A 908,667-nucleotide genomic window follows, 5' to 3' on the forward strand; every position below is an offset into this window, starting at 1 on the left:
CGCCTCGGTGCTCCGCCAGCTCGTCGCGTACGTCGGCCAGGACGAGTTCCTCGCGGGCGTCGCCGCGTACTTCCAGCGCCACGCGTTCGGCAACTCCACGCTCCGCGACTTCACCCGGGAGCTCGAGGGCACGAGCGGCCGCGACCTCGAGCGCTGGACCGACCTGTGGCTGAAGACCTCGGGCGTCAACACGCTCCGGCCCGAGATCGAGACGGACGAGGACGGCGTCATCACGTCCTTCGCCGTGCTGCAGGAGGCGGCGGCGGACTACCCGACGCTCCGCCCGCACCGCCTCGCGATCGGCTTCTACGAGCTCCGCGACGCGCACCTCGTCCGCACGGAGCGCTTCGAGCTGGACGTCGACGGCGACCGCACGGAGGTCGCCGAGCTCGTCGGCCGCACGCGCCCCGCGCTCGTGCTCCTCAACGACTACGACCTCACGTACGCCAAGATCCGGCTCGATCCCGCGTCCCTCGAGGTCGCGATGCGCCACCTCGCTGCGTTCGAGGACTCCCTCGCCCGCTCGCTCGTGTTCGCCTCCGTATGGGACGCGACGCGCGACGGCGAGATCCGCGCCCGCGACTACGCGCGCCTGGTCCTCGACAACGTGGCGACCGAGGACGAGTCGACGGCGCTCCGCTACGCCCTCGCGCAGCTCACGGTCGCCGCGTCGTCGTACTCGGCGCCCGACCACCGCGACGAGCTGCTCGCGACGGTCGCGGCCGAGCTGTGGGCGCTCACGTCGCAGGCGGCACCCGGATCCGACAACCAGTTCCAGTTCCTCCGCACCTTCGCGCAGGTCGCCTCCGAGCCCGCGCAGCTCGACCACGTGCAGGCGCTGCTCGACGGCACGGAGACGCTCGATGGCGTCGAGATCGACGCCGACCTCCGCTGGGAGCTGCTGACCGCGCTCGTCGCGGGCGGTCGCGCCGGCACGCCGGAGATCGACGCGGCCCTCGAGGCGGACCGCACGGCGACGGGTGCGCAGTCCGCCGCGCAGGCGCGCGCCGCGCTCCCCACCGCGGAGGGCAAGCGCGCGGCGTGGGCGTCCGTGTGGGAGGCGGACACCGAGCCGAACACGATCGTCCGCACCACGGGGCTCGGCTTCCGCCGTGCGGCCGACACGGAGCTGCTCCGCCCGTTCGTCGGCGCCTACTTCGACGCACTGCAGGGCGTGTGGGAGTCGCGGAGCTACGCCATCGCGGCGGCGCTGATCGGCGGCTTCTACCCGTCGCCGCTGGCGGACGCCGAGCTGCGCGACGCGACCGTCGCCTGGCTCGACGCCAACCCCGAGCCGCCGGCGCTCCGTCGCCTCGTCAGCGAGCTGCTGTCGGGCGTGGAGCGGGCGCTCCGCGCGCAGGCGAAGGACGCCGAGTAGCGGGAACCGCAGCATCCCGACGGGGACGGTCGCGCATGCGGCCGTCCCCGTCGTCGTCCCCGACGCGGACCCAGGACCGGCCCGGGAGGCCGCCGCTACACTCGTCCGGATGACTCCCCCTCTCCTCCTCCCCGTCGGAAGCGCGTCGCGATGGACCTGAGCATGGTGTGCTGCGGCGACGGCTCGTTCTTCTCCACCTGGGGCACGCTCATCCAGGTCATCTCGATCCTGGTCGGCGCCCTCCTCGCCCGGTGGGTCCTCCTGGTCGTGATCCGCAACACGGTCGACCAGATCGTGTCGGGCGTCAAGAAGCGCCAGAACGTCGACGACACCCAGTCGATCCAGGCCTCGCCGCTCACGGCCGTCCGCGTCGTGCAACGGACGCGGACGCTCGGCAGCGTCCTCAGCAACATCACGACGGTCGTCATCGTCGTCATCGCCATCTCGCTCTTCATCAACGTGGTCGCACCGGGTGTCCTCACCTCCCTCGCCCTCCTCACGGCGGCGCTCGGCGCCGGCCTCGGCTTCGGCGCCCAGAACATCGTCAAGGACATCCTCAACGGCATGTTCATGGTCGTGGAGGACCAGCTCGGCGTCGGCGACGTCGTCGACGTCGGTCCCGCCACGGGCGTCGTCGAGACCGTCGGCATCCGGATCACCACCCTCCGCGACGTCAACGGCACGCTGTGGTTCGTGCGCAACGGCGAGATCCTCCGCGTGGGCAACATGTCGCAGGGATGGGCGCGCGTCGTCATCGACCTCGCCGTGCCGTACGACACCGACGTGCAGGCCGTGCAGGAGCGCATGCTCGCCACCGCCGCGGAGCTCGCGACCACGCCCAAATGGCGCTCGCGCATCGTCGAGAAGCCGGAGCTCTGGGGCATCGAGTCGATCTCCGAGTCGGCCGTGGTGATCCGCGTGGTCGTCAAGACCCGCAGCAACGCGCGGGACGACGTGTCGCGCGAGCTCCGCGCGCGCCTCAAGGCGGCGCTCGACGCGATGGGCGTCACGCTCCCGTCGCTCACCGCAGTGGTCCTCACGGGGTTCGACAGCGCCGCGAGCGTCGGCGGCGCCCACCCGCCCCGCACGGCGTCCACGCCCGTCCAGCAGCCCGACTCGCCCGCGCCCCGCAAGCGCACCGGTCGGAAGCTCGTGCACCGCGACCCGGCCGGCTCGTCGGTCGGGCCGGCCACCCCGGTCGTCCGCGGTGCCGCGGGTGCGCCGGTCGACCCGCGCGCGACCCGCATGGTGCCCACCCAGGACGCCGCCTCCGCCCGTCCCGAGGACGAGGACGAGGTCACCGCCACCTGGACCGTCCTCCCCGAGTCCCCCGCCCCGGCGGGCAGCGAGACCGGCACCGCGTCGGGCTCCGCCGCCGCCGCCCCGCCGAAGCCGCCCCGCGCTCCGCGCCCGCCGCGCACGCCCGCCACGCCGCCTGAGGAGTCCTGATGGCCGACCTGCTCGCCAAGTCCTTCTACGACGACGTCGGCGGTCGCCCGACGTTCGAGAAGCTGGTCCGCGCGTTCTACCGCGGTGTCGCCGAGGACCCGGTGCTCGTCGCCATGTACCCCGAGGAGGACCTCGAGGGCGCGATCCAGCGGCTCACCGGATTCCTCGAGCAGTACTGGGGCGGCCCGACGACGTACAGCGAGGAGCGCGGCCACCCGCGGCTGCGCATGCGCCACATGCCCTTCCACGTGAACCCGGACGCGCGCGACCGGTGGCTCGCGCACATGCGCGTGGCCGTCGACTCGCTCGAGTTGCCGCCGATGCACGAGGCCCAGCTCTGGGACTACCTCGAGCGCGCCGCGCACGCGATGGTCAACACCTTCGACGAGTCCTGAGGGAAGCGCCGGCGTGATCCCGGGGGACGCCCCTAGAGCCGGCGCACGAGCACGTGCCCGCGCGACGTCGTGAGGCGGGTCCACGGCCCCGTGCGGAACACGGCCACCGGCGCCTCGCCGTCGTCGGCCACGGCGTCGGGCGCCGGATCCGGCCCGAGGAACCCGAGGCTGTAGGCCGCGAAGGCGCCGCCGGCGAGCACGTCGGGCGCCCCCTCCACGGGACGTCCCCACACCTCGCCGCGCACGCGCGTCACGATCTGCTCGCCGATGCCGGTGGGGACGGCCGCCGCCACCTCGTCGATGCCAGCGCGCGCCGCAGCCCGCAGGACGGCCGCCTCCACGTCGGCGAGGCGCTCCCACCCTGCGCGCGGCGGCGAGATGCCCGCCCATGGCGCGGTGGCGGTGTCCGGCGGCACGAGCACGCCGACGGGCTCGCCCGGGGATCCGGTCGCCGGACCCTCGAGGCGCGCGAGGCGGTCGAGCAGCGCGCGGATGGGCACGACGCTGTCGACGGGCGCCTGCGTCTCCGCCGCGAAGGTGCGCAGCCCGAGCACGGTGGGCGCCCGGTCGAGCAGCCCGGCGGGCTGCAGCACCGAGGTGTAGACGGCGAGCACGCCCCCGGCCCCGATGAGGCGCACGGCCCCGTCGTCGACGCGGGCGGAGCGGCCGAGGAAGGTCTGCAGATCGCCGAGGGCGAGGGCGTCCTTGAGGGCGAAGGAGGGCGTCATGGCCTGTCTAAGCTACTGGATGCGCCCACGCGATCCGCCGGGCGCCCGACCGCCCGAGGTCGGCCCGCCAGGCGGAGGACCCATGACCGACCACGCATCCGACACCCCGGCGGACGGCCCGCTCGCCGGCCTCCTCACCGCCCTCGACCTCACGGACACCGGCGCCCGCACGAGCGAGGACATCTCCACGGGCCCCTCGCAGTGGATGCCCCTGGGCCGCGTCTTCGGCGGCCAGGTGCTCGCGCAGTCGCTCGTGGCCGCCATGCGCACCACCGACCCGGACCGCCGCCCGCACAGCATGCACGGCTACTTCCTGCGGCCCGGCGACGTCACGAAGCCGATCACGTTCTCGGTCGACCGCATCCACGACGGCCGCTCCTTCTCCACGCGCCGCACGCAGGCGTACCAGGACGGCCGCCCGATCCTCTCGATGATCGCGTCCTTCCAGGACGCCGACGAGGGCCTCGAGCACCAGGCGCCCATGCCCGAGGGGATCCCGGAGCCGGAGTCGCTGCCGAGCGCGCACGACGTCCTGTCCCGCATCGACCACCCCGTCGCGAAGCACTGGGCGAACGACCGCCCGTTCGACATGCGGCACGTCGAGCAGCCCGTCTACTTCGGCGCCGCCGAGGAGCGCGTCGCCCACCAGGCCGTCTGGATCCGCGCCATCGGCCGCCTCCCCGACGACCCCGCGGTGCACCTGGCGTCGATGGCCTACGCGAGCGACTACTCGATCCTCGAGTCCATCTACCGTCGGCACGGCCTCTCGTGGGCGACGCCCGGCATCAAGACCGCGAGCCTCGACCACGCGATGTGGTTCCACCGCCCCGGCCGCGCGGACGAGTGGATGCTCTACGTGCAGGAGTCGACGAGCGCGCAGGGCGGCCGTGGCCTGTCCCTGGGTCGCATCTACTCGCGCGACGGCGTCCTGCTGGCGAGCGTCGCCCAGGAGGGCATGGTCCGGGTCCCGCCCGAGGCGGCCGGCTGACGCGCGTGCCGCGTCGCGTGCTCAGCCGCGCCGGCTGAACGCCACCGGCTCCTCGACGTAGTCCGCCCACGCGGAGCGCTCGTCGTCCGTGATCCGACGGGGGCGGCCCGTCGCGGCGTCGACGAGCACGATGGTGGTCGACGCGCGCGCGTACAGCTCGGACGGCTCGACGCCCGCGGGTGAGCGGAGCTCGTAGCAGGCCTCGAGGCTGGATCCGCCGAGCCGGCCGAGCCAGACCTGGACGTCGAGCGGCCGACGCCCGTAGGAGATCGGCCGCAGGTACTCGACCTCCTGCCGCGCGATCATGGTCATGGTGGCCGCGCCGGCGGAGGCGTCGATGAGCGCCATGCCCGGGTCCACGCCGTCGCCGTCGGCGTCCCCGCGCCAGAACGCGCGGACGCGCGCCTCCTCCAGGAGACGCAGCACCTCCACGTTGTTCACGTGGTCGTAGGCGTCGAGGTCGGCCCACCGGAGGTGGACGGGGACGTGGACCCGGGTCACGGGATCAGTCGCGCGTGAGCTTGCGGTACGCGGAGCGGTGCGGCTTCGCCGCGTCCGGGCCGAGTCGCTCGACCTTGTTCTCCTCGTACGCCTGGAAGTTCCCCTCGAACCAGTACCAGTTCGCCGGGTCCTCCTCCGTGCCCTCGTACGAGAGGATGTGGGTCGCGATCCGGTCGAGGAACCACCGATCGTGGGTGATGACCACGGCGCAGCCGGGGAACTCGAGGAGCGCGTTCTCCAGGCTGCCGAGCGTCTCGACGTCCAGGTCGTTGGTGGGCTCGTCGAGGAGCAGGAGGTTGCCGCCCTGCTTGAGCGTCAGCGCGAGGTTGAGGCGGTTGCGCTCGCCACCGGAGAGGATGCCGGCCTTCTTCTGCTGGTCCGGTCCCTTGAACCCGAAGGTGGAGACGTAGGCGCGCGCGGGCACCTCCTGCTTCCCGACCTGGATGTAGTCCTGGCCGTCGGAGACGACCTCGAACAGGGACTTCTCGGGGTCGATGCCCCCGCGGCTCTGGTCGACGTACGAGATGTCGACGGTGTCGCCGATCCGCAGGTCCCCGCTGTCGAGCGGCTCGAAGCCCACGATGGTCTTGAACAGCGTGGTCTTGCCGACGCCGTTCGGGCCGATGACGCCGACGATGCCGTTGCGGGGCAGCGTGAACGAGAGGTCGTCGATGAGGACCCGCTCGCCGAACTGCTTGTGCAGCTTCGACGCGTCGATGACCTGCGATCCGAGGCGCGGGCCGACGGGGATCTGGATCTCCTCGAAGTCCAGCTTCCTCGTGCGCTCCGCTTCGGTCACCATCTCCTCGTAGCGGGCGAGGCGCGCCTTCGACTTCGCCTGACGGCCCTTGGCGTTGCTGCGGACCCAGTCGAGCTCCTCGGCGAGGCGCTTGGAGAGCTTCGCGTCCTTCTTGCCCTGGACGCTGAGGCGCTCCTGCTTCTTCTCGAGGTAGGTCGAGTAGTTGCCCTCGTACGGGTAGAGGCGCCCGCGGTCGACCTCGGCGATCCACTCGGCCACGTGGTCGAGGAAGTACCGGTCGTGGGTCACGGCGAGGACGGCGCCGGGGTACTTGGAGAGGTGCTGCTCGAGCCAGAGCACGCTCTCGGCGTCGAGGTGGTTGGTGGGCTCGTCGAGGAGCAGCAGGTCGGGCTTCTGGAGCAGCAGCTTGCAGAGCGCGACGCGGCGCTTCTCACCGCCGGACAGGTTCGCGACCGAGGCGTCGCCCGGCGGGGTGCGCAGCGCGTCCATGGCCTGCTCGAGCTGCGAGTCGAGGTCCCACGCGTCGGCGGCGTCGATGGCCTCCTGCAGCGTGCCCATCTCGGCGAGCAGCGTGTCGAAGTCGGCGTCGGGCTCGGCCATGGCCGCCGAGATCTCGTTGAACCGGTCGATCTGCGCCTTGATCGGGCCGACGCCCTCCTGCACGTTCTCGAGGACGGTCTTCGACTCGTCGAGCTCGGGCTCCTGCATGAGGATGCCGACCGTGTACCCGGGCGACAGCTTGGCCTCGCCGTTGCTGGGGGTGTCGAGACCCGCCATGATCTTGAGGATCGTGGACTTGCCCGCGCCGTTCGGTCCGACGACGCCGATCTTCGCGCCGGGGATGAACGACATGGTGACGTCGTCGAGGATCAGCTTGTCGCCGACCGCCTTCCGGGCGCGGACCATCGAGTAGATGTATTCAGCCATGGTCCGAGTCTATTGAGTGCCACCGGCCCCGGACGCCGCCGCACGTCCGTCCGGGTGCCGCGCTCACCAGTCGATGGCGCGCGTCTGCCCCACGAGGCAGCGGCCGGACGACAGCGCCGGCTCGACGTGCGCGCTGAAGCCGTCCTGCGCCCGCTGCCCGATGAGGCAGGCGTCCGCCAGGTGCACGGAGACGAGGATCGAGTCGACCGAGTTGCCGAGCGGCGTGCGGTCCGCCGTGACCTCCATGCGGTCCTTCGGGAAGCCGGCGCCCACCAGCGCGTCGACGAGGTCGCGGCCCTGCGCGTTGGGATCGCCGGCCACGACCGCGCGTGCGGTGGACTCGAAGACGAGGAGGTTCTCCTCCGCCGTCCCGGCCGCGTCGACCGGCGGGATGGTCGGCGCGGCGGAGGGTGCCTCGGCGCCGGGGCTCTCGGGGACCGCGGCGGTGGTCTGCTCGACGGGCGCGGGCGCGGGCGCCGGCGACGACGTGCAGCCGGCGAGGAGGAGGGCGGCGACGAGCACGGGCGCCGCGAGGGCGCGTCCGGCGCGGATCACGCGGCGGACTCGTCCGCGCAGGCCCGGTCGGCGTCGTGGTCGGTGGCCGGGGGGATGGCCAGGTCGTCGCCGTCGGCGCTCCCCCGGCCGTCGTCGAGGGAGGATGCGCGCATGCTGGCGAGGATATCCCCCGCGATGCGCTCGAGCTGCGCGGTCTGCTCCGCCGTGAGCGGATCGAACACCGTGCGGAGCACCTCGGCGGCATGTCCCGGGGCGGCCGCCACGAGGGTGGCGCGCCCCTCGTCGGTGAGCTCGGCCAGGAGGCTCCGGCCGTCGTGCGGCGACCGCGAGCGACGGACCCAGCCCAGCTGCTCGAGGCGCGTCACGGCGTGGGACGTGCGGCTGGCCGAGGCCTGCAGCGCCCGTGCGAGCACGCTCATGGGGAGCGCGCCGCCCTCGGCCTCGGAGAGCCGCACGAGGATCATGTAGTAGGCGTGCGGCATGCCGGCGTCCCGGAGGAGCTCCCGCTCGATGCGCTCGCTGACGTGGTTCAGGGCGACGATCACGGTCCGCCAGGCGCGCTGCTGGTCCGGCTCGAGCCACCGGGGGGATCCGCTCATGGTGCGATCCTAGGCTCCGCCGGCATCCTGGGGACGGAGACCGACCCGGACCGCGCGAGCACCGCGTGCGCGTCGAGCTCCACCGCGTCGTCCTCCGGACGCGCGGCCCGTCTCGCCCGGAGCGGGCCGACGACCACCACCTCGTCCCCGACCCCGAGGGCGTTCAGCGCGACGGCCGCGTCGCTTCCCGCGCATACGGCGAGCACGCCGGGTGCGCCAGTCGGATGCGGGTCCCCCGCGCCGTCGCGACCGCGCAGGAGGAGGCTGACCACCTCCCATCCCTCGGTCGTGCGCAGGGCCCGCGGTGGCCCGGCGACGGAGCCGTGCAGGGCGACCCACGCCTCCGGTGCTCGTCCCGCGTCCCCGATGCCCGTCATATCCGCCATGCCATGATCCCCCAGTCCCGCGGTCGGACGACCGCGGGGAGATCATGCGGGTCGGATAGCGGGTCGAGGCCACGGCGGCGGCATCCGCGACAGGTCGCGTGGACCGTCGCCTGGGGAGGAGGCGCGGGAGGCCGCCGCTCAGTGCTCGGAGAAGCGGAGGTCCTCGCCGCGACCCGCGCGCAGGGCCGACTTCGCGATCTCCAGGGTGGGGTAGCTCCCGGCGACGACGCCGCGGTGCAGCGACCGCACCTCGTAGCCGTCCGCATGGGAGTGGATGGACGCGAGCGCGCCCGTGGCCCCGAACGCCACCCAGGTCTTGCCCGCGGTGCGCGGAACTCCGCTCGTGTTCGTGCTCGTGCTCGTGCTGGTGGTCATCGACATCGTCGTCGCCTCTCCTCCCCGGGCTCCATCGCCCGGACGTGCCGATGGTACGCCGACGCCCCGCGGCCGTACAGGCCGCGGGGCGTCATGGGAGGTGGATCAGGCGGCGCGCACGTACTGCGCGAACGACTTCCGCACCTTGTTGACCTTGGGCACGGCGACGGCGTTGCAGTAGCCCTGGCCCGGGTTCTTGGCGAAGAAGTCCTGGTGGTAGTCCTCCGCGTCGTACCACGTGCCGACGGGCTCGATGGTCGTGACCGCCGTGCCGTCCCACAGCTCGCCGGCGCGCGCGATGGCGTCCCGGAAGAGCTGCTCCTGCTCGGCGTCCGCGGGGAACATGGCCGAGCGGTACTGGGTGCCGACGTCGGCGCCCTGTCGGTTGAGCTGACGCGGGTCGTGCAGCGTGAAGAACACGTCGAGGATCACGTCGGCGGGGATGACCTCCTCGTCGAAGACCACCTTCACCGCCTCGGCGTGCCCGGTCGCACCCGTGCACACGGCGTCGTAGGAGGGGTGGGCGGTGTGGCCGCCGATGTAGCCGGAGATGACGTCCTGGACGCCGTCGAGGGTGCGGTACACCGCATCGAGGCACCAGAAGCAGCCGCCGGCGAGGATGAATGTCTGCATGAGAGATGAACCTACTTCCCGTCGATGCGCGCGAGGTCCGCGGCGGTCGACATGGGAGGGAACCGTCATCGGCCGCCGCCCATTCCACCCGCCGGCGATGTCGGTGGTCCCCCGTAGCGTCGGGGACATCGACACACCGCCGGGCCGGCGGCGCGCGGACGGAGGACACCATGCCCAGCACCACCTACACCCCCCTCGCGCGCACCGCCGTGCAGGTGCGCGAGCTGCACGACGGCCTGCTGCGCGTCACCCGGCCGGACGGCGCCGTGCTCGGCTACGTCGAGCGCATGCACGAGCCGCAGGGCGAGCGGTTCCGGGCCAAGCGCCTCCGTCGGGACGCCCAGGGCTTCGTGCCGCTCGGCGACTTCTGGGCGCTGCAGGACGCCGTCGACTGCCTCCGCTTCTGACGCGCGCCGGTCGGTGAGCACCCGGCGCGACGCGCCCGCGCCGCCTCCCGGACGGTGCCCGGCACGCGGGGTACGGTCACCGCATGCAGTGGTGGAATGATCTCCTCGATGCCCTCGCGTCCGAGCGGGGCACGCAGCTCCTCTCGGGCGTCGTCGTCCCCTTCGTCGCCATCGTGGTCGCCGGCGTCCTCGCCGCGCTCATCGCGCGCGGTGCCACGCAGCGGATCCTCGCGCGGCACGACCGGGAGGTGAAGGCCGCGGCCATCGGCATGCTCGTCGACGCCGCGCGCCAGGCCTCGGTCTGGGACCGACTCACCGCGCAGGAGCGCATCCTCGCCGACCGCGCCGCGGGCGAGGCCGACATCCGCATCCGCCTCCTCCCCCTGAAGGGCGCCGCGACGGCCGCCACCTGGGCCGCGCATGAGATCACCGAGTTCAAGCGCGGGAGCGGCAGCTTCGGCTTCCAGTTCGACGCGCAGCTCGCCGAGTTCCGCGACCGCATCGTCGAGTGGCAGCACCACCCGGGGCGCGCGCGCAAGATCTTCCAGGGCGACATCGCACGCTGGCAGTTCGAGGACGAGCAGCCCGCCGCGGACGGCGGCCCCTCCCGCTCCGAGGCGCGGCAGCCCGAGCAGGCCTCGGTCTCCCCCGTCCCGGTGCCCTGGCGCAGCGGATCGGACGACGAGCCCGCCGCCGAGCGCCGCGTGGAGTCGCCCGACGAGCAGTACAGCCCGCCCGTGCCCTACTCGGCAGCCGCGAACAGCCGCGCCGCGGAGGGCGAGCGCCGCTGATCCCGGCCCCCGCATGACGACGCCCCGCCCCTCTCGGAGGGGCGGGGCGTCGTCGCGTCAGGCGGGGTCGGGCTCACTTCCACCAGTCGTCGAACATCGTGGCCGGCACGCGGCGCTTGTGCTCGGTGCTGAGGTAGCGCGCCTCGATGGCCTCCGCCACCTCGTCGTCGACGTCGCGACCCTCCAGGAAGTCGTCGATGTCCGCGTAGGTGAGCCCGAGGTTCGCCTCGTCGGTCTGACCGGGCGTCTCGTCGAGGAGGTCGGCGGTCGGCGCCTTCAGGTACAGGCGCTCCGGCGCGTCCAGGTGCTCGAGCAGCGCGCGGCCCTGGCGCTTCGTGAGGCCGGTGAGCGGGAGGACGTCCGCGCCGCCGTCGCCGTACTTCGTGAAGAAGCCCGTGACGGCCTCGGCCGCGTGGTCGGTGCCGATCACGAGGAGGCGGGCCTGCCCGGCCAGCGCGTACTGCGCGACCATGCGCGAGCGCGCCTTGACGTTGCCCTTGGTGAAGTCGAGCATCCGGTGCCCGGCCGCGTCGGCGTACTCCGCCTCGAAGCCGTCGACCGCGCGCTTGATGTCGAACACGACGCTCGACTTCGGCTGGATGAAGCGGAGCGCGAGCTGCGCGTCCTCCTCGTCGGCCTGCACGCCGTACGGCAGGCGCACGGCGACGAACTCGGCGAGGAGCCCCTCCGCCGCGAGCTCCTCGATCGCGAGCTGGGCCAGGCGTCCGGCGAGGGAGGAGTCCTGCCCGCCGCTGATGCCGAGGACGAAGCCCTCGGCGCCGGTCGACCGGAGGTAGGCCTTGAGGAAGTCGACGCGCTTGCGGACCTCGTCGGCGGGATCGATGGTCGAGCGCACCTCGAGGGCGGCGATGATCTGTGACTGGATGTCGCGCATGCGACGAATCTACGTGGATCCGGCGGGCCGCGACAGCGGTGGGTCCCCCCGGCGCGACTCGAACGCGCAACCGTCGGATTAGAAGGCCGATGCTCTATCCATTGAGCTACGGGGGGTCGTGAGAAGGGTACTACGCGGGGTCCGACGGCCCCGGAGCGGGAGGCGCCGCGGGCATGGCCGCCGCGTCCATCGCCCGCGCGACCGCCTGGAGGACCTGCGGCGCGGTCGGGACGCCCTCGGCGCGGAGGACCTCGCGGTCGTCCGCCAGCACGAGGATCGTGGGCGTGGAGCGGATGCCCTCCTCCTCGGCCCGGTCCGGATGCGCCGCCACGTCGAGCTCCTCGACGGGGAGCCGGGGCAGCAGCCGCTGGACCTCCGCGAGCACCTTGCGCGTCGCCTGGCAGGGGACGCAGAAGAGCGACGAGTACATGACGACGCGCACGCCGTCGGTCGCCGCGGGCCCCGTCGCCACGGACCCGGGATCGCCGGCGGTCAGGAGAGGAACGCCGCGCCGGCGGCGACGATCGAGACGAGCGCGAGGAGGAGCGACACCGACACCAGCACCAGGTGCACCGTGAAGAACGGGGTGCGGGAGCCGTCGGCGGCGCGGGCCCGGGGATCCCGGGCGACGCGCTTGAGGAACTGCGGCCAGACGACGACGTTCCAGACGCCGTTGACGACCAGGAGGACGGCCAGGAGGGTGATCACTCCCCCATGGTAGGCGGCCGGGATCCGTGCCGTCCGAGGCCGCCGATAGGATCGCGGGATGGGCAACAACGCTGACCGGCTGGTATGGATCGACTGCGAGATGACGGGGCTCGACCTCGCGATCGACGAGCTGGTGGAGGTCGCGGTGGTCGTCACCGACTTCGACCTCGTGCCCGTGGACGACGGCTTCAGCATCGTGATCAACCCGGACCCCGCGGCGCTCGCCAACATGGGCGAGTTCGTCACCGACATGCACCGCTCCTCCGGCCTCCTCGACGAGATCCCCGCGGGCGTCAGCCTCGCCGACGCCGAGTTCGCGGTGATCGAGTACCTGCTGCAGCACGTGCCCACCGGCGGCAAGGCCCCCATCGCCGGCAACACCATCGGCACCGACCGCGCGTTCCTCGCCAAGTACATGCCCCGGGTCGACGCGCACCTCCACTACCGGAGCGTCGACGTCTCCTCCATCAAGGTGCTGGCGAAGGAGTGGTTCCCCCGGATCTACTTCAACTCCCCCGCGAAGAACGGCGGCCACCGCGCCCTCGCCGACATCCTCGAGTCGATCCGGGAGCTCGAGTACTACCGTCGGGCCGCCTTCGTGCCGGCGCCCGGGCCCGCGACCGAGGACGTGCAGGCCATCTCCGCGGACGTCACGTCCGCGTGGGCCCCGCGGCTGTAGTATCCTCGTCATGGCCGTCCGCGAGAGCGGGATCGGCCGCATGGTGGGCGTAGCTCAGTTGGCAGAGCGCTGGCTTGTGGAGCCGGAAGTCGCGGGTTCGAGCCCCGTCGTCCACCCCACCGGGAAGGGCCGGGATCCGAGAGGGTCCCGGCCCTTCCGTCGTCTCCGCCCCGTCGTCCCCCGCGCGCCCGGCCCGAGCGGGTGCCCCGACGTCGTGTGCGAGGGTGGACCCGTGCTGCACTGCGATCCCGAGGACTTCGAGCGACTGGTGGTCGACGAGCTCGACGAGCTGCCGGACGAGATGGTCGAGGGCCTCGACAACGTCGTCTTCGTCGTCGAGGACCGGCCCGAGGACGGATCGCTCGACCTCCTGGGGCTCTACGACGGCGTGGCCATGACGGAGCGCGGCCAGTACGGGTTCGGCGAGATGCCCGACCGGATCGTCGTGTACCGCGAGCCGCACCTGCACGAGGCGGAGGACCTGGACGACCTGCGCGACCTCGTCCACGTCACGCTCGTGCACGAGATCGCGCACTTCCACGGCATCGACGACGACCGGCTGCACGAGCTCGGCTGGGCCTGAGCCCGGCTGGGGCTGAGGCGACGACCCCGCAGCCCCACCGAGGACGCAGGACGCACGACGACCCCGGGTGCCGCGTGGCGGGCCGGGGTCGTCGTCGAGGCGCTCGCGCGCCGGGAGCGGAGGGGCGTCAGAGTCCGAGGGACTCGTCGTCGCCCTCGCCGAGCACGTCGTCGCTGCCGTCGGCCACGAACGTGTAGGTGACGCGCTGCTCGCCCGCGACCTCGGAGACCGCGCCGGCGCGGTACTGGAACAGCGACTCCTTGCCCTCCACCGCGGACATCGTGCTGATGGTCTCGTCGTGCTGGCCGTCCACGAGGACGCGGGTCTCGGTGGTGCCTTCGAGGGGGCCGTCGGCGAAGACGGCGAGGTAGCGGACGTCGGTGGGTGCGGAATCGGTCATGGGCTCAGGCTACCCGGCCGTCGTGACGGCGTCCGTGCGCACGACGACGTCGGCCAGGGCGCGCGGGTCCTCCCGGGCGAGGTGGGCGCGCCACTGGGCGTCCCACCGCTCCCATTCGACGGCGAAGGACGCGCCGTCGCGGGCGATGGCGCGGGCTCGGCGCACGGCGTCGTCGGCCTCCACCCAGACCCGGTGGGTGGCGAGGCGGGCGGTGACGCGGGTGAGGGAGCCGCAGCCCTCGACGACGAGCGGGCGGGTCGGATCCAGGTCGTGCCACCCCGCGGGGGCGTCGGCCGCCCAGTCCCAGCGGCGCCAGCGCGGCCGCCCGCCCGGACGCATCTCCGGCAGCACGGCCTCGAGGTGACGCGAGGCGGCCTCGAGACCGTCCCAGCCCGGGTAGACGTCGTCGAGGCGGAGGAGCTGGGCCCCGGGCGCGAGGCGAGCGTCCGGGTCCCCGTCGCGGATGAGGGCGTCGGCGAGGGTGGACTTGCCGGATCCGGACGGGCCGTCGACGAGGACCAGCGCCGGACGCCGCTCCCCCGCGTCAGGCGGCAACGAAGTCCCACGTCCCGGTCGCCACCGACGCGGCCACCGCGACGGCGGCCACCAGGACCGCGACGACCAGCACGAGGGCCTCGCGCCGCCCGACGACGCTGGGCCGGGCCCAGGTCCGGGCCCCCGGACCGCCGAACCCGCGCGCCTCCATCGCGGTCGCGAGCTTGCTGCCGCGGCGGATCGAGAGCACGAGCAGTGCGAACGCCTGCCCGGCGAAGCGGCGGACGCGGCCCCGGTCGGCCACGCCGCGCGCACGGCGGGCGAGCTCCAGGGACCGCCAGTCGTCGAGCAGGAGGCCGACCAGCCGCACGCCCGCGAGGGCCCCGAGGACGAAGCGCGACGGCAGGCGCCACACCTGCGCGAGGCCGTCGGCGAGGTCCGTCGGGTCGACGGAGGAGAAGAGGATCAGCGACGCCACGCCGATCGCCAGGACCCGGAGCGTGGTCGCGACCGCGAGCAGCATGGAGCCCTCGCTGATCACCACGAGGAGGAACTGGGCGTAGACGTCGCCCGACGTGCGGCCGTAGAGCAGGATCGTGATCCCCGCGCCGGGCGCCGCGATCCAGACGGGGATGCCGCGCACGAGGAGGGCGCGCGGCCGGATCCCGGTGGCGGGCAGGAGCAGCAGCTCCAGCAGGAGGGCCGTGCCGGCGGACACGACGTCGAGGCTGAGCACCAGGACGAGCGTCAGCGCGAGGGCCGCCGCGAGCCGGGCGACCGGGTTCACCGACGCGAGGCCCGTGGCGCGGGAGGCGGGCAGGACCTCGGGCGGCGCGGCGCTCATCGCACGACCTCGAGGCGCGCCGGGCCGCCGGGGACGGGATCGAGGCGCAGCACGTCGTCCGCGAGCGCCCGCACGAGGTCCGCGTCGTGCGTGACGGCGAGGACCCCGACGCCCTCGCGGTCGACCAGGTCGGCGAGGAGCGCTACGAGCTCGGCCCACGTGCGGGCGTCCTGCCCGAAGGTCGGCTCGTCGAGGACGAGGAGGCGCGGGGCGGTCGCGAGGGCCGTCGCCACCGACAGGCGCCGCTTCTCCCCGCCGGAGAGCGTGAACGGGTTCGCCCGCGCGAGGCCGTCGAGCCGCAGGCGGGCGAGCAGCTCGTCGACGCGGCGCGCGGACTCCGCCGGGTCCATGCCCACGGCGCGCGGGCCGACCTCGAGCTCCGCGCGCACGGTGCCGGCGAGGAACTGGTGCTCGGGATCCTGGAACACGGTGCCGATGCGGGCGGCGAGCTCGCGGGAGCGCCAGGCGGCGGGATCCTCGGCCAGGCCGTCGGCCAGCCGCGGCTCGGCGAGGACGCGGCCCGCGAGCGGGGGCAGCAGACCGCCGAGCGTCAGGGCGAGCGTGCTCTTCCCGCCGCCGTTGGGACCGGTGAGCGCGGTGATCCGGCCGGCGGAGAGGCCGACGCCGATGTCCCCGGCCACCGTGGCGCCGCGACCCCGCCCGACGGCCAGGCCCTCCGCCCGCACGAGCGGCACGGGGGCGGCGGGCACGCGGACGGGCGCCGCGGGCTCGCGCCCCGGGACCCACACGCCGGCCGCGGCGAGCGACGCGCCCTGCTCGCGGAGGACGTCGTCCGGTGCGCCGTCGGCGAGGATCCCGCCGTCGGCGGCGAGGACGACCACGCGGTCGACCAAATCCCGCCACACGGCGACGCGGTGCTCGATGACGACGAGCGTCGCGCCCGTCGCCTCGACCACCGCCTCCACGGCCCGGCGGACCTCGCCGACGCCCTCGGGATCGAGGTTCGCGGTGGGCTCGTCGAGGAGGAGGAGCCCGGGCCGCATCGCCAGCACGCCGGCGAGGGCGAGCCGCTGCTTCTGCCCGCCCGACAGCGCGGACGTCGAGCGGTCGAGGGCGACGTCGAGGCCGACGGCGTCGAGGGCCGCGCGCACGCGCGGCCAGATCTCGTCGCGCGGGACGCCGAGGTTCTCGCAGCCGAACGCGACGTCGTCGCCCACGCGGGAGAGGATCACCTGCGCGTCCGGGTCCTGCAGCACGAGCCCGGCCCGGCCCCGACGTGACGCCGGGTCGCGGCCGTCCACGAGCAGGGATCCCCGGGTCTCGCCCTCGTCGTCGCCGCCGAGGACGCCGGCCAGCGCGTGCATGAGCGTCGTCTTGCCGGCCCCGGACGCGCCGAGCAGGAGCACGCGCTCCCCCGGCTCGATCGCCATGTCGACGTCGCGCACGGCCCAGGCGCTCCGGCCGGCGTGGCGCCAGCCCCAGCCGGCGGCGCGGACGGACGCCCCGCCGCGGACGTCGGCCGACGCCTCGACGCCGGGGAGCGGGACGCGGGCGGGCGTCGCCCCGCGGCCCGGACGCCGCACGGTCAGACGCGGGCCGCGGTGTCGCGGCCCGAGGCGAAGCGCGACAGGGCGCCCGTGCGGGCGAGCGCCCGCGCCACGATCCAGGACAGCAGGCCCGCGATCAGGGCGCCGGACACGAGCGCGGCGCCGGTGTAGACCGCGACGAACAGCGGGCCGGACCCCGGGTAGTAGGTGATGAGGTCGGTGATCGCCATGGCGAGCCCCGCCCCCATCCCGGCGAGGACGGCGACGTAGGCCCGCCAGTTCGCGTAGAGGAAGACGAGGAGGACGAGCTCCGCGCCGAGGCCCTGCGTCAGGCCCGAGAGCAGCGTCCCGACGCCCCAGACGTTGCCGACGAGCATCGAGACGAACGCCGCCAGCAGCTCCCCGTAGAGGGCGGCGCCGGGCTTGCGGATCACGATGCCGGTGAGGACGCCGGCGAAGAGCCAGCCGCCGCCAGCGAGGGCCTGGAGACCCGGGAGCAGGGGCTCGAAGAGGCCGCCCACGGGGACGGACGCCGTGTTCCACACGACGAAGACGAGCCCGGAGGCGACGCCGAGGACGCTGGCCACGACGATGTCGATGACGCGCCATCGGGCGCGGAGCCCGGAGCGCGGGACGCGGGGGTCCGCGTCGACGGAGGCGGATGCGGTGGACGAGGGTGATGCGGTCACTTGTCGTGCCCTTCTGGTTCGCGGAAGAGGGCACGGGTACGAGATGAAAGCCTCCCTGCGCTGGCATGATCCAGATCAGGTTCGACGGTCGAAGATTGGGGATCTTCCTCTCAGCCCGGCTCACCGGACTCCCGTGTTCACCGCGATCCTAGCGCGGGCGGCACGCCCCGGACGCACGGGAGCGCGGGCGCCCGAGGGCACCCGCGCTCCGCGGCGGACGGTGGGGACGCTCTACTTGAGCGTCTTGATGAGCTTGACGAGCACCTTGCCCGAGATCCAGATGACGGGCGTCGCGACCGCGAGCAGCGCGATCACGTTCGGCTGGAAGCGCACCTCGCCGTCGGTCGCGATGTACGCGCCGATGGGCCAGGTCGCGCCGCCGCCCCCGCCGCCGCCCGCGACGTTGCCGTCGGAGTCGGGGAGGTCGCTGCCCCCGCCGAAGCCGTACCAGGCGAATGCCACCGGGACGATGGTCGAGCCGTCGATGTCGAGGGGGTCGCCGTAGACCGTCCCCACTCCGGCGTTCTTCACGTTCTCTGCGAGCTGTGCGACGAGGTTGGTCATGGGTCCCACCGTACCCCGCGGGCCCGCTCGGATGCGGGTCGATCCGGGTCCTCACGGTACCCTCGCCCCTGGTGCGTCGCTGCGTCGCATCCGGCCTCCCGCCGTTGCGGCCCACGCGGATCCACCGCCTGCCCCGCCCCCGACGGACCCGCGCACGCGCGCCCCGCCGGTGGACGAGTCGACCCAACTGGAGGACCACTTGCACACCTGGCCCGGAAACCCCTACCCCCTCGGCGCGACCTTCGACGGGAGCGGCACGAACTTCGCCCTCTTCAGCGAGATCGCCGACGCGGTGCAGCTGTGCCTCATCGACGAGGACGGCACGGAGACCCGCGTGGACGTGACCGAGGTCGACGCGCACGTCTGGCACTGCTACCTCCCGCACGTGCAGCCGGGCCAGCGCTACGGCTACCGGGTGACCGCGCCCTACGCGCCGGCGGACGGCCACCGGTCGAACCCCGAGAAGCTCCTGCTGGACCCCTACGCCAAGGCCACCTGCGGCGAGTTCGACTGGCACCCGTCGCTCTTCGCCTACGAGTTCGGCGACCCGTCGAGCCGCAACGACGAGGACTCGGCTCCGCACATGATGCTCGGCGTCGTGGTCAACCCGTTCTTCGACTGGGACGGCGACCGCCTCCCCCGCACGCCCTACAGCGAGACCGTCGTCTACGAGGCGCACGTCAAGGGGCTCACCCAGCTGCACCCGCGGATCCCGGAGGAGCTGCGCGGCACGTACGCCGGCATCGCGCACCCCGCGGTCATCGACCACCTGCAGCACCTCGGCGTCACCGCCATCGAGCTCATGCCCGTGCACCAGTTCGTGCAGGACAACACGCTGCTGGAGAAGGGCCTCCGCAACTACTGGGGCTACAACACGATCGGCTTCTTCGCGCCGCACAACGCGTACTCGTCCACGGGCGAGCTCGGCCAGCAGGTGCAGGAGTTCAAGTCCATGGTGCGGGCGCTGCACGCGGCCGGCATCGAGGTCATCCTCGACGTGGTCTACAACCACACGGCCGAGGGCAACCACCTCGGGCCGACCCTGTCGTTCAAGGGCATCGACAACCAGGCCTACTACCGGCTCATGGAGGACGACCCCACCTACTACATGGACTACACGGGCACCGGGAACTCGCTCAACGTCCGCCACCCGCACTCGCTGCAGCTGATCATGGACTCGCTGCGCTACTGGGTGACGGAGATGCACGTCGACGGCTTCCGCTTCGACCTCGCGTCGGCGCTCGCGCGCGAGTTCTACGACGTCGACAAGCTCGCCACCTTCTTCGAGCTCGTGCAGCAGGACCCGGTGGTGTCGCAGGTCAAGCTCATCGCGGAGCCGTGGGACGTCGGCCCCGGCGGGTACCAGGTGGGAAACTTCCCGCCCCAGTGGACCGAGTGGAACGGCAAGTACCGCGACACCGTGCGCGACTTCTGGCGCGGCGAGGCCTCGTCCCTCGGGGAGTTCGCGGCGCGGATCACGGGCTCCGCCGACCTCTACGAGCACTCCGGCCGCCGGCCGGTCGCGTCGATCAACTTCATCACCGCGCACGACGGCTTCACCATCGCCGACCTGGTCTCGTACGACGAGAAGCACAACGAGGCCAACGGCGAGGACAACAACGACGGCGAGAGCCACAACCGCTCCTGGAACATGGGCGTGGAGGGGCCGACGGACGACCCGACGATCGCCACGCTGCGCGGCCGCCAGCAACGCAACATGCTCGCCACGATGCTGCTCTCGCAGGGCGTGCCGATGATCCTGCACGGCGACGAGCTCGGCCGCACCCAGCACGGCAACAACAACACCTACGCGCAGGACAACGAGATCAGCTGGGTGCACTGGGACCAGGCGGACCAGCCGCTCGCGGAGTTCACCGCCAGCGTCGTGCGCCTCCGGAAGGAGCACCCGACCTTCCGGCGCGGGCGCTTCTTCGACGGCCGGCCCGTGCGCCGCGGCGAGGGCGAGCCGCTCCCCGACATCGTGTGGCTCGACGCCGACGCCACGCCGATGGTCGACGACGACTGGGAGTCCGGCCTCCGCGCCATCGGCATGTTCCTCAACGGCAACGGCATCCGCGGACGCGACCGCCGCGGCGAGGACATCTACGACACCCACTTCCTCCTCTACTTCAACGCCCACGACGAGCCGGTGTCCTTCACGCTCCCGTCGGACGAGTACGCGGACGCGTGGGAGACCGTGATCGACACCGCGGGCGTCGGAGCCGACTCGACGGCCCTCCGCGCGAGTAGCGTCGTGGATGTGGCGGCCAAGGCGCTCGTGGTGCTGCGCGCCTACACCGAGCCCGAGGTGGAGCCCGACCACTCGGTCGCGGCGAGCCTCGCCGTCCTCACCCACTCGCAGGCCGACCGGCCCGCCGCAGATCCAAGGAGCGACATCAGTTGAGAACCCCCATCTCCACCTACCGGTTCCAGGTGCGGGAGTCGTTCGACCTCGCCGCCGTGGCCGAGCAGCTGCCCTACGTGAAGGACCTCGGCGCGGACTGGGTGTACCTCAGCCCGATCCTCACCGCCGAGCCCGGATCCGACCACGGCTACGACGTCGTCGACCACTCGCAGGTCGACCCGACGCGCGGCGGTGCCGCGGGCCTGAAGGCCGTCGCCGACCGGGCCCACGAGCTGGGGATGGGCGTGCTCGTCGACATCGTCCCGAACCACGTCGGCGTCGCCACGCCCGCGGAGAGCCTGTGGTGGTGGGACCTCCTCACGCACGGCACCGCGAGCCGCTACGCGGACGCCTTCGACATCGACTGGGACTTCGGCGGCGGCAAGGTGCGGATCCCCGTGCTCGGCGACGACGAGCTCGACCAGCTCACGCTGGTCCGCGGCGACGACGGCACGGTCGAGCTCCGCTACTACGACCAGCGGTTCCCGGTCGCGCCCGGCACGGCCGAGGACGCGGCGGACGCCCGCGCGGTGCACGAGCGCCAGTCCTACGAGCTGGTCAACTGGCGCCGTGCCGACGCCGAGCTCAACTACCGCCGCTTCTTCGCGGTGAACACGCTCGCGGGCATCCGCGTCGAGCTGCCGCGGGTCTTCGAGGAGTCGCACGAGGAGATCTCCCGCTGGTTCCGCGAGGGCCTCGCCGACGGCCTCCGCGTCGACCACCCGGACGGCCTGCTCGACCCGAAGGGCTACCTCGACGACCTGGCGCGGATCACGGGCGGCGCGTACGTGCTCGTGGAGAAGATCCTCGAGCCCGGCGAGACGCTGCCCACCGACTGGGCGACCGCCGGCACCACCGGCTACGACGCGCTCGCGGAGATCGACCGCGTGCTCGTCGACCCCGACGGCCAGGTCGAGCTCGACCACCTCGACGCCGCGCTCCGCGGCCTGCCCCAGGGGGAGCTCGCGAGCTGGGCCGACATGATCCGCGGCACGAAGCGCGGCATCGCCGACGGCATCCTCCGCAGCGAGGTGCTCCGCCTCGAGCGCCTCGTGGAGGACGCGCCCGCCGACGCCGCCGACGCGATCGCCGAGCTGCTCGCCACCTTCCCCGTCTACCGCAGCTACCTGCCCGGCGGGATCGAGCACCTGGAGCAGGCCGCCGACGCCGCGCGCCTCAGCCGACCCGACCTCGTCGCGACCATCGACGCGCTCATGCCGCAGCTGTCCGACCCGACGACGCTCGTGGCCCAGCGCTTCCAGCAGACGAGCGGCATGGTGATGGCGAAGGGCGTCGAGGACACGGCGTTCTACCGCTACTCGCGCCTCGTCTCGCTGAACGAGGTCGGCGCCGACCCGTCGATCTTCGCCATCGACGTCGACGACTTCCACGCGCGCCAGCAGGAGCGCCAGCGCATCGCGCCGCACGCGATGACCACGCTCTCCACGCACGACACCAAGCGCGGCGAGGACGTGCGCGCCCGCATCGACGTGCTCTCCGAGACGCCCGAGGCCTGGCGCGAGGCGCTCGGCCAGCTGCGCGAGGTCGCCCCCACCGGCGACGGCCCGTTCGAGAACCTGCTCTGGCAGACGCTCGTCGGCACGTGGCCCGCCTCACGTGAGCGCCTGCACGCCTACGCCGAGAAGGCCTCCCGCGAGGCCGGCGACTCGACGACGTGGACCGCGCCCGACGAGGCCTTCGAGGAGCGGATGCACGCCCTCGTCGACGCCGCCTTCGACGACCCGCGCGCCCGCACCATCGTCGCGGGCCTCTACGACCGGCTCTCCGGTCCCGGCTGGTCGAACGCGCTGGCGGCGAAGGCCATCCAGCTCACGGCCCCGGGCATGCCCGACGTGTACCAGGGCAGCGAGCTGTGGGAGACGAGCCTCGTGGATCCCGACAACCGCCGCGCGGTCGATTTCGGCATGCGCCGATCCGCCCTCGACGCCGTGCGGAAGGGCGCCGAGCCCGCCATCGACGAGACCGGCGCCGCGAAGCTCCTGGTCACCGCGCGGGCGCTCCGCCTCCGCCGCGACCACCCGGAGCTGTTCACCGGCTACGAGCCCGTGCACGCGACCGGCGACGCCGCGTCCCACGTGATCGCCTTCGACCGGGGCGGCGCGATCACGGTCGCGACCCGCCTCCCCGTGGGCCTCGAGACCGGCGGCGGATGGGGCACCACGACCCTGACGCTGCCCGAGGGCGAGCTCGTCGACCACGTCAGCGGACGCCGCATCGACGGCGGCCGCGTGTCCGTCGCCGCCCTCCTCGCCGACTACCCGGTCGCGATCCTCGCGCCCGCCTCCACCGCCGCCGACCTCACCCCCGGGAGCTGAGCATGACCGACGACCGCTTCGACATCTGGGCCCCCAAGGCCCGCACCCTCGCCCTGTCCGTGGGCGACGAGCGCCTGCCCCTCTCGCCCGTGGGCGACGGCTGGTGGACCCTCGACGCCGGCCGCGCCGAGGCCCTGCCCTCGGGCGACCTCGACTACGGCTACCTCGTGGACGACTCCGACACCGCGCTGCCGGATCCGCGCTCGCGCCGCCAGCCCGAGGGCGTCCACGGCCGCTCGCGCACCTACGACCCGTCGTCCTTCGCGTGGACCGACCAGGCGTGGACCGGCCGCCAGCTCGCGGGCGCCGTCATCTACGAGATGCACATCGGCACGTTCACGCCCGAGGGCACGCTCGACTCCGCCATCGACCGGCTCGACCACCTGGTCGCGCTCGGGATCGACCTGGTGGAGGTCCTGCCCGTCAACGGCTTCAACGGGACGCACAACTGGGGCTACGACGGCGTCCTCTGGTACGCCGTGCAGGAGACCTACGGCGGACCCGAGGCGTACCAGCGCTTCGTCGACGCCTGCCACGCACGCGGCCTCGGCGTCGTGCAGGACGTCGTCTACAACCACCTCGGGCCCTCCGGCAACTACCTGCCCGAGTTCGGGCCGTACCTCCACGAGGCGTCGGCGAACACGTGGGGCTCCAGCCTCAACCTCGACGGCGAGGACTCCGGCCCCGTCCGCGAGTACATCATCGACAACGCCCTCATGTGGCTCGGCGACTACCACGTCGACGCCCTCCGGCTGGACGCGGTGCACGCCCTCGTCGACCACACGGCCACGCACCTCCTCGAGGAGCTGGCGGTCCAGGTCGACGTGCTGTCCGCGCACGTGGGACGCCCGCTCACGCTCATCGCGGAGTCCGACCTCAACGACCCGAAGCTCATCACGTCGCGCGAGGCGCACGGCTACGGGCTCGACGCGCAGTGGAGCGACGACTTCCATCACGCGGTCCACGTCGCGCTCACGGGCGAGACGACGGGCTACTACGCGGACTTCGCCTCGCTCGGGGCGCTCGCAAAGGTGATCACGCGCGGATACTTCCACGACGGCACCTGGTCGTCGTTCCGCGGGCGCGTGCACGGGCGCCCGCTCGACACCGAGCGGATCCCGGCGCACCGCCTGGTCGTCGCCAACCAGAACCACGACCAGATCGGCAACCGCGCCACGGGCGACCGCCTCACCGCGACGCTCGACGAGGGCGGGCTCGCGCTGGCCGCGGTCCTCACGCTCACGTCGCCCTTCACCCCGATGCTCTTCATGGGCGAGGAGTGGGGCGCGACCACGCCGTGGCAGTTCTTCACGTCGCACCCGGAGCACGACCTCGGCGAGGCGACCGCGAAGGGCCGCATCGAGGAGTTCGCGAAGATGGGCTGGGACGAGTCGATCGTGCCGAACCCGCAGGACCTGTCGACGTTCCAGGACTCGAAGCTCGACTGGTCGGAGCTGTACGGCGACGACGACTCGTCGCATGCGCGCCTGTTCGCCCTCTACTCCGAGCTGATCCGCCTCCGCCGCGCGCACCCCGACCTCACCGACCCCCGGTTCGCCGAGGTCGAGGTCGAGGTGCACGAGGAGGCGCGCCTGCTCGTGATGGACCGCGGCGAGCTCTCGATCGTCATGAACCTGTCCGACGAGGAGCGCCGCGTGCCCGTCGTGGGCGAGCGTCCCGCCCTGCTGCTCCGGACCGCGACCGGCGTCGCGCTGGGAGACGACGAGGTCGTGCTGCCCGCGCGAACGGCTGCGATCCTCGGCCCGGTGACGGACGCCGCGGAGGCGCTGCTGGCCTGATCCACGGCACCCGGGGCGGGGTCCGACGCGGCGCACGAGCGCTCGTCGGGCCCCGCCCCTGGCGCGTCACATCCACGTGATACGGTGCCCACGCCCCGGCCCGGCGACCGCATCACCGGTCGTTCGGCGGCCGTCCGGCGGCCCTCCCCCACGACGCGAAGGACTCCCCGTGCGCATCTCCGTCATCGGCTGCGGCTACCTCGGCACCGTGCACGCCGCGTGCATGAGCCGCCTCGGGCACGACGTGGTGGCGATCGACGTGGACGCCGCGAAGATCGCCTCCCTGCAGGAGGGTGTCGCCCCCTTCTTCGAGCCCGGGCTCCCCGAGCTCCTCACCGAGCAGCTCGCCACGGGGCGGCTCCGCTTCACCACGGACCCGGCCGCAGCCCAGGGGGCGCGCGTGCACTTCATCGCCGTCGGCACGCCGCAGAAGCGCGGGGAGAACGCGGCCGACCTGACCTACGTCGACGCCGCGGTCGACGCCCTCCTCCCCCACCTCGCCCCCGGCGACGTCGTCGCGGGCAAGTCCACCGTGCCCGTGGGCACCGCCCGCCGGCTCGCGGAGCGCATCGAGGACCGGGCCCCCGGCGCGGCGCTCATGTGGAACCCCGAGTTCCTGCGCGAGGGCTTCGCCGTCGAGGACACCCTCGCGCCCGACCGCTTCGTCTACGGCCTACCCGCGGGCGACGCGGGCGAGGCCGCCCGCGCGGCGCTCGACGAGGTCTACGCCGCGGCCCTCGCCACGGGGACGGCGCGCGTCACGACCGACTACGAGACCGCGGAGCTCGTCAAGGTCTCGGCCAACGCGTTCCTCGCCACGAAGATCTCCTTCATCAACGCCATGGCCGAGGTGTGCGAGGCGACCGGTGCCGACGTCACGCAGCTCGCGGACGCCATCGGGTACGACGACCGCATCGGCCGCCGGTTCCTGAACGCCGGCATCGGCTTCGGCGGCGGCTGCCTGCCGAAGGACATCCGCGCGTTCATGGCGCGCGCGGGCGAGCTGGGGGCCGACCAGGCGCTCACCTTCCTCCGCGAGGTGGACTCCATTAACATGCGGCGCCGGGTGCGCGCCGTGGACGTGGCACGCGAGGTGTGCGGCGGGTCCCTGCTCGGCCGCAACATCGCGGTCCTCGGGCTCGCCTTCAAGCCGGAGTCGGACGACGTGCGCGACTCCCCCGCGCTCAGCATCTCCGCGCAGCTGCAGCTGCAGGGCGCGCGCGTGCTGGCCACGGATCCCTACGCGAACGAGAACTCGCGCCGCCGGTTCCCGGAGCTCACCTACGTCGACACCTGGCAGGAGGCGGCGCGCGACGCCGACGCGGTCATGCTGCTCACCGAGTGGAAGCAGTACCGCGCCATCGACCCCGCGGAGCTGAAGGCCATCGTCGCCACGCCCGTGATCGTCGACGGGCGCAACTGCCTCGACTCCGTCGCCTGGCGCGCCGCCGGGTGGCGCTACCGGGGCATGGGCCGGCCCTAGGGCGATCCGGGCGCCGCCCTCCGGTCAGCGGCCGCTCGTGGCGGCGACGGCCGTCACGGTCGTGCCCGCGGCCAGGAGGAACAGGATCACCGCCACCGGGATCAGCAGCAGGAGGCCGTTGAGCACGAGCCCCGTGATCGCGAAGCCGCGGCCCGCCGGCTCCCTGCGCACGCCCACGATGCCGAGGACGAGCCCGACGATCGGGCACACGAGAGTCCAGAAAAGGGCCAGCGAGACGAAGCCCAGCACCATCGACGCGATGCTGAGGCCCCGGGGCGACGCGGCCGCACGCGGCGATCCCGGTACCCGTGGTCCCTCCTCCCCGGACGGATGGGAAGGGGCGGGCGCAGCGGGATCGATCACGGTGGTCCTCGTCAGTCGGGCGGATGTCCCGGGACGGTACCGCGCGACGTCGGCTCCGAGCGCGGATCCGACACGGTGGCCCGCTTCGCGCCTGGACGGCGGAGGAGCGACGCCGGGCCGATGGCGCCGCGGCCGAAGCGCTCCGCCGCCTGGTCGACCGTCCGCTCGGCCTCGCGCCAGCCCTCGTCGGCGTCCCACAGGGCCACCGCGCGGTTGTCGGCGTCGTCGAGCTGCTCGGCGCGCACGCCCACCAGCCGGATGCGGTCGCCGGGCCGCGCGACGTGGTCGTACACGTCGCGGATCTCGTCGTAGATGCGGCGCGCCACGTCGGTGGGCTCGGACAGCGTGCGCGAGCGCGTGATGGTGCGGAAGTCGGAGTAGCGGAGCTTGAGCGAGACCGTGCGGGCGGTGAGCCCGGCGCGCCGCAGCCGCTCGGCCACGCGCGTGGCCTGGCCGAGGAGCTCGCGGCGGACGATGCCAGGATCCGTCACGTCGTCGTGGAACGTGTTCTCGTGGCCCATGCTCTTCTCCTCCCGGTGGGTGCTGACCCGGCGCGGGTCGCGCCCCCAGGAGAGGTCGTGCAGCCGCGCGCCCGCGGACTCGCCGAGCATGGACTGCAGCGTGGGCAGGGGCGTGTCCGCGATGTCCGCCACCGTGCGGAGACCGCGGCGGAGGAGCGACTCCTCCGTCGTCTTCCCGACGCCCCACAACGCGCCCACCGGCAGCGCGTGGAGGAAGGGCAGCGTCTCCGCCGCGGGGATGACGAGCAGGCCGTCCGGCTTGCACCGCGTGCTCGCGAGCTTGGCCACGAACTTCGTGGACGCCGCGCCGACCGAGCAGGTGAGGCCCGTCTCGGCATGCACGCGACGGCGGATCATGGCGCCGATCTCGGCCGGCGATCCGAAGAGCCCGCGCGCCCCGGCCACGTCGAGGAACGCCTCGTCGATGCTGAGCGGCTCGACGAGCGGCGTGACGTCGCGGAAGACGCCCATGACGACCTTCGACCAGTGCGCGTACTTCTCCATGTGCCCGCCGATGACCGTGGCCTGCGGGCAGAGCCGCAGCGCCTGCGCCATGGGCATGGCCGAGCGGACGCCGAAGCGCCGCGCCTCGTAGGTCGCGCTCGTGACGACACCGCGGCCCGACGAGCCGCCCACGATGACGGGCGTGCCGCGGAGCTCCGGGCGCTCGAGCAGCTCGACGGCCGCGAAGAACGCGTCCATGTCGACGTGCAGGATGGTGGCCTCGGAGTCGTCGGCGCTCGCGTCGGACGTGCGCCTCGTGGATCCGTCCTGCCTGCTCATGTCGTGTCCACGCTAGCCCGCGCCGCCGACATCGCCTGCCCGGGCGCGGGAGACGGCAGGACGCGCCAGGCCGCCGGCGCAGGCGCCCGGCTCAGCCCGCCGGCTCAGGCGCCCGGCTCAGCCCGCCGGCTCAGGCGGCCGGCTCAGGCGGCCGGTCGCGCGCGGTGCTCGGCGCCGCCGGGGTCGCGACGGGGGCGCGGGTCGACCGTCGCGTCCGTCACGGGCTCGCCCCGCAGCCGCGCGATGCGCTTGAGCGCCGCCTCGTGGCTCGTCGACTGCTCGCCCATCACGCGGCCGGCGACGCCGAGCATGACGCGCGTCGACGCGAGCGCCGGCAGCGGGAACGGGCCGAACGACGCCTTGTCGAGGCCGAGCATCTCGCGGTAGCGCGGCTCGAGCGAGGCGACGGCGCCCGCGAAGAGCACGCGGTACGCCGGCAGCATCGAGGCCCGCAGCGGCGGCTCGCGGAGGAAGGAGATCGTCTCGCGGGTTCGCTCGTCGGCCCGGAGGAGGCCTTGGTCGTGGAAGGCGTCGATCTGGGCGTGCAGCTCGGCGTGCGAGCGCGGCGGCGCCTCGACCCCCATCAGCTCGCCGGCCTTGGCCCACTCGGCGACGTAGCGGTCCGGCCCGCCGGGGATGGGCGACCCCCACTGCAGGTGGGTGCTGAGGAAGGCGTCCGTGAACACGATGTGCACCCAGCTCAGCAGGTCGGGGTCGTTGGCGCTGTAGGGGCGCTCGACGCCGCGGCCGTCGACGAACGTGCCCTGCACCTTGCGGTGGTAGCCGCGGACGCGTCGGCTCACGTCGACGGCGGTGTCGCGGTCGCCGAACGAGGTCGTGACGACCCAGCGCACCGTGCCGGCGAGGCGGCCGAGCGGGTCCTCGCGGTAGCGGGACCAGTCGTGGACGCCGGCCATGGCGCCCGGGTGCAGCGTCTGCATGAGGAGGGCGCGGATCCCGGCGACGAGCGACGGCATGCCGCCGTGCACGGCCCACACCGCGGAGCCGGGACCGAACCAGCCCTCGTCCTCGCCCTTCTCCAGGTCCTGGATCCACTGGGGCCGCCCCTCGGCATCCGCGGAGAACGTCTCCAGGATGTGGGACTTCCAGCGGTCCGCGAATCTGCTCACGTGCACGAACCTATCCCCCCGTCCGCGCCGTGAGGAGGCCCCCGCGCCCGGGATCGGGCACGGGGGCGTGACGGCTGGCTGAGGTCACCCCCGTGCGGGGGGCACGTCGCGACGGGCGATGCGCAGGCCGGACCGTCACACGTCGAGCAGGGCGACGAGGGCGGCCACCGTGCGGGCGTTCCGCGCCGTCACGGATGCGCCGAGCCCCCGCCAGAAGGCCGGCGGCACGCGCGAGGCGGAGACGCCGTCCGGGTGCCACGAGTACACGGCGCCGTCCCCCACCGCGACGAGGTCCGGGGCGATCTCCGCGGCGGGCGGCGGGGCGGGCACCGGATCCAGCGGGCGGTCGAGGAAGGACACGAGCAGGCGCGAGGGGTCGTCCGCGACCGGGCCGAACGGGATGCCGGCCGCGATCCGGCGGAAGTCGTCCGCCGCCACGAGCTGGACGTCGGCCGTGACGCCCGTGGCGAGCCGCACGGCGTCCTCGATCGCCACCGCGGCCCCGCGTCCGCTCGGGCGGTCGTGGTCGACGACGGCGTTGCCGCTCCGCAGGTGGGTGCGGACGCCGCGGTAGCCGAGCCCCTCGAGCGCCGCCGTGAGGGCGGCCATGGGGACCTGCTTCGCGCGACCGACGTTGATCCCCCGCAGCAGCACGACCGACCGCTCCACCTGCCACCCGCTCCCCGGCGGCGCCGTCGCCGTCCGCACCAGTGTGGCGCGGTCCGGACGCGAGCGGTACCGCCGGGGCGCGAGCGGATGACGAGGCCGCGCCTCAGTCCCCGGACGGGCCGAACTGCTCGATGCGGATCGCGTCGCGGTCGACCCCCGCGTCGAGGAGGAGGCGCGTGGCCCCGCCCGCGAAGGCGGTGGATCCGCAGACGAACGCGACGCCGGCGCCCGCGGCCAGTCCCGCCACCTCCTCGACCCGGAGCCGCCCGAAGCCGCGCGCGCCGTGCCGCTCGCGCGTCGTCGCCACGAGCGCCCCCGCGGTCTCGAGCTCCGCGCGGCACGGGACGTCGGCCGCCGTGCGCGCCGAGACGGCCGCCCGGACGAGGTGCGGGACGCCGAGGTGCCGGGCGTGCCGGACCATGGACACGAGCGGCACCGCGCCGGTCCCCCCGCCGAGCGCGACGGCGGGGGTCGCGCCGTCCCAGACGAAGAAGCCCCCGATGGGCAGCCGCATCTCGATCTCGTCGCCCACCTCCGCGATGTCCGCGAAGAACCCGCTGACCTCGCCGTCCTCGTAGCGCTCGATCAGCAGCTCGACGCCCGGCTCGTGCGGCGCGGAGAGGATCGAGTACGAGCGCTGGGCCGTGTAGCCGTCCTCCGCGCGCAGCCGGACGACGCAGTGCTGTCCGGGCAGGTGCGGGATCCGGTCGGGCACGTCGAAGCGCACCAGGACCGTCATGGGCGTCGGGTGCTCGAGCGCCGCGATGGTCGCCGTCCGCCACTCGCCCCCGACCGAGGCGGGGACCGCGGGCACGGGCACGGGCACGGGCGCGCTCAGCGGTCGCCCTGGTAGCGCTGCTCGCGCCAGGGGTCGCCGCGGTCGTGGTAGCCGTTGCGCTCCCAGAAGCCCTGCTGGTCGTGGTCGAGGAGCGTGAGGCGGGCGATCCACTTCGCGCTCTTCCAGAAGTAGAGGTGCGGCACGAGGAGGCGGGCGGGACCGCCGTGGTCCGCGGCGAGGGGCCGCCCGTCGGCCTCGAACGCGATCCAGGCGCGGCCGCCGCGGACGTCGTCGAGCGGGAGGTTCGTGGTGTAGCCCGAGTGCGAGGTCGCGAGCACGAAGCGCGCCTCGGGCAGCGGTCCGGCCGCGTCGAGGAGGGTGTCGACGCTGACGCCGGCGAAGCGCGTGTCGAGCCGGGTCCAGGTGGTGACGCAGTGGATGTCGCCCGCGTACTCGGACCGGGGCAGCGCGTGCGCCTCGTCCCAGTCCCACGCGGTGGGGCGCTCCACGAGGCCGTCGACCGCGATCGACCAGCGCGACGCGGGGAGGTTCGGCACGGCCTCGGCCGTGAGGACGGGCCAGCCGCCCTCGGTGTCGTACTGGCCGGGCGGCAGACGGTCGGCCGCGCCCTTGCCGGGGGCGGCCGACGAAGCCGCGGGTGATGCCGGTCATGGGCGCCTCCTGCTGGGGCGGATCGGGGACGGGGGTCGCGTCCATCATGCCGCGCGGGTCAGCCGACGGACGGGTCGGACACGGACGCGACCGCGGGGGCCGACATCATCGCGACCGCGTGCAGGCCGTCGTCGTCGACCAGCTCCCCGACCCGGGCGAAGCCGAGCCTCACGTGGAAGGCGAGCGACCCCGGGTTGGGCGGCAGCGTGTTGACCTCGCACGTGACGGCGGCGCGGCCGGTGCGGCGGGCCTCCGCGAACACGCGGGCGTAGAGCACCTGGCCGAGCCGGAGCCCGCGGTGCCCGTCCGCGACGACGATGCGGTCGACGTACAGGCCGTCGGCGCCGCGCTCCTCGAACCAGCGGTAGTTGGCGCTGTCGTACGCGCCGCCCGGCTGCATCGCGAGGAGCATGCCGAGGGGCGCGGCGTCCGGCGCGTCGGCGTCGACCACGGCGATCGCGAGGTCGGCGTGCGCGAGCACCGCGCCGAGCGACGCGGCGTCCATGGGCGGGACCGCGGGCACGGCGGCGTTGTTGAGCGGCACCATCCAGTCGAGGTCGGCGGGCACGAGGTCGCGGGTGGCGGGGGTCACGGATCGAGGGTACGGGAGCCGCGTACCGTGGGAGGCGTGACCGCATCGCTCGTGCTCCTCAGCGACACCCACCTCCCGAAGCGGGCCCGGGACCTGCCGCAGGCGCTCTGGCGCGCGATCGACGCGGCCGACGTCGTGGTGCACGCGGGCGACTGGGTCGACGAGCCCGCCCTCGATGCGCTCGAGGCCCGCTCCGCCCGGCTCCTCGCGTGCTGGGGCAACAACGATCCGGCGGGGCTGCGGGCGCGGCTGCCGGAGACGGCGCGCGCGACGATCGAGGGGATCCGGTTCGCCGTCACGCACGAGACGGGTGCGTCGACGGGCCGCGAGCGGCGGATGGACGGGGCGTTCCCCGCGACCGACGTGCTGGTCTTCGGGCACAGCCACATCCCCTGGGACACCGTGACGCCCGAGGGCCTGCGGCTCCTCAACCCCGGCTCCCCCACCGACCGGCGCCGCCAGCCCGACTTCACCTGGATGACCGCGACGGCCGACGCGGGGCGGCTCGACGTGGAGCTGCACCGCTCGGCCACGCGCGACTAGCCGCTACGCGGCGGGCGCTCCCGGCACCGGACCGTCGGCGCGGCCGCAGAAGTCGAGGATCGCGCCCTCGAGCACGTCGGCGAGCCGCCGGATGGAGGCGACCTCGGCCCACTCCTCGTCCGCGTGCGCCCCGCCGCCCGTGACGCCGAGGAGGATGCACGGGATCCCGGCCTCCTGCACGAGGCCGGCGTCGGTCCAGAAGGGCTCCCCGCGGTGCGCGACGGGTGCGCCCGTGATCCGCGCGCCGCTGTCGAGCACGGCGCGCGCCAGCGGACCCTCGACGTCGGCCTCGAAGGCCGCCCGGGCCACGAGGACCACGAGCTCGGCGTCCATGTCAGGGGTGCGGGCCGCGACGGCGTCGAGCGCGGCGCGGAGGCCCGCCTCCACGGCGGCGGGCGACTCGCCCGGCAGGAAGCGCCGCTCGACCGTGAGCACGCAGGAGTCGGCCACGGTCGCCGCGTCCGACCCGCCGTGGATCCGGGACACGCGCACCGCGCCCGACCCGAGGAGCGGGTGGAGGGGCCCCGCGGCGAGGCGCTCGGCGAGCGCGTCCAGCTCGCGGAGCACCAGGACCGCGTGCGCGACGGCGTCCACGCCCTGCTCCGGCATGGACCCGTGCGCCGCGCGCCCGCGCAGCCGGATCTCGTACCAGCCGAACCCGCGGTGGGCGACGATCGCCTCCGACTGGCTGGGCTCGGAGATCACGGCGCCGTCGACGCGCGTGCCGTCGGCGGCCAGGGCGCGCAGCGCCTCCTCGGTGCCGATGCTCCCGAACTCCTCGTCGGCGACGAGGGCGAGCACGACGTCGCCGCGCGTCCCCGTGCGCCCGGGCCCGGTCGGCGGCGACCATCATCGCGGCGAGGCCCGCCTTCATGTCGAATGAACCGCGGCCGAGGAGCCGGCCGTCCTCGACGCGGGGCCGCAGGCCGCCGCGCTCCGGGTCGCCGGGCGGGACGGTGTCGAGGTGGCCGTCGAGGAGGATCGTGCGGCCTCCGCCCGTGCCGCGCGCCGTCGCGAGCACGGTCGGGCGGCCGGGGGACGTCTCCAGCACGCGCACCTCGAAGCCGCGGGCACGGAGCCAGGCGGCGGCGTGCGCGGCGATCGCGGCCTCCCCCGCGGCGCCCGGCACCAGGTCGGGGTTGGTCGAGTCGATGCGGATCAGCTCCGCGGCGAGGTCGACGGGGTCCACGAGCCCGGCGGGGTCGGCGAGGACGTCCTCGGCGGCGGGCTCGAGGTCCAGGCCGCTCACGCGCGCGGCGGGAGGTCGTCGGCGGGCAGCACGGGGACGGGCCCGTCGGCGTCGTCGAGGAGGCGGAGCGCGCTCTGCGGCACCACGACCCGGCGGCCGGCCGTGCCGTCGTCGACGTCGTCGTCCGAGCCGAGCTCCACCACCCAGGCGCGGCCGCGCGCGGTCGGCGCCGGGCTCACGCTGCGCAGGCCGTCGGAGGCGGAGGCGACCACGAGGCCCACGGGCTCGCCGTCGAGCGCGGGGTCGCCCGTCGCAGCGGCGCCGTCGAGGATCACGACCACGGCCCCGACCCCGATCGCGTGCGACTCCGCGCCGCCCCGGTCGTCCTCGGATCCGTCCCGGCCGCGTCTCATCCACATGCCCCCATCGTCCCATCGGGCGCCCCCGCGGCGGCTCCGACGCGCGGCCCGCGACGCCGACCGCGGATGCGCCCCTGCCGCCCGGTGCCGCCCGCCGCACGGCCGACGCCCGGTCGACGTCGCTAGCGTGGGGATCCCACCGACAAGGAGTCCGCGTGCCCCGTCCCACCGACATCATCATCAGCCCGCTCGACGGGAAGCGCGCCGTCGTCACCGGCGGGCAACAGCGGCCTCGGCCTCGAGACCGCGCGGCGTCTGGCGGCGGCCGGCGCGTCCGTGGTCCTCACGTCGCGCGACCCGGAGCGCGGCGAGGACGCGGCCGGCGCCATCCGCGACCGCCACCCCGGGGTGCACGTGGAGGTCGGATCCCTCGACCTCGCCGACCTCGCCTCCGTGCGCGCCTTCGCCGACCGGGAGGTCGCGCGCGGGCCGATCGACATCCTGGTCGACAACGCGGGCGTCATGGCGCCGCCGGACCGACGCGAGACGCGCGACGGCTTCGAGATCCAGCTCGGCACGAACCACCTCGGCCACTTCGCGCTGACCGGCCTGCTCCTGCCGGCGCTGCGCGCGGCCGAGGCGCCCCGCGTCGTCGTCGTCTCGAGCCTCGCGCACTGGATGGGCCGCATCGCGTTCGGCGACCTGCAGTCCGAGCGTCGCTACAGCCCCTGGGCGGCCTACGGGCAGGCGAAGCTCGCGAACCTCCTCTTCATGCGCCGCCTGCAGTCGCTCTCCGACGAGCGGGGCTGGGGACTCACGGCCGCGGCCGCGCACCCCGGCGTCACCTCCACGAACCTCGCGAAGAACGGACCCGGATCGGGTCCCCGGGGCGTCGCCAGCGACCTGGCCGCCAGGTTCGGCCCGGCGGCCATGGGCCAGGACGTGCGCGTGGGCGCCCTCCCGCAGATCCAGGCCGCGACCGGCCTCGGCGTGCACCCGGGCGACTACTACGGCCCCGCGGGCCCCGGCGGCATGAGCGGCATGCCGCACCTCGCGGCGTCGAGCCCGTGGTCGAGGGACCCGGAGCTCGCCCGCCGCCTCTGGGACGCGTCCGAGCAGCTGACCGGGGTCGTCTACCCCGCCTAGCCCGCGACCGACGCGGGGCCGATGCGCCCGGGTCGCACCCGGGCGCATTCCCTATGGTGGGGGCATGAGCATCGACGCCGACCGCCCCTGGGTACGCAGCTACGCGGACGGGGTGTCGGCCGACATCCCTCCCGTCATCGGATCCCTCGTCGACATGGTCGAGCGCTCCATCCAGCGGCACTCCCGGGCCGTCGCCCTCGAGTTCTTCGGCCGCGAGACGACCTACCGCGAGATGGGCGACCAGATCGCCCGCGCCGCCGAGGGCCTGCGCGGGCTGGGCGTGCGGAAGGGCGACCGCGTCGCGCTCGTCCTGCCGAACTGCCCGCAGCACATCGTAGCGTTCTACGCGGTGCTCCGGCTCGGCGCGATCGTCGTGGAGCACAACCCGCTCTACACGCCGCGCGAGCTCCGCCACCAGTTCGAGGACCACGGCGCGCGCGTCGTGATCGCGTGGAACACGGTCGTCGGCACCATCCAGGACATGCCGCGCGACGTGCCCGTCGACACCGTCGTCTCCGTCGATCTGACCGCCGCGATGCCGCTCGCGACCCGCCTGAAGCTGCGCCTGCCGATCCCCGCCGCGCGCCGCGCCCGCGCGGCCATCACGGCGCCCGTCTCCGGCACGGTCACCTGGGAGGAGCTCGTCTCCCACCGCCGCATCGCCTCCTCGCGCCCTCGTCCCGAGCTCGACGACACGGCGATCCTCCAGTACACGAGCGGCACGACCGCCACTCCCAAGGGCGCGATCCTCACCCACCGCAACCTGCACGCCAACGCCATGCAGGGCCGCGCGTGGGTGCCGGGCCTCGCGGACGGCGGCGAGACCGTCTACGGCGTCCTCCCCATGTTCCACGCCTACGGCCTCACGCTCTGCCTCACCTTCGCCATGGCCATCGGCGCGCGCCTCGTGCTCTTCCCCAAGTTCGACGTGGACCTCGTCCTCGCCGCCGCCCGGAAGCACCCGCCGACGTTCCTGCCCGCCGTCCCGCCCATCTACGAGCGGCTCGCGCGCGGCGCGAAGGAGAAGGGGGTCGACCTCACGGGCGTCCGGTTCTCCATCTCCGGCGCCATGAACCTGCCCGTCTCCACCGTCCAGCTGTGGGAGGACCTCACGGGCGGCTACCTCGTGGAGGGCTACGGCCTCACCGAGACCTCGCCGGTCGCGCTCGGCAACCCCATCGGCCCGTCGCGCCGACCGGGCACGGTCGGCGTCCCGTTCCCGAGCACCGAGGTGCGCGTGGTGGACCCCGAGGACCCGACGGTCGACCGGGCCGCCGGCGAGGAGGGCGAGCTGCTCATCCGCGGGCCGCAGGTGTTCCAGGGCTACTGGCGCCGCCCCGACGAGACGCGCGCGGCGCTCCTCGACGGCGGCTGGTTCCGGACGGGCGACATCGTGCGCGTCGACGCCGACGGCTTCACCACCATCGTCGACCGGATGAAGGAGCTCATCATCACGGGCGGCTTCAACGTCTCCCCCAGCGAGGTGGAGGACGCGGTCCGTGACGCCCCCGGCGTCCAGTCCGTCGCGGTCGTCGGCCTGCCGTCCGCGAACGGCGGCGAGGACGTGACCGCCGCGGTCGTCCTGGAGCCCGGCGCGACGCTCGACGAGGCCGCCATCCGCGAGTACTGCCGCACCCATCTCGCCGCCTACAAGGTGCCGCGCCGCGTCGTGCAGGTGGACGCCCTGCCCACGTCGCTCATCGGCAAGGTCCTCCGCCGCCAGGTGCGCGAGGACCTCCAGCGCGAAGGCTGACCGCCGCCTGGCAGGTCGCGCCGTCGGGCGGCCCGGCGGGGCGCGGCGGCCCTACGGTGGAGGAGCACGTTTCGTGCACCAACCATCGAAGGAGCGCCATGACCCGAGGCATCGCCGTCGTCACCGGAGGAACCGCAGGACTCGGACGGGCCACCGTCCGGGAGCTCGCCGACCGGGGCTGGGACGTGGCCGTGCTGGCCCGCGGCGAGGACGGGCTCGCCGGTGCCGTCGCGGACATCGAGGCCCGCGGCCGCCGCGGACTCGGCATCCCCACCGACGTCGCCGACCGCCTCGCCGTCGAGGCCGCGGCCGACCGCGTCGAGGACGAGCTCGGCCCCATCGACCTCTGGGTCAACGACGCCATGGTCGGCGTCTTCGGCGAGTTCCTCACGACCGACCCGGCCGACTTCGAGCGCGCCACGGCCGTCAACTACTTCGGCTTCGTCAACGGCACGCGCGCCGCGCTGTCCCGCATGGTGCCGCGCGACCGCGGGCACGTGATCCAGGTGGGCTCCGCGCTCGCCCACCGCGGGATCCCGCTGCAGGCCGCCTACTGCGCCGCCAAGCACGCCGTGCAGGGCTTCACCGAGTCGGTGACGACCGAGCTGATCCACAACGGGAGCAAGGTCGTCATCTCCACCGTCGACATGCCCGCGCTCAACACCATCCAGTTCAACTGGGTCAAGTCGCAGCTGCCGCACCACCCGCAGCCCGTGCCCCCGATCTTCGAGCCCGAGGTGGGCGCGCAGGCCATCGCCGCGGTCGCCGACAAGCCGAAGCGCCGCAACTGGGTGGGTGAGCCGACGGTCAAGACCGTCCTCGGCAACCGGTTCGTCGCGAACTGGCTCGACGGCTACCTCGCGAAGGTCGGCTACTCGGGTCAGCAGGCGGCCGACAAGACCCAGCCCATGCTGCCGACGAACCTCTACACGCCCACCCCGGGCGACCACGGCGCGCGCGGGATCTTCAGCGACCGGGCCCGCACGATGAGCCCGCAGATCTGGATCGTCCGCAACCGGGCGAAGACCGTCGCCATCGGCGCGGGCGCGCTGCTCTCGGGCGTCGTCGCCGGTGCCGCCGCGCTCCGACGCCGATAGCCTCGACGCATGGGTGACATCGACGCGATCGTGGTCGGCTCCGGACCGAACGGGCTGGCCGCGGCCGTGACGATGGCGCGGGCCGGACTCCGCGTCGAGGTGCACGAGCGAGCGGACACGATCGGCGGCGGCAGCCGCACGGCCGAGGTCACGCTGCCCGGCTTCCACCACGACGTCTGCTCCGCCGTGCACCCGATGGCGCTCGCGTCCGGGTTCTTCCGGGCCTTCCAGCTCGACCGGCGGATCGACCTCGCCGTCCCCGAGATCTCCTACGCGCACCCGCTCGACGGGGGTCGCTCCGGCATCGCCTACCGGGACATCGAGCGCACGGCCGACGCGCTCGGCGTCGACGGCCGCGCCTGGCGGAGCCTCATGGGTCCGCTCGCGGCGTCCGCGGACCGCGTGGCCCAGTTCACGAACGGTCCCCTGCTCCAGGTGCCGCGCCACCCGCCGACGGCCGTCCGGCTGGGGCTCCGCGCGCTCGAGCAGGGATCGCCGCTGTGGAACGCGCGCTTCCGCGGCGACGTCGCGCCCGCCATGTTCACGGGCGTCGCGGCGCACGCGATCCAGACCATGCCGAGCGTCTCGACCGCCGCGGCCGCGCTGTCCCTCGGCGCCTACGCCCACGCGCGCGGCTGGCCGGTGCCGGTCGGCGGCAGCCAGGCCATCGTCGACGCGATGGTCGACGACCTCCGGGCGCACGGCGGCGAGGTCGTCACGGGTTCCGAGGTGCGGACGCTCCGCGAGCTGCCCCGCGCCCGCGCCGTCCTCCTCGACACGAGCGCCCGCGCCCTCGCCCGCATCGCCGAGGACCGCCTCCCCGCGCGCTACCTCCGCGCGATCCGCCGCTTCCGCTACGGGAACGCCGCCAGCAAGGTCGACTTCGCGCTGTCCGGCCCCGTGCCGTGGACGGATCCCGAGCTCCACCGCGCCGGCACGCTGCACGTCGGCGGCACGCGCGCCGAGATCCAGCGCGCCGAGCACGACGTGGCCGCGGGCCGCCACAGCGACGACCCGTACGTGCTGGTCGCGCAGCCGTCCCTCGCGGACCCCGGCCGCGCACCCGAGGGGAAGCACGTGCTGTGGGCCTACACGCACGTGCCCGCGGGATCCACGGTCGACCAGACCGAGGCGATCACCCGCCAGATCGAGCGATTCGCCCCCGGCTTCCGCGACCTGATCCTCGCCTCCTCGAGCATGGACGCCGTCGGCATGGAGGAGCACGACCCCAACTACATCGGCGGCGACATCGCGGCGGGCGCCGCGAGCGTGTGGCAGCTCCTCGCGCGGCCGGTGCTCTCGCCGGATCCGTGGCGGACGCCGGCCGCGGGCGTGTACCTCGCGTCGAGCTCGGCCACCCCCGGCCCCGGCGTGCACGGCATGGCCGGCTACCAGGCGGCCCGGAGCGCGCTGCGGCACGAGTTCGGGATCGAGCGCGGACCCGACCTGTCGCTGTAGCCGGGTCCGAGGAGCCGGACGCGCCCCCGCTGGATTACCGGAGCCTGGACGCGGACGGCAGACTGGGGGCATGTCCGTCACCCGCCGCCGCATGAAGTGCTCCCCCTCCGACGTCGCCGAGGTCATCTCGGACGGCTGGCTGTTCCCCGCGTGGGTCGTCGGCGCGTCCCGGATGCGCGCGGTCGACGACGCCTGGCCCGCGGTCGGCGCGAAGCTCCACCACTCCTTCGGCTCCTGGCCCGTCCTCCTCGATGACGCCACCACCATGCTCGAGTGGGACGCCCCGCGCCGCATGGTGATGCAGCCGAAGGGCTGGCCGATCGGCGAGGCGCGCGTCACGCTCGAGGTGCGGACCCTCCCGGACGGCTGCGAGGTGCGCATGACCGAGGAGGCCGTGCGCGGACCCGGCCGCCTCGTGCCGGCCCCGCTCATGGACCTGATGCTGCACGCCCGCAACGTCGAGACGCTGCGCCGCCTCGCGTTCCTCGCCGAGGGTCGGCACGCCGGCCGCGCCTGATCCCCGCGGGGCGCTCCCGCCGTCGCTCCCGCCGTCCCGATGGCGGGGCCCGGCTCGCGCCCCCGCGCGTCGCCCCGCGCCGTCGCCTCCCCGTCACCGGCCCGGCGACCCCCGCGCCCTAGGGTGGGAGGGGTGAGCACCCCCACCGACCAGCCCTGGCTGGCCAGCTACGCGCCCGACGTCCCGCACGAGATCGACCTGCCGCAGGGATCGCTCGTCGACATCGTCGACCAGTCGGTGCTCCGCTTCCCCGGCGGGACGGCCCTCGACTTCCTCGGCGAGGAGACCAGCTACCGCGAGCTCGGCGAGCTGATCGCCCGAGCCGCGCAGGGCCTCCACGACGCGGGCGTGCGTGCAGGGGATCCGGTCGCGATCGTGCTGCCGAACTGCCCGCAGCACGTCGTCGCCTTCTACGCGGTGCTGCGCCTCGGCGCGGTGGTCGTCGAGCACAACCCGCTCTACACGCCGCGCGAGCTGCAGCACCAGTTCGAGGACCACGGCGCCCGCGCCGTGATCGCGTGGGACAAGTCGGTCGCGACCATCCAGGCGCTGCCGGACGGCGTGCGGCCCGAGCGCATCGTCTCCGTCGACGTCACGCGCGCCATGCCGCTGCGCACGCGCCTCCTCCTCCGCCTGCCGATCCCGAAGGCGCGGGCGGCGCGGGCGGCCATCGCCGCGAAGGTGACCGGCACCACCACGTGGGAGCGGATCGCCGCCGCCGCGCCCCTCCCCGCCGAGCACCCCCGGCCCGAGGCCTCCGACCTCGCGGTGATCCAGTACACGAGCGGCACCACGGGCACGCCGAAGGGCGCCGAGCTCACGCACCTCAACCTCAGCGCGAACGCCGCCCAGTCCCGCGCGTGGGTGCCCACGGTCCCGCGCGGGACGAGCGTCGTCTACGCGGTGCTGCCCATGTTCCACGCCTACGGGCTGACGCTCTGCCTCACCTTCGCGATGAGCATGGGCTCGCGGCTCGTGCTCTTCCCGCGCTTCGAGCCCGACCTCGTGCTGCAGGCCATCCGCCGCCACCCGCCGACGTTCCTCCCCGCCGTGCCGCCCATCTACGCGCGGCTCCGCGAGGCCGCGGCGGCGGAGGGCGTCTCGCTCGCGGGCATCTCGATCTCCATCTCCGGCGCGATGGCGCTGCCCGAGTCGGTCGTGGTGCCCTGGGAGGAGCAGACCGGCGGCTGGCTCGTCGAGGGCTACGGCCTCTCCGAGTGCTCCCCCGTGCTCATGGCCAACCCCGTCGGCGACACGCGGCGCGCGGGGACCGTCGGCCTCCCCCTGCCCAACACCGAGGTGCGGGTCGTGGATCCCGAGGACCCGTCCGTCGACCGCCCGGCGGGCGAGCCGGGCGAGCTGCTGGTGCGCGGCCCGCAGGTGTTCCGCGGCTACCACGGCCGACCCGACGAGACCGCCGCCGTCCTCCTCGAGGGCGGCTGGTTCCGTACGGGCGACGTGGTGACGATCGACGCGGACGGCTTCGTGCGCATCGCCGACCGGATCAAGGAGCTCATCATTACGGGCGGCTTCAACGTCTCGCCATCCGAGGTGGAGGAGGCCGTGCGGGAGCTGGACGGGGTGCGCGACGCGGCCGTCGTGGGCATCCCCCGCGAGGGCGGCGACGAGGAGGTCGTCGCGGCCGTCGTGCTCGAGGAGGGCGCGACCCTCGACGAGCAGGCCGCACGCGCGACGCTGCGCGGCGAGCTCGCGGGCTACAAGGTGCCGCGGCGGATCGTGGTGCTCGACGAGCTGCCCACGTCGCTCCTCGGCAAGGTGCTGCGCCGGAAGGTGCGCGAGGGGATCGTCGAGGCGGGGTGACGGTGACGGCCGGCCGCCGAGGAGACCCCCTGCGGCCGATCCCGGGCTAGAAGAAGTCGCCGCCGCCGAAGTCGCCACCGCCGCCGCCGAAGTCGCCGCCGCCGCCGAAGTCGCCACCGCCGCCGAGGTCACCGCTGCCGAGGTCGCCGCTGCCGAAGTCGCCGGCACCCGCGTCGGCGCCCGCGTCGCCGCCCTCGGCTCCCGCGTCCGCCCCGGCGTCGCCGCCGTCCGCGCCCGCCTGGTCCTGGCCGACCGCGTCGGGGATGAGCGCCTGCGCGATGGCCGAGCCGACCACGACGCCCGCGATGGTGCCGAGCATGGATCCGGCGATCATGCCGCCCATGCCCATGCCGCCTGCACCGCCGCCCGCGAGCCCGCCGCGCGGGCCGAGCGTGCGCTCGAGCGTGCCGGGCGCGCGCACCTCCGATCGGGTGGCCGAGCGCGCGAGCGACTCCGGGCGGTCGTCGACGGGGGCGTCGCCGTCGGCCGGCGTCCGCGCTCAGCTGGCGGAAGAGGATCTCGCGCTGCTCGGGCGTGAGCTTCCGGAAGGCCTCGAGGTGCACCTCCTCGATCCTCTCCGGCGGCGCCGTGCGGAGGAGGTAGCGGTACCGCTCGACGGCGACCTCGTCCGCGCTGCGCTCCCGCGGGGCGTCGCCCGCGGCACGGCCGGGTCGGTCGGCGGGCTGCTCGTCGCGGCCCAGGAGCCTGTCCAGGAATCCCATGGTGGTGCCTCTCTGAGGGGCCGGATCGGCGGGAGTCGCCGATCGCATCAGCCGGGCGTCACGCTATCCGGCGCGCCAGGGAGACCCGTGGGAGACCCGCGGACGACGCCCGGGCGGCCGTCGGGCGGGCGGAGCGCTCAGCCGGCGTCGCGCCCCCTCTGAACGCGACGGCGGAGGGCGCGGCCGACGAGCAGCACGAGGAGGATCCCGACGACGGCGTACACCGCGTAGTCGAGGTACTGGGCGTACCGGTCGATGAGCTCGTACTGGCTGCCGAGGGCGGCGCCGAGGCCGATGAGGGCGCCGTTCCAGAGCCCGCTCCCGGCGATCGTGTAGAAGCTGAAGGTGCCGAGCGGCATGCCGCCGGCACCCGCGGGCAGCGAGATGAGGCTGCGGACGCCCGGCACGAGCCGGCCGAAGAAGACCGCGGACCGACCGTGCCGGTGGAACCAGGAAGCGGCCACCTCGAAGTCGTGGCGCTCGACGAGCGGCAGCCTCGAGAGCACCCGGATGGTCCGCTCCTCCCCCGCCTTCCGCCCGAGCCAGTACAGCAGGAGCGCGCCGAGGTACGCGCCCAGGGTGCTCGCGACGATCACGAGCACGAGGTCCATCCGCCCGGTCGCGGCCACGAAGCCCGCGAGGGGCAGGACCACCTCGCTGGGGATGGGCGGGAACACCGTCTCGACGAAGGTCATCGCGCCGACGCCCGCCTCGCCGAGCGCCTCGATCACGCGGGCCGCGACGCCCACGAGCCCGTCGAGGCCGGCGAGCGGATCCTCGGCCGAGGCGGCGGGACGGAGCCCCGCCGGCGTCGTGGTCGTCAGCAGGGTCGGCGTCAGGGCGGTCACCCGTCCACGGTACCCGGACGGTCGCGGTGGAGCCGGGCCCGGGGCGCCCAGCGGACGGGGAGGGGGACGGGCTCGTCCGCGCGGGGCGGCGGGACCGCCCGCGTCGGCCGGCGTCCCGTACCGTGGTCGGGTGCCGTCCCCGATCCGCCTCCCCCGGTCCCTCCGTGCCTCCCTCTCCGTGATCGCCGCCGCCGGCCTCGCCGTCGGCCTCGGCGCCTGCACCGCCGAGGATCGCGCCCCCGAGGTGGCGCGTCCCGTGACCGCCGCCCCCGACGCCCCGCTCACCGTGGTGGGCGAGGCCGACGACGCGGGCGCCTCCGTGGCGATGAGCGGCCGCCTCTTCCGGTCCGCGCCCGTCGCGGTGCTGGCCCCGGCCGGCGACCCGGCCGCGCAGGAGCTCGGCGCGGAGGCGGCCGTCGCCGCTCGGCGCCCCGCTGATCGTCGCGGGCTCCGGCGCGCTGCCCGAGATCGCGCGCCTCGGGTCCTCCGGCGTGCTGGCCGTCGGCGACCTCGCGGAGGACACCACCGCCGGCCTCCCCGACACGACCACGGTCGTGCGCGCCGACCGCGCGGCCGACGTGGCCCGCGCGACGGGCATCGACGTCGCGGATGCCGCGGATGCCGACCCCGCCGCGGCCGTGGCGCGCGTGGCCGGGCTGGCCGTGCCCGCCTCCGGGTCCTCCCCCCGCCCGTCGCCCTCGGGATCCGACGGCGGCGCCCTCCCGCCCACCGCGCCGGCCGACGCCCTCGCGGGCACGCACGCCCTCGCGACCGACGCCGCGTCCTCGATCGCCGCGGTCGCCACGGCGCGCGCGGCCGGCGTCGGCGTCACGGTCGTGCCCGACGCCGCCCCGGATCCCCGCGCCTCCGCCGACGCGGTCGCCGCGCTGCATGAGGCGGGCGCCACGCGCACCATCGCCGTCGGCGCCGCCTACGCGGACGACGCCTCCCTCGAGGGACGCATCCGCACCGCCTCCACCGGCGACCAGCTGCCCGGCGGCGGCCAGCTCGTCCTCCCCGGCAAGCGCTACGTGGCGCTCTACGGCGCCGCGGGCACGGGCGCCCTCGGGGTCCTGGGCGAGCAGGGCCCCGCGGACGCCGTGGCGCGCGCGCAGGCGCAGGCCGCCGCGTACCAGCCGTTCTCCGACGAGCCGGTGATCCCCATGTTCGAGCTGATCGCGACGGTCGCCGCGGGCTCGGCGGGCGCGGACGGCGACTACTCCTCGGAGATCCCCGTCGAGACCCTGCAGCCGTGGATCGACGCGGCGCGGGACGCGGGCGTCTACGTCGTCATCGACCTGCAGCCCGGCCGCACCGACTTCCTCACGCAGGCGAAGCGCTACGAGTCCGTGCTCGCGCAGCCGGGCGTGGGCCTCGCCCTCGACCCCGAGTGGCGGCTCGGCCCCGACCAGGTGCCGCTGAAGCAGATCGGCAGCGTGTCGGCCGCCGAGGTCGACGCGACCACCGACTGGCTCGCCGGGCTCGTGCGCGACCGCGGGCTCCCGCAGAAGATGCTCGTGCTGCACCAGTTCCGCCTGAGCATGATCCAGGATCGCGGCGCGCTCGACACCGCCCACCCCGAGCTCGCCATGCTCGTGCACGCGGACGGCCAGGGCGGCCAGCCCGACAAGCAGGCCACCTGGCGCGCGCTGCAGGCGGACGCGCCGGCGGGCCTCGCCTGGGGCTGGAAGAACTTCATCGACGAGGACACGCCCATGCTGACGCCCGAGCAGACGATGCGCGACGTGTCCCCCGTGCCCGACCTCGTCACCTACCAGTAGGGGCGCGGCCGGGCGGCCCGGTCACGACTCGGTGACGCGGCCCGCCTCGACGTGCCAGTGCCGGTCGAGGCGCACGGCGTCGAGCATCCGCCGGTCGTGCGTCACGAGCAGCAGCGTGCCGTCGTAGGAGTCGAGCGCCTGCTCGAGCTGCTCGATGGCGGGCAGGTCGAGGTGGTTGGTGGGCTCGTCGAGCACGAGCAGGTTGACGCCGCGCGCCTGCAGCAGCGCGAGTCCCGCGCGCGTCCGCTCGCCCGGCGACAGGCCGTCCACGGCGCGCGTCACGTGGTCGGCGCGCAGGCCGAACTTCGCGAGCAGCGTGCGGACCTCGGCGGGCGCCATGTCCGGCACCTGCGCGGCGAACGACTCGGCGAGGGGCAGGTCGCCCCGCAGCGACGCGCGCGCCTGGTCGATCTCGCCGACCTGGACGCTGCGCCCGGGGGACGCCTCGCCGCCGTCGGGCGCGAGGCGGCCGAGGATGAGGCCGAGGAGCGTGGACTTGCCCGCGCCGTTGGGCCCCGTGATCCCGATCCGGTCGCCGCCGTCGACCTGCAGCGACACGGGGCCGAGGGTGAAGCCGCCGCGGGTCACGGTCGCCTGGCGGAGCGTCGCGACGACGGCGCTCGACCGCGGCGCCTGCCCGATCGTGAAGGCGAGCTCCCACTCCTTGCGCGGCTCCTCGACCTCCTCGAGGCGGGCGATGCGGCTCTCCATCTGGCGGACCTTCTGGCCCTGCTTCTCGCTGGACTCGGCCGAGGCCTTCCGGCGGATCTTGTCGTTGTCGGGCGCTTTGCGCATCGCGTTCCGGACGCCCTGCGACGACCACTCGCGCTGCGTGCGGGCACGCGCGACGAGGTCGGCCTTCGTGTCCGCGAACTGCTCGTACGCCTCCCGCGCGTGGCGGCGGGCGACCTGGCGCTCCTCGAGGAACGCGTCGTAGCCGCCCTCGTACACGCGGACGCTGTCCTGCGCGAGGTCGAGCTCGACGACCGTGGTGACGCAGCGCGCCAGGAACTCCCGGTCGTGCGACACGAGCACGACGCCGCCGCGGAGGCCGCGCACGAAGGCCTCGAGGCGCGCGAGCCCGTCGAGGTCGAGGTCGTTGGTGGGCTCGTCGAGGAGCACGACGTCGAAGCGGCTGAGGAGGAGCGCGGCGAGGGCGACGCGGGCGGCCTGGCCGCCGGAGAGGCCCGCGGTCGGCAGCGCCGGATCGAGGTCGAGCCCCAGCTCCGCGAGCGTCGCCGGGAGGCGCTCGTCCAGGTCGGCCGCGCCGCTCGCCATCCAGCGGTCGAGGGCCGTGCCGTACGCGTCGTCGGCGCCGGGCAGGCCCTCGCCGAGGGCCGTGGCCGTGCGGTCGAGCTCGGCGGAGGCCTCGGCGCACCCCGTGCGGCGGGCGACGTAGCCCGCGACGGTCTCCCCCGGGATCCGCTCGTGCTCCTGCGGCAGCCAGCCGATGAACGCGTCGGCGGGCGAGAGCAGCACGCGGCCGTCCTGCGGCGCGTCGACGCCGGCGAGGAGGCGCAGCAGCGTGCTCTTGCCGGCGCCGTTCGCGCCGACGAGCCCGACGACGTCCCCGGGCGCGACCGTGAGGTCGAGCCCGGAGAACAGCGTGCGGTGCCCGTGGCCTCCGGCGAGGCCGCGGGCGACGAGGGTGGCGGTCACGAGGCCTGCGCGCGCTCCAGCACGAGCTCGCGGACGCGGGCCGCGTCCGCCTGGCCGCGCATGGCCTTCATCACGGCGCCGATGACGGCGCCGGCGGCCTGCACCTTGCCGTCGCGGATCTTCGCGAGCACGTCGGGCTGCGCCTGGAGCGCCGCATCGATCGCCTCGATCAGCGGGCCGTCGTCGGAGACGACCGCGAGGCCGCGGGCGTCCACGACCTCCTGGGCCGTGCCCTCGCCGTCGATGACGCCCTCGATCACGTCGCGCGCGAGGCGGTTGGTGAGCGTGCCGGCCTCGACCAGCTCGATGACGGACGCGACCTGCTCCGGCGTGATGAGCGTCGCCGCGTCCACGCCGCGGGCGTTCGCGATGCGGGCGATCTCGCCCGTCCACCACTTGCGCGCCGCCTGCGGGGCGGCGCCCGCCTCCACCGTGCCGACCAGCTCGGTGAGGAGCCCGGAGTTCACGACGTCCTGGAACTCCAGGTCGGTGAAGCCCCACTCGGCCTTCAGCCGGCGGCGGCGGATCGCGGGCGACTCGGGGAGCGCGGCCCGCAGCTCCTCGATCAGCTCGGCGCTCGGCTGCACGGGCAGCAGGTCGGGCTCCGGGAAGTAGCGGTAGTCGTCGGCGTCGCTCTTCGGGCGCCCGGCGGAGGTGCGGCCGGTGTCCTCGTGCCAGTGCCGCGTCTCCTGCGTTATGGTGCCGCCGGAGGCGAGGATGGCCGCCTGGCGCTGGATCTCGTAGCGGATGGCGCGCTCGACGGAGCGGAGCGAGTTGACGTTCTTCGTCTCCGTGCGGGTGCCGAGCTTCCCGGATCCGCGCGGGCTCAGCGAGATGTTCGCGTCGCAGCGGAGGTTGCCGCGCTCCATCTTCGCGTCCGAGATGCCGAGGGCCACGACGATGTCGCGGATGGTCGAGACGTACGCCTTCGCGAGCTCGGGGGCCTGGCCCTCCGCCCCGTAGATGATGTCCGTGACGATCTCGACGAGCGGCACGCCGGCGCGGTTGTAGTCGACCAGCGAGTGGTCGGCGCCCTGGATGCGGCCCGTCGCGCCGCCCACATGCGTGAGCTTCCCGGCGTCCTCCTCCATGTGCGCGCGCTCGATCGGCACCGTGACGATGCGCCCGTCGGGCATCTCCACCTCGACCGAGCCGCGGAAGGCGATGGGCTCGTCGAACTGGCTGATCTGGTAGTTCTTCGCGAGGTCCGGGTAGAAGTAGTTCTTCCGGGCGAAGCGGGAGCTCGGCGCGATCTCGCAGCCGAGCGCGAGGCCCAGGCTGATCGAGTACCGCACGGCCTGCTCGTTCACGACGGGCAGGGAGCCCGGCAGCCCGAGGTCCACGGGCGTGATGTTCGTGTTGGGCTCGCCGCCGAAGAAGTTCGGCGCGTCGGAGAACATCTTCGTGCGCGTGTTGAGCTCCACGTGCACCTCGAACCCGAGCACGGGCTCGAACATCTCGATGGCCTTCTCGTAGTCCATCAACTCGGCCTTGGCCATCAGTGCGTGTCTCCGTCCGTGGTGCGGCGCGCGGCGCGCGCGAGCTCGGGTGCCTGGGCGAGCAGGGGCCCGCCCCACTGCCGCTCGAGGATCTGCTCGAGGGCGGCGCCGACCGTGTAGAGGCGCGCGTCCTCGCGGGCGGGCGCCATGAACTGGATCCCGACGGGCAGCCCGTCCTCGGGCGCGAGCCCGATGGGGAGGCCGATGCCGGGGACGCCCGCGAGGTTCGCGGGGATCGTCGTGAGGTCGTTGAGGTACATGGCCAGCGGGTCGTCGAGCTTCTCGCCCAGCTTGAACGCCGTCGTGGGCGCGCTCGGGGTGACGAGCACGTCGACCTGCTGGAACGCGGCGTCGAAGTCGCGCTGGATGAGCGTGCGGACCTTCTGCGCGCTGCCGTAGTAGGCGTCGTAGTAGCCGGCGCTCAGGGCGTAGGTGCCGAGGATGATGCGGCGCTTGACCTCCGGACCGAAGCCGGCCTCGCGGGTCGCGGCCATGACGTCCTCGACCGTGCCGCCGCCGGGCGGGTTCACCCGGAGGCCGAAGCGCACCGAGTCGTACTTCGCGAGGTTGCTCGACGCCTCCGCCGGGAGGATCAGGTAGTAGGCGGCGATGGCGTGCTCGAAGTTCGGGGCGGACACCTCGACGATCTCGGCGCCGGCCTGCTCGAGGAGCGCGAGCGCCTCGCGGAAGCGCTGCGTGACGCCGGCCTGGAAGCCCTCGCCGTCGAGCTGCTTCACGACGCCGATGCGGAGGCCCTTCACGGATCCCTCGCGCTGGCCGGCGCGGGCGGCCTCCGCGAACGACGGCCAGGCGTCGGTGAGCGACGTGGAGTCGCGCGGGTCGTGCCCGCCGATGACGTCGTGCACGAGCGCCGAGTCGAGCACCGTGCGCGACACGGGGCCGACCTGGTCGAGGCTCGAGGCGAGCGCGATCGCGCCGTAGCGGCTCACGCCGCCGTAGGTGGGCTTGACGCCCACGGAGCCCGTGACGGCGGCCGGCTGGCGGATGGATCCGCCCGTGTCGGAGCCGAGCGCGACCGGCGCCTCGAACGCGGCGACCGCGGCCGCGGATCCGCCGCCCGAGCCGCCGGGGATGCGGTCGAGGTCCCACGGGTTGTGCGTGGCGCCGAACGCGGAGTGCTCGGTGGAGGAGCCCATCGCGAACTCGTCCATGTTGGTCTTGCCGAGGGGCACCAGGCCCGCGGCGCGGAGGCGCTGCACGACGGTGGCGTCGTAGGGCGGGGTCCAGCCCTCGAGCATGCGCGAGCCCGCGGTGGAGGGCATGTCGATCGTGCAGAGCACGTCCTTGATGGCGATGGGGACGCCGGCGAGCGGGCCGAGCGCGGCCCCCTCGGCGCGCTGCGCGTCGATCTCGGCGGCGCGCCCGAGGGCGGCCTCGCCGGAGACGTGCAGGAACGCGTGGACGTCGCCGTCGACGTGGTCGATGCGGTCGAGGTGCGCGCGCACGGCGTCGACGCTCGACACGTCGCCGGCGGCGAGGCGGTCGGCGAGGGCGGAGGCGCTGAGGCGCGTGAGGTCGTCGGTCATGGTGCTCCTACTGCTCTTCGCCGAGGATCGCCGACACCTTGAAGCGGCTGCCGTCGTGCTCGGGCGCGCCGGCGAGGGCCTGCGCGGTGGTCAGGGTCTCGCCGGGCACGTCGGGCCGGTAGACGTTGACCAGCGGGATCGGGTGGCTCGTGGCGGGGACGTCGGGCGTCGCGACCGCGGTGACCTTCGCGACCGACTCGACGATGAGGCCGAGCTCGGTCGTGAGGGTGTCGATCTCCTCGTCGCTCAGGCGGATCCGGGCGAGGCCGGCGAGGTGCTGCACCTGCTCCCGGCTGATCTGCTCCGTGGGGGTCGTCGCCTGGGGGGTCTCGTCCCCGCTGGTCGCGTCGGCGGGCTCGGGCCGGGTGTCGGGCATGCGTCTCCAAAGGACTGTGTGCGGGGGTACCGGGAGATTCTATTGGCGTCACCCCCGTGCCCACCGCAGCCCGGATCCCCGCCCGACGCCGATCCGGCCGCCCCCGCGTCCTGCCGCTCGTCGCCGGGACGGACGCGGCGGGCGACCTCGGGGTGGGCGACGCGCTGGTCACGATGCGCGTCGGCGGCGGCGCGATCAGCGGACGCGGCCCCTGCGACGACTACCGCGGCCCGATCGGCGACACCGGCGACGGGATGCTCGCCGGCGTGGCCCCGGGCACGCTCCCCTGCGGCGACCACGGGCGGGAGGCGCGCTGCCTCCGGGACCTCGTGCAGGTCTCCTCGCTCGAGGTCGAGGACGGCCACCTGGTCGCGAGCGGCGGCGACGGGGTCCGGCTGGAGTACGCGGAGCGCAGCCGCCGCTGACGCCGGGCGCGCCGTCGCGGGCGCTAGCGTCCGATCGCCGCCGTGGTCACGTCGTCGAGCACCTGACGGCCGATGCCGATGAGCGCGAGGTTCCGGAAGGACTCGGTGCCGTGGTCGAAGTAGCTGTTGTGCCCGACGACGCCCTGCAGGCCGCCCTCGGCCGAGACGCCCGCGGATCCGGGCGTGCCGCCCACGTCGAAGCCCTCCGCGCCGAAGCGCGGGCTGCCGGGGTCCGAGCCGAACCAGCTCGACCCGACCACCGGATCCCACGGCGCCTGGCCGACGAACACGCGGCCGGCGGGCACCGCCAGCTGGGACGCCGTGCGCACGCCGCCGCCCGGCGAGCCGACGACGGCCAGCGCGTCCACGGCGGCCCGGCCGCTCGACAGCGCGAGCAACGCCGCCGTCGAGCCGTAGGAGTGCGCGATGACGGCGAGGTGCGGCGGATCCTCGCGGCGGAGGCCCTGGATCCCCTGGATCGCGCCCTCCAGGTACGCCGCCCCCTCCTCGGCGAGGTCCAGCGTGCCGATGCCGAGGAGGTCGGGCGTGCGGTAGCCGATCCAGGCGACGGAGGCCGCACCCGTGCCGCTGCCGCTGCCGCTGCCGCTGCCGAGCAGCGTCGCCTGCTGCTGCTGGAGGCGCGCGGCGACATCCGTCCAGTCGACGAGGCGGTCGGACACCGAGTAGTACATGCCGGGCACGACGATGTCGACGTAGGACGCGGTCGCGAGGTCGCCCATCACGACGCCGGCGCGGCCCGGCCACGCCGCGTCCAACGCGAGGAGGGAGCGCGCGGGACCGCCGGGCTGGGGCTCGAGCGCCTCCCGCACCTGCGCGAGCAGCCGGAGGTCCCGCCCGAGCGCGCGCTGCGCCCCGCGCCCCGGCGTGGCCGCCGCCGTCGCGTGCAGCTCGCGCTCCCGCTGGTCGAGGTAGCGGCGGTTCGCCGCGTCGCGCTCGGCGAACGGGACCCCCTCGAGGTTCCCGACCAGCTCGGGCATGCCCTCGGCGAGGGCACGGCGCTCGGCGGGCGCGAGGGCCGACCACCAGGCGACGACGCCGGACACCGAGGGCGGGCGGCGGATGAGCTCGCGCACGGTGTCGGGGATCGCCCGGGCCAGGCGGCGCAGGTCGGGGACGTCGAGCGCCGGGAGCGCGCCGAGGAGGGCGACCGGCGAGGTGCCGCGGAGCGCCGCGTCGGACACGCCGGCGTCGCGGAGCTGCGCCACCACGCGGGCCGAGCTCGGCAGGTGCGCGCCCGTCGCGGGATCCGCCGCGTCCGGACCCGCGAGCACCGCGGGCGGACCGGGTGCCGCCGCCGCCGGAGCGGCGGGCACGACGACGGACCCGACCAGCCCGCAGGCGATGGCCGAGGCGATGAGCATCACGCGGACGCGAGACGACACGGTTCGAGAGCCCCCAGTGACCCGGCGCGGGCGGACCGGCGCCGGAGGGTGGCGGGCCCTGCGCCGACGCGCTCCCCCATGCTATCGGCGCGGGGAGCGCCTCGGGAGGCCGGATCAGGCGGGGTCGGCTCTGCCGCCCGCCGCCTCGTCCGGAGCGACCGTCGCGGACCGGTCGGCTTCCGCGTCGAGGTCGGGGTCGGTGCCGCCCGAGGCCGCATCGCCGTCCGCCGTCTCCGGTACGGCGTCCGCCGGAGCCTTCCGCTTCCGCGCGCGCTTCGGCTTCGGCTCGGCCGTCGCGTCGGCGTCGTCCGCCGCCGCCGTCGCGGGATCCGCCGGCTCGGCCTCGGGCAGCGCGATGGCATCCGGCCCCTGCTCCACGAGCAGGCGGAACTCGGCGGCGTCGATGATGCGGACGCCGAGCGCCTCGGCCTTGCCGAGCTTCGAGCCCGCGCCGGGGCCGGCGGCGACGTAGTGCGTCTTCTTGCTGACGCTGGACCCGGCCTTGCCGCCGGCCGCCATGATCGCCTCGAGCGCGCCCTCGCGGGTGTACCCCTCGAGCGATCCGGTGGCGACGACCGTGAGGCCCGCGAGCACGCCGCCCGCGGCCGCCGCGGCACCCGGCCCCGGGTGCCCGGGGACGGCGGTGACGACGCCGGCCCCCTCCCAGCGCTCCACGATCTCCCGGTGCCAGTCGACCTCGAACCAGTCGAGCAGGGCGTCGGCGATGATGCCGCCCACGCCGTCGACGGCCGCGAGCTCCTCGCGGCTGGCGGCGCGGATCGCGTCGAGCGAGCCGAACCAGCCGGCCAGCGCGCGCGCGGCGACCGGGCCGACGTGGCGGATGCTGAGCGCGACGAGGATGCGCCAGAGGTCCTGCGTCTTCGCCTTCTCGAGGTTCTCGAGCAGCACCTCGGCCGACTTCGACGGCACGCTGTCCGCGTCGCCCCACGGCGCGGCCGGGTCGAACGCGCCGTCGCGCTTCTGCCGGCGGCGCCGGAACGGGGTGACCCGCTTCGCCTCGCCCGTCCTCTCGTCGACCTTGACCATGCCGGTCTCGGCGTCGCGGACGACGACCGTGATGGGGACGAGGTCGGCCATGGTCAGCTCGAAGAGGCCCGCCTCGGTCTCCAGCGGCGGGTCCTCCGGCTCGAGCGGCTGCGTGAGGGCGGCCGCCGCGACCTCGCCGAGGCCCTCGATGTCGAGCGCGCCGCGGGAGGCCACGTGCTCGACCCGTCCGCGCACCTGCGCCGGGCAGCTGCGCGCGTTGGGGCAGCGCAGGTCGATGTCGCCCTCCTTGGCGGGGCGGAGCGGCGTGGAGCACTCGGGGCAGAGCGTCGGCATGACGAACTCGCGCTCGGTGCCGTCGCGGAGCTCCACGACCGGGCCGAGCACCTCGGGGATGACGTCGCCCGCCTTGCGGAGCACGACCGTGTCGCCGATGAGGACGCCCTTGGCCTTGACGACCTGCTGGTTGTGCAGCGTGGCCTGGCGCACCTCGGATCCGGCGACCTCGACCTTCTCCATGACGGCGAACGGCGTGGCCCGGCCGGTGCGGCCGACGCTCACGACGATGTCGAGGAGCGTGGTGTTGACCTCCTCGGGCGGGTACTTGTACGCGGTGGCCCAGCGCGGCGCGCGGCTGGTGGCGCCGAGCTCCTCGTGGAGCCCGAGGTCGTCGACCTTGATGACGATGCCGTCGATCTGGTGCTCAACCTCGGCGCGGTGCGCCCCGTGGCGGCGCACGAACGCCACGACGTCGGTCATGTCGTCAAAGACGCGGAAGTGCGTGGAGATGGGCAGGCCCCAGCCGGCCAACAGACCGTAGACCTCGGACTGCGCGGACACGTGCGCGTCGCGCTCGAGCTCCCGGACGGGCCACGCGCCGATGCCGTGCACGAGCATGCGGAGGCGGCGGATGCGCGCGTGCATGAGCTCGAGGCGCGCGGCGGTCTTGCCCTCCTCCTTCTGCCGGAGGGACCCGGCGGCGGCGTTGCGGGGGTTCGCGAAGACGCGCTCGCCCACCTCCAGCTGCCGGGCGTTGAGCTCGTCGAACTCGGCGACGGGGAAGAAGATCTCGCCGCGCACCTCGACGAGCGGCGGGTGGCCGGTGCCGGCGAGGCGCTCGGGGACGGTGCCCATGGTGAGGACGTTCTGCGTGACGTCCTCCCCGACGACGCCGTCGCCGCGCGTGGCCGCCGTGACGAGGACGCCGTGCTCGTAGCGCAGGTTGATGGCGAGCCCGTCGATCTTGAGCTCGCTGAGGTAGCGCACGCGGCCGCTCCCGGCGTCGCGCTCGACCTTCGCCGCCCACTCGGCGAGCTCCTCCTCGCTGAACACGTTGTCGAGGCTGAGCATGCGCTCGGCGTGCGTGACGGGCGCGAAGAGCGTGGTCTCCGCGCGGCCGCCGACCCGCTGGGTGGGGCTGTCCTGGCTGCGGAGCCCGGGGTGCGCTTCCTCGAGCGCCTCGAGCTCGTGCACGAGCGCGTCGTACTCGGCGTCGCTGACGGTGCTCGCGTTGCCCTCGTAGTACTCGTCGCGGTGGCGCTCGATCTCGGCGCGCAGCTCGTCGACGCGCGCGGACGCGGCCGCGACGTCGGGTGGCGTGGTGGCGGGGACGGCGTCGTCCGCGGCGGCGGCGGCGGATCCGGTCGTGGTGGCGTCGCTCATGGCCCCGTCACTCCCCCGCCGTCGCGCCGACGAGCTCGGATCGCGCGGGCGGCCGCGCGTCGGCGACGGCGCTCACGGTGCGGTCGATGGTGACCTGGCCGAGCACGCGCGTGCCGGCGTAGACCACGGCGGTCTGCCCGGGGGCGACGCCGAGCAGGTGCTCTCGCGGGGTGATCACGAGCTCCACGATGCCGTCGACCACCGACACCGCGGCGCGCGCGGGGACGGGGTCGGCGTGGGCGCGGATCTGCACGTCGCAGTCGAACGGCTGGTCCGGGCGCGTGGGCGGCGTCCCCGCCCAGGTGAACGCGGACCCGGCGATCTCGCGGATGGCGAGCGCCTCCTGCGGCCCCACGACCACCGTGTTGTCCTTCGGCCGGATCTCCAGCACGAACCGCGGGCGCCCGTCGGCGGCGGGCGTGCCGATCGCGAGTCCCTTGCGCTGCCCGACCGTGAAGGCAGCGGCGCCGGCGTGCGTGCCGATCACCGCCCCCGCGCTGTCGAGGATGTCCCCCTGCTCCGCCCCCACGCGGTCGGCGAGCCAGCCTCGGGTGTCGCCGTCGGGGATGAAGCAGATGTCGTGGCTGTCGGGCTTCTGCGCGACCTGGATCCCGCGCGCCGCCGCCTCCGCGCGCACCTCCGCCTTCGAGGGCGTCGACCCGAGCGGGAAGTACGAGTGCGCGATCTGCTCGGCCGTCAGGACGCCGAGGACGTACGACTGGTCCTTCGCCCAGGCGGCCGCGCGGTGCAGCTCGGGCTCGCCGTCGGGTCCCGGGAGGACGTCGGCGTAGTGGCCCGTGCAGACGGCGTCGAAGCCGAGGTCGAGCGCCTTCTCCAGGAGCGCGGCGAACTTGATCCGCTCGTTGCAGCGCATGCAGGGGTTGGGCGTGCGGCCCGCCTGGTACTCGGCGACGAAGTCGTCCACGACGTCGGCGGCGAAGCGCTCGGAGAAGTCCCACACGTAGAAGGGGATCCCGAGCAGGTCGGCGGTGCGGCGCGCGTCCATCGAGTCCTCGATCGTGCAGCAGCCGCGGGATCCGGTGCGGAGCGTGCCCGGCATCCGGCTGAGCGCGAGGTGCACGCCCGTCACGTCGTGCCCGGCGTCGACGGCGCGGGCGGCGGCCACGGCGGAGTCGACTCCGCCACTCATCGCTGCGAGGATCTTCACCCCGTGAGCCTACGCGCCGCCCGGCCCGCGAGGCCCGCCCGCGCGGCGCGCGCGACGGCGTCCGGCAGGGCCGCGAGGAGCGCGTCGACGTCGGCGTCGGTGGTCGTGCGGCCGAGCGTGAAGCGGAGCGCGCCGCGGGCCTCGTCCTCGGGGACGCCCATGCCGAGGAGCACGTGCGAGACCTCGGGCACGCCGGCCTGGCACGCGGATCCGGTGCTCACCGAGACGCCCGCCATGTCGAGGAGGAGGAGGAGCGAGTCGCCCTGGCAGCCGGCGAAGGTGAGGTGGGCGTTGCCGGGGAGGCGGCCGGCGGGATCCGGGTCGCCGCGGAGCACCGCGCCCGGGACGTCGCGCAGCGCGGTCTCCACGAGCCGGTCGCGGAGGGCCCGGAGCCGGACGCGCTCGGCGTCGAGCTCGGCGACGGCGAGCGTGACGGCCACGGCGAACGCGACGGCGGAGGCGGCGTCCTGCGTCCCCGAGCGGACCTGCCGCTGCTGGCCGCCGCCGTGGATCTGGGCGTCCACCCGGGCCTGCCGCGCGAGCACGAGCGCGCCCACGCCCACCGGGCCGCCGACCTTGTGCGCCGAGACGCTCACCGCGGAGACGCCCGCGTCGCGCCAGCGGCGGAAGGGGACGGGCATGTGCCCGAGGGCCGCGACCGCGTCGACGTGCACGGGGACGCCGTGCGCGCGGGCGAGCGCCGCCAGCTCCTCGACGGGCTGGATCGTGCCGACCTCGTTGCTCGCGGCCAGGAAGGTGAGCAGGGAGACCGACGCGGGGTCCGCGGCGAGCGCGGCGCGCACGGCGCCCACCTCGATGCGTCCGAGCGCGTCGATCGGCAGCCGCTCCACGACAGCGCCGCGGCGCTCGAGCCACGCGACCGTGTCGACCGTGGCGTGGTGCTCGCCGTCCGGCACGAGGATCCGGGTGCGCCGGGGGGGATTCTCCGCCGCGCGCGCGCCGTGCAGGCCCTTGATCCCGAGGTTCACCGCCTCCGTGCCGCCGGAGGTGAGCACGACCTCGACAGGATCCGCGTCCAGCGCCCGCGCGATCTGCTCCCGCGCCTCCTCGAGCACGCGCCGCGCCTCCTGGCCGTGCGAGTGGATGGAGGACGGGTTCCCCACCAGCGTGAGCGCCCCGGCGAGCGCGGCGATCGCCTCCGGCCGCATCGGGGTGGTCGCGGCGTGGTCGAGGTAGACCGTCATGCCCCTACCCTAGGTCGCATGCCGCGCCCCGGATCGCCCGAGCCCCTGGGGCTGACGCTCTCCGACCAGGGCGGCACGCTGCGCCTCGTCAGCCACGGCGCGTCCGCCGTGGAGCTCACCGTCTCGGCCGTCGACGACCCCCGGCGGGTGGTCGAGGCCGTCGCCATGGAGCGCGGGGACGGCGGCGTGTGGACGGGGTCCAGCGCGCGGCTCGTCCCGGGCACGGCGTACTCGGTGCGCGTCGACGGCGACCCCGCGCCCGGCGACTCCTTCGACCCGACGAGGCACCTCCTCGACCCGTACGCGCGCGGCCTCGTGCAGGTCGGCCCCGCCGCCTGGCGCTCGGTCGTCACGAGCGACGTGCCCGCTGCGGAGCGGGCCGCCCGCCGGGCCGCGCGACCCGACGTCCCGCGGGACCGGCAGGTGCTCTACGAGCTGCACGTCCGCGGGTTCAGCAAGCTCGACGAGCGGCTCCCGGAGGAGCTCCGCGGCACGTACGCGGGCCTCGGGCACGAGGCGTCCGTCGCGCGCCTGGTCGACCTCGGGATCACGACGGTCGAGCTCCTGCCCGTGCACGCCTCCACGAGCGAGGAGCGGCTGCGCGCGCAGGGCCGGATCAACCACTGGGGCTACAACACGCTCGCCTACCTGGCGCCGCACGCGCCCTACGCGACCCGGCGTGCGCGCGATGCGGGGGCGGATGCCGTCGCGGCCGAGTTCCGCGGCATGGTCGACGCGCTGCACGCGGCCGGGATCCAGGTCGTGCTCGACGTCGTCTACAACCACACGGCCGAGGAGGGCGCGGACGGGCCCGTCACGAGCCTCCGCGGCATCGACGGCTCCCGCTACTACCGGCACGCGCCCGACGGCACGCCCATCGACGTGACCGGCTGCGGCAACACGGTCGACCTGTCCCGGCCGGACGCGCAGCGCCTCGTGCTCGACTCGCTCGAGCACTGGTCCGACGTGATGGGCGTGGACGGCTTCCGGTTCGACCTCGCCGTGACCCTCGGCCGCGACGAGCACGTCGACTTCGACCCCGACCACCCGCTCCTCCGCGCCATCGTCGAGGACGAGGCGCTCCAGGGCCTCCTCATGATCGCCGAGCCGTGGGACGTCGGCATGGGCGGGTGGCGCACCGGCGGGTTCGGATCCGGGTGGAGCGAGTGGAACGACGGCTACCGCGACCGCGTCCGCGACTTCTGGCTCACCGACGTCGGGGAGGCCCGCCGCCAGGGGCGCGCGCCGAACGGCGTCGGGGCGCTCGCCTCGTGCCTGGCCGGATCCTCGGGCACGTTCACCGCCGACCGCGGGCCGCTGGCGTCGGTGTCCTTCGTCACGGCCCACGACGGGTTCACCCTCGCCGACCTCACCTCGTACGACCGCAAGCACAACAGCGGCAACGGCGAGTCGAACCGCGACGGGACGGACGCGAACCGCTCCTGGAACCACGGGGTGGAGGGCCCGACGCACGACGCCGCCGTCCTGGCCGCCCGCCGCCGGACCTCGCGCAACCTCATCGCGACGCTGCTGGTGTCGGCCGGGATCCCCATGCTCACGATGGGCGACGAGCGCGGCCGCACCCAGCGCGGGAACAACAACGGCTACTGCCTCGACAACGAGGCCACGTGGCTGCACTGGGACGAGGACGCGTGGCGGCTCGACCTGCACGCGACCACGCGGCACCTCCTCCGCATCCGCCGCGAGAACCCGGCGCTCCGGCCCGTGCGCTACGCCTCCCCCGACGCGCTCGTGCCGAGCGCGTCCGTGCTCGCCTGGCGGGACGCGGACGGCGCGCCCATGACGGACGCCGCGTGGGAGTGGACGGCCACGCGCACATTGCAGTGGATCTCCACCTCCACCCCCGAGACCGAGGAGCCGAGCACCGTGCTCGTCGTGGTGCACGGCCTCGAGACCCGCCAGGCCGTGACGCTGCCCGCGCACGACGGCGTGACCGCCTGGCGGCTGCTGTGGACGAGCGAGTGGGAGCGGCCCGAGGTCGCGACCGCGGACGACGCGCCCGGGGACCGGGTCGAGGTCGACGGGCCGGCGCTGCGGATCTACCGCGCCGGCTGAGGGCGCTCGCCCGGGATCCCGGGCCGGCCGCGGCCGTGGCGGGCGTCCGCCGGTCCCGGCGCCCCCGGCCGAGGCCGGCGCGGTTGGCGTCGTCCGCCTCCCGTGTGCTCTGCTAGTGGGACCGCACGATCCGTCGCGCCCCCCGCGCTCGAGAACGAGGACGCCGCCCGTGACCGAAGACTCCCCCGCCCCCCGCGCCGACCACGACCGCCGCCCCACGACGCCTGCCGGACCCGGGCGCCGGCGCACGCTGACCCGACGCGCGCTGGTCGCGGGCGGCGGCCTCGCCGCGCTGACCGCGGTGGCCGCCGTCGCGGGCTGCACGACGACCCCGCGCCCCGCGCCCCCCGCTCCGCGCCCCTCGGGAGGAGCCGCGGCCCCCGGCGTCGCGGCCTCCGCGGTGGCCATCACGGAGTCCGGCGGCCCCGCCATCGAGCCGATGACGTACGCCCCGGACGACGCGCTCGCGGGCTTCTACGCCCTGCGCGACCGCGTCGGCGAGCGCCGCCTCACGATCGGCGTGCTGGGCGACAGCATCGCCGAGGGCCAGGGCGCCTCCTCGATCCAGCACGCGTACTCGGCCCAGCTCCGCGAGCGCCTGCGGGTCGCGTACCCCCCCCCCTCCGGCGCGCGCGGAGGCCTCGACTACATCGCCTCCCGGCACCAGATCACGGTGCCCGCCGACCAGGGCTTCGCCTTCGCGGGCACGCCGACCGCCGGCGCCCGGCACGGCTGGGGCCGCCGCGTGATCCTGCTCTCGGAGGACACGGGCCCCGGGTCCTACACGGCGCGCTTCACCTCCGCCCGCGTCTGCTGGTGGGCGCCGTCGCTCGAGGCCGCGATCACCGTGTCCATCGACGGGGGCGCACCCGAGACCGTCCGCGCCCAGGCGCCCGGCTCGCTCACGTGGACGAGCCCGCAGCTGGAGTCCGCGGAGCACACCGTGACCGTGGAATGGGCGGGCGGGAGCCCCGAGCTCGAGGGCGCATGGCTCTTCGACGGCGACGAGGACCGCGGCGTGCACGTCATCGACGGCGGCAACTCGGGGTCGCAGCTGTGGCAGCTGTCCGAGAAGGCCCGGCCGGACGGCGTGAGCACGTGGATCTTCTCCGCGAAGCGGTTCGAGCTGGACCTGTGGATGCCGGAGCACCTGATCAACGACGTGGTCGTCCGCACGCCCGAGGAGGTGCGGTCGGACGCGGCCGTGCTGATCGAGCTGATCCGGTCGAAGAGCGAGGCGCCGATCCTGTTCACCCCTCCGTACGAGCGCACGACGATGCCCGTCGCGGGCACGACCTGGCAGGACTACATCGCCGCGCTGCGCGACGCCGCGTCGGAGGACCCGCTCGCCGACGTGTTCGAGATCGGCGCCCACATCCCGCGGCTCGTGGGCGAGGGCGCCTCGGACCCGTACGGCTGGTTGGGACCGGACAACCACCCGAACGACAAGGGCTACGCGCGCTTCGCCGAGGTCCTCGCCGCCAAGCTGTCCGCCACCCCGGCGTGAGCCGCGGCGGGCCGACCGGCGGCGCGCGGGATGTCCCGCGCGCCGCCGGTCGCCGTCGGCGTCACGCTCAGCTCGCGACCGCGACCAGCCCCGGCTCCGCGCTCGACGCCAGCAGCTCGTGCCGCGGGACCACGCGCACGGTGTAGCCGAAGGGACCGGCGCTCGCGAGCGGGACGGTGCCGACGTACTCCTGCTGTCCGCCGGATCCGCCGACGGGAGCGAGCGCGTGGCGCACGACGTCCGTGAGCACGTCGCCCTCGCCCGTCCGCCCGTGGACGACCTCGACCGTGACGTCGTCGACGTCGAGCCCGCCGAGCGCGATCCAGGCGCGGACCCGCAGCTCGTCGCCCACCTGCGCCTGCTGCGCGACGCCCTCCGACTCGACGTGCGCGACCTGCACGGACGGCCAGGCCGCCGCCACGCGTCCCCGCCACGCGGCGAGCTCCCGGGCCCGCGCGTGGTCGTCAGCCGCGACGATCCGCTGCGCCCGGCCCGCCGGCACGTACAGCCGCTCGACGTACTCGCGCACCATGCGGTCGGCGCTGAGCTCGGGCGAGAGCGTCCGGAGCGTGTGCCGGATGTCGTGCACCCAGCCCGTAGGCACCCCGTCGGCGTCGCGCTCGTAGAAGCGCGGCGCGATGCGGTTCTCGATGAGGTCGTAGAGCGCCGTCGCCTCCATCGCGTCGCGCTCGGCGCCGTCATGGGCCCGGTCGGCGGAGGGGATCGCCCAGCCGTTGACGCCGTCGTAGTACTCGTCCCACCAGCCGTCGAGGATCGACAGGTTGAGCGCGCCGTTGAGCGCCGCCTTCATGCCGGACGTGCCGCAGGCCTCGAGCGGCCGCAGCGGGTTGTTGAGCCACACGTCGGTGCCCGGGTAGAGCAGCTGCGCCATGCCGATGTCGTAGTCGGGCAGGAACACGAGCCGGCCGCGGATCTCCGGCTCGCCCGCGAACCGCACGAGCTCCTGGATGAGGCGCTTGCCCTCGTCGTCCGCCGGGTGCGACTTGCCCGCGACGACGATCTGCACGGGCCGGTCCGGGTCGGTGAGGATCCGGCGGAGGCGCTCCCGGTCGTGGAGCATGAGGGTCAGGCGCTTGTACGTGGGCACGCGGCGGGCGAAGCCGATGGTGAGCACCTCGGGGTCGAGCACGTCCTCCAGCCACGCCGGCTCGACCGCGCCCGGGTTCTGCTCGCGCCAGGCGCGCGTGACGCGCCGTCGGGCGTCGGCGACGAGCTGGCGGCGCATGCGCCCGCGCACGTCCCACAGGTCGCCGTCCGTCACCGTGGGATCCGACCAGTCGGCCTCGGTGGTGTCCCACGTGCCGAGCCGCTCGCGGGCGAGCGACATGAGCATCGGATCCGTCCACGTGGGCGCGTGGACGCCGTTGGTGACGCTCGTGATCGGCACCTCCTCGGTGTCGAAGCCCGGCCAGAGGCCCGAGAACATGCCCCGGCTGACCTCGCCGTGCAGCTGCGAGACGCCGTTGGCGCGCTGCGCCAGGCGGAGGCCCATGAGCGCCATGTTGAACACGCCCGGGTCGCCGCCGTCGTGCGCCTCCGCGCCGAGCTCCAGGACCCGGTCGGCGGGCACGCCCGGCAGGAGCGCGTCCGTCACGTGCGCGCGGACGAGCCCGACGTCGAACCTGTCGATGCCCGCGGGCACCGGCGTGTGCGTCGTGAAGACCGTGCCGGCGCGCACCACCTGCAGCGCCTCGTCGAAGTCCAGGCCGTCGGCCATGAGAGCCTGGACCCGCTCGAGCCCGAGGAAGCCCGCGTGGCCCTCGTTGGTGTGGAACACGCGCGGCACCGGGGATCCGGTGACGCGGGAGTGCGCCGCGATGGCGCGGACCCCGCCGATGCCGAGCAGCAGCTCCTGGTGCAGCCGGTGCTCGCCGCCGCCGCCGTAGAGGCGGTCGGTGACGCCGCGGAGGTCGTCGTCGTTCTCGGGCACGTCCGTGTCGAGGAGCAGCAGCGGGATCCGCCCGACCCGCGCGGTCCAGACGCGCGCGTGCAGCGTGCGGCCGGCGGGCAGGCCCAGTTCGACGTGCACGGGCGCGCCGTCGGCGTCGCGCAGCACCTGGAGCGGCAGGCCGTCGGGGTCGAAGACGGGGTACGTCTCCTGCTGCCAGCCGTCGGAGGAGATCCCCTGGCGGAAGTAGCCGGAGCGGTAGAAGAGGCCGACGCCCACGAGCGGGACGCCGAGGTCGGAGGCGCTCTTCAGGTGGTCGCCCGCGAGGATGCCGAGGCCCCCCGAGTACTGCGGCAGCGCGGCGGCGATCCCGAACTCGGGCGAGAAGTAGCCGATCGCCTCGGGCACGTCCCCCTCGAGGGACTGGTACCAGCGGGGCTCCCGCACGTAGGCGCGGAGGTCGGCGCGCTGCTCCTCCGCCCACGCGACGAAGCCCGCATCGGCGGCGAGCTCGCGGAGCCGGTCCTGGTCGACGGCGCCGAGCAGCGCGACGGGATCGTGTCCGGTCCCCTCCCAGAGCTCCGGGCTCACGTGCGCGAACACGCGGCGGGTGGGCTCGTACCAGGACCACCTCAGGTTGCCGGCGAGCTCGTCCAGGGCGGACAGCTCCTCCGGGAGGACGGCGCGGACGGTGAACCTGCGGATGGCCTTCACGGGACTCCCTCGGACCGGAATGCGGCGGGCGGACCCGCGCGGATGCGACCCGAGCCTAGGGGCGCGGGGTGCGCGGCACCAGGGCCCTGGAGCCGGACGGCATCCGGCCGGACAGGCGGCGTCGGACGGGCGGCGGTCGTCCGAACGGCGTCCGTCGCCGCCGCGTCGAGCGACAGCCGCCGGGCGCACGGGCTACGGTCGAACAGTGACCACACCCCAGGACGGACCCGATCCCCTCCCCCGCCCGGTGCGCGGCCGTGCAGCCCGCAAGCTCGCCAAGGCCCAGAAGCTCCAGGACGCCCAGAAGCCGCCCGAGCCGCGGCCCCCGCTGATCCCCGAGGCCCCCGCGCAGGAGGCGCCGGCACCCCAGGCGCCCGCCGCGCCTCAGCCGCCCGTGGCCCAGCCGCCCGTGGCGCAGCCCGCCGCGCCGGAGGCGGCTGCCAGCCCCGCGGCCCCGCCCGCCCCGCGCCATGCCGCGCCGGACGCCGAGGTCGACGCGAAGCCGGCCGTCGTCGAGCACGCCGCCCCTGCCGTGCACGCGGCCGCGCCCGACGGGGCCGCCCCGTCGTCCGCCGCGGACGACGACTACCTGCCCGTCATCGGCCGCATCCCGATCCTGTCGCTCACCCCGCAGATCGAGGACGACCTCTGGCCCGCCAAGAGCTTCGTCCACGACGTCGTGCCCTTCGGCGCCACCGTCTTCCGCGAGGGCCACGACCTCATCGGCGCCGACGTCGAGCTGACCGACCCGTCGGGCGCCGTCACGTCGCACCGCATGGCGCTCGACCTGACGAAGCCCGGCCTCGACCGCTGGACCACCGCGGTCCAGCTCGAGACGCAGGGCGTCTGGACCTGGCGCGTCAGCGCGTGGTCCGACGACTTCGGCACGTGGCTGCACAACGCCGAGATCAAGGTCCCCGCGGGCCTCGACGTCGACGTGATGCTGGCCCTCGGCGCCGAGGTGCTCGAGCGCGCCGCCGCCGACGACGCCCGCGGCGACGACGACCGGAGCGTGCTCCGCGCGGCCCTCGCGGGCCTCGCCGACACCGCCGGCACCGCCGAGGAGCGCCTCGCCGCCGCCACCTCCCCCGAGGTGCTCGCCGCGATCGAGCGCGTGCCCGTCCGCAGCCTGGTGACCCCCTCGCCCGAGCGCACCATCGTCGTCGAGCGCGAGCGCGCGGCCGTCGGCTCCTGGTACGAGTTCTTCCCCCGCTCCGAGGGCGCCGTCGAGCACGAGGACGGCTCCTGGACGAGCGGCACGTTCGCCACCGCCGCCCGCCGCCTCCCCGCCATCCGCGACATGGGCTTCGACGTCGTCTACATCCCGCCGGTGCACCCGATCGGCCGCACCAACCGCAAGGGCCCGAACAACACGCTCACCGCGGGACCCCACGACCCGGGTTCGCCGTACGGCATCGGCTCCGAGGACGGCGGGCACGACTCCGTCCACCCCGAGCTCGGCACCGTCGCCGACTTCCGCGAGTTCGTCCGCGCGGTCGCCGACCACGGCATGGAGCTCGCGATCGACATCGCGCTGCAGGCCTCGCCCGACCACCCGTGGGTCACCACGCACCCGGAGCTCTTCACGACGCTCCCCGACGGGTCCATCGCCTTCGCCGAGAACCCGCCGAAGAAGTACCAGGACATCTACCCGCTGAACTTCGACAACGACCCCGAAGGCAGCTACCGGGAGATGCTCCGCGTCATGCGGGTGTGGCTCGGCCTCGGCGTCAAGATCTTCCGCGTCGACAACCCGCACACCAAGCCGCTCGTGTTCTGGGAGCGCCTCATCCGCCAGGTGATGCGCGACGAGCCCGACGCGATCTTCCTCAGCGAGGCGTTCACCCGCCCCGCGATGATGCGCACGCTCGCCAAGATCGGCTTCCAGCAGTCGTACACGTACTTCACCTGGCGGAACACGAAGAAGGAGCTCGAGGAGTACCTCACCGAGGTCAGCCACGAGACGAGCGACTACCTGCGCCCGAACTTCTTCGCGAACACGCACGACATCCTCACGCCCTACCTGCAGTTCGGCGGGCGGGCCGCGTACCGGATCCGGGCCGCCATCGCCGCGACCGCGTCGCCGTCGTGGGGCATCTACTCGGGCTACGAGCTGATCGAGAACGTCGCGCGCCCCGGCGCCGAGGAGAACATCGACAACGAGAAGTACGAGTACAAGCCGCGCGACTGGGCCCGCCAGGAGGAGCTCGGCGGATCCATCGCGCCGGAGATCACGCGCCTCAACGAGATCCGCCGCCAGCACCCCGCGCTCCGCCAGCTGCGGAACCTCGACGTGCACTGGAGCGACGACGACTCGATCCTCGTGTACTCCAAGCACCTCGCGGCCGAGCACACCGGCACGGGCGAGGCCGACACGATCCTCGTGGTCGCGAACGTCGACCCGCACTCCGCGCGCGAGACGCAGGTGTACATCGATCCCACGCGCTTCGGCCTCGCCGAGGACGCCGTGTTCGAGGTCGAGGACCTCCTCACGGGCGACGTCTACACCTGGTCCACCTCCAACTTCGTCCGGCTCGACGCGTTCACGCACCCCGTGCACGTGTTCCGGGTGCACCCGACCGCATCGAAGGGATGACGGACATGACCGACACCACCCCCCAGCAGGACCCCCGCGACGACATCGCCGCGGACACCCGGGACGGCGCCGACGTGGTCGTGCCGCCCGCCGCCGAGGCCCGCCCCGAGGCCGGCGCCGACGTCGTCGTGACCCCGGCCGGGGATCCGTCCCCGGAGGCCGACGCGCCCGCCCGCTCCGACGACCCCGTCCGCCTCCCCGAGGTGGCCGACCACGACCTGCGCGCCGTCGCCGAGGGCGTCCACTCGGGCCCGCACGCGATCCTCGGCCAGCACCCCGTCGCGATCGACGGCGTGAGCGACGACCTCGTCGTCGTCCGGGCGCTGCGCCCGCTCGCCGACGGCGTCACCGTGATCCTCTCCACCGGCGCCCGCGTCGAGCTCGCCCACCTCGGTCACGGCGTCTGGCAGGGCGCGCACGTGCTCGGCCTGCAGGACTACCAGGTGGAGGCGCGCTACGGCGACGGCGGCACCTGGACCGCCGAGGACCCCTACCGATTCCTCCCCACCGTCGGCGACCTCGACCTCTACCTCTTCGGCGAGGGCCGCCACGAGCGCCTGTGGGACGTCCTCGGCGCCCAGCACCGCGAGCACTGGGGCGTCGCGCGCACCTACGTGGGCGTCTCCTTCGCCGTGTGGGCGCCGCATGCGCGGGCCGTCCGCGTCATCGGCGGCTTCAACGGCTGGTACGGCGTGCAGCACGCGATGCGCCGCCTCGACGCGAACGGCGTCTGGGAGCTGTTCGTCCCGGGCGTCGAGCCCGGCGTCTCGTACAAGTTCGAGATCCTCACGCAGGACGGCCGCTGGATCGAGAAGGCGGACCCCATGGCCCGCATGACCGAGGTCCCGCCCGCGACCGCGTCGCGCGTCGAGACGAGCGACCACACGTGGGACGACGGCGCGTGGCTCGAGCAGCGCGCGGCCCGCGACCCGCACGACTCCCCCATGAGCGTCTACGAGATGCACCTGGGATCCTGGCGGCCCGGCCTCGGCTACCGCGAGGTCGCCGGCGAGCTCGTCGCCTACCTGCAGGAGCTGGCGTACACCCACGTCGAGTTCCTGCCGCTCGCCGAGCACCCCTTCGGCGGCTCGTGGGGCTACCAGGTGTCCGGCTACTACGCGCCCACCTCGCGCTTCGGCAGCCCGGACGACCTCAAGCACCTCATCGACACGCTGCACCAGGCCGGCATCGGCGTCATCGTCGACTGGGTCCCCGCCCACTTCCCCAAGGACGTGTTCGCGCTCGCGCAGTTCGACGGCCAGCCGCTCTACGAGCACACCGACCCGCGCCGCGGCGAGCAGCAGGACTGGGGCACCCTGGTCTTCGACTTCGGCCACTCGCAGGTCCGCAACTTCCTCGTCGCGAACGCCCTGTACTGGTTCGAGGAGTTCCACATCGACGGCCTCCGGGTCGACGCCGTGGCCTCGATGCTCTACCTCGACTACTCGCGCGAGGAGGGCCAGTGGCTGCCGAACGTCCACGGCGGCCGCGAGAACCTCGAGGCGATCAGCTTCCTGCAGGAGGTCAACGCCACGGCGTACCGCACCCACCCCGGCATCGTGATGATCGCGGAGGAGTCCACGAGCTTCCCCGGCGTCACGCGCCCCACGAGCGAGGGCGGCCTCGGCTTCGGCCTGAAGTGGAACATGGGCTGGATGCACGACACGCTCGACTACTCGGCCGTCGACCCCATGTACCGCGCCTACCACCACGGCCAGATCACCTTCTCGATGGTCTACGCGTACACGGAGAACTTCCTCCTCCCCATCAGCCACGACGAGGTCGTGCACGGGAAGGGCTCGCTCGTCGGCAAGATGCCGGGCGACCACTGGCAGAAGCTCGCCAACGTCCGCGCCTACCTGTCGTTCATGTGGTCGCACCCGGGCAAGCAGCTGCTGTTCATGGGTCAGGAGTTCGGGCAGCCGTCCGAGTGGAGCGAGGAGCGCGGACTCGACTGGTGGATCCTCGACCAGCCCGTGCACCGCGCCCTCTTCGACCTCGTGGGCGCCCTCAACCGCACTTACGTCGACACGCCCGCCCTCTGGGCCCTCGACAACGATCCGGCGGGCTTCGAGTGGATCGACGCCGGGGACGCGGCGCAGAACGTCCTCGCGTTCCTCCGCCGCGACCGCGAGGGCAACCAGGTCGCCGTCGTGCACAACTTCTCCGGCGCGCCCATCTCGGGCTACCGGCTGGGGCTGCCGCAGGCGGGCGTGTGGGAGGAGATCCTCAACACCGACGCCGAGCAGTTCGGCGGATCGGGCGTGGGCAACCTCGGCGCCGTGCACGCGGGCGACGAGGGCTGGCACGGGCGTCCCGCCTCCGCGGAGCTCACGCTCCCGCCGCTCGCCGGCCTCTGGCTGCGTCTGCGCCAGGACCCGGCCGACCTCACGCCCGTCGAGGCTCCCGCGCACGCGGCACCGGATGCGGACGAGTCGCGCGTCGACGGAACGCCGTTCGGCGACGCCACCGACGCGGCCGACGTGCCCGTCCTGCCGCAGTCCGCGGAGGCGCAGCCGCCCGTCGAGGGCCTGTCGGCGACGGACGACGCCCTGGCCTCGGACGACGGCACCCCGCGGGTGCCGACGGTCTGACCGACCGCGACCGCGGACGACGACGGCGCCGCATCCCCTCGGGGGTGCGGCGCCGTCGTCGTCGGTCGTGCGGGGGGCGTCAGTAGAGCAGGCGCGTGAGGCGGCGTCGTGCCACGGCCACCCGCGGGTCCTCGAGCCCCACGACCTCGAAGTGCTCGAGGAGGCGCTGGCGCACGGCCTCGCGACCCTCGGCGTCGAGGCCCGGGAAGAGCGTCAGGAGCCGGTCGAACGCGTCCTCGACGTGCCCGCCGGAGAGGTCGAGGTCGGCGACGAGGAGCTGCGCGTCGACGTCGTCCGGCGCGGCCGCAGCAGCGCCGCGGATCTCGTCCGCAGCCGTCCCGTCGAGCCGGTGCAGGAGGCTGACCTGCGCGAGCCCCGCGACCGCGAGGGCGTCGCGCGGGTTCTGCGCGATCGCGGTGCGGTACTCCGCGGCGGCGGCGGCGTAGTCGCCCTGCTCGATTAACGCGTAGGCCTCGGCGTGGTGCGGCGGCAGCGGCTCCTCCACCGGGGCGGCGGGGGCGGCGGATCCCTCGGGCGCGACGGCCGTGCCGGTGACGCCGTTCTGCTGCGCGAGCTCCAGCACCTGCTGGATGACGTCGCGCACCTGGTCCTCGGGGATCACGCCGGCGAAGAGGCCGACGGGCCGTCCGCCGATGAGGGCCGCGACCGTGGGCACCGTCTGCGCCTGGAACGCCTGGCCGAGCTGCGGGCTCTGGTCGACGTCGATGCGCACGAGGAGCACGCGGCCGGCCTGCTCGGTGACGACGCGCTCGAGCACGGGTGACAGCTCGCGGCTCGAGGCGAGGCCGGTCGAGACCAGCTCCACGATGACCGGCACGATGCCGGAGATGTCCAGGAACTGCGTGAAGGTCGCGTCGTCCGCGGCCAGCACGAGACCGGGGACGTCGACGGTCTGCGGGGCGCCGGTCGCACCCGCCGGACCCGTCGGGGCGCCGGCCGCCGGGGCACCGGGAGCACCGGCCGCTGCAGCCGGGGCCTGCGCGCGGTTCACGAGCGAGGACAGGTCGACGGCGCCGCGGAGGCTCGCGGCGGAGGGGGGCACGTTCGTCATGGGAGCTCCTTGGCCGAGGTGATGTGGGTGCTGGACGCGTAGAGGCGGATCTTCTCGCCCGAGTTCACCGGGGGGACGTACATGAGCATCTGGGCCGTGCGCACGGTGTCGAAGCCCTTGGCCGAGTCGGTGAGTCCGGTGATCGCCTGGACCTCCGGGTTCGCGTTGACCTTCGCGCCCTCGGTGGTGGGCTTCGCCACGATGCCGAGCTGCACGGTCACGCTCACCAGCGCGCCGGACTCGACCGTGGACATCGCGACGGGCGTCGTCGTGTCCGCGGTGGCCGCGAACTCGACCGAGCCCGTCTCGCCGATGGACGCCGGGAAGTCGACCTTCCGCTTCGCGTCCTGCGCGCGCACGCCGTCGTCCGTCGGGTCGAACAGCCCGGCGTACTCGCTGGCGTCGCCCTTGTTCAGCACGTCCGCGTAGGCGGCCGAGAGCTGGTCGGGCTGCACGGTCAGGAGCTTCACGTCCGGTGCCAGGCGCGCGGCGCCGATGGCGGCCGGGGCCACGTCCGGGAGGGCGGCGGTGGTGGAGACGGGCATGGCGTAGAGCACGCGGTAGTTCTCCCGCGGGCTCTCCTGCACGAGCGTGAGCGACAGGGTCGGCGCGTCCTCGGTGTCGGGGTCCTTCACGACGGCGGCGATGGTGCGCGGCCAGGCGATCGTCGCCTGCGGCAGCGTCAGCTGGAGATCGCCCGCGGGGATGGCGGGGACCGCCGCGATGTCGGGCTTGGCCTTCCGCACCTGGTAGTCGGAGGTGCGCTCCTGCAGGGCGGGACCCGCGAACCGGGGCGCCAGCGTCGCGGCGTCGAGCGACTGGTCGGCCGCCGTGGCGACCTCGGAGACGCGGGAGACGATGCGCTCCGCCTGGTCCTCGGTGACGACGGGCGGATCCGCGTCCTCCGCCTCGCGGGCGGCGTCGAGGGACGAGGTGGGCGTCGGCGTGGCGGTGGTGCCCGCGCCGGCCGTGAGGTCCGCGGGGGCGCCCTGCGCGGTGCAGCCGCTCAGCGCGAGGCCGGTGACCACGAGGACGGGGAGGGCGACGAGGCTGCGGCGACCGCGTGCGCGCGGGGCGGGCGCGGATCCGGTGCCGGCGGTGAGCGCGGCACGTCGCGCGGCCGGGCCGATGCGCGGGATGCGCGGGCCGCCGCGCGGCGGGAGGTTGCGGCGCGGACCGCGGCTCCGGCGCAGGTGGCGGAGCGCGAGGAGGTAGAGGACGAGCCCCACGACCAGGAGCACGATGCCCCCGACCACCAGCGGGATCACCCAGGGCGACTCGCCCTCGGACGGCCACGAGACGGCGACGTCGGCGGGGGCCGGAGCCTGGCCGTCGGTCGCGAGGAGGACGCTGACGTCGTCCGGCAGCTTCGTGCTGAGGGACAGCTCGCCCTGGCCGGTCTGCTCGGAGAGCCAGAGGTCGGATCCACGGGGGTCGGTCACCGTGGACGTCGCCGCGGCGTCGGTGCCGGACCCCTCCGCGGGCGCGCTCGGGGTGGGCGTGGGGCTGGGCGCGGGCGTGGTCGCCTCGGGCTCGACGAGCTCGCTCGTCAGCGCGCCCTCGTCGTCCATCCCGATGCGCGTGTACGGGCTGCTGCCGACCCACGCGTCGACGTCGGTCGAGGGGGCGTAGGCGGCGAACAGCTCGCCTTCGCCGCGGACGACGGTGTCCTGCAGGCCCGGGTGCGCGTTGAGCGTCTTCCCGTCGAGGACCGTGTACGCGGCGCCGCCGGCGGAGGACGTGGCCGCGGTGATGCGGTCGGGTCCCGCCAGGAACGTGTGCTGGGCGATCCCCAGCCCGATCATGAGGGCCGCGACCACGAAGGTCGCGATCGCCAGGACGAATCGCACGGGTGTCTCCTCTCGTGTCGTCGCGCGCGGCCGCGTGGGTGGCGGTCGGGGTGCCGACCGCGCCGGCCGGCGAGCACGGGTGCTCGCGCGACGTTCCGCCGTGCTGCGGGCGGACCGGCGGCGGACGACGACATCGAAGGATACCGGACGACGCTGGGAGCGCCTCCCGGACGGCATCCCCGCGCCCGGGGCCGCGAGCGGCGACTCGGTAGGATCGGCACCTGCCGCGCCCCGCCCGGCGTCGGCGAGCCGCCCCGCGAAGGAGTCCCCGTGCCCCACGACGACACGCCGTTCAGCCCCGCCATGCGCGGCTACAACCGCGACGAGGTCGACCGGGCCGTCGGCGACCTGCGTCGCGAGCTCATCCGGTCGAACCAGCAGGGCGCCGAGCTGCGGGCCGAGGTCGAGCGCCTCCGCCGCAGCGAGCAGGAGCTGCGCGACGAGCTCGAGGAGGTCGGCAGCCCGACGTTCGCCGGACTCGGGAGCCGGCTCGAGGCGACCCTCCGCGTCGCCGAGGAGCAGTCCACGCGCCTCGTCGCCCAGGCCGACGCCGACGCCGCCCGGCTCCGCCGCTCCACCCAGGAGGAGACGGACGCGCAGCGGGCCGAGGCCGAGGCGACCGCGCGTCACCTCGTCGACTCCGCCCGCGCGCAGGCCGCGCAGATCCTCGACGCCGCGCGCCGCGAGGCCGACGACCTGCGCGAGCGCGCCGACGACCGGGCCGAGGGGCTCCGCAGCGACGCCGAGCGCGAGGCCGCGGCGCTCCTCCTGCGCACGCGCACCGAGGTCGCCGACCTCCGGGCCACCGCCGAGCGCGAGACCGACGCCCTGCGGGCCGAGGCCGCCCGCGAGGTCGCCGAGCTCCGCGCCCGCGTCGACCGCGAGACCGACGAGGCCCGACGCGACGCCGCCGACCTCGCCCGCGCGACCGCCCTCGGCCGCGGCGCCCTCGAGCGCGAGCTCGCCGACGCCCGGGCCCGGCACGACGAGGCCGTCGCCGAGGAGCGGGCCGACCTCGACCGCGACGTGCGGGAGACCGAGGAGCGGCTCCGCCTCGACGAGGAGACGCAGCGCTCCGCCCTGGCCCTGCTCGACGAGCAGACCCGCGCCGACCTCGACGGCGAGATCGAGCAGGCTCGCACCGACTGGGACCGCCAGCTGCAGGCGTCGCGCGACGACTTCGACCGCCGGATCCACGCCGAGCGCACCGCCTTCGACCGCGACGTGGAGGAGACACGTGCGGCCCTCGAGCGCGAGATCGCGGAGACGCGGGAGGCCCTCGAGCTGGAGGTGGCGACCATCCGCGGCGACCTCGCCCGCGATGTCGAGGAGGCGCGCACGGACCTCGCGCGCGACATCGCGCAGGGGACGGAGGCGCTCGACCGCGAGACGCGCGCGACGCGCGCCCAGCTGGAGCTCGAGGCGATCACCGCGCGCGCCGCCCTGGAGCGCGAGGTCGCCGACGCGGAGGCCCTCGAGGCCGACCGCCGCGAGGCCGAGCGTCTGCGCCTGGAGCGCGAGGCCGCCGCGGTGCGCCGCGAGCTCTCCGCGGAGGCCGAGGAGGCGCGCCTGCGCCTCAGCCGCGAGATCGAGCAGGGCCACCTCGACCTCGACGCCGAGATCACCGCGCGCCGCGACCACGACGCGCGCGACGCGGCCGAGCGCCAGCGCGACGCCGCCGAGCGCACGGCCGCCTACCTCGGGGAGGCGGAGGCACGGCTGCAGGAGGTCACGGCGCTCCTGGCGTCCACGCGCGAGGAGGCCGAGACGCTCGCGGTCGAGAGCCGCGAGGCCGCGCGGAAGGTCCGGGACGACGCCGACCACGACGCGCGCGCCGCCCTCGCCGACGCCGAGCGCCGCGCGCGCGAGTCGGTGGCGGACGCGGAGCGCCGTGCGCGCGAGACGGTCGCCGACGCGGAGGAGCGCCTGGACCGCATTAGGATCGAGCGCGAGGCGGTCGCCGCGTACCTCGAGAACGTCCGCGGCGTGCTGACCCAGGCCGACGACGCCTCCTCCTCCGACGATTCCCGCACCGTGCGCTGAGCGCGCTCCGACTCGGAGGCCCCGACGTGAAGATCCAGAACCCCTACCGCCTCGGCCTCCTCGCCGGCCTCGGCGTGCTCACCGCGCTGGTCATCGGCGGCGCGCTGGTCTCGCTCGGCACGGTGCTCACCTACGTCGGCACGGCGATCTTCCTGGCGCTCGGCATCGACCCCCTCGTCACGTTCCTCGAGCGCAAGGGCGTGCCCCGCCCGCTCGCGATCCTCGTCATCTTCCTGGTGCTCCTCGGGTCCCTCGCCGGGATCCTGCTCGCGGTGATCCCCGTCGTCGTCAACCAGGCGAGCGCGCTCGTCACCCAGATCGTGCAGTACGCGCAGAGCGTCAGCGGCGACCAGTTCATCGAGAACCTGCAGTCGTTCGTCCCGCGGGAGGTCTTCGACGTGCAGAGCGGCGCGGACCAGCTCATCGAGTACCTCTCGAACGCGTCCAACGTCGCGACCATCACCGGCAACGTCCTCACGGTGGCGTTCACCATCGGCAACGCCCTCTTCGGCATGGTCGTCATCGTGATCCTCACCATGTACTTCACGGCCTCGCTGAACTCCTTCAAGAGCGGCCTCTACAAGCTGGTCCCGGCCACCCGGCGCGCGCGCTTCGCCGACATCGCCGAGCAGATCACGCAGTCGGTCGGGCGCTACGTCACCGGGCAGGTCGGGCTCGCGCTCGTGAACGGCGTCCTCAGCTTCATCTACCTCAGCATCGTGGGCGCCTCGCTGCCCGCCGTGTGGGCGTTCATCGCGTTCCTGTTCTCGCTGCTGCCCCTCGTGGGCACGATCACGGGCTCCGCGCTCATCGTGCTGGGCCAGATCGTGCTGCTGCCCGAGTCGGTGAACACGTGGATCGCCGTGGCGGTCTACTACCTCGTGTACATGCAGATCGAGGCGTACGTGCTCAGCCCGAACATCATGAACCGCGCCGTCAAGGTGCCCGGCGTCGTCGTGGTCATCGCGGCGCTCACGGGCGGCACGCTGCTCGGCGTGCTGGGCGCGCTCATCGCCGTGCCGGTCGCCGCCGCGGTGCTGCTCATCATCCGGCAGGTCGCGATCCCGCTGCAGAACGAGCGCTGAGCGCGGCGGTCCGGGACGCGGCCTCCGGGCCGCGGGCCCCGCGGCGTCCGGCGGCTCGTTGGACGTCGAGCGGGAGCGTCAGCGGGCGAGCGGCCACTCGGTCGCGAGCGGGAGCGCCGCCGGGTTCACGGTGCGCACGATCTCGGTGAGGACGCGCGCCACCTGCGCCTCCCCCACCCACAGGTGCTTGGCGCCGTCCACGGCGAAGAGCTCCGCCTCGGGCACGGACGCGAATCGCTCACGCGCCTCCGCGGGCTGCAGGAAGTCGTCGTGCTCGGGGACGAGGATCACGAGGCGGCGCGGATCACCGTGCCAGGCGGCCACCTCGTCGGCCGTGGCGCGGTGCAGCGGCGGCGAGAGCAGGATCGCTCCCTCCACGGGGTGGGCGCGCCCGTGCTTCAGGGCGACCTCCGTGCCGAAGGACCAGCCGACGATCCACGGTGCCGGGAGCCCGCGCGCGGCCACGAGGTCCATGGCGGCCGCCAGGTCGTGCCGCTCGCCGTCGCCGCCGTCGAACGCGCCGTCGCTCGTGCCGCGGGCCGACGTGGTGCCGCGCGTGTTGAAGCGCAGCACGGCCAGGTCGGCCAGGGCGGGCAGCCGGAGTGCGGCCTTGCGCAGGACGTGGGAGTCCATGAAGCCGCCGGCCGTGGGCAGCGGGTGGAGCGTGACGAGCGTCGCGACCGGATCCCGGCCGGCGGGCAGCGCCAGCTCCCCCACGAGCCGCAGCCCGTCGGCGGTGACCAGCTCGACGTCCTCACGGCGGGCCGGCAGCTCGGTGGAGCTCGTGATGGGGCGGGGCGCGGTGTCCGTCATGAGACCTTCCAGCAGTGGGTGTGCCAGTGGCGGCGGGCGGCGAGGTCGCTCTCCTCGCCCATCATGCCGTCGGCGCGCCAGGCCACGACGTGCGCGTGGCCGGGCTCGATGTCGAGGGTGCAGCCGGGGCAGCGGTAGACCTTGAGCGCGCGCGCCGCCGAGACGGGCTGCACCTTCCACACGCGTCCCCGCCGGGTCTCCGTGCGCTGCGAGCCGCTGAGGAGCCGCGTGAGCACGTCCTCGTCCTCGTCCACCGGGCGGCGTCTCCCCCGGGGTCGGTTGCTGCGCGGCATGATCCGATCCTAGGCCGCACGCGGGACACCTCCCGCAGCCGGCCCCGGAGCAGGACGTCCGGACGCATGTGCGCCGGACGTCCGACCGTCAGCGCCAGTTCGCGATCAGTACCAGTTCTTGAGGACGCTGTGCGCCTTCGCGCCGCACGGGGAGCCGTAGCGCGCGTCGATGTACTGCAGGCCCCAGGTGATCTGCGTGGCCGGGTTCGTCTGCCAGTCGGCTCCGGCGGACGCCATCTTGCTGCCGGGCAGGGCCTGCGGGATGCCGTAGGCGCCGCTCGGGTTGTAGGCGTTGACGCGCCAGCCCGACTCCTTGGTCCACAGGTAGTCGAGGCAGGCGTACTGGTCGTCGCCCATGCCCTGCGACGCGAGGATGCTGCGGGCGATGCCCTTGGCGCTGCCGGGATCCGGGATCGCGACGGCGCCGCCGCCGCCACCGCCGGTGGACGGCTTCGCGCCGCCGGACGCCTTCGCGCCCGAGCCGGTGGCCGGCGCGGGCGTGGCCACGGGAGGCGGCGGGGGCGGGGGCGGCGGCGCGATCGACTTGAAGCCGGGCTCGATCTCGACGGCGGTGTCGACGCTGGCGACCTGCAGGGTCTGGGCGTCGGCGCGGGCGAGCTGCGCGACGGTGGTCTGGTACTCCTGGTACTGCGGGTTCGCGACGGCGCCGGACGTGGGATCCACCACGTTGACGAGCATGAACGCGGCCGCGGCCCCGAACGCGATCGTCGGGGCGACGACCCGCGAGAACGCGCTGCGTCGTCGCGGGACGGGCCTCGCGGCGGCGGTGAGCGGCGGACGAGGAGCGGGGACGTTCGTGTGGCTACCCATGACTCCGCCCGACTCTACCCAACCGCCACCCGATCGGCGAGTCCCTGTCCGGATCGGGGGCGTGCTGCCAGGGGCGGGTGACGGGGAGGGCGGGCCGCACGGCCTCAGCGGACCGCGTTCATGACGTCGACGACCGCGTCCAGCAGCAGGTCGACCTGGGCCTCGCGGTACCCGCCGCGGCGGGGATGGAACGCCACCGTGCGGACGTCGTCGACGCTCATCGGCTTGGTGCCGCGGAAGTACTTGGCGACCCGGTCGGCGAAGCGGTCGACCTCGCGCCGGTCGTACCCGGTGGTGAGGAGGCCCGCGCGGTCGAACCGCTCCCCCGACGGCCGGCTGACCCGGTCGAGGATCTCCTGCGCGGCACGACGGGCCTCCGCGTTCCAGGCCTCGGCACCCACGCGCGCGACCGTGCGGTCGCGCTCGCGCACGGCGAAGGCGTCCTCCAGGCGCTCGAGGACCCGGTCCACCGCGGCGGCCGAGTAGCCCCCGCGGCGCATGTCGAAGGACACCCGGCGGATGGCCTCCGAGGTCAGCGACCGGTCGGCCTCGTCGTCGTAGCAGCGGCGCGCGTCGCGCAGGAAGGAGTCGACCTGGTCCGGGTCGTAGCCGCGCTCGCGGCGGCCCGCGCTCGGGAAGGTGGTGGTCATCCGGGACATCCTACGAGGTACCGCCCGTGACGATGAGGAACAGCGCATAGGCCGCGGCAGCCGACGGCAGCACCGAGTCCAGCCGGTCCAGGAAGCCGCCGTGGCCGGGGAGCCAGGAGCTGATGTCCTTGACGCCGAGGTCGCGCTTCATCAACGACTCGGCGAGGTCGCCGAGCGTCGCGGTCACCACGATGACGAGCCCGAGCACGATCCCGAACCACCAGGCTTCGTGGATCATGAACACCGACAGGAGGATGCCCGCGATGACGGCGGCGGCGACCGCTCCGGCGAACCCCTCCCACGTCTTCTTCGGGCTGATGGTCGGCGCCATGGGGTGCTTGCCGAAGTTGAGGCCGGCGACGTAGGCCCCCGTGTCGCAGCAGACCACGAGGATGAGGAACGCCAGCGTCCACCACTCGCCGCCGTCACCCGCGGTGAGCAGCACCGCGAACGAGCCGAGGAGCCCCACGTAGGCGAGCAGGAAGACGCTCGAGCCGATGTCGCCCAGGAGCGCCCGGCGGGACGTGCGCCGGGCAGGCACCGCCTGCTCGACGACGCGCCAGATCGCGAGGAACGCCATGCCGCCGAGCAGCCCCAGCCACTGGCCGTCGGGCTGCCCGTAGTATGTGATCGGCACGAGCGCGACGACCGCGATGACGGACCCGACGCGCGGCACCCGGCGCCCCGCCTGGCGGAGCGCCGTGGCGAGCTCGTACGCGGTGAACGCCACGAGAGCGATCCCGATGAGCAGGAAGAGCTGCTTGACGACCACGAGGCTGACGAGCACGACGCCGCCGAGCAGGAGCCCGACCGACACCGCGAACAGCAGGTTGCGGCCGGTCCGCGCGTTGATGCGGTCGTTGGTCGCCTCGAGCGACGCACGGGTCGCCCGCACCTGGGCGGTGAGGTCGGCGCGCGTCGCCTGCACCTGCGCCTCGAACTCGGCGCGGGTCACGCGGCCGCGATGGCGGCGGATCCGCGAGCCTCCATCGGGACCCGCGGCGGGCGGCACGACGGGCGCCCGTCCGACGGGATCCTCGGGGCTGGCCACCTAGACCTCGAGGAGTTCGGTCTCTTTGCGCTTCAGCGCGTCGTCGACCTGGTCGGTGTGCGTCTTGGTGAGGGCCTCGAGCTCCTTCTCGCCGCGCGCGACCTCGTCGTCGCCGACCTCGCCCTTGAGCGCGTCCAGCTCGTCCTTCGAGCGACGGCGGACGTTGCGGACGCTGACGCGCCCCTCCTCGGCCTTGCCGCGGACGATCTTCACGAACTCCTTGCGGCGGTCCTCCGTGAGCTCGGGGAGCGTGAGGCGCACCATCTCGCCGTCGTTGCCGACGGTGGCGCTGAGGTTCGGGACGTTGACGAGGGCCTTCTCGATCTCCTTGAGGGCCGTCTTGTCGTAGGGCGTGACGATGAGCGTGCGCGCCTCGGGGTTGTTCATGCTCGCGAGCTGGCCGAGCGGCGTGGGGCTGCCGTAGTACTCGACCATGACCTTCTGGAAGAGGGCGGGGTTGGCACGGCCCGTGCGCACGGTGCCGAAGTCCTCCTTCACCGACTCGACGGCCTTGCCCATCCGGTCTCGGGCATCTGCGAGGACTTCGGCGACGGTCACGGGATCTCCTTCGGTAGCGCGGGCGCGATGGGCGCCCGATCGATCTTAACGCGGATGGGGAGGCGCTCCGCCCGCGGCGGCCCGTCCGGGCCCTCCGCGCGCCGAGCGCCGGACGTCAGTTGGAGACGATGGTCCCGATGCGCTCGCCCCGGATGGCGCGGGTGACGTTGCCCCCGGGCTCCATGCCGAAGACGACCATCTTCATGTCGTTGTCCATGCAGAGGCTGAAGGCGGTCGAGTCGACGACCTTGAGCCCGCGCTGCAGGGCGTCCTGGTAGGTGAGGGTGTCGAGCAGGGTGGCGGAGGAGTCCGTGCGGGGGTCCCCCGTGTAGACCCCGTCGACGCCGTTCTTCGCGACGAGGACCTCGGTGGCCGAGATCTCGAGGGCGCGCTGCGCGGCGACGGTGTCGGTCGAGAAGTACGGCAGGCCGGCGCCGGCGCCGAAGATGACGATGCGGCCCTTCTCCAGGTGGCGCACGGCGCGACGCGGGATGTAGGGTTCGGCGACCTGGGTCATCGAGATGGCGGACTGCACGCGCGTGGCGGCGCCCGCCTGCTCGAGGAAGTCCTGCAGGGCGAGGGCGTTCATCACGGTGCCGAGCATGCCCATGTAGTCGGCGCGGCCGCGGTCCATGCCGCGCTGCGAGAGCTGCGCGCCGCGGAAGAAGTTGCCGCCGCCGACGACGATGGCGACCTCGACGGTCTTCGCCGCCTCCGCGATCTCGCGGGCCAGCGCGCTGACGACGTCCGGGTCCACGCCCATCTGGCCGCCGCCGAAGGACTCCCCCGAGAGCTTCAGGAGGACGCGGCGGGTGGTGGTCTGATCGGTCATGGTGCTGTTCCCGTCCTTGCGTTCCGGTCGCCGGATCCGGCTCCGGTCCCAATGTACTGTGACGCCCCGCCGGCACCCGCGGCCGAACGCGCCGCCGGGTCGGCCCGGACATGGAGAAGGGAGCCCGGGTCGAAGACGACCCGGGCTCCCCGTGGTGGTGCTAGGCGCCGACCTTGAAGCGGGCGAAGCCCGTGACCGTGAGGCCCGCGGCCTCGACGACCTTCTTGACCGACTGCTTGTTGTCCTTCGCGTAGTCCTGCTCGAGGAGCGCGACCTGCTTGAAGTAGCCCGTGAGGCGACCCTCGATGATCTTCGGCAGGGCGGCCTCGGGCTTGCCCTCGTTGCGCGAGATCTCGGTGACGATCGCACGCTCGGCCTCGACCTTGTCGGTCGGGACGTCCTCGCGGGCGAGGTACTCCGGGTTCGCGAAGGCGATGTGCTGGGCGATGCTGCGCGCGGTCTCGGCGTCCGTGCCCGAGTAGTCGACGACGACGCCGACCTGGGGCGGGAGGTCCTTCGACGTGCGGTGGAGGTAGATCTCCTGGTGCTCGCCGGTGAGGCGCGCGACGCGGCGGAGGGCGATCCTCTCGCCGAGGATCGCAGCCTGGTCGCTGATCAGCTGGTCGACGGTCTGCTCGCCGGCGGGGGCCTGGAGCGCCTCCTCGACGGTGGACGCGCCGGCCGCGACGACGGCGGCGAGGACGGACTCGGACAGCGCGATGAACTTGTCGTTCTTGGCGACGAAGTCGGTCTCGCACGCGAGCTCGATGAGGGTGGCGGCGCCGTCCTTCTCGGACGCGGCGACGAGGCCCTCGGCGGTGGAGCGGTCGCCGCGCTTGGCGTTGCCCTTCTGGCCCTTGAGGCGAAGGATCTCGATGGCCTTCTCGATGTCGCCGTCGGCCTCGACCAGCGCGTTCTTGCTGTCCATCATGCCGGCGCCGAGGCGGTCGCGCAGCTCTTTGACGTCAGCGGCAGTGAAGTTCGCCATGCTCGTGGACTCCTTCTGTAGGTGATGATCCGGGATCGTCCCGGGGGTGAGTGCCCGACGGGCGGACGCGGTTCCCCGCGCCCGCCCGTCGGGATGGTGCGTGTGCTCGGACTACTCCGAGACAGGAGCCTTCTCGGCCTCGGTCGCCTCGGCCTCGATCTTCGCCTCGGCGGCCTCGTCGGACTCGGGGGCGTGCACGGGGGCGGGGACCTCGTCCTCGGACTTCGCCTCGTTCTTGGCGGAGACCTCGGCGTCGACATCGTTCTCCTCGACGGGGAGCGCGGCCTTCGCGGCGTCGCCCTGCTCGAGGAGCTCGCGCTCCCAGTCGGCCAGCGGCTCGGAGGGCGCGGAGCCCTCGGCGTCGGGCTTCTGGTGGCGCTGGATGAGGCCCTCGGCGGCGGCGTCGGCGATGATGCGCGTCAGCAGCGCGACGGAGCGGATCGCGTCGTCGTTGCCCGGGATCGGGTACTGGACCTCGTCCGGGTCGCAGTTGGTGTCGAGGATGCCGATGACGGGGATGCCGAGCTTGCGCGCCTCGTCGATGGCGAGGTGCTCCTTCTTGGTGTCCACGACCCACATCGCCGACGGCGTCTTGGTCAGGTTCCGGATGCCGCCGAGGCTCTTCTCCAGCTTGTCGCGCTCGCGACGCTGGATGAGGAGCTCCTTCTTCGTGAAGCCGCGCGTCGTGTCGTCGAAGTCGACGAGGTCGAGCTCCTTGAGGCGGTTGAGGCGCTTGTGCACGGTCTGGAAGTTGGTCAGCAGACCACCCAGCCAGCGCTGGTTCACGTAGGGCTGGCCGACGCGCTGCGCCTGCTCGGCGATGGACTCCTGCGCCTGCTTCTTGGTGCCGACGAAGAGGATGGTGCCGCCGTGGGCGACGGTCTCCTTGACGAAGTCGTAGGCCTTGTCGATGAGGGCCAGCGACTGCTGGAGGTCGATGATGTAGATGCCGGAGCGCTCGGTGAAGATGAAGCGCTTCATCTTCGGGTTCCAGCGCGTCTTCGGGTGACCGAAGTGGACGCCGCAGTCGAGCAGCTGGCGGATGGTGACGACGGCCATGGCCGTACTCCTGTTCCGGCGCGCGCTCGCGCGGCGCGCCTCGTCGGTTCGCTCGGCGGTCGGGACGACCGCTGATCCTGGTGCCCGGCACGCATCCGCTCCTCGGGCGACAGTGTTCATCGCCGTAGGGAGACCGAGTGGATGCGGAGGCCTGATGGGCACGCGTAGTCACCCGACCTGGATCGGGTGCTGGTCGATGGTACCACCCGACGGGCGGCCCGCCGGATCAGGCGCGCGCGGCGTCCTTGCGCTTCTTGGGCTTGTCGACGAACAGGGTCTCGGCCTCCTCGAGCGACATGCCGTTCGTCTCCGGGATCTTCATGAGGACGAACACGAACGACAGGGCGGCGAAGGCGGCGTACATGCCGTAGGTGAAGGGCAGCGAGAACGCGGAGAGCGCGGGGAACGAGACGGTGATGACGAAGTTCGCGATCCACTGGGCCATCGCGGCGACGCCGAGGGCCTTCGCGCGGATCCGGTTGGGGAATATCTCCCCGAGCAGCACCCAGACGAGCGGTCCCCAGGAGGCGCCGAAGCCGATGACGAAGACGTTGGCGGCGATGATCGCGATGACGCCGAACGGCTGCGGCAGCGAGACCTCGCCGCCCTCGGTGGAGGACTGGCTGAAGCAGATGGCCATGACGGCCAGGGACACGGCCATCGCGAGGGAGCCCGTCAGCAGGATCGGGCGGCGGCCGATGCGGTCGACCAGCGCGATGGCGATGAAGGTGACGGCGACGTTCGTGACGGCCGTGATGACGGAGGTGGTGAGCGACTGGGACTCGTCGAAGCCGACCGCCTGCCAGAGCGTCGTCGAGTAGTAGAAGATCACGTTGATGCCGACGAACTGCTGGAACACGGACAGGATGATGCCGATCCAGACGATGCCCTGGAGGCCGAGCTTGCTGCCGCGGAGGGTCCCGGTGCGCTTGGCGACGCGGTCCTCCTCGATCTGGCGCTCGAGGTCGCGGCTCGCGCGGTCGATGTCCTCCTGCTTCCACACGCTCGCGAGGATGGCCTGCGCCTCCTCCTTGCGGCCCTTCTCCACGAGGTAGCGCGGGGACTCCGGGAGGCGGAAGGCGAGGACGCCGTAGATCACCGCGGGGACGGCGCAGACGATGAGCATCCAGCGCCACGCCTCGAGGCCGAACCAGAAGTCCTCCGACGCGCCGCCCGCGGCGCCGGCGAAGACCGCGTCGGAGAGGAGAGCCGTGAAGATGCCGAGCGTGATCGCGAGCTGCTGCAGCGACGCGAGGCGGCCGCGGAGGAGCTTCGGCGAGATCTCCGCGATGTACGCGGGGGCGACGACCGACGCGATGCCGATGCCGAGGCCGCCGACGACGCGCCAGATGGTGAGGTCCCAGACGCTGAACGCGAAGCCGGAGCCGAACGCGCTGACGAAGAAGAGGACGGCGCCGACGATCATGGTCCACCGGCGTCCGAAGCGGTCCGCGATGCGACCGGCCAGGTAGGCGCCCAGCGCGCAGCCGAGCAGCGCGCTCGCCACCGCGAGGCCGATGAGCGTCTCGCTCAGCTCGAAGCGGCCCTGGATCGCGGAGACCGCGCCGTTGATGACCGAGGAGTCGAACCCGAAGAGGAAGCCCCCCACCGCGGCCGAGACGGCCAGCCCGATCGCGCGTCGCTGGAGCTTCTTCTCATCCCGGGGGGTCGTCGTCTCGTCCACAACGGACCACTCTGCCACTTCTGCGCGACCCGGGGGACCGCGGCGGAGGCCGCCGTCGAGGACGGCACCATGCCCGGCGGGCGACCGGGACGGATCGCCCCGGGACGGAGGCGCGGATGCACGGCGGGGATGCGGCACGGAGGGCGTGCGCGGTCGCGCTGGCGGCGGGGCTCGTGGTGGGAGGAGCGTCGCCCGGGTCGCTCCCCGGTGCGGGGACGGCGGCGGCGACCGTCGGTGCTGCGTCGTCGGGTGCTGCGGCGCCGGATCCTGCGGCGTCGGGTGCCGCAGCGCCGCCTGTCGTCGCTCCTCGGTGGAGGTGGCCCATCGATCCCCCGCACATAGTGACGCGCCCCTTCGAGGCTCCGACCACCGCGTACGGCCCGGGGCACCGCGGCATCGACATCGCCGTAGAACCGGGCGCCGAGGTGCGCGCTCCCGCGGACGGGACGGTGTCCTTCGCGGGCGTGGTCGTCGACCGGCCCGTCGTGAGCATCCGACACGCGGACGGACTCGTGTCGTCGGTCGAGCCGGTCGTCCCCGTGGTGTCCGCGGGCGACGCGGTGGTCGCCGGCCAGGTCGTCGGCACGGTCGCCGCGGAGCCGCGCCACGAACCCGACGGCGGGATCCACCTGGGGGCGCGGCTGCACGGCGAGTACGTGGATCCAGCCCTGCTGCTGGCCGCGCTGCGCCACGCGGTGCTGCTGCCGTTGGACCCCTGAGGGGCCCGGGGTCCGGGGTCCGGGGTCCGGGGTCCGGCACGGGTCAGGGCTCCGGGGTCCGGGGCCGAGCTGTCGGACGGCCCGGTCGACGGATCAGCCCGCGGCCGGAGGCCCGGACGGATGCGGCCGTCGTCGGCCGTCAGGCGCGCGGATGCGCACCCTCGTAGCTGCGGCGCAGCCGGTCGATGGAGACGTGCGTGTAGATCTGGGTCGTGCCGAGGCTCGCGTGGCCGAGCATCTCCTGCACGGTGCGAAGGTCCGCTCCCCCGTCCAGCAGGTGCGTGGCCGCCGTGTGGCGGAGCGCATGCGGACCCTGCGGCCCGGAGCCCGGGATGTCCGCGAGCAGGGACGCGACGAGCCCGTAGACCGCCCGCGAGCCGAGCCGCCCTCCGCGCGCGCCGAGGAACAGCGCCGTCCCCGTCCGGGCGGAGACCAGGCGCGGCCGACCGCGGGTCGCGTACGCGTCGAGGGCGTCGGCGGCGGGGACGCCGAACGGGACCACGCGCTCGCGGTCGCCCTTGCCGATCACGCGCACCGTGAGGCGCGAGGCGTCCACGTCGCCGAGCTGGAGTCCGGTGAGCTCCGACACCCGCAGCGCCGATGCGTACAGCAGTTCGATCACGGCGAGGTCGCGGAGGGCGGCGGGGTCGTCGTCCGCGACGCGCTCCGCCAGGCCGCCCAGCAGCGCGCTCATCTGCTCGCGGGCCAGCACGCGCGGCAGGTGCGATCCGGGGCGTGGGGCCTTGAGCCGCACGGCGGGATCGGCCTCGACCCGGCCCGAGCGCAGGAGCCATGCCCCGAAGCCGCGCGCGGCTGCGGAGCGCCGAGCCAACGTGGCGGGGGCGAGCCGCGCCTGGGATCCCCGCCACATCCAGTCGCGGAGCACCTCGAGATCGAGGCCCGCGGAGGTCGTGATGCCCGAGCGGGCGGCATGCGCGGCGAGGTCGCGCAGGTCGGACGAGTAGGCCCGCACCGTCTGCTCGGCGCTCCCCCGCTCCCGGCTCATGGAGGTCGCGAAGCCCGTGATGTCCGCCTCCAGCGGCGAGGCGTCCGGGGACCGGGGCGCCGACGAGGCGCGCTCGGCGTCGGCTGACGTCGTCGCACCCGCCGTCCGCATCGTGTCCATCCCGGAAGGCTACGGGTAGCGGATCGTCACGACGTCTCCCCCGCGGCGTGGCACGGGCGGGAGGACGGGACCGGAGGACGCCCCGCGCGATGGGGCGGCGCGGCACGCGGCGCTCACGCCTCGCCCGCAGCCGTCACCGGCCAGGTGCTCGTGCCGTGTCAGCGCGACGCGGGACGCCGCACCCAGCCGCCGTCCGGTCGCGCGACCGCGCCCTCGAGCTCGAGCAGTCCCAGCACGGACGAGGTCTCCGCGACGCCGAGCCCGGCGCGTGCCGCGACGTCCCCGGTGTCCCGCCCGCGCCGCACGGCCAGCGCGTCGAGCACGCGCGCGATGCGTGGATCTGCCTGGCCGGCCGTGCCTGCGCGGGCGGACGCGGTCGCGCTCCCGCCCGGCGCATCGCGCGCATCTTCGACAGGCTCCGGCCGGATGAGGCCGCCCCACGCGGGGACCAGGTCCATCACGTCGTCGGCGGAGGTGATGCACACCGCCCCCGACTCCCGCAGGAGCCGATGGCAGCCGGACGACGAGACGCTGGTCACGGGTCCGGGCACCGCGCCGAGGGGCCGCTCGAGGGCGAGCGCGTGGTTCGCGGTGTTCAGGGAGCCGCTGCGCGCTCCCGCCTCGACGACCACCGTGGCCGCGCTGACCGCTGCGATGAGGCGGTTCCGCAGCAGGAAAGATACGTTGCATACATGACGACCGTCGCGATCTACGCCCGCCAGTCCGAGGACGTGTCCGAGGGCATTGAGCGTCAGCTCGCGCGCTGCCGTGCGCTCATCCAAGCGCGGGGGTACGACCTCGTGCGCGAGTACCGCGACAACGACACCAGCGCAGCGAAGGAGCGGGGCGTCGGCACGGCGTGGGCCACGATGCTCGAGGAGCTCGCGAACGGGGTTGCCGAAGTGGTCGTCGCGGTTGACCTCGACCGGCTGCTCAGGGACACGCGTGATCTGTTCCGACTCATCGACGCCGGCGCGCGCGTGCTCACCGTGGACGGCGAGCTGGATCTCACGACGGCGGATGGCGAGTTCAGGGCAACGATGCTCGCCGGAATCGCTCGCTTCGAGATCCGTCGCAAGAGCGAGCGCCAGCTCCGGGCGAACCTCGATCGAGCAAGCCGCGGAGAACCGACGGCGGGCCGCCGTCGGTTCGGATACGAGACCGACGCGGTCACTCCCCGCGAGACCGAAGCCATCGTGGTACGGCGAATGTTCCAGCACGTCGCCGACGGCGGCTCCCTCCGCTCGCTTGCGCAGCAGCTCAATGACGAGGGCGTGGACCCGGCGCCCGGCCGCGCCGCGTGGCGCCCACTCCGCCTGCGGCACATCCTCACGAACCCGCACTACGCCGGCAGCGTCACCCACCTCGGCCGGGTCACCCCCTCCGATACGGTGACGCCGATCGTCACGCCGGAGCTCGCCGCCGAGGTGCAGGCGATCCTCGCCGATGCAGCGCGCCGGACCAGCCCGGGCCCCGGCCGGCGCTACCTCATGTCCGGGCTGGCGCGCTGCGGAGTCTGCGGCGCCGGCATGCACTTCATGCGCGACTACCGATGCAGCGCGTCGACGAGCCACCCGTCGATCACGCGCGACCGCCTCGAGGGGCGCGTCCGCGAGGAGATCGCCCGCGCGCTCCTCGGCGGCGGCTCGAGCCTCTTCCCCGCGCGCAGCGAGACGAGCACCTTCGCGGCCCTCATGGCCGAGCACCGCCGCAACTCGGACGCCGTCGCCGCGCTCCTCGCCGACCGCGACGAGGGCCTCGTACCGCCGGCTGCCGCGCGCTCGCGCCTGCTCGCACTGCGTGAGGAGCGTGAGGGCCTCGAGCGTCAGCTCGACGAGGCGCGAGTCTCGAAGAGCGCGGCGTCGGCGCTTGTGGACGCCGCGCAGACTCTCCTCGCCGAGCTTCCGGCCGAAGGCGCCCCGTACGACGACGTCGCAGCGGCGCTGCTCGCGCGTTTCGACGAGCTGGACCTCGACCGCCAGCGCGAGATCGTGTCGGCGCTCCTCTACGTGGAGGTGGCGCCGGGGCGCGACCCGCGCCGCGTGCGCGTCGAGCACCTGCTGGCGCCGGGCCTGAACCCGTGGGAGCACGTCGACGCCGACGACTGACGCCGGCGAGGGCGGTCCGCGGGGTGCGCGGGCACGGCCCGGAGGGCCTCTTCGGCGTGCTGAGCGTGCCGCAGCGTGGTAATTGGGGTGACGAAGTGACGAAACGAACGTCACTTCTACTTCCCCCCTCGAGAGAGAGAGCTCTCTACGAGGGAAGGGGAAGTGACGTTCGTTTCGTCATCTCGTCACTCTGAGGCCTTCCGAGGCCCTCCTCGTCACCTCCACGACACGCCCGAGCCGCACCCCTTCAAACCGTCTTCGCGCCAGTCCGCGCATTCATCCCGCGCACCGCGCGCACCGCGCACCGAATCCCGCCGTCTGGGCGGCCCGCCGCCTCGGCGAGCGCCGGCGATCCCGGATCCCTGGCGCTCTCTTCTAGTGAGGCCAGTAGTCCGCGCTCAGCGCGGCTCTGGATGGGCGTCAGGCGCCGCGCGCGATCCCAAGGATTCCGCGCGGCGTGCGCCTCTCCCCCTCGACCCGCGCCGGCCACGTGCCGGCGCCTCTCTCGTGCCCAATATCCGTCTCTGCTAGATCGGAGCCCCATGGCCCCCACCCACGCCCGCACGCGCGAGCACACCTGCGTCCAGTGCGGCCAGACCTTCGACGCCGTCCGCTTCGACGCGCGCATGTGCAGCGGCGCGTGCCGACAGGCCCGCTACCGCGAGCGCGACCGCGAGACCGTCCGCGATCTCACCGTCGCCGTCCGCGCACTCCAGCAGCACGCCTCCTGATCTCCCTTCTCCTCCGAGCCGTGACCGGCTCGGCCCGCCTCTACTGGAAGAACCCCTCATGACTGACACCAGCTACTCGAAGTACGCATACGCCTCGTCTGGCCCTGTGCCCGACTACCTCATCGACGCGACTCCCGGCGCTCCAGCGGCGCACGCAACTTTCGCGACCGCGCGCGACGCTCACCTCGCCGCCTCTGCCGTCAAGGGCGCCGCCGACAGCCGCTTCTCAAGGGCGAAGTACGAGGCCGAGCTCGGCATCGGCACGACGCAGACCCAGGACGACGCCCTCGTCGAGTCACGCACGGCGTCAACCGCTGCGGCGAGCGCCGAGCGCGACTTCAAGGCGGCGCAGGCGAAGCTCGAGGACCTCCTCAGCGGCAAGTCGCTGAGCGACAGCCAGCTCGCCGCGCGTCAGAGTGTCATCGCCGGCGTCGTCCTCGACACGCACGACGAGGCAGTCGACGCCCTCGCGGCCCTTCGCCAGGCGCTCACCGACCGACGACGAGCTCATCGCTACGACGGCGTCGGCGCCGGCAGCTACTCCCCCGAGGTCGAGCTCCTGCTCGAGTGCCGCCGCGCCGGCCTTGATGACGCGGCGACCGACGCGCGCTTCCGCGAGGCCGGCTACAACCCGCCCCGCGGCGGCCAGGTCACCGAGCGCATCGAGCATGGCGGCCGGAAGGACGTGACCCTCGACGAGGCCCTCGACGTCGTCGCTCGCAGCCTCGCCCAGATCCCGCTCCGCCAGCTGCGCGCCGTGCGCGACGGCGCCGCCCAGTGAAGCGCGAGGACCTCGAGGCCCTCGTCCGCGACGTCGTAGCGGCCTCACCCGAGGGGCCGCTCGAAGATCAGCACCCCGGCTTCCAGCGCATGGTCGCGAGGTGGGCTGCCGAGGAGTCCGAGCGGACCGGCCGAGAGGTCACACCCGAGGACTACTACGCCCGAGGACGTGCGGCACACGACGCCGAGGTCGGCACGCCCGAGGACGCCGAGGCGACTGATGCGATCGTCGCGGCAGCCCGACGTGGCTGACGCCGAGGCCACGCACGGCACCGTCGGCGACGGCGCGCAGCGCGTCCACTTCGTCGCAGCCGTCCTCGCCGACGGCACGCAGCGTGAGGGCGTCGGCGACCTCCTCCCCTGGGTTGACGCCGCCGACGTCCCCGCGCCGCGCGCTCCGGCGGCGCCGCAGCCACGTCGTCGAGCTCGCGGGTTCTGACCGACACCGAGCAGGGCGCCCCTCGCGGCGCTCTTCACAGGTGAGCGCGACCTCGACGAGGTCGCGCATGCACACGACTGGCGCCCGGGCGACACCCGCGCGCTGCCGCCCAGGAAGCGGCTCATCATGTTCCAGAGCATCCCCGAGGACCCTCGCACCCACAGCGACCCGCGAGCGTCGCTGACACCGACCGAGCTGGCTGCCGCCCGCGGCCGTGCAGCTGTGGCGGTCAACGGCCACCTCGTCGCCTTCACAGCGGACCCGCCCACCGGGCACCCGGGCAACGTGCCCCGGGGGCTCCTCTGGGGCGTGACGCTGAGCGAGTACAAGGCCCTCACTCCGCTCGGGCGCGCCGCCGCCCTGCGTGAGCGCGTCGAGATCCAGGAGGCCGAACGCATCCTCGAGCGGCGGCGCCCCGCAACCCTTGCTCCGGCGCCGAAGAGCCCTGCCGTCGATGAGCCTCCCGCGCGTGCGACCACGACACCCGCCGTTGTCCGCGGCGTGCGCTGGTTCGTGTCCTGCGCCCGTGGCTGCGGCACGATGGTGCCGACCAATGGCCCTAGGCCCGTGATCCGCAAGTGCGCCGGCGGCAGCTGCATCCCGAAGGCAGCGAAGAAGTGACCGCGCTCGACAGTCCCGCGGCTGCCGTCGCCGCAGCTGCGGCGGAGTACGACGACGGCGAGGGCCTGCTCACGGCCGCCGCGCTCGAGCGCCTCGCCGCGTGGCAGGCGACGGCCGGGAAGGCGTGTCTCCTCTGCGAGCGCACGCTCCCGGCCTCGGCGTACGGCGCCGACGGGCGCGCCGCTGACGGCCTCGAGACCCGATGCCGTGAGTGCCTGGCCCAGCGCCGCCGCGAGCAGCGCCGGGCGGTGGCCTCGTGAGCGGCCCGCTGGCGGGTACCCCCGTCCTCGAGCGCTTCGTGACAGCGGCCCTGTCGCTCGCTGCCGTGCGAGAGGGCGCCTCGGTCATCCAGTGGCAGGCCTCACCTCGCGTGCAGTCGGTGAACCTCGGCGTGCAGGTGTCGGGCATTCCGGACCCTGTCTTCGCGACGGTCGCGGACGAGCGCCGCCTCGCGCTTCGAGAGCAGATGGTCGAGAGCGACCGCCTGCTCGAGCAGGCAGTCGACCTCCTCGTCGCGTCGCGTCTCGTCCTGCGGGACGCGATGGGGCACGAGTACGAGGGCGAGTAGCCCGACGCCCTTCGAAGGGCTCCACGCTCGGATGCTTCGCCAACGCGGGCACCCCCACTCCGGCCGGTCGCCCCGCTGCGTCGCGGCCGGGGTGGGGCATACCCCTTAAAGGGGGCATCGCCCTCGCCCGAGACGGCATAGCGCCTCTCTGTGCGCGCAAGTCTGAGGGTTTGAACAAACAACGAGCATCTTTCCTCCTCTCGGCCCTCTCCGCACTCGCGGAGGCGGCCTTCGTCATTTAAGGACCCCTCCTCATGCCCCAGATCACCCACGCCGGCGTCTCCTACGCGCTCCGCCCGGACGCCGAGTGGCGCTCCGACGCCGACGGCTACGCCCGCCTGACCCTGGAGGCCTGACCAATGGCAGCTACCGACCTGTCCGCCGTTCGCCTCATCACCCCCGAGCAGGTTGCAGAGCGCCACCCGACGCGCACCGAGCTCGCTTCGGCGCTCGGTGCAAAGGCCGACGTGTCGGCGCTGACGGCTGCTTTAGGCCTCGTCCCGAAGCTCGATGCAGCCGGCAAGATCCAGCCGCAGTACCTCTCGAGCGAGCCGGGAAAGGCGACGGCCGGCGTCGCCTGCTTCGGCGACTCGATGACCCGCGGTCTCGGCGGGACCGCGTCGACGTACCCCGCCACCCTCGACAGCCTCATCCCCGTCGACGTCCTCAACTACGGGGTCGACAGCCAGTTCACGTCCGAGATCGCCCTCCGCAACGGCGGGCTCGACGTGTTCGTGACCGTCGAGGGGGCAGCATCCCCGCGTCCGGATCCGTGGCCGTCACCGTCCTCGCGGGAAGCCCGTGGCGCAACGGATCCGTCTGGACGTTCCCCGGCTCGCTCGCGGGCATCAAGGGGGTGCTCACGAAGAGCGCCGCCGACGCTTGGACGTTCGCGCGGACCACGGCCGGGACGGCGACCGTCGTGCCGGCGGAGACGAAGTTCGTGTCGGCGCAGCAGGCGGGCGCCGGCGTGGGTCGCATCATCTGGGCCGGCCGGAACAACCCGACACTGCCCCGCCCCGCGGCGGACGTCCGCGCCATGGCGGCCGAGGCGCAGCGCGTCGGCGCCCCGTACATGATCTTCCCGATCTTCAACACCCGAGCCGAGGTCGCAGGCAGCGCCGGGTACGCCAACGTCATGGCGACCAACGCGGAGTACGCGAAGGACCCGAACTTCTACGACATGCGCGGGTACATCATCCGGAACGGCCTGGCGGACGCGGGCCTGACAGCAACGGCCGCCGACACGGCCGCCATTGCGGAGGACTGCATCCCGCCGTCCCTCTCGTCCGACGGGACCCACATGAACGCGGCCGGCTACGCCGTGATCGGTAAGCGTGCGGCGGCAGTCAGCGCCGCCCGCGGCTGGTACGCCGCCGCGGTGGTCACGCCCGCACCCATCCCGGTCGTCGGGCCCGCCCGACCCGCGGATGCACTCCGGCGCTACATCGCAGCGTCCACAACGGGCGGAGATGGCGCCTCCGTCACGACCGTCGCCAACGAAGGGACCGCGACCGGCGCGGCCGTCTCCCAGAGCGGCGCGCCGACCAAGCGCGTAACCCCGACGCGGACGTACCTCGAGTTCGACGGCGTCGACGACTGGATGCGACCCGTCGAGAGCGACGCGGCCATTGGCACCGGCGCGTTCACGATCTACGGCGTGGCCCGGTTCCGAGGTGTCCCGACCACGGGGAATTGGCCCGTGGTCGCCGGCAACTTCGGTGGGCAGGCCGCGCTCTCCGTGTCGCCGACGCCCGCGCTCGTGGCGTTCCGCGACACGTTCCTCATCGCGGACGCCCTCGTCCCCGGCACCACGTGGCACGCGTTCGTCGCCGTGTTCGACGGGGCATCGACCGTGATTCGCATGGACAACCTTGCGGAGAAGACCGGGACCACCGGCACGGCGGCGCCCGCCCGCATGGAGGTCGGACGCAACACCAACTCATCGGGGTTCGCGCAGATCGACCTCGCGGAGTGGGGCTCCTACAGTCGGGCGCTCACTGCGGCGGAGCGTGCTGAGCTCGTGACGGCTCTCACGTTCGCGCACAAGCTCGGCGCCGCCTGAGCCGGCATGTGAACGGCCCCCTGAGCGTCCCCATTGCGGGGCACCCAGGGGGCCTAGTCGACTATCTCGGCGTCCTCAAGGGCAACCACCCGCAGCCTAGAAACCAGCGTCGGTGAGTGAGCTGATCATGACGTCAGCCCACACCCGGTATCCGTCCGCGTTCGGGTGGATCATGGTCGGCTCATCCATGAGCGGGTCGACGTTCCCCGTCGCCTGGATCGCATCGAAGACCGGAATCGACGCGAAGTTGTGGTTGCCCGCCCACGTCGCCATCGCCTTCACGTTCTCGACCTGAGTCGCCTTCAGCGGCGATCGTGAGTGGTCAGGGTTCTGCTTCAGGTACACGACGGCCGCGTTCGGGTACTGCGCGGCGGCGTCCTCCATGAACGAGCCGACGTTGGGCACGATCGCGCCCCGCTTCTCGGTGTGTCCGAAGTTCACGAACACGATGTCGACGGTCGCCGGGTCGATAGGTGCCATCGCTGCCTGGTGCTCGCGAGCGAACGCGACATCGCGGCCCGGAGACGAAGCGTTCCACACGGTGACGGGCGCGGAGTCCCCATCGCGCAACTCCCAAACGCCTGCGTACTGGGTAGCGTCGCGATCCCAGGGGTGCAGCACAACCGGGCGATCGTGCTGCTCACCAAGCCACTGCGGGACCAGAACCTGCCATCCAGCCGCGGACACCCCCGTGGAATCTCCGAAGACGAGCACCGTGAACTCACGGCCCGAGTCAGCAAGGCGCGGTGCAATTTCGGCGAGCTGGCGCTGCGGTGGCGCTGGCGGCGGAGGTGTGCGTGTCGGCCACGGCTTCGGCTCGTACGACGCCGCAGCCTGCGGGTCGGTCCGTGTCTGCTGGAGCGCCGTCACGCTGAGTACGATCGCGGCGATCGCCACCACGGCGACCACGGCTCCGACGATCCAGCCGCGCCGGCCAAGTTGTCCCCGCGACTTCGTCCTGCGTCTGCTCACGAGCGCTGAGCCTATAGCCGAGCGGCGACCATGCCCCCTGAGCCCCCCATGACGGGGGTGCCCGGGGGGCTATTCGTCGTGTTCGGCCCAGTCCTCGTCGATGCCGGGCGGCCACGACTCGCGCCGCCACGGCGTCCACGTCGACTCCGGCATCGTGTCGCGGTGCTCAGCCCACCACGCGTACGCAGCATCGGGGGGAGGGGAACGGGCCGTACGAGCTCCGCGGGGTGTTCACCGACGAGTTCCACCCCCTCGATATGCAGCGTCATCGTGGTGAGGTTCCGCTTCGAGCGGAGCGTTCGCGCATCGTCGCGGATGGCGGCGCTCCCGCGGGTCTAAAACGTCCGGTGGACAACCTGCTTATCACCAGCATCTAGGACACGGCCTCGACGGGCCGTGCCCCGCCTCCGCGACCCGCGCCACTGGCGCCGTCGTCATGCCGCACGACGTTATCGGCATCGTCCGCGCCGCGGAGTCGGCAACGCAGCGCGATGCTCGAGCCATCACTCGAACGCATCCTCCGCGCCGCTGAAGGGCCCGTGCGATCCATCGACGAGCCGCGGCTGCCGCCACGCGCGCCGCGTCGTCGACGGGCCAGCCGTAGATCCCGGCCGAGACCGCGGGGAAGGCCACGCTGCGGACACCGAGGCCGGCCGTAGCCCGCCGTACGCTTGGCTAGCATTCAGCCATGCTTTCCGACCTCATCTTCGGCCCGGCGACCACCACGGCGCCAGGGGACTATCGGCATTACGGAACGGCGATTCGTGGCCGTGTCATCGACATGGAAGCCGTCCATGAGGCGATTGCGGCGGTGGGTCAGCGGGGGGCAGCGAACGACGGCAATGTCGGGCCCGAGCTACACCCGCGCGTGACTGTTCAGGTCACCACGCGGAGGGACGACCACAACATTGCGCGCGAGGATCTCGATGGCCTAGACCGCGTCGATAGGCAAAACCTGACGATTCACGTCTCCCTACCGGAAGGATCCCCTCACCCCTACCAGGACGGAGTCGGTGTCTCGATTTACATGGTTCAGGGGCGGCGCACCATCGTGATGGTCTCGCCGCAGAGGGCGGGCGCGCAGACCGACACCTCCGCGGTTCGCGCTCGCGTAATCGCCGCCCTGACGAAGGACGGCACCAACATCGTCCCCTGGAAGCAGCTCAGCCGGCACTTCGTGTTCCTGCCTCTGGCCGTGATGCTCGGTTGCTGGCTCATGGTCCTCGGCTCCGGCGACCTTTCAGCGCCAGGAATCGTCATGGGCTGGACGCTCTTGGCGACAGTCGCCGCGGGCTCCGTCGGAGTCGACCGGTACCTCGCAGAGAAGTACGCCCTCCTATGGCCCGGTGTGGTCCCTCGCCAGGAATCGCGGGCCCAGACAGCGGCACGACGCGCCGACCACAAGCGCGACGCATGGGTAGCCGCACTCGGCGTCGTGGGTGGCCTGGTACTTGCCGTATTGGCGCGTGCACTGGGTATCGGCTCCTGATCTGCCTCCTAGTGCCGTAGCGCGCTCAGCCGTCCTCCGCACGCCCAGGCGGCCAGTCGTCGCCCAGCAGCCGCGCGCGCTGCGGCTCCGGCAGCGCCCGACGGTGCTCCGACCACCAGGCAGCTGCCGCCTCCGCGCTGCCGAAGGGCCCGTAGGAGCCGACGTTGCGGACCGTGAGGGTCCAGCCTCGGAAGTCGTGGACCAGCGACGCGAGCTGACGTTGCCCCGGCAGTGGCCGGGACTCGTCGCGAATGGCCGCCATGCCCGGCGAACGGAACACGAGCACCGGGCCGGTGGTACCCGGATCGCGCGGACGGTCAGACTCGGGACTGCGGACCTTGTTCGACATGCGCCGCACGCTACGGGCGGCCGGCGACACGGCCGCCTCTAGGGTTCGGGCATGACCGTCCTCCTGATCGCCCTGAACGTCCTCGCGCTCGTCCTGCCGGCGATCGGGTTCCTGCGGCTCCTCACGAGCGCCCACCGCGCGCTCCGCGCCCTCGAGGCCAAGCAGGAGGCCCGCGGCTTCCGGCAGATGACCCGCGGGGAGCTCAGCCATCAGGACCCAGCCGAGGGACTACGAGCGCAGGTGCTCTCGCTGCGGTGGGACGTCCTCTTCGTCCTGATGGGCCTGCTCTGTGGCGCCGCGGCGAACCTCATCCCGCTCGTCGAACAGCTACTGAGCCCAGCGGCGACCGGATGCCCCTGACAATCCACAGCAATCCCGCTCGCGCCCGAACACCCGAGGCCCGTCCTGCAACCGCAGGGCGGGCCTTCTCGTCGTTGTGCGGGGCTCAGGCGGCCGTGAGCTGCTGGACGCCGTCGACGATCATCGGGCGGCAGCGGAAGTACGACCCGTCGGCGAAGAGGGCCACGAAGAGGCCCGGCTCGCCTTCGATGGGCAAGAGCTCGGGAGCTGTGTCGTCCGCAGCGTCCTCGCGCCAAGGGGCATCCCAGCCATCGAGGTCGGGGACGGACAGGTCGGCGGGCTGGGCAGTCATGGTGCGCTCCTCATCGTGTGCGGGCTGCTCCCGCTCAAGGTGACGTTAACACACAAGCGGATCGAATGTGCCGCTGATCAGGACTCGCGTAAGGCGTCATACGCGGGCAGTAGTTCACATTCTAAATTGTTCGTTCCGAGATCGCGACTTCCAGTAGATGCGCCGTGCCGGCACTAGAACGCTCTTCGGCGCCCTGTCATCCCACGGATCGCCTAGCTCCCACGAACCCTGCTCCTTGGCGCGCTCCCTCAAAATCGTGCCAAACAGCCGGATCTCGTGGATCTCCTCCACGTCGGAGTCCCGCGGACCAATGTGCCGAACAGTCACCTTGGTGAACTCGCTCCACTTGCTGAGAGCTCCAGGCGTCTCGTCGGGTGCGTTCTTCGCGAGCGCAACCCAGGACGCCACGCTCCGTGCAATCCTCATCTTGAACTGCCGCGTCTCGCCCGGTCCGAGAACGCGAGACGCCCCTTCTTCAACCGGCGTGGCGAGCGGTTCGATCAAGAGGCTGACGGATCCGGGCCCGTCATTCCGAACTTCGAAGAAAAAGGGAATCGAGAGCGTGACCTCCTCGTCCCGAGGAAGCTTGAACTCGTCTTCACGCTGAACTGGCTGGAAGTCAACGAAACCCTCGGAGCGCATAACCGGATGCGCTACCACGTAGGCCTGCGCCGACACGAAGACTCGAGGCACCTGCGACTCGAGCCGCGCGAGCTGACTCTCACGCAACGAGGACTCTGCGACGGCCACGGTGTCGCGCGAGGCCTGCACAGCGCTGCGAGTCAATATGGCCTGCCATGCGATGACCACCGACGAGATGATTGCGACAGCGAGGGTGACGTAGTCAAGCCACGTCGGGACGTCGACGGCCTCAAGGGTAATCATGAGACGACCCTACTGACGAGAAGCAGGCGCGGGCGCCACGTATTCGACTCGACATTGCGGAGCAGGAAGCGCCAGCGGGTGGGCGATGCTCCGCACGGCAGCTCCGAGATCACCGCGCCGTCGCGCCGCATGCGCGCGAAGAGCTCGGTGTGCCCTGACGGGTAGAGGCGATCGACGCCGCCGGCCAGGAACGCCACGGTGCAGCCGCCGGATCCCACCGCCGCCCGGTGCGCGGCGCCGTCGACCCCGTACGCGCCGCCGGACACCACCGTGACACTGCGCTCGACGAGCCCCGCGGCGAGCTCCGCGGTCACGTGCTCGCCGTATCCGGTCGCGGCGCGCGCGCCCACGACGGCCACCGACCGGGAGAGCGCGGCGAGCGCGTCCGCGGATCCCGTGCACCAGAGCACGAGCGGGGCGTGGGGACCCAGGTCGTCGACGCCGGACGGCCAGAGCGGGTCGCCCGGGACGAGCACGTCCGCGCCGACGATGCGTGCGGCGTGCAGGCGCGCCAGGGCCTCGCTGCGCACCACGCGAGGCCGCCATCGTTCGAGCGCCGCGGCCACCTCCCCCACGAGAGCGCTGCGCCCGTCCTCCTCGAGGTCGAGGCCGGCACGGAGCATGGCCCCGACCACGGCGTCGGCCGGTGCGCCGTCGACCACGGCGGCGAGGGCGGCGCAGGAGCCGAGCACCCCGATCACCGCGCCCGCGACCCGGTCGCCGGGCTCCGCGATGCCGGACCACGTACAGCGCGCCGCTGCGTCCTCCGCGCTCGGCTCCCACTCGTCGCCCGCGCCGTCGGGGTCCCGGGACGCGGGGCGGAGCGCCGCCATCAGCTCGCGGAGCTCCCGCGGGGGCAGCCCGAGACGTGCGACGTCCCGCGCGCGCACCGAGTCGCGCTCCCTGACCGTCCTCCTCGGCTCATCGGCATGCCGCCCCCGACCGCTGGTGGACGGAACCGGCTCCTCATGCACCTGGACCCGTCGCTCCTCGGGGTCGATGCCCTGGCGGCGCGGACCCGCACCCTCTCCCGCGATCACGAGGCGCCTCGCAGCAGGAGCGCGCGCCCGAGGTGGTCCGCGTCGGGGCTCGTCGCGCCGTCCAGGTCCGCGAGCGTCCAGCCGAGGCGGAGCACCCGGTCGTAGCCGCGCATCGTGAGGAGGCCGCGATCGAGGGCCCGGTCGAGCGCGGCCGTCGCGCCCCGGGCGACCCGCGCCTCCCGGCGGAGCCAGGTGCCCGCCACATGGGCGTTGGTGCGCCAGGGCGTCGGCGCCCACCGCTCAGCCGCCGCCGCACGGGCCCCGGCGACGCGCATGCGAGCTGATGCCGTCGTCACCCGGGATGCGTCGTCGGCCGCGCGGTGCACCGCGGTGGTCACGCGCCGCACGCCGAGGCGGATGTCCATCCGGTCCATGAGCGGCCCGGACAGGCGCGCGAGGTACCGCCGACGCGCCTGGGGCGGACAGGAGCAGTCCGACCCGGCGACGCCGAACGCGCCGCACGGGCAGGGGTTGGCGGCCATGACCAGCTGGAAGCGGCCCGGGAAGTGGGCCACGCCGTTGGCGCGGTGGATGCTGATGACGCCCGACTCGAGCGGCTGCCGCAGGCAGTCGAGCACCGCTCCCGCGAACTCCGGCGCCTCGTCGAGGAAGAGGACCCCGCCGCTGGCCCGCACCGCGGCGCCGGGGCGGATGCGCCCGCTGCCGCCCCCGACGATGCCCGCCGCGCTCGCCGTGTGGTGCGGCGCCTCCAGGGGCGGGCGCACGGACAGCTCGGGACCGAGGCGCTCACCGCACAGCGACCGGATGCAGCCCACCTCCAGCGCCGCCTCCTCGTCGAGGTCGGGAAGGAGCCCGGGGAGCCGCTGCGCGAGCATGGTCTTGCCCGCACCCGGCGGGCCCAGGAGGAACATGTGGTGGCCGCCCGCGGCGGCGACGACGAGCGCCTCGACCGCCTCCTCGTTGCCGACCACGTCGCCCAGGCACGGATCCCCGGACCGCTCCCCCGGCAAGCCGTGCGGCGCCTCGCCGCCCGGGACGGCGATCACGGGCCCGAGCACCTCGTCGGGCTCCGGCTCGAGCTCGGCGCCGTGGTGGATCGCCGCGTCCCGGAGGCCCGCGACGGCGATGACGCGCATGTCCGGCACGAGGGAGGCCTCTTCCTCGTGGCATCGGGGCACCATGACCCGGCGGATCCCCGCTCGACGCGCCGCGAGCACGGCGGGCAGGATGCCGTGCGTCGGCCGCAGTCGACCGTCGAGCCCGAGCTCTCCCAGATGCACCGTGCCGGCGACCGACTCGGCCGACACCGTCCCGCCCGCCGCCAGCACCGCGAGCGCGATGGCGAGGTCGAAGCCCGACCCGTGCTTGGGGAGGACGGCGGGCGAGAGGTTCACGGTGACGCGGCGGACCGGGAACTCGCACCCGGCGTTGCCGGTCGCCGCGCGCACCCGCTCGCGGGCCTGGCTCAGCGCGGCGTCCGGCAGCCCTATGAGGACGAACCCGGGGAGCTGGCTCGTGATGTCGGCCTCCACGTCGACGAGGGCCCCGTCGAGGCCGGAGAGCGCGACGGCCAGGGTGCGGCCCACGGCCATCAGCAGGCGCTCCGGACGACGTCGACCGGGGGCGTCCCGCCTCGCGGCCACACGACGCCGACAACGTCGATGCGCACCGGTCCGCGCCGCTCCGGGTGCGCTTCACGCCAGAGCCCTGCCAGGACCCGCAGCCGCGCCGCCTTCGCGCGGGTGACCGCCTCGAGCGGATGCCCGTAGGCGAGGCCCGCACGCGTCTTGACCTCCACGAGCACGGTCGTGCCCGCGTGCGTCATCACGAGGTCGATCTCGCCCTCGCGGCATCGCCAGTTGCGCTCCACGAGCGCGTAGCCCCGCTCGGTCAGATGCCGTGCGGCGAGCTCCTCGCCGCGTCGTCCCAGATCCTGCTCGCGTGTCATGCGCACCTCCGCGAGGAGGATGCGTCACGACGGGCACGCCGGTGGATGCGCCGGACGGCGCCGTGGGCTCCAGGTCGACGGAGCGCCTGGGGAGGGGCCGAAGGGCGCCCTACTCGTCGATGGCGAGCTCCTTGGGGAGCTCGAACTCCTTCGCGGACAGCTCCTCGACGTTGACGTCCTTGAAGGTGAGCACGCGCACCGACTTCACGAACCGGTCGGAGCGGTAGACGTCCCAGACCCACACGTCGGTCATGCTGAGCTCGAAGTAGAAGTCGTGCTCCGTGTCCCGGCGCACCAGCTCGACCTCGTTCGCGAGGTAGAAGCGCCGCTCGGTCTCGACCACGTACTTGAACTGGGACACGATGTCCCGGTACTCCCGGTAGAGCGCCAGCTCCACCTCGCGGTCGTAGTCCTCGAACTCGTCGTCATCCATGGTCCGTCGATCCTAACCGCCACGGGAGCCGCTCTCCGCCGGGGCGCCGTCGCCGCGGCCGGCGGCACCCCGTCCCCCGGGATCCCGCCGGAGGCCCCGTCAGGTCGCGGGCGACGCGAGGACGCCGGAGAGCCAGGTGCGCCGGTGGATGCGGGACGCCCCGCTCGTGCGGATCGCGTCGAGGTGCGCCGGACTGCCGTAGCCCTTGTTGCCCGCCCAGCCGTACTCGGGCGCCTCCTCGTGCCACGCGGCCATGAGCCGGTCGCGGTGCACCTTGGCGAGGACGGACGCCGCGGCGACGGACGCGCAGTCCCGATCGGCCTTGATCCGCAGCCGCACCGGGACCGGGTGGGCGAGCGCGGGCGTGAGCCAGTCATGCGATCCGTCGAGGAGCACGACGCTGTCGAGGAGCGGGACCCCCAGGTGGTGGAGCTCCACGAGCGCGCGACGGCCGGCGAGGCCGAGGCACGCCGTGATGCCGAGCTCGTCGACCTCCTGCGCGGAGGCCATGCCGACGGCCGAGTGCCTGACCCACGCGGACACCTCGGGGTGGAGCGCCTCGCGGCGCTTCTCGCTGAGCATCTTGGAGTCGCGGAGGCCGGCGGGGAACGCCGGGGCGTCCGACCCGAGCGCGGCCATGCCGACAGCGACCGGGCCGGCCAGCGCACCGCGGCCGACCTCGTCGCAGCCGATGACGAGCGAGGCGCCCGCGGTGAGGAGCTCGCGTTCCAGCTCGAGGGTGGGATCCGCGACCGGCATCAGCCCGCGGGGGCGGGATCGGGCACGTCGCCGAACGTCCCGGGGCGGTCGCTGATGATCGACCAGCGGTCGATGGGCCACGTGATGACGAAAGCTCTACCGACCACGTGGTCGATGGGGACGAAGCCGTGCGTGGGGCCCGACTGGTTGTAGCGGGAGTCCGCGGAGTTCCCGCGGTTGTCGCCCATGACCCAGAGGGAGTCCGCGGGGACGGTGACGTCGAACGGGTCGTCGGATGCGCTCGTGTCGCCGGGGACGAGCTTGATGTACGGCTCGTCGAGGGGGACGTCGTTGACGCTCATCTGGCCGAGGGAGTTGCAGCAGACGACGTGGTCGCCCGGCAGGCCGATGAGGCGCTTGATGAGGTGGTCGTTGCTGTCCGACGCGGACAGGCCGACGGTGGTGAGCGCCCAGTCGACGGCGGCCGCGAGCGGCGGCTTGTCGACGGCGGGCGACGGGAGCAGCCAGCCGCCCGGGTCGCGGAACACGACGACGTCGCCGCGCTGCAGGGGCATGAGGTCGGGCGTGAGCTGGTTCACCACGATCCGGTCGTTGATCTGCAGCGTGTCCTCCATGGACGCGGAGGGGATGTAGAACGACCGGATCAGGAACGCCTTGATCAGGACCGAGACGAGGAGGGCCACCACGAAGATGACGAGGACGTCCCGGAGGAACGTCTTCCATCCCCGCGACGTGCTGCCGCTGTGCTTGCCCGAGGATCTCGTCTCCACGGGCGCCGTGCTGTCTGTCATTTAACCGCCTGAGCTCCCGGCAAGTGTAGATGCCGGGAGCTCGGTGGGATGACAGCTGTGGACGCGCTAGGAGCGCTTCTCCTTGATCTTCGCCTTCTTGCCGCGCAGGTCGCGCAGGAAGTACAGCTTGGCGCGGCGCACGTCGCCGCGCGTCACGACCTCGATGTGGTCGATGACCGGGGAGTGCACCGGGAAGGTGCGCTCGACGCCGACCTGGAAGCTGACCTTGCGGACGCAGAACGTCTCGCGGACGCCCTCGCCCTGGCGGCCGATGACGATGCCCTGGAACACCTGGATGCGCGAGCGGCTGCCCTCGACGATGTTGACGTGGACCTTGACCGTGTCGCCGGCGCGGAAGTCGGGGATGTCCGACCGCAGCGACGCCTTGTCGACGGAATCGAGGATGTGCATGGTGTACCGCTCTCTGCAACCGCCACGGGTCGACTGCGCATCAATGTCTGGATGGGGAACGGCCCGCATGGATGGCCGACTCCCCCGTGGCAGGGTCGGCGGCAGGCACGATCGCCCATTCTGTCACCTCGGGCGCGTCAAGCGCAAAGCGCCGGGGGTCGGGCTCGCCCGGGTCACTCCAGGCGGATGGTGCGCCCGGCGTCCGGGCCCTCCGCGGCCGCCCATCCGGGCGGCCTCGGCTGGGCGTCCCGCTCGATCACGGCGATGACCTCCTGCATGCGCTGCCGCGTCTCCGCGACGAGCTGCCGGACGGCCAGTGCGACGAGCGCGACGGCGGCGAGGACCGCGATCACCGCGCACCACGTGCTGACGACCGAGTAGGTGCCGGTGCCGAGGACCGCCAGGGTCAGCGCGCCCATCGCGACGGCGTCCGTCGGCGAGACCGCGCGGGACGTGCGCACCGAACGCCGTGCGAGCACCAGGCCGAGGGCCGCGAGGAGGGCGATCCCGAGCGCGGCCGCCGAGAGCATCACGAGGAGCAGCTCCCACCCGCCGGACCCGAACGCCGCCCAGCCCACGAGGAGCCAGGCGGGGAGCACGACGACCGCGGCGAACTGCCAGCGGTAGAGCGCGCGGCGGAGGCCGAGGACCGGATGCTGCTGCATGCGCCCATGCTACGAGCGGATCCTGGACGCACCGGGTGGGGCCCGCCGGACGCCGCTCGCGTAGGCTCGTCTCCCGTGATGGAACTGCGAACGCCCGCCGAGATGGACCAGATGCGACCCGCCGGGGAGTTCGTGGCCCACGTGCTCACGACCCTGGCCGCGCGGGCCGACGTCGGCGTCAACCTGCTCGACCTCGACCGCACCGCGCACCGCCTGATCCGCGAGCGCGGGGCGGAGTCCTGCTACATCGACTACCACCCGTCGTTCGGGGCGATGCCGTTCGGCAAGGTCCTCTGCACCTCGGTGAACGACGGCGTCCTGCACGGGCTCCCCCACGACTACCGGCTCCAGGACGGCGACCTCCTGAGCCTCGACTTCGCCGCGTCCGTCGACGGCTGGGTCAGCGACTCCGCCGTGAGCGTCATCGTCGGCACGCCCCGCGCGGAGGACGTGCGCCTCATCGAGGTCACGACCGCGGCGCTCGAGGCCGGCATCCGCGCCGCGCAGCCCGGCGGGCGCACGGGCGACATCTCGGCCGCCATCGGCGCCGTCGCCACGGAGGCCGGGTACTCCGTCAACACCGACTTCGGCGGCCACGGCGTCGGCCGCACCATGCACGGCGACCCGCACATCGCGAACCAGGGTCGCCCGAACCGCGGCGTGCCGCTGCGTCCCGGCCTCGTCATCGCGATCGAGCCGTGGTTCCTGCAGAGCACCGACGAGATCTACACGGACGAGGACGGCTGGACCCTCCGCAGCGCCGACGGCTCGCGCGGGGCGCACATGGAGCACACGGTCGCGATCACCGAGTCCGGCCCGCTCATCCTCACCGCGCGCGGATGACGTCGGAGCCGGGCAGGCCGCAGGCGGGCTAGTCCGGCAGGAGGTCGGGGCGGACGCGACGCGTGCGCTCGAGCTGCTGCTCGCGCCGCCACGCCGCGATGGCGCCGTGGTTGCCGCTCCGCAGCACGTCGGGCACCGCGAGCCCGCGCCACTCCTGCGGCTTGGTGTAGCTCGGGTGCTCGAGCAGGCCGTCCGAGTGGCTCTCCTCCACGAGGCTCGCGGGGTTCCCGACGACGCCGGGCACGAGCCGCCCGATCGCCTCGATCATGGCCATGACCGCGACCTCGCCGCCGTTCAGCACGTAGTCGCCGAGGCTGACGAGCCGGACCCGGGCGCGGGCTGCCGTGTGGTCGACCACGCGCTGGTCGATGCCCTCGTAGCGCCCGCAGCCGAACGCCAGGTGCGGCTCGTGGGACAGCTCCTGCGCCATGGCCTGCGTGAAGACGTCGCCGGCGGGCGACGGGAAGATGACGACCGGGTCCGCGTCGTCGGTGAGCACCTCGTCCAGGGCCTCGCCCCACGGCTCGGGCTTCATGACCATGCCGGCGCCGCCGCCGTAGGGCGTGTCGTCGACGGTGCGGTGCCGGTCGTGCGCGTAGGAGCGAAGGTCGTGCACGCGGAGGTCGATGAGGCCGGACTGGCGGGCCCGGCCGAGCAGGGAGATGTCGAGCACCCCGAAGAACTCCGGGAAGATCGAGACGATGTCGATCCGCATGTCAGCGGGCGTCGTCGCCTTGGGGGGCGGGATCGGCGTCATCGGCGTCCGGGGCCTCGGGGGCCTCGGGAGCCTCGTGGGTCTCGGGGCGGTCGTCCGGGATCTCCTCGAAGAGGCCGAAGGGCGGGGTCACGACGAGCGTGCCGGCCTCGACGTCCACCGAGGGGACGATCGCCTGGACGAACGGCACCAGCACGGTGCCGGACGGCGTGTCCACGTGCAGCAGGTCCTGGGCCGGGAAGTGGTCGACGAGGGAGACGGTGCCCACCTCGACGCCGTCGCGGAGGACCTTGAGGCCCACCAGCTGGTGGTCGTACCAGGCGTCGGGCTCGGCGGGCTCGTCCGCGGGCGGCGTCATCCAGAGGATGGCCTTGGCCAGCGACTCGGCGGCCGTGCGGTCGTCGACGCCCTCGAAGAAGCCGACGGGATGGCTGTTGTACCAGCGGAGCTCGGTGAGCGTGAGGGTGCGGCCGTGCCAAGGGGACGACTCCGGGACCTGCAGGGTGAACTCGGCACCGGGGACGAACCGCCTGTCGGGGTCGTCCGTGAACAGCTCGAGCTTCACGGCTCCCTTGAGCCCGTGCGCCTTGGTGAGCCGGCCCACGCGGAATGCGGACGGGTCGCGGCCCTCGTCCTCAGGAATCGGTGTCCACCACATCGACGCGGACGCGCTGGCCGTCGGCGAGAGCCGAGACGAGCGTCCGGAGGGCCTTGGCGGTGCGACCCGCGCGGCCGATGACGCGGCCGAGGTCCTCGGGGTGCACGCGCACCTCGAGGACCTCGCCGCGGGGGGATCCCTTGCTCGTCACGGAGACATCATCCGGGTGCTCGACGATGCCCTTGACCAGGTGCGCGAGCGCGGGAGCGAGCATGGGCTAGGCCTGCTCCTCGGTCGCCTCGGCCGGGGCCTCGGCGGCCTCGGGCGCGGGGGCGGCCTTCTCGGTCTTGGGCTTGAGGACCGGCTTCTTCTTCTCGTCCGCGACGTAGGCGGGCTTCGGCTCGCGGGTGCGGACGGTGGAGACGGCGTCCTTGTCGCCCTTGAAGCGACCCCAGTCGCCCGTGAGCTTGAGGAGGGCCTCGACCTGCTCGGTGGGCTGGGCGCCCACGGACAGCCAGTACTGCGCCCGGTCCGACTGGACCTCGATGAACGAGGGCTCCTCGGTGGGGTGGTACTTGCCGATCTCCTCGATGACGCGGCCGTCGCGCTTGGTGCGCGAGTCGGCGACGACGATGCGGTAGTACGGCGCGCGGATCTTGCCCAGGCGCTTCAGACGGATCTTGACAGCCACAATTCTCCTGAATTTCTTTGTGTGGGGTGAACTGACGGCCGTGAGCGTGGGGGCACACTCGGCATAGGTTCGATGGGGTCTCGCGGCGCCTGATTAGAGGGTCGGACGATCTCGGACTCGACAGATCATTATGGCAGACGCCGGGCCGCGCCGGGACCCCTCGCGTCGGCGCGCCGCACGGCGTCATCGCCCGGCCGTCCCTCGGGGTGCGTGGCATGATCGGACGACACCCGGCGCATGCGCCCCGAGACCCCGTGGACGGCAGGACCCGCATGCAGATCGACTTCGCCCGCCAGCCGCCCTCCCGCGTCGGGATCGAGTGGGAGCTCGCGTGCGTCGACCGCGGCACCGGGGAGCTCGCCGGGGCGGCCCCCGCGATCCTCCGCTCCTTCCCGCCCACCGACGCGCACCCGCACGTGACGGGCGAGTTCCTCACCAACACGGTCGAGGTCGTGAGCGCTCCGCACGCGCGCGTGGGCTCCGCGGTCGACGACCTGACGCGCCTCATCGAGCGCGTGGTCGACGTCGCCGACCCGCTCGGGATCGACCTCATGTGCGCCGGCACCCACCCGTTCAGCGTGTGGCCCGACCAGGAGGTCACGCCCGGCAACGAGCGGTACGCGACGCTGCTCGACCGCACCAGGTGGTGGGGGCGCCAGATGATGATCTGGGGCGTGCACGTGCACGTCGGGATCGACGACGCGTCGAAGGCGCTCCCCATCCTCAACGCGCTCCTCGTGCACCTCCCCCGCTTCCAGGCGCTCAGCGCGTCGAGCCCCTACTGGTCCGGGCAGGAGACGGGGTACGCGTCGAACCGCGCCCTCATGTTCCAGCAGCTGCCCACCGCCGGGCTGCCGCCGGACCTCGGCACGTGGGCGGACTACGAGCGCCTCGTCGGCGACATGACGCACGTCGGGGTCATCGACCACCACAGCGAGCTGCGCTGGGACATCCGGCCGGCGCCGAAGTGGGGCACGCTCGAGACGCGCGTGTTCGACGGGGTCTCCACGCTGCGGGAGATCGCCTCGCTCGCGGCCCTGGTGCAGTGCCTCGTGCACGACATGTCCGCCGCCCTCGACCGCGGCGAGGAGCTGCCCCGGATGCAGCCGTGGTTCGTGCGCGAGAACAAGTGGCGCGCGGCCCGCTACGGCATGGACGCGATCATCATCCAGGACGCGGCGGGCGACGAGGCCCTCGTGGGCGACGACACCCGCGCGCTCGTGGAGCGCCTCTCCCCCACCGCCGACGCCCTCGGGTGCGAGGCGGAGCTGCGCGGGATCCTCGACATCGTCGACGGCGGCGCCAGCTACCAGCGTCAGCTGCGGGTGGCCGAGGACAACCAGGGCGCGCTCGCCCCCGTCGTCACGCACCTCGTGGAGGAGCTCCGCTCAGGCTTGGGCCGGTGACGCGGGGCAGACTGGGCAGGTGAGCCCCGCCGTCGACATCGTGATCCTCGTCGTCGCCGTGCTCGCGGCGGTCGCCGGGTGGCGTCGCGGCGCCATCGTGACGATCGCCGGGCTCGCCGGCATCGTCCTCGGCGTGGGCCTGGCGCTCGCGATCACGCCCGCGTTCCTGGCGCTCCTCGACCAGTTCGGGGTGGCGGACGGGATCCAGCGCACCTTCGCCGCCGCGATGCTCATGCTCGTGACGACCTCGCTCGTCAGCGGCATCCTCGCGCAGGTCGCGAGCCTCCTCACGCGCCTGCTCCGCCCCCGCGGCGCCGCGCGCGGACTCGACCGCGGCGTCGGGGCGGTCGCCGGGCTCGCCGCGTGGGCCGTGTCGGTCTGGTTCATCGGCGGCTTCCTCGGCTCGAGCGGCGTGATCGCCGCGGTGCAGGTGTCCTCGTCGTCCCGCATCGTGCAGGCGCTCGACCGCGTGAGCCCGATCTCGAGCTCCACCGCCCTGTCCGCCCTCGACGACGCCCTGCACGACGTGGGCTACCCGCGCGTCTTCGCGAACGGCGAGGAGGCGATCGCCGACACGGCCGCGCCCGACGGGGACGTGCCGGAGGCCGTGCGCCGCCAGGCCGCGGGCGTCGTGAAGGTCCTCTCGTCGGCACCCGCGTGCGGGACGTCCTCCTCCGGCAGCGGGTGGGTCGTGCAGGACGGCCGCATCGTCACGAACGCGCACGTGGTGGCGGGATCCGACGAGCTCTACGTCCAGCAGGGCGGCACCGGCGAGCTCCTGCCGGCGGAGCTCGTGGTGTTCGATCCCGCCCGCGACGTCGCGGTCCTCGCCGTCCCCGACCTCACCGCCGCCCCGCTCCCGCTCGGGAGCGAGCTCGCCGCGTCGGACGAGGCGGTCGTCGCCGGCTACCCCGGCGGCGGGCCGTATCAGGCGACGGGCGCGCGCATCCGCGAGGTCGTCGCCGCCCTCGGCACCGACATCCAGCACGAGCAGCCCGTGACGCGCGAGGTCTACTCGGTGCGCGGCACGGTGCGCCCGGGCGACTCGGGCGGCGCGCTCTTCGACCCGCAGGGCCGCGTGGTCGGCCTGGTCTTCGCGACGTCGTCCGTCGACTCCCAGACGGGCTACGCGATGACGCTGGACGAGATCGCGCCCGTCCTCCAGGAGGCGGGGGCGAGCGCGCCCGTCGACTCGGGGCGCTGCGGGGTCTGAGCCGGGCGGATCACACCGCGACGACCGACAGGACGTTGCCGGCCGGGTCGCGGAACCACGCGATGTCGGGGCCGTTCCCGCGCATGATCCCCCGGGCGTCGACGGGCATCCCCGGGAAGACCGCCGTCAGGACGCCCCGCGCGTCCAGCTCGGCGACCGCCGCGTCCACGTCGTCGACGGCGAGGTTCAGGATCGTGAAGTCCGCGGGCACGTGGTCGGCCTTCGGGTAGACGAGCACGCGGGCGCCGGAGCCGGGGAGCACGAGACGCAGCATGCCCATCTCCGGGACCTCCTCGACCTCAAGGCCGAGCGTGTCGCGGTAGAACGCGAGGGCGGCGGGGACGTCGTCCACGCTGAATCCGCTGAACGCGGTGACGGGTTCGAACACGCGATGCTCCTGACGGCGGGGACCGCGGACGGCCGCCGCGATGCTGCCCCCACGCTGGCACGGCTCGGGCCGCGCGTCGAGGGCCTCGCCCCGACCACGCGGAGCAGGGGCCCTCCCGCGTACGCGGGAGGGCCCCTGCGGGGGATCCGGGGATCCGGTGTCAGCGGGTCAGCGCCCGAGGAACTTCTGGAGCGAGGCGAGCTCCTCCTCGCTCGGGGCGCCGTTCGCGCCGCCCTTCGCGGCGCCGGCCAGGCCGAAGCCGGATCCGGTGGGAGCCACGGAGCCGCTGATGCGCTGGCCGGACGCGAGCGCCGCGTTCTCCTGCGCGCGCTTGGCCGGGTTCCCCGACTTCGAGCCCTTCTTCTTCTGCTGCACGGGCTTCCGGCTCGAGTGCGCACCCGGCATCGGGCCCATGCCGGGGATCTGCGGCATGCCGCCGCGGGCGACCGTGCGCATCATCTTCGAGGCCTGCTCGAAGCGCTGCACGAGGCCGTTGACGTCGGTGACGGTCATGCCGGAGCCGCGGGCGATGCGGAGGCGGCGCGAGCCGTTGAGGAGCTTGGGATTCTGCCGCTCGGCCTTCGTCATCGACTGGATGATCGCCTCGGTGCGGACGATCTCCTTCTCGTCGAAGTTCTCCAGCTGCTCCTTCATGGCGCCCATGCCGGGGAGCATGCCCATCATCTTCTTGAGGGAGCCCTTGCCGCGGAGCTGCTGCATCTGCTTGAGGAAGTCGTCGAGCGTGAAGTCGTCGTTCGCGAGCTTCTGCGCGACCTCCATCGCCTCCTCCTCGTCGAAGGCCTGCTGGGCCTGCTCGATGAGGGTGAGGATGTCGCCGAGGTCGAGGATCCGGCTCGCCATGCGGTCGGGGTGGAAGGGCTCGAAGTCGTCGAGGCCCTCGCCCGTGGAGGCGAACATGATCGGGCGGCCGGTGACGGAGGCGACCGAGAGCGCCGCGCCGCCGCGTGCGTCGCCGTCGAGCTTCGAGAGCACGACGCCCGTGAAGTCGACGCCGTCCTGGAACGCCTTGGCGGTCGCGACCGCGTCCTGGCCGATCATCGCGTCGATGACGAAGAGGACCTCGTCGGGGTCGGTGGCCTTGCGGATGTCCGCGGCCTGGCGCATGAGCTCCTGGTCGACGCCGAGGCGGCCGGCCGTGTCGATGATGACGACGCTGTACTGCTTGTCGACCGCGTGCTTCATCGCGTCCTTGGCGACGCGCACGGGGTTGCCACGGCCGTTGCCGGGCTCGGGCGCGAACACGGGGACCCCCGCCTGCTCGCCCACGACCTGGAGCTGCTGCACGGCGTTGGGACGCTGGAGGTCCGCCGCGACGAGCATGGGCGTGTGCCCGTCCTTCGCGAGCCACTTGCCGAGCTTGCCCGCGAGCGTGGTCTTGCCCGCGCCCTGGAGGCCGGCGAGCATGATGACCGTCGGCGGCCTCTTGGCGAACTGGATGCGGCGCTGCTCGCCGCCGAGGATGGCGACGAGCTCCTCGTTGACGATCTGGACGACCTGCTGGGCGGGGTTCAGCGCCTGGCTGACCTCGCCGCCGAGGGCGCGCTCGCGGACGGACGCGGTGAAGGCCTTGACGACCTCGAGCGCGACGTCGGCCTCGAGGAGCGCCCGGCGGATCTCGCGGACGGTGCCGTCGACGTCCGCGGCGCTGAGCTTGCCCTTGCCGCGCAGGTTCTTGAAGGTCTCGGCGAGGCGGTCCGAGAGTGTTCCGAAGGTAGCCATGGTGGATCCAGCTTAACCGCCGCCGGAGCGGGGTCGGGCCAGCGCCCGGTTCGCGCCCGGGTCAGCCGACCAGGTTCTGCGCGAAGACGTGGGGCCGTATGGGGCCAGCGCCCGGACGAGCCCGGGTCAGCCGACCAGGTTCTGCGCGAAGACGTGGGGAGTGAAGCCCGTCAGGTCGCCGATGCCCTCGCCCTGGCCGATGAGCTTGATGGGGATCCCCGTGCGCTCCTGCACGTTGAGGATGAACCCGCCCTTGGCGGATCCGTCGAGCTTCGTGATGACGAGGCCCGTGACGCCGCCGTGCTCGATGAAGGCCTGCGCCTGCGCGAGGCCGTTCTGCCCGGTCGTCGCGTCGAGCACGAGGAGGACCTCCGCGATGGGCGACTGCTTCTCGACCACGCGCCGGATCTTCGACAGCTCGTCCATGAGCCCGCCCTTGGTGTGCAGGCGGCCGGCGGTGTCGATGATGACCATCTCCGTGCCCGTGCGCATCGCGTGCTCGACGGTCTGGAAGGCGACGCTCGCGGGGTCCTGGCCGGGCTGCTGCGGGCGGACGATGTCGGCGCCCGCGCGGTCGGCCCAGGTGGCGAGCTGGTCGACGGCCGCGGCGCGGAAGGTGTCGGCCGCGCCGACGACCACGGTGCGGCCGTAGTTGCGGAGGAACTTCGCGAACTTGCCGATGGTGGTGGTCTTGCCGACGCCGTTGACGCCGACCACGAGGATCACGGCGGGGCGGGCGCTGAGCTTCAGCGTGGGATCGTGCTTGGCGAGGCGCTCCTCGATGCTCTCCCGGAGCATGCGCTGGAGGTCGCGGGGGTCGGTCGTGCGGTAGCGGCCGACCTTCTCGCGGAGGTCCTCGATGGTGGCCTCCGTGATGTCGGGGCCGAAGTCCGCGGTGATGAGGGCGGTCTCGAGGTCGTCCCACGTGGTCTCGTCGATCGTGGGCTTCGCGAACATGCCGCGCAGCGCGCCGGAGAGGGACCAGGGGGTGCGTGCCATGTGCCCAGCGTAGCCGCGCGTCAGGAGGCGGCCCGCTCCTCGCGGTCGGGCTCGGCGGCCTCGCCGGGGATGGCGTCCGCCGCGGCATCGACCGCCCGGTCCCCCGCTCCCCCCGCGTCGGCGGGGATCCGCGCGGGACGTGCGTCCCGGTTGACCCGCTGGCCGACCACGGCGCTCACGCCGTCCTGCCGCATCGAGACGCCGTAGAGCGCGTCGGCGATCTCCATCGTGCGCTTCTGGTGCGTGATGACGATGAGCTGCGACGTGTCGCGGAGCTGCTCGAGGATCGTGAGCAGGCGGCCGAGGTTGGCGTCGTCGAGCGCGGCCTCCACCTCGTCCATGATGTAGAACGGGCTCGGCCGGGCGGTGAAGATCGCGATGAGCAGGGCCACGGCCGCGAGCGACCGCTCCCCGCCGGAGAGCAGGGACAGGCGCTCGATGCGCTTGCCGGCCGGGCGCACGCTCACCTCGATGCCCGTCGTCAGCAGCTGCTCGGGATCCGTGAGGTGGATGCTGCCCGTGCCGCCCGGGAACAGGATCGGGAACACCCGGTCGAAGGCCTTCCGGGTGTCCTCGAAGGCGTCGGCGAAGACGCCCTGCATGGTGCGGTCGATGTCGTCGATGATCGTGAGGAGGTCCGCGCGCGTCGCGGTGAGGTCGGCGAGCTGCTCCGTGAGGAAGAGGTGCCGCTGCTCGAGCGCCGCGAACTCCTCGAGCGCGAGCGGGTTGACCCGGCCCAGCTGCGCGAGCTTCCGCTCCGCCGCCTGGAGGCGGGCGCGCTGCTCCTCGCGGTCGAAGGGGCGCGTGGGGCCGGCCTCATCGGCCGGGTCCGCGTCGCCGTCCTCCGGCGCATCCGCGTCCGCGGGGTCGGGGTCCGCGCCGGACGACCGACCGTCGTCGTCTCCGTCGTCGGAGCCGGCCTCCCCCGCCGGATCCTCCTCCGAGACGCGCGCACGCTGCCGGGGCGGGAGCGGCGCCTCCTCGGGCACGGGCACGTCGGGGCCGTACTCCGCGACGAGCACGCCCTCGCCGAGCCCCAGCTCGCTCGCGGCGCGCTCGAGGAGCTGCGACACCTGCAGGCGCTTCTCGTAGATCTGCAGCTCGAGGCCGTGCACGTCCTCGGTGATCCCGTGGAGGCGGGCGCGGAGGTCGGCCTCCTCGCGGCGGAGGGCGGCGAGCTCGGCGTTGCGGCCGGCGCGGGACTCCTCCGCGCGCGCCAGCACCAGGCGCGCCTCGGCGGTGCTGCGGTCGGCGGCGCGGACGACCGCCGGCAGGGCGTCGGCGACGGAGGCGGCGCGCGCGATCTGCCGGCGGCGGATCACCTGACGGCGGGCGGCCTCCTCGGCGGCGGCGCGCTCCGCGGCGAGGCGGCGCTCGAGCGCGACCGTGCGCTCCTGCTCGGCCCGGACCCGCTCCCGCGCGGTCTCGACCTGGAGGCGCGCCTCGATCTCGGCCTCGCGCGCGGCCTCCCACTCGGCGACGAGGCCGTCGCGGCCGCTCGCGTCGAGGACGGGGCGCGGGCGGGAGCGGGCCTCGTCGAGCGTGCGGCGGGCGGAGTCCGAGGCGGCGACGGCGTCGTCGACGGAGGCGCTCGCGAGGTCGAGGCCGCGCTGGACGCGCTGGAGCTCGGCGGCGGCGGACTCGGCCTGCGCGCGCGAGCGGCTGAGGCGCTCGGCGTGGGCCGCGAGGCGGGCGTCGGCCTCCCGCAGGCCGCCGAGGGCGGCGGCCGCCCGCTCGCGGGCGACGCGGAGCCGCTCCCGGCCGGCGGCGAGGTCGACCCGGAGGTCGTCGATGCGGGCCCGGACGCCCGTGAGGGTCGCGGCCGCGGCGTCGCGCGCGGCCACGAGCTCGAGCTTGGAGCGCGTGGCACCGGATCCGCCCCGCAGCACGTGCGCGGAGACGACGTCGCCGCCGCGGGTGACGACCGTCGCGGGAGCGCCGGGGCCGCGCGCCAGGTCGACCGCCCGGGCGAGGTCGTCGACGACGACGACGTCCGCGAGGATCCGCCGGACGCCGTCGGGCGCGTCCACCACGGCGGAGACCCGTACCGGGCCCGTCCCCTCGGCCGCGGGCGGCCCGCCAGGGGCCCCCGAGGATCCCGCGACGACCACCTCGACGCGCCCCAGGTCGTCGTCCACCGCGCGGCGGAGCGCGGCCACGGCGTCGTCGTGCGTCTCCGCGAGCACCGCGTCGGCGAGGGTGCCGAGCGCGGCCGCGACGGCGGCCTCGTAGCCGGGGCGGACGTGCACGTGCTCCGCGAGGAGGCCGCGCACGCCGGGGAGGCCGGCAGCCACGAGGTCGCTCGATCCGTCACGCTGGTCGAGCGCGCTCGCGAGGGCCTCGTCGCGCGCGGCCAGGGCGTCCCGCTCCCGCTCGCGCGCGTGCAGCTCCTCGCGCACGGCCTCGATCGCGGACTCCTCGGCGGCGACGTCGGCCTGGGCGTCCTCGTAGGCGCGCGTGAGCTCGGATCCGCCCTGCTCGTCGGCCTCGCCCTCCGCCTCGCCGCGCTCCCGCTCCGCCTCGGCCGCCTGCAGCCGGGCGCGGGCGGCGTCGAGCGCGTTCTGCTGCCGGAGGACCTCGCCGCGCACCGCCGCGAGCCGGGAGCCCGCCGTCTCGGCGCGCCCCGTGAGGCCCGCGATCTCGAGGTCGTGCCGCGAGACGAGCGCGCTCTGCGCCTGGATCTCCTCGTCGAGCGCGTCGAGCGCCTGGCGCGCCCGGGCCGTGGCCTGGCGCGCGGCCGCCCAGCCCGCCTCGGCCTCGCCGATGAGCCCGGTGAGCCGCTCGGCCTCGTCGCGGGACGCCTGCACCTGCGCCGGCGTGATGCCGACGGCGGCCTCGGGGGCGTCGTCCGCGGATCCGAGGAGCGCGAGCCGCTGCTGCGCGAGCGAGAGCAGATTGCGGAGCCGCTCCTGCACCTGCTCGAGCGCGAACGCCGTGCGGCGCGCGCCGTCCACCTCGTCGCCCTCCTGCTCCTCGACGATGCGCTCGGAGCGGAGGACGGCGCGGTCGAGCTTCTCCTGCAGCACCATGCGCTCGGTGGTGCGCTCCTCCTCGGTGCGCGTGTGCTCGGCGAGGGCGCGCCGGAGGCCGACGACCTCGTCGGCGACGAGGCGCGCCCGCGCATCCCGCACCACGGCGGCGACCGTCTGCGCCTGGCGCGCGACCTCCGCCTGCCGGCCGAGCGGCTTCAGCTGGCGTCGGATCTCCCCCGCCAGGTCGCTCAGGCGCGTGAGGTTCGCCTGCATGCCCTCGAGCTTCCGGAGCGTGCGCTCCTTGCGGCGGCGGTGCTTGAGGATCCCCGCGGCCTCCTCGATGAAGCCGCGCCGCTCCTCGGGAGTCGCCCGGAGGACGTTGTCGAGCCGGCCCTGGCCGACGATGACGTGCATCTCCCGACCGAGCCCGGAGTCGCTGAGGAGCTCCTGCACGTCGAGGAGCCGGCAGGACGTGCCGTTGATGGCGTACTCGCTGCCGCCGTTGCGGAAGAGCGTGCGGCGGATCGCGACCTCGGTGTAGTCGATGGGGAGGGCGCCGTCGGCGTTGTCGATCGTGAGCGTGACCTCCGCGCGACCGAGCGGCCCGCGGGTGGAGGTGCCGGCGAAGATGACGTCCTCCATCTTGCCGCCGCGGAGGGTCTTCGCGCCCTGCTCGCCCATGACCCAGGCGAGGGCGTCGACGACGTTCGACTTGCCGGACCCGTTCGGCCCGACGACACACGTGACGCCCTGCTCGAACTGGAACGTGGTCGGCTGCGCGAACGACTTGAACCCCTTGAGGGTCAGGCTCTTCAGGTGCACGCCCGCCGCCCTCCTCGCCTCATGGTCTCGATCACGGTACCGGACGGGGTGCGCCCGCCCGGGAGCCGCGCGCGGGCGGCCCGCGCGTCCCGCCGCCGCTACCGTGGGGTGACGCCGGGCCGACGGGGGCCGCGCCGACGAGGGAGCCGACCATGCCGCACGCCGACGCCGACCGCGCCCTCGTCGTGGAGGAGGTCCCGCCGCCCACCGCCGTCGGCGGCGCGAGCTGGGACGACTTCGTCGCGGTGACCGACGTGGTCAACCGGGCGCAGTCGCACGACCTCGGCCATGACGCCTTCATCTGGCTGCCGCAGGAGCTGATCGCCGACTACGCCGACGTCGCCCACGTCCGGAAGCGCCTGCTCGCCGCGCGCGTCGACGGCCGGATCGTCGGCCGCGGGCTCCTCAGCACGTGGCTGTCCGACCCGACGACCTCCGACGTGGCGGTGGCCGTGGACCCCGGGCACCGGGGCCGCGGCATCGGTCGCGCCCTCCGGGAGCGCGTGGAGCGGATCGCGCTCGACGAGGGCTGCCGGATCCTCACGGCCGCCACGATGCACCGTCCGGATCCGTCGGGGACGCCCATCCCCTCGCCCACGGGGACCGGCGCGGTCGGGTCCGACGACCCCGCGTCGCGCTTCGCCGTGGCCTCCGGCTACCGCCTCGGGCAGACGGCGCGCACGAGCTCCCTCGACACGACCGAGGTCGCGCCCTCGCTCCCCGCCCGCCTCGCCCGCGCCCGGGAGGCCGCGGGCGACGCGTACCGGGTCGTCTCCTGGGTGGACGCGACGCCCGCGCACCTGCTCGACGACATGGCCGTGCTGCACACCCGCATGTCCACCGACGCGCCGCCCGGCGACCTGCCGCAGGTCGAGGACGTCTTCGACGCCGACCGGGTCCGCGCGGCCGAGGCGCGCCGGGCGTCGTCGGGCCACGTCGGGCTGACGACGGCGGTCGAGCACGTCGCCTCGGGGCGCCTGGCGGGCTTCACCGAGATCGCCGTCTCCCCCAGCGGCCGCCGCTCCGACGACCACGCGTACACGTACCAGCAGGACACGATCGTGCTGCGCAAGCACCGGGGCCACCGCCTCGGCATGCTCCTCAAGGTCGAGAACCTGCTGCTCCTGGCGCGCGAGGCCCCCGAGGCCGACCGGGTCGTCACCTGGAACGCCGACGAGAACCGGCCGATGCTCGCCGTGAACGAGGAGCTCGGCTTCCGCCACGTCGCCACGAGCGGGAGCTGGATGCGCGAGGTCGGCGCGGCGCGCTGAGCGGTCCGCCGCGCGTCGGCCGGGGACGTGCACGGCCGGCGGGCCCTCAGGATCAGGCGGCCGCGGAGTCCGGATCCGGCAGCGCCTGGCAGCGCGGGCAGTAGTGGCTCGAGCGGTTCATGAACGCCTCGCGCACGATCGGGGTGCCGCACCGCGGGCACGGCTTCCCCTGCTGACCGTAGGCGTTGAGCGAGTGCGAGAAGTAGCCGGACGCGCCGTTCACGTTGACGTACTGCGCGTCGAAGCTCGTGCCGCCCTCGGCCAGGGCCCGGGCGAGCACGTGCCGCACCTCCGCGAGGAGGCGGAGCGCGCGCCCGCGGCCGAGCGCGTCGGTGGGGTGCGCGTAGTGGATGCGGGCAGCCCACAGGGCCTCGTCGGCGTAGATGTTGCCGATGCCGCTCACGAGCGTCTGGTCGAGCAGGGCCCGCTTGATCCCGGTGCGCCGACGCGCGAGCCGGGCGAGGAGCTCCTCGTCGTCGAAGGCCGGGTCGAGCGCGTCGCGCGCGATGTGGGCGACCTGCGTGGGGACGAGGGCGGCGTCGGATCCGCGCCCGCCCGCATGCCCGTCGGGCGTGGCGACGAGGCGGTCGACGGCCATGGAGCCGAAGATCCGCTGGTCGACGAAGGCCACCACGAGCTCACCGTGCGCGGGGTGCTCGATGCCCATGCGGATCCGGAGGAGGCCGTCCGGGTCGGAGCCGGGCTCGCGGAGCAGCACCTGGCCGCTCATGCCGAGGTGGGTGACGAGGGCGCGCGGCCCGATCCCGTCACGTGCGGCGTCGGGTGCGAGCGGCAGCCACAGGAACTTGCCCCGGCGGACGGCCGAGGTGATCACGCGGCCGACGAGCAGGTCGACGAACGCGCCCTCGAGGGGGTCGTGCCGCTTGAGGGAACGGGCGTCGAGGATCTCGACGCCCGTGATGCGGGCGCCCGTCACGGCCGGCTCCAGGCCGGCACGGACGACCTCGACCTCGGGGAGCTCGGGCACCGCGGGTCAGGCCGTGGTGCGCGCCTCGAGGCGCGTCCACGCCTCGAGCGCGGCCGTCATCTCGGCCTGCTTCTTGCTGGATCCCTCGCCCGTGGTGCGGACGGCGCCGCCCACCGAGACGACGGCGTGGAAGCGCTTGCTGTGGTCGGGGCCGCTGTCGCTCACCTCGTAGACCGGCGCGGGCAGGCCCTGGCGCGCGGCGCTCTCCTGGAGCGCGGTCTTCGGGTCCATGGCGGCGCCGAAGCGCGCGGGGTCCTCGAGGAGCGGCGCGATGAGGCGGAGCACGAGGCCGGTCGCGGCCTCTCCCCCGGCGTCGAGGTAGCAGGCGCCGATGATGGCCTCGACCGTGTCGGCGAGGATCGACGACTTGGCGCGGCCGCCCGTGAGCTCCTCGCCGCGACCGAGCAGCAGGTGCTCGCCCAGGCCGATGCCGATGGCGACCTCCGCGAGGGCGACGCTCGAGACGAGGCTGGCGCGCCGCTTGGCGAGCTCGCCCTCGTCGAGGTCGGGGTTCTCCAGGTAGAGCATGACCGTGACGGCCTGCCCGAGGATGGAGTCGCCGAGGAACTCGAGGCGCTCGTTGTGCGGGATGCCGCCGTGCTCGTACGCGTACGAGCGGTGGGTGAGCGCGAGCTCGAGGAGCTCGGGGCTCACGTCCACGGCGAGGAGGCGCCGGAGCGCGTCGCGGTCGCCGTGGACGCGGGAACCCGGGGTGTCGGTCATGTCCGACGTACCGTGCGGGTCGCGACTAGACGTCGGCGACCTTGCGGCCCTTGTACTCCATGTACAGGGGCGTGCCGGCGGCGTCCTCGATCACGCGCGCGCGGTGCGGCATGGAGTAGACGACCTTGCCGTTCTCGATGGTCTTGACGAGCGTGGGAGCCTCGGCCTTCCACTGCGAGCGACGCGCACGCGTGTTGGATCGGGACATCTTTCTCTTGGGAACAGCCATGGCTAACTCTCATCTCTCTGCGTTTCGATGTCGGCGTCTTCACGCGCCGCATCGCTGTCTTCGGAAGCTCGGAAGCCGGACAGGGCCGCCCAGCGCTGATCGATCACGGGCTCCGGGTCGGAGTCCGCCAGGACCAGGCTGATGCCGGGACCCAGATCGACATCCAGGTCCTCGCCCGGCAGTTCGGGCTGGAACGGCAGTGAAAGGACCACCGCATCCCGGATGACCGGCTCCAGGTCCACGTGCTCGTCCTGGACCTGGTAGTCGAAAGCTTCATCAAGAGAGTACGCGAACATCTCCGCGAAATCGACCTGGACACGCTCCTGCATGTCGGCGAGGGTCCGCGCGGACTGCCCGTCGGCCACGGTGTCGACGTCCCCGGTGACCAGGATCCCGTCGTGGAGGGACTCCAGCCGGACGTTCACGAGCATCTCGCGGCCCTCGGGGACGCTGATGAGGCCCTCGCCCATGCGCTCCGGGAGGGTGATGGTCAGCTCGAGCTCGCGCATCTCGCCGGGGCGGTGCACGATGTCGTGGACGTTGACCGTGAATGGGGTCTTCTGGAACCGGGACACCCGTACATGGTACGGGTCGTCAGCGGTCCCGTCGGACGGCCAGGGCATCGGCGACGGCCGCCGGGACGTACGGGGCGACGTCGCCGCCGAGCGCCTCGACCTGGCGGACGAGCGAGCTGGAGACGTGGGCGTGCGCGGGATCGGGCAGGAGCAGCACGGTCTCGATGCCGGCGAGGTCGCGGTTCACGAGCGCCATGGGCGTCTCGTAGGCCACGTCGAGCTGCGACCGGACGCCCTTGACGAGCACGGTCGCGCCGACCTGCCGGCAGTAGTCCACGAGGAGGCCGGCGCCCCAGGAGTCGACGCGAACCGAGGCGGGGAGGCCGGCGTCGCGGATCACGCGCTCGAGGAGGGCGACGCGCTCCTCGAGCGGGAGCATGGGCGTCTTGCCGGGGTTGTGCACGACGAGCACGACGAGCTCGTCGTAGAGGCGGGCGGCCCGGCGGACGATGTCGAGGTGGCCGAGCGTGACGGGGTCGAAGGATCCGGGGACGACGGCGATCCGCTGCATCCGGCCAGCCTAGGCCCGGACCCGCGTCAGTTCTTGTCGAGGAACGCGCGCTCCTCGTCGTCCAGCCGGCGGGCGAGAGCGCGGGCGAGCGCCGGGTGACCGGCGAGGTCCGGCGACGCCTCCAGCACGTCGTGCGCGTGCTCGCGCGCGGACTCGATGAGGTCGCCGTCCTGGGCCACGCGCAGCAGCCGGAGGGACGAGCGGCCGCCGGACTGGTTCGTGCCGAGCACGTTCCCCTCGCGCCGGAGCTCCAGGTCGACGCGGGCGAGCTCGAACCCGTCGAGCGTCGCCGCGACCGCGTCCACGCGCTCGCGCGCGACGGTCTCGGGCTCGGCGTGCGTGACCATGAGGCAGAGGCCCGGCACGCCGCCGCGGCCGACGCGGCCGCGCAGCTGGTGCAGCTGGGAGACGCCGAAGCGGTCGGCGTCGAGGATCACCATGGTCGAGGCGTTGGGCACGTCGACGCCGACCTCGATGACCGTGGTGGCGACGATGAGGTCGATGTCGCCCGCGGAGAAGGCGCGCATGACGCGGTCCTTCTCCTCCCCCGACATGCGGCCGTGCAGCAGGGCGCGGCGCACGGATCCGAGGCGCGGGTGGGCGGCGAGGAGCGCGTCCACCTCGGTGACGGTCGCGAGCGCGGGGCGCGCGGGCGCGCCGTCCTCGCCGTCCGCCGCGGCGTCCTCGTCCTCCGCGTCGGGGTCCTGCGGGTCGATCGCGGGGCACACGACGAACGCCTGGCGCCCCTTCTGGACCTCCTCCGCCGTGCGCTCCCAGACCCGCTCGACCCATCCCGGGTGCTCGTGCAGCGGGACCACGAACGACGCGATGGGCTGGCGGCCGCTCGGCAGCTCGGCGATGGTCGACACGTCGAGGTCGCCGAACACCGTCATGGCGACCGTGCGCGGGATGGGCGTGGCGGTGAGCACGAGGACGTGCGGCGGCGTGCCGCCCTTCCGGCGGAGCGCCTCGCGCTGGTCGACGCCGAACCGGTGCTGCTCGTCGACCACGACGAGGCCGAGGTCGAGGAACTCGACGCGATCGCCGAGCAGCGCGTGCGTGCCGACGACGATGCGCGCCTGCCCGCTCACGATGCGGAGGAGCGCCCGCTTCCGGTCGGCGGTCGACAGCTGCCCGGTGAGGAGGGTCGGCATCAGCTCGGCCGCGAGGTCGGGGCCGAGGGATGCGGTGAGCGAGCGGAGGTGCTGGCTGGCGAGCACCTCGGTGGGCGCGAGGAGCGCGGACTGGCCGCCGGAGTCGGCGACCGCGAGCATCGCCCGGAGCGCGACGAGCGTCTTGCCGGAGCCGACCTCGCCCTGCACGAGCCGGTTCATGGGCCAGGTGCGGGACATGTCCGCCGCGATCTCCTCCCCCACGAGCCGCTGGTCGCCCGTGAGCTCGAAGGGCAGCTGCGCGTCGAGGCGGGAGAGGCGGCCGCCGGGCGACGGGACGCGCGGGGTGGCCGGCAGCGCGCGCGCCGCCTGCCTCCGCTGCAGCAGCGCCGTCTGGAGGACGAACGCCTCCTGGAAGCGGAGGGCGTCGCGGCCGCGCTTCCAGTCGACGTCCCTCTCCGGCCGGTGCACGCCCTCGAGCGCCGCGCGGAACGGCACGAGGCCGCGCTCGGTCCGGACGTCGGCCGGCACCGGGTCCTCGAGGTCGTCGACCGCGTCGAGCGCGAGCGCCACGGACTTCGCGACCTGCCAGCTCGCCATCGACGCGGTGGCCGGGTAGATGGGGATGGGCATCTCGGCCCAGCGCCGCGCCGCGGCGTCGGGCTCGCCGCCGGAGAGCTCCGGGCCCTCGTGCGCGTCGAACAGCTCGTAGTCGGGGTGGGCGAGCTGCAGGGCCCCGCGGTAGTCGCTGACCTTGCCCGCGAAGATCCCGCGGACGCCCGGCACGAGGTCCTTGGCGCGCCACGCCTGGTTGAAGAAGGTGAGGGTGAGGAAGCCGCGGCCGTCGGTGATCCGCACCTCGAGGATGCTGCCGCGCCGGGCGCGCATGGGGCGCTCGCGGACCTCCCGGACCTCGGCGACGATGGTGGCTTGCTGGTCGACCGGCAGCTCGGCGAGGGCGGTGAGCTCGCCCCGGCGCGCGTACCGGCGCGGCAGGTGCTCGAGGAGGTCGGCGACGGTGCGCAGCCCGAAGGCCTTCTGCAGCACGCCGGCGGTGCGGCCGCCCACGACGCCCGCGAGCGCGGCGTCGGATCCCGTCATCCTCCGAGTGTACGAGGGGCGTCCGACGCCGGGCGTCCCGCGGCCGTCGCCTGAGCCCCGTCTCCCGGCGCCTCGTCGTCGCCGCGGGGGCGTCGGCGGACGAGCGAGCGCGGGGCCGCGAGCGCGAGGACGCGGTCGAGGCGGCCCGCGCGGGCGCGGAGCGCGTCGCCCAGCGCGACGAGGGCACCCGCCTGCGCGGCGCCGGATGCGCGGTCGACCGGCACGCCGGTCCGGGCGAAGCGCTCACGCTCGCGGACGCCGACCAGCAGGGCGACGGGGTCGGCGAGCGACGCGTCGTCCGCGGCCAGGCGACGGCCCAGCTCGCGCGGCGACTCGGTGTCGGGGACGCGGATCCCGAGGTCGACCGCCCGGTCCTCCGCCTCGCGCCAGGCGGTGCCGGCCGGCGCGTCCCCGGCCTCGAGCGCGCGGAGGCGACCGCGGCGGCGCGCCCGACGGACGAGCGCCGGGGTCGCGAGCAGGGCCAGGACGAGGAGGACGAGGGCGGCGGTGCCGAGCGCGGCCCACGGGATCCGGACGGCGGTCGCGCCGCTCGCGCCGGGGGCTGCCGACGCGGTCGGGGCCGGCGTGGCCGTCGCGGTCGGCTCCGCCGCGGGGGTGGGCGAGGCCGACGGGGTGGGCGCGGCGGTCGGGGCGGCGGAGGGCTGCGCGTACGGCGCGGCCTGGCCGCGGCCGGGGGTGGGCTCGAACGCGATCCAGCCGACGCCGGCGAAGTACAGCTCCGGCCAGGAGTGGAGGTCGTGGGATCCGACGCGGTAGGTGATGAGGTCGCCGTCGCGCGCCACCTGGTCGCCCGGGAGGTAGCCCACGGCCACGCGCGAGGGGATGCCCGCCTCGCGCGCCATGATCGCCATGGCCGAGGCGAAGTGCACGCAGTAGCCGGACCTCACCCGCAGGAACTCCCCCACGACGTCCACGCCGCTGCCGTCGTAGCCCTGCTGGACGGGCGCCTCCTCCGAGTAGAGGAACTGACCTCCCCGGAAGAACTCCTGGAGGGCGATGGCCTGGTCGTACGGCGCGTCGAGCCCGGCGAGCACGTCGGCCGTCGTCGACGCGATGACCTCCGGGGTGCCGTCGGGGATCTGCAGGAACGGGCGCAGCTCGTCGTCCGTCGCCGGCGCCACGTCCTCGAGCTGCTCGCGCGTGGGGCGCGGCAGCTCGGAGCGGACCGTGTAGCTCTGCCGGCGGCTGTCGGAGTCGGACGAGCGGATCGCGAGGCCCTGCTCCGACCAGCGCCAGGATCCCTCGAGCCCGTCGACGCTCCGCGGCGCGTACGGCACCGGCAGCCAGGCGCTCGAGGAGCCCTCCACCTGCACGCGCGTCTCGACGTCCTCGACCGGGACGTCGGATCCCGCCCCGAGGTCGGGGCCGATCGCGTCGACCGTGTTGCCGTCCGGCGGGCGCAGCGGCGACGGCGCCCACTCCTCGCCCTCGAAGCGCGAGAGCGTCGTGACCTTGAAGTAGAGCTCCGTGGGCGACTCGGTGGTGTACCGGAGCGCCTCGACGTCGACAGGGCGGCGGAGGTCGTCGCCGAGGTCCAGGATCGGGTTGACGATGCGCGAGCCGCCCGAGCCCGACCCGGAGGCCGACGGGAACGTGGCGGACGTGAGACCCGGGACGATCGCGGGGACGACGAGCGAGAGCACGACGGCGCCGCCCGCGAGCGCGCCCGCCGAGGCGAGCGCCGTGCGCGCGGAGGCGGCGGGGCGCCCGGACGAGGACCGCGCGCGCGGCACGGGGTCGGGGCGCGGACCGCCGAGGAGGCTGGATCCCCGCCACCCGCCCTCGCGGTCGGCGTCGCGCGCGTCGGCCGCGAGCACCGCGAACCAGGCGAGGACCGTGGCCGCGAAGGACGCGAGGGAGAACTCGCCCACGAGGACGGCGCCGGGCACGGAGACGAGCACGAGCAGCGGCAGTCCGGTGACCGCGGGCAGGCGGAGCGCGTGCGCGAGCACGTCGAGCACGACCGCCAGGGCGCCCACCGACCCGACGACCACGAAGACGATGGACGCGATCGGCGGGACGGGCGCGGAGCGGCGGTAGATCTCCTCCCCCGCCTGCTGCCCCACCGCGACGAGCGTGCGCAGGGTCTCCGGGGTGGGGATCACGCCGAGCACGGCGGTGCCCCCGGCGAACACGAGCGTCACCAGGAGCACCAGGACCACGAGCCCGCCCGCCGAGGCGAGGAGGCGGGGCAGGCCTGCGGCGCGGAGGAGGGCGGAGGATGCGAGGACGGCCGCGACGAGCACGACGCAGATGACGAACCAGGGGCCCGGCTCGACGAGGAGGTGGAGGCTCGCGGCCGCGGACAGGAGGGCCACGCCGAGCGCGGCGGTGAGCGGCCAGCGGGCGGCGGCGCGACCGGTGCCCGGCGTCCGGCGGCCCGGACCCGCGCCGGATCCGCTCGCGTCGCGCCTCGGCGCGCCGGGCCCGCCCGCGCGCTCGCCCGGGAGGGGGCGCGGCTCGACGGACCAGCGCTCGCGTCCGCCCAGGCCCACGGCGTCCAGGTCGGTCATCGGGCCATCTCCTCGGTCCGCGCGGCGCGCCACGCGTCGGCGGGGGTCGTGTCCTCGTCGAGGACGACGGTGCGCCAGCCGGCCTCGCGGAGGATCCGGACGGCCTCCCGGTCGTCCCGCCCGTCGACGCGCCCGGCGTGCGCGAGGAACGCGACCGCGGGGCGGCAGGCGGCGCCGAAGCCCGCGAGGCGACGGGCCTCCCGCTCGTCGAGGTGGCCGAGGACGGCGTGCATCGGCACGGCCCGGCGGCTGCGGCGGATCTCCGACAGGGCGTCCTGCACGCCGTCGCGCGCCGGATCGGCGGCGGCCGGCCGCACCTCGGCCAGGTGCAGGAGCAGCTCGGCCTCGGCCGCGGCGCCGTCGCCGGGGCGGGTGGCCGCGGCGCCGGATCCGCCCGCGGTCTCGACGAGCTGCACCGCGTACCCGCCGCGCTGCAGGTGCACGCCGACGGACGCCGCGAAGGCGACCGCGCGCTCGAAGGCGCGGTCGGAGTCGCCGTCGTCGTCCGCGTGCAGGGGGAAGCCCGCGGCACGCGTGTCGAGCAGGACCAGGGAGCGGGGGCTCGAGCGCTGCTCCTCCTGGCGCACCATGAGCTCGCCGTGCCGCGCCGTCGCGCGCCAGTGCACGCGGCGCATGGGGTCGCCCGCGCGGTACTCGCGCGTGCCGAGGTCGTCCTCGCCGCCGTCGGAGCGGCGCTGCACGCGCTCGGACTCGCCCTCCGAGGCGACCTGCCCGCCGGGCTCGGCCGCGAGGTCCGCGAGCCGGGGCGTGACCACCAGACGCGACGTGGCGCCCGCGACGTGCCGGAGCCCCATCAGGCGGAACGGGTCGTGCTCCTCGACGGCGAGCGGACCCACCTCGTGGATCCCGCGGCGCTCGGGCGTGAGGTCGTAGCGGAGCACGGGCCGGGCTGACGACCGGCGGGTCCCGCGCGCGAGGCCCCGCAGGGACGGCAGCTCCGCAGGCGGCGTCGCCCCCTCCGCGCCCGGCACGAGGTCGAGCACCCAGGAGCGCGGCGTCGGCATGGGGCCGACGTTCGCGACGGACACCGTGACGGTCGTCGGCGTGCCGGCCTCCACCACGGTCGACGTGAAGGAGCGCGCGACGTGCAGCCGCACGCGCGCGACGACGAGCCACGCGGCGGCGAGCAGCGGCAGGGCGAGGACGGCCACGCCGATGAAGACGAACTCGCGCCGGCCCGCGATGAACGCGCCCGCGAACGCGGCCACGCCGGCGGCGAGCAGGGCGATGCCGCGGAGGGTCGGATGCGGGACGGCCTCGATGCCGATCCGGCGCATCAGGCGCGCGAGGGGCGGCACGGGCTCAGCGCGTCCGTCCCGCGGCGCTCAGCGGCACGGAGGTGGAGGCGACGATGCGCTCGAGGATCTCGACGACCGCGGCCTGCCCGCGACCGCCCTGCCCGAGGGCGCGGCCGGTCGCGACGAGCCGGTGCCCGAGCACGGGCGCCGCGAGCGCGTCGATGTCGTCGGGCAGCACGAAGTCGCGCCCGTCGAGCGCCGCGCGGGTCTTGGCGGCGCGGATGAGCTGGAGGGTGGCGCGGGGGCTCGCGCCGAGGCGGATCTCCTCGTGGCCGCGCGTGGCCTGCACGATCGCGACGGCGTAGCGCGACACGGGGTCGGACACGTAGACGCCGCGGGCCGCGTGCATCATCGCGTCGAGCTCGTCCGCGTCGACCACGGGCCGCAGCTCGTCGAGCGGGCTGACGGTGTCGCGGTCGCGGAGCATCGCGAGCTCGGCGGCGGCGTCCGGGTAGCCCATCGAGATGCGGGCCATGAAGCGGTCGCGCTGCGCCTCGGGCAGCGCGTACGTGCCCTCCATCTCCACCGGGTTCTGCGTGGCGACCACGGTGAAGGGCTGCTGGAGGCCGTGCGTGACGCCGTCGACCGTGACCTGGCCCTCCTCCATGCACTCGAGGAGCGCGGACTGCGTCTTGGGGCTCGCGCGGTTGATCTCGTCGCCGATGACGATGTTCGCGAACACGGCGCCCGGCTGGAACTCGAAGCGGTGGTCCGCCTGGCTGTAGACGGAGACGCCCGTGACGTCCGACGGGAGCAGGTCGGGCGTGAACTGGATCCGGTTGACCGTGCAGTCGACGCTCCGCGCGAGGGCCTTCGCGAGCATGGTCTTGCCGACGCCCGGCACGTCCTCGATGAGGAGGTGGCCGCCGGAGAGGAACACCGTGAGCGCCATGCGCGTGGCCTCGTGCTTGCCGGAGAGGACCGCGTCGACGTTCGCGAGGATGAGGTCGGCGAGCCGGCGCACCTCCGCGAGCGGCATGGCGTGGGCGGAGGATGCCGGGGCCCGGCGCGCGGCGGAGCGGATGCGGGCGGGGTGCGGGCCCGATCCGGCGTGCAGGGGAACGGACTCGGACTCGGGGCTCGTCACGCAGATCCTCCAGCGTCGTGGGCGTGCTTGGAGCATACGTCAGGGATCCGGGAGCGTCCGGGGCGGAGCTGGCCGCGGACAGGGCGGGTAGCGTGGGGGCCCGTGAGCTCCGCCCCGAACGCCGCCTCCCCACGCCCGCGCGCATGACCCGCATCGTCGCCGGCTACGCCGGGTCCCTCGTCCTGCGCGTGCCCAGAACCGGCACCCGACCCACGAGCGACCGCGTGCGCGAGGCCCTCTTCTCCGGGCTCGAGGCCCGGGACGCGCTCGACGGCGCGCGCGTGCTCGACCTGTACGCCGGCTCCGGCGCCCTGGGCCTCGAGGCCGCCAGCCGCGGCGCGAGCGAGGTCGTCCTCGTGGAGCGCGCCGTGCCCGCGGCGGCCGTGTGCCGGTCGAACGCGCTGCTGATCGAGCGGGCCGCGCCCCGCGACGCCGTCCCGCGGATCCGCGTGGCCGCCCAGAGCGTGCACGCCTTCCTCGCGGGCGACCGCGGCGCGTACGACGTCGCGTTCCTCGACCCGCCCTACGAGGTGGGCGACGCGGAGCTGGCGGACGAGCTGGCGGCGCTGGTCCCCCGCCTCGTCGGCGGCGCGGTCGTCATGGTGGAGCGCAGCGCGCGGTCGGCCGAGCCGGCGTGGCCCGCGGGGATCGCGCGCGACCGCCGGAAGGCGTACGGCGACACGGTCGTGTGGTGGGCGGTCGCGGCGGCGGCGGCGCCCGCGGACGGCGAGCCGGCCGAGCGCCCCGACGCGGACGACGGCACGGAGCCCGCGGGCGCCTAGCGCGCGCCGTCCCAGTCGGCGTACGGGTCCCAGCCGCCGAGCGGCGTGCGCGGACCGGCGTACGGCACGCCGTCGACCGTGACCGCCGGTCCCCCGGCGGCGGGCTCGGTGACGAGGCCGATCGCCCGGAACGGCGCGGGCAGCTCCGCGTCCGCGGGGAACGCCGCGACGAGCGCGTGGTCCTCTCCCCCGGTGAGCACGAGGTCGAGCGCGACGGGCGGCAGGGACGGGTGGGCGGCGGCGACGCGGCGCGCGTCCTCGGCGAGGGCGGCCGAACCGAGGTCGATCGCCGCGCCGCTCGCGCGTGCCATCCGGGCGAGGTCGAGGAGCAGGCCGTCGGACACGTCGAGCATGGCGGTCGCCCCGGCCCGCGCGGCGTCCGCGCCGGCCCCGAGGGGCGCGACGGGAGCGAGCTGCGCCTCCACCGCGGCCGGGTGCGCGGCGCGCAGGGCGCGGGCGAGGCCGGCGTCGGGCACGGGCTCCCCGCCCGCCCGGGTGCTCCGCGCGTGGTCGAAGAGGAGGCGGACGCCGGCCGCGGCCATCCCGAGGGTCCCGGCCACGGCGATCACGTCGCCGGGGCGGGCGCCGGAGCGGAGCACGGGGTCGCGCCCCTCGAGGTCGCCCGTGGCCGTCACCGTGATCGCCAGCGCGTCCGAGACGGACAGGTCGCCGCCCACGACGCCGCAGCCCGGCGCCTGCAGCCGGCAGCCCTCGCGGAGGCCGTCGGCGAGGGCCTCGAGGTCGGCGACGCGCGTGCCGGCGGGCGCCGCGATCGCCACGAGGAGCGCCGACGGCCGCGCGCCCATGGCGGCGACGTCGGCGAGGTTCGAGGTCGCGGCGCGCCGACCGAGGTCGTGGAAGGACGACCAGGCCAGGCGGAAGTCGGGTCCCTCGATCATCATGTCGGTCGTGATCACGAAGCGGCCGTCGGGCGCCCGCACGACCGCGCAGTCGTCGCCGGGTCCCACGTCCGCGGCGTCGGCGGCCGGCAGGTGCGGCAGGATCCGCGCCAGGGTCGCGAGCTCGCCCGCGCTCCCGAGCGTCGCGGCGTCCGCCGCGTCCGCGGGGCCCGCGGCGCCCCCGTCGGTCGGATGCGCGGCGGAGGGCGTCCCAGGAGTCGTCACGACTGCCACGGTAGCCTGACCGCGATGAGTCCCCGCCGCCCCGCCCGCGCCCTCCGCGCCGCCGCCGTCGCCGTCGCCGCGTGCGGCATCGCCCTCGCCGTCGCCGGGTGCGCCCCCACCGTCTCGCTCGAGGCCGCCCCGGGCGCGACGGATCCGCTCTGCGCCGACGTGGTCGTCCACCTCCCCGCCGTGCTCGGCACCGCCCCGCTCCGCGAGACCGACGCGCAGGGCACGGCCGCGTGGGGCGACCCGCAGAGCACGGTCATCCTCCGCTGCGGCGTCGCGACGCCCGGCCCCACGACCGACGCGTGCATCAGCTACGACGACGTCGACTGGGTCGAGGACGACTCGGGCGCGCCGAACATCCGCTACACGACCTTCGGCCGCACGCCCGCCGTGGAGGTCGTCATCGACTCCACGCAGGCGAGCTACACGGCGCTCACCGACCTCAGCGGGGTCGTCTCGGTCATCCCGCAGACCGCCGCCTGCGTCAGCGCGCAGGACCTGGGCGACGCGCCGCCTCCCGGGAGCTGACCGGCAGTGGTCCCGTCGCGGGCGGCACCGGATCCCCGGGGCCCGCCTCGTCGGATGCGTCCCGCCGCGCCGTCCCGCCCACCCGGCCGCGCCGCGCGTCCCGCCCGTCGAGCGCGAGGCGTCCCACCCGCCGCCAGCGCTGCCACGGCGCGTCGTCCGGCCAGTGCAGCGTGAGCGAGGTCACGCCCCTGCTCATCCGCAGCGGCAGGGTCGACGGCCGGGTGAGCGGCCGCATGCTGATCCCCATCCCGAGGCGCGGGTCGAGCACGATGCGCCGCTCCGGCCCGAGGTGGACGGACAGGTCGATGTCGTCGTGCAGGTGCGTGCCCGCGCGGTGCACGTCGGTGCGCACCTCGAGCCAGGCGTCGCGACGCAACGCGAAGTTGGACCCGAACAGCGGCGGGTGCCCGAGCGCGAGCGTGACCGAGGCGAAGTAGGCGCCGAGGTAGGCGACCGCCGCGACCCGGCGGAGGGCGCGCGGCCCGTCCAGGAAGCGCGCCGCGCCCGTGACGGCGACGACGTCGGGGCGCGCGGCGAGCACGTCGCCGAGCCGCTCGATCCAGTCGACGGGCGGCACGCAGTCCGCGTCGAGCCGCGCGATCACCTCGTGCCGCGCCGCGTCGTAGCCGGCGGACGCCGCCGCGGGGATCCCCACGACCGGCTCGTGCACCACGCGGGCGCCCGCCGCCCGCGCGACCGCGGCGCTGTCGTCGCGCGACGCGTTGTCGACCACCACGACCTCGTCGGGCGCGACGCTCTGGCCGGCGAGGGCCGCGAGGCACGCGCGGAGGTGCCCGGCGTCGTCGCGCACGGGGATGACCACGGACACCGTCGGGCGGGCCGCCGGCATGCCGGGACGACGGCCGCCTGCCCGGACGAGCGGCGCGGACCGGGCGTCGGGATGGAGGCGGGGCCGGGCGACGGATCGTCCTACGAGCATGCGCCCGAGCCTAGGCGCATCGTCGCGCGGCGACCGGGCCGCGGCGACGCGGACGGTCCACGGCCTCAGGCGCGGGCGCCATCCGCCTCCCACGCGAGCGCCACGTCGAGCAGCCGCGAGATGAGGTCCGGGTACGCGAGGCCCGACGCCTGCCAGCAGGCGGGGAACATCGAGATGGGCGTGAAGCCCGGCATCGTGTTGACCTCGTTGAGCACGAAGCCGTCGGCCGTGAGGAAGAAGTCCACGCGCGCGAGCCCGCGGCCGTCGACCGCCCGGAACGCCCGGACCGACAGCTCCTGCATCTCGGCGAGCTCCGCCTCGGTCACGTCCGCCGGGCACACCAGGTCGATGCCGTCGGCACCGAGGTACTTGGCCTCGAAGTCGTAGAAGTCGCGCCCGGAGACGACGATCTCGCCCGCGACGGACGCGCGCGGCGCGCGGCCGGGCCCGTCGTCGAGGATGGCGCACTCCACCTCGCGGCCGACGAGGCCCGCCTCGACGAGCACGCGGTCGTCCTCGCGGAACGCGATCTCGAGCGCGGCGTCGAGCGCGCCCGGCTCCGCGACCCGGCTGACGCCCACGCTGGATCCCGCGCGCGCGGGCTTCACGAAGGCCGGCAGCGCGAGCTCCGCGGCGCGCGCCCGGACGCCCGCGGGATCCGCCTGCCACTCGTGGCGCGACACCGTGATCCACGGGGCGACCCGGATGCCGGCCGCCTGCAGCACGGTCTTGGCGAAGTGCTTGTCCATGCCGAGCGCCGAGGCGAGCACGCCCGATCCGACGTAGGGCAGCCCGGCGAGCTCGAGCATGCCCTGGACCGTGCCGTCCTCGCCCTGCGTGCCGTGCAGGATCGGGAGCACGACGTCGACGCGGCCGAGCGACCGCTCCGCGCCGTCCGCGTCCCGGACCCGGAGCTCGCGCGAGGACGCGTCCTCGGGCCAGCGCACGCGCGTGCCGTTGTCGGCGACCTCGGGCAGCGCCCGGGCGTCGAGCGCGAACGCCGCCGCGTCGTCCTCCTGCAGCGTGAAGGCGCCGCGCGGCGTGATCCCGACGGGGACCACCTCGAAGCGCTCGCGGTCGATGGCGCCGAGCACCCCGCTCGCGGTGGCGCAGCTGATGGAGTGCTCGCTGGAGGTGCCGCCGAACAGCAGCACCACCCGGATGCGGTCGGTCATGGTCACTCTCCCTGGGGGGTGTCGTCGTCGGTGGTGAGGTGCGGGGCGATGTCGCGCGGCGACAGGGTGCCCGCGAGGACCTGCTCCACCTGCTCGACGATCGGCATGAGGACGCCCCGCTGGCGCGCGAGCTCGAGCACGGGCGCGACGGAGGACAGGCCCTCGGCCGTCTGCTGCATGCTCGTGACGACGTCGGTGAAGCTGTACCCCTGGCCGAGCAGGCGGCCCGCGGTGTTGTTCCGGGACAGCGACGACTCGCACGTGGCGATGAGGTCGCCGAGGCCCGCGAGCCCCGCGAGCGTCTCGGCCCGGGCGCCGTACGCCACGGAGAAGGCGGTCATCTCGGCGAGGCCGCGCGTGATGATCGACGCCTTCGTGTTCTCGCCGTACCCGACGCCGTCGACGATGCCGACCGCCACCGCGATGAGGTTCTTGAGGACCCCGCCGAACTCCGTGCCGATGACGTCGGTGTTGACGAACGAGCGGAAGTAGGGGCTGCGGGCGATCTTCGCGATCCGCTCGGCCGTCGCCTGGTCCGCGGAGGACACGACGACCGCGGTCGGCTGCTCGCGCGCGATCTCGAGCGCGAGGTTCGGGCCCGAGGCCACGGCGATCCGCTCGGGCCCGATGCCGAGCACCTCCTGGATCACCTCGCTCATCCGGAGGCCCGTGCCCTTCTCGACGCCCTTCATGAGGCTGACGACCACGGCGTCGGACGGGATGAGGTCGCGCGCGGCCTCGAGGTTGGCGCGCAGCGTCTGGCTCGGCACGGAGACGAACACGTCGGTGGCGCCCGCGAGCACGCGCTCGAGCGAGGCGTCGGCGGTGAGGCGCCGGGGCAGGTTGACGCCCGGCAGGTAGTCGCTGTTGCGCTTCGCCTCGGTGATCTCCCGGGCGAGCTCGGGCCGGCGGGCCCACATGACGACGTCGGCGCCGCCGTCCGCCATGACCTTCGCGAAGGTGGTGCCCCAGCTGCCGGCGCCGAGGACGACGATGCGGCGCCGCTCGCCGTGCACGGCGTCGGGGCCCGGGGCGGGGTCGGTGCGGGCGCTCGCGGTCGCGTCACTCAAAACGGCCGGTCTCCTTCTGGTTCTTGGAGCGGGGATCCCACCGCTCGGCGGGCGCGGTCTCGCCGCGCAGCTCCTCCACGAGCTGCGTGATGGCCGCCATGACGACGGCGGTCGCCTCGGTGAGGGTCGCGGAGTCGAGGCTCCGGTCGCGGAAGCGCGAGAGGTCGACGGGCTCGCCGATGACGACGTGGATCGTCTTTCGCCGGAACAGCCGCACGCGCTTCGAGTAGCGGCCCATGAGCTCCTGCGTGCCCCAGTGGGCCGCGGGGATCACGGGGATGCCGGCCTGCAGCGCGAGGCGGACGGCGCCGGTCTTCCCGCGCATGGGCCAGAGGTCGGGGTCGCGCGTGAGCGTCCCCTCGGGGTAGACGACGACGATGCGGCCGTCGCGCGCCAGCTCCGCGGCCGACTCGAGGGCCTGGCCGCCGCGGACGCCGCCGTCGCGCTGCACGGGGATCTGCCCGGAGCGGCGGAGGAACCAGCCCACCACGGGCACGTCGAAGAGCGAGGCCTTGGCGAGGAAGCGGGGCAGGCGGCCGAGCTTCCACGCGACCGCGCCCATGACGACGGGGTCGATCTCGCTGTAGTGGTTCGGGGCGAGCACGTAGGAACCGGTGCGCGGCAGGCGCTCGGGGTTCCGGATGTCGAACCGGACGGACGCGTTCAGCACCGGCAGCACGAGCGCCGCGAGCACCCAGAAGATGGACGGTCGGGCCTTCTCGTTCGCCATGGCGTCTCCAGTCCGGTCGCGGTCGTCGTCGGTCGCCCGTCGGGCGTCATCCGCCCGGCGGAGGACCGGGCGCGTCCGGAGGGACGCGCCCGGTCGGCGGAGGCGGCGCGGGCGCCGCCGGCGAGGCTATCCCTCGTAGGAGAAGTCCGCGCCGAGCTGGCGCAGCTTCCCGATGAAGTCCTCGTAGCCGCGGGAGATGATCCCGACGTTGCTGACGGTGGACCGGCCCTCGGCCGTGAGCGCGGCGATGAGGTGGCTGAACCCGCCGCGGAGGTCGGGCACCGTGATGTCCGCGCCGTGGAGGTGCGTCGGCCCCGTGATGACCGCGGCCTGCTCGAAGTCGCGACGCGCCACGCGGCGCTCGTGGCCCTCGAGGCCCTCCTTGTGCACGACGATGTCGGCGCCCATCTCGTTGAGCGCGTCCGTGAAGCCGAAGCGGTTCTCGTACACGGTCTCGTGGATGATCGAGACGCCGGGCGCCTGCGTGAGGGCCACGACGAGCGGCTGCTGCCAGTCGGTCATGAAGCCGGGGTGCACGTCGGTCTCGATGACCACGGGCTTGAGGTCGCCGCCCGGGTGGTAGAACCGGATGCCGTCCTCCTCGATGTCGAACGCGCCGCCGACCTTCCGGAACACGTTGAGGAACGTCATCATCTCGGCCTGGCGCACGCCGCCGACGAAGATGTCGCCCTGCGTGGCGAGCGCCGCCGAAGCCCAGCTCGCGGCCTCGTTGCGGTCGAAGAGCGCGCGGTGCGTGTAGCCCTCGAGGCGGTCGACGCCCTCGATGAGGATCACGCGGTTGGGCTCGACGGAGATGATCGCGCCCATCTTCTGCAGGATCGCGATGAGGTCCATGATCTCGGGCTCGATCGCCGCGTTCTTCAGCTCCGTGATGCCCTTCGCGCGGACGCCCGTGAGGAGCACCTGCTCCGTCGCGCCGACGCTCGGGTACGGCAGCTCGACGTTGGCGCCGGTCAGCCCGTTCGGCGCCGTGAGGCGGATGCCGCTCGGGAGCTTCTCGACGACGGCGCCGAAGGCGCGCAGGGCGTCCAGGTGGAAGTCGATGGGGCGGTCGCCGATGCGGCAGCCGCCGAGGTCGGGGATGAACGCCTCGCCCAGCCGGTGCAGCAGCGGGCCGCAGAAGAGGATCGGGATGCGCGAGCTGCCCGCGTGGGCGTCGATGTCCGCCATGTGGGCGCTCTCGACGTCCTTCGGGTCGAGGATGAGGTCGCCCTCCTGCTCGCCCTTGCGGAGCGTGACGCCGTGCACCTCGAGGAGGCCGGAGACGACGCGCACGTCGCTGATGTCGGGCACCGAGCGCAGGAGGCTGGGGCTCTCGCCCAGGAGGGACGCGACCATGGCCTTCGTGGCCAGGTTCTTGGCCCCGCGGACCTCGATGCGGCCGCGCAGCGGGATGCCGCCGTTGATGACGATGGAGTCGGACAGGAGACCCACCCGCTCTCCCGCCTTCTTGGCGTCGCTGACTAGTGAGTTCATTCAGTTCTCCAGAGCTGCCGGCCGGGCCGGCAAGGTGCGCGGGCGCCATGAGGCCCGGTTGTGTTCGAAGGTGGTGATGGCGTCCTCGTCCCGGAGGGTGAGGGCGATGTCGTCGAGCCCCTCGAGGAGCCGCCACCGAGTGTATTCGTCGATCTCGAAGGGGACCGTCAGGCCGGGTGCCGAGGCGACCCGCTCGACGAGATCGACGGTGAGGTCGAGCCCGGGCTCCGCGTCCATCGCGGCCCACAGCCTCTTCACGTCGTCCTCGCTCACGATCCCCGTGAGGAGGCCCTGCTTCCCCGAGTTGCCGCGGAAGATGTCGCCGAACCTCGGGCTGAGCACGGCCCGGAAGCCGTAGTCGCGCAGCGCCCACACGGCGTGCTCGCGGGACGAGCCCGTGCCGAAGTCCGGTCCGGTCACGAGCACCGTGGCGCCCTGGTAGACCGGCTGGTTGATGAAGAAGTCGGGGTCCTGGCGCCACTGGAAGAACAGGGCGTCCTCGAAGCCGGTCTTGGTGACCCGCTTGAGGAACTGCGCCGGGATGATCTGATCCGTGTCGACGTTCGAGCGCTTGAGGGGGACGGCGGTCCCGGAGACGCGGCTGACGGGCTCCATGCTCAGGCCCCCTGTCCGACGGCGGCGGCCTGGCGGATCGACGCGGCGTCCACCACGCCCTCCTCCTGCAGGTCCCACGGGCTCGAGAGCGTGCCGCGGATGGCGGTGGCCGCCGCGACGAGCGGCGAGACCAGGTGCGTGCGGCCGCCCTTGCCCTGCCGACCCTCGAAGTTGCGGTTGCTGGTGGAGGCGCAGCGCTCCCCCGGCGCGAGCTGGTCGGGGTTCATGCCGAGGCACATGGAGCAGCCGGCGAAGCGCCACTCGGCGCCGAAGTCGGTGAAGACCTTGTCGATGCCCTCCGCCTCCGCCTCGAGCCGCACGCGGGCGCTGCCCGGGACGACCATGACGCGGACGCCCTCGGCCTTGGTGCGACCGCGGACGATCTCGGCGGCGGCCCGCAGGTCCTCCACGCGGCTGTTCGTGCAGGAGCCGATGAACACGGTGTCGACCGCGATCTCCTTCATGGGCGTGCCCGGGGCGAGGTCCATGTAGGCGAGCGCGCGCTCGGCGGCGGCGCGCTCGTTCGGGTCGGCGACGTCGGCGGGATTCGGCACGGGCTCGCTGAGCGAGACCCCCTGGCCGGGGTTGGTGCCCCAGGTGACGAAGGGCTCGAGGGTGTCGGCGTCGAGGAAGACCTCGGCGTCGAAGACCGCGTCGTCGTCGGACGGCAGCGTGTCCCAGTACGCGACGGCCTCGTCCCAGTCGGCGCCCGTGGGCGCGTGCGCGCGGCCCTTCAGGTAGTCGTAGGTGGTCTGGTCGGGGGCGACCATGCCGGCGCGGGCGCCCGCCTCGATCGACATGTTGCAGATCGTCATGCGGCCCTCCATGGAGAGCGAGCGGATGGCGCTGCCGCGGTACTCGAGCACGTAGCCCTGCCCCCCGCCCGTGCCGATCTGCGCGATGACCGCGAGGATGATGTCCTTCGCCGTGACGCCGGGGCGCAGCGTGCCCTCGACCGTGACGGCCATGGTCTTGAAGGGCTGCAGCGGCAGGGTCTGCGTGGCCATGACGTGCTCGACCTCGCTCGTGCCGATGCCGAAGGCCATGGCGCCGAACGCGCCGTGCGTGGAGGTGTGCGAGTCGCCGCAGACGACGGTGATGCCCGGCATCGTGAGGCCGAGCTGGGGGCCCACGACGTGGACGATGCCCTGCTCGATGTCGCCCAGCGAGTGCAGCCGGATCCCGAACTCCTCGGCGTTCCTGCGGAGGGTGTGGATCTGCGTGCGGCTCGTGAGGTCGGCGATGGGCCGGTCGATCCCGATGGTCGGCGTGTTGTGGTCCTCGGTGGCGATCGTGAGGTCCGGGCGGCGCACGGGACGGCCGGCGAGCCGGAGGCCGTCGAACGCCTGGGGGCTCGTCACCTCGTGGACGAGGTGGAGGTCGATGTAGAGGAGGTCGGGGGTCCCGTCCTCGCCCTCGGCGACCAGGTGGTCGGCCCACACCTTCTCGGCCAGGGTCTTCGCAGGCTGCACGCGGCTCTCCTCATGGCAGGGGCGCGAGGGTGCCCTCGCGCATCATGGGAGTCTAACGCCGGGGGTTCCCGGCTATTCCTCACCCGACGGCGCGCCCGCGGACCCGTCTCCGGGCGATGCCTCCGCAGCCGCGTCCCGGGCGTGCGCCTCGATGACCACGACGGTCACGTTGTCGCGCCCGCCGGACGCCAGCGCCTGCGCCACCAGGGCGTCCGCGGCGCGGTCGACGCCGCCGCCGTCCGCGTGCGCGAGGTGCAGCACGGCGGCGATGGCCTCGTCGTCGAGCTCCTTCGTGAGCCCGTCGGAGCAGATGAGGAAGACCTGGTGGTCGGCGACGCGCAGCAGCCACTCGTCGGCGGCGACCTCGTCGTGGGATCCGACGGCGCGCGTGATGAGGTTCCGCACGGGGCTCCGCTCGGCCTCGGCGCGCGTCATGCGGCCCTGGTCCACGAGCTCCTGCACGGCCGAGTGGTCGACGGTGACCTGCTGCAGGCGCCCGTCGGTCCAGGCGTACACGCGGGAGTCGCCCACGTTGAAGACCATCCAGAGCGGCTCGCCCTCGTCGGAGCGCACCAGCGCGATGCCCGCGAGCGTCGTCCCGGCGACCGTGCCGGGCGGGTCGTCGCCCGTGATGAGGTCGCCGATGGCGTCGTTGGACGCGTCGACCGCCTCCACGATGAGGTCGCGCGTGACGGGGGCGTCGCCGGACAGGCTGCCGAAGGTCTCCACGAGCGTCGCGCTCGCGCGGTCGCCGAAGGCGTGGCCGCCCATGCCGTCGGCGACGAGCCAGACGGGAGGGTCGGCGAGGAGCCCGTCCTCGTTGACGGCGCGCACGCTGCCCACGTCGGTGCGGGCGGACCAGGACACGTCGATCCGGAGCCCGCCGAGGGCGATGGTGCGCACCTCGGTCACCGCCCGGGCCGCTCGTCGTCGCCGGTCTCGACGGAGGCGGGCGCCGCCTCGGCACCGGTGACGGGCGTCCCGTCGGCCCGCATCTTGATGAGGCTCGCGACCGTGGCCACCAGCATCGACGCGAGGATCACCACGAGGCTCACGACGGTGGGGATCTCCGGCGCCCACTCGATCCCCTCGCCGCCGTTGACGAACGGCAGCGTGTTCTCGTGCATGGCGTGCAGCACGAGCTTCACGCCGATGAAGAAGAGGATGAACGCGATCCCGTACTTGAGGTACACGAGCCGGTCGAGCAGCCCGCCGAGCAGGAAGTAGAGCTGGCGGAGGCCCCCATGAGGGCGAAGATGTTCGCGGTGAAGACGATGAACGGCGACTCGGTGATGCCGAAGATCGCGGGGATCGAGTCGAGCGCGAAGATCAGGTCGGTCGTGCCGATCGAGACGAACACGATCACCATCGGCGTCAGCACCTTGCGGCCGTCGATGACGGTGCGCACCTTCGAGCCGTCGAAGTCGGGCGCGATGTTGAGGCGCCGGCGGAGGAAGCGGATGAAGAGCGAGTCCTCGCTCTCCTCGTCCTCGTCGCCCACGGCCTGCTTGATCGCCGTGTAGAGCAGGAACGCGCCGAAGATGTAGAAGATCCAGCTGTAGCTCTCGATGAGCTCCGCGCCCAGCAGGATGAAGATCCCGCGCAGCACCAGCGCGATGATGATGCCCACCATGAGCACCTCCTGCTGGTACTTCCGGGGCACGCTGAACCGGCTCATGATGATGACGAACACGAACAGGTTGTCGATGCTGAGGCTGTACTCCGTCAGCCAGCCCGCCAGGAACTGGCCGGCGTGCTCGCCGCCCGCGACGAACAGCATGATCACCGCGAAGACCAGCGCGAGGCCGACGTAGAACGCGACCCAGAGGGCGGACTCCCTGGTCGACGGCACGTGCGGGCGGCGGTAGACGATCAGCAGGTCGGCGACGAGGACGAGGACGAGCACCGTCAGCGAGACGATCTCGAACGGGAGGGGGAGGACCAGGGGCACGCGGGAGCTTTCTGCAGCACGGGAGCGGCACGGACATGCCTCGTCGAAACTACATGGCGGCCGACGGGTTGTTCACAATTCCCCCGTCCGGGGCATCCGGCCGTCGGGCCCGCACTACGGTGGTCGCTCATGACACGAGAGGCACGCCCCATGGCCGCACTGGCGAACGAGCTCGATGCATCCGACCGCGGCGGGGACGACGCCTCCCCCCGCCGCCGCGGGCCCCGCACCTCGGGCGACGCGCGCGCCAGCATCATCGAGGCGGCGCGCATGCTCTTCATCGAGTCCGGCGCCGACCGCGTGAGCGCCCGCCGCATCGCCGCCGCGGCCGGCGTCGATCCGAGCCTCGTCCGCTACTACTTCGGCTCCCTCGAGGCCCTGCTCGAGGAGGCGCTCCGCCCCTCGGAGGACCTCGTCGCCCCCTACCTCCGGCTGCGCGAGCTGCCCGTCGAGGAGCGCGGCGCGGCCCTGGTGGACGCGGCGCTGCACACGTGGGAGCACCCGGTGGGCTCCACGATCATGCGCTGGGTCACCGTGAGCAGCGACCACGACAGCGGCGCGTACAAGCGCCTGGTCGAGGCGGCGCCGCAGCACTGGATGGGCGCGCTGCCCGAGTACACCCCGCCCGAGGAGGTGGACGTCCGCAACTCGCTCGTGGGGGCGGCGCTCGGCGGCATCGCCATCACCCGGTACATCTGGCGCAGCGAGCCCATCGCGAGCATGTCGCGGGAGACGGTCGTAGCGCTCCACGGGCCGGTCGTCCAGGGCTTCCTCACCGGTCCCCTCCCGGAGGTCCCGGCCGGGTCGTCCGCCGCCGCGTAGGCCGGATCCGGAGCGCGGCTCCCCGACGGCGGATCAGCCGCGGTCGGTGAGCTCCTCGCGCACGGCGAGCGGCTTCCGCGTCAGCTTGTGGGGCGCCGCCTGCGCGACGGGCTTCAGGGTCAGCAGGTCGACGTTCACGTGCGGCGGCAGCTCGACCGCGTGCACGATCGCCTCCGCGACGTCCTCGGCCGACAGCGGGCCCGGCACGCCCTCGTACACCGCGTCGGCCTTGGCCCGGTCCCCGCCGAAGCGCACGAGCGAGAACTCGTCCGTGCGCACCTGGCCCGGCGCGATCTCGATCACCCGGATCGGCTCCCCCGCGAGCTCGAGGCGCAGCACGCCGAGCATCGCGTGGGCGGCCGCCTTCGCGGCGTTGTAGCCGCCACCGCCCTCGTAGGGCACGTGCGCGGCGATCGAGGTCACGGTCACGACGTCGGCGCTGCCGCCCTCCGGCACGCCGGCGCGCAGCAGCGGGAGGAGCGCGCTCGTCACGCGCTGCACCGCGAGCACGTTGATCTCGTACATCCAGGCCCAGTCCTCCGCGGATCCGCCCTCGACCGTGTCCGTACCGACCGCTCCCCCGGCGTTGTTGACGAGCGCGTGCACGTCGCCCGTCTCCCGGAGGTGGTCGCGGAGCGCGTCGACGTCGGCCTGCACCGTGAGGTCGGCGACCGCGTACGTCGCGCCCGTCTCCTCGGCGAGCGCCCGGAGGCGGTCCTCGCGCCGGGCGACGCCCACGACGTCCCACCCCCGGCTCCGGAACAGGCGGACGGTGGCGGCGCCGATCCCCGAGCTCGCACCCGTGACGACGACCCTCTTGCTGCTGGACATGACCCCAGCGTAGGGAACCCGCGGCGCATCGGGTTACGTCCCGCGACGGGCCGCGTTGACCGCTCGACGACCGGGTTCCTACTGTCGAGGTGCGCCCGCACGGGCGGCACCGACGCACGAGGGAAGGCACGACGATGAGCGACCACGACGAGGACCGGGCTGCGGGCTGGCGCTTCGAGACGCAGCAGATCCACGCGGGAGCGGCGCCGGATCCCGTCACGAACGCGCGCGCCACGCCGATCTACCAGACCACCTCCTACGTCTTCAAGGACTCCGCGCACGCGCAGGACCTGTTCGCGCTGGCCGAGTTCGGCAACATCTACACGCGGATCCAGAACCCGACGCAGGCCGTCGTCGAGGAGCGGGTGGCGGCGCTCGAGGGCGGGACGGCGGCGCTCCTCGTGGCGTCGGGCCAATCGGCCTCCACGTTCGCCGTGCTCAACATCGCGCAGGCCGGCGACCACATCGTCTCGAGCTCGTCGATCTACGGCGGCACCTACAACCTCTTCAAGTACACGCTCGCGAAGCTCGGCATCGAGACGACGTTCGTGGAGGACCAGGACGACCCCGAGGCGTGGGCCCGGGCCGTCCGTCCCAACACCAAGCTCTTCTTCGCGGAGACCATCGGCAACCCGCGCATCAACATCCTCGACATCCGCGCCGTCGCGGACCGGGCGCACGCGGCGGGCGTCCCGCTCATCGTCGACAACACGATCGCGACGCCGTACCTCATCCGCCCCTTCGAGCACGGCGCGGACATCGTGGTGCACTCGGCCACCAAGTTCCTCGGCGGGCACGGCACGGTGATCGGCGGCCTGGTCGTCGACGGCGGGCGCTTCCCGTGGTCGGAGCACGCCGAGCGCTTCCCGGGCCTCACGACGCCCGACGCGTCCTACCACGGGGTGACCTACACCGAGGCGCTCGGCGACGGGATCGCCTACGTCATCAAGGCGCGGGTGCAGCTGCTCCGCGACCTCGGCGCGTCCATCGCCCCGGCGAGCGCGTGGCAGCTCATCCAGGGGATCGAGACGCTGAGCCTCCGCATCGAGCGCCACGTGCAGAACGCGCAGGCCGTCGCCGAGTGGCTGGACGCGCACGAGGACATCGCGAACGTCTACTACGCGGGCCTGCCGACGAGCCCCTGGTACGCGGCCGCGAACCGCTACGCGCCGCGCGGCGTCGGCGCCGTCCTGTCCTTCGAGCTCAAGGGAGGGGTGGATGCCGGGCGCGCGCTGGTCGACTCGCTGCAGCTCTTCAGCCACCTGGCGAACATCGGCGACGTGCGGAGCCTCGTCATCCACCCGGCGTCGACGACGCACGCGCAGCTGACGCCCGAGCAGCAGCTCACGGCGGGCGTCACGCCCGGGCTCGTGCGCCTCTCGGTCGGCCTCGAGAGCGTCGACGACATCATCGAGGACCTCGCGGCCGGCCTCCGCGCCGCGCGCGCCGTGAAGGACGCGGCCATCGACTCCTCGCTGCAGGGCGCGCTGACCGACGGAGCGTGACGGCGCGCGCGTCCGCGCCGGCACCCGGGACGTAACACTCGGGCGCCGGCGCGTCCCGGGTGCTTCACTGGGCGGGATGGACTGGCAGACACCCGAGGACACCGTCCCGTCGAGCCTCGTGACGGACGCGCAGATCCGCTCCCTGATCGGCCGCCCGCCCGCGTCGGGCGCGTGGCGCGAGGGCGACCCCGTCGCCGACCGCCTCTTCGCGTCGGTCGGCGGGATCGACCTCGAGGCGGGCGGGCGGATCCCGTCCGTGCGCGTCGCCTACGAGACCTTCGGCGAGCGCGACGCCGACGGGCGGAACGCCGTGCTCGTCCTGCACGCCCTCACCGGCGACAGCCACCTCCGCGGGCCGGCCGGCCCCGGGCAGCCCACGGGCGGCTGGTGGTCGGGGATCGTCGGGCCCGGCCTCGCGATCGACACCGACCGCTGGTTCGTGGTCGCGCCGAACATGCTGGGCGGCTGCCAGGGCACGACGGGCCCCGCGTCCCTCGCGCCCGACGGCGCGGAGTGGGCGGCGCGCTTCCCGTACGTCACCATCCGCGACCAGGTCGCCGTGCAGGTCGCCCTCGCGGACGCGCTCGGCATCGAGCGGTGGGCCGCCGTCGTGGGCGGATCCATGGGCGGCATGCAGGCGCTCGAGTGGGGCGTGGGCCACCCCGACCGCATGCGGCGGCTCGCGATCCTCGCGGCCCCCGCCATCTCCAGCGCCGACCAGATCGCGCTCAACTCCGTGCAGGCCGAGGCGATCCGGATGGACCCGGCGTACCGCGACGGCGGCTACCACGACGCCGCCGACGGGGACGGCCCGCACCGCGGCCTCGCCCTGGCGCGGCGGATGGCGCTCCTCAACTACCGCAGCCCCGACGAGCTCAACCAGCGCTTCGCCCGCTCGTGGCAGAGCGGCATCAGCCCGATGGGCGACGAGGGCCGGTACGCCGTGGAGTCGTACCTCGACTTCCACGGCAACAAGTTCACCCGGCGCTTCGACGCGACCAGCTACATCCGGCTCATCGACGCGATGAGCTCGCACGACGTCGGGCGCGACCGCGGCGGCGTGGAGGCGGCGCTCGGGCGGGTGCGGGCGGCGACGCTCGTGGTGGGCATCGACAGCGACCGCCTCTTCCCCGTCGCCGACCAGCGCCTCGTCGCCCGGCACGTCCCGGGGTCGATCGACGGCGGCGAGGTCGTCGTCATCTCCTCCGACTACGGCCACGACGGCTTCCTCATCGAGAGCGAGGCCGTGGGCCGCGAGCTCGCGCGCCTGCTCGCCGTCGACGCCTGACAGCGCCCCAGTCCGGGGGTGAGTTGGGCCCCTGCCGTCGCCCGGCGGATCATGCGTTCCTATGCTTCCCCTGGGAGCACGCCGACGCCCCCGGGCAGCGGCGTACGAGGGGAGCACCGATGAGCCGACGTCCGCTGCACGCGACGGGCCAGGGCCCGCGGGTCCGGGTGGCCCTCGTCGACGACCACGTCCTGCTGCTCGACGGGCTGAGCGCGCGCCTGTCCCGCCCGCGGACCGGCGTCGAGGTCGTGGCGACCTCCCCCACCTGGAGCGGGCTCGTCCACGACGAGCGCTTCCCCGACGCGTTCGACGTGGTGGTCCTCGACCTGGCGCTCCGCGACGACGTGCCCGTGGCGCAGAAGATCCGGACGCTCACGGGCGCCGGGCTCACCTCCGTCCTCCTGAGCACGCACGCCGACCCGTCGACCATCCACGGCGCGATGCGCGCGGGGGCCTCCGCCGTCGTCCCGAAGGCCGAGTCGTCGGAGGAGCTCATCGCGAGCATCCACGCCGCGGCCGACGGCACGCCCCGGCAGACCGCGCTCGTGCAGCAGGCGATGCAGGACTTCCACGCGGAGGAGGACCCGCGCCTCGGCCAGCAGGAGCAGCGCGCGCTCGTCCTGTACGCGGGGGGACGGTCGATCCGCGACGTGGCCGAGGCCATGAGCACCACCGAGGAGACCGTCAAGTCGTACATCAAGCGCGGGCGACGGAAGTACCTGCACGCGGGGACGGACCTCGGCACCAAGCTCCTGCTCCGGCGCCACGCCATCCGCCACGGCTGGATCGCCCCGGAGTAGCGGCGCCGCGACCCGGCGCCGGCGCCCGGCCGGCTGGCCGTCGTAGCACATGTGGATGATCCGAGCGGCGGATCCGCGGACGTGCGTGCTGCTCCGGGCACCCGCCTAGGATCGGAGGCACACCGAGCGCACACCACCGGCGTCGGCGCACTCCGAGCGGGGACCCTTTGGATCGCATGAAGCGCGAGCGCGAGCGCCTGCTGCAGCGCACGGCCCGGGTCTACGGGCTGAGCTTCACGGCCGTGGCGGTCGCGTGCATCGTGCTGCCGGGCGAGATCCCGCTCCCCGTCGCCGCCGCCAGCGTCGCGCTGCTGGCCGTGCTCGCCGTCGTCCAGTGGCGCCTCGGCACCGACCCGCGCCTGCCGTGGATGGTCGTCGCGGTCGCCACCGGGCTCGCCGCCATGGTCGTCGCGCAGCTCGGCGGGCGGAGCGCCTCCTCGCTCACGGCCCTCACGCACATCTCCGCGGGTGCCGTCGGCTCGCTCGCGCTGCTGGAGTCCATCCGGCCGGGACGCCTCCGGATCGTCGTGGCCGCCTTCGTGCTCACGAGCGTCGTGGCCGTCGGCGCGTCCTGGGCGACCCCGGCCTTCCCCTACGTCGTCCTGATCCACGTGTTCGGCTGGCTGCTCACCGCGATCCTCGGCTACTGGCTGAGCGTGGCCGTGCGCCGCGTCGGGCGCCGCATCACCGACATCGGCCGCGCCCACCGCGCCGAGCGCATGGCGAGCGAGCTCGAGGCGCAGCGCCGCCAGGGCGCCCGGCTCCTCCACGACACCGTCCTCGCCACGCTCACCCTCCTCGCCCACTCCGGCGTCGGCGTCACCCCGCAGGCCATGCGCCAGCAGGCGGCGGACGACGCGCGCCTCCTCCGCCAGCTGCGCCTCGGCGCGAACCCCACCCCGCAGGCGTCCGGCGGCTACACGCTGGAGCCCGTCGAGCAGTCGGTGCTCGGCAACACGCTGGAGTCGGTCAAGCAGCGCTTCGGCCGCATGGGGCTCGAGGTGAGCTGGCACGGCACCGGGCAGGTGCTCCTGCCGAGCGACATCCTCGACGCGTTCCTCCTCTCCCTCGCGGAGTGCCTGGAGAACGTCCGGCGGCACGCGGGCGTGACGGAGGCGCACGTGACCATCACCGACGACGACACGACCGTGCGGGCGATGGTCACCGACGCCGGCGTCGGCTTCGACCTCGCCCACGTCGACCAGGCGAAGCTCGGGTTCAAGGAGTCGGTCGTGGCACGGCTGGCCGACGTGGGCGGCAACGCGCGCCTGTTCTCCTCCCCCGGCTCCGGCACCACGGTCGTCCTCGAGGTGCCCAAGTGAGCCGCCCCGCGGAGGAGGCGCGCCCGCGGACGAGCCGGCGCATCCGCCTGCCCGCCGGCACTCCCGCGCAGCCCACCTCCATCGGCCTCGGCTACCTCGGCGCGGGATCCGCCGTCGTCTGCGGCATCGCCATGGTCTACGGCCTCATCCGCTTCGCGGTCGACTACCGGAGCCTGCCCGCGCCCGGGCTGACGACCACGGCGTGGATCCTCCTCGTCGCCCTCCTCGTCGTCGCGGTGGTCGCGGTGCGCGCCCTCCGCGACCGCATGCCCGGTGCGCTGATGGCGGTGTTCGTGGCGGGCCTCGGCGTCGTCGTCGCCCTCGACCTCGTCGCCGTGTGGCCCCTCGGCGACGTGATGCAGCACGCGACCGCCGGCGTCGCGGCGGGCGCCGCGCTCCTCACCACCGTCACCTACCGCCCCGCGCGGGAGGTGCTCGCCGTGGACGCGGCCCTCGGCGTCGTCCTGCTCCTGGTGTTCCTGCTCGGGGACCCCGTGCGGCCCGCCGACCTCGCGCCCGAGATCTCGGCCATCGCCCGCGCGGTCGTGCCCGCGGCCTTCGGCGTCGCGGTGGTCCGCGGCTTCCGGCGCGTGACGGAGATGGAGCTCGACCGCGTGCTCGTGCAGAGCACCGTGTCGGCCCCGCGCTACGCCGTCGGCATGCTGGCCTCCGAGGAGCTCGCCCGCCTCGACCTCGCGGCGGAGCAGCTGCTCGACGACGTCGCCAACGGCCGCGAGCCGCTCCCCCTGTCGCCGCTGGCCGCCTCCCGCGCGGCGTCGCTCGCGACCGAGCTGCGGCTGCACCTCATCGAGGGCCGGCGCGAGACCTGGCTGCACCACGCCATCACGGAGTCGGAGTTCCTCGGCCCGGACGTGACGCTCAGCGACCCCAGCGCCCTCGCGGGCCTGCTCGACCGCCGCCAGCGCGACGGCCTGCTCTCGGCGGTCTGGCTCCTCCTCACGTCGACGGAGCGGCGCAACGGCGTGCCCGGGGTCGCGGTGCAGCTCGCGCTCGGGCCCCTCCGCGGGCGCCCGCCCGGCGCGCAGCCCGTGCCCCTGCGTCGCGCCGTCGTGCCCATCGCGATCACGACGACGGGCCTGCCGCGGACGCGACTGGATCCCTCGACGTGGGATGCTGTCGACAAGGTCGGCACGCACACGGAGAGCACCCGGGGTGCCAGCCTCCTCATCACCATCGACTGCGTCGTGGACAACCCCGCCGACCGGTGAGGGCCCGCACTAGGACCGGAGAGCACGTGTCAGCTGAAGACCGACCGATCACCCTGGCCATCGTGGACGACCACCGGATGCTGCTCGGGGCCCTCACCGAGTGGATCCGCAACGCCGCGTCCGACATCGACATGGTCGCCGCCGTGTCCACCTGGCCGGAGCTCCTGACGCACCCGAACTTCCCGGTCGACGTCGTGCTCCTCGACCTCGACCTCAAGGACAACCTGCCGATCTCCCTCAAGCTCTCGACGCTGAAGACCACGGGCGTCAAGACCGTGCTCATGAGCACCTACTCCGAGCCGAACGTCGTGCGCGAGGCCCTCGCCTCCGGCGCCCTCGGCTACCTCGTGAAGAGCGAGGACGCCAGCATGATCGTCGACGCCATCCGCCTCGCGGCCGACGGCCAGTCGTACATCTCCTCGGAGCTCGACCTCGCGATCAACAGCACGGATGTCGGCGGCGTGCCCAAGCTCAGCGCGCAGGAGCGCCGGGTCATGGCGCTCTACGGCGGCGGCGAGCCCGTGAAGTCGGTGGCGTACAGCCTCGGCATCTCGGAGGAGACGGCGAAGTCGTACCTCAAGCGGATCCGCGAGAAGTACCGCGTCGCGGGCTTCGACGTGGGCACGAAGGTGGCGCTGCGGAAGCGCGCCATCCAGGACGGCATCCTGCTCCAGGGCGAGTAGCCCGGTCGGCCCGCCTCAGCCGCCGATGCCGATGGGCTGCGTGATGGGCCGCGGGCCGTCGACCGGCCGGCGCGCGCCGTGGCGGCGGCGGTCGAGCCCGAAGCTGGCCAGCGCGATGAGGAGCCCGGCGATGCTGAGCCCCACGCCGACGAGCGCGGGCGACGTGTAGCCGAGTCCCGCCGCCACCGTGACACCGCCGAGCGCCGCGCCGACGGCGTTCCCGGTGTTCAGCGCGGAGTGGTTGAGCGCGGCCGCGATCGACTGCGAGTCGTGGGCGACGTCCATCAGCCGGATCTGGATCCCGGGCGACAGCGCCGCCGCCGACCCGCCGATGAGGAACAGGAAGGCGAACAGGCCGACGGGGCTCGACGCCGTGAGGACCAGGCCGACCAGCGACGCGATGAGCAGGCCGAAGAGCGACAGCAGGGCGAGCTTCACATCCCGATCCGCCCACCAGCCGCCCGCGAGGTTGCCGACGGTCATGCCGAGGCCCACGACGACGAGCGCGAGCGGCACCGACCACTCGGGGAGGCCGGTCACCTCGGTGACCATGGGCGCGACGAACGTGTAGACGGCGAAGAAGCCGCCGAAGCCGATCGCGCCGATGAGGAGGGCCAGCCAGACCTGGAGCCGGGTGAACGCCCGGAGCTCGCGCCGGAGCGTCGCCTCCGGGTTCCCCGCCTGCGCCGGCACCGCGAGGAACACGGCGACGAAGGTGGCCGCGAAGATCGCGGCGACCACGAGGTAGGCGATGCGCCAGCCGGCGTTCTGGCCGATCCACGTGACGATGGGCACGCCGATCACGTTGGCGATGGTCAGCCCGGCGAGGACGAACGCGACGCCGCGGGCGCGCTTGCCCTCCCCCATCAGCTGCGCGGCGACGAGCGAGGCGATGCCGAAGTACGCGCCGTGCGGCAGGCCCGCGACGAAGCGGGCGAGGACGACGAGGCCGAAGCTCGGCAGCACGGCGCTCAGCACGGTGCCGAGCGTGAACGCCAGCAGCAGCCAGAGGAGGAGCTTCCGGCGCGGCGCCCGGGCGGACGCGGCGGCGATGGTCGGGGCGCCCACCACGACGCCCAGGGCGTACGCGCTGATCAGAGTGCCCGCCTGCGCGTTCGCGGCCTCCGTCGAGCGCGCGGCCACCTCGGGCAGCAGGTCGGCGGCGAGCTGCGGCAGCAGCCCCATCGCCACGAACTCGGTCGTGCCGATGGCGAACCCGCCCATCGCGAGGGCGAGCAGGGCGACGCGGACGCGGGCCGGCGACAGGGTCGCCCGCCCGGAGGAGGGGGGATTCACCCGACGAGCCTACCGGCGGGCCAGGAGCGCCCCGGCGGGCTCCCGGCGTCAGGCGTCGGTGCCGCGGGCCTCCAGCGCCTGCTCGAGGCGGTCGAGCTTGCCCGTCAGCTCGCCCTCGTAGCCCGGGCGGATGTCGGCCTTCAGCACGAGCGACACGCGGGTGCCGAAGGGCGCCACGGCGTCGGTCGCGCGGCGGACGACGTCGAGGCACTCGTCCCAGGTGCCCTCGATCGTGGTGAACATGGAGTCGGTGCGGTTCGGGAGGCCGGACGCGCGGACCACGGCGACCGCCGCGGCCACGGCGTCGTGCACGGAGGCGTCGGGCGCGTCGCCCCCGCTGGGGGCGACGGAGAAGGCGACGAGCATGGGGACCCCCGGAGGATCGACGGCGGCGGGGATCTGGGCGGCGCCCGGCCGCCGGCCGGCTGTGCGACCAGGCTACCGACGGCGGCGCCCCTGTGGACGGTCGCCCGCACGGGCCCGGCATACTCGCCAGACTCCTCGGGTACTTGAACTTTCAAAATACGGGTCCGCCGCCGCGCGGCGTCCCGCATCGCACTGGAGGAGCACGGCCATGGAGAAGAAGACGAAGATCATCATCGGGGTGGCGGGCGGCGTCGTCGTGCTCGCGGGCGCCTTCGCGGCGTTCGGCGGTCCCCTCTACAAGCAGCTCGCGGGCACGCCCGACGCGGCCCCGTCGCTCACGGCCACGGCGGGCACGGGGGGGGCGCTCACCGACCTGTCGGGCGACTGGACGGTCGGCGCGTCCTCCTACGCGGGCTACCGCGTGAACGAGGTGCTGAACGGCACGCCCGTCACCGTGAACGGCCGCACGAGCGACGTCACGGGCACCGTGACGGTCGAGGGGTCCCAGGTGACGGCGGGCAGCATCGACGTCGACGTCACCACCATCGCCACGGACCAGCCGCCCCGCGACGCGTACTTCCAGAACGAGGCGATGGACACGAAGGGCTTCCCGCGGGCCACCTTCACGCTCACGCAGCCGATCGCCGCGAACGGCGTCGAGGCGGGCGTGCCGCAGACCTACGAGGTGGCGGGCGACCTGACCCTGCACGGCGTGACCAAGCCGGTGACGGCGGAGGTCCAGGCGTCCTTCACCCAGGACGCGGGGCAGATCGTCGGATCCATCCCCATCACGTTCGAGGACTTCGGCGTCCAGGCCCCGAGCCTCGGCTTCGTCACGGTCGAGGACCAGGGCTCGGTCGAGTTCTCGCTCGACGTCACCCCGGCGGCCTAGCGCTCCGGCACCCCGGCGAGCACGTCCCGCACGGCCCTCGGCATCGCCTCGGCGACGTCGAGGGCCGTGATCGGGCCGCCGTCGGACGCGCGCTCCCCCGCCCGCCCGTGCAGCCACGCCGCCGCGGCGGCCACGCCCGCGAGCTCCGCGAGCGGATCCCGGGCGCCCGCCACACGCTCCGACGCCCCCGCGAGCAGCGCGCCCAGGACGCCGCCGAGCACGTCCCCCGACCCGGCCGTCGCGAGCCACGGCGTCCCCGCGCGGACCGCGATGCGCGCGGATCCCCCGACGACGAGCGTCGTCGCGCCCTTGAGCAGCACGCACACGCCGAGCTCCCGTGCCGCCCGCTCCGCCCAGCCCGCCGCGTCGGCGGCGATCTCCGCGGCCGACGCCGCGATGCCCGCGCCGTCCAGCAGCCGGGACAGCTCCCGGAAGTGCGGCGTGACGACCACCGGACCGGTCGCGCGGCCGACGAGGTCGAGCGCGCCCGCGTCGACGACCGACGGCAGGCCCTGCCCGAGGGCGGCGGCGATCGCGTCGGTCGCCGCGTCGTCCCGGTGCGCGGCGTCCATCCCGGAGCCCACGAGCCACGCCTGCACGCGACCGTCGGCCGTCACGACCTCGGGTCGCCGCCCGAGGACCGAGGCGGAGGCCCCGGCGGGCCCGAGGTAGCGGATCATGCCGACGCCGGTGCGCGCCGCGGCCTCGACGCCCAGCACCGCGGCCCCCGGGTAGCGGTCGGAGCCGGTGCGCACGCCGAGCACGCCGCGCGTGTACTTGTCGTCGTCGTCGCGCGGGAGGCGGATGGCCCGCCGGGTGCGCTCCCCGTCCTGCCGGATCCAGCCGTCGGGGACCTGGTCGTCCTGCGCGTCGCTCATCCCCTCACGATAGGCGCGCGGGAATACCGCGTCCGCGCGAGGCCTTCACGTCACGAGGCCGACGTCGCCCTCCGCCCGACCCCGCGCGCCGCGCCTCCGTCCCGACCGGGAGGTGCGCGGCCGCCCGCCTGGAAGGATCCCCATGACCACGTCCCCGCTCTTCGAGCCGATCACCGTCCGCGGCGTCATCGCGCGCAACCGCATCTGGGTGGCGCCGATGTGCCAGTACAGCATCGACGCGCGCGACGGCGTGCCGGGCGCCTGGCACCTCGCGCACCTGGGATCCTTCGCCCGCGGCGGCGCGGGCCTCGTGATGGCGGAGGCCACGGGCGTCAGCCCCGAGGCGCGCATCACGCCCGAGGACACCGGCATCTGGGACGACGCGCAGCGCGACGCATGGAAGCCCATCGTCGACTTCATCCACGAGATGGGCGCGGTCGCCGCGATCCAGCTCGCGCACGCCGGCCGCAAGGCCTCCACCTACTCGTTCTCGGGTCGGGGCACCATGCCCGCCGAGGAGGGCGGCTGGGAGACCGTCGCCCCGTCGGCGGACCCGTTCCCCGGGTACGGCACGCCCGTCGCGCTCGACGCCGACGGCATCCGGAAGGTCGTCGACGACTTCGCCGCGGCCGCACGCCGCTCGGTGGACGCCGGCTTCGACGTCCTGGAGATCCACGCGGCGCACGGCTACCTCATGCACCAGTTCCTCTCCCCGCTCAGCAACCACCGCGACGACGAGTTCGGCGGGAGCCTCGAGAACCGGGCGCGCCTGCTGCTCCAGGTGATCGACGCCGTGCGCGCCGAGGTCCCCGACGTGCCGCTCCTGGTGCGCTTCTCCGCCACCGACTGGGCGGGCGACGCGGGCTGGGACGAGGCGCAGACCGCGACCGTCGCCGGGTGGGCCGCCGAGCACGGCGCCGACTTCTTCGACATCTCCACGGGCGGCAACACGACGGGCGTCACGATCCCCGTCGGCCCCGGCTATCAGGTGCCCTTCGCCGAGTACGTGAAGGACCACGCGAAGGTCGCGCTCAACGCCGTCGGGCTCATCACCGAGCCCGCACAGGCCGAGGCGGTCGTCGCCGAGGGCCGCGCGGACGCCGTCATGCTGGGCCGCGAGATGCTCCGCGACCCGCACTTCGCGCTCCGCGCCGCGCACGAGCTGGGCGTCGAGATCGACTACTGGCCCAAGCAGTACGACCGCGCGCGCTGGGCCGCCTGACCGGGCGTCCCCTCCCCTACGCACGACGGCGCGGCACCCCTGGGGTGCCGCGCCGTCGTGGTCTCCGCAGGGTCAGGCGCGCCGGGTGGCGTCCTGCACCTCGCCGACGAGCTCCTCGATGATGTCCTCGAGGAACAGGACGCCCGTCGTCTCGCCCTCCTCGGTGAAGGCGCGGGCCAGGTGCGCGCCCGAGCGGCGCATCATCGCGAGCGCGTCCTCGAGCTCCGTGCCCTCGAAGACCGAGACGAGCTGGCGGACCCGCTTGGCCGGCACGGGCCGGACGAACTCGTCGGCCTCGTCGAGGTCGATCACGTCCTTGAGGTGCAGGTAGCCGGACGGCTCGCCCGCCTCGTCCACGAGCACGTAGCGCGAGAAGCCGTGACGGGCGACGGCCCGCTCGACGTCCGAGGGCGACGCGGTCTCGGGCAGGCTCACGAGCGCGCCGAGCGGGATCGCGATGTCCTGCACCTTCTTGCCCGTGAACTCGAAGGCCGCGGTGAGCGCGCCCGTCCGGTCCTCCAGGAGCCCCTCGCGCGTCGACTGGTCGACGATGCCCTGCACCTCGTCCAGCGTGAACGCGCTCGCGGCCTCGTCCTTCGGCTCCACCTTGAACAGCCGGAGCACGGCGTTGGAGATCGCGTTGAGCGCCACGATGAGCGGCTTCACCACGCGCGCGATCCCGACCAGCGGCGGCGCGAGCAGCAGCGCCGCCCGGTCCGGCACCGAGAACGAGATGTTCTTCGGCACCATCTCGCCGAGCACGACGTGCAGGAACGAGACGATCAGCAGCGCGATGACGAACGCGATCGTGGAGATCGCCTCCTCCGGCAGCCCCGTCGCGCCGAGCGGGATCTCCAGCAGGTGGTGGATCGCCGGCTCGGAGACGTTGAGGATCAGCAGCGAGCAGACGGTGATGCCGAGCTGCGTGGTCGCGAGCATGAGCGTCGCGTGCTCCATCGCGTAGAGCGTCACCCGGGCGGCGCGGCTGCCCTCCTCGGCGCGCGGCTCGATCTGCGACCGCTTCGCGGAGATGACCGCGAACTCGGCGCCGACGAAGAAGGCGTTGACGGCGAGCAGCACGACGAGCGCGATGATCCCCCCGGCGTACTCACCCACGGGACGGCCCCTTCCTGCTGGCGGCGCGTTCCGCGTCCGCCTGGCGGCCCGCCTCCCGATCGGCCTGACGCGCCTCCTGGCGGTCGGCCTGGCGCTCGGCGCGCGTGGTGCCCACCGCGGTGGCGATGGGCTCGGGGAACGGCGTGAAGCGGATCCGGTCGATCCGGCGGCCGTCGAGGCGCTCGACCCGCAGCGTCCCCGTCTCGAGGCCGAGCTCGTCGCCCACGACGGGCAGGCGGCCGAGCTCGCTCATGACGAAGCCGGCGGCGGTCTCGTAGGGACCCTCGTCGGGGATGCGGAGGCCGGTGCGCTCGACGAGCTCGTCCGGCCGGAGCATGCCCGGGAAGGTGAGCGAGTCGCGCGAGCGGACCACGCCCGCCCGCGTGCGGTCGTGCTCGTCGGCGAGCTCGCCGACCAGCTCCTCGACCAGGTCCTCGAGGGTCGCGACGCCGGCGGTGCCGCCGTACTCGTCCACCACGACCGCCATCTGGAAGCCGCGGCCGCGGAGCTCGCCGAGCAGGTCGTCGAGCTTCATGGTCTCGGGGACGCGGATCGCCTCGGACTGCAGCGCCGTGACGGGCACGAGCGACCGCTTCTCCCGCGGGACGGCCACGGCCTGCTTCACGTGCACGAGCCCGATGACGTCGTCGACGCCGTCGTCCGTGACGGGGAAGCGCGAGTACCCGGTGGTCATGGCCAGCTCGATCACCGTCTGCGCGCTGTCGGTGCGCTCGACCGACTTCACGCGGAGCCTGGGCGTCATGACGTCGGACGCGGTGAGGTCGGCGAAGCGCAGCGTGCGGCTGAGGAGCATCGCCGTGTCGTCCTCGAGGAGTCCCGCGAGCGCGGAGCGGCGGACGAGCGAGGAGAGCTCCTCGGCCGACCGGGCGCCCGACAGCTCCTCCTTGGGCTCGATGCCGACGAGCCGCAGGATCCCGTTGGCGCTGTTGTTGAGCAGCAGCACCGCGGGCTTGAACACGGTCGTGAACAGCGCCTGGAACGGGATCACGAGCTTGGCCGTCTCCCGCGGCAGCGCCAGCGCGAAGTTCTTGGGCACGAGCTCGCCGATGATCATCGACAGGAGCGTGGCCACGACGAGCGCGACGACGGTCGAGACCGGCGACACGAGCCCCTCGGCGAGGCCGGCCGCCGCCAGCGGGTCCGCGAGCAGGCGGCTGATCGCCGGCTCCATCGTGTAGCCGGTCAGCAGGGTCGTCAGGGTGATGCCGAGCTGGGCGCTCGAGAGGTGGGTGGAGGTGATGCGGAGCGCCCGGATGGGCGGGCCGAGCCGCTTCTCCCCGCGCTCCTGCCGCTTCTCGAGGTCGGAGCGGTCCAGGTTGACGAGCGCGAACTCGCTGGCCACGAAGAGGCCGGTGCCGAGGGTCAGCAGGAGACCGACGGCGAGGAGGAGCCATTCAGACACGGGAGCGGCCCCCGGGCGCCGGGCGCGCGGCCGGCCTCAGGTCGGGGGTCGCGCGGGAAGGGGGCGTATGAGCAGGAGGGGGGTCGTCCATCGTCCGTCGATCATATCGGGGCTCACCAGCCCACCGGCAGCGGCTTGCCCTCCTCGTAGCCCGCCGCCGACTGGATCCCGACGGCCGCCCGCTCCGCGAACTCGGCACGTGTGCGCGCCCCGGCGTAGGCGAAGGCGCTCCGCACGCCGGACGTGATCGTGTCGAGCAGGTCCTCGAGGCCCGGGCGCAGCGGGTCGATCCGGATCCGGCTCGTGGAGATCCCCTCGGCGAAGAGCGTCCGCCGGGCGAGCTCGAACGCCTCCCGCCGGCCGAAGCGCTCCTGCACCGCGCGCGTGGACGCCATGCCCCAGCTCTCCTTGGCGAGGCCGCCGTCGTCGTCCACGAGGATGCGCCCGGGCGACTCGATCGTGCCGGCGAACCAGGACCCGATCATCACGCTCGCGGCGCCCGCGGCCAGCGCGAGCGCGACGTCCCGCGGGTACCGCACTCCCCCGTCGGCCCAGACCAGCGCGCCGGCCGTGCGCGCCGCCTCCGCGGTGTCGAGCACGGCCGAGAACTGCGGGCGGCCGACGGCCGTCATCATGCGCGTGGTGCACATGGCACCCGGTCCCACGCCGACCTTGACGATGTCCGCGCCCGCCCGGACGAGGTCGCGCGCGCCCTCGGCCGTGACGACGTTGCCGGCCACGAGCGGAACGTGCGGGTCGAGGGCCCGCACGTCGCGGACGGCGCGCAGCATCGCCTCCTGGTGGCCGTGCGCCGTGTCCAGCACGAGCACGTCGACGCCGGCCGCGAGCAGCGCGCGGGCCCGGCCGACCGCATCCCCGTTGACCCCGACCGCCGCGCCCACCGCGAGCCGGCCGTGCGCGTCGACGGCGGGCGCGTAGACGGTGGAGCGGAGGGCGCTGCGCCGGCTCAGCGTCCCGACCAGCCGCCCGTGGGCGAGCACGGGCGCGAAGTCGATGCCCGCGGCGTGCATGAGCTCGAAGGCCGCACGGCCCGTGGGGACGTCGTCGGCGTCGAGGGAGGCCAGCGCGCCGTGGGGCAGGTCGCCGAGCCGCGTCCCGTCGGGCACGCCGGCGAGCTGGGTCCCCTCGAGGCACCCGAGCACGCCGCCCTCCGCGTCCCGCAGGACGATCCCGTGGCCAGGGAGGGGCGGCAGGAGCTCGCGCGCCTGGCCGACGGTCGCGTCGGCCGGCAGCTCGAGCGGCGAGTCGTAGGCGACGGGCTGGTCCTTGACCCGGTGGATGGCGGCGTCCAGCTCCTGCGGCCGGAGGTCCTGGGGCAGGATCCCGATGCCGCCGCGCCGGGCGAGCACGGCGGCGAGCCGGGGTCCCGTGACCGAGCCCATGTTGCTCGCGACGACCGGGATCGTGCACGGCGTCCCGTCCCCCGGGGCGAGGTCGACGTCCATGCGGCTGCCGACGTCGGACCGCCCCGGGCTCAGGAACACGTCCGAGTAGGTCAGGTCGTGCGCGGGAGCCTCTCCGGTGAACCTCATGCCCTGACGGTAGACCGCCGCCCGCGCGCGCACCAGGGCCGGGCGCGCCGGGCAGCATCCGGCGACGCGCCGCTCCGGTCGGGCCGACCGGGGGAAGGTTTAGGCTGGGTCATCGTGGACGCGCGGACGCGAACGGGCCGCGCGAGGCAGACGACCAACAGCAAGAGAGCGGGCGATCAACTGTGTCGAGCCAGGTGACTGGTACGGGGACCGATGACGGTTCCACGGGCGACTTCGGAGCCAACGAGTGGCTCGTCGACGAGATGTACGAGAGGTTCGTGGTCGACAAGGACTCGGTCGACCGCAGCTGGTGGCCGATCCTCGAGAACTACCACAGCACCGTGATCGAGGGCCGCGAGGAGACGCCGGCCACCGGCGACCAGACCGCGGAGCCGCAGATCCCGGAGTCGGACGAGACGTCGGCTCCCGCCGCGACCAACACGGGGACGCCGGCGCCGACGCCCGCCCCCGCGTCGGCCGGCCAGCCCGACGCGGCGGCGCAGCAGCCCGCGGCCGGCGGCCAGCCCGCCGCGCGCACCACGAGCATCGCCCCGAAGCAGCAGCCGATCCCCGCCCAGGCTCCGGCGAAGGCGCCGGCCAAGAAGGGCGCCGAGCCCACCCCGCCCGGCGAGGACGAGGTCACCCCGCTCCGCGGCATGGCCAAGAGCCTGGCGACGAACATGGACGCCTCGCTCACCATCCCGACCGCGACGAGCGTCCGCACGATCCCGGCGAAGCTGATGATCGACAACCGCATCGTCATCAACAACCACCTCACGCGGGCGCGCGGCGGCAAGGTCTCGTTCACGCACCTCATCGGCTGGGCGCTGATCCAGGCGCTCAAGGAGTTCCCGAGCCAGAACGTGCACTACGACGAGGTCGACGGGAAGCCGAGCGTCGTCTCCCCGGCGCACATCAACCTCGGCATCGCCATCGACATGCCGAAGCCGGACGGCACCCGCGCCCTCCTGGTGCCGAGCATCAAGGGCGCCGAGGCGATGACCTTCGGCGAGTTCCTCGTCGCGTACGAGGACCTGGTGAGGAAGGCGCGCGGCAACAAGCTCGCCGCGGGCGACTTCGCCGGCACCACCATCTCGCTCACGAACCCCGGGGGCATCGGCACGGTCCACTCCGTGCCGCGCCTCATGAAGGGCCAGGGCGCCATCATCGGCGCCGGCGCCCTCGAGTACCCGGCGGAGTTCCAGGGGTCCTCCCCCAAGACGCTCGTCGAGCTGGGCATCGGCAAGACGATCACGCTCACGAGCACGTACGACCACCGCGTCATCCAGGGCGCGGGCTCCGGCGAGTTCCTCAAGATCGTGCACGAGCGCCTCATCGGCCAGCACGGGTTCTACGAGGACATCTTCGCGGCGCTCCGCATCCCGTACGACCCCATCCAGTGGGCGACCGACATCAACGTCGACCTCTCCGAGCGGGTCTCCAAGACCAGCCGCGTGCAGGAGCTCATCAACTCCTACCGCGTGCGCGGCCACCTCATGGCCGACTGCGACCCGCTCGAGTACCAGCAGCGCACCCACCCGGACCTCGAGATCACCAACCACGGGCTCACCTTCTGGGACCTCGACCGCGAGTTCGTCACGGACGGGTTCGGCGGCCGCCGCCAGGCGCTCCTGCGCGAGATCCTCGGCATCCTGCGCGACTCGTACTGCCGCACGATCGGCATCGAGTACATGCACATCCAGCAGCCCGACGAGCGCCGCTGGATCCAGGGCAAGGTCGAGCAGCCCTACGCGAAGCCCACGCACGACGAGCAGATGCGCATCCTCTCGAAGCTCAACGAGTCCGAGGCCTTCGAGACCTTCCTGCAGACGAAGTACGTCGGGCAGAAGCGCTTCAGCCTCGAGGGCGGCGAGTCCACGATCTCGCTCCTCGACACGCTGCTCCAGGGCGCGGCCGACCACGGACTCGACGAGGTCGCGATCGGCATGGCCCACCGCGGCCGCCTCAACGTGCTCACCAACATCGCGGGCAAGAGCTACGGCCAGATCTTCCGCGAGTTCGAGGGCACGCAGGACCCGCGCACGGTCCAGGGCTCGGGCGACGTCAAGTACCACCTCGGCACCGAGGGCACCTTCCGGGGCGTCCACGGCGAGGAGATGCCCGTGTACCTCGCGGCGAACCCGTCGCACCTCGAGGCCGTCAACGGCGTGCTCGAGGGCATCGTCCGCGCGAAGCAGGACCGGAAGCCCATCGGGACCTACTCCGTCCTGCCGATCCTCGTGCACGGCGACGCGTCCATGGCCGGACAGGGCGTCGTGTTCGAGACGCTCCAGCTCTCGCAGCTGCGCGCCTACCGCACCGGCGGCACGGTCCACATCGTGATCAACAACCAGGTCGGCTTCACCACCCCGCCGTCGGAGTCCCGCTCGTCGGTGTACTCCACCGACGTGGCGAAGAGCATCCAGGCGCCGATCTTCCACGTCAACGGCGACGACCCCGAGGCCGTCGCGCGCGTCGCGCACCTGGCCTTCGAGTTCCGCCAGGAGTTCAAGAAGGACGTCGTCATCGACCTCGTCTGCTACCGCCGTCGCGGCCACAACGAGGGCGACGACCCGTCGATGACGCAGCCCCTCATGTACAACCTCATCGAGGCGAAGCGCTCCGTGCGGAAGCTGTACACGGAGGCGCTCGTCGGCCGCGGGGACATCACGCAGGAGGAGTACGACGGGGCGCAGAAGGACTTCCAGGACCGCCTGGAGCGCGCCTTCGCCGAGACGCACGCCGCGCAGACCTCGTCGATCCCCATCCAGACGGACGACGACGGGGCGGTGTCCGACCTCGAGCGCCCCGACTCCCAGCAGGACGACGGCCACGGCGAGCCCGAGACGACCGGCGTGTCCGAGTCCGTCATCCAGGCGATCGGCGACGCGCACGACAACCCGCCGCAGGGCTTCTCGGTCCACCCGAAGCTGCAGGCGCTCATGCGCAAGCGGCTGGAGATGAGCCGGAGCGGATCCATCGACTGGGCCTTCGGCGAGCTCCTCGCCATCGGCTCGCTGCTGCTGGAGAACACCCCCGTCCGCCTCGCCGGGCAGGACTCGCGCCGCGGCACGTTCGTGCAGCGCCACGCGGTCCTGCACGACCGGGACAACGGCCAGGAGTGGCTGCCACTCGCGAACCTCAGCGACCGCCAGGCGCGGTTCTGGATCTACGACACGCTGCTCAGCGAGTACGCGGCGATGGGCTTCGAGTACGGGTACTCCGTAGAGCGGCCCGACGCGCTGGTGCTCTGGGAGGCCCAGTTCGGCGACTTCGCGAACGGCGCGCAGATCGTCATCGACGAGTTCATCTCCTCGGCCGAGCAGAAGTGGGGCCAGCGCTCGAGCGTCGTGCTGCTGCTGCCGCACGGCTACGAGGGCCAGGGACCCGACCACTCGTCGGCGCGCATCGAGCGCTTCCTGCAGCTGTGCGCGGAGCAGAACATGACCGTCGCCCGGCCGTCGACGCCCGCGTCGTACTTCCACCTGCTGCGCCGCCAGGCGTACTCGCGCCCCCGCCGCCCGCTCGTGGTCTTCACGCCGAAGGCCATGCTGCGGCTGCGAGGCGCGACGAGCGACGTCGAGGCCTTCACCTCGGGCCGCTTCGAGCCGGTGATCGACGACGTCCGCATCCAGGACCGCGGCGCCGTCCGCCGCGTGCTCCTGCACTCGGGCAAGGTGCACTACGACCTGCTCGGCGAGCTGGAGAAGCGCCAGGACTCGTCCGTCGCGCTCGTGCGGCTCGAGCAGTTCTACCCGTTCCCCGAGGAGCAGGTGCGCCGCGTCGTCGCGTCCTACCCGGACGCCGAGGTGGTCTGGGTGCAGGACGAGCCCGAGAACCAGGGCGCCTGGCCGTTCGTGCACGTCGAGCTCAGCCGGGTCCTGCCCGACCGTCCCGTGCGCGTCGTGTCGCGCCCGGCCGCGGCCTCGCCCGCCGCGGGCTCGAGCAAGCGCCACGCGACCGAGCAGGCGGACCTGATCGCGCGGGCCACCGCCGAGTGACGCCCCCGGGCGCCCTGCCCGCATGACGAGAGGCCCGGTCCCCCAGGGGATCGGGCCTCTCCTCGTGCGCGCTCGGATCGCGGCGCTCGGGTCGCCGGCGTCAGCCGAGCTTCGAGTAGCGGATGCCGGACGCGTGGTACCCGCGGCGGGCGTAGAAGCGCGTGACGTTGTCGCGCGCGGCCGCCGACGTCGCGAGGAAGCGCGTGGCGCCGTGCTCGCGCGCCCACGCCTCGTAGTGGCGGATGAGGTCGGAGCCGATGCCGCCGGCCTGCCTGCCTGCGCGGACGACGAGGATGATCAGCTGCGCGATGGGCTCGTCGTCGGCGAGCCCCCACATGAGGTGGCCGCCCGCGAGCCCGGCGATCTCGCCCGCCTCGTCGCGCACCACCCACGTCTCGTGGCCGGCGGCGGCGGTCATCCGCGACAGCCGCGCCGCGACGCGCTCCTCGTCGACCTCGTAGTCGAGCAGCCGAAGCAGCTCGACGATGACGGTCAGGTCGGACGGGGAGGGCGTCCCGAGGGACTCGATGGCGTTGGTCACATGCCGAGATTACCGGCCGCGCCGACGCGCACCGGTCAGTGGGTGGCCTGGATGGCCCGGAGCTTCTGCATGACCTGCGTCCGGAGGTCCTCCGGCGCGGCCTCCGTGCACGCGCGGCGCACGGTGTCGCGGAGGACGACGCCGACGCGGTGCTCGCGCGCGCAGTCGGGGCAGTTCGCCATGTGCTCGCGGATGTCGGCGGCGTCCGCCTTGTCGAGCTCGTGGTGCAGGTACTCCTCGAGATCCTTCTTGGCCTTGTCGCAGCCGCAGTCGCTCATTTGGTCGCTCCAGTGAGGTGCGCGGTGGAGATGCCCCGCTCGCGCGCGTAGTCGGAAAGGAGGCCCCGCAGCATCCGGCGGCCGCGGTGCAGGCGGCTCATGACGGTTCCCACGGGGGTCTTCATGATGTCGGCGATCTCCTGGTAGGAGAAGCCCTCGACGTCCGCGAAGTACACGGCCATCCGGAAGTCCTCCGGGATGGACTGCAGCGCGTCCTTGACGGTGCTGTCCGGGAGGTGGTCGATCGCCTCGGCCTCGGCGGAGCGCGTGGTGGTCGCGGTGGCGGAGGTGGCGCCGCCGAGCTGCCAGTCCTCGAGCTCGTCGATGGTGCCGTTGTACGGATCCCGCTGCTTCTTGCGGTAGTTGTTGATGAAGGTGTTCGTGAGGATCCGGTACAGCCAGGCCTTGAGGTTCGTGCCCTGCTTGAACTGGTGGAAGGCCGTGTAGGCCTTCACGAAGGTCTCCTGCACGAGGTCCTGGGCGTCGGCGGGGTTGCGCGTCATGCGCAGGCCCGCGGCGTACAGCTGGTCGATGAACGGGAGCGCCTGCTCCTCGAAGAGCTCGCGGTTGTCGCCGGGCTGGGCCGCACGCGGCTCCTCGGCCTCGGCGCGCTCCGCCTCCTGCTGGTCCGCGGCCTCCTCGGTGGAGAGCACGACGGCCTCCACGAGCTCCGCGGGCGCGGCCGACGCGACGGGGGCGTCGGCCCCGGCGGTGGGGGCCTGCGCGTCGTGACTGGTGTTCCCTGAATTGGCCATCAAGGCAGATTCTACGGCGCGCACGAGCTCGGCGGACGGGGCCGCCGGTGCTGTCCTCGTGATCACGGGTGTCCTTCCCGGCCCGGGATCCGGGCCTGCCGGACGCGTGCCCGGTACTCTGGTGAACCCATGGAGATCTTCAGGTATTCCGGTCCCACCTTCAGCCCGTACGACGACGACCGGACGACCCAGCCGGTGCCGACCGACGACGGCCCGTGGGTCGCGCCGATCGCCGAGGGTCCGCTGGACGCGACCGTGCCGCTCCCCGGATCCAAGAGCCTCACGAACCGCGAGCTCGTGCTCTCCGCCCTCGCCGACTCCCCCTCCATCCTCCGGAGGCCGCTGCGCTCCCGGGACACGCGCCTCATGGTCGAGGCGCTGCGGTCCCTCGGCACCGTGATCGAGGAGGTCGAGGGCGACGGCGCCTTCGGGCCCGACCTCCGGATCACGCCGGCCGAGCTGGCGGGCGGCATCACGATCGAGTGCGGCCTCGCGGGCACCGTCATGCGCTTCCTGCCGCCCGTCGCCGCGCTCGCGCTCGGCCCGGTCTCGTTCGACGGCGACCCGAGCGCCCGCCGGCGGCCCATGTCGGGCACCATCGAGGCGCTCCGCGCGCTCGGCGTCGACGTCAACGACGACGGCCGCAGCGCCCTCCCCTTCAGCCTCTACGGCACGGGCGAGGTGCCGGGCGGCGAGATCGCCATCGACGCGTCCGCGTCCAGCCAGTTCGTCTCCGGCCTCCTGCTCGCCGCGCCGCGGTTCGCCCGGGGGCTGCGGCTCCGGCACACGGGCGCGAGCCTGCCGAGCATGCCGCACATCGAGATGACCATCCGCACGCTGGCGGATCGGGGCGTCGTCGTGGAGAGCCCGGAGCCCGGCCTCTGGATCGTGCCGGCGACGCCCATCGCCGGCCGCGAGGTGCGCATCGAGCCCGACCTCTCCAACGCCGCGCCGTTCCTCTGCGCCGCGATCGTCGCCGGCGGCCGCGTCGCCGTCCCGGGCTGGCCCGCGGAGACGACCCAGGTGGGCGCCGACCTCGCGCACCTGCTGCCGAGGTTCGGCGCGATCGTCACGCGCGAGGGCGACGCCCTCGTCGTCGACGGGGGCCCCGGGCTCCGGGCGGGCGGGCGGATCCCCGGGGTCGACCTCGACCTCAGCACGGGCGGGGAGCTCGCTCCCGCTCTCGTCGCGCTCGCCGCCCTCGCCGACGGGCCGAGCCGCATCACGGGGATCGGGCACCTCCGGGGCCACGAGACCGACCGCCTGGCCGCGCTGGCGGCGGAGATCACCGCGCTCGGCGGATCCGTCACCGAGCTGCCGGACGGGCTCGCGATCGAGCCGGCCCCCCTGCACGGCGGCCCGTGGCGCGCCTACGAGGACCACCGCATGGCGACCGCCGGGGCCATCATCGGGCTCGCCGTGCCGGGCGTCGAGATCGACGACATCGGGACCACGGCGAAGACGCTGCCCGAGTTCCCGGAGCTCTGGATCGGCGCCCTCCTCGGGCGCGCGCCCCGCGCCGCCGTCGACCCGCTCGCCCTCGGCGGCCTCACCGGCCCCGGCGCGCCCGGCGGCCTCGGCGGGCTCCTGTGAGCTGGCTCGCGGATCCCGAGGAGGACGACGGCGTCTGGGACGCCTACGACGAGTCCTCCGTGCGGGTGCGCCCGAACCCCAAGGGCAACAAGCCGCGCAGCAAGCAGCGGCCCGGGCACACGGACGCCGTCGAGGGACGCGTGCTCAATGTGGACCGGGGCCGCTTCGGCGTGCTCGTCGGCGAGGACACGCCCGAGGAGCACACGCTCACCGCGACGCGCGCCCGCGAGCTCGGCAAGAAGGCCGTCGTCACCAACGACCGGGTGGACATCGTGGGCGACACCTCGGGCGACGAGGGCAGCCTCTCCCGCATCGTCCGCATCGCGCCGCGCCGCACGCTGCTGCGTCGGAGCGCCGACGACTCCGACGCCGTGGAGCGCGTCATCGTCGCGAACGCCGACCAGATGCTCATCGTCGTGGCGGCCGCCGAGCCCGAACCCCGCGCGCGCCTCGTGGACCGGTACCTCGTCGCGGCGTTCGACGCGGGGATCCAGCCGATCCTCTGCATCACGAAGGCCGACGTCGCCGACCCCGCGCCCTTCGCCGCCCACTTCCGCGTGCTCGACGTGCCGATCGTGCTGAGCCGCTCCGACGACGTCCCGCTGGACGAGCTGCGCGCCCTCCTCGCCGACCGCACGACCGTCGCGGTCGGCCACTCGGGCGTCGGCAAGTCCACCCTCGTCAACGCGCTCGTGCCCGCCGCCAAGCGGGCCACCGGCGTCGTCAACCAGGTCACGGGCCGCGGCCGCCACACCTCCAGCTCCACGGTGTCGATGCGGGTGGAGACGGGCGAGGGCCGGCACGGCTGGATCATCGACACCCCGGGCGTGCGCTCCTTCGGCCTCGGCCACGTGGATCCTGCGAACATCCTCCGCTCGTTCGCCAGCTACGCGCACCTGCCGGAGGGCGAGCCGCCGGGCGGGATCCCGCTGACGGAGGCGCACGACTGGGAGATCGTCGACCGCGTGGAGGCGGGCGAGCTGGGCGACGCCGGGCGCGAGCGCCTGCACTCCCTGCAGCACCTGGTGAGCAACCGGTCGGACGCCGGCAAGGGCGAGTGACGGGCGGCCCGAGGGCCCATCGCTAGGCTCGACCCCGTGGCCTCCGAACCCCTGCACTCGCTCCCGTCCGACCTGCGGCTCGCGCGGGAGCTGGCCGACATGGCCGACGCGATCTCGCTCGACCGCTTCCGCTCCGCCGACCTCGCCGTCGAGACGAAGGCGGACTCCAGCTGGGTCACCGACGCGGACCGCTCCGTCGAGCGGGCGATCCGCGCGGGCATCGCCGAGAGCCGCCCGCACGACAGCGTGCTCGGCGAGGAGTACGGCACGTCGGGGTCGTCGTCGAGGCAGTGGATCGTCGACCCGATCGACGGCACCTCCAACTACGCGCGCGGCGTCCCCGTGTGGGGCACGCTCATCGCGCTCGCGATCGACGGCGTCCCCGTGGTGGGCGTCGTGAGCGCGCCCGCCCTCGGACGCCGGTGGTGGGGCGCCACGGGCCTCGGCGCGTACGTCGACGACACCCTCGGGCAGGCGACGACGTCCCAGGAGCGGCGGATCCGCGTGTCCGACGTCGCCCGGCTCGAGGACGCCTCGATGAGCGTCGCGGGCGTGCAGCGCTGGCGCGACGCCGACCGCCTCGACGAGCTGCTGGACCTGTCCGCGCGAGTGAAGCGCTCGCGGGACTTCGGCGACATGTGGGCCTACATGCTGCTCGCGGAGGGGCTCCTCGACATCGCGGGCGAGCACGACCTCAAGCCCTACGACATGGCCGCGCTGATCCCCGTGATCGAGGAGGCCGGCGGCCGCTTCACCTCGATCGACGGCGAGGCGGGGCCGTGGCACGGGTCGGCGCTGGCCACCAACAGCCACCTGCACGACGCCGTGCTGGCGGTCGTCGCGCGCTAGCCGCGCCGCGCGCTAGCCGCGCGGCGCCGCGCCGTCCGGGTGCCGCGGCTCAGGCGGTAGCGGTGCGCTGCCGGCGGCGCTGCCGGAGGTCGACGAGCCCGAGCGCGAGCGCCACGGCGACCAGGGCGATCGTCACGAGGAAGCCGTTCCGGAACCCGTCGTGGTAGACCGCGAGGCCCGCGTCGGTGTCGCCCGCGGCCTCCGCGTAGAGCGTGCTGAAGAACATCGCCGAGGCGGCCGCGACGCCCACCGCGGTGCCGACGCGCTGGCCGACCTGGGCCATGGAGCCGGCCACGCCGCCCTCGGTGACGGGGATCTCGGCGAGCGTCAGCGTCTGGTTCGGCGAGATGACGAATCCCGCGCCGACGCCCGCCACGAGCATCGCCGCGGCCATCGCCCAGGGGGTCGCCTCACGCGGCGTGAGGATCGCCGCGAGGAGCAGCAGCGTGATGCCGACCGCCACGATCGCCAGGCCGATCACCACGAGCTGGCGACCGAGCCGGGAGACGAGGCGTCCGCCGATCCACGCGGTCACGGCGGAGGACAGCGCGAACGGGATGCCGACCATGCCGGCGAAGACGGGAGCGAGGCCGAGGCCCTGCTGCAGGTAGAGCGTCGTGAGGAGGAACACCGCGGGGATCGCGGCGAAGTAGGCCGTGGCGATGAGGATCCCGTTGCGGTACGAGGACAGCCGGAAGAGGTCGAAGTGGACGACGGGCGAGCGTCCGCCAGCCGCGTAGCGCCGCTCCCATGCGACGAAGAGACCGGCCGCGACGGCCGCGACCGCGAGCGACAGCCAGCGTCGCGGGTCGTCGTCCGGGCCGCCCGTGGTGAGCACGAAGGGCAGCATGAGCGCGAAGGTGGCGACGCCGAGGAGCACGACGCCAACGGGATCGAGCCCCACCTTGCCCGCAGGCCGCGCTTGCCGGCGCGGCAGCAGCTTGAGCGCGAAGAGGATGGCCGCGATGCCGAGCGGGATGTTCATCCAGAACAGCAGGCGCCAGCCGTCCTCGGGCCCGCCGAGCTGGATGAGGAGCCCGCCGACCGTGGGGCCGAACGCGGTGGAGACGCCGACGACCGCGCCGAACAGGCCGAACGCGCGCGCCCGCTCCTCCCCCTGGAAGAGCTGCTGGATGAGGCCGAGCACCTGCGGCATCTGGATGCCGGCTGCCACACCCTGGAGGATCCGCGCCACCACGAGCGTCCTCACGTCGGGCGCGACGGCGCAGAGCGCGCTCGCGAGCGTGAAGGCGCTGAGGCCGATCACGAACATGAGCCGGCGGCTGCGGATGTCGCCGAGCCGGCCCGCGGGCACGAGCGCGAGGCCGAACGCGAGCGCGTAGCCCGCGACGATGAGCTGCAGGTCGGTGGATCCCGCGCCGAGCGACTCCTCGATCGACGGCAGGCCGACGTTGACCTTCGAGAGGTCGAGGATCGTGAGGGCGGCGACGCCGACGCAGACCCAGAAGGCCTGCCAGCGCGTGCGGTCCTCGTCGGCGGTCGGGGTCGGGCCCGTGGCGGTGCGTCCGGTCATGCGGTATCGAATCCCATACACGGGCTATGTATTCCCGCTCCCGCGAGCGGGGGCGACCTGCCCTCGACCAGCCTCCTCCTCATCCGGGGAAACGGCGTCGGTGTCCCTATGCTGAACAGCGAGCCAACAGCGACCGCCGGGTCCGGTGGCCGGGGTCCCCGCTCATAGGGTGGGGAATTCGTGCCGGAACGGTGCGAACGCCCGCGAGCACACCGACGTGCTCCCTCCGAGAGGACACCATGAAGAACCGCTCCCGCCGTCTCACCGCCTCCCTCGCCGCTGCCGTCGCGGCCGGGCTCGTCCTCGCCGGGTGCGGGTCGTCGGCCGACAGCGGCCCCGCGGAGCCCGCCGCGTCGCCCGCCTCCGGGGACACCCTCATCGTCTACACGAACTCCAACGGCGACGGCCGCGGCGACTGGGTCACGGCCGAGGCGGCCGAGGCGGGCTTCGACATCCAGATCGTCGGGCTCGGCGGCGCCGACCTCGCCAACCGCATCGTGGCGGAGAAGAACAACCCCGTGGGCGACGTGGTGTTCGGCCTCAACAACATGTACTTCGAGAACCTCAAGGCGGAGGACGCCATCACGGCCTACACGCCCGCATGGTCCGGCGAGGTCGACGAGGCCGCCGGCGACCCGGAGGACGGCGCGTACTGGCCGCTCGTGGAGCAGGCCATCGTCACCGTGCACGACGCGAAGCAGACCTCGGGCGGCGACGTGCCGAATGACGCCACCGACCTCTACTCCTCCGAGTACGAGGGGAAGTACGAGGTGAACACGCGCCTCGGCGAGGCGACCCCGCAGCTCATCCTCGCGGGACTCCTCGCGCCGTACGAGGACACGGACGGCGACCTCGGCATCAGCGACGAGGGATGGAAGGTCGTCGAGGAGTACTTCGCGAACGGCTCCCCCTCCGTCGAGGGCACCGACCTCTACGCGCGCCTGTCGCGCGGCGAGGTCGCCTTCGGCACCCTGCCCTCCAGCGGCATCGCCGCCCGCGACGAGCAGTACGGCACCACCACCGAGGTCGTCCCGTCGAAGGACGGCGTCCCGTTCGTGACCGAGCAGATCGCGGAGATCGCCGGCACGAAGAAGGAGGAGCGCGCCCGCGCCTTCATCGACTGGTTCGGCGGCGCCGACGTGCAGGGCGCCTTCGCCGAGCAGTTCTCGAGCTACCCCGTCAACACCACCGCCCGCGAGAAGGCGCTCCCCGCCGTGACCGAGCTCATCGAGTCGCTGGAGAAGCAGGACGTCGACTACGGGTTCGTGCGCGAGCACATCGCCGACTGGGTCGAGAAGACCGAGCTGGAGTACCTGCCCTGATGATCCGCTTCGATGACGTCGAGGTGCGCTTCGGCGACCAGGTGGCGATCCCGGGGCTCGACCTGGAGATCCACGAGGGCGAGTTCTTCACCCTCCTCGGACCCTCCGGATGCGGCAAGACGACGGCGCTGCGGACCCTCGCCGGCTTCGTCGAGCCGAGCCGCGGCGACATCGTGATCGACGGGCAGGTGGCCACCCGGCTGCCGAGCGAGAAGCGCCGCGTCGGGATGGTGTTCCAGAACTACGCGCTCTTCCCGAGCATGTCGGTGCGGCAGAACATCGCGTTCGGCCTCACCGTGCGGAAGGCCGGCAAGGCGGAGACCGACCGGCTGGTGCGCGCGATGGCCGACCAGGTCGAGCTGAGCGACGCGCAGCTGGACAAGAACGTGGCGGAGCTCTCGGGTGGCCAGCAGCAGCGCGTGGCCATCGCGCGCGCGCTCGTGCTCGAGCCGCGGATCCTCCTGCTCGACGAGCCGCTGTCGAACCTCGACGCGAAGCTCCGCGTGCAGCTGCGCGAGCAGCTGAAGGGGCTGCAGTCGCGGCTCGGGATCACGACGGTCTACGTCACGCACGACCAGGAGGAGGCGCTGACGATGAGCGACCGCATCGCCGTCTTCGACGCGGGGCGGATCGAGCAGGTCGGCACCCCGGAGGACATCTACGACCGGTCCGCGTCCGAGTTCGTCGCGACCTTCGTCGGCGCGATCAACGCCCTCGGCACCTCGACCGTGGCGCGCCTGCGCGCGGCCGGCGCATCCGGCCTCGACTCCTCCGACCGCGCCTACGTGCGGCTCGAGCGCGTCTCCGTGCAGCCGCGCGACGCCGTCCCCGTCGACGCGGGCCGCGTGCGGCTCGACGGCGTGGTCGCCGAGCGCTCGTATCACGGCTCGTACAGCACCTACCGGGTCGACCTCGGGGACGATGCCGTCGACGCGCTCGTCGCCGAGACGGGCGCGCCGCCGCTCGCCCCCGGGACCGAGGTCGCCGTGGGCATCGACCCGTCCGCGATCCTCCGGTACCGGTCGTAGCCGTGCGCACCCCCGTCCGCGCGCTGCTGCGCTCCCCCCTCGGCGTCGTGGTGCTCATCGCCGCGCTGTGGTTCATCGTCACGTTCCTCGTCTTCCCGAACGCGAACCTCCTCGTCACCACGTTCTTCCCCGACGGGTCGTTCAGCGGCCGGGCGCTGGAGAAGCTCGTGAGCTCCGACCGGGCCATGCGCAGCGTCGGCAACAGCCTGCTGCTGGCCGTCACGCTCGCCGTCACGGTGAACGTCGTCGGCATCTTCATCGTGCTGGTCACCGAGTACTTCGTGGTGCGCGGATCCCGCGTGCTCTGGCTCGGCTACGCCACCACGCTCATCTACGGCGGCATCGTGCTGGCCGCCGGCTACAACTTCATCTACGGGCGGTACGGGTTCGTCACGGCGATCGCGCAGCGGGCGTTCCCCGACCTCGACCCCGACTGGTTCAGCGGCTACTTCGCGGTCGTCATCGTGATGACCTTCGCGACCACCACGAACCACATGCTGTTCCTCCGCTCCTCCCTCGCGGCCATCGACCACCAGACCATCGAGGCGGCCCGCAGCATGGGCGCGGGCACCGGCCGCATCCTCTTCCGCATCGTGCTGCCGGCGCTGCGCCCCATGATCTTCGCGGTCACGGTGCTCACGTTCCTCACCGGCCTCGGGGCGCTCACCGCTCCCCTGGTCCTCGGGGGCACGGGATTCCAGACGGTCGCGCCCATGATCGTCACCTTCTCCAAGAGCTCGAGCTCCCGGGACCTCGCGGCGCTGCTCGCGATCGTGCTGGGCGTCGCGACCATCGTGCTGCTCGCGATCATGAACCGCGTCGAGAAGTCGGGCGTGTACTTCTCCGTGGCCAAGGTCGCGACGCCGCTGCAGAAGCAGCGCATCCGGAACCCCGTGGTCAACGCCGTCGTGCACGTGGTCGCGTACGCGCTGTTCGTGGTCTACGCGCTGCCCGTGCTCCTCATCGTGCTGTTCTCGTTCCTCGACTCGAAGAGCGTCCAGACGGGGACGATCACGCTCGACTCGTTCACTCTCGGGAACTACGCGACCGTGCTCGGCTCCCCGGACGTGCTCCGGCCGTTCATCGTGAGCCTCGTCTACAGCGCGCTGGCCGCCGTGATCGTCGTGGCGGGGCTCCTGTTCGTGGCGCGGCTCGTGCAGCGGAACCGCAACTGGGCCACCGCGACGATCGAGTACCTGCTGCACATCCCGTGGATCCTGCCGACGATCCTCATCGCGCTCGCGCTCCTGCAGACCTTCGACCGGCCGCAGCCGCTCATCGGCGGGCAGGTGCTCACGGGCACGACCTGGCTGCTGCTCGTGGCGTACATCATCGTCAAGGTGCCCTTCACGCTCCGGCTCCTGAAGGCCGCGTTCGCGAGCGTGCCGCAGTCGCTCGAGGACGCCGCGCGCATCCTCGGCGCCCGGTCGCTCACGACGTTCCGGCGCGTGCTGGTGCCGCTCGTGATCCCGACGGTGGCGGCGATCACGGCGCTCAACTTCAACAGCCTGCTCGACGACTACGACGCGGCGGTGTTCCTCTACCAGCCGCTGTACGAGCCGCTCGGCATCGCGATCAAGGCGAGCACGGAGGGCGAGGCGAACCTCGACTCGATGAGCATCACGTTCGTCTACACGGTGCTGCTCATGATCATCATGGGCCTCACGATGTACCTCGTGTACGGGCGGTCGGGTGGCCGCAAGCGGCGACGCCGGCCGACGGGATCACCCGCGCTGGAGACGACGGCGCCGGCCCTCGCGGCGTCGGACCCGGGCGCCCCCGCCCCGGCCGCGCCGCGCGCACCGGTCGGCTGACCCCGGACGGAGGAGAGGCCCCGTCCTGATGGACGGGGCCTCTCCTCGGCCGGACGGATCCGGCCTCTCGACGAGCGTGGGACATGCGACGCGATGGTGGAGATGCGGGGAATCGAACCCCGGTCCACTGCTGTAAGCCTGCGCCTTCTACGGGTGTATCCAGGAAAGACGTCCTGCTCGGCCCCGGAACTTGCTCCTGGCGTCTGATCCGACGGGCCCAGCCTCAGTTCGAGTCCCGCGCGGCCCTGAGGCACGACCGCGCAGCGAGCTCCCTAATCTGACGCCGACTTACCGGATAGAGAGCATCACCGGGTCGACGGTCCTGTTAGTGCGCTCGCTTAGGCAGCGAGAGCGAAGGACGACTGCTTGTTATTGGCAGTTGTATTTTGCAGAGAGCGTTTACGAGATAGCCCTGCATCCTCGACCCGCTTCTCGCAGTTTTGCAGGCAATGTCGAAACCGATCATCCCCATGCACGACCGTGCACCTGCTGGTGCCCGAGCCGGGTCGCATGTTCCACGCTGTCGAGTTGTCAATCGCGGCCGGAGCGAACCCCGACCAGCCCTCAATGATAGCCGATGGGAGCCGGCCGCACCACCGGCCAGGACCGGCAGGTGCCTACTCGCCGAGGCGGCGGTGCGACGACATGGCGCGGTCCGCCTCGCGCTTGTCCTGGCGCTCGCGGAGCGTCTGGCGCTTGTCGTACTCCTTCTTGCCCTTCGCGATGGCGAGCTCGACCTTGGCCCGGCCGTCCACGAAGTAGAGCTGGAGCGGGACGACCGTGTAGCCGCCCTCCTTCACCTTGGAGTGGATCTTGAGGATCTGCTCCTTGTGCAGGAGGAGCTTCCGCTTCCGCCGAACCGGGTGGTTGTTCCAGGTGCCCTGGTTGTACTCGGGGATGTGCACAGCGTCGAGCCAGGCCTCGCCCGCGTCGACGAAGGCGTAGCCGTCGACGAGCGACGCACGGCCCTGGCGGAGCGACTTGACCTCGGTGCCGGTGAGCACGAGGCCGGCCTCGTAGGTCGACTCGATGGTGTAGTCGTGGCGCGCCTTGCGGTTGGTCGCCACCACCTTCTCGCCACGTTCCCTGGGCACGGTGGACTCCTCGATGATCGGGGTGGAGCGCCCGGAACCGGGCAGCCCATCAGCCTACCGGAGGATCAGATCCGCAGGTAGCGGCTGATGGCGAAGTTCGCCGAGACCGCCGCCAGCACGACGCCGACCCCCAGCAGGATGGGCACGACGAGCAGCGCGTCGTCCATGTTCACGAGCGATATCGACGTGAGCCGGGAGCTCAGGAAGCCCTGCACGAAGAACCGCACCAGCGCAACAGTCGCCGCGCTCGCGAGCACCGACCCGATGAGGGCCGCGAACACGCCCTCGAGGATGAACGGGGTCTGGATGAAGCGGTTCGACGCCCCGACCAGCCTCATGATGCCCAGCTCCCGTCTCCGCGAGAACGCGGACAGCCGGATGGTGGTGGCGATGAGGAGCGCGGCGGCCACGAGCATGAGCCCCGCGATGCCGACGGCGGTGAGGCTGGCGGCGTTGAGGATCGAGAAGATCTGGTCGAGGTACTGGCGCTGGTCCGTCACGTTCTCGACGCCCGCGAGCCCCGAGAGGCTGTCGCTGAGGATGTCGGACTTCGACGGGTCCTTGAGGTTCACCCAGAACGCCTCGTTGAGGAACTCCGGCTGCACCAGCTCGGTGACCGGATCGCCCTGGAACTGCTCCTGGAAGTTCGCGTACGCGGTGTCCTGGTCCTCGAAGTAGTACTTGTCGATGAACGGGGCGAGCGTGTCGCTGTCGAGGCGCTCCTCGACCGCGTCGATCTGCTCCTGGGTGGCCTTGCCGTTGACGCACGTCTCGCTCGGCACCGAGGTGTCGGTGCAGAAGTCGATCGCGACCTGCGCGCGGTCGTACCAGTAGTTCTTCATCTGGCCGATCTGCATCTGCAACAGGACGGCGGCGCCCACGAACGTGAGCGAGATGAAGGTGACGAGCACGACCGAGACGACCATGCTGACGTTCCGACGGAGGCCGTGGCCGACCTCGGAGAGGACGAGTCCGAGTCTCATCGCGTGGGCCCCACATCCTGTGCACCGGTGTCGTCCGGTGACTCGCCGCGGCCGCGGAGGCCCAGCTTCTCGGCCAGTCCGAGCTCGGCGAGCTCGGCGTCGTCGCGTCCGTCCGCGGGCGCGTCGCCGCCCTGCCCGTCGGACAGGTCGGGGAGGCGGATCACGCCGGTGCCCTCGGGGAGCCGCCGGATGGATCCGGTGCTCGGGGCCGAGGGGGCCGCTCCTCCTCCGTTGCGCCGGCTCGGCGGCGTCGGCGGGGCCGGTGGGGCGTCGTCGACGACGGGCGCCTCGGCCTCGACGGGTGCCTCATCCCGGATCACGGGGATCATGCGGGACGGCGCCTGCTCGACCGACTCCCGGCGGACGGGTTCCGGACGACCGCGCTGCGGGCGGTCCTCGAGGGCCGGCACGGGGCGGTCGGCCCCGCGCTCGGGTGCGGGCGCGGGTGCCGGTGCGGGATCCACGCGCGCGGCCTCCGCGAAGGCCGACGGCGCATAGGCCGGAGCGTCCTCACGCGGTGCGCGCGTCGGCTCGTCGTCCCGGGGCGTCGGCGCATCGGATGCGGGTTCCGCCTGCCGGTCGGACGCGGTGGCGGGGACGAGCGGCGCGGACTCCGACTCCGACGCGGCGGGCGCGGACGGCGTCACGGGCGCGGCGACGGCGGGAGCCGCGGTGGCCTCCGCGGGCTTCCGCGGCGCCTTCCGGGCGGCCTTGGCGGCGGCGGCCTCGCGGGCCGCTGCCTCCTTCGCGCGCGCCTTCTCGTCGGCGCGACGCTGCTTGTCCCGTCGGGCCTGCTCGCGGCGCTCCGCTCCGGAGGCGGGCTCCGCGGGGGCGGTGGACCGCGCGGGTGCCGGCAGCGGGGCCGCGGGCACGAAGACCGGCGTCGGCGCGGCGACGGGCGGGTGCTCCGGGTTCACGCCGACCGGGTTCTCCGCCGTGCGGGGCAGGTCGATAGCGGACGTCTGGTACTGGCCGCCGAGCTCGTCGCGGACGACCTCGCCGCCGATCAGCTCGATGACGCGCTTCTGCATCTGGTCGACGATGCCGGAGTCGTGGGTGGCCATGATGACCGTGGTGCCGTTGGCGTTGATCCGCTCCAGCACCTGCATGATGCCCGCGCTCGTGAGCGGGTCCAGGTTGCCGGTCGGCTCGTCGGCGAGGAGCACGGCGGGCTTGTTGACCACGGCGCGCGCGATCGCGACGCGCTGCTGCTCGCCGCCGGAGAGCTCGTGCGGGAGGCGCTGCTCCTTGCCCTGCAGGCCCACCATGGCGAGGACGTCGGGGACGGCCTCCTGGATGAAGCCGCGCGACTTGCCGATCACCTGGAGGGTGAAGGCGACGTTGTCGAACACCGACTTGTTGGGGAGCAGCCGGAAGTCCTGGAACACCACCCCCAGGCTGCGCCGGTAGTACGGGACCTTGCGGCTCGACAGCTGGTTCAGCTGCTGGCCCAGGACGTGGATCGTGCCCTGGGTGGGCCGGTCCTCCTTGAGCACGAGACGCAGGAAGCTGGACTTGCCGGACCCGGAGGCGCCGACGAGGAAGACGAACTCCCCCCGCAGGATCTCGAGGTCGACGGAGCTCAGCGCCGGTCGGGGGTTGCCGGGATACACCTTGGATACGTGGTCGAACCTGATCATGTCGGTACGACCCTAGGCACGGGACCGGTCAATCGCCGCATCGACTCACCGCGGGGAGCGGTCCGCGCGGAGTCTCTCAGGCGCGCTCGGGCGACTTCCGCCAGCGGATCCCCGCGGAGATGAAGCCGTCGAGGTCGCCGTCGAAGACGTTCGACGGGTTGTTGACCTCGTGCTCCGTGCGGAGGTCCTTGACCATCTGGTACGGCGCCAGCACGTAGCTGCGCATCTGGTCGCCCCAGCTCGCCGTGATGTTGCCGGCGAGCTCCTTCTTGGTGGCAGCCTCCTGCTCGCGCTGCACGAGGAGCAGGCGCGACTGCAGCACGCGGAGGGCGGCGGCGCGGTTCTGGATCTGGCTCTTCTCGTTCTGGCAGGTGACGACGATGCCCGTGGGCAGGTGGGTGATGCGCACCGCGGAGTCGGTCGTGTTGACCGACTGTCCGCCGGGGCCGGAGGAGCGGAAGACGTCGACCCGCATGTCGTTCTCGGGGATCTCGATCGACTCGGTCTGCTCGATGAGCGGCACGACCTCGACGGCCGCGAACGACGTCTGGCGCTTGCCCGCCGAGTTGAAGGGGCTCATGCGCACGAGGCGGTGCGTGCCGGCCTCGACCGACAGCGTGCCGAAGGCGTAGGGCGCGTCGATCTCGAAGGTCGCCGACTTGATGCCCGCCTCCTCCGCGTAGGACGTGTCGAGCACGGTGGCGCGGTAGTCGTGCTGCTCGGCCCAGCGCAGGTACATGCGCATGAGCATCTCGGCGAAGTCGGCCGCGTCGACGCCGCCGGCACCCGCGCGGATGGTGACGACCGCAGGGCGCGGGTCGAACTCGCCGTTGAGGAGCGTCTGCACCTCGAGCTCGTCCATGATCTTCGTGATGCCGTCGAGCTCGACGACCGCCTCCTCGGCGGACTCCTCGTCGTCCTTGGCCATCTCCACGAGCACGTCGAGGTCGTCCAGGCGGCGCTGCAGCTCGTCGATGCGCTTCAGCTCGGTCTGGCGGTGGCTCAGGTCGCTCGTGACCTTCTGCGCCTTCTCGGTGTCGTCCCAGAGGTCCGGCTCCCCCGCCTGGGCGCTCAGCTCCTCGACCTCCTGCTGCAGGCGCTCGACGCCGACGACGGAGCGGATGTTGGAGTAAGTGTCGCGCAATTCTGTGATCCGCGAAGAGAAGTCCTGGTCGATCATGGTGCCGCCCAGCCTACCGTCCGGGTCGTCGGCGACGTCCGGGGACGAGCGCGCCCGCGCGTAGGCTCGGACACGATGTCGACCCCCGAGACCCCCTTCTCCCTGCGCGCGGTCGCGCTCCCGGCGCTGCTCCCCGCGCTCCTGTTCTCCATCGGGGAGGGGGCGATCATCCCCATCATCCCGATCGTGGCCGGCAGCCTCGGCGCCTCGCTCGCGATCGCCGCGTTCATCGGCGGCATGATCATGCTCGGCGAGCTGGTGGGCGACATCCCCAGCGGCTCCGTGGTGAGCCGGATCGGCGAGCGGACCGCGATGATCGGCGCGGCCTTCGTCTCCATCGGCGGCCTGCTGCTCTGCCTCCTCGCGCCGAACCCGCTCGTGCTCGGCGTGGGCGTCTTCCTGATCGGCGTCTCGACGGCCGTCTTCGCGCTCGCCCGGCACGCCTTCATGACGAGCTTCGTGCCCCAGGCGTACCGCGCCCGGGCCCTGTCGACGCTCGGCGGCACGTTCCGCGCCGGCTACTTCGTGGGTCCGTTCCTCGCCGCCGCGGTGATCCACCTGACGGGGGCGTCGCAGTCGGCGTTCGCGATCCACATCGTCGCGTGCCTCGCGGCCGCCGTGACGCTCCTGGTGCTGCCCGACCCGATGGAGGTCGTGCGCCGCAACCGCGCGGCCGACCTGCAGAGCGCGGCGCCCGCGACCTCCGGCGAGCCGCAGGACGACGAGTCCGTCGCCGCGGCCGCCGGTACCGCTCCCGCTGCGGCGGCCAAGCGCTCCGCGGGCCTCGGCCGGACGCTCTGGCGCTTCAAGGGCGTGCTCGTGAAGCTCGGCTCGGGCGCGGCCCTCATCGGCGCGATGCGCGCGGGCCGCGGCGTGCTCCTCCCCCTCTGGGCCGTGAGCATCGGCATCTCGGACGCGAACACGGCGCTCATCATCGGCATCGCGGGAGGCGTGGACTTCGCCCTCTTCTACGCCAGCGGCCAGATCATGGACCGCTTCGGCCGCCTCTGGAGCGCCGTGCCGTCGATGGTGGGGCTCGGCATCGGCTACCTCGCGCTCGCGCTCACGCCCGACCTGCCGACGAGCGTGCAGTGGTTCATCGGCGTCGCCATGTTCATGTCGGTCGCGAACGGCATCGGCTCCGGGATCCTCATGACCCTCGGCTCCGACCTCGCGCCGAAGGACGACCCGGCGCCCTTCCTCGGCGCGTGGCGGTTCACGGGCGACGCCGGGAGCGCCGCCTCCCCGCTCCTCATCGCGGCGATCACCGCGGCCGCGTCGCTCACGATCGCGAGCGGCGTGATGGGGGTGCTCGGGCTCATCGGCGCCGGGATCCTCCTGCGGTACGTGCCGCGGTACGTGCCGCGGAAGCCACGACCCGCTCTCTGACGTACCCGGTCACGCGAGCGCGGATCAACCGCCGCCGGCCGGACCCGCCGGCGCGCCTCCCGGCCCGACCAGCACGCTGCGGGCCGTGCTGGTGACGTCGATGCGCACGCCCTCCGGGGCGAGCAGCGACGCGACCGGCGGGATCCAGGTGGCGGACAGCGTGACGCGGGCGCTCCGGCCGTCGGGCGTGTCAGCGCGGTCCAGGTGGAGGTCGTGGAGGCCGTCGGTCGGCTCGTCGGCCAGGAAGCCCGCGACCGCGGCGGCGACGCCGTCGTCCGTCAGGGGTGGGAGCGCGATCCTGCCGCCATCCGCGTTACCCGCCGCCGGGCGGCCGTCGAGGTCCACGTCGAAGGACTCCGCGCCCGCCAGCGCGGCGGCGTCCGCGAGGGAGAAGAGCCGCACGCGCTCGAGGTAGAGCGACGACGCCGCCGACACCATCAGGATCACGGCCAGGCCGAGCGCGCAGGACGCGATGACCAGCGGCAGGATCGAGCCATCGTCCGCGGATCCCGCCCACCCGCATGCCGTGGGGACGGCCGGGTGTCGCCCGCGGTGCGCGGACGTCATCGCGCCGACCGCGCGAAGACGGAGATCCGCTCGTCGGCGGTGCCGCGGACCGTCACCGCGCCCGGCGCGTCCGGGCCCACGACGGACGGAGCCAGCGGCAGCGCGGCCGCGACCCGTACGGAGACGCGCACGAGCGAGCGGGGCGCGTGGCATCGCCGAGGATCCGGGGTGCAGGTGATGTCGAGCACGATGCCGTCGGGCGCCACGCCCTGGTCGGCGAGCGCGACGTCGACGGCCGCGCGGGCCTCCCGCCGCCCGGACGCGTCGTCGTCGGCCCGGACGTAGACGCGAGCCGCCTGGCGGGCCGCGCCCTCCGTCGCGAGCGCGGCACCCTGGATGGCCGAGAGGGCGACGACGAGGTAGACGAGCGGCACGAGCAGGAGCACGCCCGCGGTGATGAGCTCGAGCGACGCGGACCCCCGATCGTCAGCCCAGCCGCTCGACAGCCGCATGCCCCGTCACCTCCAGCCCGCGGTCGACGCCGAGGAGGCCCACGAGCGGAAGCGTCGTGCGGACCGTCACGCTCACGACCGCGTGCCCGAGCACGGCGCCCGTGCTCGCGGTCACGTCCTCCGCGTACCGCTCCCCCACAGCCGTCGTGATGAGATCCCGCGTGCGATCGACGCCGTCGGCACGCGTCGCCCCGGCGAGCGCCGCGGTGCGCGCGCCCTCGGCGGCCGCGTCCAGCACGGTCGTCCGCACGTGCAGGGCCAGGGCGAGCTGGACCACCGAGAGCGCGAGGACCACGAGCAGCGCCCCGACCATGACGAACTCGGCGGGGGCCGAGCCGCGGTCGTCGCGCATCAGAACGACGTGACCCGGTCGATGGCCTGCGTGAACACGTGCTGCAGCAGGGGTCCGGCGACGCCCCACAGGATGACGACGAGCCCGGCCGTCATGAGCGTGATGAGCACCCAGCCGGGCACGTCCCCCCCGGTCGTCGTCCCATGCGGCGCCGGGCGTCCGCGTCCACGTCGGGATCCCTCGTTCGTCGGTCATGTCGTGCCTCTCGGTCGATGGTCGGTGATGGTGGGCGTCCGCCTACAGCCCGAGCTGCAGGACGACGACGCCGGGGAACAGGGCGAAGACGATGGTGAGCGGGAGGATCAGGAACACCAGGGGCACGAGCATCCCCACCTCCTTGCGTCCCGCGCTCTCGAGCAGCTCGCGCTTGGCGACCTCGCGCGCGTCCTGCGCCTGGGCGCGGAGGACCTCCGCGAGCGGCGTGCCGCGTTCGAGGGATCCGGCCAGCTGGTCCACGAGGCGGGACACGGACGGCAGGGCCAGGCGCCGGGCGAGGTCGTCGAAGGCGCGTGTGACCGGGATGCCCGTGCCGACGTCGGCGACGACGCGGCCCAATTCCCCCGCGAGCTCCCCGGACCCCACGCGGGCGACGCGGCGGAGCGCGTCGAGCAGCCCCTCCCCCGCCGCGAGGCTGAGCGCGAGGAACTCCAGCACCGTGGGCAGCTCCGCGGAGATCCGCGCGATGCGGCGGGTGGCCCGTCGCTCGAGCTCCGAGTCGCACGCGACGAGCCCCGCGACGGCGGCCACGAGGGGGATCCCGACCAGCTGCGTCTGCGGGACGGACCCGGCGACGAGGACCGCGCCCCCGGTGAGCGCGGCGGCGACGGCTCCCGCGGCCGCCCCGAGCACGAGCCCCACGAGCTGGCGCGACCGGTGGCGCTCGACGTCCTCGGCGGCGCCGGCCTGACCCAGCAGCCGCTCGATCCGCTCCGTCCCGCCCAGCACGCGCGCGAGGCCGCGACGCAGCGGGACGACCACCGGAGCGCCGAGCGTGCCGAGCACGGGCAGGGGGTGCACGGTGGTGAGCGCGAGGTGCCGACGCGCGCCCTCGGACACGTCGAGCACGTGCGGGGCCACGCGGTCGAGCAGGCGCGCCCGGCGCAGGCGCGGGATCGCGCCCATCATCGACCAGAGGCCGAGGCCCGCCAGCAACCCGAGCACGGCGCCCCAGGACTCCGCTCCCGTCACGCGAACCACCTCCGGTCCTCCGGCAGGCGCCCGAGGGCGAGCATCAGGCGGTAGGCGACCGCCGAGACGGCGAGGCCGATCACGATGACCACGGTGCCGGCGGTCGTGTCGTAGGCGGCAGCGGCCTCGGGTCGGGTCGACAGCAGCGCCAGGATGATCCACGGCGCGGCGACCCCGAGCTTGGCCGCGTTCACCACCCACGACTGCCGCGCCTCGGCCTCGCTGCGGATGGCCGCCTCCTCGCGGAGGAAGCGGGCGAGGCCGCGGAGGACGTCGGGGAGCTGGGTGCCGCCCACCTCGCGCGCCATCCGCAGCGTCTCGAGGATGCGGTCGGCGGTGGGGTCCGCCAGCCGATCCTTCAGCTCGTCGAGCGCGACGGCGAAGCTGCCGGTCGTGCGGTGCACGGACGCGAAGTCCCGGAACGCCGGCCGGAGGACGGTCGGACCGGCGACGGCGAGCGAGGCCACGGCGTCCGGGAGACCCAGGCCCGCCCGCACCGCGCTCACGAGGTGGTCGACCACGTCCGGCCAGACGGCGCGCTGCGCCCGACGCCGGGCCGTGGAACGCGCGCCCACCACGACCCACGGGAGGAGGAGCCCCGCGATGCCGGCGGCCAGCGCCGCGGCGTCCACGCGGAGGAGGGCCTCCACCAGCAGGGCGGCCGCGAGCCCGACGAGGGCGGAGATCGCGAGGAACGAGCTGACGGACACCCGCTCCAGCCCGGCGTGCGTGAGGCGGTCGTGCACCGCGGCCGCCACACCGCGACCCCGACCTGCGGCACCCCCTGCCGCCGGCCAGATCCACGGCGCGAGGAGGAGGACGAGGCCCGCGCCGAGGGCGAGGCCGAGGGCGGCGCTCACGGCGCCCCCACCAGGATCCGGAGCGGGTCGAGCCCCGCCGACCGGTACTTGCCGAGGTGCGCCGGCTGTCCGCCCGTCGCGGTCAGCATCCCGTCCTCCAGCGCGAAGACCGAGCTCGCCTCGATGACCATGCCGGAGTGCCGGCCGCCGGGCGCGAGGATCTCGACCACGCGGCGGGCGCCCGACGGCAGCACCTCGAGGTGCACGACGAGGTCGACCGACGTCGCGACGGTGGGGACCACGAAGGCGGCGTCGATGTTGCGCCCCGCGAGCAGCGGCAGCGTGCACAGCTTGACGAGCGCCTCGCGCGCGCTGTTCGCGTGGATCGAGCACATGCCCGGCACGCCGGAGTTGAGCGCGATGAGGAGGTCGAGGCACTCCGCCTCGCGCACCTCGCCGACCACGAGCCGGTCGGGCCGCATCCGCAGCGCCTCCTTGATGAGGCGGCGCAGCGTGATCTCGCCGGAGCCCTCGAGGCTCGGTTGCCGGCACTGCATGGCCACGACGTCGCGGCCCGCGGGATCGAGCTCGAACGTCTCCTCCACCGTGACGATGCGGTCGGACGCGCGGGCCGAGGCGAGGAGCGCGTCGATCATGGTGGTCTTGCCGGTGTGGGTCGCACCGCTCACCACGATGGACAGGCCCGCGCGCACGCTCATCCGGAGGAACTCCGCGGCCTGCAGCGGCAGGCTGCTGAGCGCCACGAGGTGGTCGAGGTCGCGGATCCGCCGGGAGAACTTGCGGATGTTGACGGCCCAGTGGCGCCGTGTGACGTCCGGAATGACCACGTGCAGGCGCGACCCGTCGGGCAGCGACGCGTCCACGAACGGCGTCGACAGGTCGACCCGTCGCCCGGACGACTGCAGCATCCGCTCGACCAGGTCGCGCACCTCCGCGTCGGAGAGGACGAGCGAGGTCAGCTCGGGGACGCCGGCCCGCGCCACGAACACGCGCGTGGGGGCGTTGATCCAGATCTCCTCGATCGCGTCGTCGTCGAGGAGCGGCTGCAGCGCCCCGAAGCCCGTGATGCGCGCGAGCACCTGCCGCTCGGTGGCCGCCTCGTCGTCGACGAGCCGGGTGTCGGATCCGAGCGCCTGCTCCGCGAAGCGCCGGACCTCCTCGCGCACCACGGCCGCCGTGCCCGCCGGGTCGGGCGCCGATCCGTCGTCCCGCAGGCGCTCCCGCACGCGGCCGGCGATGGTGTCGAGGGGCGTCCGCGTCTGCACCCGCACAGGATGCTGATCAGGCGGCGATCCCGCCGGGGCCGTCCACAGGCCGGCGCGTCAGCGCCGGCCCGCGGACCTCAGTACCCCAGCTCCGCCTTCGCCGCCGCGTACGCCGCGCGCACCGCGGGCACGCCCGGCGCGTCGAAGACCTCGTCACCCGCGAGGGGCCACGCAGGCACGCTGCCCGTGAGGATCCACGCGGCCTGCTTCGCGGCGCCGTCGGCGACGAACTCGCCCGCGTCCGGCACGTGGATGGGGACGCCGAAGATCGTCGGCGCGATCTCGCACACGGCCCGGCTCTTCGCTCCGCCGCCGATGAGGAGCACGCGCTCCACGCGCACGCCCTGGCGCGTGATCGCGTCGAGGCCGTCGGCCAGGCCGCACAGCATGCCCTCGACGTGCGCGCGGGCCATGGTCGCCGGCGTGCTGTTGCGGAGGGTCATGCCGTGCAGCGACGCGGTCGCGTCGGGGAGGTTCGGCGTGCGCTCGCCCTCGAAGTACGGGAGGAGCACGAGGCCGTCGGATCCCGCGGGGGCCTCGAGCGCCAGCTCGGACAGCCGCGCGTGGTCGACGCCCAGGAGGCGCGCACCGCCGTCGAGCACGCGGGCGGCGTTGAGGGTCGCAATGAGCGGGAGGAAGTTGCCCGTGGCGTCGGCGAAGCCCGCGACCGTGCCGGAGGCGTCGGTGATCGGGTCGGCCGTGACCGCGAAGACCGTGCCGGAGGTGCCGATGGAGACGACCACGTCGCCCGGCACCGCGCCGAGGCCGAGCGCGGCGGCGGCGTTGTCGCCGGCGCCGGGCCCGACGGGGATGCCCGCGGGGACGCCGGGGATGCCGTCCGCCGTGACGCCCGCGGACTCGAAGGGGCCGAGCACGCGCGGCAGGCCGACGACGCGGCCGAGAGCGCGCTCCAGCAGGTCGAGGCGGTACTCCCCCAACACGCTCGACCAGTACGCCGTGCCGCTCGCGTCGGAGCGGTCGGTGGCGAGGGCGGCGAGGTCCGGGGACCCGACGCCGTGGCCGAGGAGGCGCCAGGTCAGCCAGTCGTGCGGGAGGGCGACGGCAGCGACACGGGCTGCGTTCTCGGGCTCGGCGTCGCGGAGCCAGCGGAGCTTGGTGGCGGTGAAGGACGCGACGGGGACGACGCCGGTGGCGCTCGCCCAGGTGTCGGCGCCCAGCTCGTCGCGGAGGTCGGCGGCGGCCTGCGCGGAACGGGTGTCGTTCCAGAGGAGCGCGTCGCGGACGACCGCGCCCGACTCGTCGAGGCAGACCATGCCGTGCTGCTGGCCGCCGACGGAGATGGCCGCGACGTCGTCGAGCCCGCCCGCGTCGGCGACGGCCGCGAGGAGGGCGTCCCACCATCGGGCCGGATCCACCTCCGTGCCGTCGGGGTGGGACGCGCGGCCGGAGCGCACCAGGGCGCCCGTGTCGAGGTCGCGGACGACCACCTTGCAGCTCTGCGTGGAGGAGTCGATGCCTGCTACGAGTGTCTTCGTTGTCACGTTCAACATATTAGGGGTCGTCCTAAGCTGGTCGGGCACCCGCGGGAGTGGTGGAATCGGTAGACACGCAGGATTTAGGTTCCTGTGCTTTCGAGCGTGAGGGTTCAAGTCCCTTCTCCCGCACGAGGGCGAGGGCCGCCGGAACGCGGGATCCGCCCTACGGCGGCGCTCCGACCCGAACGAGGAGCAGCCCGTGGACGACCGCATCCGCCTCTGGACCGAGCCGACGCCCGTGCACCCGGTCCCCCGGCTGGCCGAGGCGCTCGGCCTCCACCCCGAGCGGCTCCTGATGAAGCGCGACGACCTCATCGGCTGGGGCGGCGGCGGCAACAAGGCCCGGAAGCTCGAGCGCTCGCTCGGCCGGGCCCTCGCGCGCGGGGCGACGACAGTCGTCACCACGGGCGCCGCGCAGAGCAACCACGCGCGCATGACCGCGGCCGCGGGCGCGACGCTGGGGCTCGACGTGGTGCTCGTCCTCGAGGGGCACGAGGTCGCTCCGCGCGGCAACGTCCTGCTCGACGGGCTGTACGGCGCGCGCATCGAGTGGTCGGGCGACGAGGGCGCCGGGTCGCGCGCCGGGTCCGTCGTGGCGGAGCTGGAGGCGGCGGGCACGCGCGTGCACCGCGTGGCGTTCGGCGGATCCGACGCGCACTCCGTGCAGGGGTTCGTCGACGCGGGGCACGAGCTCCGCGATCAGGTCGGCGACGTCGACCACGTGGTGGTCGCGCTCGGCTCGGGCGGCACCATGGCGGGGCTCGTCGAGGCGCTGGGACCGGAGCGCGTGCTCGGCGTCCACTGCGGGGCGGTGGAGGCGCCGCGGACGGTGGTCGCCGGGTTCCTCGAGGAGCGCGGCACGGGCATCGGCGCCGACCGCCTCCGCATCGACGAGGACCGGGTGGGCGCCGGGTACGCCCACCTCACGGACGAGGCGCGTTCCGCGCTCGTGCTCGTCGCGCGGACGACCGGGATCCTCCTCGACCCGACGTACACCGCACGCGCGGCGGCGGGCCTCGCGGCCGCGGCACGCAGCGGATCCATCGGCGCTGACGACCGGATCGTGCTCTGGCACTCAGGCGGCGTCCCCGGGCTCTTCGGCCACGCCGAGCTCGGCGCCTGACGCCCCGTCGCACCCCTCGACCGGGGGCGTCCCGGTCACGGCGCGCTCGCGGCCGCTCCCGATAACCTGTGCTCTGCCGCCGGTCGCCACGACCGTCGAAGCACCACGACTGGAGCCCCACGTGCATCCCCTGCTCTTCGACTTCCTCGACTCGACGACGCTCATCGAGTCGTTCGGGGGATTCGCCCTCATCGGGATCTGCCTCATCATCTTCGCCGAGACGGGACTGCTCTTCGGCTTCCTCTTCCCCGGCGACACGCTCCTCGTCATCGCGGGGCTGACGCTCCCCGGCATCACCGGCATCGACATCTGGTGGGTGTGCCTCGCCATCGCCTTCTCGGCCTTCGCGGGCGGCGAGGTCGGCTACCTCATCGGCCACAAGGCGGGCCCGAAGGTGTTCGAGCGCAAGGACTCCGGCATCTTCAGCCGCCAGAACGTCGTCCGCACGAACGCGTTCTTCGCCCGCTTCGGCGGCCTCGCGGTCATCGCGGCGCGCTTCGTGCCGATCGTCCGCACCTTCGCGCCCATCGCGGCCGGCGTCGGCCACATGGACTACCGCAAGTACTCCTTCTACAACGCCGTCGGCGCCATCATCTGGGGCGCGGGGCTGACCTGGCTCGGGCACCTCCTCAACGGCTTCCCGCCCATCCGCGACTTCGTCACGCACTACATCGACTACGTCCTGCTCGGCGCGGTCGTCGTCACGCTCGTCCCCACCGCGATCCACTTCCTCCGCGCCCGCAAGCACGCGCGCGACGAGGAGCAGGCCGGCATCGCGCACGACGGCGAGGACCTCGCGCTCGCGCCCGAGTACTTCGACCAGGACCCCTCGAACGACCCGCGCCGCTGAGACGGCGGTGAGCACGAGCGCTCCGCGGGCTCCGAGCCGCGGATGCGCCTTCGCCCGCTGAGGACGGACCCGACCGCGGGTCAGACGTGGTGCCGGTGCTCGTGCCCGGCGTGCTCCTCGGGCTCCAGCTGGAACGTGCTGTGCTCGACGTCGAAGTGGTCGTCGAGGCAGCCGGCCAGCCGGTCGAGAAGCTCCCCCGTGCGTCCCTCGCGGAACACCTCCTGCTCCACCACGACGTGCGCGGTGAAGACGGGCGATCCCGAGGTGATGGCCCACACGTGGACGTCGTGCACGGCCGTGACGCCGGGGGTCTCGAGCAGATGGGCGCGGATCCGCTCGGGCTCGGTGCCCACGGGCGTGGACTCGGTGAGCACGCGCACCACGTCCCGCAGCAGCACCGCTGCGCGCGGCACGATGAGCGCCGCGATGACGAGCGACGCGATCGCGTCGGCGCGGCCGAAGCCCGTGAGCGCGATGACGACGCCCGCGACGATGGCGGCGACGGACCCGAACGCGTCGCCGAGCACCTCGAGGTAGGCGCCGCGCAGGCCGATCGAGCGGCCCGCTCCCCCGCGCAGCACGACGAGCGCCGCGATGTTGGCGACCAGGCCGATGCCGGCGGCGAGCAGCATGACGCCGCCGTCCACCTCCGGACTCTCCGGCGCCAGCAGCCGCTGGACGCCCTGCACCGCGACGTACACCCCGACGACCGCGAGGATCAGGCCGTTCACGAGCGCGCCGAGCACCTCGCCGCGCTGGAAGCCGAACGTGTGCCGGTCGGTCGCGGGACGCGCGGCGACGACCGTGGCCACCAGGGCGATGCCGAGGCCGAGCAGGTCGCTCGTCATGTGACCGGCGTCCGCGAGGAGCGCCAGGGAGCCGGAGACGAGGGCGCCGATCACCTCCACGACGAGCACCGACGCGGTGATGGCGATCGCGACGACGAGGCGGCGGCGGTCGGTGACGGCCGCGCCGTGGTCGTGCGATCCGGAACCCATGCCCCCACCGTACGGGCGCGCGAGCGGGCGGATCCGACCGGCACCGCAGTCGGGAACGACTCCCGCTCTCAGGAGGGCGGACGGGCGTCAGCCGCGACCGAGGAGCTCCTGCCGGACCACCGGCATGATCGCGTCGAAGGCCAGGGCGCGGTGGCTCACGCGGTTCTTCTCGTCAGCGCTCAGGGCCGCCGCGCTCGCGCCGCCGGTCGACGGTCGGAAGATCGGGTCATAGCCGAAGCCGCCCTCCCCCTCGACCGCGCGGAGCACGGATCCCTCCCAGACGCCGACCGCCGTGCGCTCGACGAGGCCGTCGTCGGTCGGCACGACGAGGGCGGCCGCGCAGGTGAAGCGCGCGCCGCGGTGGGCGTCCGGCACGTCGCCCAGCTGCCACAGCAGGAGCTCGAGGTTCTCCCGGCTGTCGCGGGCGGGGCCCGACCAGCGCGCCGAGAAGATGCCGGGCGATCCGCCGAGGACGTCGACGCCGATGCCGGAGTCGTCGGCCAGCGCCGCGCAGCCCGTGTGGAGGGCGGCCGCGCGGGCCTTGATGAGGGCGTTCTCCTCGAAGGTCGTGCCGTCCTCCACGGGCTCCGGTCCGTCGTAGGCGGCCAGATCGATGCCGTCGAGGCGCGCGCCGAGGATCCGGCGGAGCTCCTCGACCTTGTGGGCGTTGTGCGTGGCGAGGACGAGCGGGATCACGGGGTCGGCCTCAGCGTCCGAGCGCCTGCGCCTGCAGTGCGGTGAGCGTGACCCCGCCGCCGAGAGCGAGGTCGAGCAGCGCGTCGAGCTCGGCGCGGTCGAAGGGCGCACCCTCGGCCGTGCCCTGCACCTCGACGAACGAGCCGCTGCCCGTCATGACGACGTTCATGTCGGTCTCGGCACGCACGTCCTCGACGTACGCGAGGTCGAGGAGCGGCCTCTGGTCGACGATGCCCACCGAGACGGCGGCGACGCTGTCCTTCAGCGGCGTGGCCCGCTGGGCGATGAACTTCCGCTCGCGACCCCACTCGAGCGCGTCGGCGAGCGCGACGTACGCGCCCGTGATCGCGGCGGTGCGCGTGCCGCCGTCGGCCTGGAGCACGTCGCAGTCGATGACGATCGTGTTCTCGCCGAGCGCCTTCATGTCGACGACGGCGCGGAGGCTCCGGCCGATGAGGCGCGAGATCTCGTGCGTGCGGCCGCCGACCTTGCCCTTCACGGCCTCGCGGTCCATGCGCTCGTTCGTGGCGCGCGGCAGCATGGCGTACTCGGCGGTGACCCAGCCCTGCCCGCTCCCGGCCTTCCAGCGCGGCACGCGGTTGGTGAAGGACGCCGTGCAGAGGACGCGGGTGCGCCCGAAGGAGATGAGGGCGGATCCCTCGGCCTGCTCGCTCCAGTTCCGCTCGATGCTGATCTCGCGCAGCTGGTCGGCGGCGCGTCCGTCGTGGCGGGTGGTCTCGTCGGTCATGTGCGGCCTCGGCTCTGCTCGGGGATGGAGGGGGTGCCGGACGCGGACGACGCGACGGACGCGTCCTCGCGGATCCGGCGGGGAAGGGAGATGGCGCCCGTCTCGACCAGCTCGACGTGCGTGACGCCGGTGCCGAGCATGCGGTGCGCGAGGTCCTCGAAGTCGGAGGCCCGGCCGCCGGTCGCCTCGTACCGGATCACCGGCGGGGCGTCGGAGCGGCGCTCGATGCCCGCGGAGACGAGCTCGCGGTAGACGTCCTTGGCGGTCTCGGTGTCGCTCGAGACGAGCGTGACTAGCGGACCCATGATCAGCGAGATGGCGCCCTCGAGGAACGGGTAGTGGGTGCAGCCGAGCACGAGCGTGTCGACGCCGGCGTCCTGCAGCGGCGCGAGGTATCGCTCGGCCGCGGCCATGAGCTCGGGGCCCGAGGTGATGCCGCGCTCGACGAAGCCGACGAAGTCGGGTGCCTCCGCGGAGGTGAGCGCGAGGTGCGGCGCCGCGGCGAACGCGTCGTCGTAGGCCCGGCTCGTGACGGTGGCATGCGTGGCGATCACGCCGACGCGGTGGTTGCGGGTGACGCTCACGGCGGTGCGCACGGCGGGCTGGATCACCTCGACCACGGGGATGTCGTAGCGCTCGCGGGCGTCGCGCAGCATGGCGGCGGAGGCGGTGTTGCAGGCGATGACGAGCATCTTGACGCCCCGGTCGACCAGGTCGTCGAGGACCGCGAGGGCGTAGCGGCGGACGTCCGCGATGGGCTTGTCGCCGTAGGGCGTGTGAGCCGTGTCGCCGATGTAGACGATGGACTCACGCGGCAGGAGGGTCGCCACCGCCCGGGCCACCGTGAGGCCGCCGACGCCGGAGTCGAAGATCCCGATCGGCGCGTCGCTCATCCCGCCAGCCTACCGGCGGGTGCGACGGCCGCCGGAGCCCGGCCCCGCGGATGCGGACCTGCGCCGCGGCTCACAGCGACGTCCGCGCGTCCTCCTGCGCGACGAGCTCCGGCAGGTCCTTGAGTCGCGAGAGGCCCGCCAGCGGCTGGTTCATCCGCGCGTTGCCGCGCAGCCGCTCCTGGTGCCGCTCGAGGAACCGCCAGTAGCCGGCCGTGTACGGGCACGCGGTGGGCCCGACCCGGACCTTCGGGTCGAAGGGGCAGCCGCCGCAGTGATCGCTCATGCGGTCGATGTAGGCGCCTCCCGCCGCGTAGGGCTTGGTCGCCATCCGGCCGCCGTCGGCGTGCAGCGCCATCCCCACCACGTTCGCCGGCATGACCCAGGGCGTGCCGTCGACGAAGGAGTCGATGAACCAGTCGTTCATGGCGCGCGGGTCGTAGCCGCGCTGGAGCGCGAGGTTGCCGAGGATCATCAGCCGCTCGATGTGGTGCGCCCAGCCGTGTGTGCGGACCTTGTCGACGACGTGGGCGAGGCAGGCCGCCTCGATGCCCGACGGGTCGAGCGCCTGCAGCGCGGTGGGGACGCCGCGACGCGCCTCGAGCCGGTTCTGGGAGGTGTAGTCGTCCTCGAACGCCCAGTAGAGGTGCCAGACGTAGTCGCGCCAGCCCATGATCTGCCGCACGATGCCCTCGACGCTCTGGATGGGAGCGCGCCCGGCGGCGTGCTCCGCCGTGATGCGCTCGATGACGTCGGCGGGATCCAGCACGCCCATGTTCATGGTGGCGCTCAGCAGCGAGTGCGCCATGGTCCAGTCGCCGCGCAGGGAGGCGTCCTCGAAGGGCCCGAAGTCGTTGAGGCGGCTGGCCACGAAGTCGTCGAGCGATCGGCGGCCCTCCTCGGGCGTGACCGCGAAGCGGCGCGGCCCGTCCTCGCCGACGAAGCGCATGAGGCCCTTCCGCTCCCACTCGTCGAGGTCGGCGCGCACCTCGGCGTCGATCTCGTCCTCCTCCGGCCACCAGGGCTCCGGGAGCCCGAGGCTCGCGGCGCCGCGGGGCGGCCGCTCGCGGTTGTCGTGGTCGTAGTTCCAGCGGCCGCCGACCGGGCTGTCGCCGTCCATGAGGATGCCGGTGCGCGCGCGGGACCACCGGTAGAAGTCCTCCATCACCAGGCGGTTGGAGGTGCGGCCCGCCATCCACTCGGCGAACTCCTGCTCGCTCGTGACGAAGCCGCGGCTCGGCAGCACCTCCGCCCCGATCTCGGCCACGAGCCGACGGAGCCCCCGCGAGGTGGGGTCGATGACCTCGAGGTCGCGCCGACCCTCCACGACCTCGCGGTAGTGGTCCACCTGGTGGAACTCCACGCGGTCGCCCAGGGCGCGGGCCCGGTGCCGGATGCCGGACAGGATGAGGTGCGCCTTCGCGCGGTGGTACGGCCGACGCGCGAGCAGGCCGCGCGACTCGATGAGCAGCATGGGCCCGCCGTCGTCGAAGTGGTCGCCCAGCTGGTCGGCGAGGATCCATCGCGTGCGCTCCATGGCACGAACCTAGGCGGGACCCCCGTCATCGCGACCGCGCGTGCGCCAGGCGGATCGGCCCGACGCCGGGGCACCGTCCTAGGCTGGGCGCGTGCACCAGGCGACCTCCCTCCTCACCGACCGGTACGAGCTGACGATGCTCGACGCAGCGCTCAAGGCCGGCACCCACGACCGCGAGTGCGTGTTCGAGTGCTTCGCCCGGCGGCTGCCCACCGGCCGCCGCTTCGGCGTCGTCGCGGGCACGGGGCGTCTGCTCGAGCTGATCCGCGACTTCCGCTTCGGCGACGCCGAGCTCGAGTACCTCCGCTCCGAGCGGGTGGTGGGCGAGGAGGCGCTCGCGTGGCTCGCCGACTACCGCTTCCGCGGCCGCATCACGGGCTACCGCGAGGGCGAGGCGTACTTCCCCGGGTCACCGCTCCTCACCGTGGAGGCGCCCTTCGCCGACGGCGTGATCCTGGAGACGCTCGTCCTCAGTGTCCTCAACTACGACTCGGCCGTGGCCAGCGCCGCCGCCCGCATGGTGCAGGTCGCCGGCGGGCGGCCGCTCGCCGAGATGGGATCGCGCCGCACGGGCGAGCGCTCCGCCGTCGCCGCTGCCCGCGCCGCCTTCATCGCGGGCTTCAGCGCCACCTCGAACCTCGAGGCCGGACGCACCTGGGGCGTCCCGACCATGGGGACGGCCGCGCACTCCTTCACGCTCCTGCACGACACCGAGGAGCAGGCCTTCCGCGCGCAGGTCGATGCGCTGGGCGCCGGGACGACCCTCCTCGTCGACACCTACGACGTCCGGCAGGGCGTGGAGACCGCCGTCCGCGTCGCCGGCACGGGCCTCGGCGCCGTGCGGCTCGACTCCGGTGACCTCCCGGTCCTCGTCGGCGAGGTGCGCGCGCAGCTCGACGCGCTGGGGGCCACGGGCACCCGGATCACCGTCACCAACGACCTCGACGAGCACGGCATCGCGGGCCTCGCGGCTTCGCCCGTCGACTCCTACGGCGTCGGCACGTCGCTCGTCACGGGATCCGGCGCCCCCGCGGCCGGCATGGTCTTCAAGCTCGTCGCCCACCGTCCCGCCGGCGGGGGCGAGTGGGTCCCCGTCGCGAAGCGGTCGACGGGCAAGCAGAGCCGCGGCGGCCTCAAGGGCGCCCTGCGCCGGCACGACGCGGCTGGCGTCGCGACGTCCGAGCTCGTCACGGTCGGGCCGCATCCGGCGCCGCTCCCGGGCGACCGCGACCTCATCGTCACGCTCGTCGAGGACGGCGAGCCGGATCCGCGGTGGCTCGGCCCCGCGGGCACCGCGGCGGCACGCGAGCACCACGCCCGGGTCGTGCGCGACCTGCCGGTGCAGGCGTTCCGCCTGCGCGCGGGCGATCCGGCGATCCCCACCGAGGACGGCGCCACCGCCTGAGGCCGCCCCGGACGGCGGCGGACCACCCGGCCGGGCTACTCCGGCTTCATGCCCTCGTAGATGCGCTTGCAGTCGGGGCAGACGGGGAACTTCTCGGGGTCGCGGCCGGGCAGCCACTTCTTGCCGCAGAGCGCCTTGACGGGCTTGCCGCTGATGGCGGACTCCAGGATCTTGTCCTTCTTCACGTAGTGCGAGAAGCGCTCGTGATCTCCGGGTTCGATCGTCTCCTGCTCGAGGAGCTCCTCGAGCTCGCGGTCGAGGGTGTCGGTGCCGCCGCCCTGCGTGGGCCGGCCGGGGTCCTGTTCGATGCTGAGGATGACCATGGCCCCAGTCTACTTTTCCCGCGCGGGGGATCCGGCGGCGGCGCCGTCGGGGTCCGCGCTAGTGCCGCTGGGCGAACGCGAGGAGCTCCGGGCCGCGCCGCTCGAACACGCGGCCGCCGCCGACGAGTCCCGCGACCAGCGTCAGCACGCCGATCCCGATGCCCACGACCAGCGACCACGCCGGGTACGCGCCGCCGTGGACGAGGCCCATCCAGCCCAGCCACGCGGACGGGAGGGCCAGCACGACCGTGGCCAGGAAAGTGAGGGTCGGGACGGTGGATCCCCCCGCGCCAGCGGACTGCGGCGCGTGGAACGGGCTGTCCCCCGGCCGCGACGCCGGGTAGGGGAAGCGCGCGGAGAAGAGCGACGACAGCCCGACGCCGACGAGCAGGACCCCGCCGCTGACGCCGACGACCGACGGCAGGACCGACGCGTCGCCGAAGCCGAGCGCGCTGAGAGGCGCGCCAATCGCCACGAGCGGGACGCCGATGGCGAGGACCGGCACGATGCGGCCGACACGGTCGGCGACGCCCCGGATCCCCGAGACCACGTGCAGCCAGACGGCCGTGTGGTCGTGCGCGGTGTCGTTGTGCACGCTCCAGCCGAGGAACAGGGCCATGACGGGCAGCGGCACGAGCGCGAGCACGTGCGCGTCCACGTCGACGATGACGAGCGGGACGAGGAGGACGAGCGGGAGCACGGGGATGAGGACGAGCGTGGCGCGGTAGCGCGGATCGCGGATCCAGTACGTGACGCTGCGGGCGGCCACCGCCCCCGCCGGCGACGCCCCGAAGCGGCCGAACCAGCCGAGGCCGGTCTGCGCGCGGCCGCCGCCGGCGCGGTCGGGTGCGGTGAGCGCCCACGGCACGACGCGGATCCAGACGAGGACGAGGAGGGCCGCCGAGGCGATGGCCACGAGCAGCATGCCGACCGCGGCGCCCGCGTCGCCGGCGACGGCCGCGGCGGGGGCGGCCCAGGCGGCGCCGAGCGGCGTCCAGGCGAGGACGTCGAGCAGGCCGCGCGCGGGGCGGAGCCCGTCGTCGAGGAGGTCCGCCTGCGCGAGGGCGACGACGGCCGGCACGAGCAGCACGGCGACGAGGCCTGCCAGGAGGCCGGTCGCCTCGCGCGCCCGCCGCGTGCTGAGCAGGATCGAGGCGAGCACGGTGCTGATGCGGGCGACGAGCACGCTGGTGACGACGGCGGAGACGGCCCCCAGCACGGCGACGAGGGTCGTGAGCGGGTCGCGGGCCCAGGTGACGACGGTGGTCAGCGCGACGACGACGAGGATCACGCCGGGCACGCTGACGAGCGCGGCCACGCCGAGCGCGAGCGCCAGCCGTCGGGACGGGATGCCGTAGAGCGCGAAGCGCCGCGGATCCAGGGCGTCATCGGATCCGAGGACGAGCGGCACGACCAGGGCGCCGAGGACGACGAGCGCGCCCCCGGCCACGACGACGTCCCGCGCGGCCGGCACGTCCGCGTCGCGGAGACCCGCGAGCGCCCCCACGGCCAGCACCGTGACGAGGATCCCGTAGACGCCTGCCGCGACCAGGCCGAGCACCTGCCAGGGACTGCGGCGGAACGCGTTGGCGAGGAGGGCCAGCCTCAGTCGGAGAACGAGTGCAACCACGAGAACCCCTCCGCCGTGCGTCGGCCGCCGGCCAGGGCGACGAAGCGCTCCTCCAGCGAGCGGCCCGCACGGACGTCGTCCATGGTGCCCGAGGCGAGCACGCGGCCGTTGACGATGATCGCGACGTGGTCGCAGATGCGCTGGATGAAGTCCATGCCGTGGCTCGACAGCACGACGGTGCCCCCGTGCGCGACGTAGTCCTGGAGGATCTCGACGACGTTCGCCGCCGACACCGGGTCGACCGACTCGAACGGCTCGTCGAGCACGAGCATGCGCGGCGAGTGGATCATGGCGCAGGCCAGCGCGACCTTCTTGGTCATGCCCGCGGAGTAGTCGGTGACGAGGCGCCCGACGGCGTCCTCGAGCCCGAAGGCCTGGATCAGGTCGGCCGACCGGCTGCGGATCTGCGCGTCGTCGAGACCCCGGAGCGCACCCGAGTAGTGCAGGAGCTGCGCGCCCGTGAGGCGGTCGAACAGGCGGAGGCGGTCGGGGAGGACGCCGATGCTGCGCTTGGCGGTGAGCGGGTCGCGCCAGACGTCGATGCCGTTCACGGTGACGGTGCCGGCGTCGGGCCGGAGGAGCCCGGTGACCATGGACATGGTGGTGGTCTTGCCGGCGCCGTTCGGGCCGACGATCCCGTAGAAGGATCCCGCGCGCACCGTGAGCGCGACGTCGTCGACCGCGACCTTCTCATCGAACCGCTTGGTGAGCCCCTCGATCACGAGGACGTCGTCCCCGAGCTCGGGGGCGGCGGCGCGCTCCCCGCGCACCGACGGCGTGAGGGCGGTCTCCCCCACTCCGGGCAGGCCGGGGCGGGTCGAGCGCGGCGAGGTGAGGCTGTCGGTGCGCACGGTCACGGCGCGCGCAGGAGCTGCGGCGGTCGGTTCGGGCTCGGCTTCCGGCTCGGCCTGAGGTTCCGACTCCGGCTCGGGCTCGGGCTCGGGCTCGGGCTCGGGCTCGGGCTCGTCCGCCGAATCGGGCTGCGGCTGGGGCGCCTTCTCGGTCTCCGACGCAGTCGACGCGGCGACGTCGCCGCCCGCCGGCTCCCGGTCATCCGCGACCTCCGCCGCGGAGCCGTCTGCGTCAGAGGCGTCGTCGATCGCGGTCACGCCCTCGCCGGGTGCGACATCGTCCGTGCCGCTCGCGCCGTCCACGTGCGTCGAGTCCGCCCCGTGGTCCGCGTCCTCGTGCGGCGCGGCGTCATCCGGGGCCGCCGAGCCTCGCGGCTCCGCGGCGGCCGCGGCGTCGGGAGTGCCGGCGTCGGCGTCGGCACCGACGGCACTCCCGGCGCTCCCGGCCGGGCGCTGGACGCGCGTTCGGCGTCGCACGCGCGGCGGGCGCGGGGGCATCGCATCGCCCTCGGCACCGGTGTCCGCGACCGCACCCGTCCGTGCCGTCGACGCGACGACGGAGGCGGACTTCACGCGAGGCGGGGTGGGTGACACGACGACGGCGGGCGCGGTGCGCGGGGACGGCGCCGTGGCACGACGCGGCACCCGCTGCCCCGGACGCGGCGGACGCGGGACGGCCGCGGGGGCGCCGGTGCTCGAGGAGTCGGTCGCGACCTCGGGACCGACGGCGGTACCTGCGTCGGCGGCCGACGCGACGCTGTCCGACGCGCCCTCCCGCGGCTGCGCACCGGTGTCGGACGTGGCGTCGGGGGAGGTCGTCTCGTCGGGGGCGTCGGTCACGCGCCCACGTTAGCAAGGCACCCCTCCGCGCCCGCCGCACCGTCCTCGATGCCGCGCCGGTGCCCCTCGCGGGAAGTGGTGAGGCACGCGGCGCCACCGTCCCCGCGGCTGGCCACATCACGAAAGGGACACGACAGCACGCGGGATCCCGCCTATTTCCCCGCCTGCGGCCTACGATGGAGGAGGCATGACGGAGTGTCGAACAGGAAACCCGCGGGTGAAGTCGCGGCGAACCCTCGACGCCCGAGGGTCCCGGCCGCTCTCGGCACCCGCATCGAACGGAGAACACATGACCACGCAGGTAGTCATCCTGGCGGCAGGCATGGGCAGCCGTCTCGGACGCAGCCTCCCCAAGCCCCTCACCGAGCTGAGCGACGGCCGCACCATCATGGGCCAGCAGTTCGACAACATCCGCTTCGGCCTCGGCGACGACGCCAAGGTGAGCATCGTCGTCGGCTACAAGCTCGACCACATCATCGACGCCTTCCCGGACGCCGACTACATCTACAACGAGCAGTACGACCAGACGAACACGTCCAAGAGCCTGCTCCGCGCCCTCCGCGCCTCGGGCCCCGGCGGCGTCCTCTGGATGAACGGCGACGTGGTCTTCGACCCGATGATCCTCCGCCGCGCCGCCGCGATGATCGCGCGCGACCAGTCCTTCGTCACCGTGAACACCTCCCGCGTCTCGGACGAGGAGGTCAAGTACACGACCAGCCCCGAGGGCTACATCCGCGAGCTGTCGAAGACCGTGAAGGGCGGCCTCGGCGAGGCCGTCGGCATCAACTACGTCTCCAAGGCGGACAAGCCGGTGCTCATCCGCCAGCTCGCCCGCGTCGGCGACCAGGACTACTTCGAGCGTGGAATAGAGTTGGCGATCGAGCAGGACTCCCTGCTCGTCGAACCGGTAGACATCTCCGACCTGTACGCGGTCGAGGTCGACTTCGCGGAGGACCTCGAGAGGGCCAACCTCTTCGTCTAGACCGCCTCGGGGATGCTGACGCAGAGGATCCCCGCCGTGCCCGATGCCGCTCCCGGCCGTGCCTCCCGCACCCCCGCCGCCCGGTACCGTCGCTCGCTCTGGCTCCTCACGACGCGCGACCTCAAGGTCCGCTACTCGACGAGCGCCCTCGGCTGGTTCTGGTCGATCCTCGACCCGCTCGTCATGTCGGGGATCTACTGGTTCGTCTTCACGGTCGTGTTCTCCCGCGACGTCGGCCAGGAGCCGTACATCGTGTTCCTCCTGGCCGCGCTCCTGCCGTGGATGTGGTTCACGGGCGCGACCAGCGACTTAACTAAGGCCTTCAGCTCGCAGGCGAAGCTCGTCCGCTCGACGCGCATCCCCCGCACCATCTGGGTGCTCCGGCTGGTCTTCGCGAAGGGGTTCGAGTTCCTGGCGAGCCTCCCGGTGCTCGCCGTCTTCGCGGTGGTCGCGGGCGCCCGCCTCGACGTGCACGTGCTCCTGTTCCCGCTGGCCGCGATCCTGCAGGCGGCGCTGCTGCTGGGGATCGGGCTGATCATCGCCCCGCTCGTCGTGTTCTTCCGCGACCTCGAGCGCGCCGTCAAGCTCGTGCTGCGCTTCCTCTTCTACGCGTCCCCCATCGTCTACTCGGCGCGGGACCTCCCGCCGGAGCTGCAGCCGTGGGCGGCGCTCAACCCGCTCACCGGCATCTTCGGCCTCTACCGGTCCGCCTTCTTCCCCGCGGAGCTCGACTGGTACGCCGTGGGAGTGTCCGCCGCGATCTCCGCCGCGCTGCTCCTCGTCGGCGCGCTCGTGTTCCGTCGCTCGCTCCCGGCCGTGCTGAAGGAGATCTGATGGCCGCACCGCACGAGCACCCGTCCGGACGCCCGGTCATCACGGTCGAGGACGCGGGCATCCGCTTCCGCCGCAACCGCAAGGCCCGTCGGAGCTTCAAGGACCTCTTCGCGGGATCTGCGCGACGCTCGCGCCCGGGCGAGTTCTGGGCCCTGCGCCACGTCTCGTTCGAGGTCCGTGCGGGCGAGGCGATCGGCGTCGTGGGCCGCAACGGCCAGGGCAAGTCGACCCTCCTCAAGCTCGTCGCCGAGGTCCTCATCGCCGACGAGGGGACAATCGGCGTGCACGCGGGGGTCGCGCCGCTCATCGAGATCACGGGCGGGTTCGTCAACGACCTGACGGTGCGCGACAACATCTACCTCACGGCCGGGCTGCACGGGATGTCGAAGGCGGAGATCGACGCGCAGTTCGACGAGATCATCGCGTTCGCGGAGATCCCCGAGTTCGTGGACACGCCCTACAAGCACCTCTCGAGCGGCATGAAGGTGCGCATCGCCTTCGCCGTCATCTCGCGCCTCGACGAGCCGGTGCTCCTCGTGGACGAGGTCCTGGCCGTCGGCGACAAGGCGTTCCGCGAGAAGTGCTACCACCGCATCGAGGAGATGCTGGCGGAGGGACGCACGCTCTTCCTCGTCTCGCACAACGAGCGGGACCTCCGCCGCTTCTGCACGCGCGGCCTCTACCTCGACAAGGGCGCGCTCGTGCTGGACGGGCCCATCGACCGGGTCGTCGACGCCTACAACGCCGACCACCATCCGCCTGCCGCGGCGGGCCCGACGGCGGGCTGAACGCCCCTCCTCCCCAGCACGCCCCTTCCACAGGCCCACTCCCCCGCACGTCGCACGCCGCCCCTACCGTGCACGCATGCTGCGACCCGTCCCGCCCCTGCCCGTCCGTCCGGATCCCGAGCCCGCGTACCGCGTGCCCTGGCACTTCGACCGCACGCTGGAGCGCCCGCGCTTCGCCCTGGTCAACGTCGGGGACGAGGTGCTGCACGCCATCTCGCTGCACCTGCTCGGCTCCGGCACGATGCTGTCGCGCGCTCCCGTCACCGTCCGACCCGGGGAGCGCCTGTCGACCACCATCCGCGGCGACGACCTCGCGCTCGACACGATCCTCGTGGTGCGCTGGTTCCGACCGGACGGGGGCGAGTACCTGTGGCGCGTCAGCTTCTGACGGGCGTGGTGCCGCGCCGGTCGCGCTCGCGCTCGAGGCGGATGAGGTCGGCGGGTGAGTCCCCGTCGTCCTGCGGCAGCATGTCGGCGGTGAGCCCGGTCACGAGCAGCCCGGCGTCCACGTCGAGGCCGCTCGCGATCTTGATGATGTTGCGGAGGCTCGGGTTCCGCTGGCCGCGCTCGATCTTGCCGAGGGCGGTCCAGTGGATGCCGGAGAGCTCCGCGAGCGTCTCCTGGCTGATGCCGATGCGCTGGCGCTGCTCGCGCACGCGGGAACCGAACTCGGCAGCGGCGTCGGAGACGGTGGTGACCATCCCCCATGCCTATCCGCCACGTGGGGGAAAGACCAGAGCGCACACGGCCCAAGCGTCCATGCCCGATGCTCAGAGGATAGGCCGGGCAGGTGGCAGTCCGGTCGACGAGGCGCGCGCGATCCCGACGGCCCCCGCGCGTAGGCTCGGAGCATGAAGGACGCTCCCGACCTCGACCCGACCGTGGCCACCGGCATAGATCGTCTCCTGTCCGTGCAGCGGCCCGTCGTGCTCGCTCACATCCGGTCGATCCGCGCACGCCACCCCGAGGCCTCCCCCGACCGCATCATCGCCATCCTCGAGAGCCGCTTCCTCGCCGCCGTCACGGCGGGGGGCGCGGCGGTGGGCGCCAGCGCGGTCATCCCCGGTGTCGGCACGGGCATCTCGCTCGCCCTCACCGGCGTGGAGACGGCCGGCTTCCTCGAGGCCAGCGCCCTCTTCGCCCAGTCCATCACCGAGGTGCACGGCATCACCGTCGAGGATCCGGCGCGCGCCCGTGCGCTCGTCATGACCATGATGCTCGGCGCGCCCGGCGCGCAGGTCATCCAGCAGTTCACCGGCCAGTTCCAGGGCCAGCCCGTCGACCGCAACGCGAACTGGGGACGCGCCATCACGTCGGGCCTGCCCTCCTTCGCCATCGGCCCCATCGCCGACCGGATCAAGCACGCGTTCGTCAAGCGCTTCATCGTGAACCAGGGTGCGAGCGCCATCGGGCGCGCGGTCCCCTTCGGCATCGGCGCCGTCATCGGCGGCACCGGCAACCGGATGCTCGGCCGCAAGATCGTGGCCAGCTCGCGGCAGGCCTTCGGCCCCGCGCCCGCCGACTTCCCGGCGGAGCTCGCGGTGCCGGAGAGGAAGCCCCGCGTCATCCGCATCGCGGAGAAGAGAGCCGCGAAGCGCTAGCTCCGCGTCGGCGCTCTCGTCGGCGCGACCGGGTCCCGACGGTCAGGACTCCTCGTCCTCGTCGTCGATCTGCTCGTCGGCGGGTGCAGCCGCCCCATCCCGGGCATGGAGCGCGGCATGCCGGTCCCACTCCCCCATCAGGCGCTCGATCGCCGCGTGGAAGCGCGCGGTCGCCGCACCGGGGGCGGTGTCGCCGAAGTAGTGCTGCACCCATGCGGCGAGTCGACGGTCCGCCGCGTCGTCGTGCTGCAGCGCGTCCAGGCGCGCGACGATGTCCTGCGCATCCTCCGCGGTCAGCCACTCGCAGTCGGAGAGGTAGCCGTCGGTGTCGATCTGCGCCTCGTCGCGCACGGGCCGCGTCACCATGAGCGGCCGCCCGGCCGCGAGGCGGTCGTAGACCATCGCGGAGATGTCGACGATGGCGAGGTCCGCGGCGGACAGCTGCCACGCGAGCTCGCGCGAGCGGTCCACGACGTGCTGCGCCGACGGATCCTGCGCGTTCGCCCGATCCAGCATGGCCGCGATCTCGCGGTTGGCCCGCGCGTACTCGGGGTCGACGACCCCGGAGCGGGGATGCGGCCGGTAGACGACGCGGTGCCGCCCGGTGGCGATGAGGTCCCGCACCAGGGGCACGCCGTGCGAGGCGATGGACCCGTACGCGGCGGCCGCGCGGTCCCCCTCCCAGGTCGGCGCGTACAGCACGACGGTCCGGTCGTCCGGTGCGTACGGCAGCTCGCCCGAGTAGTGGTCGGCCTGCGGGCGGCCGATGGGGATCGCCCGGCGGTCGAGGTCGTAGTCCCAGAGCACCTTGCCCAGCCGGGCGCGGGCGGCGTCGCCGGCGATGAGGCTGTAGTCGTAGGCCTTGAACTGGTTGGTCGTCATGTACATCTTGTCGGACTCGCCGTGGTTGACGAAGACGTGCCACCGGCGCCCGTACCGCATCATCTGGAAGTTGCGCGTGTTCTGGTTGACGTAGAGCACGATGCGGATGTCCTGCTCCGCGATGACCCGCTCGAGGTCGGCGACGCGGCGCACGTACTCGACCGGCAGCGGGCTCTCGTCGAGGAGCGCGGCCGCTCCGCTCGGGTGCCGGCTGAGGATCACGACCGGGTGCGTGCGGGCGAGCTCGAGGAGCGGCCGGTACCACTGGCGGATCTGGTACATGTTCACCGCCGAGTCCGCGAAGTACACGGCGATCCGGTACTCGCCGTGCGGCGACGGGGCCCGGAGCGCGAGCTTGCGCTGCAGGGAGCCGCGTGCACGGCGCTGCTGCACCAGAGAGCGGACAGCGCGTGCGCCCAGGCGAGCGTCGTTCAGGAGACCCATGCATCCACCGTAGCCAGCGCTCGGAGCGCCTCCGGACGAGCCCCGCTCGGGGGCGCGGAACGGTGTGGGATCGTGACCGACCGATGCCGGGTCACGATCAGATGACGGGCGGTCTGCCCGCGCGCGCCATGCGGACGACGGTGCTCCAGGACATGGGTCGGCGCACGCCGGGCGACGTCGACCAGCCCTCGCGCCAGCCCCGGATCCAGGTGCCCAGCCCGTCGCGGTTCCGTGCGCTGCGGATCAGCTGCACGGCCGTCCACGACGCGACGTACACGGGCACGAGCGGCAGCGGGAGGTTGCGTCGGGCCAACCAGACGCGGTTCCGCGCGTTGAGGCGGTGGTACTCCGCGTGGCGGGTGGGCGCGACGGCGGGGTGGTGGGCGACGAGGTCGCCGGCGTACCAGGCGCGGAGGCCCTGGTCCCACACGCGCCACGCCAGCTCGATGCCCTCGTGCGCGTAGAAGAACTCGCCCGCCCAGCCGCCGGCCGCCTCGAAGGCGTGGCGACGCACGACGACCGCGCCCTCGAGCACGGAGAGGACCGCGCTCGACCGGGCGGGATCGCCCTTGCGGATGCGCGGGATCCAGCGGCGGGGCGTGGCCGCTCCCGTCGGGTCGACGATGCGCGGCTGGATGAGCGCCACGTCGCCGATGCGGCGCATGAGGGAGAGGCAGTCGTCGAGGAAGGTCGCGCTCGGCACGGTCTCGTCGTCGTCGAGGAAGAACAGCGTCTCCCCCGCCACGTGCGGGACGCCGGCGTTGCGTCCCGCCGGGATGCCGAGGTTCTCCGGCAGGTGCAGGCCGCGGACGCCCGCGGGGAGCCCCTCGGGATCCCAGCCGTTGCCGGCCACGACCACGTCGACGACCACCCCCTCCTGCCGGAGCACGGAGGCGAGCGACGCCGCCAGCCCCTCGGGTCGTCGCCCCTGGCTGAGGACGACCACGCCGACGCGGGGCAGGCCGTCCGTCACGCGGAGGTCAGTCGACGGGAGGTGACGATCATGACGAAGTGGCCGACGAGCGCGAGCACGGCCAGCGGCACGAGCGCGACGAGCAGGACCCGGTCCGTCGCGGGCTGCCCCGCCACGAGGCCGACGAGCGCGACGGCGAAGACGACGATGGTGAGCTCGACCGAGTGGAACATGCGGTGGAACGGGAGGAAGCGCACGGCCCGTCGCGCGACGGCGATGAGCGACTGCTGCGAGGCGACGGTGCTCGCGCCGACGGGCGCCTTGGGCAGGTCGGCGGATGCGCGGGCGACCCGCACCATGTCGTTCAGGGCCTTGTTCAGCACCATCACCAGCGCCAGCGCGAAGGCGAGCGTCGTCCACGGCAGGTCGCCGGGCGCCTCGAACGGGTAGGCGGCGGCGCGGATCCCGAGCGCGAGGGCGATCAGGGTCTCCGTCGAGTAGTGGCCCACGGCGTCGAGGAAGTGCCCGACCGGGGACGAGGTGCGGCGCCAGCGGGCGACCTCCCCGTCGCAGCAGTCCACGAGCATCTGCAGCTGGCCGAGCACGAGCGCGAGCGCCGCACCCCCGATGCCGGGGATGAGCAGCGCCGCGGCCGCCGCCCAGCCGGTGAGGATCATGACCACCGTGACGCCGTTCGCGCTGATCCGGGTGCGCAGCAGCAGCCACGTGAGGTACGGCGAGAGGTCGCGCAGGTAGAGGTGCGCCGTCCAGTGCTCGGCGTTGGCGCGGAGCCGCACCTCGGGGGGCTGCGTCACCCGCCGCAGCTCGGCGATGGAGGTGGGCAGGCCGCGGTCGCCGGTGCCGGAGGAGGTGCTCATCTGCCCGTGTGCCCGTCGAGGTCGTCGGTGAGCTCGAGGAAGCCGAGCACGAAGCCGGTGCCCCAGCTGAAGTGGATGGACGGGAGGACCGCCGCGAAGCGCAGCATCGTCGCGGCGCCGTCCCGCGACGCGACCGTGACGGTGCTCACCAGGACGAAGCCGGCGTAGACGCCGGGCACGACGAACGCGGCGACGAGCCGACGGAGGCCGGGCACGCCGACGGCCGGGCCGACCAGGCCCGCGATCCCAAGGACGAGGCCCGCGGCGACCCCGGCCACCGCGACGGGCGGCACGAAGTAGCGCACGGAGTTCTGCCGCGTGTAGCGCCGCGCGAGCTCCCCGCGCCAGAGGCCCGTGGCGAAGAACTGGCGGATCAGCGCGCGGAAGGTGGAGCGCGGGCGGTACGTGACCTTCATCCGCGGGGTGAACCAGACGAGGCCGCCGGTCTGCCGAAGGCGCCGGTTGAGCTCCCAGTCCTGGCCGCGGCGGACGCCCTCGTCGAACAGGCCGACCTCCAGCAGGCGGTCGCGGCGGAACGCGCCGAGGTACGCGGTCTCCGCGGGCCCCTCCTTGCCGCCCACGTGGTGCGCGGTGCCTCCGAGCCCGACGCGTGCGCCGTATGCCCGGGCCACGGCCTTCTCGAACGGGGTGCGCCCCTCGGCCGACATGAGCCCGCCGACGTTGTCGGCGCCCGTCGCTTGGAGCGTCTCGACGGCGATGCGCGTGTAGTCCCTCGGCAGCAGCGAGTGCGCGTCGACGCGGATCACGATGGGGTGCCGCGTCGCGCGGATGGCCGCGTTGAGGCCACCGGGCGTGGATCCCGTGGGGTTGTCGACGCTGGTGATGCGCGGATCCGCTCGGGCCATCTCTCGGACGACCTCCGTGGTGCCGTCGGTGCTCGGCCCCAGGGCCAGCACCACCTCGACGTCGCCCGCGTAGTCCTGCTGCATCATGCTCTCGACCGCGGCGCGGACATGGGCCGCCTCGTTGAGGATCGGCATGACGTACGAGACGGCGGGCAGTCCGCCGGTGCTGCCGGCGACGGGTTCGCGTCGCGGGAGGTGCGCCATCTGTGCCGATCTCGTGAGGGAGGTGCGGCCGGGGCCTGTCAGCGGCCGAGCCTCGCAGCACTTTACCAGCCTCCTCGTCCGCCCTCGCCCACGACGACGAGGGGCGGACCGGCACCTGCCGATCCGCCCCTCGTGATGCGCGCGCCTACTGCTGCAGCGTGCCGAGCTCCACGTCGACCTGCTGCTTCTGACCGCCGCGGATCACGGTCAGCTCCACGTCGCTGCCGCCCGCGAGAGCGCGGACCTGCGCCGTGAGGTCGCTCGCCTTGCTGATCGGGATGCTGCCGAACGCGGTGACGATGTCGCCCTGCCTCAGCCCCGCGGAGGCCGCGGCACCGCCGCTCTGGACCTCGGCGATGAAGGCCCCGCCGACCGGGGTCGTGGAGTCGCCCGTGGCGACGTCGCGGACGCTCGCCCCGAGGAGCCCGTGGGAGGCGCTGCCGCTCTGGATGATCTCCTCGCCGACCCGCTTGGCGAGGTTGGACGGGATGGCGAAGCCGACGCCGATGCTGCCCGCGGTGGAGCTGGTGCCGCCCGCGTTCGCGATGGCCACGTTGACGCCGATGAGCTTGCCCTCGCCGTCGAGGAGGGCCCCGCCGGAGTTGCCGGGGTTGATCGCCGCATCCGTCTGGATGACCGCGAGGTTGATCGTCGCCGCCGCCTGACCCTGGGCGCCGGAGCCGCCCTGGCCACCGGATCCGCCCTGGCCCTCGTTGCCGAAGGGCCAGAAGTTGAACGGCGTCTCGTCGCTCTGGCTGCCGTCGCCCGGCGTCTCGGGAGCGGCGGAGGACGCGACCTGGATGCTGCGGTCGAGCGCACTGACGATGCCGTCGGTCACGGTGCCGGAGAGCCCGAGCGGAGCTCCGATGGCGATGGCCGTGTCGCCGACGTTGAGCTTCGAGGAGTCGGCGAACTCGATGGGCGTGAGGCCGGTCGCCCCGTCCAGCTTGATGACGGCGAGGTCGACGACGGGGTCCGTGCCGATGAGCTTCGCCGTGTACAGGGCGCCATCCGCGGTCTTGACCTGGATGGTCGCGTCACCCGTCTGGCCGTCGAGCGTGACCACGTGCGTGTTCGTGAGGATGTAGCCGTCGCTGGAGAGGATGACCCCGGATCCGGTGCCTCCGCCCTGCGCACCCGCGACCTCGATGGTCACGACGGAGCCGGACACCTTCGCGGCGACGGCGGTGATCGGAGTCGCATCGTCCGGGTCGTTGACGGTGATGTTGGCGGGCGACTGGCTGACCGACTCCGTGGAGTCCTCGTCCTGGGCGACGGTCCAGGCCGTGAGCCCGCCCGCAGCACCGCCGATGAGCGCGCCCACGGCGAGCATGGCGACGAGGGGCAGCGCCTTCGCGGTCCTGTTCCGGCGCGGAGGAGCGGCGGTCGTGGCGCCGTCGGCACCGGTACCGGGGTCGGCGGTGGGGGTCGTCGCCGCGGTCACGTGGTCGGAGGAGGGCTGCGCGGCCGGGCCGGAGCCGTAGACAAGCGTGTCGCGCTGATCAGGGCCGGCAGGAGCGGGATGGGCTGCAGCTGCGGGGCCGGAGGGTGCGGGCCAGGCTGCTGCCTCGCCTGACGACGGAGCGGGACTCGATGCCGGGCCGTCCGAGGACCCGTCGGCGCTGCCGTCGATGTCTCGGCGGCCCTCGTGCTCGTCTGCCCCGTGGGTTCTGTCGGTCATCGGTGGTGCTCCTCTCAGGTCCTGCCAGCATTCCGGGCGAGTCTGGGCGTTCTCTATGGCTGCCCTGACAGCGGGCCCTCCTTACCCGGCGGAGGATCCGCCGGTTCCCAGGACGAGGCCCGCATGACCCGGTTGCTGGTGTTGAGCGTACGCGTCGCGTCGGACGAGAGGGCCGAGCGCAGGGGGCTTGACCTGCCCTCGCTCCTCCGTCAACACCCGGGGCCGGCATGGGCCGATCCGCACGCCCCGCCGACCAGGACCGTGGACCCCTGCAGCACATGGATCACCACCGGACCGACCAGCACCGGGAGCGTGCCCGGGATCCGCTGCCACCCGCCCCCGTCGAACCGGTAGGACGGCGCATACGCGATCGTGAGGGAGATCTGCCGGTCCCCGACGCTCGCATAGACATGGCTCGTGTCCGTGGGGGTGAAGTCCTGCTGACCGAGCTGCTTCCACGACGCCCCCGGACCCTCGACCGTCGTGGCGGTGCCGTCGCCGTGATCCCAGGTGAACGACACCGGCACGAACCGCACCTGCGCCGGCCTTCCCAGCAGCGTCCCGTCGACCACATGCGCGGACGCGTCCGTGAGCAGGTTCACCGGCGCCCCGACCAACGCCCACCCGTTCGGCTGCGACCGGATCGATGCCGACCGCGGGACGAACTGCGCCACGTCCTCCAACATCACCCCCGGATCCGCGGGCGCGGCCGGTCCCGGATCGGCGGGCTTCACGGGTGGCTTCGCGGGCGGGAGGAACGCGTGCTGCCCGTCGAGGCAGGCGCCTCTCCCCGGCCGGCACGCCGTGTCGACGTCCGCGGCCAGGCGGTCCTGCCGGGGCACCGGATGCGGCACCACCGGGGCGCTCCGAGCTGGTCCCTCACCAGAGCGCACAGGATCCTCGACCGAAGATCCTTGTGGGCCCACAGGCCCTGTGGACACTTCCGCGTGCACTTGTACTGTCCCGTCGCCCACGGCACCCGAAGAACACGAAGGTGCTCGGGCGTAGCCGAGACCGCAGTAGCCGTCGACAGCGTCACTGGGAGCGGCGACCCATAACGAGCAGAACACGAGTCCGCACGACATTGCCGCTGCAGTCCTCAGTCGCATGCGTGCGTCTCCTCGTTCCTCACGGAGTCGCTGATGCGCCACGTGCCGTCGGCGATCCTCACTGCCTTGAGCTGCAGAGCCACCGCGTCAGTCCGAGCCGGAGTCACATCCTGACCGTCGGCATCCAATGTCCTGGTGCCGCTGATGTCTAAGCATGCTTGTGCCGTCATGTACTGGGTGCCTTGGCTGTCGGTGCCGCGGTCCGTGACAAGGAAGCCGCGAGCCATCGCTTTCCCGATCACCGTCTGATGGTGGTCCGTGCTGTATTCGATCGAGTCCAACTCCCCTTGGAGAGCGGATCCTGTCAACAATGGGGTGAGCTGGTTGGCTGATTCAGTACCGAGGTCGATCGACACGTATGTCGTGAACAGGACCTCGAATGCCTGATCGTCTTGCTGGTCCTGAGTCATGGTGGCCGAGGGCGCAGGTGCCGGCGAGACTGACGCGCCCTCCGCACATCCCGACAGCGAGACGGTCGCCAGCAGCAGGGCGACCGCGCATGTCAATGATGTCCTGCCACGCCCTCGTGCCCCCGAGTCGTACTGCCGCTTGTGCAAACCATGTCCTATCTGCCTCGGACCCGCGGTGGATTGGGGATGGTGAGGTAGCCGCAAGTGCAGGAAAAATAGCTCAGGCGGGCGCCGCACAGCATGCATCGCTCCACATCCCTCGGGACCTCATGTGCAGGCAAGGGCTGTGGAGGCCTCGCCCGCGTCTGACTGAGACGACAGGACCGCTGCGACGGCGACCGCGCCATGATGGGCGCATGACGATTCCCGGCGCGTGGGTGCGCGCGGCCCGCGGGGCCATGCTGCTGGCGCCGGACGGAACGCCCGGCACGACCGTGTTCGCGGAGATGAGCGCGCTGGCCGCGGCGACCGGGGCGATCAACCTGGGGCAGGGCTTCCCGGACGAGGACGGGCCGAGCGAGGTGCTCGAGGCCGCGCGCGCCGCGATATCCGCCGGCATGAACCAGTACCCGCCCGGCCGGGGGACGCCGGAGCTGCGCGAGGCGATCGCCGCGCACCAGGCGCGCTTCTACGGCCTCGCCGTGGATCCCGCCACGGAGGTGCTCGTCACCGCGGGAGCGACAGAGGCGATCGCAGCCACGCTGCTGGCCCTCGTGGAGGAGGGCGACGAGGTCGTCACGCTCGAGCCGTTCTACGACGCGTACGGCGCCCTCATCTCGCTCGCTCGCGGGATCCACCGCACGGTGCCGCTGCACGCGCCCGACTTCCAGCCGCACCCCGACGACCTGCGCCGCGCTATCTCGGACCGCACCCGCGTGATCCTGCTCAACGACCCGCACAACCCGACCGGCACGGTGCTCAGCCCCGAGATGCGCGCGCTCGTCGTGGAGCTCGCCGTCGCGCACGACGCCGTCATCGTGACGGACGAGGTCTACGAGCACCTGGTCTTCGACGCGCCGCACGTGCCCGTCGCGACCCTGCCCGGGGCGCGGGAGCGGACCGTGACGATCTCCTCCGGCGGCAAGACGTTCCGGACCACCGGGTGGAAGATCGGCTGGCTGACCGCCCCGGCTCCCCTCGTGACGGCCATCCTCGCGGTGAAGCAGTTCCTCACGTTCGTCAACGGCGCGCCGTTCCAGCCGGCCATCGCGACGGGGCTGGCCCTGCCGGACGCCGTCTTCGAGGGGATCGCCGCCGACCTGCGCCGCAAGCGCGACATCCTCGCGGCGGGCCTGACGGCGGCGGGCTTCCGCGTCCACCTGCCGGCGGCGGGCTACTTCGTCGTCGCCGACGCCGCTCCCCTGGGCTTCCGCGACGCCCGCGAGCTGTGCCTGCGGCTGCCGGAGCTGGTCGGCGTCGTCGGGGTGCCGCTGTCGGCGTTCTGCCGACCGCCGCTCGCCGAGGAGCACGCCTCGCTCGTGCGGTTCGCGTTCTGCAAGCGGACCGACGTGCTGGAGGAGGCGGCGAAGCGCCTCGCCTCCCTCGGGGACAGGACCGGCTGAGCCCGGCACCCTGGTACCACCGCCGCGCCGCGCCGGGGGCCGGAGGGGGGACGCCGCCCCGGGGACCCCGCACCTAACGTTGCTCACGCGGGCGCTGGGTCCGCGCAACCACCCTGAGGAGGCAGCGCGCATGATCGTCGCTGAGAACCTGACCAAGCGCTACGGCGCGAAGACCGCCGTGGACGGCGTGAGCTTCACCGTCCAGCCGGGCATGGTGACCGGATTTCTCGGCCCGAACGGCGCCGGCAAGTCCACCACGATGCGCATGATCGTCGGCCTCGACAGCCCCACCTCCGGCTCCGTCACCGTCAACGGCCGCCGCTACCGCGACCTCCAGGCGCCGCTCCACGAGGTCGGCGCGCTCCTCGACGCCAAGGCCGTGCACACGGGCCGGAGCGCCTACAACCACCTGCTCGCGATGGCCGCCACGCACGGGATCCCCCGCACCCGGGTGGACGAGGTCATCGAGATGACGGGCCTCCAGCCCGTCGCGAGGAAGCGCGTCGGCGGGTTCTCCCTCGGCATGGGGCAGCGGCTCGGCATCGCCGTGGCGCTCCTCGGGGACCCGCGCACGCTGATCCTCGACGAGCCCGTCAACGGCCTCGACCCCGAGGGCGTGCTCTGGGTGCGCAACATCACGCGCTACCTCGCCGGCCAGGGCCGCACCGTCCTCCTCTCCTCGCACCTCATGAGCGAGATGGCGCAGACGGCCGACCACCTCATCGTCCTCGGCCGCGGCCGGGTGCTCGCGGACGCTCCGGTCGCCGCGGTGGTGGCCGGCGCCACGAGCGGCCTCGTCCGCGTCCGGTCCCCGCACGCGGACCGGCTCGGCCAGGCGGTGGCGCGGCCCGACGTCGTGGTCACGAGCGTCGAGCGCGACGTCATCGAGATCACCGGGCTCACGGCCGCGCAGGTCGGCGACGCGGCCCTGTCCGCGGGCGTCGTGCTGCACGAGCTGACGCCCGTCACCGCGTCCCTCGAGGACGCCTACCTGTCGCTCACGCAGGGCGACGTCGAGTACCACAGCGCCGCGATCGGCACGACGGAGCAGGAGACCGCACGATGAGCACCACGACCTACGCCCCCGCCCCGGTGACCTCGGGCCGTCCGACCCTCGCGCGCCTCATGCGCTCCGAGTGGATCAAGCTCCGCACCCTGCGCTCGACCATCTGGTGCTTCGCGCTCGTCTTCCTCCTCCTCGCCGGCTTCTCCGCGCTGTTCACGCCGTTCGTGGTGGACCAGCTGCGGGAGCAGCTGTCCCTGCCGGGCGTGCCGGCGTCGGACCTGCTGGTCCAGGTCGCCCTCAGCGGCATCACGCTCGCGATGCTCGTCGCGGGCGTGCTCGGCGTCCTCGTCATCAGCGGCGAGTACTCGACCGGCATGATCCGCTCGTCCTTCAGCGCGGCGCCCCGTCGGCTCGGCGTCATCGCGGCCAAGGCGATCGTCTACACGGTCGTCACGTTCGTCGTCACGGCCGTCGCGGTCGCCGCCGCGCTCGTCATCGCCCGCGGGTACTTCGGAGCCGCCGGCGCCGACGTCGACCTCCTGTCGGGGGACCTCCTGCTCGCCGCGCTCGGCGGCGTGCTCTTCGTCGTGCTGATCGGCCTCATGGGCTTCGGCTTCGGCCTGCTGCTGCGCAACGGCGCGGCGGGCATCGGCGCCCTGGTCGGCCTCGTGCTGGTCGTCCCGATCGTGGGTTCGCTGCTCGGCGGCGTGCTCGACTGGGTCGCGGATCTCGAGCCGTACTTCCCGCTCAGCGCGGGCAACCGGCTCTACGCCACCGGCACCGCCGCGCCCGGCTCGCTGGAGTTCTGGCAGGCGCTGCTCGTCATGGTCGGCTGGGTCGCGGTGATCCTCGTCCCCGCTCTCGTGCTCGCCCGCAAGCGGGACGCCTGATCGACGCGGGCAGGAGGGCGCCGTCGGGCGCGGCGGACGTCGCCGCGCTCGACGGCGTCCGCCTGCCCACCCCGCCCGGCGCGATCCGCGGCTGGATGGCGCGGCACCCCCGCGTCGTCGACGCGGCCATCGCGCTCCTGTCCACGTGGGGCTCCATCGCGACCGGCGTCGCCCTCGGCAGCCGGTCGACCGTGCCCTCCGCGGGGATCGTGCTCGTCCTGCTGGCCCTCCTCATGGGAGCCGCGCTCATGTTCCGCCGCAGCCGCCCGGTGACCGTCCTCTCGGTCAGCGCCGCCTGCGCCGTCGCCGCCGCGATCATCTCCGGCACCTGGGACGGCGGCGCGATCCCCTTCGCTCTGTACGCGGTCGCCGTGCACGGGTCCTCACGGCGCGCCTGGATCGGCCTGGGCGGCGCGGCCCTCCTCGCCACGGTGATCGTGCCCCTGACGGCGGGCACCGGGCCCCTCGACCTGTCGGCCGCGACCCTGCTGATCGCCAGCCTGATCCCCATGCTCATCGCCACGCTCATCGGCACCAACGTGGGCGGCCGGAAGCGCTACGTCCAGGCGCTCCGCGACCTCGCCGTCCAGCTCGCCCGGGAGCGCGACCAGCAGGCGCGGCTCGCGACGGCGGCCGAGCGCACGCGCATCGCGCGGGAGATCCACGACATCGTCGCCCACGGGATCACCGTCATGGTCACGCTCGCGGACGGCGCCAGCGCCAGCGCCGTGGCCCGGCCGGAGCTGGCGCGCGACGCCATGCGCGAGGTCGCCGACACCGGCCGCACCTCCCTCTCCGAGATGCGCAGGATGCTCGGCGTGCTCGCGGAGGAACCCGGCGACGTCCCCGCCGACGCCCCGTCGCTCCGCGCGCCGCAGCCCGGCCACGCCGACCTCGCCGCGCTCGTCGACTCGTTCCGGTCGACCGGCCTGCCGGTGCGCTTCACCAGCACGGGCACCCCGCCGGACGACCCGGGCCGTCAGCTCGCCGTCTTCCGCGTCGTGCAGGAGTCGCTGACCAACGTCCTCCGGTACGCGCCCAACGCCGACCGCGTCGAGGTCCGCGTCGACCACCGGCCCGACGAGATCGTGGTCGAGGTGACCGACGACGACGTGACCGGCCCGGTCGTGCCGCCCGTCCCCGGCAGCGGGCGCGGGCTGGTCGGCGTCTCCGAGCGCATGGCCGTGTACGGCGGCACGGCGTCCGCCGGCCGCCGCGAGAACGGCGGCTGGCGCGTGCACGCGCGGCTCCCCGGCGGGCTGCACGACGTGCGGCCGGGCGACGCGACCCGATCCCCCACCGCCCCCGCCGACGCCCGCCCCCGCATCCAGGAGGACCGATGACCGACAGCAGCACCCCCGTCCGCGTGCTCATCGTGGACGACCAGGCGCTCGTGCGCATGGGCTTCCGCATGGTGCTCGACGCGGAGCCCGGGATCGACGTGGTGGGCGAGGCCGCCGACGGACGCGCCGCGGTGTCGCGGACGGATGAGCTCCGGCCGGACGTCGTGCTGATGGACGTGCGCATGCCGGGCATGGACGGGATCGAGGCCACCACGGAGATCGTGGCGCGGCACCCCGCGACCCGCGTGATCGTCCTGACCACTTTCGACCTCGACGAGTACGCGTTCGCAGGGCTGCGCGCGGGCGCGAGCGGCTTCCTCGTCAAGGACACGCGTCCCGAGCACCTGATGCAGGCGATCCACGCGGTGGCCGACGGCGACGCCGCCATCTCCCCCCGGGTCACGCGCCGCATGATCGAGCTGCTCGGCACCGCGATGCCCGCTGCCGGCGCGGCGGCCGGGACCGGCGAGGGGGCGGGGGACCCGCGCCTGCGACCCCTCACCGCCCGCGAGCTGGAGGTGCTCACGGCGCTGGCCGAGGGGCTCACCAACCAGGAGATCGCGGGCCGGCTGTACCTGTCCGAGTCGACCGTGAAGACGCACGTGGGCCGGGTGCTCGCGAAGCTCGACGTGCGCGATCGCGTCCAGGCCGTGATCCTCGCGTACGACTGCGGGCTCGTGCGGCCCGGTGCGTGAGGGCGCGCGGGCCGGGTCGCCGGGGTCCCGCGCGGCGGGAGAGGATGGTCCCGCCGGCCGCACGCCGGGACGGACCCACAGGAGCGCGATGACCACGACCGCCCAGGACGCGCGCGTCCCCCTCCCCCGGGCGCGACGCGCCGCCGATCCGCCCGCGGGCGATCCGGGAGCGGGGACGAGCACCGGCGCCGACACCGGCCTCCTCGAGCGCGCGTCGACCCCGCCGGTCTGGAGCTGCGTCGTGTGGAACGACCCCGTGAACCTCATGACCTACGTCTCGTACGTGTTCCGCAGCTACTTCGGCTTCCCGCGCGAGCGCGCCGACGAGCTCATGCTCCGGGTGCACGAGGACGGCCGGGCGGTCGTGGCCACCGGCATCCGCGAGGAGATCGAGCGCCACGTGCTCGCCATGCACGGCTACGGCCTCTGGGCCACGCTCGAGCGGGTCGACGCGTGAGGGCCTTCCGCGCGCGGCCCGACGGCACCGTCGCCGCCCACGTCGAGCCGCACGAGGTCGCGATGCTGCGGGGACTGCTCGACGAGCTCCGCGGGATCCTCGACGAGGGGGCCGTGGGCGACGGCGCCCCCTCCCCCGTCGCCGGGCGGCTCCTGCCCGACGCGTACCCGGGCGACGCCGAGGCGTCCGCCGAGTTCCGCCGCTTCACCGCATCCGACCTCGCCGCGGGGAAGGCCGCGGACGCGACCGCGGTCGAGGCGACCCTCGCGGAGGCCGACGCCCGCGGGGCCGGACGCCGCGGGCTGCTGGTGGTGCTGGATCCGGCGGGCGCGCAGGCATGGCTCCGCACCCTCAACGACCTCCGGCTCGCGATCTCCGTGCCGCTGCGGATCGACGAGGCCGACGGATGGCGCGACCGCGCACCGCGGGAGAGCGCGAGCCTGTACGACTGGCTGACCTTCGCGCAGGGGTCGCTCATCGACGCCGTCGACCGCTGACCCGGCCCCTCCGCAGGCGCGGCGAGCATGATGGAGGGGACCCGCGGACCCGCCGGCCCGATGGGCCGTGTCCGCAGGAGAGGAGCAGCATGCGCGTCGTCGTCATCGGAGCGACCGGGAACCTCGGGACCGGGGTGCTCCGGCGCCTCCACGCCGCCGAGGCGGACATCGTGGGGGTCGCGCGGCGCATGCCCGACGCCTCCCTCGAGCCGTACTCCGGCGTCACCTGGCGGCTCGCCGACATCGGGGCCGCCGGCGCCGTCTCCGGGCTCGCAGCGACCATGCGCGGCGCGGACGCCGTGATCCACCTCGGCTGGGCCCTGCAGCCGAACCACCGCGAGCGCGTGATGCACCGCACCAACGTCGTCGGCACCGCGCACGTGCTCGAGGCCGTCGCGCAGGCGGGCGTGCCCCAGGTGGTCGTCGCGTCCTCCGTCGGCGCGTACAGCGCGGCGCCCAAGGACCGGCCGCGGGACGAGTCGTGGCCGACCGGCGGGATCCACACCTCCCACTACTCCCGCCACAAGGCCGAGAACGAGCGCGCGATGGACGCGTTCGAAGCCGCGCACCCCGAGGTCGTGGTGACGCGCATGCGGCCGGGCCTCGTGATGCACGACGAGGCCGCGGCCGAGATCGCCCGCCTGTTCCTCGGGCGCCGGATCCCCACCCGCTGGCTCGGCCTCGCCACCCGCACCCCGGTGCTGCCGCTCCCCCGCCAGCTCGTGTCCCAGGTCGTGCACAACGAGGACGTCGCGGACGCGTTCTGGCGCGCGGTCGAGCGGCGCGCGCCCGGCGCGTTCAACATCGCGGCCGACCCCGTCGTCGATCCGGCCCTCGTCGGGCGCCTCCTCGACGCCCGCGTCGTGACCGTCCCCCTCCCGGTGCTCCGGGCGCTTGTGTCGGCGAGCTGGCGGCTTCGCGTGCAGCGGACCGACCCGGGCTGGATCGACATCGCCGCGAACGCGCCCGTCATGTCGACCGAGCGCGCCCGCGAGGTGCTGGGCTGGGCGCCGACGCACCGCGCGGAGGACGTCCTCGCCGAGTTCGGCCGCGCCTTCGTCCACCGCACCGGCCGCGAGGGCTCGGCGCCGCTCGCCGGATGACCGGGGACGCCGACTTCGTCGCGACCGCGCTCGAGCGCGAGGGCGACGGGTACCGCGCGGAGGCGGAGCGGGAGCGGCTGCGGTCGGACCTGGAGTTCGTCGGCGCGTCCGTCGGCGCCGTCCGCGGCACCGTGCGGGACCTCGGACGACGCCATCCCGGCATGACCCGGGACGAGGCGGTCGCGCTCGCGTCCGAGCTCTGGCGCTCACGGGTCTACGAGCGCCGGCTCGCGGCGGTCGTGCTGCTGCAGGCCCACGTCCACGGGCTCGACAACGGCGACCTGACGCGGATCGAGGGGTTCGTGCGGGACGCGCGGCTGCGGGCGCTCGTGGATCCGCTCGCCCTGGACGTCATCGGCCCGCTGGTGGAGCGCCTGGCCGGGCCGTCGCGGGCGAAGGCCGACGCCGCGCTCGACCGCTGGGCGGGCGAGGAGGATGTGTGGCTCCGTCGGGCCGCCCTGCTCGCGCCGTCCCGGCCGCTCCGCGCGGGCGGCGGCGACTGGGACGGGTTCCTCCGCCGCGCCCGGGCGGCGCAGGGAGCGCCGCGCGGCGGGCACGACGTCGTGCGGGAGGCCGTGGACCGCGTGCGCGAGATCGTGCGCGACGCGCGCCCCGACCTCGCCGCGGATCCCGTCCCCGGCGGCTGAGCGTCGGCGGCCGCGGTGCGTGGCCGCCCGCGGTGGCTGGCCGCCCGCGGCGCCGGGCCGGACGTCCCGCCCGCCCGCCGGTACGGTCGGGACATGACCTTCGACGACGACGCCCGCATCGACAGCAGCAAGGTCACGCGTCGCCGTGGCCGGGGACGCACCACCGGCATCGCCGCGGGCGGCGGCGGGCTCCTCGTCGTGGTCGCCGTCGTGCTCGTGCAGCAGTTCACGGGCGTCGACATCTCCGGCCTCGTCGGGGGCGCGGGCGGCGGCGGGGGCGGATCCTCCCAGCAGCAGGACGAGGCGCTGACGGGCTGCGACACCGGAGCCGACGCCAACGCCGACATCCAGTGCCGGATGGCCGGCGCCGCCGACTCCCTCGACACGTACTGGGCCGCGACCGCGCCCGACGTGGGCATCGCCGACTACGGCACGCCCGGCTTCGTGCTCTTCGACGCCGCGACGACCACGGCGTGCGGCGACGCCACGAGCGCGACCGGGCCCTTCTACTGCCCGCCCGACCGCAGCCTCTACATGGACACCACGTTCTTCGACGAGCTGCGAACCCGCTTCGGCGCGTCCGGCGGCCCGCTCGCGCAGATGTACGTCGTGGGCCACGAGTGGGGCCACCACATCCAGCAGCTGTCGGGCGCCTTCGACCGCGCCGACCGCACGGGCACCGGCCCCGAGTCCGACTCCGTGCGGCTCGAGGTCCAGGCCGACTGCTACGCGGGCGCGTGGGTGGGCGCAGCCTCCGAGATCCGGGACGACGGCGGCACGGCGTTCCTCGAGCCGGTCACGCCGACCGAGATCGCCGACGCGCTGGACGCGGCGGCCGCGGTGGGCGACGACCGGATCCAGGAGGCGAGCGGCGCCGAGGTCGACCCGCACACCTGGACCCACGGATCCGCCGAGCAGCGCCAGCGCTGGTTCGAGGCGGGTCGCGCGGGCGGCCCCGCGGCGTGCGACACCTTCGCGGTGCCGGCCGGGCGCCTCTGACGCCCGGCCGGCACCGGATGCCGCGCCGGCGTCAGCCCTCGGCGGGCGCGGGCGGAACCGTGCGGAAGCCGACCAGCCGGTGCGTGCCGTCGCAGTAGGGCTTGATCGAGGACACGCCGCAGCGGCAGAGCGCGACCGTGCTGCGGGTGCGCGGCACGGGCCGGCCCTCGGGATCCACGATCTCGAACTCCCCGCGCACGAGCAGCGGGCCGTCCGGGTACGCGATGATGCGCGGCGGCTCCGCGGCGGGCGACCGCACGGGTGCGGGCGGCGCGGGACGGGCCGGCCGGTCGTCGTCCGCCGGCAGCGCGGTCACGCGGCGCTCGGCGCGACGTCGTCCCGGACGGCCGTCGAGCCCGCCCGCAGGGACGAGAGCCCGGACGTCCAGCTCGACAGGACGTGCGCGCCGACCCAGCCCTCGACCTCGAGGCAGGCGGCCGCGCCGAACAGCACGTCGTCGAGGAGGTGCGGCTCGGACTCGACGAGCCCGCCCGCGAGGTCGTGGGCCGCGATCTGCTCGTGGACGGCGTCGGCCTCCACGTGCTCGTCGTAGTACCAGGCGACGTCGTCGCCGAAGCCGAGGCGGCGGATCCCGCTCGCGTAGAGGCGGCTCGGCACGCTCGAGGTCATCTCGAACGCGGCGAGGTGGCCGACGATCGCGCCGCGGAGGCGGCGGTGCAGGCCGAACAGGGACATCGTGTTCGACGACGTGAGCGTGATCGCGGGGACGTCGTCGAGGTAGGCGCCGTAGCGGTCGTCGAGGCCGACGCCGCGGAGGGTCGCGCCGAAGATCGTCGCGTGGACGCGCTCGGGGCGCCCGCCGCCGTACTCGTCGGCCTGGATCTCCACGAGCGCCGCCTTCGCGCGTCCGCGGAGCCGCGGGATCGCCCAGGAGTGCGGGTCGGCCTCGCCGAGCGTGTAGATCGAGCGCTGCACCAGGAGCTCGCGGAGCTGCGCGACGCTGGCCTTCCGGGCGACGAACCTGGAGAGGGACGGGCCGGAGTCCGCCGAGGTGAGGGCGAAGAGCGCGGCGGCGACGCCGGCGGAGGTGGGCTCGGGGAGCTCGGGGACGGTGACGCGCTCGCGGAGGGCGGCCTCGACGGCGCGCTCGAGGATCCCGCGGACCGCGAGGAGGCGGGGGTCCCACTCGCGGTCATCGTCCACGCCCTCGAGGCCCGCGTGGTGGAGCTCGTACAGGCAGAACAGCGCCAGCTGGACGTCGTCGTCGCGCATCACGTCGTCCGTCGCGGCGAGCGCCTGCATCGCGAGCGCGGCGAGGTCGGGGCCGGCCGCGATGGCGAGCGCGTCGGCGGCGGTGCCGACCCCGGTGCCCGGCGCGGCGTCGGCGCCGACGAGGTCGGCGAGGAGCGCGGCGCTGAGCGGGCCGCGCGCGGCGGGGAGGGGGGACGGACGGGTGCGGACCGCCTCGTGGGCGGTCTCGAGCAGATCGGTCATGGGTCCACCCTGCCTCGACCCCCCATGGCGGGGTCGGGCGTGTCGGCGTCACCCCCGGTGAGCGGTAAGGAGGAGCCCGCGCGGAAGCGAGGCGGCGCGACCGGGCCCGCGCATCCGGGATACTGCCGGGAGGCCCGCGCGCGACGGGCGACGCCGGCGCGAGGAGGTGCCCCATGCGACGCGGCACGAACCTGCCCGCCATCGGCGGCTACAACCGCACGGTCGTCCTCGACGCCGTGCGCCGCGCGGCCGAGGGGGCCAGCCGTTCCGAGATCGCCGAGCGCACGGGCCTCAGCGCGCAGACCGTCACCAACGTGTCGCGCCGCCTCATCGACGAGGGCCTCGTGCGCGAGGGGGGCACCGTGATCCGCGGCCCCGGCAAGCCCCGCACCCTCCTGCACCTCGTGGCCGACGGGCGCTTCGCGGTGGGCGTGCACGTGGATCCCGCGGTCATCACCTCCGTGCTCCTCGACCTCGAGGGCACGGTCCTCCGACACGTCAGCAGCCCGACGCCGTCCGCGTCGCGGCCCGACGAGGTGGTCGCGCTCGTGGCCCGGCTCGTCGACGGGCTCATCGCCGACGCGGGGGTCGACCGGGCGGCCGTCCTGGGCGTCGGCCTCGCCGCGCCGGGGCCCATCGACGTGGGGGCGGGCCTGGTGGTGGACCCGCCGATGCTCCCCCGCTGGCGGCACGTCCCGCTGCGCTCCGCGCTCAGCACCGCGACGGGCCTGCCCGTGCTCCTGGAGAAGGACGTGACCGCGGCCGCCGTCGCCGAGCTGTGGTTCGGCACCGGGGACCGCCGGCACCTCGCGTTCGTCTACTACGGCACGGGCTTCGGCACCGGGCTCGTGCTCGGCGGCGAGCCCGTGCGCGGCGCGAGCTCCAACGCCGGGGACTCCGGCCACATCATGGTCGCGTCACGCGGGACGCGCTGCACGTGCGGGCGCGTCGGCTGCGTGGGCGAGCTCATCACGCCGCACGCGCTCGTGCGGCAGGCGGTCGAGGGCGGCGTGCTCACCTCGGGCGACGTGTCGGACGCCGCGCTGGCGGAGGCCGCGGCGAGCGGCGACGCCGTCGACATGCGGCTCATCGGCGAGGCCTTCCACGCGCTCGCGGCGCGCGCGGACGCGGAGGACGGCCCGGCCCGGCGCATCGTGGAGGCCGCGGCCCGGCACCTGGCCCGCGCCATCGTGATCCAGGTGAACCTGCTCGACCTCGACGAGGTCGTCTGCGGCGGCCCGTTCTGGCCGCCGATCGCGCGCCTCGTGCTGGCGACCCTGCAGGAGGAGGTGCGCCGGTCCCCCGCCCTCATCGCGAAGCACCCCGTGCGCGTGGTCGAGTCGGCGGTCGGCGCGGACGTCGCGGCCGTGGGCGCCGCGTGCCTCGTGCTCGACAACGCGTTCTCCCCGCGTCCGTCGGCGATGCTCATCCGGGGCTGACCCGCGGGGGCACGCGGCGGGCACGGCCGGGGCCGCGTCCGCTGTCCGGAGGGCACCACCGTCACCGGATCGTCACCGACGATGTCTTGACATGGATTAGTCCATACGTTTGGCTAACCCCGACGAGCCGCGACGATGCCGCTCGTCCGATCCAGTGGAGCAAGGGAGCACCATGACGAACCACCTGCCGCACCGCAGGACGCGAGCCCGCGTCCTCTCCATCACGGCGGCGTCCGTCGCCGCCCTCCTCCTCGCGACCGGCTGCTCGGGCGGCGCGGGCGGCGGGGACGGGAAGACCCTCAAGGTCGCGTACCAGAAGTTCGGCACGTTCACGCAGATGGACGCGCACATGAAGGAGACCGCGGAGTCCTTCGAGGCCGCGAACCCAGGGATGAAGGTGGAGCTCGTGCCCATCGCCGCGCAGAACGACGACTACTTCACGAAGCTCGCGCTGATGAACCGCTCGGCGTCGACCGCCCCCGACGTGATGTACGAGGACACCTTCAAGGTGAAGTCCGACGCCGCCGCCGGCTACCTCCTCCCCCTCGACGACCAGGTCGCCGGCTGGGAGGACTGGGACATGTTCTTCGACTCCGCCAAGGAGGCGGGCGTCGGCGAGGACGGCAAGGTCTATGGGATCCCGATGGGCACCGACACGCGCGCCCTCTGGTACAACAAGGACCTCTTCGCGCAGGCCGGCCTGCCCGTGCCGTGGGAGCCGAGGACGTGGGACGACGTGCTCGACGCGGCGAAGACGGTCAAGGAGAAGCTGCCGGACGTCGTGCCCATCAACGTCTACTCCGGGAAGCCGCAGGGCGAGGGCGCCACGATGCAGGGCTTCGAGATGCTGCACTACGGCACCCCCACCGGCACCCTGTTCGACGACGCGAGCGGCAAGTGGCTCACCGGCTCGCAGGGCTTCATCGACTCGCTCGGCTTCATCGAGGACGTCTACCAGGGCGGCATCGGCCCGAAGCCCGAGGAGGCGCTCGACACGAACATCTCCACCATCGTGGGCGGCGAGTGGCTGCCGGCCGGGAAGCTCGCCATCGACCTCGACGGATCCTGGCTGAGCGGCACGTGGCTCGAGACCGGCACGAACCCCTGGCCCGAGTGGAGCGACGTGATGGGCCAGGCGCCCATGCCCACGCAGGACGGCGCCGCCCCCGGCGCGGTCAGCATGTCCGGCGGCTGGACCCTCGCGGTCGGCGCGAAGACGAAGGCCCCCGACAAGGCGTTCGAGTTCATCGCGGACGCGCTGGACAAGGACGGCTCCAAGGCCTACGACATCGCCGCCAGCCAGATCGCGGTGCGGAGCGACGTGGCCGACGACCCCGAGTACGTCTCCTCGAACCCGACCTTCGAGTTCTTCTCCTCCATCGTCGACGTCACGCACTTCCGCCCGGCGACCACCGACTACAGCCGCATCTCCAACGCCATCACGGTGGCGATGGAGTCGGTGATGACCGGCCAGCAGTCGCCCGAGGAGGCGGCGGCCGCGTACGACGAGGCGCTCGTCGGGATCGTCGGCGAGGACGGGACCCAGAAGGCCGAGGACTGATCCGTGGCGACCATCGCCCCCGTCCCGGTCGGCCGCGAGGCCGGCCGGTGGGGCACCGCGGGCCCGGGTGACGGGCCCGGGTCGGGCGGGCCGTCGCCGGTCCGCCCGGGCCGGGCCCGCGCCCGCGCGCTCCGCACCGGCGCGCGCACCATCCCGCTGCTGCCCTCGATCGTCCTGCTCGCCCTGTTCCTCCTCGGTCCCGTGATCTCGAGCCTCTACGGCTCCTTCACCGACGCGTCCCTCACCGGGTACGCGGCCGGCGGGGCGCAGTTCATCGGCTTCGACAACTACACGGCGCTGTTCGCGGATCCGGACTTCCCGAAGTCGGTGCTCCTCACGCTGGCGTTCGTGTTCTTCTCCGCGGTCGTCGGCCAGAACGTCGTGGGGCTCGGCCTGGCGCTCCTCATGCGGCAGGGCAACCGGGTCGTCCGCGCGGTCGTCGGCACCTTCGTCATCGCGGCGTGGGTGCTGCCGGAGATCGTCGCCGCGTTCGCCGCGTACGCGTTCTTCAACGACTCGGGGACGCTCAACACGATGCTCGCCGCCGTCGGCATCGAGGGCGCGAACTGGCTCTACGGCCTGCCGCTGCTCTCGGTGATCCTCGCGAACGTGTGGCGCGGATCCGCCTTCTCGATGCTCGTCTACTCGGCGGCCGTCCAGGAGGTGCCGCCCGAGATCACCGAGTCGGCCGAGGTGGACGGGGCGACCGGCTGGCAGCGGCTCGTCTTCATCACGCTGCCGGTGATCCGCCGCAGCATCTCGACGAACCTCATGCTCACCACGCTGCAGACGCTCTCGGTCTTCACCCTCATCTTCGTGATGACGGGCGGCGGCCCCGGCACCAGCAGCTCGACCCTGCCGATCCTCGCCTACCAGGAGGCGTTCCAGTTCTCCCAGCTGGGCTTCGGCACCGCGATCGCCACGATCATGCTCCTCGTGGGAGCCGTGTTCTCGGTGATCTACATCAGGGCCCTGCGCCCGGAGGTGGACTGACCATGGCCGTGACCACGACGGCGCCGGCACCCGCCCGCGCCTCCCGCCCCCGCCGCGCGGACCGCCGCGCCGCCCGCCCGTCCGGGACCCGCATGACCTCCCCGAGCGGGCGCGTGATGCGCGTCGTCGCGAACGGCGTGCTCGTCGTCGTCGCCCTGTGCTTCGCCGTGCCGCTCGTCTGGCTCGTGCTCGCGTCGGTCGACCGGTCGGCGACGCTGTCCGCCCGGATCCCGGAGGAGTTCACGCTCGACAACTTCACGGCCGTGCTCACGCCGGAGATCTCGTTCATCCCGCTGATGAACAGCCTCGTGCTCTCGGGCGGCTGCGCGATCGTGACCGTGGTGGTCGCGATCCTCGCCGCCTACCCGCTGTCCCGGTACCGGATGCGGATCAACAAGCCGTTCCTCTACGGGATCCTGTTCGGCACGTGCCTCCCCATCACCGCGATGATGGTGCCCGTCTACAGCCTCTTCGTCACGCTCGACCTCATCGACTCGATCGGCGGCACGGTCTTCTTCCTCGCCGCCACGAGCCTGCCGATGGCCATCTGGATGGCGAAGAACTTCATGGACTCGGTCCCGATCTCCCTCGAGGAGGCCGCCTGGACCGACGGCGCGTCGATGATGCGCACGCTCACCCACATCGTCGTGCCGCTCATGCGGCCGGGGATCGCGGTGGTGTTCATCTTCGTGTTCATCCAGGCGTGGGGGAACTTCTTCGTGCCCTTCATCCTGCTGCTGAGCCCGGACAAGCAGCCGGCCGCCGTGAGCATCTTCAACTTCTTCGGGCAGTACGGCTCGGTCGCCTACGGGCAGCTCGCGGCGTTCTCGCTCGTCTACTCGGTGCCCGTCATCGCGCTGTACGTGCTCGTCTCGCGCACGCTCGGCGGGTCGAACGCCCTGGCCGGCGCCGTGAAGGGCTGATCCGCAGGCGGCCGCCGGTGCGCCGGCGGCCGCCATCCGCACGACCGCACCATCCGCACGACCGCACCATCCGCACGACCCGCACCGCCGATCCACCCGCCCGCGGCCCGCCCGCGCCATCGACTGGAGATGACCATGCCCCCCACCACCGCGCTCGCCGAGGCCCGCATCGCCCGCTTCGTGCAGGACCGCCTCCTCCCCCACGTCCACCGCCGTCGGCTGCCGCTCGCCATCGAGGCGTGGGACGCGCCGGGCGAGCCCGTGCCGTTCGCCGAGGCCGTGCGACAGGAGCTCCGGCCCTTCGCGGTGGGCACGCCGTGGAGCCGGGCGTGGGGCACCACGTGGTTCCACGTCATGGGCGAGGTGCCCGCGGACGGCGCGCTGGAGGGCACGGCGCTCGAGGTGCTCGTCGACCTCGGCTTCAGCGACCGCCAGCCCGGGTTCCAGGCCGAGGGCCTCGTGCACCGGCCCGACGGCAGCGTCGTGAAGGCCATCGAGCCGTACAACGGCTACGTGCCGCTCGCGGCGATCGGCGCGGGCACGGCACCCGGCACGCGCATCGACCTCTGGATCGAGGCGGCGTCGAACCCCGACATCGGCGGCGACACCTTCCACGGCGAGACGCCGCTCGGCGACCTGGCGACCGCCGGCGACGAGCCCATCTACCGGCTGCGCACCATGGACCTGGCCTGGCGCGACGAGACCGTGTGGGAGCTCGACCGCGACGTCTGGACGCTGCGCGGGCTGATGGGCCAGCTGGATCCGGCCTCGTCCCGGCGCGCGGAGATCCTCGCGGCGCTCGAGCGCATGTGCGACGCGGTAGACCCCGACGACGTCGCCGGCACCGCCGCCGCGGGCCGCCGGGAGCTCGAGGCCGTCCTGGCGGCACCCGCTCACGCGAGCGCGCACCGCGTGACCGCGGTCGGCCACGCGCACATCGACTCCGCGTGGCTGTGGCCCGTGCGGGAGACCCGCCGCAAGGTCGCGCGCACGTTCTCGAACGTGCTCGCGCTCATGGACGAGGATCCCGACTTCGTGTTCGCCGCCTCCAGCGCCCAGCAGTACGCGTGGCTCAAGGAGGACCACCCGGAGCTGTTCGAGAGGCTGCGGCAGCGCGTCGCCGAGGGCCGGTTCGTGCCGGTCGGCGGGATGTGGGTCGAGTCGGACACGAACATGCCGGGCGGCGAGGCGCTCGTCCGCCAGCTCGTGCAGGGCAAGCGGTTCTTCCTCGAGGAGTTCGGGATCGACGCCCGCGAGGTGTGGCTGCCCGACTCGTTCGGCTACTCGGGCGCGCTCCCGCAGATCGTGCGCGGCGCGGGCGCCGAGTACTTCTTCACGCAGAAGCAGTCGTGGAACGAGACGAACACGATGCCGCACCACACGTTCCTCTGGGAGGGCATCGACGGCAGCCGCGTCTTCACGCACTTCCCGCCCGTGGACTCCTACAACTCCGACCTCTCCGGCGAGGACCTCGCGCGCGCCGAGCGGCAGCACGCCGAGAAGGCCGTGGCCAACGCGTCGATCGTCCCGTTCGGCTGGGGCGACGGCGGCGGCGGCCCGACCCGGGAGATGACGGCCGCCGCGCACCGCACGCGTGACCTCGAGGGGTCGCCGCGCGTGACCCTCGGCAGCCCGCTCGACTTCTTCGACGCCGCGAAGGCGGAGCTCCGGGATCCGCACGTGTGGTCGGGCGAGATGTACCTCGAGTTCCACCGCGGCACCTACACGTCGCAGGCGCGCACGAAGCAGGGCAACCGGCGGAGCGAGCACCTGCTGCGCGAGGCCGAGCTGTGGCTGGCGACCGCCGCCGTGCGGGGCCACGTGGAGTACCCGCACGACGAGCTCGACGCGCTGTGGCGCACCGTGCTCCTGCTGCAGTTCCACGACATCCTGCCGGGCACCTCGATCGCGTGGGTGCACCAGGAGGCGGAGCGCGAGCACGCGCGGGTGCAGGGCCGGCTGCGCGAGCTCGTCGCCGAGGCGCAGAGCGCGCTCGCGGGCGCGGGCGACCGGCGGATCGCGTTCAACGCGGCGCCGGTGGACGCGGTGGGCGTCGCCGCGCTGTCGGCCGCCGCCGTGGATCCCGCGGACGGCTGCCCCGCGCCCGTCGCGGACGGCGACGGCTGGGTCCTCGACAACGGCCTCGTCCGCGCGCGGTTCTCGGCCGACGGCACCGTCTCCTCGCTCGTGGACGCCGCGTCCGGCCGCGACCTCGTCGCCCCGGGCCAGCGCCTCGGCCTCCTCCAGCTGTTCCGCGACACCCCGAACCAGTGGGACGCGTGGGACATCGACGACGCGTACCGCCGCAACCGCACCGACCTCACCGACGTGGCCGACATCCGGATCGACGGCGCGTCGCTCGTGGTCGAGCGCGCGTTCGGCGCCTCGCGCGTCACCCAGACGTGGACCCTGCCCGCCGGCGAGCCGGAGCTGCAGGTGGTCACCGACGTCGACTGGCACGAGCGGCAGAAGCTCCTCAAGCTCGCGTTCCCGCTCGACGTGCACGCCGACCGCGCCGCCTCCGAGGTGCAGTTCGGGCACGTGCAGCGGGTGACGCACGCCAACACGTCGTGGGAGACGGCGCGGTTCGAGACGGTCGCGCACCGCTGGGTGCACGTGGGCGAGCCGGGCTTCGGCGTGGCGGTCGCGAACGACGCGACGTACGGGCACGACATGACGCGGATCCCCCGCCCCGACGGCGGCAGCGCGACCCTCGTGCGCCAGTCGCTCCTGCGGGCGCCCGTGTTCCCCGACCCGCACGCCGACCAGGGCCGGCACGTGCTGCGCTCCGCGGTCCGGGTCGCGCCCGACGTGCTCGACGCGGCCGACGCCGGCTACCGGCTCAACCTGCCGGTGCGCGAGGTGGCGGGCGACCACGGCGTCGCGTCGCTCGTGACGTCGTCGTCGCCGGCCGTGGTGATCGAGGCCGTGAAGCTCGCCGAGGACCGCTCGGGCGACCTCGTCGTGCGGCTCTACGAGGCGCGGGGCGGCCGCGAGGCGACCGTGGTGCGCGTGGATCCGGACGCGGGCCTCGGCGCCGCCCGCCGCACGGACCTGCTGGAGCGGACCCTCGAGGGCCACGACGTCGTCCCCGCCGGGGAGGGCGTGCCGATCACGCTGCGGCCGTTCGAGATCGCGACCCTGCGGTTCGCGCGCGGCTGACCCGCGACGACGGGGCGGGGCGCTGCGGGACAGGGCGCCCGCCCCGCGGCGGTCAGGTGTCAGGCGGACGCGGCGCCCGGCCCCCGCGGCGCGATCGGCTCCCCGCCCCGCGTGAAGTACGAGCGGGCGTCCCGCGGCCGGATGTCCGCGACCGCGTCCTGGAAGAGCCGCATCGGGTGCGGCGTGAACGGGTGCTCCGCGATGGCGTCGAGGTCGAGCTCGATGCCGAGGCCCACGCCCTCGGGGATCATCACGTCCCCCTCCGCCGTGAGCTCGAGCCGCTCGTCCGAGATGTCGGACCGCCACGGCACGTCCACCGCCATGATCTCGAGGTACCGGAAGTTCGGCAGCGTCGCGCCGAGCTGCAGCGTCGCCGCCGTCGACAGCGGGCCGCTCGGGTTGTGCGGCGCGAACGGCACGTGGTGGTGCGCGGCGAGCGTGGAGATGAAGGACAGCTCCATCAGCCCGCCGGCGTGCGTCACGTCGGGCTGCACGAAGTCGACGGCCCCGCGCGCGAGCGGACCGACGAACCCCTGCCGGCCGTACCAGCGCTCCCCCGCGGCGATCGCGACGGGCGACTTCGACCGGATCTCGATCATCGCGTCCACGCCCTCCGGCGGGCACGGCTCCTCGAGGAACACCGGGTCGTAGCGCTCGAGGCGCCGGGCGATGCGGATCGCGGTGGGCACGTCGAAGCGCCCGTGCCCCTCGATGAAGAGCTCGACGTCGCCGCCGACGGCGTCGCGCACGGCGGCGACGGACTCGAGCATGCGGTCGATGTCGCGATCCGTCGCGTGCCGCTCGGCCGCCTCGAACGGGTCCCACTTGAGGCCGCGGAAGCCGGTCGCGACGGTCGCCACCGCGGCGGCCGCGAGGTCCTCGGGCGCGCTGATCCCGGAGAACCAGCCGTTCGCGTAGGCCCGGACCCGGTCGCGCACCTGGCCGCCGAGCATCCGGTGCACGGGCACGCCGAGCTCGCGGGCGGAGATGTCCCAGAGCGCCGTCTCGAGGGCGCTGAGCGCCGTGCCCGTCACGGGACCGCCGCGCCAGTACGCGTCGCGGGAGACCTCGTGCACGGTCTCGGCGATGCGCCGCGGATCACGGCCGAGCACCGCCCGCTCGAGCACCTGCACGGCGCCCTGCACCGCGTGCTCCTGTCCCTCGAGCGTCGCCTCGGCGACGCCCGTGAGGCCCTCGTCGGTCTCGACCCGCAGGAAGACGAGGTTGGTGCGGTAGAAGTCGACGACGACCGTGCTCACGCGCGTGACCCTCACGGGGTGCCCTGCTCTCCGGTAGCGGTGGCGACGGAGGTGTCGGGGTCCGTGTCGGTGCCGCCGGTCACGCGGATCCGCTCCCCGCCAGGTGCCGCAGGAGCGCGCGCACGCCGAAGGTCCAGGGCGCGCAGTCCTCGGCGGCGCGCACGCGGTTCTCCAACGTGCCGAGCCGCGGCGACGAGATGCGGACGACGTCGTCCACGTGGTGCGTGAAGCCGCGGCCCGGGGCGTCGCGGTCCTCCGTGGGCGCGAACATCGTGCCGAGCATCAGCAGCGCGCCGTCGGGGTACGCGTGGTGCGGGCCGATCAGCTGGCGCACGAGGTCGAGCGGGTCGCGCGAGATGAGCGACATGTCGGACACGGCCCGGAGCGCGAACCCGTCGGCGCCGTCCACCCGCAGCGACACCCGGAGCGCGCGCACGTCGTCCATGCCGAAGGAGTCGTCGAGCAGCCGGATGAAGGGGCCCACCGCGCCGGACGCGTTGGCGTCCTTCGCGCGGCCGAGCAGCAGGGCGCTCCGGCCCTCCACGTCGCGGAGGTTCACGTCATTCGCCAGCGTCGCGCCGACGACCCTCCCCGCCGACGAGACGACCAGCGCGACCTCGGGCTCGGGGTTGTTCCACGCGCTCGCCGCGAGCACGCCCACGTCCTCGCCCGTGCCCACGGTCGACAGCGGCTGCCCCTTCGTGAAGATCTCGGCGTCCGTGCCGAGGCCCACCTCGAGGTACGGGCTCCAGGTGCCCGCCGCGAGCATGGCGTCCCGGAGGCGGAGGGCCGCCAGGGATCCGGGCACGACGTCGCGGATCTCCGCGCCGAGCATCAGGGTGAGCTCCTCGCGCACGGCCGCGGCCGCCGTCGGGTCTCCCCCGGCGCGCTCCTCGATGACGCGCTCCAGGAGCGACGCCGCGAACGTCACACCCGCGGCCTTGACCGCCTGGAGGTCGACGGGCGAGAGGATCCACGGGCGCGCGGGGTCCCGGCCGTCCGGCCGCGCGTTCGCGATGACCTCGTCGACCGTGCCCAGCGGACGCGCGGGGGCCTCCTGGACGAGGGCGACCGGATCCGGCGCGTCGGCCAGCTCGCTGACGGTGGCGACGACCCTGCTGAGGTCGTGCACGACGCCGTCGCGGACGACCACGGGCGACGGCCCGCCCGTGCGCGGATCCCAGACCCGGCCGACGAGGACGGCCCGCTCGGCGTCCTCGGGCAGCGTGCTCGGCGCCGCGCCCGGCTGCATGTGCGCGTGCTCCTGCATGGCGACCGCTCCGTCCCGCGGCGTGCGGGCGGATCGCCGGCGCATCGTCGCTGGGACGACCTTGGCCCACCCCGCCGCCGCGGTCCACGAGTTTGCGCGAAAATGGGGCCATGCACGACGACGAGGACGAGGACCGTACGGAGCGGGGCGGCCCGACGACCCTCGCCGACGTCGCCCTCCGCGCCGGCGTCTCCGTCTCGAGCGCCTCGCGCGTGCTGGGCGGCCGCGGCGAGGTGCGGGCGGAGACGCGCGCCCGGATCCTGCGCGCCGCCGCCGACCTGGGCTACCGCCGGGCGGGCACCCGTCGCGGCCGGCCGGCGCTGCACGAGCCCCGCCTCATCGAGCTCGTCGTCGGGCGCTTCGGCAACCCGTGGACGCGGACGGTCGCCGAGGCCGCCCGCGATCGCGCCGCCGCCCTCGGCTACGACCTCGCCCTCACGGTGGAGCGCGCGGATCCCGCCGACGACTGGTGCGCGCGCGTCGTCGCCCGCCGCTCCTCCGGCGTGATCCTCGGCGTCACCACCCCCACGGCCGCCGAGCGCGACGCCCTCCGCGACCTCCGCATCCCGCTCGTGCTGCTCGATCCCCGCGCCGAGGTCCCCCGGGGCACGACGTCCGTCGGCACCACGGACCGCGCGGGCGGCCAGGACGCGGGCGCCCACCTCGCCGAGCGCGGCGCGACCGCCTTCCTCGTGGTCGCGGGCGCGCCGCGCTTCCGCTTCGGCCGGGCGCGCGAGGCCGGCTTCCGCGACGCCGTGCGGGCCGCCCGTCCCGACGCTCCCCTGCACCGGATCACGACGGGCTGGTCCGCGGACGAGGTGGTCGACCCCGCCGCGCTCGCCCGCGCCGCCGCCGACGCCGCGGACGCGGGCGGACCCCTCGGCGTCTTCGCGGTCACGGACGACATGGCCTTCGCCGTGTGCCGCGCCGCCGCCGTGGCGGGCCTCCGCATCCCGGGGGACCTCCTGGTGGTGGGCTTCGACGACGAGCCGCGCGCCGCCGTCGCCCGTCCCCCGCTGACGACCGTCCGTCAGCCGCTCGCCGCCATGGCCGCCCGGGCCGTCGACCTCGTGCACGCGGCCCGCACCGGATCCCCGGCCGACGCGCACGTGGAGCTCCCGACGCGCCTCGTGGTGCGCGCGTCCACGGGCGGCTGAGGAGTGGTGTCGCCCGGACAGGGGGCCCGGCGCGACGCTGGGCGAGGCGCGGCGGACGGCAGGATGGACGCGGGCGGGAGCCCCGAGGAGAGGGCCGCATGACCGCCGACGACACCACCGCCGACCGCGACGCGGCACCCGCCGACCCCGGCCGCGAGAACCGCGAGCTGCTGCGCATCGGATGGGACGCCCTCATGACGTGGATCGCCCACGTCCTCACGCCGCGACGCCGCCTCACGGCGCTCGTCGTGGGGATCGCCACCGGCGTCGTCGTGACCCTGCTGCTGCGCGCCCTGCTCCTGCACGCGGACGACTCCGACGGGGACGAGACCGTGCTCGCCGCCGCCCTCGGCCTCGTGATCGGTGCCGTCGCGGGCGCCGTCCCCCTGACGACGTGGCTCTCGCGTGCGTCCCGCCGCATCCGCTCCGCGACGGGTGCGCATCCGCACTGGCGAGATGCCGCGCTCCTCGATCGGTCGGTGGATGCACGTGGCCGCGTGGTCCTCGCCCCGGGGACCGCCGAGCGGATCGCGGTGGAGTCCCGCCGCGCGATCGCGTCGTCCGCGGTCGGGGTGCCCGGCGCGCTCATCCTCCTGGTCACCGTGCTGATCGCCACGCCCGTCGTGCTGCTGCAGGGGACGGTGAGCCTGCAGATGCTCATCGTGCCGCTCTACGTCGTGACGAGCGCCTCCACGCTGTACACGATGGCCCGCGCCGCCGGCCCACTGGCCCTCCTCCGCGACGCCGCCGACGCCGAGCTCGCCCTCCCCGAGTCCGAGCGCCCGGTGCCGCCGCCCGTCGATCCCCCGCGCGGCAGCCGCCTGCCCTGATCCGTGCGGCACCCAGCAGGTTCCCCCACTTGGGGAATACCGTGGGACGCATGAAGGCGCTCCAGTACACCCGCATCGGATCCCAGCCCGAGGTCGTCGAGATCGAGAGGCCGACCCCCGGCCCCGGTCAGGTCCTCCTCCGCGTCACCGCCGCCGGCGTGTGCCACTCGGACGAGTACGTCATGGGCCTGTCGGAGGAGGAGTACCGCGCCGCCGGCTATCCCCTCCCCCTCACGCTCGGCCACGAGGGCGCGGGCGTCGTCGAGGAGCTGGGCGCGGGCGTCGAGCACCTCGCCGTCGGGGACGCCGTCGCCGTGTACGGCCCGTGGGGCTGCGGCCGCTGCCACGCGTGCGCCGAGGGGCGGGAGAACTACTGCGAGAACGCCGCCGCCGAGGGGATCCAGCCTCCCGGGCTCGGGGCCCCCGGTGCGATGGCGGAGTACATGATCGTCGACGACCCGCGCCACCTGGTCCCGCTCGGCGACCTCGACCCGGTCGAGAACGTGTCGCTCACCGACGCGGGCCTGACGCCGTACCACGCCATCAAGACCTCCCTGCCGAAGCTCGGCGCGGGCACGTTCGCGGTCGTCATCGGCACGGGCGGACTCGGCCACGTGGGGATCCAGATCCTCCGCGCCCTGAGCGGGGCCACGGTCATCGCCCTCGACGTGAACGAGGAGAAGCTGGAGCTCGCCCGCCACGTCGGCGCGCACCACACGGTCATCAGCGACGCAGCTGCGGCCGACGGCATCCGGGCGATCACGGGCGGGCGCGGCGTGCAGGCCGTGTTCGACTTCGTCGGCGCCACGCCGACCATGGCGACGGCCGTCCAGGTCGTCGAGCCGGGCGGCGACGTCACCGTCGTCGGCATCGGCGGCGGCACGGTCGAGGTCGGGTTCGGGCGCATCGCGTTCGACGCCGCCCTCCGGATCCCCTACTGGGGCAGCCGGTCCGAGCTCATCGAGGTGCTGGACCTGGCGCGCTCCGGGCAGGTGACGGTCGAGACGCAGCGCTACTCCCTCGACCAGGCTCCCGACGCCTACGCGGCCCTCGCGACAGGTGCCGTCCGGGGTCGCGCGGTCATCGTGCCCTAGCCGCCCAGCAGCCCGTAATCCGCGGAGCGGCGCGGCGGTGTCGCCCATCGACAGCGACACGCCGCCCGCGCTGTGAGTCTCCCTGGTGCGACGCGCCCGTCCCTATGGGAGTGTTGGTCGTGGTTGCCCCAGAATCCCGGCCGCCTGCGTCATGTGCCCACGTGACGTCGACAGACAGCGGCTCGCCACGGCGGCCCGCTCCACCTGGCCGAGAGGCCACGGACGAACGAGCTGACCATGACTGACACCACCGCAGCACCTCGCATCGTGCTCACCCGACCCAAGCGCGGCGGCGGAGCCAACCCCACCACCGAGTACTCGGGCCTCCTCAACACGGTCCGCGACGCCGGCCTCCTGAACCGCCGCGTCGGGTTCTACGTGCTGATGTTCTCCGGCATCACCGCGGCCCTCGTCGGCCTCGGCGCCGGCTTCGTGCTCCTCGGGGACAGCTGGTTCCAGCTGCTCATCGCGGCGGGGCTCGGCATCATCTTCACCCAGTTCGCGTTCCTCGCCCATGAGGCCTCGCATCGCCAGGTGTTCGAGTCCGGCAAGGCCAACGACATCGCCGGCCGCACGCTCGCGAACCTGTTCGTCGGCATCAGCTACTCGTGGTGGATGACGAAGCATTCCCGTCACCACGCCAACCCGAACGTCCTCGGCAAGGATCCGGACATCGAGCGCGACGTCATCTCCTTCACCCCGGAGGACGCCGCCCGCGCCAAGGGCGTCTACGGCTGGTTCACGCGCCACCAGGGCTACGCGTTCTTCCCGATCCTCATGTTCGAGGGCCTCAACCTCCACGTGCACGGCTTCCGCACGGTGTTCGGTCGCGGCAAGGTCGACAAGCGCTGGCTGGAGATCTCGATGCTCTCCACCCGCATCATCGCCTACCTCGCCGTCGTCTTCTTCTTCCTCCCCCTCGGCATGGCGTTCGCGTTCGTCGGTGTCCAGCTCGCGGTGTTCGGCGTCTACATGGGCGCCTCGTTCGCCCCGAACCACAAGGGCATGCCCGTCCTCCCGAAGGACTCCAAGGTCGACTTCCTCCGCCGCCAGGTCCTCACCAGCCGCAACATCAAGAGCACCTGGTTGACCGACATCTACATGGGCGGCCTCAACTACCAGATCGAGCACCACCTCTTCCCCAACATGCCCCGCCCGGCCCTGAAGAAGGCCCAGGTCATCGCCAAGGAGTACTGCGCGACCCACTCGATCCCGTACACCGAGACCACCCTCCTGGCCTCGTACGGCATCGTCGTCGCCTACCTCAACCGGGTCGGCCTCTCCGCCGGCGGCGACCCGTTCGACTGCCCCGCGTCCGCGTCCTTCGGACGCTGATCCCCGGCGGCCAATCCGCCGCACCCGCATCACCCGACGCCTCCCGCTCGCCGCCCTCCGGGCCGCGACCGGGAGGCGTCGTCGTGCGTGCGACGCCCGGCGGTCCGGATGCCGCCGCCCCCGAGGCGGACTAGCGCCTGCCCCAGTCCCAGGACGGCGTGCTGAGCAGCCCCTGCCCGCGGAGGGTCGTCTCGCCGAGCGGCTTCTCGAGCACGAGCTCCCCCGCCTCGGCGTGCGTCGAGATCGCGGCCGCGAGGCCCGGCGCGTGCGTGACCACGAGGATCTGGATCCGCTGCGACGCCTCCGCGATCAGCTCGCCGAGCGCGGGCAGGAGGTCCTGGTGGAGGCTCGTCTCCGGCTCGTTGAGCACCATGAGCTCGGGCGTCTCCGTGGTGAGGAGCGCGGCCGTGAGCATGAGCATCCGGAGCGTGCCGTCCGAGAGCTCGGCCGCGTCGAGCACGCGCAGCACGCCGGGCTGCTCGAGGCCGAGCGTGAGGATGCCGTCCTGCGAGCGGATGACGACGCGCGATCCCGGGAAGGCCCGGTCGACCAGGGCGTCGAGGGCGTCACCGCGCCCCCACTCGCGGATGGTCTGCACGGCCGCCGCGAGGTCCGACCCGTCGCTCGCGAGGACTGGGGTGCGCGTGCCCACCCGCGGCCGTCGGGCCGGCGCATCGGCGTCCGTGCGCAGGTGGTCGTAGAAGCGCCAGCCGCCCATCCGCCGCCGGAGGATCATCGCCTCGGGGCTCGTGACCGCGTCGGCCACCTCGCTGAGCACGCTGAGGTGCGGCGGCACCAGGGCGGGCACGCGCATCCACCCGTCGGCCTCGTCGCGCACGCGCACGTCCTGCCAGCGGCGCTCCAGCACGAGGGACCGCGGCCGGGCCACGGGACCGCTGAAGACCAGCTCGCGCTTGATCTCCGGGTCCCGCCCGAACATGGTCGGCGGCCGGGCCGACGGGTCGCTCTGCGGAATGCCGAGGTCGACGAGGTAGCCCAGGTCGTCGCCCGCGAAGCCCAGCCGCAGCGCGACGGGGCCCTTCCGCATGGTGCCCTGCACCGCGTGCTCCCCGTCGCGCATCGCGCGGGACAGGCCCTCGGGTCCCGCCCACAGGACGGCCTCGAGGCCGCCCTCGCGGGCGAGCGCGCCGACCGCCCCACCCTGCGCCATGTCGGCGATGAGGCGGAGCGCCCGGTAGACGTTGGACTTGCCGCTGCCGTTGGCGCCGGTGACGACGTCGAGGCCGGTGAGCGGGAGCGCCAGGTCGCGGACGGAGCGGTAGCCGGAGACGGCGAGGGTGCGGATCATGCCGCGACCCTCCCACGGGCCGACGACACCCGTCGTCCCCCCGGGGTCGCGACGGCGGCGCGACCCCTGCGCCCCAGGTCGCTGACGGGAGCCGCGGGACGGGCAGCCGGGGGCCGCGGGTCAGGCGTCCTGCGGCACCCGCACCGTGAGGCCGCCGGGCAGCACCTGGATCTTGAAGCCGACGGCGCGGCCGAACGGGTCGCCGTCGAGCTCGATGTCCTCCTCCTTCTCGAGGCGGACGACGACCTCCTCGGCCGTCCGGTACTCGAGCGCGCGGACCTCCTTCTCGGGGCCCATGAGGCGGCGCCCCGCGGCGGTGCGGCGGACGACGCCGTTCTCCCACGCGACCTTGACCCAGATCTGGATCCAGCCGAAGATCCCCTCCGGTCGCATGAGCACCACGTCGAGGATGCCGTCGTCGACCGCGGCGTCCGGCAGCAGCAGGATGTTGGCCGGCAGCGAGCCGCAGTTGCCGACGATCAGGGTGTGCGCGCGGCGGCGGTGCGTGCTGCGGCCGTCGAGGCGGTAGCGCAGGCGCAGCTGGTCGCGGTCGCGGAGGGCCTTGAAGATCGCGTCGACGTAGGCGAGCCAGCCGACCTTCTTCTTCAGCTCCGAGTCGGTGTTGGCGAGCATCTTGGCGTCGATGCCGACGCCGGCCATGACGACGAACACGTGCTTGTCGCGCGTCTCGTCCTGGCGGAGGATCTCGATGGCCGCGAGGTCGACCTTCCGGTCGTGGCCGGAGAACGCGGCCTCGAGCGAGTGCTCCACGTCGTTGAGGGTGAGCTTGAGGTTGCGGGCCAGCAGGTTGCCGGTGCCGGAGGGCAGGAGGCCGAGCGCGACGCCGGATCCGGACATGCCCTCGGCGACGGCGCGGACGGTGCCGTCGCCGCCGGCCGCGATGACCATGTCGACGTCGTGGGACAACGCCTCCTGAGCGGCGCCCTTGCCCGGGTCGTCCTCGCTGGTCTCGAACCAGAGGGTCTCCTCCCAGCCCGCGGTGCCGGCGGCCTGCGCCACCTTCGCCTTCAGGGACTCGAGGTCGACCTTGATGGGGTTGTAGACGACGGCGGCACGGCGACCCGACCCGTCGGTGGGCGATGGTGCGGGAGCGGAGGCGGGGGTGGAGGTCGTCATCATGGTCACCCTACCGACGCGCGCGGCCGCCGAGGAGTGACGGGGCCGCCCGGATGCCGGGCGGCCGGCTGGCCCGTGGACGACGATGCCGACCCGCGCGCGGGGCGCGGGTCGGCATCGTCGGCGTCAGCGGCGCGTCAGGAGCGCCGGGCCTCGTCCTCGTCGCCGAGGGGCTCGCGGATCTCCGCGTCCTCCGGGTCGATGGGGTCGACCGAGAGCTGGAAGTGGTCGCCGTGCTGCTCGACGCCGTTGACGACGGCGTCGCGCATCATCTCGACCGCGACCTGGCGGCGCACGATGAGCGGATCCGTGCGCAGCTCCTTCCAGAGGGCGTAGCAGGCGACGAGCATCACGATCACGAACGGCAGCGAGGCCACGACCGTGAGGTTCTGCAGGCCCGTGAGGGCCTCGGTGCCTCCGCCGCCGATGGCCAGCATGATCGCCGCGACCGCGCCCATGACGACGCCCCAGAAGACGACCACCTTGCGGCTCGGGTGCAGGGCGCCGCGCTGCGAGAGCGTCCCCATCACGATCGACGCGGAGTCCGCGCCGGAGACGAAGAAGATGCCCACGAGCAGCATCACGAGGACGGTGCTGACGCTGGCCAGCGGGTAGTGGTTCAGCAGCTGGAACAGCGTGTTGTCGGACACCACGGCGCCGTCGACGGTCATGTCGCCGTCGACCTGCTGCGCGTGGATCGCGGAGCCGCCGAAGATCGAGAACCAGATGAGGGCCACCAGGCTCGGCGCGAGGAGCACGCCGACCACGAACTCGCGGATGGTGCGGCCGCGGCTGATGCGCGCGATGAACATGCCGACGAACGGCGTCCACGAGATCCACCAGGCCCAGTAGAAGACGGTCCAGCTGGAGAGCCAGGCGCTCATCTCGTCGCCGCCGGTCGCCGCCGTGCGCGACGCCATCTCGGTCATGTCGCCGAGGTAGGCGCCGAGGGTGGCGGGGATGAGGTTGAGGATCAGCAGCGTCGGGCCGACGACGAACACGAAGACGGCGAGCACGACGGCCAGCACCATGTTGATGTTCGACAGCCACTGGATGCCGCGGGCGATGCCCGAGACGGCCGAGAAGATGAACGCGATCGTGAGCACGACGATGATGCCGATGAGCAGCGGGGCCGTGGCCTCGTCCACCCAGCCGTTGAACTCGAGGCCGGCGCCGATCTGCGTGGCGCCGATGCCGAGCGAGGCCGCCGAGCCGAAGAGCGTGGCGAAGATCGCGAGCATGTCGATGACGCGGCCCGCCCAGCCCTCGGTGCGCTTCGTGCCGAGCAGCGGCTGGAAGATGGAGGAGAAGAGCTGCTTGCGGCCCTTCCGGAAGGTGCCGTAGCCGATCGCGATGCCGGCGACCGCGTAGATGGCCCAGGGGTGGAGGCCCCAGTGGAACATCGCGGTGGCCATGGCGGTGCGGATGGCCGCCTCCGACTCCGGCTGCGTGGTGCCGGGCGGCGGGGAGACGAAGAAGCTGAGCGGCTCGGCGGCGCCGAAGAACATCAGGCCGATGCCCATGCCCGCGCTGAACATCATCGCGATCCACGAGACGGTCTTGAACTGCGGCTTCTCGTCGTCGGCGCCCAGCTTGATGCGGCCGTAGCGGCTCGCGGCCAGCCAGATGACGAAGATCACGAAGAAGCTCGCGGCGAGCACGAACAGCCAGCCCGTCTTCTCGATGACCCAGCTCTGCGCGGCGCCCGACACCGAGGCGAGGCCGTCGGTGCTCACGATGCCCCACACCACGAAGCCGACCGCGAGGACCGCCGTGATGCCGAAGACGAGGCGGTCGATCTTGGGGTGCTCGGGCTCGTAGAGGTCGACCGAGCCGGTGAACCGGGCCTCGAGGAGGCGGTGGTCGGAGTGGTCGCGGCGGCTGGGCCGTGTCCCGTCGGGCCCGGATCTGCGCTTCGGGACGAGACGGTCGAGGAGGCGTTCTGCGGACGTGCGCGTGGAGGTCATGGAGGGGATGGGCTCCTGAGGGCTGGAGGGCATGGGCATCGCCCGCAGGGGTCCCACGAGCGACCGGCCGAGTCTAGGCGGACCGCGCGCGGAGGGCCGATTCGCGCTCCGGCCTTGCCATCCGCTATGAGGAGCGGTAGTGGGCGGGCTCGCGCGGGACCGCCGGGAGGGTGGCGACGACGCGCGTCCCGTGGCCGAGGCGGCTGGCGATCCGCAGCGTCCCGCCGTGCGCGACGACCGTGCGCTCGGCGATGGACAGGCCGAGGCCGAGGCCCGGGACGGCGCCGTCGCGCGCCGCCTGCGCCCGGAAGAAGCGGTCGAATACATGGCGCTGGTCCTCCTCGCTGAGGCCCACGCCCGTGTCGGCCACCGCGAGGACCGCGTCGTCCCCGTCGCGTCCGAGGTCGACGTCGATGCGGCCGGACGGGGTGAAGGCGATCGCGTTGGCGACCAGCGCCTCGACCACCTGCGCGAGCCGGTCGGCGTCGCCGTCGAGCAGCACCCCGGGCTCGAGGCGCGCCTGCAGCTCCAGCCCGCGCTCGGCGGCCCGGTCGGCGGCGGCGCGGACGACGGCGTCCACGCGGGCGGTCAGGTCGAGGGGTCCGCGCGTGAGGGCCGGGCCCTGGTCCGCGCCCGCGAGGAGCGAGCCGATGATGCCGGACAGCTGGTCGACGTTCCGCTGGATGACCGCGAGCTCGCCCGCGATGCCGAGCGCCTCGGGGTCGTGCAGCTCGCCGATGAGGTCGAGGTAGCCGACGATGCTGGTGAGCGGCGTCCGCAGCTCGTGCGACACGGTGGCGAGGAACTCGTCGCGCACCTGCACGGCCTGCGCGAGGTCGGTGACGTCGTAGGCCGCGAGCACCGTGCCCGTGCGCGGGCCGGGGCCGCGGCCGATGGCCCGCACGGAGAGCACCAGGGCGCGCTGGTTGCCCGGCTCGCCCACCCAGTAGACGGGGCCGTGGACCTTGTCGGCGTACAGGGCCTCGAGCAGGACCTTGCCGTCGCGGGCCACGGGCGTCACGCGGTCGGATCCGTAGACGGCCGTGGCCCGGCCGCTCACGGGGTCGTACCCCGCGATCTGGAGGAGCTCGCGGACCGCGGAGTTGCGGAGGACGGGCCGGTCCTCGGCGTCGAAGAAGACGATGCCCACGTCGACGGCGTCGGCGACGTCCCGGAACGTCGCGGTCAGCTCGCGCGACTCGTGGAGGAGGCGCGCCTGCGCCTCCGTCGCCTCGGCGAGCTCGCGCCGGTCCCGCCGCTGGGTCGCCGCCGCCTGCGCGGCCGCGGTGACCAGCAGGGTCATGAGGAGGAGCCCGCCGCCGAGGTCCGCCCAGGCCGTGGTCGTCGCGGGAAGGGCGCCGTCGCGGAGCAGGGGGAGGAGGGTGATGGCGAGCGCACCCGCGACGGCCACGGCGACGCCGCCCGCGGGGAACGCGAAGACGAGCCAGAGGAGCGGGATGACCACGAGGAGGGTGGCCGCCGGCAGGGTGGCGGAGGTGGCGTCGCGGAGCACCGCGACCGCGAGCAGGTCGACCGCCGGCACGGCGATGAGGAGGGCCGAGGGAGCGCGGCCGATCGCGAGGACGGCGGCGAGGACCGAGGCGAGCGCCACCACGGCGAGCGCGGACAGGTACCACGCGTCGGCCTGCACCTCGGGCTCGACCACGGCGACGAGGACCGCCACGACCACGCAGCTGAGGACGAACGGCACCTGAGCGCGGGCGGACCGCCGCCGCCGCTCGTCCGCGGGTGACCGCACGGGGAGCGCGGCTGCGGACATGCGGTGCCCCTCCTCGGTCGACCGGCGGTGCACGCCGTGGCCCGAGCCTAGACCGGACGGCGTGAGCGGGATCGGGGACGCGCGTGAGGTGGAGCTGGGACGCGCTTGAGGTGGAGCCGCAGACGGCTTGAGGCAAAGCTCGGCGGGACTTGCAGAAGCCCAGCGGGTCGCTTGAGGCCGCTCCGTCAGAGTGGTGTTCGTCGAAGGAACACCGGGACGACACCGCAGGAGCGCCGACCAGGCGCCGACGGAGCACCGGAGACGACCGGCAGGACCCCACCCGCCGCCTCCCCCACGAACATGCGCGGCACACCGCGCGAGAGAACAGGAAACCCCATGAACAAGATCGTCTCCGGTGCCGTCGCAGGTGCCGCTGGAATCGTCCTCCTCCTCGGCGGCGCCGGCAGCTTCGCGCTGTGGAACGCCAACGCCACGGTCGCGGCCTCGAGCGTCTCCGCCGGCAACCTGGCCCTCGCCGCCGACACCACGGGCGTCTGGACCGACATCACCAACGCCAGCACCCCCAAGGTCATCGACCCCGCGACCTACCGCATCGTCCCCGGCAACGTCCTCCAGTACAAGAGCGCCCTCACGGTCACCGCGACCGGCGACGCGCTGGCCGCCGACCTCACGTACAACCCCCTCTCCATCAGCGGCGACGCCGCCCTCAAGGCCGCCGTCACCACCAAGCTCGACGTCACCTCGACCGACGCGAGCATCACCGCCGGCACCGCCGCGAACACCTTCACGGTCAAGCCCTCGACCGCCGCCTCCAAGGTCAACGTCGTCCTCACGGTCACGTTCCCCTCCACCGCGACCACCGGCCAGAACGGCACGCTCTCCTTCGACAAGCTCGCCTTCACGCTCACCCAGCGCGCGATCTAGTCCCCCGCTCCCCTCCTCGCGGTGACGTCACCCGCGGGGAGGGGGCTCCACGTGCGAGGCCGACTCCCCCCGGTGATCCGGCGGCCTCGCACGGCAGCACCGCAGCACCGCACGACCCGCATCCCCACCCGAAGCACGGACAGGAAGTGACCACCATGAGCAGGAAGCCGGCATCCGCCCCGCGTCCCGCCCACGGTCGTCGCTCCACCCGACCGGTCGCGCGCCGCAGCCCGCTGCGCGCGGCCTGGCTGACCACCGGCCTCCTCGCCGCCGTGCTCGTCGCGTCCCTCGCCGCGACCGGCGGCAGCTACGCCCTGTGGAACGGCTCCGCCAGCGCGGTCGCCGCCCCCGTCACCAGCGGCACGAGCGGCCTCGTCGTCACCCAGCAGTCCGCGCTCGACGTGCAGGCGCTCCTCCCCGGCCAGGGCGTCCTCGGCACCTTCACGGCCAGGAACACCGGGACGGTAGCCTTGGACGTGGCCATCTCGGTGCAAGGCACCTCCTCCAACGCCGCCTTCCCGGGCGAGCTGTCGGTGCGCCTCGGATCCGTGTCCTCCACGGGCGCCTGCGTCGCCGGGGCCACCACCTGGTCCGGCCGGCCCGGCCAGCTCGCGACCACGAACGCGTTCGCCCGGGTGCAGCCCGGTGCCTCCTCCATCACGTGCGTGCAGGTCGTCCTCGACGCCGACGCCCCCCAGACCGTCCAGGGCGCCACCGCGCAGCTCACCTTCACCCTCGTCGGCACGCAGGTGCAGCCGTGAGCCGTGCCCGTCGGGCGCAGCCCCGCCATCGGGCCGCCCTCCTCGTCGGCTTCACGGTCCTCCTCCTGGGCGCGGGCGCGACCGCCGGGCATGCGCTCTGGGCGTCCACCGCCACCACCGCGACGAACGTCCGCTCCGCCAGCGTCGCCGTGACCGAGGCCGGGTTCGACAGGCTGGCCGGCGAGCTCACCGCCCAGGCCCCCGCGCGCACCACCGCGGTCGTCGTCGCCAACACCGGATCCACCGCCGGCGCGTGGAAGGGCACGATCACGACCGCCCCGACCAACGACGCGGACCGCGCCCTCGCCTCCGGCACGATGGTCACCGCCTGGGCGTCGACCACCGGCACCTGCGCCGCCAGCACCTCCCCCGCGGCCGGCGCCGTCACGGGATCCTGGGCCTCCCCGCCCGCCCTCTCCGGCTCGCTCGCGGCCGGCGCCAGCGCCACCTGGTGCGTGCGCGCGGTCGGCAACCTGTCGAAGCCCGCCACCGCCAAGGTCGACGCCACCCTCACGACCGTGCTCGGCACGGGCGCCTGGACCGGCCGCGACACCTCGCGCGCCGTGCAGACCACCACCGGGCCCGTCGTCACCGGCGGCTTCCGGTGCACGCCCACGGACGGCGACTGGTACGTCTTCGTGTCGTGGGACGCCTCCACGGCCGCGCAGTCCGAGTCCTACGGCGTCATGGTGAACGGCACCCGCATCGCCACGACGACGGGGTACTACCCCATGACCGGCATCACCCGGGATCAGGTCCCCGCGACCCTCGCCCCCGACGGCACCGTCAAGGTGACGGTCGACCTCCTGCGGAACGGCGTGAGCGTCCGCCAGGTCGCGAGCGGCACCATCGTGGCCTTCAACAACAACGGCACGCGCGGCTTCCGCTGCAACTGAGCCCTCACCCCCACGGAACGACATCACCATGGCCCGCCTCCTCTCCCGTCGCCGCGCTCGTCATGCCACCGCCGGCGAGCGCCCCGCGGACGACATGGCCCGCGTCGACCCCGACGAGGGCACGCCGGCCCGCGGTCCCGTCCGCCAGATCCTCAGCGCGGCGGGCGTCGGCCTGAGCGTCGGGATCCTCCTCGTCGTCATCGGGCTGGCGGCCGTGCTGCTCGTCGTGCCGAAGGTCTCCGGATCCGTGCCGCTCACGATCCTCACGCAGTCGATGGAGCCGACCCTCCCGCCCGGCACCCTGATCGTGGTGCGCCCGGTCGACACGGACGACCTGCAGGTGGGCGACGTCGCGACGTACCAGATCCGGTCGGGCGAGCCCGCGGTCATCACCCACCGCATCACGGCCATCGCGTCGGAGTCCGACGGCACGCGCTCCTTCATGTTCCAGGGCGACAACAACGCCGAGCCGGACTCGAAGGCCGTGACGCCCGCGCAGGTCCAGGGCGAGGTCTGGTACTCCGTGCCGCTCGTCGGCTGGGCGAACCAGGCGGTCAACGGGCAGGCGCGCGGCTGGATCATCCCCGCCGCGGCGGTGGCGCTCCTCGTCTACGCGGCCGTCACGATCCTGACGGGCGCCGTGCAGGCGCGCCGGAAGCGGGCGGCGGCCGCCGTGCCCGGGACGACCACGAGCGCAGACCCCGCCCCGGCCCCGACCCGCGGACGCCACCGCCGCTGAGCGCACGACGACGGCCCGGCCGCTCCCCGAGGGGGCGGCCGGGCCGTCGTCGATGAGGCGTGCCGGGGTCAGCGCCCCGAGCGCCGCTTGCTGTACACGTCGAAGGCGACCGCGAGCAGCAGCACGAGGCCCTTGATGACCTGCTGCCATGCCGCGTCGACCGACAGGATCGACAGGCCCTGGTTGAGCACGCCCATCACGAGGCCGCCGATGACCGCGCCGACGACCGTGCCGACGCCGCCCTGCACGGCCGCGCCGCCGATGAACACCGCGGCGATGGCGTCGAGCTCGAAGCTCCCGCCGGCCGAGGCCACCGCGCTGCCGGCGCGCGCCGTGCTGACGACGCCCGCGAGGCCGGCGAGGAGGCCCATGTTCACGAAGATGAAGAAGTTGACCCACTGGGTCTTGACGCCCGACATCATCGCCGCGAACAGGTTGCCTCCCATCGCGTACACGTGCCGTCCGAACACCGTGCGGGTGAGGAGGAACGAGTAGAGCAGCACCAGGGTCGCCAGGATGATCAGGATGATCGGCGTCCCGCGGTTGTACGCGAGCAGGTAGCAGAGGTACATGATCGCGAAGACGGCGATCGCCGTGCGGATCCAGAACGAGACGGCCCGCTCGCGCGGCAGCTCCAGCTTGCGGAGCGTCGCGCGGGTGCGCAGCTGCTGCGCCACGAGCGCGATCGACACGAGCGCGCCGATCCCGAGCGTGATGAGGTCGGGGGCGTGCCCGTGGTGGGCAGGTTGCCGCTGCCGATGGAGTTGAACTCCGCCGGGAGGCCCGAGATGGTGCCACCCGTGAGGAGCACGAGCGCCACGCCGCGGAACACGAGCATGCCGGCGAGCGTCACGATGAACGCCGGGATGCCGACGAACGCGACCCAGAAGCCCTGCCAGGCGCCGATGAGCGCGCCGACGACGAGCGACAGCGCCACGGCGGCACCCCACGGCAGGCCCCACTCGTTCATGCTGAGCGCGGCGACGGCGCCGACGGTCGCGACGACCGAGCCCACCGACAGGTCGATGTGGCCCGCGATGATCACGATGACCATGCCCATCGCGAGGATCAGCACGTACGCGTTCTGCTGGATGAGGTTCGCCACGTTGCCCGGGTAGAGCAGGCGCCCCTCGGTGAGGACCTGGAACAGCAGGATGATCACGGCGAGGGCCGCGAGGATCCCGTACTGCCGGAGGTCGATCCGGCGGCGGGGGCGCTTCTTGATCCCGTCCGGCGTGGGCACGTTCGGCGCGGTGGCCTGCTCGGGCATGACGGTCACTTCTGCGCTCCTGACTTCCGGCTGGCGGTCATGTGCCGCATCAGCTCCTCCTGTGTCGCGTCGGCCCGGGCGACCTCCGCGGTGAGCCGGCCCTCGGCGATCGTGTAGATCCGGTCCGAGAGGCCGATGAGCTCGGGCAGCTCGGAGGAGATGACGATGACCGCCTTCCCCTCGGCCGCGAGCTGGTTGATGATCCCGTAGATCTCGTACTTCGCCCCGACGTCGATGCCGCGGGTGGGCTCGTCGAGGATCAGGACGTCGGGACCGGAGTAGATCCACTTGCTGAGGACGACCTTCTGCTGGTTGCCGCCGGACAGCTTGCCGACCACCCCCGAGACGTCGGGCGTCTTGATGTTCATCCTCTTGCGGTAGTCGTCGGCGACCGCGTACTCGCGGTGCCGGTCGATGACGCCGAGCTTGACGAGCTTCGACAGCGCGGCGGCGGACACGTTGACCGTGATGCTGCCGATGAGGTTGAGGCCGTACCGCTTGCGGTCCTCCGTCGCGTAGGCGATGCCGTTCTTGATGGCCTCGCTCACGGTGCGGGTGCGGATCTCCTTGCCGTCCTTGTAGATCCGGCCGCTGATGCCGGAGCCGTAGGAGCGGCCGAAGATGCTCATGGCGAGCTCCGTGCGGCCGGCGCCCATGAGGCCGGCGAACCCGACGACCTCGCCCGCGCGGACGGTGAAGGACGCGTTGTCGACCACGACGCGGTCGACGTCCACCGGGTGGTGCACCGTCCAGTCCTCGACGCGGAGCTTCTCCGCGCCGATGTGCGGGTCGCGCGGCGGGAACTGCGCGTCGAGCGGGCGGCCGACCATCGCGCGGATGATGCGCGTCTCGATCTCGTCGGTGTCGGTGACCGGGAACGTCTCGATGGTGCGGCCGTCGCGGATGACGGTGACCTCGTCCGCGATGGCGCGGATCTCGTTGAGCTTGTGGCTGATGATGATGCTCGTGATGCCCTGGTCGCGCAGCTGGCCGATGAGGCCGAGCAGGTGCGCCGAGTCGTCGTCGTTGAGGGCGGCGGTCGGCTCGTCGAGGATCAGCAGCTTCACCTCCTTGGAGAGCGCCTTCGCGATCTCCACCAGCTGCTGCTTGCCCACGCCGAGCTCGAGCACGCGCGTGGCCGGGTTCTCGTCGAGGCCCACGCGCTTCAGCAGCTTGACGGCCTCGAGGTTGGTCCTGTTCCAGTCGATGACGCCGCCGCGCGACATCTCGTTGCCGAGGAAGATGTTCTCCGCGATGGAGAGGTAGGGGCTGAGCGCGAGCTCCTGGTGGATGATGACCACCCCGTCGCGCTCGCTGTCGTTGATGGATCCGTAGCGGACCTCGCGGCCGTCGATCGTGATGGTGCCCTCGTACGAGCCGTGCGGGTAGACGCCGCTGAGCACCTTCATCAGCGTCGACTTGCCCGCGCCGTTCTCGCCGCAGACGGCGTGGACCTGGCCGCGGCGGACGGTGACGTCCACGCCGTCCAGGGCGCGCACGCCGGTGAACTCCTTGACGATGCCGGTCATCTGCAGGATGACGTCGTTCATTCCTGTGGCTCCTGGTTCCCGTTCGGGTCGGTGGCGCGCGCCGGGTCGGCGCGCGCCGGGTGGAGACGGATGCGCGGCCGACGGGCGCCCGGCGTGGTGCCGGGCGCCCGTCGACCGCGGGGGGTCCTACAGTCCGACGTCGGAGGCCTTGAGGAAGTCGGAGTCGATGAGGACCGACTGCACGTCGTCCTTCACGACGACCTGCGGGTCGAGGAGGAACGACGGGACGACCTTCTCGCCGTTGTCGTACGTCTCGGTGTCGTTCACGGTGACGTCGTCACCGGCGACGATCTCGCCGATCATCTTCTGGACCTGGTCGCCGAGGGCGCGGGTGTCCTTCCAGACGGTCATGGACTGCTTGTCCTCGAGGATCGCCTGCACGTTGGCCTTGTCCGCGTCCTGGCCGGTGATGACGGGCCAGTCGGCGCCGGGCGCGTAGCCGGCGCTCGCGAGCGACGCCTCGATGCCGAGCGCGAGGCTGTCGTTGGGCGAGAGGACGACCTGGACCTTCTGGCCGCCCGTGTAGAACGACTGCAGGCGGTTGTCCATCTCGGCCTGCGCGTCGTCGGATCCCCAGCCGAGGATGCCGATGGCCTGCCAGTCCGCGCTCGTGGCGGGCGACTTGCCCGAGGGCACGGTCAGCTTGCCCTCCTCGACGTAGGGCTGGAGGACGTCCCACGCGCCGCCGAAGAAGAAGCCGGCGTTGTTGTCGTCGGGGCTGCCGGCGAAGGGCTCGAGGGCGAAGGGGCCGGCGGCGTTGTCGAGGTCGAGCTGCTCCTTGATGAACTCGCCCTGGAGCTGGCCCACCTTGTAGTTGTCGAACGTCGCGTAGTAGTCGACGGCCTCGGTGCCGTTGATGAGGCGGTCGTAGGCGATGACGGTGACGCCCTGGCTCTTCGCGTCCTCGAGGGCCGGGCCCAGCGTCTTGCCGTCGACGGCCGCGACCACGAGGATCTTGGCGCCGCCGGCGACCTGGTTCTGGATCTGGCTGATCTGCGCGTCGGTCTTGTTGTCGGCGTACTGGAGGTCGACGGTGCAGTCGTCGCCCTCGAGCTTGCTCTTCAGGCCCTCGCCGTCGTTGATCCAGCGCTCGAGGCTGCGGGTCGGCATGGAGATGCCGACGTTGCACTCGGTGCCGGAGTCGTCGCCGCCTCCGGCGGAGCCGGTGTTCGTCGCCCCCTGGGGCGCGCACGCGGTCATGCCGACGGCGACGCCGGCGAGGAGGAGGAGGGAGCTGATCTTTCGTGCGTTGCGTCCGGATGCCATGTGGGGCGGGTCCTCTCGGGTGACCCGATCGGCTCGTGCGGGCACCCGGGCGGTCGCGTCCTCGCGAGGGCCGTGCGGTGCGCCGACGCGACCTCGAGTCGGGTGCTGCTGTGGTGGTGTGCTGGGAGTGGAGTGCGGCGACGGGGGTCGGATCGGCGCGTGGGCGGGGATCCGTGCTTAAGTCGTCGGTCAGAACATATCCATTTCCGCAGTCGCCGATGAGGCTTCCGGGAGACGTTATCCAAGCGTTACCGGCGGGTCGCGGGCGGCAGCAGGCCGAGCTCCATCGCGAGCGTGACCGCGCGGGTCCGGTCGCCGACGCCGAGCTTCTCGAACACGTGCAGCAGGTGCGTCTTCACGGTCGCGGGCGTCACGTGCAGCTCGAGCGCGATGCGGGCGTTCGTGCGGCCGGCGGCGACGAGCGCGAGCACCTCGGTCTCGCGCGGGCTCAGCGTCGGCGCGGGCGGGAGCGGATCCGGTGCGGGGCGCGCGACCTGCCGCACGAGCAGCGCGGCGATGGCCGGCGCGAGGGCGACCTCGCCGCGGGCGACCGCGCGGACGCCCGCGAGGATCTCCTCCTCGGGCGCCGCCTTCAGCAGGTAGCCGCTCGCGCCGGCCTCGATGGCGGTGAGGATGCTCGCGTCGGTCTCGTACGTCGTGAGCACCAGGACGCGCACGTCCGGCACCTCGTCGCGGATGCGCGCGGTCGCGCCGACGCCGTCGAGGACGGGCATGCGGAGGTCCATGAGCACGACGTCCGGACGCTCCGCACGCGCCAAGGCCACCGCGGCCTCGCCGTCGGGCGCCTGGCCGACGACCTCGATGTCGGGCGCGGAGGCGAGGAGGGCGGCGAGGCCGGCGCGGACGACGGGGTGGTCGTCGACGACGACGACGCGGATCGGCGCGGCGGTCATGCTCGCGCCGTCGCGGTGATCGACGCGGCGGGCAGGGGTGCTGCCGCCGGCAGCGGCGCGCGGCCGGGGAGCCGCGCCGTGAGGGTCGTGCCGTCGGGCCCGCTCGCGATGTCGAGGCGGCCGCCCGCCTCGCCCAGGCGTCGGCGCATGCCCTCCAGGCCGTAGCCGGCGGAGGCGAATGACGGGTCGAAGCCGCGGCCGTCGTCGCGGATCCGCAGCACCGCGTCCGCGCCGTCCGGCGCGAGCGACAGCCCGACCGAGCTCGCGTCGGCGTGGCGGCGGACGTTCGCGAGGCCCTCCTGGGCGCAGCGCAGCAGGATCACCTCGGCGTCGCGGTCGAGCGGCGCGGTGCCGTCGGCGTCCACCTCGACCGGCAGGCCCGTCTCGCGGGAGAAGCGGGCGCCGAGCCGCGCGAGGGCGGGGCCCACCCCGTCGTCGAGCTGCACGGGGGCGGTCGCCGCGACGATCGCGCGCGTCTCGGTGAGGGCATCGCGCGCCCCGGCCTCGAGCGCGTCGAGCGTCCCCGCGGCGCGCTCCTCGTCGCCCGCGCGCAGCTCGCGGCGGCCGCGCTGGGCGAGCATCACGAGGGCCGTGAGGTCCTGCGCGACGGTGTCGTGCAGATCCGCCGAGAGCCGCGCCCGCTCGCGCGCCGCGCCGGCCTCGCGACCGAGGTCCTCGACCTGCGCCTGCGCGGCCCGCAGGCCCTCGAGGAGCTCGAGCCGCTCGCGGCTGAGCTGCTCGATGCGCGTGATCCAGAGGCCGAGCGCGATGCTCCCGGCGAGGCTGAGCCCCTGCGACACGACCACGGTCGTCAGCGACGTCGGCCCGGTGCCGAAGCCGAGGAGGAACCCCGCGGCGACGGATCCGGTGAGCACGAGGGTGCCGACCACCGCATCGCGGGTCCGCGGCATGAGCAGCCAGACGAGCGGGCAGAGCACGCACTGGACGATCGCGAGCGACGGCAGGAGCGCCACCGCCCAGGCCGCGGCGGGGATCGCGACCGCGAGGAAGACGAGGGCGAGCGGGACCGGACGGCCCGGCGCGTCCGCCACGGCTTCGGCGGCGTCCGTGTCCGCGAGTGCCCGGCGGCCGATCAGGACGTAGGCGGCCGCGAGGAGCGCGACGGACGCGAGAGCGGGTCCCGCGTCCGCGCCGCGCACGATGACGGACAGCACGGCCAGCAGCGCCATGGTCACCGCGTAGGCGACGTGCACCCACCGCGCGGAGATCATGACCCGAGCCTGCCAGGCGCCCGCCGGTCGCGCACGCTCAGGAGTCCCGGCGGATCCAGCGGAAGGTCGCCATCGCGGCGATCGTCCCGCCCACCAGCCAGATCGCGAGCACGGCCAGCACGCCGCCGAGGTCCCACGAGCCGCCGCGCTCCACGGCGGCGAGCGCGTCGGGCAGGAACACGGCGCGCATGCCCTGCGCCATCCACTTCAGCGGCAGGAAGGAGGCCACGTCCTGCAGCCAGGTCGGCAGCATCGTGAACGCCAGGTAGACGCCGCTGATGAACTGGAGCACCAGCACGATCGGCGTGATGACCGCGGTGGCCGAGGCGCCCGAGCGCGGGATCCGCGACAGGGCGATGCCGAGGACGGCCGAGGTCGTGATCCCGAGGCCGTACACCCAGGCGAACGTCGCCCAGCGGCCGGCGTCCGTGGGGAGCTCGACCCCGAAGGCGAAGCGGGCGACGAGGAGGAGCACGAGCACCTGCAGCACGGAGGTGGCGATCACCTGCCCGGCCTTGCCGATGAAGTAGGACAGCACGGGCAGCGGGGATCCGGCGAGGCGCTTGAGGGTCCCGTCGCTCCGCTCCATCGCGATGTCGACCGCGAGGTTCTGCACGCCGCTGAGGAGGATGCCCGCGGCGATCATGCCGGGCAGGTAGTACGCCGCGGCGCTCACGCCGCCCGAGCCGTCGGGCGCCGTGCCGAGGTTGCCGGCCGAGCCGAAGGCGACCGAGAAGATCGACAGCATGATGACCGGGAACAGGAACGTGAAGATGACCGTGTCCGACTGGCGGAAGTAGCGGCGCACCTCGTAGCGGATGCGGTGGATCCCGAGCGGGAGGACGCCGGGGAGCGCGGGCGCGACGGGAGCCGCGGCGGCGACGGAGCCGGTCGCCGTCGGGCGCACGGCGCTCACGCGGCGGCCCCCTCGACCACGGCGGCGGACGCGGACGTCGACGCACCGGCGCCCGGTCCGGGCGGATCCGCCACCGCCCCGGCCTCGGCGAGGAGGCCCAGGTACACGTCCTCGAGGCTCGGCCGGACGATGCGGAGGTCGCGCGGCTCGCCGCCGGGGGTGGCCGCGGAGAGGCGTGCCACGAAGTCCCCGGGCGTCCGGGTCCGCTCGTCGTGCGGTCCGTCGTCGTCGCGCCAGAGCACGCGCGGCACGCGGGCCTCCTCTCCCCCGATCTCGTCGAGCGCGCCGATCGCGACCAGGCGCCCGCCCGCGATGACGGCGGCCCGGTCGCCGAGCTGCGCGGCCTCGTCGAGGTAGTGCGTGGTGAGGAGGATCGTCGTGCCCTCGGCCTTGAGCTCGCGGACGAGGTCCCAGAACCGGTGCCGGGCCTCCGGGTCGAAGCCGGTGGTGGGCTCGTCCAGGAAGAGCAGCTCCGGGCGGCCGATGATCCCGAGGGCCACGTCCACCCGCCGCCGCTGGCCGCCCGAGAGCGCGCGCAGCAGGGTGCCCGCCTTCTCGGTGAGGCCGACGGCCGCGATCGTGGCGTCGACGTCCCGCGGCCGCGGGTACATCCGGGCGAAGTGCGCGACCTGCTCCCGCACGGTCATGGCGCCGCTCTCGGAGCTCGACTGCAGCACCATGCCGATGCGGGCGCGCCAGGCCCGGCCGCCCTTCGCGGGGTCGACGCCGAGCACGCTCGCGGACCCGCCGCTGCGCAGCCGGTACCCCTCGAGGATCTCAATGGTCGTGGACTTCCCGGCGCCGTTCGGGCCGAGGAGGGCGAACGTCTCGCCGCGGTGGATGTCGAAGGTGACGCCCGCGAGGGCGGTGGTCGTGCCGTAGGTCTTCGCGAGGTCGCGCACGCGGACGTGCTCCTCGACGGCTGCTGTGGTCATGGGTCCAGCGTGGCGGCCGGGCGCGCGGAGGGGAACGGCCGAGCGGTCGATCCCCGGCATCGGCCGATCGGTGGATGCGGCGCTCGCGGCGGGCGCTGGCACCGCGCCGATCCGGCGGGCAGGCTGGGCGCGTGACCCCGAGCCCCGACTCCCCCGCCCCCGTCGCCTACGTCCCGCCCGTCGCGGCCGCCGAGCGCATGCTCGCGCCGGACCTCCTCCGCGGGATCGCGCTGCTCGGGATCGCGCTCGCGAACTCCGTCTACTTCATCGCCGACCGGCCGCTCGGGCCGCTCGCCCGCCCGACGGACGGGACCGCCCTCGACCACGTCGCCGACGCCCTCGTGGGCACGCTCGTCGACAACCGCGCCTTCCCGCTGTTCACGATGCTGTTCGCGTACGGGTTCACCGTGATCCTCCGCCGCCAGGCCGCCGCGGGCGTCGACGGCCCCCGCGCCCGGCGCCTGCTCCTCCGCCGGAGCCTCGGGCTGATGCTGTTCGGCGCGCTGCACGTGATCCTGCTGTTCGAGGGCGACATCCTCCTCGGCTACGGGATCCTCGGCCTCGCGCTCGCCGCCCTGTACCGGGCACCCGACCGCGCGTACCGGACCCTCGCCTGGAGCACGGCGGTCGTCTTCCTCCTCGTCGCCGGGACCGACGGCCTCACGGCGGACGCGGGCACCGGCTCCGTCCTGCCGGGCGACGGCAGCACGTTCCTCGGCGACCTCGCCGGCCGGGCCGTGACGCTCGGCGTCGTCGTCGTCGGAACCCCGGTGCTCGTGGGCGCGCTGGTGCCGCTCGCCGCGATCGGCGTGCTCCTCGGGCGGCGGGGCGTGCTCGAGGACCCGGTCGGGAACCTGCCGCTCCTGCGTCGCCTCGCGCTCGCCGGGATGCCCGTCAGCGTGCTCGGCGCCCTGCCGCTCGTGGTCGTCACCGTGGGCGCGATCGACGCCGATCCCGTGACGCTGTACCTGCTCGCCGTGCTGCACGGCGCGACCGGGCTGGGTGGCGCGCTCGGGCTGCTCGGCCTCGTGGGGTGGGTCGTCGCCGCGCGCATCCGCCGCGGGGATCCGGCGCGCGGCCCCGTGCTCGGCGCGCTCGTGGCCGTGGGCCGGCGCTCGATGACCTGCTACCTGCTCCAGTCGCTGCTGTTCGCGATCCTGCTGGAGCCGTGGTCGCTCGGGCTCGGCGTCGGCGCGGGCACGGGCCGCATCGCGCTGATCGCCGTCGGGGTGTGGCTCGTCACGGTCGCGGTGGCCGTGGCGCTCGCGCGCCGGGATCTCCCGGGTCCCGCGGAATGGGCGATCCGCCGCCTCGCGTACGGCCGCCCGGCCTGCGGACCCGTCGCGCCGGTCAGCGCGGGATGAGCCCCTCGGCGCGGTAGCGCTCGAACAGCCCCAGGAAGCTGTCGAGCGTGCGGTGGTGCGTCGTGAACCCCGCGAGGCGGCTCTTGCTGATGTCGGTGACGACCTCGATGTCCCGGCCGAGGTCGGCGTCCGTGTGCCACCAGGAGGCGAGGCGGCTGAGGTCCGGCTCCACGAGGCCGGCGTCGCGCGCGATGCGCGCCCACTCGCCCTCGTAGCCCGCCATCTGCTGCTCGAGGGGCCGCGGCGCGTCCTCGAAGCCGACGGCCTCGACGCCGAAGTGCGCGGCGAGGCGCGGCCACATCCAGCGCCAGCGGAAGACGTCGCCGTTGACCACGTTGAACGCCTCGTCGCGGCCCGCCTCCGCGGTGGACGCCCAGACCATCTGGTCGGCGAGCACGGTGGCGTCGGTCACGTCGGTGAGCCCGTCCCACTGCGTGGCGCTCCCCGGGAAGACGAACGGCAGGCCCAGGTCGCGGCAGATGGAGGCGTAGACGGCGAGGGTCAGGCCCATGTTCATCTGGTTGCCGACCGCGTGCCCGATGACCGTGTGCGAGCGGTGCACCGACCAGGTGAACCCCTGACGCGCGGCGGCCGCGAACAGCTCGTCCTCCTGCGCGTAGTAGAAGTTCGGGGCGTCGAGGCGCGGCTCGTCCTCGTGGAACGGGGTGTCGGGCATGGATCCCTGGCCGTACGCCTCGAACGGGCCGAGGTAGTGCTTGAGACCGGTGACCAGGGCCGCGTGCTCGACGGGCGCGCCGTCGAGGGCCGCGAGGAGGTCGCGGACCATGCCGCCGTTGACGTCGATGTTCTCCTGCTCGGTGGCCTGACGCGACCAGGCCGTGAAGAACACGTGGGTGGGCCGCTCGGGCGCGAGGACGCGGCGGAGGTCGGCGGCGGAGCGGAGGTCGGCGCTGATCCCGCGGACGCCCGGGCGGTCGGCGCCGGCGCGGCGGCTGAGCGCCAGGACGTCCCAGCCCTCGGCGGTCAGCTGGTCGACCAGGGCGGATCCGCTGATGCCGGTGGCGCCGACGACGAGGGCCGTGCGGCCGGTCCCGTCGGATCGCGGTGCGGCGGCGGGCGCGGGGACGCGGGCGGTGGGCGTGCGGACGGGGGTCTCTCGCGTGTCGGTCATCCCCTGCCCCAACGACGAGGAGCCGCCCGGGCATTCCGGGCGGCTCCTCGCGGGCGTGTCGATCAGGGGCGGTTCGGGTGCGTGCCGTCGGTCGTGGCCTCGGCCTCGCCGTCGACGCCGTCGCGGCCGGTGGAGATGGTCTGGGTGGCCGACGGGTCGGCGTCCTCGTCGCCGAGGCCGGCGTCGGCGGTGCGGCGGTCGAGGTCCGCGGCCATGGCCTCGGATCCGCTCTCGCGGTGGTCGTACGCGACCTGCTCGGCGAGCCCGGCGCGCTTCTCCTCCTGGGAGGCCTCGACGGCGCCGTCCATGATGGGCTGGTCCTGCTCGTTGGTGCTCATGGTCCGACGGTACGCCGTCCGGCCGTGCGGCGGATCCGCGCCCCGGTTGTCCGCCCGCCGCGGGCGTGTCACGCTCCAGGTGCACCACGACGCGAGGAGCGGACATGACCGACGGCGGATTCTCGAAGGACGAGCGCGAGGCGATGAAGCAGCGCGCCCGCGAGCTGCGCGAGGAGGCCAAGCGGCAGAAGGCGACCGACAAGGCCGCCGCCGCGCTCCAGGGCGTGCTCGACGCGTTCGCGGCGATGCCGCCGGAGGAGCGCGCCATCGCCGAGTGGCTGCACGCGCTCGTGCTGCGGCACGCCCCCGACCTCGCGCCCAAGACCTGGTACGGCTTCCCCGCCTACGCCGACGCCGACGGCAAGCCCGTCGTGTTCTTCCAGCCGGGCTCGAAGTTCGGCACCCGGTACTCGACGCTCGGCTTCCAGGATCCGGCGCAGCTCGACGAGGGCACCCTGTGGCCGACGTCCTACGCGCTCACCGCCGTCGACCCGGCGAACGAGGAGCGCGTCGCGGAGCTGCTGCGGCGGTCCGTCGGCGCCTGATCCGCCGCGTGGAGCGCGCGGCGGCCGCGCGCTGACGCGACCGGCGCGCCTCAGCGCCCGTCGACGATCGACATGAAGCCGGCGAAGGCGAAGACCGCGGGCACGAAGACGAGCAGGAAGCGGAACGCGTTCCACGCGAGCCAGCCGAGGACGGCGAGCCCGCCCGTGCGGCGGTCGTGGACGTCGAGACGGCGGCCGTCGGCGGCGATGCGCGGGGCGCGCGGATCCGGCGGCTGCTCGTCGAGGTCGGCGCGGAGCGGCGCGGGCGGACCCCCGTCGCCGAGGAGCACGCGCTCGTCCCGGTACCGGAGCGCCCGCCGACGGATGCGCGCGGCCACCCCGTCGAGGATCCGCCCGACCGCGATCCACGGCTCCGGCTCGGCGTAGTCGGCGAGCTCCCGGCGGAAGAACACGAGCGTGTCGTCGACCATCTCCACGTCGAAGTCGCGGGCGTCGTCCACGAGCGCGGCCATGACGTCGGGCGTCAGCAGGTAGAGGGCGTCGCGCTCGTACTCGGCGGGCGCGTACAGGCGGAAGGACCGGTCGAAGTCGCCCTCGAGCGACAGGCGCTGGGCGCCGCGGATGCGGGCCGGCAGGTCGCGGCCGTGCCGGTCGTCCGCCGTCGCGTCGAGCACGAGGTGGGGCAGCGGCACCGGCAGCGTGACGGCGACGTAGGTCCATCCCCCGCGGCGCGCGCGCCGGCGGCGGACGATGCCGAACTCGACGCCGGAGGCACGGAAGCGCGGCTGGTGGACGACGCCCCCGACCTCCTCGGTGATGAGCGCCCGGAACGTGCGGCCTCCGCTCGGCTGCGGGTCGAAGCCGTTCGCGAGCGCCGTGAGGTGCTGCCGCCACTCCCGCCCGCGGGCGCGCGGCGACGGGGGCCGGGCGGCCCAGCGGTGGAGGAGGAGGGATCCGCCGAGCCACGCCGCGAGGACGGCAGCGGCGCCGGCGAGCCCCGCGACGATCGCGGGCGTGACGGTGCCGTCACCCCGGTCGTCCGTGACGATGCCCCAGTACATGAGGACGAGGCAGACGTACCAGAGGATGAGCGAGTCGTTCACCCGCGCCAGCACCTCCCGCCGCGACGGCACCCAGGACGGCCGGCCGCTGGTGCGCACGGCGCGCATCGCCTCCGCGACCTCGTCGTCGGGCGCGGTCAGCCAGCGCAGGTCCATCGGCGTCCCCCTCGTCGATCCAGGGTAGGGGCAGGCCGGCGCGCGGCCGCGCCGGGAGACGGCCCCCGCCGCGCAGCGCCCGCGAAAGGGGGGCGGTCGATGCGCGCGCATGATGTGAAGCTCGACCCATGAGCACCCCCGAGCAGCCCGGGTCCCCGCCCGAGGACAGGAACCCGACTCCCTCCGACGGTCCCTCCGGGCCACCCGTCGGTCCCTACGGCCCACCCGCCGGTGCCTTCAGCCCGCCCGCCGGTCCCTACGACCCGCCCGCCGGCCCCGACGACGCTCCCCCTCCCTACGGTCCACCCGCTCCCGGAGCGACCGCGACCATGCCGCCCCGGCCGGGAGCCGTTCAGCCGAAGGGCCTCGCCATCGCCGCGCTCGTGGTCGGCATCGTCGCGTTCCTGTCCGGGCTCGTCCCCGTGTTCGGCCTGATCGCCGGCGCCGCGGCGGTCGTCCTCGGCATCCTCGCCCTGCGACGCGCGCAGAGCAAGGGCATGGCGATCACCGGCCTGTCCCTGGGGGCCGTGGCCGCGCTCACGTCGCTCATCGTCACCATCGCGTTCGCCGCGGCGATCGGCACGGCGGGCACGTCCTCCGGTGCCGCCCCGGACATCGAGACGTCGTCCGAGGCCGAGGCCGCTCCCACGCCGACGCCCGAGGAGACGGATCCTGTCGTCGAGGAGACGACCGCCGCCGCCGAGCCCGCAGCCCCCGCCGAGCCCGCCGCCCCGGCGGTCCCGGCCGAGCACGCCACCGCGCTCATCAAGGCGGGGACGTACGCGAACTCCCTCGACATGAGCAAGGCCGGTCTCTACGACCAGCTCACGAGCGAGTACGGGGAGCAGTTCACGCCCGAGGCGGCGCAGTACGCGATCGACAATGTGCAGGCCGACTGGAACGCCAACGCCCTGGCCAAGGCCAAGACGTATCGCGAGATGGCCGCCATGTCGCCCGCGGCGATCCGCGACCAGCTGACCAGCGAGTACGGCGAGAAGTTCACCGCCGAGGAGGCGGACTTCGCCATCCAGCACCTGGACGACTGAGGCCGCACCCGGCGCCGCCCGTCAGCAGCGCCGCGCCACCCGGAGCAGGGCGGCGCCGGAGACCGCCGTCGTCACGAGCATGACCGCCGAGAACGCGGTCAGCACGACGACCGGGGCGACCCAGCCGAGGGCGACGCCCGCGATCACGGCCGGGATCGCCATGCCCGCGTAGGCGACGAGGAACACCGCGGCCAGCACCTCGCCGCGCTGCGCGGGCGCGACGAGCGACGCGGCCGTCGCGAGCGCGTTGCGGAAGGACAGCCCGACACCCGCCGCCGCGATCACGCCGCCCGCCACGAACAGGAGGAGCGACGCCAGGATCCCGCCCGCCGCGAGCATGACCAGCCCGGCGGGCAGGAGCGCCAGCGACAGCGCGACCTGCCGTTCCCGGCCGACGCGCGCGAACACGATCGGGGAGACGGCCGCCGCGGCGAACACGGCGAAGGACACGGATCCCGCGACGAGCCGGTCGGTCTGGCCGAGCGTGGCCGCGAGGAAGGTCGGGGTGAGCGAGGAGAAGAGGCCGAAGACGGCGAACGCCGCGAAGGCGGCGGCCGCCGCCGCTCCGAAGTCCCGGCGCGCCGACGCGGGGACGGACACGCGCTGCGGGCGGTACGGGCGCCGGAGGGCGGGCTCGCGGACGGTCTCGGGCACGAGCGCGACGGCGATCAGCGTGAGGACGAGCAGCACGAGGAAGACGGCGTGCGGGAGGACGAGCGGGGCCGGCAGGTACTCGGCGAAGAGGCCGCCCGCGAGCGGGCCGAGCGCCAGTCCGCCGATGTTGGCGACGCCCGAGACGGTGGCGGGGCGCTGCGGACCGGCGTCCGGCCGGGCCGCCGCGTGCAGCTCGCCGAGGTGCGCCGTGGCCGTCGCCGTCAGCATCCCGACCCCCACGCCGTTGACGAGGCGCGCGACGACGAGCCCCGGCACCTCCGGGAAGAAGAGGAACAGCACGGCGGAGAACACCTCGACGCCGACGGCGAGCAGCGTCAGGCGCCGACGGCCCACCTGGTCGCTGAGGTGGCCGACGAGGAACAGGCTCGCCACGACGCCGACGGCGTAGGCCGCGAAGACGATCGTGAGGACCCAGGTCGGGAAGCCGTCGCGCTGCTGGTACAGCGCGTAGAGCGGGGTCGGCACGGTGGCGTAGGCCATCACGACGGCGAAGGCGACGGCGGTGGTCCAGAAGCCGGCCGCGTGCGGGAGGCGGTGGCGCGCGGCGGACGGCGCGGGGGGCGAGGCGAGGAGCTCGGTGGTCATGGTCCGAGGCTCCACCCGCGCGCCCATCGTGTCCAACGGATAATATCGGTGTCACCCATCCCCATGGGCGATGATGGGCCCATGGAGACCCGCCAGCTCGAGTACCTCGTCGCCGTCGCGGAGGAGCGCGGCTTCACGCGCGCCGCGCACCGCCTGCACGCCACGCAGTCCACCGTGTCCGCCTCCGTCCAGGCGCTCGAGCGGTCGCTCGGCACGCTGCTGCTCGACCGCTCGACCTCGCCCGTCTCGCTCACGGCCGCGGGTGAGCGCCTCCTCCCGCTGGCCCGCGCGGCCGTGGCGGCGGCCGTCCGGCTCGAGTCGGAGGCGCGGGAGACGGGGCACGAGCTGCGCGGCCGCGTGCGCCTGGGCGTGTTCGCCAACATCGACCTGGTCGACCTCCCCCGCGTCCTCGGCGCATTCCACGCCGCGCATCCGGCCGTCGACCTGCAGCTCGTCACGAGCCCGCGGGGCACGCGCGGCCTCGCCGACGACCTCGCGGCAGGGCGCCTCGACATCGCCTTCGTGGGGCTGCCGCCCGGCGACCTCCCGCGGCTCCGGCTCGAGACCGTGCTGGAGGTGCCGACCGTGCTGCTCCTGCCGCCCGGGCACCGGCTCGCCGCCAGGTCCCGGATCCAGGCGCGCGACCTCACCGACGAGGTGTTCGTCGACACGCCCGCGGGCTTCGGCAACCGCGTGCACGCCGACCGCCTGCTGGCGGCGCGCGACGTCGGTCGGCGCGTCGGCATCGAGGTCGCCGACCTCACGGCGATCCCCCGCTACGTCGAGGCCGGCCTCGGCGTCGCCCTCGTGCCGCTCTTCGCCGACCCCGGCCGATGCGCCGTGCACCGCGTCGCGGGGCTCGACGCCCCGTGGCGGCTGTCGATGGCGGTGCGGCGCGACGCGGTCCTGGAGGCAGCGACGCGCGCGCTGCTCGACGACCTGCGCGAGGCCCACCGCGGCGTCCGCGCGGTGCGAGAATGATCCCGCGTCCCATGCGTTTGCATGGACATGGCCCGATCGGGCCGCGCGAAGGGAGCGCCTCATGACCGCCACCACCCAGGGACTGCACCACGTGACCGCCATCGGCGGCGACCCGCAGCGGAACGTCGACTTCTACGTCCGCGCGATGGGCCTCCGGCTCGTGAAGCGCACCGTCAACTTCGACAGCCCCGGCACGTACCACCTCTACTACGGCGACGCCGAGGGCCGCCCCGGCTCGCTCCTCACCTTCTTCCCCTGGCAGGGCGTGCCCGCGGGACGCGTCGGCGCCGGCCAGTCCACGACCACCGCGTTCTCCGTGCCCGCCGGGAGCCTCGGCTGGTGGACCGAGCACCTCGCCGGCCTCGGCGTCGCGTCCTCGACAAGCACGACCTCCTCGGAGGAGGAGCGCCTCTCGCTCCGCGACCCCGACGGCCTCGGGATCGACCTCGTCGCGTCCTCCGTGGCCGACCCCCGCGCACCCTGGGACTCCGCCGACGTCCCGGCCGAGCACGCGATCCGCGGCCAGCACTCCTCCGTGCTGACCGTCCGGGATCCCGCGGGCACCGCCGCCGTCCTCACCGACGACCTGGGGCTCCGGCTCGTCGACGAGCGGGACGGCCGCTTCCGCTTCGCCGCGGGCGACGGCGGCCCCGGCGCGATCGTCGACGTCGTCGCGGAGCCCGGTGCGCCGCAGGGCCTCACGGCGGGCGGCACCGTGCACCACGTCGCCTTCCGCGTGCCCGACCGCGCGACGCAGCAGGCGTGGCGCGACGAGCTGGCCGACCGCGGGCACCACGTGACCCAGATCCTCGACCGGCAGTACTTCACCTCCGTCTACTTCCGCGAGCCCGGCGGCGTGCTGTTCGAGATCGCGACGGACACCCCCGGGTTCGACATCGACGAGCCGCTGCTGGAGCTCGGCCGCAGCCTCCGCCTCCCGCCGTGGCTGGAGCCCAGCCGCACCGACATCGAGGCCGCCGTGCCGCCGCTGCGCCTGCCCGACGAGGAGCGCGCGCCCGTCGCGGGCGACGTCGAGGACGCCCCCGCGGGATCCGTGGCGTGAGCGGGATCCTCGACCGCACGCCGCACGTGCTGCAGCCGGGCGCGGAGGACGGCCCGGTGATCCTCGGCCTCCACGGCACGGGCGCCGACGAGCGGCAGGGCCTCGAGCTCGCGCGGCTCGTGGCGCCCGGACAGCCCGTGCTGGCGCCGCGCGGGAGCGTGCGCGAGGGGTCCGCGGCCCGATGGTTCCGGCGCCACGCGGAGGGCGTCTTCGACGTCGACGACGTGGTCGCGCGCGCGGCCGAGCTCGCCGACCTGGTCGCCGAGGCCCGGGCGGCCTACGATCTCCAGGGGCGCGCGATCGTCGCGGTCGGGTTCTCGAACGGGGCGAACATGGCGCTGGCCACCACCCTGCTGCATCCTGCGGCCGTGCCGGAGAGCGTCGCGTTCTCCGCACGGTGGCCGCTCGGCGACCGCGTGCCGGCGACGGACCTCGCGGGGACGCGGATCACCCTGCTCAACGGCGACGCGGACGCGATGGCGCCGCTCGTCGACGTGGAGCGGACCGTCCGCGAGGCCGCCGCCCGCGGCGCCGACGTCGTCGCGCACGTGCGCCCCGGCGGCCACGGGCTCGACGTGCGGGACCTCGACGCGGCCCGCGCGCGGATCCGCGCCGACTGACGACCGCACCGCCCCGCACGCCCTCCCCTCGCCCCTCCCGCCCCTGACGAACGGACACCGCATGCCCGAGATCATCGCCTGGGTCGTCTCCTTCGTCGTCGTCACCGTGGCGGTGTCCGGCATCGCCGGTCGCGCGGGCTGGTCGGCTCCCGTCACGCTGGTGGCGGTGGGGGCGGTCGCGTCGTTCGTGCCCGGGGTGCCGCAGATCGAGATCGAGCCGGACGCCGTGCTCTACGGGCTGCTGCCGCCGCTCCTGTTCGCCGCGGCCATCCGCACGCCGCTCGCGGACATCCGGGCCCGGCGCGACAGCATCGTGGTGCTCTCGGTGGGCGTCGTCGTGGTGACCCTCGTCGTGTTCGGGCTCGCGCTGTGGGCGCTCGTGCCCGCGGTCGGGCTGGCGGCGGCGCTCGCGCTGGGCGCGGTCGTGGCGCCCACGGACGCGGTCGCGGTGTCGGCCGTGGCGGGACGCGTGCGGCTCCCGCGGCGCGTGATGTCGATCCTCGAGACCGAGAGCCTCCTCAACGACGCGACCGCGCTCGTCGCCCTCAACACGGCCATCGCCGCGATCGTCGGCATCGTGCACCCGGTCGACGTCGCGGGCGGGTTCGCGGTCGCCGTGCTGCTGGGCGTCGCCGTGGGCCTCGCCGTCGCGTTCCTGTTCTCCGCGGTCCGCCGGTTCCTCCGCTCCGCCGTGCTCGACACGAGCCTCTCGCTCGCGATCCCGTACGTCGCGTTCATCCCCGCGCAGGAGCTCGGCGGATCCGGCGTGCTCGCGGTCGTCGCCGCGGGCCTCGTGCTCGGGTACCGCGCGCCGCTGATCCAGTCGGCCGAGGCGCGGATCGCCGAGTCGGTGAACTGGCGGACGATCCAGTTCCTGCTCGAGAACGCGGTCTTCCTGCTCATCGGGCTGAGCCTCGCCGGCATCGTGCGGGGGCTGCCCGAGTCGAGCCTCGACGGCTGGGCCATCGCCGGGGTGTCGATCCTGCTGCTCGCGGTGCTCACCGCCGCGCGCTTCGCCTCCGTGGCGCTCGCCAAGGTGCTCTTCGACCACGGTCCGGCCCGGATGCGGGCGCGCACCTGGACCTGGCGGACGGTCACGGCCGTCTCCTCCGCCGGGGTGCGCGGCGTGGTGACGCTCGCCGCCGCGTTCCTCCTGCCCGCGGAGACGCCCGAGCGGGAGCTCCTCCAGTTCCTCGCCTTCGTGATGGTGGCGGGCACGCTCCTGGGCGGGCTCGCGCTGCCGTCGATCATCCGCCGTCTCCGCCTCGGCCACTCCGCCGACGACCAGGAGCGCTCCGACCGCGACCGCCTCCTCGACGAGGCCCGCGGGGCGGGGCTCGCGGCGCGCGACGAGGCGCTGCGCGAGGGCGACGACGGCCCGGGCGACGACGCGCTGCCCGAGACGACCGCCGAGCGGCTCACCCACGACCGGGTGCGGCGCCGCATGATCGACGCCGAGCGGACCGCCGTGCTCGTCGCCCGGCGCGAGGGCCGCTACCCGGAGATCGCGGTGCGCGCCGTGCTCGGGATGATCGACGCGGAGGACGTGGCGCTCGGCCGGCGCGAGGCGGACGACGCGCGCTGACCGGATCCCGGCCTCACGCGGCGGAGCACGCCCTGAGAGGTCGCGGCAACGCGGCGACGCGCCCCGCGCAACGCGCCGGAAACGCCGAGGCGATAGCGTCAGCCGGGAACCGATGACCACCCGGACCCCGGGCGCACCAGGCCGGAGGACCCATGAGCGGAGCAGCGCTCGACCTGCGCGCCGAGCCCGAGCTCCCGGCCGCGCTCGCGGCAGCGCTCCCGGCCGCCCGCGCGCCGGGCGACCCGCTCCTCGCCGCCGACACGGCCGCCGTGGTGCTCGCCGGCGGCCGGGCGAGCCGGCTCGGCGGCATCGACAAGACCGCGCTCGCGCGCGACGGGGCCGCAGCCGGCGCCTCGCTGCTCGCGGAGGCCGTCCGCGCCGCGTCCGGGTGCGCGCGCACCGTCGTCGTCGGTCTGGGCAACCGACCGGGCGGCGCGACGGACGCGCAGCGCCGAGCCGCCGGATCCGCGCGGCTCGTGGACGAGCAGCCCGCGCACGGCGGGCCCGCCGCGGCCCTCGCCGCCGGGGTCCGGGACCTGTCGGGCGCCGCCCCGACCGCGTGGATCCTCGTCCTCGCCGCCGACCTCGCCCGCGCCCCCGAGGCGGCCGCCGCGCTCCTGCCGCTCCGGCGCGACGCGGTGCACGCCGCCGGGCGCGACGCGATCCTCGCCCGCGACCCCGACGGGCGCGCCCAGCCGCTCCTCGCCCTCTACCGCGCGACGTCGCTCCGGGCGGCACTCGCCGCGGTCGACGCGGACGCGGGCCTCGACGGCGCGTCCGTCCGCCGCGTGCTCGCCGCCCTCGACGCGGACCGCATCGCGTACGCCGACCTCCCCGCCCGGCTCTGCGCCGACGTGGACACGCCCGCCGACGCGCTCGCGCACGGGCTCCGCCTCCCCGACGACAGGATCCCCGATGACCGCTGACGCCTCCCCCGCCGCCGCGTCGACCGCCGCCGCCGGGTCGACCGCCGCCGCGCCCGTGACCCCCGCGCCCGCGGACCCGGCCGTCCTCGACGGCTGGGTCGACCCGCGTGGCCGCGCTCCTCGAGCTGCCCGCGCAGGAGGTCGACGTCGCCCTCGTGCTCGACCTGGCGCGCGACGCCGCGCACGGGATCGCCCGGCCGGCCGCGCCGCTCACCACCTTCCTGCTGGGGCTCGCGGTCGGCCGCGCGGGAGGCGGGGCGGCGGACGCGCGCCGGCTCGCGGCGGAGATCACGGCCGAGATCGACCACATGCGGGATCCGGTCGGCCCGGTCGCCGCCGACGGCGGGGCGGCGCTCGTCGACGACCTGCTGCGCGCCGACCAGGCGCCGCCCGTGCCCGAGTCCGACCTGGGCGGCCGCGCGTGACGCCGGGCCGCGCGACCGGCACGGCGAGCACCGGGACGGCGAGTACCGGCACGGACCCCGCCGGTACGGACCCCGCCGGCACGGCCCCCGCGCGCGCGACCGCTCCGCCGACCGCCCTCCGGGACGCGTCGTGGGACGACGCCCGCGCGGCGGCCCGCCGGCTCGGCGCGCGCATGGCCGGGTGCCTCCCCGCCGCCCCCGAGCTCGTGCCGCTGGACGCCGCGGGCGGGCGGATCCTCGCCCACGACCTCCGCGCCCGCGCGGACCTCCCCGCGACGGCGGTGTCCGCGATGGACGGCTGGGCCGTCGGATCCCCCGGGTCCGGCCCGTGGCGCGTCGGCGCGGCCGTGCTCGCGGGGCACGCCCCCTCCGCCGTCCCCCTCGGCCCACGCGACGCGCGGCCCATCGCGACCGGCGCGCCCGTCCCGCCCGCGACCGCGGGCGTCCTCCGCAGCGAGCACGGCGACGTCGCCGGAGGCGTCCTCCGCCCCAACGCGCTCGCGCCCGTCGGCGGCGCGCGGGCCGGCGCGGAGATCCGGCCGGCGGGCGAGGAGGCGCGGCGCGACGACGTCCTGCTCCCTGCGGGCACCCGGCTGACGGCGGTGCGCCTCGGCCTCGCGGCCGCCGCGGGCCACGACGTCCTGCCGGCGGTCGCGCCGTGCCCGGCCGACGTGGTCCACCTCGGCGACGAGGTCGTCGCGCGCGGCGTCCCCGCGCCGGGTCGCGTGCGCGACGCCATCGGCCCCGCGCTGCCCGCGCTCCTCGCCGCCTGCGGGCTCGCGGCCGGATCCGCGACCCGCGTCCCCGACGACGCCCGCGCGACGCGCGACGCGATCGCCCGCGGCACCGCGCCGCTCGTCGTGACGACGGGCGGCAGCTCCCGCGGCCCCGCCGACCACGTGCGCGCCGCCCTCGACTCCCTGCGCGCGCGCCTCGTCATCGACGCCGTGCGCATGCGGCCGGGCCACCCCGTGATGCTCGCCGAGCTCCCCGACGGGCGCGCCGTGCTCTGCCTCCCCGGCAACCCGCTCGCCGCCGTCGCGTGCCTGCTCTCGCTCGCCCCGCCGCTCGCGGACGGCCTCGCCGGGCGCGTCGCCCCCGCGCTGCCGCGGTGGACGGCGGGCGCCGACCTGCCGGGGGGCGGATCCACGACCCGGCTCGTCGCGTGCGCCCTCGACGCGGACGGCCGGCTCGTGCCCGTCGCCGCGCAGGGACCGGGGATGCTCCGGGGCCTCGCCGCCGCGGACGCGCTGGCGGTCGTGCCGTCGGCCGGGGCGCGCGCGGGCGACGCCGTGCGCGCGATCCCGCTGCCCGGCTGACCCGCGCCCGCCCTCACATCAGCGCCGCCGCCCGGCCGCCCGCCGACGCGAGGACCTCCTGGATCCGCCCCCGGCACGTGCCGCAGCCGGTGCCCGCGCGCGTGCACGCGCCGATCTCCTCGACCGTCCCGGCGCCGCCCGCGGCGGCCTCCGCGATGGTCCCCGCCGTGACGCCGTTGCACCAGCAGACGGTCGCGTCGGGCGCGAGCGGATCGCCGGCCGGCAGGGCCCCGGCGTCGGCGGCGTCGAGGCGGAGGAGCACGGACCGGTCAGCGGGGAGCTCGCCGCGGCGCTCGAAGAGGAGGGTGAGCTCGGCGCCCGCGCGGGGCATGCCGACGGAGACGAAGCCCACGAGGATCCCGTCGCGCGTCACGGTCTTGACGTAGGCGCCGCGTGCCGGGTCGGTCCACACGGCCACCTCGCGCGGGGACGGCGCGTCCGCGTCGGGCGCCTCCGCCCCGCAGGACGCGGCATGCGCGCGACCGGGACGCCGGCGCCGCGCGGGCGGGTCGTCCCACGGCTCGGCGGCGACGTCGCCGCCCGCGACCACGTCGACCCCCTCGGCCTTGAGCATCACGACGGGAGGGCGACCGGTGTCGCCCGGGAGGGCGGGGGTCGGGGCCGCCGCGCTCGTGCGCCCGCCCGCCGATCCCGCCGCCCGTCCGGACGCCGCCTCCGCCTCGGCGGCCAGCAGCCCGGCGAGCGCGTCGGCCTGCCGCCAGCCCGGCCCGATGAGGCCGGACGGCCCGCCCGCGACCTGCCCGTCGGCCCGCGCGGATCCCGGTGCCGCGACGTGCGCGCAGTCCCCGATCGCGTGCACGGCCGGGTCGGTCCAGCTCCGGAGCTCCGCGTCCACGAGCACGCCGCGCCCCACGGCGAGTCCCGCGGCGGTGGCGAGCTCGTCGCGCGCCGTGACGCCGCAGGACAGCACGAGGAGGTCGCCGTCGATCCGCCCGCCGTCGGCCAGCAGGAGCGCCTGGAAGCGCTCGTCGTCGGTCCCGCGGTCGTGCAGCAGCACGCCCTCGGCCCGCGCGTGCGCCGCCACCGCCACGCCCGCCGCGTCGGCCGCGTGGCTGAGCGTCCGGCCGCCGCCGCGGTCGAGGTTCCGCGCCATCGGGACGTCGCCGTGGTGCACGGCCACGACGTCGGCGCCCTGCTCGGCCGCGGCGAGCGCGAGCTCCATGCCCAGCACCCCCGCGCCGAGCACGACGATGCGCCGCCCGGCCCTGACGGCGGCGAGCACGGCGCGCGCGTCCTTCAAGTCGCGGAGCGCGACGACGCCCGCGGGGAGCGGGTGCCGCCCGTGGTCGAGCGCGTCCGGATCCCGCGGGGCGTCGCCGCGGACGTGCCGGGACGCGTCGAGCCCGTCCATCGGCGGCACGTGCGCGCGGGCGCCCGTGGCGAGGACGAGCCGGTCCCAGGGCAGGACCTCGCCGGTGTGCAGGGTCGCGGTCCGCTCTGCGCGGTCGACCCCGACCACCGCGCCGTGCCGGATCACTCGCACGCCCGCGGCCTCGGCGGCCGCCGTGTCGGCCACCTCGAGGCGCGCCCGGTCGGCGCGCCCCACGGCGTGCTCCGCGACGAGCACGCGGTTGTACGGGTCCTCGTCCTCGGCGCCTGCGACGACGACGCGGAGGATCCCCGCGCGCACCGCCGGCAGCAGCCCCTCGACCAGCCGCGCGGCGACGGGTCCGTGGCCGACGACCAGCACGCGCGTCGCGCCGCCGTCCCCGTCAGCCACGCGCCGCCTCCTCGGCCGTCGCGAGGGCGCGGACGGTCACGGGCGTGCGCTTGAACTCGGGCATGGCGGAGACGGGGTCGACGGCCGCGGCCGTGAGCAGGTTCGCGCACTCGGATCCCGCGTAGTGGAAGGGCAGGAACACCGTGTCGTGCCGGATCCCCGCCGTCACCTCCGCGACCGCCCGCACCTCCCCGCGCGCGTTGGCCACCGCGACCGGCGCGCCGTGCACGATCCCCAGCCGCACGGCCGCCGACGGGTGGATCTGCAGCCGCGCCACGGGCTGCGCGCCCTGCAGCTCCGGCACCCGCCGCGTCTGCGCGCCCGACTGGTAGTGCTCGAGCAGCCGTCCGGTGACGAGCGTGAGCGCGCCGCCGACGGGCGCGGGATCCCCCGCCGTCACGTCCCGCGGCGTCACCGCGACGAGCCGCGCGCGGCCGTCCGGGTGCGCGAACCGGTCGGCGAAGAGGCGGGGCGTGCCCGTGGATCCGACGGGGTACGGCCAGAAGGCCTCCACCGCGTCGTCGTCGAGGAGCGCATGGCTGAGGCCGGAGTAGTCGGCGATGCCGCCCGCGGAGGCGCGCGCGAGCTCGTCGAACACGACGGCGGGGTCGGTCGGCCAGGTTGAGGGGGCGTGGAGCCTGCGGGCCAGCTCGGCCAGCACCTCGAGCTCGCCGCGCACCTCCGGCGGCGGGGCGACGGCGCGACGCCGGCGGATCACGCGGCCCTCGAGCGAGGTCGTCGTGCCCTCCTCCTCGGCCCACTGCGTGACGGGCAGCACCACGTCGGCGAGCGCGGCGGTCTCCGAGAGCACGAGGTCGCACACGACGAGCAGGTCGAGGCGCGCGAGGCCGCGCCGCACGGCGGTCACGTCGGGCGCGGAGACGACCACGTTCGAGCCGTGGACGAGGAGGCAGCGGATCCCTCCCGGCTCCCCCAGCTCGCCGAGGAGCTCCACCGCGGGGACGCCCGGCCCGGGGATCGCCTCGGGCTCCACGCCCCACACCGCGGCGACGTGCGCGCGGGCGACCGGGTCGCCGATGCGCCGGTAGCCGGGCAGCTGGTCGCACTTCTGCCCGTGCTCGCGCCCGCCCTGCCCGTTGCCCTGGCCGGTGAGGGTGCCGTAGCCGGATCCGCGCCGGCCCGGCAGCCCGAGCAGGAGCGCGAGGTCGATCGCGGCGGTCGCGGTGTCGGTGCCGTCGACGTGCTGCTCGACGCCGCGGCCCGTGAGGATGAAGGTGCCGCGCCCGTCCGCGAGCCGCCGGGCGACCCGGCGCAGCTCCGCGACCGGCACGCCCGTCACGGACTGCACGCGCTCGGGCCACCAGGCGTTGGCGCTCCGGCGGACGGCGTCGACGCCCGTGGTCCTTGCCGCGACGTAGGCGTCGTCGGCGAGGCCCTCCGCGAGCACGACGTGGATGAGCCCGAGCAGCAGCACGAGGTCGGTCCCGGGCGCGGGCTGCAGGTGGATCCCCTGGCCGTCGTCCGCGAGGTGCGCGGTGGCCGAGCGGCGCGGATCCACCACCACGAGCCCGCCCGCGGCCCGCGCGCCGCCGAGGTGGCCGATGAAGGGCGGCATGGTGGCGGCGACGTTCGAGCCGAGCAGCAGGATCGTGGATGCGCCGTCGAGGTCCGCCACCGGGAACGGCAGGCCGCGGTCGACGCCGAAGGCGCGGTTGCCGGCGGCCGCCGCGGACGACATGCAGAACCGGCCGTTGTAGTCGATGCGCGAGGTGCCGAGCGCGATCCGGGCGAACTTGCCGAGCTGGTACGCCTTCTCGTTGGTGAGGCCGCCGCCGCCGAAGACGCCCACGGAGTCCGCGCCGAAGCGCGCGCGGCTGTCGCGGAGCCGGTCGGCGACGAGGTCGAGCGCGTCGTCCCAGGTCGCGCGGACGAGCTCGCCGGACGCGTCCCGCACGAGCGGGTGCGTGAGCCGCCCTGCCGCCGTGAGCACCTCGGCGCTGGTCCAGCCCTTGCGGCAGAGGCCGCCGCGGTTCGTGGGGAAGTCGCGGCCGGCGATCGCGATCGGCGGGTCGGCGGGCGCCGCGGCGGCCCCCGTGGGCGTCATGGTCATGGCGCACTGCAGCGCGCAGTACGGGCAATGCCCCCGGGTGCCCGCGCCCGCGCCCTGCTCGGCGACCGCCGGCATCAGACGCGCGCGCCGGCGTCGGTCCCGCGGCGGATCCCGCCCGCCCGCAGGTAGACGAACCCGGTCACCGCGAGCATCACCGCGTACGCGACGACGAAGCCGCCGAGGCCGGTCGTGTAGCCGCCGGTCTCGGTCTTCGAGAGGCTGAGTACCTGCGGGATGATGAAGCCGCCGTACGCGCCGAGCCCGGAGATGAGCCCGAGCGCCGCCGCGGTCTTCCGCTGCGTGCCCACGTCGCCCGAGCCGCGGCCGGCGCGCGCCGTGCCCGAGCGCAGGGCGAAGACCGCCGGGATCATGCGGTAGGTCGCGCCGTTGCCCATGCCGCTCGCCGTGAAGAGCACGAGGAACAGCGCGAGGAAGAGCGGGAAGCTGCCGAGCGGCAGGGTGGCGATCACCGCGACCACGGCGAGGCCCATCACGACGAACGCGCCCATGGTGACGGCAGCGCCGCCGTGCCGGTCCGCGAGGCGGCCGCCGAGGGGCCGGGCGATCGATCCCATCAGCGAGCCGAGGAACGCGAGCGACAGCGTGGCCGAGCCGACGGCGAACGTCGAGAGCTCCGGGAACTCGTCCGAGATGAGCTTCGGGAAGACGCCCGCGAAGCCGATGAACGAGCCGAACGTGCCGACGTAGAGGAACGCGAGGATCCACAGGTGCGGCTCCCGGAGGGCCGCGAGCGACGCCGTGAGGTCCGCCTTCGCGTGCGACAGGTTGTCCATCCGCCGCCACGCGCCGAACGCCGCGACGAGGATGAGCGGCACCCAGACCCAGCCGGCGAGCGGCAGGTCGAGCGTCGCCGCCGCGCCCACCGTGATCACGAGCGGCACGACGAGCTGCGCCACCGACGCCCCGAGGTTGCCGCCCGCGGCGTTGAGCCCGAGCGCCCAGCCCTTGCGGCTCTGCGGGTAGAAGTAGGTGATGTTCGACATGGAGCTCGCGAAGTTGCCGCCGCCGAGGCCCGCGAGCGCCGCGACGAGGAGCAGCACGCCGAACGGCGTCTCCGGGTTCCCGACGCACAGGGCGAGCGCGATCGTCGGGATGAGGAGCAGGAGCGCCGAGACCACCGTCCAGTTGCGGCCGCCGAAGCGCGGGACCATGAACGTGTAGGGGAAGCGGAGCGTCGCGCCCACGAGGCTCGGCATCGAGATGAGCCAGAACACCTCGCCCGTGGACAGATCGAAGCCGGCGGCGGGGAGCTGCACCACCACGATCGACCACAGCTGCCAGACGACGAAGCCGAGGAACTCGGCGAGGATCGACCAGCGGAGGTTCCGGCCCGCGATGCGCGCGCCGCCGCCCTCCCACTGGCGGGCGTCCTCCGGGTCCCAGCCGTCGATCACGGAGCCGTCACGGAAGGTGAGGCCGGGGGCGGACGCACCGTGCGCGTCGACGGTGCGGGCCCCGGGCGCGGGGGCGCTGGGCGCGTCGACGGCGGGCGGCGCGGTCGGGCGCTCGGGAGCGGGGGCGGTGCGCCCGGTCGCGGGCGGGAGGAGTTCGGTCATGGCGGGTCTCCTGGTGGGTGAGGTGCGGTGCAGTCGGGGGGCCGCGGGCGCGGCGGGAGGGCCGCGCCCGGGATGCGGGCGCGGAGGTGGCGGGCCGGGCGCGGGTCAGCGCACGGGCACGGCCGCCGAGGCGTGCAGCTCGACGACGATGTCGACGAGCTCGGAGGGCGGCGCCTCGCCGTCGACGAGGAGCGGGGCGCTCGTGGCGTCCCCTCCCGCGCGCTCGGCGAGGGTGGCGAAGTAGCCGGGGGCGAGGAGGTAGGTGGCGACGACGACGCGGGATCCGGGGTGGGCCTCCCGCTCGGCGCGGACGGCGGCGGGCACGCGCGGCCGGGCGGCGGAGATGAACGACGTGACGACCTCGCGGCCGAGCTCCGCCTGCAGCAGGGCGCCCACCGCGTGGCAGTCGGCGACGGCGCCGGCGTCGCTGGATCCGGCGGCCGCGAGCACGACGCGGTCGCCGTCCCGGAGGCCGGCCTCGCGGAGGCGGCGGGCGAGGACGACGGCGAGGCGCGGATCCGGCCCGAGCGCCCCCGTGACCCGCACCTCGCGGGGCGCGGCGTCCGCGGCGGCCTCGGCGAGGTCGACGTGCACGTGGTAGCCGGCGCTCAGGAGGAGCGGCACGACGACCACCGCGCGGTCCGGGTCGTCGAGGCCGTCCATGGCGGCGGGCACGTCGGGCTGCTGCACGTCCACGTGCGCGTCCGCGACGCGGAGGTCGGGCCGGGCCTCCCGCACGGCCTGCACGAGGGCGGCGACGGCCCGGCGGCCGGCGGGATCCGAGGTGCCGTGCGACGCCGCGACGAGCGCCGCCGGGCGGGCCACCTCCACCACGCCGTCGCGCACGCGGCTCCGCCACACCGGCAGGCGCAGCGACGGCGTCGTGAGGCACTCCCCCGTGTCGAGGTCGAAGACGTCCTTGTGCAGCGGCGAGGCGATGGTGGTGCGGCCGCCGCGCGATCCGACGATGCCGCGGGCCATGACGAAGGCGCCGGTGGCGGGATCCGCGTGGCCGACGGCCCGCACGCTGTCGTCGGGCAGGCGGAGGAGCGCGACCTGCTCCCCGCCGACGAGCGCGGCCTCGCCCCACAGCGGCTCCAGCTGGTCGAGCCGGCACACGGCGAGCCAGGGGCCCGTCGACGTCGTGCCGGGCGCGGACGCGGCGACCTCGGTCATGGTCATGCGGTCTCCTCGCGGTCGGATGCGGGGTGGAGCGGCGGATGGTGCGGCCGTCCCGGGATCCGGGCGGCTCGTGTCGGCCACGCTAGGGAGGCGGTGTTTCCGTCTCCGACCGCCGCCGTGACGGCGGCGTAACGAAGACCTCTCGGCTGTGCGGGATCGGCGTGAGGCGCGCGTCACACGGCGTGACACGGGGGCAACGACGCCGAAACGGGCCGTGCCTACCGTGGGAGGACACCCGAGGAGGAGGCCAGCCATGAGCGCATCCGGTGCCACGACGCCCGACCTGCACGCCGTCCCGACGGGCGCGTCCGCGGCGCCCACGACCGGCCCCGACGGGGTCCGCCGCGTCGTCGTCGTGGGCGGCGGTCCCGCGGCCCACCGCCTCGCCGATTCCCTCGCCTCCCGCGTGGACGCGTCGACGCCCGCCCTCCGGATCACGGTGGTCGGCGACGAGCCGCACCTCCCCTACGACCGCGTGCAGCTCTCGAAGCGCCTGCACGGCGACGTGGACCTGACCCTCGGCCAGGCCGCGTTCTGGGACCACGTGGCCCTCGACTGCCGGCCCGGCCGCCTCGCCACGCGCATCGACCCGGTCGCCCGCACGGTCGCCCTCGACGACGGCGACGTCCTCCCCTACGACGAGCTCGTGCTCGCGACGGGATCGCGCGCGACCGTGCCGCCCATCGCGGGCGCCGAGCACGGCCGCGTGTACCGGACGCTCGGGGACGTCGCCGACCTCGTGGCCGAGATCACGGAGCTCCGCGAGCGCCGGGGCCGGCCGGTGGACGTCGTCACGGTCGGCGGCGGGCTCCTCGGGCTCGAGGCCGCGGGCGGCGTGCACGCGCTCGGCGCCCGCTCCGCCGTCGTGCACTCGGGCCGCTGGCTCATGTCGTCCCAGCTCGACGAGGGCGCCGGGCAGGCGCTCGGCCGCATCGTCCACGGCCGCGGCGTGGAGCTGCACCTCGGCGTCCGGCCCACCGAGGTCCTCACGACGCCGACCGGCCGGGTCATCGGCGTCGCCCTCACGGACGGGCGGACCATCCCGGCGGACGTCGTCGTCTTCTCCATCGGGATCACGCCGCGCGACGAGCTCGCGCGCGACGCCGGGCTCGAGCTCGGCCCGCGCGGCGGCGTCGCGATCGACGCGGCCTGCCGCACGTCCGCCCCGCACGTCTGGGCGATCGGCGAGGTCGCCGCGGTCGACGGCGTGTGCGTCGGCCTGGTCGCGCCCGCGAACGCGATGGCGGAGACCGTCGCCGACCGGATCACGGGCGGCGAGGCCGTGTTCCCTGGGATCGACGACGCGACGAAGCTCAAGCTCGCGGGCGTCGAGGTGGCGTCCTTCGGCGACGCGATGGGCCGCTCGGAGGGCGCGCTCGAGGTCGTCTACGCGGATCCCGCCCGCGGGCTGTACCAGAAGATCGTGATGAGCGACGACGCGCGGACCCTCCTCGGCGGCGTCTTCGTCGGCGACGCGGGGCCGTACAGCGCGCTCCGCCCCCTGCTCGGCCGCGAGCTCGGATCCGAGCCCGGCGCCTACCTCTCCGCGGCCGGCGCCGAGCCGCCCGCCGCCACCGACCTGCCCGACGACGTGCAGGTCTGCTCCTGCAACGACGTGAGCGCGGGCGACGTCCGCCATGCGGTCCGCGGCGCCGACGGCGTCCCCGGCTGCACCGACCTCGCGGAGCTCAAGGCCTGCAGCCGCGCCGGCACCCAGTGCGGGTCGTGCGTGCCGCTCGTGAAGAAGATCCTCGACACCGAGCTCGAGGCGGCGGGCGTCGAGGTGTCGCGGGCGCTCTGCGAGCACTTCGCCGTGAGCCGCAGCGAGCTCTTCGAGACCGTGCGGATCCTCGGCCTCACCTCCGCCGCGCAGGTGTTCGACCGCCTCGGGTCGGGCCTCGGCTGCGACGTCTGCAAGCCCGTCGTCGCCTCCGTGCTCGCCACCCAGACCAAGGGCTACATCCTCGACGCCGGCCAGGGCCCGCTGCAGGACACCAACGACCGCGCCCTCGCCAACATGCAGAAGGACGGCACGTACTCGGTGGTCCCGCGCATCCCCGGCGGCGAGATCACGCCGGCGAAGCTCAAGGTCATCGCCGAGGTGGCGGAGCGGTACGACCTCTACACGAAGATCACGGGCGGCCAGCGCATCGACATGTTCGGCGCGCGGCTGGAGCAGCTGCCCGAGATCTGGCGGATCCTCGTCGACGCCGGGTTCGAGTCGGGCCAGGCGTACGGCAAGGCGCTCCGGAACGTGAAGTCGTGCGTCGGATCCACGTGGTGCCGCTACGGCGTGCAGGACGCCGTCGCCATGGCCGTGCACCTGGAGCTCCGCTACCGCGGCGTGCGCTCGCCGCACAAGTTCAAGATGGGCGTCTCCGGCTGCGCGCGCGAGTGCGCCGAGGCCCGCGCGAAGGACATCGGCGTGATCGCGACGGAGACCGGCTGGAACCTCTACGTCGGCGGCAACGGCGGCTTCACGCCCGCGCACGCGCAGCTGCTCGCGAAGGACCTCGACGACGAGACCCTCATCCGCTACATCGACCGCTACCTCATGTACTACGTGCGGACGGCCGAGCGTCTGCAGCGCACCGCGCGCTGGCAGGAGGAGCTGGAGGGCGGCCTCGAGCACGTGCACCGGGTCGTCGTGGAGGACTCGCTCGGCATCGCCGCGGAGCTCGAGGCGGCCATGGCGCTGCAGATCGACGGCTACGAGGACGAGTGGGCAGCCACCCTCGCCGACCCCGACCGGCTCCGCCGCTTCCGCTCGTTCGTCAACGCGCCCGCCACGCCCGACCCGTCGCTCGCCCGGGTCGAGGAGCGCGGCCAGCGGCGGCCCGCCTTCCCGGAGGAGCGCGACGGATCCGTCATGCTGTCGGGACCGTCCATCCCCGTCCGGAAGGTGTGAGCCGTGCCGATCCCCCTCGATGTCCAGGGCCGCCGCGTCGTGGTGGTCGGCGGACCGGCCGCCACCCGCCGGATCACGGCCTCGCTCGCCGCGGACGGCGCCGACGTGGAGCTCGTGCCCGACCACGCGGCCGGCGCCGCGCTCGACGCCGCGCTCGACCGCGAGCTTCCGGACCGCGCGCTCCCGGACCTCGTCCTGTGGGTGGAGGGCGACCCCGTCCGCCGCGCCGCGGTGGCCGAGGCCTGCCGGGCCGAGCGCGTCTGGTTCCAGGCGCTCGAGGGCACCGCGCCCACGCCGCTCGGGCACGTGACCCTCGTGGGCGGCGGCCCCGGGGATCCCGCCCTCATGACCGTCGGCGCGCGCACCGCCCTGGCCGAGGCCGACGTCGTGCTGCACGACCGCCTCGGCCCCACCGACGACCTGGCCGCCTTCGCCCCCGGCGCCGAGCTGATCGACGTCGGCAAGACCCCCGGCCACCACGCCGTGCCGCAGCGCCGGATCGAGGAGCTGCTCGTGGAGCACGCCTCCCGCGGCCTCCGCGTCGTGCGCCTCAAGGGCGGCGACCCGTTCGTCTTCGGGCGCGGCGGCGAGGAGGTCATCGCGTGCCGCGCCGCGGGCGTGCCCGTGACCGTCGTCCCCGGCGTCACGAGCGCGATCGCGGTGCCCGCCGCGGCCGGGATCCCCGTGACCCACCGCGAGGTCAGCCGCGCGTTCACCGTCGTCTCCGGCCACGTGCCGTTCAGCGAGGACGAGCTGTCGCACCTCGTCGGCCTCGGCGGCACGCTCGTCGTGCTGATGGGCGTCGGCACGCTGCCGCACCTCGTCGCCGGGCTCCAGCGGCACGGGATGCGCGCCGACATGCCGCTCGCGATCGTCGAGCGCGGCTACGCGATCGACCAGCGCACCACCGTCACCACGGTCTCCGGCGTGGCCGGGCTCCTCGGAACGGTCGCGCCCCGCTCGCCCGCGGTCATCGTCGTCGGCGAGGTCGTGCGCGTGCCGGGCTGGGCCGAGGAGGCCGCGGCCGCCGGGCACGCCCCGTGGGAGGATGGCCGCCGGGCACGGGCGACGCCGTGACCGCCGAGGGAGCGCCCGCCATGACCGGATCCGACGCCGAGCCCGGCTTCCGGCCCGACCAGCTCGAGGGCTTCCGCATCGCCGTGACCTCCGACCGGCGCTCCGAGGACCTCATCGCGGCGTTCGAGCGCCGCGGCGCCGACGTGGTGCACGCCCCCACCATCCGGATGACGGGCGTCAGCGACGACTCCGCGCTCGAGGCCGAGACCCGCGCGATCATCCGCGATCGGCCCGGGATCCTCCTCGCGACGACGTCCTACGGAATCCGCCGCTGGTTCGAGGCGGCCGACGCCGCCGGCATCGGCGACGAGCTCACCGAGGTCCTCGCCGGCGCGCGCATCCTCGTCCGCGGCCCGAAGGCCCGCGGCGCCATCCGCGCCGCCAGCCTCGACGACCACGGCATGAGCGAGCGCGAGACCACCACGTCCCTCGTCGACCTGGTGCTCCGCGGGGACGTCGCCGGCGTCACCGTGGCGGTGCAGCTGCACGGCTTCACGGATCCGGTGCAGCTCGCGCGCCTCGAGGCGGCCGGGGCCCGGGTGCTCACGGTCGCGCCCTACCGCTGGACCGTGCACGAGGACTCGGCGCGCGTGCTGCGGCTCGTCGAGGCGCTCTGCACGGGCGGGATCGACGCGGTCACGTTCACGAGCGCCCCCGCGGTCGAGGCGCTGTTCACCACGGCGGACGCGGCCGGCCGGCTCGAGGACCTGCAGGAGGCGCTGCGGACGATGGTGGTCGCGGCGGCTGTCGGCCCGGTGACCGCGGCGCCGCTCGTCGAGGCGGGCATCCTGCCGATCACGCCCGACCGCTTCCGCATGGGCGCGCTCATCCGGCTCGTGTGCGCCCACCTCGAGGAGTCGGGCGTGGCCCGCGTCGCGACCGGCCACGGCACGGTCGAGCTCCGCGGGCGGCTCGTGGTGATCGACGGCGAGCGCCTCACCCTGAGCCCCGTGCCGCTCGCGCTGTTCCGCGCGCTCGTCGCCGCCGAGGGCGCGACCGTGCCCCGCCGGGTGCTCGCCCGCGCGACCCCGGAGGTGCTCGACGACCACGCGGTCGACGTCGCGATCTCCCGGCTGCGGAGGTCGCTGCCCGACGCCGGGATCATCCAGACCGTCATCAAGCGCGGGTACCGGCTCACCACCGCCTGACCGCGGGTGGTCCTCCGGGCCCCGCGCATCTCCTGCCGCGGGAGGAGGGGCGGGGGCCATGAGGAGGACGCGCGCCGTGACGGGGTCCGGGAGCCTGGGGTCACCGCCCGCCCGGGTGGCCGATCAGGAGGATCCCGTGCCCGTGTCCGTCGCTCCCACCGCCCCGTCCGCCCCCGCCGTCCCCGTGTCCGCCGCGCAGGCGCCCGCGCCGCGCCCGGGCGATCCCGCCTGCGTCGCGTTCTCCTCCACCGGCGCGTTCCGCCACGCGGGCACGTCGACCCTCGAGGTCGACCTCGCCCCGGCGCGCGCCGCGGCCGCGCTGCTCGCCGCCTGACCCGCGTCGCGCCCGCGTCGGCTTCGCGGCACGATCCGCGGCGTCGAGCACCGGATCGTGCCGTCCGCCGCGGACGCGCCTAGCGTCGAGGCATGAGCGCGACGACGAGCGGCACGACCGCCTCCCCCTCCCGCGACGACGAGCGGATGCCCGGCCGGAACCTCGTCGCGGGCCTCCTGCTCGGCGTCGGCACGGCGACCTTCGTGGACGAGACCGTCTTCCACCAGCTGCTGCGCTGGCACCACTTCTACGACCGCTCCACCACCGACGTCGGGCTGATCTCGGACGGGATCCTCCACGCCGTCGGCTGGTTCGCCGCGATCGGCGCGATGTTCCTGTTCGCCGACCTCCGCCGACGCCGCGCGCTCAGCTGGCCGCGCTGGACGGGCGGCCTGCTCGCGGGCGCGGGCGGGTTCCAGCTGTACGACGGCACGATCCAGCACAAGGTCATGGGGCTGCACGAGATCCGCTACGGCGTCGACCTCCTCGCCTACGACCTCGTCTGGAACGGCGTCGGCGCGGTCCTGCTCCTGGCGGGCCTCGTGCTGATCTGGCGCACGCGCGCCTCGGCACGACGCGCCTCCGCGGGATCCGCCCCCGACGGGCGCGGCGGCGGGCGGACCCCCGATGCATGAGCACGGGGCCGGATCCGCCGGCATCCTCGCCCTGGCGCCCGCGGCGCTCGCGCTCCTGCTCGCGGTGTCCTACGCGTCCGCCGCCTGGCGCGACCGGCGACGACGCGCGTGGCCCGCGCACCGCACCGCCCTGTGGATCCTCGGCCTCGGCGCCGCGGTCGCCGCGGTCACCGGGCCCCTCGCCGACGCGGGCCACGACGACCTCGTCGCCCACATGGTCGGCCACCTGCTCCTCGGGATGCTCGCCCCGCTGCTCCTCGTGCGCGCCGCTCCCATGACCCTCGCGCTCCGGAGCCTCGACGTCGTGCCCGCCCGACGGCTCACGGCGCTCCTGCGTGCGCGGCCAGTGCGGATCCTGTCGCAGCCGATCCCCGCGGCCGTCCTGAACGTGGGCGGCATGTGGGCGGTCTACGGCACGCCGGTGCTCACGCGCATGCACGAGGATCCGCTGCTCGCCGCCGCCGTGCAGGTCCACGTCCTCGCCGCCGGGTGCCTCTTCACGCACGCGATCGTGGGCGTCGACCCCTCACCGCACCGGGCATCGCCCGCGCACCGCGCGCTGGTCCTGGTCGGGGCGATGGCCGCGCACGGGATCCTCGCGAAGTCGCTCTACGCGGTCCCGCCGGCCGGGGTGCCGCGCGCGGAGGCCGAGCTCGCCGCGCAGGTGATGTACCGCGGCGGCGACGCGGTGGACGCGGTCCTCGTCCTCCTCCTCTGCGCCGGCTGGTACCGCGCGACGCGTCCGCGGCCCGCCCGCGGTGCCGCGGCCGTCGTCGGATCCCGGGCCCCGGCGACGACCGCCTGACGGGCTCCGCCGACGCGCGCCGCGGGCCGACACCTCCGCGCATCGCCGGCGACCCGCGCCCCTGATGGGGGGTGCCCGACCCGTCCGCGCGCCGCGCGCGGGCTTCCCGCGCACCGCGGTCCCGCCTAGCCTGGGGGCACGGAGACTTTTCTCCACCTGAGGAGCCTGATGTCGTCGACCCCGCCGCCCGCCTCCCCGACGTCGGTCACCCCGTCGTCCGACGAGCCCGGCTGGTTCGGCGACGGCGAGGGCAACCAGCGCTTCTGGGACGGAAGCCGCTGGACCGCGCTCGTGTCCAGCCGCCGCGTCTTCCCGGGGCGGGCGTCGTCGACGCCCGAGCCCCGCCTCGTGAGCGAGTCGCCGCTGCCCGCCGACTACGCGCCCGGGGCCGCGGGTGCGGCAGGTGCGGGTGCCGCGTCCGCCGCCTCGCCCGCCGGGTCCACCGCCGCCGCCGCGGACGCACCGCCCGCCGACCTGCCGCTGGCGCCGCCCACCGGATCGCCCGTGGCCCCGCCCGCCGGCTACCCGCTCGCGCCGCCGACCGGAGCGCCCGTCGCGCCTCCCACCGGAGCACCCGTCGCGCCTCCCACCGGAGCACCCGTCGCGCCTCCCGCCGGCCCGCCCGCGGACGCGCCCGTCCCGGCTCCGCGCCCGACCTCGGTCGCCGGCACCTTCGCGCCGACGTCCGCCGTGCCGGCCCCGCCGCGCGCCGCGACCACCGCCGCCTCCGCGCCCACCGCGCGCAGCACCGGCACCGCGCCCGCGCTCCGCGGCCGCAGCACCTGGCCGTGGGCCGCGCTCGCGGTCGCCGCGGTGCTCGTCGTCGCGGCCGCCGTCATCGCCGGGATCCCGGGCCTCCTCATCGCCCTCGGCGTCGTGGCGCTCGTCGCCGGGCTCGTCCCGCTGATCCGCGCCGGATCCGCGTGGATCCCCGGCATCCGCAGCCGCACCACCGGCGGCATCGCGGCCGCCCTGGCGCTCGTGCTCATCGCGGGCGGCGCGTTCGCCTCCTCGGTCCCGGCGCCCCGCGAGGACGTCGCCGATCCGGAGGCCCTCGAGATCTCGGACCCCCGCCCCGTGCCCCAGGCCACGGATCCCGCGAACCCGCTCCCGGTGTCGGCCGACGGCCTGGTCGAGATGGTCGACGTGACCCGCATGAGCGGCGCCGACGCGGGCGACACCCTCGCCGCGGCCGGCTTCGGCATCGCCTTCGCGGACGCCGCGGGCGGCGCGCTCGTCCGCCAGGACGTGTGGATCGTCGCGCGCCAGGACCCCGCGGCCGGCACGCGCGTGGCCCCCGGCACCACCGTGACCCTCACGCTCTCCGCCCCCGCTCCCGAGCGCATCGCGCTGCCGGTCGTCCCCAAGGCCCCGGACGTCCCGTCCCGGCCGGGCACGCGTCCCGGTACCCAGCAGCCGGGCGCTCCGGCGGACCCCGGCACGGGGAACGGCGGGGGCGGCGGCTCGCCGGCCGGCCCCGGCCCGACGACGCCGGGTGACCCCGCGCCGCAGCCCACCACGGATCCGCCGACCGAGCCGATCCCCGACCCGGTGCCGACGACGGATCCGCCGGTCGAGCCCACGACGCCGCCGGTCGACCCGCCCGTCGAGCCCCCGGTGGATCCGCCCGTCGATCCCCCCGTGGAGCCGACGACGCCGCCGGAGGTCCCCGGCACGGGCGGCGACCCGGTGCCCGAGCTGCCGCCGGTCCTGGGCTAGTCCGCCCGGTCCTCCGGCGCCGCGTCGTCCGCAGCGGCGGCGGCCCCGCCGGTCGTGCGGAGGTGCGCGCGCTCCCCGTCCCGGTCGAGGATGGTCAGCACCTCCGTGACCCCGCGGTGCGCGCTGATCGCGTGCGGCACCATCGTCGAGAACTCGGCCGCGTCGCCCGCCTCGACGAGGATCGTCCGCTCCCCCAGCTGCAGGCGCGCGGTCCCCGAGAGCACCGTGAACCAGTCGCGGCCGGGGTGCACGCCCAGCTGGTCGACGGGGAACGGCCGCGTCGGCGTCATGCGCATCTTCGCGACGAAGACGCCCGATCCGCTCGCCCCGCCGCGCGAGAGGATCCACGTCGTCCGGCCCGCCTGCTCGTCCCGCTGCGGCCGGATGACCACGTCCGCGTCGTCGCCCGACTCGATGAGCGCGTCGAGCGAGGTCTCGAGGGCCTGCGCGATCGGCACCAGCTGGTCGAGGGCGATGCGGCGGTGCCCGGTCTCGATCCGGCTGAGGGTCGACGGGCTGAGGAAGCAACGGGCCGCGAGCACGTCGAGCGACCAGCCGCGCGCCTCGCGGAGGCTCCGGATGCGCTGGCGGACGAGGGCGTCGAGATCCGTGTCTTGCGTCATGGGCAAGAGCGTATGCGCGCACAGCAGGGACGCGCGACCATGGGTGCATGCCGCCACTGCCCGCCCGTCCCCTCGTCCACCCCGACGCCCGCCGCCCCGCGCCGCCCCGCGGCCACGGTCACGGCCACGCGCACGGGACCGGTGACGCCCAACCGCACGGCACGGCCGACGCCCCTCTCGCCGCCATGCTCGACCTCGACGCCCGCATCCTGCACCGCCACCAGCTCGAGCTGACCACCTGGATCCGCCGCCTCGCCCGCGACACGGCCAGCCGGGTCGTCGTCGACCTCGGCGCGGGGACGGGCACCGGCACGGTCGCGCTCGCGCGGCGGTTCGACGCCGCCCAGGTCATCGCGGTGGACGCGAGCGCACCCATGCTCGCCCGCGTCGCCGAGCGCGCGGTCGTCGACGGGCTCGCCGGCCGCATCCGCACGGTGCGCGCGGACCTCGACGCGGGCTGGCCCGCGCTGCCGCCCGCCGACCTCGTGTGGGCCTCGCTGATGCTGCACGAGGTCGCGGATCCCGCGCGCCTCCTCGGCCGCGCCCGCGACGGCCTCGCTCCGGGCGGCATCCTGGCCGTCGTCGAGATGGACGGGCCGCCCCGCTTCCTCCCCGACGAGCTCGATCCCGCACTCGGGCGCCCGGGCCTGGCGGACCGCCTCGACGACGCGGTCACGCACGGCGGGACCGGCGGCCCGTCGCACCCGGACTGGGCGCCGTGGCTCGAGGCGGCGGGGCTCGTGGACGTCGAGACGCACACCTGGCGCATCGATCCCGACCCGGCGGATCCGGTCGCCGCGGCCGCGACGCTCCCCTACGCCCGCGCCTGGCTGTCCCGCGTCCGCGACCGCTCCGCCGACCGCCTCGACGCGGACGACCGCGCGGCGCTCGACGCCCTCCTCGCCCCGGACGGCCCGCACGCCCTCGCCCGGATCCCGGACCTGCGCCTCCGCGGCACCCGCACCGCGTACGTGGGCCGGCGCCCGCGCTGACCGCGCCTCGCGTCATCCGCTGTTCACCGGGCGCGCGCGACGTTCGCCCGGCGCCGTCGCGCCCGCGCCGCGACCCGGTGATGCTGGGAGCGTGACGGACGCCGACCGCACTCCCCCGCCCCTCCGCGGCGGCCGCGTCCGCGCGGTCGGCGCGCGCCTGGTCGCCGCCCTCCTCCTCGCCGCGTCCGCCGCCCTGCAGGTCGACGCCTCGCTCCAGCGCTGGGTCACGGCGCGGAGCGCGCTGCCGGTCTCCCGGCGCGACGCGATCGAGTCGCACGAGTTCGACCACGGAACCCCGACCGCGGGCTGGGTGCCGATCGGCGACGCCGCGGAGCGACACGGGGTCGGCATGATCCTGCTGGCCCTCGCCGTGGTGGCGCTCGCGGTCGCCGTGGGCGCGGGCGGATGGACGGGCGCGCTCGTGACGCTGGCCGTGGCCGGGCCCTTCGCCCTCGCGGGGGCCCACGCACTGCGGTCGGGGCTCGCGGGCGCGCCCTCGCCCCTCGCCGGGGTGCTGCTCCTCCCCGCGCTCCTCGGCCTCGCGGGGCTGGTGGCGGTCGCCGTCATCCGGCCGGGCCGGGCGCACGCCTCCCTCCTCGACGCCGTCGCGCTCGTGCTCCTGACCGCGCCCGCGCTGCCCGGCTACCTATTCGCGGCCTTCCTCATCGCGCCCCTGATCCACGGGGACACCTCCTACGACACGACGCCGTGGACGGAGACGGTCATCGGCGCCGAGGTCGGCCTCGGGGCCCTCGTGCTGCTCGTCGCCGCCGCCGCGGCCGCCCTGTCCCGCGGCGCGGCGCGTCCGCGGATGCATCGCCGATCCGCCCGCGGTGGGGCCCGCGGCGCCGCCGACCCCCTACCGTTGGAGGATGAGCACTGACGACACCGCATCCACCCCCGACGCGGACGCCGCCCCCCGCACGACCTTCAGCGACCTCGGCCTCTCCGACCAGGTCCTCAAGGCCCTCAAGGACGTGGGCTACGAGACGCCCTCCGCGATCCAGGCGGCCACCATCCCCTCCCTCCTCTCCGGCCGCGACGTCCTCGGCGTCGCCCAGACCGGCACCGGCAAGACGGCCGCGTTCGCGCTGCCGATCCTCAGCAACCTCGACGTGTCGCAGAAGACGCCGCAGGCCCTCGTGCTCGCGCCCACCCGCGAGCTCGCGCTCCAGGTGTGCGAGGCGTTCGAGCGCTACGCGTCCGGCATGCGCGGCGTGCACGTGCTCCCCGTCTACGGCGGCCAGGGCTACGGCGTGCAGCTGTCGGCCCTCCGCCGCGGCGTGCACGTGGTCGTCGGCACCCCCGGCCGCATCATGGACCACCTCGACAAGGGCACCCTCGACCTGTCGCAGCTGAAGTTCCTCGTGCTCGACGAGGCCGACGAGATGCTCAAGATGGGCTTCGCGGAGGACGTGGAGACGATCCTCGCGGACACCCCGAAGTCGAAGCAGATCGCGCTGTTCTCGGCCACGATGCCGGCGCAGATCCGCCGCATCTCGGGCAAGTACCTGCAGGACCCCGAGGAGATCACGGTCAAGAACAAGACCACGACCTCCGCGAACACCTCGCAGCGCTACCTCATGGTGTCGTACCCGCAGAAGGTCGACGCCCTCACGCGCATCCTCGAGACCGAGAACTTCGAGGGGATGATCGTGTTCGTCCGCACGAAGAACGAGACCGAGACGCTCGCCGAGAAGCTGCGGGCCCGCGGGTACGCGGCGGCGGCCATCTCGGGCGACGTCGCGCAGGCGCAGCGCGAGCGCACGGTCGAGCAGCTGAAGTCCGGCAAGCTCGACATCCTCGTCGCCACCGACGTCGCGGCCCGCGGCCTCGACGTGGAGCGCATCAGCCACGTCGTCAACTACGACATCCCCATCGACACCGAGTCGTACGTGCACCGCATCGGCCGCACGGGTCGCGCGGGACGCAGCGGCGCGGCGATCAGCTTCGTCACGCCCCGCGAGCGCCGCCTCCTCACCGCCATCGAGAAGGCCACGCGCCAGCCGCTCACCGAGATGCGCATGCCGAGCGCGGAGGACGTCAACGTCACGCGCCTCACCCGCTTCGACGACGCCATCACCCAGGCGCTCCAGGACCGCGAGCGCCTCGATGCGTTCCGCGACATCGTGGGCCACTACGTCAACCACCACGACGTCGTCGAGTCCGACGTGGCCGCCGCGCTCGCCATCGTCGCGCAGGGCGACACCCCGCTCCTCCTCTCGGCGGACGACCTCCGCCCGCCGCGCGTCGAGCGCGAGCGCCGGGACGACCGTCCGGGACGCGACGGCGACGACCGCGGCGAGCGCCGGGCCCGTCCCGCGCGCGGCAGCGGCAACATGGCGACGTACCGCATCGACGTCGGCCGCCGTCACCGCGTGGAGCCCCGCCAGATCGTGGGCGCGCTCGCCAACGAGGGCGGCTTCAGCCGCGAGGACTTCGGCCACATCGACATCCGCCCGGACTTCTCGCTCGTCGAGCTGCCCGCCGGCCTCGACCAGGACAAGCTCGACCGCCTGTCGGGCACGCAGATCAACGGCCGGCCGATCGACATCCGCCCCGACCGCGGCGGTCCCCGTGCCGCCGAGCGCGGCGCCGCCCCCGAGCGCCGGGGACGCAAGCCCCGCGACTGATCCGCGTCCGCGCCCTCGACGGCCCGTCCCCATGCACGTGGGGACGGGCCGTCGTCGCGTCCGGGGCGGCCCTGCCCCGCCGATAGCGTGGCCCGATGGATCCCGTCACCCTTCGCACCGCGCGCCTGACGCTCCGCCCGCCCGTGCCCGGCGACGTCGACGCGATCGCGGCCGCCTGCCAGGACCCGGCGATCCAGCGCTACGTGCCCGTCCCCGTGCCGTACACCCGTGATGACGCCGACTCCTACGTGGCGGACTTCTGCGCGGACGGCTGGGCGTCCGGCGAGCGCCTCACCTGGGCCGCGGTCGAGGGAGGGCGGCCCGTCGGCACGGTCGGCCTGCACGCCATCGCGGACGGCGCCGCGGAGATCGGGTACTGGCTCGCTCCCGGTGCGCGCGGCCGCGGGATCATGCGCGAGGCGGCCGCGGCGGTCGTCGACCACGCATTCGACACCGGATCCGGCCTCGGCCTCGCCCGCATCGGCTGGCGCGCCTACGCCGGCAACACCGGATCCGCCGCCGTCGCCCGCGCCCTCGGCTTCCGCTTCGAGGGCGTCGCCCGGCTCGGGGCGCTCGGCCGCGACGGCCGCGAGGACGACTGGCTCGCTGCCCTCCTCGCGACGGACGACCGCGCCCCGCGGCCGTGGGCGGTGCTCCGGTGAGCGGCGACTCGGGTCAGCGTCCCGGCAGCATCGACAGCGCGGCCGTGCGCCGCTGCAGGAGCTCGGCGTACGTGCCGTCGCGCTCGGCGTGCCGGAGGTGGCGCGCGGCCTCCACCACGATCTCGCGCGGCGCGGGCTCGGTCGTGAGGAGGCTGACCACCTCGTCGAGGTAGGCGTCGAGCGGGAGCGCGGCCGGGTTCACCCGCTCCTGCCCGCTCGTCGCCACCGCCGGCGGGATCAGCTCGGTGACCCCGACGCCCGTCCCCGCGAGCTGCGCCCGGAGCGCCTCGGTGTACGCATGGACGCCGGCCTTCGACGCCCCGTAGGACGGCATGGGCGGGAACGGCAGGAAGGCGATGCCCGAGGACACGGTGATGACGTCCCCGTCGCCGCGACCGACCAGGTGCGGGGTGAACGCGTCGATCACGCGGATCGTGCCGAGGAGGTTCACCTGCATCGTCGTCTCCGTGGCGGCGAAGTGGGCGGGGTCGCGGAGGTCCTCCATGAGGAGCACGCCCGCCATCGTCACCACGAGGTCGAGGTCGGGATGCGCCGCGATGACCTCGTCCCGGGCGCGGAGGACGGAGTCCGGGTCCGTCACGTCGATGCGCACCGAGGCGAGTCCCTCCACCACCCCCGCCGTGCGTCCGCCGACGATCACGGTGCTGCCGGCGGCGGCGAGGCGGCGGGCGAGGCCGAGCCCGATGCCCGTGGTACCGCCGACGATGAGGGCGGTGCGGTGCGCGATGTCCATGGTGTCTCCCTGGTGTCCGGTGATGGGTGCGAGTCGAGGATCGCGTGCTGCCCGCGGCACGGGCAGGTCCCCCGTGATCCGGGGTGCGGCGGGGCCCCTCTCCCGTGCTCGGCTCGGGATAGCGTCGAGGCCATGGATCCGACGACGAGGGACGACGGCGCGGGGAACCGCCTCGGCGAGTACCTCCGAGCGCGCCGCGGCCTCGTGTCCCCGGACAGCGTCGGCATGCCCGCGGGCGCGCGGCGGCGCGTTCCCGGCCTCCGGAGGGAGGAGGTCGCGATGCTCGCCGGCATCAGCCCCGACTACTACCTCCGACTCGAGCGCGGGCGCGACCGGCACCCGTCGGCGCAGGTCCTCACCGCCCTCGCGCGCGTCCTCCAGCTCGACGAGGTCGAGGCCGCGTACCTCGCCGAGCTGGCGGTGCCCCCGGCGCGCAACCGCCGCGTCCGCCGCACGGAGCACGTGCCCGCGCGACTGCACCACCTCCTGGCCGCGCTCGACGTGCCGGCCTTCGTCGAGGGCCGTGCGTTCGACGTGCTGGCCGCGAACCCCCTCGCCGTCGCCTTCTCGCCCCGGCTGCGCATCGGCGAGAACCGGCTGCGGTCGCTCCTGCTGGATCCCGAGGAGCGCGCCTTCCACGACGACTGGGAGGGCGCCGTGGCGGGCTTCGTCGCGATGGCCCGCCGCTCCCTGGGTGATGACGTGACGGATCCGCGCGCGGTCGAGCTGGTGGGCGAGCTGTCACTCGCGAGCGCCCGCTTCCGCACCCTCTGGGCCCGGCAGGACGTGCGGGACGTGGTGGGCGGGACCACCACCGTCCATCATCCGGCCGTCGGCACGATGCGGCTGCATCGCGAGAAGCTGCCGGTCGAGGACGTGGTGCTCGTCGCCTACTACGCGGACGCCGGCAGCGAGGACGCCGACCGCCTGCGCCTGCTCGGCGCGCTGGCGCGGACCTCGGAGGACCAGGCGGACGCCGCACGGCACGCGGAGACGCCGCACCGGGCGTGAGCCAGCCGGTCGGCGAGGGCCGACCCCCGCGGTCCGCCTAGGCGAGCCCGGCCTGCAGCCGCAGGCCTGCCAGGAGCAGGTCGAGTCCGGAGCGGAAGACGTCGAGGTCGTCGTGCGTGGCCATCTCGTCGGCGGCGTGGTGCGCGAAGGGGAACTCCTCCGGGTCGAGGGCGCGCCAGCGGTCGGCGTACATGCCCAGGAACTCCGACCGGTCCAGCCCGCTCTCCAGGAACTCCCGCGGCGGCGGCTCCACCAGGTCGGCGGCGACCCCGACGACGTAGCTGATGATCGAGGACACGGCGTGGAACCGCTGTCGGGGGCTCAGGTCCAACCCCATGAGCTGCTGCCCGAGGCGCTCGTACATCGCCATGGAGTTGGGCTGCAGCCCGTTGTTGCGGAGCATGTACTGGCCGAACCACGGCCGACGGACGAACTCGTCGAAGAGCGCCAGGGCCACGGCGCGCACGTTGTCCACCGGGTCGGGCCCGTGGGTGAGGGGCTCGCTCTCGGCGAGGACCCGGCCCATGACCTCCTCGGTGGCGCGCTCGAGCAGCTCGTCGCGGCTCGCCACGTACCAGTAGATGCTCGCCACCCCGCCGCCGAGGCGCGCCGCGAGCGCGCGGAAGGTCAGCCCCCGCTCCCCCGACTCGTCGAGGATCGCGATGGCCTCCCCCAGCACCGTGTCGAGCGAGTGCGACGCCCGCTGGCGACCGCGGGCGCGGGCGGGCGGCGTCGAGGAGGCCACGGGCTTCGTCGGGTGATCGGCAGGCATGCCTTGCATCTTACCGAACGACGTTCCATACTGTCGAACGCCGTCCGATACTCGTACGGCGTTCGATAGAGAGGTCCACGATGACCACGGTGCTGACCACCCCCACCCCACTCCGCCCCTACACCTCGATCCGCGCGGCGGCCCTCCCGCTGGCCGCCCTCTGCCTGGCCTTCTTCGTCGAGATGGTGGACAACACGCTGCTCTCGATCGCCCTGCCCACGATCGGCCGCTCGCTCGACAGCGGCACGACGGGGCTCCAGTGGGTGACGGGCGCCTACTCCCTCACCTTCGGCGGACTGCTGCTGACCGCGGGGTCCGCCGCCGACCGCTTCGGGCGCCGTCGGGTGCTGCTGGCCGGCCTCGCGGCCTTCGGCCTCATCAGCCTCGCCGTCCTCCTGGTCACCGACATCGGCCAGCTCATCGCCCTGCGCGCGGCGCTCGGGTGCGCGGCCGCGGCCATGGCGCCCGTGACGATGTCGCTGGTCTTCCGCCTCTTCGACGACCAGCGGCTGCGCATGCGCGCGATCACGATCCTCATGGTCGTCGGCATGTCCGGCATGGTGCTCGGGCCGCTCCTCGGCGGATCGGTCCTCAGCGCGTTCAGCTGGCAGTGGCTGCTCGTCGTCAACGCGCCCATCGCGCTGCTCGTCTTCTTCGGCGTCCGCGCCGGGGTCCCCGCCGACCGTCGCGAGGACCTCACCTCGGAGCGCCTCGACCTGCCCGGCACGGTCCTCACCGTCGCCGCGATCGGGCTCGGCTGCTACACCCTCACCAGCGGCGTGGAGCACGGCTGGCTCTCGTCCGTCACGCTCGCCTGCGGCCTCGGCACCGTGGCGGCCGTCGCCGGCTTCGTCCTCCGCGAACGGAGCGCGGCCGCGCCCATGATCGACCTCGCGCTCTTCCGGAGCGGACCCGTGCGAGGTGCAGCGCTCACGCAGCTCGGGGCGTCGGTCGCCTTCGCCAGCGTCCTCTTCGGCCTGATCCTGCACTTCCAGTACGCCTACGGCTGGAGCCCGATGCGCGCCGGGCTCGCGAACCTGCCCGTCATCGCGACGATGATCGCGGCCACGCCCGCCGCCGAGCAGCTCGCCGCCCGCCTCGGCCACCGCCTGGCCTGCCTCGTCGGCACCGGGCTCCTGGTGGCCTCGCTGCTCGGCATGGCCTGGGCGGTGGAGCACGGCTACCTCGCGATCGCCGCGATGATGGTCCTGATGACGATCGGGCTGCGGATCATCATGACCATCTGCGCGGTCGCCCTCGTCGAGGCGATGCCGGCGAACCGGACCTCGATCGGCGCCGCCCTCAACGACACGTCCCAGGAGCTCGGCACCAGCCTCGGGACGGCCGTCGTCGGCACCCTCATCGCCGCCCTCGTCACGAGCGCCCTCCCCGCGGGCGCCTGGGGCCCGGATCTCGTCCAGGCGTTCTTCACGGGCGAGCGGATCAGCTACCTGGCCGTCGCCGTCCTGGTGGGCGTGATCGCGACGATCGGCTCGCTCTCCCTCACCGACTCCCGCGCCACGGAGGAGCCCGCGCGATCCGACGCCGAGCACGCCGCGGTGTGAGCGACGGGCCGCGACGGCGGCCACCGGGACCCCGGATCGCCGCGATCGATCCGGTCCCGCACGGGATACGTCCACGTGGTCGGGAACGCGGACGAGCTCCGGCACCTGCAGGCGCTCCCCCGCGACGCGCACCGCTGACGCGGGCTGCCGCTCAGCCCGCGACGCGCCGCAGCTCCAGCACCCCCGGCACGACCTGCCGCGTCGGGTTCCGCCCGCGCGCGAAGTCGCCCCACACCTGCCGCATCCGGCGGGCGTCGCGCTGGATCCCCTCCCACGGCGCGCCCGCGAGGAGCCCGGCACCGCGCCACGCCTCCTCGTCGCCGAAGAGCAGCGGCAGGTCGGCGGTGTGCGCGGCGCCAAACGGGCTGCCGGGCGCGGACCAGCGGATGACGTAGCGGTGGGCCGTGCCGCCGGCGCGCGCGTGCCGCCGGGCGAAGCGGCGGGCGGGACGTCCGTAGACGATGGCCGTCACGGCGGCCACGGCCGCGCGGCGGACGAGCGGCCCGAGGACGGGGACGCGCGTCACGCGCGCGAGCCACGGGATCCCCGGCAGGAACAGCCGCGCCTCCTCCGCGGTGGTGCCGATGAGCAGGTCGACGGCGGGCGCGGCGCGGTCCCATGCGGCGTCGAGACGCGACTCGGGCGGCAGCGGCGCGTGCCCGTACTGGGTGCCGAACGGCATCGCGCCGAGGAGGCCGTACGGCGCCGCGGCGCGCTCGACCTCGCGCTGACGCGCGAGCACGTCCTCGACGGGCATCCCGGCGGTGAGCCCGCGGGAGGCGCGCGCCATCGCCGCGTTCATCCGCCGCCGGCCGCGGGAGATCCCGAGGGGCGCGCTCTGGATGATCGCCCTCCCGAACAGGCCCGCGGCCTCCGGCACGGCCATCAGGTGCGCGACCGCGTCGCCGCCCGCGGACTGCCCGAACGCGGTCACGCGATCCGGGTCGCCGCCGAACGCGCGGATGTTGCGCGCGACCCAGCGCAGCGCCTCCAACTGGTCGAGGAGGCCGAGGTTCGCGGGTCGGCCGCCGCCGTCGCCGAGGTAGCCGAGCAGCCCGAGCCGGTAGGTGACCGTGACCACCACCACGCGCTGCTCCGCGACGAGGGGCGCCGGATCCATGATCGGCACGTCCCCGGCCCCCGAGACGTAGGAGCCGCCGTGGATCCACACCATCACCGGCAGCCCCTCGTCCGCCCGCGCGTCGCGCGGCATCGTCACGGACACGCGCAGGCAGTCCTCGTCGACGGCGAGGTGGGCGAAGCTCCCGAGCACGTCGTCGAGCTCGGGGAGGGGCCGCTGCGGGCACGCGGGCGCCCAGGCGAGCGCGTCCCGCGGCGTCGACCAGTCCGGGTGCGCGACGGGCGGGGCGAAGCGGGCGGCGGTCGCGTAGGGGATGCCGGTCGCGCGGACGACGTCGCCGTCGGCCCAGCCGACGACGGGTCCGCAGGGCGGCGAGCAGGCGCTCATCCGATCGACGCTACCGTTCGGGGAGCGTTCGCCGGCACGCCCGCGGACCGCCGGGACCGCGGTGCTACCGTGACGCCATGCCCCGCCTGATCGACCACGCCCGCCGCGAGGAGGAGCTCGCCGAGGCGGTGTGGCGGGTCATCCGGCGCGAGGGCGCGAGCGGCGTCTCCGTCCGCACGGTCGCCGCCGAGGCGGGCCTGAGCACCGGGTCCCTCCGGCACAGCTTCCCCAGCCGCATCGACCTCGTCGCGCACGCGACGGCGCTGGTGGCGGAGCGCATCGACGGGCGCATCCGGAGCCGCCGCACCGACCCGGATCCGCGGCGGCGGGCCGTCCGGATCCTCGCCGAGCGCCTGCCCCTGGACGACGCACGGCGCGCCGAGGCGGAGGTCACGACGGCGCTCCTCGCCGACGCGGCGTCGCACCCGCGCCTCCGCGAGGTGCGGACGCGGGCGCACGCGGCGGCCCGCGAGACCTGCCTCGCGCAGCTCGCGCAGCTGCGGGCCGCGGGACTGCTGCGCCCCGACGCCGATCCCGACCTCGAGGCCGACCACCTGCAGGCGCTCCTCGCGGGGCTCGCCCTGCAGCTGCTCGTGGCGGAGCCGGATCCGGCGCGGGCCGCCCGCGCGCTCGGCGTGCTCGAGCGGCACGTGGACGCGCTCGTGGCGCGACGGGCGGGACCGCCCTGACCGTCCCGACCGCCCTACGCGCGTCGACGCCTAGCCCGCGGCGGGCGCTCCCCCGCCGAGCCGCCCGCGCAGCTCCTCGACGCGTGCCCGGATGTCGTCCCGCACGAGCCGCATCCGCTCCATGCCGTCGATGCCGCGCTCCGACGGCTCGTCCGTGATCCAGGTCTCGACCGCGACGCCCCGGTCGCCGTCCACGTGGGCCTCGGCACCGAGGACCACCACGAGGTCGGCCGCGCGCACCATGTCGTCGGTGAGGGGCTTGGGGCGCTCGTCGCCCACCTCGATGCCGAGCTCGGCCAGCGACTCCACGGCGAGCGCGTTGAGCGAGGTCCCGGGATCCGTGCCGGCGGAGGCGACCGTGACAGCGTCGCCGGCGTCGTGGCGCATGAGCGCCGCCGCGAGCTGGGACTTGCCGCCGTTGCGGGCGCAGACGAAGACGACGTGCGGGGCGTGGTCGGGCATGGATCCTCCGGGGCTCGGGTGCGCGCCGCGGTTCGGCGCGACGGTCCGATCCTGCCATCCGCCGGGCGGGGAGCCGGTGATCCGGGAGCAGCTCGCGTTCCCCGCCCGCCCCGACCGAACGAAGGACGGGACCCGGTCGCGGCGACAGGGGATCCTTCCCATCCGCCTCCACCCGAAGAAGACGCCTCGCAGCGGACCCGCTCTCGGCGGCACACGCCCCGCCCTTCGCGGCTCATCATCCGCGCACCATCCCCCGAGCATCAGGGGCTTGACAGTGACCCCCTCCTCGGGGCCCGGACGACGAGCTGCCGAGGCGGCCGGCGGCCTGATGCGCCTCCCACGCGAGAGGGCACGACGGTACAGCGCATGCTGTACCGTCGTGGCATGACCCTGCTCGCCTCGCGTCTCGACGCCATGACCCGGCTCGGCCGGGCGCTCGCGGATCGCACGCGCTCCCGCATCCTCGTCGAGCTCCTCGACGGCCCCGCCTACCCGGCGCTCCTCGCGGAGTCGCTCGGCCTGACCCGGCAGAACGTGTCGAACCACCTGAGCTGCCTTCGCGGCTGCGGGATCGTCCGCACCGTGCCCGAGGGCCGCAGCACGCGCTACGAGATCGCCGACGCGCGCATCGCCCGCGGCCTCGGCGCGCTCGTGGAGGTCGTGCTCGCGGTCGACGAGGAGCGGATGTGCGCGGATCCCGCCCTCTGCGACCCGGGCTGCTGCGAGGTCCACGCGTGACCGCCGCGTCCGGCGCCGCGGGGTCGCCCGCGCCGGCGGCCCCCGCGCTCACCACCGCCCGCCGCGACCTGCTACGCCGCCGCATCCGGTGGATCGTCGCCGGCACCATCGCGTGGAACACCGTCGAGGCCGTCGTCGCCCTGTCCGCCGGCGCCATCGCGTCATCGACGGCCCTCGTGGCGTTCGGGCTCGACTCCATCGTGGAGGTGCTCGCCGCCTCCGCCGTCGCCTGGCAGTTCTCCGCGCCGGATCCCGAGCGCCGCGAGCGCACGGCCCTCCGGCTCATCGCGGTGTCGTTCCTCGGCCTCGCCGCCTACGTGAGCGTCGACGCCGTGCTCGCGCTCGTCGGCGGATCCGAGGCCCGGCCGAGCGCCACGGGCATCGTCCTCGCCGCCCTCAGCCTCGCCGTCATGCCCGTGCTCAGCCTGCTGGAGCGCCGGACGGGCACCGAGCTCGGCTCCGCCAGCGCGGTCGCCGACTCGCGGCAGACCCTCGTCTGCGCCTGGCTCTCGGCGGCGCTCCTCGTCGGGCTGCTGCTCGACGCGGGGCTCGGCTGGTGGTGGGCGGATCCCGTGGCGGGCCTCGCCATCGCCGCGTTCGCCGTCCGCGAGGGGCTCGAGGCGTGGCGCGGCGATGCGTGCGCCGTCCCCGTCGCGGCCCTCACGGGCGAGCGCGCGGCGGACGCGCACGACGACCGCTCCTGCTGCTGAGCGCGGCCGGGATCGCCCGGCCGCGCTCCCGCCGCCCTACCTCGTGAGCTGCACCGCGCCGGTGGCCCGCTGGTAGGCGGCGAAGTACCGGGCGCCCATCGCGCGCGCCCCGGCGGCCGTGTAGTGGATGGAGTCCTCGCTGCGGCTGTAGCCCGCGGCCCCGGGGATGTAGGACACGTTCGGTCGCAGCGCGGGCATGCCCTGGTGCGCGACGTCGATGGCCCGACCGAGCGGCGTCCCGCCGAGCCACTCGGGGACCATCCCGCCGATGAGGAACGGCACCGTGCCGTAGCGCGCGTCCAGCCGGTCGACGAGGTCGAGCAGCATCGTCCGGTACCCCGCCGTGGTCGTGCGCGTCGCGTCGGACTCGCCCTGGGCCCACACGACCGCGACGAGGCGGTTGTCGGGGTCCTGCGCGAGCGCCTGGTCGATCTGCCCGAGCGCGCGGGTGAACAGGTTGGTCCGGGAGCGCGTGTCCGACGGGTTCCAGGCGTAGGTCCCGTCGCCCGTCATCGAGGTGGACGCCATCGCCGCGGGGACGAGCAGCACCTTCCGGCCCGGGCGCGCGTCGGCGAGCATGCGCCGGCCGAGCTCCATCCCGGGGCCCACCGCCTGCACGCCGCCGGTGAAGACCCACGTGGTCACGTGGTGGAGCGAGTCCTGAGCGGGCACGATCCGCCCGGCCTGGGCGCCGCTGCCGGCGAGCTGGTCGAGGCCGGGGACGCTCACGTCGACGGACGGGTCCCAGCCGGTGCCGACGCCCTGCGCGTTCGACTGCCCGAGCACCACGACGACGTCGTAGCCCTCCCCGGTCGAGGCGATGGCGCGGGGCGCGGAGGTGCGGGAGGCGGGCGCGTACCCGTCGGCCCGTCCGGTGACGGTCACGGTGACCTGCGCCCCGGCGTCGCGCGGCGCCGGCACGTAGGTCGAGGCGGTGCGGCCCGGCACGACGATCCCGTCGCGCTTCCAGACGTAGGAGAGCCCGGTGGCCTCGGGCGTCCAGGCGGGCGTCTCGGCGGTGAGGGTCGATCCCACGGCGGGCGTCCCCGCGATGCTCGGGGTGGGAGCGGCTGCGAACGGCTCGTCGCCGGGAGCCGGGGCGGGCTGCGCGGGCGGCACGTCGAGCACGTCCACGACGGCTGCCGTCGGCGCGCTCGTGCGGCTGGCGTCCACGTAGCCGGTGCGCGAGCCGGTCACGGTCACCGTGATCCGCGATGCGGCGTCCGCCCGGCGCACCGCGTACGTCGCGTCGGTCGCGCCGAGCACGGTCACGCCGTCACGGGCCCACGCGTAGGAGTAGGTCGTCACCGCGGGCGTCCAGGCCGGCGTCGCGGCGCGCAGGGTGGTCCCGGCGACGGGCGGTCCCTGGATCGCGGGCGCCGCCGTCGCCTCGAAGGGCACGGGCGGCGCGGGCGGCGGCGGGGTGACGGGCGTCGCGACGATCTCGACGGCGGCGCTGGTCGCCGTCCGCGTGACGTAGCCCGTCCGGGTGCCGGTGACGGCGACCGCGATGCGCGTGCCCACGTCCCCCGCGACCACGCGGTAGCTCGCGCCGGTCTGGTCGGGGATCGGGACGCCGTCGCGCACCCACGCGTAGGAGAAGGACGGCGACGGGCTCCAGGTGCCGGACCGGGCGGTGAGCGTCTGGTCCACGCGGGCCGTGCCCGCGACGGACGGCGTGCCGGTGACCGCGAAGGCGACGTCGGGGATCGGGGTCGGCGCGGGTGCGGGCGCCGTCGGCACCGGGGTCGGCGCCGGGGTGCTCGCAGCGGGGACCCGGATCCCGGCGCTCGGCTGGGACCGCGTCGCGTAGCCGGTCTTCGTGCCGGTGACGACGACGGCCAGGCGCGATCCCGCGTCCCCCGCCTGCACGCGGTAGGACACGCCGGTCTGCCCGGCGATCGCGACGCCGTCGCGGAGCCACGCGTAGGAGAACGTCGGCCACGGGGTCCAGACGCCGGCGCGCGCGATGAGGGTGGTGCCGACGCGGCCCGTGCCCGCGAGGGTGGGCGTGGCCGCCGCGACGAACGGGATCGTCGCGGGCGTCGTCGGCGCGGGGGCCGGGGCGGTGGTGGGCGCCGGGGTCGGGGCGGTCGTGGGCGCGGGGGTCGGTGCCGGGACGGGCGGCGTGGGCGCCGCGGTCGGCACCGTCACCGCGTCGCTGGTGACGGTGGTCGTCGCGTACCCGGTCCTCGTCCCGGTCACCGTCACGGCGAGCGCCCCGCCGCGATCGGCCTCGGTGACGCGGTGGGCCGCCCCGGTCTGCCCGGCGATGACGACGCCGTCGCGGGTCCACGCGTAGGAGAAGGTCGGCTGCGGGGTCCAGGTGCCGGGTCGCGCGGTGAGCGTGGACCCGACCTGGGCGGAGCCCGTCATCGTCGGCTTCGGCGCCGCCGTGAAGGTCGGGACGACGGGCGTCGGCACGGCCGCGGTCGGCGCGCTGGTCTGCGTGGAGGGGTCGTACCCGGTGCGGCTGCCGGTGACGGCGACCGTGACGACCGATCCCGCGTCGGCGGCGCGCACGGTGTAGGCCATGGTGGTCTGCCCGCTCACCGGCACCCCGTCGACGAGCCAGGCGTACCTGCTGGTCGTCGCGGCGGGGGTCCAGCGCGCGGTGGTGGCCAGGAGGCGCCGGCCGACGACGGCCGTGCCCGTGATGACGGGTGCGGGCGTCGCGGTGAACGACGCGGCCGTCGCGGTGACCTGCAGCAGGCGCAGCATCGAGGCGGTCGACGGCCGCCCGTCGGTCGCGGCCGGCGGCACGACGCTCGTGCCGGCGGCGACGCGCGTCGCGGCGGCGGTAGTCGTCGCGGCGGTGGTCGTCGCCGCGGCGGTCATCGCGGCCTCGGCCGGCGCGGCGGTCGGCTCGACCGCGACGAGCAGCGAGACCCCGAGGCTGAGCCCCGTGACGGCGGCGACGAGACGTGCGCGTGCGGATGCGGTGCGCGTCCCCCGTGTCGAGGCACGGCGGACGGCAGAGTGGTGCTCCCCCAATTGATCCCCCCAGATCGTCGAGGTGATCGCTCACCTCATGTCCAGATGCTCTCATACGCGGAGGGTGATGCGTGACACGTGTCCGTCCAGGGCCCCCAACGGTGCGCCCAGCTCCCGTTCGACGCCGCCGCGTACCCTGGGCACGACCTGACCGCCCGTCGATCCCGCGAGGATCCCCCGCCCCGGAAGGCCCCATGACGAACGCCCCGCATCCCGACGCCGCCCGCCCCGCCGAGTCCGGAGCGCGTCGCGCGGGGTCGTCCCCCGCAGCGGCGCCGCCGTCCGGCTTCGCGGCGCTCGTGCGCGGCACGCGCGCCCGGTCCGACCAGCCCTCGCGCCTCGGCCGTCTCTTCGCCGTCGTCGCGATCGTCGAGGCGGTCACGTGGACCGGCCTCCTCGTCGGCATGTTCCTCAAGTACGTGACCGAGACGACCGAGCTCGGCGTCTTCGTCTTCGGCCGCCTGCACGGCGCCGCGTTCGTGCTCTACGTGATCGTCACGGCCGTCGCGGCGATCCGCCTGCGCTGGGGCTGGAAGCCGGCGCTCCTCGCGGGTGCCGCCGCCATCCCGCCGCTCGCGACGCTGCCGCTCGAGGTCGGGCTGCGGCGTCGCGGCTACCTGCGCCGGCCGGCCGCCGTGTCCGACGGCGCCGTGGATCACACGCCGGTGTAGCGCCCCGGCCGGTGGTTGAGCGCGAGCACGAGGTTGAGCAGCACCGCGCCGACCGCCGACCACACGACGGACACGACGGACACGACGGTGAGGCCGAGCAGGATCACGGTCACGTCGAGGATCATCTGCGCGTACCCGGCCCGGAACCCGAACCGCTCCTGCACGACGAGCGCCACGATGTTGAAGCCGCCGAGGCTCGACCCGTGGCGGAACACCACGAGCAGCCCGATCCCGACGAGCAGGTTCCCCGCGAGCACCCCGTACACGGGCTGCAGCTCGAGCCCCGTCACCATCGCGGGGTGCAGGGTCGAGAACAGCGACACGAGCGCGACCGAGATGGCCGTGCGGATCGTGAACCGCCACCCCTTCTTCCACACGGCGAGCGCGAAGAACGGCGCGTTCACGACGAAGAACAGCACCCCGAACGGCAGCGCGCCCGTGTAGCTCAGCAGCAGCGCGAGCCCGGCGGTGCCGCCCGTGACGGCGCCGCTGTCCCGCAGCAGGAACAGCCCGAACGACGCGACGAACGTGCCGGTGAGGATCCCCAGCACGTCCTCGATCACGGAGTGCGGGATCCCCGCGGTCGTCGCCTCACCGGGGGCGACGGAGGGCGGGACGGGCAGGGGCTCGGACGCGGACGCGGTCATGGCGGTCTCCGGGGTGGGGGGACGGGATCGCGCGGGCGGTCGTGCCGCGTGCCGCGCAGGGACCAGCATGGCGGATGCGCGGGGTGGCGGCGGACGCGACCGGGCCCCGCACCTACGCGAAGATCGCCCCCACCGGCTCGCGCTTCTCGGCCTGGAAGCGGTCCTCGGCGCGGCCGAGCGCCCAGTAGGCCGAGAGCGACAGCGCCCGCCGGTCGATGCCCCAGCCGTCCTGCAGGATCGCCCGCAGCTCCTTCATCGCGCCGCGCTCGCCGTGCGCGAAGACCTCGACCTCGGCGTCCGGCCGGTCGAGGGCGCGCACGGCGTCGACGAGGGGCGCGCCCGGGACGGCGTCGGGCGTCCGCGACCGGTGGATCCACCGCACCTCGACGCCCGCAGGGTGCGCGAGCGGCAGCTCGTCGCCCGCGCCGTCGACCTCGATCAGCGCGACGCCGCGCGCGTCCGCGGGCATCGCGGCGAGCGCGGCGGCGATGGCGGGGACGGCCGAGTCGTCGCCGACCACGAGGCGCGCGAGGCCGGGGTCCGCGCTCGGCTGGAACAGCCCGCCGGGGCCGCTGGCCGCGAGCAGGTCGCCCGGCCGCGCGGTCGCCGCCCAGGGGCCCGCGAGCCCCTCGTCGCCGTGCACGACGAAGTCGATCGCCGCCGTGCCCGTCGCCGGATCCGCGTGCCGCAGCGTGTAGGTCCGCACCGCGGGCAGCGCCTCGGGCGGCAGGGTCGCGCGCAGCGCGGGCAGGTCGAACGGCGGGACGATCCCGGATCCGGGCTGCGGCAGCATCAGCTTCACGTACGCATCGGTCGACGCGAGCCGCTCCGGGTCCGCCTCCGCGAGGAGCGCGCGGGTGCCCGCCCCGCCGAGGTGCACGCGCACGAGGTGCGGGGACAGCCGCTCGGTGCGGATCACCTCCAGGACGTGCTGCGCCCTGGGGGCGCGGGCGGGACGGTCGGGGACGGCGGGTGCGGCGGAGTCGGTCATCGAGGACGATCCTCCGCTCCCCGCCTCCCCCTCGCAACGTGACGGTCCGGCGCGGGCCCTCGCCCGGTCGGGCATGGCGCACCTACACTGACCCCGTGGTCGACATCGTCGTCACGGGGCTAAGCGCCAACTCCGTGCCGTACATCGAGGCCCTCGAGCGGCAGCGTGCCTTGCACGCCGCCGTCGTCGCGGGCCGGGCGCAGGACACCGTCATCCTCCTCGAGCACCCCTCGGTCTACACCGCGGGGAGGCGCACGGAGCCGGACGACAGGCCGCGCGACGGCACGCCGGTCGTCGACGTCGACCGCGGCGGCCGCATCACGTGGCACGGGCCGGGCCAGCTCGTCGGCTACCCCATCGTGCGGCTGCCGGAGCCCCTCGACGTCGTAGCCCACGTGCGCCGGCTCGAGGACGCGCTCCTCGGGCTGCTCGGCGACCTCGGCATCGCGTCGTGCCGGGTCGACGGCCGCTCAGGCGTCTGGATCCGCGGCACGGGCCCCGGCGCCCGCGTCGAGAAGATCGCCGCCATCGGCGTGCGCGTCGCCGAGCGCGTCACGATGCACGGCTTCGCCCTCAACTGCAGCAACGCGTTCGACGCCTACGACCGCATCGTCCCCTGCGGGATCCGCGACGCCGGCGTCACCTCGATCAGCCGTGTCCTCGGCCGCACCGTCACGCCCGCCGACGTGGTCCCCCTCCTCCGCCCGCACCTCCTCCGCGCCCTCGCACCGAACGGATCCGCCATGACCTCCACCGCTCCCCTCCTCCCCTCCGCCGGGGCCCGCGCATGAGCGCCGTCGCCGCATCCGTGCTCGCGCCCGCCGCCGGGGCCCGCGCATGAGCGCCGCGCCGGACGGCCGCCGCATGCTCCGCCTCGAGGTGCGGAACGCCGAGACGCCCATCGAGCGGAAGCCCCCGTGGATCAAGACGACGGCCCGCATGGGGCCGGAGTACCAGGCGCTGCAGCAGCTGGTGAAGACGGAGGACCTGCACACCGTCTGCCAGGAGGCCGCGTGCCCGAACATCTACGAGTGCTGGGAGGACCGCGAGGCCACGTTCCTCATCGGCGGATCCCAGTGCACGCGCCGCTGCGACTTCTGCCAGATCGACACCGGCAAGCCCGCCGACTACGACACCGACGAGCCGCGCCGCGTCGCCGACTCGGTGCGCCGCATGGGCCTCCGCTACGCGACCGTCACGGGCGTCGCGCGCGACGACCTGCCCGACGAGGGCGCGTGGCTGCACGCGGAGACCGTGCGGCGGATCCACGCCGACAACCCCGGCACGGGCGTCGAGATCCTCGCCACCGACTTCTCCGGGAACCCGGACCTCCTCGCGGAGGTCTTCTCGTCGCGCCCCGAGGTCTTCGCGCACAACGTGGAGACGGTGCCGCGCATCTTCAAGCGGATCCGCCCGGCCTTCCGGTACGAGCGCTCCCTCGACGTGATCACCCAGGCGCGCGACGCCGACCTCATCACGAAGTCGAACCTCATCCTCGGCATGGGCGAGACGCGGGAGGAGGTGTCGGAGGCGCTCCGCGACCTGCACGACGCGGGCTGCGACATCATCACCGTCACGCAGTACCTGCGCCCGTCGCCGCGGCACCTGCCCGTCGCGCGGTGGGTGCGGCCGGACGAGTTCGTGGAGATCAAGGCGGAGGCGGAGGCAGTCGGGTTCCTCGGCGTGCTCGCCGGGCCGCTCGTCCGCTCCTCGTACCGGGCCGGGCGCCTGTGGGCGCAGTCGATGAGCGCCAAGGGCCGGCCGCTCCCCGCCGGCCTCGACCACCTCGCGGATCCGTCGCGGGGCTTCGCGCAGGCGGTCGGCTGACCCGCCGGCCCCTCCCCGGGCCGCGGACCTGTCGGCTCGCTGACGAACCTGCCGCTCCCGGGTCCGCGGCCAGGTGCGCGCCCTATCGTCGGAGGCACCGCGCACGTCCCACAGCTAGGAGCTCGTCATGGCCGCATCGTCCCCGACCTCAGGATCCCCGTTCGGAGACGCCGCCGATGGCGTGTGGCAGGCGATGGAGAGCCTCCGGGCGCGCTGGGAGAAGCGCGACGGCGGCAGCGCGGGCAGCGACGCCGGCACCGGATCCGCTCCCGGCGAGGGCCACCACGACGTCCGCCGGGCCGTGCTCGCCCTCCTCGCCGAGGAGCCCATGCACGGCTACCGCATCATCCACGAGATCGAGGAGCGCACCCGCGGCGCGTGGACCCCGACCGCAGGCTCCGTCTACCCCACCCTCCAGCTCCTCGCCGACGAGGGCCTCATCGCCGCCGAGACCACGGACGGCCGCAGGGTCCACGCGCTGACGGAGGCCGGTCGGGCCGCAGTGGCGCGCGACGGCATCACCGCGCCGTGGGCGGACGCCTCCGACGGACACGGCCACGACGCTCACGACCGGCGCGACCGCTCCACCCTCCCGAAGGCCGGCCTCGCGCTGGCGCAGGCGGCCGCGCAGGTGCAGCGCACCGGCACGTCCGAGCAGGTGGCCGAGGCCGCGGCCGAGCTCGACGCGGTCCGACGCCGCCTCTACGCGATCCTCGCCCGGGAGTGACCGCGGCCACGGCCGTCGCCGCGCCCGGGGCGGGGCCCGAGGGCGACGCCCCGGGCACGCGCGCCCGCTACCGCCGCATCCTCCGCTTCGCCGCGTGGAACCTCGCGGTCACGTGGTGGTACGAGCTCTTCCTCCCCCGCGTCGGCCTCCGCCGCATCGCCGACCGCACGCGCACCCGGCGCATGCAGCGCTTCGCCCGGCGCTTCCGGGTGCTGGCCGTCGAGCTCGGCGGGCTCATGATCAAGGTGGGCCAGTTCATGTCGTCGCGCCTCGACGTGCTGCCGCCCGAGATCACGGCCGAGCTCGAGGACCTGCAGGACGAGGTGCCGGCGGTCCCCTTCCCCGAGATCCGCGCGCTCGCCGAGCGCGAGCTGGGCATGCCCCTCACGGAGGCCTTCGCCTGGGTCGACGAGACGCCCGTGGCCGCCGCGTCGCTCGGCCAGGCGCACCGGGCCGTGCTCGGGCCCCTCGACGCCGGTGACACGGGCCTCACGGGCGCCGTCATCAAGGTGCAGCGGCCGGGCATCGACGACATCGTGCGCGTCGACCTCGCTGCGCTCCGCCGCATCGGCGGCTGGCTCACGCACGTGCGGCTCGTGTCCGACCGCGTCGACGCGCCCGCCCTCGTCGAGGAGTTCGCCGAGACGAGCCTCGAGGAGATCGACTACCTGCACGAGGCGCGCAGCTCCGCCCGCTTCCAGGAGATGTTCGCCGACGACGCGCGCGTCGCCGTGCCCGAGATCGTCTGGGAGCGCAGCACCCGGCGGGTGCTCACGCTCGAGGACGTCACGGCCATCAAGATCACGGACCACGCCGGGCTACTGGCCGCCGGCATCGACCCGGTGGACGTCGCCCCCGTGTTCGCCGCGGTGATGTTCGACCAGCTCTTCGCCGACGGCTTCTTCCACGCGGACCCCCACCCCGGCAACGTCTTCGTCACGCCCGTCGCGGACGGCTCGGTCGAGCAGGGCTGGACGCTCACCTTCATCGACTTCGGGATGATGGGCGAGGTGCCGCCGAGCACCCGCCGGGGCCTCCGGAAGATGCTCATCGCCGCGGCCTCCCGCGACGGGAAGGGCCTCGTCGACGCGGCCCGCGACATCGGCGTGCTGCTGCCGTCCGCCGACACCACGCAGCTCGAGCTCGCCATGACGCGCCTCTTCGCCCGATTCGGCGGCCTCGGGTTCGCGGAGCTGCGCGAGGTGGATCCGCGGGAGTTCCGCGCCTTCGCCGAGGAGTTCCAGGAGGTCGTGCGCACGCTCCCGTTCCAGCTGCCGGACGACTTCCTGCTCATCATCCGCGCCATGTCGCTCACCTCGGGCGTGTGCAGCGCGCTGGATCCCCTGTTCAACCTCTGGGACTCCGTCGAGCCGTACGCGCAGCGCCTCATCCGCGAGGAGCGCGGCAACGTCGTGCGCGACCTCGGCACGCGGGTCGCCGACACCGCGGGCACGCTGGCGCGCCTGCCCGGACGGGTCGACGCGCTGCTCAGCCGCATCGACGAGGGCTCGCTGCCCATCAGCGACCCGACCCTCGAGCGCCGCGTCGGCTCCCTCGAGCGCACCATCCGGCGCGCCGTCTCGGCGCTCGTCTTCGGCGGCCTCCTCGCGGGCGGCGTGCTCCTCCGCCCGGACGACGAGGTGCTCGGCACGGTGCTGCTCGTGGTCGCCGTGGTGCCGCTCGCGCAGGCGCTGCTCCCCGGCCGTCGCCGCTGATCCCGCCCGGCGCCGGGGCGTCGGCCACGACCGCCTGTCCGCTGGGTGTCGGTCGTGACGCCGTGTGACGGCCGTCCCGCGTCCCTCCCGGATCGCCCGCCTACGGTGAGCGCACCGACCCGACGGACCGAGGAGACACCATGACCGACACCAGCATCCAGGCGCAGATCGCCGACTTCGACCGCGGCTTCGCCGAGCAGATCGGCCCGGAGCTCTCGGCCGTCTTCGCCGCGGAGCAGCAGGCCCTGCGCGCGGACGGCGTCCCGTCCGGCGCGGTCTCCCCCGGCGCCGCCCTGCCCGCGGCGACCCTGGTGGATCCCGACGGTGCGCAGGTCGACCTGCACGCGACCCTCGGCGACGGCCCCGCCGTCATCGTGCTGTACCGCGGCGCCTGGTGCCCGTACTGCAACCTCACGCTCCGCCAGTACCAGGCGGAGCTCCTGCCCGCGCTGCAGGAGCGCGGCGCGACGCTCGTGGCCGTGAGCCCGCAGACGCCCGAGGGCAGCGCGCAGGCGGTCGCGGGCGGCGGCCTGGACTTCGCCGTGCTGTCGGATCCCTCCAACGCGTTCGTGCGCGCGCTCGGCCTCGTCACCGAGCCGACCCCCGAGGCGCGGGCCGCGCACGCGCAGCTCGGCTTCGACGTGGCCGACGGCAACGCCGACGGCACGGGCGACATCCCGTTCCCGACCGTGATCGTCGTGGACGCCGACCGGCGGGTGACCTTCGCCGACGTGCACGTCGACTACACGACCCGTACCGAGGTGCCGGAGATCCTCGCCGCGGTCGACGCCCTCGACGCGCGGTAGCCGCTCCGCCGGGCCGCCGGGCCGCCGGGGAACGCAGCCCCGGGGAACGCAGAAGGCCCGGTCTCCAGGAGACCGGGCCTTCATCTTGTTGCGGGGGCAGGATTTGAACCTACGACCTCTGGGTTATGAGCCCAGCGAGCTACCGAACTGCTCCACCCCGCGCTACGAGGAATACATTACCAGACGTCTCGGGTGCTCATGACCACATCGGCGGCTCCCGCCCGAGACGCGTCCCCCGACGAGGACGGCCCCGGCGGCACCCGCATCGCGGGGCCGTCGGGGCCGTCCTGGTGACGAGCCGGACGCTACTGCTGCTGGCTCAGCTCGTACGCGCGCTGGACCGCCTCGGTGAACCGCTGATCCGCCTGCGCCGCGGCGACCAGGTCGCCGGACGCGTACGCGGCCTGCCGCTCCTGGAGCGCCGTGTTGGCCGCGTCGAGCGCCGCCTGCACATCCTGCGCGGGAGCCGCGGGCGCGGTGGTCGGCGCGGGCGTCGGGGTGGTCCCGTCCTCGCCGTCGGTCGCGCCCTCGTCCGTGCCGCCGTCCGCGGGCGTCGTGGGCACGACGTCCTCGTCACCGGCGGTGGCGCCCGAGTCGCCCCCGAAGATGCTGTCGAGGGCCGCGTCCAGCGTGTCCTCGAACGCGATCTTGTCGCCGAACGCCACGAGCACCTTGCGGAGCAGCGGGTAGCTCGTGTCGCCCGTCGAGCGGACGTACACGGGCTGCACGTAGAGCAGTCCGCCGCCGACCGGGAGGGTCAGCAGGTTGCCGCGCACCACCGAGGTGCGGCCGCCGCGCTCCAGCAGGTTGAGCTGGTTCGCCACGTTCGTGTCGGAGTTGAAGTTGTTCTGGATCTGCGTCGGCGCCGGGATGGTGTCGTCGTTCGGCAGCGTCAGCAGGCGCAGCTTCCCGTAGTCCGACGCCTTCTCGCCCGCCGTGCTGCCCGCGTCCGAGTCGACCCCGAGGTAGCCCGTGAGCACGCTCCGGGCGGTGTCCTGCGTGGCCGGCGGGATGAAGGTCGAGTACAGCGAGAACCGCGGGGCGTCCTGACCGGGCATCTGCATGGTCAGGTAGTACGGCGGCTGGAGGCTCGTCGGCGTGCCCGCGTCCGTGGACTGGGTCGGGTCGTTCGGCGTGGTCCAGAGGTCCTGGTTCGAGTAGATCGAGCCGGGGTCCGTGACGTGGTACTTGCCGAGGACGGCGCGCTGCACCTTGAACATGTCGGCCGGGAAGCGCAGGTGGCTCATGAGCTCGCCCGAGATGTCCGCGATCGGCTTGAGGGTCGAGGGGAACACCTTCTGCCAGGTCTTGAGGATCGGGTCCTCGGTGTCCCACGCGTAGAGCGTGACCTTGCCGTCGTACGCGTCGACCGTCGCCTTGACCGAGTTGCGGATGTAGTTGATCCGGTCCGTCGGCACGAGCGGCTGCGTCTGCTGCGAGTCCGCGATGAGGCGGCTCATGTCGTTGCGCTCCGAGTACGGGTACTGGTCGCTCGTCGTGTAGCCGTCGACGATCCACACCACGCGGCCGTCGACCACGCTGGGGTACGGGTCCTTGTCGACCGTGAGGTACGGCGCGACCTTGCCGACGCGCTCCGCCGGGTCGCGGTCGTAGAGGATCTGCGACTGGTCGTTGATCTGGTTGGCCAGGAAGATCTGCTCCGACTGGAACTTCAGCGCGTAGATGAGGCGCTTGAAGACGTTGTCGACCTTCGGCCCGCCGTTGCCCTGGAACGTCGTGTACGTCTCGTCCGCGCCGTCCTCGCCGGACGGGTAGTCGAGCTCGACCTTGTCGCCGGACTCGGGTCCGCCGACGATCGAGTAGTCGGGCGAGTTCTCGCCGAAGTACACGCGCGGCTCGAAGTCGCCGAGGTCGCCCGAGGCCGGGATGCCGGACTCGAGGAACACGGGCTGGCCGTCGGAGGTCCGCTGCGTGCCGTACGCCGCGACGAGGGAGTAGCCGTGCGTGTAGACGAGGTGCTGGTTGACCCACGACGTGCCCGTGTTGGTCGGGCTCAGCTCGCGGACCGCGACCACCGTGTCCTGCACGCGGCCGTCGATGTCGTACCGGTCGACGTCGAGGTTGTCGCCGAACTGGTAGTACTGCCGGAACTGCTGCAGCTGGCTGAACGCGTCGCCCACGACCGCGGGGTCGAGGATGCGGATGTTGGCCGTGGTGGCGGCGTCCTCGCGGAGCGCGCCGGGCGTGGTGTCCGTGGTCGCGTCGTAGGGGATCTCCTCGATGTCCGCCAGGCCGTAGGCCTCGCGCGTCGCCTCGATGTTGCGCTCGTAGAACTGCGCCTCGAGCGCGCGCTCGTTCGGCTCCACCTGGAAGCGCTGGACGATGGCCGGGTAGGCCGTGCCGATGAGGATGCTGGCCACGACGAGCCCCGCCGTGCCGATGATGGGCAGGCGCCAGCGGCCGATGGCCGCGGTGATGAGGAACAGCACCGCGACGACGGCCGCGATGCCCGCGAGGATCGTGCGGCCGGGGATGACCGCGTTCACGTCGGAGAACGCGGCACCGGTGAACAGGCCGCCGTTGGCCATGTTGACGACGGAGGAGTACTGGTCGAGCCAGATGCTGACGCCCTGGAGCAGGAAGTAGACGCCCGCCGTGATGGCGATCTGGATGCGCGAGCTCTTCGAGATCCGCACCTCGCGGCCGGTGAAGCGCACGGCGCCGTAGAGGTAGCTGGTGGCGAGCACGCCGAGCATCGAGATGATGACGACGGCCGAGGCGAAGCCGACGACCGCGTGGTAGAAGGGCAGCTCGAACATGTAGAACGAGGTGTCCAGCCCGAACTGCGGGTCCGTGTTCCCCGAGGGCGTGCGGTTCAGCCACAGCAGCGTGCGCTGCCAGCCGCTCGACGCGGAGACGCCGGCGAACAGGCCGAACACCGCCGGGATCGCGAACATCGCGAGGCGCCGGAGCGGCTCGATGACCTGCTGGTAGCGGTCGAGCTGCGAGTTGAGCTTCGCGTACACCGGCCGGGAGCGGTAGGCCACCTGGATGCTGAAGAACACCGGGATCGCCATGGCGAGGAACCCGATGAGGAACAGCGCGATGCCCGCGCCCCACTGCGTGAGCAGCACTCCCAGGTAGCCCAGCTGGTCGTACCAGAGGACGTCGGCGTAGAAGCCGGCGAAGATGAAGAACGCGATCACGAGCGCGGCGATGATGGCCGCCGTGATGGCGAGGGGGGCTCGGCTCCGTCTGGCGGGCCGGGCGGATGTGCTTGTCACGTGTGTGCCTCAGAGTCGGGGACAGCGGAGTCCTCATCCTAGGCGGGCACCTTGCCAGGGACCTGCGAGGGTCCGGGTGCCCCGACCGGGTGAGGGGACCCTCTCGTCCGGGGCCCGCCGATCCTCCGCGGGCGCGCGTCAGCAGGTCGGCAGCGCGTCCTGGTCGCCGCCGGAGGAGACCGCCCCGAGCGCCGCGAGCGCGTCGTCGAGGGTCGACACGGCGAACACCCGGAGGCCGTCGGGGACGTGGCCGCGTACCTCGCCGCAGTTGTCGGCCGGGGCGAGGAAGTACTCGGCCCCCGCGCGGTCGGCGCCCACGAGCTTCTGCCGGATCCCGCCGATGGGGCCGACCGTGCCGCCCGCGTCGATGGTGCCGGTGCCCGCGATGGCCTTCCCGCCGGTGAGCGAGCCCTCCTCGAGCTTGTCCATGATCCCGAGCGCGAACATCATGCCGGCGCTCGGTCCGCCGACGTCGTCGAGCTGGATGTCGACCTCGAACGGGAACTGGTAGGACGTGGAGGTGACGACGCCGATGACCGGGCGCCCCTCGCGCTCGGCGGGCGTGACCTCGGCCGTGGTCTCCTGGCCGTCGCGCGTGATCCCGAACGACAGCGGCGTCGTCGTGCCGGCCGCCGCGACCCGCGCCTGCAGGTCGGCGAGGTCGACCAGGGCGGTGCCGTCGACGGTGCGGATCGCGTCGCCCGTGCGCAGGGGTCCGTCGGCGGGCGACCCCGCGAGGACGCTCTGCACCTGCAGCGTGCGCGGCACGTCGATCCCGAGCTCCGTGAGGGCGGCGGCGACGGCGTCCTGCTGGGAGTCCGTCATCTGCACCTGGTTCTGGGCGTCGCGCTCCTCGGCGGTCTGGTCGGCCGGGAACACCGCCTCCATGGGGACGACGCTGCGGCTCGGGTCGAGCCACGCGGAGACGACCGAGTACCAGTCCGGGCGCTGGGCGGGGGTTCCCGACGACGCTGACGGTGAGCATGTCGAGCCGCCCGTCGGTCGGGTACGTCGGCTGGTCCGGGATGGAGATGAGGGGCCGGTCCGTGCCCTCGTGGTCGCTCGTGCCGAGCGTGTCGAAGACGGGGCCGGGCTGCTCGATGACGTACGGGGACGGCAGGAGGCCGAGCGCGAGGGCGAGCACGGCACCCGATCCGGCGAGCGCGCGGCCGACGCGACGGCGGCGCGACGGCCGGGGCGCGCGGGGGGCGTGCTGGGCGAACAGGCTCATCCGGGGTCCTCGCGGTCGGGTGGCGCGACGGGCCGGGATGCGGCCGCCGGGCGGGTGACGGGCGGCCCGCGGGCCGCTGTTCGCGGCGGGCGGAAGCCGCGACGGCCCAGCCTAGGCGAATGCGGATGGGTTTCCCGTGGGCGCGGGCTAGCGTGGTTCCACCGCCCGCGGCACCGCGGTCCGGCCCCTCCAGACCCACCGGGAGACCCTCCATGGCCGACGAGCCCACCCCGAATCCCGAGGACGAGTTCCGTCGCATGCTGGAGCGCTTCCTCGGCGCCGACGGGCAGATCGACCCGGACAAGCTCGCGGGCGCCGCGGGCCTCCCGCAGGACCCGGAGATGGTCCGCCAGCTCCTCGCGCAGCTGCAGGGAGCGCTCCGCAGCACGGGCGACGGCGTCGACTGGAAGGTCGCCCGCGAGGGTGCGAGGCAGCTGGCCGCGGCCGAGCAGACCCAGGTCACGCCCGCATCCTCCGCGCCCCTCGACCAGGCCTTCCAGGTCGCGGCGCTCTGGCTCGACGAGGTCACGTACGTCAGCCAGCTCACGGTCTCGCCGCGCCTCATCACCCGCGCGCAGTGGACCGAGCTCACCATGCCCGTCTGGACGCAGCTCGCCGAGCCCGTGGCCCTCAGCATCGCCGACTCGCTCACCGAGGTGCTCCAGCAGAACGCCCCCGAGGAGATGCAGGGCATGGTCGCCGGCGCCGGCCGCATGATGCGGAACCTCGGCGGCACGCTCTTCGCGATGCAGCTCGGCCAGGTGGTCGGGCAGCTGTCCACCGAGGTCGTCTCGGGCGGCGACGTCGGCATCCCGCTCCTCGACGACCAGCAGGCCGCGCTCCTGCCGCAGAACGTGGCGGCGTTCGGATCCGGCCTCGACGTCCCCGAGGACCAGGTGCAGATCTACCTCGCCGTCCGCGAGCTCGCCCACGCCCGGCTGTTCCGCCACGCCCGCTGGCTGCGGCTGCAGCTCATCACCTCCATCACGGAGTTCGCGAAGGGCGTGCACATCGACACCGAGCGGCTCGAGTCGCTCGCCGAGGGCTTCGACCCGTCGAATCCCGAGGAGCTCCGCCAGGCCATGGTCGACGGATCCCTCATCCCGCCGAAGACCGACGCGCAGCTCGCGGCGCTCGCCCGGCTCGAGACCATGCTCGCGCTCATCGAGGGCTGGGTGGACGTCGTCACGGCGGCCGCCACCGTGCGCCTCCCGCGCGCGTCGGCCATCGCCGAGACCGTCCGCCGCCGACGCGCCACGGGCGGACCCGCCGAGTCCGCCTTCGCCACGCTCGTGGGCCTCGAGCTCCGGCCCCGCCGCCTCCGCGAGGCCGCGGCCATGTGGCAGGCCGTGTCCGACGGCGTCGGCGCCGAGCAGCGCGACGCCCTGTGGTCGCACCCCGACGTGCTGCCCACCTCCGAGGACATCGACGCCCCGCACGCGCTCGTCGCGCGGCTCACGCAGGGCGAGCCCGAGCCCGACGAGGTCGACCAGGCCCTCGAGGACCTGCTGAGCGGATCCGACGCCGGTCGTCCCGTGGAGGACGGCCAGGGCCGGGCGACCGAGCCCGGTGAGCCGACCGACGAGGGGACCGGCGACGACCGGGGCGAGGACCCGCGTCCGGTCTGACCCGCGTCCCGCACCATCGCCGGGGGCCGGCGCCGCACCCGCGGCGCCGGCCTCCCGCATGCGGGCCCCGTGCGCCGGACCTCCCGGGACCGGCACCGCGGCGGACCTGTGGACGCGCGCCGCGCGGACGGCGCCGGTCGGGCACCCTCCGCGCCCATGGCCATCCGACTCGATCCCCGTCTCCCGCTCGTCTGGCGCACACCGGACTCCCTCCAGCTCGGCGTCGACCGCCCGCCCGTGGTGCTCACGGCCGTGTCGCGGCTCGACGAGCGCCTCCTCGACGCGCTGCGCCACGGCATCAGCCGCGGCGGGCTCGACATGATCGCGGCGACCGAGGGGGCGACGCCCGCCCAGGTCACGCAGCTGCTCGACCTGGTGCGGCCGGCGCTCCTCCCGCCCCGCGAGCCCGTGGCCTCGGTGACCCCGGCGACGGAGCAGCCGCCGCAGGACGAGCGCGCACCCCTCCCCCGGTCGCCGCGCCGCGGGCCCGTCGCCGTGCTGGGCGGCGGCCCGACGGCCGAGCGCATCGCGGACGCCCTGGCCCGCGCCGGGCACGACGTGCGGATGCGGCGCCTCGCCGACGACGCGGATCCGCACGCGGCCCTCGCCGTCCTCGTCGCGCACTTCGCCATCGCCCCGGCCGTCTACGGGCGCTGGGCCCGGGAGGACGTGCCGCACCTGCCGGTGGTGATCGGCGACCGGCACGCGGCGGTCGGGCCGCTCGTCGAGCCGGGCCGCACGGCGTGCTGCTACTGCCTGGATCTCCATCGCGTCGACGCGGATCCCGCGTGGCCCGCCATCGCGACGCAGCTGCTCGGCCGCGACAGCGGATCCGAGGCGGGACTCGCGCCCGCCGAGCTCGCGGGCCTCGCCGCCCGGCCCGCCCACGTCCTCGTCAGCACGGGCGGCAACGCGCTCGCCTCGCACCAGGCGGTGCTCGACGTGCGCACGGGGCGCGTCACGCGCCGCGCGTCGCGCCCCCACCCGCGATGCGGGTGTCGAGCTCTGCCAGGAACCGCGACGGCTCCCGCTGACCCGACCGCTGCGGTCCGCTCCGGCTCCAGGAGAGCCGCAGCCCGGATCGGGCGCGCGTGATCCCCACGTAGAGGAGGCGCCGCTCCTCGTCCACGGCCTCGAGCGTCTGCGCGTAGCTGATCGGCACCAGCCCCTCGCTGAGCCCCATCAGGTACACGTGCTCCCACTCGAGGCCCTTGGCGGAGTGCAGCGTCGCGAGCGTGACGGCGGAGACGGTCGGCTCGTGCTGCCCGGCCTGGCGCTCGAGCAGCTCGTCGGTGAAGGCGCGGAACGTGCTGCCCGCGGGCATGCGCTCCGCGAGGCCCATGATCGCGTCGAGGGATTCCCAGCGGTCGCGCACGGCGCCCGGCTGCTCGGGCGGCTGCTGGCTCCAGCCGAGGCCGCGGAGCACGTCGCTCACCGACTTGAAGAGGGGCTCGCCGGAGATCGAGACGGAGGCGCCGCGGAGCGCGAGGAGCGCCTGCTTGATCTCCGGCCGGTCGAAGAAGCGCTGGGATCCGCGCACCTGGTAGCTCACGCCCGCGTCACCGAGCGCCTGCTCGAGCACGGCCGACTGGCCGTTCATCCGGTACAGCACCGCGATGTCCTCGGGCGCGATGCCGGAGGCGATCTGCTGCGCGACGGCCCCCGCGATCGCCCGCGCCTCCGCGCCGTCGGACGGGAACGCGCTCACCTGGGGCGCGCGGAAGCCCTCGCCGCGACCGGGCACGGCGGCGGATCCGCGCCCCGAGCGGACGGCGCCCGTGCCGTCGCCGTCGGGGTCCGCGTCCGCCGAGACGAGCGTGAGGGCCCCCGGGCGGCCGCGCATCAGCCGGTTCGCGGCCTCCGTGATGCCGGACGTCGACCGGTAGTTCCGCTCCAGCCGCACCACGGTCGCCTCGGGGAAGCGCGACGCGAAGTCGAGGAGGTAGGCGCTCTTCGCGCCCGCGAACGAGTAGATGGTCTGGCTGGCGTCGCCGACCACGCAGAGGTCGCGGCGGTCGCCCATCCAGAGGTCGAGGATCGTCTGCTGCAGCGGCGAGACGTCCTGGTACTCGTCGACCACGAAGAAGCGGTACTGCTCGCGCACCTGCTGCGCGACCCACGGCTCCGCCTCGATCATGCCGGCCGTCGCGAGCAGCACGTCCTCGAAGTCGAGCTGGCGGCGCTGGTCCTTGATGTCCTCGTAGGCCTGGAGGAGCGCGACGGCCTGGTCGGGGTCGAGCTTCGGCGGCAGCGTGCGGGTGGTGCGCGCGGCGAGCCCGTACTGCTCGATCGAGATCATCGAGACCTTGCGCCACTCGACCTCGGCGGCCATGTCGCGGAGGGCCGCCGTGTCGAGGCGGAGGCGGAGGGACTCGGCGGCGTGGCCGAGCATCCGCCCCTTGCTCTCGATGAGTCGGGGCATGGTGCCGCCGACCACCTGCGGCCAGAAGAAGTTGAGCTGCTTGAGGGCGGCGGCGTGGAACGTGCGGGCGGCGACGGGTCCCGCGCCGAGCTCCCGCAGGCGTCCGCGCAGCTCCGCCGCGGCGCGCGAGGTGAAGGTCAGCGCCATCACCCGATTGGGCGGGTAGACGCCCGCCTGTATCCCGTACGCGATCCGGTGCGTGATGGCGCGCGTCTTGCCCGTGCCGGCGCCCGCGAGGACGACGACGGGCCCGAGGAGCGCCTGCGCGGCGAGCCGCTGCTGGTCGTCGAGCGCCTCGAGGAGGGTCTCGGCGGTAGGCCCCTCCTCCGTGGCCTCGACGGGGACGAGGGGCGCGAGGCCCGCGGTCCCCGGCACGGAGCCGGCGGCGGATCCGCCCGGTGCGCGCGATCCGTAGGGGTCGGGCCCGGGCGTCCCGGGGACGAGCTGGTCGGTCACGATCGCCGGGTCACCACTCCCGCTCGCCGTCCTCGAGGGGACCGCCGTACCACTCCTCGATGATGGCGCGCGCGATGGACGACGGGCCGGGCAGCGCGATCTCGCCGAGCGACGCCCGCAGCTCCTCGCGGCTGAACCAGCGCAGGTCGATGATCTCGGTGCCGTCCGGCGTGGCGGGTCCGCTCGAGGCGGCGACGCGCGCGAGGAAGCCGACCATCACGGAGGCCGGGAACGGCCACGGCTGGCTGCCGAGGTAGCGCGGGTCCTCGACGGTGACGCCGGACTCCTCGAGCACCTCGCGCTTCACGGCGGCCTCGAACGACTCCCCCGGCTCGACGAAGCCGGCGAGCAGCGAGTAGCGGTCGCCGCCCCACATGGCGTTGGCGCCGAGGAGCAGGCGGTCGTCCTGGTCGACGACGCCCATGATGACGGCGGCGTCGGTGCGCGGGAAGACCTGCGAGCCGTCGGACGGCGCGCGGCGCACCCAGCCGCCCTGCTCGACGACGGTCGGCTCGCCCGTCTTCGGGGAGAAGGGGTGCGACGCGTGCCAGTTCGCGGTGGCGAGCGCGCTCGTGAAGAGCGCCGCGTCGCGGTCGTCGAGCTGGACGGCGGTGACCCGCAGCTCCAGCCAGCGCTCCTCCGCGGGCTCGAGCGCGAGCGCGGCGGCGTCGCTGAGGACCGCGGCGACGACGGGCGTGCCGACGGGCTCGCCCTCGTGCGCGACCGTGGTGCGGCCGAGGTAGATGCGGATGGCCGCCGACGTCACGCGGTCCACCGGGAGGAGGTCGAGCGCGGCGCGGCCGTCCGCCGCGGATCCCAGCGCGCGGTGGCCGTGCAGGGCGAGGACGCGCGTGGCGGGATCCGCCCAGAGCTCGTCGAACAGGGCCGGCGAGTCGCGGCGCAGGCCGTCGCGGTCGACGCCCTCGCGGGACAGGGGCAGGCGGGAGAGGAAGCTGTCGAGCACGGGTGACCAATCGACTTCGGGGGCGACGGGCCGAGGGGCGCCGACGGCGGGAGCTGCGGTCCGCCCACGGTGTCCGTGTGCGGCCGGAAGCGCGTGGCGCGGTGAGACGGAGGGCTCCCGGCGACCTAACCTGTAGGGCATGGCCAGATCCCACCTCACTCTAGCCGCGTTGGCGACCTCGGCCGTCGCGGGGCTCGACGTGGTCCGCAGCTCCCCGTTCACGGCCGGCGGCGCGGGCGACTTCGACTCCGCGCTGGTCACCACGAAGGACCAGCGCGAGCTCCTCGTGCGCGTCCCGACCACGCAGGCGGCCGAGTCCGAGCAGTCCGCGGATCTCGTGGCGCTCCGGGCGCTGAGCACCGGGATCCGCTCGCGCCTGCCGTTCCGGGTGCCCGAGTTCCTGGGGCAGGCGCCCATCAAGCCCACGCGCGGCTTCGTCTACGGCCATGTGCCCGGCCGGGTCATCTCGCTCGACGAGATCCCCGCGGGCGACGGCCTCGCGCGCTCCATCGGCGCGGCCGTCTCGGCCGTGCACAGCCTGCCGACCGGGTTCGTCGCCGACGCCGGGCTCCCCGTGCTCTCGGCCGCCGAGATCCACAGCCAGACCGCCGCCCTCATCGACCGGGCCGCGGCCACCGCGCTCGTGCCGAGCCTCCTGCTCACCCGGTGGGAGGAGGCCCTCGACGACGCGTCGCTGTGGCAGTTCCAGCCGACGGTCGTCAACGGCGCCGTGCAGGCCTCCTCGTTCCTCGTCGAGGGCGACGACGTGACGGGGATGATCGGCTGGTCGGAGCTCCGCGTGGCCGACCCCGCCCACGACCTGCACTGGGTGCTGGGCGCGCGCGCCGAGCACGTCGCGGAGAGCGTGTTCCGGGCGTACAACGCCGCGCACCACGTGACGGTCGACCGCCAGCTCAAGCAGCGCGCGCTGCTCTACGCCGAGCTCGAGATCGCCCGCTGGCTGCTGCACGGCACCGAGAGCCGCAACCAGGGCATCATCGACGACGCCGTGAACATGCTCAGCGCGCTCGTCGACACGGTGCGCGCCGACGAGGGGCACCGCATCGCCCACGAGACGCTGCCCGTGATGGACGTCGACCAGGTCGAGGAGATGCTCGACTCCCGACCTCAGCCCACCATCGGCCCCGACGGCCCGCGCGACCCCTCCGGCGTCCGCGCGCCCGACCACAGCGCCACGAGGTCCTCCTCGGAGTAGAGCCGCTCCGGCTTCAGCGACCGGTCCTCGGCCACGAAGTAGAACTCCGCGTCGATGAGATCCGGGTCGATGCCCCGCCACTTCGCGAAGGCGAGGCGGTAGAGCGCGAGCTGCAGCTGCTTGAGCTCGAGGTCGGCCGCGTCCTTCGGGGTGCGCCCCGTCTTCCAGTCGACGACGCGGTAGCGGCCGTCGATGAGGAACACGGCGTCGATCTTGCAGATGACCACCTGGCCGGCGAGCTCCATGTGGATCTCGACCTCGACCTCCTCCGGCTTCCGGCTCGCCCACTCGCTCGCCTCGAAGACGGCGCGGAGCCGGTCGAGGTCCTCCTGCTCCACGGGCGGCTCGGTCGGGTCCTGGTCGAGCTCGATGCCGGACGCGTCGATGACGTCGCCCGTGCCCGCGGGGCCGTAGCGCGCCTCGACCCAGCCGTGGAAGAGCGTGCCGAGGCGGGTCTGCCGGTACGGGCGCTCCGGCATCGGGCGGCGGAGCCGGGCGGCGACGCCCGCGGGGTCGCTCACGAAGTCCTTGAAGCGGGATGCGGGGATGCGCGTGGGCAGGTCGACGAGCTCGGCGTCCCGTGCACGGGCGTCGCGCTCGGCGAGGAGGAGGTCGATGTCGCGCGTCCAGACGGTCTCGGCCCCCGGGTCGGCGACGGCCACGGCCTCGGCGGCCGCGCGCACCCGGGCCTCGCGGGGGCCGAGCGGCGGGAGCGGCCAGGCGACGCGGGCGCTCCCCGGCTCGAGCGGGTTCTCCTCGAGCTCGGGCGCCTCGGGCAGCGCGTCCGCGGCGATCAGCCCGACCTCCTGGATCTCGCGCAGGAACGTCCCGGGCCCCCGCGGCTTCTGCTGCGTGGACCAGAACGACCCGGTGAGGAGCAGGTCGGAGCGCGTGCGCGTGATGGCGACGTACGCGAGCCGCCGCTGCTCGGCGGCGTTGCGCTCCTCGAGCTCCTCGCCGAACGCCTCCATGGCCTCGGCGAACTCCTTCTGCGTCTCGGCCCCGCGCCAGGCGAGCGACGGCAGCTCCGCGGAGTCGCCGCGGAACTCGAACGGCAGGGCGCCAAAAGCGACCCAGCCCCGCTTCTCCCGCAGCGTGCCGGGCAGCTCGCCGTCGACCATGCGCGGGACCGCGACCACGTCCCACTCGAGCCCCTTGGAGCCGTGGATGGTGAGGATCTGCACCGTGCCGGGCTCCGGCTCCTCGGTGCGCGGCGCGAGGTTGTCGCGCCGCTCCGCCTCGGCGAGCCAGGCGAGGAAGGGGCCGAGCGTGCCGGCGGAGTCGCCCTGGAGGTAGCCGGCCACCTGCTCGGTGAAGGCCTCCAAGCTCGCGCGGCCGAGCGGATCCGTCTCGTTCGCGGCGACCTCGATGTCGAGCAGCAGCTCCTGCTGCACGACCGTGACGAGGTCGACCAGGTCGAGCCCGACGCGGGACCGGAGCACCTGCAGCTGGCGGCCGCAGGCGCGGAGCCGGGAGAGCCCCTCGACGCTGAACGCCTCGAGCGCGCGGTGGCCCTCGGGGGCGCCGGCGACGAAGTCGAGCGCGTCGACGACGGAGCCGACCTCGTCCGGGACGACGGACGCGCGGAGGCCCTTCCGCACGTCCTCGGCCAGCTCCTTCTGCGCGTGGTCCCGGGACATCAGCCACGAGGCGACGCGGGACAGCGCGTGCACGTCCCTGGTGCCGACGCGCCAGCGCGCGCCCGTGAGGAGGCGCACGAGCTCGCTGCCCGCGGTGGGGTCGTGCAGCACGCGGAGGACGCACACGAGGTCGACGACGGCCGGCTGGTCGAGGAGGCCGCCGAGGCCCAGCACGCGGAACGGCACGCCGCGGTCGGCGAGGGCCGTGGTGAACGGCTCGATGGTCTTGAGCGAGCGGCACAGCATCGCGGCCGAGCGGGGGCGGCCGTCGGATCCCGCCTGCCGGAGCCGGTCGGCGAACCACGCGGCCGTCGCCGCGGCCTCGTCGGCGATGGTCTCCTCGTAGGCCACGTCGAGGCGCCCGTCGCCCGCGTCAGGGCGGGGCTCCAGGCGCGCGAACCGGGATCCGGGACGCGGCCGTGAGCGGCTCGACGATGCGGTTCGCCGCGCCGAGCACGGAGCCGGGGTTCCGCCAGCTGGTGGAGAGCGCGTAGACGGGCACGTCCGCGCCGGACGCCCCCTCGGGTGCGAAGTCGGCGCCGAAGCGCGCGAGGTTGGCCGCGCTCGCGCCGCGCCAGCCGTAGATGGACTGGTGCGGATCCCCCACCGCCATGACGGGCGTGCCGCCGAAGAGCGTGGCGAGGAGCCGGGTCTGCACGACGGAGGTGTCCTGGTACTCGTCGAGCAGGACGACGCGGAAGCGCGCGCGGTGCTCGGCGACGACCTGCGGCACCCGCTCGCAGATCGCGAGCGCGAAGGCGACCTGGTCGCTGTACTCCACGAGCCCGCGCCGGGTCTTCTCCTCCTGGAACCGCACGGCGAGGTCGACGAGCGGCGGGAGCGCGCCCACCGCGGCGACGGCCTCGGCCGCGGGCGCCTTCCGGATGCGCGCGGATCCGAACGGCAGCTCCTCGAGGCGCGCGAACGCCCCGGCCAGGCGCACGACCTCGCCCGGGTCGGCGACGTTCTCGCTCATCGCCCGGCTGAGGGAGATGACGGCCTGCGTGATGGGATCGACGCCGCGTCCGAGCTCGAGGAGCCGGGGGTCGGTGCTCTCGACGACGAGTCGGCGCGCGAGCTGCCACGCGGACGCCTCCGTGAGCACGACGGACTCCGACTCGCGGCCGATGAGCGTCGCGCTGTCGCGGAAGATGCCGTTCGCGAAGGCGTTGTAGGTCTGGACGGTGGGCGTGGCGAACGCGTCGGCCGGCGCGGCCGCGAGCCCGGCCTGCTGCAGCTGCTCGATGCGCGCGCGGATCCGCACCCCCAGCTCCCCCGCGGCCTTGCGCGTGAAGGTGAGGCCGAGGATCTCCTCGACGCCCACGTGCCCGTTCGCGAGGAGCCACACCACGCGGCTCGCCATGGTCTCGGTCTTGCCGCTGCCGGCGCCCGCGACGACGAGGCCCGGCTCGAGCGGCGACTCGATGACGCGCCGCTGCTGCTCGGTGGGGCTCGGCAGGCCGAGCGTCTCCGCGATGCGTCGGGCGCTGATGGGGCCGGCGGCCGCCGCGCCCGCGTCCCGGACCGCGTCCACGCCGCTCACGCCGACACCGCCCGCACGAGGTGGATCCGGTACCGCCGGGCCGATCCCGGGTCCCGCTCCCCCAGGTCCGGCGTGCCGTCGAAGGTCGCTCCCGCCATGCCCTGGGCGGCGTCCGCGATGCGGGTGCGGAAGCCGTCGAGCTCCTCGCGCGTGAGCGGCTCCTGCGGCAGCTCGCGGTACGGCCGGCCGCCGGTGCCGCCCGAGACGTAGAGCAGCTTGGCACCGCCCGACGGCGCGTCGACGGGCACCTGCTCGAGCGAGCCCTCGACGAAGGCCAGCTGGTAGGAGCCGAGCTGCGCGTGCGCGGGGATCTCGCCCCGCGTCGGGTAGCGCCGCCCGGTCTTGAGGTCGACGATGACCACCTGGCCCTCCTTCGTCAGCTCGATGCGGTCGATCATGCCGCGGAGGCGCGCGACGCCCACCTCGAGCTCGAAGGAGCCCTCGGCCGCGAGCATGCGCCCGCCGTCCGCCTGGAAGTCGCGGAGGTATCCGCTGACGCCTGCGATGAGCTCGCCAGCCTGCCGCCGCTCGCGCTCCCCCACCCAGGGCGACTCGAAGGGCAGCTCGCCCCAGCGCTCGTCGAGGCGGGCCTCGAGGGCGGGCGGGCGGAGGTCGGCGTCGGGGTCGAGGCTCGCCTCCTCCATCACCGCGTGCACGATGGTGCCGATGCCCATGGCCGTGCTCGTGGATCCCCCGGACGCCTGGTCGATGAACCAGTTGAGCGGCGAGCGCTCGAAGGCCTCGAGCCGCGACGGCGACACGGGCACGCGCGCCTCGGGGTCGGAGAGGTCGACGACGGGTTCCGTGGTGGAGGGCTCGCGCAGGCCGTACCACTCCGCGGGATCGGCGCCCGTCACGCCCTCCGCGGCCAGCCGGGCCAGCGCGGACGCGGCGGCGAGGCCGCGCTCCCGGGTGGCGTCCGCCGGACGCCGGGCCGTGCGGTCGCCGGAGACGACCCGGCCGTCGTCGAGCAGCACGGCGTCGCGGTGCACGACCGCGAGCTCGCGACGGAGCGCGCCGACGAGGCCCCGGAGCGACAGCGGGTGGTCGGGCCGGATCCGCAGGGCGGCGGGCGCGTCCTGCGCCACGCGGCCGGCCTCGGCGCCCGCCTCCGCCTCGGCGAGCCCGGGTGCGGGCGGCACGAGCCGGAGGAACGGCGACGGCGCCTCCTCGTCGTTCGCGGTGGCGCTGAGGACGACGAGGCGCGACGCCCGCGACACGGCGAGCGCGAGCATCCTCAGCTCGTCGCCGAGGACCTCGGCCCGCTCGTCGACGTCGGCGCGGTCGAGCCCGCGCGCGACGGCCGAGAGGCGCTGGGGGTGCAGGAGGGATCCGCGGAGACGCAGGTTCGGCCAGGACGCCCTCCTGCAGCGCGGCGACCGCCACGACCTCGTACCCGGCGCCGACGACGGCGGAGGGCGTGGCGACCAGCACGGTGTCGGCGAGCGGCTGCGGCGACAGCGTGTCCTCGGGGACCTCGGCGCCGAGCAGCTCCTCGACGAAGTCGGACGCGGGCCGCCCCGGGTTCCGCTCCACGAAGCGCCGGGCGGCCGTGAAGAGCGCGACGACCCCGTCGAGGTCGCGGTTGGCCTGGTCGGCGACGATGCCGGTCTGCAGCGCCTGCTCGAACCACTGCGGCGCGAGGCGCGAGCCCTCCCACAGGTGCCAGAGCAGCTCCTCGATGGTGCCGTCGGCGGCCGCGAGCTCGCGCCCGGCCTGCAGCGAGCGGGCGAGGCGCGCGAGGCGACGGGCGGGAGCGAGGTCGAGCGTGTCGAAGAGCCCGGGCGCGGCGAGCGCCTCCACGAGCAGCTCGTCGCTCGACCGGTGGCCGTCGCCCGCGAGCTCCTCCTGGCGGAGCGCGAGGCGGAGGCGGCGGAGCGCGACCCCGTCGAGGCCGCCGAGCGGGCCCGTGGCGAGCTCGGCCGCGATGTCGGGCGTGAGCGGCACGCGCCCGAGCACAACGTCGACGGCGCGGATGAGCGCGAGCGCGGCGAGGTCGTCGCGGAGGGCGCGCCCGGCGACGGCCGTCCGCGTGGGCACCTCGGCGGTCGCGAGGCTGCGCGCGACCTGCGGCACGAGGGATCCGGAGCGCACGAGCACGACCATCCGCGCCCACGGCACGCCGCCGAGCAGGTGCTCCTCGCGCAGCCGGCGCGCGAGGCGGGCGAGCTCGATCGCGCGCGTGGGCGCCTCGATGACCTGGATCGGGTCGCGGTCGTCGACCAGCCCGGGAGCGGATCCCGCCTGCCGCTGCCGCCCCGCGCCCGCCGCGCCGATGCGCGCCGTCACCGCGGACGTGAGCGCCCGGAGCGCGGGCGGCTGCCGGTGCACGCGGTCGAGGACGAGCGTGCGGAGGTCCGGCAGCCCGAGCACGGTGGACAGGCGGCCGAGCGCCGGGGCCTCCGCCCCGCGGAAGGTGGCGGCCGCGACGTCGGGGTCGCCGAACGCGACCACGTCGGCGCCGCGCGCCGCGAGCGCCTGGAGGAGGGACAGCGTGGCGACGGTGGCCTCGTGCAGGTCGTCGGCGACGACCAGCCGGATCCCGGTGAGCGCCTCCCCGCGGGACACGAGCAGCACGGCCTCCGCGAGCAGCTCCGCGCTGTCGAGGTGGTCGCCGCGGAAGGAGTCGACCACGTCCTCGTACTCGCGCGCGAAGGCGGCCGCGGCGATCCACTCGGGGACGCCGTGCGCGCGCCCGAGCGCCGCGAGCGCATCCGGCCGCACGCGCTCCTCGGTGGCGCGCATGAGCAGCTCGCGGAGCTCCGTGCGGAAGGCGCGGAGCCGCCGGACCTCCACGCCGAGCGGGTCGGGCCACGCGGGTCCGATGCCGAGCTCCTCGTGCCCGGCGAGGAGGTCGGCGATGATCTGGTCCTGCTCGGCGCCCGTGAGCAGCCGCGGCGGCTCGGTGCCGGTCTCGGCGGCGCGGCGGGCGAGCACCTCGAACGCGACCGAGGTGGCGGTGCGCGCGAGCGGCCCCAGCGTGGGCACGCCGACCCGCAGCGCCAGCTCGTCGCGGAGGCGGGTGGCGGCGGCGCGGGACGGCGCGAGCACCAGGACCTCGGCGGGGTCGAGCCCCTGCGCGAGGATCCGCTCGGCCACGAGCTCCTTCAGCGTGGTGGTGCGGCCGGAGCCCGGCGCGCCGAGGACCGCCGCGCTCACCCCGACGGGCAGCTCGACGACCGCGCGCTGCGACGGGTCCAGCTCGACCGCGGGGCCCCCGTCGCCGGCGGAGGCGGGCGGCTGGCGGAATCCCCTGATGGTCACGCGCCCACGCTACCGGCGGCCCCCGACGTCGCCGGATCCGCGGACCGCCCCGCCCACGGCCACGGCGGACGCCCGCGGCGGGCGCCCGCGACGCACGGCGACGCCCGCCGCGTCCGCCCTCAGTGAACGCCGCGGGACCGCGCGGGAAGGTGCCCTAACCTCAGGGGAGCACCGTCGCATCCGACGCATCGAAAGGCACCTCCCGTGGAAATCCGTATCGGCCTCGTCAACACCGCCCGCGAGCTCTCCTTCACCAGCAAGCAGACGCCCGAGGAGGTCCAGGAGACCGTCACCGCGGCCGTCCGCGACGGCGCGCCCTTCATCTCCTTCACCGACGAGAAGGGCGCCACCCACCTCGCGGTCACCGCCCACCTCGCCTACGTGGAGCTCGGCAGCGCCGACGCCCCGCGCATCGGCTTCGTCCGCTAGCCCGACCCCGTGGAGCTCCTGTTCGTCGCGCTCCTCGGCGCCCTCATCGGGCTCGTCGCGCGCTACGCGCTCCCCCGCCGTGCCACGCACGGCGTGCTGCTGGCGCCCGCGGTCGGCTCGGCCGCCGCGATGGCCGCCTGGGTCGCGCTCACGTGGGCGGGGCTCCGCTGGGACCAGGGCGTCATCTGGTTCGCCGCGCTCGCGATCTCGGCGCTCGTCGCGGCCGGCGTCGACCTCGTGGTCGGACGCCGCCGCTCCGCCGCCGACGCGCGCGACCTGGCGGCCATCGGCGCCTGAACCGGCGCCTGGACCGCCTGCACGACACGACGCCCGGCCCCTCGTGGGGCCGGGCGTCCGTCGTCCGGGAGTCCGGGCGGCGAGAGCCGGGCCCGATCGCGCGGGACCGGTCAGGCCGTGAGCCCGAGCGCGTCCATCCGCCGGGTGTGCGCCGTGATGATGCCGGCGAACACGGGCTCGAGGTGCACGCGCGCGTCGTCCGGGTCGGCGAGCGACGCGCGCATGGCCGTGCCCGCGACGAGGAGCGTGTCGCCCACGAGGCGCCGGCCCCACATGGCGAGGCGGGAGGCGAGACGGGGATCGCGCCGGATGCCGGCGCGCACGGCGTCGACGATCCCCTGCTGGCCCACGCCCGAGGAGAGCAGCACGACCACGCGGTGCCGCTGGTCCGACGGCAGGCCCGAGGCGAGCCGCACGAAGAAGTCGTCGAGCAGCCCGGTGGTGATGTAGGAGGAGAGCAGGCTCTCGTACCAGTCGCCGCCGGCGACGGTGGCGGTGAAGCGGTCGAAGGCGCCCCGGTGGGGCTCCATGACGATGCTCGGGTCGCCGTCCAGCCGCTTGATCTCCGCGGCGAGCGCCTGGTGCTTCCCCAGCGCGATGCCGGCGGCGGTCGAGACCGCCTCCTTGCCCGCGAGGTCGGGCGCCTCGGTGACGGCGCGCGACAGGGCCTCGAAGACGGTCAGCTGCAGGTAGGCGACCGCGCCGAGGAAGCGGAGGGTGTCGGGCGAGAAGTCGTCGACGCTCACGGTCGGCGCGGAGGAGCGGCGCTTCGACTCGCCGCGGGACCTGACCCGGGGCGCGTCGATCGTCGTCGACCGGCGTCCGAACATCTTGAGCACGTGGCCAGCGTATAGGGAGCGGGAGGCGGCGTCCGGGCCCCCGCCCGCTAAACTCGCCCGTGGTCCCTCAACGGAAGGGCCCCATCGCGCCCGCAGAGAAGCAGTCCGGGCGTGGACCGCACCGCTAGACAGGGCACAACGTGACTTTCACCGAACTGAACATCGACGAGGACATGGTCCAGGCGCTCGCCGACCACGGGATCCTCGAACCCTTCCCCATCCAGGAGCAGACGATCCCCCTGGCCCTCTCCGGCCAGGACATCATCGGCCAGGCCAAGACGGGCACCGGCAAGACCTTCGGCTTCGGCCTCCCGCTCATCCAGCGGCTCGGCCTCACCCCGGAGCCCGGCGTGCAGGCCCTCGTGGTCGTGCCGACCCGCGAGCTGGCGGTCCAGGTGACCGAGGACCTCCAGGTCGCCACCGCGAACCGCGCCACCACCGTCGTCTCCATCTACGGCGGCAAGGCCTACGAGGGCCAGATCGAGCAGCTGAAGGCTGGCGCCCAGATCGTCGTCGGCACCCCGGGCCGCCTCCTCGACCTCGTGGGCCAGCGCCTCCTCTCGCTGAAGGACGTGCGCGAGATGGTGCTCGACGAGGCCGACAAGATGCTCGACCTCGGCTTCCTCTCCGACATCGAGAAGCTCTTCGCGCAGACCCCGGCGGTCCGCCACACCATGCTGTTCTCGGCCACCATGCCGGGCCCGATCGTGGCGCTCGCCCGCCGCTTCATGACGAAGCCGATCCACATCCGCGCGACGGATCCCGACGAGGGCCTCATGCAGGCCAACATCCGCCACCTCGTCTACCGTGCGCACAACATGGACAAGGACGAGGTCATCGGCCGCATCCTCCAGGCCGAGGGCCGCGGCAAGACCGTGATCTTCACGCGCACCAAGCGCGCCGCCGCCCGCCTCGTCGAGGAGCTCAACGACCGCGGCTTCAACGCCGCGGCCGTGCACGGCGACCTCAACCAGGAGCAGCGCGAGCGCGCGATGGCCGCCTTCAAGGCCGGCAAGAAGGACATCCTCATCGCCACGGACGTTGCGGCGCGCGGCATCGACGTGCTCGACGTCACCCACGTGATCAACCACACCATCCCCGAGGACGACAAGGCGTACCTGCACCGCGTCGGCCGCACGGGCCGCGCGGGCAAGACGGGCATCGCGGTCACGTTCGTCGACTGGGACGACCTGCACAAGTGGGCGCTCATCAACCGCGCTCTCGAGTTCGGCCAGCCGGAGCCGACCGAGACGTACTCGTCGTCGCCGCACCTGTTCACCGACCTCGACATCCCCGCCGGATCCAAGGGCCGCCTCCGCGCGACCCCCACCGTCAACCCCGACGGCACCCCGCGCGAGCGTCCCGGCAGCCGCGGCTCCGACGGCGGTCGTGACGGCGGCCGCTCGGGCGGACGCGACGGCGGACGCGGCGGCGACCGTGGCGGCGACCGTGGCGGCGACCGCTCCGGCGGACGGGGCGGCGAGCGCTCGCGCACCCGCAGCTCCGCTCCCGCCGCGACGTCGCCCGCCGAGGCGACCGCGGCCATCGGCAGCGAGCAGCCGGCGACCGCGGGCGGCCACGACGCGCCCCACGCCGACGGCCAGACGCGCCCCCGCTCGCGCAACCGCCGCCGTCGCTCCGGCGGCGAGCACCCGACCGCCACGGCCTAGCGCCGCGCGCACGGAACGCAGGAGAGGGGCCGCATCCATCGGATGCGGCCCCTCGGCATCAGGAGGGCTGGCTGCTACTTGGGGAGACGCAGCCTCACCCGGAACCGGCCCTCCAGCGCCTCCTGCAGGTCGTACATGAGCTGGACGCCTTCGACGTCGTACCAACGGCGCCGCTCCTCCGAGCCGAAGAGGCCGGTCTCCCAGTCGACGTGCGCGTTAAAGAACGCCGCCCATGCGACCAACCGGTCGCGCAGCTCCTGCGAGATGAGGGTGTCCCAGTCCAGCGGAGGGCCAGGCCACATGATGTCGTCGAGCGGCCAGTCCTGCAGATAGTCGACCGACAAGACGATGTCCCGAATCGGATGGGGATCAACCACAGCGGTCCACGCGAGTCGGGTACGACGTGATGATCCTCTTGTTGTTCTCGGAGACGAGGACGGTCGGGTTGTACGTGTCCACGACGTTCCCATCCGCGTCCTTGATGAGGATGGGCGCTGAGTAGCAGAGTTTGCCAGCACCGGCATCCTTCGGGAAACCGGGAGCAGGCGAAGCGACTATGGATCCGGTCGCGAAGACCATGAAGTCGTCCCACTCGGCTCCCCCACCCGCGCCGTCCACGACGGTCTGCCAGTCGACTTGATGGTCCGTCCGGATGTGGACGTACCCGGAACGGTCATCGCCGCAGAACAGATCCACATGACCGATGCCGGTGTCCCAGGAGGCGACGCTCACATCGCCGAAGCCCGCGTTGCACAGGCCTATGGTCCCCGGGTCCAAGAGCACGCTTCGACTCCGCTCGTCGGGGCCTGCTGGTGAGGGCTGTAGGTGATGGTCGCCGCTTCGGCGGGGCCCGCGGACAGGGAAGCTGCGAGTACGAGGCCGGATGCGGAGGCACAAGCCGCCAGGATCCGCCCGGCGCGGGATCGAACATGGGTCATGGAATGCTCTCCTCTTCGAGATGATGATCGGTCGTGCAATGCGACCGTTTGCTCACGCGAGCTGACGCAGACGCTATGCGGGAGCCGCGACCGGGAAGTAACGCATCCACAGGACGGACGGGTGCATGTCAGGCCGTGGGCCGATGCTGACCGACGACCTCCACGGCCTCGTCTGCCGGTGCGTCAGACGGCATCAGGGGGACCTGTGTCCTGCGATGACATCCGCCCATGTTGCGGGGACCGATGCGACCCGACTCCTTCGACCAGACCGCCCGGCCGGTGCACGGCTCGATCAGGCGGCGCGGACCGGCACGACCGGCGCCCAGCCCGTCGCGCGCTCGACGATGCGCGCGAGCACGGCGGGCTCCGTGGAGTTCTCCGCGAGCCGGTTGGGCTTGCCCGTGCCGTGGTAGTCGCTGGATCCCGTGACCTCGAGCCCGAAGCGCTCCGCGAGCTCCGTGAGGCGCAGGCGCGAGGCCGACGGGTTGTCGCGGTGCCGCACCTCGAGGCCGAAGAGCCCCGCCGCGACGAGCGCGGTCATGCGCGAGTCCGACAGCACGCGCTCGGGACCCCGGGCGCCCGGGTGGGCGAGGACGGCGAGGCCGCCGGCGGCCGTGATCAGCTCGACGCCGAGGATGGGGTCCGGCGCGTAGTGCGGCCGGTAGTAGCCACCCTGCCAGTGGAGGATGCTCTCGAACGCGGCCGTGCGGGTCGCGACGTGGCCGCGCGCCACGAGCGCGTCGGCGATGTGGGGCCGGCCGATGGTGCTGCCGGGCGTGGTCTGGGCGAGCACGTCGTCCCAGGTGAGCGCGTAGTCACGGCCGATGCGGCCGACCATGGCCTCCGCGCGGGTCATCCGCTCGCCGCGCACGCGCGCGGTCATCGCCGCGAGGTCGGCGTCCGCGGGGTCGAACAGGTAGGCGAGGACGTGCACGCTCGCGTACTCGAGCTGCGTGCTCATCTCCATGCCGGGGACGAGCGTGATCCCGTGCGCGAGCGCCGCGGCGGACGCGTCGGCCCAGCCCGCCGTGGAGTCGTGGTCGGTGAGCGCGACGGCCGAGAGACCCTGGCGGGCGGCCTGCGCGACGAGCTCGGCGGGCGTCTCGGTGCCGTCGGAGACGGAGCTGTGCGTGTGCAGGTCGATGGGACCCCGCTGCTGCTCCGGCATCCCCCCATCCTAGGCGGCGGGTCGCGGAGCCCCGGCCGCGCGCGAGGCGCGAGGGCGCTCTCCCAGAGAGCCGCCATAGTGTGGGGCGCGTCATGGGTCGGGTCGTCGGAGCAGCAGTCATCCTCATCACCGGGGTCGGTCTCCTCGTCATCACCTGGCCGCAGCTCCTCGGTCTCGAGCAGTCCTACCTCGTCGCGCACGCCGTGGCCATCCGCGGCGGTCTCGTCGCCGCGGCCGCCGCCGTCCTCCTGCTGACCCTCGTGCTGTGCGTCGCCATCCGGCCCGGCCGACGGCTCCTCGGCAGCCTCGCCGCGCTGCTGGCGGTCTTCATCGGCGCCAACTGCGCCGTCCTCGCCACGCGCGGGCTCGGCGACACCGCCTTCGCCGAGCCGCGGGACGCGGACGTCACCGTGCTCTCCTGGAACACGCTCGGTGGGGCCACCGGCGCGCGCGCCGTCGCCGACCTCGCCATCGAGTCCGGCGCGGACGTGGTCACCCTGCCCGAGACGCGCGAGGAGACGGGCGCCGAGATCGCCGTGCTCATGCGCGAGGCGGGCCGGCCGATGTGGGTCCGCACGGTGGCCTTCGACGACGTGGCGGCCGCGCGCTCCACCACCATCCTCATCAGCGCGGCCTACGGCGACTACCGGCTCGACGAGTCGCGCGGCACCACGGCCGTGCTGCCCACCGTGATCATGGAGCCGGTGGACGGCGTCGGGCCGACCATCATGGCCGTGCACCCCGTCTCCCCCCATCCCCGAGCAGATGGAGAACTGGCGGGCGGACCTCGCCTGGCTCGGGCAGCGCTGCGACGAGGGCAACGTCATCATCGCGGGCGACTTCAACGCCACGCTCGACCACATGAGCCGCTACGGCGGCACGCCCACCGAGCGCGACCAGGTCACGGACCTCGGCCAGTGCGTCGACGCGGCGCGCGCCTCCGGCAACGCCGCCGTCGGGACGTGGCCGACGGACATCCCCGCGCTCCTCGGCACGCCGATCGACCACATCATGGCGACGCCCGGCTGGGCCGTCACGGGCTTCCGCGTCGTCGAGGACCGCGACGGGGCCGGCAGCGACCACCGGCCGATCGTGGCCCAGCTCACGCCGCTGCGCTGACCCGCGTTCCCGCCCGCGGGGCGGCCGGGCCAGGTGGGATGATCGACGGATGGCCGAGAACACCGACACCGCGTCCGAGACCACCCCCGACGACATCGCCGCCGACCCGGCCGCGCCGCTCGCCACGACCGAGACCGCGTCCCCGGCGGTCGCCCCCGCGGGCGCCCCCGCTCCCGGATCCGGCGACGCCCCCGTCCCCCGCGCGACCTCGAACCGCAGCACGACCCCGGCGAGCACGGCGTTCAGCGACTTCGTGTCCGCGCACTGGGCCGACCGCGAGGAGGTCGACCCGCCCGCGCGCGAGCAGGCGCCCTTCGCCGCCGACCGCCGCCGCCGGCTGTCGGCGCAGCACGTCGGCACGCGCCTCGTGATCCCCGCGGGCCGCCTCAAGCAGCGCAGCAACGACACCGACCACCCGTTCCGCGCCCACTCCGCCTTCGCGCACCTCACCGGCTGGGGTGCCGACAGCGAGCCCGGCGCCGTGCTCGTCCTCGAGCCCGCGACCGGGGGATCCGCCGCCGACGGCTCCGCGCACGAGGCCACCCTCTACTTCCGCGAGCGCGCCGGTCGCGACAGCGACGAGTTCTACGCCAACGCCGAGATCGGCGAGTTCTGGATCGGGCCGCGCCCGTCGCTCCGCCAGGTCGCGGCCGACCTCGGGCTCGCGACCGCGCCCCTGGCCGACGTCGACGCCGCGATCGCCGCCCCCGGCGCCGCCCGCGTGATCCGCGAGGCCGACCCCCAGCTCGCCGCCCGCGTCGACGAGGCCCGCGCGGCCTCCGACGCCGACGCCGGCGCGGACCACGTCGACGGCGACGCCCTCCTCGCCCGCGACGCCTCCGAGCTGCGCCTCGTGAAGGACGCGTACGAGATCCGGCAGATGCGCGAGGCCGTCGACACGACGGGCCGCGGCTTCTCGGACGTCATCGCCGACATGCCCGCCGTCACGGCGCACGCACGCGGCGAGCGCGTCGTCGAGGGCGTCTTCAACGCGCGCGCACGGGCGGACGGCAACACGGTGGGCTACGACACCATCGCGGCATCCGGCCCGCACGCCTGCATCCTGCACTGGACGCGGAACGACGGACGCGTCGTGCCGGGCGACCTGATCCTCATCGACGCGGGCGTCGAGCTCGACAGCTACTACACGGCCGACATCACGCGCACGCTCCCCGTGTCCGGCACGTTCACCGACGTGCAGCGCGAGGTCTACGAGGCCGTGCGCGAGGCGGCCGACGCCGCCCTCGCGATCGTGCGGCCCGGCATCCGCTTCCGCGAGGTGCACGCCGCGGCGATGGAGGTCATCGCGCGCCGGGTCGCCGGCTGGGGCATGCTGCCCGTGACCGCCGAGGAGGCGCTCCAGGCCGACAACCAGCACCACCGCCGCTACATGGTGCACGGCACGAGCCACCACCTCGGCCTCGACGTGCACGACTGCGCGCAGGCCCGGCGGGACATGTACATCGACGGGATCGTGGAGGCCGGCATGGTCTTCACCATCGAGCCGGGCCTCTACTTCCAGCCGGACGACCTCACCGTCCCAGAGCGCTTCCGCGGCATCGGCGTGCGCATCGAGGACGACATCCTCGTGACGCGCGACGGCGCCGAGAACCTGTCGGCGGGCATCCCCCGCACGGCCGACGAGGTCGAGGCGTGGATGGCCGGTCGGGCCTAGCCGCGGAGGCGGGGCCGGCTGCGGGACCGGGCCGGTCGCGCGGGGATCAGGCCCCGGTCGCGCCCTGCTCGCCCACGGGCCGGTCGGTCGACGTGGGCGGCGCGGTCGGCTCGGGGGCGGCGGACCCGCCCTGCTCCGGCACGCGCTCCCCGTAGGGGCCCGCGGGACGTGCGGCGGGCTCCGCGACGGGCGGGGCCGCGACGACGGGCTCGCCGTACACGGACGTGCCCGCGCCGCCGATGCCGAGCACGTTCCGCGCGCGGTGCATGGAGTCGGGCTCGACGACCACCGAGTAGCTGGTGGCGGTCACCTGCATCACCGACGTGAAGTCCCGGCGGCGGCGCGTGATGCTGTAGCTGACGATGCCGTAGATGGCGCCGAACCCGACGCCGATGATCACCGCGCCGACCACCGACGACACGTTCGGCACGGGCGAGAACAGGAAGGTCACGAGGCCGAGGAAGAGGCCGAGCCAGGCGCCGCTCGCCGCTCCGGCCGCCGCGGCCCGGGCGGAGGTGAGCTTGCCGGTGACGCGTTCGACGCTCGTCAGCTCGTTGCCCACGATGCTCACCTGCGTGACGGGGAAGTCGGCCTCGGCGAGGGTGACGACGGCCTTCTGCGCCTCGTCGTAGGTCTCGTAGGTGGCCACCGGCTCGCCCTTCGGCAGCTTCGGCATGCGGGTGCGGGCGGTGCGTCCGAGGAGGGGGTTGGTCACCCGTCCAGTGTTCCACGCGGTGCCGGGCGGCGGCTGGGCGAGCGACTAGATTGACTCTGTGAGCGCCTCCCGAGTCTTCGTCGCCCGGCTCGCCGGGTGCAGCGTGTTCGACCCCGCGGGCGACCGGGTCGGGCGCGTGCGCGACGTGCTCGTCGTCTACCGCAAGGACGATCCGCCGCGCGTCGTGGGCCTCATCGTCGAGATCCCGGGCAAGCGCCGCGTGTTCCTCTCCATCGGCCGCGTCACGAGCATCGGCTCCGGGCAGATCATCACCACCGGCCTCATCAACCTCCGCCGCTTCGAGCAGCGCGGCGGCGAGGTGCGCGTCATCGCCGAGATCCTCGGCCGGCGCGTGAAGCTGCGCGACGGATCCGGCACCGCCGTCATCGAGGACGTCGCGATCGAGGAGTCCGGCCAGGCCGAGTGGGAGGTGTCGCAGCTCTTCTGCCGCCGACCCCGCACCAGCCCCTCCCCCTTCGCCAAGGGCGCCACGCTCTTCGCCACCTGGGACGAGGTCGCCGAGCTGCAGGACGAGGGCGTCGCGCAGTCGGCGTCGCAGTTCCTCGCCGCCTACTCCGACCTCCTCCCCGCCGACCTCGCCAACACCCTGCTCGACCTGCCGCAGGCCCGCCGCCTCGAGGTCGCCGAGGAGCTGCCGGACGCGCGCCTCGCCGACGTGCTCGAGGAGATGCCGGAGTCGGAGCAGGTGCAGATCATGGCCACCCTCGACGACGACCGCGCCGCCGACGTGCTCGACCAGATGCAGCCGGACGACGCCGCCGACCTCATCGCGCAGCTCTCCGAGGAGCGCGGCGAGGCCCTGCTCGAGCTCATGCAGCCGGAGGAGGCGGACGACGTCCGCATGCTCCTCAGCTACGCGCCGGACACCGCGGGCGGCCTCATGACGACCGATCCCGTCATCGTCTCCGGCGACGCGACCGTCGCGGAGGGCCTCGCCCTCATCCGCCGCCCCGAGCTCGCGCCCACGCTCGGCGCCGCGGTGTGCGTCACGCTGCCGCCGTACGAGCCGCCGACCGGCCGCTTCCTCGGCATGGTGCACTTCCAGCGGATGTTGCGCTACCCGCCGCACGAGCGCCTCGGGACCCTGCTCGACCAGGGCCTCGAGCCCGTGCGGGCCGACACGAGCGCCGCCGAGGTGTCCCGCATCATGGCGAGCTACAACCTCGTCTCGGTGCCCGTCGTGGACGAGAACCACCGCCTCGTCGGCGTGGTCACGATCGACGACGTGCTCGACCACCTGCTGCCGGACGACTGGCGCAGCGCCGACGCGGAACGCGAGACGCGCAAGCGCGCGACCGCCCGCTTCCACGGCACGGCCACGGCCGCCATCCCCACCGCAGGACCCAGACGAGGACGGAGGATCCCCCGTGGCACGGCAGAGTAACCGCGACGTCCGCCTGGACGCGCCCAAGGGCCTCCGCACGACGGTCCTCCCGCTGCGCAACCGCGCCAGCCGCGACCGCTTCGGCCGCTTCACGGAGTCCATCGCGCGCGGCATGGGCACCCCGTGGTTCCTCATGGGCCTCACGCTCTTCTGCGTGGCCTGGATCCTGTACAACACCTACGGCCCCGAGTCCGCGCGCTTCGACTCGGCGGCGCTCGGCTTCACGGCGCTCACGCTGATCCTGTCGCTGCAGGCCTCGTACGCGGCGCCGCTCATCCTGCTCGCGCAGAACCGGCAGGACGACCGCGACCGCGTGCAGATCGAGCAGGACCGCCAGCGCACCGAGCGCAACGTGGCGGACGTCGAGTACCTGGCCCGCGAGGTCGTCTCGCTCCGGCTGCAGATGAAGGACGTCGCCTCGAAGGACTTCATCCGCGCCGAGCTGCGCCAGCTCCTCGAGGAGCTCGACCGCCGCGACGACCCCGAGGGGGACGACGCCGAGGGCGCCGGCAGCGCCGGCAGCCGCAGGGCGCATGGCCGCTGAGGCACCCGGCGGGGCCCCGCTGACGGCGGAGGCGGTGGGGCGCGCGCTCGCGGGCGTCGTGGATCCCGAGATCCGCCGCCCCATCACCGAGCTCGACATGGTGTCCGACGTGCGCGTCGAGGACGGCGGCGTGGCCCACGTCGACATCGCGCTGACCATCGTCGGCTGCCCCGCCGCCACGTCCATCGAGCGCGACGTGCGCGCGGCGGTCCGGGCCGTCCCGGGCGTCGCGCAGCTCGAGCTCACGGTCGGCGTGATGAGCCGGGAGCGGCGGCGCGCGCTCACCGAGCGCCTGCGCGGTCCGGCGGCGAAGCGCGGCATCCCGTTCGGGCCGGAGAGCCTCACGCGCGTCTACGCCGTCACGAGCGGGAAGGGCGGCGTCGGCAAGTCCACGCTCACGGCCAACCTCGCGGTGGCGCTCGCGGCGAAGGGGCTGGCGGTCGGCCTCGTGGACGCCGACGTGCACGGCTTCTCCATCCCCGGGATCCTCGGCCTCGTCGACGCGGACGGGCGCACCGCGCAGCCCACCCGAGTCGGCGACATGATCCTGCCGCCCGTCGCGCATGGCGTGAAGGTCATCTCCATCGGCATGTTCCTCGATCCCGACGCCACGGGCGGCACAGCGGTCTCCTGGCGCGGGCCCATGCTGCACCGCACCATCCAGCAGTTCCTCACCGACGTCTTCTTCGGCGACCTGGACGTGCTGCTGCTCGACCTGCCCCCCGGCACGGGCGATGTGGCCATCACCGTGGGCCAGCTCCTGCCGGACGCGGAGGTCCTCGTCGTGACGACGCCGCAGCCGGCCGCGGCCGACGTGGCGGAGCGCAGCGGGCTCGTCGCGCGGCAGACGGGTCAGCGCGTGGCGGGCGTCGTCGAGAACATGGCCGGGTTCGTCCAGCCCGACGGATCCGTGCTGGAGCTCTTCGGGGCGGGCGGCGGCGCGGAGGTCGCGCGTCGGCTCTCGGCCGGGCAGGACGCGCCCGTGCCGCTCCTCGCGAGCGTGCCGCTCAGCGTGGCGCTGCGCGAGGGCGGCGACTCCGGGGCGCCGCTCGTGCTGGCCGCGCCCGAGGATCCGGCGGCGGTGCAGATCCTGCGCGTGGCGGACCACCTGGCGACACGCGGCCGCGGGCTCGCGGGCCGGAAGCTCGGGCTCTCGGTCTCCTAGATCGCCCTCACCGGACCGCGATCCGGTCCGGATGCACGAGAGGACGGCAGCCCGCGGGCTGCCGTCCTCTCCTCTTCACGCGCGCGGCGCGCGACGCCTAGACGTGGCTGCGGTGCGTGAGCGTCGGCACGGCGCGGTAGCCGTCACGCGCGGTGACGACGAGCGTGCCGGCGACGGCGGAGACGGAGAGGGCGGCGACGGCGATGAGGAAGACGGTCATGGTGGTGCTCCTGCGGGAAGGCGGATGGCGGCGCACTCCGCCGCATGACCATGAGACCACCCGGGACCGTTCAGGACAAGCTCATAGTCCTTGCCTCGTTGTGTAGCCTGGCTTCATGGACATCCGCCGCCTCGAGCTCCTCCGCGAGCTCGCCGACCGCGGCAGCGTGGGCGCCGTCGCGCGCGCTGCCGGCCGCACGCCGTCGGCGGTCTCGCAGCAGCTGAAGGTGCTGGAGCGGGAGGCCGGCGTGCCCCTCACCGAGCGCTCGGGCCGCGGGATCGTGCTGACGGACGCGGGCCGGGCGCTCGCCCGCACCGCGACCGACATCGCCGTCGCCGTGGCCCGCGCGGAGGCCCTGTGGGAGGACTTCCGGCACCAGCCCTCCGGCGAGGTCACGCTCGCGACGTTCCCCACCGCCGCGCAGATGCTGCTGCCGGGGCTCCTCGACCGCGTCGCCGCGATCCCCGACCTCACCGTCCGCGCCAGCGACCGGGACCCGGCGTCGCGGGCCTTCGCGGACCTCACCGCCGACTTCGACGTCGTCCTCGCGCACTCGCTCGCCGGGGCCGGCACCTGGCGCGGGCTCGGCCTCGTCATCGTGCCGCTCATGGTGGAGCCGCTCGACGTCGCGATGCCGGCCGACCACCGCCTCGCGGGCCGGGCGTCGGTCAGTCCGGCCGACCTCAGCGGCGAGCCGTGGATCGGCGTGCCGCAGGGCCTCCCGTTCGACCGGATCCTCCTCGACATCGAGCAGGCCGTCGGCGCGCCCGCGCGCGTGGTGCAGCGGTTCAGCGACACGCGCATCACGGAGTCGCTGGTGGCGTCGGGCCACGGGATCGCGCTGCTGCCGCGCTACACGGCGGGCGAGCACGACGGCGTGGTCGTCAAGCGCCTGTCCGGCGTCGCCTCGAAGCGGCACCTGCACGTGCTGCTGCGACCTGACCGGGCGGAGCGGCCGTCGGTGCGTGCCGTGGTGGACGCCCTCCGCGAGGAGGCGCGTGCGGTGGACGCGCGCTTCAGCGGCAGCGCGTGAGGCTGAAGCACGAGCGGGTCAGCGGCGGCACCTGAGCGCCGGCGGGGATCCGGGTCAGGTGGCCTCGGCGTCGAAGGGGGCGGGCTGCGCCGACGCGGCGGCGGCCTCGCGCTCCAGGCGCTGGCGTCGGGCGACGGTGGTCTCGACGGGGACGCGCGGCTTGGTGACCACGGGCTCGTCCTCGAACAGCGCCTCCTTGATGATGCGGCGCGGGTCGTACTGGCGCGGGTCGAGCTTCTTCCAGTCGACCTCGTCGAACTCCGGACCCAGCTCGTCGCGCATGCGCTCGCGCGCCCCGGTGGCCATGCGGCGGGCCGCCTTCACCAGATCCGCGAGCTTCTGGGTGTAGATCGGCAGCCGCTCGGGGCCGAGCAGGAACACGGCGATGATGCCGATGAGCATCAGCTTCTCGAACGTCAGGCCGAACATGATCACAGGCTAGCCGGTCGGTGCCCGATCTCCGCCCGATCTCCGTCGGCGCGCAGGCTACCGTCAGCCGCGACCCCCGTCCGGTGCCTGCGCGGACAGGGCGTCGGTCGGGTGCGCGGCCGCGGGCCGATACCCTGGGGACCCGGAAGAGGGAGGTGCCGCGTGTCCGACCAGGAGACCGGGTGGAAGTTCGCCGAGGACGTCGTCGTCGAGGACGAGCACATCGCCCTGGCCCGCCAGCACTCCCGCGAGCTCGGCATCGAGGCCGTCTCCCCCGCCGTCGGCGCCCAGCTCTCGCTCCTGGCCGTGGCGACGCGCGCCACCAGCGTCATCGAGATCGGGACGGGCGCCGGCGTGTCCGGCCTCTGCATCTTCCGCGGCGCACCGCGGGCCGTCCTCACGAGCATCGACGTGGAGTTCGACCACCAGCAGGCCGCGCGGGAGATCCTCGCCGACGCGGAGGTGCCCGCGAACCGCGTGCGCCTCATCACGGGCCGCGCGCTCGACGTGCTGCCGCGCATGAGCGACGCGAGCTACGACCTCGTCCTGGTGGACGCGGATCCCGCCCAGGTCATCGAGTACGTGGAGCACGGGCTGCGGCTCGCGCGCACGGGCGGACTCGTCCTCGTGCCGCACGGGCTCTGGCGGGGCCGCGTGCAGAACCCCGCGGCGCGCGACGCGCAGACCGCCGCGTTCCGCACGCTGGTGCAGGAGACGGCCGGGTCGGGCGCCGTCGTCGCCGCCCTGTCCCCCGCGGGCGACGGCCTGCTGCAGATCGCGAAGACCGGCCGCTGATCCCCGCAGCTCCCCGCCCGTACGCGACACCGCCCGCCCCGTCGTCGACGGAGCGGGCGGTGTCGCGTGATGCGCTCGACTAGCTCGCGCTGGTCACCGCGGCGAGGGCATCGTGAAGCTCCTTCGCTTCGGCGTCGTTGACGGAGACGACGAGTCGTCCGCCTCCCTCCAAGGGCACGCGCACGATGATGAGCCTGCCCTCCTTCACGGCCTCCATCGGTCCGTCGCCGGTCCTGGGCTTCATGGCTGCCATTCGGCTCCCCTTTCGTGGATGTGCGTCCATTATCCCGCATGGACGCGCTCTCCGATGAACGCGCGGCTCCGTGCTACGCCCGCCGCGCCCCCGTCGGGGTGAGGAGGGGGCGCGACGGGAGGCCGGGAGCCGGGTCACGGGGGCGTCCAGTCGCCCGCGGTGGCGCGCCAGACGAGGTCGATCCAGATCCACTGGCCGGCGATCATGGCCACCACCACGGCGGCGCGGTAGGCGCGGGACCGGGGCACCGCCAGCGCGCCGGCCAGCGGGATCATCGGCAGGAGCAGGCGGAAGAGGCTCGACTGCGGGAAGAACACGGCCAGGAGGTAGAGCCCGTAGGAGGCGACCCAGATGCGCAGCTCGGGGCCGAGCGCGCGGACGGACGGACGCGTGAGCACGACGACGAACGCCGCGACGACGGCGAGGACCGCGACCGTGCCGAGGGGACCGCCGATCCAGAAGCCGCCGGCGTCGAACCACGCCTCGAAGGGCACCAGGTGCCGGTAGCCGACGTAGGACGCCCGCCAGGAGAGCTCCGTGTCCGTGTAGGCCGTGAGCGAGCCGGTGCCGATCCACGCGATGACCGGCCACGCCGCGCCCGCTGCGGCGGCCGAGGTCGTCGCGAGGACCAGCCGGGCGCGCTCGGCCGGGGGGAACGGATCGCGCGCGGCCGTGGCGAGCCGGTGGACGCCGTGCAGCAGGAGCGCGAGCGCGAAGGCCAGGCCGAGCGGCCGGGTGAGGGCGAGGAGCACGACGACGGGGGCGAGCAGGGCGTAGCGCCGTTCGACGAGGAGGAGCAGCGCCGTGAGGAGCAGGAGCGTCTGGAGGCTCTCGGCGTACGCGATCTGGAACAGCGGCGACACGGGGGCCACGCACACGATCACGACGGCGAGGAGGGTCGACGAGGGCGACAGCGAGCGCGACAGCAGCCGGTGCAGCACCAGCACGGCGCCAGCTCCGGCCACCACGGACACCGCGACGCCGACGAGCTCGAAGGACGCGCCCATGGCGTCCTGGATTGCGCGCACGAGGGCCGGGTACAGCGGCATGAACGCCCAGGGGTTCGACTGCACGTGCCCCGCGGCGTCGACGGGCAGGACCGCGGGGTAGCCGTACGTCGCGATCTCGCGGTACCAGCCCGCGTCCCAGAACGCGGCGAACCGCAGGTAGGACGGCGACGCGTCCGCCCACGGCGTGCGGATCTGGCTGCGGGCGGAGAGCAGCATCATCCCGGTGGTGAGGACGCGGCTCGCCAGGTAGACGCCGAGGACCGCCGCCCACCAGGGCCAGCGGGAGGAGGGCCGGGCGAGGGGCAGGAGACCCGGCCCGGGGCGTCGGGCGGGCCGGGCGGCCGGCCGGGTCAGCGCGCCGTCAGCCACGCCCGCAGGCCGCGCTCGCACGAGGTGATCTGGGCGACGTCGACGCGCTCGTCGTCGTGGTGCGCGAGGAGCGGGTCCCCGGGGCCGTAGTTGACGGCCGGCACGCCCAGCGCGCTGAACCGGGCCACGTCGGTCCAGCCGTACTTGGGCTTGGCCTCCCCGCCGACGGCGGCGAGGAACGGCTGCGCGATCGCGGCGTCGAGGCCGGGGCGCGCGCCCTCCGCGAGGTCGACGACCGTGATCTCGAAGCCCGGGAACAGGCTCGTCACGTGCGCGACGGCCTCGGCCCCCGAGCGGCTCGGCGCGAAGCGGTAGTTGACGTGGACCATCGCCTCGTCCGGGATCACGTTGCCCGCGATGCCGCCGGACACCCCGACCGCGTTGAGGCCCTCGCGGTAGACGAGGCCGTCGACCTCGACCTCGCGCGCCTCGTACGCGGCGAGCGTGGCGAGCACGGGCGCGATGCGGTGGATCGCGTTCTCGCCGACCCAGGAGCGGGCCGAGTGCGAGCGCCTGCCGAACGCGCGCACCTCGACGCGCAGGTTGCCGTTGCAGCCGCCCTCGATCTCGGCGCGCGTCGGCTCGCCGAGGATGGCGAAGTCGCCCTCGAGGAGCTCGGGGCGGGTGCGGGCCAGGCGGCCGAGGCCGTTGAGGCTGTCGGACACCTCCTCGTGGTCGTACCAGATCCAGGTGATGTCGTACGCGGGATCCGCGAGCTCGGCTGCGAGGACCAGCTGCACGGCGACGCCCGCCTTCATGTCGACGGTGCCGCGGCCCCAGAGGTACTCGACGCCGTCCTCGTGCTCGGTGCGGGTGGGCAGGTTGCGGTTGAGCGGCACGGTGTCGATGTGGCCGGCGATGACGACCCGGCGGTCGCGCCCGAGGCGCGTGCGGGCGACGACCGCGTCGCCGTCGCGCTCCACCTCGAGGTGCGCGCAGCCCGCGAGGGCGCGCTCGATGGCGTCGGCGAGCGTCGCCTCGTCCCCCGAGACGGATTCGACGTCGCAGATCGCGCGGGTGAGCGCCACGCTCCCGGCGGTGAGGTCGAGCTCGGGCACGGCGGGCGTCTCGGTCGGCATGCGAGACATCCTAGGTCGGCGGCGGCACGCGGCCCTGGGCAGGACCCGGACGGCGGGGTGGCGGACGGCGATCGGTACGCTGGCCGCATGGCCTCCCCCGCTCCGACCCCGTCCGCCGCGCCCGCCACCGGATCCGCCTGGGGCTACGGCCTCGCGACCGTGGCCTCCGACGGCACCGTGCTCGACACCTGGTTCCCCGCCCCCGAGCTGGGCTCCCTGCCCGCGGGACGCGACCGCTGGATCGCGCCGGCCTGGGTCGAGGAGCTCGCCGTCGCCGACCCGCGCCGCGGCGTCACGGTCGACATCGTCACGGTGGAGATCGACCTGGAGGCGCCGCCCGCCTCCACGCCCGACGCCTACCTCCGCCTGCACCTGCTGAGCCACCTGCTCGTGCAGCCGAACGCGCTCTCGCTCGACGGGATCTTCGCGCACCTCCCCATCGTCGTGTGGACCAACGCCGGCCCCGTGCACCCCGACGACTTCGACCGGCTCCGCCCCTCCCTCCAGCGCGCCGGCATCGCCGCGCACGGCGTCGACAAGTTCCCGCGCCTCCTCGACTACGTCACCCCCGACCGCGTGCGCATCGCCGACGCGTCGCGCGTGCGCCTCGGCGCCCACCTCGCGCCCGGCACGACCGTCATGCACGAGGGCTTCGTGAACTTCAACGCCGGCACCCTCGGCGCCTCCATGGTCGAGGGACGCATCTCGCAGGGCGTGGTCGTCGGCGACGGCTCGGACGTGGGCGGCGGCGCCTCCATCATGGGCACGCTCTCGGGGGGCGGCACGGAGCGCGTCGTCATCGGCGAGCGGGCCCTCCTCGGCGCCAACTCCGGCGTGGGGATCTCGATCGGCGACGACAGCGTCGTGGAGGCCGGCCTCTACGTGACCGCGGGCACCAAGGTGCGCCTCGCGGGCCAGGCGCCGGGACCCGACGGCACCGTGCCCCAGGTGAAGGCCGTCGAGCTGTCGGGCCGCCCGGGGATCCTGTTCCGCCGCAACTCGCTCACGGGCGCCGTCGAGGCCGTGCCGCGTCGCGGCGGCGGGCAGATCCTGAACGAAGCGCTGCACGCGTAGCGGCGGCCCGGCGGATCAGCGGCGGAAGCCCCGGCGGCGGGGCGGGGCGGTCGCCTCGGCCGGCGGGTCGATCCTCAGCACGTCGACCACGACGGCCGTGACGTTGTCGCGCCCGCCGTTCTCCAGCGCGTGCGCGACGAGGGCGCGGACGGCCGTGCCGGCGTCGTCGGCGCGCAGCAGGTGCCCGCGGATCTCGGCGTCCGCCAGCTCCTTGGTCAGGCCGTCGGAGCAGACGAGCAGTCGCAGCCGCGCCGTGACGGGCAGGAGCCAGTAGTCGACCTCCGCCGCGTCGCCCACGCCCACCGCGCGCGTGATGATGTTGCCGTCCGGATGGCGGTCGGCCTGCGCCCGCGTGAGGCGGCCCGCGTCCACCATCTCCTGCACGACGGAGTGGTCGACGGTCACCTGCTCGAGCACGTCGCCGCGCAGCTGGTAGACGCGCGAGTCGCCCACGTTGAAGACCGCCCAGTACGGGCGGTCGGACACGAGCGTGAGGCAGGCGCCGGTGAGGGTGGTCCCCGCGTGCAGCTCCAGGTCGCCGGTCTCCTCGCGGATGTCGTCGACCGCGCGCTCGAGGGCGGGCTCCACGCCCTCGGGATCCGCGAAGCCGCCCTCGGCGCGGCCCTGCTCCTCCGCGAGGCGGCGGATGACGGCGTCGCTCGCCACGTCGCCGGCCGCGTGGCCGCCCATGCCGTCGGCGACCGCGAAGTACGGGACCGCCGCGAGGACGCTGTCCTCGTTGTGGTCGCGCCGGAGGCCGCGGTCGGTCGCGGAGGCCCAGCCGAGCACGAGCCGGCGCCCGTCGGGCAGGACGAGGGCGGTCTCGGTGACGTCGACTCCGATGGCGGTCATCGGGCGGACAGGATCTCGAGGACGACGCCGTCGCCGATGTCCACGCGGGTCCCCGGCACGACCACGAGCGACTCGCCGGGGCGGAGCGCGAGGCGCTCGACGCCGGGCGCGAGCACGACGGTGCCGTTCGTGGAGTCGAGGTCGGTCACCACGATCGCACCGGACTCCTGCCGGAGCGCCACGTGCGTGCCGGAGATCTCGCCGAGCGGGGAGGGCACCGTGACCAGTCGCGGCGCCGGGCCCCGCACGACGCGCGGCGGGCGGGGACGGCGGCCCACGATGACGGGGACGTCGAGCGGGATGCGCTCGGGATCCGGGTGCCCCGTCCCGGCGGCGAGCGGCACCCCGTCGCGCATGATGCGGACGGCGTGCACGATGCGGATCGCGTCGGCGTCGGCGTCGGCCTCGGGCGTCGTCGCGATGGCGACCGTGGGGACGCCTGCCGAGCGGGCCCGGGCGGCCGCCTCATCGTCCGCGGCGGGGTCGCCCAGGGCGGAGGCTGACCGATCCGCGACAGGGGCCGCCGGGACGGACGAGGAGGCGGAGGCGGCGGGCGGATCGGCCGGCGCGAAGGCCTCCCCCGAGGGCGCGTCGAGGACCGTCGAGACGAGGCCCGGGTCGACGGGCGCGGACGCCCGGTGCGCGCCGCCCCCGGCCCGGCGGCCGCTCCCGCCCGCGGATCCGGATGCGCGCTCGTCGGACGCCCGTGCGTCGACGCGCCACGCGATGGCGTCCGCGACGACCGCCCCGGCCACGACGGGCAGGCCGTCGGCCACGACGGCCGAGAGGGGCGCGGACGCGCTCCCCAGGCGGTAGGCCCGCACGCGGTCGAGCGTCGCGAGGTAGAAGGGGAGCGCCTGGCGCGCGTCGACGCGACGCGGGGCGAGGTCGGCGGGGGGCGCGGACTCGTCGTACCCGCCGTCGACGTCGACCACGGCGTCGCCCCGCAGCACGACCTGGAGGCGGGCGGCGTCGGGGGCCCCGGCCTCGTGCACGACCACGGCGAAGGACGCGACCTCGTCGGGGCCGCGCAGCGGGAGCACCGCGACGATCGACTCGGCGGCGACCTGCGGCTGCGCGAGGATCCGCCAGAGGTCGTCCACGAGGCGCGTGGACGCGCCGTCGGGCAGGAGCACGACCGCCTGCGGCGTGACCACCGCGACGCCGGCGGATCCCGCGGCGGCGGGAGAGGATCGGTGGGAGCCCTCGCTCACGTCATGGGCTCCATCGAGGGTCGGCGCCCGGTCGGGCGGTCGGCGACGGGCCTCGGGCGGCCGGACGCGCTGGGATGGATCCTACCGCGTGGGCGACCCCCGGCCGAGGGGTGCGCGGACGTCGGCCCTCGGGCCCCGAGGAGGGGCATCCGCACCGCCGGAGGGTCCGCGCACCGCGGATCCGGTTGCCCGGCCCCCGTCGGGCTGTCATGCTCGGACGATGAGCACGCCGCCGCGCCCCTCCGCCCGCGGGCTCCCCGTCGACGCGATCTCCCGCTCCATCGTCGACCAGCTGCGGGAGGACGGCCGCCGGTCGTACGCGGAGATCGGCAAGGCGGTCGGGTTGAGCGAGGCCGCCGTGCGCCAGCGGGTGCAGAAGCTCACCGACGCCGGCGTGATCCGCATCGTGGCGCTCACCGACCCGCAGCAGCTCGGGCTCACGCGCCAGGCCATGATCGGCGTGACGGTGAGCGGCGACGTGCGCGTCGTGGCCGACGCCCTCGCGGCCATCCCCGCGGTCGACTACGTCGTGATGACGGCGGGCACGTTCGACCTGCTCGCCGAGGTGGTGTGCGAGGACGACGAGGAGCTCGTCGAGCTCCTGAACGCCCGCATCCGCGGGCTCGAGGGCGTCGTGAGCACGGAGACGTTCGTGTACCTCAAGGTCCACACGCAGGACGGGCACGGGCGCTCCCGGTGACGCCGGCACGGCCGCCCCTCCCCCGACGCGGCTCCGCCGGTCCGTCCCCCGCCCGCGCCGTGACGGTCCGGCTTCGCGGCACCCGCCCTAGCCTCGCCGCATGACGCCCTCCCCCGCTCCCGTCCTCGCTCCCCCGCGCCCACCGAGTGCTCCCGGCACGAGCGCCGCCGCGCCGTCACGCGATCCCGGCGGTCGGCTCCCACCGGCACCCGGCGCGCTGCCCCCGGGGGCTTCTCTCCTGCGCGTGCCGTCGCCCGTGGGGCGGCTCGAGCTCGTGTCCGAGGGCGACCGGATCACCTCCCTCACCATCGCGACCGGCGGTCTCCTGCCGCTCGACCACCTCGACGACCGCCCGAGCCCCGTCCTCCGGGAGGCCGCCCGGCAGTTCAAGGAGTGGTCCGCGGGGCGCCGGCAGGCCTTCGACGTCCCGGTGCGCCTCGCCGGCACGCCGTTCCAGGTCGCGGTATGGGAGGCGCTCCTGCGGATCCCGCACGGCGGCGTCACGACGTACGGCGCCCTGGCGCAGGCCGCCGGCCGGCCGGGCGGGGCACGGGCGGTGGGCGGTGCCGTGGGCGCCAACCGGCTGTGCATCCTGGTGCCCTGCCACCGCGTCCTCGGCGCGGACGGGCGCGTCACGGGCTTCAGCGCGGGCGACGGCGTCGCCACGAAGGTGCGGCTGCTGGCGCTCGAGGGATCGGTGCTGGCGTCGTGACACGGGAGTCGGTCGTCGTCGGCGACGACGGCGTCGCACGCTGCGCCTGGTCCGCCGCCGACCCGGAGTACCGCAGGTACCACGACGAGGAGTGGGGGCGGCCGCTCCACGGTGACCGGCCGCTCTTCGAGAAGCTGTGCCTCGAGGGGTTCCAAGCGGGACTGTCCTGGATCACCATCCTCCGCAAGCGCCCCCGGTTCCGGGAGGTCTTCCACGGCTTCGACATCGACGCCGTGGCCGCCATGGACGAGGACGACGTCGAGCGGCTCATGGGTGACGCCGGGATCATCCGCAACCGCGCGAAGATCCTCGCCGCCTCCGGCAACGCACGGGCTGTGCGCGCGCTCCTGGGCGAGCGCGGGGACGGCGCGCTCGACCGCCTGGTCTGGGCGCACGCGTCCGACCCGTCGTCCCGGCCGCGGCCCGCCACCGCCGACGACATCCCCGCGATCACCCCCGAGTCCACCGCGCTCAGCCGGGAGCTCAAGGTGCACGGGCTCCGCTTCGTCGGGCCGACGACCGTGTACGCCCTCATGCAGTCCTCGGGACTGGTGGACGACCACGTCGTCGGGTGCCACCGGGCAGTCTGATCGGCGCGTCGTCCCCGTCCCGCCGGCCCGGCGTGGAGGCGCGTCCTGCGCGCGCGACGGCGGCGTGGCCGGATCCGCCCGATGAGCGCAGCCGGATCAGTGCGGCGCGGCCACCAGAACGAGGTCGCCGGATCCGCCGCGCGTGAGCTCGACGCCGGCCTCGGCGGCCCACTCGAGCAGCTCGTCGACGGAGGCGAGGTCGCGACCGGCGAGGACCAGGGCCCGCACCAGGTCGCCCTTGGCCTTCTTGTTGAAGTGGTTGAGCGCGCGCACCGTCCCGTCCTCGCCGCGGGCGACGACGCGCACGACGGTCGAGTCGGCGTGATCCGGCCGCGGCCCGAGCGCGGCGTAGCCGTCGGAGCGGAGGTCGAGGACGAGGCCCGGGATGGCCTCGAGAACGCGGCGGACGGAGGCCATCCAGTGCGCCTTCATCCGGAGGCCCGGCACCCGGCTGTCGTGGGAGAGCCGGTACGCGGGGATCGGGTCGGTGGCCATGACGGGCCCGAACAGGGCCGAGTGCACGGCGACGTGGCGGCCGGCGAACGCCAGCTGCGCGTCGTCCAGGGCGTCGGCGCCGATGGGGTCGTAGAGGACGCCGGTGTAGCGCCGGAGCGCCGGCATGGTGGGCGAGGACTCCACGAGCCGGTCGCGTTCCACCTCGCCCGCCTGGCGCGGACCCAGCTTGAGGGCCCGCGCCGCCGCCTCGGGGTCCCGCGCGAGGTCCGCGACGGCCCGGATGATCGTCCGCCGCTCCGCCGTCAGCTCGGGGAAGGAGAGCCGCCCGAGGTCCAGGCGGGATCCGTCGTCCCCGCCGTCGCGCTTCGTCTCGGACGGGGGCAGCAGGACGAGCACGGGACCTCCGGGTGGGGCGGCGGGACGGGACGGGGGTGCGAGCTGGGATGGAGGTGCGGCGACGGGAGGCCGGAGCGGCGCGACCCACCGCCCCTGGACGCACGAAGGCGGACGGCCCCCGAGGGGACCGCCCGCCGTCGGACGGAGGTGGCGCTACGCGACCAGGGAGGCCTGGCGCGCGACCACGGTCACGTTGTCGTTCTCCACCGAGAGGAAGCCCTCGTCGGCGTCGGCCGTGATCACGGATCCGCCGTCCTGCGTGATGCGGACGTTGCCGGTCGCGAGGATCGCCAGCAGCGGCTCGTGACCGGCGAGGATGCCGATCTCGCCCTCGCTGGTGCGCGCGACGACCATGGACGCCTGCCCCGACCAGACCTGCTGGTCGGCGGACACCACGGTCACCGTGAGATCAGCGCGCGCCATGTCAGCCGTTCTCCTTCTGGATCTCGGACCAGCGGCGCTCGACGTCGTCGAGGTCGCCGACGTTGAAGAACGCCTGCTCGGCGACGTGGTCGTAGTCGCCGTCGGCGATCTTCGAGAACGACTCGATGGTGTTCTTCAGCGGCACGGTGGACCCCTCGACGCCCGTGAACTTCTTCGCCATGTACGTGTTCTGCGAGAGGAACTGCTGGATGCGGCGGGCACGGGAGACCGTGACCTTGTCCTCCTCGGAGAGCTCGTCGACGCCGAGGATCGCGATGATCTCCTGGAGCTCCTTGTTCTTCTGCAGGATCGCCTTGACGCGGGTGGCCGTGTCGTAGTGCGCCTGGCCCAGGTACCGCGGGTCGAGGATGCGGCTGGTGGACGTCAGCGGGTCGACGGCCGGGTAGAGGCCGCGCGAGGCGATCTCGCGGCTGAGCTCCGTGGTCGCGTCGAGGTGCGCGAACGTGGTGGCCGGTGCCGGGTCGGTGTAGTCGTCCGCGGGGACGTAGATGGCCTGCAGCGACGTGATGCTGTGGCCGCGGGTCGACGTGATGCGCTCCTGGAGCACGCCCATCTCGTCCGCGAGGTTCGGCTGGTAGCCCACCGCGGACGGCATGCGGCCGAGCAGCGTGGAGACCTCGGATCCGGCCTGCGTGAAGCGGAAGATGTTGTCGATGAAGAGCAGCACGTCCTGGTTCTTCACGTCGCGGAAGTACTCCGCCATCGTGAGCGCGGACAGGGCCACGCGCAGGCGCGTTCCCGGCGGCTCGTCCATCTGGCCGAAGACCAACGCGGTCTTGTCGAAGACGCCGGCCTCCTCCATCTCCATGATGAGGTCGTTGCCCTCACGCGTGCGCTCGCCGACGCCGGCGAACACGGACACGCCGCCGTGGTCCTGCGCGACGCGCTGGATCATCTCCTGGATGAGGACGGTCTTGCCGACGCCCGCGCCGCCGAACAGGCCGATCTTGCCGCCCTGCACGTACGGGGTGAGGAGGTCGATGACCTTGATGCCGGTCTCGAACAGCTGCGTCTTGGACTCGAGCTGGTCGAACATCGGGGGCTTGCGGTGGATGGGCCAGCGCTCGGTGATCTCGATCGGCTCGCCGCCGACGTTGTTGAGGATGTCGCCGGTGACGTTGAAGACCTTGCCCTTGGTGATGTCGCCGACGGGCACCGAGATGGCGGCACCCGTGTCGCGCACCTCCTGGCCGCGGACGAGGCCGTCCGTGGGCTTCAGGGCGATCGCGCGCACGACGTCGTCGCCGAGGTGCAGGGCGATCTCGAGCGTGATCTCCGTCGACTCCTCGCCGAGGGTGATCGTGGTCTTCAGGGCGTTGTAGACCGGGGGGATCGAGTCGTGCGGGAACTCGATGTCCACGACCGGGCCGGTGACGCGGACGATGCGTCCGACGCCGGCCACGCTGTCGCTGGCGACCGGCGCAGTGGCGGTGTCAGTCATTGATGTCTCTCTTCTTCATTCGTGGAGCGTGGGAGTTACTTGCTGGAGGCGAGCGCGTCCGCGCCGCCGACGATCTCGGAGATCTGCTGCGTGATCTCAGTCTGACGCGCGTTGTTGCGCAGCCGCGTGTACGTGATCACGAGCTTGTCGGCGTTGTCGCTCGCCGACTTCATGGCCTTCTGGCGCGCGGCGTGCTCCGAGGCGGCCGACTGCAGCATGGCGTTGAAGATGCGGCTCTCGATGTAGACGGGCAGCAGCGCGTCGAGCACGTCGCCCACCTCGGGCTCGAACTCGTAGAGCGGCAGGACGGCGCCGTCACCGGGAGCCTCCACCCCCTCGACGACCTCGAGCGGCAGCAGCCGGACGACCTCGGGCTTCTGCGTGGCGATGGACACGAAGCGGTTGAAGACGATGTGGATCTCGTCCACGCCGCCCTCGGACGCCTCCGTCACGAACTTCTCGACGAGCGCATCGCCGATGGACTTCGCGGTCTCGAACTCCGGCTTCTCCGTGCTCCCCGTCCAGATGCGCTCCGAGGAGCGCTTGCGGAACTTGAAGTACCCGACGGCCTTCCGGCCCACCAGGTAGTACACGATCTCCTTGCCCTGCGAGCGGAGCAGCTCGGCGAGCTGCTCGGACTCCTTCAGGACGCTGGAGCTGAACGCCCCGGCGAGGCCGCGGTCGGAGGCGAAGACGACGATCGCCGCCCGCTCCACCTTCTCGGGCTCGGTCGTGAGGATGTGGTCGACGTTGGAGAACGTCGCCACCGCCGAGACCGCGCGCGTGACGGCACGGCTGTACGGCGCGGACGCCGCCATCCGCTGCTGCGCCTTCTGGATGCGCGACGCGGAGATCAGCTCCATCGCGCGGGTGATCTTCTTCGTCGTCTGCGCGGACTTGATCTTCTGCGTGTAGACCCGGAGTTGCGCTCCCATGAGTCTCCCTATCGGTCTCGGTCGGTGGCGGATCGGTGAGGCGAGCGCGTCAGCGCTTGCCCTTGACGATCTGCTCCTGGTTGACGTCCTCGGCCTTGGCGGGCTCGAACCTCTCGGATCCCACGGATGCGAGCGGCTTGCCCTCGCCCGTCTGGAACTCGAGCTTGAACCGGTCCACGGCCGCATCCAGCGCGTCGGTGATGTCGTCGGTGAGGACGTTCTTCTCCTTCAGCTGCGACAGGACCTCCGTGTTGCGGTGGAGGTGGTCGAGCAGCTCGCGCTCGAAGCGCAGGATGTCCTCGACCGGGACCTCGTCGAGCTTGCCCTTCGTGCCCGCCCAGATCGAGACGACCTGCTCCTCGATGGGGAACGGCGAGTACTGGGGCTGCTTGAGCAGCTCGGTGAGGCGCGCGCCGCGGGCGAGCTGGCGACGGCTGGCCGCGTCGAGGTCGGACGCGAAGATCGCGAACGCCTCGAGGGAGCGGTACTGCGCGAGCTCGAGCTTGAGCGTGCCGGAGACCTTCTTGATGCTCTTCACCTGGGCGTCGCCGCCGACGCGGGACACCGAGATGCCGACGTCCACCGCGGGACGCTGGTTCGCGTTGAACAGGTCCGACTGGAGGAAGATCTGGCCGTCGGTGATCGAGATCACGTTGGTCGGGATGTACGCCGAGACGTCGTTCGCCTTCGTCTCGATGATGGGCAGGCCCGTCATCGATCCGGCGCCCAGCTCGTCCGAGAGCTTGGCGCAGCGCTCGAGCAGGCGGGAGTGCAGGTAGAACACGTCGCCGGGGTACGCCTCGCGTCCCGGCGGGCGGCGCAGGAGGAGCGAGACGGCGCGGTAGGCCTCGGCCTGCTTCGACAGGTCGTCGAAGATGATGAGGACGTGCTTGCCGCCGTACATCCAGTGCTGGCCGATGGCCGAGCCGGTGTAGGGCGCCAGGTACTTGAAGCCGGCGGGGTCGGACGCGGGGGACGCGACGATGGTCGTGTACTCCATGGCGCCGGCCTCCTCGAGGGCGCCGCGCACGGAGGCGATGGTCGAGCCCTTCTGGCCGATGGCGACGTAGATGCAGCGCACCTGCTTGTTCGTGTCGCCGGACTCCCAGTTGGCCTTCTGGTTGATGATCGTGTCGATCGCGATGGCCGTCTTGCCGGTCTGGCGGTCGCCGATGATGAGCTGGCGCTGGCCGCGGCCGATCGGGATCATGGCGTCGATGGCCTTGATGCCGGTCTGCATGGGCTCGTGCACGCTCTTGCGCTGCATGACGCCGGGCGCCTGGAGCTCGAGGGCGCGACGGCCCTCGCTCGCGATCTCGCCCTGGCCGTCGATGGGGTTGCCCAGCGGGTCCACGACGCGGCCGAGGTAGCCGTCGCCGACGGGGACGGAGAGCACCTCGCCGGTGCGGCGCACCTCCATGCCCTCCTCGATGCCGGCGAACTCGCCGAGCACGATGACGCCGATCTCGCTCTCCTCCAGGTTCTGGGCGAGGCCCAGGGTCCCGTCGGCGAACGTGATGAGCTCGTTGGCCATGACGCCGGGCAGGCCCTGCACGTGGGCGATTCCGTCGCCCGCGTCGAGCACGTAGCCGACCTCGGTGGTCGAGGCCTTGCCGGGCTCGTAGGACTGCACGAAGTCCTTGAGCGCGTCCCGGATCTCGTCGGGGCTGATCGAAAGTTCTGCCATCTTCTTTCCCTTTGCATTCACGGGAGCCGACGGCTCCCGAGGTGACGCCCGCCGGTCAGGCGAACTGGAGTCTCAAATCGTTGATCCTGGTGGCGACGCTGCCGTCGATGACGTCGTCGCCGATCTGGACGCGGAGGCCGCCGACGAGGTCGCGGTCCACGACCTGGTTCAGCTCGACCCGCCGGGAGTACCGGCGGCTCAGTGCCTGCGCGAGGCGCTCCGACTGCTCGGGCGACAGGGGCGAGGCGACGCTGACCGTGGCGATGGTGAGGCCCGCCTGGTCGGCCACGAGGGTGGCGGCGTGGCGGACGAGCTCCCCGATGCGGCGGCCGCGGGGCTGCTGCACGAGCTGCTCGACGATGACGACCGTCTGCTCCGATGCCCGGCCGTCGAGGAGACGGTGGACGAGCGTCGACTTGGCTTCGGGATCGCCCAGCTTGTCGCCGAACGCGAGCTCGAGGCGGTCATCGGTGGACACGGCCCGCCCGAACGTGAACAGCTCGGACTCGACGGGCGTCCCCGCGGGCGCCGAGATCGCCACGGCACGGATGCCCAGCTCCTCGATGCCCGCCAGCAGCTCGTCGTGCGACGACCAGCGGCCGTCGACGACCGCGCGGATGACGCGCAGCGCCGGCTCCTGCACGGTGGAGCCGAAGACCCGGCCCACGATGCTGTGCTTGACCTCCGGCGCGATGCCGGTGTCCGCCAGGGCGGAGAGCAGGTGCGTGGATCCGCCGATGGCACGGCCGGCTCCGAGGAGCTGACCGGCCGTCGACAGGTCGACGCCCCCGAGCTCCGCGAGGACGCGGCGAGCCGCGTCCAGCGATGCGCGCGATGCACTGCCCATCAGTTGGCGGATCCCGTCCTGCCGGCGGTCTCGCTGGCCTCCAGGTCGGCGAGGAACCGGTCGACGAGCGCGGTGGAGCGCTGGTCGTCCGTGAGGCTCTGGCCGATGACGCCCGACGCGAGGTCGATCGCGAGCGAGCCGACCTCCGATCGGAGCGAGACGACCGCCTGCTGGCGCTCGGCCTCGATCTGCTGCTGCGCGCTGGCGGTGATCCGGGCGGCGTCGGCCGTGGCCTGCTCCTTGATCTCCGCGGCGATCGCCGTGGCGTCGACGCGGGCCTGCTCGCGGATGCGACCGGCCTCGGCGCGTGCCTCGGCCAGCTGCGCGGTGAGCTCGGCCTTCGCGGCGTCGGCCTCGGCCTGCGCGCGCTCGGCCTTCTCGATGCCGCCGGCGATGGCCTCGGTGCGACCGTCGAGCATGGCGTAGACGCGCGGGAGCGCGTACTTCCAGACGACGACCAGGAGGACGACGAACACGACCGCCGACCACACGATGTCGTAGACCGCGGGAAGGAGGATGCTCGGCGCTTCTTCACCTGCCGCCATCACGTTGTGGGGCGTGAGCATGTGCGTCTCCCCTAGTTGGTGAAGATGAAGTAGGTCGCGAGGCCGATGAGCGCGAGCGCCTCGGAGAACGCGATGCCGAGGAACATCGTGGTGCGGAGGCTGCCGGCCATCTCGGGCTGGCGGGCCATGGCCTCGACGGTCTTGCCCGCGACGATGCCGACACCGATGCCGGGGCCGATCGCTGCGAGGCCGTAGCCGACGGTCGCGATGTTGCCGTTGATCTCGGCGAGAATGATGGGGTCCACTGGGGTTTCCTTCCGGTTGGGTGATCTCGTGGGTGGACGAGATCGCTTAGTGCTCCTCCGCCACGGCCATCTGGATGTAGACGGCGGTGAGGAGGGCGAAGATGTAGGCCTGCAGGACGGCGACGAGCAGCTCGAAGAGCGTGAACGCGAACCCGAGGACGAGGGTGCCGGCGCCCAGGATCTTGAACGCGCCCTCCGCCTCGAAGAGGAAGAACCACGTCGCGGAGAAGCAGAGCACCAGCAGGAGGTGCCCCACGACCATGTTCATGAGGAGTCGCAGCGTGAGCGCGACGGGCCGGATGATGAAGGTCGAGAGGAACTCGATGGGCGTCAGCAGGATGTAGACCAGCTTGGGCGCCCCAGGCGGGAAGAGCGTGTTCTTGAAGAACCCGACCCCGCGGTCCTTGATGCCGGCGTAGATGAACGTGACGTACGCCACGGCCGCCAGCAAGAGCGGCAGGCCGATCACCGAGGTGCCGGCGATATTGAGGAAGGGGATGACGCCCGTGAGGTTCATGCCGAGGACCAGGAAGAAGATGGTCATCAGGATCGGCAGGAAGCGACGCGCGTCCTTCTTGCCGAGGATGTCCTCCGCGATGTTGACGCGGACGAAGTCGACGCCCATCTCCACGAGGTTCTGGCCGCGACCCGGGACGAGCGCGAGCTTGCGCGTGCCGACGACGAACAGGACGACGAGGACCGCGAGCACCAGGAGCCTGATGAGCATGATGCGGTTGAGGTCGAAGCCGGTGCCCTCGAAGAAGGCGATGGGCGGGAAGAACTCCGACAGCGTGGGAGCGTGGAACCCCTCACCCGAGTCTTCAGCGGCGAGGGTGATGATGCTGGGTGCAGCGGTGGCTAACAGCGCTATCTCCTGTTTCGGGGCGTGGAGCGCGAGCTCTCGCGGCGACGAACGGATGGGGTGAGAAGACGCCGGCGTGAGGTGGATCTGGGCACGGCCCGACGGGAATCGTCACGAGAGAGACTATCAACAATGAGGGTGCCCTGACTAATCGCGTCCCCCCTGCCGACGGCCGGGCGGCGCGCGCCTAGCGTCCGGGCAGCTGCGCGTCGCTGACGTAGCCGACGCGGGCCTTGGTGATCACGATCATGTCCATCACCAGCGCGCCCACGACCCCCACGATCACGGTCACGAACAGCACGACCAGGTTGATCCACGGCTGCTCCTTGAGCGCCAGGGCGATGGCGAGGAAGACCACGAACTTCAGCAGCCACGCCCCGAGCACGACGGAGAAGAAGATCGTCGGGTAGATGGGCGACGACTGGTACCGGTTGGCGAAGAGGATGCTGCCGGCCGTGAGCCCGAGGAACACGAGCGCCATCGCGCTGCCGATGACGGCGCTGAGGAGGCCGCGGCCCCCGTCGACCGCGAAGCCCACGATGCCGCCGACCACCGCGATGGCGAGGGCGAGCAGGGCGCCGCCGAGGAGGATGCGCGCGAACACGTCCTTCTTCGCGGGACGCTCGGCGGGGGCGGGGGCGCTCGGGCTGTCGGTCATGCTGTCTCCTTGCTGGTCCCGCCGTGCGGGAGGTCGGTCGGTCGGGTCGCGGCGGCTCCGGCGGCGAGGTCGGCGTGCTCGCGCTCGACGGCCTCCAGTTCGGCGTCCGTGAGGCGCGCGAGCGGTCGGTCGACGGCGGCCTCGTCGAGCGGGTCGTAGGCGGCGGCGTCCTCGGACTCCGCGTCGGCGGGCACGAGCTGCGCGGCGGCCTCGAGGCGCTTGCGGCGGCTGAGCGGCGCGAGCGTGAGGACGGCGCAGACCACACCATGCCGACGGCGATGAAGGCCACGCCCCACGCGTAGGGCTGCACCACGAACATGAGCAGGCAGCCGGCCGAGACGACGCCCGTCCACGCGTAGAAGATGAGCGTCGCATGCAGGCGCGAGTGCCCCATGTCCAGCAGGCGGTGGTGGAGGTGCTTCCGGTCCGCGCTGAACGGGGACTTGCCCGCCTTCAGGCGCCGGAAGACGGCGAGGGCGAAGTCGAGCAGCGGCACGATGAGGATCGCGAAGGGCAGGAGGATCGGCAGGAACGCGGGCAGCAGCTGCGAGCGGCCGAAGGTCTCCGGGTTCGGGTCGATCTCGCCCGTGACGGCGATGGCGCTCGTGGCCATGAGGAGCCCGACGAGGAGCGCGCCGGCGTCGCCCATGAAGAGCTTCGCGGGGTGCCAGTTGAAGGGGAGGAAGCCGAGGCACGCGCCGATCAGGATCGCGCTGATGAGCGAGGCGAGGTTGAACCGCTCCGTCTGGCCGGTGTCCGTGTCCGAGAGCAGGAAGCTGTAGAGGAAGAACGTGCCGTTGGCGATGATGGCGACGCCCGCCACGAGGCCGTCGAGCCCGTCGATGAAGTTGATGGCGTTCATGACGAGGACGATCGCGAAGATCGTCAGCATGATCGACATCTGCGAGGAGCCGACCGTGAGGCCCCCGATGGGGAGCGAGGAGATGGCGACGCCCTGCCAGGCGAGGAGGCCCGCGGCGAGGATCTGGCCGGCCAGCTTGATCATCCAGTCGAGGTCGTAGATGTCGTCGAGGACGCCGATGACCACGATCATGAGCGCGGCGCCGAGGATCGCGATGACGGGGCCGGGCCGCTCGAACACCAGCCCGAACCAGGAAACCTGCGAGGCGATGGCGAAGGCCACGAGGATCCCGGCGAACATCGCCACGCCGCCGAGGCGCGGCGTCGGGCGCGTGTGCACGTCACGTGCGCGGATCGCCGGGTAGAGCCGGTAGCGGTAGCCGAGCTTCATCACGATCATCGAGAGGACGAGCGTGATGACCCCCGAGACGACCGCCATGGCGGCGTAGTAGGTCACCGGGGGTGCGCGGGCGGATCCGCGGGGGGCTCGGTCGCGGACGGGGCGGCGGGCGCGGCCTCGGGCTCGACGAACTCGGGGTAGGTCGGGCCGGCCTCGGGCGACGGGTCCGCGGGCGGCGCGTCGGCGGGCGGCGCGTCGGCGGGCGGCGCGTCGGCGGGCACGGGCACGGCGGCCGGGTCCGCGTCGGGCTCCGCCGGATCGGACGGCGCGGGATCGGGCTCCCCCGGCTCGGCCGGCGCGGCCGGCGCGGCGACCACCGGCTCGAGCTGGTCGCCGATGAGCTGCTGGATCTGCGCGCGCGAGATGGCGCCCTCGCGGACGATGCGGACGCGGCCGCCCGCCGCGGTGACGCGCGACGCGTCGACGATGGTCGAGGCCGATCCGCCGGCGGAGCCGCCGTCGAGGAAGATGTCGACGGACCCGCCCAGCTGCTCGGCGGCGTCCTGCGCGGTCGCGGCGGCGGGCTGGCCCGTCCTGTTGGCGGACGAGACCGCGAGCGGGCCCGTCTCGGCGAGGAGCTCGAGCGCGAAGGAGTTCGCGGGCATGCGGAGCGCGACGGTGCCGCGAGTCTCGCCGAGGTCCCAGACGAGGGACGGCTGCGCCACGAGGATCACCGTGAGGCCGCCCGGCCAGAACTCGTCCACCAGGCGGCGGACGACGTCGGGCACGTAGTCGGCCAGCGCGTCGAGCGTGGACTCGCCGGGGATGAGGACGGGCGGCGGGGCGTCGCGCCCGCGGCCCTTCGCGTCGAGGAGCCGCTGCACCGCGTCGGGGTTGAACGCGTCGGCGGCGATCCCGTACACGGTGTCCGTGGGGATGACGACGACCTCGCCGCGGCCCACCGCCTGTCGGGCGAGTCTCATGCCGGTGAGGAGGTCGGTGTCGACTGAGCAGTCGTAGATGCGCGCCATGTCGTCGCTCATCGTAGCCGAGCGCGTCGCCCCGGCCCTGAGCGGCGGATCCGCGCCGCGCCGACGCCCGCATACTGGGTCGGGTGACGTCCCGGCCCTCCTCCCCCGCCCCCGACGGGCTCCTCTTCGTCTTCGACATGGACGACGTGCTGTACGACCACGACTGGCGGGGGCCCGCCGACCGGATCACCGCGGCCACGGGTCACGACCTCGCGGAGCTGCGCCGCCGCTGGTACAACGACGACGGCGAGTGGGCCGCGGAGGCGGGGCGCTTCGACGCCGACTCCTACCTCGACGCGTTCTGCGCGGCCGTGGGCGTCGACATCGACGAGGACGAGTGGGTGCGCCGGCGTCGCGCGTCGATGGTCGTGCGGCCGTCGGCGCTCGAGGCCGTGGCGCGCGCCCGGGAGGCCGGGCGGATCACGCTGCTGACCAACAACAACGCCCTCGCCGCCCGGCACCTCCCCGCGCTCGCGCCCGAGCTCGTGCCGCTCTTCGGCGTGGAGCACCTCCGGACGTCGAGCGGGTACGGGGCCAGGAAGCCGGACCCGGCGGTGTTCCGCGGCGTGCTCGCCGCGTACGGGCAGCCGGCCGAGCGCACGTTCTTCGCGGACGACCGTCTGGACAACGTCGCCGCGGCGCGCGGGCTCGGGATCACCGGGCACCACGTGCGGGGGCCCGGCGACCTGCTGCCCGCGGTCGAGGGGTTCATCCGGGCGCAGGCACGCCGGGGCTGATCCTGCGGGCGGCTCCGCGGCGCATCCGGCTCAGCGCAGCGCGGTGGTCGCGCGGTCGCGGCGCGTGAGGTCCTGGTGCGTCGCGGTGGCGCGCCAGCCGTCGGCGTCGAGGAGCGCGCGGATCGCGTCGCCCTGCAGCTCCCCGTGCTCGATCACGAGCGCGCCGCCCGGGTGCAGCAGGCGCCGGGCCGTCGTCGAGACGAGGCGGACGACGTCGAGGCCGTCCGTGCCGCCGTAGAGCGCGAGCGCGGGATCGTGCAGGCGCACCTCCGGGTCGCGCGGCACGGCGTCGACCGGGATGTAAGGCGGGTTGGACACGACGACGGACACGGTGCCGTCGAGCTCCGGGAACGCGTCGGAGAGGTCGCCGAGCACGAGGTCGACGTCGGGCGCGAGGCGCGCGACGTTCCGGGCCGTCCACGCGTGCGCCGCGGGCGAGACCTCGATCGCGTGCACGCGCGCGTGCGGCACCTCGGTGGCGAGCGCCAGCGCGAGGGCGCCGGATCCGGTGCCGAGGTCGACCGCCACGGGCGCCTCGCCGGGAGCGGCGCCCAGGGCGTCGATCGCCAGCTGCGCCACGTGCTCCGTCTCGGGCCGCGGCACGAAGACGCCGGGACCCACGAGGAGCTCGAGCGAGCGGAAGTGCGCCACGCCCGTGATGTGCTGGAGCGGCTCGCGGCGGGCGCGGCGCGCGGTGAGCGCGAGGACGCGCTCGGCGTCCGCGGCGACGACGGGCGCGCGCGTGATCGCGCGCGACTGCACCTGCCCGCGGGAGAGGCCGAGGACGTGCCCGATGAGGAGCTCCGCGTCGACCGCGGGATCCTCGACGCCCGCCGCGGCGAGCGTCGAGCCGACGCGCATGCGGAGGGCGTCCACGGTGACCGGGACGCCCTCGCCGTCAGCCACGCGCGAGCGGGCGTCGCGCGGTGACCCGTCGGATCACGCGTCGCCCCCGAGCGCGTCGAGCCGCGCCTCCTCGTCGGCCTGGATGCAGGACTCCACGACCGGGTCGAGGGCTCCGTCCATCACGGCGTCGAGGTTGTACGCCTTGTATCCCGTGCGGTGGTCCGCGATGCGGTTCTCCGGGAAGTTGTACGTGCGGATGCGCTCGGACCGGTCCATGGTGCGGATCTGGCTCCGGCGCACGGCCGAGGCCTCCGCGTCGATCTCCTCCTGCTGCTTCGCGAGGACGCGCGCCCGGAGGACGCGCATGCCGGCCTCGCGGTTCTGCAGCTGGCTCTTCTCGTTCTGCATGGCGACCACGATGCCCGTGGGCAGGTGGGTGATGCGGACGGCGGAGTCGGTCGTGTTCACCGACTGGCCGCCGGGGCCGGACGAGCGGTACACATCGATCTTGAGGTCGTTGGGGTCGATCGCGACCTCCTCGACCTCCTCGACCTCGGGGATCACGAGCACGCCCGCGGCCGAGGTGTGGATGCGGCCCTGCGACTCGGTCGCCGGCACGCGCTGCACGCGGTGCACGCCGCCCTCGTACTTGAGGTGCGCCCACACGCCGAGCGCCGGGTCGTCGGACGTTCCCTTGATGGCGACCTGGACGTCCTTGTAGCCGCCGAGATCGCTCTGCGTCTGGCTGAGGATCTCGGTCTTCCAGCGACGCGACTCCGCGTAGTGCAGGTACATCCGGAGGAGGTCGGCGGCGAACAGCGCGGACTCCGCGCCGCCCTCCCCCATCTTGATCTCCATGATGACGTCGCGCGCGTCGTCGGGGTCACGCGGGATCAGGAGCCGCCGGAGCTTCTCCTGGGCCTGGTCGACCTCCTGCTCGAGGCCCGGGATCTCGTCGGCGAACGCCGCGTCCTCCTGGGCGAGCTCCCGCGCCGCGGCGAGGTCGTCGGTCAGCTGCGTCCACTCGGCGTGGGCCGCGACGATCCGGCTGAGCTCCGCGTAGCGGCGGTTGACCTTGCGCGAGCGCGACGCGTCGGCGTGCAGCTCGGGGTCGCCCAGCTGCTGCTGGAGCTCCTCGTGCTCCTCCAGCAGCTGGACGACGGACTGGAACACGCGTCAGCCCTTCTCGTGCGCGCCGTGCCCGTGGCTCTGGTGGGACTGGCCGTTCGCGGTGTTGGGCATGGACGCCTGGACCTTCATGAGGAACTCGACGTTGGACGTCGTCTCCTTCAGGCGGCTGAGGACGATCTCGAGGGCCTGCTGCTGCTCGAGCCCGGCGAGGGCGCGGCGCAGCTTCCAGGTGACCTTGACCTCGTCGGCGCCCATGAGCATCTCCTCGCGGCGCGTGCCGGAGGCGTTGACGTCGACGGCCGGGAAGATCCGCTTGTCGGCGAGGGCGCGGGAGAGGCGGAGCTCCATGTTGCCGGTGCCCTTGAACTCCTCGAAGATCACCTCGTCCATCTTGGAGCCGGTCTCCACGAGCGCCGTGGCGAGGATCGTGAGCGATCCCCCGTGCTCGATGTTGCGCGCGGCGCCGAAGAAGCGCTTCGGCGGGTAGAGCGCCGACGAGTCGACGCCGCCCGAGAGGATCCGGCCGGACGCCGGGGCCGCGAGGTTGTACGCGCGACCGAGGCGGGTGATGGAGTCGAGCAGCACGACCACGTCGTGGCCGAGCTCCACGAGGCGCTTGGCGCGCTCGATGGCGAGCTCGGCGACCGTGGTGTGGTCCTCGGCGGGACGGTCGAAGGTGGAGGCGATGACCTCGCCCTTCACCGTGCGCTGCATGTCGGTGACCTCCTCGGGACGCTCGTCGACCAGCACGACCATGAGGTGGACCTCGGGGTTGTTGGTGGCGATGGCGTTCGCGATGGCCTGGAGCACGAGCGTCTTGCCGGCCTTGGGCGGCGAGACGATGAGTCCGCGCTGGCCCTTGCCGATCGGCGACACGAGGTCGATGATCCGCGTGGTCAGCTTGTTGGGCTCGGTCTCGAGGCTCAGGCGGTCCTGCGGGTAGAGCGGCGTGAGCTTGCCGAACTCGACGCGGTTCGCGGCCTCCTCGGGCGGCAGGCCGTTGACCGAGTCGATCTTCACGATCGCGTTGTACTTCTGGCGGCTCTGGCTGTCGTCGCCACGCGGCTGGCGGATGGCGCCGACGATCGCGTCGCCCTTGCGCAGCGAGTGCTTCTTGACCTGGCCGAGCGAGACGTAGACGTCGTTCGTGCCGGGCAGGTAGCCGCTCGTGCGGACGAAGGCGTAGTTGTCGAGGACGTCCAGGATGCCCGCGACGGGCAGGAGGACGTCGTCCTCGGTCACCTCGGGCTCGAACTCGTCGCCGCCCTGGCTGCGGCCGCGCTTGCGGTCGCGGTACCGGCTGCGGCCGCCGCGGTCCTCGTCGCGTCCGAGGTCGGCGCGGGCCTGGTCGGCGCGCACGTCCTGCGTGCGGTCGCCCTGGCCGCGGCCGTTCTGGCGTCCGCGGCCGGTGCGGGCCTCCTCCTGCGCCTCGTCGTCGGCGTCGGGCTCGCGCGGGGCCTGCTCGCGCGGGGCCTGCTCGCGGGGCGCCTGGTCGCGGCCGCCCTGCTGCTCGTCCTGGTCGCGTCCGCGGTCGCGGTTCCGGCGGTTGCGGCTGCGGTTGCGGCCGCCCTCGCGACCCTCGCGGCCGTCGCGGCCGCCCTGGTCGTCGGAGTCGCGGTCGCGGTCGTCGCCGGCGGCCTGCGCGTCGGAGGCGGCGGGCGCCTCCTCGGCGGCGGCCTCGACCGGCGCGTCCTGCGCGGGGGCCTCCTGGGCGTCGCGTCCGCCGCGGCGGCGGCCGCGTCCGGAGCGCTGCGCGGGGGCCTGCTCGTCGGTCGACGCCTCGGCGGCGGGCGCCTCGGCCTCGGCCGGGACGAGCTGGTCGGCCGTCTGGCCGCTGTTGACGTGCTGGGCGGCCTGGCGCGGGGCCTCGATCGCGGGGTCCACGACGCCGGCGCTGCTGGCGCGGCGCGATCCGCGGCGGCCGGCGGGGGCCTCGGTGCGGGGCGCGTCGGCGCGGGGCGCCGAGGTGTCGGCGGCGACACGGTCGCCGGTGGCCTGCGCGATGCGGGCCTCGAGGCCGGTGCTCGCGGGCTCGGCGACGGCGGGCGCCTCGACGGGCTCGGCGATGCGCTCCGGCACGATGCGGGCGGTGCTGGCGCGGCGGGATCCGCGGCCGGAGCGCGCGGGCTGCTCGGCGGCGGGCGCCTGCTCGGCTGCCGGGGCCTCGGCGACGGGCGCCTCGGCGGAGGCGGTCGTGTCGGCGGAGGCGGTCGCGTCGGCGACGGGCGCCTCGTCCGCGACCGGGGCCTCGTCCGCGACCGGGGCCTCGTCCGCGACCGGGGCCTCGTCCGCGACCGGGGCGGCGTCGACGACGACGGGCTCCGAGGCGGGCGCGTCCTCGACGACGGGGGCGGTCGCGGCGTCCACGGCCTCGGGGGTCGCGTCGCCGGCGTCGGCGAGCACGTCGGAGGCGGGGATCGCCTCGTCGGCGGGGACGACGAGTCCCCGGGCGGCCCGGATCTCGGAGATCGCCGTGACGAGCTCGCCCTTCCGGAGCTTGGAGCCGCCCGGGATCCCGAGCTCGGAGGCGATGGCCTGGAGCTGGGAGACGCGGAGCGTGCTCAGGTCCGCGTCAGTGGCGCGGGTGTCGACATCTGTCATGTGCGTGGGTCCTTTCCCCGGTCCGCCGGGACGAAGCCCGTGCGGGGGAGAGCCGATCGCGTGCGTCTCTGCCGAGCGGCGGGCGGTCTGATTCCGTCCGGAGCTGCTGTCGGGCACGAAGGCACGGGATCTTGCAGAGACGACAGCGGATGAGTGGTGAGAACGACCACCGGGACCGGATCTCCGACGCGCATGCGTGGATCCGTTGATCTCGAGGTCGTGAGGAGCCTAGCACCCGGCGCCCGATCCGCGGAGGAGCGGCGCGCCGGATGCGGACCGATGACGGTCGCGACTCAGGTGGAGGAGGCGGATCCCTCGTCGACGACCTGCACCTGGCAGCCCTTGACGTCGACGGCGAGCATGAGCGCCTGCCACGGGGTCGCGCTGTGCGCGGCCACGAGCTCGGCAGCCGTCAGCCGCTGGCCCGGGTCGCTGCCGAGGACGAGGAGCGACGGGCCGGCGCCGGACACGACGGCCGCGAAGCCGCGCTCGCGCAGCAGGTGGATGAGGGAGTTCGTCTCCGGCATCGCGGCGGCGCGGTAGTCCTGGTGCAGGCGGTCCTCCGTCGCCGCGAGCAGCAGCTCGGGGCTCTGGATCAGCGCCGCGATGAGGAGCGCCGAGCGCGACACGTTGAAGATCGCGTCCTCGTGCGGGACGGACTCCGGCTGCAGGCTCCGCGCGAGCGCGGTGGACATGGTCGCGACGGGCACGAGCACGAGCGGCGAGACGCCGCGGTGCACCGCGAGCTTCTTGTGCTGGGGACCCGTGCCGTCGACCCACGCGATGGTGAGGCCGCCGAAGAGGGCGGGCGCCACGTTGTCCGGGTGGCCCTCCATCTCGGTGGCGAGGCGGAGGAGCGCGTCGGCGTCGATCTCGACCGTGCCGGCGAGGAGGCCCTGGGCCGCCTTGATGCCGGACACGATGGCCGCGCCCGACGAGCCGAGGCCGCGGCCGTGCGGGATCCGGTTCTCCGCGACGAGGTCGAGGCCGGGCATCGGCTGGTCGAACGCGGCGAAGGAGTGGGCGATGGCCGTGACCACGAGGTTGGTCGCGTCGGTCGGGACCTCGCCCGCGCCGACGCCGCGGACGTCGACCGTGGCGCCGGGCTCGTCGCGGACCGTGACCGTGAGGTCGTCGTACAGCGCCAGGGCGAGGCCGAGCGTGTCGAAGCCGGGGCCGAGGTTGGCGCTCGTCGCGGGCACGCGCACCTGGACGCGCCGCCCGACGGGCAGCGCCGAGTGCATCGGGCCGTCGGTCACGACGCGACCAGGTCGAGCACGCCCGCGATCTCGGCGATGTCGACGCCCACGCTCGTGGGGGCGACGTCGGAGCCGTCCGCGGTGCGGAGGGCCCACTGCGGGTCCTTCAGGCCGTGGCCCGTGACCGTGAGGACGACGCGCGCGCCCTTCGGGATCTGCCCGGCCTCCGCGCGCTCGAGGAGACCGGCGACGCTGATGGCCGACGCGGGCTCGACGAAGATGCCGACCTCGGCCGAGAGGATGCGGTGCGCCTCGAGGATCTTGGCGTCCGAGATGGCGCCGAAGTAGCCGTCGGTGAGCAGCTGCGCCTCGAGGGCCAGCTTCCACGACGCGGGGTTGCCGATGCGGATCGCGCTGGCGATGGTGTCGGGGTCCTTGACGATCGCGCCGTCGACGATGGGCGCGCTGCCGGCGGCCTGGAAGCCGAACATGCGGGGCAGCCTCGTGGCGTTGCCGGCCTCGAGGTCCTCGCGGTAGCCGCGCGTGTAGGCGGTGTAGTTGCCGGCGTTGCCGACGGGGATGAAGTGGAAGTCCGGGGCGTCGCCGAGCACCTCGACGACCTCGAACGCGCCCGTCTTCTGGCCCTCGATGCGGTCGTTGTTGACCGAGTTGACGAGGTGCACCGGGTAGTTCGCGCTGAGCTCCCGCGCGATGTCGAGGCAGTCGTCGAAGTTGCCGCGCACCTGGAGGAGCTGCGCGTCGTGCGCGACGGCCTGGCTGAGCTTGCCCATCGCGATCTTGCCCTCGGGCACGAGCACGGCGGCCGTGATGCCCGCGTGCGCCGCGTAGGCGGCGGCCGACGCGGACGTGTTGCCGGTGCTCGCGCAGATGACCGCCTTGGCGCCGTGCTCGACGGCCTTCGAGATCGCCATGGTCATGCCGCGGTCCTTGAAGGACCCGGTGGGGTTCATGCCCTCGTACTTGACCCAGACGTCGGCGCCCGTGCGGGCGGACAGCGCGGGCGCGGGGATGAGGGGCGTGCCGCCCTCGCCGAGCGTGATGATCGGGGTGGCGTCCGTGACGTCGAGGCGGTCGGCGTATTCGCGGAGCAGTCCGCGCCATTGGTGGGCCATCAGGCTCCTTCTACTCGGAGGACGCTCGCGACTGCCGTCACCGCGTCGAGGTTCGACACCGCGTCGACGGTGGCCCGGAGGGCCGCGTCGGTGGCGCGGTGCGTGCCGATCACCAGGCTAGCGGTGGGCCGGTCGCCCGCCCCTCCCGCCACGGGCGCCTGGTGCGTGGTCTGCTCGAGCGTCTCCACGGAGACGCCGTGCTCGCTGAACAGGTGGGCGATGCGGGCGAGGACGCCCGGCTCGTCGGCCACCTGGAGCGTGATCTGGTACTGGGTCGTGATCGCGCCGACCGGCAGCGTCTCGAGGTCGGCGTGGGTCGACTCGGCGACGCCCGGCCCGCCGACGACGTGGCGGCGCGCGGCCGAGACGACGTCGCCGAGGACGGCGGACGCGGTCTGCACTCCCCCGGCGCCCGCGCCGTAGAACATGAGGTCGCCGGCGGCCTCGGCCTCGACGAACACCGCGTTGTTCGCGCCGTGGACGGCGGCGAGCGGGTGGTCCCGCGGCACGAGCGCGGGGTACACGCGCGCGGAGACGCCGTCGCGGCCGGTCGCGGGATCCGTGAGGCGCTCGCAGATCGCGAGGAGCTTGATCACGTAGCCGGCCTTGCGGGCCGACTCGAACTGGGCGGACGAGAGGCCCGTGATGCCCTCGCGGTGCACGGCCTCGACGGGGACGCGCGTGTGGAAGGCGAGGCTCGCGAGGATCGCGGCCTTCTGGGCGGCGTCGTAGCCCTCGATGTCGGCCGTCGGGTCCGCCTCCGCGTAGCCGAGCTCGGTGGCGGTCGCGAGGGCCTCGTCGAAGCCGAGCCCGTGCGCGTCCATCTGGTCGAGGATGTAGTTCGTCGTGCCGTTGACGATGCCGAGGATCCGCTGGACCCGGTCGCCCGCGAGGCTGTCGCGCAGCGGCCGGATGATGGGGATCGCGCCCGCGACGGCGGCCTCGTAGTAGAGCTGCGCGCCGACCTGCTCGGCCGCCTCGAAGAGCTCCGGGCCGTGCGTCGCGAGCAGCGCCTTGTTGGCCGTGACGACGTCGGCGCCGGAGGAGATGGCCGCGAGGATGTGCGTGCGCGCGGGCTCGATGCCGCCCATCAGCTCGATGACGATGTCGGCCCCGAGGATCAGGGACTCGGCGTCGGTGGTGAGGAGCTCGCGCGGCACCGACGGGTCGCGGGGCGCGTCGGCGTCCCGCACCGCGATGCCGACGAGCTCGAGCCGGGCGCCCACGCGCTGCGCCAGCTCGTCGCCGTGCTCCCGCATCAGGCGCGCCACCTGGGTGCCGACCGAGCCGCAGCCCAGCAGGGCCACGCGCAGGTTCCGGTACTCGATCATCGTGCTCCGTCCACGTCGGGGGATGCGGCGACGGGCGTGCCCGCGTCGCGCGCCAGGAGGTCGTCCACGGTCTCGCCGCGCACGATGACCCGCGCCCGGCCGTCCCGCACGGCCACGACCGGGGGCCGGCCGATCCAGTTGTAGTTGCTCGCCAGGGACCAGCAGTACGCGCCGGTGGCGGGCACCGCGACGAGGTCGTCGGGTCGCACGTCGCCGGGCAGGTAGTCGGCGAGGACGACGAGGTCGCCGCTCTCGCAGTGCCCGCCGGCGACGCGGACGAGCGCGGGCTCCGCGTCGGAGGCGCGGCCGGCGAGGCGCACGCCGTAGTCGGCGCCGTAGAGGGCGGGCCGCGCGTTGTCGCTCATCCCGCCGTCGACGCTGACGTAGCGGCGGACCGCCGTCTCCGCCTCCTCGGCGATCCGCGGGTCCTCGACGTCGCCCGTCGCGGACTCCGCCTCGGCGACCTCGCCGTCGACGCCGCCGACCGTGACGAGCACGTCCTTGACGGTGCCGACCGTGTAGAGGGTCGAGGTGGAGGGGCCGACGATGCTGCGGCCGGGCTCGACCGCGATGACGGGCACCGCGATCCCCCGCCGCGCGCACTCGTCGGCCACGATCCGCGTGAGCCGCCGGGCGATCTCCGCCACGGGCACCGGGCGGTCGACCGACGTGTACGCGATGCCGAAGCCGCCGCCGAGGTTCAGCTCCGCCACGGATCCCCCGCCGAGGAGCCGCTCGTGCAGGTCGAGCAGGCGGCGGGCGGACTCGACGAAGGCGTCGGTCTCGAAGATCTGGCTGCCGATGTGCGCATGCAGGCCCGTGAAGGAGAGGGAGGCGTGCGACCGGATGCGCGCGACGACGCCGGGCGCGTCCGCGATCGTGATGCCGAACTTCTGGTCCTCGCGCGCCGTGGCGAGGTACTCGTGCGTGTGGGCGTGCACGCCGCTGTTCACGCGCAGGCGCACCGCCTGCACGCGCCCGTGCGCCGCGGCCGCGGCGGCGACGCGCTCCACCTCGATCTCGCTGTCGATGACGATCTGCCCGATGCCGGCGCCCACGGCGCGGTCGATGTCGGCGACCGACTTGTTGTTGCCGTGGAAGCCGAGGCGGGCGGGATCCGCGCGGGCGGCGAGCGCGACGACCAGCTCGCCCCCGGAGCACACGTCGATGTGGAGGCCCTCCTCGACCATCCAGCGCGCCATCTCGATGCTGAGGAACGCCTTGCCCGCGTAGTAGACCCGCGCGGTCGTGCCGACGGCGGCGGCCTCGCGCTCGAACGCGGCGAGCGTCTCGGCGGCGCGGCCGCGGACGTCGTCCTCGTCCATCACGTAGACCGGGGTGCCGAAGCGCGCGGCCAGCTCGGTGGCGGGGACGCCGGCCACCCGGATCACGCCGTCCTCGTCCCGGGACGTGCCGCGCGACCAGACCGCGGGGTCCAGCGCGTTCGCGTCGTCGGGCGGGAGCAGCCAGGACGGGGCCAGCGGGTTCGCGGTCACGAGATCACCTGTTCGTACGCGGGGCGGACGTGCGGGATGGCGAGCGGACCCGGTGTGGTCCCTGAAGCCGGAGGGGGCGGTGACAGCATCCTACCGACGCCGTGCGGGGCCCCCGGTGCATGTGACGGCGCCCCGCGGGCGTCGGCGTCGGGCGGCTAGCCGCAGCTGCCGGTGACCCCGAGCGACTCGCGCGTGAGCCTCAGGTCGGACGTCTCCACCGTCATCGACGCGCGCGCGTCGGTCACCGTCACGTCCTGCACGACGACGCCGGCCGGGAGGTACTGCGCGATGCACACGGGGTACGTGACGTCGCGGATCCCCTGGATCGTCTGCGCGAGGTCGACCTGGAACGAGCCCGCCTGGAGCTCCACCTCCGCGGGCGTGATGACGACGGTCGAGCCGTCGCGCAGCACGGGCTCCGCCGCGACCGTGTAGCCGAACGTGATGCCGAGGACGCGGGTCGACCCCGCGTAGCCGAGGGTGCCGTCGCCGAAGCGCAGGTCCGGCGGCGTCCCGGCCGTCCTCGCGAGCAGCGCGCTCGCGGGCGCCTCGTCCATCGACACGGTCGCGACCACGTTCCCGACCGTGCGCTCCTGGTCGGTGGGCACGTCGGTGGCGACGATGCGCGCCTGGAACGGCGTGCCGTCCGCCTGCAGGTTCGGGCCGTCGAGCACCACGCGGTCGAGCGTGCCGCGGATCAGCTGCGGGATCACCCACTCGCCCTCGATCGACACGTTCACGCGCCCGGTGACCTGGCCCGGGAGCTGGTCCGCGATCCGCGTCTCCGCCTGGTCCTCGGCGACGCCGCGCACGGTCTGGTCGACGATCCGGAGGCCGAACGCGAGGCCCACGCCGATGACCGCGAGGACGATCAGCCAGATGACGACGGTGCCGCCGCGGGGCCCGCGGCGGCGTCGGCGGGCCTCCCGCGGATCGCGCCGCTCGGGCGCCTCGAAGACCTCGGTGCCCAGGAAGCGCCCCGCCATGATCCGCTCCCCTACATGCGCTCGGGGGCGGAGACGCCCACGAGGTCCAGGCCGTTCGCGACGACCTGCCGGACCGCGTCGTTCAGCCACAGGCGCGTGCGGTGCAGGTCGGTGACCTCCTCGTCGCCCCGCGGGACCACGCGGCAGCTGTCGTACCAGCGGTGGTAGGAGCCCGCGAGCTCCTCGACGTAGCGGGCGACCCGGTGGGGCTCGCGGAGCTCGGCGGCCTGCGCGACGATCCGCGGGAACTCCTGCAGGAGCCCGAGGAGCGCCGACTCGGTCGGGTGCGTGAGCAGCTCCGGCGCGAAGGCGCTGCGGTCGACGCCCGAGCCCGCGGCGTTCCGGTCCACGGCGCAGGTGCGCGCGTGGGCGTACTGCACGTAGAAGACCGGGTTGTCGTTGGTGCGCTTGCCGAGGACCGCGAGGTCGATGTCGAGGTTCTGGTCGGCCGAGGAGCGGACGAGCGAGTAGCGGCCCGCGTCCACGCCCACGGCGTCGACGAGGTCGTCGAGCGTGACGATGGTGCCCGCGCGCTTGCTCATCTTCACCGGCTCGCCGTCCTGCAGCAGGTTGACCATCTGGCCGATCAGGATCTGCAGGTTCACGCCGGGGGTGTCGCCGAACGCCTGCACCATCGCCATCATGCGGCCGACGTAGCCGTGGTGGTCGGCGCCCAGCATGATGATGTTCTGCTCGAAGCCGCGCTCGCGCTTGTCGAGGTAGTAGCCGAGGTCGCCCGAGATGTAGGCGGGCTCGCCGGACGAGCGGATGACGACGCGGTCGCGGTCGTCCCCGAACGTGGTGGTGCGGAGCCAGACGGCGCCGTCCTCCTCGAAGACGTGGCCGAGCTCCTTGAGGCGCGCGACGGCGCGGTCGACGGCGCCGGACTCGTGCAGCGAGTCCTCGTGGAAGAACACGTCGAAGTCGACGCCGAAGTCGTGCAGCTTCTGCTTGATCTCGCCGAACATCAGCTCGGTGCCGGCGCTCCGGAAGACCTCCTGCTGCGCCTCGCGCGGCAGGGCGTCGAGGTCGCCGTCGTAGCCCTCGACGACGCGCGCCGCGATCTCGCCGATGTAGGCGCCGCCGTAGCCGTCCTCGGGCGTGTCCTCGCCGAGGTGGCTGGCGAGCAGGCTGCGGGCGAACCGGTCGATCTGCGAGCCGTGGTCGTTGAAGTAGTACTCCCGCGTGACGTCGGCGCCCTCGGCCTGGAGGATCCGCGCGAGGCTGTCGCCGACGGCCGCCCAGCGGACGCCGCCGAGGTGGATGGGACCGGTCGGGTTCGCGGACACGAACTCGAGGTTGATCCGGATCCCCTCGAGGGTCGTGCCCCGCCCGTACGCCGGTCCGGCGTCGACGATGGTGCGCGCGAGGGCACCCGCGGCCGCCGCCTCGAGCGTGATGTTGATGAAGCCGGGTCCCGCCACGTCGACGCGCGCGACCTGCGGCAGGGCGTCGAGCGCCTCGGCGATCTCGGCGGCCAGCACGCGGGGGCTCTCCCCCAGCGGCTTGGCGATCCGCATGGCGATGTTGGTGGCCCAGTCGCCGTGGTCGCGGTTGCGCGGGCGCTCGAGCACGACCATGTCCGGGCTGATCGCGAGGGCGTCGCCGCCCGGTCGTCGCCCGACCGTCCCGGCCACGATGTCGAAGAGGGCACCGGTCAGGTCAGGGGTCGTCATGGGGATCGATCCTACCGGCGCGGTCGACGGCGTCCGGCTCCCGGGCAGCCCGCCCGGCCCTCCGCGCCGCCGCCCGGTCACGGCCGTGGAGCGTCCCAGCGCGGCGTCGCCCGGGGTCGGTACAGTGGCGGATCCCGCCCCCGCTCGCGGCTCGCCGCCGCGCGTCGAGCGTCGCACCCCGCGGCGCGCCCGGATCCGAAGGAGCACCACCATGCCCGTCCGCCTCCCCGCGCCCGCCCGCTCCCGCCGCGCGCGCACCGCTCCTGCGGCGGCGGCCGCCGGCCTCGCCGTGGCCCTGCTCCTCACGGGCTGCTCGAACCCCGCCCCGCTCCAGCCCTCGACCCCCGACCCCTCGGCGAGCGCCGGCGGCGGGCAGGCGGCGGGCGGCGGATCCGGCACCCGACCCACGGCCTCCCCCACGCCCGCACCGCCCCAGGGCACGCCGGTCACCACCACGTGCGACCAGCTGCTGCCGGACCTCGCCTCGTTCGCGCCCGGCTTCGCCACCGAGACGCTCCCCGCCGACACCGCCACCGACGGCGCGCGGGAGGACGTGCTCGCGATGCAGGGCATCGCGTGCGCCTTCCGGTCGGCGGACGGCACCGTCGTCGAGATCGACGTGGCCCAGCCCGTCGCGGCGGAGCTCCGGACCCGACGTGACGCCGCCATCCTGCAGACCGACCCCATCGCGGGCTACCCGGCGGGCGTCGAGGCCTACTTCGAGCTGCAGGACGAGATGGGCGTCGCGACCATCTACTCGTCGGAGCACATGGTGGTCATGCGCTCCGCGGCGTTCTACGAGCCCGGCGACCACGCCGAGCTCGGCAACGCGGTCCTGAGGAGGGTCGGCGGCTGATCCGGCGCGCGGCCCGTCAGCCGAGGCGGACGGGCGCGGCCACGTCGTCGAGCGGGAGCTCGTCGACCGTGGCGAGCACCTCCATCCGGGAGATGGTGACGAGGCTCCGCGTGTTGCTGAGGAACGCCGTGTCGGACGCGTCGCGGCCCGTCGAGATGCGCAGCAGGCTCTGCCGCGGCGCGAGCCCGGTGGCGTCGACCACGTGCCATGCGCCCTCGACCCACGCCTCGGCGACCGCGTGGAAGTCCATGGGGCTGAGGCCCGGCGCGTAGACGGCCGCGAGGCGCGCGGGCACGTCGAGCGCCCGCAGCATCGCGATGACGAGGTGCGCGTAGTCGCGGCACACGCCCCGGCGTGCGAGGAGGGTGCGGACGGCGCCGTCGGTGGGGAGGCTTGATCCGGGCGCGTAGCGCAGCGATCCGGCGACGAAGGCGCGCACGGCGTCGAGGAGCGGCAGGCCGTCGAGGCCGCGGAACTCGCCGCGGGCCGTGGGGAAGAGGGTGTCCGACTCGCAGTACCGGCTGGGGCGGCGGTAGATCCAGAGGTCGACGTCGTCGACGGGCACGGGGTCGCGGCGGCCCGTGACGGTGGCGCGGTACTCCATCGTGAGGACGCCGGCGCCGACGCCGAGGACGTGCAGGCGTGTGTCGTGCCGGTCGACCACCTCGGTCGCCGGGACGGGCACGCCGTCGAGGGCGAAGGCGAGGTGCTCGGAGGCGATGTCGGCGCCGCGGGCGACGGCGACCGCGAAGGCCATCTCGCTCTCGCCGGAGACCTGCAGCTCGAGGGAGGAGGAGACGTCGCGGCGCATGCGTACATCGTGGCACCGGAACCGCGTCGGCATCGCCGCCCGGGGCGGCGGACACGTGCGGGCTCGTGTGCCCCGCGCGGGTGCGGCCGCGGGTGCTGCCGGCTCAGGCGGCCGCGGGTGCTGCCGGCTCAGGCGGCCGCGGGTGCTGCCGGCTCAGGCGGCCGCGGTGCCCGCCGGGTCGGCGGTCTCGCGTCGCGCGCACGCGTCGGCGAGCGCGCCGAGGAGGGCGGGCAGCTGGTCCCGCGCGGCCCCCGCGTCCTCCGGGTGCCACTGCACGCCGATGACGGGCGCGGTCTCGTGCTCCACCGCCTCCGGCACGCCGTCGGGCGCGACCGCGACGACGCGGAGGCCCGCTCCCGGGCGGTCGACGGCCTGGTGGTGGGCGCTGCGCACCGACAGCGCGGTGGATCCGAGCACGCCGGCCAGGCGGCTGCCCGGCGCGACGCGCACGTCGTGGTCGCGCATGACGGCCGTGATCTCCACCGCGTCGTTGCGGTGCTCCCCCACGCCCTCGATGTGCTGCTGCAGGGTGCCGCCGAGCGCGACGTTGACGATCTGGGCGCCGCGGCAGATGCCGAGCAGCGGCGTGCCCTCGGCGACGGCGCGGCGCACGAGCGCGATCTGGCCCGCGTCGGCGACCTCGCGGTGCGTCGACCGGCCCTCGTACTCGGCCGGTCCGCCGTAGAAGCGCGGCGCGACGTCCTCGCCGCCCATGATGACGACCGCGTCCGCGTCGCGCGTGCGGGCGAGGAGCGCGTCCACGCCCACGTCCTCCGCCGCGAGGTTCTCGACCTGCCAGCCGGCGTCGCCCGCGACCTCGGCCACCCGCATGTTGAAGCCCTGCACCAGCGCCTGGTAGGCGGCGGCCTCGGGGCGGGAGCGGGTCACCTGCACGACGGCGAGGCGGCGGGGGGAAGCGGGCATGGGTCCAGTCTGCGTGCCGCACCTGGGCGCCGCACGCCGGTCGTCATGTTCCGCAACACGGGACGGGCACCGCGCCCCCGTGCCGTCCCGTCCCGCACCGCACGCCGCGTCCCGCGCGGACGTCCGCGTCAGGGCCAGACGAGCGTGTGCGACCAGGCGCCGTCGGGCCCGGACCGGTACATGATCCGCAGCTGCCCGTGGTCCTCCGTGGCCTGCCAGAACTCGACGACGGTCGGCTGCAGCACGTACGCCTGCCACGACTCCGCCACGAGGTCCGGATCCGCCTCGACGGCCTCGCGCGCCCGGGCGACGCGCGCGTCCCGCTCCTCGGCGTCCGGCATCGGCTCGCTCTGGTCGCCGGCGATGACCTCGGCGCGCGAGGACGGGTGCCGGGCGAGGAAGTCGCGCTCGCTCACCTCCCGGTCGCCGTGGAAGACGGGACCGGTCGCGCGGATCTGGCGGCCCCGCTCCCGCCAGTACGCGACGAGGGCCGCGCGCGGGTTCGCCTCGAGGTCGCGGCCCTTGGGGCTGTCGGCGAGGGAGGAGAACCAGAGGGCGCCGGGCTCGTCGTCGACCGTGGGCGTCACGTCCTTGAGCAGCAGGGTGCGCGCGCTCGGGCGGCCCTCCGCGTCCGCCGTCGCGAGGACGACCGCGTTCGGCTCGGCGGCGTCGTGCGCGACGGCGTCGCGGACCCACGCGATGACGAGGTCGATCGGGTCGTCCGGCAGGTGCGCGGGGTCGAGCTCGGGGAACTCGTGGGGCTTCGGCTTCGCGCCCTTCAGGAGGTCGCGGACCGGGGTGGAGTCGTCGTCGTCTGCCATGCGCCGAGCCTAGGCCGCGCGGCCGGGGAGTCCGCGGGCGGGGGCCGCCGGAGGACGGGACGCCCCGCGCGGGGGCGCTCTTCGAGGCCGCGTCGGGATCGGATTGGTCCGGATCCCACTGGGTTTTTCCAGTACCGGCGGACTTGGCTGCCCGCCGCGGGCGTCGCTACATTCATCACCAGGCCCGCTCCCCCAGTTGGGCCCAGCACCACGCGGTGGGCGCCCGAGACCCGTCTCGGGCCCCGCCGCGTGTGTTCTCCGCATCCTCCGCACCGCCTGAGCGCGTGCGTCGAGGCGATGATGCGGATCGCGACGGGACGGCGCAGTCGCCCGGCCGACGTCGTGGCCAGCGCGTCCGATCGGTCCGACGCGCGCATCCCGGGCCCGGACGCACGAGAGGCCGGCCCCGCGGACAGGACCGGCCTCTCACCGCACCAACACGGGATATGGGAAGGTGTGCCCCCAGGAGGATTCGAACCTCCGCCCCTGCCTCCGGAGGGCAGTGCTCTATCCCCTGAGCTATGGGGGCCAGGGTGCGCGTGAGCGCGGGTCCCAGGGTAGCACCGGCCCGGAGGATCCCCGCGCCGCCCCCGCGACCCGGGCCGCCGACGTGGTTCCCCCTCCCGAGGAGACTCCCCGCTCCAGCACAGCCGCGACCCGCCAGGATGGAGGGAGGACGACCGCCGCGCCGCCCGGGCGCGGCACCGAAGACCATCCCCACGAGGAGCGAATCCGTGAAGCTGTCCCGCATCGCCGCCGCCGCCACCGGCTTCCTGCGCACGTCCAAGGGCCAGGACGTCGGCCGCACCGCCATCGACAAGGTGTCGGGCATCGCCGACAAGGCCACCGGCAGCAAGCACGCCGACAAGATCCAGAAGGCGCGCGAGGCCGCCGACCGACAGCTGCGGAACCTCGGCCCCGACGGCGGCCGCGGCCAGGGCCCCACGCCGCCCTCGACACCGCCCCGCCCCTGAGCGCCGGCAGCCTCGAGCTCACGCTGGACGCGGCGTCCGACGCCGCCGTCCGCGCCTCCTGGCGCGCCCTCGCAGACGCCGGGCTGCCGAGCCTCGCCGACCACGCGAGCGACACCAACCGCCCGCACGTGACGCTGCTCGCGGCCGAGGGGCTCGGCGGATCCGCCGACGCGGACGTGCGGGCGACGGCCGCGTCGGGTCCCCTCCCCGTGCTCCGTCTCGGCGGCCTCGTCGTGTTCGGCGTGCCGCCCCGCGGCCTCGTGCTCGCGCGGCAGGTCGTGGTCGACGCGGCGCTGCTCGACCTGCACGCCCGGGTCCACGCCGCGGTCGACCGCGCGACCGACGAGGCCCGCGCCGTGGACCCGGATGCCGGCCCCGCCCCCGGGGTCATCCCCCACACGCGCCCCGGCTCCTGGACGCCGCACGTCTCCCTGGCGCTGCGGCTCACCGCCGAGCAGCTCGGGGCGGCCGTGGCGGCCCTCGGGCGGATCGAGCCGCTCGACGCGCCGCGGCGGCGGGGCTCCGCCGCTGGGATCCGCGCGACCGCACGACGACGGAGCTCGCGTGACCCGGATGCGGGCCGTCCGCACGGCTCCGGCACGCACCTGCGCCACTAGCCTGGAGGGAGCACGACCTTGAGACGACGGAGGAGTCGCATGCCGCGGTCCGCGAGATTGCTGGGGGCCGCGCTCGCGCTCGGCCTGTTCGGGGCCCTGGTGCCCACCGCCGCGCAGGCGACGGGGCCGGTCGACTTCGGCGGGGCGTCGATCCTCGACCAGGTCGACGCGGTCAGCCCGGCGCAGGAGCAGCAGATCCAGCAGGCGATCGACCAGCTGCAGGAGCAGGCCGGCGTGACCATGCACGTGGCGTACGTCGACACGTTCACGGGAGCCTCGGACCAGGCCGCCTGGGGTCAGGCGACGAAGGACGCGAACGGCTTCGGCGCGAACGACGCGATCCTCGCGGTCGCCATCGACGGGCGCCAGTACACCCTCGGCGTCCCCGACAGCGTCTCCGTCGCCCAGCGCACGCAGCTCACCGATCAGGTGGTCGAGCCGCGCCTCGGCCAGGAGGACTGGTCCGGCGCCGCCGTCGACGCCGCCCAGGGGATCCAGTCCATCGCGCAGTCCGGCACGGTCGCCGAGACCGGCACCGGATCCACCCCCTCTGCCGGGAACGAGTCGGGCGTGGACTTCGGCGCCGTCCTCCTCTACGTGCTCGGCGCGATCCTGCTCGCGGCCGTGGTGACCACGCTCGTCGGCCGCCGCAGGAAGCGGAAGGCCGTGGCCGCGAAGCGCCAGGCGGCGCTGAAGGAGATGCAGTCCGCCGAGCAGCGCGCGGGCAGCATGCTCGTGCAGCTCGACGACGCGCTCGAGACCAGCGAGCAGGAGGTCGGATTCGCGGAGGCGGAGTTCGGATCCGGCGCCGTGGGGCCGTACCGCGAGGTGCTCGCGTCCGCCGGCGGCAAGGTCCGCGAGGCGTTCGCCCTCAAGCAGAAGCTCGACGACGCCATCGAGGACACCGACGAGGAGCGCCGCACCTGGACGGCCCGCATCGTCGAGCTGTGCGAGGAGGCCCGCGCCGAGCTCGACGCGCAGGCGCAGTCGTTCGAGGAGCTGCGGGCGCTGGAGAAGAACGCGCCGCAGACGCTCGCCGCGATCGTCACCGACGCGGAGGCGCTGCAGACCCGCATCGAGCGCACGCAGGAGGCCGTCGGCCTCCTCGGCCGCCGCTACGCGGGCCCGTCGATGACGACCGTCACCGGCAACGTCGACCAGGCGCGCTCGCTCCTCTCCTTCGCGACCGACACCGCGCAGGACGCGGCGGGCGCGATCCGCGGGGCCGACCGCGCGGCGACCGGCGAGATCGCCGTCAAGGTGCGCGCGGCGCAGCAGGCCGTCGGCCAGGCCGGCAAGCTCCTCGACGTCGTCGACCGCGTCTCGTCCGACCTCGAGCACGCGTCCACGCGCGTGCAGGAGGAGATCGCCGACGTCCGCAGCGACATCCAGGACGCCCGCGCCGCCCAGCGCGGCGGGCGCATGCCGGAGCTCACGCGGCTCGTGCAGGCGGCCGAGCAGGCCATCGCCGACGCGAAGCCGCTGCAGGGCCGGCTCGCGGATCCGCTCACGAGCGTCACGCTCCTGCAGGAGGCGGAGGCGCGCCTCGACGAGGCGCTCGCGCCCGTGCGGGAGCAGCAGGAGCAGGTGGAGCGCGCGATCGGCTACCTGCCCCGCGCGCTGTCCACCGCCGAGAGCCAGGTCGCCACGGCCCGCGACTTCATCTCCACCCGCCGCGGTGCGGTGGGAGAGGAGGCGCGCACGCGCCTCGCCCACGCCCAGCGCGCCCTCGACGACGCGCATGAGGCCGCGCCCCGCGATCCCGTGCGCGCGGTCGCCGCAGCGCAGGCCGCCACCGCCTACTCGGCGCAGGCCATCGAGGCCGCGCAGCGCGACCTCGACCAGGGCGGCGGGTACGGCGGCTACGGCGGCGGCGGCATGATGGGCGGCCGCGGTGGGGGCGGCGACGCCTTCGGCGGCGCCATCATGGGCGGCATCATCGGCGGCCTCCTCAGCGGAGGCGGCGGGGGCGGCTGGGGTGGCGGCGGCGGCGGCTTCAGCGGAGGCGGCTTCGGCGGCGGAGGGGGCGGCGGCTTCGGCGGCGGCGACTTCGGCGGAGGCGGCGGCTTCGGCGGCGGCGACTTCTAGCGGCGGCCCGCCCGCGCACGACCAGCACGACGACGAGAACGAGAGCGACCCATGATCAACCCATTCCGACGATCCACACGACGAGTAGGAGCAGCACCCATGTCCAAGCAGTCCATCCTCGGCCGCATCGCCCAGCTCGCGAAGGCCAACATCAACAACCTCATCGACCAGGCCGAGGACCCGCAGCTCATGCTGGACCAGATGGTCCGCGACTACACGGAGAGCATCCGCGAGGCCGAGAGCGCCGTCGCGCAGACCATCGGCAACCTCCGCATGATCGAGGAGGACCACCGCGAGGACGTCCAGGCGGCCGGCGACTGGGGTCGCAAGGCCCTCGCCGCGAGCCAGAAGGCGGACGAGTACCGCAACTCGGGCAACACCGCGAACGCCGACAAGTTCGACGCGCTCGCCCGCGTCGCGCTGCAGCGCCAGATGCAGTCGGAGAGCGAGGCGAAGGGCGCCGAGCCGACCATCGCGTCGCAGACCGAGGTCGTCGAGAAGCTCAAGCAGGGCCTCGACACCATGCGGAACAAGCTCCAGGAGCTGTCCTCCAAGCGGAACGAGCTCAACGCCCGCCAGAAGACGGTCCAGGCGCAGGCGCAGGTCCAGGACGCCATGAAGAGCATCGACATCATGGACCCGACCAGCGAGGTCAGCCGCTTCGAGCAGAAGATCCGCCGCGAGGAGGCCCGCGTCCGCGGCGCCGAGGAGCTGCAGGCCTCGAGCCTCGACGCGCAGTTCGAGGAGCTCGAGGACCTCGGCGAGCTCACCGAGGTCGAGGCCCGCCTCGCCGCGCTGAAGTCCGGCGGATCCGCGCCGAAGCAGGTCACGTCGGGCGAGTAGAACTTCCGGTCCGATCCACGGGCGCCGTCCTCCGGGGCGGCGCCCGTCGTCGTCCGCGGGGGAATGCCGTCCCCGCGGATCCCGTTCCCCTCCCCATGACCACCATCGGAATCATCGGCGCCGGGCTCATCGGCAGCCAGCTCGCCCGCCTGTCCACCTCCACCGGCCACGACGTCGTCATCGCGAACTCCCGCGGCCCGGAGACCCTCACCGACCTGATCGACGAGCTGGGCGACCGCGCCCGGGCCGCCACCGTCGAGGAGGTCGCCGAGGCCGGCGAGATCGTCGTCGTGACGATCCCGCTGAAGGCCATCGACACCGTGCCGGTCGCGCCCCTCGCCGGCAAGATCGTGATCGACACCGACAACTACTACCCGGAGCGCGACGGCCACATCGCCGAGCTCGACGACGAGACCACGACCACCGCGGAGATGCTGCAGAGCCGCCTCCCCGAGTCGAAGGTCGTCAAGGCGTTCAACCACATCTACGCGGCCGACCTCGTCGAGCACGGCCAGGCCGCCGGCACGCCCGGCCGGCGCGCGCTCGTGATCGCGGGCGACGACGCCGACGCCAAGGCGACGGTCACCGCGCTCATCGACTCGTTCGGCTACGACGTCGTCGACGCCGGCCCGCTCGCGGAGGGCTGGCGCATCCAGCGCGACACCCCCGGCTACGGCCCGCGCCTCGACGCGGACGGCCTCCGCACCGCCCTCGCGGAGGCGAAGCGCTACCGCGACATGCCGTAGCGGGCCCCGCGTCCCCTCCTCCCCACGGCGATGCCCGCCCTCCCCGCTCCGGCGGCGACGGCGGGCATCGCCATGTCCGGCGGCGCACGGGATACTGGGGACGTGCCCGCCTCCTTCGTCGTCGTCCCCCAATGGCAGGGCTCGGGCTCGTCCCGCGCCATGAGGCTCGCGGACGGGGCGGAGGCGATCCGGGGAGACCTGCCCGCGTCCGCCACGCGCGTCGTCGAGGTGCCCGTCGAGGCGGGCGAGTCGCTCGGCACGGGGATCGACCGCTTCGCGTCGCTGCTGGCCGTGCGCACGCGTCAGGCGGCGGCGCTCGAGGCGGCCTCCGCGTCCGCGACCGGGACGATCGTGACCATCGGCGGCGACTGCGGCGTGGAGCTCGCCTCCATCGCCCACGCGGCGCGCGCGCATCCGGGCCTCGCGGTGGTCTGGCTCGACGCGCACGCCGACCTCAACACCCCCGCGAGCTCGCCGTCCGGCGCCTTCCACGGCATGGTGCTCCGCGCCGTCCTCGGCGAGGGCGTCGACGGGCTCGTGCTGCCGGTCGGCACGGTCACGGCCGACCGCGTCGTGCTCGCCGGGGTGCGCGCGCTCGACGACGCGGAGTCCGACCACGCCGACGCGCAGGGCATCGCCCGGCTGGGCGTCGACGCCGTGGGGCCGGACGCGCTCGTCGCCGCCGTCCGGGCGACCGGGGCGACCGACGTCTACGTGCACGTGGACCTCGACGTGCTCGACCCGGGAGGCATGTCCGGCGTCGGCTACCCGGAGCCGTTCGGGCTCGAGGTTCAGGCGGTGACGGAGTCGATCAAGGCGCTGCGCCGGTCCTTCGAGCTCGCGGGCGCGGGTGTCACCGAGTTCGCGCCCTCCTCCCCCGGTGCCGCGGTGGAGGACATGGGCACGATCCTGCGCATCATCGGGGCGCTGACCGGCCCGGTCTGATCCCCGCCGTGCACGGCTCCCGCGCCTCCCGCGCCTTCCGTTCAGGGTCGCGCCGGGCGCGCCGCCCTGGGAGGCTGGGACGGACCCACGAGGAGACCGCTGTGACCGACGACGCCCGCACCGCATCCGCCCCCGATCCCGCCGTCCCGGCCGCCGACGGCGACGCGCCGCGCGTGCGCGTCGAGCGCCGGGGCCACCTGCTGCTCATCGGCCTCGACCGGCCCGCCAAGCGCAACGCCGCCGACATGCGGATGCTCCGCGAGCTCGCGAGCGCCTACGGCCTGCTCGCGCGCGACCCGGAGCTGCGCGTCGGCGTCGTGCACGCGATCGGCGACCACTTCACGGGCGGGCTCGACCTCGCCGACGTCGCGCCGCACATCGGCCGGGGTCCCGGCGGCGGCCTCGACGCGGTGCCGGAGGACGGCGTCGACCCGTGGCAGATGAGCGGGCCCGCGGTCGGCAAGCCGGTCGTCCTCGCCGTGCAGGGCACGTGCCTCACGCTCGGCGTCGAGCTGGCGCTCGCGAGCGACGTCGTCGTGGCGGCCGCGGGCACGCGCTTCGGGCAGATCGAGGTCGCGCGCGGGATCCTGCCCTTCGGCGGCGCGACCCTCCGCTTCCCCGCGACAGCCGGCTGGGGCGACGCCATGCGGTGGATGCTCACGGGCGACCTCTTCGACGCCGAGGAGGCCAGGCGGATGCGCATCGTGCAGGTCGTCGTGCCCGACGGCGAGCAGCTCGAGGCCGCCGTCGGGATCGCCGAGCGCATCGCCGCGCAGGCGCCGCTCGCCGTCCAGGCGACCCTCCGGAACGCCCGCGCCGCCCTCCGCGAGGGGCACGACGCCGCGGCCGCCGCGCTCCCCGCGGAGCTCGTGCGGCTGGCCGGATCCGAGGACGCGGCCCGCGGCATGCGCGCGGCGGCGACGCGCGCGCCGGCGGAGTTCGTCGGCCGCTGACCCGCACGCCGCCGACCGGCCGGTGACGGCCGCCTCGGAGCGCCCCTCCGACGGGCCGGCGCGTCGGGGGCCGCCGGTAGGGTCAGGACCATGACCTCCTACGACCTCATCGTCATCGGTGCCGGCCCCGTCGGCGAGAACGTCGCCGACCGCGCGAAGCAGGGCGGGCTCTCGGTGCTCGTCGTCGAGTCCGAGCTCGTCGGGGGCGAGTGCTCCTACTGGGCCTGCATGCCCAGCAAGGCGCTGCTCCGCTCCGGCAGCGCCCTCCGCGCGGCGCGCGCCGTCGCCGGATCCCGGGAGGCGGTCACGGGCGAGCTCGACGTCGCCGCGGTGCTGAAGCGCCGCGACTCCTTCACGAGCTCCTGGTCCGACGAGGGGCAGGTGAGCTGGCTCGAGGGCATCGGCATCGACCTCGCGCGCGGGCACGGGCGCATCTCCGGGCCGCGCCGGGTCACCGTCACCGCGCCCGACGGATCCGTCACCGAGCACGAGGCGACCCACGCCGTCGCCGTGAGCACCGGCACCGCGGCGCTCCTCCCCGACATCCCCGGCCTCGCCGAGGCCGAGCCCTGGACCAGCCGCGAGGCGACCAGCGCCGAGATCGTGCCCGCCTCGCTCGTCGTCATCGGCGGCGGCGTCGTCGCCGCCGAGATGGCCACCGCCTACGCGTCGCTCGGCAGCGCCGTCACCCTCGTCGCCCGCAGCGGACTCCTCGGCGGGCAGGAGCCCTTCGCGGGCGAGCTCGTCGGCGACGGCCTCCGCGGGATGGGCGTCGACGTGCGCCTGGGCGCCTCGCCCTCCCGGGTCACACGCGACGGCGACGAGGTGACCGTGGAGCTGTCCGACGGATCCTCCGTCACGGCCGCCGAGGTGCTCGTCGCGACCGGCCGCACCCCGCGCACCGACGACCTGGGGCTCGAGACGGTGGGCCTCGAGCCCGGGGCCTACCTCGACGTGGACGACACCCTGCTCGTCACCGGCGCCGTGAACGCCGAGACGCCGTGGCTGTACAGCGTCGGCGACGTCAACCACCGCGCGCTCCTCACGCACCAGGGCAAGTACCAGGCCCGCGCGGCCGGCGAGGTCATCGCCGCGCGCGCGACCGGCGGCACCGTGGACGACGCGCCCTGGGGTGTCCACGTCGCCACCGCCGACCACCGGGCCGTCCCGCAGGTCACCTTCACGGATCCGGAGGTCGCGAGCGTCGGCCTCACCGCGAAGGCGGCCGAGGACGCCGGGCTCCGCACGCGCGTGGTCGACTACGACCTCGGCGCGGTCGCGGGCTCCAGCCTCCACGCGGACGGCTACGCGGGCCAGGCGCGCATGGTGGTGGACGAGGACCGCGGCGTCATCGTCGGCGCCACCTTCGTCGGCCCGGACGTGGCCGAGCTCCTGCACTCCGCGACCATCGCGGTCGTCGGCGAGGTGCCGCTGACGCGCCTCTGGCACGCGGTCCCCTCCTACCCCACCATCAGCGAGGTGTGGCTCCGCCTGCTCGAGACGTACGGGCGGCCGACCGCGTGATGCGCGCGGGTCTCGGCGCCGTCGCGGGCGCCGTCCGCGGCGTCCTCCTGGACTCCCCCGTCTCGCGCGCTGGCAGCGGCGTCGCGACCGCGGTGGGCCTCGCGATCGGCCTGCCGCTCAGCACGGGCGAGGTGCGCCGCCACGGCCATCTCATCGTGCTGACGGGCCTGCCGTCGTGGGTGTTCGGCCGCGGCGGCACGTGCGTCGGCCGCGTGTACCTCACCCGCGACAACGCGGGTCCCGACGTGCTCGAGCACGAGGCCGTCCACGTCGTCCAGTGGCGGCGGTACGGGCTCCTCATGCCGCTGCTGTACTGGTGGGCGGGGCGGGATCCGCTCCGCAACCGGTTCGAGATCGAGGCGGGGCTGGAGAAGGGCGGGTACCGGTGACGGGTCCGCTCGACGGCCGTACGGTCGTCATCACGGGCGCGAGCTCCGGGATCGGCCGCGTCGCCGCCCGGGAGCTGCACGAGCGCGGGGCCGACGTCGTCGTCGTGGGCCGCGACCCGGAGCGCACGCGCGGCATCGCCGCCGAGCTGGGGGCGCGGCACGTGCTCGCCGACATGGACCGGCTCGCCGACGTGCGCGCCCTCGCGGCGACCCTGCTCGCGACGTGCCCGCGGATCCACGTGCTGGCGCTCAACGCCGGCAGCCTGGTGCCGCGGCGCGCGACCACGGTCGACGGCCACGAGACCACGTTCCAGCGCAACGTCCTCGCGCCGTTCCTCCTCACGCACCTGCTCCTGCCCCGGCTGGAGGAGACGCAGGACGCGCTCAGCGCGGGCGAGAGCCCGGTGCGGGTCATCGGCACCGCGAGCCGGGCGAACCTCTGGGGCCGTGTGCGCCTCGACGACCTCGACTGGCGGAAGCGCCCGTGGCTCGGCGGCTGGCAGGCGTACGGCACCTCGAAGGCGATGATGATCCTCATGATGCGCACCCTCGCCGAGCGCGTCGGGCCGCGCGGCATCGAGGCGCTCTCGTTCCACCCGGGGCTCGTGCGCACGTCGTTCGGGTCCGACAGCACCGTGATGCGGGCGATGCTCGCGCTCTCGATGGGCGCCTACGGCATCTCCGCCGAGGCGGGCGCCGTGCCGCTCGTGCAACTCGCCTCCGTGCCGGACGTCGGGGCGCCGAACGGCACCTACTTCGACCAGCTCACGCCCGACGGGCGGACCACCGCGCAGGCGGCCGACCGTCGGCTCGGCCGGGACCTGTGGGCCGCGCTGGAGCTCGCCGCCGGCATGGACGGATCCGCCCGCCTCTGAGCCAGGACGTCGGGCGTCTCGGCCGCGACCACCCGCTGATCAGGGACGCGGCGACAGCGTCAACGACGGCGTCAGCGCGTCGCGAGCAGGTGCAGCAGGTCGTCGTGGCCGCCGACGTGTCCGTCGAGGAGCACGCTGACCTCGGTGACCGGGTGCTCGTCGGAGATCGGGGCCGTGAACACCATCATCTCGCTGGCCCATGCCCCGACCGCGCGGGCCACCGCGGCCATGGGCGCGGCCGGCTCGCCGTCGACCCCGCGGCCGTCGCGCGCGATCACGGTGACGACCATGCGCGGCGGGTGGATCAGCTCGACCGCGACGGACGCGTCGGGCACCTCCACGAAGACGCTGCCGCGCGTGCACAGGGGCAGCGCCGCGAGAGCGGCCTGCGTCGCGACGAGGCCCGTCTCGTCGGTGACGAGGAGGACCTGGCGCGTGGTGCGCCGACGGGTGCGGGTCGCTCCGGCCATGGTCAGGACCCCTCGGCCGCGCCGGCGCGCCAGTAGCCCATGAAGGCGACCTGGCGGCGGTCGATCCCGGTGTCGCGCACGAGGAAGCGGCGCATGGCCTTGATGCAGCCGGACTCCCCCGCGAGCCACGCGTAGAGCGTCGAGCCCTCGTGGACGACGGGCGCGTCCCAGACGATGGCCTCGGCGTCGTCCTCGGCGAGCGGCTGCGCCTCGTCGGCGAGCGCGACCTCGGGCTCCGCGGCGTCGGGCGCGGCGAGGGCGCCGACCTTCACGTGGCAGTCGACCCAGCGGCGCACGGCCTCCTCGAGGCGGGAGCCGTTCGGGCGGCCGTCGCGCGGCAGCCAGGTGAGGTTCACGCCCTTCGGCACGCGGACGTCGAGGCGGTCGCCCGTGACGGGCACCTCGATGAAGGCGCAGCCGACGGCGTCGTCCGGGAGCGAGGAGAGGATGTTGCAGATGGCGGGGGCGGCGGTCTCGTCGCCCGCGAGGAGCAGCGAGCGGGCGTGACCCGGGTGCCACTCGATGCCGAGGCCGCGCGCGGGGCTCAGGGCGTCGGGGCCGATGACGACGATGTCGTCGCCGACCTGCGCGGCGCCGGCCCAGCGGGAGGCGGGCCCCATGTCGCCGTGGAGCGCGAAGTCGATGTCCAGCTCGCCGAGCTCGCGGCGGACGGCGCGCGACGTGTAGGTGCGGAGCGGGTTGCGCTCGGCGTCGGGGAGGGCGCGCCACCAGGCGAACCAGTCGTCGCCGCCCACGCCGGTGAGGTCGGGCAGGCCGTGCTCGGCCACGGGCAGCAGCAGCTTGATCCGCTGGTCGAGGCACTCGTCGCCGAAGTCGCGGAGGTCGTCGCTCTGGAACGTGATGCGCAGGAACGTGGGGCTGAGGCGCTGGGTGCGCGCGACCCGGGCCGCGAACGGCCGGTACGCCGGGCGCTCCGCCTCGGGGGCCTGGACCGCGGGTTGCTCCTCGACCACGGCCTCGACGGCTGCCGTGCTGCTGGCGAGGGTCGCGGTAGAGGTAAGCACAACCTAAGTATGGCATGCCTTACCTCAGCGGTCGAGGGCGGGCGGGGCTTCCGGGCCGGGATCCACGGGAGGATGTCAGGGTGATCGCCCCCGTCCTCGTCGCCGTGTTCGTGGGCGCCGTGGCGCAGCGGGTCACGGGCCTCGGCTTCGCGCTCGTCGTGGCGCCCGTGCTCGTGATCCTGCTCGGGCCCTTCGACGGGGTGATGATCGTCAACCTCTGCAGCGTGCTCTCGGCGTCGCTGGTCCTCTCGGCCGTGTGGCGGGACGTGGAGTGGCGGCGCTACCGGCTGCTCGCGGGGCCCGCGGTCGTCGGCATCGTGCCGGGCGCGCTGCTCGCCTACCTGCTGCCGGAGCCGGCCCTCGAGATCGGGATCGGCGGCCTGCTGGTCGCCGCGCTCACGACCTCGCTGGCGCTCCGGCGGACGACCCGGGTGATCGACGGCCCCGGCGTGATGGCGGGCTTCGGCTTCTCGGCGGGCGTGATGAACGCGGCGGCCGGCATCGGCGGCCCGAGCGTGAGCGTCTACGCGGTCGTCAGCCGGTGGGAGCAGCGCGGCTTCGCGGCGACGCTGCAGCCGTTCTTCCTCACCACGGGTGCCGTGTCGCTCCTCACGAAGCTCGTGCTGGCGCCGGACCGCTGGCCCGACCTCGGCACGGCGGCCTGGGTCGGCATCGTCGTGACGCTGGTCGCCGGGGTCGGCGCGGGGACGTGGCTGTCGCCTCGGATCCCGACGCGCGGCGCCCGGGCCGCGGTCCTGGTCATCTCGTTCGCCGGCGCGGTCACCGCGATCGTCAAGGGCGTCGACGGGCTCCTCTAGCGGATCCGCCGCGCCTCACCACTGCGGCGGGTGCCGCCGCTGCCAGTGCAGCCGCCGCTCGAGCTGCCGCCCGATGGCGAGGAGCGTCGCCTCCCCGCCCGGCCGGCCGACGAGCTGCACGCCCATCGGCAGGCCGTCGTCGGTGAGGTGCACCGGGAGCGTGATGGCGGGGAGCCCCGTGACGTTGGCGAACGACGTGTAGGGCGTGTACTGCACCTGCTGCGCGAAGTTCCGCTCGCCGTCCTCGGCGTCGTACCAGCCGACCGGCCGTGGCTCGAGGGCCAGCGCGGGCGTGAGCACGGCGTCGACGTGCGCGAACTGCGCGATCACGCTCCGCTCGTAGGCGGCCAGCTGCGCGAGCGCGCGGGCGAGGTTGCGCGCGGAGAGGGCCCGGCCGCGCTCGACGAGCCAGCGCGTGAGCGGCTCGAGGAGCTCGAGGTCGGCGCCCTCGGCGGGGATGCCGGCGGCGCCCGCCTGCCAGATGGTGCGGAACGCGGGCGCGTAGGTGGGGTCGGGGCGGAGCGCGAGGTCCTCGAGGCCGTGGCCCACGGCGGCGAGCTCGCGCACGGCGATCGCGAGCGCCGCGTCCGCGGACGGGTCCCGGACGATCTCGTAGGCGTCGTCCCAGGGCGAGGTCGTCATCACGCCGATCTGGAAGCGCCCCTCCCCGCGGACGGCCGCGCCGAGCAGGTCGCCGTCGGCGTCCTCCGGGGCGCGCAGCGTGAAGCGGTGCGGGATGCGGCCGTTGACCCGGCCGATCATCGCGTCGAGCAGCATCGCCGCGTCCGCCACGCTGCGGGCGAGCGGACCCGGCACGACGAGGCCCGCGAGCGACTCCTGGCCGGATCCCGCGGGCACGAGCCCACGCGACGGCTTGAGGCCGACGAGGCCGGTGGCCGCGGCGGGGATGCGTACGGACCCGCCGCCGTCGGAACCGGGCGCGAACGGCAGGAGCCCCGCGGCGACCGCCACGGCCGCGCCCCCGCTCGATCCGCCGGCGCCGCGCGTGGTGTCCCACGGCGTCCGGGCGGGCGGGGCGACGAGGCTCTCGGTGTACGACGGCAGGCCGAACTCGGGAGCGCTCGTCTTGCCGAGGCTGATCCCGCCGGCGTCGTCGAGCGCCTGCGGCATCGGGTCGGTGCGGTCGGAGACGTGGTCGCGGAAGAGGCGCGAGCCGAACGTGGTGCGGACGCCCGCGCGCTCGGACAGGTCCTTGTCGCCGAACGGGAGGCCCCAGAGCGGCGCGGTGCGGGGCACCTCGCGCTCGACGTGCCGGGCGCGGTCGAGGGCGCGGTCGGCGGTGACGGTCGTGAAGGCGCCGAGGCCCGGATCCAGCCGCTCGATGCGCTCGAGGTAGTGGGTCACGAGCTCGGTCGGGGTGACCTCGCCGCGCTGCAGCTGGTCCCACTGCTCCTGGGCGCTGAGGTGGTGGAGTTCGAACACCGCCCCAGCGTAGGCCGGGCGGATGAGCACGAGGAGCCGTCCGCGGCGCCGGTGGTCGTCGGCGGAGGACGGCCGGGCGTCGTAGCCTGCAATGCCACCGTCCGCTCCGAAGAGAGAGCTCCCCCACCATGGTCCTCCGTGAGACCCAGCTCGTCGAGACGTTCGTCACCCTGACGGACACGCTCGTCGCCGACTACGACACCGCCGACGTCCTCCACACGCTCGTGCACCGGGCCGTCGAGCTGTTCGACGCCGCAGCCGGCGCGATCCACCTCTACGACGGGCAGGACGCGCTGCAGGTCGTCGCCTCGACGAGCCACCGGAGCGAGTTCATCGGCCTCTCGCAGCTCAACGCGGGAGAGGGCCCGTGCCTCGACGCCTGCACCACCGGCCGGCTCGTGACGGTGGAGGACAGCGCGCAGATGCGGCGCCGCTGGCCGCGCTTCACCGCGGCGTCCCGCGAGTCGGGGTACGCCGGGGTCCATGCCATCCCCCTGCGCCTCCGCGACGAGGTCGTGGGGTCGCTGAACCTGTTCCGGGAGACGGAGGGCCCGCTGAACGGCGCGGACGCGCGCGCCGCGCAGGCCCTGGCGGACGTCGCGACGATCAGCGTCCTGCAGCAGCGCACCCTCGACGAGGCGAACTCGGGGCGGCAGCAGCTGCAGCGGGCCCTCGACAGCCGCGTGGTGATCGAGCAGGCGAAGGGCTTCATCGCGCAGGCCCAGGGCATCGACGTGGGTGAGGCCTTCGAGAGGATCCGCGAGCACTCGCGGTCCCACGCGACGAAGATGACGGACGTCGCCCGCTCGATCGTAGACGGGGGCCTCGTGCTCGACGCCCCCGGGGCCCGCACCCTCAGCTGAGCGCGGCCCGCCGCTCCTCGATCCGGAGCACGTCGACGGACGGGGCGGGCACCGGTGGTCCCGGTGCCCGACCCGTCCGCGTCGCGCGGTGTGCTGCGTCCGCCCGGCGTCAGCGGCGCGCGGTCGCCGACGCGCGACGGCGCAGGGCGACGAGCGCGAGGCCGGCGAGCAGCGCCGCGAGCGACGTCCCGAGGACGGGGGCCGTCTCGGATCCGGTGGCCGCCAGGGTCGGCTCCGTGCTCGGCGCGGGCACCACGCCCGTGCCCGACGGGACGACGGAACCGGCGGCCGTGTCGAGCGCGTAGAGCACCGACGCGCCCGTGCTCGGCAGCAGGAACGCGAGCTGGTGCGATCCCGCGGCGAGGTCCGCCGGGACGGTGAAGCGGACGCTCGCGCGGCCCTGCTCGTCGGTGGTGTCGACCACGGCGGCGTCGATCGGCGTGCGCGCGACCTCCTGGCCGTCGATCATCGTCACGACCTCGGTGTCCTGCACGGGCGCGTTCGAGACGAGCAGCGAGGAGAGCTCGTAGGAGCGCTCCTGGCCGGCGCGCGGCGCGGCGCCCGTGGTGTCGACGATCCCGATGGAGCGCGTCGCGGAGTCCGGGTCGACGGGCGAGAACTCGGTGATGTAGTCCACGAAGGCCGTGAGGTCGATGCGGCCCGAGTCGCTCTGCTCGGTCGTGTTGGCGAGCTCCGTGAAGTTGTCGCCGCCCTCCGCGAGGAAGCTGTTCGCGACCATCGTGAAGACGCGCGCGGGATCCACCGGCTCGCCCTGGAAGAACACGCCCGTGATCCGCTCGCCGCGCGCGGCCGTCGGGTCGTACGTGTAGGTCAGGTCGCGCGACAGGCCGAGCTTCAGGAACGGCCGCGACGAGCCCTCGGGCTGCCACTGCTGCTCGAGCACCGCCTTGACGCCCGCGCCGGTGATCTTGGCGGTCGTGAGCGTGTTGGCGAACGGCTGCACGATGGCGGCCTCCTTGTAGGTCACCTCGCCCTCGGCGTCGCCCGCGCCGGAGGACGCGAGGGTGAGGTCCTGGCGGATGCCGCCCGGGTTCATGAAGGCGATCTCGGTGCCGAGGTCCGCCTGCGTGGCCCACAGCTGCGCGTCGGCGACGAGGTTGCCGATGGTGGACTCGCCGCCGCGGTTCTCGGAGCCGTCCGTCTGGCGGGCGCGCGTGATGTCGCCCGAGACCTCGCCGACCGTGCGGCTGCCGATGACCTCGGCCTTCGCGACCGCGTCGTCGACGATGCGCTGCACCGCGGGATCCGCCGGGAACGCCGGCTTCCCCTCCGCCGTGAGGAGCGGCACGAGCTCGGAGGAGATGGAGGTGAGCGCCTTGGTGGCGGGGTCGACCGTGAGCGACAGGTGCCCGAGGTTCGTGCCGTAGCTGCCGGTCTGGAGGACCGGGAGCGGCAGGTCCCTGCCCGCGACGGGCAGCTCGTAGTCGTAGCCGAGGTGCGTGTGGCCGGAGATCACGGCGTCGACGTCGGCCTGCACGCCCGTGACGATGCGGCCGAAGACCGAGTCGTCGGTGAGCGAGGACTCGTCGGAGGTGGACGCGCCCTCGTGCACGACGAGCACCACCACGTCGGCCTCGCCGTTGGCGTCGTCACCGTCGCGGAGCGCGCGGGCGGTCGCGGTGGACGCGTCGACGACGCTGCCCACGTCGATCGTGGCGAGGCCGGCCGGGCTCACGAGCTCGGGCAGGGACTCGGTGGTCGCGCCGACGAAGGCGACGCGCACGCCGCCGATGTCCTGCACGTCGTAGGCCGCGTAGGCGTGCTCCGTCGTGCCCTTCTCGTAGAGGTTCGCGGAGATGTAGGGGAAGTCGGAGGCGGGCACGACGCGGTCGTCGACGTCGTCGCGGCCCTGGTCGAACTCGTGGTTGCCGAGCGTGGACACCGAGACGCCCATGGCGTTCAGCGCATCGAGCGTGGGCTCATCGGCTTGCGACAGCGACGTGAAGGTGCTCGCGCCGATGTTGTCGCCCGCGGAGATCAGGGTGCTGTTCGGGTTCTCGGCCTTCGCCTGCTGGAACGCGCCCGAGATGACGGCGGCGCCCGCGGTCGACGACGTGGTCTCGAGGCGGCCGTGGAAGTCGTTGATCGAGTAGACGTCGATCGCGACGTCCCCCTCGGCGGCGGACGCGGGGGCGGCGCCGAGGCCGAGGACCGCGGTGGCGGAGAGCCCCGCCACGAGGGCGATGGCGCCGTAGCGCGCGGCTCCGGACGGGTGGCGGTGGGCGGCAGGGCGCATGCGGGGACATCCTCGTTCGGGCGGGCGGCGGTGCTCAACACCTTACGGACCTGAGGTTTCCATGGGGTTAACTCCCGCATCCCGCACGGGGCCCGTCGTCGCCGTCAGGCCGCGTCAGCCGCGCACGAGGCCCGCGAGCTCCGCGCGGGTGGAGGCGCCCATCTTCCGCAGCAGGTTCGCGACGTGGAACTTCACGGTGTTCTCGCTGATCCCGAGCGACCCGGCGATGGCGCGGTTGCGGGATCCGCCGGCCACGAGCGCGAGCACCTCCCGCTCGCGGGCGCTGAGGCCCGCCTCCCCCGCGGCGTCGAGGCCCGCGGCGGGCGCGTCGAGCGGCAGCCGCACGGCGATCTCGGACCCCCAGCCGGGCGTCGCCGACACGTCGAGGGTCCCGTCGAGCGCGGCCACGCGGTCGGTGAGGCGGCGGAGCGCGTCGAGGTCGGCGGTGGTGGATCCCGCGCCGTCGTCGCGGATCCCGACGAGGAGGTTGCTGCCGTCGCAGTCCCACTGGATGCGGACGCGCGTCACGTCCGGCTGCTCCACGAGCGCGAGCACGGCGCCGCGGACGATGGCCCGGCCCGCGTGCGCGACCTCGCCGGGCAGCGCGCGGCCGTCCACGGGCGGCTCGACGAACTGCACGTCGAGGTCGCGGAACCGCACGAGCGGGCGGAGGTCGTCGCGGAGCCGGGCGAAGGCGCGGGCGACGGGCTCCTCGCCGAGCGAGCGGTCGCGGTCGCTCGCGGCGCGGAGCTCGACCATGGCGTTGGCCGCGAGGTCGGCGGCGGTCTGGCGGGCGGCCGCGTCGCCCGTGCGGGAGGAGCGCAGCACCGCGAGGAGCGACTCGAGGGTCGCGGCGTGCGCGTCGCCGAGCTCCGCGACGACGCGAGCGCGCTCGGAGGAGACGGCGCGGGCCTCGGCGAGGTAGGCGGGCGGCGCCGCGGCGACCTGCTGTCGGATCCCGTGGGCGACGCTCCGCCACAGCGCCCGGACGAGCGCGCGGGCGGCGGGCACGTCGTCGTGCGCGGCGACGGGATCCACCAGCACGAGGAGCGCGCCCGTGTCGGCCCGCCAGGCGGCGACGGTCCGCGGACGCCCGCCGACGGGGTGCGCGACGGCCCACGCGGTGCCCGTGCCGGCACTCGGCCCGTCGGCGTCGTCGTCGGCGTCGAGGTCGGCGACGTCGAGGCTCGCGAGGATCCGGTCGAGCTCCGCGATGGTCACGTTCTCGACCACCTCGGCCTCGCCCGCCTTCTTGCGCGGGCGGCCGGTGCAGTCCTCGGTGAAGATCACGAGGGCGCGGTGCGCGACCACCGGCTGCAGCAGGCCGGACAGCGCTCCGGCCACCTCCTGCAGGGGCGCGGCGAGCACGTCGTGCAGGCCGTCGAGCAGCGCGACGGGGTCCGCGGCCGGGGAGGCGGCGAACGCGGTCGGACGGGCAGCAGGACGGGCGGAGGGATCGACGGGGTGGGTCCGTGAGGGCATCCTGCCACGGTACGCCCACCCGCTGGCACCCCCGGGAGGCGGGCCGCCCCCTCGGACGGGTAGGCGGATCCACCCGTCGGGTGGGCGACGCCGGGCGCCCGGGAGGAGCACGATCGTCAGGTGACGAACCCGACGCCCGACCCCCGCCCGACCGGCGACGCCCCCGTCGACGTGGCCGCCGCCCTCACGCTCATCTCCGACGAGAACGCCCGCGTCGCCCGCGCGCTCACCTCCCCTGACCTCGCGGCGCGCCTCGACGAGGCCGCCCGCGTGATCCGCGACGGCCGCCGGGTCTTCGCGCTCGGCGCCGGCCGCTCCGGCCTCGCCCTGCGCATGACCGCCATGCGGTTCATGCACCTCGGGCTCGACGCGCACGTCGTCGGCGAGGCCACCTCGCCCGCGATCGAGGAGGGCGACGTCCTCCTGGTCGCGAGCGGATCCGGCACCACGGCCGGCATCGTCGCCGCGGCGGAGACGGCCCACGGCGTCGGCGCCCGCATAGTCGCGCTCACCACGGCCGACGGCTCGCCGCTCGCCGACCTCGCGGACGTGACCGTCCTGATCCCCGCGGCCGCCAAGCAGGACCGCGGCGGCCAGGTCTCGCACCAGTACGCCGGCGGGCTCTTCGAGCTCTCGGTCGCGCTGGTCGGCGACGCCGTGTTCCACGCGCTCTGGCAGGCGTCCGGCCTCTCGGCGGACGAGCTGTGGCCGCGCCACGCGAACCTCGAGTGACCGACGGTCACCCGATCCCCCACCACCACGACACGCATCACGACAGGAAGAGGAACAGCATGAAGCTCCAGGTAGCCATGGACGTGCTCACCACCGCCGACGCTCTCGAGCTGGCCGGCAAGGCCGCGCCGCACGTCGACATCATCGAGCTGGGCACCCCGCTCATCAAGGCCGAGGGCCTCTCCGCGATCACCGCGATCAAGGAGGCGCACCCCGACAAGATCGTCTTCGCCGACCTCAAGACGATGGACGCCGGCGAGCTCGAGGCCGACATCGCGTTCTCCGCGGGCGCCGACCTCGTCACCGTCCTCGGCGTCGCGGGCGACAGCACCATCGCAGGCGCCGTCAAGGCCGCCAAGAAGCACGGCAAGGGCATCGTCGTCGACCTCATCGGCGTCCCCGACAAGGCGAAGCGCGCGAAGGAGGTCACCGAGCTCGGTGCCGAGTTCGTGGAGATGCACGCGGGCCTCGACGAGCAGGCGGAAGACGGCTACACGTTCGGCCACCTGCTCGAGGCCGGCAAGGCGTCCGGCGTGGCGTTCTCCGTCGCGGGCGGCGTGAAGCCCGGCACCATCGGCGACGTGCAGGACGCGGGCGCCGTGGTCGCCGTCGCGGGCGGCGCGATCTACTCCGCCGACGACCCGGCCGCCGCCGCGGCCGAGCTGCGGGCAGCGATCCGCTGACCCACCGCACCACCCGAGCGCCGCGCACCCATCCCCGGACGGTGCGCGGCGCTCGTGCGTGCGAGGACGTCCGCGACGGGCGAGGTCAGGCCCGGCCGCCGAGCGAGGCCAGGACCTCGAGCTCCTCGTCGCGCGTGAGGCCGGCGCGGCGCGGCCGGTCGAGGCCGCGGGCCCGCTCGTCCGCCAGCACGTCGCGCATGGTCGCGGCGAGGGGCCGCCGTCGGGCGCCCAGCGCACGGATCCCCGCGTCGCTCCGGGACGCGAACCCGGCCGCCTCGCGCGGCAGCCACAGCGGCAGCGAGCGCGGGCCCGCCCAGTGCCGCACGTCCGCGTCGGCCAGCTGCCCGTCGGACGCGGCGACGCGCTCGCCCGTGGATCCGGCCGCCTCCGCCGCGAGGTCCAGCACCTCCGCCAGCGGCACGCTCTCCCCCACCGCGTCGACCACCCCGTCGAGCCCGCGCACGCCGACGTCGACCACCAGGTCGGCGAGGTCGCGCGCGTCGACGACCTGCGCGCGGAGCCCCGTCGCATCGGGGACGAGCACGGGCCCGTCGCCCGCGAGCGCGAACCGCGCCGGCCAGTGGCCGAAGCGGTCGCTGTCGTCTCCCGGACCGACCACGAGCCCGGGGCGGACGATCATCCGCCGCCCGGCGAGCGCCGCGGTGACCGCCCGCTCGGCCGCGACCTTGGCCTGCCCGTACTGCGTGAGGTCCACCGGATCCACGAGCGCCGCGGTCTCGTCGTCGCCCGGCCGCTCGACGGACGCGTAGACGGAGACGGTGCTCACGAAGGTCCAGTGGCGGGCACGATCGGCGAGCGCCGCGACGGCGGAGCGCGCGTGCTCCGCGGAGGAGGTGAGGTCGACGACCTCGTCCCAGTCGGATCCCGCGACGGCGGCGTAGGCGTCTGACCGGTCGCGGTCGGCGGCCACGAAGCGCGTGCCGTCCGGCACGGATCCCCCGGTGCCGCGGGCGAGGCACGTCACCCGGTCGCCGCGGGCCGTCAGCCGCTCGGCGACGAGCCGGCCGATCCAGGCGGTGCCGCCGAGCACGAGAACGTCCCGGGGCGGCGTGCCGCCGTCCTCCGTCATCAGGAGTCGCGCGTCGGCGTGGGCTTCCCGGGCCGGACGGCGGCGCTGTCGGCCACGTCGATCCGGGTCACGCCGTGCTCCCGCTCGCTGACGTCGATGCGCGGGTCCGCGTCCGACTCCACCGCCTTCGGGGCCGTCGTCAGCTGCTCGTGCCGCTTCGCGTCGAAGTCGCGGGCCTGGTCGTCGTCCTGCTGCATGGGATGCGCCTCTCGTCCCCTCCACCGTACGCGGGCCGCGAGGCGCTCCCGGCCCGCACCGCGTCGTCCTCCGGCCGGCCTCCGCCCTCCGGTGGATCCTCAGGTCGGCCCGGCCCGCGTACCGTGGCGGCATGAGCGCACCGGAGCCGACCTCCCCCGACACTCCCCCGACGCCCCCGCCCGCCGCGGGGCCGCCCGCCGCCCCGCCGGTGGCTCCGCCCGTCGCGCCGCCGGTCGCCCCGCCCGTCGCGCCCGGCGGCCCCGCCCTCGGCGCGCCGCCCGCATCCGTCCCCGCGCTCCCGCCGCTCCCCGAGCGCCCGCCCGTCCCCTACCACCACGGCCTCCGCGACACGGGCGGCCCCTGGCGCGGCATCGTGGCGATCGTGCTCGGCGTCGTCGCGTTCCTCGTGCTGTCCCTCGTCTTCGGCGGCGCGGCCATCCTCATCGAGGTCCTCGCCGGCCGCATGGATCCGGCGGACGAGCAGTCGCTCACGACCATGACGCCGGTCCTCCTGCTGGCCACGAACCTGTCGCTGGCCGCGCTGATCCCCGTCTCGATGCTCCTGCAGCGGTGGTTGTTCGGCGTCCGGATGGGCACGCTGTCCTCCATCGCGGGCCGCTTCCGCTGGCGCTGGCTCGGCCGGGTGGCGATCGTGATGGTCCCCGTCTTCCTCCTCTACATCGGCGTGACCTTCGCGCTCGACCCCACGGGCGAGATCCGGTTCGACGGCGAGGTCGTGCTGTACCTGGCGATCGTGCTGCTCACCACGCCCCTGCAGTCGGCCGGCGAGGAGTACGGCTTCCGCGGTCTCGTGGCGCGCTCCGCCGGATCCTGGTTCCGCGACACGCGCGTCGCCCTCGTGGTCGGCACGGTCGTCTCCAGCGCGCTCTTCGCGCTCGCCCACCTCGCGGGCGACCCGTGGCTCATCGCCTACTACTTCGTCTTCGGGGTCTCGGCGACCATCTCCGCGCGGCTCACCGGCGGCCTCGAGGCGCCCGTCCTGATCCACGCGCTCAACAACACGCTGCTGTTCATCCCCACCGTGCTCCTCGGCCAAATGTCGGAGAGCTTCGACCGCAGCGCCGGCACGGGCGGGCCGTTCATGCTCCTGCCGATGGCCGTCGTGCTGGGCTCCGCGCTCCTCACCGGCTGGTGGGCCCGCCGTCACCGGGTGGCGACGACCGCGCCCCGTCCGCTCACCGCAAAGGAGGAGCGCCGGGAGCGGGAGCGGGCGTGGTGGGACGCGGAGCGTCGGCGCCAGGAGACGCTCGCCGCATGGCCCGCGCCCACCGGCCCGGGGATTCCGCCGGCTTGAGCGTGAGCTGCATCGTGACGGTGCCGAGCCAGCGCCCGAACTTCCAGCCCACGCGGCCCATGCGCCCGCTCTCGGTGAACCCGAGCGACGCGTGCAGCCGGATGCTGGCGTCGGCGCCCTGGTCGGCGATGACCGCGATCACCTCGCGCAGCCGCGCCTCGCGGCACGCGTCGAGGAGGGCCTCCAGGAGCGCCCGGCCGAGCCCCTTGCCCGTGGACGCGGCGCCGAGGTAGATCGAGTCCTCCACCGTGGTGCGCGACGACCGCCGGTTCCCCACGGGCTCCACGAGCGCGTAGCCGAGCACCTGACCGGACGGCGAGACGGCGACGAGGAAGGGCATCCCCATCCGCTCGAGCTGGCCGAAGCGGCCCCGCCAGCGGGCGAGGGTCATGCGCGTCTCGTCGAAGGTGACGGTGCTGTTCATGACGTAGTGGTTGTAGATCTCGCGGATGTCCGGGAGATCGGATGACGTGGCCCGGCGGATCTCGTAGGAGAAGACGGGCACGGGCGGTGCGGGCTTCCGGAGGTGCGCCGGCAGGCGTCGGCGGGTCTGGTATTCCTCCTCGAGCATGCCGCGATCCTACGGGGAGCGCGGGGCGCGGCGACGGATCGGGCGGGCTGCGTCAGAGGCGCCAGTCGACCGGATCCGCGCCCTGCTCCGCGAGCAGCGCGTCGGCCCGGCTGAAGGGCCGGGACCCGAAGAACCCGCGCGACGCGGACAGGGGGCTCGGGTGCACGGACGTGATGGACGGCACGGGCGCGAGCATCGGCGCGAGGGACCCCGCGTCCTTGCCCCAGAGGATCGCGACGAGCGGCCCGCCGCGCTCGGCGAGCACGCGGATGGCTCGCTCGGTCACGGCCTCCCAGCCCTTCCCGCGGTGCGAGGCGGGCGTGCCCGGTCGCACGGTGAGCACGCGGTTGAGCAGCAGGACGCCGCTCCGGGTCCAGGCGGTGAGGTCGCCGTGCTCGGGCGTCGGGATGCCGAGGTCGTCCCGGAGCTCCCGGTGGATGTTGACGAGGCTCCGCGGCACGGGCCGCACGTCCGGCTCCACCGAGAACGAGAGGCCGACCGGGTGGCCGGGCGTGGGGTACGGATCCTGCCCGACGATGAGCACGCGCACGTCGGCGAGCGGCTGCTGGAACGCGCGCAGCACGCGGTCCCCCGCGGGCAGGTAGGGGCGGCCGGCGGCGACCTCGGCGCGCAGCCACTCCCCCATCCGCGCGATGTCGTCGGCGACCGGCGCGAGGGCCTCGGCCCAGCCGGCGTCCATGAGCCCGCGCTCGACGAGCTCGGGTAGGGTCAGCGCCACGCGCGGCGGATCAGGAGGCGCCGGCGGAGCTGACGGTGACGCCGGTCTCCGAGCCGATGACCGACCAGACGCTGCCGCGCCCCTGCACGACGAGCTGGCCCTCGCCCACGATGAGCACGGTCCCCTCGTCGATGGCGACGCCGCCCTCGACGAGCCCCGCCTCGGTGGCGGCGATGAGCCGGGTGAGGGTGCCCCACTGGGCGGCGTGCACGTCGACCGCGACGTCGATGAGGCCGATGCCCTGCTCGACGGTGACCTCGTCGAGGTCCTCGCTCGCGGACTCCTGCACCACCTCGACGTCGCCGATGCGCCAGCCGCCGACGAGGGCGGTCTCGGCGGCCACGGGCCGCGCCGGCGGAGAAGCCGAGGTACGGGACGCCCGCGGTGACCTGGCGGCGGATCTCGCCGAAGACGGGCTCGAGCGCGAGGCGGTACGCGGGGGTGAGGCCGCCGCCGACGACGATGCCGTCGACGTCCTGCAGCTGCGCGACCTGGACGGATCCGCCCTCGGGCACGAGCACGGCGACGGGGTCGCAGGCGCCCGCGGCACGGAGCGCGGCGGCGTACCGGTCGAACTCCTCGGCGCCGAGGCCGTCGTGGACGAGGACCACGGCGATGCGCGCCGGCTCCAACCGGGCGGCATCGGTCGCCCTCGTCGTCGCCTCGGACAGGAACCGCGCGAGGAGGGGGGTGTCGTCATCCGACAGGCCGCCTCCGACCAGGTGCACACTCACCCCTCGACGGTACAGGGCCGGGCCGTCGACGCGGGCCGCGGACGGACGGGAAGGACGAGGTGCCGGAGATGGAAAGGGGCGGGGAAACAGGAAAGCCCGGCACCTCCGTGAGGAGCTGCCGGGCTGTCCGTTCACTGCGTCTGTGACCCCAACCGGATTCGAACCGGTGTTACCGCCGTGAGAGGGCGGTGTCCTAGGCCGCTAAACGATGGGGCCGTTTTTGCAACTCGTCGAGTATGCCACAGCGCGTGCAGCCGGACCAAATCGAGCCCCGACCGGGCCGGATCCGCCCCTCCGCGCCGCCGCCGGCGCCCCCGCAGGCCGCCGCACCGCGCCCCCGCGCGCCCGGTTTGCTCCGCCCGCCCGGACGGTGTTGGCTCCTCTCATGCGATTGACGAAGCTCGAGCACGCCGCCCTGGTCCTGGAACTCAACGGACGGAAGCTCTTCATCGACCCGGGCTCGTTCACCACCCCGATCACGGAGGCGATGAACGCGGACGCCATCGTCATCACGCACGAGCACCCCGACCACTGGACCCCCGAGCAGCTGAAGCGCATCCTCGACAAGAACGAGGGCGTGCCCATCTACGCACCCGAGGGCGTGGCCGCCGCCGCGACCGACTTCGACGTCACGGTCGTGCACGCCGGCGACGCGATCGAGGTCGGCCCCTTCGCGCTCCGCTTCTTCGGCGGCACGCACGCGGTGATCCACGAGTCGATCCCCGTGGTCGACAACCTCGGCGTGCTGGTCAACGGCACGCTCTACTACGCAGGGGACTCGTTCGCGGTCCCCGAGGGCATCGAGGTCGACCTGCTCGCGGCGCCCGCCGGCGCGCCCTGGATGAAGATCAGCGAGTCGATCGACTACGTGCTCGCGGTGAAGCCCCGCCGCGCGTTCCCGACGCACGAGATGGTGCTGTCCGCCGCCGGCAAGGCCATGTCGAACGGCCGCCTGCAGTGGGCGACGGAGCAGGGCGGCGGCGAGTTCCACGCCCTCGAGCCCGGCGATAGCATCGACCTCTAGGCCCTGTTCGGGCTCTCGACGAGCGGACGCGGGGTCAACGGCATGGACGGACTCGGCGCGGTGTCGCTCATCGTGGAGTTCCTCACGTGGATCGCGCTGGTGCCCGGCATCGCCCTGTACGTCGCCGGGCTCTCGGTGCGGGTCGTCGGCCGCCGCTGGACCCCGACGGAGGGCCTCGTCGCGGACGGGACCGCGCGCGGTGACGGCGACGCGCCTCCCTCGCGCGTCCTCCGCTGGTTCGACGGCGACGGCGACGTGCACGAGGCGACCGCCGACACCCCCGAGACCCGCGACCTCCCCGCCGGATCCGACGTGCGCGTGTGGTTCGCGCCGCGCGCCCCGTGGCGGGTCCGCACCCACGCGCCCGAGCTCGACGGCCGCGCGCTCCGCGTGACCGGGCTCGTGCTCATCGGCATCGGCGCCGTGGCGGCCGTCGCCGGGATCGTGCTGCTCTTCCTCGAGTAGCCGTCCCGCCCGGCGCCTGGGCATCCGCCCGCGTGGTCGGGACCGGTCCATGCAGCCGTATAGGGTGATGTCTCGAAGGGGAGTACTCCCGTCCGGCGGTCGTGTCGTCAGTACGGTCGGACCACTCCGACCCGTGCGACCGGTTCCGCGGACATCGTCCGCGGGGTGGAGGAGACCTTCAGTACCCCACCGGACCCCGCAGCGGGTCCGAGTACTGGAGAACCCCGAAAATGGATGTCCCCTTCTGGCTCTGGGCCGCGACCATCGGCGCCGTCCTCGGCCTGCTCGTCTTCGACTTCTTCGCGCACGTCCGCAAGGCGCATGAGCCGACCCTCAAGGAGTCCGCCACCTGGTCGGTCGTCTACATCGTCATCGCGCTCGTCTTCGGCGTCGGGATCGGCGTCTTCTCGAACTGGACCTTCGGCGGCGAGTACTTCGCCGGCTACGTGACGGAGAAGGCGCTGAGCGTCGACAACCTCTTCGTCTTCCTAATCATCATGTCGAGCTTCGCCGTGCCGCGGGCCTTCCAGCAGAAGGTGCTGCTCGTCGGCATCGCGATCGCACTGGTGATGCGCGGCCTCTTCATCGCGGCCGGCTCCGCCATCATCGACAACTTCTCCTGGGTCTTCTACATCTTCGGCGCGCTGCTGCTCGTCATGGCGTACAAGCAGATGAAGGAGACGCACGACGAGAGCGAGTCCGACTCGAAGCTCATCCGGGCCCTCCGCCGCGTCATCCCCACCTCCGAGCACTACGACGGCGACAAGCTCACGACCCGCATCGACGGCAAGCGCCTCTTCACGCCGATGTTCCTGGTGATGCTCGCCATCGGCCTCACGGACGTGCTGTTCGCGCTCGACTCCATCCCCGCGATCTTCGGCCTGACGCAGGAGGCGTACATCGTCTTCACCGCCAACGCCTTCGCGCTGCTCGGCCTCCGTCAGCTCTACTTCCTGATCTCCGGCCTCCTCGAGCGCCTCGTGTACCTCTCGCAGGGCCTCGCGGTGATCCTCGGCTTCATCGCCGTGAAGCTCGTGCTGCACGCGCTGCACGTCAACGAGGTGCCGTTCATCAACGGGGGCGAGCACGTGGAGTGGGCGCCCGAGATCCCGATCTGGTTCTCGCTCTCGTTCATCCTGCTCACCATCACCGTGGCGACCATCGCGAGCCTGGCGAAGACGAAGCGCGACGCGACCGCCGTGGAGGGCACCGACTCCGCGACGGCCGTCGCGGGCGAGAAGGCCCCCGCCGACGCGGACGACGACGCGGCGGACGGCTCCGGCCGCAGCGTCGACGCGGCCCGCGACGTGGACGCGCGCCGCTAGCTCTCCCCGGCACCACGACGACGCCCGCTCCCGGATCCGGGGGCGGGCGTCGTCGCGTGCGGGCCCGGAGCGGGGTCCGGGCGCGGGTCAGGACAGCGGGCCCTCGGGGATCATGCCCTCGGCGGTGAGCTCGGCCCACAGCTCCTCGGGCACCAGCCGCGTCGCCCGGGTGACGCCCTCGCGCACCTCGTCGGCGGAGGCCATGCCGAGCGCGACGGTCGTGACGGCCGGGTGGCGCAGCGGGAAGCGGATGGCGGCCTGCGGCAGCTCGACGTCGTAGCCCGCGCAGATCTCGGCGATGCGCCGGGCTCGCGCCAGGACCTCCTCGGACGCCGGCCCGTACTCGTAGGTGGCGTCGTCGGCGGGCGAGTCGGTCGCGGTGAGGCCGCTGTTGAAGACGCTGACCGCCACGACGCGCGTGCGCGTCTCCTCGGCGGCCGGCAGCACCTCGTGCAGGGCGGACTGGTCGAGCAGCGTGTAGCGGCCGGCGACCATGGCGACGTCGAGCGCGCCGGTGCCGATGAGCGCGGCGAGCGAGCGCGGGGTGCCGGATCCGACGCCGATGGCCCCCACGACGCCCTCGTCGCGCAGCCGCACGAGCGCGGGGACGGCCTCGCGGACCGCCTGGTCGAGGTGCTCGTCGGGGTCGTGGATCAGCAGCACGTCGACGCGGTCGAGCCCGAGCCGCGCGAGGGAGTCGTCGAGCGAGCGGCGCACCCCGTCGGCGCTGAAGTCCCAGCGGCGGACGTGGTCGCCCGGCACGTCGAAGATGTCGTCGTCGCGTCGGCCGTGCGCGTCGACCGGCTCGAGGACCCGCCCGATCTTCGTGGAGACGACGTACTCGTCCCGCGGGTGCTCCCGGAGCGCCCGCCCGAGCCGGCGCTCGGCGAGGCCGAGGCCGTAGTGCGGCGCGGTGTCGAAGTAGCGGAGTCCCGCGTCCCACGACGCCTGCACGACGCCGTGGGCCTGCTCGTCGTCCATGGAGCGGTAGAGGTTGCCGAGGGGCGCGGTGCCGAGGCCGAGCTCGGGCAGATCGATGCGGCTCATGGATCCAGCATGCTCCGACCGGGCCGCGTCGCCCGGGCCGCGACGCCCGCGCAGGGTCGGCGGCGGACGACGCGGTCGAGGTCCGCCGGTCAGCCGAGGCGGGTGCTGGTGATCCCGCCGTCGACGTCGAGCCGAGCGCCGTGCACGAACGCGGCCTCATCCGACACCAGGAAGCGCACCGCGTACGCGATGTCGACGGATCGCACCGGCACGCCCGCCACGGTGGTCGCGGTCATCGCCGCGAGCACGTCGGCGGAGTCCGCGTTGCCGGGGGTCGAGGTCGCGCCCGGCGCCACGGTGTTCACGCGCACGCCGCGCGGCCCGTACTCCGCGGCCCACGTGCGGGTCATCTGCTCGACGGCCGCCTTCGACGCGGTGTACGCCGCGCCGAAGGGCACGCCGACGCGCGACATCCAGGATCCGATGCCGACGATCGCCCCGGATCCGCGCCCGGCCATGGCGGGGGCGAGCTCCGCGACGAGCACGTGGGGCGCGCGGACGTTGATCGCGAGCACGGCGTCGAGGTCGTCATCGGGGAGCGCGGCCGTGGGCCCGACCGGGTAGACGCCGGCGTTGTTGACGAGGATGTCGACCCGGCCGCCGAGGGCGGCGGTCGCCTCGCGGGCGAAGCGGCGGACCTCCTCGGGGGCGGCGCCGAGGTCGACCGTGACGGCGTGCGCCCGGCCTCCGCTCGCGGTGATGGCGTCGACGACGGCGGCGGCGCGCTCGGCGCTGCGTCCGCTGACGACGACCTCGGCGCCGGATGCGGCGAGCACGCGGGCGATCGCCTCGCCGATGCCGCTGGTGGATCCGGTGACGACGGCCGTACGGCCGGCGAGCCGGGTGTCGGGGGTGAGGGACTGGAGGATCTCGGTGTTGGACTGCATGGTCCAATGAATAGCACGGATTGGACCGAATGGTCCAGGAAGGTAGGATCGGAGCATGGCGGAGTCGGGGATCACGGAGCGCGGCCGACGCACGCGCCAGCGGATCATCGAGGCGACGGGCGAGCAGATCCTCGCCTCGGGCATCGGCGGCACGACGCTCGACGACGTGCGCGCCGCCACCCTCACGAGCAAGAGCCAGCTCTTCCACTACTTCCCCGGCGGGAAGCTCGAGCTGGTGCGCGAGGTCGCCGCGTGGGAGGGGCAGCAGCTCCTCGAGGCGCAGGAGCCGCACATCCACGACCTGGGCTCCTGGGAGTCGTGGGAGGCCTGGCGCTCCGCGCTCGTCGACTACTACATCGGCCGCGGGCGGTGGGCGTGCCCCATCGGCTCGCTCGCCACGCAGGCCGCCGCCACCGACCCGGAGCTCGAGCGCAGCATCGCGGAGGGCATGCGGGCCTGGCGCGCCTTCCTCGCCCGCGGGGTCGAGCGGATGCGCGAGGCGGGGTTCGTGGCCGCGTCGGCGGATCCGCAGCGCACCGCCACGGTGATCCTCGCGGCCATCCAGGGCGGCCTCGTGCTCAGCCAGCCCGAGCGCTCCGCCTGGCCGCTCGAGGCCGCGCTCGACACGGCGCTCGCGCCGCTGCACGTGGCCGGCTCCCGCGCGGCCTGATCGGCCCGACGCCCGACGCCCGTCGCCCGTCGCCCGTCGCCCGTCGCACACTTTCGTGGGAGCCGGTCCACGAGCCCGGCGTACGGTCGGAGCATGGAATTCAGATACCTCGGCAACTCCGGCTTCAAGATCTCCGAGATCACCTACGGCAACTGGCTCACCCACGGATCGCAGGTCGAGAACGACACCGCGACCGCGTGCGTGAAGGCGGCGCTCGAGGCGGGGATCACCACCTTCGACACCGCGGACGTCTACGCCAACACCAAGGCGGAGACCGTGCTCGGCGAGGCGCTCAAGGACGAGCGGCGTGCCTCGATCGAGATCTTCACCAAGGTCTTCGGCCCCACCGGGCCCAAGGGGCACAACGATACGGGCCTCTCGCGGAAGCACATCATGGACTCGGTCGACGCGTCGCTCACGCGCCTGCAGACCGACTACATCGACCTCTACCAGGCGCACCGGTTCGACTACGAGACCCCGCTCGAGGAGACCATGCAGGCGTTCGCCGACGTCGTCCGCCAGGGCAAGGCCCTCTACATCGGCGTGAGCGAGTGGACGAGCGACCAGCTGCGCGCCGGTCACGCGCTCGCGACCGACCTCGGCTTCCAGCTGATCTCGAACCAGCCGCAGTACTCCGCCCTCTGGCGCGTCATCGAGGAGGAGGTCGTGCCGACCTCCCAGGAGCTCGGCATCTCGCAGATCGTCTGGTCGCCCATCGCCCAGGGCGTGCTCACGGGCAAGTACAAGCCCGGCCAGGAGCTGCCGTCCGGCTCGCGCGCGACCGACGACAAGGGCGGCGCGAACATGATCAAGCGCTTCATGAACGACGACACCCTCTCCCGCGTGCAGGAGCTGCAGCCCGTGGCCGACGAGCTGGACCTGTCGCTCGCGCAGCTGGCCGTCGCGTGGGTGCTGCAGAACGAGAACGTGGCGTCCGCCATCATCGGCGCCTCCCGTCCCGAGCAGGTCCACGAGAACGTGAAGGCGTCCGGCGTGACGATCCCCGCGGAGCTGCTGACCCGCATCGACGACGCCCTCGGCGACATCGTCGAGAAGGACCCGCGGAAGACCGACGAGAGCTCGCCGAAGACCCGCGAGGCCTGATCCGCGATCCCTCCCGCACGACCCGCGGCCCCGCTCGAGATCCTCGGGCGGGGCCGCTCGTGCACCTCCCGGTCACCGCGCGGACAGCGCGCGCCCGGGGTCGCCCCGCGCATGCGGCGTAGGGTCGGGACATGGAATTCCGCTACCTAGGCAACTCAGGCTTCAAGATCTCCGAGATCACGTACGGCAACTGGCTGACCCACGGGTCGCAGGTCGAGAACGACACGGCGACCGCGTGCGTGAAGGCGGCCCTCGAGGCCGGCATCACCACGTTCGACACCGCGGACGGCTATGCGAACACCGTCGCCGAGAAGGTCCTCGGCGACGCGCTGAAGAGCGAGGACCGCGACGGCCTCGAGATCTTCACGAAGGTCTACTTCCCCACCGGCGCCAAGGGCCACAACGACACCGGCCTCTCGCGCAAGCACATCATGGCGTCCATCGACGGCTCGCTCGGCCGCCTCCAGACCGACCACGTCGACCTGTACCAGGCGCACCGCTACGACTACGAGACCCCGCTCGAGGAGACGATGCAGGCCTTCGCCGACGTCGTCCGCCAGGGCAAGGCGCTGTACATCGGCGTCAGCGAGTGGACCCCCGCGCAGCTCCGCGAGGCGCACGCCCTCTCGCGCGAGCTCGGCTTCCAGCTGATCTCGAACCAGCCGCAGTACTCGGCCCTCTGGCGCGTCATCGAGGAGGAGATCGTCCCGACCTCCGCCGAGCTCGGCATCTCCCAGATCGTCTGGTCCCCCATCGCCCAGGGCGTCCTCACTGGCAAGTACAAGCCCGGCCAGGACCTCCCCCAGGGCTCGCGCGCCACGGATGACAAGGGCGGCGCCGACATGATCAAGCGCTACATGAACGACGACGTCCTGTCGCGCGTGCAGGAGCTGCAGCCTGTCGCCGACGAGCTGGACCTGTCGCTCGCCCAGCTCGCCGTCGCCTGGGTCCTCCAGAACGACAACGTCGCGTCCGCCATCATCGGTGCCTCGCGTCCCGAGCAGGTCCACGAGAACGTGAAGGCCTCGGGCGTCACGATCCCCGCGGAGCTCCTCACCCGCATCGACGACGCCCTCGGCGACGTCGTGGAGAAGGACCCGTCGAAGACCAGCGAGAGCTCGCCCACGACGCGCCTATCCTGATCCGCACGCGCTGAACGCGCCGACGGCCCCGCCCGAGCAGACGCTCGGGCGGGGCCGTCGTCATGTCCGCGGGAAGAGGGCGAGCAGGAAAAGGAAAAGGCCCGGAGAACCGGGCCTGTCATTTCCTGCGTATTCAGTGCTGGGGTACCTGGACTCGAACCAAGAACAAAAGAATCAGAATCTTCCGTGTTGCCAATTACACCATACCCCAAGGCCCCGATGCGCGATCGGGCCTCGTCGAGTGTAGCCCATCAGCCGGATCCGCGCCAAACCGGCGCCCGCCCGACGGACCCACGACGCGTCAGATCACGGGCAGCAGGTCCCAGTTGATCGCGCTGGCCGCGCGCGCGCCGAAGCCGGCCGCGATGATCAGCTGCTGCGGGCCCGGCTGCGAGCTGTCGCCCGCCGCGTAGACGCCCGCGTGCGACGTGCGGCCCTCCGCGTCGACGGCGATGTGGCCGTCGTCGTCGGTGTCGAGGTCGAGACCCGCGAGGAAGTCGAGCGCGGTCGAGTAGCGCGGGCGCACGAAGCCGCCCGTGCGCGGGACGACGGAGCCGTCCTGCATCCGGATGCCCGTGACGGCCGCGCGCTCGCCCTCGATGTCGGCGACGGGCCGCCGGTCGACGCGGATGCCGAGGGACGCGAGTCCGCGCTCCCCCGCCTCGTCGATGCGGGCGACGCCGTTGGTGAAGACGATGATGTCGCGCGACCACTGCGAGAGCAGCAGCGCGCGCTCCACGAGATCGTCGGTCTCGCCGATGAGGGCGAGCGGCTCGTCGCGCTTCTCGTAGCCGTCGCACTCCATGCAGCTGTGCACGGCGGTGCCGTAGTACGCGCGGATGCTCGGCAGGTCGGGCAGCGTCTCCACGAGGCCCGTGGCGATGAGGATCCGGCGCGCATGCACCTCGCGGTCGGGCGCGCGGCGCACGCCCTTCGCGCGGACCGTGAAGCCGCCCTCGGCGGGCTCCGCCGACTGCACGACGGCGAGCTGGAACTCGCCCTCGTCGTAGGACTCCACCTCGGCCTGACCGAGCTTGCGGAGCTCGAGCGGGGAGATCCCGTCGCGGGTGACGAAGCCGTGCGACATGAGCGTCGCGGCGTTCCGCGGGCGGCTGCTGTCGAGCACGAGGGTGCGGCGCCGGGCACGCACGAGGTTCAGGGCGGCGGAGAGGCCCGCGGGTCCCGCGCCGATGACGACGACGTCGTAGGAGTCGCCGGTCGCGGTGGAGCCGGCACCGGTCGCGGCGGCACCGGTCGCCCCGGCACCCGCGGCGTCAGGCACCGAGCATCCCCGCGAGGCGATCGAGGCGCGCGATGGTCTCGTCCTTGCCGAGCAGCACCATCGACTCGAACAGCGGCGGGGAGATCCGACGTCCGGAGACGGCGACCCGGAGCGGCCCGTACGCGAGGCGCGGCTTCATGCCCATGCCGGTGATCAGGGTGTTCTGCAGCACCTCCTGCACCAGGTCGATGTCCCACTGCGTGTGCGGCACGCCGTCGAGCGCGCCGCGCGACGCCGCGAGCACCTCGGGGGCATCCTCCTTGAGGGCCTGGACCGCGGCGTCGTCGTAGGGCAGCTCGTCGGCCGTGGTGAAGAGGAACGACAGGAGGTCCGGCGCCTCGCCGAGCAGCTGCATGCGCTCCTGCACGAGCGGGGCGGCGGCGGCGAGCATCCGTCGCTCCTCGTGCGTGGGCTCCGCGCCGATGACGCCGGCGGCCTGCAGGTACGGGACGAGCCGGCCCGCGAAGTCGTCGAGCGCGAGCAGGCGGATGTGGTCGCCGTTGAGCGACTCCGCCTTCTTGAGGTCGAAGCGGGCAGGCGCGGGCGTGACGTCGGCCACGTCGAACGCGGTGATCATCTCCATCCGCGAGAACACGTCGCGGTCGTGCGTGAGCGACCAGCCGAGGAGCGCCAGGTAGTTGATGAGGCCCTCGGGGATGAAGCCGCGGTCGCGGTGGTGGAACAGGTTCGACTCGGGGTCGCGCTTGGACAGCTTCTTGTTGCCCTCCCCCATCACGTAGGGCAGGTGGCCGAAGCGCGGGATGGCGTCGGCCACGCCGATGTCGATGAGCGCGTGGTACAGCGCGATCTGGCGGGGCGTGGACGAGAGCAGGTCCTCGCCGCGGAGCACGTGCGTGATCCCCATGAGCGCGTCGTCCACGGGGTTCACGAGCGTGTAGAGGGGCGCGCCGTTGGGCCGCACGAGCACGAAGTCGGGGAAGGACCCGGCCGGGAACGTGACCGTGCCGCGCACGAGGTCGTCGAAGGAGAGGTCGGTGTCCGGCACACGGAGGCGGAGGGCGGGCGAGCGGCCCTCGTCGCGGAACGCCTGGCGCTCCTCCTCGGTGAGGTCGCGCTCGAAGTTGTCGTAGCCCATCTTCGGGTCGCGGCCGGCGGCGCGGTTGCGCGCCTCGATCTCCTCCGCGGTCGCGTAGCTCTCGTAGAGGTGACCGGATGCCGTGAGCTTCTCGATCACGTCGAGGTAGAGGTCGGTGCGCTGGGACTGGCGGTACGGCGCGTGCGGTCCGCCGACGCCCTCGCCCTCGTCCCAGTCGATCTCGAGCCAGCGGAGCGCCTCGATCAGCTGCTCGTAGCTCTCCTCGCTGTCGCGAGCGGCGTCCGTGTCCTCGACGCGGAAGACGAGCTTCCCGCCCGTGTGGCGCGCATACGCCCAGTTGAACAGGGCCGTGCGGATGAGCCCCACGTGCGGCGTCCCGGTCGGGGACGGGCAGAACCGGACGCGGACGTCGGTCCCGATAGCGGTGGTCACGGGGTGCGCGGTTGTCTCAGTCATCCTGCATCCGATCCTAGGGCTCGGGCTGCCGCTCCCCCGCGGCGGGCGCCGCCTCGTCCGCGCAGTACGGCTCGAGGAGGTCCCACCGGTCGTACTGGTCGCCGGGCGGCACGCCGCACTCGAGGAGGACGGCGCCGGCCGCGCGCGTCGGATCCGTGCCGGCGAGCGTCCCGGCGGACCGGAAGGCGCCGTCGCAGCCCGTGACGGTGAAGCGCGCACCCTGCGACGTGCCCAGGTACCCGATGACGTACCGCGCCTCGCGGTCGAGGACCGGCTCGAACGACGTGATCTGCAGCGGACGCCCGAAGCGCGGACCGACGAGGTCGCGGTCCCGCAGGTCGTCCCGGAGCGCCTCGGACCAGGAGTCCGTCGGCGTCAGCGGATCCGGCGGGGTCCGGGTCCCCTCGCCGCTCGCGTCCACGACGAGGTCGAGCGCCGGGACGAGCACGGTGTCGGTGCGCGTCACCGCCTGGGGCGTGGATCCGAGTCCCACCTGCTCCCCCGCGCTCGGGACGCGCACCTGCATCACGCGCACGGCGAGCAGCTCGTCGGCGGGCCCGGCGACCGGCTCCGCCCAGTCGATCGCGAGGTCGGTCGGCACGCAGCCGTCGGGCAGGTCGAGCGGGGGCGGCGCGTCCACGGTCGGCGTGGCCGTGGGCGAGCCGTCGGCCGAATCGGGGGTCGACGTGGCGAGCCCGTAGTCGGACACGTCGTAGACGCAGCCGGAGAGGAGCGCGACCGCCGCGGCCGCCAGCGCGACGCGCGCCGGACGGCCGAGGCGGGCCACGGTCAGGCGCGGGCGCGCGCGGGGTTCGAGAGCGTGCCGATCCCCTCGATCGACACCTCGACGACCTGCCCGTCGGTGAAGGGACCGACGCCCGCGGGCGTGCCCGTGAGGATCACGTCGCCGGGCAGCAGGGTCCAGACGCGCGAGGCGAACGCGATGAGCTCGGGCACGCTGTGCACCATCTCGCTCGTGCGCCCGGACTGGCGGAGCTCGCCGTCGACGCGCGTCTCGATGAGCGCGTCCTCGAACGAGCCCTCGGTCTCGATCACGGGGCCGAGCGGGCAGAAGGTGTCGTAGCCCTTGGCGCGGGCCCACTGGCTCTCGGAGTGCTGGATGTCCCGGGCCGTCACGTCGTTGCCGATGGTGAAGCCGAAGATCGACCGGTGCGCGTCCTCGACCGACACGTCGCGCGTGATCCGCCCGATGACCACCGCGAGCTCGCCCTCGTGCTCGACCTGCCGGCTGTCGGCGGGGAGGCGGATCGCGTCGTCGGGCCCCACGACCGAGGTGTTGGGCTTCAGGAAGATGAGCGGCGTGGTGGGCGCCTCGCTGCCGTGCTCCGCAGCGTGCGCGCGGTAGTTGCGGCCGACGGCCACGACCTTGGAGCGCGGGATCACGGGCGCGAGCAGCCGCGCGTCGGCGAGCGGCACGCGCTCCCCCGTGGTCTGGTACCCGCTGAACATGGGATCCCCGGAGAGGACGACGAGGTGGTCCTCCTCCTCGTCGAGGATGCCGAAGCGGGGGTCGGAGCCGGTGCTGAATCGCGCGATCTTCACGCTCTCGACCCTAGCCGTGCGGCGGCGTCGGCAGCCCCGGTCCGGCCGTGGCGATCCGGAGGAGCGCATCCGCGACGACGTCGCCCGTCCCCCGGTCGACCCCGTACCCGGAGAGGTCGTTCGTCGCCGTCGCCGGCCCCCACGCCGCCCGCAGCAGCGCGAGGCCCGCGTCCGTGAGCGTCACGGGGTTCCGGCGACCCCGCCCGCGCTCGGCCGATCGGGACACCAGCCCCCGCGCCTCGAGCCCGGCCAGCAGCGGATCCATGCTCTGCGGGCGGACGGCCACCTCGCGGGCGAGCGCCGCCTGCGTGATCGACGGCCGCACCGCCAGGTGGACGAGCACGCCGAACTGCACGGGCGTGAGGTCGTGTTTCGCGAGGACCTCGGTGAGCCTCCGCTCGAGCTGCCGGGCCGCGCGCACGGCGCTCCAGGTGATGACGCTCCCGAGGTCGGCCTCGGTGAACTCGTGCGGCGACGTCATGCGGCCAGCCTAGATGGTAGCGTCGTCAGTATCAGGCATCTGATACTGACGACGGAGGCAGCATGGACGGGTCGAGGATCCTCGTGACCGGGGCGACGGGCGGGGTGGCGGGCCGCGTGGTCGCGCTGCTCGCCGAACGGGGCGAGCCGGTCCGGGCGCTCTGCCGCCGCCCTGACCAGGTGGAGGCGTTCCGGGCGCGCGGCATCGACGCGGTCCTCGGCGACCTGGGCCGGCCGGAGACGCTCGGCGACGCCCTGGAGGGCTGCGACCGCATGTTCCTCCTCACGCCCGTGACGCCCCGGCAGGCGGAGCTCGGCCGGAACGCGGTCGAGGCGGCCGAGGCAGCGGGCATCCGACAGGTGGTGCACCTCTCCGGCGGCGACGCGACCCTCGACTCGCGGCTGCCGTGGGCGCGGGCGTGCGCGGAGACGGACGCGCTCCTCCGCGCGTCGACGCTCGGGTGGACGCTGCTCCGGCCGTCCGCGTTCATGCAGAACGTCCTGCAGTCCGCGCCCGCCATCCGCCGGGGCCTCTACCCGCAGACGACCGGGACGAGCGCGATCGGCTGGATCGACGCGGCCGACATCGCGCGCGTCGCCGCGCAGGTGCTCGTGGAGGACGGGCACGTCGGCCGGGATCACGTGCTGACGGGGCCGGAGGCGCTCACCTCGCGGCAGATCGCGGAGCAGCTGTCCACGGCGCTCGGGCGGCGGATCCGCTACGTGCATCTCCCCGGGCCGGTGTTCGGCCTGGCCCTGCGTGCGGGAGGCGCGGACGCGTGGCTCGCGCGCGGGCTGGTGCGGCAGTACGCCGAGGTGGTGCGCGAGGGCCTCGACGACGTGCAGGCGATGTCCGACGCCGTGACGCGGATCACGGGCACGCCGCCGCGGTCGTTCCTCGACTTCGCGCGCGCGCATGCAGCCGCATTCGGCCGCGCCTGACCCGTCCGCGGCACGCGTCGGAGCGACGACGACGGCCGGCCCGGGAAGGGCCGGCCGTCGTCGTCGATGCGGGAGCGCGCTACGCGTCGAGCCGCGTGAGCCAGCCGTGGCGGTCCGGGATCCGGCCGTACTGGATGTCGGTGAGCTCCTGGCGCAGCGACATCGTGAGCTCGCCCGCGGGCGCGTCGGGGTCGCCGACCGCGAGGCCCTCGCCCAGCAGGCGGCCGATGGGCGTGATGACCGCCGCGGTGCCGCACGCGAACACCTCGGTGATCTCGCCTGACTCGACACCCTCGACCCACTCCGACAGCTCCACGCGCCGCTTCTCGACCGTGAGGCCGCGGTCGCGCGCGAGCTCGAGGATGGAGTCGCGGGTGATGCCCTCGAGGATGCTGTCGGAGTCCGGCGTGACGATGCGGCCGTCCTTGTAGACCAGCACGATGTTCATGCCGCCGAGCTCCTCGAGGTAGCGGCCCTCCTGCGAGTCGAGGAAGAGCACCTGCGCGCAGCCGTGCGACGCGGCCTCGGCCTGCGGGAGGAGCGACGCGGCGTAGTTGCCGCCGGTCTTCGCCGCTCCGGTCCCGCCCTTGCCCGCGCGCGAGTAGTCGCGGGACAGCCAGATGGAGACGGGGGCCACGCCGCCCGTGAAGTAGGCGCCCGCGGGACTCGCGATGACGTAGTAGCCCACGCGCTGGGCGGCGCGGACGCCGAGGAAGCTCTCGTTGGCGATCATGAACGGGCGGAGGTACAGGCTCTGCTCCGCGGCGCGCGGCACCCAGCCGATGTCCGCGCGGACGAGCTGGCGCACCGACTCGACGAAGTCCTCGGTCGAGAGCTCCGGCAGCGCGAGACGGCGGGCCGAGCGCTGGAGGCGCGCGGCGTTGCGGTCGGGGCGGAAGGTCCAGACGGACCCGTCGGCGTGGGCGTACGCCTTCATCCCCTCGAAGATCTCCTGCGCGTAGTGCAGGACGCTCGCCGCGGGATCGAGCTGGAGGGGGCCGTACGGGACGACGCGGGCGTCCTGCCACCCGGCGTCGAGGGTCCAGTCGATCTGGACCATGTGGTCCGTGAAGTGCTTGCCGAAGCCGGGGTCCGCGAGGATCGCCTCCCGCTCGGCGTCGGCGCGGGCGGACTCCGACGGGGTCAGCTCGAAGGAGAGGGGGAAGGCGGCGTCGGTGCTGGTGGTGCTCATGGGGTCCTTCAGCGGGTCGTGGAGAGGGCGCGGATGACGGCGTCGCCGACCTCCGACGTGGATCGGGGTGCCGCGTCGCCCGCCGCGCGGGCGGCGAGGTCGGCCGCGACGGCGCGGGTGACGTGCGCGGCCTGGTCGGAGAGGCCGAGGTGGTCGAGGAGGAGCGCGACCGAGAGGATCGCCGCGGTCGGGTCGGCCTTCTGCTGGCCGGCGATGTCGGGCGCGGATCCGTGCACCGGCTCGAACATGCTCGGGAACGCGCCCGTGGGGTTCACGTTGCCGGACGCCGCGAGGCCGATGCCGCCGCTTATGGCCGCTGCGAGGTCGGTGATGATGTCGCCGAACAGGTTGTCGGAGACGATGACGTCGAAGCGGGACGGGTCGGTGACCAGGAAGATCATCGTGGCGTCGACGTGCAGGTAGTCGACGGCGATGCCGGGGTGCTCGGCGGCGACGCGGTCGACGGTGCGCTGCCACAGGGATCCGGCGAAGGTGAGCACGTTCGTCTTGTGGACGAGGGTGACGCGCTTCCGCTCCCGCTTCTCGGCGAGCTCGAACGCGAACCGCACCACGCGCTCCACGCCGTGCGCCGTGTTGACGGACACCTCGGTGGCGATCTCGTGCTCGGTGCCGCGGCGGAGGACGCCGCCGTTGCCGGCGTACGGGCCCTCGGTGCCCTCGCGGACGACGACGAAGTCGACGTCGCCGGGGGCGGCGAGCGGGCTGGTCACGCCCGGCAGCAGCGTGGTCGGCCGCAGGTTGACGAAGTGGTCGAACGCGAAGCGCAGCTTCAGCAGCAGGCCGCGCTCGATGATGCCGCCGGCGAGGCGCGCGTCCCGGGGGTCGCCGCCGACGGCGCCCAGGAGGATCGCGTCGTGCTGGGCGAGCGCGGCGAGGTCGGCGTCGGTGAGGATCTCCCCCGTCTCGAGGTAGTGCCCGGCGCCGAACGGGTACTGGACGGTGTCGAGCGCGACGTCCGCGGGCACCGCCTCCCGGAGCACGCGCAGGGCCTCGTGGACGACCTCCGGGCCGATGCCGTCCCCGGGGACGACGGCGAGCGAGATGGTGCGGGGCATGGTTCCTCCCGGAGCTCGTGGGGTGTCGGGACAGGTTACCCGTCCGTCGCGCGCACCCGCGCGCTACGGTGGACCGGTCCGACACCCGGCGGGCACGACACAAGGAGCACTCCCATGAGCATCGGCCTCGGCATCTTCCTCGTGGTCGTCGGCGCGATCCTCGCGTTCGCCGTCGACCTCACCGTCCCCGGCGTCGACCTGCAGCTGGTCGGCTACATCCTGATGGGCGGCGGTGCCCTCGTGATCATCATCGGCATCGCGCTCCTCGCCCGCCGCCGCACGGCCGTCAGCGAGACGCGCACGCGCATCGACCCGGCCACCGGCCAGCGCATCACGCGCAGCGAGCGCTCGGACGACAACCTCGTCTGATCCGCTCTACGGCACGCATCGGGCCCGTCACCTCGCGAGGTGACGGGCCCGTTCCGCGTCCGGGGGGCCGCGCACCCGCGCGGCTCCCGGGATCAGTCGTGCGAGCTCGCGCGGCGGAGGCTCGTGAGCGAGATGACGATGGCGCCCACCATCAGCACGGCGCCGATGATCGAGGTCGTCACCACTCCCCCGTCGAACGCGGTGTGCGCCGACGCGAGCAGCGCCTGGCCCACGTCCGACGGCACGCGCTCGGACACCGCCACCGCGCCGCCCAGGGTCTCGCGGGCCGCGACGGCGTCGCCCTCCGACAGGCCCGCCGGCAGGACGAGGCCCGTGCGGTAGCTCGCGGTGAGGATGCTGCCGAGCACCGCCGTGCCGAGCACCGCGCCCACCTCGTACGCCGTCTCCGACACGGCCGACGCGGCGCCGGCCTTCGCGGGCGGCACGGCCGCGATGATCAGGTCGTTCGAGATCGTCTGCGACGCGCCGATGCCCGCGCCCAGGAGGCAGAACGCCACCACGAGCAGCGCGACGGAGGCGCCCTTCCCGGTGACCGCGAGGATCACGTACGCCACGGCGGAGAACGCCAGCGCGATCGCGACCACGCGCGACGGGCGGGCCCGCGCGACGATCGGCACGATCACGAGACCCGAGACGATGACCACCACCGACCCCGGGATCAGCGCGATGCCGGCCGCGAGCGGGTCGAGCCCCGCGACGAGCTGCAGGTGCTGCGTGACGAAGAAGAGGAAGCCGACCAGCGAGACGACGCTCAGCAGGTTCACGAGCACGGCGCCCGTGAACACGGGCTCGCGGAACAGCGCCACGTCGAGCATCGGGTTCCGGGTCCGCGACATGCGCCGCACGAAGAGGATCCCCGCCACGACGCCGACGACGGGCGCCGCGATGGCGAGCGGCGTCACGCCCTCCGTCGCGAAGGTCTTGATGGCGTAGACGATCGGCGCGACCGTGGCGAGCGACAGCAGGATCGCCACCACGTCGATGGGCCCGGGCGCCGGGTCCTTCGACTCGGGCACGAGCGCGGGCGTGAGGATCAGCAGGGGCAGCATCACGGGCACGGCGATGAGGAACACGGACCCCCACCAGAAGTGCTCGAGGAGCACTCCGCCGACGAGCGGGCCGAGGGCCGATCCCCCGGAGAAGCCGGACGCCCAGATCGCGATGGCGAGGCGGCGCTGCCGGCGGTCGGTGAAGACCGAGCGGAGGAGCGAGAGGGTGGAGGGCATGAGCATCGCGCCGAAGAAGCCGAGGGCGGCGCGGGCGGCGATGAGCTGCGACGCGTCGGTCGCGAACGCGGCGAGGGCCGAGACGAGGCCGAAGCCGGCGGCGCCGATCATGAGCATGCGGCGGCGGCCGTAGCGGTCCCCCATGTTGCCCATCGCCACGAGGAGGCCCGCGAGCACGAGCGGGTACGCGTCGATGATCCAGAGCTGGGCCGCGCCAGACGGCTCGAGGTCGCGCGCGATCGACGGCATCGCGAAGCTGAGCACGGTGTTGTCGATGGACACGAGCAGCACCGGGAGCATGAGCACCACGAGCGCCGCCCACTGGCGCCGGCCGGCCCGGGCGGGGGCGGCGGTCGCGGGGCCGGAGACGGTGCGGGGCGTGGACATGACGGGACTTCCTGACGTCGGGGGCGACGGCGCGGGGCGCGCGGACGGGGCCGCCTGCGCGGCCGAGATCACTGTACCGTCCGGTCGGTACAGTCGGCAAGCCGCGACTACGCTGGGACCATGCCCGACGGATCGCCCGACCTCCCCGCACCCGACGCCCCCGCGGCCGGTGCGACCGCCACCGCCCGCGACCGCATCCTCGACGCGTTCGAGGAGCTCCTCGTGCAGCAGGGCGAGCGCGGGACGACCCTCGAGGCGGTCGCCCAGGCGGCGGGCGTCTCCAAGGGCGGCCTGCTCTACCACTTCGGCGGCAAGGAGGCCCTCGTCGACGGGCTGCTCGCGCGCATGGCGGCCTTCGCCCGCGAGGACGTCGAGCGGCTGCGGCAGGCGGAGCGCGGGCCGGTCGACCGCTGGATCCGCGGCTCGCTCTCCACCGCCACGCCCTTCGACCGCGCCTACGTCGCGACCTCCCGCCTCGCGCAGGGGAACCACCCGCGCGCCCGGGACGCGCTGACCCACCTGCAGGACGAGTGGGCGGCGGTGATCCTCGAGGCGGTCGGCGACCCGGCCGTCGCCCGCGCGGTGCTGCTCATCGGCGACGGCCTCTACTACAACTCGGCGCTGCAGCCGTGGCTCGGCGGATCCGCCCCCGCCGACGACGCGCTCGACGCGCTGATCCGCGTGGTCGACGACCTCGTGCGGCTCCGCTCACCGCGCGGCTGACCCGCCCCGGACGACGCAGGAGGGCGGCCGCCGGAGCGACTGCCCTCCCGGGCGCTGCGTGCCGACGCGTCAGTCGGCGATGTCGATCTCGCGCAGCGACGTGGCCCGGATCGCCAGGCGCACGTTCTCCAGCACGCCGTCGGGGACGGGCGAGTCGACGCTCAGCACGCTGAGCGCGCGGCCGCCGGCCTCCTGGCGGGCGATCTGCATGCCGGCGATGTTGACCTGGGCGTCGCCGAACTCCTTGCCGTAGACCGCGACGATGCCGGGGCGGTCCTCGTACTTCATGACGATGAGGTGGCGGCTGAACGGCACCTCGACGTCGTACCCGTCGATCTCGACGAGCTTCTCGATCTGCTTCGTGCCGGTGAGCGTGCCCGAGACCGACACCTGCGTGCCGTCCGAGAGCGCGCCGCGGATGCTGAGGAGGTTGCGGTACTCCTCGGAGACCGCGTCCGTGATGAGGCGCACCTCGAGCCCGCGCTGCTCGGCGAGGAGCGGCGCGTTGACGTAGGAGACGTTCTCGCTCACCACGTTCGTGAAGACGCCCTTGAGCGCCGCGAGCTTGAGGACGCTGACGTCGTAGCCGGCGAGCTCGCCGCGGACGACCACGTCGATGCTGGTGAGCGCCTCGTGGGCGAGGCCGGCGAACACCTGGCCGAGCTTCTCCATCAGCGGGATGCCGGGGCGCACGTACGGGTCGATGACGCCGCCGGCGACGTTGACCGCGTCCGGCACGAGCTCGCCGCCGAGGGCGAGGCGCACGCTCCGCGCGACCGAGACGCCCGCCTTCTCCTGGGCCTCGTCCGTGGAGGCGCCGAGGTGCGGCGTGACGATGATGTTGTCGAGCCCGAGCAGCGGCGAGCCCGTGGGCGGCTCGCTGACGAACACGTCGAGCCCGGCGCCGGCGATCCGCTTCGACTTGAGCGCCGTGTAGAGCGCGTCCTCGTCGATGATGCCGCCGCGGCTGGCGTTCACGATGCGCAGGCTCGTCTTCGCGAGCGCGAACTGCTCCGTGGAGATGAGGCCCGTGGTGTCGGGCGTCTTCGGGATGTGGATGGTGATGAAGTCGGAGACGCGCATCAGCTCGTCGAGCGGGAGGAGCTGCACGCCGAGCTGCTGCGCGCGGGCCGGCGTGACGTAGGGGTCGTACGCGACGAGCGTTGCGCCGAAGCCGGCGAGGCGCTGGGCGACGAGCGTGCCGATGCGGCCGAGCCCGACGATGCCGATGGTCTTCTCGTAGAGCTCCACGCCCGTGAAGGACGACCGCTTCCACAGGCCCTGCTTGAGCGACGCGCTCGCGTCCGGGATGAAGCGGGCGAGCGAGAGGATGTGGCCGATGGCGAGCTCGGCGGCCGAGATGACGTTCGAGGTCGGCGCGTTGACGACCATGACGCCCGCGGTGGTCGCGGCCTTGATGTCGACGTTGTCGAGGCCCACGCCCGCGCGCGCCACGACCTGGAGGCGCGGGGCGGCCGCGATGGCCTCCGCGTCGATCCGGGTGGCGGAGCGGACGAGCACCGCGTCCGCATCCGCGAGGGCCGCGAGCAGCGCCGGACGGTCGGTGCCGTCGACGGATCGGACGTCGAAGTCGGGCCCCAGGGCGTCGACGGTGGCGGGCGAGAGTTCTTCGGCGATCACGACGACGGGCTTGGTCAAGAGCGGTCCTTCGGGCGGGGGCGGCTGGGACCCTCACATGCTAGTGGCCCCATGATGGGGCGATGAGCGATGTGACGTGGGGCGCGATCCAGCTCGCCGTGCGGATCCTGCTGGCCCTCGTGTTCATCGGGATGGGCGTGAACCACTTCGTCCCGCGGGCCGCGCGCACCATGGCGGCGATCATCCCGCCGTCGTTCCGGCGGCCTGGCGTGCCCTCTCCCCTGGCGCTCGTGCGGATCACGGGCGTGTGCGAGATCGCCGGCGGCATCGGCCTGCTGGTCGAGCCCGTGCGCCTCGCCGCGGGCATCGCGCTGGCCGTGTTCCTCGTCGCCGTGTTCCCCGCGAACGCCTTCGCGGCCCGGCATCCCGAGCGCTTCGGCCGCATCGCGATCCCGCTGGTGCCGCGCCTCGTGGCGCAGCTCGCGCTGATCGCGCTCGTGCTCTTCGCGGGCTGGCCGCTCTAGCCGCGCGCCGCTAGACCAGCGGCAGCAGGGCGGCGAGGCCGACCGTGAGCGCGCTCGCGGCCGCGAGCCCGGCGAGCATCACGAGGACGCGCGCGGCGACGGGACGGCCGCGCGTGGCGCGCGCCGCGAGGACGAACGCGACGACGGGCACGAGGATCGCCGCGACGAGCGCCGCCAGGGTGCCCGGGCGGAGCGCCCCGCCGAACGCGGTGGCGATGTCGCGGAACGCCGTGTACTGGTCGACCGCCTGCCACACGAGGATCCCGTGGGCGACGGCGCCGACGAGGCCCACGACCCAGCCCGCACGCGTCGGGCGGCCGCGCCCGGTGCGGCCGGTGCGACCGGGGACGGAGGCGGCGTCCATGCGCTCGGCGCTCACCGGGTCACCAGCCAGGGCCACGGGAAGAGGACGACGGCCCCGGCGGCCAGCACGGCCGTCCGGCGGCCGAGGCGCATGCCGCGTCCGGCGACGACCACGGCGGCGAGCCACAGCGGCGGCGCGAGCACCGTGAGCGCCTCGGTGGCCTGCGCGACGGCGACCGCGAACGCGGATCCCGCGCTCGACGGGTTGTCGCGCACGACGAAGAACCAGGCGATGGCCTCGAGGATCGCGACGGCGCCGAAGAAGGCGAGCACCACGACCTCGGGAGACGCCTCGGGCGCGGCCGTGTCGGGGACGTCGTCGACCAGGCGCTCGCGCGGGGCGCCGGCGCGACGCGCGGCGGTCGCGCCGAGGGCGGATCCGCGTCCCGTGCCGTCGGCCGGGGTCCGTGGTGCCGCGCGCTGGGGCTCGGGCGAGCGGGCGAGGGTGGGATCCGCCTCCTCGCCGGCCCAGCTGAGGGCGTCGTCGTCGGGGGTGCGGGGCATCCCCCGATGGTACGTGCTCGCGTCCGGACGACCGCCGCGCGCTCCGGGTCCGAGATACGGCGCCCGGGATCCGAAGACGGCCGCGTGCGGACGCGCGGACGCCCGGCCGCACGAGGCGACCGGGCGTCCGGTGATGCGGGGCGGCGGCTAGCGGGCGACCGAGCCGTCCGTGTAGTCGTCGTCGGCCTTGTTCCACGCGAAGAGCTTGCGCAGCTCGCGACCGGTCGACTCGATCGGGTGCTCCTCGCCCTTCTTGCGGAGCGCGAGGAACTCGGGCGCGCCGGCGTCCTGGTCCTCGATGAAGCGCTTGGCGAACGCGCCGGACTGGATGTCGGCGAGGACGGCCTTCATGTTCTCCTTGACGTCCGGCGAGATGACGCGCGGGCCGGAGACGTAGTCGCCGTACTCGGCGGTGTCGGAGATGCTCCAGCGCTGCTTCGCGATGCCGCCCTCCCACATCAGGTCGACGATGAGCTTCAGCTCGTGCAGGACCTCGAAGTAGGCGATCTGCGGCTGGTAGCCCGCCTCGATCAGCGTCTCGAAGCCGTACTGGACCAGCTGCGAGGTGCCGCCGCAGAGCACGGCCTGCTCGCCGAACAGGTCGGTCTCGGTCTCCTCGGTGAAGGTGGTGCGGATGCCGCCGGCGCGGAGGCCGCCGATGCCCTTGGCGTACGACCAGGCGAGGTCCCACGCCTTGCCGGTCGCGTCGACCTCGACGGCGACGATGACGGGGACGCCGCGGCCGGCCTCGAACTCGCGGCGGACCGTGTGGCCCGGGCCCTTGGGGGCGACGAGGACGACGTCGACGCCCTCGGGCGCCTCGATGTAGCCGAAGCGGATGTTGAAGCCGTGCGCGAAGACGAGCGTCTTGCCCTCGGTGAGGTTGTCGCGGACGCTGTCGGCGTAGAGGCCGCGCTGGTGCTGGTCGGGCGCGAGGATGACGATGACGTCGGCCCACGCGGACGCCTCGGCCGGCGTGTGCACGGTGAAGCCCTGCTCCTCGGCCTTGGCGCGGCTGGGCGAGCCCTCCTTGAGGCCGATGACGACCTCGACGCCGGAGTCGCGGAGGTTCAGCGCGTGCGCGTGGCCCTGCGAGCCGTAGCCGATGACGGCGACCTTGCGACCCTGGATGAGCGAGAGGTCGGCGTCCTTGTCGTAGACGATGTCAGTCACGTGATGGATCTCCTTGTTCTGTCGTCCCCGCGGGAAGGGCGAGGGGCGGTCGTGCCGAGGCGCCGCGCTCGCGCGGGGCGTGGGTCGTGGATCGTGCGGTGCGTGCGGCGCGCGGGGAGCCTGTCGACTGGCCCGCGCGCCCCGGGTGGTCCTAGGCGGTGCGGAAGACGCGGTCGGTGATGGACTTCGAGCCGCGCCCCATGGCGAGGAGCCCCGACTGCGCGAGCTCCTTGATGCCGAAGGGCTCGAGCACGCGGAGGAGGGCCTGGACCTTCCCCGAGTCGCCGGTGACCTCGATGATGAGGGCGTCGGTGGCCACGTCGACCACGCGCGCGCGGAAGAGGTTCACGGCCTCGAGCACCTGCGATCGGGTCGTGTTGTCGACGCGCACCTTCACGAGGAGGTGCTCGCGCTCGACCGCCTGGCCGGGATCGAGCTCCACGATCTTGATGACGTTGATGAGCTTGTTCAGCTGCTTCGTCACCTGCTCGAGCGGCAGCGCCTCCACGTCGACGACGACGGTGATGCGCGACAGCCCCTCGATCTCGCTCGCGCCGACGGCGAGCGACTCGATGTTGAACCCGCGGCGGGCGAACAGCCCCGCCACGCGCGTGAGGAGGCCCGGCTTGTCCTCCACCAGGAGGCTCAGGATGTGGCTCACTTCTCGGTCCGTCCGGTCTCGGCGAGGTCGTCGTCCCAGCTGGGGGCGTGGTCGCGGGCGTACTGGACCGCGCTGTTGCTGAGGCCCTGCGGCACCATCGGCCACACCATCGCGTCGCGGCTGACCACGAAGTCGATCACGACGGGGCGGTCGTTGGTCGCGAGCGCCAGGCGGATCGCGTCGTCCACCTCCTCGGGCTTCGTCACGCGGATCCCGAGGGCGCCGTAGGCGTCGGCCATCTTCACGAAGTCGGGCACCATGCGGGACCCGCCGCCCGTGTTCAGGTCGGTGTTGGAGTAGCGGCCCTCGTAGAAGAGGGTCTGCCACTGGCGCACCATGCCGAGCGACGAGTTGTTGATGATCGCGACCTTGATCGGGATGTCGTTGATCGTGCAGGTGGCGAGCTCCTGGTTGGTCATCTGGAAGCAGCCGTCGCCGTCGATCGCCCAGACGTGGCGGTCGGGCTGGGCGACCTTGGCGCCCATCGCGGCGGGCACCGAGTAGCCCATGGTGCCCGCGCCGCCGGAGTTGAGCCAGGAGTTCGGGCGCTCGTACTTGATGAACTGCGCGGCCCACATCTGGTGCTGGCCGACGCCGGATGCGAAGACGCCCTCCGGACCCGTGATCTCGCCGATGCGCTGGATGACGTACTGCGGCGCGAGCTGGCCGTCGGCCGGCGGGGTGTAGCCGAGCGGGAACTCCTCGCGGAGCCCGTCGAGGTACGTCCACCAGTCGGCGATGTCCTGCTCGACCGAGGAGGCCGCCTTCGCGTCGCGGAACGCGACCACGAGGTCGGCGATGACGTCCTTCGCGTCGCCCACGATCGGGACGTCCGCGATGCGGATCTTGGAGATCTCGGCCGGGTCGACGTCGACGTGGACCACCTTGGCGTGCGGCGCGAACAGCGACGCCTTGCCGGTCACGCGGTCGTCGAAGCGCGCGCCGAGGGACACGAGCAGGTCGGCCTCCTGGAGCGCGAGCACCGCGGGCACCGTGCCGTGCATGCCGGGCATGCCGAGCTGCTGGCGGTGCGAGTCGGGGAACGCGCCGCGTGCCATGAGCGTGGTGACGACGGGCGCGCCGACGGCCTCGGCCAGCGCGAGGAGCTCCTCGTGCGCCTTCGCGCGGATCACGCCGCCGCCGACGTAGAGGACGGGCTTCTTCGCCTCGACCAGCAGCTGCGCCGCGGCCTGGATCTGCTTGCCGTGCGCCTTGACGACGGGACGGTAGCCGGGCAGGTCGATCTTCGGCGGCCAGTGGAACGGCGCCTCGAGCTGCTGGGCGTCCTTGGTGATGTCGACGAGGACCGGACCCGGGCGCCCCGTGGAGGCGATGTGGTACGCCGCCGCGATCGTGGACGGGATGTCCTCGGGCTTCGTGACCAGGAAGCTGTGCTTCGTGATGGGCATCGTGATGCCCACGATGTCGGCCTCCTGGAACGCGTCCGTGCCCATGAGGGTCGAGAAGACCTGGCCGGTGATGGCGAGGAGCGGCACCGAGTCCATGTAGGCGTCGGCGATGGCGGTCACGAGGTTCGTGGCGCCGGGGCCGGACGTGGCGATGCAGACGCCGGTGCGTCCGCTCGAGGACGCGTAGCCCTCGGCGGCGTGGCCGGCGCCCTGCTCGTGGCGGACGAGGATGTGGCGCAGCTTCGTCGAGTCCATGAGCGGGTCGTAGGTCGGGAGGATGGCGCCGCCCGGCAGGCCGAAGATGTCGTCGACCCCGAGGAGCTCGAGCGTGCGGACGACGGCCTCGGCTCCCGTGAGGATCTCGTCGCCCTGGTGGGCGGTCGGGGCCTGCGGCATGGGGGGCGGGGTGGGCAGAGCTGGCATGGGTGCGCGATTCCTGGAAGAGGGTGCGGAAGGTGAGGAGGGGGTCATCCCGTGATCGCGCCCTCGGCGGCCGAGTGCACGAGCTTGGCGTACTTGGCGAGGACTCCGCGCGTGTAGCGCGGCGGGAGAGGTGCCCACCCCTCACGGCGGGCGGCGAGCTCGGCCTCGTCGACCAGTAGGTCGAGCGTGCGAGCGGCGATGTCGACGCGGATCCGGTCTCCATCGCGCACGAAGGCGACGGGACCTGCGTCCACCGCTTCGGGAGCCATGTGGCCGATGCACAGTCCGGTTGTGCCGCCTGAGAATCGACCGTCCGTCAAGAGTAGTACATCCTTGCCGAGGCCAGCGCCCTTGATGGCGCCGGTGATGGCGAGCATCTCGCGCATGCCGGGGCCGCCCTTCGGGCCCTCGTAGCGGATGACCACCACGTCGCCCGCGGAGATGCGGCCCTCGGTGAGCGCGTCCATCGCGGCGCGCTCGCGCTCGAAGACGCGGGCGGGGCCCTCGAACACGTCGAGGTCGAAGCCGGCGGTCTTGACGACCGCGCCCTCGGGGGCGAGCGAGCCGTGCAGCACGCTGATGCCGCCCGTCGCGTGGATCGGGTCGTCCATCTTCCGGATGACCGTGCCGTCGAGGTCCGCGAGGTCCATCGACTCGAGGTTCTCGCGCATGGTGCGGCCGGTGACCGTCATGACGTCGCCGTGCAGGAGGCCCGCGTCGAGCAGCGCCTTCATGACGACGGGGACGCCGCCGACGCGGTCGACGTCGTTCATGACGAAGCGGCCGAACGGCTTGAGGTCGCCGAGGTGCGGCACGCGGTCGGCGATGCGGTTGAAGTCGGAGAGCTGCAGGTCGACCTCGGCCTCGCGCGCGATGGCGAGGAGGTGGAGGACCGCGTTGGTGGATCCGCCGAACGCCATGACGACGGAGATGGCGTTCTCGAACGCCTCCTTGGTCATGATGTCGCGCGCGGTGATGCCCTTCGCGATGAGGTTGACGACGGCCTCACCGGAGCGGTGCGCGAAGTAGTCGCGGCGGCGGTCGGCGCTCGGCGGGGCCGCGGATCCGGGGAGGCTCATGCCGAGGGCCTCGGCGACGCTCGCCATGGTGTTCGCCGTGTACATGCCGCCGCAGGCGCCCTCGCCCGGGCAGATGGCCTTCTCGATGCGGGTGAGGTCCTCCTGGCTCATCGTGCCGGCCTTGCACGCGCCGACGGCCTCGAAGGCGTCGATGATCGTGACCTCCTTCTCGGTGCCGTCCGAGAGCTTGACCCAGCCGGGCGCGATGGATCCCGCGTAGAGGAAGACGGAGGAGAGGTCGAGCCGGGCGGCCGCCATGAGCATGCCGGGCAGCGACTTGTCGCAGCCGGCGAGGAGGACGGACCCGTCGAGGCGCTCAGCCATCATGACCGTCTCGACGCTGTCGGCGATGACCTCGCGGGAGACGAGCGAGAAGTGCATGCCCTCGTGGCCCATGGAGATGCCGTCGCTGACGGAGATGGTGCCGAACTGCAGCGGGTAGCCGCCGCCCGCGTGCACGCCCTCCTTCGACGCCTGCGCGAGGCGGTCGAGGCTCAGGTTGCAGGGGGTGACCTCGCTCCAGGAGCTGGCGACGCCGATCTGGGGCTTCACCCAGTCCTCGTCGCCCATGCCGACGGCGCGGAGCATGCCGCGCGCCGCGGTGGCCTCGATCCCGTCCGTGACGTCGCGGCTCCGGGGCTTCATGTCTATCTCAGGCATGGCACGAGTTTAGGTCCTCGGAGGGAGCAGTCCGGCGTCCGCCGCCGGGCGCACGGGCCGGATGAGCCGCCGCACGGGTCGGCGGCGGTGCGGATCAGCCGACGCCCGGGGGCAGCCGGCCCTCGCCGCGGTCGTCCGCGTGCGGGTCCTCGGCCACGGGCGCGGTGAGGTGCGTCTCGGCGTCGCGCGGCCCGGCGCCGCCGGCGACGTGGCCGGCCTCCTCCGCCGCGATGTTCTCCGCGGACCCGACGGGGAGCGAGGACGCGTCGACCTCGTCGGCCGCCCGCAGCTCGTCGTGGGCGCGGTCGATGGCCTCCTCGAGCTCGTCGACGAGGAGGTCCTCGCGCAGGAAGTGGCGGAGCCGGTAGCCGGCGCGGCCGACCATGTGGGCGGAGATCGGGGCCGTGAGCATCTGGAACAGGAGGACGGGCACGAGGATCGCCGCGGTGCTGAGGCTCTGCGACTGGAGGGCGAGCGCGAGGAGGACGAGGATCACGCCGAGGATCTGCGGCTTGGTCGCGGCGTGCATGCGCGCCAGCGGGTCCGGGAAGCGGAGGAGGCCGACGCCCGCGGCGACCGAGAGCACGCCGCCGAGGATCAGGAGCACGAGGCTCACGAGGTCGAGGGCGTCGGCCAGGGGGCCGGACGCGAGCACGCCGTTCACGAGGGGTCCTGCTTCGAGACGTAGCGGGCGACGGCCACGGTCGCGAGGAACGCCGTCATGGCGAGCACGAGCATCACCGGGACCGTGCGGGTGTGCCCGTTGTGGATCATCTCGGCGCCGAGCACGCAGATGAGGGTGGTGAGCAGCACGTCGGACGCGATGATCCGGTCGAGGATGCTCGGGCCGCGCACGATGCGCACGAGCGCCATCGCGGCGGCCGAGAAGAACAGCGCGCCGACGATGACGTAGCCGACCTGCATGACGATGCTCACGCGAGCTCCTCCCCCGTGGTCGAGATGAGACCGGCCTCGAGGTCGCGGTCGCGCATCAGCTCGTGCGCGCGCTGCTTCCGGCTCTGCAGGAGCGGCTCCCGGCCGGACTCGCGGCGCTCGCGGTTGACGCGCCAGATGTCGTCGGCGGTGCCGAGCGTGAAGACGATCCGGCTCTCCACCTGCAGCGTCGCCTGCCGGACGTGCTCCACCTGCTCCGGCGTGGACGTGCCGAGCGCGTGCAGGTACAGGATCGAGCGCTCGCGGTCGGCCTCGACCACGATCGAGCCGGGGACGAGCGAGACGAGCTCGGCCGTGAGGGTCATGACGAAGTCGCTGCGCGTGTGCAGGTGCACCGCGATGACCGAGTTGACCGGGACCCCGCGCCAGTCGAACGCCTGCACCGCCACCTGGTACGACGCGCGGACGAGGTCGACCGCGAAGTGCGCGAGGAGGATCGCCGCCCACCGGATGTCGAACCGGCCCGACAGCTCCACGGGCGGCAGGTAGAAGACGCGCGTCACGAGCAGCGCGAGCACGACGCCGGTGAGCACCGAGATGACCGTGACGTGGCCCCAGAGGAGGAGCCAGAGGATCACGAGCCAGACGAGGAGCGGCAGCTGCACCAGCAGGGACAGGCGCTCCGCCCGGGCGCGGGCGCGGCGCGGGCTCACCGGACGCCTCCCGGGAACACGGTCTCCACGTAGCCCTGCTCGCCGGAGCCGACGCCGGACCCGGGGCCCGTGAGGCTCTCGCCCGCGCGCTCCGAGAGGGCGTAGACGGGACCCGCGAACACCGTGAGCGCCACGCTGACCACCACCATGCCGGCCGTCGCGCCGGTCATGAGCACGGGCGTCTTCCGCACGGTCGTGGTGGCCTCGCCGCCCGGGCGCTCGGAGAGCTGGTCGAGCAGGGGCGACTCGTAGTCCTCGACCTCCTCGGCACCGCGCCAGAACGCCATGTTCCAGACGCGCGCGAGGGCGTAGAGCGTGAGGAGGCTCGTGGCCGCGCCCGCCGCGATGACGGCGTAGGTGAGCCAGCCGCCGACCTCGGCGCCCGCGCCGAACAGCGCGACCTTGCCGATGAAGCCGGAGAAGGGCGGGATGCCGCCGAGGTTGAGCGCGGGGATGAAGAAGAGGATCGCCATGACCGGCGCGGCCTTCAGCAGCCCGCCCAGCCGGTTGATCGAGGTGCTGCCGCCCGTGCGCTCGATGAGCCCGGAGGCGAGGAAGAGCGTCGTCTGCACCACGATGTGGTGGATCACGTAGTAGATGGTCGCCGTCATGCCGGCCACGGTGTTGAGCGCGATGCCGAAGACCATGTAGCCGATGTGGCTGACGAGCGTGAACGACAGCAGCCGCTTGATGTCGGCCTGCGCGACCGCGCCGAGGATGCCGATCACCATCGTGAGCGCCGCCACCACCATGAGCGCCGTGGACAGCTGGTCGGTCGGGAACATGACCGTCTCGGTGCGGAGGATCGCGTAGACGCCGACCTTGGTGAGGAGCCCCGCGAACACCGCGGTGACGGGCGCGGGCGCCGTCGGGTAGGAGTCCGGCAGCCAGAACGACAGCGGGAAGACGGCCGCCTTGATGCCGAACGCGACGAGCAGCATGATGTGCAGGATCAGCTGCACGTCCGGCGGGATCTCGTCGAGCCGCACCGAGATCTGCGCGATGTTCACGGTGCCGAGCGCGCCGTAGATCATGGCGATGGACGCGAGGAACAGCATCGACGAGACGAGGCTCACGACGATGTATGTGACCCCCGCGCGGATGCGCGCCTCGGTGCCGCCGAGGGTCAGCAGCACGTAGCTCGCCACGAGGAGGATCTCGAACCCGACGTAGAGGTTGAAGAGGTCGCCCGCGACGAAGGCGTTGAAGACGCCGGCCGCGAGGATCAGGTACGTCGGGTTGAAGATCGACACGGGCGTCTCGCCGTCGCCGTCCTCGAGGCCCTGGCCGATCGAGAACATGAGGACCGCGAGCAGCACGATCGACGAGATCAGCAGCATGAGGGCCGACAGCCGGTCGACGACGAGGACGATGCCGAACGGCGCCGCCCACCCGCCGACCTCGACGGACTGGCCGCCCTGCTGGTCCACCAGCACGAGCAGCACGGCGCTGATCGCGACCACGATGACGAGCGCCAGCACCGAGACGGCGACCTGCAGGCGACGCTGGCGCGCGGCCACGAGCGCGGCGGCCGCGCCGAGGAGCGGCACGAGCACGACGAGCGGGATGAGGGACTGGAAGATCGTCACCGGTCGTCCTCCTTCCCCTGCTCGGCGTTCCCCTGCTCGGCGCGCCTCGTGCGGAAGTCGCGGTCGTCGTCGTCGTCGGCCGAGTCGTCGATGGCCTCCTCCAGGTCGGAGCGGTTGTCGCGGAGCTTCCGGGCGGAGGCGATCGCGGCCTCGGCGTTGGTGCCGAACTCGGTGTCGTCGTCGTCGGGGACGGTCGGCTCCTCGCCGAGGCCCGTGCGGGGGCCGCGCATCGCGAGGTCGTCCTCGTCGTCCGTGACGACGTCGGCGTTCGCCAGGCGCCAGGAGCGGTAGATGAGGGCCATGAGGAAGGCGGAGACGCCGAAGGTGATCACGATGGCCGTGAGGATGAGCGCCTGCGGCAGCGGGTCGGCGTACTCCGACGGGTCGACGTCCGGGTCGTAGATGGGGGCGAGGCCCACGCGCCCGGACATGATGAGGATGAGGATGTTGGTGGCGTTGCCGACGAGCAGGAACCCGAGGAGCACGCGCGTCATGCTGCGTTCGAGCATGAGGTAGATGCCCGTCGCGTACAGCGAGGCCATGATCACGATGAGGGTGAGGGAGACGCTCATACGCGCACCCCCTGCTCGGTCTCCATGCCGTCCGCCTCCTGCTCGACCGTGCGGTCGCTCTCCTCCTGGCGGTCGACCTCGGCGCCGAGGCTCCGCAGGACATCGAGCGTCAGGCCGACGACTACGAGGTAGACGCCGACGTCGAAGAAGGTGCTGGTGACGAACTCGACGTGCCCCAGGAACGGGACCTCGGTGTCGATCCACGTGGAGGTCAGCGCGTCGGCGCCGATCACCAGCGGCAGCGCCGCCGTGCCGACCGCGAAGACGAGGCCCGTGCCGAGCACCCGTCCCGCGTCCACCGGGGCCGCGGCGCCGAGCTCGTAGCGCCCGCCGGCGAGGTAGCGCGCGACGAGGGCCATGCCCGCGAGGAGGCCGCCCGCGAAGCCGCCGCCCGGCAGGTTGTGGCCGGCGAACAGCAGGTAGACGGACACGACGATGAGGCTGTGGAAGAGGAGCCGGACCACGACCTCGAGGAGGATCGAGCGGTTCTGCGGCGCGAGCGTGCGGCCGGCGAGGAGCCAGGGGCTGCGCTCCTCGCGACGGGCGTCCTTGATGGCCTCGCGCGCGTCCATGCGCGGCCCGTCGAGGCCGTGCTCGACTTCGAGCGCAGCGCCGGCCGAGGCGTCCGACGGCGCGCGTCGCCCGGACAGCCGCGCGAGGAGGCTGCGTCGCGACGGCGCGGTGAGGCGCGGCAGGTTGTCCGTGCGGCGGTTGAGGAAGATGAGGCTCGCGACGCCCGTGGCCGCGACGATGAGCACCGAGATCTCGCCCATGGTGTCCCAGCCGCGGAGGTCCACGAGCGTGACGTTGACGACGTTGCTGCCATGGCCCTGCTCGTAGGCGAGGCGCGGGAACTCCAGGGAGATGGGATCCGCGACCCGGGCCCCGAGGGCGACGACCGCGACGGTGGACATGAGGGCCGCGACCGCGATCCCGATGGCCGCGCGCCACACCGGGTGCACCGAGCGGTTCCGCTCCCCCAGCCGCACGGGCAGGCGGCGGAGCACCAGGACGAAGGCGACCAGCGTGATCGTCTCGATGAGGACCTGGGTGAGCGCGAGGTCGGGCGCGCCGTGCAGGGCGAAGAGGGCGGCCATGCCGTAGCCGGTGACGCCCACGAGCACGACGGCCTGGAAGCGCTTGCCGGCGCGGGCGGCGGCCGCGGCGGCCACGATCATCACGACGCCGATCACGGGCTGCGCGGGGTGGTCGAAGGGCACGGCGGTGGTGGGCCACGAGCGGTTGAGCGCGAGCGCGGACCCCACCGAGCCGATGAGCACGAGCAGGATCACGCCGAGGTAGAACGGCAGCGAGCCGCGCTGCGTGGTGGCCGTGGTGCGCGCCGCGACCCGGTCGATGAGGCGCATGGACGCCCAGTAGATGCGGGCCGCGTCGATCCAGGCCGGGACCCGCGACTGCAGCGCGAAGACCCCCTCGCGGAGGCGGAACAGGGCGAGGCCGACGACGAGCGTGCCGGCGGAGATGAGCAGTGCGGGCTCCAGGCCGTGCCAGAGCGCGAGGTGGTACGTGTGGTCCGGCTCGCCCGAGGCCCCGGAGCTCACGGCCGGGAGGGTGTCGGCGTAGCCGGCGATCCAGCCGTCGACGCTCGACGCGAGGAACCCGAGCACGAGGCCGGCGGCGGCCAGCACGGCCGGCGGCACGAGGAAGTCGAGGTGCTCGTGCACGGGCTGGACCTCGTCCACGCCGCGCTTGCGGGCGAAGGCGCCCCACATGAAGCGGGCGCTGTAGGCGACGGTGAGGCACGAGCCGAGCGAGACGCCGACGAGCGCGACCCAGCCGAGTCCCCCGCCGAGCTCGGCGTCGAGGAGCAGAGCCGACAGCACGGCCTCCTTGGCCACGAAGCCGAGGAAGGGCGGCAGGCCCGCCATCGACGCGAGCGCCAGGGCCGTGATGACCGCGAGCACGGGCGCCTTCCGCCCGAGTCCGCTGATCTTGCGGAGGTCGCGCGTGCCCGCCCGGTGGTCCACGACGCCGACCACGAGGAAGAGCGTCGCCTTGAAGAGCGCGTGCGCGAGGAGGAGCGCGACGCCCGCGAGCGCGGCGTCGCGCGTGCCGTAGCCGACGACGACGGTCAGGAACCCGAGCTGGCTCACCGTCCCGTAGGCGAGGACGAGCTTCAGGTCCATCTGCTTGAGCGCGCGCCAGCCGCCCACGAGCATCGTCGCGACGCCGAGGGAGACGAGGAGCACGCGCCACCCGGGCACGTCCGCGTAGCCGGGCGCGAGGCGGGCGATGAGGTAGATGCCGGCCTTCACCATCGCTGCGGCGTGCAGGTACGCGCTCACCGGGGTCGGCGCGGCCATGGCGGCCGGCAGCCAGAAGTGGAAGGGGACGAGGGCGGACTTCGAGAGCGCGCCGAGGAGGACCAGGACGACCGCGACGGGGATGAGCGGGCCGCCGGGCGGGTCCGCCACGAGCGCGGCGAGGCTCGTCGTGCCGCCCGCCGCCGCGAGGATCACGAGGCCGACCAGCATCGCCAGCCCGCCCGCCGTCGTGACGAGGAGAGCCTGCAGCGCGGCGCCGCGGCTGGCCTTCCGACCCGTGTAGTGGCCGATCAGCAGGTACGAGAGGACGCTCGTGGCCTCCCAGAAGGTGAAGAGGACGAACACGTCGTCGGCGAGGACGAGGCCGTACATGACGCCCGCGAAGGCGAGCAGCAGGCCCGCGAACCGGCCGAGCCCCTCCTCGCTGGAGCGGAAGTAGCGCGCGCAGTAGAGGAGGACGAGGGCGCCGACGCCCGTGACGACGAGCGACAGGATCCAGGACAGGGCGTCCATGCGCATGTCGAGGGTGATGCCGAGCGACGGGATCCACTCGAGGCGCTCGACGACCTCGCCGTCGGGCAGCACGGCCGGCCCCTGCGCGACCGTGTACGCGAAGGCCGCGGCGGGCACGAGGGCGGCGACCACGAACGCGCGGACGCCCATGACCCGGGCGAGGAGCGGGAGGACGACGGAGGCGACCAGGAACACCGCGAGGAGGACGATCACGTGCGGTCTCCTCTCGCGAGTCGGCTATCCCCCCAGTCTACCTGGGCCCTCCCTGAGAGGTCCGGGCGGGGCGTCGGGTTCAGTCCGGGCGGACGACCGGCTCGGCGCGGAGGTCCGCGAGCACCTGCAGCACGCGGGCGACGTCGTGCGGTCCGTCGACGCGGAAGTCGGCCGCCGTCGCGCCCGACCCGCTCTTGAGGCCGAGGTCGCCGGCCTGGAGCGCGGCGAACGCGTCCTCGTCGGTGACGTCGTCGCCCGCGTAGAAGACCGCAGTCGCCTCGGCGTACCGGCGCAGGTGCTCGACCGCCTCGCCCTTGGTGGCCTGGCGGATGCTGAACTCGAGCACGTCCTTGCCCGAGCGCACCTTGAGGCCGTCGACCTCCGCGTGCGCCTCCTGCGTCGCGACGAGGTGCGCGATGCGGCTGTGCTTCTCGGTGGCGAGGCGCGTGTGCAGGGCGAAGCCCGCGGGCTTCTCCTCGATCCAGACCTCGTCGAGCGAGTCGGCGACCTGGCCGAGCACGTCGGAGAGGACCCCGCGCTGCGCGAGCTCGCCCTCGTCGAGCACGAGCTCGACGTCGTCGCTGTCGAGGCGGATCTCCACGCCGTGCGATCCGACGAGCAGCACCTCGTCCGGCAGGTCGGCCACGGCCTCGAGGCTCCGGAGCGCCCGGCCCGAGACCAGCGCGACGCGCGTCTCCGGCAGGGCCAGCAGCGCGAGCACGGCCGCGCGGGCCTCGGGGACCGCGCGCGCCTTCTCGGGGTCGTCGACCTCGGGCGCGAGCGTGCCGTCGAAGTCGAGCGCCACCAGCAGGCGCGGGGTGCGCGCGAGCTCGGTGAGCGCCTCGAACAGCCGCCCCGGGAAGCCGCGGCCGCCCTTCGCCTGGATGTCGGTGGTGAGCTCGGCCACGCGGTCTACCAGCCCTCGTCCATGAGCGGCTCGACGACCTCTTCGTCGGGCCCCTCGTGGATCGAGGCGGCGTGCGTGCGGCCGAGGTCGGCGAGGAACGCGCTCGACCAGGCCGCGACGTCGTTCTCGAAGACGCGCTTGCGGAGCGAGCGCATGCGCTTGCGCTGCTCGGCCCTCGGCATCTCGATGGCGCGGAGGATCGCCTCCTTGAGGCCCTCGATGTCGTGCGGGTTGACGAGGAGCGCGGCCTTCAGCTCGTCCGCGGCGCCCGCGAACTCGCTCAGCACGAGCACGCCCTCGTTCGAGTGCTTCGTGGCGACGTACTCCTTGGCGACCAGGTTCATGCCGTCGCGGAGGGCGGTGACGAGCATCACGTCGGCCGCGAGGCACAGCGCGACCATCTCCTCCTTCGGGTACCCGTGGTGCAGGTAGCTGATGGCGGTGTGGCTGATGGAGCCGTAGTCGCCGTTGATGCGGCCGACCGTGAGCTCGATCTCGTCCCGCAGCTGGCGGTACGTCTCGACGCGCTCCCGGCTGGGGCTCGCGACCTGCACGAGCGTCGCGTCCTCCACCTTCACGCGGCCCTCGGCGAGGAGCTCGCCGAACGCCTTCAGACGGTGGCCGATGCCCTTCGTGTAGTCGAGCCGGTCGACCCCCAGGAGGATCGTCTCCGGGTCGCCGAGGTCGGCGCGGATCTGGCGGGCGCGCTCCTGGACGGCCGGGTCCTTGGCCATCTCCTCGTAGCTGCGCGCGTCGATGGAGATCGGGTAGTGCTTGGCCACGACCGGGCGCGTGCGGAGCTCGCGCACGGGCTTCGACGGCTTGGTGCCGGGGACGGTGAGCGCGATGCCGCCGCGCACGGGCACGTCGACGGTGGTCCCGCGCGTCGTGTACCCGAAGAGCCGGCGGACGGCGCGCGTGAAGTTGCCGGCGTCGGCGACCCGCTGGAAGCCGATGACGTCGGCGCCGAGGAGGCCCTCGATGATCTGCGTGCGCCACGGCAGCTGCGAGTAGATGCCGTAGGGCGGGAACGGGATGTGGTTGAAGAAGCCGATGGTGAGGTCGGGCCGCTGCTCGCGGAGCATCTTCGGCACGAGCTGCAGCTGGTAGTCCTGTACCCAGACGGTGGCGCCGGGAGCCGCGGCCTTCGCGGCCGCGTCGGCGAACCGCTGGTTGACCTTGACGTAGGTGTCCCACCACTCCCGGTGGTAGCTCGGCTGCGCGATGACGTCGTGGTAGAGCGGCCACAGCGTGTCGTTCGAGAAGCCCTCGTAGTACTCGGCGAGGTCCTGCTCGCTGAGCGTGACGGGGATGATCGAGATGCCGTCGTCGACGAAGGGCTCGACGTCGTGGTCGGCGATGCCCGGCCAGCCGACCCACGCGCCCTCGTTGGCGCGCATGACGGGCTCGAGGGCCGTGACCAGGCCGCCCGGCGAGTGCCGCCAGGAGGTGGAGCCGTCGGCGGCGACCACGCGGTCGACGGGGAGGCGGTTGGAGACGACGACCAGGTCGTAGGCGCCGGGCTCGACGTCGGGGACGCCGCTCGCGTCGGCGGTCGTCGGCTCGGTCGCGGAGGGCGTGGATGAGGGTGGCGGAGTCACGGTTCCCGTCTCGGTTGCGCAGAGCTCTGTCGTACCTGCTCGGTGGGTCGAGGCTACCAGTCCGCCGGTGCCGCGACCGGGGGCGGCGGGACCCCCGGCGTCACATGCGGAGGACGGCCCGCGCCGCGTCGTGCAGCGCGTCGCCGTAGGACGGGCCGTGCGACGCGGCGTGCACGGCGAGCGGATGCAGCTGGTGAAGCGGCACGCGGACCTGCCAGCCGGGCGCGAGGGAGCCGGTCTCCGCGTAGGCGCCGAGGATCAGGTCGAGGCCCGGGCAGCCGAAGAGCGCGAGCATGGCGAGGTCGGTCTCCCGGTGGCCGCCGTGCGCGGCCGGGTCGATGAGGACCGCCCCGTCGGCCGTCCACTGCACGTTGCCGGACCACAGGTCGCCGTGGATCCGCGCGGGCGGCGCGTCGTCGTCGAACCGGCCGTCGGCGGCGGCCGCGCACGCGCGCTCCACGTCGGCGGCCTGCGCGGGCGTCGCGTGGCCGGCGTCGACCGCCCGGCGCAGGTACGGCAGCACGCGCTCGCGGGCGTACCAGGCACCCCACCCCTCTTCCGGGTCGCCGTCGCCCGCGCCCCGGACCGACAGCGGCTGCCGCCCGATGAACGCGGGTCCGTCGAGGCCGGCGGGCGGGGATCCGAACGCGGGAGCGCCGGCGGCGTGCGTCGCGGCGAGCGCCGTGCCGAACGCCCGGGCCGCCTCGCGCGTGGGCCGCGCGGGGACCAGGCGCTCGAGGTCGATGCGGCCGGGCGCGACCGCGCGCACGCGGACCACGCGCGCTCCCCCGGCCAGCTCCGCCTCGGCCAGCCAGGCGAGGCCCGCGGCCTCGGCCTCGAAGAACCCGCGCGGGGCGTCCGCGCGCTCCTTCCGGTACGCATCCCCGCCGTCGTGCCCGCCCGATGCCGCAGCCGTCATGCCCGTGCCCCTCCCGTCGCGGTCGGCGCGCCGCCGTCCCGTCGCCTCCACCCTGCCTCCCCGCGGCCGGGCCGCTGTCCGCGTCGCGCATCCGACACGCGCCGGACCGCCCGCGTACCCCGTGCGCTCAGCGGCGCCGGGTACGCTCGCCGACGTGATCCGTGTCGGAATGAGCACGACCTGCGTATACCCCCAGCCCGTCGCCGCCGCCTTCTCCATGGCGAGGCGCGCGGGCTTCGACGGCGTCGAGATCATGGTGACGAACGACGAGGTCACCCAGGACGCCGCGGCCCTCCGCGCGCTGTCGGAGGAGCACGGGCTGCCGATCCTCTCCATCCACGCGCCGGTCCTGCTGCTCACGCACTTCGTGTGGGGGCGGGATCCGCAGGTGAAGCTGGAGAGGTCCGCCGAGCTCGCGCACGCGGTCGGCGCGCCCGCCGTCGTCGTCCACCCGCCGTTCCGCTGGCAGGCCGGGTACGCCGAGTCGTTCCTCGACATCGTGCGCTCCATCCAGACGTCGACCGGCGTCGAGATCGCCGTCGAGAACATGTTCCCGTGGCAGGTCGCCGGACGCAGCATGAAGGCGTACGCGCCCGGCTGGGATCCCACCGCCATGGACTGCGACGCCACGACGCTCGACTTCTCCCACGCCTCGCTCTCCGGCCAGGACGCCCTCGAGATGGCCAAGGCCCTCGGCCCGCGCCTGCGCCACGTGCACCTGTGCGACGGATCCGGCTCGCAGGACGACGGCCGCGTCTTCGACGAGCACCTCCTCCCGGGCCGCGGCACGCAGCCCGTCGCGGAGACGCTCCGCTGGCTCGCCGAGCAGGGCTGGCAGGGGGGCGTCGTCGCCGAGGTCAACACCCGCAAGGCCAAGACCGAGGAGCAGCGGCTCGCCATGCTCATCGAGACCCGCGAGTTCGCGCAGCGGCAGCTCCGGCTCGACACCGCGCCGGAGAGGACGCCCGTGGCGCCGCCCGCGGTCTCCGGGTACCAGCGGCTCCGGACGGCTCTGCGTCGCGAGCGGTGACCCGCGCCCCAGGCGCACGCGGTTGGATGGGCGGAGGGGAACGCCCCCGCACATGATCGACGTCGCGCGAGGCCCCGCCCGCCCGGCGTCGGGACCGGAGACACCATGAGCACCACCGTGCACCTCGAGATCCAGGTCGACGGGAGCCGCCTCGGCGACGTCGCCGACGTCCTCGCCGAGACCCTGCAGGCCACCCGCGCCTTCGCGGGCAACGAGGGCCTCGAGGTCCTCGTCGACGACGCCGACCCCGCCCGCATGATCGTCGTCGAGCAGTGGGCGTCCACCGCCGACCACGACGCCTACGTCGCCTGGCGCGCCACCCCGGAGGGCGCGGCGCGCCTCGGCGAGGTGCTCGCGGCACCGCCCGTGACCCGCGTCTTCAGCGGCCGCATCGCGCTCGCGCTGTAGCGCGCCGCCGGACGCACGACGAGGGCCGCCCGGATCACCGGGCGGCCCTCGTCGTCGATGCGGTCGTCCCGCGGGTCACACGGCGACGGCCACCGACGACGGCGCCGCGCCGGGCACCAGCCCGAGGCTCCGCGCCCGGCGCGAGCGACGGGTCACGAGGTACGACACCGCGAGGCTCAGCAGCAGGAACACCGCGAGGACTCCCGCCGACCCCCAGGCGACGCCCGGGGCGCCGCCCGCGATGATCGCCTGCATGCCCGCGACCGCGTGGGTCAGCGGCAGGAACGGGCTGATGGCCTGGAACGGCCCGGCCACCAGCTGGAGCGGGATCACGCCGCCCATGGCCGCCGCCTGCAGGGCCAGCAGGATCAGCGACACCACGAGGCCCGTGCGCCCGAGCGCCTGCCGGAGCAGGTAGTGGATCGCCGTGAAGGCCGCCGCGGTCACCGCCGCGAAGCCGAGGGTGGCGGGCAGCAGCGCGAGCGACAGCCCGAGCGCCGCGTGCACCAGCGCGACGAGGAGCACGACCTGCGCGAGGGCGATCAGGCCGGCGCGCGCGAGCACGCGGCCCATCACGCGGCCCGTCGCGGCCGAGGACGCGAGCAGCCGGCGCGCGGCCGGACGCAGTACGAGGAACGTCGCGAAGGCGCCGAGCCACAGGCCGACGGGCACGAAGATCGCCGCGACGGCGTCGCCCGGACTGCCGATCTCGTTCTCGCGCTCGACCGTGAGGCCGACCGGGTCGGCGACGACGCCCGAGGCGGAGGAGGCCTGGTCGGCGTCGAGCGACGGGATCTGCTCCGCCCCCTGCGTGAGGCCGGTGCCGAGCTCGGTCGCGCCCGAGGAGAGCGCGTCGGCGCCCGTGGCGAGGTCGCCCGCGCCGGTGGCCGCGCCGGTCGCGCCGGCGCGGAGCTGGCCGAGGCCGTCGCCCAGCTGGCGCGCGCCGGAGACGAGGGCGCCGCCGTTCGCCGCGAGCTGCGACGCGCCGGACGCGCTCTGGCCGATGCCCTGCTGCACGCCCTGGATCCCGGCCGCGGCCTGCGTCGCGAGGGTCCTGCCCTGCGCGGCGTACTGGTCGAGGCCCTGCTCGAGCGGCTGGAGCTGCGCGGCGAGCGGCGCGGTCTGCGGGTCGGCGGCGAGCTGCTGCCGGATCCCCGCGACCTGCTGGGCGATCTGCCCGGCCCCGCCCGCGTACTGCCCGACCCCGTCGGACACCTGCGACAGCCCGGCGGCCCCCTCCTGCAGCCGGTCGAGCCCGGAGGAGAGCTGCCCGACGCCGCCCGTGTACGTGCCGAGGCCGTCGGCGAGCTGCGACGCGCCCTGCTCGGACTGGCCGAGGCCGTCGCCGAGCTGCGTGATCCCGTCGCCGAGCTGCGTCGCGCCTGAGGAGAGCTGGGTCGCGCCGTCGGCGAGCTGGTCGGCGCCCGCGCCGGCATCGGTGAGCGAGCCCTTGAGGCTGCCGAAGGTCGTGTAGATGCCGGAGACGAACTGGGACGTGATCGCGTTGCCGAAGACGCTCGTCATGCCGACGCCCACGGCCTGCGTCGCCGCGCCCGTCAGGTAGCCGTGCGCGTCGTCGGTCTCCACGGTGATCTGCGCCCGCTCGGGCGCGTCCGTCGACAGCGACACGATCGACGCGGAGAAGTCCTCCGGCACGGTCAGCACCGCGTAGACCTCGCCGTCGTCGAGCATGCGCCGCGCCTCGTCCGCGTTCGTGATGGTCCAGTCGAAGGCCTGGTTGTCGTCGGAGGTCAGCTGCGTGACGAGCAGGCGGCCGGCGAGGACGGGCGACTCGGTGCCGTCCGGCGCCGTCTGCTGGACCATCTCGTCCTGGTTGACGATGGCGGCCGGCACCCGCTCGACGCCCGTCGCGACGTCGGAGAGGGAGCCGATGAAGAGGCCGGCGACCGCGAGGGGCACGATCGCCACGAGGGCGACGGCGAGCCGGCGGCGTACGGAGCGGGTGGTCATCGGCGGGTCTCCTTGCCGGTCGTCATGGGCTGGTCGGTGTCGGTGTCGGGGGCGGCGTCGTCCGCGCCGAGGCGGAGGCGCACGGTGGGGCGGCCCGGGATCCCGTGGTCGTCCGGGAACCACGGCGCGCCCAGCAGGACGGTCGTGCTCTCGTGGACGAGCGCGGGCAGGGCCCGGAGGAACGCCCGCTCGGCGGCGGCGTCCGGGAACGGGTCCACCACGTCGAGCACGAGCACGGGGGCCCGGCCGGACGCGGCGACCGCGGTGAGGGCGATGGCGCGCTCCAGCGGCAGGAGCGATCCGACGGGGTCGTCGGCGTCGATGCGCCGCGCTCCCGCCGCGTCGGCCGCCGCGTCGATGCGCGCGAGCCACTCGGCCTGCCGCGCGCGGGCGCCGCGACGGCGGCCCATCGGCTCCGACAGGTCGATGCGCTCGGCGAGGAGGTCCCCCACCGTGACGCCGGAGTCGACGCGGTCGACGCGGCCGAGGTCGGCCATCGCGACGCTCGTGAGGACGCGGCCGGCCTCGGAGGCGAGCGGGTGGCCGGCGACGTGCGCGCGGCCGGACAGCGGCGCGAGCCGGGCCCCGAGCGTGGCGCCGAGGAGCCGGCGGTCGGCGACGTCGCCCTCCACGAGCACGAGGGATCCGGCCGGCGCGACGAGGTCGACCGGCGCGAGCCGGCGCCCGGGCACGCCGACGACGAGCCGCTCGGCCGCGACGGCGGTGCCCGACGCGCGCGCCCAGTCGACGTCGTCCTGGTGCTCGCGGAGGCCCTCGCCCTCGATGTCGACGTCGGGGAGGATCCGGTCGAGCCAGCGCGGGATCCACCACGCGCGCTTCCCGAGCAGCGCCATGGCGGCGGGCACGAGGGTCATGCGCACGAGGAACGCGTCGAAGAAGATGCCGACGGCGAGCCCGAGCGCGATGGTCTTGATCACGCCCGCGCCCTCGGGCACGAAGGCCGCGAAGACGAAGAACATGATGAGCGCGGCCGCCGTGACCACGCGGGCGGCGCCCGAGAAGCCCGTGACGATGGCGCGCCGCGCGTCGCCGTGGTGCACGAAGTCCTCGCGCATGCCCGAGACGAGGAAGACCTCGTAGTCCATGGCGAGCCCGAACAGGATCGCCATGAGCAGGATCGGCATGAAGCTGAGGATGGGGCCGGGCGTCACGCCGAGGACGTCCGCGAACAGGCCGTCCTGGAAGATCAGGACGACCGTCCCGAACGAGACGATGACGCTCAGCAGGAAGCCGACCGCGGCCTTCACCGGGACGAAGACCGACCGGAACACGATCATCAGCAGGATGATCGACAGCCCCACGACCACGACGCCGAACGGCACGAGGGCCTGGTCGAGCCGCTGCGAGATGTCGTTCTGCACGGCGGTCGTGCCCGTGACGGAGACGCGCGTGTCGTAGCGGTCGTCCAGGCCCGGCGCGAGGTCGCGGATCGACTGCATGAGGGCCGTGGTCGCCGCCGACTCGGGCGGGCTGTCCGGCACGACCTGGATGATCGCGGTGTCCACGGAGGGGTTCGGCGTGCCGGCGCCCACGAACGCGACGTCGTCGAGCCCGCGGATCTCGTCCCCGATGTCCCCCAGCACCCCGATCGGGTCAGTGGTCTGCGTGATGTCGACGAGGACGACGAGCGGGCCGTTGTGGGCCGGGGCCGAACGCGTCCGAGACGGTGTCGTACGCGACGCGGCTGGTGGATCCCTCGGGGTCGGTCGCGCCGCTCGGCAGCCCGAGCTGCAGCTGCGAGGCGGGCACGGCGAGCAGCCCGGCGATGCCGATGACGATCACGACGGGGATGATCGGCACCTTCGTGACGATCGCGACCCAGCGCGCCCCGAGGGTCCGCTGCGTCCCGGCGGCCTGCGCGGTCGCGCGGCGGGCGGCACGCGAGCCCTCCTTCGGCCGCAGGCGCTCGCCCGCGAAGCCGAGCATCGCGGGCAGCAGCGTCGTCGCGACGCCCATGGCGAGCAGCACGGCGAACGCGGCGCCGAGGCCCATGACGGTGAGGAACGGGATCTGCACCACGAGGAGACCGAGCAGCGCGATGATCACCGTGACGCCCGCGAAGATGACGGCGCTGCCGGCGGTCGCGACCGCGGTCGCCGCCGAGCGCTCCACCGGCATGCCGTTCGCGAGCTGGGTGCGGTTGCCGCATGAGGATGAAGAGGGCGTAGTCGATGCCGACCGCGAGGCCGATCATCACGGCGAGCAGCGGCGACGCGCTCGACACCGTGACGAAGCGGGCCGCCGCGAGCAGGGCCCCCGCCGACGCCGCGACGCCCACGAGCGCGCCGATGAGAGGCAGGCCCGCCGCGAGCAGCGACCCGAAGGTGAGCACGAGCACGAGGCCCGCGAAGAGCACGCCGAACGCCTCCGTGACCGTCACGCCGTAGTGGATGTCCTGGAACACCTGCCCGCCGAACGACACCGTCAGCCCGGCGTCGGTCGCCGCCTGCGCGGACTCCCTGAGCGCGTCGAGCGTGGCTTCCGTCACCTGGTCGCTCTGCCCCGAGAACTGCACGGTCGTGATCGCCACGGCGCCGTCCTCGGAGACCGCGTCGGTCGCGTACTCGGAGAAGGGCGACAGCGCCGTCTCCACGCCCGGGACCTCGCCGGCGGCCGTCGCGGTCGCCTCGATGGCGGCCCGCTCGGCCTCGTCGCCCACCTGGGAACCGGACGGCGCCTCGGTCACGATCTGCGCGCTCGCGCCCGCGGCCTGCGGGAACACGGCGGCGAGCCGGTCGATGGCCTCCTGCGACTCCGTGCCGGGGATGGCGAACGCCTCCTGCGTCTTCCCGCCGAGCGCGAGGCCGCCGCCGAGCAGGATGCCGAGGACGAGGATCCACGCGGCGACGACGCGCCACGGGTGCAGGAACGAGATCCGGCCGAGCCGGTACAGAAGCGTTGCCATGGGCGGGGGCTCTCCTTGCGAGGGGGATTGCGGGGTCAGGCGGTGCGGGTGCCGAGGGGAGCGAGCAGCTCCCCCACGACCACGACGAGAGCGGCCCTGATCTCGTCGTCGGGGAGGGGCTCGTTGGTGGACCAGTCGTCGCTGGCGGCGAGGATGTACGCCGCCCCGCCGAGCGCCACGCCGAAGCGCAGCTGGTCGAGGGTGCTGTCCAGCGCGCCGGCGGTCTCGCCGAGCCGGCGGACGAGGTCGTTGGCCCGCTCGATCACGGCGAGGTGCCCGAGCGAGCGGCCCTGCGTGATGAAGAGCGCGACCTCGTGCCGGTGCAGCAGCAGGAAGTCGATGAAGCGCTCGACGAACGCGCGTCGCGCCCCGGCGTCGCCGCGGATGGAGTCGGCCTGCTCGATGACCTCGGCGAGCGCGTCGATCGTCGGCTCGAGGAGGGCGTCGAGCAGCGCCTCCTTGGAGGCGAAGTGGTAGAGCACGCTCGACTTCGAGTAGCCGGCCTCGTCCGCGATCTGCTGCAGCGAGGTCGCCTGGAACCCGTCCCGGGCGAAGCGGGCCGCCGCGATGGGGCGCAGCTCGGCGCCGGCGGATGCGCGGGGGGTCCTGGTCACGGATGGAGCCTACGCTGACCGAGCGGTCAGTACCTGACTGATCGGTCAGATGCCCGGGGGCTTGACAGGGAGGGGCTCCGCGGTCACCGCGTGAGCACGAACGCGAGCATCGCGAGGCCGACCGTGAGCGGGGCCACCACGAGGCCGAGCAGCACGTAGCGCGACCACCTGATGTGCACCCCCATGCTCACGAGCCGCTCGTGCCAGAGCAGCGTCGCGAGCGACGCCCACGGCGTGATGAGCGGGCCGGCGTTGACGCCCACGAGGATCGCGACGAGCCGCTCCGGGGATCCCGCCACCGGTTCGAGCGCCAGGTACGCCGGGAGGTTGTCGACCGCGTTGGCGCTCAGCGTCGCGACGCCGGCGAGGCGGAACAGCGCCTGGGCGTCCTGTCCCTGGCCCGACACCGCGGCCATGACGGCGGTGAGCCCGAGCGACTGCGCGGCCTCCATGACGACGAACAGGCCCGACGCGAACACCACGAGCTGCCACGGCAGGAGCCCGAGCCGGAGCACGCGCGGGCGCCGGACGGCCGTCAGGACCGCGAGGACCACGGCCGCGGCGAGCGCCGGGATCCACACCTCGACGCCCGAGACGAGCGCCGGCACCAGGAGGCCCACCACCACGGCGCTGCCGACGAGCAGCACGCGGTCCGTGGGCGCGGTGGGCGCCCCGACCTCGTAGCGCGTGAAGAGGTCCTTCCGGTGGATCACGAGGATCGCGAGCATGGGCACCGCGATGGCGACGAGCGCCGGGGCGACCGTGAGCGCCGCGAACCCGGCCGGGCCCAGCCCGCCGAGCTCGTGCTCCGCGAGCAGGTTCGTGAGGTTCGAGACGGGGAGGAGGAGCGACGCCGTGTTCGCGAGCCACACCGTGGTCAGCGCGAACGGGAGCGGCGGCAGACCGCAGTGCCGCGCGAGCACGACGACCACGGGCGTGAGCAGCACCGCCGTGGTGTCGAGCGACAGGAACACGGTGCAGAGGCACGCGAGCAGGACGGTCGCGAGCCAGAGGGCCCAGGTGCGCCCGCGGCCGAGGCCGGCCGCCCGCTCGGCGATCCAGGTGAACAGGCCCGCCTCGCTGGCGAGCTCGGTGACCACCGTGATGGCGACCACGAAGAGGAGGATCGGCCAGACCCGCTCGCACAGCACCCCGAGGTCGTCGAGCGGGAGGGCTCCGGTGGCCACGGCGACGGCGCCGACGACGAGGAGCACCGCCCCGATGAGGGCTGTGCGCACGGGCGCCTCCTGTCTGATCCGCGATCACTGTACTCATCGCCCGCCGGGAGCCCGCGCCGACGACGGATGGCGACGCGGCGGGCCTCCCGGCGGCCGGGCGCGGCGGTCGCGGCCCGCGGATCCCGGTACCGTGGAGGCACACTGGGAGGTGTCATGCGCAAGTACATCCTGAACGGCAGCGTCCTCAGCGCCCTCATCGGCGGCTGGAGCACGCTCCAGACCACCCGACGCGGACCGCGCGACTGGAAGCTCGGCCTCATGTGGCTCAGCTGGGGCATCACGGTGGCCATCGCCGTCGGCACCGTCATCGAGGACTCGCGCGACGGGCGGATCGGCAACTAGCCGTCCCTCCCCTCGCGACGCGCGCATCCCACGGGTGCGCGCGTCCTCTGTGCGTGCCCGCGTCCTCTGCGCGTGCCCGTCAGTCGTGCGTGCGCCACCTCGAGCCGTCGACCTCCAGGTCGATGCGCTCCTCGGCGGGCACGGTCGAGATCGGCCCCGTGAACAGGCCCGCGCGCGTGTCGCCCTGGGCCGTCCCCGAGAACAGGCCCGTCGGCTCGGCCTCCGCGGCGCGTCGTCCCGGCCGGGGCGCGTCGTCGCGCGCATGCGGGTCCACCATCTGCACGCGCGTGCGCGGAAGCGACTGCGGGCTGTGCTCGTGCAGGAACGCCACGAGGCGCTCGCGCACCAGGCAGCGCAGGTCGAAGAGCGTCGGCGCGTCGACGGCCGAGACGAGCACCCGGATCCGGACGTAGCCGCCCACCGCGTCGGTCACCTGCAGCACCGCGACGCGGCCGTCCCAGAGGTCGGTGCCCGCGAGCACGCGGTCGAGCTCCTCGCGCATGCTGGCCGGGGTCGCCCGCCAGTCGAGGTCGAGCTCCACCGCGCCGAGCAGCTCCGACTTGGTGCGGGTCCAGTTCTGGAACGGCGTGGTCGTGAAGTACGTGGACGGCAGCACCATGCGCCGGTCGTCCCAGATGTGCACGACGACGTAGGTGAGGGTGATCTCCTCGACGCGCCCCCACTCCGTCTCGACGATCATGACGTCGTCCACGCGGATCGCGTCGCTGAAGGCGAGCTGCATCCCGGCGAACACGTTGGCGAGCGTCGACTGCGCGGCGAGGCCGGCCACGATCGACACGAGGCCGGCGGAGGCGAGGACGCTCGCGCCGGCGGCCTGCGCGCCCGGGAAGGTCAGGAGCACCGCTCCGATCGCGACCACGACGATCGCGACGACCGTGAGCCGCCGGATGATGAGCACCTGCGTGCGCACCCGGCGCGCGACCCGGTTGTCGGCGACGTCCACCCGGTAGCGGCTGAGCCCCAGGTCCTCGAAGAAGATGGCGAGCGCGCACACCAGCCAGGCGGAGGCGACGATCGTGACGACGTGCAGCAGGTGGTCGATGCCGTCGCGCACCTCCCCCGGCGCCATCGAGGACCGGAGGGCGATCCACACCGCCACCACCACGAGCAGCACGCGGAACGGGCGACGGGCGCGCCGGACGAGGCGCGCCGCCCACTCGCGGCGGCGCGCGACGAGGCGCACGACGAGGGCGACGACGGCGGTGACGACGAGGGCGGCCGCCACGGCGGCGAGCACCGTGACGATCACGGCCACGGCGGGCACGGCGAGCAGGGCGGGCAGGTCCACGGATCCTCCTGGGGGTCGGGCGGACCGCGCTGTCCCGGGCCCCCAGTGTCGCAGGCGCTCCTCCGCGTGCGCCGTCGACGGCCGTCGCGTCGCCGCCGGGAGGGCGCGGGCCGGCGCCCCACCCGCGGGATCCTCGGCGTGTCGCGGGTGAGCCCGGGCGTGTCGCGCACGATGATGGTCCCGATCGTCACCGTCGCGATCGGGGAGGCCGTGGACCATGTTCCGGTGGCGCAGAGGCAAGTCCGTCCCGACCGGGGTCGCGCCCGCCGCGTCCGATCCGGGCCGCCCCGAGGGACGTCCGGCCCCGACCGATGAAGGCCCCGCGCCCGCCCTCGCCGTCTCGCTCGCCACGGGCGAGCTCGCCGCCATCGCCGCGCGCCTGCACGGCGGGCCCGTGCGTCCGGCGCACGTCCCCGCGCACAAGGCCGAGCCGGCGGGCGCCGGCGCTCCCCCGGCCCACGACGCCGAGGCGGACGCGGCTCCCGCTCCGGCCGCGGCGGCCGCCGAGCCCGACCTGCGGCCGCTCGCCCTCGTCGTCCAGGCCGCGCTCGCCCACCACTTCGGACCCGACGGCGCCTGGGCGCTCGTGCGCCGCACGCCCGACACGACCGCGGGCTTCTTCGACGAGATGATGACGGCGCACATCGCGCGCGACGTCGCCCTCGCGCTCGGCGCCTCCCCCGCCACCGCCGCCCTGCCGCTCGAGGACGCCCGGGCGTCGGGGCGCACCGGGGACGACGTGACCGCCCGACGGGACGCCGTCGCGCGCGAGCTCGCGGTGTTCGACGAGGATCCGCTCGACGGCTCCCTCGCGGAGCTCGCCGGCGACCCGGGCCGGGTGCCCGCGGTGCTCCGCGCCGTCCGCAGCGCCTAGGGGCACCGGCCGCGCGGCGAGCGGGGCTCGCCGCCCCGGGCCCGCCCCGCGTCAGCGCTTCGGTGCCACCTGCGGGCCGTCCCAGGGTCCGGCGGATCCGGCCGGGTACTCCTCGAGCGGCACCTCGCCCGCGCGCCACGCGGCGATGACCGGCTCGACGATGCGCCAGCACTCCTCCGCCGTGTCACCGCGCACCGAGAGGCTCTCGTCCTGGGAGATGATGCCGTCGATCACCTGGCCGTACGGCGGCAGGTCGCCCGCGTCGAACGCGGTGACGAGCTCCGCGCGGTCGATGACGTCGGGGTCGGCCGGGCCGTTGACGTTGAGCTCCAGGTGCAGCTCGTCGGGCGCGAGGAGGATGCGGATCCGGTCCGGCTCCTGCGCTCCCGACAGGCCGGTGGGCACGTGCGGCGCCGGCTGGAAGGTCACGACGATCTCGCGCCGGTGGTCCTCCATCGCCTTGCCGGAGCGCAGCCGGAAGGGCACGCCCGCCCAGCGCCAGTTGGCGATCTCCACGGTCATCTCGGCGAGGGTCTCGGTGCCGCGCGCGGGATCCACGCCCTGCTCGTCGGCGTAGGCGGGGAGCTCGCGCCCCTCGACGGCGCCGGCCGTGTAGCGCGCGCGGCGGGAGGAGGCGACCGGGTCGCCGCCCCACGGCCGGGTCGCGCGGAGCACGAGGGCCTTCTGGTCGCGGATGTCCCGCGCGTCCGTCGTGGCGGGCGGCTCCATCGCGAACACCGCCATCACCTGCAGCAGGTGGCTCTGGATCATGTCGGCGAGCGCCCCCGCCTTGTCGTAGTAGCGGGCGCGTCCCTCGAGCGCGAGCTGCTCGTCGTAGACGATCTCGACGCTCGCGATGTGCTGCGCGTTCCAGACCGGCTCGAGCATCCGGTTCGCGAAGCGGAGGCCGAGGAGGTTCCGCACGGTCGAGCGGCCGAGGAAGTGGTCCACCCGGTGCGTGCGCTCCTCGGGCACGAGCGTGGCGAGCAGCCGGTTGAGCGCCTGCGCGCTGGCGAGGTCCGTGCCGAACGGCTTCTCGAGGCACAGCGACGTGCCCTCGGGCAGCGCGATCCGCGTCATCGCCTCGCACGCGCGCTCCGTCACCGCGGGCGGCAGCGCGAAGTACACGGCCGGCGCGGCCTCGCAGACGGCGAGCAGGCCCTCGAGGTCCGCCTCCGCGGTGACGTCGGCGGAGCGGTACGTGGTGCCCGCGACCACGCGGTCGACCGCGGGCCCCTCCGCGCCGAGCGACGCGAAGGACGTGCGGACGACCTCGCGCCACCGCTCGTCGTCCCACTCCTCCGTCCCCGCGCCCACCAGCTGCAGGTCGAGGTCGGGGCGGTGGGCGAGGAGCTCGCCGAGGCCGGGGAGGAGGAGGCGCGCGGAGAGGTCGCCGCTGGCGCCGAGGATCAGGAGCGTGGAGGAGGCGGGCATGCGGCCAGGCTACGCGCGGTGGCGGGGATCGGCAGGCGGGCCGTGGGACCATGGCGCATGGCCATGCGCATCGAGGACTACGCACTCATCGGGGACTGCCACACGGGAGCGCTGGTCGGACGGGACGGCTCCATCGACTGGCTGTGCCTGCCGCGCTTCGACTCGGCGTCCATGTTCGGCGCGCTCCTCGGCACGGAGGAGCACGGCGCCTGGAAGCTCGCGCCCGACTCCCCCGACGCGACCGTCGCCCAGCGCACCTACCTCGGCAACACGTTCGTCCTCTGGACCCGGTGGGAGACGCCCGAGGGCGCCGTCGAGGTCACCGACTTCATGTCCATGGGCGACCGGCGGGCCGATGTCGTGCGCCGCGTCCGCGGGATCAGCGGCACCGTCCGGATGCAGGGCGACCTCCGCCTGCGCTTCGGCTACGCGACCGCCCTGCCGTGGATCCGCAAGCTCGACGGCGACGACCCGCGCCTCGTCGCCGTCGCGGGCCCCGACGCGGTCGTCGTCCGCGGCCCCGAGCTCACGGCGACGAACCACCACCACGGCGTGTCCTTCGAGGTCTCGGCCGGCGAGGCCGTCGACCTCGCGCTCACCTGGTACCCCTCGCACCGCAGCGAGCCGCCGGCGTTCGACGTCGACGCCGCGCTCGAGCACACGACCGAGTGGTGGGAGACCTGGGCGAGCTCCATCGAGCACTCCGGCCCCTACCAGGCGGCCGTCCGCCGGTCCCTGCTCGTGCTCCGCGCGCTCACGCATGAGGACACGGGCGGCATCGTCGCGGCCGCCACCACGAGCCTCCCCGAGCAGTTCGGCGGATCCCGCAACTGGGACTACCGCTACGTCTGGCTCCGCGACGCGTCGCTCACCCTCGAGGTGCTCCTCGCGCACGGCTTCGACGACGAGGCGGACGAGTGGCGCACGTGGCTCCTCCGCGCGATCGCCGGGGATCCGGGCGACGTGCAGATCATGTACGGCCTGAGCGGCGAGCGGTACCTCCCCGAGCGCGACCTCGACAGCCTGCCCGGCTACGGGGGGTCCGGTCCCGTGCGCGTCGGCAACGGCGCGTTCGAGCAGTACCAGGCCGACGTGATCGGCGAGGTGATGCTGGCGCTGCAGGCGGCGCGCGACGCGGGCGTCGGCGAGACCGAGTTCTCCTGGCCGCTGCAGCGGGCCCTCATCGGCTTCGTCGAGGAGAACTGGGAGCGGCAGGACAGCGGCATCTGGGAGATCCGCGGGGCCGAGCAGCACTTCACGCACTCGCGGGCCATGATCTGGGCGGCGCTCGACGCCGCCGTGCAGGGCGTGGAGCGGCACGGGCTCGACGGGCCGGTGGAGCAGTGGAAGGCGCTGCGCGACCGGGTGCGCGACGAGATCCTCGACCGGGGCGTCGACCCCGCGACCGGCGCCTTCCGCCAGCACTACGGGACGACCGAGGTGGACGCGTCGCTGCTGATCCTCGCCCAGGCCGGCTTCTGCGCCTACGACGACCCGCACATGCTCGCCACGGTCGAGGTGATGGAGCGGACCCTCATGCACGAGGGCTTCCTGCTCCGCTACGACACGAGCGCCGGCGTCGACGGCCTGCCCGCGGGCGAGTACCCCTTCCTCGCCTGCTCGTTCTGGCTCGTCGAGCAGTACGCCCGATCCGGCCGCGAGGCGGACGGCCGCGAGCTGATGGACCGGCTGGTGGGGCTCTCCAACGACGTCGGGCTGCTCTCCGAGGAGTACGACCCGGTCGGTCGACGCCAGGCCGGCAACGTGCCGCAGGCCCTGTCGCACCTCGCGCTCGTGCGGGCAGCGGATGCGCTGCAGGCCGCGGCCGCGGCGCAGCCGGACGATCTCGTCCGCGCGCACCGGCAGGGCGGCGCGGCGGCCGCGCACGCGCACGCGGCCCGGGCGCGGACGACGACGGTCTCCGCGGGCTGACCCGCGCGGCCCGGACGCGCGGGCGCGGCCCGGACGCGCGACGCGACCCGCACGAGGTCAGCGGGTCGCGAGGAACCGCTCGACCGCCGACAGGGCGTCCGGGTGCCGCGGGGTGCCCGCGTGGGTCGCCCCGTCGAGCTCGACGAGCGTCGCGTCCGGTCGCAGCGAGCGCACGTGGTGCGCGGCCCGCAGACGCTCGGCGTCCCGCGTGCCCGCGACGAGGAGCAGCGGCACGGCGGAGCCGGCGAGGACCGCGTCGGGCACGCCCCGGTCCCACTCCGACTCGCGCATGTACGCGGCGAGCGCCCGGGCGTCGTCGGCGAGGAACGCGCCGCGCGTCGCGGGGTCGACGGGCTCGCCGCTGTGCCGCTCCCACGCGTCGAGGAAGCCGGGCATGCCGCCGTCCTCGAGCGCCTGGATGCAGCCGGGGAAGAACACGCGGTCGAAGACGCCGACGCCGCTCCGGGGGGATCCCCCGAGGCTCGACGTCGAGAGCAGCCGGTCGGGGTGCGCGGCGGCGAGCGAGAACCCGACGCGGGCGCCGAGGCTGTAGCCCACGTGGTGGACGACCCGGGCGCCGACCGCGTCGAGCACGGCCACGACGTCGGCGACCATCAGGTCCATGGCGTAGGCGGCCGGCTCGTGCGGCGTCCCGCTGCGCCCGTGCCCGCGGAGGTCGAGGGTGATCACCGGCCGCGCGGGCGAGAGGGCGCGCACCCAGCCGAAGCCCCGCCAGATCGCCTGGGACAGCGCCGTGCCGTGCACCAGGACGACGGGCGCGTGGGCGGGGTCGCGCGGATCCTCGTCGTCGGGCCGGGCTCCGAACGCCCGGTAGGCGATGCCCGTGCCGTCGAGGGGGTTGGTCGCGGTGTCCACGGGGGTCCAGGGTACGCGGGCCCCGTGCCCGACCGACCGTCCGGCCGGCCGGGGCACGCGCGGGTCGGGCGGGCTAGGCGGACGCGCCGTCGCCGTCCTCGTCGGTGCGGTGCGGCGTGTCCTCCTCGGGCTCGAAGTGGTCGGATCCGCCGTCGTGGCCCGCCGCGACACCGGTCGCACCCGCCGGGATCGTGCCCTCGCCGCCGATCTTCGCGTCGTCGTCGCCGTGCGCGTCGGTCGTGCCGTCGTGGTGGGTCATGTCCGTGCCTCCTCGTCGTCGCACGGCGCGCGCGCCGCGTCGTCGCGGCGCACCGCGACCGGCGGTGTCCCCCCATCCTGCCCGCTCGCCCGCGCGGCGCCACTCCGCCTGTCCGTCGTCCGCCCGCTCGCAGGATCCCGTCACGGTCGCATGATCGTTAGCCCGACTAATGAGCTACCCTAATGACATGCCCGACGCCCCCGACCTCAGCCAGAGCCTGCGCGCGGGCGTCATGCGCCTCTCGCGCCGCCTGCGCGCCGAGAAGGCCGACCACGAGCTGAGCGACAGCCAGTTCGTCGTGCTCGCCCTCCTCCTCCGCGACGGGCCGACGAGCCCCGGGCGCCTCGCCGAGATCGAGCGCGTCACCGCGCCGAGCATGAACCGCACCGTCAACCAGCTGGTCGACGCGGGCTACGCCGGGCGCGCCCCCGCGCCGGACGACGGCCGTCGCGTCACCGTGTCCGTCACCGCGTCCGGCCGTCGCGTCGTGCAGGAGACCCGTCGCCGACGGAGCGCCTGGCTCTCCCTCCGCCTCGCCGAGCTCACCGCCGAGGAGCGCGCCACGCTCGCCGACGCCGCCGTCCTCCTCGACCGGATGGCCTCCGCGTGAGCGCCGTCTTCCGGAGCCTCCGCGCCCCGAACTACCGCATCTGGTTCGCCGGCGCCCTCGTGTCCAACGTCGGCACGTGGATGCAGCGCACGGCCCAGGACTGGATCGTCCTCACCGAGCTCACCCGCTACGACGCGACCGCCGTCGGCATCGTCATGGCCCTGCAGTTCGGCCCCATGCTGCTGCTGTCCCCCTACGCGGGCCTCATCGCGGACCGGTACGACAAGCGCCGCGTGCTGATGGTCACGCAGGGCGCCATGGCGGTCCTCGGCCTGGGTCTCGGGCTCGTCGTGCTCTCCGGCCACGCGAAGCTCTGGCACGTGTACGCCTTCGCGCTCCTGCTCGGCGTCGCATCCGCCCTCGACGCGCCCGCCCGGCAGTCGTTCGTGTCCGAGCTCGTCTCCGACGACGACCTCTCGAACGCGGTGGCGCTCAACTCCGCCTCCTTCAGCGCCGCGCGCATGATCGGGCCGGCCGTCGCGGGCGTGCTCATCGCGGGCGTCGGCACGGGCTGGGTCTTCCTCATCAACGCGGTGAGCTTCATCGCGGTGCTCGTGGCGCTCACCCGCCTCCGCGTGGGCGAGCTCCGCCGCCCGGAGCGCGTCTCCCGCTCGCGCGGCCAGCTGCGCGAGGGCTTCCGCTACATCGGCGGTCGGCCGGACATCATGGTGATCCTCGTCATCGTCTTCCTCGTCGGCGCCTTCGGCTACAACTTCCCGATCTTCACCTCCACCATGGCGAGCGTGGAGTTCGGCAAGGGCGCGACCGAGTTCGGCCTGCTCTCGTCGAGCCTCGCCGTAGGATCCGTGGCCGGCGCGCTCCTGTCCGCGCGCCGAGAGCGCCCCCGCATCCGCCTCGTCTTCGTGGGTGCCGCGCTCTTCGGGCTGGCCACCGCGCTGGCCGCGATCGCCCCCACGTACCTGCTGTTCGCCGGCGCGCTCGTCATCGTCGGCGTCGTCTCCCAGACCCTCATGACGAGCGCCAACAGCACCGTGCAGCTCACCGTCGAACCCCGCATGCGCGGCCGGGTCATGGCCGTCTACATGGCGATCTTCGTGGGCGGCACGCCGCTCGGCGCGCCGATCGTCGGCTGGATCGCCAACGAGTGGGGCCCGCGGGCGGCGCTCATGGTCGGCGCGGCGAGCGGGATCGCCTCCGCCCTCATCGCGATCGCCTGGCTGGTGCTGCACCGGCACCTGCGCGTGACGTACCGCATCCACCGGACGCCGCACCTGCTGGTGACCCACGACGGCGACGGACGCGACCGACGCGAGGACGCGCGCGAGGACATCGAGGCCGACGAGGCGGTCGCCCGCCGCGCCTGATGCGGCCACCGCCCCGGGCGGGGCAGCGCCGGTCGGTCCGGTGCTCGGGCGGCCCCGCCGGCGCGGCCCCTCCGGCTCAGGGCGCGGGCGGCGTCGCGGCGCTCGGGGGCGCGTAGCCCACGTCGTCGAGGCAGTAGTCGAGGAAGCCGTCGACCGCGCGGAGGTACTGCCCGGTGTCGAGCGAGGCCCCGTCGGTGTCGGCACCGGACCGGAGCGCGTCCAGCTCGTCCGCGATCCGCGAGAACGACTCCACGAGCGGCTGCATGCCCTCGGGCGCCATCTCGGCGAGGGACGCGTTCCCCTGGCGGACCCGCTCGAGGAGCGTCGGGTCCACGGCCTCGCCGTCGCCGAGCGCCTGCACGAGCCGCGTCGAGTCGGGCAGCACCTGCGCGAGCGTCGAGCAGGTCGCGAGCTCGTCCTCCGTGGGCGGACCGGGCGCGCGCGTGACCTCCGGCTCGAGCGCCGCGGACCCGCCGCCGTCGGCGGGCGCGCTCGAGTCGTCAGGCGCGCCGGCGGTCGGCGGCGCCGTCGTGGGGGCCGGCTGCCCCGGATCCGCGGTACACCCCGCCAGGACGAGCGCCCCCGCGACGGAGACGACGAGGGCCCCGGACAGGGCTCGGCGTGACGTCCTGCGCGTGCGCGGCAAGCGGGCCTCCTCGGCGCATATCACGGATGTCGCCGCCCGCGGAAGGCCGGCGACGCGGGTTCCGGGGCGCGTGCCCCGTGCCACTACCGTATGCGGATGACCCGAAGCGAGAGCGACCGCAGCGCCGTCCAGCCCGACCCCGGCTTCGTGGCGCAGGACTTCAGCCACGAGCAGGAGGGCTACCAGCACGGCCTCAAGCCCCGGCAGCTGCAGATGATCGCCATCGGCGGCGCGATCGGCACGGGCCTCTTCCTCGGTGCCGGCGGGCGCCTCGCCGCCGCGGGCCCCGCGCTCGCCATCGTGTTCCTGATCTGCGGCGTCTTCGCCTTCTTCATCCTCCGCGCGCTCGGCGAGCTGGTGCTGCACCGCCCGAGTTCCGGCTCCTTCATCTCCTACGCGCGCGAGTTCTTCGGCGAGAAGTTCGCCTACGCCGCCGGCTGGATGTACTTCCTCAACTGGGCGACCACCGCCATCGTCGACGTCACCGCGGTCGCGCTCTACATGCACTACTGGTCGGCGTTCACGGCCGCGCCGCAGTGGCTCCTCGCCCTCATCGCGCTCGCCATCGTGCTCGCGCTCAACCTGGTGGCCGTCAAGGTCTTCGGCGAGATGGAGTTCTGGTTCGCGCTCGTGAAGGTCGCGGCCCTCGTGGTGTTCCTCATCGTCGGCATCGTCTGGCTCGCCTGGAGCTTCCCCGTCACGGTCGGCGGTGCCGAGGTGCAGACCGGCTGGACCGTGCTGCAGGAGAACGGCGGCGTCTTCCCCACCGGCCTCGTGCCCGTGGTCCTCGTCGTGCAGGGCGTGGTCTTCGCGTACGCGGCCATCGAGCTCGTCGGCACCGCGAGCGGCGAGACCCAGGACGTGGAGAGGGTCATCCCGCGCGCCATCAACTCGGTCGTCTTCCGCATCGCGATCTTCTACGTCGGCTCCATCGTGCTGCTCTCGCTGCTGCTCCCGTACACGGCGTACAGCGCCGACCAGAGCCCGTTCGTCACGTTCTTCTCCAGCCTCGGCTCCCCCGAGGTCGGCGCGATCGCCGGATCCGTCATGAACTTCGTGGTGCTCACCGCCGCCATGTCGAGCCTCAACGCCGGCCTCTACAGCACCGGCCGCGTCCTGCACTCGATGGGCATGAACGGCTCGGCACCGCGCTTCACGACCGTCATGTCGAAGGGCGGCGTCCCCTTCGGCGGGATCCTGCTCACCGGCTCCATCACGCTCCTGGGCGTCGGCCTCAACGCGGTCGTCCCCGACCAGGCCTTCGAGATCGTCCTCAACGTGGCCGCGCTCGGCATCGTCGCGGGCTGGGCCACCATCATCCTGTGCCAGATGCGCCTGCGGACGTGGGCCAAGCAGGGCAAGGCGACGGAGCCCACGTTCCGCCTGCCCGGCGCGCCCGTCACCTCGTGGCTGACGCTGGCGTTCCTCGTGAGCGTGCTCGTGCTGATGGCGATCGACTGGCCCATCGGGACGCTCACGGTGGCGTCGCTCGTCGTGATCATCCCGCTGCTCGTCGTGGGCTGGTACCTGCAGCGCGATCGGATCCTCGAGATCGCGCGCGTGCGCGAGGGCATCACGGGCCCGTTCCCGGTCACGGGACGCGACGCGTCCGACCAGCGGAGGCGCTGAGCCACACCCGTCACCGCGATCCGCCGCCGCCGTCCTCCACCTCGGCGTCCGCGTCCCCGCCCGCGCCGTCCTGCCGGTTCCGTCCCGCCTCGCCGGAGCCGGCGGGGCTCGTCGGCCCGGGCGCCGCGGGCTGCGCGGGGTCCGGTCGGAGCCCGCGTCCGAAGGCGAGCATCTCGTCGCCGTGCTGCACGACCCACGCGACCGCCGCGTTGAGCGAGTCGCGCCGCGCGACCCAGACGCGCAGCCCGTCCGGTCCGAGCCCGCACGCGTACACCTCGTAGGTGAAGGGGTCGGCGAGGTCCGCCCGGTGGCGGAGCACCCACCCGAGCGCCGGCCCGTCGCCGACCCGCACGATCCACGCGCCTCGCACCGGATGCGCGTGCGGATGCCGCGGCACCGGGCTGATCGCGCCGGCGGCGTCGCCGCTCTGCTTGCTCCACATGCGGATCCCCTCCGGTCGTCCGACGCGGACTCCGTGCCCGCGCCGACGCCCGGCCGCGTCGCTCTCGAGCGTACGCGCGCGCACCGACGCCGCTCGGGGTGCGCCCGGCGCGGAGGCCGCCGTCCCCGATGGCGCCCGGGGCGCGCGGACGGTCACGCGCACGCTCCCAGCACGCGGTGGACGGCGGCGCGGTCCGCATCGCCCACGGCGAGGTCGTACCGGCTCACGACGAACGCGAAGCGCGTGACGTAGAGGCACCGGTAGGCCGCGTCCGGCGGGAGCCACGTGGCGGGTCCCTGATCCGACTTGTCCTGGTTCGTGGGTCCGTCGACGGCCTGGAGCTCGTCGACATCCGTCGCGAGCCGCTCGCGCCGCTCGTCCGACCACGCCCACGCGCCGTGGCGCCAGGCCCACGACAGCGGCACGAGGTGGTCGATCTGCACGGCGGCGCTCGTGCGGGCGCCGCGCGTGAAGTCGATGCCGCGCCCCGTGTAGGCGTCGTGCAGGTGCCCGGCGACCACCGTGCACCCCTCGTCGGCGGAGGAGCGGGTCTCGCCCGTCATGTCCCGGACCAGGACGTCGTCGCGCTGGTCGCAGCCGTTGCGGTCGGTGTCCGCCCATGCGGGTCCGAAGGCGTCGCGGTCGTATCGGGGGTACCGCTCGCGTCCGTCGGCCCGGATCCGGTCGGTCATGGTCCGGACGGCCGCCGTGTCGATCCGCCCGTCACGGACGAGCCCCGCATGCGCGAGCGCGTCAACCACCGCCCCGTCGGCGACCTCCGCGGTGAGCCCGGCGGTGTCGGCATCCGGTCCGAGCACCGCCTCCCGGGCCCCGACGACCACGGACACCGCCACGACCAGGACGGCGAGGGCCGCCAGGAGGACGCGCACGGCGTCGCGCCGACCCCCGCGGATCCCCGCGAGCGCCCGCCTGAGCCGGCACCAGGTCCACCGTCGTTCCGCACTCTCCCCCATCTCGCCCCCTCCCGAGGACAGGGGTACCGGATCGCCCGGACGCGGACGCCTCCGTCCGCGTCACCCGTGGCTCCGGGCACGCGAGACGGGCGTGGGGAGGGGACGTCGTGCGCGTCGCCCATCGGGCGAGCAGAACCTGGGAGGCGCCGTGAGCCGGGAACGGACGGTCGCGCTAGAGCAGGGAACGCGCCGCCAGGATCACGTCCGCGACGGCCCCGAGCGACGAGGGCCCGGGCGTGTTCTGCCCGGCGGAGGCCAGGCGGACGAGCGCGAAGGCGATCACGGCGATCACGACGAGCGCGGCGATGACGTAGATCCACACCTTCAGGCCACGACGCGCGGGCTGCAGGGGGTTCTGCTCGATGGGGCCGTCGTGGTCGGGTCGTTCGGGATGATCGCGCATGATCGCACCCTACGCCGGTCGCTCCACCGGTCGACGGGCGGCGGTCCGCCCTGCGCATGCGCCGACGGGCGGTTCCCCGGATCCGGGGAACCGCCCGTCGGCGGGACGCGTCGCGGGAACGCGCGCGGTGGGTCAGGCGGAGATGCTCTGCGCGAGGACGCCGTCGAGGACGACGGACGCCTCCTCGTCGGTGGACTTCTGCGCGAGCGCGAGCTCCGAGACGAGGATCTGCCGGGCCTTGGCCAGCATCCGCTTCTCGCCGGCGGAGACGCCCGAGTCCTGGTCGCGACGCCAGAGGTCGCGGACGACCTCGCTGACGCGGCGCACGTCGCCGGAGCCCATCTTCTCGGTGTTGGCCTTGAAGCGACGCGACCAGTTGCCGGCCTCCTCCTCGACGTCGCCGCGGAGGACGTCGAACACCGCCTCGACGCCGGAGCTGTCGATCACGTCGCGCAGCCCCACCAGCTCGGCGTTGTCGACGGGCACGTCGATGACCAGCTCGCTCTGGTGGATCTGGAGGGTGATGTACTTCTTGTCGACCCCCTTGATGGTGCGGGTCTTGACCGCGGTGATCGTGGCTGCGCCGTGGTGGGGGTACACGACGGTCTCCCCTACTTCGAAAATCATGTAGTGCTGTCCTTCGATCCCTCGAGATGTGTGCCGGAGATGTCGCGCACGCGCATGCACAGCCGCGTGGGCGCCGGCGTCCCGCGCCACGACGCGCGCCGTGCGGCGTCGTCGTGGAGCGTGGCCGGTGCACCGAGATCACCGGCCGCCGCGGGGCTCCGCCAGGGGGCGTCCGCGGTGATGGTCCGACCGGTATTCTCTCACGGTTCGCCCCCGCCCACCGACGCGGTCGGCCGACGCGGACCGCGGGTGCTGAGGAGGGACCTCAGGTCGAGCTGCCCCGGATGCGGAGCGTGTGGTGCACCCCCTCGGACTTGAACCGAGAACCCACTGATTAAGAGTCAGTTGCTCTGCCAATTGAGCTAGAGGTGCAGGTGAGGACCCCGTCGAACGGGGTACCGGACCGAGAGATGACACTAGCACCACGTCGCGGGCCGGCGCCAATCGAGGCCCAGGAGCACGCGCTCGGCCCCTCCCGCCCGGCCTAGCATGGAGGTCGATCCCGCCGACCGAGAGGCTCCCCCATGACCGAGACCGCCCGCCTCGAGAAGGGGCAGCCCGCCCCCGACTTCACCCTCCCGGACCAGGACGGCGCCCCCGTCACCCTGTCCGACCTCCGCGGCCAGGACGTCATCGTGTACTTCTACCCGGCGGCCGGCACCCCGGGGTGCACCACGCAGGCGTGCGACTTCCGGGACAGCATGGACTCGCTCCAGCGCGCGGGCTACCGCGTGCTCGGCGTCTCGAAGGACCCGCAGGAGGACCTGGCGCGCTTCCGCGAGGAGCAGGGGCTCGGCTTCACGCTCCTGTCCGACCCCGACCTCGAGGTGCACCGCGCGTACGCCGCGTACGGCGAGAAGTCGCTCTACGGCAAGACGGTCACCGGCGTGATCCGCTCCACGATCGTGGTGGACGGCGAGGGCCGCGTCGCGCTCCCCCTCTACAACGTCAAGGCGACGGGGCACGTCGCGTCGCTGCGGAAGAAGCTCGGCGTCGACGCCTGACGCCCGAGGGCGGCGCGGCCGGAGGCCCGGGCGGTACCGCCCGAGGCCGGGAGGCTCCCGGTACCCCGGTCTCAGTCGCGACGGCCCGTGGCGAGCAGCACGGAGCGCGTGAAGAGCAGCACCAGCACGAGCACCGAGGGGACGATGATGCCCCAGCCGAGGTCCTGGCGCGCGTCGGTCCCCTGGAGGCTGCCGAAGCCGACCGCGATCTGCAGCACCTGCCAGGTGAAGGCGGCCGGCCGGATCCAGCTGCGGCCGCGCAGGATGCCCCGGACGACGGCACCGAGGAAGACGGCGGCGAGGGCGGCGAGGGCGATCAGCGCGACGGCGCCGGCCAGCGACGCGGGCGACGACGTCAGCAGGTCGACCACGAGGAGGGCCGCGACCCCGGCCATGAGCGCCGCCTCGAGCCCGACGAGGACCGCGAGGAGGACGACCGCGGGCGATCGGCGCGATCCCCGGGGGACGTCGCGCGGATCGAGGGCATCACCGGTTCCGGTCACAGCACGTTCCCATACAAAGCTATTGATTGATCGTTGGCTCTATGCGACGATATTCGAGGTCGAGTTCGTTCACAGGGTGGTGAGCAGATCCGGAACCGAGCTTACAAGGGACGCATTCCCGAAGCTGAGCATCTCACGAGGAGGGGCACGTGCCCCGTCCCGATGCGGTTCCCGGACGCCTCGCCCCATCCCCACCCGCGGCATTCCGCCGTGCAACGAGTAACGACCTGAGGAGCACCCCTATGGATTGGCGTGACAAGGCAGCCTGCCTGACTGTGGACCCCGAGCTGTTCTTCCCCGTGGGGAACACGGGCCCGGCCGTCGACCAGATCGACAAGGCGAAGGCCGTCTGCGGCCGCTGCTCCGTCACCGAGATGTGCCTGCAGTACGCCCTCGAGACCGGACAGGACTCGGGCGTCTGGGGCGGCCTCAGCGAGGACGAGCGCCGCGCGCTCAAGCGCCGCGCAGCCCGCGCCCGTCGCGCCAGCTGACGTCGCGCCGCACCACAGCACCACCGACGAGAGCCGGGCAGCCCCCAGGGCGGCCCGGCTCTCGTCGTCCCCGGCACCCGACGGCGCCGCCGTCCTGGCCGGATCACGTCGCCGTGCCTCAGGCGGTGACGGGCGCCAACCAGCGCAGGGGCACCTCGATGGTCACCTCGGTGCCGCTGCCCATGAGCGTGTGCCAGTCGATGGTCCCGCCGAGCTCCCCCTGGATGAGCGTGCGGACGATCTGCGTGCCCAGCCCGCTGCCGACCTTCCCCTCGGGCAGACCCACTCCGTCGTCGCGCACGCTGACGGTGAGCGTCTCCTCCGTGCGGGCCGCCTCGATGGCCACCTCGCCCGAGCGCCCTGCCAGGCCGTGCTCGACCGCATTGGTGACGAGCTCGGTCAGCGCGAGGGCGAGCGGGGTCGCGTAGGCGCTCGGCAGCACGCCGAAGCTGCCCAGGATCTTCGGGTGCACGCGGGTGTTGTGCGCCGACGCCACCTCGGCGATGAGAAGCAGGACTCGGTCGAACACCGCGTCGAAGTCCACGTTCTGGTTGAGGCCCTCGCTCAGCGTGTCGTGCACCACGGCGATGGCGCCGACGCGGCGCTGCGCGTGGCCGAGGGCCTCGCGGGCCTCCTCGGTGTGCGAACGCCGGGCCTGGATGCGCAGGAGGCTCGCGACGGTCTGCAGGTTGTTCTTCACCCGGTGGTGGATCTCGCGGATCGTCGCGTCCTTCGTGATGAGCTCGCGCTCCTGGTGCCGGAGCTCGGTCACGTCGCGGCAGAGCACGACGGCGCCGACGCGCTCCCCGTGGCTGCGGATCGGGATGGCCCGCAGCGAGACGGTGACGCCGCGGGACTCGATGTCGGTGCGCCACGGAGCGCGCCCGGCGACGATGAGCGGCAGCGACTCGTCGACCGTGAGCCGCTTGCCGGTGAGCAGGCTCGAGGTGGCCTCGGCGAGGGACTCCCCCTCGAGCTCCTCGGAGAAGCCCATGCGGTTGAAGGCGCTGAGGGCGTTGGGGCTGGCGAACGTGGTGATGCCGTCGACGTCGAGCCGCAGCAGCCCGTCGGAGGCCCGCGGGGCACCGCGGCGGGGTCCCGTCGGCGAACCGAGGTCGGGGAAGTCGCCATCCGCGATCATGGCGAACAGGTCGTTCGCGCATTCGTTGAACGTGAGCTCCTGGCGGCTCGGAGTGCGGGTCTCGCTGAGGTTCGTATGCCGGGTGATCACGGCGATCGGGGTGTCGGTCACCTCGGGGCTGCCCTGCGCGAGGCGCCGGAGGACGGGCACCGCGCGCACGCGCGTCGGGGTCTCCTCGTACCAGTCGGGCGCGGACGAGTCGATGATGCGCGCGGTCTCGTGCGCATCGGTGACCTGCTTCCGCCACTCGGCCTTGATGGGCTGGCCGACGAAGTCGCGGTAGAAGAGCGTGGCCGAGCTCGACGGACGGGCGTGGGCGACCGCGACGAAGCTGCCGCTCACCGTCGGCACCCACAGGACGATGTCGGCGAAGGCCAGGTCCGCGAGGAGCTGCCAGTCGCCGACGAGGAGGTGCAGCCATTCGACATCCGCGTCGGAGGACAGACCCTGGGCATGCACGAGATCGCTGAGCGTGGACACGCCTACAGCCTAGGCGCGCCGCGCACGCTCCTCCCCCGCCCCGGCGGCACCCGGGCGCCGGGGCGCTCCGGAGCGCTCGGCGCGCCGCATCCTCCGGGTCGCGTCCTCCGCGGGCAGGAGGGTCGCCCGCGTGAACCGCGACCACTCCAGGAGGGCCGGTGACCGCGGGGCGACGTCACGCAGGGTCGCTCCGGCGAGCACCGCGGCGTCGAGCGCCTCGTGATCCTCGGGCACGTAGGCAGCCGCCTCCACGCTGCCGAACCGGACGAGGGTGCGGCGGACCTGACCGGCCGCGTCCCATCCCCCGGCACTCGGCCGCACGCGGTTGACGAGCACGGAGACACGTGACGGATCCACGATCTCGAGCAGCTGCACGTAGGCGCGGAAGAAGCGCGACAGGCCGACGGTGTCCGCCGAGACGACGGCGACCACGTGGTCCGCTCCGCGCAGCACCGCGTGCGTGGCCGCGTTGCGACGGGGCGCGAACATGTCGCTCGAGATCTCCTCGTCGTCCTCCAGGTTGAAGGAGGCGTCGACCACGGTGCAGTCCCGCCACGCGCGGCACGCCTGCAGCACCGCCGAGACGCGTCCCTCGGCGAGCTCCGGCCATCTGTCCGCGCGCGAGATGCCCGTGAGCACCGAGAACCCGGGTGCCCGGGTCGACGGGTGGTCCTGCGCGATGCGATCGAGCTCCTCCACCGTGAGGCTGTCGGCCGCCGCGAGACGGCACGCCGCAGCGAACCCGGGTGCCTCGTCCAGGAGCCCCAGGGTGGCGGCGACCGTGCCGCCGTGGACGTCGGCGTCCACGAGGACGGCCGAATGCCCCGCCGCCGCCACCTCGCCGACGACGGCCAGCGCTGTCGCCGTGCGACCGGGCGCGCCCTGCGGGCCCCACACCGCGATGACCCGCCCCGACGGTCGGTCGTCGTCGCCGGCCTCGTCCCGGTCCCGGACCACAGGAGCGGGCACGCGCGGACGCCTCACGAGGCCGAGCCGCGCGCGCAGGGGCCACCCCGGCTCCCGCTTCCGCCGCGTCGGGGACACGCCGACCCGGTCGGCCCGCGGCTCCACCTCGACAGCGGCGCCGCGCGCGGATCGTCGTGTGCGCGGCGGCGCGTCGCCGAGCCGGGGCCGGTCGGGCCGATCTCCCTCTCCGAGGGGCGCAACGGCGCTCGACTCGAGGTGGCCGGCGACGGCGTCCGCACGGCGGACACCGGACGCGGATCCCCCGATCGACCCGAGCGGACGCACCGTGAGCAGCAGCTCCTCGATCTCGCGCCAGGTGGCGCCCTCGTCCACCACCTCGTGGTGCCCGAGCGCGTGGGCGTTGCGCCGGTCGGCTTCGCTCGAGGCGATCGCGACCGCTCGCGCTCCCCGCTCGTCGAGCACCGCGAGCACGTCGCGGTCGAGCGTCGTGGGAGACGCCGCGATGACCAGGTGCAGGGGATCCGCCTCCGCGGCGCGCACGGAGGCGACGACCTCGGCCGCCCCCGTCACCCGCGCGAGAACGACGTGCCCGGCACCGACGACGTCGCGGAGCAGGGCGTCCTCCACGCGGGGCGGGAGGGCGAGGATGAGGGACGCCACGCTCACGCCCCCGCGTCGCCGACGGGCACGAGCGTGATCTGGTCGCGCGCGTCGGTCGAGGCGAGGACCGCCGCGATGTCCTGCCGCGGGACCGTCAGCTCCACCTGCGTGCGTTCCTGGTCGGCGACGAAGCCCTGGGCCGGGATCACCTCCGCGACGGTCGCGCCCGACACGATCACCCGCGGAGGGTCGTACGCGTTGGTGCCGCTCCCCTTCGCCGCCGCCGCCCAGACGTCGACCACGGTGCCGGGCGCGACGAGGTGGTCGGCACCCGAGGTCGCGGGCACGACGACGGAGGCGGTCGTGCGCGTGTCGGCCGACGACAGGGAGGACCGCGGGACCAGCTCGCCCGCTCCCACGAACCGGGTGACGACGAGGCCGTCCACGGAGTCCGGAGATGCGTAGAGGCCGGCGTCCCCTTCGATGCGCACCCGCACCGGCACCAGGTCGGACGCGTGGACGGTGCTGCCGGCGTCGAGCGGGGAGGCGGCGGCCATGACGACGACGGACGAGTCAGCCGAGCGCAGGAGCGCGACGACCCCGCCCGTGGACGCGAGCACCAGGACGAGCCCGGCCACGAAGCGGGGATCCAACCAGACGGGACGGCGCGCCGGACGCGCGGGACGAGGGGTGGGGGGCATGCCGGTCAATGTCGGGGACGGCGTGCCGAGGCGTCGCGCGTTGTCCACATGCCGGCTCACACCCGCACGAGCACGATCGCCGCGAGCGGCACGAGCCGGTAGCCGGAGACCGAGGACTCCCGTCGCGGCGTGCCGGCCTCGTGCACGGCCACGTCGACGTGATCCCGTGCGACGCGATCCAGCGTGCCCCCGACGACCGTGTCGCGCAGCCGCAGCTCGACGCGCGCGCGACGTCGGCAGAGATCGCGCAGGACGAACGGCAGGCCGATGCGGTCGACGATGCCCCGCTCGGGTGGCAGCTCCGCCACCGGCGCGAGGCTCGACCTGACCTGCTCGCGATCGAGGGCGAGCGCGTGGACGGAGGCGAGCGGCAGGATGCAGGCCCGCTCCTCCCGACCCGAGCTCGCCTCACCCGGCACGACGAGGTCACCGGACAACCAGTCGCGACCGAGCACCTTCGCACGGAGGTCGATCCACGTCCCGTCGGACAGGGACAGCCGCAGCGGCCTCGCGCCGGCGGATGCGGTGAGTGCACGGAGCCGGTCGCGCAGGACGGTGCGGGCGACGCGCATCCGCTCCTCCTCGGCGCGCTGGTCGCGCTCCTCCGCGAGTCGCGCCGTCTCCCACTGGCCCTCCAGGTCGTCGAAGAGGTTCTCCCACCTCATCGGGTGCCGTCCGCGGCGACGGGGAGGGCACGGAGCGGCGGCGGTGACTGCTCGGACATCCGGGCCACCTTGGGTCGCTTCCTTGAGATCCGCTCTCAGTTCTCCACATGTTCCGGCCTGGGCGTGCGCGCAGCCTCCCGCGCTGTCAGAGTTGCACGGTCATCGTGGTCCCCCGACCGGGGGGAGCACCGGGATGGGAGTGACGCATGAGTGAAGCAGTGCCACGGGAGGAGCTCCCCGAGCGCGGGAGCACCGTCGCCGGCAGCGCCGACGGAGCATCCACGCGCCGAACCGGTGCGCGGAAGCCGCCTCCCCCCGCCGCCGCCGGTGCGGCCCCTTCGGCGTCCGGCCGCGCATCGAGCGCCACGGCGCCGGCCACCACGGCGGTCCGCGGCACCATCCGCAAGCGGTTCGACGTCGACGACTTCTTCGGGCGGCAGCCGTGCAGCAGCCAGGACCTCCCGCCGTCCGGGCCGCTCCTCGAGAACCTCACCCGGTGCGTCATCGAGATCCTCGCGGGAGCCCGTGAGCTCGACCAGATCGCGCGCTGGGTCAGCGACGACGTCTACCGCCATCTCCTCAAGCGCGTGGTGCTCAGCGCCCGGGCTCGCCGGACCAAGGGGCAGTCGGTGACCCGCCCGGTCTTCACGATCGGCACGGTCACGTCCTTCTCGCCCCGCGACGGCGTGATCGAGGCCGTCATCGTGGTCCACGGGCGCGCCCGTGCCCGGGCCGTCGCCATCCGACTCGAGGGGCTCGACCGCCGCTGGCGGGCCACGGCCATCAACGTCCTCTAGCCGCCGGACGCATGAGAAGGGCGCACCTCCCGCGGGAGGTGCGCCCTTCTCTTGTGCCGGCGCCTGACGCGCCGGGTCGCCGTGCGTCGGCAGCGGAGCCGCCGACGCACGTCGGGATCACTTGCGGCGATCGGCCTTGCGGCGCTCCTCGCGGTTCTGCGGAGCGGACGCCGCACCCGCGGTGCGCTGCCCGAAGGCACCGCGCGCCGGCGGGCCCTGGGGCTCCTCGGGCTCGTCCTCGCCGACCAGCACGGCGTCCTCCGCCTCCTGGTCCTTCTGCGCCTTCGCGGTGGCGGCCTTCTCGATCTGGCCGCGCTGGTTGCGGACCTCGACACCGCCGTCGTCCGTCGGCGCGGTGTAGCGGAGCTTGTCGGCCGTGGCCTGGTTGGCGGCGAGTCCCTTGGCCTGGATGCGCGGGCCCACGGACTCGGCATCGGCCGGAGCCTGCACCTCGACGTCCAGGTTGAAGAGGAAGCCGACCGTCTCCTCGCGGATGGCGCCCATCATCTGCTGGAAGAGCGCGAAGCCCTCGCGCTGGTACTCGACCAGCGGATCGCGCTGCGCCATCGCGCGCAGGCCGATGCCGTCCTTCAGGTAGTCCATCTCGTAGAGGTGCTCGCGCCAGCGGCGGTCGATGACCGACAGCACGACGCGGCGCTCGAGCTCCCGCATGGCGGCCTCGCCGAGCTGCTCCTCGCGCTTCGAGTACGCGAGCTTGGCGTCGGAGAGGATCTCGCGGCGGACGAAGTCGCGGTTGACGCGGCCCTTGCTGCCCGCCTCGGTGATGACCTCGTCGATGGTGATGGAGATGGGGTAGAGCGTCCGGAGCTCGGTCCAGAGGGCGTCGAAGTCCCAGTCGTCGCCGTTGCCCTCGCCGATGTGCGAGTCGAGCACGTCGTCGATGACGGCCTCGAGGAAGCGCTGCGAGCGCTCCTGCAGGTCGTCGCCCTCGAGGATGTGGCGGCGGTCGCCGTAGATGGCCTCGCGCTGGCGGTTGAGGACGTCGTCGTACTTGAGGACGTTCTTCCGGATCTCGGCGTTGCGCGCCTCGACCTGGCCCTGCGCGCTGCGGATGGCGCGGCTCACGACCTTCGACTCGATGGCCACGTCGTCCGGCACGCCGTCGCGGCCCATGAGGCTCGCAGCGGCGCCGTTGTTGAATAGGCGCATGAGGTCGTCCGTCAGCGACAGGTAGAAGCGGCTCTCGCCCGGGTCGCCCTGGCGGCCGGAGCGACCGCGCAGCTGGTTGTCGATGCGGCGCGACTCGTGGCGCTCGGTCCCGAGCACGTAGAGGCCGCCGGCCTCGATGACCTTCTCGGCCTCCTGGTCGACCTCGGCCTTGACGGCCGCGAACACGTCGTCCCACTCGGTCTCGTACTGCTCCGGGGTCTCGACCGGGCTGAGGCCGCGCGCGTTCATGGCGGCGACGGCCAGGAACTCGGCGTTGCCGCCGAGCATGATGTCGGTGCCGCGGCCGGCCATGTTCGTGGCGACCGTGACGGATCCGAGGCGGCCGGCCTGGGCGACGATGGCTGCCTCGCGCGCGTGGTTCTTCGCGTTGAGGACCTCGTGGCGGACGCCCTTCTTGGCGAGGAGCTTGGAGAGGTACTCGCTCTTCTCGACGCTCGTGGTGCCGACGAGGACGGGCTGTCCGGAGGCGTGGCGCTCGGCGATGTCCTCGACGACCTGCTCGAACTTCGCCTTCTCGTTCTTGTAGATGAGGTCGGACTGGTCCTTGCGCTGCATGGGCCGGTTCGTGGGGATCGGGACGACTCCGAGCTTGTAGGTGCTCATGAACTCGGCGGCCTCGGTCTCGGCCGTGCCGGTCATGCCGGAGAGCTTCTTGTACAGGCGGAAGTAGTTCTGCAGCGTGACGGTCGCGAGGGTCTGGTTCTCGGCCTTGACCGCGACGCCCTCCTTGGCCTCGATGGCCTGGTGGATGCCCTCGTTGTAGCGGCGCCCCATGAGGATGCGGCCGGTGTGCTCGTCGACGATGAGGACCTCGCCGTTCATGACGACGTAGTCCTTGTCCTTCTTGAACAGGGCCTTGGCCTTGATCGAGTTGTTCAGGAAGGAGATGAGCGGGGTGTTCGCGGACTCGTAGAGGTTGTCGATGCCGAGGTGGTCCTCGACCTTCTCGATGCCGGCCTCGAGCACGCCCACGGTGCGCTTCTTCTCGTCGACCTCGTAGTCGACGTCCGGGATGAGGCGCTTGGCGACGGTCGCGAACTCGGTGAACCAGCGGTTCGCGTCGCCGGCGGAGGGGCCCGAGATGATGAGCGGCGTGCGGGCCTCGTCGATGAGGATCGAGTCGACCTCGTCGACGACCGCGAAGAAGTGGCCGCGCTGGACCATGTCGGCCGCCTGCCACGCCATGTTGTCGCGGAGGTAGTCGAAGCCGAACTCGTTGTTCGTGCCGTACGTGATGTCGGCCGCGTACTGCTCGCGGCGCTGCTGCGGGGTCTGGCCCGCGAGGATCACGCCGGTGGTCATGCCGAGGGCGCGGAAGACGCGGCCCATGAGCTCGCTCTGGTAGCTGGCGAGGTAGTCGTTGACCGTGATGACGTGGACGCCGCGCGAGGCGATGGCGTTGAGGTACGCGGGGAGGGTGGCGACGAGCGTCTTGCCCTCGCCCGTCTTCATCTCGGCGATGTTGCCGAGGTGGAGGGCGGCACCGCCCATGATCTGGACGTCGAAGTGGCGGAGGCCGAGCGTGCGGCGGGACGCCTCGCGGACGGCGGCGAAGGCCTCGGGCAGCAGGTCGTCGAGGGACTCGCCGTTGGCGTGGCGCTCGCGCAGCTCGACGGTCTCGTTCTTGAGCTCCTCGTCGGTGAGGTGCGTGAAGTCCTCCTCGAGCTGGTTCACCGCCTTCGCGTAGTTCTGCAGCTTGCGGAGCGTACGCCCCTCGCCGACGCGAAGGACCTTCTCGAGTACTGAGGCCATCGGTGTCTCCCTGCGTAGATGGGCGGGCGTCGGATGACGACGACCACCGTGACGGCGCGCGGATGTCGCCGCCGACGAGCATCGCCATAGTACCGACTCGTCCGGGCCTCTTCCCGGGAGCGCCCTGACCCCGTGCAGACCACCGACGCACGAGGCCCCGTGCGCCGGAGCGCACGGGGCCTCGTGGACCGTGGGAGGGATCAGCGCCGGAGGGAGCGGGATCCGGCGCCGGCCCCCGCGAGCTCCTGCTCGCCGTCGGCCAGGCCGATGACGCCGTAGTCCCAGCCCTTGCGGCGGTAGACGACGCTCGGGCGGTCCGTCTCCGCGTCGATGAAGAGGAAGAAGTCGTGGCCGACGAGCTCCATGTGCTCCAGCGCCTGGTCGACCGTCATCGACTGCGACGGGAAGACCTTGGTGCGGATGACCACCGGGCAGTAGTCGTCCTCCTCCACCGGCTGGTCGGCAGGCGCGACGCTCCTCCCGTTGACGCGCTCGATGAGCTCGGCGTCGGCGGGGTCGAGGTCGATGCCGGCGAAGCCCTCGGTGGTCGCCTCCTGGAGGGACACGGGACGGTGGTTGCCGCGGTGGATCTTCTTCTTGTCCTTCGCGCGGCGCAGGCGCTCGAGCATCCGGCCGAGGGCCAGGTCGAAGGCCGCGAACTTGTCGGCGGCGCTGCTCTCCGCGCGGATCACGGGGCCGGGGCCCACGAGCGTGATCTCCACGCGGTCGTCGCCGGCGGAGCCGCCGGACTTCTCGCTGTGCCGCGAGACCCTGATGTCGAGCGAGATGGACTTCTCGGCGAGCTGGGCGATCTTGTCGACCTTCTCGGTGGCGTACACGCGGAACCGGTCCGTGATCTCGGCGTTGCGGCCGGTGATGTTGATGTCCATGACGTACCTCCAGATCATGACGCGCCGCCCGCTGGAAGAGGGCGATCACTTTCACGCCTTTCGGGCGAGCCTAGACCCGGTCCTCCTCCCGGTGCGAGGCATCCGGCGGGTGGACCGCGAGGGCATCGGAGATGCACAGGGAGCGACGCGCGGGTCCCATCGGTCGCGCCGCGCGGCGTCGCGGATGGTCGGGGACGGCGGTGAGCACCGCGCAGGCGACGACCTCGCCGCCCGCCGCGCGGACGGCACGGCACGTCTCGCGGAGGGTGGCGCCGGTGGTGAGCACGTCGTCGACCACGAGGATCCGGCGGCCCGCGAGGTCGACGCGGGCGCGGAGGCACCCGTCGACGTTGGCCGCCCGGGCGGCGACCCCGAGGCCCGCCTGGTCGGCCGGGCGACGCGCGAAGCCGAGCGGGTGGCGCCGGAGGCCGGGGACGCCCCCGAGGCGCAGGGAACGGAGGCCGGCGCGGGCGAGCACGACCTCGACCGGCGCGTAGCCGCGACGCCGGAGGGAGGCGCGGGGGGACGGGACGTCGAGCACGTGGATCGTGCCCGGCCCGATGGGCGGGCGCTCGGGCGCGGGCGGTCCCTCGGGGTCCGCGGAGCGCTCGGCGGCGGCGACGGCCGCGCCGACGGCCCGGGCGAGCGATGCCGCCATGGCGCGCGCGGCGTCCGTGCGGCCCTCCTCCTTGAGCGCGGACAGGAGCGCCGGCCACGGGGGCGCGTAGGAGCTGCCGCAGCCCACGGGGACGACGCGGGCCGGGATGCGCCCGCCCGCGCCGTCCACCGCGGGCAGCGCGAGCGGGCGCACGAGGGGCACGGAGCGGAGCGCGGCCGCGCAGGCGGCGCAGACGGCCCGGTCGGGCGCGCCGCATCCGGCGCAGGCGACGGGGAGCACCACGGCCAGCGCGTCGAGCAGGGCCGCGCGGACGGCGGGGTGGACGTGGGATGGCGGGGACGGGGAGACGGGTGGCGGCGAGGCGGGGATCACGCGCGCAGGGTCGCAGGCGACCGGAGCGGGTGGGGCGGCCGGGACGGATCCGTGGAGGGCGTCAGCGCTTCGTCGCGATGAAGGAGACGCCGGTGGCCGTCTGCTGCCACGTGCTGCCCCGCGGCGTGAGCAGGGCCCCCGCGCCCGTGAGGACGCGCAGGCCGCTCTCGTCGTTCGCCCCCGCGATGGCGACGCCGTCCGCGGCGGATCCGATGTCCTTCGACGGGCCGCCGACCTGGTGCAGCGTGATCGGGCGCTCGCCGTCGGGCGCGAGCGTGAGCGTGGCGACGTCGAGCTCGTCCACCCACGTCGCGTCGAGGGGCGTGCCGGGCGTCGCGAGGAGCTCGAGCGGCGTCGCGGTGAGGGACGTCGGGACGCCGTCGTCGCGCACGATCGACGAGACCAGCAGCTGCGGCCCGGCTCCGGTCTCGAGCTGCACGAGCACGCGGGCGCCGTCGCGCGCGACCTCGAGGGAGACGACGCGGCCGGTGCCGGTCCAGCTCACGGCGACGGGGTGGCCGACGCCGTCCGGGCCCCAGGCGACGAGCCCCCGCGGATCCGCGGCCGGGATCGACCAGACGTAGCCCTGCGCGTCGAGCGACGGCGCCACGAGGCCCGGGCGGGTGTCGAGGAGGACCGCGTCCGGATCGCCGTCGCCCACCGCCCACACGCCGGACGCGTTCCGCACCGCGGCCTGGCGGCCGTCGGCGCTGAGGGTCGCGGCGTCCGCGGCGAGGGCGGACACGCGCGTGCCGAGCGTCCCGAGCGGGGCCACCTCTCCCCCGCCCAGGTAGCCGAACGCGCCCTGCGCGAGCACGAGCGGACGCGACTCCGCCTGCGGGTCCTTCACGGGGGCGCGCCCGCCGAGGTCGGGGACGGTGAGGGGCGTGCCGTCGACGAGGACCCGGACGTCGAGCACGGAGGGGATGGCGGACAGGCTCTGCCGGAGCTGGAGCTCCATCCGCTGCTGCGTCACGCCGTCGGCCGCGCGCGCCTCCGTCGAGAGGTCCACCTGCGGCGTGCCGGACGCCGTCGTGACGGCCGAGGACGCCAGGCGGGTTCCCTCCGGGAAGGCCGTGACGACCGCCGGCTGCGACAGCCACGGCGACGGTCCCTGCAGGAGCGACTTCACGATGCGCGTGCTGACGCTCTGCGATGCCCGCGTCACGAAGAACCGCAGGTCGGGGACGAGGTAGGAGAACGTCGGGTCGAAGAAGTACAGGGCGTGGGCGCTGAAGATCTCGCGGAAGTAGGTCGATCGGAGCGCGATACCGTCCGGCGCCTTCGCGATGCGCCACTGCCCGCGCTCCTGCACGAGCTGGAAGGACAGGCGCGTCTCCTGGTCGCTGCCCACCTCGCGGTAATGGCCCTGGCCGTCGACCGTGGCGATGGTCGTGACCGAGTAGCTGAAGGTGCCGTCGACCTCCTCGGAGGTCCGCGCCTGGCCCTCCCACACGACGACGCTCGCGAACGGGTCCCAGCGGGAGGCGAAGTCGGAGGAGAGGAACTGACGGGCGACGCCGTACTGGTCCGCGGAGCTGGTGGCGGCGTCGACGAAGCCCGCGACGACGTCGTCCGGGCCGTCGCCGTCCTGCGGGCCGTCGGGCTGGTAGCTGACGCCGGACTCGTCCGCGACGACGGCCGGGCCGCCCGCGGCGACCGGACCGCCGGAGGGGATGGAGACGCAGCCCGTGAGGAGGATCGCGCAGGCGGCGACGAGGGCGACGGCGGCGGGGCGCGCGGGGCGGCGCACGCGGCGGGGACGCGGATCAGGGCTGGTGGGCACGGGTGCGCTCCTCGTCGGCGTGGTCGGCCGCGGGATCGTCCGCGGGGTCGTCGGGCGGCAGCGCGACGGGCGAGCTCTCCAGGGGGACGTCGGGGCGGCGGGGCAGGGTCAGCCGGAAGCAGGATCCCTCGCCCGGCCGCGACCACAGCTGCAGCCAGCCGTGGTGCAGGTTCGCGTCCTCCAGGGAGATCGCGAGGCCGAGGCCCGTGCCGCCCGTGCTGCGCTGGCGCGACGGGTCCGCGCGCCAGAACCGGTCGAAGACGTGGCCCATCTCCTCGTGCGTCATGCCGACGCCGTAGTCGCGCACCGCGAGGGCGACGGCGTCGCGGTCGCTGTCCACCGTGATCACGATGGGCCGGCCCTCGCCGTGGTCGACCGCGTTGCCGACGAGGTTCGTGACGATGCGGCGGACCCGGCGGGCGTCCATCTCGGCGTCGAAGTAGCCGCCGGGGGCGACCAGCCGGAGCTCCGACCCCTTCTGCGCCGCGAGGCCCTCGAACTCGTCGATGGAGTCCTCGACGAGCCGGACCAGGTTGGTGGGCTCGGTGACGAGGTCCACGGCGCCCGCGTCGAAGCGGCTGATCTCCAGCAGGTCGGCGAGCAGCGTCTCGAACCGCTCCACCTGCGTGTGCAGCAGCTCGGCGCTGCGCGCGGCCGGCGGGCTGAAGTCCTCGCGCAGGTCGTAGAGCACGCCGCCCGCGAGCCGGATGGTCGTGAGCGGGGTCCGCAGCTCGTGCGAGACGTCGGAGACGAAGCGCTGCTGCAGCTGCGAGAGGTCGGCGAGCTGCGTGATCTGCGACTGCAGCGAGTCCGCCATGCCGTTGAACGAGCGGGCCAGGGTCGCGATCACGTCCTCGCCCTTCACGGGCAGCCGCTCCTCGAGCTGCCCCGCCGCGAGCTTCTGGCTCGTGTCGGCGGCGACGCGGATGGGCGCGACGACCAGGCGCACCACCAGCCACGCGATCGCGCCGATGAGGACCACGAGGAGGAGGAACGCGAGGAGGATCGTGCCGGCCACGAAGTCGAGGGTCTGCTGGATGTCGCCCAGGTCGTAGACGAGGTAGAGCTCGTACCGGCCGGCCGACGGGATGTCGACGCTCGAGCCGACGACGATGCCGGGGTTCGTGCCGCCCTGCTCGTCGGGGATCGCGACCGACTGCCACTGCTGCGTCCCCGTGCCCTCGCCCACGGCGCGGCGGAGGTCGGCGCTCAGGAGGCTGTCGACGTAGTCGGCGGTCGACGCGTTCTGCAGGACGTTCCGCGCCTCCGTGCCGGGCGTGCGGCGGAACGCGAAGTCGGAGAGGTTGATGGCGCTGCCGCGGAGCTCGTCGAACACCTGCGTGCGCAGCTGCTCGAGCTCGGTCTGGTCGGAGGCGTCCGAGGACGTGAACTGCTCCTGCATCCGGCTCGTCGCGCTGTTCGACTGCTGCAGCACGGTGTCGAGGCGCTGGCGGAAGAGGTCGCTCGAGATGCTCTGCGTCATGAGCACGCCGATGAGGAGGACGGTGGCGCCCGAGAGCGCGACGGTGATGAGGACGGTGCGGAACTGGAGGGACACCGCCCAGATCCGGACGAGGCGGCGCGGCCACGACCTCCAGTCGACGAGCCACGCGGGCAGGGGGCGCATGGGCTAGGCCGCGGCCCCCGCGCGGTAGCCGACGCCGCGGACGGTCATGACGATCCGCGGGTTGTCCGGGTCGTCCTCCACCTTGGCCCGGAGGCGCTGCACGTGGACGTTGACGAGGCGCGTGTCGGCCTTGTACTGGTAGCCCCACACCTGCTCGAGCAGCATCTCGCGGGTGAAGACCTGCTGCGGGCGGCTGGCGAGCGCGTGCAGGAGGTCGAACTCGAGGGGCGTGAGGTTGATGCGCTCGTCGCCGCGGCGGACCTCGTGGCCCTCGACGTCGACCACGAGGTCGCCGACCTGCAGGAGGCCGGGCGACGCGGCGGCCGCGGGGCGCAGGCGCGTGCGGATGCGCGCGACGAGCTCCTTCGGGTTGAAGGGCTTGACGATGTAGTCGTCGGCGCCGGACTCGAGGCCCTTCACGACGTCGGCTGTGTCGGACTTCGCCGTGAGCATGATGATGGGCACGCCGGACTCGGCGCGGATGAGGTCGCACACCTGGATGCCGTCGAGGCCGGGGAGCATGAGGTCGAGCAGCACGAGGTCGGGCTTGCCCTCGTGGAAGGCGGCGAGCGCCTGGCCGCCGTCCCCGCAGAAGGAGGGCTCGAAGCCCTCGGTGCGGAGGACGATGCCGATCATCTCGGCGAGCGCGGTGTCGTCGTCGACCACCAGGATCCGTGCTGTCATCTGCCCTGTGTTCCCTGTCCTCGGAACCCCCAGGGTAGCCGGTGGATCCCGGGGATCGCGGGGGCGCGCGCGGGCCGGCGGACGCGGGACTTCGCGGGGCGCCTGTGGGAGGCTGGGCGACTGTGAGCGATGACCAGAGCTGGCAGGCCCCGGGCGGCGCGTCGTCCGGGCAGGGCGGATCCCCGGATCCCGACGGACGGGGCGCCGACGCCGGACCCGCGGTCCCGCCGGCTCCCGCTCCCGGCTACGCGCCGCCTCCCTCTCCCGGCTACGCGCCGGCTCCCGGACACGCCGCCGCACCCGGCTCCGCGCCCGCCCCCGGCTACGCGCCGCCTCCCGCGTGGGGCGCCGCCCCCGGTTGGACGCCGCCGCCGAAGCCCGGGCTCCTGCCGCTCCGGCCGCTCGGCCTCGGCGCGATCCTCGCCAGCTCGTTCCAGACGCTCCGCCGGAACCCCGGCCCGACGGTCGGCAGCGCACTGCTGATCCAGGGGCTCGTCGGGGTCGTGACGCTCCTGATCGTGGGCGGCGTGACGGGCGTCGTCGTCACGCGCGTCCTGTCCGCCCGCGAGGCGGACCAGGGGCCGCTCATCGCGGGCGGCGTCGCGGCCGTCGTGATCGCGGCGGTCGTCACCCTCGTGCTGTCGCTGGTCGCGTCGGCCTTCCTGCAGGGCGTGGTCGCGAGCGAGGTCGCGCGCGGCACGCTCGGCGAGCGCCTCCGGATGCGCGCGCTCTGGCGCCTCGCCCGACCGCGCCTCGGCGCGCTCGTGCTGTGGAGCCTCCTCCTCACCGGCGCGTGGACCCTGGCGTTCGCGGTGCTCGCGGGCGTCGTCGCGCTGCTGGTGCTCGCGGGCGGTGCGGGCATCGCGGTGGGGATCATCGTGGGCGTCCTCGGGATCATGGGCCTCGTGGTGGTCGCGGCGTGGGTGTCGACCCGCCTGTCCCTCGTGCCGAGCGCCATCGTGATCGAGCAGCTGCGGCCGTTCGCGGCGGCCCGACGGTCGTGGTCGCTCACGATCGGGTCGTTCTGGCGCGTGCTCGGGATCCTGCTGCTGACCGGAGTGATCGTGTCCGCCGCCGCGAACGTCGTCACCGTGCCGCTGACGCTCCTCACCTCGATCCTGCAGACGCTGCTCTTCCCGACCGGCGAGCTCGACTTCCAGTCCTTCGACGCCTCCGTCGTGTTCTACCTCGCGACGCAGCTGCTCACGATCGTCGTGAGCGTGGTGGTCGGCAGCATCGGCGCGGTCGTCACGTCGGCGAACGCGGCCATCCTCTACATCGACCTGCGCATGCGGCGCGAGGGGCTCGACCTCGAGCTCGCGCGCTTCGTCGAGGAGCGCGCGGCGGGCGCGGGGTCGGCCACCGGCCCCGACGCCCGGGACCCGTACGCCGCGCCCGCGCCCGCGCCGGGACCCGCGTGACCGGCTCCGCCCTCCCCGCGGCGGTCGCGCGCGCGGCCGCCGTGCCGCTCGATCCCGACGCCGACGACGCGCGCCGGCTCCTCCTCGACGAGCTCGGGAGGCCCGAGTACGAGGCCGCCCGGCCGAACGCGCTCGACCTCGCGGCGCAGGCGGTCGGCGACTGGCTCGCCGGGCTGCTCGACGGCGCGGGCGGCGGGCTCGCGGGGCTCGCGCCCGTCGTGATCGGCGTGCTCGTGCTCGCAGCGGTCGTCGTCGCGTTCCTCGCGTACGGGGCCCCGCGGCGCGACCGGCGGAGCGGCGCATCCGGCGGCGACGGGCTGTTCGGATCCGACGACCGGCGCTCCGCGGACGAGCTGCGCCGCGCGGCCGAGGCCGCGCGCCGGGCCGGGGACCTCACGTCGGCCGTCTCGGACCTCTTCCGCGCCATCGCGCGCGAGCAGGCGGAGCGCACGATCGTCGCGGTGGATCCGGGCACCACGGCCCGCGGGTTCGCCCGGCGTACGGGATCCGCCCACCCCGACCACGCCGCGCGCCTCGCGGCCGCCGCGGACGACTTCGACGCCGTCCGCTACCTGGGCCGCGTGGGCACCGAGGAGATGGTCGACCGGCTCGCCGCGCTCGATCGGGACCTGCGCACGGCCGCGCCCGTCCTCCGCGAGCCCGTGGGCGCGAGGCCGGTGTGAGCGCGCCCGCTCCCGCCTCCGTCCGCGCGGACGCCGACGCCGACATCGCCCCCGCCGAGACGCGCACGCCCGGGCAGGCGCTCCGGCGGGCCGGGACGTGGATCGCCCTGGCCGCGCTCGCCGTCCTCGTCGCGCTGGCCTCGCTCGCGATCGGCGGGGCAGCGCGGCAGGGCGAGCCGCTCGCGCCGGACAACCCGGCGCCCGGCGGCACGCAGGCGCTCGCGCGCGTGCTCGCGGCCCAGGGCGTGGACGTCACGCTCGCGACGACCCTCGCCGAGGCGCGGGCGGCCGTCGGGAACGGGGACGGCGTGACCCTCGTGCTCGGCCCGACCTCCGACCGCCTCGACGACGACCGGCTCGCGGAGGTCGGCCGCCTCGCCACGCGCACGGTCCTCCTCGCCCCCGACTTCCGCACCCTGCGGGCGATCGCGCCCGGCGTCGCGGCGGGCGGGACGGCCGAGTCGGCCGACCGAGCCCTCGACGCCGCGTGCGCGCTGCCCGCCGCCCGCGCCGCGGGATCCGTGCCGGACGACGCCCCCGTGTTCCGCGCGATCGGCGACGACGCGTCCGCCGCGGTGACCTGCTTCCCCGACGACACCGGCGACGCGTACGCCCTCCTCGAGGTGCCGGCGACCCTCGCGCCCGGCGGCACCGTGACCGTCCTCGGGGCGGACCCGATCCTCACCAACGACCGCATCGCGGAGCAGGGATCCGCCGCCCTCGCGCTCGGCGTGCTCGGCGAGCGGCCCCGGCTCGTCTGGTACACGCCGTCGCCCGACGACGCCGCCGGCGACGCCCCGCCCACGCTCGGCGAGCTCACGCCCGGGTGGGTGACCCCGGCGATCCTGCTGCTCGGCACGGCCGCCCTCGCGGCCGCCGTCTGGCGCGGCCGCCGTCTCGGCCCGCTCGTGGTGGAGCGGCTGCCCGTCGTGGTGCGCGCCGACGAGACCGCGGAGGGACGCGCGCGCCTGTACCAGCGGGCCGACGCGCGCGGCCACGCCCTCGACGCGCTGCGCGTCGGCACCGTCGACCGGCTGGCCGGGATGCTCGCGCTCGGCCGCCTCGCCTCCGTCGACGACGTGGCCGCCGCGACCGCCGCGGCCCTCGGCGAGGATCCCGCGGGCGTCCGCGCCCTGCTCCTCGACCAACGGCCCCGCACCGACCGCGACCTCGTCGACCTCGCCGGGCGCCTCGCCGCGCTCGAGCGCCGGGTCGCCCGGGCCGTCGACCCCGCCTAGGAGAATGGACCCATGACCGACGACCTCCGCACCAGCCTGCTCGCCGTCCGGACCGAGGTCGGGAAGGCCGTCGTCGGCCAGGACGGCGCCGTGACCGGCATGATCATCGCCCTCCTCGCCCGCGGCCACGTGCTCCTCGAGGGCGTCCCCGGCGTCGCGAAGACGCTGCTCGTCCGCTCGCTCAGCCAGGCCCTCCGCCTCGACACGGCGCGCGTGCAGTTCACGCCCGACCTGATGCCGGGCGACATCACCGGGTCGCTCGTGTACGACTCCCGCGAGGGCGCGTTCTCGTTCCGCCGCGGGCCGGTGTTCACGAGCATCCTGCTGGCCGACGAGATCAACCGCACGCCGCCGAAGACGCAGTCGGCCCTGCTCGAGGCCATGGAGGAGCGCCAGGTCACGGTCGACGGCGAGAGCCACCCGCTGCCCGACCCGTTCCTGGTCGCGGCCACGCAGAACCCCGTCGAGTACGAGGGCACCTACACGCTGCCCGAGGCCCAGCTCGACCGCTTCCTGCTGAAGCTCGTGCTCGACCTCCCCGAGCGCGACGCCGAGGTCGAGGTGCTCCGCCGCCACGCGGCCGGCTTCGACCCGCGCGACCTCCGCGCCGCGGGCGTGCAGCCCGTCCTCGACGCGGACGGGCTCCGCCTGGCCCAGGCGGCCGTCCGCGAGGTGGGCGTCGGCGCCGACGTGCTCGCGTACATGGTCGACCTCGCCCGCGCGACCCGCCGCTCGCCGTCCGTGCAGCTCGGGGTGTCGCCGCGCGGATCCACGAGCCTCCTCGCCGCGAGCCGCGCCTGGGCGTGGCTGAGCGGCTTCGACGCCGTGACGCCCGACCACGTGCAGGAGATGGTGCTGCCCGTGCTCCGCCACCGCATCGCGCTCCGGCCCGAGGCGGAGCTCGAGGGCGTGTCCGTCGACGCCGTGCTCCGCGGCGTCATGTCGCAGGTGCAGGTGCCGATCTAGATGGCGCGCCGCTAGATGGCCCTCTCCGGCCGCACCGTCGCGCTGCTCCTCGCGGGGCTCGTGCCGCTCGTCGCGCTCGGCGACGGGTCGGACGCGGCGTACGCGCTCCTCGCGGGGTGGATCCTCCTGGTCGCCCTCCTCGTGTCGCTCGACCTGGCGCTGGCCGCGAGCCCTCGCGCCGTGGTGCTCGAGCGGAGCCTGCCCGCGCGGATCCGCCTGGACGAGACGGGCGAGAGCGTGCTGCTGGTCACGAACCGCGGGTCCCGCACGCTGCGCGCGCTCGTCCGCGACGCCTGGCAGCCCTCCGCCGGAGCATCCTCCACGCGCGACCGGGTGCGGATCCCCGCGGGCGAGCGCCGCGCCGTCCGCCTCCGCCTCACGCCCACCCGCCGCGGCGAGCGCCGCACGGAGCGCGTCACGATCCGCTCGGCGGGCCCGCTCGGCCTCGCCGCCCGGCAGGCGACCCTGCTCTCCCCCGGCGCCGTCCGCGTCCTGCCGCCGTTCCGCTCGCGCCGCCACCTGCCGTCCCGCCTCGCCCGCATGCGCGAGCTCGACGGCCGGACCGCGCTCATGGTGCGCGGCCCGGGCACCGAGTTCGACAGCCTGCGCGACTACGTGCGCGGCGACGACGTGCGCTCCATCGACTGGCGCGCGACCGCCCGCCGGCAGGACGTGGTCGTCCGCACCTGGCGGCCGGAGCGCGACCGGCGCGTGGTGCTCGTGCTCGACACGGGACGCACGGCGGCCGGGCGGATCCAGGACGAGACGCGCCTCGACACCGCGTTCGAGGCCTCGCTGCTCCTCGCGGCGCTCGCCACCCGATCCGGCGACCGGGTGGACCTCGTGGCGCACGATCGCCGCGTCCGCGCCCGGGTGCGGGCGGGATCCGGCGGCGACGTCGTCGCGCGCATGGTCGACGCGCTCGCGCCCGTGGACCCGGAGCTCCTCGAGACGGACTGGACGGCCGTGCCCGCGCTCGTGCGCCGCATCGTGTCGCAGCGCTCGCTCGTGGTGCTCCTGACCGCCATCGACTCCCCCGGCAGCTCGCGCGCGCTCCTGCAGGTGCTGCCGCAGCTGACGCGCACGCACCACGTGCTGGTCGCCGCGGTCGTGGATCCGGGCCTCGTCGCGCGGGCCGCCGACCGCTCCGGACGCGCCGCCGTCTACCGCGCTGCCGCCGCCGAGCGCGCGCTCCTCGACGTGGCGCGCGTCGAGGCGGCCGTGCGCCGGCTCGGGGCCGACGTCGTCACGGGCGCGCCGGCCGACCTGCCTCCGGCGCTCGCCGACCGCTACATCCGGCTGAAGGCCACCGGGCGGCTCTGAGGCCGCCGCGCACGCAGCGGGGCCGCGGCCGGGTCAGGCCCGCGGCCGGGTCAGGCGCGCGCCGTCGCCGGATCGGCGGCCGGCACGGGGAGCGCCCCGCCGCTGAGCGCGCGGATCGACCGCTCGAGCGCGTCGCGCATGTCGATGTCCGGGCGGTAGCTCCACTGCAGCTGCAGGCCGTCGCTCACGGCGACCGCGATGCGGGCGAAGGAGTCCGGGTCGAGCCCCGCGGGCAGCTCGACGCCGAGCGCGCGGACCTGGTCGGCGACCGCGCCCACGACGCGCGCGTACCGGCCCGCGATGTACGCGTGCGCCGGGTGCTCGACGCCCGCCGCGTCCACCACGAGCCGCGAGTAGAGGGCGACGAGGCCGGGCGTCTCGGCGTTGCGGGCGCTGGCGCGCAGCAGCATGCCGACCATGTCCGCCGGATCCCCGTCGGGGACGGCCGCGCGGTAGTCGGCCTCCGAGTGCGCGTCGCGCTCCTCGAGGACGGCGGTGATCAGCGCCTCGCGCGACTCGAAGTAGTGCAGGACGCCGGCCTTGCTGATCCCCACGGCGTCGGCGATCTCCTGGAGCGACGACGCCGAGTACCCCCGCTCGGCGATGAGCGCGAGCGCCGCCTCGAGGATCTCGCGGCGCCGGGTCGTCCCCTTGGCGTACCGCCGCGGACCCTCTGCCCCTGCCATCCCTCGACCCTAGCGATCGGCGGGGCTCAGCCCGCGACGATCCGCCGGCCGCCCGCCTCGAACTCGTCCAGGTCGCCCGTCGCGCCCGCGCGCACGGCCCGGCCGCCGACCACCACCATGTAGAGGAGGAACGCCCCGAGCGCGACGGCGCCGATCGCGATCTTGAGCGGCACGGGCCACGGCTGCGGCGTGACGAAGCCCTCGATGATCCCCGACACCAGCAGCACGAGCACGAGACCCATCGCGACCGTGATGAGCGCCCGGCCGTCCTCCGCGAGCGCCTGGCCGCGCGTGCGGGGGCCGGGCGCGATCCACGACCACGAGATGCGCAGGCCCGCGGCGGCCGCGACGAAGATCGCCGTCAGCTCCAGCAGGCCGTGCGGGAGGATGTAGGAGAAGAAGGTGCCGCCCTCGCCGTAGGAGAACATGACCGCGGTCGTGGTCCCGAGGCCCTGCGCGTTCTGCAGGATCACGAACGGCACCCACAGCCCCGTGATCCCAAAGGCCACGCACTGCGCGGCGATCCACGCGTTGTTCGTCCAGACCTGGCCCGTGAACGAGGCGGCCGGGTTCGAGCTGTAGTAGTCGATGAAGTCGTCCTCGACGTACCTCCGGAGGTCGGCGTCGCTGCCGAGGCTCGCGATCATGGCCGGGTCGCGGAGGATCCACGTGGCGTAGAGCGCGACGACGCCGACGGTGACGAGCGCGACCGCGAGCGTCAGCCAGCGGATCCGGTAGAGCGCCGCGGGCAGGTCGACCGCGAAGAAGGCGGGGATCCGCGACGCGACGTTCGTGCTCTGCCCGGTGAAGCGCATCCGCGCCCGCGAGAGGGAGACGGAGAGCCGGTCGCCCTGCGCGGTGGATCCGGCCGCGGCCTGGATGGCGGACAGCTCGGCCGCGCCCGCCTGGTACCGGTCGACGAGCTCGTCGGCCTCGGGTCCGGTGAGCCGGCGCCGGCCCGCGAGGCGGGCGAGCCGGTCCCACGCGTCCCGGTGCGCGGCGGTGTAGGCGTCGAGGTCCATCTGCTTGACTATATGCATGGCGGCCGCCGACGCGCACGACCCGACCCTCTCGGACGGCCCCGACGCGCTCGTGGTGGGCGAGGCCGTCGCCCTGGACGTCCGCCCCGCGGGGTTCGTGCTCCGGGCCGCGGGCGCCGTGATCGACGTGGTCGCCTCCCTCGTCGTGGGCCTCCTGCTCCTGCTCCTCATCGGGCGCCTCGCCGCCGACGGCGTCCTCGACGGGGCGTCGGGCGCGGCGGCCGGCATCGCCGCCGTGGTGCTCGCGATCGTCGTGTTCCCCGTGGCCGTGGAGGTCCTGTCGCGCGGCCGGTCGCTCGGCCGCTGGGCCGTGGGCGCCCGCATCGTGCGCGCGGACGGCGGCGGCATCGGCCTCCGGCACGCGGTCGCCCGCGCGCTCGTCGGGATCCTCGAGCTGTACCTCACGCTCGGCGGGCTGGCCGCGCTGGTGGGCCTCCTGACGCCGCGGGCCCAGCGCCTCGGCGACCTCGTGGCCGGCACCCGGTCGCAGCACGAGCGCGTGCCCGCGTACCCCGCTCCCCTGCCGCCCGTGCCGCCGCACCTCGTCGCGTGGGCGTCCGAGGCCGACGTCGGCCGCCTGCCCGACGCGCTCGGCCGCCGGCTCGCGCGCTTTCCTCGCGCAGCGCGACCGCCTGACGCCGGCGTCCCGCGCGCGCCTGGCCGCCCAGCTCGCCGACGAGGCCGCGGTGCACGTGTCGCCGCTGCCCGCGACGGATCCCGAGTCGTTCGTCACGGCCGTGGGCGCCGTCCGCCGCGAGCGCGAGCACCGCGCGCTGATGCTCGAGCGCGACCGCATGGCCGCGCTCGAGCCGGTCCTCGCGGGACTGCCGCACGGGTTCCCCCGGCGCGACGGATCCGCCCCGGCCGCCTGAGGGCGCGCCCGCCCGGAGGACCGCACCGCCTCCCCCGCACGCGACGACGCCGCCCGCCCCGAGGGGACGGACGGCGTCGGACGGGACCCCGCGGATCAGTACCGGTAGTGGTCGACCTTGTACGGGCCCTCGACGGCGACGCCGATGTAGGCGGCCTGCTCGGGACGGAGCTCGGTGAGCTCCACGCCGAGCGCGTCGAGGTGCAGGCGCGCGACCTTCTCGTCGAGGTGCTTCGGCAGCACGTACACGCCGATCGGGTACTGGTCGTTCCGGGCGTAGAGCTCGATCTGCGCGAGCACCTGGTTCGTGAACGAGTTGCTCATCACGAACGACGGGTGGCCCGTGGCGTTGCCGAGGTTCATGAGGCGGCCCTCGGACAGGACGAGCACGCTGCGGCCGGACGGCAGGCGCCACTCGTGCACCTGCGGCTTGATCTCGACCTTCTCGACGCCCGGGAGGCGCTCGAGGCCGGCCATGTCGATCTCGTTGTCGAAGTGGCCGACGTTGGCGATGATCGCCTGGTGCTTCATCCGCTCGATGTGCTCCACGCGGACGACGTCGACGTTGCCCGTGCCGGTGACGAGGATGTCGACGTGCTCGATGACAGACTCGAGGCGCGCGACCTGGTACCCGTCCATCGCGGCCTGCAGCGCGCAGATCGGGTCGACCTCGGAGACGATGACGCGCGCGCCCTGGCCGCGCAGGGCCTCGGCCGCGCCCTTGCCCACATCGCCGTAGCCGACGACGAACGCGACCTTGCCGCCGATGAGCGTGTCGGTGGCGCGGTTGAGGCCGTCGGGCAGCGAGTGGCGGATGCCGTACTTGTTGTCGAACTTGCTCTTCGTGACCGAGTCGTTGACGTTGATGGCCGGGAACAGCAGCTCGCCGTCGCGCGCCAGCTCGTACAGGCGGTGGACGCCCGTGGTGGTCTCCTCGGTGACGCCCTGGATGTCGGCGGCGCGGCGGGTCCAGCGGTCGCCGGACGCGGCGAGGCTGCGGCGCAGCGTGTCGAGGATGACGCGGTACTCGTGGCTCGCGTCAGCGGGGGTCTCCGGCACGGCCTGCGCGAGCTCGTACTCGCGGCCCTTGTGCACCAGGAGCGAGGCGTCGCCGCCGTCGTCGAGGATCATGTTCGGGCCCGTCCAGTCGGCGTCGACGGCCTGCGCCTCGCCCGACCAGTCGAAGATCTGCTCGGTGCACCACCAGTACTCCTCGAGCGTCTCGCCCTTCCAGGCGAAGACCGGCACGCCCGCGGGCGCCTCCGGCGTTCCCGCGCCGACGGCGACCGCCGCGGCGGCCTCGTCCTGCGTGGAGAAGATGTTGCAGCTCGCCCAGCGCACCTGCGCGCCGAGGGCGGTGAGGGTCTCGATGAGCACGGCCGTCTGCACGGTCATGTGGATGGATCCGGCGATGCGCGCGCCCGCGAGCGGCTGCGACGCGCCGAACTCCTCACGGAGGGCCATGAGGCCGGGCATCTCGTTCTCGGCGAGGCGGATCTGGTGGCGGCCGGACTCCGCGAGGGAGAGGTCGGCGACGCGGAAGGGCAGAGCGGTGGAGGTGGCGTCCGGGAGCAGGGTCATGCCACCAGTCTCGCATCCGCCGCGTGACGCCCGCCCGTGCGTGACGGGCGGGCGTCGGGCGGCTAGCGGAAGGACCGCAGGCGCAGGCTGTTCGTGACGACGAACACCGAGGAGAGCGCCATGGCGAGCCCCGCGACGAGCGGGTTGAGGAGGCCCAGCATGGCGACGGGGATCGCGGCGGCGTTGTAGGCGAAGGCCCAGAACAGGTTGCCGCGGATCGTGCCGAGGGTGCGGCGCGCGAGGCGCACGGCGTCGGCGACCAGCACGAGGTCGCCGCGGACGATCGTGATGTCGCCCGCCTCGATGGCCGCGTCGGTGCCCGTGCCCATCGCGATGCCGAGGTCGGCCTGCGCGAGCGCGGCGGCGTCGTTCACGCCGTCGCCGACCATCGCGACGACGCGCCCCTCGGACTGGAGCCGGCGTACCGCGTCGAGCTTGCCCTCGGGCAGGACGCCCGCGATGACCTCGTCGATCCCGACCTCGTCGGCGACGCGGCGGGCGGCCCCCGCGGTGTCGCCCGTGAGGAGGACCGGGCGGAGACCGAGCGCCAGGATCCGGCGGACGGCCTCGGCGCTCGTGGGCTTCACGGTGTCCGCGACCTGGAGGATCCCGCGCACCGCGCCGTCCCACGCGACGGCGACCACGGTGGATCCCTCGGCCTCGGCCGCGCGCAGCGCCTCGGCGAGCGTCGCGTCGGGCTCCGCGGCCCACTGCTCCGCGAGCCAGGCCGGGCGGCCGATCGCAACGGCATGGCCGTCGACCACGCCGTGGACGCCGAGGCCCGCCGTGGCGACGAAGCCCTCGACGGCGGGCAGGGATCCGGCCCCCGCCGCCTCGACGACGGCGCGCGCCACCGGGTGCTCGCTCCGCGCCTCGAGGGCGGCGGCGATACGCACGAGCTCGTCGGCGTCGACGCCCGCCGCGGGCACGGCCCGGACGAGCGACATGACGCCCGTGGTCACGGTGCCCGTCTTGTCGAGCAGCACGGTGTCGATCCGCCGGGTCGACTCGAGCACCTGCGGGCCGGTGATGAGGATCCCGAGCTGCGCGCCGCGTCCCGTGCCCACGAGGAGCGCGGTCGGGGTCGCGAGCCCGAGGGCGCACGGGCAGGCGATGATGAGCGTCGCCACGGCCGCGGTGAACGCGGCCTCGGGCGGGAAGCCGAGCAGCAGCCAGCCGACGAGGGTGCCGAGCGCGAGCACGAGCACGACCGGCACGAAGACGGCCGAAACGCGGTCGGCGAGGCGCTGGATCCGGGCCTTGCCGGTCTGCGCCTCCTCCACGAGGGCGGCCATGCGCGCGAGGCGGGTCTCCTCCCCCACGCGGGTGGCGCGCACGAGCAGGCGGCCGCCGGCGTTGAGGGTCGCGCCCGTGACATCGTCCCCGGGACAGACCTCCTCGGGCAGCGACTCGCCCGTGAGGAGGGACCGGTCGACCGCGCTCGCGCCGTCGACGACCACGCCGTCGGTGGCGATGCGCTCGCCGGGCCGCACGACGAACTCCTCGCCGACGCGGAGCGCGCCGATGGGGATCCGCCGCTCGACGCCGTCGCGCACGACGGCCACGTCCTTCGCGGCGAGGTCGAGGAGCGCGGCGAGGGCGGCGCCGGACGCGCGCGCGGCCCGCGCCTCGAGGTAGCGCCCGCCCAGGAGGAAGACGGTGACGGCGGCGGCGACCTCGAGGTAGATGTCCCCGGATCCTCCGCCGGGCTCGCCGACGAGGCTCATGGTCATGCGCATGCCGGGCGCCCCGGCGTCGCCGAGGAAGAGGGCGTACAGCGACCACAGGAAGGCGGCCGCGACGCCGATGCTCACCAGCGTGTCCATGCCGACGCCGCCGTGCCGCGCGCTGACGGCCGCGGCGCGGTGGAACGGCCAGGCGCCCCAGACAGCGACGGGCGCCGCGAGCGCGAGGGACAGCCACTGCCAGTCGTCGAACTGGAGCGCGGGGACCATCGCCATGAGGAACACGGGCACCGTGAGCGCGGTCGAGACGACGAGCCGCTGCCGGAGCGCGAGCTCGTCGGCGTCGGGGCGGCGCGCGGCCACCGCGTCGCCTGCGGCGGGAGCCGGGGAGGCGGGTGCCGCGGCTGCGCGGTCGGCGGCGGGAGCGTCGGCCGGTGCCGCGGACTCCGCGGGAGCCGCCGGGGTCGGGTCGAGGACAGGCGCGTCGAGCGCCGCCTCCGCCCCGCTCCCCCACGCCGCCCGCTCGGACGCGCGGTAGCCGGTCCGCTCGATGGTGCGGATCGCGTCCTCGACGCTCGTGCCCGCGGGCAGCTGCACGCGCGCGCGGTGGGTGGCGTAGTTCACGGCGGCCTCGACCCCGGGCATCCGCCCGAGCTTCCGCTCGATGCGCATGGCGCACGATGCGCACGTCATGCCCTGCACGTCGAGGTCGACGCGCGTGAGCACGGCGCCCTCCTCGGCGGCAGGCCCGTCAGGCGCGGCGGCGGCCGACGCCGTCGACGCGGTCACGGGGTCGGCCATGTCAGATCCCCGCGACGTAGCCGGCCTCGTCCACCGCGGCGCGGACGGCCGCGGGGTCGAGGGGGCCGTCGCTCTCGACGGTGACGGTGGAGGCGCCGCCGACGACGAGGTCGACGGCGACGGACGCGACGCCCGGCAGCTCGCCGACCTCCTCGGTGACGCTCGCGACGCAGTGCGCGCAGGTCATGCCGGTGACGGGGAATGCGGTGGTGGTCATGGGGTCTCCTTGTCGGTGGATGCGGGTGCGGCGGCGGGTCGGATCAGGACCGGACGAGCCGCGCGATGGCCGCGGAGGCCTCGCGCACCTTGTCGTCCGCGACCTGGCCGCCCTCGCGCGCGGCCTCGGCGAGGCAGTGGGCGAGGTGGTCGTCGAGCAGCTTGAGGGCGACGGTCTCCATGGCGCGCGTGACGGCCGAGACCTGCGTGAGCACGTCGATGCAGTACGTGTCGGACTCGACCATGCGCTCGATGCCGCGCACCTGGCCCTCCGCCCGACGGAGCCTCCGCAGGATGTCGTCCTTGCCCTCGCTGTACCCGACCATGGCGGCCACCTCCCTCTCGCGTCCATGGTACCCCCTGGGGGTATACGTGTACACCCCCGGGGGGTATCCGAGTCGGACCGGCGGGCGCACGACGACGCCGCGCCCCTCGAGGAGGGACGCGGCGTCGGCGGTGGTGCGGGCCTGCGGTCGGCCGGGGCGGTCAGCCCTGGCGGATCAGCCCCAGCAGCTCGTCGCGGAGGGCGGCCATGCGCTCCTCGGTGGAGGCCTCGACGTTCAGGCGCAGGAGGGGCTCGGTGTTGGACGGGCGGACGCTGAACCACCAGAAGGCGCCGTCGGCGCCCACGGGACCGTCGACCGTGAGGCCGTCGAGCTCGTCGAACTCGCCGCGGCCGCGGAACGCCTCGACGATGCGCTCGTACGCGGCGGGCACGTCGTCGACCGTGCTGTTGATCTCGCCCGACAGCGCGTACGGCGTGTAGCGCGCGGACAGGTCCGACATGAGGCCCTCGCTCTGGCCGAACTCGGCGAGGAGGTGCATGGCGGCGAGCATGCCGTTGTCGGCGCCCCAGAAGTCGCGGAAGTAGTAGTGCGCGGAGTGCTCGCCGCCGAAGACGGCGCCCGTGGCGGCCATCTGGTCCTTGATGAGCGAGTGGCCGACGCGCGTGCGGACCGCCGTGGCGCCCGCCGCCTCGATCGTCTCGGGCACGATGCGCGAGGTGATGAGGTTGTGCAGCACGGTGACCTCGTCGTCGGGCGACTGGGCCTTCACGCGCGAGATCTCGCGGAGCGCGACGATGGCGGCGACGGCGCTGGGCGTGACCGCCTGGCCCTCCTCGTCCACCACGAAGCAGCGGTCGGCGTCGCCGTCGAAGGCGAGCCCGAGGTCGGCGCCGTGCTCGACGACGGCCTTCTGCAGGTCGACGAGGTTCGCGGGCTCCAGCGGGTTCGCCTCGTGGTTGGGGAAGGTGCCGTCGAGCTCGAAGTAGAGCGGGATGATCTCGATGGGCAGCTCGGGGAGGCCGGCCGCCGTGCCGAGCACGGCGGGGACGGTCATGCCGCCCATGCCGTTGCCCGCGTCGACGACGACGCGGAGCGGGCGGATGCCGGAGAGGTCGACGAGCTGGCGCAGGTAGCCCGCGTAGTCGGCGAGGACGTCGCGCTCGCGCACCTCGCCCGCGGGCTCGACGGCGGCGATGCCGTCCGCCAGGAAGCCGATGGCGCGATCGCGGATGGCGGCGAGGCCCGTGTCGAGGCTGATGCCCTGCGCGCCCGCGCGGGAGAACTTGAGGCCGTTGTACGTGGCCGGGTTGTGGCTGGCGGTGAACATGACGGCGGGGGCGTGCAGGGATCCGGAGGCGTAGTACGTCTCGTCCGTGGAGCAGAGCCCGATGAGCAGCACGTGCGCGCCGCGGGCCGTGGCGCCCCGGGCGAAGGCCTGCGCGAAGGACGGCGAGGAGTCGCGCATGTCGTGGCCGACGACGATCTCGCTGCCGGCGGCGCCCAGCTCGTCGACGAAGCCGGCGCCGAGGGCCGTGACGAGCTCCTCCGTCAGCTGGCTGCCGACGAGACCTCTCACGTCGTAGGTCTTCACTATGGCGGTCAGCGTCTCGGCGGCAGAGGTCGTCATGCTCAGGAACCTACCTCACCGAGTACGCCGTGCCGGACGATCTGCCAGCCCTGCGGCGCCGACAGCCGCGCCGCGTGGCGGTCGCACAGGTCGTAGCTGTGGGGCTCGGAGTCGTGGCTGAGGGGACCGAGCACGGCCATGGAATCCGCGTACACGTACGTGAGGGTGGTCGTGGCGCCGCCGGTGCAGCCGACGCGGGAGCAGGGCCTGTTCGTCATGTCGGGCCCACACTACCGCCGACGCCGGGGCCGTACGATGGGGCCATGCCACGATCGCGCCGCCGGGGAGGCCACGTCTCCATCCGCGCATCCTGGCGGGATCGGCACGGCCGCGGCCTCCGCTCCCCCGTCACCGGGCCGGAGCTGCCCGTCCTCCGCACGCGGGCCGACCTGTTCGACGACATCGTCGCCTCCACCGCCGAGTACCTGCGCGGCCTCTGGCCGGACGAGCTCGAGCGCGTGTCCTTCGAGGTCGCCGCGCTGCCCGCCGAGAACAGCGAGCGGGACGGCATCGACCGCTGGACGGTGCTGCCGGACGAGCGCCGGGTCGTCTTCTACCGGCTGCCCATCGAGCGCCTGTCGCACCTGCACGAGGACGACGAGCACCACCAGCGCGCGCTCGTCGAGGGCTGCGTGTTCCGCGCGGTCGCCGAGCTGCTCGGCAAGGACCCGTGGGACCTCGCGCCCGACCGGTACGACCCGCACTAGCCGCGCGTCGCCTGCGCCGACCGCGGATCCCGAACGGGCGTCGGGCTTCGGGGCCCCGCCGCAGGACGGTGCGCTCCCGCGCGCGACCGCTCAGGGGTGGACGCGCAGCGGATCCGCGGCCGGCAGCACCGGCACCACGGGCAGCGCCGCCGAGCGCCCCGGCTCGGCGAGGGTCACGGTCGCCGTGAGCCCCGTCGCGCCCTCGAGCAGGTAGGTGCGGCCCTCCGTCACGGCCACGGAGGCGGCGGATCCGGCGGGCACCTCGATCGCGACCGGCTCGGAGCCGTCGGTCGGCCGCGCCGTGACGGAGGCCGCGGCGTCCCCCGCGTTCCGCAGGTGCAGCAGGGGCGCGGGTCCCGCGGGCACCGACACGAGGGCGTCGCGCGTGAGCGGCTCCGCCGACGGCAGCCAGGCGAAGTCCGTCGTGCCGCCCTCGGCCGCGCCGGACACGCTGCGCACGGCGGCGGTGACGGGCACCGAGCTCTGCACCGTGACCGCGTAGCGGCCGTCCGGCAGGTCGGCGACGGGCAGGTCGGTGGTCCGGCCGGCGTCGACCTGCACCGTGAAGGTGGTGCCGGTGCCGTCGGTGCCGTCCTCCGGGGCGACGCTCACGCTCACGTCCGCGTCGTCGGTCCCGGGGACGAGGACGCGCACGGCGGTCTCGCGGTCGGGGTCGGTCCCGGGGTCCGATCCCGCACCGGGCGCGGATCCGCCGTCCTCCGCGGGAGCGGGCTCGCCCTCGACGGGCGCGACGGGCGCGGAATCCGAGTCGATGCGGAGGCCGGTCATCGTGAGGGCGGTGGCGGGGGCGGCGGCCGGTCCGATCCAGTCGACGCCGCCCGCGAGGAGGCCGCGGACCGTGCTCTGCTCGAGCCGCGCGACGATCTGGCCGCCGCGGCTCCGCACGTGCACGGCGGGCGAGGCGAGGTCGGGCGCGAGGCCGGCGAGGCTGAGCACGCGGCGCGTGCCGGCGGGCACCGTGATGCCGCTCGCCCCGGGGGCGCTCACGGCGCCCTCCTCGCCGGAGATGGCGAGGTCGACGGTGGAGGAGACGCCCGACGGGTTGTCGAGCACGACGAAGGTGGTGCGGCCCGTGGTGGTGGCGCCGCCCACCAGCCAGGACTCCGCGGTGGCCTCGGCGCAGGACGCCGCGGCGAGCCCCGCGAGGTCGACCTCCGCGGTGGTCTGGGACGTGGCGCCGGCGAGGTCCGTGGGCACGCCGTCGACCGCGCCGGCGGCGGCGAGGACGGACGGCTCGGTGGAGGTCCCGCCCTCGACGTCGGGGGCTTGGACGCGGGAGGCGCGGATGTCGGGGCCGCCGGTCGCGGCGTCGGCGGTGGCGGATCCGCTCGTGGTCGCGGCGCCGCCCACGGCGACGGCGACGGTGGTGGACGCGGCGTCGGCCTCCGGCGGGCGGAGGACCGCGCCCGCGCAGACGCGCTGCTGGTCGGTGGCGACGGGGGTCACGAGCACGGAGGGCGCGCTCCGGTCGGCCGGCGCGGGCGGGAGGAGGAGCGCGCCGGTCACGACCGCGCCGAGCACGGCGACGCCGGCGATCCCGGTGGTCACGCGCGTCGCGATGCGCACGGCGTCACGCCTGGCCATCTGTCCTCCTGCGGTCGTCGTGGCTGCTGCGGTCGTCCGCGCCGCGGCCGTCGGCGCGGCCGTCGTCCGCGGGCGCGGTCACGACCGCGTCGTCGTCGCCCGGGCGGCGCTCGCCCGCCTGCGGGATGTCGCCGAAGGCCGCCTCCTCCACGCTCGAGCCGGTGGCCTCGTCGAGGTAGGCGGGGGTGCCCCGGTCGTCGTGCTCGGGGCGCGGCTCGTCGGCGTCCGCCGGCCGGGCGTCGGACGCGACGGCGGGCTCGCGGTAGGCGGGCAGCGGGCGGCTCCGCGCGGCCAGGCCGCCGGTCGGGATCGCGAGCAGCAGCGTGAGGGCGAAGACGAGCGCCTGGGCCGCGAGCACGGCGGCGCGGGCCGGGTCGTCGAGGTTGCCGGGCGCGGGGACCTCAGCGGCCAGGTCGTCGCTGCCGACGAAGCGCCAGAGGAGCCCGGCCTCGGTCTGCCCGACCGCGGTGAACACGGGGTCGTCGTCGAGGGCGGAGCGCGCGCGGTCGTGGACGGCCGCGTCCCGCGTGCCGACGGGCGGCGCCAGGAGGACGTAGCTGATCCCGAGGCGCCGCAGGTCGTCGGTGGCGTCGAGGCCGGACCGCGAGGAGACGTTGCCGGCGAGCTCCGCGACGCGGGTCTGCGTGGCGGTGAGGGGCCCGGTGGCGGTGTCGACGGTCGAGACCTGCTCGAGCGTGCGGCCGGCGCCGCGCTCGACGTCGGCCGCGAGCGATCCGTCGTCCCCCGCGCGGAGCACGAGCGTCCCGACGGCGGGATCCGTCGCCGCCTCCGCCACGACGAGGCCGGGCAGCGAGCTGTCGCCGCCGGCGCGCACCGCCGTGACGCCGGCGACGGCGGCCGAGACGAGCGGGAGCGCGAGGACCACGAGGGTCGCCGTCGCCACGAGCCCGGGGACCACCGACCGGCGCCCGAGGGTGGCGAAGCAGAGGACGAGCGCGCCGGCGAGGCCGAGCCAGAGCAGGCTGAGGCCCGATCCCGGCCACACGGCCACCGCCACCGCCCCGGTGGACTGCACCACGGTGCGCGCGGCCAGGACCGCGGTCGCGAAGCCGAGCACCGTCACGCCGAGCGCGAGGGCGGCCCGGTGCGACCCGCGGAGGAAGAGCGCCGCGACGGCGCCGAGCACGAGCGGCGCGACCAGCACCGCGACGACGACCAGGGGCACCGACGCGGGCAGCCCGAGCCCGAGGCCCTCGACGAAGGAGGTCCAGCCGCCGAGCCCGGAGGTCGGGAAGCCGAGCGCGAGGCCCGGCACGTCGGCCGGGGTGAAGGCCGCCGGCACGGCCGGGTCGGCGAGGAGGGCGAGCGGCTGGCCCTGCATCACGCGGTGCACGACGAGCGGCGCGACGAGCGCGAGGAGCGGCACCGGGATCGTGACGAGGCGTCCCGCGCGGCGGCCGGCTCGGATCGTCGCGACGAGCCAGAGCACCAGCAGGGCGGGCACGAGCGACGGCGCGCACGCGCCGACCGCGGCCAGCAGGATCCCCGCCACGGCGGAGGCCGACCACGAGCGCGGCGCCCGCAGCACGGCGAGCGCCAGCCACGGCAGGAGGAGGTGCGCGAGCACGGCCGGCAGGCGCCCGTCGCCGAGCGCGACGAGGAGGGTGGGCGCGAGGGTCCAGACGAGGGCCGCGAGGGCGCGGAGCCAGGCGTTGCGCGTGAGCTGCGCGGCGCAGAGCCACGCGGCGAGGGCCGCGAGCGGGAGGGCCGCCACGAACAGGCCGAGCACGGCGAGGGACGGCTCCCACGCGGTGACGCTGCCGAGCACGGCGAGCACGTACGCGAAGGGGTCGGAGGGCGCGACGGGTCCGGCACCCGATCCGCGCACGCCGATGCCCACCTGCGCCCACAGCGCGCCCGCGCTCGGGCCGAGCGGCAGGAGCTGCCCGCCCGTCAGCGCGGTGCCGGCGAGGCGCGGGAGCCACATGGCGGCGGCCACCAGGAGCGCCGCGAGGACCGTCCAGCCGCCGCCCGTGGCGAGGAACTCGACGCCGTCGGAGACGCCCATGTGCTCGACGCGGTACTGCTCGCGGGCGAGCGAGCGCCGCCGCCGGCCGACCGCGAGGGGCTGGCGGAGGGACGCGATGCTCGACCACGGCGCCGTCCGGGCGGCCGCGAGGCGGCGACGGCTGGCCCGGATCCGGCCGGGCGCGACGGCGACCCGCACGGCGGCGCCGATCTCGCCGGGCGCGGCGGTCGGGCGCTTGCGGAGCAGCTGCAGCAGCGCGCGGAGGATCGCGAGCGGCACGAGCGAGAGCCAGTGGACGGGGACGGCGGCCGGCGGCGCGTAGGCGAGCCGGCGGTGCAGCTGGGCCTGCCGGCGGAGCCGACGACGGCGACGCCGCGGCGTGCGCCGGCCGAGGAACGCGGTGCCGGGGGCGGCGTCGCCCGCGGAGGCCACGCGCGCGGCCGGCACGACCACGACGCGGTGGCCGGCGAGGCGGGCGCGGACGCAGAGGTCGAGCGCGTCGTCGATCACCGGCAGCGCGTCGTCGAAGCCGCCGAGCTCGTCCCACAGGCGGTGCCTTACGAGCATGCCGCCCGCGGCCACGCCGAGGACGTCGCTCATCTCGTCGTACTGGGCCTGGTCGAGCTCGACGTCGACGACGGGCACGGCCGCGCCGAGCGTGGTGAGCGTGCGGCCGAGCTCGTGGATGTAGCCCGGGTGGTCCCACTCCATGAGCTTGGGGCCGGCCACCGCGACGCTCGGCGACGCCTCGACGGCGGCGAGCAGCCGTTCGAGCGCGTCGGGCGCGGGCGCGTTGTCGGCCGAGAGCAGCCAGAGGAGCTCGTGGTCGCCCCCGGGCGCGGGGATCACGCGGACGGCCTGGTCGACGGCCTGCCCGAAGGTCATCCGCGCAGGCGCCTGCACCATGCGGGTGGGCTCGGAGGCGGCGAGGAGGGCGGCGGACGCGTCGCGGGAGCCGAGGTCGACCGCGACCACCTGGTCCGGCCGCCGGGTCTGGGCGGCGAGCGCCTGGAGGGTCCGGTCGAGGAACTCCGCGCCCTCGTGGGCGACGAGGATCGCGGTTACTCGTGGCTGCATGACAGGGGAGACCCTACGTGGTGGGCGGTGGGGATCCGTCGCAGGCCGACGGCGCGGCGGAAGGCCGGGGCCGGGGCCGGGGGTCGGCCGCGCGGGCAGGCGGCCGGGTCAGACCGCGCGCTTGCGGAGCTTGCGGCGCTCGCGCTCGGAGAGGCCGCCCCAGATGCCGAAGCGCTCGTCGTTCTCCAGCGCGTACTCGAGGCACTCGCTGCGCACCTCGCACGAGCCGCAGATCTTCTTGGCGTCGCGGGTGGATCCGCCCTTCTCCGGGAAGAAGGCCTCGGGGTCGGTCTGCGCGCAGAGCGAGTCGGCCTGCCAGGCGAGCGGGTTGCCGTCGTCGACGGTGCGGACGCCCGGGACCCCGAGTCGGACGGGGTCGACGAACCAGTCGTCGGGGACTCCGGCGTGGTACTCAGGTAGTGCCATGTCACGATCTCCCCACGCGGCCGAGGCGCCCGGCCGGCCCCAGCTCATCGTCATAATTACACCGGTGTAACTCCACCGAGTCAAGCTGCGGAGGGTAAACCCTCAGCCCCTCCTCGAGGGTTGCGACGCGCCGCCGCTCGCCGTGGGCGCTAGTCCGCGACGCCGGCCTGGCGGGCCGTCCACGCGCTCGTCACCATGTCGTCCAGGGTGTGGCGCATGGCCCAGTCGATGTCGCGCGCGGCGAGCTCGCCGGAGGCGACGATGCGGGCCGGGTCGCCCGGTCGGCGGTCGTGCAGCTCCGGCTCGAACGCGATGCCGGTGGCCGACGCGATGGCCGTCATGATCTCGCGGACGCTGACCCCCGCGCCGCTGCCGAGGCAGTAGACGGGCTCGACGGGCTCCCCCGCCTCGAGCCGGCGGGCGGCCGCGACGTGCGAGGCGGCCAGGTCGACGACGTGGATGTAGTCCCGCACGCAGGTGCCGTCGGGCGTCGGGTAGTCGCCGCCGTTGATCCGGGGCGTGCGGCCGTCGCGCAGCGCCTCGAAGACGAGCGGGAAGAGGTTGTGGGGGCTGGTGTCGAAGTAGCCCTCCTCGCCGGATCCGACGACGTTGAAGTAGCGGAGCGACGCGTGGCGGAGGCCCGCGGCCACGCCCTGGTCGCGCAGCAGCCACTCGCCGATGAGCTTGGACTCGCCGTAGGGGGACTCGGGCGCCTTGGGCGTCCGCTCGTCCACGAGGTCGACGTCGGGCGTGCCGTAGACGGCGGCGGACGACGAGAACACGATGCTGTCGACGCCGGCCCGCTGCATCTCCTCGAGGAGCACGGCCGTCGCGGTGACGTTCTGCTCGTAGGTGTGGAGGGGCCGCTGCACGGAGACCCCGGCGTACTTGTAGCCCGCCACGTGCACGACGCCGCGGATGTCGCCCGAGCCGAGGATGCGCGCGAGGAGCTCCCGGTCGAGCACGGATCCGCGGTGGAACGGCACGTCCTCGGGCACGAACGACGCATGGCCGCTCGAGAGGTCGTCCAGCACGACGGTGTCGATCCCGGCCCGGGCGAACGCGGAGACGATGTGCGAACCGATGTAGCCGGCGCCGCCGGTGACCAACCATGTCATGCGGCAACCCTATCGACGGCTCCGGCGCCGCCCGTCACGCGCCGGCGCCGCCGTCCTCGTCGTCGACGTCGGCGGCGGACGGCGCGGGCGTCGTCGCGAGGAACGCCTCGCCCTCCCCCGTGACGACGAGCCGGCCCTCGTCCGGCGTGACGAACACGGCGTCGCCGCGCACGAGGTCGACCGAGGAGGACCGGCCGCGGATCGCGACGGCGCCCGCGGTGCAGAGCACGATGGCGGGGCCGTCGACCACGACGACGCTCGCGCCGGCGTCGTCCGGGGTCGCCTCGCGGGTCGCGGGGGCGATGCGCGCGAGCAGGAAGTCGGGGACGTCGGGCCGGTACAGCTCGACGCCCGGCGCCGCGTGCTCGGGCTCGAGGTACGGCACGGGCAGCGCCTGGAACTCGAGCACGTCGAGCAGCTCGGGGACGTCCACGTGCTTGGGCGTGAGACCGCCGCGCAGCACGTTGTCGGACGCGGCCATCAGCTCGATCCCGAGGCCGTCGAGGTAGGCGTGGATGTTGCCCGCGGGGAGGTAGAGCGCCTCGCCGCGGCGGAGGGTCACGCGGTTGAGGAGGAGCGACGTGACGATGCCGGCGTCGCCGGGGTAGGCCGCGGCGAGCTCGCGGACGGTGCGCATCTCGGTCGAGAACTCGCGGCACTGCCGGTCGGAGGCGAGGCTCGCGAGCAGCGTGACGCGGTCGACGAGGCGGCGCACCTCGGATCCGCCGCCCATCAGGAACGCGAAGACGTCGCGCAGCACGTCCGCCTCGGAGCCCGTGAGGCGGGAGAGGACGGCGCGGATGACGCCCGGGTCCGAGTCGGGGCCCGACGCGTCGAGCGTGAGCAGCAGCGTGAAGACCTGCCGGACCTCCGCGAGCGGCCGGAAGCCGCAGAGCGCGTGGAACTCGTCGCTGAGGGCGTAGATCAGCTCGGGCTTGTGCAGCGGGTCCTTGTAGTTGCGGTGCGGGGCGTCGATCGGGACCCCGCGCTCCTCCTCCTCGCGGAAGCCGCGGCGGGCCCGGTGCAGGTCGGGGTGCGCCTGGAGGGAGAGGGGCCCGCCCGCGGCGAGCACCTTGAGGAGGAACGGGAGGCCCGGGCCGTCGCCCGGCCGGAGGCCGTCGGCGAGCGGGCCGAGCGTGGTGGCCGGGTCCGCCTGGATCCAGTCGGCGAGCGTCGCCGCGCCGCCCGCGGTCGCCGGGTCGACGACGCGCGTCGGGGACCCGCCGTGCGCGCCCAGCCACAGCTCGGCCTCCGGTCCCCCGGACGGCTCGCGGCCGAGGAGCTCGGCGATGGCGGTGCGGGAACCCCAGGCGTAGTCGCGGGGGGTGTTGGCGAGGGACGTGAACACGGCTGATCCTGTCGGGCTTGGCGGCTACCTACAACGCCCGAGCGGGCGCGTCCTGTCCGGACGCGACCAAAGTACCAACCGATGCGGGCCCCTCCGGGACGCGGCCTACGCTCGGCGGCAGGCGCCCGGCCCCGCGGGTGCCGACGAGACGCAATGGAGCGAACGTGTCCCTCACCCCTCTCATCGGCGACTTCTACGGCTACGAGTCCCGGCTCGGCGACCGGGAGCGGGAGTCGCTCGCGGAGCTGCGCGCGTACCTCGAGGAGGAGGTGCGGCCCCGGGTCAACGGGCTCTGGGCGCGCGCCGAGTTCCCGCGGGACGTGGTCGGCGGCCTCGCCCGGCTCGGCGTGTTCGGCATGGCGTTCCCCGAGACGCGCCCCTTCGAGAACTCGGCCGTCTTCCGCGGCTGGGCGGCGCTCGAGCTCGGGCGCGTCGACGCGAGCATGGCCACCCTCGTCGGGATGCAGAGCGGCCTGGTGATGGGCAGCGTCGCGGTCACCGGGTCCCCCGAGCAGCGCGCCGAGTGGCTGCCCCGCCTCGCGTCGGGCGAGGTCCTCGGCTCCTTCGGCCTCACCGAGCCGCTGTCCGGATCCGACTCCGCGCGCGGGCTGCGCACCGTCGCGACCCGCCGCGGCGACGAGTGGAGCATCACGGGCGCCAAGCGCTGGATCGGCAACGGCACCATCAGCGACGTCACCGTGATCTGGGCCAAGGACGCCGACGACGGCCAGGTGAAGGGCTTCCTCGTCCCCAACGACTCCCCCGGCTTCCGGGCGACCCGCATCGAGGACAAGCAGGCGCTCCGCATCGTGCAGAACGCCGACATCGAGCTCGACGGCGTCATCGTGCCCGAGCGGAACCGCCTGCAGGGCGCGCGCTCCTTCGCCGACACCGCCAAGGTGCTGCGCCTCACGCGCGCGGAGGTGGCGTGGGCCGCCGTCGGGATCTCGGTCGGCGCCTACGAGGCCGCCGTCGCGTACACGGGCGAGCGGCACCAGTTCGGCAAGCCGCTCGGCGCGCACCAGCTGATCCAGGACCTCCTGGTCCGCAGCCTCGGCAACATCACGGCGTCCATCGGGCTGGTGACGCGCGCGTCGGAGATGGTGGACGAGGGCACGCAGTCCGACGAGCACTCCGCGCTCGCGAAGGCGTACGCGACGAGCCGCATGCGCGAGACGGTCGCGTGGTGCCGCGAGGCGTTCGGCGGCAACGGCATCGTGCTCGACTACGACGTGGCGCGCTTCTTCGCCGACGCGGAGGCCATCTACTCCTACGAGGGCACGCGCGAGATGAACACGCTGATCGTCGGCCGAGCCATCACCGGGCACGCCGCCTTCGTCTGAGGGACACCGGTCGGGCGCCGGAGCGGGCGGCGCGCCGGCCGTCCGGGGGGCGTCCGCGACCGGTCCCCCTCAGGCGGCGGGCGAGTCGGGCGAGGCCGGATACCCTGATGGGCATGCCCACCGACAGCCGCCGAGCCCTCCGAGGCTTCGCGACCTTCGTCCTCGTCACGACGTTCGCCGGTGACATGTGGCGCAACGGCCTGAGCTGGTGGGGCTTCGGCGCCGTCGCGCTCGCGATCCTCGTGACGTGCGTCACCCTGCTGGTCCGCTCCCGGCCCCTGCCGCGCCTGCGCGTCGTGCCGATCCCCCTGCTCGCGTTCACGGGGGTCGCGGTGCTGTCGATCGCGTGGTCGGAGTACCGGCCGGAGTCGGCCATCGGCGTGGCGATCCAGCTGTCCACCACCATCGCCGCGCTGACGATCGTCGTGCTGCTGTCGTGGGCGGAGATCGTGCAGGCGCTCGGGCGGGCGTTCCGCGTCGTCCTCGGGGTGTCGCTCGCCTTCGAGCTGGGGGTCGCCGTCCTCGTGCGGCAGCCGGTCATGCCGTTCTTCACCGACTACGGCCCCGATGCGCCCGCGGCCTTCGCGTGGTCCCGCGGCGAGCTGCTCAGCGGCGGCCGGATCCAGGGCGTCGTGGGCAACGCGAACCTGCTCGCGATGGTGGCGCTCCTCGGGCTCATCGTCTTCACGCTGCAGTACGCGGCGCGCACCGTCAGCCGCCGTCGCGCCGGCGCCTGGATCGCGGTGGCCCTCCTCGCGCTCGCCCTCACGGGCAGCTCCACGGTCCTCGTCGCGCTCGTCATGACGGGCGTGGTCGCGGCGCTCGCCCTGGTGGCGCGGCGGGTGGGCCTCCGCGGCCGGCTCGTGCTGGCGAGCGGCGTCGTCGTGGCCGCGGTGGTCGCCGCGGGCATCATGGTCACGCGCACGGCCGAGGTCTTCGAGCTCCTCGGCCGCTCCCCCGACCTCACCGGCCGGTTCGAGATCTGGGAGTCGGTGCTCCGTCTCGCCGGGCAGCATCCCGTCCTCGGGTGGGGCTGGATCGGCTACTGGGCACCGTGGGTGCACCCCTTCGAGGGCCTCGCGGTCCGCAGCGGCGTCACGTACCTGCAGGCGCACGACGCGTACCTCGACGTCCTGCTGCAGGTGGGCGCCGTGGGCCTCCTGGTCTTCGCCTGCTTCATCGTCACCACCTACGTCCGCTCCTGGTGGGCCGCCATCGACCGCCCGCAGCACCGCCGCGACCGCGTCGAGCCGTACTCCGTGCTCGCGCTGGCGCCGCTGCTGCTGATGACCGCCCTCGTCGTGCAGAGCCTCGCGGAGAGCCGGCTCCTCTACGAGGGCAACTGGCTGCTGCTGGTGGTCGTCGCCGTCGCCACCCGCACGCGCATGGTCGAGCGCGAGGACGTGCCCGGCCCGGTCGACTCGCGCCGCGCCGCGGTCCTGCCCGCGCGGGCGGGCACCCCCGTCGCGCATCTGCCCTCGCCCCTCGTGGGCGCGGCGCCCGCGGGGCCCACCCGCTCCGCGTCCCCGGCCGCAGCGCCGGATACCGCCCCCGCCCCGACGCGCACCGCGCCCGCCGATCCCGGCGTCGCCTGAGCCCGGCGGCCACCAGGTGCCCCGCCGACCGCGCGTGATCCCCGGCGCATGACGCTCCCCGCCCGCCTCCCGCTGCCGGAGCGCCTCCCCGACCTCCTCGGGTCGGCGCGCTTCTCCGCCGCGCTCACCCACTGCATCCTCGGCACGGCCGTCCTGTCGCACGCCATCCGGGCCACGGTCGGCTGGGCGGGGCTGATCGCGATCGTGACCGCGCTGGTCGCCATGGCCGCGGGATCGCTCGCGGCGAAGCGCGGCGACTGGGAGTGGCGCGGCCTGCTGCCCATCTCGCTGCTGCTGCTCGTCGGCTGGTGCGCCGCGACCCTGCTCTGGACGGCCTACCAGCCGGACGCCGTCGGCGGCGTGCTGCACCTCGCGGCCTCCGCCTTCCTCGCGGTGTACGTCGGCGTCGTGCGCGACCTCATCCAGATCGTGCGCGCCGCCGGCGACGTCCTCCGCCTGGTGCTCGTGTCCTCCCTCGCCCTCGAGGTGCTGGCCGGGCTGCTCATCGACGGCCCGATCCCCTTCCTCGGCATCCGCGGGGCGCTCGATCGCCTGGGCCCGGTCCAGGGGCTGCTCGGCGAGCGGAACGCCCTCGGGATCCTCGCGCTCGTCGCCGCCGTGACCTTCGCCGTCGAGCTGCTCACGCGGTCCGTGTCGCGCGGGCGCGGGGCCTTCTCGCTCGCGACGGCGCTCCTGGTGGCCTCGCTCACGCGCTCGTCGGTGATCCTCGGCACGTTCCTCGTCCTGGGCGTCGCCGCCCTCGCGATCCTCGGCCTCCGCCACCTCGCCCGCCAGGCCCGGCCGCTCGCCAACAGCGCGGTCCTCGTGCTCGCGGCGGTGGCGGCCGTGCTCGTCGTGGCGTTCCGCTCCCCCGTCCTGCAGATCCTGCAGGCGCGCCCGGACTACCTGCAGCGGGTCGCCCTGTGGCGCGAGATGCTCCGCCTCATCGACCTCAACACCATCGAGGGCTGGGGGTTCGTCGGCTTCTGGCGGCGCGACGCCTACCCGTACACGGCCCTCGACCTCGTGAGCCGGGGCGCGCAGGAATCGGGCCGCAACGCCTACCTCGACCTCTACCTGCAGGCCGGCCTCGTCGGCCTGGCGCTGTTCGCGGCGTTCTGCGCCCTCGCGCTCGGGCGCTCCTGGGTCCTCGCGACCACCAAGCGCGGGCTCGGCCACGTGTGGACGGCCCTCGTGCTCGTCGTGCTCCTCGTCGCGTCCCTCGCCGAGAGCGTCACGCTCGTGGAGTGGGGCTGGGTGCTGCTCGTCATCTGCGCGGTCAAGGCCGCCCAGGGCCGGAGCTGGCGGCACGGCCTGCCCGAGCACCGCCAGGTCGAGTGACGCGCGTCGGGCGATCGCCCGGCGGAGTGATCAGCGCACGGCCTCGTCGCGCGGTCGACGGAACGAGAAGAACTTGTGGCCCGTGTAGGTGGCCACGGTGATCACGATGGTCACGAGCACCTGCGCCACGATCGGCTCGAGCGGCGTGGTCTCGACCACGAGCGGCAGGAGCAGCATGTTGGCGAACAGCGGCATGAGGTTCACGAGCGTGTAGCGGGAGAAGTCGGGGATCAGGTTGCCGCTGACCTTGAACACCAGCTTCCGGTGCAGCGTGAACGCGATCGGCAGCTGCACCGCCCACGCGATGACCAGCACGAGCGGGTACGGGACCGCGTGGCCCCACAGCAGGTAGAACAGCGCGAACCAGGCGGTGCCGAGCACGGTGTTGAAGCCGCCGACGAGCAGGAACGCGACGCGCTCGTCCTTGATCAGCCGGAGGAGGAGGCCGGGAGCCGGCGCCTCCTCGCGGGGTGCCTCGACGCCGTCCGTGCCCTGCTCCATGTGCTCTCCTCGCCGCCCGGCGGACGCGACGGACGGCCGACGGGCCGCGCCGTGGTCGTCCGGTGCGGCCCCCACTGTATCCGTCGTCGGCTCGACGTCCGGCCCGGGGCGCCTCAGGCGGCCGCGCCGACCGGGATGCGCGCGAGAGCGCCGTCGCCGAGCGTGGTGATGGTCGGCGAGGCCGTCCCGGCCAGGGCGACCAGCCGCGCCCACGTGGTCACCGGACGCGCCTGCCCGCCCTGGAGGAGGAAGACCGAGGAGTCGGACGCGCTCTTGACGAACACGGATCCCTGGACCGTGCGGCCCACGGGGTCGAGCGCGCGGCACGTGGTGGGCACGAGGTCGCTGACGGGGAGGCCGGTGGATCCGGGGGCGGCCAGGGCGACGATCCCGCCCTGCGTCGCCAGGGACGTGACGCCGCCGCAGCGCACGAGCAGGGACAGGTTCTGCGCGGAGCGCGCGTACCCGTCCAGCGTCTGCTGCGGCACGACCGCGAACGACTCGCCGAGCCCGAGCTCCCGCGTGACGGCGAAGGACGGGACCCCCGCCTTCCGGTCGAGGCCGTCGATGAGGAACACGTCGGCTCCCGCCGGCGACTTCGCCAGCGTGCCCGGCTCGAGCGCCGTGTGCCCCACCGCGTACCTGCTCCCGACGTTCGCCCGCATGGTCGCGACGAACGGCGCGGCACCCGCGTTGAGGGCGACCAGCGCGGACCAGCTCGACACCGGGTGCTTGACGCCGCCGTCGAGGAGGTACGCGGTGCCGCTGCCGGGCAGGACGAAGAAGGCGGACATGTTCCCCGCCTGCGGGACGGCCGCCAGCTGCCTCGGATCCAGGTTCACGGCGTCGCCGCACCCGAATCCGTAGGACGCGACCAGCGCGCAGGACGTGAAGGCGTGCCGCCGATCGCCCTGCACGAGGCTGACGGTGCCGTCCGCGGGATCGCGCACGAGCTCGGACGCCGTGTTGCCCGTGGGCAGGGCGTCGAGGTACGACCGGGCGACGGTGCTGATCCCGCCCAGCGCCGACAGCGTCCGGTACACGCCGAAGTCGGTGACCGGGTGCTTCTGCCCGCCGCTGATGAGGTAGACGCTGTCGTCGGTGGCGGTCTTCGCGAACGCCGACACGGGTCCGTCCGACGTGCTCCCGAACCAGTCCGTGTACAGGCGCCAGAAGTTGCGGTTGCCGTACGCGGAGCAGGAGTCGCCCGTGCCGTAGAGGTTCGCGAGCGCGGCGCCGTTGGGGCGGTACGGCGTGTAGATGTAGAGGCCCGCCGTCGCCTGGTTGCGGATGGTCACCTGCGAGGACCCGCAGGACGCGTTGGGGTGCCAGAGGATGGTGTTGGCCCGACCCGCCTGGTAGTTCCAGCGCGTCGGCGTGGCCTGGTACACCTTGAACTGCCGTGCCGCGTTGTAGACCTGGTTGAAGAAGCCGTAGTAGGTCGAGTCGCAGTCCGCGGTGTCCGGGCAGCCGTAGCCGGTGGCGCTGCGGAACTGGCGGGCCGACGGGGTGCTGTCCGTGACGAGGCCCTGCTCCTTCTCGAGGAGCACGAGGAGGGCCGCCTGGCTGACCCCGCACGCGCGTCCCACCCAGTAGACGATGTCGGCGGCGCTGAGCCGGGAGGCCTGGAGGCTGGAGCACCGGGTGTCCCCGGAGCGGGAGGGGGTGTCCTCGACGTAGTTCGTGAGGCACACGTAGCCGGACGCGCATCGCGGCACCCGCGCCTGGAGGAACCCGGCGACGTCGGCACGCGACATGGCGCCGCCGTCGAAGAACTTCGCATCGCTGATGATCATGCCCGGATCGAAGTCGGCACCGGAGGCGGCTCGGGCGGGCTCCGCCGGCCCCCCGAGAGCGCCGGCCCCGACGAGCCCCGCGCCCAGGGCCAGCGCCCAGGCGGCCAGGCAGGCGATCAGCCGCGCTCGACGGCGCGCGCGCCGGTGGTCCACCCCGTTGTCGTCCACTGACATCCCCTCGCGTACTGCCGTGTGCTGCGATTCTCACACACGGGAGACGCCGGACGGACACCGGGAGGTGCCGGCCGCCGGCACGGGACCCCGGCGGGGCCCCGTGCCGATCCGGCGGTGGCTAGCGCTTCGTCCGCTTCCCCTCGGGCTGGTCGACGCCGAACGTCCGCGCCCAGGCCTCGGGGCTGGTGATCGTGGGCAGCGCCGCGCGGTACGCCGCCTTGAGCTGCGGCCACCTGCTCAGGATGCGCCAGCGGAGCACGACGCTCGTCCACAGCATGCGCCGGAACATCGCGGGATCCCGCCGGTGCAGGAGCGCGGCGGAGCCCTCCGCGTTGGACACGAGCACGCTGTCGAACTCGGGCACCACCCACCACCTGGCGTCCTCGAACGCGAGGTGGGCCTCGGGTGCGCGGCTGGCGGACGCGCTCAACGGGGAGAGCGCGTGACGCGCCACCGTCCGCGCGAGCCAGGCGAGCCGGACGATGCCCGCGGGCGCCGCGCTGCTGACCCGCCCGTGCGGCTTCTCGGGTGCCACGATCTCGGGGAGCGCGGCGCGGTCCCGGATGGGCACCCCGTCGCTGAAGCCCTGCGCGAGCTCGCGGGTGCGGGCGAGGCGCGTGACCATGTCCTGGTGCAGGCCGCGCGGCCCGCGGAGGATGTTCCGGTACGCCTCGTGCCGCGCGGCGAGCGCGAAGTACTGCATCGAGACGAGGTGCCGGACGTCCGTGGCGAGGTTGGCCGTGAGGAACCGGCCGCCGCGCTCGTACGGGGAGTGCAGCAGCGCCGCGATGAGGCGGTTGCGCGCGTGGAAGAAGGCCTGCCAGTCCTGCGAGTCGTCCTTGTCGACCCACGAGACGTGCCAGACGGCGGCGCCCGGGAGGGTGACGGTCGGCACGCCGACCTCCTTGGCGCGGAGCGCGTACTCCGCGTCGTCCCACTTGATGAAGACGGGCAGCGAGAGCCCGATCTCCTTGATGGTGGAGACGGGGATGAGGCACATCCACCAGCCGTTGTACTCGGCGTCGACGCGGCGGTGCATCCACCGGGTCTGGCGGAGGTTGGACGCGCTGAAGTCGTGGCGGGTCGGCGTGACGGGACCCCACATGAAGTTCCACATGTCGAAGCCCTCGGCGTACGCGTGGAGCTTGCTCTTGTCGTACATGTCGAACATGTGGCCGCCGACGATCGTGGGCGTGCGCGCGTAGTCCGCGAACTTCACCGCGCGGCGGATGCTCTCGGGCTCGAGCGTGATGTCGTCGTCCATGACGAGGACGTAGTCGCTCGCGCCCTCCTTGAGCGTCTCGTACATGCCGCGGGAGAAGCCGCCGGACCCGCCCAGGTTCGCCTGGTCGATGACCCGCAGCTTGTCGCCGAGCAGCTCCTGCGCACGGGGGAAGGCCGGCTGGTCCGCGACCTTCTGCGTTCCCTGGTCGGTGACGTAGACGTGGTCGAGGAGCGCCGCGACGTCGGGCTTCCCGCCGATGTCGGTGAGGAGCTTCACGCAGTACTCGGCGCGGTTGAGCGTCGTGATGGCGATGCTGACCGAGCCGGTGGCGCCCGATGTGGGCGCGGAGCCCGCGGGCGCGTACCAGCCGGCCTCGACGAGCGCGAAGTCGGCCTCCTCGCCCATGAGGTCGAACCAGTACCAGCCGCCGTCGGCGAAGTAGGTGAAGGGGAGCTCGAAACGCGAGGTGGCGGATCCGGAGACGGCGGCGCCGTCGACCTTCTGGATGACGCCGCGCGCGTTGGAGCGGTACACGATGACCTGGCCCTCGCCGCTGGTCTCGACCTCGAGCACGACGCCGTCGAGCGTGGTGCTCGCCCGCCAGTAGGAGGCGGGGAACGCGTTGAAGTACGTGCCGAACGAGACCTTGCGGCGGTGGGGCACCTGGAAGCCGCGGTCGCCCCGGATGGCGCTGATGATGCCCATGTCGCTGAGCCGCACGACCGCGTTGTGCGTGTCCGAGTCGACGACGCGCAGCGGCGAGCGGCGGCGCTTCTCGGGAGCGACGGGGATGCTCGTCCAGTAGTCGGCGTCCACGTAGAGCGGGACGATGTCCGGGTCGTGCTCGGACGGCAGGATGACGCGCTGGATGAGGTCGAGCTCGGCGGGAGCGCCCGCGAGGTCGGCGGCCATCAGGAGGCGTCCTTCGCGAGGACGGGCTTCAGCTTGTTCTCGTACATCGAGAGGGCCGCTCCGATCGCCATGTGCATGTCGAGGTACTGGTACGTGCCGAGGCGGCCGCCGAAGAAGACGCCCTCCTCCTGCTTCGCCAGCTCGCGGTACTTGAGCAGGCCCTCCCGGTCGGCCGCCGTGTTGACGGGGTAGTACGGCTCGTCGTCGCCCTCGGCGAAGCGCGAGTACTCGCGCATGATCACCGTCTTGTCGGCCGGGGCGTCGCGCTCCGGGTGGAAGTGGCGGAACTCGTGGATGCGCGTGTACGGCACGTCCGAGTCGGCGTAGTTCATGACGGGCGTGCCCTGGAAGTCGCCGACCGGGAGCACCTCGCGCTCGAAGTCGAGCGTGCGCCAGGAGAGGGCGCCCTCCGAGTAGCCGAAGTAGCGGTCGATGGCGCCCGTGTAGACGACGGGCACCGTGCCGACGACCGAGGCCCGGTTGACCTCCTGGGTCTCGTCGAAGAAGTCGGTCTCGAGGCGGACCTCGATGTTCGGGTGGTCGGCCATGCGCTCGAGCCACGCCGTGTAGCCCTGGACCGGCAGGCCCTCGTGGGTGTCGTTGAAGTAGCGGTTGTCGTACGTGTAGCGCACGGGGAGGCGGCTGATGACCTCGGCCGGCAGGTCCGTGGGATCCGTCTGCCACTGCTTCGCGGTGTAGTCGCGGATGAACGCCTCGTAGAGCGGGCGCCCGATGAGGGAGACGCCCTTCTCCTCGAGGTTCCGCGCCTCGCCGGCGTCGAGCTCGGAGGCCTGCTCGGCGATGAGGTCGCGCGCCGCCTGCGGGCCGTGCGCCGAGCGGAAGAACTGGTTGATCGTGCCGAGGTTGATCGGCAGCGGGAAGACCTCCCCGCGGTGCTCGGTGTAGACGCGGTGCACGTAGGGCGTGAAGTCCGTGAAGCGGTTGACGTACTCCCACACCGTCTCGTTGGAGGTGTGGAAGAGGTGGGCCCCGTAGCGGTGCACCTCGATGCCGGTCTCCGGGTCCTTCTCGCTGTACGCGTTGCCGCCGATGTGGTCGCGGCGATCGATGACGAGGACCTTGAGACCCAGCTCCTCGGCGACGCGCTCCGCGATCGTGAGTCCGAAGAAACCGGATCCGACCACTACGAGATCAGGGCTCATGGCACATTCCTTTGCTGGGGTGGCGCCCGACGGGCGCTCGAGGGGACTGGTCAAGGGTAACGGGGATCAGGCGCGGGCCCGCTGGACCGTCCGGTCGCGCGTGATGAGGCGGCGGTACAGCCCGCGGCGCACGGCCTCGGGGATGAGGCGGTAGCTGCCGCGCACCAGGACGTTGCGCAGCGCCTGCGAGAGGGACGTGAACCGGCGACGGCGGAACTCCCGCTGGAGGCGGAGCTCGGCGCGCAGCTGGGCGACGCCGCCGCGCCGGGCGTAGGCGCCCGCGCTGACGCGGTACATGACGAGCGGGTCCGGGAGGTTCTCCACGCGCGCGCCCGACTGGATCATGCGGGCGAAGAGGTAGTAGTCCTCCATCAGGCCGAGCGGGAGGTAGCCGCCCGCGCGCTTCACCGCCGCGCGCCGGTACACGACGGTGGGGTGGTTGAAGGGGTCGTGGAAGCGCGCGTAGCGCGAGATGGCGTCGGCGCCGACGGGCGGGGTGCGGCGGCCGGCGATGGTCCCCACGTCGTCCGCGAACTCGTACATGCCGGTGCCCACCAGGTCGAGGCCGCCGGAGATGAGCGCCAGCTGGCGGGCGAAGCGCTCGGGGAGGCTGATGTCGTCGGCGTCCATCCGCGCGACGACGTCGTGCGCGCAGGCCTCGAGGCCGCGCTCGAGGGCGTAGGCGAGGCCCATGTTGCGCTCCAGCTCGACCGTGACGACGGGGACGGGCGACGCCTCGGCGAGCTCCGCCATGGTGCGGGCGAGGTCCGCCGACACCGGTCCGTCGCGCACGACGACGACCTCGTCCGGCCGGAGGGTCTGGTCGTCCACGCTGCTGCGGAACGCCCGGCGGAGGAACTCGGGGCGGTCGCCGCGGTAGACGGGCAGGAGGAGGGAGAAGGGCTCGACGGGCATGCGCGTCCCTCCTGCTGCATGGGCAGCGTCGCGTGTGACGGTGGCCGGACGCGACCGAGCTGGGATCGGGCGTCGAGCGGCCCAGTGTACCCGCCGGTCGTGCGGCGGCCGCCGTGGCGCGCGGGCGCCGCCGCCCGGACCGGACGGCCGCCTGCCCCGGGGAGCCCGCTCGCCGCTGGTAGCATCGGCCCCCGTGCCCTCCCCCCGTACCCCTGCCCGGATCGCGCGGCGGGTTACGCCCTCGCGCCTGATCTCCGCGCTGTCCGTGGCGACCGCCGTCGTGCTCTTCCTCCTCACCCAGGTGGGGATGCTCGTGCACCGCGCGCCCAGCGTCGTCACGACGTTCCGGGACTACTTCGTCTACGACCAGCTCTCCTACCTCTCCATGGTGGTCAACTTCGCGCGCGGCGACTTCTCGTCCGTCGAGCCGTTCACGGAGACGGGCCGGAACACGTACCCGCACCTCTACTACGTGGTGCTCGGCGCCGTCGGCCACCTCACCGGCCTCGGGCCGGTCGCCGCGTGGAACGTCGTCGGCACGGTGATCCAGGCCGGGCTCGTCGCCGCCATCGCCGTCGCGTGCATCCGGGTCACGGGCCGCGCGTGGACCGGTGCGCTCGGCTTCACGCCGCTCCTGCTGGGGACGTTCGCGTGGACGCAGGGCCCGGGCACGTGGTTCTGGCAGATGAGCTCGCACGCCGTCCTCTGGGGTCCGTTCGGGGTGCTGTTCACGCTGAACGGCGAGGCCGCCGCGCTCTCCGTCGCCGGCATCGCGTTCCTCGCCGCCCTCGTGCCGGCCCTGCGCGGATCCTCCCGCCGGATGCGCTTCGCCGGGCTCGTCCTGGTGGGCGTGGTGGTCGGCGGCCTGCTCAACGTGCACGTCTACGCCTTCCTCTCGACCGTCTTCCTCTCCTTCTACGTGGTCGCCGCGTACGCCGTGCTCGAGCGACCCCGGCGCCGGCTCCTGGTGCTGTCCGCGGTGCTCGTGCCGGTCTCCCTCGCCCTCGCGGTCGTCGTCGCCGGGACGGTCGGGCCCCTGCCCGCCTTCGTCGTCGGCCTGGTGCCCACGGTCCCGGGGCTCCTCGCGACCATCGGACGCACCCGCGGTCTCGCGCTCGTGCCCATGGGCGCCGCGCTCCTCGCGACGATGCCGCAGATCGTGACGACCGTGCTCGCGTCGGCGGCGGGCGACCCGTTCCTCTCCTACCGGGTGGCGTCGAGCAAGGACCTGGGCGTGGACCTCCCGCTCGGTCCCCTCGCGGGCGCCGCGCTGATCCTGCCGCTCGTCGTGATCCTCGTGGCCGGCATCCGCGCCCGGCGCACCATCTGGATCGCGTACGCGTCCGGGGCGATGCTCGCCTGGGCCATGACGTCGACCAACGACCTGTGGCGCGCGAACCAGGAGCCGTACCGGCTCTGGATCGACTCCTTCCTCCTCATCGCCGTGACGATCGTGCCGGTGCTGCTCGACGTGGCGGTGCGGACGCTCCGCGCGCACCAGGAGGACGGCGCCGACCGGCCGGCTCCGCGCCGTACCCGCGTCGTCGTCGCGGCGGCCGCGGTCGCCGTCGTCGCGGTCGGCGCCGCGAGCGCCGTGGACTGGGCGCGCTTCTTCGTCGCCGGCCGGGGCATCGGGCAGATCACGTTCCAGCAGCCCGCGGACCGGGCCATCCGCGACGTGACCGCCGACGCCACCGAGGGCGCCATCGTCGCCGGATCATGCCTCGACCCCCAGATCGTCAAGATCGACTCCGGCCGATCCGTCGCGCACTACAACCTCGGCATGGCCTGGCCCGAGGACCGGGACGCGGTCGACGACGCGCGCGGGGCGCTGGCGTCGGGTCGCGTCGACGCGCGGGCGACCGAGGCCGCGGGGATCCGCTGGTACCTCGCCCTCTCGGACTGCGCCGACGGGGTCGACCCCGCCGATGTGCCGGGTCTCGTGGAGGTCGCGCGCAGCGTCTTCGACCCGTCGACCGGCGCGGCGGCCGTGCTCTACCGCATCGACATAGGCTGAGCCGCGCACCCGGTCGGCGTCCCGTCAGGCCGGGACGCCGACAACGACCCGCTTCCGACGAGGGACTCCCGCACGTGACAGCAGACCAGCACAAGACGCCCGCGCCGCTCGTGAGCTTCATCCTCCCCACCTTCAACGAGGAGGGGAGCATCGACCTGTTCTCGCGCACCCTCCACGAGGAGCTGGACGCGGCGCGACTCGGCATGCGCTTCGAGTTCATCTACGTGAACGACGGATCGGCCGACGCGTCCCTCGAGCGCCTGCACGCCCTGGCGGCCGCGGACGACCGCGTCCAGGTCATCGACTTCTCCCGCAACTTCGGGCACCAGATCGCGGTCACGGCCGGCCTCGACCACGCGACGGGCGACGCGGCGGTCATCATGGACACCGACCTGCAGGATCCGCCGCGCGTCGCCGTCGAGCTCATCCGCCGCTGGCAGGAGGGCTTCAACGTCGTCTACGCGCAGCGCCGCACGCGCAAGGACTCCCTGTTCAAGAGGACCACCGCCGGCGCGTTCTACCGCACGCTCGCGCTCGTCGCCGAGATCGACATCCCGCGCGACACCGGGGACTTCCGGCTCATCGACCGCAAGGTGATCGACGCCGTCAAGCGCTTCCCGGAGCGGAACCGCTTCCTCCGCGGGATGGTCTCCTACGTCGGCTTCCGCCAGACGAGCGTGCAGTTCGACCGCGATGAGCGCCACGCCGGGGTCACCGGCTACCCGCTGCGCAAGATGATCAAGTTCGCCGCGGACGGCATCCTCGGCTTCTCGACGTTCCCGCTCAAGCTGATCCAGCTCGTCGGCCTCGTGGTGTCGGCGCTCAGCGCGCTGGCGGTCGTCTACGTGCTGGTGAGCCGCGCCATCGACCCGTCGAGCGTCGTGCCCGGGTGGACGTTCACCGTGATCGCCATCCTCTTCGTGGGCGGCGTGCAGATCACCATGCTCAGCGTGCTGGGGAGCTACCTCGGGCGGGTGTACGCCGAGGTGCAGAACAGGCCGCTCTACCTGGTGGCCTCGCACGTCGGCCGCCCGACGGATCCGGCGGCCGGCACCGTGCTGACGGCGTCGTCCGAGGTGCCCTACCGCCGCGACTGAGCCGGGCGCGGCGTCATCGGCCGGCGGACCGCTCGATGCGCCGGACCCCCGCGGTGATGTCGCCGAGCCCGTCGAGGACCTCGTGCGCAGGTCGCGGGGGGCGGCTGAGCCCCTGGCGCGCGCCGTCGACCAGGCCGCGGACGAGGAGCCCCTTGTCGCCGGAGCGCCGGATGGTGCGGGTCCAGCTGACGATCGCGGCCCCGGCGTAGAGGACCCGCTCGGCGGGCGACAGCGCGCGGGAGCGCAGCAGCATCCAGATCTTGTTGCGCACCTCGAAGACGAACCGCGCGCCCGGGTCCACGTCCGTCGACCCGAAGGTGCGCGTGCGGTGCTCGACCGTGCTGCCGTGGACCAGGTACCCGCGGCCGTGCCGGAGCAGGCGGGCCGAGTACTCGAAGTCGTCGTTCCAGAGGAAGTAGTCGGCCATCGGCAGCCCGTGCGCGCGGACGGCGTCGGCCTCGATCATCATGGACACGAACGACGCGGTGCGGACGGGCGTGCAGCCGTGCTCGGCGGCGCGGGCGATGCTCCGGCGGCGCGCCGAGGGCCGTGTGCGCGGCGTGTTCATGGGGTGCGGGCGACCGTCGGTCCAGCGCACCGCGGACGCGAGCACGACGGTGCCGCGGGGGGCCACGGCGCGGGCGCGCAGCAGCTCGTCGAGCGCGGAGGGATCCGGCACCGTGTCGTCGTCCATGAGCCAGACGAGCTCGGCGTCGTGCGCGGTGAGCGCGCGCTCGATGCCCGCGGTGAAGCCGCCCGCCCCACCGGTGTTCGTCGGCAGCGTCGTGAGCGCGACCTCCGGAAAGCGCGCGCGGATGACGTCGGCGGAGCCGTCCGTCGACGCGTTGTCGATGACGACGACCGCGTGCAGCGGCACGGTCTGGGCGTCGAGCGCGGCGAGGGTCTCCACCACCAGGTCGCGCCGGTTCCAGGCCACGACGACCGCGACGACGCGCTGAGGCGCGCTCATTCGCTCCTCCTCCCCCGCCGGCGGAGGACCGCCCACTGGGCCACGAGGACGACCATGAGGAGCCCGGATCCCAGCTGCACCTGCCATCCGGGGCTCCAGAAGGAGACCGTGACGGTGCGGCCCTCGTCCGCGGCGGTCACGTCGACGCCGAGGAGCATGCCGTCGACGGGGTCCTCGGCCAGCGTGGCGCCGTCGACGCGATAGCCCGGCCACGGGATGAGGGAGAGCGCGACCCGCCCGCCGTCGGCGGGCACGGAGTCGATGCGGAACGTGGTGCCCATCGGGTCCTGGTGGACGACCGTCGCCGAGGTGCCCGCCGAGGTCCAGGCGATGCCGCCGGCCCCGTCGACCGGCTGGTCGCGCACGATGAGGCGCGTGTGCGGGGTGTCCTGGGCGACGTGCCACCCCTCCGGCACGACCTTCCAGTCGGCGGAGGGCACCGCGCGGGACGCATCGAGGCCGCGCTGGATCTTGACGACCTGCACGGTGCTGACGCCGAGCAGGTCGACGAGGTCGGTCCCCGTGTCCGAGCCCTTCACCGGCTGGAAGAGCTGCTCGTAGAGCTGGCCGCAGGTGAAGCCGTTGTACTGCATGCAGACGGCCTTCGAGTAGCCGGGGTAGTAGACCGACGAGTACGCGTTCTGGACGGGCTTGCCCGTGATGTACCAGGAGTTGCCGACGAGCGACTCGTCGAAGAAGTCGTCGTCCGTCCACCCGACCACGAGGACGTCGCCGCGGGATCCGGGGAGTTGGCTCGAGTACTCGACGACGTCGGAGGGCAGCCAGTAGCTGCTGAGCGGCGACGCCGGGGAGAAGGCGTGCTGCGGGACGAGCGCGACGAGCGTCCCGGCCACGGCCATCACGGCGAGGGCCCGCGTCGCCCCTCCCGCGTCCCGGGTGCGCACGACGCGGCGGACCAGGGGGAGGCCGGACGCCCGCCCCAGCCGCGCACCGGCGACGCCCATCGCCACCGCCACGAGCACGGCCGACACGACCATGCCGACGACGACGGCCTTCCACTCGAGGGGCGCCTGCAGGACCATCAGCCCGCCGGTGGCGACGACGATGAGCAGGGCCGCCGTGAGGTGCCGTCGCGTGACGACGGTGCGTCGTGCACGGGACAGGCCGAGCGCGAGGATCAGGAGGACGGAGCCCGCCACGTACGGCAGGACCCGCACGGGGAACCGCAGCGGCCCGATCTGGGACGGCGCGCTCACGGCGACGAGCGCGACGACCGCGATGACGACGAGGCTGGGACGGGAGCGCAGCAGGCGGGCCAGCTCGCGGGGGCGGATGAGCACGACCAGCGGGAGCAGCCACGAGATGTAGGTGAGCGGGGAGCCGGGGTACTGGCTCCCGTACGTCTCCATGAACGGCCCGCCGGTCGGCACCGCCGAGATGGCCAGGTCGGTGAGGTCGACGCCGAGGAAGCCCGTGTTGAGGACTCCCTCGTCCCGGCCGGACACCGATGCGGTCAGGAGACCGGGCAGGTGCACCACGATCGTGAAGAGGCCGGCGACGGTCGACGCGGCGAGGGCACGCCAGATGGCACCCCGGTCGCGGCGGAGCACGGCCTCGAGCAGGATGGCGGCGAGCGCCGCCGCGAGCATCAGGGTCGTGGAGACGTACCCGATCCCGACGAGGAGGAGCGACGCCGCGATGCCGCCATAGGGGGTGCGGTTGAGCAGCACGCTCCGGCGGGTCAGGCCCACGGCGAGGGGCCCACCAGCACCAGGCCATCAGCCCGTTCACCCAGGAGGGCGCGTCGTAGTAGAGGGTGAAGCCGGCGAGCGGCGCGGCCACGGCGACGACCGCGGACCAGGCGCGGGGGATGCCGTAGCTGCGGGCGAGGACGAAGAAGCCCGCGGATCCGATCGCGAGGCAGGCGAGCTTCACGATCGTGGAGTACAGGGCGGCGTCGAACAGGACGTGCGAGCCGAGCCCGATCAGCCAGATGAAGGGGCTGTAGATGCCCCACGCGCCCTCCGCCTGGTAGTTGCCCGACTGCCACACCGTCGTGTTGAGCAGCGACCAGTCGCCCCGGAGGATCCGGTCCCCGATCTCCCACCACTGGCCGAAGGCCCCCGCCTCCGTGTCGTTCACGAAGTAGTACCGGCGGAAGAAGAGCATCGGGATCATCGCGCCCACCACCGTGGCGGCGACGGCGGCCGTCGGCCACAGGAGCTTGCTGCGCATGTTGAGGAATGTCCGTTCGTCGTGTTCCGCCCGGACCGCCTCGGACGGTCGGGCGGGACTCACCCTAACGCCTGGCTCCCCGGCACCCCGTGAGGACCGGACCCGCTGCGGGCGGGCGCCTCCCCGGTCCGGCTGGGGCCCCGTGAGAGGATGGCCCCCGTCCGAACGCGCTCCGCGGTCGCCCGCCGCCTCCATCGCCCGTCGCACGCCGACGCGCGACGCAGGGTCGCCGGCCCGGTCGCGTCCCCTCCTGCCTCGCCGAAGGAGAGCCTCGTGGCCCCACGCGTCTCGATCGTCATCCCCGCCTACAACAACGCCGACTACCTCCAGGAGACGGTCGACTCCGTGCTGGCGCAGACGTTCACCGACTTCGAGGTCGTGATCGCGGACCACTCCTCCACCGACGGCACGTGGGACGTCATGCAGCGCTACGCCGACGAGCCGCGCGTCCGCCTGCTCCGCACCGAGGCGGGCGGCGGGGCCCTCCGCAACTGGAACCGCGTGAGCCAGGAGGCGCGCGGCGAGCTGATCAAGCTCGTCTGCGGCGACGACCTCCTCTACCCCACCATCCTGGAGCGCCAGGTGGCCGAGCTGGACGCGTCGCCCTCCGTCGTGCTCGTCGCCTCCCCGCGGGACATCGTCGACGCCGACAGCCGGCCGGTCGTGCGCGACCACGGCGTCTCCGGGGCGCGCCTCGCGATGTCCGGCGCCCAGGCCGTCCGCCGCACGATCCGCTCCGGCACCAACATCTTCGGCGAGCCGGGCTGCGTGCTCATGCGCCGGGCCGACCTGGAGGCGGTCGGCTGGTGGGACTCCCGCTGGCCGTACCTCATCGACGAGACCACGTACGCCAAGGTGCTGCTCCGCGGCGACTTCGCGTCCGTGGGGCCGAAGGCCCTCGCGGGCTTCCGGATCTCCGACTCCCAGTGGAGCGTGCGCCTCGCCGGCGAGCAGGCGAGCGCCGCCGCCGGCTTCCACCACTGGGTCCTCGAGGACCACCCGCACGTCGTGTCCCGGGCCGACGTCCGTCTCGGCGACCTGATGGCCCGCGCCAAGGCCCTCTCGCGTCGACTCGTGTACCTCTACCTCGGCCGGCGCATGTCGCGCGGGGCCGGGAGCGCCGCGTGAGCGCTCTCGAGGAGCAGGGCGCGACCGAGCCCGTGCTGCCGCCCGACCACTCCGTCTCCGTCGTCATCCCCGTCTACCAGGGCGAGCTGACGCTCGAGGCCCTGCTCGCGGAGATCGAGCCCTTCACGCAGCCGCAGATCTCGCGCGACGGCCACAGCTACGCCGTCACCGAGGTCCTCCTCGTCTTCGACAACGGGCGCGACGGCTCCCCCCGGGTCATCCGCGAGCTGAAGCGCCTCCACCCCTTCGTCCGGCCGATCTGGCTGAGCCGCAACTTCGGCCAGCACGCGGCCACGCTCGCGGGCATGGCGTCCTCCGGCGGCGACTGGATCGTCACGCTCGACGAGGACGGGCAGCACGATCCCGGCTTCATCCCCGACATGCTCGACGTCGCGATGCGCGACCTGGCCTCCGTGGTCTACGCGAAGCCCACGAACTCGCCGTCCCACGGTCTCCTGCGGAACGTCGCCTCCCGCGGCGCCAAGGTGGTGCTGAACGCCATGTCGTCCGACCAGGACGCCGAGCAGTTCCAGAGCTACCGGCTGATGCTCGGATCCGTCGGCCGCAGCGTCGCCGCGTACGCGGGCTCCGGCGTGTACCTCGACATCGCCCTCGGCTGGGTCGCGAACCGCGTGTCCAGCTGCCCCATCACGCTCCGCGACGAGGGCGAGCGCCAGTCCGGCTACTCGTCGCGCCGCCTGTTCTCGCACTTCTGGCGCATGGTGCTCTCCAGCGGCACCCGCGGCCTGCGCGCCGTGAGCGTCCTCGGGGTGCTCTTCCTCGCGGTCGCGCTGGTCTTCGTGATCGTGATCGTCGTCAGCCGCCTCACCGACAACTCGGTGCCCGCGGGCTGGGCGTCGACCATCGTCACGATCCTCGCGTCGAGCGGCATCATCCTGTTCTCGCTGGGGATCATCGCGGAGTACGTGGGCGTCGCGGTGGGCATGGCGCAGGGACGGCCGGCCTACCTCATCGTGCGCGACCCCCTCGACGGACCGCACGGCCGACCGCCGCGCGGGCACGTGTGACCGCGCCCGTCCCCGTCTGGGTCATCGGCGCCCGGGGGCTCCTCGGCGCCTCGCTCGTCGACGCGCTGACGGCGGATCCCCGCTGGGCGCCGGTCGCCGTGGACCCGCTCCCCTGGTCGACCCCGGACGAGCGCGTGATGCGCCGGGCCGCGCGCACCGGCGCGGAGCGGCTCCTCGAGGCCGGTCGCGTCGCCGGTGCGTGGGCCGTCATGTGGTGCGCGGGAGCGGCCGTCACGGGCAGCACCCGGGAGCAGCTGGAGCACGAGCTCCAGCAGCTGGAGGCGGTGCTCGACGAGATCGCCGGCGCCGCGACGGCCGTGCCCGCGCCGGGCGGCGCGCTGTTCTACTCGTCGTCCGCGGGCGGCGTGTACGCGGGCGCCGCGCGCCCGCCGTTCACGGAGGCGACCGAGCCCCGCCCCCTCGCGCCCTACGGCGAGGCGAAGCTCCGGGCCGAGGGCCTCGTGCGGGCGTTCGGCGAGCACGCCGGGGTCAGCACCCTCATCGGCCGCATCGCGAACCTCTACGGGCCGGGCCAGGCCGTCGGCAAGCCGCAGGGCCTCATCACCCAGCTCGCGCGCGCGAACCTCTCCCCCACGCCGGCGTCCATCTACGTGCCGCTCGAGACGGTCCGCGACTACCTCTACGCCGACGACTGCGCGGGGCTCGTGCGGGACGCGACCGCGCGGCTGCTGGCTCTGCCCCCGGGGTCGCACGTCACGAAGATCCTGGCCTCCGGGCAGCCGGTCACGATCAGCGCGCTCCTCGGGCACTTCACCGCGCTCGGCAAGGCGCGCCCCCACGTCATGCTCGGGCTGTCGCCGCTCGCGGGCTACCAGGCGGTGGACCTGCGCCTCGAGAGCGTCGTCTGGCCGGACCTCGACGCGCGGGACACGATGCCGCTGCCCGCGGGGATCCACATCACCGCGCAGGCGCTCATCGCCGGCATGCAATCCGGCGAGCTCACCCCGCGCTGACGCGGTGCGGCCCGCCGGCCTCGGGGACGCTACGCGTCGAGCAGCGTGACGAGGTAGCGGCCGTAGCCGCTCTTGATGAGGGGACGGGCGAGCGCCTCGAGGGCGTCGCGGTCGATCCAGCCGGCGCGGAACGCGATCTCCTCGATGCAGCCGATCTTGAATCCCTGGCGGTCCTCGATGACCTTCACGTACTCGGACGCCTGCATCATGCTCTCGAACGTGCCCGTGTCGAGCCAGGCGGTGCCGCGGTCGAGGACCTGCACGCGGAGGCGGCCGGCCTGCAGGTAGTGGTCGTTGACCGCCGTGATCTCGAGCTCCCCGCGCTCGCTCGGCTGGATGCCCTTGGCGATCTCCACCACGTCGTTGTCGAAGAAGTAGAGGCCGGGGACGGCGTACGCGCTCTTCGGCTCCGCGGGCTTCTCCTCGATGGAGACGGCCGTGAAGTCGTCGTCGAACTCGACGACGCCGTAGGCCGTGGGATCGGCCACGTGGTACGCGAAGATCAGCGCGCCGTCGATCTCGGTGTTCCTCCGCAGGCTGGTGCCGAGGCCGGCGCCGTGGAAGATGTTGTCGCCGAGGACGAGGGCCACCGAGTCGTCGCCGATGAACTCCTCGCCGATGACGAACGCCTGCGCGAGGCCGTCGGGCGAGGGCTGCACGGCGTACTCGATGCGCATGCCGAGGTGCGAGCCGTCGCCGAGCAGGGCCCGGAACTGGTCGTTGTACTCGGGCGTCGTGATGATGAGCACCTCGCGGATGTCCGCCATCATCAGCGTCGACAGGGGGTAGTAGATCATCGGCTTGTCGTAGATGGGCATCAGCTGCTTGCTGATGCCCTTCGTGATCGGCCAGAGGCGGGTGCCGGAGCCGCCGGCCAGGATGATGCCCTTCATGGCTCAGCTCACCTTCTGCGAGTCGTGGAAGGCGCGCATGTCCGACCAGGTGGGGAGGAGACCGGCGGCCGCCGCCTCCGCGAGCGTGGGGGCCTCGAGGTCCTTCGGGGAGAGCAGCGCCTCGCCCGCCTCCTCGGGGAAGCGGAGGTCGAGGTCGGGATCGAGCGGCGTGATGCCGTGCTCGGCGGAGGGGTTGTAGACGTCGCTCACGAGGTAGGTGACGGCGGCGTCGTCGGTCAGCGCGACGAAGCAGTGGCCGAGGCCCTCGGAGATGTAGACGGCCTTGTGGGTGTCGGTGTCGAGCCGCACGCTGTCCCACTGGCCGAAGGTCAGGGATCCCACGCGGATGTCGACGATGAAGTCGAGCACGGCGCCGGAGACGGCCTTCACGTGCTTGGCCTGGCCGCGCGGCACGTCGGCGAAGTGGACGCCGCGGACGACCCCGCGCTTGGAGACGCTCATGTTCGCCTGGCGGAGGTCGAGGGGGTGCCCGACCGCCTCCTGGATCTCGTCGAACCGGTACCACTCGAGGAACACGCCCCGGTCGTCGGTGCGCTGGACGGGGGTGAGCTCGTACGCGTCGGGTACGGCGAGTTCGCGGATCTGCACGGGTCGGAGTCTAGCAACGGGCCGATCAGCGGCCGGGGCCGCCGCCGCCCCGCGGACGCCGGAACGAGAACCAGCGGTGGCCGACGTAGCTGATGAGCGTGATCGCGACCACGATGAGCGCCTGCGCGACGAGGCGCGGGACGCCGACCGCGACGAGCAGCGGGAGCGCGACGGCGTTGAGCGAGATGGAGACGACGTAGACGGAGACGAAGCGCGCGAGGTCGCGCAGCACGTGGCCCCGCACGCGGAACACGAGGCGGCGGTACAGGACGAAGGCGACGAGCACGGCGACCGCGTAGCTCCCGGCGAGCGGCACGAGGGATCCGAGCACGGGCCGGCCCGCCGCGTCGAGCGCCGCGCCGGCCGTGGCCGCGAGCCCCGCGAAGAGGAGGAACGCGAAGGCGGTGTTGAAGCCGCCGACGAGGAGGAACGCCACGCGCTCGTCGCGGAGGAGCGCGCGGATGCGGGAGGCGGCCATGCACGCATCCTGCCGCGTCGCGCCCGGACGTCCGCCCGGCGACCTGCGCCTCCCCCGCACGGGGACGTGGCCCGGCGGGCCGTCGCCGGTACACTCGCAGGCGGTCCGCACCCCGATCAGCGCGGACACTCCCCCGACGTCGGCCCACCCGCCCGGCGTCTCGACGACAGGACAGACCCCATGAGGATCCTCGTGACCGGCGGCGCCGGCTTCATCGGCTCGAACTTCGTGCGCCACGCGCTCTCGGACGACTACGCCGGGCTCGAGGGCGCCGACGTCGTCGTGCTCGACGCGCTCACGTACTCCGGCAACCTCGAGAACCTGGCGGCCGTCAGCGACTCGCCGCGGTACACGTTCGTGGAGGGCGACATCCGCGACGACGCCGTCCTCGACGAGTGGATCCCCCGGGTCGACGCGGTCGTGCACTTCGCCGCCGAGAGCCACGTCGACCGCTCGGTCCGCGACGCGAGCATCTTCGTCGAGACCAACGTGCTCGGCACGCAGAAGCTCCTCGACGCCGCCCTCCGCCACGACCTGAAGCGCTTCGTGCACGTCTCCACCGACGAGGTCTACGGATCCATCGCCGAGGGCTCGTGGGACGAGTCGCGGCCGCTCGAGCCCAACTCCCCCTACTCCGCCTCCAAGGCCGGCAGCGACCTGCTCGCCCGCTCGTACCACCGCACGCACGGGCTGAACGTGTCGATCACGCGCTGCTCCAACAACTACGGGCCCTACCACTTCCCCGAGAAGGTCATCCCGCTGTTCGTCACGAACCTCATCGACGACAAGCACGTGCCGCTCTACGGCGAGGGCCTCAACATCCGCGACTGGCTGCACGTCGACGACCACTGCCGCGGCATCGCGCTCGTGCTCGTGCAGGGCGCGCCCGGCGAGATCTACAACATCGGCGGCGGCACCGAGCTCACCAACCGGGAGCTCACGCAGCTGCTGCTCGACGCGACCGGCCGCGACTGGTCGTACGTCGACCGGGTCGAGGACCGCAAGGGCCACGACCTCCGCTACTCCGTCGACATCTCGAAGATCCAGCGGGAGCTGGGCTACGCGCCGCAGGTGCCGTTCGAGCAGGGCCTCGCCGACGTCGTGCAGTGGTACCGGGACAACCGCTCCTGGTGGGAGCCGCTGAAGCAGCGCGCCGAGCTGCCCGCGTGAGCCGCGTCCTCGTCGCCGGCGGCCGCGGCATGCTCGGGCAGGACCTCCTGCCCGCGCTCGCCGCGCACGACGTGACCGCGCCCGCGCGCGCCGAGCTCGACATCACCGACGAGGCCGCGGTCCGCCGGGCCGTCGCCGGGCACGACGTCGTCGTCAACCTCGCCGCCTACACCGCGGTGGACGCGGCCGAGGAGCACGAGGACGAGGCGCGGGCGATCAACGCGACGGGCGCCGGCGTGCTCGCGCGCGCCGCGGCCGAGGCGGGCGCCCGCATCGTGCACGTCTCCACCGACTACGTCTTCGACGGATCCGCCTCCTCCCCCTACCCGGAGGACGCGCCCCACGCGCCCGTCTCCGCCTACGGCCGCACCAAGGCCGAGGGCGAGCGGCTCGTGCTCGACGGCCACCCGGAGGGCGCGAGCATCGTCCGCACCGCGTGGCTGTACGGCGCCGGCGGCCCCTCCTTCCCCGCGACGATGCTGCGGCTCCAGGCGACGCACGACACGGTCTCGGTGGTCGACGACCAGCGCGGCCAGCCGACCTGGACCGTCGACCTCGCAGCGCGCATCGTGGAGCTCGTCGACGCGGGCGCGCCCGCCGGCGTGTTCCACGGCACGGCCTCGGGCGAGACCACGTGGCACGGCCTCGCGCGCGCCGTCTTCCAGGAGGCGGGGCTGGATCCCGCGCGCGTGCTGCCGACCGACAGCGCGGCCTTCGTGCGTCCCGCGCCGCGCCCCGCGTACTCCGTCCTCGGCCACGACGGCTGGGCGCGAGTCGGGCTGGCGCCGCTGCGCGACTGGCGCGAGGCGCTGGCGGACGCCGGCCGGCACGGCGTCCTCCGGGCACGCTGACGGCTACACTCGTGTCCGGTCCGATCCCGGACGCCTCCGCCGCCTCCGCTCCGCGCCCCGCGCGAGCCCCACGCAGTCCGAAGGGCACCACCGACGTGTCGAGCATGACGAGTTCCGAGTCGCGGGAGTTCTCGAGGCCCGGCACGGGCGCGGGGCTGCTCGACGTCTACCGCCGCCGCTACCTCCTCTCCCTGCTCGTGCGCAAGGAGGTGCAGGTCCGGTACCGCGGATCGGTGCTCGGCTGGCTGTGGTCGTACGTCAAGCCCGCCGCGCAGTTCGCGGTCTTCTTCATCGCGATGGGCGTGTTCCTGCGTCTCAACCAGAACCAGGTCAACTACCCGATCTACCTGTTCTCGGGCATCATCCTCATCAACTTCTACACGGAGGCGTTCTCCAACTCCACGAAGTCCCTGGTGGACAACGGCGCGCTCATCAAGAAGATCTACCTGCCGCGGGAGCTCTTCCCCGTCTCCAGCACCTTCGTGGCGCTCGTGAACTTCCTGCCGCAGCTGGTGATCCTGCTCGTCGTCTGCCTCTTCGTGGGCTGGGCGCCGACCCCGGTGCAGGTGCTCGGGATCCTGCTCGGCGTCGCCATCATCGGCACGCTGGCCATCGGCCTCGGCATGCTGTTCGGCGCCGCGAACGTGTCGTTCCGCGACTCGCAGAACTTCGTCGAGCTGATCGTCATGGTCGTGGTGTGGGCGTCGCCCGTCCTCTACCCCTTCGCGCAGGTGCGCGACGTGCTGCCCGACTGGCTGCTCGTGGTCTACCAGCTCAACCCCGTGACGGCCGCCGTCGAGCTCTTCCACGCGGGCTTCTGGTACCCCACCACGGGCGGCACCGGCGACCTCCCCGAGAACCTCTGGATGTACGGGTTCATCGCCCTCGGCGTCTCGCTCCTGAGCCTCCTGCTCGGGCAGCTCGTCTTCAAGAAGCTGGAGGGGCGCTTTGCCCAGGACCTCTGAGTCGGACGCGCTCCCGCGCATCATCGTGGAGAACGTGCGCAAGTCGTTCCTCCTCCGCCACACGCACTCCATCAAGGAGACGGTCATCGCGGCCGTCCGCCGGAAGCCGCTCGCCAGCACCTTCGACGCGCTGGAGGACGTCAGCTTCTCCGTGCGCCCCGGCGAGTCGGTGGCGCTCCTCGGCTTCAACGGATCCGGCAAGTCGACGCTGCTGAAGCTCATCTCCGGCGTCTACCAGCCCGACAGCGGCGAGGTGCTCGCCCGCGGGCGCATCGCCGGCCTCATCGAGGTGGGCGCGGGCTTCCACCCCGACCTCTCGGGCCGCGAGAACATCTACCTCAACGCCGCGATCCTCGGCATGGAGCAGCACGAGATCGACGCCCGCTTCGACCAGATCGTGGCGTTCAGCGAGATCGAGAAGTTCATCGACACCGAGGTCAAGCACTACTCCTCGGGCATGTTCCTCCGGCTCGCCTTCTCGGTCGCCATCCACACCGAGGTCGACATCCTGCTGGTCGACGAGATCCTCTCCGTCGGCGACGAGCCGTTCCAGCGCAAGTGCCTGGCGAAGATCCGCGAGCTGCACGACCAGGGCAAGACGCTCGTCGTCGTCAGCCACGACCTCGACATGGTGTCGGACCTCTGCGAGCGCGGGATCCTCATCCAGTCGGGCCGGGTCGCGTTCGACGGGCCGTCCAAGGACGCCGTCGAGCGGATGCGCCAGGGCTGACGCCGCCGGGCGCTCCTCCCGCCTCCCGCGGCAGGTCGCCGGTACGATGGTCCTCCCGCGGGCCGACCCGACACCCGCGCGATGGAGGACCGTGACCACCACGCTGCGCGTGATCATCGACCAGCTGACCGGCCCGACGCCCGGCGGCATGGGCCGCTACGCCGAGGACCTGACGAGCGCCATCGTCGCCGCCACCCCGAGCGGGTGCGAGGTCGAGGGCGTGGTCTCCGCGATCACGCCCGAGCAGACGGCCGACCTGGAGGAGCGCCTCCCCGGGCTCGCCCGGATCACGCGCGTGCCGCTCCCCCGCCGCGAGCTGTCGCGCGCGTGGCAGCTGGGCCTGCCGACGCCCGGCACGACGGGCATGGTGCACGCACCGGGCCTCCTCGCGCCGCTGCGCCGCCACGACCGCGTCAACACGCACGACCAGATCGTCGCGACCGTCCACGACGTCAACGCGTGGACGCACCCGGAGAGCATGACCAGCGCGTCCGTCTCCTGGACGAAGGCCATGGCCAAGCGCGCCCGCAAGCACGCCGACGCCGTGGTCGTGCCGTCGCACGCGCTGGCCGAGGAGCTCGCCCGCTACGTCGACCTCGGCGACCGCGTGCGCGTGATCGGCGGAGCGGTCAGCCCGAGGATCGCGCTGCCCGCGGATCCCGCCGCCCGCGCCGCCGAGCTCGGGCTCCCGGCCGACTACCTGCTCACGGTGGGCAGCCTCGAGCCGCGCAAGGGCGTGCAGGCGCTCGTGCAGGCGCTCGCCCGGCCCGAGACCGGCGACCTGCCGCTCCTCATCGTGGGCCCCGCCACCTGGGGCGACGTCGAGCTGGCGCAGGTGGCGGACGAGGCGGGCGTCGACCCGTCGCGCGTCCGCAGCCTCGGCTCCCTGTCGGACGCCGACCTCGCGGTCGCCCTCGACCGCGCCACCGTCTTCGTGCATCCCAGCCTCTCGGAGGGCTTCGGTCTGCCGGTCGTCGAGGCGCTGTCGTTCGGCACGCCCGTCGTCCATTCGGACGCGCCCGCCCTCCTCGAGGTCGCGGCCGACGCGGGCGTCGTCGTGCCCCGCGAGGACCCGGACGGGTACCCCGAGCGCCTCGCGCACGCCATCGGCGGGCTGCTCTCCGACACCGCGGCGCGCGAGCGCCTGTCCGTCGTGGGCCAGGACCGCGCCCGCGCCTTCAGCTGGCGCGACTCCGCCGAGAAGGTCTGGCAGCTGCACGCCGACCTCTAGGGGCCGGTGCGCGGGCCGCGGATCAGCCCGCGGACCCCGCGGCGAACTGCTGCTGGATCGCCTCGCGGATCGCCGGGAAGTCCGGCTCCTGCGAGTCGAAGCGCGGCGGCACGATCTCCAGGTCGTCCATCGGCTGGCCCTTCGTCTTCAGCGCGAGCTGCGTGAAGTAGCCGAGCATGCCGCGCGGGATGTCGGTCTTGACCACCTGCTGGCCGGCCTCGGCGATCGCATCGAACTTGGTGAGGACGTTGGCCGGGTCGAACTGCTGCAGCACGGCCTGCTGGACCTCGCGCTGGCGCGCCATGCGGTCGTAGTCGGTGGTCTGGTAGCGGGATCGCGCGTACCAGAGCGCGTGGTACCCGTCGAGCTTCTGCTGGCCGGGCTCGATCCACTCGGGGATCGGGACCGGGTTGAACTTCTCGTCGTGCCCGGAGCCCATGCCGATGCGGCGCTTCACGTCGACGTCGATGCCGCCGAGCGCGTCGACCATGTCGGAGAAGCCCTGCATGTCGATGAGGGCGTAGTACTGGATCGTCAGGCCGGTGATGCCCTCCACGGCCTCGCGCATCGCCTCGATCCCCGGGAGGCTCCCCTCCTCCTTCGCGTCGGGGTAGAGGTCCTGCTTGTAGACCTCGACCTCGGTGTAGATGGAGTTGAGCATGCACGCGTCGACGTCGCAGCGCTGGTAGCCGTTCGGGTAGCGCTCCTGCAGCGGCGACCCGTCGGAGAACGGCACCTTCTCCATGTCGCGCGGGAGCCCGACCATGGTGGCCCGGCCCGTGGCGGCGTCGACGCTGACCACGGTGATGCTGTCGGGGCGGAGGCCCGCGCGGTCGGTGCCCGCGTCGCCGCCGAGCAGCATGATGTTGTACCGGCCGTCGACGGGCGCCTCGGTGGCGTAGTCGCCGAAGATGCCGCCGAGGGCGCCGCGGCCCACGCCGACGATGTAGGCCGCGTAGCCCGCCGATCCCGCCGTGCCCACCATCAGCAGCACCGACAGGGCCGCGATGACCGGGCGGGCCCGGGGCGCGACGCGGATGATGCGCGCGAGCCGGAGCGTGTCGAGCGCGAGCACGACCCAGAGCACGGCGTACGCGGCGAGCGCCGCCTGCAGGAGGACGAGCAGCCACTCCTGCGACACCAGCTGGATCAGGGCGCCGCGCGCGAAGAGCGCGAGGCCGCCGATCACGACGGCGAGTGCCCACACGACGAGCGTGGAGGCGAGGCCCACGCGGCCGAGGCGGCGGTTCCCCGCGAGGACCTGCGCGGATCCGGGGATGAGGACGTTGAGCACGACGAGCCACCAGGCGCGCGTGGTCATGATGCGCGGCGACCGGCTGTCCGGGTGCCGGATGGGCTGCGTGAGGCTCACGTGCGCGACGAGACCTTCTGCTGCAGCGCGACGTTCTTGCGCTCCACGAGCTCGGCCAGCTCGGCGCGGTGGCGTGCGAGGGCGTCGGCGATGCGGTCGTCGGAGGTGGAGAGGATCCGCGCGGCGAGGAGCCCCGCGTTCTCCGCGCCGCCGATGGACACCGTCGCGACGGGCACGCCCGCGGGCATCTGCACGATCGAGAGCAGGGAGTCGAGGCCGTCGAGCGTCCGCAGCGGCACGGGCACGCCGATGACGGGGAGGGTCGTGACGGAGGCGATCATGCCGGGCAGGTGCGCGGCGCCGCCGGCGCCAGCGACGATGACGCGGATGCCCCGCTCGCGCGCCGACTGCCCGTAGGCGATCATCCGCTCGGGCGTGCGGTGCGCGGAGAGCACCTCGACCTCGTGGGGGATGCCGAGGGCGTCGAGCGCGTCGGCGGCCTTCTCCATCACGTTCCAGTCGGAGTCGGAGCCCATGACGAGGCCGACGAGTGCAGGGGTGTCGGGATTCACGGGCTCCATGCTAGGTGCCGCGCTCCGCACGCCCGGCCCGCCGCGCCACGCAGGCCGCGCGGGGACCGGGCGGGACGCGACGGCGCGCGGGTCAGCCCCGGAAGAACGCGGCGGCCGCGCGCGCCCGGTACGCGGTCTCGTCGAGGTCGTCGCCGACCACGGTCACGTGCCCGACCTTGCGACCCGGGCGCGGGTCCTTGCCGTAGAGGTGGAAGCGGGCCTCGGGCTGGTCGGCGAACGCCGTCGGGTACCGGTCGGCGAGGGCGCCCTCCTCGGGGCCGCCGAGGACGTTGATCATGACCGACCACGGCGCGAGCGGGCGGGTGGATCCGAGGGGCAGGTCGAGCACGGCCCGCAGGTGCTGCTCGAACTGGCCCGTGACGGCGCCGTCCATCGACCAGTGGCCCGTGTTGTGCGGGCGCATGGCCAGCTCGTTGACGAGGAGGCGGCCGTCGACGGTCTCGAACAGCTCGACCGCGAGCACGCCCGTGACGCCGAGCCCCTCCGCGATCCCGCGGGCCATCTCCTCCGCCGCCTGGCGCAGGCGCGGGCTGGCGCCGTGCGCGGGCGCGATGACCTCGGCGCACACCCCGTCGCGCTGGATGGACTCCACGACGGGCCACGCCGCGATCTCCCCCGAGGGGCGCCGCGCGACGGACTGCGCGAGCTCCCGCGCGTAGTCGACCAGCTCCTCGGCGAGCAGCGCGTCGCCCGTGCCGAGCCCCTGGAACCAGTCGTCGGCCTCGTCCGCGGACCGGACGACCCGCACGCCCTTGCCGTCGTAGCCGCCGCGCGGCGTCTTCACGACCGCGACGCCGCCGTTGTCGGCGAGGAACGCGGCGAGCTCGTCCCGGTCGGCGACGCGCGCCCAGACGGGGACCGGCACGCCGAGCGCCTCGAGGCGCTCGCGCATGAGGAGCTTGTCCTGCGCGACCAGCAGGGCGTCGGGGCCCGGGTGCACGGCGACGCCCTCGGCGACGAGCGCGCGCAGGACGTGCTGCGGGACGTGCTCGTGGTCGAAGGTGATGACGTCGACCTCGCGCGCGAAGGCGCGGACGACGTCGAGGTCGCGGTAGTCCCCGACGGCGGTGGCGGCGAGCCCCGCGGACATGCCGTCCGCCTCCGCGAGCACGCGGATCCCGATGCCGAGCTCCACGGCGGGGGCGATCATCATCCGGGCGAGCTGGCCGCCTCCGACGACTCCGACGGTGGGCGTCATGGTGTCCTCTTCCTCCAGGTGGGTGGGCCCGCAGGCGCCTGCGGGCGGCGGCGCGTCGGCCGGCGGCCGGTGACGACCGGTGCCAGCCGGTATCGTGGTCCGTCGCGCCACCCGCCATCCTCCCCCATCCCGGACGGACCCCGCCCATGTCCCCACGCCGCTCCCTGGCGTCGCTCGGCATGCAGGTCGCCCGCTTCGGCCTCGTCGGCGGCCTCGGGTTCCTCGTGGACCTCGGCGTCTTCAACCTCCTGCGCGCGACCGTGCTGCACCCCGACGCCCTCGAGGCGGGGCCGCTGATCGCCAAGGTCGCGTCGACCGTCGCCGCCATCGCCGTCAACTGGGTGGGCAACCGCTACTGGACCTTCGGCGACCAGCGCACCACGCGCCGCGGCCGGGAGGCGCTCGAGTTCCTCGCCGTGAGCCTCCTCGGCATGGTCATCGGCCTGGCGTGCCTCTACGTGTCGCACTACGTGCTCGGCCTGACCTCGTCGCTCGCGGACAACGTCTCGGCCAACGTCATCGGCCTCGGGCTCGGATCCGCCGTGCGCTTCGTGCTCTACCGCCAGTGGGTCTACTCCCCGGCGCGGCGGCACGCGGCTCCGGCCGCGTCCGCGGAGCCGGGGCGCGTGCCGGATCGGGAGCGCGTCCCCGCCTTTTGACGTCCGCGGGGGCGGGCCGCGCCGGGCGTCGGCACCGAGCGCCGCCGGGTCAGGCGCGCTGCCAGGGCTGGGTGTCGTCCGGCCGCGCGTCCGGGTTCCCCCACGCGGGACCCCCGGGCCGTCCGCGCCGCGACTCCTCCTGGCGGCGGCGCTCGGCCACCATGTTGGCGTTCTCCTCCATGAGGTCCTGGAGCGCCTGCACGACGAGCACGGCCGACGGCACGTCGCGGAGGACCACGGGCGACTCGAGCCCCGCGTTGATGGTCACGTGGCCGCTCCGGTGCAGGTGCTGCAGGGGCCCGCGGCGCAGCGTGACGTCGTAGCCGCGCGAGTGCAGCAGCTCCTGGCGGGTGCGCACGAAGAAGCCGTGCGAGACGATGAGCCGGCGGGTGGTCACCGTGTAGCGGCGGTTCAGCCACACGAGCACGGGCAGCAGCGTGACGAAGACCGCGACGCCCGCGAGCGCCACCAGCAGCAGCGCGTTCTCCCAGGGCTCGGGGAACCAGGCGCCGAAGTAGCCGGCGGTCAGGCAGGTCGCGATGAGCAGCAGCATCGGGAGGGTGAGGGCGCGGCCGTGCGGGCGGAGGCGCACGAGGACGCGCTCGGGGTCGGTGGACGCGATCTGCTGCGCGGGCGCGGCCGGCGGGGCGACGGGGCGGCCGAGACGCGGATCCACGTCGTGCGACGACGTGAGGCGGCCGGCCTCGTCCTCGGCGACGCGGCGGCGCTCGTCCTTCTCGGCCCGGCGACGGGCCCGGCGTCCGCCTCGGACGGGGAGCGCCCGTCCGCCTTCGCCGGGTGCGTACCGCTGCGTGTCACCCGTGTGCGCCATGCCTCATTGATACCGCAGATGCGTCACGTCCCCCGCGGCGACAGACGTCACGGCCGGATCCCCGGCGGACTCCACGGTGAGCCGCCCGTCGTCGTCCACCCCCGTCGCGCGGCCGAGGAGCTCCCCGCCGCCCGGCAGCTCGACGCGCACGTCGCGCCCGATGGTCGCGCACGTCCGTCGCAGCTCGTCGACGAGGCCGGCCGCGCGCGCATCCCCGTCGGCGTCGACCCACGACCGGTAGCGCGCGCGGAACGCGGCCAGGTAGGCGGCGAGGATCGCGTCCACGTCCGGCTCGACCACGCCCGCCAGCCGCAGCGAGGTGGATGTGGCCGTGGGCAGCTCCGCCTCCGCGAGCGTGAGGTTGAGGCCCGTCCCGACGACGAGCCGGCCGGGCGCGACGAGCTCGCCGAGGATCCCCGACGCCTTGCGCCCGTCGACGTGCACGTCGTTCGGCCACTTGAGCGTGACCTCGGCGGGTGCGGGCACGACCTCGCGCAGGGTCGCGACGAGCGCGAGCCCCGCGATGAGCGGCAGCCAGCCGGGGTCGAGGTCCGCGCGGCCGGGCGCGCACAGCACGCTCACCGCGAGGGTCCGCCCGGGCGGTGCGATCCACGCGCGGCCCCGGCGCCCGCGCCCCGCGGTCTGGTCGAGGGTCAGCAGGACCGAGCCGTCGGGCCACGCGGCGGGATCCGCGGACGCCCGCCTCGCCAGCTCGTCGTTGGTCGAGCCGACGGTCTCCAGGGCGACGAGGCGCGGGGCGGCGAGGCGGCTGAGCGGGAGGTCCATGCCGTCACCGTACCGAGCGGATCAGGAGGACATGGCACCCGGGACGCCCCCTCTTCTGTGCGTGGTCCACAACGGCGGCGCCGATGGCCGCCGGTACAGTGAGGCGGGTGACTGCACACGAGCCAGACGAGGACGCCGGCGCCCCGGACATGTACACGACCGCCGGGAAGCTCGCCGACCTGAAGAGGCGCTACCACGAGGCGGTCACGGCGAGCGGCGAGGCCGCCATCGAGAAGCAGCACGCGCGCGGCAAGATGACCGCTCGCGAGCGCATCGACCAGCTACTCGACCACGGGTCCTTCGTGGAGCTCGACGAGTTCGTGCGCCACCGCACGCACGCCTTCGGCATGGACGCGAAGCGGCCCTACGGCGACTCCGTCGTCACCGGGACGGGCACGGTCAACGGCCGCCAGGTGGCCGTCTACTCGCAGGACTTCACGATCTTCGGCGGCTCGCTCGGCGAGGTCGCGGGCGAGAAGATCATCAAGGTCATGGAGCTCGCCATCAAGACGGGCGTCCCCATCATCGGCATCCTCGACTCGGGCGGCGCCCGCATCCAGGAGGGCGTGGTCGCGCTCGGCAAGTACGGCGAGATCTTCCGCCTCAACACACGCGCGTCGGGCGTCATCCCGCAGATCTCGCTCATCATGGGCCCGGCCGCGGGCGGTGCCGTGTACTCCCCCGCGCTCACCGACTTCGTGATCATGGTCGACAAGACCAGCCACATGTTCGTCACCGGGCCCGACGTCATCAAGACCGTGACGGGCGAGGAGGTCGGCTTCGAGGAGCTCGGCGGCGCGCTCACCCACAACCGGGTCTCGGGCGTCTCGCACTACCTCGCGAGCGACGAGGACGACGCGCTCGACTACGCGCGCACGCTCCTCGGCTTCCTGCCGGACAACAACCTCGCCGAGCTGCCGGAGTTCCCGCGCACGGCCGACCTCGAGATCACCGCGCAGGACCTGCGGCTCGACACGATCATCCCGGACAGCCCGAACCAGCCGTACGACATGCGGACGATCATCGAGCTCATCGTCGACGACGGCGAGTTCCTCGAGACGCAGCCGCTGTTCGCGCCGAACATCATCGTGGGCTTCGCGCGCGTCGAGGGCCGCTCGGTCGGCATCGTCGCGAACCAGCCGAACGCGATGGCCGGGACGCTCAACATCGAGGCGGGCGAGAAGGCCAGCCGGTTCGTGCGGTTCTGCGACGCGTTCTCCATCCCGATCCTCACGCTCGTGGACGTGCCGGGCTACCTGCCCGGCACCGACCAGGAGTGGACGGGCGTCATCCGCCGCGGCGCGAAGCTGCTGTACGCGTACGCCGAGGCCACCGTGCCGCTCGTCACGGTCATCACGCGCAAGGCCTACGGCGGCGCGTACATCGTCATGGGCTCCAAGCAGCTGGGCGCCGACATCAACCTCGCGTGGCCGACGGCCGAGATCGCGGTGATGGGCGGCCAGGGCGCCGTCAACATCCTCTACCGAGGCGAGATCAAGCGCGCCGAGGCCGCGGGCGAGGACGTCGCGGCCGTGCGCACGCGGCTCGCCAACGAGTACACGTACAACGTGGCGAGCCCGTTCCTCGCGGCGGAGCGGGGCGAGCTCGACAACGTGATCCAGCCGGCGGCCACGCGCGCGTCGGTCGTCAAGGCGCTGCGGGCGCTGCGCACGAAGCGCGCCAGCCTGCCGCCGAAGAAGCACGGGAACATCCCGCTGTGAGCGACGCGCAGCCGGTGCCCGGCATCCGCGTGCTCGGCGGCGCCCCCACCGAGGAGGAGCTCGCCGCGGCGACCGCGGTGATCGCCGCCCTGGCGGCCCAGCCCGTCGTCGAGCGGTCCGTGCGCCGCGCTCCGGACGCGTGGGAGCGCTCGCAGCGGGCCGTGCGCGGCACGCTCGTGCCGGGGCCCGGACGCTGGCGCGGCTTCTCGGCCTGATCCCCCGCGCGAGGCGTCGGGGCGGCGTCGGCCACAGCCTGTGTCCTCCCAAATGACGACTTGGCCGGCACGTCCGGCTCCGTGAGACTCGTCCTGCTGGGGGGCCCGCATCGCGGGTCAGTCAACACGGCGTCGTCCAACTGTGGTGAGCAGACGACGCCGGGGGGCGGATCATCCTGGTGCTCGGGTCACCGGGATGACCGGAGAGGCGCGGGGCGGACGGTGCAGGCACCGGCCCCGCGCCTCTCAGCACCGCACGCCACGTCCCGCCGCTCGCCCCGACGCTCGCCGGTCAGGTGCGGGGCCGCGGGATCTCCAGCCACAGGTCGACCTCGTCGTCCAGGTCGTCGCTGCCCAGCAGGCTGGCGCTGCCGTCGCCGGCCACGCTGAGGCCCACGACCGTGATCGCCGTGTCGGAGCCCTCGGGCACCGTGCGGGCGATGATCTTGTCCGCGTGCGTGTCGCGCACGGCCTCCGCCAGGCGGTCGAGGACGACGTCCCGCGTGGCGTCGTCGAGGTCGTCGATGCCGCCCTCGTCGAGGAGCGTCACGACCGTCCCGCGTCGGCGGGCGGCCATCACCTGCTCCCGCACGGCGTCGTTGAGGAGCGTCCGGCCGCGGATCTCGTCGCGGATCGCACCCTCGAGGTAGAGGCACTCCTGCCGCTCCTCCGGCGACAGGTCGCCGCCCGTCTCCACGATGCGGCGGAGCATGGGGACGGCCATGCGGCTCGTCTGCCGGAGCCTGAACTGGCGCTCGTAGAGGTGCGCCTCCTGCGCGGCCTGCCAGTCGGCCGCCTCGCGCTCGGCGCGGTGGAACTGCCGGGCGTCGCGCGCGGCCTTGGCGAGGGCGTGCGCGAGCACGTGCGAGACGGCGACCCAGAGCGCGCTGCCCGTCACGCCGTAGGCGACGAGACCCGTCGGGCCCGCCCACAGCACGGTCTGCACGGCGAGGATCACGATGCCCGACCAGGCGAAGCCCTGCCGCCGTCGGGCCGACGTGATGGTCATCAGCGTCCCGACGGCCGCGATGTGCCAGGTGGAGAAGGGCCGGGTCGCCCCGGCGGTGAGCTGGCTCGTGACCAGCACGGGCACGACGATCGCGACGGCCAGGTTGAAGGACGCGAGCCACACGGGCATCACCGTCGGGCTCGTCGGCCACAGGCTCATGACCGTGGCGACGAGGTAGAGGACCACCGCGACGAGCGTGACGGCGGGGTCCGCGGGCGCCGCGATCGAGACGAGGGCCAGCACCACGTGGTACGCGGAGAACAGCGCCGCGAGGCCGAGGATGATGGAGCGCGGGACGACGATCACCGGTCGCCCCCGCGGTCGTCGGACGTCGCGGTCAGGGCGTCCGCGTCGGCGTCGATGGGCCGGGCACCCGCGCCGCCGTCGCCGTCGGCGGGCGCCGGCCAGCGGATCCGCACGGCGGTCCCCTCGCCCGGCGCCGAGTCGATCGTCACGAGGCCGCCGGCCTGCGCCACCCGCTCCTTGATGGACACGCGGAGGCCGAGGCGCTCGGTGGGGATGCGGCGCTGGTCGAAGCCGGCGCCGTCGTCCACCACGTCGATGGCCACGCCCTCGTCGCCATGGCCCGCGATCACGAGCCGGCGGGTGATGGTCTCGGCCGAGGTGCCGGCGTGCTGGAGGCTGTTCATCATCGCCTGCACGGCCGCCGAGTAGACGGCCTCGGCCGTGGCGACGGGGACCGTGCGCGTCCCCAGGTCGCGGGTCTCGAGCACGAACGGGGCGGACAGGGCCGACGCGGCGTCGACGATGCGCTTCGCGACGGCACGGAGCGGGACCGACGCGTCGTCGTCCGTGCCCTGCTCGGCCGCGGCGAGATGGCCCATGGCGTTGGCGGCCATCGTGGCCGCCAGGGCGCGGCCGGGCGGATCCGCGGTGCGCGCCGCTGAGAGCAGCGTCGTGAGCACGCTGTCGTGCACGATCGCGTCGACCTGCACGCGCTCGACCTCGGTGGCGTGCTGGCGCACCGCGTGCGAGTAGCGGGTGAGCGCCGTGCCCTGCGCCCAGTCGACGCCGAGGGCCGCCTGGCGGAGCACGGTGACGATCATGAGCACGGACCCGCCGAGGATGATCGAGTAGAGCACCTGGAGGAAGGAGTCCAGCGGCGTGATGACGCCCTGGCGCACCAGCACCTCGAGGGCGCCGAGGAGGAGCGGCACGGCGACCGTGTAGATCACGGCGATCCAGAGCCGGAACGCCATGGCGGCGCACGTCGTCGCGACCGTGAGCTCCTGGTAGAGGAACGGCTGCGGCGTGGTCGCGCGGGCCGCGGGCTCGATGGCGAACGGCCACGTCGCGAGCGCGAGGACGAAGATCACCGCGACGGTCGCGTGCGCGGGCACCACGCCGCGGCGGAGGATGCCGGCGATGCAGGTCCAGACGAGGCCGCCGAAGAAGAGCACGAGGAACGCGAGGTTCCAGGCGGGACGCATGCCGCTCAGCTGCTCGCTGATGACCTGCACCGACTGCAGCGCGAAGAGCAGCCCGAAGGCACCGGCGCCGCGGCCGAGGATCGTCTCGATGCGGGCGAGGCTGATGGGGTTGCCGGGGGTGCGCGGCGGGGCCCCGGCGAGGGCGCGCGTGACGGGTGCCGCCGTCGGCGGCGGGCTGGCCGGTGGCCTACCGGGCATCGCCGCCGTCCTGGTCCAGCCCCGGGAGGATGCCGTCCTCCACCGCGCGGCGGAGGAGGTCGACCTTGGTGGGCGCCGGTCGGCCGACCTCCACGTACTTCACGCGGATCCGGTCGAGGTACTCGCGGGCCGTGCTGTTCGCGATGCCGAGCTGCTGCGCGACGAGCTTGAGCGGCAGGCCGGACGCGTACAGGTGGAGCACGTCGCGCTCCCGGCGGCCGAGCTGGGCCTTGGCGAAGTCGCGGTCGGCGTCGATGGCGGTGGCCCACTCGAGGTTGTTGAGGACGTCGCCGCGGGCGACGGTGGCCACGGCCGCCATGACGGTCTGCGTGGCGGACGACTTCGGGATGACGCCCGCGGCGCCTGCGGCGAGCGCCTCGCGGACGCTGGCGACGCGGTCGGCGATGCTGTGGACGAGCACCGCGGCGCCCGTGCCCTGCGCTGCCTTGACGTTGTCGGTGACGGACGAGCCGTCGCCGAGCGAGAGGTCGAGGACGACGACGTCGCACTCGCGGCCGACGAGGCCCTCGACGAGCTCGCGGGCGTTCGCGGCGGCGAGGATGAACTCGTACCCGGCGTCGATGCACGCGGCCTTGAGGCCGAGGCGCACCGACTCGTGGTCGTCGACCACGGCCACGCGGACGGGCGGTCGGGCCTCGGCTGCCGGATCGGATCCCTGCGTGGTCTCGGTCATCCGGATCCCCCTCGTCTCGTGCTGCCGTCGATCGCCGACGGTCCCCTCGCACACTGTATCTCCCGGCGGACCCGCGCCCGGGCGGCGGCGCCCCTCCCCCGGGGCGTCCGACCGCCTCCCGGTCAGGAGGCGGCGGGCACCAGCACGGCGACGCTCTCGACGTGGTGTGTGTGCGGGAACAGGTCGAACGAGCGGACGGACCGCAGCTCGTAGCCCCGCTCGGCGAAGAGCGCGACGTCGCGGGCGAGCGCCACCGGGTCGCACGCCACGTAGACGACCTGAGCGGGGTGCAGCTCGGCGAGCGCGTCGACGACGGGCTTCTTGGCGCCCGCGCGCGGCGGGTCGAGCACGACGGTGGCGCCCTGGAGGCGTCGGCGCTCGGCGGGGCTCGCGTCGCGGACCAGCTGCTGCAGGTAGCGGTCGACGCGCGCGGTGAGCGACGCGGCGCCCACCCACTCGGCGAGGTTGTCGCCCGCGAACTCGGTGGCGACCTCGTCGCTCTCGACGCTCGTGATGCGGACGGTGTCGCCGAAGCGGTCGCCCACCGCGGCGGCGAGCAGCCCGACGCCGCCGTAGAGGTCGAGGTTCGCGGCGCGCGGGTCGAACAGGGCCTCGTCGATGGAGGACTGGACGGCGTCGTAGAGCGTCTCGGCCGCGCGGCGGTGCACCTGCCAGAAGCCGCCCGCCTCGAGCCGGAACTCGCGGTCGCGGACGCGCTCCGTGATCGTGTCGCGGCGCTGCGGCTTGCCGTCGATGAGGAGCATGCGCACGTGGCCGTCGGCGGGCGCGACCAGGTCGATGCCCTCGACGCCCGGGAAGCGCTGGCCGAAAGGCGCGGCGCCGTTGACGCCGGCGGTGGCGAGGGGCAGCGACTCGACGGGGATCACGCGGTGCGAGCGGGAGGCGTACGGGCCGACGAGCCCGTCGTCGCCGACGTGGAGACTGACGCGGGTGCGCCAGCCGAGGCCGTCCGCCTCGTCGTCGCCGGGGAGCGCCTGGACCTCGACCTCGCGGTCGACGCGCGCCATGCGGGACAGCGAGTCGACGACGACCTGCCGCTTGAGCTCGCGCTGATGCGCCAGGTCGATGTGGCCGAGCTCGGCGCCGCCGACGCGGTCCTCCGGGGCGCGGTCGACGGAGGCCTCGGCCCACACGTGCGGCCGGCGGTGCGGCGACGCGTCGATGACCTCGACCGTGTCGGCGCGCCAGAACGACTTCTTCTGGTCGTCCGTGATGCGCGCGCGCACCCGCTCGCCGGGGATCGCGTCCGAGACGAAGATCACCCGGCCGTCGTGCCGCGCCACGGAGACTCCCCCGTGCGCGATGTTGGTCACGTCCACCTCGACCTCGCGGCCCACCTGCTCACCCATCCCGCAACCCTGACACACGCGGGGGCGGCCGGGGGACGCGCGCATCCGCCGACGCGCGTGCCACCATGGCCGCGTGACCACGCGCCTCCACCTCGCCTCCACGTCCCCCGCCCGCCTGGCCCTCCTGCGATCCGCGGGCATCGAGCCCGTCGTGCTCCCCTCCGACGTCGACGAGCCCGCCGCGGTCGCCGCCGCCGAGGCGCGCCAGGGGCCGCTCGGACCCGAGGACATGGTGCAGCTGCTCGCGCGCGCCAAGGCCGAGGCGGTCGTGGGGCAGCTCGTCGCGGGCGCGCCGCTCACGGGCCTCGTGCTCGGCGGCGACTCGGCCTTCGAGATCGACGGCGTCGTGCACGGCAAGCCGCACACCCCGGAGCGCGCGACGGAGCGCTGGCGGGCGCAGCGGGGCCGGGAGGGCCGGCTGCACTCGGGGCAACTGGCTGATCGAGGTGGCCGACGGCCGCATCGTGCGCGGCATCGGTCGCGCCGCCGTCGCCGACGTGCGCTTCCGCGCCGACATCACGGACGCCGAGATCGACGCCTACGTCGCCACGGGCGAGCCGCTCCTCGTCGCCGGGTCCTTCACCATCGACAGCCTCGGGGCGGCCTTCATCGAGCGGATCCAGGGCGACCCGAGCACGGTCGTCGGCCTGTCGCTCCCCACCCTGCGCGGTCTCGTCCGCGAGCTGGGCACGGAGTGGACCGACCTGTGGAACCGGCAGGGCGCGGTCGAGGCGCGCCTGCTCTGAGCGGCGCCGGGGCGAGCGGGCCTCAGCCCATCCCGAGGACCTCGATGCGGTCGGCGAGGTAGGCGGCGAGCGCCCGCGTCTCGTGCGCGGCCGGTCCCCACTGCACGCGCAGCTCGCGGCCGCGCAGGGACAGCGGGCCGGATCCGCGGGCGAGCGACTCCGCGTCGAGCGCGATGGGCTCCCAGTCGTAGTCGACCGCGTCGCCCTCCGCGAAGGCCCGCACCGCCTGGCGCCTGGCCTCCTTGCGGGCCTCCACGCCGGAGTCGAGGCCCTGCGACCGCGTGGGCTCGACGGCGCGCGTGATGCTCCCGGTGCGGCGCAGGGATCCGTCGGCCGACAGGAGCAGCACGCCGAGCCGCCACGCGCGCCCCACCGGCACCATCGCGGGCTGCCGCTTGATGGGCCCGAACGACCGCTTGGCGCGGACCTCGGCGAGCGCCTCGTCGGGCGCGCGGCGCGCCTGCAGCTCGGCGACCGTGCGGGCCAGGAGGTCGGCGAGCTCGGCCGCCGCCGCTTGCGCGTCGTCGTCGCCGCCGGAGCCGGGTGCCGTCATCCCCCGATCATGCCAGGGCCGCGCCGCGCGCGGCCCTTTGTGGACGCGCGTACCCGTCGGGCCCGCATGTCTGTGCCGACCCTCCGAAGGCGGGTGCGATCCAGACCCTAGGCTGGGGTCCCATGACGCGTGTGAACAAGGTCCTCATCGCCAACCGGGGCGAGATCGCCGTCCGCATCATCCGGGCGGCGAGGGATGCGGGGATCGGCTCGGTCGCCGTCTACGCCGACCAGGACCGCGACGCGCTGCACGTGACGCTCGCCGACGAGGCGTACGCGCTCGACGGGCGGACGAGCGCCGACACCTACCTCGTCATCGCGAAGATCCTCTCGATCGCCCGCCGCTCCGGCGCCGACGCGGTGCACCCGGGCTACGGCTTCCTCGCCGAGAACGCGGACTTCGCCCAGCAGGTCATCGACGCCGGGCTCGTCTGGATCGGGCCCTCGCCGAGCGCCATCGAGCAGCTCGGCGACAAGGTCACCGCGCGGCACGTGGCCGAGCGCGTGGGCGCGCCGCTCGCGCCCGGCACCCTCAACCCCGTCTCCGGCGCCGACGAGGTCCTCGACTTCGTCGACGTGCACGGCCTCCCCGTCGCCATCAAGGCGGCTTTCGGCGGCGGCGGCCGCGGCCTCAAGGTCGCCCGCACCCGCGAGGAGGTCCCGGAGCTCTTCGAGTCCGCCACCCGCGAGGCCGTCGCGGCGTTCGGCCGCGGCGAGTGCTTCGTCGAGAAGTACCTCGACCGCCCGCGCCACGTCGAGACCCAGTGCCTCGCCGACGCCGCCGGCAACGTCGTCGTGATCTCCACGCGCGACTGCTCCCTCCAGCGCCGCCACCAGAAGCTCGTCGAGGAGGCGCCCGCGCCCTTCCTCACCGAGGAGCAGAACGCGCAGCTCTACGCCGCGTCCAAGGCGATCCTCCGCGAGGTCGGCTACGTGGGAGCCGGCACGTGCGAGTTCCTCGTCGCGCAGGACGGCACCATCTCCTTCCTCGAGGTGAACACGCGCCTCCAGGTCGAGCACCCCGTCTCCGAGGAGGTGACGGGCATCGACCTCGTCCGCGAGCAGTTCCGCATCGCCGCGGGCGGCCTCATCGACTACGACGACCCGGCGCCGCGCGGCCACTCGTTCGAGTTCCGCATCAACGGCGAGGACCCGGGCCGCGGCTTCTTCCCCGCGCCCGGACCCGTGCACGTGTTCCAGGCGCCCGGCGGCCCCGGCGTGCGCGTCGACTCCGGCGTGCGCGCGGGCGACGAGGTCTCGGGCGCGTTCGACTCCCTGCTCGCGAAGCTCATCGTCACCGGATCCAGCCGGGAGGACGCGCTCGAGCGCTCGCGCCGGGCGCTCGACGAGTTCGAGGTGCAGGGTCTGCCGACCGTCCTGCCCTTCCACCGCGCGATCGTGCGCGATCCCGCCTTCGCGCCCGCCGACGGCGCGCCCTTCTCCGTCTACACGCGCTGGATCGAGACCGAGTTCGACAACACCATCGAGCCGTGGTCCGGCGTTCTCGGCGACGCGGCCGAGGCGCCCGCGCGGCGCACGGTCGTGGTCGAGGTCGGCGGCAAGCGCATCGAGGTGAGCCTCCCCGAGGACCTCGCGCCGGCAGGCGGCGGCGCCGCGACCCGCCGCGGCGCCGCCGCTCCCGCGCGCCGCACGCAGGGCGGCCCCGTCGACACCTCGGGCGGCGGATCCGTCACCTCGCCCATGCAGGCCACCGTCGTCAAGCTCGCCGTCGAGGAGGGCCAGCAGGTCGTCAAGGGCGACCTCCTCGTGGTCCTCGAGGCCATGAAGATGGAGCAGCCGCTCACGGCGCACCGCGACGGCGCCGTCACCGGGCTCGCGGCCGAGGTCGGCCAGACCGTCCCCTCGGGCCACCGCCTGCTCGACATCGTCTGATCCCTCCGCACCACGCGACGACGGCCGGTCCCCTCGGGGCCGGCCGTCGTCGCGTGCGCGCCGCGCGGGCGGCCGACAGCGTCAGAGCACGATGTGCATGGCGCGCGCCGCGTCGGAGATGCTCCCCGAGAGCGACGGGTAGACCGTGAACGCGCGTGCCACGTCGTCGACCGTGAGCCGGTGCTCGACCGCCAGGGCGAGCGGGAAGATCAGCTCGCTGGCCTTCGGCGCGACGATGACGCCGCCGATGACCGTGCCCGAGCCGGTGCGCGCGAACAGCTTCACGAAGCCGTCCTTGACGTTCTGCATCTTGGCGCGGGGGTTCTGCGCGAGCGGCAGCTTGTAGATGTCGCCCTGCGCGAGCCCCTCCTCGATCTGCTTCTGCGACCAGCCGACGGTCGCGATCTCGGGCTGCGTGAAGATGTTCGACGTCACGTTGCGCAGCTCGGTCGGGTTCACCGCGTCGCCCATCGCGTGGTAGACCGCCGTGCGGCCCTGCATCGACGCGACCGACGCGAGCGGGAGGAACGTCGTGCAGTCGCCGGCCGCGTAGACGCTCGGCACCGAGGTGCGGGCGACGCGGTTGACGCGGATGTGGCCGGAGTCGCTGAGCTGCACCCCCGCCTCCTCGAGGCCGATCCCCGCGGTGTTCGGCACGGAGCCGACCGCCATGAGGCAGTGGCTGCCCTCCACGACGCGGCCGTCGCTGAGGGTCGCGACCACGCCGTCGCCCTGACGGACGACCGACTCGGCGCGCGACTTCGAGAGCACGGTCATGCCGTTGCGCGTGAACACGTCCTCGATGACGCGGGCGGCGTCGGCGTCCTCGCCGGGCAGCACCTGGTCGCGGGAGGAGATGAGCGTGACCTTCGCGCCGAGCGCCGTGTAGGCCGACGCGAACTCGGCGCCCGTGACTCCGGATCCGACGACGATGAGGTGCTCGGGGACGGTGTCCATCGTGTAGAGCTGGGTCCACGTGAGGATCCGCTCGCCGTCGGGCTTCGCCGTCTCGAGGATGCGGGGGCTGGAGCCCGTGGAGATGACGGTGGTGTCGCAGTCGATCTCGTCGAAGTCGGTGCCGCGGCGGCCGCGGCCGGTGGAGACGACGATGCGGTTCGGCCCGTCGAGCCGGCCCTCGCCCTGGACGATGCGGACGCCCGCGCGGATGAGGCTGGACTTCATGTCCTCCGACTGCTGGCGCGCGAGCCGCATCAGCCGGTCGTTGACGGCCTGCAGGTTCACGACCACCTCGGGCCGGACGGGGCGACGGGATCCCTCGCCGCGGGAGTAGAACTGCACGCCGAGGTCCGCGGCCTCCCCGAGGGCGTTGGTGGCCTCGGCGGTGGCGATGAGGGTCTTCGACGGGACGACGTCGGTCATGACGGCGGAGCCGCCGATGCCGATGCGCTCCACGAGCGTCACCTCGGCGCCGAGCTGGGCTCCGGCGATGGCCGCCTCGTATCCGCCCGGGCCCCCTCCGAGAACGGCGATCCTCTGGTTGGCCTCGAACTCGTATCCCATGCGCACATCATCGCGCAGGCCCGGGCCCCGCGCGAACCCGCGGGCAGCCGCCGTGGTGGCCGGGGCGGCGCCGCTGCGCGCATTTAGGATCGGGGCATGACCTACAGCAACCCCCTCGAGTCGCCCGACGCCGATCCGCGGGAGATCGCACGGCAGGCGGCCCGGCAGATCGCCGAGCTGACGGGCGTCGAGCGCCACGACATCGCCCTCACGCTCGGCAGCGGATGGGGCCGCGCGGCGGACCTCATCGGCGAGACCACCGCGACCATCCCGGCCACCGAGGTCGTCGGCTTCTCGAAGCCCGCGCTCGAGGGCCACGTCGGCTCGCTGCGGAGCGTCCTGCTGCCCTCCGGCCGCCGCGCCCTCGTCATCGGCGCGCGCACCCACTACTACGAGGGCCACGGCGTCCGCCGGGTCGTGCACAGCGTGCGGACCGCGGCCGCGACCGGGGCGACGACGATGATCCTCACCAACGGCGCGGGCGGGATCACGGAGCACTGGACGCCGGGGACGCCCGTCCTCATCAGCGACCACATCAACCTCACCGCGGACTCGCCGCTCGAGGGCGCGACCTTCGTCGACCTCACCGACCTCTACTCCGCGCGGCTCCGCGCCATCGCCCACGACGTCGAGCCCGACCTCGACGAGGGCGTCTACTGCCAGTTCCGCGGGCCGCACTACGAGACCCCGGCGGAGGTGCGGATGGCGCGGGCCATCGGCGGCGACATCGTCGGCATGTCGACCGCGCTCGAGGCCATCGCGGCGCGCGAGGCCGGCATGGAGGTGCTCGGCATGTCGCTCATCACGAACCTGGCCGCCGGGATCCAGCAGACGCCCCTCAGCCACGAGGAGGTCATCGAGGCCGGTCGCGCCGCCGAGGGCCGCATCGGCGGCATGCTCGCCCGCATCGTGGGCGCCCTGTGAGCCGGGAGGAGACCGCGGCGCTCGCGGCCGCCGCGCGCGCCTGGCAGGCGCAGGACCCGGATCCCGTCACGCGCGCCGAGGTCGACGCCCTGCTCGCGCGCGTCGAGGGCACCGGTCCCGGCGCGGACCGCGAGGCCGCCGCGGACGACCTCCGCGACCGCTTCCAGACCCGCCTGCAGTTCGGCACCGCGGGCCTCCGGGGGGAGCTCGGCGCAGGCTCCAACCGCATGAACCGGGTGCTCGTGTCGCAGGCCGCGGCCGGGTTCGCCGACTACCTGCGCAGCCGCAGCCCCCGGCCGAGCATCGTCATCGGGTACGACGGGCGGCACAACTCCCGCGTCTTCGCGGTGGACACCGCGCGCATCATGGCGGGCGCCGGCGTCCGCACCGTGCTCCTCCCCCGCGCCCTGCCCACCCCCGTGCTCGCCTTCGCGGTGAAGCACCTCGCGGTGAGCGCCGGCGTCATGGTCACGGCCTCGCACAACCCCGCGCGCGACAACGGCTACAAGGTCTACCTCGGCGACGAGGACCACGGCTCGCAGATCGTCAGCCCCGCCGACCGCGACATCGCCGCCTTCATCCACAAGGCGGCCGGGGAGCGCACCGTGCAGCAGCTGCCCGTGGCGGACGACTACGAGACGGCGCCCGAGTCGGTGATCGACTCCTACGTGGAGCAGACGGCGGACCTCTTCGCGGCGCCGCTCTCCCCGCTCACCTGGGTCTACACGCCCCTGCACGGCGTGGGCTGGGAGACGGCGGCCCGCGTGTTCGACGCGGTCGGCGTCGACCGGCCGGTGCTCGTCGCCGAGCAGGTGGATCCCGACCCCGACTTCCCCACGGTCGCCTTCCCCAACCCGGAGGAGCCCGGCGCCCTGGACCTCGCGTTCCAGGCCGCCGTCGCCTCGGACGCGGAGCTGATCATCGCCAACGATCCCGACGCGGACCGCCTCGCGGTCGCCCTCGCGGACGAGCACGGCGCCTGGCGCCGCCTGTCGGGCAACGAGGTCGGCATCCTCCTCGGCCTCGGGATCGCCGAGCGCTACGCCGCCGAGGGCAAGACGGGGACGTTCGCCTCGAGCCTCGTCTCCTCCCCGGCGCTCGAGGTCGTGGCCCGCGAGCTCGGCTTCGGCTACCGCGAGACGCTCACGGGCTTCAAGTGGATCTCCCGCGCCCCCGACCTCATCTACGGCTACGAGGAGGCCCTGGGCTACCTCGTGGCGCCGTGGCTCACGAGCGACAAGGACGGCATCTCGGCGGCCGTGGCGGTGCTGCACGGCGTCATGCTGCTCAAGTCCCGCGGCCAGACCATCGACGACTACGACCGCGCGTTCGCCGAGCGGTTCGGCTCGTTCGCGAGCGACCAGATCTCGGTGCGCGTGACCGACCTCGCCGTCATCCCGCGCATCATGGCGAAGCTCCGCCAGGCGCCGCCCTCCTCGATCGGGTCGCGACGCGTGGAGCGCATGGACGACCTGGCCGAGGGCTTCGGCGACCTGCCGCCGAGCGACGTGCTGCGGTTCCACCTGGGCGACGGCGCGCGCCTCATCGTGCGGCCGAGCGGCACGGAGCCGAAGGTCAAGGTCTACCTCGACGCGCAGAGCACCGAGGGCACCGTCGCCGAGCGGCGGGACGCGGCGCGGGCCATCGTCGCCGACCTGGCGCAGGCGGTCCCGGCGCTGCTCGAGGTCTGACGGGAGGATCCGCGGGTCGCGCGACGGCCCGTGGACCCGTCGCGCTCATCACTGGTAGTGGCGTTATCAGTGTACTAGCCTCGCGGCATGCGCATCGCCGAGCTCGCCGACGCCACCGGCGTCGCCCCCGCCACCGTCAAGTACTACGTCCGCGAGGGCCTCCTGCCCGCGGGCGAGCGCATCAGCGACAACCGCACGGAGTACGACGACGAGCACGTCCGGCGGGTCCGGCTGATCCGGGCGCTCATCGACGTCGGCCGGCTGCCCGTCGCCCGGGCCCGCGAGGTGCTCGCGGTGCTCGACGACGACGCGCGGCAGGTGCAGGACGTGTTCGCCGTCGCGCAGGACGCGCTGACGCCCGGGCCCCCGCCGACGGATCCGCCCGCCGCGGACGCGCTCGCCCGCGTGGACGCGGCGACGGCGGAGGCGGGCTGGTGCGTGCTCGACGGGCACGCCGGGCGTGCCCAGGCGGCACGGGCGGTGGACGCGTTCGACCGCTCGGGGCACCGGATCGACGACGACTACCTCGCCAGGTACGCGGAGGCGGCGGGGATCCAGGCGGACGCCGACCTCGCCGCGGTGCGCGGTCGACCGGACCGCACCGCGATGGCCGAGCTGATGGTGGTGGGCACGGTCCTCGGCGACCAGCTGGCCGCGGGGCTACGGCGCATCGCGCAGGCCACCGTCTCGATGCCGGCCGGTCCCGCCGCCACGGGCGGTGCCCGGTGATCCGCCGCGCCTTCTCCTGGCACCGGCCGCTCATGACCGTGGCCGCGCTCATGGTCGTGGTCGCGCTCGTGTGCGTCGTCGGCCGCCTGGTCGACGACCGGATGGTGACGGGAGCGCCCGTGTGGGACAAGCCCGCGAAGTTCTCGCTGTCGATCCTCGTCTACGCCGTGTCCTGGGCGTGGCTCATCGCGCACCTCCCCCGCTTCCGACGCACCGCGCACCGGCTCGGCACCGTCGTCGCCGTCGCGCTCGTGGTCGAGCAGGCCGTGATCGTCGGCGCCGCGGCCGCCGGCACCGCGAGCCACTTCCAGGTGGCGACCCCGCTGGCCGCGGCCCTGTGGGGCGTGATGGCCGTGTCGATCACCGTCCTGTACGTCTGCACGTTCGTCACGAGCCTCGCCGTGCTGCGCCTGCGGCTGCCCGATCCGGCGCTCACGCTCGGGATCCGCGCGGGCGCGCTCCTCGCGCTCGTCGGCATGGGCCTCGCGTACCTCATGACATCGCCGACCGCGGCGCAGCTCGCGGACTTCCACGGCGTCTCGGGCGCGCGCGGTGGGCGCCCGAGACGGCGGGCCCGGGCTGCCCGTGCTCGGCTGGAGCACGACCGCGGGCGACCTGCGGATCCCCCACTTCGTCGGCATGCACGCGCTGCAGCTGCTGCCGATCGCGGCCCTGCTCCTCGGTGCGGCCGGGCGGCGGATCCCCGCACTGGCGCCCGACCGCGTGCGCGTGCGGCTCACGGCGATCGCCGCGGCCGCGTACCTCGCCGTCGTCGGGCTCGTGACGGTGCAGGCGCTCGGGGGCGAGCCCGTGAGCGCGCCCTCGGCGGGCGTGGTGACCGCCGGCGCGGCGATCGCGGCGGCCGCCCTCGTCGCCGGGGTCGCGGCCGTCCTCCTCGGCGACCGGCGACGGGATCCGGGAGCCCCCGCCGTGCCCGCGGGCGGACGGACGCCGGATCAGCCGAGCGCGGCGTCGAGCTTGGCCGAGATCTCCTCGAGGTCGAAGTAGTTCTCGACCACGACGACGTCGGCGTACGTGGCGCCGATGCGGTCGACGAGCTCGGGCGACGTGAGGATGACCTGCGCGTCCTCGCCGAGGGACGCGACGCTCGCGAGGTCGGCCGCCGTGACGTCGGCGTCGATCCCCAGACGCGCGAGCGCCCGCTCCGCGTTGACCTTGAGGATGCCGGACGTGCCGATCCCCACGCCGCAGATGGCGACGACCTTCATGCGCTCTCCTCGCCGGCCATGATGCGCCGGACCTCGTCGACGGTGGTGGCGGCGCGCAGCCGCGGGATCGCGGTGGCGTCGTTGAAGATGTTGGCCATGTCGGCGACCGACGAGACGTGCCGGTCGACCGTGGTGACCGCGAGGCCGACGATGACGTCGACCGGGTCGTTGTGCGCGTGCCCGAAGGCGACGGGCTCCCGCAGCGTGACCACCGCGAGGCCGTCCGCGAGCGTCTCCGGCCCCGGGCGGGCGTGCGCGAGCGCGAGCCCCGGGGCGATGACCACGTACGCGCCGAACTCCTCGACGACGCGGATCATGGCCTCCGCGTAGTCGGCCGTCGCGGCCCCCGACCGGACGAGCGCGTCGCCGGCGAGGCGCACCGCCGCGCGCCAGTCGGCGGCCTCGGCGCCGAGCGTGACGGCGTCGTCCGGGAGCGGTGGGAGCACGGGAGCGGCCTCTCTGGGGGTGCGGGCGGGGACGGGCGGTGCGGGCGGGACGGCCGGGACGCCGACGACGGCGCGGCGCCGACGACGGCGCGGCGCCGACTACAGGCGGGCGAACCCGTCGGAGATGATGTCGGCGAGCGCCTCGCGCTCCTCCAGCGGCAGGAAGGCCGCGGCGGCCGCGTTCAGCTGGAAGGCCTCGTGGTCGTCGAGGTCGTAGGCGAACGCGTCCGTGAGCAGCGACAGCTCCCGGCTGATGGTGGTGCCGCTCATGAGGCGGTTGTCGGGGTTCACCGTGACGGCGAAGCCGAGCTGGTAGAGCAGGTCGAAGGGGTGGTCGCGCATCGCGTCGCCCCATGCCGCGATGGCGCCGGTCTGCAGGTTCGACGACGGGCTGAGCTCGAGCGGCACGCCGCGGTCCTTCACCCACCGGGCGAGCGGGCCGACCGTGACGAAGACGTCCTCGCCCTCCTCGCTGTCGATCTCGATGTCCTCGGCGATGCGCACGCCGTGTCCGAGGCGGAGCGCCCGGCCGTCGAGCAGCGCGCCGCGGATGGACTCGAGGCCGTCGGCCTCGCCCGCGTGGATGGTGCGCGGCATCCACTCGCGCGCCAGGAGGTCGAACGCACCCTGCAGGCGGGAGGGCGGGAAGCCGGCCTCGGGCCCGGCGATGTCGAAGCCGACGACGCCGCGGTCGCGGTGGCGGACGGCCAGCTCGGCGATCTCGGTGCCGCGGTCGAGGTGGCGCATGGCGCTGACGAGCTGGCCGACGCGGATGGATCCGCCCGCCTCCTCGACGCCGCGCACGCCCTCCTCGATGCCGGCCTGCACGGCCTCGACGACCGCGTCGAGCGCGAGGCCCGTCGTGAGGTGCTGCTCGGGCGCCCAGCGGATCTCGCCGTAGACGACGCCGTCCTCCGCGAGGTCCTCGACGAACTCCCGGGCGACGCGCGCCAGGTGCTCCTCGGTCTGCATGACGGCGATGGTGACGTCGAAGGTCTTCAGGTAGTCGACGAGCGATCCCGAGTCGGCGCTGGTGCGGAACCACTCGCCGAGCGCGTCCGCACCCGAGGCGGGGAGCTCGAGGCCGATCTCGTCCGCGATCTCGACGATGGAGCCGGGGCGGAGCCCGCCGTCGAGGTGGTCGTGGAGGGAGACCTTGGGGAGGTCGCGGAACGACCCTCCGCCGGGCAGCGTGGAGTCCTCGGGAGCGCGTGTCATGGGACGAATCTACTAGCCTCGACGAGGCCCGCGCCGTGGTCGTATGCGCACTGACCATCGGTGCTCGAGGCGTCCGCGGGTCGCGACCCGACCCGGAGGACACGTGCCCACCAAGATCCTGATCGACTGCGACCCGGGGCACGACGACGCCCTCGCCCTGATGCTCGCGCACGGCAGCCCCGAGATCGAGCTCGTCGGCATCACGACGGTCGCCGGCAACCAGACGCTCGAGAAGGTGACCCGGAACGCGCTCGCGGTCGCGACCGTCGCGGGGATCCACGGGGTGCCCATCGCGGCCGGCTGCGCGCGGCCGCTCGTGCGGCCCGGCATGACGGCGCCCGAGGTGCACGGCGAGTCCGGCCTCGACGGGCCCGAGCTGCCGGAGCCGGCCGTGGCGCTCGACCCGCGGCACGCGGTGGACCTCATCATCGAGACGGTCATGTCCCACGCCCCCGGCGAGATCACGCTGGTGCCCATCGGGGCGCTCACCAACATCGCCCTGGCCGTCCGCCGCGAGCCGCGCATCGTCGAGCGCGTGAAGGAGGTCGTGCTCATGGGCGGCGGCTACCACGTCGGCAACAGCACCCCCGTCGCGGAGTTCAACATCGCGGTCGACCCCGAGGCCGCGCACATCGTGTTCGGCGAGGCGTGGCCCGTGACGATGGTGGGACTCGACCTCACCTACCAGGCCACCGCGACGCCCGAGGTCCTGGCGCGCATCGCCGCCCTCGGCACGCCGGCCGCGCGGTTCGTCGTCGACTCCATGGAGTCGTACGGCCGGGCGTACCTCGACCGGCAGGACTTCCCGAGCCCGCCCGCGCACGACCCGTGCGCGGTCGCGCGCGTGATCGACCCGCGGATCGTCTCGGTGCGCCGCGCGCCCGTGACCGTCGAGCTCACCGGGACGCACACGCTCGGCATGACGGTGGCCGACCTCCGGCGCCCGGCGCCCGCGGACTGCACGACGCAGGTCGCGGTCGACCTCGACCACGCCGCGTTCTGGGACGTCGTGGTGGACGCGCTCGAGCGCATCGGCTGACGCGGGGGCGTCGACGGGATGGGGTCCGCCCGTCGTCACGTGGACGACGGGCGGATCCCGGCCTCGGCGGCTCAGCCCTCGGCGGTGATGCGCTCCCGCACGAGCGGGCCGCGCGCGACGTGCTCCTCCGGGTCGCCGACGCGGTAGGCGCCCTCGAGCGACTCGAGCGCCCGGGCGAACCGCTCCGGCTCGTCCGTCGACAGGGTGAAGAGCGGGTCGCCGCGACGCACGCGGTCCCCCGGCTTGGCGTGCAGGTCGACGCCCGCGGCGTGCTGCACGGCGTCGCCCTGGCGCGCGCGGCCCGCGCCGAGGCGCCAGGCGGCGATGCCGAACGGGAGCGCGTCCTGCTGCACGAGGACGCCGTCGCGCTCGGCGGTGACGACGTGGGTCTCGCGCGCCACCGGCATGGCGGCGTCCGGATCCCCGCCCTGCGCGCGCACGGTGGCCCGCCACGAGTCCATGGCGCGTCCGTCGCGGAGCGCGTCCTCGACGTCGGCGTCCGGGATCCCGACCGCGGCGAGCATCTCCCGCGCGAGCGCGAGCGTGAGCTCGACGACGTCCGCGGGCCCGCCGCCCGCGAGCACCTCGACCGACTCGCGCACCTCGTTGGCGTTGCCGATGGCGAGGCCGAGCGGCACGTCCATGTCGGTGAGGAGCGCGGTCGTGCGCACTCCCGCGTCCGTGCCGAGCTCGACCATGGTCCGCGCGAGCTCGCGCGACCGGTCGACGTCGGTCATGAAGGCGCCGGACCCGAACTTGACGTCGAGGACGAGCGCGCCGGTGCCCTCGGCGATCTTCTTGCTCATGATGCTCGACGCGATCAGCGGGATCGCCTCGACCGTCCCCGTGGTGTCGCGGAGCGCGTAGAGCCGCTTGTCGGCGGGGGCGAGGCCGCTGCCGGCCGCGCAGATGACGCCGCCGTGGTCCCGCATCTGCTGCACCATCTCCGCCGTGGAGAGGTCGGCGCGCCAGCCGGGGATCGACTCGAGCTTGTCGAGCGTGCCGCCCGTGTGGCCGAGGCCGCGGCCCGAGAGCTGCGGCACCGCGACGCCGTAGGAGGCGACGAGCGGCATCAGCGGGAGCGTGATCTTGTCGCCCACGCCGCCCGTGGAGTGCTTGTCGACCGTGGGCTTGCCGAGGCCCGAGAAGTCGAGGGTCTCGCCGCTCGCGATCATGGCGAGGGTGAGGTCGCGGATCTCCGTGCGGTCCATGCCGCGGAGGAGGATCGCCATCGCGAGCGCGGCCATCTGCTCGTCCGCCACGTAGCGGTCGGTGTACGCCGCGACGAGCCAGTCGATCTCGGCCGTGGAGAGCCGGCCGCCGTCGCGCTTGGTGCGGATCAGGTCGACGACGTCGAACGCGGCGCTCATGCGCGGTCCCCGTACGCGTTCAACGTGCTCGGCCCGAAGGCGTCCGGCAGGACCTCGTCGATCGTGCGGATGCCCGACACGGTCTCCAGCAGCATGCCCGGCACCGCATGCTCGAACAGCAGCTGCCGGCAGCGCCCGCACGGCATGAGGATGTTGCCGTCGCCGTCCACGCACGTGAAGGCGACGAGCTGTCCGCCGCCCGTGAGGTGCAGCACCGAGACGAGCGCGCACTCGGCGCAGAGGGTGAGGCCGTAGCTGGCGTTCTCGACGTTGCAGCCGGTGATCACCCGCCCGTCGGTCGCGATGGCCGCCACGCCCACCGGGAAGCGGGAGTACGGGACGTACGCGCGCTGCATGGCCTCGTGCGCCGCCTCGCGGAGCGATCCCCAGTCGATGCCGCCCGACTGCACGGGCTCCACGGCGCTCACGACTTCACGTAGGGCTTGCCGGCGGCGGCAGGTCCCCGCACCTGCCCCACCAGTCCGGCGACCGCGGCGATGGTCACGACGTACGGCAGCATCAGCATGAACTCGCTCGGCACGGGCGACCCGATGACGCCGAGGACGTTCTGCAGGTTGCTCGCGAAGCCGAACAGGAGGGCCGCGAGCGTCGCGCGCAGCGGATCCCACCGGCCGAAGATGACCGCCGCCAGCGCGATGAACCCCGCGCCCGCGGTCATCTCCTTGTTGAAGGCGCCGACGGAGCCGAGCGTGAAGAACGCGCCGCCGAGGCCCGCGATGGCGCCCGCGAGGGAGACGTTCCAGAACCGCGTGGAGGCGACCTTGATGCCCACCGTGTCGGCGGCCTGCGGGTGCTCGCCGACGGCGCGCAGGCGGAGGCCCCAGCGCGTGTGGAAGAGGCAGTACCAGACGAGGAACACGGCCGCGTACATGACGTAGACGATGATCGTCTGCCGGAAGAGCACGGGCCCGATGATGGGGATCTGGCCGAGCACGGGGATGTCGATGCGGTCGAAGCGCGGCGGGGAGTTGAGGCGCTCCGGGTCCGCCGAGAGCACCTGCGAGAACAGGAAGCTCGTGAGGCCCGTGACGAGCACGTTGAGCACGACGCCGACGATCACCTGGTCGACCAGGTACTTGATGGCGAACGCCGCGAGCACGAACGAGACGAGCATGCCGGCGACCATCGCGGCGGCGAGGCCGATGAGCGGCTGCCCCGTGAGGGACGCGACGACGGCGGAGACGAACGCGCCCGCGAGCAGCTGGCCCTCGATCGCGACGTTGACGACGCCGACGCGCTCCGAGAGCACGCCGCCGAGCGCGCCGAAGATGAGCGGCACGGACAGGCTCACGGTGCCGACGAGCAGGCCCGGCACCGGGATCGTCTGCCCCGCGGACGCCCAGGTGAGGAACGCGACGAGGAAGAGGACCGCGAACACGGCCGTGAACCACAGCGGCACCTTCGCGGATCGGCGCACCAGCAGCGCCGACAGGACCGTCATCGCGGCGAGGATCACCGTGACCACGATCCCGGTGGCCGCGGTCGGCAGCACGAGCGGCGCGAGCTGGATGAGGTCGGATCCCGTCGAGAGGCCGAACGTGCTCGACCCCTCGCGGCCGAGGAGCACGAACAGGACGAGCGAGATCGCCGTGAAGACGCCGAAGGCGACGGGCGCCTTCCAGCTCGTCGCGACGGCGCGCTCGAGGGCGACGGCCGCGGGGCCGTGGGGCGCCGCGGCGGGCGCCGGGGTGGGGGTGGTCACGGTCACGAGCTGAGCGCCGCCTTCCGGGTCCGGGTGGTGCGACGCGCCTGGCCCGGCGCGGGGAGGCGGAAGACCGCCCGCACGAGCGGGGGCGCCGCGATGAACAGGACGATGAGCGACTGGACGACCACGACGATGTCGATGGGCACGCCCTCGGCCGCCTGCATGGAGAAGCCGCCGGCCTTGAAGGCGCCGAACAGGATCCCCGCGACGAAGACGCCCCCGGGCCGGCTGCGGCCGAGCAGCGCCACGGTGATGGCGTCGAAGCCGATGCCCGCGTCGATCCCCGAGCTGAAGCCCGTGGTGACGGTGCCGAGCACCTGGCTCGCCCCGGCGAGGCCCGCGAGCCCGCCGGAGATGAGCATGGCGTAGAGGTAGGAGCTCTTGACGTCGATGCCCGCGACGCGCGCGGCGCTGGGGTTCTCGCCGACCGCGCGGAAGCGGAAGCCGAGGCCGGAGCGGTTGAGGAGGTACCAGACGAGGACCGTCGCGACCACGACCACGAGGAAGCCCGCGTGCAGCGAGTACCGCTCGCCGAGGAGCGGCGGGAAGACGGCGGAGTCGAGCATCGCCGGGGTCTTCGGGTTGTTGGACCCGGGTGCCTGCAGCAGGCCCGGGGTGCGCAGCAGGTAGGAGAGGAGGTAGAAGGCGACGTAGTTGAGCATGATCGTGACGATCACCTCGTGCGCGCCGGTGCGGGCCTTGAGGAGGCCGACGATCCCGCCCCAGAGCGCCCCGCCCAGGATCCCCGCGCCGACCGCGAGCACCAGGTGGAGGACGGGCGGCATCGCGAAGCTGAAGCCCACCCAGCCGGCGCACGCGGCGGCGATGAGCATCTGGCCGCGGGCGCCGATGTTGAACAGGCCCACGCGGAACGCGAGCGCGACGCCGAGTCCCGCCGCGATGAGCGGCGTCGCGAAGGTCAGCGTCTCGGTGAGCGGCTTGATGCCGTTCTCGAAGCCGGGCCGGCGGAAGTTGTAGACCGAGCCCTGGAAGAGGGCGGAGTAGGCGCCGGCCGCGGCGTCCCATCCGGCGCGGAGGGTGTCGAGCGGGCGGCTGAAGAAGTAGCCGGCGGCCTTCTGCGTCTCCTCGTCGGTGACCGCGATGAGCAGCGCGCCGACGACGAGCGAGAGCACGACCGCGAGCACGGACAGCAGCGCGCTGCCGCTCGCGATCTCGCGGAGGATCCGCCCGGCGCGCGAGCCGTCGGCGTCGCCGGGACGGGCGCCGTCGCCGGGCGCCGCGGTCGCGACGGCGGGGACGCCCGCGGGCGCCTCGGAGCGCGTCGGGTCGCCCACGGATCCGGCCTCGCGACCGGAGGCGGGCAGCTGCCCCGCGGACGGGTCCTGGGGGCCGTGGCCCTCGGGACGTCGGGTGTCGTCGGTCATGCGGTGCGCCCTCCGGCGGTCGTGGTGGTGGTGACGGATGCCGGGACCTCGCCGGCCATCATCAGGCCGAGCACGTCGCGCGGGGTGTCGCCCGGGACGATGCCGACGATGCCGCCGCGGTACATGACGGCGATGCGGTCGGCCAGCGCCGCGACCTCGTCGAGCTCCGTGGAGACGACGATGACGGGCAGGCCCCGGTCGCGCGTCTCGACGACGCGGGTGTGCACGAACTCGATGGACCCGACGTCGAGGCCGCGCGTGGGCTGCGCGGCGACGAACAGGCGGAGGTCGCGGCTGAGCTCGCGCGCCAGCACGACCTTCTGCGCGTTGCCGCCGGAGAGCCGGCCGACGTGCGTGTCGATGCCCTGCGTGCGGATGTCGAACTCGCGCACGCGGTCGCGCGCGAACTCGTCGAGGTAGCCGAGCTTGAGGGATCCGGCCACCACGAAGGGCGGGCTGTCGGACCGGTCGAGCATGAGGTTCTCGGCGATGGTGAACTCGGCGACGAGCCCGTCCTCGTTGCGGTCCTCGGGGACGAAGCCCACGCCGGCGTCGAGCACGCGGCGGACCGACCGGCCCGTGAGGCGGGTGCCGTCGAGGTCGATGGTGCCGGAGACGCGGGGCTGCAGCCCGAGGATCGCCTCCGTGAGCTCGGTCTGGCCGTTGCCCTGCACGCCCGCGATGGCGAGGATCTCCCCCGCGCGGACCTCGAAGCTGACGCCGTCGACGACGACCTGCCCGGACGCGTCGACGACCGTGAGGTCGCGCACCACGAGGGCGGCGGCGCCGGGCGTCGCCGGCGCCTTCTGCACGGTGAGCGAGACGCTCCGGCCGACCATGAGCGAGGCGAGCTCGGCGTTGCTGGCGGTGGGCTCGGCCTCGCCGACCACCTTGCCCAGCCGGATGACGGTGATGCGGTCCGCGACCTCGCGGACCTCGCGCAGCTTGTGGGTGATGAAGACGATGCCCGTGCCGGAGTCCCGCAGCTGCTTCATGATGACCATGAGCTCGTCGGTCTCCTGCGGCGTCAGCACCGCCGTCGGCTCGTCGAACACGAGCACCTCGGCGTCGCGCGACAGGGCCTTGATGATCTCGACGCGCTGCTGCACGCCGACGGGGAGGTCCGCGACGAGCGCGTCGGGGTCCACGTCGAAGCCGAACCGGGCGGAGATCTCGCGCACCTTCGCGCGGGCGCTCGCCAGGTCGAGCCGGCCGCCGGCCTTCGTCTCCTCGTGGCCGAGCATGACGTTCTCCGCGACCGTGAAGACGGGGATGAGCATGAAGTGCTGGTGGACCATGCCGATGCCGGCCGCCATGGCGTCGCCGGGTCCGGCGAAGCGCGCCACCCGGTCGTCGAGGAGGATCTCGCCCTCCTCCGCCTGGTACAGGCCGTAGAGCACGTTCATCAGCGTGGACTTGCCGGCGCCGTTCTCGCCCAGGAGGCAGTGGATCTCGCCCGGGTGGACGACGAGGTCGATGTGGTCGTTGGCCACCAGCGCGCCGAAGCGCTTGGTGATTCCCCGCAGTTCGAGCTTCATGGGATCAATCCGTTCGGTGGGTGGGGTGAGCACGCGGCGGGGGGACCGGCGCCTGCCGATCCCCCCGCGGTGCGTTCGATGCTACTTCGTCAGCGACGAGGGCGACTCGACGGTGATCGAGCCGTCGACGATGCCCGCCTTGATGGTCTCGATCTCGTCGGCCAGCTCGGCCGGGACCTTCGACTCGAAGTCGTGGAACGGGGCGATGTCGACGCCGCCGTTCTCCAGCGTGCCCACGTACGGCGTGGCGTCGAACTCGCCCTCGGCCGCCGTCGTCACGACGTCCTCGACGCCCGCGTCGATGCCCTTCAGCACCGAGGTGAGGAAGAGGTCCTTGAGGTCGGGCGCGGTCTCGTACGCGTCGGAGTCGACGCCGACGAGGGCGATCTCCTTGTCGCTGGAGTCGCGGATCGCCTCGCCGGCGCTGAGGAAGATCGGGCCGCCGACGGGCATGATGACGTCCGCGCCCTGGTCGATGAGCGTCTGGGCGCTGGTCTTCGCGGCGGGGTTCGCCTCGAAGCCGCCGGTGAACGAGCCGGTCTGGCTCGCGACGTCCCAGCCGATGGCCTTGACGTCCGTGCCCTTCTGCTCGTTGAAGTACTCGACGCCGTCCACGAAGCCGTCCATGAAGATCGTGACGGTCGGGATCTGCAGGCCGCCGAAGGTGCCGACGGTGCCGGTCTTGGAGTAGGCCGCAGCGGAGTAGCCCGCGAGGAACGCGGCCTCGCTCGTGTTGAAGGTGATGGGCTTCACGTTCGGGGCGTCGATGGACGCGTCGTCGATGATCGCGTAGTCGGTGTCCGGGTTGGCGGTCGCCGCCTCCTTGGTGGCGTCCGCGAGGAGGAAGCCGACCGTCACGATGAGGCCGCAGCCCTGGTCCGCGAGGTTGGTGAGGTTCGGGCCGAAGTCGGTCTCGGCGGCCGACTCGACCGTCTTGGGGGTCTCGAGGCCCGCGGCGGTGGCGCCCGCGGTGAGGCCCTCGAAGCCGAGCTGGTTGAACGACTTGTCGTCGAACCCGCCGGAGTCGGAGACCATGCAGGAGAGGAGGTCGCTGTTCGCCTCGCCGCCCGCACCTCCCGTCGTGGACTCGGGGGCGGCACCGCAGCCCGCGAGGAGCGCGGTGATGCCGACGGCGGCGAGACCGCCGAAGGCGGCCTTTCGGGTGGTGATGGTCACTGTGGCCTCCAGTTGCAGCCCGGGTCCGCCGGGCGATGTGGGTTCATGTTACCCATGCGCGGGAATGCCTCCCGCGCCCCGATCGGGGCGCAGGAGGCAAGCGTTACCGATCCGGGACGACCCCGAAACACCGCGGTAACGCGGGGCCTGCTACGGGGTCGAGACCGACTCCACCTCGACCTCGCCGGAGACGATCCGCGCCTCCAGCGCGTCGAGCTCCGCCTGCAGCTCGGCCGGCACCGAGGCGGCCAGGTCGTGGTACCCGGCGAGGCCCACGCCGCCGTTCGCGAGCGTCCCCACGTACGGCTCGGAGGAGAAGGTCCCGTCCTGGTCGTCGCCGACGATGTCGACGACGGCCTGGCCCGTGTCCTTGAGCACGCTCGTGAGCAGGAGCGGCCGGTACTCGGCCGGCAGGGTGTCGTAGCCGTCGTTGTCGACCCAGATGAGCTTGCCGCTGCCGTGCGCGAGGATCGCCGACGCGGCGCCCTCCCCCACCTGGCCCGCGACGGGCATGATCACGTCGGCGCCCTGGTCGAGCAGGTTCTGCGTGGTGTTCCGGCCCTTGGAGACGTCCTCGAAGTCGCCGGTGAAGGTGCCGTCCTGCGCGGCCGGGTCCCACCCGAGCGCGACGACCTGCGTGCCGTGCGCCTGGTTGTAGGCCGCGACGCCGTCGACGAAGCCGTCCATGAAGAGGGTGACGGGCGGCTGGTTGCCGCCGCCGAAGGTGCCGACCTTGCCGGTCTCGCTGACGCCCGCCGCGAGGTACCCCGCGAGGTAGGAGGCCTGGGCCGTGTCGAAGACGAGCGGCTTGACGTTGGGGGCGTCGACGACCTCGTCGACGATGGAGAAGTGCACGTCGGGGTTGTCGGCCGCGGCGGCGGCGGTCGCCTCCGCGAGCTCGTAGCCGACCGTGAGGATGAAGCCGCAGCCCGTCCCGACCGCCTGCTCGACGTTGGGGGCGAGGTCGGTCTCCGAGGTCGAGACGAGGACGTCGGCCTGGATCCCGAGCTCCTCCTCGGCCCGCTGCAGGCCCTCCCAGCTGGACTGGTTGAAGGAGCGGTCCTGCAGGCCGCCGGAGTTCGTGACCATGCGGGCGCAGTAGTCGGTCGCGGAGGCCGATCCGGTCGCGCCGGGTTCGGGGGCCGCGCCGCATCCCGCCAGGGACGCGGCGGCGAGGAGGGCGAGGGGCAGGGTGGCGATGCGGAGGACGCGCGGGGTGCGGGGCATCCCCGGAATCTAACCGCGCGGCTCCGGGCGCTCTCCGCCCGTGGAAACCCCCGAGGGGATCGTTGCCCCTTCGTTACAGGACGTCCGTCCCGCCGCTGAGCTTGAGGGCGTCAACGACGCTCTTCACGCGCTGCGCGTTCTCCTTGGTCGTGACGAGCAGCGCGTCGGGGGTGTCGACCACGACGATGTCGCGCACGCCGATGAGGCTGATGACGCGCTTGCTGTTCGCGACGACGATGCCGCTCGACGCGTCGGACAGCACGCGGGCGTCCTCGCCCAGGATCACGAGGTCGGACTTGCGGCCGCTCGAGTGCATCTTGGCGACGGAGGCGAAGTCGCCCACGTCATCCCAGGTGAAGCCGCCGGGGATCACGGCGAGCGCTCCCCGGGCGGCGGCCGGCTCGGCCACGGCGTAGTCGATGGCGATCTTCTTGAGGTTCGGCCAGACGCGGTCGACGACGACGCCGCGTTCCGCGGTGTCCCACGCCGCGGCGAGCTCCAGGACGCCCTTCAGCAGCTCGGGCTCCGTGCGGCCGAGCTCCTCGAGGAGGCGGTCGGCGCGCGCGATGAACATGCCCGCGTTCCAGAGGTGCGTGCCGCCCTTCACGTAGCCGCGGGCGACGCCGATGCTCGGCTTCTCCACGAAGGACGCGACCTCGAGGGCGTGCGGCGCGCCGTCGATGCTCAGCGCCTTGCCGGTGTGGATGTAGCCGAAGCCCGTCGCGGGCTCCGTGGGGGTGATGCCGATGGTGGTGATGTAGCCGGCGTCGGCCGCGATGACGGCCTCGCGGACCGTGTCGCGGAACCGGTCGGGGTCGGCGATGACGTGGTCGGCGGCGAACGAGCCGATGATGACGCCGGGCTCACGGCTTTCGAGGATGGCGGCGGCGAGAGCGATGGCCGCGGTGCTGTCGCGCCCCTCGCTCTCGAGGACGACGTTCGGGTCGGCGAGCTCGGGGAGCTGGGCCTCGACGGCGGCGCGGTGGGCGCGGCCGGTGACCACCATGATCCGGTCCTCGCCGGAGAGGGGCGCGAGCCGCTCCCACGTGTCGCGGAGGAGCGTGCGGCCGGAGCCCGTGAGGTCGTGCAGGAACTTGGGCGCGTCGGCGCGCGAGAGGGGCCAGAGCCTCGAGCCCACGCCTCCGGCGGGGATCACGCTGTAGAAACGGGAGATCGCGCTCGTCTGCTCGGTCATGCGCTCACCCTATCGGCAGCCTGGGAGGCGCCCGGATGCGCTGGACGCGCCGAGTTCACGCGACCGCAACAGGGCGTTCACGGCGCCGCGGCGCCCCCGACGACGCCGGTGCCTAGCGTCGTGGCCATGCGCGTAGCCGTCGTCAGCGAGAGCTTCCTCCCCACCGTCAACGGCGTCACCACGAGCGTCTGCCGGGTGCTCGAGCACCTGAGGGACCGCGGGCACGAGGTGCTGGTGATCGCCCCCGACGCGGGCGCCCCGTCCGAGTTCGCCGGCTTCCGCGTGCACGGCGTCCCGGCCATCGCCTACCGGCAGTTCCCCGTCGGGATCCCGAGCCCCCACGTCCTGCGCCTCCTCACCGACTTCGCGCCCGACGTGCTGCACGCGGCCTCCCCCCTCTTCCTCGGCGCGCAGGCCATCGCGGCCGCCACGCGCATCGACGTGCCCTCCGTGGCGGTGTTCCAGACCGACGTCGCGGGCTACGCGCGCCGCAACCGCCTGGCCGCGACCGCGCCCTACGTGTGGCGGCTCGTGCGCTGGATCCACCAGGGCGCGGACCTCACCCTCGCGCCCTCGAGCGCCGCCGCCGCCGACCTCGCGGCCGCGGGCGTCGAGCGCGTCGCCCGCTGGGGCCGGGGCGTCGACCTCGACCGCTACCACCCGCGCAACCGCGCCATGGACGACGCGGTCGCCCTGCGCCACCGCGTCGCGCCGGCCGGCGAGACGGTCGTCGGCTACGTCGGCCGCATCGCGCCCGAGAAGCAGCTCGAGCGCCTCCAGGCGCTCCGCGGGATGCCCGGCGTCCGGTTCCTGATCGCGGGCGACGGGCCCAGCCAGGGCTCGGCCCGCCGCGCGCTCGCCGGCATGCCCGTCACCTGGCTCGGACGGGTCGGCGGCCGTGAGCTCGCCGCCGCGTACGCCGCCATGGACGTCTTCGTCCACACCGGGACGGAGGAGACCTTCGGGCAGACCGTGCAGGAGGCCCACGCGTCCGGGCTCCCCGTCGTCGCGCCGCACGCGGGCGGACCCATCGACCTGGTCGACCACGGCACCGATGGCTTCCTCTTCGACCCCGCCTCACCGCGGGACGCGCACCTGCGGCGCCTCGTGGACGAGCTCGCGGCCGACGAGCCCCTGCGCCTGCGGATGGGCGAGGCCGGTCGCCGCGCGGTCCTCGGCCGCTCCTGGGCGACCATCGGCGACGAGCTCATCGGCCACTACGGACGCGCGGTCTCGGCCCGCCGCTCCGCGCTGCAGACGGCGGATCCCGCCAGCGCCGGCGCCGTCCCCGTCATCGCCTGAGCCGCTCCGCGACGGCCGCGGGAGCAGCCCCGGGACGACCCCTGCCGCTTAGGGTCCCCTAACGGGCGACCGCCGGAGGGCGACCGTAGACTCGGGGGGTCGCGCAACGTCGGCGCGAAGGGTCCCCGCCCACGGCGGCACCAGCATCAGGGAGGGTCGTTCCGTGTCCATCAAGTCGGCAGGAACCCGCGAACCGCACATCTCACGCGCACCGAAGGTCCCCGCCGGGACCCTCTACCGGGGCCGCGAGGGCATGTGGTCATGGGTGCTGCACCGCATCACCGGCGTGGCCATCTTCTTCTTCCTCCTCGTGCACGTGCTCGACACGAGCCTCATCCGGGTGAGCCCCGAGGCCTACAACGCGGTCATCGGCACGTACAAGAACCCGCTCATGGGCATCGGCGAGGTCGGCCTCGTCGGCGCCATCGGGTTCCACGCGCTCAACGGCCTGCGCATCGTGCTCATCGACTTCTGGCGCTACGGCGCCAAGCACCAGCGCCTCATGTTCTACGTGGTCATCGGCCTCTGGGTCGTGCTCATGGCGGGCTTCGTGCCCCGCCACCTGATGAACGTGTTCAGCGAAGCGGGATGGATCTGATCATGAGCGACATCGCACAGAAGGTCAGCGTCGAGCGGCCCCGCCAGGCACGGCAGCCCCGTGCGCAGGGCGGCGTGAACTGGGAGAAGTGGGGCTGGATCTACCAGCGCGCCTCGGGCGTCGTGCTCGTCGTGCTGATCTTCGGCCACCTCTACGTGAACCTCATCATGGGCGAGGGCATCAAGGCCATCGACTTCGCGTTCGTCGGCGGCAAGCTGTCGGACCCGTTCTGGAAGGTCTGGGACATCGCGCTGCTGTGGCTCGCGGTCATCCACGGCGCCAACGGCATGCGCACCATCGTCAACGACTACGCGGCCTCGCCGCTCACGCGGAAGGTCCTCAAGGGCGCGCTCGTCGCCTCCACCGTGGTCCTCATCGTACTCGGCACGCTCGTGGTCTTCACGTTCGACCCGTGCCCGGCCGGCCAGCCCGCGGACCTGCTGCCCTCCTTCTGCGGCGACCTGTAGCCCGCACCCCTTTACGCCTCGAGAAAGAAGCACGTGACCACTGACACCGCGAACCCCGGTTCCGAGCCCACCGCGAGCACCATCGTGGACGGCGTCCACTACCACCAGTTCGACATCGTGATCGTGGGTGCGGGCGGCGCCGGCATGCGCGCGGCGATCGAGGCGGGACCCCAGGCGAACACGGCCGTCATCTCCAAGCTCTACCCCACGCGCTCCCACACGGGCGCGGCGCAGGGCGGCATGGCCGCCGCGCTCGCGAACGTCGAGGAGGACAGCTGGGAGTGGCACACCTTCGACACCGTCAAGGGCGGCGACTACCTCGTGGACCAGGACGCGGCGGAGATCCTCGCGAAGGAGGCCATCGACGCGGTCATCGACCTCGAGAACATGGGCCTCCCCTTCAACCGCACGCCCGACGGCAAGATCGACCAGCGCCGCTTCGGCGGCCACACGGCCGACCACGGCAAGAGCCCCGTCCGCCGCTCCTGCTACGCGGCCGACCGCACGGGCCACATGATCCTGCAGACGCTGTACCAGAACTGCGTCAAGTTCGGCATCAACTTCTACAACGAGTTCTACGTGCTCGACCTGGTCATGGCCGAGGTCGACGGCAAGCAGCAGCCCGCGGGCGTCGTCGCCCTCGAGCTCTCCACCGGCGAGATCCACGTCTTCCAGGCCAAGGCCGTCATCTTCGCCACGGGCGGCTTCGGCAAGATCTACAAGACGACCTCGAACGCGCACACCCTCACGGGCGACGGCGTCGGCATCATCTGGCGGAAGGGCCTGCCGCTGGAGGACATGGAGTTTTTCCAGTTCCACCCGACCGGCCTCGCCGGCCTCGGCATCCTCCTGTCGGAGGCGGCCCGCGGCGAGGGCGCGATCCTCCGCAACAGCGAGGGCGAGCGCTTCATGGAGCGCTACGCCCCCACCATCAAGGACCTCGCGCCCCGCGACATCGTCGCGCGGTGCATGGCCACCGAGATCCGCGAGGGACGGGGAGCGGGCCCGAACAAGGACTACGTCTACCTCGACATCACGCACCTCGAGCCCGCCGTCATCGACGCGAAGCTCCCCGACATCACGGAGTTCGCGCGCACGTACCTCGGCGTCGAGCCCTACACGGAGCCCGTGCCCGTGCTGCCGACCGCGCACTACGCGATGGGCGGCATCCCCACGAACATCAAGGCCGAGGTCCTCTCCGACAACACGACCGTGGTGCCGGGCCTCTACGCGGCCGGCGAGTGCGCGTGCGTGTCCGTGCACGGATCCAACCGCCTGGGCACCAACTCGCTCCTCGACATCAACGTGTTCGGCAAGCGCGCGGGCAACTACGCGGCCGAGTACGTGAAGGGCGTCGACTTCACGCCGCTGCCCGCCGACGCGGCCGACTTCGTGAAGGGCCTCGTCGAGGGCGCGCGCAACTCCAACGGCACCGAGCGGATCTCGACCCTGCGTCGCGAGCTGCAGGAGTCGATGGACCGCAACGCCCAGGTGTTCCGCACCGAGGACACGCTGATCGAGGTCACCAAGGTGATCGCCGACCTGCGCGAGCGGTACACGAACATCCAGGTGCAGGACAAGGGACAGCGCTTCAACACCGACCTGCTCGAGGCCATCGAGCTCGGCTTCCTGCTCGACCTCGCGGAGGTCGTCGTCTACTCGGCGATGTACCGCAAGGAGAGCCGCGGCGGCCACTTCCGCGAGGACTTCCCGAAGCGGGACGACGAGAACTACATGGTCCACACCATGGCGTACCTCACCGGCGACGCCCACAGCACGGACGCCGGCGACCACATCAAGCTCAGCACCAAGCCCGTGGTCATCACGAACTACCAGCCGATGGAGCGGAAGTACTGATCCCTCGAGGATCAGCGCCGCCCCCCGCACCCGCAGCACCGAACGGATAGGACCGCACACGTGAGCACCGCAACCCTGGACGCACCCCCCGCGGGAGAGGCCTCGGCCATCCCGACCTTCACGGTCACCCTCATCATCCGCCGCTTCCTGCCCGGCCAGGACGCCGAGCCGCGCTGGGAGGACTTCGACGTCGAGGTCTACCCGACCGACCGGATCCTCGACGCCCTGCACAAGATCAAGTGGGAGCAGGACGGGTCGCTGACCTTCCGCCGCTCCTGCGCACACGGCGTGTGCGGATCCGACGCGATGCGCATCAACGGCCGCAACCGACTGGCCTGCAAGACGCTCATCAAGGACCTCGACATCGACCAGCCCATCTACGTGGAGGCCATCAAGGGCCTGCCGCTGGAGAAGGATCTGGTCGTCGACATGGAGCCGTTCTTCGAGTCGTTCCGCGACGTGCAGCCCTTCCTCATCTCGAACACGAAGCCGGAGAAGGGCAAGGAGCGGATCCAGTCCGCCGCCGAGCGCGCCCGCTTCGACGACACCACCAAGTGCATCCTCTGCGCCGCGTGCACGTCGTCGTGCCCCGTCTTCTGGACGGACGGCCAGTACTTCGGGCCCGCCGCCATCGTCAACGCGCACCGCTTCATCTTCGACTCGCGCGACGAGTCGAACGTGCGCCTCGACATCCTGAACGACAAGGAGGGCGTGTGGCGCTGCCGCACGACCTTCAACTGCTCCGAGGCGTGCCCGCGCGGCATCCAGGTGACGCAGGCGATCGCCGAGGTCAAGCAGGCGATCATGCGCGGCAAGGCGTAGCGCCTCCCGCCCGACACCACGACGGCCCCGCGGCTCCGAGAGGAGCGGCGGGGCCGTCGTCGTGCGCAGGAGGGATCTCCGTGCGGCGGATCAGCGGTCGGCGAGCACCCGCTCCGCGGCGGCGCGCGCCTCGGCCGCCGTGCGGCCCGTGAGCGCGGCCTCGGCGGCGGCACGGGCGTCGTCGAGGGTGCGGCGGCCGAGCTCGAGTCGGACGTCGGCGAGGGCGGCGGGCGTCATCGACAGGCTCGTGGCGCCGAGGCCGACGAGCACGACGGCGAGGCGCGGATCCGCTGCCGCCTCGCCGCAGATGCCGACCGGGGTCCCGGAGGCGCGGCCCGCGTCGCCGAGGGTGCGCACGAGGCGGAGCACGGCGGGGTGCCACGGGTCCTGGTAGGACGCGACCGAGCCGAGCAGCCGGTCGGCCGCCATCGTGTACTGCGTGAGGTCGTTGGTGCCGATGCTCACGAAGTCCGCGACCTCCACGACCTGGTCGGCGAGGATCGCGAGCGACGGCACCTCGGCCATCACGCCGACGGTCGTGAGGCCGAGCTCGCGGCCGAGCTGCACGAAGTAGAGCGTCTCCTCGGCGTCGCCGACCATGGGCGCCATGACCCAGAGGTCCGCGTCGGTCGCCGCGTCCGCCGCGGCCAGGGCCGTCAGCTGGTCGCGGAGGACGTCCTCGTGCGCCCGCAGCGCGCGGAGGCCCCGGAGCCCGAGGGCCGGGTTCTCCTCGTCGGCGTCGGTGAGGAAGGCGAGGGGCTTGTCGGCTCCCGCGTCCAGCGCGCGGACCACGACCTTGCGTCCCGGGAACGCCTGGAGGAGGCGCGTGTACTGCGAGGTCTGCTCCGCGACGGTGGGCGCGGTGGCGGCGTCCAGGAACAGGAACTCGGTGCGGAAGAGGCCGACGCCCTCGGCGCCGAGCTCGACGGCGCGCGCGGCCTCCGCGGGCGAGCCGAGGTTCGCGAGGAGCGGCACGGGCGTGCCGTCGGCGAGCGCGCCGTCCGTGAGGGGCGCGGCGAGCGCCTCCTCGCGGGCGCGGATCCGGTCGAGGGCGTCCTGGCGCTCGGCGTCGTCGGGATGCGCGATCACGACCCCGGCGGCGGCGTCCACCACGACCTCGACGCCCTCCGCGAGGTCCGCGGCGCCGACCGCGCCCACGATGGCGGGGATGGAGCGGCTGCGGGCGAGGATCGCGGTGTGGCTGGTGGGCCCGCCGTCGGTGGTGACGAGGGCGAGCACGCGGTCGAGCTCGAGGAGCGCGGTGTCGGCCGGCGCGAGGTCGCGCGCGACGAGGACGAACGGCGCGTCCGCGGTGGGGATGCCCGGCGCGGGCACGCCGCGGAGCCGGGCGATGACGCGCTGGGCGACGTCGGCGAGGTCGGCCGCGCGCTCGGCCATGTAGCCGCCCATGCCCGTCAAGAGCTCCTGGAAGGTGGCGAAGGCCTCGAACACGGCGCGCTCGCCCGAGCGGCCCTGGCCGACGAGGCGGCCCACCGAGTCGAGGAGCGCGGGGTCGCGCGCCATGAGCGACTGCGCGTCGAGCACGTCCTTCGCGTCGCCGCCGGCACGGGCGCCCCGCTCGGCGAGGTCGTCGGCGGTGGCGGCGAGGGCCCCGGCGACGCGGGCGACCTCGGCCCCGGCGTCGCCCGTGAAGCGCTCCGTGCCGGGCTCCGGCAACGGGTCGGGCATCCGCATCACGGGCCCGGTGGCCACTCCGTGTCCGACTCCGATACCGGTGATGCGCACAGGGACTCCCTCGCTCGGTGCATGCCGCGCGGACGATCGCCGTCCGCGCGGGTGGCCGTCCGGCCGGGCTGCCGGAACGGCCCGTCCACGCTAGCAGGGGCCCGGCGGCCCGTATCCTCGGGAGATGACCGCCCCCGAGACGCGCGGACGGCCCGACCGGCCGGCCGACGCGCCCTCCTCCCCCGCCGCCGGTGCCGCCGACGGGCCCGCGCCCACGGGAATCCCGGCGCTCGTCGCCCGCGTGATGGAGCTCCGGCCCGTGCGGGTGTTCCTCGCCTACGGGGCCGCGGGCGGGCCGATCCTCGCGGCCGGCATGTCGTACCAGGCGGTCTTCGCGGTGTTCGCCGCGCTCGCGGTCGGGTTCTCGGTGGCCGGATCCGTGCTGGCGGGCAACCCCGCGCTGCTCGACTCGCTGCTCGCGCTCATCCAGGGCGCGGTGCCCGGGCTCTTCGGGCCGGGTGGGGCCATCAAGGACCCGGAGGCGCTGCTCGCGTCGGACGCCGTGCGCGCGACCGGGCTCATCGGCTCCGTCGGCCTCCTCGTGACCGCGCTCGGCTGGCTGGCGTCCACGCGCGACTCGGTGCGCCGCATCTTCGACCTGCCGCCGCCCGCCACGTTCTTCCTGCTCCTCAAGGTGAAGGACCTCGGGCTCGCGCTCTGCTTCGCCCTCGCGATGCTGCTCTCAGCCGGCCTCTCGGTCGTGAGCACGGGGCTCCTCGGCGTCGCGTTCCGGCTGCTGCAGGTGGGCGAGGACTCGCTCCTCGCCATCGTCGTCGGCCGCACCGTGGGCCTCGCGCTCGTGCTGGCGCTCGACACGGCCGTGCTGGCCGGGGCGTACCGGATCCTGTCGGGCGTCCGGATCCCGCGGCCGCAGCTCCTGCAGGGCGCGCTCCTCGGCGGCGTCGCCATGGGCGTCCTCAAGGTGCTCGGCACGGCGCTGCTCGGCGGCGCGAGCCGGAACCCGCTGCTCGCGTCCTTCGCGGTGATCATCGGCCTCCTGATCTGGTTCAACCTCATCTGCCAGGTCATCCTCGTGTGCGCCTCGTGGATCGCCGTCGGCATGGCCGACCGCGGCATCGACGCCCGCGACCTCACCCCCGAGCAGCTCGAGAAGGAGCGGCTCGCGAAGCTCGACGAGGCGCGCCGGATCCTCGAGGAGGAGGAGCGCGCCCGGGAGCGGGAGCGGTACGCGCAGTCGCGCGGGCTCACGCGGGTCCTGCTCCGGTTCCGCCGGAGGCGCCGCCGTTAGGATCGATGCCATGCCCTCGAACCTCCGCGTCGCGTCCATCAACACGAACGGCATCCGGGCCGCGTTCCGCAAGGGCATGGGCGACTGGCTCGACACGCGTGACGTCGACATCCTGGCGATCCAGGAGGTGCGCGCCGAGACGACGGACATCGAGGACCTCCTCGGACCCGAGTGGAACGTGCTGCACGACGCCGCGACCGCCAAGGGCCGCGCCGGCGTCGCCCTCGCGAGCCGCCGCCGCGCGGAGATCCACCGCGTGGCCATCGGCGAGGAGGACTTCGACAGCGCGGGCCGCTGGCTCGAGGCCGACTACGACGTGGACGGCACCATCGTCACCGTCGTGAGCGCCTACGTGCACTCCGGCGAGGTCGGCACCGCCAAGCAGGACGAGAAGTGGCGCTTCCTCGACGGCATGGAACGGCGCCTGCCCGAGATCCAGGCCCACTCCGAGCTGGCGGTCGTCGTGGGCGACCTGAACGTCGGCCACCGGGAGCTCGACATCCGCAACTGGAAGGGCAACGTGAAGCGCGCCGGGTTCCTCCCGCGCGAGCGCGCCTACCTCGACCGCATCCTCGGCGCCCGCGGCGAGGACGTCACGGGCGTCGACGGATCCACCGGACCCGGCCTCGGCTGGGTCGACGTCGGGCGCCAGCAGGCCGGCGAGGTCGACGGCCCGTACACGTGGTGGAGCTGGCGCGGCAAGGCGTTCGACAACGACACCGGCTGGCGCATCGACTACCAGCTCGCGACCCCCGCGCTCGCGGAGAAGGTCGTCGGCTACGCGGTCGACCGCGCCGACGCCTACGACCAGCGATGGTCGGACCACACGCCCGTGGTCGTCGACTACGCGCTCTGACCCGCCGCCTCTCCCCTCCCCCGTCTCGCGCCCGACCGGCGCACCCGAGCGCCCCGCGCTCCGCACACGAAGGCCCTGCCATGACCGCACGTCCCGTCCTCTTCTCCGGCATGCAGCCGTCCGCCGACTCGCTGCAGATCGGCAACTACATCGGCGCGCTCCTGCAGTGGAAGGAGATGCAGACCACGCACGACGCCGTCTTCTGCGTCGTCGACCTGCACGCGATCACCGTGCCGCAGGATCCCGCGGCCCTCCGCGACTCCACCCGCCGCACCGCCGCCCAGTACATCGCCGCGGGCATCGATCCGGCCGTCTCGACGCTGTTCGTGCAGTCGCACGTCTCCGCGCACACCGAGCTGGCCTGGATCCTCAACACCCTCACCGGCTTCGGCGAGGCCAGCCGCATGACGCAGTTCAAGGACAAGTCGCAGAAGCAGGGCGCGGACGCCACGACGCTCGGGCTCTTCGCGTACCCGACCCTCATGGCGGCGGACATCCTGCTCTACGGCACCGAGGTCGTGCCCGTCGGCGACGACCAGAAGCAGCACGTGGAGCTCACCCGCGACCTCGCCAAGCGCTTCAACTCCCGGTTCGGCGACACGTTCACGATCCCCGAGCCGATGATCCAGAAGGACACCGCCCGCATCTACGACCTCCAGGACCCGACGTCGAAGATGAGCAAGTCCGCCGCCAGCGACGCGGGCGTGGTGTGGCTGCTCGACGAGCCCGCGCGGACCGCGAAGAAGATCCGCTCGGCCGTCACCGACACGGAGCGCGAGATCCGCTTCGACCGCGGCGGGAAGCCGGGCGTCTCGAACCTGCTGACGATCCTGTCGGCCTTCGAGGGGACGGCTGTGCCGGCGCTCGAGGAGCGCTACGCGGGCCGCGGCTACGGCGACCTCAAGAAGGACGTGGCCGAGACCGTCACGGGCGTCTTCGAGCCGATCCGGGCGCGGACGCTCGAGCTGCTCGACGACCCGGCCGAGCTCGACCGGGTTCTCGCCGGGAACGCGGCGCGCGCCGAGGAGCGGGCCGACGCGATGCTCGCCCGCGTGTACGACGCGGTCGGCCTCGTGCGGCGCGTCGGCCGGTGACCCTCCGGCTGGTCCTCCTCGACCTCGACGACACGCTGGTGGACCACCGCGGTGCCGTGGCCGACGGGATCACGGCGCACCTCGCCGCGAGCGGGCTGCTGGACGCGGCCGACACGGCGGCGGTCGACCGGGCCGTCGCGCTGTGGCGGGCGCTCGAGGAGGAGCACTACCACCGCTACCTCGCGGGCGAGCTCGACTACCAGGGGCAGCGGCGCGCGCGGGCGCGCGGCTTCCTCGCCGCCTGGGGCTCCGCTGATGCGGGGGCCCTCGCCGACGACGACGACGCGACGGACGCGTGGTTCGCCGGCTACCTGCGCGGCTACGAGGCGTCGTGGCGCACGCTGCCGGGCGCGCACGGGGCGCTCGACGAGATCGAGCGCCGCCACCCGGGCGTGCGCTTCGGCGTGGTGACCAACGGCGAGCGCAGCCAGCAGGAGCCGAAGATCGCCGCCGCGGGGCTCACCGCGCGGCTCGACCCCGTCGTCTGCTCCGGCGACCTGGGCTTCGCGAAGCCCGACCCGCGGATCTTCCTGCTCGCCTGCGCCGAGGCGGGCGTGGATCCGGCCGACGCCGTCATGGTGGGCGACCGGCTCCGCACCGACGCGCTCGGCGCGGCCGATGCAGGCCTGGCGGGCGGCGTGTGGCTCGACGCCGACGCGGGCACCGCGGATCCGGCGCGCGAGCCCGCGGGCGACCCCGAGCGCGGCTGGCCGGACGTGCCCGCGGAGGACCGCGCGCGGGCGGAGCGCGCCGGCATCGCGCGCATCACCGCGCTCGACGCGCTGGCTGACGCCGTGGACGCGTTGATCGGCGGCTGAGACCGCCCGGCACGTGCGCTCCGCGTCGCATCGCGTCATCCGCGGGCGGCCCTCCCAGCCGCGTGGGCTAATCTCGGGGGATACACGTGCTCCGGGGTCGGTGGAAATCCGAGCCGGCGGTGACAGTCCGCGAACGGACGATGCGCGACCGGGTCCCCGGGAGCCTCGTCCGCCGATCCGGTGGGATTCCGGGACCGACGGTTAAAGTCCGGATGGGAGGCAGCACGCGGCGCCAGCGACCCTGCCGGCGTCGAGGTCCGTCGACCGCGCCCGGAGTCCGTCCACGGACGAGGACACCATGCACGACGACCCGACGGCAGCCCCCGCGAACGCGCTCGCGCCCGCGGACGGCGACGCGCTCGAGCGCGCCATGCGCCGCGGCCTCGAGCTCGCCGCCGAGGGACCCTCCTGGGGCCCGAACCCGCGGGTCGGCTGCGTGATCCTCGACGCCCGCGGCCGGGTCATCGCCGAGGGCCGTCACCGCGGGGCAGGATCCGCCCACGCCGAGGTGGACGCCCCTCCGGCAGCTGCCCGCGGGCGGCGCACGCGGAGCCACCGCGGTGGTCACGCTCGAGCCGTGCAATCACACCGGCCGCACCGGTCCGTGCGCGGCCGCGCTGGTCGAGGCCGGCGTCGCCCGCGTCGCCTACGCGGTCGCCGACCCGGGCGCCCAGTCCTCCGGCGGGGCCGACCGGCTCCGCGCGGCGGGCGTCGAGGTCGTCCCCGGCGTGCTCGCCGACGAGGCCGGCGCGTTCCTGCGGGTGTGGCTCGGATCCGCCCGGCTCGGCCGCCCCTTCGTCACCGCGAAGTGGGCCTCCAGCCTGGACGGGCGCATCGCGGCCGCCGACGGCACGAGCCGCTGGATCACCGGGCCTGCCGCGCGCCACGACGTGCACCGCCGCCGCGCCGAGGCCGACGCGATCCTCGTGGGCACCGGCACCGTGCTCGCGGACGACCCCGCGCTCACCGCGCGCCGACCCGACGGCATCCCCTACCCGCACCAGCCCGCTCCCGTCGTGCTCGGCGACCGCGCGATCCCGGAGGACGCGGCCGTGCACCGGCACCCGCGGCGCCTGATCCGCCTCCCGGGCCACGAGCCGGCCGCAGCCCTCGAGGAGCTCGGCCGCCGCGGGATCCGGCACGTCTTCGTGGAGGGCGGCCCGACGGTCGTCTCCGCGCTCCTCGCCGCCGGTCTCGTGGACGAGGTGGTCGCGTACCTCGCGCCCGTCCTCCTCGGCGGCCCCCGCACCGCGACCGGCGACCTCGGCGTGCCGAGCATGCCGGACGCCCACCGACTCACCCTCATCAGCACGACGCGGCTCGGGGACGACCTCCTCGTGACCGCACGACCCACCATGGAAGGCCAGTGATGTTCACAGGGATCATCGAGGAGCGCGGACGCGTCCTCGCGCTCGACGCCGAGGGCGACTCCGCCCGGATCACGGTGGAGGCGCCGCTCGCGGTGTCCGACGCCCGGCACGGCGACTCCATCAGCGTCGACGGCGTGTGCCTCACGGTCGTCGCGCAGACGCCCGAGGGCTTCACCGCCGACGTGATGCGGCAGACGCTCGTGATGAGCTCGCTCGGCCGGCTCGCCGTCGGCGACCCCGTCAACCTCGAGCGCGCGGCGCGCGTCGGCGACCGGCTGGGCGGCCACATCGTCCAGGGCCACGTCGACGGCACCGGGCGCCTGCTGGCGACCACGCCGGGCGAGGCGTGGCGGATCCTCCGCTTCTCGCTGCCCGCGGACCTCGCGCCGCTCGTCGTCGACCGCGGATCCATCACCGTGCAGGGCGTGAGCCTCACGGTGAGCGCGGTCAGCCCCACCGACACGGCCGACGCGGACGCCTGGTTCGAGGTGTCGCTCATCCCCGAGACGCTGAGCGCCACCACGCTCGGCGCGCTCGAGGTCGGCGACGAGGTCAACCTCGAGACCGACGTGCTCGCGCGCCACGTGCAGCGGATGCTCGCGCTCGACGCGCGAGACCGCGACGACCGGGCGGGAGACCGCTCATGAGCCTCGCCGACATCCCCGCCGCGCTCCAGGAGCTGCGCGCCGGACGACCCGTGATCGTCGTCGACGACGAGAGCCGCGAGAACGAGGGCGACGTGCTGCTCGCCGCCGAGTCCGCCTCGCCGGAGTGGGTGGCGTGGCTGGTGAGGCACTCCTCCGGCTTCATCTGCGCGCCCATGACGAACGAGATCGCCGACCGGCTGGAGCTGCCGCTCATGGTGGCCGACAACCGGGACCCGCGCGGCACCGCGTACACGGTGAGCGTGGACGCGGCCGACCGGCTCTCCACGGGGATCAGCGCGTCCGACCGCGCCCACACCCTGCGCGTGCTGGCGGATCTCGGCAGCGTCCCGGCGAGCCTGCACCGGCCCGGCCACATCCTGCCGCTCCGCGCGGTGGAGGGCGGCGTGCGCGAGCGCGACGGCCACACCGAGGCCGCGGTCGACCTCCTCACGCTCGCGGGCCTCACGCCCGTCGGGGCGATCTCCGAGATCGTGCAGGACGACGGCGAGATGATGCGCCTCCCCGGCCTCCTCGAGCTCGGCGCCCGGGAGGGCGTGCTCGTCGTCACGATCGAGGCGCTGAAGGCGCACCTGGAGGAGTTCCACTGCGACCGGCCGCTCGAGCCCGCCGTGGAGATCCCCGAGGCCTCGCGCGTGATCTTCGAGGTCGAGACCACCGTCCCCACCACGCACGGCGACTTCCGCCTGCGCGCCTACCGCGACCGCACGACGGGCGCCGACCACGTGGCCGTCGTCGCGGGCGAGCCGCGCCCGCACAGGACCCTCGTGCGCGTGCACTCCGAGTGCCTGACGGGCGAGGCCCTCGGATCCCTCAAGTGCGAGTGCGGGCCGCAGCTCGACGCGGCGCTCGACGAGATCCAGCGCGAGGGCGGCGTCGTCGTCTACCTCCGCGGGCACGAGGGGCGCGGGATCGGGCTCATCAACAAGCTCCGCGCGTACCGGCTCCAGGAGGACGGGCTCGACACGCTCGACGCCAACATCGCGCTCGGGCTGCCGGCGGACGCGCGCGACTACGGCGCGGCGTCGGCGATCCTGCAGGACATGGGGATCCAGGACGTGCGCCTGCTCACCAACAACCCGGAGAAGGTGCGGCAGCTCGAGGCGCACGGGGTCGAGGTGACGGAGCGCGTGCCGCTCGTCGTCGGCGTCACCGCCGCGAACGCCGGCTACCTCGCGACCAAGCGCGACCGCATGGGGCACCGCCTGGTGCTCGACACCGACATGCCCATCGGCCCGGACGCCTACCCCGACGCCGAGGCGCCGGACGGGCTGCGCACCACCACCGCATCGACCACCACCATCCCCGAGGAGGAGACCGCATGAGCGGACACGGAGCACCCGAGATCGACCCCACCGCGCTCGACGGATCGGGGCTGGCCGTCACGGTCGTCGCCGGCCGCTGGCACGACGAGATCAGCGCGGGCCTCCTCGCCGGCGCGCAGCGCGTGCTCGACGCGGCGGGCGTCACCACCACGGTGATCCGCGTGCCGGGCAGCTTCGAGCTGCCCGTCGTCGCCCGCGCCGCCCTCGACGCGGGGGCCGACGCGGTCGTGGCGCTCGGCGTCATCATCCGCGGCGGCACCCCGCACTTCGAGTACGTCTCGGACGCGGCCACGTCGGGCCTCACGCAGGCGTCGCTGATGACGGGCAAGCCGATCGGCTTCGGGCTGCTCACGCTCGACGACGAGCAGCAGGGGCTCGACCGCGCGGGGCTCCCCGGCTCCAAGGAGGACAAGGGCGCCGAGGCGGCCGAGGCCGCGGTGACGACGGCGCTGCTGCTGCGGGGGATCCGCGGGGCCTGACCCGCGCTGCGCGGCCTGACCGGCCGGCCGGGCGTGGCGCGGAGCTATCGCGGGGCGTCCGGGCGGGGGCCTTGGGAGAGCCCGCCGTCCGCGTCCCAGGTGGGAGCGGCGTCCTGCTCCTCCTCCGTCGGCTCCTCGGCGAGGCGGGCGCGCTCCTCGAGCTCGTGGTGCGTCCAGCGGCGCAGCTGCAGCACGCAGAGGACGACGACCGCGGCGAACGGGATCGCGAGGTACCAGTAGCCGGTCGCGGCGGCGGCGAGCGCGCCGATGCCGCAGAGCTTGGCGAGCCCCGGCAGGATGGCGCGTCCGGTCTCGTGCTCCATGTGTCTCCTCGTCGTCTCGGCGTCCGCGGTCCCGCCGGCGCGGGATCCTGCATTGCCTCCCCCGACCCTACGGATCGCGGCGGCGGTCGGCCTCCCCCGCCGCCTGCCGCATCCCCCGGCGTGACCGTCCCGCGCGGACGCACCCGCGACCCCCGCCCCCGTTTTCCCAGCGGACTCCCCGCGGGCGTAGGCTCGTACGGCCATCACGAGTGGCCCCCTCGACTCCGCCGCACCCGGCGCCCGCGCCCGACCGGCGCGCCCGCCTCTCCGCGCGCCCCTGCCGCTCACGCCGCATCAGCCGAAAGCCGTCTCCCGCACCATGTCCTCCACCCGCGCGGCCAGCGCCGCCGTCCCGTCCACCGCCACCCCGCCCGCCGGGAACTCGCGCTCGCGCGTCATCATCGCGAGCCTCATCGGCACGTCGATCGAGTTCTACGACTTCTACGTCTACGCGACCGCGGCGGTGCTCGTCTTCCCCGCCCTCTTCTTCGCGAACGACGACCCGACGGTCGCGCAGCTCGCGTCCTTCGCGGTGTTCGGCGTCGCGTTCATCGCCCGGCCCATCGGATCCATCGTCTTCGGCCACTTCGGCGACCGCATCGGCCGGAAGGGCACGCTCGTCGCGTCGCTGCTCACGATGGGCGTCGCGACCGTCCTGATCGGCTGCCTGCCCACCGCGCTCACGCCCGGCTGGGAGGTCGCGGCCCCCGCGCTCCTCGTGATCATGCGCTTCGGCCAGGGCCTCGGCCTCGGCGGCGAGTGGAGCGGCGCCGCCCTCCTCGCGACCGAGAACGCGCCCGCGGGCAAGCGCGCCATCTACGGCACGTTCCCGCAGCTCGGCGCGCCCATCGGCTTCATCGTCGCCAACGGCGTGTTCCTCGCGCTCAGCCTCGGCCTCAGCCCGGAGCAGTTCCAGTCGTGGGGCTGGCGCGTGCCGTTCCTCGCGAGCGCCGTGCTCGTGATCGTCGGCCTCTACGTCCGCCTCAAGCTCATCGAGACGCCGGCCTTCCAGAAGGTCGTGGACGCGGGCGAGGTCGCCAAGCTGCCCGTCGCGCGCGTGTTCGTCTCGAGCTGGCGCCCGCTGATCCTCGGCACGTTCATCATGCTGGCGACCTACACGCTCTTCTACCTCATGACGACGTTCACGCTCACCTACGGCACCACGGCGCGCGACGCCGCCGCCGCCGAGGCCGCCGCGACCGCCGCCGGCAAGCCCTTCAACCCGGACACCTTCGCCGCGGGCCTCGGCTACGCGCGGAACGACTTCCTGCTCATGCTGATCGTCGGCGTCGTCTTCTTCGGCATCTTCACGATGGTCTCGGGTCCGCTGGCCGAGAGGTACGGCCGCCGCAAGATGCTCATCGCGACCACCGTCGGGATCCTGCTCTTCGGCCTGCTCTTCGTGCCGCTGTTCTCGGCCGGGTTCGTCGGCACGATGGCGCTGCTCATCATCGGGTTCACCCTGATGGGCCTCACCTTCGGCCCGATGGGCGCCGTGCTGCCGGAGCTCTTCCCGACGAACGTGCGCTACACGGGGTCCGCGATCAGCTACAACGTCGCGAGCATCCTCGGCGCGGCCGTCGCGCCCTTCATCGCCGTGGCCCTGTGGCAGCTGCTCGACGGGAACGTGTTCCTCGTGGGCGTCTACCTGAGCGCGATGGCGGCGATCACCCTGGTCGCGCTGATCATCAGCCGCGAGACGCGCGACGCGGACTACGCGGGGAACGTCAGCTGATCCCCTGCCCCACCTGATCGGCCCCGGCCGATCCCCCGGCCGCTCGTCGCGCGATGCGACGGGCGGCCGTCCGCATGCGGGCGCGCAGCGGTCGGACCCGGCTCACCACGCCCGGCGGATCCTCTCCGCCCGCGCGCGCATCGCGGCGGACCGCCCGTGCACCAGGAGGCCGACGCCGAGCGCCGCCGACGCCGCGACGACCAGCCCGGGGAACACGAGGAGCGGGAGGATCAGCGACGACCCGCCGTCGCCCGCCGCGAGCATCCCGATCACCGGCACGAGGAGCAGGTACGCACCCCAGGACAGGCCGAGCACCAGGAGCGGCACCCGGGCCGGCGGCTCGAGCAGCCTCCGCCGGAAGACGAGCAGCGCCAGGACCACGACGGCGGTGCCCTGCACCGCATCGAGCGCCGTGCTGAGCGCGGCGACCCCGGGCGGCACGATCCCGTCCGCCGACGCCGACGGGGCGACGAGCGTCCGCCACCCCGCGACCGCCGCGGTCGCGACCGCGGCGACGAGCGCGGCGGCCCCGGCCGCGCGTGACGCCCGGAGGAGGCCCGGCTCGCCGCGCATCCCGCAGGCGAGCACGACGGCGGCCACCAGCACGAGGAGCACCTGCGCCAGGTCGACCAGCGGCCCCTGCAGCACGAGGGTCGACTCGATGTCCGGCGTCGGCTGGATGCGGATGCCGCGGAGCACGGCCGGGTCGAGGAGCACAGTGCCCACGACGGCGAGGCCCGCGACCAGCGTCGTCGTGCGTGATCCGCTCATGGCCGTCGCGCGCATCGCGCCTCCCCCGTCGCCGTCGATGGTCCGACCGTAGCCGCGCGGCGGTGCGGGCGACAGGGCGCGCCCCCGTTGCGTTCCGGGGGTCGCCCGCGGGACCGCCGCGTCGCTATCGTCGCTGACATGCAGCCGTCCTCCCCGCCACGGGTCCTCGCGGTCGCGCGCGACGACGCCCACCGCTTCTCGAAGCCCGTCCGCACGTCGATCACGCTCCTCGCCGGCCTCGGGGTCGAGGGCGACGCGCACCTCGGCACCACGGTCCAGCACCTGTCCCGGAAGCGCCGCGACCCGGACGCGCCGAACCTGCGCCAGGTGCACCTCGTGCACGCCGAGCTGCACGAGGAGCTGGCCGGCAAGGGCTACGCGGTGGCCCCCGGCGACCTCGGCGAGAACGTCACGACCGCGGGCGTCCCCCTCCTCGACCTGCCCACGGGCACCCGCCTCCACCTGGGCGACGACGCCGTGGTGGAGCTGACGGGCCTCCGCAACCCCTGCATCCAGATCGACGTGCTCGGCGCGGGCGCGATGAAGGCTGTCCTCGACCGCGACGCCGACGGGAACGTCGTGCGGAAGTCCGGCGTGATGGGCGTCGTGATCACCGGCGGCGAGGTCCGCCCCGACGACGCCGTGCGCGTGGAGCTGCCGCAGGGCGAGCACCTGGCGCTGCAGCCGGTCTGATCGGGGCGGCATGCGGATCCTCGCGGCGGCCCTCGCCGGCATCGGCGCGCTCACCCTCGCGGTCGCGCTCGGCGCCGTGATGGGCGGGATCGCGGGCGAGGAGCCGTCCGGGATCGCGGTCGCGTGGTGGTTCAGCGCGGCCGGGGCCGCTCTCGTGCTGGCGGGGCTCGGCGTGGAGCTCGTCCGCCGCCGCGGCCTCCGCCGCTAGGAGGCGACGAAGCGCCCGGCGCGCCCCGAGGGGTCACGCCGGGCGCCGGGTGGTGCGGGTGGATCAGCGGCGGACGGTGCCGTCCGTCGTGCCATCGCCGTCCACGTCGATCTCCTCGTGGCGGACGTCCTCGGACACGGTGCGCTCGTCGGTCACCGTCTCGGTGCCGAGCTTGACGCGCTCGACGGGGACGGTCTCCTTGTCGACGACGGGACGCTCCTCGGTGAGGGTCACCTCGTGCTCCTCCTCGGAGAGGTCGGGGCCGGAGGTCGCCGCGCCGACGTTGCCCTCGGTGATGGGCTCGCGCTCGAGCCGCACCTCCTCGTGGCTCACGGGGACGGTCACGGTCTGCTGCTCGGTGACGACGTGCTTGCGGAGGCGCGCACGGCCGGTCTCGACGCGCTCGGTGCCCACGTGGAGCTGCTCCTCGGAGCGGGTCATGGCGTCATCCGTCGTGGGGCCCGAGGTGTCGTGGCCGACGACGCCGTCGGCGTCGCGGTCACGGTCGAGGCCCGAGCGGTCGTCCTGGTCGACGAAGCCGGCGGTGCCGGAGCCGGTGCCGGTGCCCGACGTCGTCGTGGACGCGGATCCGCCGCCGAGGCCGTAGTAGGAGTAGAGGCTGTCCTCCTCCTCCTCGCTGAGGGCGCCGTCGGCGTCCACGCGCGGGGCGTCCTTGACCTTCGCCTTGTCGTAGCCGACCGTGAGGGACTCGCGGTCCCAGGTGGCCTCCTGGAGCGGGACGAAGGACTCGGACGTGCCGAAGAGACCCGTCTTGACGGTCGCCCAGAGGGGCTTCTCGGTGTCCGGGTCGACGTAGACCTGGCCGACGGTGCCGATCTTGTCGCCGTCCGTGTCGTGCACGGTGGCGCCGACGATGCTGCCGATGTCGCGGGAGTCGATCACGATGTTCTCTCTTCCTGTGGTGGTGTCCGCCGGGGGTGGCGGTCGTTCCTTCTATCGGGTGCGCCGGGTGGCGCGGTGCGGCGGGGTCGTGCCCCGCCGGGTCGGTGGGGCGGTCAGCGACCGAGTCCGGCGCGGTCAACGCGGCGGTGGAAGCGCATGCCGGCGAGTCCGCCGAGGATGGCGCCGACGAGCGCGACGACCGCGACGAGGATCGCGGTGATGATGCTCGCGATGCCGAGGTCGCCCTCGTCGACCGGGATGCGCGGGAAGCCGTTAAGGTTACCGAGCACGTTGAACTGCGAGCCGGCGACCGCGGTCAGCACGGCCACGACGATCGCGATGACGATCGCCCACAGCCACACGGCGAAGCCCTGCTTGGCGCCGTCGAAGCGGGCCATGCGGCCCGCGACGTATCCGCCGCAGTAGTAGGCGATGAGGATCACGACGAGCACGGCGATGGCGCCGGCCCAGCCGATGGTGTCCGCGCTCTGCTGCGCGTCGGCGGCTGCCTGGCCGGCGTCGCCGCCGTTCGCGCCGAGGCCGATCGCGGCGCCCGTCGCGGCGACGAGCGCCGTGAGGATCACGGCGGTGCCGGTCGCGGCGAGCCAGCCGAAGAACGCGGAGCCGAACTTGATGCCGCCGAAGCGCTCCTTCTCGCGGGCGACCACGTCGTGCCGCAGGGAGGTGCTCTCGCCGGCCGGTACGGCCGCGGTGTCGCGGTCGTCGCGCGGGGTGTCGCGCGGGGTGTCCGAGGTGCTCATGGTGGGGCCTTCCGTGACGTCTGCATCGGGTCGGAGGTGCCCGTCCCGGTGTCCTTCGGACGCTACGCGCACACGATCCCTTTGAGCGCTAACTATCCGTTTCCGCATGGGATGCGCGTCCCGGGTGTTGCAAATCGGCCCGTCGTGCGTGGATCGCCACGAGACGCAACGATCGGCCGCGCCTCAGCAGGCAGACTCGGACGCGTCGGCCGACGAGCCGCGCGGACAGGACGGGACGGGGACGGACATGGGCGACCTGGTGGGCGTGCTCGGGATCGGGCGGATGGGCCTCGGCGTCGCCGCGCGCCTGCGGGAGCGCGGGTTCGCCGTCGAGGTGCACGACGTCGACGGTGCCGCGCGGGACCGCGCCGCCGCCGTCGGGCTCCCGGTGGCCGCCGACGCGGCCGCCCTCGCCGCCGGGTGCGACGTGCTCGTGACCGTGCTCCCCGGGCCCCCCGAGTGCCGGGACGCGCTGTCGGGGCCGGGCGGCGCGCTGGCGGCGATGCGCCCGGGCACCGCCTGGGTCGACCTCACGAGCGACGACCCCGCCGTCGTCGACGGCCTCGTCCGCGAGGCCGTCGCGCTCGGCGTCGCGGCGGTGGCGGCGCCCATGCGCGGAGGGCCCGCGGACGCCGGCCGCGGCACGCTGGGGTTCCACGTGGCCGGATCCGTCGCCGCCGTCGCCCGGGTCGGCCCGGTCCTCGAGGCGCTCGGCCACGACCACGCCACCCCTCGGATCGGCGACGATCCCGCGTCCGCCCACGTCGTGAAGCTGCTCGGGAACGCGCTGTGGTTCGGGCAGGTGGTGGCGGTGACGGAGGCGCTGCTGCTCGGGCGCTCGCTCGGCCTGGATCCGACGGCGCTGCGGTCCGCGCTCCTCACGGGCCCGGGCACGAGCGCGTTCCTCGAGCGGCACGCGCCCGCCCTGCTGGCGGGCGACCCGATGGCGGACTTCGGCATCGACCGCGTCGTGGAGGAGCTGGACGCCGTGACCCGCCTGGCCGCCGAGCGCGGCGTCCCCCACGAGCTCACCGCCCTGGTCGCGCGCCTGCACCGGGAGGCGCTCGACGCCCACGGACCGGTGGACGGGGAGCTCCTCGCGGGCCGCCTCCTCGAGGAGCGCGCGGGGCGACGGCTGCGCGACGGGGTCTGAGCCGCGGGCGCCGGGACCGGAGGGGCGGCGGGCGCCGCCACCGGAGGTATCCGGCACCCAGGAGTCAGTCGTCCGCCGGCTGCGCGCCCTGCCGCTGCACGACCACCGCGGCGGCGTCCGCGGCGACCACCAGGGCGGCCTCGCGGTCGGCGCCCGCGGCGAGCGCCGACGCCAGCGCGCCGCAGAACGCATCGCCGGCGCCGGTCGTGTCGACCACGCGGGAGACCCTCGACGCGGGGACCTCGACGTCGCCCCACATCGCGCCCTCGGCGCCCAGGGTGACGAGCAGGGACGCCGGTGCGGGGGTGCCCGACGCGCGGAGCAGCCCCGCCTCGTGCTCGTTGACGACCACCGGGTCGGCGAGCGCGAGCACGTCGTCCGGCAGCTCGGCGAAGGGGGCGAGGTTGAGCACGACGCGGGCGCCGGCGGCGTGCGCGCGGCGGACCCCGTCGGCGATCGCGTCGAGGGGCAGCTCGAGCGAGGCGAGCAGGACGTCGCCGGGTGCGAGCGCATCGAGCGGATCCAGGTGGGCCGCCTCCACGCGCGCGTTCGCGCCCGGCGCGACGATGATCGTGTTCTCGCCGTCGGCGTCCACCGCGATGATCGCGAGGCCCGTGGTCGCGCCCGCCACGGTCCGGAGGCCGGAGACGTCGATGCCGCGCGCCTCGAGGCGGGCGCGGTAGCCGGATCCGTCGGCGTCGTCGCCCACGGCCCCGACCATCGCGACCTCGCCGCCCGCGTCCGCCGCGGCGACCGCCTGGTTCGCGCCCTTGCCGCCCCAGAGCCGCTCGGGGTCGGATCCGATCAGGGTCTCCCCCGGCTGCGGGTGCCGCGCGACGCGCACCACCTGGTCGACGTTGAGCGATCCGAGCACCACGACGCGGCCCATGGGCACCTGCCTCCCCCGGCGCACGGCCGGCCGCGCCCGGGTGGCGCTCCCCGCCAGGGTACCGAGCGGATCCGGCCTCCCGGGCCGCCCGCGCGGCCCGACGGGGAGCCCGGCCGCACGCTCGTCGTCCTGGTCGCGACCGCCGTCAGTCGAGGAAGAGGACCCGCAGCCGCCGGGTCGTGAAGACCAGCCCGATCGCCGTCATCACCGCGAAGTAGAGCACGTGCCCGAGCACCGCGATCGAGATAGCCCCCGTCGTGAACCCGCGCACGAGCTCGACCGCGTGCCAGAGCGGCAGGGCCTGGATGACCGCCTGCGTCCACGCCGGGTAGACCGACAGCGGGTAGAAGGTCGCGGAGAACAGGAACATGGGCAGCATCACGAAGTTGATCCAGTCCATCTGCTGGAACGTCCTCATGTAGCTCGTGACGGCCATGCCGAAGCTCGCGAACGCCAGCGCGACGAGCACCACGGACGGCAGCGCGAGGATCGCCCACCACGACAGGTTGAGGCCGAGCAGCTGCATCACGACGAGGAAGCCCGACGAGTACACGACGCCGCGGAGGAGCGCCAGCGAGATCTCGCCGAACGCCACGTCGAGCGGGCCGAGCGAGGTCGCGAGCATCCCCTGGTACAGCTTCGAGTGGTTCATCTTGAAGAAGACGTTCCAGGTGGAGTCGTAGACGGCGCCGTTCATGGCGGAGACCGCGAGGAGCGCCGGCGCGATGTAGGCGGCGTACGGCACGGGCTGGCCGGTGCTCGTCGTCACGTCGCCCACGAGCGAGCCGAGGCCGATGCCCATCGCGAGGAGGTAGAAGACGGGCTCGAAGAACCCGGAGAGGACGACCGTCCAGTTGGTGCTGCGCGTCGCGAGGAGCCCGCGCGCGAGCACCGAGCGGGCGTTGCCGGCGTAGAGGGAGCGCGCGCCGCCGCTGCGACGGCGGACCGGGGCCCCCGTGGTGGATGCGCTCACTTCCGCAGCCTCCGCGTCGCGACCCGGCGGGCGAGGGTCCAGCCGACCGCGAGCCACAGCAGCAGGTACGCGACGTGCGCGACCGTCAGCCAGAGCGGCTCCTCGAGCCCGTACGTCGCGACGCGGCCGAGCTCGGTGCCGTGCCAGAGCGGCGAGATCCAGCCGATCCACTGCAGCCAGATCGGCAGCTGCGTGAGCGGGAAGAACGTGCCGGAGAACAGCGAGAGCGGCGTGAGGACGAAGCGCATGAGCATCGCGATCTGGCCGGTGTCCTGCTCGAGGGTGGCGACGTAGGCCATGACCATGACGCCGATCGCCATGCCCGTGAGCAGCGCGGCGAAGACGGCCAGGAACCCGGTCCCGAGCGGCACCGCGCCGAACAGCAGCATGAAGAGGAAGTAGGCGATGCAGGTCGGCGCCATGCGGATCGCCACGCCGATGACCTGGCCGTCGATGATCTGGCCCGGCGTGAGCGGCGACGCGTTCATCGCCTGGAACACGGGGTTCCACTTGAAGCCGCCGAAGATCGGGTAGGTGAACTCCTCGCTCGCGACCGTCATGGCGCTGGTCGCGAGGAGCGCCGGCGCGACGAACACCAGGAAGCTGATCCCGAGGGCCGCGTTCGCGTCCGTGCCGCGGTCCACGACCGAGGCGAGGCCCACGCCGAGCGCGTAGAGGTAGATGTACGGGCTGCCGATGGCGGTCGCGAGGGCGGTGCCGAGGTAGGCGCGGATCCCGAGGAGGCGGTGCTCGGCGGCGTACCAGGCGCCGAAGCGGCGGGGTCGCGCGCCGCCCGCGACGGCGGACCGCCGGGTGTCGAGGGCGCTCACTCGACCAGGCTCCGGCCGGTGAGGCGGAGGAAGACGTCCTCGAGGCTGGAGCGGCGGACGAGCGTCGTGATGGGCGTCAGGCCCTGCTCGAGGATCCGGCTCAGCACGGCCTCGCCGTCGGACGCGTAGACGAGCACGCGGTCGGGCAGCACCTCGACCCGGTCGCCGAGCCCCGCGATCTCGCGCGACGCCTCCTCGTTGCGGTCGGAGCCGAAGCGCACCTCGAGCACCTCGCGGCTGGAGTGGTCGCGGATGAGGGATGCGGGCGAGCCCTCGGCCATGATGCGGCCCTCGTCGACCACGATGATCCGGTCGCAGAGCTGCTCGGCCTCGTCCATGTAGTGCGTGGTGAGCACGAGCGTCGTGCCCTGCTCCTTGAGGCGGAACAGGCGGTCCCAGAGGATGTGGCGGGCCTGCGGGTCGAGGCCCGTCGTCGGCTCGTCGAGCAGCAGGATCCGCGGCTCGCTGATGAGGGCGCGCGCGATCGTGAGCCGCCGCTTCATGCCGCCGGAGAGGTCGTCGACCTTCGCGTTCGCGCGGTCGCTCAGCTGCGCGAACTCGAGCAGCTCGTCGGCGCGCGCCGCCACCTGCTTGCGCGGGAGGCCGAAGTAGCGGCCGTACACGATGAGGTTGTCGCGGGCCTTGAGCTCGAGGTCGAGGTTGTCGGCCTGCGGCACCACTCCCAGCTGCGAGCGGATCTCGGGGCCGTGCGTGTCGGGGTCGAGCCCGAGGATGTCGAGGGTGCCGCCGGTGCGCGAGGAGACCGCGCCGATCATGCGCATGGTCGTGGACTTGCCGGCGCCGTTCGGGCCGAGCAGCCCGAAGGACTCGCCGGGCGCGACCTCGAAGGAGAGGCCGTCGACGGCGACGTGGTCGCCGTACTTCTTCACGAGTCGGTCGGCGGTGATGACGGGGGTGGGCACGAGAAGCCAGCCTAGGGAGCGGGGCGGGTTTCCACCATGGGCGGAAATACGGCGTCGTGCGCGGCGGCAGGCGCCGGCCCGGCCCCGCGCGGCCCCCGGGTGCGAGCCCGCGGGGGCTCCCCGCCTCCGAGCGGATGCCCGGCAGGCGACGCGTAGAGTCCTCGTGGCGATGCGACGCGCCGCACCACCCGCCCCACCACCCGGGAGAACCCGCATGAGCACCGCCCGCCCCGACTCCCCCGCAGATCGCTCCCCCGCAGGTCGCTCCGACGGCGCCGCTCCCGCCGTCCCCACCGCGGCCGCCACCGCCGTCCCCACCGCGGCCGCCGTCCCCGCGGTGCCGACCGAGGCCGCGACCGCCGCGTCGCGCCCCCGCTCCCGCAACCCGTTCGCGCGCCGCGACGACGCCGCCGACGACGGCCCCCGCGCCCGGTTCTCGGAGCTGCTGCCGTACATCCTCGAGCAGCGCGGGCTGATGGCCTTCGTGGTCGTGCTCAGCGTGCTCGGCGCGGCCGCGAGCCTCGCCCAGCCGCTCCTCGTGCAGCGCGTGGTCGGCGTGGTGCAGGACGGCGGCGCGCTCGGCGCGCTCGTGTGGGCGCTGGTGGGCCTCGTCGTCGTGTCCGGGCTCCTCTCCGGCTACCAGCACTACCTCCTGCAGCGCATGGGCGAGGGCATCGTCCTGTCGTCGCGTCGTACGCTCGTGCGCCGGATCCTCCGCCTCCCCATCTCCGAGTTCGACACGCGCCGCACGGGCGACCTCGTCTCCCGCGTCGGCTCCGACACCACGCTCCTCCGCGCGGTCCTCACGCAGGGTCTCGTGGAGGCGATCGGCGGCGCGGTCACGTTCCTCGGCGCCATCGTCGCCATGTTCATCATCGATCCGGTGCTCCTCGGCCTCACCGTGCTGGTCGTCGCGGTGTCCGTCGTCGCGGTCGTGGGCCTCTCCGGCCGGATCCGCGTGGCCAGCCAGCGCGCGCAGCGCAAGGTCGGCGACCTGGCCGCGAGCGTCGAGCGGGCCATCGGCGCGATCCGCACCGTCCGCGCCAGCAACGCCACCGACCGCGAGATCCGCGCCATCGAGGCCGACGCCGAGGGCGCCTGGGAGATGGGGATCAAGGTCGCGAAGGCCTCGGCCGTCGTCGTGCCGATCGCGGGCATCGCGCTGCAGGCGTCGTTCCTCGTCGTGGTCGGCGTGGGCGGCTTCCGCGTCGCCTCGGGCGCCATCGCGGTCGGCGACCTGGTGGCGTTCATCCTGTTCCTCTTCCTCATGATCATGCCGCTCGGCCAGGCGTTCGGCGCCGTCACCGCGGTCAACCAGGCGCTCGGCGCGCTCGGGCGGATCCAGGAGATCGTGAAGCTGCCGGGTGAGACCGACGGCGACGCCGACCTCGCGGGCGGCCTGCAGGACGCCGGGCCCGTGGCCGAGGACCGCTCGGCGGCCGCCGCCGTCGAGCTCGTGGACGTGCGCTTCGCGTACCCGGCCGCTGCGGTGGCGGAGGTGTCCGATGGGTCCGCGCCCGCGCCCGCGTCGGCCGACGCCGTGGAGCCCCCGGCGGCCGACGACGCCCCCGGCGCCGACCGCACGGGCGGCGGCGTCCTCCAGGGCGTCAGCTTCCGCGCCGAGCGGGGCACGCGGATCGCGCTCGTCGGCCCGTCGGGTGCCGGCAAGAGCACGATCCTCGCCCTCATCGAGCGCTTCTACGACCCGACCTCGGGCGTCGTCCGCGTCGGCGGGCGCGACATCCGCACGCTGGACCGCGAGGACCTCCGCCGCCAGATCGGCTACGTCGAGCAGGACGCGCCCGTGCTCGCGGGCACGCTGCGCGACAACCTCACGCTCACGGCGTTCGACGCCAGCGACGAGGACTGCATCCAGGTGCTGCACGCCGTGAACCTCACCGAGGTGCTCGCGCGCAACGAGCTCGGCCTCGACGCGCCCGTCGGCGAGGACGGCATCATGCTCTCCGGCGGCGAGCGCCAGCGCCTCGCGATCGCGCGCACCCTGCTCTCCGCGCCCGCCGATCCTCCTGCTCGACGAGTCCACCTCGAGCCTCGACGGCCTCAACGAGCAGCTGCTCCGGAAGGCCATCGACGCCGTCGCCGAGCACCGCACGCTCATCGTCATCGCCCACCGGCTCTCGACCGTCGTCGACAGCGACCTCATCGTCGTCGTCGAGAAGGGCCGCGTCGTGGGCACGGGCACGCACGCGGAGCTCGTGGTGTCGACGCCGCTGTACCGCGACCTCGCGAAGCACCAGCTGCTCGTGTAGCGCGGGCCGGATGGGGCGGCGGATCCGCGGAGCGGATGCGGGGGCGCCGGCAGGTCCGGCTCGTCCGGCTCGTCCGACCTCCCGCGCTCAGGTGCCCGGCGTCGTACCCGTCGGCTCCGTTCGCGTCGCGGTCGCCAGGTGCATCTCGCGCACGGCGAGGAACAGCGGCAGGGCGAAGGCGAACGCCACGAGCGGCACGAGCAGCACGTGGATCCACACGCGGCGCATCCCGAGGCGCCGCCCCTCGACGATGATGAACACGACGCTCGCCACGGCGGCGATCAGCAGGTCCCACGACAGCGAGGAGACCGTCGGCCCGCCCGCGGCCAGGTCGGCCAGGAAGTCGCGGCCCTCCGTCATGACGCGGATGTTCGCCGTCCACGTCAGCACGAGGCCGGCCGCCGCGAGGACGAGGTAGACGACGGCGAGGCGCGTGGGGCGTCGGCGGGCTGGTCGCGAGCTCATGGGGACCCTTCCGGTGGATGGGGACAGGCTAGGCGCGCCGGGTCCCGGAACGCGGGGCGGCTCGCCGGCCCGGCCGGCGGTCGAGGCCGCGGCGACGTCACGGCGCCGTCAGGGCGCGCCGTCAGGGCGCCGTCAGGGCGCCGTCAGGGCGTACAGCGCGACCGCGCTGGCGGCCGCCACGTTGAGCGAGTCGATCCCGTGCGCCATGGGGATCCGGACGACCGTGTCCGCGGACCGGATCGCCTCCTCCGACAGCCCGGGCCCCTCCGAGCCGAGCACGATGGCGAGCCGTTCGTGCTCCTCGGGCCGGACGTCGCGGAGCGACACGGCGTCGGGCGTCAAGGCCAGCGCGGCGATGTGGAAGCCGGCCTCCGCGAGGGCGGCGCGCGTCTCCGGCCACTCCCCCGTGCGCGTCCACGGCACCTGCAGGACGGTGCCCATGCTCACGCGGATGGCGCGACGGTAGAACGGATCCGTGCAGCGCGGGGTGACCAGCACCGCGTCCGCGCCGATGGCCCCGACGGACCGGAAGATCGCGCCGACGTTCGTGGGGTCCACGACGTCCTCCAGCACGACCACCCGGCGCGCGCCCGCCAGCAGCGACGCGACCGAGGGCAGCGCGGGCCGGTCGAGCGACGCGACGACCCCGCGGTGCAGCACGTACCCGGTCAGCTCGGCGAGCAGCTCTCCCGGGCCGGTGAACACGGGCACGTCGCGGTCGCACACGAGCGCGAGCGCCTCCTCGACCGTGCCGCCGAGCGCCAGGACCGACCGCGGCACGTGGGCCCGCCCGGAGCGCCCGCTCCAGCACGAGCGCGGACTCGGCCAGGTAGATCCCGTGCCCCGCGCCCTCGGCCTTGCGGAGCGCGACGTCGGTGCGGTGGCTGTAGTCGGCGAGCCGCGGATCGCGTAGGTCCTCGACGGGGACGACGTGCGCCATTAGCCGGCGAACGGGTCGGGCGTCAGCGTGTACTTCGTGTTCAGGTACTCGTGGATCCCCTCGAGCCCGCCCTCACGGCCCAGCCCCGACTGCTTGACGCCGCCGAACGGCGCCGCGGCGTTGGAGATGACCCCCATGTTGAGGCCCGTCATGCCCGTCTCGAGCCGCTCGATCATGCGCTGGCCGCGCGCGAGGTCGCGCGTGAACACGTAGGAGACGAGGCCGTACTCGGTGTCGTTGGCGAGGCGGACGGCGTCGTCCTCGTCGGCGAACGGCACGATCGCGACGACGGGGCCGAAGATCTCCTCCCGCAGGATGTCGCTGCCCTCGGCGACGCCCGTGAGGAGCGTCGGCGGGTAGAAGTGCCCGGCTCCCGCACGCGGCTCGCCGCCCGCGCGCACCTCGGCGCCGCGCTCCACGGCGTCGCGCACGAGGCGGTCGGCCTTGTCGACGGCCCGGCCGTCGATGAGCGGCCCGACGGTGACGCCCTCCTCCGTGCCGCGCCCGATGCGCATCGCGTCGATGCGCTCCTGCAGGCGGTCCGCGAACGCGTCGGCGACGGAGGCCTGGACGATGAAGCGGTTCGCCGCGGTGCAGGCCTGCCCGACGTTGCGGAACTTGGCCGCCATGGCGCCGTCGACCGCCCGGTCGAGGTCGGCGTCCTCAAACACGACGAACGGCGCATTGCCCCCGAGCTCCAGCGACACGCGGAGCACGTTCTGGGCGGCCTGCGCGCCGAGCTGGCGGCCGACGGGGGTGGATCCGGTGAAGCTGAGCTTGCGGATCCGCGGGTCGGCGATCAGCGGGCCCGTGACCTCGGCGGCCGACGTGGTGGGGATCACGTTGAGCACGCCCGCGGGCAGCCCGGCTTCGGCCAGCAGCTCGGCGAAGCGGAGGGTCGTGAGCGGCGTGAGGTCGGCCGGCTTGATGACCACGGTGCAGCCCGCGGCGAGCGCCGGCGCGATCTTGCGGGTCGCCATCGCGAGCGGGAAGTTCCACGGCGTGATGAGGAGCACGGGGCCCACCGGGTGCTGCGAGACGATCATGCGGCCCGTGCCCTCGGGGTTCACGCCGTAGCGGCCCGTGATGCGCACGGCCTCCTCCGAGAACCAGCGCAGGAACTCGCCGCCGTACGTCACCTCGCCGAGCGACTCGGCCAGCGGCTTGCCCATCTCGAGCGTCATGAGGAGCGCGAACTCGTCCCGGCGCTCCTGCAGGAGGTCGAAGGCGCGACGCAGGATCTCGGCCCGCACGCGCGGCGCGGTCGCGGCCCAGTCGCCAGCGGCGTCGACCGCGGCGTCGAGGGCGCGCATGCCGTCGGCCGGGCTCGCATCGGCCACGTGCGCGATCACGGCGTCGGTCGCCGGATCCCGCACCTCGAAGGTCGCCCCGCCCTCCGCGTCGACGCGCGCGCCCCCCACCAGCAGCGTCGTGGGCGTCCCCGACAGGAGGTCGGTCTCGGTGGGTGCGGTCATTCTGTCCTCTTCTCCCGTGCTCGTGGTGCTGTTCGTGCTGGCGGTGCTGTTCGTGACGCCGCCGACGGCCGTCAGTCGGCGGGTCCCTCGACGATCTCCGCCCCGGCGTCGCGCAGGCGGTCGAGCGCCGCGACGCTCGTGGCCGGGGCCACGCCCGCGACGAGGTCGGCGAGCACGCGCACGCGGTGCCCCTGGTGCACGGCGTCGAGCGCGGAGGCGAGGACGCAGTAGTCCGTCGCGATGCCGACCACGTCGATGTCCGTGATGCCGTGCAGCACGAGCAGGTCCGCGAGCGGCACGCCGTCCTCGGTGGTGCCCTCGAAGATCGAGTACGCGGGGGCGCCCTGCCCCTTGCGGAGGTGGAAGTCGACGGCCGTGACGTCGAGGTCGGGGTGGTACTCCGCGCCGTGCGTGCCCTGCACGCAGTGCGCGGGCCAGGTGGTCGAGAAGTCGGGCACGGCGCCCGCCGCGGCGAAGTGGCCGCCGTTGTCGCCGGTCGCCTCGTGCCAGTCGCGCGAGGCGAGGACGTGGTCGTAGCGGTACGGCTCCGCTGCCAGGAGCCGGGTGATCCCGCGCGCGACGTCACCGCCGCCCGAGACGCCGAGCGCGCCGCCCTCCGTGAAGTCGTTCTGCACGTCGATGATGAACAGGGCCCGCGTCATGCGGCGCTCCTTCCCCGGGCCGCGCCCGGTGCCGTGGATCCGCTGCCCGGGACCGGGCCGCGCGTCACTCGTCCCCCAGGTCCGCGCCGCAGCGGTAGGCGCCCGCGGCGAGGGCGTCGAGGGCGATCTTCGCGTCCCCCGTCACGTTCCCGATGGCGTAGAACGCGAACGTGAGCTTCGCGCCGTCCGCCGCGTCGACGATGCCGGCGAGCGTGTAGCCGGTGTCGATCCAGCCGGTCTTGGCCACCACGTGCCCGCGGGCCACGGCGCTGTCGCCGGCGAAGCGGCTGGTGAGCGTGCCGGTGCGCCCCGCGACGGGCAGTCCGTCGTGCAGGTAGCCGAGCGCCTGCTGCCGCTGGTCGACCTGGATCATGAGCTGCGCGAGGAGCGACGGCGGCACGCGGTTGTCGGGGCTGAGCCCCTGGCCGTCGACGATGGTGAGCGCGGAGGTGTCGAGGCCGTAGGCCCCGAGCGCCTTCGGGATCCCGGTGGCGAGCGACTGCTGGGTGCTCCCCGCGCCGACCTGGATGGCGACGAGCCGGGCCAGCGACTCGGCGAGCACGTTGTCGGAGTTGATGAGCGCGGTCTGGATGAGCGACGACACGGGCTGCGACTCCACCGTGCCGAGGACGGCCGCTCCCGCGGGCGCCGTGCCCTGCGTGACCTCGGCCGACCCGCCGAGCATGGAGCGGAAGGTGCTGCCGACGCGCGCGAGGGGATCCTCGCTGCGAGCGGAGACGACGGCCGCGGGATCCGCCCGGTCGGCGTCGAGCTGCAGCGACGTCATGAAGCTCGAGTACCCGGCCTTCCGCTCGGTCGGCGCCCAGGACGGGATCCACGTCTCCCCCGAGAAGAGCGAGGTGTCGAGCACGATGCGGGTGATGGGCGTGCCCGCGGTGACGGGATCCGCGGCCCAGGCCGTGCGCACCTGCTGCGCGAGGTCGCTGAGGCGCGGCGCCCCCGGGTAGACGGAGCTGCCGGAGGTGAGGCGGGACAGCGTCGGGTCCCCGCCGCCGACCAGCACGACGGTACCGGGCTCGGAGCCGCGGACGACGGTGGTGGCGATGCGGCGGTCCGGGCCGAGGGCGGCCAGGGCCGCGGCCGACGTGACCACCTTCATGACGCTCGCCGTGCGCTCGGGGGTGTCGCCGTTGCGATCGAAGAGGACGCGTCCGGTCGCGGCGTCGCGGACCTGGCCCTCGAAGGTGGCGAGTCGCGGATCCTGCGCGAGGGACGCGATGGAGCACATGCGGAGGTCGCGGACCGCGACCCGATCGGCGGGGGCGGGACGCGCCGGATCGACCGTCGGCGTCGGGCTCGGCGCGGGCGGCGCCTCGGCGGTGGCGGCGACGCTGGCGGAGGCGCCGCCCGCGCGCCCGGTGACAGCCCCGGCACCGACAGCCCCCGCGGCGAGGAGCACGACCGCGGCCACGCCGGCCACGACGGCGCGTGCGCGACGGCGGTCGGCGGGGCGGGAGCGCAAGGCGAGGACGTCCCGGTCGCTGCGGCCGGCGCGCGCGTCATCGGGGCCGTCGACGGGGGATCGCATGGGGCCATGCTAGACGGCGTCCCCGTACGGGCGCCGGGCGCCCGAGGAGCTGGGGAGGGCCGTCCGCGACGGGTACCGGGGAGGGACGCGAGAATCCGCGTGACGGCCACGCCCACGGATCGGACCGAGGCGTGCGACGCGGATGGCGTGATGGAGCCGCCTGTCAGAATCGAACTGACGACCTTCTCATTACGAGTGAGATGCTCTACCGACTGAGCTAAGGCGGCCCGGCCCGGACTCGATGAGTACCGGGCACGAGTAGAGAGCATACCGGATGCGGAGGCCGCTCCCGCACACGTGCAGCCGCGCCCTCGCCATCGAGCACGAGGCCCACCGCCGTCGGGCTCCGCCCCTTCGCCCGCCGCCGCTAGCCGCAGCTGGTGCCGGCCGCCGGCGGATCCCCGCCGAGGAGGTACCCGTCGACCGCGGTCACGATGCACGGATCCCGCTCGTCGTACGCGATGTGCCCCTCGCCCTCGTAGGTGAGCAGCACGCCCGACGCGAGCTGGTCGGCGAGCGCCTGGGCCCACGAGTACGGCGTGGCCGGATCCCCCGTCGTCCCGACGACGACGATGGGCGCCGCGCCCTCCGCGGAGACGGGCGCGGGGGCCTGGCGTGCCGCATACGGCCAGTTGCCGCAGAGCGGATCCGTCTCGCCGTCGCGCGAGGTGTCGTCGTCGGCCAGCTCGCCGCCCGCCTCCCGGACCTCCGCCGCCTCCCGCACGAGCACCGCCGGATCCCGCTCCACGGGGTAGTCGATGCACTGGATGGCGAGGAACGCCTCGTAGAAGTTGCCGGCGTAGGTGCCGTCGGGGCTGCGCCCGAAGTAGGAGTCGGCGAGCGCGAACGCCGTGGCGGACTCGCCGCGCAGGGCCTCCGAGAACGCGGTCGTGAGAGCCGGCCACTGCTGCTCGCTGTAGAGCGCGGAGTCGATGGCGCTGCGCATGACCTGCCCGTCGAGCTCCCGCCCGTCCGCCGCGCGCAGGGGGCTCCGGTCGAGCTGGTCGAGGAGGGCGGCCGCGGTGCGCACGCCGTCGTCGACGGATCCGCGGAACGGGCATCCCTTCGCGGCCAGGCAGGCCGCCATGTACGCCTCGAAGGAGGTGCGGAAGCCCGCGGTCTGCGCGAGCACCACGTCGAAGGAGCTGGCCGACGGGTCCGTCGCGCCGTCGAGCACCATCCGGCCCACGTGCGCGGGGAAGTCCTGCGCGTACTGCGCGCCGATGCTCGTGCCGTACGAGTACCCGAGGTAGGCCAGCTGCGGGTCGCCGACGAGGGCGCGGAGCATGTCGAGGTCGTGCACGGTGCTCCGGGTGTCGATGAACTCGAGCAGCGGGCCGGACCGCTCTGCGCAGGACTCGGCGAACGACCGTGCCGCCTGCTCGAGCTCCTCGTCGTGCTGCGGCGTGCCGGGGGGCGCCTCCGTCTCCCCGTAGAGGAAGGAGTCGAGCTGCGCGTCGTCGACGCAGTCGACGGCCGTCGAGGCCCCGACGCCGCGGGGGTCCCAGCCGACGATGTCGTAGGCGTCCTGGAGCTCACGGGAGACCGCGTAGTCGACGCTGGCCTTCACGAAGTCGACGCCGGACGCGCCGGGGCCGCCGGGGTTGACGAAGAGGGACCCGCGCGGGCCGTCCGCACCGCGGGCCGCGTGCCGCGTGAGGGCGAGCTGGATGTCCGTGGCCGGATCGGGTGCGGACCAGTCGAGCGGCGCGGTGGCCGTGGCGCACTGGGCGCCGTCCTCGCACGGGGTCCAGGCGAGGACCTGCTCGTAGTAGCGGGCGAGGTCGGGCGCGATGTCCTCCGTCGTGGGGCTCGAGGTCGAGCTCCGCGGCTCCGGGGCGGAGAGGAGGCCGCAGCCGCTCAGCGCGACGGCCGCGGCGACGAGCGCCGCCCCTAGCGCGCCGGCCCGACGGATCCCCCGCGCGCCGCTCCCCCGGTGCCTCACGCGACCCCCGCGGATCGGGTGCGGGTGATCGAGATGAGCATCGCCTCCAGGGCGAGCGCCGGGGACACGTTGCCGTCGATCCGGCGCCGCGCGACCCCGACCGCGTCGAGGACCGCGAGCGACGCGGCGGCGGATCCCGCCTCGGCCGCCTCCTGGATGCGCGGCGCGATGGCCTCGTTGACCTGCGGCAGGTCCGCCCCGAGCTGGTGCAGCAGCACGTCGCGGTGCAGGGACATGAGGTCGACGAGGATCCGGTCGATCCCGTCGCGGAGGCTCCGCGTGGCGCGCCGCTTCTGGTCCTCCTCGAGCTGCCGGATCTGCGAGCGCAGCTGTGGCGGGATCGACCCGCCCTCCTGCACGCCGAGCGACCGCAGCGCGCGCTCGCGCTCGTCGGCGTCCCGTTGCACTGTGAACGCCTTGGCGTCCTGGCCGGCGAGCTCGAGCATCGCGGCGGCGGCGCGCACGGCGTCGCCGACGGTGCGGATCCCGAGCGCGAGCTCGAGGGTGCGGCTGCGGCGCTCGCGGGCCTCGGCGTCGGTCGCGAGACGGTGCGCCATGCCGATGTGGCTCTGCGCCTCGCGGGCCGCGCGGGTGGCGGTGGCCGCGTCGACGCCGTCGCGTCGCTGGATGAGCGCGGCCACGTCCTCGACCGACGGGATGCGCAGGCGCACGCTGCGGACGCGGGAGCGGATGGTGGGGATCAGGTCGGCCTCGCTAGGCGCGCAGAGGATCCAGATGGTGCGCTCCGGCGGCTCCTCGAGCGCCTTGAGCAGCAGGTTCGAGGTGCGCTCGGTCATCCGGTCGGCGTCCTCGACGACCATGACCCGGTAGCGCCCGACGGAGGGCGAGTACTGCGACGACGTGACGAGCGCCCGCACCTCGTCGATCGCGATGATGACCCGCTCCGTGGCGAGCACGCCCAGGTCGGGGTGGCTGCGGGCGGCGACCTGGCGCGCGGTGGCCGCGTCACCCTCCGGCGTCCCGTCGCTGAGGAGCGCCGTGGCGAACGCGTACGCGAGGTTCGAGCGCCCGGAGCCGGGAGGACCGGTGATGAGCCAGGAGTGCGCGAGAGCCGTGCCGGCGGCGTCACGGGCGGTGGCGCGCGGGCTGCTGGCCGCGGCGAGCAGGGCGACGGCCTCGGCCTGGCCCGTGAGCTCGTCCCAGATGGCCCGGCCGTCGGGGCTGCCCGGCACGGCGGTGCCCGCGCCGTCGGCTGCGTCGCTCATGCGCGTGCGCCGTCCGCCAAGAGCGCAGCGGCCCGCGTGCGGATCACGTGGGCGATCTCCTCGCGCGGACGTGCGGCGTCGACGACGAGGAAGCGGTCCGGCTCGGCGTCGGCCAGCCCGAGGAAGGCGTGGCGGACGCGCTCGTGGAACTCGCCGCGCTCGGCCTCGAGCCGGTCGAAGCGCGTGCGGGCGGCGTCGAGCCGGACGCGCGCGGACGCCTGGTCGAGGTCGAGCAGCACGGTCAGGTCGGGCAGGAGCCCCTGCGCCGCCCAGAGCGAGAGGTCGCGGATCTCGCCGGCGTCGAGCACGCGACCCGCGCCCTGGTACGCGACGGAGGAGTCGAGGTAGCGGTCCTGCAGCACGACGGCGCCGCGGTCGAGGGCCGGCCGGACTACCGTCTCGACGTGGTGCGCGCGATCAGCCGCGTAGAGCAGCGCCTCCGCGCGCGGGGCGATGTGCCCCCGGCGGTGCAGCACGATCTCCCGGATCTCCGCCCCGAGCTCGCTGCCGCCCGGCTCGCGGGTGACGATGACCTCGCGGCCCTGCCCCTCCAGCCACTCCCGGAGGAGCGCCGACTGCGTGGACTTGCCCACGCCGTCGCCGCCCTCCAGGGTGATGAAGACCCCGGTCACGTCGCGTCGGACGCCGTCGCCGTGGAAGCGGCGGCCTTCTTCGCCGCCGTCGTCTTGGCGGCCGTCGTCGTGGCCGCGGTCGTCTTCGCGGCCGTCGTCTTCGCCGCCGCGGTCTTCGCGGACGTCGTCTTCGCGGACATCGTCTTCGCGGACGTCGTCTTCGCAGACGTCGTCTTCGCGGCCGTCGTCTTCGCCGCCGTGGTGCGCGGCTTCGCGGGCGCCTTCGCCTTGGCCGGGGCCTTCGCCTTCGGCTTCGCCGGCCCCTTGGCCCGCTTGTCGGCGAGCAGCTCGACCGCGCGGTCGAAGTCGATGTCCTCGACGGACTCGCTCTTCGGGATCGTGGCGTTGGTCTCGCCGTCGGTGACGTACGGCCCGAAGCGGCCGTCCTTGACCTTGATGCCCTTGCCGCTCACGGGGTCCGCATCGAACTCCTTGAGCGCGCTGGACGGGCGTCGCGCGCCGTACTTCGGCTGCGCGAAGACCTCGAGGGCCCCCGGCAGGTCGATCTCGAAGATCTGCTCCTCGCTGGTCAGCGACCGCGAGTCCGTGCCCTTCTTCAGGTACGGGCCGTACTTGCCGTTCTGGGCGGTGATGGGCGTCGACGTCTCGGGGTCCTCGCCCACGACGCGCGGCAGGTCGAGGAGCCGGAGGGCGGTGTCGAGGTCGACCGTCGCGAGGTCCATCGACTTGAAGATGGACGCGGTGCGCGGCTTGACCGCGGCCGCCTTCTTCGCCGCGGGCTTCTTCGCGGGTGCCTTCTTCGCAGGCGCCGCCGTGGTCGTCGCGGATGCGGTCTCGAGCACCTCGCCCGTCACCGGGTCGACGCCGTCCGCGGCCGCGGCAGGTGCCTCCTCCGGCTCGGGGTCGAGCTCGGTGACGTACGGGCCGTAGCGGCCGTCCTTCGCGACGATCTGCTTGCCGTTGTCGGGGTTGATGCCGATGACGCGGTCCGTGACGACCGGAGCGTCGATGAGCTCGCGGGCCTTGGCCGCCGTCAGCTCGTCGGGCGCCAGGTCCTCCGGGAGGTTGACGCGACGGGGCGTCGCGTCCTCCGCGGCCCCCTCCTCGTGCACCTCGAGGTAGGGCCCGTACTTGCCGATGCGCAGCGTGATGTCGTCCGCGATGCGCAGCGAGTTGATCTCGCGCGCGTCGATCTCGCCGAGGTTGTCGATCGTGGGGCGGAGGCCCTTGTGGGCCTGGTTGCCGTAGTAGAAGCCCTTCAGCCAGTCGACCCGCTCCGCCGACCCGTCCGCGATGCGGTCCAGGTCGTTCTCCATGCCGGCCGTGAAGTCGTACTGCACCAGCTCGGTGAAGAACTCCTCGAGCAGCCGCACCACCGAGAACGCGATCCAGTTCGGGACGAGCGCGGTGCCGCGGGGCGTGACGTAGCCCCGGTCGACGATGGTCGAGATGATGGCGGCGTAGGTCGACGGACGCCCGATGCCGAGCTCCTCGAGCGTCTTCACGAGGCTCGCCTCCGTGTAGCGGGGCGGCGGGCTGGTCTCGTGGCCCTTCGCGTCGACGTCGACGAGACGCAGGTCCTGGCCCTTCTTGAGGTCGGGCAGCTTGGCCTCGCGCGGCTCGGCGGCGCCGTGGCGCTCCTCGTCGCGGCTCTCCTCGTAGGCGGCCAGGAAGCCGCGGAAGGTGATGACCGTGCCGGAGGCGGCGAACTCCGCCACCTCACCCGCGGGCGTGGGGCCCGCGGCGATGACGACCGACGCGGTCGACCCCTTCGCGTCCGCCATCTGCGACGCGATGGTGCGCTTCCAGATCAGGTCGTAGAGCTTGTGGTCGTTGCCCCGCAGCGTGGAGGCGAGCTGCTGCGGCGTGCGGAAGGTCTCGCCGGCAGGCCGGACGGCCTCGTGCGCCTCCTGCGCGTTCTTGCTCTTGCCGGAGTAGAGGCGCGGCTTGTCGGGCACCGTCTCGGGTCCGTACAGCTCGGCCGCCTGCTTGCGCGCCGCGTTGATCGCCTGCTGCGAGAGCGAGGGCGAGTCGGTGCGCATGTAGGTGATGTAGCCGTTCTCGTACAGCGACTGCGCCACGCTCATCGTCTGCCGCGCGGAGAAGCGGAGCTTGCGCGCCGCCTCCTGCTGCAGGGTCGACGTGGTGAAGGGCGCGGCGGGACGACGCGTGTACGGCTTCGACTCCACGCTCTGCACCGCGAGGGGCACGGACGGGTCGCGCAGCGCCTCGGCGAGCGACTCCGCCGTGCTGGCGTCGAGCGGGCGGGAGTCGTTCTTCAGGGTGCCCTTGTCGTCGAAGTCGCGACCTGTGGCGATGCGGGCGCCGTCGATCCGCACGAGGCGGGCGTCGAAGGGGAGCTCCTGCTCGAGGGGGGACAGCGACGCGGTGAGGTCCCAGTAGGTGGCGGTGACGAACGCGAGCCGCTCGCGCTCGCGGTCGACGACCAGCCGGGTGGCGGCGGACTGCACGCGGCCGGCCGACAGGCCCGGACCCACCTTGCGCCAGAGGACCGGCGACACCTCGTAGCCGTACAGGCGGTCGAGGATGCGGCGCGTCTCCTGCGCGTCGACGAGGGCCGTGTCGATGTCGCGCGTGCTGTCGCGGGCGCGCTCGATGGCCTCCTTGGTGATCTCGTGGAACACCATCCGCTTGACCGGCACCTTCGGCTTCAACACCTGGAGGAGGTGCCACGCGATGGCCTCGCCCTCGCGGTCCTCATCCGTCGCGAGGAAGAGCTCGTCGGCGTCCTTGAGTGCGCGCTTGAGGTCGGCGACCGTCTTCTTCTTCTGGTCGCTGACGACGTAGTAGGGCTCGAAGCCGTTCTCGACGTCGACGGAGAATTTGCCGAGCGTGCCCTTCTTGAGCTCGGGCGGCAGGTTCTTCGGCTCGATGAGGTCGCGGATGTGGCCGACCGAGGCCTGCACCTCGTATCCGCTGCCCAGGTACTGGGCGATCGTCTTGGCCTTGGCCGGCGACTCGACGATGACCAACTTCTTCGTGCCGGGCACGTGACTCCTTATATATGCGTTCATGGGGGCCGATGGCCGGCCCGTGTCCGGGATGCGTGCCCGCTCGGATGCGCTCCGGGGCGATGTGCGGCGGGGTCCCCGACAAGGCACACCATACACACGCGCACCGACCGGCCACCTAATCGCGGTGCCGCCCGGATGCGGCTCGGTGCGGCGTCCCCGCCGAGACGTCGACGTCGGTCCGCCGGGTCGCTCGCCGCTCATCCGGACGACGGATCCGGGGGCTGGCCCGCCCGCGCACGCGCCGTCACGGGCAGGCCGAGCCGATCGTCCCGGCTGCTCGCCTGCACGACCGCCGTCGTGCCGACGACGTCGCACCCCGTGAGCGTCGCGCCCGCGGCTTCGACGACCTCCTCGGCCGCCGCGCAGGGAGACCCCGTCGCGAAGCCGGCGGCGATGTCCGCCGCCGCGAGGGCCGCCGAGTCCGCCGCCCCCGCCGCGACGGCGCGTTCGACGAGCACCGACGACACGACCACCGTCGCGAGAGCCAGGGACGCGACCGCGCCCACGAGGCCGACCGCGAGCACCGTCCCCGAGCCGGCATCCCGCTCACTCCGCATCCGGCTCCTCCTGCCGGGCGCAGCCCCGGGCGGCGACGCGCAGGCCGACGGCACCCGCTGGTCGAAAGCTGCTGGGCGCGCTCAGCTCGACGCACACCGTGCGGCCCGACCGGTCCACCGCCATGGCCGCGCCACCCGCGGCGCCCGCGATGCGCGCTGTGGCCGTGGCCGCGTCCTCACCACGGCCGAGGCTCCGGGCCGCCTCGGCGGCAGCGGACGTGAGCATGACCTGCTGCCCCACCGTCTGCACGGCGCCCAGGCACAGGCCGAGGACGAGGACCACCGCGGGCAGCACCACGGCGAGCTCCGCGGCGGACGCGCCGCGGTCCGCGGACGCCTCGGAGCCGGGCCACGCCTCCGCCCGCGGATGCGGCCGCGGCGGCAACCGCATCACCGGTCGTACGTGAGAGCGCGCCGCACGAGGTCCAGCAGCATCCCCCGCACCTCGTCGCTCTGCAGGATGACCACGAGCAGGCCGGCGAACGCCACCGCGGCCATGGTCGCGATGGCGTACTCGGCCGTGGCCGCGCCGGCGTCACCGGAGCCGGCACCGGAACCGGAACCGCGACGATCGAGGACCCGGTGCACGGCCCGCACCGCGTGCCCGGGCCGGGAGGGCGCGACGCGGACGCAGCTCGCCGAGGGGCCACCCGCACCCGTGGATGCGCGGTCCCCGCAGGATCCCGCCGACTTCGCGTTGCCCCGCGACGACGCCGCCAGCGGCCAGACGGCCCGGCCCTGCGGCGCCACCGGGGCCCCCGTGCGGTCAGCCGCCGCGCCCCGGGCCGGCCTGCCCTCCGTGCAGCGCCCGCCCGCCTCGTCGGTCCGCTCCTCGAATCGCTCCATGTCCTCGTCCTCTCCCCTGGCGGGTGCTCCCCGCCGTGCTCGTCCCTGCCGACCGTCGGCCGGGACGTCACCATCCCCGACGTGGCCGTCGCGGATCCGCGGCGGATGGCGTCCCGTGGACGCGGTCATCCGCGGCCGAGTGTTGAGGACAGGACGGCCAGCAGCATCGGGACGACGCCCACGGCCAGGAAGGCCGGCAGGATGCACACGCCGAGCGGCAGCATCAGGCGCGCCGCGAGCCGCGCGGCAGCCCGCTCAGCCTGGGTGCCCGCGTCCCGACGGGCGCGTCCGGCCTCGCTGCGGAGCAGGACGGCGACGGGGGCGCCCGTCCGGGCGGCCACCTCCACGACGTCCGCCGCGGCCTCGAGCGGGGCCTCGGCGGGGAGGCCCGCGCGCTGGCACGCCCGCCGGACGACGGCGACCGCGCGGGGGACGGAGGCGCCTCCCGTCATCGCCGTGGCCACGAGGTCGAGTACCAGGCCGGGCGCCGGATCTCGAGGCATGGCCTGGCGCACCAGTCCGCGGTTCCAGCGCCAGCCGACCGCGACGAGCGAGGACCCGACCACCAGGCAGGCAGCGCCGGGCACGGTGGTGACGAGCACGCGCACCGGGTCGAAGCCGAGTCCCGCGGCCAGCAGGATCCCCGCCGCGGGCATGAGGAGCACCGTGCGCGCGGTCGCCACCGGGCCCGCGAGCGCCGTGCCCGCATCGCGACGGACGCGCGCGACGTCCACGAGGGTCTCGGCGAGGCGGACGAGCGACCGGGCGAGCGGCGCCCCGGTCCGGTCCGCCACCTCGAGGCCGACGGCGAGGGCGCGCCACGCTCCGGCCGCATCGCCGCCGGACCGGCCACCCGACCGACCGGCGGAGGCGGCAGCGGCCGTAGCAGCTGCCGCAGCGACGCGCACGGCGAGCGGATCCGTCCCGTCGCCCGCGGCGACCCGGCGCACCACGGGCGGGCACGGCGCTCTCCCCGCGCCGGGCCCGCCCGCCCGGCGGGGCCAGCTGCCGCCAGGCCCGCTCGGGGTGCAGACCCGCCTCGAGCAGCACCGCCATCCGCCGCACGAACGCCGCGATCTCCTCCGCCTGCTCGACGGCGGCCCCGTCACCCGCACCCCGCGCCCGCATCCGCGCGCCGACCGCTCCCCCGATCACGCCCGCCTCCCGGTGCCGTCGGGCACCGACGACGCGACGGCGGGTCGGTCCGGGGGCGCCGCTCCCGCGCTCCAGCGCACGGGCAGCACGCGCAGTCGACCGTCCTCTCCCGTCGTCAGACGGCCGGCAGCCGCGACCCGACGCCCCTCTGGCGTCCGGGCGAGGTGGATCACGAGGCCGACCGCGCTCACGGTCTGCCGCGCGGTGGTCACGGCGTCCATCCCGGCGAGCGCACCGAGCGCCTCGAGCCGTGCGGGGACGTCGGCGACGCCGTTGGCGTGCAGCGTGCCCGCTCCGCCGTCGTGCCCGGTGTTCAGCGCTCCCAGCAGCTCTCGGATCTCCGCGCCCCGGCACTCCCCCACGACCAGCCTGTCGGGCCGCATCCGCAGCGCCTCGCGGACCAGCCGCGGGAGCGGCAGCTCGCCGGCCCCCTCGATGTTCGCCTGCCGCGCCTCGAGCGACACGACGTGCGGGTGCCGCACGCGCAGCTCGGCGACGTCCTCGACGAGCACGATGCGCTCCCGGGGATCCGCCCGGGCGAGGAGCGCGCCGAGCAGGGTGGTCTTGCCGCTGCCGGCGGCGCCCGTGATGAGGAGGTTCGTGCGTCGGCGCACCGCCTCCTCGAGCAGCGCCCGGCAGCCCGGCGGGAACGCGCCGGCCGCATCGAGCACGTCGAGCGTGGGTCGGGCGCGGGAGGGCAGCCGGATCGACAGGAGCGTGCCGCGGGTCGAGACGGGCGGCAGCACGGCGTGGACGCGCACCCCGTCGCCCAGCCGCACGTCGACGCACGGCGCCGCCTCGTCGAGGTGCCGTCCGCCCTCGGCGGCGAGGCGCACGGCGAGGGCGCGCACGTCGGGCTCGCCGCCGAGGTCGACGTCCGGCCTCGGCTCGGGACCCGCCCCGCGGTCCGCCCACACCTCGCCATCACCGTTGACGAAGACGTCGGTGGTCCGCGGATCCCGCACCAGCTCCGCGAGCGCCCCGAGGGCCGCCGGCGCATGCCGGGGAGGGACGGCGGGGACGGCGACGGCGACGGCACCGGCCTCCGGCGACGCGGGACGGCAGGCGACGATGCGCCGCCCCTCGCCCCCGTCCGGATGGTCGACGCCGGCCGGCGCTCCCGACACCCGCATGCCGCGCGACCGCGGACGCGGGACGAACGCCACCGGAGGCGTCGGCGGCGGCAGCGGCGCCGCCGGCGGACGCCCACCTGATCCCGACCCGGGTCCCGCACCGCCCGAGGACGCGGTCGGGTGCCCCTCCCCCCTGCGGATGCCACGGCCGTCGACGGATGCCTGCCACTCGATCATGCGCGGAGGCTACGGACGGTGCCCCGCGTCCCGATCCCGGCACTCGACCGTGCGGACACCCGCGGTCCGGATCGGCATGGGGAGGAGCGGCCGGGTGGAGAGAGAGGGGCGGCGCCCATCGGGGGAACGGGCGCCGCCACGTGACGAAGGATCGGGGGAATCCAGGACTCGCCACACGCCGGGCTCAGCCCGACGCGTCGAGCATACGCCTCACTCCTCTCGTGACGGGAGGGTTGTGCGAGTTCTGGCCGTTCCCCCATCGGACTCCCGGTCTCGCCCGTCCCAGCGGTGACGGACGGCTGCCCCTCGCACCGGACGGACCACCCGCTAACGTGGGTCGCGGAGAGGATGACGATGTCCACGAACCCCGAATCGCCCGAGCCCGGATCCCGGAGCGCCGCCGCACGCGACCACGACGAGGAGGGTGCGACGAGCGCGTCCCGCCCGTCCGCGGCGCCCGATCCCGGCCCCGTCCACCCGCCGTCGGACGCGTTCCGCGCGACGCGCGTCGCCGACGAGTCCCTGGCCGAGGCCGCCGCCGCCGACCGCCTCGCGTTCTGGGCCGACCGGGCCCGCGAGCTCGTGACCTGGGAGACCCCGTTCGAGACGGTGCTCGACTGGTCGGACGCCCCCGTCGCGCGCTGGTTCCCCGAGGGACGCCTCAACGTCGCGTACAACTGCCTCGACCGGCATGTGCTGGCCGGGCACGGCGACCGCGTGGCGCTGCACTGGGAGGGCGAGCCGGGCGACACCCGCGACCTCACCTACGCCGAGCTCACGGCCGAGGTCAAGCGCGCCGCCAACGCCCTCCGAGACCTGGGCGTGGGCGCCGGCGATCGCGTCGCGATCTACCTCCCGATGATCCCCGAGGCGGTCGTCGCGATGCTGGCCGTCGCGCGCATCGGAGCCGTGCACTCGGTCGTCTTCGGCGGCTTCAGCGCGGAGAGCCTCCGCGCCCGCATCGACGACGCCGAGGCGCGCGTGGTCATCACGGCGGACGGCGGCTGGCGCAAGGGCAAGGTCTTCCCGCTGAAGCCCGCCGTCGACGCGGCGCTCGTCGGCTCGGCGGGGTCCGTCGAGCACGTCCTCGTCGTCAAGCGCGGCGAGAACGAGGTGGACTGGGACGACGCGCGCGACCTCTGGTGGCACGAGCGCGTCGCCGCGGCGGACGCGGAGCACGAGGCGGAGGCGTTCGAGGCCGAGCACCCCCTCTTCATCCTCTACACGAGCGGCACGACCGGGAAGCCGAAGGGGATCCTGCACACCTCCGGCGGGTACCTCACCCAGGTCGCCTACACGCACCGCAACGTCTTCGACCTGCACCCGGAGACCGACGTCTACTGGTGCACGGCCGACGTCGGCTGGGTCACCGGCCACAGCTACGTCGTCTACGGGCCGCTCGCGAACGGCGCCACGCAGGTGATCTACGAGGGCACGCCCGACACCCCGGAGCCCGGGCGCTGGTGGGACATCGTGGAGAAGCACGGGGTGACGATCCTCTACGCGGCCCCGACGGCGATCCGCTCCTTCATGAAGACGGGACGCGAGATCCCGGACGCCCGCGACCTCTCCTCCATCCGGCTGCTCGGCTCCGTCGGCGAGCCCATCAACCCGGAGGCCTGGCGCTGGTACCGCGACGTGATCGGCGGCGGCGACGTCCCCGTGGTCGACACGTGGTGGCAGACGGAGACCGGCGGCATCATGATCTCCGCCCTGCCGGGCGTCACGGCGACCAAGCCCGGATCCGCGCAGGCGCCGATCCCCGGCATCTCGGTCGCGGTGGTCGACGACCAGGGCGAGCCGGTGGCGCGCGGCGAGAGCGGCCTCCTGGTCGTGACGGAGCCCTGGCCCGGCATGCTGCGCGGCATCTGGGGCGACCCGGAGCGCTACCGCGAGACCTACTGGGACCGCTTCGGCGACCGCTACTTCGCGGGCGACGGCGCCCGGCTCGACGAGGACGGCGACATCTGGCTCCTCGGCCGCGTGGACGACGTGATGAACGTCTCCGGCCACCGCCTGTCCACCGCGGAGATCGAGTCGTCGCTCGTCGCGCACCCGTACGTGGCCGAGGCCGCCGTCGTGGGCGCCTCCGACGAGGCGACGGGGCAGGCCGTGGTGGCCTTCGTGATCCTCCGCACCGCCGAGGCGAGCGCGCTCGGCGACGAGGACCCGAACGAGGTGCTGCGCAAGCACGTATCCGACCAGATCGGCGCGATCGCGAAGCCGCGGCGCGTGTTCGTGGTGCAGGAGCTGCCCAAGACGCGCTCCGGGAAGATCATGCGCCGGCTCCTGCGCGACGTGGCGGAGGGGCGGGCCGTCGGCGACACCACCACGCTCGCGGACACGCAGGTGATGCAGGTCATCACGGAGCGGATGAGCGCCGGCTGACGCGGGACCGGCGGGAACGGCAGGAGGGCCGGGTGCATGCACCCGGCCCTCCTGCGTGCCCGCCGCGGCGGTCCGGTGCTAGTCGACCAGCGCCACCACGAGCTCGACCTCGACGGGAGAGCCGAGCGGGAGCTCCGCGACGCCCACGGCGGAGCGCGCGTGGATGCCGGCGTCGCCGAGGATCTCCCCCAGCACCTCGCTCGCGCCGTTGATCACGCCGGGCTGGCCGGTGAAGCCCTCGGCCGAGGCGACGAAGCCCGTGACCTTCACGACGCGGGCGATGCGGTCGATGCCGCCGGCCGCGGCCGCCGCTGCGGCGAGGCCGTTCAGGGCGCAGGTGCGGGCGTGCCCCTTCGCGTCCTCGGCCGACACCTCGGCGCCGACCTTGCCGGTCGCGGCGAGCGCGCCGTCGACGAAGGGCAGCTGGCCGCTCGTGTAGACGAGGCCGCCGTGCGCGACGGCGGGGACGTAGGCCGCGACGGGCGCCGCGACCGCGGGCAGCTCGATGCCGAGCTCGGCGAGGCGGTCGGAGATCGCGCCCATCAGGCGCCGTGCTCCGCGCCGGCGACGGGCCGCTTCATGTACGCGACGAGGCCGCCCTCGGGGGCCGGTCACGACCTGCACGAGCTCCCAGCCCTGCGATCCCCACGTGTTGAGGATGGCGGCCGTGTTGTGGATCATCAGCGGCGTGGTGAGGTACTCCCACTGCCCGGGCGTTGCGGTCATCTCGGCTCCTTGCCGGTCGGGTCTGGACGCGGGACGGGATGGGCGCGGGCTGCCGGCTCACAGGTCTCACGGGTTCCCATACACCCTTCCCGTACTCTGGAGTCTATGTCTGCTTCGAAGAACACGCCCGGCCGTGTCGCCGCCGCCCTCACGGGCGTCCTCGGCATGAGCGCCGTGGCCGGTGTCCTCGTCGCGGCGATGGTCACCCCGGCCATCGCCGTCACGAGCCTCGCGGCCAACAACACCATCGGGCTCTTCGAGGACCTGCCGGACTACCTGCAGATCGACAACCTGGCCCAGAAGACGGAGCTGTACGCGACGCAGGGCGGCCAGCCCGTCAAGTTCGCCGAGTTCTACGCGCAGAACCGCCAGGAGGTGAGCTGGGACGAGGTGTCCGACAACGCCAAGGCCGCGGCCGTCGACACGGAGGACCCCCGCTTCTACGAGCACGGCGGCGTGGACGTGCAGTCCACGTTCCGCGCGCTGGCGCAGAACGTCATCGGCGGCGGCGTCCAGTCGGGCGCCAGCACCATCACCATGCAGTACGTGAAGAACGTGCTCGTGCAGAAGGCGGAGACCCTCGCCGAGACGGATCCCGAGGCGGGCAAGAAGGCGTACGCCGAGGCGACCCAGGAGTCGACCGCGCGCAAGCTCAAGGAGATGCGCCTCGCCATCGGCCTGGAGAAGAAGTTCTCGAAGAACGACATCCTGCTCGGCTACCTCAACATCGCGAACTACGGCGGCACCGTCTACGGCATCGAGTCGGCCGCGAGGTACTACTACGGCGTGTCCGCGAAGGATCTCAGCATCGCCCAGGCGGCCAGCCTCGTCGCCACCGTGAACTACCCGACCGCGCTCCGCGTCGACGACCCCGACAACCTCGAGGCGAACAAGGAGCGGCGCGACGTCCTCATCGGCAACATGCTGAAGCACAACAGCATCACGCAGGAGCAGCACGACGAGGCGGTCGCCACGCCCGTGACCCCGGTCATCACGCCGTCGGTCAGCGGCTGCACCGCCGCGCAGCCGGCGAGCGCCGCCTACTTCTGCGACGCCGTCAAGTACACGGTCGAGAAGTCGAAGGAGTTCGGCGCGAACCCCGACGAGGCCCGCCGCAACCTCAACCGCAACGGCTACAGGATCTACACGACCCTGAACCTCGACCTGCAGGCCAAGGCCACGGACGACATGCGCAAGCAGATCCCCACCACCATGAACAGCATCGACGTGGGCTCGGCCATGACGAGCGTGGAGGCGAAGACCGGCCGCGTGATCGCGATGGTGCAGAACACCGACTACGGCAACGAGGGCGCGGGCGTGACCAGCGTCAACTACAACACCGACCAGGACATGGGCGGTTCCCGCGGCTTCCAGGTGGGCTCGACCTACAAGATCGTCACGCTCCTCGACTGGTTGAAGGAGGGGCACTCGGTGAACGAGGTCGTCCGGTCGTCCAACGGGACCTGGACGGGACGGGACTTCCGGAACTCCTGCGGCGGTGGCAACTCGGCCGGCGACTCCCTGACGGTCACCAACGACGGCGCGGCCCCGGGGCCCAACCGCACGGTCATGTCGGGCACGGCGAACTCCACCAACACGGCCTTCATGGCGATGGCCAGCGAGCTGGACCTGTGCGGGCTGGCGCAGACGGCCACGGACATCGGCATCCACAACGCCACGGGCAAGCCGCTGTCGAACCTCATCTCGGACATCATCGGCTCGGGTGGCAACACCATCGCGCCGCTGACCATGGCCTCGGCCTACGCGACCGTGGCCAACGACGGCACCACCTGCACCCCGATCCTGATCGACAAGGTCGTCCTCCCGGACGACACCGAGATCACGCCGCCCTCCGCCAACTGCCGCGAGGCCGTGAGCCCGGATGTCGCGCACACCGCCGCGTACGCGCTGGCCGGGGTCATGAGCGCCACGGGCGCCCCCGCGAACACGAACGACGGCACGCCGCTCATCGGCAAGACGGGCACCACCGACAAGGCCAAGGACACCTGGTTCGTCGGATCCAGCAGCGAGGTCACCACGGCGATCTGGGTGGGCAGCTCGTCGGGTCAGCAGATCCGCCAGCGGAACACCAAGCTCCCCGGCGGCCAGCTCATGTCGACCGCGCGCTTCGCCGTGTGGAAGCCGTTCATGCAGTCCGTGAACGCCGTCTACAAGGGCCAGGCGTTCCCCGGACCCGCCGCCGAGCTCACGAAGACGCCCACCGTGCAGGTGCCGGACGTGGAGGGCATGTCGCCCGCCGCCGCCCAGTCGGCCATCGAGGCCGCGGGCCTGAGCTTCGCCCAGGGCGGCGAGCGCTCCTCCTCGAGCGTCCCCGCCGGGCAGGTCAGCGGATCCGATCCGGGTGCCGGCGCGAACGCGGCCCGCGGATCCACCGTGACGGTGTTCACGAGCAGCGGCCCCGACCAGAGCCAGCAGCAGACCGAGCAGCAGCCGACCGCCGCGGGCATCGTCCCCGACGTCCGGGGCCAGAACATGGTCACCGCCCGCCAGGCGCTCCGCGCGGCCGGCTTCGACGTGACCTACGCGCAGGAGCAGGTGCAGGACAACTCGCAGATCGGCAAGGCCACCCGCACGGAGCCGGCCGCGGGCGAGCCGAGCAGCGGTCCCGTCACCCTGTTCGTGGGACGCACCTGATGGGCGTGCTCGGAACGCTCGCCCGCACCGCGGGCGGCGTCGTCGCCGCAGGGGCGGCGGTCTTCGCGTACGCGTCGTTCTACGAGCGGCGCCGCTTCACGCTCCGCGAGGTCACCGTCCCGGTGCTCCCCGTCGGCGCCGACCCCATCCGCGTGCTGCACCTGTCCGACATGCACATGGCGCCGTGGCAGCACAAGAAGCAGCGATGGGTGCGCGAGCTCGCGGCACTCCAGCCGGACCTCGTCGTCGACACGGGCGACAACACGGGTCACGAACAGGGCATCGCGGCCGTCGAGGAGACGCTCGAGGCGTTCCGCGGGATCCCCGGCGTCTTCGTGCACGGCTCGAACGACTACTACGGGCCGACGCCCAAGAACCCGTTCAAGTACTTCACCGCGGACACGCACGCCACCCAGCGCCCGGCGGACCTCGACCTCGCGCGCCTCGAGCGGCTCTACGCATCGCTCGGCTGGGTCGACCTCAACAACGCCGCGGGGGCGATCGAGGTCAACGGCACGCTGCTCGAGTTCTTCGGCGTCGACGACCCGCACCGCGACTTCGACCACCTCGAGGCGCTCCCGGGTGCGCTCGAGGCGCTGCGCGAGGACGGCGACGCCTACCAGGGATCCTCCGCCGCGCCCGTGGTCTCCGTCGGCGTCGCGCACGCTCCCTACCGCCGCGTCCTCGACTCCTTCGTCACCAACGGCGCCCGCATGATCTTCGCCGGTCACACGCACGGCGGGCAGGTCTGCGTGCCGGGCTACGGGGCGCTCGTCACCAACTGCGACATCCCCCGCCGGCAGGTGAAGGGCCTCAGCGTCTGGCCGCACGCCGACCGCGCCGCCTACCTGCACGTGAGCGCCGGCCTCGGCACCTCGATCTACTCGCCCGTGCGCTTCGCGTGCTTCCCCGAGGCCACGCTCCTCACGCTCACGGCGGTCTGACCGCGCGAGGCGTACTCGGGAGCCCGGATCATCGGGTATCGTAGAGCCCGGCCCTCGGGCCATCGGGGTGTGGCGCAGTTTGGTAGCGCGCTTCGTTCGGGACGAAGAGGTCGCAGGTTCAAATCCTGTTACCCCGACACACCGCCTCCTCGAGGCACAGCACGAAAGGCACCACGACGAAGGGCCGCTCCTCCGGGAGCGGCCCTTCGTCGTGCCGGACGCGCAGCTCCCCAGCAGGGCGGACGTCGCCGTGCGGCCTAGCGCGAGCCGGGCTTCAGCCGGAGCGCCGGCCGTTCGATGGCGTAGTACGTCGCCGCCGCGAGCACCAGGGTCACCGCGCCCACCACCAGCGTGTTGAGGGCGAAGCCGCCGAGCGTGTCCGGCAGGACCAGGCCCGCGCGGCGCAGGAAGCGGATCACCGGCAGGTGCCAGAGGTACACGCTGAACGAGATCGTGCCGAGCCACGCGATCCAGCGGAGCTCGAGGACGCGCGTGACCGGGCCGAGCGATCCCCCGCGCCGCGGCAGGGCCACGAGGAGCAGGAGCAGGGCGCACGACGCCGCCACGACGCTCTCCTCGAAGGCGCCCACGGGGACCACCGAGGCCACGATGACGAGGGCGGCGGCGACGATCCCGGCGGGCACGCGCCAGGCCGCCACGCGGTCGCGGAGGCGCTCGTCCGCGGACAGGGTCAGCAGGATCACGGCCGCCGCCATCCCGTAGGAGAACAGGTCGGCGTGCACGAGGATGCTGCGGTTGGCGACCGCCTCCCACGTGGCGCCCCACTCGCTGGCGAGGCGGCCGCGGTGCCCGAGCGGCGCCTGCGCGATGGTCGACCAGACCTTGCCGGCCACGCCGACGAGCAGCAGGGCCGCGGCGGGGGCGAGGGCGCGGATCCACGTCGCCCGCCCGCGGAGGAGGCGCGCCGCGAGGAGCGCCACGACGGGCAGCACGACGTAGAAGGACACCTCGACCGCCAGGGTCCAGGCGACCTCGATGCCGCTGCGGAGCGTCCGCGGCGTGTAGCCCTGCAGCAGCAGGGCGTTGAGGAGGGTGTCGACGGGGCCGAGGGCGCCCACCGCGATGCCGGCGTCGCGGGCCTCCCGCGGCAGGACCGCCACGCGGAGAACGAGGCTCACGAGGAGCAGCACGACGACGTAGCCGGGGAACACGCGCAGGGCCCGGTTGGCGGCGTAGCGCGAGAGCCGCGGCATCGGCCCGCCCTGCACGAGCGCGCGCGCGAACGGCAGGAACAGCAGGAAGCCGCTGAGGACGAAGAACAGCGTGACGCCGTGGCTGAAGAAGGCCACCTCGCCGACGAGGGGGATGTCGGTCGTCGGCCGGGCCAGCTGGCGCTGCACGTGGTACAGCAGCACCGCGACGGCCGCGATGCCGCGGAGGCCCTCGATGCCGGGCAGGAGCGTGCGCACGCGCGCGGGTGCGGACGTCGGGGTCCCGGTCATGGTGGCCTTCCCGGGTCGGTGGAGCGGCGGTCGTCCAGTCTACGAGGCGCCCCCGGGGACGCCGGAGGGCGGACAGCACGACGGCCGCCGCCCGGAGGCGACGGCCGTCGGCGCGCGCTCCCCATCGAGCGCGGGCTCAGCCCTCCGTGCCGGGCGCGGGCGCGGCCGGCGGGGCGGGAGCCGCCGGGGCTGCCGGTGCCGCGGGGGCGCTGGGCGCCGTCGGCGCGGCGGACTGCGTCGGCTTCGGCGCCGGGGCCACGTACGGCCGCTTCGTCAACGTGCTGGCCGGCGCGGGGAAGCCCTCGGCCGGGTAGCGGTCGTCGATGAAGGTCTGCAGCGGCTTGAAGATGCGGTGGCGGGCGGTGTCCGCGGCCGCGCCGTTGAGCACGTTGCGACGCATCGGAGCGAAGCCCTCCACGTTGCCGACCCAGACGGCGGTGGTGACCTCGGTGGACGACCCGACGAACCAGGTGTCCTTCGCGCGGTCCGTGGTTCCCGTCTTGCCCATGATCTCGGTGCCGTCGCGCGGGTTCGACGCGGCGCCCGTGCCGCCCATGACGGCCTTCAGGGCGAAGGCGGCCGTGTTGGCGACCTCGGGGCTCATGGCCTGGGCGCACTGGCTCTTCGGCGTGACGAGCTCGGAGTCGTCCGGGAGCACGACCTTGTCGATCGCGATCGGCGGGCACATCGTGCCCTGATTGGCGACGGAGGCGAACGCAGTAGCCATCTGGAGCGGCGCGACGGTGTTTCCGCCCGATCCGACGACGTCGGACGGGAAGCTCGACAGCTCCCGCTTGTCCGCGTTGTACGCGCCCATGTCCGTCGCCGTCTGGCTGATCTCGCACAGGTCCAGCTGGCTCGCCATCGCGACGAACGCGGAGTTGACGGAGGCGACCGTCGCGGCCAGCACGTTCTGGTTCGAGGTGGCACCGGTGTTGGTGTCGTTCGTGACCTTGTAGTCCGGGGACCCCGCGAGGTTGTCGCCGCACCGGGTGAACTCGCTGGCCGACCAGGTCGTCTTCGACGCGTTCACCGTCTGGTAGATCGACTTGCCGCTCTTCAGCCAGTCGACCAGCGTGAAGATCTTGTACGTCGACCCCACCTGGAAGCCGGCGGAGCCGCCGTGCGCCTTGTCGGCCCCGTAGTTGATCTCGGTCACCCCGGGCTGGTCCTGCGCGACCCCGTAGTCGGTGTTCTGCGCCATCGCGATGACGCGGCCGGTCTTCACCTCACGGGAGACGACGGATCCGCCGATCTTCGTGAAGCGCGCCGTGGTGGGCACCTGCTTGCGCATCTGCTCGGCGGCGTTCGCCTGGATGTCGAGGTCGAGGGTCGTGTACACCTGCAGGCCGCCGCGCTTCAGCAGCGCGTCGCGGTCGGCGGCGGTCTCGCCGAACTCGGCGTTGGTGAGGATCTCGTTCTTCACGTAGTCGCAGAAGTAGGCGGCCGAGATCGGGTTCGCCTGGATGCAGCCGCTCGTGGAGGGCGTGATCGTGGGCGTGACCGGCGCGGCGGCGGCCACGTCGTGCTGCTCCTGCGTGATCTTCTGCTCCTTGAGCATGTTGGCCAGCAGGAGGTCGCGACGCTCCTTGTTGCGCTCGAGGTTGTCCGGGTTGTCGATCTTGAAGATCTCGGGGGCGTTGACGGTCGCGATGAGGCTCGCGGCCTGCTCGAGGGTGAGGTCCGCCGCGGAGACGTTGAAGTAGTAGCGCGCCGCCGACTCGATGCCGTAGACCCGGCTGCCGAAGTTCGCGATGTTGAGGTAGGCGAGGAGGATCTCGTTCTTGGAGTACTTCTTCTCCACCCCGATCGCCATCCGCATCTCCTTGAGCTTGCGGGGCATGTCGGGCTGGGTCGCCTCGGTGAACGCCTTGCGACCCTCGGCCTGCGTGGCCTCGTCGGAGGAGTCGACCATGTTCTGGGCCTTCTGCACCAGGACGTTGCGGACGTACTGCATCGTGATGGTGGAGGCGCCCGACTGGACCTCCTTGTTGAGCACGTTCTGCGCGAGCGCGCGCGCGGCGGACAGCACGTCGACGCCGCCGTGCTCGTAGTAGCGGGGGTCCTCGGTCGCGATCGCGGCATCCTTCGCGAACGGTGAGACGGCCTCCCACGGCACCTCCTCGCGGTCCTGCGAGAAGAACTCGGCGAACGGCACCTGCTGGTCGCCCTGCTTGGCGTACAGGACCGTCTTCTGCGCGAGGTTGTCGATCTGCAGGTTGTCCGGGATGTCCTCGAACACGCCGATGGTGCTGTTGGCCGCGATGCCCGAGACGGCGATGGCAGGGGTGACCATGGCGGCGACGAGGACGCCGGCGATCGTGCTCATGCCGACGAGTCCGAGGAACGCGCCCAACCGGGTCGAGATGGTCAGGTCAGTTTTCCTCATGATACGAATCTAACCCGAGCTCGGAGGCGCCGCGTCCGCCTCAGGGAGGGTCTCAGCTGCCCGTGGCCGAAATGTGATGAGTGCACGTACGGTCAGGCGGCGCGGGCTGCAGAGGCCGCCAGGTCGCGCACCGTCTCGAGGGTCCGGATGCGGTGCTCGAGCGTCGTCGACGACGGCGCGACGATGAGCTCGTCCGCCCCCGTGCTGGTCAGCAGCCGCTCCAGCCCGATCCGCACGGCCTCGGGCGAGCCGATGGCCTGGCGTCGGTTCCGGGCGCCGATGATCTCGCGCTCCAGGTCGCTGAAGCGGTAGGCGGCGGCCTCCTCGGGATCCACCGGCTGCGGCTTCCCGCCCTGGCGCATGCGGAGGAACGTGATGCTGCCGGCCCGGGACTCCCGGTCGACGACCTCGGGGTCCTCGTCGGCGATGACGCTCACCGCGATGGCGCTGTGCGGCGAAGCGAGGTCGTCGCTCGGGCGGAACCGCTCGCGGTACGTCGCGAGGGCCTGCTCCGTGCGGTCGCCCGCGAAGTGGTGCGCGAACGCGAAGCGGATCCCGAGGGCGGCGGCGACCTGCGCGGAGTACCCGCTGGATCCGAGGAGCCATATCTGCGGCGCGTCGCCGAGCCCGGGGACCGCCGTGATGCCGCGCAGCGGGTTGTCGGCCGCCATGGCGCCCGTGAAGAAGCCCACCAGGTCGAGCAGCTGCTGCGGGAAGTCGTCGACCCCGAGGCCGGCCTCGCTGCGGCGGAGCGCCATCGCGGTCGCGCCGTCCGTGCCCGGCGCCCGGCCGACGCCGAGGTCGATCCGGTCGCCGTAGAGCGCGCGGAGCGTGCCGAACTGCTCGGCGACGACGAGCGGGGTGTGGTTCGGGAGCATGACGCCGCCGCTGCCAACCCGGATCGTGGAGGTGCGCGCGGCGATGCCCGCGATCAGCACGGCGGGCGCGGAGCTCGCGATCCCCGGCATGCCGTGGTGCTCCGCCACCCAGAAGCGCGAGTACCCGGCGGACTCGGCGGCCTGCGCGAGGCGGATGCTGCCCGCGACGGCGTCGGCGTTGGTGCCGCCGAAGGGGCGTGGGGCGAGGTCGAGGACGTCGAGCGGGACACGGTCGAGGTGGGTCACCCCGATGCAACGGGGCGTGTCGGGAGCGCATTCCCGCTTCCACGGCGCGTTGCTAGGCTGCGCCCGCCATGGACCCCGCCTCTCCCGCTCCCCCGTCGCGGCGTCCGCGGCAGGCCGCGTCGGATCAGGGCGTCCGCGCACCGTCCCCCTGGAGCGCACGCCGCGACCGTGCGCGGCGGAGGCTCCGCCGCCGACAGGCCGCGGCGCTCCTCGTGGCGTACCTCGCCCTCGTCGGGCTCGTCACGCTCACGCCCGACAGCGTCGACCGCGGCGCATACCCGTACCTGATGCGCGGCGTGCTCCTGGTGCAGCACCACGGGTTCCCGGGGTTCCGCTACTCGATGATCGAGGAGGTCGCCAACGTCGCCCTGTTCGCGCCGCTCGGCATGCTCGGCGTCCTGGCGGTGGGACCGCGCAGGTGGTGGTTCGTCGCGCTCACGGCCACCGGGCTGTCCGCAGGAGTCGAGCTGACCCAGGGCGCGCTCCTCCCGGCCCGCGTGGCCTCGGTCACGGACGTGGCGGCGAACGGCCTCGGGGCCGTGCTGGGCGCCGCGTTCGCCGCGGTCGTCGCCCTCCGGACGCGACGACGCGGGCGGCTCCGGTCGTGATCGGATCCGCCCGCGTCGGGGCTCATGCGGTGCCGGGGGTCAGGACGCGCGGCGACGACGGGCCGTCGCGATGCCCGCGGCAGCGGCGCCGGCGAGGAGCAGGCCGCCGCCGGTGATGGCGAGGCCGGTCGGCAGGGTGCCGCCCGTGATGGGGAGCGAGCCGCTCTCCGCGGCGGTGCGCGCGCTGGCGGGCACCACGGAGACGAGGCCGCACCAGTGGTCGCCGGACGCGGCGGTCTCATTGGCGCGCCACACGCCGGTGGCCGTCGTGGGCACGACGAGCGTGCCGGAGACCGAGCCGTCGGCCGCGGCGGTGGCGGACGCGGCCGGGTCGCCCGCGACGGCGGGCGCGCCGGTCGAGGCGGCCAGGCGGAGGGCGACGGTCTCCCCCGCCTGGAACGAGCCGGCGGCGCCGGTGATCGTGACGGACTCGCCGGGTGCGACGGCCGCGGGCGTGACGGTCATCCCGCCGCAGGCGATGGAGGAGTCCTTGGGGACGTAGTTCTCCGCCTGTGCGGCGAGAGGGGCGGAAACGGTGATCGCGAGCGCGACGAACGCGCCCGCCAGGGTCTTGGCGAGCATCTCGGGTGTGCCTTCACTTTTACGCCCGAGACGGACGTGCGGGGGCACGACGGGTATCGCCTCGGGGCGGTGGTGTCCGCGGCGCGCGATTTCGGGTCGGCGCCTTCAGGCAGACAGCGGGTCGGGTAAACCCACGAGGGCGATGCTAGCGGCGTACGAGGCCCGCACGAAGGCGCACGGGCGGGATGGACCCCGGACTGGGGTCACGGGACCCCGGAGACGGCGGAAGGCCCCGAGGCGTGAGCCTCGGGGCCTTCCGTCGCACCGCTCCGGAGGGAGTCAGGCGACGCGGGTCATGATGCGGATCAGACCGTGGTGCGCTGGCGACGGACCGTCGCGAGGACCGCGACGAGCGCGGCGCCGAGCAGCAGCAGGCCGCCACCCGTCCAGATCAGGACGACGGGGAGCTGGCCGCCGGTGACGGGCAGGCCCGCCGAGGCGTCCGTGGTCGAGCCGGAGCCGCCGGTCGCGGTGCCGGAGCCGGCGGCCGCGACGACCGAGATCGTGGTGGAGACGGTGTTGCCCTCGGTGTCGGTGCCGGTGAGGGCGTAGGAGCCCGACGCGGAACCGGCGGGCAGCGTGACGGTGACGCGGAGGCCGCCGGCGCTGGTCGAGTTTTTCGTGATGGAGTTGCTCGTCACGGCCATGGGGGCCGTGCGGAACGAGGCGAGCGTCGCGTTGGCCGCGTTCTCACCGGTGATGGTGATGCTGACCGGGACGCTGGGCGCGAAGGAGCCGTCCGCGAAGGACAGCACCGTGCTCTGGCCGGGCGCGACGGTCGGGTCGCTGACCGTGACGCCGCCCTCGGGCGTGTAGGGCGCAGCCGTGGCAGCGGTGGAGACGGTGAACGTCGCGGCGAGAGCGATGGCCGCTCCGGCGAGGATCTTCTTGAGCATGTGGTTCCCCCTGTATGAGTGTTTCTGGTGCACAGGGGCACGGAACGGACTCGGGTCCGCCGTCGATCATTCCCCCACGGGGAAGACTACTGGGACGTGTCGCAGGACAGCGAGCGGAATTGTGTTGCGATCGTGTTAATGACCGGGGTGGTGACGATGGAGAGCGGGGTGTCGGTCCTTTTGTCCCCCAGCGTGTCCACGGAGATGCGGACCTCCTGGCCGGGCGCCAGCGTGACCTCGACCTGCGCGACCGCGCGGCCGCCCACCACCTCGGGCTGGAACGGAGCGTCCTGGCCGTCGATCTCCACCCTCAGCGGCACCGTGCCGGGCGGCCCGTAGACCGCCACGCGCGTCTTGATGTCGCCGGGCGCGACGCCGTAGACGCCTCCACCCGTGACCAGGAACGGCAGCGTGGCCGCGTCGGCCGGGGCCGTGGACCCGAGGACGACCTCCGTGCGGTAGTCCGGGCGACCGTCGTCGCGGCACATCGCCATGGCCTGCGTGGTCGCGAGGGTGAGGAAGTAGTCCATCTTCGCGCCGGTCGCGTCGTTGAGGAACACGCCGAAGACCGTCGACTCGTCGTTGTCACCGGGCAGCGAGCCCTCGAACGTCGTGCCCGCGAGGGTCGCCTGCTCGTCGGGCCGCGAGTTCCAGATGAGGATGCGACGCTCCTCGGCGGCGTGGCCGAGCGCGGTGACCAGGGCGGCCGGGTCGACGTCGCCGGTCGAGATCCGGGAGAACACGGAGTCGGCCACGCTCGCGAACACGGCGTCCTGCATGTCCGGATCCGGGTAGCGGAGGTAGACGTCGTGCAGGAGCAGGTCCACCGCGTCCTCGGAGCGGAGCACGTCCCCGGTGGCGAGGGTGATGGGCCCCGTGGCCTCCAGCAGGTAGGCGAGCGCGACCGGATCGATGCTGATGACGCCGTCCACCGCCTCGCCGTACTTGAGCCGCCACATCTCCGCTGCGAGGGGCGCTGCCTGCGGATACTCGGGAGTCAGCGTGACGTCCTGCATGTAGCGGCCCGTGATGTTGCCGTACAGGCCGGCGGTCTGCGGATCCAACGGCAGCACCGGCTCCGCCAGCTTCGGGAACCCGCGGGCCGAGTCCTGCTGGGCGAGCGAGAAGGCCCCGTCGCCCGTGCGGATCAGTGCCAGGGCGCCCGGGATGCCGCCCGTGGAGCGGACCTCGGCGTTGTTCTGGAACATCATGAGGTAGCTGCGGTCCCCGTCGGCGCCGAGCATGGCGGGCGCCAGGTCGGTGACGTGGCGGACGACGGCGAGGGTCTCCGCCGCCTTGCCGACCGTCTCCCGGAGGCGCGACACCGCCTCGGCGACCGGGCGGACCGTGCCGCCGGTGTCGATGGCGGTCACGTCGGCGAGGGCGGCGTCGAGCGCGTCGTCGGCCTGCCGGACGGGCTCCTGCGCGGCGACGATCGGGTCGAGGTCGAGCCGCCCGTCCTTCGGCGTGAGGGCGCTGACGTCGAGCGACCCGGCGATCCCGACGACCGGCTCGAGGGCGTCGCCGCCGATGCGGTCGACGATCCCCGAGATCTCGCGGAAGGCCCGGAGGTTCGGGCCGAGCAGGGGTACGTGCTCGGTGACGGCCCAGACGGGATCGCCCGTCAGCGACACCGCGCGCCCCGAGTGCTCGCGGAGCTGGGCGACGCTCGATGCGGCGCCGGAGGAGTCGCCGGCGAGGAGGTCCCGCTGCACGGAGGACGCGAGCGGCACGGCCTGCTCGAGCTCGCCGCGGGCGAGGAGGGCCCGGGCGGCGATCCACACGATCCAGAGCAGCAGGAGGACGGCGACGACCGCGCCGGCGACCGTGAGGACGCGGCGACGGGTCCACGGGCGCCGCGGCGACCGTGCGACGTCGGTCACGGGGGTCACCAGGTGGCCCCTCCGTCGGTGGAGATGCTCACGGCGTCGCCGGTGAGGAGCCAGACGTCGTCACCGGCGGCCGAGATGGCCACGGATCCGCTCGTGGGGACGGCCGCCGCGCAGCCGAGGACGCTCACGTCGCCCGAGGCGGGGACGATGCGGCCGATGCTGGTGCCCGCGCACGACTCCGCGGTGCCGGCCGTGAGGATCCCGTCCGCGCCGAGCGCGACGGCGAGGGTGCCGGGCGCGTCGATGCGGCGGAAGTCGCCGCTGCCGGATCGGACGTGCAGCGCGCCCGAGCCGCAGAGGACCGCGGCCGCCTGGCCGCTCTCGACGGCCTGCACGGCGTCGTCGCAGGGCGCGTCCTGCTCGCCCTCCACGAGACGGACCGTGCCGGGCTCCTCCGGGTCGACGTAGGCGGTGGCCGCGGTCTGCGCGGGGGCGTCCCGCCAGAACTCGCCGCCGGTGAAGCTCTGCAGGGTGGTGCGGGAGCACGTGGCGGTGACGTCCGCGACGATGCCGCCGACGTCCGGGCTCTCCACCTGGAGGGCGAGGACGCGTCGGGCGTCGAACGTGCCCGTCGTGCGCGTGTCCCAGGTGCGTCCCTCGTCGATCGTGGTCTGGATGCGGGCGGGCTCGCCCGTGCAGGAACCGGCGGTCGTGCGCCAGGCGACCTCGGAGTTCCCTGCGGCCAGGAAGACCGTGGGCGCCGCGACGGTCGTGGCCGCGGGGGCGGACGGCGCGGGGGTCGGGGCGGGGGTCGGGGCGGGGGTCGGATCCGCGGCGGCGTCGGTGCTCGCGGAGGCGGACGGCGCCGGGGCGGAGGTGCTCGGTGCCGGTGATCCCTCCGTCCGGGTGACGGCGGCGGACACGAGGATCACGTCGATGACGAGGAACGCGACGGCGGCCGTGACGCCGACACCGGGGAGGAGGCGACCGAGCGGGCGGCGGCGGCGCGAGGCCCTGCCGGTGACCGCCATCGGCTTCCGGCCGTCGGGCGCGGTCCTAGCCACGCGCGGCTCCCCGGGCTCGGGGGTCGCGGGGGCCGGAGGGGCGTCCTCCGGAGCGGCGCGATCGCGCCTCGGCATGAGCCGACATGGTGTCTCCCGGGGTGGCGGGCATCATGCGGCACGCGGTCGGCCCTCCCTCGCGGGCGGCCGGGTCCGGTCCGCGCCCCGCCGACGAGCCGTGACCCGCTCCTGGGACGGAGCACGGGCCCGCGGTGCGCACGCGGGGTGATGCGGGGTCGAGCGGTGGTGTCACCCGGATCGTACAGGCCCGCGCACGACGGCCCCGGACGACACGGGGATGCCGCGGGTCAGGACGCGGCGGGCGTGGGGCGCTCCGCGCCCTCCGGGCGCACGTACGAGTAGCCGTACTGGCCGTACCCGTAGGCGTCCGGGCCCTTGGTCGGCAGCATCGTGAGGACGACGCCCAGCACCTCCGCGCCGACGCTGTGCAGCGACTCGATGGCCGCATGGACCTGGCCGCGGTGCGCGCGGCCGGAGGAGACCACGAGGATCGCCCCGCCCGCGCTCTTGGAGAGGACGGCGCTGTCGGTGACGGGCAGCAGCGGCGGCGCGTCGATGAGCACGGTGTCGAACTCGGCCTCGAGCTCCTTGAGCAGGGCGACCATGGTGCGCGACCCGAGCAGCTCGCTCGGGTTCGGCGGGATCTGCCCGGCGGGAAGCACGAACATGTTCCGGTTGCCCCAGGGCTGGAGGACGTCCTTCAGCTGCGCGCGGCCGATGAGCACGTCGGTGAGGCCGACGGCGCCCTCGAGCCCGAGGTAGGACGCGAGCTTGGGCCGGCGGAGGTCGGCGTCGATGACCGCGACCCGGGCGCCCGCGTCGCTCAGCGCGATGGCGAGGTTGGCGCTCGTCGTGGACTTGCCCTCGGACTCCACGGCGCTCGTGATGACGAAGCTGCGCGCGCGGCCGCCGAAGTCGAGGAACTGGAGGTTGGTGCGGAGGCTCCGGAAGGACTCGGCGCGCGGGCTGCGCGGGTCCGACTGGACGATGAGCGGGCGCTCCTTGGCCTTCGGGTCGAAGGCGATGCCGCCGAGGATGGGCGCCTGCGTGACGAGCCGCAGGTCGTGCTCGCCGCGGATGCGCGTGTCGAGCGTCGAGCGCAGCACGGACGCGGCGACGCCGAGGGCCAGGCCGATGAGCGCGCCGAGCGCCAGGTTGAGCGGCACGCGCGGCGACACGGGGGTCGCCGGGATGCGCGCCTCCTGCAGCGTCGTGATCTTCACCTGCGGTTGGCCGTTGGTGTCGAGCGGCGTGAGCTCGGCGACGACGTCCGTGAAGCTGCGGGCGACGGCATTGGCGATGGTGGCGGCCGACTCCGCCTGCTCGTCCTGGACGGCGATCTCGATGATGACCGTGTCGAGCGCCGCGGTGGCGGTGATGCGAGGTGCGAGCGACTCCGCGGTCGTGTCGAGCCCCAGCCGCGCGATGACGGGCTCCAGCACGACGGGCGTGGCCACCACGTCGGCGTAGCTCTTCACGGCCTGCTGCGTGAACGAGCTCCCCTGGCTGAGGTCCTGCACGGTGCCCGCCGACTGCGTCGAGACGAAGACCTTGGACGACGCCCGGTACTCCGGTGTCTGCACCAGCGAGTAGCCGGCTGCGGCACCCACGCCCAGGAGGAGCACCAGCAGGATGAGGATCCACGATCGTCGCAGGATCCGGATGTATTCACGCAGTTCCACAGGCGATCCCCCTCGTCGACGGCACGCCCCCCGGTGGCGTCCGTGCCCATGTTCCCACAGCCGCGGACCCTCTCCGGTTCCCCGGCACCGGGAACGACCTCCGGCGGACGGCGCCCCAGCATCTGGGGCGGCGGCGGGGTCGGACGGACCGGCTAGCGTGGGGCCGGGGATCGGCCACCCACCGCCCCTCTCGTGGAACACCGCCCGAACGCTCACCCGAAGAGAAGATCCGGACCCCCATGCCCGACGTCTGCGCCGCCCTCATGCCGCTCGCCACCCTGCTCATCACCGGCGCGCTGACCGCCTACGGCGTCCGCTTCCTGCGCGACTGACGTGCCGCGCGCCGGGCGTGTCCGGGGCGCCGCTCACGCGCGTCCCGCCTCCCGGCCCGCCCGCGGATCGGGTCAGGCGAAGTCCGCGTCGGGCCCCGCGGGGTAGCCGAACGCCGTCGCGCTCGTCTCCACGGGCCGACCGCTCGTGAGCGCTCCCCCGCTCTCGGCGAGGTAGCACGCGCCGCAGAGCGACATGTAGGTGACGTCCGCGCCGTCGATCGCGACCTGGTCGCCGTCGAAGATGAAGCGGTCCCCCACCTGGCGCGCGTTGAAGACGGCCTTGCGCCCGCAGCGGCAGATGGTCTTCATCTCCTCGAGGCTGTGCGCGATCTCGAGCAGGCGTCGGCTCCCGGGGAAGGCGACCGTCTGGAAGTCGGTGCGGATGCCGTACGCGATGACGGGCACGTCCTGCAGGATCGCGATGCGCAGGAGGTCGTCCACCTGGGACTCGCGGAGGAACTGCGCCTCGTCCACGAGGAGGCACGCGGTCGGCCCGCCCTTGTCCTGCAGCACCCGCTCGCGGTGGATCCCGAACTCCTGCCAGACGTCCGCCTCCGGCTCGAGCAGGAAGTCGACCGGCCGGCTGACGCCCAACCGGGAGACGATGTCGCGGTCGCCCTTGGTGTCGATGACGGGCTTCGTGAGCAGCACGTGCTGCCCGCGCTCCTCGTAGTTGTAGGCGGCCTGGAGCATCGACGTGCTCTTGCCGCTGTTCATCGCACCGAAACGGAAGTAGAGCTTGGCCATCTACCGAAGGTAGCCGTCCTCGGCGGCGCGCTCGATCAGGTCGGCTCGCCGCCCGGCGACCCGGCCCACCTCGCGGTACTTCGCCCGGGCGCGGCGCAGGTAGGTCTTCGCGGTCTCGTACTGCACGTTCATCGCCTGCGCCACGTCCTGCGTGGACCGGCCCGTGACGTACAGCCGGAGCGCCTGCTCCTCGCCCTGGCTGAGGCGCGGGCTGACGAAGGCGCGGGCGGCCTCGCGGGCCGCGTCGTCCGCGGCGACGTCGACCTGCCGGCGGCCCGAGCGCGCGCCCGCGGCGACCCCGCGGACGGCGGTCACGATGTCGCCCGCCGCCATCGGGCCCATGACCAGCGCGGCGACGCCCGCGTCGAGCAGTCGCCGTCGGACGGCCTCCGCACCCGAGCGCGACAGCACGACGACGGCCGCCCCGGCCGCGCGGCAGGAGCGGATGCGGCCCTCGATGCTCACGGCGTCCGGGAGGTCGTGGTCGACCACGACGATGTCGGTCGGGAACCGGGGCGACCTGATGAGCTGGAGCCAGCCCGTGGTGCTGACGACCACGTCGATCTCGGGCGCCCGTGCACGGAGGATCGCGCACACCTCGTCGAGCGCCGACTCGCTGCCCATGAGCACGCCGACGCGCACGGGCCGCGGCGCCTGGCGCCGGGCGGCGCCGAGCGGGCTCGCCCCGGGGTCGCGCAGCGTGGTCATGTCAGCACTGTAGCCAGGGGCCGGACGCGCGGGACACGCGGGTGCGTCCCCGGACACCCGACAGGCGACGACCGGGCGACCGGCCGGAGCCCGCTCAGAACAGCGTGGCCTGCGTGGCGGGGCCGGCCGGCAGCGCCGCGGTGACGAGCGGGCCGGGCGCGCGGGCCCCGGTCCAGCTGCCGCGACCACGGCTCGTGACCGCGCGGCTGTCGGCGCCCTCCTGGCTCCAGCCGGGACGCGGCCGGTCGGCGGGGGCGCGGCCCTCGAGGCCGGGCAGGTCCGCCCGGGACAGGACCCCGCCGGTGCGGGGATCCACCCGACCGCCGCCGAGCCCGTGCCGCCGCACCAGCGGGTCCATGCGCGCCTTCAGCCACTGCCGGTACGCCGCCGGTGCGTAGGCGCCGCGCGCGTACAGGTCGAGGTAGCGGCCCACGAGCTCCGGCCGCTCCCGCTCCAGCCACTCGAGGTACCACTCCCTGACGCCCGGCTTCAGGTACAGCGCCGAGTAGAGGACCCGCGTGCCGCCGGCCGCCCGGATGCGGGCGAGCGCGTGGTCGAGGTGCTCGACGGAGTCGGTGAGCATGGGGAGGATCGGCATCATGAAGACGGTGCAGTCGAGGCCCGCCTCCCGGATCGCCGTGACCGTGGCGAGGCGCGCGGCGGTCGTGGGCGTGCCCGGCTCCACCGACTGCTGCAGGTCGTCGTCGAGCACGGCGATGCTCATGGCCAGGTCGACGGGGACGGTCGCGGAGGCCTCCCGGAGCAGGGGCAGGTCGCGGCGGAGGAGCGTGCCCTTGGTGAGGATCGACAGCGGGGTGCCTGACGACGCGAGCGCGGCGATGATGCCCGGCATGAGGGCGTACCGGCCCTCCGCGCGCTGGTACGGGTCGGTGTTGGTGCCGAGGGCGACCGCGTCGCGCGTCCAGGTGGGCTTCGCGAGCTCCCGGGCGAGGACCTCCGCGACGTTGACCTTGACCACGATCTGGTCGTCGAAGTCGCGCCCGCCGTCGAGGTCGAGGTACTCGTGCGTGGGCCGCGCGAAGCAGTAGACGCAGGCGTGGGTGCACCCGCGGTAGGGGTTGATGGTCCAGCCGTACGGCATGACCTTCGACTCCCCCGGCACCCGGTTGAGCGCCGACTTCGCCAGCACCTCGTGGAACGTCACGCCCTGGAACTCCGGGGTGCGGACGCTCTGCACGAGGTTGCTGAGGCGCGCGAGCCCGGGGAGGGCGTCGGCACTCGCGTCGGACAGCCTCTGCGCGCTCCATCTCATGCGCTCATTCGAACACACTTTCGAACGGAGCGCGAGCGGGCGGGCGGGATGCGCCCACCCGCCCGTCCCGTCAGTGCTGGAGCTCGAGGACCTCGGCGGTCTCCGCGACGATCCGCGGCGTCTTCCGCGGGTCGGAGGCGACGAGCGTCCCGTAGTTCGGGATCATGCGGACGAGGGGCCTCCGCCATCCGTCCATGCGGTCCGGGAAGCAGCGCTCGAGGACGTCGAGCATGATCGGCACGGCCGTGGAGGCGCCCGGCGAGGCACCGAGGAGGCCCGCGATGCTGCCGTCGGCCGCGGCGACGACCTCGGTGCCGAACTGCAGCACGCCGCCCTTCTTGGCGTCCTTCTTCATGACCTGCACGCGCTGGCCCGCGGTGATCGGGTACCAGTCCTTCGGGTCCGCCGTGGGCATGAACTCCCGGAGCGCGTCGAACTTCGTCTCCTTGGAGGCGAGCAGCTGGCCGACGAGGTACTTGATGAGGCTCAGGTTGTCCTTCGCGACCGCCAGCATCGGGATGATGTTGTGCGGGCGGATCGACGTGAAGAGGTCGAGCAGCGAGCCCTTCTTGAGGAAGCGCGGGCTGAAGCCGGCGTAGGGGCCGAACAGCAGCGACGCCTGGCCGTCGACCACGCGGGTGTCGAGGTGCGGGACCGACATGGGCGGGGATCCGACGGCGGCCTTGCCGTAGACCTTCGCCTGGTGCTGCGCCACGATCGTCGGGTCGTCGGTGCGGAGGAACTCGCCGCTGATGGGGAAGCCGCCGAAGCCCTTGATCTCGGGGATGCCGGCCTTCTGCAGCAGGTGCAGGGCGCCGCCCCCCGCGCCGATGAAGACGAACTTCGCGTCGACGCGCACGGTCGAGCGGCCGACCTCCTTGCGGACGTCGAGGTGCCAGGTGCCGTCCGCGTTCCGCGAGATGCGGCGGACGTCGTGGTTGAGGTGCAGGGCCGCACCGTGCTCGGTGAGGTAGTCGACGAGCTTGTGGGTGAGCGCGCCGAAGTCGACGTCGGTGCCGCCCTCGAAGCGCGTGGCCGCGATGACCTCGGACTTGTCGCGCTGCAGCACGAGGAGCGGGGCCCAGGAGTGGATGACCGCGGGGTCCTCCGAGTACTCCATGTCCGCGAAGAGCGGGTGCGCCCGGAGCGCGTCGAACCGGCGGCGCAGGTACTCCGCGTTCTCCTGGCCGCGCACGAAGGTCATGTGCGGGGTGGGGTTGATGAACTCCTTGGGCTCCGGCACGGCGCCGGCCGTGACGAGGTGGGCCCAGAACTGGCGGGACAGCTGGAACTGCTCGTTGATGCGGGTCGCGGACCCGATCTCGATCCTCCCGTCCTTCTCCGGCGTGTAGTTCAGCTCGCAGAGGGCGGCGTGGCCCGTTCCCGCGTTGTTCCACGGGTTGCTGGACTCCATCGCCACCTCGCCGAGGCGCTCGAAGATCTGGATGGTCCAGTCGGGCTCGAGCTGCTTGATGAGGGTCCCGAGCGTCGCGCTCATGATCCCGCCGCCGACGAGGACGACGTCTACCGGTTCCGCTGATTCACTCACCGGATCAGTGTACGCCCGCCCTCCGAGGCCCCTCCGGAGCGGCCAGGGATGGTACGGGCACCCTTCCGTGCGCGGGCAGGGGAGGGATCAGCGACGGGCCGCGACGACCTCGGCGATCTGCACGGCGTTGAGCGCGGCGCCCTTGCGGAGGTTGTCGTTGCTGATGAACAGCGCGAGACCGCGGCCCTCCGGCGCGCCCTCGTCGGCGCGGATGCGGCCGACGTAGCTCGGATCGGTGCCGGCCGCCTGCAGCGGCGTGGGGATGTCGGAGAGCTCGACGCCGGGCGCCGTGGACAGCAGCTCGGTGGCCCGCGCGACGCTGAGCGGCGCGGCGAACTCGGCGTTGATTGACAGCGAGTGGCCGGTGAACACGGGCACGCGGACGCAGGTGCCGCTGACGAGGAGCTCCGGGAGGCCGAGGATCTTGCGGCTCTCGTTGCGGAGCTTCTTCTCCTCGTCCGTCTCGAACAGGCCGTCGTCGACGATGCTGCCGGCCAGCGGGATCACGTCGAACGCGATGGGGCGCTGGTACACGGCGGGCTCGGGCATCTCGACGGCGCGGCCGTCGTGAACGAGTCGGCGGAGCGTATCCGGCCCCTGCGCGATCGCGGCCTCCGTCTGGCCCGCGAGCTCCTCGGCGCCGACGAGGCCGGATCCGGAGACGGCCTGGTACGTGCTGACCACGAGGCGCGTGAGCCCGGCCTCCTCGTGCAGGACCTTGAGGACGGGCATCGCGGCCATGGTCGTGCAGTTGGGGTTCGCGATGATGCCGCGGCGGGCGTCGGCGATGGCCTCGGGGTTGACCTCGGAGACGACGAGCGGGACGTCGGGGTCCATGCGCCAGGCGCTCGAGTTGTCGATGACGAGCACGCCCGCCTCGGCGAAGCGCGGCGCCTGGGCCCGGGACGTGGTGGCGCCCGCGGAGAAGAGCGCGATGTCGAGGCCCGTGGGGTCGGCGGTGGCCGCGTCCTCCACGACGACGTCGCGCCCGGCGAACGGCAGCGTGGAGCCGGCGGACCGCGCGGAGGCGAAGAACCGGATCTCCGCGAGGGGGAACGCGCGCTCCTCGAGCAGGCGGCGCATGACGGCGCCGACCTGCCCGGTGGCGCCGACGACGCCGACGCGGAGGCCGGCTCCCTCGGCGGCGGGGGTGGCGGATCCGGTGGGGGCGGTGTCGGTCACGGGTGTCTCCTCCTGGCGGGCGTGCGGGTCAGCGGCCGGTGCCGGCGTGGACGACGGCGACGTCGTCCGCGTCGAGGCCGAAGGCGTGGTGGACGACGCGGACGGCCTCGTCGATGGTGTCGGCACGGGTGACCACGGAGATGCGGATCTCGCTGGTGGAGATCATCTCGATGTTGATGCCGGCGTCGGACAGCGCGGTGAACAGCTGCGCCGAGACGCCCGCGTTGGTGCGCATGCCGGCGCCGACGAGGGCGAGCTTGCCGATCTGGTCGTCGTGCTGGAGGCCCGTGAACCCGACCTCGTCCTTCTCCGCGGCGAGGACCGTGAGCACGCGCTGCGCCTCGGACTTCGGCAGGGTGAAGGAGATGTCGGTGAGGCTCGTGGCGGCGGCCGACACGTTCTGGACGATCATGTCGATGTTCGCGCCGGTCTTGGCGACGATGGTGAAGATCTGCGCGGCCTTGCCCGGGACGTCGGGGACGCCGACGATCGTGACCTTGGCCTCGCTGAGGTCGGCGGCGACGCCGACGATGACGGGCTCTTCCACATTCTCTCCATCCGTGGGGTTGTAGACGATGGTGCCCTCGTTGTGCGTGAACGAGGAGCGGACGTGCAGCAGGACGCCGTGCCGGCGGGCGTACTCGACGGCGCGGATGTAGAGGACCTTCGCGCCGGATGCCGCGAGCTCGAGCATCTCCTCGCTCGTGATCCGGTCGATCTTGCGGGCGAGCGGGACGACGCGCGGGTCGGCGGTGAAGATGCCGTCGACGTCGGTGTAGATCTCGCAGACGTCGGCGCCGAGGGCCGCGGCGAGGGCGACGGCCGTGGTGTCGGAACCGCCGCGGCCGAGCGTGGTGATGTCGCCGGTGCCGCGGTTGAAGCCCTGGAAGCCGGCGACGATGGCGATGGCGCCCTCGCCGAGCGCGTCGCGGACGCGGCCGGGGGTGACGTCGACGATGCGGGCCGCGCCGTGCTGGGCGTCGGTGATCATGCCGGCCTGGCTGCCGGTGAAGGAGCGGGCGTCGTAGCCCATGCTCTTGATGGCCATGGCCAGCAGCGCCATGGAGATGCGCTCGCCGGCGGTGAGGAGCATGTCGAGCTCGCGCGGAGCGGGGATGGGCGTGACCTCGTGCGCCAGGTCGAGCAGCTCGTCGGTCGAGTCGCCCATGGCTGAGACCGCGACGACCACGTCGTTGCCGGCCTTCCGCGTGGCGACGATGCGCTTCGCGACGCGCTTGATGCTCTCGGCATCGGCCACCGACGATCCGCCGAACTTCTGCACGATGAGGCTCACGGGCGACTCCTGGGTCTCGGGTGGGCGCGGGCGGCCCGGATGTCGATTCTAGGGCGGGGGTCACGGCGGGCCCGCCGTGTGACGGTGCGCGCCGGGCAGTGCGCGGGGCGACGTGCCGCCGGGGTCACTCCCCCACGAGGCGCCGGCCCTCGAAGGCGCGGCCGAGGGTGACCTCGTCGGCGTACTCGAGGTCGCCGCCGACCGGCAGGCCGGAGGCGAGGCGCGTGACGCGGATGTCGAAGGTGGAGAGCAGCCGCGAGAGGTACGTGGCGGTCGCCTCGCCCTCCAGGTTCGGGTCCGTGGCGATGATGACCTCGGTGACCGTGGCGTCCGCGAGGCGCTGCATGAGCTGGCGGATGCGGAGGTCGTCCGGTCCGATGCCGTCGATGGGGCTGATGGCCCCGCCGAGCACATGGTAGAGCCCGCGGAACTCCCGCGTGCGCTCGATGGCGACGACGTCCTTGGCCTCCTCGACCACGCAGATGGTCGCGGGGCTGCGGCGGGGATCGCGGCAGATGCCGCAGGTCTCCTGCTCGCTGACGTTGCCGCAGATGGCGCAGAAGCGCACCTTGTCGCGGACGACCGTGAGCACCTCCGCCAGGCGCGAGACGTCGAACGTCTCCGTCTGCAGGATGTGGAACGCGATGCGCTGGGCGGACTTCGGGCCGATGCCCGGCAGGCGGCCGAGCTCGTCGATCAGCTCCTGGACGATTCCCTCGTACATGCGGCGCTAGTCCTGACCTGTGGGGCGGATGGTGGGGCGGGCCTTGCGCTCGACGGGCTTCTCCTCGATGAAGCTCGCCTGCAGGATCTCGCGGACGACGGACTCGCCGTACCGCTGGGGTGCGGCGGCGGGCGCGGGCGTGGCCCGGGCGGGCGGAGCGGCGGGTGCGCGATCCGGACGGGCGGCCGGATCGGCGGCGGGGGCCGACTGCCGCTGGGGGGCCGGCGCGGGGCGCGACACCGGCGGGGCCGCGTCCGGGCTCGCCGCGCCCGTGGCCCAGCCGGGCTCGGCGGGACCGAACTCGTCGGGCTCGGGCTCCTCGAAGTCGGGGACGTGCGCGTCGGGGACCACGGCGGATCCGCGCGCGGGAGCGGCGGACGCGCGCGCCGGGGCGGGCGAGGCCGCGGCGGGAGCGGCAGCGGCAGCGGCAGGAGCGGACGCCGCGGGGGCCGCCGGGCGATCCGGGCGGGAGGCGGGCGCGCGCCGATCGGCGGGGGCCTCCGACGCGCCGGGATCGGAGGTGGGGATGGCCACGGTGGCCCATCCGCCACCGGCCGGTGCGGTCTTCGCCGGGGCCTTCGTGGCGGGCGCCGCGGGAGGTGCGGAGCCCGCGGTCGCCCGAGCCACGGGCGGCGCGGAGGGCGGGGCGGCGGCGGCGCTGGTGCGGGAGCCGCCCGCAGCCGGCCGCGAGGCCGGGGCACGGGAGGCGTCCGGCGGGGACGAGGCGGGGGCCGCGGGCGCGGATCCGCCGGTGGAGGCGGGGGCCGCGCTGCCGCCGTGCGGCTCGACGCGCGCGATGAACTTCACGCGGAGGCCGAGCACGTCGAGGATCGCGGTGCGCAGGATGTCGCTGACGCCCTGCCCGGGGGCGCCGCGCTCCTTGAACTTCTCGGCGTCGTTGGCGCTGATGAAGCCGAGCGTGAGCACGTCGCCCGCGAGAGCGCGCGGCATGGCCGTGACGGCGACGAGCCACGCGCTCCGCTTGGCCTTCTCGACGGCCTCGACGACCGACGGCCAGGAGTCCCGGAGCTGCTCGAACGTGACCGGCCCGACGGGCGACGCGGGGGTCGCGGGAGCGGAGGCGGCCGAGCGGGAGGGCGCGGCAGGCGGGGCGGCGGCCGGAGCCTCCGCGCGCGCGTCGGGCGTCGGCGCGGCAGATGCCGGAGCGGTGACGGCAGGCGCGGCGGCGGCGGCGGGAGCGGGCGCTGCGGCAGGAGCCGCCGCGCGGGCGACCGGGGCGGCGGGCGTCGGATCCGCTCCCGCGTCGGCCACGCCCACCCGGCGCTCGAGGCGCTCGACGCGCGCGAGGGCGCCGCGGTGCGTGTCGTCGCTGGCGGGCACGAGCACGCGGGCGACCAGGAGCTCGAGGTGGAGGCGCGGCGAGGTGGCGCCGGTCATCTCGGTGAGCGCGGCGTTGACGACGTCGGCCGCACGGGACAGCTCGACGGCGCCGAAGGCCACGGCCTGCGCGCGCATGCGCTCGAGCTCGTCCTCCGGGGTGCCGCGCAGGACGGCGGCCGCGCCCTCGGCGGAGGTCGCGCCCACGATGATGAGGTCGCGCAGGCGCTCGAGGAGGTCCTCCACGAAGCGGCGCGGATCCTGGCCGGTCTGGATGACCCGGTCGACGCCGGCGAACGCGGCGGCCGCGTCGTGCCGGGCGACCGCGTCGATGACCTCGTCGAGCAGGGCGGCGTGCGTGTAGCCGAGGAGCGCGACGGCGCGCTCGTACTCGACGCTCTCGTGCTCGGAGCCCGCGATGAGCTGGTCGAGGAGCGACAGGGTGTCGCGCACCGATCCCCCGCCGGCGCGCACGACGAGCGGCAGGACGCCCGGCGCGACCTGCACGTGCTCCTCCGTGGAGAGGTGCTCCACGTAGTCGAGCATCTGCGCGGGCGGCACGAGACGGAACGGGTAGTGGTGCGTGCGGGAGCGGATGGTGCCGATGACCTTGTCGGGCTCGGTCGTCGCGAAGATGAACTTCACGTGCTCCGGCGGCTCCTCCACGATCTTGAGCAGCGCGTTGAAGCCCTGCGGCGTGACCATGTGCGCCTCGTCGAGGATGAAGATCTTGTAGCGGTCGCGCGCCGGCGCGAAGACCGCGCGCTCGCGGATGTCGCGCGCGTCGTCGACGCCGTTGTGGCTGGCCGCGTCGATCTCGACGACGTCGAGCGACCCGCTGCCGTCGCGGCTGAGCTCGACGCAGCTCGGGCAGACGCCGCACGGGGTGTCGGTGGGGCCCTCGGCGCAGTTCAGGCAGCGCGCGAGGATGCGCGCCGACGTGGTCTTGCCGCAGCCGCGCGGACCGCTGAAGAGGTAGGCGTGGTTGACGCGGTTGGTGCGGAGCGCCGTGCGCAGCGGATCCGTCACCTGCGTCTGGCCGATGAGCTCGGCGAAGTTCTCTGGCCGATAACGGCGATACAGGGCGGTGACCACGATCCCGAGGATACCGGGCACCCCCGACCGTGCCGCCGCCTCGGGTCAGCCCTCGGTCGGGGCCGCGATCGCCGCGGCTGGGGAGGAGCGGCGGGCGCGCGTGTCGCGCAGGCCGCGGATCCGGTCGGGGGCGCCCCTGCGCCAGCGGCCGAGCAGCGCGAGCCCCTCGCGCCAGGTGGCGTCGCGCACGAACAGGAAGTCGAGCGCGATCATCGCGAGCGAGAACGGCCAGAGCCCGAGCAGGACCCCGATCATCACGTGCATGCCCGTGATGACCACGAGCGCGACGATGCGGGTGGGCCGCCAGAGGATCAGCAGCGGGAAGAGGCCCTGGAACACCACGGCGGCGAAGCTCGCGAGGACGACGCCGAGGCTCGCCTGCGCGAGGAGGTCGTTGATCCACGGCCAGGGGCGGTACCCGTCGATGACGAGCGAGTAGTAGGTGGCGGAGCCGTCCCGCCACTCCTCCCCCTGCAGCTTGAGGATGGCGGAGTTCACGTAGATGAGCATGATCTGGTACGCGCAGAGCACGAGTGCGGTGTTGTGCAGCAGCACCTTCAGGAGCCTCGGGATCCGCGCGGCGACGCGTCGGGCGGCGACGACGGCGGCGGCCGGACCGCGTGCTCCCGGCTCCGCCTCGCGACGGCGGCGGACGGCGTCGAGCGAGAAGTGACGGGACAGGTCCGCGAAGAGGGCGAAGAACAGCGTCAGGCGCATGACGGTATCGCCGCCGTTGGTCAGCAGCGTGCTGTTCGTGGACAGGCCGATCCAGAGGAGCAGGAGGAACGGCGTCACGATGCGCGTGCGCCAGCCGAGCGTGAAGAGGACCGCGAGCACGGCCAGCGCGAGGTACGCGAGGTCGAACAGCGTCGCGTCCGTCTTCGAGAAGAGGCCCGTGAAGAAGGGCGGCCAGGCGCGGCGGGTGGCCTCGGGGTCGATGAAGCGGGATCCGACACCCCAGAGGTAGTGCCGGTCGGCGAAGCACGTGACGAGCACGAGCAGGATCACGGAGCCGAGGGTGATGCGCAGCGCGGCGAAGCTGTAGGTCGCGTGCTCGCGCTCGGTCATCCAGGTGGCGACGCCGCGGGGCCAGCCCGCCGGATGACGGAGCACCCGGATCAGCTCGCGGTCCTGCATCACCTGCCGGACGCGGGCTGCCGCCTGGGCGCGGGGCCCGGGTCGCGCGGAGGCCGGGACGGGGCTGTCCACGGGCCGGGTGTCGTTCGTGCGGGTGCTCATCGTGCGTACCTCTCCACCACTCCCTGGTAGGCGCTGAGCGCCTGCGGATCGATGACGTCGTCGACGTGCCGCCACCCGAAGGTGCGGGCCGACGGCGTGTACTGGCGCTCCTCGTCGAGGCGGTGCTCGAAGTCGTTGGGCCGCGTCGTGACCACGCGCCAGCGGACCCGCTCGATGTCCCGGCCGAAGAAGGCCGTGCCCCAGTACGTCGTGAACTCCTTCATCACGTAGTCGTAGCGGAGGAACGAGACGACCCGGCCGGTCGTGCCGTCGGCGAGGCCCGTGAGCTGCTCGACGAGGGCTGCGGGCGTCTTCGCCGCGAACCCGTCGTCGGTGCGGCGGATGAACGTGTCCTGCACCACGCGGCGCTGCTCCTCGCTGAGGGCCTGGAAGCGGGTGCTGTAGGTCTTCAGCAGGTTCGCGCTCTGCTTGTTGGTGCGCGACGCCTGGATGTCGCCGTCGCCGGACTCGTACTCGGCGTCGGTGATGTCCACCCACTCGCTCTTCACCAGGGCACCGGAGGAGTCGCGCCACTGCGCCTGCATCTGGAGGTAGCGGTTGGTCTTCTGGATCGAGGGGGCGAACACGTTCCACTGCTGACCGAAGTAGGGGCGGGCCGGGGCCGTGAGCGCACGTGTCGTGCTGCTCTGCGGGATGACCATGAGGATCGTGGTGGCGATGTAGACCGCGACGACGAGGGCGGCGACGGCCGACCCGATGCGGGCGCCGCGGGTCAGCGGCGGGCGCGCCGTCGGCTCGGTCGGAGCGGGAGGGACCGGCGGATCGCCCTGGGGATCCTGGAGGTCCGTCTCGGTGTCGTGCGGATGGATCGTGTCGGTCATGTTCGCCGTCCCCCTCGTGCGTCGGGTGGGTCCTGCTGGTGCGGGATGCGGGTGGTGCTCGGTGACGTCGTGACGAGCTGTCGTGCTGTGCGTGTCGTGCTGTGCGTGTCGTGCCGTCGTGCTGTCGTGCTGGTCCTGCGGGAGAGGACGGGGCGGGCGTCCCGGCAGCTGCCGGGGCGCCCGCCCGTCCTGTCATGCGCGGTGCGTCAAGCCCGACGGCTGCGGCCGCGGTGCAGGGCACCGGCGCCCGTCAGCATCATCAGGAGCGCGATGCCGCCGAGGAGGAGCGGACCGTCGGCCTCGCCGCCCGTCACCGGGAGGATCCCGCCGCCGTAGCCGCCGTTCCCGCCGCGGATCGGGGTGCCGGGCTGGCCGGCCGGGACCGTCTGCCCGATCACCGAGAACTGCGTGCTCGGGAGGTCGGCCGGTCCGGACTGGCTGCCCGTGACGTCCACCGAGTGCTGTCCGAGCTCGAAGTCCGCGCCGATCGGGAAGGTGAAGACCACCCGTCCGTCGGCCGGCGCGATCTGCGGCGTCAGCGGCATCGGCGTGGAGTTCACCGTGGCGGAGACCGTCTCGCCGGGCGTGAACCCGGTCGCGGTCACCTGCTGCACGACGCCCGTGCCGCGGACGATCTGCGTGAACAGGACCGTGGCCACGGTGAGCTGGTCGCCGCCGTCGGATCCGCCGTCGGCGTCTCCGTCGGTGCCGTCGGTGTCGACCGCGTCGGTGCCGTCAGCGTCGACCACGTCGGCACCGTCAGCGTCGACCACATCGGCACCGTCAGCGTCGACCACGTCGACCGCGTCCGTGCCGTCAGCATCGACCACGTCGACCACGTCGGCACCGTCAGCGTCGACCACGTCGGCACCGTCAGCGTCGACCACGTCGACCGCGTCCGTGCCATCAGCATCGACCACGTCGGTGCCGTCGGCGTCGACCACGTCGATCGCGTCCGTGCCATCGGCATCGACCACATCGGCGCCGTCAGCGTCGACCGCATCCGTGCCATCAGCATCGACCACGTCAGCACCATCAGCGTCGACCGCATCCGTGCCATCAGCATCGACCGCATCCGTGCCATCAGCATCGACCACGTCGGCACCGTCAGCGTCGACCACGTCGGCACCATCTACATCGACTGCGTCGCCCGCATCCGTGCCGTCAGCGTCGATCACATCGGCACCGTCAGCGTCCACCACGTCGACCGCATCCGTGCCGTCAGCATCGACCACGTCGGCACCATCAGCATCGACCACATCAGCATCGACCACATCGACCACATCAGCACCGTCAGCGTCGACCACGTCAGCACCATCGGCGTCCACGGTGTCGGTGTCGACCCCGTCGAGGTCGGTCGCGTCCACATCGAGGGCGTCCACCGCGTCGACCACGTCGGCGTCGAGCACATCCAGGTCCGCAGCGTCCGTGTCCAGCACGTCGACCGTGCCGTCCAGGTCCAGGACATCGGCGTCGGCGTCCACGAGGTCGGTGTCGACCCCGTCGAGGTCCGTCGCGTCCACGTCCAGCGCGTCCACGATGTCGACCACGTCCGCGTCCAGCACGTCCAGGTCGGCGGCGTCCACGTCGAGCACGTCCAGGCCGCCGTCGATGTCGAGGACATCACCGGCGTCGGCGACGTCCACGACCACGTCGGCACCGTCAGCGTCCACGAGGTCCGTGTCGATCCCGTCGAGGTCGGTCGCGTCCACGTCCAGCGCGTCCACGATGTCGACCACGTCCGCGTCCAGCACGTCCAGGTCGGCGGCGTCCACGTCGAGCACGTCCAGCGTGCCGTCCAGGTCCAGGACGTCAGCGTCGGCATCCACGAGATCGGTGTCGACCCCGTCGAGGTCCGTCGTGTCCACGTCCAGCGCGTCGACCACGTCGATGACGTCGGCGTCGAGGACGTCGAGGTCCGCGGCGTCCGTGTCGAGGATGTCGAGGCCGCCGTCGATGTCGAGGACATCACCGGCGTCCACCACGTCCGTCAGGTCCACGACGACGTCGGCGTCCGTGTCCACCGCGTCGGTGTCCAGTCCGTCGAGGTCGGTCGCGTCCACGTCCAGCGCGTCCACGGCGTCGACCACGTCGACATCCAGTGCGTCGAGGTCAGCAGCATCCACGTCGAGGACATCGAGCGTGCCGTCCAGGTCCAGGACGTCCGCGTCAGCATCCACGAGGTCGGTGTCGACCCCGTCGAGGTCCGTCGTGTCGACATCGAGCGCGTCGACTGCGTCGATCAGGTCGGTGTCGAGCGCGTCGAGGTCAGCAGCGTCCGCGTCGAGGATGTCCAGAGCACCGTCGATGTCGAGGACATCGCCGGCGTCGATCACATCAGCACCCGCGTCCACCACGACATCGGCCACGTCGACGACGTCCAGGACGTCGGCCCCGGTGTCGATCGTGTCCGCGTCCGTGCCGTCGAGGTCCGTCGTGTCGACATCCAGCGCGTCGACCGCGTCGATCACGTCGATGTCCAGGGCGTCCAGGTCAGCCGCGTCGGTATCGAGGATGTCGAGGCCGCCGTCGATGTCCAGGACATCACCGGCGTCCACGATCACGTCGACCGTGTCCGCGTCCGTGCCGTCCAGGTCCGTCGTGTCGACATCGAGCGCGTCGACCACGTCGACCACATCGATGTCGAGCGCGTCCAGGTCAGCAGCGTCCGTGTCCAGGATGTCGAGACCACCGTCGATGTCGAGGACATCGCCGGCGTCCACGATCACGTCGACCGTGTCCGCGTCCGTACCGTCGAGGTCCGTCGTGTCGACATCCAGCGCGTCGATCGCGTCGATCACGTCGATGTCGAGCGCGTCCAGGTCAGCGGCGTCGGTGTCGAGGATGTCAAGAGCACCGTCGATGTCCAGGACATCACCGGCGTCGATCACATCGGCACCGGCGTCGACCACGACATCGGCCACGTCGACGACGTCGAGGACGTCGGCCCCGGTGTCGATCGTGTCCGCGTCCGTGCCGTCCAGGTCCGTCGTGTCCACGTCCAGCGCGTCCACGGCATCGATCACGTCGATGTCCAGGGCGTCCAGGTCGGCCGCGTCGGTGTCGAGGATGTCAAGGCCACCGTCGATGTCGAGGACATCACCGGCGTCCACGATCACGTCGACCGTGTCCGCGTCCGTGCCGTCCAGGTCCGTCGTGTCCACGTCCAGCGCGTCCACGGCATCGATCACATCGATGTCCAGGGCGTCCAGGTCGGCCGCGTCGGTGTCGAGGATGTCCAGAGCACCGTCGATGTCCAGGACATCACCGGCGTCGATCACATCGGCACCCGCGTCGACCACGACATCGGCCACATCGACGACATCGAGGACGTCGGCCCCGGTGTCGATCGTGTCGGCGTCCGTGCCGTCGAGGTCCGTCGTGTCCACGTCCAGCGCGTCGACCGCGTCGATGACGTCGATGTCGAGCGCGTCCAGGTCAGCCGCGTCCGCGTCGAGGATGTCCAGAGCACCGTCGATGTCCAGGACATCACCCGCGTCGATCACATCCGCACCGGCGTCGACCACAACATCAGCCACATCGACGACATCGAGGACATCAGCCCCGGTGTCGATCGTGTCGGCGTCCGTGCCGTCCAGGTCCGTCGTGTCGACATCCAGCGCGTCGACCGCGTCGATCACGTCGATGTCGAGCGCGTCCAGGTCAGCGGCGTCCGCGTCGAGGATGTCCAGAGCACCGTCGATGTCCAGGACATCACCCGCGTCGATCACATCAGCACCCGCGTCGACCACAACATCAGCCACATCCACGACATCGAGGACATCAGCCCCGGTGTCGATCGTGTCGACATCCGTGCCGTCCAGGTCCGTCGTGTCGACATCCAGCGCGTCGACCGCGTCGATCACGTCGATGTCCAGCGCGTCCAGGTCAGCCGCGTCTGCGTCGAGGAGGTCCAGGCCACCGTCGATGAGGTCGAGGATGTCCGCGTCCGCCGTGTCCGCATCGGCTGCCGGAGCTGCGATGGAGAAGGTCACCGAGGTGGGGAGGCCGACCGCGGCTCCGTCGACCGTCTGCCGCGCGGTGGCGGAGAAGGTTCCGGACGGGAGGCCCGTGAAGGTGACCGAGTAGGCGCCCGTGCCCGCGTCCGCGGTGTCCGTGAGCGTCCGGTCGCCCGCGATCACGGTGACGAGGGCCCCCGGGGTCGCGGTGCCCGAGACCGCCACCGAGGTGGTGCCGGCCGGGAACGCCTGTCCCGGGGTGGGGGCGGTGATCACGACCTGCTGGTCGGGCTCCACGGCCGCGGCGTCCGCCCGGACGGTCGCGGTGGACAGGTCGAGCGTCGCTCCGTTCGCGAGCGGCAGGAGGGCCACGCGGATGGCGCTCACGGAGAAGGATCCGGCGTCGAGGCCCTCCGCGTCGGCGAAGTCGCCCGGGGTGGACTGCGCGTTGACCGTGAGGCGCACCACCGAGTCGACCGCGGCGAGGACCGGAGCGACCGCGGCGAGCACGCCGGCTGTCGCGTCGGTCAGGCCCGTCACGACCCCGGCCCGGGTGAGGACGTTGCTGTTGTCGGTGTCGAGCTGCGGGAGGAGACCCGAGGTGAGACCGCTGATCAGCGGCTGCGTGAGGTTCGCCAGGTCCAGCGTGAGGAGCTGCGTGCCCGCGAGGTCGATGACCGGCGTCGAGTTGCCCGGACCCGTGGGGCTCACCAGGTTGGCGAGCGTCGTGTCGAGGTTGATGACGACGGCGCCGAGGTTCACACCGGGGATCGCGGGGGTGAGCGGCGGGATGCCCGGGATGCCCGGCGTCCCGATGTTCGCCGTGATCTTCGCCTGCACGCGGGTGGAGTCGAGGACCGCCTCGAGGAGCCGGTCCGGGAGGACCTGCGTGAGGATCGCCGTGAGGGCTGCGTTGACCGCCTGCGTGAGCACGGCGGTCGTCAGGACGCGCGTGTTCGGCGCCTGGCCGTCGAGGGTCTGGATCGCGTCCAGGTCGAGCGTGATGGTGCCCGTCCGGATGTCGAGCGTGACCGGGCCGCTGACGAGCGGCGTCGCGATGGCCGCGTTCACCGCCGCCTGGGTGTCGACCGTGGCCGTGATGGTCTGCGTGGTCCCGGTGACGTCGAGGAGCGGCGTGCCGAGCACCCGCGTCAGGATCCCGTCGAGGAGACCGGTCGAGGTCGGCGAGATGTTCACGCCCGTCTGGATCCCGGGGACGAGGCCGTTCACCACTGTCGTGAGGTTCGTCGCGAGGCCGCTGACGGCCGGGCTGACGAGGCGCGCGCTGCCCTGGCCGACGCTGTACTCGGAGGTGGGGGTGCCCGCGCCGCCGTCCGTGGCCCTGGCGGCGATGGCGCCGAGCTCGAGGTCGAGGTCGGAGAGCACCGTGGAGACCCCGGCCGCCTGGAGCGTGGGGCCGAGGTCGAGGGTCGCGCCACGGCCCGTGCCGTTCCCGACCGACAGGGCGCCCGTGTCGGAGACGGCGCCGGCGGCGGCGGTCGCGCCCGCGGTGCCGCTCGAGGAGTACTGCTGCACGACGCCGACCTGCGCCGTCTGGTCCAGGCGGAGGATCTGACCGAGCTGCACGTTCCCGCCCACCTGGGCGGTGAGCAGCTGGGCGAGGACCGACGCCTCGAGCGGGCCGTCGAGGCTCGTCGGGTTCGGCGTGCCGCCGGGCGCGTACGCCGTGTAGGCGCCGCCCGTGTCGACGAGCGGTGCGAGGCCGGACAGCGTGATCAGACGCGCCTCCGCCTCGGACTGGTCCCCCACCGCGGCGTTCGCGGGCAGGGCGCCCCCGAACGTCACGAGGGCCGCGGTGAGCCCGAAGGCCGTCGCGGTCGCCAGGCTGCTTCTGCGCCTGGGCATGTGTAGTGCCATGTTGGATCCCCTCGATTGCATGGCCGGCCGGCGACGCCCGAAGGGCGTGCGGACGTGCGTCATCACCGAGAGGTGGCCCCCACCCGTCCCCCCGGACCTCACGAGCGTGTCATCCGCGTTCCGGGGCGACAACACTGCGGGGCACTGGTCTGCGGGTACGTGGGGACTGGGCGGCGGGACCAGTAGTCGCCCCAGTGGCACTACCGGGAGTCGTGCGCCGGAGGGCACGGCGGAGGGCACGGCGGAGGGCACGGCGGAGGGCACGGCGGAGGGCACGGCGGAGGGCACGGCGGAGGGCACGGCGGAGGGCACGGCGGAGGGCACGGCGGAGGGCACGGCGGAGGGCACGGCGGAGGGCACGGCGGAGGCCCGCGATCCGGGGGGATCACGGGCCTCGGGGAGCGGTGCCGTTCGGCTGCGGGGCGTCCGCGGAGGTGCGTGGGAGCCGCTCAGCCGGCCGTCGCCGCGAGCGACTGCCGGGCGATCTCGAGCTCCTCGTCCGTGGGGATCACGAGCACGGCGACGGGCGAGCCCTCGGGGCTCACGAAGCGCGGCTCGGACGAGATGAGCTCGTTGCGGTCGTCGTCGATCCCGATGCCCATGAACCCCAGGCCGGCGAGGGAGCGGCGGCGGACCAGCGGGTTGTTCTCGCCCACGCCCGCGGTGAACACGACCGCGTCCACGCCGCCGAGCTGGGCCGCGTACGCGCCGACGTAGTGGCGGATACGGTGGCGGTAGACCCCGAGCGCGGTCTGCGCGGCCTCGTCGCCGTCGGCCGCGGCGCGCTGCACGTCGCGCATGTCGCCCAGCCCGGTGAGGCCGAGGAGCCCGCTCCGCCGGTTGAGCAGCGTCTCGAGGTCGTCGAGCCCGAGGTCGGTGTGGCGGGCCAGGTGGAAGAGGATCGCGGGGTCGATGTCGCCGGAGCGCGTCCCCATCACGAGGCCCTCGAGCGGGGTGAGTCCCATGGACGTGTCGATGGATCGGCCGCCCTGCACGGCCGCGGCCGACGCCCCGTTGCCGAGGTGCAGCACGATGATCCGCGTCTCCTCGAGCGGCTTCCCGAGCAGTCGGGCGGCGGCCTCCGAGACGTACTTGTGGCTCGTGCCGTGGAACCCGTAGCGGCGGATGCGGTGCGCGGCCGCGAGCTCGCGGTCGATCGCGTACGTGTACGCCTCCGGGGGCAGCGTCTGGTGGAACGCGGTGTCGAACACGGCGACGTGCGGGACGTCGGGGAACGCGGTCTGCGCCGCCTCGATGCCCTGCAGCGCGCCGGGGTTGTGCAGCGGCGCGAGCGCGGAGAGGTCGTCGATGTCGGCCTTGACCCGGTCGGTGACCACGGTCGGCTCGACGAACACGTCCCCGCCGTGCACCACGCGGTGCCCGACCGCGACCGGCGGGTTCTCCTCGAGCGACGGCCCGTGCTCGGCGAACGCGTCCAGCATCGCCTGGAACCCGGCGGTGTGGTCGGCGATGGGCAGCTCGCGCACGGACGAGTCGCCGCCCGCCCTGTGGCGGGTGGCCCCGGTCCCCTCGCCGATGCGCTCCACGAGACCGGACGCGAGCACGGACTCGGTCTCCATCTCGATCAGCTGGTACTTGAAGGACGACGATCCGGAGTTGACGACGAGGACGACGGGCACGGGGGCTCCTGACGGGTGCGGCGGACGGGGAGGACGGCGGCGAGGACGGGACGGGCTCAGCCCGCCTGGATCCCCTCGGCCTGGATGGCGGTGATGGCGACGGTGTTGACGATGTCCTGCACGAGCGCGCCGCGCGAGAGGTCGTTGATGGGCTTCCGGAGTCCCTGCAGCACGGGCCCGATGGCCACGGCGCCGGCCGACCGCTGCACGGCCTTGTAGGTGTTGTTGCCCGTGTTGAGGTCGGGGAAGATGAACACCGTCGCGCGGCCCGCGACCAGCGAGTCGGGCATCTTCGTCGCCGCGACCGCCGCGTCCGCCGCCGCGTCGTACTGGATGGGGCCCTCGACCGCGAGGTCGGGGCGCAGCTCCCGCACGCGGGCCGTGGCCTGGCGGACCTTCTCGACGTCGGCGCCGGCACCGGACTCCCCCGTCGAGTACGACAGCATCGCGATGCGCGGCTCGATGCCGAACTGGGCCGCGGTGGCGGCCGACGAGATCGCGATGTCCGCCAGCTGGTCGGCCGTGGGATCCGGGTTCACGGCGCAGTCGCCGTAGACGAGCACGCGGTCGGCGAGCGCCATGAGGAACACGCTGGAGACGACGGAGACGCCGTCCATGGTCTTGATGATCTCGAAGCCCGGCCGGATGGTGTGCGCGGTCGTGTGCGCGGCGCCCGAGACCATGCCGTCGGCGAGCCCGAGCTGCACCATCATCGTGCCGAAGTAGGAGACGTCGGTGACGGTCTCGCGCGCGATGTCGAGCACCATGCCCTTGTGGGCGCGCAGGCGGACGTACTCCTCGGCGAACCGCTCGCGGAGCACCGCGTCGAACGGGCTGAGCACGGTCGCCCGGCCGATGTCGATGCCGAGGCCGATGGCGCGCGAGCGGACCTCGATCTCCTCGCCGAGGATCGTGACGTCGGCGATCCCGCGGCGGAGGATCGTGCCGGCGGCCCGCAGCACGCGGTCGTCGGTGCCCTCGGGCAGCACGATGCGCTTGCCCGCCTTCCGCGCGCGCTCGATGAGGCCGAACTCGAACATGAGCGGCGTGACCACGTCGGAGCGGCTGACGTCGAGGAGCTCCAGCAGCCGGGACGTGTCCACGTGCTGCTCGAACGCGGCGAGCGCCGTGTCCATCTTCCGGGCGGACTCGGGCGAGAGCCGGCCGCGGGTCTGCGTGATGCGCTTCGCGGTCTCGTAGGTGCCGAGCTCCGTGGAGATGATCGGCAGGGTCTGGTCGAGGCCGGAGACCAGCGTCTCGATGGTGGGCGACAGCGCGAAACCGCCGTTCAGCACGATGCCCGCGACCGTCGGGAAGGTCTCGGAGGCGTGGGCGGTGAGCACGCCGAGGAGGACCTCGCTGCGGTCGCCGGGGATCACGACGATGGCGCCCTCGGTGAGGCGCGCGAGGACGTTCTCCATCGACATGGCGGAGACGACGACGCCGAGCGCCTCGCGGCTGAGGAGCGCGGGGTCGCCCTTGACGAGCTCGCCGTCGACGGCCGCGAGCAGCTCGGCGACGGTGGGGGCGACGAGGAACGCGTCCTCCGGGATCGCCCACACGGGCACGTGCGGGTCCTGCGCCTGGAGGGAGACGGGCACCGCGGCGGGGATGGCGGCCGTGATCGCCTCGAGGGCGTCGGGGTCGGCCCGGTTCACGACGACGCCGAGGAGGCCCGCGTGCGCGGTGACGAGCTCGGGGATGGCGAGGTCGGCGATCTGGCGCATCTCGTCGGGGCTGCGGCCGCCGGACTCGTCGGTGCGCCGGCCGGTGAGCACGAGCAGCACGGGCGCGCCGAGGTTCGCCGCGATGCGCGCGTTGAAGGACAGCTCGGTGGGGCTGCCGACGTCGGTGTAGTCGCTGCCGACGATGACGACCGCGTCGCACTTCGCCTCGACGGCCTTGTAGCGCTCGACGATGCGGGAGAGGGCGGCCTCGGGATCCGCGTGCACGTCGTCGTAGGTGACGCCCACGCACTCGTCGTAGTCGAGGTCCACGCCGTCGTGCGAGAGCAGCGCCTCGAGCACGTAGTCGCGCTCCACGATGGAGCGGGCGATGGGACGGAACACGCCCACGCGCTGGATCTGATGGGTGAGGGTGTCGAGCACGCCCAGCGCGACCGTCGACTTGCCCGAGTGCCCTTCGGCGGACGTGATGTAGATGCTCCGAGCCATGCTCGCCAGCCTATGGGCGTCGCCTGCACGGCGGCCGGGTCCGGGCTGCACGGACGCGGGCTCGTGTGCGTGTTAAAAGGAGAAGACCCCTCGCGCACCTGCCAGAGCCCGGCTGCCCTTGCTGCGTCTCCGCCCTGGGGGAATTCACCTGGATGGCACCACGCGAGGAGCCGTCGCCCAGTGTACCCGACGCGCGGAGCCCGGCGGTCGGGGCGTCGCCGCCCAGGAGCCGGTCACGAAGCGCGCGTACCGTGGAGCGCATGCGCATAGTCATCGCCGGAGGACACGGCCAGATCGCCCGACTGCTCGAACGACGCCTCGCCGACGCGGGCCACCAGCCCGTCGGCATCGTCCGCAACCCCGACCACTCCGCCGACCTCGCCGAGGCGGGCGCGGAGGCCCTCGTGCTCGATCTCGAGAAGAGCGACGTGGGCCAGGTCGCCGAGGCGCTCCAGGGCGCCGACGCCGTGGTCTTCGCGGCGGGCGGCGGGCCCGACTCGGGCCCCGAGCGCAAGCTCACCATCGACCGCGACGGCGCCATCCTGCTGGCGGACGCGGCCCAGCGCGCGGGCGTCACCCGCTACGTCATGATCTCCGCCATGGCCGTCGACGGCTTCGACCCCGACAGCGACGACACCTACGAGATCTACCAGCGCGCCAAGTCCGAGGCCGACGCCGACCTCCGGGCACGCGACCTCGACTGGACCATCGTGCGCCCCGGGGGTCTCACGGACGAGCCGGGCACCGGCCGGATCCAGGTCGGCACCTCCACGGGCCGCGGCACCATCCCCCGCGCCGACGTCGCCGAGATCGTGGCGACCGCGCTCATCGACGGCACGGGCGTCCGCGTCCAGTTCGAGGCGGTCTCGGGCGAGGAGCCCGTCGCCGAGGCTCTCGCGGGACTCCGCTACTAGACCACCGCCCGAGCGCCGGGCGCTCGTCCTGATGACGGCCCCCTCCTCCCCGGAGGGGGCCGTCATCGCTTCCGGGCTGCTGAGGCACCCGGGTCGTGCCGCGGAGACGCCTCGGGCCGACGGCACCCGAAGCCGTCGTCCTCCCGCGCGTCACCGCATCGTGCGCCGTGCGCACCGTCCGGAGCATCCCCATGCCCGGACGTGACCCACGCTAGGAGCGTCGGGACGGGTCCCCCACAGTGCCGACTACTTATTTCCGCGGGGCTTCCGATAAGTAACAGGCAGTGTGCTGGCTCACTAGCCGATTTCCGCGCAAGATGGACGGAACACGGTCCGTGCCGCCTCGGGGGATGCAGCACGGCTCACCGCTTTCCGCGACGGGGGTCACCATGAAGCAGATGACGCGCGACCACAGTCGGGCGAGCATGCGCTCCCCGAGCACCGCTCCGGGACGCGGCAGCCGCGCGCGCGACCTGGAGACGCTGGAGCGCTGGCTCGCGCAGGGCACGAGCGCCGTCGTCACGGGCAGCGTCGGATCCGGCCGGAGCCACGTGGCCGGGCGCGTCGCGGACGCGCTGACCCGCGGCGGCCTCACCGTGATCCGGGCGCACGCGTCCACCCCCGACCTCGCGGACGTGCTCCGCCGCGTCATCGACCACGCGCCGGGGATGCGCCTGCCCCGCCCGCTCCCCGGATCGCGGCCCGTCGTGGTCATCGACGACGCCCACCTCATGCCGGCCGAGCTGCGCGCCGCGCTCCTCGACGCGCGCGCGGGCGAGCGCTGCACGCTGCTCGTGACCGTCGACGACGCCGATCGCGACGCCCGCCTCGTCCGGGCCCGGGAGGCCGACGGCGGAGGTGCGTCCCGCACGGCCCAGGCGTCGCACGAGATCCTCGGCCTCTGGCGGAACGGGTACGCGGAGCGGCTCGACCTCGCGCCGCTCGACCCGTCCGAGGTCGACGCCATGATCGACTCCCTCGCCGGATCCGTGGCGCTCGACCAGGCGACGCGCGTGCACATCCAGCGACGCAGCGCCGGTCGGCCGTTCCTCGTCCGCGAGCTCGCCTTCGAGGCGCTCGAGTCGGGCGGGACCGCGCGCACGGCGACCGGGTACGCGTTCCCCAGCCCGCATGCACCGCGCGCCCGGATCCTCGACCTCGTGTCCTCGCGCGTCTCCGTGCTCGGGGACGACGAGCGGAGCACGCTGATCCTCCTGGCGCGCCTCGACGGCGTGCCGTACCAGCGGGCCGCCCGCCTGTTCGGCGAGACGATCCTGCGCGTGCTCGGCGCCCGCGGGCTCGCGCGCGCGCAGGCACAGGGCGACATGATCCTCCGCGCCGACCTCCTCGAGGCCGAGGCGGCGCTCGCGCGCACGGACCCGGACGCCGTGGACGCCCTCACCCGCCGCGTCGTCCGCGCGCTCCTCCAGGAGGCCGCGCTCGGCGTGCCGCTCAGCCCGAAGGAGAGCCTGCTCATCGCGCGCACGCTCACGGACCAGGAGCGCCGCGAGGCCGTGGAGCGCTTCGGCGCGGGCACGCTCGCGGCCGTGCACCTGGTGGCCGCGCGCCTCGCCAACGACGTCGGCATGACGCACGACGCGCTGGCGTTCGCGGAGATCGCGGGCGACGGCGGATCCGCGGCCTACGCGGCCTGCGAACGCGCGCGTTCGCTCACCGTCCTGGGGAACCCGACCCGCGCGATGGAGCTGCTCGACGCGCTGGACCCCGCGGAGCTCACGCCGGCCGAGAGCGTGGAGACGCTGCACTGGCGCGTCCTGTCGACGCACGCCGCCCTGCCCGGGACCGGCCGCGTCGGCCGGCTGCTCGAGGCCGCCCTGGGCGGATCCGACCCCGACGTGCGCGCGCAGGCGGGAGTCGTCGGCGCCAGCATGTCGCTCGGGTCGATGGAGTGGGAGGCCGCACTCGCGTCCGCCCGGGACGCCGCCGCCCTCGCGACGAGCTGCGTGGTGCGCCTGCGGGCCCAGCGCGCGGTCGTCCTCGCGCTCGGCCACCTCGGCCGCGGCGCCGAGCTCGGCGACGCCGTCGACGCGGGCCTCGGCATGGTCAGCGGGCGCGTCGACCGTCTCGGCACCTACGACGACATCCTCCTCGAGGAGGCCCGGCTGGAGATGCTGTCGGCGAGCGCCTTCAGCCGGCGCCTCTGCCGCCTCGACCTGCCCGACCTCGAGCGCGAGCTCGACGCCTGGGTGGAGTCGGCGGTCGCGCAGGACGCGCAGTGGTTCATCCCGGTCCTCGGCGCCATCACCGGCGGCGTCGCCCTCGACCTCGGCCGGCTCGACCGGGCCGAGGCGGAGCTCACCCTCGCCGACGACCGCCTCATCGGCCCGGACATCGGCACCTGGCGGCTCTGGATCCGCATGCAGCGCGCCCGCGTGCTCGCGCTCCGCGGCCGCGCCGACGAGGCCGAGCGCATCGCCGCCGGCATCGTGCAGCGCGCCGACCCCCGCTACCCCTACCAGCGCATGCTCGCCGAGGGCGTGCGGGTCGAGATCCTCGTGGCCCGCGGGCGCCCGGACGAGGCCGCGACCCTCCTCCTCGACCTCGGCGACCTGAGCGGCGACGCCTACGCCCTCCGGGCCGGCGCGCTGTTCCGGGCGTGGATGCTCGGGTCCACGGACCCGCGCCTCGTCGACGTCGCCCGCCTCGTGCGCGAGCGGACGGACGTCCCCGCGCTGCACGGGATGGCCGAGGTCGTGGAGGGGTCCCGCACGGACGATCCCTGCCTCGTGGAGCAGGGCGCGCGCACCCTCGAGGAGGCCGGGCTGCACCAGCAGGCCCGCACCGCATGGGAGGACCTCGTGCGGATGCGGGCCGGCGACGAGTCCACGGGCGCCCTGGCGCACGCGCGGGCGGCCCTCGCCAGGATCCAGGCCCGCATCGACCGGGGCACGTCGGCGGCGCCGACCCCGGCCGTGATCCCGGTGGCGCCCGCGCTCGACGTGAGCTCGCTGACGCGCCGGGAGCTCGAGATCGGCGTGCTGGCGGCCCAGGGGCTGAGCAACCGGGAGATCGCCGGGCGCCTATTCCTGTCCGTCCGCACGGTGGAGTCGCACCTCTACCAGGCGCGCGCGAAGCTCGGCGCACCCTCCCGTCGGGCCCTCGCGGGGCTCCTCGACACCCCGGGTGCATCGAGCCTGCTCGCGGGCAGGTAGTATCGACGGGTGCCGCCGCGTTCCTGACGCCTGCGGCACGCGTCCTGGAGGATTCGCCTAGTGGCCTATGGCGCACGCTTGGAAAGCGTGTTGGGTGAAAGCCCTCAGGGGTTCGAATCCCCTATCCTCCGCCAGACACACGAGAGCCCCGACGGACCCCGGTCCGGCGGGGCTCTCCTCGTCCCCGCGTGTACCCCGGCCGCCGGGCAGGTGTCCCCCATAGCGCCCCTGCCCGGGGGTGCGCGGCGCGCCTAGGCTGGACCGGTCCTCCCGCACGCACCCGCGGCACCGCACGCCGCGCGACGCGGGCAGCGGAGGGGACGACGACCGGAGGCGACGTGCACCACGACGGCGATGCGCCCGGCGACGACGGGCGCGCGAGCGGGAGCACGATCATCCGCGCCCGCCCCGCCCTCCTGCGGCAGCTCGCCCTCGCGGCCCTCGCGCTCGTCGCGCCCCTCGGCGCCGCCCTCCTCGTGCTCGCCGTCCCCACCGGGAACGCGGCGGCCGTGATCCTCGGCGTCGGCGTCGTGGTCCTGCTCGGCGGCCTGCTCGCCGCCCTCTACGCCACCTCCTACGTGCGCATCTCGAACGCGACGGGCGACGTGGAGTCCCGGTTCCTGGGGCGGCGGACGCACGTCCGCCGCAGCGCCGTGCACGACCTCCTCGTGGTGCAGGTGTACCAGGGCCTCACGCTCGACACGCAGCCGCGCCTGTTCGTCCTCGACGCCGAGGGCCGGCTGCTCCTCCGCCTCAGCGGGCACGTCTACGACCTGGGGACCATGCGGTCCCTGGCGGCCGACCTCGACGTCCCCCTCACCGAGCAGACCACGGTCCTGACGATGGCGGAGCTCCGCGCGACCCGCCGCGGGATCCTGCCCTGGTACGAGCGGTCGCTCACGTCGCTCGCCGCGGTGCTCGTGCTCCTCGGGGTCGGTGCGGTCGGCGCGGTGGTGGGGATCATGGTCCTCACGGGCGTGCCGCTGGCCGTCCGGCTCTGATGGATCCCGCCGCCCGGCTCGCTCCGCTCCTCGCGCGGTGGGACCTGGACCCCGACGGGCCGCCGCTCGCGACGGCCAGCAGCGTGCTGGCGCCCGTGCGGCGCGACGGCGCGCGGCTGATGCTCAAGGTCCCGCTCGTGGAGGAGGAGCGGCGCGGGGGCCGGCTGATGGCGGCCTGGGCCGGGCGCGGCGCCGCGCCCGTGGTCGCCTCCGACCCCGACGGCGCGATCCTCATGGCGCGGGCCGACGACCCGGGGATCCTCTTGCGGGAGGCCTCGGCCGACGGCCCGGACGCGGATGCGCGCGACGACGCCGCCACGCGGATCCTGGCCCGCACGGCCCTGCGCCTCCACCGCGTCCCGCTGGATCCGCGGGCGGTCGCCGACGCCGTGCCCCTCGACGCGTGGTTCCGCGGGCTCCTCGAGCCCGCGCGACCGCTCCCCCGCTCCCTCGCGCGCAGCGCGGCCGTGGCCCGCGAGCTGCTCGCCCGCCCGGGCCCCCGCGTGGTGCTGCACGGCGACGTCCACCACGGCAACGTCCTCCGCTTCGCGGGCGCCCCCGACGACCGGCGGGCGGACCGGGACGACGGCGGCTGGCGCGCGATCGACCCGAAGGCGCTCGTGGGCGACCCCGGGTTCGACACCGCGAACGTCCTCTGCAACCCGAGCCCGGGGATCGCGCTCCGGCCCGGGCGCCTGGCCCGCCGCGCCCGCGTGGTCGCCGAGGAGACGAGGACGGACGTCGACGCCGTGCTCGCCTGGGCCGAGGCCTGGTGCGCGCTCTCGGCGGCGTGGGACGTCGGGGATCCTGCGCGGCGTGAGCGGGTCGCGGCGATGGGCCGGATCGGGGCGGCCGCCCGCGACGCCCGGAGCACGGCCGGCGGCGGCAGCGGCGGCGGCGGTCGGACCTAGCCCGCGATCGCGCGCTCGGGATCCCGGGAGCCGCTCCCCGAGCCGCGAGGCGCGAGGTCGGCCGCGCGTCCCGCGACGGCGCCGAGTGCGCGCTCGAGCGGACCGCGCCCGAGGATCCGCGTCCAGAGCAGGCAGAGCACGACCGTCACGACCGCGAACGCCAGGTACGCCCCGTCGTCCGCGATGAGGTCGCCCTCCGGCGCGATCAGGTCGATGAGCACGATGTGCGTCGCGTACACGGTGAGCGCGAGCGTCCCCACCGCCTCGAGGGGCACGAGGACCGAGGGCAGGAGCGCCGCGAGCCGGAGGCACAGGCCGATCACGGCGATCGCGAACCCGCCGGATCCGACGACCTCGAACGGCGACCCCTCGTGCGGCGTCGTCGAGAGGATGAACTCCCACCCGGGCGGCGGCGCGGCGACCGCGCCCTCGAGGAGGGCCGAGCCGCCGTACGCGAGCACGGCGAGGCCCGCGCCGACGGTCACGAGGAGCAGCTGGACGCGCGCCGACCCCAGTGCGAGGCGGCCGATCCCGAGCCCGGCGATCGCGAAGGCCACCCAGGTGAGCGCCGGGTAGTGGCCCGTGACCACGAGCACGACGAACGGGTCCGGGCGCATGGCCGCGCCGTCGAAGTGGATCGCGAGGGCGGTCGTCGCGACGGGCAGCCCGACGGCGGCGACCGCGGCGAGCGCGAGCAGCCGGGACGCCCGCCAGCGCAGCAGCGGCAGCACGGCGACGAACAGCACCGCGTAGACCTCGAGGATCACCGCGACGTACGTCTGCAGGGCCGCCAGCAGCCCGCCGAGGAGGAAGAGGCAGGAGGCGCGCACGAGGATCCTGAGCCGCACGCGCACGAGGTCGCTCCCGTCGACCGGCCGCTCGCGCCCGGACATCAGGGCGATGGACACCCCCGCGAGCGTCGCGAAGAGGATGGAGGAGCGGCCGTCCGTGATCGCGAGCCACGACGCCGGGTCCTCGAGCTCGAGGGTCCGCGGGACGGCGACGTGCGCGGCCATCATCCCGAGGACCGCGAGACCGCGCGCCGCGTCGATCCCCCGGAGGCGGCTCGGGGCGGGGGCGGGGCGCATGGCCTCACCCTACCCAGCCGTCCCCGCGGGTCCCGGAGCGTCAGTTGGTGAGCGCCGGCACCGTCCGCGGCTGCACGATGAGCCACATGGAGAGGATGGAGACGACGGCGCAGGCGCCCATGACGGAGGCCATCGGCACGCCCGACGTGATGCCGAGGACGCCCACGATGGGCGAGATCGCCCCGGCCAGGCCGAAGTTCACGGCGCCCAGCAGCGAGGCCGCCGTGCCCGCCTCGTGGCCGTGGTTCACGAGCCCGAGCACCTGCACGCAGGGGAAGCCGAAGCCGCAGGCGAGGATGAAGAAGAACAGCGGGATGAGCGTGCCGAGGAGCCCCGCGTCCGTGAACGTGCCGAGCAGCACGATCAGGGCGGAGGAGACGAACTGCACCACCACGACGCCGGCGAGGATCCACTGCGGCCCCACGAGCCGGGTCATGCGCGCCGCGACCTGGTTGCCGATCACGATGCCGAGCGAGTTCACGCCGAAGAGGATGCCGAACTGCTGCGCGTCGAACCCGTACACGTCCTGGAACAGGAACGACGAGCTCGAGAGGTAGGAGAAGAGGCCCGCAAACTGCATGCCGCCGATGATGGCGACGCCCACGAACACGCGGTCCCGGAGCACGTTGCGGTAGCGCCGGAGCAGCGCGCCCTTCTCCTCGACCACGAGGTCCTCGCGGGGCAGCGTCTCCACGATGAGGAACACGACGGCGACGACGACGGCGATGCCGTAGGCGGCGAGCGCGTAGAAGACGCCGCGCCAGTCGACGATGCGCAGCAGCTGCGAGCCGATGACCGGCGCGAGGATCGGCGCGAGCCCCGTGACGAGCGCGAGCCGCGACAGCATCCGCACGAGGGGGCGGCCGCCGAAGAGGTCGCGCACCATCGCCATCGCGACGACCGCGCCGGCCGCGGCGCCCGCGCCCTGGAGCACGCGGAAGACGAGCAGCATCGTGACGTCGGTGGAGAGCGCGGCGCCGAGCGACGCGAGGATGTGGCCGACGGACGCGACGATGAGCGGCAGGCGGCGGCCGACGCGGTCGCTCCACGGGCCGACCACGAGCTGGCCGAGCGCGAAGCCGATGGTCGTGCCCGTGAGCGTGAGCTGGATCGCCGCGTCCGAGACGCCGAACTCGTCCTTGAGGACCGGGAAGGCCGGCAGGTAGAGGTCGATCGTGAAGGGCCCGAGGCCGACGAGGGCGCCCAGCACGATGATGTAGACGATGCGCTCACGGCGGGAGAGGGCGTCTCCGGGATGGACGACGGCAGACGACACGGGGCGTTCCTTCGATGGGGCGTGGCGCGCGGGCGCGCCGAGGGCGGAGGGCGGGGCAGGCACGACCTGCCTGGAGGTCCAACGGACGCATCCCCGGCTTATTCCCAGGTGGAAGAATTTCGTTCCTCAGCCGCGGAGGGCCGTCACCACGCGCTCCACGTCGTCCTCGTCGTTCCACACGTGGAACGCGATCCGCGCGCGACCCGCCCGTCCGGACGCGACGATCCCGGCGGCTCCCAGGCGCGCCAGGTCCGTCCCGTCCGCGTCCGGCCACGTCACGATCGCCTGGCCGCGCTGCTCGATCCCGAGGCCGGCGCTCACGAGGTCGCCGAGCCCGGCGTTCCGGCGGTGCACGGCCTCGAGGTCGAGCCGCGCGAAGAGGGCGATCGCCGGGGCGGCGCCCACCCAGGCGCCGAAGGCGGGCGACACGTCGAACGCGCGCGCGTCCTCGGCGAGCACCATCGCGGGTCCGTAGCAGGACGCCCACACGTCGGCGCCCGCGTACCAGTTGGCCTGCACGGGCACGAGCGTCGCGCGGTAGCGGTCCGACAGCGTGAGGAACGCCGCGCCCCGGGGCGCGCAGAGCCACTTGTAGGCGTGGCAGGCGGTGGCGTCGAAGAGGCCCGCGTCGATCGGCATCGCCCCGGCCGCCTGGGTGGTGTCGCACAGGGTGAAGGCGTCGTGGATCCGGGCGGCCTCGCGGATGGCGGCCACGTCCGCGACCCGGCCGGAGGCCGACTGCACGAGGGAGAAGGCCACGAGGTGCGTGCGCGGGCCGATCTCGGCCGCCAGCTCCTCGAGGGGAACGTGGCGCACGACGACCCCGCGCGCCTCCGCGACGACGAACGGGTAGGTGAGCGAGCTGAAGTCGCCGGTCACGCACAGCACCTCCGCGCCCGCGGGGACGGCGGCGGCGAGCACGCTCACGAAGGAGGCGGTCTGCGAGCCGACGGCGACGGATCCGACGGGGACGCCCACGAGCGACGCGTACGACGCCCGCACCCCCTCGACGACGCCGCCGTAGCCGTGCGCGGTGGATCCGCCGGCCGACCAGGTCGTGAGGTCGGCGCGCAGGCGCTCCACCGTCTCGCGCGTGGGCAGCCCCATCGTGCAGGCCGAGAGGTACCCGGGCCCGGCCTCGAAGAGGTCGCGGAGGTCCGCGGGGAGCGGGGCGAGGTCGGGTGTCGCGGTCATGCGTCCAGCGTGACGACCGCGGGAGGGCGGAGCAACCCCCGGCCCGGCATGCGATGCATAAGCGCGCGTTATGCTCCGCGCATGACGGATGCACCGGGCACGGCCCGCGACCTCGACTCGGCGTCGCTCGCGGCGGTGCACGCGCTGTCCGTGCGCGGCTCGATCACCGCGGCCGCGGCGTCCCTCGGCGTCAGCCAGCCCGCGCTGTCGCAGACGCTGCGGCGGCTCGAGGCCCGGATCGGGGTGCCCGTGACGGCGCGCGCGGGTCGCGGCGTCGTGCTCACGGAGGCCGGCCGGGTGCTCGCGCGGCATGCGGAGACCGTGGTCCACGCCATCGACGCCGCCGCCGACGAGCTCGACGACCTGCGCGGCCTCCGCGCGGGGACCGTGCGGCTCGCCGCCTTCCCGTCCGCGTCGTCCACCGTCGTGCCGCGGCTGCTCGGCGGGCTCGCGGCCTCGCATCCGGGCCTCGCGTTCGGGTACCTCGAGGCCGAGCCGCCCGAGGCCGTCGCCGCGGTGCGCGCGCGCGAGGCCGACGTGTCCGTCACCTTCGCCTACCCGGACGACCCCGACGATCCCGCCGCCCGCGCCCTCGACGGGCTCGACGTGCGGCCCCTGTGGCGGGAGACGCTCTGGGCGGTCCTCCCCGAGGCCCGGGCGCTCCGGCACCGCGGCCCGCTCGCGCTCCGCGACCTCGCGGACGACCGCTGGATCGCGGGCTGCGTCCGGTGCCGCCGCCACCTCGTCAGCGCGTGCGCGCGCAGCGGCTTCGCGCCGGCGACGTCGTTCGAGACGGACAACGCGGCGGCGGCCGTCGGCATGGTGCAGGCGGGCCTCGGGGTGGCGCTGCTCCCGTCGCTCGCGCTCGCGACCGCGCCCCTCCCCCGCGGCGTCGTCCGGCGTCGGATCGCCGGGGTCGGCGAGCGCGTCGTCCACGTGGTGACCGCGCCCGGCGGGTCCGCATCGGCCGCCGTGCACGCCGCGGTCACGGCGCTCGGACGGCTGCGGGTGGGCGACTGGGAGCTCCGCCGGGCCTGACGCACGGGCGCCCGGCGGCGTGTCGCGGCACGCGCTCCTGGCGGATTGTCGGTCGAGATCCGTAGTGTCTGATGGGTATGCCTCCGGTGCCCGCCGGCGGCCCCCCGGACGCAGAAGGACGAGGACGCATGTCCGACCAGCACGGCGACGAGCTCCAGGACGAGCTCCAGGACGAGGTCCAGGCCTCCGGCGGATCCACGGAGCGCCTGAACCGCCACCTGCAGCGGAGCGGCTCCGAGCAGGCCAGGTACCTGGCCGCGTACTTCGGCTGGAGCCTCCACGGCGACCTCATCCGCTCCCAGGGCACGACGGTCGCGATGTTCGTCGAGGACCTGGCCGACGCCATGGTGGCGCTCGACTGGCTCGACGCCTCCGGCATCATCTGGAGCGCCGTCCCGGTGGACGCGGACAGCGCCGTCGCCGCCGTCCGCCGGCACCAGATGGAACAGGGCTGGATGCCGCCGGGCACGGAGTGATCGACCGACCCTCCGTGCCCGCTGTGCGTGCGGCCGAGCGTCGCGACGCTCCTCCATCTCGGGAGTAGCGTCCGAGGGGATCAGGGTGCCGGCGGACGAGTCCCGCAGGCAGCCGGGAGGACACATGACGGACCACGACGGAGCGCTGCTCGACCGCGACATGGGACTGCTGCTGGCAGCGGCGTCCCGAGCGGTGATCTCGCTCTACCGGCCGTTGCTGAAGCCCTACCACCTGACCCACCCGCAGTACCTCGTGATGCTCGCCCTGCACGAGCAGGACCCGCGTCGCGCCGGCGACCTGAGCGACGCCGTGCAGCTCACCCCCGGCACGCTGTCCCCGCTCTTCAAGCGCCTCGAGCTCCTCGGCTACGTCACGCGCCAGCGCGACCAGGCCGACGAGCGTCGCCTGCTCATCGCGCTGACCGACCGCGGGCGGGACATCCTGCCCGACCTCCTGCGCGTCGCCGAGCAGGTGCGCGACGACGTCGTCACCCGCAGCGGCACGGACTCGAGCGCGCAGGCGCGCCTGCGCAGCATGACGGACCTGCTGCTCGACGTCTGACGCACGCCACGCGCCGCCGTCGGCGCTGTCGTCGGACGCCTCAGGGCGCGCCGTCGACGACCCGCTGCCACAGCGTGTGGTCGCTCCACGCGCCGTCGATCCGGAGGTACGCGGGCGCGACGCCGATCGCGGTGAACCCGGCCCGCGTCAGCACCGCCTCGGATCCGCCGTTGCCCACGAGCGTCGACGCCTCCAGCCGGTGCAGCCCGGCGGCGCGGGCGATGCGGACCGCCTGCTGCGCCGCCGCCGTCGCGAGCCCCGCGCCCTGCCGCTCCCGGTCGATCCAGTAGCCGAGGCTCGCGCTCTGTGCCGCGCCCCGCTTCACCGCGAAGAGGTCGCAGCGGCCGATGATCCGGTCCCCCTCCACGACGAGGTACGGCAGTCCGGATCCGGCCGCGCGCTCGGCCACCCGCCCCGCGAGCTGCGCGCGCTGGCCGGCGGCTGTGAAGAACGCGTCGGTCCGCGCCGGCTCGAACGGGCGGAGGTGCTCACGGTTGGCGCGGTACGCCCGCCGCGAGCGCCGCCGCGTCCGTGATGCGCGCGGGCCGCATCACGACGCCGTCGGCGAGGACCGCGCGCTCGTCCGTGCCGGGGAGGGGTCCGCTCACGCCCCGGGGCGCACGTCGCGCTCGGGGCGGGCGTCGGGAGCCGGGATGACGCGGTCGGCGATGAGCCGCGCGTACCAGAGCGCGCTGTCCTTCGGCGTGCGCTCCTGGGTCTCGTAGTCGACGTGGACGATCCCGAACCGCTTCGAGTAGCCGAACGACCACTCGAAGTTGTCGAGCAGGGACCACACCTGGTACCCGCGGAGGTCGACGCCGCGCTCGATCGCCCGGTGCGCGGCCGCGAAGTGCCGCGTGAGGTAGTCGATCCGCTCGGGGTCGTGCACGGCGCGCGCGCCGTCCTCGCCGACCGTCACCTCGTCGTCGAAGGCGGCGCCGTTCTCGGTCACCATGAGCGGCAGGCCGGGGAACTCCTCGTGCAACGACACGAGCAGGTCCTCGAGGCCCTGGGGCTCGATGTTCCAGCCCATCGCCGTGTACGGGCCGGGCTGCTCCAGGAAGTCGACGTCGTCCGTGCCCGGGAAGGGCGTCGCGGCCACGTCGCCGTGGATGGAGGTGCCGCCGCCCGCGGAGGAGCCGTCGCGCATCCGCACGCGGCTGGTGTTGTAGTAGTTGACCCCGAGCAGGTCGAGCGGCTGGTGGATGAGCTCCGTGTCGCCGGGCAGCACGAACGACCAGTCGGTGATCGCCGCGGTGTCCTCGAGGACGTCCGCCGGGTACGTGCCGTGCAGCAGCGGGTCGAGGAACACGCGGTTGCCCACCCCGTCGACGCGGCGCACGGCCTCGGGGCCCGTCTCGCCCTCGCCGCGGATCACGTGCAGGTTGAGCGTGATGGAGAAGCGCGCGTCCGCGGGGACGACCTCCTTGAGCGCGGCGACCGCCAGGCCGTGCGCGAGGTTCAGGTGGTGCACCGCCCGGAAGGACTCCTCCGCGTCGGTGCGGCCAGGCGCGTGCACGCCGGCGGCGTGGCCGAGGTAGGCCGAGCACCACGGCTCGTTGAGGGTGGTCCAGGTGCCGATGCGGTCGCCGAGCGCCTCGCCCATGATCCGGGCGTAGTCGGCGAACGCGTACGCCGTCTCGCGGTTCGTCCAGCCGCCCTCGTCCTCGAGCGCCTGCGGCAGGTCCCAGTGGTACAGCGTCGCGATCGGCGTGATCCCCCGGGCCACCAGGCCGTCGACGAGCCGCCCGTAGAAGGCGAGCCCCTCGGCGTTCGCGGGTCCGCGACCGGTCGGCTGGATGCGCGGCCACGCGATCGAGAAGCGGTACGCCTCGAGGCCGAGCTCCTGCATCAGGTCGAGGTCGGACTCGAGCCGGTGGTAGTGGTCGTCGGCGACGTCGCCGGTGTCGCCGCCGAGCACCTTGCCGGGCGTGCGGCTGAAGGTGTCCCAGATGGAGGCGCCGCGCCCGCCCTCGTCGACCGCGCCCTCGATCTGGTACGAGGCGGTGGCGGAGCCGAACAGGAAGCCGGGCGGGAAGGCGAGCCCCGTGCCCCGGTCGTCGGCGGCGGGTGCGGGGCGTGCGTCAGACATGGCTGAGGGTGACCTTTCCGTCGGTGAGGGGGGTGAGGGGGCCGCCGTGCAGCCGCACCCGCAGGGGCACGTCCGGATCGGCGGTGACCTCGACGCCATCCTGGCCGTGCACGACGCGCACGTCCAGCCTGCGTCCGGTGGTGGGGCTGGTGACGGTCGTGGTGCGCGTGCCCGTCCCGCCGGGGTGGACGGTGAGGATCAGGCCGTCGAGGTGGTCGTGGTCGGGCCGGTCGACGCGCTCGGTGGTGGCGAGCACGGCGCCCGCGCGCACCCAGATCGGCATGCTCATGACGTCGTGGACCTCGCGGTGCCAGCCGCCGCCGGCGCGCACCTCGCCCGTGAGGAGGTTCGTCCACGTGCCCGCGGGCAGGAGGTACTCGACCCGTCCGTCGGCGCTCAGCACCGGCGCGACGAGGAGGTCCGCCCCGAGCATGTACTGCCGGTCGAGGTGCTGGACCGCGGGGTCGTCGGGGAACTCGAGCTGCATCGGCCGCATGAACGGGATGCCCGTCTCGTGCGCCTCGATGCCGACCTGGTGGAGGTACGGCATGAGCCCGAGCTTCAGGCGCGAGAAGCGGCGCGTGACGTCGACGGCCTCCTCGTCGAACGCCCACGGCACCCGGTAGCTGGTGGAGCCGTGCAGGCGCGAGTGGCTGCTCATCATGCCGAACGCCACCCAGCGCTTGAAGACCTCCGGGTCGGGCGTGCCCTCGAAGCCGCCGATGTCGTGGCTCCAGAAGCCGAAGCCGCTGAACGCGAGCGAGAGGCCGCCGCGGAGCGTCTCCGCCATCGACTCGAAGGACGACGAGTTGTCGCCGCCCCAGTGCACGGGCATCCGCTGCCCGCCCGTGGTGGCGCTGCGGGCGAACAGCACGGCGTCGCCCTCGCCGCGGTGCTGCTCGAGCACCTCGAACACGGCCTGGTTGTAGAGCTGCGTGTACCAGTTGTGCATGGCCTCGGGCGCGGTGCCGTCGGCCCAGACGACGTCGAGCGGGATCCGCTCGCCGAAGTCGGTCTTGAGCGCGTCGACGCCCTGGTCGAGGAGCCCGCGGAGCTTGTCCTGGAACCAGCGGGTCGCGGCCGGGCTCGTGAAGTCGACGAGCGCCATGCCCGCCTGCCAGAGGTCCCACTGCCACACGCCGCCGTCGGCCCGCTTCACGAGGTGCCCGAGCTCGCGGGCCTCCTCGAACAGCACCGAGCGCTGCGCGATGTAGGGGTTGATCCACGCGCTCACCTTGAGCCCGCGGTCGTGCAGGCGCCGCAGCATCCCCTCCGGGTCGGGGAACACGCGGGCGTCCCAGACGAGGTCGGTCCAGGTGAACTCGCGCATCCAGAAGCAGTCGAAGTGGAACACCGACATGGGCAGGTCGCGCTCGCGCATGCCCTCGATGAACCGCGTGACCGTCTCCTCGTCGTACTGCGTCGTGAACGAGGTGGAGAGCCACAGGCCGTACGACCAGGCGGGGACGCGCGCGGGACGGCCCGTGAGCTCCGTGTACCGGGCGAGCACGTCCTTGGGCGTCGGGCCGTCGAACACGAGGTACTCGATGGCCTCCCCCGCGGTGGAGAACTGGACGCGCTCCACCGTCTCGCTGCCGACCTCGAACGAGACGTGCTCGGGCTGGTTCACGAGCACGCCGTAGCCGCGGTTCGTCAGGTAGAAGGGGATGCTCTTGTACGACTGCTCGCTCGACGTGCCGCCGTCGGCGTTCCACACGTCGACCGTCTGCCCGTTCTTGACGAGCGGGCCGAAGCGCTCGCCGAGGCCGTAGACGAGCTCGCCGACGCCGAGGCTGAGCTGCTCGTGCACGTAGGTGCGGGAGGGCGCGAGGCCCGTGGTGGTGATGCCCGCGGTGCCCGCGGGCTCCGCGGCCACCGGAGCGCCGTCGGCCAGGGTGATGTACCCCACCGACTTGTGGCCGCTCGAGGTGAGGACGCGGCCGCCCGACTCGAAGGTCAGGTCCCAGGGCGCGCCCTTCGTGATGCGCGCGGTGAGGCCGCCGGTCGTGAGGGTGCCGCCGGTCTCGTCCGCGTGCGCGACGCCCTGGCCCTCGACGGCGCCGACGAGGTCGAACCCCGGGGACGGCGTGCCGCCCCGGTGGTGCTCGATCCGCACGCGCACCACGCCCTCGAGCGGCGACGACAGCGCCACGGAGAGCATCGGGCGGTTGAGGGTGTCCCCGCGGGTGGCGATCCGCTTGGTCGGCGCGTACGCCCGCAGCGTGTCGCCGTCGGCCTCGACGTCGTACGCCTCCTGGGCGTACTGCGCGTCGACGCCCGGCCGGACCTGCCAGAAGCCGTCGGTGAACCTCATCGTGCGTCCTCTCGGATGACGGCGACGGCGCCCGCCGCCACGGTGGTGCCGGCCGCGTGCCGCTCGCCCGTGACGAGGTCGAGCCCGTCGACGTCGAGCCGCAGGTCGCGGTCGGTGTGGTTGATCGCGAACAGCCAGGAGGCGTCGTCGCCGACGCGCCGCACCAGCTCGAGCCCGGCCGCGCCCTGGGCGACGGGGGTGACGCCGGCACGGCTGACGAGGTCGTCGACCAGTCGGCCCGCGCGCTCGCGGTCGAGGTGGGTGGAGACGTAGGTCGCGGTGCCGGCGCCGCGCCGGGCGCGGGTCACGGCGGGGAGCCCGGCGAGGTCGCCCGACGCGTAGGTCGCGACGACCTCCGCGTCGTCGGCGCGGAGGCGCTCCGTCCAGATGCGCACGCGGCCGGGCGGATCCAGCAGCACCTCCTCGTCCTGCAGCAGCGGCGCGAGCTCCTCGACGCGCACCCCGAGGAGGTCGCGGAGGAGCGCCGGGTAGCCGCCGTCGACGACGCGGTTGTGCCGGTCGACCATGCCGGAGAGGTAGGTGACGGCGAGGTGCCCGCCGCCCTCCACGAACGCGGTGAGCGACGCGGCCGCCTCGGGCGTGAGCGAGAACAGGGTCGGCGCGAGCGCGACCGCGTAGCCGTCGAGGTCGTCGTCCGGGTGGAGGACGTCGACGGCGATCCCGCGGGCCGTGAGCTCGCGGTGCAGCGTGAGGGGCGCGTCGAGGGCGGTGACGTCGACGCTCGGCTTCGGGCCGCAGCGGAGCGCCGTCCAGGCGGTGTGGTCCATGAGGATCGCGACGCGCGCCCGCTCGACGCGGCTGCCCGCCACCTCGCGGATGCGCCGGAGCAGCGCGCCGAGCGCCTCCACCTCCCGGTAGACGCGGCTGTCGGATCCGGCGTGCGGCACGACCGCCGAGTGGAACTGCTCGCTCCCGCCGGTCGACTGGCGCCACTGGAAGAACAGCGCGCCCTCGGCCCCGCGCGCGATGTGGGCGAGGCTGTTCCGGGCGAGCTCCCCCGGCGACTTGGCGCGGTTGCGCGGCTGCCAGTTGACGGCCGAGGTGCTGTGCTCGATGAGGAGCCACGGGTCGCCGTGCGCCATGCCGCGCACGCGGTCCGCGCTGAACGACAGCTCGCCGTGCCGCTCGGGGTCGGCGGCGATCGTGTAGTGGTCGTTCGAGACGAGGTCGACCTCCTCGGCCCAGCGCCGGTAGTCGGCGAGGCCGGGGTGGTTCTGCACCATGAAGTTGGTGGTCACGGGGATCCCGGGCGTGATCCGGCGGAGCACCTCCCGCTCGGCGAGGTGGTGGCCGAGCAGCGCGTCCGACGTGTACTGCTCGAACGCGAGCTGCAGGCCCGGGTTGTGGCTCGTGCCGGAGAAGCGCGGCGGGAGCACCTGGTCGAAGGACGTGTAGCGGTGCCCCCAGAAGGCCGTGCCCCACGCCTCGACGAGGTCCTCGATCGTCGCGAAGCGCGCCCGCAGCCAGTCCTGGAAGGCGGCGGCGGTCTCGTCGCCGTGGTCGTGCGCGTTCTCGTTGCCGAGCTCGTTGCTGATGTGCCACATGCGGAGCGCCGGGTGCTCCCCGTACCGCTCGGCAATGCGCTCGACGAGCCGCAGCGCGTAGCGGCGGAACACCGCCGAGGCGGGCGACCACGCGAGCCGGCCCCCCTGCGCGAGGCGGACGCCGGTGTCGGTCACGCACGCGATCTCCGGGTGCGCCCGCATCAGCCAGATGGGCGGCGCGGCGGTGGGGGTGGCGAGGTTCACGCCGATCCCGCCCGCGTGCAGCAGGTCCATGATCCGGTCGAGCCAGCCGAAGTCGAACTCGCCGTCGGCCACCTCGATGAGCCCCCACGAGAAGACGCCGAGGTTCACCGAGTTGACGCCGGCCCGGCGCATCAGCTCGACGTCCTCGACCCACACCTCCTCGGGCCACTGCTCGGGGCTGTAGTCGCCGCCGAGGGCGAAGCCGTCGGCGATGGGCGGGAAGGTCGTGCCCGCGGGGAGGTCGGAGGAGCGGGAGCGGATGCGTGTCATGTCGTCGCCTTCGGGGCGTGGGGGCCGCGAGCGGCCCGGATGGGATGGGGGCGGGGGCGGCGGACGGATCCGCCGCCCCCGGGATGCGGCCGGGTCAGCCCTTGAGCCCGCCGGACAGCAGGTCGAGCCGCCAGAAGCGCTGCAGGAACAGCATCAGCAGCACGAGGGGGATGATCGACACCGCCGCGCCCGCGATCGCGAGCGAGTACAGCGCGGGCGTGCCCGAGCCCTTCGACAGCAGCGTGTACAGCCCCACGGTCAGCGGGTAGCTGCCCTGGTCGCTGAGCATCACGAACGGCAGCAGGAAGTTGTTCCAGATGCCCACGAACTGCAGCATGAAGACCGTCACCATGCCCGGCAGCATCATCGGGATCGCGATGAGGCGGAAGATCCGCCACTCCCCCGCGCCGTCGAGCCGCGCGGCCTCGAGCGTGTCCTGCGGCACCGCCGACGCCGCGTAGACGCGCGACAGGTAGATGCCGAACGGGCTGATGATGAGCGGCAGCAGCACGGAGACGTACCCGCCCGCGAGCCCCAGCTGCGACAGCAGCAGGTACTGCGGGATCGCCAGCGTGATGCCCGGGATGAGCACGCCGCCGAGGATCGAGTAGAAGATGAGGCTCCGGCCGCGGAACTCGTACTTCGCCAGCGCGTACCCGCACATGGCCGAGACCACGGTCGAGAGCACGCCGCCGAGGCCCGCGTACAGGAGCGAGTTGAGCGCCCACATCCCGTACTGGCCGCCCCCGTAGGAGAACAGGTCGCGCAGGTTGTCGACGAGGCCGGTGCCGGGGGCGAACGAGAAGGTCGTGAAGAGCTCGCTCCGCCCCTTCGTGGTCGCGCTGAACACCCACGCCACGGGGATGAGGCAGTAGAGCGCGCCGATGAGGAGCACCGTCGTCGGGATGACCCGTCCGGCGAGCGAGCCCTTGGGGGGCTTCCGGCGGCTGGTCGTCGACCCACCGCGCGTCGGCTTCCGCCGGTCGGCGTCGAGCTCGGCGCGGCGCTCGGCCGTCACGGCGGTCACGAGACGGACCCGTCGGTGCGGCGGTTCGTGATCCACAGCACGAGCGCGGACACGAGGACCGTCCCGAGCGCGAGCACCACCGAGAGCGCGGCGGCGCCCGGCAGGTCGTCGGTGAGGAAGGCGTTGCGGTAGATGGTCATGAGGGGCACCCAGGTCTGGCTGATGACGTTGGTCAACGGCTTGAGCGTGGTCGGCTCGCCGTAGAGCTGCAGCGCGCCGATGAGGGAGAAGATGCCGGTGAGCACCAGGGCGGGGACCACCAGCGGGATCTTGATGCGGAGCGCGATCGCCAGCTCGCCGGCGCCGTCGATCCGCGCGGCCTCGTAGATCTCCGCCGGCACGCCGCGCAGCGACGTGTAGATGATGATCATGTTGAAGCCGACGCCGCCCCACACCGCGATGTTCGCGACGGAGGCGTAGATGGCGGGCTCGCCGAGGAACGGGATCACGCCGCCGCCGAGCGCCTCGGACACCGCGGAGAACGGGCTCGTGCCGGGCAGGTACATGAAGCCCCAGAGGAGCGCCGCGACCACGCCGGGCACGGCGTACGGGATGAAGATCGCCGTGCGGGCGAACCGCGTGGCGCGGGCCGCCGGCACGTCCAGCATGAGGGCGAACAGCAGGGCGAGGCCGAGGGTGATCGGCACCGAGATGATCCCGTAGATCGCGAGCCGGCCGAACCCGGCCACGAGCTCCGGGTCGGAGAGGACGGCGACGTAGTTGTCGAGGCCGGCGAAGACCTGCACGCGCGTGCCGAGGATGCCCCCGCCCTCGAGCCGGTAGGTCTGCAGGCTCAGCCAGGCCGCGTAGACGATCGGCACGAGCATGAAGACGACGAAGAGGATCACGGCGGGCGCGGCGAAGAGGTACGGCGCCCACGCCACGGGGCGGCGGCGGACGCCGCCCCGTGCGGGTGCGGGCGTCCCCGACCGGACCGCCTGCGCGGCGGCGACGGGCGTGGTGGTCACGCGCGCCCCCGTCAGTCGGCCACCGTGAAGCCGGACTTGGTCATGTCCGCCTCCACGGTCGCCTGCACCGACGTGAACGCGTCGCGCCACGGGGTGCCGTCGGAGATCGCCTTGTTGAGCGCGTCGGTCATCGCCGTCTCGGCGACGTTGACGTTCGGGCCCCACGTGACGGGGATCGTGTCGGACGAGATGTCGGCGGCGATCCGGTAGTAGTCGGTCTGCTGCGGCATGAGGGCCGGCGGGGCGCTCTCGGCGGCGGCCTCCTGGCCGCTGGTCGCGGCGGGGTAGCCGTTCTGCACGGTGAGCACGAGGCCCGCGCCCTCGTCGCTGGCGTTCAGCCACTTGGCGAACTCCGCGGCCTCCTCGGGGTGCTCGGATCCCTTCGTCACGATGACGCCGGATCCGCCCTGGTACGCGACGGCCTTCTCGCCGGGCGTCCACTCGGGCAGCGGGCTCATCGACCACTTCCCGATCGTGTCGGGCGCGACGCCCTCGATGACGCCGGGCGCCCAGAGCGCCGACGGCCAGGAGAGGAACTTGCCGGCGTTCGCCTTGGCGTTCCACTCCGGCGTGAGGATCGGGTCGGTGCTGATGAGGTCGCGGTCGGCGAGGTCCTGGAAGTAGTCGGCCACCTCGAGCGACGGCTCGTCGCCGATGCCGACGGACCAGGTGCTGCCGGAGACGTCCCACCAGGACGCGCCGGCCTGGGTGGCGACGCCCGCGAAGAAGCCGAACTGGTCGGCGGGGATGCTCGCGATGTACGCCTCGGGGTCGGCGTCGCGCACCTTCTGCGCGGCGTCGGCGAACTCGGCCCACGTGGTGGGCACCGGGATGCCGTACTGCTCGAGGAGGTCGCTGCGGTAGACGAGCGCCATCGGGCCGACGTCCTGCGGGAGCGCGAAGACGTGGTCGTCGAACGTGACCTGGTCCCACGTGCCCTGCGTGTAGGCGTCCTCGACGTCGGCGACCTGCTCGGTGATGTCGAGCGGCACGTCGGCGACGATGAGCGACGGCAGCGTCGTGTACTCGACCGCGGAGAGGTCGGGCGCGTTGCCGGCGCGGCTCGCGGTGAGGAGCTTCGCGGAGGAGTCGCGTCCGCCGCCCGCGTCCGTGTACTTCACCTGGACGTCGGGGTTCTGCTCGTTCCAGGTGTCGACGAGCTCCTGCGTGTTCGGCGCCCACGACCAGAAGTCGAGGGTGACCTTCCCGCCGGCGGCGGAGTCGCCGCCCCCGGAGGCGGAGCAGCCGCCGAGGAGGAGGGCGCCGACGCCGACGGCGGCGAGCGAGGTGAGGATCCTGCGTGAGTTCATTGCTTCTTCCTTGAGGCGATGCGTCGAAGCGTTTCGACGATGTGCGGTGTGGTGAGGGGACGTGCGGTTCGGGGGATGGGTCTAGGCCGCCACGGGGGCGTCGCGGGCCGGGGGCGCCGCGGTCGATCCGCGCGGCAGGTACGCCGGCGGGATGAGCTCGACGTGCGGCTCGCGTCGCCCGTCCAGCTGCTGCATGAGGAGCTCGACGGCGCGCCGCCCCTGCTCCTCGGCGGGCAGCGGGATGACGTCGAGCGCCGGCACGAGGTGGTCGGTGCTGAAGCTCGAGCAGGCCGACACGATCGAGAGGTCCTCGGGCACGCGCGTGCCGCGCTCGCGGAGCAGCTCCAGCAGGATCGCGTGCACGTTCTCGTTGCAGTTGAGCACGAGGGCGGTGAGGTCCGGGAGCTGGCGTCGCACGTCGTCGAGGGCGTCGGCCACGGCCTCGCGGGTCGCCTCGGTCGTGTGGAACGCCGTGGCCGTGCCCCGGGCCGCGCCCGCGGCGAGGAACCCGTCACGGAAGCGAGGGGCGAAGTTGGAGCCGCGGTCGTAGAGGTGCTGGGAGTGCCCGAGCAGGCCGATCGACCGGTGCCCGAGGTCGGCGAGCCGCTGCACGGCGAGGTCCGCGGCGGACTCGAAGTCGAGGTCGACGCACGTGAGGCCCGCGGTGTCGTGCGGGATGCCGATGAGGGCGGTCGGCAGGTCGAGGGCGCGGATCACGGGGAGGCGCTCGTCGTCGACGGCCACGTCCATCATCACGACGCCGTCCACGAGCGAGCTCGAGGAGACGCGGCCGAGGCCGGAGAGGCTGTCGCCCTGCGTGAGGAGCAGCACGTCGTAGTCGTAGGAGCGCGCCGCGGTGACCACCGCGAGCACGAACGACATGAGCGCCGGCGGGTGCGTGTCGCCGTGCATGGGCGCGGTGAGCGCGATGATGCTCGTGCGCGAGCCGGCCAGCATGCGCGCGCCGGCGTTGGGCCGGTAGCCGAGCTCCTGCACGGCACGGTCGACGCGGGCGCGCGTCGCGGCGGTGATGGTCCTCTTGCCGGAGAGCGCGTACGACACGGTGCTGATGGACACCCCGGCGACGCGCGCGACGTCGTGGATGGTGGCCATGCTGTGACTCCGTCGTCTAAGCGCTTCGATGATCCGAACAGGACCCACGCTAGGTCATCGAAGCGCTTCGCACAAGATCCGATCGCCCACGCCCCGAGCCGGGGCCCGGCTCCCCGCGTGGCGGCGCGTCAGCGCGCGTCGATCCACTCCCCCGGCGCCGGCCGCAGCTCCGCCAGCTCGGCCCACAGCTCGTCGGGCACCGTCACGGCCGCGAGCTCCATCGTCGCGGCGAGCCGGGCCGCCGACGAGATGCCGACCACCGTGGAGTGCACGCGGGAGTCGCGCATGCTCGCCTGCAGCGCCGCCGCCGCGAGGGGGACCCCGTGCCGGGCGCACGCCTCCCCCATGCGGCGCGCGGCCTCCGCGACCGCGGGCCGCGCGGGGCCGTAGCCGTAGGTCGACGCCTGCGCGGGGTCCCCCGTGAGGATGCCGCCGCCGTAGGGCGCTGCGTTCGTCACGCCCATGTCGCGCACGCCGGCCGCCTCGAGGAGCGCGTCGGCCGACCCGTCGAGGAGCGTGGCGCGGTTGTGGGTGATCAGGGCGTCGAACACGTCGAGCTCCACGAAGTGCTGGATGAGGTGCACGTCGCCGCCCGAGATGCCGATCGCGTCCGCCAGCCCCTCGTCGCGGATCGCGAGGAGCGCCTCGACGGGACCGCCCGGCGCGGTCGCGGCCTCGAACGTCGTGTTCTCGGGGTCGTGCAGCATCAGCACGGGCACGCGGTCGACGCCGAGCCGCGTCAGCGACTCCTCGATGCTCCGCCGCATCCGGTCGCCGGAGAAGTCGCCGGTGCGGCCGTCGCGGTCCACCTTGGTCTGGATCACGAGCCGCTCGGCGAGCGACCTCCCGTCGGCGAGCGGCCGGCCCACGAGCACCTCGGACTCCCCGCCGCCGTAGATGTTGGACGTGTCGAGGAAGCGGAGCGGGCCCGCCAGGATCGCCTCGGCGAGCTCCTGGATCCGCGCGTCGCGCGCCGCCTCGTCCTCGCCCGTCCGGGCGGGGCCCCAGCCGGAGGTGCCGATGCAGATCGCCGGCACCTCGATCCCGGTGCGGCCGTACCGCGTGGTCGCTGCTGCCGGATGGGTGGTCGCGCCGTCGAGGTCCATGCGCCGAGTCTGGCCCCGGCCGCATTGTGCGCGGGCGCGCCACGCTATAGGTTGTACAGAGCAACAAATCATCGACGACGCTGACAGGAGACACCATGGCGCTCACCCCCACCCGCGAGGACAAGTTCTCGTTCGGACTCTGGACCATCGGATACACCGGGGCCGACCCCTTCGGCGGACCCACCCGCGCCGACCTCGACGTCGTCGAGGCCGTCGAGCGCATCTCGGAGCTGGGCGCCTACGGCCTCACCTTCCACGACGACGACCTCTTCGCCTTCGGCTCCACCGACGCCGAGCGCCAGACGCAGATCGACCGCCTCAAGGGCGCGCTCAGCGACACCGGCATCGAGGTGCCGATGGTCACCACGAACCTCTTCTCGGCCCCCGTGTTCAAGGACGGCGGCTTCACCTCCAACGACCGCGCCGTCCGCCGGTTCGCGATCCGCAAGGTCCTCCGCAACATCGACCTCGCCGCCGAGCTCGGCGCGAAGACGTTCGTCATGTGGGGCGGCCGCGAGGGCGCCGAGTACGACTCGGCCAAGGACGTCCGCGGCGCGCTCGAGCGCTACCGCGAGGCCGTCAACCTCCTCGGCGACTACGTCACCGACAAGGGCTACGACATCCGCTTCGCGATCGAGCCGAAGCCCAACGAGCCCCGCGGCGACATCCTGCTGCCGACGCTCGGCCACGCGCTCGCCTTCATCGAGACCCTCGAGCGCCCCGAGCTGGTCGGCGTGAACCCCGAGGTCGGCCACGAGCAGATGGCGGGCCTCAACTTCACCGCCGGCATCATGCAGGCGCTGTACCAGGGCAAGCTCTTCCACATCGACCTCAACGGCCAGCGCGGCATCAAGTACGACCAGGACCTGGTCTTCGGCCACGGCGACCTGCAGAACGCGTTCTCGCTCGTCGACCTGCTGGAGAACGGCGGCGTGGGCGGCGGCCGCTCCTACGACGGCCCCCGTCACTTCGACTACAAGCCCAGCCGCACCGAGGACATCACGGGCGTGTGGGACTCCGCCGCCGCGAACATGCGCATGTACCTGCTCCTCAAGGAGCGCGCGCAGGCGTTCCGCGCCGACCCCGAGGTCCAGGAGGCGCTCGCCGCCGCCAAGGTCGCGGAGATCGACACCCCGACGCTCAACGAGGGCGAGTCCTACGACGACATCCTCGCCGACCGGTCCTCCTACGAGGACTTCCCGGCCGACGAGTACTTCGACGGCAAGGGCTTCGGCTTCGTCCGCCTCAACCAGCTGGCGCTCGAGCACCTGATGGGCGCGCGCTCCTAGCGCTCCCCCGCACGCTCGAAGGGCCCGGCATCCGCATGGATGCCGGGCCCTTCCGTCGTCCGCCTTCGCGCTCCGGGGGGGGGGACCAGGGGACGAGCGAGGGGCCCGGCATCTTCCTGGATGCCGGGCCCCTCGTCCGCGCCGGAGCGCAGGTGGTGCGGTGGATCAGCTCGCGGACTTGGACCCGCGGCTCTTGTTGAACACGTCGAACGCGACGGCCAGCAGGAGCACGAGGCCCTTGATGAGCGACTGGTACTCCGTGCCGAGGCCGAGCAGCGACATGCCGTTGTTGAGCACGCCCATGATCAGGCCGCCGATCATGGCGCCGATCACGGTGCCGATGCCGCCGGTGACGGCCGCGCCGCCGATGAACACCGCGGCGATGGCGTCGAGCTCGAACCCGTTGCCGGCGCCGGGGAGCGCCGAGTTGCTGCGGGCGGTGAAGGCGATGCCCGCGAGCGCCGCGAGGACGCCCATGTTCACGAAGAGCAGGAAGTCGACGCGCTTCGTGTTGATGCCGGACAGCTGCGCCGCGTTGAGGTTGCCGCCTCGGGCGTAGATGTGACGGCCGAAGATGCTGCGGTTCATCACCGCCGTGTAGACGAGCACCAGGACGGCGAGGATCACGAGCACGATCGGGGTGCCCTGGTAGCTCGCGAGCAGGTAGGTGATGCCGAGCACGAGGATGGCGATCGTCGCGAGCTTCGTGATGAACCAGGCGAACGGCTCGTCCTCGAGGTTCAGCCGCACGCGGGCACGGCGCTCGCGCAGCTGCTGGGCCACGAGGAACAGCGCCGCGAGCACGCCGAGCGTGACGGTGACCCACTCGAGGTAGGACGTGCCGCCGGAGGGGTCGGGCAGGAAGCCGGCGCCGACCGCGACGTAGCCCTCGGGGAACGGGGTGATGGGGCGGTTGTCGAGCACGATCTGGGCGAGGCCGCGGAACGTGAGCATGCCCGCGAGGGTCACGATGAACGCGGGGATCCCGACGTACGCCACCCAGAAGCCCTGCCACGCGCCGATGAGGCCGCCGACCACGAGGCTCGCGATGATGGACGCCCACCAGGGCCAGCCCCAGTTGACGGCGAACACGCCGGAGATGGCGCCGATGAGCGCGACGACCGATCCGACCGACAGGTCGATGTGACCGGCGATGATGATCATCACCATGCCGATCGCGAGGATCAGGATGTACGCGTTCTGGACGACGATGCTCGTGACGTTGCGGGGCTCGAGGAGCGTCCCGTCGGTGAGGATCTGGAACAGCACCACGATCGCGATCAGCGCGATGAAGATGCCGATCTGCCTGAGGCGACTGACGAGGAACCCCGCCACACTGCTGAGACTGGACATGGTGACTATTCCTTTTCCTTGGTCATGTAGGTCATGAGGCTCTCGGGGGTCGCCTCGGAGATCGGGAGCTGGCCCGTGATCCTGCCGGCCGAGAGGGCGTAGATGCGGTCGCAGATGCCGAGGAGCTCGGGCAGCTCGCTGGAGATGACGATGACCGCCTTCCCCTGCGCGGCGAGGGCGTTGATGATCGTGTAGATCTCGTACTTCGCGCCGACGTCGATGCCGCGCGTGGGCTCGTCGAGGATCAGCACGTCCGGGTCGGAGAACATCCACTTGGAGAGGACGACCTTCTGCTGGTTGCCGCCGGAGAGCTTCCCGGTGATGGCGCCCACGCTCGGGGCCTTGATGTTCATCGACTTGCGGTAGCCGTCGGCCACCACGTACTCCTGGTTGGCGTCGACCCAGCCGGCCTTCGCCAGCTTCTCGAGCGCGGCGCCGGAGACGTTGCGCTTGATGTCGTCGATGAGGTTCAGGCCGTAGTGCTTGCGGTCCTCGGTGGCGTAGGCGAGCCCGTTCTTGATGGCCTCGCCCACCGTGCGGGCGGTGATCTCCTTGCCGCGCTTGTACAGCCGGCCCGAGATGTTCGCGCCGTAGGAGCGGCCGAAGACGCTCATCGCGAGCTCGGTGCGCCCTGCGCCCATGAGGCCGGCGATGCCCACGACCTCGCCCGCGCGGACGTTGAGGTTGGCGTGGTCGACGACGACGCGGGAGTGCTCCTGGGGGTGGTGGACCGTCCAGTCCTCGATCCGGAGGATCTCCTCGCCGATGTCCGGCGTGCGGTCGGGGTACCGGCTCTGGAGGTCGCGGCCGACCATGCCCTTGATGATGCGCTCCTCGCTGATGGAGTCGCGCTCGAGGTCGAGCGTCTCGATGGTCTTGCCGTCGCGGATGATCGTCACGGCGTCGGCGATCGCCTTGATCTCGTTCAGCTTGTGGCTGATGATGATGCTCGTGATGCCCTGGCCCTTGAGGTGCTTGATCAGGTCGAGCAGGTGGGCCGAGTCCTCGTCGTTCAGCGCCGCGGTGGGCTCGTCGAGGATGAGGAGCTTCACCTCCTTGGAGAGCGCCTTCGCGATCTCCACGAGCTGCTGCTTGCCCACGCCGATGTCGGCGATCTTGGTGGCCGGGTTGTCGCTCAGCCCGACGCGGGCGAGGAGCTTGGCGGCCTCGACGTTCGTGGCGTTCCAGTCGATGAACCCGCCACGCGAGATCTCGTTGCCGAGGAAGATGTTCTCCGCGATGGAGAGGAAGGGGCTCAGCGCGAGCTCCTGGTGGATGATCACCACGCCCGACTTCTCGCTGTCGCGGATGCTGGAGAACTTGACGACCTCGTCCTCGAAGACGATGTCGCCGTCGTAGGAGCCGGCCGGGTAGACGCCGGAGAGGACCTTCATCAGGGTCGACTTCCCCGCGCCGTTCTCGCCGCAGATCGCGTGGCACGTGCCGCGCGTGACCTCGAGGCTGACGTCCTGCAGCGCCTTGACGCCGGGGAACGTCTTGGTGATGCCGCGCATCTCGAGAATGTGGTTGGCCATGGCCTGCCTCACTTGTGTGGATGGTGTCGCCGGGTGCCCGGCGGTGCTGCTGCGGGGGCGGTGAGGCCTCCCGGGTCCGGCCGGCCGCGCTGCGCGGCCGGCTGGACCGATGGAGGCCGGTCGGCGCGCGAGCGCCGACCGGCCGGTGCGCCGCCGGAGCGGTGCGGGTGAGGACTACTCGCCCTTGTCGATCTCTTCCTGCGTGTAGTAGCCGCTGTCGACGATGACCTCGATGAGGTTGTCCTTCGTCACGGTGACCGGGGGGAACTGCTTGGTCGGGACGTCCTTGACCTTGTTGTCGTAGGTGTCGGGAGCGTCCGGGGTCTCGCCCTTGAGCAGGTCGTCGACCATCGTGACGGCCTCCTTGCCGAGCAGGCGCGTGTCCTTGAAGATCGTCGAGTACTGGACGCCGTCGAGGATGAGCTTGTCGGACGCCTTCTCGCCGTCCTGGCCGGTGATGATCGGCATGGCGTCGCTGGCCACGCCGGCCGAGGTCAGGGCCTGGATGATGCCGCGGGACAGGCCGTCGTACGGCGAGAGGACGCCGTCCGGCTTGGCGCCGCCGGGGTACGAGCCCGAGAGCAGGTTCTCCATGCGGGCCTGCGCGCCCTCCTGCTTCCACTGCTGGATCGCGACCTGGCTGAACTCCGTCTGGCCGGAGCCGACGGTGATCTGGCCGGAGTCGAGGAACGGCTTGAGGACGCTCATCGCGCCCTCGTAGAAGAACGTGGCGTTGTTGTCGTCCGGGCTGCCCGCGAAGAGCTCGATGGTCTTCTTCTCGGTGCTGCCGGTGGCGGTGCCCTCGGCGTCGACGAGGCCGAGGCCCTGGAGGAGGGAGTTGCCCTGGAGCACGCCCACCTGCTGGTTGTCGAACGTCGTGTAGTAGTCGACGTCCTCGGTGCCGTTGATCAGGCGGTCGTAGGCGATGACCTTGACGCCGTCGTCGGCCGCGGTCTTGAGGACCTGGGTCAGCGCGGTGCCGTCGATCGACGCGATGATGAGGGCCTTGGCGCCCTTGTTGAGCATGGTCTCGATCTGCGAGATCTGGTCCTGCACCTTGTCGTTCGCGTACTGCAGGTCGACCTGGTAGCCCAGCTCGGTGAGCTGCTTCTCGACGTTGTTGCCGTCGTCGACCCAGCGCTCGCTGGTCTTGGTCGGCATGGCGACACCCACCAGGGTGTCCTCGGGCTTGATCTCGCCCTCGGCGCCGGCGCCTCCGCGGCCTCCGCCGCCGGAGCAGGCTGCGAGGGAGAGGGCGATGCTCGTGGCGGCGATGCCGACGAGGACCTTCTTCATCTTCACGGTCGTGTCCTTTCGTACTGCTGCTGTGAGAGGCGGTGCCGGCGTCTGCGCCGGTCCCGCCACCCCTGGTGTGGGTGTTACAGGCCCTGGGCCAGGCGGTGGTACGCCTGGTTCCAGCGGACTTCCTTGGTGAAACCCTTGAGGGTCGTGTCCTCGTCGATGACGAGGAGCTCGGTGCGCGCGATCTCGGCGAAGTCCTCGAAGACCTCGACGCCGATCTGCGTGCTCATGACCGTGTGGTGGGCGGCGCCGGCCGTGAGCCAGGCCGCGGCGCTCGTCGCGAGATCCGGCGCGGGCTTCCACACGGCACGGGCGACGGGCAGGTTCGGGAGCGGCTCGTCGAGCGGCACGACCTCCACGACGTTCGCGACGATGCGGAAGCGGTCGCGCATGTCCGACATCGCGACGACCACGGCGGGGCCGGGATCGGTGTCGAAGACCAGGCGGACCGGGTCCTCGCGGCCGCCGATGCCGAGCGGGTGGATCTCGAGGCTCGGCCGGCCCGTGGTGAGCGTGGGGCAGATCTCGAGCATGTGCGCGCCGAGGATCTTCTCCTCGCCGGGGACGAGGTGGTACGTGTAGTCCTCCATGAGGCTCGCGCCCCCGGGGAGGCCGGCGCCCATGACCTTGGCGGCGCGGATCAGCACGGCCGTCTTCCAGTCGCCCTCGGCGCCGAAGCCGTAGCCATCCGCCATGAGGCGCTGGACCGCGAGGCCGGGGAGCTGGCGGAGGCCGCCGAGGTCCTCGAAGCTCGTGGTGAAGGCGCCGAAGCCGCCCTCCTCGAGGAACGAGCGCAGGCCCACCTCGATGGCCGCGCCGTAGCGGAGCGACTCGTGGCGCTCGGCGCCGCGCTGCAGCTCGGGGGCGATGTCGTAGAGCCGCTCGTACTCGTCGACCAGCGCGTCGATCTCGGCGTCGGTCGCCGCGTCCACGCGCTCGACGAGGTCGTTGACGCCCCAGGTGTTGACGGAGACGCCGAACTTGAGCTCGGCCTCCGTCTTGTCGCCCTCGGTGACCGCGACGTTGCGCATGTTGTCCCCGAAGCGCGCGACCTTGAGCTCGTGCACGGCGGCCCAGCCGGCGGCGGCGCGCATCCAGGTGGCGATGCCCGCGCGGACGGCCTCCGTGCTGACGTGGCCGACGACGGTCTTGCGCGTGACGCCGAGGCGCGACTGGATGTAGCCGAACTCGCGGTCGCCGTGCGCGGCCTGGTTCAGGTTCATGAAGTCCATGTCGATGGTGCTCCACGGGAGCGCGACGTTGGCCTGGGTGTGCAGGTGGAGGAAGGGCTTCTGCAGGGCGTCGAGGCCCTGGATCCACATCTTCGCGGGGCTGAACGTGTGCATCCACGCGATGAGGCCGATGGTGCGGTCGCTCGCGTTGGCCTCGAGGGCCATGCGGCGGATGCTGTCCGAGTCCTTGAGGACGGGCTTCCACACGACGCGGACGGGGACGTCGGACGCCTCCTCGAGCTGCCGGGCGATCTCCTGCGACTGCTCGGCGACCTGCTGGAGCGTCTCCTCGCCGTAGAGGTTCTGGCTGCCGGTGAGGAACCAGACCTCGTAGTGGTCGAGGGACGTGGTGATGCGGCTCACTTCAGGGCTCCTTGGGGTGCTTGTCCGTAGACGTTCTGGTAGCGGTCGAACAGGGAGTCGACGGCCTCGGCGGGCAGGGGCGTCGGCTCCCCGAGCTGGCGGGAGATGTGCACGGTGCGCGCCACGTCCTCGACCATCACGGCCGCCTTCACGGCGTCCTTCGCGTCCTTGCCGATGGTGAACGGGCCGTGGCCCGCCATCAGCACGGCGCGCGAGCGGTGCCCGGTGAGGGTCTCGACGATGCCGCGGCCGATGGAGTCGTCGCCGATGACGGCGAACGGGCCGACGGGGATCTCCCCGCCGAACTCGTCGGCCATCGCGGTGATGACGCACGGGATCGGCTCGCGCCGGGCCGCCCACGCGACCGCGTAGGTGGAGTGCGTGTGGACCACGCCGCCCACCTCGGGCATGTTGCGGTAGACGTACGCGTGCGCCGCGGTGTCGCTCGAGGGGGCGTTGCGGGAGCCGGGGGTGTCCGGGATCACGTTGCCGTCGAGGTCGCAGAGGATCATGTTCTCGGGGCTCAGGTCGTCGTAGCTCACGCCGGACGGCTTGATCACGAAGAGGTCGGCGCCGGGGACGCGGCCGGAGACGTTGCCGCCGGTCCAGATCACGAGGCCGTAGCGCACGAGCTCGCCGTGCAGTCGGGAGACCTCGGAGCGGACGCGGGCGACCGCGACCTCGATCTCGGGTGCGTAGGTGCTCACGCGCGTGCCTCCCTCTTCAGCGACTTGAGCCGCTTCATCACGTCGTTGGCGCCGCGACCGAAGTAGTCGTGCAGCGTGGAGTACTCCTCGTAGAGGTGGTCGTAGGCCAGGGCGCGCGTCTCGTCCGGCTGGTAGCGGCCGCGCTCGACCTTGCCCATGGCGTCGCCCGCGACGCGCACGTCGGGGTAGGCGCCGGCGGCGACCGCGGCGTGGATCGCGGATCCGAGGGCCGGGCCCTGCTCGCTCGTGATGACCGAGATGGGGAGGCGCAGGATGTCGCTGTACGCCTGCATGAGGAAGGCGTTCTTCAGCAGGCCGCCCGCGACGATGAACTCGGTGACGGGGACGCCCGAGGCGTTGAAGGTCTCGACGATCTTGCGCGTGCCGAACGCGGTGGCCTCGAGCAGAGCCCGGTAGACCTCCTCGGTGCGCGTGGTGAGCGTGGTGCCGACGACGAGGCCGGAGAGCTCGTGGTCGACGAGCACCGAGCGGTTGCCGGAGTGCCAGTCGAGCGCGACGAGGCCGTGCCCGCCGACGGGCTGGTCGGCCGCGAGGTCGGTGAGGTGCTGGTGGACGCTCTTGCCGGCGGCCGCGGCCTCCTCGGCGTAGCGCGCGGGCACCTGGTTCTTGACGTACCAGGCGAAGATGTCGCCGACGCCCGACTGGCCGGCCTCGTAGCCGTAGAGGCCGGAGACGATGCCGCCGTCGACGACGCCGCACATGCCGGGGACCTCGGTGAGCACGTCGCTGTTCATGACGTGGCAGGTGCTCGTGCCCATGATGGCGACCATCTGGCCGGGCTCGACCGCGCGGGCGACCGGGGCCGTGACGTGCGCGTCGACGTTGCCGACCGCGACGGCGATGCCCTCGGGCAGGCCCGTCCAGGCGGCGGCCTCGGCGGAGAGCGTGCCGGCCGCGGATCCGAGCTGGCCGATCTCGTGGGCGACCTTGTCCTCGGCGAAGGAGGCGAAGTCGGGGTTCAGCGCGCCCAGGAAGTCGGCGGTGGGGTACTCGCCGTCCTGGAGGATGCCCTTGTAGCCGGCGGTGCAGGCGTTGCGGACGTAGCTGCCGGTGAGCTGCCAGACGATCCAGTCGGCCGCCTCGACCCAGTGGTCCATGAGGCCGTAGAGCTCCGGGTCCTCCTCGAGGAGCTGGAGGCCCTTGGCGAACTCCCACTCGCTGGAGATGAGGCCGCCGTAGCGCGCGAGCCACTTCTCGCCGCGCTCCTCGGCGAGCGCGTTGATGCGGTCGGCGTGCGACTGCGCGGCGTGGTGCTTCCAGAGCTTGACGTACGCGTGGGGGCGGTCGGCGTAGCCCTCGACCTCGTTGAGGGGCGTGCCGTCGGCGAGCGTGGGGACCATGGTGCACGCGGTGAAGTCGGTGCCGATGCCGATGACCTGCGCGGGGTCGATGCCGGCCTCGCGGATGGCGGCGGGCACGGCCTGCTTGAGCACGTCCACGTAGTCGCTCGGGACCTGCAGGGCCCACTCGGGCGGGAGCTGCGCGCCGGTGGCGGCGAGCGTGTCGTCCATGACCGCGTGCGGGTAGTCGAGGACGCCGGAGCCGAGCTCGACGCCGTCCGAGACGCGCACGACGACGGCGCGGCCGGAGAGGGTGCCGTAGTCGACCCCGATGACGTACTGCTCGGGACGGGCGTCGGGCTCGGTGGCTCCGGACGCGGTGCTCACGGGGGCGCTGGGCACGGGATCGACTCCTTCGTCTGATGCAGCGCGATCCGGGAAGACCGCGCGGGATGTGAACGGTCACATCGGCGGATGTCACTCTACACACGCGCGGGATCGACCTGTCAAGCCGAGAGGGCCGACCCCCTCGAAGTGGGGCGTGCGCGTCCTCCGGGAGGGGCCGCTGCCCGCGCACACGTCAGTACGAGGGCGCCCCGGTGGACGCGCGGACCACGAGCTCCGGCGTGATCGTGCCGCGGTACCGCTCGCCCGTGCCGTCCATGCCGTCCAGCAGCAGCGCCACGCACCGGCGGCCCACCTCGGCGAAGTCCTGGCGCACGGTGGTGAGCGGCGGCCAGAAGTGCGCGGCCTCCGGGATGTCGTCGAAGCCGACGATGCTGACGTCGCGCGGCACGTCGAGCCCGGCGTCGCGGACCGCGTGGATGAGGCCGAGGGCCATCTGGTCGTTGCTGGAGAAGATCGCCGTGAAGTCGCGGAGGCGGAGCATCTCCCGGCCGGCGTAGAAGCCGAACTCGGCGGTCCAGTCGCCGAGGATGGGCGCCGTCGTGGGCACGTCGGCGGCCGACATCGCGTCGAGGAACCCGCGCATGCGGGCCTCCGCCTCGATCCAGTCCTGCGGGCCCGCCAGGTGGTAGATGTCGCGGTGCCCGAGGTCGAGGAGGTGCCGCGTGGCGAGCCGGGCACCCGCGATCTGGTCGACGGACAGGTCGTGCGCGTCCCCGCGGCCGTCGCTCTGCATGGTCACGTACGGCACGTCGAGCGACATGCTCGCGATCACCTCGCGCACACGCACCTGCGGCGCCACCACCACGAGCCCCTCGACGGCCTGCTCGACCAGGTGCCCCAGGGCGACCGTGATCGCGGCCTCGTCGGAGGACGCCAGGTTGGTGGTGGTGACGAGGTAGCCGGCCTCGCGCGCCGCGGCCTCGATGGCGGCGATGGAGGAGGCGGGGCCGTACTGCGAGCTCTGGGAGGTGAGCACCCCGATGGTGCGGGAGCGGCTCGTGACGAGCGCGCGCGCCGCGCGGTTGGGGCGGTACTGCACCTGCTCCATGACGTCGAGCACGCGCTGCCGGGTCTCGGCGCGGAGCGAGGGCGAGTCGTTGAGGACGCGGGACACGGTCTGGTGCGAGACCCCGGCGAGGCGCGCGACGTCGCGGATGCTCGGCGCCCTCCCCCGCGGCGTGTCCGTCATCGTCGACCCCGTCCTCGTGCGGGCCGCGGCCCGTCCGCGCCGTCCGGCGCAGGTGTCACATTGTCACATGTGACTGTCACACGGCCCAGGATCCCTGCACGGGGCACGCGCGGCTCCCGGCGTCGGACCACTGCGGCAGACTGGTCCCCCACGCACGACGAGAGGCACCACCTGTGACGATCACCGCCGCGGCAGACGGATCCGCGCTCGGCAACCCCGGCCCCGCCGGCTGGGCCTGGTACGTGGACGACGACCACTGGGGCGCGGGCGGCTGGCCGCACGCGACGAACAACCAGGGCGAGCTGAAGGCGGTCCTCGAGCTGTTCCGCGCGACGGCGCACCTCGACGACGACCTGCTCGTGCTCTGCGACAGCCAGTACGTCATCAACTCGGTCACCAAGTGGATGCCCGGCTGGAAGCGCAAGGGCTGGCGGAAGGGCGACGGCAAGCCGGTGCTCAACGTCGAGCTGCTCAAGGAGATCGACGCGGAGATCCAGGGCCGCCGCTACCGCTTCGAGTGGGTGAAGGGGCACGCGGACCACCCGCTCAACGAGGCCGCGGACGACCGCGCGCGCGCCGTGGCGACCGCGTTCCAGGGACGGCGCCCGATCCCCGAGGGACCGGGCTGGGCCGGGCACGCGGCCGACGCCCCGTCGCCGGTGCGGGAGGACGAGGAGCGCGCGGCCGTCGAGGCCGACGCCGGGCTCGCGGCCGATCCGGTCGTGGCGGAGGCGGAGGCCGTGGAGGCCGCGGCGCCCGCGCAGCCGGGCCTGTTCGACTTCGACGCCTTCGACGAGGAGGTCGCGCCGGAGCCCGGCGACACCACCCTCACGATCGCGCTCGACCGCGACGCCATGGCGCGCCTCAGCGCCCACGCGCGCGACCGCGGGGTCAGCGTCGACGAGGCCGTGCGGCTCCTGCTGCCCTGATCGGCGCGCGGCGGATCCGCGGGGCGGGCCCTCGCCGACCCGCCGCGCGGATTGCCTCTAGTGCTTGCCCTGCTTGAGGGCCTTCCCGAGGGCACGCTCGAGGTCCACGACCAGGTCCTCGACGGCCTCGATGCCGACGGACAGGCGCACCAGGTCGTCCGGCACCTCGAGCGGCGTGCCCTTGACCGACGCGTGCGTCATCTCGGACGGGTAGCTGATGAGCGACTCGACGCCGCCGAGCGACTCCGCGAGCTGGAACACGCGCGTCGACTCGACCACGCGGCGCGCGGCCTTCGCTCCCCCGCGCACCTGGAACGAGATCATGCCGCCGAAGCCCGTCATCTGCGCCTTCGCGATGTCGTGGCCCGGGTGCTCGGGGAGGCCCGGGTAGTGCACGGCCGTCACGTCGGGGTGGCTCTGCAGGAAGGCCGCGATCTCCTCGGCGTTGGAGGAGTGGCGCTCGACGCGCACGGCGAGCGTCTTGATGCCGCGGGTGGTGAGCCAGGCGTCCATGGGGCCCGAGACGGCGCCGATCGCGAACTGCAGGAAGCCGACCGCCTCCGCCATCGCGTCGTCGTTCAGGATCACGGCTCCGCCGAGCACGTCGGAGTGGCCGCCGAGGTACTTCGTGGTCGAGTGCACGACCACGTCGGCGCCGAGCGTGAGCGGCTGCTGCAGGTACGGCGAGGCGAAGGTGTTGTCGACGACGACGGTCGCCCCCGCGGCGTGGCCGAGGTCGGCGAGCGCGCGGATGTCGCTGATCTTCATGAGCGGGTTGCTGGGCGTCTCGACCCAGAGGACCTTCGCGGGTCCGGATCCGAGGACCCGCTCGACCGCGGCCAGGTCGCTCATGTCGACCGTCTCGACGACGATCCCCCAGTCGCCGAGCACGCGCGTGAGGAGGCGGTACGTGCCGCCGTACACGTCGTCGCTGAGGACGATGCGGTCGCCGGGGCGCGTGATCGCGCGCAGCAGCGTGTCCTCGGCCGCGAGGCCGGAGGCGAACGAGAACGCGTGGCGGCCCTGCTCGAGCGACGCCAGCAGCGCCTGCAGGCCCGTGCGGGTGGGGTTCGCGCTGCGCGCGTACTCGTAGCCGCCGCGCAGGCCGCCGACGCCGTCCTGCACGAAGGTGCTCGTGAGGTAGAGGGGCGGGATGACGGCGCCCGTGGTGGGGTCCGGGTCCTGGCCGGCGTGGATCGCGCGGGTGTCGAAGTCGTGCTTGTCGCTCACGGTTCTCGTCTCTGTGGTTCGGGAGGGGATGCGCGGGCCGGAGCCGGCCGGCGGATCAGTCGGTGAGGTAGGTCAGGAGGTCGTGCCGCGTGAGCACGCCCACGGGCTTGCCGCCGTCGCTCACCATGAGCGCGTCGGCGGATCCGAGCGCGCGCCACGCCTCGGGCACGGTCTCGTTGACGCCGATGAGCGCGAAGGCGGATCCCACGAAGGGCCCCACCTGGTCGGACAGCTGCGCGCGCCCGCTGAAGACGAGCTCGAGGAGGCTGCGCTCGTCGACCGCGCCCGCGACCTCGCCCATCACCACGGGCGGCTCGGCGGAGAGGACGGGGAGCTGCGACACGTCGTACTCGGTCATGATGCGGATCGCGTCGCGGATGGTGTCGCTCGGGTGCGCGTGCACGAGGTCGGGGAGGCTGCCGGTCTTGGCGCTCATCACGTCGGCGACCGTGCGCTGGCCGTTGACCCGCGCGAAGCCGTAGGACTGCATCCACTTCTCGTTGAAGATCTTGCCGAGGTAGCCGCGACCGCCGTCGGGCAGGAGGACCACCATCACGTCGTCGGGGCCGAGGTGCCTCGCGGCCTTGAGGGCGGAGACCACGGCCATGCCGCTGGATCCGCCGACGAGCAGGCCCTCCTCGCGGGCGAGCCGCAGGGTCATGTCGAACGACTCCTGGTCGCTCGAGGCGATGACCTCGTCGACCACGTCGGGGTCGTAGGCGGCCGGCCAGAAGTCCTCGCCGACGCCCTCGACGAGGTAGGGGCGCCCGGTGCCGCCGGAGTAGACGGAGCCCTCGGGGTCCGCGCCGATGATGCGCACGCGGCCCTCCGACACCTCCTTGAGGTACCGTCCGACGCCGCTGATGGTGCCGCCCGTGCCGACGCCCGCGACGAAGTGCGTGATCTCGCCCTCGGTGTCGCGCCAGATCTCGGGGCCCGTGGTCTCGTAGTGGCTGAGCGGCCCGTTGGGGTTGGAGTACTGGTCGGGCTTGAAGGCGCCGGGGATCTCGCGTGCCAGCCGGTCGCTCACCGAGTAGTAGGAGTCGGGGTGGTCGGGCGCGACGGAGGTCGGCGTGACCACGATCTCGGCGCCGTACGCCGTGAGGACGTTGCGCTTGTCCTCGCCGACCTTGTCGGGCAGCACGAACACGCAGCGGTAGCCGCGCTGCTGGGCGACGAGGGCGAGGCCGACGCCCGTGTTGCCGGAGGTGGGCTCGACGATGGTCCCGCCCGGCTGCAGCTTCCCGTCGCGCTCGGCGGCGTCGATGATCCGCGTCGCGATGCGGTCCTTGGCGCTGCCGCCCGGGTTCAGGTACTCGACCTTCACCAGCACGGTCGCCGAGATGCCCTCGACCACCCGGTTCAGCTTGACGAGCGGGGTGTTCCCGATGAGGTCGAGGATCGTGTCGGCGTACTTCACGTGAGGTGGCGCTCCCGGTATGAGGTGTGCGGTCCGGTGGGCCCCGCTCCGTCAGTCTAAGCGCGCCTCCGGCCCGCGTTACGGGGGCGGCGGGGCGGCCGCGGGCAGGGTCCGCCCAGCCCGACCGGGTACCCTGGGCGCACATTCCCCCAGCAGAGAAGGACCCTCCGTGGCGCGACGCGACGACACCACGCCCTCCGGCGACACGAGCGGACGGCCCGTCCCGCCGACCGCCAAGCAGGCCCAGAAGGACCTCACGGTCAAGCAGCAGCGCGAGGCCCGCCGCGCCGAGAAGGTGGCGGCGCTCAAGAAGCAGCAGGACCGCGCGCGCCGGAACCGCCTCATCGGGATCATCACGGCGGCCGTGGCCGCCGTCGCGGTCGTGGCCATCGTCATCGGGGTGGTCGTCTCGAGCGGCACGCCGAAGCAAGACCCGGACGACATCACGATCCAGGGTCTGCAGACGTGGGACTCGCTCCCCAGCACGCACGTGGAGGGGACGGTCGACTACGCCGCCAAGTACCAGGGCATGAGCCCGCCCGCGGGCGGCGAGCACAACGCCATGTGGCTGAACTGCGGCGTCTACGACCAGCCGCAGCCGAGCGAGAACGCGGTGCACGACCTGGAGCACGGCGCCGTGTGGATCACGTACGACGCCGACCAGGTCACGGGCGGCGACCTGTCGGACCTGCAGAAGTACGCGGAGTCGTTCGGCGGCTACGTCACCATGTCGCCCTACGAGGGCCTCGACACCCCCATCGCGCTCTCCGCGTGGGGCGCGCAGGTGAAGGTCGACTCGGTCGAGGACCAGCGCATCAAGGACTTCATGGCCAAGTACTGGAAGAGCCCGAACGCCCCCGAGGCCGGCGCCGCGTGCACCGGCGCGCTCGAGGGCGAGGGCCGGGTCGGCTGACCGTGACCGACCGCGGCTCCGGATCGACCGGCGCGGGCTCCTCCGGCCGGCCCGACGACGGCGTCGCGGTCGACCACGTCCCCGACGACGACATCCGCGAGGAGGAGCTCGAGGGCCTGGTCGCGCACGGCGAGGAGTCGCGCGCCCGCGGACGCCGGATCCGCATCGGCCTGGCCGCGGGCGTCGTCGCGATCGCGCTCGTGGTCGCCGGGCTCCTCGTGGGCCGCGTCACCGCGCCCGTCTCCGCCCTGACGCCCAGCACCAACAGCGCCGAGGCCGGCTTCTCCCGCGACATGCAGGTGCATCACGAGCAGGCCGTGCAGATGTCGCTCCTCATCATCGACCGCACAGACGATCCCGAGGTGAAGCTGATCGCGCAGGACATCGCGCAGGCCCAGTCGCAGCAGGCCGGCCAGATGTACGCGTTCCTCACCTCGTGGGGCCTCGACCAGGCGCCGTCGCAGGCGCGCATGACCTGGATGACGCTGCCCGCGCTCGACGGGGCGACGGATCACGCCTCCATGGACATGACCCCGGGCGCCCGGATGCCGGGCCTCGCATCACCGGCCGACCTCGAGGAGCTCAGCGGGCTCACGGGCGTCGACGCGGAGCGGAAGTACCTCACCCTGATGATCGCCCACCACCGCGGCGGCGTGGAGATGGCCCAGGCGCTCCTCGAGCGCTCGCGGAACCCCCTCGTCACCGACCTCGCCACCGGGATGGTCGCGGTGCAGGACAAGGAGATCCTCTACATGCAGCAGCTCCTCGACGCCCGGTCCTGACCCGGTCGCACCGACGACCCGCGGGGCCCGCCACGGCGCACGCGCTGGTCGCCGTCGGGCGTCCTGTGCACCAGCCGCGCGGGAGGCGTCCGGGCCGGGCCAGGATCCGTGTCGTGCCCGGTGCACGACGATCCCGTCACGACCTGAGAAGAGCCCATGTCCCGTCATGTCCCCCTCCCCCGCTCGCTGAGACTCGGCAGCCTCGCCCTCCTCGCCACCGGCGGACTCCTCCTCGGCTTCGGAGCGGTGCCCGCGTCCGCGTCCACGGACAGCGACGTCACCATCCAGACCCTCAAGCACTACGGGATCCCCTGGGCGCAGTCCGTCCTCCTCACCACCCCCGGCAACGCGAACCCGTGGTGCGTGTCCCTCAGCCGGGAGGGCGCGGGGAGCGGCATCGATCGCCAGCAGCACGTGTGGATGGAGGCCACGGTGAGGATGTCGCGGGGGATCCGCACCATCATGAGCTTCGACAGCCCCGACTGCCAGACGGGGACCGGTCTCGCGGGGACGCATGGGACGATCGACACCGTCCACTACGACAGGTGGACGGTCTACCCGAATCGTCCGCCCAAGCCGAACGACTGAGCCCGGGTCCGCCCCGTCATCAGGCCGCCTCGGTGCGCTGGTCGCTGTAGAGGCGCGCGTACTCGCCGCGGCGGGCGAGCAGCTCCGTATGGGTGCCCTGCTCGACGATGCGACCGGCGACGACCACGAAGATCACGTCGGCGTCGACCACCGTCGAGAGCCGGTGCGCGATCGCGATGGTCGTGCGCCCGCGGGACGCCGTGTCGAGCGCCTGCTGCACCACGCGCTCGGAGATGGCGTCGAGCGCGCTCGTGGCCTCGTCGAGGATCAGCACGGCCGGGTCCTTGAGGAGCACGCGCGCGATGGCGATGCGCTGCTTCTCGCCGCCGGAGAGCCGGTAGCCGCGCTCCCCCACGAGCGTGTCGTACCCGTCGGGGAACGACTCGATCGTCTGGTGGATGTTCGCGGCCCGCGCCGCCTGCTCGATCTGCTCCTGCGTGGCGTCCGGCCGCGCGTAGCGGAGGTTGTCGCCGATGGTCGCGTGGAAGAGGTAGGTCTCCTGGCTGACGATGCCGATGTTCTCCAGCAGCGACTCCTGCTCGAGGTCGCGCACGTCCTCACCGGCGAACAGCACGCGGCCGCCGGTCACGTCGTGGAAGCGCGGGATCAGGTAGGACACGGTCGTCTTCCCCGCGCCGGAGGGGCCCACGAAGGCCGCGAACTGGCCGGGCTGGATGTCGAAGGACATGCCGTCGAGCGTGGGCCGCTCGCCGGGCCGGGTGTCGGGGTAGGAGAAGCGCACGTCGTCGAACGCGACCCGGCCGAGCGCGGGACCCGCGGCGACGGGACGCGCGTCGTGCCGGTCGCGGATGGCCGGCTCCAGGTCGAGGTACTCGAAGATGCGGGCGAACAGGGCACCCGAGGTCTGCAGGTCGAGGGCCACGCGCATCAGCCCGATGAGCGGCCACATGAGGCGCGCCTGCACGGTCGTGAACGCGACGATGGTGCCCGCCGTGACCTCGACGCCGCCCGTGATGAGGAAGCCCGCGACCACGTAGACGATCGCCGGGATGATCGAGAGGAAGATCTGCACGAGCGCGAAGAACCACTGCCCGCTCATCTGCTGGCTCACCTGCAGCCGGATCTGCGTGCGGTTCTCGTCCTCGTAGCGCGCGGTCTCCGCGCCCTGCCGGTTGAAGCTCTTGGACAGCAGGATGCCCGAGACGGACAGCGTCTCCTGCGTGATGGCCGTCATGTCGGACAGCGACTCCTGCGTCTTCGACGCGATCCGCGCCCGCACCTGCCCCACGCGCCGCTGCGCGATGACGAGGACGGGCATGAGCACCACGGCCACGAGCGTCAGCTGCCAGTTGAGCACGAGCATCGCGACGAGGGCCGCGATCACGGTGACGGTGTTGCCGAGCACGCTCGAGACGGTGTTGGTGAGGACCGCCGCCACGCCGCCCACGTCGTTCTGCAACCGGGACTGGATGACGCCGGTCTTGGTGCGCGTGAAGAACCCGAGCTCCATGCTCTGCAGGTGCCGGAAGAGGTCGACCCGCATGGATCCCATGACCCGGTTGCCGACGGTCGCCGTGAGGTAGGTCTGCCAGACGCCGAGGCCGGCGCCCGCGACCCAGATGGCGATCATGACGGCGACGAGCTCGACGAGCACCGGGATGTCGGGGCCGCCCGTGGGCGGGAAGAGCCCGCGGTCGAAGGCCTGCTGCGTGAGCAGCGGCGGCACCACGGTGAGGCCCGCGCCGACGAGCACGAGCACGATGGTGAGGATCAGCGCCCGGCGGTGCGGCTGGAACAGCTCCGTGATCCGGCCCAGCAGGTTCTCGACGCGCGGCGCCTCCGCGTTGGCCTTGCGCTGGCTCTCGGCGTCGGCCGCGCTCACGCGTCCGCCGCGCCCGCCACCGCGCATCCCGCCGCCCGCGGCGATGTCGCCCATCCTCGTCATTCCGGCGATCCTACGCGCGTGGGGGATCCCTCCCGACCACGGCGGCGGCGTGCACGACGACGGCCCGGCCGCCCGCGCTGGCGGGAGACCGGGCCGGGGTCGTGAGGAGGCGGATCAGCCCTTCGTGGACCCCGCGAGGAGGCCGCGCACGAAGTAGCGCTGGAGGCTGAAGAACACGATGAGCGGCACGATGAGCGAGACGAAGGCCGCCGCCGTGAGCCGCTGCCAGTCCTGCCCGCGCGTCCCCGTGAGCTCCGCGAGGCGCTGCGTGAGCGGCGCGACGTCGGCCGTGCCGCCGGAGAAGATCAGCGCCACCAGCAGGTCGTTCCAGACCCACAGGAACTGGAAGATCGCGAACGACGCGATGGCCGGGAGCGCCAGCGGCAGCACGATGCGGAAGAAGACCTGGCCGTGGCTCGCGCCGTCGACCCGGGCCGCCTCGATGACCTCGCCCGGGATCTCCGAGATGAAGTTGTGCAGCAGGAAAATCGCGAGCGGCAGGGCGAAGATCGTGTGCGCCACCCACACCGGCAGATAGCCCTGCTCGGGGATGAGCGGGATGACGCCGTGGATCGCCTCCTGCAGCGGGCGCAGCGTGCGCGTGAACATCTGCAGCAGCGGGATGAGCGCCATCTGCAGCGGCACGATCTGCAGCGCGAAGATCAGCACGAACAGGAAGTTCGAGCCCTTGAACTTGATCCACGCGAACGCGTACGCGGCCATGGAGGCGATGACGAGCGGGAACAGGGTCGCGGGGATCGCGATGGCCAGCGAGTTGACGAAGTACGAGCCGAGCTGCGGCGACGACTGCGACGTCGACAGCAGCACCTCCTGGTAGTTGTCCAGGGTGAAGCCCGGATTCTGGAAGATCGTCCACCAGCCCGTGGTCTGGATGAGGCCGGCGGGGCGGAACGACGAGACGAACAGGCCGAAGGTCGGCAGCGTCCACAGCACCGCGATGATCAGCGCGGCGACCGTGGCGCGGCGCGAGGTGAGGCGGTTCTTGACGCGCCGGCTCTTCGCGCCGACCGATGCGGCCTGCTCGATGGCGCCGCGGCGGGTCCCGCGGTCGGCGACCGGCAGGTCGGGGGGTGCGACGCTCATCGGATCTCCTTCTGCTTGCTCATGACGCGGACGTTGTAGATGACGATCGGCAGCACCATGAGGAACAGCACGATCGCGAGCGCCGAGCCGCGGCCCTGCTCGCCGGCGCGGAACGCCTGCGTGTACATCTCGTTGGCGATGACGCTCGTCTCGAAGTTGCCGGCGGTCATGGTGCGGACGATGTCGAACACCTTGAGCGTCGCGATGGAGATGGTGGTGACCACCACGACGAGCGACCCGCGGATGCCGGGGAGCGTGACGTTGAGGAACCGCTCCCAGGCGTTCGTGCCGTCGAGCTGCGCCGCCTCGAGCTGCTCGGTGGGCACGCCCTTGATGCTCGCGGAGAGCACGACCATGGCGAAGCCGGTCTGGATCCAGATCATCACGATGATGAGCAGCGCCGTGTTGATGGGCGAGGTCTGCAGCCACTGCACGGGCTGCTGGCCCATCCAGACGAGGATCTGGTTGAGGAGGCCGATCTGCTCGTTGTCGCCCGACTTGTAGTCGTAGACGAAGCGCCAGATGATGCCGGCGCCGACGAACGAGATGGCCATCGGCATGAAGACGAGCGCCTTGAAGTACTTCTCGCCGCGCGACTTGTCGATGAAGACCGCGTACGCGAGGCCGATGGCCGTCGACAGCAGCGGGACGAAGATGACCCAGATGACCGTGTTGAGCAGCGTCCGGAGCGCGGACGGCTGGGTGAACATCCAGACGAAGTTGTCGAGGCCCGCCCATTCGCCGGTGTTGTCGCGGAACGCGAGCAGGGTCGTGCGGAACGCGGGGTAGATGAGGCCGACGGCGAGCAGGATCAGCGCGGGGAGCACGAAGGCCGCGAGCTGCACCCAGTCCTTGCCGCGCTTCGGCGCCTTGTCGATGAGGAAGAGGATCAGCCCGATCACCACGGCGAAGACGGCCAGCGCGGCCACCACCTGGAGGATCTTGCCGATCAGATCAGCGGTCGTCATGGACGTCTCGCCCTTCGGGTCGGGGGGATGTGGGAGCGGGGCCGCCGCGTGCGCGGCGGCCCCGCATGGCCCGGCACGGATGCCGGTGCCGGTGCCGACCCGGTCAGGGTCGGCGGTGGATCAGGACGTGGGCCAGCTCGACTCGATGGCGTCGACCGTCTTCTGGGTCGAGTCGCCGCTCAGCCAGCCGACGATCCCCTTCCAGAAGGAGTCGGTGCCGACCGCGCCGGGCATGAGGTCCGAGCCGTCGAAGCGGAACGTCGCGTCCGGGTCCTGAAGGATCTCGATGCTCTGCTTCAGGATGTCGCTCGACGCGTTCGCGGGGTCGAGCCCCTTGTTCGCGCTGATGACGCCGCCGAGGCTGACGCGGTTGTTCGCCCAGGTGTCGCTCGAGAGGTAGGAGAGCACCGCGGTGATCTCGTCGCTCGTCTGGAACGCGCCGACGAGCTCGCCGCCGCCGGTGACGGTCGTCGCGTCGCCCTCGTTCGTGGGCGGCAGGAGGAACGCGTAGACGTCGCCGTCGGGCGAGACCTTCGCGTCGGTGCCGTCGGCCTTCTTCCAGAAGCCCTCGTAGAAGGACGCCTGGTGGTGCAGCGAGCACTCGCCCTCGAGGATCGGGAGGCCGGCGTCGCCGAACTCCGTGGAGATGATCGACGAGACGTCACCCAGGCCGCCGTTGACGTAGTCCGGGTTCTTGATGATCTCGCCGACGCCGTCGAAGGCCGCCGCGATCGCGGGGTCGTTGAACGGGATCTCGTGCTTCACCCACTTGTCGTAGGTCTCCGCGCCGGCCTGGCGGATGACGAAGCTCTCGACCCAGTCGGTTCCCGGCCAGCCGGTGGCGTCGCCGGAGCCGATGCCGACGCACCACGGCTTGTGGTCGCCCTCGGCCGCGATCTTCGCGGTGAGGTCCATGAGCTCGGCGGTCGACTTCGGGACCTCGTAGCCCTTCTCCTCGAACTCGCTCGGGGAGTACCAGACGTAGCCCTTGACGCTCGCCATGAGCGGGGCGCCGTAGAAGGTGCCGTCGACGGTGCCGTAGCCCTTCCAGTCCGCGGACCAGCCCTTGTCGACGTTCTCCTCGACCGCGGCGGGGGCGGCCTGCAGGTAGCCCTTCGACGCGAGCACGTTGAAGAGGCCCGGCTGCGGGATGATGCCGATGTCGGGAGCCGAGTCGCCCTCCGCGAGGACCGCGATCTGCGCCTCGAACTCCTTGGTGCCCTGGTAGTTCACGGTGATGCCCGTGCAGGTCTCGAAGTCCTTCCAGGACTCGACGAGGCGGTCGGCCTCGTCGTCCTGGATCGTGCCGCCGATGCTGACCTCGGGGCTGCCCTCGAACTCGCCGTACGACGAGTAGGGCGAGCAGTCGGTGTCCGCGGCGTCCTCCGCCGCGATGTCGCCCGTGCAGCCCGTGAGCGCGAGGCCGGCGATGCCGACCGCTGCGAGGGGTGCCGCGAAGCGACGTCGGAATAGGGCGTGGCCCATGTGCGTCTCCTCTTCATCGAGTGGATGCGGGCTGCCCCGCCGTCCTGTGCGTGCGTCGGCGGGTGAGGCGCCGTCGCCTGACCGGTGTGCTCCCGTAGGGAACCGGTTCCAGGTCAATCTAGGGGAGCTCGGAGAGGACGGCAAGGCGGGTCAGGTAACGAAACGGTCTACCTTCCCGGCGATGTGCGTGCCTTTCGGGCGCGGATGGTCCATCATCGGACTCGGCCCCGCGCATCCCGGAACCTGGAACCGCTTCCAGTGCGCGCGTCCGGCGCGACGCGGCGCCGCGGGACCCGATGGAGGGAGCGCGATGAGCGCCATCGCCGACGTCGCCCGGCTCGCCGGCGTCTCGAAGGCCACCGCCTCCCGCGCCCTCAGCGGCCGGGGCTACGTCTCCCCCGCCACGCGCGCCCGGGTCGCCGAGGCCGCCGCCGAGATCGGGTACGTCGTCTCCTCGAACGCGTCGAGCCTCGTCACCGGCCAGTCCAAGAACGTGGGCGTGGTGCTGCCGTTCATCAACCGGTGGTTCTTCGCGGAGCTGCTGGAGGGCATCGAGGAGGCGCTCATCGAGGCCGACTACGACCTCACGCTCTACCGCCTCACCGCGGATCCCGAGCAGCGCCGCAAGGTCTTCGAGTACTTCCTCGTGCGGAAGCGCGTGGACGCCGTCATCGCGGTGAGCGTCGCCCTCACGCCCGCCGAGGTGGTGCGACTGCGCTCCCTCGACAAGCCGCTCGTCGGCATCGGCGGTCCGGTCGAGGGCATGAGCACGCTGAGCATCGACGACGAGGCCGCGGCCCGCCTCGCGACCGAGCACCTGCTGAGCCTCGGCCACGCGCGCGTCGTGCACCTCGGCGGCGACCTGCACGCCCAGATGGCGTTCTTCGTGCACGAGAAGCGGCTGGCGGGGTACCGCGCGGCCATGGACGCGGATCCTCGCGGGCTCGAGGCGCGCTTCGCCACGGCCGAGTTCACGATCGACGGGGGCTTCCGGTCCGCGATGGCGCTGCTCGCGGATCCGCGGACCCGGCCGACCGCCGTCTTCGCGGCCTCCGACGAGATCGCCATCGGGACGATCCTCGCGGCGCGCCAGCTCGGGATCGCCGTGCCGGCCGAGCTGTCCGTGGCGGGCATCGACGGGCACGCGCTCGCACCTTTGTTCGGGCTCACCACGGTGGAGCAGCACCCGCGGCTGCAGGGCCGGTCCGCCGTGGGGATGGTGCTCGAGGGGCTCGCGCCGGGCGGCGCGGCGGAGCGCACCGTGACCATGCCCGTCGACTTCGCGGCCCGCGCCAGCACCACTGCGCCCCCGGCCCCGCCGGCGCCCTGAGCGCGGGCGGGACGAGGGCGGGGGCCCGGGATCCGGGATCCGCTCGCGGGACGCGCGTCAGGCGTCGCCGGCCGTGACGGCCTGCGCCTCCTCGAGGGCGTCCACGGGCGCGGCGTCGACGCGGCGGAGCCAGCGGTGCCCGGCCACCACGATCACGAGGGCGACGAGCACGGACCCGGCCGCCGCGTAGTACGGCGCGGCGTCCGAGAACAGGCGCGCGAGCTCCGTCGCGGCGGGCGGGGCGACGGCGCCGCCGAGGAACCGGACGGACGAGTACGCGGAGGACGCGACGCTGCGCGGGTGGTCCGTCGCCTCCATCACGCACTCGGTGAGGACGGTGTTGAGGACGCCGAGCAGGAGACCGCCGACGATCACGCAGACCACCAGGCCGACGGAGGACCGGACCACGAGGCCCGCCGCCGCCAGGTCGGCCGCCAGCAGCGGGAGCACCAGGCGGAGGACGGAGGTGCGGGCCATCCGCCGGGTCAGGAGCGGCGCGACCAGCACGGACGTGATCGCGAGGCCCACGCCCCAGCCGAAGAAGGTGAGGCCGAGGCCGATGGCGTCGAAGCCGAGCGGGAACGGCGTGTAGGCGAGCAGCACGAAGAAGCCGATGTTGTAGAACAGCGCGGCCGCCGCGAGCACGGCGAGGGCCGGGGTGCGCAGCGCGCGGAGCGGGGCGGAGAGCCGCATGGGCGTGCGCGGACCGTCGTCCCGCCCGAGGAGGGCGGCGATCGCCAGGAAGCCGACCGCCATGAGCGTCGCGGTGCCGAAGAACGGGCCGCGCCAGCTCCAGCTGCCGAGGAGGCCGCCGAGGAGCGGACCGACCGCGATGCCGAGGCCGAGCGCCGCCTCGTAGAGCATGATCGCGGACGCCGTGCCGCCCGACGCGGATCCCACGATGGTGGCGAGCGCGGTCGAGATGAAGAGGGCGTTGCCGAGGCCCCAGCCCGCGCGGAAGCCGATGACCGACTCCACGTCCTGCGAGAGGCCGGCGGCGGCGGCGAACACGACGATGACGGCGAGGCCGATCAGCAGGGTGCGCTTGGCGCCGATGCGGCTGGAGATCCAGCTCGTGACGAGCATCGCGAGCCCGGTGACGAGCAGGTAGCTGGTGAAGAGGAGCTCGGCCTGGGTGGCGGTCGCGTCGAGGCTCTCCGCGATGGCGGGGAGGATCGGGTCGACGAGGCCGATGCCCATGAACGCGATGACGCACGCGAAGGCGACGGCGAAGACGGAGCGGGGCTGACGGACGACGTCGCGGAGCGACGCGTGCTGCGGGGTGGACACGGGTGCGGTGTCGCCTCCTGTGATCGGTGCGGATGGGTGGGACGGGGATGCGGCTCAGTCGCCGTCGACGCGGGCCATGACCAGCTCGACGGCGCGCGCCAGCACGGCCACGTCGTCGGCCGGCAGGTCGGCGAAGCGCGGCACGAGCGCGGTCGCGAGGCGGTCGCGCCAGTCGTCGAGCGCGGCACGGCCCGCGGGCGTGATCTCGAGCAGCGTCGCGCGGGCGTCGGACGGGTCCGTCACCTGCGCGATCCAGCCCTGGCCGACGAGCGAGCGCACGATCTTGGTGGTCGTGGGCTGCGCGACGCGGCTGCGCTCGGCGAGGGCGCCGAGGCGCATGCCGCCGGGCCAGGTGACGAGCACGGAGAGGGTCCGCCAGATGGCGGGCGAGCTCGTGCCGCCGACCTCGTGCGCGGCGAGGCGGGTGAGTCGGTGCCCAGCGGTGACGAGGTCGCCGAGGACGGCGCGGAGGTCGGGGTCGGGCGCGGTCATGCATCAATCATATAGCCGAGCTATGGATATGTCGAGCGGTCGTGGCGGCGCCTCCCCCCTGAGCTGGGGGTGCCCGCACGCGGGGCGGGAGCGGACATCGACGCGCGGGCGTCCTAGCGTTGCACCCACCGGCCGCGCGCGCCGGTCCGGTCGCTGGAGGTGCCATGGCCGACGCCCTGACCGTCGAGGCCCTGGAACGCGCCGTCGACGAGGCGCTGGAGCGCGGCGATGCGACCGCGGCGGCGCACGCGGTGGCCGACGCGTGGCCGCACCACGTCGACCTGCATCCGCACCGGATCCGCGCCCTGTACGACCGCGTCGACGCCGCGGCCTGGGAGCACGACGCCTGGATGGTCGCCGGCCTGGCCGCCACCTACCGCGGCACGTCCGAGATCGACCGGCGGGCCTCGCTCCCCTACCGCTCCGCCGTCGACCTCCTGCTCACCGCCGATCCGCCGCCCCCGCCCGTCGTCCGCGCCGGCGTGCTCGTGCACCGCGCCGCGGGCGACCGGCGCGTCGGCCGGCTCGCGGAGGCGCACGCGTCCCTCGCCGAGGCGCGCACGCTGCTCGACACCGAGCGCGGCCTCCCCCTCGGCGTCCGCATCTCCCTCCAGGCGGCGGTCGCGCTCCAGGAGGGCCTGGTGCTCACGCACCTCGGGGCGTTCACGGCCGCCCGGGACGAGCTCCGGACGGCCGAAGCGCTCTCGGCGCGGCACCTGGTCATGACCGACCGGCTCGAGTGCCGCGGCGCGCTCGCCTACGTCGCCTACTGCCTCGGTGAGGTCGAGGAGGCCCGCGAGCTCGTCGACCGGGCCAGGGAGCTGCTGTCGGCCGAGGGCGCCGCCCCCGAGCTCGCGCGGAGCGGGTTCCGGGCGCCGACCGAGATCGCGGCCACGCTCATCGCCGTCGACGGGACCCGCCGGGACCTCGCCCGGGCCCTCGTCGACGACCTGCGCCCCGCCTGCACGGGCACCGACTGGGAGCTGCTCGGCCTCTACGCGGAGGCGACCGTGGCGGCGATCCGCGGGCTCCGCCTGGACGCGCTCGACGACCTGCGTCGACTGCACAACCTCGGGACGGCGTGGCACGAGCACGGGCCCTTGCCGGTGATGCGCGACACCCTGCGCGCGTCCCTGCTCGCGCACCTCGGCCAGACGGCGGCGTCCTGGGACCTCGTCCGCACGCTCGCGCCGACCGAGCACCACTCCACGTGCCCGGCCATGGTCGCGGGGCGCCTGCGCGTGCTCGCGGACGACCACGCGGGCGCGCTCGCCGAGATGGCGGACTGCCTCGCGCTCGGCGACGCCCACTCGGGCCGCACCCTGGCGGACGTCCTCATCGTGGTGGCGGCCGCGCACAGCGGGCTCGGCGACCTGGCGAAGAGCGACCACGCGTACGACCGGGCCGCGCTCCACGCGACGTCGACCGGGATCCTCCGGCCGTTCGCGGTGTTCCCCGCCGCCGCGTCGTCGGCGCTCCTCGAGCGCGCGCTGCAGCGGGAGCAGCCTCCGGAGGTGCGCCGGATGCTCGAGGGCATGCGGGTCGACCGGGCGCCGGTCGGGGCCGTCGCGACGGTCCGCGTCGATCCCCTGAGCGAGCGCGAGCGGGTCATCGTGGCGTGCCTGGCGGACGGGCTCACCGTCGCGCAGATCGCCGGCCGGCTCTTCATCTCCCCGAACACCGTGAAGTCGCACGTGCGGAGCGTGTACCGGAAGCTCGACGCGTCGACCCGCGCGGAGGCGGTCGACCGCGCACGGGCGCTGGGCCACGACCTCCGGCCGGGCACCTCGGCCTGACGCCTCGCACCCCGGGGACGACGCAGGGCGCCGACCCCCGGGGGGATCGGCGCCCTGAGCGCTGTGCGGTGGTACGAGCTACTTGACGGTGACCGTCGCGCCCGCGGCCTCGAGCTGGGCCTTCGCCTTGTCGGCGGCCTCCTTGTTGGCGCCCTCCAGGACGGCCTTGGGGGCTCCGTCGACGAGGGCCTTCGCCTCACCGAGGCCGAGGCTGGTGAGGGCGCGCACCTCCTTGATGACCTGGATCTTCTTCTCGCCGGCGGCCTCGAGGATGACGTCGAACGCGGTCTTCTCCTCGACCTCCTCAGCGGGGGCAGCGGCGCCGGGGGCAGCGGCGGCGGCGACGGGCGCCGCGGCGGTGACCTCGAAGACCTCCTCGAACTTCTTGACGAAGTCGCTGAGCTCGATGAGCGTGAGCTCCTTGAAGGCCTCGATGAGCTCGTCGTTAGACAGCTTTGCCATGGTGTATCTCCTTGGGTTGGTGTGGTGTCTCTTGGGATCAGTGCATCGCGCCCCGGGGATGGGACCCGAGGGGTGCTACTGAGCCGATTCCTGCTTCTCGCGCAGCGCCTCGACGGTGCGTACGGCCTGCGAGAGCGGTGCGTTGAACAGGTACGCCGCGCCGAAGAGCGAGGCCTTGAAGGCGCCGGCGAGCTTGCCGAGCAGCACCTCCCGCGACTCGAGGTCGGCGAGCTTGTTCACCTCGTCCGCCGTCAGGGGGTTGCCGTCGAAGTAACCGCCCTTCACGACGAGAAGAGGGTTGGCCTTGGTGAAGGTGCGCAGCGCCTTCGCGACGGCGACGGTGTCGCCGTGCACGAACGCGATCGCGGACGGGCCGACGAGCTCGTCGTCGAACGACGAGATCCCCGCCTGGTTCGCCGCGATCTTGGTCAGCGTGTTCTTCACCACGGCGTAGGTCGCGTCTGCACTGATGCTCTTCCGCAGCTGCTTGAGCTGGGCAACGGTGAGACCGCGGTACTCGGTGAGCAGTACGGCGTTCGAGCTGCGGAACTTGTCCGCGAGCTCGGCGACCGAGGCTTCCTTGTTCGCCATGGCACTCCTTATCACGTGGTTCCTCATCGCCACGGAAGCGGCGAGAGGTGCTGGCAGCCCCCGGCTGCACACATGGAAAACGCTCCGGCACAGGAGGCCGGAGCGGGAGTGTCGCGCAGGCCCTCAGGGCATGCGCTGCATCGTGCTTCGATCACCTGCGCGGGCCTTCACCTGAGTGAACCTTCGTCCGGCGCATCCCCTCGCGGGAGCACGCCGACGACCAGCGGTCTGTGGCTCCGTCCAGAGTAGGGGGTCGGGGATCGCCCGCGCAAGTCGACGGCGCGGGCGATCCCCGAGCGGGCGCTAGAAGCCGACCACCGCGTGCGGCATGTAGTGCTCCTCGAGCCGGGACACCTCGTCGTCCGTGAGGGCCAGCTCGAGGGACGCCACGGCGTCCTCGATGTGCGCGACCTTCGTGCCGCCCACGATCGGCGCGGTCACGACGGGGTTCCGCGACACCCACGCCAGCGCCACCTGGGCACGCGGCACCCCGCGCGCCGCGGCGACCTCCGCCACCGCGGCGGCGACCCGGCGGTCCGACTCCTCCTGGGCGGCGTAGAGCGTCTTGCCGAACTCGTCCGTCTCGCTCCGGGCGGTCGACGCGTCCCATTCGCGCGTGAGCCGGCCGCGGGCGAGGGGGCTCCACGGCAGGGATCCCACGCCCTCGTCGGCGCAGAGGGGCAGCATCTCGCGCTCCTCCTCGCGGTTGACGAGGTTGTAGTGGTCCTGCATCGTGACGAACCGCGACCAGCCGTTCGCGCGCTGCAGGTGCAGCGCCTTCGAGAACTGCCAGGCGTGCATCGACGAGGCGCCGAGGTAGCGCACCTTGCCGGCGCGCACGAGGTCGTCGAGCGCCTCGAGGGTCTCCTCGAGCGGCGTCGCGGGGTCGAACCGGTGGATCTGGTACAGGTCCACGTAGTCGGTCCCGAGGCGACGCAGGCTCTCGTCGATCTGCCACATGATGTGCTTCCGCGACAGCCCGCGCGAGTTCGGCCCCTCCCCCATGGCGCCGTGCACCTTGGTGGCGATGACGACCTCCTCGCGCCGCGTGTGCGCCTGGAGGGCGCGCCCGGTAATCTCCTCGCTCGAGCCGTCCGAGTACACGTTGGCCGTGTCGAAGAAGGTGATCCCGAGCTCGACGGCTCGGCGGATGAGCGGGATCGAATCCTCCTCGGAGAGCGTCCACGCGTGGTTGCCGCGCGTCGGCTCGCCGTAGCTCATGCAGCCGAGGGCGATGGCCGAGACCTCCGTGCCCGTGCTGCCGAGGCGGACGTACCTCACGACGCCGCCGTCACGACGGGTGCCCGGCGACGGGGTCGTCGCCCGTGATGGCCGGCGCGTGGTCGCGCCACGTGTGCTCGGGCTCGTAGCCGAGGACACGCCGGGCCTTGTCGATGGAGAGCAGCGTCTCGTGCTCGCCCAGCTCCTTCGTCACCTCGACGCCGGGGAAGACCTCCGCCGCGAGCTCCGCGCTGGAGCGGCTCATGACGGTGTCCGCGTTCGCGACGATGAAGCGGTCGAAGCCCTTCGCGTCGTGCTCGAGCGCCTTGCGGACCGCCTGGGCGCCGTCGCGGCCGTCGATGTAGCCCCACAGGTTCCACTTGCGCGCGAGCGCGTCCGCGTCGTACCCCGGGAACTGCTCGTAGTCCTCGACGTCCATGACGTTCGAGAAGCGGAGCGCGGTGACCTGCAGCTCCGGATCCCAGCGGCACAGCTCGATCGCCATCTGCTCCTCGAGGTGCTTCACGAGCGAGTAGGTGCTGTTCGGCTGAGCCGGGTACTCCTCGTCGACGGGGATGTACGGCGGCGGCACGTCGAACGGCAGGCCGAGCACGGTCTCGCTCGACGCGTAGACGATCTTCGTGATGCCCGCCCGGCGCGCGGCCTGGAAGACGTTGAAGCTCGTGAGAATGTTGTTGTGGAACGTGGCCACGTCGCTCCGGATGGCGGGGGCCGGGATCGCGGCGAGGTGCACGACGGCGTCGAACCCGTCGTGCAGGTCCTGGACGCCGAACAGCGCGTCGACCACCTGGCCGTAGTCGGTGGTGTCCACGCGGACGAAGCCGGATCCGCGCTCCCCCACCTGGTCGATGTTGGTGACTTCGTGTCCGTGGGCGCGCAGGTCGGCGACGACGTGTCGGCCGAGCTTCCCCGAGCCTCCGGTGACGGCGGTTCTCATCAGCGAGCATCTCCTTCGTGGGGCGGTTCCGCCCCCGTCCATCCTGGCCCGCGCGCCGCGCGCGCGGCACCGGGACCCGGCGGATCGGCCGCCTCCGGACACGGCGACGGCCCGCCGCCCCCTCTCGGGGACGACGGGCCGTCGTGGTGGTGCCGGTGCTACTCGCTGGTGATGGCGAGGTCCGGGGTGGCCGGACCGGTGCCGATGCCGGCGCCGACCGTGAGCCCCTCGCGCTGCGTGGTGAGGAACGTGAACACGCCGTCCACGTAGTCCACGTGCACGTGGTCGCCCGCGTTGAGCTCGCCCTGCAGGATGCGCTCCGACAGGCGGTCCTCGATCTCGTGCTGCACGGCGCGGCGCAGCGGCCGGGCGCCGAGCGACGGGTCGAAGCCGACCTCGATGAGGCGCTCCTTCGCGGCGGTCTCGAGCGTGATGGTGAGGTCGCGGTCCATCATGCGGTCCGACAGGCGCTTCACGAACAGGTCCACGATCTGGAGCAGCTCGGGCTTCGACAGCTGCGGGAAGACGATGGTGTCGTCCACGCGGTTGAGGAACTCGGGCTTGAAGTTCTTCTTCAGCTCCTCGCTGACCTTGCCCTTCATGCGCTCATAGGAGTTCGCGGCGTTGTTCTCGACCTGGAACCCGACCGGGGCACCCGTGATGTCCTTGGTGCCGAGGTTGGTGGTCATGATGATGACCGTGTTCTTGAAGTCGACCACGCGGCCCTGGCCATCCGTCAGGCGTCCCTCCTCCAGGATCTGGAGGAGCGAGTTGAAGATGTCCGGGTGGGCCTTCTCGATCTCGTCGAAGAGCACCACGGAGAACGGCTTGCGGCGCACCTTCTCGGTGAGCTGGCCGCCCTCCTCGAAGCCGACGAATCCGGGAGGGGCGCCGAAGAGGCGGCTCACGGTGTGCTTCTCGCCGTACTCGCTCATGTCGAGCGAGATGAGGGCGTCCTCGTCGTCGAAGAGGAACTCCGCCAGGGCCTTCGCGAGCTCCGTCTTGCCGACGCCCGTGGGGCCGGCGAAGATGAACGATCCCGAGGGGCGGCGGGGGTCCTTGAGTCCGGCGCGCGTGCGGCGGATGGTCTTGGACAGGGCCGAGATGGCCTCCTCCTGGCCGATGACCCGCTGGTGCAGGGCCTTCTCCATGAAGACGAGCCGCGAGGACTCCTCCTCCGTGAGCTTGAACACGGGGATGCCGGTCGCCTGCGCCAGCACCTCGGCGATCAGGCCCTCGTCGACCTCGGCCGTGGTGCGGACGTCGCCCGAGCGCCACTGCTTCTCGAGGCGGAGTCGCTCGCCGAGGAGGTTCTTCTCCTCGTCGCGCAGGCTCGCGGCCTTCTCGAAGTCCTGGTCCTCGATCGCCGTCTCCTTGGCCACGCGGACCACGGAGATGCGCTCGTCGAACTCGCGGAGCTCCGGCGGGGCCGACAGGATCGACAGGCGCAGGCGGGCGCCGGCCTCGTCGATCAGGTCGATGGCCTTGTCCGGCAGGAAGCGGTCCGCGATGTAGCGGTCGGCGAGGTTCGCCGCCGAGACGATGGCACCGTCGGTGATGGACACCTTGTGGAACGCCTCGTACTTGTCGCGCAGGCCCTTGAGGATGTTGATCGTGTGGGGCAGCGAGGGCTCGTGCACCTGGATCGGCTGGAAGCGGCGCTCGAGGGCCGCGTCCTTCTCGAAGTGCTTGCGGTACTCGTCGAGCGTCGTGGCGCCGATGGTCTGCAGCTCGCCGCGCGCGAGGAGCGGCTTGAGGATGCTGGCCGCGTCGATCGCGCCCTCGGCAGCACCCGCGCCGACGAGGGTGTGGATCTCGTCGATGAAGGTGATGATGTCGCCGCGGGTGCGGATCTCCTTGGTGACCTTCTTGAGGCGCTCCTCGAAGTCGCCGCGGTAGCGGGACCCGGCGATGAGCGAGCCGAGGTCGAGCGTGTAGAGCTGCTTGTCCTTCAGCGTCTCCGGGACGTCGCCCTTGACGATGGCCTGCGCCAGGCCCTCGACGACGGCGGTCTTGCCGACGCCGGGCTCGCCGATGAGGACGGGGTTGTTCTTCGAGCGGCGCGACAGGATCTGCATCACGCGCTCGATCTCCTTCTCGCGCCCGATGACGGGGTCGAGCTTGCCGTCGCGCGCCGCCTGCGTGAGGTTGCGCCCGAACTGGTCGAGGACCGTGGAGCCGGCCTGCTGGCTCTGCTGCTGCTCGCCGCCGACGGCGACGGCCTCCTTGCCCTGGTAACCGGACAGGAGCTGGATGACCTGCTGGCGCACGCGGTTGAGGTCGGCGCCGAGCTTCACGAGCACCTGGGCGGCGACGCCCTCGCCCTCGCGGATCAGGCCGAGCAGGATGTGCTCGGTGCCGATGTAGTTGTGGCCGAGCTGGAGAGCCTCGCGGAGCGACAGCTCCAGGACCTTCTTGGCGCGCGGCGTGAACGGGATGTGACCCGTGGGCTGCTGCTGGCCCTGGCCGATGATGTCCTGGACCTGTTCGCGTACGGCATCGAGGGAGATGCCGAGCGACTCCAGGGCCTTGGCGGCCACGCCTTCACCCTCGTGGATGAGGCCGAGCAGGATGTGCTCGGTCCCGATGTAGTTGTGGTTGAGCATCTTGGCCTCTTCTTGGGCCAGGACGACGACGCGACGAGCGCGGTCGGTGAATCTCTCGAACATCTGTTTCTCCCTGGGCACCGGGGCAGGGGGCCGGTGCCGATATGTAGAGAGTAACGACGGGTCCGACGAGTGCATGCCCCTGTTCGCCGTGGGCGTGACGCGATGCGGGAGGCGGCGGATGCGGCCCGTGACGGACGCCCGATCGCGGGGCCGGTGGGGCTACCGGTCGGCGTCGGCGGCGGGCATGCCCATGCGGGCGCGCTCCTTCGCCTCGATGGCGGCGTAGGCCTCGCGCTCCTGCTTGTCCGCCTGGATGACCGCCCGCATGATGATCCAGAAGATCAGACCCACGCCGAGGGTGGGGAGGAGCGACCAGATCGCGCTCACCCAGAAAGCATCCATGCGAGAAGGATACGCCGCGCTCTACGTGAGGATGCCGACGAGGCCCTGCACGATGAAGGCGACGGCGATGCCGCCCACGATGATCCACAGCGCGTAGCGCGCGGTGGTGGGCTTCTTGGGGTCGGTGCCGTTCGGGCCGAGGGGCATGCGGTGCCTACTTCACTAGGGGGAACAGGATGGTCTCGCGGATGCCGAGGCCGGTGATGGCCATGAGGAGCCGGTCGACCCCCATGCCCATGCCGCCCGACGGCGGCATGCCGTGCTCGAGCGCGCGGAGGAACTCCTCGTCGAGCGGCATGGCCTCGTCGTCGCCGCGCGCCGACTGGCGGGCCTGGTCGACGAAGCGCTCGCGCTGCACGACAGGATCCACGAGCTCGGAGTAGCCGGTGGCCAGCTCGAAGCCGCGGATGTAGAGGTCCCACTTCTCGACGACGCCCTCGATGGAGCGGTGCGCGCGCGTGAGCGGCGACGTCTCCACGGGGAAGTCGAGGACGAAGGTGGGGCGCTCGAGGCCGCCCTTCACGAAGTGCTCCCAGAGCTCCTCGACGAGCTTGCCGTGCGTGCTGAGCGGCACGACGACGCCCTCGCGGTCGGCGATCGCCTGGAGCTCGTCGACGGTCGTCGCGGGGGTGACCTCGACGCCGGCCGCCTCGCTGAGGGAGCCGTACATCGAGATGCGGTCCCACTCGCCGCCGAGGTCGTACTCCGTGCCGTCGGCCCACGTGACCACGTGGCTGCCGGCGACCGCCATCGCCGCGTCCTGCACGAGGGTCTGCGTGAGCTCGGCGATGGAGGTGTAGTCGCCGTACGCCTCGTACGCCTCGAGCATCGCGAACTCGGGGCTGTGCGTGCTGTCGGCGCCCTCGTTGCGGAAGTTGCGGTTGATCTCGAAGACGCGGTCGATGCCGCCGACGACCGCGCGCTTGAGGTACAGCTCGGGCGCGATGCGGAGGTACATCTCGGTGTCGAAGGCGTTGGAGTGCGTGACGAAGGGGCGCGCGGAGGCACCGCCGTGCATCACCTGCAGCATGGGCGTCTCCACCTCGACGTAGCCGCGCTGGCGGAACGTCTCGCGCATGGAGGCGTTGACCTTCGCGCGGTCGAGGACGTTCTTGCGGGCCTGGTCGCGGACGATGAGGTCGAGGTAGCGGCTGCGGACCCGGGTCTCGTCGGAGAGCTCCGAGTGCAGGTTCGGCAGGGGCAGCAGCGCCTTCGACGCGATGCGCCACTCGGCGGCCATGACCGACAGCTCGCCCTTGCGGCTCGCGATGACGCGGCCCGCGACGAAGACGTGGTCGCCCAGGTCGACGAGCTCCTTCCAGGCCGCGAGCGCGTCCTCGCCGACCTCGGCGAGCGAGATCATGGCCTGGATGCGCGTGCCGTCGCCCGCCTGGAGCGTGGCGAAGCAGAGCTTGCCGGTGTTGCGGAAGTGGACGACGCGGCCGGCGATGCCCACCACGTGGTCGGTCTCCACGCCGGGCTCGAGGTGGCCGAACTCCGCGCGGACCGCCGGGATCGTCGTCGTGACGGGCACGTGCACGGGGTACGCGCCGTCGCCGGGGCCGCCCTGGGCCTCGAGGCGGGCGCGCTTGGCGAGGCGCACGGCCTTCTGCTCGGCGATGTCCTCGACGGACTCCTCCACGGCGGCGGGCGTCGGGGTGGTCGCGGGCGTTGACGGGCTGTCGGTCATGTGCGGGCGGATCCTCGCGGGTCGAAGGGGCGTGCGGCCGAGCGGCCTCCCCACGATTCTCGCAGGTGCGGGCGGCGGCCCGGGGACGCCGGGCGGGCGGATGCCGGGACGCCGGCGCCCGGGGTCGGACGCGGGTCAGGCGATGACGACGGCCTGGTTGTCGATGAGGCGCGTGCTGCCGACCCGGGCCGCGATGACGGCGAGCGCGACGCCGCGGAAGCCGTCGTCCACCGACTCGAACGTCGTGGGGTCCACCACCTGGAAGTAGTCGAGGGCGACGGCGGGCTCCCCCATCACGACGGACTGGGCGGCGGCGATGACGGCGTCGATGCCGCGGGAGCCGGCGCTCTCGGCGGCCTCCAGGGCGGCCGGGATGACGCGCGCCGCACGCCGCTCGCGGTCGTCGAGGTAGCGGTTGCGGCTCGACAGCGCCAGGCCGTCGGGCTCGCGCACGGTCTCGAGGGCCTCGATGCGCACGGGGAGGTCGAGGTCCCGGACCATGCGGCGGACGAGGTGCAGCTGCTGGGCGTCCTTCCGGCCGAACGTGGCGACGTCGGGCGCGACGATGTGGAGGAGCTTCGCCACGACGGTGAGCATGCCGTCGAAGTGGCCGGGGCGGGAGCGGCCCTCGAGCGTGAGCGCGACGGATCCGCCCGTGACGCGGGTGCGCGCGGGTCCGTCCGGGTACATCTCGGCCGCGGACGGCGCGAAGACGAGGTCGACGCCCGTCGCGGCGAGCGCCTCGACGTCGGCGTCGAGCGTGCGCGGGTAGGCGTCGAGGTCCTCGCCGGCGCCGAACTGCAGCGGGTTGACGAAGATCGACACCACGACGAGCGAGCCGAGCTCGCGGGCGCGGCGGGCGTGGGCGAGGTGGCCCTCGTGCAGCGCGCCCATGGTGGGCACCAGGACGACGACGGCCTCGTCGCCGGCGGCGGTGCGGGCTGCGCGGTGCTCGCGGACGCGGGTGCGCAGCTCGGCGATGCCGGTGACGACGGTGGGCGCGGGGATCGTCATGCCTTCGGTGCTCCTCGGGGCTCGGGACGCGGACGCACCAGGTTAGTGCGCGTCGGGATCCTCGTCCGTCGGCAGGGGCACGTCCCGTGTGGTGAGGCGCGCGCCGCCCGCCGGGGAGGAGCGGCGGAGCGCGTCGTCCACGGCCGAGCGGATCAGCGGGCCGAGCACGCGGCCGGGCTCCTCGACGCCGATGCCCGCGAGGAGGCCGGTGGCCTGGTCGACGATGGCGGTGGAGAAGGTGGTGGCGGTCGCGATGGCCTCCGCGTAGGCGGCGCGGTCCCGCTCCTCCACCACGACGGGCTCCCCGCCCATCTCCACCACGAGCACCTGCGCGATGGGGAGGACGGGCGCGGGCGCGGTCACGGCGAACCAGCTGTCCACCATGCGGCTCAGGTCCATGCTCGTGCCGGTGAACGACATCGCCGGGTGGATGGCGAGCGGGATGATGCCGGCGGCGAACGCCGGGGCGAGCACCTGGATCCCGTGCGCGGCGGACGTGTGCATCACGAGCTGGCCCGCCTGCCACGCCCCCGTCGCGGCGAGGCCCTGGACGAGGCCGGGCAGCTCGGCGTCGGGGACCGCGAGGACCACGAGCTCGCTGCGCTCCACGATCTCGGGGATCTCGAGCAGGGGGACGTCCGGCAGCATCGCCTCCGCGCGCTCGCGGCTCGACTCGGAGACCGCGGAGATGCCCGTGATGGCGTGGCCGGCGCCCGCGAGGGCCATGCCGATGACGGGGCCGACGCGGCCCGCGCCGATGATCCCGACGCCGAGGCGGCCGGAACGCTGGGACGGGACGGTCATGCGGGGTCCTCCGGGGTGGAGCGGTGATGGGGGGCGTCGGGGGCGGGAGCGGGATCGGGATCGGGATCGGGATCGGGATCGGGAGCGACTATCGCGGACTCGGGTGCCGACCCCGGCGCCGGCCAGCTCGCGCTCTCGGCGCCCCAGCGCGCCGACGTGTCCGAGCGGGCGGACGCCACGGCGGCCGCGACGAGGCGGGTCGCGAGGTCCACGCCCGTGGCGCGGTCGATGGCCCCGAGGCGCGTGTCGACGGGACCGGCGACCGTGGCGGCGCGCACGGACACGAGGTCGAGCCGGCGCTCGACCGGGCCCTGGCCGAGGTCGACGCCCTGCGTGCGGGCGTGCGGCACCACGACGAGGCGGCGCCAGATCACGCCGCGGCGCACGAGGAACGCCGAGTCGTCGACCGCGAAGCCGGTGCGGCGCCAGGAGAAGGGCCGGAGGAGGCGCGCCCGCCGCGGCGAGGTGGTGAAGCCGTCGTCCGTGCCGCCGCGGCCGGTCATGCCGGTGTCGATGAGCGCGAGGGCGTCCTCCCCCACCAGGTGCGGGAGGACGAGGCCGAGGACGCGGTCGACGTCGCCCCGGTCTCCCACCGGGAGGATCGACGTGTTCTGCTGCCCGGCCGCGCCCGGCGCGGAGGAGTGCGAGGCGCGCGTGATGCGGATCTCCCACCAGCCCGCCGCGCGCCAGAGGAGCGGCTGCACGACCTCGACCGCGTGGATCCGGCCCGGCGGGATCGTGTCATTGCTCGTGGAGAGCAGGCCGAAGCCGACGCGCACCCCGTCGGGCGTGCCGGCGACGCTGTAGCGCAGCGAGCGGGTGATGCGGCGGACGAAGAAGCCGGCGGAGCCGAGGAGCGTCGGCAGCAGCGGCACGAGGAGGTACCAGGCCTCGAAGCGCACGATGAGCGGGATGCCGACCACCACGAACAGCACGAGCAGCACGGTGGGCGCGGACAGGAGCACGGCGCCGACGAGGCGCGGGAGAGGGATCCGCACGACCGACTGCGGCGGTGCGGCGTCGGGGTCGAGCTCGGGCGCGAGGAAGTCGTCGACCCGGGAGCCCACGAAGCCGCGCGCGGCGGCGCCCGGGGCCGCGGGGGCGGCTCCGGCCGCCTCGGCGCGGGCACCCGACGCGAGGCGGAGGACGCGCAGCCGGAACGCGTCGGCGTCGCGCGAGCGGAGGTACTGCAGCGGGAGGTTCGCGTCGTTCCCCGCGACCTGGATCTCGAGCTTGGCCGCGCCGATCAGCCGCGCCACGAGGGGCCGGGTGATGTTGACGCCCTGGATCCGGTCGAGCCGCGCCCGCCGGTTCGTGCGCGACAGGATGCCGCTGCGCACCTCGACGGTCTCCTCGGTGACGCGGAACGTGTGCATGCGCCACGACAGGTAGGAGACGCCGACCGCGAGGAGCGTGAACGCCAGGAGGGCGAGGAGGACCCAGACCAGGCTGCCGGACTCGACGAGCCACGGGAGGAGGTCGCCCTCCCCGTCGCCCTGCTCCCGGCCGGGCACGAAGCGCTCCACGAGCTGCTCGCGGAGCGACGAGACGAGGAAGCCGATGGCGACGAGGAACACGACGCCGCCGCGGAGGACGGGCGTGGCGGGGTGGAGCCGGTGCCAGCCGCCGTCGGTGAGCTCCTCGGCGGCGCGCGCCTCGGCGGCGGGGACGGTGGCGGCGGGGACGTCCGCGGCGCCCCGGACGGGATCGCCCGCGGGCGACGCGCTCTCCGGCACGGGGCCGTCGGGCCGCGGACCCTCGGGCGCCTGGTCGGTCACAGCCCGGCCCGGCGCGTCTCGGCCAGGGCCACCAGGTGGTCGCGGAGCTCCTCGGCGTCCTCGACCGTGAGGCCGGGGATCTGGATGCTCGCGGACGCCGCGGCCGTCACGAGCTTGAGGTCGGCGAGGCCGAGGAGGCGGCCGACGGGGCCGCGCGTGATGTCGACCAGCTGCATCCGGCCGTAGGGCACGGCGACGATGCGGGTCCACATGATGCCGCGGCGGAAGACGAGGTCGTCCTCGCGCAGCTGGTACCCCATGGCGCGCACGCGGCGCGGGACGACGACCAGGGTCACCACGAGCTCGACGAGCGCGGCCGCTCCCAGCACGACCGGCAGCCAGACGGGCGCCTCGACCGAGGCGAGGAACGCGGCGACGCCGCCGAGGACGAGTGCGGTGATCAGGCCGCCCACCAGCTCGACGCCGACGAGGCGCGGGGAGACGCGGCGCCACAGGACGCCGTGCGGGTCGACGTTCGCGGTCACGGTGCTCCTCGGCTGGTGCTGCGGCGGACTACGAGAGCTCGCGCGCCGGATCGCCGGGGCGCGGGCCGTCCCGGTCGTCGGGCGGGACCGTGCACCAGTGCTCGGCGACCAGCCCGGCGACGAGGAGGACGACGGCTCCCACCGTACCGGCCACGGCGAGCCCGACGGAGGACGCGCCGGGCAGCACGGGCCGCGCCAGCAGGAAGGCGAGCACGCCTCCGGTGACCCCCGCGAGCAGCGCCCCCGCGAGCGCCGACGCCTTGGCCAGCAGCACCACCCGGGTGGCGCGGAACGGGTCGACGCGACCGGGGGTCCGGCCGAGCGTGGAGCGGCGGATGGGCCGGGCGAGGGCCAGCAGCACGATCCCGACGATGAGGAGGGTCGCGCCGAGCGTCAGCGGCGGGACGAGGAGCGGCCGACCGCTCATGACGAGCGCGTTCTCGGCGAACCAGCCGACGGCGGCGCCCGCGATGAGGAGGGCGATGAGGGTCGTGGTGCGCGTGCGGGTCATCGGCCGGCCTCCGGGGACGCGGCGTCGGCGGCAGCGGCCGCGTCGGCGCCCTCGAGGGCGGCGAGCAGCGCGTCGACGCGGCCGTGGCCGGGCAGCTCGGCGTCGGGGTCCGCCCGCAGCCAGGGACCCAGCACGAAGGCGCGCTCGGCCGCGCGCGGGTGCGGCAGCGTGAGCCGGTCGTCGTGGATCCGCGCGTCGCCGTACGCGACGACGTCGAGGTCGATCGTGCGGTCGCCCCAGCGCTCGGCGCGGACGCGGCCGAGGTCGCGCTCGATCGCGGCGAGGGCGTCGAGGAGCGCGTGCGGTCCGATGGCCGCGTCCACCAGCGCGACGCCGTTGAGGTAGCCGGGCTTCGTCGGGTCCTCCCCCGCGGGCGTCACGGCGACGGACTCCACGAGATCGGAGGCGCGCACGACGCGGAGGCCGGGCACGCGGTCGACGAGCTCGAGGGCGCGCTCGATGGTCGCCCGCCGGTCGCCGAGGTTGGATCCCACGGCCACGACCGCGCGCACGGTCGCGCCGGGGGCGGGGAGGGTCGACGCGCGCTCGATCACCACGGCCACGTCGTCGAAGGGCACGGCGATGGGCGCGTCCGGCTTGTGGACCGTGACGCGCACGGAGCGCGCGACGCGATGGGCGAGCACCACGCCGGCCACGCGCTCGGCGAGCGTCTCGATGAGGTCGACGGGATCCCGCTCGGCGGCCGCGGCGACCTCCTCGGCGAGCTCGCCGTAGTGCAGCGTGCGGGCCAGCTCGTCGCTGCCGCCCGCGGGCGCGAGGTCGAGCGCCACCTCGAGGTCGATCACGAACGGCTGGCCGTCGCGGCGCTCGGCCGCGAACACGCCGTGGTGGGCGTGGACGCGCAGCCCGGTGAGGAGGATGCGGTCGCGCGGGGCGAAGGTCACCACGAGCGGCCCACGACGATGGACGGGAGGTCGCCCGGGTCGGCCGGGTCGTACCAGAGCGGCAGCTTCCCGCCGACGGACGGCAGCAGGCGGTCGGCCGTGGTGACCGTGCGCGTGACGTGGTGGTCGCGGCCGTCGGCGTCGGTGAAGGCGACCGTGAGGCGCGCGCGGACGGCGTCGCCGGACCCGTCGAGCCGCTGCACGGCCGTGACGATCGCGGAGGTGCGGCGTCCGGTCTCGGTGACGCGGCGGGCGGTGGCGGCGAGCCGGGTCACGCGGCGCTGGACCACGGCCCAGGCCACCGCGGCGGCGATCCCGAGCACGGCGAGCACGGCGGCCACGACGCCGAGGACGGCATGCGACGCGTCGCCCTCGACCGGGGCGGAGGAGAACGGCAGGGCGCCCACGATGCCGAGGGCGGCGCCGAGCAGCACGACGGCGGTGGGCCACAGCACGGCGCCCACGGTGGTGAGCACGGGCGACAGCAGCACGACGGACGCGTAGACGGCGCCGAGGGATCCGACGAGCCCCAGCACGACCGCGACGGCCTTGGCGACCACGACGCCCGCACCCGCTCCCGCGGCCACGTCGGCCGCGAGGGTCAGACCGACGCCGAGGAGGACGGACGCCACGAGCGCGGCGACCGCGATGCGCACGAGCACCGCCTGCGGGGAGACGACGACACGGTCCTGGCTCACGGCGCTCATGCTCCTACTCTGACAGACCGGCGACGGCCGCCGGCCCGGCGGACGCGGCGGCGATCGCCTCGGCGCGGCCGCGCGCCCACGCCGCCTCGACCGCCAGCGCGGCCCGGGTGGACGCGACGTCGTGCACGCGCACGGCCCAGGCCCCGGCGCGCGCCGCGAGGGCGCTGACGACGGCCGTCGGCACGTCGCGGTCCTCGACGGGCGCGCCCTCCGGCAGCAGGCGCCCGAGGAAGCGCTTGCGGGAGGCGCCCACCAGCACGCGGTGGCCGAGGTCCGTCACCGCGTCGAGCGATCCGAGGAGCTGCCAGTCGTGGGCGGCGTGCTTCGCGAACCCGAGACCGGGGTCGAGCACGAGGCGCGCCGGGTCCACGCCCGCCGCCACGAGCGCGTCGATGCGCGCGCGCAGCTCGTGCCGCACCTCGCCCACCGCGTCGGCGTACGTGGCGCGCGTGGCCATGGTGTCGCTGTGGCCGCGCCAGTGCATGGCCACGTAGTCGACGCCGGCGCCCGCCACCACGGCCGCCATGCGGGGATCCGCGAGGCCGCCGGACACGTCGTTGACGATCCGCGCGCCGGCCGCCACGCAGGCCTCGGCGGTCGCGGCGCGCATGGTGTCGACGCTCACGGCGATGCCCTCCGCGGCGAGCTCCCGGACGACCGGCAGCACGCGCGCCAGCTCCTCGGCGGCGTCGACCCGCTGCGCGCCCGGCCGCGTGGACTCGCCGCCCACGTCGACGAGGTCGGCCCCGGCCGCGAGCATCCGCCGCGCGTGGGCGAGCGCGTCCTCGAGCGCGAGGTGCCGCCCGCCGTCGCTGAAGGAGTCGGGCGTCGCGTTGAGGATGCCCATCACGAGCGTGCGGGGCGGAGGCACGGCCACGGTCAGCCCCGGCCGCCGACGGCCGGCAGCAGGGCGAGGACCTCGGCGCGCGCGGACGGCTCCGCGAGCGACCCGCGGGCCGCGATGGTGATGGTGGTGCTGCCCGCCTGCCGGGTGCCTCGCGAGGTGACGCAGCCGTGGGTCGCGTCGAGGATCACGGCGACGCCGCGCGCGTCGAGCCCCTGCTCGAGCGTCTCCGCGATCTGCTCGCCGAGCCGCTCCTGCATCTGCGGGCGGGAGGCCAGGTCGTCGACCACGCGCGGCAGCCGACCGAGGCCGACGATCCGCTCCCTGGGCACGTAGGCCAGGTGCGCGACGCCCGTGAAGGGCAGCAGGTGGTGCTCGCAGATGGACCGGAACGCGATGCCGGTGACGATGACGGGCTGCGGCGCCGCGTCCGTCTCCGGGAGCGGGAACGTCTCGCGCAGGTGCCGGAGCGGATCCGCCCCGACGCCCGCGAAGAACTCGCCGTACGCCTCCGCGACCCGCGCGGGGGTGGTGCGGAGGCCCTCCCGCGCCGGGTCCTCGCCGATGGCGAGGATCAGCTCGGCCACGGCCGCCTCGATGCGCGCCCTGTCGACGCCCATCGGGTCAGGCCGTCGCGGGGCGCGGGAAGGGCGAGCGCTTGGGCTTGCCGGCCGGCGGCTCGGAGTCCACCGCGCCGTCGACGACGCCCTGGTCGATGGGCGCCTTCTGCGGCATCGGCACGGGCGGGAGGTCGGAGAGCGGGCGCTTGTCGCTCGAGAGCCACTGGGGGCGCGGCGGCAGCTTCCGGACGTTCGCGAAGATCGCCGCGAGCTGGTCGTGGTCGAGCGTCTCCTTCTCGAGGAGCTCCGTCGCGAGGTGGTCGAGCACGTCGCGGTTGTCGTTGATGACCTGCCACGCCTCGTCGTGCGCGCCGTCGAGGAGCGCGCGCACCTCGGCGTCGACCGTGAGGGCCATGTCCTCCGAGTAGTCGCGGCTGCCGCCGAGGTCGCGGCCGAGGAAGGGCTCGCCGGAGCTGGAGCCGAGCTTCACGGATCCGACCTTGGCGCTCATGCCGTACTCGGTGACCATGCGGCGGGCCGTGGACGTGGCCTTCTCGATGTCGTTGGACGCCCCCGTGGTGGGGTCGTGGAAGACGATCTCCTCCGCGACGCGGCCGCCCATGGCGTACGCGAGCTGGTCGAGGAGCTCGTTGCGCGTGACGGAGTACTTGTCCTCGAGCGGCAGGACCATCGTGTAGCCGAGGGCGCGGCCGCGCGGCAGGATCGTGACCTTCGTGACGGGGTCGGTGTTGTTCATGGCCGCCGCCGCGAGCGCGTGGCCGCCCTCGTGGTACGCGGTGATGAGCTTCTCGTGGTCGCGCATGATGCGGCTGCGGCGCTGGGGCCCGGCCATGACGCGGTCGACGGCCTCGTCGAGCGCGCGGTCGTCGATGAGCTGCGCGTTGGAGCGCGCCGTGAGGAGCGCGGCCTCGTTGAGGACGTTGGCGAGGTCGGCACCGGTGAAGCCCGGGGTCTTCCGCGCGAGGACCTCGAGGTCGACGCCCGAGGCGAGCGGCTTGCCGCGCCCGTGCACCTCGAGGATCTGCTTGCGGCCCTGGAGGTCCGGGGCGTCGACGCCGATCTGGCGGTCGAAGCGGCCCGGGCGCAGGAGCGCGGGGTCGAGCACGTCGGGACGGTTGGTGGCCGCGATGAGGATGACGTTGGTCTTGACGTCGAAGCCGTCCATCTCCACCAGGAGCTGGTTGAGGGTCTGCTCGCGCTCGTCGTTGCCGCCGCCGACGCCGGCGCCGCGGTGGCGGCCGACCGCGTCGATCTCGTCGACGAAGATGATGGCCGGCGCGTTCTGCTTGGCCTGCTCGAAGAGGTCGCGCACGCGGCTCGCGCCCACGCCCACGAACATCTCGACGAAGTCGGATCCGGAGATCGAGTAGAAGGGCACGCCCGCCTCGCCCGCGACGGCGCGCGCGAGCAGGGTCTTGCCGGTGCCGGGAGGGCCGTAGAGCAGCACGCCCTTGGGGATGCGGGCGCCGACGGCCTGGAACTTCGCGGGCTCCTTGAGGAAGTCCTTGATCTCCTCGAGCTCCTCGATGGCCTCGTCCGACCCGGCGACGTCGGCGAACGTCACCTTCGGCGAGTCCTTGGAGGCGAGCTTCGCCTTGGACTTGCCGAACTGCATGACGCGGTTCCCGCCGCCCTGCATGCCGGAGAACATGATCCAGATGAAGAAGCCGATGAGGAGGAGCGGCAGCAGGATGCTGAACGCCGACAGGAGCCAGCTCGGCTGCGGCACCTGGTCGTCGAAGCCCTCGGCGGGGTTCGCCTCCGTGATGGCCGACACGATCTCGCCTCCGCGCTGCGCCACGTAGTTGAACTGCACCATGGTGCCGTTCTCGCCGTCCGGCGACGCGAGCGTGAGGTCGACCCGCTGCTCGCCGTCGATGATCTTGGCGGAGGCGACCTTGCCGTCCTGGATCAGCTCGAGGCCGTGCTGCGTGGTGATGGTGCGGTAGCCGGAACCGGTGATGAGGCTGAAGCCCACGGACACCACGACGATGGCGAGGACGACGATGAGGATCGGGCTGCGGAGGAGTTTCTTGAAGTTCATGAGCGTAGGGGCGCGGGCCCGACACCTTTCTGCCCGTGCCGCGCCGTACGGCGACGAGATGTCTCGAGGATACAAGCGGCTGTCTGAGCGTCGCCGCGGTGTTCGCCGCCAGCCGAACGAGCGGCGGCTCGCAGCGGGATGGGAGGAGCGGGGCGCGTCAGCTGTAGACGTGCGGCGCGAGGACCGCGACGTCGCGGAGGTTGCGGTACCGCTCCGCGTAGTCGAGCCCGTAGCCGACGACGAAGTCGTTCGGGATCTCGAATCCCACGTACTTGACGTCGACCGCGATCTTCGCGGCCTCCGGCTTCCGGAGCAGCGCGCACACCTCGACGCTCTCCGCCCCGCGCGACCGCAGGTTCGCGAGCAGCCAGGAGAGGGTGAGGCCGGAGTCGATGATGTCCTCGACGATGAGGACGCGGCGGCCCGACAGGTCGGCGTCGAGGTCCTTGAGGATCCGGACGACGCCGCTCGACCTCGTGCCGGAGCCGTAGGAGCTCACCGCCATCCAGTCCATGTGGATCGGCAGCGCGAGCTCGCGCGCGAGGTCGGCCATGACCATGACCGCGCCCTTGAGGACGCCCACGAGGAGGAGCTCCTCCCCCGCGTAGTCCCGCTCGATCTCGCGGCACATCTCGGCGATGCGGCCGTGGATCTCCTCCTCGGTGTGCAGGACCTCGGTCAGGTCGTCGGCGATGTCGGTGGATCTCATGTCACTCTTCCGTCGTCCTGGCGCTGAGGACGAGGAGTCCGTCCCTGCGTAGAACCCTAACGCCCGGCAGGTCGACCGGTCCCTGCCCGTGCCAGTCGGTCACGAGCCGTGCGACCTCCAGGACGTGCGCACGGGAGAGGTGCGCCGCGAACTCCTCGCGCGCGGCCAGGCGGATCAGCCGGTGCCGGAGGGCGGGCGGCGCGGCGAGGAGCGAGGCCACCTCGAGCGAGATGCCGGCCTCCGCGTGGTCGGCGATCTCCTCGATCATCTCGGCCGCGAAGTGCTCCAGCGCGTCGTCGTCCTCGCGCAGCTGGTCGGCCGTGCGGGCGAGCGCCTCGGCGACGCCCGGGCCGAGCTCGCGCTCGAGCACGGGGAGGACGTCGCGGCGGACGCGCACGCGGCGGTAGGCGGGATCGGCGTTGTGCGGGTCCTGCCACGGGTCGAGGCCCTGGTCGGCGCAGGCGGCGCGCGTGACGGCGGCGCGGATCCCGAGGAGCGGCCGCAGGTAGACGGCGTCCACCGCGCGCGCCGGGGTCGCGCGCGCCATCCCGTGCAGGCTCGTCGCGCCGGACCCGCGGGCGAGCCCGAGCAGGACGGTCTCCGCCTGGTCGTCGAGGGTGTGGGCGAGGAGGAGCGCACGGGATCCGGTCGTCCGGAGCGCGTCGTCGAACGCGGCGTAGCGGGCGGCGCGGGCGGCGGCCTCGGGGCCGTCGGCGCCGGGCTCCACCCGCACGCGCGTCACGACGACGGGGGCGAGGCCGAGGGCGCGCGCGGCGTCGGCGGCCCGGGCGGCGATCTCCGCGGATCCGTCCTGGAGGCCGTGGTCGACCACGACGGCCCCGGCCGCCACGCCGGCGCGCGGCGCCTCGAAGCCGGTCGCGGCGGCGAGGGCGAGGGAGTCGGCGCCGCCCGAAAGCGCGACGAGGACGGGGCCGGCCGGCGGCCCGGGGAGCTCGGCGAGCGCCTCGCGCACCGCCCGACGGAGGTCCGCGACGGCGGGGGTCAGACGGGGGCGCTCGGAGGGCATCCACTAACGTTATGGCAGCGATCCGCCCACGGCAGAACCACGAGGAGCACACGCATGGCCAGCTACGACGTCGTCGTCGAAATCCCCAAGGGGTCCCGCAACAAGTACGAGGTCGACCACGAGACGGGCCGCGTGTACCTCGACCGCGTGCTCTTCACGTCGTTCGTCTACCCCACCGACTACGGCTACTTCGAGAACACGCTCGGCCTCGACGGCGACCCCGTCGACGCGCTCGTGCTCCTCGAGTACCCGGTCTTCCCCGGCGTCGGCGTCGCCGTCCGCCCCCGTGGGCGTGTTCAACATGAGCGACGAGGCCGGGATCGACTCCAAGGTCATCACCGTCCCCGCGAAGGACCCGCGCTGGGCCCACATCCAGGACATCGAGGACGTGCCGCAGCAGGTCCGCAACGAGATCGAGCACTTCTTCGAGCGCTACAAGGACCTCGAGCCCGGCAAGTGGGTCAAGACCGAGGGCTGGGGCGACGCGGCCGAGGCCGAGCGCATCGTGCAGGCCGGCTTCGAGAAGCTCCAGGCCGAGGGCGGTCACGACGGCCACGCCGGCGAGCCGGACGAGGACGCCTGATTTCCGTCACCCCCTGACACGACGACGCCCGCCCCCGCAGCAGATGCGGTGAGGCGGGCGTCGTCGTGTGCGCCGGGCGCGGGATCAGCCGGGTCGGCCGACGTAGGGCATGAGGTCGCCGCCGCCCCAGAGGCCCTGGATCTTCACCACGTCGCCGGGCTTCGGCGCCGCGATGATGCTGTCCCCGCCGAGCGAGATGGCGTCGTGGTAGAACCCGCCGCCGCTCGCCCAGAAGACGATGTCGCCCGCCTGGCGCTGCGAGAACGGGACGAGGCGGCCCTGCGCCTTCATGGTGTTGTACTGGCTGCTCACCGAGTGGCTGCCGACGTCGATGCCCGCGGCTCGGTACGACATCATCACGAGGCCGGAGCAGTCCCACCGGTCCGGGCCGGCCCCGCCCAGGACGTAGGGCTCGCCCAGCTGGGACTTCGCGAACGCGATGGCCCGCTGCGCCCGGTCGCCCGACGGCGCGGGGGCCGGGTCGGGTGCGGGAGCGGGGGCCGGAGCCGGCCGCGACGGCTGCGGCGGCGCGGGCGGGGCGGGGGCCGGGGCCGGCGCGGGGCGCGACGGCTGCGGCGGCGCGGGCTGCGACGGCGCGGGCTGGGCCGGGGCCGGGGCACTGGATCCGCCGCCGGACGAGGACCCGCCGCCGGCGGAGGACCCGCCGCCGCCGGACGACGAACCGCCGCCGCCGGACGAGCCGGACCCCGAGCCGCCGCCGACCGCGGGCGCCGCCGCCGGGATGGGCGGCTGCGTGATGCTCTGGATGTACTGCGCCTCGATCTCCGAGGTGGAGTCCTTGAGGAGCGCGAGCTGCGCGATGAGCTGGTCGCTGTTGCGCGTCTGCTCGGCGACGGCGGCCTCGGCCTTCGCGGCGGCGCTGTTCGCTGCCGCCAGCGACTCCTGCGCCTCGTCGGCGAGCCGCGCGAGCTCGTCCTTCGCGACCTGCGCCTGGTCGCTGAGGGAGGCCGCCGAGTTCCGGTCGGACAGCGCCTGCTGGTACACGGTCTGGGTGCTCTCGGAGAGCTTCGACATGGTGCCGAGCGACCGCAGCAGCTCCTCGGCGTCCTCGCCGTCGGATGCGAAGAGGCTCGCGGTGATGTCCTGGCCTCCGGCGCGCGCGAGGTGGCTGGCGAGGAGCCCGGCGCGCATGCGGCTCGTGAGGGCCGCGGCCTGCGCATCGTCGGCCTTCTGCTGGAGGCGCGCCAGCTTGTCGGCCTGCGCGTCGCGGGCGGCCTGCGCCTGCGCGTACCGCTCGCCGGCGATGAGCGCCTCCTTGCCGGTCTCGTCCGCCGCGACCTGCAGGCCCGTGGCCAGCTCGGTCACCCGGTCGACGGCGGCCTGCGTGTCGGCCTCGTTCGCCTTCGCCGCCTGGACGTCGGCCCACGAGGGGTAGTCGGTGGCGGCAAAGGCGGTCTGCGCGGCGACGCCGCTGGAGACCGCGATGACGCCCACGGCGATCGTGGAGATGACGACCGTGGTCGGGCGGAGGTGGCTCATGTGTCTCCTCATGTCAGTGCGTGCTGGTGATGGAGACGCCCTGGCCGTGCATGAATCCCACCGGGTCGGTGGGGTTCCCGTTCAGGCGGATCTCGAAGTGGGAGTGGCAGCCGGTCGAGCCGCCGGTGGTGCCGGTGATCGCGATGGGCTGGCCGGCGACGACCTGCTGCCCGTTGCGCACCAGCGTGCCGCCGTTGGCGATGTGCCCGTAGGCGGACGAGACGCCGGCGCCGTGGTCGATGCGGATGTAGTTGCCGTAGCCGCCGTTCCAACCCGCGAACACGACGGTGCCGGAGTGCACGGCGTACTGGGTCGTGCCGCAGGTGGCGCCGCGGACCAGGTCCTCGCCGGCGTGGAAGATCATGCGGTGCTGGATGGGGTGGAAGCGGGGCCCGTAGTAGCCGCTCGTGTACGCGCCGGGGAGCGGCGCGGTCCAGCCGGACGCGCTGATGGCGCCGGGCGAGACGTCGCCGCCCGCGCGACCCTGGCTGGCGGCCAGCGCGTCGGCGTCGGCCTGGCGCTTGCGGACGCCCGCCTGGTAGTCGTCCTCGGTGGCCTCGCGGTCCTCGGCCATGACGGCGAGCTTCGCGTCGGCCTCGGCCTTCTGCACGGTCTGGTCCTCGAGCGCCTGCTCCAGGTCGGCCTGCGCCTGCGCGGCGTCGGCGAGGAGCTGCTCGGCCTTCGCCTTCAGCACGTCGAGCTCGGCGAGCGCCACCTGCGCCTGGTCGCTGAGGGACTTCGCGGCGTTGCGGTCCTGCAGGGCGATGGCGTAGATCTGGTCGGACTTCTCCGCGACCTTGCTCATGGTGCCGAGCTTGTCGAGGAGGTCGTCGGTGCCGTCGCCCTCGCTGAGGAGGAGGGTGCCGGAGAGGTTCTGGCCCCCGGAGCGCATGAGCTGCTTCGCGAGACCAGCCGCCTGCTCCTGCGAGCGCGTGGCCTTCGCGTCGGCCGCGTCGACCTTCTGCTGCAGCTGGACGGTGTCCTCGTACTTGTCGTCGGCCGCCTGCTGCGCGGCGTCGTGCTCCTCGCCGCGCTTCGTCACGAGGTCGCGGGCCTCGGTCACGCGCTGCTCGAGGGACGCGATCTCGTCGGTGATGCCCTGCACGAGCGCCTGCTGCGCCCGCTCGTCGCCGCGGGCCCTCTGCACGTCGTCCCACGAGGCGAAGGTCTCGGCGTGCGCGGGGGCGGCGATGGATCCGGTGAGGAGGACGGCCGCGATCGCGATGACGGCCTGGAGGCTGCGGCGGACGCGCGGGCGCGGTCGCGCGGCGCCTGCGTCGCGCGCGCTCCGGTGGAGGTCGTGGTCCATGGTGTTCCCGATCATCGTGTCGCCCGGCTGGCCGGCTGCGCCTCCCCGCGGGTCCGATGCATGCCGCGGATCACATCCGCCACACCCGCACCGGCTCCCACAGTAACAACGGGGATCCGCGGCGCACAGCGCGCGGACACGGGGATCCGACGGGGATCCCCTCACCCGGGAGGGTCGAGCGAAGGCTAACCCCGCGGACGGGGGCCGCCCGGGCAGCGCGCGGACCGTGTCGCGGAACCGGCGCGGAGGCCGGGGGCGCGCCGTCGCGGAGGCGTCTACGGGGTGCGCGGGGAGACCGCGACACGCCGTCGGATCCGCATGCTGGCGGGCGACGGCACCTCGCGCATCCGGCCGATTTGAGTCCTCGCCCGGAGTGCGGTTATGCTGACGTGTCGGTTGCTGCGAGGCCTGGGAGATCAGGGCTAGCGGCCCCATCGTTTAGCGGCCTAGGACGGCGCCCTTTCACGGCGCTAACACGGGTTCGAATCCCGTTGGGGTCACCACGCAGCCATCGACACGCAAGGCCCTGTAGCGCAGCTGGTTAGCGTGCCGCCCTGTCACGGCGGAGGTCGCGGGTTCAAGTCCCGTCAGGGTCGCCACGGATGGGAAGCCCTCTCACACGAGAGGGCTTCTGTCCGATGTGGGCGTCTTCTCGAAGTCGCCCGCTCGCCTGGGTAGCTCAGTTGGTAGAGCGTTCGACTGAAAATCGAAAGGTCCGCGGATCGACGCCGCGTCCAGGCACCACCGCCGATCCCCGTCCTCGACGGCAGGGCCGGCGTCCTGCTTCCCGGGCCCGTTCCGCGGGCGCCTCCCCGCCGGATGCGCCGACCCGGGACCTCAGGCGTCGGACGCGAGCGCCGCCGTGAAGGCCGCGAGCACCTGGTCCGAGAACAGGACGAAGCGCACCAGCTCGATCCCGTCGCCCGCGCCGTCGGCGAGCGCCTCGCGCACCGCGCCGACCGCCACGCGCGCCGCGTCGTCGACCGGCCAGCCGTAGACCCCCGCCGAGACCGCGGGGAAGGCGACGCTGCGGATCCCGAGGCCGGCCGCGACCTCGATCGAGCGGCGGTACGCGCTCCAGAGCACCGGGGTGCGGTCGTCGGAGGACGACCAGACGGGGCCGACCGTGTGGATCACGTGCCGCGCGGGGAGGCGGAACCCGGGCGTCGCGACGGCGTCGCCCGCGGGCAGGCCGTCGGGGAGCTCGTCGGCCCGGATGCGGCGGCAGGCGGCGAGGAGCTCGGGGCCGGCCGCGCGGTGGATCGCGCCGTCCACTCCCCCGCCGCCGAGGAGCGACGAGTTCGCCGCATTCACGATCGCGTCCACGTCCTGGCGGGTGATGTCGCCGCGCACGGCCTCGAGTCGGGTCATGGGTCCAGCCTGCCCCGTGCGCCGGCGGCGTGCGGCCGCGATGCGTCAGCCGCGAGCGGCCGCCACCGGCGCTGACGGGCGACTGGCGGTCAGCCAGCGCGGACCCTCGAGCATCCAGCGCAGCGGTGAGCCGAGGACGGCGGCCCCGATGATGCGGCTGGCCACCACGACGGGCACCAGCAGGACGATCGGCAGGACCGCTCCCCATGCCTGCGTGTGCTGCTGCAGGACGGGGACGAGTCCCGTCAGCTTCAGGGCGGCGCTGAGCGCGGACACGAGGAAGATGTGGAAGACGTAGACGGGCAGCGTCTGTCGTCCGACCCAGCGCAGCGCCCGAGCCAGGGTATTCCCCATGCCCGCGACCGCGAGGACCTGGTTGCTGGCGGCCAGCGCGACCGCCGCGATCAGGAAGGTCAGGACCACGCCGTCCCCCGTGGCGCGCAGCGCCGCGTACACGCTGGCGTACGCGACGACCGCGAGGACCGCCGTCAGCGGCGTCGCACGCCGCATGAGCGACAGCCAGGCGTCGCGCCCGACGACGCCGGCGTAGAACCAGACCAGGTTCGCCGCGATGGATCCGAGCTTGACCGCGTCCATCGGCTCGGTGAGGACGCCTGCCGTGAGCGGCTTGAGGAGCGGGGCCGCGATCGCCAGCATCGCGAAGGGCACCAGCGCCCACGCCCGGCGCTCGCCGAGCAGGCGCGTGCATGCCCAGGCGAGCAGGAAGAACACGGGCAGGGCCCAGAGGTACCAGTAGGAGGTGGGCAGCACGACGCTGAGGAGCAGGTCCCCGGGCGTCGGGGCCGCGCCGCCGCCCCGCGCCTGGGGGACGAGGAGGCGCGCGAGGAAGAGGAGGGTCCAGAGCGCGTAGACGGAGTAGATCCCGAGCGTCCGCCCGCGGGTCTGACCGAGGGGCCGCGCGACGGCGCGGGTCGCGAGGAATCCGGAGATGAAGAAGAACAGGGGCATGCGCAGGGGCGCGAAGGCGGCGCTGACGTCCCACCACAGGGCGGCGGGCCCCTCGTTCACCTCGTTCTCGTACATGAGGGACAGGTGGAGCAGGACGACGAGCACCATGCAGGCGCCCTTGCCGGCGTCGATCCACTCGAACCGGGGACGGGCGGGGGCCGATGCGACCGCGTCGGCGGGGCGGACGGAGGCGTTCGCGCGCGCACGGGCGCGCGGACGCAGGGAATGGAGTGCCATGGCTCGTCTCTGGGGCGCCGGGACAGGGACGGGTAACCCCTGCGGGCGGCGCGGGTTCGGGTGCGGCGAGCCTATCGCCGCGCGCCTCGACGCGGCATCCCCCGACCGGGGCACGGGCGCGTCGCGCTCCCGGGGACGAGCATGGCGACGGCGATGGCGGTGGGCCGGGATCCCGCGGGGACGACGCTGTCCCGCGGGCCGCGTCCGGAACGCTTCGGGTTCGCTCCGGGCACATCAGCCCTATTCGGAGCCCGGGGGAGAACGGATTGTCGGCGCCTTCGAGGGACGGGAAGCTCGCGGTCGCAGGCCGCCTCGGAGCAGGCCGCGGAGGGCACGCGGAGGCGGCGCGGCGATACTGGAGGGGTCGGTGATCCTCCTGCCGGCGCCGACAGGAGTCCCATGGCCACGCCCCCCTCCCGCCCCGCACCCGAGCGCGTCGACGGCTACATCGCCCTCCGCAGCTACGCCGCCATCGGGGACGGGCGCACCGTCGCGCTCATCGCCGAGGACGGCGCGATCGACTGGCTGCCGATCCCCGACCTGCACACGCCGCCCGCCTTCGCCGCGCTGATCGACGCGCCGCACGGCGGGCGGATCACGCTGCGGCCCGACGAGGACTTCGAGGTCGCGCGCGCGTACGTGCCCGGCACCAACGTGCTGACGACGACGTTCACGACCGCGTCCGGGAGCGTCCGCGTCACCGACGCGCTCGTCACGGGCGTGGCCGGGCGGCTGCCGTGGTGCGAGCTCGGGCGCCGGATCGAGGGGCTCGCGGGCGAGGTCGCGATGAGCTGGGAGGTCGCCCCCGGCACGGCGCTCGGCACCTCGTCGCCCTGGGTGCAAGCCACGCACAACGGGCCGGTGATCCGCGTCGACGGCGTGACCCTCGCCGTCGTCGGGCTCGAGCACGGCCCCGCCGAGCCGGGCACGCAGTCGCTCGCGGGCGCGTTCACGACGAGCGAGGGGTCGCGGCACGTGATCACGCTGGTGGGCACCGAGCGCGAGCCCGTGCGGATCCCCAACCCCGAGATCGTGGACCAGGGCATCGACCGCACCATCCGCAACTGGGAGAACTGGAGCGCGGAGTTCCGCTACGAGGGCGAGTGGGCCGACGCCGTGCAGCGCAGCGCCCTGGCGCTCAAGCTCCTCGTCCACGCGCCCACCGGATCCATCGCCGCAGCGGCCACGACCTCGCTCCCCGAGCGCATGGGCGGCGGGAAGAACTGGGACTACCGCTTCGCCTGGGTGCGCGACCTCGCCTACACGGTGAACGCGCTCGTGCGCTTCGGCCTCCGCGAGGAGACGCACGCGGCCGTGTCGTGGATGCTCCGCACCATCCGCGACAACGGCCCCGACCTCCACGTCTTCTACTCCCTGCAGGGCGGCGTGCCCGAGGGCAGCACGACGCCCGAGGTGCCGGGGTGGCGCGGCGTCGGCCCCGTCGTCGACGGGAACGACGCGCAGGCGCAGCTGCAGCTGGGCGTCTTCGGCGACCTGTTCGACGTGGTGCGCACGTACGTCCGCGACGGCAACGTGCTCGACGCCGACACCGGCCGCCTCCTCGCGACCTTCGCCGACCGCGCATGCGACATGTGGCAGCGTCGCGACGCGGGCATGTGGGAGCTCGAGGACGAGCAGCACTACACGACCAGCGCGCTCGGCTGCTGGCAGGCGCTCGACTGCGCGGTCGAGCTCGCGGAGGTCGGCCAGATCCCCGGCGTGCCCGACCGGTGGCGGGCCGAGCGCGAGCGGATCCGCGCCTGGGTCGAGGAGGAGTGCTGGGACGAGGGCCGCGGCGCCTACGTGATGCACCCGGGCAGCCAGCGGCTCGACGCGAGCATCCTGCTGCACTCGATCTCGGGCTTCGACCGCGGCGAGCGCATGTCCTCGACGCTCGATGCGCTCCGCTCCGAGCTCGGCCGCGGCCCGCTCCTCTACCGCTACTCCGGCATGCCGGAGGAGGAGGGGACCTTCACCGCGTGCGGCTTCTGGATGGCGGGCGCGCTCGCATGCGTCGGCCGCATGGACGAGGCGCGCGAGCTCATGGACCAGCTCGTCGCGCTCGGCAACGACGTGGGGCTCTACTCGGAGATGATCGACGCGGACGACGAGGCGTTCCTCGGCAACCTGCCGCAGGGGCTCAGCCACCTCGCGCTCGTGAGCGCGGCGCTGACGATCGACGAGCTGTCGGGCGGGGAGTCGCGCTCGACGCGGACGCCGCGCGGGAAGCGGTAGGCGGTAGGCGGGCGGCACCCGTCCGGGGCGCGGGATCAGCCGCACGGGTGGAGCTGCCCGTGTTCAGCCGCGCGGGCGGACCGGCCCGGCGAACTCCGTGCGGACGCCGCGCGAGAAGAGCACCGAGTCGGGCGCGCGGTCCACGATGCCGGGGAGGCCGGCGGCCGCGACCAGCTCGTCCTCGAGGCCGACGAGCTCCGCGCGCTCGAGGGTCCACGCGTCGTGCGTGTTCGGCCAGTAGCGCGTGACGCCGCCGCGGGCCACGTGCATGCCCCAGCGCGCGGTGAGGAAGTCGGCGAGCGGATCCCCCTCCACCTCCGCCCCGAGCGGCCGGACGGCGATGCGCGACGAGGGGCGGGATCCCGTGCGGCGGCGCGACGTGTAGGTGACCACGCCGTCGCGCTCCCCGTGCGTCATCGACGCCCACATGTACGGCAGGCCGAGGCCCACGCGCGCGCCGAGGACGGGCAGGAGCTTCGCCGCCTCGAGCGAGCGGAAGACCACGCCGCGGCGGCCGTCGTCGCCGACGCTGTAGAGGCGGACGTTGAGCTCGGCGAAGGTGCCGGCCCACGGCACGGCGGGGAGGGGCGGGAAGGCGCTGCGCGACAGGACGAACGGGATGAGGCCGACCCAGCTGGAGCCGTCGTGCACGTCCGGTCGCGTGCCCGGCGGGAGGAGCGGGGCGATGCGGGCGGGATCCACGCGCCAGTGCACGAAGGCGAGGTCGCTCCAGACCTGGCGGATGACCGCGCGTCCCGGGAGGTCGGGCGCGGCGGGCGAGACGGGATCGGCGGGGCGGGTCATCGGGTGGGCTTCCCTGAAGGGGCGGTGGGGGCCGGGGCGGGCGCCGGGGTCGCGGCGGGCGCGGGCCGGCCGGCCGCGCGGATCACGTCGATGAGGCCGCGGCGCATCTCCTCGGAGCGCGTGAGCTCGGGGAGGACGTCCTGCTCGAGGGCCTGCGCGCGCACCCACGCGTCGGCGCCGGCCTCGGTGCGGGCGACGACGTGGCGGCGGCGGTCGTGCGGATCCGGGGCGCGCGAGACGAGGCCCTCCCGCTCCAGCCGCTCCAGCGTGCGGGACATCGTCTGCGTCTCGACGTGCGCGGAGCGGGCGAGCTGGATCTGGCTGAGCGGACCGTCGCGCAGGAGATGCAGCGCGATGAGCCCCGCGTGCGTGACCCCGAGGGTCGCGAGCGCCTCCGCCCACGCGTGCTCGACCGCGCGCGCCGCCGTCGACAGCAGCCGTCCGGTGGGCCAGCTGGCGAGCTCGTCCTCTTCCACGGGCACCTCTCCTGGTACGGTGATCGTCAGCAGGCTTACCATCCGCCTGCTGACATTTGCCATCGTAGAGGAGCAGGCCGCATGGGCACCGTGAAGGACATCGTCCGGCAGATCGTCGTCATCGCCGGCATGGCATTCGCCGTCGTGGGCTCCGCCTTCGGGTCGGGCGCGTTCGGCGGCGCGAGCATCCCGACCGCCTCGAGCGGCGCCCTCAGCGCGAGCTACACGCCCGTCGCGCCCGCCGGTCCCGCCTTCTCGATCTGGAGCGTCGTCTACCTGGGGCTCCTCGCGTACACGGTCTGGCAGGCGCTCCCCGCCCAGCGCGCCGACGCCCGGCAGCGCCGCGTCGGCTACCCCGTCGCGGTGACCCTCGTGCTCAACGCCGCGTGGATCCTGACGGCGCAGGCCGGCCTCCTCGTGCTGAGCGGCGTCGTCATCGCGGCGCTGCTCGCGACGCTCGTGGGGACGTACCTCGCGCTCCTCGCGACGCGGCCGCGGGGCCTCGTGGAGAGCGTCGTGCTCGACGGGACCCTGGGCCTCTACCTCGGCTGGGTGAGCGTGGCGACGGTCGCGAACGCGGCGGCGATCCTCGCGTCGTCGGGCGTCCGCCCGGGCGAGGCGGGACGCGACGCGACCGCCGTCGTCGTCCTGCTCGTGGTCGGCGCGATCGGCGCGCTGCTGGCCGTGCGCGACGGCGGACGGCTCGCGCCGACCGCCGCGATCGCCTGGGGCCTCGTCTGGATCGCCGTCGGGCGCCTCACGGGCGAGCTGCTGTCGACCCCGGCCGCCGTCGCCGCGCTCGTCGCGGGCGGGCTCGTGGTGGTCGTCACCCTCGTCGTGCGGATCCGCGTCGGGTGGACCGGGCGGGTCGCGCCGCGCGCGGCCGTCGGGCGCTGATCCGCGGGAGCGGCCCGGCCGCCCGACCTGTCGGCCGCTGAGCTGTCGCCCGCCCGACTTGTCGGCCGCCCGACGACGCGCGCTACCGCTCCGCGCCGGCCGCCCGGTAGGCGTCGTCGGCCGCGTACTTCGCGGCGACCAGCCGGGAGATGCGGCGGTCGGTGTCCGCGTCCGGGCGGGTGAGCTCGGGATGCGCGGCCCGCCACGCGACGATGCCGCGGACGGCCAGGTGGAACGGGATCCGCGGCTCGAAGGCCGGCACGAGCCGCCGGATCCGCGTGGTGTCGAAGACGGCGCTGTGCGACAGGTCGCCGAGCACGAGCTCGGACCAGCCCCAGTCCGGCTCGACCACGGGGAACTGCTCGGCGGGCACGTGCACGAGCCGCGCCTCGACGCCGAGGGCGTCGGCGACGAGGTGGTGGATCCGGTCCCACGTCATGACGTCGTCGCTCGTGATGTGCAGCGCCTCGCCCGTGGCGCGCTCGTCGCCGAGGATCCCGACGAGGCCGACCGCGAAGTCGTCCGCGTGCGTGAGGGTCCAGAGCGACGTGCCGTCGCCCGGGACCACCACCTCCTCGCCGCGCGCGATGCGGTCGACGACGGTCCAGTCGCCCGCGAGCGGCGGGCTCGCCTCGTCGTAGGTGTGCGACGGGCGGACGATCACGACCGGGAAGCCGCTCGCGGCGTGGTGGCGGAGGAAGGCGTCCTCCATCGCGATCTTGTCGCGCGCGTAGGCGAGGAACGGGTTCGCGCGGAGCGTGGACTCGGTGATCGGCGTCTGCAGGGCGGGCTTGCGGTAGATCGACGCCGAGCTGATGGCCACGAACTGACGGGTGCGGCCCTCGAACACGGCCACCCGGCGGTCGGCGTCGGCGGCGTCGAAGCACAGGAAGTCGACGACCGCGTCGAAGGAGCGGTCGCCGATCACGGCGCGGAGCGCGTCCGGATCCGTGACGTCCGCGACGAGGCTCGTGACGCCCGCGGGCACGCCGCGCCCCTTCGCGTCGGCGCCGCGGTTGACGACCGTGACGTCCATCCCCGCGGCGACGGAGGCCCGGACGCACGCGGCGCTGATGGTGCCCGTCCCCCCGAGGTAGAGCACGGACAGGGCGGCGGCGCCTGGGGTCATCGGGTCCTCGTCATCGAAGCGGGGGCGCCGGTCGGATCCACGCCCTGCGTGCACGCTACGCCCGCGCGCGGCCCCTCCCCACCCGCCCGCGCGGGGAAAGCTTTCGGACATCCGCCGCCGCGTTGACCCTACTCGGACGGGCCGCGTAGGTTCCCGACGACCGCACCGACGCCCTCGCCCGTCGTCCGCGTCGCCCGCGCGCACCAGGCTCCGGGCACGACGGATCGCCCGGCGCCCGACCGAGAGGGAGCCATGGCCCCCACCGCACCCGACGCCCGCATCCCCGACGCCCGCACGTCCGCCTCCCGCATCCCCGACGCCCGCCGCGCCGAGGCCGTGATCACCGTGCGCGACGCCGACGGGCGGCCGCTCGCCGACGCGGACGTGGTCGTCGAGCAGGTCCGCCAGGACTTCGCGTTCGGCAACATCGGCTTCGACCTCATCCCGCTCGCGAACGGCGAGACGGATCCCGAGGAGGCCGGCATCGAGACCTTCGGCGGCGCGCGGCTCGAGGGCCTGGAGCGGCTGGCCGAGCAGTGGACGGACGTGTTCAACACGGCGACCCTCCCCTTCTACTGGGGCCGCTTCGAGCCCGTGCGCGGCGAGCCCGACACCGAGCGCCTGCTCAGCACCGCGCGCTGGCTGCGCGAGCGCGGGATCGCCGTGAAGGGGCACCCGCTCGTCTGGCACACGGTCACGGCGAAGTGGCTGCTCGACCTGCCGGTCGAGGAGGTGGAGCGCGTGCAGCGGGAGCGGATCCGGCGCGACGTCGGCGACTTCGCGGGGCTCATCGACACGTGGGACGCCATCAACGAGGCCGTGATCATGCCCGTGTTCGACCGGGAGGACAACGGGATCACCCGCCTCGCGGCGGCCCGCGGGCGCCTCGCGATGGTGCGCATGGCGTTCGAGGAGGCGCGGGCCGCGAACCCGTCGGCCACGCTCGTGCTCAACGACTTCGACCTCTCCCCCGCCTACGAGGAGCTCATCGAGGAGGTGCTGGGCGCGGGCATCGAGGTGGACGCGATCGGGCTCCAGACCCACATGCACCAGGGCTACCGCGGCGAGGAGCAGGTGCTCGCGATCGTCGACCGGTTCGCGCGGTTCGGGCTGCCCCTCCACATGACCGAGACGACGCTGCTCTCGGGCGACCTGATGCCGCCCGAGATCACCGACCTCAACGACTTCCAGGTGGCGGAGTGGCCGTCCACGCCCGCCGGCGAGGAGCGGCAGGCCGACGAGGTGGAGCGGCACTACCGGTCGCTCGTCGGGCACCCGGCCGTGCAGGCGATCACCTACTGGGGCCTCACCGACGACGGCATGTGGCTGGGCGCGCCCGGCGGCCTGGTGCGCGCGGACGGCACGCCGAAGCCGTCGTACGACGCGCTCCGCCGGCTGATCCGCGAGGAGTGGTGGCTCGCGCCGACGACCGTGCGGACCGACGCGGACGGCCGCGCCCGCGTCACCGCCTTCGCGGGCGACGTGCGGGTGGCGCACGCCGGGCGCGCAGCCGAGACGGCGGTCGCGGCCGGCGCCGCGGAGGCGGACGTGACGCTGGCGTAGGGATCGGAGCGGGGCCCGGGGGTCGTCCGCGCACCGCCCGGGCGCGGCTCGCGGCCCGCGCCCTCCTAGGATGTGGCCGAGGCGTGCGGCCCGCGGGACCGGGTGGTCGCGGCCGGGACGTCGGGGTTCGGGGGACATCATGGCGCGTGCCGTCGAGCGGGACGCCGTCCCGCGCCCCCGCCTGCACCGCGTGATCCGGGGCCTCATCGGCGTCGTCCTGCTCGCGAACGTCGTCTACCTCGCGGTCCTGCTCCCGCCCGGCGAGACCGGCAGCGTGCTCGTGGACGTCGTGCTGGCGCTCGCCCTCCAGTGGATCCCCGCCGTCGTCTTCTGGCTGGTCGCCGCGCGGACAGGCTCCCGCCGCGCGGAGGTGGTGCTCGCCGCCGCCGCCGTGACCGCGAACGCGGCCGGCGACACGATCTACGTGTTCGGCATGGACGAGTCCGGCGTACTGCCCTCGCCGTCCGTCGCCGACATCGCCTACCTCCTCTTCTACCCGCTGATGCTGGCCGCCCTCGTGGTGCTCGTGCGCCGCCGCTCCCGCCGCGCCACGAACGCCGTCTTCCTCGACGCGGGCCTCGCCGTGCTCGGCTCCGCGGCCGTGCTCGCCGTGGTCCTCGGCCCGGTCCTCGCGGACGCGACGAGCGGCACGAGCGTCTACGCCGGCGCCATCGACGCCCTCTACCCCGCCTCCGACATCGTCCTCGTGGCCGTGGTCGTGGGGATCGCCGCCTCGCCGGTGCTGCGGATGGGTCCCGGCTGGCAGTACCTCGTCCTCGGGCTCCTCGCGATCACGGGAGCGGACATCGCGTACGCGCTGCTCAACCGCGAGGGCGGCTACGGCGACGGGACGCCGCTCGACGTCGTCTGGACCGCCGGGATCGCGCTGCTCGCCCTGTGGGTGGAGGGCGTGGACCGCGCGCCCGCGGACGCCCCGGAGCCCGCGCGGCCGACCGCCCGGCTGCTGCCCGTCCCCGCGGTCGCCGTGCTCGCGGGGCTCGGCGTGCTCCTCGTCGCGACGCGCACGCCCGTCCCGCCGCTCGCGCTGGTCCTCGCCGCGAGCGCCGTCGCGCTGTCCGCTCTGCCGGTCATGTTCCGCCAGGCCGCCCTCACGCGCATGCTCGAGGGCCAGGACCGGGTCGTCGCGCGGCTGGAGGCGCTCGACCGGTCGAAGAGCGACATCATCGGCACCGTGAGCCACGAGATGCGCACGCGCCGCTCACCTCCATCTCCGGCTACGTGGAGCTCGTCCTCGACGGCGAGGGGGGCGACATCCCGGACGACGCCCGGGACATGCTGGGGGCCGTCGACCGCAACGCCCGGCGGCTCCAGTCGCTCGTGGCCGACATGCTGATGATGACGCGCCTCGACGCGGGCGAGCGGCCGGCCATGGCGCCGCTCGACGTCGCGACGCTCGTCCGCCGGGCCGCGGAGTCCCTCCGCCCCTTCGCCGACGCGCGCCAGGTGGACCTGGCGGTGGGCGACGCCGCCCCGACGACCACGACCGTCGACGGCGCCGCGGGGCAGCTGGAGCGGGTGCTGACCAACGTGATCGAGAACGCCGTCAAGTTCACGCCGGCGGGCGGCGCCGTGTCCGTCGACGTGCAGGCGGCGACCGGCCCGGCCGGGCGCCCCACGGTCGTGGTCGTGGTCGCCGACACGGGCACGGGGATCCCCGCGGAGGCGCTCCCCCACGTGTTCGACCGGTTCTTCCGCGCCGCCCACGCGCACGGCGAGGTGGTGCCCGGCACGGGACTCGGCCTCGCGATCGTGCGGGAGATCGTGCAGGCGCACGGCGGCGAGGTCACCGTCTCCTCGGTGCTCGGCGAGGGGACGGCCGTCCGGATCGCGCTCCCGGCACAGCGGGGCGCGGGCGCAGGCGCAGGAGCGCGGGGCTGACGGATCAGGAGCGGGTGCGCACGCCGCCCGCATCTACGCCCGCCGGAGCGGGCTCCGCGGGGGCGGCAGCGGGCCCGGTGCCATCCGCAGGTGCCGCGGGGGCGGTGGGAGCCGTGGGAGCGGTGGGGGCGCTCCCCCGTCGCGCCTTCGGCAGGACCCGCGCGAGGTCGAGCACGCCGCGCACGTCGCGGCGCACCGCGGGCACGAGCGCGACGGCGAGCGCGTAGAGCACCACGGTCGTGCCGACGCCCGCGAGCAGCTGGAGCACGTCGGATCCGGTGTCGACCAGGGCGAGGAGCGCCCCGGTGGCGACGCTGACCACGCCCACGACGCCGATGATCCGCAGCGCGCCCATGTAGAGCCGGCGCGTGGGGATCGGCGCCTTCCGCGAGAGCCACCACAGCGAGATGGGCCAGCAGATGGCGGGGGCGGCCGCGTAGCCGGCCGCGATGCCGACGATGCCGCCGGTGGAGCCCACGAGGATGCAGGTCACCTTGATGGCGGCGCTCAGCAGCGAGAAGCGGAAGAGGTCTCCCGTGAGGCCGCGGGACACGTAGACCCAGTAGCCGACGAAGGCGAGGGTGTCGAAGATGCCCGCGATGGCGAGGAGGCGGAGGATCGGCGCGACGCTGTCCCACTGGGGTCCGAGGAAGACCGCGGTGATGGGCACGGCCGTGCTCGCGACGAGGCCGAGGCCCGCGCCGAGCGTGTAGCCGAGGGCGAGCTGGCCCCGGGCGACGTAGTCGGCGAAGCGGCGCTGCTCGTCCGCGAGGCGGGAGAGGACGGGGATCGCGACGGTGGTGAGGGGGCTGCGGATCTGCGCGAGCGGCGTCATGAGGAGCTGGAACGCGCGGTTGTAGATGCCGAGGGATCCGGCGCCGAAGCGGAGGCCGACGAGGAACGTGTCGATGTTGTTGCTCACGTAGCCGACCATCTGGCTCGACACCATGTTCCAGCCGAAGCGGAGGAGCGGGCCCATGGGCTCGCCGCGGCTCGGGAGGCCCGGGATCCAGCGGGCGAAGCCGACCGCGAGGGCGAGCAGCACGAGCGTCTGCGTCAGCTGCTGCGCGACGAGCGCCCAGTACCCCCAGCCGAGGAGCGCTCCGCCGATCGCGACGAGGAGGGCGACCGCGGGCGCGGTGACGTCGGCGGTCGCGAGCGCGCGGAAGCGGAGGCTGCGGGTGAGGCTCGCGCGGTACTGCGTGGCGAGGCCGTTGAAGACGAAGGTGAGGCTCAGGGCGTGCGCGATGGGGATCAGCTCGTCGTGGCCGAAGACCGCGGCGAGCGGCCAGGCCGCGCAGAAGACCAGGGCGGCGAGCACGAGGCCGATGCCGGCGTTGATCCACCAGAGGTTGTCGCGCTGGCCGCGGCTGAGGTCGCGGGCCTGGATGGCCGCGTTGGAGAGGCCGAAGTCGCGGAAGATCTCGCCGATCCCGATGATCGCGAGGACCATCGCGAGCAGGCCGTAGTCGGTGGGCGTGAGCAGGCGCGCGAGGACGACGACGGACGCGACCTGGATGAGGATCCGGACGAGCTGCGCGCCGATCGTGACGATCGCGCCGCGGGCCGCACGGGCGCCGAGGCCCTGCGTGGCGGCGGGCGGGGCGTCGACGGCCTGCGCGACGCTCGCGGCGGGATCGCCGGCGGAGGCGGCGCGGGGGTCGCCGGGCAGGGCGGTGGGCATGGGGCTCCGTCGTCGGGTCGAGGAGGGGGTGGCGACCGGGTCGGCTGCGGGTGACAGCCGGATCACCGCGAGCTCGGGTGTCGGGTGGGTGGGCCCGCCGGGTACGCGGTCCGCGCCTCAGCGTACGCGAGGGCGCCGCCCGGGTCCCGCCCCAGAACGCGGGGTGCGCGGGCCCGGTGGCGGACGCACCCCGGCCGGCGGCTCAGCCCCGCTCGACCCCGCGGACGATGCGGAGCGCGCGGCGGTACGCGGACGCGTGCGCGGTGCCGGCGCGGTCCCAGTCGCGTCCCGAGAGCGCGGGCGACGCCGAGCGCGCGCCCGTGCGCACGGCCTCGGTGGCGCGGAGGAGCTCGTCGGGGGTCAGGTCGCCGGCGAACAGGTGGATCCAGCCCGGGCCGACCTCCTCCGCGAGCGCGCGGTTGACCGCGTTGTCCGGCACGAGCACGGGCCGGTCGAGCGACAGCGCCGCCAGGGTGCCGCCGGAGTTGTGCATGAACCGGTACGGCAGCACGACGAGCTCGGAGCCCGTGACGATCTCCACGAGCTCGGCGTCGGAGAGGAAGCGCAGGTCGAGGCGGATCCGGTCGTCACCCGCGGCGAGCGCGCGGATCGTGTCGGCCAGCTCCGCGGTCGACGGGTTGCCGCCGATGCGCAGCGACAGGTCCGCGCCCGCGTCGCCCGCGCCGCGGAAGGACGCGACGAGGTCCTCGACGCCCTTGTACCGGCGCACGAGCCCGACGTAGCCGAGCCGGCCGGGCACGACCTCCTCGCGCGGCTGGTCGCGGAACCAGTCGCGGTAGTGGCCGTGCAGGATCGTGGCGTGCGGCTGGTCGGCGGGGATCTCCGTGAGCGGGTTCACGCGGATCCGGAGCGTCGTCCTCCGCTCCATGAGCGCGAGCAGGAGCGTCTCGCGCCGGCTGATGCCCTGGGGGCGCTCGAGGTTGTGCACCGTGCGGACGATCGGGGTGCGCCGGATCGCGAGCCGCGCGAGGAACGCGACGGTCAGCGCCTGCCGCACCGCCTTCTTCAGCGGGCTGCGGCCGTCCACGAGGATCTCGGGCCAGTGCACGTGGAACACGTCGTAGCGGCCGAGGAGCGCGGTGCGCCAGCTGAAGTGCAGGGGGCGGACGCCGGGCGTCGCGGCGAGCGCGCGCCCGAGCATCACGATGTACGGGTTCGTCGTGGGACGCGGCGCCTGCGAGGACTGCAGCACGACGAGGTCGCGGCCGGGCGGGCGGGAGGGGACGGTCATGGCGCTCCTGGGCGGGACGACCGGCGGCGGGTCGTCGGGCGCGACCCAAGGGGTCGTCGGTCGAGGAAATAGACTATGCCACCACCCGCCCGTGCCCGCCGGCGAGGCCCCGCCGCACCTGCCCGACCGATGGGATCCCATGCCCCGCCCCGCCCTCCTCGCCGTCGTCGTCGTCAACTACGGATCCGCCGACCTCGTGCGCGAGAACGTGCTGCCGCTCGTCGAGCGGCTCGACGACGCGCTGCTCGTGATCGTCGACAACCGCACGACCGACGCGGAGCGGGAGCGCGTGCGCGCGCTCGCCGCGCACCCGTCGAGCCGCGTCCACGGCGTCTACCCGGACGGCAACACGGGCTTCGGCACGGGCATGAACATCGGCGTGGAGGCGGCCCGCGGGCTCGGCGCGCGCGAGTTCCTGCTCCTCAACCCGGACGCGACCATCGAGCCCGACCAGCTGGCGGTGCTGCGGGAGGCCGTGGCGGCGGACCCGCTCGCGCTCGTGGCCCCGCTCATCCTCCGGCCCGACGGCAGCACGTGGTTCCGCGGCTCCGACCTGTACCTCGCCGACGGCCGGATCCGCTCCGCCGCCCGCCGCGCGCAGCACCCCGGCCTCGCGGTCGAGCCCTGGCTGACCGGCGCGTGCCTGCTCGTGACCGACGAGCTGTGGACCCGCGTGGGCGGCTTCTCCGACGACTACTTCCTGTACTGGGAGGACGTCGACCTGTCGCGCAAGGTCGTGGAGGCCGGCGGACGCCTGCGGGTCGTGGAGGAGGCCGTCGCCGTGCACGCCGAGGGCGGCACGCAGAGCGCCGGCCACGAGAGCGCCGGGCAGGCCAAGTCGGGCACGTACTACTACCACAACATCCGGAACCGGCTCCTCTACGGGGCCCGTCACCTCGACGCCGCGGCCCTCCGCCGGTGGCGGCTGCTCACGCCCGTGATCGCGTACGAGGTGCTGCTGCAGGGCGGGCGGCGCCAGTTCGCGCACCCGGTGGCGCCGGTGACGGCGGCCGTGCGCGGGATCCTCGACGGGTACCGGATCTCCGGGGGCTGGCGGGCCGTGCCGTCGCCCGCGCCGACGGCCGGCGGTCCCGCGTCCGGTGCCGCACCGACCGGGCGGGCAGCCGGACGCGCCGTCGCGCCCGCCGCGTCGCTCGTCGTCGCGATCCTCACCTACCGCCGACCCGACGACATCCGCGCCGTACTCCCCCTCGTGGCCGCGCAGGCCGCCGACCTGCGCGAGGCCGCCGAGGCCGACCCCGAGCTCCCCCGCGCCGTGCGGATCGTCGTGGTCGACAACGACCCGGCGGGCGGCGCCGGCGCCGCCGTGGAGGACGCCGCGGCGGTCTCCCCCGCGCCCGTCGCCTACGTGCACGAGCCCGCACCCGGCATCTCCGCCGCCCGCAACCGCGCCCTCGACGAGGCCCGCGACGACGACCTGCTCGTGTTCCTCGACGACGATGAGCGGCCGGATCCGGGCTGGCTCGCCGCCCTCGTGCGCGCCCGCCAGACCACGGGCAGCGCGGGCGTCGCGGGTCCCGTGCGGAGCGAGTACGAGGTCGAGCCCGACGCGTGGGTGCGCGCGGGCGGCTTCTTCGTCCGCCGGCGTCCCGCGACCGGCACGCGCCTCGAGGTCGCCGCGACCAACAACCTCCTCCTCGACCTCCGCGCCGTGCGCGCCGCGGATCTGCGCTTCGACGTGGACCTCGGCACGCAGGGCGGCGAGGACACCCTGTTCACGCGTCAGCTCGTCGCGTCCGGGGGCCTCGTCACCTGGTGCGCGGAGGCGGGCGTCGTCGACGTCGTGCCGCGCGCCCGCACGACGCGGCGCTGGGTCGTGCTGCGCGCCTTCAGCAGCGGCAACTCGTGGAGCCTCACGTCCGTGGCGCTCGCGCCCGCGACCCCCGCGGCCCGCGCCCGGATCCGCGCCGAGGCGACCGCGCGCGGCCTCGTGCGCGCGCTCGGCGGCACCGGACGGATCGCCGTCGGCGTCGCCACCGGCAGCCTCGCCCACCGCGCGAAGGGCACACGCACGCTCGCCCGCGGCGCCGGCATGGTCGCGGGTGCGTTCGGGTGGTCGTACCAGGAGTACGCGCGGCGCGACTGAGCGGTCCGCGTCGCGCATCCATGCGACGCGCGACGCGCGCGGCTCCCCCTGGACGGGGGGCTCGTCCCCGCGCGCCCGCGGACGTACGATGCGAGGGCAGAAGACCCGGAATCCTGCGTCGTGCGACCACCCATCGCCCGCCCGCACCGCGCCGCCGACCCGCCCTGGTCGTCGGGCTCGTCTCCGCCGTACCCGAAGAGCGAAGAAGGCCATGCCCGCACCCGAGAGCACCCCGTCCGACCTGCGTCCCCGCCGTGAGCGTCGCGCCCGCAGCCGCCGCACCACCGTCGCCGTCATCGGCGCGGCATCCGTCCTCGTCACCGCCGCCGTGGTCGGCACGGTCGTCGTGAACGGGTCCGGATCCGACTCCCCCGCGGCCGCCGCGGATACGAAGGACTGGTCCGACGTCGCCCCCACCGCCGGCGCGACCGAGGCCCCCGCGCCGCTGCCCGAGGGCGACACGTCGCTCGGCCAGGAGGTGTCGGCCACCGTCGGCCTCGACGAGACCGCGACGTTCCCCGGATCCATCCAGGCCCGCATCGTGTCGGTCACCCCGACCAGCACGGACGGCGGCCGGGTCGGCGAGCTGAGCGGCGACGCGGTCGACGTGCGGCTCGAGCTCGTCAACGTCACGGGCGAGGCCGTCGCGGTCGACGCCGTGGCCGTCAACGTCTTCTACGGCGCCGACCGCACGCCCGCGACCCCGGCCGACTCCGACACGGTGATCCGCGGCTCGCTCGAGCCCGGCGCCTCCGCCACCGGCGACTACGTGTTCAGCGTCCCGGCGGCCTCGGCCGACGCGATCAGCGTGGTCGTGGCGCGCGACGCGGGCTCGCCCGTCGTCGTCTTCCAGTAGCGCGCACGCACCACCCGCGACGACACGAGGGGCGCGGCCGGGAACCCGGCCGCGCCCCTCGTCGTCGTGCCGCGGGTCAGCGGGCGGCCGCGGCCGCCCGTCGGGCTGAGCGGGTGGCGCGGCCGGTCTCCGGCTCGGCCGCGCGGTAGTACGCGCGCTTGTCCTTCGTGGGCCGCACCTTGTTGAGCACGACGCCCAGCACGGATCCGCCCGACTTCTCGACCGCGTCGAGCGCCTCGGTCAGCTGGCCGCGGTGGACGCGCGTCTGGTCGGCGACGATGATCGCGCCGTCCGTAATCCGGGCGACGAACGCCGCGTCGGCCACCGCGATGAGCGGTGCGGTGTCGATCACGATGACGTCGTAGGCCTCGCGGGCCCGCGCGACCAGCTCCTCCATGCGCGCGGACGCGAGCAGCTCGCTCGGGTTCGGCGGGATCTCGCCCGAGGTCAGCACGTGCAGGGTGCCGGCGCCCCACGGCTGGACGACGTCCTCGATGAGGGCCTGGCCGACCAGGACGGTCGTGAGGCCCGCGTCCCCCTCGAGGCCGAGGTACCGTGCCACGACCGGCCGACGCAGGTCCGCGTCGACGAGGAGCACACGGCGCCCGCCCTCGCTGAGCGACAGGGCGAGGTTCGCCGCGACCGTGGACTTCCCCTCGCCGGGGATCGACGACGTCACGACGATGCTCGACGACCGCTCGCCGAGGAGCACGAACCGGAGGTTCGCCTTCAGCTGGCGGAAGCCCTCGGCCGCGGTCGACAGCGGGCGGAGCGCCATCGCGAGGCCCGAGACGCCGCGCTCGCGCTCGAGCGAGCCGAGGAGGGGCGCCTTCGTGAGGTGAGCGACGGACTCGGCCGAGCGGACGCGCGTGTCGAGCAGGCGCAGCAGCACGAGGCTCAGGAGCCCGACGAGGAGCCCGAGCAGGAGCCCGGCGAGCGTGTTGGTCCGGCTGTTCGGCGCGGACGGGAACTCGGGCTCGGGGGCCTCCTGGATCACGCGGACCGAGACCGAGGGAGAGCCCTCGGCGCCCTTCGGCGCGTACGCCTCGGCCGTGTCGCGGAGGCTCGCGGCGACGGCGTTCGCGATGTCCGCGGCCTCCGAGGGCGAGGGCTCCGTGACGCTGATCTCCATGATCACGGTGTTCTGCGGCGTCGTGACGGTGACGGCGCGCGCGAGCTCCTGCGGGGAGGCGTCGAGTCCGAGCCGCGTGATGACGGGCTCCAGCACCGCGGGCGACTCCGCGAGCTCGCCGAAGGACAGCATCTGGCTCTGCGTGTAGGTGGCGCCCTGGTTGAGGTCGCTGGCGGTCGATCCGCTGCTCAGCGAGAAGTACAGCCGGGACTGGGCGGTGTAGACGGGCGTCGCGAGCTGGGAGAGGCCGAACGCGACGAGGCCCCCCGCGAGCGTCGCGGCGACCACGACGTACCAGTATCGGCGGAGCAGGGCGGTGGACTCGTGGAGCGTCATCGTGTGGGGGTTCTCTCCGGTAGGGGCGGGAGGGCGGGCTCGGGGTGGTTTTCGGAGTCGGCGGCGGCGCCGACGGGGTCGGGTGGCGGAGGCGCGACCGCGGTGTCCCGGCGGAGGATCTGGCTGGTCGCCGCGACCCCGGCGAGGAACCACACCAGGGTGGCGTACTGCGTGATGAGCGCGACCGACGCGAGCGCCGGGATCTGCGAGACGAGCGCGATGGTCGCCGCGGTCGCGCGTCCGCGGAGCACCAGCCAGATCCCGACGGCGAGGGCGACGAGCGCCGCGCCCGCGACCAGGAGGCCGGAGGTGAGGCCCGTGAGCACGAGCTGGCTGTCGATGGAGCGGAAGTCGCCGTAGAAGACCCGTCCGTCGGTGAGGCGGTGGGCGGATGCCGCCGGCCCGAGGATCCGCATGCCGGGGATGAGCGTGTAGAGGTCGCCCCGGTAGTCGGAGCTGTTCGTGGCCTCCGTGCCGGCATCCTCGAAGACGGTCTGCACGAACGGCGCGACCGCCGCCACCACCACGACGACCCCGGCCGAGACGGCCGCCCGGACGCGGAACGAGATGGCGTCGCGGAGGAAGACGATCGACAGCACGAGGCCGAGGAGCGCCGTCAGCATGCCGACGCGGCTGAAGCTGACCACGGTCCCCAGGAGGAGCGCGGTGGTCATGGCGAGCCGCACGGGGAGCGCGAACCGGGCGGCGAGGGTCAGGGGGATCGCGACGGCGAGGCTGCACCCGAGGGCGATCGAGTGGCCGAACGCGCCCTCGGCCCGGACCACTCCGCCGCGGATCTGCAGCGGGGCCCACGCCGTGCGGAGGCTGCCGCTGCCCGGGATCAGCACGAAGGGGTTCCACGTGAGCGCGAACTCCACCACGGCGAGCACGGCCACGCCCGTGAAGGCCACCGCGATGGCGGCGTGCAGGTGGGCCAGGCCCACGCGATGGACGACGAGCCGGCCGAGGAGGTAGCCGCCGAGGCCGTAGGTGAGGAACGTGACCAGCGCCGGCACCGCGACGCCCGCACCACCGCCGACCACCACGCCGGCGATCCCGCCGACGGTCGTCAGGACGACGACCAGGTCGAGGGGCGAGACGCGGAAGCCCGACACGGGCAGGGCGGCGACGATCACCACCAGGGCCATGAGCGTCGCGGGCGGCAGGTAGGTGCCGGCCACGGACACGCCCGCCCAGATCGGCGCCAGGCAGAGCGAGGCGAGCCAGAGCGCCACGGCGAGGCGAGGCGTCCGCCGCAGCAGGAGGAGCAGGAGGATCCCGGCGATCAGGGCGACGCCGGCGAGGAGGAGCCGCTCGACCCCGTCGCCCGCGAGGAGGGCGCTCATGCGCGGCTCCCGAGACGGGCGCGGGCAGGGTGGACGGGCCGGTGCGCGTGCGTCATCGCGTGTCCCCTCCAGAGCCTCCCGGGCGCGTCGCCCTCGTCGATTATCCTCGCCGCGGGACGCGGCGGGCCCCGGTCGGCGGCCCCCGTCCGGGTCATGCGGTCGGTCGTGCGGGTCGTGCGGGCCGTGCGGCGGTGCGGATCACCCCGCGCGCGACCGAGCGGGCGGGCCCTCCGAGGAGGACCCGCCCGCAGGTAGCCGTCGATCCGTGCGGGTCAGCGGACGGTGGCGTCCGTGACCTGCAGGTCGTCGAGCGAGAAGGTGACCGGACCGGCCGCCGAGCTCGACAGGTACGTCTGGATCCCGAACGTGCCCGCGGTCTGCAGGGCGGCCAGGGAGCCGGTCGTCGTCGACTGCCACGCGGTCGGCTCGGCCTGGCCCACAGGCCACACCTTCGCGTTCATCGTGGTGGGCGACGTGCCCGTGACCTGCACGCGGACGCGGAGCTGCTGCCCGGCCGTGTACGTGACGTTCGGCACGACGACCGACCGGAGGTTCGTCCCGTTCTCCGACTGCACGATCATGACCTGGCCGGTCGACCGCACCCAGACCTGCGTCTGGTAGTACGACGTGCCGACCTGGCGCGAGTTGATCCGCACGTACGCGCCGCCGCCCGTGGGCACCTTGTCCAGCGAGAAGGTGACCTGGGCGTCCGAGGCGGTGCTGCTGACGGCGTCGAGGCTCGCGGTGCGGGTCTCGCCGGCCGGGCTGACGACCTGCGCCCGCCCGTCCTGCACCTTGAGGATCGACGGGTTGCCGGTGATGCGCCAGGCGCCGCCGGTCTCCGCCGTGCCCCAGCCGTTCGCCGTGGTGCGGCCGAACGCGTCCCGGGCGAGGATCCCCGTGGCGGGCGGCGTGACGACCGGGGCGGTCACCGTGACCGACCCGTCCTTCTTCGCCGAGACGAGGCCCTTGTCATCCGTCACCGTGAGCGACACCTGGTAGGTGCCGGCCTTGGCGTAGGCGTGGTCGACGTTCCGACCCGTGCCCGTGGTCCCGTCCCCGAAGGCCCAGGCGTAGGACGCGACCGTGCCGTCCGCGTCCGCCGAGGTGGATCCGTCGAACGTCGCCGTCAGGTCCTTCGCCGTCGACGTGAACGCCGCCGTCGGAGCCTGGTTCGCCGGGGCGACGACCGGGGCGGTCACCGTGACCGACCCGTCCTTCTTCGCCGAGACGAGGCCCTTGTCATCCGTCACCGTGAGCGACACCTGGTAGGTGCCGGCCTTGGCGTAGGCGTGGTCGACGTTCCGACCCGTGCCCGTGGTCCCGTCCCCGAAGGCCCAGGCGTAGGACGCGACCGTGCCGTCCGCGTCCGCCGAGGTGGATCCGTCGAACGTCGCCGTCAGGTCCTTCGCCGTCGACGTGAACGCCGCCGTCGGAGCCTGGTTCGCCGGGGCGACGACCGGGGCGGTCACCGTGACGGTGCCGTCCTTCTTCGCCGAGACGAGGCCCTTGTCATCCGTCACCGTGAGCGACACCTGGTAGGTGCCGGCCTTGGCGTAGGCGTGGTCGACGTTCCGACCCGTGCCCGTGGTCCCGTCTCCGAAGGCCCAGGCGTAGGACGCGACCGTGCCGTCCGCGTCCGCCGAGGTGGATCCGTCGAACGTCGCCGTGAGGTCCTTCGCCGTCGAGGTGAACGCCGCCGTCGGAGCCTGGTTGGCGGCGGGTGCCTGGCCGTCGCGGGCGACGACGAGGTCGTCGATCCGCGTCGTGACGGAGGCCGTCGCCGACCCCGAGAGGTAGGTCTGGATCCCGACGGACCCGGCGGCCTGCAGCGCGGCAGTCGAGCTGGTGACGCTCATCTGCCAGGCGGCGGGCTCGGCCTGGCCGGCGACCCACACCTTGGTCCGGACGGTGGTCGGCGAGGTGCCGGTCGTCAGGACGCGGACGCGGAGCTGCTGGCCGGCCTTGTAGGTCGTGCCCGGGAGGATGTACGACCCGATGGTCGTCGCCCCCTCCGACTGCACCAGCTGGATCTGCCCGGTCGCCTTGATCCAGACCTGCGTCTGGTAGAAGGCCGCGCCGACCTGCCGCGAGTTGACCCGGGTGTAGGAGCCGCCGCCGGTGGGGACGGAGTCGAGCGAGAAGGCCGCGCTGACGTCCGACGACGTGGTGGAGACCGCGTCGAGGCTCATCGTGCGGGTCTCGCCCTTGGGCGAGACGACCTGGCCGACGCCGTCCTGGACCTTGACGATGTTCGTGCCGCCGGTGACGCGCCATGCGCCGCCGAGGTCCGCCGTGCCCCAGCCCGTCGCTACCGCGCGGCCGAACGAGTCCTGCGCGAGCACGTTCGACGCGGGCGCCTGGACGGTCACCGGGGAGGTGGTCGTCGTGGCGAGGCCCTTGTCGTCCGTCACCGTGAGCGCCACCTGGTAGGTGCCGGCCTGGGCGTACGCGTGGGTCGTGGTGCGGCCTGTGCCCGAGGTCCCGTCGCCGAAGGCCCAGGACCAGCCGGCCACCGTGCCGTCGGGGTCGGTCGACGCGGAGGCGTCGAGCGAGGCGACGAGGTTCGCCGCGGTGCTCGCGAAGCGGGCGACGGGCGCCTGGTTCACGGGTGGGGCGGTGACCGTGACGCTCGCGGTCGTGCGACCGGTCGCCCCCCTGTCGTCCGTCACGGTCAGGGCGACCGTGTAGGTGCCCGCCGTGGCGTACGGGTGGGCGATGGAGGGGCCCGTGCCCGTCGTGCCGTCGCCGAACTCCCACGCGTAGGACGCGATGGCGCCGTCCGGGTCGGAGGAGGCGCGGCCGTCGAGGTTCGCGACCAGGTCGGTCGTCGTCAAGGCGATGACGGCCGTGGGCTCCCGGTTGACCGGGGGCGCCGTGACCTGGACCTGCGTGGACGCGGTGCCGGTGAGGCCCTTGTCGTCCGTGACCGTCAGCACCACCGTGTAGGTGCCCGCCGCGGCGTAGGCGTGCGTCGGCGTCGGGCCGGTGCCCGTGCTGCCGTCGCCGAAGTCCCACGCGTAGGAGGCCACGGTGCCGTCGGCGTCCGTGGAGGCGGATCCGTCGAGCTTCGCGGTGAGGTCCGTGGCGGTGGCCGTCACGACGGCGGTCGGCGCGATGTTGGCGGGGGCCGCCTTCACCGTGATCTCCCGCTGCGTGCGGTTCGTCGCGCCCCGGTCGTCCGTCACCGTGAGCGTCACCGTGTAGGTGCCGGCCTCGGCGAAGGTGTGGGACTGCGTCTGGCCGGACGCCTGGACGCCGTCGCCGAAGTCCCAGTCGTAGCCCGTGAGGGTGCCGTCGGCGTCCGTCGAGCCGGTCGCGTCGAACGCGGCCGCCAGGAAGTCCGCCTGCTGCGTGAACGCGGCCTTCGGGGCCTGGTTCGGCACGCGGCCGCTGGTCCCGAGCGAGAAGTGCGTCGCCACGGCGTCGGCCGTGAGGACCGACGGGTACACCGCGACCTCGTCCAGGCGGCCCTCGAAGGTTCCGCTGGAGGAGCCCCAGGTGTTGTCGCCGCCGATGCGCCAGTAGCCGTCGTAGCCCTGCGCCTGCGTCTGGCCGTTCTGGCCGACGAGGTCGCCGTCCACGTAGAGCTTCAGGCCGTCGGACCCCTGCGACGCCACCATGTGGTGCCACGTGCCGTCGTTGTAGGCGCGGTCGGAGCTCGCCAGGTTGGTCTGGCCCGTCCACGTGCCGAACTGGAGGCGTCCGTCGTCCTGCATGTAGACGTGGCGGTCGTAGCTGCCGGAGAAGTTGAACGGATCCGGGTTGTCGCCGAAGCCGATCAGCTTGCCGCCGCGGGTGGTCGTCGTCTGGAACCACATCTCGAGCGAGTAGGTCAGCGGGTTCGAGATCCGCTGCTGGCTCACCGCGATGCTGTCGGAGAACGCGGCCGCCTGGCCGACGGGGCCCGAGAGGGCGCCCGCCTGGCCGAAGCGCACGTTGCGTCCGACGTTCGCGGGGACGTCGTTCTGGCCGGCGTCCTTCAGCGTCGACGCGCCGTCGGCGTCGTCGAGGCGCCAGTAGGAGGACGGGTCGGCGGCGTACACGGCCTTGCCGTAGGCGTCCGCGGGCGCCGCCGGGATGGGCGACGTGCGACCCGAGGCGACCAGGTGGTCGACCACGTCGGCGCGCGTGAGGGCGGTCGGGTAGAGGGAGACCTGCGCGATGTCGCCCTGCAGGTAGTAGTTCCGGGGCTGGTTGGGCCAGCCGCCGAGGTTGTCGCCGCCGATGCGCCAGAAGCCCTGGTAGTCCTGGCCGCGGGTGGTGTCCGCGCGCTGGCCGACGATCCTCCCGTCGACGAAGAGCTTCATGCCCTCCGGGCCCATGGTCGCGACGATCTGGTGCCACTGGCCGTCGTTCAGGCCGGGGGCCGAGTTCACCGTCTGGGTCGAGCCCGTGTAGACGCCGAAGAAGGCGCGGCCGTCGTTGTCGAGGTAGACCATGCGGTCGTAGTTGCCCGACGTGCCCGTGCTGCTGCCGCCGAAGCCGACGACCTTGCCGCCCGAGGTCGAGGTCGTCTTGACCCACGACTCCACGCTGAAGGTGTCGGGCGCCTGCACGGCCTGGGGCGTGACCGCGAAGGACCCGTCCTGGCCGGAGAAGGTGGTGGCGGTGGAGCCGTCGAGGGGCCCGGTGGCGCCGCGCGTCGCGTTGTCGACGCGGAGGTCCTCGAAGGCGACGTGGTCGAGGCCGGCGGTGCCGTCCTTCTCGTCGAGCGGGTAGTACGCGGTCGCGCCGTCGTCCTTCACGCTCGCGGCGTACGCGTCGCTGCCGGTCTGGTCCGTGATCGTGACGGGCGCGCTGTTGCGGTCGACCGCGTTGCCGTTGCCGTCGGTGACGACGACCTTGTAGGTGTGCGTGCTGCCGGGGACGAGGCCCTTGTCGATGAAGCCCATCGAGGGACGCTGCCAGAACGTCGAGTCCTGGGTCGTCTGGTAGACGGGCGTGGCCGTCCTGCCGTCGCGGATGACCTTGTACGTCAGGCGCGTGCTGTCGCGGTCGAACGTGGCCTGCCAGGCGACGCGCGCCTCGCCCTTCGTGTACGAGACGGTCTTCGGCGCGAGCTGGTCGTTGCCGTTGGGGCCGATCTTGTTCGGGGCGTTCCTGGCCGTCGCGTAGCGGACGAGGCCCTGCTGCGCGGTGGAGTTCACGAAGGGGAACTCGCCGCCGACGACGATGTAGTCCTCGTTGCCGTTGACGCTCCAGGCCGCCTGGCCCTGGCCGGTGAAGGAGCCCGTGACGTACTTCGGGAACCAGTTGAGCAGCGTCGGGGACGGCGTGCCGGCCCAGTTGTGGTAGCCGAAGGGGTCGGCCGTGGCCGTGCCCGTGGCCGCCTTGCTGAAGGCGATGCTGTGCTGGAAGGTCCACGGCTCGGTCTGCGGGAAGCCGCCGATGTTGCCGCAGTAGTGGGGGTGGCCGGCGACGTACGCGACGGTCTCCGTCGCGAAGACGGAGTAGCTGTCGCCGTGGCAGTCCTCGACCCAGTTCACGACGCCCGTGTTGGGGTCGGCGGAGAAGGCGCCCTCGAGGTTGCCGCCCGCGCCGAACGTGTAGCCCGATCCGTAGACGCGGTCGCCCGTCGCGAAGAGGCTCGTGATCGACGACTCCTTGCCGGCGTTCTTGACCTGCTGGTTGGCCGCCCACGGGAGGGACGCGCCCGAGGCCGGGTCGACCGCGCCGAGGCCGTAGGTGGGGGTGCCGCTCAGCTGCGTGAAGCGGCCGCCGACGACCAGCTTGGACGCGTCCTTCGTGAGCGTGAGCGCGTCCACGACGGTGTCGGCGTCCGCGACGAACGGCGTGGTGCTGCCGTCGGTCGCGGACACCGCGGCGAGGTACTTCCGAGCGGCGCCGTTGACGCTCTGGAAGGTGCCGCCGAGGTACACGGTGTCGTTCGAGGCGCTCACCGTGCGGGTCTGGCTGCCCATGATCGGGCGGAAGGACGGGATGATCTTCCCCGTCGCGGTGCTGAACGCCGCCGCCCGGTAGAAGCCCTGGCCGTCGATGTCGGTGAAGTCGCCGACGACGTAGATGCGCGAGCCGTCCGGCGACGCGGTGACGGACAGCGCCTGCGCGTTGAGCTTGGGCGCGAAGGTCGTGATGAGCGCGCCGGTGCGGATGTCGTAGGCCAGCAGGTTGCTGCGGGGCGTGAGGTTCGTGCCGGCCGCGGCGCCCGCGGGGCGTGCGTTCTGGAACTTGCCGGCCACGTAGACCGTGTTGCCGACGACGACCTGGGACCAGGCGACGCCGTCGATCTGGGTCGTGGGCAGCGGGTCGGCGGTGACCGTGATGGGCGATTTCGGATCGGCCGGGTCGACCGGGGCGGAGTCCGCCATGGCCGGCTGTGCGACCACGACCGCGGACAGGATGACCGCGGCGGCCGCGGTCATCGCGGCCAGGCGACGTCCCGCGGAGGAGAGGATGCTCATTGTGTCCTTGCTTCGGGTGGGTGGAGCGTGGTGGGGAGGAGTGCCGGTGGTCAGCGGGAGCTGGCCGGTCGGGGGCTGCCGACGCGCCTCGTGGCGCTGAGCATCGTGCCCACCGACCGCGCGATGCGCTGCCGGTAGAGCTCGGGTCCGTGCCGGTGCTCGGCGCGGAAGCGGTCGCGGGCGGCCCGGGCGCGGTACGCGTCCCAGTTCGTCGCGATGTCCTGGAGGGCGTCCGCGAGCGCGGCGGGGTCCGACGGCGGCACCAGGCGCGCCGACTCGTACCCGCCGGCGGCCTCGCGGAGGCCGGAGGTGTCGCTGACCACCACGGGCCGCGCGGCCAGCAGGGCCTCGACGGCCGTGTTGCCGAACGGCTCGTCCACCCGGGAGGGCACGACGCACGCGTCGGCCGCGGCCAGGTGGGGGGTCACGTCAGCGTGGAAGCCGTGCATCGTGACCAGGTGCTCGAGGTCGAGCACGCGGATCGTCGTGCGCAGCTGCTCCTCGTACGCCTCGTAGCCGGGGAACACGGCGCCGACGATGTCGAGGGTCGCGGGCACGCCGCGGTCGCGGAGCTCCACCAGCGCCTCGACGGCGACGTCCACGCCCTTGCGGTCGGAGAGGCGGCCGACGTAGAGGACCCGGAGGCCCCCGTCGAGCGCCGGGCGCGCGGGCGTGACCTCGACCGGCCCGGGGACGCCGTTGTAGACGACCTCGGTGCGGCGCGCGACCCGCGGGAGGGCCCGGCCGAGCACGTCGACGCTGTACCGGCTGTTCGCGACGACGCTCGTGGCGAGCGCGAGCGGCAGGGCGAGCGCCGTGCCGACCGCGCGGGACGCGGACCCCTCGGCCTCGTGCACGTGGCAGAGGACGGGGCGGCCGGTGAGGCGGGCCACGAGGATCCAGAGCGGGATGGTGACGGTGTTCACGTACACGGCGTCCGGGCGGGTGCGGCGCACGAGGCCGAGCCCCGCGGACAGGCCGCGGACGGACTGGCCGACGAGGGCCGCGAAGCCGCGCGGGCGCAGCATCGACTTCCGCAGGACGGGCGTGGGCGCGTGGTGCACGACCGCGCCGACGCCGACGAGCGCGTCGACGAGCGGGCCGTCGGACGGCAGGGTCACGACCGTGCGGGCGCCGGCGGACACGAGGCCCGCGACGCTCTCGAGCAGCACGCGGTCGGATCCGTACAGCTCAGCGCTCGGGTGGGCGACGAGGATCGTGCGGCCGCGGAGGTCCGCGCCGTCGTCGTCGGCCTGCACGAGCGCGCGCGCGGTGTCGGCGAACGCGGTCACGCGGTCACCCGCGCGGATCCCGCGGCGGCGGACGTGGCGGCGTCGGCACGGCGCGCATCGAGCGCGTCCATGTCGCGGAACCACTTGACCGACGCGAGCGCGAGGTGGCCCGCGTTCGCCAGCATCATCAGCGTGTAGACGGCGAGGAAGACGACGGGGGCGCCCAGCAGCGCGAACACGATGCAGAGGAAGCCGTAGTCGGTGGGGATCACGAGGAGCGAGCGCAGCAGGGTCGAGCGGCCGGCCTCGGGGGCGGTGGCGCCGGTGACGGCGTGCACCCGCTTCAGCTGGTCGTTGAGGATCATCGCGAAGAAGCTCGCGGCGGCGACGATCGCGTAGGCGATCGGCACGAGGAGCCAGGCGTCGGAGTCCGTGGCGGGCCAGCGGAACATGGACACGAGCACCGCGAGGTGCAGCGACGAGATCTTGATGCAGTCGACGACGTGGTCGAGCCACTCGCCGGAGAGCGAGCCGCCGCCGCGGAGGCGCGCGACCTGGCCGTCGGCCGAGTCGAACGCGTAGCCCACGGCGAGCAGCAGCCAGACCGCGATGCCGACCCAGGCGGCGGGCTCGACGAGCGCCAGGATCGCGATGCCGGTGAAGGTGAAGGCGGCGCTGATGGCGGTCACCTGGTTCGGGGTGAGGCCCGCGCGGAACGCCCAGGCGGCGAGGAGCCGCCCGGCGGGCCGGTTGACGCGGATCGAGTAGGCGGGCGCGCCCCGGGCCGCCTTCTTCTGCGCGGAGGCCAGGCGGCGGACGACGTCGAGGTACGACTCCGCGCGCGGGTCGGAGGCCGTGGCGGTCATCGGCTCTCCTCGAGGAGGAAGGAGGTGCGGGTCGCGTCGCTCGCGCGCAGCTCCGGCTCCCAGCGGGTGGCCGAGCGGACGCCGCGGCTCATGCCGCGCGTCGAGTAGCCGCGCGTCATGCGGGCGGCGAGCTCCTCGTAGCCGTCGGCGATGGCGTCCCAGTCGTAGGTCTCCTCGGCGCGCTCCTGCAGGCGGGCGCCGATCGCGGCGGCCTCCTCCGTGTTCGCCTCAGCACCCTCGACGAGCGCGGCGACGCCGGCGGCGTCCGACCAGAAGCGGCCGTCGTCGCCGAGCACGTCGCGGTTGAAGACGTTGTCGTTCGCGAGCGTCGCGGTCGCGGCGCCCATGGCGCGCAGCAGCGACGGGTTGGTGCCGCCGACCGAGTGGCCGTGGATGTAGGTCAGCGCGTGGGCGTAGAGCTGGTCGAGCTGCTCCTGGTCCCACACCCCGCCGAGGCGCTGGATGCGCGGGTCGGCCGAGGCGACCTGCTCGATGCGGTCGGTGTAGACGGCGCTATACGGCGCGGATCCGACGACGACGAGCGGGAGGGTGGCGTCCGAGGCGGTGTACCCGTCGACGATGACGTCGACGTGGTTCTCCGGCTCGAAGCGCGCGACGACGAGGTGGTACCGGCCGGGCTCGAGGCCGAGCTCGGCGAGGCGGTCCGACGCGGGGTCGCGCAGGATGTTGGCGCCGTACGTGAGCAGCTCGGTGGGGATGCCGAACTCGTGGTCGTAGTAGTCGGCGATGCCCTGGGCGTCCGAGATCAGCGCGTCCGCGTCCTTGACGGCCATCTGCTCGGCGATCCGGTAGTACTTCTTGCCCATGCGGCCCCACTTGCCGCGCTTCCACTCGAGGCCGTCCACGTGCACGGCCGTGGCCGCGCCGCGCGAGCGGATGAGGTTGACGAACGGCGCGTTGGCGGCGTTGAACACGAAGGCCGCGTCCTGGCGCTTGCCGAAGGCCAGGTGGATCGCGGACAGCGCGGTGTGGCTGAGCGTCTCGATCGACTTGGACTTGAGCGCGGGCAGGTGCACGAGCGTCATGCCGAGGTGGGTGCGGGGACGCGAGCGGTTCGCGGAGCGGCAGTAGACGGTGACGTCGTGGCCGCGGGCGGCGAGGCGCTGCCCGATCTCCTCGATGGCGGTCTCGAATCCGCCGTACGCGGCGGGGACCCCACGGGTCCCGACCATGGCGATGCGGAGTCGACGCGGTTCGATAGCAGACATGGTTAGTAGGCCCCCACGGGTCGGGTGAGCACACGGAAGGTGCGCCACATGATCATGACGTCGCCGGTCAGGGACCAGTTCTCGACGTAGTACAGGTCGAGCCGGACGCTCTCGTCCCAGCTCAGGTCGCTCCGGCCGTTCACCTGCCACATGCCGGTGAGGCCCGGCTTGATGAACAGACGGCGGTGCACGTGGCTCTCGTAGCCCTGCACCTCGCGGCGCAGCGGCGGGCGGGGCCCCACGAGGCTCATGTCGCCCACGAGGATGTTCCACAGCTGCGGCAGCTCGTCGAGCGAGTAGCGCCGGAGCACGGCGCCCACGCGGGTGACGCGCGGGTCGTTCCGCATCTTGAACAGCGGACCGGATCCCTCGTTCGCCGCCGTGAGCGCCTCGAGCTCCGCCTCGGCGGTGACCCGCATCGAGCGGAACTTGAGCATGTCGAACTCCTGGCCGCTCTTGCCGACGCGCTCCTGGCGGAAGATGGCGCCGCCGGGGCTGTCGAGGCGGACGACGACCGCGAGGACGAGCATCACGGGCGAGAGGACCACCAGCGCGAGGCCGGCGACCGCGATGTCGAGGGCCCGCTTCATCACGTGCTTGCCGCCCTCGAACTGCGGGATCTCGACGTGGATGAGCGGGAGGCCCTCGACGGGGCGGAAGTGGATGCGCGGGCCGGCCACGTCGGTGAGCCGCGACGCGAGCACCAGCTCGATCGACGACCCCTCGAGCTCCCAGCCGAGCGTGCGGACGGCGTTGCTGCCGGCGCGCGGCTGGCTGGCGACGATGACGGCGTCGGCGGCGGTGCGGGCGGCGGCCGCGGCGACGGATCCGAGGTCGGAGACGACGGGGATCGTGCGCCCGCCGACCTCGAGGCCGGCGAGGTGCTCGTCGATCGCGACGCCCACCACCGTGTAGCCGGAGGCGGGACGCAGCAGGATCTGCGCGGCGACGTCCTCGACGTCGGCGCGGCTGCCCACGACGACGACGCGGGAGAGGTGGGCGCCCTGCACGCGGCGGCGGATGAGCCACCGGCGCCAGCTCCACCGGGCCGCGAGCAGCGCCACGACGCCGAGCGGGAAGGCGAGGACGACGTAGCCGCGGGCGATGTCGACCTTGAGGAGGAGGAACCCGATCGCGAGCGCCCCGAAGGTGATGGCCGACGCGTTGACGACGCGCTTGTACTCGGCGGCCCCGACGCCGACGATGCGGACGTCCCGGGTGCGGAAGGCGCCGAGCACGGCGATCCAGGCGCCCACGACGATCACCGAGACGACGCCGTAGTCGACCTGCACGGACCCGGCCTCGACCGCCGCGTCCCCCGTGCCGAAGCGCGTGAGCTGGGCGGCGAGGACGGTGGCGATGATGATCGCCCAGTCGGTCGCGATGAGCCGGGTGCGGTAGTCGCGGGCCCAGCGGCGGCCCGACGGGACGGCGGGGACGGCGGGCGCGACGCCGGATCCGATGATCGGGCGGTGCGCGGAGCGGCGCTCCGGGCGCACGCGGGTGCGCTCGCCCCGGGTCGCGGGGCGGTTCCTCGTGGTGCTCATCGCGTGCCGGGCAGCGCGTCGAGCGGTCGCGGGGTGTCGTGGGATCGGGTGGGTGCGGGGAGGCGCGGACGACGGGTTCGGTCCAGCGCCGATGACGGGTTCATCGGGTAAGTTCCTGCGTTTCGGGTTACAGGTGGGTGGTGCGGGGTGCGACGGGGTCCGGGTAGACCTCGTCCGGTTCACGGCTCCGTGTGGACGCGGCTGGGTGGGCCGGTCCGGGAGTGGACGTCGCGGGTACGACGGGTGAACACCGGGTGGTGACGGTGGCAATGCTAGATGTTCCCTGTGCCCCGTCGCCCCTCCCCCTTCGGGGGGGGGGGGGCACGCCCGCACGCGAGGACGGGCCGGTCCCCCGAGGGGACCGGCCCGTCCTGTCGACGGATCGCGCGGGATCAGCCGGCGGTCGCGCCGAGCGTCCGGGATCCGGTCAGGAGACCCGTCAGCGAGCCGATGAGCGCCGGGACGCCGACCGCCACGGAGGACTGCGACGAGGCGATCTCGCTCGTGATGCGCAGGTCGGGACCGAGGACCCTCCGGCCGATGACCTCGATGCTCGTCCGGTCGTTGCCGGTCGCGTCGCGGAACGCGGCCATGGTGCCGTAGACGGCCGGGTTGCCGTCTCCTCGCGACCAGATGACGGCCCAGCCGGGGCTGCCGGCCTGGTCGCGCTGGTACACGTTGCCCGCCGTGCGGATGCCCATCTGCGCCGCGGACCGCTTGTGCGTGTGGTCCTCGACCGCGAGCAGGGCGTTGCCCGTGCTGCCCTGGAGCACGTTGTTCGAGATCGTGATGTCGGTCACGACCCAGGTCACCGTGGGGTCCGGCAGCTTCTGGCGGGGGTCGTGGCCGGGGGTGGACAGGTTCGTCGCGACCCGGTCGCCCTGCGAGATGTCGATGTCCCGGTTGTTGGCGGAGAAGGTGTTGTTCCACACGCCGATGTGCCCGGAGTTCTCGATCCAGAGCCCCTCCTCGCCGCTGCGGGCGATGACGTTGTCCGCCACCGTCACGGTGGAGGACAGCTCGAGCACGATGCCGGCGCCCGTGTTGTCGAGGACGTCGTTGCCCGTGAGCGTGATGTCGTAGACGGACTCGTCGAACCACAGGCCGTTGCCGGCGTTGCGCTGGAAGTCGCTGTCGAGCACCTGGATGTCGCGCGAGCGTCCGATCTTGAAGCCGCCGGACACCGGGGCGCGGTTGAAGCGCTCGAGGTTGTTGTCCGCCACGAGCAGTCGCGTCGCGACCAGGCGGTCCGCGTAGACCGCGCGCATCCCGATCATGCCGTTCCGTGCCGACGTCACCGCGGTGAGCCGGGCGTCGGTCGCCATGACCGAGAGCCCGATGGTGGCGATGTCCGTGATGGCGACGTTCTCGAACGCGACGCGCGTGCCGTGGATCTGGACCGCACCCTGGTCCGGGACGGAGGGGGCGTACCGGCGGATCCCGATGCCGCGCACGGTGCTGCCGTCCCCGCGCACCTGGAGGGCGCTGATGAGGTCGCTCGAGCGCACGCCGGCGGAGCGAGGATCGGAGCCGACGTAGAGGCGGTCGGCCGCACGGTCGACGAAGAACGTGCCCGGGACGACCTGGGCGCGCGACGCGACCTGCCGCTGTGCGGTGCCCCCGAACCAGACCTGGTCGGGGTGCGCCGCGAGCGGGTACGCGGGGTTGACGAACGACCAGCTGGCCGATGTGCCGTCGGGCGCGCCCCGCGTGTAGGTGGGGCTGGTGTCGAACGACAGGTCCCATCGGGGCGCGTACCAGCCGGATCCGGACGCCACCCACTCGCTGAGCTTCCTGCTGCCGTCGAGCCAGACCTTCTCGCCCGGGTAGGACTGCAGGGTCAGCGCCTCGCCCTTGGGCATCACCACCGACTCGTGGTACGTGCCGCCGCGGACGACGATCGTGCGCCCGGAGGCCGCGACGTCGACGGCCCGCTGGATGGTGCGGAGGGGCGCGGACGACGATCCGGACGCCGAGTCCGAGCCGGTCGTCGCGACGAACAGCGCGGTGGCGGGCACGGCGTAGCGGGTGGAGCCGACGGGCGCGGAACCCGATCCCGGACGGGCGTCGGAGAGGGGGATCGCCTGCTCCGCGTCGCCGGTGCCCGGTGCTGGCGCCGGAGCGGGTGCCGGCGCCGGAGCGGGTGCCGGAGCGGGAGCGGGAGCCGGTGCGGGTGCGGGTGCCGGTGCCGGTGCGGGCGACGCCGTCAGCGGGCGGACGGCGAGGTCGTCGAAGGAGACGGCCTGGGCACCGGAGGAGGCCGACAGGTACGACCAGACGCGCACGCCGGATCCCGACGCGAGGCGGGCCCCGCTCGAGTCGGCGGCCACCGCCTGCCAGGCGGGGACGGCCTGGGCGTCGAGCCAGGCCCGGGCGTCCACGGACACCGTGGCGCTGCCGGAGACGCGGGACTGCAGGGTGATCGCCTGGCCCGGCTGCACGCCCCGGGCGACGACCGCGCCGGGGACGAGGGTGGTCTGCGCGGCGGTGGACCCGTTGACGCGGATGACCGACAGGTACGCGGTGCCGCCGCTGTCGATCCGGACGGTCGACTGGTAGTAGGACGACCCCGACGCGCGCTGCTGGAGACCTGCGGAGACGCCGTTGCCCTTGGCGGGGATGCGCGGCACCGTCACGCGGATGGTGCTCTCGCTGTCCGCGGGCGCCGTCGCGGGCAGGGTGGCAGCCGCGGCGACGCCGGGGCCCTTGAGGTCGATGACCCCGCGCGCGCCGTTGACGCGGAACGCGTCGGGCACGTCGTGCGAGTACGGGGCCGAGCCGGACGCCGCGCCCCATCCGCCGCTCGTGCTGCGGGTGAAGGAGTCGGTGTACACCGGAGCCCCCGCGACCATGTCCTGTCCGGTGGCCGCGCGCGCGGCTTCCGGGACGACCAGTGCGGCGGGGACGGCGAGGCCGATCGCGACGGCGAGCGCGATCAGATGTCGAGGGCGGGCATGCGGGGATGAGGGCATCATTCGGGCGGGTCCTTGCTCGGGTGGGCCCGTCGGCATGCGGGGCTCGGTGCCCCCCGTACGGGGTGGGTTTGATGAAGATAACCCAAAATCGGGCCATGGTGTCCCCCGAACGGAGGACACGTCATGAGTTCGTGGCCCGAGCTCGTCGCCACCCCCCGTTCGAGTGCACGCCTTCCGCCCGGGCGGCGACGCGCCGTAGGATCCACTGAGGTCCACCGCTCCCCGTCGCCCCCACCCAGGGCGGCCGACGTACCCGCGTCGCGTGAGCAGGAGGACCTCCGCCCGGCGTACCCGCACCGGGCTGCACCCGATCCCGCATCCCGGCGTACCCGCGCCCGGCCGCGGACTACACGAGACACGACGAGCCATGACCCGAATCGGCTACGCCGCTGGAGCATTCGACCTGTTCCACGTCGGCCACCTCAACATCCTCAAGCACGCCAAGAGCCAGTGCGACTTCCTCATCGCGGGGGTCGTCTCCGACGAGATGCTCGAGCGCAACAAGGGCATCACGCCCGTGGTGCCGCTCGCCGAGCGCCTCGAGATCGTGAGCCACATCAGCTACGTCGACGAGGCCCGCGCGGAGACGCTGCCGGACAAGCTCGACACCTGGCGCGACGTGCGCTTCGACGTCTTCTTCAAGGGCGACGACTGGCGCGGCACCCCGAAGGGCGAGCGCCTCGAGGCCGAGTTCGCGGCGGTGGGCGTGGAGGTCGTGTACTTCCCGTACACGATGCACACCTCGAGCACGCGGCTCCGTCGCGCGCTCGACGTCCTCAGCGGCGTCGGCGCGACCGCGGCGAGCCCGCTCGCCACGCTGCCGCAGCCGGCGGGCCACGCGACGCAGACGCTGGTCAGCCGCTAGGGCGGCGGCCGGTCGACCCGAGGGCCGGCCGTTCCGCCGTTCCCGTCAGTCGATCGGCGCCAGCCGGTCCGCCGCGCGCTCCGTCGCCTCGAGCAGCGCGTCGAGGATGCCGGGCTCGTCGAACGCGTGCCCGGCGTCCGGCACCATCGTGAAGCGCGCCTCGGGCAGCGCCCGGTGCAGGTCCCACGCGGTCGCGGGCGGCGTGCACATGTCGTAGCGGCCCTGCACGATCTCCGCCGGGATCCCGCGGAGCAGGTGCGCGTCGCGGATGAGCTGGCCGTCCTCCATCCACCCGCCGTGCACGAAGAAGTGGTTCTCGATGCGCGCGAACGCGAGCGCGTAGGTCGGCTCGGCGAACCGCGCCACCAGCTCGGGTCGCGGCAGCAGCGTGATCCCCGACGCCTCCCAGGTGGACCACGCGACCGCGGCCGGCCCGTGCACCGCGGGGTCCGGATCCGCCAGCAGCGCCGCGTACGCCGCGATGATCCCGCCCCGCGCGACCCCGGGGACGGGCGCGGTGAACGCCTCCCAGCCGTCGGGGTAGACCATGCCGGCCGGGCCCTCGTAGAACCAGTCGAGCTCGGACGCCCGCAGCGTGAAGATGCCGCGGAGGATGAGGCCGGTCACGCGGCTCGGGTGCGTCTCGGCGTAGGCGAGCGCGAGGGTCGAGCCCCAGGATCCGCCGAAGACCAGCCACCGCTCGACGCCGAGGTGCTCCCGCAGGCGCTCGAGGTCGGCGACGAGGTGCCAGGTCGTGTTGACCGACAGGTCCGCCTCGGGCGACGACACGTGCGGCGTGCTCCGCCCACAGCCGCGCTGGTCGACGAGCACGATGCGGTACCGCGCGGGGTCGAACAGGCGACGGTGGGTCGGGCTCGTGCCGCCGCCGGGGCCGCCGTGCAGGAAGACGACCGGGATGCCGTCGGGGTTCCCCGACACCTCCCACCAGAGGAGCTGGCCGTCCCCCACGTCGAGCATGCCGGTGTCGTGCGGGTCGATCTCGGGGAACAGGGTGCGCATGGATCGAGCGTACGGGGACCTCGCGCCGCGCCCCGCGGTGCCCGTACGTTCGACCCGTGAGCGACTCCCCCGCACCCGACCCCGCCTTCCGCGACATCCCCTGGACCGACGGCACCTGGACGACCGAGCCCGAGGAGGTGCGGATCCACGACGGCGGCATGGACGTGACCGCCCGCGAGGGCAGCGACGCCTGGCGCGTCACCTCCTACGGCTTCGTGCACGACACCGAGCACGCGCTGCTCGCGCCGCTGCCGCCGGGCGCGGCCGTGGAGGTCGCGTTCGCGCTCGAGCTCGCGGAGCAGTTCGACCAGGCGGGCGTGTTCGTCCGGGTCGACGCCCGGACGTGGATCAAGGCGGGCGTCGAGCGCAGCGACGGCGAGGACGGCCTCGGCGCGGTCGTCACGCGCGGGGTCTCCGACTGGTCGCTCGCACCCGTGCCGGGCTGGTCGGGGCGCACCGTGACGATCCGGGCCAGCCGCTCCGGCGACGCCCTCACGGTGCGGGCCCGGGTCGACGCCGAGCCGTGGCGCCTGGTCCGCGTGGCCCCGCTGGATCCCGACGCGTCCGTCACCGCCGGCCCCTTCTGCTGCGCGCCCACCCGCGCGGGGTACACCGCCCGGTTCGCGTCGTGGCGCACCGGCCCGGCGGACGCGGCGCTGCACGCCTGAGCGCGACGTCCCGGATCCGCGTCGCGCCCTGCCGCCCTACCGCGCCTTCCTCTCCGCCTTCTCCATCCGCGGCGCCGTCCCGTCGGCGATCCGGGCGTCCCGGTACGCGCGCGCCTCGTCCTGGCGCTCCCGCTCCTCCCCCGACGCGACGGCCGCCCGCACGTGGGCGGGCGTGTAGCCGAAGGAGTCGACGAGGTCCTGCGCGTGCGGCCGGAGGCGCGCGACGAGCCGGTCGATGTAGGCCGTCACGGCGCGGGCGCGCGGTGCGCTGATGCGGCCGTGGATCAGGTACCAGGCGAGGTCCTCCTCGATGAGGCGCAGGCCGAAGAGGTCGCGGGTCCAGGTGAGGATGCGGCGCGTGCCGTCGTCCATCGCGCGTCCCGACGCCGAGGCCGGGTCGAGCGCCTCCGTGAACGCCTCCCACTGCAGCAGCTGCGCGTGCGCGCGGGCCGCCTCGATGAGCGCGTCCTGGTGCCGGTTGAACAGGGCCGCCGCCTCGGCGGGCGGCATCGTGCGGGCGCCGCGCAGGGCGGTCGCGATCTCGGCGACCATCGTCTCCACGCGCCCGGTGAGCAGGGCGCGCTGCGTGTCGGGCTCGCGGAGCTGGCCCACGGAGCGGGCGGTGGATCCGCGGTCGGCGAGCGCCTGCCCGAGCGTCCGAAGGCCCGTGGAGCGCAGCGTGCGGTCGGCGGCCTGCTCGACGGCGTAGCGCGCGAGGACGCCGAAGCCGGCCTTCGCGAACCGGCGGTTGACGTCGGTGAGGAGCCGCTTGGCGACCAGCTGCAGGAGCACGGTGTTGTCGCCCTCGAAGGTCGCGTACACGTCGAGGTCGGCGCGGAGCCCCACGAGCCGGTTCTCCGCGAGGAAGCCCTGGCCGCCGCACGCCTCGCGCGCCTCCTGGATGGTGTCGAGCGCGTGCCACGTGCTGAGCGGCTTGAGCGCGGCGGCGAGGGTCTCCAGGTCCTGGCGGGCCGCGTCGGTGTCGGCCGCGCCGGAGAACACCGCGTCGAACTGCCCGAGGAGCTGCTCGTGCGCGAAGGAGGCCGCGTAGGTGGTCGCGATGCGCGGGATCAGGCGGCGCTGGTGGCGCTGGTAGTCGAGCAGCACCTCCTCGTCCGTCCCGCCGGCGACGAACTGGCGGCGCTGGTTGCCGTAGGTCACGGCGATCTGCAGGGCGATCTTCGCGGCGGACGTCGCGGCGCCGTCGAGCGAGACGCGGCCCTGCACGAGCGTGCCGAGCATGGTGAAGAAGCGGCGGCCGGGGCTCGCGATGTCGGAGCTGTAGGTGCCGTCCTCGGCCACGTCGCCGTAGCGGTTGAGGAGGTTCGCGCGCGGCACGCGCACGTGGTCGAAGTGCAGCCGGCCGTTGTCGATGCCGTTGAGGCCGCCCTTCAGGCCGTCGTCCTCGCCGCCGATGCCGGGCAGGAACGCGCCGTGCTCGTCGCGCAGCGGCACGAAGAAGCAGTGCACGCCGTGGTTGACGCCCTGCGTGATGAGCTGCGCGAACACGGTCGCGGCCCGCCCGTCGACCGCGGCGTTGCCGAGGTAGTCCTTCCACGCGGCGCGGAACGGGGTGTGCAGGACGAAGTCGCCCGTCTCCGGGTCGTAGGTCGCGGTGGTGCCGATGCTCGCGACGTCGGAGCCGTGCCCCGTCTCCGTCATGGCGAAGGCGCCGGGCGTCTCGAGCGTCATGATCCCGGGCAGGAGGTCCCGGTGGTGGCGCTCGGTGCCGAGGTGCATCACCGCGGAGCCGAACAGGCCCCACTGGACGCCGGCCTTGATCTGGAGCGACGGATCCGCCGCCACGAGCTCCTCGAATCCCGCGATGTTGCCGCCGTGGTCGTCGAGCCCGCCGACGCTCGCGGGGAACGCGCGGTGCACGCCGCCGTGCTCGACGAGGACGCGGAGCTGCTCGGTGACGCGCGCCCGGTGCTGGTGCATGTCGAGGCCCTCGACGCGGTGCAGCTCGGGGCGGCTCGTCAGCTCGCGCGCCGAGACGCGGACGTCCGCCCAGCGGCCGAGGAGGATCCGGCCGAGCGCCGCGACGTCGACGCGCGGGCCCGCCCCCGCGTCCGCGCGTCCGTCGGTGCGGTCGAGGTCGCGGGCGACCTCCGCGTCCACGTCGCTCGCGACGGGCACGTCCGCCTCGCGGAGCGCGCCCTCGTCGCGGGTGCCGGCGGCCTCCGGGACCGCGGCGGGGCCTCGTCCCCTCGTGCCGCGGGTGGTGCGTCCTCGTGCCGCCGTGTCGACCATGGATCCTCCGTGCCGTCGCCTGCGCCGGCGTCCCTGCCGGCACCGGCCACGCTATGCACGGATCCTCCACCCGCCGAATAACACGTCGCGGGCCTTCAACGCGCTCCCGCGGAGGGCCGCCGGGGGTTGTGGGAACCCTCAGCGCGGGCGGCCGGAACGGGGTGCGGAGGCGCGGCCGGCGGCCGGGCTGCTACGCGCGGGCGCCGCGCGCGCTCACCCGCTGCGGGACGCCCCACGGGTTGGCGGTGCGGAGCGGCTCGGGGAGGAGCGCGTCGGGCACGCCCTGGAACGCGACGCCGCGGAGCAGCCGGTCGAGCGATGCCGTGCCCACGCTCGTGCCGCGGTCGAGCGTGGTGGCGGGCCAGGGTCCGCCGTGCTGCTGCGCGTCCGTGACGGAGACGCCCGTGGGCCAGGCGTCCACGAGCACGCGGCCGGCGCGGGCGGCGAGCACGCGGATCAGCTCGGCCGTCGCGGGCTCGCCCGCGTCGCCCTCCTCGGCTCCCAGGTGGACGCTCGCGGTGAGCTCGCCCGCGAAGGTGCGGGACGCGAGCGCCGCGAGGTCCGTGCCCGCCGGGTACTCGACGAGCAGCGCGAACGGGCCGAACACCTCGTGCCGCAGCGCCTCGCCCGCGGCCTCGAAGGCGTCGAGGGGGACGGCGGCGATGGTGGGGGTCACGGATCCGTCGTCGCCCGCGGGCGCGCGGCCCTCCGCGACGAGGCGCACGCCGTCGACCGCGATCGCGGCGGCCCGGCCGCCCGCGTAGCCCTCCGCGATGCGCGCGTTGAGCATCCCGTGCGGCGCGATGTGCCCGGCCTCCTCCGCGAGCACGGCGTCGAGCCCGTGCCCCGCCGGGACGAGCACGATGCCGGGGGCCGTGCAGAGCTGCCCGGCCGATCCGGCGGCGCTGGCGACGAGGGCGCGCGCGATGTCGTCGCCGCGCTCGGCGGCCGCGCGCTCGGTGATCACGACCGGGTTCACGCTGCCGAGCTCGCCGAAGAAGGGGATGGGGTCGGGACGCGCGGCGGCGACGTCGGCGAGGAAGCGTCCGGCGCGGAGGGACCCGGTGAAGGTGGCGGCGCGGATCCGGGGGTCGCGCAGCATCGCGAGCCCGGCCTCCTCGCCCTCGACGAGCTGCAGCGCGCCCGCGGGGAGACCGGCCGCGACGAGCGCGGCGGACGCGGCGGCCGCCACCCGGCGCGACAGCTCCGGGTGCCCCGGGTGCGCCTTGACGACCACGGGGCAGCCGACCGCGAGGGCCGAGGCCGTGTCGCCGCCCGCGACGGAGAACGCGAACGGGAAGTTGGACGCCGCGAAGTTGAGCACGGGCCCGACCGGCACGAGGTACCGGCGGAGGTCCGGGCGCGGGGCGGGCGCCGCGTCGGGGTCGGCGTGGTCGATGCGCGCGTCGAGGTAGCGGCCGTCGCGCACGGCGGCCGCGATGATCCGCAGCTGCACGGTGGTGCGGGTCAGCTCGCCGGCGAGGCGGCCGGGCGCGAGCGCCGTCTCCCGCTCGGCGACGGGCAGCAGCTCCGGCCGGATCGCCTCGAGCGCGTCGGCGACGGCCTCGAGCCCGCGGGCGCGCGCCTCCGGAGCGAGGGCCGCGAGCGGGGCGGCGGCCTCCGCGGCGCGCGCGGCGATCTCCTCCACGGTGCGGGCGACGGTCTCATCGGTCGGGTCGGTCTCGTGCGGGGTCATGTCTCTCCTCAGGATGCGCGCCGGCCTAGAACCGGAAGCCGCTCGGGAACGGGTCGGTGGGGTCGAGCAGGTACTGGCCCATGCCCGTGATCCAGGCGCGGCCCGTGATGGCGGGCACGATGGCGGGCCGGCCGGCGACGGTCGTCTCCCGGACGATCCTCCCCGAGAACCGGCTGCCGATGAAGGACTCGTTGACGAACTCGTCCCCCACCCTGAGCTCGCCGCGTGCCCACAGCTCGGCCATGCGGGCGGAGGTGCCCGTGCCGCACGGCGATCGGTCGAACCAGCCGGGGTGGATCGCCATGGCGTGCCGGGACAGCCGGGCGTCGGATCCGGCGCCCAAGAACTCCACGTGGTGGCAGTGGTCGACGCCCGCGATCTCCGGGTGCGACGGCGGCGCCTGGTCGTTCACGGCCGCCATGATCGCGAGCCCGGCCGCGAGGATCTCCTGCTGCCGCTCCCGGTCGAACGGCAGCCCCACGTCGTCGAGCTCGACGACCGCGTAGAAGTTGCCGCCGAAGGCGAGGCTGTACGGCACCGTGCCGTAGCCCGGCACCTCGATCTGCGCGTCGAGCCGCTCCACGTAGGAGGGCACGTTCTCGATCGTGACCGACGCGGCGCGGCCGTCCTCCACGTCGACCCGCGCGATCACGAGCCCGGCGGGGGTGTCGAGCCGGATGGTCGTGACCGGCTCCTGCACCTCCACGAGCCCGGTCTCCACCAGCACGGTCGCGACGCCGATGGTCCCGTGGCCGCACATGGGCAGGCAGCCGGACACCTCGATGTAGAGGACGCCCCAGTCGCAGTCGTCGCGCGTGGGCGGCTGCAGGATCGCGCCGCTCATCGCGGCGTGCCCGCGCGGCTCCGTCATGAGGAGGAGCCGCAGGTGGTCGAGGTGCTCGATGAGGTGCAGGCGCCGCTCGTTCATGGTGGCGCCGGGGATCACGCCGAAGCCGCTCGTGACGACGCGGGTCGGCATGCCCTCGGTGTGCGAGTCGACGGCGTGGAAGACGCGGGAGGACCTCATGCGTCGATCATCGCCCGGCGAGGTGGTCGAGCGCGCGGCGGGTGTCGCGCGTGACCTGCTCGGCGACCGCGGCGGGCAGCGGGGCGCGCGGCGGACGCGTCGGGCCGCCCGTGCTCTCGCCGGCCACGTCGATCGAGAGCTTGATGGCCTGCACGAACTCGGTGCGCGAGTCCCAGCGGAAGACGGGGACGAGGTGGCGGTACAGGTCCTTCGCCTCCTCGATGCGGCCGGACGTCGCGAGCCCGTACAGCTCGACGGCCTCGCGCGGGAAGGCGTTCGGGTAGCCGGCGAACCAGCCGACCGCGCCCATCACGAGCGACTCGAGCAGCAGGTCGTCGGCGCCCGCGATGACGTCGAGGCCGGTGAGGTCCTGGATCTCCGTCACGCGGCGGACGTCGCCCGAGAACTCCTTGACGGCCACGACGTTCTCGAGCGCGTCGAGGCGCTGCAGGAGCTGCGGCGTCAGGTCGACCTTGGTGTCGATGGGGTTGTTGTAGGCCATGATCGGCAGGCCCACCTCGTCGACGCGCGCGTAGTGCTCGACGACCTCGTCGTCGCTCGCCCGGTAGAGCGTGGGCGGCAGGAGGAGCACGCCGTCGGCGCCGTCCTCGGCCGCGATCTCCGCCCACTTCCGCGCCTGGTGCCAGCCGACGCCGTGCACGCCGGCCACGACGATCCCGCGCCCGCCGACCGCCTCGACCGCGACCTGCACGACCTTCCGGCGCTCGTCGTCGGTGAGCGAGGAGTACTCGCCGAGCGAGCCGTTGGGGCCGACGCCGCGGCAGCCGTTCCCGATGAGCCAGTCGCAGTGCGCGGCGTAGGCGTCGTAGTCGACGGCCAGGCCCGCGGGCGCGGACGCGTCCTCGCGGAACGGCAGCGTGGTGGCGACGACGACGCCTCCGAGGTCCAGGGCGGGTGCGGTCATGGCATGTCCTTCCGGTCGGTGGTGCGGGGCGGTGCGGGGGTGGTCGGGGGCGCGGGGGCGCGGGGCGGCTCGTCAGCGCTCGGTTCGTCGGCGCCGGGGGCGGCCGCGGCGAGGGACGGGGGTCCGGCGTCGCGGCGGTCGTACGCGGCGGCGAGCTCGCCCAGGCGCACGGGCGAGGCGACGGGGCGGCGGTCGGAGCCGGGGGCGGGGGCGGGGGGCGACGCCGCGGCGAGTCCGGTGGACGCGGATCCGGCGGTCGCGGATCCGCACGCCGGCGCCTCCCCCGCGAGCAGCTCCTCGACGGTGCGCCCGCACACGCGCCCCTGGCAGATGCCGAGGCCGGCGCGCGTGGCGAGCTTCATGGAGCGGAGGTCGGTGGAGGCGGCGGCGCGGGCGGTGGCGCGGATCCGGCCGACGGGCACCTCCTCGCAGCGGCAGGCGAGCGTGTCGTCCCGGAGCCAGCCGGTCCAGCCGGGGCGGATCCCGTGCGCCGCCTCGATGCGGCGGGCCACGTCGTGCGCGACCGCGCGGCGGCGGACCGCGGGGGCGCAGGCCGCGTCGGTCGGGGATCCGCCCGCGGCGCAGTGCCCGGCCACCTCGCCCTCCGCGAGCGCCTGGTCCACTCCCCCGATGCCCGTGATCTCGCCCGCGGCGAAGACCCCGCGGGGCCCCGCGCCCTGCGCCGCGTCGACCTCGACGAACCGGTCGGCGCCGATGCGGCAGCCCGCCGCGATCGGCAGCTCGAGCCGGGGCGTGAAGCCGTGGCCGACGCACACGGCATCGACCGCGATCCGCCGCTCGGTGCCCGGGATCGGCGCCCACGACGCGTCGAGGCGCTGCACCGTGACGGCCTCGACGCGGTCGACGCCGTGGGCCGCCACGACCGCGCTGCCGGTGGCGTACCCGATCCGCTCGCGCGCCAGCACGGACACGTAGCCGGCGAGCTCGGCCGCCTTGTGCGGCGCGCGGGCGAGGCCGAGCGGATCCCGCAGCCAGCCGCGCGCGAGGCCGGGCACGCGCGCGGCCTCGTGGATCCCGACGACGCGCGCCCCCGCCTGCACGAGGGAGACGGCGACGGGGAGGAGGAAGGGCCCGGCGCCCGCGACGACGACGCGGTCGCCGATGGCCACGCGCTCGCCCTTCGCGAGGGCCTGCGCGGCGCCCGCGGTGAAGACGCCCGGCAGGTCCCAGCCGGGGAACGGGAGCGTGCGGTCGTGCGCGCCGGTCGCGAGCACGAGCGCGTCGGGACGGAGGGTCCGGGGCGCGCGACGGGATCCGTCGACCGGGCCCACGAGCGCGTGCACGACGGCGGCCGGGGCGTCGATCCCGCTGGCCGCGGGCCGCTCGATCGCCCACACCTGCGCGCCGGTCACGACCTCGCAGCCGTCGTCGGCGGCGAGCCGCCCCCGGAGCGCGGTGAACACGTTCCAGCCGTGGTGCAGGATCCGCTCGCGCGCGGCCGGCCGCGACGACGGCAGGTGCCGCCAGTACTGGCCGCCCAGCTCGTCGGACGCGTCGAGCAGCGTGACGCGCGCGCCCCGGCCCCGCGCGGCGACCGCGGCAGCGAGACCCGCGGGCCCCGCGCCGATCACGACGACGTGCCGCCGGTCGTCCGCCGCGCTCACGGGGCGTCCCCCGCACGCGCGTCGTCCGGAACGGTGGCGCCGGGCCCGGTCTCGACGACGTCGCCCTCCACGGCGCGGCGCTGGCAGGCGCGCACGTCCGGCAGCCCGTTGACCGTGACGGTGCAGTCGAAGCACACGCCGATCCCGCAGAACACGCCGCGCGGCCGTCCGGCGCTCGCGGTCGTCCGCCACGCGAGCGTGCCCGAGGCGAGCAGCGCGCCGGCGATGGTCTGGCCGCGGAGGCCCTCGACCGGATCCCCGTCCACCGTGAAGCGCACGGCCTCCGCGGGCCCGGGCCGCACGGGGTCGCGCGCGGGGTCCACGCGCCGAGGCGTCATGCGCGCACCCGGTCGGCGTCCGTGACGGCGTCGGCGAGCGGAGGAGCCGGGGCGCCCGCGGCGTCCGGCATCGCGAGGCCGAGCGAGGCGCGCGCGACCGAGAAGGGCCGCACGTCGAGCGCGGGCGCGGATCCGGTCATCAGCGCGGCGATCAGGTCGGCGGTCGCGACGGACAGCCCGATCCCGGCGCCCTCGTGCCCGCTCGCGTGCCAGAGGCCCGGCAGCCGGGGGTCCGGCCCGACGACGGGCAGGTGGTCGGGCAGGTAGGGGCGGAAGCCGCCGTAGGACCGCATGGCGCTCGCGTCGGCGAGGAAGGGGAAGAGCCGCACGGCCTTCGCGGCGAGCTCCTCGAGCACGGCCACGCGCAGCGACGCGTCGAAGCCCACGCGCTCGCGACTGGATCCGATGAGCACGGTCCCCGACGGCGTGGACTCCACGACGCCCGAGGTCTGCAGCGCCCCGTCGCCGGACCCGACCGCGCCCACGTAGTCGCCGTCGTAGACCTTGTGCAGGATCCGGTGCGGCATGCGGGTGGTGACGAGCACGACCCCGCGCCGCGGCAGCACGGGCAGCTCGACGCCGAGGGCGCGCGCCACCTCGCCCGACCAGGGGCCGGCGGCGACGAGCACGTCGTCGGCCGGGATGTCGCCCGCGGTCGTCCGCACGCCGCGGAGGGCGCCGTCGGGTCCGAGGATCGGGCCGGTCACCGCGACGCCCGTGCGGACGACGGCCCCCGCGCGGCGGGCGGACGCGGCGAGCGCCTCCGTCGCGATGGCGGGCTGCACCTGCGCGTCCTCGGGGTAGTGCACGGCGGCGGTGATCGCGGGGTTCAGCCACGGCTCCAGCTCGAGCGCGCGGCGGACGTCGACGGGGACCGCTCGGACGCCCGCGGTGCGCTGCGCGGCGGCGAAGGCGAGGAGCGGATCCGCGCCCTCGTCCGTGGTCGTGACGACGAGACCGCCCTTGGGCTCGTACTCGATGGACGGGAGCGCGTCGCCCAGCTCGTCCGCGAGCTCGGCGGCCACCTCGGGCCAGCGGCGCGCGGCCAGCTGCGCGAGCTCCAGCTCGGCGCCGGGTCCCTTGTCGGACACGAGGATGTTGCCCTCGCCCTGCGCGCTCGTGCCGGACGCGACCGCGGCCCGCTCGACGACGGTGACGCGGATCCCGGCGCGGGCGAGCGACCGGGCGCACGCCGCCCCCACGATGCCCCCGCCGACGACGACCACGTGACGCGTCATGCTGTCCTGCTCTCACGGGTCGGTGCGCCTCGGGAGGCGGGGTGGGGGTCGGCCGAGTCAGTAATATGTCACACATCGTGCCGGAGCGGAAGCTCCGCGTGCGTGTCGGGTCGTCAGACCTCGGCGACCGCGGGATCCGCGTCCGGCACCGCGCCGTCGACCGCCGCGGCAGCCGGCTCCTCGCCCTCGCCGCGCCCGGCCCACCAGCCGGTGGCGTGCCGGATGTGCCGCACCATCAGCTCGTGGGCGGCCGGGCCGTCGCCGCGGACCAGCGCCCGCAGCAGCTCGTGGTGCTCCGCGGCGGAGGCGTCCAGCAGGCTGCTCTCCTTCATCGACGCGAGGCCGACCAGCCGAGTGCGCGAGCGGAGGTCCGCGATGGCCTCCGTGAGCACGGGGTTGCCGAGCATCCGCGTGAGGGAGAGGTGGAGCTCCTGGTCCGCCTGCAGGTACGCCCGGAGGTCGCCCTCGCGCGCGCCCTGCTCGATGCGGTCGGCGAGCGCCTCGAGACCCGGCAGCGCGCCCTCGGGCAGCTTCCCGGCGAGCCGCTCCATGGCGGGCGCCTCGAGGAGCTGGCGCACCTCCACCAGGTGGGCGAGCTCCTCGTCGCTCACCGCCGTGACCCGGAAGCCCTTGTTGCGCACGGTCTCGACGAACCCGCGCTTCTCGAGGTCGAGCACCGCCTCGCGCACGGGCGTGGCCGAGACGTCGAAGCGCACGGCGAGCGTGGGGACGGTGATGAGCGTGCCCGGCTCCAGCTCACCGGAGACGATGGCGGCGGACAGGGCCTGGTGCACGTGCTCGCGCAGGCTCTCGCGCGGGGGTGCGGGACGCAGTGCGGAGAGGCTCACGCGGGTCCTCCTCCTGGGATCAGGACGGGGACCGCTGCATGCTCATCCAGGACTCCAGGCCCCGGGCGTCGATCGGCAGCGCGTCCGACATGACGTCGGACCCCGTCTGCGTCACCACGATATCGTCTTCGATCCGCACGCCGATGCTCACGGTGGAGCCCGGCCTCTTCGAGACATCGCGAATGCGCGCGCGGGTGCGGGCAGTGACGTCTCCCCGATTCCCGCGTCCTGTCACACGCTGTTGACAGGCGTCGCCGGGAGGGACCGCGTTGATGGAGGCACGCCGGCCGCGCGATCCCGGCTCCTCACAGCTCGCATGGGGCCCGCGGTCGGACCAGTACGATCGTGGGCAACGGCGACAGCTCTTCGGGTGAGCTGTCCCGCCAGCGCCGGGCCGGTCTTCGGGTAAAAGTCGGCCGTGTGCGCGGCCCGGTCCCGCAGCCCTCGAGGCTCGGGACCGGGTCCCTCTCCCCTCCGCCCGACCGCGGACGCCCTCGTCCGCGCCGGGAACGCGTCGGGGGACCCGCGACGCGGCGACCCGCCGACGCGGGGTCCGCTACTGGGCGGCCGCGCCCTCCGCGGCGACGACGCCCAGCAGGCCCTCGCCGTAGGTGTCGAGCTTCTTCTGGCCGACGCCCGTGATGCCGGCCAGCTGGCCGAGGTCCTGCGGGCGGACGGTCGCGACCTCGCGCAGGGTGACGTCGGCGAACACGACGTAGGCGGGCACGCCCTGCTCCTTCGCCTGCTCGGAGCGCCACGCGCGCAGCGCCTCGAACAGGCCCTGCGCCTCCTCGGGGAGGTCGACGACCTGCCCGCCCTTAGCCCGGGTGGTGCGGGTGCCGCGGCCGCGCACGATGCGCTCGGGCTCCTGCCGCATGGGCACCTGCCGGGCGCCCGTGAGCACGTCGCCGCTGCCCGCGGTGATGACCAGGGTGCCGTAGCCGTCGTCGCTCACGCCGAGGAGCCCCTGCGCGAGGAGCTGGCGGACGACGCCGCGCCACTGCACGTCGGTGAGCTCGGTGCCGATGCCGAAGGTGGCGAGCTGGTCGTGACCCTGCTGCCGCACCCGGTCGGTCTCGTTGCCGAGCAGGATGTCGATGAGGTGCGCCGCGCCGAACCGCTGGTTGCGCTCGCGCTGCAGCCGCACGATCGTGGACAGCAGCTTCTGCGACGGCACCGTCGCGTCCCACGTGGCGACGGGCTCCAGGCACGTGTCGCAGTTGCCGCACGGACCCGTCTCCTCGCCGAAGTAGCGGAGGAGCTGCACGCGCCGGCAGCCGACGGTCTCGCAGAGCGCGAGCATCGCGTCGAGGTGCTGCGAGAGCCGGCGGCGGTGCTGCGCGTCGCCCTCGGACTGGTCGATCATGCGGCGCTGCTGCACCACGTCCTGCAGGCCGTACGCGAGCCAGGCGGTGGAGGGCAGGCCGTCGCGGCCGGCGCGGCCGGTCTCCTGGTAGTAGCCCTCGATGGACTTGGGCAGGTCGACGTGGGCGACGAAGCGCACGTCGGGCTTGTCGATGCCCATGCCGAACGCGATGGTGGCGCACATGACGATGCCGTCCTCGCGGAGGAAGCGCGCCTGGTTGCGCTGGCGCACGGCGGCGTCGAGGCCCGCGTGGTACGGGAGCGCCGTGATCCCCTGCTTGTTCAGCGCCTCCGCCGTCTGCTCGACGGTCTTGCGGCTGAGGCAGTAGACGATGCCCGCGTCGCCCGCGTGCTCGGTGCGGATGAGGTCGATCAGCTGCTTGCGCGGCTCGGCCTTCGGCACGATGCGGTACCGGATGTTCGGCCGGTCGAACGAGGAGACGAAGTGGCGCGCGTCCTGGAGACCCAGGCGGGCGGTGATGTCGGCGTGCGTGGCCTCGTTGGCCGTGGCCGTGAGGGCGATGCGCGGAACGGTGGGCCAGCGCTCCTCGAGCATGGACAGCGCGAGGTAGTCCTTGCGGAAGTCGTGGCCCCACTGGGACACGCAGTGCGCCTCGTCGATGGCGAACAGGGCGATGCGGGCCTCGTCGAGGAGGCGGCCCATGCGGTCGAGGATGAGGCGCTCGGGCGCGAGGTAGAGCAGGTCGAGGTCGCCCGCGAGGAGGGCCCGCTCGACCTCGCGGCTCTCCTCGAGGTCCTGCGTGGAGTTGAGGAACGCGGCGCGGACGCCGACGGCCCGCAGGGCGTCGACCTGGTCCTGCATGAGCGCGATGAGCGGCGAGATGACGACGCCGGTGCCCTCGCGGACGAGGCTCGGGATCTGGTAGCAGAGCGACTTGCCGCCGCCGGTGGGCATGAGCACGAGGGCGTCGCCGCCGCCGATGACGTGCTCGACGATCTCCTGCTGGTCGCCGCGGAAGGCGTCGTACCCGAAGACCGTGCCGAGGCGCTCGAGGGCGGGGGCCAGCGCGGTGCCGCCGGCGGGAGCGGGAGGGGTGGAGGTCATCGGGGCAATCGTATCCGCCGGCCGCGCGGGGCGACGGGGGCGGTGCGGGCGGCGGGGACGCGGACGGCCCCTCCCCGGATGGGGAGGGGCCGTCGTCGCGGTGCGATGCGGATCAGACCGCGGTCGGGTCCGCGCTCGCGCCGGGCGTGGCCGCAGCGGCCTCGGCGGCCGCCTGCTCCTTGAGGGCGGCCACGTCGACGGCGCGCACCTCCTGGATCAGCGACTCGAGGGCCGGGGCGGGCAGCGCGCCGGCCTGGCTGAAGATGAGCGTCTGGTCCTTGAAGATCATCAGCGTGGGGATGGCGGAGATGTTCGCCTGCTGCGCGAGGAACTGCTGCGCCTCGGTGTCGACCTTGCCGTGGACGATGTCGGCGTGCTTCTCGCTCGACTGGTCGAAGACGGGGGCGAACTGCTTGCAGGGGCCGCACCAGTCGGCCCAGAAGTCGACGACGACGATGCCGTTCTGGTCGACGATGCTCTCGAAGTTCTCGGCGGTGAGCTCGGTGGTGGCCATGGTGCGTCCTCTTCTCGTGTCGCTCGTGCGGTCACGGGGTGCAACCGGCCCGCACCCCCGCGCATTCCGCGCGGGGGTGGCGCCGGCTACCAGACGAGGACGATGGACGGCCAGACCGTGCTCGACCCGCGGGCCCCGTCGCCGCCGGCGTACGACGCCGTGAGCAGATGGATGCCGCGGGACAGCCTCGGCAGCGTCACGGTGGCGCGGCCCGCGTCGGCTGCGGTGAGGTCGACGGAGGCGATGGCGCGACCCCGGTCGAGGATCTGGACGCGACCCGTCGGGGCGGTGCCGCCCGCGGAGAGCCGCACGGAGTACTTCACCGGCTGTCCGCTGCGGACGAGCAGGCGGTCGGCGTACCCGACGAGGGTCGAGGCGTCGCGGACGGTGTCGAGGCCCACCTTCACGGGGTCGTGGTCGCTCGAGCGGAACGCGCTGGATCCGTCGGTCGCCCACCCGGAGTACTCGCGCTCGGCCCACTCCGGCGCGTTGATCTCCCACACGCCGACGCCCGTCACGCTCGCGGCGCCCGCACCGGTCGCGAGGACGTGGTCGAGGGAGCCGACCTCGCCGTCGAACGAGTACGTGCGCTCGCCCGGCGCGCGGTCGGCGACGAGGTCGACGAAGCCGGCGTCGCGGAGCACCTGGATGGGGTCCTCCTGCGCGTAGGCGTTGAAGTCGCCGAGGAGGTAGAGGAGGTCGGATCCGCTCGACGCCTGCAGCTCGGCGGCGAAGCGCGCGACGGCCTGCGCCTGCGCCACGCGGTCGGCGTTGAAGAAGCCCTGGCCGTCGGCGGGCTGCGTGCCCGAGCCGGACTTCGACTTGAAGTGGTTCGCGACCACCGTGAACGTGCGGTCGTCCCCGCGGAAGGACTGCGCGATCGGCTCGCGGGCGTTGCCCCACACCGTCTCGTCGACCTGCGTGGCGGCGGCCCCGACGGGCGTGACGGCGTCGGTGCGGTAGATGATCGCGTTCTGGATCTCGTCGGTGGGCGTGGTCGCGAGCACCGCGGGGGTGCGCACGTAGTCCCACACCGGGGATTCGGCGGCGTCGTTGAGGCCGCGCACGAGGTCGGCCGTGGCGGTGTCGGCCGGCTCGCCGAAGCGGCTCGAGTTCTCGATCTCCATGAGCGTCACCACCTGGGCGTCGAGCCCGGTGATGGCCGTCACGATCTTGGCGCGCTGGGCGCGGAACGCCTCGGCGGTCTGCGCGCCGCGCTCCCCCAGCGTCGTGAAGTAGTTGAGGACGTTGAAGCCGGCGATGCGGACGTCGCCGCCGACCTCGGGCGAGGACGCGGGGCGCGGGTTCCCGGTCGCGAAGGCCGGCACGCGGCCGGCCGCGTCGAGCGAGGTGAGCGGCGTCGTGGGCTGCAGGCGCCAGTCGTCGAAGCCGTAGGCGAGCACGTAGGGCGTCTGCGGGAAGACCGGGACGTCGCCGTTCCGGACCACCTGCTCGGCCGTGTAGTACGGCTGCGTCGCGCCGGCCGGGTAGGCCGCGTTCGTCAGCTGGATGTTGAAGCCGTCGTCGAGGAGGAGCCGGCGCGCGCGGTTGTCGGCGGCGATGCGGTCGGCCTCGGCGCCCGGGCGCACCTGATCGGTGGACTTGACGGGCAGCTCGGCGCCCGCGCTCAGCCACAGCGTGCCGAAGGTCTCCAGCTGGTGCGCGGATCCGACGCGGTACTCGCCCGTCGGCGTGACGAGCATGCTCTCGCGCGACTCGCGGTCGGCGCCGCGGAGCGAGTCCGGCAGCGGGGTCGCGGCGGGCACGCCGACGGCGGCCTGCACGAGGTCGACGGCGGTCGCGGAGACCTGGGTCTGGCCCTGGCGCTCGGAGGCGGTGCCGGTGACGCGGGCCAGGTCGCCGATCTCGACGGCCGGGTCGGCGCTGCCGAGGTAGACGAAGACGCCGTCGGACGCACCGGGCGTCGCGTCGGCCGCGCCGCCGCTGCCGGCGGTCTGGATCACGATGCCCGCGTAGCCGCTGATGCCGCGGTAGTCGGCGGTGACGACGCCCTCGACGGTCACGACCTGGCCGGCGAGCGGCGTCGCGCTGCCGGTGCCCTGCACGTCGGCGATGGCGACGGTCGCGGCCTCGGCGGGCGACGCGACGAGCGCGGAGAGGCCGAGGGCGAGGGCCGTGGCGACGGCGAGCGGGCGGACGGTGCGGCGGGCGGTGCGGGATCCGGACCCCGGGCCTCCGGATCCGCGTGCGGTGTCGGTGTCGGTCATGGCGTCGGCCCCCTCGGCGTCGCGGGTTCCCCCGGATGGGGGACCACCGGTCGAGCGTAGGCCGCGCCGCATCCCGGACGACGGGCCGCAACCGGATCGTCACCGGCCGGACATGCGATGGCCGGACGTGCGCCGGCCGCGCCGACGCGCGGCGCGGGCGACGCCGTGGCGGAGGGCGGCCGCCACGTACTATCGTCAGGACAAACATCCGCCCCGGCCCGAGGAGCAGTGCGACGCCGCATGGTCCAGACCCGCATGACCCCCGACCCCCGCGCCGCCGGCACCGCCGCCCGCCCCGCCCCGAGCCCGGCCCCGAGCACCGCCCGCGCGACGGGATCCGCCGCGTGAGGGCTACCGTCGCCGGCGCCCCCGTGAGCTTCGGCGTGTTCGAGCTCACGCCCGAGGGCGCCGAGGTGGTCGGCCCCGACGACATGGTGGAGGCCCTCGCGGGGGCCGGGTACGCGGGCATCGACCTGGGGCCGGTCGGCTACCTCGGCCGCGGACGGGAGCTCCGCGCCCGGCTCGCCGGCGCCGGCCTCGAGCTCGCGGGCGGCTGGATCCAGCTCCCCCTCTCGGACGACGACGCGTTCCAGGCGTCCCTCCCCGAGCTGCACGCGTCGCTCCGCGTGTTCCAGGAGGCTGCCGAGTCCGGGCCCGCCCGCCTGCCGCTGCCGACGCTCGCCGACGCCGGATCCGCGGCGCGCGCCGCCGCCCCCGGTCGCGGCGCGGAGGCCGATCCGCTCGACGACGCCGCCTGGTCGCGCCTCGTCCGCAACACGGCGCACGCCGCCGCGATCACGCGCGCCGCCGGCTTCGAGCCGACCTTCCACCACCACGCCGGCACGTTCGTCGAGTCCCCGGTGGAGGTCGACCGGTTCCTCGACGCGGTCGACGTGGGGCTGACGCTCGACACCGGCCACCTCGTGATCGCGGGCGGCGATCCGGTCGAGGCGATCGCGCGGTGGGGGTCGCGGATCACCCACCTGCACCTCAAGGACGTCGACGGCGCGGAGCTCCGGCGCGTGCTCGCGGCCGGCGGCGGCATGCGCGAGGTCTGGTCGTCGGGCGCGTTCGCGGCGTTCGGCCGCGGCGACGTCGACCTCGCCCGCGTGATGACCGCGATCGACGCGCAGGGCTACGACGGCTGGGTGGTCGTCGAGCAGGACGTGCTCAACGCGCCCGACGCCGACATCCGCGCCTTCCGCGCCGAGCGCACGGAGGACCAGCGCGTGAACCGCGAGGCGCTCCGCGCGTGGGCCTGAGCCGCACCCGCACCCGCACCCGCACGACCCCCGCACCACCACGAGACACGAGGACGGCGACATGACCACCACCCCCCTGCGCTTCGGCCTGATCGGCACCGGCCGCATCGGCCAGGTCCACGCCGCGAACATCGCCGCCGACCCGGACGCCGAGCTCGCGTGGATCTGCGACCCGTTCGTCGACGGCGCCCTGGCCCTCCAGGCGCGCCACGGCGGCACGGTCACCGAGGACGCCGTCCGCATGATGGCGTCCGGCGGGATCGACGCGGTCCTCATCGCGTCGCCCACCCCCACGCACGTGGACCTCATCGCCGCCGCCATCGACCACGGCCTGCCGGTGCTGTGCGAGAAGCCCATCGACCTCGACATCGCGCGCGTCGACGCGCTCCTCCCCCGCGTCCGCTCGTCCGGCGTGCCCGTCGCGCTCGGCTTCAACCGGCGCTTCGACCCGGCGTTCGCGGAGGCGCGCGCCCGCGTGGCCGCGGGCGAGATCGGCGAGCTGGAGCAGCTGTCGATCGTGAGCCGCGACCCCGCCGCGCCGCCAGCCGCGTACGTGGCCGTCTCGGGCGGGATCTTCCGCGACATGACCATCCACGACCTCGACATGGCGCGCTCCTTCCTGCCCGACATCGTCGAGGTGCAGGCGACGGGATCCACGACCTTCGACCCGGGCGCCCGCGAGCACGGCGACTTCGACACCGCGGTGGTGACCCTCCGCGCGTCGAGCGGCGCGCTCGTCGTCATCGCGAACTCGCGCCACAGCGCGGTGGGCTACGACCAGCGCATCGAGGCGTTCGGCGCGCGCGGGTCCCTGCAGGTCGCGAACGCGCTCACGAGCCTCGTCAGCGTCTCCACGGCCACGAGCGTCGAGGGCAAGCCGCCGTACCAGGACTTCTTCCTGGAGCGCTACGCCGCGGCGTACGTGGCGGAGCTCCGCGCCTTCATCCGCCTGGCGCGCGGCGAGGAGTCCGACAGTCCGACGTTCGAGGACGGCCGCGCGGCGCTCGTCCTCGCGGACGCGGCGCAGCGCTCGGCCGTCGAGCGGGTGGCGGTGCCCGTCTCCCTCTGACGCCGATCCGCTCCCTCAGACGACGCCCTCCCGCGCGACCGCGGGCCGGGCGTCGTCGTCGCGCGCGGACGCGGGCCAGCGGCAGGGCAGACTGGCAAGTCGGACCGGTCGAGCCGGCCGGACGACGCGGGTCACGACACGGATCCGTCTTGTCAGTATGTATTGACAACTGGGACGGCCGGGACGAGGATCGCCCCGACGACGACGTCCAGGACCCCCCTGCGGGCGTCCGCCCGACAAGGAGCATTCGATGAAGAACAGATCCCTGGCCTCCCTCGGCCTCGTGGCCGCGGCCGGCCTCCTCCTCACCTCATGCGCGGGCACCGGCCAGGAGGCCGCGCCCACGGCCGGCGGCGGCAGCGGAGGCGGCGACCTCACCTTCGCGGTGGTCACGCACTCGGGCCCGGGCGACGCGTTCTGGGACCGCGTCAAGTCGGGCGCCGAGAAGGCGGGCGCCGACTACGGCGCGACGATCACGTACAACGCGGACCCGGATCCGGCGAAGCAGTCCCAGCTCATCGACAACGCGGTCGCGCAGCAGGTCGACGGCATCGTGGTCTCGATGGCCAACCCGGACGGCCTCAAGGACAGCATCGAGAAGGCGGTGGCCGCGGGCATCGCGGTCGTCACCATCAACTCCGGCATCGAGCGGTCGGCGGAGTTCGGCGCCATCACCCACATCGGCCAGAGCGAGACGGTCGCCGGCGAGGCGGTCGGGAAGCGCCTCGGCGACGCGGGGCTGACGAACGCCCTCTGCGTCATCCAGGAGGCCGGAAACGTCGGCCTCGAGGAGCGCTGCTCCTCCGCGGCGAGCGCCTTCCCCGGCCAGATGGCGAACCTCCAGGTCGACGGCACGAACGACGCCGAGGTGAAGGCCACCATCAAGTCGAAGCTGCAGGCGGATCCCTCCATCGACGGCGTGCTCACGCTCGGCGGGCAGTACGCCATCGACGCGGTCGGCGCGGTCGAGGAGTCGGGCAGCGACGCGCAGGTCGGCACCTTCGACCTCTCCGAGGACGTCGTCAGCGCGGTCGAGGCCGGCACGATCCTCTTCGCGGTCGACCAGCAGCCGTACGTGCAGGGCTTCCTCGGCATCACCGCGCTCGACCTGAACGCCACCAACGGCAACGTGATCGGCGGCGGCCAGCCCGTCTACTCCGGCCCCGCGTTCGTCACGGAGGACGACGCGGCCCAGGTCGCCGAGTTCGCGAAGAACGGCACCCGCTAGGCGCCCGGGCCGGTCGCCCCGACGCGACCGGCCCGACCCCGCCCCACCCGCACCGCCCTCCCCGCACCGCCTCCCCCACGCTCACCGAAGGAGCCCCGCGTTGACCACGACGGACATCGTGACGATCGCCACGAGGCCGCGCCTCGAGAACAGGCCGATCCGCAAGATCCTCGCCCGGCCGGAGATCGGCGCCCTCGTGGCCGCCCTCGCCGTGCTGGTGTTCTTCTCCCTCTACACGCCGCAGTTCCTCACGCTCGCCGGAGCCGGCGTGTGGCTCGAGTCGGCCTCGACGTTCGGGATCATGGCGGTCGCCGTCGCGATGCTCATGATCGGCGGCGAGTTCGACCTCTCCGCCGGTGTCATGACGGGCTTCTCGGCCCTGGTGGTCGGCATCCTCACCTCGCACTACGGGCTGAGCATCTGGGTGGCCGTGGTCGTCTCGCTCGCCGCGGCCCTCGCGGTCGGCGCGCTCAACGGGTTCCTCGTGATGAAGACGGGCCTGCCGAGCTTCATCGTGACGCTCGGCACGTTCTTCGCCCTCGCCGGCGTCGACCTCGCGGTGACGAAGCTCATCACCGGCCAGGTCGCCATCCAGGGCATGACGAAGGTGCCGTCGTACGACGCCATCCAGCCGGTCTTCGGCTCGTCGCTGCAGATCGGCGGCGGCACGTTCTACGTCTCCGTGCTGTGGTGGTTCCTCGTCGCGGCGGTCGCCACCTGGATCCTGCTGCGCACGCGCGCCGGCAACTGGATCTTCGCGGTCGGCGGCGCCAAGGAGTCCGCCCGCCAGGTGGGCGTGCCGGTCTTCAAGACGAAGGTCGGCCTCTTCATGGGCACCGCGGGCGCGGCCTGGCTCGTCGGCATGATCTCCCTGTTCCGCACCTCGACGGTGCAGGCGAACACGGGCGTCGGCCAGGAGTTCATCTACATCATCTGCGCGGTCGTCGGGGGGTGCCTCCTCACGGGCGGCTTCGGCTCGGCCATCGGCGCCGCGCTCGGCGCCCTCATCTACGGCATGGTCTTCCAGGGCATCACCTTCGCCCAGTGGGACACCAACTGGCTGCGCACCGTGCTCGGCGGGATGCTGCTCGCCGCGGTGCTCCTCAACAACCTGGTGCGGACGCGGGCGGGAGGCGGACGATGAGCACCGACGTCGATCCCGCCGCCGCCTCCGCGCCCCTCGCCGGCGCCGTCCCCGGTGCGGCGGAGGAGGCCGGCGGACGCCCGACCCCAGCGCTGCCGCCCGTGGGCGCGACCATCCTCGAGGTCCGCGACATCGGCAAGTCCTACGGCGCCGTCAACGCGCTCACCGGCGTCTCGACCGTCGTCAACGCCGGCCAGGTCACGTGCGTGCTCGGCGACAACGGCGCCGGCAAGTCGACCTTCATCAAGATGCTCGCGGGCGTGCACGCGCCGAGCGAGGGCACCATGCTCCTCGACGGCGAGCCGGTCGTGCTGGGCTCCCCGCGCGCCGCCCTCCAGGCCGGCATCGCGACCGTCTACCAGGACCTCGCGGTCGTGCCGCTCATGCCCGTGTGGCGGAACTTCTTCCTGGGCTCCGAGATCACCAAGGGCAAGGGTCCGTTCCGCCGGCTCGACGTGGCGGCCATGAAGGCGATCACGCACGAGCAGCTCGCCCAGATGGGCATCGACCTCCGCGACGTCGACCAGCCCATCGGCACGCTGTCCGGCGGCGAGCGCCAGTGCGTGGCCATCGCCCGGGCGGTGCACTTCGGGGCCCGCGTGCTGATCCTCGACGAGCCGACCGCGGCCCTCGGCGTCAAGCAGTCGGGCGTCGTGCTGCGCTACATCGCGCGCTCGCGCGACCAGGGGCTCGGCGTGGTCTTCATCACGCACAACCCGCACCACGCGTTCCCGGTGGGCGACCGGTTCCTGCTGCTCAACCGCGGATCCAGCCTCGGCACGTTCGAGAAGGACGAGATCACGCTCGGCGAGCTGACGAGCCTCATGGCCGGCGGCGCGGAGCTCGACTCGCTGGCCCACGAGCTCGCGCGCGACGCCGGCCCGGACGGGGGCCGGGGACCGGCGGACGCCTGAGCCGCCCCGTGGAAGGATGAGACGTTGACCTGACCAGCGAGGGAGCGATCCACGTGACGCAACCGGAGCAGATCCTGCCCCCCGACCTGTTCCTCGCGCTCGACCGCTCGGGCCCGGTGCCGCTCTACTACCAGGTGGCGAACCTGCTGGAGACGGCGATCCACGACGGCACGCTGCCGGCGGGCGCCCGGCTCGAGAACGAGATCGCGCTCGGCAACCGGCTCGGGCTCTCGCGCCCCACCATCCGCCGGGCGATCCAGGACCTCGTCGACAAGGGCCTGCTCGTGCGCCGCCGCGGCATCGGCACGCAGGTCGTGCACGGCCGCGTCACCCGCAACGTGGAGCTCACGAGCCTCTACGAGGACCTCGAGAGGTCGGGGCAGACGCCGCGCACCGAGATGCTGTCGTCCTCGCGCGGCACGGCCGACGAGCGGATCGCGGAGTCGCTCGGCGTCGAGGTCGGCAGCCCCGTGCTGCACCTGACCCGGCTCCGCACGGCCGACGGCGTGCCGCTCGCGATCCTCGACAACGTGCTCCCCGAGCCCTTCGTCGACCTGGATCCCGAGGACCTCGCCACCCACGGCCTCTACCAGCTCCTGCGCGGCCGCGGCGTGATCATGCGGGTCGCCAAGCAGCGCATCGGCGCCCGCGCGGCGACCGCGTCGGAGGCCCGCCTCCTCGACCTCCCCCGCGGCGGCGCCGTGCTCACCATGTCGCGCACGGCGTTCGACAGCTCGGGCCGCGCGGTGGAGCACGGCCAGCACTGCTACCGGCCCGACCTGTACTCGTTCGAGATCACGCTCGTCGACCGGTAGGCGCGGACCGGACCAGCTCCGGCTCCGCGGAGTCAAGGGCGGTGGCGAACCGGGGCCGCGCGTCTAGCCTCGCGCCCATGAAGCACATCACCTACGCCAAGAAGTCCCTCCTGCTGGGCGACGACGCCGCCGATGCCCTCATCGCCTACGCCGCCGTCCTCGCCACCCATGCCCGCGGTGACAGCGTCACCCTCCGCGCCCTCAGCTCCGACGGGGACGAGGTCGACGCGACCTTCCTCCTCACCGCCGGGGCACCCCTCATGGCCGAGACCTCGACCACGCGCCTGCCCGAGCCCGACAACGCCGACGCCGTCGCGCGCATGCAGGCGGAGACGGACCGCATGGTGTCGCCGGAGCCCGTGACCGCCGCGGACGCGGACTGGAACGCGGAGATGGACCGGGAGGTCTTCTCCCGGGAGTGAGGCTTTTACCCGGTCGCGGGATCGAGAGTCAAGGGTCGGGCTCATGTCGGCAGGATCGCGTCACCGCCGCTACCTTCGGCATCAGGATCGTGTACCCGCACGAACCCGATCGGAGACCGTGACCGCCCTCCTCCCCCCCCGAGGGCCCCTGTCGCGCGATCCCGCCTGCGGCGTACCCGGATGACGCCGTGGGACGAGCCCGGGACGACGCCCTCCCCCCGCGTCGCCCCGGGCTCCCTCTCGCCTCGGCCCGGGCTCCTGCTCGCGCGACCCGGATGGATCCGGACCCGTGGTCGGGAAGTCAAGGGGCAGGACCGGATGCGTCGAGCCGGGACCGGGGTGATTACGCTCAGACCACGCCCTCGAGCCGCGCCCCGCGCCCTGATCGCGTCGACGCGTCCGGGTAGCCCCGTCCCGGGACGCAGGGTGCGCATCGTGCTCCCACGCGGGACGTCCCCGCGGACCTGGACCCCGAGAGAGAGCCGCGCATGGGCCACCTCATCTACGACTCCCGCACCCGCACCGAGCTGGACGACCGCGCGCTCGCGCACCTGCAGATCGTGATCGTCAACAAGCTCCGCCGCCGGGAGTCCTTCACGTTCTCCTGGAAGAACCCCGCCTCCGAGGGCGACGGCCGCCGCACCATCTGGATCGCGCCGGAGATCCCCCTCGAGTTCGTGTACCTCGGCGGGCGCGCGCCCTCCATCAACATGGCGTGGGTCGAGGCCATGATGCTCGCGGCCAACACCTCCGCCGGCCTGCACCTCGTGCGGGAGCCGGCGGCGCCCGCGTCCCCGTCCGGATCCGCCGCCCCGCACGCCTCCAGCTGACCCCCTCCCCTCCCGCCCGCCGGCGCACCCGCGTCCGGCCGGACCCGCACGACCCACCGGAAAGGCCGCCATGGCCATCACCAACCTGCCCTACGACGACGAGCGCATCGTCGAGGGCGTCACCGCGGCCACGGCCCGCCACACCGAGACGCGCGACGTGAAGGTCGACTTCACGGGCGTCGGGGTCACGGCGGACGACACCGCCACCGTCACCGCGACCCTCACCTGGACGGTCTCCGCCACGGACGCCGTGCGGATCCTCGACGCGGCGCGCGTGCACCCGGAGGAGCAGGCCGGCTCGGCCGGCGACCCCGTCGCGCTCGACGCGTCGGCCGCCGCCGGCACCGCATAGGAGCACGCGTGCCGCGGATCGGCGGGGCGCGGGGCGACCTCGGCATGCCGCCGGAGCCGGACCGGCCTAACCTGGATGGAGTGACCCCCATGCGCGACGACATCTTCAGCACCCTGGCGGACTCCCTCGCGGGGGCCGACATCCTCGACGTCCTGTCCGACCTCGTCCACGCGAGCACCCGCCTCACCTCGGCGATGGAGGGCGGCATCGTCCTCGTCGACGGCGACGGGGAGATGCACGTCGTCGCGTCGACCAGCGAGCGCGCGGCCGACGTGGAGGAGGCGCAGCTCGGCACCCTCGAGGGCCCGTGCCTCGACTGCGTGCGCGACGGCGTGATCGTCGAGGTGCCGGACCTCGACGACCGCCTCGAGTCCTGGCCGCGCTTCTCCCGCATCGCGGAGGAGAGCGGCTTCCGCGCCGTGCACGCGACCCCCATGCAGCTCCGCGGCCGCACCCTGGGGTCCCTCTGCCTGTTCTCGTCGGAGCCCGGGCCGCTCAGCGACCGGGACGCCGCGCTGGTCCAGACGCTCGCCGACATGGCGACCCTCAGCATCCTGCAGCAGCACGCGCTCGACCGCAGCACCGCCCTCGGCGACCAGCTGCAGCACGCGCTCGACAGCCGCGTCGTCATCGAGCAGGCCAAGGGTGCGATCGCGCAGCGGATGGGCATCTCGGTCGACCAGGCGTTCGCGGTGCTCCGGCGCCAGGCGCGCTCCTCGTCGCGGCGGCTCCGCGACGTGGCCGAGGAGGCGCTGCGCACCGAGGGCCGGACCGAGGGCCGCGCCGGCTGAGACGGGCCCACGCCCTTCCGGCGTGGATCCAATATCCTATAGGATCTCCTCACGTGCTCGACGAGGAGGACCTGACGGATGACCCGACTGTGGAACGACCCGGCGGAGTTCGCCGACGACATGACGGCCGGCTTCGTCCGTGCCAACGGCCGCTGGGTGCGGCGCGTGCACGGCGGCGTCTCGCGCTCGACCCGCTCCGCCGAGCCCGAGGTGGCGGTCGTCATCGGCGGCGGCTCGGGCCACTACCCCGCGTTCGGCGGGCTCGTAGGCCCCGGCCTCGCGCACGGCGCCGCGATGGGCAACCTCTTCGCCTCGCCCTCCGCGCACCAGGTCGAGTCGGTGATCCGCACCAGCGAGCAGGGCCGCGGCGCGCTCCTCCTCTACGGCAACTACGCCGGCGACGTGCTGCACTTCGACGACGCCCAGGAGCGCGTGCGCGCCGACGGGATCGACTGCCGCACCGTGGTCGTCACGGACGACATCTTCAGCGCCGGGCCCGACGAGCAGGCGAAGCGCCGCGGGATCGCGGGCGACCTCACCGTCTTCAAGGCGGCGGGCGCCGCGTCCGCCGCGGGCTACGACCTCGACGACGCCGAGCGCGTCGCCCGGCTCGCCAACGCGCGCACCCGGTCGATGGGCGTCGCGTTCACGGGCTGCACGCTGCCGGGCGCCGACGAGCCGCTGTTCTCCGTGCCCGAGGGGCGCATGGCGATCGGGCTCGGGATCCACGGCGAGCCCGGCATCGACGAGACCGACATCCCCTCCGCCGACGGCCTGGCCGAGCTGTTCGTGCGGCACCTGCTCGCCGAGGCCGAGGTGCCCGACGGCGTGGAGGTGCGCGGCGCCCGGGTCGTGCCCGTGCTCAACGGACTCGGATCCGTGAAGAACGAGGAGCTGTACGTCGTGTTCACGCGCGTCGCGGACCTTCTGGAGGAGGCGGGGATCACCCTCGTGGACCCGCAGGTGGGCGAGTTCTGCACCAGCTTCGACATGGCCGGCGCCTCCCTCACGCTGTTCTGGCTCGACGACGAGCTCGAGCGGCTGTGGACCGCGCCCGCCGACACCCCCGCCTTCCGCAGCGGCGCGTTCGACGGATCCGCGCTGCAGCCCGTCGACGCCCGCGAGGACGACGAGGTGGACGCCGCCATCCCGGACGCGACCGAGGCCTCCCGGCGCACCGCCGCCCGCGTGGCCGAGGCCCTCGACGCCGTGCATCGTGTCGTCGCCGAGCACGCCGACGAGCTCGGCCGCCTCGACGCGGTCGCGGGCGACGGCGACCACGGCATCGGCATGCTGCGCGGATCCCGCGCGGCGTCCGAGCGGGCCGCCCGCGCCGTCGAGGCGGGCGCCGGCGCGCGCACCGCCCTCCGGCTGGCCGGCGACGCCTGGTCGGACAAGGGCGGCGGCACGTCCGGCGCGCTGTGGGGGCTCATCCTCCAGGCGCTCGGGGACGCGCTCGACGACCAGGACGCGGATCCCACGACGGGCGAGGCGGTGGCCCGCGGCGCGGGCGACGCGCGGGACGCCGTCATGGGCCACGGCAAGGCGTCCGTCGGCGACAAGACCATGGTCGACGCGCTCGTGCCGTTCGCGGACGTGCTCGCCGAGCGGGTCGCCGCGGGCGCGCCCCTCGCCGACGCGTGGGCCGACGCGAGCGCCGCGGCGCAGGAGGCCGCGGACGCGACCGCGGCGCTGAAGCCCGGCATGGGACGCGCGCGATCGCACGGCGAGCGCTCGGTCGGCACGCCCGACCCCGGCGCCGTGTCGCTCGCGCTCATCACCGCGGCCGTGGGCCGCACCCTCGCCGACCGGTGAGGGACACCGCACGAGACACCAGGAGGACCGGATGACCAGGACATGGCGCATCGTCGTCGGCTCGGACGACGCGGGCTACCAGCACAAGGAGGCGCTCAAGGCCGACCTCGAGGCGAGCGACCTCGTGGAGTCGGTGGTCGACGTGGGCGTCGACGCCGACGGGCACACCGCCTACCCGACCGTCGCGACGACGGCGGCCGAGATGGTCGCGCGCGGCGAGGCCGACCGGGCGCTGCTCGTGTGCGGCACCGGGCTGGGCGTCGCGATCGCGGCGAACAAGGTGCCGGGGATCCGCGCCGTCACGGCCCACGACTCCTACTCGGTGGAGCGCAGCGTGCTCTCCAACGACGCGCAGGTGCTCTGCATGGGCCAGCGCGTCATCGGGCTGGAGCTCGCGCGGCGGAACGTGCGCGAGTGGCTGACGTACGAGTTCGACACCTCGAGCGCGTCGGCCGAGAAGGTCGAGGAGATCCGCGCGTACGAGGCGCGGTAGGCCGTGGCCGAGCCCGAGTCCGAGTCCGCCGCGCCTTCGACCGTCGTGGGCGTGAGCCTGAAGATGTACTTCGGGCACGCGCGCACGCTCGCGTGGTGCCGGGACGTCGCGGATCTCGCGCGCACGCACCCGGCGGTCGCGTTGGGTTCGGCCGAGCTCGTGGTCCTGCCGTCATACCTGTCGGTGCCGGCGGCCGTCGGGATCCTCGACGGCGTCGCCCGGGTGGGCGCGCAGGACCTCGCGACCGAGGACGCCGGCGCCTTCACGGGCGAGGTCTCCGGCGGGCAGATCCGCGAGCTGGGCGGGACCTTCGTGGAGGTGGGGCACGCCGAGCGGCGGCGCCACTTCGGCGAGACGGACGAGGTGGTGCGGCGGAAGGCCGACGCGGCGCTGCGGTCCGGGCTCGTGCCGATCCTGTGCCTCGGCGAGGAGGCCGCGCAGGAGCCGGCCGACGCCGCGCGGGAGTGCATCCGGCAGCTCGACGATGCGCTCGCGCTCGCCCGGGAGGCCGGGCACGGCGGGCGGATCGTCGTCGCGTACGAGCCGCAGTGGGCCATCGGCGCGGAGGAGCCCGCGTCGGACGCGCACATCCGCGCGGTGTGCCGGGTGCTGCGCGCGCACGTGCGGGGGCTCGACGCGCACCCGGGATCCGCGGTCATCTACGGCGGCACCGCGGGTCCCGGGCTCCTCACCCGCATCGGGGACGACGTCGACGGGCTCTTCCTCGGCCGCCGGGCCCACGACCCCGCGGGCGTCCGGGCCGTCCTCGACGAGGTCCACGCGCGCGCGACCCGACGGGCGGCGCCCCCGGGCGCCTGAGACCGGCAGACTGTCCTGGTGACCTCCGGCCTCCCCCTCGACGCGACCTCGATGACCGCGCGGCAGGGCCTCCGCGACCGCGTCTACGACCTCGTGCTCGACATGCTCATGGGATCCCAGATGGAGCCCGGCTCCCGGCTCGCCATCGACCAGATCGCCCGCGACCTGCACGTGTCGCCCACGCCCGTGCGCGAGGCGCTCGTGCAGCTGGAGCGCACCGGGCTCGTCGCCCGCGAGGCGCACAAGGGCTACCGGGTCGCGCCGCCCATCGCGGGCGAGCAGCTGGAGGCGCTCTTCGACGCGCGCATCGTGCTCGAGGGCGGGGCGACGGCCCTCGCCGCGACCCATCCCGCGCGCCTCGTGCCCGCGCTCGAGGACGCCCTCGCCGCGCACGAGGAGACGACCGCCCGGATCCGCGCCGCGGGCGACGGCGCCGACATGCCGGTGGGCCTCATCCGCGAGTACTTCGTCGTGGACTGGGACTTCCACCACCGCGTCTTCGAGGCGACGGGCAACCCGTTCCTCCTCGACATGTCCGAGGCGATCTCCACCCGCGTCCACCGCATGCGCCAGACGATGCGGACGGGCGTGCACGACGCCGACGACGCCGTGCACGAGCACCGCGCGGTCATCGACGCGGTCGCCGAGGGCCCCGAGGCCGCGGCCGCCGCGATGCGGGCGCACATCGAGCGCGTGCGGGAGCGGTCGCGGCGCGACGCGGACGACGCCGTCCCGCGCTAGCGGGGCCGGGCTCGCGGGGCCGGGCTCGCGGGGCCGGGCTCGCGGGGCCGGGCGGCTCAGGACCGCTCGAACCGCTGCTCCCCGACGACGCCGAGCAGCCCGAGCGCCTCGGCGGCCCCCGACCCCGGCAGCGGGGTCAGCACGAGCAGCACCTGCGACTGGTCCTCCGTGAAGAGGGCCTGGCAGTGCACCTCGATCTCGCCGACCTCCGCATGCCGCAGCGTCTTGCGCTCGTCGAACCGGCTGCCGACCTCCTGGAGGTCCCAGTAGCCGCGGAACTCCGCGCTCGTCGCCAGCAGGCTCGCCAGCACCTGCGCCGCCAGCGGATCGGGGTCGGGCATCGACGCGGCCACCCGGAGCTGCGCCACCTGGAGGCGCCCCTGCCGCTCGTGGTCGCGCTCCGGGTACTGCCCGCGCTCCTCGGGGTGGGCGAACCAGCGGTGCACGCCGCTGCGGTCGAGGCCCGTCCATCCGGAGGCATCGCCGAAGAGGGCGGCGGCGAGGCGGTTCTGCGCGAGCGTCTCACCGAGCTCGGTGATGACGAGGGCGGGCGTGTCGTCGAGCCGATCGAGCACGCGCATCAAGCCGGGGCTGACGTGCGGGGACAGCCGGGCGCGCCGCGGCGTCTCGTGGCCGGCGAGGCGGAAGAGGTGGTCCCGCTCGTCGAGGTCGAGGCGCAGCCCGCGGGCGATGGCCGTGAGCATCTGGTCCGAGGGCTGCGGACCCCGGCGCTGCTCGAGGCGGGCCCAGTAGTCGGCCGACATGCCGACGACGGCCGCGATCTCCTCCCGCCGGAGGCCCGCGGTGCGGCGGCGGGCCCCCGGGCGCATGCCCACGTCGGAGGGCTGCAGCGCCTCGCGGCGCGCGCGGAGGAACTCGGCGAGCGCGGGTCGGTCCATGCCCCCATCCTCGCCCCTGGCCGGACGCGCATCCAGGGACCGTCGCTCCCCCGATGCGCGCTCCCTTCCCGGCGTCCCGGGCCCCGCGCAGGCTGGACCGCGACGGGGCGCACGGCCCCGCAGAGGAGGCACCATGAAGACCACCGGCAGCACCGTCCTGATCACCGGGGCCACGTCCGGCATCGGGCTCGGACTCGCCGAGCGCCTGCACGCCCGGGGCGACACCGTCATCGTCGCCGGCCGGCGTCGCGCGCTGCTCGACGCGATCGTCGAGGCGCACCCCGGCATGCATGCGGTCGAGCTCGACGTGGCGGATCCCGCGTCGATCCGCGCGGCCGCCGAGACCGTGACCCGCGCGCACCCGGGCCTCGACACCGTGATCACGATGGCCGGGATCATGCTCCCCGAGGACCTGCGCGACCCGGCGCACCTCGAGGTCGCGGAGTCCACGATCACCACCAACCTGCTCGGCACGATCCGCACGGCGGCGGCCTTCGCCCCCTGGCTCGCGGCGAAGCCCGACGGGGTGCTGATGACCGTGTCCTCAGGGCTCGCGTCCGTGCCCCTGCCGGCGACGCCCACCTACTCGGCCACGAAGGCCGCCGTGCACTCGTTCACCCAGAGCCTGCGGGTGCAGTGGGCCGACACGCCCCTGCAGGTGATCGAGCTCGTGCCGCCGGCGGTGCGGACGACCCTCATGGGGCAGCAGGACGAGGAGTCGGCGATGCCGCTCGACGAGTTCCTCGACGAGACGATGGGGATCCTCGAGCAGCAGCCCGACGTGGAGGAGGTGCTGGTCGAGCGCGTGCGGTTCCTCCGCGACGCCGAGGCGGAGGGCCGGCACGCGGACGTGCTCGCGCTGCTCGCCCAGCGCAGCCACTGACGCGCGGTCCGCTGGGTCCCTACCCGATCGGCGCCGGCCCCAGCTCGTCCATCAGCTTCTTGATCGCCACGTACGCCTTGTTCCGGTACGCCACGAGCGCCTCCGTGCGCTCGGCGGGCACGTCGAGGTAGCCGGCGCCCGTCTTGGTGCCGTACTCCCCCGCGTCCACGTGCGCCTGGAGCGACGCCGGCGTCGCGAAGCGCTCGGGCCAGCGGGTCTGCAGCGACGCGTAGCAGAACGCGTAGACGTCGAGGCCGGCCATGTCGGCGATCGCGAACGGGCCGAACACCGGCAGGCGGAAGCCGAAGGTGGTGCGGACGATGGTGTCGATGTCCTCGGGGGTCGCGATGCCCTCCTCCACGATCTGCGTCGCCTCGTGGAACAGCGCGTACTGGAGGCGGTTGAGCACGAAGCCCGTGGAGTCCGTCACGCGCGCGGTCTCCTTGCCCGTGGCCGCCACGAGCTCCTCCACGATCGCGATGGCCGACTCCGCCGTACCCGCGTGCGGGATCAGCTCGACGCCCGGGATGAAGGGGGCGGGGTTCGAGAAGTGCACGCCGAGGAAGCGCTCCGGGTTCGTCACGGCCTCGGCGAGCGAGGAGATGAGGATCGTGGAGGTGTTGGACCCGATGACGGCGTCGGGGCGCGCGGCCGCCGAGATCCGCCGCAGCGTCGCGTGCTTGATCTCGAGCTTCTCCGGCACGGCCTCCTCGATGAGGTCGGCGTCGGCGACGGCCTCCTCGATGGACGCGGCCGGCGTCACGTTCGCGGCGATGCGCGCCACGGCGTCGGCCGGGAACAGCCCGTCCGCGACGAACCTCTCCGCCTCCTGGAGGAGCCGCGCGTGGTTGGCGACGGCGATCTCCTCCGAGATGTCGGCGATGCGCACCTGCGCGCCCGCGAGCGCGAGCACCTGCGCGATGCCGCCGCCCATGTAGCCGGATCCGACGATGGCGATCCTCCGGGCGGTCCCGTGCTGGGTGGTGCTGTCCTGGTCGGTCATGACGACCCCTCCTGTCCTCGTGCGCCCTGCGGGAGCAGGGTGCGGATGTAGTCGCGGTTCTCCGCGCAGACGCCGAGGCTGTCGCCGCCGTACTGCTCGGTGAGGATGATCCCGTCGAAGCCGAGCTCGACCGCGTCGCGGATCACCTGCCGGTAGTCGATGAGACCCGACCGCATGGTGGTGGGCACCGAGGTGGCCCAGCTCCCGTCGGCGGCCTCGTCGCGCATGTAGTTCTTCACGTGCCAGTAGTTCGCGTACGGCAGCGTCTTCGCGTACAGCTCGCGCCAGCTCTCGACCGGCCGGTGCAGGCGGATGAGGTTCGCCACGTCGGGGTTGAGGCCCACGTTGTCGAGCCCGATCTCCTCGACGAGCCGCACCGCGCTGTCGGCCGTGCCGAGGTAGGTGTCCTCGTACATCTCGAGCGCCATGCGGAGGCCGAGGTCGGCGGCGTGCCGGCCGAGCTCGCGGAGGCGCGTGACGGCGGCGTCCCACACCTCGGGGTCGTCGGGGTCCTTCGGGCCCTCGGCCGTCCAGAACCACAGGGCCTTCCGCTGCGCCTCGCTGAACGGCTGGTGCAGGCCCGTGGAGAAGACGTCCATGCCCATCTCGGCGATGGCGTCGATGGTGCGGTGCGCGTAGGCGAGGTTCCGCTCCTCGTGGCCCGGCATGATCACGCTCTGCCGCTGCAGGTGCACCGACGGGATGCCGACGCCGTGCGCGCGAGCGACGGAGACGAGCTCCTCCCGGCGGGACGGCGCGAGGTCGGCGGGCCGGATGTGGCTGTCGGCCAGCTCGGCGAGGGTGAATCCCTCGCGCGCGATGTCCGCGAACATGCGGTCCCACACGGCCGCGTCGGCGTCGTGCAGGGCGGTGCCGTCGCGGCCCACGGTGGCGAAGGAGTGGAGGCACGTGGCGATGGGCCAGTCCTCGGCGCTGAACGCGGGTCCGCCGGAGGATCCCGGGGTCGTCGCGCTCGGCGCGGGGGTGGCGGGGTTCTCCGGCATGCTGCTCCATCGCGGTCGTCGGGTCCCGGATGCCCGGGATCCAGATCCTATAGGAAATAGCATCCGGACGGCCAGGGCCGCCGCGACGACCGCCGCGTCACCCCAGCAGCGGCCGCTGCGCCTTCCGCTTCTCGACGTACTCGGCGTGCGCGGCCTGCGTCGACGGCATCTCGGAGACGCCCGGCACGGGCACGTCCCACCAGCCCTCGCCGTCGGGGCCGTAGACGAGCGGGTCGCTCTCGATGTGGATCATGGTCGTGCGGTCGGACGCCTTCGCGCGCCGCACGGCCTCGCCGAGCTCGCGGGTGGCGTCGGGCCCGGGCGCGACCTCGATCACGTCGACGCCGTAGCTGCGCGCGTTCGCCGCGAGGTCCACGGGGAGCGGCTCGCGGCCCTCGAAGGCGCGCGTCGCGGGGTCGAGCGAGCGGTACCGGGTGCCGAAGCGCTCCGTGCCGACCGTCTCGGACAGGTGCCCGATGGAGGCGTAGCCGTGGTTCTGGATCACCACGACGATGATCTTGAGGCCCTCGGCCACCGCGGTCACGAGCTCCGTGTGGAGCATGAGGTACGAGCCGTCGCCGACCATGACGATCACGTCGCGGTCGTCGCCGAGCGCCTCCGCGCCGCGCTTGACGCCGAGGCCGCCGGGGATCTCGTAGCCCATGCACGAGAACGCGTACTCCACGTGGTAGCCGAGCGCGTCCCGCACCCGCCAGAGCTTGTGGAGGTCGCCGGGCAGGGACCCGGCCGCCTGCACGACCACGTCGCGCGGGTCGCTCGCGGCCTGGACCGCGCCGATGATCTCCGGCTGGCCCGGCAGCGCGCCGCCGGTCGGGGCGAGCGCGCGGTCGACGGCGGCGTCCCACTCGCGCTTCTCGCGGGCGATGCGCTCCGCGTACCCGGGGTCGACGCGCGTGCCGGCGAGCGCCGCGATCAGCGCCTCCAGCGTCTCGCGCGCGTCGGCCACGACGGGCAGCTGCGTGCCGTGCTTGTAGGCGTCGAAGGGGGCGACGTTGACGTTCACGAAGGTCACGTCCGGGCGCTGGAACGCCGTGCGGCTCGCGGTCGTGAAGTCGGAGTAGCGCGTGCCGATGCCGATGACGACGTCGGCCTCGGCGGCGAGGCGGTTCGCGGCCGTGGATCCGGTCGCGCCGATGCCGCCGAGGTGCTGCGGGTGGTCCCACGTGAGCGCGCCGCCGCCGGCCTGCGTCGTGCCGACGGGGATCCCCGTGGCCTCGGCGAAGCGGAGCAGCGCCTCCTCGGCCGCGGAGTAGATCACGCCGCCGCCCGCGACGATGAACGGGGTCCGGGCGTCGCGGATCGCCTGCACGGCGCGCGCCAGCGGACCGCGCTCCGGCAGCGGGCGGCGCAGGTGCCACTCGCGCGGCGCGAGGAACGCGTCGGGCACGTCGAGCGCCTCGGCCTGCACGTCCTCGGGCAGCGCGATGGTCACGGCGCCCGTCTCGGCGGGGTCGACGAGCACGCGCATGGCCGCCAGCGCGATCGAGTACAGCTGCTCGGGCCGCTGCACGCGGTCGAAGAAGCGCGAGAGCGGGCGGAACGCGTCGTTCACGGTGATGCCGATGTCGTGCGGCATCTCGAGCTGCTGCAGCACCGGATCCGCGACCCGGGTCGCGAAGGTGTCGCTCGGCAGGAGGAGCGCCGGCAGCCGGTTCGCCGTGGCGAGGGCCGCGCCCGTGAGCATGTTCGCCGCTCCCGGCCCGACGGAGGCGGCGCTCGCGTAGGTCGCGAGCCGCCGGTGCATGCGCGCGAAGCCGACCGACTGGTGCACCATCGCCTGCTCGTTGCGGGCCTGGTGGTACGGCATGAGGTCGGGATCCTGCGCATTCGCCTGCATGAGCGCCTGGCCGATGCCCGCGACGTTGCCGTGGCCGAAGATCCCGAAGACGCCGGGGATCGTGCGCTCGCGGTGGTCGCCGTCGACCGTCCACTGGTTCGCGAGGAACGCGACGAGCGCCTGGCTGACGGTCATGCGGGTGGTGGGCTCGGTCATCGGCTCGGGGCTTCCTGGTCGGGGGCGGTGGCGTCGGGGGCCTCGGGGGCGGTGGCGTCGGGGGCCATGGGGCCGTCGGCGGTGGCAGCGGGCGCGGCGGTGAACGGCAGGCGCGGGTCGATCTCCTGCCCGGCCCACGTGCCGCGGATCCAGCCGTGGGCGGGGTGGTCGGCGATGAGCCAGGCGCGGTCCGCGCCGGGCCCCGCCATGACGTTGAGGTAGTAGAGGTCGTAGCCGGGCGCCGCGACCGCGGGCCCGTGGTAGCCGTACGGCACGAGCGCGACGTCGCCCGTGCGCACCACGGCGTCGATCGCGATCTCGCCCGCGGGCGACGACGACGTGTGGAAGAGGCCGAACGGGTCCGTCCCCGCGGGCGCGTCCAGCCCCCGGCCGACCGCGGACTCGAAGTAGTAGACCTCCTCGAGCCGCGACTCCTCCCCCGGCCGGTCCTCGTCGTGCTTGTGCGCGGGGTAGCTCGACCAGTTCTCGGCCGGCGTGACGACCTCGCAGACGATGAGGCGGTCGGCGTCGAGGGACCCCGGCGTGCCCGGCGTCCCGAAGTTGTGGACCTGGCGGCTCGACCGCCCGGCGCCGCGCAACTCCACGGACACGTCGTCGCGGGCGATCAGGCGGCTCGGCACCACGCGCGTCGCGGGCGCCTCGGCGACGGCGACGCGGCCGGATCCGGTGAGCACCGCGCTCGACGCGCACGACAGGTAGAGCACGTCCGTCGGCCCGGCGAACACGGAGGCGCGCCCGTCGAGGTCGGTGACGCGCTCGGCGCCGTCGCCCTCCCGGTGCCGCACGGCGAAGGATCCCGCGAGCGGCACGACCATGCGCTCGACGCCCGCGGCGGGCAGCTCGAGCGCGTCCCCGTCGGCCAGCACGGCGACCCGGAGGCCCGTGTGCTCCCAGCCGGGCAGGGTCGCGTCCACCACCGTCTCCCAGCCGTCCCGGCCGAGGCTCCCGCGGGGGTGCAGCCACTCGTTCGTCGTCATGCTCGTCTCCGTCGTCGTCGTCGGTGCCGCCGGGCGGCCGGGTCGTGGGGGTCGGTCGTGCCGTGCTGTTCTGTGCCGGCTCAGTTCTGCGGGAAGCCGAGGTCGACGCCGCCGTGCGACGGGTCGAGCCACCGGCTGGTGATCGCCTTGGCTTGCGTGAAGAACCGCACCCCCTCCGCGCCGTGGGCCTTGGTGTCGCCGAAGAGGCTCGACCGCCAGCCGCCGAACGAGAAGGTGGCGACGGGTACCGGGATGGGCACGTTGATCCCGATCATGCCGACCTGCACCTCGTTCTGGAAGCGGCGCGCAGCCCCGCCGTCGTTGGTGAAGATCGCGGTGCCGTTGCCGAACGCGCCGGCGTTGATGAGCGCCACGCCCTCCTCGTAGGTGCGCACGCGGACGACGCCGAGCACGGGCCCGAAGATCTCCTCGGTGTACGCGCGCGAGCTCGTGGGCAGCTCGTCGATGAGGGTCGGGCCGAGCCAGAAGCCGTCCGGGTCGCCGTCGACCTCGATGCCGCGGCCGTCGACCACGATCCGGGCGCCGTCCTCCTGGGCGATCTCGATGTAGGACGCCACCTTGTCGCGGTGCGCCGCGGTGACGAGCGGGCCCATGTCGCAGCCGCGTCGACCGTCGCCGACCCGCAGCGACGCCATGCGCGTCGAGATCCGCTCGATGAGCGCGTCGGCCACGGGCTCGACCGCGACGACCACGGAGATCGCCATGCAGCGCTCGCCCGCCGAGCCGAAGCCCGCGTTGACGGCCGAGTCGGCCACCAGGTCGAGGTCGGCGTCGGGCAGGACGAGCATGTGGTTCTTGGCGCCGCCCAGGGCCTGCACGCGCTTGCCGTGCTTCGTGCCCGTCTCGTAGACGTACTGGGCGATGGGCGTGGATCCGACGAACGAGATCGCGCGCACGTCCGGGTGCGTGAGCAGCCCGTCCACCGCCTCCTTGTCGCCGTTCAGCACCGTGAAGACGCCGTCCGGGAGTCCCGCGCGCTTCCAGAGCTCGGCCATCCAGATGGCGGCGCTCGGGTCCTTCTCGCTGGGCTTCAGCACCACGGTGTTGCCGGCGGCGATCGCGATGGGGAAGAACCACATCGGCACCATGGCCGGGAAGTTGAAGGGCGAGATGATCCCGACCACGCCGAGCGGCTGCTTGGTCGAGTACACGTCCACGCCCGTGGACACCTGCTCGGAGTACTCGCCCTTGAGGTGGTGCGCGAGGCCGGTGGCGAACTCCACGACCTCCTGCCCGCGCGTGATCTCGCCGAGCGCGTCGCTCACGACCTTGCCGTGCTCCGACGTGATGATCTCCGCCAGCTCGCCCTTCTCGGCCTCCAGCAGCTCGCGGAAGCGGAAGAGGATCGCCTGCCGCTTGGCGAGCGAGAGGTCGCGCCAGGCCGGGAAGGCCGCGTGCGCCGAGGCGATGGCGCGCTGGATCTCGTCCTGGCCCGCGAGCGCGACCTCCTTCGTGACGACGCCGCGGGCGGGGTCGTGGACGGGGGCGGTGCGGCCGGAGGTCGAGGGCGAGCGGGCGCCGTCGATCCAGTGCGGGACGACGGGGAGCGGGGCGGTGTCGGTCATGGTGTCCTTCGTCGTTCGGGATCGGCAGGTGGTGCGGGCGGGGCGGTCGGGTGTCAGGGGCGGCCGTGCACGAGCGCGGCGGCCTGGTCGACCGCGCGGGCGACGTCGCCGTCGGCCGGATGGAGCAGGGTCCGGCCGACGACCAGCCCGCGGACGCCGGGCAGGGCGAGCGCGTGCTCCCAGCGGGCCCAGGCGTCCTCGGCGGCGCCCTGCGGATCGCCGCCGAGCAGGAGCGTCGGCAGGGTCGTGGCGGCCATGACGCGCTCCATGTCGTCGACCACGGGCAGCTTCATCCAGGTGCGGGCGGACGAGGAGCCGAGGCCGGACGCGATGGCGATCGACGTGATGACGGCGTCGGGCGACAGGTCGTTGACGATCCGCCCGTCGCGCCACTCGCTCATGAACGGCTCCAGCATGATCCGCAGGCCGGCCCGCACCGCGTGGTCGACGGCGCGCGCGTTGGCCTCGAGGGTCCGGGCGGTGCCGGCGTCGCCGAGGGCCACGCGCACGAGCGTCTTCGCGAAGTCGAGGCCGTCGCGGACGATGCCGTCCACGTCGTAGGCGGTTGAAGCGGTCGTCCATCTCGAAGGCGGCGCCGCGGAGGCCGCCACGGTTCATGGATCCGACCACGACCTTGTCGTCGAGGAGGCCGAGCAGCGCGAGGTCGTCGACGATGTCGGGGGTGCCGAGCACGCCGTCGACGCCGTCGCGGGTGAGGGCCGTGGCGAGGCCCGCGAGCAGCTCGTAGCGGTCGGCGAGCGCCATCGGGTCGTCGCCGACGCCGAGGGCGCCGCGGGCGGGGTGGTCGGCGGCGACGATGAGCAGGCGGCCGTCGCCGCGGATCAGCGGACGGCGGGTGCGGGCGGCGAGCGCGCGGCCGACGGCGTCGGGATCCGTGGCGCGCAGGTCGCGGAGCGCGGCGAACGCGGCCGGGAGGTCGCCCGCGCGGACGGCCTCGGCGGGCGCGGCCACGGCGGCGGCGCGCGCGGCGGCGGCGGTCATCGGAGCCCCGCGAGCACCGCGTCGACCTCGGCGGTCGTCGGCATCGCCGTCGAGCACTCGCGGCGGGACGCGACGATGGCGCCCGCGACGTTGGCGAAGCGCAGGATGCGCTCCAGGTCCCACCCGGCGAGCAGCCCGTGCACGAGCGCGCCGCCGAAGCCGTCGCCCGCCCCGAGCCCGTTGACGACCTCCACCGGGTAGGGCGGGACCTCGACCGTCTCCTCCCGCGTCCGCGCGAGCACGCCCTTCGGTCCCTGCTTCACGATGGCGAGCTCCACCCCGCGGTCGAGCAGCGCGTCGGCGGCGCGGAGCGGATCCGTCTCCCCCACCGCGATCTCGCATTCCTCGCGGTTGCCGACGGCGACGGTCACGTGCTCGAGCGCGCGGCCGACCTCGCGGGTGGCGTCCTCGGGGGACGACCAGAACATGGGCCGGTAGTCGAGGTCGAGGACGGTGAGCGGCCGGCGGGCGCGGGCGGCCCAGGCGGCGTGGTGCGCAGTGCGGCTGGGGTCCTCGCTGAGGCCCGTGACGGTCGACCAGTGGACGCGCGCGTCGCGGATCGCGTCGAGGTCGAGCTCGTCGGCCTCGATGCAGAGGTCGGGCGCCTTCGGGCGACGGTAGAAGTAGAGCGGGAAGTCGTCCGGCGGGAAGATCTCGCAGAACGTGACGGGCGTCGGCAGGTCGTCGACGGGCGTCACGTAGCGGGCGGAGACGCCGAGGCGCTCGAGCTCGCGCGTCACGTAGCGGCCGAAGGGGTCGTCCCCCACGCGCGAGACGAGCGCCGCGGATCGGCCGTGCCGGGCGGCGGCGACCGCCACGTTGGCCGCGCTCCCGCCGAGGTACTTGCCGAACGTCTCGACGTCCTCGAGGCCCACGCCGTCCTGGAGCGGGTAGAGGTCGACGCCGACGCGGCCGAGGGCGATCACGTCGAGGATCGGGGTCGGGGCGGGGACCGTGGTCTCGGGAGGGCGCATGCGTCGGCGCTGCTTTCTCTCCGGCTGGGGAGGGGCGAGGGGCGGGTGCTGCTGTCCCTTCACCGTACCCCATGTACTGACATGTGCACATGACCCCTGCCGATCCCGCGTCGCGGTCGCACTCGCCTCAGCGGAGCGGCAGGTGCATCACGTGCAGGCCGACGAGCCCCTCCTCGGCGTCGTCGAACGCCTCGGGGACGGTGCCGACGATCCGGAAGCCGAGCGATTCCCACAGGTGCACGGCGGCGTGGTTCGTCTCCACGACGGCGTTGAACTGGATCGCCCGGTAGCCCTCCGCGCGCGCCCAGGCGATCACGTGCTCGCCGAGCGCCCGGCCGATGCCGCGACCCCCGTGCGCGGGATCCACGAGGAAGGACCCGGTGGCGACGTGCGCGCCGCGGCCGGGCCGGTTCGGACCGGCCTTCGCGGACCCGAGCACCGTGCCGTCGTCGTCCACCGCGACGAACGTGCGGGCCGGCGCCTCGGCCATCCAGTTCGGGCGCGCCTCCTCGAGCGACTGCCCGGCGGGGAGCGCGTAGGTGCGGCCGGCGTCGACGATGCGACGGTAGAAGGGGTGGATCAGGGGCCAGTCGGCGTCGACGGCGGGGCGGATCTCCATGCGGTCGAGGCTAGCCGCCCGCCGCTCGGCGCTCCCGGATCCCGAGCGCGGGCAGCAGCACGTCGTCGATCACGGCGACGAAGAAGTCCCGCGTCACGGGCGCGCGCCCCGCGACCAGGCGGTGCGTGCTCATCGCGGGGACGACCTCGGCCAGCACCGCGACCTGCGCGTCCGAGCGCGCGGACGCCTCACCCCGCTCGACGGCGCGGCCGATGAGCCGCCCGTAGACCTCGACGTACGGATCCGTGACCTCGGCGCGGATCGCCGCGGCCAGCCGCTCGGATCCCCGCAGAGCCGACGCGAGCCCCGCGAACACGGACGCCCGACGGTCGGCGCCGCCGAGCCAGCCGGAGTCGACGACGGCCAGGAGGTCGTCGCGGAGCGATCCGGTGTCGGGCAGCAGCTCGGCCTCCGGCGGGCGGCCGACGCCGCGGAGGGCGGCGAGCACCAGGTCCTCCTTGGTCGCCCAGCGCCGGTAGATCGTGGTCTTGGCGCGGCCGGTGCGGGCGGCGACCTCGTCGAGGGCCATGCCGTCGTAGCCGTGCTCGGCGACGAGGTCGAGGGCGGCGGCGAGGATCGCGGCGTCCCCGGAGCGGTCGACGGGTCGGCCGATGCGGGGTCGGGAGGCGGGGGCCGGCGTGTCCATCCGGTCCAGGATAGGCCCGTCACGAGGTTCCGCTACCCGGGAGTAGCGTAAGTGCCAGCAGGTCGCGTCGCGGCCGCAGGAAGAGGAGCCATGCAGGTACGGGACGCGGTCGTCATCATCACGGGGGCGTCGTCGGGGATCGGCGCGGCCACGGCGCGCGCGGCCGCGGCGGCCGGAGCGCGCGTCGTGCTCGCGGCCCGGCGGGAGGAGCGGATCCGGGAGCTCGCGGACGAGCTCGGCGGCGGCGCGATCGCCGTCCGGTGCGACGTGACCGACCGCGCCCAGGTGGACGCGCTCGCGCGGGCCGCCCTCGACGCCTTCGGCCGCATCGACGTGCTCGTCAACAACGCCGGGCAGGGCCTGCAGGCATCGATCGAGGACCTCGCGCTCGACGACCTCCGGGCCGTCCTCGAGCTCAACCTCGTGGCGCCGCTCGCCGCGATGCAGGCGGTCCTCCCGGCCATGCGCGCGCAGGGATCGGGCGTGATCGTCAACGTCAGCTCGGGCACCACGTTCGCCGACGTGCCGGGCACGGGCGGCTACGTCGCCTCGAAGATCGCCCTCGAGCGCCTCTCCGCCATCGCCCGGGCGGAGCTGGCGGGCACGGGCGTCGTCGTCTCGACGCTCATCCCGTTCGCCACGGAGACGGAGTTCATGGCGTCGATCCGCGCGGGCCGCGCCGAGGCCGAGGCGATGACGGCGGGCGCGACCTTCGACGCCCCGGAGACGGTCGCCGAGGCGGTGCTCGCCCTCATCGCCAACGGCGACGCCCGGATGGACCTGGTGCCGGCGGCGTACGGCGGCTCGCGCTGACCCGGCGGCGCCGGAGACGACGACGGCCGCCCCACCCGCGAGGGGAGGGACGGCCGTCGGGTCGTGCGTCGGGCGCTAGGCGCGCGCGAGATCCGCGATGACGCGGTCCCCGGCGGCGGCCATGACCGTCTTGGCCTTGATCTCCGCGCGCTCGAGGAGCTCGTCCATGCGGCGACGGCGGGCCTTCGTGATCAGCGTCACGACGGTGCCCTGCTTGCCCGCGCGGCCCGTGCGGCCGGCGCGGTGGAGGTAGCTCTTGTACTCGTCCGGCGCATCGGCCTGGATGACCAGCCCGATGTCGTCCACGTGGATGCCGCGGGCGGCCACGTCGGTCGCCACGAGCACGCGGACCTTGCCGCTCGTGAGGAGCTGCAGGTTGCGCGTGCGGCGCGCCTGGTTGAGGTCGCCGTGCAGCGACGTGGCCGGGATGCCGGCGTCCTCGAGCTGGTCGGCGAGCTGCTCGGCGAACGCGCGGGTGCGGGCGAAGATCAGCGTCTTGCCCTCGCCGGAGCTCAGCTGCTCGATGATCGCGGCCTTGTCGCGCTGCTCGATGAGGAGCACGCGGTGGTCGATGGTCGACGACGCCTGGTCCTCGCCCGCGACCTCGTGGACGCTGGGCGACGGCAGGAACTCGTTGACGAGCGTCGCGACGCCCTTGTCGAGCGTGGCGGAGAAGAGCAGGCGCTGGCCGTCCTTCTTCACCTGGCGGAGGATCCGCTGCACGGGCTCGAGGAAGCCGAGGTCGCACATGTGGTCGGCCTCGTCCAGGACGGTGACGACGATCTCGGAGAGGTCGAGGCGACCCTGGTCGATGAGGTCCTCGAGGCGCCCGGGGGTCGCGATGAGGATGTCGACGCCGCGCTGCAGCGCACCGACCTGCTTGAACTGCGGCACGCCGCCGAAGATCGTGGTGGTGAACAGGCCGACCGAGCGGGCGATGGGCTGCACCGTGCGGTCGATCTGCATGGCGAGCTCGCGCGTCGGGGCGAGGATCAACGCGCGGGGCTTGCGGCCCATCTTGCGGTTCTTCGCGCCGTCGTTCTCGAGCAGGCGCTCCACGAGGGGCGCGCCGAACGCGATGGTCTTGCCGGATCCGGTGCGGCCGCGGCCGAGCACGTCGCGACCCGCGAGCACGTCGGGGATCGTGGCGGCCTGGATCGGGAACGGGCTCGCCGCGCCCAGCTCCTCGAGCACGCGGACGATGTTCTGGCCGAGGCCGAGCGCGGCGAAGGTCACGCCGTCGACGTCCTTCGCCGTGGTGGCCTGGGCCTCGAGGCGCTCGAGCACGACGTCCTCGGCGGGAGCGTGACGCGGGGCGCCCTCCTTGCTCGGGTAGAAGTCGCTGTCGCGCTTGGGGCGGGCGTCGTCGTAGGACGGGCGCTCGGACCGCTGGGGCCGGTCGCCGTAGGAGGGGCGCTCGGAGCGCTGCGGGCGGTCGTTGTAGGCGGGACGCTCGGCGCGGTCGTTGTACGACGGACGCTCGGCACGGGCCGGACGGTCGTTGTACGCCGGACGCTCGGCGCGGTCGTTGTAGGACGGACGCTCGGCACGAGCCGGACGGTCGTTGTACGCGGGACGCTCCGACCGCTGGGCGCGGTCGCCGTACGAGGGGCGCTCGGCACGGTCGTTGTACGAGGGACGCTCGGACCGCTGCGGGCGGTCGTTGCCGTACGACGGACGCTCGGTGCGAGCGGGACGGTCGTTGTACGCCGGACGCTCGGTGCGAGCGGCGCGGTCGTTGTACGACGGACGCTCGGTGCGAGCAGGACGGTCGTTGTACGACGGACGCTCCGACCGCTGCGGGCGGTCGTTCCCGTACGACGGACGCTCGGAGCGCTCGCCACCGCGGGCGGGACGGTCGTTGCCGTAGGACGGACGCTCGCTGCGCTGGCCGCGCTCGGCGCCGTAGGTGGGGCGCTCGCTGCGCTGGCCGCGGTCGGCGCCGCCGCCGTACGAGGGGCGCTCGCCGCGCTCGGGACGCGCGTTCGCGCGGTTGGGGCGGTCGCCGTACGCGGGACGCTCGCCGCGGCCGGCGGGACGCTCGGCGCGGGGCTCCCAGTTGGGGCGGTCGCCGCCGCGCGCGGGGCGGGCCGCGCCGCCGCGCTGGGGGCGGTCGTCCTGGCCGGAGCGCTGGGCGCGCTCGTCGGCGTTCCAGCGCTGCTTCTTGGGCGCCGGGTCGGAGTTGTAGCCGCGGTGGTTCGGGCTGCGCGATCCCGCGGGGGCGCGCTTGGCGCCGCGCGGGGAGTCGTTGTTGTAGGGCATGAGGGATTCCTCGTTCTGCTCGAGTGCATGACAATGCTCATTCGAAGCAGCGCGCTACAGGATCAGGGTGCGCAGAGCTGCTCTCAACCCGGGCAGTCGTCGACCGGGGGCCGTGTCATCGCGTGACATACCCCTCTGCGGAACGAGAGGGGGAAACCGGCCCACCTGACTGACAAATCCATCCGCCCGGATGGATGGTCCGGTAGCGGTGTCAAGAGCCGACTGGACGACACTACAGGATCCCCCCTCCCCGCACCAGGGCGGGCCACCGCCCGGGCGCGCCTCGCGGCGGCCCGGCCGGGATCACGAGCGGGAGGTCAGCGCGCCGCGCCCTCCCCCGCCGGCGTCGCCGAGCCCGCGACCGGCAGCCCGCGCTCGGCCCGCCGGCGCTCGCCGCGCGCCCGGAGCCGGAGGCCCGCCCGCTCGACGATCGAGTAGAGCGACGGCAGCACGAGAAGCGTCAGCACGGTCGACGACAGCAGGCCGCCGATCACGACGATCGCGAGCGGCTGCGAGATGAACCCGCCGTGCCCGGTGAGGCCGATCGCGAGCGGCAGCAGCGCGAAGATCGTCGCGAGCGCCGTCATGAGGATGGGCCGGAGGCGTCGGCCGGCGCCCTGCAGGATCGCCTCGCGGAGATCCATCCCCCGGGTCCGGTACTGGTTCACGAGGTCGATGAGCACGATGGCGTTGGTGACCACGATGCCCACCAGCATCAGCAGGCCGATGATCGACGCGACGCCCAGCGGCACGCCCGTCACCACCTGCAGGAGCACCGCGCCGGTCGCCGCGAAGGGCACCGAGACGAGCAGCACGAGCGGCTGCACGAGGCTCCGGAAGGTCGCCACCATGATGATGTAGACGATCAGGATGGCCGCCAGCACCGCGAGGCCGAGCTGCCCGAACGCGTCGGACTGCTGCGAGGCGACGCCGCCGAGCGAGGCCTGCGCCCCGGCCGGCAGCTCCACGTCGGCGACGGCCTGCGACACCTCGGACGAGGCGAAGCCCACGTCGTCGCTGCCCGGCGTCGCGCTCACGGTCGCGCTGCGGAACCCGCCCGTGGTGGTCACGGTCGCCGGGCCCTCGGCGACCTCGACGGTCGCGAGGTCGCTGAGCGGCACGAGGCCGCGGGCCGTCGGGATCCGGAAGTCGCGCAGCCCCTGCAGGCTCTGCGCGGCGTCCGGGTCCTGGATGTAGATGGACAGCGTCTCCTCGTCGATGACCACCTGGCCGACCGCGGCCGGCAGCCGGCTCGCCGTCACGATGCCGCCCACGGCCTGCTCGCTGAGCCCCGCCGCGGCGGCCTTCGCCCGGTCGACGGTCACCGCGATGTAGGGCTGCGTCTCGGAGAGGTTGCTCGTGGCCTGCTCGATGGAGGGGACGTCCTGCACGGCGGCGAGCACCGCGTCGGCCGAGGCCTTCAGGTCGTCGCCGTCGTTCGCGGTGATCTCCACCGTGATGTCGCTCGACGAGAATCCGCCGGATGCGGCCGCGAGCGACACGTCGCCCACGTCGGTGAGCCCGTCCACGGCCGTCCGCACGCGGTCGCGGATGGCGTCCTGGTCGGCGTCGGAGTCGGTCGTGAGCGAGAAGGTGATCCCGCCGCCGCCGCTGAACGCCGCCGTGAGGGAGGTGCTGTCCGAGCCGATCGAGGTCTGCACGGTCTCGACGCCCTCGACGCCGATGAGCGCCTCCTCCACCTTCGTCGCGGCCGTGTCCTGCGCCTCGAGGCTGGTGTCGCTCGGCAACTCCTGCGAGACGGTGAGCGTGTTCTGCCCGCTGTCGCCGAGGAAGTTGGTCTTCATGCTCGGGATGAGCGCGACCGTCCCGCCGAGCACGAGGACCGCGAGGATCAGCGTGACCGCCGAGTGCTTCAGCGTCCAGGCGAGGATCGGCAGGTAGCCGCGCTGGAGGAACGGCGTCGTGCCCGATCCCTCGCCGTGCGCGGCGTGGGATCCGCGGGCCGGCCGGTCGGCGAGCTCGCGGTCGTCGACGGGGCCCGCCACCGCGGCGTGCGCGCCCGTGCGGGCGGTGCCGTCGGCGGCGGGGACGGATGCGGCCGCGGCGGCCTTGCGGCGGGCCCGGCGCGACTCCCCCTCCGGCCGCAGGAACCAGTACGCGAGCACCGGCACGATCGTCAGCGAGACGAACAGCGACGCGGCGAGCGCGATGGTCACCGTCAGCGCGAACGGGCGGAACAGCTCGCCCGTGATGTCGCCGACGAGCGCGATCGGCAGGAACACCGCGACGGTCGTGGCGGTGGACGCCGTGACCGCGCCCGCGACCTCCCGCACGGCCGCGCGGATCGCGTCGAGCCGGTCAGGCGTGAAGGAGAGGTGCCGCTTGATGTTCTCGATCACCACGATCGAGTCGTCCACCACGCGCCCGACCGCGATCGTCAGCGCGCCCAGCGTGATGATGTTGAGCGTGTAGCCGGACGCGAGCATGCCGATGAAGGTGATGAGCACGGAGGCCGGGATGGAGATCGCGGTCACGATGGTGGAGCGGATCGACAGCAGGAACACGAGGATCACGAGCACCGCGAACACGAGGCCGAGCAGGCCCTCGGTCGTGAGGCTCGAGATGGACTGCTCGATGAACGGCGCCTGGTCGAACACGACCGTGAACTCCGTGCCGTTCCCGAGGTCGTCGGCGAGCTGCGGCAGGAGCTCGGTCACGAGGTGCGACACGTCGACCGTGTTGCCCGCGGGCGTCTTGGTCACGGCGATGGTGAGCGACGGCTGGCCGTCGACGCGGGAGATGCCGGTCGTCGGGTCCTGGCCGAGCTCGACCGTGGCGACGTCGCCGAGGGTGAGCTGGCGGCCGCCCGCGGCGCCGAGCAGCGGCAGGCTCGCGAGGTCCTCGGTCGATCCGACGCGCGTGCCCGACTGCACCGACAGCGTGGTGCCGTCCTCCGTCACCGCACCGGCGGGCAGCAGCGAGCCGTTGGCGTCGAGCGCGTCGCGGATGGCCTGGTTGGTGAGGCCTGCGGCCTGCACCTCGGCGGGATCCGGCGTGATGACCACGCGCTGGCCGACGGTGCCGAGCAGGCTCGCGTCGCGCACGCCCGCGAGCTTGCGGATGTCCGCGAGCGTCGAGCGCTCGAGCGCGGCCGTGAGGTCCTGCGGGCTGAGGTCGCTCGTCACGGCGATCTGGATCACCGGCAGGTCGTCGATGCTGCCCGCGATGACCACGGGGTCGATGCCGTCGGGCAGCGTCGTGCGGATCCGGTTGATGGCCTGGTCGATCTTCTGCTCGGCCGTCGCGAGGTCGGTGCCGTAGGTGAAGGACGCGGAGATGACGGAGGAGTCCGTGCGCGAGGTCGCGGTGGAGGACTCGAGGCCCGGCACGGCCTGGATCGCGCGCTCGATGGGCGTCGACACGTCGGAGTCGACGACCGCGGGCGAGGCGCCCGGGTACGCCGTGACGACCGCGAGCTGCGGGAACGACACCGACGGGATGAGCTCCTGCTTGAGGGTCGTCAGCGCTATGCCGCCGAACACCCCGATGACGATCGTGATGAGCGCGATCAGCGCCCGGTTGCGGAGGCTGAAGACGGAGAGGAGATGCAGGGGGTGCTCCTTGTGCGATGCGGGCCGCGGGTGCGGCGGTCGCTCGGACCGCTGATCGCCCGCACCGGGAACCCGCCCCGTGCGGGCAGTATCGCACCCGCGGCCGGGAAACCCCCGCTCGCGACGGGTTTTCGAACGGCTCGCCGTGGACCCGCCCGACCGCCGTCCGCGCGGGGCATGCTGGAGGGATGGCGCACCGGGCATCGACGACGACGGACCGCGTCCCGGAGTCCAAGACCTGCGTCTCGTGCGGTCGCACCATCGAGTGGCGCCGCAAGTGGGAGCGCGACTGGGACCAGGTCCGCTACTGCAGCGACGCGTGCCGGCGCCGCGGGGTGTCGGACGTCGACGCGTCGCTCGAGCGACGGATCCTCGACCTCCTGGCCCACCGCGCGGGCGGCGCCACCATCTGCCCGTCCGAGGCGGCGCGCGCCGAGTCGCCCGACGGATGGCGCGACCTGATGGAGCCCGCCCGGCGCGCCGCACGGCGGCTCGTGGACGCGGGCGAGGTGGAGATCACCCAGAAGGGGTCGGTCGTCGACCCGTCCACGGCCAAGGGGCCCATCCGCATCCGCCGCCGTCGCTGACGAGGCACACTAGGGGGATGCATCGACCGACCCTCACCGCCCTGGCCGCCGTCGCGATCGCGGCGCTCCTGTCCGGATGCGGGGTGCGGTCCGAGTTCGAGACGCCCACGACCACCATCTACGCGACCACCGCAGAGGCGCAGACGGCCCTCGGCTCGTCGATGCCGACCTGGATCCCGGAGGACGGCACCCTCATCCGCGTCAAGTCGGACCCGAAGGCCGGCACCATCGTGGCCGTGCAGACCGCGCAGCCCGCGCCCGCGCCCGGCGGCTGCACCGACCTGCAGCTGACCACGGTGCAGGACACCTGGTGGCCGCCGCAGATCGATCCCGCCCAGGTCACCTGCGCCGACGGCTGGAACCTCCTCGGCGCGGACGGCCGCATCTACGGCTGGAGCTCCGCGGCCCTCGGCTAGCGGCCGCCGTCGTGCTCGCGCCCGCCGTGCTCGCGCTGGCCGGCGGTGTCGCCTGCGCCGTGCGGCGTCAGACCGGTCCGGCGGCTCCCGCGCCCCGCTGACGCCGCGCCGCGAGCGCCCGCAGCACGAGGATCACGGCGACGCCCACCGCCGCGCCCACGACCGTGTCGACCACCCGGTCGGTCACTAGCGGCAGCACCGGCAGGGTCCGCCCGAGGCCGCCCATCACGAGCGCGAGCGGCGTGATGAAGACGAGCGCCAGGCCGTAGTGCCGCCCCACCGCGAGCTCCGCCGCGAACTGGCAGGCCACGGCCACGGCGATCACCGCGAGCGCGGGCAGATGCAGCGCGAGGATCCCCGCGGCCACGACCGACCCGGCCAGCGTGCCGAGCACGCGGTGCGCCACGCGCGTGAACGACAGCGGCCCGCGCACCACGGGCAGCACGGCGACGAGCGTCACGACCGCCCAGTAGTGGTGCCCGAGGCCGAGCGCCACGGCGATCGCGCCCGCGACGAGCGCGCCGACCACGTTCGCGACCACCGCGGTCCAGGCGGCCGGGTCGCGGTGCACGGCCGCGTCCCGCACCGGGACGCGCGGCAGCGCCCGGAAGCGGTGGGCGTGCACGTCCGGCGCCCACCTCCGCAGCAGCCAGCCGGACATGCAGACGCCGGCCGAGGAAGAGGATCGCGGCCACGGCCGTCACGAGCGCGTCGCGGGCCTGCGCGGCGTCGACCGGCACGGCCGCGCACACCACGAGCCCGAAGACGGGGAACAGCGGATGCGGCGGCACGAGGCTCATCGCCGTGGAGACGAGCGACGCCCCGCCCAGCACGAGCGCGAGCCCCACGGCCTCGAGCGCGAGCGACGCGTCGGCGAGCGAGAGGAGGACGCCGGTGGTGATCGCGACGAGCATCATGGCCGCGGCCGCCCCGACGCTCGCGAGCCGGAGCCGGTAGCGCTCGTTCCGCCCGTAGAGCCCCGTGAAGGCGCCGAAGGACGCGTAGAGCGCGAGGTCGAGGCGGTCGATCGCGAGCAGCACGAGGAGCGGCACCAGGAGGCCGACGCTCGCGCGCGCGGCGGCCTCGAGGTCGAGCGTGCGCGTCGACGGCGTGCGGGCTGCGGGCGATGCGGTCACGCGGGGTCCTCCGACTGCCCGGCGGTGGGATCCGGACGGCCCTCCACGCTACGCCAGCGCGGCGTGCCCCCGGACGTGACGACGCGCCCCCGGTCTCCCGGGGGCGCGTCGGCGGGTCGTGCGGGTGCGGCTAGGAGCGCGCGGCCCGCAGCACCGTGAAGGAGCGGTCGCGCACGAGGATGCTGGTCGCGTCCTCGTCCGTGTTCTGCTCCGAGTCGGACGAGATGGCCAGGTGCCACGAGACGCCGAGGCCCTCGGGAAGCTGGAACTCGACGGGACCCTCGGCCGCGTTGAACGCCACGAAGAACGCGTCGCTGTCACGGCCCTTCATGATGACGCCGATGCTGAAGGCGTTCGGGTCCTCCCAGTCCTCGGGCTCGAGCGTCGCGCCGTCGGCCCGGATGAAGCGCACGGCCTCCTCCGCGCCCTCGACGTCGTCGCCGCGGAACCAGATGGGGCGCAGTGCCCGGTTGCCGCGACGCAGGCGGATCAGCTTCCGCGTGAAGTCCTGCAGCTCGCGGTCCGCGTTCTCCCAGTCGAACCACGAGATGTCGTTGTCCTGGCAGTAGGCGTTGTTGTTGCCGCCCTGCGTGCGGGCGATCTCGTCGCCGCCCAGCAGCATCGGGACGCCCGAGGAGAGCAGCAGCGTGCCGAGCATGTTGCGGCGCTGGCGGTCGCGGATCGCGGTGATCTCGGGGTCGTCGGTCGGGCCCTCGACGCCGGCGTTGGAGGAGCGGTTGTCGCTCTCGCCGTCGTTGTTGTCCTCGCCGTTCGCCTCGTTGTGCTTCTCGTCGTAGGAGGTGAGGTCGGCGAGCGTGAAGCCGTCGTGCGCCGTGATGAAGTTCACGCTGCAGAGCGGCGAGCGGCGGTCGGACTCGTACACGTCCGGGCTGCCCGTGATCCGCTGCGCGAGGGCGCCGAGCACGTTCTGCCCGCTGTGCCAGAAGTCGCGCACGTCGTCGCGGTACTTCCCGTTCCACTCCGACCAGTCCGCGGGGAAGCCGCCGACCTGGTAGCCCTGGGTGTCCCACGGCTCGGCGATCATCTTCACCGGCGCGAGCACCGGGTCCTGGTGGATGAGGGTGAGGAACGCGCTGTGGAGCTCCGCGGAGCCGTCCTGGCGCGTGAGCGTCGTGGCGAGGTCGAAGCGGAAGCCGTCGACGTGCATCTCCTCCACCCAGTAGCGCAGCGAGTCCATGATGAGCGCGAGCGCGGCCGGGTGGCCGACGTTCAGGCTGTTGCCGGTGCCGGTGGTGTCGAAGTACGACGCCTCGTCGCCCTCCACGAGCCGGTAGTAGGAGGCGTTGTCGATGCCCTTGAGCGAGAGCGACGGGCCCATGTGGTTGCCCTCGGCGGTGTGGTTGTAGACCACGTCGAGGATGACCTCGAGGCCGGCGGCGTGCAGCGCCTTCACCATCTCCTTGAACTCGGCGACCTGCTGGCCGCCGTCGCCCGCGGAGCTGTAGTCGGAGTACGGGGCGAGGAACCCGATGGAGTTGTAGCCCCAGTAGTTGCGGAGGCCCTTCTCCTCGAGGTGCGAGTCCTGCATGAAGTGGTGCACGGGCAGGAGCTCGACGCTCGTCACGCCGAGGTCCGTGAGGTACTCGATGGCGCTGGGGTGCGCGAGGCCCGCGTACGTGCCGCGGATCTCCTCGGGCACCGACTCGAGCTTCTCGGTGAAGCCCTTCACGTGGACCTCGTAGACGACGGTCTCGTCGAGCGGCGTGCGCGGGGCCTCGTCGTCCTCCCAGTCGAAGCGGCGGTCGGCCACGACGGAGCGGGGCATGGACGCGGCGGAGTCGGCCTCGTTGATCGCGTCCGGGTCGTCGAAGGTGTGCGCGAAGACGTCCTCGCCCCAGGTGGGGTGGCCCTCGATCGCGATGGCGTAGGGGTCGAGCAGGAGCTTCGCGGCGTTGTGGCGGAGGCCGCGGGACGGGTCCCACTCGCCGTGCACGCGGAGGCCGTAGCGCGTGCCGATGCCGGCGCCCTCGACGAGGCCGTGGAAGACGTGGCCGGTGCGCTCGGAGAGCCGCGTGCGGGTCTCGGTGCCGGCGTCGTCGAACACGCAGACCTCGACGGCCTCCGCGGTCTCGGAGTACACGGCGACGTTGAGCCCGCTGGGGAGGCCCCCGTCGCGGGTGACGACGGTGGCGCCGAGCGGGTACGGGCGGCTGATGTAGGAGCGGCTGATGGGAGGGAGGTCGATGGTCACCGGTTCAGTATGCTCGCGCCGGTCCGACCCGTTCGTGCACGAACCGGATTCCCCAGGGAGCGGTCCGAGACCGGCGCTGAGCGGATGCCGGTGCGACGGAGGAGGCGTCGCGCCGTGCTGCCCGACTCCGGCGGGGCGCTGCGCAGGGACGTGCGGTGCGCACCGGGCGCGCCGCACGCCCCTCCCGTCAGCGGCCGGCGACCAGGGTGGCCAGGGCGTCCGCGGCGTCCTGGCCCCACGTGGCGAGGGCCGCCGTGCCGGAGGCGTCAGCCGGGCGCGTCACCACGGAGCGGAGCCGGCCGTCGGCGGAGAGCGCCGGCCCGCCAGCAGCCCCGTCGCCGACGGCGCAGCCGATCGCGGCCGGACCTGCGGCACCCGCGGCGCGATGGGCGATGGCCCCGCAGCCCACGAGCTGCCGGCCGCGGTACGGCGCCGCCTGCGGGTACGCGAACACGCGCAGCATCTCGGAGGCCGGCGCCTGCGCGGGGGGCACGTCGAACGCCGGGACCACCGAGCCCGTGGCGTCCTGCATGCGCGCGCCCGAGAGGCTCGTCACGCGGGCGAAGGCCACGTCGTCGGCCTCGTCGGCCGCCGTCGACCAGGCCTCGGTGGGGACCGCCGTGCGGATGGGCCAGACGCCGTACGGCGCCCTCGCGCCGACCGAGCCCGGGACGAAGGTGGCGAGCGGTCGCACCCGGTGCCGCGCGCGGTCCATGACGCAGCTGGCCGCCGTGGAGATGACGTCCCCGGCCGGGGAGCTGACGACGGTCGCCGTGCAGGCGCGGTTCCTCCCGTCCTCCACGTAGAACAGCTCGCCCACGTACGGCACCGCAGCGTGCGGCCGCACGCTGCCGGCACCCGACGCCGTGCGCCGTGAGGGGACGGCGCGGTCGGAGGCCTCGAGCGACGATGCGGCAGGCGACGCGTCGGCAGGCGCCGAACCGTCTCCCGCGGCGACCGCCTCGGCCCGGCGCTCCGCCGTCCAGTACGCCGAGACCGCGGACGCGTCACCTGTCGCAGCGGTGACGGGGCCGGCGGGCGCCTCCTGCGCGTTCGCGCCGACGGGGGCCGCGAGCAGGGTGGCCAGCACGGCGCCGGCAGCCGCGGTGGCGACGAGCCCCGTGCGCCGGGCCGTGGGGGCGGTGCGGGCGGTGCGGGCGGGAGCGCGGTGGGATGTGGAGCGCATGGGCATGGTGGGGCCTCTCGTGTGGTCGTCGGTGGCACCTCGGCGGCATCCCGTCGGGACGGGGATCCGGGCCGGGCCCGGCCGGAGGCGGGAGCCACGGTACGGAGCCGCGCCGACGCGCGTCGGGATCCTCCCCAGGCGCACCGCGCTCATACCAGGATCGAGCGGTCCACCACGTCGTGCTCGCGCCCGGCGTCGGGGGCGAGGCCGCGCCACGCGTCCTCGAGGATGTCGAGCGCGCGGTCGGTCGCGGCCGGCGGGGCCGTGATGGGGATCCGGAGGAACCGCTCGAACGCGCCGTCGTGCCCGAAGCGGCTCCCGCCCGTGATCGCGAGCCCGCGCGTGCGGGCCGCGAGCGCCAGCTCGGTGCTGACCGGCGCGCCGATCCCGACCCACACCGCGAGCCCGCCGTCGACGTGCGGCACCTCCCACCCGGGGAAGCGCCGGGCGAGCTCCGCCTCCACGTGGTCGCGCGTCTCGCGGAGGCGCGCGCGTCGCTCGGCGAGGATCCCGTCCATCCCGCCGAGCACGTCCGCCACCACGAGCTGCTCGAGCACGGGCGTCCCGAGGTCGCGCGCCGAGCGCGCCCTGACGAGCTCCCGGAGGAGCGGCCGGCCGGCGCGGATCCACCCCACCCGCAGCCCGCCCCACACCGTCTTGCCCACGGACCCGACGAGCACGACCGCGCCGGGCGACCCGTGCACGGCGAGCGGCGGATGCGCCTCCGCCCGGTCGATGTCGAGCTCGGCCGTCGTCTCGTCCGCGATCACGGTCACGCCGTGCGCCTCGGCGAGCGCCACGATCCGCGCGCGCTGGTCCTCGGGCATGGTCCCGCCCGTCGGGTTGTGGAAGTCGGGCATGAGGTACGCGAGCGCGGGCCGCGTGCGGCGGATGGACTGCTCGAGCACGTCCTCGTCCCAGCCGTCCGCGCCCACGCCGACCCCGACGAGGCGAGCGCCCGCGTCCCGGAGGGCCTGGATCGCGTGCGGGTAGCTCGGCTGCTCGACGAGCGCCCGGTCGCCGCGGTGCACGAGGACGGAGGCGAGGAGCCCGATCGCGTGCTGCGCGCCGACCGTCACGAGCACGTCGTCCGCCTCCGTCGGCAGGCCGCGCGCCCGGTACCTGGCCGCGATCGCCTCCCGCAGCTCCGGCAGCCCGTCGACGTCGTAGCCGTGCCTGTCGAGGTGCGCGGGCAGGCGGGCGGCCGCGCGCACCGCGGCCTCGGCGAGCCCGGGGGCGGCGGGCACGGCGGCACGGCTCATGTCGGCCACCTCGCGCCCCTCCCCCTCGGCGGCGGGCTCGCGCCGCGGGATCCGCGTCACGCTGCCCGAGCCCCGTCGGCTCGCGAGGTGGCCGGTGCCGCGCAGCGCCGCGTAGGCCGCCGCGACCGTGGTGCGGCTGAGGCCGAGCGCGGCGGCGAGCTCGCGCTCGGCGGGCAGGCGGGCGCCCGCGGGCACGCGCCCGTCGAGCACGAGCCGGCGGATCCCGTCGGCGAGCGCCTGGTACGCGGGGCTGCCCGGCCGGGTCCACTCCCCCAGCAGTGCGGTGAGGGCGACGGGGCCGAGCACGGCGGCGGGGACGGATCCGGAGAGGCTCATGAGGCCACAGCCTGACGATTGGCACCTTGTCCCGCAAGGCGGGGCGCGATTGGATCTCCCTCATGCTCCGTCGCTCAGTCCAGTTCGCCGTCGGCATCTTCCTCTACGGCTTCGCCATCGGGATGATGCTCCAGGCGGCCGTCGGCGTCTCCCCGTGGGACGTCCTCAGCCAGGGCGTGACGCTGCGCACCGGCCTCCCCTTCGGGCTCGTGACGAACATCATCGGCGCCCTCGTGCTCCTCCTCTGGATCCCGATCCGCCAGCGGCCCGGCTGGGGCACCGTCCTCAACGTCGTCTTCGTCGGCTACAGCGCGCAGGTCGCGCTCGCCGTCGTGCCGGCCGTCGCGACCCTCTGGATCCGGATCCCGCTCTTCGCCGCCGGCCTCGTCCTGCTGGGCGTCGCGACGGGCCTCTACATCGGCGCGCACTTCGGGCCCGGCCCCCGCGACGGCCTCATGACGGGGATCCACCGCCGCACCGGCTGGCCGGTCTGGCGCGTGCGCGTCGGCATCGAGCTGGTCGTGCTCGCGATCGGCTGGGCGCTCGGCGGCGACGTGGGGCTCGGCACGCTCGCGTTCGCCCTCCTGATCGGCCCGATCGTGCAGCGGGCGCTCCCCCTGTTCGACCTGCCCGTGCCCGCGCGCGGACGGTCCCGGCGCCGCGGCGGCGACACCCCCGCGGACCCCGCGTCGACGCTGCCCACCGGGCCCGTCGCGACGGTCGGCTAGTCCGCGGGACGACGCGGATCCCGTCCGCTCACGGCCTCCTCCCGGTGCCGTCGCGGCCCGGGCGCGTCGCGGGGTATCGTTGCCGCTCGTGACCCAGGACCCCCAGGCTCCCGGGAGCAGCCCCGCCAAGCGGCTGCTCATCGGCGAGAAGCTCGCGAGCGACAAGCTCGAGGGCCAGCTGCTCCCCAAGCACCTGGCGCTCCCCATCTTCGCGAGCGACCCGCTCAGCTCGGTCGCCTACGCGCCGCAGGAGCTGCTCCTCATCCTCACGCTGGGCGGCCTCGCGTTCCTCAGCTTCGCCCCCTGGGTGGCGGCCTGCGTCGTGATCCTGCTGGTCGTCGTGGTGCTCAGCTACCGCCAGCTCATCAAGGCCTACCCGTCAGGAGGCGGCGACTACGAGGTCGCGCACAGGAACCTCGGCGAGAAGGCCGGCCTCGTCGTCGCCTCGGCGCTGCTGGTGGACTACATCCTCACCGTGGCCGTGTCGGTCGCCTCGGGCGTCGACAACATCATCAGCGCGATCCCCGAGATCGCGCCGTTCCGCGTCGAGATCGCGGTCTTCTTCGTGGCGCTGCTCGCGGCCGTCAACCTCCGCGGCGTCCGCGAGTCGAGCAAGGCCTTCGCCGTGCCCACCTACCTCTTCATCGCCAGCGTCGGCGTGATGATCGCGGTCGGCCTCGCCCGGACCGCCCTCGGCGACCCGCCGGTCGCCGAGTCCGCCGCCTACACGGTCGACACCCCGAGCCTGTCGCAGGTGGCCTTCATCCTCCTGCTGCTGCGCGCCTTCTCGAGCGGCTGCTCCGCGCTCACGGGCGTCGAGGCCATCTCGAACGGCGTGCCCGCGTTCCGCACCCCGAAGGTCAAGAACGCGCAGGCGACCCTCGTGATCATGGGCGGCACGGCCATCGTCCTCTTCGTCGGCCTCACGACGCTCGCGCTCATCGCGCGCGTGCACTACGGCGAGCACCCGTGCGACCTCATCGGCTGGGCCGAGTGCGCCACGGAGCCGCAGAAGAGCCTCATGGCTCAGGTCGCCGCCGCCACCTTCGGCGACGGCAGCGTCATGTTCTACCTGCTGCAGGCCACCACGGCGGCCGTCCTGCTCCTCGCCGCCAACACCGCCTTCAACGGCTTCCCGCTGCTCGGCTCGGTGCTCGCGAAGGACGCCTACGCGCCCAAGTCGCTGCTCACGCGCGGCGACCGGCTCGTCTACAGCAACGGCATGCTGCTGCTCGCGCTCGGCGCGACGATCATCCTCGTCGTCTACCAGGCGAACCTCACGCAGCTCATCCAGCTCTACATCATCGGCGTGTTCGTGTCGTTCACCCTCGGGCAGACGGGCATGGTCGTGCACTGGCTCCGGATGCTCCGGGCGGGGTGCGCGAACCGCGGCGAGGTGTTCCGCAGCCTCAGCATCAACGCGTTCGGCGCGGTGCTCACGGCGCTCGTGCTCATCGTCGTGACCATCACCAAGTTCACGCACGGCGCCTGGCTGGTCTTCGCGATCATGCCGGTGCTGTTCCTCCTCATGCTCGGCGTCAACCGCTACTACCGGGACGTCGAGAAGGAGATCGAGGTCGACCCGGTCACGGTCTTCGGCTCCACGGGCGACCACGCCGTCGTGCTCGTCGGCCGGATGCAGAAGCCCGTCCTCAAGGCCCTCGACTACGCCATCGCCGCGAACCACGACAGCATCGAGGCGGTGCACGTGTCCATCGACGACGAGGCGACCCGGCTCCTGGAGCGGCAGTGGATGGAGATGGGGATCGACATGCCGCTGCGCGTCGTCGCCTCCCCGTACCGCGACATCAGCTTCCCCCTCATCAAGTACCTGAAGTCGAGGCGGGCGGAGCACGGCAGCGAGATCATCACCGTCTACACGCCCGTCTACATCGTCGGGCACTGGTGGGAGACGTTGCTGCACAACCACAAGGCCCGGCGGATCCGCCAGAAGCTGCTGCTCGTGCACGGCGTCACGCTCGCCCTCGTGCCGTGGCTGCTCGACTCGTCCGAGCTCATCTACGGCCGACGCTCCCGCCCCGTCCCCGGGCAGGACCGCCGCGGCGAGCCCATCCGTCCCGTCACGCGCCGCCCGGGTCCGCCGCCGACCACCCCGGTGAAGCACACGAGCGGCCGCGAGACCCCCTGAGGGAGCGGACCCGCGGAGCACACGCCCACTAACCGTTAGTACGCCCCCATTTTCGTCGGGGGGCTAGGCATCGACCTCCACTCGGAGTTGCGTAAGAGATCGCAGGGCCCGAGCCCTGCGTCAACTCGAACACCACGAGCACCGAGAGGGAACCACATGTCGAACGACCTCACACCGGCATCGCCCGCGAGCGGCGGATTCGGCTCCGACGACGCGTACGCGGCCGTCGTCCCCGCATCCACCCTGGGCACGACCGGCAGCACGGACAGCAGCAGCACCAGCAGCACCAAGGACACCGCGAAGGAGCAGGCCGCCAACGTGGCCGGCGACGCGAAGGCCGGCACGCAGCACGTCGCCGGCGTCACCAAGGGCGAGGCCAAGAAGGTCGCGTCCGAGGTCAAGTCGCAGGCGGCTGACCTCCTCGGCGAGACCCGCGGGCAGCTCCGCGAGCAGGCGGGCACGCAGCAGAAGCGCGCCGCCGGCAGCCTCCGCACGCTCAGCGACGAGCTCCGCGACATGGGCGACAAGTCGGAGAGCACCGGCATCGCGAGCGAGCTCGTCTCGCAGGTCTCGAGCCGCGCCGGCAGCGCGGCCGACTACCTCGAGGGCCGCGACCCGGGCACGCTCCTCCAGGACGTGACCGACTTCGCGCGCCGCCGACCGGGCCTGTTCGTCGGCCTCGCGGTCATCGCGGGCGTCGCCGCCGGTCGCCTCACCCGCTCGCTCACGAGCGAGGCGCACGACCAGAAGGTCGCCGACGAGGCCGCCACCACGGGCGCGTCCACGACGGGCGCCTCGACGACCGGCACCGCCGGCTACGTCACGCCCGCGGTCCCCACGACGAGCGCCTACGCGCCCACCGAGCTCAGCGCCGACGAGCCGATCGGCGTGGGCCCGTACGACGCCCCCGCCACCGGCGCGTCCACCCCGCTCTACGACCAGACGCGCTCGACCGACCCGCTGACCGACACCTTCGGCACCGGCGAGCGCGCCGACGGATCGCGCGCATGACCGACGCACGCACCCCGAGCGAGGAGAAGGCCGCGACGAACAGCCTCGGCGACCTCCTCGGCAACGTCACGAAGGACGTCTCCACGCTCATGCGCCAGGAGATCGCCCTCGCCAAGGCGGAGATCAGCGACTCGGCCAAGAAGGCCGGGAAGGGCGCCGGCCTGCTGGGCGGCGCCGGCTACGCGGGCATCATGGCCGTGTTCTTCCTCTCCGTCGCCCTGATGTACGCGCTGTCGTACTGGTTCGACAACCTGGCCTGGGCCGCGGTCGTCGTGGCCGTGATCTGGGCCGTCATCGGCCTGGTGATGTACCTCCAGGGCCGCAAGCAGCTGAAGACCGTGCAGGGAGCCCCCCGCACGGCCGACAGCGTCAAGAAGATCCCCGAAGCGATGAAGAGGAACGAGGCAGACCGATGAGCGACAACCCCGACCAGATCCGCGCCGACATCGAGCGCACCCGCAACGAGCTGAGCATCGACGTGGACGCCGTGGCCGACAAGGTCACCCCCGCGAAGGTGGCCCAGCGCCAGACCGAGAAGGTGCGCGGCGCCTTCTCGAACGTCAAGGACAGCGTCCTCGGCTCCGCGAGCGACGCCCGCGCGAACGTGGGCGACGCCGTCTCCGGCACCGCCGGCGGCGCGAAGGCCAAGGCGAAGGGCAACCCCGTCGGCCTCGGCCTCGTGGCGTTCGGCGCCGGCCTCCTCATCGCCTCGCTGATCCCGGCGAGCGACAAGGAGAAGGAGCTCGCCTCGACCGTCAAGGACAAGGCGCAGCCCCTCGTCGAGAAGGCGACCGACGCCGCCAAGGACGTCGCGTCCGAGCTGAAGGAGCCCGCGCAGCAGGCCGCCCAGTCGGTCGCGAGCACCGCGAGCGACTCGGCCGGGACGGTCAAGTCGGAGGCGCATTCCACCGCGCAGGACGTCAAGGGCACCGCCCAGGACGCGAAGCAGACCGTGCAGGACGACGTCCGCAGCTGATCCACCGCACCCCGGAGGGGAGTCGGCCCACCGGGCCGGCTCCCCTCCGTCGTCCTCGCGACGCGCCGCCCATGTCCCCGAGAAGGAGGACACGGCTGTACAGTAGTTAGTGCACGAACTCTTTCCCCCGGGAGCTCGTGCGGCGCGACCGGAACGTGCGGTGCCCCGATGATGGAGCGCCTGCGTGCCGGTCGAACGGCGTCCGGGCCGACCCGTGAGGTCCGGACCGATGCGGGGGTCCGCGTCACGAGTTCCCGCGAAGGACGCCGGCCCCCGCGTCCCCCCTGCGCCCGTGGATCCGCGCCCTGCGCCCCGCGCCCTCCGAGCGGGTGCCTCAGCCGAGCGCCGCGACGACCTGCCGGGCGACGCGCCGCCCCGCCCGGTTCGCGCCGATGGTGGACGCCTGCGGCCCGTAGCCCGCGAGGAACAGCCGCGGGTCGCGCGCCGACACGCCGGACTCGACGCGGACGCCGCCCTCCTTCTCCCGGAGGCCGAGGGGCGCGAGGTGGCGGATCTCCGGCCGGAAGCCCGTGGCCCAGATCACCGCGTCCACCTGGTCCCGCCCGCCGTCGGCCCAGACCACGCCGTCCTCCTCGAAGCGCGCGATCGCGCCCCGGCTCGCGAGGACGCCGCGGCGGATGCCCGCCGCGATGCGCCGGGTCCGCGGAACGCCGGTGCCGCTGACGATGCTCGGCAGCGCCTCGCCCGCCCGCGCCGCGCGGTCCTGCAGATCGACCGCGCGCACGGCGGCCTCGACGTCGAGCTGACCCGCCTCGAGGAAGTCCACGGGGCGGCGGGTCGACCACAGCGTGCCCGCGGCCACGCCCTCGAGCTCGAGCAGGAAGCCGATCGCCGAGGTGCCGCCGCCGACCACGAGCACGCGGAGGCCGCGGAGGTCCGCCGCCGACCGGTAGCCGGACGTGTGCAGCTGCCGCCCGCGGAACGTCGCGAGACCCGGGTACGACGGGATGAAGGGCGCGCCCCACGTGCCCGTGGCGTTGACGACGAGGCGCGCGACGCGGTCGCCGTCGCTGGCCCGCACGAGCAGCGGCGTGGCCGAGTCCGAGGGGTGCGCGGCCCGGCGGCGCGACGCGGCGGGCGGCGGAACGTCCGCGTCGAGCACGGCGCGGACCTCGACCGGGCGCGCGACCCGCAGGTCGAAGTGCTCCTCGTAGCGCGCGTAGTGGTCCCGGACGACGTCCCGCGCGGGGAGGCGCCGGTCGGCCGTCTCGAACGAGATGCCGAGCTCGGCCATGCCGGGGAGGTCGGCGACGCGGTGGGCGGATCCGAGGCGGAGCGCGGCCCAGCGGTGCTGCCAGGCGCCGCCCGTGGCGGGACCCCGGTCCAGCACGACCGCGTCGGTCCCCATCCGGAGCCCGAGCCGCTGCAGGTGGTACGCGACCGAGAGGCCGGCCTGCCCGGCTCCGATGACCACGACCTGGGTGTCAGCGGGCTCGGAGGTCATGGGACGACCAGGCTAGTGCCCGCCCCCGCGTGGATCCCGACCGCCGGGGCGAGCCGGTGTGATGCCCCGGCACCTCCCGCCGAGGAGGACACGCCCGGGACGCCGAAGGCCACATGTTAGGGTAGCCCCTAGGTTTTCTCCAACCCTGTCCGCTGCATCCAGCGTTGTCACCGCCCGTCGGGGCCTGAGTCGTGAGGGGGTCTCGCATGGGGCGCGGCCGTCAAAAAGCTAAGCACACCAAGATCGCGCGAGAGCTGAAGTCGTTCAGTCCCAATGTGGACTACACGCAGCTGGAGCGCGAGCTGACCACCCACGGGGCGGTCGACGAGCAGTACGCGGCCGAGGCCGCGAAGTGGGACGAGTACGCCGACGAGCCGGACGCCTACGTCCCGGGCGACGAGCAGAAGCGCGCCTGATCCCGGACCGGCTGCGGCCGGTCGAGCAGCGGACCCGTCCTCGTCTCGAGGCGGGTCCGTCTCCGTGTGGGCGGCGTCCGTCTGCGTGCGGGCGGCGCGGCGCACGGCCGCAGCCTGCCCAGGCCGAGGATCAGTCGCGGTAGCGGCCGGTGAGGCGCACGGCACCGCCGTCGACGCCCTTGGCGCCCTGCTCGAAGCCCGCGCCCGCCGGGGCCTCGCCCATGGCCACGCGTCCGGCCTCCCACGTCGGGATGCCGGCGGTCGTCAGCGCGCGCGCGATGCCGTCGGCGGCCGCGGCGTCGACCACGGCGATCATGCCGATGCCCAGGTTCCAGGTGCCCTCCGTGCTCTCGAGGGTCGACCCGGCGATGCCGGCCAGCGCCCGGAACACCGCGGGCGGCGACCACGTGGACCGCTCGACCTCGCTGTACGAGCCGCGGGGCAGCACACGCGCCAGGTTGGCCGCGATGCCGCCGCCTGTCACGTGGCTGAGGGAGTGCACGCCCGGGCCGAGGTCCGGCTGCCCGAGCACGTCGAGGAGCGGCGTCGTGTAGAGGCGCGTCGGCTCGAGGAGCACCTCGCCGACCAGGCCGCCGAGCTCCGCGGAGGTGTCGCCGAAGCCGATGCCGGCGCCCTGGAGGATGTGGCGGACGAGCGAGAAGCCGTTGCTGTGGAGGCCGCTGGAGGCGAGCGCCAGCACGACGTCGCCGTCGCGCACGCGCTCGGATCCGAGGACGGAGTCGGCCTCGACCGCGCCGACCGCGGCGCCCGCCACGTCGTAGTCGTCCGGGCCGAGGAGGCCCGGGTGCTCCGCGGTCTCGCCGCCGACGAGCGCGGTCCCGGTGTCCGAGCAGGCGCGCGCGATGCCGGCGACGATGTCGGCGATGCGCGCGGGCACGACCCGGCCGCAGGCGATGTAGTCCGTCATGAAGAGGGGGCGCGCGCCGACCACGACGATGTCGTCGACGACCATGCCCACGAGGTCCTGGCCGATCGTGTCGTGCTTGTCGATCGCCTGGGCGATGGCGACCTTGGTGCCCACCCCGTCGGTGGAGGTCGCGAGGAGCGGATGGCGGAAGCGCGTGAGGGCGCTCGCGTCGAAGAGCCCCGCGAATCCGCCGAACCCGCCGATGACCTCGGGGCCGTGCGTGCGGGAGACGGCCTCCTTCATCAGCTGGACCGCGAGATCGCCGGCCTCCGTGTCGACGCCGGCCTCTGCATACGAGCTCTTGGTGGTCACCTGAGACAGAGTAGCGGCCGGGCGCGTCGCTCCCGTGTGGGAGACTGGCCGCTCCCCCACCTCTTCTACTCTTCAGGAGTCAGCCGAAGCATGTGCGGCATCGTCGGCGTCGTATCGTCCGAACCCGTCAACCAACTCGTCTACGACAGCCTCCTGCTCCTGCAGCACCGCGGGCAGGACTCCACCGGCATCGCCACCGCCGAGGGCAACACCTTCCACGTGAAGAAGCTGAGCGGCCAGGTCCGCGAGGCGTTCCGCACGCGGGACATGCGCTCGCTCCTCGGCACCATGGGCCTCGGCCACGTCCGCTACGCCACCCGTGGCAGCGCCGCCGACGAGGACGAGGCGCAGCCGTTCTACGTGAACGCGCCCTACGGCATCGTCCTCGTGCACAACGGCAACCTCACCAACACGCGCGAGCTCGCGCAGGAGCTCTTCCACGTGGATCGCCGCCACACGAACACGAGCTCCGACACGGAGCTGCTCGTCAACGTGCTCGCGCACGAGCTGCAGTCGCAGGTGTCCGGCCTGGCGCTGGATCCCGACCAGGTGTTCACCGCCGTCGAGCGCGTGCACGAGCGCGTGCAGGGCTCGTACGCGTCCATCGCGATGATCGCTGGGCACGGCATGCTCGCGTTCCGGGACCCGTTCGGGATCCGTCCGCTGACGCTCGGGCGCCGCGAGCTCGCGGGCGGGCGCATGGAGTGGGTGGTGGCGAGCGAGTCGCTCGTCATGGAGTCGCTCGGCTACGAGATCGTGCGCGACGTCGCACCCGGCGAGGCCGTCTTCATCACCATGGACGGCGTGATGCACTCCCGCCAGTGCCACCCGGCGCCGCGCCTCATCCCCTGCGCGTTCGAGTTCGTCTACCTCGCGCGGCCCGACTCGGTGATGTCGGGCATCAGCGTCTACGACGCGCGCCTGCGCATGGGCAACCGGCTCGCGGCGACCATCGCGGAGCACAGCCCCGCGGGCGACATCGACGTCGTCATGCCGATCCCGGACTCGTCCCGGCCCTCGGCCATGCAGGTCGCGCAGACGCTCGGGATCGAGTACCGCGAGGGGTTCTACAAGAACCGCTACGTCGGCCGGACCTTCATCATGCCGGGGCAGGCGCAGCGCAAGAAGTCGGTGCGGCAGAAGCTCAACGCCATGAGCTCGGAGTTCAAGGGCAAGAACATCCTCATCGTCGACGACTCCATCGTGCGCGGCACGACCAGCCGCGAGATCGTCACGATGGCCCGGCAGGCCGGGGCGAACAAGGTGACGTTCACGTCCGCAGCTCCCCCGGTGCGCTACCCGCACGTGTACGGGATCAACATGCCGTCGCGGCAGGAGCTCATCGCGCACGGGCGCAAGATCCCCGAGATCGCGCAGGAGCTCGGCGCGGACCACCTCATCTACCAGGAGGTCGCCGACATGCGCGACGCCATAGTCGAGGGCTCGACGGGCGTCGAGGACCTCGAGATGAGCTGCTTCACGGGCGAGTACATCACCGGCAACGTGACGCCGGAGTACCTGTCCTGGCTGGAGCGCACGCAGCTCAGCTGACCGGCGGTCGACGCGGGCCGGGGCGGACGGGACCGGTCAGGCGTCCGGCTCGCCGGGCTCGCGCTCGGCCGTGAGCACGCGGGAGCGGCGCGAGGCCGCACGGTCGAGCGCCAGCGCGAGGAGGGCTGCGAGGCCGCCGAAGAGGACGACCGCGAACAGCGCGAGGAACGCGAGGACCTGCGCCTCCGAGAACTCGGGGTTCGGCGGGAACGTGAGCGTGAGGACCATCGCGACGACGAGGCCGAGCACGGCGCCGACGCCCATGAAGCGGAAGTAGCGGGGGGACCGCCGCACGAGGACCTCGGTGCGGCGCTCGTCGTCGGGCTGGGGGCGGGCGTCGGTCATGGATCCATTCTCCCCCGGGGCGCGGACGGGCGCCGCACCGGGAGCCCGGCGCACAGGCGCGCGTGAGGTCGTCGGCCGAGCGGCCGGCGTCGCCTCAGCGGTCGGCGGACAGCTGCCACGGCACGGGCAGGAGGCCGCGGAGGTCGGCGCGGAGGCCGGACGCGCGGACGGCCCCCGCCTCGACGCCCGCGTCCCAGGTGGTGCCGCCCGTCGCGAGCGCGATCCACGTGGCGGGGTCGGTCTCGATGACGTTCGGGGGCGTGCCGCGCGTGTGACCCGGCCCCTCGATGCACTGCACGGCCCCGAACGGCGGGACGCGCACCTCGACCGTGCCGCCGGGCGCGAGGTCGGCCAGCGACTGCAGCAGGAACCGGACGGCGGTGGCGCGCGTCTCGCGGTCGGCGTCGGCGCCCTGTGCGAGCGCGGCCCGCACGGCGGGCTGTCCGACGGTGGGGTGGATGCGCGCCTTGGCCATCCCCCCAGGATGCCAGAGCGCCGCACCCGCGGCCGCCGGATCCGGCGCGCGGCACCCCTCCAAATGGGGCGTCGCCGCGTGTCCGCATTTAGGGGGACATCCATTACCATTCATGGAAGTGCTCCGCGGTGACACGACCCGCGCGGCACGGCAGGACGCCCCGACCCTCCTGCTGCCTCCCGAGGCGGCGGGAGGGTGGGGACGATGCGCCTCCCGGCGGACCCGAAGAACGCCGGACGAGGCAGGGAGCCGACCCACCCCGTTCCCGCGGAGGGTCGGCCTCCCGCCCCCGCGCCCCCTCCCCGGAGCGCGCATGCGGCGCATCCGCGGGCCCTCCCGGAGCCCGGCCCGGCAGGGTCCGCGTCGATAGGGTGGGGGCGTGAAGATCCTGGTACTCGGTTCCGGTGCGCGCGAGCACGCCATCGTCACGGCCCTGCTCCGGGAGGACGCCGGGCACGACATCGTCGCCGCCCCCGGCAACGCGGGCATCGCCCGCGCGGTCCCCGTGGTGGCCATGGACATCGACGACCCCGCGGTCGTCGCCGAGCACGCGCTGGCCGAGGGCGTCGAGCTGGTCGTCGTGGGCCCCGAGGCGCCCCTCGTCGCGGGCGTCGCGGACGCGCTCCGCACCCGCGGCATCCCCGTCTTCGGGCCGGGCCGGGCCGCGGCCGCGCTCGAGGGATCCAAGACCTTCGCCAAGCGCATCATGGAGGAGGCGGGCGTCCCCACGGGCCGCGCCGCGCAGGCCGGGACGCTCGACCAGGTCGAGACAGCGCTCGACGCGTACGGCGCCCCCTACGTCATCAAGGCCGACGGCCTCGCCGCGGGCAAGGGCGTCCTCGTCACGGGCGACCGCGGCCTCGCGCTCGAGCACGCGCGCCACTACCTCGGCCAGGGCACCGTGCTCGTCGAGGAGTTCCTCGCCGGGCAGGAGGTGTCGCTCTTCCTCCTCTCGGACGGCCACGACGTGCTCCCCCTCTCCCCCGCCCAGGACTACAAGCGCCTGGGCGACGGCGACGCGGGACCCAACACGGGCGGCATGGGCGCCTACTCGCCGCTGCCGTGGCTGCCCGCCGGGTTCGTCGACGAGGTCATCGACACCATCGCGCTGCCCACCGTGCGGAAGCTCGCGGAGGAGCAGACGCCGTTCATCGGGCTGCTCTACTGCGGGCTCATCCTCACCTCGGACGGGATCCGGGTCATCGAGTTCAACGCGCGCTTCGGGGATCCGGAGACGCAGGTCGTGCTGCCGCGCCTCGTCACCCCGCTGTCGCAGCTGCTGCTGGCCGCCGCGTCCGGCGAGCTCGGCGGCGTGCCGCGTCCGGAGTTCTCCGACGACGTCGCCGTCACCGTGGTCCTCGCGAGCGAGGGCTACCCGGAGTCGCCGCGGACGGGGCGGGCGATCTCGGGCCTCGAGGACGCCGCACGCGTCCCCGGCGTGAGCGTCGCCCACGCCGCCACGGCCGAGTCGGAGGGCGGCCTCGTCGCCACCGGCGGGCGCGTGCTGAGCGTCGTCGCCACGGGCGCCAGCTTCGAGGAGGCGCGATCCCGGGTCTACGAGGCCGTGGACCGGATCGGGCTCGACGGGTCCCAGCACCGCACCGACATCGCCGCGCAGGTCATCCGATGAGCGCCGCGGGCACGGGCGCCGCCCCCGCCGGGCACGCCTCGGAGTGGGAGCTGCCGGGCTGGGAGCACGCCTACTCGGGCAAGGTGCGGGAGCTGTTCAGCCCCGCGATCGACGACACGGAGGACCGCGCCCTCGAGGGCGAGCCGCACGTGCTGGTCGTCGCGACCGACCGGGTGAGCGCGTACGACTTCGCGCTCGAGCCGGGCATCCCCGGCAAGGGCGAGCTCCTCACGCAGCTGAGCCTCTGGTGGTTCGACCGGCTCGACGTGCCGAACCACCTGGTCGACCGCGCCACGCTCGACCGCATCGGCATCCCCGAGCAGGTGCGGGGGCGCGCCATGCTCTGCCGCGTGCTCGAGATGCTGCCCATCGAGTGCGTCGTGCGGGGCTACCTGGCCGGATCCGGCTGGGAGGAGTACCGCGAGCACGGCACCGTGTGCGGCATCCCGCTCCCCGCGGGCCTGCAGCAGGGCGACCGCCTGCCGGAGCCCATCTACACGCCGGCCTGGAAGGCGCCGCAGGGCGAGCACGACGAGAACATCACGTTCGCGCGCACCGAGGAGCTCGTGGGGCACGAGGAGGCCGCGCGGCTGCGGGACCTGTCGCTCGACGTCTACCGCCGCGCGTCGGCGGTGGCCGAGGAGCGCGGGGTGATCCTCGCGGACACGAAGTTCGAGTTCGGCATCGACCCGCGCACGGGCATCACGACGCTCGCCGACGAGGTGCTCACGAGCGACTCGTCGAGGTACTGGGACGCCGAGGCGCACGCCACCGGCAACCGCACCGACAGCTTCGACAAGCAGATCGTGCGGGACTGGCTCGCCGCGAACTGGGACCGCACCGGCACGCCGCCGGTGCTGCCGCCCGAGATCGTGGCGCGCACGGCGGAGCGGTACCGGGAGCTCATCGCGCGGCTCACGGGGCGCTAGGCGCTCGGGGCGCCGGGCATTCGGGGCGCTAGGCGCTCCGGGCGGCGGGTGCCGGCTGTCGGCGGTCGGCGGTCGGCGGCGGCGGCGGCGGCGGGCACGATGGCCGCCGCGTCCGGCTACAGGTGGTCGTAGCCGCGGACGACGCGGTCGATCGCGATCTCCGCGACCTCGCGCGCGTCCTGCTCGGGCAGCGCGTCGAGCGCGCCCTCGATGTCCTGGCCGCCCATCCGGAGCACGGCGAGCCGCTCGAACTCCTCCACGGCCTCGGGGGAGGGCTGGCCGTCCGCGGCGGCGGCGCCGTCGGGGCCCGTCGTCGTGGGCGTCCCGTCGGCGTGGTCGGCGTGCTCCGCGTGGTCGGCGTGGTCGGCGTGCTCCGCGTGGTCGGCGTGCTCGTGCATGGGGTCCCCTCCGGTCGTGCGTGGGCGGTGCGGATCGCGCTCCGGCCCTGCCGCCAGGGTCCCACACCGGCGTGACCGGGGGATCCGATGGCGACAGGCTGCCACATCCCCCGTGCCGCCGGAGCAGCACTCCCACGAAGGGGTCAGATCCGTCGCGCGTCCCGGGGACGACGGAGGGGCGCGGCGCTTGTAGGTTCGACAGGCAGACCGGACACCGTCCGGTCAACCCCCTTGACGAAGTGGCCCCCTTCAAGATGACCTCCGGCATCCCGTTCTCCTCCCCTCTCGATCCGGCCTCCCCGGCGCGCGTGCGTTCGGCGTCGACCGCGGTGCCGCTCGCGGAGGATCCGCCCGGGCCGGCGACCGCGCGCGTGCTCACCGCGCTCGCCGCACCGGAGGCCGCGCTCGGCTGGTCGACGCAGCATGCGCTGGCGCTCGGCGTCGCGCTGGGGGACGCCGGGGCCCGACCCGGCGGCGGCCGCACGGCCGACCTCTGGGAGGCGCTGGCGACGCTCGCCGCGGCCGACCTGGGGCTCGCCCGCACGGTCGAGCCGCACCTCGACGCGCTCGCCATCCTCGCGCAGGAGGGGGCGGCCGGCGGCACGGACGCCGACGGCATGGCCGCCGGCGGCACCCCCGACGCAGTCGCCCGGACCTGGGGCGTGTTCGCCGCGGAGGGCGGCGGGGATCCGCTGACGGCCGTCCCCGATCCCGCGTCGGCCGACGGCGTGCGGCTCTCCGGCACGAAGCCGTGGTGCTCGCTCGGCGGGTCGCTCACGCACGCGCTCATCACGGCAGCCGGACCGCTCGGCACGCGCGGCCTGTTCGCCGTGGATCTGCGCCACCCCGGCATCGAGGTCGTGCCGGGCGCATGGGTCGCGCGCGGGCTCGCCGAGGTGCCGAGCGGTCCGCTGCGTCTCCGGGACGTGCCGGCGCGGCGCGTGGGGGCGCCCGGCTGGTACCTCGAGCGGCCCGGCTTCCACTGGGGCGGGATCGGCGTCGCGGCCTGCTGGTACGGCGGCGCCGTGGGACTCGCGCGCACGCTGCTCGCCGCGGCGTCCCGCGCGGGGGCCGACCGCCTCCTCCTGATGCACCTCGGCGCCGTGGACGCGGCGCTCGACGGCGCCCGCGCCTCGCTCGCCGAGGCGGCCGACCTCGTCGACCGCGGCCGCGCCGAGGGCGAGGAGGGGCGCCTGCTCGCGAAGCGCGTGCGCGCCGTCGTCGCGCGGGCGGTCGAGGAGACGCTGACGCACGTCGCCCACGCGCTCGGGCCGGCCCCGCTCGCGCAGGACGCGGATCACGCCAAGCGCGTCGCGGATCTGGAGCTGTACGTGCGGCAGCACCACGCCGAGCGCGACGACGCGTCGCTCGGCGGGGTGCTCGCGGAGGCCGGGCGGCGGGCGGCGGAGGCGGCGAGCCCGGTGTCGGCGGTCGCGCCGGAAGCCGCAGCGGCAGCGGCACCCGCAGCGGCGCCGGCGGCCGTCGCCGCTCCGGCCGCGTCCCCCGTGCGCACGGTCGCCTTCGACGCGCGCGAGCCCGGCGTCGACGCGGACGCCTGGCCCGCGGATCCGCGCTGGGACGCGCTCCCCGCCCCCGACCTGGCCGGGATGACCGCCCTCCTCGTGATCTCCGCGCACGCCGACGACGAGTCCATCGGGGCCGCCGGCCTCATGGCGACGGCGGCCGCGCTCGGGGTCCCGGTGACCCTCGCGATCGTCACGGACGGCGGCGCCTCGCACCCCGGATCCCCCACGCGCACGCCCGCCGAGCTCGTCGCGCTCCGCCGGGACGAGGCCCGCGCGGCGCTCGACGCCGTCGCCCCCGACGCCGGGCTCGTGCTCCTCGCCCACCCCGACGGCGGGATCCGAGAGCGGCGCGACGCCGTGCGGGACGACCTGGCCGCGCTCCTTTCCGACGCCGTGCCCGGCACGTGGGTCGCGGCCCCCTGGCGCGGCGACGGGCACCGGGACCACCGCGTCACGGGCGAGGTCGTCGCCGAGCTGGTGCTCGCGCTGCCCGCCGAGCGCGGGATCCAGCTGGTCGAGTACCCCGTGTGGATGTGGCACTGGGCCGCGCCCGGCGACCCCCGCGTGCCGTGGGCCGGGATGCGCGCCCTGCCGCTGGATCCGGGGATGCGCGCCGCCAAGTCCTCCGCCGTGCGGGCCCACGCCAGCCAGGTGGTCGCGCTGTCGGACGCGCCCGAGGACCGGGCCGTGCTCCAGCCTGGCTTCCTGCGGCACGCCGACCGCGACCGGGAGGTCGTGATCCTGGCGGACGCCGCCGCGGTCCGGACCGCGGCCGCCGCCCCTGCGGCCGCCGCGACCTCGGCGCTCGCCGCCACGGCACCCACTGCCGCCGAGCGCTTCGACGCGGCGTACGCGCGCGCTGAGGACCCCTGGCGCGTCACGACCCGGTGGTACGAGCGCCGCAAGCGCCTCGCGACCCTCGCCGCCCTGCCCGACGAGCGCTACGGCCGCGCCCTCGAGATCGGCTGCTCCATCGGCGTGACGACCGCGGGCCTCGCCGAGCGCGTCGACGCGCTGCTCGCGGTCGACGTCGCGCCCACCGCGGTCGAGCGGGCGCGCGCCCGGCTCGCCGACGTGCCGCACGTGCGCGTCGAGGTCCGCGACGTCGGCGACGACTGGCCGGACGGGTCCTTCGACCTCGTCGTGATGAGCGAGGTCGGCTACTACCTCGACGACGCCGCCTTCGACCGGGTCCTCGCCGCCCTGCCCGGTGCCCTCGGCGCCGCCGGCACGCTCGTCGCCTGCCATTGGCGGCACCCCGAGGGCGACTTCCGCCGGACGGGCGACGAGGTGCACGCGCGCCTCGCCGCCGTCCCCGGGCTGCACCGCCTCATGCGGCACGAGGAGGACGACTTCGTGCTCGAGGTGCTGTCCGCGGATCCGCGCTCGGTCGCCGTGCGCACGGGGCTCCGATGACGGTCGGCCGGGGAGCGGCCTCCGCCCTGCCCCTCGAGGAGGCGGGGGCGCGGATCCGCGCGGTCGCCGTCGTGATCCCCGCGCGCGACGAGGAGGCCCTGGTCGGCCGGTGCCTGGCCTCCGTCGAGGCGGCGGCGGTGCGCGCCCGGGCAGCGGGGATCCGCGTGCACGTGGTGCTCGTCGCCGACGACTGCCGCGACCGGACGGCCGAGGTCGCGCGCGCGGCGGGCGTCGAGGTGATCGAGAGCTCCGCGGGCCGGGTCGGCGCGGCCCGCGCGCGCGGCGTCGCGGCGGCGCTCGCGGCGTGGGACGGCCCGGACGACGAGCTGTGGATCGCGTGCACCGACGCGGACTCCGTGGTGCCCGCCGCGTGGATCACCAGCCAGCTGGAGCTCGCCGACGGGGGCGCGGACGTGGTCGTCGGCACCGTGCGCCCCGAGCTCGACGCGCTGAGCCCGGCGCAGATATCGGCGTGGCGGGCGACCCGCGTCCCCGGCGAGGCCAACGGCCACGTGCACGGCGCGAACCTGGGCGTGCGCGCCGACGCCTACCTCCGCGCGGGCGGCTTCCCCGAGGTGGCCGAGCACGAGGACGTGGACCTGGTGGCGCGTCTGCGTCGGACCGGCGTCGCGATCACGGCGTCGGCCGCGGGCGAGGTGCTCACCTCGGGTCGCCGCGACGGCCGGACGCCCGGCGGCTACGCGGGGTACCTGCACGTGTCGCTGCTCGCGCGGGCGGCGGAGCGGGAGGCGGCGCGGGAGACGGCGCGGGCGGAGGCGGCGAGCGCCGGCGACGTCGACTGCGACCGGCCCTGCGTCGCCGTGGGCTGACCGGCGACGCGAGAGACCGGGACCGGCTCCCGGAATGGAGCCCCGGGATCAGCGCGGGTCGTCGACCGCGGTCGCGCGCGTCCCCGCCGCCCGCTGCATCGCGTCCCAGCGCCGGTGCGCCAGGACGTGCAGCACGAGCGCCACGACGGCCGCGGCGGCGAGCCCGCCCGCGAGGATCCCGAAGCCCGTGTCGTCGCCGACCAGCCCGACGACCCCGCTCGCGACGGCCAGCCCGAGGAGCCCGAGGCCGACCGCGAGGAGCCCGCGCGTCGGGGCGGCGAGGGGCCGCGGCGCGGTGCCCGGGGCCGGCACGCGCTCCCACGTCACGATGAGGAACGTCGCGATGGGACCCAGGGGGAGGGACACGACGAACCAGGTCCACCGGGATCGCCCCTTCTGCTCCGCGAGCCCCGCGTTCACGAGGGCGAGCGTGACCCACCCGTAGCTGCCGATCCATCTGTCGTCCACGCCCCGACCATAGGGCACGGCCGCCGCGGCGGGTGGGGCACTGAGCTATTTCCCCACCTGCTCCGCTACCCTCGGCCCATGCACAGAACCGCGCGGGAGCCCGCTCCCGACAGCCACAGTCCCGGCGCCCGGACGACCCCGGGCACGCCCCGCACCCTCCGCGCCACCGCTCCCCTCCTCGGGATCCGCCCCGCCGGCCCGACCGGCACCCGCTCGTGAACGGCGACCTCCTCCTCAACATCGTCCTGGTCGTCGTCTTCGTCCTCGTCGGCGGCGTGTTCGCCGCCACGGAGATGGCCCTCGTCACGCTCCGCGAAGGCCAGCTGAACGCCCTCGCCGCACGCGGCCGCCGCGGCGAGAAGGTCGCCGCCCTCGCCCGCAACCCCAACACCTTCCTCGCGGCGGTGCAGATCGGCGTGACCGTCGCCGGCTTCGCGTCGGCCGCGTACGGCGCCTCGTCGATCGCGCCGTCCGTCGTGCCGCTGCTGGTGTCGTGGGGCCTCGAGACGGGCGTCGCGTCCACGGTCGCGACGCTCCTGCTCACGCTCGTGATCGCCTACCTCTCGCTCGTGCTCGGCGAGCTCGCGCCCAAGCGCCTCGCCATCCAGCGCAACGCGGGCTTCGCGTACGGCGTCGCGCCCGTGCTCAACGGCTTCGCGATCCTCATGCGGCCCGTGATCTGGTTGCTCTCCGTCTCGACGAACGTGGTCGTCCGCCTCCTCGGCGGCGACCCGCACAAGACGGGCGAGGAGATGACGGAGGAGGAGCTCCGCGACATCGTCTCCAGCCACGAGGGGCTCCCGGACGACGAGCGCCGGATCCTCGACGACGTGCTGTCCCTCCGCCACCGCCAGCTCAGTGAGGTCATGAAGCCGCGGCCGGAGATCGCCGCGCTCGACGGCACCGGCACGGTCCGCGAGGCGGGCATCGACGTGCAGGACCGCCCGTACTCGCGCTACCCGGTGGTCGACAAGACCATCGACGACGTCATCGGCTTCGTCCACGTGCGCGACCTGTACCAGGCGATCGCGGCGGATCCGGAGCGGCCCGTGTCCGAGATCCTCCGCCCGATCCCGTACCTCCCGGCGACCGCGCGCGTGCTGCCGACGCTCACGATGATGCGGGCCGAGGGCCACCAGATCGCCGTGATCGTGGACGAGTACGGCGGCACGGACGGCATCGTCACCCTCGAGGACCTCGTGGAGGAGGTCGTCGGCGAGATCTTCGACGAGTACGACACCGACTCCGCCGCGCGCGACCTCGCGGAGGACGGCGGCACGATCGACGGCCGCCTCAACTTCCAGGACTTCGAGGAGGCGACGGGCGTCAAGCTCCCCGACTCCGCGTCGGACACGGTCGCGGGCTTCGTCATCGAGAACCTCGGCCGGCTCGCGCAGGTGGGCGACACGGTCGAGGTCGACGGCGTGACGCTCCAGGTGACCGCCCTCGACCGGCGCCGGATCTCCGAGATCCTCGTGATCCCGCGGGAGGAGCCGGTGGGCGAGGACGCGGCGGACGCCGGTGCCGCCTAGCCGCGTGGGAGCGGGCGCACGTGCGACCGCTCCCACGCGGTTCGACGGGCGTCACCCGCCCTCGGGTGACGGTGCAGCGTCGCCCATCGCGTGGAGGAGGTAGGACGCTCGAACAGCGAGCGCGTACCTGGTCTCCATCGCGACCTCCCGAGGATCGTGGAGGGCGGCGTCCACGGCGGCGACGTCGATCCCCGTGAGGGCGGCGATGTTCGTCGGGGTCAGCTTCAGCGTGCACGTCAGCGTCTCGAGGATCGATCGCAATCGGATGTCGTCGTCGATACCCGAGCCCGCGGTCAGGCGTGCGACGAATCCACTCACACGGACCGTCTCCTCGGACGTGAGGAGCCTCGCGTGGGCGGTGATGCCCGATCCGTCTTCGACCGACTCGCTCGTGAGTCGCAGGAGCAGCGCGCTCGGGACGCCGGTGGCCGCGGACAACGAGTCGATCGAGATCCGACCCTCTGCGATGACGCGACGCAGCTCCCTCATCGTGTCCAGCGAATCAGTGCTCACGTGATCTCCTTCCGAACCGGGCCCGGCGTCGACTCCGCGGCCCGGCGTCGACGCTACGGCCCCGCGCAGGATCGCTCGCCGTTCATGCACATGACGACGAGGTCGACGCTGTGCGGGTCGTCACACCCCTCGACGATCCGTGGCCGTGGCACGGCACGGGAGGCCCTGGTCTGACGGCACCAGACCTCCGACGCCCACCGGTGGTGGGGATCAGGCCCCCTGCGGGCCTCCAGCAGGCGCGACAGTCAGGGCAGCGGGATCACCCGGTCCGCGACGGTCCGCCCGCCGACCTCGGCGCGGCCGTCGTCGAGCAGCCGCGTGACCAGCTCGCTGCCGCGGCCCTGCGTGATCCGCAGGTCACGGCCGAGGTGCGCGGTGACGCGGAGGGCGGCGGATCCCGTCGCCTCGTCCTCGGGTATCCCGAGCGCGGGAGCCGACATGCGGGCGCGGATCCGCCCCGCGGCCTCGTCGATCCACGCCCACGCGTACAGGTGCTCGACACCGGCGGCCTCCGCGGGCGCCGGCAGGTCGAGGGCGAGCAGCTCGGCGACGGAGCCCACGGGGTGCCAGGCGAACTCCGGGCCCCACGCCGGATCCGCCGTGACGCGCACGACATCGGCCGCGTGCGTCACCGCGACGACGCCCGCCGGCACGCGCAGGTGGTCGACCGGCGCCCCGCGCGACGCCAGCCACCAGGCCGTGCCGACCGTGGGGTGCCCGGCGAAGGGCAGCTCGCGCGCGGGGGTGAGGATGCGCATCGCGGCGCCCCGTGGATCCGTGCCGGGCGCGTCCACCGCGTCGACGAACACCGTCTCGCTGAACCCGAGCGCCTGCGCGACCGCGAGCTCCCGGCCGTCGGTGCGCGGCGAGGCGAGCACGATCCCGAGCTCGTTGCCGTGATGCCCGTCCGCGTCCGTGAACACGCGGACGACGTGGACCTCGTCCGGCCGCACGCCGTCGAGGCCCGCGACCGGACGCGCCGTCACAGCCTCGCGTAGCGCGCGCGGGCGCCGCAGTACAGGCCGTACGCGATCAGGCCGAGCCCGGTGATCGCGAGCACGGCGACGCCCGCGGGCAGCCCGGCGAGCGCCTGCAGCGCGCCGTCGAGGCCCGTGGCGCGGCTCGGGTCGGCCGTCACGGCGCCGACGACGAACAGCACGCCGACCGCGACGAGCGCGACGCCCTTGGCGATGTACCCGGCGACGCCCAGCGCGGTGATCCCGCGGCCGAGCGATCCCGGCGGCACGGAGATGTCCTCCTGGAAGCGCTTCGTCGCGCCCTTGAATCCGAAGTACGCGCCGACCGCGATCACGGCGAGGCCGAGCACCACGAGGAGCGCGACGCCGCCGGGCGCCGCGAGGATCCGCGCGCTGAGCGACTGCGTCTGCTCCGAGGAGTCGCTGGATCCGCCCGTCGCGAAGCGCAGCGCCGTGGCCGCGATGGCGAGGTAGGCGACCGCCTTGCCGAGCTCCTTGGCGCGGGCGGCCCAGGTGCGCTTCGCGTCCTCGCCGCGCGCGAGCACGGTCTCGACGAGCTGCCAGAGGCCGAGCCCGAGGAGCCCGACCACGATGACCCAGAGGAGCACGCGGCCGCCGGGCGTGCCCGCGAGGGAGCCGAGGGCACCGGACTGGTCGGCCTCGCCGCCCCCGCCGCCCGTCGCCAGGCGGAACGCGATGACGCCGATGAGGAGGTGCAGCAGGCCGTTGACCGCGTGGCCGAGGCGCGCGGCGACCGCGAAGCCGGGCTTCTGCTGGAGGCTCGACGCGGCGCCGGTGGCGCTCATCGGTCGGCGCGGGTGGCGGTGGCGGGCGTCGAGGCGCGGCCGGTCAGCAGCGAGGTGAGGCCCCGCACGCCGCGCTTTCCGGGCGGCGCGTGCGGGCTCGACGGGGGCGACGGCTGCGCCTCGTCCTCGTCCGGCTCCATGACGATCTTCCAGGCGGTCCACGCGACGGCGGTGAGCGGCACCGAGAGGATCGCGCCGACGATGCCGCCGAGGATCGTGCCTGCGGTGAGGGCCAGCAGCACCACGAGGCCGTGCAGCTTGAGCGCGTTGCCGAGCACGACGGGCTGCAGGAAGTTGCCCTCGAGCTGGTTCACGACCACGACGATGGCGACCACGATGAGCGCGGTCGTCAGGTCGTTGGTGACGAGGGCGACGAGGGCCGCCAGGATTCCCGCGACGGTGGCGCCCACGATCGGCACGAACGCGCCGATGAACACGATGAGCGCGAGCGGCAGCGCCAGCGGCACGCCGAGGATGAGGAGGCCGGCCCCGATGAACACGGTGTCGACGAGCGCGACGGTCGCGGTGCCGCGGATGTAGCCGCCCAGCACCCGGGCGCCGTCGTGGCCGACGCGCACGGCGCGCTTGCGCCCGCGGCCGCGGAACGGGCGGATCAGGAAGGCCCAGATGCGCGGCCCGTCCTTGACGAAGTAGAAGAAGACGACGAGCCCGAGCACCGCGCCCGTGACGATCTCGGCTGCAGCGGAGACGCCCGCGATGGCGCCGGATCCGAACTGGCTGCTGGTGAGGAAGTCGACGGCGGACTGGCGGAACGAGTCGATCTGGGCCGTGTCGATCGGGAGCCCGCCCTCCTCGATGAACCCCTGCAGCTGGTCGACGCCCTCGCTGGTGGCCTTCACGAGGGTCGGCCACTGGTTCTGCACGCCGAAGACGACGAGCGTGATCGCGCCGCCGAAGAGCACGAGGCCGGTGACGAGCGCGATGGCCGCGGCGAGCGCGTCGGGGAGGCCGCGGCGCTCCATCCAGAGCACGATCGGGCGCACGGCGCACGCGAGGATCAGCGCGATGATCACCGGGATCACGACGAGCTTGAGCGAGATGGCGGCGTACACGATCGCGATGGCGACCACGAGGACCGCCAGGATCTGCACGCAGCGGATGGAGAGGCGGCCGAGCTTGTCCTGCCAGACGGACTGCGGGGTGGTCATGCGCTCAACCCTACGGGCGCAGGGGCCCCGCGACCGGGCCGCGGGCGGAGCCGGACACGCCCCGGTCGGCGGCGCGACCGGCCGCTAGCCTCGACCCATGGGACCCCGCCTCACCGTCGTCCGCGAGGGCGCGCTCGACGTCGCCGGCCACACGTCCATCGCGGCGCTCCTCGCCCTCGCCTTCCCCGACTTCCGCGAGGGCTACGCGGGGTCGCGCAGCTGGGCGGGCGCGCAGCCGGAGCTGCGGGTCCTCGCGCACGACGGCGACGAGCTCGTCGCGCACGCGGGCATCCGCCGGATGTTCGTGGCCGTGGGCGACGACGCGGGCGACCCCGCCGACGACGTGCTCGTCGGATCCACCGGCATGGTCGCCGTGCACCCGGGCCGCCAGGGACAGGGGCTCGGCACGCTGCTCGCCGACGGGATCCGCGGCGCCCTCGCCCGCCTCGCCGTCCCCTTCGGCCTCCTGGAGACGGGCGACGCGACCACCGGCTACTACACGCGGCACGGCTGGATCGCGCTCGACGGGCGCACCGGCCACTACAACGGCTTCACCCTCCGCGGCGCCGCCGAGGTGGTGCACCAGGACCACGGCTGGCTGATGCTCCCGGTCACCGCCCCCGCCGACGACTTCCCCGCGGGCGACCTGCACGTGAACGGGCAGCTGGTGTGACCGCGCTCGATCCCGTGGTCCACCGGATCCGCGCCGAGGACTGGCGCGAGTACCGCACGCTCCGCCTCGAGATGCTCGAGGACACCCCGCTCGCCTACCTCGAGACCCTCGAGCACGCCCGGACCCTGCCGGACTCCGACTGGCGCGGCCGCACCACGCGCGTGGCGCTCCCCGGCAACACGGCCTACGCGGCGGTCGACCGCGCGTCCGGCCGCTGGCTCGGCGCGATGAACGCGTACGTCGCGACCGACCCGACCCGCGTGATGCTCGTGAGCGTCTACATCACCCCCGACGCCCGGGGCCGCGGGGCGGGCGTCACCGACCTGCTGCTCGACGCCGTGATCGCCTGGGCCCGCGAGCGCCCGGACGCCCGGACGCTCCGCCTCGAGGTGCACGAGGACAACCCGAGGGCCCGCGCCTACTACGAGCGCCGCGGCTTCCGCCTCACGGGCCGCAGCGTCCCGTACGCGCTCGACCGCTCGCAGCGCGACCTGGAGATGGACCTGCCGCTGGCGTGAGCCCGGCCGGTGCGGCCGGCCCGGACGCGACGACGCCCGCCACCTCGCGAAGAGGGGACGGGCGTCGTCGTGTGAGGCGATCAGCGGATCACCGCCGCGGCTCAGTGCGTGGCGATGGCCACGTCCTCCGCGTCGCGCGTCGGGCCGGGGGTGGCCTCGGCGACGGGCGCGGATCCGGCCAGCGGCGGCAGGCCCGCGGCGACCCGCGCGCCGAGCCAGGCGTCGACGTCCGTCCAGTACCGGATGACGCGGGCGCGGAGCTCGGCCGTGGTGACCTTGCTCACGTGGCCGACGATGTTGCCGACGAGGCGCTCGCGGGCGGCGTCGTCGAGCACGTCGCGGACGAGCATGCCCGCCTGCACGAAGTCGTCGTCCTCGGCGTGCAGGGTCGCGGCCGAGCGGACGAGCTCGCCGTCGTGCTCCCAGCCGGCGCTCTCCGCAGCCCGGGCGGGGTCGGCGTGCGCGCCGCCGTGCGAGTTGGGCGCGTAGACGGGCGTGCCGGCCGACTCGAAGGAGTAGCGCGCGGCGCCGTCCTTCGAGTAGCTGTGCACGGGCGACTTCGGCGCGTTCACCGGCAGCTGCGCGTGGTTGGTGCCCACGCGGTAGCGGTGCGCGTCGGCGTAGCTGAAGATGCGCGCGAGGAGCATCTTGTCGGGGCTCGTCTGGATCCCGGGCACGAAGTTCGAGGGCGCGAACGCGGCCTGCTCGATCTGCGCGAAGTAGTTCTCCGGGTTGCGGTTCAGGGTCATGGTGCCGACCTCGATGCGCGGGTAGTCCTTCTGCGACCAGACCTTGGTGAGGTCGAACGGGTTGAAGCGGTACGACTTGGCGTCCTCGTAGGGCATGATCTGCACCTCGAGCTTCCACTCCGGGTAGTCCCCCCGGTCGATGGCCTCGGTGAGGTCGCGGATGTGGAAGTCGGCGTCCTCGCCCGCGATCTGGTCCGCCTGCTCCTGCGACAGGATCTCGATGCCCTGCTGCGTCTTGAAGTGGTACTTCACCCAGAAGCGCTCACCGGCCGCGTTCACCCACTGGTACGTGTGCGAGCCGAAGCCGTCCATGTGACGCCACGAGCTCGGGAGGCCGCGGTCGCCCATGAGCCAGGTGACCTGGTGGGCGGACTCGGGCGAGAGGGTCCAGAAGTCCCACTGCATGTCGTGGTCGCGGAGGTGCGAGCCCGGCAGGCGCTTCTGGGAGTGGATGAAGTCGGGGAACTTGATCCCGTCGCGGATGAAGAAGACGGGGGTGTTGTTGCCGACGAGGTCGTAGTTGCCCTCGTCCGTGTAGAACTTCAGCGCGAAGCCGCGGGGGTCGCGCCAGGTGTCGGGGCTCCCCTGCTCGCCGGCGACGGTGGAGAAGCGCGCGAGCATCTCGACCTCGGCACCGGGCTGGAAGAGGGAGGCGCGGGTGTACGCGCTCACGTCGCCCGTGGTGCGGAAGGTGCCGAACGCGCCGCCGCCCTTCGCGTGGACGACGCGCTCGGGGATCCGCTCGCGGTTGAACTGCGCCAGCTTCTCGACGAGGTAGTGGTCGTGCAGCGGGATGGAGCCGTCGGGGCCGACGGACAGCGAGTGCTCGTCGCTGGCGACGGGGGCGCCCTGGTTGGTGGTCGTGTGCTTCTGATCCGTCATGCGGTTCTCCTGTCAGCGGTGGAACGGGGGGGTGCTGGCTCGAGGTGGACCGGCCGCGGGTGCGCGGACGGTGGCGACCCTCAGGTCGCGGCGGTGGCGCCGGGATCCGCGGACGCGGCCCGGCAGGCGGGGCAGGGCCCCGTGCGTGACCTCGGTGCTCGCGTGTCGTCGGGCATGCGGAGGAGTCAAGCACACTTCCCTTGAGTCATTCAAAACAAGTGCACGGGCGGCGCGTCGCGCGACCGACCGTGCCTAGGCTCGACGGGCGGCCCCACCGGCCGCAGGAGATCGGAGCACCGCATGAAGCACATCCACACCGGCACGGGCCTCGACGTCGGCCGCATCGGCCTCGGCTGCATGGGCATGAGCGCGTTCTACGACGGCGCCGGCCAGGACGACGCCGAGTCGATCCGCACCATCCACCGCGCGGTCGAGCAGGGCGTCACGCTGTTCGACACCGCCGAGGGCTACGGCCCCTTCACCAACGAGCGGCTGGTCGGATCCGCCCTCCGCGACCACCGCGACGACGTCGTCATCGCGACCAAGTTCGGGATCATGACGCACGCCCCGGGCAAGGACGCCGAGGACTCCACGCGCGGCATCGACAGCTCCCCCACCAGCATCCGCATCGCCGTCGAGGCGATGCTGCAGCGCCTCGGGACCGACCGCATCGACGTCCTCTACCAGCACCGCGTCGACCCGGCCGTGCCCATCGAGGAGGTCGTCGGCGTGATGGCGGAGCTCGTCGAGGAGGGCAAGGTCGTGCACCTCGGCCTGTCCGAGGCCGGGCCCGACACGATCCGCCGCGCGCACGCCGTGCACCCCATCTCGGTGCTGCAGAGCGAGTACTCCATCTGGACGCGCGACCCCGAGCAGGACGTGCTCGGCGTGCTGCGCGAGCTCGGCATCGGGCTCGTGGCCTACTCGCCCCTCGGTCGCGGGTTCCTCACCGGGTCCATCACGAGCCCCGCCGACCTGTCGACCAGCGACTACCGGGCCTCGAACCCGCGCTTCGCAGAGGAGGCGTTCACGCAGAACATGCGCATCGTCGACGCCGTGAAGGCGGTGGCGGGCGAGCTCGACGCGACGCCCGCGCAGGTCGCGCTCGCGTGGATCCTCGCCCAGGGCGACGACATCGCGGTGATCCCCGGCACGAAGCGCGTCGCGCGCCTCGATGAGAACGTCGCCGCGGACGCCCTGACGCTCTCCGCCGACCAGCTCGCGCGGCTCTCGTCGCTGCCCACCCCGGTCGGCGACCGCTACGAGGACATGACGCCCCTCGGGCGCTGATCCCCGGCACGGCAGCGGGCCCGGTCGCCTCGGCGTCCGGGCCCGCGGTGCGCGCGGCGCGGCACGCGGGATGCGACCTGCGGATGACGCGGCGCCGCCGTCCCCCCTTGTATCGTCTCTCGATGGATCGACATTCGATGCACGAAGGAGGACCCGGCATGGCGACGGCGACGAGGATCGGCGTGAAGGCGCTCGTGGCGCTCGGGATCGTGGTGGAGGCGCTCATGGTCTCCGCGGCGACGGGCCCGCTGCGCGAGAGCGAGGCCGACCTCGACGGGCTCGTGGTGCCGGTGGCGGTGTGGATCGTCGCCGTCACGCTGTGCGCGCAGGCGGTCCTCGTGATCATCTGGCGGCTCACGTCGATGACCGCGAGCGACGCCATCTTCGACCGGCGCGCGTTCGCGCTGGTGCGGGCGATGATCGCGCTGGGCGCCGTCGCGACGGCCCTCGCGGTCGCCGCGTTCGCGGGTCTCGCGGCCGCGGGCATCACGCCGCCGGCCGTCATGGTCGCCCTGGTCGGGGTGGCGGCCCTCTGCGCCGCCTTCTGCCTCGTGCTCGTGACGATGAGCGGCCTCCTGCGTCGCGCCGCCGCCTCGCACGCCGAGCTGGCGGAGGTCGTCTGATGCCGATCGAGGTCGACCTCGACTCGCACCTCGCCGCGCGCGGCATGACGGTCGCCGAGCTGGCGACCGCCATCGGCATCACGCCGGCGAACGTCTTCGTGCTGAAGAACGGACGCGCGAAGGCCGTGCGGTTCTCGACCCTGGAGGCGATCTGCCGGGTGCTCGACTGCCAGCCCGGCGACGTGCTGTCGTTCCGGGAGGGCTGACGGCGTCAGGCCTCCTGCTCGAGCCCCCGGCGCCGGTTGGCGAGCACGGGCAGCGTGCCGCGCGCGGCCTCGACCGCGGAGGTGTCGACGTCCACGACGAGCAGCTCCTCCTCGCCGCCGAGGCGGTGCAGCACCTCGCCGAGCGGGGAGATCACGGCGCTCCGGCCGATGCCCGTGGGCGCGCCGCTCGCGGGGTCGTGGCCGCGGGATCCGGCGGGCAGCGTCGCGGGGTCGCCCTGGCCGACCGCGACCACGAAGGAGGTGGAGTCGAGCGCGCGGGCCCGGAGCAGGAGGTCCCACTGGTCGGCCTTGCCGGGGCCGGCGCCCCAGCTCGCGCACACGATGCTGACCACGGCACCGCGGTCGGCGCCCGCGAGGAACAGCGCGGGGAAGCGCACGTCGTAGCAGGTGGCGAGCGATGCGCGCGTGCCGCCGACCTCGATCACGGCGATGCCGTCGCCCGGGTCGACCGCGTCGGACTCGCGGAACCCGAAGGCGTCGAAGAGGTGGATCTTGTCGTACGAGGCGGCGCCCGCCGCCTCCGCGCCCGCGGGGCCGGGCGACGAGGAGCGTGTTGCGGACGCGGCCGTCCGTGCCGGGCGTGAACATGCCCGCGACGATCACGACGCCGAGCCGGTCGGCCACCGCCCGGACCCCGGTCGCCCACGGGCCGTCGAGCGGCTCCGCGACCTCCGGGAGCGGGTTGCCGAAGGCGCGCTGCGCCGCCTCCGGGAACACCACGAGCTCGGCGCCCTGCCGCGCGGCGTCCTCCGCGAAGCGCTCGATCCGTGCGAGGTTCTCCGCGGGCTCCGGGGAGCTGATGATCTGGGCAAGCGCGACTCTCATGGTCCTCCTCGTGATGTATACATAGCGTATGCGAGAACGGGCGGGTGATCCAGGGGCCCCGACCGGCGCCCTCTCGGGTCGCGCGCGGGCCTACGAGTTCCTGCACGCGCACGTGCTCACGGACCCCGACCAGCAGGGCGCGTTCCTCAACGAGCAGGAGCTCGCGGAGCGCATCGGCGTTTCCCGCACGCCCGTCCGCGAGGCCCTGCTGCTGCTCGCGGCCGACGACCTGGTGGAGATGATCCCCAAGCGCGGCGCCCGCATCCCCGTCATCACCGGCCGGGAGATCGGCGAGCTTATGGAGCTGCGCGGCGTGCTCGAGCGGCACGCGGCCACGAGCGCCGTCGAGCACGACCGGACCCCGCTCGACGCGATGCGCGCGGTGCTCGAGCAGCAGCGCGCGATGGTGGCGATGCCGCCGCGCGAGAGCGGCCGCGAGTTCATCGAGCACGACCGCCGCTTCCACCAGCTGCTCGTCGACGCGGCGGGCAGCGAACTGATGAGCCGCACCTACGCGAAGCTCCGCGCCCGCCAGATCCTCGTGGGCGTCGAGGCCCTCTACCGGGCGACCGACCGGCAGGACCGGGTCTGCGAGGAGCACGCCGTCATCGTCGACGCGCTCGCCGCCCGCGACGCCGAGGCGGCCCGCGACGCGATCGACCGGCACCTCGCCGTCACGCTCGACGTCCTCCTGCGCGCCTGACACGGCCCGCGGCTCCGGCCCCGGCCCCGGCGGCGACGCCGACGGCGCGCCCGCACGCGACGACGCCCGGACCCCCGCGTCGGGGATCCGGGCGTCGCCGGTGCACGGGGTGCGTCAGACGCGCGGCGCGGCCACGCCCTCGGCGCCGAGGCGCACGTACTCCTCGTCCTCGGCCACGTCGGAGTCGCGGCCCATCGCGAGGCCCACGAGCGTGAGCACGACCGCGGCGGTGAGGTACAGCGCGATGCCGACCCAGCTGCCCGTCTCCTCGTAGATGATCGTGAACATCAGCGGCGCGATGGCCCCGCCGATGACGCCGGCGATCGTGTACGCGAGCGAGGCGCCCGTGTAGCGGAGCCGCGGCGAGAACTGCTCGATGATGTACGCCGCCTGCGGCCCGTACATGAAGGAGTGGAAGAAGAGGCCGAGCACGATGCCCACGCCGAGCACGAAGGTCGACGAGCCGTCGGTGATCGCGAAGAAGACGTACGCCCAGACGGCGGCGCCCACCGCGGCGGCGGCGTAGACCGCGCGGCGGTTGATCCGGTCGCTCACGGCGCCCGCGAACGGGATCGTGAACAGCTGCACCGCGGATCCGACGAGCACCGCCACGAGCACCTGGCTGCGCTCGAAGCCGAGCGAGTTGACGCCGTAGGTGAGCGTGAAGACGGTGAAGAGCGCGTAGAGCACGTCGGGTCCGACGCGGGAGAGGATCGCCGCGACGAGCGGGCGGCCCTGCGTGCGGAACACCTCGGAGATGGGCGCGCTCGGGCGGTCGCCGCGCTCCTGCAGCGCCTTGAACACGGGGGTGTCCTCGAGCTTCAGGCGGATCCAGAGGCCGAAGGCCACGAGCACCGCGGAGAGGAGGAAGGCGATGCGCCAGCCCCAGTCGAGGAAGTCCTCCTCGCTGAGGAGCACGGTCAGCAGCGCGAGCGCGCCGTTGGCGAGCAGGTTGCCGGCGGGCGGCCCGACCTGCGCGGCCGACGACCAGAACCCGCGCTTGCGTGGATCCCCGAACTCGCTGGAGAGCAGCACCGCGCCGCCCCACTCGCCGCCGACGCCCACGCCCTGCGCGAAGCGGAGGAGCACCAGGATGATCGGCGCCGCGAGCCCGATGGTCGCGTAGCCCGGCAGGACGCCGATGAGGAAGGTCGCGATGCCGATGAGCAGCAGCGTGAGCACCAGCACGGGCTTGCGGCCGATCTTGTCGCCGAGCCGCCCGAAGACGAACCCGCCGATGGGGCGCGAGACGTAGCCGACCGCGTAGGTGGAGAAGGCGAGGATCGTCGCGGTGTACGGGTCGGACGCGGGGAAGAAGACGACGGGGAACACGACGGCGCTCGCCGCGGAGTAGACGGCGAAGTCGTACCACTCGAGCGAGGTGCCGGTGAGGCTCGCGGTGAAGGCCTTCACGAGGTCGCGCCTGGACGGCTTCTCGGTCGTGGCGGGTGCGCCGGATGCGGGCGCGGGCGTCGCCCTGACGGCGGAGGGGTCGTCGGCCATGGGAGCTCCTCGGTGGGTCATCCGGGCGGCGGATCCCGGGGGTCGGATCCCGCCGGGCGTCCGGTCGGTGTGCTGTATACAGTAGGCATACCGAAGCCCCGGCACCACGGCCGGGAGGCTCGGACCGCATTTCTTCACACGCTCGAAACACACACCGGAGGACCGATGACCACCCTGCGCTTCCAGCTGCCCGACGGATCCACCACGAGCGTCGAGGTCGTGAGCCTCCTCAACGCCGGCTACGCGGGTCGCGACCAGGCGGAGGTGCAGGCGCACATCGCCGAGCTCGCCGAGCTGGGCGTCCCGGGCCCCGAGGTCACGCCCGCGCTCTACCCCGTCGCGCCGTACCTCGCGTCGCAGGCCGACGCGGTGCCGGCGCAGCACGGCCGCACCTCCGGCGAGGCCGAGTGGGCCCTCGTCATCACCGACGACGACGTGCTCCTCACCGTCGCCTGCGACCACACCGACCGCGCGCTCGAGGTGCACGGCGTCGCCTGGAGCAAGAACGCGGGCCCCGACGTCCTCGGCCGCCGCGCCTGGCGCCTGGCCGACGTGCGCGACCGCCTCGACGCGATCCGCCTGCGCGGCTGGGTCGGCGAGGAGGGTGCCGAGGAGCTCATCCAGGACTCGACCCTCGGCGCGCTCCTCACCCCCGACCACTGGCTCGAGGTGCTCGAGCGGCGCGGCCTCCGCGTCCCCGGCACGGTCCTCATCTCCGGCACCGTGGCCATGATCCCGGGCGTCGACCAGTTCGCGTCGCGCTGGCGCGTGCAGCTCGAGGACCCGGCGACCGGCGAGACCATCGACGCCGCCTACCGCGTGGAGCTGCTGCCCGAGGCGATCGGCTGATCCCGGCGCCGTCCGCCCCGCCGACCCGCCCGGCGGGGCGCGGCGGTCCGGTACGCTGAGCGCATCCACCCGCCTCCAGGAAGCCGGAGATCCATCGTGCCCACGATCGTCGTCGAAGTGATGCCCAAGGCCGAGCTGCTCGACCCCCAGGGGAAGGCCGTGGCCGGCGCCCTGTCCCGCCTCGGCAAGGACCGCTTCACCGGCGTCCGCATCGGCAAGCGCTTCGAGCTCACCGTCGAGGGCGAGGTGGACGACGCGCTGCTCGCCGACGTCCAGGCCCTCGCCGCCGACATGCTCTCCAACTCCGTCATCGAGGACGTCATCAGCGTCCACGTCGCCGGCCTCGACGGGTTCGGCGCCTTCGCCGCGGCCGACATGGCCACCGGCAACGTCACCGACGAGCACACCATCGCGGAGGGCGGCACGGCCGACACCGACGTCGCCGCGCACCCGCTCCCCCACGGCTCCGCCGCGGCGGAGCAGCGCTGATGCGCGTCGGGGTCATCACCTTCCCGGGATCCCTCGACGACCGCGACGCCCAGCGCGCCGTCCGTCTCGCGGGCGCCACCCCGGTCGCGCTCTGGCACGGCGACCACGACCTCCAGGGCGTCGACGCGATCGTGCTCCCCGGCGGGTTCAGCTACGGCGACTACCTGCGCGCGGGCGCCATCGCGGCCTTCGCGCCGATCATGCGCGAGGTCGTCGACGCGGCCGAGCGCGGCGTCCCCGTGCTCGGCATCTGCAACGGCTTCCAGATGCTCACCGAGGCGCACCTGCTGCCCGGCGGGCTCATCCGCAACGAGGCCGGCGCCTTCGTCTGCCGCGACCAGCGCCTCCGCGTCGAGGCCACGGCCACCGCGTGGACGAGCGCGTTCGATCAGGGCGAGGAGATCACCATCCCGCTGAAGAACGGCGAGGGCGGCTTCATCGCCGACGCCGACACGCTCGACCGCCTCGAGGGCGAGGGCCGCGTGGCCTTCCGCTACCTCGGCGGCAACCCGAACGGATCCCTGCGCGACATCGCCGGGATCACCAACGCCCGCGGCAACGTCGTCGGCCTCATGCCCCACCCCGAGCACGCCGTCGAGGAGGGCTTCGGACCGGACACCCCGGCCGCCATGCGCTCCGGTGTCGACGGCCTCCGTCTCTTCACGTCCGTCCTCGAAGGAGTCCTCGCGCAGTGAGCGTCCACCCCGATCCCGCATCCGTCCCCACCGAGGCCCCCGCGGGAGAGGGGCAGGGCGCGCGCCGCCACGTCGCCGACACCGTCGCGATGGCCGAGCGCACCCCCGAGAAGGAGCAGCCGTACGCGGCGCTCGGCCTCACGGAGGGCGAGTACCTGAGGATCCGCGAGATCCTCGGCCGCCGGCCCACGAGCGGCGAGCTCGCCATGTACTCGGTCATGTGGAGCGAGCACTGCTCCTACAAGTCCTCCAAGAAGTACCTGCGCCAGTTCGGGCAGAAGGTGTCCGAGTCCATGAAGAAGGACCTCATGGTCGGCATGGGCGAGAACGCCGGCGTCGTCGACGTGGGCGAGGGCTGGGCGGTCACCTTCAAGATCGAGAGCCACAACCACCCCTCCTACATCGAGCCGTTCCAGGGCGCGGCCACCGGCGTCGGCGGCATCGTCCGGGACATCATCTCGATGGGCGCCCGCCCCGTCGCCGTCATGGACGCGCTCCGCTTCGGCGACATCGACGACCCCGACACGGCGCGCGTCGTGCACGGCGTGGTCGCGGGCATCAGCTTCTACGGCAACTGCCTCGGCCTCCCGAACATCGGCGGCGAGACCTACTTCGACCGCGTGTACCAGGGCAACCCGCTCGTCAACGCGCTCGCGGTCGGCGTCCTCCGTCACGAGGACCTGCACCTCGCCAACGCCCGCGGCGTCGGCAACAAGGTCGTGCTCTTCGGCGCCCGCACGGGCGGCGACGGCATCGGCGGCGCCTCCATCCTCGCGAGCGACACCTTCGCCGACGGCGGCCCGACCAAGCGCCCCGCGGTGCAGGTGGGCGACCCGTTCGCCGAGAAGGTGCTCATCGAGTGCTGCCTCGAGCTGTTCGCGAAGGACCTCGTCGAGGGCATCCAGGACCTGGGCGCCGCCGGCATCTCCTGCGCCACCAGCGAGCTCGCCTCCAACGGCGACGGCGGCATGCACATCCGGCTCGAGGAGGTGCTGCTGCGCGACCCGTCGCTCACGGCCGAGGAGATCCTCATGTCGGAGAGCCAGGAGCGCATGATGGCGGTCGTCACGCCGGAGAAGCTCGAGGGCTTCCTCGAGGTCGTCCGCAAGTGGGACGTCGAGACGAGCGTGCTCGGCGAGGTCACCGACACCGGCCGCCTCGTGATCGACCACCACGGCGAGCGCATCGTCGACGTCGAGCCGCGCACGGTCGCGGTCGACGGCCCGGTCTACGACCGGCCCGTCGCCTACCCCACGTGGATCGACGCCCTCCAGGCCGACTCCGCCTCGCGCCTCGCGCGCCCCACCGCGCCCGACGACCTCCGCGACCAGTTCCTGCAGCTGCTCGGCAGCCCGAACCTCGCGGACGCGTCGTGGATCACCGACCAGTACGACCGCTACGTCATGGGCAACACCGCCCTGTCGTTCCCGGACGACGCGGGCATGGTGCGCGTCGACGAGGAGAGCGGGCTCGGCTTCGCGGTCGCGACCGACGCCAACGGCCGCTTCTGCCAGCTCGACCCGTACCGCGGCGCGCAGCTCGCCCTCGCGGAGGCGTACCGCAACGTCGCCGCGTCCGGCGCGACGCCCGTGGCCGTCAGCGACTGCCTCAACTTCGGCAGCCCCGAGGACCCCGAGGTCATGTGGCAGTTCAGCCGCACGGTCGAGGGCCTCGCGGACGGCTGCCTCGAGCTCGAGATCCCCGTGACGGGCGGCAACGTCTCCCTCTACAACCAGACGGGCACGCAGGCCATCCACCCCACGCCCGTCGTGGGCGTGCTCGGCGTGATCGACGACGTCGCGCGCCGCATCCCGTCCGGCTGGCAGGACGAGGGCGACAACATCTACCTCCTCGGCGTCACGCGCCAGGAGCTCGACGGATCCGCGTGGGCCGGCACGGTGCACGACCATCTCGGCGGCGTCCCGCCCGTGGTCGACCTCGCCGCCGAGAGGGACCTCGCCTCGCTCGTCGCGGCGGGCGCCACACAGTCGCTCATCGCGAGCGCGCACGACCTCTCGGACGGCGGCCTCGGCCAGGCGCTCGCGGAGTGCGTGATGCGCTTCGGCGTCGGCGCGCGCGTCTGGCTCGACGGCATCGTCCAGCGCGACGGCGTCGACGCGGCCACCGCGCTCTTCTCCGAGTCCACCGGCCGCATGCTCGTCACGGTGCCCCGCGAGGACGACGTGAAGTTCCAGGGCCTCTGCGAGGGCCGCGGCTACCCGGTGCTCCGCATCGGCGTCACGGACGCCCAGGCGCCCGGCCTCGAGCTGCAGGGCCTGTTCACCCTGTCCGTGGAGGAGCTCCGCGGGATCCACCGCGCGACGCTCCCCGCGCGCTTCGGCACCGCCGTGGAGGCATGAGCATGACCGATCCCGCATCGATCCCCGTCTGGTCGCCGTCCCTCGCCGAGCTCACCGAGCGCGTGCCGCTGCCCGAGGGCGCGGACATCCAGATGGGCCCCGTGCTCTACGACCACGACGGCACCGAGCTCGAGGGCCTGCTCGCGCGCGACGCCGCGCTGGGCGGCCGCCGCCCGGCCGTGCTCGTGATCCACGACTGGTTCGGCGTCGGCGGGCACGTCGCCGCCCGGATCCAGATGCTCGCGCGGCTCGGCTACGTCGCGTTCGCCGCGGACGTGTACGGCCGCGACGTGCGCCCCGGCCCGGCCGAGGCCGCCGGCGTCGCCGGCGCGTACTACGCCGACCTCCCGCTGATGCGCGCCCGCGTACAGGCCGGCATCGACCGCCTGGCCGCGGAGCCCGACGTCGACCCGTCGCGCATCGCCGTCATGGGCTACTGCTTCGGCGGCAGCGCGTCCCTCGAGGTGGCCCGCGCCGGCGCGGACGTCAAGGCCGCGATCTCGCTGCACGGCAGCCTCGTGGTGCACGAGCCCGCCGACGTCGAGCATGTGCGGGCCGCGATCCTCGTCCTCACCGGCGCGGACGACCCGATGGTCCCCGACGAGAAGGTCGCCGCGTTCCAGGCCGAGATGCGCACGCGTCCCGCGATCGACTGGCAGGTCGTCAGCTACAGCGGCGCGATGCACGCGTTCTCCGTGCCGGGCGTGGACGCGCCCGACCACGGCGCGCAGTACCAGGACCGCGCCGAGCGCCGCTCGTGGCGCGCGCTCACGGACTTCCTCGCCGAGCACCTGGGCTGATCCGCCCCGCCTGGCGGATCCCTACACGGATCGACGACACGCCGCCACCGGGTTGCCATGCCGGATCGCCTCACGTAGACCTGAGCATGCAGTTCACGCGTCCGCCACGTGCCGTTGGTGCCCCGACGGGGCTCCTGCGCGCAGGCTGATCACGCGAGAACACGTGCGACCCGAGGAGATCTCCATGATGGCCAGCGGCGGATTCAGCCGACGCGACCTGTTCGACGGTGCCGGATCATCGGATCCGGGCGTCGGACGCCCCACCCGCGGTTCCGGCACGGCGCTCCTCGAGCGGCCGCGCGCGGACGAGACGACCACCACGACGGACGGCCCCGACGGCACCGCGGAGGCGGACCCCCCTCCGTCTCGGCCGGCGGCAGCGACGCGCGTCGCTCCCGCCCCGCCCCAGCAGGCGACCATCGGCTCGGCCGAGGGTGACCTCGTGCACGTCATGACCTGCAACATCCGCCTGGCCCGCGCGTCCACCGAGCCCGGCGACCCCGACCACTGGGCCGACCGCGAGCCCGTGCTCGCCCGCTTCCTCCAGCTCGAGCAGCCCACCGTGCTCGGCGTGCAGGAGGCCCTCGCGGCCCAGCTGCCCGCCATCGCCCGGGCGCTCCCCCACCACCGCATGCTCGGCTACGGCCGCGACGGCGGGTCCGGCGGCGAGTACAGCGCGATCTTCTACGACGAGCGCCGCCTCGACGTGGTCGCGTGGGACCAGTTCTGGCTGTCCGACCTGCCGGAGCTCATCGGATCCCGCTCCTGGGGCTGCAGCACCACCCGCATCGCGACGTGGGCGCGCTTCCGCGACCGCCGCAGCGGCGCCGAGTTCGTGCACCTCAACACGCACCTCGACCACGAGTCCGAGCTCGCGCGCGTGAAGAGCGCCGACCTCATCACCGAGCGGCTGCAGGAGGTCGCCTCGGGCGCCCCCGTCGTCGTCACGGGCGACTTCAACGCGCCGGCCGAGGAGTCGGCGGCGTACGACATCCTCACGCGCGACGCGGGCCTCGCCGACACCTGGACCACCGCCGCGCACCACGCGACGCCCGGCATCGGCACCTTCACCGCCTACGGCGCGCCCGTGCCCGAGGGCGAGCGCATTGACTGGATCCTCGCGGGCGACGGCGTCGAGGTGGTCGACTCGGCCATCAACCCCTACACGTTCGAGGGCCGCTCCCCCTCGGATCACGCCGCCGTGCAGGCGCTCGTGCGCCTCGCCCGCACCGCCTGATCCCGGCCGCCGCGCCGCCCGCGGAGGGTGGCCCGGCCGCTCGGACACCGCATGTCATGATGGTGTTCGAGCGGCCCCGTGATCGCAGCGGCTGACGGGGTCACCGGCTCGCCGCTGCCGCGGACCCCACCACGATTGGATCCACCCCTATGCCCGCACGTCGCATGGCCCGGGGCGCCGTCAGCGCCCTCGCCGCCATCCTCCTGCTCGCCGGGTGCACCAACGGCTCAGCGGCGCCCACGTCCGCGCCCGGGACCCCCGGCTCCGACGGCACGCTCGAGCCGACCGCGACCGCCACGACGGCGCCCGAGGACCTGATCCGCGTCGCCGTCATGGGCGACTCGAACACCAACGGCTTCGTCGGCACGCTGGAGCAGGGCCGCGAGCAGGGCATGGCCTACGTGGACTACGTCGTGGGCGACCCGATGACCTTCGTGGGCGGCTGGGGCAACGACGGCGCGACGAGCACCTTCATGGCGGCGAGCACGCCCGCGATCGAGGACGTCGACGTGGCGCTCATCATGATCGGCACGAACAACCGCGCCTCCGGCGTCCCGGACACGCAGCTCGACGCCGACATCCTGCAGACGGTGGGCAAGCTCGCGCCGAAGGAGACCGTGATCCTCGGCATCCCGCCGCAGAACGCCGCGCCCGAGATCCCGCGCGAGGTCAACGCGCACCTCGAGGCGTTCGCCGAGGCGCAGGGCTTCGACTACTTCGACCCCTGGAAGAACCTCACCACCAAGGCCGGGAAGTGGCGCACCGAGTTCTTCCGCGACGGGATCCACACCACCATGAAGGGCTACAAGCTCATGGGCGCGGAGGTGCGCAACCACCTGCGCACCGAGGTCCTCGAGGGCGCAGCCGCCCAGAAGTAGGGGCATCCCCCCGCCCTCCCGCCGTCGGACCGGCCGTTAGGGTCGAAGCGGTGCGTCCATCGCCGTGCCCGCACCAGAGGAGAGCCCGCGTGACCAGCACCGTGACAGTGAAGAGCGAGACCGGTCGGAAGATCGAGTTCCTCGAGGCCGTCCGTGGCGTCGCGTCGTTCATCGTGGTGCTGCAGCACCTCGTCGCCCGCGCAGTACCCGGCGTTCGAGGAGTTCAGCCGCGAGTGGGTGGACGCCGGGCGCGTGGGCGTCGTCGCGTTCTTCCTGGTCAGCGGCTACGTGATCCCGCTCAGCCTGCAGCGGCAGGACACCCGCACCTTCCTCGTGCGCCGCCTCTACCGCCTCTTCCCCCTCTACTGGCTCGTGCTCGGCCTCATGATGCTGTGGGTCGCCACGACCGGTGAGGGCGAGCTCGGCGGGCCCCTGACGATCATGGCCAACGTGCTGATGGTGCAGGGCGCCGTGGGCATCTACACGATCGTGCCGACGGCGTGGACCCTCGGCATCGAGCTCATCTTCTACGGCCAGTCCCTCGTCGCCAAGCTCCTCGGCCGCCTGGATCGGAGCGTCGGCCTGGGCTACGTCTGGCTGGGCGGCTTCGTCGCGGCCGCGGTGGTCGGGCGGGTCCTGGAGCGCGAGCTGCCGTGGACGCTGCCGCTCCTCCTCTACACGGCCTCCCTCGGGCACGCGATCCACCTGCGGGACCGCGACGGATCCACCGCGTGGCGCGGCCTGCTCGTGGCCGGCGCCGTCGGCGTGCCCGTGTTCGCCTACCTCAACGGCGGACAGGACCCGGCGTGGCCGCCGTTCGACTACTCCGTGTCGTTCCTGCTCGGCCTCGGCCTGTTCTTCGCCTTCTACGCGTCGCGTCGGGCCGCCCACTCCCGGGTGCTCATCTGGCTGGGCGCGATCTCGTACGCCGCGTACCTCCTGCACCCGCTGGCCTACCGCGTGATGCGCGCCGTCGGCGTGCCCGAGGGGGCGCCCCTCGTCGTCGCGGCGATCGCCGCGACCCTCGTCGCGTCCTGGCTCGTGCACCGCTTCGTCGAGGTGCCCTTCATCGGCGTCGCGCGGCGCCTCACGCGCAACGCGACACCCGCGCGCACCCGCCGGCACTGACCCGCGCTCCTGCGGATCCGGCAGCACCGACTCCGCTCCCGCTCCCCCGGCTTCGACGGCACTGACCCGCGCTGCCGCTCTCCGGATCCGGCCGCGCAGCCTGCGACGCAGCGCACCGCGGCACCCGCACCGGCGGTCGACCGGCCGCGCGACGACGGCCGCGCCCTGACCGGACGACGACGGGCGCCCCTCCCGGAGGAGGAGCGCCCGTCGTGGCGTGCACCGGTGCGGCGCGGGCTCAGCCGGCCGCGGGCTCCTCGGAGCCGAGCGTGGCGAGGAGGTCCGACATGATGGGCGCGAGGTCCGCCGACTGGCGGGCCGTGAGGTGCGAGGAGTCGCCGCGCACCGGGATCCCGTTCACGAAGGCGGGGCACGTGCCCTGGCTGCAGAACCAGCCCTGGGTGTTGACGAACTGCACGGGCTCGCCGACCTCGGTCGCGGCCGCCTGCATGACGCGGGCGTGGCTGATGAAGGAGGGCGACACCTCGGACTTGCAGTCGTCCGGCGAGCTCGTCGGCGTCTTGCACTCGACGAGCGCCGTGGCGGCCGGCGGGCGGGACAGGACGACCACGTCGGTGGCGGCGGTCTTGAGCGACTGCATGGTGGTGAGCGCGCCCGCCTGCCACTCGCGGTCCGCGGCGCCACCGGTGGCCTTGCTCGAGAGGTAGGAGTTGTCGAGGGCCTCGCTCACGAGGACCAGCGCCGGCTTCGTGGCGTTCATCTCGCCCAGCGCCCAGGTGCGGAACTCGCCGCACTCCGTGTACTCCGAGCCGTCCGTGTCGATGCTCGTCACGGTGGAGGCGGGGCAGCGCGCCATGGTGAGCACGCGCACCTTCCAGTCGTCGCCGAGGCTCGTGCGCAGCATGGGGGCGTAGCTGATGGCGAGCGAGTCGCCGAAAATCACCGCGGTCTTCTCGGGGCCCGCCGACGCGTTGCCGTAGACGCAGTGCTCCGTGTTCGCGACCGCGTCCTTCACCCGCGGCAGGTCGGCGCCGAGGCAGCCGTCGCCCGCCCACTCGGGGGCGATGACATCGCGGCCGAAGTCGCCGAACGACTCCACCGCGGGATCCAGCGCCGGCCACTCGTCGGCCGCGAGGGCCTCGGTGATCTGCTGCGTGCGCGTCTCGAGGGCCGTGCCGGTGGCCTCGACGGGCGCCTGCGGCTCCGCGGAGGCCTGCGTGCCGCCCGGGATCTGCGTCGGTCCGCCCGGCTCGTCGCGGACGACCGCGAGCGCGACGACGCCCACGACCGCGACCGCGACGACCGACAGGGACGCGACGGCCATGCGCAGGCGGGCCTTGGAGGACCGGCGGTTGGGCGACTTCTTCGGGTCGAGCCAGTCGGAGCGGCGGATCGGGTCCTCGACGAGGTGGAACGACGCCGTGGCGAGCACGAGGGTCGCGGCGACGGCCGCGCCGTAGAAGGGGAGCGTGCCGGTGCCGAGCACCGAGGCGAGCAGGATGATCGCCGGGAAGTGCCAGAGGTACAGCGAGAACGACAGGCGGCCGATGTAGGTCGTCACCGGGTTCGTGATCGGCGCCATGGCCTTCGAGACGCCGCCGATGCCGAGAGGCGATGACCAGCGCGGTCGACAGCACCGGGAGGAGGCCCGACGGGACCGGGAAGGCGCGGTCGCCGGCGATGACGAAGAACGACGCGACGATGCCCGCGAGGCCGACGTAGCCGAGGACCGGGCGGAGCGCGGCGGGCAGCGTGCCGATGCGGGCCGCGAAGATCGCGAGGAGGGCGCCGATGCCGAGCTCCCACGCGCGGGAGAAGGTGGAGAAGTACGCGACGGTCGGGCGGGCCGAGGTCTCGTAGAAGCCCCACGCCAGCGACGCGACGATGAGGGCGCCGACGGTGAGGCCCATGGCGAGCGGCACGAGGCGAGCGCGCTCACGGCGCGACTTGGTGCGGCGGCGAACGAGCGTGATCACGAGGACCATCAGCACGGGCCAGACGACGTAGAACTGCTCCTCCACGGAGAGGGACCAGTAGTGGCGGAACGGCGAGATGGGCCCGTCGGCGGCGAAGTAGTCGGTCCCGGCGCTCGCGAAGTGCCAGTTGGAGACGAAGAGCGCGGACCAGAGGGCGTCCCACAGGCTCGCCTGCGCGCGCACCACGTTGAAGACGAGGAACGAGACGGCCGTGGTGACCACGAGCACGAGGAGCGCGGCCGGCATGATGCGGCGGACGCGGCGCTTGTAGAAGTCGAGGAACGAGATCTTCCGCGTGCGCTCGTACTCCTTGAGCAGCAGGCCGGTGATGAGGAACCCGCTGATGACGAAGAAGACGTCGACGCCGACGAAGCCGCCGGACGGCCAGCCGACGAGGTGGTCGACGATGACGGCGATGACCGCGAGGGCCCGCAGCCCCTCGACGTCGGGGCGGAATCCGCGGTTCACCGCGACAGGCGAATCCCCCGTGGGAGGAGGGTTCTTGCTGCGTCGGGCGGAGCGCAGCTCCGACTGGTCCGGGAGCGCGGGGGTGCCCCGGCGAAATGTCTGCGAGCTCATGGCCTCGGTCCCAACTGACTCGTGTACCGCCGTGCAGCACTGCTGTAGGAGCGACCATAACAGGGCCCCGGAGGGCCGACCACGCCCCGGACGGGGGCGTTCGGCACTGCCTGCGCCGCCCGTGGGCTGTGTGATGATAGACAGCCGAGGCTGTGGATATCCCACGTATGCGGACACTCCGCGCCTGTGTGCTTTTGGGGAAGGGTTCTTAGTTATGGCGCTCCGTGACTTCATTCGGATGCTGCGTAGGGGCGCGGTGCTGATCATCCTGACGCTCCTGGTCGGGGTCGGCGCCGCGGCTGCCTTCTCCCTCCTCCAGACCCCCGAGTACGAGGCGTCCACCAAGGTGTTCGTCGCCCCCAGCAGCTCGGGCAGCGTCTCGGAGCTCCAGCAGGGCAACAACTTCACCCAGCAGGCGGTGAAGAGCTACGCGGACGTCGTCACGACCCGCGCCGTGCTCCAGCCGGTCATCGACGAGTTCGGCCTCGACATCACGTCGCGCGAGCTCGCCGAGTCCGTCCGCGCCTCGGCGCCGCTCGACACCACCATCATCGACATCACGGTCACGGACGAGAACCGACAGGACGCCGCGACCCTCGCGGACGCCATCGGCGCCAGCCTCACCACCGTCGTCGGCACGCTCGTCCCCGAGACCATCGAGGGCACGGCCCAGGTGCAGATCACGCAGCTCGAGCAGGCGGAGATCCCCGAGGCGCCCTCCTCGCCGAACCTGCCGGTCAACATCATCGTCGGCGCCATCATCGGCCTCCTCGTCGGCGTGGGCATCAGCCTCCTCCGCGAGACGCTCGACAACCGCATCCGCGGGGAGCGCGACGTCGAGCTCGTCACGACCAAGCCCATCCTCGGCGGCATCGCGTTCGACCCCAAGGCGACCGAGCGTCCGCTCATCGTCCAGGACGACCCGCGCAGCCCCCGTGCGGAGTCCTTCCGCAGCCTCCGCACCAACCTCCAGTTCCTGGAGTTCGGCGGCCGCTCGCGCAGCTTCGTCATCACCTCCTCCATCCAGGGCGAGGGCAAGTCGACGACCAGCTCGAACCTGGCGCTGGCGCTGGCCGACTCCGGCATCAAGGTCGTCCTCATCGACGCCGACCTCCGCCGCCCGCGCCTCGCCTCCTACATGGGGCTCGAGGGCGCCGTGGGCCTCACCGACATCCTCATCGGCCGCGCCGAGATCGAGGACGTCATCCAGCCCTGGGGCTCGGGCATGCTCTCGATCCTGCCCGCCGGCCAGATCCCGCCGAACCCGTCCGAGCTCCTCGGCTCGCAGGGCATGGCGCGCCTGCTGCAGGACCTCGAGGAGCGCTACGACGTCGTCCTCATCGACGCCCCGCCGCTGCTCCCCGTCACCGACGCGGCGATCCTGTCCAAGAACGCCGGCGGCGCGATCGTCGTCGTCGCCGCGGGCCGCACGCACCGCACCCAGCTGAAGAGCGCGATCGCCAACCTCACCAACGTGGGCGCGGACGTGCTCGGCCTCGTCATCACCATGCTCCCCACCAAGGGCCCGGACGCGTACGGCTACGGCCACTACGGCTACGGGTACGGGTACACGGAGGATCGCGACGGGCAGAAGACCAAGGCGCCCATCGAGAAGATCAAGGCGTAGCGCCCCTCCATGTCGGACATCGCCCCCACCAGCCGCAGGGCCGCACGCGCGGCCCTCGGCGGCTCCTCCGCCGAGCCCGTCGACGACGGCGCCTTCCGCGTCCTCTTCGTCTGCTCGGGCAACATCTGCCGCTCCCCGCTCGCCGAGCAGGTGCTGCGGGCGCGCGTCCGGGCGATCTTCGGCGGCGACGCCGCCCAGGCCGACGCGGTCGTGCGCTTCTCCAGCGCCGGCACCATCGCGGCGGAGGGCCAGCGGATGCCGGAGCAGGCCGCGGAGCTGTCGGTGCGCTACGGCGGGGACCCGAGCGAGCACGAGGCCCGCTACCTGACGCCCGCGATCATCCAGGGCACCGACCTCGTCCTCACCATGGCGCGCGAGCACCGCAGCCTCGTGGTGCGCGCGCTCCCGCGCGCCAACCGCTTCACGTTCACGCTCCGCGAGTTCGCGGCCCTCTTCGAGCACCTCGTCGAGGTCACCGGGGACGAGAAGCACATCTCCTGCGACGGGGACGTGTCCGCGCAGCTGCGGGCGCTCGTCCCGCTCATCGCGGCGCAGCGGGGCGTGACCCTGCCGCCCGCGCACGAGGACGACTACGACGTGGTCGACCCGTACCGCCGATCGCAGGACACGTACGACGCGTCCGGCGAGCAGGCGGGCGGCGCCATCGAGTCCGTCCTGTCCTCGGTGCGCGCCGTGACGCGCACCGACGCCCCGCGCCCCCGGGACTGACCCGGGAGGACGACCACCGGATGCGGGGGCCCACGAAGCCCCCCTGACCGCCGACGGCCCCCCACCGGGGCCACTTCCCCGAGGGAACCGTGACCACGCAGCAGACACGACGCACCGCCGAGCCCCAGGAGGGCTCGCGATGGCGGGTCGTCTACGCCCGACGCCTCGCGCTCAGCGACGCCGTCGTCATCGTCGTCACCACGTTCGGCGTCCAGTACCTGTGGTTCGGCACGTCGGCCGGCGCGGTGGACCTGGGCGACGACGCCCCCGACATCGCCGTGAACTACACGATCGTCTCCTGCGTGCTGGTCCTCGCGTGGATGGCCGTCCTGCACATCACGAGCACGCGGGACTACCGGGTCGTCGGCACCGGCACCCAGGAGTACCGCCGGGTGGCCGACGCGACGCTGCGCCTCTTCGGCGTCATCGCCATCGTCGCCTTCCTGGTCAACATCGACCTCGCCCGCGGCTACATCGTGACCGGCCTGCCGCTCGGCCTCCTGCTCCTGCTCACGTCCCGCGCCCTCTGGCGCGCGTGGCTGTCCGCCCAGCGCCGTCGCGGCGACTACTCCTCGCTGATCCTCCTGGTCGGCTCGCTGGAGAGCGTCACCGTCACGGCCGCGACGCTCCGGCGCGCGCCCGCCGCCGGCTACCGCGTCGTCGGCGCCTGCCTCACGGGCGACGTCCGCCCGGCGCGGCTGCCCGACCTCGACGTGCCCGTGCTCGGCCACGCGGACGATGCCCTGCGCGCGCTCGAGTCGGTGGGCGCGGACACGCTCGTCATCACGTCGAGCGACGAGCTGCCGCCCGAGCGCATCCGCGAGATCGGCTGGTCGCTCGAGCCCGGCCGCCACCACCTGGTGATGGCGCCCGGCCTCACCGACGTCGGCGGTCCGCGGATCCACACCCGCCCGGTCGCCGGCCTCCCGCTCCTGCACGTGGAGACGCCGCGCCTGGAGAGCCGCAAGCTCCTCACGAAGCGCCTGTTCGACGTCGTGGTCTCGTCCGTCACGCTCATCGTGCTCAGCCCGCTGCTCCTGGTCATCGCGATCCTCATCAAGGCGACCAGCCCGGGCACGGTGCTCTACCGCCAGGAGCGCATCGGCCGGAACGGCCAGCCGTTCGCCATGCTCAAGTTCCGCAGCATGCGGCAGGGCGCCGACGCGGAGCTGTTCACGCTCCTGGAGGAGCGGGGCGCCGGGGACACCCCGCTGTTCAAGGTCGAGGACGACCCCCGCGTCACGCGCGTGGGAGCCGTGCTCCGGCGGTACTCGCTCGACGAGCTGCCGCAGTTCGCGAACGTGCTGGCCGGGTCGATGAGCCTCATCGGTCCCCGCCCGCAGCGCGAGAGCGAGGTGGCCCTGTACGACAGCGTCGCCCGCCGACGCCTGCTCATCAAGCCCGGCATGAGCGGCCTCTGGCAGGTCAGCGGCCGATCGACCCTGTCCTGGGAGGACGCCATCCGACTCGACCTGTACTACGTGGAGAACTGGTCGCTCACGGGCGACATCGTGATCCTCGCGCGCACCTTCGCCGCCGTCATCCGCGCGGAAGGGGCCTACTGATGACCGGGTTGCTGGTGCAGGAGTGGATCGAGAAGTCCGGCGGGTCCGAGAAGGTCTTCGACGCGTTCGCGCGCGCCTTCCCCGACGCGGACATGTTCGCGCTCTGGACGGACGACCCGGGCCGCTACGGCGACCGCCACGTGCGGGAGAGCTGGCTGGCCCGCACGCCGCTCCGCAGCAGGAAGCCCCTCGCGCTGCCGTTCATGCCGCTCACGTGGAGCGCGCTCGACCTCGACGCCTACGAGTGGACGCTGTCGAGCTCGCACCTGTTCGCGCACCACATCGGCCAGGGCGACCAGCGCACGCGCCAGCACGTCTACGTGCACAGCCCCGCGCGCTACCTCTGGGCCCCCGAGCTCGACCAGCGCGGCGCGAACCCGCTCGTGCGGGCCGTCGCGCCGCCGCTGCGCGCCCTCGACCGTCGGCGCGCGCAGGCGTCGCTCGCCCAGTTCGCCGCCAACAGCGCGTTCGTGCAGGAGCGGATCCGCGTGTCCTGGGACGTCGACTCGCAGGTCATCCACCCGCCGGTGGACGCCACCGCGATCCGGGCGACCGCGTCCTGGGAGGACACGCTCACGGGAGCCGACGCGGCTCTCGCGGAGTCGCTGCCCGAGAGCTTCCTGCTCGGCGCCAGCCGCTTCGTGCCCTACAAGCGCCTCGACCTCGTGATCCGCGCGGGCGAGGCCGCTGGCCTGCCCGTCGTGCTCGCCGGGTCCGGGCCCCTCGCGGAGGAGCTCCAGGCCCGGGCCGCCGCGGCGCGCGTGCCCGTCACGATCATCCCGCGCCCGTCGGACGCCCTCCTCTACACGCTCTACCAGCGCGCGGTCGCGTACGTGTTCCCGCCGGTCGAGGACTTCGGGATCATGCCCGTCGAGGCGATGGCCGCGGGCGCCCGGGTGCTCGTCAGCGACGTCGGCGGCGCCACGGAGAGCGTGATCGACGGCGTGACGGGCGTGCACATGCACGACTGGGAGGGCGCCGGCCTGGCCGACGCCGTCGCCCGCGCCGCGGCGCTGGACCCCGCGGACAGCGTCCGCCGCTCCGCCGACTTCGACGTGGCCGCATTCGAGCGCCGCATCGCCGCCTGGGTCCGCCACGACGGCGCCCTCGTCGACGGGAGGGGCGCCTGATGCGCCGGCTCGTCGTCAACCAGGCCTACGCGGGGCAGCGCATCACCGGCCAGCAGCGCTACGCGGTCGAGATCGCGCGCGCGCTCGAGGGCCAGCCCGGCGTCACGCGCGCCACGCCCTCGGACGCGATCGCGTCCTCGGGCGCCCGCAGCTGGCTCTGGGTGCAGACCGCCCTGCCGTGGATGACGCGCCGGGACGTGCTCCTGTCGCTCACGAGCCGCGCCCCCCTCGTGCACCGCCGCCACATCGTCGTCGTGCACGACCTCTTCGTGATCACGAACCCGGAGTGGTACAGCCGGGAGTACGTGGTGACCCACGTGCCGCTGCTGAAGGCGAACCTCCGGGACGCCCGCGTCATCGTGACGGTCAGCGAGCCCGTCGCCGAGCAGGTCCGCGAGCTCGGGCTCTCCAGCGCGCCCGTCGTGGTCGCGCCGAACGCGCCGAGCCCCGTCTTCAGCGCGCCGCGCGGAGCCGAGGAGCGCGCCGAGGTCCTCGCCCGGCACGGGGTGGCCGACGGCGGGTACCTCCTCGCGGTCGGCAGCATGGATCCGCGGAAGAACCTCCCGCGCCTCGCCGAGGCGTACCTCGCCCTGCCCGCGGAGACCCGGGCGGCCGTGCCGCTCGTGCTCGTGGGCGCGCGCAGCGCCGTGTTCGGCGACGTCGACCTGGCCGCCTCGGACGACATCAAGCTGGCCGGCTACGTGTCCGACGACGAGCTCGCCGTGCTCTACGCGGCCTCGCGCGGCGTCGTGTTCCCGAGCCTGGCCGAGGGATTCGGCCTGCCCCTCGTGGAGGCGATGGTCGCGGGCGCCCGCCTCGCGGTGTCCGACATCCCCGTGTTCCACTGGATCTGCGGGGACGACGCCGACTACTTCTCCCCCGGCGACGTGTCCGCCGTCACGGACGCCCTCGCCCGCCTGGCCGCCGCGGCGCCGCTCGACGACGAGGAGGCCGCGCGCATCCGCCGCGCCGTCACCTCCCGCTTCGACTGGCGGATGAGCGCGCGCACCGTCCACGACGCGTACCAGAGCATCGGGACGCGATGATCCGTCGTCTCGGACTGCTGCTCCCCACGGGCGCGGCGGGGCTCACGCGCGTGCTCCAGCTCGTGCTGCTGGTGGCCCTCACGCACCTGTCGGCGGGCCCGGACGGCAACGCGCTCGTCACGGGGTTCGCGCTGCTCAGCTCCTTCGCGATCATCACGGACTCCGGCGCGGCCAACTTCCTGCTCTCCCTCCCCCGCCAGAGCCTCACCCGCGGCGTCCACGCGCGGGCGGTCGCCTTCCACGCGGGCCTCGGGACGGTCGGCGCCGCCATCGCCGTCCTCCTGACCGTGGCCGCGGCGTCGACCGCGTCCCGCGAGACGGTGCTGCTGCTCGTCGCGCTCGGCGTCAGCCAGGTGCTCGACTCGCTCACCCGCACGATCCGCGCGCCCCTGCTGGTCGGGCGCCGGGACGCGTCCTACGCCTTCCCCGACCTCGCGCTCGTGGTGCTGAAGGCCGTGCCGCTCGTGATCGCGGTGCTCGTGCCCGAGCTCCTCGTGCTCCTCGCCTTCCCGCTCGTGTCGCTCGTCGTCACCGCGGGCACGTGGGTCGCCGTCCGCCGCGACCTCGCGAGCACGAGCGAGGAGCCGGTGCGCGTCTTCCCGCAGATCCTCGAGTTCGGCCTCTCCGGATCCCTCAGCGCCCTCTACTCGCAGGCGCCGCTCGTGCTCGGCACCGCGATCCTCGGCGTCGACGCGGTCACGCCGCTCGCGCTCGCCTACCGCGTGGTGCAGCCGCTCGAGGTCGTGCCGGCCACCCTCTCGCAGCAGCTGATCCCCCGCATCCGCACGGCCGGACGCGGCGCCCGCGCCTACTGGTGGCGGTTCGCGCTCGGCGGCCTGGTGCTCGCCGGGATCATCGCGCTGATCCGCGAGCCCGTCGAGCAGGTCTTCGGCGGCGACGCGTTCGACCAGGTCGTGTTCCTCGTGATCCTCCTCTCGGTCGCCCCCAAGTTCGGCAACTACGCGCTCATGGCGTACGCGATGGGCTCCGGCCTCATCCGCGTGCGGCTCACCGCCACCGTCGTCACGGGCGTCGTCGCCGTGATCCTCACGCTCGTCGCCTGCCTCACCGCCGGCACCGTCCTCCTCGCCGGCGTCACGCTCGTCAGCGAGCTCGTCCTGAGCGCCGCCATCGCCGCGCTCCTCATCCGCAACCGCAGGAAGGACACCGCATGAGGATCCTCATCGTCTCCGCCGACCGCACCCTCGCGTCCGGCCACCCGCAGAACCTCGGCGACGCCTTCCTCACCGACGCGCTCTCCGAGCGCCTCCGCCGGGCCGGGCACGAGACCGTGGTCGCCGACTTCGGGCAGACCGTACGCCGCGACTCCCCGGAGCAGCGCGCCCGTGTCTCCGGCGTCCGCCCCCTCGCCGACCTGGTGCGCCAGGTGGACGCGGTCGTCGTCGGCGGCGGCACGCTGCTCGCGGACGACCAGCCGGGTCGCCCCTTCGCGGGCCTCCCCCGCCTCATGGCCGTCACCGGCCTCATCGCCCGCACCAGCCGCACGCCGCTCGCCGTGTTCGGCGTGGGCGCGGATCCCGTGACCCGCCGCCGCGCGCGCCTCGCCCTCCGCGCGGGCCTCGACGCCACGCGCGTCTGGACCCGCGACCCCGACTCCGCCGGTCGCGCCGCCGGCTACTCGCGGCTCCCCGTCGAGGTGGCCGCCGACGTCAGCCTCTTCGCCGCCCCGGAGCTCGCCGAGCTGGCCGCGCCCGCCGACCGCCGCCGCGGCGCCGTCGTCGCCCTGAACGCGACGCACTCCCCGCAGGTCACGCTCGAGGACGTCCGGGCGCTCGAGGAGCGCTTCGGCGAGGTCGTGTTCGTCTCGATGGACCAGGGCGACGACTCCGACGTCGGCGCGCTCCGGCCCGAGGTCCGGGCCCGGCTCGTCACCGAGCCCGGCGACCACGGCTGGCGCCGCGCGGCCGAGCTCATGGCGGACCGCGAGGTCGTCGTGGCGTCTCGCATGCACGCCATGTACCTCGGTACGATGCTGTCGACCCCCGTGGTGGCCGTGGGCGGGGCCACCAAGGTCGGGGCGTTCACGCGCGAGTTCGGCATCCCGTCGGAGCCCGCCTTCGACCAGGCGGTCCGCACCGCCATCGCTGGGCCGGCCGACGCCGGCACCGCGGCCACCACCGCGGCGGCTCTCGTCGCCGCCACCGCCCGCCTGGACGCGGCTTTCGAGGAGATGACGTCATGGGTCCGACCTACCGCCTAGCGACCCCGGCGGTCTTCGCGGCCGCCGTGGTCCTCACGATCCTCGCGGTCCTCGGCGGCGTCGCGCTGCTCGGCAACCAGTTGTCCTACCCGTTCATGATCGCGGCCCTCGCGGTCCTGCTCGTCGGCGTGCTGGTCAAGGAGACCGTGAGCAACGGCGACCCGCTGACCCCCGGCGGCATCGTCGCGGCCACGGGCCTCCTCCTGTTCGTGCTCCGGCCGCTCACGGTGGCCAACAGCATGCTGACGAGCCCGGGCGCCCGCGCGGACACGCGCTTCTTCTCCCCCACGCTGCAGCTCGCGGCGAGCTCCGCCCTCATCGAGGCGCTGATCTTCTTCTCGGCGTTCTTCGTCGTCTACTACTACTCGACCGCCCGGGAGGCCCGCCGCATCGCGCAGGGCGGCCAGGACGCGGCGGCGCTCGACAGCGACGCGATCGCCACCGGCCGCACGACCACCGTCCCCCACACCGAGGTGCGCTGGCAGCGCGTCTTCGACACGAGCATCTCGCAGGCGCTCGTCGTGATCTCGGCCGTCGTGGCGCTCGGCCTCACCACGTACCTCGTGCTGAGCTCCGGCGGCATCGCGGCCTACACGGCCGGCCTCGCGAACCGGAGCGACTTCCTGTCGGGCAAGTCCTTCATCGGGCTCTCGTACATCCCCGTGCAGATCGCCATCGTGCTCAACGTGCTCGCGCGCCGGCAGAAGGGCCTCGACGCCTGGAACTGGGTCAACGTGATCGGGGCCCTCGTCCTCGTGGTGTGCGCGGGATCCGCGGGTGGCCGCGGCCCGATCATCATCGGCGTCTTCCTGCCGTTCCTGATCCTCAAGCAGATCGGCCCGAAGCCCTTCCGCTTCCGCTCGATCGCGGTCATCGCGGGCCTCACGGCCGTCATCGCGATGGTCTACTCGATCGTCATCCGCGAGTCCACGTTCGACAACGGCCGCTCGCTCGACCGCCTCACGCAGGACCCCCTGGGCGTCCTCCTCGACCGCCTCACCAGCGGGATCGAGACGCGGCCGTTCGACGTGCTCATCCGCCTGAACGAGGTGGCCGCCCTGCCCGGCTGGGCCTACCAGTGGGGCTCGACCTACGCCGCGGTGCCCGCCTGGTTCGTGCCCCGCGGGCTCTGGGAGGACAAGCCGTTCGGCGGCGGGAACACGTGGTTCACGTCGACGTACGTGCCGCGGTTCTACGGCGTCAACCGGGTCGAGACCAGCCTGTCGGCCATCGGCGAGGCGTTCTCGAACTTCGGCGTCCCCGGGGTCGTCGCCATCGGCGCGCTGCTCGGCCTCGTCGCCAGCCTCTTCATCCGCGCCCGCATGCGCCGCCGCGGCGTGCTGGGCGGCGCCATCGCCATCGTGATCACGCCGTACCTGTTCTCCCTCATCCGCGGCGACGCGTACCAGGGCATGTCGACGAGCATCGCGTCGCTCGTGATCCTCACGCTGTTCTTCTGGCTCTCCACCACCCGCAAGCAGGTGACGGGGCCCGTCAGCGCGCCCGTGCCGCTGCTCGACGAGACCTCCACCGCCGCGGAGCGCGAGCGGGAGCGCGAGAGCGTCCCCGCCGTCGCGGACGCGGACGCCGACGACCGCGTCGCGGACGCCGACGCCCGCGTCGCGGACGAGGGACGCCCCGCGCGAGCCGGGGGCCGGGCGTTCCCGGCCGGCCGGCCCGCCACCACCTGGAAGGCCGATCGATGACCGGACCCGAGACCCCCGCCGAATCTCCTGCAGAACGGCCCGCCGACGGGACGCCCTCCGCCTCCCGCCCCCTCTGGCGGCGCAAGCGGCTGTGGATCCCGGTCGGCGTCGTCGGCGTGGCCGCCGTGGCCGTGGGCGTCTCCGCGGCGCTGATCCTGCCGCGCGTCGACACGATCCAGGGCGAGCTGCGCGCGGCGCTGCCCCTCTCCGAGGACGTGCAGTCGTCGCTCCTGGCGGGCGACGTCGAGACCGCGAAGGCAGGTGCGGCGGAGCTGCGCGGACACACCGCGAAGGCCTCCGAGGCGTCGCAGGACGGCGTGCTCGCCGCCTTCGAGTGGGTGCCGGTCATCGGCCCGAACCTCCACGCCGCCCGCGTCCTGGCCAGCGCCAGCGACCGGCTCGCCACCGACGTCGTGACCCCGGCCACCGAGGTCTCCCTGGCGGCCTTCACGCCCGTGCTCGGCAGCATCGACCTCGCCGGCATCGACTCCCTGGGGAAGACGGTCGACACCGCGTCGACGGGTCTCGCCGGCGCGCGCACCGAGCTCGACGCCGTCGACCGCGACGCGCTGTGGCCGCAGGTCGCCGACGACGTCCAGCTCATGGACGACACGCTCCGCACCACGCAGGAGACGGCGGACACCTTCTCCTCCGTCACCGGGATCCTCCCGGACCTCCTCGGTGCCGAGGGGGCGCGCAACTACCTGCTCATGTTCCAGAACAACGCCGAGGTGCGCGCGACCGGCGGCAACCCGGCCGCGCTCGTGCTGCTGACCGTCGAGGACGGCAGCGTGCGGATCGCGGACCAGGCGTCGAGCAACGACTTCCCGCGGAACGTGCGCCAGGGCGCCGTGCCCGACGAGACGGTCCGGCTCGTGGAGCCGCGCTCCGACCGCTTCGAGCAGAACATCACGATGTTCCCGGACTTCCCCACCTCCGGCGCGCTCGCGAAGGCCTACTGGGAGCGCTACATCGGCGACCGCGTCGACGGCGTGCTCTCGTTCGACCCCGTCGCGCTCAGCTACCTGCTCGAGGCGACCGGGCCGATCACGCTCGAGACCGGCGACGTGCTCGACGCGCAGAACGCCGTGCCGACGCTCCTCGGCGCGGTCTACGCCCAGTACCCCGACTACCTCGCGCAGGACCGCTACTTCGCCAGCGCGGCCAGCACCATCTTCGCGAAGCTCGTCACCGACACCCCGCCCGTCGTGCCCCTCGTCGCGGCGCTCGACCGCGCGATCGAGGAGCACCGCCTCCTGATGTGGAGCACGGTGCCCGAGGAGCAGGAGCTCATCGGGGGCGGCCCGCTGAGCGGCGCCCTCCCCGCGGACAACGCCGGCCAGACGACCATCGGCCTGTTCTTCAACGACATCGGCCCGGGATCCAAGCTCGGCTACTACCTGCGCTCCGGCGCCCGCGTCGAGTCCTCCACCTGCGGCGACACGACGACCTACACGGTGGCGGTCGACATGACGAGCATCGCCCCGCTCGACGCCGCGACCAGCCTGCCGCGCTACGTCACCGGGCTCGACGGCATCTCGAAGGGCCGCCAGTTCAACGACCTGCTCGTCTACGGGCCCGTCGGGTCCACGGTGTCCGACTGGTCGACCGACGCGGACCTCCTCTCGGAGGAGGCGCGCGGCACCGACGGCGGGCGCGGCATGATCCGCATCCGCTCGGAGCTGGCGCCGCAGGAGACGAAGGCGGTGCAGGTGACCTTCACCATGCCGGCCAGCGACGACGCCGGGCCGCTCGAGGTGCGCAACACCCCCCTCGTGCGCCCGCTCGAGTCCGTGGTCACCGAGGTGCCCTGCACCGCGGCAGGCTGATCCGCGCCCGCGGGCGGTCGGCGCCCGCCCCGTTCTGGGGCGTCGTCGTCCGCCCCCGCCGCCCGTAGACTCGACGAGCCAATGGGGGTCGGGCCATCCCCTGGGTGCCCGTCCGCCGACCCGAGCACCCGAGTACCCGAGCCCGAGAGCACACGTTGACACCCAGCACCCTGACCGCATCGCCCCGGCGGGCGGGTCGCGCCCGGCGCTGGATCACGCGGACCCTGCTCGCCCTCCTGGTGCTGGTCCTCGCCTGGATCCTCGCCGGCGTGCCGCTGTTCGTCATGCCGGCCGCGAGCCAGCCGGGCAAGGCCGACGTCATCTACGTCATCGGGCCGCCCAACCCCACGCGCCGCGACCTCGCGGAGAAGCTCGTCGACGAGGGCTACTCCGACACCGTGGTCTTCTCCGTGCCGTCCACGGGCCCGCAGTCGGCCGACCGCCTCGCGGCCTGCAACGGCGAGTTCCCCTACCCGGTCACCTGCGACACCCCGTCGCCCTTCACGACGCAGGGCGAGGCCCGCTACCTCAAGGAGAAGGCGGAGGAGAACGGGTGGACGAGCGCCATCGTCATCACCTGGACGCCGCACGTGACCCGCACGCAGCTGATCTTCGACCGCTGCTTCGACGGCGACCTCATGGTGGTCGAGGACCCGGTCGACTTCGGCCCGCGCCAGTGGATCACGCAGTACGTCTACCAGACCGGCGCCTTCGTCAAGGCGCTCGTCACGCCCGGCTGCTGAGCCGGATCACCGCGCCGCGGTCCTCGCGGTCGGCCGGGCGGGGTTGAATGGACGTCATGACCCTCGCGATCGGCCCGACGACCGGCGACGACCTCCACCTCATCTCCCTCAACGTGCGCATGCCGTGGCACGGCACCCGCCCCGGCGAGGCCGACCACTGGCCGGAGCGCCAGGAGGTGCTCACCCGGTTCCTCCAGCAGGAGCGCCCCACGGTGCTCGGCGTGCAGGAGGCGCTGTGGCCGCAGGTCCAGGCGATCGAGAAGGCGCTCCCGCCCTCGTACCGCATGGTCGGGCAGGGCCGGGAGGGCGGCAGCCACGGCGAGCACGGCGCGATCTTCTACCAGGCCTCCCGCCTCACCCTCCTCGAGCACGACGTGATGTGGCTCTCCGACACCCCCGACGTGATCGGCAGCATGACGTGGGGCAACCCCATGCCGCGGATCATCACCTGGGCCCGCTTCCAGGACGAGGCCACCGGCCACCCGCTCGTCGTGCTGGTGACGCACCTCGACCACGACGTGGCCGAGGCCCGCGATCGGTCCGCCGAGGCCGTCGCCGAGCTCGTCCGCACGCGCTTCCCCGGCCTGCCGGTCGTGCTCATGGGCGACTTCAACGCGCCCGTCGACTCGTTCCCCTACGACGTCCTCACCCGTCGGGCCGGCCTCCGCGACTCCTGGCTCGACACCGCCCGCCAGGCGACGCCCGCCTTCGGCACGTTCCCCGACTACCGGCGGCCCGTGGTCGGCGACCCGCGCATCGACTGGATCCTCGTCGGCGACCGCGTCGAGGTGCGCGCCGCCGCGATCAACGACTTCTCCTGGCGCGACCGCATGATGAGCGACCACCTGCCCGTGCAGGCGCTCGTCCGGCTCAGCTGACCGGGCGGTCCCCGTCGCCGCGGGTCACGCGCACGGCGCCGCCTCCCCGGCCTCGTAGCCTGGGGGGATGAGCACCCCGCCGAAGGTCTACGCCATCCACGAGAACCCCGAGTGGTTCGGGCCGTTCGCCGCCGCGCTGGACGCGCGCGGCGTGCCCTACGAGGAGTGGCTCCTCACCGACGGCGTGCTCGAGATCGACGAGGCGCCGCCCGAGGGGGTCTTCTGGTCGAGGATCAGCGCCTCCGCCCACACGCGCGACCACGCGCTCTCCAAGGACTACACGCGCGCGCTCATGTCCTGGCTGGAGGCGCACGGCCGCCGCACGGTCAACGGCCGCCGCACCATCGAGCTCGAGGTGAGCAAGGTCGACCAGCTCACCGCGCTCCGGGCCGCGGGCATCGAGGTGCCGCGGACGCGCGCGGTGATCGGCAGCCACCGCATCGTCGAGGCGGCGCAGGGGCTCCCGACCCCGTTCATCACGAAGCACAACCAGGGCGGCAAGGGCCTGGGCGTCCGCCGCTTCGACAGCGTCGAGGAGCTGGCGGCCTACGTGGAGGGGCCGGACTTCGAGGAGCCGCAGGACGGGATCACGCTGCTGCAGGAGTTCCTGGAGGCGGCGACCCCGCGGGTCACGCGGGTGGAGATCGTGGGCGGGCGCTTCGTCTACGCGATCCAGGCCGACACCGCACGCGGCGGGTACCAGCTGTGCCCGGCCGACGCGTGCGCCATCGACCCGGCGACCGGCGCGCTCGTGATGCCGCCCGGCGCCACCATCGCGCAGCAGCCGGGCGACACGATCTTCTCGCTGCGGGAGGACATCACCGCAGAGCATCCGCTGGTGGAGCGCTACGTGGCGTTCCTCGCGGGGCTCGGGATCGAGGTGGCCGGCATCGAGTTCATCGAGACCGCCGACGGCCGGCTGGTGACCTACGACGTGAACACGAACACGAACTACAACGCGGGCGTCGAGGCGGTCGCGGAGCGCTCGGGCCCGGGCGCGGTGGCGGAGCTGCTGGAGCGCGTGCTGCGGGAGACGTACCCGGGCGCCTGACGCGGCGGGCGGATCGCCTGCGCGGACGGGCCGCGCGGGCGGCCCTGGCGACGTCAAGCCGTCGGGCCGCCGTCCTCGGGCGCGACCGCGCTCGTGTCCACGTCCTGCGCGTCGGCGATCTGCGTGTGGTGGTGGATGACCTCCGCCACGATGAAGTTCAGGAACTTCTCCGCGAAGGCCGGGTCGAGGCGGGACTCCTCGGCGAGGGCGCGGAGGCGGAGGATCTGGCGGCGCTCGCGCTCGGGATCCGCCGCGGGCAGGCCGTGCGCGGCCTTGAGCCGGCCGACCGACTGCGTGAACTTGAAGCGCTCGGCGAGCAGGTGGACGAGGGCGGCGTCGATGTTGTCGATGCTGCCGCGGATGTCCCCCAGCTCCTCGAGGGCGTCCCGGGCGTCGTCGTCGAGGGGAGCCCCTGCGGGGCCGGTGATCTCAGGCATGCCACGACCCTACCGATCGGACCCGGGACGACGGAGGCGGGCGCCCCGTCGGGGGCGCCCGCCTCGCGGATCGTGCGGGTGGATCAGTCGACGATGGAGATCTTCACGTCGATGTTGCCGCGGGTCGCGTTGGAGTACGGGCAGACCTGGTGGGCTGCGTCCGCGATCTCCTGGCGGCGCTCGGGGGCGACGTTCGGGAGGTAGACGTCGAGCTCGACCGCGAGGCCGAAGCCGCCGGATCCGTTGTCGCCGATGGAGACGCTGGCCGAGACGCCCGCGTCCTTCGTGTCGACGCCGGCGTTCTTGCCGACGAGGTGGGTGGCGCCCAGGAAGCAGGCGCTGTACCCGGCGGCGAAGAGCTGCTCGGGGTTCGTGCCCTCGCCCGAGCCGCCCATCTCCTTGGGGGGACGGGTGTCGAAGTCGATGCGGTCGTCCTCGCTGCGGACATGTCCGTCGCGTCCTCCGCCGGAGGCGTGCGCGATAGCGGTGTAGATGGGTTCCATGCCCCCATCAGACCACGATCGAGCTGGGAGCGGGCGGCGCGCCGCGTGGACGCGCGCAGGACGGACGATGGACAGCGGGTCAGGGCAGGAGGCCGGAGCGGTAGCCCCAGACCACCGTCTGCAGGCGGTCGCGCGTGCCGAGCTTCGTCATGATCCGGGTGAGGTGCGACTTCACCGTGCTCGTCTCGATGACGAGGCGGCCGCCGATCTCGTCGTTCGACAGGCCGTCGCCGAGGAGCCGCACGATGTCCTGCTCGCGCGGCGTGAGCACGTCCGCGCCCGGGTGCACGGCGGACGCGGCACGGCGGCGCGTGAACTCCGCCATGACGCGGCGGGTGGTCACGCCGTCGAGCGCGGCCTGCCCCGCGGCCAGCGCGCGGACCGCGGCGATGAACTCGTCCGGCTCCGCGTCCTTGAGCACGAAGCCGCGGGCGCCGGCCTCGAGCGCGCCGAAGACGTACTCGTCCAGGTCGAAGGTCGTGGCGACGAGCACGGCGGGGCCGGGGCGGTCGTCGTCGGGGCGGGCGCCGGCGCGGTCGTCGGCGGGTCGGTCGTCGGCGTCCGCGCCGGTGATCGCGCGGGTCCGCCTCGATGCCGTCTCCGCCCGGCATGCGCACGTCCATCACGACCACGTCGGGGGCCAGGCGGCCGACGAGCGCCACCGCCTCGCGTCCGCCGGACGCCTCGCCGACCACCTCGATCCCGCCGGCCGTCTCGAGGACGACGCGGAAGCCCGCGCGCACGATGGACTGGTCGTCGACCAGCACCACGCGGATCACGCGTCGGCCCCCGCGCCCGCGGCGACGGGCTCGACCGGGAGCTCGAGGCGCACGCGCCAGGTGCCGGAGGCCGTGGGGCCCGCCTCCAGCCGGCCGCCCACGAGCGCGGCCCGCTCGCGCATCCCGACGAGGCCGTAGCCCGGGGCCCCCGCGGGCGCGACGGCCGGCAGCGGGTTCTCGACCACGAGCACGAGCCGGGCGGGACCGGCCTCGGTGGTGAGGGTCACGGCGGATCCGGGGGCGTGCCTCCGGGCGTTCGCGAGCGACTCCTGCACCGTGCGGTACGCGGTGACGTCGGCGAGCGGCGCGAGGGTCGGCAGGTCGCCGGTCGCGCGCTCCTGCACTGCGGTTCCCGAGGCGCGGGCCGCGCGCACGAGACCGTCGACGTCGGCGAGCCCCGGGACGGGGACCTCGCCGGCCGGGCCGCCGGGGCCGGACCCGGTGGGGCCGTCGTCCGTCTGCCGCAGGATCCCGACGATGGAGCGGAGCGCGTCGAGGGTCTCCCGGCCCTGCACGCGGATCCCCCGCAGCGACGCCCGCGCCCGCTCCGGGTCGATGTCCACGAGGCGCTCGGCGGCGCCCGCCTGCACGACGAGCGCCGTGAGGTGGTGCGCGGCCACGTCGTGCAGCTCGCGCGCCATGCGGGTGCGCTCGGCGGCGACCGCGGCGCGGGTGAGGGCGGCCTGGTGCTCCACCGTCTCCACGGCGCGGGCCAGCGCGTCGCGGTCGTGGCGGCGGCGGAGCGCGACCCAGGAGCCGACGGCGGCGCTGGCCACGGCGATGAGGATCCCGCTGGCGAGGATCGACGCCGCGTCGACCACGACGGGGAGGCCGAGCGGCAGGCGGTCGGCGTCGGGCACGAGCGCCGCGCGGACCCGGCCGGTCGCGGCGAGCAGGGCGCCGACGGCCTCGATACCGAGGGCCGCGGCGACGATCCGCGCAGCGGGCCCGACGGGCAGCCGCACCCCGACCGTGTAGGCGGCCACCACGGGGGCCGCCGCCCAGAACGCGAAGCCGGGCGGCAGCACGGCGACGAGACCGGCCTGGAGCACCGACACCGCGAGGAGCGTGGCCCGCGGGTGGCGGCGGCGGACGGCCAGCGGGGCGCACTGGGCGACCGCGAGGATCCCGATGAGCCACGACTGCGCGGACGTCATGCCGCGCGCCGTGCCGTCGGCCCAGGCGAGCGCGAGGAGGCCCGCGAGGAGCACGAGGGTGACGACGGCCCAGGCGACGGCCGCCGCGGCGTCGCGCCCGGCGTCGGTGCGGATCCCGACCCGGTCGAGGCCGCGCCGGACCCCGTCGCCGAGGGCCGCGCCGGGGCGGGAGCCGGATCCGCGCGGGGCGTCGGGGGCGTGCGTCGCGTCGGTCACGCTCCGAGCATGCCAGGCGGCCGGGCCGCGGCCGTCGCCGTCGCCGTCGCCGTCGCCGTGGCGCATCAGTAGCTCACGCTCGGCGCGAGCAGGCGGAACCCGACCGCGAAGGCCGCGATGCCGATGAGCGCGACCAACACGAGCACGCGGCCCGCGACGATCCACGGCCCGCGGCGGGTGCGCACGGCCTGCCAGGCGGCGAGCGCGGCGGGGATCACGGCGAGGGCGCCGAGGAGCTGCAGCCCCTGGAGGGTGCGCAGCGTCGCCGCGGGGACGTCGGTGAACGAGAGCGCCTGCACGGCCGCGACCGACCAGCCGGCGAGCGCCAGGAGCGTCACCGCCTGCCCGATGCGGGAGAGGAGCAGCGTGCGGCTCCGGCGGGGGCGCGGGGTCGCGACGGCGTCGTCCGCACGGGCCGCGCGGCGGCGGCGGCCGATGCCCGCGACGGCGGCGGCCGGCCAGACGACGACCGAGACGAGGAGCACGGCCACGGCGGCCAGCAGCCCGGGGATCACCGCGGACGCCACCTGCCAGGGCTCCGCGCGCAGGAGCGTGAAGGACGCGCCCCACGTGATCCCGTCGACCGGCCCGCCGTCCGCGGAGGCGCGCGTCGCGATCACGGCGTCGCCGCCGACCTCGCGCCACAGGTCGTCGCCGGCCTTCTCGTAGACGCCCGTCGTGACGCCCAGCGGCTTCGGGGTGATGGCGATCGTGCCGTCGGCGCGGGGCACGATCTCGGTCTGGCCGCTGAGGGAGAGCAGCGCGCCCGGGTTCGAGAAGGGGGCGCGGGAGGAGATCCACGTGCCGGCGAGGTCGGCCGCGGCCTCCGGGTCGCCGACGGGAGCCGCGGCGGGGGCTGCGGACGTGCCGGCGGCGTCGCCCGCGGGGCGCAGGTACCGGTCGGCGAACCCCTGGAGGACGGCGGTCCGGAGCTCGAGGGTGTCGACGGCGTCGCGTCCGTTGCCGTTGACGGTCACGAAGATGCCGGCGTCGCTGTCCGGGAACATGCGCATGGCCGTGTGGAAGACGTTCGTGTCGCCGTCGTGGCCGAAGGCCGGGACGCCCGGCGTGCTGTCGTCGAAGAAGCCGAGCGCCATGCGCTGGCCGGCCGCGAAGGTGCCCAGCTGGTCGGCGTCGAGGGCCGGGCGGTGCATCTCGTCGAGGGTCGCGGGATCCAGCAGCGCCTGGTCGGCGGGCAGGTCGCCGAGGTGGCCGAGCATGAAGCGGGCCATGTCGGAGGCGGTGGCCGAGAGCGCACCGGCGGGTGCCGCGTTGACGACCTCCGTCGGGTACGCCGGCTGCGTGTCGTCCGGGTAGCCCTTCGCGAGGCGCGCGTCGAGGTCGGCGGGCAGCGGCTGCGCGAAGGACGAGGAGGTCATCCCGGCGCGGTCGAGCACCTCCTCCTGCACGAGGTCGACGAACGGCTTCCCGGCCACGCGCTCGGCGACGTAGCCGGCGAGGCTGGCGCCGTAGTTCGAGTAGGCGGGGGTGGTGCCCGGCGCGAAGACCTGCTCGGGCGGATCCGTGCGCATCACGTCGCCGAGGGACCGCTCGGTGCCCGGCAGGCCGATGAGGCCCGTGACGACCTCCTCGAACCCGGCCGTGTGGGTCAGCAGGTGCCGCAGCGTGACGGGACCCTTCGGGGTGTCCAGGTCGAAGTCGAGGTGCTGCTGCACGTCGTCGTCGAGGTCGAGCCGGCCCTCCTCCACGAGCTGCATGACCGCGGTGGCGGAGACCACCTTGGAGACGGAGCCGACGCGGAAGAGCGTGCGATCGGGATCCACCGGCTTCGCGGGGGTGCCCTCGGTGCCGGTGTCGGCGAGGCCGTAGCCGCGGGTGGTGAGCACCTGGCCGTCGGCGACGACCGAGACGGCCGCGCCGGGGATGCCGGTGGTCTGCAGGGCGGAGCCGACGGTGCCGTCGAGCCAGGTGTCGACATCGGCGCGGGTGAGGTCGTGGCCGCCCGGCTGGTGCTGGGGCGGCGCGGGCGGCGGCGGATCCGCCGGGGCAGCCGACGTGGCGGCGCCGGCCGCCAGCGGGATCGCCAGGGCGAGCGCGACGGCGCCGACGACGGAGGCCAGGCGGCGGGATCGGCGCGGGCGGCGTCGGCCGGGAAGGGCGGCGGCGGTGGAGGTGCGGGGTGTCGTGTCCATGCATCCCACGCTCCCGGCTCGGCGCCCGCGGCACAGGGGGCGGGAGTCGGCACCTCGCCTGCGACTCGAGTCGCAGGCGGGGGTCCCTCGCGCGTCCGGGTGCGGTCGACACGGGTGCGGTCGGCGCGAGCCCGAGGAGGGACGCGCCGGCCGGACGGGGGTGCGCGGCTGCTCCCGGGGACGCCGTACAGTGAGCGCGTCGCCCTGCATCGCCAGAGCCGAACGACGCGCCGCCTCGACGTCCTGACGTCACGTGCGCGAGCTCGCGCACGATGCACGCGCCGCCGCCGACACCGGCCCGACGCGCCGCCCGCAGGACCGGGCCCGGCTCCTCCGTCGGGTCCCGGCGCTGCACCGCCCGACCGACGTGCACCTCCGGAGGCACTCCATCCCCCATGACCGCTGCTATCCCGCCGGCGAGGCCGCGCGCGTGCACGCGAGCGCCGCCCCGGTCGACGACCCCGACGCGGACCCCGACGCCGGCCCCGGCAGCCGCAGCTTCCTCGACTTCGCCGTCGTCGCCGAGCACGCCGGCCCCCACTCCGTCGCCGTCACCTACGACCACTGCGCCTCCACCCCGCTCACGCTCGGCTTCGCCCTCGACCGGGGCCAGACCCGCACCGTGCACTACCCGCCGCTCCGGCGCGGCACGACCCACCGCACCCTGGTCGTCGACGTGCACATGCGCCGGGGCCCGGGCGTCATCCGCGTCGCCGAGGGCCCAACGGGCGCCCGGCTGCACGTGCACTCGCTGCGTGTCACCCGCGCGCGAGCGGCCCCGGACGCACGGGACGGCGTCGGCGCAGCGCCCCCGGTGGGCCCGCTGGGCGCCGAGGGCCGACCGGCCTAGACCGCCGTCATCCCCGGTCCAGCCCGGGCCCGGCCTGCGCGGAGCCGCCGCACCGGATCCGCGCCCCCGAACCGCGGGCGTCCTGGTGCTGCAGCTCCTGGGGGGCAACGTCCGCACCGGTCCCGACCGATCGCCCGTCGCCGGGGACGTCCTGTGGCCCTGCGGGAACGCGACATTCCGGCGGTGCGACAGCGATCGCATCAGGAGCTCGACCCGGATCCGGGCGCCGGGGAGCAGGGCCCCGCACGCGGTCGCGCTCTCGCTGGGTCTCGCTCGGTCACCGCCGCACCGCCCGTCCCCACGGCCGCTCCCCCGGTCTCCCGTCTCGCGGCCGCTTCCCGCCGCCCGCCCCGCCCCGCCCCGCGCCGGCGGATCACCGGATCATCTCCCGCACGTGCCCCACCGATGCCGCACCACGATCCAGGAGGACCCGATGCCCCGAGACGCGCACGTACCGCTCGGGCGGCGGTCCATGAGCCGGGCCGACATCGAGCTCATGGTCGCGGTCGCCTGGAACGCCGAGGGGCGGCTGCGCGGCCTGCGCCCGCTGGCGTGGGTGATCGGCGACGCCGACTTCGTGCACTTCATCGGCGACGCCGACGCCTACTCGCGTGCTGCTCGCCGGGAGATCATCGAGGACTGGATCGCGGAGCTGGGCCTCGCCGACCTCATCGACGGCACCGTGCCGCCGCTGCAGCGCATCGGCCGCGACATGGTGTGGACCGGGAGCATCGACTCCATCGGCATGCAGTTCCGCTACCCCGCCGAGGACGACGAGGGGCGGCCCTCCGCCTGCTGACCGCCCGCGCGGCTGCGGCCCGCTCAGGCCGCGGGCGTCCGGAACAGGACCGGCCGGCCCTCCTGGGCGGCGATCCGCGCGTCGAGTCCGGCGCGGACGGCCGGCCACTCGTCGGCGAGGATCGAGTGGATCGCGGCGTCGCGCCAGGTCCCGTCGGCCCGGAGCTGGTCGCGGCGGCAGACGCCCTCGAAGGTCGCGCCGAGCTTGAGGATCGCGGCGCGGGAGCGGGCGTTGAGCGCGTCCGCCTGCAGCTTGACGCGGCCGAAGCCGGAGTCGAACGCGCGGCCGAGGAGGAGCCGCTTGGCCTCCGCGTTGACGACCGTGCCCCAGACCCGCGGGTCGTAGGCGGTCCAGCCGAGGTGGACGCGCTCGCGCCGCGTGTCCAGCTCGGTGAGGCTCGTCGTGCCGACCAGCTCGCCGTCGTGGGGGCCGCCCACGAGGATCACGGCGGTCGGCAGGTCGTCCCAGCGGAAGTAGGTGCGCGCCCACGCGTCGAAGGCCGTGTCGTCGGCGGGGAGGCCGGCCGGGCCGCCGCCGAAGCCGCCCGCGAAGACGGCCGGGTGCGCGATGGCGGCCCGGAGCGCGGGCAGGTGCGCGGGCGTGAGCGGGTCCAGCCGGACATGGGTGCCGAGGAGGGACGCGGGCGCGGGCACGGTGGCGGTCACCCGGCCAGCCTGGCAGAGGCGGCGACGGGCTCGGGCGCGCCGCTCGCGCCCCGGCCTACGCTGGCGGGATGAGCACCGACGCCCGCGCCCCGCGCACCCTGTCCGACCACCGGCCCGAGGACGCGGAGGACCTGACGATCGAGGTTCCGGCGGCGCGGCTCTCGGCCGTGCGCGTGCCGGCCCGCACCGGGGATCCCGCGACCGCGCCCGTCGCGCTGCTCGTGCCGGGGTTCACGGGGTCCAAGGAGGACTTCCTCCCCATCATGGGCCCGCTCGCCGACCGCGGCTTCACGGTCGTGGCGTTCTCGCAGCGCGGGCAGTGGGGATCCACCGGACCCGGCCAGGCCGAGCCGCCCGTCGACGCGAGCGGCTACGAGCTCGAGACCCTCGGCCAGGACGTGCACCACGTGGTCGACGCGCTCGCCGGCCGCGGCGGATCCGGCGGCCGTCACGTGGCGACCGACGCCTCCCCCGCCGCCCCGCTCGGGCCCGTGCACCTCCTCGGCCACAGCTTCGGCGGCGTCGTGGGGCTCCAGGCGCTGATCCGCGACCCGGGCCGCTTCGCCAGCTACACGCACTGGAACTCGGGTCCCCGCAGCCGGGCCGACCGCTCCGAGCAGATCGCCGCCGTCCGCGCGTCGGGCAGCGCCGGGCTCTGGCCGCTGTGGTTCCTGCCCGAGCAGCTCGACGGCGACGACCCCGAGGTGGAGTGGTTCCGCACCCGCCTGTTCGGCACCGCGTCGGCGCAGCTCCTCGGGGCGCTCGAGATCATGCAGGAGCAGACCGACCGCGTCGAGGAGCTGCGGGCGGCGGGCGTCCCCGTGCTCGTCTCCCACGGCGACGCCGACGACGCCTGGCCGCAGGACTGGCAGCGCGACATGGCGGAGCGCGCCGGCGCCCGCTACGAGGTGGTCGCGGACGCCGGCCACTCCGCCCAGGTCGACCAGCCGGAGGCGAGCGCGGACCTCCTCGCGGGCTTCTGGCGGAGCGCGGCGCCCGCGGCCTGACGGTTCATGCCCCATGCCTCGCCGAGCGGCGGCCGCTCGCGTCAGGACAGTCGGCCGGTGTCCTCCTGGAACCAGCGGATCAGCTCGCGGAGCGCGGGCCGGATGGCGTCGTCCGGGCGCTCGCCCTCGAGGTCGTCGAAGGTGTCGCGGTAGCCGGGGATCCGCTCGGCCACCCGGGCGTCGTACTTGGCCATGCCCATCGTCCAGTCGGGGAACTGCCGCACGGTGATCCGCTCCTCCATCAGCGTGGCGATGCGGCCGTGGCGGTCGTCCGCGAGGATCGCGCGCATGCGCTCCCGCACGTCGTCCTCCTCCCCCTCGATGAGCTGGAGGAAGCGGCCCTGCCGGTGCACGAGGAGGCCGGTGAGCCCGTGCGCCGCGTTGGTGGCTCGGCTCTGCGCGAGGAGCTGGGCGAGGTCGACGTCGTCGAAGGACCGCTCGGCGGTGCTGGAGTAGACGATGGAGAGCATGGGGTCCTTCCGCGTGCGCGGGCCGCGCGTCGTCGGACGGGGTCGTGCCCCCGCCGCCCCTCCAGCCTGGTCCACGGTGGCACCGAGGACCAGGCCGCGGCGGGTCCCGTCAGATGGCGGATGCTGTCGGGGTCCCTCGCGGGCTCCTGCACGCCGGTGCTCGGAGCCGGGCGCCGTCACGCCCGGTCGTGCAGCGTCACGTGGTAGCCGTCGAGGTCCGCGAAGGCGAACGTGCGGCCGAAGGGCCCGTCGAGGGGCGGCGTGACGATGCGGTGGCCGTCGGCGACGTGCGCGTCGTGGATCTCCTGCACCCCGGTCGCGTGCAGCCAGATGGCCGCGCCGATCCCGGGCTGGGCGACGGCGTCGAGGTCGGTGCCGGGGATCACGTCGCGGAGCGCGAACGCGATGGGGGTCGTCGAGAACACGGCGGCGTGCGGAGGTCCCGCAGGCGAGCGGACGAGGCCCAGGTAGCGCTCGTAGAACGCCTGCGCGGCCTCGAGGTCGCGGACCTGGAGCGAGATGAAGTCGGGGCCGGTGGCGGGCATGGTGTCTCCCGCCCCGCGGAGGAGGCGGTCGGCCGGGTGCAGCCCGCGCGCCTCACCGCGACGGGCCGCCGCGACCTCGCCGCCGCCAGCGCCGCCGTGCGTGCGGTCGAGCGGCGGATGCTCGCCGACCTCACCGAGGACGACCGGGCTGCGGCGACGCGGATCCTCCGCAGCATGGTGCGGTCGCTGCGCGCGGAGGACCCCGGCGCCTGACGGACCGGCGCGCGGAGCGGCCCGCGCGGATCAGCTCGCCCGGGTCACCGCTCGACCACGAGCCGCCGCAGCTCCGCCGACGACACGTACCCGAAGCGGTGCAGCTCGCGCCACGCCGCCACGTACTGCTCCTGGCCCATGTCGAGGTCGGCCTGGAGCCGCTCGCGGTTCATGGTGCGGGCGTCCGCGCGGCTGAGGAACCGGGCGAGGTCTGACGCGTCCGTGCCGAGGCGGGCGTCGTCGGCCCAGCCGTCGTGGATCAGGGTCAGTCCTCGAGGAGGTCGTGCAGCACGACGACCTGCTCGCGCTCCGGGCCCACGCCGATGGCGGAGATGCGGGCGCCGCTCATGCGCTCGATGGCCATCACGTAGTCCTGCGCGTTCCTCGGCAGGTCCGCGAACTCGCGGCAGCCCGTGATGTCCTCCTGCCAGCCCGGGAAGTCCTCGTAGATGGGGGTCGCGTGGTGGAAGTCGGACTGCGAGACGGGCACCTCGTCGTGGCGCACGCCGTCGACGTCGTACGCGACGCAGACGGGGATCGTCGCGAGGCCCGAGAGCACGTCGAGCTTGGTGAGCACGAAGTCGGTGACGCCGTTGATGCGGGCCGTGTAGCGCGCGATGGGCGCGTCGTACCAGCCGCAGCGGCGGGGACGACCGGTGGTGGTGCCGAACTCGAAGCCCTTGGCGCGCAGGTACTCGCCCGACTCGTCGTGCAGCTCCGTGGGGAACGGGCCCGCGCCGACGCGCGTCGTGTACGCCTTGACGACCGCGATGATCCGCTCGAGCCGGTTGGGCGCGACGCCCGAGCCCGTGGCGGCGCCGCCGGACGTGGCGCTCGAGGACGTGACGAACGGGTACGTGCCGTGGTCGATGTCGAGCATGGTGGCCTGGCCGGCCTCGAAGAGGACGGTCTTGCCCTCGTCGAGCGCGGTGTTCAGCTCGAGCGACGCGTCGCACACCATGGGACGGAGGCGCTCGACGTAGGAGAGCAGGCTCTCGATGATCTCCTCGGCCGAGATGGCGCGGCGGTTGTATATCTTCACGAGCATGTGGTTCTTGGCGTCGAGGGCCGCCTCCACCTTCTGGCGGAGGATGTTCTCGTCGAAGAGGTCCTGGATCCGGATGCCGACGCGGTTGATCTTGTCCGCGTACGTGGGCCCGATGCCGCGGCCGGTGGTGCCGATCTGGCGCTTCCCGAGGAAGCGCTCCGTCACCTTGTCGATGGTGCGGTTGTAGTGCGTGATGACGTGGGCGTTGGCGCTCACGCGGAGCTTGGAGACGTCGACCCCGCGGGCGGCGAGCGCGTCGAGCTCGTGGAAGAGCACCTCGATGTCGACCACGACGCCGTTGCCGATGACGGGCACGACGCCCGGCGTGAGGATGCCCGACGGCAGCAGGTGCAGCGCGTACTTCTCGGTGCCGACGACCACCGTGTGGCCGGCGTTGTTGCCGCCGTTGAACTTCACGACGTAGTCGACGCGGCTGCCGAGGAGGTCGGTCGCGCGTCCCTTGCCCTCGTCACCCCACTGGGCTCCGATGATCACTACTGCGGGCATGGCTCACTCCTCGTCGGGGGCGGGTCGGTCGGGTCGGGCTCGGGCGGCGTGCGTGGTGCGGTGATGCGGTGCGTGCGGTGGTGCGGGTGCGTGCGGGTCCGGCGTGCGCCGGGTCAGTCCTGGCCGCGGATGACGATGGCCTCGGTGGGCGGCAGCGCCCCGGCCGTGAGCGCCTCGATGTGGCCGGCCGCGGTCGGATCCGCGTCGCGCAGGAAGGCGCTGAGGCGCGAGACCTCCTCCTCCTCGCCGATGGCGGCGGCCGCGCGGCGGAGCGCGTAGAGGGAGCGGAGGACGCCGCGGTTCGGCTCGTGGCTCCACGGCACGGGGCCCTGGCCCTTCCAGCCGGACTTCCGCAGGGAGTCGAGACCGCGGTGGTAGCCGACGCGCGCGAACGCGTAGGAGGCGATGCGGTCGCCCTGGATGAAGGCCGTGTCCGCGAGCAGCGCCCAGACGAGCGACGACTGCGGGTGGTCGGCCGCGATGGCGCCGAGGGTGTCGTGATCGCCGTCGGCGTTCGCGATGCGGGCGGCGACCTCGGGGTCGTCGGCCAGGCGCGTCTCGGGGACGCCGAGCAGGTTCTCTCCAGTCACACTCGATCCTACCGCGAGGGTCCGGCCGCTCCCGAGGGGGTCCGGGATCGAGCCCGCCGGCGTCGACATCGCCTGCCCGAGCGCGCGGGAGGACGCGAGCCCCTCGGCGCGATCAGCCCTCGAGCACGCGGAGGGCCGGATGCGCGTGCAGCGCATCCGGCCCGTGCGTCATGAGGACAGCGAGGGTCGCCAGAGCGGGAGCCATGGGTCCGCTCAGCGACAAGGGCGACGCCGCGCCCTCGAACTCGAGCACGATGTGGAAGCGCCCCGGGTCCGGGTGGATGGCGCTCACGGCGGCGTAGTCGAAGGACAGCCAGCCGCGACCGGCGACGTTGCACGCGATCCGCTGGTTGCTCGCGACGACCTGCACCCGCTGATGCTCGCGCCACTGCGTCGTCGCCTCGGCCTGCGCACGCGACCGGCTGATCGAGTTGCCGATCGCGCTGCCGATCAGCGCGCCGGCGACCCATGCCGGCCGTCCGAACGCGTCCGTCCTCGAGGTCGTGTACGCGACGTCGGTCCCGAAGTACCGGGAGTACGTGAGCGGGCCGTCCAGGAAGAACCTCTCGCCGTCGCGCGGCACGACCGCCCAGACGGGGATCTCGGGGGGCAGCTCTCGGCGCGCCAATGCCGCCCGGAACCACCGGGCGTGATCCCACGCCCGCCGGTACGCCTCCTCGTGCTGCTGCGCCGCCCTCTCGCGGGTCGTCAGGTGCCCGTGCGAGCGGCGCCAAGCGCGGTAGACGCCGTGGCCGCGCCGGAGCGCGAGGATCGCCGCGACGACCGGGACGACGAACGCGGAGAGGAGGAGCACCAGCGCGAGCAGCGTCCACCAGCTGAGGCCCTCCCCCTGCCTGCCGAGCTGGACGAACCACCCGCCGAGGAGGCCGAGCCCGAAGTAGCCGAGCGGTGCGCAGGCGAGCGGGATGATCCAGCTCCGGTGCCTTCTCCACCATGATCGCTCTGCTGTCCGGGCACCTCCGTGGTCCATGCCTTCTCCCCCTCGTGATGGCCAGCACCTGCGGGCCGAGGTGATCCTGCCAGGACCCGGCGACCCTGTGCAGATGCCCCCCCGGCCCTCCCGGTCGGACGCGTCCAACGGAGGGGCACCGCCGGCCCGGCCGTGTCGGCGCCCTCGGGTAGCGTGACGGGCACCGCCGCCAGCCCCGAGGAAGGACCCGCGTGCGCATCCTCCACACGAGCGACTGGCACCTCGGGCGCACCCTCCACGGCGAGGACCTGCACGCGCACCACGCCGCCTTCCTCGACCACCTCGTGGACCTCGTGCGCGAGCGCGACGTGGACGTGGTGCTCGTCGCGGGCGACGTCTACGACCGCGCCGTGCCCGGGGTCCCGACGGTGCGGCTTCTCTCCGAGGCGCTCGGGCGGCTGAGCGCGCTCGCGACCGTCATCGTCACGCCCGGCAACCACGACTCGGCGGCCCGGCTCGGCTTCGCATCGGCGCTGCTGCGGGACGGGCTGCGGATCCTCGCGTCGACCGAGTCGCTCGACGTGCCGGTCGTGATCGACGACGCCGACGGGCCCGTCGCGTTCTACGGGGTGCCGTACCTCGACCCGGACGCCGTGCGCGCCGCGCTCGCCGCCGACGGCGCCCCTCCCCTGCCGCGCTCGCACGAGGCCGTGCTCGGCGCCGCGATGGACCGGGTGCGGGCGGACGCCGCCGGACGCCCGGACGCGCGCGTCGTGGTCGTCGCGCACGCGTTCGTCACGGGGGCGGAGCCCAGCGAGAGCGAGCGGGACATCCGGGTCGGCGGGTTCGACCAGGTGCCGGCGTCGGCGTTCCACGGGGCCGACTACGTGGCGCTCGGGCACCTGCACGGCGCGCAGGAGGTGCGGGCGGAGCGGCCGCGGATCCGGTACTCCGGCTCGCCGCTCGCGTTCTCGTTCGGGGAGCGGCGGCAGCGGAAGTCGAGCGCGCTCGTGGAGCTGGCGGGCGACGGATCCACGTCGGTCGAGCTGATCGACGCGCCCGTGCCGCGGCGGCTGGCCGAGGTCACGGGCTCGCTCGCCGAGATCGTCGACGGGCGGCACGCCGACCTCGCCGACGCCTGGGTGCGCGTGCACGTCACCGATCCCGTGCACCCGCCGCACCTCGTGGCGCGCGTGCGGGAGGCGCTGCCGCACGCGCTCGTCGTGCTGCACGAGCCCGAGGGCCGCGTCGAGGGCGTGCGGTCGCGCGTGGTCGACGCCACCACGGATCCGCTCGAGGTCACGGCCGACTTCGTCGCGTACGCGACCGGGGCGCCGCCCACGGAGCCCGAGTCGCTCGTGCTCCGCCAGGCCTACGAGCAGGCGCTGGCCGCGGACCGGAGCGCCTGATGGACCTGCACCGCCTCACCCTCCAGGCCATCGGCCCGTTCGCCGGCGCGCACGTCATCGACTTCGCCGAGCTCGGGCGCTCGGGGCTGTTCCTCCTCGAGGGGCCCACCGGATCCGGCAAGTCCACGCTCATCGACGCCGTCGTCTTCGCGCTGTACGGGTCGCTCGCGAGCGACGGGTCGAGCCGCGACCGCCTGCACAGCCACCACGCGGCGCCCGGCGTGGAGCCGTACGTGGAGCTCGTCTTCGAGACGGCCGCGGGGATCCACCGGGTGCGCCGGAGCCCGCAGCACCAGCGGCCCAAGGCGCGCGGCACGGGCACCACGAACCAGAACGCGACCGCGACGCTCATCCGGCTGTCGTCGCCGGACGCCGACGCCGGCGAGGTCGTCGGCACCAGCACGCAGGAGGTGGGCACGGAGATCGCGCGCGTCGTCGGGCTGACCCGCGCGCAGTTCGTGCAGACCGTCGTGCTGCCGCAGGGCGAGTTCGCCGAGTTCCTGCGCTCCACGGGCGAGCAGCGGCGGCTCGTGCTGCAGTCGCTGTTCGGCACGGCCTTGTACGAGCGGACCGCGAAGCAGCTCACCGAGATGCGCACGGCCGCGAAGCAGCGCACCGACGCCGCGGACGCCAGGGTCGCGGAGGCGCTCACCGGGCTCCGCGAGGCGACGCGGGTGGACGCGCTGGAGATCGCGGACGCCCCTGACACCGTGCGGCTGCTGGCCGAGCTGGCGGACGCCTCCGAGGACGCGCGCGAGGACGACGAGCGGATCCGGCGCGACGCGGCCGCCGGCCTCGCCGACGCCGAGCGCGTGACCCGGGCGCTCGCGCGGCGACGCGCCCTGATGGAGCGCGAGGAGGCCCTGCGGGACGCGGCGGCGGAGATCGCGGATCTGGCCGAGCGCGTGGAGGAGGCGCGGCGCGCGGCGTCGGTCGCCGGCCCGCTGGCGGCGCGCGACCGGGCGGAGGCGGCGCGATCCGCGGCCGCCGACGCCGACGCCGACGCCCGGGTCGCCTGCCGCGCGGAGCGGCCCGCCCTCGCCGACGCGACCGCGGCCTCGCTGGCCGACCGGCGCGACGCCCTGGTGGCGGAGCTCACGACGCTGGCCGACGCCGCGGAGCGTGAGCGCGGGCTGCCGCGCCGCCGGGCCGAGGTGCGTGCCGCCGAGGAGGCGGTCGCGGCCCGCGAGGCGACGGCGGACGCGGCCGAGGCGGCGCTCGCGGAGCGGCCGGCCGGGCGGATCCCGCGGGTGGAGGCGCGCGATGCCGCCGCGTCCGCCGCGGGCGGGGTCGACGCGGCGGGCACGGCCCTCGCGGAGGCGCAGGCGATCCGGCGGCGCGTGACGGAGCTGCGGGAGCTCGACGCGCGGAAACTCGCCGCCCGCGCCGCCGTCGACGCGCGCTCCGCCGAGGCGACGGCCGCCGTGCGGCACGAGGCGGAGCTGCGGGAGCGGAAGATCCGGGGGCTCGCGGGCGAGCTGGCGCGGGAGCTGCGGGACGGCGATCCCTGCCCGGTGTGCGGCGCGCTCGACCACCCGCTGCCCGCCCCGAGCGCGCCCGGGCACCCGGACGACGACGAGATCGAGGCGGCGGCGGAGGCCCGCGCACGGGCCGAGCGGGCGCAGGGCGACGCGGTCGCGGCGCTGTCCGCGGAGACCGCGCGGCACGAGGTGCAGGCGGCCGCGCTCGACGGGATCACCGCGGAGTCCGCCGACGCGGCGGTCGCCGACCGCCGCGCGCGCCTGGCCGACGCCGAGGCGGCCGGGGGTGCGCTCCGCACGGCCGAGGCGGCGCTCGTCGCGCACGACGCGGAGACGGAGCGGATCCGGGCGCGCCGCGACGACGCCCGCGCCGCGCTGTCCGGGCTGCGCGAGCGCGTGATCCGGGCCCGCGAGCTCCGCGCGGAGGACGAGGCGGCGGTGCGCGCGGTCCTCGCCGCCGAGGACGCGGACGAGGCCGAGGCCGAGGCCGAGGTCGAGGTCGAGGCAGAGGCCGCCGACGATGACAGTGACGCCGCCGATGGCGCGCCCTCCCGCGTCGCGGCGCTCGTCGCCGATCGGGCCGACGAGCGCGCCCTCGTGGAGCGCCTCATCGCCCTCGCCACGACCCGCGAACGCACGGCCGCCGACGCCGCGGCGCGCGCGGTCGAGCTCGCGCAGGCGCTGGCCGACCGGTCCTTCGCCACGGAGGAGCAGGCGCGCGCGGCCGCCCTGCCCGCCGCCGAGCTCGACGCCCGCGCACGCCGCGTCGCCGCCCACGAGCGCGAGCAGGCCGTCGTCGCGGAGGGGCTGGTGGATCCCGAGGTCGCGTCGCTGACGGGCGCCGAGGACGCGGATCCCGAGGCCGCCCGCACCGCCCTCGACGCCGCCCAGGCCGCCGCGCGCGCGAGCGCCGAGCGCGCCGCCCGGGCCCGCGACCGCGCCGACCGCAGCGCGTCCGCCCTGGCCCGGCACGACGCCGCCCGCCGTGAGAGCGCGCAGGCGGGCGACCGGGCGCGCGCCGCGATCCGCATGTCCGACGTCGCGAACGCGACCACCCCCGAGAACAGCCGCGGCGTCACGCTCGGCACGTACGTGCTCCTGCGCCGCTTCGAGGACGTCGTACGGGCCGCGAACGCGCGCCTCCGGACCATGTCGAGCGGCCGCTACGAGCTGGAGGTGAGCGAGGAGCGGGAGGCCACGAGCCGGTCGCGGAAGACGGGTCTCGCCCTGCAGATCCGCGACCACGTCGTCGACCGCGTGCGCGAGCCCGCCAGCTTCTCCGGCGGCGAGACGTTCTACGCGTCGCTCAGCCTCGCGCTCGGCCTCGCCGACGTGGTCCAGGCGGAGGCGGGCGGCCTGCAGCTCGGCACGCTCTTCGTCGACGAGGGCTTCGGCACGCTGGATCCGGAGACGCTCGACGCCGTCATGTCCGAGCTCGGGCGGCTGTCGTCCGACGGCCGCACGGTGGGCATCGTGAGCCACGTCGAGGAGCTCAAGCAGCGCGTCGCGGACCGGATCGAGGTGCGGCGGCGCGCGGACGGGTCGTCGACCCTCACCTCGACGGTGACCGACCCGGCCTGACGCCGGGGGTGCCGGGCCGCGCGGATCCGCCGGGCCACTCGGATCCGCCGACCCGACTGCCGCGCGGGATCAGCTGAAGGGGTCGCGCCGCTTGGCCGCGAGGTGCCGCCGCCAGTAGAAGGTCGCACCGCCGCCGAGGCCCGCGGCGAGGACGAACGCGACGACGCCCACCGCGCCGAGGCCGCCGCCGGTCTGCACGGTGACGACGCCGAGGGCGACCATCACGAGGCACGAGCGCAGCAGGATGAAGGCCAGGGACCGGTCGCTCGTCATGCGGCGCCTCTCGGATGTGTGCGGGGATGGGCGATGCCGAGCCTAGGCGGCCCGGCCGAGCGGATCCGGAGTGCGGGAGCGCTCTCTCACACCCGGCCGGCCAGCGGAGCGCAAGCCCTCGGGGGACCTTCGTTCGCATACCGGCTATCCGCTGAGCGTCGCCCCGCCCGGCCGCGCGCCCGCGCCGAAGCACCTGCCACCTCCGGGGAACGGCCGGAGGCCGCCTCTCTCGGGAGCACCATGCATGATGAGCGGGAGGGCGGACACGACCGACGCCCGGAGAACACAGGACCATGACGACCACGCCGACCCCCATCAGGACGAGGGACTCCTCGCGCCCGTCGGGCACGCCGACCCCCGATCCCCTCGACGAGGACGGGACCGACGGGACCCCCGCGACCACGCCCGCCGCCGCCCTGTCACCCGACGAGGCCGCCGCCGCCGCCCTCGACGCGCCGTTCCTCCGCAGCGTCTTCTCCGGCGACGACACCGACGAGGCATCGGCGCGGTTCGCGCCCGTGCTCGAGGGGATGCGCTTCGCCCGCGACCGCCGGTCGGACTTCTCCTACCGGTACGCGACCCTCGGCAGCGAGCGCGTCTCCCTCCGCACCTTCCGGTCCGCCGGTCCGCACTGGGCCGACGGCGCCCGGATGTCGGAGCACGTCGTCACGTGGTTCCTCGAGGGCCGGATCACGGTGGATCGCGGTTCGCGCGCGTTCTCGAACCAGGGCCAGCTCCCGTTCCTCCTCCCGACGGGCCGCCCCTTCCCGTACACGGCGACCGCGACGCGCCAGAACTGCGTGCACCTCGACGCCGGCTTCCTCGAGCAGACCGCCACCGAGTTCCACCACGGACCCGCGCGGCCGATCCTGTTCGAGAACCGCCGGGTGCCGAGCGCCGAGACGGCCGCCGTGTGGCGTCGCGCGCTCGCCGCATCCGCCCCCGTCATCACGGATCCCGACGCCTCCCCGCTGCTGCGCCTCGAGGCCGACCTCGCGCTCGCCCGGGCGACCCTGCGCCTCTTCCCGTGGGACGACGTGGACCTGCCGGACGAGCTGCGCGCGCCGCGCATGGCCCACATCCGCGTGGCCGTCGAGTACCTGCACCACAACGCGCACCTGCCGATCACGCCCGCCGAGGCCGCGGGCGCCGCCGGCATCTCCACCCGGGTCCTTCAGCTCGCGCTCCGCCGCCACCACGGGCAGACGCCCACTGAGTACCTGCGGGGGATCCGCCTCCGCCGCGTGCGCGCGCAGCTGCGGGACGCGGAGCCCACCGCCACCACCGTGCGGAGCATCGCCGAGCGATGGGGCTTCGCGCACCTCGGCCGCTTCGCGGCGACGTACGCGCAGGCCTTCGGCGAGCTGCCGAGCGAGACCCTCCGCAGCTGACCCGAGCTCACCCGCCGCACCTGCAGGACGGGCAGCGTGCCCGCCCCGTGCGCGGGGAGTCGGGGTACCGGAGACCCGAGAGCCGCGCGCCCGAGCCGCCATGACGCGTGCTCGACCGACCTGTGCAGGAGCTGAACGAGCAGCGCCGTCACCGGCGAGCCTGACCCCGGAGGTGATGGTCATCTCCAGGACAGGAGAACCACCATGTTCCGAACACAGCAGCCCTCTCGCGGCGCCACCGCCCGGCCGTCCTCCGCACCCGCCCCTCGAGCCCGCCATCGCGCGACCCTGCTCGCCGCGTCGCTCGTCACCACGGCGGCGCTCGTCGCCGGCGGCACCGTGAGCGCACAGGCGACCGAGGCGCATCATCACGTCGCCGCGAGCCAGCAGCACGTGGTGCCCGCGGCATCGCGCGCGCTCGACCTGCCCAGCGGTCAGACGACGGCCGACCCCGCCATCGACCCGCTGCGGACGAGCGCCTTCAAGCTGGGCTTCAACTTCAAGGACCTCGTCTACGTCATCCTCACCCACGACGAGCAGGAGGTGATCCTCGCGGCGCTGGCGACGGGCGCGGCCGGGGCCATCTGCGGACGCCTGCGCGCCTTCTGCGGGAGCGTGCGCAAGTTCGTCTTCGAGCAGGTGATCAGCGCCGTCGGGACCCCCTGCGCCGGCGACTGGAAGTACGACCTGCTCATCCCCACCCGATCGCACTGCATGTGACGGGCACGCCGGGGCGTCCGGGCACTCCCCGGCGCCCCGGCCGCGGGATCGCGTGATCCGCTCCTCCCGATGTTGCACACTGGTGTGCAGGATCGCTATCCTGGTGGCATGACCTCCCTCGCCTCCGCACGCGCGCCCCGCAGGGACGCCGCGAGCAACCGCCAGGCCCTCCTCGCCGCCGCGGTCGTCGCGCTCGACCGCGACCCGGACGCCTCCCTCGAGACCATCGCCGGCGTCGCCGGCCTCAGCCGCCGCGCCGTCTACGGGCACTTCGCGACGCGCGACGACCTCGTCCGCGAGGTGCTGCAGCGCGGCGCCCGGCGCATCGTCGAGTCGCTCGCCGGCATCACCCACGCCGACAGCCGGGTCCACGTCGCCCTCATCGGCGCGCGGCTCTGGGCCGAGGTCGAGCAGGTGCGCGTGATGGCGCGGGTCGCCGTGCGCGGGCCGCTCGCGCGCGAGGTCGCGGCCGAGCTCGCGCCGCTCCGCGCCGAGCTGCTGCGGGTCGTCGAGCGCGGCATCGCCGCGGGCGAGCTGCGCGGCGACATGCCGGCACCGACCCTCGCGCGCCTCGTCGAGGGCGGCGCGCTCGCGGTGCTCGACGAGGCCACGCGCAGCGACATCGGCCGCGCGGAGGGGCACACGCTCGTGATCCTCACCTCCCTCGCCCTCTGCGGGCTCGACTGGCGCGCGGCCGGCGACCTCATCGCCGCCACCCCGGAGCTGCGCGAGGCCGCGCCCCGCGTGACGTCGGCGCCCGCGCGGGAGGCGGGCCGATGATCGTCACGCTGACCGACGCGCGCGTCGGCGACGGCCCCGCGCCCGCCCTGCCCGCCGTCTCCCTCTCCTACGGCGGGCTTGGACCCGTGGTCGCGGTCGCCGAGACCGAGCTGCGGCCCACCGTGCTGTCGCTCGTCGCGTCCGGCCGGATGCGCGTCGACGGCGGGTCCCTCGCCCTCGACGGCGACGACTCCCCCGGCGTCGCCGCCCGGATCGCCGAGCGGGTCGCGCTGGTCGACACCCCGCGCGTCAACGAGCCCGCCGACGACGTGTCGCTCCGCGCGGTGGTCGCCGAGGAGCTCGCCCTCGCCGGGCACCGCTCCGGACGGCACGAGGTCGGCGTGATCCTCGACGACCAGGGCCTCGCCGAGCTCGCCCGTGCGCCCTTCTCCGCCCTCCCCGCAGTCGCCCGCATCCGCCTCCTCGCCACGCTCGCCGCCAGCCGCGCGGGCGTCGAGGCCGTCGTCGTCACCTCGCCCGAGCGGCACGGCGGCGCGGTGGCCGAGTGGATGCGCGTCCTCCGCGACCTCGCCCGATCCGGCACCGGCGTCCTCGTCGTCACGAGCGAGGCCGCCGCCGAGGCGATCGCCGCCCTGCCCGCGGACGACGCGATCGCCGCCCCCGACCCCACCCCCTCGATCGACGGAACGCAGACCCGATGAGACTCCTCCCCCTGGTGCGCGCGGAGCTGACGCGCCTCACCGCCACCACCATGTCCAAGGTCGCGCTCGTCGCGCTCGTGCTGGTGCCCGTGCTCTACGGCGGCCTGTACCTGTGGGCGAACCAGGATCCGTACAGCAGCCTCGACAGGGTGCCCGCCGCCCTCGTCGTCGCCGACCAGGGCACGACGGTGGACGGGAAGCCGGTCGACTACGGCACCGACGTCGCCGCGGACGTGCTCGAGGACGCCTCCTTCGACTGGCACGAGGTCTCCTCCGCCGAGGCGCGGACGGGCCTCGAGAACGGCACGTACGACTTCACGCTGACGATCCCCGCCGGCTTCTCGGACGCGCTCGCGTCCTCCTCCGGCGCGGATCCGCAGCAGGCCCGGGTGGTCATGGCCACCGACGACGCGAACAGCTACCTCGCGACGACCATCGCCCAGCAGGCGGGCGCCCGGATCACGAAGTCGGTCGCCTCGCGCGTCGGCACCGAGGCCGCGGGCAAGCTCCTCCTCGGGCTCGCGGACGTGCGCTCGAGCCTCGGCGACGCCGCGTCCGGCGCGCAGCAGCTCGTCGACGGCACGGCCACCGCGCGCTCCGGCGCGGACGAGCTCGCGGCCGGCAACGGGCAGCTCGCCACCGGCGCGGACGCGCTCTCCTCCGGCCTCGGCCAGCTCCGCTCCGGGACGGCGCAGCTCCCCGCGCAGACGCGGCAGCTCGCGACGGGCGCGGACCAGGTCGCGGACGGCGCGGCCACGCTCTCCACCGGGGCGACCGACTTCTCCACGGGCGCCGCCGCGCTCACCCCGGGCGCGCAGCAGGTCGCGGACGGCGCACGGCAGGTGGCCGACGGGAACCGGCAGATCGCCGCGCTCGGATCCACGGCCTCCGCCGGCGCCGACGACCTCGCCGCCGAGGTGCCCGCCATCCGCGCCGCGATCGTGGCGCGCATGACGGCCGCCGGGATCCCGCAGGCCGAGATCGACCAGGCCCTAGCGCGCCTCGACGGGCTCGGGAAGGGCATCACCGACGCCGCCGCGACGACCGACGGCCTGAGCGCCCAGCTCACGCAGCTCGCGACCGGCAGCGAGCAGGTCGCCCAGGGCAGCGCTCAGGTCGCCGACGGCGCCGGGAAGCTGCAGACGGGATCCGCCGCGCTCGCCCAGGGCGCCGGCACCCTGGCGACCGGCAGCCGCCAGGTAGCGGACGGCGCGGATGCGCTGGCCGCCGCCTCTCCCGCGCTCGCCTCCGGGATCGCCCAAGCTGCCGACGGCAGCGCGACGCTCGCGACCGGTGCGCACTCCGCGTCCGACGGCGCGGCCTCGCTCGCGTCCGGCCTCGGCACGCTGCAGGACGGCGCCACGACGCTGCGCGACGGCCTCGACTCGGGCCTCGACCGGATCCCCGCGTCCACCGACACCCAGCGCGACGCGCAGGCCGACACGATCGGCGACCCCGTCGCCCTCCGCCAGGACGCGGTGACCGAGGCCGGCGAGTACGGCGCCGGGCTCGCGCCGTTCTTCATCAGCCTCGCCGCGTGGATCGGCATCTACGCCCTGTTCCTCATCGTGAAGCCGCTGTCCCGCCGCGCGATCACGGCCCGGAAGGCGCCGCTGAAGGTCACGCTCGCCGGCTGGCTGACGCCCGCGCTCCTCGGCGTCGTGCAGATGGCGGGGCTCTACGCGATCGTGGCCGGAGCGCTCGGCTTCCGGATCGCCCACCCGCTCGCCATGTACGGGACGATGGTGCTCGCCTCGATCACGTTCGCGGCCATCATCCTCGCGCTCAACGTGCTGCTCGGCAGCGTCGGCCAGTTCCTCGGCCTCGTGCTCATGGTCGTGCAGCTCGTCACCGCGGGCGGCACGTTCCCCTGGCAGACGCTCCCCGGGCCGCTCGCCGCGCTGCACCACGTGCTGCCCATGAGCTTCGCGGTCGACGCGCTCCGCCAGCTGATGTACGGCGGCGACCTCGGGAAGGCGGCGCAGGACGCGGGCGTGCTCGCGCTGTGGCTCGTCGGCGGGCTCGCGGTGGCGCTGGCCGGGGCGATCCGCATCACGTCGCACCGGACCCTGCGGGACCTGCGGCCGTCGCTGATCGGGTGATCCGCGGGCCGTCGGGCGGCACGGGCTGGCGGCGTCAGCGGCCGTCGGGGTCGCCGCCCGCGGCCCGGGCACCCGCCCGCACCCCCGCGGCGAACGCGAGCAGGACCAGCCCGACGACGACCACGGCCGCCGCCACGAGCGTCGTGGTCGACACGACGTGCGCGCCCTGCGCCAGGAGGGCCTCGCCGGTCAGGGGGGCGTACGCGAACGTCCCGAACGTCACGGGCTGGCTCGCGGACCGCACGATCACGAGCGCCCCGCCCACGACGGCGAGCGCCGCCACGACCTGGAGCAGCCGCCGTGCGAGCCGCGCCCCGGATCGGCCGCTCACGCGAGCCGCTCCAGCGGGTTCGCGGCGAGCTTCCCCACGAGGCCGCCGTCGACGAGGCGGCGCGCGGCCGTGCCGGGCTTCCGCTCCGCCTGGTCGCGCACGCACGCGCCGAACTCCGCGGCGAGCGCGCCCCGCGGATGCGCCCGCAGCACCTCGCGCAGGTACTCCTCGGGGAGCGCGTCCGGCCGGGCGCCGGAGATGTCGAGCCCGGTCGCGACCTCCAGGAGGTGCCCCTCGACGTCGAGCTCCGGATCCACCGACGGCCAGTTGTGCCGCACGATCGCGTCGAGCACGCGCTGCCGGCGCGCGGCGGGCCAGCCGGCGCCCGCGGTGAGCGCGACGCCCACGTGCCCGCCCGCGTGCTCGTACGAGACGGTGTGGTTGTCGTACTCGGCGACCGTGCCGATGTCGTGCAGCACGGCGGAGACGTAGAGGATCTCGTGGTCGACCCCGGCCAGCCCGTCGACCACCGCGAACGCCTCCGCCCACAGCCACGAGCGGATCCCGTGGGCCGTGATCGCGGCGGACTGGTACGAGGTGGCGAGCTCGAGGGCGCCCCGGGCGGCGACCGTGTCGGGCACGGGGAAGTCGGCGATGCGCATGGCCCATGCTGGCACGGGCCGCGGGCGCGACGGGAGGCGGTGGCGCGCCCCGCTCCTAGGCTGGCCCGATGGATCCGAGCCGCCGCGACCGCCGTCGGCGCATCGCCGCGCTCGTCGCCCTCGCGGCGGCCGTGGTCGCGGTGCCCGTGGCGTTCCTCCCGGCCTGGGGATCCGCGGGCGGACGCCTCCTGCCCCTCGCGGTGATCCCCGTCGCGGGAGCGGTCGCCGTCGCGCTGTCGCTGCGGGCGGTCGCCGGGCTCCGGGCCGGCCGCAACGGGTGGATCCCGCGTGCCGACCTCGCGCTCCTCGTCGCGGGCGCCGCCGTGCTCCTCGGCGGGGTGCCGGCGCTCCTGGCGGCCGTGGTGCTCGTCGCCGGGCCCTGAACCGCGGTCTCCCCGCCGCGCACCGTCGGCCGCCGCCCGTCCACCCTGCCGCCGCATCGCATTCACCTCCCCCGCATACCGTCGCGACACGTGACCCAGGACCCCGAGAACGCCTCACCCTCCGCCCTCTCCCGCCGCGGCTTCCTCATCACGAGCGGCGCCGCCGGCGCGCTCGGCGTGGCCGGCCTCGGCGGCGCGCTGCCCGCGGCCGGCGCCCCCCTCGCCGCCACCGCCGCCAAGGCGCCGCCCGCGCAGCAGGGCCCCGGCGGCCGGTGGCGGACCGACACCGCGTCACCCCGCTTCACGATCGCCGTGCTGCCCGACACGCAGTACCTCTTCGACGGTGCCGCGATCCACCCGGAGCCGCTCGAGGCGTCCCTGCGCTACGTGCTCGCCGAGCGCGACCGGCACAACATCGTGTTCCTCGCGCACCTCGGCGACGTGACCCAGAACGGCGCCGCCGCCGAGGTCCAGGCCGCGAGCGCCCAGTTCACGCTCCTCGACCGGGCGGGCGCCGCCTGGAGCGTGCTCGCGGGCAACCACGACGTCCCCGGCGACAGCGACGACCAGCGCGGCCGCACCCCCTACCTCGACGCGTTCGGCCCGAAGCGGTTCGCCAAGTCGCCGAGCTTCCGCGGATCCAGCCCCGACGGCTACAACAGCTTCCACACCTTCACCGCGGGCGGCCGCGACTGGCTCGTCCTCGCGCTCGACTGGCGCACGAGCGCCCGCGGCGTCGAGTGGGCGCGCGGCGTGCTGGCGGCGCACCCGACCCTGCCGGTGATCCTCACGGCGCACGCCATCGTCGACTCCCGGCCCGACGGATCCGCCCTCCTCGACGGCTACGGCCAGGGCCTCTGGGACTCCTTCATCTCCCAGCACGACCAGATCTTCCTCACCCTCAACGGCCACTACTGGAAGCCCGGCCGGACGACCATGCGGAACCGCGCGGGCCACGACGTGGACATGCACCTCGTCAACTACCAGGACCGCTACTACGGCGGCGCCGCGATGATCCGGCTGTACCACGTGGACCTCGAGCGGAACGCGATCGACGTCGAGACCCTCTCGCCCTTCATCCTCGGCGGCGGCCTCGGCACCGGCAACGAGCTGGCGGACGAGGAGGCGCGCCTCTCCGGCGACGTCGACCGGTTCACCGTGTCGGTCGACTTCGAGCAGCGGTTCGCCGGCTTCGCGCCGGTGCCCGTGCGACCCGTCCGGCCCGCCGCGCAGATGCTCGTGCCCGGCACGGTCGCGTACTGGCGCTTCGACGGGCAGCCGGACGGATCCGCGCTCGGCCCGGCCACCCGGATCCCCGACGCCTCCGGCCACGGCAACGACCTGGTCGTGGCGGACCGCGCGGGTGCCGCGCCCGGATCGCTCCGCTTCTCCGCGGAGCACCACGACGACTCGCCGAGCGCCGGCAGCCTGTCGCTCACGGGCGGCAAGGCCACGGGCGACCACCTCCGCACCGTCGACGGGGCCCCGCTCGACGCGGCGACCTTCCGCCGTGGCTACACGTTCGAGGCCTACCTGCGGATCCCCGAGGGCTACGGCGGCGGCGACGCCTGGAGCTCGATCATCTCCCAGTCGGCCTCCGCGAAGGACGCCGGCAAGGCGACCTCCTCGGGCGACCCGGACGAGCCCGCCGTGGTCCTCACCGTGTCCGGCAGCCGCGAGATGCAGTGGGCGGTGTACCCGACCAGCCAGGACGGATCGCTCACGAACTGGTCGCACGAGCTGCCCGCGGCCACCTGGTGGCACGTCGCGGTGGTCAACGACGGCCAGCACACGACGATGTACGTCGACGGGAACCCCGTCGTGCGGAACCCGACGACGCCGAATCGCGGGCTCGCGTCCGCCGGCAGGTCGTGGCTGGTCGGCGCCAACCACTACGGCGGGCAGCTCGACCACGTGTACCCGGGATCCATCGGCGACGTGCGCATCGTGGAGCGCGCGCTGAAGCCCTCGGAGTTCATGAACGCCTGAGGGGGCGGGGCGGCCTGACGCGGCTCATGCGCGCACTCCGTCCGCGCATCCCGAGATCAGGGTTTACACGAGTAGATCCCGGTGCGATGCTGGGTGCCACCACGGTTGCTGGGGGCGCTCAGCACCACCCCGCAGCCGCTCGCACTCGACGGAGCACCGCCGCTCCAGATCGGACGACCACGCATGGTCTCGCTAGGCATCGTCGGCGCCGGGCAGTTCGCCGGGCAGTTCGCCACCCTCTTCAAGGTCCACCCCGACGTCGACCGCGTCATCGTCACCGACCTGCTCCGGGAACGCGCGGACGAGCTCGTCTCCCGCGAGGGCCTCGACGGGGCGGTCGACTCGTTCGACGCACTGCTCGAGTCCGACGTGGACGCCATCGCGATCTTCACCCAGCGGTGGACGCACGGGCCGCTGGTGGTCCGCGCCCTCCACGCCGGCAAGCACGTGTACTCGGCGGTGCCGATGGCCGTCTCCGAGCAGGAGATCGCCGACATCATCGACGCCGTCCGCGCGACGGGGCTCACCTACATGATGGGCGAGACGAGCTACTACAACCCGGCCACGGTCTTCGCGCGCAAGAAGGTCGCCGAGGGCGCGTTCGGCCGCGTCTTCTACGCGGAGGGCGACTACGTCCACGACATGGACCTCGGCTTCTACGCCGCGTACCAGTACAGCGGCGGGGAGGACTGGAAGCGCACCGCCAGCTACCCGCCCATGCACTACCCGACGCACTCCATCGGCGGCGTGCTCGGCGCGATCCCCGGTCACGCGGTCAGCGTCAGCTGCATCGGCGTCCGCGACGACCGCGGCGACGGCGTGTTCGACCGCGAGGTGAGCCAGTTCGACAACGACTTCTCGAACGCGAGCGCCCTGTTCGAGCTCGACGGCGGCGGGGTGATGCGCATCAACGAGATGCGGAGGGTCGGCTACCCGTCGCAGATCCGCGAGTCCCGGTTCCGCTACTTCGGCACCGAGGCCAGCTTCGAGCAGACGGCGACCGTGAGCTTCTGGCAGGACAAGTCGGACGTCACGGACATCAGCGAGGAGCTGACGACGCAGCCGAGCATGTCGCTCGACGACCCCTCCCTCGCGCACATCGCCCCCGAGCTGCGCGAGTCGTTCGTGTCCGGCTACGCCCCGGTGCACGACGTCGACCGCCTGCCGGAGGTGTACCACGGCATGCCGAGCGGCCACGAGGGGAGCCACCACTTCCTGGTCGACGACTTCATCCGCGCCGTCGTGGACGGGACGCTGCCGCCGGTCAACGCCTGGGTGGCGGCGAGGTACACGCTCCCCGGCATCGTCGCCCACCAGTCGGCCCTGCGCGGCGGCGAGCGCCTCGACGTGCCGGACTTCGGCGACGCTCCTGACCCCGTCCCCGTGCCGGGCGGATCCGACGACGCGGATAGGATCGCCCCGAGCTCCCGCTGATCCCGCTGATCCGGCGACGGATCGCAGCGTCCTGACGGGCTCGGGGAGGTGGGTCGCATGCCGGACCCCGCACCCCGCGCCCGTGGTCAGGTGACGCGCGCCGACGTCGCCCGGCACGCGGGCGTCTCCACGGCGGTCGTCAGCTACGTCGTGAACGGCGGCCCGCGACCCGTGGCGGCAGCGACGGCCGACCGGGTGCGCGAGGCGATCCGCGTGCTCGGCTACCGGCCGAACGCCAGCGCGCGGGCGCTCCGCATGGGGTCGACGCAGATGCTCGGGCTCGTCGTGCCGGAGATCGGCAACCCGCTCTTCGCCGAGCTGGCGATCGCGGTGGAGCAGCACGCCGCGCGGTCGGGGTACGCCGTGCTGCTCGTCAACAGCGAGAGCGACCCGGCGAGCGAGCGCACCCTCATCCAGTCGCTGGTCGCGCGTCAGGTCGACGGGATCATCGTCAGCACGGTCCAGCACACCTCGTCGGCCCTGGATCTCCCGGCCCTGGACATCCCCGTCGTCCTCCTCAACACGTTCGCGGGCCGAGAGGGATGGGAGACCGTCGGCGTGGACGCGCGCGCGGGGGCGCGCCTCGGCGTGGAGCACCTGCTCGCGCACGGGCACACCAGCGTCGGTCTCATCATCGGGCAGACCGGAGGCAAGGGCGAGGCGCGCGAGGCGGGGTGGCTCGACGCCACGCGCGCGGCCCGCCTCCCCGACGGTCCGCTGGCCCGCGAGCCGTTCACCCGAGGTGGCGGGTACGCGGGCGCCCTCCGCCTGTTCGCCGGCGCCGACCGCCCGACCGCCCTCTTCGCGAGCTCGGACATGCAGGCGAGCGGCGCGCTCCGGGCGCTGCACGAGCTGGGCCTCCGCGTGCCGGAGGACGTGGCCGTCGTCTCCTTCGACGGGACCGACGAGGCCCGGTACGCGGTCCCGCAGCTGACGGTGGTCCGACAGCCGGTGCAGGAGATGGCGCAGGAGGCCGTCGCCCGCCTGACGGCCGCGCCGACCGGGCGGGCTCCGCATCACGCGTCGTTCACGCCGACGCTCGTCATCGGGCGCTCGTGCGGCTGCCCGAGTCCGGACGCCAGCGGTCCGGACGCCGGCGTTCCGGACGCGGGCGTTCCCGCCGCCGGCGGTCCCGACCGCTGACGCTCCCGCTCACCGGACCCGCGCGGAGGCCGGCAGGCGCTCCTGGGCGCCTGCCGGCCTCCGCGTCACTCGAACAGCCGGTTGACGCGCTCGTTGACCTGGTCGAGCGAGTCGACGGATTCGCTGCCGATGTAGATGCTGTCCATGACGGGCTTCATGATCGAGAGGATCTCCGCCGCGTTGTTCGTGACGGGGAAGAGGATCGTGTCGCCGTCGTCGACCAGGTCCGTGAACGGCTGCACGTCGAAGCCCTTGTCCGCGAACGCCGCGATGGCCGCCTCCGTGCCGGCCGGTCGCGCGGGGAAGATGACGCCCTCCTCGCCGACGATGGTCTGGCAGGCGTCCGAGCCGAGGAACGCGACCCAGCGGGACGACTCCTCCGGCGCGTCCGTCTGGGCGCTGATGGAGTCGCCGAGGCCGTTGTACATGGACACGGGATGCCCGACGGGGCCGATGGGCACGCTCGCGATGCCGAGGTCGACGCCCTCCAGGCGGGCGTAGCTGGAGATCGTCCAGGACCCGTCCGCCACGAGGGCGGCCTGGCCGGCACCGAGCTGCTGCACGAGGTTCGGCGCCGTCCCGACGCGCTCGTACGACGGGAGGTAGCCCTTGTCGACGAGCCCGAACAGCCACGCGATGGAGTCCTTGAACCGCGGGTCGTCGTAGTTGTACTGGTCGCCCCACACGGGCTCGTTGGTGAACTCCCACCCGGTGGCGCCCGCGAGCCAGGACCACTGCGTCTGCCCGTTCGTGTCGCCGGCGCCGTTGGACCCGAGCCCGTACGTGACGACGTCCTCCGGGTCGAAGCCCTCCTCGTCCCCCCGGACGCCGTTCGCGTCGACGGAGAGGTGCGCGATCACCTGCTCGAACGTCCCCCCGTCCTCGGGGTTCCAGGTGAGCCCCTGGAGGTCGGCGGGCGTCATGCCGGCCTCCTCGAGCACGGCCTCGTCGTAGAACAGGGCGATGGTGTCGAAGTCCTTCGGCGACCCGTACTGCTTGCCGTCCTGGCCGACCCAGAGCTCGGCGAGCCCGGCCTGGTAGTCGGCCGGGTCGATGTCCGCGGTCGCCTGGAAGTCGTCCAGCGGCAGGATCACGCCGCGGCTGACGAACTCGGGGTACTTGGTGAGGTGGTCGGTGAAGACGTCCGGCCCGGCCCCCGCGACGAGACCCGCGGTGAGCTTCTGCCAGTAGTCGGCCCAGCCGTACTGCGTGATGCGGATGTCGATGTCCGGGTTCTCCGCCTCGAAGGCGGCCGCGCACTTCTCGTATCCGGGCAGCTGCAGCGACTCCCACAGCCAGTAGTCGACCGCGGTGGTGCCCGCGGCGACCCCGGGCGTCGCGGCGCAGCCGGACAGGGCGACGAAGGAGGCCGCCGCCGCGATCGCCGCGGCGATCCGCCGTGGTCCTCGTCGCGGTCGGGAGGGACGGGGGGCGCGTGATGTCGTCGTCGACATGGTCGTGGTCCTCACTTGATGCCGTTGAAGCCGATGTTGTTGACGATGCGCTTGGCGAAGACCCCGAAGAGCAGGATCATCGGCAGGGCCGCCACGAGCGTCGCGGCCATGAGGCCCGACCAGTCCGGCCCGCCCTGAGGGCTCTGCGACTTGAACGCCCCGAGCGCCACGGTGAGCACGCGGGAGTCGTCGGTGTAGCTGACCATCAGGGGCCAGAAGTAGTCGTTCCAGCTGGTCATGTAGGTGAGGATGCTCACGGTCGCGATGGGCGCCGCGGACATCGGGATGATGACCTTGAAGAAGATGGCGAGCTTGCTCGCGCCGTCCACCAGCGCCGCCTCCTCCACCTCCTTGGGCACGTTGAGGAAGAACTGCCGGAGGAAGAAGATCGCGAACGGGGTCATGAACAGCGACGGCAGCATGATGCCGAGCAGGGTGTCGATGAGCCCCAGCTGCTTCACGAGCAGGAAGTTCGGCAGCAGGGTGAAGATCACGGGCACCATGAGCGACAGCAGGAAGAAGCCGAACACGAAGTCGCGTCCGCGCCAGACGAGGCGGGAGAACGCGTAGGCCGCCATCGCGGAGAAGAAGACCTGGCACACGGTCACGGTCGTGCTGACGATCACGGAGTTGCCGAGGTAGCGCCAGAAGTCGAGCTTGGCGCCGGATCCGCCGTCGGCGATCGCGTCGTCGACCGACTGGGCGCCGAAGACGCGGAGGAAGCCGTTCCAGGTGAAGTCGACCGGCAGGAGCGAGGAGGCGTTGCCGTAGAGCGCGCCGTTGCCCGAGAGGGCGGTGCGGAGGATCCAGTAGAACGGGAACACCGTGACGACGATGAGGATCGCCATGACCACCCACGCGGCGACGCGGCCCCACCGGATCGGGCGGCGCGGGCGGGGCGGACGGGGGTTCCCCGGGGGGACGTCGGATTCGACGGGGCGGGGCGGCGCGACGGGAGGGCTCTGCAGCTGGGTCATGACGGCTCCTAGTTCAGGTCGGACTGGCCGGCCCGCGTGAGGCGGTATTGGAAGTAGGTGACGATCACGAGGATGATCAGCATCGCGACGCTGAGCGTCGACGCGTAGCCGAAGTCGAACTGCGCGAACGCCTTGTCGTAGATGTAGACCTGCAGCAGCCGGGACGCGTCGACCGGGCCGCCGTTGGTCGTCACCGAGACGGTGTCGAATACCTGGAACGACCCGATCACGGAGATGATGAGGACCAGGCCGAGCACGGGTCGGAGCAACGGCAGGGTGATGCCGCGGAACATGCGGATCTCCGATGCGCCGTCGACCCGGGCGGCCTCGTAGTAGTTGGCCGGGATGGCCTGCAGGCCCGCGAAGATCAGCAGCGCCGTGTAGCCCATGTGCCGCCAGACGTTCACGGCGGCGATCGTGGGGATCACCGCCGCCTCGGTCGTGAAGAACCCGATGCGGTCGAGGCCGATCCACTCGAGCATCTGGTTCCCGATGCCGAGCTGGAAGTCGAGGATCCAGAGGAAGACGAGGGCGGCGACGACGTTGGAGACCAGGTACGGCGCGAGGATCACGCCGCGGAGGAGCGTGGACTGCGTCAGCCGCTGCATGAGCACCGCGATGCCGAGCGCGATGACCGTCTGGAACCCGATGTTGAGGACCACGTAGTAGATCGTGACCCGTGCGGCGTTCCAGAAGATCGGGTCGGCGAGCATGCGCTGGTAGTTCTCGATGCCGATGAACCGGGCCGGCGAGAGCAGGTCCCAGGAGGTGAAGCTCAACCAGATCCCGCGGGCCAGGGGCCAGAAGTAGAAGACGACGAGGCCGAGCGCGGCCGGGATGAGGAACATCGCCGCGAGCCGGGTGTCGTCCGGCCGCCGAGCTCGTCTCGGCGGGCTGCCGCCGCTCGATCGCCGGGCGGATGCCGGCGCGGGGACCGCGGCCGGTGGCCCGGCGGTGGTGCTGCGACCGTTCACGGAGAGTGCCATCGAGACTCCTTCGTCCTTCCCGCTCCATCGCGGGCATCGAGGACCAGAGGCCCCCGCCGCCTCAGTGTGACCGCGGGCGCGGGTCGGCACAACGAACCGATGTAACGGAAAGGTAACGAATGTAAACGCTTACATTCCGTCCACCATCCGAGCTACAGTCGCTCCTGACAGCCGTCCACCGAAGCGCAACGGAGCCCTCGTGACCGTCATCGACACCCCCCTGACCACCTCGATCCAGTGGGACGGCGGCGGTCTCCTCCTCACGTTCGAGCACGATCCCGACGGCCCGGTGCGCCTCGTGGCCATGGGCGGTGCCGGAGCCGGCACGGCCGCCGATCCGGAGTCGTCGACGGAGCGCACGAGTCCCCGTCAACCGCTGGTGGAGGTGCTCTCCCCCGCCTGGGGCCGCCTCAACAACAGCTACCGCTACGACGGCACGGCCCTCGGCGCCGGGCTGCGGTTCGTCAGCTCGACGCCGAGCTCGACGGACGGCGTCGACAGGCTGGAGATCGTGCAGCGGCACGAGGGATCCGGCCTCGTCGCCACCACGGTGCTCGAGGCGCACGCCGGTGTCGCCGCGGTCCGCACCACCACCACGATCCGGGTCGAGGCGGCGCGCGCGCCGCTGCCGATCTGGGCCGTCACGAGCTTCGCGACGGGCGCCGTGGTGTCCGACTCGCCGAACGACGTCGACCTCTGGTGGGCGGACAGCGGCTGGTGCTCGGAGAACAGGTGGACCTCGCGGCCGCTCCGATCCCCGGGCCTGGTCGCCATCGACCGCACGGCCCGCGGCGAGACCAGCCGCAACCGCCTCGCGATCTCGAGCTCCAGCACGTGGTCCTCCGGCGTGGCGAACCCCGCAGGAGCGGCACGCGATCGCCGCACCGGCCGGACGCTCGCCTGGCAGGTCGAGCACAACGGCGCGTGGGCGTTCGAGCTGGGCGAGGACCCCGACTGGGGTCACGGCGGGGTCCCCCTCGAGGACCGGCTGTTCAGCGACACCCCGTTCGGGCCGCCCCGCGCCGACCGGTCCCGCGACGGCGCCTACGTCGCCGTCCTCGGCCCCACGGACACGCTCCACCAGTGGTCCGTCGTCCTCGACGGGACCACGTCGTTCACGACCGTGCCCGTCTCGTTCACCGCCGCCGGCTCCCTGGAGGACGCCTTCGGCCGCCTCGCCGAGCAGCGCCGCGCATCCCGGCGCCGGCACACGGCCGGCGACGCCCTCCCCGTGGTCTTCAACGACTACATGAACACGCTGGAGGGCGACCCCACCGAGGGCAAGCTGCTGCCCCTCATCGACGCCGCCGCACGCGTCGGCGCGGAGGTCTTCTGCATCGACGCCGGGTGGTACGACGACACCGCCGGCTGGTGGGCGAGCGTCGGGGACTGGATGCCGTCGACCGCGCGGTTCCCCTCCGGGCTCCCGTCGGTGCTCGACCACATCCGGTCGCGCGGCATGGTGGCGGGGCTCTGGCTCGAACCCGAGGTCGTCGGCGTGACCAGCGAGGCCGCGCGCACCCTGCCGGACTCGGCCTTCCTGCAGCGCGGCGGGGTGCGGGTCGTCGAGAACGCCCGCTACCTGCTCGACCTCCGCTCGCCCGCAGCCCGCGCGCACCTCGACGAGGCGGTCGACCGGCTCGTCGGCGACCTCGGGGTCGGCTTCTTCAAGCTGGACTACAACGTCACCCCCGGCGCCGGGACCGACCTCGACGCGTCCTCCGTGGGCGCGGGCCTGCTCGACCACAACCGCGCCCTCCTCGCGTGGCTGTCGGACGTGCTGGACCGGCACCCCGACCTCATCCTCGAGAACTGCGGCTCGGGCGCCATGCGCTCGGACGCCGCCATGCTGCGGGTGCTGCAGCTCCAGTCCACCTCGGACCAGCAGGATCCGCTCCTCTACCCGATGATCGCGGTGGGCGCGCTGGCGCACATCCTCCCCGAGCAGGCCGGCAACTGGGCGTACCCGCAGCCCGACATGACCGACGAGATGGTCGTGTTCACCGAGTGCACCGGCCTCGCCGGGCGCCTCTACCAGGCGGGGGTGCTGAGCGGCATGGACGACCACGGGCTCGACCTCGTGGCCGACGCGGTCCGGGTCCACAAGGAGACGCGGCACGCCCTCGCCTCCTCGACGCCGCGCTTCCCCACCGGGCTGCCGTCCTGGGACGACGCGTGGACGAGCGTGGCGTTCGACGTCGCCGACTCCCCCGACACGTACGTGGTGGCATGGCGGCAGGCGCACGCCGGACCGGTGGTCCAGCTGGCGCTCCCCCACCTCGGTGACGGCGACGTGGACGTCGAGCAGGTCTACCCGCCGGCGGGCATCGGCGCGGAGTGGACGTCGACCCGCACGGCCGAGGGGATGAGCCTCGACTCCGGGAGCGGGACGGGGATCGCCGGTGCGCGCATGTACCGGGTGCGCCGCGCCTGAGGCGGCGACGGCGCTCGCAGGCCGGGCGCCGTCACCGCGGCGCGGCGGTGCTCTCGCGCACGATGAGCTGCGCGGGGAGGTCGACGTCGTCGGGCGCGGGCGTGTCCTCCATGCGCGCGACCAGCTGCTCCAGGACGGCGCGCCCCAGGCCCCGGAAGTCCATCCGCACGCTCGTGAGCGAGGGCGAGATGACCTGGGAGAAGGTCGCGTCGTCGAAGCCGACCAGGCTGATGTCGTCGGGCACCCGGCGCCCCGACTCGGTCAACGCCCGGAGGGAGCCGAGGGCGATGTCGTCGTTGAAGCAGAACAGCGCCGTCGCGTCGTCGTCCAGCGCGCGCAGCGTCGCGTCGTAGGCCTGGCGCGGGTGCCATCCGGTCATGATGACCTCGGGCGCGGCCACGCCCGCCCGGGCGAGGGTCTCCAGGTAGGCGCGCGTGCGGCCTCGACCCGACTCGGACGGGTGGTCGACGCTCAGGTGATGGACGGTCCGGTGCCCGAGCCCCAGCAGGTGCTCGGTCGCGAGCCGGGCTCCGACCTCGTCGTCGATGTGGGCGTGCGGCACCCCCGAGAGGTGCGTCCCCATGAGCGTCGCGGAGGCGGCGGGCAGGTCGGTGGGCAGCAGCTCCAGCGCCCTGCTGACGGGGCTGTCGAACTCGATCCCCACCACCCCGGCGAGGGGCAGCCGCAGCAGCAGGTCCACCGCCGATCGGGCGTCGTCCGGGTGCCCGGTGGGCACGACGGCGACGGTCACGAGGAGGCCGTGCGCGATGGCGGCCTCCTGGATCCCCTGGATCGTGGAGGCGAACCCGTACCGGGCGGTGTCGCCGGCGAGGACCCCGACGAGGCGGTTGCGGCCGCTCACGAGGGCACGGGCCGCCTCGTTGGGCCGGTACCCGAGCTCGTCGACCGCCCGCGTGACCGCAGCGCGGCGGCGCGCGCTCACCTGGTCGCTGCCGTTCAGCACCCGCGACACGGTCGCGTTGGAGACGCCCGCGAGTCGCGCGACGTCCGCGATGCCGGGCTGCTTCCCACGTCGCGACTCGGTCATGACCCGACAGTAGCGGCCCCCCATCGCCCCATCCGCTCCGGGCATCGACGCCCGGAGCCGCACGTGCCCGACCCGGAACGACGAGAGGACGACCGATGACCGCGCTCACACCCCCCATGGGCTGGAACAGCTGGGACAGCTACGGAACGACCGTGACGGAGGAGGAGGTCCTGGCGAACGCCCGGTTCATGGCCGAGCACCTGCTGCCGTTCGGATGGGACACGGTGGTGGTCGACATCCAGTGGTACGAGCCCACCGCACGTGCCGGCGGCTACAACGACGCTCCCCCGGTCGAGCTCGACGCGCACGGGCGCCAGATGCCGGCCGTCAACCGGTTCCCCTCCGCAGCCGACGGCGCGGGATTCGGTCCGCTCGCGCAGGCGGTGCACGATCTCGGGCTCCGCTTCGGCCTGCACATCATGCGCGGGATCCCGCGCCTCGCGGTCGAGCGCGACCTCCCCGTGCTGGGGACGGAGGCGACCGCCGCGCAGATCGCCGACACGTCCTCGGTCTGCGCCTGGAACCCCGACAACTACGGCCTCGACCACGACCACCCCGGGGCCCAGGCGTACTACGACGCCCAGCTCGCGCAGTTCGCCGCCTGGGGAGTCGACCTGGTGAAGGCGGACGACATGCTCAGCCCGTACCACGAGCGCGAGATCTCGGCCTATCACCTCGCCATCGAGCGCTCCGGGCGGGACATCCTCCTGAGCCTCTCCCCGGGGACGCACCTCTCGACGATGCACCTCGACCACCTGCGCGAGTCCGCGGAGATGTGGCGCGTGTCCGACGACCTGTGGGACAGGTGGAGCGACGTGCTCGACCAGTTCAGCCGCATGGCGCGCTGGGCCCCGTTCCAGCAGGCCGGTTCCTGGGCGGACGCGGACATGCTGCCGCTCGGCCGCATCGGCATCCGAGCCGAGCGCGGCGAGGACCGGGACAGCCTCCTCACCCTCGATGAGCAGCGCACCCTCATGAGCCTCTGGATGATGTCGCGCTCGCCCCTCATGTACGGGGGCGACCTCCCGAGGAGCCGGCCCGAGACCATCGCCCTGCTCACCGTGCCGGGGATGATCCGCGTCCTGCAGCACTCCCAGGACAACCGGGAGGTGATCCGCGAGGACGACCTGGTCGTCTGGACGGCCGCGGCGACGGACGCCGACGCGCGCTACGTCGCGGTGTTCCAGCTCGGGGCCGAGGGCACGGTGCGACGCATCCCGCTGTCCTCGGTGGGGCTGCGACCCGGAGCACCGACCACCGTCACCGACGTGTGGTCCGGGGAGCCCGTGTCGGTCGCCGGGGACGCGCTGGAGCTGGACGTGCCCGCGCACGGAGCCCGGGTCGTGCGGTTCGACCTGGGGTGACGCGCGGCCGCGTCGCCGCCCCGGTGCCGACCGTCCGACGCGGCCCGCCGACGCTGCCGCCTCGACGGGCCGGGTAGCGTCGTCACGGCGAGCGGTCCGAGCCCAGCGTCCCGTCCACGACACCCGACCACCCGGAGGACCCCATGCCCGACCGCACGCGATCGACCGAGCCGAGCACGGAGCGGTCACCCCACCATGTCGAGCCGACGACGGACGCGCGCCCGGGAAGCGCGGAGACGCGCGGAGCCCTGCACCGCCGCCGTCTCGCGGTCTTCGCCTTCATGCTCGCCTTCGGGATCGGGATGTCCTCCTGGGTGGTGCGGACCCCCGCCGTCCGCGACCTCCTGACCGCATCCACCGCGGAGATGGGCCTCGTCCTCCTCGGACTGTCCGTGGGCTCCATGACCGGGGTGCTCACGTCGGCGGCGTTCGTCCGACGTCACGGCGTCCGCACCACCGTCGCGCTGGGAGGGGCGTCCTTCGTCCTGGGCATCGCGCTGGTCGGGGTCGCGGCGAGCCTCTCCTCCACCGCCGGCGTGTTCATCGGACTCGCGCTGACCGGTCTCGGGATCGGCTTCTCCGAGATCGCGTTGAACCTGGAGGGCGCCGCCATCGAGAGCGCCCTGGGTCGATCCGTCCTCCCCGCGATGCACGGCTGCTTCAGCCTGGGCACGGTGATCGGGTCCGTCGCGGGCATCGGGCTCACCGCGATCGAGTTCCCCGTCCTCTGGCAGCTGGCCGGCGTGGCCGTGCTCGGCTGCGCCCTGCTGGGCACGGTCATCCGCCACGTCTCGGCGTCGACCGGCCGCGTCACCGCCGTGACCGCCGGCGAGCCCGCCCCGCCTGCTCGCCGGTCGCTGCTGCAGGTGGCCCGCGAGCCGCGGATCCTCATGCTCGGGGCGATCGTCCTCGCCCTCGCCCTCGCCGAGGGCTCCGCCATGGACTGGCTGCCCCTGCTCATGGTCGACGGCCACGGCGCGTCCGCGACCGTCGGCACGATCGTGTTCGCCGGCTTCGCCGCAGCCATGACCGTCGGCCGGTTCCTGGGTGCGCCGCTGCTGGCGCGCTTCGGGAACGTGGCCGTCCTGCGGGTCAGCGCGCTCATCTCGGCGGCCGGCATCGCGATCGTCGTCTTCGTCGACAGCCCGATCGCCGCCGGCTGCGCGGTGGCCCTCTGGGGGCTGGGTGCCGCGCTCGGATTCCCGGTCACGCTCTCCGCCGCCGCGGACAGCGACGACCCCACGTCCTCCGTGGCCGCGGTCGCCACCGTCGGCTACATCGCGTTCCTCGTGGGGCCGCCGCTGCTCGGTTTCCTCGGCGAGCACTTCGGCCTCCGAGGGGCCATGATCCTGGTCCTGGTGCTCGTCGCGGCGGCATCCTCCCTGACGCGGGCGGCCGGCCCGCGGCGGAGGGGCGGACGCGGGTAGCGCGTCCCGTGTCGTGCACCCGGTCCCAGCGCCCCTGCTGAGACGTGCGAGTGGTCGCATGCTCAGGTCGTGCGGCTTTCGAGCTCGGAGCGGGGGCTGACCACGCAGCCGGCGACGGGAGGCGAGTCGGTTCCCGAGCCGGCGCGGATCCCATCCCGGAGCCACGTGCCCGGGGTCGGACGCGGCTGCCCACGGGCGCGTCGACCCCGCTCCCCTCGCGGCCGGGCACCCGCCGGGCCCGAGATGAGGCCTCTCTCCATCCCGCGGAAGAACGTCGTGATCAGGTTCTTCACGCCGGTATTTGCAAATCCTATAGGATATGGGATGCTGAGCCCGGGTCACCCGGACCCGCTCACCTGATCACTGGAGATCACGACAATGAAGTCACGCCTGTCTGTCGCAGCCGCCCTCACCGCGGTGTCCGTCCTCTCCCTCAGCGCCTGCGGCGCCGAGGCTCCCGCCGCCGACGGCGCACCGTCGGGCAACGTCACGATGATCGTGCCCATGGGCGCCGGCGGCGGAAGCGACCAGTCCGGACGCGCCATCGCCTCCGGGCTGGAGAGCGGCACCGGGCTCAACGTGAGCGTGGAGAACCGCGAAGGCGGATCCGGCGCCATCGGCTACTCCCACTTCCTCGCCCAGCAGGGCAAGAACAACCTCCTGCTGGCCGCCGAGACCGCCATGGTCGCGCTGCCGGTGACGCAGGACGTCGAGTTCACCTACGAGGACTTCACCCCGATCATGAAGGTCGGCGACGACTTCACACTCATCGTCGTCGCACCCGACAGCGAGTACGACACCTGCGAGGACCTCGTCGACGCTGCCCGTGACGATCGGGTGGTCGCCGCGGTCTCGGGCGCCACATCGCTGGACGAGATCGTGTTCACCCTCATCGAGGAGGACCAGGACGTCGAGTTCGACCGCGTGCCCTTCACCTCCGGCAGCGAGGTGCTCACCGGCATCCTCGGCGGACAGGTGGACGTCGCGTCGCTCAACCCGTCCGAGGTCATCGCGCAGCTCGAGGCCGGAGACCTGAAGGCCCTGTGCGCCGTGTCCGAGGAGCGCTACACGTACGACGAGCTCAAGGACATCCCCACCGCGTCCGAGCAGGGCATCGACGTCGCCTTCGCCCAGTTCCGCGGCTTCATCGCCCCGGGGAACATCGGCGAGGAGAGCACGCAGTACTGGATCGACGCGGCGAAGGAGTACGAGACCAGCGCCGCGTACACGGAGTACATCGAGTCCAACTACATGCAGGCCAACGCCCAGTACGGCGACGAGTTCGGCGCGTACCTCGCGGAGAACACGGCCGACCTCGAGAAGGTCTTCGCACAGTGACCGTCGCCCAGCGGGGCGGCCTCCTCGCCAGCGTCGTGCTCGCCGTCATCGGCGTCGCGGCGGTGCTCGGCGGGATCGGCTACGGCGTGACCGTCGAGGACGGCGAGATCGGGCCGGGATTCTTGCCCGTGATGTCCGGAGGGCTCGTCGCCGTGTTCGCGGTGCTCGACGTCCTCGGCCGGGTACGGCGCAGGAAGGACCTGCCCACCCAGGCGGAGCTCATCCTCGACACGGTCGACGAACGGCTGCACGACCGCGCCGTCCACCCAGGCGCACATGCGGCCGACGACCCGGGCGCGGAGTCCACGAGCACCCAGTCGGTGCAGACCGCCCTGGGAGATGGCGCTGACGTCGACATCTTCGGTCGCACGCAGCGCCAGCGGAACCGCATGCTCGCGGTCGTGCTGGGGCTCGTCGTCGTGACGCTGCTCGCGGTGCAGGTCGTCGGCTTCCTGATCGCCTTCGTGCTGCTCCTCTTCGTCGTCGCCGTCTTCGTCGAGCGTCGTTCCCTCGTGCCGTCCGCACTCGTCGCGCTCTCCGCCGGCGCCGTGACGTACGGCATCTTCGTCCTCCTGCTGCGGGTCCCCCTGCCGCAGGGCCTGCTCGGGATCATCTAGGAGCCGACAATGCTCGACAACCTCGCACTCGGCTTCTCCACCGCGTTCACGCCGGAGAACCTCCTGTGGTGCTTCATCGGCGTGCTGCTCGGCACCGTCATCGGGCTCATGCCCGGACTCGGCTCCACCACCGGCGTCGCCATCCTCATCCCGCTGACGCTCACCCTCGAGCCGGTGACGGCGCTCATCATGCTCGCCGGCATCTACTACGGCGCCCAGTACGGGGGCACCATCACCTCGGTGCTCATCTCGACCCCAGGCGAAGCCGCGAGCGTGGTCACCACGCTCGACGGCTACCAGATGGCGAAGAACGGCAAGGCGGGTTCCGCCCTCGCGATCAGCGCCATCGGCTCCTTCGTGGCCGCCATCATCTCGCTGGCGCTCCTCATGTGGCTCGCACCTCCCCTCGCGGACCTCGCCCTCAACTTCGGGCCGGTCGAGAACCTGGCGATCATGATCCTCGGCCTCGTCATCGTGGTCAGCTTCGCCGGCGGCTCGCTCTCCCGCGGGCTCATGATGGCCGCCGTGGGCCTGCTCATCTCCACGGTCGGCGTCGCCACCGGCTTCAGCAGCGCGCGCTTCACGTTCGGCAACATCAACCTCCTCGGCGGCATCCCCTTCATCGAGGTCATGATCGGCCTGTTCGCGGTCGGCGAGGTCCTTCACCAGATCCGCCAGGGAGCGGACGCCCCGATCCGCACGCGGTTCAAGGACATGGTCATCAGCCGTGCGGAGCTCAAGCGGAGCGCGGGCCCGATCCTCCGCGGCAGCGGCATCGGGTTCGTGCTGGGGATCCTCCCCGGAGCGGGCTCCACGCTGGCGAGCTTCATGGCCTACGGCATCGAGAAGCGCGTGTCGCCCCGGAAGGCCATGTTCGGCAAGGGCGCCATCGAGGGCGTCGCAGCTCCCGAGAGCGCCAACAACGCCGCGGCGAACGCGAACTTCGTCCCCACCCTCGCCCTCGGCATCCCCGGTGGTGGGACGACGGCGGTGCTGCTGGGCGCCTTCACGGTCTACGGCCTGCAGCCGGGACCGCGACTGTTCGAGACGCAGCCGACCCTGATCTGGGGCCTGCTGGTGTCGTTCTTCATCGGCAACGTGATGCTGCTGGTGCTGAACCTGCCGCTGGCTCCGGTGTTCGCGCAGATGCTCCGCATCCCCTACGGCTACCTCTACCCGATCATCCTGCTGACGAGCTTCGTCGGCGCCTACTCGGTCAGCAACAACATGTTCAGCGTGCTGCTCGTCCTGATCTTCGGGATCGTCGGCTGGCTGATGAAGGAGCTGGACCTGCCGATGGCGCCGCTCGTGCTCGGCCTGGTCCTCGGACCGCTGTTCGAGAAGTCATTGGTCCAGACCTCCGCGCTGGGGCAGGGCAACTTCGGCATCATGCTCGAGCACCCGATCAGCGTCGGCATCCTGATCTTCACGGTCGCGCTCATGGTCGTGCCGAAGCTCGCGACGCGCTTCGCGGTGCGCCGGCGTCCCGCGGTCGTGCCCGAGCGCGAGAAGGAGGGCGTGTGATCCCCGCATCGCGCTCCGTCCCCCGCCCGCCTGGCGCCTCCCGCGCATCCCGCGCACCCCGAGTCCGAGAGGAGATGGTCGCGTGACCGTCTTGAAGCACGACGCCACGACCTTCGCCGACGACGCCCTCACGGGATTCGTCGCCGCGCACGCCTCCCTCCGCCGCGTGGACGGCGGGGTCGCCCGACGGAGCGCCCTGCCCGCCGGCTCGGTCTCGCTCGTCATCGGGGGAGGATCCGGCCACTACCCGGCGTTCGCCGGTCTCGTCGGGCCGGGCCTCGCGGCCGGGGTCGCCTACGGGAACATCTTCGCCTCGCCGTCCGCCGGCCAGGTCTGCCGCGTCGCCCGCGCCACGGAACAGGGCGGAGGCGTGGTCCTCAGCTACGGCAACTACGCCGGCGACGTGCTGAACTTCGGACAGGCCGCCGAGCGTCTCCGGTCCGAGGGCATGGACGTGCGCGTCGTCGAGGTCACCGACGACGTGGCGAGCGCGAGCCCGGACGAGCGGGCTCGCCGCCGCGGCATCGCGGGCGACCTGACGGTCTTCAAGGTCATCGGCGCCGCCGCGGAGGCCGGGATGGACCTCGACCAGGTCGAGGAGCTCGGCCGTCGCGCCAACGAAGCGACGCGCTCCCTCGGCGTCGCGTTCTCCGGCTGCACGCTCCCCGGGGCGGTCGAGCCGCTGTTCACCGTCCCCGAGGGCCGCATGTCCATCGGGCTCGGCATCCACGGTGAGCCCGGCATCTCCGAGGCGGCGCTCCCCAACGCGTCCGAGCTGGCCGAGCTCCTCGTCCTGCGCCTGCTCGAGGAGGCACCCGCGGGAGCCGGGGACCGCGCCGTCGTGCTGCTCAACGGCCTCGGGACCTTCAAGTACGAGGAGCTCTTCGTCCTGTACGGACATGTCGTCCGACTGCTGGAGGGCGCGGGCGTCACCATCGTCGAGCCCGAGGTGGGGGAGCTCGTCACGAGCCTGGACATGTCGGGTGTGTCCCTGACCCTCATGTGGGTCGACGAGGACCTCGAGCGCCTCTGGGGCGCCGCGTGCTCCACTCCCGCGTTCCGCAAGGGCACGATCGACTCCGCTGCGACCATCGCCGCCGTCGATGAGGCAGCCGGCCCGACCCATGCCCCGGACGACCTCCGTCACGCGCATGCGTCGGCGACGGTCCTCGAGGCGCTCCGCCGCGCACGCGAGATGATCGCGGAGTCCGAGGAGGAGTTCGGTCGCATCGACGCCATCGCCGGCGACGGCGACCACGGCATCGGCATGCTGCGCGGCATCACCGCCGCGGTCGAGGCCGCGACGTCCGCGGTCGGCCGGGGAGCCGGCATCGGGACCGTCCTCGCGGACGCGGGGGAGAGCTGGGCCGAGCACGCCGGAGGAACCTCCGGCGCCCTCTGGGGTGTCTGCCTCACCAGCGCCGGCGCCAGCCTCGCCGAGGAGGACGATCCCGCCTCCCCCGCGGCTGCCGCGCGTGCTGCGGCCGCCGGGCTGTCCGCCATCCAGCGGCTGGGGAGAGCGGAGGTCGGCGACAAGACGCTCGTCGACGCCTTCGCCCCCGCCGTCACCGCGCTGGAGCTCGCCGCCGAGGCGAACGCGACACCGGCCGACGCCTGGCGCGCCGCCGCGTCCGCGGCGCAGCAGGCGTCCGACGCGACGGCCGCGCTCCGCCCCCGGCTCGGACGCGCCCGACCCCTGGCCGAGCGCAGCATCGGACATCCCGACGCCGGCGCGGTGTCCTTCGCGCGCATCGTCGAGGTCATCGCCGCCGGGTTCCGCCCTGCGACGTCGGAGGTCCGAGGTGCCGCTGCGCCGGCAGGTGCCCACCCATCCACCACCGACCCGGGGGCATGACCGTGCCCGCACCGCTCGGGATCGTCGTCGGCAGCGACGACGCGCAGGTGCGGCGCCTCGGGCAGCGGGTCATCGGACTCGAGCTCGCCCGACGGTTCGCAGGCGAACGCCTCGACTACCGCTTCGATCCGACCAGCGCCTCGGCCGCCGAGGTCGACGCCGTGCACGACCACGACGGACCCGGATCCGGGTCCGCAGCAACCCAGGAGGACCGCACATGACCGTCATCGCCCCATCCGCCAGCTCCACCGCATCCACCCGGCCCCGCATCGCCCTCACGCTGGGCGACCCGGCCGGCGTGGGCCCCGAACTGGCCGCCCGCCTCCTCGCGGACCCGGCCAACCTCCACGCTGCCGAGATCCTGATCCTCGCCGACCGGAGCGAGCTCGATGCCGCAGCGGCCGTGATCGGCGTCGAGATCCCCCTCAGCGACGACCGTCGCCCCGGCTTCGCCACCCTCCTCGATGACGGCTCGGCACCCGTCGACCCCATCCCGCCGCGCCAGGTCAGCCAGGAAGCGGGAGCGCGGGCGCTGCACCAGCTCCGGCGGGCCATCGATCTGGCGAACGCCGGCGAGATCGAGGCGATCGTCTTCACCCCCCTGAACAAGACCAGCCTCCATCTCGGCGGCATGACCGAGGAGGACGAGCTGCGCTGGTTCGCGAAGGAGCTGCATCACGACGGCGTCACGAGCGAGATCAACATCATCCCGGGCATGTGGACGGCCCGCGTGACCTCCCACATCGGGATCCGCGAGGTCGCCGACCGCGTCACCACGCAGGGCGTCGTCGACGCCGTGCAGCTGCTGCACGGCCTGCTGCACGACTCCGGGATCGAAAGCCCGAGGATCGGCGTCTGCGCCCTCAACCCCCACAACGGGGAGAACGGCATCTTCGGCCGAGAGGAGATCGACGTCATCCGGCCCGGGGTCGACGCCGCTGCGGCGCTGGGCATCCAGGTCGACGGCCCCTGGCCCTCCGACACGATCTTCATCGGATCCAAGGAGCGGTACGACGGCATCGTCACGATGTACCACGACCAGGGTCAGATCGCCATCAAGCTCATGGGCTTCGACGGCGGCGTGACGGTCCAGGGCGGACTCCCCGTCGTGATCGCGACGCCGGCGCACGGGACGGCGTTCGACATCGCCGGCACGGGCAAGGCGAGCGTGACGTCGAGCCAGAATGCCCTGGACGTGGCCATCGCCATCGCCGGGCGTCGCGTCGCGCGCGCACTCTGAGATGGAACGCGCTCCCCTCCACATCGGGATCAGCACGAAGGCGTACCTCTCCTATGCGCAGTCCCTGGAGTGGTTGGAGGCGGTCCTCGCCATCGCGCGATCCCACCCTGCCGTGCGGGACGGCATCGTCCGCGTGTTCCTCGCACCCTCCACCCCGCTCCTGGAGTCCGCGGTGCGCATCTCCGGCAGCTCGCCCGTCTCCATCGCGGCACAGGACGTCAGCCGCTGGGAAGCTGGCGCGTACACCGGGGAGACCGTCGCTCCGATGCTCGCCGAGATGGGCGTGACGATGGTGGAGCTCGGCCATGCGGAGAGGCGCTCCTTGCTCGGAGAGACCGACGAGGTGATCCGGGAGAAGGCAGCCCGGGTGGAAGCCGCCGGCATGCGCGGGCTCCTCTGCGTCGGCGAGACGGAGCGGCTCTCCGCGGCGCACGCAGCCGCCACGTGCCTCGAGCAGGCACGCGCGTCGGGACTCGCAGCACCCCTCCTGGCCTACGAACCGGTGTGGGCCATCGGCGCCGCGGAACCCGCACCAGCGGAGCACGTACGCGCCGTCATCCGCGAGATCAAGGCGGCCTGGGGCACTCGGTCGCCGGTTCCGCCGGTGATCTACGGCGGCAGCGCGGGACCTGGGCTGCTGGCCCGGCTGCTGCCCGATGCGGATGGGCTCTTCCTGGGACGCTTCGCCCACGACCCGCGTGCCGTGCGCACGGTCCTCGACGAGGCCGCCCGCTCGGCCGAATAGAATCCACCTGTCCCGTCCCTCCTCGCACAGACGCACCCCTGCGCGACGACGGCGGACCCACGAGAGCGAGCACATGGCAGTCACGAAGCGACGCCCCCCAGTGGGCCGCACATCGCTGTCCGACGGCGTGTACGAGGAGCTCCTCGCGCGCCTCTTCGACAACACGCTCCCCCCTGGTGCGCCGATGAACATGGATGCCCTGGCGCGTGACCTGAAGGTCTCGCAGACCCCCATCCGGGAGGCCCTCGTACGACTGGAGACCACCGGGCTCGTCACCCGTGCCGCGCTTCGCGGATACCGTGCGGCGCCGATGCTCTCCGCGAAGGAGCTCGACGACCTGATGCACGCGCGCTGCGTCATCGAACCGGCCCTCGCCCACCTCGCCGCCGAGCACATCACACCCCGGTTCCTCGACGACCTCGATGCCTCCATCGAGTCGCTGTCCACCTCCCCGACGGGCCCCTCGTTCGCGGAGTACCACGACTACTGGAAGTCGGACGAGCGCTTCCACGACCTCATCGCCCGCCAGGCCGACAACGCCTTCCTCTATAGGGCCTTCGAGTCCCTGGGTGGCCAGGCGCAGCGCTTCCGGATGTTCGGTCGTCTCGGCGTGAGCGATGCCGATCAGGCGATCAGGGAGCACAAGCGGATCCGCGAGGCCCTGACGACGGGGAACTCCCTGAGCGCCGAGAACGCGATGCTCGAGCACGTGTCCGCGGTACGCGCGAGGAGCAGTACCAGTACGACCCAGTAGGCCTCGGCCCCGGCGAGGCCCAGGGCTATGTCGTCGATCCGCGTCGCTCGCTGCCACGGCCTCGCCTCATCCGCGGTGATCGCGATGGCGAACGGGCCTCACCGGCCGGCGGTGTAGTGGTTCTGGACCTGGGCGGCCGTGAGCGCCGTCTTGTACACCGCGGCGAAGCGCATGCTGCCGATGACGTAGTTGCCGCCCGCGCCGGTCCAGCCGGACGTGTTGTCGTACCCGATGCGCCAGTACCCGGCGTTGCTCTCGGGGGCGGTGAACTGGGTGTTGACGGCGACGCGGGCGCCGTCGAGGTAGAGGCTCATGCCGCCGGTGGTGGACATGGTGGACACGACGTGGTGCCAGGTGCCGTCGGTGACCACGGTGGGGCTCTGCAGGATCTGGTAGTTGCCCTGGTTGTAGGTGCCGAAGGCGAGCCGGCCGCCGGTGGTGATGTAGGTGTGGCGGTCGTAGGCGGAGGAGGATCCGGCCTGCGAGTTGCCGAAGCCGACGAGCTTCCCGCCCCGGGTCGTGGTCTTGAACCAGACCTCGGTGCTGAACGTCGAGGGGGCCTGGGTCTGCTGGAACGCGTTGGTGACGAAGTCGGTGCCGTCCAGGACGTACGCGCCGCCCGCGTCGCGCGAGCACGCCCGCGGGGTGGTGGTGGTGTCGCTCACCATGCCGCCGCGGTAGGTGCCGGGGTAGGCACCGGTGGCGGCGTCGCGCGCGCTGGTGGATCCGGTCGCCTCGTTCAGCGGATAGGCGAACAGGGCATCGGCCCGGTCGGCGGCGAAGGCGCTGGTGCAGGTGAAGAACGCGGCGGCACCGGCCGCGGTGTTGTTGTCGTTGCGGATCGACGCCGTGAACGCGCCGTTGGTGCTGGGCGCGAGGAGCAGGACGGCGCCGAGGGCGACGGCGGAGACCGACGCGGCGATGGCGGCCGGACGCGGGCGGCGGCTGGTCCGTGCGGCGCGGACGCGGCGACGGAGGCGAGTGATGACGTCCATGCGGTTCCCCCGGTTCAGCGGCCGGGCGTCGCGGTGATCGCGGTACCCGGGCGGTCGTTCTCCCCCGAGGCGTCCGTGGGTCCAGTCTGCCCGACCTCCGCGGTCGTCACCAGGGCGATGAGGTCATCGACCGTGTCGGGCAGCGCGGCGACCTCGGCCGCGGCCACCAGCGCCACCAGGTCGTCGACCGTGTCGGGGACCTCGATGACCTCGGCGAGCTCAGCGGCGGGGGCGCCCTCGGGCTCGGCTCCCTCGGCGAGCAGCACGCGCTCCTCCCGCTCCGCGGGCAGGCCCACGATCAGCGTGTAGAGGAGGGGGACGGCGCAGAGGGCGTAGAAGAGGATCCAGCCCCACAGCGGGAGGTCGAGGGTGGTGGAGATCGGGTGGAACTGGCCGTTCTCGCCGATGGGGGCGGTGATGCTGCCGACTTGTCCTGCGGCGAGGGTGGTGTGGGTGCCGCCCTCGGCCGCGACGCGGATGGGGAGGAGGCCGGTGTTGACGATGCTCGCCTCCACGTCGCTGCCGCGGGTGACGGCCTCGAGGACGACGAGAGCGACGAACGGCTTCAGGACGAACACGACCAGCGCCGCAGCCAGGGAGCCGCCGAGCATGCGCATGGATGCGCGGTGCGTGGGCGAGCCGATGAGGCGGGTCAGGATCGTGACGATGACGAGCCCGGCGAGGAACAGCGGCAGGCCCTTCGCGAGCCAGCCGAAGCCGGGGAGGATCGTGGTCGCCTCGCCGATCAGGTGAGCCTGGTCGGTCTTCCACGGGTCGGTGGCGCCGTTGATGTCGCCCCGCGTCGTGAGCCCCTCCGCGTCGACGGCGATCACACGGTGCGTGTAGGTCTCGTCGGGCGTGGTGCTGGGGTGGAAGCTGACGACGTCGCCGACCTGGACGTCCTCGAGGAGGACGGGCGTGGTGAGCAGGAGCGTGCCGACGGGAGCCGTGGTCCCCATGGACGGGGTCTGGACGACGAACCAGCGGCCGCCGGACGCCTGGAACAGCAGCGTGGCCGCGACCAGCAGCGCGAGCAGCACCGTGACGGTCCACATCAGGACGGTGCGGCGGCGGAAGGTGCGGGACGCACGTGCGTCGCGGCGGGCGGCGCCGCGTGCGGGGACGGCGGGAGCCAGGAACATCGTCTCGAGCTCCTCGACGGGAGTCGAGGGGGACTCGTTCTGGACGTCGCTCATGGTGTTCCCTTCTGATCCATCCCAGATGCGGGGCCGCCAGGAGGGCGGCCCCGCATCTCATTGCGAGTGAGAAGACTCTCGGGCTAGGAGGCGAAGGACCAGGTGAGGGGCAGCGAGGCGCCGAGGCCCTGGTACGTGTTGCCGGCCGAGTTGTCGAGGGTGACCGCGAAGGTGAAGTCGCTGCTGGCGCCGGCGGTGAGGGCGGTCAGGGTCTTGGCGGGCGAGCCGGCGAGGGTCGCGGCGGTGCCGGTGAAGACGTTGACGCCGCCGGAGGTGATGACGACGTTCAGCTTGGAGCAGAAGTCGGTCGCGGTGCCGTTGACGGTGCCGTTCTTCGTCTGCGCGCACACGGCGCCGGGGGTCAGGGTGAAGGTCGCGGCCTTGGAGGTGCCGACGTTCTTGATGTTGACGACGCTCGTGACGGTCTGTCCGGGGATCATCGTGGTCGAGCCGCCGAACTTGTTGATGGTGGAGCAGGTCGCGGCGTTCGCGTCGACGCCGGTCGCGGTGCTCGTGCTGAGGCAGGTCACGGTCGGGGCGCCGTTGGCGCCGGCCTGCGACTCCTGCATGACGAGCGAGCCGGAGGCCGCGGTGTTGGTGTCGTTGGTGATCGAGGCGACGAAGCCCGACAGGGTGCCCGACATCGAGACGGAGAGGAGGACGGCGGCCGCGACGCCGGTCGCGATGGCGAGGGGGGCGAAGCGGACGCGGCGGGTCTTGGCGGCGGGGGCGATGTGGTTCGACATGGTGTGGCTCCAGGGGATGCGGTGCGGGTGAGAGGGACGAGCTGCGTGGCAGCCCTCCGGAAGTCGGCGGCTCGCCTTACGAGTAACTCAACTATACGATTACTCGAAGATCAAGCAATCCCCCCACTGCGGGGGTCATCCACCCCCGCGCCGTGTCGAAGGCCCCCTCTGACACGTACAGTCGCCACTACCGCAGGCCCCTGCCTCCCTCTTCCCGCCCCTCCACACCGACGGACTCCATGACGACCACCACCCCGGACGACTCCCCCACCGCGCTCGACGCGCTCACCAACGCGCTGCGCATGATGGAGAACGCCCAGCGGCACCTCCGCGACTTCATCGCGAGCGACATCGGCATCAACATCACGGACCTCACCGTCATCGGGATCGTCCAGGACCTCGGCCGGCTCACCCCCAAGCACCTCGCGACCGAGATCGCGATGACCACAGGGGCCGTCACCGCCGTCATCGACCGCCTGGTCAAGGCCGGCTACATCGCCCGCATCCCCAACCCGCGCGATCGCCGCAGCGTCTTCCTCGAGCTCACCGCCGCCGGCGCGCACACCGCCGCGCGCATCGAGGACAGGTACCGCTCCGCGGCCCACGCCGCCCTGCAGGCGTCCCCCGACCTGGGCAGCGAGGACACCGCCGAGGAGCTGGCGCGCGCCGCCGTCGCGATCACCGCCCACACCATGGACAGCATCAGCGCCTGCCCCGCCGCCCGCGCCGCGTAGACGGGTCCTCCTGCTCGACCGCCCGCGACCGGGACGGCACCCGCACCGACGAAGACCGCCATCAGGTGCGACCCTCGGGAGCTTCCGGCGAGGCAGCGCTCCTGCCGAGGCCCTCGGCACGCGAGGACCCGGACCAGGTCCGCCTCCTTGACCGAGGGCGCGCGGGCGACAGGGCGACTCCCGGCGCCGTGGGACTGCCACGATGGCCGCATGGCCGTCGATGTCGCACCCGGGCGCAGCAGCGCCGATGTCCGGCGCGTGCTGGAGGCGCTGCCGGACTGGTTCGGGGACCCCGGAGCGATCGACAACTACGTCGCCGCCGCCGAGAGCGACAGCTTCGACAGCTACCTCGCGACCGAGGACTCGGGCGTGGTCGGTGTCGCGCTCATCCATCGGCACTTCCCCGAGACAGCCGAACTGCACCTCATCGCGGTCGCTCCGGAGTCGCGGGGCCGAGGCGTCGGCCGCCTCCTCGTCGAACGCGTGGCCGGGGATCTCGCGGCGAGTGGTTGCGCGCTCCTCTCCGTGCACACGGTCGGCCCGTCGTTCGACGACGAGCCGTACGCGCAGACGCGCCGCTTCTACCGCCGGCTCGGGTTCCTGCCGCTGGAGGAGCACAGAGGGCTCGATTGGCCGGGCCCGACCCTCATCCTCGTCCGCCCCCTCCGGCGAACCACCTGACCGCCGTCACCGGCCCAGCGGCACGGCGACCAGGGCGCTCCGATCGGGGATCTCCTCCCCGGACGGACAGGGACCGACGCACAGCCGATCGTCGGAGCCGCGGTCGTCTGGTCGAACGGGGGCTGTCGCCGACTCCGGCAAGCCGTCAACGTAGGCGCATGTCACCTCGCAGGACAGCCGCCGTCGCCGTCGTGATGCTCACCCTGTCGCTCGCGGCGGCCGGCTGCTCCTCGCCGGCTCCTGCGCTCAGCGACCTCGAGGCAGATCGGACGACGGATCACCCGGTGCCGGCCGAGGTGACGGACGAGGCCCTCGCGGTCCTGGATCCCGACACCATCCGCTGGGTGGGCGAACACGAGGGCACGGACCTCTGGCTCGCCGCGGGGAAGGAGGACCTCGACGCCTGCCTGCTCGTCTACCCCGACGGCACGGACTGGTCGGTCGCCTGCGGCGGGGGCCTCCTGCAGAGCACCACCGCCGCCGGCCTCACCTTCGCCGTCGTCCCCGACGGCGGGACAGCACCAGCCGGCTTCGAGGCGGTATCGCAGAACGTCTTCGCCGCGTCCTAGCGACTCGGATCACCGAGTTCGAAGCTGCACCCGCCCGCTCGAGGCTGCGTGCCGCCCCGGCTCACGCGAGCATCCGAGTGACCGGCAGGGGATCCCTCAGCGGACACCGCTCCTCCACCACCGCAGGGCGCCGACCAGGAAGAGGATGACGCCGAGGAGCGTCACGACCATGGCGACCACCATCACCGCCGCATCGGCGTCGAGCATCGCGCAGCCCGCCGCGGTGTCCTCGTAGGAGCACGTCCGCCACGGCTGGAAGAGGTAGAGCACCGTCACCCCGGCGCCGATGAGGGTGAGAGCGGCGCCGAGGACGAGCAGGACGTTCCGTCGCATCAGGACCATGACCCGACGGTACGGGTTCCCCGCGTCGCACGAGTCGGCCGCCTGGACGATCCCTCGTGGGCGTGCGGCAAGGGTTCCCCTGATGAGAGCGCCGACTCGCACGGCCGGAATGCACGGCATCCCCTTCCGGATCCGGGGGATCCCGGTGCTCCTCGGAGGGGTCTGGCGGTTCCGCCTCGGCTGAAGCAGCGCACGAAGGACCAGTGATCAGGGGCGCTTCCTCCTCAGCGAGCGGAACAGCAGCCCTCCCCCGACGAGGATGAAGAGACCACCTGCGACGAAGCCGAGGAGCCGCTCGTCAGGGTGGATGACGCCGTAGATGACGCCCACGAGCCCGGCGGCCAAGAGGAAGAAGCACTGGGTGCGCGTGGCCGACGCGCGGTTGTCACTCCCCTGCGGCCCGCTCATCCGACCACTTCGGCAGAGCCTCCGGCGGCGGGGAGCGTGCCTGCGTCGCTGGACAGCGAAGCGGTCGACATGGACTACAAGCCCCGCTTCGCCATCCCCCGGACGACGAAGAGCCCGATGACGCCGAGGACGAGGAGGACGGGGCCGACGATGAGGAAGATCGAGCCCAGGTCTCCCGTCGCACCCCTGTACGTCGCGACCACGCCGCCGAGCACCGCGCCCCAGGCGGGAATGACCCGCGCGGATGCGTAGGCGTTCTTCGGGCTCCCCGTGCCGGGCTGCTCTGCGTCGTCGCTCATCCGGCCAGGGTAGCTGTGGGCTCCACGGCAGGCGTCGCCCTGGCGTCTTCCGCGCGTGGGCCGCCTGCCAGTCGGGCAGTGGATTCCTTTGAGTCATGCGGCGCCACGCGCCGGTGGACGCGTCAGTCTCGCGTGCGCCCTGCGCGCAGCACCGTGACCGCGAGACATGCCCCGGCGATGATCGCGCCGACGCCGACGACCACTACGGGGATGCCGTCAGCGCGACCCCCTTCGATGGTCCGGCCCGACCAGCCGTAGACGGCGGCCGCGATGCCACCGACGACGAGGATGCCGGCGACGATGAACAGCGGCAAGGGAGCATCACCTGGACGCGGCTCGGGCATCATCGACTCTCAGACGGTGTCGTAGGAAGGGATCAGTCTCCCAGGATGCCTGAGCGCTGCTGCCGGATGGGACACGCCGCGTCCGGTGGGGCATCCCGCCCGGACGCGGCGTGCGGGGCTGGGCCGAGGGCACTGCGCGCAGGCCCTGCTCGACGCTGCGCGGAAGCACGTCCGCCCGGCAGCGAGCCCAACTCGCCGCCGGCGCTCCCCTACCCTGGGACCACTCGCGGAGGAGACGGAACTGCATGGTGGACCGAGCATCGCTGCGCGACGACAGGTGGGCGAAGGTCGCGATCCTCACCGGAGCCGTCGCCCTCGGCGTGTACACCGTGCTCTGGTGCGTGATGTGGATCCCGACCTACATCGACG

The 908,667-nt window shown here is 73.9% G+C and carries 817 protein-coding genes, 14 tRNA genes, 2 other RNA genes, 19 pseudogenes and 2 riboswitches (2 of these 854 cut by a window edge); of the genes and pseudogenes, 352 read left to right on the forward strand and 500 right to left on the reverse strand.

Annotated elements, in window-relative coordinates; translation table 11 throughout:
• From pepN to QFZ62_RS03165, 3 genes are all read left to right on the forward strand, one after another.
• On the forward strand, positions 1–1,378 hold the 3' portion of the coding sequence (gene pepN, locus QFZ62_RS03155; RefSeq protein WP_307501570.1) for an aminopeptidase N. The gene continues 1,166 nt to the left of window position 1, outside the view; only the last 1,378 of its 2,544 coding nucleotides appear in the window; the start codon falls outside the window, past its left edge; its stop codon occupies positions 1,376–1,378.
• A 150-nt stretch (positions 1,379–1,528) separates the two neighbouring features.
• Positions 1,529–2,827, forward strand: a complete 1,299-nt coding sequence (locus QFZ62_RS03160; protein ID WP_307501572.1) for a mechanosensitive ion channel domain-containing protein — start codon at positions 1,529–1,531, stop codon at positions 2,825–2,827.
• A complete protein-coding gene (locus QFZ62_RS03165) occupies positions 2,827–3,222 on the forward strand; it encodes a globin (RefSeq protein ID WP_307501575.1) in 396 nt (131 codons plus the stop codon). The genes QFZ62_RS03160 and QFZ62_RS03165 overlap by 1 nt, the downstream gene beginning before the upstream one ends.
• A gap of 32 nt (positions 3,223–3,254) precedes the next feature.
• On the opposite strand, the gene QFZ62_RS03170 is transcribed toward QFZ62_RS03165, so the two are convergent.
• A complete protein-coding gene (locus QFZ62_RS03170) occupies positions 3,255–3,950 on the reverse strand; it encodes a hypothetical protein (protein ID WP_307501578.1) in 696 nt (231 codons plus the stop codon).
• A gap of 82 nt (positions 3,951–4,032) precedes the next feature.
• On the opposite strand from QFZ62_RS03170, the gene QFZ62_RS03175 reads away from it, so the two are divergent.
• Positions 4,033–4,938 carry an acyl-CoA thioesterase II gene (locus QFZ62_RS03175; protein WP_307501581.1) on the forward strand — a complete coding sequence of 302 codons (906 nt, stop codon included), beginning with the start codon at positions 4,033–4,035 and terminating at the stop codon, positions 4,936–4,938.
• 21 nt (positions 4,939–4,959) lie between these two features.
• Here the strand turns inward: QFZ62_RS03175 and QFZ62_RS03180 are convergent, their stop codons facing one another.
• From QFZ62_RS03180 to msrA, 6 genes are all read right to left on the reverse strand, one after another.
• Positions 4,960–5,439 carry a thioesterase family protein gene (locus tag QFZ62_RS03180; protein ID WP_307501584.1) on the reverse strand — a complete coding sequence of 160 codons (480 nt, stop codon included), beginning with the start codon at positions 5,437–5,439 and terminating at the stop codon, positions 4,960–4,962.
• A gap of 4 nt (positions 5,440–5,443) precedes the next feature.
• On the reverse strand, positions 5,444–7,126 hold the full coding sequence (gene ettA / locus QFZ62_RS03185; RefSeq protein WP_307501586.1) for an energy-dependent translational throttle protein EttA: 1,683 nt from the start codon (positions 7,124–7,126) through the stop codon (positions 5,444–5,446).
• Between the two features lie 63 nt (positions 7,127–7,189).
• Entirely contained in the window at positions 7,190–7,681 is a 492-nt protein-coding gene (locus tag QFZ62_RS03190) for a hypothetical protein (RefSeq protein WP_307501589.1), read from the reverse strand.
• A complete protein-coding gene (locus tag QFZ62_RS03195) occupies positions 7,678–8,241 on the reverse strand; it encodes a MarR family winged helix-turn-helix transcriptional regulator (RefSeq protein WP_307501591.1) in 564 nt (187 codons plus the stop codon). Before QFZ62_RS03195 ends, QFZ62_RS03190 begins: the two co-directional genes overlap by 4 nt.
• 524 nt (positions 8,242–8,765) lie before the next feature.
• Complete coding sequence (locus QFZ62_RS03200) at positions 8,766–9,002, reverse strand: hypothetical protein (RefSeq protein WP_307501594.1); 237 nt, start codon at positions 9,000–9,002, stop codon at positions 8,766–8,768.
• Between the two features lie 105 nt (positions 9,003–9,107).
• Positions 9,108–9,635, reverse strand: a complete 528-nt coding sequence (gene msrA, locus QFZ62_RS03205; RefSeq protein ID WP_086514738.1) for a peptide-methionine (S)-S-oxide reductase MsrA — start codon at positions 9,633–9,635, stop codon at positions 9,108–9,110.
• Positions 9,636–9,805: 170 nt separating this feature from the next.
• On the opposite strand from msrA, the gene QFZ62_RS03210 reads away from it, so the two are divergent.
• Together QFZ62_RS03210 and QFZ62_RS03215 are read left to right on the forward strand one after the other, a co-directional pair.
• Positions 9,806–10,042 carry a hypothetical protein gene (locus QFZ62_RS03210; protein ID WP_307501599.1) on the forward strand — a complete coding sequence of 79 codons (237 nt, stop codon included), beginning with the start codon at positions 9,806–9,808 and terminating at the stop codon, positions 10,040–10,042.
• Positions 10,043–10,125: 83 nt separating this feature from the next.
• Positions 10,126–10,833: a hypothetical protein gene (locus QFZ62_RS03215; protein ID WP_307501602.1), complete on the forward strand. Its 708-nt coding sequence runs from the start codon at positions 10,126–10,128 to the stop codon at positions 10,831–10,833.
• Positions 10,834–10,906: 73 nt separating this feature from the next.
• Here the strand turns inward: QFZ62_RS03215 and nadE are convergent, their stop codons facing one another.
• From nadE to QFZ62_RS03235, 4 genes are all read right to left on the reverse strand, one after another.
• On the reverse strand, positions 10,907–11,728 hold the full coding sequence (gene nadE / locus QFZ62_RS03220; protein ID WP_307501605.1) for an ammonia-dependent NAD(+) synthetase: 822 nt from the start codon (positions 11,726–11,728) through the stop codon (positions 10,907–10,909).
• A 43-nt stretch (positions 11,729–11,771) separates the two neighbouring features.
• Positions 11,772–11,844, reverse strand: a tRNA-Arg gene (locus tag QFZ62_RS03225).
• Between the two features lie 14 nt (positions 11,845–11,858).
• Positions 11,859–12,200, reverse strand: coding sequence for a thioredoxin family protein (locus QFZ62_RS03230; RefSeq protein ID WP_307501608.1), 342 nt, complete (start codon positions 12,198–12,200; stop codon positions 11,859–11,861).
• A gap of 20 nt (positions 12,201–12,220) precedes the next feature.
• Positions 12,221–12,436, reverse strand: coding sequence for an SCO4848 family membrane protein (locus tag QFZ62_RS03235; protein ID WP_307501610.1), 216 nt, complete (start codon positions 12,434–12,436; stop codon positions 12,221–12,223).
• Positions 12,437–12,494: 58 nt separating this feature from the next.
• Here QFZ62_RS03235 and orn point away from each other — a divergent pair, with 58 nt between their 5' ends.
• The 3 genes from orn (at position 12,495) to QFZ62_RS03250 (ending at position 13,698) form a co-directional block, all read left to right on the forward strand.
• On the forward strand, positions 12,495–13,115 hold the full coding sequence (gene orn / locus QFZ62_RS03240) for an oligoribonuclease (protein WP_307501612.1): 621 nt from the start codon (positions 12,495–12,497) through the stop codon (positions 13,113–13,115).
• Between the two features lie 43 nt (positions 13,116–13,158).
• Positions 13,159–13,234: transfer RNA gene (locus tag QFZ62_RS03245), tRNA-His, on the forward strand.
• Between the two features lie 113 nt (positions 13,235–13,347).
• On the forward strand, positions 13,348–13,698 hold the full coding sequence (locus QFZ62_RS03250) for a metallopeptidase family protein (protein ID WP_307501615.1): 351 nt from the start codon (positions 13,348–13,350) through the stop codon (positions 13,696–13,698).
• A 127-nt stretch (positions 13,699–13,825) separates the two neighbouring features.
• Here QFZ62_RS03250 and QFZ62_RS03255 read toward each other — a convergent pair whose 3' ends face one another.
• The 6 genes from QFZ62_RS03255 to QFZ62_RS03280 form a co-directional block, all read right to left on the reverse strand.
• On the reverse strand, positions 13,826–14,098 hold the full coding sequence (locus QFZ62_RS03255) for a hypothetical protein (protein WP_307501617.1): 273 nt from the start codon (positions 14,096–14,098) through the stop codon (positions 13,826–13,828).
• A 9-nt stretch (positions 14,099–14,107) separates the two neighbouring features.
• Positions 14,108–14,653 (reverse strand): ATP-binding protein, encoded by a 546-nt coding sequence (locus tag QFZ62_RS03260; RefSeq protein WP_307501620.1) that lies wholly within the window; start codon positions 14,651–14,653, stop codon positions 14,108–14,110.
• Positions 14,643–15,437 (reverse strand): energy-coupling factor transporter transmembrane protein EcfT, encoded by a 795-nt coding sequence (locus QFZ62_RS03265; RefSeq protein WP_307501622.1) that lies wholly within the window; start codon positions 15,435–15,437, stop codon positions 14,643–14,645. The genes QFZ62_RS03260 and QFZ62_RS03265 overlap by 11 nt, the downstream gene beginning before the upstream one ends.
• The gene (locus tag QFZ62_RS03270) at positions 15,434–16,981 is read right to left on the reverse strand and encodes an ABC transporter ATP-binding protein (RefSeq protein WP_307501624.1); all 1,548 of its coding nucleotides are present in this window, start codon (positions 16,979–16,981) and stop codon (positions 15,434–15,436) included. Before QFZ62_RS03270 ends, QFZ62_RS03265 begins: the two co-directional genes overlap by 4 nt.
• Positions 16,982–16,983: 2 nt before the next feature.
• Complete coding sequence (locus QFZ62_RS03275) at positions 16,984–17,634, reverse strand: ECF transporter S component (protein ID WP_307501626.1); 651 nt, start codon at positions 17,632–17,634, stop codon at positions 16,984–16,986.
• 35 nt (positions 17,635–17,669) lie between these two features.
• A riboswitch (TPP riboswitch) is annotated at positions 17,670–17,770 on the reverse strand.
• Between the two features lie 95 nt (positions 17,771–17,865).
• Complete coding sequence (locus tag QFZ62_RS03280) at positions 17,866–18,198, reverse strand: hypothetical protein (protein WP_012038119.1); 333 nt, start codon at positions 18,196–18,198, stop codon at positions 17,866–17,868.
• 199 nt (positions 18,199–18,397) lie between these two features.
• On the opposite strand from QFZ62_RS03280, the gene glgX (QFZ62_RS03285) reads away from it, so the two are divergent.
• The 4 genes from glgX (QFZ62_RS03285) (at position 18,398) to QFZ62_RS03300 (ending at position 26,220) form a co-directional block, all read left to right on the forward strand.
• Positions 18,398–20,602, forward strand: a complete 2,205-nt coding sequence (gene glgX, locus QFZ62_RS03285) for a glycogen debranching protein GlgX (RefSeq protein ID WP_307501629.1) — start codon at positions 18,398–18,400, stop codon at positions 20,600–20,602.
• A complete protein-coding gene (gene treY, locus QFZ62_RS03290) occupies positions 20,599–22,938 on the forward strand; it encodes a malto-oligosyltrehalose synthase (RefSeq protein WP_307501632.1) in 2,340 nt (779 codons plus the stop codon). Before glgX (QFZ62_RS03285) ends, treY begins: the two co-directional genes overlap by 4 nt.
• A 2-nt stretch (positions 22,939–22,940) precedes the next feature.
• Positions 22,941–24,737: a malto-oligosyltrehalose trehalohydrolase gene (treZ, locus tag QFZ62_RS03295; protein WP_307501635.1), complete on the forward strand. Its 1,797-nt coding sequence runs from the start codon at positions 22,941–22,943 to the stop codon at positions 24,735–24,737.
• A 169-nt stretch (positions 24,738–24,906) separates the two neighbouring features.
• On the forward strand, positions 24,907–26,220 hold the full coding sequence (locus QFZ62_RS03300) for a UDP-glucose/GDP-mannose dehydrogenase family protein (RefSeq protein WP_307501637.1): 1,314 nt from the start codon (positions 24,907–24,909) through the stop codon (positions 26,218–26,220).
• A gap of 24 nt (positions 26,221–26,244) precedes the next feature.
• On the opposite strand, the gene QFZ62_RS03305 is transcribed toward QFZ62_RS03300, so the two are convergent.
• From QFZ62_RS03305 to QFZ62_RS03335, 7 genes are all read right to left on the reverse strand, one after another.
• Entirely contained in the window at positions 26,245–26,472 is a 228-nt protein-coding gene (locus QFZ62_RS03305; RefSeq protein WP_307501639.1) for a hypothetical protein, read from the reverse strand.
• 122 nt (positions 26,473–26,594) lie between these two features.
• The gene (locus QFZ62_RS03310; RefSeq protein ID WP_307501642.1) at positions 26,595–27,887 is read right to left on the reverse strand and encodes a DNA polymerase IV; all 1,293 of its coding nucleotides are present in this window, start codon (positions 27,885–27,887) and stop codon (positions 26,595–26,597) included.
• A 143-nt stretch (positions 27,888–28,030) separates the two neighbouring features.
• Positions 28,031–29,023, reverse strand: a complete 993-nt coding sequence (locus QFZ62_RS03315; RefSeq protein ID WP_307501644.1) for an oxygenase MpaB family protein — start codon at positions 29,021–29,023, stop codon at positions 28,031–28,033.
• Positions 29,024–29,152: 129 nt separating this feature from the next.
• Complete coding sequence (locus tag QFZ62_RS03320; protein ID WP_307501646.1) at positions 29,153–29,686, reverse strand: DUF1697 domain-containing protein; 534 nt, start codon at positions 29,684–29,686, stop codon at positions 29,153–29,155.
• A gap of 103 nt (positions 29,687–29,789) precedes the next feature.
• Positions 29,790–30,512, reverse strand: a complete 723-nt coding sequence (locus QFZ62_RS03325) for an FAD-binding oxidoreductase (protein WP_307501649.1) — start codon at positions 30,510–30,512, stop codon at positions 29,790–29,792.
• An 8-nt stretch (positions 30,513–30,520) separates the two neighbouring features.
• A complete protein-coding gene (locus QFZ62_RS03330) occupies positions 30,521–31,021 on the reverse strand; it encodes a molybdopterin-dependent oxidoreductase (protein ID WP_307501652.1) in 501 nt (166 codons plus the stop codon).
• A 173-nt stretch (positions 31,022–31,194) separates the two neighbouring features.
• Entirely contained in the window at positions 31,195–31,728 is a 534-nt protein-coding gene (locus QFZ62_RS03335; protein ID WP_307501654.1) for a GNAT family N-acetyltransferase, read from the reverse strand.
• Between the two features lie 36 nt (positions 31,729–31,764).
• Here QFZ62_RS03335 and QFZ62_RS03340 point away from each other — a divergent pair, with 36 nt between their 5' ends.
• Positions 31,765–32,271 carry a metallophosphoesterase gene (locus tag QFZ62_RS03340; protein WP_307501656.1) on the forward strand — a complete coding sequence of 169 codons (507 nt, stop codon included), beginning with the start codon at positions 31,765–31,767 and terminating at the stop codon, positions 32,269–32,271.
• A gap of 3 nt (positions 32,272–32,274) precedes the next feature.
• Here QFZ62_RS03340 and QFZ62_RS15580 read toward each other — a convergent pair whose 3' ends face one another.
• From QFZ62_RS15580 to QFZ62_RS03350, 3 genes and pseudogenes are all read right to left on the reverse strand, one after another.
• Positions 32,275–33,072: a M20/M25/M40 family metallo-hydrolase gene (locus tag QFZ62_RS15580; protein ID WP_373425934.1), complete on the reverse strand. Its 798-nt coding sequence runs from the start codon at positions 33,070–33,072 to the stop codon at positions 32,275–32,277.
• A gap of 76 nt (positions 33,073–33,148) precedes the next feature.
• A pseudogene (locus QFZ62_RS15585) lies at positions 33,149–33,520 on the reverse strand (acetylornithine deacetylase); the annotation flags it as partial.
• Positions 33,517–33,879 (reverse strand): hypothetical protein, encoded by a 363-nt coding sequence (locus tag QFZ62_RS03350; protein WP_307501659.1) that lies wholly within the window; start codon positions 33,877–33,879, stop codon positions 33,517–33,519. The pseudogene QFZ62_RS15585 and the gene QFZ62_RS03350, both read right to left, overlap by 4 nt.
• A gap of 276 nt (positions 33,880–34,155) precedes the next feature.
• Here QFZ62_RS03350 and QFZ62_RS03355 point away from each other — a divergent pair, with 276 nt between their 5' ends.
• The 6 genes from QFZ62_RS03355 (at position 34,156) to QFZ62_RS03380 (ending at position 41,611) form a co-directional block, all read left to right on the forward strand.
• On the forward strand, positions 34,156–34,965 hold the full coding sequence (locus QFZ62_RS03355; RefSeq protein ID WP_307501661.1) for an oxidoreductase: 810 nt from the start codon (positions 34,156–34,158) through the stop codon (positions 34,963–34,965).
• 64 nt (positions 34,966–35,029) lie between these two features.
• Positions 35,030–36,718 carry a long-chain-fatty-acid--CoA ligase gene (locus QFZ62_RS03360; RefSeq protein WP_307501665.1) on the forward strand — a complete coding sequence of 563 codons (1,689 nt, stop codon included), beginning with the start codon at positions 35,030–35,032 and terminating at the stop codon, positions 36,716–36,718.
• Positions 36,719–36,816: 98 nt separating this feature from the next.
• The gene (locus QFZ62_RS03365; RefSeq protein WP_307501667.1) at positions 36,817–37,815 is read left to right on the forward strand and encodes an SDR family oxidoreductase; all 999 of its coding nucleotides are present in this window, start codon (positions 36,817–36,819) and stop codon (positions 37,813–37,815) included.
• Between the two features lie 9 nt (positions 37,816–37,824).
• Entirely contained in the window at positions 37,825–39,273 is a 1,449-nt protein-coding gene (locus QFZ62_RS03370; RefSeq protein ID WP_307501669.1) for an NAD(P)/FAD-dependent oxidoreductase, read from the forward strand.
• Positions 39,274–39,343: 70 nt separating this feature from the next.
• Positions 39,344–39,790: an SRPBCC family protein gene (locus QFZ62_RS03375; protein WP_307501671.1), complete on the forward strand. Its 447-nt coding sequence runs from the start codon at positions 39,344–39,346 to the stop codon at positions 39,788–39,790.
• A 132-nt stretch (positions 39,791–39,922) separates the two neighbouring features.
• Positions 39,923–41,611 carry a long-chain-fatty-acid--CoA ligase gene (locus QFZ62_RS03380; protein WP_307501675.1) on the forward strand — a complete coding sequence of 563 codons (1,689 nt, stop codon included), beginning with the start codon at positions 39,923–39,925 and terminating at the stop codon, positions 41,609–41,611.
• A gap of 46 nt (positions 41,612–41,657) precedes the next feature.
• Here QFZ62_RS03380 and QFZ62_RS03385 read toward each other — a convergent pair whose 3' ends face one another.
• Together QFZ62_RS03385 and QFZ62_RS03390 are read right to left on the reverse strand one after the other, a co-directional pair.
• Entirely contained in the window at positions 41,658–42,032 is a 375-nt protein-coding gene (locus QFZ62_RS03385) for a hypothetical protein (protein WP_307501678.1), read from the reverse strand.
• A 438-nt stretch (positions 42,033–42,470) separates the two neighbouring features.
• Positions 42,471–43,181 (reverse strand): DedA family protein, encoded by a 711-nt coding sequence (locus QFZ62_RS03390; protein WP_307501681.1) that lies wholly within the window; start codon positions 43,179–43,181, stop codon positions 42,471–42,473.
• A 491-nt stretch (positions 43,182–43,672) separates the two neighbouring features.
• Between QFZ62_RS03390 and QFZ62_RS03395 the strand changes: the two genes are divergently transcribed.
• On the forward strand, positions 43,673–44,962 hold the full coding sequence (locus QFZ62_RS03395; RefSeq protein ID WP_307501683.1) for a hypothetical protein: 1,290 nt from the start codon (positions 43,673–43,675) through the stop codon (positions 44,960–44,962).
• Between the two features lie 21 nt (positions 44,963–44,983).
• Here QFZ62_RS03395 and QFZ62_RS03400 read toward each other — a convergent pair whose 3' ends face one another.
• The 4 genes from QFZ62_RS03400 to gatC are packed head-to-tail and all read right to left on the reverse strand — an operon-like array spanning position 44,984 to position 50,043.
• Complete coding sequence (locus QFZ62_RS03400) at positions 44,984–46,621, reverse strand: ABC-F family ATP-binding cassette domain-containing protein (protein WP_307501685.1); 1,638 nt, start codon at positions 46,619–46,621, stop codon at positions 44,984–44,986.
• The gene (gene gatB, locus QFZ62_RS03405; RefSeq protein ID WP_307501688.1) at positions 46,618–48,120 is read right to left on the reverse strand and encodes an Asp-tRNA(Asn)/Glu-tRNA(Gln) amidotransferase subunit GatB; all 1,503 of its coding nucleotides are present in this window, start codon (positions 48,118–48,120) and stop codon (positions 46,618–46,620) included. Before gatB ends, QFZ62_RS03400 begins: the two co-directional genes overlap by 4 nt.
• The gene (gatA, locus tag QFZ62_RS03410) at positions 48,120–49,667 is read right to left on the reverse strand and encodes an Asp-tRNA(Asn)/Glu-tRNA(Gln) amidotransferase subunit GatA (RefSeq protein ID WP_307501690.1); all 1,548 of its coding nucleotides are present in this window, start codon (positions 49,665–49,667) and stop codon (positions 48,120–48,122) included. Before gatA ends, gatB begins: the two co-directional genes overlap by 1 nt.
• 7 nt (positions 49,668–49,674) lie before the next feature.
• Positions 49,675–50,043: an Asp-tRNA(Asn)/Glu-tRNA(Gln) amidotransferase subunit GatC gene (gatC, locus tag QFZ62_RS03415; protein WP_307501692.1), complete on the reverse strand. Its 369-nt coding sequence runs from the start codon at positions 50,041–50,043 to the stop codon at positions 49,675–49,677.
• A 56-nt stretch (positions 50,044–50,099) separates the two neighbouring features.
• Here gatC and QFZ62_RS03420 point away from each other — a divergent pair, with 56 nt between their 5' ends.
• Positions 50,100–50,468 carry a hypothetical protein gene (locus QFZ62_RS03420; RefSeq protein WP_307501695.1) on the forward strand — a complete coding sequence of 123 codons (369 nt, stop codon included), beginning with the start codon at positions 50,100–50,102 and terminating at the stop codon, positions 50,466–50,468.
• Positions 50,469–50,491: 23 nt separating this feature from the next.
• On the opposite strand, the gene QFZ62_RS03425 is transcribed toward QFZ62_RS03420, so the two are convergent.
• From QFZ62_RS03425 to QFZ62_RS03440, 4 genes are all read right to left on the reverse strand, one after another.
• Complete coding sequence (locus tag QFZ62_RS03425; protein WP_307501697.1) at positions 50,492–51,850, reverse strand: alpha/beta hydrolase; 1,359 nt, start codon at positions 51,848–51,850, stop codon at positions 50,492–50,494.
• Positions 51,851–51,985: 135 nt separating this feature from the next.
• Positions 51,986–54,538: an NAD-dependent DNA ligase LigA gene (gene ligA, locus QFZ62_RS03430; RefSeq protein WP_307501700.1), complete on the reverse strand. Its 2,553-nt coding sequence runs from the start codon at positions 54,536–54,538 to the stop codon at positions 51,986–51,988.
• A gap of 7 nt (positions 54,539–54,545) precedes the next feature.
• Entirely contained in the window at positions 54,546–55,706 is a 1,161-nt protein-coding gene (gene mnmA, locus QFZ62_RS03435) for a tRNA 2-thiouridine(34) synthase MnmA (RefSeq protein ID WP_307501703.1), read from the reverse strand.
• The gene (locus QFZ62_RS03440; RefSeq protein WP_307501704.1) at positions 55,703–56,911 is read right to left on the reverse strand and encodes a cysteine desulfurase family protein; all 1,209 of its coding nucleotides are present in this window, start codon (positions 56,909–56,911) and stop codon (positions 55,703–55,705) included. The genes mnmA and QFZ62_RS03440 overlap by 4 nt, the downstream gene beginning before the upstream one ends.
• 18 nt (positions 56,912–56,929) lie before the next feature.
• Here QFZ62_RS03440 and QFZ62_RS03445 point away from each other — a divergent pair, with 18 nt between their 5' ends.
• Together QFZ62_RS03445 and QFZ62_RS03450 are read left to right on the forward strand one after the other, a co-directional pair.
• A complete protein-coding gene (locus tag QFZ62_RS03445) occupies positions 56,930–58,987 on the forward strand; it encodes a glycogen-debranching protein (protein ID WP_307501707.1) in 2,058 nt (685 codons plus the stop codon).
• 169 nt (positions 58,988–59,156) lie between these two features.
• A complete protein-coding gene (locus QFZ62_RS03450) occupies positions 59,157–60,494 on the forward strand; it encodes a hypothetical protein (RefSeq protein WP_307501711.1) in 1,338 nt (445 codons plus the stop codon).
• A 67-nt stretch (positions 60,495–60,561) separates the two neighbouring features.
• Here QFZ62_RS03450 and glgP read toward each other — a convergent pair whose 3' ends face one another.
• Positions 60,562–63,117 (reverse strand): alpha-glucan family phosphorylase, encoded by a 2,556-nt coding sequence (glgP, locus tag QFZ62_RS03455; RefSeq protein WP_307501714.1) that lies wholly within the window; start codon positions 63,115–63,117, stop codon positions 60,562–60,564.
• 589 nt (positions 63,118–63,706) lie between these two features.
• On the opposite strand from glgP, the gene QFZ62_RS03460 reads away from it, so the two are divergent.
• The gene (locus QFZ62_RS03460) at positions 63,707–65,713 is read left to right on the forward strand and encodes an alpha-1,4-glucan--maltose-1-phosphate maltosyltransferase (protein ID WP_373425969.1); all 2,007 of its coding nucleotides are present in this window, start codon (positions 63,707–63,709) and stop codon (positions 65,711–65,713) included.
• Entirely contained in the window at positions 65,710–68,307 is a 2,598-nt protein-coding gene (glgB, locus tag QFZ62_RS03465) for a 1,4-alpha-glucan branching protein GlgB (protein ID WP_307501716.1), read from the forward strand. Before QFZ62_RS03460 ends, glgB begins: the two co-directional genes overlap by 4 nt.
• Positions 68,308–68,386: 79 nt before the next feature.
• Here the strand turns inward: glgB and QFZ62_RS03470 are convergent, their stop codons facing one another.
• Positions 68,387–69,379, reverse strand: a complete 993-nt coding sequence (locus tag QFZ62_RS03470) for a tetratricopeptide repeat protein (protein WP_307501720.1) — start codon at positions 69,377–69,379, stop codon at positions 68,387–68,389.
• Positions 69,376–71,229: a hypothetical protein gene (locus QFZ62_RS03475; protein ID WP_307501723.1), complete on the reverse strand. Its 1,854-nt coding sequence runs from the start codon at positions 71,227–71,229 to the stop codon at positions 69,376–69,378. The genes QFZ62_RS03470 and QFZ62_RS03475 overlap by 4 nt, the downstream gene beginning before the upstream one ends.
• A 270-nt stretch (positions 71,230–71,499) precedes the next feature.
• Here QFZ62_RS03475 and QFZ62_RS03480 point away from each other — a divergent pair, with 270 nt between their 5' ends.
• Positions 71,500–73,272: a hypothetical protein gene (locus QFZ62_RS03480; RefSeq protein WP_307501726.1), complete on the forward strand. Its 1,773-nt coding sequence runs from the start codon at positions 71,500–71,502 to the stop codon at positions 73,270–73,272.
• A gap of 26 nt (positions 73,273–73,298) precedes the next feature.
• A complete protein-coding gene (locus tag QFZ62_RS03485) occupies positions 73,299–74,357 on the forward strand; it encodes an AI-2E family transporter (RefSeq protein WP_307501728.1) in 1,059 nt (352 codons plus the stop codon).
• A gap of 78 nt (positions 74,358–74,435) precedes the next feature.
• Here QFZ62_RS03485 and QFZ62_RS03490 read toward each other — a convergent pair whose 3' ends face one another.
• The 10 genes from QFZ62_RS03490 to QFZ62_RS03535 all read right to left on the reverse strand — a co-directional run bounded on the left by QFZ62_RS03490 (position 74,436) and on the right by QFZ62_RS03535 (position 83,116).
• A complete protein-coding gene (locus tag QFZ62_RS03490; protein ID WP_307501730.1) occupies positions 74,436–75,170 on the reverse strand; it encodes an alpha/beta hydrolase in 735 nt (244 codons plus the stop codon).
• A complete protein-coding gene (locus QFZ62_RS03495; protein ID WP_307501733.1) occupies positions 75,167–75,463 on the reverse strand; it encodes a hypothetical protein in 297 nt (98 codons plus the stop codon). Before QFZ62_RS03495 ends, QFZ62_RS03490 begins: the two co-directional genes overlap by 4 nt.
• A gap of 105 nt (positions 75,464–75,568) precedes the next feature.
• Positions 75,569–76,294, reverse strand: a complete 726-nt coding sequence (locus QFZ62_RS03500) for a hypothetical protein (RefSeq protein WP_307501735.1) — start codon at positions 76,292–76,294, stop codon at positions 75,569–75,571.
• Positions 76,295–76,398: 104 nt separating this feature from the next.
• Entirely contained in the window at positions 76,399–76,944 is a 546-nt protein-coding gene (locus QFZ62_RS03505) for a DivIVA domain-containing protein (protein ID WP_307501738.1), read from the reverse strand.
• Positions 76,945–76,954: 10 nt separating this feature from the next.
• Positions 76,955–77,995, reverse strand: a complete 1,041-nt coding sequence (locus QFZ62_RS03510) for a phosphatidate cytidylyltransferase (RefSeq protein WP_307501739.1) — start codon at positions 77,993–77,995, stop codon at positions 76,955–76,957.
• Positions 77,996–78,514 carry a ribosome recycling factor gene (frr, locus tag QFZ62_RS03515; protein ID WP_052129175.1) on the reverse strand — a complete coding sequence of 173 codons (519 nt, stop codon included), beginning with the start codon at positions 78,512–78,514 and terminating at the stop codon, positions 77,996–77,998. It abuts the gene before it with no gap.
• A 154-nt stretch (positions 78,515–78,668) separates the two neighbouring features.
• Positions 78,669–79,385, reverse strand: a complete 717-nt coding sequence (pyrH, locus tag QFZ62_RS03520) for a UMP kinase (protein WP_116055109.1) — start codon at positions 79,383–79,385, stop codon at positions 78,669–78,671.
• Positions 79,386–79,545: 160 nt separating this feature from the next.
• Positions 79,546–80,373 carry a translation elongation factor Ts gene (gene tsf, locus QFZ62_RS03525; RefSeq protein WP_307501744.1) on the reverse strand — a complete coding sequence of 276 codons (828 nt, stop codon included), beginning with the start codon at positions 80,371–80,373 and terminating at the stop codon, positions 79,546–79,548.
• A 111-nt stretch (positions 80,374–80,484) separates the two neighbouring features.
• Positions 80,485–81,432 (reverse strand): 30S ribosomal protein S2, encoded by a 948-nt coding sequence (gene rpsB, locus QFZ62_RS03530; RefSeq protein WP_307501747.1) that lies wholly within the window; start codon positions 81,430–81,432, stop codon positions 80,485–80,487.
• Between the two features lie 226 nt (positions 81,433–81,658).
• A complete protein-coding gene (locus QFZ62_RS03535; RefSeq protein WP_307501750.1) occupies positions 81,659–83,116 on the reverse strand; it encodes a sugar porter family MFS transporter in 1,458 nt (485 codons plus the stop codon).
• Between the two features lie 341 nt (positions 83,117–83,457).
• Here QFZ62_RS03535 and QFZ62_RS03540 point away from each other — a divergent pair, with 341 nt between their 5' ends.
• Positions 83,458–83,835, forward strand: coding sequence for a M23 family metallopeptidase (locus QFZ62_RS03540; RefSeq protein WP_307501753.1), 378 nt, complete (start codon positions 83,458–83,460; stop codon positions 83,833–83,835).
• A 139-nt stretch (positions 83,836–83,974) separates the two neighbouring features.
• Here QFZ62_RS03540 and QFZ62_RS03545 read toward each other — a convergent pair whose 3' ends face one another.
• Complete coding sequence (locus QFZ62_RS03545) at positions 83,975–84,952, reverse strand: tyrosine recombinase XerC (protein WP_307507678.1); 978 nt, start codon at positions 84,950–84,952, stop codon at positions 83,975–83,977.
• A gap of 167 nt (positions 84,953–85,119) precedes the next feature.
• On the reverse strand, positions 85,120–85,743 hold the full coding sequence (locus QFZ62_RS03550) for a DNA-processing protein DprA (protein WP_307501756.1): 624 nt from the start codon (positions 85,741–85,743) through the stop codon (positions 85,120–85,122).
• Between QFZ62_RS03550 and QFZ62_RS03555 the strand changes: the two genes are divergently transcribed.
• From QFZ62_RS03555 to QFZ62_RS03595, 9 genes are all read left to right on the forward strand, one after another.
• Entirely contained in the window at positions 85,654–87,069 is a 1,416-nt protein-coding gene (locus tag QFZ62_RS03555; protein WP_307501758.1) for a recombinase family protein, read from the forward strand. The genes QFZ62_RS03550 and QFZ62_RS03555 overlap by 90 nt on opposite strands.
• A gap of 542 nt (positions 87,070–87,611) precedes the next feature.
• Complete coding sequence (locus QFZ62_RS03560; protein ID WP_307501761.1) at positions 87,612–87,800, forward strand: hypothetical protein; 189 nt, start codon at positions 87,612–87,614, stop codon at positions 87,798–87,800.
• A 58-nt stretch (positions 87,801–87,858) separates the two neighbouring features.
• A complete protein-coding gene (locus QFZ62_RS03565; RefSeq protein WP_307501764.1) occupies positions 87,859–88,581 on the forward strand; it encodes a hypothetical protein in 723 nt (240 codons plus the stop codon).
• On the forward strand, positions 88,578–88,832 hold the full coding sequence (locus tag QFZ62_RS03570; protein WP_307501767.1) for a hypothetical protein: 255 nt from the start codon (positions 88,578–88,580) through the stop codon (positions 88,830–88,832). The genes QFZ62_RS03565 and QFZ62_RS03570 overlap by 4 nt, the downstream gene beginning before the upstream one ends.
• Positions 88,825–89,019 carry a hypothetical protein gene (locus QFZ62_RS03575; RefSeq protein ID WP_307501769.1) on the forward strand — a complete coding sequence of 65 codons (195 nt, stop codon included), beginning with the start codon at positions 88,825–88,827 and terminating at the stop codon, positions 89,017–89,019. The genes QFZ62_RS03570 and QFZ62_RS03575 overlap by 8 nt, the downstream gene beginning before the upstream one ends.
• Positions 89,020–89,145: 126 nt before the next feature.
• The gene (locus QFZ62_RS03580; protein ID WP_307501773.1) at positions 89,146–89,640 is read left to right on the forward strand and encodes a hypothetical protein; all 495 of its coding nucleotides are present in this window, start codon (positions 89,146–89,148) and stop codon (positions 89,638–89,640) included.
• A complete protein-coding gene (locus QFZ62_RS03585; protein ID WP_307501776.1) occupies positions 89,637–89,900 on the forward strand; it encodes a hypothetical protein in 264 nt (87 codons plus the stop codon). The genes QFZ62_RS03580 and QFZ62_RS03585 overlap by 4 nt, the downstream gene beginning before the upstream one ends.
• Positions 89,897–90,208, forward strand: a complete 312-nt coding sequence (locus QFZ62_RS03590; protein ID WP_307501779.1) for a hypothetical protein — start codon at positions 89,897–89,899, stop codon at positions 90,206–90,208. The genes QFZ62_RS03585 and QFZ62_RS03590 overlap by 4 nt, the downstream gene beginning before the upstream one ends.
• A gap of 772 nt (positions 90,209–90,980) precedes the next feature.
• Entirely contained in the window at positions 90,981–92,273 is a 1,293-nt protein-coding gene (locus QFZ62_RS03595; RefSeq protein ID WP_307501781.1) for a hypothetical protein, read from the forward strand.
• Between the two features lie 96 nt (positions 92,274–92,369).
• On the opposite strand, the gene QFZ62_RS03600 is transcribed toward QFZ62_RS03595, so the two are convergent.
• On the reverse strand, positions 92,370–93,245 hold the full coding sequence (locus QFZ62_RS03600; protein ID WP_307501784.1) for an SGNH/GDSL hydrolase family protein: 876 nt from the start codon (positions 93,243–93,245) through the stop codon (positions 92,370–92,372).
• A 227-nt stretch (positions 93,246–93,472) separates the two neighbouring features.
• Between QFZ62_RS03600 and QFZ62_RS03605 the strand changes: the two genes are divergently transcribed.
• Entirely contained in the window at positions 93,473–93,622 is a 150-nt protein-coding gene (locus QFZ62_RS03605) for a hypothetical protein (RefSeq protein ID WP_307501786.1), read from the forward strand.
• Between the two features lie 175 nt (positions 93,623–93,797).
• On the opposite strand, the pseudogene QFZ62_RS03610 reads toward QFZ62_RS03605, so the two are convergent.
• A pseudogene (locus QFZ62_RS03610) lies at positions 93,798–93,908 on the reverse strand (macro domain-containing protein); the annotation flags it as partial.
• Positions 93,909–93,933: 25 nt separating this feature from the next.
• On the opposite strand from QFZ62_RS03610, the gene QFZ62_RS03615 reads away from it, so the two are divergent.
• Positions 93,934–94,734, forward strand: a complete 801-nt coding sequence (locus tag QFZ62_RS03615; RefSeq protein ID WP_307501789.1) for a hypothetical protein — start codon at positions 93,934–93,936, stop codon at positions 94,732–94,734.
• Positions 94,735–94,759: 25 nt separating this feature from the next.
• On the opposite strand, the gene QFZ62_RS03620 is transcribed toward QFZ62_RS03615, so the two are convergent.
• The gene (locus QFZ62_RS03620) at positions 94,760–95,083 is read right to left on the reverse strand and encodes a hypothetical protein (RefSeq protein ID WP_307501792.1); all 324 of its coding nucleotides are present in this window, start codon (positions 95,081–95,083) and stop codon (positions 94,760–94,762) included.
• A gap of 51 nt (positions 95,084–95,134) precedes the next feature.
• On the opposite strand from QFZ62_RS03620, the gene QFZ62_RS03625 reads away from it, so the two are divergent.
• The gene (locus QFZ62_RS03625; RefSeq protein WP_307501794.1) at positions 95,135–95,443 is read left to right on the forward strand and encodes a hypothetical protein; all 309 of its coding nucleotides are present in this window, start codon (positions 95,135–95,137) and stop codon (positions 95,441–95,443) included.
• An 85-nt stretch (positions 95,444–95,528) separates the two neighbouring features.
• Here the strand turns inward: QFZ62_RS03625 and QFZ62_RS03630 are convergent, their stop codons facing one another.
• The 10 genes from QFZ62_RS03630 to QFZ62_RS03675 form a co-directional block, all read right to left on the reverse strand.
• The gene (locus tag QFZ62_RS03630; protein WP_307501797.1) at positions 95,529–95,735 is read right to left on the reverse strand and encodes a hypothetical protein; all 207 of its coding nucleotides are present in this window, start codon (positions 95,733–95,735) and stop codon (positions 95,529–95,531) included.
• 114 nt (positions 95,736–95,849) lie between these two features.
• Positions 95,850–96,620, reverse strand: a complete 771-nt coding sequence (locus QFZ62_RS03635) for a hypothetical protein (RefSeq protein WP_307501799.1) — start codon at positions 96,618–96,620, stop codon at positions 95,850–95,852.
• A complete protein-coding gene (locus QFZ62_RS03640) occupies positions 96,617–97,510 on the reverse strand; it encodes a DNA-processing protein DprA (protein WP_307501801.1) in 894 nt (297 codons plus the stop codon). Before QFZ62_RS03640 ends, QFZ62_RS03635 begins: the two co-directional genes overlap by 4 nt.
• Before the next feature lie 146 nt (positions 97,511–97,656).
• Positions 97,657–99,213, reverse strand: a complete 1,557-nt coding sequence (locus QFZ62_RS03645; protein WP_307501804.1) for a YifB family Mg chelatase-like AAA ATPase — start codon at positions 99,211–99,213, stop codon at positions 97,657–97,659.
• Positions 99,213–99,569 (reverse strand): YraN family protein, encoded by a 357-nt coding sequence (locus tag QFZ62_RS03650; RefSeq protein WP_307501807.1) that lies wholly within the window; start codon positions 99,567–99,569, stop codon positions 99,213–99,215. Before QFZ62_RS03650 ends, QFZ62_RS03645 begins: the two co-directional genes overlap by 1 nt.
• 109 nt (positions 99,570–99,678) lie before the next feature.
• Positions 99,679–100,002 carry a DUF2469 family protein gene (locus QFZ62_RS03655; protein WP_012298192.1) on the reverse strand — a complete coding sequence of 108 codons (324 nt, stop codon included), beginning with the start codon at positions 100,000–100,002 and terminating at the stop codon, positions 99,679–99,681.
• 99 nt (positions 100,003–100,101) lie between these two features.
• Entirely contained in the window at positions 100,102–100,761 is a 660-nt protein-coding gene (locus tag QFZ62_RS03660; RefSeq protein WP_307501809.1) for a ribonuclease HII, read from the reverse strand.
• Positions 100,761–101,513, reverse strand: a complete 753-nt coding sequence (lepB, locus tag QFZ62_RS03665; protein WP_307501812.1) for a signal peptidase I — start codon at positions 101,511–101,513, stop codon at positions 100,761–100,763. Before lepB ends, QFZ62_RS03660 begins: the two co-directional genes overlap by 1 nt.
• A gap of 66 nt (positions 101,514–101,579) precedes the next feature.
• Entirely contained in the window at positions 101,580–101,924 is a 345-nt protein-coding gene (gene rplS / locus QFZ62_RS03670) for a 50S ribosomal protein L19 (protein ID WP_012298189.1), read from the reverse strand.
• A gap of 173 nt (positions 101,925–102,097) precedes the next feature.
• The gene (locus QFZ62_RS03675) at positions 102,098–102,589 is read right to left on the reverse strand and encodes a hypothetical protein (protein ID WP_307501815.1); all 492 of its coding nucleotides are present in this window, start codon (positions 102,587–102,589) and stop codon (positions 102,098–102,100) included.
• A 75-nt stretch (positions 102,590–102,664) separates the two neighbouring features.
• Here QFZ62_RS03675 and map point away from each other — a divergent pair, with 75 nt between their 5' ends.
• Positions 102,665–103,432 carry a type I methionyl aminopeptidase gene (gene map / locus QFZ62_RS03680; RefSeq protein ID WP_307501817.1) on the forward strand — a complete coding sequence of 256 codons (768 nt, stop codon included), beginning with the start codon at positions 102,665–102,667 and terminating at the stop codon, positions 103,430–103,432.
• A gap of 28 nt (positions 103,433–103,460) precedes the next feature.
• On the opposite strand, the gene trmD is transcribed toward map, so the two are convergent.
• Genes trmD through rpsP form a run of 4 tightly spaced genes read right to left on the reverse strand, consistent with a single transcriptional unit; the run spans position 103,461 to position 105,436 of the window.
• Complete coding sequence (gene trmD / locus QFZ62_RS03685; protein WP_307501820.1) at positions 103,461–104,147, reverse strand: tRNA (guanosine(37)-N1)-methyltransferase TrmD; 687 nt, start codon at positions 104,145–104,147, stop codon at positions 103,461–103,463.
• A 1-nt stretch (position 104,148) separates the two neighbouring features.
• On the reverse strand, positions 104,149–104,805 hold the full coding sequence (gene rimM / locus QFZ62_RS03690) for a ribosome maturation factor RimM (protein ID WP_307501823.1): 657 nt from the start codon (positions 104,803–104,805) through the stop codon (positions 104,149–104,151).
• Positions 104,783–105,019 carry an RNA-binding protein gene (locus tag QFZ62_RS03695; RefSeq protein ID WP_012038054.1) on the reverse strand — a complete coding sequence of 79 codons (237 nt, stop codon included), beginning with the start codon at positions 105,017–105,019 and terminating at the stop codon, positions 104,783–104,785. The genes rimM and QFZ62_RS03695 overlap by 23 nt, the downstream gene beginning before the upstream one ends.
• A 3-nt stretch (positions 105,020–105,022) precedes the next feature.
• Positions 105,023–105,436 (reverse strand): 30S ribosomal protein S16, encoded by a 414-nt coding sequence (gene rpsP / locus QFZ62_RS03700; RefSeq protein ID WP_307501827.1) that lies wholly within the window; start codon positions 105,434–105,436, stop codon positions 105,023–105,025.
• A 272-nt stretch (positions 105,437–105,708) separates the two neighbouring features.
• Between rpsP and QFZ62_RS03705 the strand changes: the two genes are divergently transcribed.
• Positions 105,709–106,842, forward strand: a complete 1,134-nt coding sequence (locus QFZ62_RS03705) for a glutamate--cysteine ligase (protein ID WP_307501830.1) — start codon at positions 105,709–105,711, stop codon at positions 106,840–106,842.
• Between the two features lie 19 nt (positions 106,843–106,861).
• A complete protein-coding gene (locus QFZ62_RS03710; RefSeq protein ID WP_307501833.1) occupies positions 106,862–108,055 on the forward strand; it encodes a MarP family serine protease in 1,194 nt (397 codons plus the stop codon).
• A gap of 10 nt (positions 108,056–108,065) precedes the next feature.
• On the opposite strand, the gene QFZ62_RS03715 is transcribed toward QFZ62_RS03710, so the two are convergent.
• The 4 genes from QFZ62_RS03715 to QFZ62_RS03730 form a co-directional block, all read right to left on the reverse strand.
• Positions 108,066–108,443 carry a VOC family protein gene (locus tag QFZ62_RS03715; protein ID WP_307501836.1) on the reverse strand — a complete coding sequence of 126 codons (378 nt, stop codon included), beginning with the start codon at positions 108,441–108,443 and terminating at the stop codon, positions 108,066–108,068.
• Positions 108,444–108,611: 168 nt separating this feature from the next.
• Positions 108,612–110,183, reverse strand: a complete 1,572-nt coding sequence (gene ffh, locus QFZ62_RS03720; RefSeq protein WP_307501839.1) for a signal recognition particle protein — start codon at positions 110,181–110,183, stop codon at positions 108,612–108,614.
• 126 nt (positions 110,184–110,309) lie between these two features.
• Complete coding sequence (ftsY, locus tag QFZ62_RS03725) at positions 110,310–111,182, reverse strand: signal recognition particle-docking protein FtsY (protein WP_307501842.1); 873 nt, start codon at positions 111,180–111,182, stop codon at positions 110,310–110,312.
• Between the two features lie 20 nt (positions 111,183–111,202).
• Entirely contained in the window at positions 111,203–114,976 is a 3,774-nt protein-coding gene (locus tag QFZ62_RS03730; RefSeq protein ID WP_307501844.1) for an AAA family ATPase, read from the reverse strand.
• Positions 114,977–115,128: 152 nt separating this feature from the next.
• On the opposite strand from QFZ62_RS03730, the gene QFZ62_RS03735 reads away from it, so the two are divergent.
• Positions 115,129–116,247, forward strand: a complete 1,119-nt coding sequence (locus tag QFZ62_RS03735) for a GNAT family N-acetyltransferase (protein ID WP_307501847.1) — start codon at positions 115,129–115,131, stop codon at positions 116,245–116,247.
• A 52-nt stretch (positions 116,248–116,299) separates the two neighbouring features.
• Here the strand turns inward: QFZ62_RS03735 and mutM are convergent, their stop codons facing one another.
• Genes mutM through QFZ62_RS03780 form a run of 9 tightly spaced genes read right to left on the reverse strand, consistent with a single transcriptional unit; the run spans position 116,300 to position 126,318 of the window.
• Positions 116,300–117,235 carry a bifunctional DNA-formamidopyrimidine glycosylase/DNA-(apurinic or apyrimidinic site) lyase gene (gene mutM, locus QFZ62_RS03740; protein ID WP_307501850.1) on the reverse strand — a complete coding sequence of 312 codons (936 nt, stop codon included), beginning with the start codon at positions 117,233–117,235 and terminating at the stop codon, positions 116,300–116,302.
• 6 nt (positions 117,236–117,241) lie between these two features.
• Entirely contained in the window at positions 117,242–117,958 is a 717-nt protein-coding gene (gene rnc / locus QFZ62_RS03745; protein WP_307501853.1) for a ribonuclease III, read from the reverse strand.
• A gap of 25 nt (positions 117,959–117,983) precedes the next feature.
• Entirely contained in the window at positions 117,984–118,187 is a 204-nt protein-coding gene (gene rpmF, locus QFZ62_RS03750; protein WP_012298174.1) for a 50S ribosomal protein L32, read from the reverse strand.
• Between the two features lie 2 nt (positions 118,188–118,189).
• Complete coding sequence (locus tag QFZ62_RS03755) at positions 118,190–118,762, reverse strand: DUF177 domain-containing protein (protein ID WP_307501856.1); 573 nt, start codon at positions 118,760–118,762, stop codon at positions 118,190–118,192.
• A 19-nt stretch (positions 118,763–118,781) separates the two neighbouring features.
• Positions 118,782–119,273, reverse strand: coding sequence for a pantetheine-phosphate adenylyltransferase (coaD, locus tag QFZ62_RS03760; protein WP_307501859.1), 492 nt, complete (start codon positions 119,271–119,273; stop codon positions 118,782–118,784).
• A 26-nt stretch (positions 119,274–119,299) separates the two neighbouring features.
• On the reverse strand, positions 119,300–121,486 hold the full coding sequence (locus QFZ62_RS03765) for an ATP-dependent DNA helicase RecG (RefSeq protein ID WP_307501862.1): 2,187 nt from the start codon (positions 121,484–121,486) through the stop codon (positions 119,300–119,302).
• Positions 121,483–124,020: a DUF3488 and transglutaminase-like domain-containing protein gene (locus tag QFZ62_RS03770; protein ID WP_307501865.1), complete on the reverse strand. Its 2,538-nt coding sequence runs from the start codon at positions 124,018–124,020 to the stop codon at positions 121,483–121,485. Before QFZ62_RS03770 ends, QFZ62_RS03765 begins: the two co-directional genes overlap by 4 nt.
• Positions 124,017–125,339, reverse strand: a complete 1,323-nt coding sequence (locus QFZ62_RS03775) for a DUF58 domain-containing protein (RefSeq protein WP_307501868.1) — start codon at positions 125,337–125,339, stop codon at positions 124,017–124,019. Before QFZ62_RS03775 ends, QFZ62_RS03770 begins: the two co-directional genes overlap by 4 nt.
• A 4-nt stretch (positions 125,340–125,343) precedes the next feature.
• Complete coding sequence (locus QFZ62_RS03780; protein WP_307507679.1) at positions 125,344–126,318, reverse strand: MoxR family ATPase; 975 nt, start codon at positions 126,316–126,318, stop codon at positions 125,344–125,346.
• Positions 126,319–126,569: 251 nt separating this feature from the next.
• Here QFZ62_RS03780 and QFZ62_RS03785 point away from each other — a divergent pair, with 251 nt between their 5' ends.
• Positions 126,570–127,208 carry an RsmD family RNA methyltransferase gene (locus QFZ62_RS03785; protein ID WP_307501871.1) on the forward strand — a complete coding sequence of 213 codons (639 nt, stop codon included), beginning with the start codon at positions 126,570–126,572 and terminating at the stop codon, positions 127,206–127,208.
• On the opposite strand, the gene QFZ62_RS03790 is transcribed toward QFZ62_RS03785, so the two are convergent.
• Entirely contained in the window at positions 127,205–128,332 is a 1,128-nt protein-coding gene (locus QFZ62_RS03790; RefSeq protein ID WP_307501874.1) for a thiamine-phosphate kinase, read from the reverse strand. The two genes, QFZ62_RS03785 and QFZ62_RS03790, sit on opposite strands and share 4 nt — an antisense overlap.
• A gap of 24 nt (positions 128,333–128,356) precedes the next feature.
• Between QFZ62_RS03790 and QFZ62_RS03795 the strand changes: the two genes are divergently transcribed.
• The gene (locus QFZ62_RS03795; RefSeq protein WP_307501876.1) at positions 128,357–128,866 is read left to right on the forward strand and encodes a DUF3515 family protein; all 510 of its coding nucleotides are present in this window, start codon (positions 128,357–128,359) and stop codon (positions 128,864–128,866) included.
• Here the strand turns inward: QFZ62_RS03795 and QFZ62_RS03800 are convergent.
• The 9 genes and pseudogenes from QFZ62_RS03800 to QFZ62_RS03840 form a co-directional block, all read right to left on the reverse strand.
• Positions 128,823–129,806 carry a glycosyltransferase family 2 protein gene (locus QFZ62_RS03800; protein WP_307501879.1) on the reverse strand — a complete coding sequence of 328 codons (984 nt, stop codon included), beginning with the start codon at positions 129,804–129,806 and terminating at the stop codon, positions 128,823–128,825. The genes QFZ62_RS03795 and QFZ62_RS03800 overlap by 44 nt on opposite strands.
• Positions 129,807–129,871: 65 nt before the next feature.
• Positions 129,872–130,981 (reverse strand): D-alanine--D-alanine ligase family protein, encoded by a 1,110-nt coding sequence (locus QFZ62_RS03805; protein WP_307501881.1) that lies wholly within the window; start codon positions 130,979–130,981, stop codon positions 129,872–129,874.
• Positions 130,982–130,983: 2 nt separating this feature from the next.
• On the reverse strand, positions 130,984–132,051 hold the full coding sequence (locus QFZ62_RS03810; RefSeq protein ID WP_307501884.1) for an NAD(P)H-dependent glycerol-3-phosphate dehydrogenase: 1,068 nt from the start codon (positions 132,049–132,051) through the stop codon (positions 130,984–130,986).
• Positions 132,044–132,781 (reverse strand): 1-acyl-sn-glycerol-3-phosphate acyltransferase, encoded by a 738-nt coding sequence (locus tag QFZ62_RS03815; protein ID WP_307501886.1) that lies wholly within the window; start codon positions 132,779–132,781, stop codon positions 132,044–132,046. Before QFZ62_RS03815 ends, QFZ62_RS03810 begins: the two co-directional genes overlap by 8 nt.
• Before the next feature lie 126 nt (positions 132,782–132,907).
• Positions 132,908–134,278, reverse strand: coding sequence for a UDP-N-acetylglucosamine 1-carboxyvinyltransferase (gene murA, locus QFZ62_RS03820; protein ID WP_307501889.1), 1,371 nt, complete (start codon positions 134,276–134,278; stop codon positions 132,908–132,910).
• Positions 134,279–134,893 (reverse strand): 3-isopropylmalate dehydratase small subunit, encoded by a 615-nt coding sequence (gene leuD, locus QFZ62_RS03825; protein WP_307501892.1) that lies wholly within the window; start codon positions 134,891–134,893, stop codon positions 134,279–134,281.
• Between the two features lie 2 nt (positions 134,894–134,895).
• A complete protein-coding gene (gene leuC, locus QFZ62_RS03830) occupies positions 134,896–136,365 on the reverse strand; it encodes a 3-isopropylmalate dehydratase large subunit (protein ID WP_307501894.1) in 1,470 nt (489 codons plus the stop codon).
• A gap of 72 nt (positions 136,366–136,437) precedes the next feature.
• Positions 136,438–137,277, reverse strand: a complete 840-nt coding sequence (locus QFZ62_RS03835; protein WP_307501896.1) for a PP2C family serine/threonine-protein phosphatase — start codon at positions 137,275–137,277, stop codon at positions 136,438–136,440.
• A pseudogene (locus tag QFZ62_RS03840) lies at positions 137,274–138,316 on the reverse strand (TerC family protein). Before QFZ62_RS03840 ends, QFZ62_RS03835 begins: the two are co-directional and overlap by 4 nt.
• A gap of 150 nt (positions 138,317–138,466) precedes the next feature.
• Here QFZ62_RS03840 and QFZ62_RS03845 point away from each other — a divergent pair.
• The gene (locus QFZ62_RS03845) at positions 138,467–139,138 is read left to right on the forward strand and encodes a TetR/AcrR family transcriptional regulator (RefSeq protein ID WP_307501899.1); all 672 of its coding nucleotides are present in this window, start codon (positions 138,467–138,469) and stop codon (positions 139,136–139,138) included.
• A 33-nt stretch (positions 139,139–139,171) separates the two neighbouring features.
• Here QFZ62_RS03845 and QFZ62_RS03850 read toward each other — a convergent pair whose 3' ends face one another.
• Positions 139,172–139,969, reverse strand: a complete 798-nt coding sequence (locus QFZ62_RS03850) for an SDR family NAD(P)-dependent oxidoreductase (RefSeq protein WP_307501902.1) — start codon at positions 139,967–139,969, stop codon at positions 139,172–139,174.
• A gap of 134 nt (positions 139,970–140,103) precedes the next feature.
• On the opposite strand from QFZ62_RS03850, the gene QFZ62_RS03855 reads away from it, so the two are divergent.
• The 6 genes from QFZ62_RS03855 (at position 140,104) to QFZ62_RS03880 (ending at position 146,796) form a co-directional block, all read left to right on the forward strand.
• A complete protein-coding gene (locus QFZ62_RS03855) occupies positions 140,104–141,474 on the forward strand; it encodes a bifunctional o-acetylhomoserine/o-acetylserine sulfhydrylase (protein WP_307501905.1) in 1,371 nt (456 codons plus the stop codon).
• A 76-nt stretch (positions 141,475–141,550) separates the two neighbouring features.
• Complete coding sequence (locus QFZ62_RS03860) at positions 141,551–142,762, forward strand: homoserine O-acetyltransferase (protein WP_307501908.1); 1,212 nt, start codon at positions 141,551–141,553, stop codon at positions 142,760–142,762.
• Positions 142,763–142,881: 119 nt separating this feature from the next.
• Positions 142,882–143,562 (forward strand): response regulator, encoded by a 681-nt coding sequence (locus QFZ62_RS03865; RefSeq protein ID WP_307501911.1) that lies wholly within the window; start codon positions 142,882–142,884, stop codon positions 143,560–143,562.
• Between the two features lie 167 nt (positions 143,563–143,729).
• A complete protein-coding gene (locus QFZ62_RS03870; RefSeq protein ID WP_307501914.1) occupies positions 143,730–144,884 on the forward strand; it encodes a sensor histidine kinase in 1,155 nt (384 codons plus the stop codon).
• Positions 144,881–146,113, forward strand: a complete 1,233-nt coding sequence (locus tag QFZ62_RS03875; protein WP_307501916.1) for a hypothetical protein — start codon at positions 144,881–144,883, stop codon at positions 146,111–146,113. The genes QFZ62_RS03870 and QFZ62_RS03875 overlap by 4 nt, the downstream gene beginning before the upstream one ends.
• A gap of 26 nt (positions 146,114–146,139) precedes the next feature.
• The gene (locus tag QFZ62_RS03880) at positions 146,140–146,796 is read left to right on the forward strand and encodes a response regulator transcription factor (protein WP_307501919.1); all 657 of its coding nucleotides are present in this window, start codon (positions 146,140–146,142) and stop codon (positions 146,794–146,796) included.
• A 15-nt stretch (positions 146,797–146,811) separates the two neighbouring features.
• Here QFZ62_RS03880 and QFZ62_RS03885 read toward each other — a convergent pair whose 3' ends face one another.
• On the reverse strand, positions 146,812–148,092 hold the full coding sequence (locus QFZ62_RS03885; protein WP_307501922.1) for an MFS transporter: 1,281 nt from the start codon (positions 148,090–148,092) through the stop codon (positions 146,812–146,814).
• 48 nt (positions 148,093–148,140) lie between these two features.
• On the reverse strand, positions 148,141–148,458 hold the full coding sequence (locus QFZ62_RS03890) for a thiamine-binding protein (RefSeq protein WP_307501925.1): 318 nt from the start codon (positions 148,456–148,458) through the stop codon (positions 148,141–148,143).
• Positions 148,459–148,666: 208 nt separating this feature from the next.
• Between QFZ62_RS03890 and QFZ62_RS03895 the strand changes: the two genes are divergently transcribed.
• On the forward strand, positions 148,667–149,350 hold the full coding sequence (locus QFZ62_RS03895; RefSeq protein ID WP_307501927.1) for a YceI family protein: 684 nt from the start codon (positions 148,667–148,669) through the stop codon (positions 149,348–149,350).
• Here the strand turns inward: QFZ62_RS03895 and QFZ62_RS03900 are convergent.
• Entirely contained in the window at positions 149,347–150,228 is an 882-nt protein-coding gene (locus QFZ62_RS03900) for an ADP/ATP-dependent (S)-NAD(P)H-hydrate dehydratase (RefSeq protein WP_307501929.1), read from the reverse strand. The genes QFZ62_RS03895 and QFZ62_RS03900 overlap by 4 nt on opposite strands.
• Before the next feature lie 142 nt (positions 150,229–150,370).
• Between QFZ62_RS03900 and QFZ62_RS03905 the strand changes: the two genes are divergently transcribed.
• On the forward strand, positions 150,371–151,450 hold the full coding sequence (locus QFZ62_RS03905; protein ID WP_307501932.1) for an NADH:flavin oxidoreductase/NADH oxidase: 1,080 nt from the start codon (positions 150,371–150,373) through the stop codon (positions 151,448–151,450).
• A 72-nt stretch (positions 151,451–151,522) separates the two neighbouring features.
• Here the strand turns inward: QFZ62_RS03905 and QFZ62_RS03910 are convergent, their stop codons facing one another.
• The 3 genes from QFZ62_RS03910 to QFZ62_RS03920 all read right to left on the reverse strand — a co-directional run bounded on the left by QFZ62_RS03910 (position 151,523) and on the right by QFZ62_RS03920 (position 155,542).
• Complete coding sequence (locus tag QFZ62_RS03910; protein ID WP_307501935.1) at positions 151,523–152,566, reverse strand: hemolysin family protein; 1,044 nt, start codon at positions 152,564–152,566, stop codon at positions 151,523–151,525.
• Entirely contained in the window at positions 152,559–153,989 is a 1,431-nt protein-coding gene (locus tag QFZ62_RS03915; RefSeq protein WP_307501938.1) for a hemolysin family protein, read from the reverse strand. The genes QFZ62_RS03910 and QFZ62_RS03915 overlap by 8 nt, the downstream gene beginning before the upstream one ends.
• A 113-nt stretch (positions 153,990–154,102) precedes the next feature.
• The gene (locus QFZ62_RS03920) at positions 154,103–155,542 is read right to left on the reverse strand and encodes a GuaB1 family IMP dehydrogenase-related protein (RefSeq protein WP_307501940.1); all 1,440 of its coding nucleotides are present in this window, start codon (positions 155,540–155,542) and stop codon (positions 154,103–154,105) included.
• A 182-nt stretch (positions 155,543–155,724) separates the two neighbouring features.
• Here QFZ62_RS03920 and QFZ62_RS03925 point away from each other — a divergent pair, with 182 nt between their 5' ends.
• Complete coding sequence (locus QFZ62_RS03925; protein ID WP_307501945.1) at positions 155,725–159,543, forward strand: multifunctional oxoglutarate decarboxylase/oxoglutarate dehydrogenase thiamine pyrophosphate-binding subunit/dihydrolipoyllysine-residue succinyltransferase subunit; 3,819 nt, start codon at positions 155,725–155,727, stop codon at positions 159,541–159,543.
• Between the two features lie 100 nt (positions 159,544–159,643).
• On the opposite strand, the gene QFZ62_RS03930 is transcribed toward QFZ62_RS03925, so the two are convergent.
• Genes QFZ62_RS03930 through QFZ62_RS03940 form a run of 3 tightly spaced genes read right to left on the reverse strand, consistent with a single transcriptional unit; the run spans position 159,644 to position 161,117 of the window.
• Entirely contained in the window at positions 159,644–160,084 is a 441-nt protein-coding gene (locus tag QFZ62_RS03930) for a GNAT family N-acetyltransferase (RefSeq protein WP_307501946.1), read from the reverse strand.
• 35 nt (positions 160,085–160,119) lie between these two features.
• Positions 160,120–160,362 carry a mycothiol system anti-sigma-R factor gene (gene rsrA / locus QFZ62_RS03935; RefSeq protein WP_307501948.1) on the reverse strand — a complete coding sequence of 81 codons (243 nt, stop codon included), beginning with the start codon at positions 160,360–160,362 and terminating at the stop codon, positions 160,120–160,122.
• Positions 160,359–161,117 (reverse strand): sigma-70 family RNA polymerase sigma factor, encoded by a 759-nt coding sequence (locus tag QFZ62_RS03940; RefSeq protein ID WP_307501950.1) that lies wholly within the window; start codon positions 161,115–161,117, stop codon positions 160,359–160,361. The genes rsrA and QFZ62_RS03940 overlap by 4 nt, the downstream gene beginning before the upstream one ends.
• A gap of 129 nt (positions 161,118–161,246) precedes the next feature.
• Here QFZ62_RS03940 and aroA point away from each other — a divergent pair, with 129 nt between their 5' ends.
• The 3 genes from aroA to QFZ62_RS03955 are packed head-to-tail and all read left to right on the forward strand — an operon-like array spanning position 161,247 to position 164,620.
• On the forward strand, positions 161,247–162,710 hold the full coding sequence (aroA, locus tag QFZ62_RS03945) for a 3-phosphoshikimate 1-carboxyvinyltransferase (RefSeq protein ID WP_307501954.1): 1,464 nt from the start codon (positions 161,247–161,249) through the stop codon (positions 162,708–162,710).
• A complete protein-coding gene (rsgA, locus tag QFZ62_RS03950) occupies positions 162,707–163,771 on the forward strand; it encodes a ribosome small subunit-dependent GTPase A (RefSeq protein ID WP_307501957.1) in 1,065 nt (354 codons plus the stop codon). The genes aroA and rsgA overlap by 4 nt, the downstream gene beginning before the upstream one ends.
• A gap of 36 nt (positions 163,772–163,807) precedes the next feature.
• Positions 163,808–164,620 (forward strand): inositol monophosphatase family protein, encoded by an 813-nt coding sequence (locus tag QFZ62_RS03955; protein ID WP_307501960.1) that lies wholly within the window; start codon positions 163,808–163,810, stop codon positions 164,618–164,620.
• A 49-nt stretch (positions 164,621–164,669) separates the two neighbouring features.
• Here the strand turns inward: QFZ62_RS03955 and QFZ62_RS03960 are convergent, their stop codons facing one another.
• Positions 164,670–166,154 carry an MFS transporter gene (locus tag QFZ62_RS03960; RefSeq protein WP_307501963.1) on the reverse strand — a complete coding sequence of 495 codons (1,485 nt, stop codon included), beginning with the start codon at positions 166,152–166,154 and terminating at the stop codon, positions 164,670–164,672.
• Between the two features lie 239 nt (positions 166,155–166,393).
• On the opposite strand from QFZ62_RS03960, the gene QFZ62_RS03965 reads away from it, so the two are divergent.
• The 3 genes from QFZ62_RS03965 to QFZ62_RS03975 are packed head-to-tail and all read left to right on the forward strand — an operon-like array spanning position 166,394 to position 170,318.
• A complete protein-coding gene (locus tag QFZ62_RS03965; protein WP_307501966.1) occupies positions 166,394–167,476 on the forward strand; it encodes an extracellular solute-binding protein in 1,083 nt (360 codons plus the stop codon).
• Positions 167,476–168,504 carry an ABC transporter ATP-binding protein gene (locus QFZ62_RS03970; protein ID WP_307501969.1) on the forward strand — a complete coding sequence of 343 codons (1,029 nt, stop codon included), beginning with the start codon at positions 167,476–167,478 and terminating at the stop codon, positions 168,502–168,504. The genes QFZ62_RS03965 and QFZ62_RS03970 overlap by 1 nt, the downstream gene beginning before the upstream one ends.
• A gap of 2 nt (positions 168,505–168,506) precedes the next feature.
• Positions 168,507–170,318, forward strand: coding sequence for an iron ABC transporter permease (locus tag QFZ62_RS03975; protein WP_307501972.1), 1,812 nt, complete (start codon positions 168,507–168,509; stop codon positions 170,316–170,318).
• A 94-nt stretch (positions 170,319–170,412) separates the two neighbouring features.
• On the opposite strand, the gene ssrA is transcribed toward QFZ62_RS03975, so the two are convergent.
• From ssrA to prfB, 5 genes are all read right to left on the reverse strand, one after another.
• Positions 170,413–170,788, reverse strand: a transfer-messenger RNA (tmRNA) gene (gene ssrA / locus QFZ62_RS03980).
• A gap of 147 nt (positions 170,789–170,935) precedes the next feature.
• Positions 170,936–171,412, reverse strand: a complete 477-nt coding sequence (gene smpB, locus QFZ62_RS03985; protein ID WP_012037997.1) for an SsrA-binding protein SmpB — start codon at positions 171,410–171,412, stop codon at positions 170,936–170,938.
• Positions 171,413–171,477: 65 nt separating this feature from the next.
• Entirely contained in the window at positions 171,478–172,395 is a 918-nt protein-coding gene (gene ftsX, locus QFZ62_RS03990; protein ID WP_307501979.1) for a permease-like cell division protein FtsX, read from the reverse strand.
• Complete coding sequence (gene ftsE, locus QFZ62_RS03995; protein WP_307501982.1) at positions 172,392–174,035, reverse strand: cell division ATP-binding protein FtsE; 1,644 nt, start codon at positions 174,033–174,035, stop codon at positions 172,392–172,394. The genes ftsX and ftsE overlap by 4 nt, the downstream gene beginning before the upstream one ends.
• Before the next feature lie 76 nt (positions 174,036–174,111).
• A complete protein-coding gene (gene prfB, locus QFZ62_RS04000) occupies positions 174,112–175,215 on the reverse strand; it encodes a peptide chain release factor 2 (protein ID WP_307501984.1) in 1,104 nt (367 codons plus the stop codon).
• 75 nt (positions 175,216–175,290) lie between these two features.
• Between prfB and QFZ62_RS04005 the strand changes: the two genes are divergently transcribed.
• A complete protein-coding gene (locus tag QFZ62_RS04005) occupies positions 175,291–176,604 on the forward strand; it encodes an MFS transporter (RefSeq protein WP_307501987.1) in 1,314 nt (437 codons plus the stop codon).
• Positions 176,605–176,628: 24 nt separating this feature from the next.
• Here QFZ62_RS04005 and QFZ62_RS04010 read toward each other — a convergent pair whose 3' ends face one another.
• The 8 genes from QFZ62_RS04010 to xylB form a co-directional block, all read right to left on the reverse strand.
• On the reverse strand, positions 176,629–177,171 hold the full coding sequence (locus QFZ62_RS04010) for a pilus assembly protein TadG-related protein (RefSeq protein WP_307501990.1): 543 nt from the start codon (positions 177,169–177,171) through the stop codon (positions 176,629–176,631).
• On the reverse strand, positions 177,168–177,623 hold the full coding sequence (locus QFZ62_RS04015) for a hypothetical protein (RefSeq protein WP_307501993.1): 456 nt from the start codon (positions 177,621–177,623) through the stop codon (positions 177,168–177,170). Before QFZ62_RS04015 ends, QFZ62_RS04010 begins: the two co-directional genes overlap by 4 nt.
• Positions 177,598–177,975 carry a TadE/TadG family type IV pilus assembly protein gene (locus QFZ62_RS04020; protein WP_307501995.1) on the reverse strand — a complete coding sequence of 126 codons (378 nt, stop codon included), beginning with the start codon at positions 177,973–177,975 and terminating at the stop codon, positions 177,598–177,600. The genes QFZ62_RS04015 and QFZ62_RS04020 overlap by 26 nt, the downstream gene beginning before the upstream one ends.
• Positions 177,975–178,097: a hypothetical protein gene (locus QFZ62_RS15590; protein WP_373425935.1), complete on the reverse strand. Its 123-nt coding sequence runs from the start codon at positions 178,095–178,097 to the stop codon at positions 177,975–177,977. The genes QFZ62_RS04020 and QFZ62_RS15590 overlap by 1 nt, the downstream gene beginning before the upstream one ends.
• A 115-nt stretch (positions 178,098–178,212) precedes the next feature.
• Complete coding sequence (locus tag QFZ62_RS04030; RefSeq protein ID WP_307501998.1) at positions 178,213–179,163, reverse strand: type II secretion system F family protein; 951 nt, start codon at positions 179,161–179,163, stop codon at positions 178,213–178,215.
• Positions 179,160–180,023, reverse strand: a complete 864-nt coding sequence (locus QFZ62_RS04035; protein WP_307502002.1) for a type II secretion system F family protein — start codon at positions 180,021–180,023, stop codon at positions 179,160–179,162. Before QFZ62_RS04035 ends, QFZ62_RS04030 begins: the two co-directional genes overlap by 4 nt.
• Positions 180,020–181,255 (reverse strand): CpaF family protein, encoded by a 1,236-nt coding sequence (locus QFZ62_RS04040; protein WP_307502005.1) that lies wholly within the window; start codon positions 181,253–181,255, stop codon positions 180,020–180,022. The genes QFZ62_RS04035 and QFZ62_RS04040 overlap by 4 nt, the downstream gene beginning before the upstream one ends.
• A 71-nt stretch (positions 181,256–181,326) precedes the next feature.
• Complete coding sequence (gene xylB / locus QFZ62_RS04045) at positions 181,327–182,760, reverse strand: xylulokinase (protein ID WP_307502007.1); 1,434 nt, start codon at positions 182,758–182,760, stop codon at positions 181,327–181,329.
• Between the two features lie 32 nt (positions 182,761–182,792).
• Here xylB and QFZ62_RS04050 point away from each other — a divergent pair.
• From QFZ62_RS04050 to QFZ62_RS04060, 3 genes are all read left to right on the forward strand, one after another.
• Positions 182,793–182,874 (forward strand) — tRNA-Leu (locus QFZ62_RS04050).
• Between the two features lie 70 nt (positions 182,875–182,944).
• Positions 182,945–183,868 carry a pyridoxal-phosphate dependent enzyme gene (locus tag QFZ62_RS04055; protein ID WP_307502011.1) on the forward strand — a complete coding sequence of 308 codons (924 nt, stop codon included), beginning with the start codon at positions 182,945–182,947 and terminating at the stop codon, positions 183,866–183,868.
• Between the two features lie 121 nt (positions 183,869–183,989).
• Entirely contained in the window at positions 183,990–184,718 is a 729-nt protein-coding gene (locus QFZ62_RS04060) for a DedA family protein (RefSeq protein WP_307502014.1), read from the forward strand.
• Between the two features lie 80 nt (positions 184,719–184,798).
• On the opposite strand, the gene QFZ62_RS04065 is transcribed toward QFZ62_RS04060, so the two are convergent.
• The 5 genes from QFZ62_RS04065 to QFZ62_RS04085 all read right to left on the reverse strand — a co-directional run bounded on the left by QFZ62_RS04065 (position 184,799) and on the right by QFZ62_RS04085 (position 189,587).
• The gene (locus QFZ62_RS04065) at positions 184,799–185,716 is read right to left on the reverse strand and encodes a cation diffusion facilitator family transporter (RefSeq protein ID WP_307502017.1); all 918 of its coding nucleotides are present in this window, start codon (positions 185,714–185,716) and stop codon (positions 184,799–184,801) included.
• 87 nt (positions 185,717–185,803) lie between these two features.
• Positions 185,804–186,412, reverse strand: coding sequence for a non-canonical purine NTP pyrophosphatase (locus tag QFZ62_RS04070; RefSeq protein ID WP_307502021.1), 609 nt, complete (start codon positions 186,410–186,412; stop codon positions 185,804–185,806).
• A gap of 10 nt (positions 186,413–186,422) precedes the next feature.
• Positions 186,423–187,160, reverse strand: coding sequence for a ribonuclease PH (gene rph / locus QFZ62_RS04075; RefSeq protein ID WP_307502024.1), 738 nt, complete (start codon positions 187,158–187,160; stop codon positions 186,423–186,425).
• Positions 187,157–188,053, reverse strand: coding sequence for a glutamate racemase (murI, locus tag QFZ62_RS04080; RefSeq protein WP_307502027.1), 897 nt, complete (start codon positions 188,051–188,053; stop codon positions 187,157–187,159). The genes rph and murI overlap by 4 nt, the downstream gene beginning before the upstream one ends.
• A 70-nt stretch (positions 188,054–188,123) precedes the next feature.
• Complete coding sequence (locus QFZ62_RS04085; protein WP_307502029.1) at positions 188,124–189,587, reverse strand: cryptochrome/photolyase family protein; 1,464 nt, start codon at positions 189,585–189,587, stop codon at positions 188,124–188,126.
• Between the two features lie 91 nt (positions 189,588–189,678).
• Here QFZ62_RS04085 and QFZ62_RS04090 point away from each other — a divergent pair, with 91 nt between their 5' ends.
• A complete protein-coding gene (locus tag QFZ62_RS04090; RefSeq protein ID WP_307502032.1) occupies positions 189,679–190,992 on the forward strand; it encodes a nicotinate phosphoribosyltransferase in 1,314 nt (437 codons plus the stop codon).
• Positions 190,993–191,027: 35 nt separating this feature from the next.
• Here the strand turns inward: QFZ62_RS04090 and QFZ62_RS04095 are convergent, their stop codons facing one another.
• Genes QFZ62_RS04095 through QFZ62_RS04105 form a run of 3 tightly spaced genes read right to left on the reverse strand, consistent with a single transcriptional unit; the run spans position 191,028 to position 194,054 of the window.
• Positions 191,028–191,315, reverse strand: coding sequence for a DUF3039 domain-containing protein (locus QFZ62_RS04095; protein ID WP_191148785.1), 288 nt, complete (start codon positions 191,313–191,315; stop codon positions 191,028–191,030).
• A gap of 58 nt (positions 191,316–191,373) precedes the next feature.
• A complete protein-coding gene (locus tag QFZ62_RS04100; protein ID WP_307502036.1) occupies positions 191,374–192,945 on the reverse strand; it encodes an ABC transporter permease in 1,572 nt (523 codons plus the stop codon).
• Positions 192,921–194,054: an ABC transporter ATP-binding protein gene (locus tag QFZ62_RS04105; RefSeq protein ID WP_373425936.1), complete on the reverse strand. Its 1,134-nt coding sequence runs from the start codon at positions 194,052–194,054 to the stop codon at positions 192,921–192,923. The genes QFZ62_RS04100 and QFZ62_RS04105 overlap by 25 nt, the downstream gene beginning before the upstream one ends.
• A gap of 871 nt (positions 194,055–194,925) precedes the next feature.
• Between QFZ62_RS04105 and QFZ62_RS04110 the strand changes: the two genes are divergently transcribed.
• The 4 genes from QFZ62_RS04110 (at position 194,926) to QFZ62_RS04125 (ending at position 197,628) form a co-directional block, all read left to right on the forward strand.
• Positions 194,926–195,618 carry an NTP transferase domain-containing protein gene (locus QFZ62_RS04110; RefSeq protein WP_307502038.1) on the forward strand — a complete coding sequence of 231 codons (693 nt, stop codon included), beginning with the start codon at positions 194,926–194,928 and terminating at the stop codon, positions 195,616–195,618.
• Between the two features lie 12 nt (positions 195,619–195,630).
• A complete protein-coding gene (locus tag QFZ62_RS04115) occupies positions 195,631–196,452 on the forward strand; it encodes an ABC transporter permease (RefSeq protein ID WP_373425937.1) in 822 nt (273 codons plus the stop codon).
• Positions 196,452–197,240: an ABC transporter ATP-binding protein gene (locus QFZ62_RS04120; protein WP_307502043.1), complete on the forward strand. Its 789-nt coding sequence runs from the start codon at positions 196,452–196,454 to the stop codon at positions 197,238–197,240. Before QFZ62_RS04115 ends, QFZ62_RS04120 begins: the two co-directional genes overlap by 1 nt.
• 76 nt (positions 197,241–197,316) lie before the next feature.
• Positions 197,317–197,628, forward strand: coding sequence for a hypothetical protein (locus QFZ62_RS04125; protein WP_307502046.1), 312 nt, complete (start codon positions 197,317–197,319; stop codon positions 197,626–197,628).
• Here the strand turns inward: QFZ62_RS04125 and QFZ62_RS04130 are convergent.
• Complete coding sequence (locus QFZ62_RS04130) at positions 197,618–197,941, reverse strand: helix-turn-helix domain-containing protein (protein ID WP_307502049.1); 324 nt, start codon at positions 197,939–197,941, stop codon at positions 197,618–197,620. The genes QFZ62_RS04125 and QFZ62_RS04130 overlap by 11 nt on opposite strands.
• Positions 197,942–198,091: 150 nt before the next feature.
• Here QFZ62_RS04130 and QFZ62_RS04135 point away from each other — a divergent pair, with 150 nt between their 5' ends.
• Positions 198,092–198,841, forward strand: coding sequence for a hypothetical protein (locus QFZ62_RS04135; protein WP_307502052.1), 750 nt, complete (start codon positions 198,092–198,094; stop codon positions 198,839–198,841).
• A gap of 42 nt (positions 198,842–198,883) precedes the next feature.
• On the opposite strand, the gene QFZ62_RS04140 is transcribed toward QFZ62_RS04135, so the two are convergent.
• From QFZ62_RS04140 to QFZ62_RS04170, 7 genes are all read right to left on the reverse strand, one after another.
• Complete coding sequence (locus QFZ62_RS04140; protein WP_307502055.1) at positions 198,884–200,167, reverse strand: hypothetical protein; 1,284 nt, start codon at positions 200,165–200,167, stop codon at positions 198,884–198,886.
• 97 nt (positions 200,168–200,264) lie between these two features.
• Complete coding sequence (locus tag QFZ62_RS04145; protein ID WP_307502058.1) at positions 200,265–201,140, reverse strand: glycosyltransferase family 2 protein; 876 nt, start codon at positions 201,138–201,140, stop codon at positions 200,265–200,267.
• Entirely contained in the window at positions 201,137–201,958 is an 822-nt protein-coding gene (locus tag QFZ62_RS04150) for a CDP-alcohol phosphatidyltransferase family protein (RefSeq protein WP_307502061.1), read from the reverse strand. The genes QFZ62_RS04145 and QFZ62_RS04150 overlap by 4 nt, the downstream gene beginning before the upstream one ends.
• Entirely contained in the window at positions 201,955–203,028 is a 1,074-nt protein-coding gene (locus tag QFZ62_RS04155; protein WP_307502064.1) for a glycosyltransferase family 2 protein, read from the reverse strand. Before QFZ62_RS04155 ends, QFZ62_RS04150 begins: the two co-directional genes overlap by 4 nt.
• Positions 203,029–203,173: 145 nt before the next feature.
• Positions 203,174–204,709 carry a S1C family serine protease gene (locus QFZ62_RS04160; protein WP_307502067.1) on the reverse strand — a complete coding sequence of 512 codons (1,536 nt, stop codon included), beginning with the start codon at positions 204,707–204,709 and terminating at the stop codon, positions 203,174–203,176.
• A gap of 209 nt (positions 204,710–204,918) precedes the next feature.
• A complete protein-coding gene (locus QFZ62_RS04165) occupies positions 204,919–205,443 on the reverse strand; it encodes a hypothetical protein (protein ID WP_307502071.1) in 525 nt (174 codons plus the stop codon).
• A 365-nt stretch (positions 205,444–205,808) separates the two neighbouring features.
• On the reverse strand, positions 205,809–206,228 hold the full coding sequence (locus QFZ62_RS04170) for a hypothetical protein (RefSeq protein WP_307502074.1): 420 nt from the start codon (positions 206,226–206,228) through the stop codon (positions 205,809–205,811).
• A 356-nt stretch (positions 206,229–206,584) separates the two neighbouring features.
• On the opposite strand from QFZ62_RS04170, the gene QFZ62_RS04175 reads away from it, so the two are divergent.
• The 10 genes from QFZ62_RS04175 to QFZ62_RS04220 all read left to right on the forward strand — a co-directional run bounded on the left by QFZ62_RS04175 (position 206,585) and on the right by QFZ62_RS04220 (position 215,427).
• Positions 206,585–207,790, forward strand: a complete 1,206-nt coding sequence (locus QFZ62_RS04175; RefSeq protein ID WP_307502077.1) for an aminotransferase class I/II-fold pyridoxal phosphate-dependent enzyme — start codon at positions 206,585–206,587, stop codon at positions 207,788–207,790.
• A gap of 130 nt (positions 207,791–207,920) precedes the next feature.
• Positions 207,921–208,856 carry an ABC transporter ATP-binding protein gene (locus QFZ62_RS04180; protein WP_307502080.1) on the forward strand — a complete coding sequence of 312 codons (936 nt, stop codon included), beginning with the start codon at positions 207,921–207,923 and terminating at the stop codon, positions 208,854–208,856.
• A complete protein-coding gene (locus QFZ62_RS04185; protein WP_307502083.1) occupies positions 208,853–209,686 on the forward strand; it encodes an ABC transporter permease subunit in 834 nt (277 codons plus the stop codon). The genes QFZ62_RS04180 and QFZ62_RS04185 overlap by 4 nt, the downstream gene beginning before the upstream one ends.
• A 95-nt stretch (positions 209,687–209,781) precedes the next feature.
• Positions 209,782–211,029 (forward strand): sensor histidine kinase, encoded by a 1,248-nt coding sequence (locus tag QFZ62_RS04190; RefSeq protein ID WP_307502086.1) that lies wholly within the window; start codon positions 209,782–209,784, stop codon positions 211,027–211,029.
• Positions 211,026–211,724, forward strand: a complete 699-nt coding sequence (locus QFZ62_RS04195) for a response regulator transcription factor (RefSeq protein WP_307502089.1) — start codon at positions 211,026–211,028, stop codon at positions 211,722–211,724. Before QFZ62_RS04190 ends, QFZ62_RS04195 begins: the two co-directional genes overlap by 4 nt.
• A gap of 88 nt (positions 211,725–211,812) precedes the next feature.
• Positions 211,813–212,181 (forward strand): ATP-dependent Clp protease adapter ClpS, encoded by a 369-nt coding sequence (gene clpS, locus QFZ62_RS04200; RefSeq protein WP_307502092.1) that lies wholly within the window; start codon positions 211,813–211,815, stop codon positions 212,179–212,181.
• The gene (locus QFZ62_RS04205; protein WP_307502094.1) at positions 212,178–212,678 is read left to right on the forward strand and encodes a DUF2017 family protein; all 501 of its coding nucleotides are present in this window, start codon (positions 212,178–212,180) and stop codon (positions 212,676–212,678) included. The genes clpS and QFZ62_RS04205 overlap by 4 nt, the downstream gene beginning before the upstream one ends.
• A gap of 89 nt (positions 212,679–212,767) precedes the next feature.
• Complete coding sequence (locus tag QFZ62_RS04210) at positions 212,768–213,781, forward strand: NAD-dependent epimerase/dehydratase family protein (protein WP_307502097.1); 1,014 nt, start codon at positions 212,768–212,770, stop codon at positions 213,779–213,781.
• Entirely contained in the window at positions 213,778–214,428 is a 651-nt protein-coding gene (locus QFZ62_RS04215; RefSeq protein ID WP_307502100.1) for a DNA alkylation repair protein, read from the forward strand. Before QFZ62_RS04210 ends, QFZ62_RS04215 begins: the two co-directional genes overlap by 4 nt.
• A 93-nt stretch (positions 214,429–214,521) precedes the next feature.
• A complete protein-coding gene (locus QFZ62_RS04220) occupies positions 214,522–215,427 on the forward strand; it encodes a neutral zinc metallopeptidase (protein WP_307502102.1) in 906 nt (301 codons plus the stop codon).
• Between the two features lie 31 nt (positions 215,428–215,458).
• On the opposite strand, the gene QFZ62_RS04225 is transcribed toward QFZ62_RS04220, so the two are convergent.
• Both QFZ62_RS04225 and QFZ62_RS04230 read right to left on the reverse strand, forming a co-directional pair.
• Positions 215,459–215,743: a CDGSH iron-sulfur domain-containing protein gene (locus QFZ62_RS04225; RefSeq protein WP_307502104.1), complete on the reverse strand. Its 285-nt coding sequence runs from the start codon at positions 215,741–215,743 to the stop codon at positions 215,459–215,461.
• Positions 215,740–216,882 (reverse strand): iron-containing redox enzyme family protein, encoded by a 1,143-nt coding sequence (locus QFZ62_RS04230; RefSeq protein WP_307502106.1) that lies wholly within the window; start codon positions 216,880–216,882, stop codon positions 215,740–215,742. Before QFZ62_RS04230 ends, QFZ62_RS04225 begins: the two co-directional genes overlap by 4 nt.
• 173 nt (positions 216,883–217,055) lie before the next feature.
• Here QFZ62_RS04230 and QFZ62_RS04235 point away from each other — a divergent pair, with 173 nt between their 5' ends.
• The 5 genes from QFZ62_RS04235 (at position 217,056) to QFZ62_RS04255 (ending at position 224,960) form a co-directional block, all read left to right on the forward strand.
• Positions 217,056–218,321, forward strand: a complete 1,266-nt coding sequence (locus QFZ62_RS04235) for an ROK family protein (protein ID WP_307502109.1) — start codon at positions 217,056–217,058, stop codon at positions 218,319–218,321.
• Positions 218,322–218,493: 172 nt separating this feature from the next.
• Complete coding sequence (locus QFZ62_RS04240; RefSeq protein ID WP_307502112.1) at positions 218,494–219,882, forward strand: extracellular solute-binding protein; 1,389 nt, start codon at positions 218,494–218,496, stop codon at positions 219,880–219,882.
• Between the two features lie 3 nt (positions 219,883–219,885).
• Positions 219,886–220,875 (forward strand): carbohydrate ABC transporter permease, encoded by a 990-nt coding sequence (locus QFZ62_RS04245; protein WP_307502115.1) that lies wholly within the window; start codon positions 219,886–219,888, stop codon positions 220,873–220,875.
• A 2-nt stretch (positions 220,876–220,877) separates the two neighbouring features.
• Positions 220,878–221,798, forward strand: coding sequence for a carbohydrate ABC transporter permease (locus tag QFZ62_RS04250; RefSeq protein WP_373425938.1), 921 nt, complete (start codon positions 220,878–220,880; stop codon positions 221,796–221,798).
• Positions 221,799–221,933: 135 nt separating this feature from the next.
• Positions 221,934–224,960: a glycoside hydrolase family 38 C-terminal domain-containing protein gene (locus QFZ62_RS04255; protein ID WP_307502120.1), complete on the forward strand. Its 3,027-nt coding sequence runs from the start codon at positions 221,934–221,936 to the stop codon at positions 224,958–224,960.
• A gap of 59 nt (positions 224,961–225,019) precedes the next feature.
• On the opposite strand, the gene QFZ62_RS04260 is transcribed toward QFZ62_RS04255, so the two are convergent.
• Both QFZ62_RS04260 and QFZ62_RS04265 read right to left on the reverse strand, forming a co-directional pair.
• The gene (locus QFZ62_RS04260) at positions 225,020–226,219 is read right to left on the reverse strand and encodes a mandelate racemase/muconate lactonizing enzyme family protein (RefSeq protein ID WP_307502123.1); all 1,200 of its coding nucleotides are present in this window, start codon (positions 226,217–226,219) and stop codon (positions 225,020–225,022) included.
• A 79-nt stretch (positions 226,220–226,298) separates the two neighbouring features.
• Complete coding sequence (locus QFZ62_RS04265) at positions 226,299–227,489, reverse strand: fumarylacetoacetate hydrolase family protein (RefSeq protein WP_307502125.1); 1,191 nt, start codon at positions 227,487–227,489, stop codon at positions 226,299–226,301.
• 110 nt (positions 227,490–227,599) lie between these two features.
• Between QFZ62_RS04265 and QFZ62_RS04270 the strand changes: the two genes are divergently transcribed.
• From QFZ62_RS04270 to QFZ62_RS04285, 4 genes are all read left to right on the forward strand, one after another.
• On the forward strand, positions 227,600–228,646 hold the full coding sequence (locus tag QFZ62_RS04270; protein ID WP_307502128.1) for a LacI family DNA-binding transcriptional regulator: 1,047 nt from the start codon (positions 227,600–227,602) through the stop codon (positions 228,644–228,646).
• A gap of 98 nt (positions 228,647–228,744) precedes the next feature.
• Positions 228,745–229,476 (forward strand): hypothetical protein, encoded by a 732-nt coding sequence (locus QFZ62_RS04275; protein WP_307502130.1) that lies wholly within the window; start codon positions 228,745–228,747, stop codon positions 229,474–229,476.
• 50 nt (positions 229,477–229,526) lie between these two features.
• Positions 229,527–230,570, forward strand: a complete 1,044-nt coding sequence (locus QFZ62_RS04280) for an NAD(P)-dependent alcohol dehydrogenase (protein ID WP_307502134.1) — start codon at positions 229,527–229,529, stop codon at positions 230,568–230,570.
• 237 nt (positions 230,571–230,807) lie between these two features.
• Entirely contained in the window at positions 230,808–231,905 is a 1,098-nt protein-coding gene (locus QFZ62_RS04285) for an acyl-CoA desaturase (protein WP_307502136.1), read from the forward strand.
• Between the two features lie 130 nt (positions 231,906–232,035).
• On the opposite strand, the gene QFZ62_RS04290 is transcribed toward QFZ62_RS04285, so the two are convergent.
• The 4 genes from QFZ62_RS04290 to QFZ62_RS04305 form a co-directional block, all read right to left on the reverse strand.
• Positions 232,036–233,214, reverse strand: a complete 1,179-nt coding sequence (locus QFZ62_RS04290) for an AAA family ATPase (RefSeq protein WP_307502139.1) — start codon at positions 233,212–233,214, stop codon at positions 232,036–232,038.
• 120 nt (positions 233,215–233,334) lie between these two features.
• Complete coding sequence (locus tag QFZ62_RS04295; RefSeq protein ID WP_307502141.1) at positions 233,335–234,351, reverse strand: diacylglycerol kinase family protein; 1,017 nt, start codon at positions 234,349–234,351, stop codon at positions 233,335–233,337.
• A gap of 137 nt (positions 234,352–234,488) precedes the next feature.
• On the reverse strand, positions 234,489–236,318 hold the full coding sequence (locus QFZ62_RS04300) for a BCCT family transporter (protein WP_307502143.1): 1,830 nt from the start codon (positions 236,316–236,318) through the stop codon (positions 234,489–234,491).
• A gap of 124 nt (positions 236,319–236,442) precedes the next feature.
• Positions 236,443–238,098: a cell wall metabolism sensor histidine kinase WalK gene (locus tag QFZ62_RS04305; protein WP_307502146.1), complete on the reverse strand. Its 1,656-nt coding sequence runs from the start codon at positions 238,096–238,098 to the stop codon at positions 236,443–236,445.
• A gap of 336 nt (positions 238,099–238,434) precedes the next feature.
• Between QFZ62_RS04305 and QFZ62_RS04310 the strand changes: the two genes are divergently transcribed.
• The 4 genes from QFZ62_RS04310 to QFZ62_RS04325 all read left to right on the forward strand — a co-directional run bounded on the left by QFZ62_RS04310 (position 238,435) and on the right by QFZ62_RS04325 (position 241,379).
• A complete protein-coding gene (locus QFZ62_RS04310) occupies positions 238,435–238,983 on the forward strand; it encodes an alternate-type signal peptide domain-containing protein (RefSeq protein ID WP_307502149.1) in 549 nt (182 codons plus the stop codon).
• Positions 238,984–239,138: 155 nt separating this feature from the next.
• Positions 239,139–239,744, forward strand: coding sequence for a TasA family protein (locus QFZ62_RS04315; protein WP_307502152.1), 606 nt, complete (start codon positions 239,139–239,141; stop codon positions 239,742–239,744).
• Positions 239,741–240,640, forward strand: coding sequence for a hypothetical protein (locus QFZ62_RS04320; RefSeq protein ID WP_307502157.1), 900 nt, complete (start codon positions 239,741–239,743; stop codon positions 240,638–240,640). The genes QFZ62_RS04315 and QFZ62_RS04320 overlap by 4 nt, the downstream gene beginning before the upstream one ends.
• Positions 240,641–240,668: 28 nt before the next feature.
• Entirely contained in the window at positions 240,669–241,379 is a 711-nt protein-coding gene (locus QFZ62_RS04325) for a signal peptidase I (RefSeq protein ID WP_307502161.1), read from the forward strand.
• 68 nt (positions 241,380–241,447) lie between these two features.
• On the opposite strand, the pseudogene mmsB (QFZ62_RS04330) reads toward QFZ62_RS04325, so the two are convergent.
• From mmsB (QFZ62_RS04330) to QFZ62_RS04360, 7 genes and pseudogenes are all read right to left on the reverse strand, one after another.
• Positions 241,448–242,658: pseudogene (gene mmsB, locus QFZ62_RS04330) on the reverse strand (multiple monosaccharide ABC transporter permease).
• Positions 242,655–244,199, reverse strand: a complete 1,545-nt coding sequence (mmsA, locus tag QFZ62_RS04335; protein ID WP_307502164.1) for a multiple monosaccharide ABC transporter ATP-binding protein — start codon at positions 244,197–244,199, stop codon at positions 242,655–242,657. Before mmsA (QFZ62_RS04335) ends, mmsB (QFZ62_RS04330) begins: the two are co-directional and overlap by 4 nt.
• A gap of 126 nt (positions 244,200–244,325) precedes the next feature.
• Positions 244,326–245,465, reverse strand: a complete 1,140-nt coding sequence (locus QFZ62_RS04340; RefSeq protein ID WP_307502167.1) for a sugar-binding protein — start codon at positions 245,463–245,465, stop codon at positions 244,326–244,328.
• Between the two features lie 248 nt (positions 245,466–245,713).
• On the reverse strand, positions 245,714–246,379 hold the full coding sequence (locus tag QFZ62_RS04345; RefSeq protein WP_307502171.1) for a response regulator transcription factor: 666 nt from the start codon (positions 246,377–246,379) through the stop codon (positions 245,714–245,716).
• Complete coding sequence (locus QFZ62_RS04350) at positions 246,376–247,611, reverse strand: sensor histidine kinase (RefSeq protein ID WP_307502174.1); 1,236 nt, start codon at positions 247,609–247,611, stop codon at positions 246,376–246,378. Before QFZ62_RS04350 ends, QFZ62_RS04345 begins: the two co-directional genes overlap by 4 nt.
• 37 nt (positions 247,612–247,648) lie before the next feature.
• Positions 247,649–248,527, reverse strand: coding sequence for an ABC transporter permease (locus tag QFZ62_RS04355; RefSeq protein ID WP_373425939.1), 879 nt, complete (start codon positions 248,525–248,527; stop codon positions 247,649–247,651).
• Complete coding sequence (locus QFZ62_RS04360) at positions 248,524–249,462, reverse strand: ABC transporter ATP-binding protein (RefSeq protein WP_307502177.1); 939 nt, start codon at positions 249,460–249,462, stop codon at positions 248,524–248,526. The genes QFZ62_RS04355 and QFZ62_RS04360 overlap by 4 nt, the downstream gene beginning before the upstream one ends.
• Positions 249,463–249,593: 131 nt before the next feature.
• Between QFZ62_RS04360 and QFZ62_RS04365 the strand changes: the two genes are divergently transcribed.
• Entirely contained in the window at positions 249,594–250,826 is a 1,233-nt protein-coding gene (locus QFZ62_RS04365; RefSeq protein WP_307502180.1) for a DUF418 domain-containing protein, read from the forward strand.
• On the opposite strand, the gene QFZ62_RS04370 is transcribed toward QFZ62_RS04365, so the two are convergent.
• Together QFZ62_RS04370 and QFZ62_RS04375 are read right to left on the reverse strand one after the other, a co-directional pair.
• Positions 250,813–251,958: an SDR family oxidoreductase gene (locus QFZ62_RS04370; protein ID WP_307502183.1), complete on the reverse strand. Its 1,146-nt coding sequence runs from the start codon at positions 251,956–251,958 to the stop codon at positions 250,813–250,815. The two genes, QFZ62_RS04365 and QFZ62_RS04370, sit on opposite strands and share 14 nt — an antisense overlap.
• A 62-nt stretch (positions 251,959–252,020) precedes the next feature.
• Positions 252,021–252,296 (reverse strand): hypothetical protein, encoded by a 276-nt coding sequence (locus QFZ62_RS04375; protein WP_307502186.1) that lies wholly within the window; start codon positions 252,294–252,296, stop codon positions 252,021–252,023.
• Positions 252,297–252,400: 104 nt separating this feature from the next.
• On the opposite strand from QFZ62_RS04375, the gene QFZ62_RS04380 reads away from it, so the two are divergent.
• The gene (locus QFZ62_RS04380; protein WP_307502189.1) at positions 252,401–252,841 is read left to right on the forward strand and encodes an iron chaperone; all 441 of its coding nucleotides are present in this window, start codon (positions 252,401–252,403) and stop codon (positions 252,839–252,841) included.
• A gap of 50 nt (positions 252,842–252,891) precedes the next feature.
• Here QFZ62_RS04380 and QFZ62_RS04385 read toward each other — a convergent pair whose 3' ends face one another.
• Positions 252,892–254,019 (reverse strand): hypothetical protein, encoded by a 1,128-nt coding sequence (locus QFZ62_RS04385; RefSeq protein ID WP_307502191.1) that lies wholly within the window; start codon positions 254,017–254,019, stop codon positions 252,892–252,894.
• Between the two features lie 329 nt (positions 254,020–254,348).
• Between QFZ62_RS04385 and QFZ62_RS04390 the strand changes: the two genes are divergently transcribed.
• A complete protein-coding gene (locus QFZ62_RS04390; protein ID WP_307502193.1) occupies positions 254,349–255,065 on the forward strand; it encodes an Ltp family lipoprotein in 717 nt (238 codons plus the stop codon).
• A gap of 21 nt (positions 255,066–255,086) precedes the next feature.
• On the opposite strand, the gene QFZ62_RS04395 is transcribed toward QFZ62_RS04390, so the two are convergent.
• Positions 255,087–256,325, reverse strand: a complete 1,239-nt coding sequence (locus QFZ62_RS04395) for an MFS transporter (protein ID WP_307502196.1) — start codon at positions 256,323–256,325, stop codon at positions 255,087–255,089.
• 81 nt (positions 256,326–256,406) lie between these two features.
• On the opposite strand from QFZ62_RS04395, the gene QFZ62_RS04400 reads away from it, so the two are divergent.
• From QFZ62_RS04400 to QFZ62_RS04430, 7 genes are all read left to right on the forward strand, one after another.
• A complete protein-coding gene (locus tag QFZ62_RS04400; protein WP_307502199.1) occupies positions 256,407–257,306 on the forward strand; it encodes a LysR family transcriptional regulator in 900 nt (299 codons plus the stop codon).
• A 61-nt stretch (positions 257,307–257,367) separates the two neighbouring features.
• Positions 257,368–258,369 (forward strand): ring-cleaving dioxygenase, encoded by a 1,002-nt coding sequence (locus tag QFZ62_RS04405; protein WP_307502201.1) that lies wholly within the window; start codon positions 257,368–257,370, stop codon positions 258,367–258,369.
• Positions 258,366–258,989 (forward strand): alpha/beta hydrolase, encoded by a 624-nt coding sequence (locus QFZ62_RS04410; protein ID WP_307502204.1) that lies wholly within the window; start codon positions 258,366–258,368, stop codon positions 258,987–258,989. The genes QFZ62_RS04405 and QFZ62_RS04410 overlap by 4 nt, the downstream gene beginning before the upstream one ends.
• 61 nt (positions 258,990–259,050) lie before the next feature.
• Positions 259,051–260,574: a sodium:proton antiporter gene (locus QFZ62_RS04415; protein WP_307502206.1), complete on the forward strand. Its 1,524-nt coding sequence runs from the start codon at positions 259,051–259,053 to the stop codon at positions 260,572–260,574.
• Positions 260,575–260,726: 152 nt separating this feature from the next.
• Positions 260,727–261,500 carry an NTP transferase domain-containing protein gene (locus tag QFZ62_RS04420; RefSeq protein WP_307502208.1) on the forward strand — a complete coding sequence of 258 codons (774 nt, stop codon included), beginning with the start codon at positions 260,727–260,729 and terminating at the stop codon, positions 261,498–261,500.
• Positions 261,501–261,607: 107 nt separating this feature from the next.
• Positions 261,608–261,925: a DUF6457 domain-containing protein gene (locus tag QFZ62_RS04425; RefSeq protein WP_307502210.1), complete on the forward strand. Its 318-nt coding sequence runs from the start codon at positions 261,608–261,610 to the stop codon at positions 261,923–261,925.
• Positions 261,922–263,244: a molybdopterin molybdotransferase MoeA gene (locus tag QFZ62_RS04430; protein ID WP_307502213.1), complete on the forward strand. Its 1,323-nt coding sequence runs from the start codon at positions 261,922–261,924 to the stop codon at positions 263,242–263,244. The genes QFZ62_RS04425 and QFZ62_RS04430 overlap by 4 nt, the downstream gene beginning before the upstream one ends.
• 13 nt (positions 263,245–263,257) lie before the next feature.
• On the opposite strand, the gene QFZ62_RS04435 is transcribed toward QFZ62_RS04430, so the two are convergent.
• The 4 genes from QFZ62_RS04435 to nirD form a co-directional block, all read right to left on the reverse strand.
• Complete coding sequence (locus QFZ62_RS04435; protein ID WP_307502216.1) at positions 263,258–264,985, reverse strand: FAD-dependent oxidoreductase; 1,728 nt, start codon at positions 264,983–264,985, stop codon at positions 263,258–263,260.
• Entirely contained in the window at positions 264,978–267,056 is a 2,079-nt protein-coding gene (locus QFZ62_RS04440; RefSeq protein WP_373425940.1) for a molybdopterin oxidoreductase family protein, read from the reverse strand. The genes QFZ62_RS04435 and QFZ62_RS04440 overlap by 8 nt, the downstream gene beginning before the upstream one ends.
• Positions 267,057–267,130: 74 nt before the next feature.
• Positions 267,131–268,633, reverse strand: coding sequence for an MFS transporter (locus QFZ62_RS04445; protein ID WP_307502222.1), 1,503 nt, complete (start codon positions 268,631–268,633; stop codon positions 267,131–267,133).
• Positions 268,634–268,738: 105 nt separating this feature from the next.
• Entirely contained in the window at positions 268,739–269,815 is a 1,077-nt protein-coding gene (gene nirD, locus QFZ62_RS04450) for a nitrite reductase small subunit NirD (protein ID WP_307502224.1), read from the reverse strand.
• A gap of 253 nt (positions 269,816–270,068) precedes the next feature.
• Between nirD and nirB the strand changes: the two genes are divergently transcribed.
• From nirB to QFZ62_RS04485, 7 genes are all read left to right on the forward strand, one after another.
• Entirely contained in the window at positions 270,069–272,723 is a 2,655-nt protein-coding gene (nirB, locus tag QFZ62_RS04455) for a nitrite reductase large subunit NirB (protein WP_307502227.1), read from the forward strand.
• 3 nt (positions 272,724–272,726) lie between these two features.
• On the forward strand, positions 272,727–273,800 hold the full coding sequence (cobA, locus tag QFZ62_RS04460) for a uroporphyrinogen-III C-methyltransferase (protein WP_307502230.1): 1,074 nt from the start codon (positions 272,727–272,729) through the stop codon (positions 273,798–273,800).
• A gap of 20 nt (positions 273,801–273,820) precedes the next feature.
• On the forward strand, positions 273,821–274,948 hold the full coding sequence (locus QFZ62_RS04465; protein ID WP_307502231.1) for a uroporphyrinogen-III synthase: 1,128 nt from the start codon (positions 273,821–273,823) through the stop codon (positions 274,946–274,948).
• 142 nt (positions 274,949–275,090) lie between these two features.
• Positions 275,091–275,282: a hypothetical protein gene (locus QFZ62_RS04470; RefSeq protein ID WP_307502234.1), complete on the forward strand. Its 192-nt coding sequence runs from the start codon at positions 275,091–275,093 to the stop codon at positions 275,280–275,282.
• Between the two features lie 92 nt (positions 275,283–275,374).
• Entirely contained in the window at positions 275,375–275,917 is a 543-nt protein-coding gene (locus QFZ62_RS04475; protein WP_307502236.1) for a DUF2243 domain-containing protein, read from the forward strand.
• Complete coding sequence (locus tag QFZ62_RS04480) at positions 275,910–276,722, forward strand: cytochrome c oxidase assembly protein (RefSeq protein ID WP_307502240.1); 813 nt, start codon at positions 275,910–275,912, stop codon at positions 276,720–276,722. The genes QFZ62_RS04475 and QFZ62_RS04480 overlap by 8 nt, the downstream gene beginning before the upstream one ends.
• 168 nt (positions 276,723–276,890) lie before the next feature.
• Positions 276,891–278,441, forward strand: coding sequence for a PASTA domain-containing protein (locus QFZ62_RS04485; RefSeq protein WP_307502243.1), 1,551 nt, complete (start codon positions 276,891–276,893; stop codon positions 278,439–278,441).
• Here QFZ62_RS04485 and QFZ62_RS04490 read toward each other — a convergent pair.
• Entirely contained in the window at positions 278,438–279,064 is a 627-nt protein-coding gene (locus tag QFZ62_RS04490) for an XRE family transcriptional regulator (protein WP_307502246.1), read from the reverse strand. The genes QFZ62_RS04485 and QFZ62_RS04490 overlap by 4 nt on opposite strands.
• Positions 279,065–279,111: 47 nt before the next feature.
• Here QFZ62_RS04490 and QFZ62_RS04495 point away from each other — a divergent pair, with 47 nt between their 5' ends.
• The 4 genes from QFZ62_RS04495 (at position 279,112) to QFZ62_RS04510 (ending at position 283,351) form a co-directional block, all read left to right on the forward strand.
• Positions 279,112–280,056: a trans-aconitate 2-methyltransferase gene (locus tag QFZ62_RS04495; RefSeq protein ID WP_307502248.1), complete on the forward strand. Its 945-nt coding sequence runs from the start codon at positions 279,112–279,114 to the stop codon at positions 280,054–280,056.
• Positions 280,057–280,147: 91 nt separating this feature from the next.
• Positions 280,148–280,939 (forward strand): hypothetical protein, encoded by a 792-nt coding sequence (locus QFZ62_RS04500; RefSeq protein WP_307502250.1) that lies wholly within the window; start codon positions 280,148–280,150, stop codon positions 280,937–280,939.
• On the forward strand, positions 280,929–282,689 hold the full coding sequence (locus QFZ62_RS04505; RefSeq protein WP_307502253.1) for a DEAD/DEAH box helicase: 1,761 nt from the start codon (positions 280,929–280,931) through the stop codon (positions 282,687–282,689). Before QFZ62_RS04500 ends, QFZ62_RS04505 begins: the two co-directional genes overlap by 11 nt.
• Before the next feature lie 95 nt (positions 282,690–282,784).
• Positions 282,785–283,351: a GNAT family N-acetyltransferase gene (locus QFZ62_RS04510; protein ID WP_307502256.1), complete on the forward strand. Its 567-nt coding sequence runs from the start codon at positions 282,785–282,787 to the stop codon at positions 283,349–283,351.
• A gap of 13 nt (positions 283,352–283,364) precedes the next feature.
• Here the strand turns inward: QFZ62_RS04510 and QFZ62_RS04515 are convergent, their stop codons facing one another.
• Positions 283,365–284,105, reverse strand: a complete 741-nt coding sequence (locus QFZ62_RS04515) for an SDR family NAD(P)-dependent oxidoreductase (protein ID WP_307502259.1) — start codon at positions 284,103–284,105, stop codon at positions 283,365–283,367.
• A 132-nt stretch (positions 284,106–284,237) separates the two neighbouring features.
• On the opposite strand from QFZ62_RS04515, the gene QFZ62_RS04520 reads away from it, so the two are divergent.
• Complete coding sequence (locus tag QFZ62_RS04520) at positions 284,238–285,116, forward strand: helix-turn-helix domain-containing protein (RefSeq protein ID WP_307502261.1); 879 nt, start codon at positions 284,238–284,240, stop codon at positions 285,114–285,116.
• Positions 285,117–285,153: 37 nt separating this feature from the next.
• On the opposite strand, the gene QFZ62_RS04525 is transcribed toward QFZ62_RS04520, so the two are convergent.
• Positions 285,154–285,888: a TetR/AcrR family transcriptional regulator gene (locus QFZ62_RS04525; protein WP_307502265.1), complete on the reverse strand. Its 735-nt coding sequence runs from the start codon at positions 285,886–285,888 to the stop codon at positions 285,154–285,156.
• Between the two features lie 80 nt (positions 285,889–285,968).
• Here QFZ62_RS04525 and QFZ62_RS04530 point away from each other — a divergent pair, with 80 nt between their 5' ends.
• On the forward strand, positions 285,969–287,453 hold the full coding sequence (locus QFZ62_RS04530) for an MFS transporter (RefSeq protein ID WP_307502267.1): 1,485 nt from the start codon (positions 285,969–285,971) through the stop codon (positions 287,451–287,453).
• 151 nt (positions 287,454–287,604) lie between these two features.
• Here the strand turns inward: QFZ62_RS04530 and QFZ62_RS04535 are convergent, their stop codons facing one another.
• Positions 287,605–288,921 (reverse strand): carboxylesterase family protein, encoded by a 1,317-nt coding sequence (locus tag QFZ62_RS04535; RefSeq protein ID WP_307502271.1) that lies wholly within the window; start codon positions 288,919–288,921, stop codon positions 287,605–287,607.
• 77 nt (positions 288,922–288,998) lie between these two features.
• On the opposite strand from QFZ62_RS04535, the gene QFZ62_RS04540 reads away from it, so the two are divergent.
• The gene (locus QFZ62_RS04540; RefSeq protein WP_307502274.1) at positions 288,999–289,610 is read left to right on the forward strand and encodes a TetR/AcrR family transcriptional regulator; all 612 of its coding nucleotides are present in this window, start codon (positions 288,999–289,001) and stop codon (positions 289,608–289,610) included.
• Between the two features lie 30 nt (positions 289,611–289,640).
• Here QFZ62_RS04540 and QFZ62_RS04545 read toward each other — a convergent pair whose 3' ends face one another.
• Positions 289,641–290,072, reverse strand: a complete 432-nt coding sequence (locus QFZ62_RS04545; RefSeq protein WP_307502276.1) for a low molecular weight phosphatase family protein — start codon at positions 290,070–290,072, stop codon at positions 289,641–289,643.
• A 384-nt stretch (positions 290,073–290,456) separates the two neighbouring features.
• Between QFZ62_RS04545 and QFZ62_RS04550 the strand changes: the two genes are divergently transcribed.
• Positions 290,457–290,810, forward strand: a complete 354-nt coding sequence (locus QFZ62_RS04550; RefSeq protein ID WP_307502278.1) for a helix-turn-helix transcriptional regulator — start codon at positions 290,457–290,459, stop codon at positions 290,808–290,810.
• Positions 290,807–291,520, forward strand: coding sequence for a cation transporter (locus QFZ62_RS04555; RefSeq protein ID WP_307502281.1), 714 nt, complete (start codon positions 290,807–290,809; stop codon positions 291,518–291,520). Before QFZ62_RS04550 ends, QFZ62_RS04555 begins: the two co-directional genes overlap by 4 nt.
• 36 nt (positions 291,521–291,556) lie before the next feature.
• Here QFZ62_RS04555 and QFZ62_RS04560 read toward each other — a convergent pair whose 3' ends face one another.
• Entirely contained in the window at positions 291,557–294,358 is a 2,802-nt protein-coding gene (locus QFZ62_RS04560; RefSeq protein WP_307502283.1) for a sialate O-acetylesterase, read from the reverse strand.
• A 350-nt stretch (positions 294,359–294,708) separates the two neighbouring features.
• Here QFZ62_RS04560 and QFZ62_RS04565 point away from each other — a divergent pair, with 350 nt between their 5' ends.
• The gene (locus tag QFZ62_RS04565) at positions 294,709–295,185 is read left to right on the forward strand and encodes a DUF3817 domain-containing protein (RefSeq protein ID WP_307502286.1); all 477 of its coding nucleotides are present in this window, start codon (positions 294,709–294,711) and stop codon (positions 295,183–295,185) included.
• Here the strand turns inward: QFZ62_RS04565 and QFZ62_RS04570 are convergent.
• The gene (locus QFZ62_RS04570; RefSeq protein ID WP_307502288.1) at positions 295,170–295,832 is read right to left on the reverse strand and encodes a YitT family protein; all 663 of its coding nucleotides are present in this window, start codon (positions 295,830–295,832) and stop codon (positions 295,170–295,172) included. The genes QFZ62_RS04565 and QFZ62_RS04570 overlap by 16 nt on opposite strands.
• Positions 295,833–295,944: 112 nt before the next feature.
• On the reverse strand, positions 295,945–296,823 hold the full coding sequence (locus tag QFZ62_RS04575) for a siderophore-interacting protein (protein ID WP_307502291.1): 879 nt from the start codon (positions 296,821–296,823) through the stop codon (positions 295,945–295,947).
• 95 nt (positions 296,824–296,918) lie between these two features.
• Between QFZ62_RS04575 and lipB the strand changes: the two genes are divergently transcribed.
• The 5 genes from lipB to QFZ62_RS04600 all read left to right on the forward strand — a co-directional run bounded on the left by lipB (position 296,919) and on the right by QFZ62_RS04600 (position 301,898).
• A complete protein-coding gene (gene lipB / locus QFZ62_RS04580; protein WP_307502294.1) occupies positions 296,919–297,614 on the forward strand; it encodes a lipoyl(octanoyl) transferase LipB in 696 nt (231 codons plus the stop codon).
• Between the two features lie 46 nt (positions 297,615–297,660).
• The gene (lipA, locus tag QFZ62_RS04585; RefSeq protein WP_307502295.1) at positions 297,661–298,650 is read left to right on the forward strand and encodes a lipoyl synthase; all 990 of its coding nucleotides are present in this window, start codon (positions 297,661–297,663) and stop codon (positions 298,648–298,650) included.
• A gap of 127 nt (positions 298,651–298,777) precedes the next feature.
• Positions 298,778–299,377, forward strand: a complete 600-nt coding sequence (locus tag QFZ62_RS04590; protein ID WP_307502298.1) for a PadR family transcriptional regulator — start codon at positions 298,778–298,780, stop codon at positions 299,375–299,377.
• Positions 299,374–301,092 carry an AarF/ABC1/UbiB kinase family protein gene (locus QFZ62_RS04595; protein ID WP_307502300.1) on the forward strand — a complete coding sequence of 573 codons (1,719 nt, stop codon included), beginning with the start codon at positions 299,374–299,376 and terminating at the stop codon, positions 301,090–301,092. The genes QFZ62_RS04590 and QFZ62_RS04595 overlap by 4 nt, the downstream gene beginning before the upstream one ends.
• 140 nt (positions 301,093–301,232) lie before the next feature.
• Complete coding sequence (locus tag QFZ62_RS04600; protein ID WP_307502303.1) at positions 301,233–301,898, forward strand: peroxiredoxin-like family protein; 666 nt, start codon at positions 301,233–301,235, stop codon at positions 301,896–301,898.
• Positions 301,899–301,986: 88 nt separating this feature from the next.
• Here QFZ62_RS04600 and QFZ62_RS04605 read toward each other — a convergent pair.
• From QFZ62_RS04605 to QFZ62_RS04615, 3 genes and pseudogenes are all read right to left on the reverse strand, one after another.
• A tRNA-Met gene (locus tag QFZ62_RS04605) sits at positions 301,987–302,060 on the reverse strand.
• Between the two features lie 143 nt (positions 302,061–302,203).
• Positions 302,204–305,143 (reverse strand): UPF0182 family protein, encoded by a 2,940-nt coding sequence (locus QFZ62_RS04610; protein ID WP_307502306.1) that lies wholly within the window; start codon positions 305,141–305,143, stop codon positions 302,204–302,206.
• Between the two features lie 138 nt (positions 305,144–305,281).
• A pseudogene (locus QFZ62_RS04615) lies at positions 305,282–306,374 on the reverse strand (PDZ domain-containing protein).
• 212 nt (positions 306,375–306,586) lie between these two features.
• On the opposite strand from QFZ62_RS04615, the gene QFZ62_RS04620 reads away from it, so the two are divergent.
• Positions 306,587–308,002, forward strand: a complete 1,416-nt coding sequence (locus QFZ62_RS04620) for a zinc-dependent metalloprotease (RefSeq protein ID WP_307502311.1) — start codon at positions 306,587–306,589, stop codon at positions 308,000–308,002.
• A gap of 958 nt (positions 308,003–308,960) precedes the next feature.
• Here the strand turns inward: QFZ62_RS04620 and QFZ62_RS04625 are convergent.
• Positions 308,961–310,880 carry an ATP-dependent helicase gene (locus QFZ62_RS04625; RefSeq protein WP_307502314.1) on the reverse strand — a complete coding sequence of 640 codons (1,920 nt, stop codon included), beginning with the start codon at positions 310,878–310,880 and terminating at the stop codon, positions 308,961–308,963.
• Between the two features lie 10 nt (positions 310,881–310,890).
• Positions 310,891–311,844 (reverse strand): NAD(+) diphosphatase, encoded by a 954-nt coding sequence (nudC, locus tag QFZ62_RS04630; RefSeq protein ID WP_307502316.1) that lies wholly within the window; start codon positions 311,842–311,844, stop codon positions 310,891–310,893.
• A gap of 139 nt (positions 311,845–311,983) precedes the next feature.
• On the opposite strand from nudC, the gene QFZ62_RS04635 reads away from it, so the two are divergent.
• Complete coding sequence (locus QFZ62_RS04635; protein ID WP_307502318.1) at positions 311,984–313,060, forward strand: phosphotransferase; 1,077 nt, start codon at positions 311,984–311,986, stop codon at positions 313,058–313,060.
• Here the strand turns inward: QFZ62_RS04635 and QFZ62_RS04640 are convergent.
• The 4 genes and pseudogenes from QFZ62_RS04640 to QFZ62_RS04655 all read right to left on the reverse strand — a co-directional run.
• A complete protein-coding gene (locus tag QFZ62_RS04640; RefSeq protein ID WP_307502321.1) occupies positions 312,973–315,051 on the reverse strand; it encodes a 3'-5' exonuclease in 2,079 nt (692 codons plus the stop codon). The genes QFZ62_RS04635 and QFZ62_RS04640 overlap by 88 nt on opposite strands.
• Before the next feature lie 22 nt (positions 315,052–315,073).
• Positions 315,074–316,243 carry a UvrD-helicase domain-containing protein gene (locus QFZ62_RS04645; protein ID WP_307507688.1) on the reverse strand — a complete coding sequence of 390 codons (1,170 nt, stop codon included), beginning with the start codon at positions 316,241–316,243 and terminating at the stop codon, positions 315,074–315,076.
• Complete coding sequence (locus QFZ62_RS04650) at positions 316,240–317,478, reverse strand: PD-(D/E)XK nuclease family protein (RefSeq protein ID WP_307502324.1); 1,239 nt, start codon at positions 317,476–317,478, stop codon at positions 316,240–316,242. Before QFZ62_RS04650 ends, QFZ62_RS04645 begins: the two co-directional genes overlap by 4 nt.
• Positions 317,479–318,694: 1,216 nt before the next feature.
• A pseudogene (locus QFZ62_RS04655) lies at positions 318,695–319,507 on the reverse strand (UvrD-helicase domain-containing protein); the annotation flags it as partial.
• A 204-nt stretch (positions 319,508–319,711) separates the two neighbouring features.
• Here QFZ62_RS04655 and QFZ62_RS04660 point away from each other — a divergent pair.
• Positions 319,712–319,936, forward strand: a complete 225-nt coding sequence (locus QFZ62_RS04660; protein WP_307502327.1) for a DUF3107 domain-containing protein — start codon at positions 319,712–319,714, stop codon at positions 319,934–319,936.
• Positions 319,937–319,945: 9 nt separating this feature from the next.
• Positions 319,946–320,233: a hypothetical protein gene (locus tag QFZ62_RS04665; RefSeq protein WP_307502329.1), complete on the forward strand. Its 288-nt coding sequence runs from the start codon at positions 319,946–319,948 to the stop codon at positions 320,231–320,233.
• Between the two features lie 110 nt (positions 320,234–320,343).
• Here the strand turns inward: QFZ62_RS04665 and QFZ62_RS04670 are convergent, their stop codons facing one another.
• Positions 320,344–321,063 (reverse strand): ferritin-like fold-containing protein, encoded by a 720-nt coding sequence (locus tag QFZ62_RS04670; protein WP_307507690.1) that lies wholly within the window; start codon positions 321,061–321,063, stop codon positions 320,344–320,346.
• Between the two features lie 149 nt (positions 321,064–321,212).
• Here QFZ62_RS04670 and QFZ62_RS04675 point away from each other — a divergent pair, with 149 nt between their 5' ends.
• Positions 321,213–322,742 carry a DEAD/DEAH box helicase gene (locus tag QFZ62_RS04675; RefSeq protein WP_307502331.1) on the forward strand — a complete coding sequence of 510 codons (1,530 nt, stop codon included), beginning with the start codon at positions 321,213–321,215 and terminating at the stop codon, positions 322,740–322,742.
• A gap of 74 nt (positions 322,743–322,816) precedes the next feature.
• Here QFZ62_RS04675 and QFZ62_RS04680 read toward each other — a convergent pair whose 3' ends face one another.
• The 3 genes from QFZ62_RS04680 to QFZ62_RS04690 all read right to left on the reverse strand — a co-directional run bounded on the left by QFZ62_RS04680 (position 322,817) and on the right by QFZ62_RS04690 (position 324,848).
• The gene (locus QFZ62_RS04680; RefSeq protein WP_307502333.1) at positions 322,817–323,119 is read right to left on the reverse strand and encodes a hypothetical protein; all 303 of its coding nucleotides are present in this window, start codon (positions 323,117–323,119) and stop codon (positions 322,817–322,819) included.
• Positions 323,112–323,525 (reverse strand): hypothetical protein, encoded by a 414-nt coding sequence (locus QFZ62_RS04685; protein WP_307502335.1) that lies wholly within the window; start codon positions 323,523–323,525, stop codon positions 323,112–323,114. The genes QFZ62_RS04680 and QFZ62_RS04685 overlap by 8 nt, the downstream gene beginning before the upstream one ends.
• A 447-nt stretch (positions 323,526–323,972) precedes the next feature.
• On the reverse strand, positions 323,973–324,848 hold the full coding sequence (locus QFZ62_RS04690; RefSeq protein ID WP_307502337.1) for a PHP domain-containing protein: 876 nt from the start codon (positions 324,846–324,848) through the stop codon (positions 323,973–323,975).
• A 765-nt stretch (positions 324,849–325,613) separates the two neighbouring features.
• Between QFZ62_RS04690 and QFZ62_RS04695 the strand changes: the two genes are divergently transcribed.
• Together QFZ62_RS04695 and QFZ62_RS04700 are read left to right on the forward strand one after the other, a co-directional pair.
• Positions 325,614–325,967 carry an endonuclease/exonuclease/phosphatase family protein gene (locus QFZ62_RS04695; RefSeq protein ID WP_307502338.1) on the forward strand — a complete coding sequence of 118 codons (354 nt, stop codon included), beginning with the start codon at positions 325,614–325,616 and terminating at the stop codon, positions 325,965–325,967.
• Between the two features lie 49 nt (positions 325,968–326,016).
• Positions 326,017–327,642, forward strand: coding sequence for an aminopeptidase P family protein (locus QFZ62_RS04700; protein WP_307502340.1), 1,626 nt, complete (start codon positions 326,017–326,019; stop codon positions 327,640–327,642).
• Between the two features lie 46 nt (positions 327,643–327,688).
• Here the strand turns inward: QFZ62_RS04700 and QFZ62_RS04705 are convergent, their stop codons facing one another.
• Entirely contained in the window at positions 327,689–328,357 is a 669-nt protein-coding gene (locus tag QFZ62_RS04705) for a general stress protein (RefSeq protein ID WP_307502342.1), read from the reverse strand.
• A 58-nt stretch (positions 328,358–328,415) separates the two neighbouring features.
• Between QFZ62_RS04705 and QFZ62_RS04710 the strand changes: the two genes are divergently transcribed.
• The 3 genes from QFZ62_RS04710 to QFZ62_RS04720 are packed head-to-tail and all read left to right on the forward strand — an operon-like array spanning position 328,416 to position 331,471.
• The gene (locus QFZ62_RS04710; protein ID WP_307502343.1) at positions 328,416–329,762 is read left to right on the forward strand and encodes a magnesium transporter MgtE N-terminal domain-containing protein; all 1,347 of its coding nucleotides are present in this window, start codon (positions 328,416–328,418) and stop codon (positions 329,760–329,762) included.
• A complete protein-coding gene (locus QFZ62_RS04715) occupies positions 329,746–330,306 on the forward strand; it encodes a DUF1003 domain-containing protein (protein ID WP_307502344.1) in 561 nt (186 codons plus the stop codon). Before QFZ62_RS04710 ends, QFZ62_RS04715 begins: the two co-directional genes overlap by 17 nt.
• Positions 330,296–331,471 carry an Mrp/NBP35 family ATP-binding protein gene (locus tag QFZ62_RS04720; protein WP_307502345.1) on the forward strand — a complete coding sequence of 392 codons (1,176 nt, stop codon included), beginning with the start codon at positions 330,296–330,298 and terminating at the stop codon, positions 331,469–331,471. The genes QFZ62_RS04715 and QFZ62_RS04720 overlap by 11 nt, the downstream gene beginning before the upstream one ends.
• Positions 331,472–331,568: 97 nt before the next feature.
• On the opposite strand, the gene QFZ62_RS04725 is transcribed toward QFZ62_RS04720, so the two are convergent.
• Positions 331,569–331,691 carry a hypothetical protein gene (locus QFZ62_RS04725; protein WP_307502347.1) on the reverse strand — a complete coding sequence of 41 codons (123 nt, stop codon included), beginning with the start codon at positions 331,689–331,691 and terminating at the stop codon, positions 331,569–331,571.
• A 115-nt stretch (positions 331,692–331,806) separates the two neighbouring features.
• Between QFZ62_RS04725 and QFZ62_RS04730 the strand changes: the two genes are divergently transcribed.
• Positions 331,807–332,724, forward strand: coding sequence for a LysR family transcriptional regulator (locus QFZ62_RS04730; RefSeq protein WP_307502348.1), 918 nt, complete (start codon positions 331,807–331,809; stop codon positions 332,722–332,724).
• A gap of 54 nt (positions 332,725–332,778) precedes the next feature.
• On the opposite strand, the gene QFZ62_RS04735 is transcribed toward QFZ62_RS04730, so the two are convergent.
• Positions 332,779–333,153, reverse strand: a complete 375-nt coding sequence (locus QFZ62_RS04735) for a Sec-independent protein translocase TatB (protein ID WP_307502352.1) — start codon at positions 333,151–333,153, stop codon at positions 332,779–332,781.
• 162 nt (positions 333,154–333,315) lie between these two features.
• Here QFZ62_RS04735 and QFZ62_RS04740 point away from each other — a divergent pair, with 162 nt between their 5' ends.
• A complete protein-coding gene (locus QFZ62_RS04740; RefSeq protein ID WP_307502354.1) occupies positions 333,316–333,948 on the forward strand; it encodes an O-methyltransferase in 633 nt (210 codons plus the stop codon).
• Positions 333,949–334,027: 79 nt separating this feature from the next.
• On the opposite strand, the gene QFZ62_RS04745 is transcribed toward QFZ62_RS04740, so the two are convergent.
• The 3 genes from QFZ62_RS04745 to dapE all read right to left on the reverse strand — a co-directional run bounded on the left by QFZ62_RS04745 (position 334,028) and on the right by dapE (position 336,659).
• Complete coding sequence (locus QFZ62_RS04745) at positions 334,028–334,201, reverse strand: DUF3117 domain-containing protein (protein WP_012037866.1); 174 nt, start codon at positions 334,199–334,201, stop codon at positions 334,028–334,030.
• A gap of 134 nt (positions 334,202–334,335) precedes the next feature.
• A complete protein-coding gene (locus tag QFZ62_RS04750; protein WP_307502356.1) occupies positions 334,336–335,580 on the reverse strand; it encodes a hypothetical protein in 1,245 nt (414 codons plus the stop codon).
• Complete coding sequence (gene dapE, locus QFZ62_RS04755) at positions 335,562–336,659, reverse strand: succinyl-diaminopimelate desuccinylase (RefSeq protein ID WP_307502359.1); 1,098 nt, start codon at positions 336,657–336,659, stop codon at positions 335,562–335,564. Before dapE ends, QFZ62_RS04750 begins: the two co-directional genes overlap by 19 nt.
• A gap of 87 nt (positions 336,660–336,746) precedes the next feature.
• Here dapE and dapD point away from each other — a divergent pair, with 87 nt between their 5' ends.
• Positions 336,747–337,733 (forward strand): 2,3,4,5-tetrahydropyridine-2,6-dicarboxylate N-succinyltransferase, encoded by a 987-nt coding sequence (dapD, locus tag QFZ62_RS04760; protein ID WP_307502362.1) that lies wholly within the window; start codon positions 336,747–336,749, stop codon positions 337,731–337,733.
• A 15-nt stretch (positions 337,734–337,748) separates the two neighbouring features.
• On the opposite strand, the gene QFZ62_RS04765 is transcribed toward dapD, so the two are convergent.
• Both QFZ62_RS04765 and QFZ62_RS04770 read right to left on the reverse strand, forming a co-directional pair.
• The gene (locus QFZ62_RS04765; RefSeq protein WP_307502364.1) at positions 337,749–338,585 is read right to left on the reverse strand and encodes a PP2C family serine/threonine-protein phosphatase; all 837 of its coding nucleotides are present in this window, start codon (positions 338,583–338,585) and stop codon (positions 337,749–337,751) included.
• Positions 338,582–339,799 (reverse strand): FHA domain-containing protein, encoded by a 1,218-nt coding sequence (locus QFZ62_RS04770; RefSeq protein WP_307502366.1) that lies wholly within the window; start codon positions 339,797–339,799, stop codon positions 338,582–338,584. The genes QFZ62_RS04765 and QFZ62_RS04770 overlap by 4 nt, the downstream gene beginning before the upstream one ends.
• Positions 339,800–340,019: 220 nt before the next feature.
• Here QFZ62_RS04770 and QFZ62_RS04775 point away from each other — a divergent pair, with 220 nt between their 5' ends.
• From QFZ62_RS04775 to QFZ62_RS04785, 3 genes are all read left to right on the forward strand, one after another.
• The gene (locus tag QFZ62_RS04775) at positions 340,020–340,499 is read left to right on the forward strand and encodes an Lrp/AsnC family transcriptional regulator (RefSeq protein WP_307502369.1); all 480 of its coding nucleotides are present in this window, start codon (positions 340,020–340,022) and stop codon (positions 340,497–340,499) included.
• A 244-nt stretch (positions 340,500–340,743) separates the two neighbouring features.
• Positions 340,744–341,211, forward strand: coding sequence for a methylated-DNA--[protein]-cysteine S-methyltransferase (locus QFZ62_RS04780; RefSeq protein ID WP_307502371.1), 468 nt, complete (start codon positions 340,744–340,746; stop codon positions 341,209–341,211).
• A complete protein-coding gene (locus QFZ62_RS04785; protein WP_307502374.1) occupies positions 341,208–341,801 on the forward strand; it encodes a DNA-3-methyladenine glycosylase I in 594 nt (197 codons plus the stop codon). The genes QFZ62_RS04780 and QFZ62_RS04785 overlap by 4 nt, the downstream gene beginning before the upstream one ends.
• A gap of 96 nt (positions 341,802–341,897) precedes the next feature.
• On the opposite strand, the gene yaaA is transcribed toward QFZ62_RS04785, so the two are convergent.
• The 12 genes and pseudogenes from yaaA to QFZ62_RS04845 form a co-directional block, all read right to left on the reverse strand.
• Positions 341,898–342,653 (reverse strand): peroxide stress protein YaaA, encoded by a 756-nt coding sequence (yaaA, locus tag QFZ62_RS04790; RefSeq protein WP_307502377.1) that lies wholly within the window; start codon positions 342,651–342,653, stop codon positions 341,898–341,900.
• 153 nt (positions 342,654–342,806) lie between these two features.
• Positions 342,807–343,076 carry a F0F1 ATP synthase subunit epsilon gene (locus QFZ62_RS04795; RefSeq protein WP_307502380.1) on the reverse strand — a complete coding sequence of 90 codons (270 nt, stop codon included), beginning with the start codon at positions 343,074–343,076 and terminating at the stop codon, positions 342,807–342,809.
• Position 343,077: 1 nt separating this feature from the next.
• The gene (gene atpD, locus QFZ62_RS04800) at positions 343,078–344,538 is read right to left on the reverse strand and encodes a F0F1 ATP synthase subunit beta (protein ID WP_307502383.1); all 1,461 of its coding nucleotides are present in this window, start codon (positions 344,536–344,538) and stop codon (positions 343,078–343,080) included.
• A gap of 35 nt (positions 344,539–344,573) precedes the next feature.
• Positions 344,574–345,473 (reverse strand): F0F1 ATP synthase subunit gamma, encoded by a 900-nt coding sequence (locus QFZ62_RS04805; RefSeq protein WP_307502386.1) that lies wholly within the window; start codon positions 345,471–345,473, stop codon positions 344,574–344,576.
• Positions 345,474–345,522: 49 nt separating this feature from the next.
• Positions 345,523–347,160 carry a F0F1 ATP synthase subunit alpha gene (gene atpA / locus QFZ62_RS04810; protein WP_307502389.1) on the reverse strand — a complete coding sequence of 546 codons (1,638 nt, stop codon included), beginning with the start codon at positions 347,158–347,160 and terminating at the stop codon, positions 345,523–345,525.
• Positions 347,161–347,215: 55 nt separating this feature from the next.
• Positions 347,216–348,007, reverse strand: coding sequence for a F0F1 ATP synthase subunit delta (locus QFZ62_RS04815; protein WP_307502392.1), 792 nt, complete (start codon positions 348,005–348,007; stop codon positions 347,216–347,218).
• Positions 348,007–348,573: a F0F1 ATP synthase subunit B gene (locus tag QFZ62_RS04820; protein ID WP_307502395.1), complete on the reverse strand. Its 567-nt coding sequence runs from the start codon at positions 348,571–348,573 to the stop codon at positions 348,007–348,009. The genes QFZ62_RS04815 and QFZ62_RS04820 overlap by 1 nt, the downstream gene beginning before the upstream one ends.
• A gap of 11 nt (positions 348,574–348,584) precedes the next feature.
• On the reverse strand, positions 348,585–348,818 hold the full coding sequence (locus tag QFZ62_RS04825; RefSeq protein WP_012037850.1) for an ATP synthase F0 subunit C: 234 nt from the start codon (positions 348,816–348,818) through the stop codon (positions 348,585–348,587).
• 46 nt (positions 348,819–348,864) lie between these two features.
• Entirely contained in the window at positions 348,865–349,689 is an 825-nt protein-coding gene (gene atpB, locus QFZ62_RS04830) for a F0F1 ATP synthase subunit A (protein ID WP_373425970.1), read from the reverse strand.
• A gap of 178 nt (positions 349,690–349,867) precedes the next feature.
• On the reverse strand, positions 349,868–350,338 hold the full coding sequence (locus tag QFZ62_RS04835) for a hypothetical protein (RefSeq protein ID WP_307502398.1): 471 nt from the start codon (positions 350,336–350,338) through the stop codon (positions 349,868–349,870).
• Positions 350,335–351,656 (reverse strand): annotated as a pseudogene (locus QFZ62_RS04840) (MraY family glycosyltransferase). The gene QFZ62_RS04835 and the pseudogene QFZ62_RS04840 overlap by 4 nt, the downstream one beginning before the upstream one ends.
• Entirely contained in the window at positions 351,653–352,582 is a 930-nt protein-coding gene (locus QFZ62_RS04845; protein ID WP_307502401.1) for an L-threonylcarbamoyladenylate synthase, read from the reverse strand. Before QFZ62_RS04845 ends, QFZ62_RS04840 begins: the two are co-directional and overlap by 4 nt.
• A gap of 71 nt (positions 352,583–352,653) precedes the next feature.
• Here QFZ62_RS04845 and QFZ62_RS04850 point away from each other — a divergent pair, with 71 nt between their 5' ends.
• Positions 352,654–353,307 carry an HAD-IA family hydrolase gene (locus QFZ62_RS04850; RefSeq protein WP_307502403.1) on the forward strand — a complete coding sequence of 218 codons (654 nt, stop codon included), beginning with the start codon at positions 352,654–352,656 and terminating at the stop codon, positions 353,305–353,307.
• Between the two features lie 30 nt (positions 353,308–353,337).
• Here the strand turns inward: QFZ62_RS04850 and prmC are convergent, their stop codons facing one another.
• The 9 genes from prmC to argS all read right to left on the reverse strand — a co-directional run bounded on the left by prmC (position 353,338) and on the right by argS (position 365,706).
• The gene (gene prmC / locus QFZ62_RS04855; RefSeq protein WP_307502406.1) at positions 353,338–354,213 is read right to left on the reverse strand and encodes a peptide chain release factor N(5)-glutamine methyltransferase; all 876 of its coding nucleotides are present in this window, start codon (positions 354,211–354,213) and stop codon (positions 353,338–353,340) included.
• A 33-nt stretch (positions 354,214–354,246) separates the two neighbouring features.
• A complete protein-coding gene (gene prfA, locus QFZ62_RS04860) occupies positions 354,247–355,326 on the reverse strand; it encodes a peptide chain release factor 1 (protein WP_307502408.1) in 1,080 nt (359 codons plus the stop codon).
• Between the two features lie 3 nt (positions 355,327–355,329).
• Complete coding sequence (gene rho, locus QFZ62_RS04865; RefSeq protein ID WP_307502412.1) at positions 355,330–357,885, reverse strand: transcription termination factor Rho; 2,556 nt, start codon at positions 357,883–357,885, stop codon at positions 355,330–355,332.
• Between the two features lie 293 nt (positions 357,886–358,178).
• The gene (thrB, locus tag QFZ62_RS04870) at positions 358,179–359,129 is read right to left on the reverse strand and encodes a homoserine kinase (protein WP_307507695.1); all 951 of its coding nucleotides are present in this window, start codon (positions 359,127–359,129) and stop codon (positions 358,179–358,181) included.
• An 11-nt stretch (positions 359,130–359,140) separates the two neighbouring features.
• On the reverse strand, positions 359,141–360,217 hold the full coding sequence (gene thrC, locus QFZ62_RS04875; protein ID WP_307502415.1) for a threonine synthase: 1,077 nt from the start codon (positions 360,215–360,217) through the stop codon (positions 359,141–359,143).
• Positions 360,217–361,548, reverse strand: a complete 1,332-nt coding sequence (locus QFZ62_RS04880) for a homoserine dehydrogenase (RefSeq protein ID WP_307502417.1) — start codon at positions 361,546–361,548, stop codon at positions 360,217–360,219. Before QFZ62_RS04880 ends, thrC begins: the two co-directional genes overlap by 1 nt.
• Positions 361,545–363,044: a diaminopimelate decarboxylase gene (locus QFZ62_RS04885; protein WP_307502420.1), complete on the reverse strand. Its 1,500-nt coding sequence runs from the start codon at positions 363,042–363,044 to the stop codon at positions 361,545–361,547. Before QFZ62_RS04885 ends, QFZ62_RS04880 begins: the two co-directional genes overlap by 4 nt.
• 155 nt (positions 363,045–363,199) lie before the next feature.
• The gene (locus QFZ62_RS04890) at positions 363,200–364,030 is read right to left on the reverse strand and encodes a DUF2993 domain-containing protein (RefSeq protein WP_307502422.1); all 831 of its coding nucleotides are present in this window, start codon (positions 364,028–364,030) and stop codon (positions 363,200–363,202) included.
• An 11-nt stretch (positions 364,031–364,041) separates the two neighbouring features.
• A complete protein-coding gene (gene argS, locus QFZ62_RS04895; RefSeq protein WP_307502425.1) occupies positions 364,042–365,706 on the reverse strand; it encodes an arginine--tRNA ligase in 1,665 nt (554 codons plus the stop codon).
• 211 nt (positions 365,707–365,917) lie between these two features.
• Here argS and QFZ62_RS04900 point away from each other — a divergent pair, with 211 nt between their 5' ends.
• The gene (locus tag QFZ62_RS04900; RefSeq protein WP_307502427.1) at positions 365,918–366,562 is read left to right on the forward strand and encodes a hypothetical protein; all 645 of its coding nucleotides are present in this window, start codon (positions 365,918–365,920) and stop codon (positions 366,560–366,562) included.
• Positions 366,563–366,578: 16 nt separating this feature from the next.
• Here the strand turns inward: QFZ62_RS04900 and QFZ62_RS04905 are convergent, their stop codons facing one another.
• The 4 genes from QFZ62_RS04905 to QFZ62_RS04920 form a co-directional block, all read right to left on the reverse strand.
• Positions 366,579–367,373 carry a transglutaminase family protein gene (locus tag QFZ62_RS04905; RefSeq protein ID WP_307502430.1) on the reverse strand — a complete coding sequence of 265 codons (795 nt, stop codon included), beginning with the start codon at positions 367,371–367,373 and terminating at the stop codon, positions 366,579–366,581.
• A 153-nt stretch (positions 367,374–367,526) separates the two neighbouring features.
• Positions 367,527–368,297 carry a gamma-glutamyl-gamma-aminobutyrate hydrolase family protein gene (locus QFZ62_RS04910; RefSeq protein WP_307502433.1) on the reverse strand — a complete coding sequence of 257 codons (771 nt, stop codon included), beginning with the start codon at positions 368,295–368,297 and terminating at the stop codon, positions 367,527–367,529.
• A 128-nt stretch (positions 368,298–368,425) separates the two neighbouring features.
• Complete coding sequence (locus QFZ62_RS04915; protein WP_307502436.1) at positions 368,426–369,118, reverse strand: pyridoxal 5'-phosphate synthase; 693 nt, start codon at positions 369,116–369,118, stop codon at positions 368,426–368,428.
• A 457-nt stretch (positions 369,119–369,575) separates the two neighbouring features.
• Positions 369,576–369,647: transfer RNA gene (locus QFZ62_RS04920), tRNA-Arg, on the reverse strand.
• 205 nt (positions 369,648–369,852) lie between these two features.
• On the opposite strand from QFZ62_RS04920, the gene QFZ62_RS04925 reads away from it, so the two are divergent.
• The 10 genes from QFZ62_RS04925 to QFZ62_RS04970 all read left to right on the forward strand — a co-directional run bounded on the left by QFZ62_RS04925 (position 369,853) and on the right by QFZ62_RS04970 (position 379,072).
• A complete protein-coding gene (locus QFZ62_RS04925) occupies positions 369,853–370,092 on the forward strand; it encodes an antitoxin (RefSeq protein WP_307502439.1) in 240 nt (79 codons plus the stop codon).
• Between the two features lie 83 nt (positions 370,093–370,175).
• Positions 370,176–370,709 (forward strand): 2'-5' RNA ligase family protein, encoded by a 534-nt coding sequence (locus QFZ62_RS04930; protein WP_307507697.1) that lies wholly within the window; start codon positions 370,176–370,178, stop codon positions 370,707–370,709.
• 39 nt (positions 370,710–370,748) lie between these two features.
• Positions 370,749–372,797: a TPM domain-containing protein gene (locus tag QFZ62_RS04935; RefSeq protein WP_307502443.1), complete on the forward strand. Its 2,049-nt coding sequence runs from the start codon at positions 370,749–370,751 to the stop codon at positions 372,795–372,797.
• Positions 372,798–372,896: 99 nt separating this feature from the next.
• Complete coding sequence (locus tag QFZ62_RS04940) at positions 372,897–373,640, forward strand: PspA/IM30 family protein (protein WP_307502446.1); 744 nt, start codon at positions 372,897–372,899, stop codon at positions 373,638–373,640.
• A 95-nt stretch (positions 373,641–373,735) separates the two neighbouring features.
• Positions 373,736–374,386, forward strand: coding sequence for an NADPH-dependent F420 reductase (locus tag QFZ62_RS04945; protein ID WP_307502449.1), 651 nt, complete (start codon positions 373,736–373,738; stop codon positions 374,384–374,386).
• 102 nt (positions 374,387–374,488) lie between these two features.
• Entirely contained in the window at positions 374,489–375,331 is an 843-nt protein-coding gene (locus tag QFZ62_RS04950) for an arginase family protein (RefSeq protein WP_307502452.1), read from the forward strand.
• A gap of 101 nt (positions 375,332–375,432) precedes the next feature.
• A complete protein-coding gene (locus QFZ62_RS04955; RefSeq protein WP_307502457.1) occupies positions 375,433–376,284 on the forward strand; it encodes a crotonase/enoyl-CoA hydratase family protein in 852 nt (283 codons plus the stop codon).
• Positions 376,285–376,374: 90 nt separating this feature from the next.
• Positions 376,375–377,808, forward strand: coding sequence for an NAD(P)/FAD-dependent oxidoreductase (locus QFZ62_RS04960; RefSeq protein WP_307502460.1), 1,434 nt, complete (start codon positions 376,375–376,377; stop codon positions 377,806–377,808).
• The gene (locus QFZ62_RS04965) at positions 377,805–378,197 is read left to right on the forward strand and encodes a Fe-S oxidoreductase (protein WP_307502463.1); all 393 of its coding nucleotides are present in this window, start codon (positions 377,805–377,807) and stop codon (positions 378,195–378,197) included. Before QFZ62_RS04960 ends, QFZ62_RS04965 begins: the two co-directional genes overlap by 4 nt.
• Positions 378,194–379,072, forward strand: coding sequence for an SDR family NAD(P)-dependent oxidoreductase (locus QFZ62_RS04970; protein WP_307502464.1), 879 nt, complete (start codon positions 378,194–378,196; stop codon positions 379,070–379,072). Before QFZ62_RS04965 ends, QFZ62_RS04970 begins: the two co-directional genes overlap by 4 nt.
• A 71-nt stretch (positions 379,073–379,143) precedes the next feature.
• Here QFZ62_RS04970 and QFZ62_RS04975 read toward each other — a convergent pair whose 3' ends face one another.
• Both QFZ62_RS04975 and QFZ62_RS04980 read right to left on the reverse strand, forming a co-directional pair.
• A complete protein-coding gene (locus QFZ62_RS04975; RefSeq protein WP_307502467.1) occupies positions 379,144–379,542 on the reverse strand; it encodes an SIP domain-containing protein in 399 nt (132 codons plus the stop codon).
• Between the two features lie 2 nt (positions 379,543–379,544).
• The gene (locus QFZ62_RS04980; RefSeq protein ID WP_307507699.1) at positions 379,545–380,516 is read right to left on the reverse strand and encodes a siderophore-interacting protein; all 972 of its coding nucleotides are present in this window, start codon (positions 380,514–380,516) and stop codon (positions 379,545–379,547) included.
• Between the two features lie 131 nt (positions 380,517–380,647).
• Between QFZ62_RS04980 and QFZ62_RS04985 the strand changes: the two genes are divergently transcribed.
• Positions 380,648–381,385: a sulfite exporter TauE/SafE family protein gene (locus QFZ62_RS04985; protein WP_307502470.1), complete on the forward strand. Its 738-nt coding sequence runs from the start codon at positions 380,648–380,650 to the stop codon at positions 381,383–381,385.
• Between the two features lie 15 nt (positions 381,386–381,400).
• On the opposite strand, the gene QFZ62_RS04990 is transcribed toward QFZ62_RS04985, so the two are convergent.
• Positions 381,401–382,828, reverse strand: coding sequence for an amidase (locus tag QFZ62_RS04990; protein ID WP_307502473.1), 1,428 nt, complete (start codon positions 382,826–382,828; stop codon positions 381,401–381,403).
• Positions 382,829–382,956: 128 nt separating this feature from the next.
• Between QFZ62_RS04990 and QFZ62_RS04995 the strand changes: the two genes are divergently transcribed.
• Positions 382,957–383,691, forward strand: coding sequence for a GAF and ANTAR domain-containing protein (locus QFZ62_RS04995; protein ID WP_307502475.1), 735 nt, complete (start codon positions 382,957–382,959; stop codon positions 383,689–383,691).
• 109 nt (positions 383,692–383,800) lie between these two features.
• Here the strand turns inward: QFZ62_RS04995 and QFZ62_RS05000 are convergent, their stop codons facing one another.
• Positions 383,801–385,948, reverse strand: a complete 2,148-nt coding sequence (locus QFZ62_RS05000) for a bifunctional UDP-sugar hydrolase/5'-nucleotidase (RefSeq protein ID WP_307502478.1) — start codon at positions 385,946–385,948, stop codon at positions 383,801–383,803.
• 114 nt (positions 385,949–386,062) lie between these two features.
• Positions 386,063–387,430, reverse strand: a complete 1,368-nt coding sequence (locus QFZ62_RS05005; protein ID WP_307502480.1) for a LuxR C-terminal-related transcriptional regulator — start codon at positions 387,428–387,430, stop codon at positions 386,063–386,065.
• Positions 387,431–387,550: 120 nt separating this feature from the next.
• Between QFZ62_RS05005 and hxlB the strand changes: the two genes are divergently transcribed.
• Both hxlB and hxlA read left to right on the forward strand, forming a co-directional pair.
• Positions 387,551–388,162, forward strand: coding sequence for a 6-phospho-3-hexuloisomerase (hxlB, locus tag QFZ62_RS05010; protein WP_307502483.1), 612 nt, complete (start codon positions 387,551–387,553; stop codon positions 388,160–388,162).
• Between the two features lie 59 nt (positions 388,163–388,221).
• Positions 388,222–388,845: a 3-hexulose-6-phosphate synthase gene (gene hxlA / locus QFZ62_RS05015; RefSeq protein ID WP_307502486.1), complete on the forward strand. Its 624-nt coding sequence runs from the start codon at positions 388,222–388,224 to the stop codon at positions 388,843–388,845.
• A gap of 85 nt (positions 388,846–388,930) precedes the next feature.
• On the opposite strand, the gene QFZ62_RS05020 is transcribed toward hxlA, so the two are convergent.
• Positions 388,931–389,935, reverse strand: a complete 1,005-nt coding sequence (locus tag QFZ62_RS05020; RefSeq protein WP_307502489.1) for an NAD-dependent epimerase/dehydratase family protein — start codon at positions 389,933–389,935, stop codon at positions 388,931–388,933.
• Positions 389,935–390,132, reverse strand: coding sequence for a hypothetical protein (locus QFZ62_RS05025; protein WP_307502492.1), 198 nt, complete (start codon positions 390,130–390,132; stop codon positions 389,935–389,937). The genes QFZ62_RS05020 and QFZ62_RS05025 overlap by 1 nt, the downstream gene beginning before the upstream one ends.
• A 131-nt stretch (positions 390,133–390,263) precedes the next feature.
• Between QFZ62_RS05025 and QFZ62_RS05030 the strand changes: the two genes are divergently transcribed.
• Positions 390,264–391,448: a CPBP family intramembrane glutamic endopeptidase gene (locus QFZ62_RS05030; RefSeq protein ID WP_307502495.1), complete on the forward strand. Its 1,185-nt coding sequence runs from the start codon at positions 390,264–390,266 to the stop codon at positions 391,446–391,448.
• On the opposite strand, the gene QFZ62_RS05035 is transcribed toward QFZ62_RS05030, so the two are convergent.
• From QFZ62_RS05035 to QFZ62_RS05050, 4 genes are all read right to left on the reverse strand, one after another.
• A complete protein-coding gene (locus tag QFZ62_RS05035; protein ID WP_307502498.1) occupies positions 391,330–392,019 on the reverse strand; it encodes a GNAT family N-acetyltransferase in 690 nt (229 codons plus the stop codon). The genes QFZ62_RS05030 and QFZ62_RS05035 overlap by 119 nt on opposite strands.
• A gap of 52 nt (positions 392,020–392,071) precedes the next feature.
• Positions 392,072–392,758, reverse strand: a complete 687-nt coding sequence (locus QFZ62_RS05040; RefSeq protein ID WP_307502500.1) for a uracil-DNA glycosylase — start codon at positions 392,756–392,758, stop codon at positions 392,072–392,074.
• A 10-nt stretch (positions 392,759–392,768) separates the two neighbouring features.
• Entirely contained in the window at positions 392,769–393,101 is a 333-nt protein-coding gene (locus QFZ62_RS05045) for a hypothetical protein (RefSeq protein WP_307502503.1), read from the reverse strand.
• Positions 393,102–393,635: 534 nt separating this feature from the next.
• Positions 393,636–393,708 (reverse strand) — tRNA-Glu (locus QFZ62_RS05050).
• A gap of 169 nt (positions 393,709–393,877) precedes the next feature.
• Here QFZ62_RS05050 and QFZ62_RS05055 point away from each other — a divergent pair.
• The 3 genes from QFZ62_RS05055 to QFZ62_RS05065 all read left to right on the forward strand — a co-directional run bounded on the left by QFZ62_RS05055 (position 393,878) and on the right by QFZ62_RS05065 (position 396,306).
• Positions 393,878–394,516, forward strand: a complete 639-nt coding sequence (locus tag QFZ62_RS05055) for an MBL fold metallo-hydrolase (protein WP_307502505.1) — start codon at positions 393,878–393,880, stop codon at positions 394,514–394,516.
• Between the two features lie 42 nt (positions 394,517–394,558).
• Complete coding sequence (locus tag QFZ62_RS05060; protein WP_307502508.1) at positions 394,559–394,981, forward strand: DUF3592 domain-containing protein; 423 nt, start codon at positions 394,559–394,561, stop codon at positions 394,979–394,981.
• A gap of 230 nt (positions 394,982–395,211) precedes the next feature.
• Positions 395,212–396,306 (forward strand): TerC family protein, encoded by a 1,095-nt coding sequence (locus QFZ62_RS05065; RefSeq protein WP_307502511.1) that lies wholly within the window; start codon positions 395,212–395,214, stop codon positions 396,304–396,306.
• Between the two features lie 87 nt (positions 396,307–396,393).
• Here the strand turns inward: QFZ62_RS05065 and QFZ62_RS05070 are convergent, their stop codons facing one another.
• Both QFZ62_RS05070 and QFZ62_RS05075 read right to left on the reverse strand, forming a co-directional pair.
• Positions 396,394–397,353 carry an aldo/keto reductase gene (locus tag QFZ62_RS05070; RefSeq protein WP_307502514.1) on the reverse strand — a complete coding sequence of 320 codons (960 nt, stop codon included), beginning with the start codon at positions 397,351–397,353 and terminating at the stop codon, positions 396,394–396,396.
• Positions 397,354–397,442: 89 nt separating this feature from the next.
• A complete protein-coding gene (locus QFZ62_RS05075; RefSeq protein WP_307502517.1) occupies positions 397,443–398,240 on the reverse strand; it encodes an SDR family NAD(P)-dependent oxidoreductase in 798 nt (265 codons plus the stop codon).
• A gap of 55 nt (positions 398,241–398,295) precedes the next feature.
• Here QFZ62_RS05075 and QFZ62_RS05080 point away from each other — a divergent pair, with 55 nt between their 5' ends.
• The 3 genes from QFZ62_RS05080 to QFZ62_RS05090 all read left to right on the forward strand — a co-directional run bounded on the left by QFZ62_RS05080 (position 398,296) and on the right by QFZ62_RS05090 (position 401,156).
• The gene (locus QFZ62_RS05080; protein WP_307502520.1) at positions 398,296–398,910 is read left to right on the forward strand and encodes a TetR/AcrR family transcriptional regulator; all 615 of its coding nucleotides are present in this window, start codon (positions 398,296–398,298) and stop codon (positions 398,908–398,910) included.
• Between the two features lie 93 nt (positions 398,911–399,003).
• Complete coding sequence (locus tag QFZ62_RS05085; RefSeq protein ID WP_307502522.1) at positions 399,004–400,014, forward strand: aldo/keto reductase family protein; 1,011 nt, start codon at positions 399,004–399,006, stop codon at positions 400,012–400,014.
• A 131-nt stretch (positions 400,015–400,145) separates the two neighbouring features.
• Positions 400,146–401,156, forward strand: coding sequence for an aldo/keto reductase family protein (locus QFZ62_RS05090; RefSeq protein ID WP_307502525.1), 1,011 nt, complete (start codon positions 400,146–400,148; stop codon positions 401,154–401,156).
• Positions 401,157–401,295: 139 nt separating this feature from the next.
• Here the strand turns inward: QFZ62_RS05090 and QFZ62_RS05095 are convergent.
• The 6 genes from QFZ62_RS05095 to QFZ62_RS05120 all read right to left on the reverse strand — a co-directional run bounded on the left by QFZ62_RS05095 (position 401,296) and on the right by QFZ62_RS05120 (position 405,995).
• Positions 401,296–401,367: transfer RNA gene (locus QFZ62_RS05095), tRNA-Gln, on the reverse strand.
• Between the two features lie 90 nt (positions 401,368–401,457).
• Entirely contained in the window at positions 401,458–402,438 is a 981-nt protein-coding gene (locus QFZ62_RS05100) for an NAD(P)/FAD-dependent oxidoreductase (protein ID WP_307502526.1), read from the reverse strand.
• Positions 402,431–403,951: a glutamate--tRNA ligase gene (gene gltX / locus QFZ62_RS05105; protein WP_307502528.1), complete on the reverse strand. Its 1,521-nt coding sequence runs from the start codon at positions 403,949–403,951 to the stop codon at positions 402,431–402,433. Before gltX ends, QFZ62_RS05100 begins: the two co-directional genes overlap by 8 nt.
• A 13-nt stretch (positions 403,952–403,964) precedes the next feature.
• Positions 403,965–404,738 (reverse strand): hypothetical protein, encoded by a 774-nt coding sequence (locus QFZ62_RS05110; protein WP_307502530.1) that lies wholly within the window; start codon positions 404,736–404,738, stop codon positions 403,965–403,967.
• A gap of 2 nt (positions 404,739–404,740) precedes the next feature.
• Positions 404,741–405,514, reverse strand: a complete 774-nt coding sequence (locus QFZ62_RS05115) for a fumarylacetoacetate hydrolase family protein (protein ID WP_307502532.1) — start codon at positions 405,512–405,514, stop codon at positions 404,741–404,743.
• A gap of 10 nt (positions 405,515–405,524) precedes the next feature.
• Positions 405,525–405,995, reverse strand: coding sequence for a MarR family winged helix-turn-helix transcriptional regulator (locus QFZ62_RS05120; protein WP_307502535.1), 471 nt, complete (start codon positions 405,993–405,995; stop codon positions 405,525–405,527).
• An 83-nt stretch (positions 405,996–406,078) separates the two neighbouring features.
• Here QFZ62_RS05120 and QFZ62_RS05125 point away from each other — a divergent pair, with 83 nt between their 5' ends.
• Positions 406,079–406,936: an SDR family oxidoreductase gene (locus tag QFZ62_RS05125; RefSeq protein ID WP_307502537.1), complete on the forward strand. Its 858-nt coding sequence runs from the start codon at positions 406,079–406,081 to the stop codon at positions 406,934–406,936.
• A 79-nt stretch (positions 406,937–407,015) separates the two neighbouring features.
• Here the strand turns inward: QFZ62_RS05125 and QFZ62_RS05130 are convergent, their stop codons facing one another.
• Both QFZ62_RS05130 and QFZ62_RS05135 read right to left on the reverse strand, forming a co-directional pair.
• On the reverse strand, positions 407,016–408,128 hold the full coding sequence (locus QFZ62_RS05130) for a branched-chain amino acid aminotransferase (protein ID WP_307502540.1): 1,113 nt from the start codon (positions 408,126–408,128) through the stop codon (positions 407,016–407,018).
• Between the two features lie 8 nt (positions 408,129–408,136).
• A complete protein-coding gene (locus tag QFZ62_RS05135; protein WP_307502542.1) occupies positions 408,137–409,204 on the reverse strand; it encodes a 3-isopropylmalate dehydrogenase in 1,068 nt (355 codons plus the stop codon).
• Between the two features lie 114 nt (positions 409,205–409,318).
• Between QFZ62_RS05135 and QFZ62_RS05140 the strand changes: the two genes are divergently transcribed.
• Positions 409,319–409,573: a DUF6458 family protein gene (locus tag QFZ62_RS05140; protein WP_307502545.1), complete on the forward strand. Its 255-nt coding sequence runs from the start codon at positions 409,319–409,321 to the stop codon at positions 409,571–409,573.
• A 92-nt stretch (positions 409,574–409,665) separates the two neighbouring features.
• Here QFZ62_RS05140 and QFZ62_RS05145 read toward each other — a convergent pair whose 3' ends face one another.
• Complete coding sequence (locus tag QFZ62_RS05145; RefSeq protein ID WP_307502548.1) at positions 409,666–411,207, reverse strand: MFS transporter; 1,542 nt, start codon at positions 411,205–411,207, stop codon at positions 409,666–409,668.
• A 120-nt stretch (positions 411,208–411,327) separates the two neighbouring features.
• On the opposite strand from QFZ62_RS05145, the gene QFZ62_RS05150 reads away from it, so the two are divergent.
• Positions 411,328–411,930 carry a TetR/AcrR family transcriptional regulator gene (locus QFZ62_RS05150; protein WP_307502551.1) on the forward strand — a complete coding sequence of 201 codons (603 nt, stop codon included), beginning with the start codon at positions 411,328–411,330 and terminating at the stop codon, positions 411,928–411,930.
• A gap of 69 nt (positions 411,931–411,999) precedes the next feature.
• Here the strand turns inward: QFZ62_RS05150 and serA are convergent, their stop codons facing one another.
• On the reverse strand, positions 412,000–413,589 hold the full coding sequence (gene serA / locus QFZ62_RS05155; protein WP_307502554.1) for a phosphoglycerate dehydrogenase: 1,590 nt from the start codon (positions 413,587–413,589) through the stop codon (positions 412,000–412,002).
• A 62-nt stretch (positions 413,590–413,651) separates the two neighbouring features.
• Between serA and QFZ62_RS05160 the strand changes: the two genes are divergently transcribed.
• Complete coding sequence (locus QFZ62_RS05160) at positions 413,652–414,053, forward strand: DoxX family membrane protein (protein WP_307502557.1); 402 nt, start codon at positions 413,652–413,654, stop codon at positions 414,051–414,053.
• A gap of 10 nt (positions 414,054–414,063) precedes the next feature.
• On the opposite strand, the gene QFZ62_RS05165 is transcribed toward QFZ62_RS05160, so the two are convergent.
• From QFZ62_RS05165 to QFZ62_RS05235, 15 genes are all read right to left on the reverse strand, one after another.
• Positions 414,064–414,432 (reverse strand): hypothetical protein, encoded by a 369-nt coding sequence (locus tag QFZ62_RS05165; protein ID WP_307502559.1) that lies wholly within the window; start codon positions 414,430–414,432, stop codon positions 414,064–414,066.
• A complete protein-coding gene (locus QFZ62_RS05170) occupies positions 414,429–414,920 on the reverse strand; it encodes a hypothetical protein (protein WP_307502560.1) in 492 nt (163 codons plus the stop codon). Before QFZ62_RS05170 ends, QFZ62_RS05165 begins: the two co-directional genes overlap by 4 nt.
• Before the next feature lie 147 nt (positions 414,921–415,067).
• Entirely contained in the window at positions 415,068–416,093 is a 1,026-nt protein-coding gene (gene ilvC, locus QFZ62_RS05175) for a ketol-acid reductoisomerase (protein WP_307502563.1), read from the reverse strand.
• Positions 416,094–416,244: 151 nt separating this feature from the next.
• Entirely contained in the window at positions 416,245–416,754 is a 510-nt protein-coding gene (ilvN, locus tag QFZ62_RS05180; protein ID WP_012037781.1) for an acetolactate synthase small subunit, read from the reverse strand.
• A complete protein-coding gene (locus QFZ62_RS05185; protein ID WP_307502566.1) occupies positions 416,751–418,559 on the reverse strand; it encodes an acetolactate synthase large subunit in 1,809 nt (602 codons plus the stop codon). Before QFZ62_RS05185 ends, ilvN begins: the two co-directional genes overlap by 4 nt.
• A 71-nt stretch (positions 418,560–418,630) precedes the next feature.
• Positions 418,631–420,325 carry a dihydroxy-acid dehydratase gene (gene ilvD / locus QFZ62_RS05190; protein ID WP_307502569.1) on the reverse strand — a complete coding sequence of 565 codons (1,695 nt, stop codon included), beginning with the start codon at positions 420,323–420,325 and terminating at the stop codon, positions 418,631–418,633.
• A gap of 94 nt (positions 420,326–420,419) precedes the next feature.
• A complete protein-coding gene (gene mnhG, locus QFZ62_RS05195) occupies positions 420,420–420,989 on the reverse strand; it encodes a monovalent cation/H(+) antiporter subunit G (protein WP_307502572.1) in 570 nt (189 codons plus the stop codon).
• Positions 420,986–421,261: a monovalent cation/H+ antiporter complex subunit F gene (locus QFZ62_RS05200; RefSeq protein WP_043670558.1), complete on the reverse strand. Its 276-nt coding sequence runs from the start codon at positions 421,259–421,261 to the stop codon at positions 420,986–420,988. The genes mnhG and QFZ62_RS05200 overlap by 4 nt, the downstream gene beginning before the upstream one ends.
• Entirely contained in the window at positions 421,258–421,932 is a 675-nt protein-coding gene (locus tag QFZ62_RS05205; protein WP_307502578.1) for a Na+/H+ antiporter subunit E, read from the reverse strand. The genes QFZ62_RS05200 and QFZ62_RS05205 overlap by 4 nt, the downstream gene beginning before the upstream one ends.
• Positions 421,929–423,521 (reverse strand): Na+/H+ antiporter subunit D, encoded by a 1,593-nt coding sequence (locus QFZ62_RS05210; protein WP_307502581.1) that lies wholly within the window; start codon positions 423,519–423,521, stop codon positions 421,929–421,931. The genes QFZ62_RS05205 and QFZ62_RS05210 overlap by 4 nt, the downstream gene beginning before the upstream one ends.
• Positions 423,518–424,093 (reverse strand): Na(+)/H(+) antiporter subunit C, encoded by a 576-nt coding sequence (locus QFZ62_RS05215; protein ID WP_307502583.1) that lies wholly within the window; start codon positions 424,091–424,093, stop codon positions 423,518–423,520. Before QFZ62_RS05215 ends, QFZ62_RS05210 begins: the two co-directional genes overlap by 4 nt.
• Positions 424,090–427,104, reverse strand: a complete 3,015-nt coding sequence (locus tag QFZ62_RS05220) for a Na+/H+ antiporter subunit A (protein WP_307502585.1) — start codon at positions 427,102–427,104, stop codon at positions 424,090–424,092. The genes QFZ62_RS05215 and QFZ62_RS05220 overlap by 4 nt, the downstream gene beginning before the upstream one ends.
• A gap of 79 nt (positions 427,105–427,183) precedes the next feature.
• Positions 427,184–428,011 carry a trehalose-phosphatase gene (gene otsB / locus QFZ62_RS05225; protein ID WP_307502588.1) on the reverse strand — a complete coding sequence of 276 codons (828 nt, stop codon included), beginning with the start codon at positions 428,009–428,011 and terminating at the stop codon, positions 427,184–427,186.
• Positions 428,012–428,016: 5 nt separating this feature from the next.
• Complete coding sequence (locus QFZ62_RS05230; protein WP_307502590.1) at positions 428,017–429,612, reverse strand: trehalose-6-phosphate synthase; 1,596 nt, start codon at positions 429,610–429,612, stop codon at positions 428,017–428,019.
• 100 nt (positions 429,613–429,712) lie between these two features.
• Positions 429,713–430,531 (reverse strand): fructosamine kinase family protein, encoded by an 819-nt coding sequence (locus QFZ62_RS05235; protein ID WP_307502592.1) that lies wholly within the window; start codon positions 430,529–430,531, stop codon positions 429,713–429,715.
• 154 nt (positions 430,532–430,685) lie between these two features.
• Here QFZ62_RS05235 and QFZ62_RS05240 point away from each other — a divergent pair, with 154 nt between their 5' ends.
• Positions 430,686–431,561, forward strand: coding sequence for a sugar phosphate isomerase/epimerase (locus QFZ62_RS05240; protein WP_307502595.1), 876 nt, complete (start codon positions 430,686–430,688; stop codon positions 431,559–431,561).
• 105 nt (positions 431,562–431,666) lie between these two features.
• Positions 431,667–431,969 (forward strand): putative quinol monooxygenase, encoded by a 303-nt coding sequence (locus tag QFZ62_RS05245; protein ID WP_307502597.1) that lies wholly within the window; start codon positions 431,667–431,669, stop codon positions 431,967–431,969.
• Positions 431,970–432,044: 75 nt separating this feature from the next.
• Here the strand turns inward: QFZ62_RS05245 and QFZ62_RS05250 are convergent, their stop codons facing one another.
• The 6 genes and pseudogenes from QFZ62_RS05250 to QFZ62_RS05275 form a co-directional block, all read right to left on the reverse strand.
• Positions 432,045–433,940, reverse strand: a complete 1,896-nt coding sequence (locus QFZ62_RS05250; RefSeq protein WP_307502601.1) for a YhgE/Pip family protein — start codon at positions 433,938–433,940, stop codon at positions 432,045–432,047.
• A complete protein-coding gene (locus QFZ62_RS05255; protein ID WP_307502603.1) occupies positions 433,937–435,544 on the reverse strand; it encodes an MMPL family transporter in 1,608 nt (535 codons plus the stop codon). Before QFZ62_RS05255 ends, QFZ62_RS05250 begins: the two co-directional genes overlap by 4 nt.
• A 10-nt stretch (positions 435,545–435,554) precedes the next feature.
• Positions 435,555–436,079 (reverse strand): MMPL family transporter, encoded by a 525-nt coding sequence (locus QFZ62_RS05260; RefSeq protein ID WP_307502606.1) that lies wholly within the window; start codon positions 436,077–436,079, stop codon positions 435,555–435,557.
• A gap of 85 nt (positions 436,080–436,164) precedes the next feature.
• A pseudogene (locus tag QFZ62_RS05265) lies at positions 436,165–436,866 on the reverse strand (MMPL family transporter); the annotation flags it as partial.
• 35 nt (positions 436,867–436,901) lie between these two features.
• Positions 436,902–437,480 carry a TetR/AcrR family transcriptional regulator gene (locus QFZ62_RS05270; protein ID WP_307502608.1) on the reverse strand — a complete coding sequence of 193 codons (579 nt, stop codon included), beginning with the start codon at positions 437,478–437,480 and terminating at the stop codon, positions 436,902–436,904.
• Positions 437,481–437,563: 83 nt separating this feature from the next.
• Positions 437,564–438,718 carry an SLC13 family permease gene (locus QFZ62_RS05275; RefSeq protein ID WP_307502610.1) on the reverse strand — a complete coding sequence of 385 codons (1,155 nt, stop codon included), beginning with the start codon at positions 438,716–438,718 and terminating at the stop codon, positions 437,564–437,566.
• 153 nt (positions 438,719–438,871) lie between these two features.
• Between QFZ62_RS05275 and QFZ62_RS05280 the strand changes: the two genes are divergently transcribed.
• Complete coding sequence (locus tag QFZ62_RS05280; RefSeq protein ID WP_307502614.1) at positions 438,872–439,060, forward strand: hypothetical protein; 189 nt, start codon at positions 438,872–438,874, stop codon at positions 439,058–439,060.
• 79 nt (positions 439,061–439,139) lie between these two features.
• Here the strand turns inward: QFZ62_RS05280 and QFZ62_RS05285 are convergent, their stop codons facing one another.
• A complete protein-coding gene (locus tag QFZ62_RS05285; RefSeq protein ID WP_307502615.1) occupies positions 439,140–440,369 on the reverse strand; it encodes a mechanosensitive ion channel family protein in 1,230 nt (409 codons plus the stop codon).
• 217 nt (positions 440,370–440,586) lie between these two features.
• Between QFZ62_RS05285 and QFZ62_RS05290 the strand changes: the two genes are divergently transcribed.
• Positions 440,587–441,243 carry a hypothetical protein gene (locus QFZ62_RS05290; RefSeq protein WP_307502618.1) on the forward strand — a complete coding sequence of 219 codons (657 nt, stop codon included), beginning with the start codon at positions 440,587–440,589 and terminating at the stop codon, positions 441,241–441,243.
• Positions 441,244–441,294: 51 nt separating this feature from the next.
• Here the strand turns inward: QFZ62_RS05290 and QFZ62_RS05295 are convergent, their stop codons facing one another.
• Positions 441,295–442,677 (reverse strand): glucose-6-phosphate dehydrogenase, encoded by a 1,383-nt coding sequence (locus QFZ62_RS05295; RefSeq protein ID WP_307502621.1) that lies wholly within the window; start codon positions 442,675–442,677, stop codon positions 441,295–441,297.
• A gap of 57 nt (positions 442,678–442,734) precedes the next feature.
• Here QFZ62_RS05295 and QFZ62_RS05300 point away from each other — a divergent pair, with 57 nt between their 5' ends.
• On the forward strand, positions 442,735–444,609 hold the full coding sequence (locus tag QFZ62_RS05300) for a glycoside hydrolase family 15 protein (RefSeq protein WP_307502623.1): 1,875 nt from the start codon (positions 442,735–442,737) through the stop codon (positions 444,607–444,609).
• Positions 444,610–444,666: 57 nt separating this feature from the next.
• On the opposite strand, the gene QFZ62_RS05305 is transcribed toward QFZ62_RS05300, so the two are convergent.
• Positions 444,667–445,485, reverse strand: coding sequence for an alpha/beta fold hydrolase (locus QFZ62_RS05305; protein ID WP_307502628.1), 819 nt, complete (start codon positions 445,483–445,485; stop codon positions 444,667–444,669).
• A 73-nt stretch (positions 445,486–445,558) separates the two neighbouring features.
• A complete protein-coding gene (locus QFZ62_RS05310; protein ID WP_307502631.1) occupies positions 445,559–445,744 on the reverse strand; it encodes a hypothetical protein in 186 nt (61 codons plus the stop codon).
• Between the two features lie 187 nt (positions 445,745–445,931).
• On the opposite strand from QFZ62_RS05310, the gene QFZ62_RS05315 reads away from it, so the two are divergent.
• The gene (locus tag QFZ62_RS05315) at positions 445,932–446,354 is read left to right on the forward strand and encodes a MarR family winged helix-turn-helix transcriptional regulator (protein WP_307502633.1); all 423 of its coding nucleotides are present in this window, start codon (positions 445,932–445,934) and stop codon (positions 446,352–446,354) included.
• Positions 446,351–447,679: an MFS transporter gene (locus QFZ62_RS05320; RefSeq protein WP_307502635.1), complete on the forward strand. Its 1,329-nt coding sequence runs from the start codon at positions 446,351–446,353 to the stop codon at positions 447,677–447,679. Before QFZ62_RS05315 ends, QFZ62_RS05320 begins: the two co-directional genes overlap by 4 nt.
• 76 nt (positions 447,680–447,755) lie before the next feature.
• Here the strand turns inward: QFZ62_RS05320 and QFZ62_RS05325 are convergent, their stop codons facing one another.
• Positions 447,756–448,325, reverse strand: coding sequence for a hypothetical protein (locus tag QFZ62_RS05325; protein WP_307502638.1), 570 nt, complete (start codon positions 448,323–448,325; stop codon positions 447,756–447,758).
• 96 nt (positions 448,326–448,421) lie between these two features.
• Here QFZ62_RS05325 and QFZ62_RS05330 point away from each other — a divergent pair, with 96 nt between their 5' ends.
• On the forward strand, positions 448,422–449,954 hold the full coding sequence (locus QFZ62_RS05330; protein WP_307502641.1) for an amino acid permease: 1,533 nt from the start codon (positions 448,422–448,424) through the stop codon (positions 449,952–449,954).
• 10 nt (positions 449,955–449,964) lie between these two features.
• Here QFZ62_RS05330 and QFZ62_RS05335 read toward each other — a convergent pair whose 3' ends face one another.
• The 5 genes from QFZ62_RS05335 to QFZ62_RS05355 all read right to left on the reverse strand — a co-directional run bounded on the left by QFZ62_RS05335 (position 449,965) and on the right by QFZ62_RS05355 (position 452,772).
• The gene (locus QFZ62_RS05335; protein WP_307502643.1) at positions 449,965–450,396 is read right to left on the reverse strand and encodes a hypothetical protein; all 432 of its coding nucleotides are present in this window, start codon (positions 450,394–450,396) and stop codon (positions 449,965–449,967) included.
• A 152-nt stretch (positions 450,397–450,548) separates the two neighbouring features.
• A complete protein-coding gene (locus tag QFZ62_RS05340) occupies positions 450,549–451,286 on the reverse strand; it encodes an HNH endonuclease family protein (protein WP_373425941.1) in 738 nt (245 codons plus the stop codon).
• A 256-nt stretch (positions 451,287–451,542) separates the two neighbouring features.
• The gene (locus QFZ62_RS05345; protein ID WP_307502649.1) at positions 451,543–451,773 is read right to left on the reverse strand and encodes a hypothetical protein; all 231 of its coding nucleotides are present in this window, start codon (positions 451,771–451,773) and stop codon (positions 451,543–451,545) included.
• A 132-nt stretch (positions 451,774–451,905) separates the two neighbouring features.
• The gene (locus QFZ62_RS05350) at positions 451,906–452,400 is read right to left on the reverse strand and encodes a CarD family transcriptional regulator (protein WP_012298114.1); all 495 of its coding nucleotides are present in this window, start codon (positions 452,398–452,400) and stop codon (positions 451,906–451,908) included.
• Between the two features lie 296 nt (positions 452,401–452,696).
• Positions 452,697–452,772, reverse strand: a tRNA-Lys gene (locus tag QFZ62_RS05355).
• A gap of 152 nt (positions 452,773–452,924) precedes the next feature.
• Here QFZ62_RS05355 and bcp point away from each other — a divergent pair.
• Positions 452,925–453,404 carry a thioredoxin-dependent thiol peroxidase gene (gene bcp, locus QFZ62_RS05360; RefSeq protein ID WP_307502651.1) on the forward strand — a complete coding sequence of 160 codons (480 nt, stop codon included), beginning with the start codon at positions 452,925–452,927 and terminating at the stop codon, positions 453,402–453,404.
• Between the two features lie 71 nt (positions 453,405–453,475).
• Here bcp and QFZ62_RS05365 read toward each other — a convergent pair whose 3' ends face one another.
• Complete coding sequence (locus QFZ62_RS05365; protein WP_307502653.1) at positions 453,476–453,907, reverse strand: hypothetical protein; 432 nt, start codon at positions 453,905–453,907, stop codon at positions 453,476–453,478.
• A gap of 242 nt (positions 453,908–454,149) precedes the next feature.
• Between QFZ62_RS05365 and QFZ62_RS05370 the strand changes: the two genes are divergently transcribed.
• Complete coding sequence (locus QFZ62_RS05370) at positions 454,150–454,398, forward strand: WhiB family transcriptional regulator (RefSeq protein ID WP_012037746.1); 249 nt, start codon at positions 454,150–454,152, stop codon at positions 454,396–454,398.
• A gap of 118 nt (positions 454,399–454,516) precedes the next feature.
• Here the strand turns inward: QFZ62_RS05370 and QFZ62_RS05375 are convergent, their stop codons facing one another.
• Genes QFZ62_RS05375 through QFZ62_RS05390 form a run of 4 tightly spaced genes read right to left on the reverse strand, consistent with a single transcriptional unit; the run spans position 454,517 to position 458,912 of the window.
• A complete protein-coding gene (locus QFZ62_RS05375; RefSeq protein ID WP_307502656.1) occupies positions 454,517–456,019 on the reverse strand; it encodes a sensor histidine kinase in 1,503 nt (500 codons plus the stop codon).
• A gap of 9 nt (positions 456,020–456,028) precedes the next feature.
• Positions 456,029–457,612 carry a septum formation inhibitor-activating ATPase gene (locus tag QFZ62_RS05380; RefSeq protein ID WP_307502660.1) on the reverse strand — a complete coding sequence of 528 codons (1,584 nt, stop codon included), beginning with the start codon at positions 457,610–457,612 and terminating at the stop codon, positions 456,029–456,031.
• Entirely contained in the window at positions 457,609–458,247 is a 639-nt protein-coding gene (locus tag QFZ62_RS05385; RefSeq protein ID WP_307502663.1) for an SAF domain-containing protein, read from the reverse strand. The genes QFZ62_RS05380 and QFZ62_RS05385 overlap by 4 nt, the downstream gene beginning before the upstream one ends.
• 56 nt (positions 458,248–458,303) lie before the next feature.
• Positions 458,304–458,912, reverse strand: a complete 609-nt coding sequence (locus tag QFZ62_RS05390) for a hypothetical protein (protein ID WP_307502666.1) — start codon at positions 458,910–458,912, stop codon at positions 458,304–458,306.
• A 206-nt stretch (positions 458,913–459,118) separates the two neighbouring features.
• Between QFZ62_RS05390 and QFZ62_RS05395 the strand changes: the two genes are divergently transcribed.
• On the forward strand, positions 459,119–459,709 hold the full coding sequence (locus tag QFZ62_RS05395) for an Rv3235 family protein (RefSeq protein WP_307502668.1): 591 nt from the start codon (positions 459,119–459,121) through the stop codon (positions 459,707–459,709).
• Between the two features lie 117 nt (positions 459,710–459,826).
• On the opposite strand, the gene secA is transcribed toward QFZ62_RS05395, so the two are convergent.
• From secA to mtrA, 6 genes are all read right to left on the reverse strand, one after another.
• The gene (gene secA / locus QFZ62_RS05400; RefSeq protein ID WP_307502670.1) at positions 459,827–462,652 is read right to left on the reverse strand and encodes a preprotein translocase subunit SecA; all 2,826 of its coding nucleotides are present in this window, start codon (positions 462,650–462,652) and stop codon (positions 459,827–459,829) included.
• A gap of 200 nt (positions 462,653–462,852) precedes the next feature.
• Entirely contained in the window at positions 462,853–463,542 is a 690-nt protein-coding gene (gene hpf, locus QFZ62_RS05405) for a ribosome hibernation-promoting factor, HPF/YfiA family (RefSeq protein ID WP_307502673.1), read from the reverse strand.
• Between the two features lie 70 nt (positions 463,543–463,612).
• A complete protein-coding gene (locus tag QFZ62_RS05410; RefSeq protein ID WP_307502676.1) occupies positions 463,613–464,533 on the reverse strand; it encodes a ComF family protein in 921 nt (306 codons plus the stop codon).
• A 61-nt stretch (positions 464,534–464,594) separates the two neighbouring features.
• A complete protein-coding gene (gene lpqB / locus QFZ62_RS05415) occupies positions 464,595–466,319 on the reverse strand; it encodes a lipoprotein LpqB (protein WP_307502679.1) in 1,725 nt (574 codons plus the stop codon).
• Positions 466,303–467,946 carry an MtrAB system histidine kinase MtrB gene (mtrB, locus tag QFZ62_RS05420; protein ID WP_307502682.1) on the reverse strand — a complete coding sequence of 548 codons (1,644 nt, stop codon included), beginning with the start codon at positions 467,944–467,946 and terminating at the stop codon, positions 466,303–466,305. Before mtrB ends, lpqB begins: the two co-directional genes overlap by 17 nt.
• Positions 467,947–467,949: 3 nt before the next feature.
• A complete protein-coding gene (gene mtrA / locus QFZ62_RS05425; protein WP_307502685.1) occupies positions 467,950–468,630 on the reverse strand; it encodes an MtrAB system response regulator MtrA in 681 nt (226 codons plus the stop codon).
• A 122-nt stretch (positions 468,631–468,752) separates the two neighbouring features.
• Between mtrA and QFZ62_RS05430 the strand changes: the two genes are divergently transcribed.
• Genes QFZ62_RS05430 through QFZ62_RS05450 form a run of 5 tightly spaced genes read left to right on the forward strand, consistent with a single transcriptional unit; the run spans position 468,753 to position 474,261 of the window.
• A complete protein-coding gene (locus QFZ62_RS05430; protein ID WP_307502689.1) occupies positions 468,753–470,051 on the forward strand; it encodes a hypothetical protein in 1,299 nt (432 codons plus the stop codon).
• Positions 470,048–470,734: a DUF4129 domain-containing protein gene (locus tag QFZ62_RS05435; protein ID WP_307502691.1), complete on the forward strand. Its 687-nt coding sequence runs from the start codon at positions 470,048–470,050 to the stop codon at positions 470,732–470,734. Before QFZ62_RS05430 ends, QFZ62_RS05435 begins: the two co-directional genes overlap by 4 nt.
• A complete protein-coding gene (locus QFZ62_RS05440; protein ID WP_307502694.1) occupies positions 470,731–471,972 on the forward strand; it encodes a DUF4350 domain-containing protein in 1,242 nt (413 codons plus the stop codon). Before QFZ62_RS05435 ends, QFZ62_RS05440 begins: the two co-directional genes overlap by 4 nt.
• A 12-nt stretch (positions 471,973–471,984) precedes the next feature.
• Positions 471,985–472,938, forward strand: coding sequence for a MoxR family ATPase (locus tag QFZ62_RS05445; RefSeq protein ID WP_307502697.1), 954 nt, complete (start codon positions 471,985–471,987; stop codon positions 472,936–472,938).
• Between the two features lie 15 nt (positions 472,939–472,953).
• Positions 472,954–474,261 carry a DUF58 domain-containing protein gene (locus QFZ62_RS05450; protein ID WP_307502702.1) on the forward strand — a complete coding sequence of 436 codons (1,308 nt, stop codon included), beginning with the start codon at positions 472,954–472,956 and terminating at the stop codon, positions 474,259–474,261.
• Positions 474,262–474,311: 50 nt separating this feature from the next.
• Here the strand turns inward: QFZ62_RS05450 and QFZ62_RS05455 are convergent, their stop codons facing one another.
• Positions 474,312–474,947 carry a TetR/AcrR family transcriptional regulator gene (locus QFZ62_RS05455; RefSeq protein WP_307502705.1) on the reverse strand — a complete coding sequence of 212 codons (636 nt, stop codon included), beginning with the start codon at positions 474,945–474,947 and terminating at the stop codon, positions 474,312–474,314.
• A gap of 26 nt (positions 474,948–474,973) precedes the next feature.
• Positions 474,974–475,969 (reverse strand): stage II sporulation protein M, encoded by a 996-nt coding sequence (locus tag QFZ62_RS05460; RefSeq protein WP_307502707.1) that lies wholly within the window; start codon positions 475,967–475,969, stop codon positions 474,974–474,976.
• Between the two features lie 16 nt (positions 475,970–475,985).
• Here QFZ62_RS05460 and QFZ62_RS05465 point away from each other — a divergent pair.
• Both QFZ62_RS05465 and QFZ62_RS05470 read left to right on the forward strand, forming a co-directional pair.
• Positions 475,986–476,405: pseudogene (locus tag QFZ62_RS05465) on the forward strand (RDD family protein); the annotation flags it as partial.
• Between the two features lie 268 nt (positions 476,406–476,673).
• Positions 476,674–476,859: a hypothetical protein gene (locus QFZ62_RS05470; protein ID WP_307502710.1), complete on the forward strand. Its 186-nt coding sequence runs from the start codon at positions 476,674–476,676 to the stop codon at positions 476,857–476,859.
• 95 nt (positions 476,860–476,954) lie between these two features.
• Here the strand turns inward: QFZ62_RS05470 and ahcY are convergent, their stop codons facing one another.
• The 6 genes from ahcY to QFZ62_RS05500 form a co-directional block, all read right to left on the reverse strand.
• Complete coding sequence (ahcY, locus tag QFZ62_RS05475) at positions 476,955–478,439, reverse strand: adenosylhomocysteinase (RefSeq protein ID WP_307502713.1); 1,485 nt, start codon at positions 478,437–478,439, stop codon at positions 476,955–476,957.
• Between the two features lie 62 nt (positions 478,440–478,501).
• Positions 478,502–480,925: a cation-translocating P-type ATPase gene (locus tag QFZ62_RS05480; RefSeq protein WP_307502716.1), complete on the reverse strand. Its 2,424-nt coding sequence runs from the start codon at positions 480,923–480,925 to the stop codon at positions 478,502–478,504.
• Between the two features lies 1 nt (position 480,926).
• Positions 480,927–481,142 carry a heavy-metal-associated domain-containing protein gene (locus tag QFZ62_RS05485; RefSeq protein WP_307502720.1) on the reverse strand — a complete coding sequence of 72 codons (216 nt, stop codon included), beginning with the start codon at positions 481,140–481,142 and terminating at the stop codon, positions 480,927–480,929.
• A gap of 43 nt (positions 481,143–481,185) precedes the next feature.
• A complete protein-coding gene (locus QFZ62_RS05490) occupies positions 481,186–481,467 on the reverse strand; it encodes a metal-sensitive transcriptional regulator (RefSeq protein WP_307502723.1) in 282 nt (93 codons plus the stop codon).
• Between the two features lie 160 nt (positions 481,468–481,627).
• On the reverse strand, positions 481,628–483,055 hold the full coding sequence (locus tag QFZ62_RS05495) for a phosphomannomutase/phosphoglucomutase (protein ID WP_307502727.1): 1,428 nt from the start codon (positions 483,053–483,055) through the stop codon (positions 481,628–481,630).
• A gap of 2 nt (positions 483,056–483,057) precedes the next feature.
• Positions 483,058–483,273: a DUF3499 family protein gene (locus tag QFZ62_RS05500; protein ID WP_012037719.1), complete on the reverse strand. Its 216-nt coding sequence runs from the start codon at positions 483,271–483,273 to the stop codon at positions 483,058–483,060.
• A 45-nt stretch (positions 483,274–483,318) separates the two neighbouring features.
• Between QFZ62_RS05500 and QFZ62_RS05505 the strand changes: the two genes are divergently transcribed.
• Positions 483,319–483,762 carry a metallopeptidase family protein gene (locus QFZ62_RS05505; protein WP_307502732.1) on the forward strand — a complete coding sequence of 148 codons (444 nt, stop codon included), beginning with the start codon at positions 483,319–483,321 and terminating at the stop codon, positions 483,760–483,762.
• Between the two features lie 90 nt (positions 483,763–483,852).
• Here QFZ62_RS05505 and QFZ62_RS05510 read toward each other — a convergent pair whose 3' ends face one another.
• The 5 genes from QFZ62_RS05510 to manA form a co-directional block, all read right to left on the reverse strand.
• Complete coding sequence (locus tag QFZ62_RS05510) at positions 483,853–485,367, reverse strand: DUF5719 family protein (RefSeq protein WP_307502735.1); 1,515 nt, start codon at positions 485,365–485,367, stop codon at positions 483,853–483,855.
• A complete protein-coding gene (locus QFZ62_RS05515; protein ID WP_307502738.1) occupies positions 485,354–488,434 on the reverse strand; it encodes a glycosyltransferase in 3,081 nt (1,026 codons plus the stop codon). Before QFZ62_RS05515 ends, QFZ62_RS05510 begins: the two co-directional genes overlap by 14 nt.
• A 108-nt stretch (positions 488,435–488,542) precedes the next feature.
• A complete protein-coding gene (locus QFZ62_RS05520) occupies positions 488,543–488,860 on the reverse strand; it encodes a WhiB family transcriptional regulator (RefSeq protein ID WP_307502741.1) in 318 nt (105 codons plus the stop codon).
• A 149-nt stretch (positions 488,861–489,009) separates the two neighbouring features.
• Positions 489,010–489,978, reverse strand: a complete 969-nt coding sequence (galE, locus tag QFZ62_RS05525) for a UDP-glucose 4-epimerase GalE (protein ID WP_307502743.1) — start codon at positions 489,976–489,978, stop codon at positions 489,010–489,012.
• A 34-nt stretch (positions 489,979–490,012) separates the two neighbouring features.
• The gene (gene manA, locus QFZ62_RS05530) at positions 490,013–491,326 is read right to left on the reverse strand and encodes a mannose-6-phosphate isomerase, class I (protein ID WP_307502745.1); all 1,314 of its coding nucleotides are present in this window, start codon (positions 491,324–491,326) and stop codon (positions 490,013–490,015) included.
• Positions 491,327–491,490: 164 nt separating this feature from the next.
• Here manA and QFZ62_RS05535 point away from each other — a divergent pair, with 164 nt between their 5' ends.
• The 3 genes from QFZ62_RS05535 to QFZ62_RS05545 all read left to right on the forward strand — a co-directional run bounded on the left by QFZ62_RS05535 (position 491,491) and on the right by QFZ62_RS05545 (position 495,605).
• Positions 491,491–492,669, forward strand: coding sequence for an acyl-CoA dehydrogenase family protein (locus tag QFZ62_RS05535; RefSeq protein ID WP_307502747.1), 1,179 nt, complete (start codon positions 491,491–491,493; stop codon positions 492,667–492,669).
• Positions 492,670–492,782: 113 nt separating this feature from the next.
• A complete protein-coding gene (locus QFZ62_RS05540) occupies positions 492,783–494,264 on the forward strand; it encodes an O-antigen ligase (RefSeq protein WP_307502750.1) in 1,482 nt (493 codons plus the stop codon).
• A gap of 48 nt (positions 494,265–494,312) precedes the next feature.
• Positions 494,313–495,605, forward strand: a complete 1,293-nt coding sequence (locus QFZ62_RS05545; protein ID WP_307502753.1) for an O-antigen ligase family protein — start codon at positions 494,313–494,315, stop codon at positions 495,603–495,605.
• 30 nt (positions 495,606–495,635) lie between these two features.
• Here the strand turns inward: QFZ62_RS05545 and QFZ62_RS05550 are convergent, their stop codons facing one another.
• From QFZ62_RS05550 to QFZ62_RS05570, 5 genes are all read right to left on the reverse strand, one after another.
• Entirely contained in the window at positions 495,636–496,106 is a 471-nt protein-coding gene (locus QFZ62_RS05550; RefSeq protein WP_307502757.1) for a GtrA family protein, read from the reverse strand.
• Positions 496,107–496,219: 113 nt separating this feature from the next.
• A complete protein-coding gene (locus QFZ62_RS05555) occupies positions 496,220–497,902 on the reverse strand; it encodes a hypothetical protein (protein WP_307502760.1) in 1,683 nt (560 codons plus the stop codon).
• Between the two features lie 292 nt (positions 497,903–498,194).
• Positions 498,195–500,213: a glycosyltransferase gene (locus QFZ62_RS05560; protein ID WP_307502763.1), complete on the reverse strand. Its 2,019-nt coding sequence runs from the start codon at positions 500,211–500,213 to the stop codon at positions 498,195–498,197.
• Positions 500,213–501,376, reverse strand: coding sequence for a UDP-galactopyranose mutase (gene glf, locus QFZ62_RS05565; RefSeq protein WP_307502766.1), 1,164 nt, complete (start codon positions 501,374–501,376; stop codon positions 500,213–500,215). Before glf ends, QFZ62_RS05560 begins: the two co-directional genes overlap by 1 nt.
• Before the next feature lie 66 nt (positions 501,377–501,442).
• Entirely contained in the window at positions 501,443–502,291 is an 849-nt protein-coding gene (locus QFZ62_RS05570) for a glycosyltransferase (RefSeq protein ID WP_307502768.1), read from the reverse strand.
• Between the two features lie 193 nt (positions 502,292–502,484).
• Between QFZ62_RS05570 and QFZ62_RS05575 the strand changes: the two genes are divergently transcribed.
• Both QFZ62_RS05575 and QFZ62_RS05580 read left to right on the forward strand, forming a co-directional pair.
• Entirely contained in the window at positions 502,485–504,308 is a 1,824-nt protein-coding gene (locus QFZ62_RS05575; RefSeq protein ID WP_307502769.1) for a hypothetical protein, read from the forward strand.
• Positions 504,309–504,382: 74 nt separating this feature from the next.
• Positions 504,383–505,405: a glycosyltransferase gene (locus QFZ62_RS05580; protein WP_307502772.1), complete on the forward strand. Its 1,023-nt coding sequence runs from the start codon at positions 504,383–504,385 to the stop codon at positions 505,403–505,405.
• 13 nt (positions 505,406–505,418) lie between these two features.
• Here the strand turns inward: QFZ62_RS05580 and QFZ62_RS05585 are convergent, their stop codons facing one another.
• Both QFZ62_RS05585 and QFZ62_RS05590 read right to left on the reverse strand, forming a co-directional pair.
• Complete coding sequence (locus tag QFZ62_RS05585) at positions 505,419–506,375, reverse strand: glycosyltransferase (RefSeq protein WP_307502774.1); 957 nt, start codon at positions 506,373–506,375, stop codon at positions 505,419–505,421.
• Entirely contained in the window at positions 506,372–508,087 is a 1,716-nt protein-coding gene (locus QFZ62_RS05590) for a hypothetical protein (RefSeq protein WP_307502777.1), read from the reverse strand. Before QFZ62_RS05590 ends, QFZ62_RS05585 begins: the two co-directional genes overlap by 4 nt.
• A gap of 757 nt (positions 508,088–508,844) precedes the next feature.
• Here QFZ62_RS05590 and QFZ62_RS05595 point away from each other — a divergent pair.
• From QFZ62_RS05595 to QFZ62_RS05605, 3 genes are read left to right on the forward strand one after another with little or no spacing between them, the layout of a single operon-like run.
• On the forward strand, positions 508,845–509,699 hold the full coding sequence (locus QFZ62_RS05595) for a glycosyltransferase family 2 protein (protein WP_307502779.1): 855 nt from the start codon (positions 508,845–508,847) through the stop codon (positions 509,697–509,699).
• Positions 509,696–510,727 carry a glycosyltransferase gene (locus QFZ62_RS05600; RefSeq protein ID WP_307502782.1) on the forward strand — a complete coding sequence of 344 codons (1,032 nt, stop codon included), beginning with the start codon at positions 509,696–509,698 and terminating at the stop codon, positions 510,725–510,727. Before QFZ62_RS05595 ends, QFZ62_RS05600 begins: the two co-directional genes overlap by 4 nt.
• Complete coding sequence (locus QFZ62_RS05605; RefSeq protein ID WP_307502785.1) at positions 510,724–511,701, forward strand: NAD(P)-dependent oxidoreductase; 978 nt, start codon at positions 510,724–510,726, stop codon at positions 511,699–511,701. The genes QFZ62_RS05600 and QFZ62_RS05605 overlap by 4 nt, the downstream gene beginning before the upstream one ends.
• A gap of 29 nt (positions 511,702–511,730) precedes the next feature.
• On the opposite strand, the gene rfbA is transcribed toward QFZ62_RS05605, so the two are convergent.
• The 3 genes from rfbA to QFZ62_RS05620 are packed head-to-tail and all read right to left on the reverse strand — an operon-like array spanning position 511,731 to position 513,681.
• Entirely contained in the window at positions 511,731–512,594 is an 864-nt protein-coding gene (gene rfbA, locus QFZ62_RS05610; RefSeq protein WP_307502788.1) for a glucose-1-phosphate thymidylyltransferase RfbA, read from the reverse strand.
• Between the two features lie 3 nt (positions 512,595–512,597).
• On the reverse strand, positions 512,598–513,203 hold the full coding sequence (locus tag QFZ62_RS05615) for a dTDP-4-dehydrorhamnose 3,5-epimerase family protein (RefSeq protein ID WP_307502791.1): 606 nt from the start codon (positions 513,201–513,203) through the stop codon (positions 512,598–512,600).
• A 25-nt stretch (positions 513,204–513,228) separates the two neighbouring features.
• Complete coding sequence (locus QFZ62_RS05620) at positions 513,229–513,681, reverse strand: GtrA family protein (RefSeq protein ID WP_307502794.1); 453 nt, start codon at positions 513,679–513,681, stop codon at positions 513,229–513,231.
• A gap of 180 nt (positions 513,682–513,861) precedes the next feature.
• Here QFZ62_RS05620 and rfbB point away from each other — a divergent pair, with 180 nt between their 5' ends.
• The 5 genes from rfbB (at position 513,862) to QFZ62_RS05645 (ending at position 518,628) form a co-directional block, all read left to right on the forward strand.
• Positions 513,862–514,851, forward strand: coding sequence for a dTDP-glucose 4,6-dehydratase (gene rfbB, locus QFZ62_RS05625; RefSeq protein WP_307502796.1), 990 nt, complete (start codon positions 513,862–513,864; stop codon positions 514,849–514,851).
• The gene (rfbD, locus tag QFZ62_RS05630) at positions 514,848–515,702 is read left to right on the forward strand and encodes a dTDP-4-dehydrorhamnose reductase (protein WP_307502799.1); all 855 of its coding nucleotides are present in this window, start codon (positions 514,848–514,850) and stop codon (positions 515,700–515,702) included. Before rfbB ends, rfbD begins: the two co-directional genes overlap by 4 nt.
• 95 nt (positions 515,703–515,797) lie before the next feature.
• The gene (locus tag QFZ62_RS05635) at positions 515,798–516,667 is read left to right on the forward strand and encodes an ABC transporter permease (protein WP_307502801.1); all 870 of its coding nucleotides are present in this window, start codon (positions 515,798–515,800) and stop codon (positions 516,665–516,667) included.
• Positions 516,651–517,397, forward strand: a complete 747-nt coding sequence (locus QFZ62_RS05640) for an ABC transporter ATP-binding protein (protein WP_307502805.1) — start codon at positions 516,651–516,653, stop codon at positions 517,395–517,397. The genes QFZ62_RS05635 and QFZ62_RS05640 overlap by 17 nt, the downstream gene beginning before the upstream one ends.
• 91 nt (positions 517,398–517,488) lie before the next feature.
• Entirely contained in the window at positions 517,489–518,628 is a 1,140-nt protein-coding gene (locus tag QFZ62_RS05645; RefSeq protein WP_307502808.1) for a glycosyltransferase family 1 protein, read from the forward strand.
• A 22-nt stretch (positions 518,629–518,650) separates the two neighbouring features.
• Here the strand turns inward: QFZ62_RS05645 and QFZ62_RS05650 are convergent, their stop codons facing one another.
• The 3 genes from QFZ62_RS05650 to QFZ62_RS05660 all read right to left on the reverse strand — a co-directional run bounded on the left by QFZ62_RS05650 (position 518,651) and on the right by QFZ62_RS05660 (position 521,731).
• The gene (locus tag QFZ62_RS05650; RefSeq protein WP_307502810.1) at positions 518,651–520,000 is read right to left on the reverse strand and encodes an LCP family protein; all 1,350 of its coding nucleotides are present in this window, start codon (positions 519,998–520,000) and stop codon (positions 518,651–518,653) included.
• Positions 519,997–520,521 carry a 5-(carboxyamino)imidazole ribonucleotide mutase gene (gene purE / locus QFZ62_RS05655; protein WP_307502813.1) on the reverse strand — a complete coding sequence of 175 codons (525 nt, stop codon included), beginning with the start codon at positions 520,519–520,521 and terminating at the stop codon, positions 519,997–519,999. Before purE ends, QFZ62_RS05650 begins: the two co-directional genes overlap by 4 nt.
• 82 nt (positions 520,522–520,603) lie before the next feature.
• Entirely contained in the window at positions 520,604–521,731 is a 1,128-nt protein-coding gene (locus QFZ62_RS05660; protein ID WP_307502816.1) for a 5-(carboxyamino)imidazole ribonucleotide synthase, read from the reverse strand.
• Positions 521,732–521,877: 146 nt separating this feature from the next.
• Here QFZ62_RS05660 and QFZ62_RS05665 point away from each other — a divergent pair, with 146 nt between their 5' ends.
• On the forward strand, positions 521,878–522,390 hold the full coding sequence (locus tag QFZ62_RS05665; protein ID WP_307502818.1) for a GtrA family protein: 513 nt from the start codon (positions 521,878–521,880) through the stop codon (positions 522,388–522,390).
• Positions 522,391–522,439: 49 nt separating this feature from the next.
• On the opposite strand, the gene QFZ62_RS05670 is transcribed toward QFZ62_RS05665, so the two are convergent.
• A complete protein-coding gene (locus tag QFZ62_RS05670) occupies positions 522,440–523,222 on the reverse strand; it encodes a PH domain-containing protein (protein WP_307502820.1) in 783 nt (260 codons plus the stop codon).
• A 3-nt stretch (positions 523,223–523,225) separates the two neighbouring features.
• Positions 523,226–524,008: a biotin--[acetyl-CoA-carboxylase] ligase gene (locus QFZ62_RS05675; RefSeq protein ID WP_307502824.1), complete on the reverse strand. Its 783-nt coding sequence runs from the start codon at positions 524,006–524,008 to the stop codon at positions 523,226–523,228.
• Between the two features lie 83 nt (positions 524,009–524,091).
• Here QFZ62_RS05675 and QFZ62_RS05680 point away from each other — a divergent pair, with 83 nt between their 5' ends.
• Together QFZ62_RS05680 and QFZ62_RS05685 are read left to right on the forward strand one after the other, a co-directional pair.
• Positions 524,092–525,729, forward strand: coding sequence for an acyl-CoA carboxylase subunit beta (locus QFZ62_RS05680; RefSeq protein WP_307502828.1), 1,638 nt, complete (start codon positions 524,092–524,094; stop codon positions 525,727–525,729).
• Positions 525,726–525,944 carry an acyl-CoA carboxylase subunit epsilon gene (locus tag QFZ62_RS05685; RefSeq protein WP_307502831.1) on the forward strand — a complete coding sequence of 73 codons (219 nt, stop codon included), beginning with the start codon at positions 525,726–525,728 and terminating at the stop codon, positions 525,942–525,944. Before QFZ62_RS05680 ends, QFZ62_RS05685 begins: the two co-directional genes overlap by 4 nt.
• Before the next feature lie 292 nt (positions 525,945–526,236).
• Here QFZ62_RS05685 and QFZ62_RS05690 read toward each other — a convergent pair whose 3' ends face one another.
• From QFZ62_RS05690 to QFZ62_RS05705, 4 genes are all read right to left on the reverse strand, one after another.
• Entirely contained in the window at positions 526,237–527,259 is a 1,023-nt protein-coding gene (locus QFZ62_RS05690) for a hypothetical protein (protein WP_307502833.1), read from the reverse strand.
• A complete protein-coding gene (locus QFZ62_RS05695) occupies positions 527,256–528,602 on the reverse strand; it encodes a sensor histidine kinase (RefSeq protein ID WP_307502835.1) in 1,347 nt (448 codons plus the stop codon). Before QFZ62_RS05695 ends, QFZ62_RS05690 begins: the two co-directional genes overlap by 4 nt.
• On the reverse strand, positions 528,592–529,296 hold the full coding sequence (locus QFZ62_RS05700; protein ID WP_307502838.1) for a response regulator transcription factor: 705 nt from the start codon (positions 529,294–529,296) through the stop codon (positions 528,592–528,594). The genes QFZ62_RS05695 and QFZ62_RS05700 overlap by 11 nt, the downstream gene beginning before the upstream one ends.
• Before the next feature lie 122 nt (positions 529,297–529,418).
• The gene (locus QFZ62_RS05705) at positions 529,419–530,666 is read right to left on the reverse strand and encodes a class I SAM-dependent RNA methyltransferase (protein ID WP_307502841.1); all 1,248 of its coding nucleotides are present in this window, start codon (positions 530,664–530,666) and stop codon (positions 529,419–529,421) included.
• A gap of 73 nt (positions 530,667–530,739) precedes the next feature.
• On the opposite strand from QFZ62_RS05705, the pseudogene QFZ62_RS05710 reads away from it, so the two are divergent.
• Positions 530,740–531,412: pseudogene (locus tag QFZ62_RS05710) on the forward strand (nucleoside triphosphate pyrophosphatase).
• A gap of 22 nt (positions 531,413–531,434) precedes the next feature.
• Here the strand turns inward: QFZ62_RS05710 and QFZ62_RS05715 are convergent.
• The gene (locus QFZ62_RS05715; protein WP_307502844.1) at positions 531,435–531,965 is read right to left on the reverse strand and encodes a hypothetical protein; all 531 of its coding nucleotides are present in this window, start codon (positions 531,963–531,965) and stop codon (positions 531,435–531,437) included.
• 122 nt (positions 531,966–532,087) lie between these two features.
• Between QFZ62_RS05715 and QFZ62_RS05720 the strand changes: the two genes are divergently transcribed.
• The gene (locus QFZ62_RS05720; RefSeq protein ID WP_307502846.1) at positions 532,088–533,857 is read left to right on the forward strand and encodes a biotin carboxylase N-terminal domain-containing protein; all 1,770 of its coding nucleotides are present in this window, start codon (positions 532,088–532,090) and stop codon (positions 533,855–533,857) included.
• Positions 533,858–533,938: 81 nt separating this feature from the next.
• Here QFZ62_RS05720 and QFZ62_RS05725 read toward each other — a convergent pair whose 3' ends face one another.
• Positions 533,939–535,378, reverse strand: coding sequence for an NAD(P)H-quinone dehydrogenase (locus tag QFZ62_RS05725; protein ID WP_307502849.1), 1,440 nt, complete (start codon positions 535,376–535,378; stop codon positions 533,939–533,941).
• A gap of 96 nt (positions 535,379–535,474) precedes the next feature.
• Here QFZ62_RS05725 and QFZ62_RS05730 point away from each other — a divergent pair, with 96 nt between their 5' ends.
• The 4 genes from QFZ62_RS05730 to QFZ62_RS05745 all read left to right on the forward strand — a co-directional run bounded on the left by QFZ62_RS05730 (position 535,475) and on the right by QFZ62_RS05745 (position 539,730).
• Entirely contained in the window at positions 535,475–536,302 is an 828-nt protein-coding gene (locus tag QFZ62_RS05730) for a purine-nucleoside phosphorylase (RefSeq protein ID WP_307502852.1), read from the forward strand.
• A complete protein-coding gene (locus tag QFZ62_RS05735) occupies positions 536,299–537,993 on the forward strand; it encodes a phospho-sugar mutase (RefSeq protein WP_307502853.1) in 1,695 nt (564 codons plus the stop codon). The genes QFZ62_RS05730 and QFZ62_RS05735 overlap by 4 nt, the downstream gene beginning before the upstream one ends.
• Before the next feature lie 87 nt (positions 537,994–538,080).
• The gene (locus QFZ62_RS05740; protein ID WP_307502856.1) at positions 538,081–538,722 is read left to right on the forward strand and encodes a MerR family transcriptional regulator; all 642 of its coding nucleotides are present in this window, start codon (positions 538,081–538,083) and stop codon (positions 538,720–538,722) included.
• A gap of 552 nt (positions 538,723–539,274) precedes the next feature.
• Positions 539,275–539,730 carry a hypothetical protein gene (locus QFZ62_RS05745; RefSeq protein WP_307502859.1) on the forward strand — a complete coding sequence of 152 codons (456 nt, stop codon included), beginning with the start codon at positions 539,275–539,277 and terminating at the stop codon, positions 539,728–539,730.
• Here the strand turns inward: QFZ62_RS05745 and QFZ62_RS05750 are convergent.
• The 3 genes from QFZ62_RS05750 to QFZ62_RS05760 form a co-directional block, all read right to left on the reverse strand.
• Positions 539,679–539,951, reverse strand: coding sequence for a PTS sugar transporter subunit IIB (locus QFZ62_RS05750; protein WP_307502863.1), 273 nt, complete (start codon positions 539,949–539,951; stop codon positions 539,679–539,681). The genes QFZ62_RS05745 and QFZ62_RS05750 overlap by 52 nt on opposite strands.
• Complete coding sequence (locus QFZ62_RS05755; protein WP_307502865.1) at positions 539,948–540,397, reverse strand: PTS sugar transporter subunit IIA; 450 nt, start codon at positions 540,395–540,397, stop codon at positions 539,948–539,950. Before QFZ62_RS05755 ends, QFZ62_RS05750 begins: the two co-directional genes overlap by 4 nt.
• 99 nt (positions 540,398–540,496) lie before the next feature.
• On the reverse strand, positions 540,497–541,615 hold the full coding sequence (locus QFZ62_RS05760; protein WP_307502867.1) for an adenosine deaminase: 1,119 nt from the start codon (positions 541,613–541,615) through the stop codon (positions 540,497–540,499).
• Positions 541,616–541,718: 103 nt separating this feature from the next.
• Between QFZ62_RS05760 and QFZ62_RS05765 the strand changes: the two genes are divergently transcribed.
• Positions 541,719–542,654, forward strand: coding sequence for a nucleoside hydrolase (locus QFZ62_RS05765; RefSeq protein WP_307502870.1), 936 nt, complete (start codon positions 541,719–541,721; stop codon positions 542,652–542,654).
• A 71-nt stretch (positions 542,655–542,725) separates the two neighbouring features.
• On the opposite strand, the gene QFZ62_RS05770 is transcribed toward QFZ62_RS05765, so the two are convergent.
• The 8 genes from QFZ62_RS05770 to QFZ62_RS05805 all read right to left on the reverse strand — a co-directional run bounded on the left by QFZ62_RS05770 (position 542,726) and on the right by QFZ62_RS05805 (position 552,271).
• Positions 542,726–544,024 carry a thymidine phosphorylase gene (locus tag QFZ62_RS05770; protein ID WP_307502873.1) on the reverse strand — a complete coding sequence of 433 codons (1,299 nt, stop codon included), beginning with the start codon at positions 544,022–544,024 and terminating at the stop codon, positions 542,726–542,728.
• The gene (locus QFZ62_RS05775) at positions 544,021–544,452 is read right to left on the reverse strand and encodes a cytidine deaminase (protein WP_307502876.1); all 432 of its coding nucleotides are present in this window, start codon (positions 544,450–544,452) and stop codon (positions 544,021–544,023) included. The genes QFZ62_RS05770 and QFZ62_RS05775 overlap by 4 nt, the downstream gene beginning before the upstream one ends.
• On the reverse strand, positions 544,449–545,753 hold the full coding sequence (locus tag QFZ62_RS05780; RefSeq protein ID WP_307502878.1) for an ABC transporter permease: 1,305 nt from the start codon (positions 545,751–545,753) through the stop codon (positions 544,449–544,451). The genes QFZ62_RS05775 and QFZ62_RS05780 overlap by 4 nt, the downstream gene beginning before the upstream one ends.
• On the reverse strand, positions 545,750–547,135 hold the full coding sequence (locus tag QFZ62_RS05785; RefSeq protein WP_307502881.1) for an ABC transporter permease: 1,386 nt from the start codon (positions 547,133–547,135) through the stop codon (positions 545,750–545,752). The genes QFZ62_RS05780 and QFZ62_RS05785 overlap by 4 nt, the downstream gene beginning before the upstream one ends.
• Positions 547,132–548,673 carry an ABC transporter ATP-binding protein gene (locus tag QFZ62_RS05790; RefSeq protein ID WP_307502884.1) on the reverse strand — a complete coding sequence of 514 codons (1,542 nt, stop codon included), beginning with the start codon at positions 548,671–548,673 and terminating at the stop codon, positions 547,132–547,134. Before QFZ62_RS05790 ends, QFZ62_RS05785 begins: the two co-directional genes overlap by 4 nt.
• Before the next feature lie 81 nt (positions 548,674–548,754).
• Positions 548,755–549,849 (reverse strand): BMP family protein, encoded by a 1,095-nt coding sequence (locus QFZ62_RS05795; protein ID WP_307502887.1) that lies wholly within the window; start codon positions 549,847–549,849, stop codon positions 548,755–548,757.
• Between the two features lie 150 nt (positions 549,850–549,999).
• Positions 550,000–551,076, reverse strand: a complete 1,077-nt coding sequence (locus tag QFZ62_RS05800) for a BMP family protein (protein ID WP_307502890.1) — start codon at positions 551,074–551,076, stop codon at positions 550,000–550,002.
• 73 nt (positions 551,077–551,149) lie between these two features.
• Complete coding sequence (locus QFZ62_RS05805) at positions 551,150–552,271, reverse strand: mannose-1-phosphate guanylyltransferase (RefSeq protein WP_307502893.1); 1,122 nt, start codon at positions 552,269–552,271, stop codon at positions 551,150–551,152.
• A gap of 126 nt (positions 552,272–552,397) precedes the next feature.
• Here QFZ62_RS05805 and QFZ62_RS05810 point away from each other — a divergent pair, with 126 nt between their 5' ends.
• From QFZ62_RS05810 to QFZ62_RS05830, 5 genes are all read left to right on the forward strand, one after another.
• Positions 552,398–553,573 carry a glycosyltransferase family 1 protein gene (locus QFZ62_RS05810; RefSeq protein WP_307502896.1) on the forward strand — a complete coding sequence of 392 codons (1,176 nt, stop codon included), beginning with the start codon at positions 552,398–552,400 and terminating at the stop codon, positions 553,571–553,573.
• 163 nt (positions 553,574–553,736) lie between these two features.
• Positions 553,737–554,171, forward strand: a complete 435-nt coding sequence (sdhC, locus tag QFZ62_RS05815; RefSeq protein WP_307502899.1) for a succinate dehydrogenase, cytochrome b556 subunit — start codon at positions 553,737–553,739, stop codon at positions 554,169–554,171.
• Between the two features lie 2 nt (positions 554,172–554,173).
• Positions 554,174–554,638 carry a succinate dehydrogenase hydrophobic membrane anchor subunit gene (locus QFZ62_RS05820; protein WP_307502902.1) on the forward strand — a complete coding sequence of 155 codons (465 nt, stop codon included), beginning with the start codon at positions 554,174–554,176 and terminating at the stop codon, positions 554,636–554,638.
• A 33-nt stretch (positions 554,639–554,671) separates the two neighbouring features.
• Positions 554,672–556,495, forward strand: coding sequence for a succinate dehydrogenase flavoprotein subunit (sdhA, locus tag QFZ62_RS05825; RefSeq protein WP_307502904.1), 1,824 nt, complete (start codon positions 554,672–554,674; stop codon positions 556,493–556,495).
• Between the two features lie 60 nt (positions 556,496–556,555).
• Positions 556,556–557,317 carry a succinate dehydrogenase iron-sulfur subunit gene (locus QFZ62_RS05830; protein WP_119381684.1) on the forward strand — a complete coding sequence of 254 codons (762 nt, stop codon included), beginning with the start codon at positions 556,556–556,558 and terminating at the stop codon, positions 557,315–557,317.
• A 90-nt stretch (positions 557,318–557,407) separates the two neighbouring features.
• Here QFZ62_RS05830 and ptsP read toward each other — a convergent pair whose 3' ends face one another.
• Positions 557,408–559,063: a phosphoenolpyruvate--protein phosphotransferase gene (gene ptsP, locus QFZ62_RS05835; RefSeq protein ID WP_307502909.1), complete on the reverse strand. Its 1,656-nt coding sequence runs from the start codon at positions 559,061–559,063 to the stop codon at positions 557,408–557,410.
• A 124-nt stretch (positions 559,064–559,187) separates the two neighbouring features.
• Here ptsP and QFZ62_RS05840 point away from each other — a divergent pair, with 124 nt between their 5' ends.
• The 8 genes and pseudogenes from QFZ62_RS05840 (at position 559,188) to ribH (ending at position 566,919) form a co-directional block, all read left to right on the forward strand.
• Positions 559,188–560,312 (forward strand): YihY/virulence factor BrkB family protein, encoded by a 1,125-nt coding sequence (locus QFZ62_RS05840; RefSeq protein ID WP_307502911.1) that lies wholly within the window; start codon positions 559,188–559,190, stop codon positions 560,310–560,312.
• 10 nt (positions 560,313–560,322) lie between these two features.
• Positions 560,323–561,168, forward strand: coding sequence for an exodeoxyribonuclease III (locus QFZ62_RS05845; RefSeq protein WP_307502914.1), 846 nt, complete (start codon positions 560,323–560,325; stop codon positions 561,166–561,168).
• An 80-nt stretch (positions 561,169–561,248) separates the two neighbouring features.
• Positions 561,249–562,262 carry a tryptophan--tRNA ligase gene (gene trpS / locus QFZ62_RS05850; protein WP_307502916.1) on the forward strand — a complete coding sequence of 338 codons (1,014 nt, stop codon included), beginning with the start codon at positions 561,249–561,251 and terminating at the stop codon, positions 562,260–562,262.
• Positions 562,259–563,080 carry an HAD family hydrolase gene (locus QFZ62_RS05855; RefSeq protein WP_307502919.1) on the forward strand — a complete coding sequence of 274 codons (822 nt, stop codon included), beginning with the start codon at positions 562,259–562,261 and terminating at the stop codon, positions 563,078–563,080. Before trpS ends, QFZ62_RS05855 begins: the two co-directional genes overlap by 4 nt.
• A gap of 82 nt (positions 563,081–563,162) precedes the next feature.
• A riboswitch (FMN riboswitch) is annotated at positions 563,163–563,310 on the forward strand.
• A 68-nt stretch (positions 563,311–563,378) separates the two neighbouring features.
• A pseudogene (ribD, locus tag QFZ62_RS05860) lies at positions 563,379–564,450 on the forward strand (bifunctional diaminohydroxyphosphoribosylaminopyrimidine deaminase/5-amino-6-(5-phosphoribosylamino)uracil reductase RibD).
• Complete coding sequence (locus QFZ62_RS05865; RefSeq protein WP_307502920.1) at positions 564,450–565,097, forward strand: riboflavin synthase; 648 nt, start codon at positions 564,450–564,452, stop codon at positions 565,095–565,097. Before ribD ends, QFZ62_RS05865 begins: the two are co-directional and overlap by 1 nt.
• The gene (ribA, locus tag QFZ62_RS05870) at positions 565,094–566,440 is read left to right on the forward strand and encodes a GTP cyclohydrolase II (protein ID WP_307502923.1); all 1,347 of its coding nucleotides are present in this window, start codon (positions 565,094–565,096) and stop codon (positions 566,438–566,440) included. The genes QFZ62_RS05865 and ribA overlap by 4 nt, the downstream gene beginning before the upstream one ends.
• Entirely contained in the window at positions 566,437–566,919 is a 483-nt protein-coding gene (gene ribH, locus QFZ62_RS05875; protein WP_307502927.1) for a 6,7-dimethyl-8-ribityllumazine synthase, read from the forward strand. The genes ribA and ribH overlap by 4 nt, the downstream gene beginning before the upstream one ends.
• Positions 566,920–566,963: 44 nt before the next feature.
• Here the strand turns inward: ribH and QFZ62_RS05880 are convergent, their stop codons facing one another.
• Positions 566,964–567,242: a hypothetical protein gene (locus QFZ62_RS05880; protein WP_307502929.1), complete on the reverse strand. Its 279-nt coding sequence runs from the start codon at positions 567,240–567,242 to the stop codon at positions 566,964–566,966.
• A 319-nt stretch (positions 567,243–567,561) separates the two neighbouring features.
• On the opposite strand from QFZ62_RS05880, the gene QFZ62_RS05885 reads away from it, so the two are divergent.
• Entirely contained in the window at positions 567,562–568,977 is a 1,416-nt protein-coding gene (locus QFZ62_RS05885) for an MFS transporter (protein WP_307502932.1), read from the forward strand.
• A gap of 102 nt (positions 568,978–569,079) precedes the next feature.
• On the opposite strand, the gene QFZ62_RS05890 is transcribed toward QFZ62_RS05885, so the two are convergent.
• The gene (locus QFZ62_RS05890) at positions 569,080–569,748 is read right to left on the reverse strand and encodes a hypothetical protein (RefSeq protein WP_307502935.1); all 669 of its coding nucleotides are present in this window, start codon (positions 569,746–569,748) and stop codon (positions 569,080–569,082) included.
• A gap of 138 nt (positions 569,749–569,886) precedes the next feature.
• Here QFZ62_RS05890 and QFZ62_RS05895 point away from each other — a divergent pair, with 138 nt between their 5' ends.
• On the forward strand, positions 569,887–570,441 hold the full coding sequence (locus QFZ62_RS05895) for an MOSC domain-containing protein (protein ID WP_307502937.1): 555 nt from the start codon (positions 569,887–569,889) through the stop codon (positions 570,439–570,441).
• A gap of 10 nt (positions 570,442–570,451) precedes the next feature.
• Positions 570,452–570,649 (forward strand): hypothetical protein, encoded by a 198-nt coding sequence (locus QFZ62_RS05900; RefSeq protein ID WP_307502940.1) that lies wholly within the window; start codon positions 570,452–570,454, stop codon positions 570,647–570,649.
• A 63-nt stretch (positions 570,650–570,712) separates the two neighbouring features.
• Here QFZ62_RS05900 and QFZ62_RS05905 read toward each other — a convergent pair whose 3' ends face one another.
• Both QFZ62_RS05905 and QFZ62_RS05910 read right to left on the reverse strand, forming a co-directional pair.
• Positions 570,713–571,552, reverse strand: coding sequence for a PRC and DUF2382 domain-containing protein (locus tag QFZ62_RS05905; protein WP_307502943.1), 840 nt, complete (start codon positions 571,550–571,552; stop codon positions 570,713–570,715).
• A 113-nt stretch (positions 571,553–571,665) separates the two neighbouring features.
• Positions 571,666–572,313 (reverse strand): hypothetical protein, encoded by a 648-nt coding sequence (locus QFZ62_RS05910; RefSeq protein WP_307502945.1) that lies wholly within the window; start codon positions 572,311–572,313, stop codon positions 571,666–571,668.
• 247 nt (positions 572,314–572,560) lie between these two features.
• Here QFZ62_RS05910 and QFZ62_RS05915 point away from each other — a divergent pair, with 247 nt between their 5' ends.
• Positions 572,561–573,466 (forward strand): NAD(P)-dependent oxidoreductase, encoded by a 906-nt coding sequence (locus tag QFZ62_RS05915; RefSeq protein WP_307502947.1) that lies wholly within the window; start codon positions 572,561–572,563, stop codon positions 573,464–573,466.
• Positions 573,467–573,530: 64 nt separating this feature from the next.
• Here QFZ62_RS05915 and QFZ62_RS05920 read toward each other — a convergent pair whose 3' ends face one another.
• The 4 genes from QFZ62_RS05920 to QFZ62_RS05935 all read right to left on the reverse strand — a co-directional run bounded on the left by QFZ62_RS05920 (position 573,531) and on the right by QFZ62_RS05935 (position 577,081).
• The gene (locus QFZ62_RS05920) at positions 573,531–574,355 is read right to left on the reverse strand and encodes a ribokinase (RefSeq protein WP_307502949.1); all 825 of its coding nucleotides are present in this window, start codon (positions 574,353–574,355) and stop codon (positions 573,531–573,533) included.
• Between the two features lie 145 nt (positions 574,356–574,500).
• Positions 574,501–575,328 carry an ABC transporter permease gene (locus QFZ62_RS05925; protein ID WP_307502952.1) on the reverse strand — a complete coding sequence of 276 codons (828 nt, stop codon included), beginning with the start codon at positions 575,326–575,328 and terminating at the stop codon, positions 574,501–574,503.
• The gene (locus QFZ62_RS05930; RefSeq protein WP_307502955.1) at positions 575,325–576,158 is read right to left on the reverse strand and encodes an ABC transporter permease; all 834 of its coding nucleotides are present in this window, start codon (positions 576,156–576,158) and stop codon (positions 575,325–575,327) included. Before QFZ62_RS05930 ends, QFZ62_RS05925 begins: the two co-directional genes overlap by 4 nt.
• Positions 576,155–577,081 (reverse strand): ABC transporter ATP-binding protein, encoded by a 927-nt coding sequence (locus QFZ62_RS05935; protein WP_307502958.1) that lies wholly within the window; start codon positions 577,079–577,081, stop codon positions 576,155–576,157. Before QFZ62_RS05935 ends, QFZ62_RS05930 begins: the two co-directional genes overlap by 4 nt.
• Positions 577,082–577,418: 337 nt before the next feature.
• Here QFZ62_RS05935 and QFZ62_RS05940 point away from each other — a divergent pair.
• A pseudogene (locus QFZ62_RS05940) lies at positions 577,419–579,351 on the forward strand (ABC transporter ATP-binding protein).
• 87 nt (positions 579,352–579,438) lie between these two features.
• Here the strand turns inward: QFZ62_RS05940 and QFZ62_RS05945 are convergent.
• The 15 genes and pseudogenes from QFZ62_RS05945 to QFZ62_RS06015 form a co-directional block, all read right to left on the reverse strand.
• Positions 579,439–579,816: a DUF2834 domain-containing protein gene (locus QFZ62_RS05945; RefSeq protein WP_307502961.1), complete on the reverse strand. Its 378-nt coding sequence runs from the start codon at positions 579,814–579,816 to the stop codon at positions 579,439–579,441.
• A 132-nt stretch (positions 579,817–579,948) separates the two neighbouring features.
• A pseudogene (locus QFZ62_RS05950) lies at positions 579,949–580,756 on the reverse strand (TrmH family RNA methyltransferase).
• Positions 580,756–582,231: an NAD-dependent succinate-semialdehyde dehydrogenase gene (locus QFZ62_RS05955; RefSeq protein WP_307502963.1), complete on the reverse strand. Its 1,476-nt coding sequence runs from the start codon at positions 582,229–582,231 to the stop codon at positions 580,756–580,758. The pseudogene QFZ62_RS05950 and the gene QFZ62_RS05955 overlap by 1 nt, the downstream one beginning before the upstream one ends.
• A 71-nt stretch (positions 582,232–582,302) precedes the next feature.
• Positions 582,303–582,893 carry an isochorismatase family protein gene (locus QFZ62_RS05960; protein WP_307502966.1) on the reverse strand — a complete coding sequence of 197 codons (591 nt, stop codon included), beginning with the start codon at positions 582,891–582,893 and terminating at the stop codon, positions 582,303–582,305.
• Positions 582,894–582,957: 64 nt separating this feature from the next.
• Entirely contained in the window at positions 582,958–584,442 is a 1,485-nt protein-coding gene (gene dacB / locus QFZ62_RS05965) for a D-alanyl-D-alanine carboxypeptidase/D-alanyl-D-alanine-endopeptidase (RefSeq protein ID WP_307502969.1), read from the reverse strand.
• 151 nt (positions 584,443–584,593) lie between these two features.
• Positions 584,594–584,669, reverse strand: a tRNA-Thr gene (locus tag QFZ62_RS05970).
• 140 nt (positions 584,670–584,809) lie between these two features.
• A complete protein-coding gene (locus tag QFZ62_RS05975) occupies positions 584,810–586,387 on the reverse strand; it encodes an alpha/beta hydrolase (RefSeq protein WP_307502971.1) in 1,578 nt (525 codons plus the stop codon).
• Entirely contained in the window at positions 586,384–587,613 is a 1,230-nt protein-coding gene (locus tag QFZ62_RS05980; RefSeq protein ID WP_307502973.1) for a DNA polymerase III subunit delta', read from the reverse strand. Before QFZ62_RS05980 ends, QFZ62_RS05975 begins: the two co-directional genes overlap by 4 nt.
• Positions 587,610–588,245 carry a dTMP kinase gene (tmk, locus tag QFZ62_RS05985; RefSeq protein ID WP_307502976.1) on the reverse strand — a complete coding sequence of 212 codons (636 nt, stop codon included), beginning with the start codon at positions 588,243–588,245 and terminating at the stop codon, positions 587,610–587,612. The genes QFZ62_RS05980 and tmk overlap by 4 nt, the downstream gene beginning before the upstream one ends.
• Entirely contained in the window at positions 588,242–591,217 is a 2,976-nt protein-coding gene (topA, locus tag QFZ62_RS05990; protein ID WP_307502979.1) for a type I DNA topoisomerase, read from the reverse strand. Before topA ends, tmk begins: the two co-directional genes overlap by 4 nt.
• A gap of 221 nt (positions 591,218–591,438) precedes the next feature.
• Positions 591,439–591,798 carry an Rv3654c family TadE-like protein gene (locus QFZ62_RS05995; protein WP_307502981.1) on the reverse strand — a complete coding sequence of 120 codons (360 nt, stop codon included), beginning with the start codon at positions 591,796–591,798 and terminating at the stop codon, positions 591,439–591,441.
• A complete protein-coding gene (locus QFZ62_RS06000) occupies positions 591,788–592,189 on the reverse strand; it encodes a TadE family type IV pilus minor pilin (RefSeq protein ID WP_307502984.1) in 402 nt (133 codons plus the stop codon). The genes QFZ62_RS05995 and QFZ62_RS06000 overlap by 11 nt, the downstream gene beginning before the upstream one ends.
• The gene (locus tag QFZ62_RS06005; protein ID WP_307507702.1) at positions 592,189–592,386 is read right to left on the reverse strand and encodes a DUF4244 domain-containing protein; all 198 of its coding nucleotides are present in this window, start codon (positions 592,384–592,386) and stop codon (positions 592,189–592,191) included. Before QFZ62_RS06005 ends, QFZ62_RS06000 begins: the two co-directional genes overlap by 1 nt.
• A 383-nt stretch (positions 592,387–592,769) precedes the next feature.
• On the reverse strand, positions 592,770–593,597 hold the full coding sequence (locus QFZ62_RS06010; protein ID WP_307502986.1) for a type II secretion system F family protein: 828 nt from the start codon (positions 593,595–593,597) through the stop codon (positions 592,770–592,772).
• A 198-nt stretch (positions 593,598–593,795) separates the two neighbouring features.
• A complete protein-coding gene (locus QFZ62_RS06015) occupies positions 593,796–594,926 on the reverse strand; it encodes a TadA family conjugal transfer-associated ATPase (RefSeq protein ID WP_373425942.1) in 1,131 nt (376 codons plus the stop codon).
• Positions 594,927–595,457: 531 nt separating this feature from the next.
• Here QFZ62_RS06015 and acs point away from each other — a divergent pair.
• Positions 595,458–597,497, forward strand: coding sequence for an acetate--CoA ligase (gene acs / locus QFZ62_RS06020; RefSeq protein ID WP_307502992.1), 2,040 nt, complete (start codon positions 595,458–595,460; stop codon positions 597,495–597,497).
• A gap of 78 nt (positions 597,498–597,575) precedes the next feature.
• On the opposite strand, the gene QFZ62_RS06025 is transcribed toward acs, so the two are convergent.
• Positions 597,576–598,040: a RidA family protein gene (locus QFZ62_RS06025; RefSeq protein ID WP_307507705.1), complete on the reverse strand. Its 465-nt coding sequence runs from the start codon at positions 598,038–598,040 to the stop codon at positions 597,576–597,578.
• Positions 598,041–598,328: 288 nt separating this feature from the next.
• Here QFZ62_RS06025 and QFZ62_RS06030 point away from each other — a divergent pair, with 288 nt between their 5' ends.
• The 3 genes from QFZ62_RS06030 (at position 598,329) to QFZ62_RS06040 (ending at position 601,959) form a co-directional block, all read left to right on the forward strand.
• Entirely contained in the window at positions 598,329–600,878 is a 2,550-nt protein-coding gene (locus QFZ62_RS06030; RefSeq protein WP_307502995.1) for a transglycosylase domain-containing protein, read from the forward strand.
• A complete protein-coding gene (locus QFZ62_RS06035) occupies positions 600,878–601,822 on the forward strand; it encodes a metallophosphoesterase (protein WP_307502997.1) in 945 nt (314 codons plus the stop codon). Before QFZ62_RS06030 ends, QFZ62_RS06035 begins: the two co-directional genes overlap by 1 nt.
• 63 nt (positions 601,823–601,885) lie before the next feature.
• Positions 601,886–601,959, forward strand: a tRNA-Pro gene (locus QFZ62_RS06040).
• Positions 601,960–602,079: 120 nt separating this feature from the next.
• On the opposite strand, the gene QFZ62_RS06045 is transcribed toward QFZ62_RS06040, so the two are convergent.
• From QFZ62_RS06045 to QFZ62_RS06055, 3 genes are all read right to left on the reverse strand, one after another.
• Positions 602,080–603,285, reverse strand: a complete 1,206-nt coding sequence (locus QFZ62_RS06045; protein WP_307503000.1) for an acyltransferase — start codon at positions 603,283–603,285, stop codon at positions 602,080–602,082.
• A 136-nt stretch (positions 603,286–603,421) separates the two neighbouring features.
• On the reverse strand, positions 603,422–605,674 hold the full coding sequence (locus QFZ62_RS06050) for a transglycosylase domain-containing protein (protein WP_307503003.1): 2,253 nt from the start codon (positions 605,672–605,674) through the stop codon (positions 603,422–603,424).
• 92 nt (positions 605,675–605,766) lie between these two features.
• A complete protein-coding gene (locus QFZ62_RS06055; protein ID WP_307503007.1) occupies positions 605,767–606,798 on the reverse strand; it encodes an LLM class flavin-dependent oxidoreductase in 1,032 nt (343 codons plus the stop codon).
• Positions 606,799–607,010: 212 nt separating this feature from the next.
• Here QFZ62_RS06055 and QFZ62_RS06060 point away from each other — a divergent pair, with 212 nt between their 5' ends.
• The gene (locus QFZ62_RS06060) at positions 607,011–607,406 is read left to right on the forward strand and encodes a VanZ family protein (protein WP_307503010.1); all 396 of its coding nucleotides are present in this window, start codon (positions 607,011–607,013) and stop codon (positions 607,404–607,406) included.
• A gap of 39 nt (positions 607,407–607,445) precedes the next feature.
• On the opposite strand, the gene QFZ62_RS06065 is transcribed toward QFZ62_RS06060, so the two are convergent.
• The 19 genes from QFZ62_RS06065 to ffs all read right to left on the reverse strand — a co-directional run bounded on the left by QFZ62_RS06065 (position 607,446) and on the right by ffs (position 635,629).
• Positions 607,446–607,988 carry a sortase gene (locus QFZ62_RS06065; RefSeq protein WP_307503013.1) on the reverse strand — a complete coding sequence of 181 codons (543 nt, stop codon included), beginning with the start codon at positions 607,986–607,988 and terminating at the stop codon, positions 607,446–607,448.
• A 305-nt stretch (positions 607,989–608,293) separates the two neighbouring features.
• The gene (locus QFZ62_RS06070) at positions 608,294–608,884 is read right to left on the reverse strand and encodes a sortase (protein WP_307503015.1); all 591 of its coding nucleotides are present in this window, start codon (positions 608,882–608,884) and stop codon (positions 608,294–608,296) included.
• A gap of 86 nt (positions 608,885–608,970) precedes the next feature.
• On the reverse strand, positions 608,971–610,776 hold the full coding sequence (locus QFZ62_RS06075; protein ID WP_307503018.1) for a DUF4012 domain-containing protein: 1,806 nt from the start codon (positions 610,774–610,776) through the stop codon (positions 608,971–608,973).
• Positions 610,773–611,780 (reverse strand): hypothetical protein, encoded by a 1,008-nt coding sequence (locus QFZ62_RS06080; protein WP_307503020.1) that lies wholly within the window; start codon positions 611,778–611,780, stop codon positions 610,773–610,775. The genes QFZ62_RS06075 and QFZ62_RS06080 overlap by 4 nt, the downstream gene beginning before the upstream one ends.
• Positions 611,781–612,085: 305 nt before the next feature.
• Positions 612,086–613,480 carry a polysaccharide biosynthesis tyrosine autokinase gene (locus QFZ62_RS06085; protein ID WP_307503022.1) on the reverse strand — a complete coding sequence of 465 codons (1,395 nt, stop codon included), beginning with the start codon at positions 613,478–613,480 and terminating at the stop codon, positions 612,086–612,088.
• Between the two features lie 404 nt (positions 613,481–613,884).
• Positions 613,885–614,559, reverse strand: coding sequence for a thymidine kinase (locus QFZ62_RS06090; protein WP_307503025.1), 675 nt, complete (start codon positions 614,557–614,559; stop codon positions 613,885–613,887).
• Positions 614,560–615,267 (reverse strand): sigma factor-like helix-turn-helix DNA-binding protein, encoded by a 708-nt coding sequence (locus QFZ62_RS06095; protein WP_307503028.1) that lies wholly within the window; start codon positions 615,265–615,267, stop codon positions 614,560–614,562.
• Between the two features lie 94 nt (positions 615,268–615,361).
• Positions 615,362–616,540 carry an Rv2578c family radical SAM protein gene (locus QFZ62_RS06100; RefSeq protein ID WP_307503031.1) on the reverse strand — a complete coding sequence of 393 codons (1,179 nt, stop codon included), beginning with the start codon at positions 616,538–616,540 and terminating at the stop codon, positions 615,362–615,364.
• A gap of 70 nt (positions 616,541–616,610) precedes the next feature.
• A complete protein-coding gene (locus tag QFZ62_RS06105) occupies positions 616,611–618,089 on the reverse strand; it encodes a malate:quinone oxidoreductase (RefSeq protein WP_307503034.1) in 1,479 nt (492 codons plus the stop codon).
• Positions 618,090–618,176: 87 nt separating this feature from the next.
• A complete protein-coding gene (locus tag QFZ62_RS06110; protein WP_307503036.1) occupies positions 618,177–619,271 on the reverse strand; it encodes an aspartate-semialdehyde dehydrogenase in 1,095 nt (364 codons plus the stop codon).
• 28 nt (positions 619,272–619,299) lie between these two features.
• A complete protein-coding gene (locus tag QFZ62_RS06115; RefSeq protein WP_160469838.1) occupies positions 619,300–620,565 on the reverse strand; it encodes an aspartate kinase in 1,266 nt (421 codons plus the stop codon).
• A 124-nt stretch (positions 620,566–620,689) separates the two neighbouring features.
• Entirely contained in the window at positions 620,690–621,289 is a 600-nt protein-coding gene (gene recR / locus QFZ62_RS06120) for a recombination mediator RecR (protein ID WP_307503041.1), read from the reverse strand.
• Positions 621,290–621,295: 6 nt separating this feature from the next.
• The gene (locus tag QFZ62_RS06125) at positions 621,296–623,722 is read right to left on the reverse strand and encodes a DNA polymerase III subunit gamma and tau (RefSeq protein ID WP_307503044.1); all 2,427 of its coding nucleotides are present in this window, start codon (positions 623,720–623,722) and stop codon (positions 621,296–621,298) included.
• A 45-nt stretch (positions 623,723–623,767) separates the two neighbouring features.
• Positions 623,768–624,961, reverse strand: a complete 1,194-nt coding sequence (locus tag QFZ62_RS06130) for an HTTM domain-containing protein (protein WP_307503047.1) — start codon at positions 624,959–624,961, stop codon at positions 623,768–623,770.
• Entirely contained in the window at positions 624,958–625,803 is an 846-nt protein-coding gene (locus QFZ62_RS06135; RefSeq protein WP_307503050.1) for a DUF5819 family protein, read from the reverse strand. Before QFZ62_RS06135 ends, QFZ62_RS06130 begins: the two co-directional genes overlap by 4 nt.
• A gap of 206 nt (positions 625,804–626,009) precedes the next feature.
• Positions 626,010–631,628: a hypothetical protein gene (locus QFZ62_RS06140; RefSeq protein WP_307503053.1), complete on the reverse strand. Its 5,619-nt coding sequence runs from the start codon at positions 631,626–631,628 to the stop codon at positions 626,010–626,012.
• 461 nt (positions 631,629–632,089) lie between these two features.
• Positions 632,090–633,280 carry an acetate/propionate family kinase gene (locus QFZ62_RS06145; RefSeq protein WP_307503056.1) on the reverse strand — a complete coding sequence of 397 codons (1,191 nt, stop codon included), beginning with the start codon at positions 633,278–633,280 and terminating at the stop codon, positions 632,090–632,092.
• Between the two features lie 56 nt (positions 633,281–633,336).
• Complete coding sequence (pta, locus tag QFZ62_RS06150) at positions 633,337–635,454, reverse strand: phosphate acetyltransferase (RefSeq protein WP_307503059.1); 2,118 nt, start codon at positions 635,452–635,454, stop codon at positions 633,337–633,339.
• Between the two features lie 78 nt (positions 635,455–635,532).
• Positions 635,533–635,629, reverse strand: an RNA gene (ffs, locus tag QFZ62_RS06155) — signal recognition particle sRNA small type.
• An 85-nt stretch (positions 635,630–635,714) separates the two neighbouring features.
• Here ffs and QFZ62_RS06160 point away from each other — a divergent pair.
• From QFZ62_RS06160 to QFZ62_RS06180, 5 genes are all read left to right on the forward strand, one after another.
• Positions 635,715–636,368: an SDR family oxidoreductase gene (locus QFZ62_RS06160; protein WP_307503063.1), complete on the forward strand. Its 654-nt coding sequence runs from the start codon at positions 635,715–635,717 to the stop codon at positions 636,366–636,368.
• Between the two features lie 389 nt (positions 636,369–636,757).
• Positions 636,758–639,541 (forward strand): LuxR C-terminal-related transcriptional regulator, encoded by a 2,784-nt coding sequence (locus QFZ62_RS06165; protein ID WP_307503065.1) that lies wholly within the window; start codon positions 636,758–636,760, stop codon positions 639,539–639,541.
• Between the two features lie 46 nt (positions 639,542–639,587).
• Positions 639,588–639,675 (forward strand) — tRNA-Ser (locus QFZ62_RS06170).
• Between the two features lie 204 nt (positions 639,676–639,879).
• Complete coding sequence (locus QFZ62_RS06175; protein ID WP_307503068.1) at positions 639,880–640,542, forward strand: hypothetical protein; 663 nt, start codon at positions 639,880–639,882, stop codon at positions 640,540–640,542.
• Entirely contained in the window at positions 640,542–641,453 is a 912-nt protein-coding gene (locus QFZ62_RS06180; RefSeq protein WP_307503070.1) for an aminoglycoside phosphotransferase family protein, read from the forward strand. Before QFZ62_RS06175 ends, QFZ62_RS06180 begins: the two co-directional genes overlap by 1 nt.
• Here QFZ62_RS06180 and QFZ62_RS06185 read toward each other — a convergent pair.
• The 3 genes from QFZ62_RS06185 to QFZ62_RS06195 form a co-directional block, all read right to left on the reverse strand.
• A complete protein-coding gene (locus QFZ62_RS06185; RefSeq protein ID WP_307503073.1) occupies positions 641,450–642,541 on the reverse strand; it encodes a heparan-alpha-glucosaminide N-acetyltransferase domain-containing protein in 1,092 nt (363 codons plus the stop codon). The genes QFZ62_RS06180 and QFZ62_RS06185 overlap by 4 nt on opposite strands.
• Positions 642,542–642,581: 40 nt before the next feature.
• On the reverse strand, positions 642,582–643,817 hold the full coding sequence (locus QFZ62_RS06190; protein ID WP_307503076.1) for a multidrug effflux MFS transporter: 1,236 nt from the start codon (positions 643,815–643,817) through the stop codon (positions 642,582–642,584).
• A gap of 126 nt (positions 643,818–643,943) precedes the next feature.
• The gene (locus QFZ62_RS06195) at positions 643,944–645,011 is read right to left on the reverse strand and encodes an aminotransferase class V-fold PLP-dependent enzyme (RefSeq protein ID WP_307503079.1); all 1,068 of its coding nucleotides are present in this window, start codon (positions 645,009–645,011) and stop codon (positions 643,944–643,946) included.
• 81 nt (positions 645,012–645,092) lie between these two features.
• On the opposite strand from QFZ62_RS06195, the gene QFZ62_RS06200 reads away from it, so the two are divergent.
• The 3 genes from QFZ62_RS06200 (at position 645,093) to QFZ62_RS06210 (ending at position 647,087) form a co-directional block, all read left to right on the forward strand.
• On the forward strand, positions 645,093–646,049 hold the full coding sequence (locus QFZ62_RS06200) for a LysR substrate-binding domain-containing protein (RefSeq protein WP_307503082.1): 957 nt from the start codon (positions 645,093–645,095) through the stop codon (positions 646,047–646,049).
• 128 nt (positions 646,050–646,177) lie between these two features.
• Positions 646,178–646,525: a hypothetical protein gene (locus QFZ62_RS06205; RefSeq protein ID WP_307503085.1), complete on the forward strand. Its 348-nt coding sequence runs from the start codon at positions 646,178–646,180 to the stop codon at positions 646,523–646,525.
• Between the two features lie 124 nt (positions 646,526–646,649).
• A complete protein-coding gene (locus QFZ62_RS06210) occupies positions 646,650–647,087 on the forward strand; it encodes a MarR family winged helix-turn-helix transcriptional regulator (RefSeq protein ID WP_307503091.1) in 438 nt (145 codons plus the stop codon).
• Between the two features lie 40 nt (positions 647,088–647,127).
• Here QFZ62_RS06210 and QFZ62_RS06215 read toward each other — a convergent pair whose 3' ends face one another.
• From QFZ62_RS06215 to QFZ62_RS06255, 9 genes are all read right to left on the reverse strand, one after another.
• Entirely contained in the window at positions 647,128–647,496 is a 369-nt protein-coding gene (locus tag QFZ62_RS06215; RefSeq protein WP_373425943.1) for a GNAT family N-acetyltransferase, read from the reverse strand.
• A 195-nt stretch (positions 647,497–647,691) separates the two neighbouring features.
• The gene (locus tag QFZ62_RS06220; protein WP_307503094.1) at positions 647,692–649,179 is read right to left on the reverse strand and encodes a GH1 family beta-glucosidase; all 1,488 of its coding nucleotides are present in this window, start codon (positions 649,177–649,179) and stop codon (positions 647,692–647,694) included.
• The gene (gene yicI / locus QFZ62_RS06225) at positions 649,172–651,493 is read right to left on the reverse strand and encodes an alpha-xylosidase (RefSeq protein WP_307503096.1); all 2,322 of its coding nucleotides are present in this window, start codon (positions 651,491–651,493) and stop codon (positions 649,172–649,174) included. Before yicI ends, QFZ62_RS06220 begins: the two co-directional genes overlap by 8 nt.
• Complete coding sequence (locus QFZ62_RS06230) at positions 651,490–653,532, reverse strand: beta-galactosidase (RefSeq protein ID WP_307503099.1); 2,043 nt, start codon at positions 653,530–653,532, stop codon at positions 651,490–651,492. The genes yicI and QFZ62_RS06230 overlap by 4 nt, the downstream gene beginning before the upstream one ends.
• Positions 653,533–653,626: 94 nt before the next feature.
• Positions 653,627–654,550 carry a carbohydrate ABC transporter permease gene (locus QFZ62_RS06235; protein WP_373425971.1) on the reverse strand — a complete coding sequence of 308 codons (924 nt, stop codon included), beginning with the start codon at positions 654,548–654,550 and terminating at the stop codon, positions 653,627–653,629.
• A 5-nt stretch (positions 654,551–654,555) separates the two neighbouring features.
• Positions 654,556–655,527 (reverse strand): carbohydrate ABC transporter permease, encoded by a 972-nt coding sequence (locus tag QFZ62_RS06240; protein WP_307503103.1) that lies wholly within the window; start codon positions 655,525–655,527, stop codon positions 654,556–654,558.
• An 11-nt stretch (positions 655,528–655,538) separates the two neighbouring features.
• Entirely contained in the window at positions 655,539–656,837 is a 1,299-nt protein-coding gene (locus QFZ62_RS06245) for an ABC transporter substrate-binding protein (protein ID WP_307503107.1), read from the reverse strand.
• Positions 656,838–656,918: 81 nt separating this feature from the next.
• Entirely contained in the window at positions 656,919–657,950 is a 1,032-nt protein-coding gene (locus QFZ62_RS06250) for a LacI family DNA-binding transcriptional regulator (protein ID WP_307503109.1), read from the reverse strand.
• Positions 657,951–658,078: 128 nt separating this feature from the next.
• A complete protein-coding gene (locus tag QFZ62_RS06255; protein ID WP_307503112.1) occupies positions 658,079–659,056 on the reverse strand; it encodes an aldo/keto reductase in 978 nt (325 codons plus the stop codon).
• A gap of 95 nt (positions 659,057–659,151) precedes the next feature.
• Here QFZ62_RS06255 and xylA point away from each other — a divergent pair, with 95 nt between their 5' ends.
• A complete protein-coding gene (xylA, locus tag QFZ62_RS06260; protein ID WP_307503115.1) occupies positions 659,152–660,345 on the forward strand; it encodes a xylose isomerase in 1,194 nt (397 codons plus the stop codon).
• A 165-nt stretch (positions 660,346–660,510) separates the two neighbouring features.
• Here the strand turns inward: xylA and mmsB (QFZ62_RS06265) are convergent, their stop codons facing one another.
• The 7 genes from mmsB (QFZ62_RS06265) to QFZ62_RS06295 form a co-directional block, all read right to left on the reverse strand.
• Positions 660,511–661,698: a multiple monosaccharide ABC transporter permease gene (gene mmsB / locus QFZ62_RS06265; protein ID WP_307503118.1), complete on the reverse strand. Its 1,188-nt coding sequence runs from the start codon at positions 661,696–661,698 to the stop codon at positions 660,511–660,513.
• Positions 661,699–661,703: 5 nt separating this feature from the next.
• The gene (gene mmsA, locus QFZ62_RS06270; protein WP_307503119.1) at positions 661,704–663,233 is read right to left on the reverse strand and encodes a multiple monosaccharide ABC transporter ATP-binding protein; all 1,530 of its coding nucleotides are present in this window, start codon (positions 663,231–663,233) and stop codon (positions 661,704–661,706) included.
• Between the two features lie 174 nt (positions 663,234–663,407).
• Complete coding sequence (gene chvE / locus QFZ62_RS06275) at positions 663,408–664,535, reverse strand: multiple monosaccharide ABC transporter substrate-binding protein (protein WP_307503122.1); 1,128 nt, start codon at positions 664,533–664,535, stop codon at positions 663,408–663,410.
• A gap of 77 nt (positions 664,536–664,612) precedes the next feature.
• Positions 664,613–666,130, reverse strand: a complete 1,518-nt coding sequence (gene araA, locus QFZ62_RS06280) for an L-arabinose isomerase (protein WP_307503125.1) — start codon at positions 666,128–666,130, stop codon at positions 664,613–664,615.
• Entirely contained in the window at positions 666,127–666,837 is a 711-nt protein-coding gene (locus QFZ62_RS06285) for an L-ribulose-5-phosphate 4-epimerase (protein ID WP_307503128.1), read from the reverse strand. Before QFZ62_RS06285 ends, araA begins: the two co-directional genes overlap by 4 nt.
• The gene (gene araB, locus QFZ62_RS06290) at positions 666,834–668,540 is read right to left on the reverse strand and encodes a ribulokinase (protein ID WP_307503131.1); all 1,707 of its coding nucleotides are present in this window, start codon (positions 668,538–668,540) and stop codon (positions 666,834–666,836) included. The genes QFZ62_RS06285 and araB overlap by 4 nt, the downstream gene beginning before the upstream one ends.
• Before the next feature lie 178 nt (positions 668,541–668,718).
• On the reverse strand, positions 668,719–669,735 hold the full coding sequence (locus tag QFZ62_RS06295; protein WP_307503134.1) for a LacI family DNA-binding transcriptional regulator: 1,017 nt from the start codon (positions 669,733–669,735) through the stop codon (positions 668,719–668,721).
• 173 nt (positions 669,736–669,908) lie between these two features.
• Between QFZ62_RS06295 and QFZ62_RS06300 the strand changes: the two genes are divergently transcribed.
• Complete coding sequence (locus QFZ62_RS06300; protein WP_307503137.1) at positions 669,909–670,664, forward strand: RNase H family protein; 756 nt, start codon at positions 669,909–669,911, stop codon at positions 670,662–670,664.
• A 57-nt stretch (positions 670,665–670,721) separates the two neighbouring features.
• Here the strand turns inward: QFZ62_RS06300 and QFZ62_RS06305 are convergent, their stop codons facing one another.
• Both QFZ62_RS06305 and QFZ62_RS06310 read right to left on the reverse strand, forming a co-directional pair.
• Positions 670,722–671,894: a cystathionine gamma-synthase gene (locus tag QFZ62_RS06305; RefSeq protein WP_307503139.1), complete on the reverse strand. Its 1,173-nt coding sequence runs from the start codon at positions 671,892–671,894 to the stop codon at positions 670,722–670,724.
• A gap of 55 nt (positions 671,895–671,949) precedes the next feature.
• A complete protein-coding gene (locus QFZ62_RS06310) occupies positions 671,950–673,314 on the reverse strand; it encodes a cystathionine beta-synthase (protein WP_307503142.1) in 1,365 nt (454 codons plus the stop codon).
• A 169-nt stretch (positions 673,315–673,483) separates the two neighbouring features.
• On the opposite strand from QFZ62_RS06310, the gene QFZ62_RS06315 reads away from it, so the two are divergent.
• The 3 genes from QFZ62_RS06315 (at position 673,484) to QFZ62_RS06325 (ending at position 675,597) form a co-directional block, all read left to right on the forward strand.
• A complete protein-coding gene (locus QFZ62_RS06315; protein WP_307503145.1) occupies positions 673,484–674,227 on the forward strand; it encodes a DUF3105 domain-containing protein in 744 nt (247 codons plus the stop codon).
• A 2-nt stretch (positions 674,228–674,229) separates the two neighbouring features.
• A complete protein-coding gene (locus tag QFZ62_RS06320; protein WP_307503148.1) occupies positions 674,230–675,009 on the forward strand; it encodes a DUF305 domain-containing protein in 780 nt (259 codons plus the stop codon).
• Between the two features lie 156 nt (positions 675,010–675,165).
• A complete protein-coding gene (locus QFZ62_RS06325; RefSeq protein WP_307503150.1) occupies positions 675,166–675,597 on the forward strand; it encodes a hypothetical protein in 432 nt (143 codons plus the stop codon).
• Between the two features lie 19 nt (positions 675,598–675,616).
• Here the strand turns inward: QFZ62_RS06325 and QFZ62_RS06330 are convergent, their stop codons facing one another.
• From QFZ62_RS06330 to QFZ62_RS06345, 4 genes are all read right to left on the reverse strand, one after another.
• Entirely contained in the window at positions 675,617–677,494 is a 1,878-nt protein-coding gene (locus tag QFZ62_RS06330) for an ABC transporter ATP-binding protein (protein ID WP_307507707.1), read from the reverse strand.
• Between the two features lie 123 nt (positions 677,495–677,617).
• Positions 677,618–678,607 carry a carbohydrate ABC transporter permease gene (locus QFZ62_RS06335; protein ID WP_307503153.1) on the reverse strand — a complete coding sequence of 330 codons (990 nt, stop codon included), beginning with the start codon at positions 678,605–678,607 and terminating at the stop codon, positions 677,618–677,620.
• Entirely contained in the window at positions 678,604–679,575 is a 972-nt protein-coding gene (locus QFZ62_RS06340; protein ID WP_307503156.1) for a carbohydrate ABC transporter permease, read from the reverse strand. Before QFZ62_RS06340 ends, QFZ62_RS06335 begins: the two co-directional genes overlap by 4 nt.
• 120 nt (positions 679,576–679,695) lie before the next feature.
• A complete protein-coding gene (locus tag QFZ62_RS06345) occupies positions 679,696–681,060 on the reverse strand; it encodes an ABC transporter substrate-binding protein (RefSeq protein WP_307503159.1) in 1,365 nt (454 codons plus the stop codon).
• A 310-nt stretch (positions 681,061–681,370) separates the two neighbouring features.
• Here QFZ62_RS06345 and QFZ62_RS06350 point away from each other — a divergent pair, with 310 nt between their 5' ends.
• Positions 681,371–682,390: a LacI family DNA-binding transcriptional regulator gene (locus tag QFZ62_RS06350; protein ID WP_307503162.1), complete on the forward strand. Its 1,020-nt coding sequence runs from the start codon at positions 681,371–681,373 to the stop codon at positions 682,388–682,390.
• 57 nt (positions 682,391–682,447) lie between these two features.
• Here the strand turns inward: QFZ62_RS06350 and QFZ62_RS06355 are convergent, their stop codons facing one another.
• Positions 682,448–683,680: an MFS transporter gene (locus tag QFZ62_RS06355; protein ID WP_307503164.1), complete on the reverse strand. Its 1,233-nt coding sequence runs from the start codon at positions 683,678–683,680 to the stop codon at positions 682,448–682,450.
• 54 nt (positions 683,681–683,734) lie between these two features.
• Positions 683,735–684,172, reverse strand: coding sequence for a MarR family winged helix-turn-helix transcriptional regulator (locus tag QFZ62_RS06360; protein WP_307503167.1), 438 nt, complete (start codon positions 684,170–684,172; stop codon positions 683,735–683,737).
• A gap of 164 nt (positions 684,173–684,336) precedes the next feature.
• Here QFZ62_RS06360 and QFZ62_RS06365 point away from each other — a divergent pair, with 164 nt between their 5' ends.
• The gene (locus QFZ62_RS06365; protein WP_307503168.1) at positions 684,337–685,968 is read left to right on the forward strand and encodes a LuxR C-terminal-related transcriptional regulator; all 1,632 of its coding nucleotides are present in this window, start codon (positions 684,337–684,339) and stop codon (positions 685,966–685,968) included.
• A gap of 78 nt (positions 685,969–686,046) precedes the next feature.
• Here QFZ62_RS06365 and rplL read toward each other — a convergent pair whose 3' ends face one another.
• From rplL to tilS, 20 genes are all read right to left on the reverse strand, one after another.
• Complete coding sequence (rplL, locus tag QFZ62_RS06370) at positions 686,047–686,430, reverse strand: 50S ribosomal protein L7/L12 (RefSeq protein WP_307503170.1); 384 nt, start codon at positions 686,428–686,430, stop codon at positions 686,047–686,049.
• Between the two features lie 75 nt (positions 686,431–686,505).
• On the reverse strand, positions 686,506–687,021 hold the full coding sequence (gene rplJ, locus QFZ62_RS06375) for a 50S ribosomal protein L10 (RefSeq protein WP_087196496.1): 516 nt from the start codon (positions 687,019–687,021) through the stop codon (positions 686,506–686,508).
• Positions 687,022–687,324: 303 nt separating this feature from the next.
• Complete coding sequence (locus tag QFZ62_RS06380; protein ID WP_307503173.1) at positions 687,325–688,302, reverse strand: aldo/keto reductase; 978 nt, start codon at positions 688,300–688,302, stop codon at positions 687,325–687,327.
• A gap of 10 nt (positions 688,303–688,312) precedes the next feature.
• Positions 688,313–689,200, reverse strand: a complete 888-nt coding sequence (locus tag QFZ62_RS06385; protein ID WP_307503176.1) for an NAD(P)-dependent oxidoreductase — start codon at positions 689,198–689,200, stop codon at positions 688,313–688,315.
• Between the two features lie 158 nt (positions 689,201–689,358).
• The gene (locus QFZ62_RS06390; RefSeq protein ID WP_307503178.1) at positions 689,359–691,869 is read right to left on the reverse strand and encodes an ATP-dependent Clp protease ATP-binding subunit; all 2,511 of its coding nucleotides are present in this window, start codon (positions 691,867–691,869) and stop codon (positions 689,359–689,361) included.
• A gap of 159 nt (positions 691,870–692,028) precedes the next feature.
• The gene (locus tag QFZ62_RS06395) at positions 692,029–692,211 is read right to left on the reverse strand and encodes a hypothetical protein (RefSeq protein ID WP_307503180.1); all 183 of its coding nucleotides are present in this window, start codon (positions 692,209–692,211) and stop codon (positions 692,029–692,031) included.
• Positions 692,212–692,232: 21 nt separating this feature from the next.
• Positions 692,233–692,358, reverse strand: coding sequence for a hypothetical protein (locus tag QFZ62_RS06400; protein WP_268904803.1), 126 nt, complete (start codon positions 692,356–692,358; stop codon positions 692,233–692,235).
• 7 nt (positions 692,359–692,365) lie between these two features.
• Positions 692,366–693,901 (reverse strand): lysine--tRNA ligase, encoded by a 1,536-nt coding sequence (lysS, locus tag QFZ62_RS06405; protein ID WP_307503184.1) that lies wholly within the window; start codon positions 693,899–693,901, stop codon positions 692,366–692,368.
• A 135-nt stretch (positions 693,902–694,036) separates the two neighbouring features.
• Entirely contained in the window at positions 694,037–694,915 is an 879-nt protein-coding gene (gene panC, locus QFZ62_RS06410; RefSeq protein WP_307503186.1) for a pantoate--beta-alanine ligase, read from the reverse strand.
• Positions 694,916–694,957: 42 nt separating this feature from the next.
• Positions 694,958–695,719 (reverse strand): Rossmann-like and DUF2520 domain-containing protein, encoded by a 762-nt coding sequence (locus tag QFZ62_RS06415; protein WP_307503189.1) that lies wholly within the window; start codon positions 695,717–695,719, stop codon positions 694,958–694,960.
• Entirely contained in the window at positions 695,716–697,497 is a 1,782-nt protein-coding gene (locus QFZ62_RS06420; RefSeq protein WP_307503192.1) for a PH domain-containing protein, read from the reverse strand. Before QFZ62_RS06420 ends, QFZ62_RS06415 begins: the two co-directional genes overlap by 4 nt.
• Positions 697,494–697,982, reverse strand: coding sequence for a PH domain-containing protein (locus QFZ62_RS06425; RefSeq protein ID WP_307503195.1), 489 nt, complete (start codon positions 697,980–697,982; stop codon positions 697,494–697,496). Before QFZ62_RS06425 ends, QFZ62_RS06420 begins: the two co-directional genes overlap by 4 nt.
• A 28-nt stretch (positions 697,983–698,010) precedes the next feature.
• Positions 698,011–698,493: a DUF3180 domain-containing protein gene (locus QFZ62_RS06430; protein WP_307503198.1), complete on the reverse strand. Its 483-nt coding sequence runs from the start codon at positions 698,491–698,493 to the stop codon at positions 698,011–698,013.
• Positions 698,490–699,398, reverse strand: a complete 909-nt coding sequence (folK, locus tag QFZ62_RS06435) for a 2-amino-4-hydroxy-6-hydroxymethyldihydropteridine diphosphokinase (RefSeq protein ID WP_307503201.1) — start codon at positions 699,396–699,398, stop codon at positions 698,490–698,492. The genes QFZ62_RS06430 and folK overlap by 4 nt, the downstream gene beginning before the upstream one ends.
• Positions 699,395–700,105: a DUF3592 domain-containing protein gene (locus QFZ62_RS06440; RefSeq protein WP_307503204.1), complete on the reverse strand. Its 711-nt coding sequence runs from the start codon at positions 700,103–700,105 to the stop codon at positions 699,395–699,397. The genes folK and QFZ62_RS06440 overlap by 4 nt, the downstream gene beginning before the upstream one ends.
• Positions 700,106–700,109: 4 nt before the next feature.
• Complete coding sequence (gene folP, locus QFZ62_RS06445) at positions 700,110–700,982, reverse strand: dihydropteroate synthase (protein WP_307503207.1); 873 nt, start codon at positions 700,980–700,982, stop codon at positions 700,110–700,112.
• Between the two features lie 2 nt (positions 700,983–700,984).
• A complete protein-coding gene (folE, locus tag QFZ62_RS06450; RefSeq protein ID WP_307503210.1) occupies positions 700,985–701,569 on the reverse strand; it encodes a GTP cyclohydrolase I in 585 nt (194 codons plus the stop codon).
• A 4-nt stretch (positions 701,570–701,573) separates the two neighbouring features.
• On the reverse strand, positions 701,574–703,574 hold the full coding sequence (ftsH, locus tag QFZ62_RS06455) for an ATP-dependent zinc metalloprotease FtsH (RefSeq protein WP_307503213.1): 2,001 nt from the start codon (positions 703,572–703,574) through the stop codon (positions 701,574–701,576).
• A 157-nt stretch (positions 703,575–703,731) separates the two neighbouring features.
• Complete coding sequence (hpt, locus tag QFZ62_RS06460; protein WP_307503216.1) at positions 703,732–704,283, reverse strand: hypoxanthine phosphoribosyltransferase; 552 nt, start codon at positions 704,281–704,283, stop codon at positions 703,732–703,734.
• A gap of 1 nt (position 704,284) precedes the next feature.
• Positions 704,285–705,310: a tRNA lysidine(34) synthetase TilS gene (gene tilS, locus QFZ62_RS06465; RefSeq protein ID WP_307503218.1), complete on the reverse strand. Its 1,026-nt coding sequence runs from the start codon at positions 705,308–705,310 to the stop codon at positions 704,285–704,287.
• Between the two features lie 54 nt (positions 705,311–705,364).
• On the opposite strand from tilS, the pseudogene QFZ62_RS06470 reads away from it, so the two are divergent.
• Positions 705,365–705,893 (forward strand): annotated as a pseudogene (locus QFZ62_RS06470) (inorganic diphosphatase).
• A gap of 84 nt (positions 705,894–705,977) precedes the next feature.
• Here QFZ62_RS06470 and QFZ62_RS06475 read toward each other — a convergent pair.
• Both QFZ62_RS06475 and QFZ62_RS06480 read right to left on the reverse strand, forming a co-directional pair.
• Positions 705,978–707,393: a C40 family peptidase gene (locus tag QFZ62_RS06475; RefSeq protein ID WP_307503221.1), complete on the reverse strand. Its 1,416-nt coding sequence runs from the start codon at positions 707,391–707,393 to the stop codon at positions 705,978–705,980.
• Positions 707,394–707,406: 13 nt separating this feature from the next.
• On the reverse strand, positions 707,407–708,702 hold the full coding sequence (locus QFZ62_RS06480) for a M23 family metallopeptidase (protein ID WP_307503223.1): 1,296 nt from the start codon (positions 708,700–708,702) through the stop codon (positions 707,407–707,409).
• Between the two features lie 427 nt (positions 708,703–709,129).
• On the opposite strand from QFZ62_RS06480, the gene QFZ62_RS06485 reads away from it, so the two are divergent.
• The 3 genes from QFZ62_RS06485 (at position 709,130) to QFZ62_RS06495 (ending at position 709,446) form a co-directional block, all read left to right on the forward strand.
• A tRNA-Glu gene (locus QFZ62_RS06485) sits at positions 709,130–709,205 on the forward strand.
• A gap of 19 nt (positions 709,206–709,224) precedes the next feature.
• Positions 709,225–709,301, forward strand: a tRNA-Asp gene (locus tag QFZ62_RS06490).
• Between the two features lie 69 nt (positions 709,302–709,370).
• Positions 709,371–709,446 (forward strand) — tRNA-Phe (locus tag QFZ62_RS06495).
• A 93-nt stretch (positions 709,447–709,539) separates the two neighbouring features.
• Here QFZ62_RS06495 and QFZ62_RS06500 read toward each other — a convergent pair.
• On the reverse strand, positions 709,540–710,073 hold the full coding sequence (locus tag QFZ62_RS06500) for an O-acetyl-ADP-ribose deacetylase (RefSeq protein ID WP_307503227.1): 534 nt from the start codon (positions 710,071–710,073) through the stop codon (positions 709,540–709,542).
• A 45-nt stretch (positions 710,074–710,118) separates the two neighbouring features.
• On the reverse strand, positions 710,119–711,279 hold the full coding sequence (locus QFZ62_RS06505) for an acyltransferase family protein (protein ID WP_307503229.1): 1,161 nt from the start codon (positions 711,277–711,279) through the stop codon (positions 710,119–710,121).
• A gap of 399 nt (positions 711,280–711,678) precedes the next feature.
• Here QFZ62_RS06505 and QFZ62_RS06510 point away from each other — a divergent pair, with 399 nt between their 5' ends.
• Positions 711,679–713,514 (forward strand): glycoside hydrolase family 15 protein, encoded by a 1,836-nt coding sequence (locus tag QFZ62_RS06510; RefSeq protein ID WP_307503231.1) that lies wholly within the window; start codon positions 711,679–711,681, stop codon positions 713,512–713,514.
• A gap of 63 nt (positions 713,515–713,577) precedes the next feature.
• On the opposite strand, the gene QFZ62_RS06515 is transcribed toward QFZ62_RS06510, so the two are convergent.
• On the reverse strand, positions 713,578–714,318 hold the full coding sequence (locus QFZ62_RS06515; protein ID WP_307503233.1) for a YqjF family protein: 741 nt from the start codon (positions 714,316–714,318) through the stop codon (positions 713,578–713,580).
• Positions 714,315–714,794, reverse strand: a complete 480-nt coding sequence (locus tag QFZ62_RS06520) for a MarR family winged helix-turn-helix transcriptional regulator (protein WP_307503235.1) — start codon at positions 714,792–714,794, stop codon at positions 714,315–714,317. The genes QFZ62_RS06515 and QFZ62_RS06520 overlap by 4 nt, the downstream gene beginning before the upstream one ends.
• A gap of 81 nt (positions 714,795–714,875) precedes the next feature.
• Here QFZ62_RS06520 and QFZ62_RS06525 point away from each other — a divergent pair, with 81 nt between their 5' ends.
• The gene (locus tag QFZ62_RS06525) at positions 714,876–715,691 is read left to right on the forward strand and encodes a TspO/MBR family protein (protein ID WP_307503236.1); all 816 of its coding nucleotides are present in this window, start codon (positions 714,876–714,878) and stop codon (positions 715,689–715,691) included.
• 82 nt (positions 715,692–715,773) lie between these two features.
• Here the strand turns inward: QFZ62_RS06525 and QFZ62_RS06530 are convergent, their stop codons facing one another.
• On the reverse strand, positions 715,774–716,820 hold the full coding sequence (locus tag QFZ62_RS06530) for an NAD-dependent epimerase/dehydratase family protein (protein WP_307503238.1): 1,047 nt from the start codon (positions 716,818–716,820) through the stop codon (positions 715,774–715,776).
• Between the two features lie 252 nt (positions 716,821–717,072).
• Here QFZ62_RS06530 and QFZ62_RS06535 point away from each other — a divergent pair, with 252 nt between their 5' ends.
• From QFZ62_RS06535 to QFZ62_RS06545, 3 genes are all read left to right on the forward strand, one after another.
• Positions 717,073–718,383: an endo-1,4-beta-xylanase gene (locus QFZ62_RS06535; RefSeq protein WP_307503240.1), complete on the forward strand. Its 1,311-nt coding sequence runs from the start codon at positions 717,073–717,075 to the stop codon at positions 718,381–718,383.
• 139 nt (positions 718,384–718,522) lie between these two features.
• Positions 718,523–719,737 (forward strand): hypothetical protein, encoded by a 1,215-nt coding sequence (locus QFZ62_RS06540; RefSeq protein ID WP_307503242.1) that lies wholly within the window; start codon positions 718,523–718,525, stop codon positions 719,735–719,737.
• Positions 719,623–720,282, forward strand: coding sequence for a cell wall metabolism sensor histidine kinase WalK (locus QFZ62_RS06545; RefSeq protein ID WP_307503244.1), 660 nt, complete (start codon positions 719,623–719,625; stop codon positions 720,280–720,282). Before QFZ62_RS06540 ends, QFZ62_RS06545 begins: the two co-directional genes overlap by 115 nt.
• Before the next feature lie 4 nt (positions 720,283–720,286).
• Here QFZ62_RS06545 and QFZ62_RS06550 read toward each other — a convergent pair whose 3' ends face one another.
• Positions 720,287–721,966 (reverse strand): lipopolysaccharide biosynthesis protein, encoded by a 1,680-nt coding sequence (locus tag QFZ62_RS06550; protein ID WP_307503246.1) that lies wholly within the window; start codon positions 721,964–721,966, stop codon positions 720,287–720,289.
• 202 nt (positions 721,967–722,168) lie between these two features.
• On the reverse strand, positions 722,169–723,218 hold the full coding sequence (locus QFZ62_RS06555) for a glycosyl transferase (RefSeq protein ID WP_307503248.1): 1,050 nt from the start codon (positions 723,216–723,218) through the stop codon (positions 722,169–722,171).
• 139 nt (positions 723,219–723,357) lie between these two features.
• Here QFZ62_RS06555 and QFZ62_RS06560 point away from each other — a divergent pair, with 139 nt between their 5' ends.
• Both QFZ62_RS06560 and QFZ62_RS06565 read left to right on the forward strand, forming a co-directional pair.
• On the forward strand, positions 723,358–725,325 hold the full coding sequence (locus tag QFZ62_RS06560; protein WP_307503250.1) for a glycosyltransferase family 2 protein: 1,968 nt from the start codon (positions 723,358–723,360) through the stop codon (positions 725,323–725,325).
• A gap of 211 nt (positions 725,326–725,536) precedes the next feature.
• Positions 725,537–726,181, forward strand: coding sequence for a hypothetical protein (locus QFZ62_RS06565; RefSeq protein WP_307503252.1), 645 nt, complete (start codon positions 725,537–725,539; stop codon positions 726,179–726,181).
• 76 nt (positions 726,182–726,257) lie between these two features.
• Here the strand turns inward: QFZ62_RS06565 and QFZ62_RS06570 are convergent, their stop codons facing one another.
• The 8 genes from QFZ62_RS06570 to QFZ62_RS06605 all read right to left on the reverse strand — a co-directional run bounded on the left by QFZ62_RS06570 (position 726,258) and on the right by QFZ62_RS06605 (position 743,269).
• The gene (locus tag QFZ62_RS06570; protein ID WP_307503254.1) at positions 726,258–727,649 is read right to left on the reverse strand and encodes a polysaccharide biosynthesis tyrosine autokinase; all 1,392 of its coding nucleotides are present in this window, start codon (positions 727,647–727,649) and stop codon (positions 726,258–726,260) included.
• Positions 727,646–728,995 (reverse strand): hypothetical protein, encoded by a 1,350-nt coding sequence (locus tag QFZ62_RS06575; protein WP_307503256.1) that lies wholly within the window; start codon positions 728,993–728,995, stop codon positions 727,646–727,648. Before QFZ62_RS06575 ends, QFZ62_RS06570 begins: the two co-directional genes overlap by 4 nt.
• 272 nt (positions 728,996–729,267) lie before the next feature.
• Complete coding sequence (locus QFZ62_RS06580; protein WP_307503258.1) at positions 729,268–735,420, reverse strand: PKD domain-containing protein; 6,153 nt, start codon at positions 735,418–735,420, stop codon at positions 729,268–729,270.
• 50 nt (positions 735,421–735,470) lie between these two features.
• Positions 735,471–736,712, reverse strand: coding sequence for a glycosyltransferase family 4 protein (locus QFZ62_RS06585; protein WP_307503261.1), 1,242 nt, complete (start codon positions 736,710–736,712; stop codon positions 735,471–735,473).
• On the reverse strand, positions 736,709–737,518 hold the full coding sequence (locus QFZ62_RS06590; RefSeq protein WP_307503263.1) for a CDP-alcohol phosphatidyltransferase family protein: 810 nt from the start codon (positions 737,516–737,518) through the stop codon (positions 736,709–736,711). Before QFZ62_RS06590 ends, QFZ62_RS06585 begins: the two co-directional genes overlap by 4 nt.
• On the reverse strand, positions 737,515–738,747 hold the full coding sequence (locus tag QFZ62_RS06595; protein ID WP_307503265.1) for a DUF1972 domain-containing protein: 1,233 nt from the start codon (positions 738,745–738,747) through the stop codon (positions 737,515–737,517). The genes QFZ62_RS06590 and QFZ62_RS06595 overlap by 4 nt, the downstream gene beginning before the upstream one ends.
• Before the next feature lie 2 nt (positions 738,748–738,749).
• Positions 738,750–740,294, reverse strand: a complete 1,545-nt coding sequence (locus QFZ62_RS06600) for a sugar transferase (protein ID WP_307503268.1) — start codon at positions 740,292–740,294, stop codon at positions 738,750–738,752.
• A 392-nt stretch (positions 740,295–740,686) separates the two neighbouring features.
• A complete protein-coding gene (locus QFZ62_RS06605) occupies positions 740,687–743,269 on the reverse strand; it encodes a right-handed parallel beta-helix repeat-containing protein (RefSeq protein ID WP_307503271.1) in 2,583 nt (860 codons plus the stop codon).
• A 367-nt stretch (positions 743,270–743,636) separates the two neighbouring features.
• Here QFZ62_RS06605 and QFZ62_RS06610 point away from each other — a divergent pair, with 367 nt between their 5' ends.
• On the forward strand, positions 743,637–744,134 hold the full coding sequence (locus QFZ62_RS06610) for an adenylyltransferase/cytidyltransferase family protein (protein WP_307503273.1): 498 nt from the start codon (positions 743,637–743,639) through the stop codon (positions 744,132–744,134).
• Between the two features lie 45 nt (positions 744,135–744,179).
• On the opposite strand, the gene pip is transcribed toward QFZ62_RS06610, so the two are convergent.
• The gene (gene pip, locus QFZ62_RS06615) at positions 744,180–745,154 is read right to left on the reverse strand and encodes a prolyl aminopeptidase (protein ID WP_307503276.1); all 975 of its coding nucleotides are present in this window, start codon (positions 745,152–745,154) and stop codon (positions 744,180–744,182) included.
• A 56-nt stretch (positions 745,155–745,210) separates the two neighbouring features.
• On the opposite strand from pip, the gene QFZ62_RS06620 reads away from it, so the two are divergent.
• Entirely contained in the window at positions 745,211–745,822 is a 612-nt protein-coding gene (locus tag QFZ62_RS06620) for a DUF1349 domain-containing protein (protein WP_307503279.1), read from the forward strand.
• 36 nt (positions 745,823–745,858) lie between these two features.
• Here QFZ62_RS06620 and QFZ62_RS06625 read toward each other — a convergent pair whose 3' ends face one another.
• From QFZ62_RS06625 to QFZ62_RS06680, 12 genes are all read right to left on the reverse strand, one after another.
• The gene (locus QFZ62_RS06625) at positions 745,859–748,075 is read right to left on the reverse strand and encodes an acyl-CoA dehydrogenase (RefSeq protein WP_307503281.1); all 2,217 of its coding nucleotides are present in this window, start codon (positions 748,073–748,075) and stop codon (positions 745,859–745,861) included.
• A gap of 190 nt (positions 748,076–748,265) precedes the next feature.
• On the reverse strand, positions 748,266–749,771 hold the full coding sequence (locus QFZ62_RS06630) for an aldehyde dehydrogenase (NADP(+)) (RefSeq protein WP_307503284.1): 1,506 nt from the start codon (positions 749,769–749,771) through the stop codon (positions 748,266–748,268).
• A gap of 25 nt (positions 749,772–749,796) precedes the next feature.
• The gene (locus QFZ62_RS06635; RefSeq protein WP_307503286.1) at positions 749,797–750,798 is read right to left on the reverse strand and encodes a proline racemase family protein; all 1,002 of its coding nucleotides are present in this window, start codon (positions 750,796–750,798) and stop codon (positions 749,797–749,799) included.
• Between the two features lie 7 nt (positions 750,799–750,805).
• On the reverse strand, positions 750,806–751,723 hold the full coding sequence (locus tag QFZ62_RS06640) for a dihydrodipicolinate synthase family protein (RefSeq protein ID WP_307503289.1): 918 nt from the start codon (positions 751,721–751,723) through the stop codon (positions 750,806–750,808).
• Entirely contained in the window at positions 751,720–753,348 is a 1,629-nt protein-coding gene (locus QFZ62_RS06645) for an FAD/NAD(P)-binding oxidoreductase (RefSeq protein WP_307503292.1), read from the reverse strand. The genes QFZ62_RS06640 and QFZ62_RS06645 overlap by 4 nt, the downstream gene beginning before the upstream one ends.
• Complete coding sequence (locus QFZ62_RS06650; RefSeq protein WP_307503296.1) at positions 753,345–753,686, reverse strand: (2Fe-2S)-binding protein; 342 nt, start codon at positions 753,684–753,686, stop codon at positions 753,345–753,347. Before QFZ62_RS06650 ends, QFZ62_RS06645 begins: the two co-directional genes overlap by 4 nt.
• The gene (locus tag QFZ62_RS06655; protein WP_307503299.1) at positions 753,683–754,924 is read right to left on the reverse strand and encodes an FAD-binding oxidoreductase; all 1,242 of its coding nucleotides are present in this window, start codon (positions 754,922–754,924) and stop codon (positions 753,683–753,685) included. The genes QFZ62_RS06650 and QFZ62_RS06655 overlap by 4 nt, the downstream gene beginning before the upstream one ends.
• Before the next feature lie 113 nt (positions 754,925–755,037).
• Positions 755,038–755,772 carry a GntR family transcriptional regulator gene (locus tag QFZ62_RS06660; protein WP_307503302.1) on the reverse strand — a complete coding sequence of 245 codons (735 nt, stop codon included), beginning with the start codon at positions 755,770–755,772 and terminating at the stop codon, positions 755,038–755,040.
• Between the two features lie 19 nt (positions 755,773–755,791).
• Complete coding sequence (locus tag QFZ62_RS06665) at positions 755,792–755,923, reverse strand: hypothetical protein (protein WP_307503305.1); 132 nt, start codon at positions 755,921–755,923, stop codon at positions 755,792–755,794.
• Positions 755,924–756,328: 405 nt separating this feature from the next.
• Positions 756,329–758,203: a DNA helicase RecQ gene (gene recQ / locus QFZ62_RS06670; protein WP_307503308.1), complete on the reverse strand. Its 1,875-nt coding sequence runs from the start codon at positions 758,201–758,203 to the stop codon at positions 756,329–756,331.
• 112 nt (positions 758,204–758,315) lie between these two features.
• On the reverse strand, positions 758,316–758,717 hold the full coding sequence (trxA, locus tag QFZ62_RS06675; RefSeq protein WP_307503311.1) for a thioredoxin: 402 nt from the start codon (positions 758,715–758,717) through the stop codon (positions 758,316–758,318).
• An 86-nt stretch (positions 758,718–758,803) separates the two neighbouring features.
• The gene (locus QFZ62_RS06680; RefSeq protein WP_307503314.1) at positions 758,804–760,945 is read right to left on the reverse strand and encodes an ExeM/NucH family extracellular endonuclease; all 2,142 of its coding nucleotides are present in this window, start codon (positions 760,943–760,945) and stop codon (positions 758,804–758,806) included.
• Positions 760,946–761,289: 344 nt separating this feature from the next.
• On the opposite strand from QFZ62_RS06680, the gene QFZ62_RS06685 reads away from it, so the two are divergent.
• The 14 genes from QFZ62_RS06685 to QFZ62_RS06750 all read left to right on the forward strand — a co-directional run bounded on the left by QFZ62_RS06685 (position 761,290) and on the right by QFZ62_RS06750 (position 773,640).
• Positions 761,290–762,207: a sugar phosphate isomerase/epimerase gene (locus QFZ62_RS06685; RefSeq protein ID WP_307503315.1), complete on the forward strand. Its 918-nt coding sequence runs from the start codon at positions 761,290–761,292 to the stop codon at positions 762,205–762,207.
• 61 nt (positions 762,208–762,268) lie between these two features.
• A complete protein-coding gene (gene iolG / locus QFZ62_RS06690) occupies positions 762,269–763,276 on the forward strand; it encodes an inositol 2-dehydrogenase (protein ID WP_307503317.1) in 1,008 nt (335 codons plus the stop codon).
• A 250-nt stretch (positions 763,277–763,526) separates the two neighbouring features.
• Positions 763,527–764,504: a sugar ABC transporter substrate-binding protein gene (locus QFZ62_RS06695; RefSeq protein WP_307503321.1), complete on the forward strand. Its 978-nt coding sequence runs from the start codon at positions 763,527–763,529 to the stop codon at positions 764,502–764,504.
• Between the two features lie 100 nt (positions 764,505–764,604).
• Positions 764,605–765,648 carry an ABC transporter permease gene (locus QFZ62_RS06700; protein ID WP_307503324.1) on the forward strand — a complete coding sequence of 348 codons (1,044 nt, stop codon included), beginning with the start codon at positions 764,605–764,607 and terminating at the stop codon, positions 765,646–765,648.
• A complete protein-coding gene (locus QFZ62_RS06705; RefSeq protein WP_307503326.1) occupies positions 765,645–766,562 on the forward strand; it encodes an ATP-binding cassette domain-containing protein in 918 nt (305 codons plus the stop codon). The genes QFZ62_RS06700 and QFZ62_RS06705 overlap by 4 nt, the downstream gene beginning before the upstream one ends.
• Before the next feature lie 53 nt (positions 766,563–766,615).
• Entirely contained in the window at positions 766,616–767,377 is a 762-nt protein-coding gene (locus QFZ62_RS06710; protein ID WP_307503328.1) for a GntR family transcriptional regulator, read from the forward strand.
• A 77-nt stretch (positions 767,378–767,454) separates the two neighbouring features.
• Positions 767,455–767,799 carry a hypothetical protein gene (locus QFZ62_RS06715; protein WP_307503331.1) on the forward strand — a complete coding sequence of 115 codons (345 nt, stop codon included), beginning with the start codon at positions 767,455–767,457 and terminating at the stop codon, positions 767,797–767,799.
• Between the two features lie 488 nt (positions 767,800–768,287).
• The gene (locus tag QFZ62_RS06720) at positions 768,288–768,629 is read left to right on the forward strand and encodes an ATP-dependent DNA ligase (protein WP_307503334.1); all 342 of its coding nucleotides are present in this window, start codon (positions 768,288–768,290) and stop codon (positions 768,627–768,629) included.
• A 70-nt stretch (positions 768,630–768,699) separates the two neighbouring features.
• On the forward strand, positions 768,700–768,981 hold the full coding sequence (locus QFZ62_RS06725) for a hypothetical protein (RefSeq protein WP_307503337.1): 282 nt from the start codon (positions 768,700–768,702) through the stop codon (positions 768,979–768,981).
• A gap of 89 nt (positions 768,982–769,070) precedes the next feature.
• A complete protein-coding gene (locus QFZ62_RS06730; protein WP_307507709.1) occupies positions 769,071–769,772 on the forward strand; it encodes a GAF and ANTAR domain-containing protein in 702 nt (233 codons plus the stop codon).
• 78 nt (positions 769,773–769,850) lie between these two features.
• Positions 769,851–771,587 (forward strand): dihydroxyacetone kinase family protein, encoded by a 1,737-nt coding sequence (locus tag QFZ62_RS06735; RefSeq protein ID WP_307503340.1) that lies wholly within the window; start codon positions 769,851–769,853, stop codon positions 771,585–771,587.
• 31 nt (positions 771,588–771,618) lie between these two features.
• Complete coding sequence (locus QFZ62_RS06740) at positions 771,619–772,080, forward strand: ribose-5-phosphate isomerase (RefSeq protein ID WP_307503343.1); 462 nt, start codon at positions 771,619–771,621, stop codon at positions 772,078–772,080.
• A 51-nt stretch (positions 772,081–772,131) separates the two neighbouring features.
• Positions 772,132–772,899: a triose-phosphate isomerase family protein gene (locus QFZ62_RS06745; protein WP_307503345.1), complete on the forward strand. Its 768-nt coding sequence runs from the start codon at positions 772,132–772,134 to the stop codon at positions 772,897–772,899.
• Positions 772,900–772,917: 18 nt separating this feature from the next.
• Positions 772,918–773,640 carry a GntR family transcriptional regulator gene (locus QFZ62_RS06750; RefSeq protein ID WP_307503347.1) on the forward strand — a complete coding sequence of 241 codons (723 nt, stop codon included), beginning with the start codon at positions 772,918–772,920 and terminating at the stop codon, positions 773,638–773,640.
• 56 nt (positions 773,641–773,696) lie between these two features.
• Here QFZ62_RS06750 and QFZ62_RS06755 read toward each other — a convergent pair whose 3' ends face one another.
• Complete coding sequence (locus QFZ62_RS06755; RefSeq protein ID WP_307503350.1) at positions 773,697–774,539, reverse strand: helix-turn-helix transcriptional regulator; 843 nt, start codon at positions 774,537–774,539, stop codon at positions 773,697–773,699.
• A gap of 133 nt (positions 774,540–774,672) precedes the next feature.
• Here QFZ62_RS06755 and QFZ62_RS06760 point away from each other — a divergent pair, with 133 nt between their 5' ends.
• Positions 774,673–775,422, forward strand: a complete 750-nt coding sequence (locus tag QFZ62_RS06760; RefSeq protein ID WP_307503354.1) for an SDR family oxidoreductase — start codon at positions 774,673–774,675, stop codon at positions 775,420–775,422.
• A 19-nt stretch (positions 775,423–775,441) separates the two neighbouring features.
• On the opposite strand, the gene QFZ62_RS06765 is transcribed toward QFZ62_RS06760, so the two are convergent.
• The 9 genes and pseudogenes from QFZ62_RS06765 to QFZ62_RS06805 form a co-directional block, all read right to left on the reverse strand.
• A complete protein-coding gene (locus tag QFZ62_RS06765) occupies positions 775,442–776,425 on the reverse strand; it encodes a 3-hydroxyacyl-CoA dehydrogenase family protein (RefSeq protein WP_307503357.1) in 984 nt (327 codons plus the stop codon).
• On the reverse strand, positions 776,422–777,429 hold the full coding sequence (locus QFZ62_RS06770; RefSeq protein ID WP_307503359.1) for a sugar phosphate isomerase/epimerase: 1,008 nt from the start codon (positions 777,427–777,429) through the stop codon (positions 776,422–776,424). The genes QFZ62_RS06765 and QFZ62_RS06770 overlap by 4 nt, the downstream gene beginning before the upstream one ends.
• A 97-nt stretch (positions 777,430–777,526) precedes the next feature.
• The gene (gene iolD / locus QFZ62_RS06775) at positions 777,527–779,443 is read right to left on the reverse strand and encodes a 3D-(3,5/4)-trihydroxycyclohexane-1,2-dione acylhydrolase (decyclizing) (protein ID WP_307503363.1); all 1,917 of its coding nucleotides are present in this window, start codon (positions 779,441–779,443) and stop codon (positions 777,527–777,529) included.
• Entirely contained in the window at positions 779,440–780,441 is a 1,002-nt protein-coding gene (gene iolB / locus QFZ62_RS06780) for a 5-deoxy-glucuronate isomerase (protein WP_307503366.1), read from the reverse strand. Before iolB ends, iolD begins: the two co-directional genes overlap by 4 nt.
• An 80-nt stretch (positions 780,442–780,521) precedes the next feature.
• On the reverse strand, positions 780,522–782,027 hold the full coding sequence (locus tag QFZ62_RS06785) for a CoA-acylating methylmalonate-semialdehyde dehydrogenase (protein WP_307503367.1): 1,506 nt from the start codon (positions 782,025–782,027) through the stop codon (positions 780,522–780,524).
• Between the two features lie 53 nt (positions 782,028–782,080).
• Positions 782,081–783,029, reverse strand: a pseudogene (locus QFZ62_RS06790) (class I fructose-bisphosphate aldolase).
• On the reverse strand, positions 783,026–784,003 hold the full coding sequence (gene iolC / locus QFZ62_RS06795) for a 5-dehydro-2-deoxygluconokinase (RefSeq protein WP_307503370.1): 978 nt from the start codon (positions 784,001–784,003) through the stop codon (positions 783,026–783,028). The pseudogene QFZ62_RS06790 and the gene iolC overlap by 4 nt, the downstream one beginning before the upstream one ends.
• Before the next feature lie 127 nt (positions 784,004–784,130).
• Positions 784,131–784,622, reverse strand: a complete 492-nt coding sequence (locus tag QFZ62_RS06800) for a GNAT family N-acetyltransferase (RefSeq protein ID WP_307503372.1) — start codon at positions 784,620–784,622, stop codon at positions 784,131–784,133.
• A 10-nt stretch (positions 784,623–784,632) separates the two neighbouring features.
• Positions 784,633–785,268 (reverse strand): TetR/AcrR family transcriptional regulator, encoded by a 636-nt coding sequence (locus QFZ62_RS06805; protein WP_307503375.1) that lies wholly within the window; start codon positions 785,266–785,268, stop codon positions 784,633–784,635.
• A 90-nt stretch (positions 785,269–785,358) separates the two neighbouring features.
• Between QFZ62_RS06805 and QFZ62_RS06810 the strand changes: the two genes are divergently transcribed.
• Positions 785,359–786,081 carry an SDR family oxidoreductase gene (locus tag QFZ62_RS06810; protein ID WP_307503378.1) on the forward strand — a complete coding sequence of 241 codons (723 nt, stop codon included), beginning with the start codon at positions 785,359–785,361 and terminating at the stop codon, positions 786,079–786,081.
• Positions 786,082–786,156: 75 nt separating this feature from the next.
• Here the strand turns inward: QFZ62_RS06810 and QFZ62_RS06815 are convergent, their stop codons facing one another.
• Positions 786,157–788,343: a DEAD/DEAH box helicase gene (locus QFZ62_RS06815; protein ID WP_307503381.1), complete on the reverse strand. Its 2,187-nt coding sequence runs from the start codon at positions 788,341–788,343 to the stop codon at positions 786,157–786,159.
• A 317-nt stretch (positions 788,344–788,660) separates the two neighbouring features.
• A complete protein-coding gene (locus tag QFZ62_RS06820; RefSeq protein ID WP_307507712.1) occupies positions 788,661–791,915 on the reverse strand; it encodes an efflux RND transporter permease subunit in 3,255 nt (1,084 codons plus the stop codon).
• 188 nt (positions 791,916–792,103) lie between these two features.
• Between QFZ62_RS06820 and QFZ62_RS06825 the strand changes: the two genes are divergently transcribed.
• A complete protein-coding gene (locus tag QFZ62_RS06825; protein WP_307503384.1) occupies positions 792,104–792,502 on the forward strand; it encodes a DUF2256 and DUF3253 domain-containing protein in 399 nt (132 codons plus the stop codon).
• Between the two features lie 17 nt (positions 792,503–792,519).
• Positions 792,520–792,918, forward strand: coding sequence for a hypothetical protein (locus QFZ62_RS06830; RefSeq protein WP_307503387.1), 399 nt, complete (start codon positions 792,520–792,522; stop codon positions 792,916–792,918).
• Between the two features lie 67 nt (positions 792,919–792,985).
• Here the strand turns inward: QFZ62_RS06830 and QFZ62_RS06835 are convergent, their stop codons facing one another.
• Entirely contained in the window at positions 792,986–793,579 is a 594-nt protein-coding gene (locus QFZ62_RS06835; protein ID WP_307503390.1) for an FUSC family protein, read from the reverse strand.
• A 143-nt stretch (positions 793,580–793,722) separates the two neighbouring features.
• On the opposite strand from QFZ62_RS06835, the gene QFZ62_RS06840 reads away from it, so the two are divergent.
• Positions 793,723–793,875: a hypothetical protein gene (locus QFZ62_RS06840; RefSeq protein WP_307503393.1), complete on the forward strand. Its 153-nt coding sequence runs from the start codon at positions 793,723–793,725 to the stop codon at positions 793,873–793,875.
• Between the two features lie 309 nt (positions 793,876–794,184).
• Here the strand turns inward: QFZ62_RS06840 and glgX (QFZ62_RS06845) are convergent, their stop codons facing one another.
• From glgX (QFZ62_RS06845) to QFZ62_RS06855, 3 genes are all read right to left on the reverse strand, one after another.
• Positions 794,185–796,266, reverse strand: coding sequence for a glycogen debranching protein GlgX (gene glgX, locus QFZ62_RS06845; RefSeq protein ID WP_307503395.1), 2,082 nt, complete (start codon positions 796,264–796,266; stop codon positions 794,185–794,187).
• A gap of 187 nt (positions 796,267–796,453) precedes the next feature.
• Positions 796,454–797,452 carry a serine protease gene (locus QFZ62_RS06850; protein WP_307503398.1) on the reverse strand — a complete coding sequence of 333 codons (999 nt, stop codon included), beginning with the start codon at positions 797,450–797,452 and terminating at the stop codon, positions 796,454–796,456.
• A gap of 149 nt (positions 797,453–797,601) precedes the next feature.
• Complete coding sequence (locus tag QFZ62_RS06855) at positions 797,602–799,050, reverse strand: PLP-dependent aminotransferase family protein (RefSeq protein WP_307503401.1); 1,449 nt, start codon at positions 799,048–799,050, stop codon at positions 797,602–797,604.
• A gap of 62 nt (positions 799,051–799,112) precedes the next feature.
• Between QFZ62_RS06855 and QFZ62_RS06860 the strand changes: the two genes are divergently transcribed.
• From QFZ62_RS06860 to QFZ62_RS06880, 5 genes are all read left to right on the forward strand, one after another.
• A complete protein-coding gene (locus QFZ62_RS06860) occupies positions 799,113–799,778 on the forward strand; it encodes a YitT family protein (RefSeq protein WP_307503404.1) in 666 nt (221 codons plus the stop codon).
• A gap of 88 nt (positions 799,779–799,866) precedes the next feature.
• Positions 799,867–801,927, forward strand: coding sequence for an APC family permease (locus QFZ62_RS06865; protein ID WP_307503406.1), 2,061 nt, complete (start codon positions 799,867–799,869; stop codon positions 801,925–801,927).
• Positions 801,928–802,083: 156 nt separating this feature from the next.
• A complete protein-coding gene (locus QFZ62_RS06870) occupies positions 802,084–802,938 on the forward strand; it encodes a hypothetical protein (protein ID WP_307503409.1) in 855 nt (284 codons plus the stop codon).
• Positions 802,935–803,354 carry a phage holin family protein gene (locus QFZ62_RS06875; protein WP_307503412.1) on the forward strand — a complete coding sequence of 140 codons (420 nt, stop codon included), beginning with the start codon at positions 802,935–802,937 and terminating at the stop codon, positions 803,352–803,354. Before QFZ62_RS06870 ends, QFZ62_RS06875 begins: the two co-directional genes overlap by 4 nt.
• Positions 803,351–803,914, forward strand: a complete 564-nt coding sequence (locus QFZ62_RS06880; RefSeq protein WP_307503414.1) for a DUF3618 domain-containing protein — start codon at positions 803,351–803,353, stop codon at positions 803,912–803,914. The genes QFZ62_RS06875 and QFZ62_RS06880 overlap by 4 nt, the downstream gene beginning before the upstream one ends.
• Positions 803,915–804,248: 334 nt before the next feature.
• Here QFZ62_RS06880 and QFZ62_RS06885 read toward each other — a convergent pair whose 3' ends face one another.
• The gene (locus QFZ62_RS06885; protein ID WP_307503415.1) at positions 804,249–805,379 is read right to left on the reverse strand and encodes an FAD-dependent oxidoreductase; all 1,131 of its coding nucleotides are present in this window, start codon (positions 805,377–805,379) and stop codon (positions 804,249–804,251) included.
• A gap of 206 nt (positions 805,380–805,585) precedes the next feature.
• Here QFZ62_RS06885 and QFZ62_RS06890 point away from each other — a divergent pair, with 206 nt between their 5' ends.
• Complete coding sequence (locus tag QFZ62_RS06890; protein WP_012037444.1) at positions 805,586–805,795, forward strand: DUF3073 domain-containing protein; 210 nt, start codon at positions 805,586–805,588, stop codon at positions 805,793–805,795.
• A 130-nt stretch (positions 805,796–805,925) separates the two neighbouring features.
• Here the strand turns inward: QFZ62_RS06890 and purM are convergent, their stop codons facing one another.
• On the reverse strand, positions 805,926–807,035 hold the full coding sequence (gene purM, locus QFZ62_RS06895; protein WP_307503418.1) for a phosphoribosylformylglycinamidine cyclo-ligase: 1,110 nt from the start codon (positions 807,033–807,035) through the stop codon (positions 805,926–805,928).
• A gap of 90 nt (positions 807,036–807,125) precedes the next feature.
• Between purM and purF the strand changes: the two genes are divergently transcribed.
• Positions 807,126–808,586: an amidophosphoribosyltransferase gene (gene purF, locus QFZ62_RS06900; RefSeq protein ID WP_307503420.1), complete on the forward strand. Its 1,461-nt coding sequence runs from the start codon at positions 807,126–807,128 to the stop codon at positions 808,584–808,586.
• A gap of 36 nt (positions 808,587–808,622) precedes the next feature.
• Here purF and QFZ62_RS06905 read toward each other — a convergent pair whose 3' ends face one another.
• Both QFZ62_RS06905 and QFZ62_RS06910 read right to left on the reverse strand, forming a co-directional pair.
• Positions 808,623–808,931, reverse strand: coding sequence for a hypothetical protein (locus QFZ62_RS06905; protein ID WP_307503422.1), 309 nt, complete (start codon positions 808,929–808,931; stop codon positions 808,623–808,625).
• A 94-nt stretch (positions 808,932–809,025) separates the two neighbouring features.
• Positions 809,026–809,406 (reverse strand): sterol carrier family protein, encoded by a 381-nt coding sequence (locus tag QFZ62_RS06910; protein WP_307503423.1) that lies wholly within the window; start codon positions 809,404–809,406, stop codon positions 809,026–809,028.
• 379 nt (positions 809,407–809,785) lie between these two features.
• On the opposite strand from QFZ62_RS06910, the gene purD reads away from it, so the two are divergent.
• Positions 809,786–811,036, forward strand: coding sequence for a phosphoribosylamine--glycine ligase (purD, locus tag QFZ62_RS06915; protein WP_307503425.1), 1,251 nt, complete (start codon positions 809,786–809,788; stop codon positions 811,034–811,036).
• Positions 811,033–811,965, forward strand: coding sequence for a phosphoribosylaminoimidazolesuccinocarboxamide synthase (locus tag QFZ62_RS06920; protein ID WP_307503427.1), 933 nt, complete (start codon positions 811,033–811,035; stop codon positions 811,963–811,965). Before purD ends, QFZ62_RS06920 begins: the two co-directional genes overlap by 4 nt.
• Positions 811,966–812,081: 116 nt before the next feature.
• Here the strand turns inward: QFZ62_RS06920 and QFZ62_RS06925 are convergent, their stop codons facing one another.
• Positions 812,082–812,363 carry a hypothetical protein gene (locus QFZ62_RS06925; protein WP_307503429.1) on the reverse strand — a complete coding sequence of 94 codons (282 nt, stop codon included), beginning with the start codon at positions 812,361–812,363 and terminating at the stop codon, positions 812,082–812,084.
• 239 nt (positions 812,364–812,602) lie between these two features.
• On the opposite strand from QFZ62_RS06925, the gene QFZ62_RS06930 reads away from it, so the two are divergent.
• Both QFZ62_RS06930 and QFZ62_RS06935 read left to right on the forward strand, forming a co-directional pair.
• The gene (locus tag QFZ62_RS06930) at positions 812,603–815,305 is read left to right on the forward strand and encodes a PIG-L family deacetylase (RefSeq protein WP_307503431.1); all 2,703 of its coding nucleotides are present in this window, start codon (positions 812,603–812,605) and stop codon (positions 815,303–815,305) included.
• On the forward strand, positions 815,302–816,135 hold the full coding sequence (locus QFZ62_RS06935; protein ID WP_307503435.1) for a glycosyltransferase family 2 protein: 834 nt from the start codon (positions 815,302–815,304) through the stop codon (positions 816,133–816,135). Before QFZ62_RS06930 ends, QFZ62_RS06935 begins: the two co-directional genes overlap by 4 nt.
• A gap of 48 nt (positions 816,136–816,183) precedes the next feature.
• Here QFZ62_RS06935 and QFZ62_RS06940 read toward each other — a convergent pair whose 3' ends face one another.
• Positions 816,184–816,603: a hypothetical protein gene (locus QFZ62_RS06940; RefSeq protein ID WP_307503437.1), complete on the reverse strand. Its 420-nt coding sequence runs from the start codon at positions 816,601–816,603 to the stop codon at positions 816,184–816,186.
• A gap of 78 nt (positions 816,604–816,681) precedes the next feature.
• On the opposite strand from QFZ62_RS06940, the gene QFZ62_RS06945 reads away from it, so the two are divergent.
• Together QFZ62_RS06945 and QFZ62_RS06950 are read left to right on the forward strand one after the other, a co-directional pair.
• Positions 816,682–816,822, forward strand: a complete 141-nt coding sequence (locus tag QFZ62_RS06945; protein WP_307503440.1) for a hypothetical protein — start codon at positions 816,682–816,684, stop codon at positions 816,820–816,822.
• Positions 816,819–818,135 carry a hemolysin family protein gene (locus QFZ62_RS06950; RefSeq protein WP_307503442.1) on the forward strand — a complete coding sequence of 439 codons (1,317 nt, stop codon included), beginning with the start codon at positions 816,819–816,821 and terminating at the stop codon, positions 818,133–818,135. The genes QFZ62_RS06945 and QFZ62_RS06950 overlap by 4 nt, the downstream gene beginning before the upstream one ends.
• 51 nt (positions 818,136–818,186) lie before the next feature.
• On the opposite strand, the gene QFZ62_RS06955 is transcribed toward QFZ62_RS06950, so the two are convergent.
• The 4 genes from QFZ62_RS06955 to QFZ62_RS06970 form a co-directional block, all read right to left on the reverse strand.
• Positions 818,187–818,738, reverse strand: a complete 552-nt coding sequence (locus QFZ62_RS06955; protein ID WP_307503444.1) for an HTH domain-containing protein — start codon at positions 818,736–818,738, stop codon at positions 818,187–818,189.
• 155 nt (positions 818,739–818,893) lie between these two features.
• Positions 818,894–819,634 (reverse strand): PhzF family phenazine biosynthesis protein, encoded by a 741-nt coding sequence (locus QFZ62_RS06960; RefSeq protein ID WP_307503447.1) that lies wholly within the window; start codon positions 819,632–819,634, stop codon positions 818,894–818,896.
• On the reverse strand, positions 819,631–820,431 hold the full coding sequence (locus QFZ62_RS06965; protein ID WP_307503450.1) for a DUF1206 domain-containing protein: 801 nt from the start codon (positions 820,429–820,431) through the stop codon (positions 819,631–819,633). The genes QFZ62_RS06960 and QFZ62_RS06965 overlap by 4 nt, the downstream gene beginning before the upstream one ends.
• Positions 820,428–821,600, reverse strand: coding sequence for an AI-2E family transporter (locus QFZ62_RS06970; RefSeq protein WP_307503453.1), 1,173 nt, complete (start codon positions 821,598–821,600; stop codon positions 820,428–820,430). Before QFZ62_RS06970 ends, QFZ62_RS06965 begins: the two co-directional genes overlap by 4 nt.
• Before the next feature lie 97 nt (positions 821,601–821,697).
• Here QFZ62_RS06970 and QFZ62_RS06975 point away from each other — a divergent pair, with 97 nt between their 5' ends.
• Both QFZ62_RS06975 and QFZ62_RS06980 read left to right on the forward strand, forming a co-directional pair.
• Positions 821,698–822,273, forward strand: coding sequence for a GNAT family N-acetyltransferase (locus tag QFZ62_RS06975; protein WP_307503456.1), 576 nt, complete (start codon positions 821,698–821,700; stop codon positions 822,271–822,273).
• Positions 822,274–822,287: 14 nt separating this feature from the next.
• Positions 822,288–822,791 (forward strand): N-acetyltransferase, encoded by a 504-nt coding sequence (locus QFZ62_RS06980; protein WP_307507715.1) that lies wholly within the window; start codon positions 822,288–822,290, stop codon positions 822,789–822,791.
• A gap of 101 nt (positions 822,792–822,892) precedes the next feature.
• Here the strand turns inward: QFZ62_RS06980 and QFZ62_RS06985 are convergent, their stop codons facing one another.
• Positions 822,893–824,422, reverse strand: coding sequence for a catalase (locus QFZ62_RS06985; protein ID WP_307503458.1), 1,530 nt, complete (start codon positions 824,420–824,422; stop codon positions 822,893–822,895).
• Positions 824,423–824,722: 300 nt separating this feature from the next.
• Here QFZ62_RS06985 and QFZ62_RS06990 point away from each other — a divergent pair, with 300 nt between their 5' ends.
• The 3 genes from QFZ62_RS06990 to QFZ62_RS07000 all read left to right on the forward strand — a co-directional run bounded on the left by QFZ62_RS06990 (position 824,723) and on the right by QFZ62_RS07000 (position 826,541).
• Entirely contained in the window at positions 824,723–825,712 is a 990-nt protein-coding gene (locus tag QFZ62_RS06990) for an aldo/keto reductase (protein WP_307503461.1), read from the forward strand.
• 158 nt (positions 825,713–825,870) lie between these two features.
• The gene (locus tag QFZ62_RS06995; protein ID WP_307503464.1) at positions 825,871–826,335 is read left to right on the forward strand and encodes a DUF2975 domain-containing protein; all 465 of its coding nucleotides are present in this window, start codon (positions 825,871–825,873) and stop codon (positions 826,333–826,335) included.
• Positions 826,335–826,541, forward strand: a complete 207-nt coding sequence (locus QFZ62_RS07000; RefSeq protein WP_307503467.1) for a helix-turn-helix transcriptional regulator — start codon at positions 826,335–826,337, stop codon at positions 826,539–826,541. Before QFZ62_RS06995 ends, QFZ62_RS07000 begins: the two co-directional genes overlap by 1 nt.
• A 5-nt stretch (positions 826,542–826,546) precedes the next feature.
• On the opposite strand, the pseudogene QFZ62_RS07005 reads toward QFZ62_RS07000, so the two are convergent.
• Positions 826,547–827,387: pseudogene (locus QFZ62_RS07005) on the reverse strand (carbon-nitrogen hydrolase family protein).
• 28 nt (positions 827,388–827,415) lie between these two features.
• Here QFZ62_RS07005 and QFZ62_RS07010 point away from each other — a divergent pair.
• Positions 827,416–828,090, forward strand: a complete 675-nt coding sequence (locus QFZ62_RS07010) for a GntR family transcriptional regulator (protein WP_307503470.1) — start codon at positions 827,416–827,418, stop codon at positions 828,088–828,090.
• 114 nt (positions 828,091–828,204) lie between these two features.
• Here the strand turns inward: QFZ62_RS07010 and QFZ62_RS07015 are convergent, their stop codons facing one another.
• A complete protein-coding gene (locus QFZ62_RS07015) occupies positions 828,205–829,593 on the reverse strand; it encodes an MFS transporter (protein WP_307503474.1) in 1,389 nt (462 codons plus the stop codon).
• A gap of 165 nt (positions 829,594–829,758) precedes the next feature.
• Between QFZ62_RS07015 and QFZ62_RS07020 the strand changes: the two genes are divergently transcribed.
• From QFZ62_RS07020 to QFZ62_RS07055, 8 genes and pseudogenes are all read left to right on the forward strand, one after another.
• Positions 829,759–830,442: a DUF2848 domain-containing protein gene (locus QFZ62_RS07020; protein ID WP_307503477.1), complete on the forward strand. Its 684-nt coding sequence runs from the start codon at positions 829,759–829,761 to the stop codon at positions 830,440–830,442.
• Between the two features lie 96 nt (positions 830,443–830,538).
• Positions 830,539–830,778: pseudogene (purS, locus tag QFZ62_RS07025) on the forward strand (phosphoribosylformylglycinamidine synthase subunit PurS); the annotation flags it as partial.
• A gap of 152 nt (positions 830,779–830,930) precedes the next feature.
• Positions 830,931–831,626 carry a phosphoribosylformylglycinamidine synthase subunit PurQ gene (purQ, locus tag QFZ62_RS07030; RefSeq protein WP_307503480.1) on the forward strand — a complete coding sequence of 232 codons (696 nt, stop codon included), beginning with the start codon at positions 830,931–830,933 and terminating at the stop codon, positions 831,624–831,626.
• The gene (purL, locus tag QFZ62_RS07035) at positions 831,623–833,986 is read left to right on the forward strand and encodes a phosphoribosylformylglycinamidine synthase subunit PurL (RefSeq protein WP_307503483.1); all 2,364 of its coding nucleotides are present in this window, start codon (positions 831,623–831,625) and stop codon (positions 833,984–833,986) included. The genes purQ and purL overlap by 4 nt, the downstream gene beginning before the upstream one ends.
• A gap of 2 nt (positions 833,987–833,988) precedes the next feature.
• Entirely contained in the window at positions 833,989–834,786 is a 798-nt protein-coding gene (locus tag QFZ62_RS07040) for a dienelactone hydrolase family protein (protein WP_307503486.1), read from the forward strand.
• Between the two features lie 184 nt (positions 834,787–834,970).
• Complete coding sequence (locus QFZ62_RS07045) at positions 834,971–836,023, forward strand: endonuclease/exonuclease/phosphatase family protein (protein WP_307503489.1); 1,053 nt, start codon at positions 834,971–834,973, stop codon at positions 836,021–836,023.
• Positions 836,024–836,172: 149 nt separating this feature from the next.
• Entirely contained in the window at positions 836,173–836,901 is a 729-nt protein-coding gene (locus QFZ62_RS07050; protein WP_307503491.1) for an SGNH/GDSL hydrolase family protein, read from the forward strand.
• Between the two features lie 153 nt (positions 836,902–837,054).
• On the forward strand, positions 837,055–838,029 hold the full coding sequence (locus tag QFZ62_RS07055; protein WP_307503493.1) for an acyltransferase: 975 nt from the start codon (positions 837,055–837,057) through the stop codon (positions 838,027–838,029).
• Positions 838,030–838,267: 238 nt separating this feature from the next.
• Here QFZ62_RS07055 and QFZ62_RS07060 read toward each other — a convergent pair whose 3' ends face one another.
• Positions 838,268–839,572: an acyltransferase family protein gene (locus QFZ62_RS07060; protein ID WP_307503496.1), complete on the reverse strand. Its 1,305-nt coding sequence runs from the start codon at positions 839,570–839,572 to the stop codon at positions 838,268–838,270.
• A gap of 100 nt (positions 839,573–839,672) precedes the next feature.
• Positions 839,673–840,812, reverse strand: a pseudogene (locus QFZ62_RS07065) (acyltransferase family protein); the annotation flags it as partial.
• Between QFZ62_RS07065 and QFZ62_RS07070 the strand changes: the two are divergent.
• From QFZ62_RS07070 to QFZ62_RS07125, 12 genes are all read left to right on the forward strand, one after another.
• On the forward strand, positions 840,760–842,172 hold the full coding sequence (locus QFZ62_RS07070; RefSeq protein WP_307503499.1) for a polysaccharide biosynthesis tyrosine autokinase: 1,413 nt from the start codon (positions 840,760–840,762) through the stop codon (positions 842,170–842,172). The pseudogene QFZ62_RS07065 and the gene QFZ62_RS07070 sit on opposite strands and share 53 nt — an antisense overlap.
• A 9-nt stretch (positions 842,173–842,181) precedes the next feature.
• Positions 842,182–842,901, forward strand: a complete 720-nt coding sequence (locus tag QFZ62_RS07075) for a low molecular weight phosphatase family protein (protein WP_307503502.1) — start codon at positions 842,182–842,184, stop codon at positions 842,899–842,901.
• Between the two features lie 89 nt (positions 842,902–842,990).
• Complete coding sequence (locus tag QFZ62_RS07080) at positions 842,991–844,466, forward strand: sugar transferase (protein ID WP_307503505.1); 1,476 nt, start codon at positions 842,991–842,993, stop codon at positions 844,464–844,466.
• A complete protein-coding gene (locus QFZ62_RS07085) occupies positions 844,466–845,596 on the forward strand; it encodes a glycosyltransferase (RefSeq protein WP_307503508.1) in 1,131 nt (376 codons plus the stop codon). Before QFZ62_RS07080 ends, QFZ62_RS07085 begins: the two co-directional genes overlap by 1 nt.
• Positions 845,596–846,642, forward strand: coding sequence for a glycosyltransferase family 1 protein (locus QFZ62_RS07090; RefSeq protein ID WP_307503511.1), 1,047 nt, complete (start codon positions 845,596–845,598; stop codon positions 846,640–846,642). The genes QFZ62_RS07085 and QFZ62_RS07090 overlap by 1 nt, the downstream gene beginning before the upstream one ends.
• Positions 846,639–847,817, forward strand: coding sequence for a polysaccharide transporter (locus QFZ62_RS07095; RefSeq protein WP_307503515.1), 1,179 nt, complete (start codon positions 846,639–846,641; stop codon positions 847,815–847,817). Before QFZ62_RS07090 ends, QFZ62_RS07095 begins: the two co-directional genes overlap by 4 nt.
• Positions 847,814–848,863: a polysaccharide pyruvyl transferase family protein gene (locus QFZ62_RS07100; protein WP_307503518.1), complete on the forward strand. Its 1,050-nt coding sequence runs from the start codon at positions 847,814–847,816 to the stop codon at positions 848,861–848,863. The genes QFZ62_RS07095 and QFZ62_RS07100 overlap by 4 nt, the downstream gene beginning before the upstream one ends.
• Positions 848,842–850,569, forward strand: coding sequence for an O-antigen polymerase (locus tag QFZ62_RS07105; RefSeq protein WP_307503521.1), 1,728 nt, complete (start codon positions 848,842–848,844; stop codon positions 850,567–850,569). Before QFZ62_RS07100 ends, QFZ62_RS07105 begins: the two co-directional genes overlap by 22 nt.
• The gene (locus QFZ62_RS07110; RefSeq protein WP_307503524.1) at positions 850,566–852,398 is read left to right on the forward strand and encodes a DUF4012 domain-containing protein; all 1,833 of its coding nucleotides are present in this window, start codon (positions 850,566–850,568) and stop codon (positions 852,396–852,398) included. Before QFZ62_RS07105 ends, QFZ62_RS07110 begins: the two co-directional genes overlap by 4 nt.
• Before the next feature lie 155 nt (positions 852,399–852,553).
• Positions 852,554–853,141: a YdcF family protein gene (locus QFZ62_RS07115; RefSeq protein ID WP_307503527.1), complete on the forward strand. Its 588-nt coding sequence runs from the start codon at positions 852,554–852,556 to the stop codon at positions 853,139–853,141.
• Positions 853,142–853,197: 56 nt separating this feature from the next.
• Positions 853,198–854,019: an endonuclease/exonuclease/phosphatase family protein gene (locus QFZ62_RS07120; protein ID WP_307503529.1), complete on the forward strand. Its 822-nt coding sequence runs from the start codon at positions 853,198–853,200 to the stop codon at positions 854,017–854,019.
• A gap of 67 nt (positions 854,020–854,086) precedes the next feature.
• Positions 854,087–855,070 (forward strand): RimK family alpha-L-glutamate ligase, encoded by a 984-nt coding sequence (locus tag QFZ62_RS07125; protein WP_307503532.1) that lies wholly within the window; start codon positions 854,087–854,089, stop codon positions 855,068–855,070.
• A 53-nt stretch (positions 855,071–855,123) separates the two neighbouring features.
• Here the strand turns inward: QFZ62_RS07125 and QFZ62_RS07130 are convergent, their stop codons facing one another.
• From QFZ62_RS07130 to QFZ62_RS07150, 5 genes and pseudogenes are all read right to left on the reverse strand, one after another.
• Complete coding sequence (locus tag QFZ62_RS07130; protein ID WP_307503535.1) at positions 855,124–855,507, reverse strand: chorismate mutase; 384 nt, start codon at positions 855,505–855,507, stop codon at positions 855,124–855,126.
• Between the two features lie 83 nt (positions 855,508–855,590).
• A complete protein-coding gene (locus tag QFZ62_RS07135) occupies positions 855,591–856,010 on the reverse strand; it encodes an organic hydroperoxide resistance protein (protein ID WP_307503537.1) in 420 nt (139 codons plus the stop codon).
• 79 nt (positions 856,011–856,089) lie between these two features.
• A pseudogene (locus tag QFZ62_RS07140) lies at positions 856,090–856,789 on the reverse strand (response regulator).
• The gene (locus tag QFZ62_RS07145) at positions 856,786–858,162 is read right to left on the reverse strand and encodes a sensor histidine kinase (protein ID WP_307503539.1); all 1,377 of its coding nucleotides are present in this window, start codon (positions 858,160–858,162) and stop codon (positions 856,786–856,788) included. The pseudogene QFZ62_RS07140 and the gene QFZ62_RS07145 overlap by 4 nt, the downstream one beginning before the upstream one ends.
• 65 nt (positions 858,163–858,227) lie before the next feature.
• A complete protein-coding gene (locus QFZ62_RS07150; protein ID WP_307503542.1) occupies positions 858,228–860,315 on the reverse strand; it encodes a serine hydrolase in 2,088 nt (695 codons plus the stop codon).
• Between the two features lie 253 nt (positions 860,316–860,568).
• Between QFZ62_RS07150 and QFZ62_RS07155 the strand changes: the two genes are divergently transcribed.
• Entirely contained in the window at positions 860,569–861,165 is a 597-nt protein-coding gene (locus tag QFZ62_RS07155; RefSeq protein WP_307503544.1) for a hypothetical protein, read from the forward strand.
• Between the two features lie 433 nt (positions 861,166–861,598).
• Positions 861,599–861,964 (forward strand): hypothetical protein, encoded by a 366-nt coding sequence (locus QFZ62_RS07160; RefSeq protein ID WP_307503547.1) that lies wholly within the window; start codon positions 861,599–861,601, stop codon positions 861,962–861,964.
• 23 nt (positions 861,965–861,987) lie between these two features.
• Here the strand turns inward: QFZ62_RS07160 and QFZ62_RS07165 are convergent, their stop codons facing one another.
• Positions 861,988–862,629: a GNAT family N-acetyltransferase gene (locus QFZ62_RS07165; RefSeq protein ID WP_307503549.1), complete on the reverse strand. Its 642-nt coding sequence runs from the start codon at positions 862,627–862,629 to the stop codon at positions 861,988–861,990.
• A gap of 68 nt (positions 862,630–862,697) precedes the next feature.
• On the opposite strand from QFZ62_RS07165, the gene QFZ62_RS07170 reads away from it, so the two are divergent.
• A complete protein-coding gene (locus QFZ62_RS07170; protein ID WP_307503552.1) occupies positions 862,698–863,636 on the forward strand; it encodes an alpha/beta fold hydrolase in 939 nt (312 codons plus the stop codon).
• A gap of 41 nt (positions 863,637–863,677) precedes the next feature.
• On the opposite strand, the gene QFZ62_RS07175 is transcribed toward QFZ62_RS07170, so the two are convergent.
• Positions 863,678–864,106: a BLUF domain-containing protein gene (locus QFZ62_RS07175; protein ID WP_307503555.1), complete on the reverse strand. Its 429-nt coding sequence runs from the start codon at positions 864,104–864,106 to the stop codon at positions 863,678–863,680.
• Positions 864,107–864,282: 176 nt separating this feature from the next.
• Positions 864,283–864,651 (reverse strand): VOC family protein, encoded by a 369-nt coding sequence (locus tag QFZ62_RS07180; RefSeq protein ID WP_307503557.1) that lies wholly within the window; start codon positions 864,649–864,651, stop codon positions 864,283–864,285.
• 36 nt (positions 864,652–864,687) lie between these two features.
• Between QFZ62_RS07180 and QFZ62_RS07185 the strand changes: the two genes are divergently transcribed.
• Positions 864,688–864,864 carry a hypothetical protein gene (locus tag QFZ62_RS07185; protein ID WP_373425944.1) on the forward strand — a complete coding sequence of 59 codons (177 nt, stop codon included), beginning with the start codon at positions 864,688–864,690 and terminating at the stop codon, positions 864,862–864,864.
• Positions 864,865–864,908: 44 nt separating this feature from the next.
• Here QFZ62_RS07185 and QFZ62_RS07190 read toward each other — a convergent pair whose 3' ends face one another.
• The 4 genes from QFZ62_RS07190 to QFZ62_RS07205 all read right to left on the reverse strand — a co-directional run bounded on the left by QFZ62_RS07190 (position 864,909) and on the right by QFZ62_RS07205 (position 868,000).
• Positions 864,909–865,037, reverse strand: coding sequence for a hypothetical protein (locus QFZ62_RS07190; protein ID WP_011931910.1), 129 nt, complete (start codon positions 865,035–865,037; stop codon positions 864,909–864,911).
• A gap of 92 nt (positions 865,038–865,129) precedes the next feature.
• Complete coding sequence (locus QFZ62_RS07195; protein ID WP_307503563.1) at positions 865,130–866,419, reverse strand: adenylosuccinate synthase; 1,290 nt, start codon at positions 866,417–866,419, stop codon at positions 865,130–865,132.
• 113 nt (positions 866,420–866,532) lie between these two features.
• On the reverse strand, positions 866,533–867,009 hold the full coding sequence (locus QFZ62_RS07200; RefSeq protein WP_307503566.1) for a DUF3151 domain-containing protein: 477 nt from the start codon (positions 867,007–867,009) through the stop codon (positions 866,533–866,535).
• Between the two features lie 112 nt (positions 867,010–867,121).
• A complete protein-coding gene (locus QFZ62_RS07205) occupies positions 867,122–868,000 on the reverse strand; it encodes a hypothetical protein (protein WP_307503569.1) in 879 nt (292 codons plus the stop codon).
• Between the two features lie 191 nt (positions 868,001–868,191).
• On the opposite strand from QFZ62_RS07205, the gene QFZ62_RS07210 reads away from it, so the two are divergent.
• Both QFZ62_RS07210 and QFZ62_RS07215 read left to right on the forward strand, forming a co-directional pair.
• Entirely contained in the window at positions 868,192–869,349 is a 1,158-nt protein-coding gene (locus tag QFZ62_RS07210; protein WP_307503571.1) for an exonuclease SbcCD subunit D, read from the forward strand.
• Positions 869,349–872,411, forward strand: a complete 3,063-nt coding sequence (locus QFZ62_RS07215) for an SMC family ATPase (protein WP_307503575.1) — start codon at positions 869,349–869,351, stop codon at positions 872,409–872,411. The genes QFZ62_RS07210 and QFZ62_RS07215 overlap by 1 nt, the downstream gene beginning before the upstream one ends.
• A gap of 69 nt (positions 872,412–872,480) precedes the next feature.
• Here the strand turns inward: QFZ62_RS07215 and QFZ62_RS07220 are convergent, their stop codons facing one another.
• Entirely contained in the window at positions 872,481–872,684 is a 204-nt protein-coding gene (locus QFZ62_RS07220; protein ID WP_307503578.1) for a hypothetical protein, read from the reverse strand.
• Between the two features lie 293 nt (positions 872,685–872,977).
• Between QFZ62_RS07220 and QFZ62_RS07225 the strand changes: the two genes are divergently transcribed.
• The 5 genes from QFZ62_RS07225 to QFZ62_RS07245 all read left to right on the forward strand — a co-directional run bounded on the left by QFZ62_RS07225 (position 872,978) and on the right by QFZ62_RS07245 (position 878,339).
• Positions 872,978–874,075 (forward strand): helix-turn-helix transcriptional regulator, encoded by a 1,098-nt coding sequence (locus tag QFZ62_RS07225; protein WP_307503580.1) that lies wholly within the window; start codon positions 872,978–872,980, stop codon positions 874,073–874,075.
• A gap of 204 nt (positions 874,076–874,279) precedes the next feature.
• Positions 874,280–874,795 (forward strand): hypothetical protein, encoded by a 516-nt coding sequence (locus QFZ62_RS07230; protein WP_307503583.1) that lies wholly within the window; start codon positions 874,280–874,282, stop codon positions 874,793–874,795.
• 108 nt (positions 874,796–874,903) lie between these two features.
• Positions 874,904–875,575, forward strand: a complete 672-nt coding sequence (locus QFZ62_RS07235; protein ID WP_307503586.1) for a TetR/AcrR family transcriptional regulator — start codon at positions 874,904–874,906, stop codon at positions 875,573–875,575.
• On the forward strand, positions 875,572–876,237 hold the full coding sequence (locus QFZ62_RS07240) for a hypothetical protein (RefSeq protein WP_307503587.1): 666 nt from the start codon (positions 875,572–875,574) through the stop codon (positions 876,235–876,237). The genes QFZ62_RS07235 and QFZ62_RS07240 overlap by 4 nt, the downstream gene beginning before the upstream one ends.
• The gene (locus QFZ62_RS07245; protein ID WP_307503589.1) at positions 876,234–878,339 is read left to right on the forward strand and encodes a YhgE/Pip family protein; all 2,106 of its coding nucleotides are present in this window, start codon (positions 876,234–876,236) and stop codon (positions 878,337–878,339) included. Before QFZ62_RS07240 ends, QFZ62_RS07245 begins: the two co-directional genes overlap by 4 nt.
• A gap of 34 nt (positions 878,340–878,373) precedes the next feature.
• Here the strand turns inward: QFZ62_RS07245 and QFZ62_RS07250 are convergent, their stop codons facing one another.
• The gene (locus tag QFZ62_RS07250; protein ID WP_307503591.1) at positions 878,374–878,670 is read right to left on the reverse strand and encodes a hypothetical protein; all 297 of its coding nucleotides are present in this window, start codon (positions 878,668–878,670) and stop codon (positions 878,374–878,376) included.
• Positions 878,667–879,272 carry a cyanamide hydratase gene (locus tag QFZ62_RS07255; RefSeq protein WP_307503594.1) on the reverse strand — a complete coding sequence of 202 codons (606 nt, stop codon included), beginning with the start codon at positions 879,270–879,272 and terminating at the stop codon, positions 878,667–878,669. The genes QFZ62_RS07250 and QFZ62_RS07255 overlap by 4 nt, the downstream gene beginning before the upstream one ends.
• A gap of 68 nt (positions 879,273–879,340) precedes the next feature.
• Here QFZ62_RS07255 and QFZ62_RS07260 point away from each other — a divergent pair, with 68 nt between their 5' ends.
• The 4 genes from QFZ62_RS07260 (at position 879,341) to QFZ62_RS07275 (ending at position 884,221) form a co-directional block, all read left to right on the forward strand.
• Positions 879,341–879,655: a hypothetical protein gene (locus QFZ62_RS07260; RefSeq protein ID WP_307503596.1), complete on the forward strand. Its 315-nt coding sequence runs from the start codon at positions 879,341–879,343 to the stop codon at positions 879,653–879,655.
• A 90-nt stretch (positions 879,656–879,745) separates the two neighbouring features.
• A complete protein-coding gene (locus QFZ62_RS07265; RefSeq protein ID WP_307503598.1) occupies positions 879,746–881,644 on the forward strand; it encodes a LamG-like jellyroll fold domain-containing protein in 1,899 nt (632 codons plus the stop codon).
• Between the two features lie 183 nt (positions 881,645–881,827).
• Positions 881,828–883,078 carry a Gfo/Idh/MocA family protein gene (locus tag QFZ62_RS07270; RefSeq protein ID WP_307503601.1) on the forward strand — a complete coding sequence of 417 codons (1,251 nt, stop codon included), beginning with the start codon at positions 881,828–881,830 and terminating at the stop codon, positions 883,076–883,078.
• 57 nt (positions 883,079–883,135) lie between these two features.
• Entirely contained in the window at positions 883,136–884,221 is a 1,086-nt protein-coding gene (locus tag QFZ62_RS07275; RefSeq protein ID WP_307503603.1) for a LacI family DNA-binding transcriptional regulator, read from the forward strand.
• 65 nt (positions 884,222–884,286) lie between these two features.
• Here the strand turns inward: QFZ62_RS07275 and QFZ62_RS07280 are convergent, their stop codons facing one another.
• The 3 genes from QFZ62_RS07280 to QFZ62_RS07290 are packed head-to-tail and all read right to left on the reverse strand — an operon-like array spanning position 884,287 to position 887,500.
• The gene (locus QFZ62_RS07280) at positions 884,287–885,675 is read right to left on the reverse strand and encodes a sugar ABC transporter substrate-binding protein (protein ID WP_307503606.1); all 1,389 of its coding nucleotides are present in this window, start codon (positions 885,673–885,675) and stop codon (positions 884,287–884,289) included.
• Between the two features lie 11 nt (positions 885,676–885,686).
• Positions 885,687–886,652, reverse strand: coding sequence for a carbohydrate ABC transporter permease (locus QFZ62_RS07285; RefSeq protein WP_307503608.1), 966 nt, complete (start codon positions 886,650–886,652; stop codon positions 885,687–885,689).
• Between the two features lie 8 nt (positions 886,653–886,660).
• Complete coding sequence (locus QFZ62_RS07290) at positions 886,661–887,500, reverse strand: carbohydrate ABC transporter permease (protein WP_307503611.1); 840 nt, start codon at positions 887,498–887,500, stop codon at positions 886,661–886,663.
• A 337-nt stretch (positions 887,501–887,837) separates the two neighbouring features.
• On the opposite strand from QFZ62_RS07290, the gene QFZ62_RS07295 reads away from it, so the two are divergent.
• Positions 887,838–890,072, forward strand: a complete 2,235-nt coding sequence (locus QFZ62_RS07295) for a glycoside hydrolase family 36 protein (protein WP_307503614.1) — start codon at positions 887,838–887,840, stop codon at positions 890,070–890,072.
• A gap of 31 nt (positions 890,073–890,103) precedes the next feature.
• On the opposite strand, the gene QFZ62_RS07300 is transcribed toward QFZ62_RS07295, so the two are convergent.
• On the reverse strand, positions 890,104–891,120 hold the full coding sequence (locus tag QFZ62_RS07300; RefSeq protein ID WP_307503617.1) for a LacI family DNA-binding transcriptional regulator: 1,017 nt from the start codon (positions 891,118–891,120) through the stop codon (positions 890,104–890,106).
• A gap of 95 nt (positions 891,121–891,215) precedes the next feature.
• On the opposite strand from QFZ62_RS07300, the gene QFZ62_RS07305 reads away from it, so the two are divergent.
• The 10 genes from QFZ62_RS07305 (at position 891,216) to QFZ62_RS07350 (ending at position 901,984) form a co-directional block, all read left to right on the forward strand.
• A complete protein-coding gene (locus tag QFZ62_RS07305) occupies positions 891,216–892,484 on the forward strand; it encodes a glycoside hydrolase family 27 protein (RefSeq protein WP_307503620.1) in 1,269 nt (422 codons plus the stop codon).
• Between the two features lie 248 nt (positions 892,485–892,732).
• Positions 892,733–893,911: an MFS transporter gene (locus tag QFZ62_RS07310; protein ID WP_373425972.1), complete on the forward strand. Its 1,179-nt coding sequence runs from the start codon at positions 892,733–892,735 to the stop codon at positions 893,909–893,911.
• 378 nt (positions 893,912–894,289) lie between these two features.
• Positions 894,290–895,249, forward strand: coding sequence for a tripartite tricarboxylate transporter substrate binding protein (locus QFZ62_RS07315; protein ID WP_307503622.1), 960 nt, complete (start codon positions 894,290–894,292; stop codon positions 895,247–895,249).
• Positions 895,246–895,866, forward strand: a complete 621-nt coding sequence (locus QFZ62_RS07320) for a tripartite tricarboxylate transporter TctB family protein (RefSeq protein ID WP_307503625.1) — start codon at positions 895,246–895,248, stop codon at positions 895,864–895,866. The genes QFZ62_RS07315 and QFZ62_RS07320 overlap by 4 nt, the downstream gene beginning before the upstream one ends.
• Positions 895,867–895,875: 9 nt before the next feature.
• Positions 895,876–897,390: a tripartite tricarboxylate transporter permease gene (locus tag QFZ62_RS07325; protein WP_307503628.1), complete on the forward strand. Its 1,515-nt coding sequence runs from the start codon at positions 895,876–895,878 to the stop codon at positions 897,388–897,390.
• An 82-nt stretch (positions 897,391–897,472) separates the two neighbouring features.
• A complete protein-coding gene (locus QFZ62_RS07330) occupies positions 897,473–899,245 on the forward strand; it encodes a dihydroxyacetone kinase family protein (protein ID WP_307503631.1) in 1,773 nt (590 codons plus the stop codon).
• Positions 899,242–899,466: a hypothetical protein gene (locus QFZ62_RS07335; protein ID WP_307503634.1), complete on the forward strand. Its 225-nt coding sequence runs from the start codon at positions 899,242–899,244 to the stop codon at positions 899,464–899,466. The genes QFZ62_RS07330 and QFZ62_RS07335 overlap by 4 nt, the downstream gene beginning before the upstream one ends.
• Positions 899,463–900,485, forward strand: coding sequence for a 4-hydroxythreonine-4-phosphate dehydrogenase PdxA (locus tag QFZ62_RS07340; protein ID WP_307503636.1), 1,023 nt, complete (start codon positions 899,463–899,465; stop codon positions 900,483–900,485). The genes QFZ62_RS07335 and QFZ62_RS07340 overlap by 4 nt, the downstream gene beginning before the upstream one ends.
• The gene (locus QFZ62_RS07345; protein ID WP_307503638.1) at positions 900,430–901,230 is read left to right on the forward strand and encodes a triose-phosphate isomerase family protein; all 801 of its coding nucleotides are present in this window, start codon (positions 900,430–900,432) and stop codon (positions 901,228–901,230) included. The genes QFZ62_RS07340 and QFZ62_RS07345 overlap by 56 nt, the downstream gene beginning before the upstream one ends.
• 127 nt (positions 901,231–901,357) lie before the next feature.
• Positions 901,358–901,984, forward strand: coding sequence for a GntR family transcriptional regulator (locus QFZ62_RS07350; protein ID WP_307503641.1), 627 nt, complete (start codon positions 901,358–901,360; stop codon positions 901,982–901,984).
• Positions 901,985–902,082: 98 nt separating this feature from the next.
• Here QFZ62_RS07350 and QFZ62_RS07355 read toward each other — a convergent pair whose 3' ends face one another.
• The 3 genes from QFZ62_RS07355 to QFZ62_RS07365 form a co-directional block, all read right to left on the reverse strand.
• On the reverse strand, positions 902,083–902,979 hold the full coding sequence (locus QFZ62_RS07355) for a LamG domain-containing protein (protein WP_307503644.1): 897 nt from the start codon (positions 902,977–902,979) through the stop codon (positions 902,083–902,085).
• Positions 902,980–902,993: 14 nt separating this feature from the next.
• Positions 902,994–904,175, reverse strand: coding sequence for a S26 family signal peptidase (locus QFZ62_RS07360; protein ID WP_307503647.1), 1,182 nt, complete (start codon positions 904,173–904,175; stop codon positions 902,994–902,996).
• Between the two features lie 83 nt (positions 904,176–904,258).
• Positions 904,259–904,921, reverse strand: a complete 663-nt coding sequence (locus QFZ62_RS07365) for a hypothetical protein (RefSeq protein ID WP_307503651.1) — start codon at positions 904,919–904,921, stop codon at positions 904,259–904,261.
• A 239-nt stretch (positions 904,922–905,160) separates the two neighbouring features.
• Between QFZ62_RS07365 and QFZ62_RS07370 the strand changes: the two genes are divergently transcribed.
• The 3 genes from QFZ62_RS07370 to QFZ62_RS07380 all read left to right on the forward strand — a co-directional run bounded on the left by QFZ62_RS07370 (position 905,161) and on the right by QFZ62_RS07380 (position 906,905).
• Positions 905,161–905,655, forward strand: a complete 495-nt coding sequence (locus QFZ62_RS07370) for a MarR family transcriptional regulator (protein ID WP_307503654.1) — start codon at positions 905,161–905,163, stop codon at positions 905,653–905,655.
• A gap of 210 nt (positions 905,656–905,865) precedes the next feature.
• The gene (locus tag QFZ62_RS07375; RefSeq protein ID WP_307503657.1) at positions 905,866–906,336 is read left to right on the forward strand and encodes a GNAT family N-acetyltransferase; all 471 of its coding nucleotides are present in this window, start codon (positions 905,866–905,868) and stop codon (positions 906,334–906,336) included.
• 158 nt (positions 906,337–906,494) lie between these two features.
• Complete coding sequence (locus QFZ62_RS07380; RefSeq protein WP_307503659.1) at positions 906,495–906,905, forward strand: hypothetical protein; 411 nt, start codon at positions 906,495–906,497, stop codon at positions 906,903–906,905.
• Between the two features lie 96 nt (positions 906,906–907,001).
• Here QFZ62_RS07380 and QFZ62_RS07385 read toward each other — a convergent pair whose 3' ends face one another.
• The 4 genes from QFZ62_RS07385 to QFZ62_RS07400 form a co-directional block, all read right to left on the reverse strand.
• The gene (locus QFZ62_RS07385; protein ID WP_307503662.1) at positions 907,002–907,247 is read right to left on the reverse strand and encodes a hypothetical protein; all 246 of its coding nucleotides are present in this window, start codon (positions 907,245–907,247) and stop codon (positions 907,002–907,004) included.
• Between the two features lie 207 nt (positions 907,248–907,454).
• Positions 907,455–907,655 (reverse strand): hypothetical protein, encoded by a 201-nt coding sequence (locus tag QFZ62_RS07390; protein WP_307503664.1) that lies wholly within the window; start codon positions 907,653–907,655, stop codon positions 907,455–907,457.
• 74 nt (positions 907,656–907,729) lie between these two features.
• Entirely contained in the window at positions 907,730–907,954 is a 225-nt protein-coding gene (locus tag QFZ62_RS07395) for a hypothetical protein (RefSeq protein ID WP_307503667.1), read from the reverse strand.
• A gap of 122 nt (positions 907,955–908,076) precedes the next feature.
• Positions 908,077–908,268 carry a hypothetical protein gene (locus QFZ62_RS07400; RefSeq protein WP_307503670.1) on the reverse strand — a complete coding sequence of 64 codons (192 nt, stop codon included), beginning with the start codon at positions 908,266–908,268 and terminating at the stop codon, positions 908,077–908,079.
• A 275-nt stretch (positions 908,269–908,543) separates the two neighbouring features.
• Between QFZ62_RS07400 and QFZ62_RS07405 the strand changes: the two genes are divergently transcribed.
• On the forward strand, positions 908,544–908,667 hold the 5' end (the start) of the coding sequence (locus tag QFZ62_RS07405; protein WP_307503674.1) for a hypothetical protein. Its footprint extends 230 nt past the window's final position; only the first 124 of its 354 coding nucleotides appear in the window; its start codon is at positions 908,544–908,546; its stop codon lies off the right edge, out of view.

This window comes from Clavibacter sp. B3I6 (assembly GCF_030816895.1).
GTDB lineage: Bacteria > Actinomycetota > Actinomycetes > Actinomycetales > Microbacteriaceae > Clavibacter.

Coding starts and splice junctions, on each gene's coding strand:
- QFZ62_RS03160 (WP_307501572.1), top strand. CDS start 1,529: ATGGACCTGAGCATGGTGTGCTGCGGCGACGGCTCGTTCTTCTCCACC.
- QFZ62_RS03165 (WP_307501575.1), top strand. CDS start 2,827: ATGGCCGACCTGCTCGCCAAGTCCTTCTACGACGACGTCGGCGGTCGC.
- QFZ62_RS03170 (WP_307501578.1), bottom strand. CDS start 3,950: ATGACGCCCTCCTTCGCCCTCAAGGACGCCCTCGCCCTCGGCGATCTG.
- QFZ62_RS03175 (WP_307501581.1), top strand. CDS start 4,033: ATGACCGACCACGCATCCGACACCCCGGCGGACGGCCCGCTCGCCGGC.
- ettA (WP_307501586.1), bottom strand. CDS start 7,126: ATGGCTGAATACATCTACTCGATGGTCCGCGCCCGGAAGGCGGTCGGC.
- QFZ62_RS03195 (WP_307501591.1), bottom strand. CDS start 8,241: ATGAGCGGATCCCCCCGGTGGCTCGAGCCGGACCAGCAGCGCGCCTGG.
- QFZ62_RS03200 (WP_307501594.1), bottom strand. CDS start 9,002: ATGACCACCAGCACGAGCACGAGCACGAACACGAGCGGAGTTCCGCGC.
- msrA (WP_086514738.1), bottom strand. CDS start 9,635: ATGCAGACATTCATCCTCGCCGGCGGCTGCTTCTGGTGCCTCGATGCG.
- QFZ62_RS03210 (WP_307501599.1), top strand. CDS start 9,806: ATGCCCAGCACCACCTACACCCCCCTCGCGCGCACCGCCGTGCAGGTG.
- QFZ62_RS03215 (WP_307501602.1), top strand. CDS start 10,126: ATGCAGTGGTGGAATGATCTCCTCGATGCCCTCGCGTCCGAGCGGGGC.
- nadE (WP_307501605.1), bottom strand. CDS start 11,728: ATGCGCGACATCCAGTCACAGATCATCGCCGCCCTCGAGGTGCGCTCG.
- orn (WP_307501612.1), top strand. CDS start 12,495: ATGGGCAACAACGCTGACCGGCTGGTATGGATCGACTGCGAGATGACG.
- QFZ62_RS03255 (WP_307501617.1), bottom strand. CDS start 14,098: ATGACCGATTCCGCACCCACCGACGTCCGCTACCTCGCCGTCTTCGCC.
- QFZ62_RS03265 (WP_307501622.1), bottom strand. CDS start 15,437: ATGAGCGCCGCGCCGCCCGAGGTCCTGCCCGCCTCCCGCGCCACGGGC.
- QFZ62_RS03280 (WP_012038119.1), bottom strand. CDS start 18,198: ATGACCAACCTCGTCGCACAGCTCGCAGAGAACGTGAAGAACGCCGGA.
- treZ (WP_307501635.1), top strand. CDS start 22,941: ATGACCGACGACCGCTTCGACATCTGGGCCCCCAAGGCCCGCACCCTC.
- QFZ62_RS03305 (WP_307501639.1), bottom strand. CDS start 26,472: ATGGTGCTGGGCTTCGTCTCGCTGGCCCTTTTCTGGACTCTCGTGTGC.
- QFZ62_RS03310 (WP_307501642.1), bottom strand. CDS start 27,887: ATGAGCAGGCAGGACGGATCCACGAGGCGCACGTCCGACGCGAGCGCC.
- QFZ62_RS03350 (WP_307501659.1), bottom strand. CDS start 33,879: ATGTGGATGAGACGCGGCCGGGACGGATCCGAGGACGACCGGGGCGGC.
- QFZ62_RS03360 (WP_307501665.1), top strand. CDS start 35,030: ATGAGCATCGACGCCGACCGCCCCTGGGTACGCAGCTACGCGGACGGG.
- QFZ62_RS03365 (WP_307501667.1), top strand. CDS start 36,817: ATGACCCGAGGCATCGCCGTCGTCACCGGAGGAACCGCAGGACTCGGA.
- QFZ62_RS03370 (WP_307501669.1), top strand. CDS start 37,825: ATGGGTGACATCGACGCGATCGTGGTCGGCTCCGGACCGAACGGGCTG.
- QFZ62_RS03375 (WP_307501671.1), top strand. CDS start 39,344: ATGTCCGTCACCCGCCGCCGCATGAAGTGCTCCCCCTCCGACGTCGCC.
- gatB (WP_307501688.1), bottom strand. CDS start 48,120: ATGGCCAAGGCCGAGTTGATGGACTACGAGAAGGCCATCGAGATGTTC.
- gatA (WP_307501690.1), bottom strand. CDS start 49,667: ATGACCGACGACCTCACGCGCCTCAGCGCCTCCGCCCTCGCCGACCGC.
- gatC (WP_307501692.1), bottom strand. CDS start 50,043: ATGCCCGACACCCGGCCCGAGCCCGCCGACGCGACCAGCGGGGACGAG.
- QFZ62_RS03425 (WP_307501697.1), bottom strand. CDS start 51,850: ATGCTCATCGCCTCGGCCATCGCCTGCGGGCTGGTCGGGTCCGTCGTC.
- ligA (WP_307501700.1), bottom strand. CDS start 54,538: ATGAGCGACGCCACCACGACCGGATCCGCCGCCGCCGCCGCGGACGAC.
- QFZ62_RS03440 (WP_307501704.1), bottom strand. CDS start 56,911: ATGACGGTCTACCTCGACCACGCCGCGACCACCCCGATGCGGCCGGAG.
- QFZ62_RS03445 (WP_307501707.1), top strand. CDS start 56,930: ATGCCGCGCCCCGGATCGCCCGAGCCCCTGGGGCTGACGCTCTCCGAC.
- glgB (WP_307501716.1), top strand. CDS start 65,710: ATGACGGACATGACCGACACCACCCCCCAGCAGGACCCCCGCGACGAC.
- QFZ62_RS03470 (WP_307501720.1), bottom strand. CDS start 69,379: ATGACGAACGTGCCCCCCTCCGCCGCGAGCCTCCGCGGCGCCGTCGAC.
- QFZ62_RS03490 (WP_307501730.1), bottom strand. CDS start 75,170: ATGACGGACACCGCGCCCCGCCCCATCACGAGCTCCACCGAGCTGCCG.
- QFZ62_RS03495 (WP_307501733.1), bottom strand. CDS start 75,463: ATGCCGCGCAGCAACCGACCCCGGGGGAGACGCCGCCCGGTGGACGAG.
- QFZ62_RS03500 (WP_307501735.1), bottom strand. CDS start 76,294: ATGGGTAGCCACACGAACGTCCCCGCTCCTCGTCCGCCGCTCACCGCC.
- QFZ62_RS03505 (WP_307501738.1), bottom strand. CDS start 76,944: ATGACCACCACCTTCCCGAGCGCGGGCCGCCGCGAGCGCGGCTACGAC.
- frr (WP_052129175.1), bottom strand. CDS start 78,514: ATGGGCAAGGCCGTCGAGTCGGTGAAGGAGGACTTCGGCACCGTGCGC.
- pyrH (WP_116055109.1), bottom strand. CDS start 79,385: ATGACCGATCAGACCACCACCCGCCGCGTCCTCCTGAAGCTCTCGGGG.
- tsf (WP_307501744.1), bottom strand. CDS start 80,373: ATGGCGAACTTCACTGCCGCTGACGTCAAAGAGCTGCGCGACCGCCTC.
- rpsB (WP_307501747.1), bottom strand. CDS start 81,432: ATGGCCGTCGTCACCATCCGCCAGCTGCTCGACTGCGGCGTCCACTTC.
- QFZ62_RS03545 (WP_307507678.1), bottom strand. CDS start 84,952: ATGCGGACGGCGGGTGCGACGACGTCAGCCGACGCCGAGCGCGCCTCG.
- QFZ62_RS03555 (WP_307501758.1), top strand. CDS start 85,654: ATGACGACCGTCGCGATCTACGCCCGCCAGTCCGAGGACGTGTCCGAG.
- QFZ62_RS03560 (WP_307501761.1), top strand. CDS start 87,612: ATGGCCCCCACCCACGCCCGCACGCGCGAGCACACCTGCGTCCAGTGC.
- QFZ62_RS03565 (WP_307501764.1), top strand. CDS start 87,859: ATGACTGACACCAGCTACTCGAAGTACGCATACGCCTCGTCTGGCCCT.
- QFZ62_RS03580 (WP_307501773.1), top strand. CDS start 89,146: ATGTTCCAGAGCATCCCCGAGGACCCTCGCACCCACAGCGACCCGCGA.
- QFZ62_RS03615 (WP_307501789.1), top strand. CDS start 93,934: ATGCTTTCCGACCTCATCTTCGGCCCGGCGACCACCACGGCGCCAGGG.
- QFZ62_RS03620 (WP_307501792.1), bottom strand. CDS start 95,083: ATGTCGAACAAGGTCCGCAGTCCCGAGTCTGACCGTCCGCGCGATCCG.
- QFZ62_RS03625 (WP_307501794.1), top strand. CDS start 95,135: ATGACCGTCCTCCTGATCGCCCTGAACGTCCTCGCGCTCGTCCTGCCG.
- QFZ62_RS03630 (WP_307501797.1), bottom strand. CDS start 95,735: ATGACTGCCCAGCCCGCCGACCTGTCCGTCCCCGACCTCGATGGCTGG.
- QFZ62_RS03635 (WP_307501799.1), bottom strand. CDS start 96,620: ATGATTACCCTTGAGGCCGTCGACGTCCCGACGTGGCTTGACTACGTC.
- QFZ62_RS03645 (WP_307501804.1), bottom strand. CDS start 99,213: ATGGCCGTGGGCCGCACCCTGGCCGTCGCGCTCTCCGGCCTCGACGGG.
- QFZ62_RS03650 (WP_307501807.1), bottom strand. CDS start 99,569: ATGACACGCGAGCAGGATCTGGGACGACGCGGCGAGGAGCTCGCCGCA.
- QFZ62_RS03655 (WP_012298192.1), bottom strand. CDS start 100,002: ATGGATGACGACGAGTTCGAGGACTACGACCGCGAGGTGGAGCTGGCG.
- QFZ62_RS03660 (WP_307501809.1), bottom strand. CDS start 100,761: ATGCCGGTCGCGGATCCCACCCTCGAGCTGGAACGCGAGCTCCTCACC.
- lepB (WP_307501812.1), bottom strand. CDS start 101,513: ATGACAGACAGCACGGCGCCCGTGGAGACGAGATCCTCGGGCAAGCAC.
- rplS (WP_012298189.1), bottom strand. CDS start 101,924: ATGCACATCCTCGATTCCGTCGACAAGGCGTCGCTGCGGTCGGACATC.
- QFZ62_RS03675 (WP_307501815.1), bottom strand. CDS start 102,589: ATGCAGCAGCATCCGGTCCTCGGCCTCCGCCGCGCGCTCTACCGCTGG.
- trmD (WP_307501820.1), bottom strand. CDS start 104,147: ATGCGGATCGACATCGTCTCGATCTTCCCGGAGTTCTTCGGGGTGCTC.
- rimM (WP_307501823.1), bottom strand. CDS start 104,805: ATGTGGTGGACACCGATTCCTGAGGACGAGGGCCGCGACCCGTCCGCA.
- QFZ62_RS03695 (WP_012038054.1), bottom strand. CDS start 105,019: ATGCTCGCTCCCGCGCTCGCGCACCTGGTCAAGGGCATCGTCGAGCAC.
- QFZ62_RS03705 (WP_307501830.1), top strand. CDS start 105,709: ATGCAGATCGACTTCGCCCGCCAGCCGCCCTCCCGCGTCGGGATCGAG.
- ffh (WP_307501839.1), bottom strand. CDS start 110,183: ATGGCTACCTTCGGAACACTCTCGGACCGCCTCGCCGAGACCTTCAAG.
- ftsY (WP_307501842.1), bottom strand. CDS start 111,182: ATGGCACGCACCCCCTGGTCCCTCTCCGGCGCGCTGCGCGGCATGTTC.
- QFZ62_RS03735 (WP_307501847.1), top strand. CDS start 115,129: ATGCCGCACGCCGACGCCGACCGCGCCCTCGTCGTGGAGGAGGTCCCG.
- rnc (WP_307501853.1), bottom strand. CDS start 117,958: ATGACCGACACCCCGGGTTCCCGCGTCCACGGCGACCGCGACGCGCTC.
- rpmF (WP_012298174.1), bottom strand. CDS start 118,187: ATGGCTGTTCCCAAGAGAAAGATGTCCCGATCCAACACGCGTGCGCGT.
- coaD (WP_307501859.1), bottom strand. CDS start 119,273: ATGCAGCGGATCGCCGTCGTCCCCGGATCCTTCGACCCCGTCACGCTC.
- QFZ62_RS03765 (WP_307501862.1), bottom strand. CDS start 121,486: ATGACGGGATCCGACGCCGCGCTCGCGGGCGTCGTGGGCGGCCGCACC.
- QFZ62_RS03770 (WP_307501865.1), bottom strand. CDS start 124,020: ATGACCGACCTGGACGCCGTGGGCCTGGGCGGACGCGAGCGCTGGTCC.
- QFZ62_RS03780 (WP_307507679.1), bottom strand. CDS start 126,318: ATGCCGCTCGCGGAGGTGCGCCGGCTCGCCGACCTCATCCTCGCGAAC.
- QFZ62_RS03785 (WP_307501871.1), top strand. CDS start 126,570: ATGACCCGCATCGTCGCCGGCTACGCCGGGTCCCTCGTCCTGCGCGTG.
- QFZ62_RS03795 (WP_307501876.1), top strand. CDS start 128,357: ATGAGTCCCCGCCGCCCCGCCCGCGCCCTCCGCGCCGCCGCCGTCGCC.
- QFZ62_RS03800 (WP_307501879.1), bottom strand. CDS start 129,806: ATGCTCGTAGGACGATCCGTCGCCCGGCCCCGCCTCCATCCCGACGCC.
- QFZ62_RS03805 (WP_307501881.1), bottom strand. CDS start 130,981: ATGACCGACCGCATCCGGGTGGTGCTGCTGTTCGGCGGCACCTCCAGC.
- QFZ62_RS03815 (WP_307501886.1), bottom strand. CDS start 132,781: ATGGCGAACGAGAAGGCCCGACCGTCCATCTTCTGGGTGCTCGCGGCG.
- murA (WP_307501889.1), bottom strand. CDS start 134,278: ATGAACTCACTAGTCAGCGACGCCAAGAAGGCGGGAGAGCGGGTGGGT.
- leuD (WP_307501892.1), bottom strand. CDS start 134,893: ATGGAGCCCGTCAGCCGCGTCTCCGGGACCGCCGTCCCCCTCAAGCGC.
- QFZ62_RS03845 (WP_307501899.1), top strand. CDS start 138,467: ATGGCCGCACTGGCGAACGAGCTCGATGCATCCGACCGCGGCGGGGAC.
- QFZ62_RS03850 (WP_307501902.1), bottom strand. CDS start 139,969: ATGTCCAGCAGCAAGAGGGTCGTCGTCACGGGTGCGAGCTCGGGGATC.
- QFZ62_RS03855 (WP_307501905.1), top strand. CDS start 140,104: ATGAGCGACCACGACGAGGACCGGGCTGCGGGCTGGCGCTTCGAGACG.
- QFZ62_RS03860 (WP_307501908.1), top strand. CDS start 141,551: ATGGACTGGCAGACACCCGAGGACACCGTCCCGTCGAGCCTCGTGACG.
- QFZ62_RS03865 (WP_307501911.1), top strand. CDS start 142,882: ATGAGCCGACGTCCGCTGCACGCGACGGGCCAGGGCCCGCGGGTCCGG.
- QFZ62_RS03890 (WP_307501925.1), bottom strand. CDS start 148,458: ATGCTCGTCGCCTTCTCCGTCGCCCCCAGCGGGGGCGACGCGCCCGAC.
- QFZ62_RS03895 (WP_307501927.1), top strand. CDS start 148,667: ATGGAGAAGAAGACGAAGATCATCATCGGGGTGGCGGGCGGCGTCGTC.
- QFZ62_RS03900 (WP_307501929.1), bottom strand. CDS start 150,228: ATGAGCGACGCGCAGGACGACCAGGTCCCCGACGGCTGGATCCGGCAG.
- QFZ62_RS03905 (WP_307501932.1), top strand. CDS start 150,371: ATGACCACGTCCCCGCTCTTCGAGCCGATCACCGTCCGCGGCGTCATC.
- QFZ62_RS03920 (WP_307501940.1), bottom strand. CDS start 155,542: ATGAGGTTCACCGGAGAGGCTCCCGCGCACGACCTGACCTACTCGGAC.
- rsrA (WP_307501948.1), bottom strand. CDS start 160,362: ATGAGCGACTGCGGCTGCGACAAGGCCAAGAAGGATCTCGAGGAGTAC.
- QFZ62_RS03940 (WP_307501950.1), bottom strand. CDS start 161,117: ATGGCCAATTCAGGGAACACCAGTCACGACGCGCAGGCCCCCACCGCC.
- aroA (WP_307501954.1), top strand. CDS start 161,247: ATGGAGATCTTCAGGTATTCCGGTCCCACCTTCAGCCCGTACGACGAC.
- QFZ62_RS03960 (WP_307501963.1), bottom strand. CDS start 166,154: ATGACCGGACGCACCGCCACGGGCCCGACCCCGACCGCCGACGAGGAC.
- QFZ62_RS03965 (WP_307501966.1), top strand. CDS start 166,394: ATGAAGAACCGCTCCCGCCGTCTCACCGCCTCCCTCGCCGCTGCCGTC.
- QFZ62_RS03970 (WP_307501969.1), top strand. CDS start 167,476: ATGATCCGCTTCGATGACGTCGAGGTGCGCTTCGGCGACCAGGTGGCG.
- ftsX (WP_307501979.1), bottom strand. CDS start 172,395: ATGAGACTCGGACTCGTCCTCTCCGAGGTCGGCCACGGCCTCCGTCGG.
- ftsE (WP_307501982.1), bottom strand. CDS start 174,035: ATGATCAGGTTCGACCACGTATCCAAGGTGTATCCCGGCAACCCCCGA.
- prfB (WP_307501984.1), bottom strand. CDS start 175,215: ATGATCGACCAGGACTTCTCTTCGCGGATCACAGAATTGCGCGACACT.
- QFZ62_RS04005 (WP_307501987.1), top strand. CDS start 175,291: ATGTCGACCCCCGAGACCCCCTTCTCCCTGCGCGCGGTCGCGCTCCCG.
- QFZ62_RS04010 (WP_307501990.1), bottom strand. CDS start 177,171: ATGACGTCCGCGCACCGCGGGCGACACCCGGCCGTCCCCACGGCATGC.
- QFZ62_RS04015 (WP_307501993.1), bottom strand. CDS start 177,623: ATGCGGCTGTCGAGCGGCTGGGCTGACGATCGGGGGTCCGCGTCGCTC.
- QFZ62_RS04020 (WP_307501995.1), bottom strand. CDS start 177,975: ATGCGCGACGACCGCGGCTCGGCCCCCGCCGAGTTCGTCATGGTCGGG.
- xylB (WP_307502007.1), bottom strand. CDS start 182,760: ATGTTGAACGTGACAACGAAGACACTCGTAGCAGGCATCGACTCCTCC.
- QFZ62_RS04065 (WP_307502017.1), bottom strand. CDS start 185,716: ATGGGTTCCGGATCGCACGACCACGGCGCGGCCGTCACCGACCGCCGC.
- rph (WP_307502024.1), bottom strand. CDS start 187,160: ATGACCGACGAGACCACCCGCCACGACGGACGCGCCGCCGACCAGCTG.
- murI (WP_307502027.1), bottom strand. CDS start 188,053: ATGAGCGACGCGCCGATCGGGATCTTCGACTCCGGCGTCGGCGGCCTC.
- QFZ62_RS04085 (WP_307502029.1), bottom strand. CDS start 189,587: ATGGAGCGCACGCGATGGATCCTCGCCGACCAGCTGGGCGACCACTTC.
- QFZ62_RS04095 (WP_191148785.1), bottom strand. CDS start 191,315: ATGGTCATCCTCAGCATCGAACAGGACCCCGGCCGGCCCACGCAGGGC.
- QFZ62_RS04110 (WP_307502038.1), top strand. CDS start 194,926: ATGACCACGCAGGTAGTCATCCTGGCGGCAGGCATGGGCAGCCGTCTC.
- QFZ62_RS04115 (WP_373425937.1), top strand. CDS start 195,631: ATGCTGACGCAGAGGATCCCCGCCGTGCCCGATGCCGCTCCCGGCCGT.
- QFZ62_RS04120 (WP_307502043.1), top strand. CDS start 196,452: ATGGCCGCACCGCACGAGCACCCGTCCGGACGCCCGGTCATCACGGTC.
- QFZ62_RS04125 (WP_307502046.1), top strand. CDS start 197,317: ATGCTGCGACCCGTCCCGCCCCTGCCCGTCCGTCCGGATCCCGAGCCC.
- QFZ62_RS04130 (WP_307502049.1), bottom strand. CDS start 197,941: ATGGTCACCACCGTCTCCGACGCCGCTGCCGAGTTCGGTTCCCGCGTG.
- QFZ62_RS04135 (WP_307502052.1), top strand. CDS start 198,092: ATGAAGGACGCTCCCGACCTCGACCCGACCGTGGCCACCGGCATAGAT.
- QFZ62_RS04140 (WP_307502055.1), bottom strand. CDS start 200,167: ATGGGTCTCCTGAACGACGCTCGCCTGGGCGCACGCGCTGTCCGCTCT.
- QFZ62_RS04150 (WP_307502061.1), bottom strand. CDS start 201,958: ATGAGCACCTCCTCCGGCACCGGCGACCGCGGCCTGCCCACCTCCATC.
- QFZ62_RS04155 (WP_307502064.1), bottom strand. CDS start 203,028: ATGGCGCACCTCCCGCGACGCGAACCCGTCGCCGGCAGCACCGGCGGA.
- QFZ62_RS04160 (WP_307502067.1), bottom strand. CDS start 204,709: ATGACCGACAGAACCCACGGGGCAGACGAGCACGAGGGCCGCCGAGAC.
- QFZ62_RS04170 (WP_307502074.1), bottom strand. CDS start 206,228: ATGACTCAGGACCAGCAAGACGATCAGGCATTCGAGGTCCTGTTCACG.
- QFZ62_RS04175 (WP_307502077.1), top strand. CDS start 206,585: ATGACGATTCCCGGCGCGTGGGTGCGCGCGGCCCGCGGGGCCATGCTG.
- QFZ62_RS04180 (WP_307502080.1), top strand. CDS start 207,921: ATGATCGTCGCTGAGAACCTGACCAAGCGCTACGGCGCGAAGACCGCC.
- QFZ62_RS04185 (WP_307502083.1), top strand. CDS start 208,853: ATGAGCACCACGACCTACGCCCCCGCCCCGGTGACCTCGGGCCGTCCG.
- QFZ62_RS04190 (WP_307502086.1), top strand. CDS start 209,782: ATGGCGCGGCACCCCCGCGTCGTCGACGCGGCCATCGCGCTCCTGTCC.
- QFZ62_RS04195 (WP_307502089.1), top strand. CDS start 211,026: ATGACCGACAGCAGCACCCCCGTCCGCGTGCTCATCGTGGACGACCAG.
- clpS (WP_307502092.1), top strand. CDS start 211,813: ATGACCACGACCGCCCAGGACGCGCGCGTCCCCCTCCCCCGGGCGCGA.
- QFZ62_RS04210 (WP_307502097.1), top strand. CDS start 212,768: ATGCGCGTCGTCGTCATCGGAGCGACCGGGAACCTCGGGACCGGGGTG.
- QFZ62_RS04215 (WP_307502100.1), top strand. CDS start 213,778: ATGACCGGGGACGCCGACTTCGTCGCGACCGCGCTCGAGCGCGAGGGC.
- QFZ62_RS04220 (WP_307502102.1), top strand. CDS start 214,522: ATGACCTTCGACGACGACGCCCGCATCGACAGCAGCAAGGTCACGCGT.
- QFZ62_RS04230 (WP_307502106.1), bottom strand. CDS start 216,882: ATGACCGATCTGCTCGAGACCGCCCACGAGGCGGTCCGCACCCGTCCG.
- QFZ62_RS04235 (WP_307502109.1), top strand. CDS start 217,056: ATGCGACGCGGCACGAACCTGCCCGCCATCGGCGGCTACAACCGCACG.
- QFZ62_RS04240 (WP_307502112.1), top strand. CDS start 218,494: ATGACGAACCACCTGCCGCACCGCAGGACGCGAGCCCGCGTCCTCTCC.
- QFZ62_RS04250 (WP_373425938.1), top strand. CDS start 220,878: ATGGCCGTGACCACGACGGCGCCGGCACCCGCCCGCGCCTCCCGCCCC.
- QFZ62_RS04255 (WP_307502120.1), top strand. CDS start 221,934: ATGCCCCCCACCACCGCGCTCGCCGAGGCCCGCATCGCCCGCTTCGTG.
- QFZ62_RS04265 (WP_307502125.1), bottom strand. CDS start 227,489: ATGCAGGAGCACGCGCACATGCAGCCGGGCGCGGCGCCGAGCACGCTG.
- QFZ62_RS04270 (WP_307502128.1), top strand. CDS start 227,600: ATGCACGACGACGAGGACGAGGACCGTACGGAGCGGGGCGGCCCGACG.
- QFZ62_RS04275 (WP_307502130.1), top strand. CDS start 228,745: ATGACCGCCGACGACACCACCGCCGACCGCGACGCGGCACCCGCCGAC.
- QFZ62_RS04280 (WP_307502134.1), top strand. CDS start 229,527: ATGAAGGCGCTCCAGTACACCCGCATCGGATCCCAGCCCGAGGTCGTC.
- QFZ62_RS04285 (WP_307502136.1), top strand. CDS start 230,808: ATGACTGACACCACCGCAGCACCTCGCATCGTGCTCACCCGACCCAAG.
- QFZ62_RS04290 (WP_307502139.1), bottom strand. CDS start 233,214: ATGATCCGCACCCTCGCCGTCTCCGGCTACCGCTCCGTCCGCGACCTG.
- QFZ62_RS04295 (WP_307502141.1), bottom strand. CDS start 234,351: ATGACGACCTCCACCCCCGCCTCCGCTCCCGCACCATCGCCCACCGAC.
- QFZ62_RS04300 (WP_307502143.1), bottom strand. CDS start 236,318: ATGACCTCCACGCGCACGTCCGCAGAACGCCTCCTCGACCGTCTCGTC.
- QFZ62_RS04305 (WP_307502146.1), bottom strand. CDS start 238,098: ATGTCCGCAGCCGCGCTCCCCGTGCGGTCACCCGCGGACGAGCGGCGG.
- QFZ62_RS04310 (WP_307502149.1), top strand. CDS start 238,435: ATGAACAAGATCGTCTCCGGTGCCGTCGCAGGTGCCGCTGGAATCGTC.
- QFZ62_RS04315 (WP_307502152.1), top strand. CDS start 239,139: ATGAGCAGGAAGCCGGCATCCGCCCCGCGTCCCGCCCACGGTCGTCGC.
- QFZ62_RS04325 (WP_307502161.1), top strand. CDS start 240,669: ATGGCCCGCCTCCTCTCCCGTCGCCGCGCTCGTCATGCCACCGCCGGC.
- mmsA (WP_307502164.1), bottom strand. CDS start 244,199: ATGAACGACGTCATCCTGCAGATGACCGGCATCGTCAAGGAGTTCACC.
- QFZ62_RS04340 (WP_307502167.1), bottom strand. CDS start 245,465: ATGGCATCCGGACGCAACGCACGAAAGATCAGCTCCCTCCTCCTCCTC.
- QFZ62_RS04345 (WP_307502171.1), bottom strand. CDS start 246,379: ATGACCGCCGCGCCGATCCGCGTCGTCGTCGTCGACGACCACCCCGTC.
- QFZ62_RS04350 (WP_307502174.1), bottom strand. CDS start 247,611: ATGATCTCCGCGCGGTGGGTGCACGTCGCCTACGCGGTGACCATGGCG.
- QFZ62_RS04360 (WP_307502177.1), bottom strand. CDS start 249,462: ATGACCACAGCAGCCGTCGAGGAGCACGTCCGCGTGCGCGACCTCGCG.
- QFZ62_RS04370 (WP_307502183.1), bottom strand. CDS start 251,958: ATGACCGACACGCGAGAGACCCCCGTCCGCACGCCCACCGCCCGCGTC.
- QFZ62_RS04375 (WP_307502186.1), bottom strand. CDS start 252,296: ATGAGCACCAACGAGCAGGACCAGCCCATCATGGACGGCGCCGTCGAG.
- QFZ62_RS04380 (WP_307502189.1), top strand. CDS start 252,401: ATGACCGACGGCGGATTCTCGAAGGACGAGCGCGAGGCGATGAAGCAG.
- QFZ62_RS04385 (WP_307502191.1), bottom strand. CDS start 254,019: ATGGACCTGCGCTGGCTGACCGCGCCCGACGACGAGGTCGCGGAGGCG.
- QFZ62_RS04390 (WP_307502193.1), top strand. CDS start 254,349: ATGCCGCCCCGGCCGGGAGCCGTTCAGCCGAAGGGCCTCGCCATCGCC.
- QFZ62_RS04395 (WP_307502196.1), bottom strand. CDS start 256,325: ATGACCACCGAGCTCCTCGCCTCGCCCCCCGCGCCGTCCGCCGCGCGC.
- QFZ62_RS04400 (WP_307502199.1), top strand. CDS start 256,407: ATGGAGACCCGCCAGCTCGAGTACCTCGTCGCCGTCGCGGAGGAGCGC.
- QFZ62_RS04405 (WP_307502201.1), top strand. CDS start 257,368: ATGACCGCCACCACCCAGGGACTGCACCACGTGACCGCCATCGGCGGC.
- QFZ62_RS04415 (WP_307502206.1), top strand. CDS start 259,051: ATGCCCGAGATCATCGCCTGGGTCGTCTCCTTCGTCGTCGTCACCGTG.
- QFZ62_RS04420 (WP_307502208.1), top strand. CDS start 260,727: ATGAGCGGAGCAGCGCTCGACCTGCGCGCCGAGCCCGAGCTCCCGGCC.
- QFZ62_RS04440 (WP_373425940.1), bottom strand. CDS start 267,056: ATGACCATGACGCCCACGGGGGCCGCCGCGGCGCCCGCCGACCCGCCG.
- QFZ62_RS04445 (WP_307502222.1), bottom strand. CDS start 268,633: ATGACCGAACTCCTCCCGCCCGCGACCGGGCGCACCGCCCCCGCTCCC.
- nirD (WP_307502224.1), bottom strand. CDS start 269,815: ATGACCATGACCGAGGTCGCCGCGTCCGCGCCCGGCACGACGTCGACG.
- nirB (WP_307502227.1), top strand. CDS start 270,069: ATGAGCGCATCCGGTGCCACGACGCCCGACCTGCACGCCGTCCCGACG.
- QFZ62_RS04465 (WP_307502231.1), top strand. CDS start 273,821: ATGACCGGATCCGACGCCGAGCCCGGCTTCCGGCCCGACCAGCTCGAG.
- QFZ62_RS04475 (WP_307502236.1), top strand. CDS start 275,375: ATGAGCGCGACGACGAGCGGCACGACCGCCTCCCCCTCCCGCGACGAC.
- QFZ62_RS04480 (WP_307502240.1), top strand. CDS start 275,910: ATGCATGAGCACGGGGCCGGATCCGCCGGCATCCTCGCCCTGGCGCCC.
- QFZ62_RS04485 (WP_307502243.1), top strand. CDS start 276,891: ATGTCGTCGACCCCGCCGCCCGCCTCCCCGACGTCGGTCACCCCGTCG.
- QFZ62_RS04490 (WP_307502246.1), bottom strand. CDS start 279,064: ATGACGCAAGACACGGATCTCGACGCCCTCGTCCGCCAGCGCATCCGG.
- QFZ62_RS04495 (WP_307502248.1), top strand. CDS start 279,112: ATGCCGCCACTGCCCGCCCGTCCCCTCGTCCACCCCGACGCCCGCCGC.
- QFZ62_RS04505 (WP_307502253.1), top strand. CDS start 280,929: ATGAGCACTGACGACACCGCATCCACCCCCGACGCGGACGCCGCCCCC.
- QFZ62_RS04510 (WP_307502256.1), top strand. CDS start 282,785: ATGGATCCCGTCACCCTTCGCACCGCGCGCCTGACGCTCCGCCCGCCC.
- QFZ62_RS04515 (WP_307502259.1), bottom strand. CDS start 284,105: ATGGACATCGCGCACCGCACCGCCCTCATCGTCGGCGGTACCACGGGC.
- QFZ62_RS04520 (WP_307502261.1), top strand. CDS start 284,238: ATGGATCCGACGACGAGGGACGACGGCGCGGGGAACCGCCTCGGCGAG.
- QFZ62_RS04525 (WP_307502265.1), bottom strand. CDS start 285,888: ATGCCTGCCGATCACCCGACGAAGCCCGTGGCCTCCTCGACGCCGCCC.
- QFZ62_RS04530 (WP_307502267.1), top strand. CDS start 285,969: ATGACCACGGTGCTGACCACCCCCACCCCACTCCGCCCCTACACCTCG.
- QFZ62_RS04535 (WP_307502271.1), bottom strand. CDS start 288,921: ATGAGCGCCTGCTCGCCGCCCTGCGGACCCGTCGTCGGCTGGGCCGAC.
- QFZ62_RS04540 (WP_307502274.1), top strand. CDS start 288,999: ATGCCCCGCCTGATCGACCACGCCCGCCGCGAGGAGGAGCTCGCCGAG.
- QFZ62_RS04545 (WP_307502276.1), bottom strand. CDS start 290,072: ATGCCCGACCACGCCCCGCACGTCGTCTTCGTCTGCGCCCGCAACGGC.
- QFZ62_RS04550 (WP_307502278.1), top strand. CDS start 290,457: ATGACCCTGCTCGCCTCGCGTCTCGACGCCATGACCCGGCTCGGCCGG.
- QFZ62_RS04560 (WP_307502283.1), bottom strand. CDS start 294,358: ATGACCGCCGCGGCGACGACCACCGCCGCGACGACTACCGCCGCCGCG.
- QFZ62_RS04565 (WP_307502286.1), top strand. CDS start 294,709: ATGACGAACGCCCCGCATCCCGACGCCGCCCGCCCCGCCGAGTCCGGA.
- QFZ62_RS04570 (WP_307502288.1), bottom strand. CDS start 295,832: ATGACCGCGTCCGCGTCCGAGCCCCTGCCCGTCCCGCCCTCCGTCGCC.
- QFZ62_RS04575 (WP_307502291.1), bottom strand. CDS start 296,823: ATGACCGACTCCGCCGCACCCGCCGTCCCCGACCGTCCCGCCCGCGCC.
- lipA (WP_307502295.1), top strand. CDS start 297,661: ATGAGCGCCGCGCCGGACGGCCGCCGCATGCTCCGCCTCGAGGTGCGG.
- QFZ62_RS04590 (WP_307502298.1), top strand. CDS start 298,778: ATGGCCGCATCGTCCCCGACCTCAGGATCCCCGTTCGGAGACGCCGCC.
- QFZ62_RS04600 (WP_307502303.1), top strand. CDS start 301,233: ATGACCGACACCAGCATCCAGGCGCAGATCGCCGACTTCGACCGCGGC.
- QFZ62_RS04620 (WP_307502311.1), top strand. CDS start 306,587: ATGGCCGACGAGCCCACCCCGAATCCCGAGGACGAGTTCCGTCGCATG.
- QFZ62_RS04635 (WP_307502318.1), top strand. CDS start 311,984: ATGGCCAGATCCCACCTCACTCTAGCCGCGTTGGCGACCTCGGCCGTC.
- QFZ62_RS04650 (WP_307502324.1), bottom strand. CDS start 317,478: ATGCTCGCGCTCGCCGTGTCGCGGGCGTCGCGCCTCGTCGTCCTCAGC.
- QFZ62_RS04670 (WP_307507690.1), bottom strand. CDS start 321,063: ATGTTCGGACGCCGGTCGACGACGATCGACGCGCCCCGGGTCAGGTCC.
- QFZ62_RS04690 (WP_307502337.1), bottom strand. CDS start 324,848: ATGCCGGAGCAGCAGCGGGGTCCCATCGACCTGCACACGCACAGCTCC.
- QFZ62_RS04695 (WP_307502338.1), top strand. CDS start 325,614: ATGGAGAACTGGCGGGCGGACCTCGCCTGGCTCGGGCAGCGCTGCGAC.
- QFZ62_RS04700 (WP_307502340.1), top strand. CDS start 326,017: ATGGCCGAGAACACCGACACCGCGTCCGAGACCACCCCCGACGACATC.
- QFZ62_RS04720 (WP_307502345.1), top strand. CDS start 330,296: ATGGCCGCTGAGGCACCCGGCGGGGCCCCGCTGACGGCGGAGGCGGTG.
- QFZ62_RS04725 (WP_307502347.1), bottom strand. CDS start 331,691: ATGACCGTCTTCCTCATCGCCGTCGCCGCCCTCTCCGTCTCCGCCGTC.
- QFZ62_RS04730 (WP_307502348.1), top strand. CDS start 331,807: ATGGACATCCGCCGCCTCGAGCTCCTCCGCGAGCTCGCCGACCGCGGC.
- QFZ62_RS04735 (WP_307502352.1), bottom strand. CDS start 333,153: ATGTTCGGCCTGACGTTCGAGAAGCTGATGCTCATCGGCATCATCGCC.
- QFZ62_RS04745 (WP_012037866.1), bottom strand. CDS start 334,201: ATGGCAGCCATGAAGCCCAGGACCGGCGACGGACCGATGGAGGCCGTG.
- dapE (WP_307502359.1), bottom strand. CDS start 336,659: ATGCCGACCGAGACGCCCGCCGTGCCCGAGCTCGACCTCACCGCCGGG.
- dapD (WP_307502362.1), top strand. CDS start 336,747: ATGGCCTCCCCCGCTCCGACCCCGTCCGCCGCGCCCGCCACCGGATCC.
- QFZ62_RS04765 (WP_307502364.1), bottom strand. CDS start 338,585: ATGACCGCCATCGGAGTCGACGTCACCGAGACCGCCCTCGTCCTGCCC.
- QFZ62_RS04775 (WP_307502369.1), top strand. CDS start 340,020: ATGAGCACGCCGCCGCGCCCCTCCGCCCGCGGGCTCCCCGTCGACGCG.
- QFZ62_RS04795 (WP_307502380.1), bottom strand. CDS start 343,076: ATGGCGCGCGCTGATCTCACGGTGACCGTGGTGTCCGCCGACCAGCAG.
- atpD (WP_307502383.1), bottom strand. CDS start 344,538: ATGACTGACACCGCCACTGCGCCGGTCGCCAGCGACAGCGTGGCCGGC.
- QFZ62_RS04805 (WP_307502386.1), bottom strand. CDS start 345,473: ATGGGAGCGCAACTCCGGGTCTACACGCAGAAGATCAAGTCCGCGCAG.
- atpA (WP_307502389.1), bottom strand. CDS start 347,160: ATGGCAGAACTTTCGATCAGCCCCGACGAGATCCGGGACGCGCTCAAG.
- QFZ62_RS04815 (WP_307502392.1), bottom strand. CDS start 348,007: ATGGGCAGTGCATCGCGCGCATCGCTGGACGCGGCTCGCCGCGTCCTC.
- QFZ62_RS04820 (WP_307502395.1), bottom strand. CDS start 348,573: ATGCTCACGCCCCACAACGTGATGGCGGCAGGTGAAGAAGCGCCGAGC.
- QFZ62_RS04835 (WP_307502398.1), bottom strand. CDS start 350,338: ATGACCGACAGCCCGAGCGCCCCCGCCCCCGCCGAGCGTCCCGCGAAG.
- QFZ62_RS04845 (WP_307502401.1), bottom strand. CDS start 352,582: ATGAGCGACGACATGGCGCGCATCTACGACTGCTCAGTCGACACCGAC.
- rho (WP_307502412.1), bottom strand. CDS start 357,885: ATGACAGATGTCGACACCCGCGCCACTGACGCGGACCTGAGCACGCTC.
- thrB (WP_307507695.1), bottom strand. CDS start 359,129: ATGCACTCGGCGCTGCCCGTCGGGCGGCGCGTCCAGGTGCGCGTGCCC.
- thrC (WP_307502415.1), bottom strand. CDS start 360,217: ATGGCCCACCAATGGCGCGGACTGCTCCGCGAATACGCCGACCGCCTC.
- QFZ62_RS04880 (WP_307502417.1), bottom strand. CDS start 361,548: ATGATCGAGTACCGGAACCTGCGCGTGGCCCTGCTGGGCTGCGGCTCG.
- QFZ62_RS04890 (WP_307502422.1), bottom strand. CDS start 364,030: ATGGCGGGGCGCTTCCTGGGCACCGAGGTCTTCGAGGCGCCCGAGCGG.
- argS (WP_307502425.1), bottom strand. CDS start 365,706: ATGACGACCCCTGACCTGACCGGTGCCCTCTTCGACATCGTGGCCGGG.
- QFZ62_RS04900 (WP_307502427.1), top strand. CDS start 365,918: ATGCCCGTCCGCCTCCCCGCGCCCGCCCGCTCCCGCCGCGCGCGCACC.
- QFZ62_RS04905 (WP_307502430.1), bottom strand. CDS start 367,373: ATGCGCCGCGACGTCTCCTCCTCCCTCGAGCTGCAGGTCTCCGGCGAG.
- QFZ62_RS04910 (WP_307502433.1), bottom strand. CDS start 368,297: ATGCCCGCTTCCCCCCGCCGCCTCGCCGTCGTGCAGGTGACCCGCTCC.
- QFZ62_RS04915 (WP_307502436.1), bottom strand. CDS start 369,118: ATGGCAGACGACGACGACTCCACCCCGGTCCGCGACCTCCTGAAGGGC.
- QFZ62_RS04935 (WP_307502443.1), top strand. CDS start 370,749: ATGCCGCGGTCCGCGAGATTGCTGGGGGCCGCGCTCGCGCTCGGCCTG.
- QFZ62_RS04940 (WP_307502446.1), top strand. CDS start 372,897: ATGTCCAAGCAGTCCATCCTCGGCCGCATCGCCCAGCTCGCGAAGGCC.
- QFZ62_RS04945 (WP_307502449.1), top strand. CDS start 373,736: ATGACCACCATCGGAATCATCGGCGCCGGGCTCATCGGCAGCCAGCTC.
- QFZ62_RS04960 (WP_307502460.1), top strand. CDS start 376,375: ATGACCTCCTACGACCTCATCGTCATCGGTGCCGGCCCCGTCGGCGAG.
- QFZ62_RS04975 (WP_307502467.1), bottom strand. CDS start 379,542: ATGGCCGGAGCGACCCGCACCCGTCGGCGCACCACGCGCCAGGTCCTC.
- QFZ62_RS04995 (WP_307502475.1), top strand. CDS start 382,957: ATGGTCCTCCGTGAGACCCAGCTCGTCGAGACGTTCGTCACCCTGACG.
- QFZ62_RS05000 (WP_307502478.1), bottom strand. CDS start 385,948: ATGCGCCCTGCCGCCCACCGCCACCCGTCCGGAGCCGCGCGCTACGGC.
- QFZ62_RS05005 (WP_307502480.1), bottom strand. CDS start 387,430: ATGCCCTCACGGACCCACCCCGTCGATCCCTCCGCCCGTCCTGCTGCC.
- hxlA (WP_307502486.1), top strand. CDS start 388,222: ATGAAGCTCCAGGTAGCCATGGACGTGCTCACCACCGCCGACGCTCTC.
- QFZ62_RS05020 (WP_307502489.1), bottom strand. CDS start 389,935: ATGACGGAGGACGGCGGCACGCCGCCCCGGGACGTTCTCGTGCTCGGC.
- QFZ62_RS05025 (WP_307502492.1), bottom strand. CDS start 390,132: ATGCAGCAGGACGACGACCAGGCCCGCGACTTCGACGCGAAGCGGCAC.
- QFZ62_RS05030 (WP_307502495.1), top strand. CDS start 390,264: ATGAGCGCACCGGAGCCGACCTCCCCCGACACTCCCCCGACGCCCCCG.
- QFZ62_RS05035 (WP_307502498.1), bottom strand. CDS start 392,019: ATGCTCGAGGAGGAATACCAGACCCGCCGACGCCTGCCGGCGCACCTC.
- QFZ62_RS05055 (WP_307502505.1), top strand. CDS start 393,878: ATGCGATTGACGAAGCTCGAGCACGCCGCCCTGGTCCTGGAACTCAAC.
- QFZ62_RS05060 (WP_307502508.1), top strand. CDS start 394,559: ATGGACGGACTCGGCGCGGTGTCGCTCATCGTGGAGTTCCTCACGTGG.
- QFZ62_RS05065 (WP_307502511.1), top strand. CDS start 395,212: ATGGATGTCCCCTTCTGGCTCTGGGCCGCGACCATCGGCGCCGTCCTC.
- QFZ62_RS05070 (WP_307502514.1), bottom strand. CDS start 397,353: ATGAGCCGCATCGATCTGCCCGAGCTCGGCCTCGGCACCGCGCCCCTC.
- QFZ62_RS05075 (WP_307502517.1), bottom strand. CDS start 398,240: ATGCAGTCCAACACCGAGATCCTCCAGTCCCTCACCCCCGACACCCGG.
- QFZ62_RS05080 (WP_307502520.1), top strand. CDS start 398,296: ATGGCGGAGTCGGGGATCACGGAGCGCGGCCGACGCACGCGCCAGCGG.
- QFZ62_RS05085 (WP_307502522.1), top strand. CDS start 399,004: ATGGAATTCAGATACCTCGGCAACTCCGGCTTCAAGATCTCCGAGATC.
- QFZ62_RS05090 (WP_307502525.1), top strand. CDS start 400,146: ATGGAATTCCGCTACCTAGGCAACTCAGGCTTCAAGATCTCCGAGATC.
- gltX (WP_307502528.1), bottom strand. CDS start 403,951: ATGACTGAGACAACCGCGCACCCCGTGACCACCGCTATCGGGACCGAC.
- QFZ62_RS05120 (WP_307502535.1), bottom strand. CDS start 405,995: ATGACGTCGCCGCACGAGTTCACCGAGGCCGACCTCGGGAGCGTCATC.
- QFZ62_RS05130 (WP_307502540.1), bottom strand. CDS start 408,128: ATGAGCACCACCAGCACCGACGCCGCCTTCCCCCTCTCCTTCGAGCTG.
- QFZ62_RS05135 (WP_307502542.1), bottom strand. CDS start 409,204: ATGCCCCGCACCATCTCGCTCGCCGTCGTCCCCGGGGACGGCATCGGC.
- QFZ62_RS05140 (WP_307502545.1), top strand. CDS start 409,319: ATGAGCATCGGCCTCGGCATCTTCCTCGTGGTCGTCGGCGCGATCCTC.
- QFZ62_RS05145 (WP_307502548.1), bottom strand. CDS start 411,207: ATGTCCACGCCCCGCACCGTCTCCGGCCCCGCGACCGCCGCCCCCGCC.
- QFZ62_RS05150 (WP_307502551.1), top strand. CDS start 411,328: ATGCCCGACGGATCGCCCGACCTCCCCGCACCCGACGCCCCCGCGGCC.
- QFZ62_RS05160 (WP_307502557.1), top strand. CDS start 413,652: ATGAGCGATGTGACGTGGGGCGCGATCCAGCTCGCCGTGCGGATCCTG.
- QFZ62_RS05170 (WP_307502560.1), bottom strand. CDS start 414,920: ATGCCCCGCACCCCCGACGACGACGCCCTCAGCTGGGCCGGCGAGGAG.
- QFZ62_RS05185 (WP_307502566.1), bottom strand. CDS start 418,559: ATGCCGCAGGCCCCGACCGCCCACCAGGGCGACGAGATCCTCACGGGA.
- ilvD (WP_307502569.1), bottom strand. CDS start 420,325: ATGCCTGAGATAGACATGAAGCCCCGGAGCCGCGACGTCACGGACGGG.
- QFZ62_RS05215 (WP_307502583.1), bottom strand. CDS start 424,093: ATGAGCGTCTCCCTCACCCTCATCGTGATCATGGCCTCGCTGTACGCG.
- QFZ62_RS05235 (WP_307502592.1), bottom strand. CDS start 430,531: ATGACGGCTGCGGCATCGGGCGGGCACGACGGCGGGGATGCGTACCGG.
- QFZ62_RS05245 (WP_307502597.1), top strand. CDS start 431,667: ATGAGCACCACCGTGCACCTCGAGATCCAGGTCGACGGGAGCCGCCTC.
- QFZ62_RS05250 (WP_307502601.1), bottom strand. CDS start 433,940: ATGACCACCCGCTCCGTACGCCGCCGGCTCGCCGTCGCCCTCGTGGCG.
- QFZ62_RS05260 (WP_307502606.1), bottom strand. CDS start 436,079: ATGCCGGTGGAGCGCTCGGCGGCGACCGCGGTCGCGACCGCCGGCAGC.
- QFZ62_RS05280 (WP_307502614.1), top strand. CDS start 438,872: ATGCGCAAGTACATCCTGAACGGCAGCGTCCTCAGCGCCCTCATCGGC.
- QFZ62_RS05290 (WP_307502618.1), top strand. CDS start 440,587: ATGTTCCGGTGGCGCAGAGGCAAGTCCGTCCCGACCGGGGTCGCGCCC.
- QFZ62_RS05295 (WP_307502621.1), bottom strand. CDS start 442,677: ATGCCCGCCTCCTCCACGCTCCTGATCCTCGGCGCCAGCGGCGACCTC.
- QFZ62_RS05300 (WP_307502623.1), top strand. CDS start 442,735: ATGGCCATGCGCATCGAGGACTACGCACTCATCGGGGACTGCCACACG.
- QFZ62_RS05310 (WP_307502631.1), bottom strand. CDS start 445,744: ATGACCCACCACGACGGCACGACCGACGCGCACGGCGACGACGACGCG.
- QFZ62_RS05315 (WP_307502633.1), top strand. CDS start 445,932: ATGCCCGACGCCCCCGACCTCAGCCAGAGCCTGCGCGCGGGCGTCATG.
- QFZ62_RS05330 (WP_307502641.1), top strand. CDS start 448,422: ATGACCCGAAGCGAGAGCGACCGCAGCGCCGTCCAGCCCGACCCCGGC.
- QFZ62_RS05335 (WP_307502643.1), bottom strand. CDS start 450,396: ATGTGGAGCAAGCAGAGCGGCGACGCCGCCGGCGCGATCAGCCCGGTG.
- QFZ62_RS05345 (WP_307502649.1), bottom strand. CDS start 451,773: ATGCGCGATCATCCCGAACGACCCGACCACGACGGCCCCATCGAGCAG.
- QFZ62_RS05350 (WP_012298114.1), bottom strand. CDS start 452,400: ATGATTTTCGAAGTAGGGGAGACCGTCGTGTACCCCCACCACGGCGCA.
- bcp (WP_307502651.1), top strand. CDS start 452,925: ATGACCGAGACCGCCCGCCTCGAGAAGGGGCAGCCCGCCCCCGACTTC.
- QFZ62_RS05370 (WP_012037746.1), top strand. CDS start 454,150: ATGGATTGGCGTGACAAGGCAGCCTGCCTGACTGTGGACCCCGAGCTG.
- QFZ62_RS05385 (WP_307502663.1), bottom strand. CDS start 458,247: ATGCCCCCCACCCCTCGTCCCGCGCGTCCGGCGCGCCGTCCCGTCTGG.
- QFZ62_RS05390 (WP_307502666.1), bottom strand. CDS start 458,912: ATGAGGTGGGAGAACCTCTTCGACGACCTGGAGGGCCAGTGGGAGACG.
- QFZ62_RS05395 (WP_307502668.1), top strand. CDS start 459,119: ATGAGTGAAGCAGTGCCACGGGAGGAGCTCCCCGAGCGCGGGAGCACC.
- secA (WP_307502670.1), bottom strand. CDS start 462,652: ATGGCCTCAGTACTCGAGAAGGTCCTTCGCGTCGGCGAGGGGCGTACG.
- hpf (WP_307502673.1), bottom strand. CDS start 463,542: ATGGACATCAACATCACCGGCCGCAACGCCGAGATCACGGACCGGTTC.
- mtrB (WP_307502682.1), bottom strand. CDS start 467,946: ATGCGCCCCCTGCCCGCGTGGCTCGTCGACTGGAGGTCGTGGCCGCGC.
- mtrA (WP_307502685.1), bottom strand. CDS start 468,630: ATGACAGCACGGATCCTGGTGGTCGACGACGACACCGCGCTCGCCGAG.
- QFZ62_RS05445 (WP_307502697.1), top strand. CDS start 471,985: ATGACCGACGACCTCCGCACCAGCCTGCTCGCCGTCCGGACCGAGGTC.
- QFZ62_RS05450 (WP_307502702.1), top strand. CDS start 472,954: ATGGCCCTCTCCGGCCGCACCGTCGCGCTGCTCCTCGCGGGGCTCGTG.
- QFZ62_RS05455 (WP_307502705.1), bottom strand. CDS start 474,947: ATGGCAGGGGCAGAGGGTCCGCGGCGGTACGCCAAGGGGACGACCCGG.
- QFZ62_RS05460 (WP_307502707.1), bottom strand. CDS start 475,969: ATGGACCTCGACGCCTACACCGCCGCGCACCGGGACGCGTGGGACCGG.
- ahcY (WP_307502713.1), bottom strand. CDS start 478,439: ATGACCCTGCTCCCGGACGCCACCTCCACCGCTCTGCCCTTCCGCGTC.
- QFZ62_RS05480 (WP_307502716.1), bottom strand. CDS start 480,925: ATGGCCGACCCCGTGACCGCGTCGACGGCGTCGGCCGCCGCCGCGCCT.
- QFZ62_RS05485 (WP_307502720.1), bottom strand. CDS start 481,142: ATGACCACCACCGCATTCCCCGTCACCGGCATGACCTGCGCGCACTGC.
- QFZ62_RS05490 (WP_307502723.1), bottom strand. CDS start 481,467: ATGGTCGGGTACAGCGAGGGCAAGGACGACATCCTGCGGAGGCTCCGT.
- QFZ62_RS05495 (WP_307502727.1), bottom strand. CDS start 483,055: ATGACGACCTCTGCCGCCGAGACGCTGACCGCCATAGTGAAGACCTAC.
- QFZ62_RS05500 (WP_012037719.1), bottom strand. CDS start 483,273: ATGACGAACAGGCCCTGCTCCCGCGTCGGCTGCACCGGCGGCGCCACG.
- QFZ62_RS05505 (WP_307502732.1), top strand. CDS start 483,319: ATGCCACGATCGCGCCGCCGGGGAGGCCACGTCTCCATCCGCGCATCC.
- QFZ62_RS05510 (WP_307502735.1), bottom strand. CDS start 485,367: ATGGCCAGGCGTGACGCCGTGCGCATCGCGACGCGCGTGACCACCGGG.
- QFZ62_RS05515 (WP_307502738.1), bottom strand. CDS start 488,434: ATGCAGCCACGAGTAACCGCGATCCTCGTCGCCCACGAGGGCGCGGAG.
- QFZ62_RS05520 (WP_307502741.1), bottom strand. CDS start 488,860: ATGGCACTACCTGAGTACCACGCCGGAGTCCCCGACGACTGGTTCGTC.
- galE (WP_307502743.1), bottom strand. CDS start 489,978: ATGACATGGTTGGTCACCGGCGGCGCCGGCTACATCGGTTCGCACATC.
- QFZ62_RS05540 (WP_307502750.1), top strand. CDS start 492,783: ATGCCCACCGACAGCCGCCGAGCCCTCCGAGGCTTCGCGACCTTCGTC.
- QFZ62_RS05545 (WP_307502753.1), top strand. CDS start 494,313: ATGACGCTCCCCGCCCGCCTCCCGCTGCCGGAGCGCCTCCCCGACCTC.
- QFZ62_RS05550 (WP_307502757.1), bottom strand. CDS start 496,106: ATGGAGCAGGGCACGGACGGCGTCGAGGCACCCCGCGAGGAGGCGCCG.
- QFZ62_RS05555 (WP_307502760.1), bottom strand. CDS start 497,902: ATGATCATCAGCGATGCGAAGTTCTTCGACGGCGGCGCCATGTCGCGT.
- QFZ62_RS05560 (WP_307502763.1), bottom strand. CDS start 500,213: ATGGCCGCCGACCTCGCGGGCGCTCCCGCCGAGCTCGACCTCATCCAG.
- glf (WP_307502766.1), bottom strand. CDS start 501,376: ATGAGCCCTGATCTCGTAGTGGTCGGATCCGGTTTCTTCGGACTCACG.
- QFZ62_RS05570 (WP_307502768.1), bottom strand. CDS start 502,291: ATGCCCGTCGAGCCCTTCTCCCTCCTCCTGCCCGTCTACCGCGGCGAC.
- QFZ62_RS05585 (WP_307502774.1), bottom strand. CDS start 506,375: ATGAGCGCGCCTCAGCGCGTCGTCGCGGTCGTCGTGGCCTGGAACCGG.
- rfbA (WP_307502788.1), bottom strand. CDS start 512,594: ATGAAGGGCATCATCCTGGCCGGCGGCTCCGGCACCCGCCTCTGGCCG.
- QFZ62_RS05620 (WP_307502794.1), bottom strand. CDS start 513,681: ATGGCCGCCTCCCGCATCCGCGCGCTCCTCCGCGACGAGCGCGTGGCG.
- rfbB (WP_307502796.1), top strand. CDS start 513,862: ATGAGGATCCTCGTGACCGGCGGCGCCGGCTTCATCGGCTCGAACTTC.
- purE (WP_307502813.1), bottom strand. CDS start 520,521: ATGGAGCCCGTGAATCCCGACACCCCTGCACTCGTCGGCCTCGTCATG.
- QFZ62_RS05660 (WP_307502816.1), bottom strand. CDS start 521,731: ATGACGCCCACCGTCGGAGTCGTCGGAGGCGGCCAGCTCGCCCGGATG.
- QFZ62_RS05665 (WP_307502818.1), top strand. CDS start 521,878: ATGTCCCCACGCCGCTCCCTGGCGTCGCTCGGCATGCAGGTCGCCCGC.
- QFZ62_RS05670 (WP_307502820.1), bottom strand. CDS start 523,222: ATGGCGCACACGGGTGACACGCAGCGGTACGCACCCGGCGAAGGCGGA.
- QFZ62_RS05675 (WP_307502824.1), bottom strand. CDS start 524,008: ATGGACCTCCCGCTCAGCCGCCTCGCCGCCCCGCGCCTCGTCGCCCTG.
- QFZ62_RS05680 (WP_307502828.1), top strand. CDS start 524,092: ATGGCCGCCGGTACAGTGAGGCGGGTGACTGCACACGAGCCAGACGAG.
- QFZ62_RS05695 (WP_307502835.1), bottom strand. CDS start 528,602: ATGCCCGGTAGGCCACCGGCCAGCCCGCCGCCGACGGCGGCACCCGTC.
- QFZ62_RS05700 (WP_307502838.1), bottom strand. CDS start 529,296: ATGACCGAGACCACGCAGGGATCCGATCCGGCAGCCGAGGCCCGACCG.
- QFZ62_RS05705 (WP_307502841.1), bottom strand. CDS start 530,666: ATGGGTGAGCAGGTGGGCCGCGAGGTCGAGGTGGACGTGACCAACATC.
- QFZ62_RS05715 (WP_307502844.1), bottom strand. CDS start 531,965: ATGACGGCACCCGGCTCCGGCGGCGACGACGACGCGCAAGCGGCGGCG.
- QFZ62_RS05720 (WP_307502846.1), top strand. CDS start 532,088: ATGACGCGTGTGAACAAGGTCCTCATCGCCAACCGGGGCGAGATCGCC.
- QFZ62_RS05725 (WP_307502849.1), bottom strand. CDS start 535,378: ATGGGATACGAGTTCGAGGCCAACCAGAGGATCGCCGTTCTCGGAGGG.
- QFZ62_RS05730 (WP_307502852.1), top strand. CDS start 535,475: ATGACCTACAGCAACCCCCTCGAGTCGCCCGACGCCGATCCGCGGGAG.
- QFZ62_RS05740 (WP_307502856.1), top strand. CDS start 538,081: ATGCGCATCGCCGAGCTCGCCGACGCCACCGGCGTCGCCCCCGCCACC.
- QFZ62_RS05750 (WP_307502863.1), bottom strand. CDS start 539,951: ATGAAGGTCGTCGCCATCTGCGGCGTGGGGATCGGCACGTCCGGCATC.
- QFZ62_RS05760 (WP_307502867.1), bottom strand. CDS start 541,615: ATGACACGCGCTCCCGAGGACTCCACGCTGCCCGGCGGAGGGTCGTTC.
- QFZ62_RS05770 (WP_307502873.1), bottom strand. CDS start 544,024: ATGAGCGCCGCGTTCGACGTCGTCGACCTGATCCGCACCAAGCGCGAC.
- QFZ62_RS05785 (WP_307502881.1), bottom strand. CDS start 547,135: ATGACCGACGACACCCGACGTCCCGAGGGCCACGGCCCCCAGGACCCG.
- QFZ62_RS05790 (WP_307502884.1), bottom strand. CDS start 548,673: ATGAAGCTCGAACTGCGGGGAATCACCAAGCGCTTCGGCGCGCTGGTG.
- QFZ62_RS05800 (WP_307502890.1), bottom strand. CDS start 551,076: ATGCCCCGCACCCCGCGCGTCCTCCGCATCGCCACCCTGCCCCTCGCC.
- QFZ62_RS05805 (WP_307502893.1), bottom strand. CDS start 552,271: ATGACCGAGCAGACGAGCGCGATCTCCCGTTTCTACAGCGTGATCCCC.
- QFZ62_RS05810 (WP_307502896.1), top strand. CDS start 552,398: ATGCGCGTAGCCGTCGTCAGCGAGAGCTTCCTCCCCACCGTCAACGGC.
- QFZ62_RS05820 (WP_307502902.1), top strand. CDS start 554,174: ATGAGCGACATCGCACAGAAGGTCAGCGTCGAGCGGCCCCGCCAGGCA.
- QFZ62_RS05840 (WP_307502911.1), top strand. CDS start 559,188: ATGACCGCCCCCGAGACGCGCGGACGGCCCGACCGGCCGGCCGACGCG.
- QFZ62_RS05845 (WP_307502914.1), top strand. CDS start 560,323: ATGCCCTCGAACCTCCGCGTCGCGTCCATCAACACGAACGGCATCCGG.
- trpS (WP_307502916.1), top strand. CDS start 561,249: ATGACCGCACGTCCCGTCCTCTTCTCCGGCATGCAGCCGTCCGCCGAC.
- QFZ62_RS05865 (WP_307502920.1), top strand. CDS start 564,450: ATGTTCACAGGGATCATCGAGGAGCGCGGACGCGTCCTCGCGCTCGAC.
- ribA (WP_307502923.1), top strand. CDS start 565,094: ATGAGCCTCGCCGACATCCCCGCCGCGCTCCAGGAGCTGCGCGCCGGA.
- ribH (WP_307502927.1), top strand. CDS start 566,437: ATGAGCGGACACGGAGCACCCGAGATCGACCCCACCGCGCTCGACGGA.
- QFZ62_RS05880 (WP_307502929.1), bottom strand. CDS start 567,242: ATGGAGCACGAGACCGGACGCGCCATCCTGCCGGGGCTCGCCAAGCTC.
- QFZ62_RS05885 (WP_307502932.1), top strand. CDS start 567,562: ATGTCCTCCACCCGCGCGGCCAGCGCCGCCGTCCCGTCCACCGCCACC.
- QFZ62_RS05890 (WP_307502935.1), bottom strand. CDS start 569,748: ATGAGCGGATCACGCACGACGACGCTGGTCGCGGGCCTCGCCGTCGTG.
- QFZ62_RS05895 (WP_307502937.1), top strand. CDS start 569,887: ATGCAGCCGTCCTCCCCGCCACGGGTCCTCGCGGTCGCGCGCGACGAC.
- QFZ62_RS05900 (WP_307502940.1), top strand. CDS start 570,452: ATGCGGATCCTCGCGGCGGCCCTCGCCGGCATCGGCGCGCTCACCCTC.
- QFZ62_RS05910 (WP_307502945.1), bottom strand. CDS start 572,313: ATGAGCACCTCGGACACCCCGCGCGACACCCCGCGCGACGACCGCGAC.
- QFZ62_RS05915 (WP_307502947.1), top strand. CDS start 572,561: ATGGGCGACCTGGTGGGCGTGCTCGGGATCGGGCGGATGGGCCTCGGC.
- QFZ62_RS05920 (WP_307502949.1), bottom strand. CDS start 574,355: ATGGGCCGCGTCGTGGTGCTCGGATCGCTCAACGTCGACCAGGTGGTG.
- QFZ62_RS05945 (WP_307502961.1), bottom strand. CDS start 579,816: ATGAGCTCGCGACCAGCCCGCCGACGCCCCACGCGCCTCGCCGTCGTC.
- QFZ62_RS05955 (WP_307502963.1), bottom strand. CDS start 582,231: ATGACCGCACCCACCGAGACCGACCTCCTGTCGGGGACGCCCACGACG.
- QFZ62_RS05960 (WP_307502966.1), bottom strand. CDS start 582,893: ATGACGCGGGCCCTGTTCATCATCGACGTGCAGAACGACTTCACGGAG.
- dacB (WP_307502969.1), bottom strand. CDS start 584,442: ATGCGATCCCCCGTCGACGGCCCCGATGACGCGCGCGCCGGCCGCAGC.
- QFZ62_RS05980 (WP_307502973.1), bottom strand. CDS start 587,613: ATGAGCGACGCAGCCGACGGCGCGGGCACCGCCGTGCCGGGCAGCCCC.
- QFZ62_RS05995 (WP_307502981.1), bottom strand. CDS start 591,798: ATGCGGAGTGAGCGGGATGCCGGCTCGGGGACGGTGCTCGCGGTCGGC.
- QFZ62_RS06000 (WP_307502984.1), bottom strand. CDS start 592,189: ATGCGGTTGCCGCCGCGGCCGCATCCGCGGGCGGAGGCGTGGCCCGGC.
- acs (WP_307502992.1), top strand. CDS start 595,458: ATGACGATGTCCACGAACCCCGAATCGCCCGAGCCCGGATCCCGGAGC.
- QFZ62_RS06025 (WP_307507705.1), bottom strand. CDS start 598,040: ATGGGCGCGATCTCCGACCGCCTCGCCGAGCTCGGCATCGAGCTGCCC.
- QFZ62_RS06030 (WP_307502995.1), top strand. CDS start 598,329: ATGTCTGCTTCGAAGAACACGCCCGGCCGTGTCGCCGCCGCCCTCACG.
- QFZ62_RS06035 (WP_307502997.1), top strand. CDS start 600,878: ATGGGCGTGCTCGGAACGCTCGCCCGCACCGCGGGCGGCGTCGTCGCC.
- QFZ62_RS06045 (WP_307503000.1), bottom strand. CDS start 603,285: ATGACCGGGACCCCGACGTCCGCACCCGCGCGCGTGCGCACGCTCCTG.
- QFZ62_RS06050 (WP_307503003.1), bottom strand. CDS start 605,674: ATGAGGAAAACTGACCTGACCATCTCGACCCGGTTGGGCGCGTTCCTC.
- QFZ62_RS06065 (WP_307503013.1), bottom strand. CDS start 607,988: ATGCTCGCCAAGACCCTGGCGGGCGCGTTCGTCGCGCTCGCGATCACC.
- QFZ62_RS06070 (WP_307503015.1), bottom strand. CDS start 608,884: ATGCTCAAGAAGATCCTCGCCGGAGCGGCCATCGCTCTCGCCGCGACG.
- QFZ62_RS06090 (WP_307503025.1), bottom strand. CDS start 614,559: ATGGCCAAGCTCTACTTCCGTTTCGGTGCGATGAACAGCGGCAAGAGC.
- QFZ62_RS06095 (WP_307503028.1), bottom strand. CDS start 615,267: ATGACCACGCTGCGCGACCCCGGGGCGAGCCCGCTCGGCGCCGCCCGG.
- QFZ62_RS06100 (WP_307503031.1), bottom strand. CDS start 616,540: ATGAGATGGAGCGCGCAGAGGCTGTCCGACGCGAGTGCCGACGCCCTC.
- recR (WP_307503041.1), bottom strand. CDS start 621,289: ATGTACGAGGGAATCGTCCAGGAGCTGATCGACGAGCTCGGCCGCCTG.
- QFZ62_RS06130 (WP_307503047.1), bottom strand. CDS start 624,961: ATGAGCACCCGCACGAACGACACCCGGCCCGTGGACAGCCCCGTCCCG.
- QFZ62_RS06135 (WP_307503050.1), bottom strand. CDS start 625,803: ATGACCGACACGATCCATCCGCACGACACCGAGACGGACCTCCAGGAT.
- QFZ62_RS06140 (WP_307503053.1), bottom strand. CDS start 631,628: ATGCCCAGGCGCAGAAGCAGCCTGGCGACCGCGACGGCCTTCGGGCTC.
- pta (WP_307503059.1), bottom strand. CDS start 635,454: ATGGCTCGGAGCATCTACATCACGTCCGCCGAAGGGCACTCGGGCAAG.
- QFZ62_RS06160 (WP_307503063.1), top strand. CDS start 635,715: ATGCGCATAGTCATCGCCGGAGGACACGGCCAGATCGCCCGACTGCTC.
- QFZ62_RS06165 (WP_307503065.1), top strand. CDS start 636,758: ATGAAGCAGATGACGCGCGACCACAGTCGGGCGAGCATGCGCTCCCCG.
- QFZ62_RS06180 (WP_307503070.1), top strand. CDS start 640,542: ATGGATCCCGCCGCCCGGCTCGCTCCGCTCCTCGCGCGGTGGGACCTG.
- QFZ62_RS06185 (WP_307503073.1), bottom strand. CDS start 642,541: ATGCGCCCCGCCCCCGCCCCGAGCCGCCTCCGGGGGATCGACGCGGCG.
- QFZ62_RS06195 (WP_307503079.1), bottom strand. CDS start 645,011: ATGACCGCGACACCCGACCTCGCCCCGCTCCCCGCGGACCTCCGCGAC.
- QFZ62_RS06200 (WP_307503082.1), top strand. CDS start 645,093: ATGACGGATGCACCGGGCACGGCCCGCGACCTCGACTCGGCGTCGCTC.
- QFZ62_RS06205 (WP_307503085.1), top strand. CDS start 646,178: ATGTCCGACCAGCACGGCGACGAGCTCCAGGACGAGCTCCAGGACGAG.
- QFZ62_RS06210 (WP_307503091.1), top strand. CDS start 646,650: ATGACGGACCACGACGGAGCGCTGCTCGACCGCGACATGGGACTGCTG.
- QFZ62_RS06220 (WP_307503094.1), bottom strand. CDS start 649,179: ATGTCTGACGCACGCCCCGCACCCGCCGCCGACGACCGGGGCACGGGG.
- yicI (WP_307503096.1), bottom strand. CDS start 651,493: ATGAGGTTCACCGACGGCTTCTGGCAGGTCCGGCCGGGCGTCGACGCG.
- QFZ62_RS06230 (WP_307503099.1), bottom strand. CDS start 653,532: ATGACACGCATCCGCTCCCGCTCCTCCGACCTCCCCGCGGGCACGACC.
- QFZ62_RS06245 (WP_307503107.1), bottom strand. CDS start 656,837: ATGAACTCACGCAGGATCCTCACCTCGCTCGCCGCCGTCGGCGTCGGC.
- QFZ62_RS06250 (WP_307503109.1), bottom strand. CDS start 657,950: ATGGCCACCATCCACGACGTCGCGCGCGTCGCCGGGGTGTCCATCAGC.
- QFZ62_RS06255 (WP_307503112.1), bottom strand. CDS start 659,056: ATGGACCTCGACGGCGCGACCACCCATCCGGCAGCAGCGACCACGCGG.
- xylA (WP_307503115.1), top strand. CDS start 659,152: ATGGCGCTCACCCCCACCCGCGAGGACAAGTTCTCGTTCGGACTCTGG.
- mmsB (WP_307503118.1), bottom strand. CDS start 661,698: ATGTCCAGTCTCAGCAGTGTGGCGGGGTTCCTCGTCAGTCGCCTCAGG.
- mmsA (WP_307503119.1), bottom strand. CDS start 663,233: ATGGCCAACCACATTCTCGAGATGCGCGGCATCACCAAGACGTTCCCC.
- QFZ62_RS06295 (WP_307503134.1), bottom strand. CDS start 669,735: ATGACGGACACGCCGCGGGGGAGGGCGCCGAGCATCCGCGACGTCGCG.
- QFZ62_RS06325 (WP_307503150.1), top strand. CDS start 675,166: ATGTCCCGTCATGTCCCCCTCCCCCGCTCGCTGAGACTCGGCAGCCTC.
- QFZ62_RS06330 (WP_307507707.1), bottom strand. CDS start 677,494: ATGGGCGACATCGCCGCGGGCGGCGGGATGCGCGGTGGCGGGCGCGGC.
- QFZ62_RS06335 (WP_307503153.1), bottom strand. CDS start 678,607: ATGAGCGTCGCACCCCCCGACCTGCCGGTCGCCGACCGCGGGACCCGC.
- QFZ62_RS06340 (WP_307503156.1), bottom strand. CDS start 679,575: ATGACGACCGCTGATCTGATCGGCAAGATCCTCCAGGTGGTGGCCGCG.
- QFZ62_RS06345 (WP_307503159.1), bottom strand. CDS start 681,060: ATGGGCCACGCCCTATTCCGACGTCGCTTCGCGGCACCCCTCGCAGCG.
- QFZ62_RS06350 (WP_307503162.1), top strand. CDS start 681,371: ATGAGCGCCATCGCCGACGTCGCCCGGCTCGCCGGCGTCTCGAAGGCC.
- QFZ62_RS06360 (WP_307503167.1), bottom strand. CDS start 684,172: ATGACCGCGCCCGACCCCGACCTCCGCGCCGTCCTCGGCGACCTCGTC.
- QFZ62_RS06365 (WP_307503168.1), top strand. CDS start 684,337: ATGGCCGACGCCCTGACCGTCGAGGCCCTGGAACGCGCCGTCGACGAG.
- rplL (WP_307503170.1), bottom strand. CDS start 686,430: ATGGCAAAGCTGTCTAACGACGAGCTCATCGAGGCCTTCAAGGAGCTC.
- rplJ (WP_087196496.1), bottom strand. CDS start 687,021: ATGGCGAACAAGGAAGCCTCGGTCGCCGAGCTCGCGGACAAGTTCCGC.
- QFZ62_RS06385 (WP_307503176.1), bottom strand. CDS start 689,200: ATGAGAACCGCCGTCACCGGAGGCTCGGGGAAGCTCGGCCGACACGTC.
- QFZ62_RS06390 (WP_307503178.1), bottom strand. CDS start 691,869: ATGTTCGAGAGATTCACCGACCGCGCTCGTCGCGTCGTCGTCCTGGCC.
- QFZ62_RS06395 (WP_307503180.1), bottom strand. CDS start 692,211: ATGGATGCTTTCTGGGTGAGCGCGATCTGGTCGCTCCTCCCCACCCTC.
- QFZ62_RS06400 (WP_268904803.1), bottom strand. CDS start 692,358: ATGCCCCTCGGCCCGAACGGCACCGACCCCAAGAAGCCCACCACCGCG.
- lysS (WP_307503184.1), bottom strand. CDS start 693,901: ATGACCGACAGCCCGTCAACGCCCGCGACCACCCCGACGCCCGCCGCC.
- panC (WP_307503186.1), bottom strand. CDS start 694,915: ATGACGATCCCCGCGCCCACCGTCGTCACCGGCATCGCCGAGCTGCGC.
- QFZ62_RS06415 (WP_307503189.1), bottom strand. CDS start 695,719: ATGACCGTCCCGTCCCAGCGTTCCGGCCGCCTCGGCGTCGGGATCATC.
- QFZ62_RS06430 (WP_307503198.1), bottom strand. CDS start 698,493: ATGACCCGCACGCGCACCACGACCCTCATCGCCCTCCTCATCGCGGGC.
- QFZ62_RS06440 (WP_307503204.1), bottom strand. CDS start 700,105: ATGAGCGCCGTGAGCCAGGACCGTGTCGTCGTCTCCCCGCAGGCGGTG.
- folE (WP_307503210.1), bottom strand. CDS start 701,569: ATGGGCGTCGACAGGGCGCGCATCGAGGCGGCCGTGGCCGAGCTGATC.
- ftsH (WP_307503213.1), bottom strand. CDS start 703,574: ATGAACTTCAAGAAACTCCTCCGCAGCCCGATCCTCATCGTCGTCCTC.
- hpt (WP_307503216.1), bottom strand. CDS start 704,283: ATGAGATCCACCGACATCGCCGACGACCTGACCGAGGTCCTGCACACC.
- tilS (WP_307503218.1), bottom strand. CDS start 705,310: ATGCCCTCCGAGCGCCCCCGTCTGACCCCCGCCGTCGCGGACCTCCGT.
- QFZ62_RS06475 (WP_307503221.1), bottom strand. CDS start 707,393: ATGAGCCACCTCCGCCCGACCACGGTCGTCATCTCCACGATCGCCGTG.
- QFZ62_RS06480 (WP_307503223.1), bottom strand. CDS start 708,702: ATGGACCACGACCTCCACCGGAGCGCGCGCGACGCAGGCGCCGCGCGA.
- QFZ62_RS06500 (WP_307503227.1), bottom strand. CDS start 710,073: ATGACCCGACTCGAGGCCGTGCGCGGCGACATCACCCGCCAGGACGTG.
- QFZ62_RS06505 (WP_307503229.1), bottom strand. CDS start 711,279: ATGGCACTCCATTCCCTGCGTCCGCGCGCCCGTGCGCGCGCGAACGCC.
- QFZ62_RS06510 (WP_307503231.1), top strand. CDS start 711,679: ATGGCCACGCCCCCCTCCCGCCCCGCACCCGAGCGCGTCGACGGCTAC.
- QFZ62_RS06515 (WP_307503233.1), bottom strand. CDS start 714,318: ATGACCCGCCCCGCCGATCCCGTCTCGCCCGCCGCGCCCGACCTCCCG.
- QFZ62_RS06525 (WP_307503236.1), top strand. CDS start 714,876: ATGGGCACCGTGAAGGACATCGTCCGGCAGATCGTCGTCATCGCCGGC.
- QFZ62_RS06530 (WP_307503238.1), bottom strand. CDS start 716,820: ATGACCCCAGGCGCCGCCGCCCTGTCCGTGCTCTACCTCGGGGGGACG.
- QFZ62_RS06535 (WP_307503240.1), top strand. CDS start 717,073: ATGGCCCCCACCGCACCCGACGCCCGCATCCCCGACGCCCGCACGTCC.
- QFZ62_RS06540 (WP_307503242.1), top strand. CDS start 718,523: ATGGCGCGTGCCGTCGAGCGGGACGCCGTCCCGCGCCCCCGCCTGCAC.
- QFZ62_RS06550 (WP_307503246.1), bottom strand. CDS start 721,966: ATGCCCACCGCCCTGCCCGGCGACCCCCGCGCCGCCTCCGCCGGCGAT.
- QFZ62_RS06555 (WP_307503248.1), bottom strand. CDS start 723,218: ATGACCGTCCCCTCCCGCCCGCCCGGCCGCGACCTCGTCGTGCTGCAG.
- QFZ62_RS06560 (WP_307503250.1), top strand. CDS start 723,358: ATGCCCCGCCCCGCCCTCCTCGCCGTCGTCGTCGTCAACTACGGATCC.
- QFZ62_RS06565 (WP_307503252.1), top strand. CDS start 725,537: ATGCCCGCACCCGAGAGCACCCCGTCCGACCTGCGTCCCCGCCGTGAG.
- QFZ62_RS06570 (WP_307503254.1), bottom strand. CDS start 727,649: ATGACGCTCCACGAGTCCACCGCCCTGCTCCGCCGATACTGGTACGTC.
- QFZ62_RS06575 (WP_307503256.1), bottom strand. CDS start 728,995: ATGAGCGCCCTCCTCGCGGGCGACGGGGTCGAGCGGCTCCTCCTCGCC.
- QFZ62_RS06580 (WP_307503258.1), bottom strand. CDS start 735,420: ATGAGCATCCTCTCCTCCGCGGGACGTCGCCTGGCCGCGATGACCGCG.
- QFZ62_RS06590 (WP_307503263.1), bottom strand. CDS start 737,518: ATGACCGCCACGGCCTCCGACCCGCGCGCGGAGTCGTACCTCGACGTC.
- QFZ62_RS06595 (WP_307503265.1), bottom strand. CDS start 738,747: ATGTCTGCTATCGAACCGCGTCGACTCCGCATCGCCATGGTCGGGACC.
- QFZ62_RS06600 (WP_307503268.1), bottom strand. CDS start 740,294: ATGAGCACCACGAGGAACCGCCCCGCGACCCGGGGCGAGCGCACCCGC.
- QFZ62_RS06605 (WP_307503271.1), bottom strand. CDS start 743,269: ATGATGCCCTCATCCCCGCATGCCCGCCCTCGACATCTGATCGCGCTC.
- QFZ62_RS06610 (WP_307503273.1), top strand. CDS start 743,637: ATGACCCGAATCGGCTACGCCGCTGGAGCATTCGACCTGTTCCACGTC.
- pip (WP_307503276.1), bottom strand. CDS start 745,154: ATGCGCACCCTGTTCCCCGAGATCGACCCGCACGACACCGGCATGCTC.
- QFZ62_RS06625 (WP_307503281.1), bottom strand. CDS start 748,075: ATGGTCGACACGGCGGCACGAGGACGCACCACCCGCGGCACGAGGGGA.
- QFZ62_RS06630 (WP_307503284.1), bottom strand. CDS start 749,771: ATGACCCCGCACGAGACCGACCCGACCGATGAGACCGTCGCCCGCACC.
- QFZ62_RS06635 (WP_307503286.1), bottom strand. CDS start 750,798: ATGAGGTCCTCCCGCGTCTTCCACGCCGTCGACTCGCACACCGAGGGC.
- QFZ62_RS06640 (WP_307503289.1), bottom strand. CDS start 751,723: ATGACCGCACCCGCCCTGGACCTCGGAGGCGTCGTCGTCGCCACCACG.
- QFZ62_RS06650 (WP_307503296.1), bottom strand. CDS start 753,686: ATGACGCCTCGGCGCGTGGACCCCGCGCGCGACCCCGTGCGGCCCGGG.
- QFZ62_RS06655 (WP_307503299.1), bottom strand. CDS start 754,924: ATGACGCGTCACGTGGTCGTCGTCGGCGGGGGCATCGTGGGGGCGGCG.
- recQ (WP_307503308.1), bottom strand. CDS start 758,203: ATGACCTCCACCCCTCCCGCTCCCGCCGGCGGCACCGCGCTGGCCCCC.
- trxA (WP_307503311.1), bottom strand. CDS start 758,717: ATGGCCACCACCGAGCTCACCGCCGAGAACTTCGAGAGCATCGTCGAC.
- QFZ62_RS06680 (WP_307503314.1), bottom strand. CDS start 760,945: ATGACCGACACCGACACCGCACGCGGATCCGGAGGCCCGGGGTCCGGA.
- iolG (WP_307503317.1), top strand. CDS start 762,269: ATGACCACCACCCCCCTGCGCTTCGGCCTGATCGGCACCGGCCGCATC.
- QFZ62_RS06695 (WP_307503321.1), top strand. CDS start 763,527: ATGAAGAACAGATCCCTGGCCTCCCTCGGCCTCGTGGCCGCGGCCGGC.
- QFZ62_RS06705 (WP_307503326.1), top strand. CDS start 765,645: ATGAGCACCGACGTCGATCCCGCCGCCGCCTCCGCGCCCCTCGCCGGC.
- QFZ62_RS06715 (WP_307503331.1), top strand. CDS start 767,455: ATGAAGCACATCACCTACGCCAAGAAGTCCCTCCTGCTGGGCGACGAC.
- QFZ62_RS06720 (WP_307503334.1), top strand. CDS start 768,288: ATGGGCCACCTCATCTACGACTCCCGCACCCGCACCGAGCTGGACGAC.
- QFZ62_RS06725 (WP_307503337.1), top strand. CDS start 768,700: ATGGCCATCACCAACCTGCCCTACGACGACGAGCGCATCGTCGAGGGC.
- QFZ62_RS06730 (WP_307507709.1), top strand. CDS start 769,071: ATGCGCGACGACATCTTCAGCACCCTGGCGGACTCCCTCGCGGGGGCC.
- QFZ62_RS06735 (WP_307503340.1), top strand. CDS start 769,851: ATGACCCGACTGTGGAACGACCCGGCGGAGTTCGCCGACGACATGACG.
- QFZ62_RS06740 (WP_307503343.1), top strand. CDS start 771,619: ATGACCAGGACATGGCGCATCGTCGTCGGCTCGGACGACGCGGGCTAC.
- QFZ62_RS06755 (WP_307503350.1), bottom strand. CDS start 774,539: ATGGACCGACCCGCGCTCGCCGAGTTCCTCCGCGCGCGCCGCGAGGCG.
- QFZ62_RS06760 (WP_307503354.1), top strand. CDS start 774,673: ATGAAGACCACCGGCAGCACCGTCCTGATCACCGGGGCCACGTCCGGC.
- QFZ62_RS06765 (WP_307503357.1), bottom strand. CDS start 776,425: ATGACCGACCAGGACAGCACCACCCAGCACGGGACCGCCCGGAGGATC.
- QFZ62_RS06770 (WP_307503359.1), bottom strand. CDS start 777,429: ATGCCGGAGAACCCCGCCACCCCCGCGCCGAGCGCGACGACCCCGGGA.
- iolD (WP_307503363.1), bottom strand. CDS start 779,443: ATGACCGAGCCCACCACCCGCATGACCGTCAGCCAGGCGCTCGTCGCG.
- iolB (WP_307503366.1), bottom strand. CDS start 780,441: ATGACGACGAACGAGTGGCTGCACCCCCGCGGGAGCCTCGGCCGGGAC.
- QFZ62_RS06785 (WP_307503367.1), bottom strand. CDS start 782,027: ATGACCGACACCGCCCCGCTCCCCGTCGTCCCGCACTGGATCGACGGC.
- iolC (WP_307503370.1), bottom strand. CDS start 784,003: ATGCGCCCTCCCGAGACCACGGTCCCCGCCCCGACCCCGATCCTCGAC.
- QFZ62_RS06800 (WP_307503372.1), bottom strand. CDS start 784,622: ATGGAGATCCGCCCCGCCGTCGACGCCGACTGGCCCCTGATCCACCCC.
- QFZ62_RS06805 (WP_307503375.1), bottom strand. CDS start 785,268: ATGGACACGCCGGCCCCCGCCTCCCGACCCCGCATCGGCCGACCCGTC.
- QFZ62_RS06810 (WP_307503378.1), top strand. CDS start 785,359: ATGCAGGTACGGGACGCGGTCGTCATCATCACGGGGGCGTCGTCGGGG.
- QFZ62_RS06815 (WP_307503381.1), bottom strand. CDS start 788,343: ATGCCCTACAACAACGACTCCCCGCGCGGCGCCAAGCGCGCCCCCGCG.
- QFZ62_RS06825 (WP_307503384.1), top strand. CDS start 792,104: ATGGCGCACCGGGCATCGACGACGACGGACCGCGTCCCGGAGTCCAAG.
- QFZ62_RS06830 (WP_307503387.1), top strand. CDS start 792,520: ATGCATCGACCGACCCTCACCGCCCTGGCCGCCGTCGCGATCGCGGCG.
- QFZ62_RS06835 (WP_307503390.1), bottom strand. CDS start 793,579: ATGTCCGGCTGGCTGCTGCGGAGGTGGGCGCCGGACGTGCACGCCCAC.
- QFZ62_RS06850 (WP_307503398.1), bottom strand. CDS start 797,452: ATGCGCTCCACATCCCACCGCGCTCCCGCCCGCACCGCCCGCACCGCC.
- QFZ62_RS06855 (WP_307503401.1), bottom strand. CDS start 799,050: ATGAGCCTCTCCGGATCCGTCCCCGCCGCCGTGCTCGGCCCCGTCGCC.
- QFZ62_RS06860 (WP_307503404.1), top strand. CDS start 799,113: ATGCTCCGTCGCTCAGTCCAGTTCGCCGTCGGCATCTTCCTCTACGGC.
- QFZ62_RS06870 (WP_307503409.1), top strand. CDS start 802,084: ATGTCGAACGACCTCACACCGGCATCGCCCGCGAGCGGCGGATTCGGC.
- QFZ62_RS06875 (WP_307503412.1), top strand. CDS start 802,935: ATGACCGACGCACGCACCCCGAGCGAGGAGAAGGCCGCGACGAACAGC.
- QFZ62_RS06880 (WP_307503414.1), top strand. CDS start 803,351: ATGAGCGACAACCCCGACCAGATCCGCGCCGACATCGAGCGCACCCGC.
- QFZ62_RS06885 (WP_307503415.1), bottom strand. CDS start 805,379: ATGACCTCCGAGCCCGCTGACACCCAGGTCGTGGTCATCGGAGCCGGG.
- QFZ62_RS06890 (WP_012037444.1), top strand. CDS start 805,586: ATGGGGCGCGGCCGTCAAAAAGCTAAGCACACCAAGATCGCGCGAGAG.
- purF (WP_307503420.1), top strand. CDS start 807,126: ATGTGCGGCATCGTCGGCGTCGTATCGTCCGAACCCGTCAACCAACTC.
- QFZ62_RS06905 (WP_307503422.1), bottom strand. CDS start 808,931: ATGACCGACGCCCGCCCCCAGCCCGACGACGAGCGCCGCACCGAGGTC.
- QFZ62_RS06910 (WP_307503423.1), bottom strand. CDS start 809,406: ATGGCCAAGGCGCGCATCCACCCCACCGTCGGACAGCCCGCCGTGCGG.
- QFZ62_RS06920 (WP_307503427.1), top strand. CDS start 811,033: ATGAGCGCCGCGGGCACGGGCGCCGCCCCCGCCGGGCACGCCTCGGAG.
- QFZ62_RS06925 (WP_307503429.1), bottom strand. CDS start 812,363: ATGCACGAGCACGCCGACCACGCGGAGCACGCCGACCACGCCGACCAC.
- QFZ62_RS06935 (WP_307503435.1), top strand. CDS start 815,302: ATGACGGTCGGCCGGGGAGCGGCCTCCGCCCTGCCCCTCGAGGAGGCG.
- QFZ62_RS06945 (WP_307503440.1), top strand. CDS start 816,682: ATGCACAGAACCGCGCGGGAGCCCGCTCCCGACAGCCACAGTCCCGGC.
- QFZ62_RS06965 (WP_307503450.1), bottom strand. CDS start 820,431: ATGAGCGCCACCGGCGCCGCGTCGAGCCTCCAGCAGAAGCCCGGCTTC.
- QFZ62_RS06970 (WP_307503453.1), bottom strand. CDS start 821,600: ATGACCACCCCGCAGTCCGTCTGGCAGGACAAGCTCGGCCGCCTCTCC.
- QFZ62_RS06975 (WP_307503456.1), top strand. CDS start 821,698: ATGGGACCCCGCCTCACCGTCGTCCGCGAGGGCGCGCTCGACGTCGCC.
- QFZ62_RS06985 (WP_307503458.1), bottom strand. CDS start 824,422: ATGACGGATCAGAAGCACACGACCACCAACCAGGGCGCCCCCGTCGCC.
- QFZ62_RS06990 (WP_307503461.1), top strand. CDS start 824,723: ATGAAGCACATCCACACCGGCACGGGCCTCGACGTCGGCCGCATCGGC.
- QFZ62_RS06995 (WP_307503464.1), top strand. CDS start 825,871: ATGGCGACGGCGACGAGGATCGGCGTGAAGGCGCTCGTGGCGCTCGGG.
- QFZ62_RS07000 (WP_307503467.1), top strand. CDS start 826,335: ATGCCGATCGAGGTCGACCTCGACTCGCACCTCGCCGCGCGCGGCATG.
- QFZ62_RS07010 (WP_307503470.1), top strand. CDS start 827,416: ATGCGAGAACGGGCGGGTGATCCAGGGGCCCCGACCGGCGCCCTCTCG.
- QFZ62_RS07015 (WP_307503474.1), bottom strand. CDS start 829,593: ATGGCCGACGACCCCTCCGCCGTCAGGGCGACGCCCGCGCCCGCATCC.
- QFZ62_RS07020 (WP_307503477.1), top strand. CDS start 829,759: ATGACCACCCTGCGCTTCCAGCTGCCCGACGGATCCACCACGAGCGTC.
- purQ (WP_307503480.1), top strand. CDS start 830,931: ATGCGCGTCGGGGTCATCACCTTCCCGGGATCCCTCGACGACCGCGAC.
- QFZ62_RS07040 (WP_307503486.1), top strand. CDS start 833,989: ATGACCGATCCCGCATCGATCCCCGTCTGGTCGCCGTCCCTCGCCGAG.
- QFZ62_RS07045 (WP_307503489.1), top strand. CDS start 834,971: ATGATGGCCAGCGGCGGATTCAGCCGACGCGACCTGTTCGACGGTGCC.
- QFZ62_RS07050 (WP_307503491.1), top strand. CDS start 836,173: ATGCCCGCACGTCGCATGGCCCGGGGCGCCGTCAGCGCCCTCGCCGCC.
- QFZ62_RS07060 (WP_307503496.1), bottom strand. CDS start 839,572: ATGGCGCCGATCACGAACCCGGTGACGACCTACATCGGCCGCCTGTCG.
- QFZ62_RS07070 (WP_307503499.1), top strand. CDS start 840,760: ATGGCGCTCCGTGACTTCATTCGGATGCTGCGTAGGGGCGCGGTGCTG.
- QFZ62_RS07075 (WP_307503502.1), top strand. CDS start 842,182: ATGTCGGACATCGCCCCCACCAGCCGCAGGGCCGCACGCGCGGCCCTC.
- QFZ62_RS07085 (WP_307503508.1), top strand. CDS start 844,466: ATGACCGGGTTGCTGGTGCAGGAGTGGATCGAGAAGTCCGGCGGGTCC.
- QFZ62_RS07090 (WP_307503511.1), top strand. CDS start 845,596: ATGCGCCGGCTCGTCGTCAACCAGGCCTACGCGGGGCAGCGCATCACC.
- QFZ62_RS07095 (WP_307503515.1), top strand. CDS start 846,639: ATGATCCGTCGTCTCGGACTGCTGCTCCCCACGGGCGCGGCGGGGCTC.
- QFZ62_RS07100 (WP_307503518.1), top strand. CDS start 847,814: ATGAGGATCCTCATCGTCTCCGCCGACCGCACCCTCGCGTCCGGCCAC.
- QFZ62_RS07105 (WP_307503521.1), top strand. CDS start 848,842: ATGGGTCCGACCTACCGCCTAGCGACCCCGGCGGTCTTCGCGGCCGCC.
- QFZ62_RS07110 (WP_307503524.1), top strand. CDS start 850,566: ATGACCGGACCCGAGACCCCCGCCGAATCTCCTGCAGAACGGCCCGCC.
- QFZ62_RS07120 (WP_307503529.1), top strand. CDS start 853,198: ATGACCCTCGCGATCGGCCCGACGACCGGCGACGACCTCCACCTCATC.
- QFZ62_RS07125 (WP_307503532.1), top strand. CDS start 854,087: ATGAGCACCCCGCCGAAGGTCTACGCCATCCACGAGAACCCCGAGTGG.
- QFZ62_RS07130 (WP_307503535.1), bottom strand. CDS start 855,507: ATGCCTGAGATCACCGGCCCCGCAGGGGCTCCCCTCGACGACGACGCC.
- QFZ62_RS07135 (WP_307503537.1), bottom strand. CDS start 856,010: ATGGAACCCATCTACACCGCTATCGCGCACGCCTCCGGCGGAGGACGC.
- QFZ62_RS07150 (WP_307503542.1), bottom strand. CDS start 860,315: ATGGACACGACACCCCGCACCTCCACCGCCGCCGCCCTTCCCGGCCGA.
- QFZ62_RS07160 (WP_307503547.1), top strand. CDS start 861,599: ATGCCCCGAGACGCGCACGTACCGCTCGGGCGGCGGTCCATGAGCCGG.
- QFZ62_RS07170 (WP_307503552.1), top strand. CDS start 862,698: ATGAGCACCGACGCCCGCGCCCCGCGCACCCTGTCCGACCACCGGCCC.
- QFZ62_RS07175 (WP_307503555.1), bottom strand. CDS start 864,106: ATGCTCTCCATCGTCTACTCCAGCACCGCCGAGCGGTCCTTCGACGAC.
- QFZ62_RS07180 (WP_307503557.1), bottom strand. CDS start 864,651: ATGCCCGCCACCGGCCCCGACTTCATCTCGCTCCAGGTCCGCGACCTC.
- QFZ62_RS07190 (WP_011931910.1), bottom strand. CDS start 865,037: ATGAACCGCGAGCGGCTCCAGGCCGACCTCGACATGGGCCAGGAGCAG.
- QFZ62_RS07195 (WP_307503563.1), bottom strand. CDS start 866,419: ATGCCCGCAGTAGTGATCATCGGAGCCCAGTGGGGTGACGAGGGCAAG.
- QFZ62_RS07205 (WP_307503569.1), bottom strand. CDS start 868,000: ATGGACCACGGAGGTGCCCGGACAGCAGAGCGATCATGGTGGAGAAGG.
- QFZ62_RS07215 (WP_307503575.1), top strand. CDS start 869,349: ATGGACCTGCACCGCCTCACCCTCCAGGCCATCGGCCCGTTCGCCGGC.
- QFZ62_RS07220 (WP_307503578.1), bottom strand. CDS start 872,684: ATGACGAGCGACCGGTCCCTGGCCTTCATCCTGCTGCGCTCGTGCCTC.
- QFZ62_RS07225 (WP_307503580.1), top strand. CDS start 872,978: ATGACGACCACGCCGACCCCCATCAGGACGAGGGACTCCTCGCGCCCG.
- QFZ62_RS07230 (WP_307503583.1), top strand. CDS start 874,280: ATGTTCCGAACACAGCAGCCCTCTCGCGGCGCCACCGCCCGGCCGTCC.
- QFZ62_RS07235 (WP_307503586.1), top strand. CDS start 874,904: ATGACCTCCCTCGCCTCCGCACGCGCGCCCCGCAGGGACGCCGCGAGC.
- QFZ62_RS07240 (WP_307503587.1), top strand. CDS start 875,572: ATGATCGTCACGCTGACCGACGCGCGCGTCGGCGACGGCCCCGCGCCC.
- QFZ62_RS07245 (WP_307503589.1), top strand. CDS start 876,234: ATGAGACTCCTCCCCCTGGTGCGCGCGGAGCTGACGCGCCTCACCGCC.
- QFZ62_RS07255 (WP_307503594.1), bottom strand. CDS start 879,272: ATGCGCATCGCCGACTTCCCCGTGCCCGACACGGTCGCCGCCCGGGGC.
- QFZ62_RS07260 (WP_307503596.1), top strand. CDS start 879,341: ATGGATCCGAGCCGCCGCGACCGCCGTCGGCGCATCGCCGCGCTCGTC.
- QFZ62_RS07270 (WP_307503601.1), top strand. CDS start 881,828: ATGGTCTCGCTAGGCATCGTCGGCGCCGGGCAGTTCGCCGGGCAGTTC.
- QFZ62_RS07275 (WP_307503603.1), top strand. CDS start 883,136: ATGCCGGACCCCGCACCCCGCGCCCGTGGTCAGGTGACGCGCGCCGAC.
- QFZ62_RS07280 (WP_307503606.1), bottom strand. CDS start 885,675: ATGTCGACGACGACATCACGCGCCCCCCGTCCCTCCCGACCGCGACGA.
- QFZ62_RS07285 (WP_307503608.1), bottom strand. CDS start 886,652: ATGACCCAGCTGCAGAGCCCTCCCGTCGCGCCGCCCCGCCCCGTCGAA.
- QFZ62_RS07290 (WP_307503611.1), bottom strand. CDS start 887,500: ATGTTCCTCATCCCGGCCGCGCTCGGCCTCGTCGTCTTCTACTTCTGG.
- QFZ62_RS07300 (WP_307503617.1), bottom strand. CDS start 891,120: ATGACCGAGTCGCGACGTGGGAAGCAGCCCGGCATCGCGGACGTCGCG.
- QFZ62_RS07305 (WP_307503620.1), top strand. CDS start 891,216: ATGACCGCGCTCACACCCCCCATGGGCTGGAACAGCTGGGACAGCTAC.
- QFZ62_RS07315 (WP_307503622.1), top strand. CDS start 894,290: ATGAAGTCACGCCTGTCTGTCGCAGCCGCCCTCACCGCGGTGTCCGTC.
- QFZ62_RS07325 (WP_307503628.1), top strand. CDS start 895,876: ATGCTCGACAACCTCGCACTCGGCTTCTCCACCGCGTTCACGCCGGAG.
- QFZ62_RS07335 (WP_307503634.1), top strand. CDS start 899,242: ATGACCGTGCCCGCACCGCTCGGGATCGTCGTCGGCAGCGACGACGCG.
- QFZ62_RS07340 (WP_307503636.1), top strand. CDS start 899,463: ATGACCGTCATCGCCCCATCCGCCAGCTCCACCGCATCCACCCGGCCC.
- QFZ62_RS07345 (WP_307503638.1), top strand. CDS start 900,430: ATGCCCTGGACGTGGCCATCGCCATCGCCGGGCGTCGCGTCGCGCGCG.
- QFZ62_RS07355 (WP_307503644.1), bottom strand. CDS start 902,979: ATGGACGTCATCACTCGCCTCCGTCGCCGCGTCCGCGCCGCACGGACC.
- QFZ62_RS07360 (WP_307503647.1), bottom strand. CDS start 904,175: ATGAGCGACGTCCAGAACGAGTCCCCCTCGACTCCCGTCGAGGAGCTC.
- QFZ62_RS07365 (WP_307503651.1), bottom strand. CDS start 904,921: ATGTCGAACCACATCGCCCCCGCCGCCAAGACCCGCCGCGTCCGCTTC.
- QFZ62_RS07370 (WP_307503654.1), top strand. CDS start 905,161: ATGACGACCACCACCCCGGACGACTCCCCCACCGCGCTCGACGCGCTC.
- QFZ62_RS07375 (WP_307503657.1), top strand. CDS start 905,866: ATGGCCGTCGATGTCGCACCCGGGCGCAGCAGCGCCGATGTCCGGCGC.
- QFZ62_RS07380 (WP_307503659.1), top strand. CDS start 906,495: ATGTCACCTCGCAGGACAGCCGCCGTCGCCGTCGTGATGCTCACCCTG.
- QFZ62_RS07385 (WP_307503662.1), bottom strand. CDS start 907,247: ATGGTCCTGATGCGACGGAACGTCCTGCTCGTCCTCGGCGCCGCTCTC.
- QFZ62_RS07390 (WP_307503664.1), bottom strand. CDS start 907,655: ATGAGCGGGCCGCAGGGGAGTGACAACCGCGCGTCGGCCACGCGCACC.
- QFZ62_RS07395 (WP_307503667.1), bottom strand. CDS start 907,954: ATGAGCGACGACGCAGAGCAGCCCGGCACGGGGAGCCCGAAGAACGCC.